841 protein-coding genes, 3 tRNA genes, 27 pseudogenes and 3 riboswitches (2 of these 874 running past the window's edge) are annotated in these 907,410 nt (G+C 70.1%); of the genes and pseudogenes, 450 read left to right on the forward strand and 421 right to left on the reverse strand.

The features are described 5' to 3' along the window. Positions 1-1,115: pseudogene (locus CK206_RS11005) on the forward strand (IS110 family transposase); its annotated part reaches 70 nt to the left of the window's first position; the annotation flags it as partial. A gap of 570 nt (positions 1,116-1,685) precedes the next feature. After that, positions 1,686-2,363 (forward strand): GGDEF domain-containing protein, encoded by a 678-nt coding sequence (locus CK206_RS20345; RefSeq protein ID WP_254050690.1) that lies wholly within the window; start codon positions 1,686-1,688, stop codon positions 2,361-2,363. A 47-nt stretch (positions 2,364-2,410) separates the two neighbouring features. Here CK206_RS20345 and CK206_RS11015 read toward each other — a convergent pair whose 3' ends face one another. Continuing rightward, positions 2,411-3,448, reverse strand: coding sequence for a glycosyltransferase (locus CK206_RS11015; RefSeq protein ID WP_159981124.1), 1,038 nt, complete (start codon positions 3,446-3,448; stop codon positions 2,411-2,413). Between the two features lie 368 nt (positions 3,449-3,816). Here CK206_RS11015 and CK206_RS11020 point away from each other — a divergent pair, with 368 nt between their 5' ends. Genes CK206_RS11020 through CK206_RS11045 form a run of 6 tightly spaced genes read left to right on the forward strand, consistent with a single transcriptional unit; the run spans position 3,817 to position 10,874 of the window. After that, entirely contained in the window at positions 3,817-5,001 is a 1,185-nt protein-coding gene (locus CK206_RS11020; protein ID WP_240341475.1) for an O-antigen ligase, read from the forward strand. Positions 5,002-5,004: 3 nt separating this feature from the next. Continuing rightward, entirely contained in the window at positions 5,005-6,075 is a 1,071-nt protein-coding gene (locus CK206_RS11025; protein ID WP_096906432.1) for a glycosyltransferase, read from the forward strand. Next, on the forward strand, positions 6,072-7,124 hold the full coding sequence (locus tag CK206_RS11030; RefSeq protein WP_143337729.1) for a hypothetical protein: 1,053 nt from the start codon (positions 6,072-6,074) through the stop codon (positions 7,122-7,124). The genes CK206_RS11025 and CK206_RS11030 overlap by 4 nt, the downstream gene beginning before the upstream one ends. 12 nt (positions 7,125-7,136) lie before the next feature. Next, complete coding sequence (locus CK206_RS11035) at positions 7,137-8,591, forward strand: oligosaccharide flippase family protein (RefSeq protein ID WP_096906434.1); 1,455 nt, start codon at positions 7,137-7,139, stop codon at positions 8,589-8,591. Positions 8,592-8,614: 23 nt separating this feature from the next. Further along, complete coding sequence (locus CK206_RS11040) at positions 8,615-9,742, forward strand: glycosyltransferase family 4 protein (RefSeq protein WP_254050556.1); 1,128 nt, start codon at positions 8,615-8,617, stop codon at positions 9,740-9,742. Positions 9,743-9,770: 28 nt separating this feature from the next. Next, positions 9,771-10,874: a glycosyltransferase family 4 protein gene (locus CK206_RS11045; protein WP_096906436.1), complete on the forward strand. Its 1,104-nt coding sequence runs from the start codon at positions 9,771-9,773 to the stop codon at positions 10,872-10,874. Here the strand turns inward: CK206_RS11045 and CK206_RS11050 are convergent. From CK206_RS11050 to CK206_RS11080, 7 genes are all read right to left on the reverse strand, one after another. Then, a complete protein-coding gene (locus tag CK206_RS11050; RefSeq protein WP_254050557.1) occupies positions 10,867-12,093 on the reverse strand; it encodes a putative glycoside hydrolase in 1,227 nt (408 codons plus the stop codon). The genes CK206_RS11045 and CK206_RS11050 overlap by 8 nt on opposite strands. A gap of 28 nt (positions 12,094-12,121) precedes the next feature. Next, positions 12,122-13,498, reverse strand: a complete 1,377-nt coding sequence (locus CK206_RS11055; protein ID WP_096906438.1) for a glutamate-1-semialdehyde 2,1-aminomutase — start codon at positions 13,496-13,498, stop codon at positions 12,122-12,124. After that, positions 13,495-14,523: an NAD(P)-dependent oxidoreductase gene (locus CK206_RS11060; RefSeq protein WP_096906439.1), complete on the reverse strand. Its 1,029-nt coding sequence runs from the start codon at positions 14,521-14,523 to the stop codon at positions 13,495-13,497. The genes CK206_RS11055 and CK206_RS11060 overlap by 4 nt, the downstream gene beginning before the upstream one ends. Beyond that, positions 14,511-15,176, reverse strand: a complete 666-nt coding sequence (locus tag CK206_RS11065) for a PIG-L deacetylase family protein (RefSeq protein WP_096906440.1) — start codon at positions 15,174-15,176, stop codon at positions 14,511-14,513. Before CK206_RS11065 ends, CK206_RS11060 begins: the two co-directional genes overlap by 13 nt. Further along, a complete protein-coding gene (locus CK206_RS11070; RefSeq protein WP_096906441.1) occupies positions 15,173-16,036 on the reverse strand; it encodes a glucose-1-phosphate cytidylyltransferase in 864 nt (287 codons plus the stop codon). Before CK206_RS11070 ends, CK206_RS11065 begins: the two co-directional genes overlap by 4 nt. Continuing rightward, complete coding sequence (locus tag CK206_RS11075; RefSeq protein WP_096906442.1) at positions 16,033-17,316, reverse strand: class I SAM-dependent methyltransferase; 1,284 nt, start codon at positions 17,314-17,316, stop codon at positions 16,033-16,035. Before CK206_RS11075 ends, CK206_RS11070 begins: the two co-directional genes overlap by 4 nt. Before the next feature lie 131 nt (positions 17,317-17,447). Continuing rightward, the gene (locus CK206_RS11080; RefSeq protein ID WP_096906443.1) at positions 17,448-18,536 is read right to left on the reverse strand and encodes a methyltransferase domain-containing protein; all 1,089 of its coding nucleotides are present in this window, start codon (positions 18,534-18,536) and stop codon (positions 17,448-17,450) included. Between the two features lie 34 nt (positions 18,537-18,570). On the opposite strand from CK206_RS11080, the gene rfbC reads away from it, so the two are divergent. Next, a complete protein-coding gene (gene rfbC, locus CK206_RS11085; RefSeq protein WP_096906444.1) occupies positions 18,571-19,161 on the forward strand; it encodes a dTDP-4-dehydrorhamnose 3,5-epimerase in 591 nt (196 codons plus the stop codon). Here rfbC and CK206_RS11090 read toward each other — a convergent pair. Together CK206_RS11090 and CK206_RS11095 are read right to left on the reverse strand one after the other, a co-directional pair. After that, positions 19,158-19,646, reverse strand: coding sequence for a hypothetical protein (locus CK206_RS11090; RefSeq protein WP_096907410.1), 489 nt, complete (start codon positions 19,644-19,646; stop codon positions 19,158-19,160). The two genes, rfbC and CK206_RS11090, sit on opposite strands and share 4 nt — an antisense overlap. 10 nt (positions 19,647-19,656) lie before the next feature. Further along, complete coding sequence (locus CK206_RS11095; RefSeq protein WP_096906445.1) at positions 19,657-20,211, reverse strand: nuclear transport factor 2 family protein; 555 nt, start codon at positions 20,209-20,211, stop codon at positions 19,657-19,659. A gap of 52 nt (positions 20,212-20,263) precedes the next feature. Here CK206_RS11095 and CK206_RS11100 point away from each other — a divergent pair, with 52 nt between their 5' ends. The 5 genes from CK206_RS11100 to CK206_RS11115 all read left to right on the forward strand — a co-directional run bounded on the left by CK206_RS11100 (position 20,264) and on the right by CK206_RS11115 (position 24,570). Further along, positions 20,264-21,754: an FAD-dependent oxidoreductase gene (locus CK206_RS11100; RefSeq protein WP_096907411.1), complete on the forward strand. Its 1,491-nt coding sequence runs from the start codon at positions 20,264-20,266 to the stop codon at positions 21,752-21,754. Continuing rightward, the gene (locus tag CK206_RS11105; protein ID WP_227022303.1) at positions 21,751-22,278 is read left to right on the forward strand and encodes a hypothetical protein; all 528 of its coding nucleotides are present in this window, start codon (positions 21,751-21,753) and stop codon (positions 22,276-22,278) included. Before CK206_RS11100 ends, CK206_RS11105 begins: the two co-directional genes overlap by 4 nt. Beyond that, positions 22,215-22,499, forward strand: a complete 285-nt coding sequence (locus tag CK206_RS20350; protein WP_363425887.1) for a hypothetical protein — start codon at positions 22,215-22,217, stop codon at positions 22,497-22,499. The genes CK206_RS11105 and CK206_RS20350 overlap by 64 nt, the downstream gene beginning before the upstream one ends. A 29-nt stretch (positions 22,500-22,528) precedes the next feature. Continuing rightward, a complete protein-coding gene (locus CK206_RS11110; RefSeq protein ID WP_067720214.1) occupies positions 22,529-23,242 on the forward strand; it encodes a PaaI family thioesterase in 714 nt (237 codons plus the stop codon). A 236-nt stretch (positions 23,243-23,478) separates the two neighbouring features. Further along, positions 23,479-24,570, forward strand: a complete 1,092-nt coding sequence (locus tag CK206_RS11115) for an IS110 family transposase (RefSeq protein ID WP_187699930.1) — start codon at positions 23,479-23,481, stop codon at positions 24,568-24,570. Positions 24,571-24,622: 52 nt separating this feature from the next. Here CK206_RS11115 and CK206_RS11120 read toward each other — a convergent pair whose 3' ends face one another. Next, complete coding sequence (locus CK206_RS11120; protein ID WP_067719997.1) at positions 24,623-25,441, reverse strand: SDR family oxidoreductase; 819 nt, start codon at positions 25,439-25,441, stop codon at positions 24,623-24,625. An 11-nt stretch (positions 25,442-25,452) separates the two neighbouring features. Between CK206_RS11120 and CK206_RS11125 the strand changes: the two genes are divergently transcribed. Further along, positions 25,453-26,208, forward strand: a complete 756-nt coding sequence (locus CK206_RS11125; RefSeq protein ID WP_067716530.1) for a PaaI family thioesterase — start codon at positions 25,453-25,455, stop codon at positions 26,206-26,208. Positions 26,209-26,236: 28 nt separating this feature from the next. On the opposite strand, the gene CK206_RS11130 is transcribed toward CK206_RS11125, so the two are convergent. Next, entirely contained in the window at positions 26,237-26,872 is a 636-nt protein-coding gene (locus tag CK206_RS11130) for a TetR/AcrR family transcriptional regulator (RefSeq protein ID WP_253702050.1), read from the reverse strand. A gap of 67 nt (positions 26,873-26,939) precedes the next feature. Beyond that, positions 26,940-28,424, reverse strand: a complete 1,485-nt coding sequence (locus CK206_RS20675) for a fatty acid desaturase (RefSeq protein ID WP_067716525.1) — start codon at positions 28,422-28,424, stop codon at positions 26,940-26,942. Between the two features lie 240 nt (positions 28,425-28,664). Here CK206_RS20675 and CK206_RS11140 point away from each other — a divergent pair, with 240 nt between their 5' ends. Further along, the gene (locus CK206_RS11140) at positions 28,665-30,530 is read left to right on the forward strand and encodes an ABC transporter ATP-binding protein (protein WP_067716547.1); all 1,866 of its coding nucleotides are present in this window, start codon (positions 28,665-28,667) and stop codon (positions 30,528-30,530) included. A 193-nt stretch (positions 30,531-30,723) separates the two neighbouring features. On the opposite strand, the gene CK206_RS11145 is transcribed toward CK206_RS11140, so the two are convergent. From CK206_RS11145 to CK206_RS11160, 4 genes are read right to left on the reverse strand one after another with little or no spacing between them, the layout of a single operon-like run. Next, positions 30,724-31,653: an SDR family oxidoreductase gene (locus CK206_RS11145; protein ID WP_067716521.1), complete on the reverse strand. Its 930-nt coding sequence runs from the start codon at positions 31,651-31,653 to the stop codon at positions 30,724-30,726. 53 nt (positions 31,654-31,706) lie between these two features. Further along, a complete protein-coding gene (locus CK206_RS11150) occupies positions 31,707-33,029 on the reverse strand; it encodes a TrpB-like pyridoxal phosphate-dependent enzyme (protein ID WP_096906446.1) in 1,323 nt (440 codons plus the stop codon). 39 nt (positions 33,030-33,068) lie between these two features. Then, positions 33,069-33,581 carry a GNAT family N-acetyltransferase gene (locus tag CK206_RS11155; protein ID WP_227022418.1) on the reverse strand — a complete coding sequence of 171 codons (513 nt, stop codon included), beginning with the start codon at positions 33,579-33,581 and terminating at the stop codon, positions 33,069-33,071. Next, complete coding sequence (locus CK206_RS11160; RefSeq protein WP_096907413.1) at positions 33,578-34,324, reverse strand: hypothetical protein; 747 nt, start codon at positions 34,322-34,324, stop codon at positions 33,578-33,580. The genes CK206_RS11155 and CK206_RS11160 overlap by 4 nt, the downstream gene beginning before the upstream one ends. Before the next feature lie 71 nt (positions 34,325-34,395). Between CK206_RS11160 and CK206_RS11165 the strand changes: the two genes are divergently transcribed. Then, positions 34,396-34,926 (forward strand): peptidylprolyl isomerase, encoded by a 531-nt coding sequence (locus tag CK206_RS11165; RefSeq protein ID WP_167457879.1) that lies wholly within the window; start codon positions 34,396-34,398, stop codon positions 34,924-34,926. Positions 34,927-35,033: 107 nt separating this feature from the next. Continuing rightward, positions 35,034-35,768, forward strand: coding sequence for a rhomboid family intramembrane serine protease (locus CK206_RS11170; protein WP_067716514.1), 735 nt, complete (start codon positions 35,034-35,036; stop codon positions 35,766-35,768). A gap of 81 nt (positions 35,769-35,849) precedes the next feature. Here the strand turns inward: CK206_RS11170 and CK206_RS11175 are convergent, their stop codons facing one another. Beyond that, positions 35,850-36,317, reverse strand: a complete 468-nt coding sequence (locus tag CK206_RS11175; RefSeq protein ID WP_067716538.1) for a PH domain-containing protein — start codon at positions 36,315-36,317, stop codon at positions 35,850-35,852. A 345-nt stretch (positions 36,318-36,662) separates the two neighbouring features. Then, entirely contained in the window at positions 36,663-36,929 is a 267-nt protein-coding gene (crgA, locus tag CK206_RS11180) for a cell division protein CrgA (protein WP_067716511.1), read from the reverse strand. Positions 36,930-37,017: 88 nt separating this feature from the next. Between crgA and CK206_RS11185 the strand changes: the two genes are divergently transcribed. Beyond that, entirely contained in the window at positions 37,018-37,698 is a 681-nt protein-coding gene (locus tag CK206_RS11185) for an aminodeoxychorismate/anthranilate synthase component II (protein ID WP_096906447.1), read from the forward strand. A 21-nt stretch (positions 37,699-37,719) separates the two neighbouring features. Here CK206_RS11185 and pknB read toward each other — a convergent pair whose 3' ends face one another. The 7 genes from pknB to CK206_RS11220 form a co-directional block, all read right to left on the reverse strand. Continuing rightward, a complete protein-coding gene (gene pknB / locus CK206_RS11190; RefSeq protein ID WP_096906448.1) occupies positions 37,720-39,789 on the reverse strand; it encodes a Stk1 family PASTA domain-containing Ser/Thr kinase in 2,070 nt (689 codons plus the stop codon). Next, complete coding sequence (locus tag CK206_RS11195; protein WP_096906449.1) at positions 39,786-41,414, reverse strand: serine/threonine-protein kinase; 1,629 nt, start codon at positions 41,412-41,414, stop codon at positions 39,786-39,788. Before CK206_RS11195 ends, pknB begins: the two co-directional genes overlap by 4 nt. Continuing rightward, positions 41,411-42,883: a penicillin-binding transpeptidase domain-containing protein gene (locus tag CK206_RS11200; RefSeq protein ID WP_096906450.1), complete on the reverse strand. Its 1,473-nt coding sequence runs from the start codon at positions 42,881-42,883 to the stop codon at positions 41,411-41,413. The genes CK206_RS11195 and CK206_RS11200 overlap by 4 nt, the downstream gene beginning before the upstream one ends. A 7-nt stretch (positions 42,884-42,890) precedes the next feature. Continuing rightward, positions 42,891-44,372 (reverse strand): FtsW/RodA/SpoVE family cell cycle protein, encoded by a 1,482-nt coding sequence (locus CK206_RS11205; protein WP_096906451.1) that lies wholly within the window; start codon positions 44,370-44,372, stop codon positions 42,891-42,893. Between the two features lie 3 nt (positions 44,373-44,375). Further along, positions 44,376-45,914 carry a PP2C family serine/threonine-protein phosphatase gene (locus CK206_RS11210; RefSeq protein ID WP_096906452.1) on the reverse strand — a complete coding sequence of 513 codons (1,539 nt, stop codon included), beginning with the start codon at positions 45,912-45,914 and terminating at the stop codon, positions 44,376-44,378. Beyond that, positions 45,911-46,369 carry an FHA domain-containing protein gene (locus tag CK206_RS11215; RefSeq protein WP_067716492.1) on the reverse strand — a complete coding sequence of 153 codons (459 nt, stop codon included), beginning with the start codon at positions 46,367-46,369 and terminating at the stop codon, positions 45,911-45,913. The genes CK206_RS11210 and CK206_RS11215 overlap by 4 nt, the downstream gene beginning before the upstream one ends. 85 nt (positions 46,370-46,454) lie before the next feature. Beyond that, a complete protein-coding gene (locus CK206_RS11220) occupies positions 46,455-47,342 on the reverse strand; it encodes a DUF3662 and FHA domain-containing protein (RefSeq protein WP_096906453.1) in 888 nt (295 codons plus the stop codon). Positions 47,343-47,532: 190 nt separating this feature from the next. Here CK206_RS11220 and CK206_RS11225 point away from each other — a divergent pair. From CK206_RS11225 to pntB, 3 genes are all read left to right on the forward strand, one after another. Beyond that, positions 47,533-47,615, forward strand: a tRNA-Leu gene (locus CK206_RS11225). Positions 47,616-48,047: 432 nt separating this feature from the next. Beyond that, positions 48,048-49,634 (forward strand): Re/Si-specific NAD(P)(+) transhydrogenase subunit alpha, encoded by a 1,587-nt coding sequence (locus CK206_RS11230; protein ID WP_096906454.1) that lies wholly within the window; start codon positions 48,048-48,050, stop codon positions 49,632-49,634. 4 nt (positions 49,635-49,638) lie between these two features. Continuing rightward, complete coding sequence (gene pntB / locus CK206_RS11235; protein WP_096906455.1) at positions 49,639-51,060, forward strand: Re/Si-specific NAD(P)(+) transhydrogenase subunit beta; 1,422 nt, start codon at positions 49,639-49,641, stop codon at positions 51,058-51,060. Between the two features lie 342 nt (positions 51,061-51,402). Here the strand turns inward: pntB and CK206_RS11240 are convergent, their stop codons facing one another. Both CK206_RS11240 and CK206_RS11245 read right to left on the reverse strand, forming a co-directional pair. Beyond that, positions 51,403-51,879: a hypothetical protein gene (locus CK206_RS11240; protein ID WP_067716482.1), complete on the reverse strand. Its 477-nt coding sequence runs from the start codon at positions 51,877-51,879 to the stop codon at positions 51,403-51,405. Between the two features lie 46 nt (positions 51,880-51,925). Continuing rightward, positions 51,926-53,287, reverse strand: a complete 1,362-nt coding sequence (locus tag CK206_RS11245; RefSeq protein ID WP_096906456.1) for an acyl-CoA dehydrogenase family protein — start codon at positions 53,285-53,287, stop codon at positions 51,926-51,928. Positions 53,288-53,433: 146 nt separating this feature from the next. Here CK206_RS11245 and CK206_RS11250 point away from each other — a divergent pair, with 146 nt between their 5' ends. Then, entirely contained in the window at positions 53,434-54,393 is a 960-nt protein-coding gene (locus CK206_RS11250) for a TIGR03620 family F420-dependent LLM class oxidoreductase (RefSeq protein ID WP_096907414.1), read from the forward strand. Between the two features lie 247 nt (positions 54,394-54,640). Here CK206_RS11250 and CK206_RS11255 read toward each other — a convergent pair whose 3' ends face one another. Continuing rightward, the gene (locus CK206_RS11255) at positions 54,641-55,453 is read right to left on the reverse strand and encodes an AAA family ATPase (RefSeq protein ID WP_007633164.1); all 813 of its coding nucleotides are present in this window, start codon (positions 55,451-55,453) and stop codon (positions 54,641-54,643) included. Further along, positions 55,453-56,562, reverse strand: a complete 1,110-nt coding sequence (locus tag CK206_RS11260) for a Mu transposase C-terminal domain-containing protein (RefSeq protein WP_007633163.1) — start codon at positions 56,560-56,562, stop codon at positions 55,453-55,455. Before CK206_RS11260 ends, CK206_RS11255 begins: the two co-directional genes overlap by 1 nt. A 185-nt stretch (positions 56,563-56,747) precedes the next feature. Here CK206_RS11260 and CK206_RS11265 point away from each other — a divergent pair, with 185 nt between their 5' ends. Continuing rightward, entirely contained in the window at positions 56,748-56,894 is a 147-nt protein-coding gene (locus CK206_RS11265; protein WP_007633162.1) for a transposase, read from the forward strand. Positions 56,895-56,912: 18 nt separating this feature from the next. On the opposite strand, the gene CK206_RS20365 is transcribed toward CK206_RS11265, so the two are convergent. Together CK206_RS20365 and CK206_RS20370 are read right to left on the reverse strand one after the other, a co-directional pair. Further along, complete coding sequence (locus CK206_RS20365; protein WP_254050558.1) at positions 56,913-57,338, reverse strand: transposase; 426 nt, start codon at positions 57,336-57,338, stop codon at positions 56,913-56,915. A 52-nt stretch (positions 57,339-57,390) separates the two neighbouring features. Continuing rightward, positions 57,391-58,173, reverse strand: a pseudogene (locus CK206_RS20370) (IS1634 family transposase); the annotation flags it as partial. On the opposite strand from CK206_RS20370, the gene CK206_RS20375 reads away from it, so the two are divergent. The 3 genes from CK206_RS20375 to CK206_RS19600 all read left to right on the forward strand — a co-directional run bounded on the left by CK206_RS20375 (position 58,108) and on the right by CK206_RS19600 (position 59,865). Continuing rightward, positions 58,108-58,920, forward strand: a complete 813-nt coding sequence (locus CK206_RS20375) for a transposase (protein ID WP_223210253.1) — start codon at positions 58,108-58,110, stop codon at positions 58,918-58,920. The pseudogene CK206_RS20370 and the gene CK206_RS20375 sit on opposite strands and share 66 nt — an antisense overlap. A gap of 121 nt (positions 58,921-59,041) precedes the next feature. Next, the gene (locus tag CK206_RS19595) at positions 59,042-59,632 is read left to right on the forward strand and encodes a hypothetical protein (RefSeq protein ID WP_143337730.1); all 591 of its coding nucleotides are present in this window, start codon (positions 59,042-59,044) and stop codon (positions 59,630-59,632) included. Continuing rightward, on the forward strand, positions 59,632-59,865 hold the full coding sequence (locus tag CK206_RS19600) for a hypothetical protein (protein ID WP_132064308.1): 234 nt from the start codon (positions 59,632-59,634) through the stop codon (positions 59,863-59,865). Before CK206_RS19595 ends, CK206_RS19600 begins: the two co-directional genes overlap by 1 nt. 214 nt (positions 59,866-60,079) lie before the next feature. Here CK206_RS19600 and CK206_RS11285 read toward each other — a convergent pair. The 4 genes and pseudogenes from CK206_RS11285 to CK206_RS20125 form a co-directional block, all read right to left on the reverse strand. After that, positions 60,080-60,292: pseudogene (locus CK206_RS11285) on the reverse strand (integrase core domain-containing protein); the annotation flags it as partial. A gap of 48 nt (positions 60,293-60,340) precedes the next feature. Continuing rightward, positions 60,341-60,622, reverse strand: a complete 282-nt coding sequence (locus CK206_RS11290; RefSeq protein ID WP_007632371.1) for a DUF6262 family protein — start codon at positions 60,620-60,622, stop codon at positions 60,341-60,343. After that, positions 60,619-61,371, reverse strand: a complete 753-nt coding sequence (locus CK206_RS20120; RefSeq protein WP_216824132.1) for a tyrosine-type recombinase/integrase — start codon at positions 61,369-61,371, stop codon at positions 60,619-60,621. The genes CK206_RS11290 and CK206_RS20120 overlap by 4 nt, the downstream gene beginning before the upstream one ends. Continuing rightward, a complete protein-coding gene (locus CK206_RS20125; protein ID WP_216824133.1) occupies positions 61,340-61,804 on the reverse strand; it encodes a hypothetical protein in 465 nt (154 codons plus the stop codon). Before CK206_RS20125 ends, CK206_RS20120 begins: the two co-directional genes overlap by 32 nt. A gap of 112 nt (positions 61,805-61,916) precedes the next feature. Between CK206_RS20125 and CK206_RS11300 the strand changes: the two genes are divergently transcribed. After that, positions 61,917-63,272 (forward strand): IS256 family transposase, encoded by a 1,356-nt coding sequence (locus CK206_RS11300; RefSeq protein WP_069388925.1) that lies wholly within the window; start codon positions 61,917-61,919, stop codon positions 63,270-63,272. Between the two features lie 20 nt (positions 63,273-63,292). On the opposite strand, the gene CK206_RS11305 is transcribed toward CK206_RS11300, so the two are convergent. From CK206_RS11305 to CK206_RS11330, 8 genes and pseudogenes are all read right to left on the reverse strand, one after another. Beyond that, positions 63,293-63,940, reverse strand: a complete 648-nt coding sequence (locus tag CK206_RS11305) for a hypothetical protein (RefSeq protein WP_254050559.1) — start codon at positions 63,938-63,940, stop codon at positions 63,293-63,295. Further along, the gene (locus tag CK206_RS11310) at positions 63,903-64,991 is read right to left on the reverse strand and encodes a tyrosine-type recombinase/integrase (RefSeq protein WP_096906459.1); all 1,089 of its coding nucleotides are present in this window, start codon (positions 64,989-64,991) and stop codon (positions 63,903-63,905) included. The genes CK206_RS11305 and CK206_RS11310 overlap by 38 nt, the downstream gene beginning before the upstream one ends. A 101-nt stretch (positions 64,992-65,092) precedes the next feature. Continuing rightward, positions 65,093-66,064, reverse strand: a pseudogene (locus tag CK206_RS11315) (IS3 family transposase); the annotation flags it as partial. Between the two features lie 54 nt (positions 66,065-66,118). Beyond that, positions 66,119-66,271: a hypothetical protein gene (locus CK206_RS19875; RefSeq protein WP_167492490.1), complete on the reverse strand. Its 153-nt coding sequence runs from the start codon at positions 66,269-66,271 to the stop codon at positions 66,119-66,121. Between the two features lie 104 nt (positions 66,272-66,375). After that, positions 66,376-66,636 (reverse strand): hypothetical protein, encoded by a 261-nt coding sequence (locus CK206_RS20380; protein ID WP_227022452.1) that lies wholly within the window; start codon positions 66,634-66,636, stop codon positions 66,376-66,378. Positions 66,637-66,655: 19 nt separating this feature from the next. Beyond that, a pseudogene (locus tag CK206_RS20755) lies at positions 66,656-67,180 on the reverse strand (IS3 family transposase); the annotation flags it as partial. A 46-nt stretch (positions 67,181-67,226) separates the two neighbouring features. Then, complete coding sequence (locus CK206_RS11325; protein ID WP_371607089.1) at positions 67,227-68,333, reverse strand: IS110 family transposase; 1,107 nt, start codon at positions 68,331-68,333, stop codon at positions 67,227-67,229. A 178-nt stretch (positions 68,334-68,511) separates the two neighbouring features. Beyond that, positions 68,512-68,817 (reverse strand): transposase, encoded by a 306-nt coding sequence (locus CK206_RS11330; protein WP_096906461.1) that lies wholly within the window; start codon positions 68,815-68,817, stop codon positions 68,512-68,514. Positions 68,818-68,978: 161 nt separating this feature from the next. Here CK206_RS11330 and istA (CK206_RS11335) point away from each other — a divergent pair, with 161 nt between their 5' ends. The 3 genes and pseudogenes from istA (CK206_RS11335) to CK206_RS11345 all read left to right on the forward strand — a co-directional run. Continuing rightward, positions 68,979-70,580 carry an IS21 family transposase gene (gene istA / locus CK206_RS11335; protein WP_096906462.1) on the forward strand — a complete coding sequence of 534 codons (1,602 nt, stop codon included), beginning with the start codon at positions 68,979-68,981 and terminating at the stop codon, positions 70,578-70,580. Next, positions 70,580-71,347 carry an ATP-binding protein gene (locus CK206_RS11340; protein ID WP_096907415.1) on the forward strand — a complete coding sequence of 256 codons (768 nt, stop codon included), beginning with the start codon at positions 70,580-70,582 and terminating at the stop codon, positions 71,345-71,347. Before istA (CK206_RS11335) ends, CK206_RS11340 begins: the two co-directional genes overlap by 1 nt. 182 nt (positions 71,348-71,529) lie before the next feature. Beyond that, positions 71,530-71,748: pseudogene (locus CK206_RS11345) on the forward strand (helix-turn-helix domain-containing protein); the annotation flags it as partial. Positions 71,749-71,811: 63 nt separating this feature from the next. Here CK206_RS11345 and CK206_RS11350 read toward each other — a convergent pair. Both CK206_RS11350 and CK206_RS11355 read right to left on the reverse strand, forming a co-directional pair. After that, positions 71,812-72,513 carry a transglutaminase family protein gene (locus CK206_RS11350; protein ID WP_007628316.1) on the reverse strand — a complete coding sequence of 234 codons (702 nt, stop codon included), beginning with the start codon at positions 72,511-72,513 and terminating at the stop codon, positions 71,812-71,814. 223 nt (positions 72,514-72,736) lie between these two features. Beyond that, positions 72,737-73,408: a TetR/AcrR family transcriptional regulator gene (locus CK206_RS11355; RefSeq protein ID WP_231888827.1), complete on the reverse strand. Its 672-nt coding sequence runs from the start codon at positions 73,406-73,408 to the stop codon at positions 72,737-72,739. 96 nt (positions 73,409-73,504) lie between these two features. On the opposite strand from CK206_RS11355, the gene CK206_RS11360 reads away from it, so the two are divergent. The 5 genes from CK206_RS11360 to CK206_RS20760 all read left to right on the forward strand — a co-directional run bounded on the left by CK206_RS11360 (position 73,505) and on the right by CK206_RS20760 (position 78,415). Further along, positions 73,505-74,671: an acyl-CoA dehydrogenase family protein gene (locus tag CK206_RS11360; protein WP_063972188.1), complete on the forward strand. Its 1,167-nt coding sequence runs from the start codon at positions 73,505-73,507 to the stop codon at positions 74,669-74,671. Positions 74,672-74,886: 215 nt separating this feature from the next. Continuing rightward, on the forward strand, positions 74,887-75,132 hold the full coding sequence (locus CK206_RS11365; protein ID WP_096906463.1) for a transposase: 246 nt from the start codon (positions 74,887-74,889) through the stop codon (positions 75,130-75,132). A 188-nt stretch (positions 75,133-75,320) separates the two neighbouring features. Beyond that, entirely contained in the window at positions 75,321-76,859 is a 1,539-nt protein-coding gene (gene istA, locus CK206_RS11370) for an IS21 family transposase (protein ID WP_096906464.1), read from the forward strand. Continuing rightward, positions 76,856-77,653 (forward strand): IS21-like element helper ATPase IstB, encoded by a 798-nt coding sequence (istB, locus tag CK206_RS11375; protein WP_096906465.1) that lies wholly within the window; start codon positions 76,856-76,858, stop codon positions 77,651-77,653. Before istA (CK206_RS11370) ends, istB (CK206_RS11375) begins: the two co-directional genes overlap by 4 nt. Before the next feature lie 432 nt (positions 77,654-78,085). After that, positions 78,086-78,415, forward strand: coding sequence for a DDE-type integrase/transposase/recombinase (locus tag CK206_RS20760; protein WP_096906467.1), 330 nt, complete (start codon positions 78,086-78,088; stop codon positions 78,413-78,415). Positions 78,416-78,968: 553 nt separating this feature from the next. On the opposite strand, the gene CK206_RS11390 is transcribed toward CK206_RS20760, so the two are convergent. Next, a complete protein-coding gene (locus tag CK206_RS11390; protein WP_227022448.1) occupies positions 78,969-79,133 on the reverse strand; it encodes a hypothetical protein in 165 nt (54 codons plus the stop codon). A 76-nt stretch (positions 79,134-79,209) separates the two neighbouring features. Here CK206_RS11390 and CK206_RS11395 point away from each other — a divergent pair, with 76 nt between their 5' ends. Then, positions 79,210-80,283, forward strand: coding sequence for an IS630 family transposase (locus CK206_RS11395; RefSeq protein ID WP_096906468.1), 1,074 nt, complete (start codon positions 79,210-79,212; stop codon positions 80,281-80,283). A gap of 251 nt (positions 80,284-80,534) precedes the next feature. After that, the gene (locus CK206_RS11400) at positions 80,535-81,059 is read left to right on the forward strand and encodes a PaaI family thioesterase (RefSeq protein WP_017836045.1); all 525 of its coding nucleotides are present in this window, start codon (positions 80,535-80,537) and stop codon (positions 81,057-81,059) included. A 149-nt stretch (positions 81,060-81,208) separates the two neighbouring features. On the opposite strand, the gene CK206_RS11405 is transcribed toward CK206_RS11400, so the two are convergent. After that, the gene (locus CK206_RS11405) at positions 81,209-82,210 is read right to left on the reverse strand and encodes an AraC family transcriptional regulator (RefSeq protein WP_063972868.1); all 1,002 of its coding nucleotides are present in this window, start codon (positions 82,208-82,210) and stop codon (positions 81,209-81,211) included. Between the two features lie 117 nt (positions 82,211-82,327). Here CK206_RS11405 and CK206_RS11410 point away from each other — a divergent pair, with 117 nt between their 5' ends. From CK206_RS11410 to CK206_RS11425, 4 genes are all read left to right on the forward strand, one after another. After that, a complete protein-coding gene (locus CK206_RS11410; RefSeq protein ID WP_063972867.1) occupies positions 82,328-82,648 on the forward strand; it encodes a 2Fe-2S iron-sulfur cluster-binding protein in 321 nt (106 codons plus the stop codon). 88 nt (positions 82,649-82,736) lie between these two features. After that, positions 82,737-84,077 (forward strand): cytochrome P450, encoded by a 1,341-nt coding sequence (locus CK206_RS11415; RefSeq protein WP_371607091.1) that lies wholly within the window; start codon positions 82,737-82,739, stop codon positions 84,075-84,077. Then, positions 84,074-85,294, forward strand: coding sequence for an NAD(P)/FAD-dependent oxidoreductase (locus CK206_RS11420; protein WP_096906469.1), 1,221 nt, complete (start codon positions 84,074-84,076; stop codon positions 85,292-85,294). Before CK206_RS11415 ends, CK206_RS11420 begins: the two co-directional genes overlap by 4 nt. Before the next feature lie 120 nt (positions 85,295-85,414). Further along, positions 85,415-86,476, forward strand: a complete 1,062-nt coding sequence (locus CK206_RS11425) for a BtrH N-terminal domain-containing protein (protein WP_007633702.1) — start codon at positions 85,415-85,417, stop codon at positions 86,474-86,476. A gap of 144 nt (positions 86,477-86,620) precedes the next feature. Here the strand turns inward: CK206_RS11425 and CK206_RS11430 are convergent. Next, positions 86,621-88,022: pseudogene (locus tag CK206_RS11430) on the reverse strand (IS1380 family transposase). A gap of 291 nt (positions 88,023-88,313) precedes the next feature. Further along, on the reverse strand, positions 88,314-89,000 hold the full coding sequence (locus tag CK206_RS11435) for a TetR/AcrR family transcriptional regulator (protein ID WP_096906470.1): 687 nt from the start codon (positions 88,998-89,000) through the stop codon (positions 88,314-88,316). 118 nt (positions 89,001-89,118) lie between these two features. Between CK206_RS11435 and CK206_RS11440 the strand changes: the two genes are divergently transcribed. Beyond that, positions 89,119-90,696, forward strand: coding sequence for an MFS transporter (locus tag CK206_RS11440; protein WP_096906471.1), 1,578 nt, complete (start codon positions 89,119-89,121; stop codon positions 90,694-90,696). Between the two features lie 144 nt (positions 90,697-90,840). On the opposite strand, the gene CK206_RS11445 is transcribed toward CK206_RS11440, so the two are convergent. From CK206_RS11445 to CK206_RS20390, 3 genes are all read right to left on the reverse strand, one after another. After that, a complete protein-coding gene (locus CK206_RS11445; RefSeq protein ID WP_096906472.1) occupies positions 90,841-91,323 on the reverse strand; it encodes a hypothetical protein in 483 nt (160 codons plus the stop codon). Positions 91,324-91,443: 120 nt separating this feature from the next. Then, positions 91,444-91,956 (reverse strand): ATP-binding protein, encoded by a 513-nt coding sequence (locus CK206_RS20385; protein WP_326493482.1) that lies wholly within the window; start codon positions 91,954-91,956, stop codon positions 91,444-91,446. Then, a complete protein-coding gene (locus tag CK206_RS20390; protein WP_254050561.1) occupies positions 91,913-92,203 on the reverse strand; it encodes an ATP-binding protein in 291 nt (96 codons plus the stop codon). Before CK206_RS20390 ends, CK206_RS20385 begins: the two co-directional genes overlap by 44 nt. 477 nt (positions 92,204-92,680) lie before the next feature. On the opposite strand from CK206_RS20390, the pseudogene CK206_RS11460 reads away from it, so the two are divergent. From CK206_RS11460 to CK206_RS11470, 3 genes and pseudogenes are all read left to right on the forward strand, one after another. Further along, a pseudogene (locus CK206_RS11460) lies at positions 92,681-93,010 on the forward strand (IS21 family transposase); the annotation flags it as partial. Between the two features lie 170 nt (positions 93,011-93,180). Beyond that, positions 93,181-93,940: pseudogene (gene istA / locus CK206_RS11465) on the forward strand (IS21 family transposase); the annotation flags it as partial. A 139-nt stretch (positions 93,941-94,079) separates the two neighbouring features. After that, positions 94,080-95,324, forward strand: coding sequence for a tyrosine-type recombinase/integrase (locus CK206_RS11470; protein WP_159981131.1), 1,245 nt, complete (start codon positions 94,080-94,082; stop codon positions 95,322-95,324). A gap of 103 nt (positions 95,325-95,427) precedes the next feature. Here CK206_RS11470 and CK206_RS11475 read toward each other — a convergent pair. The 4 genes and pseudogenes from CK206_RS11475 to CK206_RS20135 all read right to left on the reverse strand — a co-directional run. Continuing rightward, positions 95,428-95,655: pseudogene (locus tag CK206_RS11475) on the reverse strand (integrase core domain-containing protein); the annotation flags it as partial. A gap of 48 nt (positions 95,656-95,703) precedes the next feature. After that, on the reverse strand, positions 95,704-95,985 hold the full coding sequence (locus tag CK206_RS11480; protein WP_007632371.1) for a DUF6262 family protein: 282 nt from the start codon (positions 95,983-95,985) through the stop codon (positions 95,704-95,706). Beyond that, positions 95,982-96,734 (reverse strand): tyrosine-type recombinase/integrase, encoded by a 753-nt coding sequence (locus CK206_RS20130; protein WP_216824132.1) that lies wholly within the window; start codon positions 96,732-96,734, stop codon positions 95,982-95,984. Before CK206_RS20130 ends, CK206_RS11480 begins: the two co-directional genes overlap by 4 nt. Further along, a complete protein-coding gene (locus tag CK206_RS20135; RefSeq protein WP_216824134.1) occupies positions 96,703-97,689 on the reverse strand; it encodes a hypothetical protein in 987 nt (328 codons plus the stop codon). Before CK206_RS20135 ends, CK206_RS20130 begins: the two co-directional genes overlap by 32 nt. 96 nt (positions 97,690-97,785) lie before the next feature. Here CK206_RS20135 and CK206_RS11490 point away from each other — a divergent pair, with 96 nt between their 5' ends. Then, a complete protein-coding gene (locus CK206_RS11490) occupies positions 97,786-99,141 on the forward strand; it encodes an IS256 family transposase (protein ID WP_069388925.1) in 1,356 nt (451 codons plus the stop codon). A gap of 20 nt (positions 99,142-99,161) precedes the next feature. Here the strand turns inward: CK206_RS11490 and CK206_RS11495 are convergent, their stop codons facing one another. Both CK206_RS11495 and CK206_RS11500 read right to left on the reverse strand, forming a co-directional pair. Continuing rightward, positions 99,162-99,458 (reverse strand): hypothetical protein, encoded by a 297-nt coding sequence (locus CK206_RS11495; RefSeq protein WP_096906475.1) that lies wholly within the window; start codon positions 99,456-99,458, stop codon positions 99,162-99,164. 101 nt (positions 99,459-99,559) lie between these two features. Further along, entirely contained in the window at positions 99,560-100,165 is a 606-nt protein-coding gene (locus CK206_RS11500; protein ID WP_159981134.1) for an NYN domain-containing protein, read from the reverse strand. A 929-nt stretch (positions 100,166-101,094) separates the two neighbouring features. Here CK206_RS11500 and CK206_RS11505 point away from each other — a divergent pair. The 6 genes from CK206_RS11505 (at position 101,095) to CK206_RS11530 (ending at position 108,224) form a co-directional block, all read left to right on the forward strand. After that, complete coding sequence (locus tag CK206_RS11505) at positions 101,095-102,504, forward strand: IS1380 family transposase (RefSeq protein ID WP_069389547.1); 1,410 nt, start codon at positions 101,095-101,097, stop codon at positions 102,502-102,504. A 315-nt stretch (positions 102,505-102,819) separates the two neighbouring features. Then, positions 102,820-103,854: a DNA-binding protein gene (locus tag CK206_RS11510; protein WP_143337731.1), complete on the forward strand. Its 1,035-nt coding sequence runs from the start codon at positions 102,820-102,822 to the stop codon at positions 103,852-103,854. Positions 103,855-104,012: 158 nt separating this feature from the next. Continuing rightward, positions 104,013-104,300 (forward strand): hypothetical protein, encoded by a 288-nt coding sequence (locus CK206_RS11515; RefSeq protein ID WP_096906478.1) that lies wholly within the window; start codon positions 104,013-104,015, stop codon positions 104,298-104,300. Between the two features lie 84 nt (positions 104,301-104,384). Beyond that, entirely contained in the window at positions 104,385-104,900 is a 516-nt protein-coding gene (locus tag CK206_RS20140) for a hypothetical protein (RefSeq protein ID WP_216824135.1), read from the forward strand. Between the two features lie 102 nt (positions 104,901-105,002). Further along, positions 105,003-106,316, forward strand: a complete 1,314-nt coding sequence (locus tag CK206_RS11525) for an ISL3 family transposase (RefSeq protein ID WP_096906479.1) — start codon at positions 105,003-105,005, stop codon at positions 106,314-106,316. A 1,107-nt stretch (positions 106,317-107,423) separates the two neighbouring features. After that, a complete protein-coding gene (locus tag CK206_RS11530) occupies positions 107,424-108,224 on the forward strand; it encodes a metal-dependent hydrolase (RefSeq protein WP_096906480.1) in 801 nt (266 codons plus the stop codon). A 106-nt stretch (positions 108,225-108,330) separates the two neighbouring features. Here CK206_RS11530 and tal read toward each other — a convergent pair whose 3' ends face one another. Beyond that, positions 108,331-109,443: a transaldolase gene (gene tal / locus CK206_RS11535; RefSeq protein WP_096906481.1), complete on the reverse strand. Its 1,113-nt coding sequence runs from the start codon at positions 109,441-109,443 to the stop codon at positions 108,331-108,333. A 72-nt stretch (positions 109,444-109,515) separates the two neighbouring features. Next, positions 109,516-110,325 (reverse strand): SDR family NAD(P)-dependent oxidoreductase, encoded by an 810-nt coding sequence (locus tag CK206_RS11540; protein ID WP_096906482.1) that lies wholly within the window; start codon positions 110,323-110,325, stop codon positions 109,516-109,518. A 184-nt stretch (positions 110,326-110,509) separates the two neighbouring features. On the opposite strand from CK206_RS11540, the gene CK206_RS11545 reads away from it, so the two are divergent. Next, positions 110,510-111,808 carry an MFS transporter gene (locus CK206_RS11545; protein WP_096906483.1) on the forward strand — a complete coding sequence of 433 codons (1,299 nt, stop codon included), beginning with the start codon at positions 110,510-110,512 and terminating at the stop codon, positions 111,806-111,808. Here CK206_RS11545 and CK206_RS11550 read toward each other — a convergent pair. Together CK206_RS11550 and CK206_RS11555 are read right to left on the reverse strand one after the other, a co-directional pair. Next, positions 111,756-112,388, reverse strand: coding sequence for a response regulator transcription factor (locus tag CK206_RS11550; RefSeq protein ID WP_096906484.1), 633 nt, complete (start codon positions 112,386-112,388; stop codon positions 111,756-111,758). The two genes, CK206_RS11545 and CK206_RS11550, sit on opposite strands and share 53 nt — an antisense overlap. Then, positions 112,385-113,689: a sensor histidine kinase gene (locus CK206_RS11555; protein WP_254050562.1), complete on the reverse strand. Its 1,305-nt coding sequence runs from the start codon at positions 113,687-113,689 to the stop codon at positions 112,385-112,387. The genes CK206_RS11550 and CK206_RS11555 overlap by 4 nt, the downstream gene beginning before the upstream one ends. Positions 113,690-113,857: 168 nt before the next feature. Between CK206_RS11555 and CK206_RS11560 the strand changes: the two genes are divergently transcribed. The 6 genes from CK206_RS11560 (at position 113,858) to CK206_RS11585 (ending at position 119,999) form a co-directional block, all read left to right on the forward strand. Further along, on the forward strand, positions 113,858-114,910 hold the full coding sequence (locus CK206_RS11560; protein WP_096906486.1) for an FtsX-like permease family protein: 1,053 nt from the start codon (positions 113,858-113,860) through the stop codon (positions 114,908-114,910). A gap of 164 nt (positions 114,911-115,074) precedes the next feature. After that, on the forward strand, positions 115,075-115,779 hold the full coding sequence (locus CK206_RS11565; protein ID WP_254050693.1) for an ABC transporter ATP-binding protein: 705 nt from the start codon (positions 115,075-115,077) through the stop codon (positions 115,777-115,779). Positions 115,780-115,810: 31 nt separating this feature from the next. Beyond that, the gene (locus CK206_RS11570; protein ID WP_096906488.1) at positions 115,811-116,164 is read left to right on the forward strand and encodes a hypothetical protein; all 354 of its coding nucleotides are present in this window, start codon (positions 115,811-115,813) and stop codon (positions 116,162-116,164) included. A gap of 62 nt (positions 116,165-116,226) precedes the next feature. After that, the gene (locus CK206_RS11575; protein ID WP_096906489.1) at positions 116,227-117,618 is read left to right on the forward strand and encodes an NAD(P)/FAD-dependent oxidoreductase; all 1,392 of its coding nucleotides are present in this window, start codon (positions 116,227-116,229) and stop codon (positions 117,616-117,618) included. A 123-nt stretch (positions 117,619-117,741) separates the two neighbouring features. After that, positions 117,742-118,305, forward strand: coding sequence for a dihydrofolate reductase family protein (locus CK206_RS11580; RefSeq protein ID WP_067713098.1), 564 nt, complete (start codon positions 117,742-117,744; stop codon positions 118,303-118,305). Positions 118,306-118,568: 263 nt separating this feature from the next. Further along, the gene (locus CK206_RS11585; RefSeq protein ID WP_096906490.1) at positions 118,569-119,999 is read left to right on the forward strand and encodes an MFS transporter; all 1,431 of its coding nucleotides are present in this window, start codon (positions 118,569-118,571) and stop codon (positions 119,997-119,999) included. A 90-nt stretch (positions 120,000-120,089) separates the two neighbouring features. Here the strand turns inward: CK206_RS11585 and CK206_RS20025 are convergent, their stop codons facing one another. The 3 genes from CK206_RS20025 to CK206_RS11595 all read right to left on the reverse strand — a co-directional run bounded on the left by CK206_RS20025 (position 120,090) and on the right by CK206_RS11595 (position 121,595). Then, entirely contained in the window at positions 120,090-120,266 is a 177-nt protein-coding gene (locus CK206_RS20025; protein ID WP_172812101.1) for a hypothetical protein, read from the reverse strand. A 168-nt stretch (positions 120,267-120,434) separates the two neighbouring features. Continuing rightward, positions 120,435-120,992: an HdeD family acid-resistance protein gene (locus tag CK206_RS11590; RefSeq protein ID WP_067713092.1), complete on the reverse strand. Its 558-nt coding sequence runs from the start codon at positions 120,990-120,992 to the stop codon at positions 120,435-120,437. Positions 120,993-121,097: 105 nt separating this feature from the next. Continuing rightward, complete coding sequence (locus CK206_RS11595; protein WP_069388391.1) at positions 121,098-121,595, reverse strand: carbonic anhydrase; 498 nt, start codon at positions 121,593-121,595, stop codon at positions 121,098-121,100. 63 nt (positions 121,596-121,658) lie between these two features. On the opposite strand from CK206_RS11595, the gene CK206_RS11600 reads away from it, so the two are divergent. After that, the gene (locus CK206_RS11600; protein ID WP_081470573.1) at positions 121,659-122,756 is read left to right on the forward strand and encodes an IS630 family transposase; all 1,098 of its coding nucleotides are present in this window, start codon (positions 121,659-121,661) and stop codon (positions 122,754-122,756) included. Positions 122,757-122,827: 71 nt separating this feature from the next. On the opposite strand, the gene CK206_RS11605 is transcribed toward CK206_RS11600, so the two are convergent. The 6 genes from CK206_RS11605 to CK206_RS11630 all read right to left on the reverse strand — a co-directional run bounded on the left by CK206_RS11605 (position 122,828) and on the right by CK206_RS11630 (position 129,332). Continuing rightward, entirely contained in the window at positions 122,828-124,042 is a 1,215-nt protein-coding gene (locus tag CK206_RS11605) for a 12-oxophytodienoate reductase (protein WP_096906491.1), read from the reverse strand. 146 nt (positions 124,043-124,188) lie between these two features. Further along, on the reverse strand, positions 124,189-125,100 hold the full coding sequence (locus CK206_RS11610; RefSeq protein ID WP_096906492.1) for an NAD(P)H-binding protein: 912 nt from the start codon (positions 125,098-125,100) through the stop codon (positions 124,189-124,191). Continuing rightward, a complete protein-coding gene (locus CK206_RS11615; RefSeq protein ID WP_096906493.1) occupies positions 125,097-125,354 on the reverse strand; it encodes an HPr family phosphocarrier protein in 258 nt (85 codons plus the stop codon). Before CK206_RS11615 ends, CK206_RS11610 begins: the two co-directional genes overlap by 4 nt. Positions 125,355-125,415: 61 nt before the next feature. After that, a complete protein-coding gene (locus tag CK206_RS11620; protein ID WP_096906494.1) occupies positions 125,416-127,485 on the reverse strand; it encodes a fructose-specific PTS transporter subunit EIIC in 2,070 nt (689 codons plus the stop codon). Positions 127,486-127,608: 123 nt separating this feature from the next. Beyond that, positions 127,609-128,568 (reverse strand): 1-phosphofructokinase family hexose kinase, encoded by a 960-nt coding sequence (locus CK206_RS11625; protein ID WP_096906495.1) that lies wholly within the window; start codon positions 128,566-128,568, stop codon positions 127,609-127,611. Further along, positions 128,565-129,332: a DeoR/GlpR family DNA-binding transcription regulator gene (locus CK206_RS11630; protein ID WP_096906496.1), complete on the reverse strand. Its 768-nt coding sequence runs from the start codon at positions 129,330-129,332 to the stop codon at positions 128,565-128,567. Before CK206_RS11630 ends, CK206_RS11625 begins: the two co-directional genes overlap by 4 nt. 140 nt (positions 129,333-129,472) lie before the next feature. Between CK206_RS11630 and CK206_RS11635 the strand changes: the two genes are divergently transcribed. After that, positions 129,473-131,242 carry a phosphoenolpyruvate--protein phosphotransferase gene (locus CK206_RS11635; RefSeq protein ID WP_096906497.1) on the forward strand — a complete coding sequence of 590 codons (1,770 nt, stop codon included), beginning with the start codon at positions 129,473-129,475 and terminating at the stop codon, positions 131,240-131,242. Between the two features lie 95 nt (positions 131,243-131,337). Continuing rightward, on the forward strand, positions 131,338-132,093 hold the full coding sequence (locus tag CK206_RS11640; protein WP_173674789.1) for a dienelactone hydrolase family protein: 756 nt from the start codon (positions 131,338-131,340) through the stop codon (positions 132,091-132,093). A gap of 281 nt (positions 132,094-132,374) precedes the next feature. On the opposite strand, the gene CK206_RS11645 is transcribed toward CK206_RS11640, so the two are convergent. From CK206_RS11645 to CK206_RS11670, 6 genes are all read right to left on the reverse strand, one after another. Then, positions 132,375-134,546, reverse strand: coding sequence for a bifunctional lysylphosphatidylglycerol flippase/synthetase MprF (locus tag CK206_RS11645; protein WP_096906499.1), 2,172 nt, complete (start codon positions 134,544-134,546; stop codon positions 132,375-132,377). 84 nt (positions 134,547-134,630) lie between these two features. Further along, the gene (locus CK206_RS11650) at positions 134,631-135,584 is read right to left on the reverse strand and encodes a dihydrodipicolinate synthase family protein (protein WP_371606856.1); all 954 of its coding nucleotides are present in this window, start codon (positions 135,582-135,584) and stop codon (positions 134,631-134,633) included. After that, on the reverse strand, positions 135,533-136,063 hold the full coding sequence (locus CK206_RS11655) for a bifunctional adenosylcobinamide kinase/adenosylcobinamide-phosphate guanylyltransferase (RefSeq protein WP_096906500.1): 531 nt from the start codon (positions 136,061-136,063) through the stop codon (positions 135,533-135,535). Before CK206_RS11655 ends, CK206_RS11650 begins: the two co-directional genes overlap by 52 nt. Then, positions 136,060-136,356: a hypothetical protein gene (locus CK206_RS11660; RefSeq protein ID WP_096906501.1), complete on the reverse strand. Its 297-nt coding sequence runs from the start codon at positions 136,354-136,356 to the stop codon at positions 136,060-136,062. Before CK206_RS11660 ends, CK206_RS11655 begins: the two co-directional genes overlap by 4 nt. After that, positions 136,356-136,571, reverse strand: coding sequence for a hypothetical protein (locus CK206_RS11665; RefSeq protein ID WP_096906502.1), 216 nt, complete (start codon positions 136,569-136,571; stop codon positions 136,356-136,358). The genes CK206_RS11660 and CK206_RS11665 overlap by 1 nt, the downstream gene beginning before the upstream one ends. A gap of 55 nt (positions 136,572-136,626) precedes the next feature. Continuing rightward, positions 136,627-138,105, reverse strand: coding sequence for a sodium/glutamate symporter (locus tag CK206_RS11670; RefSeq protein WP_096906503.1), 1,479 nt, complete (start codon positions 138,103-138,105; stop codon positions 136,627-136,629). Between the two features lie 145 nt (positions 138,106-138,250). On the opposite strand from CK206_RS11670, the gene CK206_RS11675 reads away from it, so the two are divergent. The 4 genes from CK206_RS11675 (at position 138,251) to CK206_RS11690 (ending at position 141,859) form a co-directional block, all read left to right on the forward strand. Further along, positions 138,251-138,721 (forward strand): SDR family oxidoreductase, encoded by a 471-nt coding sequence (locus tag CK206_RS11675; RefSeq protein ID WP_173674845.1) that lies wholly within the window; start codon positions 138,251-138,253, stop codon positions 138,719-138,721. 76 nt (positions 138,722-138,797) lie between these two features. Next, positions 138,798-139,502, forward strand: a complete 705-nt coding sequence (locus CK206_RS11680; RefSeq protein WP_254050564.1) for a potassium channel family protein — start codon at positions 138,798-138,800, stop codon at positions 139,500-139,502. Continuing rightward, a complete protein-coding gene (locus CK206_RS11685) occupies positions 139,499-140,944 on the forward strand; it encodes a YdiU family protein (protein ID WP_096906505.1) in 1,446 nt (481 codons plus the stop codon). The genes CK206_RS11680 and CK206_RS11685 overlap by 4 nt, the downstream gene beginning before the upstream one ends. Before the next feature lie 138 nt (positions 140,945-141,082). Continuing rightward, positions 141,083-141,859 (forward strand): hypothetical protein, encoded by a 777-nt coding sequence (locus CK206_RS11690; protein ID WP_096906506.1) that lies wholly within the window; start codon positions 141,083-141,085, stop codon positions 141,857-141,859. A 50-nt stretch (positions 141,860-141,909) separates the two neighbouring features. Here CK206_RS11690 and CK206_RS11695 read toward each other — a convergent pair whose 3' ends face one another. The 4 genes from CK206_RS11695 to CK206_RS11710 form a co-directional block, all read right to left on the reverse strand. Further along, positions 141,910-143,469, reverse strand: coding sequence for an FAD-dependent oxidoreductase (locus CK206_RS11695; protein WP_096906507.1), 1,560 nt, complete (start codon positions 143,467-143,469; stop codon positions 141,910-141,912). Between the two features lie 9 nt (positions 143,470-143,478). Next, positions 143,479-144,468: a diiron oxygenase gene (locus CK206_RS11700; protein WP_069389843.1), complete on the reverse strand. Its 990-nt coding sequence runs from the start codon at positions 144,466-144,468 to the stop codon at positions 143,479-143,481. Between the two features lie 206 nt (positions 144,469-144,674). Then, positions 144,675-145,331: a TetR/AcrR family transcriptional regulator gene (locus tag CK206_RS11705; RefSeq protein WP_083249769.1), complete on the reverse strand. Its 657-nt coding sequence runs from the start codon at positions 145,329-145,331 to the stop codon at positions 144,675-144,677. Continuing rightward, the gene (locus CK206_RS11710; RefSeq protein WP_067713037.1) at positions 145,328-146,365 is read right to left on the reverse strand and encodes an AraC family transcriptional regulator; all 1,038 of its coding nucleotides are present in this window, start codon (positions 146,363-146,365) and stop codon (positions 145,328-145,330) included. Before CK206_RS11710 ends, CK206_RS11705 begins: the two co-directional genes overlap by 4 nt. Before the next feature lie 90 nt (positions 146,366-146,455). On the opposite strand from CK206_RS11710, the gene CK206_RS11715 reads away from it, so the two are divergent. Further along, a complete protein-coding gene (locus tag CK206_RS11715) occupies positions 146,456-148,042 on the forward strand; it encodes an NAD(P)/FAD-dependent oxidoreductase (RefSeq protein ID WP_132063868.1) in 1,587 nt (528 codons plus the stop codon). After that, positions 148,039-148,872 carry an SDR family NAD(P)-dependent oxidoreductase gene (locus tag CK206_RS11720; protein ID WP_083249768.1) on the forward strand — a complete coding sequence of 278 codons (834 nt, stop codon included), beginning with the start codon at positions 148,039-148,041 and terminating at the stop codon, positions 148,870-148,872. Before CK206_RS11715 ends, CK206_RS11720 begins: the two co-directional genes overlap by 4 nt. A 19-nt stretch (positions 148,873-148,891) precedes the next feature. On the opposite strand, the gene CK206_RS11725 is transcribed toward CK206_RS11720, so the two are convergent. The 3 genes from CK206_RS11725 to CK206_RS11735 are packed head-to-tail and all read right to left on the reverse strand — an operon-like array spanning position 148,892 to position 152,690. Next, on the reverse strand, positions 148,892-150,025 hold the full coding sequence (locus CK206_RS11725) for an ABC transporter ATP-binding protein (protein WP_096906508.1): 1,134 nt from the start codon (positions 150,023-150,025) through the stop codon (positions 148,892-148,894). Next, positions 150,018-151,598, reverse strand: a complete 1,581-nt coding sequence (locus CK206_RS11730) for an iron ABC transporter permease (protein WP_187699948.1) — start codon at positions 151,596-151,598, stop codon at positions 150,018-150,020. The genes CK206_RS11725 and CK206_RS11730 overlap by 8 nt, the downstream gene beginning before the upstream one ends. Before the next feature lie 48 nt (positions 151,599-151,646). Beyond that, the gene (locus CK206_RS11735) at positions 151,647-152,690 is read right to left on the reverse strand and encodes an ABC transporter substrate-binding protein (RefSeq protein ID WP_069389848.1); all 1,044 of its coding nucleotides are present in this window, start codon (positions 152,688-152,690) and stop codon (positions 151,647-151,649) included. A gap of 151 nt (positions 152,691-152,841) precedes the next feature. On the opposite strand from CK206_RS11735, the gene CK206_RS11740 reads away from it, so the two are divergent. Then, the gene (locus tag CK206_RS11740; protein WP_069389847.1) at positions 152,842-153,306 is read left to right on the forward strand and encodes an SRPBCC family protein; all 465 of its coding nucleotides are present in this window, start codon (positions 152,842-152,844) and stop codon (positions 153,304-153,306) included. Between the two features lie 197 nt (positions 153,307-153,503). Here the strand turns inward: CK206_RS11740 and CK206_RS11745 are convergent, their stop codons facing one another. After that, on the reverse strand, positions 153,504-153,713 hold the full coding sequence (locus CK206_RS11745) for a DUF2945 domain-containing protein (protein WP_067713023.1): 210 nt from the start codon (positions 153,711-153,713) through the stop codon (positions 153,504-153,506). A 96-nt stretch (positions 153,714-153,809) separates the two neighbouring features. Then, a complete protein-coding gene (locus tag CK206_RS11750; protein ID WP_096906510.1) occupies positions 153,810-154,688 on the reverse strand; it encodes an alpha/beta fold hydrolase in 879 nt (292 codons plus the stop codon). Positions 154,689-154,973: 285 nt separating this feature from the next. Here CK206_RS11750 and CK206_RS11755 point away from each other — a divergent pair, with 285 nt between their 5' ends. Together CK206_RS11755 and CK206_RS11760 are read left to right on the forward strand one after the other, a co-directional pair. Further along, complete coding sequence (locus tag CK206_RS11755) at positions 154,974-155,315, forward strand: transglycosylase family protein (RefSeq protein WP_096906511.1); 342 nt, start codon at positions 154,974-154,976, stop codon at positions 155,313-155,315. Between the two features lie 147 nt (positions 155,316-155,462). Next, positions 155,463-156,866 carry an MFS transporter gene (locus tag CK206_RS11760; RefSeq protein WP_254050565.1) on the forward strand — a complete coding sequence of 468 codons (1,404 nt, stop codon included), beginning with the start codon at positions 155,463-155,465 and terminating at the stop codon, positions 156,864-156,866. A gap of 3 nt (positions 156,867-156,869) precedes the next feature. Here CK206_RS11760 and CK206_RS11765 read toward each other — a convergent pair whose 3' ends face one another. After that, a complete protein-coding gene (locus CK206_RS11765) occupies positions 156,870-157,457 on the reverse strand; it encodes a dihydrofolate reductase family protein (protein WP_096906512.1) in 588 nt (195 codons plus the stop codon). A gap of 116 nt (positions 157,458-157,573) precedes the next feature. Here CK206_RS11765 and CK206_RS11770 point away from each other — a divergent pair, with 116 nt between their 5' ends. From CK206_RS11770 to CK206_RS11780, 3 genes are all read left to right on the forward strand, one after another. Beyond that, on the forward strand, positions 157,574-158,068 hold the full coding sequence (locus CK206_RS11770) for a glutathione peroxidase (protein WP_067713012.1): 495 nt from the start codon (positions 157,574-157,576) through the stop codon (positions 158,066-158,068). Between the two features lie 81 nt (positions 158,069-158,149). Next, complete coding sequence (locus CK206_RS11775) at positions 158,150-159,436, forward strand: alpha/beta hydrolase family protein (protein ID WP_096906513.1); 1,287 nt, start codon at positions 158,150-158,152, stop codon at positions 159,434-159,436. Between the two features lie 93 nt (positions 159,437-159,529). Further along, the gene (locus CK206_RS11780) at positions 159,530-160,702 is read left to right on the forward strand and encodes an alpha/beta hydrolase family protein (RefSeq protein ID WP_096906514.1); all 1,173 of its coding nucleotides are present in this window, start codon (positions 159,530-159,532) and stop codon (positions 160,700-160,702) included. Positions 160,703-160,822: 120 nt separating this feature from the next. Here CK206_RS11780 and CK206_RS11785 read toward each other — a convergent pair whose 3' ends face one another. Beyond that, positions 160,823-162,052 carry an aminotransferase class I/II-fold pyridoxal phosphate-dependent enzyme gene (locus tag CK206_RS11785; RefSeq protein ID WP_096907419.1) on the reverse strand — a complete coding sequence of 410 codons (1,230 nt, stop codon included), beginning with the start codon at positions 162,050-162,052 and terminating at the stop codon, positions 160,823-160,825. Positions 162,053-162,147: 95 nt separating this feature from the next. On the opposite strand from CK206_RS11785, the gene CK206_RS11790 reads away from it, so the two are divergent. The 3 genes from CK206_RS11790 to CK206_RS11800 all read left to right on the forward strand — a co-directional run bounded on the left by CK206_RS11790 (position 162,148) and on the right by CK206_RS11800 (position 166,161). Then, complete coding sequence (locus CK206_RS11790) at positions 162,148-163,677, forward strand: PLP-dependent aminotransferase family protein (protein ID WP_096906515.1); 1,530 nt, start codon at positions 162,148-162,150, stop codon at positions 163,675-163,677. 76 nt (positions 163,678-163,753) lie between these two features. Next, entirely contained in the window at positions 163,754-164,581 is an 828-nt protein-coding gene (locus CK206_RS11795; protein WP_096906516.1) for a mycofactocin-coupled SDR family oxidoreductase, read from the forward strand. Positions 164,582-164,697: 116 nt separating this feature from the next. Further along, positions 164,698-166,161: an FAD-dependent oxidoreductase gene (locus CK206_RS11800; RefSeq protein ID WP_096906517.1), complete on the forward strand. Its 1,464-nt coding sequence runs from the start codon at positions 164,698-164,700 to the stop codon at positions 166,159-166,161. Between the two features lie 104 nt (positions 166,162-166,265). On the opposite strand, the gene CK206_RS11805 is transcribed toward CK206_RS11800, so the two are convergent. Then, a complete protein-coding gene (locus tag CK206_RS11805; protein ID WP_096906518.1) occupies positions 166,266-166,883 on the reverse strand; it encodes a fasciclin domain-containing protein in 618 nt (205 codons plus the stop codon). Positions 166,884-167,113: 230 nt separating this feature from the next. Between CK206_RS11805 and CK206_RS11810 the strand changes: the two genes are divergently transcribed. Together CK206_RS11810 and CK206_RS11815 are read left to right on the forward strand one after the other, a co-directional pair. Further along, positions 167,114-167,521 carry a cupin domain-containing protein gene (locus CK206_RS11810; protein ID WP_096906519.1) on the forward strand — a complete coding sequence of 136 codons (408 nt, stop codon included), beginning with the start codon at positions 167,114-167,116 and terminating at the stop codon, positions 167,519-167,521. Positions 167,522-167,649: 128 nt separating this feature from the next. Beyond that, the gene (locus CK206_RS11815) at positions 167,650-168,906 is read left to right on the forward strand and encodes a glutaminase (protein WP_096906520.1); all 1,257 of its coding nucleotides are present in this window, start codon (positions 167,650-167,652) and stop codon (positions 168,904-168,906) included. A gap of 45 nt (positions 168,907-168,951) precedes the next feature. Here the strand turns inward: CK206_RS11815 and CK206_RS11820 are convergent, their stop codons facing one another. The 3 genes and pseudogenes from CK206_RS11820 to CK206_RS11830 all read right to left on the reverse strand — a co-directional run bounded on the left by CK206_RS11820 (position 168,952) and on the right by CK206_RS11830 (position 171,263). Then, on the reverse strand, positions 168,952-169,146 hold the full coding sequence (locus tag CK206_RS11820; RefSeq protein WP_096906521.1) for a hypothetical protein: 195 nt from the start codon (positions 169,144-169,146) through the stop codon (positions 168,952-168,954). A 108-nt stretch (positions 169,147-169,254) separates the two neighbouring features. Then, positions 169,255-170,352 (reverse strand): annotated as a pseudogene (locus CK206_RS11825) (ISL3-like element ISPfr2 family transposase); the annotation flags it as partial. A gap of 599 nt (positions 170,353-170,951) precedes the next feature. Further along, positions 170,952-171,263, reverse strand: a complete 312-nt coding sequence (locus CK206_RS11830; RefSeq protein ID WP_096906522.1) for a putative quinol monooxygenase — start codon at positions 171,261-171,263, stop codon at positions 170,952-170,954. Between the two features lie 107 nt (positions 171,264-171,370). Between CK206_RS11830 and CK206_RS11835 the strand changes: the two genes are divergently transcribed. Next, positions 171,371-172,312 (forward strand): GlxA family transcriptional regulator, encoded by a 942-nt coding sequence (locus tag CK206_RS11835; RefSeq protein WP_096906523.1) that lies wholly within the window; start codon positions 171,371-171,373, stop codon positions 172,310-172,312. Between the two features lie 393 nt (positions 172,313-172,705). Here the strand turns inward: CK206_RS11835 and CK206_RS11845 are convergent. From CK206_RS11845 to CK206_RS11865, 5 genes and pseudogenes are all read right to left on the reverse strand, one after another. Then, positions 172,706-173,327, reverse strand: a pseudogene (locus CK206_RS11845) (flavin-containing monooxygenase); the annotation flags it as partial. 11 nt (positions 173,328-173,338) lie between these two features. Then, complete coding sequence (locus tag CK206_RS11850) at positions 173,339-174,268, reverse strand: patatin-like phospholipase family protein (protein ID WP_069388601.1); 930 nt, start codon at positions 174,266-174,268, stop codon at positions 173,339-173,341. A 57-nt stretch (positions 174,269-174,325) separates the two neighbouring features. Continuing rightward, a complete protein-coding gene (locus tag CK206_RS11855; RefSeq protein WP_096906524.1) occupies positions 174,326-174,763 on the reverse strand; it encodes a nitroreductase family deazaflavin-dependent oxidoreductase in 438 nt (145 codons plus the stop codon). Positions 174,764-174,837: 74 nt separating this feature from the next. Next, entirely contained in the window at positions 174,838-176,094 is a 1,257-nt protein-coding gene (locus CK206_RS11860; protein WP_096906525.1) for an alpha/beta hydrolase, read from the reverse strand. A 1-nt stretch (position 176,095) separates the two neighbouring features. After that, positions 176,096-176,530, reverse strand: coding sequence for a pyrimidine dimer DNA glycosylase/endonuclease V (locus CK206_RS11865; protein ID WP_096907420.1), 435 nt, complete (start codon positions 176,528-176,530; stop codon positions 176,096-176,098). A gap of 55 nt (positions 176,531-176,585) precedes the next feature. Between CK206_RS11865 and CK206_RS11870 the strand changes: the two genes are divergently transcribed. Continuing rightward, entirely contained in the window at positions 176,586-177,263 is a 678-nt protein-coding gene (locus tag CK206_RS11870) for a DNA alkylation repair protein (RefSeq protein WP_096907421.1), read from the forward strand. A 27-nt stretch (positions 177,264-177,290) separates the two neighbouring features. On the opposite strand, the gene CK206_RS11875 is transcribed toward CK206_RS11870, so the two are convergent. Further along, positions 177,291-178,382, reverse strand: a complete 1,092-nt coding sequence (locus tag CK206_RS11875) for a glycosyltransferase (RefSeq protein WP_096907422.1) — start codon at positions 178,380-178,382, stop codon at positions 177,291-177,293. 157 nt (positions 178,383-178,539) lie between these two features. Here CK206_RS11875 and CK206_RS11880 point away from each other — a divergent pair, with 157 nt between their 5' ends. The 6 genes from CK206_RS11880 (at position 178,540) to CK206_RS11910 (ending at position 185,136) form a co-directional block, all read left to right on the forward strand. Beyond that, a complete protein-coding gene (locus CK206_RS11880; RefSeq protein WP_069389054.1) occupies positions 178,540-179,424 on the forward strand; it encodes a WcbI family polysaccharide biosynthesis putative acetyltransferase in 885 nt (294 codons plus the stop codon). Next, positions 179,421-180,443, forward strand: a complete 1,023-nt coding sequence (locus CK206_RS11885) for a hypothetical protein (RefSeq protein WP_254050566.1) — start codon at positions 179,421-179,423, stop codon at positions 180,441-180,443. Before CK206_RS11880 ends, CK206_RS11885 begins: the two co-directional genes overlap by 4 nt. Further along, entirely contained in the window at positions 180,440-181,852 is a 1,413-nt protein-coding gene (locus tag CK206_RS11890; protein ID WP_096906526.1) for a glycosyltransferase, read from the forward strand. The genes CK206_RS11885 and CK206_RS11890 overlap by 4 nt, the downstream gene beginning before the upstream one ends. Positions 181,853-181,955: 103 nt before the next feature. Continuing rightward, complete coding sequence (locus tag CK206_RS20395) at positions 181,956-183,191, forward strand: glycosyltransferase (RefSeq protein ID WP_254050567.1); 1,236 nt, start codon at positions 181,956-181,958, stop codon at positions 183,189-183,191. After that, the gene (locus CK206_RS11905; RefSeq protein ID WP_143337733.1) at positions 183,188-184,294 is read left to right on the forward strand and encodes a glycosyltransferase; all 1,107 of its coding nucleotides are present in this window, start codon (positions 183,188-183,190) and stop codon (positions 184,292-184,294) included. Before CK206_RS20395 ends, CK206_RS11905 begins: the two co-directional genes overlap by 4 nt. Then, positions 184,291-185,136 carry a glycosyltransferase family 2 protein gene (locus tag CK206_RS11910; RefSeq protein WP_096906527.1) on the forward strand — a complete coding sequence of 282 codons (846 nt, stop codon included), beginning with the start codon at positions 184,291-184,293 and terminating at the stop codon, positions 185,134-185,136. Before CK206_RS11905 ends, CK206_RS11910 begins: the two co-directional genes overlap by 4 nt. 191 nt (positions 185,137-185,327) lie before the next feature. On the opposite strand, the gene CK206_RS11915 is transcribed toward CK206_RS11910, so the two are convergent. The 4 genes from CK206_RS11915 to CK206_RS11930 form a co-directional block, all read right to left on the reverse strand. After that, on the reverse strand, positions 185,328-186,119 hold the full coding sequence (locus tag CK206_RS11915; RefSeq protein ID WP_067712961.1) for an ABC transporter ATP-binding protein: 792 nt from the start codon (positions 186,117-186,119) through the stop codon (positions 185,328-185,330). A gap of 2 nt (positions 186,120-186,121) precedes the next feature. Continuing rightward, the gene (locus tag CK206_RS11920) at positions 186,122-187,096 is read right to left on the reverse strand and encodes an ABC transporter permease (protein WP_096906528.1); all 975 of its coding nucleotides are present in this window, start codon (positions 187,094-187,096) and stop codon (positions 186,122-186,124) included. Beyond that, the gene (locus CK206_RS11925) at positions 187,093-188,076 is read right to left on the reverse strand and encodes an ABC transporter substrate-binding protein (RefSeq protein WP_096906529.1); all 984 of its coding nucleotides are present in this window, start codon (positions 188,074-188,076) and stop codon (positions 187,093-187,095) included. The genes CK206_RS11920 and CK206_RS11925 overlap by 4 nt, the downstream gene beginning before the upstream one ends. Before the next feature lie 114 nt (positions 188,077-188,190). Beyond that, on the reverse strand, positions 188,191-188,994 hold the full coding sequence (locus tag CK206_RS11930; RefSeq protein ID WP_096906530.1) for a siderophore-interacting protein: 804 nt from the start codon (positions 188,992-188,994) through the stop codon (positions 188,191-188,193). Positions 188,995-189,039: 45 nt separating this feature from the next. Between CK206_RS11930 and CK206_RS11935 the strand changes: the two genes are divergently transcribed. Further along, complete coding sequence (locus tag CK206_RS11935; RefSeq protein WP_096906531.1) at positions 189,040-189,417, forward strand: oxygenase MpaB family protein; 378 nt, start codon at positions 189,040-189,042, stop codon at positions 189,415-189,417. On the opposite strand, the gene CK206_RS11940 is transcribed toward CK206_RS11935, so the two are convergent. From CK206_RS11940 to CK206_RS11950, 3 genes are all read right to left on the reverse strand, one after another. Next, positions 189,362-190,243, reverse strand: coding sequence for a sulfite exporter TauE/SafE family protein (locus CK206_RS11940; protein WP_096906532.1), 882 nt, complete (start codon positions 190,241-190,243; stop codon positions 189,362-189,364). The two genes, CK206_RS11935 and CK206_RS11940, sit on opposite strands and share 56 nt — an antisense overlap. 42 nt (positions 190,244-190,285) lie before the next feature. Beyond that, positions 190,286-190,882: a rhodanese-like domain-containing protein gene (locus CK206_RS11945; RefSeq protein WP_096906533.1), complete on the reverse strand. Its 597-nt coding sequence runs from the start codon at positions 190,880-190,882 to the stop codon at positions 190,286-190,288. Between the two features lie 119 nt (positions 190,883-191,001). Next, positions 191,002-192,396 (reverse strand): MBL fold metallo-hydrolase, encoded by a 1,395-nt coding sequence (locus CK206_RS11950; protein WP_096907424.1) that lies wholly within the window; start codon positions 192,394-192,396, stop codon positions 191,002-191,004. A 233-nt stretch (positions 192,397-192,629) separates the two neighbouring features. On the opposite strand from CK206_RS11950, the gene CK206_RS11955 reads away from it, so the two are divergent. Both CK206_RS11955 and CK206_RS11960 read left to right on the forward strand, forming a co-directional pair. Beyond that, positions 192,630-195,008 (forward strand): MMPL family transporter, encoded by a 2,379-nt coding sequence (locus CK206_RS11955; RefSeq protein WP_069390448.1) that lies wholly within the window; start codon positions 192,630-192,632, stop codon positions 195,006-195,008. Then, entirely contained in the window at positions 195,001-195,606 is a 606-nt protein-coding gene (locus tag CK206_RS11960; protein WP_067717435.1) for a TetR/AcrR family transcriptional regulator, read from the forward strand. The genes CK206_RS11955 and CK206_RS11960 overlap by 8 nt, the downstream gene beginning before the upstream one ends. A gap of 27 nt (positions 195,607-195,633) precedes the next feature. Here CK206_RS11960 and CK206_RS11965 read toward each other — a convergent pair whose 3' ends face one another. From CK206_RS11965 to CK206_RS11980, 4 genes are read right to left on the reverse strand one after another with little or no spacing between them, the layout of a single operon-like run. After that, positions 195,634-196,455, reverse strand: a complete 822-nt coding sequence (locus CK206_RS11965; protein ID WP_067717439.1) for an MBL fold metallo-hydrolase — start codon at positions 196,453-196,455, stop codon at positions 195,634-195,636. Next, the gene (locus tag CK206_RS11970) at positions 196,455-197,330 is read right to left on the reverse strand and encodes an ABC transporter ATP-binding protein (RefSeq protein ID WP_096906534.1); all 876 of its coding nucleotides are present in this window, start codon (positions 197,328-197,330) and stop codon (positions 196,455-196,457) included. The genes CK206_RS11965 and CK206_RS11970 overlap by 1 nt, the downstream gene beginning before the upstream one ends. After that, complete coding sequence (locus CK206_RS11975) at positions 197,327-198,355, reverse strand: iron ABC transporter permease (protein WP_096906535.1); 1,029 nt, start codon at positions 198,353-198,355, stop codon at positions 197,327-197,329. The genes CK206_RS11970 and CK206_RS11975 overlap by 4 nt, the downstream gene beginning before the upstream one ends. Beyond that, the gene (locus CK206_RS11980; protein WP_096906536.1) at positions 198,352-199,290 is read right to left on the reverse strand and encodes an ABC transporter substrate-binding protein; all 939 of its coding nucleotides are present in this window, start codon (positions 199,288-199,290) and stop codon (positions 198,352-198,354) included. The genes CK206_RS11975 and CK206_RS11980 overlap by 4 nt, the downstream gene beginning before the upstream one ends. A gap of 88 nt (positions 199,291-199,378) precedes the next feature. Next, positions 199,379-199,523: riboswitch (cobalamin riboswitch) on the reverse strand. A gap of 155 nt (positions 199,524-199,678) precedes the next feature. Here CK206_RS11980 and CK206_RS11985 point away from each other — a divergent pair. Further along, a complete protein-coding gene (locus CK206_RS11985; protein ID WP_063972530.1) occupies positions 199,679-200,095 on the forward strand; it encodes a carboxymuconolactone decarboxylase family protein in 417 nt (138 codons plus the stop codon). A gap of 87 nt (positions 200,096-200,182) precedes the next feature. Continuing rightward, entirely contained in the window at positions 200,183-201,817 is a 1,635-nt protein-coding gene (locus CK206_RS11990) for a long-chain fatty acid--CoA ligase (protein ID WP_007631572.1), read from the forward strand. A gap of 313 nt (positions 201,818-202,130) precedes the next feature. Here the strand turns inward: CK206_RS11990 and CK206_RS11995 are convergent, their stop codons facing one another. The 3 genes from CK206_RS11995 to CK206_RS12005 all read right to left on the reverse strand — a co-directional run bounded on the left by CK206_RS11995 (position 202,131) and on the right by CK206_RS12005 (position 206,155). Then, positions 202,131-203,498: a cytochrome P450 gene (locus CK206_RS11995; RefSeq protein ID WP_063972481.1), complete on the reverse strand. Its 1,368-nt coding sequence runs from the start codon at positions 203,496-203,498 to the stop codon at positions 202,131-202,133. Between the two features lie 150 nt (positions 203,499-203,648). Next, the gene (locus tag CK206_RS12000) at positions 203,649-205,286 is read right to left on the reverse strand and encodes an acyl-CoA dehydrogenase family protein (protein WP_096906537.1); all 1,638 of its coding nucleotides are present in this window, start codon (positions 205,284-205,286) and stop codon (positions 203,649-203,651) included. Positions 205,287-205,330: 44 nt separating this feature from the next. After that, entirely contained in the window at positions 205,331-206,155 is an 825-nt protein-coding gene (locus CK206_RS12005) for an acyl-CoA thioesterase II (protein ID WP_096906538.1), read from the reverse strand. Positions 206,156-206,405: 250 nt separating this feature from the next. Between CK206_RS12005 and CK206_RS12010 the strand changes: the two genes are divergently transcribed. The 3 genes and pseudogenes from CK206_RS12010 to CK206_RS12020 all read left to right on the forward strand — a co-directional run. Further along, positions 206,406-207,161 carry a hypothetical protein gene (locus CK206_RS12010; protein ID WP_069390057.1) on the forward strand — a complete coding sequence of 252 codons (756 nt, stop codon included), beginning with the start codon at positions 206,406-206,408 and terminating at the stop codon, positions 207,159-207,161. Positions 207,162-207,211: 50 nt separating this feature from the next. Continuing rightward, positions 207,212-208,564, forward strand: coding sequence for an alpha/beta hydrolase domain-containing protein (locus tag CK206_RS12015; RefSeq protein ID WP_069390056.1), 1,353 nt, complete (start codon positions 207,212-207,214; stop codon positions 208,562-208,564). Between the two features lie 167 nt (positions 208,565-208,731). Then, a pseudogene (locus CK206_RS12020) lies at positions 208,732-209,208 on the forward strand (recombinase family protein); the annotation flags it as partial. A 44-nt stretch (positions 209,209-209,252) separates the two neighbouring features. On the opposite strand, the gene CK206_RS12025 reads toward CK206_RS12020, so the two are convergent. Further along, positions 209,253-210,608 (reverse strand): IS256 family transposase, encoded by a 1,356-nt coding sequence (locus CK206_RS12025; RefSeq protein WP_069388925.1) that lies wholly within the window; start codon positions 210,606-210,608, stop codon positions 209,253-209,255. Between the two features lie 403 nt (positions 210,609-211,011). On the opposite strand from CK206_RS12025, the gene CK206_RS12030 reads away from it, so the two are divergent. The 3 genes from CK206_RS12030 (at position 211,012) to CK206_RS12040 (ending at position 213,533) form a co-directional block, all read left to right on the forward strand. After that, positions 211,012-211,338, forward strand: a complete 327-nt coding sequence (locus tag CK206_RS12030; protein WP_069390049.1) for a hypothetical protein — start codon at positions 211,012-211,014, stop codon at positions 211,336-211,338. Between the two features lie 238 nt (positions 211,339-211,576). Continuing rightward, positions 211,577-212,731, forward strand: coding sequence for an ATP-binding protein (locus tag CK206_RS12035; protein ID WP_069390048.1), 1,155 nt, complete (start codon positions 211,577-211,579; stop codon positions 212,729-212,731). A 532-nt stretch (positions 212,732-213,263) separates the two neighbouring features. Then, positions 213,264-213,533 (forward strand): hypothetical protein, encoded by a 270-nt coding sequence (locus CK206_RS12040; protein WP_069390047.1) that lies wholly within the window; start codon positions 213,264-213,266, stop codon positions 213,531-213,533. Positions 213,534-213,757: 224 nt separating this feature from the next. On the opposite strand, the pseudogene CK206_RS12045 reads toward CK206_RS12040, so the two are convergent. After that, a pseudogene (locus tag CK206_RS12045) lies at positions 213,758-214,456 on the reverse strand (IS3 family transposase); the annotation flags it as partial. 49 nt (positions 214,457-214,505) lie between these two features. Between CK206_RS12045 and CK206_RS12050 the strand changes: the two are divergent. Beyond that, positions 214,506-215,861 (forward strand): IS256 family transposase, encoded by a 1,356-nt coding sequence (locus CK206_RS12050; RefSeq protein WP_216824170.1) that lies wholly within the window; start codon positions 214,506-214,508, stop codon positions 215,859-215,861. Between the two features lie 20 nt (positions 215,862-215,881). Here CK206_RS12050 and CK206_RS12055 read toward each other — a convergent pair whose 3' ends face one another. From CK206_RS12055 to CK206_RS12090, 9 genes are all read right to left on the reverse strand, one after another. After that, positions 215,882-216,187: a hypothetical protein gene (locus tag CK206_RS12055; protein ID WP_254050569.1), complete on the reverse strand. Its 306-nt coding sequence runs from the start codon at positions 216,185-216,187 to the stop codon at positions 215,882-215,884. Further along, positions 216,184-216,474 carry a transposase gene (locus tag CK206_RS12060; RefSeq protein WP_007631225.1) on the reverse strand — a complete coding sequence of 97 codons (291 nt, stop codon included), beginning with the start codon at positions 216,472-216,474 and terminating at the stop codon, positions 216,184-216,186. Before CK206_RS12060 ends, CK206_RS12055 begins: the two co-directional genes overlap by 4 nt. A gap of 406 nt (positions 216,475-216,880) precedes the next feature. After that, the gene (locus tag CK206_RS12065) at positions 216,881-217,225 is read right to left on the reverse strand and encodes a MaoC/PaaZ C-terminal domain-containing protein (protein WP_227022447.1); all 345 of its coding nucleotides are present in this window, start codon (positions 217,223-217,225) and stop codon (positions 216,881-216,883) included. Continuing rightward, positions 217,222-217,365, reverse strand: coding sequence for a hypothetical protein (locus CK206_RS20400; RefSeq protein ID WP_227022446.1), 144 nt, complete (start codon positions 217,363-217,365; stop codon positions 217,222-217,224). The genes CK206_RS12065 and CK206_RS20400 overlap by 4 nt, the downstream gene beginning before the upstream one ends. Beyond that, positions 217,362-218,525: an acyl-CoA dehydrogenase family protein gene (locus tag CK206_RS12070; protein ID WP_069388662.1), complete on the reverse strand. Its 1,164-nt coding sequence runs from the start codon at positions 218,523-218,525 to the stop codon at positions 217,362-217,364. The genes CK206_RS20400 and CK206_RS12070 overlap by 4 nt, the downstream gene beginning before the upstream one ends. Before the next feature lie 23 nt (positions 218,526-218,548). Then, a complete protein-coding gene (locus tag CK206_RS12075) occupies positions 218,549-219,346 on the reverse strand; it encodes an enoyl-CoA hydratase/isomerase family protein (RefSeq protein WP_096906540.1) in 798 nt (265 codons plus the stop codon). Continuing rightward, positions 219,343-221,016 carry a long-chain-fatty-acid--CoA ligase gene (locus tag CK206_RS12080; protein ID WP_096906541.1) on the reverse strand — a complete coding sequence of 558 codons (1,674 nt, stop codon included), beginning with the start codon at positions 221,014-221,016 and terminating at the stop codon, positions 219,343-219,345. The genes CK206_RS12075 and CK206_RS12080 overlap by 4 nt, the downstream gene beginning before the upstream one ends. 51 nt (positions 221,017-221,067) lie before the next feature. Then, complete coding sequence (locus tag CK206_RS12085; RefSeq protein ID WP_096906542.1) at positions 221,068-222,273, reverse strand: thiolase family protein; 1,206 nt, start codon at positions 222,271-222,273, stop codon at positions 221,068-221,070. Next, a complete protein-coding gene (locus CK206_RS12090; RefSeq protein ID WP_096906543.1) occupies positions 222,270-223,184 on the reverse strand; it encodes a CoA transferase in 915 nt (304 codons plus the stop codon). The genes CK206_RS12085 and CK206_RS12090 overlap by 4 nt, the downstream gene beginning before the upstream one ends. 98 nt (positions 223,185-223,282) lie before the next feature. Here CK206_RS12090 and CK206_RS12095 point away from each other — a divergent pair, with 98 nt between their 5' ends. Both CK206_RS12095 and CK206_RS12100 read left to right on the forward strand, forming a co-directional pair. Beyond that, positions 223,283-223,921, forward strand: a complete 639-nt coding sequence (locus CK206_RS12095; RefSeq protein ID WP_096906544.1) for a TetR/AcrR family transcriptional regulator — start codon at positions 223,283-223,285, stop codon at positions 223,919-223,921. A gap of 116 nt (positions 223,922-224,037) precedes the next feature. Further along, a complete protein-coding gene (locus CK206_RS12100; protein ID WP_069388656.1) occupies positions 224,038-225,573 on the forward strand; it encodes a class I adenylate-forming enzyme family protein in 1,536 nt (511 codons plus the stop codon). A gap of 287 nt (positions 225,574-225,860) precedes the next feature. On the opposite strand, the gene CK206_RS12105 is transcribed toward CK206_RS12100, so the two are convergent. Further along, positions 225,861-226,580 (reverse strand): haloacid dehalogenase type II, encoded by a 720-nt coding sequence (locus CK206_RS12105; protein WP_096906545.1) that lies wholly within the window; start codon positions 226,578-226,580, stop codon positions 225,861-225,863. 83 nt (positions 226,581-226,663) lie between these two features. Here CK206_RS12105 and CK206_RS12110 point away from each other — a divergent pair, with 83 nt between their 5' ends. After that, positions 226,664-227,401 (forward strand): hypothetical protein, encoded by a 738-nt coding sequence (locus CK206_RS12110; RefSeq protein ID WP_096906546.1) that lies wholly within the window; start codon positions 226,664-226,666, stop codon positions 227,399-227,401. A gap of 49 nt (positions 227,402-227,450) precedes the next feature. Beyond that, positions 227,451-227,816, forward strand: a complete 366-nt coding sequence (locus CK206_RS12115) for a DUF1330 domain-containing protein (protein ID WP_007633060.1) — start codon at positions 227,451-227,453, stop codon at positions 227,814-227,816. Between the two features lie 75 nt (positions 227,817-227,891). Here the strand turns inward: CK206_RS12115 and CK206_RS12120 are convergent, their stop codons facing one another. The 9 genes from CK206_RS12120 to CK206_RS12165 all read right to left on the reverse strand — a co-directional run bounded on the left by CK206_RS12120 (position 227,892) and on the right by CK206_RS12165 (position 236,476). Then, positions 227,892-229,295: an MFS transporter gene (locus CK206_RS12120; protein WP_096906547.1), complete on the reverse strand. Its 1,404-nt coding sequence runs from the start codon at positions 229,293-229,295 to the stop codon at positions 227,892-227,894. Continuing rightward, the gene (locus CK206_RS12125) at positions 229,292-229,735 is read right to left on the reverse strand and encodes a MarR family winged helix-turn-helix transcriptional regulator (protein WP_227022445.1); all 444 of its coding nucleotides are present in this window, start codon (positions 229,733-229,735) and stop codon (positions 229,292-229,294) included. Before CK206_RS12125 ends, CK206_RS12120 begins: the two co-directional genes overlap by 4 nt. A 76-nt stretch (positions 229,736-229,811) precedes the next feature. Next, complete coding sequence (locus tag CK206_RS12130; protein WP_069388651.1) at positions 229,812-231,137, reverse strand: lipase family protein; 1,326 nt, start codon at positions 231,135-231,137, stop codon at positions 229,812-229,814. Positions 231,138-231,577: 440 nt separating this feature from the next. After that, on the reverse strand, positions 231,578-232,057 hold the full coding sequence (locus CK206_RS20405) for an APC family permease (RefSeq protein WP_007633049.1): 480 nt from the start codon (positions 232,055-232,057) through the stop codon (positions 231,578-231,580). A 121-nt stretch (positions 232,058-232,178) separates the two neighbouring features. Next, positions 232,179-232,607, reverse strand: a complete 429-nt coding sequence (locus CK206_RS12145; RefSeq protein ID WP_096906548.1) for a ChaB family protein — start codon at positions 232,605-232,607, stop codon at positions 232,179-232,181. Between the two features lie 18 nt (positions 232,608-232,625). After that, complete coding sequence (locus CK206_RS12150; protein ID WP_096906549.1) at positions 232,626-233,108, reverse strand: hypothetical protein; 483 nt, start codon at positions 233,106-233,108, stop codon at positions 232,626-232,628. Beyond that, positions 233,105-235,513 carry a molybdopterin oxidoreductase family protein gene (locus tag CK206_RS12155; RefSeq protein WP_227022444.1) on the reverse strand — a complete coding sequence of 803 codons (2,409 nt, stop codon included), beginning with the start codon at positions 235,511-235,513 and terminating at the stop codon, positions 233,105-233,107. The genes CK206_RS12150 and CK206_RS12155 overlap by 4 nt, the downstream gene beginning before the upstream one ends. A gap of 146 nt (positions 235,514-235,659) precedes the next feature. Then, positions 235,660-235,977 carry a YrhK family protein gene (locus CK206_RS12160; RefSeq protein WP_043568772.1) on the reverse strand — a complete coding sequence of 106 codons (318 nt, stop codon included), beginning with the start codon at positions 235,975-235,977 and terminating at the stop codon, positions 235,660-235,662. Between the two features lie 94 nt (positions 235,978-236,071). Continuing rightward, positions 236,072-236,476 carry a four-helix bundle copper-binding protein gene (locus CK206_RS12165; RefSeq protein ID WP_096906550.1) on the reverse strand — a complete coding sequence of 135 codons (405 nt, stop codon included), beginning with the start codon at positions 236,474-236,476 and terminating at the stop codon, positions 236,072-236,074. Positions 236,477-236,877: 401 nt separating this feature from the next. Here CK206_RS12165 and CK206_RS20410 point away from each other — a divergent pair. The 3 genes and pseudogenes from CK206_RS20410 to CK206_RS20420 all read left to right on the forward strand — a co-directional run. After that, positions 236,878-237,108, forward strand: a pseudogene (locus CK206_RS20410) (tellurite resistance protein permease); the annotation flags it as partial. Between the two features lie 70 nt (positions 237,109-237,178). Next, on the forward strand, positions 237,179-237,511 hold the full coding sequence (locus CK206_RS20415) for a hypothetical protein (protein ID WP_253695454.1): 333 nt from the start codon (positions 237,179-237,181) through the stop codon (positions 237,509-237,511). A gap of 163 nt (positions 237,512-237,674) precedes the next feature. Beyond that, positions 237,675-237,863: a hypothetical protein gene (locus CK206_RS20420; protein WP_007633035.1), complete on the forward strand. Its 189-nt coding sequence runs from the start codon at positions 237,675-237,677 to the stop codon at positions 237,861-237,863. A 110-nt stretch (positions 237,864-237,973) separates the two neighbouring features. Here the strand turns inward: CK206_RS20420 and CK206_RS12175 are convergent, their stop codons facing one another. Next, positions 237,974-238,378: a DUF4383 domain-containing protein gene (locus CK206_RS12175; RefSeq protein ID WP_069388650.1), complete on the reverse strand. Its 405-nt coding sequence runs from the start codon at positions 238,376-238,378 to the stop codon at positions 237,974-237,976. Between the two features lie 235 nt (positions 238,379-238,613). Here CK206_RS12175 and CK206_RS12180 point away from each other — a divergent pair, with 235 nt between their 5' ends. The 4 genes from CK206_RS12180 to CK206_RS12195 all read left to right on the forward strand — a co-directional run bounded on the left by CK206_RS12180 (position 238,614) and on the right by CK206_RS12195 (position 242,722). Continuing rightward, positions 238,614-238,904: a metal-sensitive transcriptional regulator gene (locus CK206_RS12180; protein ID WP_007633032.1), complete on the forward strand. Its 291-nt coding sequence runs from the start codon at positions 238,614-238,616 to the stop codon at positions 238,902-238,904. A 68-nt stretch (positions 238,905-238,972) separates the two neighbouring features. Then, entirely contained in the window at positions 238,973-239,188 is a 216-nt protein-coding gene (locus CK206_RS12185) for a heavy-metal-associated domain-containing protein (protein WP_007633030.1), read from the forward strand. Between the two features lie 7 nt (positions 239,189-239,195). Further along, complete coding sequence (locus CK206_RS12190; protein ID WP_096906551.1) at positions 239,196-241,625, forward strand: cation-translocating P-type ATPase; 2,430 nt, start codon at positions 239,196-239,198, stop codon at positions 241,623-241,625. A 167-nt stretch (positions 241,626-241,792) separates the two neighbouring features. Next, positions 241,793-242,722 carry a TspO/MBR family protein gene (locus CK206_RS12195; RefSeq protein ID WP_254050570.1) on the forward strand — a complete coding sequence of 310 codons (930 nt, stop codon included), beginning with the start codon at positions 241,793-241,795 and terminating at the stop codon, positions 242,720-242,722. Here CK206_RS12195 and CK206_RS12200 read toward each other — a convergent pair. From CK206_RS12200 to CK206_RS12240, 9 genes are all read right to left on the reverse strand, one after another. After that, positions 242,686-243,339: an A24 family peptidase gene (locus tag CK206_RS12200; RefSeq protein WP_096906553.1), complete on the reverse strand. Its 654-nt coding sequence runs from the start codon at positions 243,337-243,339 to the stop codon at positions 242,686-242,688. The two genes, CK206_RS12195 and CK206_RS12200, sit on opposite strands and share 37 nt — an antisense overlap. 1 nt (position 243,340) lies before the next feature. Next, positions 243,341-244,249, reverse strand: a complete 909-nt coding sequence (locus tag CK206_RS12205; RefSeq protein WP_254050571.1) for a type II secretion system F family protein — start codon at positions 244,247-244,249, stop codon at positions 243,341-243,343. A 68-nt stretch (positions 244,250-244,317) separates the two neighbouring features. Continuing rightward, a complete protein-coding gene (locus CK206_RS12210; RefSeq protein ID WP_096906554.1) occupies positions 244,318-245,262 on the reverse strand; it encodes a type II secretion system F family protein in 945 nt (314 codons plus the stop codon). After that, on the reverse strand, positions 245,259-246,758 hold the full coding sequence (locus tag CK206_RS12215) for a CpaF family protein (RefSeq protein WP_096906555.1): 1,500 nt from the start codon (positions 246,756-246,758) through the stop codon (positions 245,259-245,261). Before CK206_RS12215 ends, CK206_RS12210 begins: the two co-directional genes overlap by 4 nt. Beyond that, positions 246,755-247,987, reverse strand: a complete 1,233-nt coding sequence (locus CK206_RS12220; protein ID WP_096906556.1) for an AAA family ATPase — start codon at positions 247,985-247,987, stop codon at positions 246,755-246,757. Before CK206_RS12220 ends, CK206_RS12215 begins: the two co-directional genes overlap by 4 nt. Further along, positions 247,987-248,706, reverse strand: a complete 720-nt coding sequence (cpaB, locus tag CK206_RS12225; protein ID WP_096906557.1) for a Flp pilus assembly protein CpaB — start codon at positions 248,704-248,706, stop codon at positions 247,987-247,989. The genes CK206_RS12220 and cpaB overlap by 1 nt, the downstream gene beginning before the upstream one ends. Positions 248,707-248,716: 10 nt before the next feature. Next, positions 248,717-249,637: a TadE/TadG family type IV pilus assembly protein gene (locus CK206_RS12230; RefSeq protein WP_254050572.1), complete on the reverse strand. Its 921-nt coding sequence runs from the start codon at positions 249,635-249,637 to the stop codon at positions 248,717-248,719. Beyond that, complete coding sequence (locus CK206_RS12235) at positions 249,634-250,167, reverse strand: pilus assembly protein (protein WP_317176497.1); 534 nt, start codon at positions 250,165-250,167, stop codon at positions 249,634-249,636. The genes CK206_RS12230 and CK206_RS12235 overlap by 4 nt, the downstream gene beginning before the upstream one ends. Next, positions 250,124-250,345, reverse strand: coding sequence for a Flp family type IVb pilin (locus CK206_RS12240; RefSeq protein WP_096906560.1), 222 nt, complete (start codon positions 250,343-250,345; stop codon positions 250,124-250,126). Before CK206_RS12240 ends, CK206_RS12235 begins: the two co-directional genes overlap by 44 nt. Before the next feature lie 445 nt (positions 250,346-250,790). Here CK206_RS12240 and CK206_RS12245 point away from each other — a divergent pair, with 445 nt between their 5' ends. Beyond that, positions 250,791-251,528, forward strand: coding sequence for a superoxide dismutase family protein (locus CK206_RS12245; RefSeq protein ID WP_096906561.1), 738 nt, complete (start codon positions 250,791-250,793; stop codon positions 251,526-251,528). A 16-nt stretch (positions 251,529-251,544) separates the two neighbouring features. On the opposite strand, the gene CK206_RS12250 is transcribed toward CK206_RS12245, so the two are convergent. Together CK206_RS12250 and CK206_RS12255 are read right to left on the reverse strand one after the other, a co-directional pair. Next, entirely contained in the window at positions 251,545-252,117 is a 573-nt protein-coding gene (locus CK206_RS12250) for a peroxidase-related enzyme (protein WP_096906562.1), read from the reverse strand. Between the two features lie 105 nt (positions 252,118-252,222). Then, positions 252,223-252,633, reverse strand: a complete 411-nt coding sequence (locus CK206_RS12255) for a PPOX class F420-dependent oxidoreductase (RefSeq protein ID WP_067718824.1) — start codon at positions 252,631-252,633, stop codon at positions 252,223-252,225. Between the two features lie 149 nt (positions 252,634-252,782). On the opposite strand from CK206_RS12255, the gene CK206_RS12260 reads away from it, so the two are divergent. Continuing rightward, complete coding sequence (locus CK206_RS12260; RefSeq protein WP_096906563.1) at positions 252,783-254,192, forward strand: rhodanese-like domain-containing protein; 1,410 nt, start codon at positions 252,783-252,785, stop codon at positions 254,190-254,192. Here the strand turns inward: CK206_RS12260 and CK206_RS12265 are convergent. Continuing rightward, positions 254,153-255,958, reverse strand: coding sequence for an amidohydrolase family protein (locus CK206_RS12265; protein WP_254050694.1), 1,806 nt, complete (start codon positions 255,956-255,958; stop codon positions 254,153-254,155). The genes CK206_RS12260 and CK206_RS12265 overlap by 40 nt on opposite strands. A gap of 215 nt (positions 255,959-256,173) precedes the next feature. On the opposite strand from CK206_RS12265, the gene CK206_RS12270 reads away from it, so the two are divergent. Together CK206_RS12270 and CK206_RS12275 are read left to right on the forward strand one after the other, a co-directional pair. Continuing rightward, on the forward strand, positions 256,174-257,547 hold the full coding sequence (locus CK206_RS12270) for an MFS transporter (protein ID WP_096906564.1): 1,374 nt from the start codon (positions 256,174-256,176) through the stop codon (positions 257,545-257,547). A gap of 70 nt (positions 257,548-257,617) precedes the next feature. After that, positions 257,618-258,085 carry a hypothetical protein gene (locus tag CK206_RS12275; RefSeq protein WP_096906565.1) on the forward strand — a complete coding sequence of 156 codons (468 nt, stop codon included), beginning with the start codon at positions 257,618-257,620 and terminating at the stop codon, positions 258,083-258,085. A 1-nt stretch (position 258,086) separates the two neighbouring features. Here CK206_RS12275 and CK206_RS12280 read toward each other — a convergent pair whose 3' ends face one another. Next, positions 258,087-258,728 carry a DUF1707 domain-containing protein gene (locus CK206_RS12280; RefSeq protein ID WP_069389580.1) on the reverse strand — a complete coding sequence of 214 codons (642 nt, stop codon included), beginning with the start codon at positions 258,726-258,728 and terminating at the stop codon, positions 258,087-258,089. Between the two features lie 149 nt (positions 258,729-258,877). On the opposite strand from CK206_RS12280, the gene CK206_RS12285 reads away from it, so the two are divergent. Together CK206_RS12285 and CK206_RS12290 are read left to right on the forward strand one after the other, a co-directional pair. Beyond that, positions 258,878-259,378, forward strand: a complete 501-nt coding sequence (locus CK206_RS12285) for a carboxymuconolactone decarboxylase family protein (RefSeq protein WP_254050573.1) — start codon at positions 258,878-258,880, stop codon at positions 259,376-259,378. Continuing rightward, positions 259,375-260,283, forward strand: a complete 909-nt coding sequence (locus tag CK206_RS12290) for a sigma-70 family RNA polymerase sigma factor (RefSeq protein WP_096906567.1) — start codon at positions 259,375-259,377, stop codon at positions 260,281-260,283. The genes CK206_RS12285 and CK206_RS12290 overlap by 4 nt, the downstream gene beginning before the upstream one ends. Here CK206_RS12290 and CK206_RS12295 read toward each other — a convergent pair. After that, positions 260,280-260,633: a VOC family protein gene (locus tag CK206_RS12295; protein WP_096906568.1), complete on the reverse strand. Its 354-nt coding sequence runs from the start codon at positions 260,631-260,633 to the stop codon at positions 260,280-260,282. The two genes, CK206_RS12290 and CK206_RS12295, sit on opposite strands and share 4 nt — an antisense overlap. An 89-nt stretch (positions 260,634-260,722) precedes the next feature. On the opposite strand from CK206_RS12295, the gene CK206_RS12300 reads away from it, so the two are divergent. Both CK206_RS12300 and CK206_RS12305 read left to right on the forward strand, forming a co-directional pair. After that, complete coding sequence (locus tag CK206_RS12300) at positions 260,723-262,099, forward strand: TrkH family potassium uptake protein (RefSeq protein WP_096906569.1); 1,377 nt, start codon at positions 260,723-260,725, stop codon at positions 262,097-262,099. Continuing rightward, positions 262,092-262,772: a TrkA family potassium uptake protein gene (locus CK206_RS12305; protein ID WP_096906570.1), complete on the forward strand. Its 681-nt coding sequence runs from the start codon at positions 262,092-262,094 to the stop codon at positions 262,770-262,772. Before CK206_RS12300 ends, CK206_RS12305 begins: the two co-directional genes overlap by 8 nt. A gap of 34 nt (positions 262,773-262,806) precedes the next feature. On the opposite strand, the gene thiE (CK206_RS12310) is transcribed toward CK206_RS12305, so the two are convergent. Both thiE (CK206_RS12310) and thiM read right to left on the reverse strand, forming a co-directional pair. After that, positions 262,807-263,502, reverse strand: a complete 696-nt coding sequence (thiE, locus tag CK206_RS12310; RefSeq protein WP_096906571.1) for a thiamine phosphate synthase — start codon at positions 263,500-263,502, stop codon at positions 262,807-262,809. Further along, entirely contained in the window at positions 263,499-264,305 is an 807-nt protein-coding gene (gene thiM / locus CK206_RS12315; RefSeq protein WP_240341407.1) for a hydroxyethylthiazole kinase, read from the reverse strand. Before thiM ends, thiE (CK206_RS12310) begins: the two co-directional genes overlap by 4 nt. A gap of 167 nt (positions 264,306-264,472) precedes the next feature. On the opposite strand from thiM, the gene CK206_RS12320 reads away from it, so the two are divergent. The 3 genes from CK206_RS12320 to CK206_RS12330 all read left to right on the forward strand — a co-directional run bounded on the left by CK206_RS12320 (position 264,473) and on the right by CK206_RS12330 (position 267,643). Then, positions 264,473-265,501: an LLM class flavin-dependent oxidoreductase gene (locus CK206_RS12320; RefSeq protein WP_096906573.1), complete on the forward strand. Its 1,029-nt coding sequence runs from the start codon at positions 264,473-264,475 to the stop codon at positions 265,499-265,501. Between the two features lie 92 nt (positions 265,502-265,593). Continuing rightward, entirely contained in the window at positions 265,594-266,796 is a 1,203-nt protein-coding gene (locus CK206_RS12325; RefSeq protein ID WP_096906574.1) for an acyl-CoA desaturase, read from the forward strand. A gap of 22 nt (positions 266,797-266,818) precedes the next feature. Next, the gene (locus tag CK206_RS12330; RefSeq protein ID WP_069389384.1) at positions 266,819-267,643 is read left to right on the forward strand and encodes a thioesterase family protein; all 825 of its coding nucleotides are present in this window, start codon (positions 266,819-266,821) and stop codon (positions 267,641-267,643) included. Positions 267,644-267,765: 122 nt separating this feature from the next. Here CK206_RS12330 and CK206_RS12335 read toward each other — a convergent pair whose 3' ends face one another. Next, the gene (locus CK206_RS12335; protein ID WP_096906575.1) at positions 267,766-269,421 is read right to left on the reverse strand and encodes a DEAD/DEAH box helicase; all 1,656 of its coding nucleotides are present in this window, start codon (positions 269,419-269,421) and stop codon (positions 267,766-267,768) included. Positions 269,422-269,668: 247 nt separating this feature from the next. Here CK206_RS12335 and CK206_RS12340 point away from each other — a divergent pair, with 247 nt between their 5' ends. Then, on the forward strand, positions 269,669-271,225 hold the full coding sequence (locus tag CK206_RS12340; RefSeq protein WP_227022203.1) for an adenylate/guanylate cyclase domain-containing protein: 1,557 nt from the start codon (positions 269,669-269,671) through the stop codon (positions 271,223-271,225). Between the two features lie 6 nt (positions 271,226-271,231). On the opposite strand, the gene CK206_RS12345 is transcribed toward CK206_RS12340, so the two are convergent. Beyond that, a complete protein-coding gene (locus tag CK206_RS12345; protein ID WP_096906576.1) occupies positions 271,232-271,966 on the reverse strand; it encodes an LmeA family phospholipid-binding protein in 735 nt (244 codons plus the stop codon). Between the two features lie 86 nt (positions 271,967-272,052). Between CK206_RS12345 and CK206_RS12350 the strand changes: the two genes are divergently transcribed. From CK206_RS12350 to CK206_RS12360, 3 genes are all read left to right on the forward strand, one after another. Then, positions 272,053-272,613 carry a type 1 glutamine amidotransferase domain-containing protein gene (locus CK206_RS12350; protein WP_067719144.1) on the forward strand — a complete coding sequence of 187 codons (561 nt, stop codon included), beginning with the start codon at positions 272,053-272,055 and terminating at the stop codon, positions 272,611-272,613. A 13-nt stretch (positions 272,614-272,626) separates the two neighbouring features. Next, positions 272,627-273,649, forward strand: a complete 1,023-nt coding sequence (locus tag CK206_RS12355; RefSeq protein WP_096906577.1) for a glycosyltransferase — start codon at positions 272,627-272,629, stop codon at positions 273,647-273,649. A 238-nt stretch (positions 273,650-273,887) separates the two neighbouring features. Beyond that, positions 273,888-274,166 (forward strand): WhiB family transcriptional regulator, encoded by a 279-nt coding sequence (locus CK206_RS12360; RefSeq protein WP_067718868.1) that lies wholly within the window; start codon positions 273,888-273,890, stop codon positions 274,164-274,166. Between the two features lie 60 nt (positions 274,167-274,226). Here CK206_RS12360 and CK206_RS12365 read toward each other — a convergent pair whose 3' ends face one another. After that, positions 274,227-274,691, reverse strand: coding sequence for a hypothetical protein (locus CK206_RS12365; protein WP_096906578.1), 465 nt, complete (start codon positions 274,689-274,691; stop codon positions 274,227-274,229). A gap of 2 nt (positions 274,692-274,693) precedes the next feature. Further along, positions 274,694-275,932, reverse strand: a complete 1,239-nt coding sequence (locus CK206_RS12370) for a fatty acid desaturase (RefSeq protein ID WP_096906579.1) — start codon at positions 275,930-275,932, stop codon at positions 274,694-274,696. Between the two features lie 114 nt (positions 275,933-276,046). Here CK206_RS12370 and CK206_RS12375 point away from each other — a divergent pair, with 114 nt between their 5' ends. From CK206_RS12375 to CK206_RS12390, 4 genes are all read left to right on the forward strand, one after another. Beyond that, positions 276,047-276,781, forward strand: coding sequence for an amino acid ABC transporter ATP-binding protein (locus CK206_RS12375; RefSeq protein ID WP_069389523.1), 735 nt, complete (start codon positions 276,047-276,049; stop codon positions 276,779-276,781). 57 nt (positions 276,782-276,838) lie between these two features. Next, positions 276,839-277,657 carry a glutamate ABC transporter substrate-binding protein gene (locus CK206_RS12380; protein WP_096906580.1) on the forward strand — a complete coding sequence of 273 codons (819 nt, stop codon included), beginning with the start codon at positions 276,839-276,841 and terminating at the stop codon, positions 277,655-277,657. A 113-nt stretch (positions 277,658-277,770) separates the two neighbouring features. Further along, on the forward strand, positions 277,771-278,433 hold the full coding sequence (locus CK206_RS12385) for an amino acid ABC transporter permease (protein WP_067718880.1): 663 nt from the start codon (positions 277,771-277,773) through the stop codon (positions 278,431-278,433). After that, positions 278,430-279,260 (forward strand): amino acid ABC transporter permease, encoded by an 831-nt coding sequence (locus CK206_RS12390; RefSeq protein WP_069389524.1) that lies wholly within the window; start codon positions 278,430-278,432, stop codon positions 279,258-279,260. The genes CK206_RS12385 and CK206_RS12390 overlap by 4 nt, the downstream gene beginning before the upstream one ends. Before the next feature lie 128 nt (positions 279,261-279,388). Here the strand turns inward: CK206_RS12390 and CK206_RS12395 are convergent, their stop codons facing one another. The 3 genes from CK206_RS12395 to CK206_RS12405 all read right to left on the reverse strand — a co-directional run bounded on the left by CK206_RS12395 (position 279,389) and on the right by CK206_RS12405 (position 281,371). Then, a complete protein-coding gene (locus CK206_RS12395) occupies positions 279,389-280,165 on the reverse strand; it encodes an SDR family NAD(P)-dependent oxidoreductase (protein WP_067718885.1) in 777 nt (258 codons plus the stop codon). 60 nt (positions 280,166-280,225) lie between these two features. Then, positions 280,226-280,654, reverse strand: a complete 429-nt coding sequence (locus tag CK206_RS12400) for a VOC family protein (RefSeq protein WP_096906581.1) — start codon at positions 280,652-280,654, stop codon at positions 280,226-280,228. Between the two features lie 84 nt (positions 280,655-280,738). Beyond that, entirely contained in the window at positions 280,739-281,371 is a 633-nt protein-coding gene (locus tag CK206_RS12405) for a maleylpyruvate isomerase N-terminal domain-containing protein (RefSeq protein ID WP_096907429.1), read from the reverse strand. A 108-nt stretch (positions 281,372-281,479) separates the two neighbouring features. Between CK206_RS12405 and htpG the strand changes: the two genes are divergently transcribed. Next, positions 281,480-283,561 carry a molecular chaperone HtpG gene (gene htpG, locus CK206_RS12410; RefSeq protein ID WP_096906582.1) on the forward strand — a complete coding sequence of 694 codons (2,082 nt, stop codon included), beginning with the start codon at positions 281,480-281,482 and terminating at the stop codon, positions 283,559-283,561. Positions 283,562-283,741: 180 nt separating this feature from the next. Here the strand turns inward: htpG and CK206_RS12415 are convergent, their stop codons facing one another. The 3 genes from CK206_RS12415 to CK206_RS12425 form a co-directional block, all read right to left on the reverse strand. After that, positions 283,742-284,299, reverse strand: coding sequence for a hypothetical protein (locus CK206_RS12415; protein WP_096907430.1), 558 nt, complete (start codon positions 284,297-284,299; stop codon positions 283,742-283,744). A gap of 275 nt (positions 284,300-284,574) precedes the next feature. Continuing rightward, a complete protein-coding gene (locus tag CK206_RS12420; RefSeq protein WP_096906583.1) occupies positions 284,575-285,147 on the reverse strand; it encodes an O-acetyl-ADP-ribose deacetylase in 573 nt (190 codons plus the stop codon). Next, positions 285,144-285,965: a phosphatase PAP2 family protein gene (locus CK206_RS12425; protein ID WP_096906584.1), complete on the reverse strand. Its 822-nt coding sequence runs from the start codon at positions 285,963-285,965 to the stop codon at positions 285,144-285,146. The genes CK206_RS12420 and CK206_RS12425 overlap by 4 nt, the downstream gene beginning before the upstream one ends. Before the next feature lie 106 nt (positions 285,966-286,071). On the opposite strand from CK206_RS12425, the gene aspA reads away from it, so the two are divergent. Beyond that, a complete protein-coding gene (aspA, locus tag CK206_RS12430) occupies positions 286,072-287,535 on the forward strand; it encodes an aspartate ammonia-lyase (RefSeq protein ID WP_096906585.1) in 1,464 nt (487 codons plus the stop codon). Between the two features lie 55 nt (positions 287,536-287,590). Here the strand turns inward: aspA and CK206_RS12435 are convergent, their stop codons facing one another. Then, the gene (locus CK206_RS12435; RefSeq protein WP_067718902.1) at positions 287,591-287,770 is read right to left on the reverse strand and encodes a hypothetical protein; all 180 of its coding nucleotides are present in this window, start codon (positions 287,768-287,770) and stop codon (positions 287,591-287,593) included. Positions 287,771-287,916: 146 nt separating this feature from the next. On the opposite strand from CK206_RS12435, the gene CK206_RS12440 reads away from it, so the two are divergent. Continuing rightward, positions 287,917-288,693: an acetoacetate decarboxylase family protein gene (locus CK206_RS12440; RefSeq protein WP_096906586.1), complete on the forward strand. Its 777-nt coding sequence runs from the start codon at positions 287,917-287,919 to the stop codon at positions 288,691-288,693. Here the strand turns inward: CK206_RS12440 and CK206_RS12445 are convergent. Together CK206_RS12445 and CK206_RS12450 are read right to left on the reverse strand one after the other, a co-directional pair. Continuing rightward, positions 288,645-289,865 (reverse strand): glycosyltransferase 87 family protein, encoded by a 1,221-nt coding sequence (locus tag CK206_RS12445; RefSeq protein ID WP_159981138.1) that lies wholly within the window; start codon positions 289,863-289,865, stop codon positions 288,645-288,647. The two genes, CK206_RS12440 and CK206_RS12445, sit on opposite strands and share 49 nt — an antisense overlap. 76 nt (positions 289,866-289,941) lie before the next feature. Further along, positions 289,942-291,507: a SulP family inorganic anion transporter gene (locus CK206_RS12450; RefSeq protein WP_096906588.1), complete on the reverse strand. Its 1,566-nt coding sequence runs from the start codon at positions 291,505-291,507 to the stop codon at positions 289,942-289,944. A gap of 132 nt (positions 291,508-291,639) precedes the next feature. Between CK206_RS12450 and CK206_RS12455 the strand changes: the two genes are divergently transcribed. Continuing rightward, positions 291,640-292,038 carry a MerR family transcriptional regulator gene (locus CK206_RS12455; RefSeq protein WP_067718910.1) on the forward strand — a complete coding sequence of 133 codons (399 nt, stop codon included), beginning with the start codon at positions 291,640-291,642 and terminating at the stop codon, positions 292,036-292,038. 181 nt (positions 292,039-292,219) lie between these two features. Here the strand turns inward: CK206_RS12455 and CK206_RS12460 are convergent, their stop codons facing one another. From CK206_RS12460 to CK206_RS12470, 3 genes are all read right to left on the reverse strand, one after another. After that, positions 292,220-293,809 carry an IS1182 family transposase gene (locus CK206_RS12460; RefSeq protein ID WP_096905213.1) on the reverse strand — a complete coding sequence of 530 codons (1,590 nt, stop codon included), beginning with the start codon at positions 293,807-293,809 and terminating at the stop codon, positions 292,220-292,222. 130 nt (positions 293,810-293,939) lie between these two features. Further along, positions 293,940-295,625 carry a glycerol-3-phosphate dehydrogenase/oxidase gene (locus CK206_RS12465; protein WP_096906589.1) on the reverse strand — a complete coding sequence of 562 codons (1,686 nt, stop codon included), beginning with the start codon at positions 295,623-295,625 and terminating at the stop codon, positions 293,940-293,942. Then, positions 295,622-296,218 (reverse strand): TetR/AcrR family transcriptional regulator, encoded by a 597-nt coding sequence (locus tag CK206_RS12470; RefSeq protein WP_096906590.1) that lies wholly within the window; start codon positions 296,216-296,218, stop codon positions 295,622-295,624. The genes CK206_RS12465 and CK206_RS12470 overlap by 4 nt, the downstream gene beginning before the upstream one ends. A 155-nt stretch (positions 296,219-296,373) precedes the next feature. On the opposite strand from CK206_RS12470, the gene CK206_RS12475 reads away from it, so the two are divergent. From CK206_RS12475 to CK206_RS12485, 3 genes are all read left to right on the forward strand, one after another. Continuing rightward, entirely contained in the window at positions 296,374-297,975 is a 1,602-nt protein-coding gene (locus tag CK206_RS12475; RefSeq protein ID WP_096907431.1) for an FAD-binding oxidoreductase, read from the forward strand. Next, the gene (locus CK206_RS12480; RefSeq protein ID WP_096906591.1) at positions 297,972-298,931 is read left to right on the forward strand and encodes a diacylglycerol kinase; all 960 of its coding nucleotides are present in this window, start codon (positions 297,972-297,974) and stop codon (positions 298,929-298,931) included. The genes CK206_RS12475 and CK206_RS12480 overlap by 4 nt, the downstream gene beginning before the upstream one ends. A gap of 88 nt (positions 298,932-299,019) precedes the next feature. Then, a complete protein-coding gene (locus CK206_RS12485) occupies positions 299,020-299,640 on the forward strand; it encodes a CAP domain-containing protein (RefSeq protein ID WP_096906592.1) in 621 nt (206 codons plus the stop codon). On the opposite strand, the gene CK206_RS12490 is transcribed toward CK206_RS12485, so the two are convergent. After that, on the reverse strand, positions 299,637-300,710 hold the full coding sequence (locus CK206_RS12490) for an IS630 family transposase (RefSeq protein WP_031264836.1): 1,074 nt from the start codon (positions 300,708-300,710) through the stop codon (positions 299,637-299,639). The genes CK206_RS12485 and CK206_RS12490 overlap by 4 nt on opposite strands. A gap of 182 nt (positions 300,711-300,892) precedes the next feature. On the opposite strand from CK206_RS12490, the gene CK206_RS12495 reads away from it, so the two are divergent. Further along, positions 300,893-302,626, forward strand: coding sequence for a BCCT family transporter (locus tag CK206_RS12495; protein WP_096906593.1), 1,734 nt, complete (start codon positions 300,893-300,895; stop codon positions 302,624-302,626). Here the strand turns inward: CK206_RS12495 and CK206_RS12500 are convergent. Further along, positions 302,623-303,405: a pirin family protein gene (locus tag CK206_RS12500; protein WP_096906594.1), complete on the reverse strand. Its 783-nt coding sequence runs from the start codon at positions 303,403-303,405 to the stop codon at positions 302,623-302,625. The genes CK206_RS12495 and CK206_RS12500 overlap by 4 nt on opposite strands. 236 nt (positions 303,406-303,641) lie before the next feature. Between CK206_RS12500 and CK206_RS20610 the strand changes: the two genes are divergently transcribed. Further along, positions 303,642-303,767: a hypothetical protein gene (locus CK206_RS20610; RefSeq protein ID WP_256385631.1), complete on the forward strand. Its 126-nt coding sequence runs from the start codon at positions 303,642-303,644 to the stop codon at positions 303,765-303,767. Positions 303,768-303,799: 32 nt separating this feature from the next. Here CK206_RS20610 and CK206_RS12505 read toward each other — a convergent pair whose 3' ends face one another. Genes CK206_RS12505 through CK206_RS19880 form a run of 3 tightly spaced genes read right to left on the reverse strand, consistent with a single transcriptional unit; the run spans position 303,800 to position 306,583 of the window. After that, on the reverse strand, positions 303,800-304,846 hold the full coding sequence (locus tag CK206_RS12505) for a hemolysin family protein (RefSeq protein WP_069388501.1): 1,047 nt from the start codon (positions 304,844-304,846) through the stop codon (positions 303,800-303,802). Next, a complete protein-coding gene (locus CK206_RS12510) occupies positions 304,839-306,212 on the reverse strand; it encodes a hemolysin family protein (RefSeq protein ID WP_069388500.1) in 1,374 nt (457 codons plus the stop codon). Before CK206_RS12510 ends, CK206_RS12505 begins: the two co-directional genes overlap by 8 nt. Positions 306,213-306,223: 11 nt before the next feature. Beyond that, positions 306,224-306,583, reverse strand: coding sequence for a hypothetical protein (locus tag CK206_RS19880; protein WP_159981141.1), 360 nt, complete (start codon positions 306,581-306,583; stop codon positions 306,224-306,226). Positions 306,584-306,709: 126 nt separating this feature from the next. On the opposite strand from CK206_RS19880, the gene dapA reads away from it, so the two are divergent. Next, complete coding sequence (dapA, locus tag CK206_RS12520; protein ID WP_096906596.1) at positions 306,710-307,597, forward strand: 4-hydroxy-tetrahydrodipicolinate synthase; 888 nt, start codon at positions 306,710-306,712, stop codon at positions 307,595-307,597. A 68-nt stretch (positions 307,598-307,665) separates the two neighbouring features. Here the strand turns inward: dapA and CK206_RS12525 are convergent, their stop codons facing one another. Then, entirely contained in the window at positions 307,666-308,580 is a 915-nt protein-coding gene (locus CK206_RS12525; RefSeq protein ID WP_096906597.1) for an SDR family NAD(P)-dependent oxidoreductase, read from the reverse strand. Positions 308,581-308,742: 162 nt separating this feature from the next. Between CK206_RS12525 and CK206_RS12530 the strand changes: the two genes are divergently transcribed. Then, positions 308,743-309,561, forward strand: coding sequence for a DUF1906 domain-containing protein (locus tag CK206_RS12530; RefSeq protein WP_096906598.1), 819 nt, complete (start codon positions 308,743-308,745; stop codon positions 309,559-309,561). A 24-nt stretch (positions 309,562-309,585) separates the two neighbouring features. Here CK206_RS12530 and CK206_RS12535 read toward each other — a convergent pair whose 3' ends face one another. After that, a complete protein-coding gene (locus tag CK206_RS12535) occupies positions 309,586-309,909 on the reverse strand; it encodes a putative quinol monooxygenase (protein ID WP_096906599.1) in 324 nt (107 codons plus the stop codon). Positions 309,910-309,993: 84 nt separating this feature from the next. Here CK206_RS12535 and CK206_RS12540 point away from each other — a divergent pair, with 84 nt between their 5' ends. Both CK206_RS12540 and CK206_RS12545 read left to right on the forward strand, forming a co-directional pair. Further along, complete coding sequence (locus tag CK206_RS12540) at positions 309,994-310,833, forward strand: serine O-acetyltransferase (RefSeq protein ID WP_082924056.1); 840 nt, start codon at positions 309,994-309,996, stop codon at positions 310,831-310,833. 12 nt (positions 310,834-310,845) lie between these two features. Then, positions 310,846-311,532, forward strand: coding sequence for a response regulator transcription factor (locus CK206_RS12545; protein ID WP_096906600.1), 687 nt, complete (start codon positions 310,846-310,848; stop codon positions 311,530-311,532). Positions 311,533-311,636: 104 nt separating this feature from the next. Here CK206_RS12545 and CK206_RS12550 read toward each other — a convergent pair whose 3' ends face one another. Then, positions 311,637-313,124, reverse strand: a complete 1,488-nt coding sequence (locus CK206_RS12550; RefSeq protein ID WP_096906601.1) for a cell wall metabolism sensor histidine kinase WalK — start codon at positions 313,122-313,124, stop codon at positions 311,637-311,639. Positions 313,125-313,198: 74 nt separating this feature from the next. Between CK206_RS12550 and CK206_RS12555 the strand changes: the two genes are divergently transcribed. Together CK206_RS12555 and CK206_RS12560 are read left to right on the forward strand one after the other, a co-directional pair. Further along, on the forward strand, positions 313,199-314,011 hold the full coding sequence (locus CK206_RS12555) for a PaaI family thioesterase (RefSeq protein WP_069388634.1): 813 nt from the start codon (positions 313,199-313,201) through the stop codon (positions 314,009-314,011). Positions 314,012-314,077: 66 nt separating this feature from the next. Further along, the gene (locus CK206_RS12560; RefSeq protein WP_069388633.1) at positions 314,078-314,641 is read left to right on the forward strand and encodes an NADPH-dependent FMN reductase; all 564 of its coding nucleotides are present in this window, start codon (positions 314,078-314,080) and stop codon (positions 314,639-314,641) included. A gap of 103 nt (positions 314,642-314,744) precedes the next feature. Here the strand turns inward: CK206_RS12560 and tpx are convergent, their stop codons facing one another. The 3 genes from tpx to CK206_RS12575 all read right to left on the reverse strand — a co-directional run bounded on the left by tpx (position 314,745) and on the right by CK206_RS12575 (position 316,826). Further along, positions 314,745-315,242: a thiol peroxidase gene (gene tpx, locus CK206_RS12565; protein ID WP_067718959.1), complete on the reverse strand. Its 498-nt coding sequence runs from the start codon at positions 315,240-315,242 to the stop codon at positions 314,745-314,747. Positions 315,243-315,342: 100 nt separating this feature from the next. Next, complete coding sequence (locus CK206_RS12570; RefSeq protein ID WP_067718962.1) at positions 315,343-316,146, reverse strand: adenylate/guanylate cyclase domain-containing protein; 804 nt, start codon at positions 316,144-316,146, stop codon at positions 315,343-315,345. Between the two features lie 11 nt (positions 316,147-316,157). Then, a complete protein-coding gene (locus CK206_RS12575) occupies positions 316,158-316,826 on the reverse strand; it encodes a DNA-3-methyladenine glycosylase (protein WP_069388632.1) in 669 nt (222 codons plus the stop codon). Between the two features lie 112 nt (positions 316,827-316,938). On the opposite strand from CK206_RS12575, the gene CK206_RS12580 reads away from it, so the two are divergent. The 3 genes from CK206_RS12580 to CK206_RS12590 all read left to right on the forward strand — a co-directional run bounded on the left by CK206_RS12580 (position 316,939) and on the right by CK206_RS12590 (position 319,314). Beyond that, on the forward strand, positions 316,939-317,571 hold the full coding sequence (locus CK206_RS12580) for a YdcF family protein (protein ID WP_096906602.1): 633 nt from the start codon (positions 316,939-316,941) through the stop codon (positions 317,569-317,571). Between the two features lie 74 nt (positions 317,572-317,645). Next, positions 317,646-318,251 carry a DedA family protein gene (locus tag CK206_RS12585; RefSeq protein ID WP_069388635.1) on the forward strand — a complete coding sequence of 202 codons (606 nt, stop codon included), beginning with the start codon at positions 317,646-317,648 and terminating at the stop codon, positions 318,249-318,251. A gap of 55 nt (positions 318,252-318,306) precedes the next feature. Continuing rightward, a complete protein-coding gene (locus CK206_RS12590; RefSeq protein ID WP_096906603.1) occupies positions 318,307-319,314 on the forward strand; it encodes a pirin family protein in 1,008 nt (335 codons plus the stop codon). A gap of 15 nt (positions 319,315-319,329) precedes the next feature. Here the strand turns inward: CK206_RS12590 and CK206_RS20765 are convergent, their stop codons facing one another. From CK206_RS20765 to CK206_RS12600, 3 genes and pseudogenes are all read right to left on the reverse strand, one after another. Beyond that, complete coding sequence (locus CK206_RS20765) at positions 319,330-319,890, reverse strand: isochorismatase family cysteine hydrolase (protein WP_256385645.1); 561 nt, start codon at positions 319,888-319,890, stop codon at positions 319,330-319,332. Between the two features lie 21 nt (positions 319,891-319,911). Then, positions 319,912-320,730, reverse strand: a pseudogene (gene nadE / locus CK206_RS20770) (ammonia-dependent NAD(+) synthetase); the annotation flags it as partial. Between the two features lie 72 nt (positions 320,731-320,802). Continuing rightward, positions 320,803-321,606, reverse strand: a complete 804-nt coding sequence (locus CK206_RS12600) for an alpha/beta fold hydrolase (protein WP_096906604.1) — start codon at positions 321,604-321,606, stop codon at positions 320,803-320,805. A 45-nt stretch (positions 321,607-321,651) separates the two neighbouring features. Here CK206_RS12600 and CK206_RS12605 point away from each other — a divergent pair, with 45 nt between their 5' ends. After that, positions 321,652-323,160 (forward strand): hypothetical protein, encoded by a 1,509-nt coding sequence (locus CK206_RS12605; RefSeq protein ID WP_143337734.1) that lies wholly within the window; start codon positions 321,652-321,654, stop codon positions 323,158-323,160. Here the strand turns inward: CK206_RS12605 and CK206_RS12610 are convergent. The 3 genes from CK206_RS12610 to CK206_RS12620 form a co-directional block, all read right to left on the reverse strand. Then, the gene (locus CK206_RS12610; protein ID WP_096906606.1) at positions 323,084-323,599 is read right to left on the reverse strand and encodes a GNAT family N-acetyltransferase; all 516 of its coding nucleotides are present in this window, start codon (positions 323,597-323,599) and stop codon (positions 323,084-323,086) included. The genes CK206_RS12605 and CK206_RS12610 overlap by 77 nt on opposite strands. Then, a complete protein-coding gene (locus CK206_RS12615; protein ID WP_173674790.1) occupies positions 323,596-324,156 on the reverse strand; it encodes a DUF2599 domain-containing protein in 561 nt (186 codons plus the stop codon). Before CK206_RS12615 ends, CK206_RS12610 begins: the two co-directional genes overlap by 4 nt. A 249-nt stretch (positions 324,157-324,405) precedes the next feature. After that, positions 324,406-324,975, reverse strand: coding sequence for a DUF1697 domain-containing protein (locus CK206_RS12620; protein WP_096906607.1), 570 nt, complete (start codon positions 324,973-324,975; stop codon positions 324,406-324,408). 48 nt (positions 324,976-325,023) lie between these two features. On the opposite strand from CK206_RS12620, the gene CK206_RS12625 reads away from it, so the two are divergent. Further along, positions 325,024-325,464, forward strand: a complete 441-nt coding sequence (locus tag CK206_RS12625) for an SRPBCC family protein (protein ID WP_096906608.1) — start codon at positions 325,024-325,026, stop codon at positions 325,462-325,464. Here the strand turns inward: CK206_RS12625 and aroD are convergent. Next, complete coding sequence (aroD, locus tag CK206_RS12630) at positions 325,461-326,240, reverse strand: type I 3-dehydroquinate dehydratase (RefSeq protein ID WP_069389922.1); 780 nt, start codon at positions 326,238-326,240, stop codon at positions 325,461-325,463. The genes CK206_RS12625 and aroD overlap by 4 nt on opposite strands. 38 nt (positions 326,241-326,278) lie before the next feature. Then, positions 326,279-326,761 (reverse strand): DUF4262 domain-containing protein, encoded by a 483-nt coding sequence (locus tag CK206_RS12635; protein WP_069389923.1) that lies wholly within the window; start codon positions 326,759-326,761, stop codon positions 326,279-326,281. A gap of 190 nt (positions 326,762-326,951) precedes the next feature. Between CK206_RS12635 and CK206_RS12640 the strand changes: the two genes are divergently transcribed. Continuing rightward, the gene (locus CK206_RS12640; protein ID WP_069389924.1) at positions 326,952-328,088 is read left to right on the forward strand and encodes a patatin-like phospholipase family protein; all 1,137 of its coding nucleotides are present in this window, start codon (positions 326,952-326,954) and stop codon (positions 328,086-328,088) included. Between the two features lie 11 nt (positions 328,089-328,099). Here CK206_RS12640 and CK206_RS12645 read toward each other — a convergent pair whose 3' ends face one another. Then, positions 328,100-328,690 carry a DUF732 domain-containing protein gene (locus tag CK206_RS12645; protein ID WP_069389925.1) on the reverse strand — a complete coding sequence of 197 codons (591 nt, stop codon included), beginning with the start codon at positions 328,688-328,690 and terminating at the stop codon, positions 328,100-328,102. A gap of 142 nt (positions 328,691-328,832) precedes the next feature. On the opposite strand from CK206_RS12645, the gene CK206_RS19885 reads away from it, so the two are divergent. The 4 genes and pseudogenes from CK206_RS19885 to CK206_RS12660 all read left to right on the forward strand — a co-directional run bounded on the left by CK206_RS19885 (position 328,833) and on the right by CK206_RS12660 (position 332,307). Beyond that, positions 328,833-328,988, forward strand: a complete 156-nt coding sequence (locus CK206_RS19885) for a hypothetical protein (protein ID WP_156523633.1) — start codon at positions 328,833-328,835, stop codon at positions 328,986-328,988. After that, positions 328,939-329,511: pseudogene (locus CK206_RS12650) on the forward strand (sterol desaturase family protein); the annotation flags it as partial. The gene CK206_RS19885 and the pseudogene CK206_RS12650, both read left to right, overlap by 50 nt. Before the next feature lie 10 nt (positions 329,512-329,521). Continuing rightward, entirely contained in the window at positions 329,522-330,994 is a 1,473-nt protein-coding gene (locus tag CK206_RS12655; RefSeq protein ID WP_069389926.1) for an FAD-binding oxidoreductase, read from the forward strand. Continuing rightward, positions 330,991-332,307, forward strand: coding sequence for a class I SAM-dependent methyltransferase (locus tag CK206_RS12660; RefSeq protein WP_172812182.1), 1,317 nt, complete (start codon positions 330,991-330,993; stop codon positions 332,305-332,307). The genes CK206_RS12655 and CK206_RS12660 overlap by 4 nt, the downstream gene beginning before the upstream one ends. A 59-nt stretch (positions 332,308-332,366) precedes the next feature. Here the strand turns inward: CK206_RS12660 and CK206_RS12665 are convergent, their stop codons facing one another. From CK206_RS12665 to CK206_RS12675, 3 genes are all read right to left on the reverse strand, one after another. Further along, the gene (locus CK206_RS12665) at positions 332,367-333,224 is read right to left on the reverse strand and encodes an anti-sigma factor (protein WP_096906609.1); all 858 of its coding nucleotides are present in this window, start codon (positions 333,222-333,224) and stop codon (positions 332,367-332,369) included. Beyond that, entirely contained in the window at positions 333,221-333,802 is a 582-nt protein-coding gene (gene sigK, locus CK206_RS12670; protein WP_069389927.1) for an ECF RNA polymerase sigma factor SigK, read from the reverse strand. The genes CK206_RS12665 and sigK overlap by 4 nt, the downstream gene beginning before the upstream one ends. 74 nt (positions 333,803-333,876) lie before the next feature. Next, positions 333,877-335,514 (reverse strand): molybdopterin-dependent oxidoreductase, encoded by a 1,638-nt coding sequence (locus tag CK206_RS12675; RefSeq protein ID WP_096906610.1) that lies wholly within the window; start codon positions 335,512-335,514, stop codon positions 333,877-333,879. A 401-nt stretch (positions 335,515-335,915) separates the two neighbouring features. On the opposite strand from CK206_RS12675, the gene CK206_RS12680 reads away from it, so the two are divergent. Further along, a complete protein-coding gene (locus tag CK206_RS12680; protein ID WP_082924057.1) occupies positions 335,916-336,593 on the forward strand; it encodes a fasciclin domain-containing protein in 678 nt (225 codons plus the stop codon). 177 nt (positions 336,594-336,770) lie between these two features. Here the strand turns inward: CK206_RS12680 and CK206_RS12685 are convergent, their stop codons facing one another. From CK206_RS12685 to CK206_RS12695, 3 genes are read right to left on the reverse strand one after another with little or no spacing between them, the layout of a single operon-like run. After that, positions 336,771-338,582, reverse strand: coding sequence for an acyl-CoA dehydrogenase (locus tag CK206_RS12685; RefSeq protein ID WP_096906611.1), 1,812 nt, complete (start codon positions 338,580-338,582; stop codon positions 336,771-336,773). Positions 338,583-338,631: 49 nt separating this feature from the next. Next, positions 338,632-339,594, reverse strand: coding sequence for an SDR family NAD(P)-dependent oxidoreductase (locus tag CK206_RS12690; RefSeq protein ID WP_069389929.1), 963 nt, complete (start codon positions 339,592-339,594; stop codon positions 338,632-338,634). Between the two features lie 9 nt (positions 339,595-339,603). Beyond that, positions 339,604-341,592: a penicillin-binding transpeptidase domain-containing protein gene (locus tag CK206_RS12695; protein WP_254050574.1), complete on the reverse strand. Its 1,989-nt coding sequence runs from the start codon at positions 341,590-341,592 to the stop codon at positions 339,604-339,606. A gap of 63 nt (positions 341,593-341,655) precedes the next feature. On the opposite strand from CK206_RS12695, the gene CK206_RS12700 reads away from it, so the two are divergent. Continuing rightward, on the forward strand, positions 341,656-342,159 hold the full coding sequence (locus CK206_RS12700; protein WP_069390357.1) for a DUF4112 domain-containing protein: 504 nt from the start codon (positions 341,656-341,658) through the stop codon (positions 342,157-342,159). Between the two features lie 40 nt (positions 342,160-342,199). Here CK206_RS12700 and CK206_RS12705 read toward each other — a convergent pair whose 3' ends face one another. Together CK206_RS12705 and CK206_RS12710 are read right to left on the reverse strand one after the other, a co-directional pair. After that, entirely contained in the window at positions 342,200-343,255 is a 1,056-nt protein-coding gene (locus CK206_RS12705) for a hemolysin family protein (protein ID WP_096907434.1), read from the reverse strand. Between the two features lie 44 nt (positions 343,256-343,299). After that, complete coding sequence (locus CK206_RS12710) at positions 343,300-344,661, reverse strand: hemolysin family protein (protein WP_069390358.1); 1,362 nt, start codon at positions 344,659-344,661, stop codon at positions 343,300-343,302. 226 nt (positions 344,662-344,887) lie between these two features. Here CK206_RS12710 and CK206_RS12715 point away from each other — a divergent pair, with 226 nt between their 5' ends. Then, positions 344,888-346,363, forward strand: a complete 1,476-nt coding sequence (locus CK206_RS12715; protein WP_069390359.1) for a peptide MFS transporter — start codon at positions 344,888-344,890, stop codon at positions 346,361-346,363. Between the two features lie 149 nt (positions 346,364-346,512). Here CK206_RS12715 and CK206_RS12720 read toward each other — a convergent pair whose 3' ends face one another. Continuing rightward, on the reverse strand, positions 346,513-347,775 hold the full coding sequence (locus CK206_RS12720; RefSeq protein WP_067719031.1) for an Ig-like domain-containing protein: 1,263 nt from the start codon (positions 347,773-347,775) through the stop codon (positions 346,513-346,515). Between the two features lie 176 nt (positions 347,776-347,951). Between CK206_RS12720 and CK206_RS12725 the strand changes: the two genes are divergently transcribed. Genes CK206_RS12725 through CK206_RS12735 form a run of 3 tightly spaced genes read left to right on the forward strand, consistent with a single transcriptional unit; the run spans position 347,952 to position 350,061 of the window. Beyond that, on the forward strand, positions 347,952-348,614 hold the full coding sequence (locus tag CK206_RS12725) for an SDR family oxidoreductase (protein WP_069390362.1): 663 nt from the start codon (positions 347,952-347,954) through the stop codon (positions 348,612-348,614). A 22-nt stretch (positions 348,615-348,636) separates the two neighbouring features. Continuing rightward, positions 348,637-349,074, forward strand: coding sequence for a hypothetical protein (locus CK206_RS12730; RefSeq protein ID WP_067719033.1), 438 nt, complete (start codon positions 348,637-348,639; stop codon positions 349,072-349,074). A gap of 21 nt (positions 349,075-349,095) precedes the next feature. Further along, complete coding sequence (locus CK206_RS12735; protein ID WP_096907435.1) at positions 349,096-350,061, forward strand: NADPH:quinone oxidoreductase family protein; 966 nt, start codon at positions 349,096-349,098, stop codon at positions 350,059-350,061. 155 nt (positions 350,062-350,216) lie between these two features. Here the strand turns inward: CK206_RS12735 and CK206_RS12740 are convergent, their stop codons facing one another. Continuing rightward, on the reverse strand, positions 350,217-352,010 hold the full coding sequence (locus tag CK206_RS12740; RefSeq protein ID WP_254050575.1) for an acyl-CoA dehydrogenase: 1,794 nt from the start codon (positions 352,008-352,010) through the stop codon (positions 350,217-350,219). Positions 352,011-352,127: 117 nt separating this feature from the next. Then, positions 352,128-353,288: a pyridoxal phosphate-dependent aminotransferase gene (locus CK206_RS12745; protein ID WP_096906612.1), complete on the reverse strand. Its 1,161-nt coding sequence runs from the start codon at positions 353,286-353,288 to the stop codon at positions 352,128-352,130. 62 nt (positions 353,289-353,350) lie between these two features. Here CK206_RS12745 and CK206_RS12750 point away from each other — a divergent pair, with 62 nt between their 5' ends. Together CK206_RS12750 and CK206_RS12760 are read left to right on the forward strand one after the other, a co-directional pair. Further along, on the forward strand, positions 353,351-353,830 hold the full coding sequence (locus tag CK206_RS12750; RefSeq protein ID WP_241727644.1) for a Rieske (2Fe-2S) protein: 480 nt from the start codon (positions 353,351-353,353) through the stop codon (positions 353,828-353,830). Between the two features lie 125 nt (positions 353,831-353,955). Further along, positions 353,956-354,150, forward strand: a riboswitch (FMN riboswitch). A 100-nt stretch (positions 354,151-354,250) separates the two neighbouring features. Then, entirely contained in the window at positions 354,251-354,973 is a 723-nt protein-coding gene (locus tag CK206_RS12760) for a nicotinamide mononucleotide transporter family protein (RefSeq protein WP_096906613.1), read from the forward strand. 43 nt (positions 354,974-355,016) lie between these two features. On the opposite strand, the gene CK206_RS12765 is transcribed toward CK206_RS12760, so the two are convergent. The 3 genes from CK206_RS12765 to CK206_RS12775 all read right to left on the reverse strand — a co-directional run bounded on the left by CK206_RS12765 (position 355,017) and on the right by CK206_RS12775 (position 357,762). Continuing rightward, positions 355,017-356,387 (reverse strand): MFS transporter, encoded by a 1,371-nt coding sequence (locus CK206_RS12765; RefSeq protein WP_096906614.1) that lies wholly within the window; start codon positions 356,385-356,387, stop codon positions 355,017-355,019. Continuing rightward, a complete protein-coding gene (locus tag CK206_RS12770; protein WP_096906615.1) occupies positions 356,384-356,995 on the reverse strand; it encodes a bifunctional 2-polyprenyl-6-hydroxyphenol methylase/3-demethylubiquinol 3-O-methyltransferase UbiG in 612 nt (203 codons plus the stop codon). The genes CK206_RS12765 and CK206_RS12770 overlap by 4 nt, the downstream gene beginning before the upstream one ends. Before the next feature lie 80 nt (positions 356,996-357,075). Further along, the gene (locus CK206_RS12775) at positions 357,076-357,762 is read right to left on the reverse strand and encodes a PIG-L family deacetylase (protein ID WP_096906616.1); all 687 of its coding nucleotides are present in this window, start codon (positions 357,760-357,762) and stop codon (positions 357,076-357,078) included. Positions 357,763-357,876: 114 nt separating this feature from the next. On the opposite strand from CK206_RS12775, the gene CK206_RS12780 reads away from it, so the two are divergent. Continuing rightward, positions 357,877-358,509 carry a class I SAM-dependent methyltransferase gene (locus CK206_RS12780; protein WP_096906617.1) on the forward strand — a complete coding sequence of 211 codons (633 nt, stop codon included), beginning with the start codon at positions 357,877-357,879 and terminating at the stop codon, positions 358,507-358,509. On the opposite strand, the gene CK206_RS20155 is transcribed toward CK206_RS12780, so the two are convergent. Beyond that, complete coding sequence (locus tag CK206_RS20155) at positions 358,484-359,122, reverse strand: hypothetical protein (protein WP_069389449.1); 639 nt, start codon at positions 359,120-359,122, stop codon at positions 358,484-358,486. The two genes, CK206_RS12780 and CK206_RS20155, sit on opposite strands and share 26 nt — an antisense overlap. Before the next feature lie 74 nt (positions 359,123-359,196). Between CK206_RS20155 and CK206_RS12790 the strand changes: the two genes are divergently transcribed. The 4 genes from CK206_RS12790 to CK206_RS12805 all read left to right on the forward strand — a co-directional run bounded on the left by CK206_RS12790 (position 359,197) and on the right by CK206_RS12805 (position 362,284). Then, complete coding sequence (locus CK206_RS12790; protein WP_096907438.1) at positions 359,197-359,598, forward strand: BlaI/MecI/CopY family transcriptional regulator; 402 nt, start codon at positions 359,197-359,199, stop codon at positions 359,596-359,598. Then, entirely contained in the window at positions 359,598-360,551 is a 954-nt protein-coding gene (locus CK206_RS12795; RefSeq protein ID WP_096906618.1) for a M48 family metalloprotease, read from the forward strand. Before CK206_RS12790 ends, CK206_RS12795 begins: the two co-directional genes overlap by 1 nt. A 97-nt stretch (positions 360,552-360,648) precedes the next feature. Next, positions 360,649-361,389 carry a thioredoxin domain-containing protein gene (locus CK206_RS12800; RefSeq protein WP_069389322.1) on the forward strand — a complete coding sequence of 247 codons (741 nt, stop codon included), beginning with the start codon at positions 360,649-360,651 and terminating at the stop codon, positions 361,387-361,389. A gap of 10 nt (positions 361,390-361,399) precedes the next feature. Continuing rightward, a complete protein-coding gene (locus tag CK206_RS12805; protein WP_096907439.1) occupies positions 361,400-362,284 on the forward strand; it encodes a cytochrome c biogenesis CcdA family protein in 885 nt (294 codons plus the stop codon). Here CK206_RS12805 and CK206_RS12810 read toward each other — a convergent pair. Continuing rightward, a complete protein-coding gene (locus tag CK206_RS12810; RefSeq protein WP_096906619.1) occupies positions 362,263-363,231 on the reverse strand; it encodes a glucosyl-3-phosphoglycerate synthase in 969 nt (322 codons plus the stop codon). The genes CK206_RS12805 and CK206_RS12810 overlap by 22 nt on opposite strands. A 179-nt stretch (positions 363,232-363,410) precedes the next feature. Here CK206_RS12810 and CK206_RS12815 point away from each other — a divergent pair, with 179 nt between their 5' ends. From CK206_RS12815 to CK206_RS12845, 7 genes are all read left to right on the forward strand, one after another. Further along, positions 363,411-364,700 (forward strand): acyl-CoA dehydrogenase family protein, encoded by a 1,290-nt coding sequence (locus tag CK206_RS12815; RefSeq protein ID WP_096906620.1) that lies wholly within the window; start codon positions 363,411-363,413, stop codon positions 364,698-364,700. Positions 364,701-364,735: 35 nt separating this feature from the next. After that, positions 364,736-366,049, forward strand: a complete 1,314-nt coding sequence (locus CK206_RS12820) for a phosphotransferase family protein (protein ID WP_096907440.1) — start codon at positions 364,736-364,738, stop codon at positions 366,047-366,049. Further along, the gene (locus tag CK206_RS12825) at positions 366,049-366,771 is read left to right on the forward strand and encodes a histidine phosphatase family protein (RefSeq protein WP_069389915.1); all 723 of its coding nucleotides are present in this window, start codon (positions 366,049-366,051) and stop codon (positions 366,769-366,771) included. Before CK206_RS12820 ends, CK206_RS12825 begins: the two co-directional genes overlap by 1 nt. 122 nt (positions 366,772-366,893) lie before the next feature. Beyond that, a complete protein-coding gene (locus tag CK206_RS12830) occupies positions 366,894-367,703 on the forward strand; it encodes an alpha/beta fold hydrolase (protein ID WP_069389914.1) in 810 nt (269 codons plus the stop codon). A gap of 119 nt (positions 367,704-367,822) precedes the next feature. Then, positions 367,823-369,973, forward strand: coding sequence for an MMPL family transporter (locus tag CK206_RS12835; protein WP_227022207.1), 2,151 nt, complete (start codon positions 367,823-367,825; stop codon positions 369,971-369,973). Between the two features lie 83 nt (positions 369,974-370,056). Then, positions 370,057-370,716 (forward strand): lipocalin family protein, encoded by a 660-nt coding sequence (locus CK206_RS12840; protein ID WP_096907441.1) that lies wholly within the window; start codon positions 370,057-370,059, stop codon positions 370,714-370,716. A gap of 10 nt (positions 370,717-370,726) precedes the next feature. Next, positions 370,727-372,100: a TIGR01777 family oxidoreductase gene (locus tag CK206_RS12845; protein WP_096906622.1), complete on the forward strand. Its 1,374-nt coding sequence runs from the start codon at positions 370,727-370,729 to the stop codon at positions 372,098-372,100. Between the two features lie 101 nt (positions 372,101-372,201). Here the strand turns inward: CK206_RS12845 and CK206_RS12850 are convergent, their stop codons facing one another. The 3 genes from CK206_RS12850 to CK206_RS12860 are packed head-to-tail and all read right to left on the reverse strand — an operon-like array spanning position 372,202 to position 374,712. After that, positions 372,202-372,846 carry a TetR/AcrR family transcriptional regulator gene (locus tag CK206_RS12850; protein ID WP_067719079.1) on the reverse strand — a complete coding sequence of 215 codons (645 nt, stop codon included), beginning with the start codon at positions 372,844-372,846 and terminating at the stop codon, positions 372,202-372,204. 57 nt (positions 372,847-372,903) lie between these two features. Beyond that, on the reverse strand, positions 372,904-374,226 hold the full coding sequence (locus CK206_RS12855) for an SPFH domain-containing protein (protein ID WP_067719082.1): 1,323 nt from the start codon (positions 374,224-374,226) through the stop codon (positions 372,904-372,906). Positions 374,227-374,277: 51 nt separating this feature from the next. After that, the gene (locus CK206_RS12860; protein ID WP_069389913.1) at positions 374,278-374,712 is read right to left on the reverse strand and encodes an NfeD family protein; all 435 of its coding nucleotides are present in this window, start codon (positions 374,710-374,712) and stop codon (positions 374,278-374,280) included. A gap of 69 nt (positions 374,713-374,781) precedes the next feature. Here CK206_RS12860 and CK206_RS12865 point away from each other — a divergent pair, with 69 nt between their 5' ends. After that, on the forward strand, positions 374,782-375,672 hold the full coding sequence (locus CK206_RS12865; RefSeq protein ID WP_069389912.1) for a cation diffusion facilitator family transporter: 891 nt from the start codon (positions 374,782-374,784) through the stop codon (positions 375,670-375,672). Here the strand turns inward: CK206_RS12865 and CK206_RS12870 are convergent. Then, positions 375,651-376,658, reverse strand: a complete 1,008-nt coding sequence (locus CK206_RS12870) for a carbon-nitrogen hydrolase family protein (RefSeq protein ID WP_194307282.1) — start codon at positions 376,656-376,658, stop codon at positions 375,651-375,653. The two genes, CK206_RS12865 and CK206_RS12870, sit on opposite strands and share 22 nt — an antisense overlap. Before the next feature lie 112 nt (positions 376,659-376,770). Between CK206_RS12870 and CK206_RS12875 the strand changes: the two genes are divergently transcribed. From CK206_RS12875 to CK206_RS12885, 3 genes are all read left to right on the forward strand, one after another. After that, positions 376,771-377,199 (forward strand): hypothetical protein, encoded by a 429-nt coding sequence (locus tag CK206_RS12875; RefSeq protein ID WP_096906623.1) that lies wholly within the window; start codon positions 376,771-376,773, stop codon positions 377,197-377,199. A gap of 70 nt (positions 377,200-377,269) precedes the next feature. Continuing rightward, positions 377,270-377,701 (forward strand): MmcQ/YjbR family DNA-binding protein, encoded by a 432-nt coding sequence (locus CK206_RS12880; RefSeq protein WP_069389910.1) that lies wholly within the window; start codon positions 377,270-377,272, stop codon positions 377,699-377,701. A gap of 9 nt (positions 377,702-377,710) precedes the next feature. Further along, complete coding sequence (locus CK206_RS12885) at positions 377,711-378,016, forward strand: hypothetical protein (RefSeq protein ID WP_067719096.1); 306 nt, start codon at positions 377,711-377,713, stop codon at positions 378,014-378,016. Here the strand turns inward: CK206_RS12885 and CK206_RS12890 are convergent. The 5 genes from CK206_RS12890 to CK206_RS20445 all read right to left on the reverse strand — a co-directional run bounded on the left by CK206_RS12890 (position 378,013) and on the right by CK206_RS20445 (position 382,632). Then, positions 378,013-378,897, reverse strand: coding sequence for an alpha/beta fold hydrolase (locus CK206_RS12890; RefSeq protein WP_227022194.1), 885 nt, complete (start codon positions 378,895-378,897; stop codon positions 378,013-378,015). The two genes, CK206_RS12885 and CK206_RS12890, sit on opposite strands and share 4 nt — an antisense overlap. Before the next feature lie 81 nt (positions 378,898-378,978). Then, positions 378,979-380,001: a glycine betaine ABC transporter substrate-binding protein gene (locus tag CK206_RS12895; RefSeq protein WP_227022193.1), complete on the reverse strand. Its 1,023-nt coding sequence runs from the start codon at positions 379,999-380,001 to the stop codon at positions 378,979-378,981. Beyond that, positions 379,998-380,708 carry an ABC transporter permease gene (locus CK206_RS20435; protein ID WP_096907445.1) on the reverse strand — a complete coding sequence of 237 codons (711 nt, stop codon included), beginning with the start codon at positions 380,706-380,708 and terminating at the stop codon, positions 379,998-380,000. The genes CK206_RS12895 and CK206_RS20435 overlap by 4 nt, the downstream gene beginning before the upstream one ends. 104 nt (positions 380,709-380,812) lie before the next feature. Beyond that, entirely contained in the window at positions 380,813-381,991 is a 1,179-nt protein-coding gene (locus CK206_RS20440) for an ABC transporter ATP-binding protein (protein ID WP_069389908.1), read from the reverse strand. Beyond that, entirely contained in the window at positions 381,988-382,632 is a 645-nt protein-coding gene (locus tag CK206_RS20445) for an ABC transporter permease (RefSeq protein WP_067719103.1), read from the reverse strand. The genes CK206_RS20440 and CK206_RS20445 overlap by 4 nt, the downstream gene beginning before the upstream one ends. A 117-nt stretch (positions 382,633-382,749) precedes the next feature. Here CK206_RS20445 and CK206_RS12915 point away from each other — a divergent pair, with 117 nt between their 5' ends. From CK206_RS12915 to CK206_RS12925, 3 genes are read left to right on the forward strand one after another with little or no spacing between them, the layout of a single operon-like run. Continuing rightward, a complete protein-coding gene (locus CK206_RS12915; RefSeq protein WP_096906624.1) occupies positions 382,750-383,634 on the forward strand; it encodes an inositol monophosphatase family protein in 885 nt (294 codons plus the stop codon). Beyond that, the gene (locus CK206_RS12920) at positions 383,631-384,335 is read left to right on the forward strand and encodes an alpha-ketoglutarate-dependent dioxygenase AlkB (RefSeq protein ID WP_096906625.1); all 705 of its coding nucleotides are present in this window, start codon (positions 383,631-383,633) and stop codon (positions 384,333-384,335) included. Before CK206_RS12915 ends, CK206_RS12920 begins: the two co-directional genes overlap by 4 nt. Next, positions 384,332-385,096: an APA family fibronectin-binding glycoprotein gene (locus CK206_RS12925; RefSeq protein WP_096906626.1), complete on the forward strand. Its 765-nt coding sequence runs from the start codon at positions 384,332-384,334 to the stop codon at positions 385,094-385,096. The genes CK206_RS12920 and CK206_RS12925 overlap by 4 nt, the downstream gene beginning before the upstream one ends. Before the next feature lie 7 nt (positions 385,097-385,103). Here the strand turns inward: CK206_RS12925 and CK206_RS12930 are convergent, their stop codons facing one another. After that, positions 385,104-385,883, reverse strand: a complete 780-nt coding sequence (locus CK206_RS12930; RefSeq protein WP_096906627.1) for a PIG-L deacetylase family protein — start codon at positions 385,881-385,883, stop codon at positions 385,104-385,106. Positions 385,884-385,994: 111 nt separating this feature from the next. Here CK206_RS12930 and CK206_RS12935 point away from each other — a divergent pair, with 111 nt between their 5' ends. The 3 genes from CK206_RS12935 to CK206_RS12945 all read left to right on the forward strand — a co-directional run bounded on the left by CK206_RS12935 (position 385,995) and on the right by CK206_RS12945 (position 390,303). Continuing rightward, positions 385,995-387,152, forward strand: a complete 1,158-nt coding sequence (locus CK206_RS12935) for an acyl-CoA dehydrogenase family protein (protein WP_096906628.1) — start codon at positions 385,995-385,997, stop codon at positions 387,150-387,152. Between the two features lie 52 nt (positions 387,153-387,204). Continuing rightward, positions 387,205-388,353: an NAD(P)-binding domain-containing protein gene (locus tag CK206_RS12940; RefSeq protein ID WP_096906629.1), complete on the forward strand. Its 1,149-nt coding sequence runs from the start codon at positions 387,205-387,207 to the stop codon at positions 388,351-388,353. A gap of 126 nt (positions 388,354-388,479) precedes the next feature. Further along, positions 388,480-390,303, forward strand: a complete 1,824-nt coding sequence (locus tag CK206_RS12945; protein WP_096906630.1) for an HNH endonuclease signature motif containing protein — start codon at positions 388,480-388,482, stop codon at positions 390,301-390,303. Between the two features lie 34 nt (positions 390,304-390,337). Here the strand turns inward: CK206_RS12945 and CK206_RS12950 are convergent, their stop codons facing one another. Continuing rightward, complete coding sequence (locus CK206_RS12950; RefSeq protein ID WP_096906631.1) at positions 390,338-390,766, reverse strand: pyridoxamine 5'-phosphate oxidase family protein; 429 nt, start codon at positions 390,764-390,766, stop codon at positions 390,338-390,340. 167 nt (positions 390,767-390,933) lie between these two features. Here CK206_RS12950 and ectA point away from each other — a divergent pair, with 167 nt between their 5' ends. The 7 genes and pseudogenes from ectA (at position 390,934) to CK206_RS12985 (ending at position 397,420) form a co-directional block, all read left to right on the forward strand. Next, on the forward strand, positions 390,934-391,446 hold the full coding sequence (gene ectA / locus CK206_RS12955; protein WP_067715900.1) for a diaminobutyrate acetyltransferase: 513 nt from the start codon (positions 390,934-390,936) through the stop codon (positions 391,444-391,446). Between the two features lie 70 nt (positions 391,447-391,516). Further along, a complete protein-coding gene (gene ectB / locus CK206_RS12960; RefSeq protein ID WP_096906632.1) occupies positions 391,517-392,812 on the forward strand; it encodes a diaminobutyrate--2-oxoglutarate transaminase in 1,296 nt (431 codons plus the stop codon). A gap of 50 nt (positions 392,813-392,862) precedes the next feature. Next, positions 392,863-393,285: an ectoine synthase gene (locus tag CK206_RS12965; RefSeq protein ID WP_067715905.1), complete on the forward strand. Its 423-nt coding sequence runs from the start codon at positions 392,863-392,865 to the stop codon at positions 393,283-393,285. A gap of 145 nt (positions 393,286-393,430) precedes the next feature. Further along, positions 393,431-394,798, forward strand: a pseudogene (locus CK206_RS12970) (flavin-containing monooxygenase); the annotation flags it as partial. Continuing rightward, entirely contained in the window at positions 394,795-395,595 is an 801-nt protein-coding gene (locus CK206_RS12975) for a bile acid:sodium symporter family protein (protein ID WP_069390135.1), read from the forward strand. The pseudogene CK206_RS12970 and the gene CK206_RS12975, both read left to right, overlap by 4 nt. Further along, positions 395,592-396,533 carry an SDR family oxidoreductase gene (locus CK206_RS12980; protein ID WP_069390136.1) on the forward strand — a complete coding sequence of 314 codons (942 nt, stop codon included), beginning with the start codon at positions 395,592-395,594 and terminating at the stop codon, positions 396,531-396,533. Before CK206_RS12975 ends, CK206_RS12980 begins: the two co-directional genes overlap by 4 nt. A gap of 38 nt (positions 396,534-396,571) precedes the next feature. Then, positions 396,572-397,420, forward strand: coding sequence for a PIG-L family deacetylase (locus CK206_RS12985; RefSeq protein WP_096906634.1), 849 nt, complete (start codon positions 396,572-396,574; stop codon positions 397,418-397,420). A 1-nt stretch (position 397,421) separates the two neighbouring features. Here CK206_RS12985 and CK206_RS12990 read toward each other — a convergent pair whose 3' ends face one another. Then, the gene (locus CK206_RS12990) at positions 397,422-398,435 is read right to left on the reverse strand and encodes a DUF2332 domain-containing protein (RefSeq protein WP_069390138.1); all 1,014 of its coding nucleotides are present in this window, start codon (positions 398,433-398,435) and stop codon (positions 397,422-397,424) included. A 109-nt stretch (positions 398,436-398,544) separates the two neighbouring features. On the opposite strand from CK206_RS12990, the gene CK206_RS12995 reads away from it, so the two are divergent. From CK206_RS12995 to CK206_RS13015, 5 genes are read left to right on the forward strand one after another with little or no spacing between them, the layout of a single operon-like run. Further along, positions 398,545-399,615 (forward strand): glutathione S-transferase family protein, encoded by a 1,071-nt coding sequence (locus CK206_RS12995; RefSeq protein ID WP_069390139.1) that lies wholly within the window; start codon positions 398,545-398,547, stop codon positions 399,613-399,615. Positions 399,616-399,645: 30 nt separating this feature from the next. Next, the gene (locus CK206_RS13000) at positions 399,646-400,230 is read left to right on the forward strand and encodes a GtrA family protein (protein ID WP_082923884.1); all 585 of its coding nucleotides are present in this window, start codon (positions 399,646-399,648) and stop codon (positions 400,228-400,230) included. A gap of 8 nt (positions 400,231-400,238) precedes the next feature. Further along, a complete protein-coding gene (locus CK206_RS13005) occupies positions 400,239-401,054 on the forward strand; it encodes a trimeric intracellular cation channel family protein (RefSeq protein ID WP_067715918.1) in 816 nt (271 codons plus the stop codon). Between the two features lie 9 nt (positions 401,055-401,063). Continuing rightward, the gene (locus CK206_RS13010) at positions 401,064-401,759 is read left to right on the forward strand and encodes a hypothetical protein (protein ID WP_067715919.1); all 696 of its coding nucleotides are present in this window, start codon (positions 401,064-401,066) and stop codon (positions 401,757-401,759) included. Between the two features lie 60 nt (positions 401,760-401,819). Beyond that, entirely contained in the window at positions 401,820-402,500 is a 681-nt protein-coding gene (locus CK206_RS13015; RefSeq protein WP_067715923.1) for a DNA-3-methyladenine glycosylase I, read from the forward strand. 4 nt (positions 402,501-402,504) lie between these two features. On the opposite strand, the gene CK206_RS13020 is transcribed toward CK206_RS13015, so the two are convergent. Next, positions 402,505-403,791, reverse strand: a complete 1,287-nt coding sequence (locus CK206_RS13020; protein ID WP_096907446.1) for a glycoside hydrolase family 3 N-terminal domain-containing protein — start codon at positions 403,789-403,791, stop codon at positions 402,505-402,507. 99 nt (positions 403,792-403,890) lie between these two features. On the opposite strand from CK206_RS13020, the gene CK206_RS13025 reads away from it, so the two are divergent. Together CK206_RS13025 and CK206_RS13030 are read left to right on the forward strand one after the other, a co-directional pair. Continuing rightward, the gene (locus tag CK206_RS13025; RefSeq protein WP_096906635.1) at positions 403,891-405,234 is read left to right on the forward strand and encodes an APC family permease; all 1,344 of its coding nucleotides are present in this window, start codon (positions 403,891-403,893) and stop codon (positions 405,232-405,234) included. After that, positions 405,231-406,337, forward strand: coding sequence for a nitronate monooxygenase family protein (locus CK206_RS13030; protein ID WP_096906636.1), 1,107 nt, complete (start codon positions 405,231-405,233; stop codon positions 406,335-406,337). The genes CK206_RS13025 and CK206_RS13030 overlap by 4 nt, the downstream gene beginning before the upstream one ends. Positions 406,338-406,359: 22 nt before the next feature. Here the strand turns inward: CK206_RS13030 and CK206_RS13035 are convergent, their stop codons facing one another. The 3 genes from CK206_RS13035 to CK206_RS19890 form a co-directional block, all read right to left on the reverse strand. Next, complete coding sequence (locus CK206_RS13035; protein WP_096906637.1) at positions 406,360-406,821, reverse strand: SRPBCC family protein; 462 nt, start codon at positions 406,819-406,821, stop codon at positions 406,360-406,362. A 139-nt stretch (positions 406,822-406,960) separates the two neighbouring features. Beyond that, on the reverse strand, positions 406,961-407,119 hold the full coding sequence (locus CK206_RS20035; protein ID WP_167457788.1) for a hypothetical protein: 159 nt from the start codon (positions 407,117-407,119) through the stop codon (positions 406,961-406,963). A 366-nt stretch (positions 407,120-407,485) separates the two neighbouring features. Continuing rightward, positions 407,486-407,653, reverse strand: a complete 168-nt coding sequence (locus CK206_RS19890; RefSeq protein ID WP_159981146.1) for a hypothetical protein — start codon at positions 407,651-407,653, stop codon at positions 407,486-407,488. Between the two features lie 316 nt (positions 407,654-407,969). Between CK206_RS19890 and argJ the strand changes: the two genes are divergently transcribed. Continuing rightward, complete coding sequence (gene argJ, locus CK206_RS13040; RefSeq protein WP_096907447.1) at positions 407,970-409,190, forward strand: bifunctional glutamate N-acetyltransferase/amino-acid acetyltransferase ArgJ; 1,221 nt, start codon at positions 407,970-407,972, stop codon at positions 409,188-409,190. Further along, complete coding sequence (locus CK206_RS13045; RefSeq protein ID WP_096906638.1) at positions 409,187-409,660, forward strand: nuclear transport factor 2 family protein; 474 nt, start codon at positions 409,187-409,189, stop codon at positions 409,658-409,660. Before argJ ends, CK206_RS13045 begins: the two co-directional genes overlap by 4 nt. Here the strand turns inward: CK206_RS13045 and CK206_RS13050 are convergent. From CK206_RS13050 to CK206_RS13060, 3 genes are all read right to left on the reverse strand, one after another. After that, positions 409,657-410,670, reverse strand: coding sequence for an alpha/beta hydrolase (locus tag CK206_RS13050; RefSeq protein ID WP_254050577.1), 1,014 nt, complete (start codon positions 410,668-410,670; stop codon positions 409,657-409,659). The genes CK206_RS13045 and CK206_RS13050 overlap by 4 nt on opposite strands. 68 nt (positions 410,671-410,738) lie before the next feature. Continuing rightward, positions 410,739-412,616, reverse strand: a complete 1,878-nt coding sequence (locus CK206_RS13055; RefSeq protein ID WP_096906640.1) for a long-chain-acyl-CoA synthetase — start codon at positions 412,614-412,616, stop codon at positions 410,739-410,741. Further along, positions 412,613-413,239: a TetR/AcrR family transcriptional regulator gene (locus tag CK206_RS13060; RefSeq protein WP_082923886.1), complete on the reverse strand. Its 627-nt coding sequence runs from the start codon at positions 413,237-413,239 to the stop codon at positions 412,613-412,615. Before CK206_RS13060 ends, CK206_RS13055 begins: the two co-directional genes overlap by 4 nt. A 219-nt stretch (positions 413,240-413,458) precedes the next feature. Between CK206_RS13060 and CK206_RS13065 the strand changes: the two genes are divergently transcribed. Together CK206_RS13065 and CK206_RS20450 are read left to right on the forward strand one after the other, a co-directional pair. Beyond that, positions 413,459-413,626 carry a DUF2613 domain-containing protein gene (locus tag CK206_RS13065; RefSeq protein ID WP_082923887.1) on the forward strand — a complete coding sequence of 56 codons (168 nt, stop codon included), beginning with the start codon at positions 413,459-413,461 and terminating at the stop codon, positions 413,624-413,626. Positions 413,627-413,661: 35 nt separating this feature from the next. Then, positions 413,662-415,935 (forward strand): annotated as a pseudogene (locus CK206_RS20450) (DUF3367 domain-containing protein); the annotation flags it as partial. Positions 415,936-418,103: 2,168 nt separating this feature from the next. Here the strand turns inward: CK206_RS20450 and CK206_RS13075 are convergent. Beyond that, positions 418,104-419,366 carry an acyltransferase gene (locus CK206_RS13075; RefSeq protein WP_096906641.1) on the reverse strand — a complete coding sequence of 421 codons (1,263 nt, stop codon included), beginning with the start codon at positions 419,364-419,366 and terminating at the stop codon, positions 418,104-418,106. 103 nt (positions 419,367-419,469) lie between these two features. Between CK206_RS13075 and CK206_RS13080 the strand changes: the two genes are divergently transcribed. After that, positions 419,470-420,801 carry a DUF3068 domain-containing protein gene (locus tag CK206_RS13080; RefSeq protein ID WP_096906642.1) on the forward strand — a complete coding sequence of 444 codons (1,332 nt, stop codon included), beginning with the start codon at positions 419,470-419,472 and terminating at the stop codon, positions 420,799-420,801. Positions 420,802-421,045: 244 nt separating this feature from the next. On the opposite strand, the gene CK206_RS13085 is transcribed toward CK206_RS13080, so the two are convergent. Next, positions 421,046-422,266: a polysaccharide biosynthesis protein gene (locus CK206_RS13085; protein WP_096906643.1), complete on the reverse strand. Its 1,221-nt coding sequence runs from the start codon at positions 422,264-422,266 to the stop codon at positions 421,046-421,048. A 105-nt stretch (positions 422,267-422,371) separates the two neighbouring features. Between CK206_RS13085 and CK206_RS13090 the strand changes: the two genes are divergently transcribed. After that, the gene (locus tag CK206_RS13090) at positions 422,372-424,357 is read left to right on the forward strand and encodes a hypothetical protein (protein ID WP_143337735.1); all 1,986 of its coding nucleotides are present in this window, start codon (positions 422,372-422,374) and stop codon (positions 424,355-424,357) included. On the opposite strand, the gene CK206_RS13095 is transcribed toward CK206_RS13090, so the two are convergent. Next, positions 424,338-425,558: a glycosyltransferase family 4 protein gene (locus CK206_RS13095; protein ID WP_096906644.1), complete on the reverse strand. Its 1,221-nt coding sequence runs from the start codon at positions 425,556-425,558 to the stop codon at positions 424,338-424,340. The two genes, CK206_RS13090 and CK206_RS13095, sit on opposite strands and share 20 nt — an antisense overlap. Positions 425,559-425,628: 70 nt before the next feature. On the opposite strand from CK206_RS13095, the gene CK206_RS13100 reads away from it, so the two are divergent. Beyond that, on the forward strand, positions 425,629-426,447 hold the full coding sequence (locus CK206_RS13100; protein ID WP_096907448.1) for a class I SAM-dependent methyltransferase: 819 nt from the start codon (positions 425,629-425,631) through the stop codon (positions 426,445-426,447). A 36-nt stretch (positions 426,448-426,483) separates the two neighbouring features. Then, entirely contained in the window at positions 426,484-427,995 is a 1,512-nt protein-coding gene (locus CK206_RS13105) for an aldehyde dehydrogenase (RefSeq protein WP_254050578.1), read from the forward strand. Between the two features lie 86 nt (positions 427,996-428,081). On the opposite strand, the gene CK206_RS13110 is transcribed toward CK206_RS13105, so the two are convergent. The 7 genes from CK206_RS13110 to CK206_RS13140 all read right to left on the reverse strand — a co-directional run bounded on the left by CK206_RS13110 (position 428,082) and on the right by CK206_RS13140 (position 435,828). Further along, complete coding sequence (locus CK206_RS13110) at positions 428,082-428,744, reverse strand: response regulator transcription factor (protein ID WP_067715955.1); 663 nt, start codon at positions 428,742-428,744, stop codon at positions 428,082-428,084. A 98-nt stretch (positions 428,745-428,842) separates the two neighbouring features. Further along, positions 428,843-430,426 (reverse strand): cell wall metabolism sensor histidine kinase WalK, encoded by a 1,584-nt coding sequence (locus tag CK206_RS13115; RefSeq protein ID WP_096906645.1) that lies wholly within the window; start codon positions 430,424-430,426, stop codon positions 428,843-428,845. After that, positions 430,423-431,280, reverse strand: coding sequence for a hypothetical protein (locus CK206_RS13120; RefSeq protein ID WP_143337736.1), 858 nt, complete (start codon positions 431,278-431,280; stop codon positions 430,423-430,425). Before CK206_RS13120 ends, CK206_RS13115 begins: the two co-directional genes overlap by 4 nt. A 161-nt stretch (positions 431,281-431,441) precedes the next feature. Next, positions 431,442-433,268: a phosphoenolpyruvate carboxykinase (GTP) gene (locus CK206_RS13125; RefSeq protein ID WP_096906647.1), complete on the reverse strand. Its 1,827-nt coding sequence runs from the start codon at positions 433,266-433,268 to the stop codon at positions 431,442-431,444. A 117-nt stretch (positions 433,269-433,385) separates the two neighbouring features. Continuing rightward, a complete protein-coding gene (locus tag CK206_RS13130) occupies positions 433,386-433,799 on the reverse strand; it encodes a DUF6802 family protein (protein ID WP_069389409.1) in 414 nt (137 codons plus the stop codon). Then, complete coding sequence (locus CK206_RS13135; RefSeq protein ID WP_254050579.1) at positions 433,796-435,109, reverse strand: hypothetical protein; 1,314 nt, start codon at positions 435,107-435,109, stop codon at positions 433,796-433,798. The genes CK206_RS13130 and CK206_RS13135 overlap by 4 nt, the downstream gene beginning before the upstream one ends. Beyond that, the gene (locus CK206_RS13140; RefSeq protein WP_096906648.1) at positions 435,106-435,828 is read right to left on the reverse strand and encodes a hypothetical protein; all 723 of its coding nucleotides are present in this window, start codon (positions 435,826-435,828) and stop codon (positions 435,106-435,108) included. The genes CK206_RS13135 and CK206_RS13140 overlap by 4 nt, the downstream gene beginning before the upstream one ends. A gap of 146 nt (positions 435,829-435,974) precedes the next feature. On the opposite strand from CK206_RS13140, the gene trmB reads away from it, so the two are divergent. From trmB to CK206_RS13165, 5 genes are all read left to right on the forward strand, one after another. Beyond that, positions 435,975-436,769 (forward strand): tRNA (guanosine(46)-N7)-methyltransferase TrmB, encoded by a 795-nt coding sequence (gene trmB / locus CK206_RS13145; protein WP_096906649.1) that lies wholly within the window; start codon positions 435,975-435,977, stop codon positions 436,767-436,769. A 46-nt stretch (positions 436,770-436,815) separates the two neighbouring features. Next, complete coding sequence (locus tag CK206_RS13150; protein WP_096906650.1) at positions 436,816-437,490, forward strand: NYN domain-containing protein; 675 nt, start codon at positions 436,816-436,818, stop codon at positions 437,488-437,490. Positions 437,491-437,500: 10 nt separating this feature from the next. Continuing rightward, positions 437,501-440,002 carry an MMPL family transporter gene (locus CK206_RS13155; protein ID WP_096906651.1) on the forward strand — a complete coding sequence of 834 codons (2,502 nt, stop codon included), beginning with the start codon at positions 437,501-437,503 and terminating at the stop codon, positions 440,000-440,002. A 64-nt stretch (positions 440,003-440,066) separates the two neighbouring features. Then, positions 440,067-441,392 (forward strand): YbhN family protein, encoded by a 1,326-nt coding sequence (locus tag CK206_RS13160; RefSeq protein ID WP_096906652.1) that lies wholly within the window; start codon positions 440,067-440,069, stop codon positions 441,390-441,392. Next, positions 441,389-441,769, forward strand: coding sequence for a DUF3054 domain-containing protein (locus tag CK206_RS13165; RefSeq protein ID WP_206473045.1), 381 nt, complete (start codon positions 441,389-441,391; stop codon positions 441,767-441,769). The genes CK206_RS13160 and CK206_RS13165 overlap by 4 nt, the downstream gene beginning before the upstream one ends. 27 nt (positions 441,770-441,796) lie before the next feature. Here CK206_RS13165 and CK206_RS13170 read toward each other — a convergent pair whose 3' ends face one another. Next, positions 441,797-442,852, reverse strand: a complete 1,056-nt coding sequence (locus tag CK206_RS13170; RefSeq protein ID WP_096906653.1) for a glycoside hydrolase family 25 protein — start codon at positions 442,850-442,852, stop codon at positions 441,797-441,799. A 244-nt stretch (positions 442,853-443,096) separates the two neighbouring features. Here CK206_RS13170 and CK206_RS13175 point away from each other — a divergent pair, with 244 nt between their 5' ends. Then, on the forward strand, positions 443,097-443,369 hold the full coding sequence (locus CK206_RS13175; protein ID WP_067715983.1) for a hypothetical protein: 273 nt from the start codon (positions 443,097-443,099) through the stop codon (positions 443,367-443,369). Positions 443,370-443,446: 77 nt separating this feature from the next. On the opposite strand, the gene CK206_RS13180 is transcribed toward CK206_RS13175, so the two are convergent. Both CK206_RS13180 and CK206_RS19630 read right to left on the reverse strand, forming a co-directional pair. After that, on the reverse strand, positions 443,447-444,136 hold the full coding sequence (locus CK206_RS13180; protein ID WP_096906654.1) for a pentapeptide repeat-containing protein: 690 nt from the start codon (positions 444,134-444,136) through the stop codon (positions 443,447-443,449). 25 nt (positions 444,137-444,161) lie between these two features. After that, positions 444,162-444,617, reverse strand: a complete 456-nt coding sequence (locus tag CK206_RS19630) for a hypothetical protein (RefSeq protein ID WP_143337737.1) — start codon at positions 444,615-444,617, stop codon at positions 444,162-444,164. Positions 444,618-444,718: 101 nt separating this feature from the next. On the opposite strand from CK206_RS19630, the gene CK206_RS13190 reads away from it, so the two are divergent. The 3 genes from CK206_RS13190 to CK206_RS13200 all read left to right on the forward strand — a co-directional run bounded on the left by CK206_RS13190 (position 444,719) and on the right by CK206_RS13200 (position 448,174). Further along, positions 444,719-445,231 carry a DUF4395 domain-containing protein gene (locus tag CK206_RS13190; RefSeq protein WP_096906655.1) on the forward strand — a complete coding sequence of 171 codons (513 nt, stop codon included), beginning with the start codon at positions 444,719-444,721 and terminating at the stop codon, positions 445,229-445,231. Positions 445,232-445,418: 187 nt separating this feature from the next. Beyond that, entirely contained in the window at positions 445,419-445,970 is a 552-nt protein-coding gene (locus tag CK206_RS13195; protein ID WP_069390026.1) for a hypothetical protein, read from the forward strand. A 155-nt stretch (positions 445,971-446,125) separates the two neighbouring features. Next, complete coding sequence (locus tag CK206_RS13200; RefSeq protein ID WP_096906656.1) at positions 446,126-448,174, forward strand: M13 family metallopeptidase; 2,049 nt, start codon at positions 446,126-446,128, stop codon at positions 448,172-448,174. A 6-nt stretch (positions 448,175-448,180) separates the two neighbouring features. On the opposite strand, the gene CK206_RS13205 is transcribed toward CK206_RS13200, so the two are convergent. Continuing rightward, the gene (locus CK206_RS13205) at positions 448,181-448,876 is read right to left on the reverse strand and encodes a Crp/Fnr family transcriptional regulator (protein ID WP_067715997.1); all 696 of its coding nucleotides are present in this window, start codon (positions 448,874-448,876) and stop codon (positions 448,181-448,183) included. Positions 448,877-448,997: 121 nt separating this feature from the next. Here CK206_RS13205 and ctaD point away from each other — a divergent pair, with 121 nt between their 5' ends. The 4 genes from ctaD to CK206_RS13225 all read left to right on the forward strand — a co-directional run bounded on the left by ctaD (position 448,998) and on the right by CK206_RS13225 (position 453,855). After that, entirely contained in the window at positions 448,998-450,767 is a 1,770-nt protein-coding gene (gene ctaD, locus CK206_RS13210) for a cytochrome c oxidase subunit I (RefSeq protein ID WP_096906657.1), read from the forward strand. Between the two features lie 66 nt (positions 450,768-450,833). Next, entirely contained in the window at positions 450,834-451,910 is a 1,077-nt protein-coding gene (locus tag CK206_RS13215; RefSeq protein ID WP_096906658.1) for a diacylglycerol kinase, read from the forward strand. Continuing rightward, complete coding sequence (locus CK206_RS13220; protein WP_096906659.1) at positions 451,907-452,878, forward strand: triacylglycerol lipase; 972 nt, start codon at positions 451,907-451,909, stop codon at positions 452,876-452,878. The genes CK206_RS13215 and CK206_RS13220 overlap by 4 nt, the downstream gene beginning before the upstream one ends. Continuing rightward, entirely contained in the window at positions 452,875-453,855 is a 981-nt protein-coding gene (locus CK206_RS13225) for a triacylglycerol lipase (RefSeq protein ID WP_254050580.1), read from the forward strand. The genes CK206_RS13220 and CK206_RS13225 overlap by 4 nt, the downstream gene beginning before the upstream one ends. Positions 453,856-453,869: 14 nt before the next feature. Here CK206_RS13225 and CK206_RS13230 read toward each other — a convergent pair whose 3' ends face one another. The 7 genes from CK206_RS13230 to CK206_RS13260 form a co-directional block, all read right to left on the reverse strand. Then, positions 453,870-454,934 (reverse strand): ABC transporter ATP-binding protein, encoded by a 1,065-nt coding sequence (locus CK206_RS13230; RefSeq protein ID WP_096906661.1) that lies wholly within the window; start codon positions 454,932-454,934, stop codon positions 453,870-453,872. A 150-nt stretch (positions 454,935-455,084) separates the two neighbouring features. Then, positions 455,085-456,410 (reverse strand): ABC transporter substrate-binding protein, encoded by a 1,326-nt coding sequence (locus CK206_RS13235; RefSeq protein ID WP_067717168.1) that lies wholly within the window; start codon positions 456,408-456,410, stop codon positions 455,085-455,087. A 73-nt stretch (positions 456,411-456,483) separates the two neighbouring features. After that, on the reverse strand, positions 456,484-457,326 hold the full coding sequence (locus CK206_RS13240; protein ID WP_096906662.1) for a carbohydrate ABC transporter permease: 843 nt from the start codon (positions 457,324-457,326) through the stop codon (positions 456,484-456,486). Further along, the gene (locus CK206_RS13245) at positions 457,323-458,288 is read right to left on the reverse strand and encodes a carbohydrate ABC transporter permease (RefSeq protein ID WP_371606897.1); all 966 of its coding nucleotides are present in this window, start codon (positions 458,286-458,288) and stop codon (positions 457,323-457,325) included. The genes CK206_RS13240 and CK206_RS13245 overlap by 4 nt, the downstream gene beginning before the upstream one ends. A 149-nt stretch (positions 458,289-458,437) precedes the next feature. Beyond that, positions 458,438-459,379: an Ig-like domain-containing protein gene (locus tag CK206_RS13250; protein ID WP_096906663.1), complete on the reverse strand. Its 942-nt coding sequence runs from the start codon at positions 459,377-459,379 to the stop codon at positions 458,438-458,440. Between the two features lie 117 nt (positions 459,380-459,496). Continuing rightward, positions 459,497-460,414 (reverse strand): Ig-like domain-containing protein, encoded by a 918-nt coding sequence (locus CK206_RS13255; protein ID WP_096906664.1) that lies wholly within the window; start codon positions 460,412-460,414, stop codon positions 459,497-459,499. Between the two features lie 552 nt (positions 460,415-460,966). Continuing rightward, positions 460,967-461,887 carry a hypothetical protein gene (locus CK206_RS13260; RefSeq protein ID WP_096906665.1) on the reverse strand — a complete coding sequence of 307 codons (921 nt, stop codon included), beginning with the start codon at positions 461,885-461,887 and terminating at the stop codon, positions 460,967-460,969. A gap of 99 nt (positions 461,888-461,986) precedes the next feature. On the opposite strand from CK206_RS13260, the gene CK206_RS13265 reads away from it, so the two are divergent. Continuing rightward, positions 461,987-462,514, forward strand: a complete 528-nt coding sequence (locus CK206_RS13265; protein ID WP_159148153.1) for a DUF1990 family protein — start codon at positions 461,987-461,989, stop codon at positions 462,512-462,514. On the opposite strand, the gene CK206_RS13270 is transcribed toward CK206_RS13265, so the two are convergent. Beyond that, entirely contained in the window at positions 462,511-463,170 is a 660-nt protein-coding gene (locus CK206_RS13270) for a TetR family transcriptional regulator (RefSeq protein ID WP_096906667.1), read from the reverse strand. The genes CK206_RS13265 and CK206_RS13270 overlap by 4 nt on opposite strands. Positions 463,171-463,260: 90 nt before the next feature. On the opposite strand from CK206_RS13270, the gene CK206_RS13275 reads away from it, so the two are divergent. Continuing rightward, positions 463,261-463,806, forward strand: coding sequence for a DUF2020 domain-containing protein (locus CK206_RS13275; RefSeq protein ID WP_096906668.1), 546 nt, complete (start codon positions 463,261-463,263; stop codon positions 463,804-463,806). Between the two features lie 34 nt (positions 463,807-463,840). Here the strand turns inward: CK206_RS13275 and CK206_RS13280 are convergent, their stop codons facing one another. The 5 genes from CK206_RS13280 to CK206_RS13300 all read right to left on the reverse strand — a co-directional run bounded on the left by CK206_RS13280 (position 463,841) and on the right by CK206_RS13300 (position 466,536). Continuing rightward, positions 463,841-464,443 (reverse strand): TetR/AcrR family transcriptional regulator, encoded by a 603-nt coding sequence (locus CK206_RS13280; protein ID WP_096907452.1) that lies wholly within the window; start codon positions 464,441-464,443, stop codon positions 463,841-463,843. A 97-nt stretch (positions 464,444-464,540) separates the two neighbouring features. Then, positions 464,541-464,813: an antitoxin gene (locus tag CK206_RS13285; RefSeq protein WP_096906669.1), complete on the reverse strand. Its 273-nt coding sequence runs from the start codon at positions 464,811-464,813 to the stop codon at positions 464,541-464,543. 101 nt (positions 464,814-464,914) lie between these two features. Further along, the gene (locus CK206_RS13290; protein ID WP_067717194.1) at positions 464,915-465,193 is read right to left on the reverse strand and encodes a GlsB/YeaQ/YmgE family stress response membrane protein; all 279 of its coding nucleotides are present in this window, start codon (positions 465,191-465,193) and stop codon (positions 464,915-464,917) included. 159 nt (positions 465,194-465,352) lie between these two features. After that, positions 465,353-465,643 (reverse strand): GNAT family N-acetyltransferase, encoded by a 291-nt coding sequence (locus tag CK206_RS13295; protein WP_096906670.1) that lies wholly within the window; start codon positions 465,641-465,643, stop codon positions 465,353-465,355. Beyond that, on the reverse strand, positions 465,640-466,536 hold the full coding sequence (locus CK206_RS13300; protein WP_096906671.1) for a universal stress protein: 897 nt from the start codon (positions 466,534-466,536) through the stop codon (positions 465,640-465,642). Before CK206_RS13300 ends, CK206_RS13295 begins: the two co-directional genes overlap by 4 nt. Before the next feature lie 256 nt (positions 466,537-466,792). Here CK206_RS13300 and CK206_RS13305 point away from each other — a divergent pair, with 256 nt between their 5' ends. Genes CK206_RS13305 through CK206_RS13315 form a run of 3 tightly spaced genes read left to right on the forward strand, consistent with a single transcriptional unit; the run spans position 466,793 to position 471,198 of the window. Next, the gene (locus tag CK206_RS13305; RefSeq protein WP_096907453.1) at positions 466,793-467,791 is read left to right on the forward strand and encodes a pseudouridine synthase; all 999 of its coding nucleotides are present in this window, start codon (positions 466,793-466,795) and stop codon (positions 467,789-467,791) included. A 27-nt stretch (positions 467,792-467,818) separates the two neighbouring features. Next, the gene (locus CK206_RS13310) at positions 467,819-468,589 is read left to right on the forward strand and encodes an ABC transporter ATP-binding protein (RefSeq protein WP_096906672.1); all 771 of its coding nucleotides are present in this window, start codon (positions 467,819-467,821) and stop codon (positions 468,587-468,589) included. After that, positions 468,589-471,198: an ABC transporter permease gene (locus CK206_RS13315; RefSeq protein WP_254050581.1), complete on the forward strand. Its 2,610-nt coding sequence runs from the start codon at positions 468,589-468,591 to the stop codon at positions 471,196-471,198. Before CK206_RS13310 ends, CK206_RS13315 begins: the two co-directional genes overlap by 1 nt. Before the next feature lie 44 nt (positions 471,199-471,242). Here CK206_RS13315 and CK206_RS13320 read toward each other — a convergent pair whose 3' ends face one another. Continuing rightward, entirely contained in the window at positions 471,243-471,842 is a 600-nt protein-coding gene (locus CK206_RS13320) for a TetR/AcrR family transcriptional regulator (RefSeq protein ID WP_096906673.1), read from the reverse strand. 185 nt (positions 471,843-472,027) lie between these two features. After that, positions 472,028-473,269, reverse strand: coding sequence for an acyl-CoA desaturase (locus CK206_RS13325; RefSeq protein ID WP_096906674.1), 1,242 nt, complete (start codon positions 473,267-473,269; stop codon positions 472,028-472,030). A 296-nt stretch (positions 473,270-473,565) separates the two neighbouring features. On the opposite strand from CK206_RS13325, the gene CK206_RS20040 reads away from it, so the two are divergent. Beyond that, positions 473,566-473,706: a hypothetical protein gene (locus CK206_RS20040; protein ID WP_173674791.1), complete on the forward strand. Its 141-nt coding sequence runs from the start codon at positions 473,566-473,568 to the stop codon at positions 473,704-473,706. A 130-nt stretch (positions 473,707-473,836) separates the two neighbouring features. Here the strand turns inward: CK206_RS20040 and CK206_RS13330 are convergent, their stop codons facing one another. Beyond that, positions 473,837-474,697 carry a mycofactocin-coupled SDR family oxidoreductase gene (locus tag CK206_RS13330; protein ID WP_096906675.1) on the reverse strand — a complete coding sequence of 287 codons (861 nt, stop codon included), beginning with the start codon at positions 474,695-474,697 and terminating at the stop codon, positions 473,837-473,839. Between the two features lie 99 nt (positions 474,698-474,796). On the opposite strand from CK206_RS13330, the gene CK206_RS13335 reads away from it, so the two are divergent. Beyond that, on the forward strand, positions 474,797-476,254 hold the full coding sequence (locus CK206_RS13335) for an NYN domain-containing protein (protein ID WP_096907455.1): 1,458 nt from the start codon (positions 474,797-474,799) through the stop codon (positions 476,252-476,254). A 19-nt stretch (positions 476,255-476,273) separates the two neighbouring features. On the opposite strand, the gene CK206_RS13340 is transcribed toward CK206_RS13335, so the two are convergent. From CK206_RS13340 to CK206_RS20780, 7 genes and pseudogenes are all read right to left on the reverse strand, one after another. Beyond that, a complete protein-coding gene (locus CK206_RS13340; protein WP_096906676.1) occupies positions 476,274-477,998 on the reverse strand; it encodes an HNH endonuclease signature motif containing protein in 1,725 nt (574 codons plus the stop codon). A gap of 153 nt (positions 477,999-478,151) precedes the next feature. Then, positions 478,152-478,646, reverse strand: a complete 495-nt coding sequence (locus CK206_RS13345) for an SRPBCC domain-containing protein (RefSeq protein WP_096906677.1) — start codon at positions 478,644-478,646, stop codon at positions 478,152-478,154. A gap of 32 nt (positions 478,647-478,678) precedes the next feature. Then, positions 478,679-479,890 (reverse strand): alpha/beta hydrolase family protein, encoded by a 1,212-nt coding sequence (locus CK206_RS13350; RefSeq protein WP_096906678.1) that lies wholly within the window; start codon positions 479,888-479,890, stop codon positions 478,679-478,681. Between the two features lie 37 nt (positions 479,891-479,927). Further along, positions 479,928-480,866, reverse strand: a complete 939-nt coding sequence (locus tag CK206_RS13355; protein WP_096906679.1) for a PspA/IM30 family protein — start codon at positions 480,864-480,866, stop codon at positions 479,928-479,930. Positions 480,867-480,937: 71 nt separating this feature from the next. Further along, entirely contained in the window at positions 480,938-482,389 is a 1,452-nt protein-coding gene (locus CK206_RS13360; protein ID WP_096906680.1) for a hypothetical protein, read from the reverse strand. Between the two features lie 214 nt (positions 482,390-482,603). Next, positions 482,604-483,299, reverse strand: coding sequence for a pentapeptide repeat-containing protein (locus CK206_RS20775; protein ID WP_371607096.1), 696 nt, complete (start codon positions 483,297-483,299; stop codon positions 482,604-482,606). Positions 483,300-483,404: 105 nt separating this feature from the next. Next, positions 483,405-484,139 (reverse strand): annotated as a pseudogene (locus CK206_RS20780) (pentapeptide repeat-containing protein); the annotation flags it as partial. Positions 484,140-484,297: 158 nt separating this feature from the next. Here CK206_RS20780 and CK206_RS13370 point away from each other — a divergent pair. The 4 genes from CK206_RS13370 (at position 484,298) to CK206_RS13385 (ending at position 487,384) form a co-directional block, all read left to right on the forward strand. Then, positions 484,298-484,795: an NUDIX domain-containing protein gene (locus CK206_RS13370; protein ID WP_096906682.1), complete on the forward strand. Its 498-nt coding sequence runs from the start codon at positions 484,298-484,300 to the stop codon at positions 484,793-484,795. 33 nt (positions 484,796-484,828) lie between these two features. After that, the gene (locus CK206_RS13375) at positions 484,829-485,464 is read left to right on the forward strand and encodes a hypothetical protein (RefSeq protein WP_173674792.1); all 636 of its coding nucleotides are present in this window, start codon (positions 484,829-484,831) and stop codon (positions 485,462-485,464) included. Between the two features lie 71 nt (positions 485,465-485,535). Further along, positions 485,536-486,108: a copper chaperone PCu(A)C gene (locus CK206_RS13380; protein ID WP_240341372.1), complete on the forward strand. Its 573-nt coding sequence runs from the start codon at positions 485,536-485,538 to the stop codon at positions 486,106-486,108. Further along, entirely contained in the window at positions 486,101-487,384 is a 1,284-nt protein-coding gene (locus CK206_RS13385) for a Dyp-type peroxidase (protein ID WP_096906684.1), read from the forward strand. The genes CK206_RS13380 and CK206_RS13385 overlap by 8 nt, the downstream gene beginning before the upstream one ends. Positions 487,385-487,495: 111 nt before the next feature. Here the strand turns inward: CK206_RS13385 and CK206_RS13390 are convergent, their stop codons facing one another. The 4 genes from CK206_RS13390 to CK206_RS13405 form a co-directional block, all read right to left on the reverse strand. Further along, positions 487,496-488,485 (reverse strand): SGNH/GDSL hydrolase family protein, encoded by a 990-nt coding sequence (locus CK206_RS13390; RefSeq protein ID WP_096906685.1) that lies wholly within the window; start codon positions 488,483-488,485, stop codon positions 487,496-487,498. An 80-nt stretch (positions 488,486-488,565) separates the two neighbouring features. Continuing rightward, the gene (locus tag CK206_RS13395; RefSeq protein ID WP_096906686.1) at positions 488,566-489,651 is read right to left on the reverse strand and encodes an SGNH/GDSL hydrolase family protein; all 1,086 of its coding nucleotides are present in this window, start codon (positions 489,649-489,651) and stop codon (positions 488,566-488,568) included. Between the two features lie 103 nt (positions 489,652-489,754). Beyond that, entirely contained in the window at positions 489,755-490,807 is a 1,053-nt protein-coding gene (locus CK206_RS13400; RefSeq protein ID WP_096906687.1) for a beta-ketoacyl-ACP synthase III, read from the reverse strand. Between the two features lie 192 nt (positions 490,808-490,999). Then, positions 491,000-491,941 carry an SRPBCC domain-containing protein gene (locus CK206_RS13405; protein WP_096906688.1) on the reverse strand — a complete coding sequence of 314 codons (942 nt, stop codon included), beginning with the start codon at positions 491,939-491,941 and terminating at the stop codon, positions 491,000-491,002. Positions 491,942-492,019: 78 nt separating this feature from the next. Here CK206_RS13405 and CK206_RS13410 point away from each other — a divergent pair, with 78 nt between their 5' ends. Continuing rightward, on the forward strand, positions 492,020-493,282 hold the full coding sequence (locus CK206_RS13410) for an MFS transporter (protein WP_254050582.1): 1,263 nt from the start codon (positions 492,020-492,022) through the stop codon (positions 493,280-493,282). Beyond that, complete coding sequence (locus tag CK206_RS13415) at positions 493,275-494,081, forward strand: fructosamine kinase family protein (RefSeq protein WP_254050583.1); 807 nt, start codon at positions 493,275-493,277, stop codon at positions 494,079-494,081. Before CK206_RS13410 ends, CK206_RS13415 begins: the two co-directional genes overlap by 8 nt. 5 nt (positions 494,082-494,086) lie before the next feature. On the opposite strand, the gene CK206_RS13420 is transcribed toward CK206_RS13415, so the two are convergent. From CK206_RS13420 to CK206_RS13435, 4 genes are all read right to left on the reverse strand, one after another. Beyond that, positions 494,087-495,343, reverse strand: coding sequence for a sorbosone dehydrogenase family protein (locus tag CK206_RS13420; RefSeq protein WP_254050584.1), 1,257 nt, complete (start codon positions 495,341-495,343; stop codon positions 494,087-494,089). A gap of 112 nt (positions 495,344-495,455) precedes the next feature. Next, entirely contained in the window at positions 495,456-496,670 is a 1,215-nt protein-coding gene (locus CK206_RS13425; protein WP_096906691.1) for a sorbosone dehydrogenase family protein, read from the reverse strand. A 211-nt stretch (positions 496,671-496,881) separates the two neighbouring features. Further along, positions 496,882-497,787, reverse strand: a complete 906-nt coding sequence (locus CK206_RS13430; RefSeq protein WP_067717235.1) for a MaoC/PaaZ C-terminal domain-containing protein — start codon at positions 497,785-497,787, stop codon at positions 496,882-496,884. 6 nt (positions 497,788-497,793) lie between these two features. Next, positions 497,794-499,143, reverse strand: coding sequence for a 3-oxoacyl-ACP reductase (locus CK206_RS13435; protein WP_067717281.1), 1,350 nt, complete (start codon positions 499,141-499,143; stop codon positions 497,794-497,796). Between the two features lie 123 nt (positions 499,144-499,266). On the opposite strand from CK206_RS13435, the gene CK206_RS13440 reads away from it, so the two are divergent. Both CK206_RS13440 and CK206_RS13445 read left to right on the forward strand, forming a co-directional pair. Next, the gene (locus tag CK206_RS13440) at positions 499,267-500,580 is read left to right on the forward strand and encodes an acetyl-CoA C-acetyltransferase (RefSeq protein WP_067717232.1); all 1,314 of its coding nucleotides are present in this window, start codon (positions 499,267-499,269) and stop codon (positions 500,578-500,580) included. Positions 500,581-500,775: 195 nt separating this feature from the next. Next, positions 500,776-502,716: a VanW family protein gene (locus CK206_RS13445; RefSeq protein ID WP_096906692.1), complete on the forward strand. Its 1,941-nt coding sequence runs from the start codon at positions 500,776-500,778 to the stop codon at positions 502,714-502,716. A 180-nt stretch (positions 502,717-502,896) separates the two neighbouring features. Here CK206_RS13445 and CK206_RS13450 read toward each other — a convergent pair whose 3' ends face one another. Next, positions 502,897-504,735, reverse strand: a complete 1,839-nt coding sequence (locus CK206_RS13450; RefSeq protein ID WP_067719508.1) for an acyl-CoA dehydrogenase — start codon at positions 504,733-504,735, stop codon at positions 502,897-502,899. A gap of 188 nt (positions 504,736-504,923) precedes the next feature. Then, a complete protein-coding gene (gene ppsA / locus CK206_RS13455; RefSeq protein ID WP_096906693.1) occupies positions 504,924-507,236 on the reverse strand; it encodes a phosphoenolpyruvate synthase in 2,313 nt (770 codons plus the stop codon). A 103-nt stretch (positions 507,237-507,339) separates the two neighbouring features. Here ppsA and CK206_RS13460 point away from each other — a divergent pair, with 103 nt between their 5' ends. Continuing rightward, complete coding sequence (locus tag CK206_RS13460) at positions 507,340-508,398, forward strand: hypothetical protein (RefSeq protein WP_096906694.1); 1,059 nt, start codon at positions 507,340-507,342, stop codon at positions 508,396-508,398. A gap of 99 nt (positions 508,399-508,497) precedes the next feature. Here CK206_RS13460 and CK206_RS13465 read toward each other — a convergent pair whose 3' ends face one another. The 6 genes from CK206_RS13465 to CK206_RS13490 form a co-directional block, all read right to left on the reverse strand. After that, the gene (locus CK206_RS13465) at positions 508,498-509,790 is read right to left on the reverse strand and encodes a CdaR family transcriptional regulator (protein WP_096906695.1); all 1,293 of its coding nucleotides are present in this window, start codon (positions 509,788-509,790) and stop codon (positions 508,498-508,500) included. Between the two features lie 61 nt (positions 509,791-509,851). After that, positions 509,852-511,270 (reverse strand): NAD(P)/FAD-dependent oxidoreductase, encoded by a 1,419-nt coding sequence (locus CK206_RS13470; protein ID WP_096906696.1) that lies wholly within the window; start codon positions 511,268-511,270, stop codon positions 509,852-509,854. Positions 511,271-511,274: 4 nt separating this feature from the next. Continuing rightward, positions 511,275-513,155, reverse strand: coding sequence for a DUF3556 domain-containing protein (locus CK206_RS13475; RefSeq protein ID WP_096906697.1), 1,881 nt, complete (start codon positions 513,153-513,155; stop codon positions 511,275-511,277). Positions 513,156-513,231: 76 nt separating this feature from the next. After that, positions 513,232-514,689 (reverse strand): class I adenylate-forming enzyme family protein, encoded by a 1,458-nt coding sequence (locus tag CK206_RS13480; RefSeq protein ID WP_067719495.1) that lies wholly within the window; start codon positions 514,687-514,689, stop codon positions 513,232-513,234. Positions 514,690-514,959: 270 nt separating this feature from the next. Continuing rightward, a tRNA-Gly gene (locus CK206_RS13485) sits at positions 514,960-515,030 on the reverse strand. Between the two features lie 61 nt (positions 515,031-515,091). Next, a complete protein-coding gene (locus CK206_RS13490; protein ID WP_067719492.1) occupies positions 515,092-515,346 on the reverse strand; it encodes a hypothetical protein in 255 nt (84 codons plus the stop codon). Positions 515,347-515,563: 217 nt separating this feature from the next. Here CK206_RS13490 and CK206_RS13495 point away from each other — a divergent pair, with 217 nt between their 5' ends. The 4 genes from CK206_RS13495 to CK206_RS13510 all read left to right on the forward strand — a co-directional run bounded on the left by CK206_RS13495 (position 515,564) and on the right by CK206_RS13510 (position 519,429). Beyond that, on the forward strand, positions 515,564-516,412 hold the full coding sequence (locus CK206_RS13495) for a DUF2470 domain-containing protein (RefSeq protein WP_253702244.1): 849 nt from the start codon (positions 515,564-515,566) through the stop codon (positions 516,410-516,412). Positions 516,413-516,693: 281 nt separating this feature from the next. Beyond that, the gene (locus CK206_RS13500; protein ID WP_254050585.1) at positions 516,694-517,371 is read left to right on the forward strand and encodes a hypothetical protein; all 678 of its coding nucleotides are present in this window, start codon (positions 516,694-516,696) and stop codon (positions 517,369-517,371) included. Beyond that, positions 517,352-517,915, forward strand: a complete 564-nt coding sequence (dcd, locus tag CK206_RS13505) for a dCTP deaminase (protein WP_067719486.1) — start codon at positions 517,352-517,354, stop codon at positions 517,913-517,915. The genes CK206_RS13500 and dcd overlap by 20 nt, the downstream gene beginning before the upstream one ends. 92 nt (positions 517,916-518,007) lie before the next feature. Beyond that, positions 518,008-519,429 carry a UDP-glucose/GDP-mannose dehydrogenase family protein gene (locus CK206_RS13510; protein WP_082924087.1) on the forward strand — a complete coding sequence of 474 codons (1,422 nt, stop codon included), beginning with the start codon at positions 518,008-518,010 and terminating at the stop codon, positions 519,427-519,429. Between the two features lie 39 nt (positions 519,430-519,468). On the opposite strand, the gene CK206_RS13515 is transcribed toward CK206_RS13510, so the two are convergent. The 3 genes from CK206_RS13515 to CK206_RS13525 form a co-directional block, all read right to left on the reverse strand. Then, positions 519,469-520,722, reverse strand: a complete 1,254-nt coding sequence (locus CK206_RS13515; RefSeq protein ID WP_096906698.1) for a pyridoxal phosphate-dependent aminotransferase — start codon at positions 520,720-520,722, stop codon at positions 519,469-519,471. Between the two features lie 410 nt (positions 520,723-521,132). Next, positions 521,133-524,369 (reverse strand): heterodisulfide reductase-related iron-sulfur binding cluster, encoded by a 3,237-nt coding sequence (locus CK206_RS13520; protein ID WP_096906699.1) that lies wholly within the window; start codon positions 524,367-524,369, stop codon positions 521,133-521,135. 174 nt (positions 524,370-524,543) lie between these two features. Next, entirely contained in the window at positions 524,544-526,172 is a 1,629-nt protein-coding gene (locus tag CK206_RS13525; protein ID WP_096906700.1) for a S1 family peptidase, read from the reverse strand. Between the two features lie 239 nt (positions 526,173-526,411). Here CK206_RS13525 and gdhA point away from each other — a divergent pair, with 239 nt between their 5' ends. The 8 genes from gdhA to CK206_RS13565 all read left to right on the forward strand — a co-directional run bounded on the left by gdhA (position 526,412) and on the right by CK206_RS13565 (position 537,123). Further along, on the forward strand, positions 526,412-527,758 hold the full coding sequence (gene gdhA, locus CK206_RS13530) for an NADP-specific glutamate dehydrogenase (protein ID WP_069388614.1): 1,347 nt from the start codon (positions 526,412-526,414) through the stop codon (positions 527,756-527,758). 345 nt (positions 527,759-528,103) lie between these two features. Then, the gene (gene dnaK / locus CK206_RS13535; protein WP_069388613.1) at positions 528,104-529,957 is read left to right on the forward strand and encodes a molecular chaperone DnaK; all 1,854 of its coding nucleotides are present in this window, start codon (positions 528,104-528,106) and stop codon (positions 529,955-529,957) included. Beyond that, complete coding sequence (gene grpE / locus CK206_RS13540; RefSeq protein WP_096906701.1) at positions 529,954-530,571, forward strand: nucleotide exchange factor GrpE; 618 nt, start codon at positions 529,954-529,956, stop codon at positions 530,569-530,571. Before dnaK ends, grpE begins: the two co-directional genes overlap by 4 nt. 160 nt (positions 530,572-530,731) lie before the next feature. Further along, positions 530,732-531,913 (forward strand): molecular chaperone DnaJ, encoded by a 1,182-nt coding sequence (dnaJ, locus tag CK206_RS13545; protein WP_096906702.1) that lies wholly within the window; start codon positions 530,732-530,734, stop codon positions 531,911-531,913. Then, positions 531,910-532,347 (forward strand): heat shock protein transcriptional repressor HspR, encoded by a 438-nt coding sequence (locus CK206_RS13550; RefSeq protein ID WP_096906703.1) that lies wholly within the window; start codon positions 531,910-531,912, stop codon positions 532,345-532,347. Before dnaJ ends, CK206_RS13550 begins: the two co-directional genes overlap by 4 nt. 54 nt (positions 532,348-532,401) lie before the next feature. Further along, positions 532,402-535,050 (forward strand): AMP-binding protein, encoded by a 2,649-nt coding sequence (locus CK206_RS13555; RefSeq protein WP_096906704.1) that lies wholly within the window; start codon positions 532,402-532,404, stop codon positions 535,048-535,050. A 61-nt stretch (positions 535,051-535,111) separates the two neighbouring features. After that, positions 535,112-535,981 carry a nitrilase-related carbon-nitrogen hydrolase gene (locus CK206_RS13560; RefSeq protein WP_096906705.1) on the forward strand — a complete coding sequence of 290 codons (870 nt, stop codon included), beginning with the start codon at positions 535,112-535,114 and terminating at the stop codon, positions 535,979-535,981. Beyond that, on the forward strand, positions 535,978-537,123 hold the full coding sequence (locus CK206_RS13565) for a hypothetical protein (protein WP_216824137.1): 1,146 nt from the start codon (positions 535,978-535,980) through the stop codon (positions 537,121-537,123). The genes CK206_RS13560 and CK206_RS13565 overlap by 4 nt, the downstream gene beginning before the upstream one ends. Before the next feature lie 186 nt (positions 537,124-537,309). Here CK206_RS13565 and CK206_RS13570 read toward each other — a convergent pair whose 3' ends face one another. Next, positions 537,310-538,614: an FAD-binding oxidoreductase gene (locus tag CK206_RS13570; protein ID WP_096906706.1), complete on the reverse strand. Its 1,305-nt coding sequence runs from the start codon at positions 538,612-538,614 to the stop codon at positions 537,310-537,312. 161 nt (positions 538,615-538,775) lie between these two features. Beyond that, on the reverse strand, positions 538,776-539,471 hold the full coding sequence (locus CK206_RS19895) for a hypothetical protein (RefSeq protein ID WP_096906707.1): 696 nt from the start codon (positions 539,469-539,471) through the stop codon (positions 538,776-538,778). A gap of 132 nt (positions 539,472-539,603) precedes the next feature. Between CK206_RS19895 and CK206_RS13580 the strand changes: the two genes are divergently transcribed. Further along, positions 539,604-540,677: a DUF368 domain-containing protein gene (locus tag CK206_RS13580; protein WP_254050586.1), complete on the forward strand. Its 1,074-nt coding sequence runs from the start codon at positions 539,604-539,606 to the stop codon at positions 540,675-540,677. A 22-nt stretch (positions 540,678-540,699) separates the two neighbouring features. Here CK206_RS13580 and CK206_RS13585 read toward each other — a convergent pair whose 3' ends face one another. Beyond that, entirely contained in the window at positions 540,700-541,563 is an 864-nt protein-coding gene (locus CK206_RS13585) for an SRPBCC family protein (RefSeq protein ID WP_096906708.1), read from the reverse strand. A 39-nt stretch (positions 541,564-541,602) separates the two neighbouring features. After that, positions 541,603-541,911: a metalloregulator ArsR/SmtB family transcription factor gene (locus CK206_RS13590; RefSeq protein ID WP_096907459.1), complete on the reverse strand. Its 309-nt coding sequence runs from the start codon at positions 541,909-541,911 to the stop codon at positions 541,603-541,605. Positions 541,912-542,005: 94 nt separating this feature from the next. On the opposite strand from CK206_RS13590, the gene CK206_RS13595 reads away from it, so the two are divergent. Further along, a complete protein-coding gene (locus CK206_RS13595; protein WP_096906709.1) occupies positions 542,006-545,437 on the forward strand; it encodes a DEAD/DEAH box helicase in 3,432 nt (1,143 codons plus the stop codon). Positions 545,438-545,479: 42 nt separating this feature from the next. Here the strand turns inward: CK206_RS13595 and CK206_RS13600 are convergent, their stop codons facing one another. From CK206_RS13600 to CK206_RS13615, 4 genes are all read right to left on the reverse strand, one after another. Then, positions 545,480-546,271, reverse strand: coding sequence for an ROK family protein (locus CK206_RS13600; protein WP_067719438.1), 792 nt, complete (start codon positions 546,269-546,271; stop codon positions 545,480-545,482). Positions 546,272-546,384: 113 nt separating this feature from the next. Beyond that, positions 546,385-546,675 (reverse strand): hypothetical protein, encoded by a 291-nt coding sequence (locus tag CK206_RS13605; protein WP_096906710.1) that lies wholly within the window; start codon positions 546,673-546,675, stop codon positions 546,385-546,387. Between the two features lie 86 nt (positions 546,676-546,761). Then, entirely contained in the window at positions 546,762-547,265 is a 504-nt protein-coding gene (locus tag CK206_RS20455; protein ID WP_254050587.1) for a hypothetical protein, read from the reverse strand. A 346-nt stretch (positions 547,266-547,611) separates the two neighbouring features. After that, entirely contained in the window at positions 547,612-548,250 is a 639-nt protein-coding gene (locus CK206_RS13615) for an Ltp family lipoprotein (RefSeq protein ID WP_227022143.1), read from the reverse strand. Between the two features lie 222 nt (positions 548,251-548,472). Between CK206_RS13615 and clpB the strand changes: the two genes are divergently transcribed. The 12 genes from clpB (at position 548,473) to CK206_RS13680 (ending at position 560,496) form a co-directional block, all read left to right on the forward strand. Next, positions 548,473-551,025 carry an ATP-dependent chaperone ClpB gene (clpB, locus tag CK206_RS13625; RefSeq protein WP_096906712.1) on the forward strand — a complete coding sequence of 851 codons (2,553 nt, stop codon included), beginning with the start codon at positions 548,473-548,475 and terminating at the stop codon, positions 551,023-551,025. 529 nt (positions 551,026-551,554) lie between these two features. Beyond that, complete coding sequence (locus tag CK206_RS13630; protein WP_096906713.1) at positions 551,555-552,238, forward strand: hypothetical protein; 684 nt, start codon at positions 551,555-551,557, stop codon at positions 552,236-552,238. A gap of 1 nt (position 552,239) precedes the next feature. Continuing rightward, on the forward strand, positions 552,240-553,214 hold the full coding sequence (locus CK206_RS13635) for a hypothetical protein (protein WP_096906714.1): 975 nt from the start codon (positions 552,240-552,242) through the stop codon (positions 553,212-553,214). Positions 553,215-553,350: 136 nt separating this feature from the next. After that, on the forward strand, positions 553,351-554,229 hold the full coding sequence (locus CK206_RS13640; RefSeq protein ID WP_096906715.1) for a sulfurtransferase: 879 nt from the start codon (positions 553,351-553,353) through the stop codon (positions 554,227-554,229). A gap of 103 nt (positions 554,230-554,332) precedes the next feature. Further along, positions 554,333-556,579 (forward strand): hypothetical protein, encoded by a 2,247-nt coding sequence (locus CK206_RS13645; protein WP_254050588.1) that lies wholly within the window; start codon positions 554,333-554,335, stop codon positions 556,577-556,579. Positions 556,580-556,713: 134 nt separating this feature from the next. Then, a complete protein-coding gene (gene pyrE, locus CK206_RS13650) occupies positions 556,714-557,271 on the forward strand; it encodes an orotate phosphoribosyltransferase (RefSeq protein ID WP_096906716.1) in 558 nt (185 codons plus the stop codon). 5 nt (positions 557,272-557,276) lie between these two features. Next, positions 557,277-558,050 (forward strand): lysoplasmalogenase family protein, encoded by a 774-nt coding sequence (locus CK206_RS13655; protein WP_240341378.1) that lies wholly within the window; start codon positions 557,277-557,279, stop codon positions 558,048-558,050. Continuing rightward, complete coding sequence (locus CK206_RS13660) at positions 558,047-558,889, forward strand: SDR family oxidoreductase (RefSeq protein ID WP_096906717.1); 843 nt, start codon at positions 558,047-558,049, stop codon at positions 558,887-558,889. Before CK206_RS13655 ends, CK206_RS13660 begins: the two co-directional genes overlap by 4 nt. Continuing rightward, complete coding sequence (locus CK206_RS13665) at positions 558,886-559,536, forward strand: RNA methyltransferase (RefSeq protein ID WP_096906718.1); 651 nt, start codon at positions 558,886-558,888, stop codon at positions 559,534-559,536. Before CK206_RS13660 ends, CK206_RS13665 begins: the two co-directional genes overlap by 4 nt. Before the next feature lie 86 nt (positions 559,537-559,622). After that, positions 559,623-560,102: a DUF2975 domain-containing protein gene (locus CK206_RS13670; RefSeq protein ID WP_096906719.1), complete on the forward strand. Its 480-nt coding sequence runs from the start codon at positions 559,623-559,625 to the stop codon at positions 560,100-560,102. After that, entirely contained in the window at positions 560,102-560,308 is a 207-nt protein-coding gene (locus CK206_RS13675) for a helix-turn-helix transcriptional regulator (protein ID WP_067719412.1), read from the forward strand. Before CK206_RS13670 ends, CK206_RS13675 begins: the two co-directional genes overlap by 1 nt. Next, a complete protein-coding gene (locus CK206_RS13680; RefSeq protein ID WP_194307473.1) occupies positions 560,305-560,496 on the forward strand; it encodes a hypothetical protein in 192 nt (63 codons plus the stop codon). The genes CK206_RS13675 and CK206_RS13680 overlap by 4 nt, the downstream gene beginning before the upstream one ends. 22 nt (positions 560,497-560,518) lie before the next feature. On the opposite strand, the gene CK206_RS13685 is transcribed toward CK206_RS13680, so the two are convergent. Beyond that, positions 560,519-561,154, reverse strand: coding sequence for a DedA family protein (locus tag CK206_RS13685; protein WP_082924096.1), 636 nt, complete (start codon positions 561,152-561,154; stop codon positions 560,519-560,521). Positions 561,155-561,291: 137 nt separating this feature from the next. Between CK206_RS13685 and CK206_RS13690 the strand changes: the two genes are divergently transcribed. The 3 genes from CK206_RS13690 (at position 561,292) to CK206_RS13700 (ending at position 565,264) form a co-directional block, all read left to right on the forward strand. Beyond that, on the forward strand, positions 561,292-562,287 hold the full coding sequence (locus CK206_RS13690) for an MsnO8 family LLM class oxidoreductase (RefSeq protein WP_096907463.1): 996 nt from the start codon (positions 561,292-561,294) through the stop codon (positions 562,285-562,287). Positions 562,288-562,417: 130 nt separating this feature from the next. Next, positions 562,418-563,461 carry a class II fructose-bisphosphate aldolase gene (gene fbaA / locus CK206_RS13695; RefSeq protein ID WP_067719407.1) on the forward strand — a complete coding sequence of 348 codons (1,044 nt, stop codon included), beginning with the start codon at positions 562,418-562,420 and terminating at the stop codon, positions 563,459-563,461. Positions 563,462-563,710: 249 nt separating this feature from the next. Continuing rightward, positions 563,711-565,264: an HNH endonuclease signature motif containing protein gene (locus CK206_RS13700; RefSeq protein WP_254050589.1), complete on the forward strand. Its 1,554-nt coding sequence runs from the start codon at positions 563,711-563,713 to the stop codon at positions 565,262-565,264. Between the two features lie 100 nt (positions 565,265-565,364). Here CK206_RS13700 and CK206_RS13705 read toward each other — a convergent pair whose 3' ends face one another. Further along, positions 565,365-565,958: a hypothetical protein gene (locus tag CK206_RS13705; protein ID WP_173674793.1), complete on the reverse strand. Its 594-nt coding sequence runs from the start codon at positions 565,956-565,958 to the stop codon at positions 565,365-565,367. A gap of 169 nt (positions 565,959-566,127) precedes the next feature. On the opposite strand from CK206_RS13705, the gene CK206_RS13710 reads away from it, so the two are divergent. Next, on the forward strand, positions 566,128-567,519 hold the full coding sequence (locus tag CK206_RS13710) for a PQQ-binding-like beta-propeller repeat protein (RefSeq protein ID WP_096906722.1): 1,392 nt from the start codon (positions 566,128-566,130) through the stop codon (positions 567,517-567,519). An 82-nt stretch (positions 567,520-567,601) separates the two neighbouring features. Here the strand turns inward: CK206_RS13710 and CK206_RS13715 are convergent, their stop codons facing one another. Continuing rightward, the gene (locus CK206_RS13715; protein WP_371607098.1) at positions 567,602-569,302 is read right to left on the reverse strand and encodes an alkaline phosphatase; all 1,701 of its coding nucleotides are present in this window, start codon (positions 569,300-569,302) and stop codon (positions 567,602-567,604) included. A 130-nt stretch (positions 569,303-569,432) separates the two neighbouring features. After that, a complete protein-coding gene (locus CK206_RS13720) occupies positions 569,433-570,854 on the reverse strand; it encodes an NAD(P)-binding domain-containing protein (protein WP_096906723.1) in 1,422 nt (473 codons plus the stop codon). 249 nt (positions 570,855-571,103) lie between these two features. On the opposite strand from CK206_RS13720, the gene CK206_RS13725 reads away from it, so the two are divergent. Both CK206_RS13725 and CK206_RS13730 read left to right on the forward strand, forming a co-directional pair. Next, entirely contained in the window at positions 571,104-571,520 is a 417-nt protein-coding gene (locus CK206_RS13725; protein WP_067719394.1) for a DUF3151 domain-containing protein, read from the forward strand. Further along, a complete protein-coding gene (locus tag CK206_RS13730) occupies positions 571,477-572,766 on the forward strand; it encodes an aromatic acid exporter family protein (RefSeq protein ID WP_096906724.1) in 1,290 nt (429 codons plus the stop codon). Before CK206_RS13725 ends, CK206_RS13730 begins: the two co-directional genes overlap by 44 nt. Here CK206_RS13730 and CK206_RS13735 read toward each other — a convergent pair. After that, positions 572,711-573,367, reverse strand: a complete 657-nt coding sequence (locus CK206_RS13735) for a hypothetical protein (RefSeq protein ID WP_096907465.1) — start codon at positions 573,365-573,367, stop codon at positions 572,711-572,713. The genes CK206_RS13730 and CK206_RS13735 overlap by 56 nt on opposite strands. Positions 573,368-573,423: 56 nt before the next feature. Here CK206_RS13735 and CK206_RS13740 point away from each other — a divergent pair, with 56 nt between their 5' ends. The 5 genes from CK206_RS13740 (at position 573,424) to CK206_RS13760 (ending at position 578,379) form a co-directional block, all read left to right on the forward strand. Beyond that, on the forward strand, positions 573,424-574,335 hold the full coding sequence (locus tag CK206_RS13740) for a LamB/YcsF family protein (protein ID WP_254050593.1): 912 nt from the start codon (positions 573,424-573,426) through the stop codon (positions 574,333-574,335). Continuing rightward, complete coding sequence (locus CK206_RS13745) at positions 574,332-575,273, forward strand: allophanate hydrolase subunit 1 (RefSeq protein WP_096906726.1); 942 nt, start codon at positions 574,332-574,334, stop codon at positions 575,271-575,273. Before CK206_RS13740 ends, CK206_RS13745 begins: the two co-directional genes overlap by 4 nt. A gap of 16 nt (positions 575,274-575,289) precedes the next feature. Then, a complete protein-coding gene (locus CK206_RS13750; RefSeq protein WP_096906727.1) occupies positions 575,290-576,204 on the forward strand; it encodes a biotin-dependent carboxyltransferase family protein in 915 nt (304 codons plus the stop codon). A 107-nt stretch (positions 576,205-576,311) separates the two neighbouring features. Further along, the gene (locus CK206_RS13755) at positions 576,312-577,598 is read left to right on the forward strand and encodes an adenylosuccinate synthase (RefSeq protein ID WP_096906728.1); all 1,287 of its coding nucleotides are present in this window, start codon (positions 576,312-576,314) and stop codon (positions 577,596-577,598) included. A 178-nt stretch (positions 577,599-577,776) separates the two neighbouring features. Beyond that, entirely contained in the window at positions 577,777-578,379 is a 603-nt protein-coding gene (locus tag CK206_RS13760) for a hypothetical protein (protein ID WP_067719380.1), read from the forward strand. A gap of 257 nt (positions 578,380-578,636) precedes the next feature. On the opposite strand, the gene CK206_RS13765 is transcribed toward CK206_RS13760, so the two are convergent. Both CK206_RS13765 and CK206_RS13770 read right to left on the reverse strand, forming a co-directional pair. Continuing rightward, positions 578,637-579,962: an ISL3-like element ISPfr2 family transposase gene (locus CK206_RS13765; RefSeq protein ID WP_096906729.1), complete on the reverse strand. Its 1,326-nt coding sequence runs from the start codon at positions 579,960-579,962 to the stop codon at positions 578,637-578,639. 631 nt (positions 579,963-580,593) lie between these two features. Then, positions 580,594-580,905: a putative quinol monooxygenase gene (locus tag CK206_RS13770; RefSeq protein ID WP_067719375.1), complete on the reverse strand. Its 312-nt coding sequence runs from the start codon at positions 580,903-580,905 to the stop codon at positions 580,594-580,596. Positions 580,906-581,013: 108 nt separating this feature from the next. On the opposite strand from CK206_RS13770, the gene CK206_RS13775 reads away from it, so the two are divergent. Together CK206_RS13775 and CK206_RS13785 are read left to right on the forward strand one after the other, a co-directional pair. Beyond that, on the forward strand, positions 581,014-581,955 hold the full coding sequence (locus CK206_RS13775; RefSeq protein WP_067719373.1) for a GlxA family transcriptional regulator: 942 nt from the start codon (positions 581,014-581,016) through the stop codon (positions 581,953-581,955). 480 nt (positions 581,956-582,435) lie between these two features. After that, the gene (locus tag CK206_RS13785; RefSeq protein ID WP_067719370.1) at positions 582,436-582,948 is read left to right on the forward strand and encodes a hypothetical protein; all 513 of its coding nucleotides are present in this window, start codon (positions 582,436-582,438) and stop codon (positions 582,946-582,948) included. Positions 582,949-583,032: 84 nt separating this feature from the next. Here the strand turns inward: CK206_RS13785 and CK206_RS13790 are convergent, their stop codons facing one another. Both CK206_RS13790 and CK206_RS13795 read right to left on the reverse strand, forming a co-directional pair. Beyond that, positions 583,033-583,464 carry a GntR family transcriptional regulator gene (locus CK206_RS13790; protein ID WP_082924080.1) on the reverse strand — a complete coding sequence of 144 codons (432 nt, stop codon included), beginning with the start codon at positions 583,462-583,464 and terminating at the stop codon, positions 583,033-583,035. Positions 583,465-583,466: 2 nt separating this feature from the next. Then, complete coding sequence (locus tag CK206_RS13795; RefSeq protein ID WP_067719367.1) at positions 583,467-584,564, reverse strand: CaiB/BaiF CoA-transferase family protein; 1,098 nt, start codon at positions 584,562-584,564, stop codon at positions 583,467-583,469. 490 nt (positions 584,565-585,054) lie between these two features. Here CK206_RS13795 and CK206_RS13800 point away from each other — a divergent pair, with 490 nt between their 5' ends. The 5 genes from CK206_RS13800 to CK206_RS13820 all read left to right on the forward strand — a co-directional run bounded on the left by CK206_RS13800 (position 585,055) and on the right by CK206_RS13820 (position 589,667). Beyond that, positions 585,055-585,675 (forward strand): hypothetical protein, encoded by a 621-nt coding sequence (locus CK206_RS13800; RefSeq protein WP_096906730.1) that lies wholly within the window; start codon positions 585,055-585,057, stop codon positions 585,673-585,675. A 117-nt stretch (positions 585,676-585,792) separates the two neighbouring features. Further along, positions 585,793-587,061, forward strand: a complete 1,269-nt coding sequence (gene purT / locus CK206_RS13805) for a formate-dependent phosphoribosylglycinamide formyltransferase (protein WP_096906731.1) — start codon at positions 585,793-585,795, stop codon at positions 587,059-587,061. Positions 587,062-587,126: 65 nt separating this feature from the next. Beyond that, positions 587,127-587,690 carry a DUF1648 domain-containing protein gene (locus CK206_RS13810; protein ID WP_067719360.1) on the forward strand — a complete coding sequence of 188 codons (564 nt, stop codon included), beginning with the start codon at positions 587,127-587,129 and terminating at the stop codon, positions 587,688-587,690. A gap of 125 nt (positions 587,691-587,815) precedes the next feature. Further along, complete coding sequence (locus CK206_RS13815; protein WP_067719357.1) at positions 587,816-588,166, forward strand: hypothetical protein; 351 nt, start codon at positions 587,816-587,818, stop codon at positions 588,164-588,166. Continuing rightward, positions 588,144-589,667: an alpha/beta hydrolase gene (locus tag CK206_RS13820; RefSeq protein WP_254050594.1), complete on the forward strand. Its 1,524-nt coding sequence runs from the start codon at positions 588,144-588,146 to the stop codon at positions 589,665-589,667. Before CK206_RS13815 ends, CK206_RS13820 begins: the two co-directional genes overlap by 23 nt. A gap of 223 nt (positions 589,668-589,890) precedes the next feature. Here CK206_RS13820 and CK206_RS13825 read toward each other — a convergent pair whose 3' ends face one another. Continuing rightward, on the reverse strand, positions 589,891-591,360 hold the full coding sequence (locus CK206_RS13825) for an FAD-dependent oxidoreductase (protein ID WP_096907466.1): 1,470 nt from the start codon (positions 591,358-591,360) through the stop codon (positions 589,891-589,893). A gap of 80 nt (positions 591,361-591,440) precedes the next feature. On the opposite strand from CK206_RS13825, the gene CK206_RS13830 reads away from it, so the two are divergent. The 3 genes from CK206_RS13830 to CK206_RS13840 are packed head-to-tail and all read left to right on the forward strand — an operon-like array spanning position 591,441 to position 594,348. Beyond that, the gene (locus CK206_RS13830; RefSeq protein ID WP_067719351.1) at positions 591,441-591,857 is read left to right on the forward strand and encodes a rhodanese-like domain-containing protein; all 417 of its coding nucleotides are present in this window, start codon (positions 591,441-591,443) and stop codon (positions 591,855-591,857) included. After that, positions 591,821-593,179 carry an O-succinylhomoserine sulfhydrylase gene (locus CK206_RS13835; RefSeq protein WP_256385632.1) on the forward strand — a complete coding sequence of 453 codons (1,359 nt, stop codon included), beginning with the start codon at positions 591,821-591,823 and terminating at the stop codon, positions 593,177-593,179. The genes CK206_RS13830 and CK206_RS13835 overlap by 37 nt, the downstream gene beginning before the upstream one ends. Before the next feature lie 17 nt (positions 593,180-593,196). Continuing rightward, positions 593,197-594,348: a hypothetical protein gene (locus CK206_RS13840; RefSeq protein WP_096906733.1), complete on the forward strand. Its 1,152-nt coding sequence runs from the start codon at positions 593,197-593,199 to the stop codon at positions 594,346-594,348. A gap of 78 nt (positions 594,349-594,426) precedes the next feature. Here the strand turns inward: CK206_RS13840 and CK206_RS13845 are convergent, their stop codons facing one another. Further along, positions 594,427-595,056: a hypothetical protein gene (locus CK206_RS13845; RefSeq protein ID WP_096906734.1), complete on the reverse strand. Its 630-nt coding sequence runs from the start codon at positions 595,054-595,056 to the stop codon at positions 594,427-594,429. A 548-nt stretch (positions 595,057-595,604) separates the two neighbouring features. Between CK206_RS13845 and fgd the strand changes: the two genes are divergently transcribed. From fgd to CK206_RS13895, 10 genes are all read left to right on the forward strand, one after another. After that, a complete protein-coding gene (gene fgd / locus CK206_RS13850) occupies positions 595,605-596,624 on the forward strand; it encodes a glucose-6-phosphate dehydrogenase (coenzyme-F420) (protein ID WP_069390156.1) in 1,020 nt (339 codons plus the stop codon). Continuing rightward, entirely contained in the window at positions 596,621-597,259 is a 639-nt protein-coding gene (locus tag CK206_RS13855; protein ID WP_067719340.1) for a suppressor of fused domain protein, read from the forward strand. The genes fgd and CK206_RS13855 overlap by 4 nt, the downstream gene beginning before the upstream one ends. Positions 597,260-597,285: 26 nt before the next feature. Next, the gene (locus CK206_RS13860) at positions 597,286-597,903 is read left to right on the forward strand and encodes a methylated-DNA--[protein]-cysteine S-methyltransferase (RefSeq protein WP_227022156.1); all 618 of its coding nucleotides are present in this window, start codon (positions 597,286-597,288) and stop codon (positions 597,901-597,903) included. 140 nt (positions 597,904-598,043) lie between these two features. Then, entirely contained in the window at positions 598,044-599,453 is a 1,410-nt protein-coding gene (locus tag CK206_RS13865) for an ergothioneine biosynthesis protein EgtB (RefSeq protein WP_096906735.1), read from the forward strand. A gap of 92 nt (positions 599,454-599,545) precedes the next feature. Then, complete coding sequence (egtD, locus tag CK206_RS13870) at positions 599,546-600,526, forward strand: L-histidine N(alpha)-methyltransferase (RefSeq protein WP_096906736.1); 981 nt, start codon at positions 599,546-599,548, stop codon at positions 600,524-600,526. Positions 600,527-600,638: 112 nt separating this feature from the next. Next, a complete protein-coding gene (locus CK206_RS13875; RefSeq protein ID WP_096906737.1) occupies positions 600,639-601,223 on the forward strand; it encodes a hypothetical protein in 585 nt (194 codons plus the stop codon). A 69-nt stretch (positions 601,224-601,292) separates the two neighbouring features. After that, positions 601,293-602,582, forward strand: a complete 1,290-nt coding sequence (locus CK206_RS13880) for an HNH endonuclease signature motif containing protein (RefSeq protein ID WP_096906738.1) — start codon at positions 601,293-601,295, stop codon at positions 602,580-602,582. Between the two features lie 85 nt (positions 602,583-602,667). Further along, a complete protein-coding gene (pta, locus tag CK206_RS13885; protein WP_173674794.1) occupies positions 602,668-604,965 on the forward strand; it encodes a phosphate acetyltransferase in 2,298 nt (765 codons plus the stop codon). After that, positions 604,962-606,173: an acetate/propionate family kinase gene (locus CK206_RS13890; protein WP_096906739.1), complete on the forward strand. Its 1,212-nt coding sequence runs from the start codon at positions 604,962-604,964 to the stop codon at positions 606,171-606,173. Before pta ends, CK206_RS13890 begins: the two co-directional genes overlap by 4 nt. A 437-nt stretch (positions 606,174-606,610) precedes the next feature. After that, positions 606,611-607,846 carry a thrombospondin type 3 repeat-containing protein gene (locus tag CK206_RS13895; protein ID WP_096906740.1) on the forward strand — a complete coding sequence of 412 codons (1,236 nt, stop codon included), beginning with the start codon at positions 606,611-606,613 and terminating at the stop codon, positions 607,844-607,846. 49 nt (positions 607,847-607,895) lie between these two features. Here CK206_RS13895 and CK206_RS13900 read toward each other — a convergent pair whose 3' ends face one another. From CK206_RS13900 to CK206_RS13910, 3 genes are all read right to left on the reverse strand, one after another. Next, a complete protein-coding gene (locus CK206_RS13900) occupies positions 607,896-610,436 on the reverse strand; it encodes a serine/threonine protein kinase (RefSeq protein ID WP_096906741.1) in 2,541 nt (846 codons plus the stop codon). After that, a complete protein-coding gene (locus tag CK206_RS13905) occupies positions 610,433-611,461 on the reverse strand; it encodes a glutamate ABC transporter substrate-binding protein (RefSeq protein ID WP_096907468.1) in 1,029 nt (342 codons plus the stop codon). The genes CK206_RS13900 and CK206_RS13905 overlap by 4 nt, the downstream gene beginning before the upstream one ends. Positions 611,462-611,538: 77 nt before the next feature. Next, on the reverse strand, positions 611,539-612,789 hold the full coding sequence (locus CK206_RS13910; protein ID WP_254050595.1) for a hypothetical protein: 1,251 nt from the start codon (positions 612,787-612,789) through the stop codon (positions 611,539-611,541). On the opposite strand from CK206_RS13910, the gene CK206_RS20785 reads away from it, so the two are divergent. Together CK206_RS20785 and CK206_RS13920 are read left to right on the forward strand one after the other, a co-directional pair. Beyond that, positions 612,749-614,455 carry an NUDIX domain-containing protein gene (locus CK206_RS20785; protein ID WP_371606916.1) on the forward strand — a complete coding sequence of 569 codons (1,707 nt, stop codon included), beginning with the start codon at positions 612,749-612,751 and terminating at the stop codon, positions 614,453-614,455. The two genes, CK206_RS13910 and CK206_RS20785, sit on opposite strands and share 41 nt — an antisense overlap. A gap of 159 nt (positions 614,456-614,614) precedes the next feature. Then, on the forward strand, positions 614,615-616,525 hold the full coding sequence (locus CK206_RS13920) for an alkaline phosphatase D family protein (RefSeq protein ID WP_096906743.1): 1,911 nt from the start codon (positions 614,615-614,617) through the stop codon (positions 616,523-616,525). A gap of 18 nt (positions 616,526-616,543) precedes the next feature. Here the strand turns inward: CK206_RS13920 and thiE (CK206_RS13925) are convergent, their stop codons facing one another. Next, positions 616,544-617,317: a thiamine phosphate synthase gene (gene thiE, locus CK206_RS13925; RefSeq protein WP_096906744.1), complete on the reverse strand. Its 774-nt coding sequence runs from the start codon at positions 617,315-617,317 to the stop codon at positions 616,544-616,546. Between the two features lie 40 nt (positions 617,318-617,357). On the opposite strand from thiE (CK206_RS13925), the gene thiO reads away from it, so the two are divergent. From thiO to CK206_RS13940, 3 genes are all read left to right on the forward strand, one after another. Then, entirely contained in the window at positions 617,358-618,638 is a 1,281-nt protein-coding gene (thiO, locus tag CK206_RS13930) for a glycine oxidase ThiO (protein WP_254050596.1), read from the forward strand. A gap of 153 nt (positions 618,639-618,791) precedes the next feature. Next, positions 618,792-618,992 carry a sulfur carrier protein ThiS gene (gene thiS, locus CK206_RS13935; protein WP_017836465.1) on the forward strand — a complete coding sequence of 67 codons (201 nt, stop codon included), beginning with the start codon at positions 618,792-618,794 and terminating at the stop codon, positions 618,990-618,992. 31 nt (positions 618,993-619,023) lie between these two features. After that, the gene (locus CK206_RS13940) at positions 619,024-619,830 is read left to right on the forward strand and encodes a thiazole synthase (protein ID WP_371607101.1); all 807 of its coding nucleotides are present in this window, start codon (positions 619,024-619,026) and stop codon (positions 619,828-619,830) included. Positions 619,831-620,003: 173 nt separating this feature from the next. On the opposite strand, the gene CK206_RS13945 is transcribed toward CK206_RS13940, so the two are convergent. Beyond that, positions 620,004-620,540 carry a DUF1707 domain-containing protein gene (locus CK206_RS13945; protein WP_254050597.1) on the reverse strand — a complete coding sequence of 179 codons (537 nt, stop codon included), beginning with the start codon at positions 620,538-620,540 and terminating at the stop codon, positions 620,004-620,006. An 87-nt stretch (positions 620,541-620,627) separates the two neighbouring features. Here CK206_RS13945 and CK206_RS13950 point away from each other — a divergent pair, with 87 nt between their 5' ends. After that, positions 620,628-621,542, forward strand: a complete 915-nt coding sequence (locus tag CK206_RS13950; RefSeq protein WP_061227928.1) for an ABC transporter ATP-binding protein — start codon at positions 620,628-620,630, stop codon at positions 621,540-621,542. Beyond that, positions 621,539-622,303, forward strand: a complete 765-nt coding sequence (locus CK206_RS13955) for an ABC transporter permease (RefSeq protein WP_069390430.1) — start codon at positions 621,539-621,541, stop codon at positions 622,301-622,303. Before CK206_RS13950 ends, CK206_RS13955 begins: the two co-directional genes overlap by 4 nt. A gap of 141 nt (positions 622,304-622,444) precedes the next feature. On the opposite strand, the gene thiC is transcribed toward CK206_RS13955, so the two are convergent. Next, the gene (gene thiC / locus CK206_RS13960; protein WP_096906745.1) at positions 622,445-624,160 is read right to left on the reverse strand and encodes a phosphomethylpyrimidine synthase ThiC; all 1,716 of its coding nucleotides are present in this window, start codon (positions 624,158-624,160) and stop codon (positions 622,445-622,447) included. Next, positions 624,158-624,272: riboswitch (TPP riboswitch) on the reverse strand. (Overlaps the previous gene by 3 nt.) A 75-nt stretch (positions 624,273-624,347) precedes the next feature. Between thiC and CK206_RS13965 the strand changes: the two genes are divergently transcribed. Together CK206_RS13965 and CK206_RS13970 are read left to right on the forward strand one after the other, a co-directional pair. Continuing rightward, positions 624,348-624,644, forward strand: a complete 297-nt coding sequence (locus CK206_RS13965; RefSeq protein ID WP_096906746.1) for a GNAT family N-acetyltransferase — start codon at positions 624,348-624,350, stop codon at positions 624,642-624,644. Between the two features lie 128 nt (positions 624,645-624,772). Further along, positions 624,773-625,288, forward strand: a complete 516-nt coding sequence (locus CK206_RS13970) for a CD225/dispanin family protein (protein WP_096906747.1) — start codon at positions 624,773-624,775, stop codon at positions 625,286-625,288. A 19-nt stretch (positions 625,289-625,307) separates the two neighbouring features. Here CK206_RS13970 and CK206_RS13975 read toward each other — a convergent pair whose 3' ends face one another. From CK206_RS13975 to CK206_RS13995, 5 genes are all read right to left on the reverse strand, one after another. Next, on the reverse strand, positions 625,308-625,724 hold the full coding sequence (locus CK206_RS13975; protein WP_096906748.1) for a CoA-binding protein: 417 nt from the start codon (positions 625,722-625,724) through the stop codon (positions 625,308-625,310). A gap of 120 nt (positions 625,725-625,844) precedes the next feature. Beyond that, on the reverse strand, positions 625,845-626,738 hold the full coding sequence (ppk2, locus tag CK206_RS13980; protein ID WP_096906749.1) for a polyphosphate kinase 2: 894 nt from the start codon (positions 626,736-626,738) through the stop codon (positions 625,845-625,847). 3 nt (positions 626,739-626,741) lie between these two features. Then, the gene (locus CK206_RS13985; RefSeq protein WP_096906750.1) at positions 626,742-627,542 is read right to left on the reverse strand and encodes an exodeoxyribonuclease III; all 801 of its coding nucleotides are present in this window, start codon (positions 627,540-627,542) and stop codon (positions 626,742-626,744) included. Between the two features lie 56 nt (positions 627,543-627,598). Next, positions 627,599-628,675 (reverse strand): GNAT family N-acetyltransferase, encoded by a 1,077-nt coding sequence (locus tag CK206_RS13990; protein WP_096906751.1) that lies wholly within the window; start codon positions 628,673-628,675, stop codon positions 627,599-627,601. Next, entirely contained in the window at positions 628,668-629,336 is a 669-nt protein-coding gene (locus CK206_RS13995; RefSeq protein WP_096906752.1) for a peptide deformylase, read from the reverse strand. The genes CK206_RS13990 and CK206_RS13995 overlap by 8 nt, the downstream gene beginning before the upstream one ends. Positions 629,337-629,519: 183 nt before the next feature. Here CK206_RS13995 and CK206_RS14000 point away from each other — a divergent pair, with 183 nt between their 5' ends. From CK206_RS14000 to CK206_RS14010, 3 genes are all read left to right on the forward strand, one after another. Further along, on the forward strand, positions 629,520-629,858 hold the full coding sequence (locus CK206_RS14000) for a DUF3263 domain-containing protein (protein WP_096906753.1): 339 nt from the start codon (positions 629,520-629,522) through the stop codon (positions 629,856-629,858). Between the two features lie 15 nt (positions 629,859-629,873). After that, the gene (locus tag CK206_RS14005; RefSeq protein WP_096906754.1) at positions 629,874-630,668 is read left to right on the forward strand and encodes a LytR C-terminal domain-containing protein; all 795 of its coding nucleotides are present in this window, start codon (positions 629,874-629,876) and stop codon (positions 630,666-630,668) included. A gap of 90 nt (positions 630,669-630,758) precedes the next feature. Next, the gene (locus CK206_RS14010; RefSeq protein WP_096906755.1) at positions 630,759-631,097 is read left to right on the forward strand and encodes a hypothetical protein; all 339 of its coding nucleotides are present in this window, start codon (positions 630,759-630,761) and stop codon (positions 631,095-631,097) included. A 136-nt stretch (positions 631,098-631,233) separates the two neighbouring features. Here the strand turns inward: CK206_RS14010 and CK206_RS14015 are convergent, their stop codons facing one another. The 10 genes from CK206_RS14015 to CK206_RS14060 form a co-directional block, all read right to left on the reverse strand. Then, the gene (locus CK206_RS14015; protein WP_067719292.1) at positions 631,234-631,602 is read right to left on the reverse strand and encodes a monovalent cation/H(+) antiporter subunit G; all 369 of its coding nucleotides are present in this window, start codon (positions 631,600-631,602) and stop codon (positions 631,234-631,236) included. Beyond that, entirely contained in the window at positions 631,599-631,826 is a 228-nt protein-coding gene (locus CK206_RS14020) for a monovalent cation/H+ antiporter complex subunit F (protein ID WP_241504579.1), read from the reverse strand. The genes CK206_RS14015 and CK206_RS14020 overlap by 4 nt, the downstream gene beginning before the upstream one ends. 65 nt (positions 631,827-631,891) lie before the next feature. After that, positions 631,892-632,668 (reverse strand): Na+/H+ antiporter subunit E, encoded by a 777-nt coding sequence (locus tag CK206_RS14025; RefSeq protein WP_096906756.1) that lies wholly within the window; start codon positions 632,666-632,668, stop codon positions 631,892-631,894. A 1-nt stretch (position 632,669) separates the two neighbouring features. Then, on the reverse strand, positions 632,670-634,295 hold the full coding sequence (locus CK206_RS14030; RefSeq protein ID WP_067719289.1) for a Na+/H+ antiporter subunit D: 1,626 nt from the start codon (positions 634,293-634,295) through the stop codon (positions 632,670-632,672). After that, on the reverse strand, positions 634,292-634,921 hold the full coding sequence (locus tag CK206_RS14035; RefSeq protein ID WP_067719286.1) for a Na(+)/H(+) antiporter subunit C: 630 nt from the start codon (positions 634,919-634,921) through the stop codon (positions 634,292-634,294). The genes CK206_RS14030 and CK206_RS14035 overlap by 4 nt, the downstream gene beginning before the upstream one ends. Further along, the gene (locus CK206_RS14040) at positions 634,918-637,962 is read right to left on the reverse strand and encodes a Na+/H+ antiporter subunit A (protein WP_096906757.1); all 3,045 of its coding nucleotides are present in this window, start codon (positions 637,960-637,962) and stop codon (positions 634,918-634,920) included. Before CK206_RS14040 ends, CK206_RS14035 begins: the two co-directional genes overlap by 4 nt. 132 nt (positions 637,963-638,094) lie before the next feature. Then, complete coding sequence (locus CK206_RS14045; protein ID WP_069388499.1) at positions 638,095-638,643, reverse strand: hypothetical protein; 549 nt, start codon at positions 638,641-638,643, stop codon at positions 638,095-638,097. Positions 638,644-638,841: 198 nt separating this feature from the next. After that, the gene (locus tag CK206_RS14050) at positions 638,842-641,118 is read right to left on the reverse strand and encodes an AAA family ATPase (protein ID WP_096906758.1); all 2,277 of its coding nucleotides are present in this window, start codon (positions 641,116-641,118) and stop codon (positions 638,842-638,844) included. Positions 641,119-641,169: 51 nt separating this feature from the next. Next, complete coding sequence (locus tag CK206_RS14055; protein ID WP_067719275.1) at positions 641,170-642,357, reverse strand: alpha/beta hydrolase family protein; 1,188 nt, start codon at positions 642,355-642,357, stop codon at positions 641,170-641,172. A 103-nt stretch (positions 642,358-642,460) separates the two neighbouring features. After that, positions 642,461-643,897, reverse strand: a complete 1,437-nt coding sequence (locus tag CK206_RS14060; protein ID WP_096906759.1) for a M20/M25/M40 family metallo-hydrolase — start codon at positions 643,895-643,897, stop codon at positions 642,461-642,463. 80 nt (positions 643,898-643,977) lie between these two features. On the opposite strand from CK206_RS14060, the gene CK206_RS14065 reads away from it, so the two are divergent. Then, positions 643,978-644,727, forward strand: a complete 750-nt coding sequence (locus CK206_RS14065; RefSeq protein ID WP_240341389.1) for a hypothetical protein — start codon at positions 643,978-643,980, stop codon at positions 644,725-644,727. 25 nt (positions 644,728-644,752) lie between these two features. On the opposite strand, the gene CK206_RS14070 is transcribed toward CK206_RS14065, so the two are convergent. Both CK206_RS14070 and CK206_RS14075 read right to left on the reverse strand, forming a co-directional pair. Beyond that, positions 644,753-645,472 carry a hypothetical protein gene (locus CK206_RS14070; protein ID WP_096906760.1) on the reverse strand — a complete coding sequence of 240 codons (720 nt, stop codon included), beginning with the start codon at positions 645,470-645,472 and terminating at the stop codon, positions 644,753-644,755. Positions 645,473-645,479: 7 nt separating this feature from the next. Then, positions 645,480-645,956, reverse strand: coding sequence for an SRPBCC family protein (locus CK206_RS14075; RefSeq protein ID WP_096906761.1), 477 nt, complete (start codon positions 645,954-645,956; stop codon positions 645,480-645,482). A 285-nt stretch (positions 645,957-646,241) separates the two neighbouring features. On the opposite strand from CK206_RS14075, the gene groL reads away from it, so the two are divergent. The 5 genes from groL to CK206_RS14090 all read left to right on the forward strand — a co-directional run bounded on the left by groL (position 646,242) and on the right by CK206_RS14090 (position 651,511). Further along, entirely contained in the window at positions 646,242-647,864 is a 1,623-nt protein-coding gene (gene groL, locus CK206_RS14080) for a chaperonin GroEL (protein WP_067719261.1), read from the forward strand. A 643-nt stretch (positions 647,865-648,507) separates the two neighbouring features. Continuing rightward, complete coding sequence (locus CK206_RS20045) at positions 648,508-648,651, forward strand: hypothetical protein (protein ID WP_173674795.1); 144 nt, start codon at positions 648,508-648,510, stop codon at positions 648,649-648,651. Positions 648,652-648,791: 140 nt separating this feature from the next. Next, a complete protein-coding gene (locus CK206_RS19900; protein ID WP_159981150.1) occupies positions 648,792-648,965 on the forward strand; it encodes a hypothetical protein in 174 nt (57 codons plus the stop codon). A 365-nt stretch (positions 648,966-649,330) separates the two neighbouring features. After that, complete coding sequence (locus CK206_RS14085) at positions 649,331-650,446, forward strand: alpha/beta hydrolase family protein (RefSeq protein WP_096906762.1); 1,116 nt, start codon at positions 649,331-649,333, stop codon at positions 650,444-650,446. Positions 650,447-650,608: 162 nt separating this feature from the next. Then, positions 650,609-651,511 (forward strand): alpha/beta fold hydrolase, encoded by a 903-nt coding sequence (locus CK206_RS14090; protein ID WP_096906763.1) that lies wholly within the window; start codon positions 650,609-650,611, stop codon positions 651,509-651,511. Here the strand turns inward: CK206_RS14090 and CK206_RS14095 are convergent. Next, entirely contained in the window at positions 651,471-653,669 is a 2,199-nt protein-coding gene (locus tag CK206_RS14095) for a prolyl oligopeptidase family protein (protein ID WP_096907472.1), read from the reverse strand. The two genes, CK206_RS14090 and CK206_RS14095, sit on opposite strands and share 41 nt — an antisense overlap. Before the next feature lie 171 nt (positions 653,670-653,840). Here CK206_RS14095 and CK206_RS20050 point away from each other — a divergent pair, with 171 nt between their 5' ends. Further along, positions 653,841-653,996, forward strand: a complete 156-nt coding sequence (locus CK206_RS20050) for a hypothetical protein (RefSeq protein ID WP_173674796.1) — start codon at positions 653,841-653,843, stop codon at positions 653,994-653,996. Positions 653,997-654,119: 123 nt separating this feature from the next. Beyond that, positions 654,120-655,511 carry a dihydrolipoyl dehydrogenase gene (gene lpdA, locus CK206_RS14100; protein ID WP_096906764.1) on the forward strand — a complete coding sequence of 464 codons (1,392 nt, stop codon included), beginning with the start codon at positions 654,120-654,122 and terminating at the stop codon, positions 655,509-655,511. Between the two features lie 80 nt (positions 655,512-655,591). Here lpdA and CK206_RS14105 read toward each other — a convergent pair whose 3' ends face one another. Then, positions 655,592-656,374, reverse strand: a complete 783-nt coding sequence (locus tag CK206_RS14105; protein WP_096906765.1) for a hypothetical protein — start codon at positions 656,372-656,374, stop codon at positions 655,592-655,594. Positions 656,375-656,631: 257 nt separating this feature from the next. Here CK206_RS14105 and CK206_RS14110 point away from each other — a divergent pair, with 257 nt between their 5' ends. After that, on the forward strand, positions 656,632-657,366 hold the full coding sequence (locus tag CK206_RS14110; protein ID WP_067719247.1) for an HAD family phosphatase: 735 nt from the start codon (positions 656,632-656,634) through the stop codon (positions 657,364-657,366). Further along, positions 657,363-659,861, forward strand: a complete 2,499-nt coding sequence (locus tag CK206_RS14115) for a glycoside hydrolase family 65 protein (protein WP_096906766.1) — start codon at positions 657,363-657,365, stop codon at positions 659,859-659,861. Before CK206_RS14110 ends, CK206_RS14115 begins: the two co-directional genes overlap by 4 nt. A 188-nt stretch (positions 659,862-660,049) precedes the next feature. Here CK206_RS14115 and CK206_RS14120 read toward each other — a convergent pair whose 3' ends face one another. The 3 genes from CK206_RS14120 to ramB all read right to left on the reverse strand — a co-directional run bounded on the left by CK206_RS14120 (position 660,050) and on the right by ramB (position 663,513). Further along, positions 660,050-660,919: a DUF559 domain-containing protein gene (locus CK206_RS14120; RefSeq protein ID WP_227022163.1), complete on the reverse strand. Its 870-nt coding sequence runs from the start codon at positions 660,917-660,919 to the stop codon at positions 660,050-660,052. Positions 660,920-661,468: 549 nt separating this feature from the next. Continuing rightward, on the reverse strand, positions 661,469-662,053 hold the full coding sequence (locus CK206_RS14125; RefSeq protein WP_096906768.1) for a carboxymuconolactone decarboxylase family protein: 585 nt from the start codon (positions 662,051-662,053) through the stop codon (positions 661,469-661,471). Positions 662,054-662,058: 5 nt separating this feature from the next. Beyond that, a complete protein-coding gene (ramB, locus tag CK206_RS14130; RefSeq protein ID WP_096906769.1) occupies positions 662,059-663,513 on the reverse strand; it encodes an acetate metabolism transcriptional regulator RamB in 1,455 nt (484 codons plus the stop codon). 194 nt (positions 663,514-663,707) lie between these two features. Between ramB and aceA the strand changes: the two genes are divergently transcribed. From aceA to CK206_RS14175, 9 genes are all read left to right on the forward strand, one after another. Further along, a complete protein-coding gene (aceA, locus tag CK206_RS14135) occupies positions 663,708-664,997 on the forward strand; it encodes an isocitrate lyase (protein ID WP_067717135.1) in 1,290 nt (429 codons plus the stop codon). A gap of 135 nt (positions 664,998-665,132) precedes the next feature. Next, positions 665,133-666,050, forward strand: coding sequence for a 3-hydroxybutyryl-CoA dehydrogenase (locus tag CK206_RS14140; protein ID WP_069389974.1), 918 nt, complete (start codon positions 665,133-665,135; stop codon positions 666,048-666,050). Positions 666,051-666,054: 4 nt separating this feature from the next. Beyond that, positions 666,055-668,466, forward strand: coding sequence for a 5-methyltetrahydropteroyltriglutamate--homocysteine S-methyltransferase (gene metE / locus CK206_RS14145; protein ID WP_096907473.1), 2,412 nt, complete (start codon positions 666,055-666,057; stop codon positions 668,464-668,466). A gap of 21 nt (positions 668,467-668,487) precedes the next feature. After that, on the forward strand, positions 668,488-668,796 hold the full coding sequence (locus CK206_RS14150; RefSeq protein ID WP_096906770.1) for a hypothetical protein: 309 nt from the start codon (positions 668,488-668,490) through the stop codon (positions 668,794-668,796). 89 nt (positions 668,797-668,885) lie between these two features. Beyond that, positions 668,886-670,094 carry a DUF445 domain-containing protein gene (locus CK206_RS14155; protein WP_096906771.1) on the forward strand — a complete coding sequence of 403 codons (1,209 nt, stop codon included), beginning with the start codon at positions 668,886-668,888 and terminating at the stop codon, positions 670,092-670,094. Between the two features lie 141 nt (positions 670,095-670,235). After that, positions 670,236-670,757 carry a helix-turn-helix domain-containing protein gene (locus tag CK206_RS14160; RefSeq protein ID WP_096906772.1) on the forward strand — a complete coding sequence of 174 codons (522 nt, stop codon included), beginning with the start codon at positions 670,236-670,238 and terminating at the stop codon, positions 670,755-670,757. Positions 670,758-670,836: 79 nt separating this feature from the next. Next, positions 670,837-672,066 (forward strand): hypothetical protein, encoded by a 1,230-nt coding sequence (locus CK206_RS14165; RefSeq protein WP_096906773.1) that lies wholly within the window; start codon positions 670,837-670,839, stop codon positions 672,064-672,066. 147 nt (positions 672,067-672,213) lie between these two features. Further along, positions 672,214-672,495, forward strand: coding sequence for a DUF2516 family protein (locus CK206_RS14170; RefSeq protein WP_067717117.1), 282 nt, complete (start codon positions 672,214-672,216; stop codon positions 672,493-672,495). Then, positions 672,492-673,202 (forward strand): MerR family transcriptional regulator, encoded by a 711-nt coding sequence (locus tag CK206_RS14175; RefSeq protein ID WP_096906774.1) that lies wholly within the window; start codon positions 672,492-672,494, stop codon positions 673,200-673,202. The genes CK206_RS14170 and CK206_RS14175 overlap by 4 nt, the downstream gene beginning before the upstream one ends. A gap of 50 nt (positions 673,203-673,252) precedes the next feature. On the opposite strand, the gene purU is transcribed toward CK206_RS14175, so the two are convergent. Continuing rightward, complete coding sequence (purU, locus tag CK206_RS14180) at positions 673,253-674,119, reverse strand: formyltetrahydrofolate deformylase (protein ID WP_067717112.1); 867 nt, start codon at positions 674,117-674,119, stop codon at positions 673,253-673,255. Positions 674,120-674,172: 53 nt separating this feature from the next. Between purU and deoC the strand changes: the two genes are divergently transcribed. Then, on the forward strand, positions 674,173-674,871 hold the full coding sequence (deoC, locus tag CK206_RS14185) for a deoxyribose-phosphate aldolase (protein WP_096906775.1): 699 nt from the start codon (positions 674,173-674,175) through the stop codon (positions 674,869-674,871). Positions 674,872-674,961: 90 nt separating this feature from the next. On the opposite strand, the gene CK206_RS14190 is transcribed toward deoC, so the two are convergent. From CK206_RS14190 to CK206_RS14205, 4 genes are all read right to left on the reverse strand, one after another. Further along, a complete protein-coding gene (locus tag CK206_RS14190) occupies positions 674,962-675,912 on the reverse strand; it encodes an NADP-dependent oxidoreductase (protein ID WP_096906776.1) in 951 nt (316 codons plus the stop codon). Positions 675,913-675,970: 58 nt separating this feature from the next. Next, positions 675,971-676,471, reverse strand: a complete 501-nt coding sequence (locus tag CK206_RS14195) for a metallophosphoesterase (protein WP_069389706.1) — start codon at positions 676,469-676,471, stop codon at positions 675,971-675,973. 101 nt (positions 676,472-676,572) lie between these two features. Beyond that, on the reverse strand, positions 676,573-677,502 hold the full coding sequence (locus CK206_RS14200) for a DUF2993 domain-containing protein (protein WP_096906777.1): 930 nt from the start codon (positions 677,500-677,502) through the stop codon (positions 676,573-676,575). A 57-nt stretch (positions 677,503-677,559) separates the two neighbouring features. Next, positions 677,560-678,060, reverse strand: coding sequence for a DUF2505 domain-containing protein (locus CK206_RS14205; RefSeq protein WP_096906778.1), 501 nt, complete (start codon positions 678,058-678,060; stop codon positions 677,560-677,562). 135 nt (positions 678,061-678,195) lie between these two features. Here CK206_RS14205 and CK206_RS14210 point away from each other — a divergent pair, with 135 nt between their 5' ends. The 5 genes from CK206_RS14210 to CK206_RS14230 all read left to right on the forward strand — a co-directional run bounded on the left by CK206_RS14210 (position 678,196) and on the right by CK206_RS14230 (position 683,615). Then, entirely contained in the window at positions 678,196-679,281 is a 1,086-nt protein-coding gene (locus tag CK206_RS14210) for a UDP-N-acetylmuramate dehydrogenase (protein WP_096907474.1), read from the forward strand. Positions 679,282-679,376: 95 nt separating this feature from the next. Next, positions 679,377-680,564, forward strand: coding sequence for a membrane protein insertase YidC (gene yidC, locus CK206_RS14215; RefSeq protein ID WP_254050598.1), 1,188 nt, complete (start codon positions 679,377-679,379; stop codon positions 680,562-680,564). 94 nt (positions 680,565-680,658) lie between these two features. After that, the gene (locus tag CK206_RS14220) at positions 680,659-681,114 is read left to right on the forward strand and encodes a GNAT family N-acetyltransferase (RefSeq protein WP_173674798.1); all 456 of its coding nucleotides are present in this window, start codon (positions 680,659-680,661) and stop codon (positions 681,112-681,114) included. 214 nt (positions 681,115-681,328) lie between these two features. Next, positions 681,329-682,951 (forward strand): ATP-binding cassette domain-containing protein, encoded by a 1,623-nt coding sequence (locus CK206_RS14225; protein WP_096906779.1) that lies wholly within the window; start codon positions 681,329-681,331, stop codon positions 682,949-682,951. 58 nt (positions 682,952-683,009) lie between these two features. Beyond that, a complete protein-coding gene (locus tag CK206_RS14230) occupies positions 683,010-683,615 on the forward strand; it encodes a dihydrofolate reductase family protein (protein ID WP_067717091.1) in 606 nt (201 codons plus the stop codon). A gap of 175 nt (positions 683,616-683,790) precedes the next feature. Here CK206_RS14230 and CK206_RS14235 read toward each other — a convergent pair whose 3' ends face one another. The 3 genes from CK206_RS14235 to CK206_RS14245 all read right to left on the reverse strand — a co-directional run bounded on the left by CK206_RS14235 (position 683,791) and on the right by CK206_RS14245 (position 685,724). Further along, positions 683,791-684,327, reverse strand: a complete 537-nt coding sequence (locus CK206_RS14235) for a ferritin (protein WP_067717088.1) — start codon at positions 684,325-684,327, stop codon at positions 683,791-683,793. Between the two features lie 107 nt (positions 684,328-684,434). After that, positions 684,435-685,214: an SDR family oxidoreductase gene (locus tag CK206_RS14240; RefSeq protein WP_067717087.1), complete on the reverse strand. Its 780-nt coding sequence runs from the start codon at positions 685,212-685,214 to the stop codon at positions 684,435-684,437. A gap of 60 nt (positions 685,215-685,274) precedes the next feature. After that, positions 685,275-685,724 carry a limonene-1,2-epoxide hydrolase family protein gene (locus tag CK206_RS14245; protein ID WP_067717084.1) on the reverse strand — a complete coding sequence of 150 codons (450 nt, stop codon included), beginning with the start codon at positions 685,722-685,724 and terminating at the stop codon, positions 685,275-685,277. 73 nt (positions 685,725-685,797) lie between these two features. Between CK206_RS14245 and CK206_RS14250 the strand changes: the two genes are divergently transcribed. The 3 genes from CK206_RS14250 (at position 685,798) to CK206_RS14260 (ending at position 688,836) form a co-directional block, all read left to right on the forward strand. Then, positions 685,798-686,709 (forward strand): alpha/beta fold hydrolase, encoded by a 912-nt coding sequence (locus CK206_RS14250; protein ID WP_082923954.1) that lies wholly within the window; start codon positions 685,798-685,800, stop codon positions 686,707-686,709. A gap of 115 nt (positions 686,710-686,824) precedes the next feature. Further along, complete coding sequence (mshA, locus tag CK206_RS14255) at positions 686,825-688,135, forward strand: D-inositol-3-phosphate glycosyltransferase (RefSeq protein ID WP_096906780.1); 1,311 nt, start codon at positions 686,825-686,827, stop codon at positions 688,133-688,135. A gap of 137 nt (positions 688,136-688,272) precedes the next feature. After that, positions 688,273-688,836, forward strand: coding sequence for a YbjN domain-containing protein (locus CK206_RS14260; RefSeq protein WP_069389592.1), 564 nt, complete (start codon positions 688,273-688,275; stop codon positions 688,834-688,836). 24 nt (positions 688,837-688,860) lie between these two features. Here the strand turns inward: CK206_RS14260 and CK206_RS14265 are convergent, their stop codons facing one another. Next, positions 688,861-690,570 carry a long-chain-fatty-acid--CoA ligase gene (locus CK206_RS14265; protein ID WP_067717079.1) on the reverse strand — a complete coding sequence of 570 codons (1,710 nt, stop codon included), beginning with the start codon at positions 690,568-690,570 and terminating at the stop codon, positions 688,861-688,863. Positions 690,571-690,611: 41 nt separating this feature from the next. On the opposite strand from CK206_RS14265, the gene CK206_RS14270 reads away from it, so the two are divergent. From CK206_RS14270 to CK206_RS14285, 4 genes are all read left to right on the forward strand, one after another. After that, positions 690,612-691,358, forward strand: a complete 747-nt coding sequence (locus CK206_RS14270; RefSeq protein WP_067717075.1) for a phosphoglyceromutase — start codon at positions 690,612-690,614, stop codon at positions 691,356-691,358. 114 nt (positions 691,359-691,472) lie between these two features. After that, complete coding sequence (locus tag CK206_RS14275; protein ID WP_067717072.1) at positions 691,473-692,669, forward strand: cell wall metabolism sensor histidine kinase WalK; 1,197 nt, start codon at positions 691,473-691,475, stop codon at positions 692,667-692,669. Beyond that, entirely contained in the window at positions 692,666-693,355 is a 690-nt protein-coding gene (locus tag CK206_RS14280; protein ID WP_067717069.1) for a response regulator transcription factor, read from the forward strand. Before CK206_RS14275 ends, CK206_RS14280 begins: the two co-directional genes overlap by 4 nt. 236 nt (positions 693,356-693,591) lie before the next feature. After that, on the forward strand, positions 693,592-694,683 hold the full coding sequence (locus CK206_RS14285) for an IS110 family transposase (protein WP_216824173.1): 1,092 nt from the start codon (positions 693,592-693,594) through the stop codon (positions 694,681-694,683). Positions 694,684-694,796: 113 nt separating this feature from the next. On the opposite strand, the gene CK206_RS14290 is transcribed toward CK206_RS14285, so the two are convergent. Next, entirely contained in the window at positions 694,797-695,657 is an 861-nt protein-coding gene (locus tag CK206_RS14290; RefSeq protein WP_067718676.1) for a hypothetical protein, read from the reverse strand. Between the two features lie 33 nt (positions 695,658-695,690). Here CK206_RS14290 and CK206_RS14295 point away from each other — a divergent pair, with 33 nt between their 5' ends. The 7 genes from CK206_RS14295 (at position 695,691) to CK206_RS14325 (ending at position 702,831) form a co-directional block, all read left to right on the forward strand. Further along, entirely contained in the window at positions 695,691-696,638 is a 948-nt protein-coding gene (locus CK206_RS14295) for a Ppx/GppA phosphatase family protein (RefSeq protein WP_173674799.1), read from the forward strand. Between the two features lie 2 nt (positions 696,639-696,640). Beyond that, positions 696,641-698,401 carry a hypothetical protein gene (locus CK206_RS14300; RefSeq protein ID WP_096906783.1) on the forward strand — a complete coding sequence of 587 codons (1,761 nt, stop codon included), beginning with the start codon at positions 696,641-696,643 and terminating at the stop codon, positions 698,399-698,401. A gap of 267 nt (positions 698,402-698,668) precedes the next feature. Next, on the forward strand, positions 698,669-699,511 hold the full coding sequence (gene proC, locus CK206_RS14305) for a pyrroline-5-carboxylate reductase (RefSeq protein WP_096906784.1): 843 nt from the start codon (positions 698,669-698,671) through the stop codon (positions 699,509-699,511). 284 nt (positions 699,512-699,795) lie between these two features. Continuing rightward, positions 699,796-700,017 (forward strand): helix-turn-helix domain-containing protein, encoded by a 222-nt coding sequence (locus tag CK206_RS14310; RefSeq protein ID WP_067718677.1) that lies wholly within the window; start codon positions 699,796-699,798, stop codon positions 700,015-700,017. Positions 700,018-700,199: 182 nt separating this feature from the next. Then, entirely contained in the window at positions 700,200-700,301 is a 102-nt protein-coding gene (locus tag CK206_RS14315) for a 30S ribosomal protein bS22 (protein WP_003855542.1), read from the forward strand. Positions 700,302-700,504: 203 nt separating this feature from the next. Beyond that, positions 700,505-701,701 carry an NAD-dependent epimerase/dehydratase family protein gene (locus CK206_RS14320; RefSeq protein WP_254050599.1) on the forward strand — a complete coding sequence of 399 codons (1,197 nt, stop codon included), beginning with the start codon at positions 700,505-700,507 and terminating at the stop codon, positions 701,699-701,701. Next, complete coding sequence (locus CK206_RS14325) at positions 701,698-702,831, forward strand: lysophospholipid acyltransferase family protein (protein ID WP_096906785.1); 1,134 nt, start codon at positions 701,698-701,700, stop codon at positions 702,829-702,831. Before CK206_RS14320 ends, CK206_RS14325 begins: the two co-directional genes overlap by 4 nt. A 36-nt stretch (positions 702,832-702,867) precedes the next feature. Here the strand turns inward: CK206_RS14325 and CK206_RS14330 are convergent, their stop codons facing one another. After that, a complete protein-coding gene (locus CK206_RS14330) occupies positions 702,868-704,118 on the reverse strand; it encodes an HAD family hydrolase (RefSeq protein ID WP_371606926.1) in 1,251 nt (416 codons plus the stop codon). 73 nt (positions 704,119-704,191) lie between these two features. Between CK206_RS14330 and CK206_RS14335 the strand changes: the two genes are divergently transcribed. Continuing rightward, complete coding sequence (locus CK206_RS14335) at positions 704,192-704,461, forward strand: glutaredoxin family protein (protein WP_082923762.1); 270 nt, start codon at positions 704,192-704,194, stop codon at positions 704,459-704,461. Positions 704,462-704,524: 63 nt separating this feature from the next. Here CK206_RS14335 and CK206_RS14340 read toward each other — a convergent pair whose 3' ends face one another. Next, positions 704,525-704,875, reverse strand: a complete 351-nt coding sequence (locus tag CK206_RS14340; protein ID WP_096906786.1) for an HNH endonuclease — start codon at positions 704,873-704,875, stop codon at positions 704,525-704,527. A 382-nt stretch (positions 704,876-705,257) separates the two neighbouring features. Here CK206_RS14340 and CK206_RS14345 point away from each other — a divergent pair, with 382 nt between their 5' ends. From CK206_RS14345 to CK206_RS14400, 12 genes are all read left to right on the forward strand, one after another. After that, positions 705,258-706,580 carry a glutamyl-tRNA reductase gene (locus tag CK206_RS14345; protein ID WP_173674800.1) on the forward strand — a complete coding sequence of 441 codons (1,323 nt, stop codon included), beginning with the start codon at positions 705,258-705,260 and terminating at the stop codon, positions 706,578-706,580. After that, positions 706,577-707,575 carry a hydroxymethylbilane synthase gene (gene hemC / locus CK206_RS14350; protein ID WP_096906788.1) on the forward strand — a complete coding sequence of 333 codons (999 nt, stop codon included), beginning with the start codon at positions 706,577-706,579 and terminating at the stop codon, positions 707,573-707,575. The genes CK206_RS14345 and hemC overlap by 4 nt, the downstream gene beginning before the upstream one ends. Before the next feature lie 62 nt (positions 707,576-707,637). Then, the gene (locus CK206_RS14355) at positions 707,638-709,281 is read left to right on the forward strand and encodes a uroporphyrinogen-III synthase (protein ID WP_096906789.1); all 1,644 of its coding nucleotides are present in this window, start codon (positions 707,638-707,640) and stop codon (positions 709,279-709,281) included. A 150-nt stretch (positions 709,282-709,431) separates the two neighbouring features. Further along, positions 709,432-710,472, forward strand: a complete 1,041-nt coding sequence (gene hemB / locus CK206_RS14360; RefSeq protein ID WP_096907479.1) for a porphobilinogen synthase — start codon at positions 709,432-709,434, stop codon at positions 710,470-710,472. Beyond that, a complete protein-coding gene (locus CK206_RS14365) occupies positions 710,469-711,143 on the forward strand; it encodes a hypothetical protein (RefSeq protein WP_096907480.1) in 675 nt (224 codons plus the stop codon). The genes hemB and CK206_RS14365 overlap by 4 nt, the downstream gene beginning before the upstream one ends. Continuing rightward, positions 711,130-711,651 (forward strand): hypothetical protein, encoded by a 522-nt coding sequence (locus CK206_RS14370; RefSeq protein ID WP_096906790.1) that lies wholly within the window; start codon positions 711,130-711,132, stop codon positions 711,649-711,651. Before CK206_RS14365 ends, CK206_RS14370 begins: the two co-directional genes overlap by 14 nt. After that, a complete protein-coding gene (locus tag CK206_RS14375) occupies positions 711,648-711,890 on the forward strand; it encodes a hypothetical protein (RefSeq protein WP_096906791.1) in 243 nt (80 codons plus the stop codon). The genes CK206_RS14370 and CK206_RS14375 overlap by 4 nt, the downstream gene beginning before the upstream one ends. A gap of 252 nt (positions 711,891-712,142) precedes the next feature. Further along, positions 712,143-714,065, forward strand: coding sequence for an alpha/beta fold hydrolase (locus CK206_RS14380; protein ID WP_254050600.1), 1,923 nt, complete (start codon positions 712,143-712,145; stop codon positions 714,063-714,065). Positions 714,066-714,149: 84 nt separating this feature from the next. Further along, positions 714,150-715,460, forward strand: coding sequence for a glutamate-1-semialdehyde 2,1-aminomutase (gene hemL / locus CK206_RS14385; protein WP_096907481.1), 1,311 nt, complete (start codon positions 714,150-714,152; stop codon positions 715,458-715,460). Positions 715,461-715,744: 284 nt separating this feature from the next. Further along, a complete protein-coding gene (locus CK206_RS14390) occupies positions 715,745-716,365 on the forward strand; it encodes a histidine phosphatase family protein (protein WP_159148825.1) in 621 nt (206 codons plus the stop codon). A 3-nt stretch (positions 716,366-716,368) separates the two neighbouring features. Then, positions 716,369-716,977 (forward strand): TlpA disulfide reductase family protein, encoded by a 609-nt coding sequence (locus CK206_RS14395; protein ID WP_096906794.1) that lies wholly within the window; start codon positions 716,369-716,371, stop codon positions 716,975-716,977. Continuing rightward, on the forward strand, positions 716,974-717,834 hold the full coding sequence (locus tag CK206_RS14400; RefSeq protein WP_096906795.1) for a cytochrome c biogenesis CcdA family protein: 861 nt from the start codon (positions 716,974-716,976) through the stop codon (positions 717,832-717,834). Before CK206_RS14395 ends, CK206_RS14400 begins: the two co-directional genes overlap by 4 nt. A 20-nt stretch (positions 717,835-717,854) precedes the next feature. Here the strand turns inward: CK206_RS14400 and CK206_RS14405 are convergent, their stop codons facing one another. Continuing rightward, positions 717,855-719,219 carry an HNH endonuclease signature motif containing protein gene (locus CK206_RS14405; protein WP_096907482.1) on the reverse strand — a complete coding sequence of 455 codons (1,365 nt, stop codon included), beginning with the start codon at positions 719,217-719,219 and terminating at the stop codon, positions 717,855-717,857. Positions 719,220-719,726: 507 nt separating this feature from the next. Between CK206_RS14405 and CK206_RS14410 the strand changes: the two genes are divergently transcribed. After that, positions 719,727-719,975, forward strand: coding sequence for a hypothetical protein (locus tag CK206_RS14410; RefSeq protein WP_143337739.1), 249 nt, complete (start codon positions 719,727-719,729; stop codon positions 719,973-719,975). Between the two features lie 92 nt (positions 719,976-720,067). Here the strand turns inward: CK206_RS14410 and CK206_RS19640 are convergent, their stop codons facing one another. Together CK206_RS19640 and CK206_RS14415 are read right to left on the reverse strand one after the other, a co-directional pair. After that, on the reverse strand, positions 720,068-720,253 hold the full coding sequence (locus CK206_RS19640) for a hypothetical protein (RefSeq protein WP_143337740.1): 186 nt from the start codon (positions 720,251-720,253) through the stop codon (positions 720,068-720,070). A gap of 14 nt (positions 720,254-720,267) precedes the next feature. Continuing rightward, entirely contained in the window at positions 720,268-721,233 is a 966-nt protein-coding gene (locus CK206_RS14415; protein ID WP_096906797.1) for a WXG100 family type VII secretion target, read from the reverse strand. Between the two features lie 285 nt (positions 721,234-721,518). Between CK206_RS14415 and CK206_RS14420 the strand changes: the two genes are divergently transcribed. The 6 genes from CK206_RS14420 (at position 721,519) to ccsB (ending at position 728,505) form a co-directional block, all read left to right on the forward strand. Then, complete coding sequence (locus CK206_RS14420) at positions 721,519-722,088, forward strand: DUF3558 family protein (protein WP_159981153.1); 570 nt, start codon at positions 721,519-721,521, stop codon at positions 722,086-722,088. Positions 722,089-722,306: 218 nt separating this feature from the next. Then, positions 722,307-723,971: a hypothetical protein gene (locus CK206_RS14425; RefSeq protein WP_096906799.1), complete on the forward strand. Its 1,665-nt coding sequence runs from the start codon at positions 722,307-722,309 to the stop codon at positions 723,969-723,971. A gap of 219 nt (positions 723,972-724,190) precedes the next feature. After that, positions 724,191-725,099 carry a formate/nitrite transporter family protein gene (locus CK206_RS14430; RefSeq protein WP_254050601.1) on the forward strand — a complete coding sequence of 303 codons (909 nt, stop codon included), beginning with the start codon at positions 724,191-724,193 and terminating at the stop codon, positions 725,097-725,099. 78 nt (positions 725,100-725,177) lie between these two features. Further along, positions 725,178-725,627 carry a cyanase gene (cynS, locus tag CK206_RS14435; RefSeq protein ID WP_096906800.1) on the forward strand — a complete coding sequence of 150 codons (450 nt, stop codon included), beginning with the start codon at positions 725,178-725,180 and terminating at the stop codon, positions 725,625-725,627. Positions 725,628-725,848: 221 nt separating this feature from the next. Further along, entirely contained in the window at positions 725,849-727,510 is a 1,662-nt protein-coding gene (locus CK206_RS14440; protein WP_254050602.1) for a cytochrome c biogenesis protein ResB, read from the forward strand. Next, on the forward strand, positions 727,507-728,505 hold the full coding sequence (gene ccsB / locus CK206_RS14445) for a c-type cytochrome biogenesis protein CcsB (RefSeq protein ID WP_096906802.1): 999 nt from the start codon (positions 727,507-727,509) through the stop codon (positions 728,503-728,505). The genes CK206_RS14440 and ccsB overlap by 4 nt, the downstream gene beginning before the upstream one ends. Here ccsB and CK206_RS14450 read toward each other — a convergent pair. Genes CK206_RS14450 through CK206_RS14465 form a run of 4 tightly spaced genes read right to left on the reverse strand, consistent with a single transcriptional unit; the run spans position 728,502 to position 733,393 of the window. Then, positions 728,502-729,173, reverse strand: coding sequence for an ABC transporter ATP-binding protein (locus tag CK206_RS14450; protein ID WP_096906803.1), 672 nt, complete (start codon positions 729,171-729,173; stop codon positions 728,502-728,504). The genes ccsB and CK206_RS14450 overlap by 4 nt on opposite strands. Then, on the reverse strand, positions 729,170-730,756 hold the full coding sequence (locus CK206_RS14455) for an ATP-binding cassette domain-containing protein (RefSeq protein WP_096906804.1): 1,587 nt from the start codon (positions 730,754-730,756) through the stop codon (positions 729,170-729,172). Before CK206_RS14455 ends, CK206_RS14450 begins: the two co-directional genes overlap by 4 nt. Beyond that, positions 730,749-731,744: an ABC transporter permease gene (locus CK206_RS14460; protein WP_254050603.1), complete on the reverse strand. Its 996-nt coding sequence runs from the start codon at positions 731,742-731,744 to the stop codon at positions 730,749-730,751. Before CK206_RS14460 ends, CK206_RS14455 begins: the two co-directional genes overlap by 8 nt. After that, positions 731,741-733,393, reverse strand: coding sequence for an ABC transporter substrate-binding protein (locus CK206_RS14465; RefSeq protein WP_254050604.1), 1,653 nt, complete (start codon positions 733,391-733,393; stop codon positions 731,741-731,743). Before CK206_RS14465 ends, CK206_RS14460 begins: the two co-directional genes overlap by 4 nt. Positions 733,394-733,502: 109 nt before the next feature. On the opposite strand from CK206_RS14465, the gene CK206_RS14470 reads away from it, so the two are divergent. The 8 genes from CK206_RS14470 (at position 733,503) to CK206_RS14505 (ending at position 742,650) form a co-directional block, all read left to right on the forward strand. Next, the gene (locus tag CK206_RS14470; RefSeq protein ID WP_096906805.1) at positions 733,503-733,790 is read left to right on the forward strand and encodes a helix-turn-helix transcriptional regulator; all 288 of its coding nucleotides are present in this window, start codon (positions 733,503-733,505) and stop codon (positions 733,788-733,790) included. 47 nt (positions 733,791-733,837) lie between these two features. Beyond that, positions 733,838-734,977, forward strand: a complete 1,140-nt coding sequence (locus CK206_RS14475) for an XdhC family protein (protein ID WP_096906806.1) — start codon at positions 733,838-733,840, stop codon at positions 734,975-734,977. 128 nt (positions 734,978-735,105) lie between these two features. Continuing rightward, on the forward strand, positions 735,106-736,479 hold the full coding sequence (locus CK206_RS14480) for an aldolase (RefSeq protein ID WP_096906807.1): 1,374 nt from the start codon (positions 735,106-735,108) through the stop codon (positions 736,477-736,479). Then, a complete protein-coding gene (gene allB, locus CK206_RS14485) occupies positions 736,476-737,861 on the forward strand; it encodes an allantoinase AllB (protein ID WP_096906808.1) in 1,386 nt (461 codons plus the stop codon). The genes CK206_RS14480 and allB overlap by 4 nt, the downstream gene beginning before the upstream one ends. Then, positions 737,858-738,913, forward strand: coding sequence for an allantoicase (gene alc / locus CK206_RS14490; protein ID WP_096906809.1), 1,056 nt, complete (start codon positions 737,858-737,860; stop codon positions 738,911-738,913). Before allB ends, alc begins: the two co-directional genes overlap by 4 nt. A 154-nt stretch (positions 738,914-739,067) precedes the next feature. After that, positions 739,068-740,132 (forward strand): isopenicillin N synthase family oxygenase, encoded by a 1,065-nt coding sequence (locus CK206_RS14495; RefSeq protein WP_096906810.1) that lies wholly within the window; start codon positions 739,068-739,070, stop codon positions 740,130-740,132. After that, on the forward strand, positions 740,132-740,926 hold the full coding sequence (locus CK206_RS14500) for an alpha/beta fold hydrolase (RefSeq protein WP_061228881.1): 795 nt from the start codon (positions 740,132-740,134) through the stop codon (positions 740,924-740,926). The genes CK206_RS14495 and CK206_RS14500 overlap by 1 nt, the downstream gene beginning before the upstream one ends. Before the next feature lie 173 nt (positions 740,927-741,099). Continuing rightward, positions 741,100-742,650, forward strand: a complete 1,551-nt coding sequence (locus tag CK206_RS14505; protein ID WP_096907485.1) for a SidA/IucD/PvdA family monooxygenase — start codon at positions 741,100-741,102, stop codon at positions 742,648-742,650. Between the two features lie 11 nt (positions 742,651-742,661). On the opposite strand, the gene CK206_RS14510 is transcribed toward CK206_RS14505, so the two are convergent. Both CK206_RS14510 and CK206_RS14515 read right to left on the reverse strand, forming a co-directional pair. Beyond that, positions 742,662-744,296, reverse strand: coding sequence for an HNH endonuclease signature motif containing protein (locus tag CK206_RS14510; RefSeq protein WP_254050605.1), 1,635 nt, complete (start codon positions 744,294-744,296; stop codon positions 742,662-742,664). A 439-nt stretch (positions 744,297-744,735) separates the two neighbouring features. After that, positions 744,736-745,350, reverse strand: a complete 615-nt coding sequence (locus tag CK206_RS14515; RefSeq protein ID WP_067713561.1) for a helix-turn-helix domain-containing protein — start codon at positions 745,348-745,350, stop codon at positions 744,736-744,738. Positions 745,351-745,701: 351 nt separating this feature from the next. Here CK206_RS14515 and CK206_RS14520 point away from each other — a divergent pair, with 351 nt between their 5' ends. The 12 genes from CK206_RS14520 to CK206_RS14575 all read left to right on the forward strand — a co-directional run bounded on the left by CK206_RS14520 (position 745,702) and on the right by CK206_RS14575 (position 760,639). Further along, complete coding sequence (locus CK206_RS14520) at positions 745,702-747,057, forward strand: amidohydrolase family protein (protein ID WP_216824138.1); 1,356 nt, start codon at positions 745,702-745,704, stop codon at positions 747,055-747,057. Beyond that, positions 747,054-747,830: an ABC transporter ATP-binding protein gene (locus tag CK206_RS14525; protein WP_096906811.1), complete on the forward strand. Its 777-nt coding sequence runs from the start codon at positions 747,054-747,056 to the stop codon at positions 747,828-747,830. The genes CK206_RS14520 and CK206_RS14525 overlap by 4 nt, the downstream gene beginning before the upstream one ends. Positions 747,831-747,844: 14 nt before the next feature. Further along, positions 747,845-748,774 carry an ABC transporter permease gene (locus CK206_RS14530; RefSeq protein ID WP_096906812.1) on the forward strand — a complete coding sequence of 310 codons (930 nt, stop codon included), beginning with the start codon at positions 747,845-747,847 and terminating at the stop codon, positions 748,772-748,774. Positions 748,775-748,923: 149 nt separating this feature from the next. Further along, on the forward strand, positions 748,924-750,099 hold the full coding sequence (locus CK206_RS14535; protein ID WP_096906813.1) for a nitrate ABC transporter substrate-binding protein: 1,176 nt from the start codon (positions 748,924-748,926) through the stop codon (positions 750,097-750,099). Between the two features lie 65 nt (positions 750,100-750,164). Then, positions 750,165-751,508 carry an FAD-binding oxidoreductase gene (locus CK206_RS14540; protein WP_096906814.1) on the forward strand — a complete coding sequence of 448 codons (1,344 nt, stop codon included), beginning with the start codon at positions 750,165-750,167 and terminating at the stop codon, positions 751,506-751,508. Then, entirely contained in the window at positions 751,496-752,326 is an 831-nt protein-coding gene (locus tag CK206_RS14545; protein WP_096906815.1) for a creatininase family protein, read from the forward strand. Before CK206_RS14540 ends, CK206_RS14545 begins: the two co-directional genes overlap by 13 nt. After that, complete coding sequence (locus tag CK206_RS14550) at positions 752,323-752,928, forward strand: pyridoxamine 5'-phosphate oxidase family protein (protein ID WP_096906816.1); 606 nt, start codon at positions 752,323-752,325, stop codon at positions 752,926-752,928. Before CK206_RS14545 ends, CK206_RS14550 begins: the two co-directional genes overlap by 4 nt. Positions 752,929-752,951: 23 nt before the next feature. After that, complete coding sequence (locus tag CK206_RS14555; RefSeq protein ID WP_096906817.1) at positions 752,952-754,349, forward strand: amidohydrolase family protein; 1,398 nt, start codon at positions 752,952-752,954, stop codon at positions 754,347-754,349. Beyond that, positions 754,346-755,752, forward strand: a complete 1,407-nt coding sequence (locus CK206_RS14560; RefSeq protein WP_096906818.1) for an 8-oxoguanine deaminase — start codon at positions 754,346-754,348, stop codon at positions 755,750-755,752. The genes CK206_RS14555 and CK206_RS14560 overlap by 4 nt, the downstream gene beginning before the upstream one ends. Before the next feature lie 5 nt (positions 755,753-755,757). Further along, the gene (locus tag CK206_RS14565; protein ID WP_159981156.1) at positions 755,758-756,627 is read left to right on the forward strand and encodes an FAD binding domain-containing protein; all 870 of its coding nucleotides are present in this window, start codon (positions 755,758-755,760) and stop codon (positions 756,625-756,627) included. Continuing rightward, positions 756,621-759,296 (forward strand): molybdopterin cofactor-binding domain-containing protein, encoded by a 2,676-nt coding sequence (locus CK206_RS14570; protein WP_254050607.1) that lies wholly within the window; start codon positions 756,621-756,623, stop codon positions 759,294-759,296. Before CK206_RS14565 ends, CK206_RS14570 begins: the two co-directional genes overlap by 7 nt. Further along, on the forward strand, positions 759,293-760,639 hold the full coding sequence (locus CK206_RS14575) for an amidohydrolase family protein (RefSeq protein ID WP_096907487.1): 1,347 nt from the start codon (positions 759,293-759,295) through the stop codon (positions 760,637-760,639). Before CK206_RS14570 ends, CK206_RS14575 begins: the two co-directional genes overlap by 4 nt. Positions 760,640-760,713: 74 nt before the next feature. Here the strand turns inward: CK206_RS14575 and uraH are convergent, their stop codons facing one another. Together uraH and CK206_RS14585 are read right to left on the reverse strand one after the other, a co-directional pair. Further along, entirely contained in the window at positions 760,714-761,037 is a 324-nt protein-coding gene (uraH, locus tag CK206_RS14580) for a hydroxyisourate hydrolase (protein ID WP_067713539.1), read from the reverse strand. Then, positions 761,037-761,564: a 2-oxo-4-hydroxy-4-carboxy-5-ureidoimidazoline decarboxylase gene (locus CK206_RS14585; protein WP_143337742.1), complete on the reverse strand. Its 528-nt coding sequence runs from the start codon at positions 761,562-761,564 to the stop codon at positions 761,037-761,039. The genes uraH and CK206_RS14585 overlap by 1 nt, the downstream gene beginning before the upstream one ends. A 339-nt stretch (positions 761,565-761,903) precedes the next feature. Between CK206_RS14585 and CK206_RS14590 the strand changes: the two genes are divergently transcribed. The 13 genes from CK206_RS14590 (at position 761,904) to CK206_RS14650 (ending at position 775,326) form a co-directional block, all read left to right on the forward strand. After that, entirely contained in the window at positions 761,904-762,224 is a 321-nt protein-coding gene (locus tag CK206_RS14590) for an urease subunit gamma (RefSeq protein ID WP_067713537.1), read from the forward strand. Then, positions 762,221-763,099 carry a cobalamin biosynthesis protein CbiX gene (locus CK206_RS14595; RefSeq protein WP_096906821.1) on the forward strand — a complete coding sequence of 293 codons (879 nt, stop codon included), beginning with the start codon at positions 762,221-762,223 and terminating at the stop codon, positions 763,097-763,099. The genes CK206_RS14590 and CK206_RS14595 overlap by 4 nt, the downstream gene beginning before the upstream one ends. A gap of 56 nt (positions 763,100-763,155) precedes the next feature. After that, entirely contained in the window at positions 763,156-765,351 is a 2,196-nt protein-coding gene (gene ureC, locus CK206_RS14600) for an urease subunit alpha (protein WP_096906822.1), read from the forward strand. Then, positions 765,351-766,202, forward strand: coding sequence for an urease accessory protein UreF (locus CK206_RS14605; RefSeq protein WP_096906823.1), 852 nt, complete (start codon positions 765,351-765,353; stop codon positions 766,200-766,202). Before ureC ends, CK206_RS14605 begins: the two co-directional genes overlap by 1 nt. Positions 766,203-766,377: 175 nt before the next feature. Then, positions 766,378-767,013, forward strand: coding sequence for an urease accessory protein UreG (ureG, locus tag CK206_RS14610; protein WP_061228858.1), 636 nt, complete (start codon positions 766,378-766,380; stop codon positions 767,011-767,013). Beyond that, entirely contained in the window at positions 767,010-767,978 is a 969-nt protein-coding gene (locus tag CK206_RS14615; protein ID WP_254050608.1) for an urease accessory protein UreD, read from the forward strand. The genes ureG and CK206_RS14615 overlap by 4 nt, the downstream gene beginning before the upstream one ends. 428 nt (positions 767,979-768,406) lie before the next feature. Continuing rightward, entirely contained in the window at positions 768,407-769,654 is a 1,248-nt protein-coding gene (gene urtA / locus CK206_RS14620) for an urea ABC transporter substrate-binding protein (protein WP_096907488.1), read from the forward strand. A 118-nt stretch (positions 769,655-769,772) separates the two neighbouring features. Next, complete coding sequence (urtB, locus tag CK206_RS14625) at positions 769,773-770,657, forward strand: urea ABC transporter permease subunit UrtB (RefSeq protein ID WP_061228856.1); 885 nt, start codon at positions 769,773-769,775, stop codon at positions 770,655-770,657. A gap of 137 nt (positions 770,658-770,794) precedes the next feature. Continuing rightward, the gene (urtC, locus tag CK206_RS14630; protein WP_096907489.1) at positions 770,795-771,952 is read left to right on the forward strand and encodes an urea ABC transporter permease subunit UrtC; all 1,158 of its coding nucleotides are present in this window, start codon (positions 770,795-770,797) and stop codon (positions 771,950-771,952) included. Further along, positions 771,949-772,851 carry an urea ABC transporter ATP-binding protein UrtD gene (gene urtD / locus CK206_RS14635; RefSeq protein WP_096906825.1) on the forward strand — a complete coding sequence of 301 codons (903 nt, stop codon included), beginning with the start codon at positions 771,949-771,951 and terminating at the stop codon, positions 772,849-772,851. The genes urtC and urtD overlap by 4 nt, the downstream gene beginning before the upstream one ends. A gap of 5 nt (positions 772,852-772,856) precedes the next feature. Next, a complete protein-coding gene (gene urtE / locus CK206_RS14640; protein ID WP_173674851.1) occupies positions 772,857-773,549 on the forward strand; it encodes an urea ABC transporter ATP-binding subunit UrtE in 693 nt (230 codons plus the stop codon). Between the two features lie 368 nt (positions 773,550-773,917). Beyond that, on the forward strand, positions 773,918-774,904 hold the full coding sequence (locus tag CK206_RS14645; protein ID WP_096906827.1) for a hypothetical protein: 987 nt from the start codon (positions 773,918-773,920) through the stop codon (positions 774,902-774,904). Continuing rightward, positions 774,901-775,326, forward strand: coding sequence for a hypothetical protein (locus CK206_RS14650; RefSeq protein ID WP_216824139.1), 426 nt, complete (start codon positions 774,901-774,903; stop codon positions 775,324-775,326). Before CK206_RS14645 ends, CK206_RS14650 begins: the two co-directional genes overlap by 4 nt. Positions 775,327-775,602: 276 nt before the next feature. Here the strand turns inward: CK206_RS14650 and CK206_RS14655 are convergent, their stop codons facing one another. Next, a complete protein-coding gene (locus tag CK206_RS14655) occupies positions 775,603-777,336 on the reverse strand; it encodes a helix-turn-helix domain-containing protein (RefSeq protein WP_096906828.1) in 1,734 nt (577 codons plus the stop codon). Between the two features lie 14 nt (positions 777,337-777,350). After that, positions 777,351-778,157: an enoyl-CoA hydratase/isomerase family protein gene (locus tag CK206_RS14660; RefSeq protein ID WP_096906829.1), complete on the reverse strand. Its 807-nt coding sequence runs from the start codon at positions 778,155-778,157 to the stop codon at positions 777,351-777,353. 139 nt (positions 778,158-778,296) lie between these two features. On the opposite strand from CK206_RS14660, the gene CK206_RS14665 reads away from it, so the two are divergent. Genes CK206_RS14665 through CK206_RS14675 form a run of 3 tightly spaced genes read left to right on the forward strand, consistent with a single transcriptional unit; the run spans position 778,297 to position 782,136 of the window. Beyond that, complete coding sequence (locus CK206_RS14665) at positions 778,297-780,129, forward strand: AMP-binding protein (protein WP_096906830.1); 1,833 nt, start codon at positions 778,297-778,299, stop codon at positions 780,127-780,129. Further along, positions 780,126-781,685, forward strand: a complete 1,560-nt coding sequence (locus tag CK206_RS14670; RefSeq protein ID WP_096906831.1) for a sodium:solute symporter — start codon at positions 780,126-780,128, stop codon at positions 781,683-781,685. Before CK206_RS14665 ends, CK206_RS14670 begins: the two co-directional genes overlap by 4 nt. After that, a complete protein-coding gene (locus CK206_RS14675; protein WP_096906832.1) occupies positions 781,678-782,136 on the forward strand; it encodes a hypothetical protein in 459 nt (152 codons plus the stop codon). The genes CK206_RS14670 and CK206_RS14675 overlap by 8 nt, the downstream gene beginning before the upstream one ends. A gap of 264 nt (positions 782,137-782,400) precedes the next feature. On the opposite strand, the gene CK206_RS14680 is transcribed toward CK206_RS14675, so the two are convergent. Next, the gene (locus CK206_RS14680) at positions 782,401-782,946 is read right to left on the reverse strand and encodes a hypothetical protein (RefSeq protein ID WP_096906833.1); all 546 of its coding nucleotides are present in this window, start codon (positions 782,944-782,946) and stop codon (positions 782,401-782,403) included. Positions 782,947-783,250: 304 nt separating this feature from the next. On the opposite strand from CK206_RS14680, the gene CK206_RS14685 reads away from it, so the two are divergent. Beyond that, positions 783,251-783,802 carry a DUF6328 family protein gene (locus CK206_RS14685; RefSeq protein WP_254050609.1) on the forward strand — a complete coding sequence of 184 codons (552 nt, stop codon included), beginning with the start codon at positions 783,251-783,253 and terminating at the stop codon, positions 783,800-783,802. 587 nt (positions 783,803-784,389) lie between these two features. Here CK206_RS14685 and CK206_RS14690 read toward each other — a convergent pair. From CK206_RS14690 to CK206_RS14700, 3 genes are all read right to left on the reverse strand, one after another. After that, entirely contained in the window at positions 784,390-786,543 is a 2,154-nt protein-coding gene (locus tag CK206_RS14690) for a hypothetical protein (RefSeq protein WP_096906834.1), read from the reverse strand. A 261-nt stretch (positions 786,544-786,804) separates the two neighbouring features. Then, positions 786,805-787,404, reverse strand: coding sequence for a hypothetical protein (locus CK206_RS14695; protein WP_096906835.1), 600 nt, complete (start codon positions 787,402-787,404; stop codon positions 786,805-786,807). A gap of 395 nt (positions 787,405-787,799) precedes the next feature. Then, positions 787,800-788,555, reverse strand: coding sequence for an RNA ligase family protein (locus CK206_RS14700; protein ID WP_254050610.1), 756 nt, complete (start codon positions 788,553-788,555; stop codon positions 787,800-787,802). A gap of 205 nt (positions 788,556-788,760) precedes the next feature. Here CK206_RS14700 and CK206_RS14705 point away from each other — a divergent pair, with 205 nt between their 5' ends. After that, positions 788,761-789,411: an NAD(P)-dependent oxidoreductase gene (locus tag CK206_RS14705; RefSeq protein ID WP_096906836.1), complete on the forward strand. Its 651-nt coding sequence runs from the start codon at positions 788,761-788,763 to the stop codon at positions 789,409-789,411. 177 nt (positions 789,412-789,588) lie between these two features. On the opposite strand, the gene CK206_RS14710 is transcribed toward CK206_RS14705, so the two are convergent. The 3 genes from CK206_RS14710 to CK206_RS14720 all read right to left on the reverse strand — a co-directional run bounded on the left by CK206_RS14710 (position 789,589) and on the right by CK206_RS14720 (position 794,574). Then, positions 789,589-792,246 (reverse strand): ATP-dependent DNA ligase, encoded by a 2,658-nt coding sequence (locus CK206_RS14710; RefSeq protein WP_096906837.1) that lies wholly within the window; start codon positions 792,244-792,246, stop codon positions 789,589-789,591. Positions 792,247-792,330: 84 nt separating this feature from the next. Continuing rightward, positions 792,331-793,323, reverse strand: a complete 993-nt coding sequence (locus CK206_RS14715; protein WP_096906838.1) for a Fic family protein — start codon at positions 793,321-793,323, stop codon at positions 792,331-792,333. A gap of 285 nt (positions 793,324-793,608) precedes the next feature. Next, positions 793,609-794,574, reverse strand: coding sequence for an NADP-dependent oxidoreductase (locus tag CK206_RS14720; protein WP_096906839.1), 966 nt, complete (start codon positions 794,572-794,574; stop codon positions 793,609-793,611). Between the two features lie 375 nt (positions 794,575-794,949). Between CK206_RS14720 and CK206_RS14725 the strand changes: the two genes are divergently transcribed. Beyond that, positions 794,950-795,327, forward strand: a complete 378-nt coding sequence (locus CK206_RS14725; protein WP_096906840.1) for a hypothetical protein — start codon at positions 794,950-794,952, stop codon at positions 795,325-795,327. Between the two features lie 78 nt (positions 795,328-795,405). Here the strand turns inward: CK206_RS14725 and CK206_RS14730 are convergent, their stop codons facing one another. Together CK206_RS14730 and CK206_RS14735 are read right to left on the reverse strand one after the other, a co-directional pair. Continuing rightward, positions 795,406-795,963: a hypothetical protein gene (locus CK206_RS14730; RefSeq protein ID WP_173674801.1), complete on the reverse strand. Its 558-nt coding sequence runs from the start codon at positions 795,961-795,963 to the stop codon at positions 795,406-795,408. 71 nt (positions 795,964-796,034) lie between these two features. Continuing rightward, the gene (locus CK206_RS14735) at positions 796,035-796,802 is read right to left on the reverse strand and encodes a sulfite exporter TauE/SafE family protein (protein WP_254050611.1); all 768 of its coding nucleotides are present in this window, start codon (positions 796,800-796,802) and stop codon (positions 796,035-796,037) included. A 72-nt stretch (positions 796,803-796,874) separates the two neighbouring features. On the opposite strand from CK206_RS14735, the gene CK206_RS14740 reads away from it, so the two are divergent. Further along, positions 796,875-797,990: a Ku protein gene (locus CK206_RS14740; RefSeq protein WP_096906842.1), complete on the forward strand. Its 1,116-nt coding sequence runs from the start codon at positions 796,875-796,877 to the stop codon at positions 797,988-797,990. Positions 797,991-798,635: 645 nt separating this feature from the next. Here CK206_RS14740 and CK206_RS14745 read toward each other — a convergent pair. The 3 genes and pseudogenes from CK206_RS14745 to CK206_RS14755 all read right to left on the reverse strand — a co-directional run bounded on the left by CK206_RS14745 (position 798,636) and on the right by CK206_RS14755 (position 799,956). Continuing rightward, complete coding sequence (locus CK206_RS14745) at positions 798,636-799,061, reverse strand: hypothetical protein (protein WP_096906843.1); 426 nt, start codon at positions 799,059-799,061, stop codon at positions 798,636-798,638. Positions 799,062-799,197: 136 nt separating this feature from the next. Further along, positions 799,198-799,533, reverse strand: a complete 336-nt coding sequence (locus CK206_RS14750; RefSeq protein ID WP_096906844.1) for a hypothetical protein — start codon at positions 799,531-799,533, stop codon at positions 799,198-799,200. Between the two features lie 74 nt (positions 799,534-799,607). Then, positions 799,608-799,956, reverse strand: a pseudogene (locus CK206_RS14755) (GNAT family N-acetyltransferase). 49 nt (positions 799,957-800,005) lie between these two features. Between CK206_RS14755 and CK206_RS14760 the strand changes: the two are divergent. Then, positions 800,006-800,275: a hypothetical protein gene (locus CK206_RS14760; protein WP_096906845.1), complete on the forward strand. Its 270-nt coding sequence runs from the start codon at positions 800,006-800,008 to the stop codon at positions 800,273-800,275. A 151-nt stretch (positions 800,276-800,426) separates the two neighbouring features. Here the strand turns inward: CK206_RS14760 and CK206_RS14765 are convergent, their stop codons facing one another. Further along, entirely contained in the window at positions 800,427-800,780 is a 354-nt protein-coding gene (locus CK206_RS14765; protein WP_096906846.1) for a hypothetical protein, read from the reverse strand. A gap of 216 nt (positions 800,781-800,996) precedes the next feature. On the opposite strand from CK206_RS14765, the gene CK206_RS14770 reads away from it, so the two are divergent. The 4 genes from CK206_RS14770 (at position 800,997) to CK206_RS14785 (ending at position 804,303) form a co-directional block, all read left to right on the forward strand. Next, positions 800,997-802,163, forward strand: coding sequence for a glutathione-independent formaldehyde dehydrogenase (locus CK206_RS14770; protein WP_096906847.1), 1,167 nt, complete (start codon positions 800,997-800,999; stop codon positions 802,161-802,163). A 1-nt stretch (position 802,164) separates the two neighbouring features. Then, a complete protein-coding gene (locus CK206_RS14775) occupies positions 802,165-802,734 on the forward strand; it encodes a type 1 glutamine amidotransferase domain-containing protein (RefSeq protein ID WP_096906848.1) in 570 nt (189 codons plus the stop codon). Next, positions 802,731-803,033 (forward strand): putative quinol monooxygenase, encoded by a 303-nt coding sequence (locus tag CK206_RS14780; RefSeq protein WP_061917455.1) that lies wholly within the window; start codon positions 802,731-802,733, stop codon positions 803,031-803,033. Before CK206_RS14775 ends, CK206_RS14780 begins: the two co-directional genes overlap by 4 nt. Positions 803,034-803,172: 139 nt before the next feature. Further along, the gene (locus CK206_RS14785) at positions 803,173-804,303 is read left to right on the forward strand and encodes an FAD-binding oxidoreductase (RefSeq protein ID WP_173674802.1); all 1,131 of its coding nucleotides are present in this window, start codon (positions 803,173-803,175) and stop codon (positions 804,301-804,303) included. Between the two features lie 160 nt (positions 804,304-804,463). Here the strand turns inward: CK206_RS14785 and CK206_RS20790 are convergent, their stop codons facing one another. Together CK206_RS20790 and CK206_RS14795 are read right to left on the reverse strand one after the other, a co-directional pair. Further along, entirely contained in the window at positions 804,464-804,922 is a 459-nt protein-coding gene (locus tag CK206_RS20790; RefSeq protein WP_096906849.1) for a molybdopterin-dependent oxidoreductase, read from the reverse strand. Continuing rightward, a complete protein-coding gene (locus CK206_RS14795) occupies positions 804,885-805,367 on the reverse strand; it encodes a MaoC/PaaZ C-terminal domain-containing protein (protein ID WP_096906850.1) in 483 nt (160 codons plus the stop codon). The genes CK206_RS20790 and CK206_RS14795 overlap by 38 nt, the downstream gene beginning before the upstream one ends. Positions 805,368-805,498: 131 nt before the next feature. Between CK206_RS14795 and CK206_RS14800 the strand changes: the two genes are divergently transcribed. Continuing rightward, positions 805,499-806,311, forward strand: a complete 813-nt coding sequence (locus tag CK206_RS14800; protein WP_096906851.1) for a helix-turn-helix domain-containing protein — start codon at positions 805,499-805,501, stop codon at positions 806,309-806,311. Between the two features lie 284 nt (positions 806,312-806,595). Then, positions 806,596-806,754 carry a hypothetical protein gene (locus CK206_RS20465; RefSeq protein ID WP_254050612.1) on the forward strand — a complete coding sequence of 53 codons (159 nt, stop codon included), beginning with the start codon at positions 806,596-806,598 and terminating at the stop codon, positions 806,752-806,754. 26 nt (positions 806,755-806,780) lie between these two features. On the opposite strand, the gene CK206_RS14810 is transcribed toward CK206_RS20465, so the two are convergent. After that, complete coding sequence (locus CK206_RS14810) at positions 806,781-807,158, reverse strand: PH domain-containing protein (protein ID WP_096906852.1); 378 nt, start codon at positions 807,156-807,158, stop codon at positions 806,781-806,783. Between the two features lie 119 nt (positions 807,159-807,277). On the opposite strand from CK206_RS14810, the gene CK206_RS14815 reads away from it, so the two are divergent. Beyond that, a complete protein-coding gene (locus tag CK206_RS14815; RefSeq protein ID WP_096906853.1) occupies positions 807,278-807,772 on the forward strand; it encodes an acyl-CoA dehydrogenase family protein in 495 nt (164 codons plus the stop codon). A 2-nt stretch (positions 807,773-807,774) separates the two neighbouring features. On the opposite strand, the gene CK206_RS14820 is transcribed toward CK206_RS14815, so the two are convergent. After that, positions 807,775-808,659 carry an alpha/beta fold hydrolase gene (locus tag CK206_RS14820; protein ID WP_096906854.1) on the reverse strand — a complete coding sequence of 295 codons (885 nt, stop codon included), beginning with the start codon at positions 808,657-808,659 and terminating at the stop codon, positions 807,775-807,777. Between the two features lie 511 nt (positions 808,660-809,170). Continuing rightward, entirely contained in the window at positions 809,171-809,755 is a 585-nt protein-coding gene (locus tag CK206_RS14825) for a YdcF family protein (protein ID WP_254050613.1), read from the reverse strand. Positions 809,756-809,816: 61 nt separating this feature from the next. On the opposite strand from CK206_RS14825, the pseudogene CK206_RS14830 reads away from it, so the two are divergent. Then, positions 809,817-810,833 (forward strand): annotated as a pseudogene (locus CK206_RS14830) (Ku protein); the annotation flags it as partial. Positions 810,834-811,018: 185 nt separating this feature from the next. Here the strand turns inward: CK206_RS14830 and CK206_RS19655 are convergent. Further along, entirely contained in the window at positions 811,019-811,756 is a 738-nt protein-coding gene (locus CK206_RS19655; RefSeq protein ID WP_143337744.1) for a hypothetical protein, read from the reverse strand. Between the two features lie 132 nt (positions 811,757-811,888). Between CK206_RS19655 and CK206_RS14840 the strand changes: the two genes are divergently transcribed. Further along, positions 811,889-813,298 carry an IS1380 family transposase gene (locus tag CK206_RS14840; protein WP_069389547.1) on the forward strand — a complete coding sequence of 470 codons (1,410 nt, stop codon included), beginning with the start codon at positions 811,889-811,891 and terminating at the stop codon, positions 813,296-813,298. Between the two features lie 119 nt (positions 813,299-813,417). On the opposite strand, the gene CK206_RS14845 is transcribed toward CK206_RS14840, so the two are convergent. Beyond that, on the reverse strand, positions 813,418-814,770 hold the full coding sequence (locus CK206_RS14845; RefSeq protein WP_096906856.1) for a P-loop NTPase fold protein: 1,353 nt from the start codon (positions 814,768-814,770) through the stop codon (positions 813,418-813,420). Between the two features lie 397 nt (positions 814,771-815,167). On the opposite strand from CK206_RS14845, the gene CK206_RS14850 reads away from it, so the two are divergent. After that, complete coding sequence (locus CK206_RS14850) at positions 815,168-816,439, forward strand: M20 family metallopeptidase (protein WP_096906857.1); 1,272 nt, start codon at positions 815,168-815,170, stop codon at positions 816,437-816,439. Positions 816,440-816,734: 295 nt separating this feature from the next. Here the strand turns inward: CK206_RS14850 and CK206_RS14855 are convergent, their stop codons facing one another. From CK206_RS14855 to CK206_RS14865, 3 genes are all read right to left on the reverse strand, one after another. Then, positions 816,735-817,292 carry a hypothetical protein gene (locus tag CK206_RS14855; RefSeq protein ID WP_096906858.1) on the reverse strand — a complete coding sequence of 186 codons (558 nt, stop codon included), beginning with the start codon at positions 817,290-817,292 and terminating at the stop codon, positions 816,735-816,737. A 46-nt stretch (positions 817,293-817,338) separates the two neighbouring features. Next, positions 817,339-817,674 (reverse strand): hypothetical protein, encoded by a 336-nt coding sequence (locus tag CK206_RS14860; RefSeq protein WP_096907494.1) that lies wholly within the window; start codon positions 817,672-817,674, stop codon positions 817,339-817,341. Positions 817,675-818,107: 433 nt separating this feature from the next. Then, positions 818,108-818,365 carry a hypothetical protein gene (locus CK206_RS14865; protein WP_216824140.1) on the reverse strand — a complete coding sequence of 86 codons (258 nt, stop codon included), beginning with the start codon at positions 818,363-818,365 and terminating at the stop codon, positions 818,108-818,110. Positions 818,366-818,757: 392 nt separating this feature from the next. Here CK206_RS14865 and wecC point away from each other — a divergent pair, with 392 nt between their 5' ends. Further along, positions 818,758-820,047 (forward strand): UDP-N-acetyl-D-mannosamine dehydrogenase, encoded by a 1,290-nt coding sequence (wecC, locus tag CK206_RS14870; protein ID WP_254050614.1) that lies wholly within the window; start codon positions 818,758-818,760, stop codon positions 820,045-820,047. A gap of 12 nt (positions 820,048-820,059) precedes the next feature. Here wecC and CK206_RS14875 read toward each other — a convergent pair whose 3' ends face one another. The 4 genes from CK206_RS14875 to wecB are packed head-to-tail and all read right to left on the reverse strand — an operon-like array spanning position 820,060 to position 826,049. After that, positions 820,060-820,914, reverse strand: a complete 855-nt coding sequence (locus tag CK206_RS14875; RefSeq protein ID WP_159981159.1) for an ABC transporter ATP-binding protein — start codon at positions 820,912-820,914, stop codon at positions 820,060-820,062. Between the two features lie 31 nt (positions 820,915-820,945). Beyond that, the gene (locus CK206_RS14880; protein WP_096906860.1) at positions 820,946-821,821 is read right to left on the reverse strand and encodes an ABC transporter permease; all 876 of its coding nucleotides are present in this window, start codon (positions 821,819-821,821) and stop codon (positions 820,946-820,948) included. Next, the gene (locus tag CK206_RS14885) at positions 821,818-824,844 is read right to left on the reverse strand and encodes a glycosyltransferase (protein WP_096906861.1); all 3,027 of its coding nucleotides are present in this window, start codon (positions 824,842-824,844) and stop codon (positions 821,818-821,820) included. The genes CK206_RS14880 and CK206_RS14885 overlap by 4 nt, the downstream gene beginning before the upstream one ends. Positions 824,845-824,852: 8 nt before the next feature. Next, a complete protein-coding gene (gene wecB, locus CK206_RS14890; protein WP_305790960.1) occupies positions 824,853-826,049 on the reverse strand; it encodes a non-hydrolyzing UDP-N-acetylglucosamine 2-epimerase in 1,197 nt (398 codons plus the stop codon). Between the two features lie 380 nt (positions 826,050-826,429). Between wecB and CK206_RS14895 the strand changes: the two genes are divergently transcribed. The 4 genes from CK206_RS14895 (at position 826,430) to CK206_RS14910 (ending at position 832,270) form a co-directional block, all read left to right on the forward strand. Then, complete coding sequence (locus tag CK206_RS14895) at positions 826,430-827,998, forward strand: heparinase II/III family protein (RefSeq protein WP_254050702.1); 1,569 nt, start codon at positions 826,430-826,432, stop codon at positions 827,996-827,998. A 236-nt stretch (positions 827,999-828,234) separates the two neighbouring features. After that, on the forward strand, positions 828,235-828,984 hold the full coding sequence (locus CK206_RS14900) for a sulfotransferase family protein (RefSeq protein ID WP_216824141.1): 750 nt from the start codon (positions 828,235-828,237) through the stop codon (positions 828,982-828,984). Positions 828,985-829,046: 62 nt separating this feature from the next. After that, positions 829,047-829,997 (forward strand): hypothetical protein, encoded by a 951-nt coding sequence (locus tag CK206_RS14905; RefSeq protein WP_143337747.1) that lies wholly within the window; start codon positions 829,047-829,049, stop codon positions 829,995-829,997. Continuing rightward, a complete protein-coding gene (locus CK206_RS14910) occupies positions 829,994-832,270 on the forward strand; it encodes a glycosyltransferase (protein WP_143337748.1) in 2,277 nt (758 codons plus the stop codon). Before CK206_RS14905 ends, CK206_RS14910 begins: the two co-directional genes overlap by 4 nt. Here CK206_RS14910 and CK206_RS14915 read toward each other — a convergent pair. Then, positions 832,242-833,315 (reverse strand): IS630 family transposase, encoded by a 1,074-nt coding sequence (locus tag CK206_RS14915; protein ID WP_031264836.1) that lies wholly within the window; start codon positions 833,313-833,315, stop codon positions 832,242-832,244. The two genes, CK206_RS14910 and CK206_RS14915, sit on opposite strands and share 29 nt — an antisense overlap. A gap of 146 nt (positions 833,316-833,461) precedes the next feature. Here CK206_RS14915 and CK206_RS14920 point away from each other — a divergent pair, with 146 nt between their 5' ends. Then, complete coding sequence (locus CK206_RS14920; protein ID WP_254050703.1) at positions 833,462-835,273, forward strand: heparinase II/III family protein; 1,812 nt, start codon at positions 833,462-833,464, stop codon at positions 835,271-835,273. Between the two features lie 354 nt (positions 835,274-835,627). On the opposite strand, the gene CK206_RS14925 is transcribed toward CK206_RS14920, so the two are convergent. The 3 genes and pseudogenes from CK206_RS14925 to CK206_RS19905 all read right to left on the reverse strand — a co-directional run bounded on the left by CK206_RS14925 (position 835,628) and on the right by CK206_RS19905 (position 837,561). After that, on the reverse strand, positions 835,628-836,365 hold the full coding sequence (locus CK206_RS14925; protein ID WP_254050615.1) for a transposase: 738 nt from the start codon (positions 836,363-836,365) through the stop codon (positions 835,628-835,630). A gap of 11 nt (positions 836,366-836,376) precedes the next feature. Next, positions 836,377-837,315, reverse strand: a pseudogene (locus CK206_RS14930) (IS5 family transposase). A gap of 99 nt (positions 837,316-837,414) precedes the next feature. Further along, positions 837,415-837,561 carry a hypothetical protein gene (locus CK206_RS19905; protein WP_159981165.1) on the reverse strand — a complete coding sequence of 49 codons (147 nt, stop codon included), beginning with the start codon at positions 837,559-837,561 and terminating at the stop codon, positions 837,415-837,417. Here CK206_RS19905 and istA (CK206_RS14935) point away from each other — a divergent pair. Together istA (CK206_RS14935) and istB (CK206_RS14940) are read left to right on the forward strand one after the other, a co-directional pair. Continuing rightward, positions 837,536-839,107 (forward strand): IS21 family transposase, encoded by a 1,572-nt coding sequence (gene istA, locus CK206_RS14935; RefSeq protein WP_173674803.1) that lies wholly within the window; start codon positions 837,536-837,538, stop codon positions 839,105-839,107. The genes CK206_RS19905 and istA (CK206_RS14935) overlap by 26 nt on opposite strands. Next, a pseudogene (istB, locus tag CK206_RS14940) lies at positions 839,104-839,874 on the forward strand (IS21-like element helper ATPase IstB); the annotation flags it as partial. The gene istA (CK206_RS14935) and the pseudogene istB (CK206_RS14940), both read left to right, overlap by 4 nt. Before the next feature lie 25 nt (positions 839,875-839,899). On the opposite strand, the pseudogene CK206_RS20795 reads toward istB (CK206_RS14940), so the two are convergent. The 4 genes and pseudogenes from CK206_RS20795 to CK206_RS14965 all read right to left on the reverse strand — a co-directional run bounded on the left by CK206_RS20795 (position 839,900) and on the right by CK206_RS14965 (position 844,371). Next, positions 839,900-841,152: pseudogene (locus tag CK206_RS20795) on the reverse strand (IS3 family transposase). Positions 841,153-841,209: 57 nt separating this feature from the next. Then, positions 841,210-841,479 (reverse strand): annotated as a pseudogene (locus tag CK206_RS14955) (transposase); the annotation flags it as partial. Positions 841,480-841,606: 127 nt separating this feature from the next. Next, entirely contained in the window at positions 841,607-842,539 is a 933-nt protein-coding gene (locus CK206_RS20800; RefSeq protein WP_096906869.1) for a glycosyl transferase, read from the reverse strand. Beyond that, entirely contained in the window at positions 842,512-844,371 is a 1,860-nt protein-coding gene (locus CK206_RS14965) for a nucleoside-diphosphate sugar epimerase/dehydratase (RefSeq protein WP_143337749.1), read from the reverse strand. Before CK206_RS14965 ends, CK206_RS20800 begins: the two co-directional genes overlap by 28 nt. Before the next feature lie 491 nt (positions 844,372-844,862). Here CK206_RS14965 and CK206_RS14970 point away from each other — a divergent pair, with 491 nt between their 5' ends. After that, positions 844,863-845,573 (forward strand): hypothetical protein, encoded by a 711-nt coding sequence (locus CK206_RS14970; RefSeq protein ID WP_143337750.1) that lies wholly within the window; start codon positions 844,863-844,865, stop codon positions 845,571-845,573. Between the two features lie 341 nt (positions 845,574-845,914). Here the strand turns inward: CK206_RS14970 and CK206_RS14975 are convergent, their stop codons facing one another. Then, on the reverse strand, positions 845,915-846,187 hold the full coding sequence (locus tag CK206_RS14975) for a helix-turn-helix transcriptional regulator (RefSeq protein WP_371607106.1): 273 nt from the start codon (positions 846,185-846,187) through the stop codon (positions 845,915-845,917). Between the two features lie 195 nt (positions 846,188-846,382). Beyond that, positions 846,383-847,003: a GMC oxidoreductase gene (locus CK206_RS14980; RefSeq protein WP_254050704.1), complete on the reverse strand. Its 621-nt coding sequence runs from the start codon at positions 847,001-847,003 to the stop codon at positions 846,383-846,385. 977 nt (positions 847,004-847,980) lie between these two features. Here CK206_RS14980 and CK206_RS14995 point away from each other — a divergent pair. The 4 genes from CK206_RS14995 to CK206_RS20805 all read left to right on the forward strand — a co-directional run bounded on the left by CK206_RS14995 (position 847,981) and on the right by CK206_RS20805 (position 851,107). Further along, positions 847,981-848,370, forward strand: a complete 390-nt coding sequence (locus CK206_RS14995; protein ID WP_096906876.1) for a VOC family protein — start codon at positions 847,981-847,983, stop codon at positions 848,368-848,370. Positions 848,371-848,469: 99 nt separating this feature from the next. Next, a complete protein-coding gene (locus CK206_RS20175) occupies positions 848,470-848,775 on the forward strand; it encodes a hypothetical protein (RefSeq protein ID WP_216824143.1) in 306 nt (101 codons plus the stop codon). A 66-nt stretch (positions 848,776-848,841) separates the two neighbouring features. Continuing rightward, positions 848,842-850,143, forward strand: a complete 1,302-nt coding sequence (locus CK206_RS19665; RefSeq protein ID WP_143337751.1) for a hypothetical protein — start codon at positions 848,842-848,844, stop codon at positions 850,141-850,143. A gap of 253 nt (positions 850,144-850,396) precedes the next feature. Then, the gene (locus CK206_RS20805; protein ID WP_371607108.1) at positions 850,397-851,107 is read left to right on the forward strand and encodes a cupin domain-containing protein; all 711 of its coding nucleotides are present in this window, start codon (positions 850,397-850,399) and stop codon (positions 851,105-851,107) included. Here CK206_RS20805 and CK206_RS15010 read toward each other — a convergent pair. From CK206_RS15010 to CK206_RS15040, 7 genes are all read right to left on the reverse strand, one after another. Then, positions 851,046-853,421, reverse strand: a complete 2,376-nt coding sequence (locus CK206_RS15010) for a glycosyltransferase (RefSeq protein ID WP_096906878.1) — start codon at positions 853,419-853,421, stop codon at positions 851,046-851,048. The genes CK206_RS20805 and CK206_RS15010 overlap by 62 nt on opposite strands. Continuing rightward, a complete protein-coding gene (locus CK206_RS15015) occupies positions 853,418-854,542 on the reverse strand; it encodes a glycosyltransferase (RefSeq protein WP_096906879.1) in 1,125 nt (374 codons plus the stop codon). Before CK206_RS15015 ends, CK206_RS15010 begins: the two co-directional genes overlap by 4 nt. Next, positions 854,539-855,516: a hypothetical protein gene (locus tag CK206_RS15020; protein ID WP_254050617.1), complete on the reverse strand. Its 978-nt coding sequence runs from the start codon at positions 855,514-855,516 to the stop codon at positions 854,539-854,541. The genes CK206_RS15015 and CK206_RS15020 overlap by 4 nt, the downstream gene beginning before the upstream one ends. After that, on the reverse strand, positions 855,513-856,760 hold the full coding sequence (locus tag CK206_RS15025; protein ID WP_096906880.1) for a glycosyltransferase family 4 protein: 1,248 nt from the start codon (positions 856,758-856,760) through the stop codon (positions 855,513-855,515). The genes CK206_RS15020 and CK206_RS15025 overlap by 4 nt, the downstream gene beginning before the upstream one ends. Continuing rightward, complete coding sequence (locus CK206_RS15030) at positions 856,757-858,766, reverse strand: O-antigen ligase (protein ID WP_143337752.1); 2,010 nt, start codon at positions 858,764-858,766, stop codon at positions 856,757-856,759. Before CK206_RS15030 ends, CK206_RS15025 begins: the two co-directional genes overlap by 4 nt. A gap of 74 nt (positions 858,767-858,840) precedes the next feature. After that, on the reverse strand, positions 858,841-859,668 hold the full coding sequence (locus CK206_RS15035) for a hypothetical protein (RefSeq protein ID WP_096906882.1): 828 nt from the start codon (positions 859,666-859,668) through the stop codon (positions 858,841-858,843). Continuing rightward, complete coding sequence (locus CK206_RS15040; RefSeq protein WP_096906883.1) at positions 859,665-861,170, reverse strand: lipopolysaccharide biosynthesis protein; 1,506 nt, start codon at positions 861,168-861,170, stop codon at positions 859,665-859,667. The genes CK206_RS15035 and CK206_RS15040 overlap by 4 nt, the downstream gene beginning before the upstream one ends. 90 nt (positions 861,171-861,260) lie before the next feature. Here CK206_RS15040 and CK206_RS15045 point away from each other — a divergent pair, with 90 nt between their 5' ends. Both CK206_RS15045 and CK206_RS15050 read left to right on the forward strand, forming a co-directional pair. After that, positions 861,261-862,403 carry a glycosyltransferase family 4 protein gene (locus tag CK206_RS15045; RefSeq protein WP_254050618.1) on the forward strand — a complete coding sequence of 381 codons (1,143 nt, stop codon included), beginning with the start codon at positions 861,261-861,263 and terminating at the stop codon, positions 862,401-862,403. Positions 862,404-862,412: 9 nt separating this feature from the next. Continuing rightward, positions 862,413-863,384: an LCP family protein gene (locus CK206_RS15050; protein ID WP_096906884.1), complete on the forward strand. Its 972-nt coding sequence runs from the start codon at positions 862,413-862,415 to the stop codon at positions 863,382-863,384. Positions 863,385-863,442: 58 nt separating this feature from the next. On the opposite strand, the gene CK206_RS15055 is transcribed toward CK206_RS15050, so the two are convergent. The 4 genes from CK206_RS15055 to CK206_RS15070 form a co-directional block, all read right to left on the reverse strand. Beyond that, positions 863,443-864,606: a diguanylate cyclase gene (locus CK206_RS15055; protein ID WP_096906885.1), complete on the reverse strand. Its 1,164-nt coding sequence runs from the start codon at positions 864,604-864,606 to the stop codon at positions 863,443-863,445. Continuing rightward, positions 864,603-865,961, reverse strand: coding sequence for an exopolysaccharide biosynthesis polyprenyl glycosylphosphotransferase (locus CK206_RS15060; protein ID WP_254050619.1), 1,359 nt, complete (start codon positions 865,959-865,961; stop codon positions 864,603-864,605). Before CK206_RS15060 ends, CK206_RS15055 begins: the two co-directional genes overlap by 4 nt. Then, positions 865,958-867,085, reverse strand: coding sequence for an NAD(P)-dependent oxidoreductase (locus CK206_RS15065; RefSeq protein ID WP_096906887.1), 1,128 nt, complete (start codon positions 867,083-867,085; stop codon positions 865,958-865,960). Before CK206_RS15065 ends, CK206_RS15060 begins: the two co-directional genes overlap by 4 nt. Before the next feature lie 159 nt (positions 867,086-867,244). After that, a complete protein-coding gene (locus CK206_RS15070; protein WP_096907500.1) occupies positions 867,245-868,558 on the reverse strand; it encodes an EAL domain-containing protein in 1,314 nt (437 codons plus the stop codon). A gap of 136 nt (positions 868,559-868,694) precedes the next feature. On the opposite strand from CK206_RS15070, the gene CK206_RS15075 reads away from it, so the two are divergent. The 3 genes from CK206_RS15075 to CK206_RS20470 all read left to right on the forward strand — a co-directional run bounded on the left by CK206_RS15075 (position 868,695) and on the right by CK206_RS20470 (position 871,340). After that, positions 868,695-869,408, forward strand: coding sequence for an alpha/beta fold hydrolase (locus CK206_RS15075; protein ID WP_096907501.1), 714 nt, complete (start codon positions 868,695-868,697; stop codon positions 869,406-869,408). Positions 869,409-869,450: 42 nt separating this feature from the next. Further along, positions 869,451-870,167, forward strand: coding sequence for a heme-binding protein (locus tag CK206_RS15080; RefSeq protein WP_254050620.1), 717 nt, complete (start codon positions 869,451-869,453; stop codon positions 870,165-870,167). A gap of 72 nt (positions 870,168-870,239) precedes the next feature. Next, entirely contained in the window at positions 870,240-871,340 is a 1,101-nt protein-coding gene (locus tag CK206_RS20470) for a type IV toxin-antitoxin system AbiEi family antitoxin (RefSeq protein ID WP_254050621.1), read from the forward strand. 493 nt (positions 871,341-871,833) lie between these two features. Here the strand turns inward: CK206_RS20470 and CK206_RS19910 are convergent, their stop codons facing one another. Beyond that, the gene (locus CK206_RS19910) at positions 871,834-872,025 is read right to left on the reverse strand and encodes a hypothetical protein (RefSeq protein WP_159981171.1); all 192 of its coding nucleotides are present in this window, start codon (positions 872,023-872,025) and stop codon (positions 871,834-871,836) included. A 177-nt stretch (positions 872,026-872,202) separates the two neighbouring features. On the opposite strand from CK206_RS19910, the pseudogene CK206_RS20615 reads away from it, so the two are divergent. Further along, a pseudogene (locus CK206_RS20615) lies at positions 872,203-872,322 on the forward strand (helix-turn-helix domain-containing protein); the annotation flags it as partial. 51 nt (positions 872,323-872,373) lie between these two features. On the opposite strand, the gene CK206_RS15100 reads toward CK206_RS20615, so the two are convergent. Then, positions 872,374-872,982, reverse strand: a complete 609-nt coding sequence (locus CK206_RS15100; protein WP_096906888.1) for a hypothetical protein — start codon at positions 872,980-872,982, stop codon at positions 872,374-872,376. 69 nt (positions 872,983-873,051) lie between these two features. Here CK206_RS15100 and CK206_RS15105 point away from each other — a divergent pair, with 69 nt between their 5' ends. The 3 genes from CK206_RS15105 (at position 873,052) to CK206_RS15115 (ending at position 877,257) form a co-directional block, all read left to right on the forward strand. Then, entirely contained in the window at positions 873,052-874,191 is a 1,140-nt protein-coding gene (locus CK206_RS15105; RefSeq protein WP_096906889.1) for a plasmid pRiA4b ORF-3 family protein, read from the forward strand. A gap of 184 nt (positions 874,192-874,375) precedes the next feature. Beyond that, positions 874,376-875,131 carry an ATP-binding cassette domain-containing protein gene (locus tag CK206_RS19680; protein WP_159981174.1) on the forward strand — a complete coding sequence of 252 codons (756 nt, stop codon included), beginning with the start codon at positions 874,376-874,378 and terminating at the stop codon, positions 875,129-875,131. Continuing rightward, complete coding sequence (locus tag CK206_RS15115; protein ID WP_143337754.1) at positions 875,128-877,257, forward strand: YhgE/Pip family protein; 2,130 nt, start codon at positions 875,128-875,130, stop codon at positions 877,255-877,257. Before CK206_RS19680 ends, CK206_RS15115 begins: the two co-directional genes overlap by 4 nt. Before the next feature lie 48 nt (positions 877,258-877,305). Here the strand turns inward: CK206_RS15115 and CK206_RS15120 are convergent, their stop codons facing one another. The 3 genes from CK206_RS15120 to CK206_RS15130 are packed head-to-tail and all read right to left on the reverse strand — an operon-like array spanning position 877,306 to position 880,332. Continuing rightward, the gene (locus CK206_RS15120; RefSeq protein WP_096906892.1) at positions 877,306-878,181 is read right to left on the reverse strand and encodes a siderophore-interacting protein; all 876 of its coding nucleotides are present in this window, start codon (positions 878,179-878,181) and stop codon (positions 877,306-877,308) included. Then, positions 878,174-879,232: an iron chelate uptake ABC transporter family permease subunit gene (locus CK206_RS15125; RefSeq protein WP_096906893.1), complete on the reverse strand. Its 1,059-nt coding sequence runs from the start codon at positions 879,230-879,232 to the stop codon at positions 878,174-878,176. The genes CK206_RS15120 and CK206_RS15125 overlap by 8 nt, the downstream gene beginning before the upstream one ends. Then, positions 879,229-880,332: an iron ABC transporter permease gene (locus CK206_RS15130; RefSeq protein WP_254050622.1), complete on the reverse strand. Its 1,104-nt coding sequence runs from the start codon at positions 880,330-880,332 to the stop codon at positions 879,229-879,231. Before CK206_RS15130 ends, CK206_RS15125 begins: the two co-directional genes overlap by 4 nt. 63 nt (positions 880,333-880,395) lie before the next feature. On the opposite strand from CK206_RS15130, the gene CK206_RS15135 reads away from it, so the two are divergent. Beyond that, a complete protein-coding gene (locus CK206_RS15135) occupies positions 880,396-881,331 on the forward strand; it encodes an ABC transporter substrate-binding protein (RefSeq protein ID WP_173674804.1) in 936 nt (311 codons plus the stop codon). Beyond that, positions 881,331-882,173, forward strand: coding sequence for an ABC transporter ATP-binding protein (locus CK206_RS15140; protein ID WP_096906895.1), 843 nt, complete (start codon positions 881,331-881,333; stop codon positions 882,171-882,173). Before CK206_RS15135 ends, CK206_RS15140 begins: the two co-directional genes overlap by 1 nt. A 134-nt stretch (positions 882,174-882,307) precedes the next feature. Here CK206_RS15140 and CK206_RS15145 read toward each other — a convergent pair whose 3' ends face one another. Further along, complete coding sequence (locus CK206_RS15145) at positions 882,308-884,665, reverse strand: choice-of-anchor L domain-containing protein (RefSeq protein ID WP_096906896.1); 2,358 nt, start codon at positions 884,663-884,665, stop codon at positions 882,308-882,310. Positions 884,666-885,014: 349 nt separating this feature from the next. Next, complete coding sequence (locus CK206_RS15150) at positions 885,015-885,632, reverse strand: response regulator transcription factor (protein ID WP_096906897.1); 618 nt, start codon at positions 885,630-885,632, stop codon at positions 885,015-885,017. 127 nt (positions 885,633-885,759) lie between these two features. Here CK206_RS15150 and CK206_RS15155 point away from each other — a divergent pair, with 127 nt between their 5' ends. From CK206_RS15155 to CK206_RS15170, 5 genes are all read left to right on the forward strand, one after another. Beyond that, positions 885,760-886,038, forward strand: a complete 279-nt coding sequence (locus CK206_RS15155; protein ID WP_096906898.1) for a WhiB family transcriptional regulator — start codon at positions 885,760-885,762, stop codon at positions 886,036-886,038. Positions 886,039-886,786: 748 nt separating this feature from the next. Beyond that, positions 886,787-887,620 carry a TIGR04255 family protein gene (locus CK206_RS15160; RefSeq protein WP_143337755.1) on the forward strand — a complete coding sequence of 278 codons (834 nt, stop codon included), beginning with the start codon at positions 886,787-886,789 and terminating at the stop codon, positions 887,618-887,620. 107 nt (positions 887,621-887,727) lie between these two features. After that, positions 887,728-888,267 (forward strand): hypothetical protein, encoded by a 540-nt coding sequence (locus tag CK206_RS19685; RefSeq protein WP_132064195.1) that lies wholly within the window; start codon positions 887,728-887,730, stop codon positions 888,265-888,267. After that, the gene (locus CK206_RS15165; protein WP_096906900.1) at positions 888,264-888,842 is read left to right on the forward strand and encodes an AAA family ATPase; all 579 of its coding nucleotides are present in this window, start codon (positions 888,264-888,266) and stop codon (positions 888,840-888,842) included. The genes CK206_RS19685 and CK206_RS15165 overlap by 4 nt, the downstream gene beginning before the upstream one ends. 463 nt (positions 888,843-889,305) lie before the next feature. Next, positions 889,306-889,686, forward strand: a complete 381-nt coding sequence (locus CK206_RS15170; RefSeq protein WP_216824144.1) for a cupin domain-containing protein — start codon at positions 889,306-889,308, stop codon at positions 889,684-889,686. 34 nt (positions 889,687-889,720) lie between these two features. Here the strand turns inward: CK206_RS15170 and CK206_RS15175 are convergent, their stop codons facing one another. After that, entirely contained in the window at positions 889,721-890,164 is a 444-nt protein-coding gene (locus CK206_RS15175; protein ID WP_096906901.1) for a hypothetical protein, read from the reverse strand. A gap of 111 nt (positions 890,165-890,275) precedes the next feature. Here CK206_RS15175 and CK206_RS15180 point away from each other — a divergent pair, with 111 nt between their 5' ends. Both CK206_RS15180 and CK206_RS15185 read left to right on the forward strand, forming a co-directional pair. Then, positions 890,276-892,786 carry a LuxR family transcriptional regulator gene (locus tag CK206_RS15180; protein ID WP_096906902.1) on the forward strand — a complete coding sequence of 837 codons (2,511 nt, stop codon included), beginning with the start codon at positions 890,276-890,278 and terminating at the stop codon, positions 892,784-892,786. Between the two features lie 37 nt (positions 892,787-892,823). Continuing rightward, a complete protein-coding gene (locus tag CK206_RS15185; protein WP_254050623.1) occupies positions 892,824-893,510 on the forward strand; it encodes a hypothetical protein in 687 nt (228 codons plus the stop codon). An 84-nt stretch (positions 893,511-893,594) separates the two neighbouring features. On the opposite strand, the gene CK206_RS19690 is transcribed toward CK206_RS15185, so the two are convergent. The 3 genes from CK206_RS19690 to CK206_RS15200 are packed head-to-tail and all read right to left on the reverse strand — an operon-like array spanning position 893,595 to position 896,337. Further along, positions 893,595-894,134, reverse strand: a complete 540-nt coding sequence (locus tag CK206_RS19690) for a hypothetical protein (RefSeq protein WP_143337756.1) — start codon at positions 894,132-894,134, stop codon at positions 893,595-893,597. 14 nt (positions 894,135-894,148) lie between these two features. Then, a complete protein-coding gene (locus CK206_RS15195; protein ID WP_096906905.1) occupies positions 894,149-894,988 on the reverse strand; it encodes an AAA family ATPase in 840 nt (279 codons plus the stop codon). Continuing rightward, on the reverse strand, positions 894,985-896,337 hold the full coding sequence (locus CK206_RS15200; protein WP_096906906.1) for a serine/threonine-protein kinase: 1,353 nt from the start codon (positions 896,335-896,337) through the stop codon (positions 894,985-894,987). The genes CK206_RS15195 and CK206_RS15200 overlap by 4 nt, the downstream gene beginning before the upstream one ends. A 646-nt stretch (positions 896,338-896,983) precedes the next feature. Here CK206_RS15200 and CK206_RS15205 point away from each other — a divergent pair. Next, positions 896,984-897,361, forward strand: coding sequence for an excalibur calcium-binding domain-containing protein (locus CK206_RS15205; RefSeq protein ID WP_069388407.1), 378 nt, complete (start codon positions 896,984-896,986; stop codon positions 897,359-897,361). Positions 897,362-897,407: 46 nt separating this feature from the next. Here CK206_RS15205 and CK206_RS15210 read toward each other — a convergent pair whose 3' ends face one another. Both CK206_RS15210 and CK206_RS15215 read right to left on the reverse strand, forming a co-directional pair. Next, positions 897,408-898,451, reverse strand: a complete 1,044-nt coding sequence (locus tag CK206_RS15210) for an alcohol dehydrogenase catalytic domain-containing protein (protein WP_096906907.1) — start codon at positions 898,449-898,451, stop codon at positions 897,408-897,410. A 156-nt stretch (positions 898,452-898,607) separates the two neighbouring features. After that, a complete protein-coding gene (locus CK206_RS15215; RefSeq protein WP_096906908.1) occupies positions 898,608-899,150 on the reverse strand; it encodes a Dps family protein in 543 nt (180 codons plus the stop codon). A gap of 266 nt (positions 899,151-899,416) precedes the next feature. Between CK206_RS15215 and CK206_RS19695 the strand changes: the two genes are divergently transcribed. After that, positions 899,417-900,187: a hypothetical protein gene (locus CK206_RS19695; RefSeq protein ID WP_143337757.1), complete on the forward strand. Its 771-nt coding sequence runs from the start codon at positions 899,417-899,419 to the stop codon at positions 900,185-900,187. A gap of 57 nt (positions 900,188-900,244) precedes the next feature. On the opposite strand, the gene CK206_RS15225 is transcribed toward CK206_RS19695, so the two are convergent. The 8 genes from CK206_RS15225 to CK206_RS15260 form a co-directional block, all read right to left on the reverse strand. After that, positions 900,245-900,490 (reverse strand): DUF6480 family protein, encoded by a 246-nt coding sequence (locus CK206_RS15225; RefSeq protein WP_096906909.1) that lies wholly within the window; start codon positions 900,488-900,490, stop codon positions 900,245-900,247. Positions 900,491-900,537: 47 nt separating this feature from the next. Then, entirely contained in the window at positions 900,538-901,656 is a 1,119-nt protein-coding gene (locus CK206_RS15230; RefSeq protein WP_096906910.1) for an FAD-dependent oxidoreductase, read from the reverse strand. A 13-nt stretch (positions 901,657-901,669) separates the two neighbouring features. Further along, positions 901,670-902,554, reverse strand: coding sequence for a DUF1295 domain-containing protein (locus tag CK206_RS15235; RefSeq protein ID WP_096906911.1), 885 nt, complete (start codon positions 902,552-902,554; stop codon positions 901,670-901,672). Positions 902,555-902,620: 66 nt separating this feature from the next. Next, a tRNA-Gly gene (locus CK206_RS15240) sits at positions 902,621-902,693 on the reverse strand. 134 nt (positions 902,694-902,827) lie between these two features. Then, positions 902,828-903,118 (reverse strand): DUF4287 domain-containing protein, encoded by a 291-nt coding sequence (locus CK206_RS15245; RefSeq protein WP_096906912.1) that lies wholly within the window; start codon positions 903,116-903,118, stop codon positions 902,828-902,830. Between the two features lie 51 nt (positions 903,119-903,169). Next, on the reverse strand, positions 903,170-903,730 hold the full coding sequence (locus CK206_RS15250) for a dihydrofolate reductase family protein (RefSeq protein ID WP_096906913.1): 561 nt from the start codon (positions 903,728-903,730) through the stop codon (positions 903,170-903,172). Positions 903,731-903,908: 178 nt separating this feature from the next. Further along, positions 903,909-904,886: an RNA polymerase subunit sigma-70 gene (locus CK206_RS15255; protein WP_216824145.1), complete on the reverse strand. Its 978-nt coding sequence runs from the start codon at positions 904,884-904,886 to the stop codon at positions 903,909-903,911. Between the two features lie 76 nt (positions 904,887-904,962). Further along, positions 904,963-905,322 carry an Rv2640c family ArsR-like transcriptional regulator gene (locus CK206_RS15260; protein ID WP_096906915.1) on the reverse strand — a complete coding sequence of 120 codons (360 nt, stop codon included), beginning with the start codon at positions 905,320-905,322 and terminating at the stop codon, positions 904,963-904,965. A 98-nt stretch (positions 905,323-905,420) separates the two neighbouring features. Between CK206_RS15260 and CK206_RS15265 the strand changes: the two genes are divergently transcribed. After that, entirely contained in the window at positions 905,421-905,876 is a 456-nt protein-coding gene (locus CK206_RS15265) for an ArsI/CadI family heavy metal resistance metalloenzyme (protein WP_096907504.1), read from the forward strand. A 19-nt stretch (positions 905,877-905,895) separates the two neighbouring features. On the opposite strand, the gene CK206_RS15270 is transcribed toward CK206_RS15265, so the two are convergent. Then, on the reverse strand, positions 905,896-906,684 hold the full coding sequence (locus CK206_RS15270) for an SDR family NAD(P)-dependent oxidoreductase (protein ID WP_096906916.1): 789 nt from the start codon (positions 906,682-906,684) through the stop codon (positions 905,896-905,898). 194 nt (positions 906,685-906,878) lie between these two features. Here CK206_RS15270 and CK206_RS15275 point away from each other — a divergent pair, with 194 nt between their 5' ends. Beyond that, on the forward strand, positions 906,879-907,289 hold the full coding sequence (locus CK206_RS15275) for a YciI family protein (protein ID WP_096906917.1): 411 nt from the start codon (positions 906,879-906,881) through the stop codon (positions 907,287-907,289). 16 nt (positions 907,290-907,305) lie between these two features. Here the strand turns inward: CK206_RS15275 and CK206_RS15280 are convergent, their stop codons facing one another. Beyond that, positions 907,306-907,410 carry the 3' portion of a hypothetical protein gene (locus CK206_RS15280; RefSeq protein WP_143337758.1) on the reverse strand. Its footprint extends 300 nt past the window's final position, so the window shows 105 of its 405 coding nt (coding positions 301-405); its start codon lies off the right edge, out of view — the gene reads right to left on this strand; the stop codon is at positions 907,306-907,308.

Below are 907,410 nucleotides of genomic sequence, written 5' to 3' on the forward strand. Positions count from 1 at the left end.
CCGAGGACGGCTCCTGCCTCTACGACAAACCCCTGGTTCAAGACGAAGCTGCTCTGAAGGATGTGTTCGTCGGCCTGCAGCAGTACGGGCCGGTCCTGATGATCGTCGACCAGCCCAACACAATCGGCGCCCTTCCCATCGCCGTCGCCCGAGACTGCGGCTGCCAGGTCGCCTACCTACCAGGGCTCGCGATGCGGAAAGCCGCAGATCTGTACCCAGGTCGAGCGAAAACAGACGCCCGGGATGCGTTCATCTTCGCCGACACAGCCCGCACGATGCCGCACACGCTGCGAGCGGTAGACCGCGACAGCGAGGTGCTCTCGGCCTTTAAGATGCTTGCCGGGTTCGACGATGACATCGCCCGCGACTGCACTCGGGCGAAGAACCGGCTGCGCAGTGTCCTGACGCAGATCCACCCGGCGCTCGAGCGGGTGTTCGTCGGTGAGATCCTGGCACGAGCCATCGTGTTGGACCTGTTCATCCACTATGGCGGGCCCACCAAGCTTGCCGCGGCCGGCCGGGCCCGAGTGCTCAAGTGGGCACGGAATCGGTCCCGGAAGGACCCGGTCGAGCTCATCGATCGGATCTTCACGGCGCTGGCCGAACAGACGGTCACTGTGCCCGGAACCGACGCCGCGGAACTGGTCATTCCGCAGCCCGCCGCAAACATCAAAGCCCTACAAGAACAACGCGAGACGATCGCTGGCCAGGTCGAGGGGATGCTCGATGAATTCCCTCTTGCCGAGGTCTTGATCTCGATGCCCGGCATCGGCATTAAGACCGCCTCCAACATCCTGCTCGCAGTAGGCGACTGCAGCGACTTCGCCTCCGCCTCACACCTGGCCGCCTACGCTGGCATCGCACCGGTCACCCGGCGCAGTGGCACCTCCATCAAGGGCGAGTTCCCCGCTCGCAGCGGCAACAAGCGCCTCAAGAACGCCATGTTCCGCAGCGCCTGGATCGCCAGCAACTGCCATGGCCCCTCTCGGGCTAACTACCAGCGCAAACGCGCCGAGGGTAAGAAGCACAACGCCGCCGTGATGTGCCTCGCGCGCCGCCGAAGCAACGTCATCTACGCCATGCTGACCAACCGCGAGTTCTACCGCGAACCCACCTCACCGCCCCAGATGTCGGCCGCCGCTTGGGCTAGCGAAACCGCGGCCAGAGCATTGACAATCCTCATAGGGACGCCTCCGGTCTACACTCGGCCCATGACCGCGGCACTAGGGAAACGATTCGATGCTCGCTCCACAGCCGTATTGGTGAGCACGAGTGGGGCGTTCGTCTTGCCTATCTTCGCATTCGGAAGCCCGGGTTTCATCCGCTCCGGTGCCACGCCGGCTCTGTTCGCGGTATGGATCTATACGACTTTCTCGTTCGCCTTCACCCTGTGCGTCGGTCGCCTGAGCGACCGGCAATTCACGGTGATCGGTTTCGGGGGAATGGTGGGGGTCGCCATCTCCGCCTTCGTGGTGACCGATCCGGCTGCGGCTCCAGCGATCGTCGCACTGTTATCCGCGATTCCGGCCATCGCCGCGATGGCGTCGACCCGCCGGGTGACGCTGCTCTTCGTGCTCGTGGCGATCGTGCTGGCGGTGTCGCACTCGCTCTACTGGTCGACCTCCACCGCCGCCCGGATGGTCGCCGCCGGAGCCTCGATCCTCACCGTATCGGTGCCGGTTTTCATGGTGGCGGTCCTGAGGAGCTCGCTGGAGTCCGCCGTGGAGAAGGTCACCTCCCTCGGCGAGACCGATCCGCTGACCGGCGTCTTGAACCGCCGGGGACTGATAAAGCGACACTCCCAGGTGTTCGATCACTGCCGTCGAAGCGGTTCGGCGATCGGTTTCCTCTTCATCGATATCGACCACTTCAAGACCGTCAACGACAATCGTGGCCACGCCGCGGGCGACAGGGTACTCGTGAAGTCCGCGGACACCATCGCGGCCTCCGCTCCGCCCTCCAGCCTGGTCGGTCGGTTCGGCGGAGAGGAGTTCGTGGTGCTGTGCGGCGTCGACAGCATCGCAGACCTGAGCGCGGCGGCTGCGCGGATCCGCGCCGCTGTCGCGGAGCAGGGACAGGTGACGGTGAGCGTGGGCGCCGTGCTCGCCCGCGTCGAGATGACGTACGAGGGGCTTCCCAACGTCTCGGAGATCATCGACGAGCTCGCCCATCACGCCGACCGCTGTGTGTACTGGGCCAAGGACCACGGTCGCGACCGAGTGGTACTGAGAACCGCCCCCGTCGTCCGGTGGTGCCCCGGCCTGCCTCGGGAATCGCTACCGGTGACGCCGGATCTCTCGGACCCCACGGGTTTCCTGGCTTTCGTGAGCCGTCGAGCGTGCCGGGCATCCACGGTTCAGTGAGGGCCGGGGGTTCCTGACGCGAGTACGGGGAACCGGTCGGGGCGGTGCTATCTTTCGAGTCGCCTGCGCAACAGCGTCGCGCCACGGTGGCGAATCGTCCGGGTGGTGACGGCGATGCGCCGGTTCCAGCGGGAATGGTCACCGCCTCGTCGTCTCATAAGTCGTTTCCAGCGTCGCTGGTTCACGATGCCCGGAAGACACTCCTTCGCGAGGGCCGCGGACTCGGCACCCACCCGTCTCTCGGCTTCCGTCCCGCGGTCGAACGCCTCGTGCGCGTTACGCATCGCGTAGCCGGCGAGAGCGCGTCGGTAGTCTGCCCGCCACCGGTCGATCTCCGGCAGGGGCGGAGCGTCGTGCTCGAGGAAGTGCTCGAACACGTGGGCACGGGATCTCAGGTCGTCGAGGAGCTGGCCCGAGCTCTCCTCGTAGTGCATGTTCGACTCGTGAATCCGGTACAGCGCCTGGTCCGGCCCGTCTATCCGCCCCACGCCGCCGAGGGCCGCGCAGCGCAGCCAGAGCAGCATGTCTGCTCCCGTCGGGAACCCGGTGTCGAACCCCCCGGCGGCCTCGAGAATCGACCGTCTCAGGAGCACCTCCGGGCTCAGGATGACATTGCGACCCATCCTCATGAAGCGACCCAGCCACTCCGTTCCGTCCCATACCGTCCAACGGGTGCGCCCGAGTCGCGGCTCCGGGGGCACGCCCTCGAACGGCCTGCAGTAACCGTAGACAAAGGCGAGGTCGCCGCAGGCCTGCAGCAGGGCCACGGATCGTGTGATGGAACCCGGTGAGAGCAGGTCATCCGCATCCAGCACGGTGACGAACTCTCCGGTGGTCGACGCCAGCGCCTCGTTGTAGTTCTGCAGGTACGGCTTGTTGTACGGCTGAGTGGTCACCCGGATGCGGTCATCGGTGGCCGCGCGCCGCCGAGCGAGGTCGACACTGCCGTCCGTCGACCAGTTGTCCGCGACGATGACCTCCAGGTCGACCCCGGGCTGGGCCAGAGCGCTGTCGATCGCGGCGCCGAGGAACCGGGCGTAGTTGAAGCACGGGATAACGATCGAGACCCGGGAACGAGACGCCACGGGGACTGGGGACGGATGGGCCACCACGGAAATGCTCCCTTCTGTACCGGGTCGCGGGGCGATGGGAGGACCCGATCCGCCGTTGCCGGCGCGGACACTGTCTCAGTCGTTCGATCTCAGACGCTCAATCAATACAACACTTGTCGAAGTTTGTGAAGAATTGTGCACTCCGCGACCTAGTCTGCAATAGTCGCCTGGTACCGCCCGACCCCCGAACGGTCGTTTCGCAGACGCGAGGAGACGATGCCGTGCCGCGTGCGCATCCGGCTCGACCAGCGCGTCCGCGCACGGATCCGGGACCGGCGGTGGTCGATGTCCTCCGGCCCTCGCCGGTAGGCGGACGTCCCGGGGTCGGCGACCCCGGCCGCGTGCGATCTAGGGCGCTCCGAGCCGTTGAGCGGCTGGTCCTCGTGGCGGCGGTGCTGACGGTCGGCACGGGTGCGGTCGAGGGGACCCTGATCGCTGTGCATCCGCAGGCCGCGAAGGTCCCGGCCATCCTGCTCCTGCTCTCCTGGCTGCTGCTCAGGGTGGGGTCGAGAACGCGGGGCAACCTCCACCCCGTCCACGTCCTGCTCGCAGCGCTCACCGCGACGGTCCTGGCCAGCACGGCTCTCAACCTCTCCGGACCGTTCACCCTGCAGTACGCCGTCCGCTGGATCCCCTTTCTCGCGATCACCGCCGTCCTCGTCGATGTTCTCGCCCGCGAGATCAGGGTGCGCACCGTCCTGGTGGCATCGGTGGTGGGAGCGGTGCTCGCCGGCAGCGGTGCGCTGGTCAGCGTCGTGGTGTCGGGCGAGAAACGGGCCACGGGTCCGCTCGAGGATCCCAACGACCTCGCCTACGTCTTGGTCGCCGCCCTGCCGCTGGTCGTCACGGTGGGCAGGAGCGGCCGGTGGTGGGGCCTGGTACGGATCGGGTGTGTCGGCATCCTCGCACTCGGGGCGGCCGCGACGTTCTCGCGCGGCGGTGCGGTCGCGGCGGCTGTGGCCGTGATCTGGCTGCTCGCTCGTGGAGCCATGTCGATGCGCACCCTGATCCTCGCGGGGTCGGCGGTCGTGATCACGGCTGCGGCGACGGCCGCCGTCGCTGCTTCCACACTCGTCGCGGCGCTCGGCGAGAAGCAGTACATCGCCGGCTCCAACGTCGATTCCAGGATGATTCGATGGCAGGCGGCGGCACGGATGCTCGCGGAGAACCCGGTGCTCGGGGTCGGGCCGGGCGGGTTCCGTGAGGAGTACGTCGCCGCGTCCGGCCTCGCCGAGATAGCAGAACAGACCCCTGTGACCCACAACATGTATCTGGAGGTCGCAGCCGAGCTCGGAGGTCTGGGCCTGTTGCTGTTCATCGCGGTGATCGTCACCGCGTTGGTCTCGACCGAGCTCGCGCTACGCGGGGGGGCGGACCGGACCACGGTGGTCGCGGTCCAGGCGAGTCTGCTGGCCGTCATCGTCGCCTCGATCTTCCTGTCCGAGCAGTACTATATCTCCCTATGGTCGGCTGTCGCGGCCGCGTGCGCTCTGCACCTGCGCTATCCGGCTGCGGGGAGGGGGTGAGCGATGCGCGTCGTGCATGTCATCAACGAGATGGGTATCGGAGGGGCCGAGTCCCTGGTGGTCGAGCTCGTGGACCGGGGTGCCCGATTCGGCTGGACCTCGGCGGTCGCCTCGTCCGGGGGGTCGCGAGCGGACGATCTCGCGTCTCGGGGGCACCCGCACTATGAGCTGCCTCTGGTCACCAGGTCGGTACCGTCGGTTCTCCGTGGCCGCCGGGCGGTCAGGGCCGCCCTCGAGGAGTTCCGGCCCGACGCGGTGATCGCCCACAACGTGCTGGCGAGCGTGGTCGTGCGGCTCGCTCGTCCAGGTGTGCCGGTCCTCGCCGTGTTCCACGGCGTCGCGGGAGACGACTACCGGCTGGCAGCGCGCGCGCTGCGGTGCAGCGCCGACCAGATAGTCGCCGTCGCCCAGGTCATCGCCGATCGTCTGAGCGCCGCCGGCGCAGGACGCCCCGTACCGCGGGTGATCCGAAACGCGGTCACCCCGGCCGGGCGAGCGGACCGTCACGCCGCCCGCCTCGGACTGGGCATTCCTCCCGACCAGGCCGTGGCCCTCTGTCTGGCTCGCCTCGAGCCGCAGAAGCGGCACGACGTGCTCATCGACGCCTGGCGGCTGCTCGACGTGGACGCCACTCTCCTCGTGGCCGGCGACGGTTCACTGCGGGCGGAACTGCAGGAGCGGGCCGCCGACCTCGGCGACCGAATACGCTTCCTCGGGCCCCGATCCGACGTCCGGGACCTCCTCGCGGCCACGGATGTCACGGTTCTGACCAGTGACTGGGAGGGCCTGCCCATCTCGGTACTCGAGTCGCTCGCCGCAGGACGTCCGGTCGTCGCGTCGGACGTCGACGGTCTCCGCGAGGTGTTGAGAGCGGGAGGGGGTCGTCTCGTCCCGCGGAACGATCCGCAGCGAACCGCCTCGGCACTGCGCGAGTTGCTTACCGACGTCGCAGCGCGCGATCGCGCAGCGGAGCACGGACTCGCTACCATCGCGAACTCCTACGATCCCGACGACATGATGCGCTCCTACGACGACCTCCTGAGGTCCCTGCTCTCCGGAAGGGATTGCCCATGAACCGACCGACGACACACTGGCTGACCAGGCGGGTGGCGGCGGCGCTCGCGACCGCGCTCATCGTCTTTCTCGCCGTGGCCGCGGCTCTGCTGGTGCGGAGCGATGCGTACGACGCCCGGATCGGCCTGCTGGCCGTGCCCGAGGCGACCCCCTCAACAGCGGAGACCGCGGACTTCGGGGTCGTGGTCGCCAACTCGCTGCCCGCAGTGATCGAGGTGGCTCACAGCGCCTCCGTGCTCACCGCCGCGGCCGAACGTGTGCCGGGCGCCCCGGGGGATCCGACCGAGATCGCCGAGGACGTCACGGTGGAGCTCGTCCCCGCCTCGGGGTTGGCGCGACTCACCGTGCGCGCGGAGAATCCGGAGGTCGCCGCCGGTCTCGCCGTCGAACTCGCGGATGAGCTCGTGCAGGCGGAGCTCCTCTCCCCGACCGCGGGCCTGCGCGTGCTCGACCCGGTGCCCACCGTGAGGCGCGCGTCACCGGACCTGCTGCTGGGGTTCGGCGTCGCCGTCGTCGCCGGGGCGATCGGAGGGGTCGCGGCGCTTGGCGCAGCGACCCTGTGGTGGCCACGACCGGCCCGTCGGCTGCGCCGGCTCCTCGAGGACGCCGGTATCGGTCATCCCGTGGTGATGGTCGCCGACGACGGCTCCGTCGACAGTCTCGAGCAACTGAGATTGTTGCGCGAGACCGTGGCCAGACCCCTGCGTCTCGTCGCGACCGAACCGCAGCTCGCCGACGCGGCGGCACGCCTGGCGGACGAACTCGCCCTGGAGCCCGCGCCGGTCACCGACAAGCGCCGGATTGCCGTGGGACTCGTTACCCGCAGCTCGGCGGACTCCGCGGCCCTCCGGGCTGCTATCGGCAGCCTGCCGGATCACCGCGAGATCGTCGCCGTCATCCTCTCGGACGAGCACGCGGACCCGGAGGAGACGCGAGACGATGGCGAGCCGGACGAGTCGGCCGCGACGGTCCCGACCGACCCGGGGGGCGACCTCTCGACGTCTGACGGGCCGGTGGCGGGGGAATCGGCCTCCGCTACCGCTCGCTGAGTCGGGGCGGCCATGTCGGAGACGACCGCGACCGACTCGCTGGCGGCCAGGGCTGCGCGGGGCTCACTCTGGCTGGGGCTGGTCAACGTCGCCAGCAAGGGCAGCCAGATGGTGGTCACAATCGTCCTCGCCCTGTTCCTCACCGAGGCCGACCTCGGCCTCGTCACGGTCGCGGTGTCCCTGGTCAACATCGGTCAGGTCATCCAGATGATGGGCGTTTACGACGTCATCGCCCGTACCAGCCGCGACGAAAATTTGATGGCGGGCACCGTCCTCGTCATGTCGGTGTCGGCCGGGCTGGCCATGGCCGTCGGCGGAGTGGCGTTGTGCGTCCCCATCGCGCATCTCGTCGGTGCCCCCGCGTCCGCCCCGCTGATTGCGATAGTGGCGGTGGGTCTGCCGTTCACCGCGGTCGGCGGTGTGCAGATGGCGCTGATGCACCGCACTCTCGACTTCCGGCGGCGGATGCTCCCGGACGCCGGCAGCGCCCTGCTCGGCGCGGCCGTCACCGTCGGACTCGCGGCGGCGGGAGCCGGGCCCTACTCGCTCGCTGTCGGGATGCTCGTCACCGCGGTCCTCCAGCCGGTGTTCGGGTACGTGGTGGGCAGCCGGTTGAGGCTCCGGTGGGACACCGCCGTGGCCCGCGAGGCGATCGGATGGATCAAGCTGGTCGGCCCGGCCGCCGTGGTCTCGTACGTGCTGGTCAGCATCGATTACCCGATCATCTCACGGATTCTCGGCCCGGACGCCGTCGGGGTCTATTCGCTGGCCTTCCGGATCGCCTGGGTGCCGTACATCATGGTGGCCGTCGTGCTCGGAGCCGTCGCGTTCCCCGTCTTCTCCACCCTGATCCGGGCTGACCGTCGCCACGAGCTCGCGGCCGCCACCGGCCGGTTCACCCACGCGAGCCTGCTGATCGTCGCGGGCCCGTACGTGCTCGCCGCCCTCCTGGCGGACAGCATCGTCCTCCTCGGCGAGCAGTGGTCGGCGTCGTCACCGGTCCTGATCGTGCTCTGCGGTTACGGCGCGATATTCAGCGTCCTGGTGATCTGGTACGAGGCGCTCCGGGCCGTCGGCTGGCTCCGCCTGTACCTGCTGTTGGAGGTGTCACACCTGATCATCGGTGCGACCCTTCTCCTCACCCTCACCGGGCGGGGCGTGACCGCAGCGGCCTGGGCGCAACTGATGGCGGCGGGCGTGCTGCTCGTTCCCGCACACCTCGTGATGCGTCGTGCCGGGGTGGCGCCGAGGATGGTCGACGTGGGCCGCGCCGTGCTCGGTGTGTCGATCCCCGTGCTCGGGTGCGTCGCGGCCGCCGCGGGACTGCGGGCCGCGGGAGTGGGTCTGACCGTCTCCTGGGCGTCGACCGCGGTCCAGACGATCGTTCTGATCGTGGTGTTCTGCACACTCGCGTGGGCGGCCAACCGCGCCGTCCTGGGGGATCTCAGACGGCTCCGCCGCGGGTAGATCGATCTTGAAAGGGGAAACAGGTGACACAAGGTACGTCGACGAGCCGCCCGGCGGTGGTGCATGTCTCGCAACCGGTGGACGGCGGGGTGGCCGCCGTCGTCGAGGCCCTCGCCACCGACCAGGCGGCCCGTGGCTGGGACGTGCACGTAGCCACCGGGTCGGCCGGCCGGCTGCCGGAGCGCCTCGTCGATCGCCCGGTGTCGGTGCACCGCTGGGAGGCCACCCGGTCGCCCGGGCGGAGCACCCCGGGCGAGATCGTCCGGCTGGCGACACTCCTGCGCACTGTCCGTCCCGATGTGGTCCACCTGCACAGCTCGAAGGCGGGATTGGCCGGGCGGCTCGCGGTCCGTGGGCGCGCGGTCCCCACCATCTTCCAGCCCCACCTGTGGTCCTTCGAGGCCGACGACGGGGCCGCCGCCCGGCCCGCGCTGCTCTGGGAGAGACTGGCCGCCCGGTGGGCTGACGCCATCGTGTGCGTGAGCTCGGATGAGTGCCTCCAGGGCGTCCGCGCCGGGATCGACGGGCGGCTCGTCGTCGTCCCCAACGGTGTCGACACCGACCGCATCCGTCCCGGCGACCGCGACCTCGCCCGCCGCGAGGTGGGGATACCGGACGGCCCGCTCGCGGTGTGCGTGGCGCGCCTGTCGCCGCTCAAGGGACACGACTACCTGCTGCGCGCCTGGCCCGCGGTGCTGCGCGACGTGCCCGGTGCGCGACTGGCGATCGTCGGCGCCGGGCCGTTGCGTGAGGAGCTGTTCGCCGAGCATCCGATCGCGTCGGACCCGTCGGTGCTCTGGATCGGTGACAGTCCGAACCCCTGCCTCTACATGTGTGCTGCAGACGTCGTCGTCGCGCCGTCCCGGGCCGAGGGCATGGCGCTGGTGCCCCTCGAGGCGATGGCCAGCGGGCGAGCGCTCGTCGCGTTCGCCGGTGGCGGCATGCGCGAGAGCATCGGCGATGCGGGCGCGGTCCTCGACGTCGGCGACCTCGCGGGACTCGCCAGGGGGATCACCGCCCGCCTCAGAGACGGGGAACTCGCGGCGCGGGAGGGTCGTCTCGGGAGAGCTCGAGCGGTGTCCCGGTTCGACACGCGCCGGGTCGCCGACGACATGGCCGCACTGGTGACCGAACTGGTCGGTCGACGGTGAGTCGGCGCGCGACGAGGAGGGGACGCTCATGGCACGTATCGCCTACCTGCTGACACAGGACCGTGGTGGACCCGTCGACGTGACCACCCGACTCGCCCTCGCGGTCGCCGACCTCGGTGGTCACACGGTCGGCGTCTTCGGTCCCCCGCCCGCCCGTGGCGGCGAGGCCGTCCGCGAGATCCACCACCCGATCGATGTGCCCCGCAAGGGAGACCTGCGCGCGCGGAGCCGGGCCAGGGCAGCCCTCCGGCGCTGGCGACCGACCATCGTGCACGCCCAGGACCGTCGCGCCGGACTGGTCGCCGCGGGTATGCACTGGATCCCCGGCGGTCCCCGGGCGGTACTGCAGACCTACCACGGCGTACCGGACGACGTGACGCAGCCGTGGTTCCGTGGTGAGCGGGGTGCGATCGGACCGTCCCGGTACACGCGCGCCGTCCTCGCCGGAGACGCCGCCACCGCCGCCGCGTCGACCCGCACGGTCGTCCCCGCCACCGCGATGGCCGACTTTCTCCATCGCCGGCTACGGATCCCTCTCGGTCAGATCGTCCATCTGGACAACGGGGTCGTTCTGCCCGAGGCCGCGCCACCGGTCGGGCCGGTCCGTCGCCTGCTCTTCGTTGGGCTGCTCGTGGAGCGCAAGGGGCTCGTCGATCTGCTCACCGCGCTGCAGCGCCCCGGTGTGCTCCGAGACGGGGTCACCCTCACCGTCGCCGGAGACGGCCCGTCCCGACCCGAGGCCGAGCGGCTCGCAGCGCACCCCGTCCTGGCCGGCCGGGTCGAGTTCCTCGGCTACCGGACCGACGTGCCCGAACTCCTCGCCGCTCACGACGCACTCGTCCTGCCCTCACGGATGGAGCAGCAGCCGCTGGTGGTGGCCGAGGCGATGGGCGCCGGCAAGCCGGTTCTCGCCACCGACACGGGGGGCGTCGCCGAGATGCTCGATGTAACCGGCTACCCCTATCTCGCGCGACCGGGCGACGTCGAGGCACTCGAGGTCGCGCTCGTGCGACTGCTCACCGATCCCGAGCCGGGGCGCCTCGGACGTTCGTTGGCCGACCGGGCGCGACGCCTGTACGCGGTCGAGCGGTCCGCGGCCGCCCACCTCGGGTTCTACGAGACGCTCATCTGATCACCACGAGGCTCTCGCCGGGTTCGAGCAGACCCTCGTCCACACGGTCACGGAACTCGTCCGGCACCACCACGGGGGCGGCCCGTCCCGTCGGGTTGAGCGCGACCCAGCCGCCAGTAAACCTCCTGGTCCACACGCCGTCCACCGACCGTCCGGCGGTCTCCACGGCCTGCCCGAGGCCGGCGTCGAGCCAGGGGTTGTCGGGCAGTGACCGATAGGACGGATCGCCCGTGGCCATCCAGCAGGTCCGCGGGCCCGCCAACAGTGCGGCGGCCGCGAACCCGGACTGCTGCTCCCGCCGACCGGCTTCGTTGGTGATGAGCAGCAGCCAACGGTCCCCGGCCGCCGCCGAGGCCATCATCTCCTCCCACTGGTGGCCGTCGAAGGTGATGAGTGACCCGTCGTCGGACTTTCGTGCGAAGAACTCGTCCAACCCGCCGCCGAAGCGACTGTTGGAAAGCCACATGCCGTCGAACATGCGCGAGTCCGCGGTGTTCGGAACGAGCAGCTTCCCGGCGTCGTTGAGCGCGGTGCCGGCCACGGGGAGCATCTCGTCGATGCCGGTGCGCACACGTTCATCGGTCTCCGCCTGTGACGACGTCCCTTCCACCACCTGGTCCGTGTAGTACGACAACGTGTTCAGCGCGTTGTCGGCGAGGACACCGTCCCAGCCCTCGGCCGTGACCTCCGCGACCACGGCGTCGGTCCAGGCGCGCTGGTACGCCTCGTCCCAGACCGTCATCTGCCAGTGACCCGGAAACGGGTCCCACTCGATCCGGCGACCCGAGGAGTCCCGGGCGAACCACTCGGGGTTCTCCGTCTCGGCGCGGCCGAAACCTATCCCCGTCGCGAGCTTCTCGGCGTCGGATCCGTCGTCGTAGGCGCCGCTGTAACTGCGGGTACTCGACAGGTCCTTGTACACCAGGACGACGACGTCGGGGTCGATCTCCTTGAGTTCACGCAGCCGATCGGTTTCCCACGCGTTGAGCACCACCACATCGTGATCCGCCCGGATCTCCGCGTCGGTGGGTGAGTCGCCGATCCCGTACCAGAATCTGCACACGGATCGCTCGGTACCGTCATCGGCCACCGCCACCGACTCCACCTCGGTGTGGCGATCGTCGGCCTGCTGTCGGCCCGCACCCTGCGGACCGCCGCCGGTCGCGCACGCGGAGGAGACGACAGCGGCGATAAGCAGCGGGGCGAGCACGGAGGCCACCCGGTTGAGCGTAGTCGACCGGCGGGGGTCAGCGGGGTCGCTGCTGTGATGAGTCATCACTGTCCTGGCGTAGTCGGCGTGGGGCGGCGTAGGGGCGGATCGCGGGGGCGACGGGCCGTCCGCGCAGGAGCCCGTCGACCGAGCCGGCTGCGAGAGCGTCGCCGTACGGCCCGAGCGCCGCGGTGGCTGCGTCCACCGTACGGTCGATGTCCTCCGCGGTGTGCGCGGCCGAGGTGACGAAGGACTGCCCGAGCACCCCCCGCGTGATGAGTTCCTGCAGGAACAGGGTCCGGAAGGCCTGCGAGGGCACGCCTTCGGCGTCGCAGGTCACGAATACCAGGCACGAGGCACGGCCGACGACCCGGAGGTGATCGCCGAGTCCGGCGGCCCGGGCAGCCGAGTTCACCCCGTCCGCGAGCGCGGTTCCGGCAGCGTCCATCGCCGCCACGGGATCGGCTCTGCGGTACTCCGCGGCGACCGCGCGGAAGGCGGCCAGACCCACGCGCTCGGGCCCCTGCGTCGTGGACAACAGGAACACCCGTTCCCGGTCGGTGTTCAGGCCGCCGAACTCCATGAACTCCCGCCGACCGGCCAGCGCGGCGATGGCGTAGCCGTTACCCATCCCCTTGCCCCACGTCGACAGGTCCGGGGTCACCCCATACACCCCTTGCGCACCGTGGGCCGACCATCGGAACCCGGTGATCATCTCGTCGAAGACGAGTAGCGCTCCGTGTCGGGTACACAGCTCGCGCACCCCCTCGAGGAACCCGGGGGCGGGCTCCGCCTGGCTGGTCGCCGCTTCCAGGATGACGCATGCCGTATCCCCGTCGACCAGTATCTCCTCCAGCGAGGGCAAGTCGTTGTACCGGAACCGACGCACCCGGCTGGTGGTCGCCGCGGGGATCCCCGCGGGCATGTCGGTGGTCCCGATGAACCAGTCGTCCACCGAGAAGAAGGGCTGCTGCGCGACGGCCACCCCGGTGCGTCCGGTGACAGCGCGGGCGAGCCGCACCGCCGCGGTGGTGGCGTCGGAGCCGTTCTTGGCGAACTTCATCATGTCGGCACCCGGCACCAGGTCGAGGAAGTCCCTGGCCGCGTGGAGCTCGAGGTCGGTCGGTCGGGAGAAGTTGACGCCATCGGAGATCGCCGCCCGGACGGCGTCGTCCACGGGCGCGAACGCGTGACCGAGTGTCACCGAACGCAACCCCATCCCGTATTCGACGTACTCGTTGCCGTCGACATCCCACACCCGCGCACCGCGTCCCCGCGACAGCACCGGGGCCATCGAGTCCGGGTACTGATCGGAGCCCCGGGCGTAGGTATGGGCGCCTCCGGGGACGAGCCGATGGAGCTCGCTCTGCAGCGCGTTGGAGCGGTCGAAGACGCTGACCCCGGGCCGGGTCACGACAGGGCCGAGTACCGACGCATCGCCTCGTCGATCACGCGGGTGTCCTGCAGGTCGCGCAGTCGGGCGAGCCGGGTGAACCGCGAGAAGAACTGCTCCTCGGTGAAGTCCGACGCGGCGTAGGCGCGGTGTAGCTCGAAGGCCCCGTCGGCGATCTGCCACCGGGCCTCGAAACCGAGGTCGCGGCGGATCGCCCCGAAGTCCACCTGGTATGACCGCGGGTCGGAACCCGTTTCACCGGTGATCGCGAGCGTGACGCCGGGCACCTCGTCGACCACGGACTGCGCGATCTGGGCGACGGTGACGTTGTTGGCCTCGCTGCCCACGTTGTACGCCGTGCCACTGACCACGTCGGCCGGGGCGTCCAGGCAGGCCAGGAAGGCGTCGGCGATGTCGCGGATGTGCACGAGCGGTCTCCACGGGGTCCCGTCGGACAGGACCTTGACCTGCCCGGTGAAGACCGCGTAGCCCACCAGGTTGTTCAGCACGATGTCGGCACGCAGGCGCGACGAGAAACCGAACGCCGTCGCGTTCCGAAGGAAGACGGGGACGAACGAGTCGTCGGCGAGGGCGGCGACGTCCTCCTCCACCCGGACCTTGCTCTCCGCGTACGGGGTCAGCGGCCGCAGGGGCGCCGACTCGGTGACGAGCTCGTCCCCGGCCGCTCCGTACACCGAACACGTCGACGCGTACAGGAATCGCCCGACGCCCGCCTCCTTGGCGGCGCGGGCCAGGGCGACCGAGGCGTGATGGTTGATGTCGTGCGTGATATCGGGGGCGACCGCGCCCAGCGGGTCGTTGGACAGTGCGGCGAGATGAACCACCGCGTCGAAGCCGGCGAGGTCGTCGACGGTGATGTCCCGCAGGTCGATGGCGATGGTGGGTGGATCCTGCGGGGGCGGGCCCATCACACACTCGGCGAAGTAGCCGATGTCCAGACCGATCACCTCGTGACCCGCAGCGGCGAAGACCTCCGTCATCACGGTTCCGATGTACCCCTGACTGCCGGTGATCAAGACACGCATGTCGACTCCTTCGTGAACGAGATGGTCGCCTTCTCTAGTACGAAAGCCTCGGCGTGAGGCGCCCGGCACTGCACTCCACGGAGCCGGGACAACGCGACAAACGACTCGCCGTCACCGAACCAGTCGTGGTGGTGCTGTGAAGGGTAGTGCGCGAGGAGGATCTGTTGTTTGCGCTGCGCCGTCTCCGGGGAGAACGGCAGGAACACGGAGGGTGACGGGGTATCGGTCTCCCACTTGAGGATCTCGTAACCGAGGATGAGGTGGTCGCGGAACTCGGTGGGCGTCACCTCGGCTAGGAGCCGATGGTCCTGGTGGGCGTCGTTCCGGTGGGGGGCGAACACCAGGTCCGGATCGCCTGCGCGGGCGAACGCCCCGACGGAGTCCTTGACCCGGTTCCAGGACGCGGGAAGCCGTCCGTCCCGGAAATCGAGGACCGTGATCTCGAGGTCCGCCCCGGGCAGGAGGGCGGCGAGCGCGGCGCGCTCCTCGTCCTCCCGCGGCGTGCCCGCTCCGGTGAGAACGAGCGCGCGGACCCGCAGTCCGGGGATGGTCGAGCACAGCTCGGACAGGGTCCCGCCCATCCCGATCGCGATGTCGTCGCAGTGGGCGCCGAGGACGGCCACCTCGCGAACGGCGGCGAACAGCGGGATCACCGGCGGATGCTCCCGGCCGAGTCCTCGGGGGTGGACGAGGGCACGGGAGCGGGGTGCGGGCGTCGCTCCTCGGCTGTCCGCTCGTGATCGGCCGCCCACACCATCCACGGATGGGTGCCCTTGGTGTAGGCCTCGTCGAGTTCCGCCCTCTCCTTGAACGTGTCGGCGGGCTTCCAGAAGCCCAGGTGCTGGTAGGCGAACAGCTCTCCGGTGCCGGCCAAGGAGCCGCAGACGTCGGCGACGAGGTCGCCGCCCGGCGGCAGGAGGTCGAAGATCGACTGGGAGAGCACGAAATAACCGGCGTTCTCCCAGATGGGGAATTCACCCACCGGGGTGATCCCCGTGACGTAGCTGTCCTGACCCAGCTGCACACAGTGGAAGGATGACTGCGGCGGCACGACCATCATCGATGCCCGGGCCCCCGAACCGTGGAACTTCTCGATGATGTCGTCCATCGGGGCGTCGGTGAGCACGTCGGCATAGTTCGCGAGGAAGTACTCGTCACCGCCCAAGTGGGGACGAACGCGGCGGAGACGTTCGCCGATCGGAGACTCCAGTCCCGTGTCGACGAACGTGATCGTCCAGTCCCCGATGTCGGAGGCGAGCAAATCGACCTGCCCTCCCGACAGGACGAAGTCGTTGGACTCCGTCTCATTGTAGTTGAGGAAGAACTCCTTGATGTACTTGGCCCCGTAGCCCAGGCACAGGATGAACTCGTTGTGTCCGTAGTGAGCGTAGTACCGCATGACGTGCCACAGCAGAGGTCGGTGGCCCACCATCTGCATCGGTTTGGGCAGACCTTCCCCGACGTCGTTGCGCATACGCATGCCGTAGCCGCCGCAGAACAGGACAACCTTCATCGCTTCGCTCCGTCCAGGAAGGGGGTGTCGTCGAGGCCTGCGACCGCGCTGCGAGCAGGTTCCACGATTTCGAGGGTGGGGAGCGGGAAGACGAGCCGTCCGCCCCAGTCGCCGACGTAGCGGAGCTGTTCGACCAGTTCAGTGCGCAGGTTCCAGGGGAGGACGACGACGATGTCGGGGCGGTCCTCGGCGATCCGTTCGGGTGGGTGGATCGGGATCCTGGTGCCGGGGGTGTATCGACCGTGCTTGTAGGGATTGCGGTCGACGGCGTACTCGATCAGGTCTGTGCGGATTCCGCTGTAATTGAGCAGGGTGTTGCCCTTGCCGGGGGCGCCGTAAGCGACGGTACGCGCTCCGGACCGTCGCTGTTCGAGCAGGAACTCCAGGAGACGGCGACGAGCCTCGTCCGCGGCGGGCTGGAGGAGGCGGTAACCCTCGGTGTGGTGGAGACCGTCATCCGCCTCGAGATCCAGGACCCGCTGCACCGACGGGCCGGGCTCGCGGCCCGCCTCGGCGGGGCTCGCCCAGAGTCGGATCGACCCGCCGTGGGTCGGCAGCATCTCGACGTCGTAGAGGTCGAGACCGGCGGTCGCGAGCGCCCGCCGGGCGGCGAGGACCGTGAAGTACTGGAAGTGTTCGTGGTAGACGGTGTCGAACTGCGCGGAGGCGACCAGGTGGAGCGCATGGTGGACCTCGATACTGAGGTGGCCGTCGTCGGCGAGCAGGATCCGTAGCCCCTCGGTGAAGCCGAGCAGATCGGGGATATGGGCGTACACGTTGTTCGCCACCACGAGGTCTGCGGGGCCGTGTTCGTCCCTGATCCGCCGCGCCGAGGACGGGTCGAGGAACTCCGTGACGGTGGGGACGCCGCGGTCGCGGGCGGCGGCGCCGACGTTCGAGGAGGGTTCGATACCGATGCAGCGGATACCGGTGGCCACGACGTGCTGCAGGAGGTAGCCGTCGTTGCTGGCCACCTCGACGACGAAGGAGTCAGGTCCCAGGTCGAGGCGACCGACCGCGTCGTCGACGAAGGTCTTGGCGTGCGCCACCCAACTGTCGGAGAACGACGAGTAGTAGGCGTAGTCGGTGAACGTGTCCTCCGGCGTGATGAGCGCGGGGATCTGGAGCAGGAGGCACTCGGGGCACAGCCGCATGTGCAGCGGATAGGTGACCTCGGGCTCGTCGAGTTGGATGGCCGTGAGGAACCTCTCGCACGGTGGGGTGGCACCGAGATCGAGAACGCTCAGAAGGGTGGAGTTCCCACAGAGCCGACACTGCACGATGTTGTCCCCCGCAAAGGTGAGAGGACATGCGAGGCGTCTCCCATGTCCGGTACGGAAGAGTTCACGATAGCTCAGCCGGCCCCTGTTCGTGAGAAAGTTCCTACTTTCCGACCCCGTCGCCCGCGGGGTCAGCCCCGGTCGACCGGGCCGTCGACGACCCACCGGCCGGAAAGTTCAGGCAGGGTGCGCTCCAGTTCGGGCAACAGATCCGGGACGGTCAGAAGAACGGTGTCGGGCGCTGAGGCGAGGAGTGTCTCCGGGCTGATGATGGGGATGTCGGTCCCGGGCATCCGGCTACCGTGCTTGGCCGACGACGCGTCCGCGACCGCGGCGAGCAGGTCCCGCGTGATCCCCGCCCGGGCGAAGAGCGCGACCGCCCGGGAGGCCGCACCGTACGCGGCGACGGTGTGTCCCTTGTCACGCTCGTGCTCCAGCCACCGCCGGAGGCGGGTGGCGTGGCTGTCCGCCGAGTGCTGGAGCGCGGTCGTGCCCTCCGCGGTGTGCAGGCCCAGACGGCGCTCCTCGGCGATGATCTGCCGCACCGGCTCCGGCTGGACGGCGTCCCGGTCCGCGGTCGCCGCGACGAGGTGGATGCCCCCGTAGAGGTCGAAGCTCCAGATCTCGTGCATCGCCAACCCGCATCCCCGCAGGAGCGCATGGAGCGACGTCGTCGAGTAGTACGCGAAGTGTCCGTGGCGCAGGGCGTTCCACTGCCCCTGTCCGACGATCGTGGCGAAGGAGTGGAACTGTAGGAGCAGGACGCCCCCCGGGGCCAGCGCACGACGACGGTCGGCGAAGGCCGCGCGTTGATCCGGGCAGTGCATGATGCCGAAGCAGTCGACCACCACGTCCGCCGGCCCCCCGTCCACGGGGTGCAGACCGCGCGACTTCAGGTGGTCCACCCAGGTGCCGCCGTGCGGGCTACCGAACTCCCGGACGGTCGATCGGCCGTCGAACCATCCTGAGGCGGCCACTCGGCCGACCGCGTCGACGGCCTGATCGATCAGCGCGCGTGGCTCCACGCCGCGGGGTTCCTGCGTGACCGTGTCGTCCTCCGCCAACTGCGCCAATGCACACGCCAGACACAGGGCCATCGCGAGCGGATGGGTCGGATCGTCGGTGGGGGACCCGACCGGGGGGAAGAAATCGGAGGCGGGCTGGTCCCCGAGGTCCAGAATCGTGATCAGCCGTTCGCTCCCGCATCCGCGGCAAGTCATGGTGGTCCTCCTCCGGGTGCGGAACGATAGGGGAGTGCGCTTCAAAAGTACCGAACTGCCCGGCGTCCTCGTCCTCGTTCCGGAACCGTTCACCGACGAGCGGGGGTTTTTCACCCGCACCTTCGACGCGGAGATCTTCGACGCGGCTGTCGGCAGGCCCGGAGCGTCCGCCGGATTCCTGCAGGACTCGCAGTCACGCTCCCGGCGGGGAACCATCCGGGGGATGCACGGTCGCCGGGGCGCGGGTGAGGCCAAACTCGTCCGGTGCGCGCGGGGCGCGGTCCTGGACGTCATCGTCGACATCCGTCTCGACTCCGATGCCTTCGGCAGATCGATCGCCGTGACGCTGGACGATGAGACCTTCCACCATCTCTACATCCCGCCGGGGTTCCTGCACGGGTTTCAGGCGCTCACCGAGTATGCGGACGTGTGTTACCGGATCGACCGGCCGCACGACTCGACCGAGGACATCTCCGTGGCCCACGATGATCCCGAGCTGGGCCTGGACTGGCCGCTGCCGGTGGGCCCGATCTCGGACCGGGACCGATCGGCGCCCTCGTTCCGGGAGGCGCTCGACCGCCTGGCGGCCGAGGGACCCGGGCGAGCCGGCGGAGTCGTCTCCTAGTCCCGACTGCTCAACGCCTGCGCGGCCGCCGCCAGCCCCAGTGCCGCCAGTCCCGTGCGCAGCCTGTCCGTGGCCATCAGCGCTCTGATGCGCGGCCCGGTGACCTGCTCCCGGGCGATCCCCATGTGCAGCGGGACCACTCCGGCGGTGATGGCCGGGACGGCGACGCCCGTGGCGCACGCGAGGAGGGTGGCGCCCAGACCGCTGCGCTCCCGCGAGCGGACCGACCCGTAGGTCGCCCAGGCGGCCGCCCCGAGGCCCGTCGCGTACAGCGTGAGGGCGACGGGGGCGATGCGGCGGGCGTGATCGGCCTGGCGCTCGGCGATGCCGTGGGTGGAACCGTTGAACAGCTGGGGGTAGACCACCGAGGTGACCATCGACTGGAATCCCAGGTGGACCGCGGACGTGGTGAGCAACGCGAGGCGGCCCGCGCGCAGGATGGGATCCGGTGTCGGGCCCGGGGCCGCGGGGCGTCGGCGGTACATGGCTGCCACGCTACCTCTCGCGGGACCGTCCCAGGAGGGCCCGACCCTCGCCGTCGTCGGTCACCGCGCGCGCGGTGCGCAGCACGACCCGCCACCCGCGGTCCGGAGCGTCCACCCGGCCGCGCCGCTCCAGCTCCCACCGACTCGCCGTCACCCGCATCACCGTGTAGCGCCCGGGACGCGACGAGCGCACCACGAGCTGCGTGTACCCGGTCGCCACCGCGCGATCCCCGTCCAGCAGCACGACCGGCAGACCGGGGACGTGCCCGCAGCCGTGCGCGACGAGTCCCTGGTGCGCGTCCCCGTGCACCATCTCCCGTAGTCCCTCGTGTCCCTCGAGCACGCCGGTGTCCACGTCGTAGACGCCGTCGTCGGTCCACAGTTCGGCCACGCCGTCGGCGTCGCCGGAGTCGACGCGGGGGGAGTAGGAGGCCAGTAGGCGCAGTACGGCCAGCTCATCGGCCGCCCGGGCCAACTCGGCCCGGGCGGTGGCGAGGCCGGTCTCGGTCGAGGTGAGCCTCGCCTCGAGCGCGTCCAGGCGGGCGGTGTCGGAACCATCAGTCATGAACCCGACATTAATGCACTAACTGAAACACGTTACAAGTAGTGTGCAGACCATGACGGACATGAGTGCAGACAACCGTCCCGCCGTGATGACGGCGGACGTCATCGTGGTGGGGATGGGAATCGCCGGCGCCTGCGCGGCGATCGAGGCCGCCGAGGCCGGGTCGACGGTCATCGCGCTGGAGGGCGCCTCCGGACCGGGCGGCTCCTCGGCGCAGTCGGGCGGCGAGGTCTACCTGGGGGGCGGCACGGCCACCCAGCAGGCCCTGGGCATCGCCGACACCGAGGAGGACATGCGCGCGTTCCTCCTGGCCGCGCTCGGGCCCAACGCCGACGAGGCGAAGATCGCCGACTACTGCGCGGGGGCCGTCGAGCACCACGACTGGCTGGTCTCGCACGGAGCGGTGTTCAACCGGAAGTTGTGGGACACCCCCACCTGGATGCCGGGCGACGACTCGGGCCTGATGTGGATGGGGGAGCGGGCGGAGCCCTATGCGTCCCTGGCCACCCCGGCAGCGCGCGGTCACCGGCCGCCCGCCCCGAACTTCGCCGGGAACGTGCTCATGGACTCCCTCGTGGCCACGGCGCAGAAGGCCGGCGTCGACCTGCAGTGCGACGTCAAGGCGCGTTCGCTCATCGTCGAGGACGGACGCGTGGTGGGCGTCCGGGCCACGCAGTTCTCCGAGGAACGCGAGTACCGCGCCACCGGCGGCGTCGTGCTGGCGACGGGCGGGTTCGTGGACAACGACCGGATGCTCGAACAGTGGGCGCCGCAGCAGCTGGGCAAGGACAAGGTCTCCGACGGCCGCGACGACGGCTCCGGCATCGAGATGGGCATCGAGGCCGGCGCGGCCGTGCGCCGCATGCACCAGACCGAGACCGCGATGCTCGTCATCCCCCGCCTGGTGGTGGGCGCGATGCTCGTCGACGGCGACGGGCAGCGCTTCATCAACGAGGAGGTCTACCCGGGCCTGTACTGCCACGCGGCCGTGTATCACCGCCGCCCGCCGGTGTGGGTGATCATCGACGAGAAGGGCATCGAGGACGTCCCGGAGTCCGAGCTGTGGGGTATGCAGCCCATGCACGCCGCCGAGATCATCGAGGAGCTCGCCGCCGACTGCGGGTTGCCCGCCGATGCGCTGGCCGACCAGTTGCGCCGCTACAACGCCGGCGCCGAGCGTGGCGAGGACCCGCAGTTCGGCAAGAACGCCCGGTGGGTGCGCCCGCTCGAGCCGCCGTTCGGTGCCTACCCGACGGGTGCCGGGGGGCCGGACACCTTCAACGGCCTGCCCCTCAAGGCGCAGGGGTTCACGCTCGGGGGACTCCACACGGACCTGCAGTCGCGCGTGCTGGACCGCGCGGGCGAGCCCATCGCGGGCCTGTTTGCGGCCGGGCGGTGCACGCACGGTCTGCACGGCGACGGCTACATCTCGGGGACCTCTCTGGGCGACGGCTCGTTCTTCGGCCGGCGCGCGGGCCGCGGTGCGGCCGGGGTCACCGACACGGTGGCGGCCGGCGATGTGACCGGGTCGGCGCCGGCATGAACGACCCGGTGACCGTCGAGCCGGGGACTGTCGAGCCGGTGACCGTCGTGCGGCGCGACCGGCCGACGGTGGATCTGGGGCCGTTGGACCCGGCGCGCGGTACTGGCCGTCCGGTCGACAGGGACGACGACGACGAGGCCGGCCTCTACGCCCTGGTGGAGCAGGTGCGCCGGATCCGCGCGCTCACCACCGGCGGCATGTTCGACACCGACCTGGGCCCGCTGACCGATCGGATCCGCAGGGTGGCCGACGAGCTGGAGGCCGCGTCGGCGAGCCCCGAGCAGCGGCAGGAGGTCAACTGGCGGGAGCGTCGGTACGCCTCCAACTGCCCGATCATCGGCCGGTCCAACGTCCTCGCCCCGCCGGCCGAGTTCGAGTTGCTGGACGACGGGACGCTCAGGGCCGAGATGACGCTCGGGCTGGAGTACCAGGGCCCCCGGGGTGTGTTCACGGCGGTGTCGTGGCCCTGCTGTTCGACGCGGCGCTGGGCCGGGTCAACCACCACGCGGGGACCACCGGGATGACGATGTACCTGGACCTGGACTACCGCAGCCCCACGCCCATCCTCGAGCCGATCGTGGTGACCGCCCGTCAGGTCCGGGTGGACGGCCGGAAGGTGTGGTCGCAGGGCGCGGTCCACGCGGGAGATCGCCTCTGCGCCACCGCCGAGGGGCTGTTCGTCATGCCCGCGGAGTGGGTGGCGGCGTACCGGCAGCACCGGGATGAGGGCGCGGGCGAGGGCTGACGCCGGGGCGCAGAGTAGATTCTGTTGCCGTGACGACCGACTCCGGCCCTTCCGACCCCACCGCCCCGGGCGACCGCCCCCTCGGCACCGCGGACCCCGCCGGTGCGAGCGATGAGGGCACTCCCTTCCTGCGCCAGGACCCCGATGCGTCCGGCGCGACCGAGCTGGCCCGCGAGCTGCGCCGACTCCGCGGCCTGGTCGCCGGGTCCGTCTACGAGGACGTCCACGACGCCGTGGCCACCGTGCGCGGGTTGGTCGAGCACCTCGAGACCGTGGGCACCGTGGTGCGGCCGTCGGAGTACGCCACCTGGGGTGTGCCGGAGCACCTGGCGGCCAACCCGGCGACCGGCAGCCGGAACCCGGTGTCCCCGCCGCTGGAGCCGGTGGTGTTCCCCGATGCGACCGTGCGGGCCGACCTCACCCTGGGTATCGAGTACCAGGGGCCTCCCGGCTGCGTCCACGGCGGGATCGTCGCGCTGATCTTCGACGAGATGCTGGGGCTGGCGAACGCCGCGTCGGAGAGTGTCGGCATGACCGCGGACCTGCGCATCTCGTATAAGTCGCCGACGCCACTGTTCGCCCCGCTGCGGTTCGAGGCGCGGCAGGAACGGGTGGAGGGCCGCAAGATCTGGGCGACCGCGACCCTCCACACCGGCGAGACCCTCTGCGCGACGGCTGAGGCGTTGTTCATCGAGCCGAGGGGTATCCGGGACGCCGACCGCGGCCGGCCCATCGAGGGCTGACAGTGATGATGTGTGTAGTGGTTCTTCGGGCGGGTCTGACTCACGGGCTGACCGTCGCGGTGGCTGACTAGAAGCGGATTTGTCGGCCCGCTCGGGGGATCGCTACGCACGCGACCGGACGGGCGTTTGTGACCTCATAGGAGCTTGGTTCAGAAGCCCCGCCACTGTCTTGTCCGCCCGCCTGGCCGGCGCGTGCTGCCCCACCGGGATCAACGAGAAAGGCAGCAGTGACCATGATGTCCGATCAGCACGTGCATGTCATCGCCGGAGTGGATACGCATGGCCAGACCCATCACGCGGCGGTGATCGACTCCCTCGGGCGGCATCTGGCCGACCGAGAGTTCCCGGCCACGGGTTCCGGGTACCGGCAGCTACTTTCATGGCTCGGCGGCCACGGCACCGTGCAGGCCGTTGGGGTCGAGGGCACCGGAGCCTACGGCGCCGAGCTGTCTCGGGTGCTGGCCCGGGCCGGACTACCGGTGGTCGAAGTCGACCGACCCGACCGCAAGACCCGGCGGATGAAGGGCAAGTCCGACCCGATAGACGCCTATGCCGCTGCTACCGCGGTCGCCTCCGGGCGTGCCACTGGCGTGCCGAAGACCCGCGACGGGATCGTGGAGGCCGTCCGGGCCTTGCGTGTGCCTCGGCGCTCCGCGGTCAAGGCCCGCACCCAAGCGATCAACCAGGCCAGGCAGCTGGTGATCACCGCTCCGGAGGAATTGCGAGCCCAGTTGCGTGGCCTGCCCGCCCGCGAGCTGGCCGCAGTCTGCGCCCGGTTCCGTCCCAGCGACCTCGCTAGTCCCCTCGGCGCGACCAAGGCGGCACTACGCATTCTGAGCCGCCGGATCCTGGCACTGAGTGAGGAGATCGCCGACCTCGACGTCGAGCTAAAAGCCCTGACCGCGCAGACGGCTCCGACCCTGATGAACCGCATGGGCGTGGGACCTGACGTCGCCGGGCAGCTTCTGGCCACCGCGGGCGACAACCCAGACAGGCTGCGCTCCGAAGCGGCGTTCGCGCACCTGTGCGGCGTGGCCCCGATCCCTGCCTCTTCAGGACGACGAGACCGACACCGACTCAACCGCGGTGGCGACCGGGCCGCGAACCACGCCCTGCATACCATCGCACTGAGCCGCATGCGATGGGACGAACGCACCCGCTCATACGTTGACCGACGAACCGCGCAAGGCCTGTCCAAGAAAGACATCATGCGCTGCCTCAAACGCCACATCGCGCGCGAGATCTACCATGCCCTGATCAACGACCTACAGGCTCGCGACCCCGCCACCAAAGCACCGACCACCGCCGACCTCGCCAAAGCCGCTTGACATCCATAGGAGCATCCGCGGCCGGGCACCGACGCGTGCGTCGCGTCGGACTTCAGTTCCCGCGCAGCGCCGTCATCCGCTTGTGGGATCCGGCCACGATCCGTCCCCGGTCGACGCCGGAGGAGAACTCGACGCCCTTGCGGTTGTTCTCGCCGCCGCAGACGTGGATCGGGCCGTTGCCGATGGACGCCAGGACCTCCTCGGCGACCTCGGTGGGCTCACTGACGGTGAAGCCGGGCAGGTCCATGTCCAGGCCGGCGCGGATCATCGCGGGGGTGCGGACGACGCCGAGGATGACCTCGACGACGTCGACGCCGTGCTCCCGCATCTCGAGCCACAGGCCCTCGACGAAGACCCGGCTGAACGCCTTGGCCGCGGAGTACACGCTCATGTCGGCGTGGCCGAGGTAGCCGGCCATCGAGCCCATCACCACGATGCCGCCGCGGCCGCGGGCCTTGAGGGCGGGGCCGAACTGCCGGATGATCTGCATCGGCGAGGTGATGTTGAGGTCGATGACCTTCTGAACCTGGGTCATGTCGGACTCGACGAACTCGGAGCCGTACGTGTTGGCGCCGGCGTTGAGGACGAGCAGCCCCAGGTCGAGGCCCTCGCAGGCCGCGGCGATGCCCTCGGTGGCGCCGGGCTCGGTGAGGTCGACGGACACGACCCGGCACTCGACGCCCTTGGCGCGGACGGCCTCGGCGGTCTCCTCGAGGGGCCCGGCCTTGCGGGCGACGAGCACGGAGGACACGCCCTGATCGGCGAGGCGGAACGCGATCTCGGCGCCCACGCCCTCACTTCCGCCCACGACGAGGGCCCACGGGCCATAGGTAACGGGATCGAACGGCTTCGGATTGACAGGTGTCGACATACTCTAAGAGTATGACCAAACAGAGCGATCGTCCCGGATTCGGTGGAGTACCCCTCCCGGGGTTGGATCCGGACCAGTTCTCCCTCGACGCCGCGCGGAGCCGGTTCGGGGACTCCTTCGACCCGATCCCCGTCCCCGAGCTGCCGCCGGCGGACCCGGAGTTGGACCGCGCGGTGGCCGAACTGCGCAGGTTGCGGGAGGCGACGGCGGCGTTGGCGCACTCCGAGGTCGAGCTCGGGGACATCGCCGACCGCCTGGCCGAAGTCGCTGATCTGCTGGAGCCGCGAGTCCCATCGCCCTCACGTCGGCTGGAGAACATGTGGACGGGTGCCGGGACCCGTCGCTCGAACCCGGTCGGCGGGCAAGAGAACCCGATCGCCCCGCCGGTGCAGTTCCACGGCTGTGACGACGGGTCGGTGATGGCGGAGGTGACCCTCGGTCCCGTCTACCAGGGCCCGCCGGCGTGTGTCCACGGGGGGATCAGCGCGCTCGTCATCGACCACATGATGGGCTTCGCCAACCACTGGGGTGGCCGCTTCGGGATGACGGCGCACTACGAGATCGACTATCGCTCGCCCACGCCGCTGCTCCAGCCGCTGACGTTCCGGGCCTGGGTGCACGAGGTCGACGGCCGCAAGACGTGGACGCACGCCACCATCCACGCCGGCGACCGGCTGTGCGTGGAGGCGCGGGGACTGTTCCTCGAGGCGAGCGTCCCGGTGCCGGGACAGCCGGGTGCGCGGTCGACCATCGCCGACGGCGCGTAGAGCGCCCCGGCCCCGCGGGGCCGGGGGCTCACCCCTGGACGTCGACCTGAATGACCTTCTGGAGGTACGGGGCGATGACCTCGGTGAGGCCCGACGCCAGCTGGTCGGGGTCGTTGGGCGGCAGTGAGATGAAGCTGATGCCGATCCGGGCGATGATCGACGCCGCGAGCCGTGCCTGGGCTTCCTCGATGCGCATCCAGCTGTCGGACAGGGCGGGGGTGAGCACCTCGGTGGCCCGTTCGATGAGCGGCCCGGCCTCGGTCGTGATGAGGCGCAGGAGGTCCGGTTTGATGTCGCCGGTGAGCAGGGCGCGGACCAGCGGGTCGTTCCGGCTCGACAGGAGGAACCCGTTGATCCCCTCGTTCAGCGCGGTGTCGATCTGCCCCGGGTGGCGGATGATCGAGTCGCGGATCTCCCCGGCGAAGGTCTCCGACAGCTGGAGTGCGTACGCCTGGGCCAGTCCCTGACGGTTGCCGAAGGTGCTGTACAGGGTCTGCCGGCTGAGACCGGCGGCCTGGGCCACGTCGGACATGGTCACCGAGGACCAGTCGTGCGAGCCCAGCAGCTCGTGCATGGCCTCGAACACGGTGGAGCGCAGTGACCGACGCTCCCCGCGGGGGTCGCCGGGGGAGCGTCGGTCACTTGTGGGGCGGTGACGGGGCATGGTGTCCATTGTTCCTGATCCCGTGGGCCGGGCGGCGGAGGGCCGATCGGAGCCCCGCACGCGGGGGTCACTTCACGGGCAGGAAGTCCACCTTGTCGCGGACGCCGCAGTCCGAGCACCGCCAGCTGTCGGGGATGGCCGACCACGGGGTCCCGGCGGGGAAACCCTCGCGCGGCAGCCCGGCGGCCTCCGAGTAGTGGTTCCCGCAGTTGGGGCACACGTACTCACCGGTCGGTGAGGTCTGATCGGTCGCGATGTCGGTGTCCGCGACGATCTGCTCGGCGACCGCCGTCGACCCGGCGCCGTGCCGGGCGAGGATCCTCTCGCGCTTGGACGGCTGGATGTTGGCGCGGGTGATGTCGCCGTCGTAGTGGGCCAGGACGCGCTTGTCCATGACCTTGCGCCACAGCGGCGGCACGTAGGCCAGGACCATCATCGTGGCGTAGCCCGAGGGCAGCTGCGGGGCCTGCTCGAAGCTGCGCAGTACCTGGTAGCGACGCATGGGGTTGGCGTGGTGGTCGGAGTGACGCTGCAGGTGGTAGAGGAAGATGTTGGTCACCAGGTGGTCGGAGTTCCACGAGTGCTCCGGGCGGCAGCGCTGATAGCGGCCGGCGGAGGTCTTCTGGCGGAGCAGGCCGTAGTGCTCGAGGTAGTTGACGACCTCCAGCAGCGAGAAGCCGAAGACGGCCTGCACGATGAGCCACGGCGCGATCTCCCAGCCGAACACGGCGATGAGTCCGCCGAAGAGCACGACCGTCATGAGCCAGGCGTTGAGGTTGTCGTTGCGCAGGGTCCACGGGCTCTTGCCCAGCCGCCGGAGCCGCTCGGACTCCAGGTGCCAGGCCGACGTCAGCGACCCGAACACGCTGCGCGGGAGGAAGGCCCAGAACGACTCACCGAAGCGCGAGCTGGCCGGATCCTCCGGAGTGGCGACACGCGCGTGGTGTCCGCGGTTGTGCTCGATGAAGAAGTGTCCGTAGCCGGTGGTGGCCAGGGCGACCTTGGACAGCCACTTCTCGCTGCCGGCGATCTTGTGCCCGAGCTCGTGGGCGGTGTTGATCCCGATCCCGCCGGTGATCGCGACGGTCCAGGCGACGCCGATCGAGGCGGCGATCCCGAGTCCCCCGTCGTAGCCCAGCCACGACAGGTCGTCGGCGGACCAGAGGTAGGCGGCCGCGATGAGGGACGCGTACTGGAAGGGGATGTACAGGTACGTGCACCACCGGTAGAACGGGTCGGCCTCGAGCTTGTCCATGACCTCGTCGGGCGGGTTCTCACCGTCGGCGCCGACGGCGAGGTCCCCGAGGGGGATCGCGACGTAGACGAGGAAGGGGAGGAGGAACCAGGCGACGGTGGCCGCCACGCCCCAGCCGAGGGCGTTGAAGCCGGCGACGATCGGCATCGACACGAACAGACCCATCGCGGGGATGAGTCCGAGCAGCCACAGGTACCGCTTGGCGTCGGTCCACGCGTAGGGCTCGACGGCGGCGTCCGCCTCGTGGTGGGTGTGCGGTGCCCCGTCGGTGGGGCTGATGTACTCGGTGCTGGACATCGCAGACGACCTCCGGGTCAACAGGGTATGGCGTATGCCACTGTGTTGCCCCTGACATTAGACAAATTCCCCCGCCGTGTCTAGACATCACCCCAGATTTTGTCCAAAGACCGGATCGGGGCGACGACGACGAGGAACGCCACCGCGGTCGCGGGCCGGAATACGTGGGCCCCGTGCCGGGTTGTACCGAACGGTCGTCGGGGCCCCTCTCCGGCGCGGGAGGAGTACCGCTACGTGACGATGCAGCAGGCCGCCATGCGCACGCTGATGCGGGCCGAGAACAACAACATCGCGCTGGACCGCAGTGTGTTCACCCGCGAGAACTTCCGCAGGATCGGACAGTTCGCCCGCCCGCACACCCGGCGCATCGTCTTCTTCCTGGTGCTCTCCGTCTTCGGGGCCACCCTCGCCGTGGCGACACCGCTGCTCGCCGGCCGCGTGGTCACCGCGATCGTCGAGGCCTCGCCGGTCCGGGTCGTGATCGGCCTCGCGCTCGCCATCGCCGCGATCGGGATCATCGAGGCGATCGTCGCCGTCGTCACCCGGTTGTGGTCCGCACGGATCGGGGAGGGGCTCATCCTCGACCTGCGCCGCGCGGTGTTCGACCACGTCCAGACGATGCCGGTCGCCTTTTTCATGCGCACCCGCACCGGCGCGCTGGTCAGTCGCCTCAACAACGACGTGATGGGTGCCCAGCGGGCGTTCTCGGACACGCTGTCCGGGGTCGTGTCGAACCTGGTGCAGCTCGTACTCACGTTGGCCGTGATGGCCGGTATCAACTGGCAGCTCACCGTCCTGTCCGTCCTGCTGCTGCCGATCTTCCTGTTCCCGGCCCGCTACGTGGGCAAGCGGCTCGCGCGGCTCCGTCGGGAGGCCTCGGATCTCAACGCGTCGATGAACGACCAGATGACCGAGCGGTTCAACGCCGGCGGCGCGACCCTGGTCAAGCTCTTCGGACGCCCCGAGACGGAGTCGGCGGAGTTCTCCGCCCGCGCGGGCCGGGTCCGCGGCATCGGCGTCCGGACCGCGCTGCTCATGAGTGTGTTCATGAACTCGCTGACTCTGGTGTCCACGCTGGCGCTGGCGCTCGTCTACGGGCTCGGCGGGTGGTTCGCACTCAACGGCGCCCTCGACGCGGGGTCCGTCGTGGCCCTCGCGCTGCTCCTCACCCGCCTGTACGGCCCGTTGACCTCCCTGGCCAACGCGCCGATGGACATCGTCACGGCCATCGTCAGCTTCGAGCGGGTCTTCGAGGTCCTCGACCTGGAACCGCTCATCTCCGACGCCCCTGACGCCGTCGCCATCCCGGAGGGCCCGGCGACCATCGAGTTCGACGACGTCACGTTCTCCTATCCCTCGGCGGACAAGGTCTCCCTCGCCTCGCTCGAGGAGGTCGCGGTCCTCGACACCCGCGGCGGCCAGGAGGTCCTGCACGGGATCTCCTTCCGCGCCGAACCGGGACAGATGATCGCCTTGGTCGGGTCGTCCGGCGCGGGCAAGTCCACGATCGCCTCCCTGCTGCCGCGGCTGTACGACGTCGACTCGGGTGCGGTGCGGGTGTCGGGACTCGACGTGCGTCGGGTCACCTCGTCGTCGCTGCGGCGCACGGTGGGTATGGTCACGCAGGACGGCCACCTCTTCCACGACACGATCCGCTCCAACCTCACCTTCGCGCGGCCGGAGGTCTCCGATGACCTCGTCTGGGACGCGCTGCGCCGGGCCCGGCTCGAGGATCTCGTGCGGTCGCTGCCGGACGGTCTCGACACCGTCATCGGTGATCGCGGCTACCGGCTGTCGGGAGGTGAGCGTCAGCGACTGACGATCGCGCGGCTGCTGATCGCCGCCCCGTCGGTGGTGGTGCTGGACGAGGCCACCAGTGCGTTGGACTCCACCAACGAGTCCGCCGTCCAGGAGGCGCTGAGCGAGGCGATGGCCGACCGCACCTCGTTGGTGATCGCCCACCGGTTGTCGACGGTGCGCGCCGCCGACACGATCCTGGTCCTCGAGGCCGGCCGGGTGGTCGAGTCGGGCACGCACGCCGAGCTCCTGGCCACCGGTGGTCGCTACGCGGAGCTCTACGAAACCCAGTTCGCCGACCAGGAGTGAGACGGCGCCGCCGCCCGCCCCAGCGCCACCAGTGCCGCCCGCTCCGGCCCCGCCCAGCGCTCAACGAGAAGGGCGTTCCGCACATCCATACTCGGCGGATGTGTGCGGAACGCCCTTCTCGACGGCGGGGCTCCGGCCGGGGCTCCGGCGGGGGCTCCGGCGGGTGCCGGGGTGGCGGGGCGGCGGCCCTTCCTCAGCTCTCCAGGTGCAGGCCCAGCTCGCGGGCGGCGAGCGCGGCGTACTTGGAGGTCTGCTCGAAAGCCGACTCCAGGGGGTTGGCGTCGGTGACGTCCGCGATCTCGTTCCAGCGCTCCGCGACGACCTCGGGGGTGCGCGCGTCGTCGGGGAGGTAGACGCCCCGCGATTCGACCATCTGGGACACGGCGAAAACGCCGGCGCCGGCACCGAGGATGGTCTTGGTGGGGGCGTCCTCGCTGACCATGAACAGGGCGCCGGGGGCGATGGTCTCCGGGCCCATGATGTCGAGCACCCGCTGCGGCAGCAGATCCTCGGTCATCCGCGTGGCCGCGGTGGGGGCGATCGCGTTGACCTTGATGTTCTTCTTGGCGCCCTCGATCGCCAGGACGTTCATCAGACCGACGAGCCCCGACTTGGCGGCCCCGTAGTTGGCCTGGCCGAAGTTGCCGTAGATCCCGGAGGTGGAGGCGGTCATGAGGATGCGCCCGTAGCCCGCCTCGGCCATGTGCGGCCACACGGCCTTGGTGCAGTTGACCGAGCCCATGAGATGCACTTCGACGACCTTGCGGAAGTCGTCCATCTCCATCTTGGCGAACGACTTGTCACGCAGGATGCCGGCGTTGTTGATGAGCACGTCGATGCGGCCCCACTTGTCGATCACCGTCGACACGAGGGACGCGACGGCGGCCTCGTCGGTGATGTCGTTGCCGTCGACGATGGCCTCGCCACCGGCGGCCGTGATCTCGTCGACGACCTGCTGCGCCAGGGAGGGGGTGCCACCTTCGCCGTGGACGTCGCCGCCCAGGTCATTGACGACGACCTTGGCGCCACGCTCGGCCAGCGCGAGCGCGTAGGCGCGGCCGAGGCCGCCGCCGGCGCCGGTGATGATCGCGACGCGGTCGGTGAAGTCGATGGTCTTGGTCATAGGGGGGCTCCTGTGATCGAGGGTGTGGAACGGTCGGGGGGTCTTCGGAGGCGTCAGCCCATCTCACCGCGGACGAAGGACTCGTACGCGGGGAGGTCGAGGAAGCCGTGACCGGAGAGGCCGATCACGATCGACGGTCCGGTGCCTGCCTCACCGGTGTGCTCGCGGGCCTTGGCCATCGCACCTGCGAGGGCGTGCGTCGACTCGGGTGCGGGGACGATGCCCTCCGCCTTGGCGAACTCCACGCCCGCGGCGAACGCGGCGTTCTGCTCCACCGCCATGGAATCGAGCAGGCCCAGGTGCTTGACGTGGCTGACCAGTGGCGCCATGCCGTGGTAGCGCAGGCCACCGGAATGGATGGGGTCCGGGACGAAGTCCTGACCGAGGGTGTACATCTTCATCAGAGGGGTCAGGCCGGCGACGTCACCGTGGTCGTACCGGAACTCGCCCTCGGTCAGCGACGGGCACGCCGTGGGCTCGACGGCGATGATCTGCGTCCGGGCACCGGCGAGGTTCTCGCGGATGAACGGGAAAGCCAACCCGGCGAGGTTGGAGCCGCCACCGGCGCAGCCGTACACGTAGTCGGGGGCGTCCTCGCCGAATATGCCCAGCTGCTTGAGGGCCTCCTCGCCGATGACGGTCTGGTGCAGACACACGTGGTTGAGCACCGACCCCAGTGAGTAGCGGGCCTCGGGTTCGCCGGCGGCCACCTCGACGGCCTCGGAGACCGCCATGCCGAGCGAACCGGGGGTGTCCGGGTCCTTGGCCAGGAACGAGCGTCCCGCCTCGGTCAGGTCTGACGGGCTCGGGTGGACCGAGGCGCCGAAGGTCTCCATGAGCATCCGGCGGTACGGCTTGGACTCGAACGAGGCCTTGACCTGCCACACCTCCACCTCGATGCCGAAGGCCTGACCGGCGAACGCCAGAGAGGCGCCCCACTGGCCGGCGCCGGTCTCGGTGGTGAGCTTGGTGATGCCCTCGGCGGCGTTGTAGTAGGCCTGTGCGACCGCGGTGTTGGGCTTGTGCGAGCCGACCGGGCTGGTGCCCTCGTACTTGTAGTAGATCCGCGCCGACGTGCCGAGCGCCTTCTCCAGGCGGCGGGCACGGATCAGGGGCGACGGCCGCCACAATCGGTAGATCTCCTGCACCGCCTCGGGGATCTCGATGTAGCGCTCCGGCGTGACCTCCTGCTCGATGAGGGACATCGGGAACAGCGGGGCGAGGTCCTCGGGACCGAGCGGCTCCCTGGTTCCCGGGTGCAGGTGCGGTGCCATGGGCTCGGGGAGATCGGCCTGGATGTTGTACCAGTGCGTCGGCATCTCGCTCTCCGGGAGGAGAGCCTTGACCAGCGAGCCGGAGGGAGCGTCAGACGTCATGTGTGTCCTCGGGAGGGATCGAAGGGGGTGAGCCGGGTCTCATCCTAGGAGGTCGCGCCGCATGGGGAGATGGGGGATCCGCCCATCGAGATAGTCCGGCCCGCACCGCGCGAATCCGAACTGCTCGTACCACCTCTCCAGGTAGGCCTGGGCCCCGATCTCCACGGGCCGGTCCCGGCACAGCACGAGCCCCCGGCGGATCAGCCGCGCCGCGATGCCCCGACCCCGCCAGGCGGGTGTCGTGCAGACACGTCCGATGTGCATGACCCCGTCGCCCGCGTCCGATCCGAACACCCGCAGTGTCGCGACGACCGCGCCGTCGGGTGCACGGGCCAGCAGGTGAATCGTGCCGGGGTCGGCGTCGACGTCGTCGATCTCGGCGTACGGGCAGTCCTGTTCCGCGACGAAGACGTCCACGCGCAGTTTGTACAGCGCGTGGACGTCCAGGGGGCCCAGTCCGGGAAGGCTCGACGCGATGACCTCGAGTCCGGTGTCGTCGAGGGCGGTGTCGTCGGCCGTGGAGCCGTCGGGGATCGGGTCCCGGTCGATCACTTCTCGGTCGCGGTCCCGTCCGTGGAGGCCTCGCCGACCGGCTGGTCGTCCGAGGGCTGCGGTGCGGACCCGGCCGCCGGGCCGGGAACCGCGCTGCCCGCGGCGGGGGAGGTGTCGGCGGGCTGGTCCGAGGGCCCCTCGGGATCGGCGGACTCGATCGTCAGGTCCTCACCGGTCTCCGAACCTGCCGGGTCACCCGTCACGCCGGGGCCGGTCGTGGCCGCGGGCGCCGAGCCGGTCTTCTGGTCGCGCCCCTCGGCGGCCGCCTCGGCCGGGGTGGGGGTCCGCGGCGGGGCGGGGGTCGGGGTGGGCGCGGACGGCGAGGTGGGCGAGCCCTGGCCGCGAAGGAAATAGGCCGTGGCGCCCGCGACGGCGGCGCCGCCGGCGAGGCCCACGATCCACAGCGGCGCGAAGCGGCGCAGCGGGTTGCGCTTCTGGGGCGGCGTGGCCAGAGCCGACGTCTGCTCGCGCAGCGCGGAGGCGTGCTGCCGCGCGTCCGCGGCGAGATCGCCCAGGAGTTCGGCCTGCTCGGCGCGACGATCCCGGATCACCTGGATGCCGCGGCTGGCACCGAAGAGGGCCAGGCCGACCGGTCCACGGGTGGCGGCGACTGCTGCCTCGCCCAGGAAGCGGGGGTCCTTGAGGTCGAACGCCTTCCGGGCGGCGGTGCCGGCCTTGTCCAGGTCCTTTTGCGCCTGCTTGACGGCCTTACGCTCGTCGGCGCGATCGCTTCGTTTGCTCATGGGTAGATGGTGGCACAGCGGCCCGACACCGACCACCACCTCGCCGACATCGGTCCCTGCGGCGTGGCAGGATGGGTGGCGTGAGCATCGCAACGCAGAAGGCAACCATCCACACCAACCGTGGTGACATCGTCATCGAGCTGTACGGCAACCACGCCCCGGAGACGGTCTCGAACTTCGTCGGTCTCGCCGACGGCTCCAAGGACTACTCCCAGGCCAACGCCAAGGGTGAGAAGAGCGGACCGTTCTACGACGGCTCGATCTTCCACCGCGTCATCTCCGGGTTCATGATCCAGGGCGGCGACCCCACCGGCACCGGCCGGGGCGGACCGGGCTACCAGTTCAAGGACGAGTTCCACCCGGAGCTGCAGTTCTCCGAGCCCTACCTGCTGGCCATGGCCAACGCCGGCCCGGGCACCAACGGTTCGCAGTTCTTCATCACCGTCGGCGCCACGCCGCACCTGAACAACCGCCACACGATCTTCGGCAAGGTCGCCGACGAGGAGTCACGCAAGGTCGTGGACGCCATCGCGACCACCAAGACCGGTGCGATGGACCGGCCGACCGACGACGTCGTCATCGAGTCGATCGAGATCTCCTGACCGAGCGGTCCCGGTCTATCCGCAGCGCGGCAGGGCCGGCACGCGGCAGGGACAGGGCGGGGACGGGACACCGCACGAACGAGACGCAGCACGGATAACCGGGAGACATGAGCACCCAGACCCGACGCGGTGGCGCGGTCGCGAGATTCTTCCGCCTCCAGCCGGTCACGGCGTGGATCATCACCGCCAACCTGGCCGTCTACGCCGCCACCGTCGTGCAGGCGCGCAGCTTCCTGACCAACAACGCGTCGCCGTTGTTCGAGGCCACGGCGCTCTTCCCGCCGCTGGTGGCGGCCCGGGACGAGTGGTGGCGTCTGCTCACCTCGGCGTTCCAGCACTTCGGCCCGATGCACCTGCTGCTCAACATGTACATGTTGTGGATCCTCGGACTGGGGATCGAGCGCAGCATCGGGCACGTCCGCTTCCTCGCCCTCTACCTGGGCTCGGCGCTGGGCGGGTCGGTGGCCGTGATGTTCTACGGCCAGGGCGCCCTCACGGCCGGCGCCTCCGGGGCGATCTTCGGCCTGATGGGCGCGTACGCGATCGTGGCGATGTCGATGCGCCTCGACGTCAGGGGGATCGGGGTGTTGCTCGTCCTCAACGTCGGCGTGAGCTTCCTCGTGCCCGGCATCTCGCTCGCGGCCCATCTGGGCGGGCTCGCGGCCGGCGCCGTCGCCGCGTTCGCCCTGGTGGTGGTGCCACGCCGGATGCCGCGGCGCGTGGGCCGCACGGGCCGCCAGGTCGTCTCGTGGGCCGGCTTCCTCGTCGTGGTCGGGTCGGTCGGCGCCGCCGGGTGGTTCGCGGCCGACACCATGACGTTCGGGTTCCTCGTCACCCGCTGATTCCCACCGGCGTCTGACCCCGCGTCGGTCGACCCCCACATCGTCCGACCCCCGCGTCGTCCGCCGGGAGCGGTCTGACCCTCACCGGCCGTCGCCGACCGCCCCGAATCCCAGACGGTGCAGCGCGTCGACCACGTCCCGTGGATCCGCCCCCAGATCGAGCCGGGTGAACACGTCCAGTCGTTCGCGACCCCGCTCGTCCGTGTACTCGAGTCGCAGCAGGTGCTGCCGCGCCCCCCATCGGGAGACCCCCAGCGGGCGGACCTCCACCACCTCGGACCGCGGGACGAAGTCCACGCGGCGGAGCCTCTTGATCGCCAACTGCCCGTCCACCACCTCGAGTCGGGGCCGCCGGACCAGGTGGGACACACCCGACAGGGTGAGGAACAGCGCCGCCGGGCCGGTGAGCAGCAGTGCGAGCGGATCCTGCCGCTGCAGGCCGATCACCACCAGGGCCACCCCGAGCAGGATCTGCACGCCCGGCCACAGGGCCCCGGGTGACCACGACGCCGCCCGCGGACCGGCTCCCGACACGGCGTCACCACTCATGCCGCACATCCTCCCCTATCCACAGGCGCTATCCACACTGTGGATGAATAACACGGGTGGAGTTCGACTGCCGTTCGAGTCGACGCGGTCCCGACCTGCGGTGTCGTCGGCATCGTCTACACACAGGCGTTATCCCCAGTGTGAAGGAAGTTCTCCACAGCGTGTGAGGGGTGTGGAAAAGGCGGGTCGAGACCCCTCTTTACCTCACCAGAGCCCCGTGACCTGCATAGATGCAGCGTTCTCAGAGAAAATGCAGGTCACCCCCCGCGTCGGGCGGGGGGTGACCTGTGGATAAACCTGTGGAACAGGCGGAACGTGCCCGGGGAGAGCGGCCGGGCGGGCCGGCTAGCGCCAGTTCATGGTCATGAGGAGTCCCACGACCGCGAGGCCGAAACCGATCGCGAAGTTCTGCCACGTCTCGAGAGAGGCCATGAACGGGATCCGCTCACCGGCGATGTAATACGTCACCAGCCAGAGCAGGCCCAGGATCATCAGCGCGAGCATGAGCACCAGGTACCACCGCGCGGTCGGGGTCCCCTTGACCTTGACGGGGGTGCGGCTGACGGCCGCGTCGGTGTACTCGGTCTTGGACCGGACCTTTGACTTGGGCATGGAGTCCTCGAACTGGTGGGGGATGTCGGGGCCACTCTACCAAGCCCGCCCCCGACGCTCACCCGTGCGACGGCAGTACGCTGCGTCTATGCGCATCCTCGTCGTCGACAACTACGACAGCTTCGTCTACAACCTCGTCCAGTACCTGGGCCAGTTGGGCGCGGAGTGCGACGTGTGGCGGAACGACGACCCCAGGCTCGCCGGCCCGGACGGCCGCTATGACGTGGCCGGGCTGGAGAGCGTGGTCAGCGGGTACGACGGAGTCCTGCTCAGCCCGGGTCCCGGAACGCCGGACAGGGCGGGGGCCACGATCCCGCTGATCGGGGTCTGTGGACACGCGGGCGTCCCGGTGCTGGGAGTGTGCCTGGGCCACCAGGCGATCGGGGAGGCCTTCGGCGCGACGGTCGACCGGGCCGCCGAGCTCATGCACGGCAAGACCAGTCAGGTCACGCACGACGACTCGGGAGTCCTCGCCGGTATCCCCAGCCCGTTCACGGCCACGCGCTACCACTCGTTGACGGTCCTGCCGGAGACGATCCCGCACGAACTGGTTCCCACCGCGTGGACCGGTTCGGGTCTGGTCATGGCGATGCGTCACCGCGAGATGCCCATCCACGGGGTGCAGTTCCACCCCGAATCGGTGATGAGCGACGGGGGGCACCGGATGCTCGCCAACTGGCTGGGCATGTGCGGCGAGCGGCCCTCGGAGACGCTGGTCGTGCGGCTGGAATCCGAGCTCGACCGGACCCGTGGCGCCGCCCTGGCCTGACCGGCTGGTCAGCTCGCCCGGTCAGCCCGGGCCGGGCACCAGCCCGAACCGGATCACCCGGACGACGACCTGGTCGTTGACGCCGGCCTCGCCCACGGGCGGCTGCTGCGACCAGATCTGGCCCACGCGGCTGAGGTCGGGGTCGTTCTGCGGGAGCTCCACCAGCTGCCCGCGGTCGCCCCGCCAGCCGGCCCGTTCGAGCTTGCCGAGGGCCTCCTCCACGGTGTCGCCGACGATGTTGGGCATGACGAACCGGTTCCCGGCGGAGACCTGGAGGGTGATGGTCGCGCCCTTGAGCTGGGTCTGACCCGCGGCCGTGGACTGGCCCACGACCTGGCCCTCGGGCGCGGTGCCGTCGACCCGCTGGGTGTCCACGCGGAAGCCGGCGGCCTCGAGGGTCGCGCGGGCCGGGTCGGCGGACTGGCCCACGACATCGGGCACCGCGAGCTGTTCGGGGCCGGAGCCCACCATCAGCCGGACCGGCCGGTCGGAGGGCACCTGTGCACCCGGTCCGGGCTCGGTGTCGACGACCTTGTCCTGGTCCTCGGGTGTCGACGGCCGGGCCTCGTTCTCCGGGACCACCTGGAACCCGGCCTCCTCGAGGGCCAGTCGGGCATCGGCGGGGGACATCCCCATCACGTTGGGCACCGAGAGGATGGGCTTGCCGGTCGAGACCACGAGGCTGATCTCGGAGCCCACCGCGAGACGCTTGCCGGCGATGGGGTCGGACGAGATGACGTGCCCCTCGGGGATCTGGGGGTGCGGCGCCGGGGTCTGCACGGGTTCGAGCCCGATCGAGGTGAGTTCCTCGACCACCTCGGCGACCGGCCGCTGGGCGACCTCGGGGACGGTGACCTCCTGCTGCTGCGCGACACCGCCGCGGTCGCCCGAGGTCGCCAGGATCGACACCGTCGCGATCCCTCCCAGCACCAGCAGGGCGGCGAGCGCGATGGCCACCCCGCGTGGCCCGCGACGAGCGTCGACGGGTCGGGCGTCGCGGCGTCGGGCGTCCCCGCGATGGGAGGCGGGACGCGCGGCACCGGCACCGGCACCGGCTGCGCCAGCAGGAGCACCCGCGCCGGCGGCACGACCGGCCAGTTCCGGCAGGGCGTGTGCCTCGGTGGGCGCATCACCGGGTGACCAGCGGGACGCGCCGGTTCCGTATCCCGCGCCGGTGAACCCGTGGGGGGCGTCGGGGCGCTGGTCGTCGTCGAGCTCGTCGTCGGTCAGCACCAGGGGCGCCGCCGGGCGGCCACCGGTGAGCACCGTGAGCAGGTCGGTGCGCATCTCCCCGGCGGAGGTGTATCTGTTCTCGGGATTCTTGGCCATCGCCTGCATGACCACCGCGTCGACGTAGCGGCTCACCTCCGGGTTGACCGCCGACGGCGGCGCGGGGGATTCGCGGACGTGCTGATAGGCCACCGCCACGGGGGACTCGCCGGTGAACGGAGGTGCACCGGTGACCATCTCGTAGAGCACGCACCCCGCGGAGTACAGATCGGAATGGGCGTCCACGGTCTCGCCGCGCGCCTGCTCGGGGCTGAGGTACTGGGCGGTGCCGAGGACCGACGAGGTGTTGGTGAGGGTCGATCCGGCGTCGCTGAGGGCGCGGGCGATGCCGAAGTCCATGACCTTGACCGCGCCGTCGCGCGAGATCATGATGTTCGCCGGCTTGACGTCCCGGTGGACGATGCCCTTCTTGTGGGAGAAGTCCAGCGCACCGCAGACATCGGCCATCACGCCGAGGGCACGCTCGACCTCCATGGGGCCGTCCATCCTGACGATGTCGCGGAGGGTGTCGCCCTCGACCACCTCCATCACGATGTAGGGCAGCGAGCCGTCGGCGGTGTGCTCCTCCCCCTGGTCGTAGATCGCCACGATCGACGGATGGTTGAGCGACGCCGAGTTCTGGGCCTCCCGACGGAAGCGCTGGTAGAAGGTCTCGTCCCGGGCCAGTTCCGGGCGCATGATCTTGACGGCCACGTCCCGGCCGAGGACCGTGTCGCGCCCGCGACGGACCTCGGACATGCCGCCGTATCCGAGGGGCTCACCGATCTCGTAGCGCCCGGCCAGGACGGATGGTGTGGTCATCCGTCGACCCCTGCCCACCGGGCGGGAACGGGCACGGCACGGTCCTCGGCCGCGCCCCGGGCCTGGCCCTGCGCTTGGTCTCGACCCTGCCCCTGCGCCTGTCCCTGGCCCTGCGCCTCGTCCTGGCCTTGCCCCTGGCCCCCACCGGGCTGCCCCTCGGGCGGAATCAGCGAACTGAACTCCGAGGTGAGGGAGTCCAGCATGTCCTGCAGGTCGGGGGCCGGGGGGACCCCGGTCGGTGACGGTGCGGGCTCGGGGGTCGGCGTCGGGGTCGGCGGCGGCTCGGGTGCCGGGGCTGGTGCCTGCGTGGTGGTGGTCGTCACCGGGGCGGTGGACGGCGGCGTCGTGGGGGTGGTCCGGCCGAAGATCCCGCCCGGGCCGAAGACCCCGACGTTGGACAGGGCGATGACGGCCGCGACCGCCAGCGCCGCCACCAGGACGAACACCACGAGGAACCAGCCCACGCAGCCGGAGCCGCCGCGGCCGCGGCGGGGGGGCCGTGAGGTGACCGGTGGGGCGGGCTGACGCCGGGTCGCGGCGGGCGCCGGCTGGGGCCGGGACGGGTGCGCCGGTCGTGCCGGCCGCGGCCTGTCGGTGCGCGGCTGTCCGGCGGTGCCCGGGTGGGTGCGGGTGTACGCGCGCGTCGGGTCGGGCGAACCCCCGGCCCGGTACACGCCGCCCGGGTCCTCATCGGGCAGGACCGTGGTCGCGGCGGTGGCGCCGGCGGCCGCTGCGGCAGCCCCCGCCGCGGCGCTGGCGGCGAGGAACGCGCCCGGGAGACGGGGATCGCGACCGGCCCGGAGGTCGGCGATCGCCTCGGCGAAGGCCTCGCCGTCCGGGTAGCGCCGGCCGGGGTCCTTGGCCATGGCCTCGGCGAGGACGCGTCGGACCGGTCCGGGCACCGAGTCCGGGAGCGGCGGCGGGGTGTCGCGGACGTGCATCATCGCCACGGAGACCGGCGAGTCGGCGACGAACGGCCGTCGACCGGCCAGGCACTCGTAACCCACCACGCCGAGCGAGTACACGTCCCCGGCCGGGGACGTGTCGTTCCCCATGGCCTGCTCGGGCGCGATGTACTGGGCGGTGCCCACGACCATCCCGGTCTGTGTGACGGCGGACGCGCCCATGGACTTGGCGATCCCGAAGTCGGTGAGCTTCACCTGCCCGGCGGGCGTGATGAGGATGTTGCCCGGCTTGACGTCGCGGTGGACCAGGCCGATGGCGTGGGCGGCGTTGAGGGCGCGGCCGGTCTGCTCGAGCATGTCGAGGGTGTGCCGCATCGGCAGCGTGCCCTCGCGGGCCAGGACGTCCGATAGCGGCTCGCCCACCACGAGTTCCATGACCAGGTAGGACAGCGGGTTCCCGGAGGCGGGGTCGTCGATCTGCCCGTAGTCGTAGACGGTGGCGATCCCGGGGTGGGAGATCCTCGCGGTGACCTTGGCCTCGGACCGGAAGCGCTCGACGAACTCGGGGTCGGAGGAGTACTCGGCTTTGAGCACCTTCACGGCGACGTGGCGGTCGAGGACGCCGTCGTCGGCCTCCCACACCTGCCCCATACCGCCGGTGGCGATGAGGCGCAGTAGGCGATAGCGGCCGGACAGGACCGCGCCGGAGTTCAGACTCACGGCGTCCCTCCCAGCAGCGCGCCCAGGACCTCGCGACCGATGGGTGCGGCGTAGGTGGACCCGACGGTGCTGCGATCGACCCCGGGCCCGGACTCGATCGCCACGGCCACCGCCACGTCACGGCCGGGGACGAACGCGATGTACCAGGTGTAGGGGATGGACTCGGAGGAGTCCACGCCGTGCTCGGCGGTGCCGGTCTTGGAGGCCACGGTGACCCCGGGCAAGCCGCCCCCGGCGCCCTGTTCGGCGGCGACCATCATCTCGGTGAGGGTGCCGGCCTGCTCGTCGGTGAGGGCGCGGGCGGCGTCGCGGGGCGTGAAGCCCTGGACGACGGAGAGATCGGGCGCCGTCAGGGTCTTGATGAGTTGCGGTTCCATGCGGACCCCGCCGTTGGAGACGGTCGCGGCCACCATGGCGTTCTGCAGGGTCGTCATCCGGACGTCGCTCTGCCCGATGGAACTCATCGCCAGCTGGGCGTCGTCCTCCATCTGCCCCAGGCCCGACGGTGCGACCGGGATGCCGAAGTCGTCCGGGGCGGTGCCGTCGACGCCGAACTTCTCCGCCATCTCGGTGAAGGCCTCCGCGCCGATCTCCTGGCTCAGCTCGACGAAGGGCACGTTGCAGGACCTCTCGAGGGCCGTGCGCAGGGTGACGGTGCTGCCGCCACAGGTCTGGCCGGCGTAGTTCTCCAGGTAGGTGGACGTCCCCGGCAGCAGGGTGCGGTCGGCGCCGGAGACGGGGGTCTCGGGCCCCATGCCCTGCTCGAGCGCGGCGGCGGTGGTGATGACCTTCATCGTGGAGCCGGGCGGGAGGGACTGCTGGGTGGCGTGGTTGAGCAGCGGCCGGTCCGGGCTCTGCTCGATGCGCGCCATCTCCTGCGCGCGGACCTCCGGGTCCAGGCTGGACAGGGCGCCCGGGTCGAAGGACGGGCTGGAGGCCAGTGCGAGCACCTCACCGGTGGAGGGGCGGACGGCGGCGACGGAGCCCACGAACGGCCCCTGGCCCGCGCCGCGCCGCAGGGCCTCGTAGGCGACCTCCTGGCCCGTGGGGTCCAGGGTGAGCTCCACCGAGCCGCCCTGCGGGGTGCGGCCCGAGATCAGACCGGTGATCCGTTGGGACAGCAGTCTCGGGTCGGAGCCGTTGAGGAAGGCGTCCTGGGTCTGCTCGACCCCGGCGGTGGCGAACTGCAGCGAGTAGTAGCCGACGGTGGGGCCGAAGACGACAGGGTCGGTGGGGTAGGTGCGCTGGAACTCGAAGCGTCCTTCCGACGGCAGGGACATGGCCAGCACCCGTCCGCCGGCGGTGATCTGGCCGCGCTGGCGGGAGTACTCGTCGAGGAGCATCCGCGTGTTGCGGGGGTCGGCACGGAGCTCGTCGGCGCGGAAGACCTGGACCCAGGTCAGTTGCAGCAGCAGCGCCACCACCATGACCATGGCGGCGATCGCGACCCGTCGGATGGCGGTGTTCACGCGGCGCTCACCCGTTCCTCCGGCCCGGCGCGCGCAGCTTGGGCGCCCGCATCATGCCGGTGGCGGCCTCTGCCAGCGCCGGTGCCTGACGTGGGGTGGGCAGCGGCCGGCGCGCGTCGTGGGACAGGCGCAGCAGGATGGCGATCAGTGCGTAGTTGGCCAACAGGCTGGAGCCCCCGTATGCCATGAACGGCAGGGTCAGGCCGGTGAGGGGGATGAGGGTGGAGACGCCGCCGACCACGACGAACATCTGGATGGCCATGGTGGACGCCAGGCCCACGGCGACGAGCTTGCCGAAGCTGTCGCGGATGGTCAGCCCCACCCGGATGCCGCGGAGGATGAGGATCGCGTAGACCATCAGCACCGCGGCGAGGCCGATCAGGCCCAGTTCCTCGCCGATGGTGGAGGTGATGAAGTCGGTGTTCGCGAACGGCACCTGGTCGGGTCGCCCGTTGCCGAGACCGGTGCCGCCCATGCCGCCGGAGGCGAGGCCGAACAGGGCCTGCGAACTCTGGTAGCCGCCGGTGTCGAAGAACGCGAAGGGGTCCTGCCAGATCTGGAACCGCACACGCACGTGCCCGAACAGGGCGTAGGCCAGCACGCCGCCCACGGCGACCAGGACCACGCCGATGAGCAGCCAGCTCACCCGCTCGGTGGCCACGTACAGCAGCGTGAGCACGGTGGCGAACAGCAGGAGCGCCATGCCGAGGTCGGTGTTGAACACCAGCACGCCCAGGGACAGGAACCAGGCCACGATGATCGGCCCGAGGTCGCGGGCGCGCGGCAGGTCCACGCCCAGCACGCGCTTGCCGGCGGTGGTGAACAGCTCGCGCTTCTCCACCAGGATCGAGGCGAAGAAGATGATGAGCAGGATCTTGGCGAACTCGCCGGGCTGGATGGTGAACCCGGGCAGGATGATCCAGTTCTTGGCGCCGTTGATCTCGGAGAACCGGGAGGGGAGCACCGCCGGGATCGCCAGCAGTGCGAGGCCGGCGAACCCCATCGTGTAGCCGTACCGGGCCAGGACGCGGTGGTCGCGCAGGAAGTACAGCACGACCGCCATCACGGCCAGGCCGAGGAACGTCCACAGCAGCTGCCGGGTGACGTCCATCCCCGGCGGGTCGTTGCCGCTCGCCGCGGCGTTGGCCGCGTACGACAGGTCGAGCCGGTAGATGAGCACCAGCCCCAGCCCGTTGAGCAGCGCGACGCCCGGTAGCAACACCGGATCGGCGTAGGGCGCGAGCCAGCGGATGAGCAGGTGGGCGCCGCCGGCGAGGCCGAGGAACGCCAGGGTGATCCACAGCAGCGCCAGGGACAGTTCCTGCTCCTGGGCGAGTTGGACCAGCAGCAGCGAGAACCCGACGATCACCGCGGCGGCGACGAGCAGGACCAGTTCCTTGCCCCGGCGCGGGCTGTCGGGCACCGCCCGGCCGCGGGGATCGGATGCGGGTGAGGCCGACGATGGTGAGGCAGATGCGGGAGAGGACATGGGTCAGCTCACCGCCCGGCAGGTCTCCCCGGGCACAGGTGCGGGGGTCGTGGGGGAGGGGGGAGTCGCCGGTTCGTCCGTGGGGGCGGGCTCGCCGGGCGACGGCGACCCGGTGGGTGCGGGGGAACCCGTGGGAGAGGGCGACTCGGTGGGAGAGGACGACGACGAGGTCTGCTCGCGCGGGCGCTCCTGCTGCTCACGGGGGTCGCACGGCGGCAGGAGGTTGTCCTCCGTGAGCCGGGAGACCTGGGCGCCCGCCTCGGCGAGGCTCCCCGACGGCAGTCCGGCGCGAACGGTCTCCCGGGCGGGTTCGCGGAGGTCCCCCAGGGTGAACACGTCGCATCCGGCGGGGATGGCATCGGGGGAGTGCATGGTCAGGTCGCCCTCGCGGGTCAGGCACCCCACCTGGATGACCGAGGCCAACGAGATGCCGAAGACCTCCCCGGAGATGCCCCTCTTCACCACGACCTGGCTGTCCGATTCGGTGACGAAGTAGTTGCTGCGGACGAGCAGCGCGGACACGCCCACGATCCCCGCCAGCAGTACGAGCACCCCGACGACGCTCAGGGCGAAACGCCATCTGCTGCCGCGCGGTGGGGCGGCGTCGACCTCGTCGTCGTCGGATCCGTTCCCACGCCCGGCACCCGACGCGCCGGCTGCCCCGGACGTGCCGGCGGCTCCCCCGCGTGAGGCGACCTGGGCGCGCGAGAACGCGGCGGCCTTACCGGCAGCGGTGTCGGAGTAGGGGTCGGCGGCGGGGTCGATCTGGCCCGGCTCGTCGCCCGACGCCGCGCCCACCACCACCGGGATGACCGGCGCGTCGCGCGGGGAGTCCAGGACGTCGGCCAGGACGACCGTGATGTTGTCCGGCCCGCCCGAGCGCAACGCCAGCTGGACCAGCCGGTCCGCGGCCTCCTCGACGGTTCCGGTGGCCAGCGTCTCGGCGATCGTCTCGGTGCTCACCGGGTCGGACAGACCGTCGGAGCAGAGCAGGTAGCGGTCGCCGACCCGTGCCTCGCGGATGACGGCGGTCGGCTCCACCGGCTCCCCGGTCAGCGCCTTGAGGATGAGCGAGCGCCGCGGATGGGTGTGGGCCTCGTCGGCGGAGAGTTCCCCGCGGTCGACGAGGGACTGGACGAAGGTGTCGTCCTTGGTGATCTGGGTCAGTGTCCCGTCACGCAGCAGGTAGGCCCGGGAATCACCCACGTGGAGCAGGCCCATGCGGCGGCCGTCGAACAGCAGCGCGGTGGCCGTGCACCCCATGCCGTCGGTCTCCGGGTACGCCTCGACGTGGGAGGCGATCGCCTCGTTGCCGACCGTCAGCGCGCGGGTCAGGGCCCCGGTGAGATCCTGCCCCGGTTCGTCCTCGTCGAGCCTCGCCAGCGCCGCCACGACGAACTGGCTGGCGATCTCACCCGCGGCGTGGCCGCCCATGCCGTCGGCGAGGGCCAACAGACGGGGTCCGGCGTAGGCCGAGTCCTCGTTGTTCTCCCGCACCATGCCCAGATGTGAGCGCGCGGTGTAGACGAGCGCCGGGGTCACGTGCGCAGCTCGATCACGGTCTTGCCGATCCGGATCGGCGTGCCGGCGTCCACCTTGACCGGGGTCGTCACCCGCGATCTGTCCAGATAGGTGCCGTTTGTCGAGCCGAGGTCCTCGAGGAACCAGTCGGGGCCGTGCGGGGACAGCCGTGCGTGCTGGTTGGAGGCGTAGTCGTCGTCGATCACGAGGGTGCACGAGTCGGCCCGGCCCACCAGGACCGGCTGCTCGGACAGGGTGATCCGGGTACCTGCGAGGGCGCCCTGGGTGACCACGAGATGCCGGATCGCCCGGGAGCCGCGGCCGAACACGCCGCCCCGGCGCTCGCCGCGGCCGGACGACCTCATCCCCACGTTGCCGAAGACGTCGGTCTTCAGCGCCCGCAGGGTGAGGTAGATGAACAGCCACAACAGCGCCAACAACAGGCCGCGCGAGAGCTGCAGAACGAGTCCCTGCACTGGTGCCGTCCTCCCCTCGCCCGCCGATTCACCTCGGACAACGTGTGGCCGCCCCCGGTGGTTCCGGGGGTCATCCGTGTCGAGGCTAGTCGAACCGGACGGTGATCTCCGAGTGTCCGACCCTGATGACGTCGCCGTCGGCGAGTTGCCAGTCCTGGATCGGCCCGTCGTTCACCGTGGTGCCGTTGGTCGAGCCGAGGTCGGTGAGAACCGCTTCCCGACCATCGAAATGGATGTCCGCGTGCTGGCGTGACACCCCGGTGTCGGGCAGGCGGAACGCGGCGTCCTGCCCGCGTCCCAGCAGGTTGGAGCCCCGCTGGAGGCGGAACGTCCGCCCCGAGCCGTCCTCGAGGTGCAGCGTGACCGTCAGCGAGGCCCGGCCCTGGGTGATCTGGGTCGGGGCGTCCGACGGGCCACCCCAGCCCGCGCTCCGGGCTCCGGGGCCGGTCGAGACCGGGTAGTTGGAAGCGGGTGCCTGCATGTCGCTGTTCTCCTTGCTCGCACTCGGCCCGTCCACGCCCCGTCGGTCCGCACCCGGCGACGACGGCGCCGGATGATCCGGCGCCGGCGCCGGTGCGGCGGCCGAGATGTGGAACGGGACGGCGTCGGGGTCCACGACCCCGTCGATACGCATCTGTCCGGTGTGGAGGTCATCGCGCTCCACGAAGGTCACGGTGACCGGGCCGTAGGTCTCCCAACCCTGCTCGGAGATGTGATCCGACAGATGGCGGGAGAAGGTCTTGACGGCCAGGGCCTCGTCCTCGGTGAAAGAGGCGTAGTCCGACCGGGCCAGGGTGATGGTGTAGCTGTTGGACACCAACAGGTGCCCGTCGACCACCTTGAGGGAGGCCTCCGCCTGCTTGCGGAGCTGTGACTCCACCTCGGCCGCCACGACTCTCCCGCCGAAGAGGCGGGCGAACGCGTCGCCGACCGCGCCCTGCAGGGTGCGCTCGAACTTCCCGACGATCCCCACGCCTCGCCTCCTCTCCTCGTGGTGGGCCCGGCCATCTGGCCGGGCCGGCTGTCCTCGCGCCGCCCGCGGCGGCATCCGGTCGATCATAGAGGCGGTGGCGGTGGGAAGCACGCTTCCAGCCGCAGGGGAGCCCTCACCAGCCGATTAGTGCGGTCGGAACGCCGCGTGTTAACGTATTCGGGCGTTACTCGGGCGAGTGGCGGAATGGCAGACGCGCTGGCTTCAGGTGCCAGTGTCCTTCGGGACGTGGGGGTTCAAGTCCCCCTTCGCCCACACATCGGGAGCACCCCGGATCGTCACTGACGATCCGGGGTGTTTCTTATTTCACGCCGCTAAGCACCAAGGCGTATGGCTTACGTCACAAGGTCCCCGAAAACGATCCCACCGGCTCGTTCGCGGTCCACAGTGTCCCGTAGGCTCTGCCGGAAGTTCTTCCGGTGGACGTGGCGCCACCCTGCCCGCGCCGGAGGACGACGCCGTAACGGTGGACGAAGCAGGGGTAACCATCCCACCCCGAGCCGCTTCGTGAGCTCTGATCTCGGATCGGTGACTGGAGCGCACCCCGGGCACACACGTGCCGGGCCTGTGGAGAATACGTAGAACACGCCAAAACTCGAGACGTCAGAGCCGGCGCACACGCGTCGGCTCGCTCACAACGCAGTAAAAGGATGCCCTATGGCTTCGAGCCTTGAAGAGATCCCTGATATGAAGCCGGACTCCGATGTCCGGGATTCCGGTGTCGCGCCGTCGGTGATCGGTGTGGTCGCCGAGTCCAACCCGGCGGAGAACCGCGTGGCGGCGACGCCCGAGACGGTGGCGAAGCTGATCGGCCTGGGATACCGGGTCGTGGTGGAGCACGGCGCCGGTACCCGCGCGGAGTTCGCGGATGCCGCATACGCCGAGGCCGGTGCCGAGCTGGCCGATGGTGACGCCGCGTGGTCGGCGGACGTGGTGATGAAGGTCGCCGTGCCCACCGAGGCAGAGGTGGCGCGGGTCCGGTCGGGCGCGACGCTGGTGGGCCTGTTGGCACCGGCGCAGAACGAGCACCTTCTCGGTGTGCTCGCCGAGCGCGGCGTGACCGCGCTGGCGATGGATGCGGTCCCGCGTATCTCGCGGGCGCAGTCGATGGACGTGCTGTCGTCGATGGCGAACATCGCCGGCTACCGCGCCGTGATCGAGGCCGCTCATCACTTCGGGCGGTTCTTCACCGGCCAGGTCACCGCGGCGGGCAAGGTCCCGCCGGCCAAGGTCCTCGTCGCGGGCGCCGGCGTGGCGGGTCTCGCCGCGATCGGGGCCGCCTCGAGCCTGGGCGCGATCGTCCGCGCGACCGATCCGCGCCCCGAGGTGGCCGACCAGGTGGGGTCCATCGGTGGCGAGTATCTGCCCGTGGAGGTGCCCGAGGAGGAGAAGGTCGTCTCCACCGACGGCTATGCCAAGGCGACCAGTGAGGCCTACGACCGGGCCGCGGCGAACCTCTACTCGGAGCAGGCAGCCGACGTGGACATCATCATCACCACCGCGCTGATCCCGGGCCGGCAGGCACCGCGCTTGATCACGGCCGCCGACATCGCGACGATGAAGCGTGGCTCGGTGATCGTGGACATGGCCGCCGCGCAGGGCGGCAACGTCGAGGGCAGCGTCCCCGACCAGGTCGTCGTCACCGAGGGCGGTGTCACGATCATCGGTTACACCGACCTGGCCGGGCGGCTACCCGCCCAGGCCTCGCAGCTGTACGGCACCAACCTGGTCAACCTGACCAAGCTGGTCACCCCGGACAAGGACGGCGCGTGGGCGCTGGACATGGACGATGTGGTCCAGCGCAGCGTGACGGTGACACGGGGCGGCGAGATCATGTGGCCGCCCCCGCCGGTGCAGGTCAGTGCCGCCCCCGCGGCGGCCGCTGCCCCTGAACCGGTCGAGCCCAAGCCTGAGAAGAAGAAGATGTCGGCCGGCGCGAAGCTCGGCCTGATCGCCGCTGGCATGGCGTTGCTGCTGCTGCTCACCGCGGTCGCGCCGGGGGACATCCCGCGCCACATCACGGTGTTCGTGCTGGCGATCGTGATCGGCTACTACGTCATCGGCAACGTGCACCACGCGCTGCACACCCCGTTGATGTCCGTGACCAACGCGATCTCCGGAGTGATCGTCGTGGGTGCGTTGCTGCAGGTCGGGATCGACAACACCCTCGGCCTGGCGCTCGCCGCCGTCGCGATCCTCGTCGCGTCCATCAACGTCTTCGGCGGTTTCGCCGTGACGCGTCGCATGCTCGGCATGTTCTCGAAGGGAGCCTGAGCAGATGTCTGTTGAGACCGCCGCCAATGCGGCCTACCTGGTCGCCGCACTGCTGTTCATCCTGTCGCTCGCCGGGCTGTCCAAGCACGAGACCGCCCGCCGGGGCCTGACCTTCGGCATCGCCGGCATGGCGCTGGCCCTGGTCGCCACCGTCGCGCTGGTCATCGACCACCAGCCCGCCACCATCGGCATCGTGTTGATGGTCGTGGCCGTCGCCATCGGCGCCGTCATCGGCCTGATGCGCGCGCGCAGCGTGCAGATGACCGAGATGCCCGAACTCATCGCCCTGCTGCACTCGTTCGTCGGCCTGGCCGCCGTGCTGGTCGGGTGGAACGGCTACCTGGAGCCCGAGCTGCACGGTGAGCTCACCGGTTCGCTGCTCGGCATCCACCACGCCGAGGTGTTCATCGGCGTGTTCATCGGCGCCGTCACCTTCACCGGTTCGATCGTCGCCTACCTCAAGCTGTCGGGGAAGATGAAGTCCGCACCGCTGGTGCTGCCGGGCAAGAACCTCATCAACCTCGGCATCCTCGTGGCGTTCGTCGCGCTGACCGTGTGGTTCGTCATCTCCCCCGCGCTGTGGATGCTCATCGTGGTCACCGCCCTGGCGCTGGCCCTGGGCTGGCACCTGGTCGCCAGCATCGGTGGCGGCGACATGCCGGTCGTGGTGTCGATGCTCAACTCGTACTCCGGCTGGGCCGCCGCGGCCACCGGCTTCCTGTTGGGCAACGATCTGCTCATCGTGACCGGCGCGCTGGTCGGCTCCTCGGGCGCGTACCTGTCCTACATCATGTGCAAGGCGATGAACCGCTCGTTCTTCTCCGTCATCATGGGCGGCTTCGGTATCGAGGCCTCATCGGGCGAGGGCAAGGACCACGGCGAGCACACCGAGATCGATGTCGCCGGTGCGGCCGAGATGCTGGCGGATGCCTCGAGTGTGATCATCGCCCCCGGTTACGGCATGGCCGTGGCGCAGGCGCAGTACCCGGTCGCCGACCTCACCCGCACCCTGCGTGAGCGTGGCGTCGACGTGCGCTTCGCCGTCCACCCGGTCGCCGGTCGCCTGCCCGGCCACATGAACGTCCTGTTGGCCGAGGCCAAGGTCCCCTACGACATCGTGCTCGAGCTCGACGAGATCAACGACGACTTCGCGGACACCGACGTGGTGCTGGTCATCGGTGCCAACGACACCGTGAACCCGGATGCCGCCGAGGACCCGGGTAGCCCGATCGCGGGTATGCCCGTGCTCCACGTCTGGGAGGCCGAGAACGTCATCGTGTTCAAGCGGTCGATGGCCGCCGGTTACGCCGGCGTCCAGAACCCGCTGTTCTTCCGCGACAACACCCAGATGCTGTTCGGCGACGCCAAGGACCGCGTCGACGACATCCTGGCCGCGGTCAAGGATCAGCAGGGCGCCAGGGCCTGACGCGCCGAACCGCCCGTTCGACCGTTCGACCGTTCGACCGTTCGACCACATCCGCTACCCGCCCTACGGATCCGCTATTCCGATTGGAGTAGCGGATCCCGAGGGGGAGTAGCGGATGTGGTCGTCTGTCGTCCGCGTGGCGGCCGTCGGGCGGCGGGGTGAAGGACTCGGGTTACGGCTCCGAGGCCGGTCCCGAGGCCGGTCCCGAGGCCATGGAGTGCTATCTCAACACCCGGTCGATCGCGATTCGGAACGTCTGACCGAGGTCGGGGACGACCAACGCCGGGGCCTGCAGCGGAGTCGGATAGAACCGGCGGCAGACCCCCGCGTCGCCCCGCCCGGTCACTGCTTCTTCAGCGCGTCCGTGCAACGCAGACGGAGCTTCTCCAGTTCGCGTCCGTGCTGCTCCGCACGCTCGACCAGCTTCTCCAGCGTGGGCCGGGGAAGCCGGGGGTCGTCGATGTCTAGCAGAGCCTTGAAGCCGAGCGTCTTGCCCGTCACGGCGAGGGTCAGCGCCTCGAGCTCGACCAGATCGCTCAGCGGGGAGCGCTCGGCGGCCCGCCGGTTGGGCTTGAGCTGGCCGAACTTCTCGGCGGCCTTGGCGGGCAGGTCCTTGAGGATCGAGGGTGACGTCCCCGCCAGCGTCATGAGCTCCTCGAGGCTCTTGAGGTCGTCCACGGTCTCGTCGCCGATGCGGGAGACGACCTTCCTGGTCTCCGGGTCGTCGTGGTCCTCGGCCACGCGGCGGAACAGGTCGATCCCGGCGGCGGCACCGGCGTGGTGGTCCTGCATGTACGTGTGCAACATCTCGGTGGCCATGTACTGACGGTACGAGAGCGGGACGCAGGAGCAACCGGACCACGGTTCACCGGGCGAGGAGCCCCTTCGCGATGTGGGTCACCTGGATCTCGTTGCTGCCCGCGTAGATCATGAGCGACTTGGCGTCGCGGGCGAGCTGTTCGACCCGGTACTCGGCCATGTACCCGTTGCCGCCGAACAACTGCACGGCCTCCAGCGCCACCTCGGTGGCCGCCTCGGACGAGTACAGCTTCATCGCCGACGCCTCCGCGAGCGAGAGCGGCTTGCCGGCACGGGCGCGCTCGATGGAGTTGAAGACCATGTTGCGCACGTTCATCCGCGCGACCTCCATCTTCGCCAGCTTGAGCTGGATCAGCTGGAAGCGCCCGATCTCCTGGCCCCACAGGGTGCGCTCGCGGGAGTAGTCGACGCACAGCCGGTGGCACTCTTCGATGATGCCCAGCGCCATGGTGGCCACCCCGATCCGCTCGGCGGTGAAGCTCGACCGCGCCGACTCGCGGCCGTCGCCCCCGCGACCGGACTCGGACTCGCCGAGCAGCCGGTCCCTGCCGAGGCGGACGTTGTCGAAGAACAGCTCCCCGGTCGGGGAACTGTGCAGGCCCATCTTCTTGAAGGGAGCACCCTGCGTGAGGCCCTCCATGCCCTTGTCCAGTACGAACGTCAGCACCTTGCGGTCGCGCTTGTCGGCGTCCGTGGCCGGACCCGTGCTGCCCGCTCCACCCGACCCCTCGTCGAGCTTGGCGTAGACGATCATCACGTCCGCGTACGGCCCGTTGGTGATGAAGGTCTTCTGGCCGTTGAGGATGTAGTCCTCGCCGTCGCGCCGCACGTAGGTGCGCATGCCGCCGAAGGCGTCGGAACCGGAGTCCGGCTCGGTGATCGCCCATGACGCGACCTTCTCCATGGTCACGATGCCGGGCAACCAGCGTTCCTTCTGCGCGAGCGTCCCGCGGGACATGATCGTGGTCGCGCCCAGCCCGAGGCTCACGCCGAGCGCGGAGACCAGCCCCATGCACGCGCCGGCCAGTTCACTGGTCACCACGGCCATCATGGAGTCCCGGTTCTCGGGGGCTCCGCCGGAATCGCCGTCCTCGTCGTCGTCCCCCCTCCCGCCGTCGCCGCGCGGCGCGTCACCGGATGCAACCCCGCCGCCCGCCGCCCCGCCCCCCGCGGTCCCGCCCCCGGCGGCCGCGCCGACGGTCTCGCGCGCACGCTCCTTCGCCAGCATCTTCTCGACCCCGTCGCGGGCCATGGCATCGATGCCGAACTCGGCGAACAGCTTCCGGATGATCGGGTAGGGCGGGATCTCACCGCTCTCCAGGGCGTCGAGCTGGGGGCGGATCTCCTTGGCGATGAAGCCGCGCACGGCGTCGCGGATCATCAGGTCGGTCTCGGACCACTCGTACATCGGCGTCTCGTCTCCTCGGTGCCCGGGGTGTGCCGCGTGTCACTGCAACGCGTGTCAGCTCAGTGTGTCGCGACCGGGTCGACGGCCGCCGCCGTTTGCGGCGAATGGCCGGCCCGGCGACGACGGGGTCGGGCACACTCGGGAACATGAGTGCCCTCCAGGACAGTGCATCCCACCGAACCCGCCACCGCCCCGCAGGTCGCGAACAGCTCGGCCGGATCGGTCTGTGGACCGGCTCGCTGGAGGGACTGACGCCGGCGGCGATCCCCGACGTCCTCGGTGAGCTCGACGACCAGGGCTGGGGCTCGCTGTGGTTCGGTGAGGCCGTCGGCCGGGAGGCGTTCACCGCCGCGCAGCTGTACCTGGGCGCCACGCGCCGGATGGCGATCGGCACCGGCATCGCCAACATCTACGGCCGCGACGCCTCCGCAGCCGGGGCGGCCGCCCGCACGATCGAGGCCATGCACCCGGGCCGGTTCGTCCTGGGCCTCGGCGTCTCGCACGCGCCGCTGGTCGAGCGCCACCGCGGCCACCACTACGGTCGGCCGCTGTCGGCGATGCGTGAGTACCTCGACGCGCTCGAACGGACTCAACCCATGGCGGCGGGCGAGGACACGATGCCGCCGGTCGTGCTCGCCGCGCTCGGCCCCAAGATGCTCGAGCTCTCGCGCGACCGCACCGCCGGCGCGCACCCGTACCTGACGCTGCCGGAGCACACCGCGCGGGCGCGGGAGATCCTCGGCGGGACCGCCGACGACGGGCCGGCCCTGGTCGTGGAGCACGCCGCGGTGGTGGCCGAGGGGGTCGACGACGACGACGAGGTGTGGCGGTCGCGGGCCCACGATCACCTCAACGTCTATACGGGCCTGCCGAACTATCGGAACTCGTGGACCCGGCAGGGGTTCGACGAGTCGGACTACGTGCGCGGGGGCAGCGATCGGCTCAAGCACGCGATGGTCACCCGCGGGGTCGAGGCGACGCGGGCGCGGGTGCAGGAGCACCTGGACGCAGGGGCTTCGACCGTGCTGGTGCAGGTGCTCGGCGAGAACGTGCTGACGCCGCCGGTCGAGGACTGGCGGATCGCGGCCGAGGGGCTGCTCGGCTGACGCCTGGTCGCCAGACTGCGCGGACCGGAGACGCGTCGGTTGCCAGAGGGGCTTGTCAGTCTCTGTTTTTTCGGAGAGCCGGTTGATCCTCGCCACTGACCGCTGGCGACGCTCGTAGATCTCCCCAGTACTCCTTAGCAGCAATGTGGTTTGTCGAGTACACCCGTGCGGGACGGAACGCCGCCAACGATCGCTGCTGTGACTCTTACCTTCGTTTGGCGGGATTTCGCAGGGTCGTTTGGCGGTGTCAGGTGATGCCGATGACGAGGGTGGATCGGGCGGCTTCGACGACGTCGTCGGTGATGGTGTTGAGCTCGTTGATCTGCATGATGCGCTCCATCTGCGTGAACAGTCTGTCGACGAGGCGGAAGTTGCCGCGGGTGATCCGTGTGATCGCGGCGAGGGCTTGAGCGTCGGTGAAGTCGTCGGGGTCGAGGGGGTGGCCGTATTTGGGCCAGCGACGTTCGAGTACGAATCGCAGTTCGTCTTTGCTCAGTGGCCGGTACTCGTGTGCGAATCCGACGCGGCTGTAAAGCTGCGGGTAGCGGCTGAATCTCTTCTCGATCCCGGGCATGCCGATGAGGATGACGGCGACGTTGTCGCGGTCGTAGTGGTCTCGCACCATTTCCAGGGCGGTGGCATTGAGTCGGTCGGACTCGTCGATGATGATCAGCTCGACGTACTTTCGCAGGTGTCTGGGTCGTGTCTGCAGTTCGCCGGTGTTGATCAGATGCTCGTCGATGCACGCAGATACCTGGACCGTCAGTCCGGTGAGATCGTCTCTGACCTGACGCGGGGTGCTCAGGACCGCGGGGGTGTAGAAGACTGTCCGTTTCCTGGCCAGTGCGGCATAGATCGGGAAATCGGAGTCATCGCGTGGTCCCCATTCTTCGAGGAGTCGCTCGGCTTTGTGCCAGTTCGCATACCGTCTGGCAGACAGTGTTTTACCGATCCCGGCTTGGCCGTAGCAGATGCCGATGGTGTGTTGCCGGCGTACGGCGTCGGCGAACTCGACGAATCTGCGGTGCTGTTTGGTGGCGATGAACCGTTGCGGAGACATCAGTCATCCTCCAGGTAGGTGCGAAGTTTCGTCTTCCTCTGGGCGGGTGGGGTCGGTGCCGCCGGGGCCGGAAATGAGGGGTCTTGGTGGCCGGTGACGACGGCAATGCGCTCGGTGATCTGGCCGCGTAGCTCGCGTCGGCGGGCTGCGCGTGCGTGTTGAATGTCTTTGAGGCTGACTGTGGTCGATGCGTGATCGGGGTCCACGGCCTTACAGATGTACTGGTTCTTGTGGAAGACGTGAATTTCGGAGATGTCGCGGGGGTCGTAACGGATCACGACCTGTTCTTTGACGTAGGCGGCCAGCAGTGGTGAGACGTACCGCAGGCCCTGGAAGCGCACTCCGTCGCGGTGGACGATGCGCGTTTTGGCCACGGTCAGCAGCAGCAGGTTGAGATCATCGACGGTCTCGGGCAGGCGGGGAAGCCACCCGTCGCCGATCCAGGTCCGGTAGGGGCTGTCGCCAGTCTCCGGATGGGTGCGGTGGTGATACTTGGCACCGATGAACTCGCCGATCGCGGTGTCGAGTTCGGGCAGCGTCAGTACCGGCTCGGGGTGCCGCTGACCGCGGGTGAGATAGCCCGGCAGCTCGGCAAGGAGTTCGGTGTTGATCGTGCCGAAGATTCGCTCGATCTTGCCGCGGCCCTGTGGCCTGGCGATGGTCGAGTAGATGATCTGAAAGTGCAGGTACTTGGCGGTCTGGGCGAGATGGTGGCTGGTGAAGTCGGTCCCGTGATCGACGTAGAGCACATCGGGCAAGCCGCACATCGGCCAGTTCGGATCGCTCTTCGGCCAGATTGCGTGCCGCAACGCCAGCGCGGTGTTCATCGCAGACGGTGCGCCGAGGAAGACCATGTAGCCGCACACCGCCCGGGAGTAGTCGTCGAGGATGACGGTCAACCAGGGCCGGGCGGGCCGCCCGTTGGCGTCGAGGATGAGGATGTCGAGTTCGGTGTGGTCGGCCTGCCAGGTGGCATTGGCCCGCTCGGCGCGGTGTCGCCACACCAGCTCGTAGGTGTCCCGGTAGGCCGCCGCGCCCTGGTGGGCCAAGGTCACCATCCCGGGATCCAGACCGGTCACGATGGCCCGCACGGTGCTCACTGAGACCATCGGCCATCCGCGGCGGGTGGCGGTCGTGGCGGCTTTGCGGGTGATTGACGCGGTGGTCGGCCGAGGCGTACTCAGCGCCAGGCCTTCGATGTAGGCCACAAGGTCTGGGTGGGTGCGCCGCCCACGCTTGGGTTGGGGTGTATCAAAGATCTTGGACAACCTCTTGAGGCGAGAGGATCGAGATCATGGCAGCGAGTTCGAGGCGGAAGTTCAGTCCGCAGTTCAAGACCGAGGCGGTGCAGCTGGTCCTGCAGAGTGACCGCTCGATTGCCGAGGTGGCCGGGGAGTTGGCGATCAACCCGGGCACCCTGGGCAACTGGGTTCAGACCTGACTTCCACAAGTTTTAGTGTCACCCTGCGTTGATCGCGTCGATGACGGCTCGCGCGGCGTCCGGGATTGTGGGCTCGACGAGCATTTCGTGGTCGCCGATGGCGACGGTGACCGTGCGCAGCGGCCGCAGGGTGGTGACGATCTTCTTGATCGACATGCCGGTGACGTCCTGCAGGTGCCGCGCCACGGCCAGGGCCGCGAACACGACGGTGAGGTGAGCTTCGATCGCATCGCGGGTGCGGTGGAAGATCGGGCGCGCCCTCAGGTCGGCCTTGGCCATGCGGAAGGACTGCTCGACCTTCCAGAGGTCGTGATAGGCCGCCACGACGGCATGGCCGTCCATCGCGGCCGGGGCGATGTTGGTGACATACCCCTTGTAACCTGCAGATTCGCGGGCCCGCTGGATCGAGGCCTCGTCCAGGATTACCTTCTGGTCGGTGACCACGGGCGAACCGCTGCTTCTTGAGTGGTTCTGCCCGGTCGGCCACGCGTTGGGCGCGGTCGATCTGCGCGTTCAGCGTCCGCCGGTCTCGCTTGGCTCGCTCCCATTTGTAGTGCCACACCACCCGCCGGTCTCGCCGGTCCCGGCCCTGTCCCATTGGGCGGATCAGCTCCACGACGCCGTCGTCGGCAATCAGGTTGCCGCGGCGACCGAAATGGTCCTCGAGCTCCTTGGGCGCCTTAGAAGTGCGGGAGCCGACGATGAACGAAAGGCCCGCATCCTCCAGCGTATTGAGGTTGGCCGCCGACAGCATGCCCGCATCGGCCACCACGACCATGTCGCTGATCTGGTGGCGCTTTTGGAAAGCCGTGATGACCGGGATTAGCGTCTTGGTCTCTGCCTTGTTGCCCTCGAAGACGTGCACGTCCAGCGGGAACCCATCCCGGGCCACCAGCAGGCCGACGGTGATCTGCGGGTCAACCTTGCGCTCTTTACTCATACCGACTTTGCGCAGGTCATCTTCTTTCTCTGCCTCGAAATACAAGGTGGTCAAGTCGTAGAGCACCAACGCCACACCGGGGCCCCCGGCGCGGTTGACGTGGGCCCAGCAGGCGGTGGCGATCAGCCCGCGGTAGTCCCGGCCGACCACTCGCCCCGGTGTTTCATGGGGATCTGCGGATCGCTGGGCGAAAATAGACCGAAGTGCTTCCTGATCAGGGGAAACTGGGACTTGTCTAAGGTTCCATGTTCTCCAGCAGAAAGCACTCGGTAGGTGAAGCGTACTTCGTGGTCGGCCGGTCTGTCCGTTACTGCTGATGGTGTCGGGGTGGTCTCGCATGCCGGGGCCATCGTGCCTCGGCTTCTGGCTGATCAGGTCGGTCTGACCGCCGAGCTGTCAGGGGCCATGGCTCGCCGCCGGTTCATCCCGATCCACGATCGCGGCCGGGTGTTGATCGACGTCGCGGTGATGCTCGCCGATGGCGGCGAGTCCATTTCCGACATCGGCGTCCTGCGCCACCAATCCGGGGCCCTGGGCCCGGTGGCGTCGGCCCCAACGGTGTGGCGCACACTCGATGAGGTCACTGCCGGCAAGCGCAAGAAGATCCAGGCGGCGCGAGCTCGCACGCGGCGGCACGTGTGGTCCCACCTGCCCGGCGGAGTACCCGCATCGGCGTGTGCGGGGCGGGATCTGGGATCGACGGTCGTGCTCGATGTGGATGCCACCATCGTGGTCACGCCCCGTGCGCTGGCAGCCCGCCACTGTCCGCAAGGTCTACGTCGGCCAGGACGCGACCGCCCTTCGCGAGACAGACCAGCGAGGAAACGCCACCCCGCAGTGACTCCTCGACGGCCCGGTTACTGCCCTGGATGGCCTCGGCAGGCAGGCCCTCTGTCGACACCCCACCCCGGCACTGGTCGGCGCACTTCGGGGCGCAGCGGACCCTGCCGAGGTATGGCAAATCGACCTGCCCCGGCGTTGGCACTGCGCCCGGTGATCGTCCCTCCATTTGCTGCAGTGACGTCATGGTTACGCGCCCAGACATCCGCAGCTGACAGTCAACAGTCCACCGATGGCGGCGAATAGGGGCCAATTAACTTTTCCGCAGCGTTATGTGAATTAAGTTAACCTAACTTTTTTCGGAACGTTATTCATGTAATCATCCCTGCTAGGCACGCATTTGCGCCGATGAGAGATTGGGAATTTCATGAGAAGCCGCATCGCTCCTTTTGTCAGTGTGGTTGCAATCGCCATGGCCATGTTCACGCCGACAGTGCACGCCCAGACCGGAAGCTTGGGTTCCACAACTGCCGCTTCCATTTCCCCTGACATTAAAGAGGTGGCCCTAGAGGCATACAAGAACCTCGACGTTGATGCTGCACGCACCGCCGACCCCTCAGGATTCGACCGTCGACTCGACAAGCTGTCGTCGAGCCCGGCAATGACCGAGTTCCTCAATCGCTACTCCATAGACCCCTCCGGTGAGCTCAAGCGCCTCGCTGCCCTGATGGACGACCGCGCGATCGACACGTTTCTCGCCAAGACTGACGGGCAGTACATCACGCCGAACACTGGGCCTGAGGGAGGCCTTCAGCTCGTCAACGAGCTTCCGGCGCCTGACACTAACCCCGGCGGCGATTTGCAACCTGCCGCCACTTGTTGGAAGTCCTACGTCGGAATCGGCGCGTTCACGTGGGTAACGGGCTTCTACTGCGCACTGACGGGCATCATGACCTTTCCGTGCTTGTGGATCGCAGCCATTGCTGGCGACAAGGTTAACTGGGATCGATACTGTTGATGCGTACCTTCGCCGCGCTCGCCATCAGCGCCGTTATCGGAGTCGTCGCCTACGCATTGATCGTCATGATTGGCCCGAACTCGGGAACGGCAACATCGCTGCGAATCGCGCTCTGCGCGGGACTAGCCATTATGGACTTCACCCTGGGCATCGGCGCACGAGTACGGGCCAACCGTCCGTTGAGATCCCTAATTCCCCCCGCCTTCGCCAACAAGGACGACAACTCTCGCTGACCGTACTTAAGTAGGCCAAGCCCCTCGCGCGTTGATCGCTGAATTTGGCGAAGGTTTACCGCGCCGCCGACAGGCCACCGCCCAATCCTTGTTAGGCCGGCACTAACGGCCGTGGCGTAGCCATCGCGGTTCTCTCGCCTGGTCATGCAGCTTCGGACTAGAGCCGAGCTCTGACCTGCCGCGTCGATTTCGGACAGCGGAGTTGATGGTTTCTCTACGCTGCCGTTGCCGGCTGGAGGTCAGCGTAGTGCACCTCGTTCGGGCGCTTGTAGCCGAGCGCTGAATGGCGCCGTCGGGTGTTGTAGAAGCCCTCGATGTAGCTGATGACGTCGCGTCTGGCTTGCCTCTTCGTGGCGTAGACGGTGCGGTGGACGCGTTCGTTCTTCAGGGCGGAGAAGAACGATTCGGCCATCGCGTTGTCCCAGCATTATCCGGCTAATCGGGGGCCTGATGGGCCGTTGGCCGGATAACGCGGTCAGCGGCGCATGCGGCGGAGTTGCTCGTCGTGGCGGCGCACTTGCTCTGCGAGGCAGTTGACCGCGGTTCGCAGGGTCGCGAGTTCATCTGTGAGCGAGGCCATCGGAGTTTCGGGGTGCTTGTGGTGCTCGACGATGGTGCGCAGTTCAGTGCTGCGATAGATCGTCGAGCGGCTCAGTCCGGTGGCGGCTGCGATGGCGACGACCGTGATCGGTTGGCCTTCGCGGGCCAGGTCTGTGCAGGCGCGTTCGACGAGGTTGATCTTGCCGCGGGCGGTCATCCTGCGGCCGCTTCCGTGTCGGCGATGAGCGCATCGAGGCGGTTCAGGAGCTTGTGGTGGCGGTCGGCTTCGTCGATCCACCCTCGGCTTTCGGCGTCGCGGGCAAGTGCTTCGGCGTCTATGCGTTGGGCCGCCAGGATCGGCAATGATGAAGGCTCTGTGCGGTAGCTGGGGCAGTGTTCGCAAATGTTGGCGTAGGTGCAGGCGCCCTGGGCTGGGGCTCGTAGACAGAATCCTCCTGCCATGCGCGATTTGAGCAGCGGCGTGTCCTGCCAGGGACGTCCGCCGGTGATGTCGGCCAGCGGAATTTGGATCCGGCCACCGGGGCTGCCCGGTGCCGGGTTCTGGGGCGGGGTGTTCTGTTTGGCCAGGTCCAGGGCTCGTTCGTATTCCTCGCGGATGGTGGTGTCGAAGAGTCGGCCGTAGCGCAAGCTCATCTCGGCGCTGACGTGACCGAGTAGGGCCATCAGTGCTTGCAGGGAGACGCCAGCGTTGACCAGTGCGGTCGCGTAGGTGTGGCGCAGCTGGTGGGAGGTGATGTGGTCGAGTCCGGCGATATCGGCGGCGTGGTTGAGTTCGGCGCGCACGCCCTGTTGGGTCAGTCGGCGTCCGAGGTAGGTGAACAGAAACTGTGCTCGGCGCCGGTACCGCGGGTGAGGCAACGGCTGGCAGTGGGAGCGAATCTGGATGACCCTGTCGATCAGTTCGAGGGTCTGATCATCGAGTGGGACCATCCGCTCGGTGGCCATCTTGCCCAGGGGAACCTTGAGCCAGGAGCGCGGGATGGGTGGTCAGTGCTTGTTGCAGGCGCCGATCAGCGTCGATCGGTAGGTACCGTGGCAGCACCTGCGGGAGTTTGGGGATGTCATCGCGGAAGAGCACTTTCCTGCCGGGGGCCGCGTCCCAGCCCCACTCGGTGATATCGGTCAGGAACGTCATCACGGCGATCACGCGTCGGTTGCGGTCGCCGTTGCTGATCGGTTTTCCGTCCTTGTCGCTGACCGAGTCGGGCAGCGAGGACAGCCAGGGCTCGATATGGTGGCGCCGATCCAGGTCGGCCACGCTGGCAAGGTCAGGATCGATGCCGGTCAAGAACACACCGAAGTGCTTGAGTCGGGTGGCCATGGTCGAGACGGTCTTGACCTGGCAGGTTGCCTTCTTTCGCTCCAGGTAGGCGACCATTTCGTCCCGGATCGATGGGGTGATCTCGGCCAGTCGCTCAGCCAGCGGGATCGGGCCCCGGGCGTGTCAGATGGTCTGTGTGAGTTGATCCGGAGGAGGAATCATGAACGCTATGGCTGTTGACGACCACGACGCTACGGATGTATCAGATGCTGCTGGGCTTCGCCGGGAGGTGTTCTCGGATGCGCTGATTGATCACGTACTCGCCGAGACCCGTTCGCGAGGGTTGGAGTTGACTGGCAAGGACGGCTTTTTGAACGAGATGCTCAAGGCCGTCCTTGAGCGGGGCATGGGCGCCGAGCTGACCGAGCATCTGGGCCGCGATGCCCACGCCCGTGGCGGGGACGGAAACCACCGCAACGGCACTTCGCGCAAGACCGTGGCCACCGAGGTCGGCCCGGTGGAACTGGATCAGCCCCGCGATCGGCAGGGCTCGTTCGCCTCCCAGCTCGTCCCGAAGGGCGCCCGCCGGCTCGGCGGGCTGGAGGACCAGATCATCTCGCTGTACGCCGGCGGAATGACCGTCCGGGAGATCGAGCACCACCTCGCGCGGACCCTGGGGGTGGAGCTGTCGCACGAGTCCATCGCCAACGTCACCGACGCGGTCCTGGACGAAGTCGCCGCCTGGCAGCACCGCCCGTTGGAGGCGTTCTACCCGGTGGTGTTCCTGGACGCGATCCACATCAAGATCCGCGATGGAGCCCACGTGAAGACCCGCGCTGCCCACATCGCGGTCGGGGTCGATCTTGAGGGCGTCAAGCACGTGCTCGGCATCTGGGTGCAGGCCAAGGAAGGCGCGGCGTTCTGGGCCAGCGTGTGCGCCGAACTGGCCAATCGCGGCGTCAAAGACGTCCTGATCGTGGCCTGCGACGGGCTGACCGGACTGTCCGAGGCGATTGCCGCGACCTGGCCTTTCGCCGAGGTGCAGACCTGCGTGGTGCACCTGATCCGGGCCTCGATGCGGTTCGTGTCCTACAGCGACCGCAAGAACGTGGCCAAGGCACTCAAGCCGATCTACACCGCCGCCAACGCCGAGGCCGCCAGAGCCGCACTGGAGGCCTTCGCCGAATCGCCGCTGGGCGCCAAGTACCCCACCGCCGTCAGGTCGTGGGAGGCCGCCTGGGAGCGGTTCATCCCGTTCCTGGCCTTCGGCCCAGCCACACGCAAGCTGATCTACACCACGAACTCGATCGAGTCGCTGAACTACCAGCTGCGCAAGATCACCAAGAACCGCGGGCACTTCCCCAGCGATGCCGCCGCGATCAAGCTGCTATGGCTAGCCATACGCAACATCGAGGACCGACGAGACCGAGAACGCGCCAAGGACGCTCAACGCCGAGCAGACGGCCACGCAGGCCCCCGGAAATCGATCCCCAGACTCGTCGAAGGCGCCACCATCCACGGTTGGCGAGCCGCACTGGCCGAACTCGCACTGGCCTACCCGGAACGCTTCGACCCCCACATGTGACAGACATCACTAACCAAAACTCACACAATTATCTTGACAAGCTCCGGGCCCCCGGCGCGGGGCAGTTGGTCGACCACGCCCAGGTGGTACAGCACCGTCTGGGTGGTGCTGATCGCCGATAGGTAGTGGCTGTGGCTGGTCCCGGTACGCCGTCCTCGTTCATGGCAGGCTGCGGCGAACGCATCGAGGTCGCTTTGGGTCAGCTCGGTGATCGGGCGGCCAGTCTGGATCAGTAGCCGCACCGGCACCTGCGACCCGGTCGCCAGCCGCACCCGCAGTGAGAACCCCAGGTCCTCGGATGCAGACAGAAATCGATCGATCTCCGGCTGCAGCCAGCTGGACTGGATTTCTCTCCAGATCGAGGACAGCTTGCGTTCGAGCAGATAGTCAAAGCCGGGACGAAGGCCCTGGTGAACCATCAGGTACGTGATCAGCGGGCGGGTCTGACTTCCCGCGGCGAGCCGGTCGGCAAGTGGCTGCTGGGCCCAGGCCTCGGGGTCGGGCCAGGTGCGCAAGAACTTCCGTGCGGCGCGCTCGTAGACCGCGTTTCCCCGGCCCGTAGCGGCGAGGCGATCGAGGTAGGCCTGCAACAGGTCCTCGGCCACCAACCCCGAACCGGTGACGGCGGCGTCACCGGGCCTGGTTGCGAAGGCGTGCACGTGCGGCATCGAACTCCCCTTTCACGTGGACCGGAGCCAGATGAACGTAGCGGGCAGTGGTATCGACGTGGGCGTGCCCGAGCAGGGCCTGCATCACCGCCAGGTCGACGCCGGCCTCGGCCAACACGGTGCCGAAGGTGTGCCGCAACGCGTGTGGATGTCCACCGGTGACTCCGGAGATCTCCCGGTGGTACCGAAAGATCGTGCGCAGGCCCGCCGGAGTCAGCCCCTGCCCGCGGGTGGCGCCCTTAGCCACCAGAAACAGCCGATCCGAATCGGATTCGGGACGTTCTGCCAGCAGATACACATCAATCACTGCCCCGACGTCGGGATCCAGGGGCACGCGACGCTGCTTGGCGCCCTTGCCGGTGACGGTGATCCACCGCCCTCCAATGTCGACGTCGGTGACGTTCAGCCCCAGCACTTCGCAAGATCGCAGGCCGCACCACAGCATCAGTCCCGCGATCGCCCGGTCTCGCCACGTCCGCAGACTCGCGACCAGGGCCGCCGCATCCGGCGCAGACAACGCCACCGGCAACGTTCTCGCCTCCCGCAGTCGCAGCGCCGAGCGGGGCTGTCGACGTCTCCTGGTGTGGGCGAGCATCCCAGACCTCTCCCCAGCGACCAGCCACCGCGCCTCGCGACCTCGCGGGACGGGATTGATGGCGTTCGGATCCCTGAGCCCAGTGAAGGAGTACAGGCCCGAGATCGCCGCCAGGCGCCGATTGATCGTCGTGGCCGCGTACCGGTCCACTCGCTCGCCAGTCATCGTCACCACGTTCGTCCCCACCCGGCCCGGGACCGTCGCCTCCCGGCAGACCCTGAGATAGTCGAGCAGGTCATTGGTTATCACCGACGCGAGGTCGAGGTCCTGATCGAGCAACCACCGGCAAAAGGCCAGCAGGTCATACCCATACGCTCGAACCGTCGCCGGCGAGTAGTTCCGATCCAGCAGATAGAGCAGATACTCATTCACGAGCTGGAACCGGGAGGCCTCCGACCCAGCCAGCACCCAACCGTGGTCATCTCGTTCAATCCGAAGGCCGAGTCTGCTGTTCATGGAAACAGGTGTAGCACTTGTGACTCACATCACAGATGATTAGCTACTTCGTGGCGTGTCGCTGACCAGCAATGATTATCGAATTAGCCGGTTAAGAGGGACACGCCCGTTCTGCCCATCGAGAACCGCATCCCCAGATCCTTGACCAACTTTCGGTAGTCGCCCGAGGTGTAGACGCTGCCGCGGTCGGAATGGAAGATCGCCCGCGGTTCGATCACCGTCGTCGCGGCGGCGTTCTTCAAAGCGGTCTCGACCAGTTCGGTGCGCATGTGGTCGGCGATCGACCAGCCCACGACTTTCTTGGAGTAGCAGTCGATCACCGTCGCCAGGTACACGAACCCCTGCCAGGTGTGGATGTAGGTGATGTCGCCGACGAACTTGACCCCAGGTCGTTCGGCGGTGAAATCGCGTTCGAGCAGGTCAGGCATGTCGGCTGCAGCAGCGTCGTCGGCTTCGGTGGTCACCCGAAATGGTCTCGGCTGGCAGGCCACCAGGCCCTCGGAGCGCATGATCTGACGCACCAACTCCTGGGAGCACTGGGTGCCCTCGTCGACCAGGTCGGCGTGAATCCGCCGATACCCGTACGTGCCGTCAGTGGCGGCGAAGAAGTGCCTCACCCTGGCCGTGAGCGCCTGTCTGCGGGCAGCTGTGGCCGAGGTCGGGCGCGAGAGCCAGTTGTAGAACCCGGAGGTCGACACGGCCAGCCAGGCGCACATCTTGTAGAGCGGGTTGGTCTCGGACGGGTCGTTCCTGCAGGAGTCGATGTACTCGTATCGGCTCACGGTCGCTGCTCCCGCGCGAAGTAAGCCGCTGCTTTTTTTTAGAAACGCCGTCTCGGCGCGGAGTTCGGAGTTCTCCCGCTCCAGCTCCTTGAGTCGTGCCCGTTCATCGAGCGTCACCTCGGTCTCGGTACCGCCGTGGGCCTGCCGGTACTTGTTCAACCAGTTCCGCAACGTCTCGGGGCCCACGCCGTAGGCCACCGCGACTTCCTTGATCGTCTTCGAGGTCGTGATGACCTCCTGGCACAGCTCATCCTTGAACTCCTGGCTGAACCGCCTGCGTGATGCACTCACTGCTGGATCTCATTTCGGTAGGCCCCTCACTTTAAGAGGGTCCACCGTCCGAGATCACCGCAGCAGGCCAGTCTTACGTGGTGGCGGCACCGCATCGGCCAGCGCCGCGCGCACCGTGCGGCGGTGCACCTTGTGCCTCTCGGCGAGCGCCCGGATGGACAGGCCTTCGTCTCGGGCGTCACGTCGGATACGTTCGAACTGCTCCACTCTCGATCTCTCCTTCAACCCCTTGCCTCTCGTGAACGTCTTTGGTCGGACGACACGAAACTTAGGGTCTGGTTGATCGAGGGTGGGGCCATTTCAGAGCAGCACTACGCCTCCAAGTGGGGCCAATTCAGACTGGCACACTCACCCTTGTGGCGGTTGCGGACAAGCTCGGCCTTGAACAGCGAATTGAACGCCTCCGCGAGGGCATTGTCATACGAGTCGCCGCGGGAACCCACCGAGGCGACGAGGTCCTGTTCGGCGAGGCGTTCGGTGTAGCGCAGCGCCCGGTATTGAACGCCGCGGTCCGAGTGATGTATCAGTCCGGTCAGGTCGTCGCCGGCATGGGTGCGCTGCCAGATCGCCATGTTCGGGCGCGTCCAAAGCCAGGTCGGTGTACAGGTTCCTGGACAGCTGCCACCCGACGACCATCCGCGAGTAGACGTCGATGATGAACGCCGCGTACACCCACCCGGCATACGTTCGGACGTACGTTATGTCGGCCACCCATAGTTGATTCGGGCGCTCGGCGACGAACTTGCGTTCAACCAGGTCAGCGGGTCGCTCGGTCTCGGCCTTCGGGCGGGTGGTGCGGGGAGACTTGGCCCGCTGGACCTCCTTGAGACCTTCGGTTCTCATGAGACGTTCGACGGTGCAGCGGGCGACCTGGTGGCCGGCGCGACCCATCTCCTTCCACATCTTTCGGGCACCGTACACGTGGTAGTTCTCCTCGTACATCGTGGTGATCGCCGCGGTCAGTTCGGCGTCGCGAACCGACCGCGATGAGGGCGGCCGGGACTTGGCGGCGTAGTAGGACGAAGGCGCGATCGCGGCGCTGGTCTCGGCCAGTGCGTCGCAGATCGGCTGGACACCGTGCTCGTCCTTGTGACGGTCGATGAACTCGACCTTCAGCGCTGTGGACGGTCCAGCTCCGCGATGCTCCTATGTCAAGCCCCGCTCACGCCGCCGCCTGAAGTGCAGGGATCGGAGTGCGTGGCACTGCAGTTGGAGGCGGCGACGTGGCCTCGGCCACGGGCCGTGCTTCGTCGGCGCGCATCGCTGCGAACACCCGGTCCGATATCCGGCGGCGGAGCAGTCGCAATGCCTCGGTTCGGGTCTTGCCGGCGGCGATGAGCTTGTCGTAGTAGTCGGTGCCTTCGCCGCCGAGCCGCAGCTGGGTCACCGCGGCCATGTGCAGCGCGGTGTTGATGCGCCTGTTACCGCCCCGGGACAGCCTGACGCGGACCTTGTTGCCAGACCACACTGGGATCGGAGCCGTGCCGTTAAAACGGGCGAAGGCGTCTTTGGACTTGAACCGCCTGACCCCGGCAGTCTCGCCGATGATCATGGCCGCTCCGAGCACCCCAAGCCCCGGGACCTCAAGCAGGTGCTGATGATTCGCGCGCACCAGCTTGCTCAGGCGGCTCTCGATCTCGTTGATCCGCCGGGTGAGCGATCGGATGTCCTCCAAGATGTCGCGGGCGATCTCCGGCACGACCCCGGTCAGGCCGTCCAGGTGGGTAATCAGCTCATCGAGAAGATGGTAACGACGCAGCGCCCGGGACGGTATCTGCAGGTCAGGGTCGATCTCGTGCAGGAACCAGCGGACCTTGGACTGCAATGCGGTACGGCGAGCGACCAGGCTGCGACGGTGGTCGGACAGTAGCTTGATCTCCCGCGCCGGCCCCGGCAACTCGGCCGTCGGTAGGTCACTTTCGCGCAGGGCAACGCGTGCCACGGCCTCTGCGTCGATCGGGTCGGACTTGCCGGGTTCGCGACCCGACCGGCGCATACCCGCCATCAGCCGGGTGTGGACTCGCACGACCTTGTGCCCGGCGTCGAGCAGGTCGGCTTCCAGGCGCCGGGTCAGGTGCCGGCAGTCCTCGATCGCAATGATCACCTCCTCGAACTGCTCGAGCCAGGTCATGATTTTCTGATGCCCGGCCGCCCGGGCCTCGACTGTGAGGACATCGATCCTCCTGCCGACCTCGTCGACAGCTACGAGCGTGTGCCAGTTCTTGTGGGCATCAATTCCGATGACAGTCACCGCGGGCCTCCTTCTGATCCGTTGCCGTACGTTCGGCACCGCCGACCGAGGTCGGGCACGCCTCAGTCGGGCAGGACGAGCGAGCAAGCTCCTATCAGGCCACGGCCTTGATCAGCGATGCACACCCGGTGGAGCGGCACATCGCGGACAAGCCACCTATGGCAGCGAAAAAACGAGCCAACCCCACCGGGCATCATCATTGTGGTACCGAAGCGAAAAAAGCCGACGCCTGCTTCAAGATCGTGTTCGCTCGCCGCAGCTCGCGGTTTTCCTTCTCCAGCTGCACCAGGCGGGCGTCGCGATCGGCGGACACTGAGGTGGCGTCCTGGCCCGCGGCCTGGGCTTTGCGGACCCAGGTCCGAAGTGCTTCGCGGTGCACGCCGAGCTGCTCAGCGACCCGCACAATCGCACCGCGCGAACGGTCCGGGTCGTCCAGCGCCTCCAACGCCATCCGCGTCGCTCGCTCACGAAGCTCATCCGGGTACTTACGAGGTGCTCCCATGATTCCAATAATCCCTTGGCAGATAGGGCCAGTGGGTACGCCTAGTCCGGCGATCCGGTACTTCGATTCCGGCGACTCGGTACTCCTCGGGGCGGCCCGAGTGGTCTGCTCGGGGTGAGGCGGCGCGACTGCGTCGCCTTTTCCTATCTGAGGAGGCTGATGTGGCCGACTACAAGGCCATCATGACGTTGGCGCTGGCCGGGCATAGCTACAGTGAGATCGTTGCTGCCGTCGGGTGCTCGCGACGGGAGATCGCGGCGGTGAAGAAGACGATCACCGCGTACGGCATCACCGCCGGCCAAGCGGCGTCGATGAACCCGGCTGAGATCGCCGGGATGTTCCCCGATGGGCGCAAGCGCGTCTCGGAGGACTACACCCAGCCGGATTTTGATCGGGTGCTGGCGTCGATGAAGTTCAACCGGCACTTCACCATCCAGCAGGCGTGGGGCAAGTACCTCGCCGACCCCGCCGGGGCCGGGAAGAAGTACGGGTACTCGCAGTACTGCGCCCTGTTTGCCGAGCACGCCCGCATCAAGGACGTCGTGGCCACGCTGCATCATGAACCCGGCAGAACGATGCTGGTCGACTGGGCCGGCGACACCCTCGAGGTCCTCGACGCCGTCACCGGGGAGGTCACCAAGCTGTGCCTGTTCGTGGGGGTGCTGCCGTACTCCGGTGCGGTGTTCTGCCGCGGCTTCACCGATATGAAGTCCCCGTCGTGGATCGATGCTCACGTTGCAGCGTTCGACTTCTTTGGCGGGACGCCGCAGATGGTGGTGCCCGACAATCCGACCACCGCCACCCATCGGCAGGCCAAGGGTGAGGCGGCCAGGGCGGTCAACGTCCGCTATCAGCAGTTGGCCGACCATTACGGCACGGCGATCGTGCCGGCGCGGGTCCGCAAACCCCGCGACAAGGCGGCCGTAGAGTCCGCGGTGGAGGTGGTCAACAAGCGCGTCATCGGCTATCTCGCCGAGGAGGTCTGGACCACCGTCGAGGCCCTGAACTCGGCGATCGCCGACCGCGTCGCGGAGATCAACACCCAGATTCGCCGGGCTGACGGGACGACCCGGTGGGAGAGGTTCGAATCCGACGAATCCCCACTGCTGGCCGCCCTGCCCGACGACGAGTTCGCAACAGTCGAGTGGAAGCAGCTCAAGGTCGGCCGGAACTATCACATCTCCTGCGACTCTCAGTACTACTCGGTGCCGTACACCTTCTCCGGTCAACTGCTGCGGGTCCGCCTGACCGCGCAGTCGGTGACGATCTTCGACGGAGACCAGGTCGTCTGCGAGCACCCACGGCGCCACGGCCGCAAAGGCCAGTACTCGACCGTGCTCGCCCACGCCCCCAAGGCGCACCAGGGCATCGACGGGCTCTGGTCGCGGCAGTGGTTCACCGACCGCGCCCGCGGATTCGGCCCCGCCACCGAGAAAGTGATCGCCCAGATCCTGGATCGTCACGTGATCGAGGCGCAGGGCTATCTGGACTGCCAGAACATCCTCGAGACCCTGGGCAAGAGAAGCCGCCAGCGGCTCGAGGCGGCCTGCCAAGTGCTGCTCAACCAGAACAGTGCCGGCAGCTACAGCGTGCTCAAACGCGTCATGGCCACCATCGACTCCGACGGCAAAGCTCCCCGGCCCGCCGTACCGGCGGCTGCCACACGAAAACCCCCACCACCGGCCGGAACCAGGGACGACGGCGCGATCCAAGTCCGCTCTGCCGATCACTATGCGCGCGGCCGCAGCGGGGAGGGCGTGTGATGTTCACCGAGATCGATCACCAGAAGTTCCGCAGCCTGCGCATCACGCACGTGGCCACCCGGTTCGAAGAGCTGATCAGCGATGAGGCCAATGACGAGCTCACCCCGGAGCAGATCTTCCTCACCGCCGTCGACGACGCCCTGGACCAGCGCCAGGCCCACCGGATCGACAAGCTCATCCGCGCCGCCAAGTTCCCGATCCCGCAGGCCTCGATCGCCGAGATCAACTACCAGGACGGACGCGGGATCACCCCGGTGCGGATGAAACGCTACGCCGGGCACCACTGGCGACAAGACCCCACCAACCTGCTGATCCTCTCACCGACCGGTGGTGGGAAAACCTACCTCGCTTGCGCGATCGGCATCGCCGCCTGCCAGAACGGGCACACCGTCACCTACGCCCGCATGGACGAACTCGCCCGGCGGCTGGTCATCGCCCGCGGCGACGGGATTCGCCACCAGAAAATGCTCAATGACCTCTCGGACGTGGAGCTGCTGATCATCGACGACTTCCTCACCGTGGGCATCGATCCCGAGGCCGCCAACGACCTGTTCGCCGTCCTGGCCAACCGGGAGCACAGGTTGCCGACGATGATCGCCTCCCAATCCCGGCCCGCCTACTGGCTCGAAGCACTACCCGACCGGGTGGCCGCCGATTCCATCGTCAACCGCTTGGCCAACAACGCCCGCGAGATCAACCTCGGCGAAGTCGACATGCGCCGCCAACGCGACGACCAAGCCCGAGCCACCACCGGCTACTGGGAGTAACCACCGACGGCGCCGGCCCGCGCTTCACACACGGGCCGGTTCCGGGTCGCCGGAACAGCGGTACCAACTCGCCGGACCCGCGGTACCGACAAGCCCTATCTGCCAATCCCTTCCCGGGTAATCGATGTCTCCATCAAACCCGGGGCGATGCAGTCTTCCCAGCACCGAAAACGATATGAGCCCTGAAACGCCGGCTCGCCGCGGAGGGAACCAGCTTCCGCGAACTCCTCCAGGAGTCACTGCTCGACCGCGCCCGGATACGGCTGCTCGACCGCTCCACGTCTGTCAGTGAGGTCGCCGCCGAACTGGGCTACAGCGACCTCACGAACTTCTCGCACGCCTTCAAAGGATGGGCCGGCAGCTCACCGAGCCACTTCCGACGTGCCCACCAGCACCCTTGAGTACCACTTCCGCAGTTCCTTAGAAGGACCGCGCCCGGTGGGAGTGGCTCATCCGGTGCTCCCTTATGAGTCCACGGATCCTTCCGGAGTGGTCTTACCGGTGGTAGCTGGAGGAGTGAAGGCAGGGTCAGGCCCCGCAGCGGCGGTGACCATAGGTCCGTAGGCCTGGTGGAGGGCAGACAGAATGCGGCCCAGGGGGAGGTCGTCGAAGTTGCCGTGGTCTCGTACGTACTCCATGTGCCGAGTCCCGTCGGAGGTGAAGGCGTGCATGAGCGCGTCGCTCTGTCCGTCGAAGTCGACCGGTGGCACGCCGAATCGTTCGCATAACTCGACGTTGAAGGCAGGTGTGGCCTTCAGCCATCGTCGGTCGATGTAGGCGCTGCAATAGCCGTGATAGACGAACAGGTCCGTTCCACCCATGACGGCTCGTAAGGTGTCGGTCTGCAGATGGTTCCGTACATCGGCGAAGCCGAGTCGGGTAGGGATGCCCGCGGCCCGCAGAACCGCGGCCAGTAGCACCGCCTTGGGCACGCAGTAGGCGCGGCCGGCCTGGAGGACGTGGCTCGCCCGGTAATGCTCAGGATCCTCGGAGACCGAGTAGGGGTCGTACCAGATTTGGTCACGCACTGCAGCAAAGAGTAGGGACGCTCTCTCTCGGGGGCTCGACGCGCCGGCGATCACGTGCTGGGTGAAGTCGCGTACCGAAGCGTGGTCGTGATCGAGGAAGAAGGTCGCCTCAAGGTGCGATCCCGGCGCCGGCGTCATCGCCGCACCGCGGTGTTGACCGGACCGTCAGTCTTGAGCGCTACGGCCGTGCGCGGCCAGCCGGCCGGCTGCTTGCCGGGCACTGCCGAGGTGCAGACGTCGGGCATCCGCCGCACTAGGTCACCGACCTCTTCCAGCCACCGGTCGCACACGGGGCGTCGCCGTTCCAACGCGGGACCGCTTCGACGGGCTCGGGGTGCGCCCATTCCGGGCGAGAGGTCCCTCATCGCGCGCTCAACAGAAGGTCGTTGTCCACAGCAACCCCTACGCTCTGGGCGAGATCACGCATGATCAGCCAAACTTGATGGGCGATCCGGGTGGTCACCTCTTCCTTCGACTCATCGTGGTGGTCCAGCCACCAGATGATCCCCGCGTCGACCATGCCCATCAACCCCGCCATCACGCCGTCCGGGGGATCGACTTGTACTTCGGATGTGCGCATGTATGCCGAGGCTGCGGCCACCACCTCGCCGAGGAACCGTGTGCGCCCCAACCTGGCCCGGTGTGTTTCCTTGTTCTGCTGGCGCGCCGCCATGAAGCGATACAGGTTGGGATGACCGGCAGCCCATCCGATGGCAGCGCCTATCACGCCTTCGATGATGGTGGGAGCTGTACCGCTCACGCGCATGGCGGGACGAACGGTGTCAATGAGCTGATCAGCCGCGAATCGGAGCACTTCTCGTTCGAGGTCTTCCTTGCTGTGGAAGTGCCGGTAGACGTGAGGCCTCGCAACCCCCGCCCGTTCCGCGATCTGGGCAGTACCGACGCCGGGACCGTACTCCTCGATCGCACGAGCCGCGGCCACCACGATCTGCTCTCGCCGTGCCGACCGGTGCGATTCGTGCGCCGTCGATCGGCGCACCACGGCCGTGTCCACCCACCTCGCAAGATCCACGACCACATTCTAACCCGAAAGGGACTGGCGCGGTACAGGGTGTACCCGTAGCCTTCGGGCACACCCTGTACCCGGCGAATACTCCCTGGAGGACCCATGCCCAGCCGCCGTTCACCCTGGATGAACCAGGACCTCGACGACTTCCGTCAACTCGCCCGGACGTTCTGCGAGAGGGAGATCAAGCCCAACATCGAGCGGTTCATCGAACAGAAGCGCGTCGACCGCGAACTCTGGACCCGCGCCGGCGAGCTCGGCCTGTTGTGCGCCTCCATTCCCGAGGAGTACGGCGGGGGCGGCGGCAACTTCTTCCACGAGGCAATCCTTATCGAGGAGCAGGCCCGCATCGGTGACAGCAGCTGGGGGGCCGCACTCCACAGCGGCATCGTGGCGCACTACCTGCTGCACTACGGCACCGAGGAGCAGAAGCGCGAGTGGCTGCCCAAAATGGCCTCCGGCGAGGTCGTGACCGCCATTGCGATGACCGAGCCGGGGACCGGTTCCGACCTCCAGGGAATCAAGACGAAGGCAGTCAGAGAAGGCGACGACTACGTCATCAACGGAGCCAAGACCTTCATCACCAACGGCTACCACGCAGACATGGTGCTCGTCGCCTGCAAGACCAGCCCCGATCAGGCTGCTGCAGGCGTCTCACTGGTCATCGTGCCGACCAGCTCCGAAGGATTTCGACGCGGCCGTCTCCTCGGCAAGATCGGCCTCAAGGGGCAAGACACCTGCGAGCTCTTCTTCGATGACGTACGTGTGCCTTCCAGCAATCTGCTCGGCACCGAGGAGGGGCAGGGCTTCGTCCAGCTCATGATGCAGCTCCCGCAGGAGCGGCTCATCGTCGCCGTCAGTTGCGCCGCGTCGATGGACTTGATGCTGGACCTGACACACGAGTACACACTCACGCGCGAGGCGTTCGGCAAACCGATCTTCGGATTCCAGAACACCAAGTTCAAGCTCGCCGAGGTCGCCACCGAAGCCCGCGTCACCCGCGCCTTCATCGACGAGTGTCTCGACCTGCATGTCAAGAGCGAACTGGACATCCCCACCGCCGCGATGGCGAAGTACTGGAGCTCCGAACGCGCTCAGCAAGTCGCCGACACCTGCCTGCAACTCCACGGCGGCTACGGCTACATGGAGGAGTATCCGATCGCGCGCGCATGGACCGACCTGCGGATCAGTCAGATCTACGCCGGCACCACCGAGATCATGAAGGAGATCATCGCCCGGTCACTCCCGGCACCTGTCATGGGACAGTAGTCCGTCCCCGACGCGTACTCGCTCGCTCGGCGAGCACTCGGTCCGCCAGAACGCCTAGCAGTTTGTCCCCGGACAACAGCGGTGGACGCCCGTCGACCCGGCCACGGGCCCGGGCGGCTTCCAAGCCGGCGTGAGTGCGTTCGGAGATGTGGTGTGTCCCGGGTTCTACGGAGTCGGAATTTTTGGATTCTGGTGGCGAACACCGGGAGGAAGAGATGGGACGACAAGGCTATTCGGCTGAGTTCAGGCGCAAGGTCCTCGACTTGCTCGCGGCGGGGCGCAGCGTAGCTGCTGTCGCGTACGACCTTGATCTCAGTGACCAGACGATCTACAACTGGCGCCGGCAGGACCGGATTGACCGGGGCGAGGCATCTGGACTGAGTAGTGCTGAGAAAGGTGAACTCGCGAAAGCGAACAAGCGGATCCGCGAGCTTGAGACAGAGCTAGCCGTCGCCCACTGACGGCGGACACGAGAGACTGCCCGTAGGCGGTCACGAAGGTGCCCGCTGGCGGACGTGAGAGTTGCCCGCTGGCGGTCGTGGGATCTGCCCGACACGACATTCTTTCCCGGCCTGCTTGGGCGGTTCGGGGCCCCTCCTCGGGTGCGATAGCGGTGCTCCAAGCGCCCATCGCCCCGAGGAGGGACAACATGAAGTCTGCCGAGGAGATCATGGAAATTCTCGAAGCGTTTGATCTGACAGAGTCCTATCGGGATGCCGGCGAGCTCGCCGGGGTCTCGCACCACACCGTCGCCCGCTATGTCACGGCTCGTGATGCGGGCCAGTTGACCGACAAGCCGGCCGCGCGGCCGCAGTTGATGGACGAGTTCATGCCGAAGGTCGAGGAGTGGGTGGAGCGCTCGGGCGGCAAGATCCGTGCGGACGTGGTCCACGAGAAGCTGCTCGCGGTGGGGTTCACCGGCTCGGAGCGCACCACGCGTCGGGCGGTGGCGGCGGTGAAGAAGTCCTACCGGCTCGGGAACGCCCGGGTGCACCGGCCATGGGTGACCGAGCCGGGCCTGTGGCTGCAGTACGACTTCGGTGACGGTCCGGTGATCGACGGGGTGAAAACCGTGCTGTTCTGCGCGTGGCTGGCGTGGTCACGGTTCCGAGTGGTCCTGCCGATCCGCGACAAGACGGCCCCGAGCGTGTTCGCTGCCCTGGATGTGACGCTGCGCCGCCTGGGTGGTGCGCCGACGTATGTGCTGACCGACAACGAGAAGACCGTCACCGTGGAGCACGTGGCGGGGATGGCGGTGCGTAACCCGCAGGTGGTGGCGTTCGCCCGCCACTATGGAGTCACGGTGCTCACCTGCGAGCCAGCCGATCTGGCCTCCAAGGGTGGCAGCGAGTCCACAGTCAAGGTCGCCAAAGCCGACCTGGTGCCCAAGGAGACGAACCTGCGCGGCGAGTACGCCTCGTTCGCCGAACTGGAGGCCGCCTGCGAACAGTGGTGCGAGCAGATCAACAACCGGGAGCACCGCGTCACCCGGCGGGCCCCGGCCGAGATGCTCGCCCAGGAACGGGCCCGCCTGCACGCCGTGCCGACCGCTGCGTACACGGTGGCACTGGGGACCACGCGGCAGGTGCCGGTGAACTCGCCGATGGTGACGTTCGAGTCCGGGCAGTACTCGGTGCCGCACGCGCTGCTCGGTGAGACGGTGTGGGTCCGCCCGTACGGCGCTGGCGCCGGCGAGCAGATCGTCGTGGTGCACATCGGAGCGGACGGGCCGGTGGAGGTGGCCCGCCACCAGCGCGCCACCCCGGGCAGCCCACGGCTTACCGAAGCCCACTTCCCGGAAGCCCCGGCCGGGGCCCTGCACCGCCAACCCCGCGCCCGCAACGCCGCGGAGGCGGCGTTCCTGGCCCTCGGTGACGGAGCCCGGCTGTGGCTGACCGAGGCCGCCGCTGCGGGCACGGCCAGGATGCGGGTGAAGATGGCCGAGGCCGTCGCCCTGGCCAAACTGTTCGACCCAGACGAGGTCGACTGGGCACTCGGGCAGGCAGCGCTGCACAGCCGATTCGCCGAGGCCGATCTGCCCTCGATCCTGAACCACCACGCCGCCTCCGGCGCTACCGGCCAGGCCCACACCGCGGGTGAGGACCGGTCGCTGACCCAGGGCACCGCCGGATGGGCAGCCCTGGGCGGGCAACCGGCTCCCACCGATTCCGAGGAGGAAGACCGATGACCACTACCGAGGTTCCGGCGCTGGGGAGGCCGGCCAGCCCGCCGCTGCCCGCCGACCTGGACGCCGTGCTGCGGCGCCTGCGACTGCCGCACATCCGCCGCCACGCGCCCGAGGTGATCGCCACCGCCAAGGCCCAACGCTGGGACCCGGCCGAGGTGCTGCGTGCTCTGCTGGCAGAGGAGGCCACTGGCCGTGACCGGGCCTCACTGGCCACGCGCCGCGCCGCCGCCGGGTTCCCCACCGGCAAAACCTTCGACGCCTGGGACGAGTCCGTCTCCTCGATCCCCGCACCGACTCAACAGGCGTTGCGGACGCTGGAATGGGTGTACCGCAAGGAGAACCTCGTCGTCTGCGGGCCCTCCGGGACCGGCAAAACGTTCCTGCTCGAGGCCCTCGGACAGCAGGCAGTCGAGCAGGGACTGAAGGTCTCCTGGTTCACCCTGGAAGACCTCGGCGTGCTGCTGCGCCGTCACCGTGCCGACGACACCGTCAGCAAGGCCATCGCCAAGATTCTGCGCGCCGATTTGATCATCGTCGACGACATTGGTCTGCTCCCGGTGGCCACCGACGCCGCCGAAGGGCTATACCGCCTGGTGGACGCCGCCTACGAGAAACGTGCCATCGCGATCAGCTCGAACCTGCACCCCGCCGGCTTCGACGAACTCATGCCCAAGACCATCGCCACCGCGACAGTGGACCGGCTCCTGCACCACGCCCACGTCTGCCAGACAAGCGGTGACTCCATCCGCCTCTCCCAAGCACTCGCCGGCCAGGGGGTGAAGCCCTTGGCCTGACAACCCGCAGACCGGAGATGGCCAGACCCCCGGGGCAGACCCATGGCCATCTCCGGGCAGATCTGGTGACCGTCACCGAGCAGGTCTCACAACCGCCCCCGGGCAGAACTCAATGGCCCTTGACACCCACCGAGCCGTCGAGTTATTGAAGGAGGAGACCGCCCCGAAAGTCGGTACGCGGCGGTCGAAGTGATCGCCGCGGAAGGGCGTCCCGTACAGGTCGCCTGCCGGGTCCTGGGTGTATCCGAGGCCGGGTTCTACGAACACCGAAAGCGGCCACCGTCCGAGCGCGGCGTTCGGCACGTGATGCTTACTAATCTCATCAGCCAGATCCACCTCGAGTCCCGCGGTACCTACGGCGATCGGCGCGTGCACGCCTAGCTGACCCTTGGCAGAGGCGTCGAGGTTGGCCACAACCAGGTCGAGCTACTGATGCGCCGAGCTGAACTAAAGGGCATCTCGGGGCGCCGCCAGTTCAAGCGCATCAGAGCGGTCGACATCTCCACCGACCTGGTCAAGCGAGACTTCGCACGCCAGGGCCCGAACCAACTATGGGTCACCGACATTACGGAGCACCCGACTCGCGAAGGCAAGGTGTACTGCTGTGTGATCCTGGACGCCTACTCCCGGCGAGTCGTCGGCCGGTCGATCGATTCCTCACCGACGGCAGCGTTGGTGACGAACGAAATCTCGCGAACTCGACCGCTCCCCGAACGGCTCGCACGTTCGTCCCGTCTCGAACAGCCGACGACCTGCGCGTGATCGACCAAAAAGTCGTCGCTTCAGCACCTTTCGGGCGTTGAGCGCGAAACGACCCAGATCGCCGAATACTGCTGTCACCTGTGATTACTCGTCGCGGTTCGCGTTCTTCGCGACACTTTCGCACATATCGCGAGTCGCTGGACGCGGGTGCGGAATGTGCAACCAGACCTTCTTATAGGGCTGGCTCGGATGAAATAGCCGCGACTGCGACCCTGAGTCCCGCTCGCACTGGCAACTCGACACCTCAGAGCCCGGCGCTTCATCAGCAGGCGCGGGGGCGCGACTGGTGGAGTTGCTCGGTCTGAGGCTGTGCGCGATTCCGTCGCCCCCTGCGTGGGCGTGGTCGGAGACATTCCGAGAGCCGACCTTCTTGCCCCACACGGGTATATCGTCGTCTGGCGGGTTCGCCTGCGACAGATAGTCAACGGCGTGCCACAGGATCTCGTTTTCTTGCCCCTAAGAGTGGAGTCCACTGTGGCCGTCACGCGGCAACGATTCTCGGCGGCTCGCGGCATCGTCCGGCCTCGAAACCAGCGACTTTCCATGACCAAGGTCATTGCGGCGTTCCTTGCAGTGCCAATGTCTCGGTGACGCGAACACTCAGTTCCGGCTTGTCGTGGCCTTCGGTGTGGGTGTATGTCCCGAGATGGGACCACATCGAGTCCACGAGCGGCTGGAGGAACAAACGGCCCAGCTGAGTGACGATGACGTCGACCACCTGAACAGCATCGGCGCGGACCCTAGTATCGCGTGTCGTTAGTTCCTAAATGCTTGGGTGTTTGGGAGAATGGGTCATGCCCAATAACCCGGCTCCGGCTTTGATTCTTCGTGATGGTGACCGCGAGGAGTTGGAGTCGTGGACGCGGTCAACGTCGATCCAATCGGGGTTGGCGATGCGGGCGCGGATTATCCTGCTCGCGGCGGAAGGTCAGGCGAACTCTCGGATCGCTGACCGGGAGCGAACGACGCCGACGACGGTGTGGAAGTGGCGAGGCAGGTATGAGGCGGATGGGATCGCGGGCCTGTTCGACGAGTCGCGCTCTGGCCGGCCGAAGCGGATAGATGACCAGAAGATCATCACCACGACGTTGACTCCTCCGCCGAAGAAGTACGGGGTGACGCACTGGTCCTCACGCCTGCTGGCGGATCATCTGAAGATCGGTAACGCCACCGTGGCCAGGGCGTGGCGCAAGTTCGGGGTGCAGCCTTGGCGGGCCGGAACGTTCAAGTTCTCCACCGATCCCGAACTGGTCGCGAAGGTCACCGACGTGGTGGGGTTGTACTTGGCGCCACCGGACAACGCGATCGTGTTGTGTGTTGACGAGAAGAGTCAGATCCAGGCGCTGGATAGGACCGCGCCGATGCTGCCGATGCGCACCGGCAGCATCGAAAGGCACACCCACGATTACAAGCGGCACGGCACCACGACTCTGTTCGCCGCGTTGGACATTGCGACCGGGCACGTCACCGGCGCGGTCAAGCCGAAGCATCGCCATCAGGAGTTCCTGGCGTTCCTGCGTCAACTCGACCGCGCCTACCCGGAGGTTGACCTGCACTTGGTGATGGACAACTACGCGACCCACAAAACCCCGGCGGTGAAGGTGTGGCTGGCACAGCATCCGCGGTTCCACGTGCACTTCACCCCGACGTCCGGATCCTGGCTCAACCTCGTGGAAGTCTGGTTCGGGATCATCGACCGGCAGGCCATCCGCCGTGGTGTCTTTACATCTGTCAAGGACCTCAATGCCAAGATTCGCCAGTTCATCACGGGCTGGAACGACCGCAAACACCCGTTCGTCTGGACTAAAACTCCCGAACAGATCCTCGTGAAAGCGAACCCTAAACCAACTTCAGAAACGCGACACTAGACTATACGTCGGTACCGCTTACTGTATGTTCGTACAATACAAGGTGTCCCGGCTCAGTCGGCCTTGTCGACCTGACTATCGTGCCGTCGACAGCCAGTTGCTCAGGCCACCCGCATCGGGCCTCAGGGCCCCTTGGACGTCCCGGTCAAAGGTTGGGTCACGGGTCGGACGTGCGGGTGTCGGCGATATCTCCGTCGCCACAAGCCGAGGTATCGCACCCAGTACAACTTCATCGACAGGAAGGTCTGGACATGGACACATTTCGCGACAAGGCCGGCGAGCCGATAGGTACCGATATCGACAACTGGGTGGCCTCGTTCACGCGCATGGAATCCGGTTCCTCCGAGCTTCCTCCCCACCACCCCAACTGCCTTGGCTGTGGACCAGAGAACCCGAATGGTCACTTCCTCTCGGTACGGCGTGACGGAGACGGCGTCGTCGCACACCACCAGTTCGACCAGCGCCACGTCGGGGCACCGGGCATTGCACACGGCGGCGCGGTAGCGACCGTGATTGACGACCTCTTCGGCTTCTTGCTGTATTCGGTCGGCGAGCTCGCCGTGACGCGCCGTCTCGAGCTCGAGTATCTTGCGCCAGCACTACTCGACACCCCGTACATCCTGCGCGCTGCAGTTCGGTCTCGCGATGGCCGGAAATTGGACCTCAAGTCCACGATGGAGGATGCAGAGGGCCGCACTGTTATTACTGCCACTGCCCTGTTCATCGTGGTCGAGGTTGAACACTTTTTGCAGTCACAGAGAAACTCGAGGGCTTAGGCCAAACTCACCGCCGCGAGCACCAGGCCCGAATACGTCGAGGGTGTCGGCGGAGCCTGAAGCTATTGAACGCCACGCCCAAAGAAAGGGCGAAGCTGAAGGCACCGTGCATTGCCAGTTGCCCTGTACGAGTCAACCAAGTGGCAGCGCTACCTACGACGGAACCCCGTCGGCGGGTGGCCGGTCCAGTGCTTGAAAGCGTGTGAAAAGCTGGCGAGGTCGCTATATCCGAGGTCCGTGGCGATCTCGCTCGCGGACACAGATCCGTCCAGTAAACGAAGAATCGCGTACTCACGAATGACCGACTGGCGCAGTCCGCGATAGGTCATCCCTTCCTCAGAGAGGCGCCGCTTAAGTGTGCTCGTAGAGATGGAGAGTTCGTCTGCAATCCACTGACTTCCACAATCTGCGGGACGCTTCTCTATCAGACGTCTCACCTTGTCCGAATACGAGGCGATTTTACTCCGCTCGTCGAGCCTTCGCTGCAAGTCACTGATAGCGAGTCGATACGCCACGGGATCAGAGAACCGGCAGACGTGATTGACCGCGTCAACGGGAAAATGCAGAATGGACAGTGAAGCGTCAAATACCAGGCGACCAGCTAACCAATCCTGATCCACGGGCAGACCTTCCGGAGCGGGCCAACCCAGTGAGAGTGTGATGTCTGGTGCATCGCCAACGAGTATATTCAGCAGCCTCAGCAGGACCGCACCACAGTAGGTGACCACTAGGGAGTCTAGGACTCGATCGCCCGTCTGCCCATTGAGCGCGACAGACACTCCGTGTCCACCTGCGTAGAACTGCGCACTCAGGGCTGGGGTTATTAGCGGCAGGTAGGCAAGCAATTCCAATATCTCGCCTGCGGAACCTGCGCTTACTAGTGGGACGCTTAATGGTCCGAAGGACGTCAGATGAGCATGCTGGGCGAACGCCAAACCGAGGGTCGTTGCTTGGTCAACGTCGAGGTCGGGCAAGGCTTCCCTGATCCACCGCAGGGGAACTTGGGCGTTGATGGCGAGAAGTGACTCGACGTCGCTTCGCTCACGATCCATGATCTCGCGAAACCGTGCAACGGCGTCTTGCTCCAGAACTGGGCTCTCAAGTAACTGCGCGAACACGAGCGGTGGCACGCCCTCGCGATCAAGATTCATCGCCCCGCCTTCTGAGCCAAATTAACAAGCTTCTGCCCTCAATTAACCTAGCCGCAGTCGTCGTTGTTAGCAATGCTGTGAGCAGCTATTACCCGAACAACCATGCAGGAGCCAGCGATGACAGTCGTAACCTTCGTCTCACATGAGGGAGAGGAGCACGTGGTGCCCTTGGAGGAGGGGCAGTCACTCATGCGGATCGCCGTCAACAACGCGGTGCCCGGAATCGACGCCGATTGCGGAGGCGAAGCCGCGTGCGGCACGTGTCATGTCATCGTTGATCCGCAATGGTCCGACGTGGTGGGCCTCTCGGGAGCAAGTGAAGAAGAGATGCTCTCAATGAACCCCGAACGGCTGCCGACCTCCCGACTGTCGTGCCAGATGACCGCGTCCGCGGATTGGGACGGCCTTACCGTCCAGGTGCCAGAGTTCCAGATGTAACGACGTTCCAGATGTAACGACGAAAGACAAGGTGAGACACGTGAAGGTTTCCGATACGATCGGCGACAAGGTTCAGTCGGCCATCCCGATGGATCTGCAGATCCGGGGCGCCCATCTGTACGACAGGACTCGGCGCTGGGTGACAAGGACGAATGGGAAGAAGCTCTTCGTAGAGAAGCCCATCCCCCCCGTCGAGGACGTCGAACTCGCCGACATCGACCTCAGTAATCCCTTTCTCTATCGGCAAGGACGCTGGCAGTCCTACTATGAGCGCCTGCGAAACGAGGCTCCGGTCCACTTTCAGCCCAACAGTGCGTTCGGGCCGTTCTGGTCAGTGACCCGACATGAAGACATCATCGCGGTCGATAAGAACCATGAGGTCTTCTCCGCCGAGCCGATGATAGTGATCGGGGCCCCGCCTCGTTTTCTCGATATCGAGATGTTCATCGCGATGGACCCACCGCGCCACGACGTGCAGCGAGCAGCTGTGCAGGGGGTGGTGGCGCCGAAGAACCTGCGCGAGATGGAGACGCTCATTCGGTCTCGGGTTCGCGAGGTACTAGACGACTTGCCGGTGAATCAGCCGTTCGATTGGGTCCAGGCTGTATCGATCGAACTGACAGCTCGCATGCTCGCGACGCTCTTGGACTTCCCCTACGAGGAACGTCGCAAACTCGTGTACTGGTCAGATATTGCAACTTCGTTCGAGGAAGCGAACGGTGGTCCTGCGGACCTCGACGAGACGTTCGACGGAATACGCGAGATGGCGAGCGGTCTGAGTTCTCTGTGGTACGACAAGAAGGCTCGGTTAGCAGAGGGGGAGGAACCCGGTTTCGACCTGGTCACCATGCTGCAGAGCAACGAGAACACCAAGGATCTGATCGACCGTCCGATGGAGTTCATGGGCAATCTCGTACTGTTGATCGTCGGAGGGAACGATACGACCCGGAACTCGATGAGTGGTGGCGTTCTGGCGCTGAACCGGTTCCCAGACCAGTTCGAAAAGCTCAAGTCCAACCCTGACCTGATCCCCAACATGGTCTCCGAGATAATCCGGTGGCAAACGCCGCTGGCCTACATGCGCCGAATCGCCAAGACTGACACTATCTTGAACGGTCAGTTCATCCGTAAGGGTGACAAGGTCGTGATGTGGTACGCCTCAGGCAACCGCGACGAGCGTGTGTTCGAGCGGCCCGATGACTTCATCATCGACCGGGCCAACGTCCGCAACCACATCTCCTTCGGGTTCGGCGTACACCGGTGCATGGGCAACCGACTGGCCGAAATGCAGCTGCGGATCCTCTGGGAAGAGCTGCTCCCCCGCTTCGAGAACATCGAGGTCGTCGGCGAACCCGAGTACGTGCAGTCCAACTTCGTGCGGGGTATCAGCAAGATGATGGTGCGCCTCACCCCGAAATCCGGCACATGACATCGCAGCGAGCCCTCATCATCGGTGCCAGCCATGCCGGAGCCCAACTCGCGGCGAGCCTACGGCAGGACGGGTGGAGCGGTGAGATCGTCCTCATCGGCGAGGAGCCCACGGTGCCCTACCAGCGCCCGCCACTGTCGAAGGCGTATCTCGCCGGGAAAACCACCCTCGACGAGATCACCATCCGCAGTTCGGACTTCTACTCCAAGCAGCGAATCCAGCTTCTCAACGCGCACGTGGAGGCGATCGACGGCTCGGCTGGGCACATCGTTATGAGCACCGGCGACACACTGACATACGACAAGCTCGCGCTGTGCACGGGAGCCCGCCCTCGTCAGCTCCGCGTTCCTGGGGCCGATCTCGCCGGGGTCCATTACCTTCGGACCGCCGCAGACGTCGAGAAGATCCGCACGTCCGCCACCCCCGGGCGGCGGGTGGTGATCGTCGGGGGCGGCTACATCGGACTTGAGACGGCCGCCTCACTACGGGCACTGGACCTGGACGTCACCGTGCTCGAGGCGACCACTCGCGTCCTCGAGCGGGTCACTGCTCCCGACGTATCAACGTTCTTCGAGCGGATCCACCGAGAGGAGGGCATCGATATCCGAACGGGCGCCAAAGTCGCAGCATTAGTCGGAGACGACTGCGTCCGGGAGGTCACACTATCTACTGGCGAGTCGATTCCGACTGATCTGGTCATCGTGGGTATCGGTGTTGAACCGAGAACAGAACTCGCCGAGGCGGCGGGCTTGACCCTGAACGATGGTGTGGTGATCGACGAGCACGCCCGAACCAGTGACCCAGCCATCGTTGCCGCCGGAGACTGTGCCAGCAAGTACATCTCTCGATACGGTCGCCGAGTCCGGCTGGAGTGCGTACCCGGAGCAACCGATCAGGCGAAACTCGCCGCGGCTACCCTTTGCGGGAAGTCCAAGAGCGCAGTGTCGCTGCCCTGGTTCTGGTCAGATCAATACGATCTCAAGCTGCAGATCGCCGGTCTCAACACCGGTTACGACGAAGTCGTCCTCAGCGGTGACCCCACCCGGGACCGCGACTTCAGCTGCTTCTACCTCCGTGATGGCGAACTCCTTGCTGCAGACTGCATCAATCGTCCCCGTGATTTCATGCTCAGCAAACAGGTCATCACACAGCAGCGTCCTTTCGTCCGGACCGATTTCGCCCATACGGGTTCTCCCGATTCCTTGCGCAATGGGTAAGCCAGTCCCGAGCGAGACTCGCACGGTCAGCGGCGGAGCCTCGACGAACGGCGCTGACATCCCACTGGCGCAGCAAGAGAGCCCGGTTCGTGCCCGCCTGCCGTTCAGAAAGGAACTCTGATGACTCGCCAGACGCTCATCGAGAACTATCCACATCGGGTCGGGGGGCACTGCGGCTCAGCCGCGATGCGAGACCTCCTGCACTGGCAAGGCCTCGGCTGGGAAGGACCGCCCGATGAAGGTCTCGTCTTCACCCTCGGGGGGTCACTTGGCCTGTCCTACTTGCGCTCGAGCGACCTCTTCCCGCCGCTTTATCTGGTAGGGAGAGACTCCGATTTCGAAGTAAATCTCCCCCATCTACTGGGCGCACAGGTCCAAGTGCTCACGACCGACGATCCCCGAGAAGGATGGTCGTGGATTAGCCAGGAGGTCGATGCCGGAAGGCCAGCCCTGATATGGGGCGACATCGCGGAGTTGCCCTACCTGCGGGTTCGGCTCCAAATGAGTCGCCACGATATCGTGGTAATTGGTTACGACGAGGCGGAGAGGATCGCCTTCGTTGTTGACAACGACCGTGCCGAGGTCCAAAAGGTTCCGTTCGACGCTCTCGCTCGAGCACGGTCGTCGATGTCATTCCCACAACCGACACGTCACACCACGTACCGCATCGCCTGGCCGCATGAGTTACCAGACCTTGCGCAGGTTGCCGCAGCGGCTTTCCGTCAATCGGCAGCGAACATGCGCCACCCAACTCCGCCAGGAGTCGTTGATCTCACGACCGCGGTGAGCGGTTCCGAAGGCTTAGCAGCGGTCGCCCAGCTCGCCGCTGATGTCCGGACTTGGTCCCATCTACCGGCTGACGAACTCGAGATCCTCTTATTCAGCTTGAGCGCTTTCATCGAGAAGGCCGGCACCGGTGGCGGCCTGTTCCGAAAGCTGCTCGCTGACGGCTGCGCGGACGTGGCACGTTTGACCGGTGACCTCGCGACCGAAGATCTCGCTGTAGCCGCCAGACACTGTGCACAGACATGGACGGAGGCCGGCCGAGCCGGGATCGAGCACGAGGTCGATGTGCGTACTCGGCTGGAACGTGTGGCTTCGGCGGTTAGCCTCCTGCCCACGCTCGAGCTTCAACTGGCTGAAGCTCTGGAGTCAGCTTCGCGATCGCTTGCAGCAGCCTGACTAACCCCGCTGATTCACGGGCCGGTGTGACTGCTGCTGTCGGGTGACGGCGGGCTTGTTTTCGCGTGTGGGCGTGCGTGTGTGCCGGCTGGCGCTGCCGGTGGGCGGGTCTCCGGTGGTGCTGTCGTGGGCGGGCAGGTGAGGTCAGGCTGGTTTGGGGATCGCGGCGATCGTGTTGAACACTGCGACGATGGCGGTGGCCCACGGCCATGTTTCGGGAATCTTCACGCGCCGCCGCCGGCCACTACGGACCAGTCGGGCTGCCACGTGAAGGAAGCGGTAGCGCAGCGCTTTGGGCTCGCACAAGGCCAGAACGGCGGCCTCGCCGATGCAGGCCAGCATCCGAGTCCAGGCCACCAGGTCAGCGGCGATCATCACCGCCACCAGCCAAGCCTGGTTGACCGCGAACTCCCGCGAGGGAAGCCTGCCCAGGCCGGTGTCTTTTGCGTGACGGATCCGGTCCTCGACCCGGGCGTGAGCCCGGTGTCGGGCCTCGAGGAACTGGAGCTGGCCGGTGGCGGTGTTGGTGACAAAAGCCTGGTAGCGCCACCCGTCGATCTCCTCGAACATCGACAACTGAGCACCCGGGTGGGGCCGTTCGCGGCGCACGATGACCCGCATCCCGTCTGGCCACTTGGCCAGCATCCCGGGAGCGAGGAACCCGGTCAGCTCCGCGATGTCGGCCCCGTCGCGAATGTCCCCGTTGGGGTTGAGCGCTGGTCCCCACGCGGCTTCGGGGCAGGTCGCGATGGCCCGGCGAATCGGGGCAGTGATAGCGAAGCCGACCGAGTACTCCACCCGTCGACCACGGACGCGGTTCTGCTCGGTGATCCACTCCAGCAAGTCGTGGGAGGCGCCGGCACCGTCGGAGCGGATCAGCAGATCACGCCGATGACTGGCGGGGATCTGCGCGATTGCCTGGCCCAGGACGTCGATGTGGTCGGCAGCGGTGTTGGACCCGGCGTTGCCCGGGCGCAGGCTCCCGGCGAGAAACTCTTCTGTGTTGTCGCACCACACCCCGATCGGGTGGTACCCGAACGTGCTCTTATATGTCGGAGCTGCATGTTCCTTCTCGCTGTGCGTGACCACGATGGTGGCATCCACATCGAGCACGACCGTCGATCCCAGATCCCGCCCCGCACACGCCGATGCGGGTACTCCGCCGGGCAGGTGGGACCACACGTGCCGCCGCGTGCGAGCTCGCGCCGCCTGGATCTTCTTGCGCTTGCCGGCGGGTGACCTCATCGAGTGTGCGCCACACCGTCGGGGCCGACGCCACCGGGCCCAGGGCCCCGGATTGGTGGCGCAGGACGCCGATGTCGGAAATGGACTCGCCGCCATCGGCGAGCATCACCGCGACGTCGATCAACACCCGGCCGCGATCGTGGATCGGGATGAACCGGCGGCGAGCCATGGCCCCTGACAGCTCGGCGGTCAGACCGACCTGATCAGCCAGAAGCCGAGGCACGATGGCCCCGGCATGCGAGACCACCCCGACACCATCAGCAGTAACGGACAGACCGGCCGACCACGAAGTACGCTTCACCTACCGAGTGCTTTCTGCTGGAGAACATGGAACCTTAGACAAGTCCCAGTTTCCCCTGATCAGGAAGCACTTCGGTCTATTTTCGCCCAGCGATCCGCAGATCCCCATGAAACACCGGGGCTAATCGGGAAGTCAAAACTGGACGGTAGAAGTTCCGGCCGCACTCAGACTGCAGCGGATGGCTCGCCGCCGCTCGCACCGAAACGACCGGGCTCAAGGGTTGCCTCGCCACCTCCCCGGCGACCTCGGCGATCGAGCGGTCACACCCATCCGACAAGAAGAAGCCCCGATTTAGCGAGATCCGCCGGCGCCAGGGCGGTTCAGGTCGTGGATGGACTCGGCCGGGATGGGTTCGCCTCCCTGCTTGCGGGCAGCAAGAAAATCATCAACGAGTTGCACGCATCCGTCGTGGTCGACGGTGCAGAGCCCAGTAAGGCGAGCGAACAGGACGGGACCCAGGAGTTGAACGATCGCGAAGGTGGCGTCGACGTTGCCGAGCTGTGCTCGAACGTCAGGATGTGTGAGGATGCGGTCAAAGGGCTGCCGGTATTCCTCGATGACTCGACTACGCAGTGAGGTGATCGCGGCCGAATCGGCAGGATCGCCGCCGACTGATCCGATTGACAGCCAAGCCAGAGTCGTAATGTTCAGCGGCGCCTGGTCAATCAGGTCGGCTTGGGCCGTGAGAAGCGCGATGAGTTGGTCGCGTACCGACCCACTGGTGGCAGAGACTTCGACGCGAGGCAACACCCGCTCGAAGGTCGCCGCAAGCAACTGGGCGGTCCCGCCGAAATGCCGATAGAGCGTGGCCCGCGCAACCTTTGACATTCGAGTGACCGCCTCGACGGTAACCGCCTCTACACCGCCAGTGCTCAGGAGATGCGTGGCAGCGTCGAGCAATCGTTTTCGTGAGCGCAGCAGTCGCGGATCGAGCTGATCGTCGTCCGTAGCGGGCCGGTCAGCACTCCAGTCGTTCACGCTCTCCCCCTTCGGCCGACGGTCACTTCTCGTCCAAGCTGACCTGTCCAGCCAGCCGGATACTGTGATACTACTTGTCTCAGACCAAGACCGACCATCTCACAGCAAGGGGCGGGCGATGCACTCACCCCAACAGGCCATCACCGAGTCATCCCGGTGGACCCGAGCCGAATGGTGGATGCTCACGGTGTCGTGCCTAGCCGTGGCGTTGGTGGTCGCGGCCATGGCCGCGCTGTATTCGGCATTACCGGAGATTGCGGTAGAGACTGGAGCGACGCAAGCCCAGCTGACCTGGATCGTCGACGGCTACACGCTGGTACTGGCGTGCCTGGTCCTGCCCGCTGGAGCGATCGGTGACCGCTATGGCAGACGCGCAGTTCTCGTAATAGGCCTGGCGATATTCACCATTGCGTCCGCACTTCCCCTGCTGCTGTCTGACCCGGCCTGGTTGATCGCTGCGCGAGCGATTGCCGGGGCGGGCGCTGCGCTGGTAATGCCCTCGACGCTCTCGATTCTGACTGCTGGTTTCGCCGCCGTTCATCGCGGCCGAGCAGTAGGTGTGTGGGCTGGAGTCGCCGGCTCCGGAGCAGTGTTAGGCATCCTCGGCGCCGGGGTGTTGCTTGAGCGCTGGTCGTGGGTGTCGGTATTTGTTGGACTGACCGCAGCGGGAGCCTTACTGGCCGCGCTGGCATGCACAATCGCTGAGTCCAGCCAGCATGATCACCCTCCCGTGGACTGGGTGGGCGCGGCGGCAGCTGCAGTCGCGGTTGCGGGAATCGTATTCGCCACGATCGAGTTTCCAGCGCGGGGTTGGGCCGACCCGATCGTTCTCGCCAGCGCCGGGGCCGGCATGTTGGCGACAGCCTTTTTTATCCTGATTGAGCTGCGATCCTCGGCCCCCTTGTTGGATGTTCGGTTGTTCGCCAAGCGCGGCTTCAGCGCCGGCTCGTTGTCGGTGGCCATCCAATTCTTGGTCACTTTCGGGGTATTCCTACTCCTGGTGCAGTACCTGCAACTGATCCTGGGATATGGACCGCTGGCCTCGGCGTTGGGGTTAGCGCCGATGACGGTCCCCCTGATCGTGATCTCGGTGATCGCCCCCCGACTGTCACAGCGATTTGGACTACGAGTGATGACCGTCGCCGGTCTGGTGACCATCGCAGTTGGCCTGATGCTGGTCAGCCGGATGACCGTCGACGCACGTTACCTCGACCTGCTGTGGCCGCTGTTGATCATGAGTGCAGGGCTCGGACTATGCACAGCCCCGGCGACCTACGCGATCGTCGCCGAAACTCCGGAGAGCAAACACGGGGTCGCCGCCGCGGTCAACGATGCGGCCCGCGAGATCGGCGCTGCGATGGGGATCGCAGTGGCCGGCAGTGTGCTGGCCGCCGGATACACCCGCCACATCCAACCCGCCCTGCCTCAGTTACCCGAACCTGCCCGCGGTCCGGTCTCCGACTCCCTGGCCGCCGCCCTAGAGGTCGCCGCACAAGCCGGACCAATGGCGCAACCATTGGTCGACTACGCCAAAGAGGCATTTGTCAACGGCAGCAGTCAGGCCACACTTACGTTGGCAATCCTCACCGCCGCCGCCGCAGTCTTGCTAGCGTTCCTTGCCCCGGGCACTGCTGCGCGTGACCACAAGACCACGGCCAGTTCCACAGCACCGGCACACCGGGACAGCGTCGGATAAGTGGCCCGTCCGGCTTCCGGCTGCACTGACCCATGCCTGGAGAAGCTGCGCAAGGTCAGCAAGAACCGCGGTCACTTCCCGAGTGCAGAATCTCGGCGGTCGCGCTGCTGTGGCTAGCGATGTCCACCATCTTCAGGGCGGGGGTCAGTGGCTGATGCGTCCACGCTGTGACTGCAGGGTGGGCGGTAGCAGCCGTTCGGCGACCGCGCCGAAGACGGCTTTGTGAAGGTTGTCCACGGCCTGCTCACTCGCGGGCCAGGTCGACGGCGGCGCTCCGACTCCGGTGGCGTTTTCCACGGTTTGGTCAAATCCCAGCCGGACGGCGGTGTGCCACACGGTCGCATGAACTCCTCGGATCCCGGTGGCCGCCCACACGCCGCGAATAGCACCCAGCGCCGCGCCGGTGCTGAAGTGCATGAGGTGGTTCCACCCGTCCGGGCGGTCGTCGTCGCCAGGCTTTTGGCCCAACAGCGTGAGCAGGGCGCGCGCCGGGACGTACGAGTTCGGCCTGCCCGTGATCGCCTGTTCGGCTTTCTCGCCGATGACCATCAATCCGGCCCCTACTAAGCCGGCCACCGCTCCGGTTCCGGCCGCTCGGGCAACATGGACTGCTCGGTTCTGGGTCATACTGCTCACTCCTTCAATGCTGTGTGTTTGGGACGCCCTTCGGAAAGCGCGGTTCTGATGATCGGGTAGCGGTCGGACGGGCATCGGATAGCGGCATCTGCCCGTCCGACCGCTGGGCCGCTATGGCGTTGCCGTGGCGAGGTGTCGTCTCATGTTCGGGCCGTCGAGGGCGATGATCTCGGCGCCGGCGACGATCCGGTTGAGGATCGATTCGGCGATGACCGCGTCTTGGAGCGACTTGTACCAATCGGGCGGATCGAACTGCGAGGTCACCAGAGTCGAGCCCCGGCCTTCCCGAGCGGCAAGGATGTTGAGCAGCTCCGCCGCTGTGTGCGGAGCCACCGGCGTGGTCAGGAAGTCATCGAGAACCAGCAGGTCACAGTTGTGCAGGTCAGTGAGGAAGTCCAGCCTGCGCTGCGAGGTCGGCTCCAGAACGGCGAGCCGGTTGGCCAGGTCGTCGAGTCGGAAGAACCTCGCGGTGTAGTACTTTCGGCACGCGGCATTGAGCAGTGCCTGGACGAGGTAGGTCTTGCCCACGCTGGACTGGCCGAGCACGACGAGATTACGAGTGGCGTCGATCCATTGACAGCTACTCAGTCGTGCGATTAGCTCGCGGATGACGCCTGAGGTCAGGCAGGTAGCGGATCTCTTCTACGCAGGCGTCAGGGTTTGGCGATCTGGAGGCCTTGAGTAGTTTCTGGGTCCGGCGTTTCTGCCTGGCCGTGATCTCTTTGTCCAGGGCGTGGAAGATCTTCTCCGAGAAGGTCCACTCGTCGCAGGCGGGATCGTTGGCCAAGTCGATGACGGTCTGGCCGAACGCGGTCATCCGCAACTGGGTGAACAGTGGCATGTCGGCGTCGGTGAGATGACGATCAGTCACTGCAGCTCCTCCCGCCCCGCGGTGCCGCTGCTCGGGCTCGGGCCTCCTGTGAGGGCGGCGAGGCTGAACTGCTCGGGCCCGGCCAGATGCGCCCCGGTGGTATCTCGCCGACCCGGCGGCGGCTCCAGCCGGTCCGTCAGCCGCCACCGCCGGCTGCGTGGTGGTGGGCCGGGCGGCGGCCTGGGTCCTCAGGGCCGCCAGCTGCTGCTTGACGGCGGTGTAGCTGATCGCCCGGCGGGAGGTCTCGGAGACGAGTTGGCCACAGGCCCGCTCGAGCAGCATCTTGTTGTCCCCGCGGGCCAGGGCGAGGATGTTCTGGCACGAGCGATAGCCCTGAGCCTCGATCCGCTGGCGATCCAGTGAATATTCGTCTCACTGGGGTCCACCGGTATTGCCTCCGGGGGCCAGTTGTCGACGGCGCGTGAATACTGACCCCCGGGTGACGGGTGAAGTTTGACCCCTCCCGACCCTGGGAGGGTGATTGCAGTGGAGCAGTGGGCCGAGATACGTCGCTTGCACAACAGCGAGGGGGTTCCGATCAAGGAGATCTCGAGGAGGTTGGGTATAGCGAGGAACACGGTGAGGTCGGCGTTGGCGTCGTCGGAGCCGCCGAAGTACCCGCGGGCTCGGAAGGGATCGCTGGTCGACGCCTTTGAGCCGGAGATCCGCAAGCTCCTGGCGGAGTACCCGACGATGCCGGCCACGGTGCTCGCCGAGCGGATCGGGTGGCCGCACTCGATGACGGTCCTGAAGGACCGTGTGCGGGCGATCCGTCCGGAGTACCGCGGGGTGGACCCGGCGGACCGGATCGAGCATGAGTATTCGCTCTTCTGAGGGCCAGTCATATCGGGCCTGAGAGCCAGCGGCGGCTTGACGCGTTGGACGCCGTCGGAGCCTCCGTTATTCGCGTTCAGAGCCACCTTCTTAGGCTCCTCCCGCTGGGTGTAACGGGCACCTGGCGGAAGGAGCAGTTCCCAATGGTAAGGAAGATCAAGGCGAAACTCGTCTTGCAGTTGCGCGCCGAGGGCCTGTCGGGGCGGGCGATCGCGGCCTCGCAGCAGATCTCACGCAACAGCGTCGCTGCGGTGCTGGAGGCCGCTGATGCCGCCAAGCTCGGCTGGGACGATGTCGCAGATCTACCGGACGGCGAGGTGTACTCGCTGTTGTTCCCGGGCCGGGGTGAGCACGCGAGCGTGTTCGCCGAGCCCGACTGGGCCGAGGTGCATCGGGAGATGGCCCGGGTCGGGGTGACGATGAAGCTCTTGCACGGCGAGTACATCGACCGGTGCACGGGCTCGGGGTCCCCGGCGATGGGGTACGACCGGTTCTGTAAGCAGTACCAACAGCATGTACTGGTCGCTGGGTTGGCCTCTCGGGTCGGGCACAAGGCCGGGCAGACCGTCGAGGTGGACTGGTCTGGCCCGACGATGCAGCTGACCGACCCCGTCACTGGCGAGGCGAGGCGGGTGTATCTGTTCGTGGCGTGCCTGCCGTTCTCCCGGTACGCCTTCGTCGAACCGACATTGGACATGAAGCAGGACACCTGGCTGCGGGCCCACGTGGCGATGTTCGAGTTCTTCGGCGGGTCAGTGCCGCGCATCGCGTGCGACAACCTCGGGGACCGGCGTGATCACCCATCCCCGCGAGGGCGAGATCGTCCTCAATGACGCCTACCGGGAGATGGCCGCCCACTATTCGGCTGCGGTGCTGCCCGGCCGGGTGCGCAAGCCCAAGGATTATCCGGTGGATTCTGTTATCCCGAGTCGTGACCCTGAGGTGCTGGTCGGCGCCGGTTTTGGTGGTAGTTCCTCGGGATAACGAGATCGTCTCTACGCTTGCTCGCCTCTTTCGGTTTCTACTTGGAGGTGAGCGGGAGATGAGTGTTCTCCTGGACGATCTGATCGTGATAGCGGATGCCGCGATCAGCGGGCAGGGCTCGGCGCCCTCGACGCTGATGCAGTATCGGTGGGCGTGGTCCCAGTTCGAGTCGTTCTGCGCCACGCGCAATGACGGTGCAGCAGTGGTGACCGAGGAATCGGTTGCCGACTTCGTGGAGTTCGTGACCTGCGAGCATCAGGCGGGACGGTACAAGCCGTGGAAGTTCAAGTTGCTGCGCAAGGCGGCGTTGGTGCTGTTGGAGGTGACCAGCACCGGCTCCTACCAGTGGCGACTTTCCCGGACAACGCATCCGAACGACACGCTGAACGAGGCTCTTCGCCCGGTTCAAGAGCAGTACGAGGCCTGGTTAAAGCATCAGGGGCTCGCAGTAACCACGCAGAATCTTTACGCCACCATCTCGCGCACGACGTGGCTGCCTGAGCACGGTGCCCCAGAGATGGGCGCGCTGACACCTGCGGGCGTGGGGGCCGCGGTGGCCTATCTTGGCCAGCGCTACCGTCCGGGGAGTATGCGGACCGTCTTGTCCGCGGTTCGTGTGCTGTGTCGTTTCCTGGAAGAAACCGAGTTGCGGCCCGGGCTATCGAGGGCGGTGCCGGGTCGCTCGGCCCGTCGCACCAGCCCGGTGGGAGTCCTGAGCCCGAGTGAGATCGACACACTGGTCAACTCGACTGATCTGGATGCGTCAGCCAGGCTCCGGGATCGGGCGATGCTGCTGCTTGCGGCCAGGACGGGACTGCGCCCCGTCGATATCGTGAACCTCCGGTTGAGCGATATCGACTGGGCCAGGGCTCAGATTACGCTGACCCAGCACAAGACGGTCCAGGTCCTGACATTGCCGTTGCTGGCCGATGTGGGGGATGCGATCGCCGACTACCTGCTGCACGAGCGACCCGCCGCCGCCACGGGTGAGCAGGTGTTTCTGCGTTCGCAGGCCCCGTTCACGGCATTGGCTCCCTCGTCGGGGCTGCACTTCGCTTCTGCTCGGGCGTTCGCTCGCACCGGAGCGAGTACTTCGGGCGGTTCCGGCCGCGGGTTCCGGGTGCTGCGGGCCTCGCTTGCGACCCGGATGCTAGAAGACGGCGCCGTGCTGCCGGTGATCTCTGGGGCGTTGGGTCATCGCTCGATCGACTCGGCCAAACACTATCTGGCCGGTGACGCCCAGCGGATGCGCCAGTGCTGCCTCGACTTTTCCGGGATCGCCCCGCGAAGGACACGGTCATGAACAACCTGTTCAGCGGCCTTGCTCCCCACATTCAGGGCCTTCTGGAGATCAAGCATGGGCTGTGTCAAGGATTGTGGACAGGTCCTCGGTGATGTCGGGTGTGTCAGGCCGCCTCGGTTAGGTCCTCGGCGGCGGGATTGTGGGCGTCGGCCCATGCCTGGGCCGGGGTGCGGTAGCCCAGGCTGGAGTGCGGTCTTTGACGGTTGTAGAACACCTCGATGTACTCGGCGACGGCGAACCGTGCTCGGGCGCGGGTATGGAACACCTGCTGGTGGTACATCTCGTTTTTCAAAGTGGCGAAGAACGTCTCCGCGGCGGCGTTGTCCCAGCATTATCCGGCTAATCGGGGGCCTGATGGGCCGTTGGCCGGATAACGCGGTCAGCGGCGCATGCGGCGGAGTTGCTCGTCGTGGCGGCGCACTTGCTCTGCGAGGCAGTTGACCGCGGTTCGCAGGGTCGCGAGTTCATCTGTGAGCGAGGCCATCGGAGTTTCGGGGTGCTTGTGGTGCTCGACGATGGTGCGCAGTTCAGTGCTGCGATAGATCGTCGAGCGGCTCAGTCCGGTGGCGGCTGCGATGGCGACGACCGTGATCGGTTGGCCTTCGCGGGCCAGGTCTGTGCAGGCGCGTTCGACGAGGTTGATCTTGCCGCGGGCGGTCATCCTGCGGCCGCTTCCGTGTCGGCGATGAGCGCATCGAGGCGGTTCAGGAGCTTGTGGTGGCGGTCGGCTTCGTCGATCCACCCTCGGCTTTCGGCGTCGCGGGCAAGTGCTTCGGCGTCTATGCGTTGGGCCGCCAGGATCGGCAATGATGAAGGCTCTGTGCGGTAGCTGGGGCAGTGTTCGCAAATGTTGGCGTAGGTGCAGGCGCCCTGGGCTGGGGCTCGTAGACAGAATCCTCCTGCCATGCGCGATTTGAGCAGCGGCGTGTCCTGCCAGGGACGTCCGCCGGTGATGTCGGCCAGCGGAATTTGGATCCGGCCACCGGGGCTGCCCGGTGCCGGGTTCTGGGGCGGGGTGTTCTGTTTGGCCAGGTCCAGGGCTCGTTCGTATTCCTCGCGGATGGTGGTGTCGAAGAGTCGGCCGTAGCGCAAGCTCATCTCGGCGCTGACGTGACCGAGTAGGGCCATCAGTGCTTGCAGGGAGACGCCAGCGTTGACCAGTGCGGTCGCGTAGGTGTGGCGCAGCTGGTGGGAGGTGATGTGGTCGAGTCCGGCGATATCGGCGGCGTGGTTGAGTTCGGCGCGCACGCCCTGTTGGGTCAGTCGGCGTCCGAGGTAGGTGAACAGAAACTGTGCTCGGCGCCGGTACCGCGGGTGAGGCAACGGCTGGCAGTGGGAGCGAATCTGGATGACCCTGTCGATCAGTTCGAGGGTCTGATCATCGAGTGGGACCATCCGCTCGGTGGCCATCTTGCCCAGGGGAACCTTGAGCCAGGAGCGCGGGATGGGTGGTCAGTGCTTGTTGCAGGCGCCGATCAGCGTCGATCGGTAGGTACCGTGGCAGCACCTGCGGGAGTTTGGGGATGTCATCGCGGAAGAGCACTTTCCTGCCGGGGGCCGCGTCCCAGCCCCACTCGGTGATATCGGTCAGGAACGTCATCACGGCGATCACGCGTCGGTTGCGGTCGCCGTTGCTGATCGGTTTTCCGTCCTTGTCGCTGACCGAGTCGGGCAGCGAGGACAGCCAGGGCTCGATATGGTGGCGCCGATCCAGGTCGGCCACGCTGGCAAGGTCAGGATCGATGCCGGTCAAGAACACACCGAAGTGCTTGAGTCGGGTGGCCATGGTCGAGACGGTCTTGACCTGGCAGGTTGCCTTCTTTCGCTCCAGGTAGGCGACCATTTCGTCCCGGATCGATGGGGTGATCTCGGCCAGTCGCTCAGCCAGCGGGATCGGGCCCCCGGCGCGGGGCAGTTGGTCGACCACGCCCAGGTGGTACAGCACCGTCTGGGTGGTGCTGATCGCCGATAGGTAGTGGCTGTGGCTGGTCCCGGTACGCCGTCCTCGTTCATGGCAGGCTGCGGCGAACGCATCGAGGTCGCTTTGGGTCAGCTCGGTGATCGGGCGGCCAGTCTGGATCAGTAGCCGCACCGGCACCTGCGACCCGGTCGCCAGCCGCACCCGCAGTGAGAACCCCAGGTCCTCGGATGCAGACAGAAATCGATCGATCTCCGGCTGCAGCCAGCTGGACTGGATTTCTCTCCAGATCGAGGACAGCTTGCGTTCGAGCAGATAGTCAAAGCCGGGACGAAGGCCCTGGTGAACCATCAGGTACGTGATCAGCGGGCGGGTCTGACTTCCCGCGGCGAGCCGGTCGGCAAGTGGCTGCTGGGCCCAGGCCTCGGGGTCGGGCCAGGTGCGCAAGAACTTCCGTGCGGCGCGCTCGTAGACCGCGTTTCCCCGGCCCGGGCGTGTCAGATGGTCTGTGTGAGTTGATCCGGAGGAGGAATCATGAACGCTATGGCTGTTGACGACCACGACGCTACGGATGTATCAGATGCTGCTGGGCTTCGCCGGGAGGTGTTCTCGGATGCGCTGATTGATCACGTACTCGCCGAGACCCGTTCGCGAGGGTTGGAGTTGACTGGCAAGGACGGCTTTTTGAACGAGATGCTCAAGGCCGTCCTTGAGCGGGGCATGGGCGCCGAGCTGACCGAGCATCTGGGCCGCGATGCCCACGCCCGTGGCGGGGACGGAAACCACCGCAACGGCACTTCGCGCAAGACCGTGGCCACCGAGGTCGGCCCGGTGGAGCTGGATCAGCCCCGCGATCGGCAGGGCTCGTTCGCCTCCCAGCTCGTCCCGAAGGGCGCCCGCCGGCTCGGCGGGCTGGAGGACCAGATCATCTCGCTGTACGCCGGCGGGATGACCGTCCGGGAGATCGAGCACCACCTCGCGCGGACCCTGGGGGTGGAGCTGTCGCACGAGTCCATCGCCAACGTCACCGACGCGGTCCTGGACGAAGTCGCCGCCTGGCAGCACCGCCCGTTGGAGGCGTTCTACCCGGTGGTGTTCCTGGACGCGATCCACATCAAGATCCGCGATGGAGCCCACGTGAAGACCCGCGCTGCCCACATCGCGGTCGGGGTCGATCTTGAGGGCGTCAAGCACGTGCTCGGCATCTGGGTGCAGGCCAAGGAAGGCGCGGCGTTCTGGGCCAGCGTGTGCGCCGAACTGGCCAATCGCGGCGTCAAAGACGTCCTGATCGTGGCCTGCGACGGGCTGACCGGACTGTCCGAGGCGATTGCCGCGACCTGGCCTTTCGCCGAGGTGCAGACCTGCGTGGTGCACCTGATCCGGGCCTCGATGCGGTTCGTGTCCTACAGCGACCGCAAGAACGTGGCCAAGGCACTCAAGCCGATCTACACCGCCGCCAACGCCGAGGCCGCCAGAGCCGCACTGGAGGCCTTCGCCGAATCGCCGCTGGGCGCCAAGTACCCCACCGCCGTCAGGTCGTGGGAGGCCGCCTGGGAGCGGTTCATCCCGTTCCTGGCCTTCGGCCCAGCCACACGCAAGCTGATCTACACCACGAACTCGATCGAGTCGCTGAACTACCAGCTGCGCAAGATCACCAAGAACCGCGGGCACTTCCCCAGCGATGCCGCCGCGATCAAGCTGCTATGGCTAGCCATACGCAACATCGAGGACCGACGAGACCGAGAACGCGCCAAGGACGCTCAACGCCGAGCAGACGGCCACGCAGGCCCCCGGAAATCGATCCCCAGACTCGTCGAAGGCGCCACCATCCATGGTTGGCGAGCCGCACTGGCCGAACTCGCACTGGCCTACCCGGAACGCTTCGACCCCCACATGTGACAGACATCACTAACCAAAACTCACACAATTATCTTGACAGGCTCTGCGGTGGCGAGCAGCGCCCACGCCTCATCTCGTCCTCCGGCGTTGAGCAGAACCGAACCGAGGTCGATGAACCGCGATGCGCGATCGAGGTATCCGGCCAGGGCGGCGAGCTGGTGCTTTTCGAGATCGGTCTCCCATGGGCCCAAGTAGCTCTCGGCCTGTACCTGGTCGAGCGCCTTGCGGATCTCCTCGGCGACGGCGTGAAGCGCCAGGGCGTCGGACTGGGCGGTGATGACTGCGATGCGGAGGGTCTTGGCGAAGTCGTTTGTCATGGTTGGTCTTCTTTCTTCGAAGGGTGTGGTTTGGAATCGGGTGGGGCAGGGCCGGCCAGCAGAGACGCTGACCGGCCCGTGGGGCGCTTGGGGTGGGGTGCCTATGCGGCGAGCTGGTGGCCCCGGGGGGTGGCGCTGCGGTGGAAGTGGTCGGCCTCGAGCCAGTGGCACCAGCCGGGCTTGCCACTGGGCAGGGTGACCTGCGGGCCTCCGCGTTGTCCCTGCCAGCGGGCCAGCTCGATGTGCGCGCTGCGCAATCGGACAGCGCGGTCGATTGCCGGCTGCAGGTCGCGGTCGGCCGAGCACAGGACCACTGCGTCAAGAGACCGGTCGCCCGACATTTCGATCAGCTGCATGCCGAGCTCCATGTCCACTCCCTTCTCCCGGCCGTCGATGCTGTTCTCCATGGCGATGACGTTGACGCGGCTGTCGCGTCGCCAGTAGCGGATGTACTGCTCGGTGATGGCGCGGGCGCGCGGGTTCTGTCGGGGATGGTGCAGGCCGATGACCACGGTGATCCGGGCGACGCGTGACGGGCGGTTCCGGTTGTCGGTGATCTGCTCGGAGATTCTTCCGAGGTGCAGGACGTAGTTGTCGACGCTGTCTCCGAAGCCAAGGATGGTGTCGGCTCCTCGGAGGAAGTTCCACCCGTCGTACAGCAGGCCGATGTTCTGGGCCAGCGGGATGATGTTGGTCTCGTTGTTCATGGTGTTTCCCTTTCGTAGTTTTTCATTGTTTCGGGCGGCAATTGCCTCCGAATTGGGGCCGTAAATGTAGGGCGAATGTTGCATTCTCTGTCGAGTCCCTTGGGGCCCCCTCGGGCGCTCTTGTGGTGCGCTTTCTGGGTTATCAACAATTAGAACTCTACCCCCGGCGCCGCCGAGCGCAAGGGCCCATAGCGGGCGTCGATCGGCGAGTCTGAGCGTCGGTTTGCATGGTCGGCGGACACTGTTGTGATACGCAGTGAACTGCGCAAACCACAACTTGATGCGAGCAGGCGAAGTTTTTTTTAGATCCGGTTTTTGTCAAGTTCTTTGTATGGACCGTACGAATTGTCCCGACACTTGTGCTTACTTCGAGACAATTGCCAAATCAATTCCGGAGTAAATGGCACTTGTAGGGGGAATGGCACGCGCCTGTTTAATCTAGACGAATTGCGCGAGGCGCCTACCTGCCCATTCTTAAGGCGGGCGCGGGGTGCCCCTGTGGTCGACGGCCAGGTGTCCGTGGGGTGGTCGATCCAGGCGCGGGCTCGGCGGGGTGGTCCTCGCGGGGCCGCGGTTGGTGTGAAGACTGACCGTGGAGCCGCCGGTGAGTGCGGGCGAGGGGGCCCAAGGGGCCGCAAAGTTCGAAGTGTGTGAGATAAATCACATCAAGGTTCTGCCCGTCGTTCTGCAAGGACAGCGCGACTGCAGTTCGGGTCCGATGCCGGAACCTTCGGCGCCGAACATGCGCGCGGCGCGTCGGTCGGCGAACGAATGCGGGCCTCCGTGGGGCTGCGTATGGCGGTTAAGCCTGGATCCACCGATGAGATGAACTTCTAGCGCGGTGTGGGAACGCGAGAATGCCCTTCTGAACTGGCAAGATACGACTTGCTTAAGGTCCGTATCGCCAATTCAAGAAGGGCATCCCGCAGATGCAACTATCTCACACTCTGCCCGTAAGCTTCGCGACGTTCGATGAGCCCAACCTCGTGTCGGGCGCCGGCCTCGTGCCGCTGATGAAACTCGCCGACCGGGCGGGCCTGCACCGGCTCGGTGACGAGCATCTGAGCGTGCCCACCGACAAGGGCTCCAACGGTGGAGTGAAACTGGCCTCGCTCGTGGCCGGGATGGCCGCAGGCGCGGATAGCATCGACGACATGGCCCTGCTGCGCCACGGGGCGATGGGCACACTCTTCGACCGCCCGTACGCCCCTTCGACGCTGGGATCGTTCCTGCGGCAGTTCACCTTCGGCCACGTCCGCCAAACCGATGCGATCGCCTCGCGGTTCGTGCGCGCACTGGCCGAACACACCGGACTGCTCGGTCATGAGTCGGACACCGGGACGGTGATGGTCGATATCGACGACACGATCGTGGAGGTCTACGGACACGCCAAGCAGGGCGCCTCGTTCGGCTACTCCGGGGTACGTGGCCTGAACGCGCTGCTGGCCACGGTCTCCACCGAGCAGGCTGCTCCGGTGATCGCCGCTCAACGGCTGCGCAAGGGCTCTGCCGGGTCCCCGCGAGGGGCTGCCCGGCTGGCCACCGACACGCTGGCACTGATCCGCCGCACCCACCTTCACGGCCGTGACGTGCTGGTCCGAGGCGATTCGGCGTTCTACTCCCACAGCATGGTCACCGCCTGCCTGGCCGCCGGAGCCGAGGTCTCGGTCACCGTACGCATGGACCCGGCGGTCAAACGTGCCATCGCCACCATCGACGACGACGCGTGGACCACGATCAACTACACCGACGCGATCTTCGACGAACACACCAACCGTTGGATCTCCCGCGCCGAAGTCGCCGAGGTCGACTTCACCGCATTCACCTCGAAGCCCAAGAACGACCAGGTGCCGGGTCGGCTCGTGGTGCGCCGTATCCCCGACCTGAATCCCAAGGCTGCAAGTGGGCAGGCGAGCCTGTTCGATACCTGGCGGTTCCATGCGTTCTTCACCACTACATCCGTAGAGCAGTACGACACAGTGGCGGCCGACAAGACCCACCGCGCACACGCGATCATCGAGAACGTCCACGCTGACCTGAAAGCCTCCGCGCTGGCGCACCTGCCCTCGGGCGTGTTCAACGCCAACGCCGCCTGGCTGACCTGCGCCGTCATGGCGTTCAACCTCACCCGCGCCGCCGCCACCCTGACCACAAGCTCGAGCCTGGCACGCGCGACGACCGCGACGATCCGCCGCAAACTCATCAACATCCCGGCCCGGATCGCCTCCTCAGCCCGGCGGCTCCGACTCCATCTACCCGAAAGCTGGCCATGGCAAACAGCCTGGCAGGCGCTCTACGACACCGTCTTCTCCCCGCGCCGGCCCAACGTGCCGATCTGACTCCCAACTCCAGCACCTACGACCAGGAACCAAAGTGGAAAGCCGGGCAGACCGGCGGACCTCACACGCCCTCCATACGGTCACGACCCACGACCATGCCAGCGACCGCCCCGGCTACTTCATCGGTGAATTGAGGTTAAGTGGGGGCGGGTGCTCTTGGTCGCCCACTGGCTGACTTAGGTCGGGGGTGGCAATAAGCGCCGGCCTGCCGCCGGCCCGGTCGAGGGGCACCGGTGTATCAGCTCGAATCCGCCCACCTGGGCAGATGGGACGGCATAGTGGGCGGCGAAACGATTCGGTGGAGGGACTTGAGTAATGGCGCATCTGCTCCGGGTTGATGGAAGTGTGGCCGATCCATGTCAGCGGGTATCGATGGCGTCTGAGAAGTTGACAGAGACTGGCCATCTCGAGTCGTGGATCAAGTCGAACCCAGAAGTCATCGACGACACGCTGATGGTGGTGACGACGCAGTTCCATTCGTGGGCTTCAGACACTGGGAAGGCGAGCGAACGACCGGACCTTCTTGCTCTGTCAGCAAGCGGAGAGCTGGTGGTCGTCGAACTTAAACGCGAGGGGGATCGACGCGTCCACTTGCAGGCCATCACGTATGGCGCGATGGCGTCCGAGTTCAGCAAGGACGACCTAGCTAGGGCGCACGCAGCGTGGGTGGCTAAGGAGCACGGCGAATCGATCAGCACCGAAGAGGCATTGTCTCGATTGATTGACCACGTTGACGGAGACCTTGACCAGTCCCTGTTCCGTCTGCCTCGACTAATTCTCGTCGCGGAGAGTTTTCCAGATCAAGTGATGAGCACGGTGCAGTGGCTCGCGGATATCGCACCTGACCTGACAGTGGAGTGCCATGAGTACCAGGTGTTCCGGAGTGGTCAGGAGCTCATGGTCAGCTTTCAGCGCCTCTTCCCGGTTGACGATCTCGCCGATCGCCGTCTGCGCCCAACGTTCCAGGAATCCTTGGCTGGACTTAGCGACCAGGTCAGGACCAAGCGTCGCAATGCGAAGTCGGTGACCATCATCGCCGAGAATAATCTCATTCCCAATGGGGCCACGGTGACCCTTGACCCGACCGGCTTCGTGAAGAAGGAGGTGCTCGATCAAGTAGTTGAGTGGCTTGGAGAGAGTCCGGATCGAGGCTCTGCGACGTGGGGGGGTGACCCAACCAGGCCTTTGACGTGGGCGCTTGAACCGACACGGACGTGGACGCCGACTGGGTTGAAGAACGAGATTTTCGTGCGGGCAGGACTCGAACCCGGAGCGTTCTCGGCAGCGGACGCCTGGCAGTACAACGGGAAAAGTCTCTACAAAATTGCAAAAGACGTAGTTGAAGATTGACGCGTATAGATCCCCCGATTACCCGCTTCACTCCGGATGGGTGGGTCCTGGTGGTCTAACGCGGCAATGGCCGCGCCGCTGACCGTCCCAGCCTGTCCACAGATTGCTGGTCGTAGCGCCTGGGGCCGGCCCGGCCCGCCGCAAAAATAGGAGTCGCCATGGGACTGTTTGATGCTTTCCGCAAGAAGACCTGGGAAGAAGCGGATGCCTACCACGGCGACACGCCACCGTGTCCGCGCTGCGGTACATCATTGACTAAGCGCTACGTGTACTCCGAGATGTACTGCGACAACTGCAAGTATGGGCTTGATGATGAGGACGACAACCAGAGTGGCGAGACTTTGAGCGTGTACGAGGCTGCGAACATCTGGGCCTCCAACGGGAAGGATGAGGACTACGCTTTTGGCTACTCCGAGGCCGAACTGGAAGAAGCACTGCGCGGCTGATCCCACACCCACGGGGTTGTCACAACGCCGCAGGTTGGGACTGGGCTGGCCCGCTGTGTCGTGGCGGGGTGGGATAGTCCGGCAATGATCACCAGCGATGGGCACGGGGGAACATTTGTCGACCGGATCCGCTCGAGCGCGTTCGTGCCGGGGCGCAACGTCGACCCAGAGGTGTTGGCCCTCAAGCACGCCCACATCCGCGACCCGCACGTCGCCCCGATTAATGCTCTGGCCGACCGGGTCGCCGACTCGGAAGGCATCGCCCGTGGCCTGGTGCCGTACGTCGACCCCCAAATGGGAGGCGTCGACGCCGAGGTACTGGCGCTGCTCGACAACCCGTCGACCAAAGCCGAGGCCGGGACCGGATCAGGACTGCTGAGCCTGGAAAACAACGACGGTTCCGCCCGTTTCTGTGCAGAGCGCTACAACGACTTCGGTCTGGCCCCCGGACGAGTCGTGCACTGGAACGTCGCCCCCGCGCCGATCGCCGGGGTCAAGAACGGCCAGTCCTCGCCCGCCGAGCGCGTCCGCGGCGCCCGCTGGCTCCATGAGTTGCTAGAACTACTGCCAAACCGGCTCTTCCGGATTCGGAGTGCGTAGCTGGGGTTCGCCGGTGATGCGGTGAGGCACAAGATGTAGGGGTCCTGGGGCGTGTGAAGATGCAGGTTCCTACGCCACGCATCGAACACCCCAGGACCCGCTTTGAACGCTACCGCCAGCCTGCTTGCCGACACCATCTGCCGCACCGTCGAGTTGGGGGTGACCATCGCCGACGCCGCCGTGGCCGACGAGCTCACGCACCTGTTCTGCGCCCCGGTCACACTGGACCCGATCTGCGCCGAGTGCGGGATGGCGGGGCGCCTGCGAGACCACGTCGAGCGGAAGGTGACCGATCTGCCGATCGTCGGGCATCCCACCAGGCTGCATGTGCGAGTACCGCGCTTCACCTGCGACAACATCGAATGCGAGACGCGCATCTTCCAGCAGCGGATGCCGGCGTTGGCTGAGCCGCGGGCCAAGACCACGCGTCGCTGCAGCCGCTGGATCCTGCAGCGTCTGGCGATCGACCGCACCAGCGTGTCCGCGGTCGCGAAGGCCCTCGGGCTGGGGTGGGATCTGGTCAACGATCTAGCACTGTCGGAGACTCGCACGATCGTCTACGACCAGCCCGGCCACTTCGACGGCGTCCGCATTCTCGGAGTCGACGAGCACAAATGGAAGCACGTGCGCGGTGACGGCAGCAGCTCATTCGTCACCGTGCTGGTGGACCTGACCCCGGTCGTGGACGGCACCGGCCCGTCTCGCCTGTTGGACATGGTCCCGGGGCGTTCGGCGAAGGTGCTCACCGAGTGGCTCGACGCCCGTGACCAGGTGTTTCGAGACCGAGTCAAGGTGGTCACGATGGACGGGTTCGCCGGCTACCACTCCGCCGCCGCCAAAGCCGTTCCCGCTGCCCGGACGGTGATGGACCCCTTCCACGTCGTGCACCTGGCCGCCGACAAGCTCACCGTGTGCCGCCAACGCATCCAGCAGGCCACCACCGGGCACCGGGGCCGCACGGGCGATCCGCTGTACGGCATCCGCCGGACCTTGAACACCCGAGCCGAGCTGCTCACCGACAAGCAGAAGGTGCGCCTGTTCAAAGCATTCACCGCCAACGATGCGCACGCGGCGGTCGAGGTCACCTACGGCGTCTACCAGCGACTCATCGCCGCCTACGACGCCGCCGGCAAGCGGGAGGGCAAGATCGCGATGTACAAGCTCCTGCGCTCGATCCGGACCGGTGTACCCGCAGAACTCCCGGAGCTCGCGCAGCTCGGCCGGTCATTGTGGAAGCGGCACCGCGAAATCCTCGCGTACTTCGACGTGGGCGCCTCCAACGGACCCGTCGAGGCCATCAACGGCCGACTGGAACACCTCCGCGGGATCGCCCTGGGCTTCCGCAACCTCAAGCACTACATCTTGCGGTCACTGATCCACTCCGGCCGGCTTCAGGATCGGATCCATGCACTCTGATTCCGGAAGAGCCGCCAAACCTGCGAGTGGTCCTGCTGATGGGCGACAATGCCCGAGACGGCTGGAAGAGGTCAGGCCTGACCCCTGGCGGGATCGTCATCCCCGTAGCAGTGCCCCACCCGTCCAAGAAGGGCATGCTGAACCGCAACGCACACCAGCGGCTGCACCGCGGATTGGTCGCCACGATGACCACCCTCGACGGGCCCGCCCTCACGTTCCCTTCCGAACCGCCGCCGAGTCCGAAGGCTCGTGCCGCCGGTAAACGCACCCGGGCAGTGGTCCCGAAAGCGCCGGCCAAAGCCCCGATGTCGCCAGCCCCGCCGGCACCTGCCGCTGCCATCGCGCCCGCCGCACCTGCGCTTTCCGACGGCGAGAAATGGGGGTGGTGGCCCACGTTCGAGCACTACTCCAGCCCCGGGTCGAACCCGTGGGGTACCTCGCGCAGCCGCAAGCGCGTGGAAGCGGCGATTGATCGTCACGGTGGGCGGGGCCGCAAGATGAGCCCGATTGCCCGCCTCACTCCGACCGGATGGGTTCTGGTGGCCAAACGCAGTAAGGGCCACACGATCCAGATGGGGCCCCGCCAGGCCGGCCTTTACGTCAAGGCTCGTTCTGGCGGTTCCTGGGGAAACCAAGGGCGGGTCCCGCCCGCCCCTGAGCTGACGCGCCCCACCGTCGACCTAGACACGTCTCAATAGGGGCAGCGTGGGGAATGGTTCGAGAGGGAGAGAGTAGTTGAAAGTAAAGAGGATAGCCTTACCTGGCAGGCCGAGTCCCAAATTCGACCACAGAATCGGTCCCAACGCGAGTGATGGCGCTGGTAATAATCCCAACTTTCGCCTTGCGCGGCAGTAGCTGCCGTCGTCGTCGGTTGTGGAAACAGGTTGTCAGCCCGACGCTACGGTGTCAGTGAATTTCCGCGGGGCGTTCAACGCTCGGTTGGCCAGGAGGACCGGTAGGTGGCGTCGTGAGATCAGTCGGTGTTCACGGGTCACTGGTTATCGGGTCGACTAAAGATCGATTCCATCGTCGGTGCGGTCGCTCTGGTCCAGGGGGCCCGGTCCGTATCCGGGGGCGAGCCTCGGTGGACAGTAAGGTGCGCTGCACATGGTGATGGGACCTACGCACGCGATGAGCGGCGCCGGCGCGGGGTTGGCTATCGGGGCCTTCCTCCCAGTCGAATGGGGTGGGGCCACCTCACCCACGGAGGTGCTCGTGTTTGCGGGCGTCACCGCCGGAGCGGCGCTTCTCCCGGACCTCGACACACCACAGAGCACCCTTGCTCGCAGCTTCGGGCTGGCCTCGAGGGCCCTCGCTCACATCACGGAGCGGGTCTCGAAGACCATCTACGACCTGACGATGACGCGCAAGGACGCCCGGATCAGCAACGGGCACCGCACCGCGACCCACACGTTGTGGTTCGCACTTCTTGCGGGCGCCGGCACGGCCGCCCTCGTCTCGGCGTTCGGTAAGAACGGCGCTATCGGGGTGCTCTTCTTCATGCTTGGCCTGGCCATACGCGGCCTGGCACCGAACTGGGCCAAGAAGCAGGATTGGATCTACGTCACCGGGCTCTCGTTGGCGCTTGCAGTAGCGGTGTGGTTTGCGCTGCCGGCTTCGGTCGGCAGCGCCGCGCTCGGCGCAGCGGTCACTGCCGGTGTCGCGATGCACCTCCTCGGCGACGTGATCACCAAGCGGGGCGTGCCTCTACTCGGCGGCGTCGTCAGTATCGGAGGCGAGCGATGGTGGAACTTCCGCCTACCGGGACCACTGCGAATCCGTGCGGGCGCCGGCATGGACAGAATGTTGGCCGCTGCCTGCACCGGCGTCACAGTTGTTTTGGCCTACTGCGTGGTGCGGGCGCCACACCTGATCGGCGCACCCTGGGTGGCCGGCACCTTCCACTGAGACGGGGTCCGGTAGCGAGCAAGCGGCGTCGTCCACGAGTTCTTCTCCTGCAAGACCCGTCGCGGCGGCGTGCCGATTTCGCAGACGGTGGAATTAAGGCGTGCGCTCACCCGGACGCTAGTTGTGCGCCCATCGCTGTGATCAGTTCGTTCCAGGCCGTGTCGAACTTGGCGACGCCCTCGCGCTCCAGTTGAAGGAAGACGTCATTCATGTCGATCCCGACCTCGCCGAGCGCCTCGAACAGCGCTGCAGGTTCGGCAAACCTCCTGGTGCCCGACCCCGAAGAAATGTCCCCGTGGTCGGCGAACGCCTCCATGGTCGCCGCCGGCATCGTGTTGACCGTCGCCGGTGCGACCAACTCACTGACATAGAGGGTGTCGCTGTACCGTGTGTCCTTCACGCCGGTGGACGCCCACAGCGGCCGCTGCGGTCGGGCGCCGCGACCGGCCAGGCTCCGGAACCGGTCGGAGCTCTCGAAGTGCTGCTGATACTCGGCGTAGGCCAGCCAGGCATTGGCCAGCGCGGCCTGGCCCTTCAGGGCCAGCGCGGCCGGTGTGCCGATGGCCTCGAGTCTGGCATCGACCTCGGTATCGACCCGCGAGACGAAGAACGACGCCACGGAGTGGATGGACGACAGGTCGTGGCCGGCCAGGGCGGCGGCGTCCAGACCGTCCAGGTAGGACTGAACGACCTGTGTGTAGCGCTCGACGGAGAAGATCAACGTGACGTTCACGCTGATGCCTTCGGCCAGCACCCGACTGATCGCCGCCAGCCCGGCCGTGGTGGCCGGAATCTTGATCAGCAGGTTGGGTCGGTCCACGATCTGCCACAGCTCCCTCGCCTGTGCCACAGTGGCCTCGGCATCGTGAGCCAGTCGCGGATCGACCTCGATCGATACTCGTCCGTCTACTGTCCCGGTTCGCTCGTGCACCGGTGCCAGGATGTCGCAGGCGGCACGGACATCGTCGGTGGTGACGGCCTGGATCACGGCGTCCACCTCATGACCTCGGCCTCGGAGGTGGCTGACCTGCTCGTCGTACGCCGTCCCGCTCGTCAGCGCCGCGTGGAAGATCGCCGGGTTCGTCGTCACCCCGACCACAGACCGGGCCTCCACAAGTTCCGCGAGGCGTCCGGAGGAGATCAGATCCCGGGACAGGTCGTCGAGCCAGACCGACACCCCGGCTCGGGACAGCTCGGCAAGTTGCGCATTCTGGGACAAGGTCTGTGCTCCTGATCAAACTGACAGTTGGTGGTTTGGTGGCCCGGTGGTGCGGCCGGGGGTGGGCAGTGGTCAGCCCCAGCGGGATTGGCCGCCGTCGAGCGGGATGGTCGCTCCGCTCAGGTACGAGGCCTCCGCCGAGCAGAGCCAGGCGACCGGGCGGCCGATGTCGGTCACCGGGTCACCCACGCGGCCGGCGGGGATGGCGGAGAGGAACTCGGCGGCCTCCTCGGGGTTGTTGTCCATCCACCAGTCCAGCCCGGGACTGTGGGCATGCGGAGCGACGTTGAGAGCGCGGATCCCGTCGTCGGCCCATTCGTACGTGGCGGCCCGTGTGAGGGCGCGCATGCTCTCCTTCACGGCTCCGTAGATGCCGTAGTTGGAGGGATCCCACCGGACGGCTGCCGAGGTCACCAGGTTGATGATCACCCCACCGCCCCTCTGCGCCATGAGTGGGCGGGTCAGCTTCATCAGCGTGAGCGACACGCGGGGGCCGGACTCGAAGGCCTTGCGAAAACCGTCGTCGGGGTAGTCGGACAGTGGCAGGGGCCGGGCCATGTTCGCGTTGTTGACGAGGATGTCGACCCCTCCGAAATGCGTGACAGCTGCGTCCACGATCGCCTCGGGTGCGCCCTCCGCGGTGATGTTGACCGGCAGGCATTCGGCCGCACCGCCGATCGCGCGAATCTCCTCGGCGACCTTCTCGAGCTTCTCCACCGTCCGCCCGACCAGCAGGACCGAGGCGCCTGACTCGGCCAAGCCGAGCGAGATCCCGCGGCCCACGCCCTGCCCGCCACCGGTGACGATCGCGGTCTTTCCGGCCAGGCGGTTCGCGCGATCCGTGCCGGGTGTGGCCGTGATCTCGGGACGGGTTCCGGTCATATGATCCTCCGATGTGGGTGCGGGGCGAGGCGGGACAAGCGCTGACCTCGCCGCTGTAGTCAAGTGTGTACAGCCTGACTGTAGTCAACTGTGTACAGTTGGCGAAACCGGCAGGATCAATACCCGCTGGGGTATAGTGCGCCGTGGGCTGACCACACAGCGGACTCAGTCATGAAAGGGGAGCATGCCCACCGAACGCGCACCCGTACTCGGTCTCAAGGCCAACGCCGCCCAGTTCACGCTGCTGGTGGCGATCAATGCGCTGGTCGGCGGCATGGTGGGACAGCAGCAGACCGTGCTGCCCCTGCTGGCGACGGACGTCTTCGGCCTGACCGGCTACACCTTCATCTTCACCTACGTCGCGGCCTTCGGTGTCACCAAGGCGATCGCGAACTACTTCGCCGGGACATTCTCGGATCGATACGGACGCAAACCCGTCCTGTTGGTCGGGTGGCTCTTCGCCATCCCGGTCCCGCTCATGCTCATCTGGGCGCCCGATTGGGGCTGGGTGGTGGCCGCGAACATCCTGCTGGGCATCAACCAGGGCCTGACCTGGTCCACGACCGTGGTCATGAAGATCGACCTCGTCGGGCCGCGACAGCGTGGTCTGGCGATGGGGCTCAACGAGGCGGCGGGATACGGCGCGGTCGCGGTGACCTCGCTGCTCGCCGGCTACCTGGCCGGGCAGTATGGTCTGCGACCGGCGCCGTTCCTGGTCGGAGTGGCCTATACGGCCCTGGCCCTGGTGCTGTCCGGGATCTTCGTCCGCGAGACGCGCGATCACGCCCTGGTGGACGCGGGGCGGCACACCGCCCGCCCCGACGGACTGCGCGACCATCTCCACGCCGACATGACGGACCGCGAGATCGCGATCCAGACCAGCTTCACAGAACCGGCCCTGTCCTCGGCCAGCCAGGCCGGGCTCGTCAACAACCTCAACTTCGGCCTGTCCTGGGGACTGTTCCCCCTGTTGTTCGCCACCGCGGGTCTGTCCGTGGGGCAGATCGGGCTCCTGTTCGCGCTCTACCCCGCGGTGTGGGGCGTGGGACAGCTGTTCACCGGCGCGCTCTCGGACCGGATCGGCCGCAAGCACCTGATCTCGGTGGGAATGGCCACCCAGGCGGCCGCCCTGGTCGTCATCGCGCTCGGCAGTGGATTCAGCACGTGGGTGGTCGGGACCGTGATCCTGGGAGCCGGGACCGCGATGGTCTATCCCACGCTGTTGGCGGCGATCGGCGACGTGTCCCACCCCGTCTGGCGGGGACGAGCCGTGGGGGTCTACCGCGTGTGGCGCGACCTGGGTTACGCGGTCGGCGCGGTGTTCGGGGGGATCGTCGCCGACGCCATGGGAATGCACGCCGCGGTGTGGGCCGCCGCCGCGGTCAGCGCGGTGTCGGCGTCCGCCGTGGCGATCCGAATGTACGAGACCCTCACACCAGGCCCAGCTCACGGGCCTGCGACACCGCCGCCGTCCGTGACGTGACGCCGAGCTTGTCGAAGACGTGGACGAGGTGCGTCTTGACCGTCGCCTCCGACACGTGGAGTGACGCGGCGGCCTGCCGATTGGTCGCCCCGGTGGCGACGGCGCGCAGGACCTCCGCCTCCCGCTCGGTCAGCACCGGCCGCGGGTCGCGCATCCGGCTGATCAGCCGCGCGGCGACAGTGGGGGACAGCGCGCTCTCGCCGGCGGCGGCAGCGCGCACCGCGCCCAACAGCTCGTCAGGGCCGGTGTCCTTGAGCAGATAACCGCAGGCCCCGGCCTCGATGGCGCCGAGAATGTCCGCGTCCGTGTCGTGGCTCGTCAGTACCAACACCTGCGGGGGGTCGGCCAGGTCGCGGATCGCGGCGGTGGCCAGCACACCGGCGGTGGCATCCCCCGCGAACCGCAGGTCCATCAACACCACGTCCACGTCCCCGATCCGGCACCGCTCCACGGCAGCGCCGGCCGCCGCCGCTTCGGCGACCACCTCGATCGCGGGATCGGCGGCGAGCAGTGCACGCAGCCCGGTTCGCACCACCGCGTGATCGTCCGCGATCAGGACACGCGTCCTCGTCGTCGTCATCTCTCGTCCCCCGACCGGGTTCCGGGCGCTATCTCCCACATCGGTAGCTCGGCACGGACCACCGTGCCCGACCCCGGCTCGGAGTCGACCTCGAACCGCCCGCCCAGGTCGCCCACCCGCCGCGCCATGCCGTCGAGCCCGAACGAGGCGGCGGTGCGCGGGGCGGCGACGTCGAAGCCGCGGCCATCGTCGGCGATCTCCAGGACCACGGCGGTGGGGGAGCCGGACAGGGTCAGTGTGATCCGCTGCGGCGCACCGTGCCGCACCGCGTTCGCCAGCGCCTCCTGCGCCACCCGGACGAGCGCCGCGGCGAGCTCCGCCGGCGGCTCGGTGGAGGACTCGGTGGAGGACTCGGTGGCGTGCTCGCCGGCGTTCTCGGTGGCCACCGACACCTCGAGCCCGGGATTCTCGGCCCGGCACCTCGCGGCCACTCGGCCCAGTGCCCCGGCCAGCGACACGCCGTCGAGCGGCGCGGGCCGCAGGGCGGCGATGAGCCTGCGCGTCTCGGTGAGGTTCTCACCCGCCACCTCGCGGGCCAGGCGGATCTGGTCGACGGCGGGGCTCGAGGGCGCGGTGCGCTCGGCCGCGTGCAGCAGCATCCCGATGCTCGCGAGCCCCTGCGCGACGGTGTCGTGGATCTCCCCGGCCAGCCGCGCGCGCTCGGCCTCCCGGCCCACCTCCCGTTCCCGCGCGGCGAGCGCCGAGCGGGTGGCCACGAGCTCGGCGATCACCTCCCGCCGGGCCTGGGACTCGCGGTGCAGTGCCCGCACACCGGCCCCCAGGCCGAGGGCCACGAGCGCTCCCACCGTCGGGCCGATGACCCCGGCGGGAGTGAACCCGTGATGCAGGCCCAGGGCGATGACCGCCACGGCGGCCAGCGCCGCCACCGCCGCGGTGCCCGCCCACACGCCGAGCAGGAACTGGACCAGGAAGAACAGAGGAAATGCCAGGTAGGCGGCCTCGGGAACCCGGACCACCAGGCACGCCCACAACGCCAGGACCGCGATCAGCCACCCGACCCGGACGGCGGCGGTCGTCGGGCGACGGCGCGCCCACACCGTCCCCGCGACGTACACAACCGTGAACCCCACGGCGGCGGCGACCGCCGGCGGATCGGGCAGGCCGGAGGTGTCCCGGTGCGCGCTGACCAACGTGAGCGCCAGCAGTGCGGCCATCAACGTGTGCAGTGCCACCTGGAGCTGCGCGAACACCGCACGCACCCCCGCCGACTCGGGCGGGAGCTCGGCGGCGGTGGTCGGCGCAGGGGCAGGCGCGGCGACGGACGCGGGCGCGGGGATCACCCGGTCGACGCTAGTCGCCGGTGGGGCACCCGGCATCCATCGAACGATGGAGGCCGGCCCCACCGTTCGTCGCCGCGGAACCACCCTCGTGGCCGATCCGGTGCGGCGTCGGCGGGACGAGCCTGGAGGCAGACCTCCACGACAGGTAGACCCCACGAAAGGGACCCCATGTTCTTCGCACTCCGCGAGCTCCGCACGGCGCGGTGGCGCTTCGCCCTCATCACGGGCGTCGTACTGATGCTGTCCGTCCTGGTGGCGGGCCTGCTCGGCCTGACCGCCGGGCTGGCGCACCAGAGCGTGTCCGCGCTCCGGGCGCTCGGCGCGGACGGCTCCGGCTTCGTCCTCCCCGCCGACGACTCCGGCGCCGTCGACCTCGACCGCGCCGCACTCACCGCCGACCAGGTGGCCGCCGTGGCCGCCGGGGACCCGTCGGCCGTCCCGGTGGGACTCGCCCGGATCACCCTGGACGACGGCACCGAAACCGGCGTCTCCGTCGTCGCCGTGGGACTGGCCGACGAGGTGGGATCGGTGGCGCCACCGGCGCCGGGGGAGGTCCTGGTCTCCGACGGTGTCGACGACGAGGTGGGCTCCGACGTCGGCGTGATCAGCCTCGGGGGCAGCGCGTTGGCGGTCGCCGGACACACCGGTGATCTCTGGCATTCGCACACCCCGGTCGTCGTCACCGACCTCGACACCTGGCACTCGCTCGCTCCGCGCGGCGGGGCGGCCACCACCGTGGCCGTGGCGGCGGGCGCCGACCCGAATGCCGTCGCCGACGAGGCCGGCCTCACGCTGGTCGACTCCGACGGACTCGTCGGAGCGCTGCCCTCGCACCGGGCCGAGAACACCTCGCTGAGCACGATGACCACCATGCTCCTCGCCGTCACCGCTCTGGTCGTGGGCGCGTTCTTCGCCGTCTGGGGGATGCAGCGCCGTCGTGACGTCGCCGTGCTCAAGGCGCTCGGGGCGTCCACCGCGGCGGTCGTCCGCGACTCGGTCGGCCAGGCCGCGGTCGTCCTGGCTGTGGGCGTCGTGGGCGGGGTCGGCATCGCCGCCCTGGTCGGCCTGGCCGTCGGCGGCACCGTGCCGTTCGTCGTCTCGGCCGCGACCACCCTCGTGCCGGCCGCGCTGCTCGCCGTGCTCGGCCTCGCGGGCGCCGCCGTCTCGCTGCGGCCCGTGCTGACCGCCGACCCCAACTCGGCACTGGGGGCGGCCCGATGAACGGCTCCGAGTCCGGCACCTGCTTCACCTCGTCGTCGTCGTCGACCCCGGCGTCCTCACCGCGACCCACCACCAGGAGAACCGCCATGCCCCGTACCGACCTGACCCGTACCGCCCTCCACGATGCCCCCGTGACCACCGCGCCCGTCCCCACCGCACTGCAGATGGAGAACGTCGTCCTGACCTTCCCCGACGGCCACGGCACGGTCACCGCCGTCGACGACGTCTCGCTCTCGATCGGGCGGGGCCGCAGCCTCGCGGTGACCGGGCCCTCGGGATCGGGGAAGTCGAGCCTGCTCGCCGTCGCGGCGACACTCGCCCGACCGGACTCCGGGCACGTGTGGCTGGAGACCGGGGACGGGGCGGTGGACCTGGCCGCGGTGGACGCGCGCCGGGGGGCCGAGCTGCGCCGACGCGAGATCGGCATCGTGTTCCAACAGGCCAACCTCATCGAGTCACTCACGGCCCGGGAACAGCTCGAGGCCATGGTGTGGCTGGGGTCGCGGCCGTCCCGCGCCCGACGGCTCCACGCCCGCGAGCGCGCCGACGAGCTGCTCGGCGTGGTGGGCCTGGGTGATGCCGCGGACCGGTCGGTCGGGGCGCTGTCCGGCGGGCAGCGGCAGCGGGTGGCCGTGGCGCGCGCCCTGATGAACGGGCCGTCGCTCCTGCTCGCCGACGAACCCACGAGTGCGCTGGACTCCGTGTCCGGTCGGGTCGTCATGGACCTCCTGCTCGATACCGCGCGTGAGCTCGACGTGGCGCTGATGCTCGTCACACACGACGCCACGATGGCGGCCCGGTGCGACGCGCAGGTCCACCTGGTCGACGGAGCGATCACCACCGCGGCGCCCGGCAGTAGTTTTTCCTGATTTTCCCGGTCCGCGTCCCTACGCTGGGGCGATGACCATCGACGACGGCGACACCCGGCCCTCCACCGGGGCGTCCCGGTGGAGGGCACCGGCGGCGGGCGCCGGGTTCCTGCTGGCCCTCCTGGCGGTCTTCGCCGGGCTGGCGTTCGCCGTCTCCGATGATGAGACCGTCTCCCTGGACCGGCCGGTGATGATGTGGGTGCACGGGGCGACGACGCCCTGGCTCACGGCCGCGGCGGAGACCGCGAGCTACCTCGGCGGCCAGTTCGTGCTCGCGGCCTCCGTCGTGATCGCGCTGCTGCTGTGCTTCCTGCGCAGGTTCGGGTCTGACTCCGGTCCGGCACGGTTCGGCTGCTCGGGACCCCGGCCCGGTCGGGCGGTCTAGGATCGGCGGGAGTGGGCCCCGCGGGGCTCGGAACCCGGACAGTAGTGGGTCGAGGAGGCGCCATGACCATGAACTCTCATCCGGTGACGGGTGCTCAGGCCCCGGCGGATCGTCGCCACCGCGTCGTCATCATCGGGTCGGGTTTCGGAGGCCTCGCCGCCGCCCGCGCCCTCGACAAGGCGGACGTGGACGTCACCCTGGTCGCCAGGACCGGCCACCATCTCTTCCAGCCCCTGCTGTACCAGGTGGCGACCGGGATCCTGTCGGTCGGGGAGATCGCACCCGCCATCCGATTGGTCCTCCGCGACCAGGAGAACGCCACCGTCGCCCTGGGTGAGGTGGACCGGATCGACGTGGCCGCGCGGACCGTCCACGCGGCCGCCGGGCACGTGGACTTCGAGCTCGAGTACGACAGCCTCATCGTCGCCGCCGGCGCGAACCAGTCCTACTTCGGGAACGACCACTTCGAGCGCTGGGCTCCCGGCATGAAGTCCATCGATGACGCCCTGGAACTGCGGAGCAGGATCATGGGCTGCTTCGAACAGGCCGAGGTGACCGAGGACGACGCGGAACGTCGTCGCCTCCTGACATTCGTGGTGGTCGGCGCCGGTCCCACGGGCGTGGAGATGGCCGGACAGATCGCGGAGCTGGCGCAGCGGACCCTGAAGAACAGCTTCCGCCGGATCGACCCGGGCCGGGCCCGCATCATCCTCATCGACGCCGCCCCCGCCGTCCTGCCGCCCTTCGGACCGAAGCTCGGCAACGCGGCCCGCAGGCGGCTGGAGGAACTGGGTGTGGAGATCCAGCTCAACGCCATGGTGACCGATGTGGACTACAGCGGAATCGAGGTCAAGGACCCCGACGGATCGCTCCGCCGGATCGACTCGACCTGCAAGATCTGGTCGGCCGGGGTCCAGGCGAGCCCACTGGGCCAGATGCTCGCCGACCAGACCAGCGCCGAGGTGGACCGGGCGGGCCGGGTCCTGGTGAACCCGGATCTCTCGTTGCCCGGGCACCCGGAGATCTTCGTGATCGGCGACATGATCAACCTCGACAACCTGCCGGGTGTCTCCCCCGTCGCCATCCAGGGCGGCAAGTACGTCGCCAAGCAGATCGTCCGCGAGGTCGAGGGGGGACGGTCCCCGTCCGAGCGCCCGCCGTTCAAGTACTTCGACAAGGGGTCGATGGCGACGGTGTCGCGCTACAGCGCGGTGGCCAAGATCGGGCCGCTCGAGCTCCACGGCTTCCTCGCCTGGGTTCTGTGGCTGGTGGTGCACCTGGCCTTCCTCATCGGCTTCCGGAACCGCGTCATCACCCTGCTGTCCTGGGGGCTGCACATCGGTGACCACCGCTCGCACCTGAACTCCACCGCCCGGTGGGTCTACGCACGTCAGGCCATCGCCGAGGCGCAGGAGCGGGAGCGTCGGGACGCCGACCGCGCGGTGTCCGACTGACCCGACGCCGCCGCGGGCGCCGGACACCGAATCGCGGGAAACGCTCAGTCTGGAACCTGCGCACGGCACTACACTGCCCTCATCACGACCGCCCACATCACGGACAAGGGCTGGAGGACGGCCATGGGCACGCTGACCTACACCGCGACCGTCTCGGTCGACGGGTACGCCGCGGATGCGAGTGGCGACTTCAACTGGTCCGCCCCGAGCGGCGAGGTGTTCCGGTTCCACGTGGAACGCCTGGGGCCCGTCGTCCACGAGGTGCTCGGCCGGCGGACGTACAAGCTGATGGAGTACTGGCTGTCCCCACCGGAGGACGACTCGTGGAGCCCCGACGAGCACGAGTTCGCGGAGCGGTGGAAGGCGATACCGCGCACCGTGGTGTCCTCGAGACTGACCGCGAACGACCTCGTGTCCGATCGTGATCGCCTCGTCCCGCGACTCGACCTGGACACTCTGCGCCGCATCGTCGATGAAGCGCCGGGCGAGGTCGAGATCTTCGGACCCACCACGGCCGGCGCAGCGATCCGTGCGGGGCTGGTCTCGGATCTCCGGCTGTTCGTCGTCCCCAGGGTCGTCGGCGGCGGCCTGCGTGCGCTGCCCCCGGACACGACGCTGGACCTGGAGCTCGCCGCCCACCGCGTCTTCGCCGGCGGGACCGCCTACTCGCACTACCGGACACGCTGACCCGGCGCACGGCATCACCAGCGCCACCCCTGCGCGCCGCCTCGCCAGCACGCCGCATCACCCGCACCACCCCCGCACGCCCCGGCGGCGGGGGAGGGATTGGACACCGTGCGCAACGATCGCGAAAATCGACGGGCTGATCTGTGCCACGTGCACAGCCACCACCGGTCAGGGTGACCCACATCACTTGGCCGCCTACGCTTGTCGCGGTCGACGGTCGGTGGTCGACAGTAGATGCGCCGTTCAGACGCCCTAGGAGGAACATGGCAACGCCGGACGGGTCCACAGGGCCCCACGGGACGGGTACCGCGGTCCCCGAGACGATCTCGGCCGAGCCGGTGCCCCGGCGCCGGATCATCCTCGCCTCGCTCATCGGGACCACGATCGAGTTCTACGACTTCTACATCTTCGCGACGGCCGCGGTGTCGGTCTTCCCGCTGCTGTTCTTCGCAGGCGGTGACTCCGGCACCGCTCTGCTGGCCTCGATGGCCACCTTCGGTACGGCGTTCATCGCGCGGCCGCTCGGGTCCATCGTCTTCGGTCACTACGGGGACCGTCTCGGCCGGAAGGTCACCCTCGTCGGCGCGCTGCTGACCATGGGTATCGCGACGTTCCTCATCGGCCTGCTGCCGACGATCCACCAGATCGGTCTCTGGGCCCCGGCGATGCTGACGATCCTGCGCTTCTTCCAGGGCATCGGCCTGGGCGGCGAGTGGTCGGGCGCGGCGCTCCTGGCCTCCGAGACGGCGCAACCGGGCAAGCGCGCGTTCGCCGCCATGTGGCCGCAGCTCGGCGCGCCGTTCGGCTTCATCCTCGCCAACGGCATCTTCCTGCTGCTCACGATCTGGTTCTCGTACGATTCCACCGCCGCGGAACTGGGCGACCCGTTCCTGGTGTGGGGCTGGCGTCTGCCCTTCCTGTTGTCGATCGTGATGGTCGCCGTCGGCCTCTACGTACGGCTCCGCATCGAGGAGACGCCGGTCTTCGCCCGGGCGATCGCCAACAACGAGCGGGTCAAGACCCCGGTCTCGGAGGTGTTCCGCAGGAACTGGTGGGAGATCATCCTCGGCACGTTCATCATGCTGGCCACGTACGGCCTGTTCTACCTGATGACCACGTGGATCCTGTCGTTCGCGATCGGCGGCGCGGACGCCGGCGGGCTCGGATACGGGTACCGGTCGTTCCTCATCATCCAGGTGATCGCGATCGTCCTGTTCGCCGCGTTCGTCCCGGTGGCCGGCCTGCTGGCCGACAGGCTGGGCCGCCGTCGGATGCTCATCGGCGTCACCGCCGCCATCATCCTGTTCGGCCTGAGCTTCGGCTGGTGGCTCGACCCGGACGCGATGGGTACGGGCGAGAACCTCGACGTGGTCCGGATGCTGCTCTTCCTGTGCGTCGGCATGACCCTCATGGGGCTGACGTTCGGGCCGATGTCCGCGGTGCTGCCCGAGTTGTTCCCCACCCACACCCGCTACACGGGCTCGGGAGTGTCGTACAACTTCTCCGCGATCCTGGGCGCGGCGCTGACCCCGTTCGTCGCGGTGTGGCTGGTGCAGAACTACTCGGTCGCCTACGTCGGCTACTACCTGGTCGGCCTGAGCGTGCTCACCATCATCTCGCTGATCCTCGCCCCCGAGACCAGCAAGACGTCCATGTACTCCGACGAGCAGCAGGCCGAGGGCGCACACACCTGACGCCGTCGTGACGCCGATCTCCGGCGCGCGCTACAGAAGACCCCGGGACGAAGAACTGCGTCCCGGGGTCTTGCGTGTATCCCGTCCGGGTCAGGAGAGGCCGCCGAGGAGGTCCGTGGGCAACAGCCCGGTCAGAGAGTCGGTCGCGCTGCCGACGTCACTGCCGGCCCCCTGGAGAAGGGAGCCGAGACCGAGCGAACCAAGGAGCGGGGCGGCGAGGGAGCCCGCCGCGAGAGAACCGAGGGAACCGAGAGCGTCTGAACCCATTGCAGGGGAGTCCTTTCGTGGGGGTGATGAGGCGATCCGGGTCACAACCGGTGCGCCGGGGCCGAGGTTAACAGCGATCCGCACTGGGCTCGACCGGTGCGCTACCGGTCTCTGGAACATCTCCCGGGGTGCCCGCGTGCGGGGAGGCGGGTTTGGGTGGTCCGGCCGTCAGCCCCTAAGCGGGAAAGCGCGGGCCACGTTGAGTACGCCGAGGACGACGAGAGAGATCGCGAAGAGCCACCAGAGGAACCCCGCGCCCCACACCGGGGTGCTGAGCAGCGCGAACCCGGCGAGGACGGAGATGATCGCGAAGATGACCGTCACCGCGCTCGACCCAGACTCGCCGAGGGTGAACAAAGCGGTGAAACCCTCGACGATCCACATCACGCCGATCATGACCGTGACGAAGAGAGCGAGGAATGCCGCCGACTCCTGGAGAGAGGCGAACGCATAGGCGCCGGCGAGGATGAACAGCACTCCGAGGAGGGCGTGGCCGATCCTGCTACCCGTGCTCTGCCACCTGGCGACGGCCGCCACGGCGATGTAGACGACGCCGGCCGCGATCGCGTAGACGGCCAGCACCCCGGTCACGGCAACTGCCGTCTTCGCGGGCCAGAAGAGGACAGCGACGCCGAAGCCCACGGCTATGAGGCCGCCGACTAGCAGGGCGACCCGAAACGGGTTGACGGAACGAGTGGTCTCGGCTGAGTGAGTGTGTGTGGACACTGCGGGGCTCCGTGCGGGATCGCCGGGACAGTTCGGCGCGGGATGAAGGAACCTCCAACTTAGCGCGATCGCCCTTCCCCGGGAAGGGGCATCAGCAGGTCCGCGTCACGCGCGGGCGACCTCGCGCAACTCCCCGGTGCCGACGTCGTAGACGAAACCGCGGACAGCGGTGCTGTGCAGCAGGAACGGATCGGACTCGACGCGGGCGATCGACTGGCGCACGTCGGCCTCCGGCTCGGGGAACGACTCCGGCGCCCAGCGGGGCCGCAGGCCGGTGTCGGACTCGATCCGGTCCTTGAGGTCGTCGTCGCGGAAGGTGAGCATCCCGCAGTCCGTGTGGTGGATCAGGACGATCTCCTCGGTACCCAGGAGACGCTGGCTGATCGTCAGCGAGCGCAGGACGTCGTCGGTGACGACCCCGCCGGCGTTGCGGATGACGTGCGCGTCGCCCTCGGTCAGGCCCAGCAGGCCGTACGGGTTGAGACGGGCGTCCATGCAGGCCACCACGGCGATCTTCCGCCCGGGCGGCATGGGCAGGTCGCCCTTGTCGAAGTCGGCCTGGTAGGCCTTGGCGGCCTCGAGCAGTTCGTCGGTGACGGTCATGGCCGAAGGCTAGTGTCGTGCGTGTGAAGTAGTTTTACAGTTGGGTTTGTGAAATCATGGGGCATGGCGAATCGACCTGCCCCGGCATTGATGTTGCGTCCCGGCGATCGCGAGAAGCTTGAGAGAATGACGCGCTCGCAGTCGATGTCGGCAGGCATGGTGCAGCGAGCTCGCATCGTGCTGCTGGCTTCGGAGGGCCGGCGTAATGCGGAGATCGCCGAGTTGGCCGGGGCGTCGCGGCCGAAGGTGAACCTCTGGCGGTCCAGGTACGAGGACAAGGGCATCGGGGGCCTGGCTGATGAGAAGCGTTCTGGTCGGCCGCGCACGATCGATCACGCGGAGATCGTGACGGCGACCTTGATGCCGCCGCCGAAGTCTCTGGGCGTGACCCACTGGTCGTCGCGGCTGCTGGCGTCCCGGTTGAAGGTCTCGGCCTCGACGGTGGTCACGGCGTGGCGTGCCTACGGGATCAAGCCGTGGCGCTCGGAGTCGTTCCGGTTCTCCACCGATCCTGAGCTGGTCGGCAAAGTCACCGACATCTGCGGCCTGTACCTGGCGCCGCCGGAGAACGCGATCGTGTTGTGCGTGGATGAGAAGTCCCAGATCCAGGCACTGGATCGTACTCAGCCGATCTTGCCGATGCAGCCCGGCCTGATCGAGCGGCGCAGCCACGACTACGTCCGGCACGGCACCAGCACCCTGTTCGCGGCGCTGGACATCGCCACCGGTCAGGTCACCGCCGCACTCAAACCGCGTCACCGGAACCAGGAGTTCCTGGCGTTTTTGAAGCAGATCGAGCGGGCGTACCGTCATGTCGTCGATGCCGACGGTCAGCCAGTTGAGCTGCACCTGGTGATGGACAACTACGCCGCCCACAAGCACGCAAACGTCAAGGCCTGGCTGGCCGAAAATCCCCGGTTCAAGGTCCACTTCACACCCACCCACGCGTCGTGGATGAACCTGGTCGAGGTGTGGTTCGGCATCGTCGAACGCCAGGCCATCCGCCGTGGGATCTTTACATCCGTCAAGGACCTCAACGCGAAGATCCGCGCCTTCATCGACGGCTGGAACCACCGATCCCACCCCTTCGTCTGGACGAAAACCGCCGACGAAGTCCTCAAGAAAGCCAACCGTAAGAAGACTTCAAATGCGGACCACTAGTCCCGTTTCGGCGGCCCGGCCAGGGTCGGTCGCGCAGCGGCAGCTCACGGACCCGGTCGGGGCGCGGCAGGTCAGGCGGGGGAGCGCAACGGCATCTCGTGGACCTCGCGCACGAACTCCGGCAGTGGCCCGGCCGTGCGCAGGACCTCGGCGATCGACGGATCCGCCAGGTGCAGTCGACCCACGGAGATGAGGTCGAACTCGCCGCGCTCCATGCACTCCACGACCGCATCGATGTTGTCCGCGGCGATGGCCGGTTTGCCCGACTTCTGCTCGCGCAGGGACGTCCCGATCCCCACCCCGCCCACGGCGCCGGACGGCAGGCCGGTGAGCCTGCGGGCCCATCCGGCCAGGGTCACCTCGCCGTCATCACCTCCCAGGTCGGGGAATGCCGCGTCGCTGAACCGCCTGGTCGAGGCGTCGAGCAGATCGACCCCGGCCTCGGCGAGTGCGCCCAGGTAGACGCCCAGTTCGTCGGGAGTGGTCGCCTTGCGGACCGTGTAGTCCTGCTGGGTGTGCTGGGAGAAGCGGTAGAACAGCGGCGCGTCGGGACCGATCGCGGCGCGGACGGCGGACACGACCGCGGCAGGGAAGCGACTGCGTGCGGCCAGGTCGCCGCCCCAGTCGTCGGTGCGGCGGTTGGTGTCGGCCCAGACGAACGCGTCGAGCAGGTACCCGTGGCCGCCGTGCAGCGTCACGCCGTCGAAACCGGCGTCCATCGCCAGGCGCGCGGAGCGGGCGAACGCGTCGACGACCTCGGAGATGTCGGTGTCGGTCATCGGCGGCACCTCGGGCGACCAGCGGGCGACGCTCCGCTCGGAGTACGTGGTGACGCCCGGCGTCCCCCAGAGCCCGGACGGGCGCATGGGGTGCATCTCCATCAGCCGGTCGCGGTGGGCCCGGTCGAAGCGGGCGTTCGCGCCCCACAGCGGTCCCACGTGCCACAACTGGGCGATGATCCGGCCGCCGGCGGCGTGGACGGCGTCGGTGACCACGCGCCAGGCGGCGACGGACGCCGGGGAGTCCAACCGGGGGATGGCGGAGTGGTCGACTGAGGTCGGGTGGTCGACGCCGATGCCCTCGGTCACCACGAGTCCCGTTCCGCCTGCGGCCCGGTCGGCGTAGTAGTTGCGGTTGACCTCGTCCGGAAGGCCGTCGGGGCAGCCCATGCGGGTCATGGGGGACATGACGAGGCGATTGGCCAGGCGCAGCGACCTGACCTCGAGGGGACGGAACAGGGCCTCACGGCCCGGGGCGACCGGCGGGGTGGCGATACGCGACGTCATGATGCGCGACCTCTTTGTTTCCTCGGGCGGTCGTCTCGGGCCTCGATCTCGAGACTTTCGCGGATTGACGAGTGTCAGTTGTGATCGAGGTTACCTAAGCGGGTCGTTGGATGTCGCATCGGCGGTGGCCGCGTTGGACATCCCTCCTAGTCGGCGGCGTCGGCGAGCGCGACCCGGATCGCCTCGTCGATCCCCGTCATCTCCCAGTCCCCGGGGAGCAGCCCCGCGGCGGGATCGCCGACCACCATGTCGTGTTGCAGGCTCTCGATCAGCGCGCTGACCGTCGCCCCGTCCTGATCGACCAGGGGTGCCAGTCCGGCGGCGACGAGGTCCCACGGCACCCCGGGCACGGGGAGGCGCACCGTCGGCAGCCCGGCGATGCGGGAGTAGCGCGCGAGCAGCGCGGGGTAGGTCAGGGCCTCCCCGCAGCCGAGGTCCGCGTGGCCGGTCCGGGGCTCACCGTCCAGGGCATGGCACAGGGCCTCCACGACGTCCCGCTCGGCGACGGGCTCGACCCTCCGGTGTCGCATCCATCGGGGCACCGGCTGGACGGGGAGCAGCTCGCAGAGCGTGCGGAGGACCTCGAAACTCGTCGAGCCCGCGCCCAGGATCACCCCGGCCCGGAGCGTGAACACGGGCGTGGACCCGGCCGAGAGCAGTGATTCCACCTCGAGCCGCGACGCCATGTGTTGCGAGAGCGGCAGCCGGTCATCCCCCGAGGGGGCCAGTCCGGAGACGTAGACACACCGCTCCGTGCCGGCGGCGGCCATCGCCCGGCGCATCGCCTCCGCGCCCTCGGCGTCCTCGCGGCGGAAGTCGGCACCGCCGCCCATCCGGTGGACCAGGTAGATCACCTCGTCGACCCCGTCGAGGGCGGCCGCGAGACTCGCCGGGTCGAGGACGTCGCACCGCACCTTCTCGACCCGATCGGACCAGGGGTGCGTCGCGGCACGACCGGGGTCCGTGACGCCGGCCCGGACGCGGTGACCGCGGTCGAGCAGGGCGGGTACCAGGCGCGAGCCGAGATACCCGCCGGATCCCACGACCAGGACGGTCATTCCGCGTCGAGATCCTGCTCGATGAGCGCGGCGATCTCGGCCACCGCGTCGGCGTCCTCTCCGCTGACGGTCACCGTGGCGCCCTTCTCGGCGCCGAGCGCCATGATGAGCATCGCGGACGCGGCGTCGGCCTCCTCGTCGTCGTAGGCGATCTCGATGTCGGTCTCGTACTTCTCGGCGGCCTCGGCGATGATCCCCGCGGGGCGGGCGTGGAGGCCCTCGGCCGATCCGACGGTGACGGTGGTGCTGGGCATGGTGTCTCCTCTGTGTATTCGGGTGGCCGGGGGTTCCCCCGTCATCGTGCAGGCTCGCGCCTCAGGCCGCGACCGGCTGTGCCGCCGCGGCCGGGGCCGGGGTGGGCTCGCGGCGGGTGGTCTTGGCGACCACCACGGCCGCGCACGCGACGAGGGTGCCGGCGAGGATCGCCAGGAGGTAGCCCCAGACCGGGTTGATGGCGAACACCACGAACAGCCCGCCGTGGGGCGCGTACGACTCGACCGAGAACGCCATGATGAGCGCACCGGTCACAGCACCACCGGCCATCATCGACGGGATGACGCGGAGCGGGTCGGCGGCGGCGAACGGGATCGCCCCCTCGGTGATGAAGCTGGCGCCCAGCAGGAACGCGGCGCGGCCGTTCTCCTGCTCCACCGGGCTGAACAGGCGCTTGCGCACGACGGTCGCCAGACCCATCGCGAGCGGCGGAACCATGCCGGCGGCCATCACCGCGGCCATGATCCGCAGCGTCGCCGGGTTGTCGGCGACCAGCCCGGCCGTGGCGAACGTGTACGCCGCCTTGTTGATCGGCCCGCCCAGGTCGAAACACATCATCAGACCCAGGATGACGCCCAGCAGGATCACCGAGGAGCCGGTCATGCCGCCCAGCCACGACTCCATGGCGGAGGTCAGCGAGGCCAGCGGACGGCCGAGCAGCAGGAACATCAGCAGGCCGATCGCCAGCGAGCCGATGAGCGGGATGAGCACCACCGGCATGAGACCGGCGAGCCAGCGCGGCGTCTTCCAGGTGGTCATCCATCGCACGAGGTAGCCGGCGAGGATGCCGGTGACGAGCGCGCCGATGAACCCGGCGCCGAGGGTCGCCGACAGGGCGCCGCCGACGAAGCCCGGGGCGATGCCGGGACGGTCGGCCAGTCCGTAGGCGATGTAGCCCGACAGTACGGCGATCATGAAGCCCATCGCGGCCTGGCCGATCGCGAACAGCACGGCTCCCATGTAGAGCCGCAGCCCGGAGTGGGTGAGGACCTCGGCCCCGGCGGTCCCGGCGGACACGATCTCGCCGTCGAGGTACCACACCTCCCCGGGCAGGTCGGTGAGTGAGAACCCGGTGGCGAGCTCTTCCCACACGAACGCGACGTCGTACCCGGCGAACAGGAATCCCAGTGCGAGCAGCAGCCCGCCGGCGGCGACGAACGGGATCATGTACGACACGCCGGTCATGACGGCGCGCTGCAGGCCGCGAGCCCAGTGCTCGTCGGAGCCGGACCCGCCCCCCGAGCCGGAGCCGCCGTCGGCGGTGCCGGAGTCCGCCGACACGCGCCGTGCCCGGGGGTCCTGGGCCGCGGCCAGCGCCTCGTCGAGGACCTGGTCGGGCGCGTCGATGGCCTTCTTGACCCCGTACTCGACGACGGGTTTGCCGGCGAACCGGCCCCGGTCGCGCACCCCGACGTCCGTGGCGAACACGACCGCGTCCGCGGCGTCGATCACCGCCGCGTCGAGGGGGGTGGCCCCCGCCGAGCCCTGGGTCTCCACGTGCAGTTCGACGCCGCGCGCCTCCGCCGCCTGGGCGAGCGAGTCGGCGGCCATGTAGGTGTGGGCGATACCGGTGGGGCAGGCGGTCACCGCGACCACCCGGGCCGGCGCCGCGCCCGCTGCCGAGCCGGGGGTCGAGGACGACGACGAGGTCTTCTCCTCCGGCCTGAGCACGCCCTCGATGACCGCGACCGCCTCGTCCGGCGTGGTGGCCGATCGGAGGGAGTCCACGAACTCGGCCCGCACGAGATTGCGGGCGAGCGTGGCCAGGATCTTCAGGTGGTCCTTGCCGCCGCCGGCGGGGGCGCCGATCATCAGCACGAGGTCGGCGGGGCCGTCCTTGGCGCCAAAGTCGACGGGCGGGTCGAGCCGCGCGAAGGCCAGGCTCGGCGCGGACACCGCTTCGGACTTGCAGTGCGGGATCGCTATCCCGCCCTTCATGCCGGTGGCCGCCTTGTCCTCGCGGGCGAACAGATCGCGTACGAGCGCGTCGTGATCGTCGGCCCGGCCGGCGTCGACGAGGGTCCGGGCCAGCGCCCGGATCACCTCCTGCTTGGTGCCGCCGAGGTCGGCGTCGAGCCGCACCGCGGCGGTCTCGATGATCGGCTGGTTCATTGCCGTGCTCCGTGTTCTTCCGAGGGTGCTGGTTTGAGAGGTGCTGGGTTGGGACGGTGCTGGGTCACGAGGGTGCTGGGTGGGAGGTCGCGGTCCGCGGGTGCGACGCGCTGGTGCGGCGGGTCAGTCGAGCCGCCGCACGGTGGCGCGGAACGTGGTCGGGTCGAGGCCCAGCGGCAGTCCGGTACCGGGCAGCGAGGCGGCGACACTGCCGTGGTTGACCGCCCAGACCAGCCGGTCCCGCGGCGGGAGTCCGCGGGACTCGGCCAGCAGGTAGCCCGCGAGCGCGGAGTCTCCGGCCCCGACCGTGGATCTGACCTGCACGGGTGGGGTGTTCGCGTACCACGCCTCGTCGTCGTCGACCAGGACGGCACCGGCACCGCCCAGGGTGACCAGGGCTGCGCCCACGCCGCGGGCGCGCAACGCCCGCGCGGCGTCCACCACGGGGGTCGTGTCACCGGCGGCGGCGCGACGCTCCAGCTCGGAGCCGTCGACGCCGGCCAGCTGCCCGAGCTCCTCGCCGTTGGGTTTGACCAGGGCGGGCGCCGCGTCGGGCAGGCGTGCCGCGAGGGCGGCCAGTGGTGCGTCGGAGGTGTCGACGGCGAGGCGGGCCCCCGCGGGGCGGAGCGCACCGACCAGGTCCGCGTAGAAGTCGTCCGGTACGCCGCGCGGCAGGGACCCGCACAGCACCACCCACGCCGCGTCACCGGCGAGGGCGGCGACCGTGGAGCGGGCCCGGTCGATCGCGGCGCTGTCGAACTCGGGGCCGGGGGCGTTGATCTTGGTGGTGGTTCCGGCGGGGTCTGCGAGGGTGAGGTTGATCCGCACCGCGCCGTGCGCGGGGACGACGGACGTCGCGACGCCTGCCCCGGCGCACATCGCCACGAACGGGTCGTCCCCCGGGGCCGGGAACACCGCCTGTGCCCGGACCCCCCCGCCGGTGAGGACGCGGGCGACGTTGACGCCCTTCCCGCCCGGGGAGTCGTCGACGGCCGCGATGCGGTTGACCCCGCCCACGGTGAGCGGCGCGGGCAGTTGCGCGGTCCGGTCCACCGACGGGTTCATGGTGAGGGTGACGATCATGGCAGCACGACCTCGATTCCGTGGGTGTCCAGCGCCGAGGCCAGCGGGCCCGGCGGGGGAGCGTCGGTGACCAGGACGTCGACCCCGTCCAGCGGGGCGAACGAGACCAGGAACTCGTGCCCGAACTTGCTCGAGTCCGCGAGTACCACCACCCGGCGGGCCGCCCGGCACATGGCGTTCTTGACCGCCGCCTCGTCCGGGTCCTGTGTGGTGAGTCCGCGCTCGGGGTGGAGCCCGTTCGTGCCCACGAAGGCGACGTCCACCCGGATCGCCTCCAGCGCCCGGAGCACCGACGGACCCACGCACGCCCCCGTGAGGCCGCGGACCGTCCCGCCGAGGACGTGCAGGTCCTCCGACGCCGCGCGGTGCAGGCCGTCGGCGATGGGGACCGAGTTCGTGATGAGGGTGAGGCCGTGGTCGGCGGGCAGCGATTCGGCCAGGCGGTCCGTGGTGGAGCCGGCATCGAGCAGGGCCGCGCCCCCCACGGCCGGGAGCAGCCGCAACGCAGCCCGGCCGATCGCGGACTTCGCGTCCACGTTCTCCGACCGCCGCGCGGCCAGGGTGCGTTCGACGCGGCCACCGGGCACCGCCGGGACCGCCCCGCCGTGGGTGCGTTCGAGGTGCCCCTCGGATTCCAGGAGCGACAGGTCTCGGCGGATCGTCTCGGCACTCACGTCGAGGTCGGCCGCGAGTTCGGCGACGGTCACCCGCCCGGAGGCGGCCAGCGCCTCCGTGATGTGTCGCCGTCGTTCGCTCCCGTACATGGGCTCCGACCTCTCCGCTGTGGTGACCGATTGTGTTGGATTCTGCCCGATACGGTTGGAAAGTCAAGCTGATTTAGTTATTCTCGTCACATAACCGATCGATGAGCCGGACGAGGGCGTCCGGTCCGCTAGGAGTTCCCATGACGCAGCAGTCGAAGTCCGGGACGGTCATCCGCGGCACCGGCGTGGTCGCCGGACTGGCCTACGGGCCCGCCCGGTGGGTCGTCAGGCAGGATGTCCTCGACCCGGGGGCCGCGGGCGCGGCGGTCGACCCGGGGGCCGCGGGCGCGGCGGGAACCGGGACGGCGACGGGAGCCGAGGCAGCGGGTGCGCCGGACGAGGCGCAGGTCGAGAAGGGCCGCGAACGCTTCGTCGCAGCGGCCCGGACCGTGGCCGACCGACTGGATCAACGGGCCGCCCTCGCCACCGGCGTCAGTGCAGAGGTCCTGTCCGCCAACGCCGTCCTCGCCCGGGACCGTGGCTGGGCCAAGGCGGTGGTCAAGGAACTGAAGAAGGGCGTGGCGGTCGAGGCCGCGGCGGTGGCGGCCACGGAGACCTTCGCCGCGATGTTCGCGCGTGTCGGCGGTCGGCAGGCCGAACGCATCACCGACCTCCGCGACATCTGTGCGCGCGTCGTGGCCGAGCTGCGCGGCCTGCCCGAACCGGGCGTCCCCGACTTCGGCGCGCCGGGCGTGCTCATGGCCGACGACCTCGCCCCGGCGGACACCGCCGGGCTCGACCCGGCCATGGTGCTGGCGATCGTCTGCGAGCACGGCGGGCCCACCTCACACACGGCGATCATCGCCCGGCAGCTCGGTATCCCGTGCATGGTCGCCGCCGGGGGACTCGCCGCGATCGCCGACGGCGCCGACGTGCTGGTGGACGCCGCCGCGGGCACGGTCACCGTCGATCCCGAGGAGGGCCCGGCCCGAGCGGCGGCCGAGGCGGACCGGCGCGCCCGGGCCGCCGCCGCAGACTGGAGCGGCCCCGCCGTCCTGGCCGACGGGCACGCCGTGCGCCTGCTGGCCAACGTCCAGGACGGTGAGGGGGCCGAGAACGCGGCGTCGGGCCCGGCCGGCGGGATCGGCCTGTTCCGCACCGAGCTGGCGTTCCTCGACCGGGCCGCCGAACCGACCCACGACGAGCAGGTCGACCTCTACGCCCGGGTCCTGGCCGCATTCCCGGACGGCCGGGTCGTCACGAGGACCCTCGATGCGGGCTCGGACAAACCGCTGGCGTTCGCGGGCATGACCGAGGAGGACAACCCCGCTCTGGGCGTCCGCGGCATCCGCGTGGACCTCATCGACCCCGGGCTGCTGGACCGGCAACTCGACGCCCTCGCCGCGGCCGGCCGCCGGGTGGGCGGGGCGCAGTCCTCACCGTGGGTCATGGCCCCCATGGTCGCCACCGTCGACGAGGCCCGCGACTTCGCCGACCGGTGCCGTCGGCGCGGCCTGACGCCCGGGATCATGGTCGAGGTGCCGTCGGTCGCGGTGGCCGTCGACAGGTTCCTCCCGCACGTGGACTTCCTGTCGATCGGCACCAACGACCTCACGCAATACGTCATGGCCGCCGACCGGATGTCGTCCGACCTGGCAGCCCTCACCGACCCCTGGCAACCCGCCGTGCTCCGGCTCATCCGGGCGGTTGCCGAGGCCGCGGGCCGATCGCCGGACGGTCGCACGATCCCGGTCGGGGTGTGCGGTGAGGCGGCGGCGGACCCCAACCTGGCGTGCGTCCTGCTGGGGCTCGGAGTCAGCTCGCTCTCCGTCGCCACCGCCGCGCTGCCGTTCGTCGGAGCCGCCCTGGCGGGGGCCACCCTCGAGCAGTGCCGGGAGCTCGCGGCCCTGGCGTTGGACAGTGACACGGCGCTCGAGGCCAGGGACGCTGTGCTGGCCGCCCGGAGCTGACCGTCCCGCTCGGTGCGACCGTCCCGCTCTGCGCGACCGGGCTGTGGTGCCCGGATCGCGGAGGTACCGTCGGTGACGACGGAAGGGATTCGACTGTGGACCTGACCATCGACACGGCGGACGGCACCGCGGAGGCGTTCGTCTCGCGGCCCGAGACCGCCGAGCACGACGTGCCGGGCGTGCTGCTGTTCCCGGACATCTTCGGTCTGAGGCCGCAGATACGCACGATGATGGATCGCATCGCGAGCTGGGGTTACGTCGTCCTCGCGCCGAACGTCTTCTACCGCTCCGGCACCGTCGACGACCTGGCCCCGACCGTCGATCTACGCGAACCGGGCGAGCGGGACGGCTACATCGCGAAGGTATTCCCTCTGAGGGGGGGACTCACCTCGGACCTGTCGCGACCCGACACCGCCGCCTACCTGGACGCGCTGCTGACGCTGCCCGGGGTCACCGGCGACGTGGGGGTCATCGGCTACTGCATGGGAGCGCGACTCGCGTTGCGCGCGGGCGGGGACCACCCGGACCGCGTCGCCACCGTCGGGGGATTCCACGGCGGCGGGCTGGCGACGGACGAGAGCGACAGCCCCCACCTGAGTCTCGCGACCACCCGGGCCGCCGTCCTCCTGCGTCACGCTGACGACGACCCGTCGATGCCGCGGGAAGGGATGGACGTCATCGCGTCCCTGGCCCGGGAATCCGGTGTGCCCCTGGACCAGGACGTTTACCCAGGTGCCCCACACGGGTACTCGATGGCGGACACGTCGATGTACGACGAGACCGCCGCGGAACGGCACCTCGAGGACCTGCGCGAGCATCTGGCACGGCGCCTCGCGCGCCACGGCGAATGAGCTGAGCCCGGACGGAGACCCCCGGCCCACCGCGGCCCTCACGGCCCCTCGGTTACTCCCGCCCGTCACGATGAACTCTCGCCTGCCCGCCGGGGCACGCGAGACGCCAGGCGCGGGAGCGGCTGCGTGGTGGGCGGTCAGGCGGGGGAGCGAGACGCCAGGCACGGGAGCGGATGCAGGGCGGGCCGGTGGGCGAGGCGCCAGGCTCGGGAGCGAGACGCCAGGCGCGGGAGCGGCTGCCGGGAGGTCCGGGGCGAAGCGGTGCGTCCCGCCCGGGGACGTCAGACGTCGACGGTCTCCGAGGGGCCCGAGCGGGCCAGGGCCGCGAGCTGGCGGGTCGTCGCTCCCGGCAGGTACGCCCGGCCGATCGCCACACCGATCCGCGGCAGGTCCGCCTCGTCGCGGAAACACAGGTAGACGGGCTCGATCCTCGGATTGAACTTCGACTTGAACTGGTGGAGCGACCGGAACCCGTAGTAGGGCTCGAGTGCCTGACCCAGCAGATCGAGTCCGCGGTCGAGGACGGCCACCTCGTCGTCGTCGCCACTTCGCGCTAACGGCGCACCGGACAACGAGACGTAGTCGGCGCCCTCGTCCTTGAATTCCAGCGCGGAGCGGGCGATGAGGAACTCGACCATGTTGTTCGCGCCGGGGCCGTTGCGCTTGCGCATGAGATCCAGGGTCCAGCCGCGTACGCCACCGTCGGGCTCGCCGCGGTAGACCGGCAGCCAGGACAGCGCCGCCTGGACCACCCCGCCGGAGTCCACGGCCAGCGCGATGCGGACGTCGTCGTCGAGCGCCTCCTCGACCGTGCCGAGCGTGAAGCCCATCTCCGGCAGTTCCTTGTCTCCGACCCACTGCTCGGAGATCTCCCGCACCTGCGCCAGCACCGCCGCGGGTTGCTCGCGCAGTAGCCCCGAGACGTAGGTGGTGCCGCTCTTGTCCGCCTTGTTCATCGCGGACCGGATCTTCTGCCACTTCTTGCCCGCGAAGGCCAGGTCGGGAAGATCCATGATGGTGTCCTCGGCGATCTGCAGCGCCCGCCACCCGTGCGCGCGCATCCGGTCGGCCGTCTCCCCGGATACCGAGAACAGGCACGGGACGGCGGCCTGCGCCTCGGCGAAGTCGACGAACGAACTAAGGAGCACGTCGCGATCGGCGGGGTCGGCGACCGGGTCGGCCAGCGCGATGATGGTGCCGACGTGCATCCGGTACCCCACGACGCCCGCCGAGTCGGGTCCCGCGGTGCTGGTGCCCGCGCCGAAGAAGTAGTTCATCGGCTGCCACGTGATCATCCACGACATCGTGCTGCCGCCGTGGCGCCGGATGAGCTCACGGACGCGCTCCACCACGTCGTCGGAGTGCACGCGCGACCCGGTCACCCGTCGCCGCACCCGCACGCCGAACGCGCCCCGGCCCACCACCAGCAACACGGCCTCGCCCGCCCAGAGCAGACCGGTACCGAGGGTGACGGCGCCGAGGGATTCGAAGTCCGCGGCGACGACCAGGACCGTGACGACGAGGGTGACCACCGCGGTGACCAGGGCATAGGCGAGGGCCACGCCCCACGCTGCCCGGTAGCCACGGCGCAGCAGCTCCGCCGTGGCCGCGGCGATGAGGACGGACAGGAGCATGCCGACCAGGTTCACGTCCTCGGCCTCGGTGGGTCCGAGGGGGCCGTCGGAGGGCAGGAAGTACACCACCACGTGGACCGCGGCGATGAACCACATGCCCGCCGACACCACGAGCCGGGTCTCCCGTCGCGTCCGCGGCCGCAGGCCGTGTTCGGTGCCGGAGAAGAACCGCTCGCCGACGGCGAGGAACACCACGAACGCGACGAGGTGGGTGAGGTCGGCCAGGCTCCCGACGAACAGGAACGACACGATCACATAGCCGTAGAGCAGCGCCCGCGCGCGCAGTCGCCAGGGCGAGACAAGGGTGGCCGTGGCGGCGGCGAGCACGGCGATCACCGCGGTCGAGCAGCCGACGTCCAGCACCACCGACAGCTCCGTGGCCCACTCCCAGCCCACCGCGTCGCCGGGGACGATCACGGCGACCGCCCCGAGCACGCCGATGAGCTGCCCGCCGGCCGCGGTCAGCGCAGTCCGCACCGGGCCCAGGCGCCACTCGCCCATCCCGATGCCCGCCGCCACCAGCACCAGCAGGGACACGTGCTGCAGCGGGGTGAGCCCGAGCCAGGGCCCGGTCACGAGTGTCCACCAGCGGCCGCCCTCCAGCGCGGGCACGCCGTAGGCGACGTCGGGGAACCAGGTGGCGTCGCGGGCGCTGCGCCACAGGGCCTCGAACACCACCCCGGTGACGAGCAGCGCGGCGACGATCACCGCCGTGACGGGGAGCCGTCGCGCCGCCGTGGCGACCGCGCGGGCGGCGACGGTCACGGGTGAGGGCGCGGCGGGCTCGTCGGACTTCTCTGTCAGCTGGTCGGTGCTCACGGGGTCCTCCGGGGGCGGCGCACGGCGAGGGGCCGGGGTGGGGGCGGATGGTCCAAGTATGGAGCCGTCGGCATGAGTGTGCGGTTATTTCCCCAGCGAAAGGGCTGTGACCACCGTCTCTACGGACGTCCGGTCGGCACCGGTGAGCCCGAGCACGGGCCGGGGCAGACAGTTCTCCGCGGCCAGCCCGAGGATCTCGGCGACGGCCGCGACCACCCGCAGGCTGCCGTGCGCGGAGAAGAGTTCCCAGAGCGGCGCCAGCCCGGCGGACTCGGCCAGCGCCTCCTCGGCCCGACCGGACAGCGCCGCCCGCGCGATCGCCAGGGCCGGGCCCGGGACGGTGCCGGCCAGCACCGAGTACCAGCTGTCGCAGCCCGCGAGCAGTGCCGCCGCGGCCGAGGGGTCGCCGGAGACCCCCAGGCCCACACGCTCGGGCACCGCGGAGCGCAGTCGGGCGAGGTGCTCACGCGCCGCTGAGGGCTCCGCCGGCGGCGGCGGGATCTTGATCGAGGCCACCTGCGGGAGTTCGACCAGTCGCAGGTAGAGCTCGGGCGTGAATCCGAAACGGGTGGTGCCGGGGTTGTCGTAGACCACCAGTGGCACGGAGAGTTCACCGGCGACGTCCGTGTACAGGCCCATCACGTCGTCGTCGGTGAGCGGCTGGTAGCTCATGGGCGCGAGCATCACCGCCGAGGCGCCGGCCGCCTGCGCGTCGTGGGCGAGGGCCTGCGCGTGGGAGGTCCGCAGGGCACTGATCCCGACGATCACCGGAACCCCCGCCGCGTGTCGGACGGTCGCCTCGGCGACCCGGCGCCGCTCCTCGCGGTCGAGGTAGGCATACGAACCGGTGGAACCGAGCGCACCGATCGAGTCGACGCCCGCGCGTACCAGTCGCTCGATGATCGCCGCATAGGCGCTCTCGTCGACCCGGTCATCGCTCATAGGTGTGAGCGGGAAGGCGCTCAGGCCGGTCGTCACGTGCCCGGTCACAGCGTGAGGACCCGCCCGCACACCACCAGGTGCACCTCGTCGCAGCACTCGGCGACGAACTGGTTGAGCGCGCCCAGCAGGTCCCGGAACACGGCGCCCGAGCGGTACGGGGGCACGACCCCGGATCCGACCTCGTTGGTCACCAGCACCACGTCGTCGCGGGCGGTGAGGGCGGCGCAGAGGGCGTCGGTGCGTTCGTCGACGGCGGCGCGCGCCTCGTCGGCGGGGGCGTCCCACAGTCCCAGGTCGTCGACGGTGGCGGTGAGCCAGGTGCCCAGGCAGTCGATGAGGACCGGGCCGGGGGCGTGACGCAGCGCGGAGGCCACGTCGGGGGATTCCAGGGTGCGCCACCCCGCGGGCCGGTGTGCCCGATGGTGGTCGACGCGTGCTGCCCAGTCGGGGTCGTCGAGCTCGTCGGCGGGGCGACCCGGCGCGACGAACGTCACCGTGTCGGTGCCGCCGAGCAGTCGCACCGCGTGCCGGGACTTGCCGGAGCGGACGCCGCCGGTCACCAGGACGCGCGTCATCCCCGCCGCCCCCGGCCGCCGGCGAGGGCCGGGCCGGAGAACAGGGCCAGTCCCACGACGAAGCCGAAGTCATACCAGTTTCCGTTGTTGTTCACCTCGTAGATCGTTACGGTGTCGGTGAACAGGGAGATGACGAAGGTGACGGGGAGGATGATCCCGTGCCACAGGCCGAGGAGGAACCCCGCGCCGGTGGGGGCGACGTCGACGTTGGGTCCGGCCGCGCACGCGCCGAGGGTGAGGACGACGACGAGGAGGACACCGGCGGCCAGCCCGGCCCGTGACCGGGTGTTCACTACCGCCGCCCGCGGGTGAAGTAGAGGAGCGGCCCGATGAAGTTGATCGCGATGATCGCGGCCCACTTGCCCTTGGAGCCCCGCACCTTCGCCGCGGGCCGGGAGGCGAGGTCCGCCCACCCGGTCGCAGCGAGTGACACCTGCACCGAGATGAGCGTGAGCAGGACCGTCTTCTGCGTGTCGGTCAGGTCGTTCCAGCGCTTCTTCGTGGCCACGGCGCACCTCCCGGATCGGATTTTTCTTATCCTAGGCGCTGCCCGGCCGCCGCGGTCAGCTCGCGGTGGCGGTGTCGGATTCGTCCTCCGGTTTCCCGGCCTTCTTCCACTCGGCCCGATCCTTCATCTCCCTGGGACGGAAGTAGAGCAGTCCGGACAGGACGGCGACGAGGAAGACGACCAGCATGGTGAGGAACAGCGGCCAGACGCCGGTGAGGAAGATGATCGGCACGGCCATCGCTGTGACGAGTCCGCCGCCGAAGAACGGTTCGAAGACGAGTTGCTTGTACCCGAACGCCTCGAACGCGGGGCTCTGGGCATCGGGGTCGACGATGCGCATGAGGATGAGGCCGGTGGCGGTGACGCCCATCGACTGGCCGAAGTCTCCGATGCCGCGCTCGAACCAGTAGCGGCCGATGATGCGCGGTGCCAGCCAGAGGAAGATCCCGACGTTGAACAGGATGCCGGCCACGGCGAGGATCGTGAAGGCGCCGATGTTCTCGCCGATCGCCTGCAGGGACAGGGTGCCGATGGCGGCGACGATGAGGAAGTCGAGCGCCCACCCCTGGATCCGCAGCATGATCTGCGGGTCGATCACGTGTGCCACGCCCAGCTTGGTGGCGATGACCTGGACGACGACGCCGCCGAGCAGGGCGATGGGGAACAGTGGCACGTAGGCGAAGATCTCCAGCGGGGTGTTCTCGTCGAGCATGACCGACGCGTAGGTGGCCTGCTCGATCCAACGCAGCCCCTCGAGGATTCCCAGACCGATGAGGATCGCCAGGGTCACCAGCGCGACGTGGAGGGACAGCGGCTCCACCGACGACGGGCGGGAGGTCATCTTGCCCGCCGAGTAGTACTCATCCTCGCGGAAGAGGCCCTTCTGCTCGCTGATGGACATCTTGGCGCTGCCGCTGATGAGTTCGGTCCTTCCGGTGCGGGCGCCCCAGTTGATCAGACCGATGCCGAGCACGATGCCACCGACGATGCCCACCGTGGCCATGCCGACGGCGAGGTCGGCCCCCACCGTGAACCCGAGTTCCTCGAACACGCCCCGCATGCCGGCCGCGGTTCCGTGCCCGCCCTCGAAGCCGATCTCGATGAGGGCGCCCGTCATGGGCGAGGCGCCGAGCAGGGGTACGAGGATCAGGGCGGCCAGCAACAGTCCGACGACGTACTGCCCGGAGCCCAGGGCCACGCCGAGGGAGAGCTGCGGACCGACGAGCTTGACGGCCCGGGAGGGGCGCGGCAGGTCCTGGCCGAGGAACATCGTGGCGAAGATGACGCTGATGAGCAGGCCCGGGAGGGAGGACCACACCTCCACCATCGGTTCGGTGAAGAGCCCGTTCTCGCCCCACGGTCCGTTGAACCTGCCCAGGACCTCCGGCCCGAGCAGGAGGAGCAGTGCACCACCGACGATGGAGCTGGGGAGGAACAGGGACTGCACGATCCCGACCTTGACGCGGATGATCTTCCCGATCAACAACGCCAGTCCGAGGATGAGAAGGGCGAATCCCACAGCATTTGCGGACATTGGGTGACCTCGGTTCCGGATGTGCGGCTTGCGGTGTCCTCCCGAACCTATCCGCCGGGCGCGCGAACAGGCCCCGATCCGCCCACTTCTCGGGACAGTCGCGCCCATCTTCAGTGGCAGACCGTGGCGAGGACTGGCGTTCGGCATCGCGGCACAACTCGACGGCGAGGTCACGTTCGTCACGGGGGTCGCCCGCGGGCAGGGCAGGACGCACGCCGTCCGCCTGGCCGCCCCGGAGGACCTGGACGAGACCCGCCGGTTGGTCGAGGCCCAGGGGCGACGCGCGCTACTGTCCGTCGGGGACGTCCGCGACCTCGAGGGCATGAGGAAGATCGTCGACGACGCAGTGGTGGAACTCGGCCCGAAGAAGGTCCGGGTCAACAGCATCCACCCCGGCGGCGTGGCCACCCCGATGGGCGGAGGAGACATGGTGAGCACGTTGGAGGCGGTCGGCGAGTCGAACCCCCCGCTCAACCTCATGGGCACGACGTTCCTCGAGCAGACGTGGGCGGAGCCGGAGGAGATCTCGAACGTCGTCGCGTTCCTGGCCTCCGACGAGTCGACGTTCATCACCGCCGAGCACATCAGCATCGAAGGCGGGTCGCAGTACTTCTGACGGCGGGTTGCAGTACTTCTGAGGCCACCATGCGTGTCCGAGGCCACCGCGCCGCGCCCGGGGGGATCATCGACGGGTGACGGAGACGCGGTGGAAGGAGCTGGCGGAGTGGCCCCTGATCGGTGCGGCTCTGGCGTTCCTGGTCGCCTACGCGGTGATGGTGGTCGGACAACCCGTGGGTCCGGTGGGAGTGGTCACCCGGATCGTGATGGCGGGGACCTGGGTTCTGTTCGCCGTGGACTTCGTGGTCAGGTTGGCGTTGGCGGAGCGGCGCGGACCGTGGTTGCTCAGGCACTGGTACGACCTCGCGGTCATCGCTCTGCCGGTCCTGCGACCGCTGCGACTGCTCCGGCTGGTGACCCTGCTCGGGGGGATGAGGCGGTCGGCGGGCACGGTGGTGCGTGGTCAGGCGATCACCTACGCCGCGGGGTGGACGGCGGTCCTGCTCGTAGTGTCCTCGCTCGCGGTGTTGAACGCGGAACGTGGGGCACCGGGGGCGTCGATCCAGACATGGGGTGAGTCCCTGTGGTGGGCGACCGTGACGGTGACGTCCGTGGGGTACGGCGACTACTCGCCGGTGACCCCGGTGGGACGCACGATCGCGGTGGGGCTCATGTTCGGCGGGATCGCCCTGCTGGGCGTGGTCACGGCGACGCTCGCCTCGTGGCTCCTGGAGAGGATCGCCGATCGCGATGGTGCGGGAGAGGACCGGGCCGGACCCGGCGAGCCCGGTCCACGCGCCGACCCGCCCGGCGGCTCGTCCGTATCGTCGGGGCCATGACCACGGACACCGCACGCCCCCTCACTCTCGGAACCCGGTACGCGAGCGAGTTCCCGGAACTGGGCGTGCCGTGGAAGGCCGCGGAGGCGTCCGGGCCGCGGCTACTCGTGCTCAACGACGCGCTGGTCGACGAGCTCGGCCTGGACGCCGACTACCTGCGTGGCGAGGAGGGCGTGCGGGTGCTGACGGGCACTCACGTGCCGGACGGGGCCACGCCGGTCGCCCAGGCCTATGCCGGCCACCAGTTCGGCGGGTACTCGCCCCGGCTCGGCGACGGGCGGGCCCTGCTGATGGGGGAGCTGCCCGATGGCCGTGACCTGCACCTCAAGGGTTCGGGGCGCACCCCGTTCGCCCGCGGTGGCGACGGTCTGGCCGCGGTCGGCCCCATGCTCCGCGAGTACGTCATCAGCGAGGCGATGCACGCGCTCGGCGTCCCCACCACCCGCTCGCTCGCCGTGGTGGCCACCGGGAACACCGTGTACCGCGAGTCGCCGCTGCCGGGCGCGGTGCTGGCCCGCGTCGCCGCGAGCCACCTGAGGGTGGGGACGTTCCAGTTCGCGCGATCGGTCGACGACGACGAGCTGCTGCGTCGGCTGGCCGACCACGCCATCGCCCGGCATCACCCGCACGCCGCCGACGCGGAGAACCCGTACCTGGAGCTGTTCGCGTCCGTGCTCCGCGGCCAGGCGGAGCTCGTGGCCCGCTGGATGCTCCTCGGGTTCATCCACGGCGTCATGAACACGGACAACACCACCATCTCGGGCGAGACCATCGACTACGGGCCGTGCGCCTTCATGGATGAGTTCGACCCGGCCACGGTCTTCAGCTCCATCGACACCGGTGGCCGCTACGCCTACGCCAACCAGCCGCCGGTTCTGCAGTGGAACCTCGCCCGGTTCGCCGAGACCCTCGTCCCGCTGGTCGACCCGGACCAGGACGAGGCGGTCCGGCTCCTCACCGAGGTGCTGGGCACGTTCCCGGAGCACTACCAGCGGGCGTGGACGGCCGGGATGCGCGCCAAGATCGGCCTGCCGGACGAGGTCGGGGACACCGAGGCGACCGACCTCATCGACGAGCTGTCCCGGCTGCTCAGCGCGACGCGGGCCGACTACACCGGCTTCTTCCGCGCGCTCGGGGCGGCCGCGGACGGGGACGACGAGCCGGTGCGCGAGCTGGTCGGGGCGCTCGCGGAGGGCTGGCTGGCGACCTGGCGGGCCCTCGGACCGGACCGGGGATCGATGGACCGGGTCAATCCGGTCTACATCCCGCGCAACCATCTCGTCGAGGACGCCCTCGACGCGGCGACGGCAGGGGACATGGGTCCGCTGTCCGAACTCCTCGTCGTCGTCACCGACCCCTACACCCGGCGCGCCGGTTACGAGCGCTACGAACGTCCCGCCCCTCCCGAGGCCGCGCCTCACGTCACCTACTGCGGTACCTGACCGACTCGCCCAGCAGTACGCGCGTATTGATACGAAACATTTATCTTCCGTGGGTGCTGTTTGTCAGCCGTTCGTATGACAATGAGGTTGTCACATCAATCTTACGGCCGGGCCGTGAGACGGGCGGGAGGCCTCCACATGCGACTACTCATCGCGGACAGCGACGGCGGGTACCGCCAGCCCTCGGCCATCCTCGGCCGGTTCGTCGACGACCTCGCCGGATGGACAGGTGCCCGGGAGGCCGTTCGGGTGCAGTGGCCGGCGCCCGGGTCGGGTCGGCTCCGGCGGTCGCACACCTGGGAATCGGCGTCCGCGGCCGGGGTGGCCGACCTCAACCGCCTCGTCCATCTCCACCCGTCCGACGACCTCGTGCTCATCGGGGCGTGCTGCGGCACCCGGGTGATCCACGACTGGATGGACGCCCGCCCGGAGGATCTCGACCGGGTCGCCGCCGTGGGGTTGGTCGCCGACCCGTTCCGGCCGCGCGACCGCTGGCTCGCCGGCACGCCCGATCCGCGCGGGCAGGGCGTGGCGGGACCGCGCCGCGGACCGATCCCCGAGCGCACCCACTGGGTGTCCGTGCCGGGCGATCCGCTGAGCGGCGTGCAACCGTCGAACCTGCTCCGCGGCGCCGTGAGGGACTCGGACCTGACGCCCGTCCAGGTCTACGACGAGCTGATCGAGAACCTCCCCGACTCCCGCACCCGGGTAGCCCTGCGTCTGCACGTCGTGGAGCATCCCGGACGGTGGTCGCCTCATCTGCTCCGTCAGCTCGACGACGTCACCGACACCCTGCTGACCTATCGCGACGCGGGGTACGCCGCTCTGTACGAAGCCGACGTCGACGGTGCCACCCCGCTGGCGCGGCTCGCGAGGGTCATCGCGGATCAGGTCGCGTCCGATCAGGCCGCCTGAGCGGGTCGGTACACCCAGACGGTTCGGTACAGCCAGACGGTTCGGTACGGCTAGACGGTCGCCGGGACCGGACGGCGGCTCCGGAGCAACTCCTCGAACCGCGCGGCCGGGCCCGGAGTGGGTAGGCGACCCTCGTTCGCGTCGGCGAGCAGAGAGTTGACCGTCTCGCGCGCACACGTCTTGTTGGAGCCGATGAACCCGCGCGGACCCCGCTTGATCCACCCGACCACGTAGAGCCCGGGCACCTCGCGGCCGTCGGCGGCGTCGAGGACGCGGCCCTCGCGGCTGGGGATGGTCGCGGACGCGGGGTCGAACGGCACCCCGGGCACCGCCACGCCGCGGTAGCCCACCGAGCCCAGGACCAGGCCCGCCGCGAGGGTCTCCTCGGAGCCCGGGCGGGGCACGGCGCGCACCCGGCCGTCGGGGTCGGTGACCGGTTCCGTGCGCACGACCCGCAGGCCCTCGGTCCGCGCGGTGCCCACGACCTCCACGGGCGCGGTCGCGAAACGCAGGATGATCCGGCGACGAGGGGTCGTCTCCGCGGTCCCGCGGCTCGGCCGGTCGGCGATCCGGGCAAGGAGTTCCAGCTTCAGGCGGCCCTGTCTGGTGGTCGCGGCGTCCGGGTCGATGCCGTCGGGGGCGTCGACGCGCAGGTCGATGTCCTCACGTGCGTCGAGTCCGACCAGCTCGGGCAGGGTGAACGCCGCGTGCTCGGGGCCGCGACGGCCGAGAACCACGACCTCGCGGACCCGGCTTCCCCGCAGCGCCTCGAGGGAATGGCGGGCGATGGAGGTGCCCGCGAGCCGCTCCGGGTCGGTGGCCAGGATCCGGGCGACGTCCAGTGCCACGTTGCCGTTGCCGACGATCACCGCCCGCTCGTGATCCAGCGGGACGTCGGCGTCGGCGTGGTCGGGATGGTCGTTGTACCACCCGACGACCCGCGTGGCCGACGTGCTCCCCGGCAGGTCGACCCCCGGGATGTCCAGGGGGCGGTCCGTGCCGGCCCCGGTCGCGTACACCACCGCATGGTGGTGGGCCGCCAACTCCTCGGCGGTGATGTCCTCGCCGACGTGCACGCCGAGCCGGTAGCCGAACCCGGGCTGCTCCTCGATCGCGGTGAACAGGTCCGCGACCGCGCGGGTGCTGGTGTGGTCGGGCGCCACCCCGTGCCGGGCGAGCCCGTGGGGGACGGGGAGCCGATCGAACACCGTCACCTCCACGCCGGGCTGGCGGAGGAGGTCGTCGGCCGCGTACAGCGCGGCGGGGCCGGCTCCCACGACCGCGACCCGCAGGGTTGTCCGGGTGGGACCGAGGCGGACGATCGTGGGGACGCGGGCCTGGGGCCTTCTCGGCCGGTCGTCCCCGGTCAGTGCCTCGTTGATCCCGAGGAAGTCCTGCTGCTCGGGGGCCAGCGCGGTGTGCGGGACGATCGCCCCGACCGGGCACGCCCCCACGCACGCCCCGCAGTCCACGCAGGACACCGGGTCGATGTAGAGCATCTCGGCGGTGGCGAAGTCCGGCTCGTCGGGGGTCGGGTGGATGCAGTTGACCGGGCAGGCGTGGACGCATGAGGCGTCCGCGCAGCAGGCCTGTGTGACGACGTGGGGCATGTCGGCGGCCTAGTCGCGGAACGCCACGGGCGGCTCGCCGCGGTACCGGGAGGGGCGCCCGTCGATCTTCAGGGCCTTCCACACCCGCCGCGCGGCCGGGTTCATCAGGCCCGAGTCCTCGGCGAGCTTGCGGACGTCGCCGAAGAGGTCCGACAGGAACCGCTGCGACTCGGGGCTGTCCCAGTACAGCTCGCGGACGACCTCGTCCGGGATGTCGAACGTCTCGCGGAACTCCTTGGTGGGCTTGAGGATCGCGTCGCACAGCACCCGCATGATCACGGGGAAGGCCAGCGACACGAGGAACGACTCGTTGCGCGACATCCGCGGGGCGTTGCGGGCCACGTAGGTGTGCGCGAACGAGATGTGCCGGGCCTCCTCGGCCACGTGGATCTCCATGATCCGGGACAGGACCGGCGGCAGGGTGTCCGAGTTGCGCAGGACCTGCTTCTGGGTGTGGTCGATGGGTTCCTCACCGGCCAGGACGCCGATGAAGAACGCCACCGGGAACGGGCCCGCGGCGAGCGGGATGATCGGGGACAGCCGCCGGATCCACCGCGCCATGCCGGGCACGTCGGCGCCGATGCGGTTCACGCCCTGCTGGAACATCTGGGTGTGGTGGCATTCCTCGGTGGCCTCGTGGGTGAGGTACCGGAACTCCGCGGCGCCGTTCTGGCTCTTGAAGACGTACTGCATGATCCCGCGGATGAGGATGTTCTCGAACTGCAGGCCGACCTTCATGATGTTGGCCTGACGCCACAGGCCGATCGCGATCTGCTTCTCCCGGGGCAGCCCCAGGTACCACGGGTGGCCGCCGAGCGGGTCGATCCCGGCGGGCAGGATCCAGCGCTCGTCGGTGGGGTCCACCGCGAAGTCCGGGTCGTCCCACGGGATGTCCTTGAAGGCGTCGAAGCTGCGGTGGACCGAGGCGTGCGACAGGCGCCGGAGCGTGTCCTCGTACTCCTCGGTGGTGGCCGACGGGGAGGGGGCGACAGCGGTCATGGCTCATCCTTCCGGTTCCCGACTCGTGGATCGGGAGCGTGGACTGCAGATCGACGGTGACAGAGTGACATCCGCGATCTATTTGTACCTGACGCTAGACACGCAGAGGCGATTCGTCAACCATTCATGAGGTTCGGTTCAGATCTGCGCGGCGGGGATCCTCGCGGCGAGACTCTGCGCGGCGGGGCTCTGCACGGCGGTGCGGGTCAGCCCTCGGCGAGTCCACCGCCGAGCAGCGGGCCCAGGTGGGTGCGTGCGAACGCCCGGGAGACCTCGGGGTCGTCCAGATCGATGGCGGTCGACGGCGTGAGGACGAACGAGATGACGAGGCGAACCGTGAGCTCGGCCCCGACGAGCAGTTCCTCGTAGGGGCGGGAGTCGGGGACGGTCCGCGAGATCTCGGCGGCCAGGAAGTGTGCGGCGGCGGTGATGAGCGGCGCCCCCTGCACCGTGAAGTGCGGGACGGTCGCCTCCGGCTCGGTCTCCAGCAGGCGGTTGAGCAGGTCGTGGTCGCGGAGCGTCTCGACGGTGAACGCGAAGCCCTCGGTGAGCTTGTCCTCCACCGTGGCGTGGGCGTCGATCTCCCGCTGCAGGTCGGCGAGGAACCAGGCGGCTTCGCGCAGCAGCGTCGCCTCGACCAGTTCCTGCTTGTTGGCGAAGCGCCGGTACAGCGTCATCCGCGCCAGCCCGGCCCGCCGGGTGATGTCGTTCATCGTGCACCGGGCGATCCCCACGCTCTCGAACTGTGCGGACGCCGCGTCGAGGATCTGCTCCCGGATGGGGTCGTCCATCGAGGTGCCGTCCGGGAGGCTTCGCCCGGAACGCAACATCGCCAACGGGTCGGACGCGGGGGTGTCGCTCATGTGCGCGATTGTCCCACTCCGGGCGGGGTCGTGTGCCCGTGCCTGAACTCGCGTGCGGTCATCCCCCACCAGCGCCTCGCGTACTGGCTGAACGTCGTGGCGTCGCCGAGGGCCAGCGCCGAGGCGATCTGGGCCAGCGGGATCTCCGTCGTGGTGAGCAGGCGCACTGCGATGTCGCGGCGGACCTCGTCCCGCAGGGTCGCGAAACTCGTGCCCTCCCCGGCCAGCCCGCGTTGCAGCGTGCGTGGGGAGACCGAGAGCAATCTTGCGACCCGGGGCAGCGACGAGGTGCCGGTGTCGAGGGACTGGTGCAGGACCGCGCGCGTCCGTTCGGTCATGCTCCGCCGGTCCTCGGGGATGTGCTGATCCAGGTACCGCAGGGCGAGCTGCTGGACCGCCTCGTCGCCGCCGGAGATGGTGCGGCCCAAGAGGGCGGACGGTACGCGCAGTACCGCGGCCGGGGAGGACGGCGTGACCGGCGCGCCGAAGAGCGATTCGTACCGCGCGGCGTCGGTGTTGAGCGGGTTGGGCAGGTCGACGGACACCAGGCCGTAGTCCCCGCCGAGCACACTGCGCATGGCGCGGTGAAGGAAGAGCAGGACGAGATCCACCGTCTGCGGCGGGATGAGCTGCCCGGGGTCCCGGTAGCCGAACCGCACCCCCAGGATGTCGGCCTCGTCGCGCGGATCGGGCACCACGGTGATCTCGATCGAGCGGGAGTGGAAGAACAGGTACTTGGAGGTCACCTCGAGCGCCTGCGTGGTGGTCCGGGCGTTCTTCACGGCCACGGCGACCGGGCCGAGCATGTCGAGATCCTGGTGCCCGGCGACGCGCAGTCCCAGGTCGGGGCACCGGAGCTCCGCGGCAGCGGTCTCCAGCAGGAGGGCGATCGACAGGTCCTCCACCAGGATCTCGTCACTGTCGAGCGCGCCGGCGGGGAGCCCGGACCGGCGGGCCAGGTCGTCGGGGTCGCCGCCGAGTTCGGTGACCACCTGCCGGACCCCGCGCAGGCCGGCCGATCGGATGAACGCCATGGGACCACCCTGCGGCACTTGGCGCGATCGAGCAACTTATTGGCGCATTCCGGCAAGCCTGCGGTGCCGTCAGCGGATACCGTACCGGTCATGATCAATTCCACCGAGCGTCCGGACGGCCCGGGCGCAGCGCCCGGAGACCCGCTGGACCTGCTGATCGTCGGGGCGGGCCTGTCCGGCATCGACCTGGCCCACCACGTGCACGAGGCGTTCCCCGACTGGCGATGGGAGATGCACGACGCCCATGACGACCTGGGGGGCACGTGGCACACGTTCCGCTACCCCGGCATCCGCTCGGACTCGGACATGGCGACCTTCGGGTTCCCGTTCCGGCCCTGGCCACACGCCTCGACCCTCGGCAGCGGCGCGGAGATCAAGGAGTACCTCCGCGACACGGCCCGCGAGGCCGGCGCGCTGGACCGCCTGCACCTGCGCTCGTGGGTCGCCGACGCGGACTGGCGCAGTGATCACCAGCTCTACCGGATCACCTGCGTCACCGATGACGGCGAACGCATCGTGTGGGCGCGGCGCGTGCACTTCGGCTCCGGCTACTACTCGCACGCCGAGGGGTTCCGCCCCGAGTTCCCCGGCGAGGCGGATTTCCGCGGCGAGATCATCCACCCCCAGCAGTGGCCCGCTGACCTCGACTACACCGGCCGGAAGTTCGTGGTGATCGGGTCGGGCGCGACGGCCGTGACGCTGGTGCCGGCGCTCGCCGAGCTGGGCGCGGACGTGACCATGCTCCAGCGCACCCCCAGCTATGTCGGCCCGCTGCCGGAGAAGGACCTCATCAGCGCGGTGTGGCGCCGACTGCTGCCCGCTCCGTGGAGCTACCGGGCGGCGCGCCTCAACCACGGTGCGCGGGACACGGCCCAGTTCGTCATCGCACAGCGGCTGCCCTGGCTGTTCAAGGCGGGGCTGCGGCTCATGCAGAGGCGCTACATCTCGACCGAGCAGATCGACGAGCACTTCACCCCGCCGTACCGGCCGTGGGACCAGCGCGTATGCAAGGCTCCCGACGGCGACATCTTCCGTGCGATCCGGCGTGGTGGCGCACGGGTGGTGACCGGGCACATCGACCGGTTCACGCCCGCCGGGATCCGCCTGCGGTCGGGCGAGGAGATCGAGGCCGACGTCATCATCTCCGCGACCGGCCTGCGGCTCGAGGCGTTCGGCGGCGGCACGCTGAGTATCGACGGCGAGGCGCTGGACGTCCCGAGGTTGGCGACCTACCGCGGCATGATGCTGGCGGGCGTGCCCAACTTCAGCTTCACGGTCGGCTACATCAACTCGTCCTGGACACTGCGCGCGGACCTGGTCTCCCGGTACATGGTCAAGCTGTGGAAGGCGGGCGAGTCGGTGTACGCGCCGCGCCTTCCTGCCGGGCCGGCCGACCAGCTCCTGCTGGACTTCGACGCCGGGTACATCCAGCGCGACGGCCACAAGTTCCCCAAGCAGGGCACGACCCGGCCGTGGCGTTACGTCCAGAACTTCCTGGTGGAGATCCCCGAGCTGGCCTTCGGCGACCAGCGCCGCGAGATGGCGTTCGGGGACCGCGTGGAGCTCACCGGCGCCCGCCGTGGACCCGGGACCGCCGGCGTCGGCCCCGACGGTGGGCAGGTCGAGGACGCACGGGATCACGAAGACGACTACGACGACGAGGTGGCCACCGCATGAGCCGATTGCTCCCACGGAAGAGTGCCGAACGGTCCGGGCGGACGGTCGCCGACGGTGGTGGCAGGCGGGTGTTCATCACCGGTGCCGCGTCGGGGTTGGGGTTGGCGCTGGCCAGGGAGTACCTGGCACTCGGGGACGAGGTGATCCTCACGGACGTCCACGCCCAGCCCCCGCCCGCCGTGCAGGAACTGGTGGGGCGGTGGACGTACCGCCGGGTCGACGTCACCTCGGATGACGACTGGCGGGCCGCCGCGGAGGAGATCGAGTCGCTGGACATCCTCGTCAACAACGCGGGGATCGCGATCGGCGGTGCGCTCGGCTCCACCTCGATGGAGGCGTGGCAGCGGATCGTGGACATCAACCTGCTCGGGGTGGTGCGCGGCTGCCGGGCGCTCGCCCCCAAGCTGGGTCGGGGTGGCCGCCTGGTCATCACCGCCTCCGCCGCCGGGCTCGTGCATGCACCCCAGATGGGCGCCTACAACGCGACCAAGGCCGCGGCGGTGGCGTTGGGGGAGACCCTGGACGCCGAGCTGCGGCCCCGCGGGGTGTCGACGTCGGTGATCTGCCCGCAGTTCTTCCGGTCCGGGTTGGCGGACTCCCTGTCCGGTGAGGACGCGCGGGCGGACGAGATGGCACGCAAGCTGCTGTCGCGGACGCGGTTGACATCGGAGATCATCGCGCGGCGATCGGTGCGTGGCATCGAGGCCCGGCGAGTGGTGATCACGCCCGACGCCCTGGCGACGTTCTTCTGGTACTCCAAGCGCTTCACCCGCGTGCCCTTCCTGGGCTCGACGCGCCTCATCGGCAGAGTCGTGGCGCGCGGCCGCTGACCTGGCCCGGGTCCGCGTGTCAGTCGCGGGGGTAGACGAACCCGCGACGTACGTCGATCCCCACGGCCTCGCCCACCCGCGTCGGCACGGCGGTGCCCGTCGGCACGAGGACCCGCAGCTCGATGTCCTCGTGCCGACAGATGACGGTCCGACCGCTACGGCCGTACAGCGAGGTGACGAACTCCGCGCCGATCCGGTCGGGCCCGGCCCCGACCCCCGGACCGGCCCCGACCCCCGGCCCGAATTCTGATCCGGCCGCGGTCTCGACCCCGGCGCCGGGAGTGCTCAGGGCGAGCCCTGCCGGCAGGAGGGCGAGCGTCGCCGGGCCCGTCACGGACCCGGCCGGGCCGGTCAGCGCCTCGGGGCGGAGGGTCATCCCGCCGGAGTCGGACCGGAACCCGTCACCGGAGACGGTCCCGTCGACGAGTGTGGCATCGTGCAGGAAGCCCGCGACGAACGCACTGTTCGGCGCGGCGTCGAGCTGGTCGGGCACGTCGCACTGCACCAGCCGGCCCCGGTGGAGAACGGCCACCTCGTCCCCGATCGCCAGTGCCTCACCGCGATCGTGGGTGACGTGGACCATCGTGAGGTCGTGCTCGGCGGCCAGCCGGCGGAGCATGAGTCGGAGGGACGCGCGGAGGGGTTCGTCGAGTGCGGACAGGGCCTCGTCGAGGAGCAGCACCCCCGGCCGCGCGACGATCGCCCGGGCGAGCGAGACCCGCTGCCGCTGGCCGCCGGACAGGGTGTCGGGGCGACGACGGGCGAAGTCGCCCAGTTCGACGGTCTCGAGTGCCTCCGCGACGAGTCGACGCCGCCGGGCGGCCGGGACCTTCGCACGCCGCAGGGGGTAGGCGACGTTGTCCTCCACGCTGAGGTGCGGCCACACGGCGTGGTGCTGGAAGACCATACCGAGACCCCGTTCCTCGGGCGGGAGGTGGATGCCGTCACCGACCAGGGTCCTGTCGCCGACCCGGATCGTTCCCGCGGAGGGGCGTTCGAATCCGGCGATGGCGCGCAGGAAGGTGGACTTGCCGGACCCGGACGGCCCCACGAGCGCGAGGATCCGGCCGGAGTCCACCCGCACGTCTAGGTTGTCGAGGGCGACGGTCTCGCCGAAGCGGACGCCGACGCCGTGGGCGACGAGTTCAGGCACGGATACTCCTGGGTGCGGATTCGGACCCGGTGGCGGGTCGGCTGTAGCGGGCGCCGAAGGCGGCCAGGACCAGCAGGCCCACCACCATGAGGACCACGGACAGGGCGGAGGAGGCGTTGTAGTCCCCCGCCCGCTGGTACTGGAAGATCACCACGCCGAGGGTCTGGGTGCCGGGCGCGACGAGCAGGACCGAGAGCGTGAGTTCGCGGACCGCCGTCACCGCGACCATGATCATGCCGATCCCGACCGACGGCAACGCCAGGCGCACGCTGGTGTCGAGGCGGGAGCGCAGCGCCTTCGCCCCGCCGATCCGCGCGGCCTCCTCCATCGACGAGTGGATCCCCGCGAGCGGTCCGCGGACGGTCTGGACGACGATCGCCGTGAACGCCGTGACGTACGCGCCGAGGATGACCCAGCGGGTGTTGAACAGCCCGGTGTAGCGGCCGAGGATGAGCCACCCGGTGGCGATCACGAGGCCCGGCACGGCCTGCGGGAGCAGCACCGACAGGAGCATCGGCTCCCGGTCACGACCGGCCAACCGCGTGGTGAACAGCGCGACGAGCAGGCCGAGGACGCCACAGACCACGGCGGCGCCGAGGGCGAGCACCACGGAGTTGGTCACGCCGTCGATGGTGGTCGAGGCGGTGAGCGCGCGGCGGAAGTTGTCCAGGGTCGCGGTCTCGAGGGTGAGCGGGACCCCCGGGGCGGGCAGGAGCGCCCGGACGGCCAGCCCGACGAGCGGGGCGAGGGTCACCACGACGCTGACGACCCACGCGATCACCCCGAGCGGGACGCGCGCACGGCCGAGGGCCTGGGGGTCGGCGGGACGTCCGGTGCCGCCGAACTCCACGGACCCCTTGGTGACCTGCCGGTCCAGCAGCGTGCCCAGGACGCCGAGCAGGAGCAGCACCACCCCGATCTGGGAGACGGTCTGCAGCGGTGAGGCCACGGAACCCGACTCGAGGAACCGGTAGACCATGGTGGAGAGCGTCTCGTACCCGGCCGGGAGGCCGACGATGACGGGGATGCCGAAGTCGCCGATCCCGCTGACGAAGGTCAGGGTGAACGCCGCTGCCATGGCCGGGCGGATCAGCGGCAGCGTGATGTCGACCTGCGTCCGCGACGGCCGGGCACCGGAGAGGCGGCTCGCCTCCTCCAGTTCGGCGGGGATCCTGCGCAGCGCCGCGGCCACCACGAAGTAGGCCATCGGGTAGGCGTGCAGGGTGAGGAGGAAGACCACCCCGGGCCCGCCGTAGAAGTTCCACGGGGAGAATCCCAGCACCCGGTCCACCAGGCCGCCGTCGGTGAGCAGGCCGCTCCACGCGATGGCGCCGATGAACGGCGGGATGAACAGCGGGGTGAGCAGCAACAGTCGGAGCGCGCCGCGACCGGGCAGGTCGGTGCGGTCGAGCAGGAACGCCATCAGCGTGCCGATGATGACCGCCCCGATCGCCGAGAGCAGTGAGCTGACGAGACTGTTGGCGGTGGCGCGGAGCAGGCCCTGGTCGATGAGTTCAGGGAGGTGGTTCGCCCCCAGCCCCAGGGAGATGACCAGGGCCAGGGGCAGCACCATGACGCCCGCGAGGGACGCCCACAGTGCCAGCCGGAGGGGGAGCGTCACCTACCGGACGGCGGCGTTGAAGGCGGCCACGGCCTCGTCCTGGGAGGCGGCGATCGCCTCGAGGTCCTGGTCGAACAGCGTGATGTCGGTGAGCGCCGGGGCGCCCTCGGGGGTTCCGGCGTCGTCGCGGACGGGCAGGTAGTTCTGCTCGACCGCGATCTGCTGGCCCTTCTGGGACACGATGAAGTCGAGGAAGAGCTTGGCGGCCTCGGGGTTCGGGGCGTCGGCGAAGACCGCGCCGGGCTGGGTGATGTAGGGGACGCCCTCGCTCGGGTAGCTCACGGCGATGGGCGAGCCCTGCGCGGCGAGATCGCGGACCAGGTAGTCCACCACGATGCCGACGGGCTTGGATCCCTCGGCGACGGCCTGGGAGACGGGGCCGTTCGACTCGGCGACCTGCGGGTTGTTGGCGCCGAGCCGGTTGATCCACTCCTCGCCGAGGTCGGGCTGCAGGCTCCACGCCGCTGCGTTGAAGGCGGCCGCACCGGAGACGTCCGGGTTGGGCAGGATGATCCGGTCGAGGTACTCCGGTTCGGCCAGCTCGGCCCAGGACGTGGGCGGGTCCGTGACGTCGCCTGTGTTGTAGGCGATCACGGTGGGGATGATGCGGGTGCCGACGTAGAACCCGTCCGGGTCGACGGCGACATCCTCGATGGCGTCGGCCTCGCTCGGCTCGAACTCCTGGAAGAGGTCCTGGTCCTTGTACTGCTCGAACGTCGGGACGTCGGCCGCGAGCAGGATGTCGGCGGCCACCGCGCCGGTGCTCCGCTCCGCCTCGATGCGGGCCTTGAGGTCGCCGGTGCCCGCACGGAAGACCTTCACCTCGATGTCCGGCTGCTCCTCGTTGAACGCGGAGATGATCTCGTCGATCTTGGCCTGGGGTTCCGAGGTGTACAGGGTGACCTCCCCGGACGCGGCCGCGGAGTCGGACGTCGCGCCGGAGCCCGTGGTGGCGGGCTCGGAACAGCCCGCCAATCCGAGGGCGCCGGCCGCGAACACCGCGACCGACGCCAGAACCGCCCGGCGACCAACAGACCTCGACACAGCGACCACTCCCAATCTAGGACCTTCGAATCGATATCCCATCCTGGCACCCGCATCGGTCGGGCTAGGGCTATCGGGGTGAATCCACGGTGAATTGGGAGCGGACGACCGACCGGATGCGTTCCGCTGCCCCGGGGTGCACGGTGGGGTCATGAGTAATTCCACTGCCATCACCGTCGAGCGCGTGATCGACCACTCGGCGGCCGAGATCTTCGAGTTCCTCTCCAACCCGGAGAACCACGCCCGTCTCGACGGGTCGGGCTTCGTCCGGGGCGACTACAAGTCCGACCGCATCCAGCAGGTCGGCGACGTCTTCTCCATGGACATGGAGGGCGAGCACATGGGCGGTGAGTACCGCATGGACAACCACGTGACCGGATTCGGCAAGGACAAGATCCTGGCGTGGCAGCCCGCGCCCGCCGGTACCGACCCCAAGGGCTGGGAGTGGGTCTGGGAGCTCGAGGCGCAGGGCCCGGACTCCACGCTGGTGCGTCACACCTACGACTGGTCCAAGGTCACGGACAAGGACGTGCTCAAGAAGGTGTCGTTCCCACTGGTGTCGGAGCAGCAGATGGAGGATTCGCTGTCCAACCTCGCCTCCGCCGTCTCCGGCTGAGCTCGGCCGTGACCGCCGGCCCGCGTCCGTAACAGCCGAAATCCACCTATCCGAGTGCGATCCACCGATGGGCCTCCGTCGGTGGATCGCACGTGGATGTGCCAATCGTGGCGGGTTGCTCCCGCCGCAGCCCCCGCCGCAGCGCGGGCTGCTCCTGCCTGTGCGCGAGGCCGGCCCCCCGCGCGCGCCGGCCCCGGCTAGTCGATCTTCCGTAGTGCAGAGCCCTTGTGCATGGCCAGGTGGCCGGTCTTGTCGCTCTCGATCTCGTACTGCGGTTCGTCCGTGCTGCAGCGCCGCATGCGCCCCTTGAACTCGACGTCCTCGGTGTGGATCTCGCGGATCACGCCGCGCACCATCCCGGCCTCGGAGTTCCACTCGACGTGGTCGCCCTTCGTGTAGTCACTCATGCGGCCAGTATGTGCGCCGGGCGGCGGGAGTGCACGGCCATCTCTCCCGCCAGCTCGAGCGGGCGAGCTCACACGGGCGAACTCACACGGGCGACCTCACGCCGGCGCGGTCAGCGCGCGCAGCATCTCGTCCCAGTGGGCCAGCGGCAGCAGGTGCCCCTGGCCCTCGTAGACCGTCAGGTGGGCCCAGTCCAGATGCGCGGCGAGCCATCGCCCGTGGTCGGGTGGGGCGATCTCGTCGTCGTCGCCGTACCAGAGCAGCACCGGCGCGGCGATGTCCTCGACCCGGAAACCCCAGGGCCCCACGAACGCCACGTTGTCCCACGCGATCGCGTCGGCGCCCCGGCGCAGCGCCTCGCGGAAGTTGACGAACAGGGCGTGTCGGGCGTCGGGGTCCGCGACCACGGCCGGGTCGCTGGCCGCGAACATCCAGTCGACCCAGGGCGCCGCCTCGTTGTCGCGCACCGAGAGCATCGCGTCGAGGAAGTCGGCGTTGCCGGTGCGGAACACCTCTGCCGCCCGGGCCGGGTCATCGGGTAGGTGGGACAGCGCGTCGAGGTCGTTCGGCGTGAGCGATTCCCGTGCGCCCGGCCTGCCCTCATACGGCGCGAGCCCACCGGAGACCCCGACCCGCAGCACCCGCCCTGGCAACGCGGCGGCGGTGGCCAGCGCGAACGCCGCGCCGCCCGACCATGCCGACACCGCGAACCGCCCGAGGCCCAGGGCATCGGCGATGGCCTCTACATCACGTGTGACGCCGGCCAGGCTGATCGGTCCCGCGTCCGACCGGCCGTACCCGGGTCGGTCGAATCCGATCACGCGGACGCCGGCCCGTTCGGCGAGCCCGGCCCCGAAGTCCGCCTCGAGCCGCGATCCCGGCGTGCCGTGGAAGTGGATCAGCGGCTCGCCGGAGGGATCACCGCACTCGTGCACGGCCACCGTGCGGCCGTCGATGTCCACCCGGTGTTCGGTCATGTCGACGAGCCTAGGGGTGCCTAAACATCCGGCGGGTCGACGACGACGAGGTGAGCCTTCTCACGCGACCGGTCCCGCCTGGCGTCGATCCCGTCGAACCGGTGCGGTGACCAGCAATGATCCGTCCCCGCCGTGCCCCCGTGTGCTGCTCGGCCCCGGCCCCGGACCCGCGGAGGGGGTTGCGGGGGCCCGCCGGTCGGTTCGTAGTGTCGGCCGCCACGACAGTAGATCGACGCACGACAAGAGATCGACTCACGATACGAGACCCACAGGAGGTCACGAGGGATGCAGAAGAAGCTCGTACGAACCCTGACCGGCGCGATCATGGCCGGCGGTATCGCCGCCGGGGGCGCGTCACTGGCCGCTCCGGCGGCGAACGCGGCCCCGCCGAGCACGTGGGACCAGGTCGCGCAGTGTGAGTCCGGTGGCGACTGGCACATCAACACCGGCAACGGCTACTACGGCGGCCTGCAGTTCGCGGCCCAGACGTGGAGCGGCTACGGCGGCGGCGAGTTCGCCGCGACGGCCGACCAGGCCACGCGCGAGCAGCAGATCCAGATCGGCGAACGCGTGCTCGCGGGCCAGGGCCCGGGCGCGTGGCCGAACTGCGGCGGCCCGCTCGCCTGATCTGCGCGCGTCCGCTTGCCTGATCCGGGCGGACACGCACAGAGAGCACGCGACCGGCGTCGGGGTGATCCCCCGGCGCCGGTCGCCATCTGTGCGAGGCCGCGAAGGGGCCCGGATGCCCCGGCGGGCGGGCCGCTATTCTCTTGAATGGTGACCACCGCCGAACGCTTCTATTCTCGCCTCGTCACCCGCGATGCCGACGCCGAGCGCGACCTCCCCGACGTCGTCCGCCGCGAGCTTCCGCGCAACGGGCTGAGGCTCGTGGCCGCCAACACGCTGCAGTCCTCGGGTGACCAGACGGTCAACGCATCGACCGTGCTGCCGTGGCTGTTCCACGTGCTCGGGGTGCCGGCGGCGCTGGTCGGTCTGCTGGTGCCGATCCGGGAGTCCGGGTCGATGCTGCCGCAGGCCTTCCTCACGCCGCTGGTGGTGCGGGTGCGCCGCCGCAAGTGGGTGTTCGTCACGGGCGCGCTGGTGCAGGCGGCATCGGTGGCGGCAATGGCCGCGATCGCCGCCCTCGGGCACGGGACGGCAGCGGGCGTCGGCATCCTGGTCGCGCTCGTGGTGTTCTCGCTGGGCCGCTGCCTGTGTTCGATCGCGTCGAAGGACGTGCAGGGCCGCACCATCCCGTCGGGGGAGCGCGGCCAGATCATCGGGTTGGCCACGTCGGCGGCGGGGTTGGTCGCGATCACGCTCGGCCTGGCCATCCGGATCCTAGGCGGCGGCGACCTCGACAGCACCGAACTGGCGTTCCTGCTGGTGGCGGGCGCGGTGCTGTGGTTGCTCTCGGCGTCGACGTACTCCCGCGTGGTCGAGCCGGCCGGCGACGGGCGCGCCCGCCGGGGAGCGAAGGACCACGGCGCGACGGAGGATCACGGCGCGACGAAGGGCCACGGCGCGGCCACTGGCGGTGCGTCGGAGGAGTCGTCGACGTGGTTCGCGGACGCGGCGCGACTGTTCCGGGACGACGCCACGTTCCGCAAGTTCGTGACCGTCCGCGGCCTGCTGCTGGTGTCCTCGCTCAGCCCGCCGTTCATCGTGTCGATGTCGGTCGCCTCGGGCACCGGGGCGCTGGCCGGGTTGGGTGGGTTCATCCTCGCCTCGGGCGTGGCGTCTCTCATCGGGGGGCGAGTCTTCGGGCGGCTGGCCGACCGATCGAGCCGACTGCTCATGGCGGGCGCAGCCACGGCCGCGTCGGCGGTGGCGGTCGCGTTGGTGCTCGCGGTCTCGATCCCGGGCTTCGACGGCGGGTCGGCACTCGGGGCCACGGTGTTCGTCGGGGCCTACTTCCTGCTCACGCTGATGCACTCCGGCGTCCGCGTCGGCCGCAAGACCTACGTGGTGGACGTGGCCGAGGGTGACCTCCGGACGACCTACGTGGCAGTGGGCAACACGGCCATGGGGATCATCCTGCTGGTGGTGGGCGGGATCAGCTCGGCGCTCGCGGTGCTGGGCGTGCAGTGGGCGCTGGTCTTCCTCGCGGTGCTCGGGGTGGTCGGCGCGGTGTCGGCGATGACGATGCCCGAGGTCTCCCGCGGTGCGGCCCGCTAGATCTCAGACGTCCGGGTCGAATCCGCCGACGTCGTAGATCAGCTTCTGCACCCCGTTGGGATACGCCTGGCTCTCGACGAGGTCCAGCTTCTGCCGGGGCTTGTCGGTGTCGCTCCACATGCGCTTGCCGGCGCCGAGGACGAACGGGAACACCAACAGGTGATAGCGGTCGATGAGCCCGGCGTCGGAGAGGTTCCGGGCCAGCGTCGCCGATCCGTGCACGAGAATCGGCGCCGGTTCGGCCTCCTTCACCGCGGCCACCTCGTCGAGCGTGCGCAGGATCGTCGTCGTCCCCCATCCCTCGACAAGGTCACTCTCGGCCAACGTCGTGGACACCACGTACTTGGGCATGGCGTTGTAGCGGGGGAACTCGTCGTCCATCTGCGGCCACACGGCGGAGAACGCCTGGTAACTGACGCGGCCGAGCATCATCGCGCCGGCCTCGTCCTGCTCGCGGGCCTTGATCGAGTAGACGTCCTCGTCGAAGTCGACGGCGAACGTCCAGCCGGTGTTGCGGTAGCCGGGCTCGCCGCCCGGGGCCTCGACGACGCCGTCGAGCGAGACGAAGGCGGTGTAGATGACGTGACTCACGGGCGGACTCCTCACGCGCGGGTCTGCCAGAGTACGCCCGCACGCGGCGCCTGAATACGGTCACAATGGCGTCGAGGGCCGGCCGACCGGGGCCGGGGCGACGACGAGGAGTGCCCATGCGCCACGACCAGACCACTCTCGCGGATTTCCGGGCGAGCCTGCTCGACGGGAGCGGGAAGGACTTGTCCGACTACGCCGGGCAGGTCGTCCTGGTGGTCAACACCGCGAGCAAGTGTGGGTTCACGCCGCAGTACAAGGGGTTGCAGAAGCTGTACGAGGAGTTCCGCGACGAGGGCTTTGTAGTGCTCGGTTTCCCGTGTGACCAGTTCGCGCACCAGGAGCCGGGCTCCGACGAGGAGATCGGCGCGTTCTGCGAGCGCAACTTCGGCGTGGAGTTCCCGCTGTTCTCCAAGGTCGAGGTCAACGGCTCGGATGCTCACCCGCTCTATGAGTGGCTCAAGTCCGAGAAGTCCGGGGTGCTCGGCGGCCGGATCAAGTGGAATTTCACCAAGTTCCTCGTGGGCCGCGACGGCCACGTGATCGACAGGTTCGGACCCAACCGGAAGCCCGAGGACCTGCGCGAGGCGGTCGAGGCGGCACTGCGGGGGTAGCGACTCGCACGGCGCGAGTAACGATTTCAGCTGAGAACGGATTAAGCTCCGTAAGTCACTACTCACAACATATGGAGCTTAATGCCCTTCGGACTCCGCCGCGCCGCGGCCGCGACCGCCGGCGCACTCGCCGTCGCCCTGACCCTCGGGTCGGCCACTCCCGCTTTCGCCCAGACCGCCAGCATCGACCCCTCGACGCTCATCGACCCGTCGGCGCTCGGCCAGGAGGACTTCGAGGCGATCATCGACGCTGTCGGCTCCGTGCCGATCGGCTCGGCCGCCGGACTCCTCGGGTCGGTCGGTTCCGCCGACGTCCCGCTCGGCGAGGCCTCCTCGGCTCCTGTCGGCAAGCCGACGCCGGTCGACACCTCGATCACCGAGACGGAGTTCCGCGGCATCGAGCGTTACCGCGCCGACGAGGCCGGAAACGATCAGGCGTACGAATACTGGACCATCGCCTCGAAGGCCATGCAGCGTGAGATCACCGTCGAGGTCGTCCCGTCACGCGGCACGGGTGACGCCCCGGTCCTGTACATGCTCGACGGAGTCGGGGCACCGATCAGCAGCACCGGCTGGGCTCATCAGGCGTACATCGCTGATCGGATGGAGGACGAGAACGTTCACGTGGTGAACCCGGCGGGTGCCTACGCCTCGTACTACACCGACTGGGAAGAGTTCGACCAGCGCCTGGGGAACAACAAGTGGGAGACCTTTCTCGCCGAGGAGCTGCCGGCGATCGTCGACGAGCGGCTCAACACGAACGGCAAGGCAGGCGTCGGCGGCATCTCCATGGGCGCTCAGGCGGCCATGCACCTGGCAGCTACACACACCGATGTCTACGACGCCGTGATGTCTTTCAGTGGCTTCTACTCGACCATGGACGCCCTGGGGTACCAGACCGTGCGGCTCTCCGTTGAGACTCGCGGTGGAGACGTCGAGAACATGTGGGGCCCGCACCGCAGCGCGCGGTGGGCGGAGAACGACACCATCTCGCACCCGGAGGGCCTGCGTGGCAAGGCTGTGTACTTCTCGGCCGGCAACGCCGAGATCGGTCCCGATGACGTCAAGCAGTACGGTGCCAACTACCAGGACCTGATAATCGGGTTGGTGCTGGAGATGGGCGTGTACGAGAACTCGAAGGCCTTCGAGAAGGCACTCGATCGTGCCGGGATCGAGCACAAGGTGGACTTCGCCGACACCGGCCTGCACAACTGGCCGAACTTCCTCAAGAACTTCGAGTCCGGATGGGACTACATCAAGCCCGCCTTGTACGGCGGAGACGTCGAGCCCGGAACGGGCACCCCGGGTGCATCCGGCTCAGCCGGTTCCTCCGGCTCGGCCGGGTCCCTGGGCTCGTCCGGATCCTGATTCATCATCTGAGAAGCGGTCCTGCGCCCTCCCTCACCGGGGCGCAGGGCCGCTTCTGCATCGTCTGATCAGCTTCGCAATGAAGGGCACCCGATGAACATCCGCCACCGCACCACCGCCACCGCTCTCGCGGCCAGCCTGTCCCTGGGATTCGCCGCGCCCGCCTCCGCCCAGATCGGCGGCGATATCGACACCTCGTCCCTGGGACTCGAGGAGGTGGAGCTGATCGGGTCTGCGGCCGGTTCCCTTCCGCTGGGCTCGACACTCGGGTCGCTCGGGTCGGCCGGTTCCACCAACATCCCGCTCGGCGGCACCGGGTCATACGTGGAGCTTCCCAACCCGCCGCGACCGCGCGACGACTCGATCGACTCGGTCGAGCTCCGCGCCATCACCCAGCACGGAGAGTACGAGCACTGGCTCGTCACCTCCGCCGCCATGCAGCGCGAGATCGTGCTCGAGGTGCTCCCGTCCCGCGTGACGGACGAGGGTCCGGCGCCCGTGTTGTATCTCCTCGACGGGGTCGACTCGGTCGAAGGTAACTCGGGCTGGAAGCGGGCCGGAAACATGCCCGCGCGCATGGCCGAGGAGAACGTCCACCTGGTGACACCCACGGGAGGCCCCTCCTCGTACTGGTCCGACTGGCAGAGCGAGGACGAGGTCTTCGGCTACAACAAGTGGGAGACGTTCCTCACCGAGGAGCTGCCCGACCTCGTCGAGGCGGAACTGGCGACCCGGGGTACGAAGCACAACGGCAAGAACGGAATCGCCGGCGCGTCGATGGGTGCGCAGGCCGCAATGCACCTGGCGGCCACCTACCCGGAGCTGTACGACGGCGTCATGGCGCTCTCCGGCTACTACTCGACCACCGACGAGCTGGGCTACCAGTCGGTCCGTGGCTCGGTGGATGGGCGCGGCGGCGATTCCGCCAACATGTGGGGCCCGCGCGGAAGCGATCTGTGGAAGTACCACGACACGATCTCCCACCCGGAGGGTCTCGAGGGCACCGCGGTGTACTTCGCGACCGGGGGCACGGCGGTGTCCGAAGGGGATCTCCGGAACTACGGCGACGACTACTTCGACATGCTGCAGGGCCTGGTGCTGGAAAAGGGGGTCATCGAGGGGGCCAGGAGCTTCTCCCGCGAACTCGACCGCCACGGCATCGCGCATCGCGTGGACTACGGCGACGAGGGCCTCCACGGGTGGCAGACGTTCGTCGACTACATCACGCCCGGTTGGAACCACATCAAGCCTGCGCTGCAGAACTGAGCGACGGCGGGAATCCCCCGCGCACGCCCGTCGAGAAGACAGTTCGGCACACCCGCCTCTCGCGCGACGTGTGCGGAACTGTCTTTTCGATGGAGTCGACGGGGTCGATGTGGCGGCTGGTCAGGCCGCGGCCAGCCGAAGGCGGTCGAGGTGCCGGGCGATCGCGTCGAGCGCGCGGTCGAGCACCGGCGCCTCCGGCAGGCACACGATGCGGAAGTGGTCGGGTTCGGGCCAGTTGAAGCCGGTGCCGTGGGTGACCAGCACGTGCTCGGAGCGAAGGAGGTCCAGGGCGAACTGCTCGTCGCTGGAGATGCCGAACATCTCGCGGTCGAGGCGCGGGAAGCAGTACAGCGCGCCCCGCGGCGCCACGCAGCTCACGCCGGGGATGGCGTTGAGGCGCTCGGCGGTCCGGGCCAGCTGCCGCTCGAGTCGGCCGTCCGGGTCCACCACGTCGTGGCCCCACGGTGAGTCCTCGGCCAGGGCGACGGGGATCGCGTGCTGCGCGGGGACGCCGGGGCAGACCCGCATGTTGGACAACAGGGTCAGTCCCTCCAGTAGGTCGGTGGCGTCGGCGATCGGGCCGGTCGCGACCACCCAGCCGGCCCGGTAGCCGCACACCCTGTACGCCTTGGACAGCCCGCCGAAGGTCAGGCACAGTACGTCGTCGCCGGCCGCCCACGCGGCGTGGTGGTGGCGGGCGTCGCCGAAGAGGACTTTCTCGTAGATCTCGTCGGACAGCAGGACGAGCCCGTGGCGGCGCGCGATGTCGGCCATCCCCCGGACGGTGTCCTCGCTGTACACCGCGCCCGTGGGGTTGTTGGGGTTGATCATCACCAGGGCGGTGGTGCGTGGGGTGACCCTGGATTCGATGTCCTCCAGCGACGGGTTCCAGCCGTCGGTCTCGTCGGCGAGGTAGTGTACGGGCACGCCTCCGGTGAGGTTCACGGCGCCCGTCCAGGTCGGGTAGTCGGGGGCGGGGACCAGGATCTCGTCGCCGGGGTCGACCATGGCCTGCAGGACCAGCGTGATGAGTTCGCTCACGCCGTTGCCGAGGAAGACGTTCTCGGTCGAGACGCCACCGATCCCGTGTCGGCGGTAGTAGTCCGCCACGGCCTCGCGGGCGGTGGGGATGCCGCGGGAGTCGGAGTAGGCCTGCCCGGCGGCGAGTCCCGCCGCCACCGCGTCGACGAGCTCCGGCCGGGCGGTGAGCCCGAAGGGGTGCATGTTGCCCAGGTTGAGCCGCAGGATGTCGTGCCCCTCGGCCTTGAGGCGCATCGCCTCGGTGAGGATCGGGCCACGCACGTCGTAGCGCACGTCGCGGAGTCGTCGGGACTGGCGGTAGGTCGTCATGGGACCCATCCCACCCCGAAAGTGGCGCCCCCGGGAGGTCCATTTTGCGCAGATGCGTGAGACCACTTTGCGGTGTCGTGGCCTACGCTCACCCCATGGCCCGTACCGCACGCCCCGGATCCCTGGTGGTGGGGCAGGTGTCGGGGGCTGCGGAGCTGGCCGACGCGATCATCGACCTGGTCGCCGGCGGATCCGTGGCCGACGGCGACCGGCTGCCCTCCACGCGCGCGCTCGCCGAGCAGACCGGACTCTCCCGCGGGACCGTGGTTCGCGCGTTCGATGAACTGTCGGCGGCCGGCTTCGTCGTCTCCACCCAGGGGTCGGGGACCCGGGTCGTCGCCGGAGCCGGTCAGGCTGCACGGGCCGGGGCGCGGACGCGCGGAGTCAGCCGAACCTCGTCGTCGTCGCCACTCATGCGGCAGGGCGCCCGCACCTCGTCACCGGAGGTTCCGGCGGCGACCACTGCGCCACCCGCGCCCGCGCCCGCGCCCCCGGCGCCGGTCCCACCCGCACCGCGCCGCGGCCGGTCGCCGCGCGATCTCCGTCCCGGGATCCCCGACGCCTCCCTCATCGACGATCGTGCCTGGCGGTCGGCGGTGCGCGCCGCCGCGGCGCAGGGTCTGGCGGGCCTGAACCCGTGGGAGGAACCGAGCCCGGCGTTGCGCGTCGCGGTGGCCGATCACCTCCGCCGGCATCGGGGGATCGCCGCGGGCGACCCCGTGCTGTTCGACAGCTCGCGGTCGGCGATCGCGGCCCTGTGCGCGGCGTTCGTCGCCGGGCAGCAGGGGCGGGCCGGGGGCGGGACCGTGCGGTTCCACACCGAGGACCCCGGGTACCGCGGTGCGGTGCTCATGGCCCGCGAGCAGGGCCTGGAGGTGCGGTTTCATCCGGCGGAGCCCGGCGGCCTCGACGCGGCGCGGCTGGGGTCGGAGCCGGCGATCGTCTTCACCACGCCCGCGCACCAGTTCCCGCTCGGCCACCGCATGAGTGTGGACCGCCGGGTCGCGCTCGTGGAGTGGGCGCGGCGGACGGGGTCGCTCGTGATCGAGGACGACTACGACGGCGAGTTCCGCTACGGCGTCGCCCCGCTGCCCGCGCTGGTCAGCCTCCCCGCGGCCACCGACCACGTCGCCTACGTGGGCACCTCCTCCAAATCCGTGGCCCCGGACCTGCGCGTGGCGTGGTGCCTGCCGCCGACGGCGATGCGCCGCGAGGTCGAGCGCTGGCTCGCGGTCCACCGCCGGGGTCCGTCCTCACTGCCGGCGGAGGCGCTGGCCGCGTTCATCACCTCGGGCGCGATGGACCGGCACCTGGCGCGGGCGGCCCGCGTGTACAGCGATCGCCGTTCGCGGCTGGTGGCGGCGCTGCGCCGGGAGCGCCCGGACCTCGAGGTCACGGGCGTGGAGGCGGGCCTGCACCTGTGCGTGGCGCTGCCCGGATATGACGACGACGAGGTGATGCGCGCGCTCGAGCGGGCCGGGTGGCGCACGCGATCGCTCGGCGGGCAGGCTGCGCAGCACTCGGTGTCCGGCCTGGTGCTGAGCTATGCGCGGCTCTCCTCGCGCGACGCGGCCGACTTCGCGGTGGAGCTCCGACGGGTACTGGAGCGGCTCGGATCCGGATGATCTCCGTCCGCGGACGCCCGGCCGGTGCTCGAATCCTGACGGTAGTCAACTCATCGCATCGGAAAGCGGTACACACATGGGTCAGGAACAGCCACTGGCGGGCAAGGTCGCCTTCATCACCGGCGCGGCGAGGGGGCAGGGGCGCAGTCACGCCGTGGAACTCGCCCGGCGGGGGGCGCGGATCCTCGCGATGGACATCTGCGAGGACATCGACAGCGTCCCCTACGGGCTGGCAACCGCCGACGACCTGCAGCAGACGGTCGCCGAGGTCGAGGCGGTCGGCGGGGAGATCGTCGCGGTGACGGGCGACGTGCGCGAGCCGGCGGACGTCGCGGCGGCGGTCGACGCCTGCCGGGAGCGGTTCGGCGTCCCGGACATCGTGGTGGCCAACGCGGGGATCAACTCCCAGCGCGGCGAGGAGCCGGATGCCCAGCAGGCGTTCGTGGACACCATCATGGTGAACCTCGTGGGGGTGTGGAACACGGTCCACGCGATCGCGCCTCTGATGATCGAGCGCGGCGAGGGCGGGTCGATCGTCCTCATCTCGTCGACCAACGGCTTGTCCGGGCGGGGAGGCGACGGGTCAGGCGCGGTCACGGGGTACACCGCCAGCAAGCACGGGGTGGTGGGGCTCATGCGCAGCTTCATGATCTGGCTCGCGCCGCACAACATCCGCATCAACACGATCCACCCGGCCGGCGTCCTGACGGCGATGGTGGCGCACGACGAGATGGCCAGGTGGTTCGCGAACAACCCCGAGGGCCACACGATGGGCAACGCCCTGCCCGTGCCGATGCTCGAGCCCATCGACATCTCGCGGGCGGTTCTCTACCTGGTGGAGGAGTCCGGCCGCCACGTCACCGGGGTGACGATGCCCGTCGACGCGGGGTTCACCGCGAAGTAGCCGGCCGGCCGCCGGTGGGGAGACCGGCGGCCGGAGGAGCGGATGCGGGGGGACGTGACCGGTCTTACAGTGAGCGCCAGCGACATCCGCGGTGAGCACCCTCCAGGAGGCGCACGATGGGCACTTCATTCTGGCGACGCACGACGATCGATTCCCCGGCGGCCGAGTTCCCGGACGGCGAGCACGTCGACCTGGTGATCGCGGGGGCCGGGTTCACCGGCCTGATCACGGCGCTGATGGCCGCCGCGCGCGGCAAGGCGGTCGTGGTCCTGGAGGCGCACACGGTGGGCGCGGGGGCCAGCGGCGCGACCACGGCCAAGGTCTCGGTCCTGCAGGGCACCCGACTGTCGAGCATCCGCTCCAAGCACGGGTTGGAAACGGCGCGCGCGTACGCCGACGCCAACCGGTACGGACTCGACTGGTGGGCCGAGTTCTGCGAGACCCACGGCGTCGACTCCCAGCGTCGGCGTGCGGTGACGTTCTCCAAGGGACGGATGGGCACGTCGACCCTGCGCAAGGAGATGAAGACCCTCGTCGACCTGGGTCTGCCCGCCCGCTGGTACGACCGGGTGGACGTGCCGTTCCCGGCCCGGTCCGCCGTGGAGCTGCCGGATCAGATGCAGATCGACCCGGTGGAGGCGCTCGCGGCGCTGGCCCGCGCGGCCACGGCCCTCGGCGTGCGGATCGTGGAGCACGCCCGTGTCACCGGACTCACAGCGCAGGGGACAGGGGAGGACGCGTTCGTCGAGGTCACCGCGCATCCGGGCACGATGACCGCCCGCGACGTCGTGCTGGCGACCGCGTCCCCGGTCCTGGACCGCGGCCCGACCGTGGCGACGATGGAACCCGAGCGGTCCTACCTCTGCGCGTTCGAGTACCCCGGTGGCCTGCCGGAGGGGATGTACGGCTCGGTCGAGAGCCCGGTCCGCTCGCTGCGGACGGTGCCCTCACCCGGCGGTGAGGTGCTGTTCGTCGGCGGCAACGGGCACCGCACCGGCACCGCCACGGGCACCGCGTCCAAAATCGACTCGCTGCGGGAGTACGCGGAGAAGTACTTCCCCGGCGCGACGATGACCCACGGCTGGTCCGCGCAGGATTTCCACCCGGTGACGATGCTGCCCAAGTCCGGGCCCCTGCCGTGGGGCAAGGGGCGCGTGCACTTCGCGGGCGGCTACAGCAAGTGGGGCCTCACGGGCGCGCCGGCGGCGGCCGGGATCATGGTGGACCGGCTCGAGGGCGTGGACCCGCGGGTGTCGTTCGGCAAGCCCAGCATCACGGGCATCGCGAAGAACGCCGTGCCCCTGTTCGCGGACGTGCCCGTCCAGCTCGCGGCCACCGCGGCGCAGGCGATGGTGCGCAAGCCACGGCCGAGTATCCGACCGATGGGGGAGGCGACGGGCGACGACGGCGAGACCTGCCGCGTCGGCCTGCTGTGCCCCCACATGGGAGCGGCGCTGACGTGGAACGACGTGGAGCGGTCGTGGGACTGCCCCTGGCACGGGTCCCGCTTCTCGGCGTGTGGCGAGCTCATCGAGGGCCCGGCCACCAGTGACCTCACGAGGTACGACACGCCCCGCTGACCCGACCGGCTGGCGCGCGCAGCTGACACGACCGGCTGACATGAGCCGCGCCCCGGCCGGTCGGGGAAGGGCCGGGTCGGGGCGCAGCGAGTGTCACCGGCGGGTCAGGCGGGCGGCATCAGGACTCCGTCGAGGACGTGGATGACGCCGTTGGTGGCGTCCACGTCGGTCTGGACGACGTTGATGCGGGTGCCGTTGCCGTCGACGAGGGCGACGTTCTCGCCGTCCACCTCGACCGTGAGCTCCCCGCCCTGGAGGGTCGCGACCGTCTGGCCGTCCATCTCGAGGACGTCGGCCGCGGGGACCTCACCCTCGATCACGTGGTACTGCAGGATCTGCGCCAGGTCGCCCGTGGGGTCGGCCAGCAGCTCGTCCAGCGTGCCCTCGGGCAGGGCGTCAAACGCCTCGTCTGTGGGGGCGAAGACCGTGAACGGACCGGGCCCCTTGAGGGTCTCCGTCAGGCCCGCGGCCTCGATGGCCTGGGTGAGGGTGGTGAAGTCGCCCGCGGCGTTCGCCGTGTCGACGATGTCGTCCTCGGCCGCAGCGCCGGTCTCCTCGGTGGTGGTCTGGTCCGTCGTGGTCTCGTCGGTGGTGGTCTCCTCCGTCATCATCTCCGTGGTGGTCTCGTCGGCCGTGGTCGTGCGACCGTCATCGTCGGTGCCGCACGCTCCCATGAACACCGCGAGACCGAGGGCTCCCGTCACTGCGATCGTCCGCTTCATCAAGCTTCCTTTCGTCGGGGTTGCTCGTCAGTGTCCGCACTGCACAGGGGGTACGTGAACCCCCGTGGCCTGATCGTTGTGGCCCCGTGACGGGATGGGGACAGGTCCCCCGGGCCGCGCCTCGGGAGGATGCCCTTGCTTGCGAGCGTCCCGGGAGTCGTCGAAACTCGAGACGGAACGCTGGCCGCCGGCCACCGCGTACACCCGTCTACGAAGAAGCAGGAGCATCGATGAGTCCCACCGATCAGGGTCCGAACCCGTTCGTCGTCGACATCGAGGACGCCACCCTCGCCAACGACAACTACCGCACCACGCTGTGGACGGGATCGCACATGCAGCTCACCGTCATGGGCATCAAGCCCGGGGACGACATCGGTCTCGAGGTCCACGACGACCACGACCAGTTCCTGCGCGTCGAGGCAGGGAAGGGCCGGGTCGAGATGGGCCCCGCGAAGGATCAGCTCGACTTCGTGCGCGAGGTCTCCGACGACTGGGTCATCCTCGTGCCCGCCGGGAGCTGGCACAACGTCACCAACACCGGCGAGGAGGACCTCAAGGTGTACTCGCTGTACGGTCCGCCGGAGCACGAGCACGGGACCGTCCACCCGACCAAGGCGGACGACCACCACGATCACTGAGCACGACCACTGACGACCACTTACCACGAGCGCTGACGACGATCATGGCCGCGACCGGTTCGCGGTGCCGGAGGGCCCGGGGCGGTGCACACGCCGCCCCGGGCCCTCCGGCATGACACGCTGGTGGCGTGAAGACGCCGGTACCTGACTATCTGCTCGAGATCCGCGACGCCTGCTCGAACGGTGACGCCGGCCGGCTCGCCGACTACATCCCCGAACTCGCGGCCGTGGACCCCGACCGGTTCGCGGTGGCCGCCTGCACGATGGACGGCATCGTCTACACCGCCGGGGACGCGGACGCCGAGTTCACCATCCAGTCGATGAGCAAGCCGTTCGTCTACGCGCTCGCGCTGCGGGACCGGGGAATCGAGGCGGTCCTGGAGAAGGTCGAGGTGGAGCCGTCCGGGGACGCGTTCAACCAGATCTCCCTGGACCGAGAGACGGGCCGGCCGCGCAATCCGATGATCAACATCGGGGCCATCACCACGCACACGCTGGTGAGCGAGCCCGACGCGACCCAGGACGACCGTGACGAGGCGGTGAGGCAGGGGTTGTCCGCCTTCGCGGGCCGCGAGCTCGGAGTGGACGACGCCGTGCTCGACTCCGAGCTGCGAACGGCGTTCCGCAACCGGGCCATGGCCAACCTTGTGCGCGCAGGCGGGATCATCGCGAACGACCCAGATGAGGTGGTGCGCGGCTACACCCGGCAGTGCGCCTATCGGGTGACTGTGCGCGACCTCGCGGTGATGGCGGTGACGCTGGCGACGGGCGGCATCAACCCGGTCACCAAGGAGCGGGTGGTCTCGGCGCCGGTCGCCCGGCAGGTGCTCGCCGTGATGGCCACCTGCGGGATGTACGACGCCGCCGGGGACTGGATGTCCACCGTGGGGATCCCCGCCAAGAGCGGGGTGTCGGGCGGGATCTTCGGTGCCCTGCCCGGGCAGGTCGGGCTCGGGGTGTTCTCCCCGCGACTCGACGAGCACGGCCACAGCGTGGAGGGTGTGCGCACCTTCGAGCGGCTGTCCCACGATCTCGAGTTGCACCTGATGAACACCACCGTCACGGACGTGGAGGCCGTCCGTTCGGTGCGGTTCGACGAGATCTCCGGGCGCCGCACCTTCCGGCTGCAGGGCCCCATGACGTTCGCCAGCGCCGAGCAGGTCCTGCGGCGTCTCGCCGAGATCCCCGAGGGGCCGAGCGAGGTGACCCTGGACCTCAGCCGCGTGTCCTCGGTCAACACGAGCGCGCGCCGGATGCTGCTCGAGGCGATGACGCGGTTGTCGGCGGACGGCCACGTCGTCGGTCTGGCCGACCCGGGCCGGCGCCTCCCCCGACCGGACCTGGGCGACGGGACCCGGCCGGTCAACCGGCGGGCGGCCCGCTAGCTAGCCCGGGCGCGCCAGCCCGGCGCACCCAGCGGCACCGGGCACTCAGCCCACCCGGAAGTGCGAGTGGTCCGGTTCCCTCATGAGCTCGGCCAGTCGAGCCCGGTCGAAGGGGAACAGGTCGATCGTGCCGCCGTCGTGGAAGTACCAGGAGTGGCAGCCGGTGTTCCAGACCGTCGGCCCCATCGCCCCGGCGACGTCGTCGTTGAACTCGGCGGTCGCCTCCTCGGTCACCTCCACCGACCGGATCGCGCCCTCGCGGAGGAGTTCGATCCAGTGGGCGATGTACCGGGCGGTGAGCTCGGCGGTGTGCTGCAGTGAGATCGAGCCGGTGGGGGAGTTGGGGGCTCATCCCAATCGGGGGTGTAGGAGTTGGGGTCTGAAGCCGCCGGTCTCGAGCAGGCTTCGGGCGATGTAGTTGGTCAGGTTGCGGAACCCGAGTGCGGAGCCGCGCAGGTGTTCGAGCCGTCCGTTGAGCGCCTCGGTCGGCCCGTTGCTGGTGCCGGGTCGTTCGAAGTAGGCGAGCACGTCAGCGGCTCGCTTCTTCAGGGTCCGGCCCAGGGTGGTGAGCTCGGTGAGCACCTTGGGGACGCCGGCGCTGAGGTCGGTGATCAGCTTCTCCATGGGCTCGCGGCCACGTTGCCGGTCCTCGTGGCGATAGGCGGCGATCATGCGCTGGTAGACACCCCAGGCCGCCTCGACCTCGACGTGAGCGTCATCAACGAACAGCGCGCGTAGCCTGTCGTTCTGCTTGTCGGTCAGCAGGTCCGCGCCGGTGTGCAGCGTGCGCCGCGACTTGTAGAGCGGGTCGTCCCTGAACCCACGGTGCCCGTGGATCGCGAGTTGGACCCGGCGCCGGCACCTGTCGAGGGCGTCACCGGCCAGGCGCACGACGTGGAAGGGATCCATCACCGTGACCGCGTCCGGGATCTCCTCTGCAGCGGCGGTCTTGAACCCGGTGAAGCCGTCCATCGCGACCACCTCGACCGCGTCACGGAAGGCGTCGTCGCGGTCGGCGAGCCAGGTCTTGAACGCCGCCTTCGACCGGCCCTCGACCATGTCCAGCAGCCTTGCTGGGCCGGCGCCATCGCGGACCGGGGTGAGGTCGATGATCACGGTGACGTACTTGTCGCCACGCCTGGTGTGGCGCCAGACGTGCTCATCGACGCCAATGACCTTCACGCCCTCAAACCGCGTGGGGTCGTTGATCAGCAGCCGCTTGCCTTCAGCCAGGACCGCGTTGTTGGCGGTGTCCCACGCGACCCCGAGTCCCTCGGCGACACGGGCGACGGTGAGGTGTGCGACCACGATCCCTTCCAGCGCCCACCGCAGCCCGGTGCACGAGAGCTTCGCGCGTGGCTCCGCCGCGGCGCTGGTGTCTTGGCGCCACACGTGTCCGCAGTCGGCACAGCGGTAGCGGCGCACTACAACTTCCAGCACGGTCGGTAGTCGTCGGGAGACCCCGACGTCTATCTGCGGACTGACGCGCCCGGCCGACCTACACCGTCATCTGAGAAGACCCCTGAAACGTCTTCGACGACGACGGGACCGGCGAGGATGAGGGCGCGGTGAGCTAAAGGAATGGAGCTTGCTCGGCTTCGACGCCGCCGCAAGCTCCGGTGAAACGGTCGGTACTGGTCGGTCGTCGTCGGTCACCACCGGATGGCGGCGTCCCCCACGCTCGGCGTTTGCGCAGGTCAGCGGCTCGTTCGCCCAGTGGGGCGCATCAAGCGATAGACGCAAAGCCGACGTGATTAGGTCGTCGGTTCGATTCCGACAGGCGGCTCCGGCGAACAGCCCCTGACCTGTGGAAACGCAGGGCAGGGGCGGTTCGGTTCTGGTGGTCGTGCGATGCGCTGGCCTCACGGCTCTGCCCGACACCGACGTCGCTCTTCTCTGCGACGGACCCCTCGCCGGCTGAGCGCTCGTGGCCTGCATCCTGTCCGTGTGCCGATAGGCCTCGCACCGCTCGGAAACGCAGCATGGCGTTGCGTCGCAACCTGGCGACGGCTCGGCGGGGCGCGATCGTCTCGTGCGTTGGCGGACTACGGGAGCTTGGACGCGAGGACGTCGGCCGCCAGGATCTCGGGTGCTGCGCCAAGGAGGTGCTGGTTGTCCGTCAGGGCTGCGACGATGGCGCCGTTGGCGTGGGCGTCGCGAGCGGACTCGTCGGGGAATGCATCGAAGATCCAGAAGGTGTCGGCGTGGGTCCTGACCGCGAACCAGACAATCGTTCCTGCTTCTTCGTTGGCGAGTGCGACAGCGCCGGCGAGCAGATCGGCGAGCGCGTCGTGCTGTCCATCGGCCGCGACGATCTTGGCGACGAAGGCATACGGAAGTGATGCGGGTGTGGACATGAGGGACTCTCCTTGAAATCGGGGTTCTTCGTGGGACGAGTTCAGCGTATGACGAGCGAGGGCCGGTGGGAAGTGGCGTATACGGCAGCATTGCTATTGTTTACGCCATGCGTATCGGACTGATCGCGATCGACGGCTGCTTCGGTTCGGCTGTCGCGTCGATCATCGACATCGTGCGGGTGGCCGACGGAGCCCGCGGCGATGTCGACCCGCGGATCGACCCGATCACACTCGCCATCCTCGGACCGAAACGGCGAGTGACCACGACGGCATCGATGACCCTGTCGGTGGACCACCCGCTGTCGGAGTCCGGAGAGTTCGACGTGGTCGTCGTCCCTGCGCTTGGAACCCTTACGGCCGCCGCTACCAACGACGCCCTCCAGAGCCGAGATGCTCGTTCGGTCATCGCCTCGCTCGGGCGCCTCGACGAGGCGACCACCCGGATCGCCGCGGCGTGCACCGGCGTGTTCGCTGTCGCCGAGACCGGACGGATGCATCATCGGCGGGCGACGACCAGCTGGTTCCTGGGGCCGGAGTTCCTGAAGCGCTATCCGACCGTCGCCCTCGATCTCGACACCATGGTCGTGGTCGACGGGAACCTCGTCACCGCCGGCGCCGCGTTCGCCCACATCGACCTCGCGCTCTCACTCGTGCGATCGATCAGCCCCGACCTGGCCCAACATGTCGCCAAGCTCCTCATCATCGACGAGCGCCCGTCGCAGGCGGCCTTCGTCGCCTACGATCATCTCCGGCACGAGGACCCGATCGTGGTCGAGTTCGAACGCTTCGTGCGCGCCCGCCTGGACGAACCGTTGAACGTCGCCTTCGTCGCGCAGTCGCTCGGCACCAGCCGGCGCACCCTCGAACGACGAGTCCGTGCGGCGCTCAACCTCACTCCGCTCGGCTTCGTCCAACGGCTTCGCATCGAACGAGCTCGGCACCTCTCCGCAACCACGGACCTCACCTCCGCCGAGATCGCGCTACGGGTCGGCTACGCGAACGCCGAGACTCTGCGCTCCCTCCTGCGTAGGGAGCGACGCCGTTCCTGACCTATCGCCATGCCTGTAGCCGGTGTGCTAGAGCTCGACTGGAACCACCTCTCAGCACGTCGCGTCGACGCTCCTGCGTCGCCCCTGGACGACCCACTCGACACGCCCGCAGCACAGGCCATGTGACGTGTCCCGGCTTCCCGGACGGTCGGGGTTGGGTGGCTGTGATGTCGCTGCGTTCTCGTCGAGAGGATCAGCAGGCCCGATCAGAGTCGATTGGGATAAGACGCGAAGGCGGTCAGGTCAGGCCGGCCGAAGCCGGCCGGCGGGGTAGCGTCGGACACGTCGAGGTCTTTCGGATGGATGGCGTAGGAACCTCCATCGTCGGGAGATCTCGACGTCTATCTGCGGACCGACGCGCCCGGCCGACCTACACCCTCATCTGGGAAGAGCCGAGTTGGGGCCCAGCACGGTGAACGCATTGGGGAAGCCCGGGACGGCGGTCATCTGATAGGCGCGCGGGCCGTCGGCCCACTCGCGCTCGAGGGTGCGGCCGTCGCGTCCGACGACCTCCATGGGACGCATGTAGTCGTGCGCGCGGAAGCCGGTCGCTAGCACGATCACGTCGGCGGGCCGCTCGGTGCCGTCGGCGGTGCGGATCCCGTCCCGGGGTGACCTGCGCGATGGCGTCGGTGACGAGCTCGGCGTCGCTGCGCTGGATGGCGCGGTAGTACGTCCCCGGACTGGCGGAGTTCCGTGGCGGGGTGTCGGTCCGGATGTGCCCGGCCAGGCCGAGGTCGTCGACGACCCGGCGGTGGTAGCGCTGGATCTCGGCGCCGTCGGCCCACACGCGCGACCAGTCGGGCTTCGGCGCGAACCGGAACTGGTAGAGCTGGGACGGCACGTCGCATGTCAGGCCCGGGTAGCGGTTCCAGTACCAGACCCCGCCGACGTCGGAGCCCTTCTCCAGCACGGTGACGTCGGCGAAGCCGCGCTCGCGGAAGACGTGCAGGGCGGTGATGCCGGCGACCCCGGCCCCGACGATCACCACGCGCGGTTCGCGCCGCTCGCGCATTCGACCCGGACTCACACGTCGACCGCGTTGTCCGCCAGCGCGTCGCGGACCGTCTCCGGCGCGGTCACCATGGACGACTCGAACGCCGCCTCCCGTCGGGAGGCACTCATGAAGTGGGCGCCCAGGCCGGCGAGGTCGACGGCGGTGGGCAGGATCGGGACGACGGTCGTACCCCGGGCGCGGACGCTCGCGACCTCGTCGTGCAGCTGGGTGGACATCGCGCGGCGGATCAGCCGGTACTCGATCCCGCCGCCCCGGCCGGGGACGCGGACGCCGGGCGCCGAGGCCATCGGGGCGAGGACGAACACGAGGTCGGCCTCCTCCGGCCCGACCAGGTCCACGGACGCGGTGGAGCCCATGCCGCCGTCGACGAAGATCCGGTCACCGACGGGCACCGGTGGCATCCACCCGGGGGTCGCCCAGGAGGCCCGCAACGCCTCGCCGACGGTGGCCATCGGCGAACCCGGGGCGCCGAACAGGACGCGCTCCCCGGCGAGGACGTCGTAGGCGACGATCCGGGCACCGGTGTGGGGGAGCCATGCGCCGACCTCGAAGCCCTCGGCCAGCCGCTGCAACCAGCCGGCGTCGCCGCGACCGGTGGGGGCGATACCGGTGAGGGCGCCCAGCCCGGACCGTGTGCGGAGCAGACCGGGGTTGAGCAGCGGGAGCCGGGGTAGCGGCGGCCGCCCGGGCGGGGTCGAGGCGATGTGTTCGCGGAGCCGCATGTCGCAGGCCTGCCCGCGCTGCATATCGACCAGTTCGTCGACCCCGATGCCGCCGGCGAGCATGGTCACCAGCTCGGCACCCGCCGAGGTCCCCAGGAGGACGTCCGCCTCCCGGGGGTCGAATCCCGTCTGCTCGGTGAGCGCGTGGAGGGCGGCGATCATCCAGGCCCCGCCGATCGTGCCCCCGCATCCGAGGACGAGAGCGATTCGGCTCATCCGGCGCCCTCCCCGTGTCCCGCGGGGGGCGCCGCCCCGGAGAGCCCCGCGCTGATCCTAATCGCGCGGCTCCAATACGAACACAGGGATGATCCGGTCGGTGTTCTGCTGGTAGTCGCGATAATCAGGGTAGACGGCGACGGACCGGTCCCACCACCGGTCTCGCTCGGGGCCGCTGAGCTCGCGGGCCGTGTAGTCGCCGACCCGGTCCCTGTCGCGGACCTCCACGTGCGGGTCGGCCTTCATGTTCCAGTACCAGACCGGGTGGGTCTGGGCGCCGCCCTGGGAGGCGACGGCCGCGTACGACCCCTCGTGCTCGACGCGCATCAGCGGGGTCTTGCGCAGCTTTCCGGACTTCCGGCCGACGGTGGTCACGATGACCACGGGGATGCCGGCGAGGTCGCCGCCCTCCGCGCCGTCGGTCTTCTCGTACGTCTCGACCTGCGTCCGGACCCACTCGCTCGGGCTGGGCTCGTACTCGCCGGACAGTGGCATCGGGGCTCCTCGGTGATGGGGTTCCGTCGGCTGAGGGCGACACTACGCCCGCCAAGGCGTGCTTGCTGCCCACATCAGGCGAGTCGGTCGGTGAATCTCGAGACCGCCTCGACGACCGCCAGGTAGCGCGGCGAGCGCACCGCGTCGAACCCGTGTTGGGCTCCGGGCAGTTCGGCGTGGACCACGGGGTTCGGCGATCCGGCGCGCAGGTGCCGTACGAGTCGGCGTGACCCCTTCACCGGCGTGTAGGTGTCGTGGGTGCCGTGGATGATCGCCACCGGCGGGGCGCCGGAGGCCGCGTGGCGCACGGGGTCGGAGACGTCCCGGGTCTCGAGGCCCAGGCGACCGTAGTAGCCGTACAACCCGATCGCGCCGGCGACCGTGGTGTCGGCGTCCTCGAATCCCGGCTGGAAGCGGGGATCTCCCCCGGTCAGGGCGGTCATCATCGCGAGGTGTGCCCCGGCCGAACTGCCCGCCACCACGATCGGCGCGTCGGCCCTGATCCCGTGCGTCGGGCCCTCGGTGCGGATCCACCGCAGGAGCCGCTTGACGTCGACCAGGTGCTGCGGGAACCCCGATTCCGGGGTCGGCGAGAGGTGGTAGGTGGTGCTGATCGCCGCCCACCCGCGCGCGGCGTGGTCGAACAGCATCGCCCGCGACTCCCGGCTCGGGCCGCCCGCCCGGAAGTGCCCACCGTGGATGTGGACGAGCACACCGCGGACGTCGCCGGCGCCACTGCCGCTGATGTCGCTGCTGCCGCCGCTGGCGTTGCCACCGCCGGCCCGCGACGAGCCGGTACGGGTGTAGAGATCGAAGCGGTTGGTCTTCGGATCCGGTCCGTAGACCATGCCCCGGCGGGCCCGCACCCCGCGCGGCCGCAGCGGCCACGGGCGGAACAGCACTCTCGGCCACGGCGTGCGGTGGAGGGCCGACGGGCTCGTCGTCGTCTCCCCCTCGCCCAGCCCCTCGCCCGGCCCGTCGCCCAGCCCGTCGCCCAGTCCCTCGGCCAGCGCGCGGTCGAGGGCGGCGGCCGCGGCGAGGTGCCGCGACAGTACGAGACCCAGACCCGCCCAGGTCAGCGTAGCGATGCCGGCCCCCACGCGATCGGAGGGACGCGCGGCCCGACCGCCCCGACCGGCCAGCGCAGACGCGGTCGCGGCCCCGACCAGCGCCCCGACGTGCAGCGGGAGTTCCTGCGCGGGCAGGCTCCACACCCAGCCGGCGGTCGCGGCGACGAACGGTCGGCGGATCGGCCACAACGCCAGCGCCGTGGAGACCGCGGCGGGGGCGACGAGCACGGGCAAGGGCACGCGGGCGGACGGTCTCGGCATGTCAGGCCTCCGGTAGGGGTGCGCGTTCCCAGGCGGCCACCGGCCCCGGGACCATGTCGAACATCGGGTGCGGGCGCGGTGCGACGAGGCGGTCCAACCACGCGGGGTCGCGCTCGGCCACCTTGGCCCGCAGGTGCGCCCACTCCAGCGCGAGCTGCCCGTCGGTGAGCGGCAGGCGCTCCGCCCCGGGCGGCAGGACGACGCGCGTGCGGTCGAAGCGGTAGCCGCGCACCTCGGCGGCGTCGGCCAGCCCGTGCAGCCAGGTGGCGACCCCCGCGACCGGGTCGGGGAGCATGCGGAAGCGTTTGAGCTGCGGATGACTGCGATAGCCCTTGGTCAGCCCGCGGAGTACCTTCTGGGCCAGGAGCCCCTCGCGCCACCCGGCGACCAGCGCGGCGCGGTCGAGCAGGACGGGATCGATGCTCCACAGGCGCACCCGGCGAGTATAGGTGCGCACGGCGCCGCCGGGAGGCGCGGACGAGGAGACGATGATGACGACGACGACAACGCCGACCCGCGACGAGGTGATGGCCGAACTCGCGGAACTCGAGGACGCACGGATCCTGGAGGTCAACGAGCGGCACGGCGACGACCACGCGGTCAACCTCACCTCGCTCCGGGCGGTCGCCAAGCGGGTGAAGAAGAACCATCCGCTGGCGCTGGAGTTGTGGGACACGGGCGACTCGGCGGCGAGGCTGCTCGCGTTGCTCGTCTGCCGGCCCAAGGAGTTCTCGGCCACCGAGCTGGACACGATGCTGCGCGAGGCCCGCACCCGGAAGGTCCACGACTGGCTGGTCGGCTACGTCGTGATGAAGGGCCCGCACGCCGAGGACCTGCGCGTGGCGTGGGTGGACGACGCCGACCCGGTGGTCGCCTCCGCCGGCTGGGCGCTCACCGCCGACCGGGTGGTCAAGAAGCCCGAGGGGCTGGACCTGCCCGCGCTGCTGGACGTGATCGAGGCCGAGATGGCCGGCGCCCACGAACGGCTGCAGTGGGAGATGAACACGTGCCTGGCCCAGATCGGGATCCAGCATCCGGATCTGCGGGCGCGCGCACTGGAGATCGGCGAGCGCCTGGGTGTGCTGCGTGACTACCCGACGCCGCCGAACTGCACCTCGCCGTACGCGCCGGAGTGGATCGGCGAGATGGTCCGTCGCCAGGAGGCCTGACGACCCGACCGGGTCCGCCCCGCTGCACTACCTCTCGGCCGCAGCGGAGAGCACGTGTCGGTAGATCCGGGCGTGGGCGGCGGCGACCGCGGCGTCCTCGGACGCGGGAGCGCGCGCCGGGACCGGCGGGCCGTCGAGGGCGGCCATCAGCGCCCGGCGCAGGTCGTCGGCGGTGGGGTGGCCCGGGCCGTAGACGGCCGTGCCCGATCCGGCCGACCCCGATCTGGTCGACCCCGATCCGAGCACGCCGGGGTCCCACTGCTCGGCCAGGTACCCGATCCGCGGGATGACCGGCGGCAGCCCCAGATCGCGGCACAGCTCCAGCCAGCCGGAATGGGTGCCGTGGCGGTGGGGCAGGACGAGCGCGTCGAATCCGGCCAGGGCCGCGCACAGTTCGTCGTCGGCCAGGTGGTCGTGGGCACGGACCTCGACGTCCGGATGGGCGTCGAGCCGGTCGAGCGCGGTCGCGGCCGCGTGGCGGGGATGCTCCGGATCGCGCGCGGCGGCCAGGGCGTCCGCGCGAACCATCACCGTCAGGTGGGCACCCTCGGACAGCGCGGTGACCAGCGGGGCCAGGAGTTCCTCGCCGGCGACTCCCGCGCGCAGCGAGCCCAGCACCACACCGACCATGCGTCTGCCTCCGGAGCGATCGAGCCGCGCGAGCCGGTACGGCTCGGTGACCTCCGCGGCCATGAGCCGGGGATGCGGGAGGACCTGCGCGCGGGCGCCCCACCGTTCGCGGATCTCCGCGGCGGCGCCGCGGGTCAGCGTGATCACCGCGGCGGCGCCCCGCACGAGGTGGCCGGTGCGCTCGAGATGGGCGGCGGGGTCGGGCTCGTGCGGGTTGGTCAGGTCATGCACGGTGACCACCAGCGGCAGGCCCCTCGACCGCAACGCCGCCACGAACTCCGCGATCTGCCCGGGGGAGCGGTGCTCGTAACCGAAGTGCACATGCACGACGTCGGCCCCGTCGAGGACCTCGGGACGGTCGGCGGCCTCGAGCGCCGGGTGCGGCCACCAGCGGGCGGGCTCGGCCGGATCCAACACGGGGTCCGCGAGCACCGAGACGTCGGCCGCGGGCGAGATGGCGTGGCGGACGTAGTCGTGCCCGGCCGGCACGGAGCGCACCCGGACCGGCGGCGTGGGCGGCGGCGTTGACGGGCGCGAAGACGCCGACGACAGCGGCGGCGGGACCGGAGAGGAGCCAGTGTTCACCCCGCCACCGTGCCACGCCCGCCGGTTGCCGCCACCTGGGCCCCTGCATACGCTCGGCCCGGTGAGCACCCCCGACCTCCCGACCGTCATGGTGATCGGCAACTGCCAGGCGGACGTCTACCGCGACCTGCTCCGGACCTCCGCGGAGGTCCGGGTGGTGGACGTGCGGCCGGTGTACGAGATGACGGCCGACGACCTGCCCGGCCTGGAGACGGACCTCGCCCGCACGGACGTGCTGATCGTCCAACCCGTTCGCGACGACTACCGCGACCTGCCGCTCGGACACCGCCAGCTCGCCGCGCGCCTGCCGGCCTCGGCCACGGTCGTGCTGACCCCCGTCCTGCGGTACGCCGGACTGCATCCGTACCAGGTGCTGGTCCGCCCACCCCATGACCGCTCCCTGGTCCCGCCGATCGCGCCGTACCACGACCTGCGGGCGATCGTCGCCGCCGCGACCGGCGACCGGAGCGTTCTCGACGCCGCTCCGACCCCCGAGCAGGCGCGGGCCTCGGCCACCGAGTCGGTGGAGGCGCTGCGCGTGCGCGAGCAGGCCCACGGGACGCTGGTCGCCTCGGACCTCCTCGAGGGTGCCCCGCGCTGGCACACCATCAACCACCCCGACCGGCACACGTTGGCCACGGTGTTCGACCGCATCATCGAGCGCCTGCCCGCAGGCCTGCTCACCGACCCGCCCCGCATCGGCGACCGCGAGCCCCTCGGCGGCACGCGCGCGCCGGTGGAGTCGACCGTCGCACGGGCGCTCGGCGTGGAGACCGGTGATGTCGCCGGGGGCGCCCGCTCGGGAGAGTGGTTGGTCGACGGCGTCCCGGTGCCCAGCCGCGAGATCGTCGACGCCCACCTCGACTGGTACGCGGCCACGCCCGGAGTGGTGGAGGAGGGCCTGCGTCGGCACGCCGCCCGCATCGAGATGCTGGGGCTGAGGTGAGCAGAGGGCATGCCGGCGAGCAGCGCGCGCCGCTGACGATCGCACCGATCACACTCGCCCTGGGGCCGCCCGAACACGGGGTGACCCGGTTCGCGGTGGAGTGCGCCCGCGCGGCCGGGACGGAGGTGCTCGAGGTCGCGGACGTCGCCGGGGTACGCGAGGTACTCGACGCCCGACCCGGCGCGCCGGTCCACCTGCACATCACCGATTCCCTCTTCGGCGCCACCGCTGACGACGCCGCGATGACCGTGGAGGATCTGGCGCGCGGCCGCCGCATCGCGGTCACCCTGCATGACGTCCCCCAGCCTGCAGAGGGCGCTGAGCGGTGTCGGCGGCGCACGCGGGCCTACCAGCGCATCGCGGCGGCGGCGGGGCTCGTCGTGGTGAGCTCCGAGCACGAGCGTCACCTCTGCGCGGTGGCCGACATCGCCGTCGACGCGGTGATCCCGCTGCCCGTCCCCGACCTGGCGCCGCCCGCCGACCTGACCCCCGACGCCCGGTCGGTGGGGGTGTTCGGATTCCTGCACCCGGGCAAGGCCGTCGACGTGGTGGCCGACGCCGTCGCCGCGCTCGCCGACGCCGGTGACGAGGCCGTGTCACTACGCCTGTTGGGGACGCCCGCCGAGGGGCACGACGACTACGTCCACGCCGCGCTGGAGACCGTCCGGGCCGCCGGTGGCGGCGTGGAGGTGACTGGACGGATCGACGACGACGACCTCGCCCGCGTCCTCGGCGAGGTCACCGTGCCCGTCGCCCTGTTCCGGAACGTGTCGGCGTCGGGGTCGCTCAACACCTGGGCCGCGGCCGGGCGACGCCCCCTGGTCTACGACTCGGACTACACCCGCGAGATGGAGCGCCGGCATCCCGGCTCCCTGCTCATCACCGACGGGGCGGATCTCGCCGGCGACCTGCGCCGACTCCTCGACGACCCGTCCCCCACCCGTCGCGAGGCGGCACCATCGGGGATGGCCGAGCTCGGCGGGGCGTACCGCCGGGCGTGGGAGGGATGGCTCGCATGACAGACTCCGCGAGCACTGACGCACCGAACAGTGACGTCCCGAGCAGTGACGTCCCGAGCAGTGACGTCCCCAAGAGTGTCGACGTGGTGATCCCGTTCTACGAGGACCAGCCGATGCTCGACCGGATCCTCACGGCGCTGCGCCACCAGAGCGACCCCCGACGGACCGTTCGCGTCATCGTCTCCGACGACGGCTCTCGCACCGCGCCGGTGGTCCCGCCCGAGGTCACCGTCGTGCGCCAGGATGATCGCGGCTTCCGCGCCTCGGCAGCGCGCCACCTCGGCGCCTGCGCGGGCGACGGCGACCTCCTGCTGTTCCTCGACGGCGACACCGTCCCGGGGCCCGACTTCGTGGCGACGATGTGCGCCGCGCTGGACGGCCACCCGGACCTGCTCGCAGTGGGCCGCCGGCGGTACGGCCGGTTTGCCGTCACCCGGACCGGGGCCGAGCCGACCGTCGAACCGGCCGAGATCCTCCCCGACCCCGCCTGGCCTGCGGCGTTCTACGCGAACACGGCGGACCTCACCCGCGGCGAGGATCTGTGGCGGGGGGTGTTGTCCGCGGCGTGCGGCCTGCACCGCCGCCTCTACGACCTCGCCGGCGGGTTCGACCCGGACATCGTCGGCTACGGCGGCGAGGACTGGGACCTGGCGTGGCGCTGTGAACAGGCCGGCGGCCGCCTGCGTTACCTCCCCGACGCGGTGGCCTGGCACGACGGCCCCGACTGGGCCGGCCGCGCCGACGCCGACCACACCGACGGCGGTCACGCGGACGATCACCGCGACGAGTCCGACCGACTCGCGCGCAAACTCGCCCAGAAGAACGCCGAGTCCGCCCTCCTGGCCGGCCTCATCGCCTCGCCGCTCACCCGGCCGGCCGCCGGGATCTTCGCCCTGCCGTCGGTCGCGGTCCACGTCCACGCCGGCAGCCCCGAGTTCGCCGGGACCGGCTCCACCGCCGCGACCTGCCTCTCCCTGCTCGCCTGGGGCGACGTGGCCGTGACCGTCGACCCCGCCACACCCGACGCCGCCGTGGTCGCCCGACTCTTCGCCGATGACCCCCGGGTGACCCTCGGGACGCGCGGTCGGTGGTGGCGGCCCGGTACGCCGGGCGCGGGCCCTCGTCGTCGTCCCCCCGTCCTCGTCGACATCCTCCGTCCCTGTGCGCCGGGGGCGCTCGACCCGCGGCGCCTGCGCGCGCTGTGCCCACCGGTGGGGAGCGTGACCCTGGACGACGACGAGGGCTACAGCCTCGCGGAGGTCCGAAGCTCGCGGGCGCTCGCACGCGAACTCCACTGGGGCGAGCAGCCACCCGAGCCGACCGCGGTCGCGGCATCGCACGCCGGGGTCCGAGGCGTCGACGACGACGGCTCAGGGGTGCGGCTCGAGAGGGTGCTCGGCGGCTGGTGAGCGCCGGGGGTGGCCAGCGGTGGCGGAGGGCCCCCCGGGGGGCCACTATCAGAGGTTCCGACATCACCCGCACCCGCCGGGGGCGACGAGACGAGAGGGGACCGTGGACGCCCGTAGCGAGGATCGACTCGACATCGCAGTGATCGGCCCGTCGCGGTTCCCCATCCGGGAGCCGTACGCCGGTGGGCTCGAGGTCGTGGTGGCCAAAGAGGTGCGGGCGCTGCGCGCACGCGGGCACCGCGTCACGCTCTACGCCGCCGCCGGCAGCGAGGGCCACGACCGTCGCTTCGAGTTCACCACCCTGGCCGCCGCCACCGGACGCGGCGACAGCTACTACCCGCCCGGCGGGTACGAGGCCGACGCCGCGGAGTTCGAGCGGCTCATGGACCACGTGGCGGTGTCCCGGTTCGACGTGGTGCTCAACCACAGCCTGTCGCACGTCCCGCTGGTCCGAGCGGCGGAGATGGACACGCCCATGATCACGACCCTGCACTGCCCGCAGTTGGCGCCCATGCAGGAGGCGTTCGACCGGCTCGGGTCGGCGACCGGCAGGGTGCTCGCGGTGAGCAACTCCGTGCTCGGGTCCTGGCGGGTGCCACACGGCGCCGAGGTGCTGCCCAATGGCGTGGACCTGCAGGTGTGGCAGCCCCGGGCCGGGGCTGCCGGGCGGACTGGGGCCCGTTCCACCTTCCGGCCCGCCGCTGCCGGTACCGCCGCTGCTGGTGCCACCGCTGCCGGTACCACCGCTGCGGCCCGACCGGTCGCCGGGCGCACCTCCCGGGTCGGCACCCGGCCCACGGACCGTCCCCGCGCCGTGTGGACCGGCCGGATCGTTCCGGAGAAGGGCCCGCACCTGGCGGTCGAGGCGGCCCGGCGCACCGGGCTCCGGCTCGACCTGGCCGGCCGGGTCGGCGACGACCGGTACATGGAGAGGATGCTCGCGCCCCGGCTGCGCGACGCCGGCGACAGCGTGCGCTACCACGGTCCGCTCGGTCGGGACGCGCTCGTCCCGCTCGTCGCCTCGGCCGCGGTCGCACTGGTGACCCCGTGCTGGGAGGAGCCGTTCGGGCTCACCGCCGTCGAGGCGCTGGCCTGCGGTACCCCGGTCGTGGCACTGGCGCGTGGAGGCATCCGAGAGATCCTCAGCGGCCAACCCGGCGTCGTGCTCGTCGAACCGGGCCGTGACCCCGCGTCCGCCCTCGCGGCCGGCATCCCCGCCGCGTTGACGCTGGACCGCGCCGCGACCGCCCGCGCGGCCGCCGCCGCGTTCTCCCACGACGCCCGCATCGACCTGCTCGAAGCCCGCCTGCGCGGGCTGCTGGTGGGCGCCGCGTCGTGATCGGGATCTACGCCCACCACCAGGGCAACGGCCACGTGCAGCGGGCGCTCTCGGTTGCCGCCGACCTGGACGACGAGGTCACCATACTCACCTCCGCCCGCATCCGCGACGACGCCAATCCCGTCCCCGGGCGGATCCGGGTCCTCCCGCTCCCACTGGACTACGACGAGGCCGGGCCGGTGGCGGACCCGACCGCCGGGGGCAGGCTGCACTGGGTGCCGCTGGGGCAGACCGGGCTCCGTCAGCGCATGGCGATGATCGCCGGGTGGATCGACCGGACCGCGCCGGACGTGTTCTGGAGCGACATCTCCGTCGAGGTGACCCTGGCCGCGCGGCTGACCGGGACGCCCGTGGTCACCACCGTGCTGCCGGGCCGCCGCGACGACGCCCCGCACGTCCTCGCGCACGGGGTGTGTTCGGCCCTGGTCGCCGGGTGGCCGCGCGCCGCCGGTGCGCCGGCCCCCGCAGGGGCGGACCGCCCGCTGGTGCCCGTCGGCGGGGTCTCGCGCTTCGCCGACCGCGCTCCCGACCCGGGCGCCCGGGGCGGTGGCCGACCGAGGATCCTGCATCTGCGGGGCTCCGGTGGCGCCGGCCACGACGCCCGCTGGGACGCCGTTCCCGGGCTACTCGGCGACGTCGAGTGGATCTCGCTCGGCGGGCCGGGCGGACGCTGGGTGGCCGACCCGTGGGAGGAGTTGTGCCGGGCCGACGTGGTGATCACCGCCGCCGGGCAGAGTTCGATCGCCGACCTCGCCGCCGCCGACGCCCACGTCGTCGTGACTCCCGAGGAGCGCCCCTTCGGCGAGCAGGACGCCACCGCCGACACCCTCCGGACGCTGGGGCTGGCGGAGGTCGTGGGCCGCGACGACCCGGTCGACCAGCTGGTCGACTCGATCCGGCGCACGCTCGGGCGCGCCCGCTCGACCCCGGGTGCCGGGTCGGGCCTGCGGGAGGCGTGGGAGGTCGACGGTGCGGCCGCACGCCTGGCCGGCGTGCTCACCGCGGTCGCCTCGGGTCACGAGCCGGAGGGCCAGGGGGCCGGTCACGGGGCCCGTCACGCGGCGGGCCAGGGGGCCCGTCACGCGGCGGAGGCCGCGCTGTGACCGCCGCCGCGTCGATCGCGGTGGTGACCGTCTGCACGCCCGGTCGCGCCGAGCACCTCCGCTCACAACGTCGGGCGATGGCCCAGAACCTGCCCGGCGCCCGGCACGTCGTGGTCCTGCCCGAGCGGCCGGGCAGTGCCGACCTCGCCGAGGAACTCGCCGCTGACGGTGTCGAGGTCGTGGAGCTGGAGGCCGGCCCCGACCTGCCCGTCGCCCGGAGCCGCAATCTCGGCGGAGACAGAGCGGCCGAGCTGGGCGCGAAGCTGATCGTCTTCCTCGATGTCGACTGCATGCCGGGCCCCGACCTGGGGTGGTACTACTCCGAACTGCCCGACGGCGCCGTGGGCCTGGGCCCGGTCACCTACCTGCCCGAGTCCGCCGGTGCCCCCGACCCCGCCGAGTTGCCGGCCTTCACCGACCCGCACCCGGCACGCCCGTTCCCGGCCCGGGGCACCCGCGCGCTGGAGCCGGACGAGTTCGGGATGTTCTGGTCCCTGTCGTTCGCTCTGCGCCCGGCGCTGTGGGCGCGCCTACGCGCGGACTTCGGCGGGTTCGACGAGGCCTTCACCGGTTACGGCGCAGAGGACACCGACTTCGGGCGCAGGCTGCTGTACCGCCGCGTGCCGGTGCTGCTCGTGGCCGGCGCCCATGCCTACCACCGGTGGCACCCGGTCGCCGATCCGCCGGTCGACCACCTTGCCGACCTGTTGCGCAACGGCGCCCACTACGCCGAGCGCTGGGGTGACTGGCCGGCCCCGGGCTGGTTCGAGGAGTTCGAGCAGATGGGGCTCGTGCGCCGCAGCGGCGACGGCTGGGAGGCCGCTGCCCCCGTCGACCGCTGAGTCGCACCCCTGCCCACAGCACCACGCGCGCCGAGAAGAGGATCTCGCGCGTATCGCCCGAGAAGCGGGTGTGCGAATTCCTCTGCTCGACGAGCGGTCGGGCGGTCGGCGGCGGGGCCCGGTCGGGGTGGCGGCCAGCGGGGCCTGGTCGGGCCGCCGCCGGCGCGGGCGCGCTCGGCGGGTGGGGCGGGTCAGCCGAGGAAGGCCTGGTCCGACAGGGTCGCGCCCTTGATGTTGGTGAACTCGCGCAGCAGGTCCTGCACGGTGAGCGCGGACTTGGTCGCGGCGTCGGCCTCGTAGACGATCCGGCCCTCGTGCATCATGATGAGCCGGTTTCCCAGGCGGATGGCCTGCTCCATGTTGTGCGTGACCATGAGGGTGGTCAGACCGCCCTCGCGGACGATGCGCTCGGTGATCGTGGTGACCAACTCCGCACGCTGCGGGTCGAGGGCCGCCGTGTGCTCGTCGAGCAGCATGATGCGCGGCTGGGTGAACCCGGCCATGAGCAGGGACAGCGCCTGCCGCTGTCCGCCCGAGAGCAGGCCGACCTTGGCGGTGAGCCGGTCCTCGAGGCCGAGCTCCAGCATGGAGAGCTGCTCGGCGAACCGGCCACGGCGCTTCTTGCTCAGACCCGGGCCGAGCCCCCGCCGGCGGCCGCGCAGCAGCGCGAGCGACAGGTTCTCCTCGATGGTGAGGTTGGGCGCGGTCCCGGCGAGCGGGTCCTGGAAGACGCGGCCGACGTACTTGGCGCGCCGGTGCTGCGGCAGGCGGTTGACGTTGGTGCCGTCGATCTCGATGTTCCCGCTGTCGGCGAGCAACCGCCCGGAGACGGCGTTGAGCAGTGTCGACTTGCCGGCGCCGTTGGAACCGATCACCGTGACGAAGTCGCCCTCGGCGAGCGTGAGACTGAGGTCGTGCAGCGCCCGGCGCTCGTTGACGGTGCCGGGGAAGAACGTCTTGGACACTCCGGTGACGGTCAGCATCGTCACGCCTCCTTGGTGCCGGTCGCGGCGGCGCCGGCGGACTCGGGTCCGGCGGCGACGGCGGTCCCGGTTCCCGCCGCCGCACGTTCGTTGGCGGCGACCGGGGCGGTGGGTTTGCGTCCGAAGCGTCCGCCCGCGCCCTTCCAGCGGGGCAGCAGCAGCGCGACCACGACGAGGATGGCCGTGACGGCCTTCATGTCGTTGGGATCCAGGCCGACGCGGAGGGCCGCGAAGATGATGAGCTGGTAGAGCAGGGCGCCCAGGATCACGGCGAGCACCGCGAGCAGAAGCTTGCGCTGGCCGAGGATGGCCTGCCCGATGATCACCGAGGCCAGGCCGACGAGGATGAGGCCGATGCCCATCGAGATGTCGGCGAAACCGCGGTACTGGGCGATGAGCGCGCCGCACATGCCCACGAACCCGTTCGACAGGGCCAACGTGAGGGTCTTGGTGAAGTCGGTCGAGACGCCGAACGAGGAGATCATGGGGCCGTTGTCACCCGTGGCACGGATGGACAGACCGAGGTCGGTGGTGAGGAACCACAGGACGACCAACCCGAGCAGCAGGACCACGACCGCGAGGATGGCCACCCCGGGCCACTCGCCCAGCAGGTCGGCGTCCTTCAGGGGCGTGAACACGGTGTCGCTGCGCAGCAGCGGGATGTTCGCGCCGTCCATGATCCGCAGGTTGACGGACCACAGCGCGATCATGGTGAGGATACCGGCGAGGAGGCCGTCGATCTTGCCCTTGGTGTGCAGCAATCCCGTGACCGTGCCGGCGAGGAACCCGGTGCCGAAACCCGCGAGGGTCGCGAGCACCGGGTTCCAGCCGGCGAGAATGCCCATGGCCGCCGTCGCGGCGCCCGTGGTGAAACTGCCGTCGACGGTGAGGTCGGGGAAGTTGAGCACGCGGAAGGTCAGGTAGACCCCCAGCGCCATGACCCCGTAGATGAGGCCTACCTCGACGGTCCCGATCACTTCTTCTCAGCCTCGGCGAGGATGTCCTCGGGGATCGTCACGCCCTGACGCTCGGCGGCGTCCTCATTGACCACGTAGGTGAACTCGGTGGCGGTCTCCACGGGCATGGTGGCCGGGTCTTCACCGTCGCGCAGGATGCGTAGTGCCATCTCGCCGGTCTGGCGGCCCAGCTCGGTGTAGTCGATGCCGAGGGTGGCGACGGCGCCGCCCTCGACGGTTCCCGACTCCGCGGCGATCACCGGGATCTGCTTGCCCTCGGCGACCTGGACCAGCGAGGCGATGCCCGAGACGACCATGTTGTCCGTGGGGACGTAGATCGCGTCGACGTCACCGAGGGCCTCGACGGCCTGCTGGATCTCGTTGACCGTGGTGACGGTCTGGGTCTCGATCTCCAGGCCCAGCGGGCCCGCGGCCTCACGGGCCTGATCCACCTGGACCTGCGAGTTGACCTCGCCGGAGGCGTAGACGATGCCGATGCGCTCGGCGTCCGGGACGATCTCCTTGAGCAGCTCGAGCTGCTTCTCGATCGGGGCGGCGTCCGAGGTGCCCGTGACGTTGGCGCCCGGCTCCTCCATCGAGTCCACCAGCTCCGCCGAAACCGGGTCGGTCACCGCGGTGAACAGCAGCGGCACGTCGGTGATGTTCTGAGCCATCGCCTGGGCGGCCGGGGTGGCCACGGCCAGGGCCAGGTCCAGGTCGTCGGAGGCGAACTGCTGGGCGATGGTCAGTGCGGTGCCCTGCTCGCCGTTGGCGTTCTGCTCGTCGAACTCGACCTCGACGCCGGCCTCGGAGAAGGCCTCCTTGAAGCCGGCCGTGGCGGAGTCGAGGGCCGGGTGCTGGACGAGCTGGTTGATGCCGATGCGGTAGGACTCGCCGCCACCACCGGCGGCGTCGTCCTCACCACCGCTCGAGCAACCTGCGAGGACGAGTGCCGAGGTGGCGACCAGTCCGGTGATGAGCTTCGCGCGTGAGAATGCCATATGCCATGCCCTTGTCTGTGCCTTCTGGGCCTCACGGTGTTCACGCGAGGGGCCGGATGCGAACGGTGCTGGCACATGAGGTTACCGGGTCGCCCGGTCATGGTGAGCCCGGACTCACCTCACGGGCTGCTGCGGCGCCTCCTCCGATTCCGCCAGTTGCCGCTTCCAGGTGCGGAAGCTCTCCTCCGAGCGCCCGCGCCGCCAGTATCCCGAGATCGACGCCCGCGCGGCGGGGATGCCGCGCTCGGTGCGCAGATAGGGGCGCAGGTGCTTCATCACCGTCTCGGCCTCGCCGTGGACGAACGCCTGCACGTCCCCGTCCGGCCACGGCATGCCCCGGACCGCGTCGATCAGCGGTGCCTCGCCGTCGATCATCCCGGGGCCGGCGTCCGCCGAGGAGGTTCCGCGGTGCACCCAGGTGATCTCCACGCCCGCCGGCGCGGTGATCGGGATCTCGTCGTCGTCGTCGGGCACCTCGAGGAACACGGCACCCGTAGCGTTCTCCGGCAGCGACTCCAACGCTGCCGCAATCGCCGGCACAGCGGTCTCGTCACCTGCCAACAGGTGGAAATCCGCCTCAGGGTCCGGCCGGTACCCGCCGCCGGGGCCGCGCACCGCGACCCGGGCGCCGGGTGCGACGGACCGGGCCCACGGACCGGCGACACCCTCGTCACCGTGGACGACGAAGTCGATCCAGATCTCGCGCGCGTCCGCGTCGACCCGCCGGACGGTGTACGTGCGCACGACCGTCTCCCCGGCGTGGGGCAGTTCGAGCTTGACGTAGCTGTCCGTCTCCGCGCGGGCGGCGAACGAGTCGAAGCCGTCCCCGCCGAGGACGACCCGCACGAGGTGCGCGGTAACCGGCTCCGTACGCAGCACCGTGAGGGTGAGCGGAGGGCGGGCCTGGGGGCGAGTCACGGCGTTCTCCTTCGACCTGGGTTGGTTAGGTGACCCTATCCTTGCATGCTTCCGGGCGCTGCGAGGGGGGCCCCGCTCACCGAGGCCGAGCTGGACCGCATCATCGAGATGGCGCGACCCCCGGGGACGACGCTCAACGTCCCCGGGGCGCGATGGCCGGCCACCTGGGCCGAGTACGAGAAGCGCTTCGCCGACGGGCTCGTCGGTGGGAGGGCAACCGGCGCCTCGGCCGACCGCCGCGCCGGCACGGCCAACAGCTGCGACCGCAGGGCCTACCGCCGCGGCGCCTCGGCCAACGACCCCGACCGCACGGCCGGGGGCCGTGCGGTCGGGGTGGATCGTCTTCCGGCGTCGGGCCGGGCCGGTGTCAGGCCACGCTGGCGGCGGCCGGTTGCGGGGTCCGGAGAGGGCAGCGTTCCCTGAACCCGAATGCGCAGATCGCGGCGGCGGCTGCCAGGACCACGACGATGCCACCGATGATCGGCGCGGCGGGGAAGGGTAGCTCCTGGGACAGGACGAAGGCGCCCATGATCAGGACGAAGAACCCGAAGCCCTTGCGCAGCGCCTTCTCGGGGACCACGGAGGTGAGGCGGATACCGACGAAGGAGCCGGCGATGGCGGCGGCGGTGACCGCGGCGACGAGCGGCCAGTCCAGGGACACCGAGGTGAGGTAGCCACCGAGCCCGGCGAAGGACTTCATGGCGATCACCAGCAGCGAGGTGCCCACGGCTGCGGTCATCGGCAGGCCCGCCAGGAGGACGAGGGCCGGGACGACGAGGAAGCCGCCGCCCGCGCCGACCAGACCGGTCGCGGCGCCCACGACGAGGCCGTCGAGCAGGATCCGCCACAGCGGGTGGTGGTGATCGTTGCTCTGCCCGTCGCGGTCCTTGCGTCCCTTGATCATGGCGCCGGCGGTGGCGATCATCATGATCGCGAAGGCGACCATGAGGACGGTGCCGGGGATGTAGCCGCCGGCCAGTCCGCCGAGGAACGCGCCCACCATGCCGGCGGCGCCGAAGATCAGTCCCGTACGCCACTGGACGTTGCCCTTGCGGGCGTGGCCGACGAGGCTGACCAGTGAGGTGGCGCCCACGACGAACAGGGAGGTCGCGATCGCCCCCTTGGGGTCGAGCCCACCGATGTAGGTGAGCAGGGGGACGACCAGGATGGATCCGCCCCCGCCGAGCAGGCCCAGGGACAGTCCGACCAGGACGGCCAGGGCCACGACGATGATCGTGGTGATCTCCATGTCAGGTGCCTTTCTCCGGCGGGGGCGCCGGGGTGGGATCGGTCAGGAGCGGGCGGGCAGCGAGTCCAGGACGGCGCCGAGGCCCGGCTCGTCGGCCGAACGGTTCCACGGCATCGTCGACAGGCCCGCGGCCATGGCGCAGGAGTTGCTCGCCGCGGAGTAGGTCAGCCCGGCTCCGATGGCGCCGGCGAGGTAGGCGAACTTGGGAGAGACGACCTTGGAGGCGGTGACGCCGGCCAGGACGAGCGAGCCGGCGACCATGCGGACCTGCCGGTCCATCGCCCAGGCGCCCTTGCCGCGGATGACCTCGCCGCCGGCGGCCTCATAGCCGGCGATGCCGCCGTCGAGCACGGTCACCGAGTCGGGGTCGACGCCCACGGACTCGAGCCGCTCGTTCGCCTGGCGGGCTCGGTTTCCGGACTGGCAGATGAGGACGACCTGGCCGGGCAGGCGGGTGGCGAACTCCTCACCGTGCTCGGCGAGCAGGGGCAGCGGCACGTTGTAGGAGCCGCGGATGTGCACCGAGGAGAACTCGGCCCCGGAGCGCACGTCGATGACGGTGGGCGGGGTGTCCGATTCCATCGCCTCTCGCAGATCGGCGGGAGCGATGGTCGGGGCGTGCGTGAGCGTGGAGAGCATGGGTGGAGCGATGTCCTTTGACTGTTCGGGGTGTGTGGGGGTGTCGGGGTGGTGGCGCCGGGCGCCACCGGACCCGGGGGCCGGGCGGGTGTCCGGCCCCCGGGTGTGGGCGCGACCGGTCAGACGGTCGCGAGGTTGCGCTCGGACCAGGCGGCGTAGCTGCCCTCGAGCTCGACCACGCGGTAACCGGCGCGACGCAGGGCGCTGGCCGCGACCGAGTTGCGGACGCCGCTCTGGCAGTAGGTCACGATCGGTCCGTCGGTCGGGAGCCGGTCGAGGTTCCACAGCGCCCGGCCGCCGCTGAGCTGCTCGGAGCCCGGGATGTGGCCGTCGGAGTGCTCGGTCTTGTTGCGCACGTCCAGCACCATCGCGGCGTCGAACGAGGCGAGCTCGTCCGGCCCGATCATCTCGGGGGTCGTCATCGGCAGACCCTCGAAGGTGGTCGTGTACCCGGTGACCGTGTCGATGCCGACCCGCAGTAGGTGATCGCGCAGCGCCTCGGCAATCTCGACGTCCTCGGCCAGGACCACCAGGGGCGTGTTCTCGCGCTCGGGGTCGTAGACCCAGGCGCCGAAGGACGCGGCCTTGTCGACGCCGGGGATGTTGAGCGCCCCGGGGACGGTGCCGGCGTGGACCTCGTCCTGGCCACGGGTGTCGACGACGACGACCTCGTTCGCTTCGAGGGCGTCGGCCAGCTCGAGGGTGCCGAACTCGCGGAGCGGGGCCAGTGCGCCCAGCACCGCGGGGCCCTCCTTGTTCTGCCGCTTCATGCGGCCGAAGTAGGCGTGCGCGTCCGGCTGTCCGTCGAGCATCTCGTCGATGAAGCCCTGCTCGTCGTCACGCTCGACGTACCCGGCCCACCATGCGAAGCGGCGCTCGTAGCCGACGCTGGTCGACGGCAGCGCGCCGAGGGCCTTGCCACAGGCGCTGCCCGAACCGTGGCCGGGGAAGACCTGGACGTGGTCCGGCAGGGTGACGAAGGAGTCCTTCAGGCTGCGGAAGATCTGCTTGGCGCCCTCGAAGCGGGTGTCGACCCCACCCGCGGCCTCGTCGAGCAGATCCGGTCGGCCGAGGTCTCCGGAGAAGACGAAGTCGCCGGTCAGCATGTATCCGGGGCTGTCCGCGAAGGCGCCGTCGGTGATGAGGAACGACAGGTGCTCCGGGGTGTGGCCCGGGGTGTGCACGACCTCGACGGTGATGTTGCCCAGCTTGAGCTGGTCACCGTGGTGCAGGCGCTCCGCTTCGAACCCGTACTGCCAGTCGTCGCCGCCCTCGCCGGAGACGTAGGCGGTCGCGCCGGTGGCCTGCGCGAGCTCACGGGTGCCGGACAGGTAGTCGGCGTGGATGTGGGTCTCGGTGACGGCGGTGATCGTCATGCCGTGCCGGGCCGCGAGGTCCAGGTACTGGCGGATGTCGCGGCGGGCGTCCACCACCATCGCCTCGTTCTTGGCCTGGCAGCCGATGAAGTAACCGGCCTGGGCGAGGTCTTCGTCGTAGATGCGCTCGAGAAGCATGCTGCTCTCCTTGTCGATCGGGTTCCCGGTGTCGGGGTGTTCCACGACGATACATACCCCATGGGGTATACGCAAGACACCCTGGGGGTATGTCCTTGCGGCTGTTCTGCCGCCGCGCGTGGCGTCCGAGGGTGGCCTGCGCCACAAAAGATTGCACGGGCTGTGGAATCGTGCAGATGCCGTGCAAAACTGTGAGGGTTCGCGAAATGCACCTACGCACCAGGAGCCAGCGCATGGCGTCATTCCTCTACCGCATCGGGCGGTCCGCCTACCTGTTCAGATGGCGGTTCATCGCAGCCTGGATGCTGTTGATCGTCGGTGTCGGCACGGCCGCCGCCACGCTGACGCAGCAGACCAGCACCACCTTCTCGATCCCGGGACTGGAGTCCATCGAGACCCAGGAAGAGATGCAGGAGAGGTTCGCCGGCGCGGGCAGCCAGCTCGACGCCCCGACGGGGACCGTCGTCATCGGGGCGCCCGAGGGCAGCACCCTCACCGACCCGGCGGTGTCCGAGGACGTCGATGCCTTCCTCGCCGATCTGCAGGGCCTGGACTTTCTCGCCGGGACCGACGCGCTGGTCAGCCCGGTGATCGCGGCCGAGGGGCTGTCGGAGCAGTTGACCGCGGCCAAGGCCGAGCAGGGCATCGCCGAGGAGCAGATCGCGGCCGATATCGCCGCGTTGAGCCCGCTCAGCCCGGACGAGAGCACCGGCACGGTCGAGGTGCGGTTCGACGCCGAGAGCACGATGGACGTGCAGGCCGAGGACCGCGAGGCCTTCGCCGAGGTCGTCGCCGAGCACGAGGGCGACCTGACGATCGCGTACTCCGGCAACGCCTTCCAGATGTCCGAGATCAGCGCCGTCGGCGAGATCATCGGCATCGCGGTCGCCGCCGTGATCCTCCTGGTCACCTTCGGTTCGCTCATCGCCGCCGGCATGCCGCTGCTCACGGGCGTCATCGGCGTCGGGATCGGCATCGGCGGCATCTTCGCCGCCACCGCCTTCACCGACACGATCAACACCATGACGCCGACCCTGGCGTCCATGATCGGCCTGGCCGTGGGTATCGACTACGCGCTGTTCATCGTGTCGCGCTTCCGCACCGAGCTGGTCAAACACATCGGCGGCAACGATCTCGAGCCCGCCGAACTCGCGGAGAAACTCAAGGCGATCGACGCCCACAAGCGTGCACACCTCGCCGGGCTCGCGGTCGGCAAGGCCGGATCCGCGGTCGTCTTCGCAGGACTGACCGTGCTCATCGCCCTCGCGGCGCTGTCGATCATCAACATCCCGTTCCTCACCGCGATGGCGATGTCCGCCGCCGCGACGGTGGCGATCGCCGTGCTGGTCGCGATCACGCTGCTGCCGGCCATCCTCGGCGCGGTCGGCACCAAGCTCTTCGCCGCCCGCATCAAGGGCGTCAAGGCGCCCGACCCGGAGGACGAGAAGCCGACGATGGGCCTGGCGTGGGTCCGCCGGATCCGTGCCCGTCCCGTGCTCTTCGCGGGCGCCGGTGTCCTGCTGCTCCTCCTGCTGGCCATCCCGGCCGCGCAGCTGCGGCTGGCCATGCCGTCCGGCGGCACGATGGCCCCGGACACCCCGAACCGTATGGCGTACGACATGACGGAGGAAGCGTTCGGCCCGGGCCGCAACGCCCCGATGATCGCGCTCGTCGACACCCTGCAGGTGCCGGAGGAGGAGCGTCCGGCGGCGTGGGCCGCCGCGGTGGATCAGATCCAGGCGTTCGACGGGGTGGAGAACGCGCAGATCATCGAAACCAACGAGGCCGGTGACGCCGCCCAGGTGCTCATCACCCCCGAGTACGGTGCCACCGACGAGCGCGCCGCGAGCGTCCTCGAGGAGATCCGGTCCGGAGCCGAGGGCTTCGAGCAGGAGACCGGGGGGACCTACTCCGTCACCGGCGTCACCCCGATCTACGAGGACATCTCCGAGCGTCTGACCGAGGTGCTGCTGCCGTATGTCGGCATCGTCCTCGCGCTCGCGTTCGTCCTGCTCATGCTGGTGTTCCGGTCGATCTGGGTGCCGCTGATCGCCGCCCTGGGCTTCGGCCTGTCGGTGGCGGCGACCTTCGGCATCACGGTCGCGATCTGGCAGGAGGGCTGGCTGGGCATCATCTCCGATCCGCAGCCGGTCATCAGCTTCCTGCCCATCATGCTCATCGGCATCGTGTTCGGCCTCGCCATGGACTACCAGGTATTCCTGGTCTCGCGCATGCGTGAGGGTTGGGTCCACGGCAAGACCGCCCACAACGCGGTGGCCAACGGCTTCAAGCACGGCGCCCGCGTGGTCACCGCGGCGGCCCTGATCATGATCAGCGTCTTCGCCGCGTTCATGCTGATCGACGAGCAGTTCATCAAGGTGATGGGCTTCGCCCTGGCGGTCGCCGTGCTGTTCGACGCCTTCGTCGTCCGCATGACGATCATCCCCGCGGTGATGTTCCTCCTCGGCGAGCGCGCCTGGGGCCTGCCGCGGTGGTTGGACAAGATCCTCCCCACCGTCGACGTGGAGGGCTCCGCCCTGGAGACCGGGCAGCAGGAGAGCTCCGCTGTGGCATCCGCCGACGGTGGTGAGAAGGCCCGCGTCGATGCCTAGCCTGCGTGAGCGCAAGAAGGCCGACACCCGCACCCGCCTCTCGGCGGCCGCAGTGGAACTGCTGGTCGCCGAGGGGGCGGAGCGGGCGACGGTCTCGGCCATCGCCGGGAGGGCGGGTGTCTCGACCCGGACGTTCCACAACTACTTCGCCCACCGCGAGGACGCGTTCGTGCACTTCCTGCGCGAACAGATCGCCGAATGGGTGCGGCAGGTGGAGCAGGCGCCGGCAGACCTGTCGCCACTGGATGTCCTGCGCTCGACCTTCCACGAGCTCTACGGGCGCTCGGCGGACGATATCGACGCCGCCGAGAACCTGCTGGTGGCCGGGGAGCAGATCGGCCTCATGCTGGGCCCGGACGCCTGGACCAGCATCGCCGAGAACATCCTGGATCCGCTCTACGAGGCGGTCGGCCGCCGCGCACCGCAGCTCAACTGGTTCCGGGTCCGCGTCATGGTCGACCTGAGCCTCGCCGCCGGGGCGTCGGTGCTCAGGCACCGACCGGGTGGGGCCGGGCCCGCCGACTCCGCCGAGTCCTACCTGGACGACGCGTTCGATCTCCTCCAACACGGCGCCGCGAGGTTCCTCGAGCGCGACTGAGCAGCACGACCGAACAGCGCGACTGGGTCAGTACAGCCGGGGAGCCTCCCCGCAGCGGACGAGTTCGCCGTCGACACCGGCCCGCGCGCCGTGCTCCCGCAGGCGCGCGGCCAGCTCGTCGGGCGGCGGGTTGTGGTGGCCCAGGTGCACGGCCACCACGTCGGTCCGCTCGTCGACCGCCCCGATGTCCCGGAGTCTCCGGAGCATCGCCCCGAACCGGTCCAGGCCCAGGTGGGCGGGGGAGATCTCCTCGCGGTCGCCCAGCGTCTCCTCGAGGAAGACCGCGTCGTAGCGGGCGCCGCGCACCGCGGTGAACCACTCGTCGTCCCACGGCCCGGTGTCGCTCGCCCACAGCAGGCGGGCGCCGCCGGGCCCGGTCACGTCGTAGAGCACCGCGTCGCCGTCGCGGAACACGCGGTGCCGGGCGGGCAACACGCGTACGTCGTAGGCGCCCACCCTGAGCCGGTCGCCGGCGGTGACGGGGACGAAGCGCACCGGGTCGTCGGGGCCCACCCAGGGCCGACACGCATCGAGCGCGTCCGGGGGGCCGACCACCTCCAGCTCGCCGGCGTCGGGGACCCACGAGCGGAAGAGCAGGACCTGGGGTCCGAGATGGTCGGCGTGGGCATGCGTGACGAGCAGATGTCCCACCGCCGCCAGAGACCGTCCGAGCCGCACGGCCGAGCCGGGCGCCTCCGGTCCGCAGTCGATCAGCAGCTCGTCGTCGACAAGCGCGGAGGTCTGGCCGCGCACCACGCCGAGCCGGCGTGCCTCGTCGCATGACGGGCACCGACAGAACGGGTTGGGCCAGCCGTCCGCGGCGCCGGTCCCCAGCAGGACGACCTCCATCAGACGCCCGCCCCCGGCGCCGCGCCGGGCGCCGACCCGGGCGCGGGATCCGGGCCCGCCTCGCGCAGCGGCAACACGGCGCGGCCGTCGCGGCGGTCGAGGACCTCCACGCGCGCGTCGTAGACCTGCGCCACCCGCTCGACGGTGAGGACCTCCTCGGGCCGGCCGTCGGCCACCACACGGCCCCGGTCGAGCAACACCAGCCGCTGCCCGTAGTGGGCGGCGGAGGTGAGGTCGTGCATCGCCGCCACGACGGTCAGGCCGGTCTCGCGGCGCATGGAGTCCACCAGGTCGAGCACCTGCTGCTGGTGGCCGATGTCCAGCGCGCTGGTGGGCTCGTCGAGCAGCAGGACCCGCGGTTCCTGGGCCAGCGAGCGGCCCAACACCACCCGCTGCAGCTCACCGCCGGACAGCGTCGTGGCGGTGCGCGAGGCCAGGTCGTGCAGGTCCAGGCGATTGATGACGCGGTCGACGACCTCGTGGTCGTCGGCGCTCTCGGTGCCGAACCGGCCGATGTGCGGGGTGCGGCCGAGCCCGATGAGTTCGCGCGCCGTGACCCCCTCGGGGACGACCGGGCGCTGCGGCATCATCGCCACGGTCCGTGCCACCCTGCGGCGACCCGCGCGGCGCGGGGTCAGCCCATCGACCTCGATGTGACCGGCGGCGGGGATGAGCCCGGCGAGCGCGAACAGCAGGGTCGTCTTGCCGGAGCCGTTGGGGCCCACCAGGGACACCCACGAGCCGGCGTCCACGGCGAGGTCGACGCCGTGGAGGATGGCCGTGCGGTCCCGGGTGACGCGCAGGTCGCGGCAGGCCAGGGCGACCGGCGCGGGTGACGCGGCCGCCGCGGGTGACGCCGGTGGTGTGGCGGTCATATGTGCCCCCGGCTGCGGCGCAGGACGATGAGGAAGAACGGGGCGCCGATCGCGGTGGTGACCACTCCGATGGGCAGCTCGGCCGGGCTCATCGCGGTGCGGGCGACGACGTCGGCCAGGATGAGGAACGCCGCGCCTACCAGCAGCGACACCGGCAGCAGCAGGCGGTGCCCCGGCCCGATGAGCATCCGCACGGCGTGCGGGATGACGATGCCCACGAACCCGATCAGGCCCGACACGGACACCACCGCCGCCGTGCCGAGGGTGGCCACGCTGATGAGGACCAGGCGCACCCGCGCCGGGGCGATCCCCAGCGTCGCGGCCTCGGCGTCCCCGACCGCCATCACGTCGAGGGTGCGGCGGAACAGGGCGATCACGGCCACCGCCACGAGCACGTACGGCAGCACCGTCCGCACGTCGGTCCAGCCGCTGGTCGTGAGGCGGCCGAGCGTCCACGAGTACACCTGCCGCAGGGTCTCGTCGTGGCGCTGCATGAAGAACGTCTGGATGGCGCTGGCGAACGCCGCCACGGCGACGCCGGCGAGGATGATGACCACCTCGCTGCGTCCACCGCCGACACTGCGGCCCAGCGTGTAGGTGGCCAGCACCGCGATCATGCCGCCGGCGAACGCGGCGGGCGGCACCATCGCCGAGCCCATCGCGCCGCCCACGACGATCGCCAGGGTGGCGCCCAGCCCCGCCCCGCTGGACACCCCGAGCAGGTACGGGTCGGCGAGCGGGTTGCGGAACACGCCCTGGTAGGTGGCCCCGGCGATCGCGAGCATCGCGCCGACGATCGCGCCCAGCACCACGCGTGGGATGCGGATCTCCCAGAGGATGACCTGCTGACGTTCGGTGAACCCCGAGTTGATGTCGACGAGCGGCAGCCGGCCCACCAGTTCGAGCACCACGCCGCCCGGGGTGAGGCCGGCCGGGCCGATGAGGGTGCCGAGCAGGACCGCCGCGGCCAGCAACAGCGTCGCCCCGCCCAGCACGAGGGCGCGGCGGGGCGACGGGCGGGTCACGAGGCGGGCTGGTTCGCGGGGCTCTCCGCGGTCTCCGGCGCGGCGTCGGGCACCGCGGTGACGATCGCGGCGACCTCGCGCATGAAGTCGACCACGCGCGGGCCCCACCGGCTGGACAGGTCCTCGTCGACCACGTGGACGCGCCCGTCGCGCACGGCGGTGAGTCCGTCCCAACCCGGCCGCTCGGCCACGACCTCCGGGGTGATGCCGCAGCACTGGCCGTCGGCGAGGAACACGAGGTCCGGGTCGGCCTCGAGGATGAGTTCCTCGGACAGCTGCGGGTAGGGGTCGTCGCCGGTGGCGATCGAGGTTAGGCCGAACAGGGAGTAGATCTCCCCGACGTAGGTGTCGTCGGTGACGGTGTAGTAGGTGTCGTCGAGCTCGTGGAAGTACGTCAGCGGGGTCTCGCGCTCCGGCACCGAGGCGACGATCTCGTCGATCTCGCTCTGCATCCGCGACACGAGTTCGGCGGCCTCGCCGATGTGCCCGGTGGCCGCCCCGACCTGCTCGAGCTGGGTGTAGGTGTCGTCGAGGGTCTGCGCGGCGGGCAGCTGCAGCACCTCGACGCCGGAGCGTTCGAGGCCGGCCACGATGTCCCCGGTGTCGTCGGTGAGCACGACGAGGTCCGGCGCGTATCCCAGGATCGCCTCGAGGTTGGGCGTGTAGCCGGACAGGTCGGTGACCGGGGCGTCGGAGGGGAAGTCGGACCGCTCGTCGACCGCCACGACGCTGTCCCCGGCGCCGACGGCGTAGAGCATCTCGGTGGTGGTGGGGGCCAGCGACACGATCGCCTGCGGTTCCTCCGCCGCGGCGGAGGTCTGGTCGGCCGGGGCCGGCTCGTCGCCGCCGGTGCCGCTGCCGCTGCACGCGGAGGCGACCAGCGCCAGGGCGGCCAGGGGGGCGAGCAGCAGCGAGCGGGCTCGTGGATGGTGCATGGCATCCTCCGTGATTCGGAGGAAGAAAACAGCTCGGGCCGCGGCCTGGGCCGCTGCACGCGACCGTCCTTCGTCCGAGGTCAGTACGTACGGCTGCCGCGGAACCGGCCGACCTGGCTCGCCCGTCCTGAGACGGGATCACAGTTGCGGGACAGCGTCGGATTCGCACCGACTTCCGCCGAGTTGCCGCGGGGTCCGACGCTGGTGGCCGGACCCGTCGAGGGTATCCCACCCGTCGTCGCGTCCGCCCATCCCATACATCCGCTGTCGCCCCTGTCCGAGCCGTCCCCGCGCCTGGCCGGGGCGGGGCGAGGTCACGCGGAGCTGGTGACGACGGTCGGGGAGGATGGATCGCGATACCTGTCGGCAGTGGGAGAGGACCGTGGAGATGACGACGACGACGAGTTCTGCAGGCGAGGGGCCTTCGGCCGCGGATCTGCGCGAGCAGGGTTTCGCGACCAGGCGCGAGGTGATGAGCGACGACTTCGTCGACCGGGCCATGGACCGGGCTGTCGGGACGGAGTCGGAGGCGATCCAGCACGTGGTCGCAGAGAACGTGTGGGGCAACATCTGGAACCGGCCCGGGTTGGACCGACGGGATCGCAGCCTGCTTAATATCGGGATGCTCGTGGCACTGCGCGCGGACGCCGAGCCGGCGGGGCATGTACGCGGCGGGTTGACCAACGGGTTGACCCGCGAGGAGATCACCGAGGCGGTCATCCACGCCTCGGAGTACTGCGGCGCGCCGGCGGCCCTCGCGGCGACGAGGACCGTCCAGACCGTCTTCGACGACCTCGACGGGTGATCGCCCACACGGCCCAAGGACGTCATGGACGTCAGGTAGTCTCGACACGAGAGTGACAGACGCCACCCCTCGATCAAGGAGCCCCTCATGAAGAGCACGATGATGCCGGAGCAGTTGAACATCAGCACGATCCTGCAGTTCGGTGCGACCGTCCACTCCGATGCGGTCGTCACCACCTGGACCGATCAGGGACCACGGAAGATCACCTACGGCGATCTGGGCAAGCACGCCGCGCAGCTGGCCAACGCGCTGCGTTCCCTGGGGGTCGACGGTGACCAGCGGGTCGCCACATTCCAGTGGAACAACTCCGAGCACTTGGAGGCCTACCTCGCGATCCCGTCCATGGGCGCCGTGCTGCATCCGCTGAACATCCGGCTGTTCCCGGACCAGCTCGAGTTCGTGGCCAACCACGCAGAGGACAAGGTCGTGATCGTCGACCCGAGCCTCGTCCCGCTCCTGCAGCCGCTCCTGCCCCGGTTCTCGACGGTCGAGCACGTCATCGTCACCGGTGGGGGCGCCGCGAACCTCGAGGCTCCCGAGGGCATCCAGGTGCACGACTACGACGCGCTCCTCGCCGCCCAGCCCACCGAGTTCGATTGGCCGGAGGTCGACGAGAACTCCGGCGCCGCGATGGCCTACACCTCGGGCACCACCGGCGACCCGAAGGGCGTCGTCTACTCGCACCGGTCGATCTACCTCCACTCGATGCAGGTGTGCATGTCCGACGGCATGGACATCTCGCTCGACGACAACGTGCTGGCGATCGTGCCGATGTTCCACGCCATGTCGTGGGGCCTGCCGTACGCCGCGTTCATGGTGGGCGCCTCGCTGCTCATGCCGGAGCGTTTCCTACAGCCCGAGCCGCTGGCCGCGATGATCGCCTCCGAGCGTCCGACGCTGGCCGCCGCCGTCCCCACGATCTGGCAGGCAGTGGACGCGTACAGCGTGGACCACCCCATCGACATGTCGAGCTTCCGTGCGGTCGTCGTGGGCGGCAGCTCGTGCCCGCCGGAGCTGATCCGCAAGTTCCGGGACAAATACGGGATCAACATCGTCCACGCGTGGGGCATGACCGAGACCTCGCCCATCGGCACCCTGTCCCGCCCGAAGGCCTCCCTGCCGGAGGAGAAGCAGTTCGAGCTCCGCATGACGCAGGGCCGACTCATCGCCGGCGTGAAGGCCCGTATCGTCGACGATTCCGGCCAGGCCCTGCCATGGGACGGCGAGTCCGTCGGCGAGCTGGAGGTCCGCGGCCCGTGGATCACCGGCAGTTACTACAAGGTGGACGCCTCGGACTCCTTCGACGACGGCTGGCTGCGCACCGGCGACGTGGGGTATATCAAGCCCGAGGCGTTCCTGCAGCTCACCGACCGCGCGAAGGACATCATCAAGTCCGGTGGCGAGTGGATCTCGTCCGTCGAGGTGGAGAACTACCTCCTCGAGCACCCGTCCGTGGCGGAGGCCGCCGTGATCGGTGTCCCCGACCCCAAGTGGGACGAGCGGCCGCTGGCCACCATCGTCGTCAAGGACGGTGTGCCCGACCCGAGCGTCGAGGAGCTGCGCGATCACCTGGCCGAACGGATGGCCAAGTGGCAGGTGCCCGAGAAGTTCGCGTTCGTCCACGAGATCCCCAAGACCTCCGTCGGCAAGCTCGACAAGAAGCGCATCCGCGTCTCGCATTCCGACGGCGAACTCACCGTGGTGAACGCCCTGGAGAACTAGGCAGGCGGAAGGTCGAACGCGGGAACGCGTCGTCGGCCAGCGGAGGGCCCGGGATTGCGGTATGACCGCCCCCGGGCCCTGCTTCTGCGCTACTGGCTGCTCGGTGCCAACCGTCCCGCCGGCCGCCACGCCGGCCGCCACGCTGGCCGCCGCCACGCTGGCCGCCGCCACGCTGGCCGTCCCGCCGGCCGACACGCTGGCCGTCCCGCCCCCCGCCGTCGCGGCATCATCGCCGAGCAGAGGATTTCGCTCAGACCCACTCGGGCGATACAGGCGAAATCCTCTGGACGGCGGAGGCGGGGCGGGCGGCGGGTCAGTTCGCGGCGACGCGTGCCAGCGGCCGGAGCGAGACGGGCAGTCCGTCCGCGGGGTAGGGCAGCGAGTCGTTCTTCATGGGCGGCACGTAGGCCAGCGGGACCGACCACTCGAAGTGGCGTAGCAGCGCGCTGAGCACCAGCTTGGACTCGAGGTTGGCGAAGATTATGCCGAGGCACTTGTGCACCCCGCCGCCGAACGGCTCCCACGCGAAGCGGTGCGACTTGTCCTCCCGCCGCTCGTCGGAGAAGCGTTCGGGGTCGAAGATCTCCGGGTCCGTCCAGTACTCGGGCATGTGGTGCGAGTACAGCGGCATGATCGAGGTGAGTCGTCCGACCGGGATCTCCACGCCCAGGATCTCGGTGTCCTTGACCGCCTTGCGCGCCATCACCGGCACCGGCGGGTGCAGGCGTAGCGACTCCTTCATCACCAACGCCAGATCGGGCAGCTCCTCCAGCTCGGCCATGGTGGGGTTCGGACCCAGGTCCTGGCACTGGCGGCGGAGCCGCTCCTGCCACTGGACGTCGCGGCCGAGCTCGTAGACCATCGACGTCACCGTGCTCGTGGTGGTGTCGTGCGCGGCCATGAGCAGGAAGATCATCTGGTTGATGATGTCGTCGTCGTCGATCCCGCCGGAGGCGTCCGCCACCTGGCACAGGGCGGAGAACAGGTCCTCTCCCGGGTTGGCGCGCCGGGCCGGCAGGTGGCGGCGCAGGAACTCCTCGAGCAGCCGGCGCCCCCGCGCCGCTCGGCCCCACTTGGTGAACGGCACCGCGGTGGAACGGACATAGCCGTTCGCGGCCTGGACGCAGTCGACGAACGCTGTGTTGACCTTGTCGAGCTCCCCGGGCGCGGCGTATTCGGCGCCACCCATGAACACCTCGGTCGCCAGGTCGAGGGTGTGCGTCTTGAGCGCGGGATAGATCTGGAACGCCCGGTCCGGGCCCCAGGCGCCGATGCCCTCGTCGACCAGCGGGGCGAGCCCGCGGGTGTAGCCCTCGAGCCGGGGACGGGTGAACGCCTCCTGCATGATGTGCCGGTAGTGGTGGTGCTCCTCGAAGTCGAGCAGCATCAGCCCGCGGTTGAAGAACGGCCCCACCAGGTATCCCCAACCGGGGCCGCTGGCGAACGCCTTGTCCGCGTTCTGCAGGGCGGCCTGGCAGGCGTCGGGGCCGATCAGGGCGGTCCACGTGGCGCCGAGGAAGTTCAGGTCGGAGACGGGGCCGTGATCGCGATAGCGGCGGGCCATGGTCGCCAGCGGGCTGTGGACGTATTCGAGCGTGCCGCCGAGGATCGGCAGCTTGGAGCGCAGTGGGGCCGGGCCGGGTCGGTAGACCCTCTCCCGCGGATCACCAGGGATGGACATCAGGCACCTCGTTGTCGGGTGACCCCAGTGTGTGACAGCCGTCACTAGTTGTCACTCGATTACCGAAACCGGCGGTGTCGTTTCTTTCACCCGGCCCGGCCAGCCGGCAGTCCCGCCGGCCGTGACACCGCCGGCCGGCCGCCCCCCGACTCAGGCTCGGGCGACCAGCGCGTCGATGTCCACGCCGTCGGGCAGAGCGCCGTACTCGGCCGAGCGGTCGTCGCCGAGCCGGGCCAGGCAGAACGCCTCCGCGACCGGGGCCGGTGCGTGGGCCAGCAGGACCGCGCCCTGCTGGGCCAGCGCCATCGCCTCCACCAGGCGGCGGGCGATCCCGGGGGCGGCGCCCGGGTCGGCGGCCGCGCGGCCGATCAGCGCGCGCACCCGCTCGACGTGCCGGTCGTACAGCTCGTGACCGCCCAGCTGCGCGGCCAGTTCGGCGTCGAACGCGGCCACGGACTCCGGTTCGCGGGCCATCGCGCGCAGCACGTCGAGCGCGATGACGTTGCCCGAGCCCTCCCACACCGCGAGGACCGGCTGCTCCCGGTAGCGGCGGGCGAGCGGGAACGACTCGGTGTACCCGTTGCCGCCGAGGCACTCCAGCGATTCGTAGGCGTGGTTCGGCCCGCGCTTGCAGATCCAGTACTTGGCGACCGCGGTGGCGAGCCGGCGGTAAGGGGCGAACTCCTCGTCGTCGTAGGCCGAGGCCAGACGCAGCGCGGTCCACGTCGCGGCCTCCGCCTCGAGCTGCAGGTCCGCCAGGACCGCGGCCATCGCGGGCTGGTCCACCAGCGTCGCGCCGAACGCGGCCCGGTGCCGGGCGTGCCACGCCGCCTCGGCCACGCCCTGGCGCATGCCCGCCGCCGCGCCGAGCACGCAGTCCAGGCGGGTCCGGCCGACCATCTCGATGATCGTGCGCACCCCGCGGCCGGGTTCGCCGACCATCCAGCCGAGCGTGCCGTCGAACTCCACCTCCGAGGACGCGTTGGACTTGTTGCCCAGCTTGTCCTTGAGACGCTGCACGAGGAACGGGTTCTGCTCGCCGCCGGGCAGGACCCGCGGGACGAGGAAGCAGCTCAGGCCGGCCGGCGCCTGCGCCAGGACGAGGAACGCGTCCGACTGCGGGGCCGAGCAGAACCACTTGTGCCCGCGCAGGACGTGGCAGTCACCGTCACCGACGGGCTCGGCGGTGGTGGTGTTGGCGCGGACGTCCGAGCCGCCTTGCTTCTCGGTCATGGCCATCCCGAACAGCACGCCCGACTTGGTGGCGGGGTCGCGCAGCTCAGGGTCGTACACCGTCGACAGCAGCGCCGGCTCCCACTCGGCGGCCAGCTCGGGGCTCAACCGCAGCGACGGGACCACCGCGTGCGTCATCGACAGCGGGCACCCGTGGCCGGCCTCGATCTGCGACACCAGCATGAACCCCACGGCCCGCTCGACGTTCGCCCCCGGCCCCGGGTCGGCCCACGCCGAGGTGTGCAGCCCGCGGGACACCGAGTACTCCATGATCCGGTGGTAGGCGGGGTGGAACTCGATCTCGTCGACCCGGTTGCCCCACCGGTCGTGCGCGCGGTGCACCGGCGTGAGGGTGTTGGCCAGCTCCGCGTCGTGTTGGTACTGCTCGGTGCCCACGTGGCGGCCGATCTCGTGGAACCTCTCGACGCGGGCGTGCGGCGAGAACACCGCGACGGCCTCCTGCAGTGCCGGGTTGAGGGCGTACTCGTCCACGTCCACGCGGGGCGGCGCCTGGTTGAGGACCACGTGGGTACTGCGGTGTCGGGTCGAGGACATGGGTGCTCCCCTCTAGTTCTTGAGATGCTCAGTTCTTGAAATACTCAGTTCTTGAAATACATAAGCTGCGTGCCCGTGGCGAGCAGCGTGCCGTCGCGGCTCCACAGGCGCGCGGCTTCGTCGTGGTAGTTGCCGTGGAACCGGTGCGAGTGCACGCTGCCGAGCAGGAAGTCCGTGCCCTGGGCGGCGATCTCGTCGGCGGTGGCCAGGAAGTGGATCGTCAACGTCACCGTGCCCGCCGGGACCGGCCGACCGAGCCGGAGGAACGACCTCGGGAAGAACGAATCACACAGGGACGCCAGTGCGAGATGGTCGAGTCCGCGGGGCTGGGCGTCGCGGATCCACATCGTCGTCGTCGACTCCGGTTGCTCCTCACCGGAGGCCACGTCGTCCCACCCGCCGGTGACGAACCGCATGTCGTAGTTGTCGACCCACCGCACGCCGCGGTCCGACGCCGCGGCGGTGAGCTCCTCCGGCGCGGGGACGGCCGGCGGGGCGGTCTCGGTCTCCGACCACGTCTCGCGGCGCAGGCCGGTGATCGCGGTGGCGGTGGTGACGACCTCGTCGCCCTGGCGCATCTCCACCCACCAGTGCTGGTTGGAGCGGTTGGTGCGGGCGGGGCGGGCCTCGATCTGGAACTCGCCCTCGGCGACGGGCCCGGCGTAGTTGAGGGTCAGCGCGAGCGGGTCGCCGTGCTTGTCGGGGTGCTGCAGGATCGCGCCCAGCATGGTGGCCGCGGTGATGCCGCCGAACGGCCCCACCATGTTGGCCCACGCGGCGTGGGTGCGGCCGCGGAAGCGGTTCTCGCCGATCGGTTCCAGCGCGACGGCCTCGTCGAACACGTGGGTGGGGGCGTCCTGACCGGTCACGGGACCTCCTGTGGGGCGAGGGGATGGGCGCGGGGGTGGGCGCGAGGATGGGCGCGGGCTCACCGTACCGAGGAGAGGGGCGACGACGACGAGGAACGCCCGCCACCGGGGATCGTCCGGCTTTTCTCGGGGTTACGAGGCAGCGGCCGCGCAGGTGGGGCGGGTGAAACCCGTTGACGCCCTTGACGACGTTTATATAGTAAAGATGACCTCACAATGGGTGTGGCTCCGAGCGTGCAGGAGACGCGCGATGACCGGACTGCCCAAGTTCGCCGCCTCGAGAACGCTGATCGCTGCCGTGGCGGCGCTCGCCGCCGTGCTCGTGGTGGCGTTCGGCGTGGTGGCGCTGGTCCGTCCCGGAGGCGACCGCTCGGAACCGGTGGCCACCGACGCCACGACGTCCTCCCCCGAGACCTCTCCCTCGTCGCCCCGCATGTCGCGGCTGGCACCGCGCTCGTCGGCGCCCGAGGTCACCGGAATGCTCGAGGTGTCGGGCCCCGCGTGCGACGCCCCGGTGATCAACTCCGACCTGTTGTACCCGAACAGTGCCGCGCGGATCATCGACTGCGAGTCCGGGTGGGCGGTCATGGCCAGCGCGGTGTCGGGCGACCCCTACTGGGTCGCGTACTCGGACGGCAGGTGGCGCAGGGTCGGGAGGATATCGATCTACGCGGGAACCTGCTCGGACGAGGCGATCGCCCGGGGCGCCCCGGCGTGGATGGCGAGCAAGCACCTGGGGGACTGCTCGTCACGGGGCCGGAGCGCCCCGCCGGCGCTGGGGGCGGCGACGGTCGCGTCCACGCCCACGCCTCGCGCGACGACCGTGTCCCCGGCCGCGACCTCCCCGACTCGCACGAGTACGCGGACCGCGTCGCCGTCGGAAGAGTCCACATCATCGCCGGCCAGCACCACGCGGACCACTGCCACCACGCCGGCGTCCTCCACGCCCACCCAGGTGCCGACATCCACCTCGCCGGGCAATGACGCGGCCGCGGACGGCGGGTAGCGACGCGAAAGGGATCCGGATCGGGCGTCGGTCGGGAGAGAATCTGGATCATGCAGCCAGTCCAGACGCCGACGTTCGCCGAACTCACCGAGGGGCGGATCGCCCCGCCCATGGCCGCCCGCCCGGGCCCGGACCTCGCGGCGGCGGGGTTCACGGAGTCGGAGTGGGCGGCGGCCGGTGAGGCGGTGTCCTACTCGGTCGGCGAACTGCCCACCGACGGGCGCATCCAGCTGGCTCAGGCCGATTCGGAGCCGTTCGCCACCCGGGTGCTGGTCCGCCGCCCCGACGCCGCCCGGTTCAGCGGCGTGGTGCTGGTGGAGTGGCTCAATGTCAGCGGCGGCCAGGACGCCGCGCCGGAGTACACCTACCTCGCCGACGAGATCGTCCGCGCCGGCCACGCGTGGGTCGGGGTGTCGGCGCAGTTCATCGGCGTGGAGGGTGGCGACGCCGCCGTAGGGATGGGCGGGCAGACCGTCGGCCTGCGGGCGCAGCGGGCCGAGCGCTACGGCGAGCTCCGCCACCCGGGGGACGCGTACTCGTACGACATCGTGACCCAGGTGGGCCGGTTCTGCCGCGAGGCGCGCGACGACGGCCCGCTGGCCGGGCTGGTGCCGGATACGGTGCTCGCGATCGGGGAGTCGCAGTCGGCGATCGCCCTGACCTCCTACATCGACGGTGTGCACCCGCTGGTCGGCGTGTTCGACGGGTTCCTGCTGCACAGCCGTGGTGGGGGCGCGCTGCCGTTCGACGACCGGGGCTGCGCGGCCGGCATCGCCACCGCCGTCCGCTCGTCCACCATGCTCCTGCGCGACGATCTCGACACCCCCGTGCTGGTCGTCCAGGCCGAAGGTGACCTGGGCGGGTTGCTCGACTCGGCCCGCTCGCGCCAGCCCGATTCGGAGAACGTGGTGACCTGGGAGATCGCAGGCCAGGCGCACGCGGACGCCTACCAGTTGGGCGAGCTGGCGGGCCTGGTCGACTGCGGGGGCGCCATCAACAGTGGCCAGCAGGTGTTCGTGGTGCGGGCCGCGTTGCGTCACCTGGTGTCGTGGGTGGCTGGCGGGGCGCGCCCGCCTGCCGCGCCGCCGGTCGAGCTCGACGACGAGGAGGTGGTCCCCGGCGATCTGGGCATCGGCCGGGGTGGCGTGCGGACCCCGGCCGTGGAGGCGCCGGTCGAGAGATTGGTCGGTGCGCCGTACCCGCAGTCCGCGCCGTTCTGCATGCTCCTCGGTCGCACGGAGGAGGTGGCCGAGGAGCAGTTGCGTCAGCGGTGGTCGGGCCGCGAGGAGTACCTGCGCGCCTATGAGGAGGCCACGGACCGGCTCATCGCGGAGGGCTTCCTGCTGGCCGACGACCGCGCGGAGATTCTCGCCGACGCCCGCCCGGAGCGCATCAGCTGGTGAGCGCGGGCTGGCTGGGGGCGCATCTGTTCCGATGAAGTACACCCGTGCGGGACGACGGGCGATCCGACATCGCCGCTGTGTCGCAGGGTCGGATTTGTCAGTTATGAATCGTCGTCCCGTGGGGTCTGGTATCTATTGATACAGATTCCGGGCGAAAGGGTCTTCCGATGGCTGAACGGATCGGGACGTTGCTCAACCGTTCTGGTGACGGTGGCCAGGAGGTGCTCATCGTCAGCCGCGGGAGCGTGCGGACTCGGTTCCGTCGCCGGGACGAGTTGGGTTGGAACTTTCGGGTGGAGTCGACGGACTCGGAGAACGTCATCGAGCGGAACCCGAAGCGAAAGCCAAGGACGGACCCGAAGTCGGATCCGGTTCGCCGGGTGTCGCGTCCGCGTGGGCAGCGGGTGGCGTATGTGCGGGTGTCGGCCGCTGATCAGAATGAGGCGCGTCAGCTCGAGTCGGTGGGGGAGTGCGACCGGGTTTACGTCGAGAAACAGTCGGCTCGATCGCGAGCGGATCGCGTGAAGCTCGAAGAGTGCATCAGGTACCTACGAGATGGTGACGAGCTGGTTGTCGCGTCGATGGACAGGCTTGCCCGTTCCCTGGTGGATCTCAAGCAGATCGTTGGTGAAATCACCGCGAAGGAGCTTGTCAAGATAATTGTGTGAGTTTTGGTTAGTGATGTCTGTCACATGTGGGGGTCGAAGCGTTCCGGGTAGGCCAGTGCGAGTTCGGCCAGTGCGGCTCGCCAACCGTGGATGGTGGCGCCTTCGACGAGTCTGGGGATCGATTTCCGGGGGCCTGCGTGGCCGTCTGCTCGGCGTTGAGCGTCCTTGGCGCGTTCTCGGTCTCGTCGGTCCTCGATGTTGCGTATGGCTAGCCATAGCAGCTTGATCGCGGCGGCATCGCTGGGGAAGTGCCCGCGGTTCTTGGTGATCTTGCGCAGCTGGTAGTTCAGCGACTCGATCGAGTTCGTGGTGTAGATCAGCTTGCGTGTGGCTGGGCCGAAGGCCAGGAACGGGATGAACCGCTCCCAGGCGGCCTCCCACGACCTGACGGCGGTGGGGTACTTGGCGCCCAGCGGCGATTCGGCGAAGGCCTCCAGTGCGGCTCTGGCGGCCTCGGCGTTGGCGGCGGTGTAGATCGGCTTGAGTGCCTTGGCCACGTTCTTGCGGTCGCTGTAGGACACGAACCGCATCGAGGCCCGGATCAGGTGCACCACGCAGGTCTGCACCTCGGCGAAAGGCCAGGTCGCGGCAATCGCCTCGGACAGTCCGGTCAGCCCGTCGCAGGCCACGATCAGGACGTCTTTGACGCCGCGATTGGCCAGTTCGGCGCACACGCTGGCCCAGAACGCCGCGCCTTCCTTGGCCTGCACCCAGATGCCGAGCACGTGCTTGACGCCCTCAAGATCGACCCCGACCGCGATGTGGGCAGCGCGGGTCTTCACGTGGGCTCCATCGCGGATCTTGATGTGGATCGCGTCCAGGAACACCACCGGGTAGAACGCCTCCAACGGGCGGTGCTGCCAGGCGGCGACTTCGTCCAGGACCGCGTCGGTGACGTTGGCGATGGACTCGTGCGACAGCTCCACCCCCAGCGTCCGCGCGAGGTGGTGCTCGATCTCCCGGACGGTCATCCCGCCGGCGTACAGCGAGATGATCTGGTCCTCCAGCCCGCCGAGCCGGCGGGCGCCCTTCGGGACGAGCTGGGAGGCGAACGAGCCCTGCCGATCGCGGGGCTGATCCAGCTCCACCGGGCCGACCTCGGTGGCCACGGTCTTGCGCGAAGTGCCGTTGCGGTGGTTTCCGTCCCCGCCACGGGCGTGGGCATCGCGGCCCAGATGCTCGGTCAGCTCGGCGCCCATGCCCCGCTCAAGGACGGCCTTGAGCATCTCGTTCAAAAAGCCGTCCTTGCCAGTCAACTCCAACCCTCGCGAACGGGTCTCGGCGAGTACGTGATCAATCAGCGCATCCGAGAACACCTCCCGGCGAAGCCCAGCAGCATCTGATACATCCGTAGCGTCGTGGTCGTCAACAGCCATAGCGTTCATGATTCCTCCTCCGGATCAACTCACACAGACCATCTGACACGCCCGCCGACCCTTATCAAGGCCTGGCGCCAGCCAGACTCGGAGAACATCCTCTTCTACGTCCTCGTCGCTGTCGGAGCAACAATCACGCTCCTGACCATCTCGGTATGGACTCTCCAAGCGTGGGCATTCGCTGTCTATCAACTCAGCATCTGTGTGGTAATCGTTGCCGTCATCGCAGCAAAACGAACCACATGGCGATCTCCTCCGCTTGGCACGAAATGATGTAGGCCTCCGGAGTCCCGCTATCGCCGCGTGGTGAGGGGAAGCACTACTTGCCATAAGGTCCGGACGTCGGCGGGCGGAGGGGCCGCAAGGGTCCTGCACCAATAGCGGTGCGCTTGGATGAGGTGGCATGGAAGAGGAACTGGAATCGATATACGGATCGGGTGACTACAGGCGGGTGATCCGGTTTTTCCCTGACTATGGTCGCGACCACCCGTTGTGGGAGAGCGGAACCGACAAGTACGGAATGGACCCGGAGGATTACGGCCTGTCGAAGTCGCTGGGTCAGCGCTTGGCGCTGTGGATGGCGCACTGGGAGGCCAACTTCGTTCCCGAAACGGGGTGGAAGTCGGAGCAGGCAGCCGAGGACTCGAGACGTGTGGGCGACTCGCTGTTGGCAGAGCTGCGTGTGGAAGTCTCCGACTTCGCCGACGTGCGTGACGAACGGTGGTGTTGACGGCTCCGGTAGTGACAGGTGCGGGGGAGTTGCCTCGGTGAACGAGACTGCCTCGTCCAAGTGCGCTCAGAGTCGCTACCTGTCATGGTCAGCAGTGCTCGGCGCTCGAGACATGCTGGTGTGGGTTCTGGCGCGGCTGAGTGCTGGGTCCGGGGTTCTGCGGGTCGGACTTCAATCGAAACCTAGGTGGTTATAGCGATTTCTGTATATGTAGCTAGATTTCGGTATAGTTCGTCTCATGGATCCTGCTCGTAACCCGTATACGCCTGGTTCCGGTCGTCGGCCTCACTCGTTGCAGGGCCGGGACCGGGAGGTTGAGGCGTTCGACTTGTTGGTGGCGCGGGCGAAGGCGCGGCGTTACGACCGCGGCATGATTCTCAGCGGGCTCCGGGGCGTAGGTAAGACGGCGCTGCTGAACCATCTGCGGGCGCATGCTGAGCACCATGGTTGGTTCACCGTCCGGTTGGAGGCGCAGAACTCAGAATCGGGTGCACGAGTCAATCACAAGCAGTTGGCGACGGGGCTGCGTCACGGACTGCGCAAGTTCAGCACCAAGCACGCACTGAAGCAGGCGGCTGAAGGCGTGATGGGCCTGATCGAGGGCTCGTCACTGTCGGTGGGCGGTGTCTCGGTCGGGGCACCGACGCCGCGATCGGCCGAGGACACGCTGTTCGACGTCGAGGAAATCGTCGAGGCCGCCAGCGAGATGGTCCGGTCCAAGGGTGTGGCATTGGCGGTGTTCGTCGACGAGATGCAAGACCTCGAGGCAGACCTGACCGCGGCGTTGATCGTGACGCAACATCGGGCAAGCCAGGAAGGGTGGCCGTTCTATGTTATCGGCGCGGGGCTGCCCAACCTGCCGGCGTTCCTGGCGGACTCACGCTCGTATGCAGAGCGCTTGTTCCTCTACTGCAAGATCGGCCCCCTCGATGATGCCGCGGCGCGGCAGGCTTTGGTCGATCCAGCGGAGTCAGTCGGGGGCCGGTACAGCCCCGAGGCTCTGGATGAGCTCGCTGCCGCCGCTGAGGGCTATCCGTACTTTCTTCAAGAGTTCGGGTCGGCGATGTGGGAGGTGGCCGCCGGAACGCCGTTCCAGCTCGAAGACGCCGAGCTGGCCATCGAGGCTGGGACCGCACTGTTGGACCGGGGGTTCTTTCCCTCCCGCTGGGATCGGGCGACGCCGGCGGAACGAAAGTATCTGCGGGCTATCGCCGCCACGGGTGAGACCGCGCCCAAGACGTCGTCGTTGTCGATCGCCCAGACCACAGCCGGACCGTTGCGCGCCGCGGCGATCCGCAAGGGCATCGTCTACTCGCCTGAGCATGGGCGGATCAGCTTCACGGTGCCGGGCATGGCGGCGTTCATCGCCAGGCAGATCGACACCGACGAGTAAGCCGGCCCGGCGAAGCTGGTTCCAGTGCAGAGTGTCGGGCCCGCCGGCGACACCAAGGTCGTAAAGACATGGAACAGTTCATCGACGCGCTTGTTGGGGGCGAGATCAAGCTTCCGCCACACTTCGATCGCAGAAGACCTCCACATCTCGATGCGAGCACCTCTTAGACCATCCAGTTCCGAGGTCGCATCAGACCGTCCCACAACCAAGGAACTGGGACGGTCGGTTGTGTGCGGAAAGTGTTCTGTCGATCAGCGGGGCAGGCGGTGACCTAAGCCGACATGCTGAGACTGCAACGTGAGGTATGACAACATCGGCTCGTAGCCCATGATTAGGGGATGGGATAGCGATGTTCACGCGGTATGGCGTAGGCGTTTGCGCTTGCTTTGCAGGAGTTGCACTCCTGGCAGGGTGTGGCCGCGACGGTTCGTCCGGCCCGTCGTCGACAGAGGCGACGCCGGTCGAGAGCGCGCCCTTTTCAACGGCCCGGGAACTCGCGATCCCTGAGGCGGTGATCGTTTGTCAGCCGGGGATGGTTGACACCACCGCGACTGTCGCCGATGTTCCCGAATGGCCGGGGCCATTGCCGTCGGAGTTTATGGAGCCGAGCTTTCCGTCGGGGTCGTGCGGAACGCTGACCGGACAGGAGGCGAGGTTCGCCTACGAGGCGGCCGTCGAGCATCCGGCCGCTCTTTTGGAGGAAGGGCGACTGGATGAGGGCGGGGATCTGGTCGACACCGCGGATGCGTTATGGGCGCTCGAGGGTGTTGTCGCCTGGCTTGCTGTCGAACCCCAATGGTGAGACTTGACTCCGCCGCTTGCTGCTCGCTTGCAGAATCTCCCCGGCGGTCTGGCGCCGATTCCCGTCGCTGATTGCCATATGCCTTGGCGGGATACTCTCGACTGATGCGTGTCTCGCCGGATGGAACCTTCCATGGCCTGTGTGCGTCGCACCTGTGCCGTGCGGCGTGCCGGGTTCCGGCGGACCCGGGCCTGTGTGGTTCCCCCCGAATCGTGGAGGGTTTCCTAGGCGGCTTCCGGTTCGGTCGCCGCGGCGGTCTCGTAGCTGATCGGGCTCACCATTCCGATCGTGCTGTGTCGTCGGTCGTGGTTGTAGAACCCGTAGCACCAGTCCAACACAGCGGCCCGGGCGGCGCGGGTGTTTTCGAAGGTGTGTTGCGACAAAACTTCCCATTCCAGCGAGCTGAAAAATGCTTCGGCGGCAGCATTGTCGAAGCACGATCCGACCCGCCCCATCGATTGGCGAATACCGAGGTCTTGGCATAGTTTCGTGAACGCGTGAGCGGTATAGGTGCTGCCCCGATCGGTGTGAAATATGGCTCGTTTCGACGGGTCCTCACGCCACCCAGACTGGTGGACCTCCTCGATACCGCCGCGGGTCGCCACGGCCATGTTGATCGCCGCGCAGGCGAGTTCGGCGTCCGGGTGCAGACCGGTGGCAGCACCAAGCAATCTACGACTGTAGAGGTCGATCACAGTGGCCAGATATAGCTTCTCACCGGGCCGACCGTTGGCGTCAACGGTGGGGATCTCGGTCATGTCGCCGACCCACCGGGCGTTCGGCCTGTCGGCGGTGAAGTCCCGCTTGAGCAGGTCGGGGAACTTCGGGGCCGTCTTGTCCTGCCTGGTCAGACCGTTGCGGCGTCTGATGCGGCGTGCGACGAGGCCCTGGCGGCGCATCGAGTCGGCCACGGTCTTCTGGGCGTGTCAGATGGTCTGTGTGAGTTGAGCCGGAGGAGGAATCATGAACGCTATGGCTGTTGACGACCACGACGCTACGGATGTATCAGATGCTGCTGGGCTTCGCCGGGAGGTGTTCTCGGATGCGCTGATTGATCACGTACTCGCCGAGACCCGTTCGCGAGGGTTGGAGTTGACTGGCAAGGACGGCTTTTTGAACGAGATGCTCAAGGCCGTCCTTGAGCGGGGCATGGGCGCCGAGCTGACCGAGCATCTGGGCCGCGATGCCCACGCCCGTGGCGGGGACGGAAACCACCGCAACGGCACTTCGCGCAAGACCGTGGCCACCGAGGTCGGCCCGGTGGAGCTGGATCAGCCCCGCGATCGGCAGGGCTCGTTCGCCTCCCAGCTCGTCCCGAAGGGCGCCCGCCGGCTCGGCGGGCTGGAGGACCAGATCATCTCGCTGTACGCCGGCGGAATGACCGTCCGGGAGATCGAGCACCACCTCGCGCGGACCCTGGGGGTGGAGCTGTCGCACGAGTCCATCGCCAACGTCACCGACGCGGTCCTGGACGAAGTCGCCGCCTGGCAGCACCGCCCGTTGGAGGCGTTCTACCCGGTGGTGTTCCTGGACGCGATCCACATCAAGATCCGCGATGGAGCCCACGTGAAGACCCGCGCTGCCCACATCGCGGTCGGGGTCGATCTTGAGGGCGTCAAGCACGTGCTCGGCATCTGGGTGCAGGCCAAGGAAGGCGCGGCGTTCTGGGCCAGCGTGTGCGCCGAACTGGCCAATCGCGGCGTCAAAGACGTCCTGATCGTGGCCTGCGACGGGTTGACCGGACTGTCCGAGGCGATTGCCGCGACCTGGCCTTTCGCCGAGGTGCAGACCTGCGTGGTGCACCTGATCCGGGCCTCGATGCGGTTCGTGTCCTACAGCGACCGCAAGAACGTGGCCAAGGCACTCAAGCCGATCTACACCGCCGCCAACGCCGAGGCCGCCAGAGCCGCACTGGAGGCCTTCGCCGAATCGCCGCTGGGCGCCAAGTACCCCACCGCCGTCAGGTCGTGGGAGGCCGCCTGGGAGCGGTTCATCCCGTTCCTGGCCTTCGGCCCAGCCACACGCAAGCTGATCTACACCACGAACTCGATCGAGTCGCTGAACTACCAGCTGCGCAAGATCACCAAGAACCGCGGGCACTTCCCCAGCGATGCCGCCGCGATCAAGCTGCTATGGCTAGCCATACGCAACATCGAGGACCGACGAGACCGAGAACGCGCCAAGGACGCTCAACGCCGAGCAGACGGCCACGCAGGCCCCCGGAAATCGATCCCCAGACTCGTCGAAGGCGCCACCATCCACGGTTGGCGAGCCGCACTGGCCGAACTCGCACTGGCCTACCCGGAACGCTTCGACCCCCACATATGACAGACATCACTAACCAAAACTCACACAATTATCTTGACAGGCTCGGTCTTCTCGCTGACCTGCCAGCCCTCGTCACGAAGGTCGAAGTACAGGCGAGGGGATCCATGCCGGCCCTTTGCGGCGGTGAACGCCTTCGCGACCGCCTGGTCGACGACCTCGCGGCGGCGGTCACGCTCGGTGTGCAGACCGCTGGCCGCCTCCGGCCCGGTGGCCCGCTTGAGCCACTTGTAGAACCACGCCAGCGACACGCCCAGCAGGGCGCACACCAGAGTGTGTGGCACTCGGTAGTTGGTCCTCTGGTCGGCGATGAAACGTGCCACGCTCACTTCGTCGCCTCCTTGACCCACAGGACCACGGATCGCTTGAGGACATCACGCTCCATCTTCAGCTCCGCGTTCTCTGCTCGCAGCCGCTTGAGCTCCTCGATGTCGCCCCTGGACAGGCCTTCTGTGCCCTCCCGAGCTTCCTTAGCCTGATTGACCCAATTGCCCAGGGTGCCCGCGTTGACCCCAAGGTCTCGGGCGATCTGGGCGATCGGCTTCCCGGTCTCATCGACGATCCGGACCGCTCCCTCACGGAACTCCCGGTCGTACTTCTGGCGCTTCTCTGGCATCGCTTCCCCTTATAGCTGATCCCTCTACGGATCCGGGGGAACCTCACCCGTCGAGGACCCTTCGATAGTCTGACCCGCCACCCTGTCCGAAAGGAACGCCGGCAACCCTCGCCACAGGCACCGCCGCAAAGCGCCCGAAGATCCCCGCCAGTTACCGGTGGAAGTCACAGACAATTCGCGAATGCAACAACTGTCCCAAAATTGATCGTTAGCGGACGCGCCCGATCCGTCGAATAGGGGATGCCGCGCCGAAGGACGAGGTTTTAGGACGGGGGCCTGACTACTCTGCAGCCGCCGTCGTGAGGTGGGGTCGCCGCGTCCCAAACTGACTTGCGGATCCGAGATGAAGGTCGCTTCGTCGATGTAGGTGCGGGACCGTTCTTTTGGATGACGTCCTGGCCGTGTGTCAGTTGAAGCCTCCGGACGGTGTCGCGACCTGTTCTCTCCGCCAAATGACGATGGTCAGTTCGGCGTAGAGGACGGTGTGGTCGTCCTGATCGGTCAGCCGCATCTCCATCTTCACTCGTCCGCGTGTTCCGTCGAGAGTGATCTCGGCAATCCGGACGGTTCCAGTGAGAACGTTCCCGGGTCGGACGGGCGCCGGGAACCGGACCCGGTCGAATCCGAGCCCGGCGATCACTGCCCATTGGTTGAGCACTGTTTGTGTGAGCAGCCGTTGAGCGATGGCGATGGTGTGTACCCCGCTGGCGATGAGTCCGCGGAAGTGTCCCTTGGTTGGCGGCTTCCTCATCGATGAAACGATTGTGCGTCCCAGTGGGTGGCGAAATCGACCAGTTCGGCCTTGGAGACGGTGTGATCTCCCAGTTTGTGGATCTGGCCCGGGGTGAAGTCTTCGGCGTAGACGGACGGGCTCGGGGGCGTGGCGTTCACAGCGACCTGGCTACGAGCAGCTTCATGATCTCGTTGGTGCCGCCGTAGATCCGCTGCACGCGGGAGGCGGTGTACATCTGGGCGATGGGGTATTCCATCATGTAGCCGTAGCCACCGAACAGCTGTAGGCACTTGTCCACCACGCGGCACTGCATGTCGGTGGCCCACATCTTGATCATCGAGGCGCCGGCGGCGTCGAGGGTGCCGTCGATCTGGCGGCGGATGCCGTCGTCGATCATCGCCTTGCCGGCGTAGACGTCGGCCTTGCACTCGGCTAGTACGAACTGGGTGTTCTGGAAGTCCAGGAGTTTCTTGCCGAACGCATCGCGCTCTTTGACGTACCGGATGGTCTCGATCACTGCGGCCTCCGCCACTGCTACGCCGGCGACTCCGATGATGAGTCGCTCCCGCGGTAGCTGGGTCATGAGTTCGGCGAAGCCGGAGCCCTCCTCGCCGAGGATGTTCTCCACCGGTACCCGCATGTCGTCAAAGAAGAGTTCGCGGGTGTCCCATCCGTGCATGCCGATCTTCTCGAGGACGGCGCCGCGGGAGAAGCCCGCGACGTTATTGTCGACCTCGGCGACTAGTAGGGAGATGCCCTTGCCGCCGGCCGCTGGATCGGTCTTGGCCACGATGACAACCAAGTCGCAGTGGGTGCCGTTGGAGATGAAGGTCTTGGCGCCGTTGACCAGGTAGTGGTCGCCGTCGCGGATCGCTGTGGTCTTGACGTTCTGCAGGTCTGAGCCGGTACCGGGTTCGGTCATGGCGACGGCCACCACTTTCTCGCCGGAGGCGAGCCCGGGTAGCCAGCGGCGCTTTTGCTCCTCGGTCCCGTAGGCGTTGATGTAGTGGCTGACGATCGTGGAGTGCACGGTGAAGCCGAACGCGCTGTCGTGCGCGTACGCCAGTTCTTGGGCCACTACAGCCTCGTGGCCGAAGTCGCCTCCCCCGCCGCCGTCCTCGTCGGCGATGTCGGTGAGCAGTAGGCCTGCCGCCCCGGCTCTGTTCCAGAGTTCGCGGTCGACGTGGCCCTGCCGGGCCCAGTCCGCCTGGCGGGGGGTGACTTCTTGGGCGAAGAACGCGCGGGCGTGGTCCCGTAGCAACTCGTGGGACTCGGTTTGCCAGGTGGGGCGGTGGTCGGGGAACAGGGTGGTGGTCATGATCTTGTCCTTGTCGGGCCAGGTTAGCGGCCGGTGAAGTTCGGTGAACGCTTGGCCAGGAAGGCGGCCTGGCCCTCGTGGCTGTCGTCTGAGGCGAGCGCGTAGACGAAGTTGCGCTTTTCGTGCTCAAGCCCTGCGGTTATCGACCCGGTCTGCGCGGCCAGGGCGGCGTCTTTGGCCAGGGCCACGGCCAGCGGTGAGTTGGCCGAGATCCGCTGCGCCAGGGCGATCGCCTGTTCGACGACCTCGTCGTCGTCGACCACCTTTCCCACCAGGCCGAGGTTGGCGGCTTCGGTCCCGGTGGCAAGGTCACCGCTGAGTAGCAGTGCCATGGAGCGAGGTTTGCCTAGCGCCCGGATGAGTCGTTGGGTGCCGCCGCCGCCGGGGATGACGCCGAGCTTGACCTCGGGCAATCCCAGGCGGGCACCCTGGCCGGCGATGCTGGTGTCGCAGGCCAGGACGAGTTCGAGCCCGCCCCCCAGGGCCAGGCCCTCGACGGCTGCGATCACCGGTTTGGGGAAGTTTTCCAGGTCGGCCCATAGGGTCCCCCCGGAGGCCCGCCGGTGCCCGATCAACGGATCGGCGCGCAGGGCGTCGAACGCGGTGATGTCTGCTCCGGCGCAGAACACGCCGCCCGCGCCGGCCAGGACTATGGCGCGCACGGAGTCATCGGTCCGCAGCTCGGCGAGGTGCTTGTTCAAGGCGTCGAACACCGCGGCGTTCAGTGCATTCCGGGCCTCGGGTCGGTTGATGCGCAGGATCGCGACGGCGCCGCGTCGTTCGCTGAGGACCACGTCATCGTGTCCGTTCTGGCCGCTCATTCCTCGGCTCCCCGGTAGAGATCGGCGTGGTCGGTGCGCAGCGTCTTCTTGTCCAGCTTGCCGACGCTGGTGCGCGGCAGCGCGTCGGCGAAGATGACGATGTCGGGCAGTTGCCACTTGGCGAACTTGTCTTCCAACACGGCGTGGATGTCGTCGACGCCGAGATCGGCGCCGTCTTCCTGGACGACGATCGCAACCGGGCGCTCTTGCCACTTGGGGTGCTCGATCCCCACCACTGCGGCTTCGCGGACCTGTGGGTGGGCGACGATCGCATTTTCCATGTCGATCGAGGAGATCCATTCGCCGCCGCTCTTGACCACGTCCTTGATGCGGTCGGTCAGCTTGAGGTAACCGTCGGAGCGGATCGTGCCGGCATCGCCGCTGCGCCACCAACCGTCGGCGAACGCGTCGCCCTTGTCCTCCATCTTGTGGTACCGCTCGATGATCCACGGGCCACGCATGAGCACCTCGCCCTGGGAGACACCGTCGTGGGGTAGTTCGGTTCCGTCCGGTCCGACGACCTTAATGTCGATCCCGTTGACCAGCAGACCCTGGGCCCGCTTGAGATCCCACTTCTCGTCCTCGCTGAGCACGTCCCGCAGCGTGTGCTTCAGGCCTGCGTTGACGGTGACCAGCGGAGTGGTCTCCGTGGCGCCGTAGGCGTGGATGATGTCAGCACCGGTGAGGTCATGGAAGCCGCGCATGAGCGTCAGCGACGGTTCGGTCGCCCCGGACAGCAGACGGGCGCGGCTGAAGTCCGGGCGTGTCTTGAGTGTCCGGATGTAGTCGAGCATCGGCTCGAAGATGGCGGGGGCACCGTTGGCCACGGTGACGGACTCGGAGATCATCGCGTCAACCAGCGCAGAGGTGTCCTCGGCCGTATACCGCCCGGGCAGCACCACCTTCGCGGCCGAGTAGATGGCCGACTGCGGCAGTCCCCAGCCCTGGCCGTGGAACATCGGGGTGATGATCATGACGGTGTCGTCGTCACCCATCTTCAACTGCGCTGCCTCGGAGAGGGTGTGGAGGTAGATCCCGCGATGGGAGTAGTACACGCCCTTGGGGCGGCCGGTGGTGCCGGTGGTGTAGCACGCGCTGTACGCCGAGGTCTCGTCGATCATTGGCCAGTCGAAGCCCGGTTCCGCGGCCGTCAGCGCGTCTTCCCAGTGGACGACCCCGGGCAGGGTGGTGGAGATCTCCGAGAGTGGTTTGTCCGTCATGACCACCCACGTCTTCACCCCGACACCCTGCTCGACCAGCGCCTCAGCCACGGGCAGTAGGGACTCGTCGACCAGCACGATCGAGGCTTCGGCGTGGTCGGTGACATATGCCAGGTCCACCGGGGCGAGGCGCAGGTTCATCTGCAGCATCACCGATGCGATACCGGGAATCGCCCAGTACAGCTCCATATGGCGTTTAGAGTTCCAATCCAGGATTCCCACCACCGTTCCGGGCCCGGCACCCAGCCCGGTCAGCGCGTGGGCTGACTTCCCGACCCGCTCGAACATGTCGGCGTAGGTGTAGCGGTCCCAGCCCCCGTCGACGGTGCGAAATACGATCTCCTGCTCGGGGTAGGTCCGGGTGGAGTGCCGCAGCAGGGTCGTGGTGTTGAGCTGATAACTGTCACCGTGTGTCGACGGCAGACCGGTGACGATGGGGTGGGACGTCATGGTGGTGCTCCTCAGTGGGGCTGGGACGGTGGCTGGGACGGACGGGACTCGTCAGAGGCGTTCGATGATGGTGGTGTTAGCGGTGCCGTGGGCTTCGCAGATGGTCTGTAGTCCGTATCGGCTGCCGGTGCGTTCGAGCTCGGTCAGCAGGTCGGTCATCATGCGGGCGCCGGTGGATCCGAGGGGGTGGCCCACGGCCACCGAGCCGCCGTTGACGTTGAGTTTGTCGTCGGGGACGCCGAACTCTCTTTGGAACATCAGCGGCACGCCGGCGAACGCTTCGTTGACCTCGAACAGGTCGATGTCGTCCACCGTGAGCCCCGACCGGTGAAGGGCCTTGCGGGTGGACTCGAGGATTGCGGTGAACTGGATGATCGGATCGGCCGCCGCGACCGCGTGGACCACGAAGCGGGCGCGGGGGGTGAGCCCGTTGGCCTCGGCGAACTCGCGGTCGGCGATGAGCAGTGCGGCGGCGCCGTCGCTGAGCTGGGAGGAGTTGGCTGCGGTGGTCTTGCCGTCCTCGGCGAACACTGTCCGCAGGGACGCCATCTTCTCCGGGTCGAGCTCGGCCCGGATCCCCTCATCCGCGGTAACGGGCTCGCTGGAGTCATCGAGCGGGTCGCGGCGCAGCGGAACCAGCTGGGTCTCGAAGCGGCCGTCGCGGGTGGCGGCCAGCGCCCGCTCGTGGCTCCGGCGGCTGAACGCGTCGAGTTCCTCTCGGCTGAGGTCGAAGCGGGTGTTCATCAGCTCACTGGACGGGCCTTGCACCAGCAGTCCGCCGTCGTAGCGGGCCAGTTCCCGGGGGGAGTACTGCGTGCCGAGCGGGGCTCCGGGCTGTAGGGACGACGGCAGTGCCACCTGCGACATCGACTCCACGCCGCATGCGATGGCGAGGTCGTAGGACCCCGCCTCCACACCGTGGGCGGCAAATGCCACAGCTTGTTGCCCCGAGCCGCACTGTCGGTCCACGGTCACTGCCGGCACCGAATCGGGCAGGCCGGAGGAGAGCACTGCATGGCGGGCGATGTTGGAGCTCTGCTGGTCGTGCGTCATCACACATCCGGCGATCACGTCGTCGATCTTCTCCGGCGCCACATCACTGCGGCGAACCAGTTCCTTGAGGGTGGCCCCCAGCAGATCGGCGGGATGCCAGGCGGCCAGCGCCCCGCCGCGCTTGCCGACCGGTGTCCGGACGGCATCGATGATCACGGCCTCGCGGGTGGCGCGGAAGCTACGGGGCTGGGGGGAGTCGGTCATGACTGGGTCCTTCCTCGGGGTGGTCGGGTGGTGGTCGCCGTGAGCGCGTGGGTGGTCTGCGCTGTGGCCGGCCGGGCATGGCGAACGGCGCTGAGCGGGATGTCGTGGCGCGCGGCCAGATCCTCCCAGTGGGCCGTGGGGTGCGCGCTGAAGGCGCGGGCGTAGGCGGCGTATGTGCCGTCACAATCGAGTACCTCTCTGATGTGGACCTCGAAGTGCGGCTCGAGTGCCCCCAGAGCGATATGGCCGTCGACGGTGGCATAGATGTTGTAGGAGGGCAGAGCCCCGCCCAGTGGTGCTCCATCGCCGAACAGTCCGTGTCGGAGGGCGGCCGCGGAGTCGTACGCGGCCGCGTCGAGAGTGATGCGTTGATGTCCACCGGAGTCGTGCTGTCCCCGCGCCAGCAGCAGGGCCAGGGCGGCCGAGATGGCCCGCTCCCCACCGATGGTGTCGGCGACCGGGACCAGCGGCAGGTGTGGCGGTCGGATGGTGCCGTATCTTGCCTGATATGTCAGGTCGTGGCCCGCGACTTCCTCGTCGGCGCCGTCGTAGCCCACGATCTCCACATGACACAACCGCGGGAAGCGGTCGCCGAGGTTGCCGAGGCCGAGACGGCGAAGCGCTGACGGGCGCATGGCGGTCACCAACACGTCCGCCGTATCGAGCAGCCTGGTCAGCTCCTCCGGGCCGCTACCACTCTTGAGGTCGACCCGACGGACCTCCACCCCCTGTGTCAGTTCTGCGTACCAGGAGGGCGCGGCCACGGCCAAGGCGTCACCCGCCGGCGGCTCCACTTTGATCACCGCGGCGCCGAGGTCACTAAGGCCTGCTACGGCTAGCGGACCGGGCAGGTTGGTAGCCAATGAGACGACCTGTATGCCGGCTAGGGGTCGGAGCGATCGAAGACTCATTTCGGTGACTATACAAGCGGTCAGTAAACTTAGTCATCGTATAGCGCTAACGGTTGGCGCGTCCCCGTAGACTCGTTTATCAACGGAAGGGAGGCCGCGTGGACCGCCCCGCCCAGCATTTCGACGACCAAGACCTCACCGCCAAAGCGCGAATCCGCAACGCCGCTCTCGAGCTTTACGCGGCCAACGGCGAGGACCGCACACCGATGCGGGCAGTCGCGGCCGCCGCCGGGGTGACCGTCGGGCTGGTGGTTCATCACTACGGGTCCAAAGACGGCCTCCGCGAGGCTGTGGAGCAGATCGTCGTGGAACGTTTCGCGTCGGCCCTTGCTTCTGCCGCGACCGATGGGGCCGGCGAACAAATCGCTCGCGTCCGGAACGAGTCCGTCGCGGAAATGCTGGTCAGAAACCCAGAGGTGGTCAACTACCTCCGACAGGCGCTACTTGAACCCGGTGGCCGGCGGGGGCAACTGCTGGAGCGACTTACCGAACTCACCCACCGGGAGGTCGTTGCGATGCGCGAGACTGGCGCGGCCTCGCGAGGTCGCGCCGATTCCGTCCAGGTGGTCGACGTGATGATCAACCAGATGGGCCGGCTGTTCCTGCAGCCGCTGGTCGATGCCGTCTGGACTCACCTCGGGACCTTCACTCACACCGAGGGGCACAGCAAGCCCGAACTCGGCGTGAGCGTGTCCGAGGGTGGAGCTGTCGATCGTTTCCCCGGGCCCGCCACCTGAGCCGCGTTTCCGGCTTCACTGAACATTTGTACAAGCACCGCGCTGGCGGTTACAGTTTCGGCTGTGTCCGGGGTCACATGTCCGATCCCGGAGTCTTCAACACCTCAGGAGTCACCATGGCCACTCTCGGAGGCGCCCTCGCGCTCAATGCCCGTCGGCACCCGGACAAAACTGCACTGATCTTCGGCGAGAGCATCTACTCGTATGAGCAGCTTGCGGCCCGGACCGATCAGTACGCGCATGCGTTGGCGTCGCTCGGAGTCGGTAAGGGCGACAGGGTGGCGCTGCTGAGCCCGAACTCCGATGCGTACGTCCTGGGCTTGTACGGAGCGTTCCGACTGGGGGCCATCGCTGTGCCTCTCAACCCTCGCGTGCCGGCCCGCGAACTTCGCTACCTGCTCGAGGACTCCGGTGCGACGGTGCTGCTGTATTCCGAGGAGCTCGCGGTGGTGGTGGCCGGTCTCGACGAGCTCGATCCGCTGCCGTCCGCGCCGCAAAGCCTGGTGCTGGACGAGGCCGCAGCGCAGGGCATCGCGCGGCTCGCAGACACCATGCCGACCACCGCGCCGGAGGCGGAGGTCATCGAGGACGACGACTGCATCATCCTCTACACCTCAGGCACGACCGGGCGCCCCAAGGGAGCGTTGTTCGACCACCACCGCATGCTGTGGGTGGGGAACTCGGTTTCCGCACTCGGCATGAATAGCTTCGACCGGAATCTGCACGTCGCGCCGATGTACCACTGCGCGGAGTTGGTCCTGTTCGTGATGTCAGGGTTCAGCCTGGGCACCACTCACGTGGTGCTGCCAGCGTTCGAGCCCAAGGCGGTCCTGGATGCGCTGGAGAAGCACCGCATCACCGTGTTCCTGGGCGTGCCCACCATGTACCAGATGCTGCTGCAGTACCCCGAACTCGGCACGCGCGATCTGTCCGCATGGCGGCTGGGCTTCTTTGGCGCCGCACCAATGCCGCCGAACGCGGCGACCAGCTTGCTCGCCACCTTGCCGCACGTGCAGTTCTTCCAGCTGTGCGGCCAGACCGAGGGCGGCCCGACCGGAATCTTCCTCACCCCGGACGAAGTACGCGCCCGCCCGGATGCCACCGGACGGATGTCCATCACCAATGCCGAGACGCGGATCGTCGATGACGAGGGCAACGACACCGCGGTCGGCGAGCCCGGGGAGATCATTTACCGAGGCGAGACCATCATGAAGGGCTACTGGAACAAACCCGAGGCCACCATGGATGCGCTCCGCAACGGCTGGCTGCACAGCGGCGACGTGGCGGTCCGGGACGCTGACGGGTTTATCACAATCGTTGATCGGATGAAAGACATGATCATCACGGGCGGGCGCAACGTCTACTCGGTGGAGGTCGAACAGGCCCTCGCCAGCCACCCGGACGTGGCCGATGTGGCGGTCGTCGGGCGGCCGGACGAGATGTTCGGGGAGAGCATCATCGCCGTCGTCACCCCGGTTGAGGGCCGCGACGTCGCCTTGGAGTCACTCCGCGAGTACGGATCCCAGTACATTGCGGGTTATAAGCTTCCGCGCGAGCTCATCACCCGGCCCATTCCGCGTAACCCCTCGGGGAAGATTCTCAAGCACGTGCTGCGCGATGCAATCACGGAAGGCGCAGTCGCCACCAACTAGCAATCGGATAGCTCGTTAGGTTCCTCTGCTGATCCACCTGCCATTTGGCCCGCTCGGGGAGGGGTCGAGTTCGCGGGATACTCGGCATCGTCTACTTGTCATAACGTCTGGTTATCGGTGCCGGCACGAGTGGCGCTTCGGCTTCGGCTTTCAGCAGGTGCGCGGGAACTGTTGGACCCCTCTATGGCATTGCATGGCGATAGGAACTCTCGCCCGCAGTGTGTTCTGAAGCCTCGCGCCGAGGGTTGCCCGAGACCCGCAGCCCAAGGGAATGGTCAACCGCTTTCTCAACTGAGGCGGCGGGCCAACTGCGTGATGTCCGTGACCTCGAGGTCCGGGTTGCTGAAGTGCTTCGGGTACACACCGTTGGTGCGGTTGATCCACGCCGTTGTCATGCCGAACCGGTGGGCGCCGTCGATGTCCCAGGGATGGACGGCCACGAGCATGGCGTCCGAGGGGGCAACAGCACACTGTTCGAGTGCGAACTCGTAGGCAGGGGCGGCTGGTTTCCACGCGCCGGCGGAGTCGACCGACAGCAGCAAGTCGAAGTCGCGTCGTACACCGGCTGACGTGAGGAGCTTCTCGGCGACGTGTGTCGAACCGTTGCTGAGGGTGACCAACCGGATCCCCAGCTCCGTCAACGCCGTGACGCCGTCGGCGACATCGGGATGGGGGTCGAGTCCGACGAACCCGCTCATAATGTGCTCGATCGCCTCGTCGAGAGGTCGGTTGAGCTCCACCTCCGACAGCATGACCTGCAGGAGCCCGGTACCGATGTCAGCGAACGGGCGAGCGGCGCCTGCGGCGGTGAGGGCGAAGCCGTCGCGCAGGAGGTCGGCGAACCACAGGGGATACATCGAGCCGGGTGCCCCGACGTCGGAGAACCGGGCCGCCATCGCCGTGGTGTCGGACAGGGTTTCGTTGACGTCGAACACGATCACCCGCGGGCGGCGAAGCCCAAGCCCGTCGCCCCGGTTCTGTTCGCGATCGGCTGGTGTGTCGGTCACGCGGAGTCCTCCTGGCCACCGGTTGTGCACCATGCTATTCGCCAGCGGGCTGCGCGGCCGGAACACCTGGCTAGGGTGGGCGCATGGACGCCGACATCAACTTCTACTTCGACCCGGTCTGCCCCTTCGCCTGGATGACCAGCAAATGGGTGCGCCAAGTACAAGCGCAGCGCGACTACACCGTCGACTGGCGGTTCATCTCGTTGCGCCTGGTCAACGCCGAGGTCGACTACGACGCGCACTTCCCCCCTGAGTACGAAGCCGGCCACACCGCCGGGCTGCGGCTCCTGAGAGTGGCGGCTCGGGCGCGAGCCGAGCACGGCCGGGAGGCGATGGCGCCGCTGTACGCCGCCTTCGGGGCGCGCATCTTCGACACCGCTCCGGACGCCGGCGACGACCGCAGCGAAGGCGACGAGCGTGAGCGGCGCGGCACGAGCGAGTTCGCCAGGCTGGTCCTCGCCGACGCTGGCCTGCCGCTCGAACTGGCGGACGCCGTCGACGACGAGTCGTGGGACGCCGAGATCCGCCGGGAGACCGACGAGGCGCTCTCGCTGACGGGCAAGGATGTGGGCACGCCCATCATCCACTTCGAACCACCGACCGGTGTCGCCTTCTTCGGACCCGTGATCAGCCGGCTGCCACACGAGGACTCGGCGGCCGAGCTCTGGGACCACGTGGTGGGGCTCGCCCGCTTCCCGGGTTTCGCCGAGCTCAAGCGCAGCCTGCGCGAGAAGCCGCAGCTCGCCGCGTTCGGAGTCGACGCGGACACGGTCGGCACGCAGGAGGACTGGCACGGCGGAAGCCGTCGGCAGAAGAAGTGAGGATGGCCGTTCGCGCCACAGCGGCGGAACTGGCGGAGATACTCGCCTGATGGCTATCGATCCCCGCGGAAGAGACCTCAAGCGCTACCTCGCCGACGACCCCGGCGGCCCGGTGGTGATGCTGAACCTGCTCCGGTTCGCCGATGGCGGGCGTGAGGACTACGCGAAGTACGCCGCGGCGCTGAACGAGACCTTCCTTCCCCGCTATGGCGCCGAGGTGCTCTACGCCGGTGACGGTTCCACAGCCCTGGTCGCCGAGACCGGCCAGGACTGGGATGCCGTTCTGCTGGTCCGGTACCCCAGCCGCGCCGCGTTCAGCGAGATGGTCGCCGACCCCGAATATCAGACCGTCACGGCACTGCGTACCAGCGCGTTGCAGGAAGCGGTGCTTCAGGCCACGACCCCCTGGGCCTGACTCCGACCCCGTAGGCACGTCGAATCCGACGCGCATGCCCGAGTGCGATCGCGCGCAGAATGCGGGACGCCGGGGCTACTGCTGGGCTCGTCGTCGTCGACCTGCGATGGCGTGAAGCACCAACGCGAGCATCACCGTCGCGCAGCAGATCACACCCACGCCGAACGCCATGGTGATGCCCTCGTCGGTCGAGTACGCGGAGTCGGAGGGGTGCGCGGCGAGGACGGCGGCCGACAGGGCCGCGCCGACCGCGCCGCCGACCGTGCGCAGCACCTGGTTGAAGCTCACCGCGCTGCCGAGCTGGTCCACCGCCACGCTGCGGGCGATGAGCGCGGGCATCGCGGCGTAACCCGAGCCGATCCCGGCGCCGAAGAGGAACATGCCGATCGCCAGCGTCCAGAAGTCGCCGTGCCGCAACCACAACAGCACCGACGCCACCGTCATCACGGCCGCGCCGACGGGGAGGAACACCGCCATGTCGTAGCGGCGGGACAGGGCACGGACCGTGCGGTTGGCCACGAGACTGCCCGCCGACAGCGGCGCCATCATGAAGCCCGCCCACATCAGCGGCACCGCCAGGCCGAAGCCGGTGTCGGCGGGTGCCTGCGCCACGAGGCTCGCGATGGACAACCCGATGTACATCGCGGTGCCCAGGCCGATCGCGGTGGCGTTGGCCAGCAGGACTTCCGGCCGGCGGACCGCGCGGAGGTTGACCAGGGGATGCAGGGTGCGGATGCTGTGCACGATCCAGAAGAGCAGCGTGTTCAGCGCGACCACGAGGACGACGAGCGCCGTCGCGGACCCCCAGCCCCAGATCTGCCCCTCGGAGATCCACAGCAGCAGCGCGGCCAGACCGCCGCCCAACAGCAGGGCCCCGCCGATGTCGAACGGCGTGCGGGGCGCGAGCGGATCGGGGCCCGCGGGGATGAATCGCCACACGCCGAACGCCGCGGTGGCCACGAACAGCGCCGCGAAGGCGAACGCGGCCCGCAGGTCGAACGTCGCCGCGAGGATGCCGGTGAGCGGGTAACCCAGCCCCATCCCCACCGACACCGTGACCGAGAGGGTCGAGATGGTGGGCTGCGATTCGGTGAAGGTGAGGTGCCGGCGGGCCAGGGCGATGGTGATGGGCACCGTGCCGTAGAGGAGCCCCTGCATCGCGCGGCCGATGAGGAAGACGGTGAAGTTCGGCGCGACGGTGGCGATGATGGACCCGAGGAAGATCACGCCGAGGCTGGTCAGGAGCAGCCTCCGGGTATGGGGACCATCGGCGAGGCGGCCCATGATCGGGGTCGCGACCGCGCCGACGAGCAGGTTGGCCGTGAGCATCCACTGCGCCGTGCTCACCGGGATGCCGAACTCCGCCGAGACCGACGGCACCAGCAGCATGCCGAGGGAACTGACGATCGAGCTGGTCAGGGCGGCGTAGACGAGGGCCTGGACGAACCAGCGGGGCGCCGGGCGCCGGTGAGGGGTCATCGGGCGTCCTCGGAGTCGAGGCGGCGGAGCAGGGGGACCGCGGCCGCGAGACGGTCGCGCTCGGCGTCATCGAGGTGGTCGGCGATCGCGTGAGCCAGCCAGTCCTGGCCCGCGGCGCGCTCGGTGCGGAGCTTCTCGCGCCCGCCTGTAGTGATGGTGACGAGGGTGCGTCGGCCGTCGGCGGGGTCCGGGCTGCGGGAGACCAGGCCCAGGTCGCGGAGTTCGCGGACGGCGTTGGCGACGGCCTGATGGCTGATCCGCTCAAGGCCTGCCAGGTCGGTCGCAGTCAGGGACCCGCGCTGCTCCAGGTGGGACAGGATCCCGACCTTGCCCATCGACAACGTCCGGTGGGAGTTGAACCGTCGCCACAGGGGGCGCAGCGCGTGGCGGAGATCGTCCGCCAGGGCGGCGATGTCGGGCGGCGGGTCGGTGGGCGTCACTCCGGCGAGTCTACAACCGAGTTGCGCAACCTGCTTGCATAAGGGCGGCGGGTCCGGCGCCGGGGCCCGCCCGGCCTCAGTAGGTTCCGCAGTTGCTCGACGCCGGGACTCCGTTGACGCGGTCGTCGAGGTACCGGAGGTTGCCCTCCAGACCGGTGAGCATGGGCACGGCGTGGCCGATCGCCAGACCGGGTGCGACGGGAGGCATCGGGTCGATGACCATGTCGACGGCGGCGCCCTGCGCGCACCAGTCTCGGCCGAGCTGCTGCGACTGGTGGCCGGGGACGACGTCGTCGTTGACGGGCGAGAGCACACGCACGGGCGTGGTCGGGGCAAGGCGGCCGATGCGCTGACGCTCGAGGAACGCCAGGATCTCGGGCTCGCTGCGCACGATGTCGCCGGCCGACAGGCCCGAGATCGTGAAGTCAGTGGTGCGCTGCTGGAAGAATTGGACCGCGGTCTCGCCGATGCACTGGTCAGAGGTGACGGCGAGCATGGCCCGGCCCCGGTCGTTGAAGTACGGGTTGATCAGGGGGCCCATCTCCGGGTAGGCGTCGATCAGGCTGTTGATCGCGTAGCCGATCGCCCCGGCGATGGCGGTGCCGTCGATCTGCTCGAGCGTGGCGAGCAGGTCGGCCGGCGGGGAGCCCGCGGCGGTACCCACCAAGTTGATCTCGGGCGCGTACTGCGGGTGGAGTTCGGCGGCCGCGGCCACCGCCCCGCCGCCCTGGGAGTAGCCGACGAACACGGTGCGGGCGTCCGGCTCGACGTCGGCGCCCGGTACCGACGACGCGGCGCGCGCGAGGTCGAGCACTGCGCGGGCCTGCGACTCGCGGTTGACGTACGAGTGCAGCCCAGGGGTGCCGAGCCCCTCGTAGTCGGTCATCGCGACGGCGTACCCGCGGGCGAGCAGCGCGTAGGTCTGGAACAGCTCGTAACCGAACCCGACTCCCGGCGGGTCGGTGCGGACGGTGGCCAGGTTCTGGAACGTCTTGGACGGCGCGCAGTGGTCGCCTTGCCCCTGGGTTCCGGGCGCCATCACGGCCAGGGGGCGGGTGCCCGGGCCGGTCCACGGTGCGCGCGGCTGCAGATAGGCGCCGGTCACGGCGATCGCCTGGTCGCGCGATCCGACGGAGGTGTACATGATGCGCTGCGCGTCGGTGGACAGCGGTCCGGCTGCATCGGAGATCGAGTCGGCGCCGGGGATCGGCGGGATCGCGGCGGCGAGGGGGAACGGCTCGGTCTTGATGAGCTCGCCGGAGGCTGCGGGCAGGTCCGCGGGCGGCTGGTAGAAGGCGGGCGCCGGGTCGTTGGACGATCCCTGCGCGCCGGCGGCGGGGGCGACCACGGCCCCTCCGGCGAATGCGGTGGCGATGGCGGTGGCGAATGCGGCTGCGCGCATTCCGGTTCGGCGAAGTTGCACGGTCCCCCCTGGGGCTGGTTGTGTTCTGTCTCACAAAATTGAGCTGAGTCTAACCTGAGTTCCGCAAGTTGACGTCGTTCCCGGCTGATTCGCTAGGTTTGCTGCAATTCATGAGGCTGAGCGTGTGGCGCGGGGGTCACCAATTGAGCGGGACCCGGGTTGGTGGGTCTGACAAGGCAGAGACCAAGACGTTGATCCCGGTCATCACCGCCTTCCGGGGGGGCGGCACACGATCGCTGACATGGTAGTCGTGGCCGATGTGGGGATGCTCTCGGCGGCTAACTTGAATGCCCTCGAGGAGGCCGACCGGGCCGAACCACTGAAGAAGCAACGGTTCGTCGAGGTCATCGGACAGAACGTCACCTCGGACGAGGCACCGAGCGAGCGGTCGCGCCAGGCGGCCGGCCACAAGGGGTACGTCAGCAATATCTACCCGGCCGTGATGGACGGTCCACGACCTGTGGAAGGTCGATCAGTCCGTCCGGACGGCCAAGTCCGATCTTGAGGCCAGGCCGGAATCCATCGAGGCGCACCCCCTGACGCAGCGATCGGACGGGAACGAGCGGCGTCAGCACCAGTGGCGCCACGAGCGTGGTCACGACCGTCTCCGGATCCAGGTCGGGGTCGAGGTCGCCGCGGTTCCTCCCGAGGAGGGACTCGGCGAGGATCATCGACACGTACATGAGAAGGGAGAACGAGCCGGCGATCACTGCGAGGCCGTACGCGGCCTCGAGCAGCATCGCGATACCACCGGACGACGGGGTGCTCGCCGAATTCCGGATGTACGAGTAGGCGCTGAAGTCCGCGACCACGGCCCCGGCGAACAACGCCCGTGGCATCAACCCGCCTGCCAGCTCGCCGACCTGGCCGCCCAGCGCGAGGATGCCGGCTCCGATCATGGCCCCCCGTGCCCGGCGCGACCGAGCCGGTGAGTGAGAGTGATTCCCGGGCACGGGCGTGGTCCATCTGTGGTCTCATCCTCGGTGCGAAGGGGCCGGGGCGGGACCCGTCCTGCCGGGCTCACGAGTCGTCTCGGCTCTCCCTCGTCTTCCGGTCGTTGGCCTTGCGCAGCGCCTCCACGAGCTCGTCCTTCGTCATGTCGGAGCGGCCCTCGATGTCGAGCCGCTGCGCCTGCTCGTAGAGGTGGTCCTTGCTGGCGTTGGCGTCCACCCCGCCCTTCGACTCTCCGGAGGGGTTCGGGCCGCCGCTCTCCGAGCGTGAATCCGAGGGTCCCTTGCCGTCCTTGGGCTCCCAGTGGTCGCCCACCTTCTCGTGCGTGTGCTTGACGGCGCTCCAGGCGGTCCGCGCGACACGGGACTCGTCGCTGTACTCCTCCTCCGCCGAGTCATAGGCCTTGGCGAAGGTGTCCTTGGCCTTCTGGTCGCTTCGCTGCAGCGTCGAGGGCAGCTCGCTGTCCTTCGCGTTCCCGTCGCTGTCTGTCTTCGGCATGGCGATTCCTCTCGTTTGTCAGCTCACCAGGATCTGGGTGGCGGTCTCTTTGAGCTTGGCCTGGGCCCATGTGGCCTGGCGCGTGGTCTGGGGTTGGCATTTCTCCGCGACTTCGAGAAGGTCGCGGTGCCGTAGGCCCTGCGCGGCCTGGGCGATGAGGAGCCAGTCCATGGCGACCCCGGAGGCCTCCATGTAGACGGTCCGTAGGTCCTCGAGCAGGAGCAGCTCCGGGGTGTGGTGTCTGCCGAGCAGTTCGCTGCCCTTCTCCCGCGCCCGTTCGGCCAGTCCGAGTTCGAGTCGGGGGGCGGGGTCGAGGTCCTGGCCGTAGTCGCCACCGATCCGGGCGATCCCGGCGATGTGGCTGCGGGACCAGCCCACCAGGTCCCGTGCGACGTGGTAGATCTCATGATCGACCTTGTGGCGCTCGGAAACCTGCAGAAGTTTGTGCGCGAGCCCGACCTCGGAGCGGTGTAGTTCGCGGAGAACGGGTCCGAGCCTCATGTCGGGCCTCCTGTCGATACGCGTGTCGGGCGGCCACGGGAGGTGGTGTCGCGGTCGGCGACCCGGGCGATGCGTGCGGCGGCGGTCTTGAAGATCGGCTGTTTGGAGGCGGGGTCCCAGTCCGTGGGGGTCAGCTCGTTGGCCGCCGTCCCCACGGCGTCGCCCTCCGGTCCGGCGCTGTCGCCGGTGTCCCAGTAGCCGTAATGGAACGGCAGGAAGATCACTCCCGGTCGGATCCCGGTGATCCGGGCGGCCGCCCGCACCCGTCCGCGGGGGGTGGCGATCTCCGTGAGGTCTCCCTCGGTGATGCCGGCGGCCGCGGCGTCGGCGGCGCAGATCTCCACCCACACCTGCGGAGCGGCTGCCTGCAACTCGGGGGCTCTGCCGGTCTTGGTGCGGGTGTGGAAGTGGTAGATGGTCCGGCCCGTGATCAGCTGCAGGGGGAAGTGCTCGTCGGGCGGTTCGTGCGCGGGGAGGTATTCCGCGCCCTTGAGCATCGCCTTGCCCTCCGGATTCATCGCCGTGTACTCGGTGGCGTCCTTGGGGGCGCCGGTGACCAGGTCGCGACCGTAGTTCTCGCAGTAATCCGGGTCCGCCCAGAACTTCCCGTCCGAATAGAGCCGCTCGGTGCCGTCGGGGTTGTCGTCGTTGCACGGCCACTGGATACCGGAGCCGCCGCGCAGTCTGTCGTAGGTCAGCCCGGTGTAGTCGCACGGCCGGCCGGCGGTGCAGTCCTTCCACGCCTCGAACGCCGATTCGGGGTCGTGCCACTTGACCAGCGGCCCGCCGTCCTTGTCCTTGAGCCCCAGGCGGTGGGCGAAGTCGATGAAGATGTCCAGGTCGGCCCTGGCCTGGCCGGGCGGATCGACGGCCTTCTCCGACAGGTGCACCGTCCGGTCGGTGTTGGTGAACGTGCCGGTCTTCTCGCCCCATGTGGCGGCCGGCAGGACGACATCGGCGAGCCTGGCGGTCTCGGTGAGGAAGATGTCCTGCACCACCAGTGTCAGTCGCTCCTGGGACAGGATCGAGCGGATGCGTGTGAGTTCCGGCAGGGAGACGGCCGGGTTGGTGCCGCTGACCCACAACAGCCGGATCGAACCGTCCTCCACATACCGCATAATCTGCATGGCGTGGGTGGGTGCCGAGTAATGCGGGATGTCCATCGGGTCGACGTTCCACACCCGGGCCAGGTGCTGCACGTGCGAGGTGTTGGACCAGTTCCGGAAGGCCGCCAGGTCGCCGTCGGCGCCACACTCACGGGTGTTCTGGGCGGTGGGCTGGCCGTTCATCTGCAGCACGCCGCACCCGGGCCGGCCGAGCATCCCGCGCAGCAGGTGGATGTTGTTGACCTGCACAGCGGCCGCGGTGGCCTGGTTGGACTGGTAGAAACCCTGCAGCACCGTGGACATCAGCCGCTCGGCGCCCCCGATGAGCCGGGCGGCCCGGCGGATCTGCTCGGCCGGCACGTCACAGATCTCGGCCACCCGCTCCGGCGGGTAGTCGGCGACCTGCTCGGCCAGTGACGAGTATCCGACCGTGTGCTGGTCGATGTAGTCGCGGTCGATGTGGCCGGCCTCGAGCAGTTCGTGGATCAGACCATTCATCAGCGCCAGGTTGGTGCCCGGCCTCGGGGTCAGATGGAGGGTGGCGTGCTCGGCGACCGGGGTGGGGCGTGGGTCCACGCACAGGATCGCGGGCGGGTCGTCCCCGGCCAGACGATCCAGGATCCGCATCCAGGTCACGCTCTGCGTCTCGGCCATGTTGTGTCCGTAGAGGCAGACGACGTCGGCGTGGTCGATGTCGGCGTACGAGCCGGGCTGACCGTCACATCCGAAGGACGCCTTGAGCGCCGCGGCGGCCGTCGCGGTGCACAGCCGGGTGTTGCCGTCGACGTGGTTGGTGCCGATGCCACCGTGGGCGATCACACCGAGGGTGTAGTACTCCTCGGCGAAGAGTTGCCCGGTGGTGTAGAAACCGATCGCGCTGGGGCCCTGCTCGTCCAGCAACTCGGTGGTCCGGCCGACGACCCGGTCCATCGCCGTGTCCCAGTCGGTCTCCACCAATACGCCGTTCTCGCGTACCAGCGGGCGGGTCAGCCGGTCCGGTGAGGAGTTCGCCTGCCAGCCGTAGAGGTCCTTGACCCCCAGTCGTCCGCGATTGACCCGGTCGTCGGCACGTCCACGCACCCCGCAGATTCGGTCGTCCTTCACGGCGATGTCCAGTCCGTCGCCGTTGGAGTGCAGGATCGACGCCGTCTGTACCCAGCGGTCGACATCCGCCTCGGCCATTCCGTCGGCCAGGTAGGTGTCCACTCGGACCGGCCACTGCTCGCCGGGGCCGTAGGGGGTGCGTTCGCCCCAGGGGCGTTCCACTCGATCGGGGGCTGACTGATTCCCGTGTGACATTGACATTCCTCGCGACGAGGTCTGTGGGCTGCTTGCCGACCGTACGCGCGGCCCGGCGAACGGACCACCGGAACGGCGTGAAGAGCCCGGACCGGAGACGCCATGGAGTGTCTCTCGGAGCGGTTCGCGGGCGGTGGCGTTTCGGCTCAGTAGTCGTAGTCGCTGCCGTGGTTCCCCGAGTTCGTGCCGATCCGCTTCAGGTGGACCCGACGGGCGAGACGGATGGCCGGTCGTGCGAGGAACTCCAGAGAGCCGAGCAGGAACAACCAGGTGCCGATGGTCTGTGTGGAGTCGAAGAAGAACAGGACGCTGCCCACGAGGAAGAACAGGGCTATCAGAACGTCATTGGCGATCGACAGCGTCTCGTAGCGGTCGTTGATGACCACTTCCTCGCGCCCGACGAGAAGCCGGAGCGATGAGGAACCGGGGGACGGTCCGCTGCTGGTGTGAGTGTTGGTGCTCATGAAAACGCAACCTCTTAAGAGAGTCGGCGCGTCCGGCGGCCGCGTGACCACCGGGGACGGAGTGCGACGTGGACCTCCGGGGGAGGTGGAGAGATCAGCCGATGGCTCCGAGTAGGTCGGTGCAGGCCTTCTCGCAGCGTCGGCACGCTTCGGCGCAGATCCTGCAGTGCTCGTGCATGCTCGCGTGGCTCTCACACTCGTCTGCGCAGCTCGCGCACGCGGCGCGGCACGCGGTGAGCAGTTCCTTGGCGGTGCCCAAGTCGCTGCCGGTCCGGCGGCTCAGCACCGAGGCGGTGGTCGCGCACACGGCAGCGCAGTCGTGATCGGTGCGGATGCAGTCACGCAGGTCGGCGACCGAGTCCTCGGCGAGACACGCATCCGCGCACGCGGCGCACGTGACCGCGCACGCGGCGGCGGCGTCGATTGCCTCGGCGAGGTGGTCCACCTGCAGATCCGCAGTCGGATTGGGGTGGGTGGTGATGATCGAGCTGATGCTCATGGGTTCCTCCGCTTCGTCGTCTCACTGCCGAGTAGCAGGAGCATGGCTTGTCGAATCGGACGGCCGGGATGGTGATCGGCGGTAGCACGGCGCTACAGCCTCGCTCCCCGGCTCGTAGGCGTCCACGACGCTACGCCGACCGCGAGGACGTCACCACCGAGAGAATCACTCGCCGCTGATGGAGCGGTTAGCCCCGAGTGGACGGGCTCGTAGGGTGCGGGGATAAAGATCCCGCCGTTGTTGTGGAATACCGCTCCGCCGTGGGTGACGCTCGCTTTCTTCGCCTGGCAGTAGCGGGGACCGCCCCGGCGCCCACGGCGATGATCTTCAGGAGGTCGATGGTGACGAGCCGCATACGGGAGGCCGTCATGGGGCTGCCGCCGGGAGCTTTCGCCTTCGTGATGGCGACGGGGATCCTCTCGGTCGGACTGTCCCGGCAGGAACTGGCGGGGGCGTCGCGCATCGGCCTCGTCCTGGCCGGCACCGCCTGGGTGGCTCTTCTCATGCTCACGGCAGGCCGACTTCTCTGGTATCGCGACCGGGTCGTGGCCGATATCCATGACCCCGGCCGCGCCTTCGGGTTCTTCACGCTCGCGGCGGGGACGAATGTGCTCGCCGTCCGACTGGCCGACGATTACCGCCTTCTCGCGGTGGGGCTGCTCGCTCTCGGCTTCGTCACCGGGCTGCTGCTCGCCCTATGCGGTGCCCTGGACCGCAGTCCTGTCCCGGACCGAGCGACCGGTGCTGTCCGAGGCCGATGGGACCTGGTTCATCTGGGTGGTCGCCGTCCAGTCCATCGCCACCGCGTCGGCCAGTCTCGAACCTCTGGTGCCCACCGGGAGAGGCGAACTCGCCGTCGTAGCGGTGGTGGCATGGTCGGTGGGGATCGTTCTCTACGCCGCCTGTGCGGTGTTCGTGGCCCTGCGTCTCATGCTCTATCCGCTGCGGCCACGGGATCTTGACCCGCCGTACTGGGTGGCGATGGGCGCCGCGGCGATCACGGTGGTCGCCGCGGCGCCAAAATCGTCGAGCTGACGTCCGCCCCGATGGTGGACGCGACGGCCGGACTCATTTCTGGACTTACCGTGCTGTGGTGGGCCTGGGCGACTTGGCTGATCCCGCTTCTCATCTCGGCCGGGGTGTGGAGACACGTGGTGCACCACATTCCGCTGCGTACGAGTCGTCCTGGTGGAGCGTCGTGTTCCCGCTCGGCATGTACGCCGTCGCCGGGATGTATGTGGGGCGGGCCGATTCACTGCCGATCGTGGAGCAGATCGGTGCGGCGTGGATGTGGGTCGCCCTCCTCGCGTGGCTCGTCGCCACCGCGATGATGGTGTGGTCCTGGTTCAGACCCCGTCACGGTGAGCGCGCCGACGACACAGGGTAGGCGAGGTGGGCACCCACCGCGGCCAACCGTCCGCGCTGCGGCCCTGCTGTGCCAGACGACCCCTGGCGACGACCGAGATCGTCGACAGGGGTCGAATGGAGCGTGTCGCCTCAGGGCTGCCGCGGCTCAGCCTGATGACGCTGTTCGCGCAAGCGGTCGCGGTGGAGGAAGGACAGGGCGACCATGGCGAGGCCCAGGATCAGGTGCAGCCAGTTGTCGGCCGTGTTGAGCGGCACGAAGTTGGCCGCCGAATCGTGGCCGATCACCAGGCCATAGACCCACAGGGCCAGGTAGACGATGCCGCCGGCCAGTAGGTAGATACGAGCCTGTGGGGCGGTCCGGGACATCAGGATCCCGACGACGCCGTAGAGCAGGTGGACGATGTTGTGGAGGATCGACACCTGGAACAGGCCCAGCAGCATGGCCTCGGATTCGTGGCCGGCGAACTGCATGGTGTCGTACGCGGCGGTAATCCCGGGGATGAAGCCGGCGATCCCCACGAGCAGGAACACCACGCCGAAGGCGAGGGCTACGTACTGGACGGGGGAGCGGTGCCGGGCCGGGCGAGCGGGTCTGGGTCGTGTCCGTCATGAGTCCATTCCTTTCTCGACTGATCGACATCGGAAGTGACGCTGTCCCGACCTTAAACAGCAGGGGCCGGATTGAAAACCGGTGCCGGGGGTCGGAGCGCTCGTCGGAGAACGCGATCCACCGTTGCGGCACTTACCCTAGGGGGGTACCGTATGTGCCATGGCCGAGCATGGATACACCCCGCACAAGGAGGACCACCTCAAGCGGCTGCGCCGCATCGAGGGTCAGGCCCGCGGGCTGCAACGGATGGTCGAGGAGGACAAGTACTGCATTGACATCCTCACGCAGGTCTCCGCCATGACCCGGGCCCTGCAGTCCGTCTCGCTGAGCCTGCTCTCCGAGCACCTCGGGCACTGCGTCGCCGGCTCCATCGCCAGCGGCAGCCCGGAGGAAGCCGAGGCCAAGCTCGCCGAGGCCAACGCCGCCATCGCCCGCCTGGTCAGGTCCTGATCACCGCGCCGTCCGATCGCGGGCCCCGACAGTCACCGCACACCCACCACCCGAACGAGGAGAACACCATGTCCGCCACTGCCACCTACACCGTCTCCGGCATGACCTGCGGCCACTGCGTCGCCTCCGTGACGGAGGAGGTCTCGGAAATCTCGGGAGTCACCGAGGTCGAAGTCGATCTGGAGTCGGGTCGCCTCGTCGTCGTCTCCTCCGACCCGGTCGATCCCGCGGCGGTCCGCGCCGCCGTGGACGAGGCCGGGTACACAGTCACAGCGCAGGAGTGAGCACACCATGACCACCACCGACAGCCGGGACACGGCGCTCTCCGCCGGGACCACCTTGGTCGAGCTGCAGATCGAGGGAATGACCTGCGCCTCGTGCGCCAACCGGATCGAGCGCAAACTCAACAAACTCGACGACGTCACCGCCGAGGTCAACTACGCCACAGAGAAGGCCCGCGTCCGGATCCCCGAGGGCCTGCAGCCGCAGCTGCTGCTCGATACCGTCGAGCAGGCCGGGTACCACGCGCAGCTGCCGCGTCCCCGGAGCACTCAGCCACGCACGTCCGCGCCCGGCGGGGGCGACGCGTCCGGTGCCGCGGCCGACGCCGGGCAGTCGACCGGCCACGCAGGCAACGCCACCGACGACACCGCCGCGCCCGACCGGGTCGACGAGCTGCGCCAACGCGTGATCATCTCCGCCGTCCTGTCGATCCCCGTGATCGCGATGGCCATGGTCCCGGCGCTGCAGTTCACCAACTGGCAGTGGCTGTCGCTGACGCTGGCCGCCCCGGTCATCGTGTGGGGCGCGTGGCCGTTCCACCGCGCCGCCGCGATCAACCTGCGCCACGGTGCGTTCACCATGGACACGCTCGTGTCCCTGGGCACGTCCGCGGCGTTCCTCTGGTCGCTGTACGCCCTGTTCTTCGGCCACGCGGGCATGCCCGGGATGACCCACGGGTTCGAGTTCAGCCTCTCGCCCAGTGACGGCGCCGGCGACATCTACCTCGAGGCCGCGGCCGGGGTGACCACGTTCATCCTGCTGGGCCGCTACTTCGAGGCGCGGTCCAAGCGCACGGCAGGCGCCGCATTGCGGTCGCTGCTCGAGCTGGGCGCCAAGGACGTCGCCGTGCTTCGCGGGGGTGTTGATGGCGGGCGTGTGGAGACCCGCATCCCGGTGGAGGATCTGCAGGTCGACGACGAGTTCGTCGTCCGCCCCGGCGAGAAGATCGCCACCGATGGCGAGATCGTCGACGGCGCCTCCGCGGTCGACACCTCGATGGTCACCGGCGAGTCCGTGCCCGCCGAGGTCGGTCCCGGCGACGCCGTGGTGGGCGGCACCGTCAATGCCAGCGGCCGCCTGACCGTGCGCGCCACCCGCGTCGGTTCCGACACCCAGCTCGCCCAGATGGCGCAGATGGTGGAGGACGCCCAGTCCGGCAAGGCCGCCGCGCAGCGCCTCGCCGACCGCATCTCCGGGATCTTCGTCCCCGTCGTGCTGGTGCTGGCCGTGGCGACGTTCGCCTTCTGGATGCTCACCGGAGGCGGCGCCGCCCTGGCGTTCACCGCGGCCGTGGCGGTGCTCATCATCGCCTGCCCGTGTGCGCTCGGCCTGGCCACGCCGATGGCCCTGATGGTGGGCACCGGCCGCGGCGCGCAGTTGGGCATCCTCATCAAGGGCCCCGAGGTCCTGGAGTCCACCCGCAAGGTCGACACGATCGTCCTGGACAAGACCGGCACCGTCACCACCGGTCAGCACGCATTGGTCTCTACGACTGTCGCGACCGGTGAGGATCGAGCCGAGGTGCTGCGCCGCGCCGGGGCCGTGGAGGACGCCTCCGAGCACCCCATCGCCCGTGCGATCGCCGCCGGCGCGCGCGAGGCGGTCGGCGCGCTTCCGGCGGTCGAGGGCTTCCGGAACCACGAGGGCCTGGGCGTATCGGGCCGGGTAGGTGGCGGCGCCGGTGCCCGCGGTGCGGTCGGCGCGGACGCCGTGGAGGGTGTCGACGACGATGAGGTGGTCGTCGTGGGCCGGCCCGCGCTACTGGCAGAGCGGGGCATGCCGCTGCCGCAGGAGCTGGAGGTGGCCCTCGGCGAGGCCGCGCAGGCCGGCCGCACGGCGGTCGCAGTGGGCTGGGGCGGGAAGGCCCGCGGGGTTCTCGTGGTGGCCGATCAGATCAAGGACACCTCGGCTGAGGCCATTCGTCGCTTCCGCGAGCTCGGGCTCACGCCCGTCCTGCTCACGGGCGACAACGCCGCCGTGGCCGCCTCGGTGGCCGCCGAGGTCGGGATCGATCCCGGCCCGGAGACCGTCATCGCCGAGGTCATGCCCGCGGAGAAGGTCGAGGTGGTCCGCCGCCTGCAGTCCGAGGGCCGGGTCGTCGCGATGGTGGGCGACGGCGTCAACGACGCGGCCGCCCTCGCCACCGCCGACCTGGGTCTGGCGATCGGCACCGGCACGGACGCGGCGATCGAGGCCTCCGACCTCACGCTGGTCCGCGGCGATCTACGCTCGGCGGCCGACGCGATCCGGCTCTCGCGGAGCACGCTCGGCACCATCCGGGGCAACCTGTTCTGGGCGTTCGCCTACAACGTCGCGGCGCTCCCGCTGGCCGCGGCGGGGCTGCTCAACCCGATGATCGCGGGCGCCGCGATGGCGTTCTCTTCGGTGTTCGTGGTGGCCAACAGCCTGCGGCTGCGGAGGTTCCGCGCGACCATCTGACCACCCCCTCGCAGATCCGCTACTCCGAATCGGCATCCGCTAGTCCAATTGGGCTCGCCGATCCCGATTCGGAGTAGCCGATTTCGCGGCTGGGGGCGGCCGGGGTGCGTCGGCGACCGGCTGCACCGTCGGGTGTCGCGTGGTTCGGTGGAGTTATGAGCTCTCACATGACTCCCGCGAGCGGTAACCCCGCTAGCCGTGACCGAGCGACAGGCCCGGGGCCCGCCGGACTGCCGGGAGGGCCCGCCGACGCCGGCGGATCCGGTGAGCTGGGCGCCCCCACCGGCTGGGCGCTGCCCATCATCACCCTGCTGGGGACCGCCGCCGCGATCGTGGCCGCGTTCATCGGCAGTGGAGCGCTCGGCGGCACCCCGATCGCCGAGGCTGCCGGCGGGGTGCTGTCCGCCGACGCGACCCCGGTGGCTCCCGCCGGGTCGGCGTTCAGCATCTGGAGCGTGATCTACCTCGGGCTCGCCGCGTACGCGATCTGGCAGCTGACCCCGATGGCCCGGCGCTCCGCCCGACAGGCGGCGCTGCGGCCGTGGGCGCTGGCCTCGGTGCTGCTCAACGCCGCGTGGATCTGGTCAGTGCAACTGGGGTTGATCCTCGGCTCGGTCATCGTGATCGTGCTGCTGCTGGCGGTGCTGATCCGCATCATGTTCATTCTCGGCGCGCCGCGCATCGGCGGGGTGGTCGAGACCGTGGTCACCGACGGCACGTTCGGCCTGTACCTGGGCTGGGTGTCGGTGGCGTTCTTCGCCAACACCTACGCGTGGCTCGCGAGCGCCGGCGTCGAGGTGGTGACCGAGGTGCCTTTCGGGATCGTCGGCATCGTCGTGGCCGCGGCTGTCGGCGTGGCGACCGCGCTCATCAGTGGCGGGCGCATCCCACCGGCGCTGGCGACGGCCTGGGGGCTGGCGTGGGTCGCCTACGGTCGCACCTCGGGCGCCCACGAATCGGCGGCCCTGGTGTGGACGGCGGCGATCGCGTCGGTCGTGGTGGTCGTCGTTGCCCTCGTCCGGCGACTCACGGTCGGCAAGAGGCAGCGGCGCCGAGCGGCTCAGCCAGCCAACGCCGTGGAGCGCACGGCCCAGTAGGCGGCGCCCGCGACTGCGCCGATCACCATGGCCGGGCCGAACGCGATGCCGCTCTTGGCCCCCACCCGACCCGCAGCTAGCAGCACGAGTGCGACGACGGCGTTGATGACGAACGCGGCCAACGTCCCGGCGAGCACGGCGGGCCAGCCCAGCCAGCCGAGGAACGCGCCGAGCGCGCCGGAGAGTTTGACGTCGCCCAGGCCGAGACCGGACGGATTGATGAGCGCCAGCACGAAGTAGAACGCGAGCAGCGCGGCCGCGGCGGCGGCGGCCCGACCGAGCGAACCCCAGACATCGAACATCGCGGCCGTCACGGCCAGTCCGCCGAACACCACGGGGTACAGCGGCAGGACGATCTTGTCGGGCAGTCGGAAGACCGCGAGGTCGACCGCGATCAGTAGCGCGCACCCCACAGCCAGTGCAGCGAACGTCACCAGATCGGCCCAGCCCAGAGCCAAGTACGCGGCACCGAAGCCTCCGGCCGCAGCCAGCACCACGTGCAGGCCACTGCGCAACCACCGGGAATCGGACTCGGCGAGGGAGCGCATCCACCGCCCGAGCGCCGCCGCGGCCAGCCCGGATACGACGGCCGAGGCCACGGCGATCACGACGAGCATGTCAGGAGAACGCCTCCATCATGTTGATCACGGTGGGACCGAGCAGCACGATAAACAGTACGGGCAGGATGCACGTCAGGAGCGGGAAGATCACCTTGACGGGCACCTGCTGAGCCTTTTCCTCTGCGCGCTGGCGACGCTTGACTCGCATTTCGCTCGCCTGGGTGCGCAGGACGTCGGCAACGGAGATGCCGTAGGCGTCGGCCTGGATGATCGCCCGGACGAAGCGCCGCAGGTCGGGGACGTCGGTCCGCAGGGCAAGCGACTCGTAGGCGGTACGGCGAAGCTGGCCCACCTGGATCTCCTGCAGGGTGCGGATGAGCTCCTGGGCGAGCGGGCCGGTGCCGTTGCGACCGGCTCGGGCCATGGCGGCGTCGAAGCCGAGGCCGGCCTCGACCGCGATAGTCATCTGGTCGAGGGTGTCGGCAAGCTCGAGCTGGATCTCGTCATTGCGCTCCTGGCTGCGGCTGCTCAGGAGCAGCTCGGGCAGGAAGTAGCAGACCGCCGCCGTGCCCAGAACAAGGAGCAGCAGGAGCGGCTCCGGCTTGGCCCGCAGCAGCAGCAGGCCCAGCAGGATCACGACGAGTGGCAGGACGATCTTGGCCACCACCAGCCGCGGGAGTGACCAGCCCGTGGGTCGGCCGGCGCGGATGGTCAGCCTCTCGAGCCTGCGGATGGTGCCCGTCGGCGTGAGTCGGCGGGCGACCTCGTACAGGCGACTGCGGGAGTCGTCGTCGTCGACCCCGGTGAGGTCAACGGGCGCGGCGGCGTACCCCTCGTCGATCCCCCGGCGGAGGTTGGCGACGGTGCGCGCGCGGACGGTGTCGCGGCCGGCGAATACCGCGAAGGCCAGCATGAAGACCGAAGCGGTCAGAACGAACACGGCCACCGCGGCAGGCAGTGAACTCACGCGGGGCTCCTTTCGAGGGGCGAGAGGGTAGGGGAGGAAGGGTGACCCTGAGGGAGGGGCCGACCCTGTCAGAACTTGATGCGGACGACCTTGCTCAACCAGATGCCGCCGATTGTCAGCATCACGACGCCGGCCGCGATCATCCCCCAGCCGAGCGGGCTCTGGGTGAGCACGCCGATGTAGGACGGGTTGGAGATAAACAGGAACCCGCCGATGCCGAACGGCAGCGCCATGAGGACGTACGCCGACAGCTTCCCTTCGGCGGCGAGCGCTGCCACCTGCCGGCGGATCTGGTTGCGTTCGCGGATGGTGTGGCCCACGGCGTCGAGAACCTCGGCGAGGTTGCCGCCGACCTCGCGGTTGATCGCGATGGCCTGGGTGACCCACACGAAGTCCTGGCTGCCCATCCGGTTGGCGGTCTCCTCGAGGGCGGGGCCGAGGTCGCGGCCGACGCGGGTCTCGTTGATGATCCGCGCGAACTCCTCGGACGTAGGTTGTTCGGCTTCGCGTGCGACGGAGGCCAGCGCCTGCAGCATGGAGTGTCCGGCGCGCAGGCTGCTGGACATGAGCTGCAGGGAATCGTCGAGTTGGTCGGCGAACTTGGCGCGACGGCGAGAAGCGAGAATCTGTAGAAGGGCGTAGCCACCTGCGGGCGCGAGAAGGGCCAGGAACGTGCCCATCAGCGGACCGACGAGGATGAGGCCGAGGGCGAACGCGACGATCGAGGCGACGACGACGAGGAAGACGTAGTCCTGGAGCCCCATGCGGACTCCGGCGCGTTCGAGCTGGCCGGCTCCGGTGGTCCCGCGGCGGCGCAGGAGGGAATCGATTGCCTCGGTGGCGGCGGTGGCCGCGCGGCTGATCGGTCCGGGTCCTTCGGCCATGCCGGGCCGTCGGCGTTCCCGGGGAATCCGCCCCGGCGCGGGAGAGAGGATGAGGTAGCCGCCCGTGAGCAGCGCGAGCGTGAGGGCGGCGATCGCGAACCCCGCGGGGGACAGCAGCGTCTGACTCATCGGATGGATCCGGGGTTCTCGGTGGTCGCGCCGAACACGCGTGGGGACAGGGTGATGCCGAGTTCGTTGAACCGGTCGGTGAAGCGGGGCCGGACGCCGGTGGCCTGCGGCTTGCCGAGGAACTTGCCGTCCGGGCCGAGACCGGCGGAGTAGTCGAAGAGAAAGGCATCCTGCAGGGTGACGGTCTGGCCCTCCATGCCCTGGACCTCGGTGACGGCGGTGACGCGACGGGTGCCGTCGCGGAGCCGGGTGAGCTGGATGATCACGTCGACCGCGGAGGCGATCTGCTCGCGGATGGCCCGCAGGGGCAGGTCCATGCCGGCCATGAGGACGAGGGTCTCCAGTCGGGCGATGGCGTCACGTGGCGAATTGGAGTGGACGGTGGAAAGTGACCCGTCGTGGCCGGTGTTCATGGCCTGGAGCATGTCGAGGGTCTCTCCGCCGCGGACCTCGCCGACGACGATGCGGTCGGGCCGCATACGCAGGGAGTTGCGCACCAACTCGCGGATCGTGATCTCGCCGCGGCCTTCGATGTTGGCCGGGCGCGACTCGAGACGGACCACGTGGTCCTGCTGGAGCTGCAGCTCAACGGCGTCTTCGATGGTGACGATCCGCTCGCCCTCCGGGATGTACGAGGACAGCACGTTGAGCAGGGTGGTCTTGCCGGAGCCGGTGCCTCCGGAGACGATGATGTTGAGCCGTGCCTCCACGCACGCCTGGAGCAGTTCGGACATCTCCGGGGTGAGAGTGCCGAACCGGATGAGGTCGTGCACCTTGAACGGGTCCTTGGAGAACTTCCGGATGGTCAGCGAGGAGCCGTTGACAGCGAGCGGCGGGATGACGGCGTTGACTCGCGAACCGTCGGCGAGTCGGGCGTCGACCAGCGGGGAGGATTCGTCGACGCGGCGGCCGATGCGGGAGACGATCCGCTCGATGACCTGACGGAGGTGTTCCTCCGAGGCGAACCTGGAGGGATGTCGAGTGAGCTGGCCTGCGCGTTCGACGAAGATCATGTCGGGTCCGTTGACCATGATTTCGGTGATCTCCGGGTCGTCGAGCATCTTCTCGAGCGGGCCGTGACCCAGCACGTCGGCCTGCACGTCGGTGATAAGTCGCACCCGCTGGTCGCTGGTGAGGGGGACGGTCTCGTCCTCGACAACCTTATTGAGCTCGCTCCGCACCATGGCGTGGAGTTGTTCCTCGGTGAGCGAGGGGTTGTTCAGGCGAGCACCGATGCGCTCGAATAGCGCGCTGGCCGCGCGCTCCTTGAGGGCGACCAGCGGATCGACAGTGGGATCGTCGGCGGGTGCGTTCCCGGAGGTCTTCGTGGACGGGATGCTGGTGGCCGTGGCCGGCTTCGTCGTCGTCCCCGTCGGGGCGACCACGGTCGGCGTCGAGGGCGGCGCGGCGGGGGCAGACGATGCGGCGTCGGACGCGGGCGTGTCAGTTCCGCTCGGAGCGACGCGGGCCGCGCGGAGACGTTCGGACAGGCTCACGCCTTCACCCGCTTCCGGCGGAGTCGATGCCGGCCACCTTCGGCGGTCAGTACGGCCGTCGCGGTGGGGCGCATGGGGGCCGGGGTGAACCGGTCGACCAGCTTGCGCAATTGCTTGGCCATCGCATCGCGGCCGTCGCTCTGCAGGAGGGGCACTCCCTGGTTGACCGACACGGGGACCGCCTTGCTGCGGGGGAGGACCAGGTCGACGCCGGTGCCGATGGTGGCCTCGACGTCGGCCTTGGTCAGCCCGCTGCGGGGGTCGGCGAAGTTCACCACGACGTGCCGCTTCTCGAGATTCAGTCCCAGGTCGCGAAGGATGTTCAGTTCCTTGCGCAAACCGCGGACCCCGGGCACGTCAAGGCTGGTCAGCGTGACCAGTTCGTCGGCCTGGTCGATTGCGGCGAGGGCGTGGTCGTCGAGTCCGGGAGCGGTGTCCACCACGACGTAACGAAATTCCGAGGCGAGGGTCTGCAGGAGCTGGGCCACGTCGGCGGCGGTGATGTCGTCGGCGTCGGCGGGTGAGGTCGGTCCGCACACGGCGTAGAGGCCCGTCTGGTGCTGGGTGAGGAACGTCTTGAGCACCATGGAGTCCTGGACGGCCGGGCCGCGGACCACGTCGAGGAGGGTGTGCTCGGGGTCCAAGTTGAGGGCGCTGGCCACGTCGCCGAACTGCACGTCGAGGTCGACGATCACGGTCGAGAGCGGGGCCGTCCGGGCCAGGCCGACCGCGAGATTGGTGGCGACGGTCGTCTTGCCGACTCCACCCTTGGGCGAGACGACGCTGATGACGCGGCCACGCGTGCTTGCGCTGCCGTTCATTGCGGGGTCGCCCGGACCCTGAGGTGCGGTCGAGGCGGCGACCTGAGCGGCCCGGCCGAGTACCGCGGCCAGCTCGCCGACCTCGGCTTCGGGGTGCACCACGTCGCACGCGCCGGCACGGAGGGCGGCGAGGGCGAAAGCGTCGGGATGTTCGCTCGCCAGCACCACGGCCATGCCGGGGCACTCGGCGGCGAGCCGCGACGAGAGCTGCAGAGCCTCGTTGCGGCCGGCGGCGACGTCGATCACCACGACCTGGGGGATGGCGACGCCCGGTCCGAGTTCCTGGAACAACTGCGACGGCCCGCCGGGGAGCGGGCGCCCCGCGATCATCGAGATCGGCTCGCCGGCCGCGGTGGCGACCCTCCCGCGGAGGTCGGCGGAATCGGTGGCGATCAGTATGCGGCTCATCAGTAGAAATCCCTTGCATCGACCCGGCCGGTGCCGTCCTGCGGAACGGTGGAATCCTCGAGTGACAGCCAGATGCTCCCGTGCTCGACTGAGAACGCGACCGTTTGGGCCTGGTCAGTTGTGAGCGCCATCGTGATCATGGCGCCACCCTCTGGGACGGGTGCCGCGTCGGGGTTCTCGATCCCCTCGTTCGGCTGGGTCGCACCGAGCCCGCCCTGGACGCGGGTCACGAGGATCTTCCGCAGGACCAGGTGGGTGGATCCGTCGCCGAGGGTGACGAACACGCCGACCGTGTCCCCGGGAGTGACGGTACCGCCGACGACTCGCGGTGCCTCGAGGGGGATGGTCACCTGGTGGTAGCCCTCCGGAACCGGAATGCCTCCGAACCGCTCCAATGACTGGCGGGTCACGAATCGGGCGCCAAGGACCTGCTCGCCGGCCTGGAGGTCGGTCGCGGCAACGCGGCCGGCCACCTCTGCGAGTGAGCGGACGGCATCGGGTCCGACCGCAGCCTTGGGCAGGCGCTGGATCGTCACTGACGCGGCGACTTCTTCAGCAGGTGTCCCCTGGGCTATGGGTGCGGACACGACCAGCACCTCGATCGGGTCCATGTTCGCCATCGCGCGACTGTCCGCGTTGTTGACGTAGCTGACGAGCAGGACTGCGCCGAGGACGGCGAGCGCACCGGCTGCAATAGCCGAGACGAGACGTCTGTTCATGGGTCTCTCACTAGTCAGGTAGTAGGTGGACGGCGGAAGCGCCGAGGTTCGGTGCGCCCGGGCCGTAGTCGAAGTCGGGGTCTGTGGTGTGCATCTCGGTGAAGTACCCGCCGATACAGCGGTCGTTCCCGCGGCAGGGCGGGTTCCAACTCTGTCCGGAGAAGTTGTATCCGGTCACGGTGAAGGCGGCGTAGCCGTAGACCCGGTACCAGGCGCCTCGGCCGTTCCCGCCGAACTCGCCGTCGAACACGGGTAGGAGGACGGTCTTTCCTCGGATCGTGGAAAGGTCGCACCGCTTCGGGGTGTTGCCTGGTTCGCTGTACGCGTTCGTACCGATTCGGGTGGTTGCGTGACAACTATTGCCAGTGTCTGTTTCCAGCCAGCCGAATCCGCCGGGCACGTAGTTCCCGTTCTCAGTGCACCCGGTGTTCGCGGTCTTGGTGGACAAGATGATGCGCTCGAGGGTGCCCGATGGGAGACCGCCGCCGGTCTGGGCCTTGAAGTCGCATAGGGAGAAGATCAGTGGAAGGACGGCTGTTCCACCGATGGGAGAGCCCCAGGCTGCGCTCGCGGAGGCTGCAACCTCGGTCGAGTCCACTCCGAGGACGGGTGCAAACCAGTGGGAGCGGACTGCATAGCTGGCCACGGTAACTCGGCCTGTAGCCGCGGTCGGAACGGACGGGAGGCTAGCCACCACCTCGCCCGAGTTGCTGTTGAGTTCTGCGAAGCTTTGCGCGGTCGCACGCGGCGACCCGCAGGCGTCGCGAGCACAGTCCTGGGCGATCGCCAGGGCTGCGGCGTCGGCGCCTGCCTGGATTTGCTGCTTCTCAGCATGGACAGCGGCAATGTCGATCGAGATCGCTGCGAACCCGATGAGCGGCACCATGAGTACGGCGACTATGACGGCGACAGCGCCACGATCATCTCTCATCCGAAACATCGCATGGTCCCCCTGCCAGTGAGGGTGAGGTCATCTATAGGGAGGAACCCTGAAACCAGCGCGAACGGGTACGAGATGGTGACCGATACCTGTCCAGGGGTGGTGGTAGCGGAAGAGCAGCTAGAGGGTGTGACGTCGATCATCGCGTCGGTGAGGGTGAGGGAGGGGGCGGAATCCGCAACCGTCGCACGTGCAGCCGTGGCGCTATCTTGCAGCGCCATCACCCGAACGCCATCGCGGGCAGCGTTGGAGAGTGTCGTTTGCACGTGGTAGGCGCGCCCGAACTCCAGAATTCCGATAACCAAGAGCAGAAGTATGGGCAGTACAAGCGCGAATTCGACAGCGGCTGATCCGCGGTCACGTGAGGGCGTGAGCATTGCGGCGCCTGAGGGAGAGGGTGGGAGGGACGTGGGGGAGGAGATTCGGGGCCAGCGCAGCGAAAGGTGTGACGCTGCGCTGGCCCCGGTTTGATTAGCCCTAGGCGCCAGCGGCGGGAACCTCGGGAATGGTGGTCGAAACATCGGTGAAGAGATCCGTGAGGCTGTCGCCCAAGAGGATGACCGCGGCGATAATTGCGACCGCAATCAGCCCGACCATCAGGCCGTACTCCACGGCGGTCGCGCCGCGGTCCTTGCGGTTCTCGAAGCGATCGTCGAGGAACGCCTGGAAGGTGGCCATGAGGGCATAGACCTGGTTCATGATGAACCCTTTCTTGCGAGGGATTGAGCCGGTGGCTCGAGGGGGAGGGACGCCCCCTCGGCTGTCGGAACAGTCTGTGATGGGGCTGAGAAGAGTATGCACCCGCTTCTCAGGTTGTGCAAGCGTTCAGATATGTTTGCGTGATGAACTTCATAGGAGGCGCGCATTTGCCATGCTCGCGGTCCCTGCTCCCCCGAGATAGTGACCAGCGCAACGAGTCTCGGAGGCGCTGGCCGGTCCGCTCGTGCACGACATCAGGACGCCGGTCCGTTAGCTCGGCTGCGAGGTGAACGGCACCTGAGTAAGGAGTGAAAGTGACTTCTTACTTTGTGGTAGTGGTCGCCGGTGTGTGATCTGCCAGCGAAAATGCCTGTCACATGCGCGGTTGCGTGTCGGGTCCGCCTCGGTACCGTCACTTACACGACGCCGTCCGAGGAGGTTTGTGATGACCGCACGCACCGTGTCCACCGCCCGCCGCGCCCGGAGGAGTTCGACCTTCGTGGCCCTGTCTGCAGCCGCGCTTCTGCTGGCCTCATGCGGCACCGGAGAGGACTCTCCGGCCGCAGGGGGTGACGTCACGCCCCAGGACGGTGCGGCCGACACGTCAGAGACCGCAGCGTCCGAGACCAGCACCTCCGAGACCACCACAAAGACGTCCGGCCAGAACGCCGGCGGCCAGGCGTTCGCGACCGCCGAACTGGTGAACCCCGAGGGTGAACCGCGGGGTACCGCCGAGTTCGTAGAGTCCGATGGCGGCACTCTCGTCACCGTCAACGCGACCGACCTGGAGCCCGGATTCCACGGCCTGCACATCCACGGCGCGGGCCTGTGCGAGCCCGACAGTGAGAACCCCACCCAGCCGGGCGAGCGGGGCGCGTTCCTCTCCGCCGGCGGGCACCTGGCCGGTCCCGGCGGCGAAGCGAGCCACCCCGAGCACGCCGGGGACCTGCCGACCCTCTACGTGACCGAGGACGGCACGGCCCGGATCGTCACGCTCACCGACCGCCTGGACCGCGACCTTCTCCTGGACGAGGACGGCTCGGCCGTGATGGTCCACGAGAACTCGGACAACCTCGCCAACATCCCCGAGCGCTACGCGCCCGAGGGGGCCGACGAGGAGACGCGCAACGCCGGCGACGGCGGTAGCCGCGCGGCCTGCGGGGTCGTCACCGAGCAGAACTGACACCGAGCAGAACTGACTACTTCTGCCGCGGCACCCGGCCCATGAGGTAGAACTCCGGGTTCGGGCGCATGTCGGTGGCGTTGGCCAGCCGGTTGCTCAGCCCGAACAGCCCGGTGATCGCGGCGATGTCCCACGCGTCCTCGTCGTCCAGGCCGTGCTCGTGCAGGGCGGCGAAGTCGGCGTCGCCCAGTTCGTCGGAGTGCAGGTTGACCTTGGTCGCAAAATCGCAGATCGCCCGCTCGCGCGGCGTGAGGTCGGCCTTGCGGTAGTTCACCGCCAGCTGGTCGGCGAGCATCGGCGCCTTCTTGACGATCCGCAGGATCGCCCCGTGCGCCACCACGCAGAACAGGCAGCTGTTCTGCCCGGAGATGGTCACCACGATCATCTCCTTGTCCGCCTTGGACAGGTTGCCCTCGCGCTCCATCAACGCGTCGTGATAGGCGAAGAACGCCCGCGACTCGGCGGGGCGGCGCCCGAACATCAGGAACACCTCGGGCACGAACCCGGCCTTCTCCTGCTCGGCGAGGATCCGCTCGCGCAGGTCATCGGGCAGGTCGTTGAGCTCGGCGAGGGGATAGCGGTCCGACATGGAGGTCTCCGGGGCGTAGACGGGCGAGGGGTCGCCTCAGCGTAGGACGCACGCGGGATCGCCGGACGCGTTCAGCGGGCCCTCCCCCGCGCTCCCCACCTGCGCTCAGGACTCGCGGAGCTGACCCCACACGTGGACGTGGTCGATCTCCACCCACGCGTCCACGCGGGCGCGGTCGCGCACCGGGTACGGCTCGCCGGTGTAGTGCGTGCTCAGGGCGTCGATGCCGGACAGGTCCGGGTCGTCGGCGATCTCCACGACCCGCCCCTGGATGCTCGCGTGGGTGTACCAGTCCTCGGACGCGATGACGGACAGTGCCACCCGCGGGTCGCGCCGGAGGTGCTGCAGTCGCACGCGGCCGGCGTCGAGGTTGAGGTGGATCCGGTCGCCCTCGACCAGCCGGTACCAGGTCGGCACGGTGACCGGGGAGCCGTCCTTGCGCAGCGTCGCCATGACGGCCGGGTTGGGTGCGAGCAGGACGGCGCGGGTGTCGTCGTCCAGGTGGGAATCGGTCACGGCGGGGATCCTTCCATCGGCGTTGCGGTTCGCCCCCAGTGTGCGCTGCCCGACCGCGACGGCGCACGAACCGGTCGGTAGCCAGATACCCCGCAGGGTTTTACGGTGGCTGATGTACCTGTTCCCCCAAGGAAAAAGGACACAGCACGATGCTTTTCGAACGCATCTATGACTACGACCTGGCCCACGCCAGCTACTTCATCGGCTGCCAGAGCAGCAGCGAGGCGATCGTCGTGGACCCCAGCCGCGACCTGCGGGCCTATTTCGACATGGCCGACCAGCACGGCATGGGCATCGTCAAGGTCACCGAGACCCACATCCACGCCGACTACCTGTCCGGCACCCGCGAGCTGGCCGCCGCGACCGGCGCCACCGTCTACCTCTCCGACGAGGGCGGTGACGACTGGCGCTACGGCTTCGAGGGAGAGCGGCTCCGCGACGGCGACACCATCGAGCTCGGCAACGTCCAGCTCAAGGCCGTGCACACCCCCGGCCACACGCCCGAGCACCTCATGTTCCTCGTCACCGACGGCGCGTTCGCCGACGAGCCCGGCTACGCGCTCACCGGCGACTTCGTGTTCTGTGGTGACCTCGGCCGACCGGACCTGCTCGACGAGACCACCGGCGGCAACGCGTCGAACGACGAGGACACCCGCGTCGACAGCGCCAAGCAGCTGTTCGCCAGCCTGCGCGAGCGCTTCCTCACCCTGCCCGACCACGTCCAGGTGTTCCCGGCCCACGGCGCGGGCTCGGCCTGCGGCAAGTCCCTGGGGGCCTTGCCGTCCAGCTCGGTGGGTTACGAGCGGAAGTTCGCGTGGTGGCCCAAGTACGTGGAGAACGACGACGAGGAGGGCTTTATCTCCGAACTCCTCGACGGCCAGCCCGACGCGCCGGCGTACTTCGGGCGGATGAAGCGCGAGAACCGGGACGGCCCCTCTGTGCTCGGCAATCCCCTACCAGAGCTGCGGGAGCTGCCCGCCGAGGAGGTGGCCTCCGGCATCGAATCCGGTGACCTCGTCGTCGTCGACCCCCGCCCCGCCGACGACGTCCACGACGGCACCGTCGACCGCGCCATCAACCTCCCCGCCGGCCAGGCGGGCACCTACGCCGGTTGGGCGATCGACCCTGAGAAGGACACCCGCGGCCTGGTCTTCCTCGCCGAGGACGCCGAGGAGGCTGACGAACTGCGGCGCCACGTCATCCGCGTGGGCGTCGACACCACGCGCGGGTACGTCACCTCCACCGACGGGCTGCCCACGTTCCGCCCGGAGACCGTGGACCCGAAGGACCTGGAGTCCCACCAGCACGCCATGGTGCTCGACGTCCGCGCCACCTCCGAGTACTCCGGCGGCCACGTTCCCGACGCCACCCAGCTGCACGGTGGCCAGGTGATGTGGGAGCGCGACGAACTGCCCGACTCGGGAAAGATCGTCACCTACTGCCAGTCCGGCACCCGCAGCTCGGTGGTCGCCAGCTCACTGCGCAGCGTCGGTTACGACGTCACCGAGCTCGGGGGCAGCTACTCCGCCTGGGAGGACGCCGGGATGCCCACCGAGTGACCGGCCGGCCGTTGCGCCGCCACCGGCCGGGGCCCCACGGCCTCGCCCGCGGGCAGGAACCGGCCCGCCGCGAACCCCCGGCCGTAGCCCTCGGCGAACTGACCGTCGGACCACACCACGTGGCCGCCGATGATGGTCGCCGCGACCGCCCGGTCGTTGCGGTTGACCATCCGGCGGATCCCGCCGAACTCGTCCATGGCCTCCTCGTGGTACCCGAGGGACTCGCCGTCGAGCCCGGACGGGTCCACCACCACCACGTCCGCGCGCGCGCCCACCTGCAGGCGCCCGGCGTCGAGGCGGTAGAAGTCCGCCAGCTCGCCGGTGAGCTTGTACACGGCCTCCTCGGTGGTGAGGAACGGCGTGCCCTTGAGTTGCGCCTGGTGCACGCGCTCGAGCAGACGGATCCCGAAGTTGTAGAACGCCATGTTCCGCAGGTGCGCGCCGGCATCGGAGAAACCGATCGTCACGCCCGGGGTCCGCGCCAGCCGGTTGGCGACCTTCTCCCGCGCGTTGGCGATGGTGGTGGTCCACCGGAAGTCGGTGCCGTACTCCACCACCAGGTCGAGGTAGGCGTCCGCCGGGTGGAGCTTCCGGGCGCGCGCGACGTCGCCGACGGTCTGGCCGACCAGTGACTCGTCGGGGCAGGCCACGATGAGCGCGTCGTCGAAGTCCCGGTGCCACACGCGTGGGCTGAAGCGCTTCTCGAAGTCGCGGCGGAACCAGCGCCGGTAGCTCTCCTGCTTGAGTAGGTCGTTGCGTGCCACCTCGTCGGCCAGGTGGAGGGCCTCGCGGCCGGAGCCGAACTCCTCGAACACCACCAGGTCGATCCCGTCGGCCCACACCTTGAACGTGGTGGGCAGATGCTGCCACACGAACATGCCCTTACCCAGCGTGTTGGCGGCCCAGGCGATGGGCCGGAAGATGCGGTTGACCCAGGGCTCGGCCAGCGTGTCGGCGGCGGAGAGCAGCGAGACGCGCAGGGGCTTGCGGAAGAGCCCGGTGCTGGTGGCGGCGTAGAAGGCCACGTCGACCTTGGTGTTGAGGTTGGGCACGCCCTGCAGGACCCGGTCACGACGACGAAGAAGGCGGCTGATCCGGCGGAATTCACCCCACGAGGCGTGCGTCGAGGGCAGCGTGCGGGAGCGGTAGCGGTCGCCGTCCATCTTGTCCCAGGGATTGGTCATGGTGGACACGCCGAGGAAGCCCTCGTCGAGAGCGGCGTTGATGCGGCGGTCGATCTTCCGCAACTCGTCGCGGCTGGGGGACTGCTCGGGGTCGGTCGCCCGGCCCAACCCCATCACCGAAGCGCGGACGTCGGAGTGACCGAGGAACGACGCGACGTTGGGCCCCAGCGGCAGGTTCTCGACCGTGCGCCGCCAGTCCGCCGGTCCCGACCAGGTCTTCTTCTGCTCGAGCGCCTCGAGCACCGAGTCGCGGGGCAGGGCCTCGACGCGGCTGAACAGGTCGGCGACGTCGACGGCGCCCGAGTACACGCCCGAGATGGAGCAGTTGCCCACCAGGACCGTGGTCACCCCGTGCCGAACGGATTCGCCAAGGCCCGGGGAGACGAGCAGCTCGACGTCGTAGTGGGTGTGGGTGTCCACGAACCCGGGCGTCACCCACCGCCCCTCGGCGTCCACGACCTGCGTGCCCGGCGAGACGGGCAGCGGCGCCGGGCTGATCGCCGCCACGACACCGGCCCTGATCCCGACGTCCGCGCGGACGCCCGGGGCGCCGGTGCCGTCGAAGACCGTGCCCCCGCGGATGACGACGTCGAAGTCCGCCCCGCCCGGGCTGGCGTTCTCGGCGTTCTCAGCGTTCTCAGCGCGATCGGCGCGATCGGCGTTCTCGGTGATGCTCACGAGGAACTCCTCTTGATGTGATGTGGAACACAGCTGCTCCCAGGCTACTCGGACATTCGTCCATGTCCAGCCCGGGTTGGCGCCGGGCTGTGTCGGGGTCGCCGAGTAGCGTGGCCGCCATGACGACCCGCACGGAGCGCCTGGACGGCCTGCCGTTCACCCGCAAGCACCGCAAGCTGCTGCTCGGCTCGGGCGTGGGCTGGGCACTCGATGCCATGGACGTCGGCCTCATCTCGTTCGTCATGGCGGCATTGGCGGTCCACTGGTCGCTCTCGCCCACCGAGCTGTCCTGGGTCGGGTCGATCGGGTTCGTGGGGATGGCGATCGGCGCCGCCCTCGGCGGACTGCTCGCCGACAAGATCGGTCGACGCCAGGTCTTCGCCGTCACCCTGCTGGTCTACGGCCTCGCCACCGGCGCGGCGGCCCTGTCGACCGGCATCGCCATGCTCATCGTGCTGCGGTTCATCGTCGGCCTGGGCCTGGGCGCCGAGCTGCCGGTGGCGTCCACGCTGGTCAGCGAGTTCGCGCCGCGGCGGATCCGTGGCCGGGTGGTGGTGATCCTCGAGGGGTTCTGGGCCGTCGGCTGGATCATGGCCGCCCTCATCGGCTACTTCGTGGTGCCGGTCGGCGACGACGGGTGGCGGTGGGCCCTGGCCATCGGGATCATCCCGGCCGCGTACGCGCTGGTCGTGCGATTCGGACTGCCCGAATCGGTGCGCTACCTGGAATCGACGGGCCGCGTCGACGAGGCCGAGCGGATCGTCCGCGACTATGAGGCGTCCGCGGGGGTCGAGCCGCCGGCCGCGCCGTCCACGGCCGCGCCCGCTCATGCCGGCGCCGACGGGGCCGCGCCCGTCGCCGGCGGCGCCGCGCTCGCATCGCCCGCCGAGCCCGCCGAGCCCGCCGAGTCCATCTGGTCCGCGCGCCTGCGGAAGCGCACCGCCGCCCTGTGGATCGTGTGGTTCGGGATCAACTTCTCCTACTACGGCGCCTTCATCTGGCTGCCCAGCCTGCTCGTCGCGCAGGGCTTCGATCTGGTGAAGTCGTTCGGCTACACGCTCATCATCACCCTCGCCCAGCTGCCGGGGTACGCGGTGGCGGCGTGGCTCATCGAGATCTGGGGTCGGCGGGTCACGCTCGCGGTGTTCCTCACCGGTTCGGCGGTGGCGGCCGGACTGTTCGGCCTGGCGGACTCCCCGGCCACGATCATCGCCGCGGGCATGGCGCTGTCGTTCTTCAATCTCGGCGCGTGGGGAGCCCTGTACGCGATCGGCCCGGAGCTCTACCCCACCTCGACCCGCGGGTCCGGCACCGGCGCCGCGGCGGCGTTCGGGCGGATCGCCTCCATCATTGCGCCACTGCTCGTGCCGCTCCTGCTCGATCTGGGCGACACGGTGATGGTCTTCGGGGTCTTCGCGGCGGCCTTCGTCGTCGCCGCCCTCGCCGCCTTCACCCTTCCCGAGCGCAAGGGCTTTGCACTGGAAGACACCTGAGCTCGAGGACACCTGACCGCGGCCGTCCGGCCCGGATGCGGTGCGGCCCCGCGGATGTGACGATGGCGCGGTGACCACTCGCGTGATCGGCGCACTCGTCGCCGTCCTCGGCCTGCTCGTGGTGCTCGGCGGGATCCTGCTGGGCAGCATCGGCGTGTCCACGGGGGGCTTCGTGCAGCGGGTGGACTGCGGGACCTACTTCAGCCCCGACTACACCGAGGCCCGCGACAAGGACAACGCCCTCACCTCGCTGAGCTGGAAGGACCTCCTCCGGGGAGAGCGCCCCCAGCCGAGCACGGAGGCGCAGGAGGCGTGTGATGTCGCGCTTGCCCAGCGCCGGGTCCCCGTGCTTGCCTCCCTGGGGATCGGAGCGACGATCGTGGCCGTCGGCCTGGGGATGGGGCTGTTCCCCGTGGTGGCCACTGCCCTGGCCAGGCGTGATGAGGCCGACCGCATCGGCGGGCGGAACAGCGGCACCAGCGGTGGGGGCAGTGGCACCCGCGCGGGGAGCGGTGGCCCACCGAACGCGACCGGGTAGGTCAGTCGCGGTTCTCCCGCCCGTCACCCAGCTCACGGATCCGCTCGGTCGCCGCCCGCAGCCGCTCCTCGCGCGCTTTCTCGTCGGCCTTCTTGAGCTTCTCGTACGTCTTCTCGTCGGAATCCGTGTAGCGCAGCACGAGCCGGGGGAGGCCCAGCGTGAGAACCAGCGAAGGCCACACCATCCACGCGTACTGCCAGTCCACGATGATCTGCAGGACGAGGAACGTGATGAGCGTCAGTCCGATCACCACGCCGTCGAGCGACTCGACCAGCTTCCCGCGCCTGCGCAGGTCCTCCAGGTCGGCGTCGGTGCCGCGGGTCGCGGGCGCCCCGGCGCCTGTGGGGGACCCCGGCGACAGGGCGGACGAAGTCGACGAGGACGACGACGAGACCTCCAGCTCGCCACCGGTGGCAGTGGCCGACTGCACGATCATGCCGTCGACCGAGGTCAGCGGCGTCCCGCCGGGCAGGTCGACGAACGAGCCGCGGAGCTGGCCGAGGGTGCGGGACGCGGCCACGTCGCCGGACCGGGCGTGGAACTCGGCGTCGTCGAGCCGGCCGGACGCGTAGTGGTCGCCGAGCGCCATGAGGGCGTGCAGCCGCTCGGAGTCGGAGAGCAGCAGGTCGTCCGGGTCGGTCATGGGCTCAATGCTAGAACCGCTAGGCCCTCGATGACATAGGGGAACGCCCCGATGCGCCCGGCGGGGTGCCGGTGGCTTTCCGGGCTGGGGCGCGGGTCCGGCGTGGCGACTCGGTGTCACACTTCGCGGTGCTCGTGCGTCGAAGAGGCATGAGCACACCACGACGCAGCACCGAACAGCGCAAACAGGTCAGCGCGGGCGCGATGGCACCCATGTTGGCACTCGAGGCCTACTCGCGGGCGCGGGTCTCCCGGGAGGACAGCCACCTCATCCGGCTCCGCGTCTCCGCGGTGAACGGCTGCCGCTATTGCCTGGCCATGCACCGACGCGATGCCCGCAGGGACGGCTGGAGCGGCACCCGGATCGCGGTCTCCGAAAACTGGCACGCCCACGCCGACGAGCTGTCCCCGGCCGAGCGGGCGGTCCTGGCGTTCGCGGACGCCGTCACCCGCATCGACGGTGAGGACTCCGTGCCCGACGAGCTGTGGGACGAGGTGGTCCACCACCGGGGCGAAGGTGGGGCTGGACAGCTGGTCATGGAGATCGTCACGATCAACGCATGGAACCGGATAGCGATCGCCACCCGCAAGGACCTGGCGACGCTGCGCGGTCTCGTCCCGAGCGACCTGGAACCGGCGACCCGGCAATGACCGTGGCCCCGCCCGCGACCCCCGCGGCCGGCCCCGCGCTACCGGACCGTGCCGCGCTGGAGCGGGTGCGGGGCCGACTGCTCGGGGTGGGCTACCGCATCACCGGGACCTGGGCCGACGCCGAGGACGCCGCCGACGAGGCGCTGGCGCGGTGGGTGGCGCTCGATCCGTCGTCCGCGCCCAGGAACGTCGACGCGTGGCTGACCACCGTGGCGACGCGGCTGTGTCTGGACCGGCTGCGCAGGCGCAAGCGGGAGGACTACGTGGGCGAGTGGCTGCCCGAGCCCGTCGACACCGCCCTGCTGCCGGCAGACCGGGCCGAGCGTCGCGACGATCTGCGGATCGCCGTGCTGCTGGCCTACGAACAGCTGGGCCCGGATGAGCGCGCGGCGTTCGTCCTTCGTGAGGCGTACGACCTGCCCTACGCCAAGATCGCCGACACCCTGGGCGTGGCCGTGGCCACCGTCCGCCAGTGGGTGAGCCGGGCCCGGCACCGCCTGGCGTCCGACCTCCGTCCACCCGAACCCGCCTCGGACGCGGTGATCTCGACCCTGGTCGAGGCCGTCCTGGCCGGCGATCTCCCGCAGACGATCGCCGCCCTCACCACGGACGCCCGCGTGATCTCGGACGGCGGAGGCAAGGTCAACGCCGCCCGCCGGGACATCGTGGGGGCCCGCAAGTGCGCCTACTTCCTCATCAAGGCGACGGAACTCTCGGGCGGGATGATCGCGCCCGTCGAGGTCAACGGCGAGGTCGCGCTGGCGGTCCTCGCCCGCGGGGTCCTGCGGGCGGCGCAGGTCGGTGTGGTCGACGGCCAGATCTCACGCCTCTACTTCCACAGCAACCCGGACAAGCTCACCCGGCTCGCACTGCCCGAGGGGTTCGCGCCGGCCGGACGGTCCTAGACCGGCGCCGGCACCCACATCGCCATCTCGTTCCCGCCGGGCTCGCGGAAATGGAAGCGCCGCCCGCCGGGGAAGTCGAACGGCTCGAACGTCACCACGCCGCTAGCGGCCTCGACCTGGGCGCGGGCCTCGTCGAGGTCGGGGACGCGGATCACCATGAGCGGTGCGGGGGACTGCTCGTCGGCGTCCCCCTGCACGCCCACGTCGATGCCCCCACCGGTCAAGCAGGCGTACGACCCCCCGTACACGGTGGGTTCCCAGCCGCAGACCGTCGCGAGGAACTCACTCGTGGCGGACATCGAGGTGCTGGGGAACTCGACCAGCGTGATTTCGAGAGGGATCCGTGGCATACCGCAGACGTTACGAGTGTTGACGCCGTTCAGTAAGGAGTTCCCGCACCAACTGTGGCCGACGTGGCGGCCGGGATTACCCTCGCGGCATGGTCTCGACGATTCCGGGGGTCCTGTCCTCGGGCGCGCAGGCAGCCCGGGCGTTCACCTACAGTTCCCCGGCCCGGTCGGCGCTCCTGGCGTTCGCGGCGGCGATCGTCGTCTTCACGGTACTGCTGATGATGCCCTGGGCCACCTCCTCGGGGCAGCACGCACACCTGCACGACGCGGTGTTCACCGCCACCTCCGCCGTGTCGGTGACCGGCCTGACCACAGTCGACACCGCGACCCACTGGTCCACGGCCGGGCAGGTGGTGATCCTGGCGGGCATCCAGGTCGGTGGCCTGGGGATCGTCACGATCTCCTCGCTGTTGGCACTCTCGGTGACCCGGCAGTTCGGGGTGCGTACCCGGCTGCTCGCCCAGACGGGCGTGTCGGCGGGCGGATTGGGCGAGGTCCGATCGCTGATCAAGACCATCATCGTCTCGTCCGCCCTGGTGGAACTCGTGATCGCGCTCATCCTCACGCCCCGGTTCATCGCCCACCAGGGCACGTTCGGGGACGGGCTGTGGCGAGCCGTGTTCTACGCGGTGTCGGCGTTCAACAACGCCGGGTTCGTCCTCCACCCCGACGGCCTGGCCTCGGTGGCCGACGACCCGGTCGTGTTCTGGGCACTGATCTGCGCCGTGTTCCTGGGCAGTCTGGGCTTCCCCGTCCTGTTGGTGCTGTGGAAGCACCAGTGGCACCTGGGACGCTGGAACCTCCACACCCGCCTCACGGTCGAGGTCAGCGTGCTGCTCATGCTCGTCGGGGCCCTCGGGTTCGCCGCGCTCGAGTGGGGCAACGGGGCCACCCTCGGTGGCGAGGGCGTGGTCGACAAACTGCAGCACTCGGTGTTCGCCTCGGTGATGATGCGCTCCGGGGGTTTCGCCATCATCGACCCCGTCGACACGACGGCGTCGACCATGCTCATCACCGACGCCCTGATGTTCGTGGGGGGCGGTTCGGTCTCGACCGCCGGCGGCGTCAAGGTCACCACCCTGGCCGTCATCTTCCTGGCCTTCCTCGCCGAGGCCCGGGGCCGGGAGGACGCCACGGCACACGGGCGCGCGCTGCCCACCTCGTCGATCCGGGTCGCGGTGTCCGTGGCCGGGATGGGGCTCACGCTGGTCGCCGGATCCGCCCTGGCCCTGATGATCCTCACCGGTGAGGATCTCGGACGCCCCCTGTTCGAGTCCATCTCCGCCTTCGCCACCTGCGGGTTGAGTTCAGGTCTCAGCGCTGAACTCGAGCCGGCGGGGGTGTACCTTCTGTCCGGGCTGATGTTCGCCGGACGAGTCGGCATCATCACCTTCGCCACCGCGCTGACCATGCGAGCAAAGCGGACCAGGTATCGCCTACCCACAGAGAGGCCGATCATTGGCTGATCGCACCCGTCGCCAGTCCCCAGTCCTCATCATCGGCCTGGGCCGGTTCGGCGTCTCCCTCGCCACCCAACTCGTCGGCCAGGGCCGGGAGGTCCTCGCGGTCGAACGCGACCACGGACTCGTCCAGAGGTACGCCGACTCCCTGACCCACGTGGTGGAAGCCGACGCCACCGACCTCGAGGCGCTCCAACAGCTCGGGGCCCAGGACTTCTCCACCGCCGTCGTCGGCGTGGGCACCTCGATCGAGTCGTCCGTGCTGGTCGCGGTGAACCTCGTCGACCTGGGGATCGACCAGGTCTGGGCCAAGGCGATCAACCAGGCCCACGGCAAGATCCTCACCCGCATCGGATGCGACCACGTGGTGTTCCCCGAGCACGACGCCGGCGTCCGCGTGGCCCACCTGGTGGCCAACCAGATGATGGACTTCATCGAATTCGACGAGGACTTCGCCATCGTCAAGATGCGGCCACCGCGGGACGTCATCGGCAAGTCGATCGACTACTGCCACCCGCGCAAGCGTCACAAGGTCAACATCGTCGGCATCAAGGCCCCGGGCAGCCCGTTCCAGTACGCCCAGCCGGAGACCATCATCGGCCCGGACGACGTCATCATCGTGTCCGGCCACGTCCGCGACCTGGAGCGGTTCGCGGACTTCTCCGAGCGCAAGAGGTAACGCGCGACACGCAACCTGACCCCGGTTCCCCGGATCAGCGGCGGGCGGCGTCCCAGCGGGCGAGCAGGTCGGCGGCCGCGGCCCGCGGGTCCGGGGCGGCCATGATCGACGACACCACGCAGACCCCGTCCAGCTCGGTGGCGGCCAACAGTGCGACGGTCTCGGGCGTCACCCCGCCGATGCCCACCGCACGAATGCCCGGGCCCCCGGGTCGGCGGTACGAGTGCGCGGCCCGGGCCAGCCGGTCCGCACCCTCGGGACCGAGCGCGTCAGCGGTGTCGGTCTTGGTGGCCGTCGACCACACCGGGCTCACCCCGATCACGTCCGGTGCCGGTCCCGGCCCCGTCATCGCCGCGGCCAACTGCGCGTCCGACTCGATCGACAACCCCAGCATCAGCCCGTCCGGCAGCACCGCGCGGGCCGCAGCGAACGGCACGTCCCGCTGCCCGATGTGCAGGTGCAGTCCCAGCTCCCGCGCGACGTCGAGACGATCGTTGACGAACACCGGCACGTCACGGCCCGTCTCGGTGCACGCCCTCGCGACGGACTCGGCGACGGCGGCGGCGTGCGTGGCGAACTCGTCGTCGTCGCACTCCTTGTCCCGCACCTGGACCACACCCACCCCGCCCAGCACCGCCTCGCGGACGATCCCCGGCACCGCGTCGCGCCCGCCGCCCAGGTGGGGGTCGGTCACCAGGTAGAGCCGCCAGTCGACACCGGCGCCGCTCACGCCTCCGACACCGTGACCAGGCCCGCGATCTCCTCCGGGGTCAGCGTGTACAGGGCGTCGAGCCACGCCACGGCGAAGCTGCCCGGGCCCGCCGCGGTGCGCGCGGCGACCGTCCCCGCCGCGCCGGCGTGGGCGTGCGCGGCGACCACCGCGTCGTGGTCCGCGATCCCGGCCGACCGCGCCGCCCCGAGATAGGCCGCCGTGAGCGCCCCGAGGGCGCAGCCGGTGCCGATGACCTTCTGCAGCAGCGGGTGACCCGACTCGACCCACGTGGTGCGGGTGGGAGGCGCGGCCTCGCCGAGATGCGGGGGGCGCTGGGTGACGACGAGGTCCCGCGGCCCCGTCACGGCGACCACGGCCCCCGACCGGGCCGAGAGGTCCCGGGCAGCGGACTCGGCGGCGAGGACGTCCTCCGTGGAATCCACGCCCCGGCCGCCCGCTCCCGTGCCGGCGAGCGCGATGGTCTCCGACGCGTTCGCCCGGATCGCGGCGGGCCCGGCCTCGAGCCAGTCGGTGGCCAGCCCCGTCCGCAGGACCAGGCCGCCGACCGCCACCGGGTCCAGCACCCACGGGGTGCCGGCGGCGCGGGCGGAGGCGATCGCGGCGTGCATGCCCTCGACCTGCTCGGCCGTCGGGTTGCCCACGTTGATGAGCACGCCGGAGGCGATGGCGGCGAAGTCGGAGGCCTCGTCGGGGTGGTCGACCATCGCGGGCGCCGCCCCGGCGGCGAGCAGCACGTCCGCGGTGATCTGCCGGACCACCGAGTTGGTCAGGCAGTGCACGAGCGGGCCGGTCTCGCGCATCACGGACACGAGGCGGGCGAGGTCGACGGGACGGCCGGCGGGGCTGTCGGGGCTGTCGGTGGGGCGGTCAGCGGGGCGGTCAGCAGCGGGGGACATGCCCCCCAGTCTGCCGCCCCCGCCCGGGCGCCAACAGGAATAGCCTGCCGGGGGCCCGGGTTGCACGGGGCATGACCTCCCCCGAGACCAGCTCCCCCCAGTCCAGTGCCGCCCTGCCTCTGTCCGTCATCGACTTCGCGACCGTCCGCCCCGGCCGGAGCATCGGGGAGGGACTGCAGGATTCGGTGGCGCTGGCGCAGAAGGCGGAGGAACTGGGCTACGAGCGGGTCTGGTACTCCGAGCACCACAACATGCCGTCCATCGCCTCCTCGGCGCCGGCGGTACTCATGGCGCACATCGCCTCGCAAACGGAGCGGATCCGGCTCGGCTCCGGCGGCGTGATGCTGCCCAACCACTCGCCGATCGTGATCGCCGAGCAGTTCGGCACCCTCGCCGAGCTACACCCCGGACGCATCGACCTCGGCCTGGGGCGCGCCCCCGGCACCGACCCGCAGACCCTGCGTGCGCTGCGCCGCGAACCGTCGGCGGCGGAGAACTTCCCCGACGACGTCCGCGAACTGCAGGCGTTCCTCGGCGACTCGCCCTCCGACTTCGCCCGCACGCGCGGGATCGCGGCCATCCCCGGGCGGGGCACCAAGGTGCCGCTGTACATCCTCGGTTCGTCCCTGTTCGGCGCGCAGCTCGCCGCCGCCTACGGGCTGCCGTACGCGTTCGCCTCGCACTTCGCGCCCGACGCCCTCGAACAGGCCTCGCAGGTCTACCGCGAGCGCTTCCAGCCCAGCGAGCAGCTGGCTGAGCCGTACATGATCGCCGCCGTCAACGTGGTGGCCGACGACGACACCGAGCGCGCCGAACGCGAACTGCACTGGTACCGCCGCCAGCGGGTCAAGCTCATGGCCGGCCGCGGACGCGAGTTCTCCGACGAGGAACTCGACATGATCATGGAGTCCGCCGGCGGTCGCCAGATCCTGCACATGATCCAGTACACGGCGGTCGGCGACGGACCGGCGGTCCGCGAATACCTCACCGACTTCGCGCGCATCGCGGGGGCCGACGAACTCATGATCGCGCCGGTGGGATCGACGGTCGAGCGGGTCCACGGCTCCCTGGAAGTGTTGCGGCGCGCCTGGAGTGACTGACGTGGTCGGATCGGGTGCCCTTGATCACGAAAGCAGGGCTGCCGGACCCGCAGCCGTAGCCGCGGGCACCCGAACCGGCCTATCCTGGATGTATGGCGATCTCCGATGTCGGCGAATACGCCCACCTCAGCTCCGACCAGATAGAGGAGCTCGGGCGGGAGCTCGACGCTGTCCGCGCCGAGGTCATCGCCTCCCGCGGTGAGCGCGACTACCGCTACATCCACAGCATCATCAAACTCCAGCGAGGCCTGGAGTTCGGTGCCCGCGCGCTGCTGTACCTCGGCGCCCGCAACCGCACCGTGTGGGCCCTCGGGACCGGCACACTCGCCGTGGCCAAGATCCTCGAGAACATGGAACTCGGCCACAACATCATGCACGGCCAGTGGGACTGGATGAACGATCCGGAGATCCACTCGACCAACTGGGAGTGGGACCTCGTCGGCAGCTCCGCCGACTGGAAGCACACCCACAACTACCTGCATCACAAGTACACCAACATCGTCGGCATCGATGACGACGTCGGGTTCGGTGTCCTGCGCGTGACCCGGGACATCCCCTGGGAGCCCCGGTTCGCCGGGAACATCCTCGTCAACGCCGTCCTCATGCTCGGCTTCGAGTGGGGCATCGGCCTGCAGGCGGTCGACACGGCCGGCGCATTCGACCGCGACGCGTCCCCGGCCGACCGCCGCCGGGCCCGCGCGTTCCTGCGCAAGGCCGGCCAGCAGATCCTCAAGGACTACATCCTGTTCCCGGTGCTCGCCGGACCGAGCGGCCGCCAGGCCCTCACCGCCACGATCACGGCCAACATCATCCGCAACATCTGGACCAACGCCGTGATCTTCTGCGGGCACTTCCCCGACGGCGCCGAGAAGTTCACCCTGTCCGACATCGAGACCGAGACGCAGGCGGAGTGGTACCTGCGGCAGATGCTCGGCAGCGCCAACCTCGACGGCGGCCCGGCGATGAACCTCATGTCCGGCAACCTGTCGTTCCAGATCGAGCACCACATGTTCCCGGACCTGCCGTCCAACCGGTACTCGGAGATCTCGCTCAAGGTCCGCGAACTGTGCGAGCGATACGACCTGCCGTACGTCAGCGGGCCGCTGTGGAAGCAGTACCTGCAGTCGTGGCGCACCATCGCGCGGCTGTCCCTGCCGGACCGCTACCTGCGCCGCACCGCCGACAACGCCCCGGAGACCCGCAGCGAGAAAATGTTCGCCCTCGGGCCGCGCATGCCCGGCCTGGCCACTGCGCTGGCCGGGGTCCGGAAGGGACGCGCCCACCAGAGCCGCTGACCCCCGGTGACAGAATGACCGCATGTCGCTGACGAACATGTTGGAGGCCGCTGCGCGCGGCGGGACCGTCGAGGTCGAGCAGGGTTGGACGCAGGGCAGGGCGATCTTCGGGGGCCTGACCGGCGCCCTGCTGCTCGCCGCGATGAAGGGGTGCCTGCGCAGCCGGGACACCGGAGACGGCTCGGCCCCCGTCGTCCACCCACTGAGGTCAATCACCGTGTCGTTCATCGGCCCCGCGACGACCGGCCCCGTCGAGGTCGACGCCGAGATCCTGCGCGTGGGCTCCAACGTCGTCCAGTGCCAGGCGACCGTTCGGCAGGAGGGCGCGATCGTCGCGACCGCGCTGGCCGCGTTCGGCAAGCACCGGCAGTCGTCGATCTCGGTCGCGCCCGCCCATCCGATGCCGGCGCTGGGCGATCCGACGGCGATCGAGGCGTTCCCCTACATCGAGAAGCTGACGCCGGAGTTCTACCAGTTTGTCGAGCTGCGGCAGGTCGGCGGCCAGTTGCCGTTCTCCGGTTCCGAGACGGCCGACCTGTCCGGGTGGGCGTCGCTGCGCGAGACTCCGGAGCGGTTCGAGGAGGAGCACCTGGTGGTGTTGGCCGACGCGTGGCCGCCGGCTCCCATCCAGATGCTCGACGGGTTCGCGCCCGGCAGCAGCCTGACGTGGACGCTGGAGCTGATCGCCGAGGTGGGCCCGGAGGCGTTCCCGGCCGACTCTATGCTCGGATACGCCGCCGCCACCGATACCGCCCGTGACGGCTACGCGCACACCCACGCGATGCTGTGGCGGCCGGACGGCGAGCTGGTGGCGATCAGCCGGCAGACCATCACAGTCTTCGGCTGACCGGCGCCCCAACGCAAAAATCCGCTATTCGAAATCCGGATCGGCTAGTCCGATTGGAGTAGCCGATCCGGATTCCGAGTAGCGGATTTCCGGGAGGGGAGGGGAGGGCGGCTCCCCTCAGGTCAGCCGGCGGTGCGGGTGGAGCGGCGACGCTGGTCGCTGCGGGGCCGCCCGGCCGCCTGGCCCACCGACTGGCGGGCGCCGGAGCCCTGGGTCGCGGAACCCTGGCCGGCCGAGCGCTGCCCGCCCGAGCCCCGTGCGCCCGAGCCCCGTGCGCCGGAGCCCTGACGGGGCGCACCGTGGGCGTCGGCGGTCTGGGGACGACGACGAGCGCCGCCGGTGCCGGAGCCCTGCTGATCGCGGCCACCGCGCTCCGAACCACCGCGCTCCGAACCACCACGGCCGGCGCCGTCACGGCTCTGACCGCCGTGGCGGCTCTGACCGCCGTCACGACCCTGCCCGCCACCGCGGCTCTGCTCACCGTCACGGCCCTGACCGCCACCGCGGCCCTGACGCTGCTGGTTCTGGTTCTGACGGCCCTGGCCGCGGCTGCGACGGGCCTGCCCGCGAACGGACTGGCCCTCGGCGCCGTCGTCGGACGGCACGTGCGCGGGCGGCTCCGGGGCGTCGGCCAACGCGACGGCGGCATCGGCGCCGATGGGCAGCTCGATCTCGCCGGCGGTGACCCCGGCCGCGCGCAGCAGCGACCGCACCTCGCGCACCTGGTCGGAGGTGGCGACGGTCACGACGGTGCCGATGGCGCCCGCGCGGGCGGTGCGGCCCGAACGGTGGACGTAGGCCTTGTGCTCGGCCGGCGGATCGGCGTGGACGACCAGCCCGACGTCGTCGACGTGGATGCCGCGGGCGGCGATGTCGGTGGCCACGAGCACGGTCGCCTGCCCGGAGGAGAACGCGTCGAGGTTACGCACGCGGGCGTTCTGCGACAGGTTGCCGTGCAGGTCCACGCTCACGACGCCGCGGCCGGTGAGCTGCTTGGCGAGACGCTTGGCACCGTGCTTGGTGCGGGTGAACATCACAGTCCGCGGGTGCGCCACGGCCAGGTCGGCCAGCGCGCGGACGCGGTCGTCGGCGTCGACGCGCACCACGTGGTGGGCGGTCGGGCCGGAGGTGGCGGTGCCGTCGTCGACCGAGTGGTCCACGGGATCGGTGAGGAACTTGGTGACCAGCTTCTGGACGCCGGAGTCCAGGGTCGCGGAGAACAGCAGTCGCTGCGCACCGGACGGGGTCGCCGCGAGGATGCGGGTGACGCCGGGCAGGAAGCCCAGGTCGGCCATGTGGTCGGCCTCGTCCAGCACGCTGATCTCGATCGAGTCCATGCGGCAGTGCTTCTGCCCCATGAGATCCTCGAGTCGACCCGGGCAGGCCACGACGATGTCGACGCCACGATTGAGCGCATCGACCTGACGGCCCTGGGAGACGCCGCCGAAGATGACGGTGGTCTTCAGGCCCATGGAGGTCGCCAGCGGCTCGAGGGTCTCGTTGATCTGCCGGGCGAGCTCACGGGTCGGCGCCAGGATCAGCCCACGCGGGGAGTTGCGGGCGCGGCGGCCGCCGGACGCGGCGAGGCGGGCGACCAGCGGGATGCAGAACGCGTAGGTCTTGCCGGAGCCGGTGCGGCCCCGGCCCAGCACGTCACGGCCGGTCAGTGCGTCCGGCAGCGTGGCCGACTGGATGGGGGTGGGGGTGGTGATCCCCGCGCTGCCGAGAACGTCGAGCAGGGGGGAAGGAACGCCGAGATCGGCGAAAGAACGTGACAAGGGAGAAGGCTCCGTACATAGAGAATGGCGTCTTGCCCGGCGCGCTCGCGGGGAGTCGCATCCACTTCGATGAGCGATGCGCCCGGTGCGCGACCACGGGGAGGTCGACAACCGCACGGCCCGAGGCAAGAGTGGTGCGGGCCGTCCGAGGACCACCCTACGCGTAGCGGGCCCCACACCCCAGCCCCGCGGCCCGGGTGTGACGAGGGCATCACGATCGCCTCCCCGTGGTGGCACGATACGAGGCGTGCGAATAGACCTGTCCCTGCTGCGTCGACCGGAACTGGGGTCTGTGCTTCTCGGCCGGGAGGAGGAGTCCGCCCGCCTGCGCGCGTGGCGCGTCCGGATCCTGCTGCTCCTGACCCTGCTCGCCTCCAACCTGGTGGGCGTCGCGGTGGCCGTGGTGCTGGTCTTCTTCGTGCTGCCGGGCCCGGCGGTGCTGTCGCGGGAGTTCCTCGTCCCCTCGGTGATCGTGGTGCCCGTCTACGTGACGATGGCGGTCATCGTGGGCACGATCTGGGTCACCGGTGCGGTCTACCGCCGCGTCCGGTGGTTCCTCGACGGCCGCGAGCCCACCGACCGTGACCGCGCCCGGACCCTGCGCCTGCCCGCCCGCATCACCCTCATCCAGGCCTTCCTGTGGCTGCTCGGCGTCGCGGTCGTCACCCCCGCGTACGGCCTGGTCGACCCCACGTCGATCCCGGTGGTCGGGTTCACCATCTCCTTCGCCGGCATGGTCGTGTGCGGCGCCGCGTTCCTGCTCGCCGACTTCGGCCTGCGGCCCGTGGCGGCGGTCGCACTGTCCACGGGCCGCGCCCCGCGGGCTCGGTTCCTCGGCGCCATGACGCGGCTCCGGGTGGCGTGGGCCCTGGGTAGCGGGGTGCCCGTCACGGGCCTGATCATCGTCGCGATCTACACACTCGCGGGCCGTGCCCTGTCGCTGGAACGCCTCGCCGTCGTCGTCATCGTCCTGGGTGCCACGTCCCTCCTGGCCGGGTTCCTCCTCATCTCCCTCGCGACGGGGTCGATGATCGCCCCGCTGCGCAGCGTCCGGTGGGCGATGCAGGACATCAGCGACGGCACGCTCTCTCGGCGCGTGGTGGTCTATGACGCCACGGAGCTCGGTGAGCTGCAGCGCGGGTTCAACGAGATGGCCTCGGGGCTGCAGGAGCGCGAACGGCTGCGCGACCTGTTCGGTCGACACGTCGGGCGCGAGGTTGCCGAGGCCGCGGAGCTCGACGATCCCGAGCTGGGCGGGCGCGACTCGCGCGTGGGCGTGGTGTTCGTCGACCTCATCGGCTCGACCGAGATGGCCGTGCGGTCCGAGGCCGGCGAGGTGGTGGACGTGCTCAACCGGTTCTTCTCCGTGGTCGTGGAGACCGTGGAGGAGTACGACGGCATCGTCGACAGTTTCCTCGGCGATGCCGCGCTCGTCGTGTTCGGCGCGCCCCGGTCGATGGCGGACCCGGCGACCGCGACCCTGGCCTGCGCGCGGGTGCTGGCCGAGCGCCTGCCCGCGCGGGTGCCGGACTGCCGCGCCGGCATCGGGGCGTCCTACGGGGACGTCGTGGCCGGGTACGTGGGCTCGGACGACCGCTTCGAGTACACCGTCATCGGCGACGCCGTGAACGAGGCCTCGCGGCTATGCGAGCTGGCCAAGGAGCAGCCCGGCCTGGTGCTGGCCTCCGGCGTGGCGGCCGACGCCGCCGCGGAGTCCGAGCGTGGCCGCTGGCAGGAGGTCGGGTCCGAGGTCGTGCGCGGCCGCACCGAGCCCACGAGACTGTGCGCGCCGGCGCCCGACTGACCACCCCTAGCGCAGCACCACGTCACGCCCGCCGAGCATCACCTCGAGGCCGTCGTCGACCACGCGCGCGTCCTCGATCACCACTCCCTCGGGCAGTGAGGCCATGGTCGTGTCGACGGTGCCGGTGATGCCGGAGAACAGCCCGTCCGGCAGCGGGAACCCCAGCAGCGAGGTCTGCTGCGGCGTGAGCGTGAGCTGCCCGCCGTTCACCCCGGGCTGCACCCCGATCTCCGCGATGCCGCCGATGTCGGCGCGCAGCAGGCCGGCCGGTGCGTCGGGGCGCACCGAGCGCACCTCCGTCATGCCCGCGATCGGCGAGCCCTCCGCCGGGTTGCCCTCCGCGGCGGCCGCCGCGAGCTGGTCGGCGCTGAGTGTGGCGGTGCCGTCCGCGGACTCGGCGCGGATACCGCCGTCGACCTGCGAGACCGAGTAGCCGGTCACGTCGATCCGCGGCACGGTGGCGTCACCGGGGGAGGTCAGGCGGACCGTGCCCACGGCCTGCTGCGTGGCCAGGTCCCACAACACGGGGCTGGTCCCGAACTCCACGGACACCGGCGCCCCGAGCTCCGCCGACGCCTCGCGCTCGGCCCGGTCCGACAGGTACCAGCGCGCGCCGAACTCCGCGGCCACCACCAGACCCGCCAGAAGCAGGAGCAGCAGGACCAGCGAGCACCCGCACCCGCACCCACCGCGCCTATTGTCGCGACGCCCTCTGCGGTCCATCCGATCTCGTCTGCCCATGGGGGTATCGTGCCGGACCGGAGCACCCGGGTCTACCGTCGCCGGACCGGTTGCGGCGCGGCGGGCAGGACCTCACGATCGGGATCATGACCGAGACACAGGATGCACTCACTGACACCCGTACCGTCGCCTTCCTCGTGGCCTCCGAGGGGATCGAGCGCGTCGAGCTCACCGAACCGTGGGACGCCGTCTCCGACGCCGGCTTCCGGCCGGTCCTCGTCAGCACGGAGGACGGCGAGGTCGGGCTGGTCGATCACCTCAGCCCGGCCGGCACCCGGCCCGTGGACCGCACGAGTGCGGACATCTCCGCGGCCGACGTGGACGTGCTCGTCCTGCCCGGCGGCGTCGCGAACCCGGACGCCCTGCGCGGGGACCAGCACGCGGTGACCCTCGTGCGCGAGATGGTCGAGGCTGGCAAGCCGGTGTTCGCGATCTGCCACGCGCCGTGGGTCCTCATCGAGGCGGACGTGGTGCGCGGCCGGAAGGTCACCTCCTTCCCGAGCCTGCGGACCGACCTGGTCAACGCTGGCGCGGAGTGGGTCGACTCCGAGCTCGTCAGCGACGACGGGGTCTTCACGAGCCGCCGGCCCGACGATCTCCCGGCCTTCTGCGAGGCGCTCGTCGGCGCCGCCCGGGGGTCGGCCTAGGGGCGACCGGGCGATGATCGGCGTGTACGTCCACAACCGTGGACGGGGGCACCTGCACCGGGTGCTGCCGGTCGTCGCCGCGCTCCGCGACCGGGGCGACGAGGTCACGATGCTCGTCACCGGCCCCTTCGACGACACCCAGCGTCCCCCCGGGACCCGCGTGGTCCACCTGCCGACAGAGCCGGACGCACGGACCGGGCCCGCCGCCGCGCACGCGGCCGGACCGCCGGCGCGGGACGAGATCACCCTCGCCGCCCGTCGTGCCGCCGTGGCGTGGATGGACCGTGAACGCCCCCGCGCGCTGTGGGTCGACGGCTCCCCGGCGATGTCGCTGGCCGCCCGCATGACCGGTACACCCATGGTGAGCACCCTTCCCCCGGGCGTGCGCGACGACGAACCGCATCTGCTGCGGTGCCGGGCGGCCGAGAGGCTCATCGCCGCCTGGCCGCCGGGCGTGCACCGCGAGACCGTGGCGCGGGCGGAGAAGCGGGTGAGCGAGATCGGGGGCGTCTCCCGGTTCGAGCGACGCGGACGCGAGGAGCGGGCTCGTCGTCGCCCCCGTGTCGTCCACCTCAACGCCTCCGGCACCGGCGGTGATCACCGCTTCTGGCGCGCCGTGCGGACCACCGCGGCGGAGCTGGGCGTGACGGACTGGGTGGAACTGGGCGGGCCCGACGGCGAGTGGCACTCCGACCCCTGGCCCGTGCTGAGCTCTGCGGACGTCGTGGTGACCGGCGCGGGTCAGGCGTCCGTCGCCGACGCGGCCTGCGCCGATGTGCCGCTGGTCGTCGTCCCCGGGAAGCACGAGTACGGCGAACACGACGCCACCGCCGAGGCGCTCGGCTCCATCCCCGGCGCGTCGGTCCTGCGCTACGGCGACGGCCCGACGGCGGTCGCGCGCGAGGTGCGCGCACAGGTGGACCGCGCCCTCGACGGCGAGGCCGCCGGGATCCGGTCGTGGTGGGGGGTGGACGGGGCGGCACACCGCGCCGCGGAGGTCATCCGGGCGACGGCGACGACGACGACGACGAGGTAGGCCCGATTCGGGTGATGTGCGCCTCCCGATCCGCGGATAGGCATTTTCTCACGAGGTCGTCAGGAAGGCTGATAACTGCTGCACACATGCCGTCCCCGGGGGAGATACTCGATCTCACGACCCCCGAAGTGCGGCGCGACGTGCTCGGAACCCTGACAGTATTGCGGGACTCACTGCGAACGACGAACTTTCAGGGCTCGAGGTAGGGCACTTCGCGAGGCGCAGGGACGGAGGATGAATGCCGAGATACAGGAACCTCGAACCCACCTCGGACTTCTGGTCCTGGCGTGACAACGCCGCGTGCATCGGGCACGAAGACCTGTTCTACAGCCTGGAGGAGGAGTCGAAGGGGGAGCGGCGCAAGAAGGAGGAGCAGGCCAAGTCGGTTTGCGCCACGTGCCCGGTCTTCGATACCTGTCGGCAGTTCGCCCTCAATTCCGGTGAACTCTACGGAGTGTGGGGCGGACTCACCGAGGCCGAGAGGCACAGGATCTCCGGCCGCCACCGCACCGGCTGACGACCCGGGCGGCGAGTCGGCGGCCGTGTACCCGGGTGGCAGGCTGGCGGTCCGCGGGACCTAGTTGCGATCCTGCGGGGTGGCCTCGTGCCCCGGGCGGCCGCCAGTCCGGTTGGCCTCCTTCATCTCCGCCTCGTGGACATGCCGTCGTCCTCCGGTGAGCTCGTCGCGCACCGCACTGTCCAGGGCGCGGGCCGTGCTCCAGAACCCGTCGTCGAACTCCTCGACGATCTGGAACGTCCAGCGTCCGTACAGGACGTTGACCCCCACCATCTCGTCGCGGATGCGCGCGGCGAGCTCGGACCGGCCGGCATCGTCCAGCTGGTCGGCGGCTTCTTGGAAGAGGATGTCCGCCCGGCCGATCAGCTGGTGCAGGTCGTACAGGTGCCCGCGGGCGCGCTCGATGTACTCCATCGCCTCGCCGACGGTGCCGGCCGCCTCGACCTCGGCGTCGGTCGCCCCCTCTGGCCGCCGATGCGCCTCGTCGACGCTCGGGGTCCGGTCTCCCTCTCCCGGGCCCGCCACGCTCAGACCGTCCGGGTCAGACGACGCAGCTGGTCGGGGCCTGTGTGGTGCTTGAGCGCGGTGACCAGGCCCGACCGCGGACCCACCGCGTCGTCGTAGGTCTTCGGCTCACCGGCGAACATCTTCTCCGAGCGGGTCTCCGGCGCGTCGTCCGTCGTGGCCTTGAGGAACCGGTTCGGCAGCGAGAGCTTGGCGATCGTGCGCCAGGACTGCCAGTACTGCTTGTACAGCGGTCCGGTGGTGTACGGCAGGTCCCACCGCCGGCAGACGTCCTGGACCTTCTCCGAAAGCTCCGCGTACCGGTTCGACGGGAGCGTCGGGAAGAGGTGGTGCTCGATCTGGAACGACAGGTTGCCGGACATGAAGTGCGTGAGCTTGCTGCCGGTGAAGTTCGCGGAGCCGAGCATCTGGCGCAGGTACCACTGCGCCTGCGTCTCGTTCTCCAGGTCCTCGAGCGTGAACTTGTCGGCGCCGTCCGGGAAGTGGCCACAGAAGATCACGGCGTTGGACCACAGGTTGCGGATGACGTTGGCGGTCATGTTGGCGCTCATGGTGGACTTCCAGTTGGGCCCCGACAGCAGCGGGAACCACACGTAGTCCTTGCCCACCTGGCGCCGGGCCTTGCGCAGGAACTGTCCGATCCGCTTCTTCTGCTCGTCCCACCCCGAGGAGTTGATCGTCCCCGGCGCGATCTCCAGGTGCTGGACGCCGACGCCCCACTGGAACGCGAACGCGAGCATCGTGTTCCACACCAGGTTGAGCGAGTTCGCCGGGTGCCACGGCTGGTCGCGCGTCACCCGCACCACGCCGTACCCGACATCGTCGTCCATGCCGACGATGTTGGTGTACTTGTGGTGGTGGTAGTTGTGGGTGGCCTTCCAGTGCTCGGACGTGCCCACGATGTCCCACTCCCAGGAACTGGAGTGGATCACCGGGTCGTTCATCCAGTCCCACTGCCCGTGCATCACGTTGTGCCCGAGCTCCATGTTCTCGATGATCTTCCCGGCCGCCAGTAGTCCGGTGCCCACCAGCCACGCGGGTCGGTACCCGGAGAAGAGGAGGACGACCCGGCCGCCGGTCACCAGTCCGCGCTGCAGGCGGATGGTGTTCTGCACGTAGCGGCGGTCGTCGTCCCCGAGGGAGTCGACGACCTCCTGGCGGAGCGCGTCCAGTTCCTCACCGATGGCATCGACGTCCTCGGCGGAGAGATGGGCGTATTCCCTTACATCAGATATCGCCATGTAAGAACGGTACGTAGCGGTCAGCGTCATGTCGACCGTTCCGGGAAACCCGAACTGCGGACAACTACTGCCGAGTTGACCGGCAAGCGTTCATCGGACGCTTATGATCCCACCATGGCTCTCGTCGAGATCTCAGGCGTCAATAAGCACTTCGGTGACTTCCACGCGCTCAAGGACATCAACCTGTCCATCGAGCAGGGGGAGGTCGTCGTGGTGATCGGCCCGTCGGGGTCCGGGAAGTCGACGTTGTGCCGCACGATCAACCGGCTCGAGACCTTCGAGAGCGGCTCCATCACCATCGACGGCAAGCCGCTGCCCGAGGAGGGCAAGGCGCTGGCGAGACTGCGGGCCGACGTCGGGATGGTGTTCCAGTCGTTCAACCTGTTCGCGCACAAGACGATCCTCGAGAACGTGACGCTGGGTCCCATCAAGGTCCGCAAACAGTCCAAGTCGGAGGCCGAGAAGCGCGCGATGGAACTGCTCGAGCGGGTCGGTGTCCACGAGCAGTCGTCCAAGTACCCGGCGCAGCTGTCCGGCGGTCAGCAGCAGCGGGTGGCGATCGCCCGGTCGCTGGCGATGGACCCCAAGGTCATGCTCTTCGACGAGCCGACGTCCGCCCTGGACCCGGAGATGATCAACGAGGTCCTCGACGTGATGACGGGGCTGGCCAAGACCGGTATGACCATGGTCGTGGTGACCCACGAGATGGGGTTCGCCCGCAAGGCGGCCGACCGCGTGATCTTCATGGCGGACGGGGAGCTGGTCGAACAGGCCACCCCGGAGGAGTTCTTCACCAATCCGCAGAGCTCCCGGGCCAAGGACTTCCTGTCCAAGATCCTCACCAACTAGTCGGGCCCGTCCGCGGACCCGAACGAGACCCATCCACCCATCCCACGAGGAGAACCCATGAACATCCGACGGATCGGAGCGGCCACGGCGGCCGTCGCCCTGGCACTCGGCGTGAGCGCGTGCGGTAGCGACGACGGTGGTGGCGAGAACCAGCTCAAGGTCGGCATCAAGTTCGACCAGCCGGGACTCGGGCTGAAGGAGGGCAACGACTACACCGGGCTCGACGTCGACGTGGCGCGCTACATCGCCGACAAGCTCGGGACCCCGGAGGACGAGATCGAGTGGGTGCAGGCACCCAGCGCCCAGCGCGAGACGCTGCTGGAGACCGGTCAGGTCGACATGATCGTCGCCACCTACTCCATCACCGACTCCCGCAAGGAGAAGGTCGGCTTCGCCGGCCCGTACTTCATCGCCGGGCAGGACCTCCTGGTCCGCTCCGACGACGACTCGATCACCGGTCCCGACTCCCTCGACGGCAAGCGCCTGTGCTCCGTCACCGGGTCGACCTCGGCCCAGACGGTCAAGGAGCAGGTGCCGGGTGTGAACCTGCAGGAGTTCGGCACGTACTCGGAGTGTGTCTCGGCGCTGGTGTCCAACGCCGTCGACGCGCTGACCACCGATGACACGATCCTCGCGGGGTACGCCTCCCAGGACCAGTACCAGGGCCAGCTCAAGGTGGTCGGCGCGCCGTTCACCGAGGAGCGGTACGGCGTCGGGATCCAGAAGGGCGATACGGAGAAGTGTGAGCAGATCAACGAGGCCATCCGCGAGATGATCTCCGACGGCAGCTGGGACACCGCCGTCGAGGAGAACCTCGGCGCCGCCGGCTTCACCCCGGGCGAGGGCAACCCGCCCGAGCCGGAGGCCTGCTCCTGATCTGATCCGACCCGGCCGGTGCGACACCCGCTCCGGCCGACCACCGCCTCCCTCCCCGCGCCGACCCGCTGGCGCGGGGAGGAGGGCGGGCACCTCACCACGGAAGGTGGACCATGGGCGACATCTTCGCCGACTACGACGTCCTCGGGGCGGTCTGGGTGACGATCCAGCTCTCGGTCCTGGGCACCATCGGGGCCATGGTCCTGGGGACGATCATCGCCGTCCTGCGCGTGTCCCCGGTGGCTGTCCTGCGCGGCCTGGGCACCTCGTACGTCAACACGTTCCGGAACCTCCCGCTGACGTTGCTGATGGTCTTCAGCATCCTGGGGCTGTCCTTCATCCTCCAGCTGTCGGTCTCGGACGACTTCGCCCGCAACGCCTTCTGGTGGGCCGCGATCATGTTGGCCGTCTACCACGCGGCCTATGTCTGCGAGGCCCTGCGCTCCGGCGTGAACACCGTCCCGGTGGGGCAGGCGGAGGCCGCCCGCTCGATCGGTCTGGCCTTCGGCCAGTCCATGCGAGAGGTCATACTCCCGCAGGCGTTCCGCGGGTCCATCGCCCCGCTGGGGTCGGTGGTCATCGCGCTGATCAAGAACTCCACCGTCGCGGCGGTCATCGGTGTCGGGGACTCCGCCGGCCTGCTCCAGGTCATCACGGAGAACGAGGGCGCGAGCCTGCTGACGTTCTTCTTCTTCGCCATGGTCTTCGTGGTCCTCACCCTCCCGATCGGACTGTGGACCACCTCCCTCTCCCGGAAGCTGTCGGTGAAGCGATGAGCACACAGGCGGTACTTTTCGACGTCCCCGGCCCCAAGGCCCGGCTGCGGCACAGGATCCTCACCGCTGTCGGCGTGGTCCTCGTGGTCGCCATCGCCTACGTCATCTATCTCCAGTTCGAGAAGGCCGGCCAGCTCAAGGCCTTCATGTGGGAGCCGTTCGTCACCGACCCCGAGGTGTGGACGTCCTACCTCATCCCGGGCCTCAAGGGGACGTTCACGGCGGCGGCGATCTCCATCGTGCTCGCCGTGGTCTTCGGGCTGCTCTTCGGCATGGGGCGGCTCTCGCCGTTCGCACCGTTGCGCTGGTTCTGCAGCGTGATCGTGGAGTTCTTCCGCTCCGTGCCCGTGCTGCTGATGATGGTCTTCGCCTACTTCGGCTACTTCGCCACCTCCAACATCGTGCCCAACCAGCACGCGCCGCTCGCCGCCGTCGTCACCGCGCTCACCCTCTACAACGGCGCGGTCATCGCCGAGCTCGTCCGCTCGGGTGTCCACGGGCTGCCCGCGGGGCAGTCCGAGGCGGGACTGGCCGTGGGCCTCACCCCGGGGCAGGTGCTGCGCTCGATCCAGCTCCCCCAGGCACTCACGGCGATGCTCCCGGCCCTCGTCGGCCAACTCGTCGTCGTCCTCAAGGACTCCGCACTGGGCTACGGCATCACCTACCTGGAGCTGCTCAACTGGTCCAAGACCCTGGGCTCGGCGTACGCGAACACCGTCCCCGCGTACATCGTGGCGGGCATCCTGTTCATCCTCGTCAACTACACGCTCACCAAGTTCGCCGTGTACCTCGAGGGCCGGATGAAGAAGCGCCGCGCGAAGGTCTGACCCGCACCCGCACCGACGGAGACCCGCACCCATACCGACGAAAAGGACGTTCCGCGCACATCGCCCGAGAGGGAGTGCGCGGAACGTCCTTTTCGATGCCCGGGGGCGTGGTCGATTCCGGGGGCGTGCTACTTCGGTGGCATCCGGATGCCACCGTCGACGCGGATGGTCTCCGCGTTCATGTACGGGTTGGTGAGCAGCTCCATGACCATGGACGCCAGTTCGTCGCCCGAGCCGAGACGCTTCGGGAACAGGACATTCGAGCCGAGGTTGGCCTTGAACGCCTCCGAGTCCGGGCCCTCGCCGTAGATCGGGGTGTCGATGAGGCCGGGCGCCACGGTGTTGAGGCGGATGCCGGCGGCGGACAGGTCACGCGCGACGGGCAGGGTCAGGCCGACGATGCCGCCCTTCGAGGCGGAGTAGGCGGCCTGGCCGATCTGGCCGTCGAACGCGGCGACGGAGGCCATGTTGACGATGGCGCCCTTCTGACCGTCCTCGTCGGCCTCCTGCGTGCTCATCTTGGTGGCGGCGAGCCGCAGCATGTCGAACGAGCCGATGAGGTTGATGTCGATGACCTTGCGGAACGAGTCGATGTCGAAGGCCGACGAGTACTCACCGTCGCGGCCGATGGTGCGCTGCGCCCAGCCGATGCCGGCCGAGTTGACGAGGTAGCGCAGCGGGCCGAGCTCGAGAGCGGCGGCGACGGCCTTCTCGTTCTGGTCGGTCTTGGTGACGTCGACGGAGACGAACACGCCTCCGACCTCGTTCGCCAGGGCCTCACCCTTCTCGGCATTGAGGTCGGCGACGACCACCTTGGCACCCTTGGCGGCGAGCTGACGGACGACGGCGGCGCCGATTCCCGACGCACCGCCCGTGACGATGGCACTTGCTCCAGAAATTTCCATGCCAGAACGGTAACAAGCACGGGCGCCGGATAAGGGTGGCTTGGCCGGGTCAGTGCGTATTCAGTCTCCGGTGCCCGGCACGACGACGTCCCAGCGGATGCCGAACCGATCGTGGACCTGCCCGTACCGGTCACCCCACGGGGCGACCCCGAACGGCATCGCCATCTCGCCACCGCTCAAGGTGACCTTGTCCAGGAACGCACGGGCCTCGTCCTCGGTGTCGAATCCCAGCAGGAACGAGTAGACGTCGCTGCGCGGCTGCGGGAGGCTCTCGCCCATGGCGTCACCGCCGGTCAGGCTGATCCCGGGGGCCTCGAGGGTCGCGTGGGCGACCGAACCGTGCGGTGGGTCGAACGGGAAGTCCTCGGTGGAGGGGAACTGGTCGTAGGTCATCACCTCGAGCTTTCCGCCGAAGAGTTCCTGGTAGTAGGGGAACGCCTCCGCCGCGTTGGCGGGGAAGGAGATGTAGGGGACGCAGGTCATGGCCATTGTCGGAGTCTCTCGTCGTGGGCGACCGCGTGCCGGTGCTACCCGGTATACGCAACGCTAGACCCGTCTGCGCCGCCGGACACGTTAAATCTGGTCGCTGTCGCTGTCGCTGTCGCTGTCGCCGTTGCCGCCCGGCCCGGCCGGGGAGGGGCGCCGTCCGGACAGCGCGAGCAGTCGGGCCCGAGAGTCCGCCCCGAGCGTCACGGGGCTCGCCTCGGCGAGCACGTCGAATGACCGCATCAACTCCACCACGCTCCTGGCGTGGTCGAGCGTCCAGGCGGCGAGGTCCTCCGCCTCCGTCGACTCCCAGGTCCGGGGATCGAGGTCGTGGGCGTGGACCAGCAGTTCGAAGACCCGTAGCGCGAGCAGGTCGCGGACCGGGATGTCGGCCAGGCGGTGCGGGACGGTCGCGTCCGCGTCCCGGGCCCGCGCGAGTTCCCTTCGCAGACCGGCGGACGTGCGGTGCAGGGCGGGGACCGGTTTCTCGCCGGCGTGGTCGGCGGTGCGGGTCCACCCGATCTCCGACTCCGGCAGCCGTGAGGAGTAGGCGGCGTATCGCAGCCCACCGCCCAGGACGTGGTTGGCGCAGTCGCGGCGGGTCCATCCCGGGCAGGCGTCGCAGTCTCCGTCGAGACCGCCGGCGAGCGCGCGGCCGAACAGGGTGGTGGCCCGGTCGAGAACCGCGAGGTCCTCCGGGCTCAACGGGGTCGGGGTCACGGGCACCTCACCTCCAGGAATGTCTGTGCTTCACACTAGGTTGACTGGGACGGTGTGAACAGATCACGCCAACCCTTCAGCCGTGACGAGAAAGGACCGATACCCGCCATGAGCCCGCAGACCTCCGGTGCAGCAGAGACCCGGGAGTTCCAGGCCGAGACCCGGCAGCTGTTGGATCTGATGATCCACTCGATCTATTCGAATCCGGACACCTTCCTGCGCGAGGTCATCTCCAACTCCTCGGACGCGCTGGACAAGCTCCGGTTGGCCGCGCTGCAGGATTCCTCGCTCGGCGCGGACACCTCGGATCTGCACATCGAGCTGATCCCGGATGCCGGCGCCCGGACGCTGACGATCCGCGACAACGGCATCGGCATGTCCCGCGACGAGGTGGTGGACCTCATCGGCACGCTCGCCAGGTCGGGCACCGGGCAGATGCGGGAGGCACTCTCCGCGGCCCGGGCGGCGCAGGAGTCCGGTGAGGTCTCGGAGCAGGCCACCGCGGACCTCATCGGTCAGTTCGGCATCGGCTTCTATTCGACGTTCATGGTCGCGGACACGGTCACGCTGGTCACCCGCAAGGCAGGCGAGAGTGCGGGGACGCGCTGGACGTCGAGCGGCGAGGACACGTACACGATCGAGGACGCCCCGGACGCTCCCCAGGGCACCTCGGTGATCCTGCAGCTCAAGCCGGCCGGTGGGGACGCGGCGCTCCCGGACTACGCCGAGGAGCACACGCTGCGCCGGGTGGTGCGAACCTACTCGGACTTCATCGCCTGGCCGATCCGCATGGACGTCGAGCGCCCGGCGCCGGAGCCGGAGTCGACGGATGGGGCCGGCGCGGACGGGGCCGGCGCAGACGATGCCGCCGCCGAGGACGCCGCGCCCGAGGCTCCCGGCACGGTCACCGAGACGGAGACGCTCAACTCCCAGAAGGCGCTGTGGACGCGGCCCCGCTCGGAGGTCACCGACGAGGAGTACGCCGAGTTCTACCGTCACGTCTCGCACGCGTGGGACGAGCCGCTGGAGACGATCACCCTCAAGGCGGAGGGCACGTTCGAGTACCAGGCGCTGCTGTTCCTTCCCACGCAGGTGCCGTTCGACCTGTTCTCCCCGGACACCAAGCGCGGGGTGCAGCTCTACGTCCGTCGTGTCTTCATCATGGACGACTGCGAGGAGCTGGTCCCGCCGTTCCTCCGCTTCGTCAAGGGCATCGTCGACGCCCAGGACCTGTCGCTCAACGTTTCCCGCGAGATCCTCCAGCAGGACCGCCAGATCCGGGCGATCCGCAAGCGCCTGGTCAAGCGGGTGCTGCAGACGATCGAACAGATCAGGACCGACCGGCCGGAGGAGTTCCGCAGCTTCTGGGCAAACTTCGGTGCCGTCCTCAAGGAGGGCCTGATCGCGGACGTCGACGCCCGGGAGCAGTTGCTGGCCGTGAGCACGTTCGCCTCCACGCGTCCCGCCCAGGCGGGCGCCGGGAACGCCGGGTCCGGATCGGACGAGACCCCGCGCGACGACGAGCGTGACGACGACGAGGTGGGCACCACCATCGCCGAGTACGTCTCCCGGATGGCCGACGGGCAGGAGGAGATCTACTACCTCACCGGGACGTCCCGCGCGGCGGTGGAGAACTCCCCGCACCTGGAGGCGTTCCGTGCCCGCGGCGTCGAGGTCCTCATCCTCACCGACCCGGTCGACGAGGTGTGGGTGGACGCGGTCGGCGAGGTCGACGGCAAGCGCCTGCGGTCGGTGGCCAAGGGCGACGTGGACCTGTCCGGCATCGGCTCGGAGGGCGAGGAGAACAAGGACGAGCCCGACGCGGCCGAGTTCGCCGACCTGCTCACCTGGCTGGGCGAGGAGCTGTCGGACGAGGTCAAGCAGGTGCGCCTGTCGCACCGGCTCACCGAATCGGCCGCGTGCATGGTGGGCGACGAGTTCGACATGACTCCGCAGCTCGAGGCCATGTACCGCGCTTCGGGCATGGAGTTGCCCACGAGCAAGCGGATCCTCGAGCTCAACCCCACGCACCCGCTGGTCGAGCGGCTGCGCGAGCAGTACGCATCGGATCCGTCGGCGCCGGGCCTGGCCGATACCGCCCGGCTGCTGTCGGGTGCGGCCGTCCTCGCGGAGGGCGGCACGTTGTCCGATCCGGCCGCGTTCGCCAAGTTGCTGGTCGACCGCATCTGACGTCGCCCCAGCGGCCCATCGCGCCGCTGGCCCGGCGGCCTCGTCGGCTCGAGCAGCCTCGCCGGTTTCCCGGCTCGCACGCCCGCTGCTCCGCAGGATCCCGTCAGGGCTCCCGCGGCGCGGCGGGCGTTGTTGCCGACCTCCCCGCCCACAGCGACGGCCGGGGCGACGACTACCCGATCACCGGTGTCCGGCCCCGGCCAGGGAGCCGCAGGCCACGCCGATCACCGCCCCGAGCGCGGTCTCGGCCGGGGTGTGGTGGCTGATCCGCACCCGCGCCCAGGCCACCGTCGGTACGAGGGCCAGCAGTCGCCAGTAGCGGGGTGAGAGTTCGCGGGCGAGCACCGCGACGGCCCCGGAGAGCACGGCGGTGTGGAACGACACCTTGATCCGGAGCGTCGCGGCCCCGGCCACGCCCAGCGCCACCAGTGCGGCCCGCGTCATCCGCTGCAACTCGTCCGGGGCGTCGCCCCACCGTTGGGCCGCGAGCAGGGTCGCCACCGACCCGGCGATGCCGACGATCACCAGGGGGCGGTCCTCCCGCCGGGTGACGTGGTGGTCGGACAGCGCCTTGCGTCGGACCCGCCAGGTGATCGCGGCCTGCGGAACGATGCCCAGGCCGGCGGCGGTCGCGAGCCCCCACCCGGTCGACCCCACCGCCCGGCCGAGGTGCACCGACCCGACGGTGAGCACCACCCACGGGGCGCAGACCTCCGTCAGAACCGTCGCCGGGAGCACGCCACGCGTCCGCCCATCCGGCGCGACCGAACCCCGGGCCGACGCACCGCTCTCGACCACCACGCTCTCCGCCACCCCCCGAAAATCCGCTATCCCGAATACGGATCCGCTGGTTTGATTGGACTAGCGGATCCGGAGGGAGAGTAGCGGATCTGGCCGGGGCGGATCGGAGTGCGGTGCGGGGTGGGGTGGTGCGTGCGGTGCGGTGCGGTGCGGTGCGGGGTGGCGCGGGGCGGGGCGGACCGGAGTGCGAGGCGGGCCGGGCGCGGGGCGGGTCAGCGGGGCCGGATCTCGGCGAGGCACTGCTCGGCCAAGCTCAGGGTGGCTGCGTCGAACAGCAGCAGCGTGGCGGACTCCACCTCGGTGTCGATGCCGGCGAGAGTCCCGAGCGCGGTGCGGATCGCGTCCTCGCGCGGCCAGCCGTAGGCCCCGGCGGAGATGAGCGGGAAGGCCACCGTGCGGGCGCCGAGCTCGTCGGCCACGGCGAGGGAATTGCGATAGCAGCCGGCCAGCAGCGCTCCGCCGCCGGTGCCGCCCGTGCCGCCCGTTGCTTCCGCGCCGCCGGTGCGTTCGTAGACCGGGCCCACGGTGTGGATGACCCAGCGGGCGGGGAGATCTCCGGCGCCGGTCGCGACGGCCTGTCCGGTCGGCAGCCCGTCGCGCAGGCGGCCCGCCCTCAGCTCCCGGCACTCGGCCAGGATCGTCGGCCCGCCCGCGCGGTGGATCGCCCCGTCCACACCGCCGCCCCCGAGCAGGGAACTGTTGGCCGCGTTGACCACCGCGTCGACGGCCATCCGGGTGATGTCGCCATGGCCCAGCTCGATCCGGGCGCGCCTCGTCGTCGTCATCCCGACACCCCGGGCGTCACGGCCTCGCGGGGTGACCTCCGGTGGGTGATCATCGGCGTCGGTGAGTCGTCGAGGCGGTCCATCAACCACATGATGGTCGCCACCTCGCCCACCCACGCCAGGCTCACGCACCAGCCGGCCAGGATGTCGCTCGGGAAGTGCACACCCAGGTACATGCGGGTGACGCCGATGGCCGGGACATACCCGGCGGACCCGACGATCACCGGGTAACGCCACGCCGTTGGCCAGGCCAGGACGCAGGCGCACCCGGCCAACGCCGCGCTCGCCATGGCGTGACCGCTGGGGAACGAGTAGCTCTTCTCCTCCACGATGTGGGTGAAGAACGTGGGCCGACCCCGCCGGTACAGGGCCTTGAGCACCGAATTGATGACCGTCGACCCCACCAGGGACACCGTCAACAGTGCGGCGGGCCGGCGACTGCCCCGGACGGAGACCAGATACGCCGAGGTGGCCAGGGCGAACAACGGCACCGCAGTGACTCCGCCGAGTTCGGTGACGGCCCGGACGATGCGCGTGTTGCGCGGCGAATGGCGACTCTGCAGCCACAGCATGACGGGGCGGTCGAAGGGCAGGCCCGCATCGCCGCGGATGCGCTCGGCCAGCTCGACGAATCCGATCACCGGGGTCGCGAACCCCACGAACGCCACCCCGAAGATCGTCCACGTCCCGCGCGGCAGGGGCATCTCCCGCCGGTCGACGATGCTGCCCAGCACCCCGTCCGACGGGTACAGCTGCCGCAGGATGTCCCGAGCGGAGGTGAACGCTCGGGAGCGACGGGAGGTCGTCGTGCGCGACATGCCCCCACACTAGGCAGAGCGGCGGCCTTCCCGCCGGTGGATCGCCGCGAGGTCGGGTGCGGCGCGGTTAGGGTGGGCCGCAGGCGACCCGAGAGGCGGACGACGAATGAGCCAGACCCGTGTGGAACATGACCTGCTCGGTACCAAGGAGGTCCCGGCGGAGGCGTATTACGGCATCCACACGGTCCGGGCCGTCGAGAACTTCCCGATCACCGCCACCACCATCAGCGACATCCCCGACTTCGTCCGCGGCATGGTCATGGTCAAGAAGGCCGCCGCGCTCGCGAATCTCGAGATGGGTGTCCTCGACGAGACGGTGGCGAAGGCGATCGTCGGGGCCTGCGACGAGATCCTGGTCGACGGGCGCTGCATGGACCAGTTCCCCTCCTGCCAGTTCCAGGGCGGCGCCGGCACCTCGGTGAACATGAACACCAACGAGGTCGTGGCCAACCTCGCCCTCGAGCGCCTCGGCCACCCCAGGGGCTCCTACGACATCGTCAGCCCCAACGACGACGTCAACCGTTCACAGTCCACCAACGACGCCTACCCGACCGGATTCCGCATCGCCCTGTGGCACGCGCTGGAACGGCTCGAACCGGCGATCGTCGCCCTGCGGGAGGCCTGCTACGACAAGTCCGAGGAATTCCGCGAGGTCCTCAAGATGGGGCGCACGCAGCTGCAGGACGCGGTCCCCATGTCGATGGGCCAAGAGTTCGGCGGCTTCGCCGTGACGCTCGACGAGGAACTCCACGTCCTCGGCGCCGCGGCCCGGATGCTGCTCGACGTCAACCTCGGTGCGACCGCGATCGGCACCGGAGTCAACACCCCGCCCGACTATCGTCGCGCCGTCATCAGACATCTGCGGGCCGTCACCGGACTGCCGGTCACCGGCGCGATGAACCTCATCGAGGCCACCAGCGACACCGGCGACTACGTCAACGTCCACGCCGCCCTCAAGCGGACCGCGGTGAAGGTCTCCAAGATCTGCAACGACCTGCGGCTGCTGTCCTCGGGGCCGCGCGCCGGCTTCAACGAGATCAACCTGCCGGAGCTGCAGGCCGGGTCGTCGATCATGCCAGCCAAGGTCAACCCGGTGATCCCCGAGGTCGTCAACCAGGTGTGCTTCAAGGTGATCGGCAACGACGTCACCGTGACCATGGCCGCCGAGGCAGGTCAGCTCCAGCTCAACGTCATGGAGCCGGTGATCGCCCAGGCGATGTTCGAGTCGATCTCGCTGCTGACCAACGCCATCGAGACGCTGACCGAGAAGTGCGTGGAGGGGATCACCGCCAACGTCGAAGTGGCCCGCCAGAACGTGATGAACTCGATCGGGATCGTCACCTACCTCAACCCGATCATCGGCCACCACAACGGTGACCGGGTCGGCCGTGAGTGCGCCCGGTCGGGCCGCGGGGTCCGGGAGGTGGTGCTGGAGATGGGGCTGCTGTCGGCGGAGGAGCTCGATGACATCTTGTCGCCGTCCAACCTCCTGCGGCCGAAGTACAAGGGAAAAGGTGGTACACGGGACGTGGCACAACCCGGGCAGGATATGACCGGCCCCACGGCCTGAGCCGCCGGGTCGGAGTCGGACCAGGGCGGTCCGACTCCGACCCGGGTGAGCCGTGTCAGGCGGGGGGCTCGCCGACGCGGCCGATGCTGCTTACGGCGAGGTTCCCCAGCGAACTGTCGAAACCGAACTGCTGGTCGATGAATGCGGACGAGCCCGAGATCGCGGCGTTGATGGCGGCGGACGAGCCGACGGTGTAGTCGAACTGGGCGAAGAAGTCGGCGATGGCCTTGAGCATGAGTGCCTCCAGATGGATCGGTGGTCGCGCCGCGAACCGGGCGGCGGGACGTGAGCTGGCCTACACAGGTGATATCGGACCCGCCGCCCCGATCGTTAGCCGCGCAAACTGATGATTCCGGCCCGCGCGCCCGCTACCGTCGCACCATGAGCTTTCCCGCCTCCCGCGTCGTCGCCGGGCGCGAGATCACCTTCCCGGTCCCCGTCGTGTCCGCCTCGGTCTCCGGCGCGGCGTTCCTCACCCGGGCAGCCGTCGTCCGCCGGCTCATCGCCGCCGGCCGCCAGTCCGCCGTCCTCGACGCTGCGGGCGCCGAGCCGGTGGCACTGCCCGGCGGCCGGACCCCCGCGATCATGATCCACGTGCGGTACCACGACGTGCCCGGCAACGTCCTGGGTGCGTACCACGAGATGGGAGTGGCTTTCCAGCTCAAGGTGCCGGGCCACGGGACGCTGGTGCACATCCACGAACTGCCGGTGGACCAGGACTTCACCCTCGCGGCGGGCAACGAGCTGTGGGGCTTTCCCAAGTGGAAGGGCGACATGGTCGGCACCGCCGGCGGGGCGCTCGACGATGCCCGTCTCGGGGCGGTCGGGTCGGCGGGCGCGGGCGGGGTCGATCTCAGGCTGGATACCCGCGTCGGTGTCCCGATCCCCGGCAGCCAATCACTCGCCATGAACTGCGTGCAGGTCCTCGACGGTCAGCCGGTGCGGGTCACGGCCGAGGCCACCGCCCGAGGTGGGCGGATGCGTCCGCTGAGCGGCGCTCGCGTGACGATCGCGACGGGCGCGGATGACAGCGACGCCGATGTCGCGCGGTTCGCCGAGGCGGTACGCGAACTCGGGCTGGACCGCGCCCGCGCCCTCGCCACCTTCTCCTACGACAGGTTCGAGGCCGAGTTCCAGGCGCCCGAACGGATCGGCTGACGCCGCCCGGGGGCGCCGCCCAAAGCGGCGTCGCCCAGAGCGGCGTCGCCGAGCAGCATCGCGAACGCGGCGATTCCGCTCACACCCTGCGCGTTGCCGATGAGCCACTGCAGCACGTGGGCGGCTGGGTCGACCGTGGTGAGCGCGTAGGCGTAGTGCGTGCCGATCAGGTGGGTGAGGACCAGGACCGCCACCGCGATCCGGACCGGTCTGCGCCGGGCGGTCAGTAGTAGCGGGATGGCGATGACCACGCCGGACCAGTGGTGGGTCACCGCCACCGGAGAGGCGATGAAGACCCCGAGGGCGACCAGGAGCAGGGCGTCGACGGGCCGGTTGTCCCGGGTCAGTCGCCAGGCTCCCCAGGTGGCTGCCGCGGCGACGAGCAGGAAGAAGCCGTAGACGGGCGGGTCGAGGTGCTCGGCGGGGATCCGGGCCCGGGCCAGCAGGCCGCTCAGGGCCTGGTTGGGGACGAAGTGCCGTGTGCCGCCCCGTTCGGTGAGGAAGAACTCGGCGGTCCAGAAATGCCAGGACTCGGCCGGGCGGATGAGGTGCCCGAGGCCGATCGTGGCCGCGACTGTCCCAACCGCCCGTGCCAGGGACGCCCAGTCTCTACGGACGAGGAACAGAACGCCGAACGCGGCCGGGGTGATCTTGATGCCGGCGGCCAGGCCGAGCAAGACGCCGCGGGCGCGGCGGGGAGTGAAGCCCAGGACGTCGGCGGTGACCATGAGGAACAGGAAGATGTTGATCTGGCCGAAGCCGATGTTCGCGCGGATCGGCTCGAACAGCAGCGCCACGCCGGTCAGTGCCAGGGCCAGGGTTCGTGCGCCCTGAAGCTGGAGCCGGGACGCGGCCATGGCCAGGATCGCCCAGACCGCGACCACCGTGGCGGCGGTCCAGGCGAGTTGGGCGACAGTGGCTCCGAGTGGCGCCAGCGGCAGGAAGACGACGGCGCCGAACGGCGGGTAGATGAACCTGAAGCCCGAGCGGGTGGGAAAGCCCTCGGAGTACAGGTCCGCCCCGGCCAGCAGGGCCCGTCCGGCGTCCTGGAACACCTGGAGGTCCAGCATGAACTCGGTCGCGGCTCGCACCATGACCGCGGTGATCACGGCCGCGGTCAGGATCAGACCTGCCAGGCGCAGCGCGCTCCCCGGCTTCGGGAGGGTGTGCATCGGGTAGCGCTCCTTTCGGTCCGGAACGGGGTGCGGTCGACCAGGATGCGGTCTGGTCAGGCCGGGTCGGGCCAGGTCAGTGCCCCTCACCGAGGTTGCCGGAGAGCTTCTCCAGTCGCTCCTGGCTGGCCCCGTCGAGGCCGATGATCTCGACCGTCTTGCCCTTGGCCGCGTACTTGTGGCTGATCGCATCCAGGGTGGCCACGGTGGAGGCGTCCCAGATGTCGGCCTCGGTCAGGTCGATGACAACGTGCTGGGGATCGCCCGAGTAGTCGAACTGGTAGACCAGATCATTGCTGGAGGCCCAGAACAGTTCCCCGCGGACCCGGTAGGTACGGATGTCGATGGTGCCGTCGTGATTCACGTCGAGCTCCGAGACCTTCTCCAGGCTCGTCATGTGCGCGACCCGGCGGGCGAACATGACCATCGCGGTGAGGACGCCGAGGACGACGCCGATGGCCAGGTTGTGGGTGATCACGGTGGCGGCCACGGTGACGATCATGACGACCGTCTCGCTGAGCGGCATCAGACGCAGGGTGCGGGGATGGATGGAGTGCCAGTCCAGGGTGGCCACGGAGACCATGATCATCACCGCGACGAGAGCGGCCATGGGGATCAGGCCGACGATGTCGCCCAGTGCGACGACGAGGATGAGCAGGAAGACGCCCGCCAGGAGGGTCGACAGGCGGGTGCGGGCGCCCGACTGCTTGACGTTGATCATGGTCTGGCCGATCATCGCGCAACCGCCCATGCCGCCGAAGAAGCTGGTGACGATGTTGGCCACACCCTGGCCCCAGCCCTCGCGGGTCTTGTCGGTGCGCACCTCGGTGAGGTCGTCGACGAGTTTGGCGGTCATCAGGGACTCCATGAGCCCGACCAGGGCCATCGCCAGGGCGTAGGGGGCGATGATCTGGAGCGTCTCCATGGTCCACGGCACGTCGGGGATGAACAGCGACGGCAGCGAGTCGGGCAGTTCACCCTGGTCGCGCACGTTGGGCATGGTCCAGCCGAACAGCACCACGACGGCGGTGATCGCCACGATCGCGATCAGCGGTGCGGGAACCGCGGCCGAGAGCCGGGGGAAGAACACCATGATGCCGATGCCGGCCGCGACCATCGGGTAGACCAGCCAGGGCACCCCGAGCAGGTGCGGGATCTGCGCGGTGAAGATGAGGATCGCCAGGGCGTTGACGAACCCGACCATCACGCTGCGGGGGATGAAGCGCATGAGCCGGCCCACGCCGATCAGGCTGAGGACCACCTGGAAGATGCCGGCCAGCAGCACTGTGGCGACGAGGTAGTCCATTCCGTAGTCACGCGCCACGGGGGCGATGACCAGAGCGATCGCGCCCGTGGCGGCGGAGATCATCGCCGGCCGCCCGCCGGTGAAGGCGATCGTCACGGCCATCGTGAACGAGGCGAACAGCCCCACCCGCGGGTCGACTCCGGCGAGGATCGAGAACGAGATGGCCTCGGGGATCAGCGCGAGGGCGACGACCAGTCCTGCCAGCACCTCGGTGCGCAGCCGCCGGGCCGAGGAAAGGGCGTACCTGAATGACGCGAGGACACCGACGGGCGCCAGACCGTCATCGTCGACGCCGGGAGCGGGAGCGGCCCCGGGCGTGGTCGCGGGAGCTGTCACGGAGAATTTTCCTCACCACGTAGGGGCATGACACACTCTCCCGTAGCGGGAGATTCTGAATGTACCGTAACGGTAGAGTTGGCCGAGCGCGAACCCGAGCCCATGAGTGTGAACAAGCCCACAAGGAGAACGATGTCGGACGACGCGGTGCGCAAGATCGGCGAGGTCGCCGAGATCACCGGATTGTCGATCCGCACCCTCCGCCACTACGACGAGCTCGGCCTGGTGGTGCCCTCCGGTCACACCGCCGGTGGGTTCCGGCTCTACACCGATGCGGATGTCCAGCGACTGCTCCTGGTGCGGCGGATGAAGCCCCTGGGGTTCTCGTTGGAACGCATGAGGCAGTTCCTCCGGGCGACGGACGTCCTCTCGGCGGGCCGCGGCTCGGGTTCGGTGGAGCTCGACGACTGGCACGCGGCCCGGACGACGGTCGAGGAGATCCGCTCGGAGGCGGAGGCCCGCTATCGCGACCTGCAGACCCAGCTCGACTACGGCACGGAGTTCCTGCAGCTGGTCCGGAGATTCGACTAGGAGACTGCTGAACAAGCTGCGATCCTGGCACGGCCGGTGTGCGTGAGGGCCGGTTGGCCGTCGCGCGAGGTGCGGTGTTGGAGATTTCTGGGTTCGGCGAGAAGGGCGAGAGGTTCGCGGCGCCCACCGCGGGTTGTTCGAGCCTGTGCTGGGGCGGGAATGCCTGGCCCCGGCCCGCTGATCAGGCCAGGGCCCAGGTTCCGTTCTGGCTCGTTAGTCCCATCGCGACTAGCCGGCGCAGGTTCAGGGCGGCAACGCGGTGGTGGAGCCAGTCGTTGTTCTTCTCGACCCCGCGGTACGGCACGCGGCGGGCACCTCGGGTCAGCCAGGCGATCGAGCGTTCCACCATCGGTCGGTTCTGGCGGTAGACGGTCTTGAAGTCCTCATCGCCGGCCCGCTGGCGGTGCTGGCGTTGCAGCAGGTGATGCTCGCCGAGCACGACTTTGCGCCCCGTGGCTGAGGTGGTGCACCGCTGACGCAGCGGGCAGCCACGACACGCCGCCCCGAAGGTGGCATTGCCCTTGGCAGACAGGCCACGGGTGATGTTGGCGGGGCAGGTCAGGGTGCCCGCCACGGCGTCGAAGGTGAAGTCATCCAGGGTGAACCCGCCCTCGACTGCGGGCCGTAGCGGCCACGGCTTGACCAGGGGCAGCCACTGCTTGCCGGCCAGGGTGTGCAGCATGTCGCCGCTGGCATAGGCGGAATCGCCGAGCACTTCGACCGGCTCGCCGGCGTCGATGGTGGGATCGGCGGTGACCAGCTGCGCGCCGACCGCGGCATCGGAGTTGGTCGGCCCGTTGGGCTTGGTCAGGGAGCACATGGTGGTCAGGCCGGTGTCGGGCTCGACCACGATGTGGGCCTTGAACCCGTCTTGGCGGCGCTGGCGGGTCTTGTGGGCGTGGCGGGCATCGGGGTCCACGGTGGAGATCACCCGATCCGGGGCGGTGCGGCGGGCGATGCGCCACCGCCCGTCGGTACCGTCTGAATCCTCGGCCGGTTCGACATCCTGCCCTGCTACCAGCGCCAACAGGGCGACCGCTTCGGCCGGCTTGCCGCCGGCGGCGGTGATCGCCTGAACATCGAGTGCCGCCAACAGCGCCAGAGCATCGGCCACCAGGGCGGAGACCAACTCATCACGGGCGGCCTGGTCATCCCAGGCGATGCGCGGCTTACCGGCCTCGGTGTAGTCCTGCCCGCACACCGCCGCCAGCCGGGTGCACTCGGTGGCGATCAGCTCCTTCGCCCCGGGCACCTCGCGGCCGACCCGGCGGATCTGGGCGATGAGCTGGGTGATCGTGTCTTGACGGGCCACTGCGTCGTCCAAGACCGTTGAATCCAGCGCCCGGCGGGTCTTGGCCTTGACCGCACCGGTCTCGGCGATGACCTGGCGCACCACCTCGAAGATCCGCTGCGGTCGGTCACTGGCCGCCAGGCGGCGTCGCCAATAGGTCAACGTCGACGAGTTGAAACCCTTCGCATCGACCGGATACCCGCAGGCGGCCTTCCACCGCAGGTCGAACGTCAGCGCGTCGACCGCTTCCCGGTCTGAGTGACCGAACAGTGCCTGGAGCACGATGACCGAGGCGATCACCTCACCGGGAATCGACGGCCGGCCCCGGCCCGAGGGAAACAGGTCGGCGAACAACTCGTCCGGGAACAGCCGGTCCCGGTGCTCGGCGAGCAACGCGAACACGCTGCCCTCCTCGAGCAGATGCCCCGCCACCGACTCCACATCCAGCAACTCGCGCTGCCGATCCGACTCACCCTGCATGACCCACATCATTTCAGGGCCACCCCAACCCCGCAGGCCGGACACGCACTTTGTTCAGCAGTCTCCTAGGGCCTCCCGGCGCCGGTCGGCTCCAGTCGGGTCGCGGCAGGCGCGGAAGGCGTACCGGCAGTCAGTCCGCGGCGGCCCGTCCCGCGGCGAGGGCCTGACGGGCGACCGGCTCGGCGGCGGCCCGATCGGTGGCCACCAGCCCGATGCGGCTGCGACGGTCGAGGACGTCGTCGACGGTCAGCGCCCCCTCGTGGGTGACCGCGTAGGAGAACTCGGCGCGGGTGACGTCGAGGCCCTCGGCCACCGCCTCCAGCGGCCGGTCCAGCAGGCTGGCCGCCACCACGGTGCCGGCCTCCTGGCCGTAGCGCGCGACCAGGGAGGCGGGGAGGAGTCCGGCGGAGGTGGCCGCCACCGCGGCCACGGGATGCCCCGGCGCCCCGACGAGCGGGAGGTCGGCGGTCCGGCACGGACCGGCGGGGAGTCCTGCACGCCCCGCGACGAGGTCGACCACCTGCTCGGCCATGAGCCGGTACTCCGTGAGCTTGCCGCCGGTGATCGTGACGAGGCCGTTGTCCGAGGTGCGCAGGGCGTGATCGCGGGAGAGGTCGGCCGTGTCGCCGTCGCCGGAATCGACCAGGGGGCGCAGGCCCGCGAAGGTGCCCAGCACGTCGTCGCGGGTCAGCCGCACCTCGAGCGCCCGGTTGACGACATCCAGCAGGAAGTCGATCTCCGCCTCGGTTGACTCCGGCACGTCCGGCACCGGGCCGGGGGCGTCGACGTCGGTCAAGCCCACGTGCAGTCGCCCGAACTCGGCCGGGATGGCAAAGCAGAAGCGGTTGGTCTCACCCGGCACCGGCACGGTGAGGGCGCCGACGGGATGGCCCAACGCGGCCGCGTCGAGGACCAGGTGGGTGCCACGCGAGGGACGCACGCGCACGCCGGGAGTGGTCTGGCCGGCCCACACGCCGGTCGCCGACACGACGGCCCGCGCGGAGAGGGTGAACTCGTCGTCGTCATCGCTCCGCGCCGCGCCGCCGGCCCCCGGGCCGCCCCCCGCGCCGCCCCCCGCGCCGCCCGCGCCGAGCTCGTCGCGGACGGTGACCCGCGTGCCGCTCGACTCCAACACCCGCGCCCGCGTGATCACCCGGGCCCCGTGCCCGGCCGCCGTGCGCGCGACGGCGGTGACCAGGCGGGCGTCGTCGACGAGCTGACAGTCCCAGTTGAGGTGGCCGAACCGCAGTCCGTCGCGGCGCACGCCCGGCACGTACTCGGCGACCCGGCGCGGGCCCAGCACCCGCGCGCCCGGCAGGCGGTCGGCATGGGTCCCGGCGAGGCGCGAGAGCACGGTGCCGGCGACGAACCCGAGGCCCGGCAGCACTGCCCCCACCGGCGGGGTGTCGCGGTAGACGGGCACCACCTGCGCGAGCGGACGCACGAGGTGGGGGGCGGTGCGCTCGAGCATGATGCCGCGCTCGACGGCCGAGCGGCGTGCGATCGCGACGTTGCCGGTCGCCAGATAGCGCAGCCCGCCGTGGGCGAGCTTGGAGGACCATCGGCTGGTACCGAACGCCAGGTCGTGGGCCTCCAGCAACACGGTCTCGAGTCCGCGGGAGGCGGCGTCGAGCGCGATCCCCGCGCCCGTGATGCCGCCGCCGATCACGATGAGGTCCACGGGAGTGGAGCGGCCGCGCAGGTCGGCGAGCTCGCGCGCGCGTCGACCGGCGGACAGCGCGGTGGACGGGGCCGTCGCATCGGTGGGCCCGGGGCGCGCGGTGGGCCCGTGGTCCGCTTTCGCGTGCCCGGTCACAGGCCCAGGTACCCGGTCACGAGCAGGTGGAGCTCGGCGCGCCACGAGTCCGCGTCGAGCGGCGGGTCGGCCAGTGGAGCGGACAGCACGGCGGCCTGGACCGCGAGGTAGAGCATGGTGGCCATGCGGTCGGGGTCGCGGCCGGCGAGGCGGGCGTCGGCCGCGATGGCGCGGGCGAGGACGTCGCGGAGGAAATCGATGAGTCGGTGCTGGGACGTGCCGAGCCGGCGGAACACGTACTCGGCGAGCATGCCGCTCTCGTGTCGGCGCAGCGCGTCGAGCAGGGGGTCGGTGCGCACCTCGTCGGCCATCGCACACAGCAGGCGGGCCAACTCGTCGGCATCGTGGACCGCGCCTTCCAGCAGGTCCGGGCCGACGCGCTCGACCACGCCGGTGAGTTCGCGGGTGAGGAGATCGGCGACCAGTGCGCTGATGTCCGGCCAGTGCCGGTAGAGGGTGGTGCGTCCGACGCCGGATCGGCGCGAGACCTCGACCATCGTGGTGCGACTGGGGCCGATCTCGAGGATCGCGGCGCGGGCGGCGGTGAGTGCGCGGTCCCGGGTGGTGTGGCGCGAGGGGGCGGAGATGGTCACCGGGCCTCCTTCGCGGCGGGTCCCGCGGGGCGCGGGTCGGTGCCGGGACACCGGACGAAAACCCGTGAGCGGAACAGATCGTGCTCTAGTGTCCCAGTATGAGCGACGTGAACCCCGCTGACAAGCACCGATCCGGCCGCCTGCCGCTACCGCCGATGGACCTGTCCAGGTGGGGGACGGCCGCCGAGGCCACGGAGCTGAGCGAGAGCATCCGCGCCCTGCTGCGCGACGTGCTCGGCGTGACCGCGGAGACCGGGCGGACGTTCGACCCGTCCGCGGTGACCGCCTCGCCGTCGCGACTGACCGATGCCGATCTCGCCGCACTGGCCGACATCGTGGGCCCCGGCGACGTCTCGGCCGACGACGCGCAGCGCCTTCCGCGCGCCCGCGGCAAGTCGACGCCCGACCTGTTGGCGTGGCGGACGAGGCCGGCCGTGGACTGCCCCGATGCGGTGGTGGCCCCGGGGGACGACGACGAGGTGGCCGCCCTCCTGGACTGGTGCACCTCCGAGAAGGTCGCGGTCGTCCCCTTCGGCGGCGGCACTTCCGTCGTCGGCGGCCTGGACCCGGACTCCGGGACGAACAGGGCCGTGCTGAGCGTCGACCTGGCCCATTTCGACGGTCTCGAGTCCATCGACCCCGAGTCGGGGGAGGCGGTCCTCGGGGCGGGCGTCACGGGTCCGCGGGCCGAGGAACTGCTGGCTGAGCACGGTTTCTCGCTCGGGCACTTCCCGCAGTCCTTCCCCTACGCCACGCTGGGCGGTTACGCCATGACCCGGTCCTCGGGACAGAGCTCCGCCGGGTACGGGCGCTTCGACGAGATGGTCAGCGGGCTGACGGTGGTCACCCCGGTCGGCGTGATCGAGGCGGGCCGGGCCCCGGCGTCGGCCGCCGGACCGGACCTGCGGCAGTGGCTCCTGGGATCGGAGGGTGCGTTTGGCGTGTGCACCCGGGTGCGCGTGCGGATCCATCCGGTGCCGGAGGTGGTGCGGCACGAGGCGTTCCGCTTCCCCGACTTCGCCACCGGCGCCGCGGCGCTGCGCGCGGTCGAGCAGCAGGGGACGGGCCCGACGGTCATCCGCCTGTCCGACGAGACGGAGACGATGGTGAACCTCGCCACCGCGACCGAGTCGATCGGCGAGCAGACCGGGGACGACGAGGACCGCTCCGGGGGGTGTCTGTGTCTCTGCCTGTTCGAGGGCACGGCTGCCCACGCCGGGTCCCGGCACACGGAGACGCGGGAGGTCCTGATCGCCCACGGCGGCACCTCGCTGGGCCCGGGGCCCGCGCAGTCGTGGGAGCACGGCCGCTTCGGGGCCCCGGTCCTGCGCGATGCGCTGCTGGACAACGGCGCGCTGGTGGAGACCCTGGAGACCGCCACCGACTGGTCCCGACTGCCAGCACTGCGGGCCGCGGTCACGGAGGCGTTGACCACCTCGCTCGAGGCCTCCGGAACGCCGGCGCTGGTCATGTGCCACATCAGCCACGTCTACCCGACGGGTGCGTCCCTCTACTTCACCGTGGTCGCCGGTCAGCGTGGGCAGGACCCCGTCGCCCAGTGGCTCGAGGCGAAGCGGGCGGCCTCCGAGGCGATCGTGGCGGCCGGCGGCACGATCACCCACCACCACGCGGTCGGGGTGGACCACCGCCCGTATCTGGAGTCGGAGATCGGCGAGGTCGGCCTGCGGATGCTGCGCGCGGTGAAGAACGCCGTCGACCCCCACGGCGTGTGCAACCCGGGCACACTCATCCCATGAGCGCGCAGCTGTCCGACCGCCGGATCGGCGCGGTCACGCTACTGGTCAACCCCGCCGCGGGCGGTGGGCGCGGGGAGAAGGTGGCGGACCGGGCCGCCGGCCGGCTGCGTGCGCACGGACTCGAGGTCACGCGACTGGCTGGCGGCGGGGCGACCGAGTCCCTCGCGTTGGCGCGGCGGGCGGTCGCCGACGGGACCGACGCTCTGGTGGTGTGCGGCGGAGACGGGATGGTCTCGATCGCCGTGCAGGCGCAGGCCTTCACCGATGTGCCCGTGGGCATCATCCCGGCGGGCACCGGCAACGACCTGGCCCGCGAGTACGGCATCCCCCTGGGCGATCCCGAGGCCGCCGCGGACGTCATCGCAGACGGCCGGGTCGAGACCGTCGACCTCGGCCGGGCCACCCCGGACGGCGGGGAACCGACGGTGTTCGCCTCGGTGCTGTGCGCGGGGTTGGACTCCAGGGTCAACCGGCGGGTCAACGAGATGGGACTCCTCCGCGGGCCCCTGCGCTACGTCCTCGCCTCGATCATCGAGTTCCCGACCTACCGTCCCCGGCGCTTCCGGATGGTCTTCGACGCCGGACTGCCGAGCGAGGAGACCGTCGAGACCGAGGTCCTGCTCGGCGCGTTCGCGATCACCCGCAGCTACGGCGGGGACATGAAGATCGCGCCCGACGCGGATCGCGGCGACGGACTGTTCGACGTCTGCTATGTCGGGAAGATCTCCAAACTGCGCTTCATGCGCCACTTCCCCTCGATCTACTCCGGTGCCCACGTGGGCCTGCGCGGCGTGTCGACGAGGCGGTGCCGGACGGTCCGACTCGAGGCCCCGGACGTGGAGGCCTTCGCCGACGGGGACGCCATCGCGCCCCTTCCTGTGACCGTCGAGGTACTCCCCGGGGCGGGCCGGTTCCTCGTCCCCAGAAAGCCACTCCAGTCACATCAGCCTCATTGATATCTGCTGGTCACAGCATTGACGCCGTCCCGCGCCCGTCCTGTTACCTCATCGGCCAATTGGTTCGCTTCAGGCGCACCGAGGCGGCATGATCATCACCATGCGCACCAGTCTCATCGCGTCACTCGCGACGATCGCCGTCACCGCCGCCACCCTTGTGGGTGGGGCCGCGACCGCCTCTGCCCAGACGGCTGACCGGACACTGCCGTCCTTCATCCCGCAGCACCTGATCCCCGCCCATCTGGTGCCCCGGGTGGACGGGCTCGTCTCCCAGGTGCGCGCCGCGTTGCCCCCCGAGGTGTGGGCGGCGGTCGGCTCCAGCGAGATGGCCTACCAGGACATCACCGCCCTGGCCGTCGGCGGCGGGTTGCGCGAGGGCATCGTCCGCGAGATCGACTCGTACCGCGTCGGCCGCGCGCTCGGGACGCTGGCACCGAATCCGGAGCTCGACCGTGAGGCCCAGGCCTGGGCCGACCGACTCGCCGCCCGCGACGAGGTGGTCCACAACACCGCACTGATCGGCCGCGGCTACGGGGAGAACATCGTCGCCGCCGGGACCCACTGCGGCGCGACCTGCCTCGTCGACCTGTGGAAGAACTCGCCCGGCCACAACGAGAACCTCCTCGATCCCGGTTACCGGTCCGCCGGGATGGGAATCGCCTATTCGAGCGGCGGGAAGGTATTCGTGGTACACAACTTCGCGTACTAGTGTCGCGTTTCTGAAGTTGGTTTAGGGTTCGCTTTCGCGAGGATCTGTTCGGGGGTTTTAGTCCAGACGAACGGGTGTTTGCGGTCGTTCCAGCCCGTGATGAACTGGCGAATCTTGGCATTGAGGTCCTTGACGGATGTAAAGACACCACGGCGGATGGCCTGCCGGTCGATGATCCCGAACCAGACTTCCACGAGGTTGAGCCAGGATCCGGACGTCGGGGTGAAGTGCACGTGGAACCGCGGATGCTGTGCCAGCCACACCTTCACTGCCGGGGTTTTGTGGGTGGCGTAGTTGTCCATCACCAAGTGCAGGTCAACCTCCGGGTAGGCGCGGTCGAGTTGACGCAGGAACGCCAGGAACTCCTGATGGCGATGCTTCGGCTTGACCGCGCCGGTGACGTGCCCGGTCGCAATGTCCAACGCGGCGAACAGAGTCGTGGTGCCGTGCCGCTTGTAATCGTGGGTGTGCCTTTCGATGCTGCCGGTGCGCATCGGCAGCATCGGCGCGGTCCTATCCAGCGCCTGGATCTGACTCTTCTCGTCAACACACAACACGATCGCGTTGTCCGGTGGCGCCAAGTACAACCCCACCACGTCGGTGACCTTCGCGACCAGTTCGGGATCGGTGGAGAACTTGAACGTTCCGGCCCGCCAAGGCTGCACGCCGAACTTGCGCCACGCCCTGGCCACGGTGGCGTTACCGATCTTCAGATGATCCGCCAGCAGGCGTGAGGACCAGTGCGTCACCCCGTACTTCTTCGGCGGAGGAGTCAACGTCGTGGTGATGATCTTCTGGTCATCTATCCGCTTCGGCCGGCCAGAGCGCGGTTCGTCGAACAGGCCCGCGATCCCATCCGCCTCATACCTGCCTCGCCACTTCCACACCGTCGTCGGCGTCGTTCGCTCCCGGTCAGCGATCCGAGAGTTCGCCTGACCTTCCGCCGCGAGCAGGATGATCCGCGCCCGCATCGCCAACCCCGATTGGATCGACGTTGACCGCGTCCACGACTCCAACTCCTCGCGGTCACCATCACGAAGAATCAAAGCCGGAGCTGGGTTATTGGGCATAACCCATTCTCCCAAACGCCCAAGCATTTAGGAACTAACGACACGCGACACTAGAAGCAGGACCACAAGTAGAAGCCCGACCACTAGTAGAAGCCCGACCACTAATAGAAGCAGCACTCTGACTGAACCACTCGATCCGGCGGCACCGGCGCCCGGGTAGAGCCGAGACGACGGGGGAGACCATGTCCGAACGGATACTGAGAGCACTGAGGCTCAAGACCGATCCGGGGGTGTTCTTCACGACTGTCGGGGTCATCCTGCTCTTCGTCCTGGTGACGTTCTTCGCCGGCGAATGGGTGGGCAGCGTATTCGGCACCGCGTCCGGCTGGATCATGACCAACCTCGGTTGGTTCTACATCTTCGGTGTCACCGCGTTCCTCGGCTTCCTCATCTGGATCGCGCTCAGCCGGTTCGGTCACGTCCGCCTGGGCGGGGACGACGAGCTGCCCGAGCACTCCACACTCACCTGGTTCGGCATGCTGTTCGCGGCCGGGATCGGCACCATCCTCATGTTCTGGGGCGTGGCGGAGCCCATCTCGCACTTCGCGACCCCGCCGCGCGGGGGTGTCGAACCCGGCAGCCGGGAGGCCGCCACCGAGGCGATGGCGTTCACGCTGTACCACTTCGGCCTGCACACCTGGACGATCTTCGCGCTGCCCGCCCTGGCGTTCGCCTACTTCATCTACAAGCGCAAGATGCCGCCGCGGGTGAGCTCGATCTTCGCGCCGCTGCTGGGCGACAAGATCTTCGGCCCGCTCGGCAAGACGATCGACATCGTGGCGCTCGTCGGCACCGTGTTCGGTGTGGCGACGTCGGTCGGCCTGGGCACGCTGCAGATCAACGCCGGCCTGGACGAGCTGTTCGGCATCGCCATGTCCCCGGTCGTCCAGGTCCTCGTCATCGTCGTGGTCACCACCATCGCGTGCATCTCCGTGGCCCTGGGCCTGGAGAAGGGCATCAAGCGGCTGTCCAACCTCAACATCGCGGTCGCGGTCGCGCTGCTGATCTTCGTCGTGGCGACCGGGCCCACCCTCTTCCTGCTCAAGGGCACCGTCGAGTCGCTGGGGATCTACCTGTCGACCCTGCCGGAGCTGGCGCTGTGGAACAACGTCTTTCCTGCCAACGACGACCTGGCCTCGTGGCAGAACACGTGGACCGTCTTCTACTGGGCGTGGACCATCACGTGGTCGCCGTTCGTGGGCATCTTCATCGCCCGGATCAGCCGCGGCCGCACGATCCGCCAGTTCGTCTTCGGCGTCCTCGCCCTGCCGGTGGGCTTCTCGGTGTTGTGGTTCGGCATCTTCGGCATGGCCTCGTTCCACATCGAACTCTTCGGTTCCGGCGGCCTCACCGAGGCGGTGGTCGACGACGGCGACATCCCGGGCGCGCTGTTCGCGTTCCTGTCGAACTACCCGCTGGCCACGCTGCTCTCCGGTATCGCGGTGCTGCTCGTCGTCGTCTTCTTCACCACGTCCGTCGACTCGGCGTCGATGGTCGTCGACATGATGGCCTCCGGCAAGGACGACGACTTCGAGCCCTCGCCGACCCATCAGCGCGTCATCTGGGGCGTGCTCATGGGCGCGGTCGCGGCGACCCTGCTGGCCGGCACGGGCGAGGGCGGACTGACCGCGCTTCAGGAGGTCATCACCGTCATCGGCCTGCCGTTCTTCATCATGGGTTTCGTCATGATGTACAGCCTGGTGCGCGGGATCAGCAATGACATGGGGGAGAGGCCGCCCACGATCACCCGCCAGTGGCGCCGTGCCTACTCGGCCGAGGAGCTCGAGAAGCACGAGGAGGCGCCCTCGCCCGAGCCGGTGCACCCGCTGTACCACATCCCGGGGGACGGGGAGCAGGACGACGGTGCCCCCCTGTCGGCCGGCGACGACAAGGGGACGGCAACCGAGAAGGACTAGTGGCCGCGGACGTCGAGCATCGTCATGCCCGCGTGCATCTCCCACGCGAGGATCTCGGCGCCGTGGTCGCCGGCGGTGACACGCCGCCCCCCGGCGGCGGTCATCCGCGCGGCGTCGCCGGTGTCCATCGGGCCTTCGCCCTCCAGCGTCACCGAGCCCAGGGGCACGTAGAGGTGGACGTAGGGCGCGTCGGGGAGCTGGACGGACCGGCCCGGTGCCAGCCGCGCGGCGTGCAGCGCGGACGAGCGGTCGCGGATCCGGATGGCGGCGCGGTCGGCGTGGGTGGGTAGCCCTCCGGCGACGACGACGAGCTGGTTCTCCAGCTCCGCCGGTTCGATCTCCAGCTGTTCGTAGCCGGGATCCCCACCGGAGGAGTCCGGGACGACCCACATCTGGACGAGGTGGACCGGGTCGGCGGGGGCGGCCTCGGGGCGGACCGGGCCGTCGCGCCAGCCGTCGTTGCGTTCGGAGTGCAGGATCCCCGAGCCGGCGCTCATCCGCTGCGCGAGTCCGGGGTAGATGATCCCGCTGTGTCCCTCGGAGTCCTGGTGCACGAGCGAGCCGGACAGGACCCACGTGACGATCTCCATGTCCCGGTGGCCGTGCGTGTCGAAGCCGGAGCCGGCGGCGATGCGGTCGTCGTTGTTCACCAGCAGGCGGCCGAAGTGCGTGTTCATCGGGTCCTGGTAGTTGCCGAACGAGAACGAGTGGCGGGAGTCCAACCACCCGCCGGCGTCGTGTGAGCGCGACCGGGACCGGTGGATACGGATATCGGACATGGGCTCTGCACCCCCTCTCCAGCGGTGGATGACGCATCAACTATAGCACCGGCCGGTGGCGGGATGGCGCTCTCGCGCGTTCGGTGGCGGCGATGGAGGGGGCACTTTAGGGTTCGAAACGACTGTTCGGGCGATCGTTCAGAACGCCCGTCCAGAAAGATTGTTTATCTGTCAGCGGCCCGTCGCCGACGAGCGTAGAGTGACGAGTGTCACACCGACTAGCAGGAGGTTCCACGATGTTGCAGAACGCGCTGGCCGCCACGGTGCGAGTAGGCGTGGCCACGTACAGCGGGGTGGCGCAGATCGTCGTGGACAACACTCTCGGGCGGGTGCTCGACACCAACCCCGACAAGGTCCGGTAGGTCGTCGGGGCCCTTTCTGCTCCTCGGGCGCCCTACTGATCGGCTCCGGGCGTCGCATCCCTGACCTCGCCGACGAGTTCTGCCAGGACGTCCTCCAGGACCAGCAGCCCACGCGGGTCGGGTTCGCCGGGTTCGCGATCGTCGACGACCGCGAGGTGGGCCCGCGCCCGCTGCATCGCCTCCAGGACGTCGTCGAGGGGGGTCTCCGCGGGCACGATCCCCAGTTCGCGGATCCGATCCCGGCGCAGAGGCTGGGACAGGTCGTCGCCGAGGGTGTCCTTGACGTGGACGTAGCCGACGTACGCGCCGCCGCGGCGCACGGGGAACCTCGAGTGCCCCGTCCGCACGCACAGTTGCTGCACGTCTCCGGTGGACCAGTCCTCCTCGATCGAGTCCACCTCCGCGATCGGCCGGAGGACGTCGGCGGCGGTGATGTGATCGAACTCGAGCGCGCCCTCGAGCAGCAGCGTCTCGTCCTCGTCGAGGAGGCCGGAGTCCTCGGCCGCAGCGACCATCCCGTGCATCTGGTCCACCGTGAAAGTGGTCTCCACCTCGGAACGCGGTTCCACCCGCAGTACGTACCTCACCACCGCGTCCGCGGACTTGTTCATCAGCCAGATCGCGGGCAGGAACACCAGCACGAAGACCCGCAGGACCGGGCCGAGCAGGAGGGCCGCGGCCGCGGGCCGGGCGATCGCCATGTTCTTGGGCACCATCTCGCCGAGCACCATGTGCAGGAATGTGACGATGAGCAGGGAGATCACCAGAGCGATCGGGTGGGCGAACCCGGTGGACACGCCCAACCAGCCCAGCGGCTGCTCGATGAGATGGGCGATGGCGGGTTCGCCGACCGCGCCGATGAGCAGCGAGCAGGCCGTGATGCCGAGCTGCGTGGCCGCCAGCGAGAGCGACACGTTCTCCATGCCGCGCAGCGACCACAGTGCGCGCGTGCTGCCCTCGGCCGCGTGCGGCTCCAGGTTGTCGCGCCGCGCGGAGACCATCGCGAACTCCGCGGCGACGAAGAACCCGTTGCCCAGCAGGAGGGCCACCAGGACCAGCAATGCCACGCCGTCACTCATCCGGGTCCACCGCCTCGGGCTCGTCCCGCAGGACGGTGGCGCGCACCTGCTCGGCCCGGTGCGCGCGCAGTGATGCCACCCGCAGGCGCACACGCGCCCGCGTCGGCAGGTCGTCGTCGTCGCGGTTCTCGTGGTCGTGCGCGTCCAACTCGGTCTCGTCGCCGACCCGGGGGAGTCGGTCCACCGCCTCGGACAGGAGCCCGGACAGGGTGGACACCGTCTCCACCGGCGGGATCTCCAGTCGCAGGATGGCGCCCAGTTCGTCGGGCCGCATCATCCCGCCCACGAGCACGGTGTCGTCGTCGACCCACTCGTGGGTGCGCGACGCACGGTCCTGCTCGTCATCGATCTCGCCGACGATCTCCTCCACCAGGTCCTCCAGGGTGACGATCCCCGCGGTCCCGCCGAACTCGTCCACCACCACGGCCATCTGCAGATCGGTCTGACGGAGCAGCCGCATGAGCGGGTCGAGCGTCATCACCTCCGACACCACGGTCGCCTCGGTGGCGATCTCCCGCACCGGCGTCCGGGCGCGCTCGTCGACAGGCACGGCCAACGCCTGCCGGTAGTGGACGACGCCCACCACCTCGTCGACGGTCGCGCCGAGGACGGGGAACCGCGACCGGCCCGTCGCGGCCACCGTGTCGAGCAGGTCCTGCGCGGTGTGGTCACGCAGGAACGTCACCAGCGGACGGGGCACCATCACGTCCGCCGCGCGGTGTTCCCCGAACGAGATCGAGCGGGTCACCAGCTCGGCCGTGTGCGGGTCCATCGCGCCCTGACGGCCCGACCGCGCGGCCGACGCCCGCAGCTCCTCGGGTGACCGTGCCTCGCCGGGTTCCTCCTGCGGGGTGAACCCGAGCAGCCGCAGGACGACGTTGGCGGTGGTGTTGAGGCCCGTGACCAGCCAGCCGAACACCGCCATGAAGATCCGCTGGGGGATCACGACCAGCCGCGCGACCCGCATCGGAGCGGCGATGGCCCAGTTCTTGGGGACCAGTTCGCCGAAGACCATCTGGAGGAAGGTGACGACGACGAAGGCCACCGTCATCGCGATGCCGCGGGCCGCCGGCTCGGACATCCCCGACACGCCGAGGGCGCCGGTGATCAGCTCCCCCACGGAGGGGCCGGTGAGGTATCCCGCCAGGAGGCTGCTGACCGTGATGCCCAGCTGGGCCCCCGACAGGTTCGTCGAGGTCCTGGCCAGGGACCCGTCGAGGGTCGTGGCGATGCGATCGCCCTCCGAGCCGGCCGCACGCACGTCGTCCCGGTTGACGGTGAGGAACCCGAACTCGACGGCCACGAACAAGGCGTTGGCACTGATGAGCAGTATCAACGCCAGCGTGAGCGTCAGGGCGATGGCCACGTCAGGCCCGGCTACTGGCCGTCTGCCGTACCGTCCGAGCCGCCCACGGCCTGATCCGGCTGCTCAGGGGTCTGGTACACCTTCTTCTGCTCGGCGCGCTCGGCAGCGCCGTCCCCGCCCGCGCCGGACGTCGCAGCGGAGCTCGCCGCTCCCGCGGAGTCGTGCGGTGTCGCGCCCCCGGCGGCCCGGTCGGCGGCGGGCTCGGTGGCGGCGGACCCGGTGGCGGCGGACCCGGTGGCGGTGTCCGCCTCGTCCCCGCCCCGGGAGGTGCTGCCGTCGCCGGCCCCCGATCCGTCGATGGTGTTGCCGAACGACTCCGGGGGCTCCTCCGGGATGCGCGCGGGGTCGTCGGGTCGGGTCTGGTCGGTCACAATCGCCTCCGCGGTCTCGGTGGTGGGCGCCGGTCCCCGGCGCCGGGGTGCTGACGACCCTAGTCCCGTCGGGACCCCTTACGTCGGAATCTCCCGACCGCGTCACCGTGGCTTAGTCTGGTGCGCATGTCGGACAATCCCTTCGGTCGGGTCATCACCGCGATGGTGACCCCCATGCATGACGACGGCTCGATCGATTTCGACGGCCTGCAGCGGCTCGCGGTCCATCTCGCCGATCACGGCCACGACGGACTGCTGGTCAACGGCACGACCGGCGAGTCCGCGACGACCACCGACGACGAGGACTACGACAGCGTGGCCGCCGTCGTCGAGGCCGTCGGCGACCGGGTGAAGGTCATGGCCGGTTGCGGCACCAACGACACCGAGCACTCGATGCGTGCGGCGCGCGAGATGATCGCCCGCGGCGCCGACTCCCTGCTCGTGGTGACGCCGTACTACAACAAGCCCACCCAGCACGGGATCGTCGAGCACTTCCGGATGATCGCCGAGGCGGCCGACCGCCCGATCATGGCCTACGACATCCCCGGCCGCACCGGCACCGCCCTGGCCACGGACACCATCCGGCGGATGGCGGAGATCCCCCGGGTGCGGGCGGTCAAGGACGCCAAGGGCGACCTGTTCGAGGCCAGCCGACTCATGGCGGAGACGGACCTGCTCTGGTTCTCCGGCGACGACGTGCTCAACCTGGCCTACCTGGCCCTCGGTGCCACCGGCATCGTCTCGGTCGTCGGCCACGTCGCCGGCGACGACTACCGGGCGATGATCGACGCCGTCGACGCCGGTGACCTGCCGCGGGCCCGCGAGATCCACACCCGCCTCATCCCGGCCGTGGACGCGATCATGCACACCTCGCAGGGCGCCATCCAGGTCAAGGCGGCCCTGAAGGAGGCCGGCCTCATCGGCTCGGACCGCCTGCGCATGCCCCTCCTCCAGGGGCCGCCCGAGCACCGGGCCAAGTTGCGCGACGGGCTGGCCGCGGCCGGGCTCGGCTGACCCATCCCGGCCACCGGCCGACCACGGTCACCACTCTGCGGGGGATGACCTCGTCGTCGTGACCCTCGTCATGCCCGCTGGAACGCGGCCATCTCCGTGCACCGCCGCCACAGGGCGGCGGCCGTGGTCCGGTCGTGCGAACGGCGACCCGACCGGGCGGGCTTCGGATGCCCGCGCAGGCCCCCGAGGCGATCGGGGCCGACGAACTCGCCGCCGGTGAGGCCGGGCACCGTCGCCGCGTACAGCACGGACAGTGCGCCCATCTCCGGTGTCAGGCCCGCCCACGTGATGGAGTTGCCCAACTCGAAAAAGCGGTCCGCCAGTGGGTTGCCGCTCTGGCGGGTGAGGTCGGTCGCCGTGTAACCGGGATGGGCGGCGACCGACCGCAGCCCGCTGCCGGACCGCTCGAAGTGGCGCTGCCACTCGTAGCCCAGCATGATGCACGCCAATTTGGAGTCCGCGTACGCCGCCATGGGTCGGTAGCCGCGCACGTCCATGTCGAGATCGTCGGTGTCGAGTCGTCCGCGCAGGTGGGCGAGCGAGCCCAGCCACACGACCCGGTCCGTCAGCATCTGCTCCAGCCCCAGGGTGAGCGCGTGATGCGCCAGCACGTTGACCCCGAACTGCATCTCGTGTCCCTGCGCGGTGCGGGCGTGGGGGATGTTCATCACACCGGCGTTGTTGATCAGCACGTCGACCGGCGCACCCTCCGCCGCCGTGGCCGCCACGAACGCGTCGACGGAGTCCAGGTCCGCCATGTCGAGCAGGCGCACCTGCGCGCGCTCCCGGTCACCGGCGGGGAGCGTCGCGCGCGCCTGCTGCGCCTTCTCCTCGTTCCTGCAGGCCATGACGACCCGGGCGCCCCGGGCCGTGAGTGCGGCGGTGGTCGCCAGCCCGATCCCGCCGTTGGCGCCCGTGACCACGAAGGTCCGGCCCGACTGGTCGGGGATGTCGGTGGCGGACCATCTGTGCGCGCGAGTCATGAACGTCAGTCAACCAGCCGTGCCTGCGCTGTGGTGGTCCGTCCGTGTGGTAACGCCGGGATATCCTTCGCGATGTCCTTATGACACACTCGTCGGGTGTGCGGGTCCCACGTGTCACACGTGCCCCCGCGTGCCCCTTCCTCGAGATCCCGGAGTAGCCCCATGACGTTCGACCGCCGAACCTTCCTGCGCCGCGCCGGCATCGGCGCCGCCGGGGCGGGCGCCCTCGCCGCGGGCATCACCCCCGCGGTGGGTGCCCAGTCCTCGATCCCCGCCGGGCTCGGTGCGCTGCCGGGGGCGGGTGTCGGCGTCCCGATCGGCACACTGCTCGACTACGCCTCCGGCCCGCCGGCGGCCGCGTCGATCCGCGCGGCCGGCCACATGGGCGCCGTGCGGTACTGCTCCAACCGCCGCCCCGGCGCCGAGTGGATGACCGGCAAGCCGCTGCTGCGCCGCGAGGTCGACGACTTCCGCCGCAGTGGCCTCAACATGGTCTCCTGCTACCAGTACGGGCGGGCGGAGACCGCCGACTGGAAGGAAGGCGCCGCGGGCGGCGACCGCCACGCCCCGATCGGGATCCGGATCCACCGCGAGGCCGGCGGGCCGTCCGGTGTGCCGATGTACGTGGCGATCGACGACAACCCCACCCGGTGGCAGTTCGACCACCAGATCCGCCCGTACCTCGAGCGCTGGCGCGCCCATCTCCACGGCGCGGGGATGGAGCTCGGCGTGTACGCCAACGCCCCCACCATCGACTGGTGCCGTCAGACCGGCCTGGGGCGGTACTTCTGGCAGCACGACTGGGGCTCCGGTGGGCGCCTCAACCCGAGCGCGACGATCCACCAGCTGCCGGTCCGGCAGCAGGTCACCGTCGGCGGGGTCGTGTCCGACCTCAACCGTGTCTACGCACTCGACTACGGCCAGTGGTGGCGGGTCGACCCGATCGCGCTCGCGCAGTCGGCGCTCGGCAGCTCGATCTGACGCGACGTCTGGCGGGGCCTGCGCCTACTCGACGGTGATCTCGCCCATCGCCCCCCACTCCTCGCCCTCGGCGGTGGTGTTGATGATCCGCGGGGTCCGCTCGAGGTAGCGGGCGGCCGAGCCGGTGAACTCGGCGAAGTGGTCGGAGTTCACGTGCTGGGCGGGGGCGTCGCCCTCCCGGAAGGCCTCGCACAGCAGGAAGGTGTTCGGAGACTCCGGCGACCGGTACCAGTCGAAGAAGAGATTGCCAGGCTCGGCGCGGGTGGCCTCGGTGAACTCGCGGGTGAACTCGAGCCAGGACTCGGCGAACTCGGGCTTGACGTCGAAACGCACGTTGATGAGGATCATGGCCCCATCCTGCCGCGTGGGGAGCGGGCCGTCGAGGGAGGTGCGACTCGCCCCGATCGCCGGGGCAGGCATACGCTGTATCAGGTGACCATCGAGATGAGCACCGAGAACCCGTGCGTCCCGCGGGCAGAGGCCGACTCCTCCGTCCGCGCCGTCTGGAACCGCCTGTCGCTGGACGCGACCTCGAGCAGGAACGAACCGCTGATCGCGGGACTGGTCCTGGACCTCATCGACGGCTGTGATGACCTCGGCGAATCCCTCGCGCGCCTCGCCGCCTCCCGGGTCGCGACCCCCGAGATCGGTCGGCACGTGCTGGAGAAGGAGATCCGGGCGGTGCTGGTGGAGCATCCCCACGTTCTGGAGGCCGTCGCGGCCGACCTCGTAGTGAGCTTCGAGCGCAACCCCGCTTACCCCAACTACCTGGTGCCCTACCTCTTCGCCAAGGGCTTCCTCGGCCTGCAGGTGCACCGCGTGGCCCACGAGATGTGGAACTCCGGGCGCGTCATGGCGGCGTCGTTCCTGCAGAGCCGGATCTCCGAGGTGTTCGCGATGGACATCCATCCCGCGGCCCGTGTCGGCTCGGGCATCCTCGTCGACCACGCCACCGGGATCGTCGTGGGCGAGACCTGCGTGATCGGCGACGGCGTGTCCATCCTGCAGGGCGTCACCCTCGGCGGCACCGGCAACGAGGACGGCGACCGTCATCCCAAGATCGGCTCCGGCGTGCTGCTGTCCGCCGGATCGATCGTGTTGGGCAACGTCCGGGTGGGCGCCTGCTCCAGGGTGGCCGCGGGATCGGTGGTCCTGCACGAGGTCCCGCCCCACACCACCGTGGCCGGGGTCCCCGCGAAGGTGGTCCGGCGGCACGCCGACTCGCTGGTCCCCGCAGAGCGGATGGACCAGGAGATCGACCCCGAGGGGTAGGACGACACGCCGATGCGGGTCCTGGTGGTCGACGATGAGCCGGCGCTGCGCGAGAGCGTGCGCCGGGGACTCGTCACGGGCGGCTGGGCCGTGGAGACCGCCGCCGACGGTGAGGAGGGCCTCGAGATGGCCTGCGCCGACGACTTCGACGTGGTCGTGCTGGACATCATGATGCCGCGGCGCAGCGGGTACGAGGTCGTCCGCGAGATGAGACGCCGCGAGGTCTGGACCCCGGTGCTCATGCTCACCGCCAAGGACGGCGAATACGACGAGGCCGACGCCTTCGACCTCGGCGCCGACGACTACCTGGTCAAGCCGTTCTCGTTCGTCGTCCTCGAGGCGCGGCTCCGGGCCCTGGTGAGGCGGGGGGCACCGGAGCGCCCGGCGACGTTCGAGGCCGGCGACCTCGTGGTGGACCCGGCCGCGCGGGAGGTCCGCCGCGGGGATACGCGGATCACCGTGACCGCGCGCGAGTACGCGGTGCTCGAGTACCTCATCCGCCACCGCAACCAGGTGGTGTCCAAGGTCCAGATCATGCGGGCCGTGTGGGACGCCGCCTACGACGGTGACGACAACATCGTCGAGGTGTACGTCGGCTACCTCCGACGCAAGATCGACGCCCCGTTCGGGGCCCGCGCCATCGAGACCGTTCGCGGGCAGGGCTACCGACTCGTCGACAGCGTCGCGGCGCGCCCCTGAGCCGGGCCACTTCGCCCACTCCTCGCCGGCGTCTGCGCGTGGCCATCCGTCCTGCCACAGCCGCCCGCCGGCGCAGGAGGCGGGACCCTGTGCGGGATGACCGCTCAGGCGGGCCGGGCGGGGCCGGTGGGGATGTCGTCGACGTCGTCGTCCAGTGACTCGACCGGCAGCTCGACCACGAACCTCGCGCCGCCGCCAGGGGCGTCCTCCGCCCGGACCGAGCCGCCGTGGGAGCGGGTGATCTCGGCGACGATCGCCAGACCCAGGCCCGATCCGCCCTTGCCCCGCGCGCGGTCCGCGTCCAGGCGGGCGAAGCGATCGAACACCGAATCCCGTTGATCAGGGGGAACGCCCTCGCCGTCGTCGTCGACACAGACTACCGCGCGCGGCGCCCCGGGGGTCGTGCGGTCGACGGTGAGCCGCAGCGCGATCCGGTCGCGCGCGTGGCGGCGGGCGTTGTCGACGAGATTGCGCACCACGCGCTGCAGGGCATCGGCGTCGCCCACGAGGCGCGCGGGCTCCACCGAGGCCGCGACCTCGAGCCCGCCGCCGATGCTGTCGCCGCTGCCGCCGCCTCCGTCGCCTCCGCCGACGAGGCCCCTCAGCCGGGCCGCCTCGGAGAGCACGATGTCGTCGAGGTCCACGTCGTCGCGCCGCAGTGGCCGGCCGCGCTCGTCGTTCTTGGCCAGCAGGAGCAGGTCCTCGACCATCGTGCGCATCCGCTGCACCTCCGGCAGGAGCAGTTCGTCGACGGTCTCCACGTCCACCGGGGTGCCGGAGGTGGAGGACAGTTCGAGCATCGTCGACAGCGTGGATAGCGGGCTGCGCAGCTCGTGCGAGGCGTCACCGACGAACGCGACCTGTGCGGTGCGGGCGGCGTCGAGGCGCGCGAGCATGGCGTTCATCGTCCGGGCCAGGCGGGAGATCTCGTCCTCGGCCTCGGGGACCGGGACCCGCTCGCCACGGCCGGAGGCGGAGATCTCGGCGACGCGGGAGCGGATCGACTCGACCGGCCGCAGCACCCGCCCCATGGCGTAGTGGACGAACACGGCTGTGGCCAGGCCGGCCACGGGGACGAACGCCAGGAACAGCACCGCGCCGGTGGCCAGGAGGGAGTCGTAGCGGTCGGTGTCGGTGGCCACGTCCACGGCGAACGTTCCCCCGCGGACCTTCACGCCGACGGAGGTGAGGCGGAGGTCGGCGCCGTTCGGGGCGTCGAGGTCGCGCTGGATGACCTGACCGGGGGCGGGAGAGGGGAGCGCGGGGACGTTCTCGAGGCCGCGGGTGACCTGACCGGCCAGGACGCGGCCGTCGGGCGCCACGACCCGCACTAGGTCCACCCCGGACAGCGGCTCCGAGACCAGCTCGAGGGACGCCTGCGGACCCCGGGCCGCCAGCCCACCCGCCACTTCGACCGCCCGGGCGCGGTCGGCGGAGTCGATCGCGCCGTGCACGGCCGACCGCAGGAGCAGCCACGCACCGCCGGCCGCTGCCGCCAGCACGAGGATGACGATGCCGGTGGCGATCACGGTCGTGGCGACGCGGATGGGCCAGCGACGGGGGGTCGTGAGGGCCTCGCGGTTCAGTGGCACGTCTCCATTGTGCGGACGCGATGCGGCGCGCGCGGCCGCGGGGAGTGAACGAGAACACGTGTTAGCGTCGGCGGGTGAGAGAATCGCAGCACGACGGCCCGGAGCCCCGCCTGGGGTTGACGTTCAGCCCGAACCCGGACGGGTCGGTGAGCTGGCACCAGCCGGTCGGCGACCAGTTCATCGACCCGTCGGGGCGTTTCGCCACCGGCGGTCTGGCGGTCCTGGTGGATTCGGGCCTGGGGTCGGAGAACCACCGCCGCCGCCCCGAGGGGATGTGGACGGTCACCACCGAGCTGCGGATGGACCTGCTGGCGCGCCCGCGCGCGGGATCGGCGGGACTGGGCATCCGCACGGACCACCTGGGCGACGACGGTCACTGCCTCACGACGCGCGGCGAGGTCGTCGACGACGACGGCGAGGTGATCGCCTCGGGACTGGTCAAATCCATGGAGATCGCGGGAGCCGTGGACCCGGACGGGTACGACGACGAGCCGCCGTGGCCGTCCAGGCTCGCGCCGGGAACGCTGGCCGAGGTCCTGTGCCTGACGCTGGACGAGCGGGACGACGGCCCGGGCGGAACCCGCGTCGTGGAGGGCGTGATCGCGCCGGAGCCGACGTTGGCCAACCCGCTGGGCAATCTGCACGGCGGCGTGTTCGCGGCGGCCGCGGAGGTCGCCGGGGCCGCGGTGTTCCCGCACGAACGCGAGGTCAGCTCGTCCTCACTCGACGTGCGGTACGTGCGTCAGATCCCGCTGGTGCAGCCGGTGACGGTCCGGGCCGAGGTCCTGCACGACGGGCGGAGCTGGGGCATCGCCCAGGTGACGACGAGGGACGAGCGGGGGCGTGTCTGTGCCGTGGCGACGGTCACGGTATACGGCCACCGGTAGTAGGTGTCACGTCAATCAAGTAGTGTTCTCGTCGTCAGCAACCCGCACGACGAGAGGGGACCGTACGTGAAGATCGGCATCATTCTGGGCAGCATCCGCGAGGAGCGTTCCGGGCAGACCGTGGCCGAGTGGGTCACGCAGGAATCGCAGGCGCGGCAGGACGCCACCTATGAGCTGGTCGACCTCAAGTCGTTCGACGTCCCGCTGCTCACCTCGGCCACGGTGCCGGGCGCGGCGAACAGGCAATACTCCGACGAGCGGGTGCAGCGCTGGAGTTCGACCATCGACTCGTACGACGCCTTCGTCTTTGTCACCCCCGAGTACAACCACAGCGTCCCGGGCGGCCTGAAGAACGCCTTCGACTCGCTCGGTAGCGAGTGGGCGAACAAGCCCGTCGCCTTTGTCTCCTACGGAGCCGAGGGTGGTGTGCGCGCCGTGGAGCACTGGCGTCAGATAGTGGCCAACTTCCACATGTACGGCGTGCGTCAGCAGATCTCCCTGAGCCTGTTCACCGAGTTCGGCCCCGAGGGAGTGCAGCCCGCGGAGCGCCGCTCCGAGGAGCTGGCGACGCTGTTCGATCAGCTCGAGCAGGCCACCCGCCGCTTCCGCCTGGTGGACGCGAGCGCCTGAGTCGCGGCGCGCTACACAGGCGCAGTAGCCGGACGCAGTAGTTGAGCAAGGAGGCCCGCCCCCGTTTCTTCGGGGGTGGGCCTCGTCGTTCGCTGCGGTGCGCTCAGTTCACGGCGGCGAGCGCGGCGTCGTAGTCCGGCTCAGTGGTGATCTCGTCGACGAGCTGCGTGTAGACGACCTTGCCCTCGGCGTCGACCACGACGACCGAGCGGGCCAGCAGGCCCTCCATGGGGCCGTCGGTCATCTTGACTCCGTAGTCCGCGGCGAAGTCGCTGCGGAAGGTCGAGCCGGCGGTGGCGTTCTCGATGTCCTCGGCGGCGCAGAAGCGCTTGTGCGCGAACGGCAGGTCGGCCGAGATGTTGACGACCTCGGTGTTCTCCAGGCCGGAGGCCTTCTCGTGGAAGGTGCGCACCGACTGGGCGCACACGCCCGTGTCGACGCTGGGGAAGATGTTGAGGATGAGCTTCTTGCCGGCCAGCGACCCGGAGGTCACGGGAGCGAGGTCGGTGCCGACGAGTTCGAAATCCGGGGCCTTGGAGCCGACGGCGGGGAGCTCGCCGGACGTGCTGACGGGGTTGCCCTTGAAATTGGTGGTTGCCATGCGTCCGTTCTACCGGATGCCGGTGGTCGGCGGTGGTCCGGCCGGTTCCGGGGTGGGGCGGCGGATGGCGGGTTCCCCGCTCCCGGTCCCGCCGAACTCCTCAGCGCGGGGTCGCCACGTAGACGGCGATCCCGTCGGGCACACCCTTGACCCCGCCCCACCGGAAGGTCCGCTTGGGGCGGGTCGCCACGCTGTCGGGGTCCAGTCCGGCGCGCGTGGACTCGCTGATGAGGATCTCGCCCGCGCCGGCCTTCTCCGCGAGCCGCGCTGCGACGTTGACGTCCATGCCGAGATAGTCGTCCCCGATCCGGCGCGGGCGCCCGGTGTGGACGCCGACCCGCAACCGCGGACGCCAGCCCGCCACCTCCACGCCGGCGACCCCGTCCAGGCAGGCGGCCACCGCGTCCAGCGCCAGCTGGGGAGACGGGAACGTGGCCATCAGTCCGTCGCCCAGACGTTTGACGACGGCGCCACGGTGGGCGAGCACCTCGGGTTCGGTGGCCGCGGCGACCCGTCGGAGGAGCTGCAGCGACTCCTCGTCGCCGGCGCGCATCGCCCAGTCGGAGAACCCGACGATGTCGGTGAACACGATGGTCACCTCGCTCCCGCCGCCGGCCCGCCCCGTGCGCTCGAGCACGGCGTGCCACACCTGGAGCCCGCCGAGCGTCACCTCCCGGGACGCGGTGGGCTGCTCGTCGAACAGTCGGCCGGCCACCCGGGCGATCGTCCCCGCGCTGTCGCGGCCGGCGGCCGAGAGCGGGTCGCCGAAACCGGCGTCCCCGGGCAGGGCCCGCCGGGCCCGCCGCAGCAGTTCGACCGACGTGGGATGACGGTTGACGTCTCGTGCGCCCGCCGCGGCGCGGGCCGTCGCCGTCCGCACCCGCTCCCAGTAGAGGTTCGCCATGGTCGTGAAGCCTAGGACGAGGAGGTGGGCGCCGGGGCCGCCTCGCCCGTCTGGTCCACCGCCCGCCACAGGTACCAGGACGCCACCGACCGGTACGGTGCCCAGCCGGCCGAGTGGTCCAGCATCATCGCGGGGGAGGCCTTGTCGTCCAGACCCAGCACCCGTTCGAATCCCCGCTGCACCCCGACATCGGCCACGGGGAACACGTCGGGTCTGTCCAACAGGAAGATCAGCAGCATCTCCACGGTCCATCGGCCGATCCCGCGGACCGTCGTCAGGGAGCTGATGACCTCGTCGTCGTCGTAGTCCCTCAGTTCCCCCAGGGTCGGGATCCGGCCCCCACGCACCGCGTCGGCGAGGTCCCGCAGGGCGGCCACCTTCGGCCGCGAGATCCCGCACGCCCGCAGTTCCTCGTCGGACAGTGCGGCCACGAGCGCGGGGTCGAGCTGGGCGTCGCTCGTCGCCCGCCCGCGCAGCCGGCCCGCGATCGTCGCCGCGGCCTTCACCGAGAGCTGCTGGGACAGGATCGACGAGGCCAACCGGTCGAAGAGGGTGTGCGGCCCCGTGTTCGGCGTCGGGGTGAGGGTGCACGGACCGACGGCGTCGATGTGCGCGCGCAGGTGTGGGTCGGCATCGTGGAGGTACCGCACGGCCGTGACCCTGTCGTATCCTTCCGGCATGCCGTGAAGGGTACGCGGGTCGCGCGTGACCGCTCCGTGCCTCGGGTAACGACCTTCACGCACAATGCGATAACCAACGGGTCACGACACTGCTCGGGAGAGGACCGTTATCGTGCGTAGAACTCAGAGGCGTCTCGCCGCCGTCGCGGCCGCCGCCGCTCTCGCGCTGGGCGTCGGAGCGGGCACCGCCTCCGCTGGTTCGGCCGAGGTGCCGTCGGGCGTCGCGCTGTACAGCGGCCTGACGATGCTCGGCTGCCAGAACGTCGGCCAGGAGCTGCTGGCGGTGTGTCGGGACTTCGAGGTCCCCACCGTGGACGATCCCGCGGTGCTCACCGTCAACCCGTTCACCACCGACATCGTCATCCTCGGCGCCGGGTTGTTCCCCGACGGCGGCATCCGCCCCGTGCTCGAGGAGCGACTGCGGACCGGATACCGGTTGGCGCAGGCGTACCCGACCGCCCGCATCATCGTCACCGGCGGCCTGCCGCAGAACGGGCGCACCGAGGCGCGCGCGATGGGTGACTGGCTGCGTGGCGCCGGGATCGCGCCGTTCCGGATCACCGAGGAGGGGAACTCCGCCTCCACGGTGCAGAACGCGCAGTTCACCGACCGGATCTTCCGGGAGCGCGGCACCACCGGCGCCGTCGTCGTGACCACCGGTGACCACGTCAAGCGCGCGGTGCTCAACTTCCGCCAGGCCGTGGACGGCCGGATCCCGGTCACCGGCGTGGTCGCGCGGGGCTGATCGAGGTCGCCGCTCCTGTGGTCCTTTCGGCCGAGGGTGATCTCGGCGGGATCGCCGGCTGGGCCGTGGGCGTCATGGAGGCGCTCGGCGGGCCCGGCGCGGCCCTCGTCGTGGGTCTGGAGAACGTCTTCCCGCCCATTCCCAGCGAGGTCATCCTGCCGCTGGCGGGGTTCAGCGCGGCGCAGGGCACGTTCACCCTCGCCGGTGCGATCTTCTGGACCACCCTCGGGTCCGTGCTGGGGGCGATCCTCGCCTACGGTCTGGGTTTCTGGCTCGGTGCCGAGCGGGTCAGCGCGCTGTTCGACCGGGTCCCGCTGATCCAGGTCGCAGACTTCGACAAGGCCGAGGGCTGGTTCACCCGCCACGGGCGGGGCGCGGTCTTCTTCGGTCGGATGGTGCCCGTCGTGCGCAGCCTCATCTCCATCCCGGCGGGTGTGGAGCGGATGAGCCTCCTGCTGTTCGTGCTGCTCACCACGGCCGGCAGTCTGATCTGGAACTCGTTGTTCGTCGTGGCCGGGTATCTCCTGGGTGAGCAGTGGCACCGGATCGAGTCGGTGGCGGGATGGGCGTCCAACGCCGTCGTCGCGGCGATCGTGGTGCTGCTGGCGGTGTTCCTGGGGCGGCGTGCCTACCTGGAGTTCAGGGAGCAGCGGGAACACCGCGACGCCCCACGCGGTTAACTGATGTGACAGCAAAAAGTCGTGTCAGCTCACCCGTGCACCCCAGGAGGAAACCATGTCCGCCATCCGCCAGGTCGTCCCGCTCGGAGGCCAGTGGCCGGGTCTCGACCCGTTCCTGTTCGCCGTCCACCACCGTGACGAGTTCCCTCCGGCCGAGGGCGAGACCATGCGTCCCGCCGCCTCCCTCGCAGGCCGGTCCCTGGGGCAGGACTTCTCGGGCAAGGACGGATGGTCGATGTACCACGGCCAGACCGTCCCCGGCTTCCCCCAGCACCCGCACCGCGGGTTCGAGACCGTGACCGTGGTGCTCGACGGCGTGGTCGACCACGCCGACTCCCTCGGTGCGGCGGCCCGTTTCGGCCACGGTGACACCCAGTGGCTCACCGCCGGCTCCGGGATCTCGCACTCGGAGATGTTCCCGCTCCTGGACACCGAGCGGCCCAACACCATGGAGCTGTTCCAGATCTGGCTCAACCTCGCACCCGAGGACAAGTCCGCCGAGCCGCACTTCGACATGTTCTGGTCCGAGAAGACCCCGGTCGTCGTCCGCGGAGCCGATGGCGCCGCCGCGAGGTTCCGCCTGATCGCCGGGGAGATCGACGGCGTGCGGGCGCTCGACCCGCCGCCACACTCCTGGGCGGCGCGACCCGAGAACCACCTGGCCATCTGGATCGTCACGCTCGACCCCGGCGTGAGCACGGAGCTACCCGGTGCCGACCCCTCCGCGAACCGGGTGCTCTACAACTACGGCGGGCCGCTGACGGTCGACGACAGGCAGTTGGGGTACGACGCCGCCGTCCTCGCCCCGGAGACGGTCACCGTGACCGCCGGTGACGAGGGCGCGTCGTTCCTCGTTCTGCAGGCCCGGCCGATCGGCGCCCCGGTCGTACAGCAGGGTCCGTTCGTCGGCAACACCCGCGAGGACATCGTCACCGCCATGCAGGAGTACCGCGCCGGCGTGTTCGGCACCTGGGACCTGCCGCAGAACGACCCCGTCCACCCGCGCGGCGAGACCCGTTTCGCCCGCTACCCGGACGGCCGCGTCACGCGGCCGGTGGGTTAGACCGCGGCCGACGGGTCAGCCCCCGTCGGGCCAGGCTCCGGTTCGCAGGAGCTCGAGGCTGGCCTCCTGGTCGATGATCGGCTGGCGCATCTGGTCGGCGCAGAAGTCCAGCAGCGCCTCCGAGAGGGCGGAGTTATCCGACGAGATGGCACCGCGGGCGACCGCGACGTGGAGGTTCTCGGCGAACCCGTCGATCGCCGTCTGCGACACGCAGCTGTGCGTCGACACCCCGCACAGCAGCAGGTGGTCCACGCCGAGTTGCTCGAGCCGGGCCTTGAGCTCGGTGTCGAAGAAGGCGCTGTCGCGGGTCTTGACCACCTCCACGTGATCGCCCGTGGCCAACTCGTCGAGGAACTGCGCCTGCTCGGTGCCGGGGAACGCGAAGCCCTGGTCGTCCTCGCACATGTTGAGCGTCCACGTGGACTTGTCGCGGGAGTGCTCGGTGCGCACCAGCACGACGGGTCGTCCGGCGTCGTGGGCGGTGCGGATGAGCTCGTTGACCCGCGGCACCAGCTCGTCGCGCACCTTCGCCAGTTCGGGGAACTCGAAGTACGAGTTCTGCATGTCGATCACCACGAGGGCGGTCTGCTCGCCCGGACGCCACCACGTGTCCGAGACCTCGACCGGCGTGGTGCGCTTGTGCCGGTTGCGGTGCCACACCGTCTCGATCGTCCGCGCCACGTGCTCGGGGACGTCGCGGCCCTCGAGGTAGTCATCGATGTCGTCGTAGCGCAGGCCGAGTTCGTCCTCGTCGGTCTGGCCCTCGTTCTCGTCCAGCAGGTCGGCGGTGGGCACCTTGTCCCACAGTCGCTTTGGGGCGCCCAGTTGGCGGAGCAGGGCGCGACCCTGCCGCTTGTTCAGCCCCGACAGCGGCAACACGTCCGCGGCGCCGTCGCCGAACTTCGTGAAGAACCCGGTGACGTTCTCGGCGGCGTGGTCGGCGCCGATCACCAGTAGACCGCGGTCCCCGGCCAGCGCGTACTGGGCGACCATGCGGTGACGCGCCTTGGCGTTGCCCTTCGTGAAGTCGGTGAGCTCGGCCCCCGTGCCCTCCCGGATCGCCCCGTTGAGGGCGTCGACCCCCGGTGCGACGTTCACGGTCACGGTCTCGTCGGCGTCGACGAACTCCACCGCGGCGACGGCGTCGGCCTCGTCGTGCTGCACCCGGTAGGGCAGGCGCATCCCCACGAACACCGCGTCGCCGCCGTCCGCGCGCACCCGCTCCACCGCGATCTGGGCCAGGCGCCCGGCCAGGGTGGAGTCGACCCCGCCGGAGATGCCCAGCACGAAGCCCTTGGCGCCGCTGGTGGTGAGATAGTCCACGAGGAACCGCACCCGTCGCTCCACCTCGGTGGCGGGGTCGATGTCGGGCCGGACCCCGAGGCTGTCGATGATCGTCCTCTGAAGTTCACGCATGGCCCCATTGTGCGAGGCCGGCGCCGCGGTGCCACCGCTCGGGCGCCGCCGGGTCGCCGGGCGCTGCCCCGCTCAGCCGCCGCCAGCACGCATGAAGTCACCCACCACCCGCGGCCACGAGGCCACCTCGGCCGGGGTGTGAGCCACCTCCAGCCGGGCGTCGGGCAGCAACTCCAAAAGCTCCTCGGCCACCTCCAGCGGATGCGAGGCATCCAGGGGCCACGCGAGCAACAGCACCGGCATCCCGAGCCGGGCCACCTCCTCCCGTGGCGGCAGATCGGTCGCGGCCGCGCCCCGGAACGCCGCGGGCAGCCACTCGTCCGCCACGTCGGGCGCGGTGACCGGCCGGGCCGGGTCGATGGCCGGCGAGGTGGGCGGCTGCCGCGTCACCTCGGACCACCGGGCCCCGCCCCAGCGTTCCACCTGCCGCGCGGCCAACTCGTACAGCCGCGACTGTTCCCGCCGCCACTGCCACACCGTCGGCGGGATGCCCAGGGTGAGCGATGCGAACCGCTCCGGCTCGGCCACCGCCGCGGTCAGCAGCGTCGCTGACCCCATCGACTGACCCACACCGTGGACTCGCTGGCCGGGGAACTCCTCGTCGAGCAGGGCGAGCAGATCGCGGGCCAGCGCCGGCCACGTGTAGTCGTCCGGGTCCGCGGTGCCCGGGGACTCACCGTGACCGCGGGCGTCGTAGCGCACGACCCGCAGGCCGTCGCGGCCCGCCGTGAGGTCGAGGCCGAACACCTCGTCGCGGCGCCGGCTCGAGCTGAGCCCGTGCAACTGCACCACCGGCAGCCCGTCCCCGCGTACGTCGCGGGCGAGCGCGGGCCCGTCCCCGCCGGGCCGGGCGTCGAGCCGTCTCGTCGTCGTCACACTTCGCGCCTTTCCCCGTAACACGCCGCCCCTACCGTCCGGGCCATGAGGCTCACCACCGTAACGCGGATGTCGCTCCCCGACGGCGTCGTGCACCGGTTTGCGACCGATGTCACCCCAGCTCACGGCGAGGATCGATCTCCCTCGTTCGACCAGGCGCGCCACGCCTTGCTCGGCCCCCGCCCGGGCTCGTGGATGGCCGTGGCGTTCACGCTGCCGTTCCCGGCCGACCGGGACGAGGTCGCGCGGGCGTGGCTCGCGGTGGTCGCGCGCCACGAGACGCTGCGCACGGTGCTCACCGGAGGCGGGCACGACCGCGACGAGCACGAGGGGAGGACCGACCGCGACGGCCGCGACGACCGTGACGACGACAACGACGACGAGCTGCGCCTTCGGCCCGTGACCGTGCGGCCACTCGGGTGGCGGACCCCGCCCGCGGAGCCGGGGGAGGACCCGAGGGCCGTCCTGCGCCGGGTGTTCGACGAGGCGTGCTGCCCGTTCTCCCGGCCGGCGCACGCGCTGTGCCTGGTGGAGCCGCGGGACGAGCGAGAGCGGCCGGTCGTGGTGATCGGGCTCGACCACTGCCACGTCGACGCCTGGTCGCTGCTGGTGCTGATGCGCGACTTCTGCTCGTGCCTCGACGACCTGGCCTGCGGCCTCGAACCGGGCACCTGCCTGCCGCCGGCGACGGCGTTCGCCGCCCACACCGCCGAGCTCGCCGCCCGCCCGCCCGCGCCGGACGAGGTGCACCGACGCTGGGCCGCGATCCTGGCCCGCGGCGGCGGTGAGATGCCGGTATTCCCGCTCGACCTGGGCGACATCTCCACCCCGCGCGAGGAGGTGGTCGAGGTGCGCGACGTGCTCGACCCGGCCGGGGTCGCCGCCCTGGATGAGGCGGCCACCGCCGGCGGAGTACGCATGATCTCGCTGGCGATCTCCGAGATGACGGCCGTACTCCACCGCCGCGCCGGGGTGGGCCTGCGCGCGGTCCTGCCGGTGCACTCCCGCCACGATGTGCGCTCCGCCCGCTGGAACGACTCGGTGGGGTGGTTCATCACCAACTCCGTGATCGAGTGCGACGACCCCGACCCGGCCGCGTGCGCGGTGGCCGTGCGCGAGGCCGTCGACCTCGGTTCGCACGCACTGGGGCCGATACTCGCCCCGTACGGCGGGATGCCGCACACCCCGGGGATGTTCGCGGTCTCGTGGCTCGACCACCGCCGCCTGCCGGTTGACGTGGACCTGAGCCTCAGCCCGCAGCACGTGTCGGCCGCGATCCGGACCGACGGGGTGATGGTGTGGTTCGTGGTCAACGGCTCGGGACTGCACGTGCGCTGCCGCTACCCGGACACGCCCGCCGCGCGGGCCTCGGTGGGCGGGTGGCTCGACGAGCTGTGCGCCGGGTTGGTGCGCCGCGCCACCCCGGCCGCCGGTCGCACCGGGCCGGGCGGGCAGGTCGAGGCAGACCTCGGGCAGGTCAGTGGGGCGGCGCGCCGGACTCCGGTCCCAGGTCGGCCTGCAGCCACCCCACGTCGAGCCACCGCCCGTGCTTGAACCCGATCCGTTCCAGCCGGCCCGCCTCGCGGAACCCCATGGCCAGGTGTAGGGCCACAGTCGGCTCGTTGGGAAGGGTCACGATCGCCAGCAGTCGGCGGAACCCGGCCGCCTCGAGCCGGGCGAACAGCTCCCGGTACAGCGACCGCCCCAACCCGAGGCCGTGCGCGCCCGGATCGACGTAGACGCTCACCTCGCATGACCAGCGGTACGCCGCGCGGTCCTTGACCGGCCCGGCGTAGGCGTACCCGACGATCCGGCCGTCGAGCTCGGCCACCAGCCAGTCGTACCCCGCCAGTGCCCGGTCGATCCGCGCCGCGAACTCGTCGACCGGCGGCACCTCGGTCTCGAACGTCGCCGTGGTCTCGCGGACGTACGGCGCGTACACGTCCAGACAACCGGCGGCGTCGGCCACGGTGGCGCGGCGGATCGCCCTCACACCTCCGGCCCTCCCGGGTTGCAGCCCTCGGCCAGCATGCGCTCGGGCGAGACCACCGGCCGCCACGGCTCGAGATTCCAGGTGGGCTTGTCCGGCTCGAGCAGTCGCGCCCAGGTCCAGTGGCAGTCGAACTGCTCCCACATCCCCGGGCTGTCGGCCTCGGGGACGAGCCGGACGACCTCCCGCCAGGCCGTTCGCGAGTCGCCCTCCCCCCACGCCTGGCGGCCGGCGGTGGACGGGGCGACCTCGAGCGTCACCCCGTAGTCGGAGTCGCCCCAGGTCGCGGCCTCGATGAACGGCGGGACGGGCGAGGGCGAGCCCCACTCCGAGGGGACGGGACTGTCGGTGGCGGGGGACGACGACCGCGCCGGGGGCGGGGACTCCCGCGGCGCGGCTGTCGGCACCCGCGCCGCGGAGGTGGACACGGACGTCGTCGCGCCCGCGTCACCGGGCGCGGGTTCCTGCGGGTCCGACGAGCACCCACCCAGCGCGAGGGCCGCCAACAGCACGGCGCCGAGTGCGGCGGCAGTGGATCCGGTGGGCGGGCGGTGGGACATCGCTCGCAGTCTGCCACGGGCAAAGGGTTGCGTCCGAGCCCGTGTGCAGAGGATCCTGTCTGCGGAAGGGAACCGGCGCAGGCGGAGAGCCCGCACGCCACCCCTCCCACAGAAGGAGCGTGACCGATGCCCCCGTTCGACCTCTCCCAGCTGCAGGCCATGTGGGACGGGATCTTCCCCGCGATCTTCGGGCCCCTCGCTGCCTTCGTCGACACGATCGGCGCGTCCGTCCAGGGGCCCTGACGCGTCTCAGCCCACCGCGAGGATCTTGTGTAGCGTCCGGAGGTTCCTGCTCGTCAGGTGACGGTCATGCGCTCGGTTGCCGGAGGCCTTGCCGGCGGCCGAGCTCAGCGTCGCCCCCTTGGGAACCCGCCAGTACACGCACCCTGATCCCGCTGTCACGACCTCGGTGCCGCCGGGCTCGATCGCCGCGCCCATCGCCTCGGCGACCGCCCGGGTGACCGCCGGGTCATCGGAGAACACGACGTAGTCGTGGTGCTCGTCGAGCGACTCGAACGGGTACGCCGCCACCGCCTCCTCGACCGCATCGCGGGTGAGGACCTGCACCACCGCGTCGTAGCCGAACCTGTCGGCGTAGGCGGCTTCGAGCACCGCCCGGAGTTCGTCCTCGGTGCGTGGGTCGGTGAGCACGACGTTCCCGGTGGCGAGGACGGTTCTCACCTCCGTGCAGCCCGACTCCTCGGTGCAGGCCCGCAGGTCCGCCATCGCGATCCTGGCCGACCTGCCCACGTTGATCCCCCGCAGCAACGCGACCTTGCGGTCTGAGCTCGACCCGCCGGGACCGGCTGTGGCGTTCATGGACCGATCCTCGCACCACGGGCGGGCCGCGAGGGTAACTTTGGCGACATGGCAGTGTCAGTGCAGTCAGTGACCACGATCGAGGCCGGCATCCCGGAGATCATGGAGGTCCTCGCCGACGTCGAATCCCTCGTCGACTGGTCGGAGGCCCACCGCGAGGTCGAGATCCGCGAGGCCGACGACGACGGGTGGCCGATCGTGGTGTGGGAGAAGATCGCGCAGTACGGCGTGACCGACGAGATGGTCGTGCGGTATGAGTGGTACGACGGCGAGGTGAGCTGGTCGCTCGTCGAGAGCAGCACCCAGAATGTGCAGAACGCGCGTTATGTGCTGACGGACAAGGGCGACGGCACCACCGAGGTGGTCTTCGACCTCGAGGTGGACCTCAAGATCAAATTTCCCGGAGTGATGCTCAAGAAGGCCCAGAAGCACATCGCGGACGTGGCCACCTCCGGCCTCCGCAAGGAGGTCCTGCGGCGCTACGGCTAACCCAGCAGATCGAGCGCGGCCCGCACCCCGACCGCCGGCAACTGCCCCGGCGCCGAAGCCGCGCCCACGGTGGCGAAGGTGGCCGCCGATCCGAACGTGCCGCCGCCGATACGCGTCACCGCCCCGAGCGCGCCCATAGACATGGTGATCAGCGGGATACCGGCGACGCGGTGGCGACTCTCGGTGGCCGCGATCAGCGTCACCACGTCGGCCGCCGAGCGGGGCATCACGGCGATCTTGGCCACGTCCGCCCCGGCGGCTTCCATGGCCTCCAGTCGAGCGACGATCTCCGCGGCCGGCGGGGTGGCATCGAAGTCGTGGTTCGACGCCACCACCGAGGTGCCGTGCGCGTGGGCCGCCTCGATCGCCCGTGCCGCCCGCGGGTGCCTGTGCTCGACGTCCACCGCCGCCACCAGGCCGGTCGCCGCGAGAGATGCGACCAGCGCGATGTAGGCGTCGTCGGTGATCCCGGCACTACCGCCCTCGGCCGTGGTGCGGAACGTGGCCAGGATCGGGGTGTCCGGAAGCAGCCCGGCCAGGGCCTCGAGCGCTGCCACCGCCGGGCCGGGATCGGTCGACGTCCCGGCCTCGGCGGCGGCCGCCCCGGACCGGGCGGGGGCGGGCTCGTAGAGGTCGACCCGCCACTCGACGAGATCGACCACGGGATCGTCGGCCAACGCCGCGGCCTGCTGCTCCAGTTGCGTGAGGTCGCCGGCGGTGATCGGGACGATGATCGACGGCGAACGCGCATCCAGGTGCAGCTGGTGACGGGGCATGGTTAGACCCTACGACGACCCTCGCCGGGCCCGGACCGTCAGCTACACCCCTCGCAGGGGCACGGCCGGCGGGCCGGGATCAACTCCAGCGCGGCCAGGCCCCCGGTTCCGGAGGTGCGGTAGTACCTGCCCGCCCAGCGCAGGGTGCGGGACGGCCGGCGTACGGGGACCAGTTCCCAGGTCGGGCCGCCGGAGCCCTCGCACAGCAGGTGCCCGGCATCGAAGACCTGGCCGGCCAGGACGGTCTCGCCCCACCGGCCCAGCAGATCGGCGGTCTCCCGCGCCGCCAGGCCCCGCACGAGCAACTCGGGGTGCCCCAGATCCGTCAGTCCGATGGTGTAGCCGAACCTGTCGTCCGGAGGAAGTGGTGTGGCGGCGCAGTCGCCGCAGTCGCAGCCCTCGCCGACGTGGACGACGTGCATCCCGGAGCGCTCGACGTTAGCGGCGACCCGCAGCATGTCGCGGTCGATGGTGGGGGCGTAGGCGGAGCCGGTACGGGGCGGGATGGCGGTGTGGGACATGGGATCTCCTCTGTGCGGGTGTATCGGGCCCGGTGCCCGGCGTCGAACAGGTGCTCGATGCGATGCTGACGGTAGATCCCACCTACGACACGGACCGTGGAGTTGACGTCCTGTACCCGGACGGGACGGGTGCACACTGGGGGCGGACACGCGGGGGACGCGTGGTCGGACTCGACCGAAAGGGGCGCCTGTGAGGGTCGCGTTGGCACTGGGCTCGGGCGGGGCGCGTGGATACACACACATCGGCGTGATCCGTGAGCTGCAGGCACGTGGACACGAGGTGGTCGGTGTCTCCGGGGCGTCGATGGGTGCCGTCGTGGGTGCCCTCTACGCGGCCGGCAAGCTCGACGACTTCGAGAAGTGGGTGCGGGGCCTGACCCAGCCCGCCGTCCTGCGGCTCCTCGACGTCTCCTTCGCGGGCGGCGGCGCCATCCGGGCGAACAGGATCATGGCGGTGATCGGGGCGATGTTGGACGACGTCCGCATCGAGGATCTCGAGATCCCGTTCACCGCCGTCGCCACCGATCTGCGGGCCCGCCGGGAGGTCTGGTTCACCCGCGGCCCCGCGGACGTGGCGGTGCGGGCGTCGTTCGCCATCCCCAGCGTCATCACCCCGGCGTTGGTCGGAGGGCGGTTGATCGTCGACGGTGGCGTGACCAACCCCGTCCCGCTGGAACCGTTGGCGCCCGTGAACAGCGACCTGCTGCTGGCGGTCTCGCTGACGGGGCGTCGGTCCGGGATCCGAGGGTCGACGTTCCAGGAGAGTTCGGATCCGGACGAGGTGTCCCCCGAGGCCGAGCCGAAGATCTCCCGGAGGGGTGCCGCGGCCGGGGCGAGGCCGGCGGGCACGCTGACAGGCCGGATCCGGACCGCCGCAGCGGATGTCCGCGACGGCGACCTGGTGCGACTGATCGCCGCGCGACTCGGTCAGGATCCGGCTGTCCCGGAGGACGAGGACTCATCGGATGCCGGCGGTGACGTGGCCGACGACGCGGTCGACGGCGTCTACGACGGGACGGCCGGAGTCCGGGCGCCCGGTCAGCCGTCTGACGTGGTGGAAGAGGTGGTCGACGAGGGCGAGCAGGAGGTCGCCGCCGATGCCGAGGAATCCCTTCCCGGGTCCCTACGGATCTTCGACGTGGTCACCCACACCATCGAGGCGATGGAGAGCATCGTGACGGCTTACCGCATGGCCGGCAACCGCCCCGATGTGCTGGTGGAGGTCCCCTCGGACGCGTGTTCGACGTTCGACTTCCACCGGGCGGACGAGCTGATCGCGCTGGGCCGCCGCCTCACCGCCGAGGCGCTCGACCGCGCCGGGATCTGACGGGGTCGGTCCTAGGCGCCTTCGCTGTTTTCGCTTCCGCTGTTTTCGCTTCCGCCGTTCTCGCCACCGCCGTTCTCGCCTCCGTCGCCGACGAGCGGCAGGTGCTGCGAGCAGTACGCCTTGACCGCGGCCGTCACCACTGCCGGTGCCTCGATCACGGGAGCATCGGGATGGGCGTCGTTGTACATCTGGAGCACGTCGATGTAGCCGGTGCCCTCGTCGAACGACGCGCAGGCGTCACGGCCGCGGGTGATGTAGTCCTGCTCGTCCGGCGTGTCCACGCCGACGCGTTGGATGTCGTTCAGGAACTCCTCGTCCGGGTTCGGGCTCTCGCCCCCACCTTCCTCGGAGCCTTCGGGCTGCGGGCCGTTGCCGGTCGTGGCGCCGCCCTCGCCGCCCTCGCCGCCGTCGTTCATCGCGTCACCCACCGCCGACGTGGCCTCGGCGGCGACGGACCCCACCGCGCTGGTGGCCTCGCCGACGGCCTGCTCGGCCTCGCCCTCCTCGCCGCAGGCCCCCAGCACGAGGGCCAGAGCTGCGAGGCCGGATGCGGCCGCGAGGGTGCGGGAACGGGTGCGTACGGACCGGGGTGTGACGGCCACGGTGGGTCCTCCTCTTCGAGTCGGTTGCGCGACACAGGCACTCGGGGCCGGTGCTGTCGCGAGGGTATTGCACCTGCGCGGCCCGACCGGGCCTGATGCCCCGATTGTCTGTGAGTGGTGTCACAATCGAGATCTGAACGAGATGGGGTACTCCGAGTCGCTGGGGGCCCTCGCGGATCCGTTGCACGAGCCGGTTCTGCTGGCACTTCCGGTGTTCATCGCGCTCGTCGCCATCGAGTGGATCTCGGCACCGGATCCGGCTCGTCTGGGCCACCCACCAGGCCCACCATTCGAGTGAGTACTACAACTTCGCGACCGTCTTGCGCCAGAAGTGGAACAACTCCGGGGAGATCGTCGCCTGGCTGCCTCTACCGCTGTTGGGGGTGCCGCCGTGGATGGTCTTCACCGGGTTCTCGATCTCGCTCGTCTACCAGTTCTTCGTGCACACCGAGCGCATCGGTCGGCTGCCCGGACCGGTCGAGTTCGTGTTCAACACCCCCTCTCACCACCGCGTGCACCACGGCAGCGACGCCGAATACCTGGACCGCAACTACGGCGGGATCCTCATCATCTGGGACCGCCTGTTCGGCACCTTCCGCCCCGAGACCCACCGGCCCACCTACGGGCTCACGACGCCGGTGACCTCGCACAACCCGTTCTGGCTCCAGACGCACGAGTACGTCGCCATCTGGCGGGACCTCCGCGGTGCCGCGAGCTGGCGCGAGCGGCTCGGCTACGCGTTCGGCCCACCGGGGTGGAGGCCCGCCCCGGTGCCGGCACCCATCCCCCGATCATGCGCCGGGGTCCCCGAGCCGCACTAGGGTGGGGCGCATGGGAACTGCCACCAGCCTCGCCGACCCACTCGTCGTGGGTACCGCCCGACATGACGAAGGCGTGCGGCGACTGGTCGAGAGCTTCCGGGCCGTGCCCGCAGGTGAACCGGTTCGGCTGGCCAAGCGGACGTCCAACCTGTTCCGGCCGCGCGCCTCGTCGTCGTCGCCCGGTCTCGACACCTCCGGTCTCACGCGCGTCATCTCCGTCGACCCCGGGGCGCGCACCGCCGACGTCCAGGGCATGTGCACCTACGAGGACCTGGTCGACGCGACGCTGCCGCACGGGCTGATGCCGTACGTGGTGCCGCAGCTCAAGACCATCACCCTCGGTGGCGCGGTCACCGGGCTGGGCATCGAGTCCTCCTCGTTCCGCCTGGGCCTACCGCACGAGTCCGTGCTCGAGATGGACGTGCTCACCGGCACCGGCGAGATCGTCACCGCCCGCCCCGACGGCACCGAGCGCGAACGCGCGCTCTTCCGTGGCTTCCCCAACTCCTACGGCTCGCTCGGGTACGCGGTGCGGCTGCGGATCGCACTCGAGCCGGTGGGACGCTTCGTGGAACTGCGACACGTACGGTTCGACTCCCTCACCGCGCTCGAGGCGGCGTTGGCGCGGATCAGCGAGGACGAGCGATACGACGACGAGGAGGTCGACTTCCTCGACGGGGTCGTGTTCTCGGCCGACGAGTCGTACCTGTGCCTGGGTCGGCGGACCGACGAGCCGGGGCCCGTCTCGGACTACACCGGGGTGGCCGACAAGCAGGCGATCTTCTACCGCTCGATCCAGCACGGCGGTCCCGCCGGCTCGGTGGAGCGCGACCGCCTGACGATCCGCGACTACCTCTGGCGCTGGGACACGGACTGGTTCTGGTGCTCGCGGGCGTTCGGCGTGCAGAACCCGCGCATCCGCAGGTTCTGGCCGCAACAGCTGCTGAGGAGCGCGGCGTACTGGAAGATCATCGGGTTGGACCACAAATACGACCTGGGCAACAGGATCGGCGCGCTCAAGGGCGAGGGCCCGCGCGAGCGGGTGGTGCAGGACGTGGAGGTCACCATCGACCACACCGCCGACTTCCTCGGGTGGTTCCTGCGCGAGGTGCCCATCGAGCCGCTGTGGATCTGCCCGCTGCGCCTGCGCGAGTCCAGCCCCTCGCCCGGCGTGGGCGGCGGCCCCGGTTCCGACCGGCCCTGGCCGCTGTACCCGCTGGCCCCGGAGACGACCTACGTCAACATCGGCTTCTGGTCGTCCGCGCCGATCGGACCCGGCACGGCCGAGGGGGCGTGGAACCGGCGCATCGAGGAGGAGGTCTCCGCACTCGGCGGTCACAAGTCGCTGTACTCGGAGGTCTTCTACTCCCGCGAGGAGTTCGCCCAGCTCTACGGCGGTGACCACGCGGGCAGGCTCAAGACGGAATTCGATCCCGAGGGCCGGTTCGCGACCCTCTACGACAAGGCGGTGGGTGCACGGTGACCACGACGAGTGCGGGGACCGCTGGTGCCCCGGGGAAGATGACGATCGGCGAGATCATCGGCGCCTTCGCCGCCGGTGAACCGCCCCTGCGGATCGAGGCCTACGACGGGTCCTCGATCGGACCGGAGAACAGTGACCTGGTGCTGCGGCTGAAGAGCGAGAAGGCGCTGCAGTACTTCGTCACCGCCCCCGGTGACCTCGGGCTCGCGCGGGCCTACCTCATGGGTGAACTCGAGATGGACGGTGTCCACCCCGGGGCGCCCCACGACGTGTTCGGGGCGCTCGAGGTCTTCCGCAAACACATGACCCGCACCCCCGATGCCCGGACCCTCGCCCGGATCGCCCGGGCGGTGGGCACGGAGAACATCAGATTCCTCCCCACGCCGCCCATGGAGGTCAAGCCCGCGTGGAAGCGGGTGGTGTCGGGGATGCGCCGACACTCCAAGGAGCGGGACTCCGAGGTCGTCAGCTACCACTACGACGTGTCGAACCGCTTCTACGAGTGGATCCTCGGGGAATCCATGACGTACACGTGCGCCTGCTACACCGCCCCCGACACCTCCCTCGAGGAGGCGCAGGAGAACAAGTACCGGCTGGTGTTCGACAAGCTGGGTCTCCAGGCCGGCGACCGGCTGCTCGACGTGGGGTGCGGTTGGGGCGGCATGGTCCGCTACGCCGCCGCGCGGGGCGTGCGGGTGATCGGCGTGACCCTGGCCAAGGAGCAGGCCGAGTGGGGACAGGCCGCGATCGCGCGCGACGGACTGGGTGACCTCGCGGAGGTCCGGTTGCAGGACTATCGGGACGTACCCGAACGCGACTTCGACGCCGTCAGCTCGATCGGCATCACCGAGCACATCGGCCGCAAGAACTACCACGACTACTTCACCCGGCTGCACAATTATCTGCGGCCCGGCGGGCGCCTGCTCAATCACTGCATCACCCGGCCGGACAACTCGCGCACGGTCAAGGCGGGCCAGTTCATCGACCGGTACATCTTCCCCGACGGCGAGCTCGCGGGCGCCGGGACCGTGCACCTGGAGGCCGAGAACGCGGGCTTCGAGGTGGTGCACGAGGAGAACCTGCGCCAGCACTACGCGTTCACCCTGCGGGACTGGTGCGCCAACCTGGTCGAGCACTGGGACGACGCCGTGGAGGAGGTCGACGAGCCCATGGCCAAACTGTGGGGCCTTTACATGGGCGCGTGCCAGTACGGGTTCGAACACAACAAGATCCAGCTGCACCAGATCCTCGCGGTCCGGCTGGGCGACACCATGACCTGGGATGTGCCGCTGCGGCCGTGGTGGCAGGCCTGACGAAGGCCTCCGAGGGGCAGCCGCCCGCGCGGGCATCGCCTGCGAGCCGGAACGCCGGGTCAGTCGATGTCGACGGCCAGGAGGACCTGACCGGTCGGCGCCGGCGATCCCCCCGCGGGCTCCTCGGTGATGCCGATCTGCTCGGAGTTGCGGATGCCGTCGATCTGCGCCGAGGGCGACGGTCCGACCTGGCCGGACTCCATCGTCCCCGCCGAGATGGGCTCGTGGTCACCCATCAACCACAGCTGGTAGGCGCGGCCGGTGGCCGGCTCGGGGAGGTCGGTCATCGAGATGACCGCCATGTCCTCCGTCTTGGACGCCAGGACGGTGGCGGTACCGGTCGCGCCGACCTGGCCGCGGACCACCGCGAGGTCCTCCGCCGCCAGCAGCGAGGAGACCTTGCCGGGTATCGACGGCGGGGCCGCGACGGGCACCGAGCTGTCGCCCCCTGCGTTGTCGGTGATGCGACCGATGGTCACGCCACCGGCGACCAGCACCACGGCGGCCGCCGCGGCGGCGAGGAACGACAGCGGACCGGGCCGCCGGCGCTCGCGCTCCCGGCTCAGGTCGACCACGTCGGTGCCTCCGCCGGGCTGATCCCGGTCGGTGTCCCCGGCGTCGGCCGGCCGGGCCGGCCCGCGGGGGGTACCGGCAGCGGCCAACTCCAGGACGCGGTCCCGCAACTGCGGCGGGGGCGCGGTGTCGAGCCCGGCGTCGGCGACGATGCCGGCGACGACCTCACGCGTCGAGGCGATGTGCGCCAGCATGGACGACTTTTCCTCGGCCGATGCGCTGACCAGCGCCATCTCGACGGCTGCGGCCTCGTCATCGTCCAGGGCGTCCAGGGCGTAGAGGTCGAGGTCCTCGGGACGGACGCTGCCCAGGTCCGACGGATGATCGTGGTGTCGAATGCTCATGACAGCTCACCTCCCAGGCAGTTCTTCAGGCGACGGAGACCGTCGCGGATTCTCGATTTGATCGTGGGTAGCGCGGTGCCGAGATGGTCGGCGACCTCGCGGTAGGTCTGTCCGGAGAAGTAGGCCATCTCGATGGACTCGCGCTGGTTCTCCGTGAGGGTCCCCAGACATCTGCGGACCTCCGCGGCGTCCTCGTCACGGGAGAGCTGCTCGGTGACCTGCTCCGCGATGTCGCCGGACCGGGTGAAGTCCGCCGCCGCGTCCATCTCGTCGCGCCGCGCGGCGGACGTCTCCGATCGGACCCGGTCCACCGCCCGACGGTGCGTGATGGTCAGCACCCAGGACTGCACCGATCCCAGACTCGGCCGGTAGTCGGCAGCCTGCTTCCAGACCTGGAGGAAGACCTCCTGCACGGTCTCCTCGGCGTACCCCGGGTCCCGCAGGACCCTCAGGGCCAGGCCGTAGACGCGCGGGGACATGAGGTCGTAGAAGCGACCGAAGGCCTGGAGGTCACCGGAGGCGGCGAGCTCGAGCAGGCGCCCCGGGTCGGTCAGTGGCGGGGCGACTGGCTCGGACACGATCCCCAGTCTAGGGCCAATCGGGTCCGGGTCGCGGGGCGGCCGTGTTCCCGGTGCGCGGATGTCCATGAGGGTCATGCCGTCGCCACCCGGAACGTCCGGTTGTGCCAACCCGTGGCGCCGCTCGGGACGGGCTCCCGCCGCTCCTCGGGCTGTACCCGACCGGTCCCGTCCGTCGCGCGGACGTGCAGGGTGTGCAGACCGGGCTCGGCGTCCCAGGTCCACGACCACATCCGCCAGGTGTCGACCGAGTACTCCTCGGACAGTTGCGCCTCGCGCCACGGGCCGTCGTCGACCCGGACCTCGACCCGCTCGATACCGCGACGCTGGGCCCAGGCGGTGCCCGCCACCACGACCGGTCCGGGCGGCAACTCGGCGAGCGGCGCGGGCCGGTCGATGCGGCTGGCCGTCCGGATCGGACCCCGCTCCGCCCACCCGCGATCCGTCCAGTACGCACTGGCCCGGTCGAAGCGGGTGACCTCCCAGTCCACGACCCACTTGGTCGCCGAGACGTACCCGTAGAGCCCCGGCACCACCTGACGGACCGGGTAGCCGTGCTCGAACGGCAGCGGTTCGCCGTTCATCCCCACGGCCAGCAGGGCGTCGCGCCCGTCGGTCAGGGCCTCGAGTGGGGTACCGGCCGTCCAGCCGTCGACCGACGTCGACAGCAGCATGTCGGCGTCCGGCAGGGGCCCGGCCTCGGCGAGCAGGTCGGCGATGGAGAAGCCGGTCCAGCTCGCGGTGCCGACCAGGTCGCCACCGACCTCGTTGGACACGCAGGTCATGGTGATGATGCGCTCGCGGGTCTCCCTGTCGATCAGCGACTGCCAGTCGAGCTCGATCTCGCGCTCCACCATCCCGTGGATGCGCAGTCGCCAGTCGGCGGCCCTCAGCGAAGGGACCCGCAGAGCGGTGTCGATCCGATAGAACTCGTCGTTGTCGGTGAGGAACGGGGTCACGCCGGGCGCGTCCGGAACCACACCTGCCGGCACGGCAGGCGCCGCGTTCCGCGCGAGGACCCGGGGCAACCGCAATCCGGTGCGTTCGGCCACCGCCTCGGCGGCACGGCGGGTCAGTGCCATTCCCGTGGCACCGGCCGCGGCGATGACGGCCGCGGCCGACCCGGCCAGGATCAGGAAGCGTCGACGGTCGGGATCTCGTCGCGTCGCGGTCCCCGCCGCGGCGGTGCCGGGCGAGGAGGCACTTTCCCCGGTGCCGGCGGAGGCGGCCCCCTCCGGGCGTCCGGCATCCGAGGCGACGGAAGAGGCGGGGAACAGGGCGCCGATCATCGCCCGCAGGGCCACGATCGAGACGATCGCGCCGAGCACCGTCGGCAGTGCCCACAGCGGCCCCGCTGTCGGCCGGGTCACCGCCGCTGCGGTGCCGATGAGGCCGAAGAGGGCGAGCACGATCGTGCCGGCGGGACGTCCCCGGCGCTCGATGAGGCCCACCACCACGCCCGTCACGATGAGGATGACCGCCAGCCCTGCCATCAGTGCCGGCTTGTCGGCGGTGCCGAGTGCGTCGATCGTCACCTCGCGCACCGCGGAGGGGGCCCGGTCGACCACCGAGTCGGCCACGGCGAGGAACGGCGACGACCCGGGGGCCACGACTCCGGCGACGGCATGACCCACCGCGACGGCGAGGCCGGTGGCGAGGAGGCCCGCGCAGGCTCTGGCCGCGACGAGGGATCGGGTCTGTGGAGTGTTCACGTCCTTGATTCGGAGCCGCAGCCCGGTCGGACGGCCCGGTCGGCCTGCACGGCCGGGCGCGCTCAGGTCAACCCCCGGGAGTCAGCGTGGCCTCACCCCGGCTGGCGCCCCGGCGTCACCGGGACACCTCACCGACGCCCCGCGATCGGCATCCGCTCCCGCGCATGGCGCATTGCTCGCGCGGATGGACGCGCCGGCGACCGCCGCCCCCGGGGAGGGCGTCTGGCCTGCGCATCTGTTCACGCGAGACGCCATCGTGACGGGCGGCGGCAGGCGGCTGCGGCCGGCGGCTCGAAAAAAATTCCGGGCCGGACCCATCCGGATCACGGGGGGCGGCGAAGCACTGGTGACCCACCGCACAGAGCCCCACACCACAGGGGCTCCACCGAAAGGACAGCACAATGGGCATCACGATCTCCCGCCGAGTCGCCTCGATCGCCGCAGCCGCCGCGGTCTCCGGACTCGTCCTCGCCGGCTGCTCGACCGACGACGGAAGCGACACCGAGACCACCGCCGAGGGCACCGCCAGCTCCATGATGAGCACCACCGCCTCCTCCGAGACCTCGTCCATGGAGGCCGAGCCGGCCGGCATGCTCGTCGGCCCCGGGTGCGCGGACTACGCCGAGGCCAACCCGGAGGGACCGGGCTCGGTCGACGGCATGGCGATGGAGCCGGTCGCCACGGCCGCCTCCAACAACCCGCTGCTGACGACCCTCACCGCCGCCCTGTCCGGCGGCGTCAACCCGGACGTCAACCTCGTCGACACCCTCAACAACGGCGAGTACACAGTCTTCGCCCCCGTCGATGACGCGTTCGCGCAGATCGATGACGCGACGATGGAGGCGCTCCAGACCGACGCCGACCTGCTCACCGGCATCCTCACCTACCACGTCGTGGAGGGCCAGATCACGCCCGACGAGATCTCCGGGATGCAGACCACGCTCAACGGCGCTGACGTCGATGTGACCGGTTCCGACGACGAGCTCATGGTCAACGGTGCCAACGTGGTCTGCGGCGGCGTCGAGACCGCCAACGCCACCGTCTACCTCATCGACCAGGTCCTCATCCCCGAGGAGTGATCTGACCGAACACCGCGGACGGGTGCCCTGAACTCCCGCCCATCCGGTGAGGTCGACCAGACGAGACGAGGCCCGGGCCGACGCGAGAGCGCCGGCCCGGGCCTCGTCGTGTGCCGCCGCCGAGCGGTCGGCCGAACCGGGCGCGGTCCAGCACCGGACCCGGGTCAGAACCAGAGGTCAGAACCAGTCGTCGCGCATGTCCAGCGTCGTGCGGTCGCCCGCGGCGAGCAGGTCGAACTTGGCGTCGACGATCGGGAGCTCGCGGCGCAGGAAGTACTCCGCGGCCCTGAGCTTGCCCGCGGCGAAGGCGTCGTCCTCGTCGCCGGTGCGCGCGCCCAGTGCCATCACCTGTTCGACCCAGATCCAGGCGATCACCACATGCCCGGCGGCCTCGAGGTACTCGGTGGCGTCGGCCAGGAAGGCCTCCGGATCCGTGGCCCCCACCTCCGCCAGCGCGGTGGTGACCTCGATGAGGCGGGTGACGCGCGGGCGCAGCAGCGCGGCCATCTCGGCCGCGGACCCGCCCGCCTCGGCAGCCCGGTCACACGCCTGGGTGATCCGCCCGGTCAGCGCGGCCAACCCGGCCCCGCCACCGGCCATTACCTTGCGTCCCAGCAGGTCCTGGCCCTGGATACCGTGCGTGCCCTCGTGGATCGGGTTGAGACGGTTGTCGCGGTAGTGCTGCTCCACGTCGTAGTCGATGGTGTAGCCGGCCCCGCCCAGCACCTGCACCGCGAGCTCGTTGGCCTTGAGACACCACTGCGAGGGCCACGATTTGGCGATCGGGGTGAGGACGTCGAGCAGCATCTTCGCCACCGCCGACTCCTCCGGGGATCCGGTCTTCTCGTCGTCGATCAGTCGCGCGCAGTACAGCCCCAGGGCGAGGGCGCCCTCCACGTACGATTTCTGGGCCAGCAGCATGCGGCGCACGTCCGCGTGGCCGGTGAGCATGACCTGCGGCGATGACGGGTCCGCCCCGACCTGCCGGCCCTGGGGACGGTTCCGGGCGTAGTCCAGCGACTTGAGGTACCCGGTGTAGCCGATGGCGGTCGCGCCGAGGCCCACGCCGAGGCGGGCCTCGTTCATCATGGTGAACATCTTCTTGAGGCCGGTGTTCTCCTCTCCGACGAGGTACCCGATCGCGCCCGCCCGACCGCCGGGGGTGTGCATGCCCTGGCCCAGCGTGGGCATGGTGTTGACCGTGCCGCGGAAGCCCATCTTGTGGTTGAGGCCGGTGATGACGATGTCGTTGCGCTCGCCGATCGTGCCGTCGTCGGTGACCAGGAACTTCGGCACGACGAACAGGCTGATGCCGCGGGTGCCCGCCGGCGACCCGGGAACCTTCGCCAGCACCAGGTGCACGATGTTCTCGGCCATCTGGTGCTCGCCGCCGGAGATCCACATCTTCTGCCCGAACAGCCGGTAGGTGCCGTCGGGCTGCGGCTCGGCGCGGGTGGTGATGTCGGCGAGGTTGGACCCGGCCTGCGGCTCGGACAGGCACATCGTCCCCGTGAAGCGGCCCTCGATCATCGGCTTGACGTACCGCTCGATCTGCTCGTCGGAGCCGTGCTCGATGAGCAGGTTGGCGTTGCCGGTGGTGAGCAACGGGTAGGCCGCGGTGGAGATGTTCGCGGCGTAGAACCAGGCCATGCACGCCAGGTAGGCGGTGTAGGGCAGCTGCATGCCGCCGACCCGCTCGTCCATCGCCGCACCCACGAGGTCGGCCTCGGCGAACTTCGCGAGTGCCTCGCCGATCTCGGGGATGAGCTCCACGTCCTCGCCGACCAACCGGGGCTCGGTGAGGTCGGCTTTGCGGAAGTGGGGCGCGAAGTGCTTCTCGGCGAGTTCGGCCGACAGGTCCACCACGGAGTCGATCGTCTCGCGCGAGTGCTCCGCGTACCGTTCCCGCTCGCACAGCTCGGAGACACGGAGCCAGTCGTGCAGGAGGAAGTCGAGGTCGGCGCGGGAGAGCAGGTGCGAGGGGGTCATGCCCCGCAGGGTACTAGCGCGCGGTACCAGCGCGCGCCGCCCCCGGTGCTCACGTGCCCGTCGCGCCCGTTCCCCCGGCCTCGGCGCCCGACCCGCCCGTGGCCCGTGTCGCCGCCGCGAACTTCTGGCCCATGCCGAGCATGGTCCTGGCGTACGCGGCGGGGAGGAACCGCTTGGCACGGTAGGACTTGCGGGCGTCGGGGTCGGGGAGGATGAGGAACTGCTTGGCGTCCAGGCCCGTCATCACCTCCGCGGCGATCTCGTCGGCGCCCCGCTCGGAGCGGTCGATGAGCTTGCTCGCGAACCCGCTGGCGGCGGGGTCGGAGGCGTTGAGACTGGAGGCGAGGTTGGTGCGGAAGAAGGACGGGCACAGCACCGACACGTCCACGCCGAACGGCTCGAGCTCCCACCGCAGGCTCTCGGAGATCGCCACGACCGCCGCCTTGACCGCCGTGTAGGAGGACATGGTGGGCGGGTGGACGAGGCCGGCGAGAGAAGCGGTGTTGACGAGGTGACCGCTGCCCTGCGCCTTGAGCATCGGGACGAAGGTGCGGCATCCGCGCGCGACGCCGAGCAGGTTGATGTCGACGATCTGCCGCCAGTCGTCCTCGGTGAGCATCTCGATGCGGCCGCCCTGGGCGATGCCGGCGTTGTTGACGAGCACGTCCAGGCCGCCCCAGATCTGCTCGACCTCGACGCGTGCGGCCTGCCACTCGTCCTCCGAGCGCACGTCGAGCCGGAGGTAGTGGGCGTCGGCGGGCACGGAGTCGGGGCGGTCGTCGGTGGGGGCGAGGTCGGCGATGATCACCCGGTCGCCGCGCTCGAGGAACGCCGTCGCCAGGGCCAGACCGAGGCCGGAGGCGCCGCCGGTCACCAGGACGCGGCGGTGGGTGTCGGTGGGGGAGGGGGACGACGACGAGAACGGCAGCCGGTCGAGGCCGGGCAGCGGCAGATTCTGCAGGGACAGATCGGGCAGGGACAATTCGGGGAGCGAGACCTTGGGCAGGCGCATGTGCCGAAACTACCGAGCCGCCAGGGGAGCCGGTTGGCCGACACCCCCGAGGAAGTCGGCGGCCAGCTCCACCGCCGGGCCCGAAGAGTCCGCGCCCTCGAGGAGAACGGCCACCGCGATGTCCCCGGTGAAGCCCACGAACCAACCGTGCGCCGGCCCGCTGCCCACCTCGGCGGTGCCGGTCTTGCCGCCCAGGCCGGGCACGGACCTCGCGGCCGTCGCGGTGCCCGACTGCACGGTCTGCACCATGTAGCGGCGCAGGGTGTCGACCACGGCCGGGTCGAGCGGCTCCGGGGAGTCGTTGGCGACCGCGGGCATCCCGTCGATGAGCTGTGGCAGGATCATCCGGCCACCGTTCGCGAGCGACGCCGTCATCACGGCCATGCCGAACGGGCTGGCCAGCACCTCGCCCTGCCCGATCGCCGCCTCGACCCGGGCCGGGCCCTGCTCGGTGACGGGCACCTCCCCGGTGTAGGTGTTCAGCCCCGGGGTGAAGAACCCGACGCCGAGGCCCAGTGTCGCGGCGGTGTCCTTCATCGCCGCGGGTTCCAGGCGGTCGCTGATGACGGCCTGAGTGGTGTTGCACGACCGGGCGAACGCCGTCTCCAGGGGGACGGGGCCCAGCTCGAAGTCGTCGTCGTTGGGGATCGTCCGGCCCGAGACGGTGACCGACGCCGGGCACGGCACGATCTCGTCCGGGCCCACGACGCCGGCGGAGAGCGCGGCGGCGGTGGTGACCACCTTGAACGTCGACCCCGGCGGGAAGCGCCCCTGCAGGGAGACGGGCCCCTGTCGGTCTGCGGCGGAGTTCTGGGCCACGGCCAGCACCCCGCCGGTGGAGGGCTGGATCGCCACGATCGACGCGGCCAACCCGCTTCCGTCCACGGCCCGCTGGGCCTCACGCTGCATCGAGATCTGGACCATCGAGACCAGGTCGTCGACCTCTCCGGCCGGTGCGCCCCCGATCTCGATCGGTTCGGCGCCGGGGTTGACGATCTGCGCCGACCACCCGGCCTCGGACTGCAGCGCCTCCGTCCAGGCGTTCGGCAGGCCGTCGAGGGCGGGGGAATCCAGGTCGCGGTCGGTGCGGATGAGCTGGCCCTGCTCCGGCAGGCTCACGCCCGGGACCGCGGCGAGCTGATCGCGGATCGGTTGGATGTCCGCCGGGCGCAACGCCACGACCTGGTACGGCTGGTCGCCGGCCTCGGCCATCCCGTCGCGGATCGTCTGACCGGTGATCGACGGTGCGGCCCCGCTGACCAGCGACGCGACCGCGTCCGCGGAGCCGGCGGCGTCGGGTGCGAGCGTCACCGCGGTGACCGGCGTCCACTGCATGAGCGGCTCGCCGGTCCGGTCGAGGATATCGGTGTCCCAGTCGAGTTCCTCGGCGAACGTCAGCCGACCCCCCTCGGCCAGCCGGGTGTCGAGCACCGTCGGCGCCCACTGCACCTTCCACTGGTCGCCCACCTCGGTCGTCCGCACCTCGCCGCGGGTGGTCACGCTGCGCGTCCCGGCGCCGGCAGCCTCGTCCCCGCCGGCCGGGCCGGAGCCCGCCTCGTCGTCGTCACCAGAACCGTCGGCGCCGCCCTCGTTCTCGCCGCCTTCATCGTCGGCTCCGGCGGCGCCCATGTCCCACGTGATCTCCACCGTCACCGGGTCGCGGTCGGGGCGCCCGTCGTCGCCGGTGGTGGTCGCGGAGATCGCGGGCAACCCCATCCCCTCGACGCTCGCGATGATGGTCTCCTCCGCGGCGGCCGGGTCGGTGGTCAGCGCGGCCGCGCCCGTCACGTCGCCCCGATTGAGGGCGGCCAGGAACTGGTCCACCTCGTCGGCGCCCGTGTCGCCGGTCAGCGCGGCGCACCCCGACCCCACGAGCACGACGGCGAGGGCCGCCGCCACGAGGCCTCCGGCGCGACGATGCGGGTGCCGGGTCGCGCCGGGATCGCGGTGGGGCCGCAGCGGGCGGAGACTCGGCTGAGAGGCGGGCGTGGGCATCATCTCTCCACGAAACCAGATCCCGGGCCCGGGCGCACCGGGAGCGCGGACCGTAGGCTCGGGCCCGTGAACCCCGACCGTCCCGACCCCGCCCCGGCACCCGTCGACCGCACCGGTGTCTCCCCGGTCACCACCGGTCTCGCGCGCGTGCTCGACGACCTCGTCCGCATCCCCGGCACCCGCTATCGCGTCGGTCTGGATCCGGTGATCGGGCTGGTCCCGGTGGTCGGCGACGCGGTCGGCACCGTGTTCGCGGCCGCCGTGTTCGCCGAGGCGGTGCGCAACCGGGTGCCCGTGCGGATCCTGTTCCGGATGGGCTGGAACTACCTGGTGGACGCCGTGCTCGGGCTGATCCCGTTCGTCGGTGACGTCGCCGATGCCGCCCACAAGGCCACGTCCAAGAACCTGCGGCTGGTCGACCGCACCATCGCCGACGGCAGACGCGTCGACACCGACGCGCGCGGCTACCTGCTGAGGGCGATCGGCGCGGTCGGGCTCATGCTGCTGGTCCTGCTCGGGATCGCCGGGCTGGCGCTGTTCGGCGTGGTCTGGCTCATCAGCCGGATCTGACCCGCGCCGGTCCACCTGCGCCGATCTACCCCCCGCCTATCTACCCCGAGGTGACGGGCAGGAGGCGACGGACCACGTCGTCGAGGGTGAGGACGCCGCGGACCTCGGAGACGTGGGTGCCCGGGTGCCCGCCGGATTGTTCGACGACGACGAGGTGCGCCCGTGCGTCGCGCATCCGGCGGAACGCCTCGGCGACGGTCAGGTCGTGCTCGAGGGACAGGCTCGACCGCATGAGTTCGCGGGCGGTGGCCGGCCCCTCGACGTCGATGGCGTCCCGCGCGTGCACCACGCCGACGGCGGTGTCGTCCTCGAGGACCAGTAGCCGCAGGTGGCCGGTGCGGCGGGCGGTGTCGCGGATCTCGCCCGGGGTGGCGTCCGCGCCGACGGAGGACATCTCCTCCGGCGAGGCGGGCGTGTCGACCCCGCGCTCCCCGAGCAGGTCGCCCACGGTGAGCTCCTGCAGCTCGAGGGCGCTGAGCAGCTGGCGCTGATGGGTGTCGTCCAGGGTCCCCGCCTCACCGGAGTGCCGCACGAGCTCGCGCAGTGAATCGGCGTCCTGACCGGCGGACACCTCGTCCCTCGACTCGACACCCAGCCGGTGCAGGATGTTGTTCGCTATGGCGTTGAGGGCGACCAGGAGCGGACGGGTGAGCCAGAGGAACGCCCGCATCGGGATCGCCAGCAGGGTGGCCGAGTACTCGGGATGCGTGATCGACCACGACTTGGGGGCCATCTCGCCCACCACGAGGTGCAGGAACGTCACGATGATCAGCGCGAGGATGAACGCGATGACGTCGGCGGTCCACAACGGCAGGCCCCAGCCGGAGAAGACCGGGGTGAGCCAGTGGTGCACGGCGGGCTTGGTGATCGACCCCAGCGCCAGTGCACACAGCGTGATCCCCAGCTGCGCTCCCGCCAGCAGGAGGGTGAGTTCGGAGGCGTTGCGCAGGGCCGCCCGGGCGGCCCTGCTGGTGGCGGCGGCGTCCTCGAGGCGGTGGCGCCGCGCGGAGATGAGGGAGAACTCGACGGCCACGAAGAACGCGGACGCCGCGATGAGCAGGACGGTCGCGGCCAGGACCACCCAGGGATTGCTCATGAGTCCGGACTGGGCCTCGGCGGCCATGAGGGTCGTGGTGGGGGTCATCGTGTGGCCTCCTCGACCACGATATGCAGCTCGGCGGGGACGCGACGCTCGAGACGACGGACCTCGGCCCGCAGGACGCGATCGGCGGAGACCTCCTCGAGGATGTCGGTGTCGGGCAGCGGGATGTCCACCCTGTCGCCGACGTCCGGCAGGTCGCCGATCGTCTCGACGACGAGGCCGCCCAGCGTCTCGGCGTCGACCTCCGGCAGGGTGATGTCGAGCAGGCGCTCGACCTCGTCCAGGTGGGTGTCGCCCCCCAGGACCCAGCCCAACCCCTCACTGACCGGGGCGTCCCCGGCGGCCTGAGGGTCGTGCTCGTCGGCGATCTCCCCGACGATCTCCTCCGCCATGTCCTCCATCGTCACGACTCCGGCGAACCCGCCGTACTCGTCGACGACCACGGCCATCTCGGCCTTCTGTTCGCTCAGGCGCGCCGCCACCTCGGGCAACGGCAGGGAGGTGGGCACGACGATCGGGGCCCGCATGACCTCCGACACCAGGGTCAGGGAGGTGTCCCGCTCGTCGTCGCAGATCACCAGCAGGTCGTGCAGGTCGACGATGCCGATGACGTCGTCGGAGTCCTCACCGACCACGGGGTAGCGGGTGTGGCCGGTGGCCATCTTCGACAGCACGTCCGGGACCGCGTCCTCCCCGCGGACCACGTCGGTACGGGAGCGCGGGATCATCGCGTGCTCCGCCGGCTGTCCGGGGAAGTCGAGCATCCGGTCCAACAGGCGGCTGAGCTCGGGGGAGAGTTCGCCGGTCTCGCTGGACTCGTGGACGATGTGCTCGAGGTCGCGGGCGGTGGCGGAGTGCTCCTTGTCGTGCACCGGCTCGATGCCGACGGCCTTGAGCAGGGCCTCGGACGCCTTGTCGAACAGCCCGATGAGCCAGCCGAACAGCGCCAGGTAGATGGTGGTCGACCGCGCCAACCAGCGGGCGACGGGTTCGGGTTTGGCGATCGCCAGGTTCTTGGGCACGAGCTCGCCGAAGAGCATCTGCACGACGGTCGAGAACAGCAGGGCCAGGACCGTGCCCACACCGACGCCGATGGCCTGTGGAACGGAGGCCAGACCGAGTAGTTCGCCCAGGGCCCGCCCGATGAGTGGCTCGGCCACGTAGCCGACGACGAGGGTCGTGACGGTGATGCCCAGCTGCGCACCCGACAGCATGAACGAGGTCCGCCTGGTGACCCCGAGTACGCGGTCGGCGACGGGGTCGCCCTTTTCGGCGGCAGCCCCCATCCGCGAGCGATCAACGGCCATGAAGGCGAATTCCTGCGCCACGAAGTAGCCCGTGAGCGCGGTGATGGCCAGGACGACGACGACGCCGACCAGGAGTGAGAGCGCGATGCTCATCCGGTGTCCCCCCTTCGGTGAAGGGGGCTGATAGATCGGGCCGGGGTGTCGGCTCGGCTCACTGGAGGTGCTCCTGCGCTTCTCGATTACGCCCGGGGCAGATCGCCCGGGCTGATCGGTCCGATTCTCCCGTCTGGGGCACCGATTGTCGACTCCCACCCCTACGGGGCAGCTCGCGCGGCACCGGTTTTGTCCGGCTCGGGGAGCAGGAGTATCACTGACGTACATGACAACTCGGAACGCCGAGGTGGCTCTCGCCGATTCGGACCGCAGGTTCTTCGGCCACCCACTCGGATTGGCGAACCTGTCGGGGATCGAACTGTGGGAGCGGTTCAGTTTCTACGGCATGCAGGGTCTGCTGGCGTACTACATCTACTACGCGGTCGGCGACGGCGGACTCGGCTACTCCCAGGAGATCGCCGCCTCGATCGTCGGCGCGTACGGCGGTCTGGTGTACGCCTCCGCGATCCTGGGCGGCTGGGTCTCGGACCGCCTCCTCGGCGCCGAGAGGACGCTGTTCGGCGCAGCCGTGATGATCATGCTCGGCCACCTGTCCCTGGCGCTCGTACCCGGGGCGATCGGCCTGGGCATCGGCCTCGTGCTGGTCGGTGTCGGTGCGGGAACCCTCAAGGCCACCACCTCCACGGTGGTCGGCGACATGTACCGCCGGACCGACGACCGGCGGGACGCCGCGTTCTCAATCTACTACATGGCGGTCAACATCGGCGGTCTGACGGGCCCGCTGCTCACCGGGGTGCTGTGGGACAACTTCGGCTTCCACTGGGGCTTCGGGGCGGCGGCCGCGGGTATGGCAATCGGGCTCATCCAGTACGTCGCGATGCGCGGCGCCACCCTCAAGGGCGTCGGCGCTGTCGTCCCCGACCCGCTCCCGCGGCCGCAGCGGGTCCGCTACCTGGGGATCGGCGCGGTCGTGGCGGCGCTCGTCGTCGCAGCCATCGCCACCGGCCTCGTGCCGCTGGAGTCACTGGCGGACATCGTCACCGCGATCGCCGTGGTCGGCGCGATCGCGCTGTTCGCCCTCCTCATCACCAGTGCGAAGACGGAGCCGATCGAGCGCAGCCGGGTGGTCTCGTTCATCCCGATGTTCGTGGCCTCGGTGGCGTTCTGGGCCCTGTTCCAGCAGCAGTTCACGGTGATCGCGATCTATTCCGACCAGCGACTGGACCGCAACCTGGGCGGCTGGGAGATGCCGGCGAGCTGGGTGCAGTCCATCAACCCGCTGTTCATCATCATCTTCGCCGCCGTGTTCGCGACGCTCTGGGTCAAGCTCGGGAACCGTCAGCCCTCGAGCCCGATGAAGTTCGCCCTGGCGAACCTCATCATGGGCATCGCCTACCTGGTGTTCCTGTTCTTCGTGGGCAGTGTGGCGACGCCGCTACTGGGCATCGTCGGGATCCTGTTCCTGTTCACGATGGCCGAGCTGCTGCTCTCGCCGGTTGGCCAGTCCCTGTCCACCAAGCTCGCCCCGGAGGCGTTCAAGACGCAGATGGTCGCGCTGTTCTTCCTCAGCGTCTCGATCGGCAGCGCGTTGTCCGGTGTGCTCGCGGGGTACTACGACCCGACGGACGCCGGCGCCGAGCGCAACTACTTCCTCGTGCTGGGCGTCGCCTCGATCGTCCTGGCCGGGATCATGGCCGCGTTGTCGCCGTGGATCAGGAAGAACATGATGGGCGTGCGCTGACTCCGCCCCCAGACAACACGAGATAAGAAGATCCGCTATCCGGATTCCGGATCGGCTACTCCATTCGGGAGCGCAGATCAGGAATCCGGATAGCGGATTTCGTAGGTCGCGTGGGCTACGTGGGCCGCGTGCGGGGACGTGGGGGGACGTCAGTCGGCGGAGCCGGACTGCCAGACCTCCCACGGCACCGACCAGTCACCGTTCTGCCAGACCCCGAGTTCGGGTCCGCCCGTGCCTTTGACCTCCACGACATCGCCCGTCACGGCCTGGTCGAAGTACCACTTCGCGTCGGTGGGCGACAGGTTGAGGCAGCCGTGCGAGGTGTTGGTGTTCCCCTGTGCCCACATCGACGACTCGAGCGCGTGGAGGTAGATCCCGTCGTTCGTGAGGCGCACACCGTGGTCGACGGTCACCTTGTACCCGGCGGACAACGGCAGGCCGTAGGTCGAGGAGTCCATCACCACGGAACTGGCCTTGTCGAGCACCGTGTAGTTGCCCGGCTGGGTCCAGAAGTGCATCGTCACGTCGCCGTAGGTGGCCCATCCGCCCTTGCCCATGGAGGTCGGCATGACCCTCACGGGTTTCTGGTCGTGGTAGACGGTGACGGTCTTGGTCGCGTCGTCGGCGATCGCCACGCGACGCTCGCCGATGGTGAAGTCGGCTTCCGCGCTCGCCCCGCCCCACTGCCCGCCGCCGAGGCTGCGTCCCTCGACGTCCAGCGCGACCTGCACGCGCGTGCCGGGCTCGTAATAGTCGCGGGGCCGCCAGTGCGCGGTCGAGTCGTTGAGCCAGAACCAGTTGCCCTCGACCTCGGGGGTCGTCGTGACCGTCATGTGCTTCTCGGCCTCGTCGCGATCGGCGATCGGCTGGTCGAACCTGGCCGCGACGATGATCCCGACGCCGTACTCACGGTCGGACTCGAGGGCGGCCCCGCCCGTGGTGACGAGGCTGGGCGTGACGACGGCCAGCGGATCGGCCATGGTGAACGTGCGGGTGTCGCTCCGGCTCCCGCCGGCCGCGCCCTCGTACGTGATCTCAAGGGTGTAGGTGCGCCCGTATCCGAGGGTGACGGCCGGCTTCCACTGGGAACCGTCGCGTGAGAGTTCGCCCTCGATCTCCTTGCCGGCATCGTTGGTGAGCACGGCGTCCGTGATGGTCCCGTTCTCCACGGTGGCCCGGACACCGTCCACCACGGCGACCTCCGTGGCACCGTCGGCCGGGGTCACCTCCAGCGTCGCCGGGGCGGGCGCCTCGGAGGTCGGAGTCGTGGGCGTCGTCTCCCCGGCGGAACCGACGGGCATCGGGATCGTGCACCCGGCGGTGACCAGGAGCAGGGCGAGGAGAGCGGCGAGCAGGCCGAGGGGACCCGGCACCGCCCGAGCAGAGTGGGTTCGAGACCTGGACAGGGACATGCGGTACTCCGAAAGAACGAACGCGGGGCCGCCGGTGAGTCCCGGCTTATGTCCACATGATGCACTCCGGGTCCGACACCGGGCCAATCGCCGGACCGACGGACGCCCGGTCGTTGTGGATTCGTGATCGAACCGGGGAGTCCCCGCTGGCGAACGCGGAGGCGTACAACGGAAGGATGAGCATCGACAAACCAGTGACCATCATCGGCGGCCACGGCAAGGTCGGCCTCCGCGCCGCCAGGATCCTGTCCGAGGCGGGTGCCGAGGTGTATTCGGTGATCCGCAATCCCGATCACGCCGACGACGTCCGCGCCGCGGGTGCGAACCCTGTCGTCGCGGACGTGGAGACGCTCGACGTCGATGGGCTCCGCGAGATCGTGCGCGGCAGCGGGGCGGTCGTCTGGACCGCCGGCGCCGGCGGCGGGAACCCCGACCGCACCTTCGCGGTGGACCGTGACGCCGCCATCCGCTCGATGGACGCGAGCGCCGCCGAGGAGGTGGGACGCTACGTCATGGTCTCCTACGACGGCGCGGGCCCCGACCACGGCGTCCCGGAGGACGACTCGTTCTTCCCGTACGCGGAGGCCAAGGGTGCCGCGGACGCGCACCTGCGCGATTCGGACCTGGGGTGGACGATCCTCGGGCCGGGGGCACTGACCGACGATCCCGGCGGCGAGACCATCGGGGTGGGCGACGACAAGCGTGAGGACCGGTCGACCAGCAGGGACGCGGTGGCCGCTGTCATCGCCGCCGTCCTGCGCCGCCCGGACACCGCCGGTCGCACCATCGAATTCTCGGACGGCGACATCCCGATCGGTGAGGCGCTGACGAGGGAGTGACCCGCGGCGTTATCCTCTCCGCGTGAGGATCCTCGTGGGCGGTTCGTGGATCTCGGTGATCTGCGCGCTGCTCACGGCCCTGTGGAGTGTACCGCAGTTCCTGTTCGAGGGCACGGTCACCCTCAGTTCCCACCCGCTGTTCGTGGTGCTGTTCCTCTTCCCGGCCCAGATCGGTGTCCCGGTGTGCCTGCTGGTGGCGCTCAACTCGCTGTTGATGGCGTTCCGTCGTCAGCTCACCACGAACCCGCGGAGGTTCCTGGCGGGCGGGCAGCTCATCACGGTCGTCCTGCTGGGCATCTGCGCAGCACTCCTCATCTCGCCGACGACGTTCGGCCGCGAGTTCATCGTCATGGCACTGGCCTTCCAGATCGGTCAGGTGTTCGTGGCGGTGGGGCTGGCCCTGCACCTGCTCCGCCGTCGGCGGCACCAGCGTGAGGCGGAGGGCGCACGCGTTCGGTGACGGGCTGACACTATGGACCGCATGCGTGCCATCCACATCTCCAGCCATGACGGACCCGCCGCTCTCGAGGTGGTGGACGTCCCCGAGCCCGACGCGGGTGCGGTGCTGATCGACGTCCACGCCGCCGGGGTGACCTTCCCCGAGGTGCTGCAGACGCGCGGCAAGTACCAGATCTCGCCGCCGCTGCCGTTCGTCCCCGGCTCGGAGGTGGCGGGCGTGGTGCGGTCCGCCCCCGACGGCTCGGGCTTCGCCGCCGGGGACCGCGTGTGCGCGTTCCCGGGTCTGGGCGGGTTCGCCGAGGTGGTCTCGGCCGATCCCGGTCAGGTGTTCCGTCTCCCGGACAGCCTGTCGTTCACGCAGGGCGCCTCGATCCCGATGAACGTGCTCACCGTCCACTTCGCGTTGGCCCACCGCGGCCGGCTGCAGGCGGGGGAGACGGTGCTGGTCCACGGCGCGGGCGGCGGGATCGGCATCGCGGCCACCCAGTTCGCGACCGCGATGGGTGCCCACGTCATCGCCGTGGCCTCCACGAAGGAGAAGCGGGACCTGGCGCTGAAGGCCGGGGCGAGCGACGCCATCGCGCCCAAGGGCTTCAAGGACGCCGTAAAGGAGCTCACCGGTGGGAAGGGTGTCGACATCGTCGTCGACCCCGTGGGCGGGGACCGGTTCACCGACTCCATCCGATCCCTCGGCCAGGAGGGGCGGATCCTCGTCATCGGGTTCACCGGCGGCGAGATCCCCACGGTCAAGGTCAACCGGCTGCTGCTGGGCAACAAGAGCGCCGTGGGCGTGGGCTGGGGCGAGTACTGGATGTCCAATCCCGGTTACCTGCAGAAGCAGTGGGCCGAGGTCGAGCCGCTGCTGGCCGCCGGCAAGCTCGACCCGCTGGTGGGCGCCGAGTTCCCCCTGGATCAGGCCACGGAGGCCCTGGAGCTCATGGACGGCCGCGGCGCGGTGGGCAAGATCGTCCTCACCACCGGCCGCTGAGTTCCCTCCCGTCCCAGATCCCCGTCGAGAAGAGCGTTTCGCCCACTTCTACTCGGCAGACGCGGGCGAAACGCTCTTCTCGACGAGAGGGGCGGGTCCGGGAACGACGACGAGGTGCGCTCCCGGCCCGGCGGGCCGAACCGGAAGGCCCCGACCTAGAACGCGCCCTCGGGCATGTGCATGACGTCCACGTCGAGCGCCTCGATGGTGGCCCGCGCGGCGCCGACCTGCGGCAGGTGGGCGCGGGCGAAGAAGTTCGCCACCGTCGCCTTGCCGGTGTAGAAGTCGTGGTCGTCGCCGGTCGCCTCCGGCAGCCGGTCCAGCGCCACGCCCGCCTCGCGCAGGAGCATCCAGCCCACCATGAGGTCGCCGACGGCCATGAGCAGCGGGACCGCTCCGAGCCCGATGAGGTAGAGTTTCTCGGGATCCTCCTGGGCGCCCATGAGGTGCTCGGTGAGGGAGCCGACCATCGACTCGACGTCGGCCAGGGCACCGGCCACTCCGGCGCGCGCGGTCTCGAGCTCGGCCGGGCCGGTCTCGGCGGGACCGGCCTCGTCCACGGTGCGGTGGATCTGCGCGGCGACGTGGCCCAGTGCGGTACCGCCGTCGCGGATGATCTTGCGGAAGAAGAAGTCCTGCGCCTGAATCGCGGTGGCGCCCTCGTAGAGGGAGTCGATCTTGGCGTCGCGGATGTACTGCTCGACGGGGTAGTCCTTGAGGTACCCGGAGCCGCCGAAGCACTGGAGCGACTCGGCGAGGCACTGGTAGGACCGCTCGGAGCCCACGCCCTTGACGATCGGCAGGAGCAGGTCGTTGACCGTGTGCGCGAGCTCGGGCCCGGCGCCGGAGACGACCTCCGCGGACACGATGTCCTGGTGGGCGGCGGCGTAGAGGTACACCGCGCGCAACCCCTCGGCGTACGCCTTCTGCGTGAGCAGCGACCGCCGCACGTCGGGGTGGTGGATGACGGTGACCTTCTTGGCGTCCGGGTTTCCGGCGTCGGCCATGTCGTTGCCCTGGACCCGCTCGCGCGCGAACTCGAGAGCGTTCAGATAGCCCGTGGAGAGGGTCGAGATGGCCTTGGTGCCGACCATCATCCGGGCGGCCTCGATGGTCTTGAACATCTGCTTGATGCCCAGGTGGTCGTCACCGGCGAGGAACCCCACCGCGGGTCGGCCGTGCGCGCCGAACGCCACCTCACAGGTCGCGAAGGCGGCCAGGCGCGTCTTCTTCTCGATGCCGGTGGCGTAGACGCCGTTGCGCTCGCCCGGCGCGGCGGTCTCCGGGTCCGGCATGTACTTGGGGACGAGGAAGTAGCTCAGGCCCTTGGTGCCGGGGCCGGCGCCCTCGGGCCGGGCGAGCACCTGGTGCCAGATGTTCTCGAACAGGTCGCCCGTGTCGGCGCCGGTGATGAACCGTTTGGTGCCCTCGATGTGCCAGGTGCCGTCGGGCTGCTGGATCGCCTTGGTGCGCACGGCGCCCACGTCGGAGCCGACCTCGGCTTCGGTGAGCATAATGGACGAGCCGTGGTTGCGCTCGATGATCTTGGTGGCCCACTTCTTCTGCTGTTCGTTGCCGATCGAGTGCATGATGCCGGCGAACAGCGGCCCGGACAGGTACATGAAGATCGACGGGTTGGCGCCCACGAGATACTCGGTGATCGCCCAGGTCACCAGGCGCGGTGCGGCCACGCCGCCGACGGCCGGGTCCACGCCGACGAGGCCCCAGCCGGCGTCCTGCCAGGGGCGGACGGAGGCCACGTAGTCGGGGTGGAGAGTGACCTCGTGGGTCTCGGGGTCGACGGTGGGCGGGTTGCGGTCGGCGGTGGTGAACGACGCGGCGACCGGTCCCTCGGCGAGCGCGGCGGCCTCCCGCAGCATGGTGCGGACCGTGTCGCCGTCGAGTTCGGTGGCGTCGTCGCGCTCGAGGATCTCGTCGAGTCCGAACACGTCGAACAGGTGGTTCGCACAGGGGGGCGCGTCACGTGCCCACCGTAGAGCACGGCGCCCCGCGGTCGGCGCGATTACGGACTGTAGTCCGGAATGTGGGTGGCGGTGCCGGACCGACTACCCCTGCAGGGCTCGCAACCGTCGCCCCGCCTCGTCGAGCACCTCGGGCCGTTTGCAGAACGCGAACCGCACCAGGTGGGACCACTCCGCCGAGAAGGCGTCGGTGAACGGGGCGAACGGCACCGCCGCCACGCCGATCCGCTCCGGCAACTCCAGGCACCAGGCCGCCGCGTCGGTCACCCCGAGTGGGCGCGGGTCCGCGGTGAGGAAGTACGTGCCCTGTGCGACGACGAGGTGGAACCCGGCACCCGAGAGCGTGTCCACCAACTGGTCCCGCCGAGCCTGCATGTCCTGCCGCAGCGTCGCGATCCATCTCTGCTCGTGACGCAGGGCGTGCGCGACGCCCAGTTGCAGGGGCGAGGCGACGGTGAAGCTCATGTACTGCCGCGCGGTGCGTGCCCCCGCGACCAGGTCCGCGGGGCCGGTGAGCCATCCGATCTTCCACCCGGTGCAGTTGAGCAGCTTGCCGGCGCTCGAGATGCGCAGGGTCCGTTCGGCCATCCCGGGCAGCGTCGCGATCGACACGTGCTCCACCCCGTCGTAGGTGAGGTGGGCGTACACCTCGTCGGAGATGGCGATCGCGTCGAACTCGTGGCACAGCGCGGCGATCTGTTCGAGGTCCTCGCGCGGCAGGACGGCCCCGGTGGGATTGTGAGGCGAGTTCACCAGCACGGCCCGCGTCCGCGGGGAGAACGCGTCCCGCAACGAGTCCACGTCGAGTCGGAGTTCGCCGCCCGAGCGGACCATCCTCGCGGCGCGACGGGTGGCGCCGGCCATCGCCACCGTGGCCGCGTAGGAGTCGTAATACGGTTCGATCACGACCACCTCGTCGTCGTACTCCACCAGGCCCACCATCGCGGCGGCGATCGCCTCGGTCGCGCCGACCGTCACCAGCACCTCGGTGTCCGGGTCGTGCACCAGTCCGGTGTGGGCGGTCTCGTGGTCGGCGGCGGCCCGGCGCAGTTCCGGGGCGCCGATGCCCGGCGGGTACTGGTTGTGGCCCTCCCGCATGGCGCGTGCGGCCGCCTCGATCATCGACTCCGGTCCGTCCGTGTCGGGGAAGCCCTGGCCCAGGTTGATGGCGTCGAACCGCGTGGCCAGCTGCGAGACCTCGGAGAAGATCGTCGTGGCGTGGGGTCGGAGTCTGCGGACCGTCATACGGGCAGCCTAGGTGTTCGGCACACACAGGACGGGTGGCGCCGACCGATACCATGGGCGTCATGACCGAGCCCCTCGCCGCCACGTCCGCCTCGACCGGTGGAGCCGCCGCCGTCGGGCCGTGCACCCAGCGCCGCGCGGTGCTGGCCGCCCTGCCCGGGATCATCCTGCTGCCGGGCATCGCCTCGGCCTGTGGCATGACCGAGCCCGCGCAGCCCCCGTCGACGGTGCAGCAGACCACCACGGTCCCCGCGACCACCATCGCCGCCGCCGAGATCCCGCCGGGCACGGCCAAGCAGTTCAGGGCCGGCGAGGCCACGGTGATCGTCGCGCAGCCCGTCGAGGGCGAGTTCGTCGCCTACTCGGCGCGCTGCACCCACCAGGGCGGGGTGGTCCAGGTGATCGAGGGCATGACCCTGCGCTGCCCGCTCCACGGCGCCGAATACGACGCCACCGACGGCCGCAATACCCTCGCCCCGGCCCCGCGCCCGCTCGACGCGATCCCGGTGACGGAGTCCGGCGGGCAGCTCACCCTCGGCTGACGCCCGCTGCCGCCCGCGCCCGCCGACCCGCCGCCGCCCGCGCCCGCCGACCCGCCGCCGCCCGCGCCCGCCGACCCGCCGCCGCCTCGGCTTGCGGCGCGGCCACGGTCAGGGGTAGAACGGGAACACGTTCTCAGGGCGGGGTGAAACTCCCCACCGGCGGTGATGTCACCGGCCCCATGGCCGGCGGCGAGCCCGCGAGCGCCCCGCACACGCGGTGCGGTTGGACTCCCGGTCCGGCCACGCCACGCACGCGGGGGTCAGCAGACCCGGTGTGATCCCGGGGCCGACGGTCATAGTCCGGATGGAAGAGAACCGCGCGTCACCCGACGCGGTCCCGGTCGACGACGACCGTGGCCGGGCGGGCGTCGTGTCACAAGCCCTGGGCCGTCTGTGTAGAGCCCGTGAAAGGGGCACACGATGAGCCTTCTCGTGGAATTCCTCGACGCGCAGTTGATGATCGGTGGCGTTCCGATCCTGTGGCGCGAGATCGTCGGCAACGTCTTCGGCCTGGCCGCCGCCATCGGCGGTATGCGCCGGGTGGTGTGGGCGTGGCCGGTGGGGATCGTCGGCAACCTCACCCTTCTGACAGTCTTCCTCGGCGGCGTCTTCCACACCCCACAGGACGTGGACCTCTACGGTCAGGCCGGCCGCCAGGTCATGTTCCTGGCCGTGGGTGTCTACGGCTGGTGGCGGTGGTCGCAGTCCAGGCGTGCGAGCGCCGCCCTGCCCGGCGGCTCGGTCGCCGACGCGGTGGCCGTCCATCCGCACTGGGCGACCGGCCGGCAGCGGGCCGGTCTCGTCATCGGGATGGTGACCGGCACCCTGGTGTTCGGCTGGATCTTCGCCCAGCTCGGCTCGTGGGGGCCGTGGGCCGACGCGTGGATCTTCACCGGGTCGATCCTCGCGACCTACGGCATGGCCCGCGGGTGGACCGAGTTCTGGCTGCTGTGGATCGGCGTCGACATCGTGGGGGTGCCGCTGCTGCTCAAGGCCGGCTACTACCCGTCGGCGGCGCTGTACCTGGTGTACGGCGCGTTCGTGATCTGGGGTTTCCTGGTGTGGTGGCGCGTGGATCTGGCCGAACGCGCGGACGCCGCCGGTGCCGCCGGGCAGCGGCGGGAGCAGCTGCCGGTCGGCTGACCACGGCCTGTCCGACGCCAGCCGCCCGCCGGGCCCCGGGTCGTCAAACCGTCGACGCCGGGGCGACCGTCCGGCGCGCGGTCCGCGGCCGCACAGCCGCCACCACGACGAGCGACAGGGCGGCGAGCGTGAAGCCCAGCCCGCGGAAGTCGATCCACGCGAACACCAGGCCGGACAGCAGACCGCCGGCCGCGCCGGACAGCGCCACTGCCACGTCGGCCTGCCCTTGGACGCTGGCACGCACGGTGGTCGGGACGGACGTCGTGAGGACGGTCGTGCCGGCGACCAGTCCCAGGCTCCAGCCCAGCCCCAGCAGGATCAGTGCCAGCGCGACGAGCGCCGTGGACTGCGGCGGGGCCAGGGCGGCGAGCCCTCCGGCGGCCAACAGCACCAGGCCCGCGGACACCGCCACTGCGCGGGTGCCGAACTTGTCCACGAGCAGTCCGGACAGGGGCGCGGGCAGGAACATCGCGGCGACGTGCAGCGAGATCACGACGCCCACCACGGTCACGGTGTGGTCGTGGGCGCGCATGTGCACGGGGGTCATGGTCATGAGCCCGACCATGACGAACTGGGTCAGCGCCATCACCACGACACCGGTGATGACGTCGGCCGTCCAGATGCGGGTCGGTACGGGCGCCACGGCGTGCCGTTCGGAGTCGGCGGCGGTGGCCGCGGCCTCCGCGGCGGGGGAGGGGGACGGCGACGGTGACGGTGTCGATGACGACGACGACGAGGTGAGCGCCGCCTCCGCTGCCGCGATCTCCATCCTGCGCGCCTCGAGCAGGGGGTCGGGCCGCAGCAGCAGGGAGATGACCAGCGCGGCACCGCCGTACGCCGCGGCGGCGAGGAGGAACGGTCCCGCGAGCGGGGCCAGGCCCAGCGCCTCCGCGACGACGCCGGTGGGCCCCACGAGGTTGGGCCCGGCGACGGCACCGGCGGTGGTTCCGAGCAGGACGTAGGACAGCGAGCGGGCGCGGGTGGCGTCGGTGGCGAGGTCGGCCCCGGCGTAGCGGGCCTGCAGGTTGGTGGCCGTGCCGGAGCCGTAGATGACGAACGAGGCGAACAGCAGCGGCAGCGATTCGAGGGCGGTGGCCGCGACGATGCCGAGTGCGCCGAGTGCGCCGACAACGAATCCGGCGGCCAGGCCCGGGCGGCGGCCGCGGGCCTGGGAGAGCTTGCCGACCGCGATCGCGGCGAGGGCCGAGCCACCGGTGAACAGTGCCGACGGCAGCCCGGACAGGCCGGGGCCACCGAGCAGGTCCTCGGCGAGCAGCGCACCCACGGTGATGCCCGCGGCGAGTCCGGCCCCGGCGAGCAACTGGGCCAGGACGAGGACGGTGAGGATCCGCCGCTGCGCCGTTGCCCGGCCCGTCTCCGGTGCGGTGTGCGTGGCGTCGCCGGCGCGGGTCACGCCCCGCCCCAGGTCCGGGCGTGCAGGAGCACGTCGACGGCGGTGGCCTTGCCGGCAGGCCGCAGGTCGTGCCGCAGCGAGACCACCTCGAGTCCCTCGGCGCCGCGGGCGAGGTCGGCGATGTCGGGGAGCACGGTGGGATCCTGCGGGCCGCCGACGCCGCGGCGGAGGTTCTCGGCGGCGTGGCCGAGGTAGACCAGGTGGCCGCCGGGGCGCAGCCAGGTGCCGGCGCTGCGCAGCACGGCGGTCAGTGCGGGGAGGTCGAGGTGGAGGAATCCGACGACGACGAGGTCGACGGCCTCGGACGGGGCCCAGGTGGTGGCGTCGCCGACGACCCAGTCGACGCTGCCGCTGCGTCCGTCGTCGGAGTCCTTGGCGCGGGCCTGCTCGATGGCGACCTCGGAGAAGTCGACCGCCTGCACCTGCCAGCCGTGCGCGGCGAGCCACCGCGCGTGCCGGCCGTCACCGCAGGCCAGGTCGACGGCGGTGCCCACGTCCAGCCCGGTGTCCTCGGCGGCCGTCACCTCGGCGACGATCCGGGCGGCGGGGGTCGTGCCCCAGACGTCGGGCTGCGCGAGGTAACGGGCGTTCCATTCGGAGGCGTCCACGGGCGGTGGTCCTTTCGGTGCGGAGGGCCGGTTCGCCGGCGACTGGTTCGGTGGTTCGGTGGTTCGGTCAGACAGGGCGGTCAGGGGTGGCGGAGCCACCGGAGGTGTTCGGTGTCTCCCTGCAGTTCCAGTCTCCTCCACAGCACGCTGCCCGGGACGGCCTGGCTGGGGTGACATTCCACCGCGGCCAGCTGCGCGGCACGGTCGACGGTCAGGGCCAGGTCGATCTCGTCGGCCGGGCGCCCGAGGAACCCGGCGTACCCCTCGCCCGCCAGTGTGGCGCAGAGGTCGTCGGGGAGGACCCACGCCAGCACCCCCAGGTCGTGGCGCTCGCCCGCGCGGACGGCCGCCGCGGTGGCGGCCACGTGGTCGGGGTGGCCGCTGATGCCGGTGGAGTCGAAGGCGACCAGCCCGTCAGGCCTCACCGCCTCGATCTCCTGCTCGACCGCGTCGTCGAGCCCGGCCGCACCGAGCGCCGTCAGTCCACCGTCGGGGAGGTCCAGGAGGGTGACCCCCTGCGCGCCGAGCGCGTCGGCGGCGGCGCGTAGTTCGCGCTCGCGGATCACGGACAGCTCGCCCTCGATCTCCTCTCCACGGGCGCCGTGGAGGGTCGAGGCCTCGCCCCGGGTCAGGCAGAGGACGTGGACACGCGCGCCTGCGACCGCGAGGGTCGAGAGGATCGCGCCGAGGCCGAAGGACTCGTCGTCAGGGTGGGCGACCACGGCCAGAACCGTGTCCCAGTCCGGTAACCCGGTCGTCGTGCGCATCGCGGCGGACCTCCCTGTGTCGGCGAGAATAGCTGTGTCGGTGGCAATCGCTGTGTCGGTGGGAATCGTTGGACCGGCCCCGGGACCGGCGGATACCCGGTACCGTATCTTCGCATGAATAGGTCTCGCGAACGGCAGGATGCGTCACTCTTCGCCCGCGCGTGGGTGGTGGCCAGCCCGGTGCTGGAGTGGATCGGCCTGTCCGAGTCGCGACGGCGTCTGGTCGACGGCCTGTCGGGCACGGTGGTGGAGGTCGGCGCCGGCAGCGGGGTGACTTTCGAGCACTACCCGCCGGAGGTCACCCGGGTGGTGGCGGTCGAACCGGACCCGCACCTGCGCGCGTACGCCCGCCGGCACGCACAGCGGGCGGCGGTGGACGTCGAGGTGGTGGACACGGTGGCGGAGGCGCTCCCGCTCGCCGACGGTGAGGCCGACGCCGTGGTGTTCGGGCTCGTCCTGTGCACCGTCCCCGACGTCCCGGCCGCCCTGGCCGAGGCCCGGCGGGTGCTCGCCCCGCACGGCGAGCTGCGTCTGCTCGAACACGTCCGGGCCGACGGTCGGCTGGGTCGCGTCGCCGACCGGATCGAGCCCGTGTGGAGCCGACTCGGAGGCGGGTGTCACCCGAACCGCGACACCGCCCGGCACGTCGCGGAGGCGGGCTTCGACGTCTCCGGCCTGCAGGCCCGTCCGTTCCCGCCGGTGGTGCCGTTGACGCCGATGCTCAGCGGGTCCGCGCGGCGTCGGTAGCGCGGTCCCCGCTCCCGGTGGGCGGCACCGCGCAGGCGTCGGACGCGCAGGCGCCATCGGCGCAGGGGCGGGCCCGCCACCGGTAGATCACGGCGCCGGCCAGGAGGGCCAGCGACAGGGCCGCGAGCCACGGCTGCAGCGGGGCCCACACCCCGAGCGCGCCGGTGGTGCCGAGCAGGATCAGCACGATCTTGTTGCAGACGGGGCACGCCACCGCGAACCAGGCGGTCGCCACGCCCACGGTGACCAGCGCAGGGCGTTCGGACGGCTCGGCTCCGGCGGGATGCCTGGCGGCGCTGCCGACGCCGGCCTCCCGCGCGGACCTGATGCCGAACCAGGCGGCGGTGAGCAGTACGGTGGCGGCGAGCACCGGGTACTCCCACCAGCGGACGGGGATCTCGCGGCCGAACACCGGGTTGGGCAGGATGTCGGTGGGGATGCCGATCAGCAGGAAGGTCCCGAGCGCCGCCAGGGCGGCGCGGGCGGGGGCGAACACCGCCGGCGTCGACGTGGTCTCGGAAGGCACGGTCTGGGCTGACGCGGCCTCGGAAGAGGCGGTCTCGGGAGCGGGCGCGTTCCGGGGGGCGGCCGACGCGCCGGACGAGTGGTTCATGCCACCATGGTCAGCATACGGGCGGGGTATCCGCCACCGGCCCTGGTAGATCGATCGGGAGGAGCGCTGTCGTGGTGCATTCGCTGCCCGGTCTCGGTGAGCTCGAGACCGCCGTCCTCGAATTGCTGTGGGACGAGTGCGCGGGTGACGGCGACGACCTGTCCGTCCGCGAGGTCTCGGATCGGCTCGCGGACCGGCGGCCCCTGGCCTACACGACCGTGATGACCGTGCTGGCGCACCTGTACGACAAAGGGGCGGTGACGCGCGAGAAGGTCGGACGCGGGTACCGGTACCGGCCCGCGCGCAGCCGCGAGGACTTCGGCGCCGACGCCCTGGGTGAACTGCTCCTGTCGAGTGGCGACGCGGAGAAGCTCCTCCTGCACTTCGTCTCGAGGGAGGGTGGAGACCTGGCCCCGGAGGAGGCGGGAGTGCTCCGCAGGATCACCGCGCGCCTCCGCGGAGGCGGGGACACCTGATGGGCATCGGGATGCTGCTCGCGGCGCTGGTCGTCGGCGCCGCCGGCCCTGCCTACCTGCGTCGCGCCGTGGACGCGGCGGCGCGGCCGGGCGTCGCGCTGGGCGCCTGGATCGGCACCGGCGTCGTCTTCGTGACCCTGCTCGTCGCCGCCCCGGTGGTGATGCACGTGCAGCCGCTGAGGGGGTTCGCGCCCGCCGCCACCGCCGTCACGGCCTGCGCGACGATGTTCGATCCGGCGGCGAGCGGTGTGTGGCCGGCCGCCGTCCGTGGCGTGGTCGTCGCGGTGGCCGTGGTGGCGGCGGTGTCCGCGGTCACGGTGGTCGTGGCGGCGATGTCCCGGGCCCGGCGCTCGGCGCGGGCGCACGCCCGGTCCCTGCGGTCACTGGTCGAGGCCACCGACCACGTCGACGGGGTACGGGTGTGGTGGATCGCCGACGACGAACCCGTCGCCTACGCGTTGCCGGGGGCGTCGGCGCGCGGGCTCCCGGGCGTGGGGCGACGCGGGTCGGCCTCGCCCGGCGGGACGGTGGTGGCCTCCACCGCCCTGTGGGATCTCGGCGAGGAGCGCCGACGGGCCGTGCTCGACCACGAGATCGCGCATCTGCGGGGACGTCACCACGTCGCGGTGACGTCGGCGGCGGCACTGCGCACGGTGTTCTCTCCGGTGCCCCTGCTGCGGCGAGCGGCAGCGGAGGTGTCCGTCCTCGCCGAGCTGGCCGCGGACCGGCGGGCCGCGCTCGGTGCCGGTGGAGCGGCGGCCGTGCGCGGTGCCCTCGGCGAGCTCGGCGCCCCGGCCGGCCGGGTGGCCGTCCTGTCCTCGGTGCCGGCCGGGCCCCGGGGGACGGGGCCCGGCCTCGCGCTGGCGCTCGTGCACGCGGTCTCGCCGGCGGCGGTCTCCGCGGCCGCGGCGACGACACTCGTGCTGGGGATGTGCTCCGCGCTGGCGGGTTGACATCGCGCCACCGACGCGAACTACTATGCAACGTAGTAGTAACTGGCCCGCTCGCGGGTCGGTCCCCGTTCTCGATAGCACCCGCAGGAGACCTGAAGTGTCCCGTCGTCCGAGCGTCCCGGTCATCGCGTTGTCCCTCGTGGTGGCCGTACTCCTCGCCCTCGTGGCGATCCTCCTCGCCCGCGAGGTGGGCGGGGGCGAACCGTCGGCCGACGGGTCCGCCGCGGGGACGTCGGAGGTGTCCGACGACCGCCAGACCAGCCCGGAACAGGCCCCCGGCCCGGAGTCCATGGAGGGCATCGCGCGCTTCGAGGAGGGCGACCCGATGGCCATGGGGCCCGTCGACGCACCGGTCGTGATGACCATGTACACCGACTTCCGCTGCCCGTTCTGCGCCAAGTTCTCCCGCGAGGTGGAGCCCGCCCTGGTCGAGGAGTACGTCGAGAAGGGCGACCTGCGGATCGAATGGCGGGACCTGCCGATCTTCGGTGAGCAGTCGATGGCCGCCGCGCGAGCCGGCCGCGCCGCCGCCGACCAGGGGCGGTTCTGGGAGTTCACCGAGGTGGTCTTCGCCGACTCCCCCGACCGCGGTCATCCGGACCTCGGCGAGGAGAAGTTGGTCGGGTACGCCCGCGAGGCCGGCGTCGCCGACATCGAGCGCTTCCGCGAGGACATGACCAGCGACCGGTACGACGAGGCGATCCGGGCCGACTACGAGGCGGCCACCGCACTCGGTGCCACCTCGACCCCGACGTTCCTCATCAACGGCACGGGCATCATCGGCGCCCGCTCCACGGAGACGTTCCGCAACGTCATCGACAGCTCACTCGACGGGTGACGTGGGCCCGATGACCGAACAGATCGGACTGATCGGCGGATTCCTCGGCGGCGTCCTGAGCATCCTCAGCCCGTGCTCGGCCCTGCTGCTGCCCGCCTTCTTCGCCTACGCCTTCGGAACCCGCCGGGTGCTCCTCGCCCGGACCGGGCTGTTCCTGCTCGGCCTCGCCATCGTCCTGGTCCCGCTCGGCGCGGGGGTCGGGGCCATCGGTTCGCTGTTCACCGTCCACCGCGGGACCGTGACGTTGATCGGTGGCCTCGTCGTCGTCGCCCTGGGTGTCTACACCGCGCTCGGGGGCGGCTTCCGGCTCCCCGGACTCTCGGACGCCTCGTCCCGCGTCACGGGCAGCGGCCCCGTGGCCGTCCTCGCGCTGGGCGCCCTCTACGGGTTCGCCGGATTCTGCTCGGGCCCGCTGCTCGGCGGTGTCCTCACCCTGGCGATGGCCGGGGGTTCGCCCGCCTACGGTGCGGCCGTCATGGGCGCCTACGCGGTCGGCATGGTCGTCCCGCTCGCGGTGCTCGCCCTGGCGTGGGACCGGCTGGGCGTGTCGCGTCGGCGATGGATCCGCGGTCGCGACGTCACCCTGGGACCCATCCGCACGCACACCACCTCACTCATCGCCGGGGTGCTGTTCATCGTGGTGGGACTGCTGTTCGTCCTCACCGACGGCACCGCGGCCCTCGGCTCGGTGATGGGAGTGGACGCCCAGTTCGACCTGCAGCTCGCCATCGAGCGCCGGGTCGCGGGGATCGACGACCTGTGGTTCGCCGTCGCCGCGCTGGCCGTGGCCGCCGTCGGCCTCGCGGTGTGGGCGCTACGCGACCGCCGCCGCGCGCGGGCGCGGCAGGAGCCGGACGCCCGCAGCCCCGAGGATCAGGAGCCCGCCCGCGGCTGAACCCTCACCTCGCACATCGGAGGCCTGTCGCCGGTCTCGATGCGCGTGGTGGTGGGCGAGTAGGCCCCCGCCAGCGACCGGGTGAACGTGGTGAGCCGCTGATGCGGCTCGGCCGTCGTGGTGACGCGGCCTGCGCGGATGAGACGGTCGAGTGCGGTGAGCTGGATCTGCGCGGCCATCCGGGCCAGCGAGTCGTCGGGGGAGTTGCGGTGACGCCGGGTGCCCAGGTCCACCTGCGCCATCGCGTCGAGTCCCACCAGTTCCCACACGTCCACCAGGAGCGCGAGTTCCACGCCGTAGCCCCGGGCGAACGGTATCTGCTCGAGGACCTCCCGGGTGGCCGCGTACTCCCCGGCGAGTGGCTGGACGAACCCCGCCAGCTCCGGCCACCAGGCGTCGATGAGCGGTCGGGCCACGAGTTCGGTCACCCGCCCGCCCCCCGAGGGCAGCACCGTGGCGCCGTCCGCGAGCGGCCGGTCGTAGCACCCCTTGACGAAGCCCAGCGACGGATCCAGGACCAGCGGGGCCAGCAACCCCACGGCGAAGGTCGGGTCGAAGTCGCGCAGGTCGGCGTCGATGAACGCCACCACGTCCCCGGTCGTCACCGCGAGGGACTTCCACAGCGCCTCGCCCTTGCCCGGGACCGACCCCCACTCCGGCAGGATCTCGGACTGCGCGTGGACCACGGCGCCGGCCGCGCGGGCGACCCGCGCGGTGTCGTCGGTGGAGTCGGAGTCGATCACGACGATCTCGTCGAGCAGCGGCACCGCCTCCACCAGGTGCTCGCGCAGCGCGGTGACGATGGCGCCGACCGTGGCCTCCTCGTCGCGGGCGGGCAGCACCACCGACAGGCGTCGGCCGGCCTTCGCCGCGGCCACCCCGGCGGCGTCGAAGTCCCGGGCGGTCAGGCTCCGGCGTCGGAACCAACCCTCGGTGTCCGGCAGCATCGTCGGGCGTCTCGCTCTCGCTGTGACGACCCACCGGTCGGGCGGGTCGCGGAGGGGGTCTCCGTCTCGCCATTGTGGGTCACCCGTCGGCGGGCCCGCGCGCGACCCCCGGCCCCGGCCCGCGCGTGGAGACGCCGCGGAGCCGGGACCCGTTCGTCGGGCTGTGCCACGATGAACCCATGGACTTCTCCTCCTCGCCCCGCGCCGCTGAGCTCACCGCAGCCGTCCGCGAGTTCATCGACACCCACATCGCCCCGGTGGAGCCGGAGATCCACGCCGATATCGCCCGGCGTCGGCTCGCCGGCCAGGACCCGTGGGCGGTCGATCCGCGGGTCACGGAGCTCCAGGCCCGCGCCCGCGAGCAGGGACTGTGGAACCTCTTCCTCCCGGCCGGACACGAGGGGCCCTATGCCGAGCGCTACGGCACCCACGGCGGCACCGGCCTGAGCAACACCGACTATGCGCCGGTCGCCGAGGAGATGGGCCGCTCGTTCCTCGCCCCGCTGGTGTTCAACTGCAACGCCCCGGACACCGGGAACATGGAGGTCCTGCTCAAGTACGGCTCACAGGAGCAGAAGGACCGGTGGCTGGACCCGCTGCTCGACGGGAGGATCCGCAGCGCCTTCCTCATGACCGAGCCGGACGTGGCCTCCTCGGACGCCTCGAACATGGCCGCCACCGCCCGCATCGACGGTGACGAGGTCGTCCTCGACGGCCGGAAGTGGTGGTCCACGGGCGTCGGTCACCCGGACTGCAAGGTGGGCATCTTCATGGGCGTGTCCGATCCGGACGCGCACCGCTACCTGCGCCACTCGATGGTCCTGGTGCCGATGGACGCCCCCGGGGTCCGCGTCGAGCGCATGCTCACCGCCCAGGGGGTCTACGACGAACCGCTCGGCCACGGCGAGGTGACGCTGGAGGGCGTGCGGCTCCCGGTGTCCAGCATCATCGCCGGACCGGGCAGGGCCGCGGAGATCGCGCAGGGCCGACTGGGCCCGGGGCGCGTCCACCACTGCATGCGGTTGATCGGCCTGTCGGAGATGGCGCTGGACCTGGCCTGCCGCCGTGCCTCGGGTCGCGTCGCCTTCGGCAAGCCCATCGTCAACCTCGGCGGCAACCGTGAGCGTCTCGCCGAGGCGCGCATCGCGATCGACCAGGCGCGCCTGCTGGTCCAGCACGCAGCCTGGAAGCTCGACACAGAGGGACAGGCCGCAGTGGAGGTCAGTGCCATCAAGGCCGCCGTCCCGAAGATGGCGCAGCAGGTCATCGACATGGCCCTGCAGCTCCACGGTGGCGGCGGCATGAGCGACGACTTCCCCCTGGCCGGGGCGTACGCCACCGCGCGGTCGCTGCGACTGGCCGACGGCCCCGACGAGGTCCACCTCGGCGTCGTCGCCCGGGCCCTGCTCGCGCCCTACCGCGACGCCGCCACCACCGGTGGCACCGAGAAGACCGGGACGAACCGGTGACCGCCCGAGACGGCGCGCCCGACCGCGACGCCGCCCTGCGCCGCCGCGTCCCCGGCACCGACGCGGTGCGCGGTGAGGACGCGTTCGACGTCGAGGCCGTGGCCGCGTGGCTGCGGTCGATCACGCCCGACGACCCGACCGTGCTGGCGGGGGTGGATCTGGGCGACGACGACGAGCCGGTCATCCCCGAGGTCCGGCAGTACACCGGTGGCGCGTCCAACCTCACCTACCTGCTGCGCTACCCGGGCGCGGACCTGGTCCTCCGCCGCCCGCCGGCCGGGACGAAGGCCCGCGGTGCCCACGACATGAAGCGCGAACACCGCGTCCAGTCGGCGCTGCGACCGGTGTACCCGCTGGTGCCGCGCATGGTGGGGTTCTGCGGCGACCACTCGGTGATCGGCTCGGACTTCTACGTGATGGAGCGGATGGAGGGCACCATCCTGCGCAAGGAGCTGCCCCGCGAACTGCTCATGGACCGGGTCACCACCCGCCGCCTCGCCGAGGCGGCCGTCGACGCGCTCGCCGACCTCCACTCGGTGGACGTCGGGGCCGCGGGCCTGGGCGACCTCGACCGCGGCGAGGGGTACGTGCGCCGCCAGGTCGAGGGCTGGTCCGCCCGCTACCGTCGCGCCCGCACCCCCGACGTGCCCGACTTCGCCCCGGTGATGAAGTGGCTGCACGCCAACCAGCCCGACGACGTGGGCCACTGCCTGGTGCACAACGACTTCCGCTTCGACAACCTCGTGCTGGATCCCCGGGACGTCACCCACGTCATCGGCGTCCTGGACTGGGAGATGGCCACCGTCGGCGACCCGCTCATGGACCTCGGCGGGGCACTCGCCTACTGGGTGCAGGACGACGACGGCCCGCTGTTCAAGGCGTTCCGCCGCCAGCCCACCCACGCGCCCGGGATGCTCACCCGCAAGCAGGTCGTCGAGCGGTACGCCCGCCGGGCCGGACTGGACATCACCGCGGAGCAGTGGCGCTTCTACGAGGTGTTCGGTCTGTTCCGCCTGGCCGTGATCGCGCAGCAGATCAACCACCGCTACTTCCACGGGCAGACCACCAACCCGGCGTTCCGCGCCTTCCGCCCCGGAGTGGCGTTCCTCGAGCAGCGGTGCCTGCGCATCATCCGCACGGGCGACGGTCGTCTCACTCCGACCCGGGTCTCCCCGCGTGACGTGGTCCCGGAACTGCTCGGCGTCCCCCGGGTCGTGCTCCCGTTGCTCGCCGGGGGCGTCCACGACGTCCGGGGCAAGGTGACGGGTCTGCTCGGAGGCCTGCCGGTGATCGGCGATCTCCCCGTGATCGGCGGGCGACCCACCGGCACGTCGGGCGGTGGGCGCTGATGGGGTCCATCCACCTCGTCCGCCACGGGCAGGCCTCGTTCGGCAGCGGCGACTACGACCGGTTGTCGGAGACCGGCCACCTGCAGGCGCGTCTGGCCGGCGAGGACATGGCCGGCCGCGGGCTGCGGCCCGACGTGATCATCCACGGCGGCCTGCGCCGGCAGCGCGAGACGGCGGAGGGCCTGCTCGCCGGGCTACGCGCCCACGACGACCGGGACGCCGCCGAGGACGTCGCGGTGGAGGTCGACGAGCGCTGGGCCGAGTACGACGCCGACGCGGTGCTGGAGGCCGCCCGCGTGGCCGGCCTGACCACGGAGCACGGGACCCTCGACTCCGCCGGTGCCTCCGACGAGGCCAAACAGGCGTTCCAGCGTCAACTCGACGCCGCCCTCGGACACTGGGCGGGACTCGAGGCGTTCGCCGAGTACCGACGCGACGCCGACGACGCCCTGGCGGACGCCGCCGCGAGGTCCGGGACCGGCCGGACGACCGTCGTCGTCTCCTCCGCCGGCACGATCTCCCTGGCGGTCGCCGGCCTCCTCGCCGACCCCGAGGGCGTCGTGGGGCTGTGGACCCGGTTGCAGCGCGTGACGGTGAACACCGGGACCGCCCGGGTCGTGGTGGGTCGCGGTGGGATGACGTGTATCGCGGTCAACGAACACCAGCACCTCGAGCGGGCGGCCGGGCCCGACGACCCGCGCCGACTGGTCACCCTGAGGTGACGATGTCGGCCGACCGCACGTCGGATCGGCTCGAGGCCGCCTCGCGCCCGGGCGGGCGTCGTATCGTACGACCGTAGAGGCCGTTCCAGGCGGCCACGAGAGCACGTCAGGAGAACGCCACGATGCCCACCTTCCAGCGCGGTCACACGACGATCGCCTACACGGACACCGGCGCCCCCGCGGGACGCCAGGACGCCCCGGTGGTGTTCTTCGCCCACGGCTTGCTGTTCTCGGGCTGGATGTTCCAGCACCAGATCGCCCGTCTGCGCGACAAGTACCGGTGCGTGACGATCGACTTCCGCGGGCAGGGCAACTCCCCGCGGGCCATGGGTGGCTACGACATGGACACCCTGACGGTGGACGTGTCCGAACTCCTGCGGCACCTGCAGATCCCGGTGGTGAACTTCGTGGGCCTGTCCATGGGCGGGTTCGTGGGGATGCGCCTGGCCGCCCGCAACCCGGAGATCGTGCACACCCTGACGCTCATGGACACCGCCGCCACCGCGGAGGAGCCGGCCAACCGCAGCAAGTACAAGACGCTGTCCAAGGTGTACCGCGTGGCCGGCATGAAGCCCCTGCGTGCGCGGGTGGCGCCGATCATGCTGGCCGAGGGCAACCTCGACGCCCCCTGGGTGCAGGAGTGGATGACCCAGCTCGAGCGCACCGATCGCGTGGGGCTGGTCAAGGCCATCGACTCCGTCGCCGACCGTGACCCGTGCGAGGACGAGGCCATCCGCATCATCGCCCCGACCCTGGTCGTGGTGGGGTCCGAGGACGCGGCCACGCCCCCCGACAAATCCCGACGCATCACCGAGCTGATCGCGGGCTCGCGCTATCGCGAGATCCCCGGCGCGGGGCACTCACCCAGCATGGAACGCCCGGACGAGGTCACCACCATCCTCGAGGCGTTCCTCTCCGAATACGACGTGTGAAGCCAAGGGAGCCGATGAGAGCTGAGCGCTCGGCTAGAGACGAGTCAGGGTCGACGGGGCGGCCGGGGGCGGCCGACGGGTGGGTGGGCGTCGTCACGGGCAAGCTCTCCGCGTGGTTGATGCTCGTGGTCGTGCTCCTCGTGAGCGGCGCGGTGTTCGCCTTCGCCTCATCGGAGGGCTCGTCGCAGGGGCCACAGACGCTCCCGGACGACTCCGAGGCCGCACTCGTCTCCGAGATCCAGCGCGAGTTCCCGGGGTCCGAGTCCGTTCCGGCGGTCCTCGTCGTGACCCGCGAGGACGGCGGCGAGCTGGGGCCCGAGGGCATCGCCGCGGCCGTCGGTGCCGGCGAGCGCATGGCCGAGGTCGTCGGTGCTCCCGCAGAGGGCCCCATCCCGTCCGAGGACGGCGCCGCCGCCCTCATGCTGGTGCCGGTCGACGCCCAGTTCCTCTCCGGGGGCGCGGCCAGCGACCTGGTGTCGGAGATGAGGGACGCCGTCGCCGACGGTCTCGACGAGGGCATCAGCGCCCAGCTCACCGGCGGCCCGGGGTTCGCCGCTGACACCGCTGCCGCGTTCGAGGGCGCCGACTTCCGACTCCTGGCGGCCACGGCCCTGGTCGTCGCGGTACTGCTCATCGTCACCTACCGCTCTCCGGTGCTCTGGCTCGTCCCGCTGATCATCATCGGTGTCGCTGACCGCGTCGCAGCGTTGCTGGTCGCCGAGGTCGGCGAGGCACTCGACATCACCGTCGACGGGTCCACCTCCGGCATCGTCTCCGTCCTCGTCTTCGGTGCCGGAACCAACTACGCTCTGCTCTTGGTGTCCCGCTACCGCGAGGAACTCCGCAAGACCTCGGATCGTCGAACCGCCCTCCGCGACGCGTACCGGGGCGCGGTCCCGGCCATCGTCGCCAGCAACGTCACGGTCGTGCTCGCCCTGCTCACCCTGCTCCTGGCGGCCCTTCCCAACTACCGATCGCTCGGCGCCTCCGCGGCCGTGGGCCTGCTGGTCGCCCTGGTCTACGCGCTCGTCGCGCTGCCCGCCGCGCTGGCCGTGTGCGGCCGCGGCCTGTTCTGGCCGTTCATCCCGCGCCCGGTCGAGGGGCCCGCCGGCACGCACGCCGACGACGGTGCCCCCGAGACCCCGCGGGAATTCGACGAGGACGTCCCCCCGGGCGTCTGGGGCCGCGTCGCCGCGCGCGTGGTCAATCGCCCCGTGACGGTCCTCGTCTCCTGTGTCCTGCTCCTCGCCGTGCTGTCGCTCGGCCTGCTCGGCACCCGTATCGGCCTGAGCCAGACCGAGCAGTTCCGCACCCCCTCCGAGGCGGCCGCCGGGCTGGAGACCGCCGCCGAGCACTTCCCGGCCGGCGTCACCGACCCGGTCACCGTGCTCACCCGCACCGGCACCGAGGGAAAGATCACCGAGGCGGTCCGGGATGTGGAGGGTGTCGTGTCCGCCCGCCCGGCCGGCGAGTCCGGAACGGGATGGAGCCGCGTCACCGTGGTCCTCGACGCCGCGCCCGCGACCGACCGGTCGGAGGACAGCGTGATCGCGCTCCGCGAGGCCGTCGACACGGTCCCCGGTGCCGAGGCGCTGGTGGGCGGGTCGGTGGCCGAGGCCGTCGACACGTCCCAGGGCAACCTGCGTGACCTCACCCTGATCGCGCCGCTCATCCTGCTCGTGGTGTTCGTCGTCCTGGTTCTGGTCCTGCGGTCGGTCGTCGCGCCCCTGCTGGTCATGGCGGCGACCGTGCTCTCGTCGCTCGCCGCTCTCGGGCTCGGCACGTTCGTCACCACCCAGATCCTGGGCTTCCCCGGCCTGGACGTGTCGGTGCCGCTGTACAGCTTCCTGTTCCTGGTGGCCCTCGGCGTGGACTACTCGATCTTCCTCACCATCCGGGCCCGCCAGGAGGCCTCCACCCACGCCACCAGGGAGGCGATGGTCCGCGCCGTCGCGTTGACGGGCGGCGTCATCACCTCCGCCGGCATCGTGCTCGCCTCGGTGTTCGTGGTCCTCGGCGTCCTTCCGCTGATCGTGCTCACCCAGGTCGGCGTGATCGTCGCCCTCGGTGTCCTGCTCGACACCTTCGTCGTGCGCACCCTGGTCGTGCCCGCCCTGTTCACCCTCGTGGGGGACAAGGTGTGGTGGCCGGGTGACCCGCGAGGACAGACCCGCCGCGGCGCCACCGCAGGCTCGGCGTCCGACGACCCCGACCGCCGCACCGGCGACCACGGCGCCGGCCCCACCACGACCGAGGAGATCCACGCATGAGCACCACCGCCCGCACCAGCACCGCCGCCCGCACCAGCACCAGCTCCCGCCCCGGCCCGTCCCGGTCCCGCCTGCGAGGCCTGATGACGCACCTGGCCGTCGCGCCGCTCCTCGCGGCGGGCCTGGGCACCGCCCCCGTGGCCAGCGCCCAGGACGTCACCGACGGCGGACGCCTCGGCGGCGGCTCCTCGCAGCTCCTGCCCGACGGTGTCGCCGTGGGCTCCCTCGGTGGACCCGAGCTCACCCAGGTCGACTCCGCCGACCTCGAGCGGTATCAGGGAGAGTGGTTCCAGGTCGCCGCCATCCCGCAGCCGTACACGCTGCAGTGCACCAACGACACCAGGGCCGAGTACGCGGTGACCGCGCCCGGCACGGTCTCCGTGCGCAACTCGTGCGGCTCGGCCATCAGCTCGGACTCGGTGATCGAGGGCGAGGCGAAGGTCCGCGACACCGACACCAACGCCTCGCTCCGGGTCAACTTCCCGATGGTCCCGTTCCAGGACGAGGGCGGACCCGTCAACTACCGGATCACCTACCTGGCCGACGATTACTCGCTGGCCATCGTGGGCGACCCCACGCGGTCCTCCGGGTTCGTGCTCAGTCGCGAGCCGGTCCTCGACGCCGAGCAGTGGTCCACCGTCCGCGATGTGATCGAGGACCGCGGTTGGTGGTCATGCGCCTTCCTCACCGTTCCTATGGCGGGCGGCCGCGGCGACGTGACCCCACTGTGCCTACTGCCGTGATGAGCACCCGATGAGCATCGATCTCACCTGCACGGTTCCGGCCACCCCCGACGAGGCGTGGCGTTACTTCGCCTCGCCCGGCGCCTTCCGCCGGCTCTCGCCCCCGTTCATGCCGCTGCGACCGGTGAGCGAGGCCGATTCACTGCGGGACGGCGTGGCGGTCCTCGTACCGCGTACGGCGCTGCCGGGACCTCTCGGAGTCCGCTTCGGACCCCGCTGGCTCGCGCAGCACGATCCCGCCGGGTTCATCGAGGGTGAGCGGTTCGTCGACCGCTGCGTGTCCCAGCCGTACGCCGCGACGACCGGATGGGTCCACACGCATACGCTGACGGCCGGTCCGGACGGCACCGCCCTGCTCGGCGACAGGGTCGACGCCCGGGTGCCCGGCCGGATGCTCTCGCCGGTGTTCGCCTACCGGTACCGCCAGATGGCCGCCGACCTCGACAGCCTCGCCCGGTACGACAACCGCGCTCTGACCGTCGCCGTCACCGGCGCGTCGGGCCTCGTGGGCACCGCCCTCACCGCGCTGCTCGGGATCGCCGGACACCGGGTCATCCGCCTCGTCCGCGGCGACGCCCGTGGCCCGGGGGAGCGCCACTGGGACACCGGCGATCCCGCCGCTGACCTCCTCGAGGGCGTCGACGTCCTGGTCCATCTCGCCGGTGCCCCCATCGCTGGGCGCTTCACGGACCGGCATCTCGAACTCGTCCGCGACAGTCGCGTGGGCCCCACCCGTCGTCTCGCCGAACTCGTCGCCGCCCGCGGCGGGTCCACCACCCTCGTGTCCGCGTCGGCGATCGGCTACTACGGCGCCGACCGCGGCGACGAGCGGCTCGTCGAGGACTCCGCTCCCGGCTCCGGTCCGGTCGCCGACATCGTCGTCGACTGGGAGCGCGACTGCGAGCCCGCACGTCTCGCCGGGGCCCGGGTGGTGAACGTGCGCACGGGCATCGTGCTGTCCGGTTCCGGGGGGATGCTCCCGCCGCTGGCCGCCATCACGCGCTCCGGGCTCGGCGGCCGCCTCGGCTCGGGACGGCAGTGGATGTCGTGGATCTCGCTGGACGACCTCACCGACATCTACCTGCGGGCGATCGTCGACCCTGCGGTGACGGGCCCGGTCAACGCCATAGCCCCCGAACCGGTCACCAATTCCGAGTTCACCCGGGTTCTCGGTTCGGTCCTGCGGCGCCCGACGGTCGTCCCGGTGCCCGGATGGGCCCCGGCGCTCGTCCTGGGCGGGCGGGGTTCGGACGAGCTCGCCCTGGCGAGTCAGCGGATCCTGCCGACAGCGCTGACCGGCGTGGACCACCGTTTTCGTCATCCGTGGCTGGAGAGCGCGCTGGCCCACGAACTCGGTGCCGAGGAGCTCCCCGGGGGGCTGTAGGGGGACAGCGCGTTCAGCGCAGGAGGGTGCAGCGTTCAGCGCAGGAGGGTGCAGCGTTCAGCGCAGGAGGGTGCAGCGTTCAGCGCAGGAGGATGCAGCGTTCAGCGCTGCAGGATCATCGGCACGAGCACGCGACGGGCCAGTGCCCGGATCTGCTCCTCCGTGTCGACCGCGGGCGGGCCGTCCGTCATCACGACCAGTGAATGGAGGAACCGGCCGACCACGCTGGCGACCTCGCGGGAGAGCTGCTCGCACTCCTCGTCGTCCATCTGGCGGGTGTGGACGTCCGCGTTCCACGTGCTTCGGACGAACTGGGCGAGGATCTCGGTGATCGCGTCCAGGACCGTGTCGGACTGGCCCGCGAGCAACGCCATGGCCTCGACCTTGTCGACCTCGACGAGCCGACGTAGCAGTTCGTTCTGCCGGATGTCGAAGACGGTCCCGACCAGCAGGTCCTCGATGTGCCTCACCGGGTCCCACTGCAGGGACTCGAAGGGCGTGTAGCGCGCGTTGACGGTCATCATCAGGCGCTGCGCCTCGTGGGCGTAGATGGCGCGGAGGATGTCGTCCCGCGGCCCCAGACGCCGGTACAGGGTCACGCGGGTGACACCGGCCGCCCGCGCGATGTCGTCGGTGCTCGTGCCCTTGATGCCACGCTCGGCGAACACCGCGGACGCCGTCTCGATCAACCGGACATCCTCGGCGTCAGGCGCGCGGCCACCACCCAGGCCAGTGTTACGAGTCACGCCCCCATGTTACGACGCCCGGCCGAGGTGGCTGCGCGGAATGCCACCCGTCGGGGGTCACCGCCGGGGCTGGTCGCCACCATCGACGGGGTAGGCACCCTCGCCCGACCGCTGGTCAGCGGCCTGGTCGAACCCGGACGGCTGCCCCGGCCCGGGAGCCTGAGGCCCGCCGATCGCGGGGGTGTCCTGGCCTGCCGACTGCGAGGGGCTGTCGGGCGCCACGCCACCCTCCGACTCCGGGACCATGTCGAACACGCCGGGCTTGGGCTTGGGCCGGCTCGGCTGCTCGTCCATCACCGAGGTCGTACTCTTGGCCGCCGCCTCCGCGGCGGCCACGGACCGGGCGATCTCCGGGTCGGTGGAGGTGTCGAACCACTCGTCGGGCGCCGACGGCAGATCGGCATCGGAGTCGACGTCGGCCGGCTCGTAGCGGAACACCCCGTCGTCGTCCTTCTTGGCGACGGACTTGACGAAGTTCTCCAGCGAATCGCCGAACTGCGAGGGGATCATCCACATCGTGGCGGCCTCGCCCTTGGCCATCTCCGGAAGGTTCTGCACGTACTGGTAGGCCAGCATCTCCGGCGTGGGCTTGGAGGACTTGACCGCGGCGTTGACCCGGGCGATCGCGGCGGCCTGGCCCTCGGCCACGAGGTAGCGGGCTGCGCGCTCACCCTGGGCGCGCAGCATGCGGGACTGCCGGTCGGCCTCGGCGTTGAGGATCGAGGCCTGCTTGTTGCCCTCGGCGTCGAGGATGGCTGCCTGCTTGGCACCCTGCGCCGTGGTGATCGCGGCCTCGCGCTGTCCCTCGGCGGTGAGGATGGTGGCGCGCTTCTCGCGGTCGGCCTTCATCTGCTTCTCCATCGACTCCTGGATGGACATCGGCGGATCGATGGACCGCAGCTCGACCCGGGCCACGCGCAGGCCCCAGCGTCCGGTCTCGGAGTCGAGCACCCCGCGCAGCTGCTTGTTGATCATGTCGCGGCTGGTGAGCGTCTGCTCGAGGGTGAGCCCACCGACGACGTTGCGCAGGGTGGTGGTGGCCAGCTGTTCGACGGCCACGATGTAGTTGTTGATCTCGTAGACCGCAGCCTTGGGGTCGGTGACCTGGAAGAAGACCACCGTGTCGATGCTCAGTGTGAGGTTGTCCTCCGTGATCATCGACTGCGGCGGGAAGGTCACGACCCGCTCGCGCAGATCGACCTTGGCGCGCACCCGGTCGATGAAGGGGATGATGAGCGTGAGCTGGCCGCTCACGGTGCGTTGGTAACGGCCGAGCCGTTCGATGACCGCGGCCTCCGCCTGGGGGATGAGCTTGACCGAGCTCACCACCACCGAGGCGATGAGGATGACGATGACGGCGAGGAAGATCAAGCCTTCCATGGTTCCTCCGATGCTTCTCGTGCGTGTCCGCTGGCCGGAGACCAGCGCCTTCTAGATGCCACGCACGACGATCGCCGTGGCGCCCTCGATCTGGTGCACGAGGACCTTGTCCCCGGCCTCGAACGTCTCGCCCTCGAGGAGCGGACGCGCGGTCCAGGTGTCGCCCGCGATCTCGACCAGTCCGCCGCCCGCACCGATCGCCTCGACGACGGTGCCGTCCCGGCCGGTGAGCGCGGCGGTGTTGGTGTCGTGCTCGGGGAGTGCGGCGAGCAGGCGCCGCCGGACGAGGGGGCGGACCCCCAGGACGAGGACGAGGGAGACGAGGGCGAACGCCAGGGCCTGCCCCCAGACCGGCGCGCCCAGGAACGCCGCGGCCGAACCGCCGAGGGCGCCGCCGGCGAGCATGAGCATGAACAGCTCGCCCCCGGCCGCCTCTCCGGCGGCGAGCAACACCGCTGCTCCGAGCCAGGCCAGTCCCACATGCATGACACCGAGCCTACCGACAACGGGCGACGGGCAGGAGGTCTCCTGCGTGCGGGACTAGGCTGCTGGGACGTGTCGACTCTGAAGAAGTTCGCGTGGCTGTCCGTGGCCACGGCGATCGTGACCATCGTGCTCAAGATCGCGGCCTGGTGGGTCACCGGTTCGGTCGGCCTGCTTTCCGACGCCGCGGAGTCCGTGGTCAACCTCGTGGCCGCGGTGATCGCGCTCGGCGCCATCACGGTCGCCGAGCGCCCGGCCGACGACGACCACCAGTACGGCCACTCCAAGGCCGAGTACTTCTCCGCGGGTGTCGAGGGCGCGATGATCTTCGTCGCCGCCGCGTTCATCCTGGTCGTCAGCGTCGAGCGGCTGATCAATCCGGAACCGCTGGAGGCACTCGGCATCGGTCTGGCGATCTCGGTGGGCGCCGCCGTGATCAACGGCGTGGTGGGTGTGGCGCTCGTGCGAGCGGGGACCCGTCACCGGTCACCCACCCTGAAGGCCGACGGCAAGCACCTCGTCACCGACGTCATCACGTCGGTCGGCGTCGTCGCCGGGCTGGCACTGGCCTGGGCCACCGGCTGGGAGGTGCTCGACCCGATCGTCGCGATCGGCGTGGGACTGAACATCCTGTTCATCGGCTATCGACTGGTACACGAATCGGGGATGGGATTGATGGACGCCACGCTCCCCGACGAGGACAACCGGGCGATCGAGGAGGTCCTCGAACGCCATCGCGAACCCGGCCGCGTCGACTTCCACGAACTGCGGACGAGGGAGTCGGGCAGGTGGCGCTTCGTCGAGTTCCACGCGTTGGTGCCCGGTCAGTGGAGCGTCGAACGCGGGCACGACCTCGTGGAGACCGTGGAGCAGGAGATCCACGCGGTCCTGCCGAGCTCGCACATCACCACACACCTCGAGCCGATCGAGGACGAGCGGGCCTACAACGACGTGCACCTGTGATGCGCCGCGCGCAGCCCGGCTACGCGACCTCGGCGGCGGTAGTAGCTCCTGCCCGCGACGTTCTGCTGGTGCCAGTACCCGCGTAGCAGCGGAGGCAGGTCGGGGATCCAGAACCGGTCCTCCAGCGGCGTGACGGGGTCCGTGGCTCCGAGGGGCACGTCCGCGTAGACGATCCCGGGCCCCTCGTCCGTGCGTCTGGTGGCCAGGACGGTGCCCGAGGCGTCCACGATCTGGGTGGCGCCGACGAACTCCGTGGCGTACGGCACCGATGCGTCGGAACCGGGCAGCAACAGGAAGTCCGTCCGCAGCGCCCCGCAGTGGGAGGCCTGCAGCACGGGCGCGCCCAGCCGCCGGGCGAACTCCGCCGGCGCGTTCTCCGACAGGTCCCTGTTGTACCGCGCGAGCGAACCGAGCGCTCGCCGGGTCAGCCCGCCCCAGTTGTCCGGGACCGTCCACCAGTGGGTCCCGGTCACCGCCACCGCGACGCGCCCCCGGAGCCTGCGCACGGTCCCGGTGCGGATCAGCTCCCAGCAGCTCGCCACCCCCACCCCGCCGAGCCCGGTGACGAACGCCCCGTCGTCGCTGCCGTCCGCGTAGAAGCCGCCGCCGGTGTAGAAGCAGTTCTCCCACATCGTCGGCAGGTCCTTGTCATGGATGTGCACGCGTCCGTCGGGTTCGACCAGGTGATAGCGGTTGAACACCTCGTCGTCGTCGGCCACGAGCATCGACCCACCGACGGTGACGGAGTGGCGTGCGGCGAGGCGTCGGAACATCTCGACGGCCACGTTCTCGCGCGGCAGGACCGCGTCGTGGACCTGCCCGCGCATCGGCACCGGCGACGTGCAGAACTCCGGCACCGCGATCAGGCGCGCGCCCCGCCCGGCGGCCTCCACGATCATCTTTTCCAGTCGACCCAGTGTGAGGTCCACGTGCCCCGGCACGCCTTCCAGTTGCACTGCCGCGGCGTGCACCACCTGCGCGTCCATGAGGCCTCCCGTGTGCGATCGCGCGCGAACGAGCGCGCAGGTCAGCGCGCTGTCCTATGGTCGTGAAGCATACAAATCACGCACTGCTGTCAAGTTCACTTCGGAAGGATCCATGGAACTCGGCCTCGACACGCGCCTCACCCTGCTCGCCGCGGGTCTCCTCTTCCTGCTGGCGCTCGGCCTGGGGGTGTGGAAGTACCGGCAGATGGCCACCACCGCCGATCACCTCGCCCACCCGTACGTCGACATCGCGCACCGGGCTTCGCTGCTGTACTCGTTCGCGACGCTGCTCATCGCCGCGTTCGTCGAGCTGAGCAGCTGGCCGACCTGGGTGAACCTGACAGCGGCAGCAGTGGTGGTCTTCTTCTTCCTGGTGGCGATCGGCAGCTACATCCTCCACGGCGCGCGGAGGGACACGACCAACCAGTTCGAGCACCCCACGGCGACGCTGCACATCGGCATGGTGGCGCTCATCGTCGGCGAGATGGGCGGGTTCGCGGTGCTGCTGGCGGGGTTCGTCGTGGGGCAGTTCGGGGGCTGAGCCGGCCCCGGGCGGGTTTCGGCGGCCGTTCGCCCGGGATGACGCGGTCGGGGGTCGTAGTCTCGGCCGTGTGGGTCATCCGATCATGTTCGACGCCGCGGATCCGCTGCTGACGCGTCTGCGGGAGGTGTGCCTCGCGCTGCCGGACGTCGGCGAGAAGATCTCGCACGGCCGGCCCACCTGGTACACGACCAAGGTGTTCGCGGTGTACGGCGGCTCGGTCAAGGGGGATCACTCGGACCCCCTCCTGGCCCGGGCACTCCTGTTCCTGCCGGATCCGGGGGAGCGCGCGGCGCTGGCGCAGGACGAGCGATTCCACGTCCCGGCGTACTACGGGCCGGCCGGCTGGCTGGCATTGCCGCTGGACGGTGGAGTGGACGGTGGCGGCCGTGGACCGGACTGGGATGAGGTGGCTGAGCTCGTCGAATCCTCGTACCGGCAGACCGCCGGGGGCCGGCGGGTCGCTCGTCTGGACGACCAGCGGGGACGCCCCGGCGACTAGGCTGCACTCATGCCGCTCCGCCCCCGCTCCGAGGCCGCCTCGCCACGCAGGCGCTCGTCCGACGGCATGGACCTGGGGACCCGGGCGCTGGTGCTGGGTGTCGGGGCCCTGGTGATCTCGTGGGTGCCGGTGCTCAACATCATCGCGTTCCTCGCGGGCCTGATGGCCGTCGCGTTCGGCCTGCTCGCCCGCTGGCCCACCGGCTGGCTCACCAACGACGATGCGAACCCACGTCGCGCACTGGCGGGCGTGGTCCTGGGCGTGATCGCCCTGGTGGTGTTCGTGGTGACCGCGGTGCGGTACTCGGCGCTCTAGCGCGCGTTCGACACGACCCAGCCGATCGCGGTGCGCATCCGGCGGGCGAACGTGCCGGGGTGGGTGGCACAGACTGCGTGGCCGGCGTGGATCGGGAACACGGCGCTGTGCGGCAGCAGATCGGCCATCTCGTCCTGGATCCACTGCGGGAACGCGAGGTCACGGGTGGTCTTGACCACCGCGACGGGCAGGGTGAGTTCGTGGAGCCAGGGTGTCGAGTTGAACCCGGCCACCTGGGCGATCACGGTGCGGTGCGTGGCGAGCGAGACCGACGACAACTCGCGCAGCGCCCACGCGTGCGGCCTGAGCGCCTCGTCGTCGACCTGTTCCTCCACCACCTCGCCGACCTCCTCCGGAACGGTGTTGAGCAGCGGCTGGGAGCGGGTGAACCCGCTGAGTGCGACCTTCTCGAGGGCATTGCGCTGTGCGCCCGTCCCGGTGGCGGCCAGCACGAGGCCGCCGAGCCGGGAGGGGTCGCGGCGGGCCGCCAGCTGGGCGACGATCCCGCCCATCGAGTAGCCGCCCACCACCGGTGCCGCCAGGTCGAGGTGGTCGGCGACCCGCAGCACGTCCTCAGCGAGGGTCTCGAACCGGAAATCCCCGTGGAAGCCCTTGCCGTGCCAGCGTTGGTCGAACGCGATGAGCCGGTACTCGCCCCGCAGCCGTTCGAACGTCTGGTACCAGTTCAGCATCCCGGTGGCCGCCATCCCGTGCAGCAGGATCGCCGGTGCGAGGTGCTCCTCGCCGGTGTCGTGGACCTTCGTGGTGACACCGTCCGCGAGCGTGACGATCCGCCCGGGTGGCAGATGCGCCAGGTCGGGGATCATCCGCGGTAGTCGCGCGGCCGTCCGCGGCAGCGAGACGATCGACCTCCTGGACACAGGGCACCTCCTGGTAGTGGTATCCGATTGTGTGTCACCGGGCGGGCGGGCGCATCCGGCCGCGCGGGGGCGCACCTGCGGTCAGTCCACCGAGACCAACCCCCGGTCCTCGAGGAAATCGCGTGCGACCAGCGCGGGATCCTCGCCGTCGACGTCGACACGCATGTTCATCTCCACCATCACCTCGTTGGTGAGGATGTCCACCAGCGGTGCGAGGACGTCCTCGATCTCCGGGTGCGTGTCGAGCATCTCACCGCGGACCACCGTCGCGAGGTTGTAGACGGGGAAGAAGCGCTGGTCGTCCTCCAACACCAGCAGGTCCAGGCCCTTGATCCGGCCGTCGGTGGTGTAGACCTCGCCGAACCGGCACTCCCGGCCGACCGAGGTCGCCTGGTAGATGATCCCCGGCTGCATGATCGGCGTGGGCACGGCGTCCGCGTCGAACCCGTAGGCCTCCGCCAGCCCGGGCCAGCCGTCGCGACGCACGGAGAACTCAGTCTCCATGCAGGTCAGAGCCGCCTGTGGATCGGTCCGGGCCAACTCGGCGTACTCGGAGAACGTGCGCACCCCGGTCTCCTCGGCGGTGGCCCGGTTCATCGCGAACGAGTAGGTGTTGTCCACGGTGGTGGGGGCCAGCCACCTCAGGTCGTGCTCGGCCAGGTCGGCGTCACGCACCGCCTCCCACTGCCCCTGCGGATCGCGGATGGGGTCGGAGTTGCCCAGGTAACTCATCCACGCGGTGCCGGTGTACTCCATGCCGATGTCGACCTGCCCGGTCACCAACGCCTGGCGGAAACTGTTCGACCCGGCCAGTGACGACATGTCGGACACCTCCATCCCCGCGGCCGCCAGCAGGAACTCCACCAGGTAGCTGGCGATCACGCCCTCGGTGAAGTCCTTGCCGCCGACCGTGATGCGCACTCCCTCCAGCGCGGGGACGGTGCCCTCGGGGCCGGGGCCCACGGGCAGCGGGACGGAACCGCCGTTGTTGAGCCCACATCCCGTCGCCAGCATCACGGTGGCCAGGAGCGCGGCGACCAGGCGCCTTGTTCGTGTCAACGCTGTTCGCGTCAGCCCGGCGCGCGCGGGGATCGTGCCGGTCATCGCAGCCCCTTCGGATTGAACAGGATCTCGCCGACCCCGCCGAGCCAGTCGACGAACAGCGCCAGGCACACCGCCAGTACCGAGCCGACCACGAGGGTGGTGTAGTCCTGCAGCCGGTATCCGGTGTCGATGAAGATCCCCAGGCCGCCGGCGTCGACGAGGAAGCTCAGCGTCGCCGTGCCGACCGCCAGCACGAGGGTGGTGCGCAGGCCGGCGAGGATGAACGGCACCGCGAGGGGCAACTCGACCGTGCGCAGGACCCGTCCGCTCGACATCCCCTGTCCGCGCGCCGCGTCGATGAGTGCGGGGTCGACGTTGCGGATCCCCACGATGGTGTTCCGCAGTACCGGCAACAGGGAGTAGAACGCGACCGGCAGCACACCGATCCAGAACCCGGTCCGGTTGGTGGCCAGGAACAGGAGCACGATCAGGCCGATCGCGGGCGCCGCCTGGCCGATGTTGGCGAACCCCACTGCCACCGGTGCGAGGAACCGTGTCCGTCGGCGGGTGAGCAGGATCCCCAGCGGAACGCCGACCGCCACGACGATCGCCACGACCGTCACCGTGATCTGCACGTGCTCGAGCGTGCGCTGGGTGATGGAGGCGGCGTTGAGCGAGGCCTTCTGCGTCTCTTCCAGTTCGCCGGCCAGCGCCCACCACAGCACGCCGACGGCCGCGGCCACGATGAGAAGCGGCTGCACGATCAGCCGCGCGGAGTCCTGGAGGGCGGCGACCCGACTGGCAGAACCTCCGCGACCAGCGGCGCCCCCACGACCGGCGGAGCCCCCACGCGTCGCCGTGGCGGGGGCGCTCACGGCGCCACGTCCTGTTCGGCGAGGCCCTCGTCGTTGTGCCGGTGGTGGATACGCCGCAACTCGGCGACCAGGTCGTCGATCCCGATCGTGCCGCGGTAGGCCCCGTCGCGGTCCACGACCACCGTGGTGGCGCTCGCCGTCGACAGCAGCCCGTCCAGTGCCTCCTGCAGCGAGGAGTCGACCGTCACGGTGCCGGTGATCGGCAACCCGCCCGAGCCCAGGTCCGACATCCGCGACACCCGGTCCCCGCGCACCCAGCGCAGGGGGCGGCCGGCGTCGTCGAGCACCACGGCCCACTCGTCGCTGGTTCCGCGCAACCGGGCCGCGAAGTCGGTCGGGCTCTCGGAGGCCCTCGCCGTCGTCGCCCCTTGCAGTTCCACGTCCCCCACGCGCCGGAGGGTCAGGGTCTTCAGCGCGGCGTCGTCGCCGATGAACCCGCTCACCGTCTCGTCGGCGGGGTTGGTGAGGATCGCCTCCGGGGTGTCGAACTGCAGCACCGACGAGCCGGGACCGAGCACCGCGATCCGGTCCCCGAGCTTGACCGCCTCCGAGAAGTCGTGGGTGACGAAGACGATGGTCTTGCGCAGCTCGTCCTGCAGCCGCACGAGCTCGTCCTGCAGCGACGCGCGCGTGATGGGGTCGACCGCGCCGAACGGCTCGTCCATGAGCAGCACCGGCGGGTCCGCGGCCAGCGCCCGGGCCACGCCGACGCGCTGCTGCTGACCGCCGGAGAGCTGCGCGGGGTAGCGGTCGCGGTAGTCCGACGGGTCCAGTCCGACCAGCTCCAGCATCTGGTCCACCCGCTCACGGATGCGCGACTTCTTCCACTTGAGCAGCCGCGGGACGGTGCCGACGTTCTGCGCGACCGTCATGTGCGGGAACAGCCCGGAGGCCTGGATGGCGTAGCCGATGCTGCGGCGAAGGGTGTCGGCGTCGAGGGTCCGGTTGTCCTCGCCGTCGATGGTGATCGTGCCGGAGGTGGGCTCGATGAGGCGGTTGATCATCCGCATGGTGGTGGTCTTGCCGCAGCCGGACGGGCCCACGAAGACGGTGGTCCGCCCGGCCGGCAGTTCGAGCGAGACGTGGTCCACCGCCGGGCGCTCCTGCCCGGGGTAGACCTTGGTGACGTCGTCCAGCACGATCGGCACGCCGGATACGGGTTCTGAGGTGCTCACTGGTTCCCCCTGATGGTGAGACGTCCGAGCAGGACGAGGAGCGCGTCGAGGACGAGCGCGAGGACAACGATGAGCACGGTCGCGGTGAGCGCCATCGGCAGCGCGGTGGGCGTGCCGACCCGGGACAGGGCCGCGAAGATGAGGTTCCCCAGCCCCGGGCCCTTGGCGTACGCGGCGATGGCGAGGATGCCCATCGACATCTGGGTGGAGATGCGGATCCCGGCGAGGATGGACGGCCACGCCAGCGGGATCTCGACCCGGCCCAGCACCCCGATCCGGCTCATCCCCACCCCGCGGGCGGCGTCGACGGTCGCCGCGGGCACGGCGTCCAGGCCGACGATGGTGTTGCGCAGGATCGGGAGCACCGCGTAGATCACCAGTGCGGTCATGGTGGGCAGCACGCCCAGGCCGAGGACCGGGATGAGCAGTCCGAGCAGCGCGAACGACGGGACGGTCAGGGCGGTGGCGGCCAGGCCGGTCGCGATCGCGGACCCCGACCGACTGCGGTACACGGCCACCCCGAGCGCGACCGAGAGCAGTGTCGCGATGAGCACGGCCTGCACGGTGGCGCTGATGTGCTGCCACGAGTCCGTCGCGAGCTGGAAGCGGCGGGTGGAGATGAAGTCCATCAGGGCGGTCATCGCATCTCGGCTCCATGAGGTGTCGGGTGCGCCCACGGTAGCCGGATCGGCGGGCGTAGAGGGCGCACATGCGCCGATCCGTCGGGACGGTGGCGGGGCGTGGTGCACCATGGGGGCATGACGTCACGGCCCGCACGCCCCCTGGATCACGACCTGACCGAGCGCCTCGACGAGCTCCTCGCCGCCACTGGCCGCATCGCCCGTCGGCACTTCCACGGTGACCTCGAGTCGTTGGCCGCCGCGGACAAGAACGGCGTGGCCGGGCGCGGTGAGTCAGGGCACGCCGGGAACGGCGCGACGGACGGGCGCTACGACCCGGTGACCGAGGCCGACCGCGCGATCGAGGCGCTGCTGCGGGCGGGGATCTCGAACGTCTACCCGGGCGACCGGATCGTGGGGGAGGAGAACGGCGAGACCGGGCCGGCCGGCGCCGCCCGGACCTGGTACCTGGACCCGATCGACGGCACCAAGGCGTTCATGACGGGGATGGCCGGGTGGGGAACGCTCGTCGGCGTGGTGGAGGACGGCCGCGCCGTGGCCGGGTGGATGGACCAGCCGATCCTGGGCGAGACCTTCGCGGCCGTGCACGGCCGCGCCACCGTGCGGCGCCGCTCCGACGGCCCGGGCGCGATCGACCTGCGCGCGTCGGGGTGCACGGAGCTGTCCGAGGCGATCATGTACACCACCCACCCGTCGATGTTCGGTGACGACGGCGAGGTGCGCAGCCGCTACGACGAGCTCGGCCGCCGGGTCCGCCTGCAGCGCTTCGGCGGGGACTGCTACGCCTACTGCATGCTCGCCGCGGGGCGCGTCGATCTGGTCGTGGAGGCCGACCTGAACTCGTACGACATCGTGGCGCTGATCCCGATCATCGAGGCCGCGGGCGGCGTGATCACCGGCCCGGACGGCCGCCAGCCGCTCGAGGGCGGCACGGTCGTGGCGGCCGCGACCCCGGAGCTGGCGGAGCAGGCGTGGGCGGTGCTGGGCACGGACCTGGGGTGACCGATCCCCTGTTCGGCGTCGACCGCGCGCCCACCATCCTGGGCCCCGGCGCCGTGCACGTACCCGACTGGCTGAGTCGGGAGCAGCAGGAGTTCCTCCTCCGGGCGTGCGTGGACTGGGCCGCCGTGCGCGTGCCTCGCTCGATAGTGCTGCCGGGCGGGGGCCGGATGTCGGTGCGCACGTTCAGCCTGGGGCGCCACTGGGTGCCGTACCGGTACGACGACGACGAGGTGGTACCGCCGGTCCCGGACTGGCTGGTGCGGGCGGCGCGGAACGGGCTCGCGGCGGCAGCGGCGGTGGAGCCGGCGGTCACGGGGTCGGCACACACGCCCGGGGCCGACCGTACTGCTGACTACACCCCGGATACCGCCCTGGTGAACCTCTACGGCCGTGGATCCACGATGGGCCTGCACCAGGACCGCGACGAGGCGTGCATGGCACCGGTCGTCTCGCTGAGCCTGGGTGATGCGTGCACGTTCCGCTTCGGGACCCCGGAGCACCGCGGGCGCCCGTACACCGACGTGCGCCTGGAGTCGGGCGACCTCGTGGTGTTCGGCGGGCCGTCGCGGATGGCCTTCCACGGCGTCCCGAAGGTCTTCGACGGCAGCGCCCCCGCGTGGTGCCGCGAGGTGCTGGGCGCGGAGCCGGGGAGGGTCAACATCACGCTGCGGGAAACCCGGCCGCCTACGCTGGGCGAATGACGTCTGGGCAGAACCCGTCCGCCGGCCGGAGCCGGACCATCCTCGTGGTGGCGCTCGTCGCCGTCCTGGCGGTGGTCGCCGCGGTCGTGACGGTGGTCGTCTCGTCGGCGACGTACGCCCCGGGGGTGCGCACCCTGTCCCCGAAGATCCAGGTGGCGGCCGGTTCCGACCATGTCGATCCCGAGACCGGCCTGGTCATCCGGGTCCCCGAGGGGTGGCGCGCGGAGTCGGGCGAGCTGGTCTTCGGCAGTACCGTCATGAGTCCGGTCGTGGACGAGGAGGCGGGGTCGGGGGCGCAGCCTCCGGCGGCGGAGCCTCCGGCGGACGGGCGATCGGACGGGGTCGTGCTGGCGGGCCGCCTCACCGAGGACCTGTTCGACCCGGAGAACCCGGACAACCAGCTCGCGGCGCTCGCACTGGCCAACGGGATGGGTCAGTTCCTGCTCCCCGTCCCGGGGCGGCCGGTCGAGGAGCGGATCGAACCGCTCTCCACGCGCGTCGGCGACGGCTGGTCGGTGTCGTTCCGGGTGCTCCCCGCGGTCCAGCAGGACATCATCGGCCCGGAGGGCGCACTGGTGTACTCGGCGGTCGTCGGCGAGGGCGCGCAGCGCTTCTGGCTGACCTACGTCAGTCGTCCGGGCGACGGCACCATGTCGTCACCCCACGCCGAGTGGGCCGACGAGATCGTCGAGCGCCTGCGGCCCTCCGAGGCGTACTACGCGCCACTGGGCCCGGGGGAATCGACCGCCGAACCGGCCTGAGGCCGGCTCAGGGCCGCATGCGCCGGAAGCCCACCACCGGGTTGCCGCCGGCGAGTCCCTCACGCGACGCGCACACGGCCTCGACCTGCGCGCGCGCCTGGTCCCGCACCGGCGTCTCCGGGTCGAGCACCGACAGGTACTCGGAGTGCTCGGCCAGCGCGTCGACGGCCGGCTCGACGAAGCCCTTCACGTCGACGTAGTGCGTCACCTCGGGCGAGGACTCGAACCACATCTGCGGACGCCCCTCCGCGGCGTCCACCCCGACCGCGGCGACCAGGTCGTCGTACGCGGCCCCCACGGCCGCTCCGAACTCCATGTGATCGCTCTGGTTGGGCATCCCCGGCCCGAACTCCTCACCGGAGTACAGGGAGATGACCACGTCCGGGCGATGGCGGCGGATCGCGTCGGCCACCGCGTCGCGCAGTTCGGCGTTGTTGACGATCCGGCTGTCCGGGAAACCGAGGAACTCCACCTCGTCCACCCCGACGATCGCCGAGGACCGCCGCTGCTCCTCCTCGCGGATCGGTCCCGCGATCGCCGGTGCCATCCCCTCGATGCCGGCCTCGCCGCTGGAGGCCAGGACGTAGACGATGCTGCGGCCCTCGGCCGTCCACCGCGCCACCGCGGCGGACATCCCGTACTCGGGGTCGTCGGGGTGTGCTACCAGGACCAGCCCCCGGGTCCAGTCGGTGGGGAACGCCTCGGGCACGGAATGGTCCGAGGATGCCGGGGAGGTGGCCTTCTCGGGCTGGGCTGCGTTCTCTGGCCGGTCCGGGGAATCGTTCATGACCCGAGTATGGCCCTCCTCGGTGCTCGCGTGCCCGCCGTCGCCGGAACGGGCACACGTAAACTTGCCGCGAACCTCATCGTCGTCGTCGTCCCCTCATGGAGGCCCCCAGTGTCCGCACTCTTCCCCGACTACCGCCCCACCTGGGAGACCGACGACCACCGGCTGCTCCGAGAGCACGCCCGCGCGTTCTTCGCCAAGGAGATGACGCCCAACCAGGAGAAGTGGTCCACACAGAAGCACGTGGACCGCGAGACCTGGCTGCGCACCGGCGAGGCCGGCCTCATCTGCCTCGACGTGCCCGAGGAGTTCGGCGGCCAGGGCGGCGACCCGGGCATGGAGTACCTCGTCACCGAGGAGCTCGTCTACTCCGGCGACACCGCGTTCGGCATGGGCGTCGGCTCCACCATCACCCCCCACTACGTGGCGAACTACGCCACGGAGGAGCAGAAGCGCGAGTGGCTGCCGAAGATCTGCTCGGGTGAGTGGATCTCCGCCATCGCCATGACCGAGCCCGGCGCCGGCTCGGACCTGCAGGGCGTGCGCACCACCGCCAAGCGGGACGGCGACCACTACGTCATCAACGGCTCCAAGACGTTCATCTCCAACGGTGGCTCCGCCGACTTCGTGGTGGTGGTGGCCAAGACCGACCTCGACGCCGGCCACAAGGGCATGGCCCTGTTCGCCGTGGAGGCCTCGACGCCGGGCTTCGAGCGAGGCCGCGTGCTGGAGAAGATGGGCCGCCACGGCGCCGACACCGCCGAGCTGTTCTTCAACGACATGCGCGTGCCCGCCGCCAACCTCCTCGGCGGCGAGGAGGGGCAGGGCTTCTACCAGCTCATGAACCAGCTGCCGCGTGAGCGTCTGGCGATCGCCGTGGACGCGCTGGCCATGGCCGAGGCCGCCGTCGTGGAGACGCTCGAGTACGTCCGCGAGCGGCAGGCGTTCGGCAAGCCGATCCTGGACTTCCAGAACACCCGCTTCGAGCTGGCGCACTGCAAGACGCAGGTCATGGCCACCCGCACGTTCGTCGACCACTGCATCTCCCGGGAGATCGACGTCGAGCTCGACGCCGTCACCGCCTCCATGGCCAAGCTGCAGGCCACCGACATGCTCGACGACGTGGTGGACCGCTGCCTCCAGCTGTTCGGCGGCTACGGCTACATGATGGAGTACCCCATCGCGCAGAAATTCGCCGGCGCCCGCGTCATGCGGATCTACGGTGGCACGAACGAGATCATGAAGGAGGTCATCGGTCGGGCGCTGTGACCGATAACCGTCGATAGGAACAGTTCAGGACCGTTCCGAAGGGGGTGGCGGGGTGTCGGACGCGGTCGTGCGCGATGTTGTGGTGATCGGCGGGGGCCAGGCGGGCCTCGCGGCCGGTTTCTACCTTCGCCGCGCCGGCGCGGACTTCGAGATCCTCGACGCCTCGGACGAGCCCGGCGGCGCGTGGCCGCACACCTGGCCGTCCCTGCGGTTGTTCTCGCCCGCCGACTTCTCGTCCCTGCCGGGCCGCCGCATGCCCCGCACCGACGACGGCGCCAATCCCGGCGCGGCCCACGTCGTGGACTACCTGCGCGGGTACGAGGAGTACTACGACCTCCCCGTGCGGCGCGGGGTGACGGTGGTCGCCGTGGAGCGGCCGGGGGCAGGGCGAGAGGGCGGCTACGTCACCAACGCCACCAACGGCGACGACGGCCACGACGACAACCACGACGACGACCAGGACCACGACGACGAGGTGTTCCTCATCCGCGCCACTGACGGTCGCTCGTGGCGCGCACGGGCGGTCATCAGTGCGACCGGTACCTATCGACGCCCCTTCGTCCCCACCTATCCGGGAGCCGCCGACTTCCGTGGCCGGCAGCTGCACAGCGCCGCCTACCGGGGCCCGTCGGACTTCGAGGGCAGGCGCGTCGTTGTGGTCGGTGGCGCGAACTCGGGCGCCCAGATCGCCGCGGACCTCGCGCGACCACTCGCCGACTCCGGCGGGTCGCTGACCTGGTGTACAACCGGCCCGCCCCGCTACCTGCCCGACGATGTCGACGGCCGCGAACTCTTCCGCGTCGCCAACGCGGCCATCCGGGGCGTGGGGGAGTCCGGCGGCGGCATCGCCGAGCTGGGCGACATCGTCGTGGTGCCACCGGTCCGCGCGGCCCGTGACGCCGGCCTCCTGCAGGCGACGCCGATGTTCGAGCGGTTCACCGCGGCCGGCGTGGAGTGGTCGGACGGTCGACGCGAGCCGGTCGACGCGGTGATCTGGTGTACCGGCTTCCGGCCGGCGTTGGGTCACTTGCGGGGGTTGCTGCCGCGTCGCGACGGACGGGTCGTCACGAGTGGCGTCGAGGTGCAGGGCGTCCCGGGACTGTTTTTGCTCGGCTACGGCGACTGGTGCGGCGCGGCGTCGGCGACCCTCATCGGGGTGGGGCAGTGGGCGAAGGCGGCGGTGGCCGCGTCGCTGGGGTGAGCACGACGGTCCCGCGTGTTCTCGGCTGGGGCTATTTGATGATGTGTGACCCTTGCCTGTTCGAATGTGCGTGCGTATCATAGAACACAGATTCGAGACCGTACGCACGGGCAGGGGGTGGGGCACATGGGCGGGAACGAAGACGCCGCGGCCGGTGGCCCGTCCCCGTCCGGTGGCGGCTCCGGTTCCGCGGCGCCCGTGTCGCTGTCGGGGTTGCGGGCGGCGGCGCGGGAGGGGTGGATGGGCGAGAATCGTGCGGCGGCGCGCCGGTTCGTGGCCTGTTACGAGTTGTTTGTCGAATGCCAGCGCCGGGAGGAGTCCGGTGCGGGCGGCGGTGAGTGTCGGCCCGGTCATGCGGTGCTCGATCCGATCGATGTCGCGGCGGGGTACGTGGTGTCGGCGATGGCGATCTCGACGGGCCGGGCCGAACGGATGATCACCTTCGCGCTCGATCTGCACCTGCGGTATCCGGCGATCCTGTCCGCGATGGCGCAGGGGCGGCTGGATCTGCAGGCTGCGAATATCCTGGCCTCGCAGATGGCCACCGTCCACGTCGATGTGCTCGAGGCGGTGCAGCGGCAGGTCGTCGAGGAGTACCTCGCCGCGATCGAGGGCGGGGTGCGCCTTGGTGAGAAAGCCATCCGCGGCAACGTCGATGCGATCATCGCCCGCTACGACGCGAACGGCATCCGCCTGCGCCGTCAGGAAGCGGCCCGCACCCGCGGGGTGCGGTTCCACAAGGGCGTCGACGGCATGTCGAGTGTGTCGGCGATCCTGGCCACCGAGGAAGCAGCCGTCCTGGCCGAGGCCCTCGACCAACGGGTGAAAGACCACAAGTACGCCGACGCCCAAGCCGCCGCCAACGCCCAAGCCGACACCGCCAACCCCGACACCAACACCGGCACCGGCGGCTCTGGCGAGGTCGAGGATTACTCGATCGCCGAGCGGCGCGCCGACGCCCTGATGTCCCTGGTGTGCGGCGATCCCGGCCTAGCCGGCACCCCCACCCGCCCCGGCCGGCCCGGCGCGCCTGGTGCCGGGGTGGCGTTGCGGCCGAAGGTCACCGTCATCGCCACCGGCAACACCGCCCGCGACGCTGGCGGTGCCCGAGTGGAGTTCACCCGCACCGGCCAGGCCGCCCTGCAGGCCCTGCTGGACATGCTCGCCACCAGCGACGGAGCCACCTTCGAACCCATCGACCCGCGGATCGGGGCCGCCGATGACGCCCGCACCGCCCTGAAATACCGGCCCGGTGCCCAGTTGGCCCGCCGGATCCGGCTGCGGGACGGCACCTGTCGCCACCCCGGCTGCGCGATCCCGGCCGAGGCCTGCGATCTGGACCATGTGGTGCCGTTCGATCACGCCAACCCCCAGCGGGGCGGACACACCGTCGAGGGCAACCTCGCGGCGATGTGCCGGCGGCATCACCGGTTCAAGACCTTCTCGGACTGGATCTACGAACTGCAGCCCGACGGCACCCTGACCGTGCGCACCCCGGACGGTTCGACCATGCTCACCCGGCCCTCCGGCCCACTGGCCGAGTACCGGCGTGAACAGGCGCGCGCCGAGACCGAGGCGTGGACCCGGCAGCAACGCCGCAGCCCCGGGCCCACCGGTGACGAGCAGGCCAACGCGGAGCCGACGTTCTGGTCGCGCCGCGCCTCCCGCCACCGCACCGAACGCCGCAACACCGAACGCCGCAAGGCCGAACGCGCCCGCACCTTTGACCCCGCCCCACCCGCGCCCGGCACGGGCACGGACGCCGCCGGCTCCACCACCGGCGCGGCCACCGACACCACGCCCGAGAAAGCCACCCCCGCCAGCGCCACCCCCGAGAGCGCCAGCCGCTGGTGGGCCCGCAACAAACCCCACCACAGCGACATCGAAAAAGGCATCCGCGCCCTACTCCACGAACGCCTCGACGAACTCATCGACCCACCACCGTTCTAGGCGGCTGGGTGGGCGCAGACCAGTGGGGCGTGGGTCAGTAACCGGTGTAGCGCTCCGGCTCCTCGCCGAAGGTGAATCCGCGGCCGGAGATCTTCTCGGGCGTGATCTCGACGAAGTTGTACTTCAGGGTCGGGATCCAGGGCTTGAGCCCGAGATCCTCCGCGCGGTTGATCTCCGCGAAGCTGTCGAGCCGTCGCGCCGTCCCACGCACGACGATCGACCAGGCATCGTCGCCCTCGATGTGATCGACCTGGAACACGACATCCGGATGGACCGTGATTCCGGCGAGCTTGGAGCCCTCCGCGGTGCGGAAGAACAGCTTGCCCTCCGGGGAGAGCGCGTAGTTGACGGGGAAAATGTCGGCACGGCCCTCGGAGACGGTGACCAGGCGTCCCAGGGAGACGGTGCCCAGAAGCTGCAGACTTCGCGCCTCGTCGAATTCGGTGATCGGGTTGGCGTCCATGCCCTGATTCTGTCACCGCAGAGCCTTCGCCGGAACCGTTGTCGGAGACTGCGCCGTGACCGACCTCACTCCCCGGCGGCCACCTGCACACTCATCGTGTTTTCAGGTAACGAATTGGGGAAGGGTGATGCAACAACGTGGGGACGTCACTACGGTGGACACCGACTATGAACCCAGGAGAACGAGTAGTACCCCGTAACCCTGATTCGTCCGACGCGCTGTTCCGTGTGCCCACCGCGGCCGACGGAACCCGCATGTGGGAGATCGCCCGAGACAGCGGCGTTCTCGACCTCAACTCCTCCTATGCCTACGTGCTGTGGGGGGCGGAGTTCTCGGAGAGCTCCGTGGTGGTGGAGGTCGAGGGCCGGGTCGTCGGATTCGTCACCGGATTCATCCGCCCCTCGGAGCCGGACACGATCTTCGTGTGGCAGGTCGGCGTCGACGCCGACCAGCGCGGCAAGGGACTGGCGGCGCGACTGCTGCACAGCCTCATGGACCGGCTGGCCGAGCGCGGCGTGGTGCGCCTGCGCACCACCATCAGCCCGGACAACGAGGCGTCCCAGCGCACCTTCGGTGCCGTCGCGCGAGACCGCGGGATGACGCTGTCCGACGAGGACTACCTGAGCTCCGAACTCCTCGGCGAAGGTCACGAGCAAGAAGACCTGTACACGATTTCCTAGACGAGGGCGCGCGGGCCGCCCGGCCCGCCACCGTCGCCCGCCTCTTCACAAATGGAGTGATCTGAAGACCATGACCGAGTCCACGCACGACACCAGCACCAATACGGACATCTTCTCCGACCGCGAGTCGGAGGTCCGTAGCTACTCGCGCAACTGGCCGGTGGTATTCGACACCGCCAAGGGCACCGCGCTCACGACCGTCGACGGAGACGAGTACCTCGACTTCTTCGGCGGTGCCGGCGCACTGAACTACGGCCACAACGACGACGACATGAAGAGCGCGCTGTTGGAGTACATCCAGCGCGACGGCGTCACCCACTCGCTCGACAAGTACACCGTCGCCAAGCGCGCGTTCCTGGAGACCTTCTCCTCGAAGATCCTCGAGCCGCGCGGGCTGGACTACAAGGTGATGTTCCCCGGGCCGACCGGCACCAACGCCGTGGAGTCGGCACTCAAGCTGGCCCGTAAGGTCACCGGCCGCGAGGCCATCATCAACTTCACGAACTCTTTCCACGGCATGACCCTCGGATCGCTGTCGGTGACCGGCAACTCGATGAAGCGCGCCGGTGCCGGCATCCCGCTGGTCCACGCCACGCCGATGCCGTACGACAACTACTTCGGTGGCGTCACCGAGGACTTCCAGTGGATGGAGCGCGTCCTCGTCGACTCCGGCTCGGGCATGAACCGCCCGGCGGCCGTGATCGTCGAGTGCGTCCAGGGCGAGGGAGGCATCAACGCTGCGCGCGCCGAGTGGCTGAAGGCCCTCGACGAGCTGTGCAAGCGCCACGACATCCTGCTGATCGTCGACGACGTCCAGATGGGCTGCGGTCGCACCGGCGAGTTCTTCTCGTTCGAGTTCGCGGGCATCAAGCCGGACATCGTCTGCCTGTCCAAGTCGATCGGTGGCTACGGCCTGCCACTAGCGGTCACCCTGTTCAACCGCGAGCTCGACGAGTGGACCCCGGGCGAGCACAACGGCACCTTCCGCGGCAACAACATGGCATTCATCACCGCCGACGTGGCGCTGCACAAGTACTGGTCCGACGACACCCTCCAGAACCGCACCCTCGAGAACGGTCGCATCCTGCGCGAGCGCTTCTCCCCGCTGGTCTACAAGTACGAGGGAAAGCTCGAACTCCGCGGCCGCGGCATGGCGTTCGGTATCGCCTTCCTCGAGAAGCCGGAGCTGGCCGGAGAGGTCATGGCCCGGTGCTTCGACAAGAAGATGCTGGTCGAGACCGCCGGCCCGAGCGACGAGGTCGTCAAGTTCCTCGCTCCGCTCACCCTGACCGACGACGAGCGTGATCGCGGCATCGAGATCTGCTACGAGGCCGTCGACCACGTCCTCGCCCAGCAGTACCTCTGAGCGCCCAGACCACACACCCTCGACCCACGACCTCGCCGAGGAGGCCCCGCATGATCGTTCGTACCACCGCAGAGATCACCGACACCGACCGCCACATCAAGGGTAACAACGGCAACTGGGAGTCCAAGCGCATCGTCCTGGCCGACGACCGTGTCGGGTTCTCGTTCCACGAGACCACCATCGCGGCCGGCACGACCAACGACTTCCACTACGCCAACCACATCGAGGCCGTGTGGCTGACCCGTGGCAAGGGCACCCTGCGTGACCTGACCAACGACAAGGAGTACCCGCTCGAGGCGGGTTCCATGTACCTGCTCGACGGCAACGAGAAGCACCAGGTCATCGTGGAGGAGGAGATGCAGATGCTCTGCGTCTTCAACCCCCCGGTCGTCGGCGACGAAAACCACGACGAGAACGGCATCTACCCGCTCCTGCGTCTGCAGGACGACGGCTCGGTCGTTCGCGAGAAGTAGACTCCGGGTCGCTTCCGGGCCCTCCCCGGTCGATTTCGTCCAGTGCGGACGAAACCGGCCGGGGATTCTCGCGTTCTGGGGCAGTATCTGTACCCGTTCCCATCTTTGACACCCGTCCAGTCGCCATCATCGGGCCGGGCCCTCCGGCCTGGCCGCAGCCCGCAACCTCGACCGTCAGGGCGTCGCCTGGGTGGGCTTCGACCTCGCCGGAGACGTCGGCGGGCTGTGGAACATCGACTCCCCGCGCAGCACGGTCTACGCGTCGGCCCACCTCATCTCCTCCGCCCGCACCACGGAGTTCGCCGAGTTCCCCATGCCGGCCGACACCCCCGACTACCCGGACCACCGCCGGTTGCTGGCCTACTTCCGCGACTTCGCCGACCACTTCGGCCTACGCGAACGGTTCCGCTTCGGCACCGAGGTGGTCCGCGCGGAACCGGTGAGTGACGCGCGCGACTCCAGGTGGCGACTCCACGTGCGCGCCGCCGGCGCGGCCAGGGGAGGGGGCAGCGACGACGACGAGGTGGGCGGCGGGCCGGTGGCTGACGCCGGGGAGTTCTCGGCCGTGGTGATCGCGAACGGCACCCTCTCCGAACCCACCATCCCGGAGTTCGCCGGGGAATTCAGCGGCGAGGTCCGCCACACCAGCCGGTACAAGTACCCGCAGGAGCTGGCCGGAGAGCGGGTCCTCGTGGTGGGCGGTGGCAACAGCGGGTGCGACATCGCCGTCGACGCCGTCCACCACGCCGCCTCGGTCGACATCAGCGTGCGGCGCGGTTACCACTTCGTCCCCAAGTACATCCTCGGCCGGCCGGCGGACACGCTGAACTCGGGCCGCCCGCTGCCGGCGCGGATCAAGCAGTTCGTCGATTCGCGGATGCTCAGGCTGTTCACCGGCGACCCCACGCGGTTCGGGTTCCCGAAGCCCGACCACAAGATCTACGAGTCGCACCCCGTGGTCAACTCGCTCGTCCTGCACCACGTCGGCCACGGCGACATCGGTGTGCGCCCGGACATCGAGCGGTTCGACGGGCGAACCGTGCACTTCGTCGACGGGACCTCCGGCGAGTACGACCTGGTCATGCTCGCCACCGGCTACGTGCTGGACTACCCGTTCATCGACCGCCGCCACCTCGACTGGGCCGAGAGCGCCGCCGCGCCGGACCTGCACCTCAACATCTTCCCGTCGGCCCGCGACGACCTCGCCGTACTCGGCATGCTCGAGGCCTCCGGCATCGGCTGGCAGGGCCGCTACGAACAGGCCGACCTCGTCGCCCGCTATCTCGCGGCACACCGTGACGACTCACCGGCCGGGCGTGCGGCCCTCGCCGTCGTCGACTCCTCCCGGCGCGGCCCCCGCCCGGACCTCACGGGCGGCTACCACTACCTCGGGCTGGACCGGATGGCCTACTACGTCAACAAGAGCGCCTACCGCGGCGCCGTGACCGGGCTGGTCGCGCGCATGGAGGCGGCGGGTTCGGACTCCGCGCAGACACCGGGGGCCGGCTCGTGAACGTCGACGACATCCGGATCGCGTTCGACTCCGGGTCCCTCACCACGCTGAAGATCGTCCTGGGACTGATCCTGTTCGGCATCGCCATGGACACGCGGCTCTCCGACTTCCGGCTGGCGCTGCGCAAGCCAAGGGCGTTCGCGGTGGCCGTGGCAGCACAGTTCGCGCTGCTGCCCGCGCTGACGTTCCTGCTGACGCTGCTGCTCGGCGTGCAGGGGTCGGTCGCGCTCGGCATGATCCTCGTGGCGTGCTGCCCGCCCGGCAACGTCTCCAACATCCTCACCCACCGGGCGCGTGGCGACGTGGCCCCGTGGGACATGCTCAGCGAGGTGCTGCTGGTCATCGCGCTGCCGTTCGCGCTCGGGCTGACCGTGTCGCACCTGCTGCCGCAGGTCGCCGCGCGCACCCACCGCGTGGTGGGGGTTCTGTCGTTCGTGGCGCTGGGCGGGATCATCGTGATCGCGGTCGCCAACAACTGGTCGCTGTTCGTGGCCTACATCGGGGTGGTGGCGGTGGCGGTGTTCCTCCACGACGCGCTCGCCCTGGGCCTCGGGTACGGCATCGCGCGTGGGTTCCGGCTCGACGTCCCCGCCCGCAAGGCCATGACGTTCGAGGTGGGCATCCGCAACGCCGGGCTGGGACTGCTGTTCGTGTTCAGCTTCTTCGACGGACTCGGTGGGATGGCCCTGGTCGCCGCGTGGTGGGGTGTGTGGGACATCATCGCCGGGTTGGTCGTCGCCGTGGTGTGGGCGCGGCACAGCACGGCGAACGCCGAGAACAGGGAGGTCACGGCATGAAGGTTCTGGTCACCGGCGGCAGCGGGTTCCTCGGCAGAGGGGTGGTGGCCGGACTCGCGGCTGCCGGGCACGAGGTGACGAGCGGCGACCTGCTGGTGCCGGACGACCCGGGCGCCCCCGGGGTGCGGCACGTGCGCCTCGACGTGACCGACGCCGCCGCCGTCTCCACCGCCGTTGCGGGGCACGACGCGGTGGTGCACCTGGCCTCGATCGTCGACCCCGACGGGATGGGGCGCCACGCCGCTTACCGGGTGGATGTCGACGGCTCCCGTCACGTCCTCGACGCCTGTGTAGAACACGGGGTCGGGCGGCTCGTCGTGTCCTCGTCGGGCGCGGCCTACGGCTACCACGCGGACAATCCGGTGCCCATCACCGAGGATCACCCGGTCCGCGGCACCAGCGCCTTCGCGTACAGCCACCACAAGGCGCTCGTCGAACACCTGCTCGCCGACGCCCGCCGGGAGCACCCGGAGCTGGAGCAGGTCGTGTTGCGCGTCGGCACGATCCTGGGCGACGCCGTGGACAACCAGATCACCGCCCTGTTCCACCGGCGGCGGCTGCTGGCCGTGCGGGGGTCGGACTCGCCGTTCGTGTTCATCTGGGACACCGATCTGGTGGCGATCGTCGTGCGCGCGGTGGGTGACGGGCCGCCCGGCACGTTCAACGTGGCCGGCACCGGCACGCTGACCATCCACCAGATCGCGGCGCGGCTCGGCAAGCGCACCCTCGCGATCCCCGAGCCGGTGCTCAAGGCGGTCCTCGCCGTGGGAAGCGCACTGCGGGTCAGCCGCTACGGGCCCGAGCAGACCGGCTTCCTGCGTTACCGCCCGGTGCTGGACAACACGCGTCTACGGACGGTCTTCGGCTACACGCCTGAGCTGACCAGCGCCGAGGCGTTCGACCGCTGGCTCGCGGGCCATCCCGACGCACGGGCGTGACGCCCCGCGCGGGGCGGCCGGCAGGGCAGAATGTCCGGGTGTCGACCATCGTGTTCCTCCACGCCCATCCCGACGACGAGACGTCCCAGACCGCGGGGATGATGGCGCTCGCCTCCCGCGCCGGGCACCGGGTGGTGACGGTGTTCGCCACCGACGGCGATCACGGTGAGCGCCCCGAGCACCTCGGACCCGACGGCGACCTGGTGGAGCACCGGCGAGGGGAGGCCCGTGCGGCGGCGGCGGTGCTGGGCGTGGCCCGGATCGACTGGCTGGGGTACCGGGATTCGGGGATGACCGGGTGGGAGCAGAACGATCACCCGCTGAGCCTCCACAGCGCCGACGTCGACGAGGCCGCCGCGCGGGTGGCGCGGATCTGCGACCGCGAGGACGCCGACGTCCTGGTGGGCTATGACCACCACGGGAACTACGGGCACCCCGACCACATCGCGGTCCACCGGATCGCCCGGCGCGCGGCGGAGGTGGCCGCGCGACGTCCCCGCCTGATGGAGGCCACGACCAATCGGGACACCCAGGTGGAGATGCTCGACAGCCCCGCCGCGGCCGAGTTCATGCAGGCTCTCGCGGCCGGCGGGATGGACCTCGACGCGGATCGGATCCGGCAGGCGATCCTCATCGGCGACGACGGACAACCGATCGGGGTCGCGGAGTCGGAGATCGCGTGGGCGATCGACCTGCCGTCGGACGTGATCGACCTCAAGCGCCGCGCGATGCAGTGCCACGCCAGTCAGACCAGCGACATCGGCATGATGCTGGCGTTCCCGCCGGACATCTACGCCGCGGCCTTCGGCACGGAGTACCTCATCGAGCCCGACGCGAGTGGGTCCGGAACGGACGTGCCGATGCGGCGCGGGTGGCCGTTCGGCTAGCTCAGGGCAGGTCGAGCGCGCGGACCCAGTCGCCGTGGCCGTGCGCCGTGGCCAGGGGGCGACCGTTGACGGCGACGACGAAGATGCCCTTGTGTCGACGGAGCGACTCCGGGACCTGCTCGGCGACGTCGGGCAGGAGGGTCACACCCTCGACCGAGATCCACACACAGTCCAGCTCGGTGACCCGGCGGACGAACTCGGCGCGGGCCGGCGGCTCGAGGTAGCCGAGCACCGCGGTGTGGAACACCACCGGTGTCGATCCCGCGGGACACGCGGCGACGGAGGCCTCCAGCTCCTCGACCAGGTCGCCGGCGATGATCTGCGGCGGGTCGGCGGCCGCGATGTCGAGCGCGGCGTCCAGGCGGGGCACGCGCTCGGCCTGCTGTCCGGGCCAGACCAGGCTGCGTAGCCAGTCGCGGGAATCCGGGTCGGCTGGATCGATGGGGGAGAGGTCGACGCCGCCCCGGTGGACGACCTCCGGCAACGCGCGGGGCAGCGGGACGCCGTCGCGCAGGTCGCAGTCCAGGACCGGGGGCGCCGCGGGAGAGTCGACGATTGCGGGCGTCAGCTCGCGGGTGACGCCGCCGTCGAGCGTGTACCGGTAGGCGTAGCGGTCCGGGTAGAGGCACAGGCCGGCGGAGGCGCCCATCTCCACCAGCGAGAGCGGTCCGGGCAGCAGGGACAGGAACGGCAGGAGCACCGCGCAGCGCTTGGCCTCGTTGGTCTGCGTGGAGTGCGTGAGCGCGATCTGTTCGATCCCCGGCCAGTGTTCGTGGACGAAGTCGCGGAAGGCCGGGTAGTCCTCGGTCTCGGGCGCACCGGCGTGACGGGCGGCGGCGAAGAACAGTGCCGGCTGACGCTTGATCCGGGGCAGCGAGGCGATGAGGTCGCTGGTGTCGGGGTCGTCCGCGATGCCCCGGGCCCAGGAGAGGTACACCGGGGTGCGTCCGCGGACCTCGAACTCGGCGAAGTCGGAGTAGCGGGCGGGGACGTCGTCGACGTGCGCGGAGTCCATGGTGCCCAGCGTCGCACACCCGTTGTCGGGAGGAGGGCTGGCCTGGCCACATCCCACCCGGTATGTTGGTGATGCATCAATAACCTCACGCCGATCTCTGGAGGCCCTCATGGCTGCCGACACCGACTTCACGCCCGCCAGGAACGCCTCGACCGACGGTGAGTTCGTCCGCGACGCCACCTACATCAACGATCGCGTGGTGGCGGACGTACCGGCCGGGTCGGAACCGGTGGGGGACAGGGTGGGCGAGATGCGGTGGCCGGTGGAGCCCGGCCGCTATCGACTCATGGCCGCCCGCGCCTGCCCGTGGGCCAGTCGCACCATCATCGTGCGCCGTCTCATGGGACTCGAGGGCGCCATCTCGATGGGCCTCGCGGGCCCCACGCACGACGTCAACTCCTGGGTCTTCGACCTCGACCCGGACGAGCGCGACCCGGAGACCGGTCTGCACCGTCTGCAGGAGGCCTACTTCAACCGGATCCCCGACTACCCGCGCGGCATCACGGTCCCCGCGCTGGTCGATCTGCCCACCAAGTCGGTGGTGACCAACGCCTATCAGAAGCTCAACTTCGATCTCCTCTCCGAGTGGACGGCCTTCCACCGCGAGGGCGCCCCGGACCTGTACCCGGCCGAGCACCGGGACGAGATCGACGAGCTGGACTCGTGGATCTACCCCACCGTGAACAACGGCGTGTACCGCTGCGGATTCGCGGCGGACCAGGACGCCTACGAGCAGGCGTACGACGAGCTGTGGGAATCGCTGGACCGGCTCGAGGAGCGGCTGTCCACGCGCCGCTACCTCGTCGGCGACACGATCACCGTCGCGGACATCCGGTTGTTCACCACACTGGTCCGCTTCGACGCGGTCTACCACGGCCATTTCAAGGCCAACCGCAACAAGATCTCCGAGATGCCCGCGCTGTGGGGCTACCTGCGGGACCTGTTCCAGACCCCCGGTTTCGGTGACACCTGCGACTTCCCGCAGATCAAGGAGCACTACTACGACGTCCACCGGGACGTGAACCCCACCGGTGTGGTCCCCAAGGGGCCGGACCTGTCCGGTCTGCTCACCCCGCACCACCGCGAGGAACTGGGCGGTCGACCGTTCGGCGACGGCACCGCACCCGGGCCCATCGAGGACCCGGCGGAACGCATCGCGGAAGGCCACGGCGCGGCCTGAGAGGGCGGTGAACGCCTAGACTCATCGCCTGTGACCCCAGCCCTCCCCGAACCCGGCCGCTACCGTCGTGGCGCCCGACAGTTCCTCATGTTCGGGATCGTGGGTGGCTCCGGCATGGTCGTGAACATGATCGTCACGGTCCTGATGAACAAGGCCAACGGCGGGACACAGAACGCCCAGGACATCCTCTTCCCGCTCGGGGGGACGGAGTTCAACTTCCGGTTCACCACGCTGGTGTGGATCGTGGCCTTCCTCGTGGCGAACGTCTACAACTTCCTGCTCAACCGGCACTGGACGTTCGGCAAGGGGCACAAGGCGCCGCCCTGGCAGGAGTTCTGGCCGTTCCTCGTGGTGGGGTCGGTGGCGGCGGCCGCGGGTATCTTCATCAAGCTCGCGTTCACCAACCCCACCAGCCCGTTCTACCTACCGGAGCCGCTGTTCCACGAGGACGCCGGGATCAACTCCCGTGAGTACTGGAGTCAGCTGCTGACGATCCTCATCACGATGCCGATCAACTTCATCGTCAACAAGCTCTGGACGTTCCGGGCGGTGCGCAACCGTCATCACGCGCGTTCCACCACGGATGCGTCGGACGCGGCCGACGCGGTGGTCTAGGCCCCGCCGTGGAGTCCTCGCCGCTGGTCCTGTGGTTCGACCTGATGGGTGTGTTCTTCTTCGCCCTGTCCGGGAACCTGCTGGCGGCGCGGAAGGACATCGACATCACCGGTGGCCTCGTGCTGGGGCTTCTCGCCGGTCTCGGTGGCGGCATCATCCGTGACGTCCTGCTGGGGGTCACCCCGCTCGCGCTGTCGGAGCCGATCTACCTGGTCGCGCCCGTGGTCGCGGCGGCGGTCGTGTACCTGCTCGGTTCGCTCATCCACCGCGTGCAGACCCTGATCGTCGCGTTCGACGCCGCGGGCCTAGGGCTGTTCTGCACCTTCGGCACCGCGCGGGCGCTGGATCACGGGATGCCGGTCGCGTCGGCGCTGCTGCTCGGGGTGGTCACGGCGGTGGGCGGCGGGTTGCTGCGGGACGTGGTCGCCAACGAGATCCCCGCGGTGTTCAGCGGCTCCAACCTGTATGTCATCCCGGCGGCGACCGGTGCCGCCCTGACGGCCCTCGCCGTGGCCACCGACACCTGGGGGCCGATCGCCGCGACCGTGTTGTCCTTCCTCGTGTTCGCGTTCCGCATGGTCGCGTGGTGGCGACAGTGGCGTGTCCCGGCACCGGTGCGGAGCTGGACCGTGCGGGACCTCGACGTGCTGCGGCGCCGCGAGCGGTCGGTGTTCGGCCGCCCGCGCCGGGAGGGGAGCTCTGCCGGCGAGCGGGACGACGGCGAGCGGGACGACGGCGAACGGGACGACAACGAGGGCCGCGACCGCGACGACGACGCTGATCCCGACGGCCTCCGAGACTTCCGGCCGGGCCGACGTCGGTAGGGTTGTCCGGTGCAGTACTACCTCAGCCTGCTGGGTTTCGCGGCGATCGATTCGCTCAACCTCCTGGCCTTCGCCGTCATCGCGGGCCTGTGGCTGACCTCTGCCGGACGCGGGGTCGCGTTCGCGCCGCGGGCCGCACGGTTCACCGGCGGCGCGTTCTGCGGCATCGTGTTGCTCTCGCTGATCTCGGTGTGGGTGATCGGCAACAACCAGGAGTTCGTCCGCAGCCTGTTCTACAACCTGTGGGCGATGGTCGCGCTCGGCGTGGTCGGCCTCGTCATCACGGTCATGGGGTTGCGGCAGCCCGCCGAGGCCAAGGAGGAGAGCGTCGAGGCGCCGCTGACGCAGAACATCCTGCAGAAGTTCGGGATCATGGCCACGGGTGTCGCCCTGGGCGTCATCCAGTCCGGGACGTCGGCGCCGTTCGCCGCGGGGATGGTGCTCATCTCCTTCGCCGAGACCCCGTGGTGGTCCAAGCTGCTGCAGATCCTGTACTTCGCGATCATCGCGATCCTGCCCAGTGCCGGGTTGATCGTCGCCCTGGCGCGGGTCCGGTCGGGCGGGATCACCGCGGCCACCCGCCGGATCGACCGGTTCCTGTCGTACGGCCGCGTGGCCGGGCGCGTGCTCACCCTCGTGGTGGGTGTGGCGCTGCTGGTCCTGGCTCTGGTGCGGATCGTCCAGCTCACGGGCGTGCTGTCGTAGCGCGGTCCTAGGGTGGCGGGCGACCGCCACACGGGTGGTCCGATGAACCCGGGAGACCCCATGCAGACCCAGCCCCAGACACAGATCCAGACCCAGAACCAGACCCAGAACCACGCCTCCGCCGCCGGCACGGTGCTCTGCGAGGACGGACTGAGGCGACCTCCCTGGGCGGCGCGGGACCCCCTGCTGCGGGAGTACTACGACACCGAGTGGGGCGTGCCCGTCCGCGACGAGGCCGGCCTGTTCGAGCGGCTGGTCCTCGAGGGATTCCAGTCCGGGCTCAGCTGGGTGACGATCCTGCGCAAGCGCCCGGCCTTCCGGGAGGCGTTCGCGGGGTTCTCCCCGGACGCTGTCGCCGCCTTCACCGAGGACGACGTGGCCCGGCTCATGTCCGACGAGCGGATCGTGCGCAACCGCCGGAAGATCGACGCCGCCATCGCCAACGCGCGTGCAGTGGTAGCCCTGCGGTCCGAGGGCGGGCTCGGGGAGCTGATCTGGTCGTACCGGCCGGAGACCACCCCGCAGCCGCGGACCGCGGACGAGGTACCCAGCCGCTCGCCGGAGTCGGAGGCGCTCGCGAAGGAGCTCAAACGACGGGGTTTCAGCTTCGTGGGACCGGTGACCGTCTTCGCGCTGATGGAGGCGATCGGGGTGGTCGACACCCACCTGGTGGATTCGCACCGTCGCGGATCCTCGGGCGTGTGGACCGGGGGCGCGGCGACTCCGGAGGGCGCGGGCTGACCGGTCAGCCGGGTGGCCCCGGCAGTGCGGGCAGTCCGGCGCGGGGGGCGAGGTCGGGGATCGGTGCGGACAGTGCGGCGGCGCCCTCGACCTGCCCGGTGGCGGGGCCGCCCACACAGCCGGGGATCCCGCGCAGTGCCGCCATGCGCATCAGGGAGCGGTCGAGGGCCTGTCTGCTCAGGGCGCCATTGGCCAGGGCCTGTTCGACGGCGTCCAAGGCCTCGCCGATCCCGGCCGTGGTGATCCACAGCGGGGAGTCCGCGCCGGCGATGAGCGACTCGGCGACCGCCCGGGGCAGCGGGAAGGCGTCGGTGACCGCGCGCATGCCGGACAGGTCGTCGGTGAAGATCGGTCCGTCGAACTGTTGCGCCCCGTAACCTTGGCCCTCCCGCAGGAGTCGGTACGCCGCCGGTGAGAGCGAGGCCGGACGGTCCACCCCGGTCAGTCCGGGCACCTGCTGGTGGCCCAGCATGATGCCGGCGCCGGGGGTCCCGGCGAGTTCGGCGAACGGGTGCAGGTCGTGGGGCACGAGCTGGTCCAGGGGTGGCACGGTCACCGACTGGTTGTGGCTGTCGCCGGAGGAGCGGCCGTGGCCGGGGAAGTGCTTGAAGACCGGGGCCACACCGGCGTCCTGCAGTCCGGTCGCGAACGCGCGGGCATAGCGCACCACGCGGGCCGGATCGGGGGAGAAGGAGCGGTCCCCGATCACGGCACCGTCCGGCTGCGCGGACACGTCGACCGAGGGGGCGAAGTCGACGGTCACGCCCATCCCGCGCAGGAACTCGCCGCGCGCGCGGGCCGCCGACCGGACCTGCTCCGGACTCATGGTGGCCGCCATGACCCGGGCGGACGGCAGCGGGCCGGCGTAGGGGGCGATGCGGGACACGCGGCCGCCCTCTTCGTCGATCGCGACCAGCAGCGGGAGGGGACTGTCCTGCTGGAGACGGGCGAGCGCGTCGCCCGAGACCACCTCGCCGACGACGCCGCCACCGAGGAAGATCCCTCCGATCTTGTGTTGCTCGACCGCCTGCCGGGCGTCTGCCATCGAACTCACGCCGACGGTGAACAGTTGCGCGATCCGCTCCCGCTGGGTCAGCGAATCGAGCGGCGACTCGCACGGCGGTGCCGGTGCCGGTGGTGCGGGCGGCGCAGCGCCAGCCGCTGTCGCTGCCGGGGTGGCCGCAGCGCTGACGGGGGCCGGGTCCGCGGGTTCGTCGTCCGCGCACCCGCTCATCGCCAGTCCGGTGATGAGGACGGCGGCCGTCACGCGGAGCCGGCGGGTGAGGGACACGACCCCCAATGTATCCGGACCGGCGGGTGAGCCGAATTCGAGCGGGGGGCCGGGTGCCACGTTCATCTGCCGTCCACCCGGGTTTGTCATGGTGACACGGTGACGTCGACTCTGGAGCGCAGACTGGGCCTGTCCGATGCCTTCGTCCTGGGGCTCGGCGCGATGGTGGGGGCCGGGGTGTTCGTGGCGTTCGCGCCCGCCGCGGCCCGCGCCGGCTCGCTGGTGTGGGTCTCGCTCGCGGTGGCCGCGGTGGTGGCCGTGTGCAACGCGTTGTCGTCGGCCCGGCTGGCGGCGCACTTCCCCTCGGCGGGAGGGACGTACGTCTACGGGCGCGAACTCCTCGGGCCGCTGCCGGGGTTCCTCGCCGGCTGGGGTTTCGTGGTGGGCAAGACCGCGTCCTGCGCGGCGATGGCCCTCACGGCGGGCCTGTACCTGTGGCCCGGGCACGCCGGCCTCGTCGCGGCCGCGGCGGTGCTCGCGCTGACGATCCTGTCGGTGCTCGGCGTGCAGCGCACGGCCGCCGCGTCGAAGGCGCTGGTCGGAATCGTGCTGGCGGTTCTGGCGGTGTTCGTCGCGATGGCGTGGGTGACGGGACCCGCGAGTGCCGGACCGGTGGCGTCACCGCCCGCCGTCGACGGTGAGGCGTGGCCCGCCCGGGTTCTCGGGGTCCTCGGGGGCGCGGGGTTCTGCTTCTTCGCCTTCGCCGGGTACGCCCGCATCGCGACCCTCGGGGAGGAGGTGCGTGAGCCCGCCCGCACGATCCCCCGCGCGGTCGTCGTGGCGATCATCGTGGTGATCGGGGTCTACGCGGCGGTGTTGGCCGCCACGGTGCACGTGCTCGGGGTGGGGGGAGTGGCCGCGAGCGCGGCGCCGGTGCTCGACGCGGCCGCGCAGATCGGCGGTGCGGGAGGCGGTGGCGCAGGAGACGGTGGCGCAGGAGACGGTCGCGAGTCAGGCGGTGGCGGGGTGCTCCCGTCGGTGGTCCGGGTCGCCGCCGGGATCGCGGCCCTCGGGGCGCTGCTCGGCGGGGTGCTCGGCGTATCCCGAACGGCGCTGGCGATGGCGCGCGACCGGCACCTGCCCGCGCCGCTCGCGGCCGTGCACCCCACCACGCGGACGCCGTACGTCGCCGAGCTCTGCGTGGGCGTGCTGGTGGCCGCGATCGTGCTGGTCGCGGACGTCCGTCAGGCGATCGGGTTCTCTTCCTTCGCGGTGCTGATCTACTACCTCGTGGCGAACACCGCCGCACTGCGCCTCGATCGGCGGCGCCGGGGACTGCCGGCCTGGGTGCCGGTGCTGGGTGCGATCGGGTGCGTGGTGGTGGCCGGGAGTCTGCCCTGGCAGTCGGTGATCGGGGGCGTCGTCGTCTTCGTCGTCGGCGGCGCGGTCTATGCGGTGACCCGACGCCGGGCTGTACCGCCCGGCGTAGCGTCAGGGGCATGACCCACGACGACACCCGCCACGTCCAGCCCCGCCTTCTGCCGTCCCACCTGCGGCGTCCCGTGATCGGCGCGCCGATGGCGGGCGGGCCCACGACACCGGAACTCATCGCCGCGGTCGGCGAGGCGGGCGGGCTCGCGATGATCGGTTCGGGGTACCTCGACGCCGCCGGCCTCCGCGCGGAGATCGCGCGTGTGCGTGAACTGACGGACGCGCCGTTCGGGGTGAACGTCTTCCTCGTGGACCGGGACGACTCCGCCGCCGCCCTGTCGCCGGCGGGTGGACCGGACGCCGTGGCGGAGTATGCGGCGGCGATCGGGCCGGTCGCGCAGCGGCTGGGGGTCACGCTCCCGGAGGAGCCGGAGTTCACCGACTTCGACCAGGACGCCAGCCTCGCGGCGCTGGTGGCAGACCCGGTCCCGGTGGTCTCCTTCACCTTCGGGATCCCGGATCCCGGCATGGTCCGGGCTCTGCAGGAGGCGGGGTCGGCCGTGGTCGTCACGGTGGCCGGGGTCGCCGACGCACGCCGGGCGGTCGAGGCGGGGGCGGACTGGCTGTCGGTGCAGAGTGCCGAGGCCGGAGGCCACCGTTCCACCACGACGGTGGGGGAGGAGCCCGACGGCATCACCACAGTGGCGCTGGTGCGGGCGGTGCGTGAGGCGCTGCCGGAGACGCAGTTCGTCGCCGCCGGCGGGATCAGCACGCCGGAGGACGTGGTCGCCGTGCTCGACGCCGGGGCGGACGGTGTGCAGCTGGGCACCGTCCTGCTGCGCACCCCGGAGGCCGGTACGAGCGACCTGCACAGGAGCGCGCTGGCCGACCCCGGGTTCACAGAGTCCCGGCCGACCCGCTGCTACACCGGCCGCTACGCCCGGGCGCTCGTTAACGGTTTCGTGGAAGAGTTCGATGCGGCCGCGCCCCCGGCGTACCCGCATCTGCACCTGCTCACCGGGCCCATGCGCAAGGCCGCCGCGCAGGCCGGGGACTCCGAGGTGCCGCCGCTGTGGGCGGGGTCGCGCTGGCGGGCGGCCGACGCCTACGCCGATCGGCCGGCGGCGGAGGTCGTCGCGGACCTGTGGGACCGAGCGGTGGCGCTACGGGGCTGATCGGCGCCCGGCCGGGTGCGGGTCACCCGGCCCGCCGCTCGGCCTCGGCGGCGATGTCCGCCAGGTCCTGCTCCATCGTCCTGCGGGTCGACTTCTCGGCGAACCGGCCCATCACGGACATCACGACCCGGGAGACCGCGGGGGCGTGCGCGGTGTGTGCACCGAACCGCATCCGAAGGGTCGAACCGCCGTCGGCGTCCGGGGTGATCGTGAAGACGGTCTTGTACTCGGTGCCGCCGCTCTCGGCGACGATGGTGGTGGAGTGTGGCGGCTCGACGGCCAGCACCATCATCTCCTCGGTCGCCTTCATGCCGAACATCTTGCGCGTCTCACGCCAGCGCAGACCGGGCTGGTACGGGCCGGAGGTGAGGATCTCGACCGCCAGCACGCCACTGAGCGTGCGGTGCGCCTCGGGGATGTCGGTGAGCACGGCCCACACGGTGTCGGGGTCGGCGGCGACGTGGCGGGTCAGGTCGAGTTCCATGGCTCCACGGTACCGGCGTGTCCGGGCGAGGAGAACGGGCGGAAATGCCGGAACCGGCCCCCGCCGGAGCGGGGACCGGTCACGGTGCGCTCGGGCCGACCGTAGCCGAACCCGGGTGGGCGCCGTCAGGCGCGTCGGCTCAGGAACCGAGCGCGTCGGTGACGGTCTCGACGATGCCGTCGAAGAAGCCGAGGACGCTGGCGGCGAGGTCGCCCGCACCGTCAACGACCTGCGAGCCGGTGCTGACGTTGGAGGAGCCGCTGGCCAGGCCGGAGAAGAAGGTGTCGATGGAACCCATGGGATGGTCCTTTCGTCGAGGATGCGACGCCTGGTGCGTCGATCGGTGTGCGGAGTCCTCGATGAGCACGAGGCCTGTCGGGAACTCGCCTCCGGACGCTACGTACGGCTGCATCAGGAGTCACTCGGTTCAGTGTCGCGCGCGGGCGATTCACGGGGAATGCTCTTTACTTTCGCTGGTTGGCAGGCGCTCGCGGTTTAATGTGATCTGCGCCACATTCATTGTCGAAAGGCGTGCCGGGCTTTCCCGGAAAAGTCCGGAAGGCGGGAGAAGAATGGGCTGATAAATGCACAACGCCGGCATCCTCGAAAGAGAATGCCGGCGTTGAAAGCTACATGGACCTCGCGGGTCCAGCGTCACTCAGTCTCAGAGGTCGCCGACAACGTCGCCGAGCGAGCCGGTGATGGTGCCGTAGAGGCCCTCGGCAGCGGTGGAGCCGGCGCCGACGAAGCCCTCGGCAGCGGTGGAGCCGGTCTCGATGAAGGCGTTGAACGTGCCGATGAACAGGTTGAAGATGCTCTCGATGGAACCCATTTGGGAACCCCTTTCGTTTGTGGGCGGCGCGAGGGTGCGCCGCTCTCGTGGTGCAGTCCTGCTTTCGGACTCGCGATGTACATCCCGAATCCGCTGGAGGACGTTACGCAGCGATCGCGGAATTACTAATTGAGAGGTGGTTTTCGCCCGGTGTTCCGGCTGCACACTTTCTTATCTATGCAGAGCACGGGACCGCACATCTTTCTCTTGTTAGAGGTGTCACATTCTTGAAATGCTTCGGGGTGGAACCGGCGTCCCGGACCGACCCGGACGGTCACATACCGCGGGCAGACCCCGGCGGGGGAGAATGGTCGGCATGACTCCGCCGAACGCCACCGTCGCCGCCCAGACGATCCCGCTCCCGCCGGGCTTCCGCGCCCACGCGGGTGCCGCGGGTCTGCGTGAGCGCGGGGATGACATCTTCGTCGTCGTCAACGACGGTCCCTCCCCGGCGTCGTCGGCAGTGTTCACCCGGTCCCTCTTCGCCGGACCGTCGGTCGTGCTCAGCCGCGCCAATGCTGCGAGCGGTCGGGCGCGCGGTGTGGTGGTCGTGGCCAAGAACGCCAATGTCGCCACCGGCGAACAGGGCATGGCCGACGCGCGCGAGGTGCTCGCGCACGCGGCCGCCGCCGTGGGGGCGGCTCCGGAGGAGATGCTCATCGCCTCCACCGGCGTCATCGGCCGGCGGTACCCGATGGACCTCCTGCGCACGCACCTCGACGGCCTGGCCGGTGCCGGGTTCGATGCCGACGCGGTCGCGCTGGCCACCGCGATGATGACCACGGACACCCATCCCAAGACGGCGCGGGTGGAGGTGACGACGACGACGGGCGGCACCGCCGAGATCGTGGGCATCGCCAAGGGCGTCGGAATGGTCGAGCCGGACATGGCCACGATGATCGCGGTGCTGTTCACCGATGCCGCGGTGGAGCCGGGGGTGCTGGACTCGGCGTTCAGGGCCGCGGTGGACGAGACCTTCAACTGCCTGTCCGTCGACACGGATACCTCGACCTCGGACACTGCGATCGCGCTGGCCAGCGGCGCGGGCGACCCTGTCGGCGAGGTCGAACTGCGTGAGGCGTTCGAGGCGATCTGCCTCGACCTGACCCGCCAGCTCGCGCGCGACGGGGAGGGCGCCACCAAACTCCTCACGGTCGAGGTCACGGGCGCGCGGGACCGGGCCCAGGCCAAGCGGGTGGCCAAGGCGATCCTCAATTCCCCGCTGGTCAAGACCGCCGTCCACGGCGCCGACCCCAACTGGGGACGGGTCGCCATGGCGATCGGCAAGTGCCACGACGACACGGACATCGACCCCGAGCGGGTACGCATCGTGTTCGGCGACCTCGAGACCTACCCGGCGTTCCCGGGCGAGGCCGAACTCCAGCGGCTCACGGAGATCATGCGGGCCGAGGAGGTCACCATCGCCGTCGACCTGGGTGTGGAGAGCGGCGCCGGCGTGGCCGACGGGGCCTGCACCGTCTACGGCTGCGATCTGAGCCGCGAGTACATCTCGATCAACGCTGATTACACGACATGAGCCGGCTGCACGACGGGAGCGCGGTGGAGGACCTCGAGGCGATCCGGGCGGTCTTCGCCCGGCGCCTGTACGTCATGGACACCAAACAGTGGGACGCCTACGGACCGTGCCACACCGAGGATGTGGTCAGCGAGTCGTGGGCGGCGAGCGGCGGCGCGGCCGAGGTGCGCGGGCGCGAGGCGCTCACCGCCGCGATCCGCGACACCCTCGACGGTCCGAACCCGGTGACGAGCGTCCATCACGGGCACACGCCGCTGCTGGAGCTGACGGGCCCGGACCCGACCACCGGTGAGCCCACGGCCACCGGCATCTGGGCGATGGAGGATCGGTTGTGGTGGTCGGTCGACGGCCGTGAACGGCGGCTCCACGGCTGGGGGCACTACCACGAGCGGTACCGCAGGGTGGACGGGCAGTGGCTGATCGCCTACCGGCGGCTCGAACGGATCCGCGTGGACACCGGCTGGAGCTAGCCCGCCGGGTTGGGGCTGCGGCGGGCCATGGCCAGCAGCGTGTCGCGGGTGTCGTGCCACACGGTGCCGCTGATGTCGCCCCACGGGTCGTGCCCGCCGGGGACCAGCGAGACCCGGGCCGGGTCGCCGGCGCGGCGGGCCGCCCGGACATACGACTCGGACTGCTCGGGCAGGACCACCTTGTCGTCGCGGCCGTGGACGCACACCACCGGCACGCCGGCGGGAAGATGGGTGGTCGGTGAGGCGTCGACGTAGCGCTGGCGGCGATCGTCCGGGCGGCCACCGAGGAGCCTGTGGACGTACCGGTCGCCGGTGCGCTCGGCCATGAGCAGGTCCGACACCCCGGCCAGGGAGAGGCAGCCGGTGACCGGCACGACCGGCCGGGACCCGGGCAGCGAGGACGGTAGCCGCGCCCGCCCCGCGACCCACAGCGCGAGATGACCGCCGGAGGAGTGCCCGGCCACCACCACCCGGCGTAGATCCAACCGGCCGTCGAGCTGCGCGGAGACCTCGGCGAGGTGGTCGACGGCATCGCAGACGTCCGCCACGGTGGTGGGCCAGCCGCCGCCGGAGTCCACCCGCCGGTACTCGACGTTCCACACCGCCACGTCGAAGGACGCCAGGTCGCGTGCATGGTTCTCCATGTACGCCAGGCCGAGCGAGTCCTTCCACCCCCCGCCGTGGACCAGCACCACCACCGGCAACGCCGGGTTCGCGGAGTCGGGTAGGTAAAGGTCGCCGAATGTCTGGCCGTCGGTGTCGCCCGGATCGGCGTAGTAGTGGCGGCGGGGCTCGGTCACCGGGACGGCTCCCTCGGGCGGCACGTACGGGCGCGGCCCCACCGAGTCCGCATTCTGGCCGGAACCGGACCCCTCGTCGTCGTCACCCGCTCCGATCATCGACGTCAGGGCCCACCCCGCCGCCCCGCCCAGGCCGGCCGAGAGGCCGATCAACAGCGAGCGGCGGGACGGGTCGGGCCGGGCGCGGCGCGACGTTCGGCGGCTGGGCATGCGACTACTGGGCATGCGGCGGCTGGACCTCCTGGTAGGGGGGCGCCGGCCGGGTCGGGCGGGGGGACTCAGACGGTGCCGGCGACGACGTCGTTCTCCGCGCCATCGTAGAACGGGACGTACCCCTTCTCCTTGCTCAGCACGTAGAGGGGGTCGTCGAACCGCGAGGTGTCGAAGGCCTGCTCCCGCAACTCGGTCTTGCGGCTCTTGTAGGTGGAGGTGTGCTCGAGTTCCTTCGACAACCGGATGAACAGCGGCACCGCGTACGAGGGCAGCGAGTCCCGCAGGTGCTGCGCCAGGGCGGCACCGTCGAAGTCGGACCTGTCGTGGAGACGGATCGCCGCCATGCCGGCCTTGCCGTCCGCGCCCGGCACCGCGACGCCGTAGACCACGGCCTGGTCCACCTCGGGCCGGGCGCTGATCGCCGCCTCGACCTCGGTGGTCGCCACGTTCTCGCCCTTCCAGCGGAAGGTGTCGCCCAGGCGGTCGACGAACGACGCGTGCTTGAACCCCTGGTCGAGCATGAGGTCACCGGAGACGAACCAGGCGTCACCGTCGGAGAAGGCGTCGCGGACGATCTTCTTCTCCGTCGCCTCCTTGTCGGTGTACCCGTCGAAGGGTTGCGTGTCCGAGATGCCGCTGATGAGCAGGCCGGTCTCGCCCGTACCCACCCTGGTCAGTCGGCCGTCGTCGCCGCGGCGCGGTTCGCCCGTCTCGGGGTCGTAGTCCACGATCGCGAAGTCCATCGGGCAGTACCCGGTGGTGCGGGGAACGTTGAAGGCGTTGACGAACGCGATGTTGCACTCGCTGGCCGCGTAGAACTCGCAGATCCGACCGATCCCGAACCGCTCCTGGAACTCGTGCCAGATCTCGGGGCGCAGGCCGTTGCCGGTCATGACGCGGATGGAGTGGTCGCGGTCGCCCGGGCCGGGATCCTGGTTGAGCAGGTACCGGCAGATCTCGCCGATGTAGATGGCCGCGGTCGCGCCGGCCGCGCGGGCCTGGTCCCAGAACTTCGACGCCGAGAAGTGCTCCTCGATCGCCATGCAGGCACCCGCGGCGAGCACGCAGCCGAGGCCCACCGTGAGGGCGTTGTTGTGGTACATCGGCAGCGGACAGAGCAGGACATCGTCCTTGCGCAGGCGCACGCCCGACAGGCCGAACCCGGCCATCGCCTTGTTCCAGCGGTAATGGGACATCGTCGAGGCCTTGGGCAGGCCCGTCGTGCCCGAGGTGAAGACGTAGTAGGCGGTCTCGTCCCCCACGGTGTCGTCGGCTTCCGGCGGGTTGGTGTCACCCCCGTCGTCGCCCAGTGCGTCGAGCTCGTCCTCCAGCCAGGTCAGGTCGGACAGCTCCTCCGGGCGGTGGTTCGCGCGGAACTCGCGGAAGGGCAGGTCGATCGGGGAGCTGACGGCGACGAGTTCGCCGACCCAGTTCTCCCGGGGGACGGACTGGACGGCCTCGGCGCACTCGGCGCCGACGAGCACGACCTTGGACTCGATGATCTTCTGCGAATGGTCGAGGACGTCGCCGCGCTGGTGGTGGTTGAGCAGGCCCACCGACGCGCCGACCTTGACCGCACCCAGGATCGCGAGCATGACCTCGGTGCGGTTGACCATGCAGATGCCGACGGTGTCGCCCCGCTGGACCCCGCGCGCCCTGAGCACCTCGGCGAAGCGGTTGGCCCGCCGGTTGGCCTCCCCGTAGGTGATCTCGGTGCCGAGGAACTTCAGGAAGGGGGCGTCGGGCCGGTCGGCCGCGAGCTTCTGGAAGCGGCGGCCGATGGACACCTTGTGGCTGCTGCGCGAGGTGCGGACGATGCGGAGACCGTTGAGGACGGACGGCAGGTCGGCGACCAGGGAGGGCAGGCCCTTGGCGAGGTCGGCCGGGCTGAGGGTCCGGGCGGCCTCGGACCGGCGGGCGGTGGCGGTGGACGTGTCGGTCACGGCTTCTCCTCTGTGGCGGTGGTGAGTGACTTCGCTGGGTCGCCCGCGAGGCCACGCCAGGCGAGCTCGACGACGACCCCGGCGGCCACCGACGTGGGGATCGAGCGGTGCGCAACGCGGTCGGCGACCGCCTCGCCCGCCCCGACGAGGGCGGTCGCGACGACCTCGAGCACCTCGCGGCTGCGCTCGTCGACGGAGTTCTGCGCGAGGAGGTCGGTGGTCAGATCCACCAGGACCGACCGGGTCTTCTCGACCTCCTCACGGAATTGGGGTTCGGCGAATGCCTGACGGTAGACGACGTTCCACGAGTCCGTGTGCTGGTCGACGAACTCCAGGAACGCCTGGACGACGCCCTCGAGTCTCCGCCGTGGCCCGGCGCTGCCGGTCGCGGCGTCGGTGAGGTGGTCGATGAGCCGCCCGGACTCCCGGACCACGCACGCGGCGAACAGTTCCTCCTTGGAGCCGTAGTACAGGTACAGCATCGGCTTGGAGATGCTGGCGTGGCGGGCGATGGTGTCCATCGAGGCCGAGCGGTAGCCGAGATCGGAGAACACGCTGATCGCGGAATCGAGCATCTGTTGCTCGCGGATCGCGCGTGGGATGCGTTTGGTCCCCGTCGTCACAGGTCTCCTCCCGGCGGGCGCTCTGCGGTGCGGTGTGGTGCGGTCTGGTGTGGCGCGGTGTCATGTGCCACACCCAACTTACCCGCCGGTAAGGACTTATGGGAGCCGCTCCGCCGATCCGGCGGGCCGCGGGTGCTACTCTTCCGGCGTCGGTGTGCTCCACAGCACCCGCCGTGAGACATCGTCAGACATTGTCACGTGAACCGCAGGGAGAACCCGATGAGCTTCGGTACCGGAGCGCTCGCCAGCGCAGTCGGCGGAATCGTCCTCGGCGGCATCGTCGCCTTCGGGGTCAACACCGCCATGGCCGAGAACTCCATCCCCGAGGTCGCGCAGCCGCCGGCCGACCAGGCCCTGCTCGGCCAGGTCGAGTACGGCGCGCGCTGATCCCGCGCAGCCGTCAATCCCTCACGCCGGCGTAGGTGATCCGCGGGGCCCGATTCGGCGCCGGCGCGCGTGACGCGGTCGTCGCGTTCCTCGCTTTTCTCCTGCTGGCGTGCCTGCAGTCCCCGGGTCTGGTCGTCCCGGACACCAAGTACGACCTCGTCGTGGACCCCGGGCGCTTCCTCGCCCAGGCCACCCACCTGTGGACCGGGCTGTCCTTCTCCGGCCAGGTGCAGAACCAGGCGTACGGATACCTGTTCCCGCAGGGCCCGTTCTTCGCGGTCTTCGACCTGGTCGGGATGCCGGCCTGGCTGACCCAACGCCTGTGGTGGGCCGTCGTGCTGACCGTCGCCTTCGTCGGCGTGGTCCGCGTCGCCGCCGCGCTGCGCATCGGCACCCGCGTCACGCGCCCGGTCGCGGGCGTCCTCTACGCGCTCGCGCCGCGCATGCTCGGCGACCTGGGCTCGATCTCGTCGGAGATCTGGCCGGTCGCCCTCGCGCCCTGGGTGCTGCTGCCGGTCATCCGGGTACTGCAGGGGCGGATGTCGCCGCGCCGGGGCGGGGCAGGTGCCGCGCTGGCGTTGGCACTGATGGGGGCGGTCAACGCGGTCGCCACGGCGGCCGCCTGCCTGCCCGCGGTGCTGTGGTGGGCCCTGCATCGTCCGGACCGCACCTGGGCGCGGCTCGCCGCGTGGTGGCTGCCGCTGTCCGCGGCGGTGTGCGTGTGGTGGGCGGTGCCGTTGGTGCTGCTCGGCCGGGTCTCGCCCCCGTTCCTCGACTACATCGAGTCGGCTCAGGTCACCACCCGGTGGTCCTCGGTGACCGAGGTGCTGCGTGGCGCCTCGACGTGGGTCCCGTTCGTGTCGACCGACCGGACCGCCGGCGCGGACCTCACGAGCGAACCGGTGTTCGTCCTGGCCACCGGGGTGCTCGCCGCGGCCGGCGTCGTGGGGTTGCTGTGGCGCGGGATGCCCGCACGGGGCCGGCTGCTGGTGATCGGCGCCGCCGGCCTGGTGGCGATGGCGGCGCCGTGGGTCGGGCCCGCCGGTGGCGGCGTCGCCGAGACCCTGCGCGCCGTCCTCGACGGCCCGGGCGCCGCGCTGCGCAACGTCCACAAGTTCGAGCCGCTACTGCGGTTGCCGCTGGTACTGGGCGTCGCCCACCTGGTGTCCTGTCTGCTCGCGGGACTCGCGCGGGGCGGCGACGGGGCCGCCCCGGGCGAGACCCCCCGCGTCCGCGTCATGGACGCGCTGGCGCACCCGGAGCGCCACCGGTCGGTGGCCGTGGCGATGGTGATCGTGCTGGCCGCGGGTGTGTCGGTGGCCCCGGCGTGGCTGGGCAGGCTCGCGCCGGTCGGCGCGCATGAGTCGCTGCCCGACCACTGGCCGGAGGCGGCGCGGTGGCTGTCGGAGAACGCGCCGGTGGACCGGCCGGGTGCGGACGGCGAGGACGGGGAGGACGGGGAGGACGGGGAGTCCGACCCGGCCGGCACCACGCGTGCGCTCGTGGTCCCCGGCGCGTCGTTCGCCCGCCAGGTGTGGGGGGTCACCCGGGACGAACCCCTGCAGCCGCTGGCCCGGACGCCGTGGGCGGTCCGCGACTCCGTGCCGCTGCAGCCGGCCCCCGCGATCCGCGCCCTCGACGCCGTGCAGCAACGACTGGCCGACGGCCGCGCCGCGCCCGGGATGGCCGCCACACTGGCGTCGCTGGGCGTCGGGTTCCTCGTGGTGCGCAACGACCTGTCCGAGGACGCCGCCGCGCCGCGCCCGGCGCTGGTGCACCAGGCGATCGACGGCTCGCCCGGGTTGGTAAAGGTCGCCGAGTTCGGCGACCCCGTCGGGGGATCCCGGGTCGGTGACGACGGGGTTGGTGACGACGGGGCCAGGAACGACGACGAGGTGGTCGTGGTGCCCGATTCCGGGCTGCGGCCGGCCTATCCGGCGATCGAGATCTACCGGGTCGACTCACGACTGGGATCGGATGCGGCGCCGCCCGGACCGCCCCGCTCGGCGACCGCGCCGTACACGGTGGAACTCCGCGACCTCCAGGTCGTCGCCGGAGGGCCCGAATCACTGTCCCGGTTGGACGACCTGCTGGCGTCTCAGGACACCGTCGGCTCGCCGTCCCGGGTCACGCGCCTGCTCGAGGCCGACGCGCTCGCCGCCGGCGTCGACCCGGCGTCCGATCCGTTCCCGCGGCCGCGGCCGCTGAACTCCACCGGCCCGGTTTTGACGGACTCCCCGGCGGATCGCGAGACCGACTTCGGCCGGGTCGACCACAACTCCTCGGCCGTCCGGGCCGAGGGCGACCCCCGCCGCAGCCGCGGCACGGTCCCCGACTACCCGGCGACCGTCGCCGAGGACGACCCGGCTCTCACGCGGGCCCGATGGTGGGACGCCCGGGTCACGGTGTCGTCCTCGGCGGCCGACTCGGCCCAGACCGGACCGGTGCGGCCGGCGCACTCCGTCGCCGCCGCCGTCGACGGTGATCCCGACACCGCCTGGCGATCCGGCGGGTACGGGTCCGCGTTCGGTGAATGGATCGAGATCGACCTGCCCGAGCCCCTCGACCGCGGCGTCCTGACGCTGACCGTCCCGGACCCCGCCGCCGGACCGCCCGTCAGCAGACTGGAGGTGCGCACCGACACCGGAACCACGACGGTGTTCCCCGCGGTGGGCGAACAGACCTCCGTGCCACTGCCGCCCGGCCCCACCGGGCGGGTCAGGGTGACGGCCACGGGCTTCGCCGACGGCGGCCGCGGCACCTACCTCGAGGTCTCCGAGATCGGACTGACCGCCGGTGGCCAGGACATCCCACTGCTACGGACCATCGCCCTGCCCGGCCGGCCCGAGGACTCCCGCGCGCCGTCCGGCTGGCTGCTGCGCCAGGAACTGTCCGGCCGCTCGGACTGCGTCCACGCCGGCAGCCCGGTCGAGGGACTCGCCGGGGCCGAGGAGTCCACCGGCGCCGCCAGGTGCGCCCCCGGCCTGGCGATCGACCCCGAGGAACCGGGCCGCTTCGCCCGCCTGCTCGACGTCCCCGCCGCCACGACAGTGATCCCGCGACTGCTCGTGCGCCCACGTCCCGGCCCCGCCCTCGACGACGTCCTGCGCGGGGACCCGGCCCCCCGCGCACAGCAGGTCCGCGCGACGGGCGAGTCGCTCGTGGACGACCCCGCGGGCAGGCCGTCGGCGGCCGTCGACGGCGACCGTTCCACCAGCTGGCACGCGCCGGACGTTCCCGCGCCGTCGCTCGCCCTGAGCCTGCCCGGTCGCCAGCTCGTCGGCTCGCTCCGCCTCTGGGCACCCCGCTCCGCGGCCCCCGCCGCGCCCGAGGTCATCACCGTCGACACCGGGGTCCAACGCACCCGCGTCGACCTGGCCACGCTCACCCCGGAGGAGGACGGCTCCGTCGTCGTCGACGTCCCCGCCGACCACACCGATCGGATCACCGTCCGCGTCGACGACACCCGGGACGTGCGCGGTCCCACCGGCGCGCGGCTGCCCACCGGCATCGCCGAGGTGTGGGTACAGGACCCCACCGGCGCCCGCATCGGCGCGCTGCCCGCCGCCGACGACGAGCCCGTCACCCTGACCTGCCGGGACGGGCCGAAGCTGCACCTCGGCGACCGGGTCGTCGGCACGCGGATCACCGCCAGCCGACGGGCGCTGCTCGAGGGCCGCGCGGTCACGGCCGAGCTCTGCGACGACTCCGCCGTCCGGCTGGACGCGGGACCGCAGGAGGTCTCGGTGGACCCGGGTCAGGCGTTCTCCGTCGACACGGTGGGCCTCGTCGTCGTCGACCCGGGAACCGGGAGCCGCACGGGAGGCACCGGGGGCGACCCCGCGCCGATCCTCGGCGGTGCCCCGCACCCCGCCCGGGCCGTCGCCACCGCGCTGTGGGACGACTCGCGGCGCGAACTGCGCGTGCCGTCCGCGCCGCGCGAACGCGTCCTGGTGATCCCCGAATCTGTCACGCCCGCGTGGCAGGCCCGGCTCGTCGCCGACGACGGCACCGACCTGGCCGACCCGCGTCCGGTCACCGTCGACGGGTGGAAGCAGGGCTGGGTGCTGCCCGCCACCACCACCGGCGCCACCCTCGTGCTCACCGTGCCGCTCGACGCGCCGTACCGCGCGGCGCTGCTCACCGGGCCGCTCGCGCTGCTGCTGGTCCTGCTGCTGTTCCTCGTCCGCGGCAGCCGTGACCGGGCGGGCGCCCGCGCCACGCCGTGGCGCGGGCGCGGACCGTTGACGGTCGCCGCGACCGCCGCGCTCGGGTTCGCGGTGGCCGGGCCGGTCGGGCTGGGGGTGACCGCCGGGCTGACCGTGGGTGCGCTGGTGGCGAGTCGGTACCTCGGAGCCGGGCGGGCCCGGCACCTGCTCGTCGTGGGGGCCGGGGCGGGGATCGTCGCCGGCGCCGCGGTGCTGTCCCGCGCCCCGTGGCCGGACCCGCTGGGCTACGCCGGTGACGGCTGGGGGCCTCAGGTCGCGACGGTGGCGGGGCTCGTCTGCGCCGGGCTCGCCGCGAGCTGGCCGTCCGCGGGCCGTCCGCGCGGCGCGCGCCGGGGTGCCAGCCAGCGTCCGGCCGGCACCTCGACCAGCGCGTAGCTGGCCGCCGCGACCACCGTCGAGACCACCGCGGTCACCAGCCAGATCCGCAGCATCTGTCCGGAGAACATGGGCACCGCCGCGATCTGGAACGCGAAGTGCAGGACCAGGACGTGCCACAGGAACACGCCGTACGACCACCGGCCCAGGGTGGTGAGGACGGTCGAGCCGAGAACGGCGAAGCGCAGCCCGCCGCCGTCCGCGGTGCCCGGGCCGGCCGGGGCGAGCGCGGCCGGGGCCAGGAGGCAGAACGCCACCACGGCGCCGAGCGCCGTGCGGAGCGCGAACTCGGGGCCCGACGGATGCACGAAGCCCTCGGTGAACCACTGCGGCACCGTGCTCACCAGGAACGCCGCGGCCGCGACCGCCCACCACCCCCACCGTGCGTGGCGGTGGCGGGCCAGCGCCGCCGCCCGTCCGGGCGGGGCGCAGGCGAGTTCGGCCAGGATCATCCCCGCCGCGAACCACGACGCGAACGCCGGCGGCAGGATCTGGTCGTTGAGCCGGTCGTGCAGACCCAGCTCGTACCACGGCAGGAGCGCCCACCCCAGGCTCGCCACCCCCACGACCGCGATCGCCGGAATGCGCCACCGCGCCGCCCGCCCGCGCAGGCCCGCGAGCGCCCACCACAGCAACGGCAGCACCAGATAGAAGCTCATCTCCACGGACAGCGACCACGCGTGCGTGAGCCCCTCGACGAGGGAGTCCGGGACGTACACCTGGGTGAGCGTCAGGTTGGACGTCCATGTGCTGGCGGAGCTCCCTGCGTTCCGGGGGATCAGCAGGAACACCGCGGACACCAGGACGAGATACGCGGGCATAATCCGGACGAGTCGGGAGCGCAGATAGTCGCGGGCGGACCGGGCGGTCCCCGTGCCTCCCCGGCGTGCGTGCAGGGCGTGCGCGCGCCACAGCAGGAAGCCCGAGAGCGCGAAGAACACGGCCACGGACAGGTCGAAGCGGCCCCAGACGCGGTTGAGGAACGACCCCGTCGAGGCCCCGGTCTGGAACGCGACATGGGTGGTGAGTACAGCGAACGCGGCGACCGCCCGGAGCCCCTCGAGCGCCGGCACGAAGCCCGTCGCGGAGGGCAGTGTCCCGACTCGGTGGTCGGGGGTGCCAAATGCGTTCTTCATCACTGTTAATCTTCTCCTGATGATGGTCCGGTCTGGCAGCCGGCCCGGGGACGTTACCCGGGCGTGACCACGGACCGAGGGCGCGACTCCAGGAGGACAACCGATGGCACGACAGAGCAGTTCCGCGGGACGGAGGTCGTCGGTGCCCGCGCTGGTCCTCGTCGGGCTCGGCGCATTTTTGATCACTATCGCACTGGCGCTCGTGTTCTTCGTGGTGCCGGCGCAGAAGAAGACCCCGCTGGACATCAATTCGACGACCGTCACCGAGGTCGCGCCGGGGGCGGTCCTCGTGGGCAGGGCACTGGCGGGCAACGCACCCACCGAGCTCAACGCGGACCGGCCCGAGTGCCGTCCCGAGGACGGGGCCGAGGCCGCGGCCGGGGACGAGGGAGAGGGCGACGCGCCCGAGGGTGAGGCGGTCGAGACCCAGGACGGCGCCGAGGCCGACGACTCCGAGGTGCAGTTCCCCGTCTCGTGCTTCATCGACAGCGACATCCCCCTGTACTCGCAGCGTCGGGTGATGGCCGTCGAGCCGTCGGACGCCGACGTCATCACCCTGCAGGCCGCCCAGTCGTTGCTGCGCGAGGACATCGCGGGCGGCGACGAGGTCGAGTCCCTGATCAACGCCACCGTCGACCGCATCACGCTGGACCGCGTCACGGCGCAGCCGGTCGACGAGGCCACCAGCACCCTGCAGGTCGTCGCCGGCGGCGCCGACGACACCGCCCCCACGGGCTTCGTCCGCGAGGGTCTGCAGTACAAGTTCCCGTTCGACACCGAGCAGCGGGCCTACGACTACTTCGACGCCAGCACGTTCACCACCAACCCGATCGAGTTCGTCGGCGAGACGTCCGTCGGTGGGATCGAGGCCTACGAGTTCACCCAGGACCTCGGCCCGATCGACATGTGGTCCTCGATCCGCGACCACTTCGCCTCGATCTCCGACGGCTACGACCCCGCCGTGGAGTCGGTCCTGGCCAGCTACCGCCGCGAGGGCATGACCGCCGGCCAGTGGGGCCTCGAGGGCGACCCCGACCGCCCGGTCGACATGCGACGCTTCTACACCAACACCCGCACGGTGTACGTGAACCCGGCGACCGGCCAGATCATCAACGGCAAGGAGGACATCTTCCAGTTCTTCGCCGAGGACCAGGCCGAGGCCGACGCCTTCTTCTCCGACAAGGCCCGCCTGGAGGAGGAGAAAGCCGAGCCGACCCGCACGGCCGTCCGCTTCCAGTCCGGATGGAACGACGAGACCCAGGAGAGCACTCTGGCCGCGGCGCAGGACAGCGCGGACACGCTCAACACGTTCGGTCGTATCGTCCCGGCGGTGCTGGGCATCCTCGGCCTGCTCTCGCTGATCGGTGGCATAGTGCTGGGCCTGCGCGGGAGCCGCGGCGGCACCGGCGGACGGACCACCCGGAACCGCGCCTGATCTGTCAGACCCCGCGACCGCCGCGCGACCGTCGGGGACACCAAGCCGCCCCGCTCCCGCGATCTGTCCCTCGGATCGGGCGCTGCGAACCCGAGGCCGGCCTCGACGATCCCGCTCCGCCGGCCGCTCCGCCGGCCGCTTCGCCCATCGGATCACGCGCCACCTAGCGGATCCCGTAGGTGAGTCGCCAACGGATAGGCGACGTGGCTCGGCTCGAGGGCGCGGCCCGCTCGGCGCCCTCGCCTCAGGCGGGGCGCACGCGCAGCGCCCGCCAGCCTGCGGCGACCGTGGTGAGGGCGACCGCGACGAGTGTCGCGCCCAGGACGCTCTCGACGCCGCGGGGCGCGAGCCACACCGCGACGGCGGTGAGCACCAGCCCGCACCAGGCGATCGCGGCCTCCACCGTCCGGTCGGAGGCGATGCTCGCCAGCAGGAACGCCTGCAGCACGCTCAGTGTCACGCCCAGGGCGGCGAACGCCCACAGCAGTCCGGCCACGGGCCGGTAGTCCTCGCCGACCACCACCGGCACGAGCGGGGCGGCCGCGGCGGCACCGATCACCACGACGGCACCGATGCCCAGCAGGACGCCCACCGCGGAACGGACCGCGCCCCGGTGCCCGGCCGGATCGGCCATCCGCGGGTAGAGGACGGTGCCCACGGCCTGGGGCAGCCAGAACGCGGCCTTGGCGGCGACCGCCCCGAGCGCGTAGCGGCCGGCGTCCCCCGGGGACAGCAGGGCACGTGCGAGGAGCAGGTCGACGGAGGTCAGGGCCATCATCACGAGCTGCACCTGACCGGCCGCGAGCACCGCCGCGACGCCGGGTGAGGTCGAGGAGGTCGCGGTCGGCGGTCGCCACGCCCCGGGCCCGAGTGTCGAGATCCACCCCGCCGCCAGCCAGGCCACCGTCACGCCGACGGCCCCGGCCGCGAGCGCGAGCCCCACGCCCCCGCCCGCGGCGAGGACCGCGACGGCCGGCACCACCTTGCCGGCGCCGGCCAGGGCGAGCACTCCTCCGAGGGCGCGGAACCGTTCGGCGCCCTGCAGTACGCCCTGCTCGGTGGTGAGCAGACAGAGCACCGGGCCGGGGGCCAGCGCGGCGGCGGTGGCCAGGACGGGGGTGTCCAGCAGCAGCGACACCGGGACGACCGCCGGTGCGGCGACCCCCGCGACCAGGAGCGCGACCCGTCTGCCGAGCGAGCGCAGGACCCCGTCCGGTACTCCGCGCACGTGGTCGCGGGCGACGACCGCTTGCAGCGCCAGCGACGGAACGGCGACCAGCAGCTGCGCGGAGAGCAGGGCGGCGAAGGCGCCGTAGCCCTCGGGCCCCAACCACCGGGAGGCCGGTAGGTGCAGCAGGTAGGCGGCGATGTTGGCCAGCATCGACCCGGCCGTCACCGCCCCCGCGCCGGTCAGGAAGCGCCTGGTGGCGGTGCCGGGTGCCGCCTCGCGCGCCTGATGGTCCACACCGGGAATCGTAGGGGGCAGCCGCGGTGGCCCGGTGGCTGGCCGCCGGCGGCGCGGCCGCGCGGTGGCGGCCGGCCCCGCGCGCGGGCGTGGTGGAATGAGCGCATGTCGTCCGCTGTCGGTTCCCGTCGCGTGACCTCGCGATCCACCGGGAGGGACGCTGCGGTGGACGCGGCCGTGGGGGCGGTGGTGACCGCCCTGCTGCTGGCGGGGGTGGCGCGGCCCGGGTTCCCCCTGCTCAGGGACTGGGTGGCCACGCCGACACCGCCCCTGTCGGACGCCGCGCTCGGGCTGGGGGAGTCGGCGGCGCGGGCGGTGCCCCAGGACGTGGCGGTGGTGTGGGCGACCCGCGCGCTGCAGGCGGTGGGGTTGCCGGTGTGGCTGCTGACCGGCGTTCTCACCGCCGTGTTCTGCATCTGGTTGGCGGTGGCGGCGGGGGCGCTGGTGCGCCGGGTCCTGCCCGGCGACGCGGCCGCGGGGCTGTCCGGGCTCTGGCTGCGCCTGCCCGCCGTGGTGGGGGCGGTGTGGAACCCGTTCGTGGTGGAGCGGCTGCTGCAGGGGCACTGGTCCGTGCTGGCCGGGACGGCGGCGGTGATGTCGATGCCGGTGTTGTTGGCCTCCTCCGGCGCCCTCGGTGGCGCCCTCGGTGGCGCCCTCGGTGGCGCGCCCGGTCGGCGCCGGGTGGCGGCGGCGTGCGCGGCGCTGGCCGCGGCGGGGCTCACGCCGACGGGCTGGGTCCTCGCGGTTGTCGCCGCGGCGGTGTCCCTGTTCAGCGGCGGTGCGGGTGGCGGTGACAGTGCCGGTGATAGTGCGGGTCCCGCCGCGCGGCCGGGCCGGCGCGTCTGTGCAGCGCTGGCGTTGGTCGCCACGGCCGTGGTCACCGCGCTGCCGTGGCTGCTCGCGACCGCACTCGCCCCGGCCGGGACCGGCACCGCGCCGACCGCCGGCACGGGCGTGAGCGCGTTCGCCGCCCGCGCCGAGCCCGGCATCGGCACCTTCGGGTCCGTGGTCGCCCTGGGCGGAATCTGGAACTCGGAGGCGGTGCCGCCGTCGCGGTCAACGTGGTGGGCGGCCGTGGCGCTCGTGCTGCTGCTCGTCGTGTGGGCGGTGGCGGCGCGCGGGGTGTGGCGGGCGCGCCGCGATCCGGTGGTGCGGGCGACGGTACCGCTGGCGGTCGGGACGTGGCTGCTGGTGGCGGCCGCCGCGACGGGGCCGGGCCTGGCCGCGCTGGAGACCGTCGTCGCCGCGGTCCCCGGCGCGGGTCTGCTGCGCGACACCCAGAAGTTCGTCGCACTGGCGCTCCCGGCGACCGTGCTGGCGCTCGCCTTCGCCGCCCGCGAGCTGGCCGGGCGACTCCGACCGGCCGGGGCGGGCCTGCTGCTCACGGCGGTGGCCGTCGCCGCCGTCCCCGACGCCCCGCGCGCCCTGTGGGACCAGCTGCGGCCGGTCACCTACGGCCAGGACTGGGAGCAGGTGGCGCGGATCGTCGACGGGAGGCCCGGTGACCTGCTGGTCCTGCCGGCGGGGTCCTTCCGCTCGACGCCGTTGTGGGCGGGCGGCGCGGCGGTGCTCGATCCGGCGCCCCGACTGCTCGACACCCGCGTGCTGGTGCCCGGAGACCTGGTTGTCGGCGGGGCGGCCGGCGACGACGCGGCCGCGGTGCCGGGCGAGGGTGATCGCGCGAGGCGGGCCACCGAGGCGCTGCTGCGGGGGGACGACCCGAGCGTCCTGGCCGGACTGGGGGTGCGGTGGGTGCTCGACGAGCGCACGTCCGCCGGCCCGCGCGGGCGGGCGGCGCGGACGCTGGCCGGGACACCGCCGGAGTCGACGACGACGAGGTTCACCGGCTCCGAACTCGTCCTGCACGAGCTGGCCGCGCCGAACGGGCCGGGTGGGGCGGATGCCCGATGGGAGGCCACCGTCGAGCCCGCCGCTCCGGCGTCGGCCCGCAGGTGGGTGCTGGCGGCGCACGCGCTGTGGCTGCTCACGCTGGTCCTCACCCTGGCCGTCGCCGGGGTCTCTGCCTCGACCACCACGGCGCGCCGGGACGCGTACGCCGCGGGAGGTCCGGTCAGCCGGCCCGGCCGCTGATCACACCGCTCACGCGCCGGCCCTCGGTGACCGCCCGGAGGACCTGCGCCATCGCCGCTCCGGTGGCGGGCCAGGACAGTCCCGCGGCCTTGCGGCGGGCGGCCTCACCCATGCGCGCTCGCAAGTCGCGGTCCGCCAGGAGGCGATCGGTGGCCAGGGTCATGGCCGCGACATCGTCCACGAGGAGGCCCGTCTCGCCGTCGTCGATCGAGTCCCGTAGTCCCGCGGCGTGGTGGTAGCCGACGGTGGGCACCCCGTGCTGCGCGGCCTCGGACACCGCCAGGCCCCAGCCCTCCTTGCGGGAGGGCATGAGGTGCAGTGTGGCCCCGGCGAGGATGCGGTGCTTGGTGGACTCGTCGACGTGCCCGTGGAACCGGACCGCGCCGGTGTCCGGGCCGTCCGGGTCGAGGAGCCCGCGCTCGGCGGCGTACTCACGCAGTCGGTCGGACCACCAGCCGCTGCCGATGACGTCCAGCACCAGGCCGGGCCTGCTCGCGCGCAGGGTGGCGACCACGTCGAGGGCGTCCTCGACGTGCTTGTGCGGCACCAGCCGGGACAACACGACCAGCCGCGGGGCGGCGGTGTCGGTGTCAGGGCCGGGGCCCTCGTGCGCGGCCGGCCCGCCCGGCTCGACGTCCGCCGGGAGCGGGTCGAGTCCGTTGCGCACCACGGCGATGCGCGCGGGGTCCACGCCGAGCCCGGCGAGTTCGTCGGCCGAGGGGAGCGACACGGTCACGTACTGACTGCGCGAATGCACGCGCGGGGACAGCCACGACTCGATCCACCAGCCGATCCGCGCGACCAGCCACCCGGCCACCGGCCACTGCTCACGGTGGATGTGGTGGACGAGCACCACGACGGGCGCGGTGGTGGCGAGGCGGGAGAAGAAGGGGACACCGTTCTGGGTGTCGACGACGACGTCGGGCCGCCGCAGGACACCGAGGGGCCCGAGCCCGATCCTGCCGAACAGGATCGCCAGCAGCGCGCGCGGATAGACGGTGAACCGCCCACCGGCCCGGCTGAACCGCACCCCGGCCCCGGTGGTGGCGGAGCGGGCCGCGCCCGGCGAGCGCGAGGTCCGGTAGACGACGGTGTGCCCGGCGCCGGCGAGGCCCTCGGCGACGTGCTCGAGGTAGCGTTCGCAGCCACCGCCCTGGGGATGGGTGCTGTCACGCCAGCACAGCAGCAGGATACGAGCCACGCGGACACTGTACGCGGGCGTCGGGACCGCCGACGGGGTGGTCAACGCTGCCGCCGGTATCGTCACCGCCGTGATCACCGATCCCGTCCACCGCTCGCCCGCCCTGCGCTCGGTGGCCCGCCGCGCCACCCTCGGTCGGTCGCTCGGATTGCTGCGTTCGTTCCCGCTCGAGCAGTCCGACCCGGACGTCTTCTACTCCGGTCTGGCCCGCGACACCGTCGAACTGGTGGCGGACCTGTGGGAGCGCGCCGGTGACCGGCCGGCCGGGCGGGGCCCCGGGTCCGACACCGGCCGCCTCCCGGGGCTGACGGTGCTGGACGTCGGCGGCGGGCCGGGTTACTTCTCCGACGCCTACGCCGCCGAGGGGGCGCGGTACGTGTCCGTCGAACCGGACGTGGGGGAGATGTCGGCGGCGGGCCTGGACCAGGCGGGCTCGATCCGCGGCAGCGGGATGTCGCTGCCGATCCGATCGGACTGCGTCGACGTGTGCATCTCCTCCAATGTGGCCGAACACGTCCCCGAGCCCTGGACGATGGCCGAGGAGATGTGCCGGGTCACGCGACCGGGCGGCCTCGTCGTCGTCTCCTACACGCTCTGGTACGGACCCTTCGGCGGCCACGAGATGGGGCTGACCCACTACCTCGGTGGCGAGCGGGCGCGGCGGATGTACGAGCGTCGCCACGGCCGGCCGCCCAAGAACGTCTACGGCGAGTCCCTGTTCGAGGTGGGCTGCGCCGAGGGGCTCGACTGGGCACGCCAGACCGGATCGGCCGAACTGGTCGCGGCGTTCCCGCGCTACCACCCACGGTGGGCGTGGTGGCTGGTGCGGGTGCCGCTGGTCAGGGAGGTCCTGGTGTCCAACCTCGTGCTGGTGATGCGGGCCGGGTAGCTGCCCCACGGGGCGCCGTGGACTCGCTACAGTGAGGTGGAACACGTTCTTGTTTTCTACCTCTCGGAGGTCCCCGTGGTCGTCGTCCATGACAAGCTCTTCTCCGGCACCCGCTGGACCGATCCCATCACCACCGGCGTCCTCGAGGTGACCTCGCCCGCCACCAATGCGGTCGTGGGTCGGGTCGCCGAGACCACCACCGAGGACCTGGACGAGATGATCAGCCAGGCGCGCGACTCGTTCGAGTCCGGCGTGTGGCGCTCCACCCCGCCCGCCGAGCGCGGCGCCCTGCTGGCCCGCGTGGCCGACATGCTCGAGGAGCGCCAGGCCGAGGTGTGCCAGATCCTCTCCGACGAGATGGGCACCCCGCCCGGCACCGCCGCCATGATCCAGGTGACGCCGACCCTCGGCGTGCTGCGCTACTACGCGCGCCTGGCCGAGACCTTCTCGTGGTCCGAGGTGCGCCACGGGGACTTCGGCGCGTCGGTCATCACCCGCCACCCCGTCGGCGTCGTCGCCGCCATCACCGCCTGGAATGTCCCGCTCTACCTCAACACCGCCAAGCTGGCGCCCGCGTTGCTGTCCGGCAGCTCGGTGATCCTCAAGCCGTCGTCGGCCACACCGCTGTCCGCGCTGTGGCTGGCCGACCTGTTCCGTGAGGCCGGGCTGCCCGAGGGCGTGCTGTCCGTGGTGACCGGCCCCAGCTCCGTGGGCGACCACCTGGTCTCGCACGCGGACGTCGACAAGATCTCGTTCACCGGCTCCACCGGGGTCGGCAAGCACATCGCCGGGATCGCCGCCCAGAGCCTCACGCGCTGTTCGCTGGAGCTGGGGGGCAAGAGCGCCGCCATCGTGCTCGAGGACGCCGACATCGCCGCCCACGCCGGCACCATGGTCTTCTCCGCCCTGATGAACTCCGGGCAGGCGTGCGTGTCCCAGAACCGCATCCTCGCGCCGCGGTCGAGGTACGACGAGGTCGTCGAGGCGCTGGTGGAGAACGTCAAGGCCATGCCCGTGGGCGACCCGGCCGACGACGGCACCGCATTCGGCCCGCTGGCCAACCACAAGCAGAAGGCGTCCGTCGAGGGCTACATCCGCAAGGGCGTCGAGGAGGGCGCGACCATCGCCTACGGGGGCGGCACGGTCGAGGGACTGCCCGAGGGTGTCGCCGAGGGCGCCTACGTGCAGCCGACCGTCTTCCGGGACGTCGACAACTCCATGACCATCGCCCAGGAGGAGATCTTCGGGCCGGTCCTGGAGGTCATCGCCTACGACACGGTCGACGAGGCCGTGCAGATCGCCAACGACTCCGAGTACGGCCTGGCCGGGGCCGTGTACTCCGCCGACCCGGACGCCGCGCTCGCCGTGGCCCGGCGGGTGCGCACCGGCACGATGGGCATCAACTGGTACGCCTTCGACCCGAGCGCGCCCTTCGGCGGGTTCAAGAACTCGGGCCTGGGTCGCGAGAACGGCCCCGAGGGGCTCGAGGCCTTCTGCGAGCTGCAGAGTGTGCTCATGCCGTTCGGTTGGGAGCCCGGCGAGGGCTGAGACCTCGACAGATGTGAAGACCCCCGGCCTCGGCCGGGGGGTCTTCACACATCGGACGCGTCGGCGCGGCGCCGACCGGCCGGGTGTCACTCCACGCGGTAACCGACGCCGCGGACGGTCTGCACCTTGTTCTCGCCGATCTTGCGACGCAGGGAACGGATGTAGACGTTGACGATGTTGGAGCCCGGGTCGAAGTCCATGCCCCACACGCTCTCGAGCAGCTGCTCGCGACTGATGGTCTCGCCCTTGTTGCGCAGCAGCATCTCGAGCAGCGAGTACTCGCGGTTGGTCAGCTCCTGGATCCGGCCGTCCACCTCGACCCGGCGGGTGCGGATGTCCAGGCGCATGCCCGCGTGCTCGAGGATGCCCGGGTCCTCGGTGGCCTCGTGCTCGCGCAGCCGCAGACGGATGCGGGCGAGCAACTCGGGCACGCGGAAGGGCTTGACCATGTAGTCGTTCGCGCCGGACTCCAGCCCCTCGACGGTGTTCGCCACACTGTCGCGGGCCGTGAGGATGATGACGGGTGCGGCGAACCCGCGGTCGCGGGCCTCGCGGAGGAGGGTCAGCCCGTCGGTGTCCGGCAGGCCGATATCGAGCAACATCAGGTCGATGTCGGAGATCGTCGACAGGATCGCCTGGGCGCTCTCCCCGTCCACGGCCTCGAGTGCGGTGTACTCCGCGCCGCCGAGTGCCTTCACCAACACCGATCGGATGAGATCGTCATCCTCCACGACGAGAACGTTCGTCATGCAACCCTCCTTCTCGAACCCGGAGTATCCCACGGGAAGACATCAGTTGGACGCTGCCCGGTCCCGTGTCCGCGGGTTCGTCCGGTACGTGGGCGGGATCAGCGCGTACCGCTGTCCCCCGACACGACCGGGCCGGCGCCGGCGTCCTCGTCGTCGCGGGGGCGCTTCTCCGGTGGCGGCGCGATGAGGGGGACGACGATGCAGAACACCGCGCCCCCGCCCATGGCGTTGAACGCGAACGCACGTCCCCCGTGTGCCTTGGCGATGGTGGAGACGATGGCCAGGCCGAGTCCGGTGCCGCCCCGGCCGTCGCGCAGTTGGCCGCGAGCGGTGTGGAAACGCTGGAAGATGCTCTCTTCTTCCCCGGGCGGGATCCCCGGTCCGCTGTCGCGGACCCACCACAGGAGCCGGCGGCGGTAGTCCTCCCGCTTGGGCGACGGGGTGACGGGCCCCGCCGCGAACCCGTCGGGCACGGTGGGATCCCCCGGCTCGATGATGCGGCACCCGATCTCGATGGTGTCGCCGGGTCCGGTGAAGCGGACGGCATTGGAGCAGAACTGCATGAGGGCCTGCGTGATGCGGTGCTGGTCGAGTCGGGCCACGCCCTCGGCGTAGGGGAGCACCCGCCAGTCGCGGTCGGCGATCACGTCGATCTTCGCCTCGACGTCCAGCACGAGTTCGGCGACGTCGGTCGGGACGGTCCGGAGGAAGTCGGGACGGTCGGCCCTGGCGAGGGTGAGCAGGTCCTCCACGATGCGGGTCATCCGCGACAGCTCGTCCTGCATGAGGCGGGTGGCCTCGGCGCGCCCGTCGGGGTCGTCGGGCATGAGGTCGAGGTTGCCCTGCACGACGGTCAGGGGCGTTCGCAACTCGTGCCCGGCATCGTCGAGGAACTCCCGCTGGGTCCGGTAGGCCTCCTCGACTCGTTCGAGCATGGCGTTGACCGTGTCGGCGAGTGAGACGATCTCGTCGGGCCCGTCGGAGGGGACCCGCCTCGACAGGTCGGCGGCGGAGATGGTCTCGGCGGCCTCGCGGATACGGCGCACCGGCACGAGCATCCGCCCGGCGATCCACCACGCGAGCACCGCGCTGACGACCATGCCTCCGGCGCTGGCCCAGCGCATGTAGAAGACGACGCGCTGTGTCTCCTGGTGAGTGCCCCGGTCGTTGACGGCGACGACGATGTTGGCCGGCCCGGCGGGGCTCTCGACCGTGGTCTTGCGCCACCGCACCGAGCCGTCGAGGATCCCCGAACTCTCGGTGGAGACCAGGCCGATCCGTTGGATCTGTGACCGCATCGCCGGCGGGAAGAGCTGGTCCTCGTCGGGCCCGTATCGGGAGAGCGTGAACTGGGTGCCCGACTCGGTGGCCGTCCCGACCAGGAGCAGCTCCGAGGACGGGTACTGCTGGGCGAGGTACGCCCGGATCAACTGCTCGACGGTGGGGTTCTCCGACTCGAACGACGGCAGGATCCCCGCCGTCATGAAGGTCGTGAAGTCCGCGGCCTCCCGGTTGAGCCGCGAGTCCATCACCCGTTCGGTGCTGAGGTTCAGGAGCTGGAACGTGAACACCATCATCGCCGCGAACACGGCGGCGGTGATCAGCGTGATGCCGAGGGTGATGCGGAGCCGGGCGGAGTGCCACCAACGGATCGGGGCTGCCGGCCGTATCGAGGCGTTCACCTCGGCATCGGGTGGTCGTCGCCGGACGCTCTCGGGCTGGACACTGTCGGGCTCGCCTCTGTCGGCCTGTCCACTGTCGCGCCCGCCCCCGGCGAGGTCGTCACCGGCCCGCTCGCGGCACGGTCCCCCACGGGAGGTCGGCCGAGCACCGGAGCGCCGCCGGCGGGCGACCGACCCGCGTGTGGGGGAGGCCCGGTCTCGTCGGCATGGGCCGGTCGGCCGGTCTCTCCGGCATGGGGCGGGGGCCCGGGCAGCGGGCCACCTGCTGCGGGCGGTCCGGGAACGGACACGGGAGGCCGACCGGCATCGGGCGCCGGTACGGCGGGACGGCCGCCCGGTCCGCGGTCGTCAGGCGTGTCGCCTCGATCGGCCCCGCCCTCGGAGTGGGGTTCGAAGGTCACCGGCTGGTCGTCCGTCCCGGAGCCGGTACCGGGGCGCGTCGTGGGGTCGCGGGGCACGAGGTCGTCCCGGACCCGGTCCGGGCCCTGCCCGGCGCGCGGACCGATGGTTTCCGCGGGAGCAACCCGGCCGTCGACCTGCGGGGGAAGCGGTGCCAGCGGCACGGAGGGCACCGTCAACAGCGAGAGGAACGACGGGATCGGCTCCGGTACGGGCAGGGCCGACCTGCCGTCGATCACCGTGAGGAACGGCTTGATCCCCTCGATGGCGGTGCCCGCGTACTCCTCGTCGACGGCCGGGGACGCGTCCGTCGACTCGCCGGTGATCCCGGCGGTGGCGGTCGGCCCGGCAGGAACGGACGTCGGGGCGGGGAGCCCGAAACCGGCCACGGCGGCTGCTGCGACGCCGCTCGCCACGATGGGAAGCGCGATGAGGCCGATCACGCTGGCTCTCATGCCCCTCCTTCCGGGCGGGAACGCTGTTGCCCGCGCAGCCAGTAACTGTGACATCAACAAGGGCAGTAGTACAGGGCTTCGCCCAGATTGTAGAGGCGGACGGGCCACACCGGGGAATGGTGTGGCCCGTCCGCGTGGGTCTTTCCGTGCAGGTGCCGGTGTCAGCCGAGCCGCTCCTTGAGGGCGGCGAACTGCTCGTGGACCTCGGCCGGGACCTTGGGTCCGCAGAACTCGAGCCACTCGGTGATGAGCGGCAGCTCGCGGCGCCACTCCTCGGGGTCGACGGCCAGGGCGGCCTCGACGTCCTCGATCGGGGTGTCCAGGCCGGTCATGTCGATGTCCGCGGCGCGGGCGGTGATGCCGGCGGCGGTCTCGTCACCCTCCACGCGACCCTCGATGCGGTCCACGACCCACTTGAGCACGCGGCTGTTCTCGCCGAAGCCGGGCCACACGAAGCGGCCGTCGGCGCCCTTGCGGAACCAGTTGACGAGGAAGATCTTGGGCATCTTGTCGCCGCCCCGGGCGCCCATGTCGACCCAGTGCTGGAAGTACTCGCCGACGTTGTAGCCCATGAACGGCAGCATGGCCATGGGGTCGCGACGCACCGCGCCGACCTGCCCCTCCGCGGCAGCGGTCTGCCCGGAGGACAGGGTCGCGCCGATGTACACGCCGTGGTTCCACGAGTAGGCCTCGCTGACCAGCGGGACCGTGTCGGCGCGGCGACCGCCGAAGAGGATGGCCGAGATCGGCACGCCCTCGGGCGAGTTGAACTCCGGCGCGGTGACCGGGCACTGGTTGATCGGGACGCAGTAGCGCGAGTTGGGGTGCGCGGCGTTGCCGGCCTTGCCGTCGCCCTCCGGGGTCCAGTCGTTGCCCAGCCAGTCGATGAGGTGGTCCGGGGTGCCCTCGAGGTCCTCCCACCACACGTCACCGTCGTCGGTCAGCGCCACGTTGGTGTAGATGGCGTTGCCCGGCTCCAGCGTCTTCATGGCGTTGGGGTTGGACGAGTAGTTGGTGCCCGGGGCGACGCCGAAGAAGCCGTACTCCGGGTTGACGGCGTAGAGCCGGCCGTCGGCGCCGAAGCGCATCCACGCGATGTCGTCACCCACGACCTCCGCGCGCCAGCCCTCGATGGTGGGCTGCAGCATCGCGAGGTTGGTCTTGCCGCAGGCGGACGGGAAGGCCGCGGCGATGAAGTGGACCTCGTCGGCGGGGGAGATGAGCTTGAGGATGAGCATGTGCTCGGCCATCCAGCCCTCGTCGCGGGCCATGGCGGAGGCGATGCGCAGCGCGAAGCACTTCTTGCCCAGCAGGGCGTTTCCGCCGTAGCCGGACCCGAACGACCAGATCTCGCGGGTCTCGGGGAAGTGGGTGATGTACTTCTCCTCGTTGCACGGCCAGGGCACGTCCTGCTCGCCCTCGGCGAGCGGGGCACCCACGGAGTGCAGGCCCTTGACGTACTCGCCGTCCGTGCCGATCTTCGCCAGGGCCGCCGAGCCCATGCGGGTCATGATCTTCATCGAGACCACCACGTACGCCGAGTCGGTCAGCTCGATGCCGAGCTTGGGGTCCTCCGCCTCCAGCGGGCCCATGCAGTACGGCACGACGTACATCGTGCGGCCCCGCATGCTGCCGCGGAACAGTCCGGTCATGTGCTCGCGCATCTCGGCCGGGTCGCGCCAGTTGTTGGTGGGGCCGGCGCCCTCCTCGGTCTCCGAGCAGATGAAGGTCCGCGACTCGACGCGGGCGACGTCCTTCGGGTCCGACTGGGCCAGGAAGGAGTTCGGCTTCTTCTCCTCGTTGAGCTTGACGAAGGTCCCGGCCTCCACCATCTCGGTCGTGAGGCGATCCCACTCAGCGTCGGAGCCGTCGGCGAAGACGACCCGGTCCGGCTGGGTGAGCTCGGCGACCTCGGCGATCCACGCGAGCAACTCCGCGTGATCGGTTGGTGCCTGACCCTCGAGGCCGGGAATGGTGGTGGTGGTCATCACAGCTCCTCGCGCGTGGTGCATGGTGTTAGTCACAGAGTATCGTCAAGCGTTGTCGACTGCTCAGTCGCAGCCCCCTTTGCACACCCGGACATGAGGGATTCCTCAGGTCGCCGGTCAGATGTGGCCGTGGTCGATGCGTTCCCACCGGGCGGGCGACGGGAAGTCGCCGGTCGTGTCCCCGCGAGCCTCGTTCGTGAATCCCCCGAAGGGCACGCCCTCCGCGGGGTTCGCCAGCCGCCATGAGTCGTAGCTGCCGTCGAACCGCACGGTCGAGACGTGGTCGACGGTCCCGTCACCGTCGGCGTCGGTGTACACGGTCAGCCCCCGATCGTCGCCGAGGGTGACCGCCTCCATGAAGCCGTCCCCGTCGAGGTCCGCCTCGGGGGAGCCGAGGTCGAGGACGTCCTCGCCCACGGGCACGTGCAGTCCCAGCGACGAGGGTTCGGCCAGCGGGGCGTCCTGGAGGCCGCACACGTCGGGCGCCGGGTGGTGATCGAAGGAGTCCGCACCGAACAGCGGATCGGTCATGAGGGACTCCCTGTCGTGGGGGCCGGCGGGGCGGTCTGTCCCGCGCGGGTGGCTCGGATGCGGCGTTCGAGGTCGGCGACCCGGGGGCCGGGATCGTGGGCGAAGCCGTCGGTGATGGTGGCCTCCGCGGCGAGGATCCTCGAGCCGAGTGACTGCTCGGCATCGGCCCGCAGCGCCGCGAGCCTGTCGGCCACGGCCGCGACGGTGTGGGTGCGCAGCGCCTGCGTGCGGCGGACGGTGACGGTGATCCACCCCAGCACCAGCCCGCACAGGAGGGCGAGCGGGATGACCACCGCCGCGACGCCGGGGATCTCGGCGAGCGGGGACAGCAGCATGCGTCCCACCCCGGTCCCGCCGGCGGCGCCCATGATCATGACGAGCAGTTCCTCGCCCGTGTTGCGCGGCGGTCGACCCGGGGCGATGCCGCTGGTGGGCGGGGGGATGCGGGGACCCGCCGGCGCGGCGGCGCCGAGATGCCGGGCCACGAGGGCGTCGGCGCGGAGGTCTGCGCGGGCGATGGTGCCCGCCACCGCGGAGTCGGCATCGGCGGCGAGCTGGTGGACCAGCGCGTCGACTCGGGAGCGGGGGGCCGCGGCGAGCTCCTCGCGCGCCCGCCCACCGAGGTCGCGCACCGATCGGTGGAGATCCTGGATGACCTGCATGCGCAGCGCCTGGACGTCCTGCCGCAGCGCCTGAGAACGGGTGGTGATGGCCTCGGTGCGACGGGCGAGGAGCCAGTCGACGGTCGGGACGGCCGGATCCGGTGGCGGCGCTCCGCCGGGGCCGGGGCGCGCGGTGGGCGGACGGCGGCCGCTGGAGACGAGGGCGGCGACGGCGGCGAGCAGGGCGGCCGGGGCCCCGGGGCGACTGGCGTCGACCACGTGGACCGGCGCCGTCACGCCCACCTCGGCCAGTCGCCGGGTGGTGACGTCGACCGTCTCCGACAAGCCCTCGGCCGTGCACTGGCCGGCGCGCCCGGCCAGGGCGACCGCCATCGGCAGTCGGGAGGCGACGCCGCGCGCGACCTCGACGTCGTCGGGGCGCACCGGACAGACGGCGTCGACGACGAGGACAGCGGCGTCCGGCCGGTCCTCGGGTGCCGCGTCGACGAGCACACGGATCCGGGCCCCGCCATCGACGGCCGGGCCCGCGGCCGAGGTCAGCGCCTCGGCGACGGCGGGCGCGGCGGAGTCCCGTGCGCCCAGGACCGCGATCGTCAGGTCACGGGGTGGGGAGTCGCGGGGCGGAGAGTCACGGGGCGGAGAGTCACGGGGCGGAGAGTCACGGAGCGGTGCGGGTGCGGCGGTCACGACGGGCCCGATCCGGCGAGGACGCAGAGGGCGGCCTCCGCGAGGTCGCCCACCTCGTCGTGGACCGCGAGGCGTTCCAGTTCCACCTCGAGACGGGCCACCCGGACCGTCGCCAGGGCGTCCAGGGCGCGCTCGAGGAAGGACACGACGCCGTCAACTGACCGGTGCCCCGGCTCGCGCGCATCCACGGCGGGCAGCCCACGGGCCCACCGCGGCAGGACCTCGTCGTCGTCGGATTCGCCGCCGTCGGTGCCACCGTCGGCGCCCCCGCCACCGACACCCGTGGCCACCACCAACAGGGCGTGCCGGCGCGGGCGCCGCACCCACGCCTCCTCGTGGCGGCAGGGGGCGGTGCGCAGGCACACGATCTCCACATCGGGCGTCGTCGTGGCCGGCGCGCCGGGAGCGGCGAGCACGTCGAGGTCGTCGACCTGCGCCCGCCACCCGCGCCGCGCCCGCAGCGCCGCGGCCAGTGTGCGGCGCCCCGACCCCAGGCCGCCGCGGATCCGGATGTCGACGGGCGCGTCGAAACGCGCGAGGGCCTCCTCCACCGGGCCGTACGCACCAGGGTCGTACACGACAGGGCCGACGGCGGGGTCGACCGACCGTCCGGAGCGTTCCCGGGCGGAGGAGAGCAGGCGTCGGACGCGCGCGGCGGGATCCGGGCTCTCGGGTCGCACCGGGGCCTGGGGCTCGGTGTCGTGGGTCACGGTCGGCACGCGATAATCGTGACGTGGGGACCTGCCCGCGGCAAGACCTTCCCCCAGGCAGGGTCACCCGCGCGGCGCGGCGAGCGGCCCCGCGGCACGGGCGGGGACGTCGGTCGGATTCGTAACCCGACCACGGATTACGGGATGATGGCCGGGTGAACCAGAGCGAGAACCCCGCCCCGGCGGCTGACGGGACCCCGAACGACGGTGCCACTCCGGACGACGGTGCCACTCCGGACGACGGTGCCACTCCCGACGACAGCGCCCGCCTGTTCCCCCGGGTGACGGCCTACCGGTTCCGGCGCGGAACCCTGCGGCCGGGCCAGCAGCGCAACTGGGAGGAACACTGGCCCACCTACGGGCGCAACGTCTCCGACGAGATCGTGGACCCGGAGCAGATGTTCGGGCGCCGCGCACCGTTGATCGTGGAGATCGGGTCCGGGACCGGGACCTCGACCGCCGCGATGGCCGCCGCCGAGCCGGACGTCGACGTGATCGCCGTGGAGGTCTACCAGCCCGGACTGGCCCAGCTGCTGGGCATGGTCCTGCGCGAGGGGCTCGAGAACGTGCGCATGATCCGCGGCGACGGCGTGGACGTGCTCACCAACATGATCGCGCCGGCGAGCCTGACCGGGGTCCGCGTGTTCTTCCCCGACCCCTGGCCCAAGGCCCGCCACCACAAGCGGCGGCTGCTGCAGTCCGGCACCTTCGAGCTCATCGCCTCACGCCTGGCGCCCGGCGGCGTGTTGCACGTGGCCACGGACCACGCCGACTACGCCGAGTGGATCGGCGAGACCGGCGACGCCGAGCCCGCGCTGAGACGGCTGGACCCCGCGACCGACCTCGGGCACGTACCGTTCAGTCTTGACAGACCCGTGACGAAGTTCGAGGGCAAGGGGCTGCAGGAGGAGCGAGTGATCAACGAATTCCTCTGGCGTCGTACGAACTGACGCCCTTCTCCACAGCCCCCGAACGACGACGACCGAGGCGGACGCGATGACCCCACCTGACGAGATGCGCAACCACGACACGACGGACGTGGTCACGCCCGACGCCCCGGGAGTGGTGCTCCTGGTGTGGGACGCGCCCAACGTCGACATGGGGCTGGGGTCCATCCTGGGTGGCCGCCCCACCGCGATCTACCGGCCGCGCTTCGACGCGCTCGGCCGGTGGCTGCTCGGGTACACCGCCGACCTGTCCCTGCAGACCGAGGACACCCTCGAGGCCGAGGCGACGGTCTTCACCAACATCGTCCAGGGCACCTCGGACAACGTCCGGCCGTGGGTCGAGGCGCTGCGCAACGTCGGCTTCGCCGTGTTCGCCAAGCCCAAGACCAGCGACGACTCCGACGTCGACGAGGACATGCTCCAGCACATCGACCTGCGGGCCGGCTCCGGCCGCCTCGCGGGCGTGGTGGTGGCGTCGGCCGACGGTCAGGCGTTCCGCGAACCGCTGGAGGACCTCGCCCACGACATCCCGGTCACGGTGATCGGGTTCCGCGAGCACGCCACCTGGGCCGTCCAGCACGACACCATCACGTTCCTCGACCTCGAGGACATCCCCGGTGTGTTCCGCGAGCCGCTGCCCCGGGTCAGCCTCGAGAACCTGCCCGACGAGGGTGCCTGGCTGCAGCCGCTGCGGCCGCTCACGGCCCTGCTCACCTCGCGCTAGGAGTTCCCCGGTGTTCAACTCACTCGGGCGGTTCGTCGCCCACCGCCGCGTGCTGGTCCTGGTGTGCTCGGTTCTCGTCATGGCGTTCATCAGCCTCGCCGGAACCGCGTTCGGCAACCCGTTCGGTCAGGGCGGGTTCGAGGACCCCGACAGCGGGTGGGCGACCGCCGAACGGCTCGAGCAGGAGGCGTACGGACGCGACGCGCTCGGCGACGTCGTGGTGTCGTACCACGCACCCGAGGGCACCTCGGTCGACGATCCCGCCTTCCAGGACCCGATCCGCGCCTCGCTCGAGTCGATCCGCACCGAGCACCCGGACGAGGTCACCGGCGTCACCAGCTTCGTGTTCAACCAGTCCCCGGCCCTGGTCAACAGGGACGAGGGCATCGTCGTGGCCTCCATCCAGATCGCCGGCGAGGACGAGGAGATCCTCGAGAACTTCCGGGTGATCGAGGACGGGATCGCCATCGACGGCATCCAGACCGACGTCGCGGGTGTGCAGGCGGTCGCCGGTGCGCTGCAGGACGGGATGGACGCCGACCTGGTCCGCGCCGAAATCATCGCGCTGCCGCTGGTGTTCCTGCTGCTGATCGTGGTGTTCGGCGGTGTCGTGGCCGCGTTCATGCCGGTCGCGGTGGGCGTGCTCACGATCCTCGGTTCGCTCGGGGCGTTGCACCTGCTGTCGCTGGTCACCCCGGTGAACTCCTTCGCCCAGAACGTGGTGACTCTGATCGGCCTCGGCCTGGCGATCGACTACGGCCTGTTCGTCGTGAGCCGGTTCCGGGAGGAGATGGCCGAGGGCTACCCACCGGACGCGGCGGTGCGCCGGGCGGTGGCCACCGCCGGACGGACCGTGGTGTTCTCCGCGGTCATGGTGGGCGTGACCCTGTCCGGGCTGCTCATCTTCCCGCAGGCGTTCCTCAAGTCCGTCGCCTACGGCGCGATCGCCGCCGTCATCCTCGCCGCCGCACTGTCGGTGACGCTCCTGCCGGCCGTGCTGATGCTGCTCGGCCACCGCATCGACATGCTCGGCATCAAGCGACTGCAGCGTCACCGCTCGCGCGAGCAGGTGGAGAACGGCCTGTTCGGTCGCGTCGCCGACTTCTCCATGAAGCGCCCGGTGGCTGTGGCCATCCCCGTCGTCGTGGTGCTGGTCGCGCTCATTATCCCGTTCTCCGGCGTGAAGTTCGGCGGCATCAACGAGACCTACCTCCCGCCGGACAACACCACCCGCGTCGCGCAGGAGCAGTACGACGAGAACTTCCCCGGCACCCGCACCGACCCGGTCAAGCTCGTGGTGATCGGCTCCGACGGGGCGACCCTGTCGCAGATCCGCTCGGCGGCCAACGAGGCGCCGGGTCTGACCGGTCCGTTCCAGTTCGCCCGCTCGGGCGAGCAGGACGCGCAGGGGCGCGACGTGGTGGTGTTGCAGACCGGCGTGATCGACCGGAACGACGCCGCCGAGACCGTCGAGTACCTGCAGTCCTTCCCGATCCCCGCGGACACCGAGGTGTACGTCGGCGGCAACCCGGCCATGGAGCGCGATTCGGTCGAGGCCCTGGTCGACGGTCTGCCGTGGTTCGTGCTGTACGTCCTACTGGCGACCACGCTCCTCATGTTCCTCGCGTTCGGGTCGCTGGTGCTGCCGATCAAGGCCGCGATCATGAACCTGCTCGGCCTCGGTGCCACCCTCGGCATCCTCACCTGGATCTTCGTCGACGGGCACCTGTCCGGGTTGCTCGGGTTCACGGCCGGCCCGCTCACCTCGCCGGTCGTGGTGCTGCTCATGGCGATCATCTACGGGCTGTCCACGGACTACGAGGTGTTCCTGGTCTCGCGGATGGTCGAAGCACGCTCGCGGGGCGCTCGGACGACGGAGGCCATCCGCAGCGGAGTGGCCAACACCGGCCGGATCATCACCTCGGCCGCGCTCATCCTCATCGTGGTGACCGGCGCGTTCGCGTTCTCCGAGATCGTGATGATGAAGTACATCGCGTTCGGCATGATCGCCGCGCTCATCATCGACGCCACCGTGATCCGCATGCTGCTCGTGCCGGCGGTCATGCAGATGCTCGGCACCGACAACTGGTGGGCGCCCGGGTGGATGAAGCGCGTCCAGGAACGGATCGGCCTCGGCGAGGCGGAGATCGACGACGAGCCCGAGCTGCTCACCGGCCGACCCGCCACCACCGGCGCGGCCGAGCCGGTCCCCGCCGCGGACTCCGGGGTCTCCGCGGATTCCGCGGGCGCCGGACGGACAGAGGTCGCCGGACCCGCCACCGCCGTGGCCGTGCTCGACCGCGAGCCCGGGGCCGAGGCGGAGTTCGAGCCGGAGGCGGAGCTCGAGCCGGAGTGGCAGTCCGAGTCAGAGCTCGAGCCGGAGGCGGAGCTCGAGCCGGTCCGTGACCCCGAGTACGACGAGGAACCCGACATCACCGAGGACGGGAAGATCCCCGCCTCCGACCTGATCGCCCGTCTGATGCGGGAACGTCAGCAGGGGCGCGACGCGTGACGCTCGCCAGGGCCCTGCGGTGTGGGTCCTGGGCCGGGTCGGATCCTTTGGATATGGTGGATCGATGATGGGCACGCGGGGCGCCGAGGCGCGGCGTCGCATCCGGGTGGTCCTGGGCAATCCGTGGTTCAAGGCCATCGCGACCCTGACTGTCCTGGCCTTCATCCTCTACTGGCTCCGTGGCCAGATGCCGTTCTTCGCCGAGGGATTCGAGGCCGTCACCCGCCCGCACTGGGGTTGGGTCGCGGCCGCGCTGGTGTTCTCCTACCTGTCGATGTCGAGCTACGGCTCGGTGCAGAAACTGCTCCTGCAGTCCGCCGGTGTCAGGGTGGGCTACTGGGGCAGCGTCGGCCTGGTGTTCTCCGCCAACGCGTTCTCCACGAGCATCCCCGGCGGGCAGGTCTTCGGCACCACCCTGACCTACCGCAAGACCCGGCAGTGGGGAGCCACCCGCGTCGTCGCCTCGTGGCAGCTCGTCATCTCCGGCGTGCTGTCGACCGTCGGCATCGTCCTGCTGGCGCTGCTCGGCTTCTTCCTGGTGGGGACGGTGTCCAACCCGTTCCTGCTGGCGCTTTCTGCCATGGGCCTGGTGGGGATCGTGGTGGTGGTCCAGTGGGCCGCCCGGAACCCCGACAGGATCGAGGGGGCGCTCCTGGCCCTCCTCGAGTGGATCAACGCGCGGCGTCGCAAACCCGCCGACCACGGTGCCGCCGCGGTGCGCAAGGTCGTCGAGCAGGCCGAGGCCGTCGAACTGACCAAGACGCAGTTGTCCAAGGCCTTCGCGTTCTCCCTCCTCAACTGGGTCGCCGACATCGGCTGCCTGTGGGCGGCGGCCAACGCGGTCGGTGCCCAGCACAGCATCGGCGGCCTGTGCATCGCTTACGTGACCGGCAAGATCGTGGCCAGCGCGCCCATCACGCCCGGCGGGCTGGGGACCGTGGAGTTCGCGCTCATCACGACCCTGACCGCGGGCGGGCTCGGTGCGCATCAGGCGTTCGCGACGGTGTTCGTCTACCGCATCGTCAGCTTCGTGCTGGTCGCCCTGGCCGGATGGGTGGTCTTCTTCCTCTTCTACCGGGGTGCCGTGGACCTCGACCCCGACGCCGACCCGGACGACGCCGACGACCCGGGGGAGAACACCTCGTCGTCCCCCTCTCGGTCCCCCGCGTCGGCGTATCCCGCCGCGTCGAAGCAGACCGTCGCGGCGGCCCCGCCGGCCGGGCTCTCGGCGATGTGGCCGCTCAAGGGCACACCGTGGCGCCCCCATGTGCATCACGACTCGGGTCCCATCCCGCTGCTGCGCGTCCGTGAGGACGGGGTCGTGGACGAGGCCGGCGACGCGTCCTGCTCGGTCAGCGCGAGCGAGCGGCGGGAGGGGAAGAGACGGTGAGTCGAGTGGCGGTGCCGGTGATGATCGCGCTCGACGCGGCGCTGGTGGTGGTGTTCTCCACCTTCGGCCGGGGCGCGCACTCCGAGGGGCTCGGCGTGACGCAGGTCTGGGGCACGGCGTGGCCGTTCCTCATCGGGCTGGCAGTGGGGTGGCTGATCCTGCTGGCGACCCGCCGCGCGCCCGCCGCCGTCGGGTCGGGCGTACTGCTGTGGCTGGCCACGCTGGTGGTGGGCATGGTGATCCGCGGTCTCGGCGACGGGCGTGTGCCGCACTGGAGCTTCATGGTGGTGGCGGGCGTCGTCACCGCCGTCCTCCTCATCGGATGGCGTGCGATCCGCGCCGCCGTGGTGCGGCGCCGCGAACCCGCACCGCGCTGACATCGCCGGAGGCCGGCGCGTTCCGGGTCAGCGCATTCCGGGCGGCAGCTGGGCCACGACCTCGCGGGGGATCTCGATGGTCTCCGGCAGGCGCACCCCGTCCGGGGCCGGCAGGTCGCGCGGTACGGGGATCGTGAACGGCTCGACCGGGACGGGTGCCTCCGGCGGGATCCCGGCGGGCGCCTCGACGATCTCGCGGTCCGACACGAGCTCTGGGGCGGGCGGGGGAGGCGGCGCCGGTGCGGGCTCCGGTGTGGATTCGGGTGCGGGGGCTGGCGCGGGTGCGGGTGCGGGTGCGGGCTCGACGTGGCCGAGCCAGGCGTGGAGGTCGTCGCGGGTTCCGGCGAAGACGTTGAGATCCACGCCGTCGGTGAAGCCGGGCACCTCACCGGTCTCGGAGCGCTGCCAGAACAGCCACTCGTTCCAGCCGCCGATCACGGGCAGGGTGGGCTCGGAGACCCCGTACTCGGCGAGCCACAGCGGGAACTCGGCGAAGCGGTGGGTGTTGGCCATCCGATCGATCCAGAAGTAGCGGTAGGTGTAGAGGATCGGCGCGCGGCCGGTCCGGTGGGCGAGAGTGTCGAGGAAGACCTGCGTCCAGTCGGCCAGCTCGGCGGGGTCGAGGCCCTCGTCCTTCTCCAGATCGAGCACCGGCGGGAGCTGCGGGCCGCCGACGGACTGCAGTCGGTCGGCGAACGCGTGGGCCTGCTGCGCGGGGTCCATGGCGGGGCGCGCCATGTGGTAGCTGCCGACGAGCATGCCGGCGGCGCGGGCGTCGGCCACGTCGGCCTCGTAGTAGCGGTTGGCGGGTCCGGTGCCCTCGGTGGCCTTGATGAACGCGAAGGACTGCCCGGACGCGGCGGCCGCGTGCCAGTCGACGCCGGCACCGTGCGGATGCTGCCAGCTCGCGGCGTCGACCCCCTGCGCGAGGCCGTGGTAGGCGGGCGCCAGGGGGACGCCGGCGTCGGCGCGCGGGGAGATGACGACGACGAGGAGGCCGAGAGAAAGGGCTGCTGCAGAGGCCACGGCGACGAGAAGGCGGGGAAGGGGGGCGCGTCGGGCCGACGGTCCGGCAGATGTCATGGGCTGAGTATGTTGCAACCCCTTCAGTCACACAAGCAACTCACGCAACATTTCTCACATCTGTCCAGTTCCGGCCCGGGCAGCGGACGCGGTGAGGCGCCGGAGGGTGGCCGGAGAGCGACCGGAGAGTGGCCAAGATCACGGGTTGATCACAACCTGTAACACGCTGCCCCACGCGTTCGATGACCTGGTTTCCTCACCTACGATTAAGGCAATCCCACCGACCAGTCGGGAGTGCCCCTCAATGAACAATGCGATCGACCTGACCACCCCGCGTTACCGCCAAGACCTCGTGACCGAGGTCGATGGCCCGGGCGACGACCCCTTTCTGGAGGTGTCGGTCGCCGAGACCGTGATGCTGGACGAGCACGGGGCGGGGCGGGGGGTTCCGGAGTTGCGGCTGCAGACCGGGGCGGAGGGCATCACGCTCACCGATCGTGACCAGATCCTGCAGCTCCAGGCGATCATCAACCGCGCGGTGAACCAGTGGCGCGAGTCCGCCTCGCACCTGATTTGAGCTCTCCTCGAGCGACTCGACGCGCTGCGCCCTGACGTCGGGCGGTCGGATGCGGGCGGCCGGATGTGGGTGACCGGTCAGTCGACCCGGATCCCCGCCTCGCCGATCAGCGCCAGGCCCACGCCCAGCACCTGGTCGGGCGAGATGAGGGCGCCCCGCAATGCCGACGCCCCGCGTAGGTCCTCCAGGTCGGCGCCGCGCAGGTCCACGGCCGAGAGGGTGGCCCGGTCGAACGCGGCACCACGCAGGTCGGAGCCCTCGGTGGTCAGATCGGCGATGCGCGCCTCGAGCAGGTCGGCCTGCCGGCACCGTGTCGAGGCGAGGCGGACCCGCTGCAGTCGGGCCATCCGTAGGTTGATCATGTCCGCGTGGCAGTCCTCGAATGTCACGTCGGTCAGTCGTGCGTCGGACAGCACGATCCCGGTCAGTCGGCAGCCCGCGAACCTCACGCGGGTGAGCGAGGCGCCGTCGGCCACCAGTCCCGACAGGTCGCAGCCGCTGATCACGACATCGGTCAGCCTCAGGCCGTCCGCGCGGGCGCCGCTCAACCGGAGGTTCTCGAGTGCGGATTCCCGGATCTCCATCCCGCCGATCTGCGCCGCGCCCTCCTCCGGGTCGGGCGCGTGTTCGGCGGCGGCCAGGACCCCGTCCCACAGGCCGTCCGTCTCGAGTTCGGTGCGCGGCGGCTCGAGCTGCTCCCGTCTCGGGATGACGGGGGCGGCGGGTGGACGGGGTGAGTTCGAGCGGCGACGCAGCGGTGGGGGCACGGCCGTCAGCGTAGAGGGGGCGCGATCAGGGGAGGTCGCAGAGTTGCCGGAACTGGTCCCACTCGGCCTCGAGTGCAGCCGGGGAGACGGTCGGCTGCACTGCGATGCCCGACAGACGACTCGCCACCGCGGACAGGGCGTTGTCGGTAACCCCGTCGGAAAGGCGGCGGACCTCGGCGGAGACGGCCTCGCGGTCGGTGTCGGCGCCGTGGACGAGTCGGTGGACGGGTTCGGTCAGCGTCCCGCAGCCCGGGGTGGCCTCCGGCCCGGGCGTCGGGGGCGGCGACGTCGCGGTGGGGGCCGCCGCCCCCGGGGATGAGGTGGCCGTCGCGATGGTCGAGGTGGCCGTGGCCTGGACGGCGGGGTCCGCGGTCCCGGGGGTCTGGTCTCCGACGCTGACCTGGCCGCACCCGGACACCGCCAGCGCGAGGGACGCGGCCGCCGCGGCGACGGTGCCTGCCGCTGCTCTACCGGGGATCATGGGCCGACACTAGCGGCATCTGGGATTCCGCGGGGCGCGGGCGTACTCTGGTCCGCGAGGTAGACCGATCGGTCTATCGAAGTGTGTGAGGAGCGAGAACTGTGAGTCTGCGAGAAGCGTTCGCCTTCCCCGAGATCGTCAACGACTACGCCGCGCGGTGCACCGCCGCCCTCGTGGTGACGCTCGCGGTGATCACCCTCCTCGCTCCCGAGCCCGCCCGGACATGGCTGGCGGGAGCGCTGGTGGTGGGTTTCGTGCTCCGGGTTGCCGGCGGCCCGCGGTACTCGCCGTTCGGTCGCCTGTCGGTTCACGTGCTCGCGCCGCGGGTCAGCGACGAGCCCAAGATGGTCGCCGGCGCGCCCAAGCGATTCGCCCAGACGATCGGCCTGGTGATGTCCTCGATCGCGTTCGGACTGTTCCTCGCCGGGTTCGCGGTGGCGGGCAGCGTCGTGCTCGGTGTGCTGGTCGCCGCCGCGCTCGCCGAGGCCGCGCTCGGCTTCTGCCTGGGCTGCTGGATGTACGGGCAACTCCAGCGGGTCGGCATCGTCTCGGAGGACGCGTGCGTGGACTGCGCGGACATCTGGGCGCGGCCCGGGATGACGGCCCGCAATTAAGGGGCGGCCCGGGAGGACCTCCCGGCTACGCGCCCGCGATGGTCCATTCACGCAGCCCAACCCCTCGATGAGTGTGCAATCGGGCAGCGTAGGCCAGCGAGGACGTGGAGCCGGGGCCGCTTGTGGTGGCGGTGTGAGCGGTCTTGATCGCGGACGACCTGTCGTGGTGCCGCGATACTGTGGACCCATGAGTACTCCCGCTGACGGCAACGCCTCCGACCGGCCCGACGACCCGTTCGGCGGTCGGGCGAACGAGCAGTGGCCCGGTCACGACGGTGGTCAGCAGTACGGGGCCGGCGGCTACGGCGGTCAGCAGTACGGGAGCCCGCAGTACGGAACCCCGCCGTACGGGAGCCCGCAGGGCGGCGGTCAGTTCGACCCGGGTCAGTACGGCGCGCAGCCCTTCTACGGCGCCGAGTACGCCTACGGGGCGCAGCAGCCGTACGGGATGCAGTCCTATGGTCAGCGGTACGGGATGCAGTCCTACGGTCAGTTCCCGCCGGCGGCCCGCAAGGACCCGGCGCTGATGCTGGTGGCGTCCCTCCTCGTGCCCGGCCTGGGGACGATGCTGGTCGGCCGGGCCGGTAGGGGTGTGGGCATCCTCGCCGGCTACCTCGTGGGTGCTCTGCTCTCGGTCATCCTCATCGGACTGCCCATCATGTTCGGGTTCTGGATCTGGGGGATGGTCGACGCCTACCAGGGCGCCAAGGATCACAACGCCCGCCACGGCCTGCCCTGACCCGCGTCCGGCAGCCGCGCGCGGCATCCACGACCACCGGCCCGCCTCACCGGTTCGGCGCATCCCGTCGGCCCGCCTCGTCGTCGTCACGGAGGTGGCGACCTCCGACGTCGTGCCGACCGCCCACCCCGCGACCACTTACGTAACCTGTCTACATGACCGCGACCGAGATCCCCACCACCGACGCGCCCCGTCCCTCGGGCCTCGACCTGCAGTACGTCGATCCGGACGTCCGGCCCCAGGACGACCTCTACCAGCACGTCAACGGCACCTGGATCCGTGAGCACGTGATCCCCGCCGACCGGCCGATCGACGGGGCGTTCCTCGCCCTGCGCGACCTGTCCGAGGAGCGGGTGCGCGACATCATCACCGACGCCCCGGTCGACTCGCAGATCGGCGCCTTCTACGCCTCCTTCATGGACACCGGCGCCGTCGAGGCCGCCGGCGTGGCCGCGCTCGCGCCCGATCTGGCCGAGATCGACGGTGCGACCGACGCCGACTCGCTCGCGCTGGCCATGGCGCGCCTGGAGAAGGTGGGCGTCGGCGGCCTGATCGGCGCCTACGTCAACAACGACGCCAAGAACTCGAGCGAGTACATCCTCTACCTGGTGCAGTACGGCATCGGGCTGCCGGACGAGTCCTTCTATCGTGAGGACCAGTACGCCGAGATGCGCGAGCAGTACACCGACCACATCGCCCGGATGCTCGACCTCGCCGGGCTGGTCGACGACGTGGACGGGGAGACCGGGGCCCGCCGGACCGCCGAGCGGATCGTCGCGCTGGAGACCCGCATCGCCGCCGCCCACTGGGACGTGGTGGCCCGTCGCGACGCGGACAAGACCTACAACCCCGTCACCTGGGACGAGTTGCCGCAGCAGGCCCCCGGCTTCCCCTGGCATGAGTGGGCCCGCGAGCTCGGCGGCACCGAGGAGACGTTCGGCCGGCTCGTCGCGATGCAGCCCGACTTCCTCACCGCCGTGGCCGACCTGTGGGCCTCCGAGCCGCTGGAGACCTGGAAGCAGTGGCTGCGCTGGCGGACGGTCTCCGCGCGCGCGCCGTTCCTGACCTCGGACCTGGTGGACGAGAACTTCCGCTTCTACGGCACCGTCATGTCCGGCACCGAGGAGAACAAGGCCCGCTGGAAGCGTGGTGTCGGTGCGGTCGAGGCCGCCCTCGGCGAGGAGGTCGGCAAGGAGTACGTGGCCCGGCACTTCCCGCCCGGCCACAAGGCGCGCATGGTCGAGCTGGTGGAGAACCTCACCGAGGCCTACCGCTACTCCATCAGCCGTCTGCCGTGGATGACCCCGGCCACCCGCGAGCGGGCGCTGGCCAAGCTCGAGGCGTTCGTGCCCAAGATCGGCTACCCCGACAAGTGGCGCGACTACTCGGCGCTCGAGGTCCGCGCCGACGACCTGCTCGGCAACGTGCGCCGCTCCGCCGAGTTCGAGCACCACTACGAGCTGGGCAAGCTCGGCGGCCCGGTCGACCGCGGTGAGTGGCACATGACGCCGCAGACGGTCAACGCCTACTACAACCCGGTGATGAACGAGATCGTCTTCCCGGCCGCCATCCTGCAGCCGCCGTTCTTCGACGCCGACGCCGACGACGCCGCCAACTACGGGGCGATCGGTGCCGTGATCGGGCACGAGATCGGTCACGGGTTCGACGACCAGGGAGCGAAGTACGACGGCGACGGCAACCTGGTCGACTGGTGGACCGACGACGATCGCGAGGCGTTCGGAACCCGCGTGGAGGCGCTGATCGCCCAGTACGAAGGCCTCACCCCCGACGGCCTGGACGCCACGAAGGACCACGTCAACGGGGCCTTCACGGTGGGGGAGAACATCGGCGACCTGGGCGGTCTCACCATCGCGCTGCTGGCCTACCGGCTGGCACAGGGTTCGAACGAGCAGGGTTCGAACGAGCAGAGCACCGACGGCGAACCCGCCGAGGGCACCGAGGTGGGCCCGGAGATCGACGGGATGACCGGCATCCAGCGGCTCATCACCTCGTGGGCGATCGTGTGGCGGACCAAGACCCGCGCCGAGGAGGCCGGCCGCCGGCTCGCCGTGGACCCGCACTCCCCGCCGGAGTTCCGCTGCAACCAGGTGGTCCGCAACCTCGACGATTTCCACGCCGCCTTCGACGTGACCGAGGACGACGGCCTGTGGCTCGCCCCCGAGGAGCGCGTCAGCATCTGGTGAGGGTGCTCAGGCGCCGGTGAGTCGGCGGTGGTCGAGGTCGAACTCCCGCCGCGCGACCCTCTCGACGGCCCCCGAGGCGATGAGGTCGTGTAGTCGACGGCTCAGCGTCTCCGGGGTCGTTCCCAGGTGCGTGGCGAGGTCGGACTGGGACAGTGGCAGTCGCACCCGGATCCGCCCGTCCTGGCGGGGCGACCCGGGTAACGACACGAGGTAGGCGGACAGTCGCGTGAGCACGTCCTCCGAGGTGATCGACGCCAGGTGCTGTTCGCTCTCGACCACCTTCCACGCCAGTTCGCGGGTGATCGAGTCGTTGAGCACCGGGCACGCGGCGGCCGCTGACCGGAGCGCGCCGTGCGAGACGCTGGTCAGCGTGGTGGCCTCCGCGGCGACGACGGTGTGACGGGCAGGGCAGCCCAGTGCGAACTCCACCAGGCCGAGATGGCTCCCGGGGCCGAGGACCCGGACGTGACGCTGGTGCCCGGACCGGTCCTCCCTGACGACATGGAGGGCCCCGGCCGTGATCACCACCAGGCGGCCCACCGGTTCCCCGGTCACCTGCACCACCGCGCCTGGCCTCGCCGTACTCGTCCGCGACGAGGCGGCCAGGGCGGCCCCGCACCGGGGTGGCAGCGAGGCGAACAGGACCGAGCCCGCGAACAGCGCGGACCCGGTGACTCCGGAATCGTCCCCGTGCGCGGTCATGTCACCAGTGTGGCCCTGTGGGGCGCCCACGTGTGCATTTCCTCACACCGAGTTGACCTAGATCAATGCGGTTCCGAGGCTCCCGGCCTAGTTTCGGATGAACGAACGACAGGGGAGCGATATGTCGGAGACTCTTGTACCGCCCACGCGCCCGACGCGTGAGCTCGACCACCCGCCGGGTGAACCCACGGGTGATGCCCGGCCGGGCTCGTTCGTGTGGAAGATGCTGACGACGACCGACCACAAGTTGCTCGGCATCATGTACATCGTCACCTGCTTTATCTTCTTCTTCGCCGGCGGCCTCATGGCGCTGCTCATCCGGGCGGAGCTCTTCCTCCCGGGTATGCAGTTCCTGTCGAATGAGCAGTTCAACCAGCTGTTCACCATGCACGGCACGGTGATGCTGCTGCTCTACGGAACCCCGATCGTCGTCGGGTTCGCGAACTACATCATTCCGCTGCAGATCGGCGCCCCCGACGTGGCGTTCCCGCGCCTCAACGCGTTCGGCTTCTGGCTGTTCGCCGCGGGCGGCACGATCATGCTCTCCGGCTTCCTGACCCCCGGTGGCGCGGCGTCCTTCGGCTGGACCATGTACATGCCGCTGGCGGACAAGATCCACTCGCCGAACGTCGGCGCGGACCTCTGGATCCTCGGCGTCGGCATCGGCGGCATCGGCACGATCCTCGGTGCCGTCAACTTCGTCACCACCATCATCTGCCTGCGCGCACCGGGTATGACCATGTTCCGGATGCCGATCTTCACGTGGAACATCCTCGTGGCGTCGGTCCTCATCCTCCTGATCTTCCCGCTGCTCACCGCGGCCGCACTCGGCGTCTTCTACGACCGGCAGTTCGGCGGGCGCATCTACGATCCGGGCAACGGTGGCGCCATCCTGTGGCAGCACCTGTTCTGGTTCTTCGGTCACCCCGAGGTGTACGTCCTCGCGCTGCCGTTCTTCGGCATCGTCTCCGAGGTCTTCCCGGTCTTCTCTCGCAAGCCGCTGTTCGGCTACGCCGGCCTGGTCTTCGCGACCCTCGCGATCGCCGCACTGTCGACGGCCGTGTGGGCGCACCACATGTACGTCACCGGCGCGGTGCTGCTGCCGTTCTTCTCCTTCATGACGTTCCTCATCGCGGTCCCGACCGGCGTGAAGTTCTTCAACTGGATCGGCACGATGTGGCGCGGCAAGATGACCTTCGAGACGCCGATGCTGTTCGCCCTCGGCTTCATCATCACCTTCCTCTTCGGCGGTCTGACCGGCGTGATGATGGCCTCGGCGCCGATCGACTTCCACATCTCGGACACGTACTTCATCGTGGCGCACTTCCACTACACGCTCTTCGGCACCATCGTGTTCGCCACGTTCGCCGGCGTGTACTTCTGGTTCCCCAAGATGACGGGCCGGATGTACGACGAGCGGCTCGGCAAGATCCACTTCTGGTTGATCTTCATCGGTTTCCACACGACGTTCCTGGTGCAGCACTGGCTGGGCAACCAGGGCATGCCGCGCCGGTACGCCGACTACCTGGATTCGGACAACTTCACGGTCCTCAACCAGATCTCCACGGTCGGTTCGTTCATCCTCGGCATCGCGATGCTGCCGTTCATCTGGAACATCATCAAGAGCTGGCGCTACGGGGAGATCGTCACGGTCGACGACCCGTGGGGCGCGGGCAACTCCCTCGAGTGGGCGACCTCGTGCCCGCCGCCGCGCCACAACTTCGTGACGCTGCCCCGGATCCGCTCCGAGCGCCCCGCGTTCGAGCTGCACTACCCGCACATGAGCGAGCGGATGCGGGCGGAGGCCCACGTCGGGGGCCGTCGCAAGGCCCGGGACCCGGACACCGCGAAGGACGTCGGGGAGCGCGGGACCTCGCCCTACAGGAGCTGAACACCGAGGGCCGGATGCGTGGAAGCGGCAACCCCCGGGTCGGGGCGACGGATAGTGTCGGTGCCCATGACGATCCGGGTAGTGGAATGGTCGACGGGGTATCTGGGCCGGATGGCAGTCGAGGCGATCGCCGCCCGGCCCGAGCTGGAACTGGTGGGCCTGTACGTCTCCGACCCGGCCAAGGTCGGCGTGGACGCCGGGCGACTCGCCGGGGTGGACCGCGACCTGGGTATCGCGTCCACCGATGACACTGACGCGCTGCTCGCGCTGGACCCGGACGCGGTGGTCTACACCGCCGAGACCGAGACGCGGTTCGTGGACGCGATCTCCGACTTCTGCCGCTTCCTGCGCGCCGGTATCGACGTGGTGGCCTCCGGTCCGGTGCTGCTGCAGTACCCGCACGGCACCCTGCCCGAGGAGATGATCTCCGAGCTCGCCGCCGCCGGACGTGAAGGCGGCGCCACACTGCACGTCAACGGCATCGACCCCGGCTTCGCCAACGACGTCCTGCCGCTGGCCATGACGAGCCTGTCCCGGCGGATCGACCACATCCGCATGGGCGAGATCGCCGACTACTCCGTGTACCACCAGGGCGAGACCATGCGGCGACTGTTCGGCTTCGGCGGATCCATGGACACGCTGCCGCCACTGCTGCGTCCGGGGATGCTGGCGGCGGGCTGGGGATCGGTGGTCCGCCAGCTCGCGGCCGCCCTCGACGTCACCCTGGACGAACCGCTGGTGGAGCGCCATGAGCGACTGCCCGCGGACCGCGACCTGACCCTGCTGGCGTGCGAGGTCCCGGCGGGGACGCAGGCGGCGCTGCGGTTCGAGGTGGTGGGGCAGGTCGACGGCGAGGACCGCATCGTCCTCGAGCACGTCACCCGCACCGCCCACGACCAGGCCCCCGACTGGCCGCGACCCGACCACGGCGACGGCTGCTACCGCATCGAGATCGCCGGCGAGCCCGCGATGCGGGTGGAGTTCGGCCACCACGCCGAGCGCGGCGACCACAACGTCTCCGGCATGCTCGTCACCGCGATGCGACTGGTCAACTCGGTGGAGGCGGTCGTGGCGGCGGCGCCGGGACTCGTGTACGCGAAGGACCTCCCGCTGATCACCGGGCGTGGCTTAATGAGCACATGAGAACCCTGCGGGCCGCCCTGGCCGTCACCGCCGCCGCCCTCCTCGCGGTGACGGGCGCGGGCGCCGCGAACGCCACCGACCCGTCGACGCGGGCACCGCTGCCGGTGCCGTACTCGTTCTTCACCGGGGCCGCCCAGGCACTCACCGCCCCGGGGGCGGAGCTGCCCGGGGCCAACGACTGGTCCTGCCGCCCCACCGCCGACAAGCCGCGCCCGGTCGTGTTGGTCCACGGCACCTCGGGCGGCGCGGTCACCAACTGGGCCACCTACGGGCCACTCCTGCACAACGAGGGCTACTGCGTCTACACGCTCACCTACGGGGCGTTGCCCGGCCAGCCGTGGCCGGTCAGTCTCCTGGGCGGCCTGTCGGACATCACGGAGGTCTCGGTGCCGCAGGTCGGCGAGTTCGTCGACCGCGTCCTCGCCTCGACCGGTGCCGAGCAGGTCGACCTCGTCGGGCACTCGCAGGGGACGCTCGTCTCCGGCCTGGTCGCCAAGGTCGGCCGGCCCGGCAAGGTGAACACCGTCGCCTCGATAGCCCCGCTGTGGCACGGCTCCCGCGGGACCGGGTCCGGGGCGATCGGGACCGCCCTGGCCAGCGGGGACCGCGGACGTGCGGTCGAGATCGCTCCGTCCCTCGGCCAGATGGCCGCCGGGTCGGAGACGCTCGAACTCCTGTGGTCGGGTGGCACCCCCTATGCGCCGGGCGTGACCTACCTCAACCTCGTGACCCGGTACGACCAGCTGGTCCGGCCGTACACCTCCGGTGTGGTCGAGGGCCCGCGGGCCACCAACATCACCATCCAGGACGGGTGTGAGCAGAACCGGGCCGAGCACCTGGCCATCGCCTCGGATCCCCGGACCGCGGACTTCGTGCTCAACGCCCTCGACCCCGCCGACCCGCGTGAACCGCGGTGTGAGGCGGTCGCCCCCTACCTGGGACCGATTCCCACGCCGCCGGGATCGTGAACCGGACCGGGATCGCGGGACTGCTCGCGGCGGCAGCCCTCGTCGTCGTCGCCCCCGGCCCCGCGGCTCCCGCGCCCACGGCGGCGGCCGCTCCCACCCCCACCACGGACCAGGTCCCGTGGCGCTGGTGGGACGGCGCGGCGTATCAACTCACCCACGGCCTGGCCGATCCGCCCGGCATCAACCGGGACGACTGCCGGCCGACCGCGCAGCGCCCCGCGCCGGTGATCCTCGTGCACGGCACCGGGCTCAACGGCGGGAACTCGTGGGCCACCCTCGGTGCCGCACTGGCCGCCGAGGGCTACTGCGTGTGGGCCCCCACCGTGGGCGCGCCACCCGGACCCGGCGGCGCCCCGGGGTCTGTGGGCGGCGTCGACTCGCTCACCGGCGCCTCGGCGCCTCAGCTCGCCGCCGAGATCGACCGGGTGCGTGCGCTCACCGGGGCCGCCGAGGTGGACCTGGTGGGGCACTCGCAGGGCGCGATCATCGCCTCCTACGTCACCGCGACCGCCCGGGCCGACGCCGTGCGCACCGTCGTCACGCTGGGCGCCGATCCCGCCCGGTCCGGCGACGGGCCACCCGAGTTCGTCACCGATCTGCTCGGCGTGCTGTCGCCCGACACCGCGCGGCAGGACGCCGAGGCGACGCTCGCGTGGCTGGGCGAGGAGGGCGTCCCGTTCGCGCGCGGGGTGCGGTACGTGGCGGTGTCCTCGGACTACGACGAACTCACCGGGCCGGTGGTGGCGCCGGAGGTGCCGGACTTCGTGGACCTGGACGTGGTGCGGCTGCAGGACGGCTGCGAGGTCGACCGCTCGGGGCACCTGACCGTGCTGGCGTCGCCTCGAGCGGTGGACCTGGTGATCGACGCCCTCGGCGGGCCGCGGGGCCCGGGTGGTGTCGAGCCGGCCGGCCCGCCGCCGCGCTGCGTTCCCGCGGATCAGCTGCTGGGCGTGCTCGCGCCCGTTCCGCCCCGGTGACCAGGCGCGCCGGATCAGTTCAAGCGGAGGCCGGTCTCGGGGTCGAACGCGTGGACCTCGGAGTCGACGTGCCGGACGCGGAGGCGCTCGCCGACCGCGGTCCCGTGTGCCCGGTCCAGGCGCACGGCGATCCGGTCGCCGGCGTCGGTGTGGCCGTACGCGAAGGACTCCGCGCCCAGCTCCTCGACCAGGTCCACCACCAGATCCAGGCCGGGTTCGTCCTCGCCCACAACCCGCAGTGACTCCGGTCGGGCACCGAGGGTGACGCGGTCGCGGCCCTCGAGTGAGGCGGGGATGGCCACCTCGGCGTCACCGACGTGGGCCCGGGAGCCCTCGACCGCCACCTCGAGGAGGTTCATGGCCGGCGTGCCGATGAAGCCGGCGACGAACGCGTTGACCGGCCGGTCATACAGCTCGCGGGGGGCCGCGACCTGTTGGAGGACGCCGTCTCTGAGCACCGCGACGCGCGTACCCATCGTCATGGCCTCGACCTGGTCGTGGGTGACGTACACCGTGGTCACGCCCAGCCGTCGTTGCAGCCCGGCGATCTCCCCGCGGGTGGAGACCCGCAGCTTGGCGTCGAGGTTCGACAGTGGCTCGTCCATACAGAACACCTTGGGCCGACGCACGATCGCCCGACCCATGGCGACCCGCTGGCGCTGGCCGCCGGACAGTTGGGAGGGTTTGCGGTGGAGGAGGGGATCCAGCTGCAGGATCCGCGCGGCCTCCTCGACCTGCTTGCGGGTGTCGGACTTGTTGACGCCGGCGTTGCGCAGTGCGAACCCCATGTTCTGGGCGACCGTCATGTTGGGATACAGCGCGTAGTTCTGGAACACCATGGCCACGTCGCGGTCGCGGGGAGCGACGCCGGACACGTCGAGCTCGTCGACGAACACGCGGCCGGCGTCGACGGGTTCCAGACCTGCGAGCATCCTCAGGCTGGTGGACTTGCCGCAGCCGGAGGGGCCGACCAGGACGAGGAACTCGCCGTCGGTGATGTCGATGTCGAGGGCGTCGACGGCGGGCGCCGATCCCTTGTCGAACCGGCGGGTCGCGTGGTCGAAGCGGACGGTGGCCATCGGGTGGGGTGCTCCTCGTGCGTGAATGTTCGGGGGAGGTGACGCGGCTGTGGGGTCAGGGGTGGGGCCGGGGCCGCCGAACGACGCCGACGCCGGGGCCGGATACGAGGTGCCCGGCCCCGGGCGTAGGCGATCGCCGGCGGTGACCGGTCAGCCGTTGAGCTTCGGCTGGATCTGGGTCTCGATGATCTGCGCGGTCTCGTCCTGCACCTGCTGCATGGTCTCGCGGATGTCGGCGCCACCGAGGACACGGTCGAACGCGCCACCGATGCGCCTACCACCGTTGGGTACCAGGACACGGGCGTTGTCCTGAGGCCGGGTGTGCGCGAGCTGGTCGATCGCGGTGACCGCCTGCGGGGTCTCGGACAGGTAGGCCTTGATCTCCTGCGCCTCGCGGGCGGACTTACGGACCGGCATGTACCCGGTTCCCTGCGCGAAGGTCGCCGTCGACTGCGTGTTGGTGAGGAAGTCGATGAACTTCATGGCGTTGAGCTTGCGCTCGTCGGAGATACCGGCCGGGATCGCGACGCCCGCGCCGCCGGTCGGGCAGGAGTTCTTCTCGGCCGCCCCGGGCAGGAAGGCCGTGCCGAACTCGAAACCGGCGTTGGTCTTGGCGGTGGCGAGCGAGCCGGTGGAGGCCAGTGCACACGCGGCGAGACCGGAACCGAACTCGACGATCGAGTCGGCGGAGACCACCAGGAAACCGACGTCGTCGAGCTTCTTGATGTACTCCATGCCGCGAATGGTGCCGTCGTCGGTGAAGGTCGGGGTCCAGTCGCGGGAGAAGGCGCCGTCGAAGTCCCAGATGATGTTCTGCCCGGTCCAGTCCATGTAGTTGGAGCCGTCGTACATCGCGATGGCGTGCTTGCCGTCCCCGATGGCGTCCTGTAGGCGGGGTGCCCACTCCGCGAACTCGGTCCAGTTCTCCGGGCCGCGGTCGGGCAGCCCGGCGGCCCGCCACACCTCCTTGTTGTAGTAGAACAGCGGCGTCGACCGCGCGAAGGGCACGCCGAAGTTGTCGCCCTCGAGGACGTAGTCGCCCAGCAGGGCGTCGACGTAGTCAGCGGTATCGACGCCGGCCTCGGTGAACAGGTCGTTCAGCGGGGTGATCTGCCGGTTGAGCGCGAAGTTGAACCAGGTGACGTCGGAGACCACGACGACGTCGGGCAGCTCGCCGCCGGTGAGTGCCGCGTTGAACTTCTGGGCGACCTCCTCGTAGTTCTTCCCGCCGTCGACGAGGTTGACCTTGAGGCCCGGATTCTCCGACTCGAACGCCGCGATGATGTCGGTCTCGAGTGACTTGGAGTCACCGGGGTGGTTGGACCAGAACGTGATGGTGCCGGTGTCGCCGCCGGAGGCGGTTCCGCCCGACTCACCGGATGTGTCGCCGCCCGCGCCCGCGCAGGCGGTGAGGGTGGTGGCGGCCGCGGTGGCGCCGAGGACGCCGAGGAATCCGCGACGGTTCATGGGGTTCATTCGTGTCGGACCTTTCGTTGCTGCCGGACCGGTTCGGCCCGACGGGATTGGAGGTGGGATCGCGCGGAGTGGGTCATCCCTTCACCGCGCCGGAGGTCAGGCCCTTGATCATGTGGCGCTGGAGGATGAGGAACACGACGAGGATCGGGGTGATGGTGAGCACCGTGGCGGCCATGACCATCGGCCAGTCGGTGTAACCGCCGTCGGTGTTGACGAGGCGGGCCAGCCCGACCTGGAGCGGGGCGACGCGGTCGTCGGAGGCGATGAGGAATGGCCAGAGGTACTCGTTCCACTCGTTGACCACGGTGATGAGCGCGAAGGCGACCAGGGTGGGCCAACTCATCGGCAGTACGACCCGGAACAGCAGCTTGAGGTGCCCGCACCCGTCCATGCGCGCGGCCTCGATGATCTCGTACGGCAGGGTCAGGAAGTGGTTGCGCATGAGGAAGGTGCCGAACGCGACCCCCGCCAGCGGGATGATGATGCCCTGGAAGGTGTTGATCCACCCGAGCTGCGCCACCAGTGCGTAGTTGGAGATCACCGTGATCTGGTTGGGCACCATCAGGGCCGCGAGCACGACCATGAACAGGACGGACCGGCCTGGGAAGCGAAGGAAGACGAACGCGTAGGCGCTGAGGACCCCCAACGTGATCTTCACGATGCTGAGCAGGCCGGTGATGACCACCGAGTTGGTGAAGTACCGGAGAAACGGGACCTCGGAGAGCACCTGCGGGTACGCGTCACCGGTCAGCGGGGAAGGCCACCACACCGGCGGCTGGACGTAGACCTGGTTGTCCGGTTTGAGGGAGGTGACGACCACCCAGAACAGCGGGAGGCCGATGACCAGCAGGACGAGGATCATCACCGCGTACCCGATGATCATGGTCGGCGTGGAGCCTGCGCGGATAGTGCTCATCGGGCGTTCCTGTCCATGACGCGGACCTGTAGGTAGGTGATGACCAGCAGGATGAGGAACATGATCGTCGCGACCGTGGCTCCGTAGCCGGCCCGGAAGTTCTGGAAGGTCTCCTGATAGACCTGGAAGACCATGGTCGTGGTGGCGTTGCCCTGGGGCCCACCGCGGGTCATCACGTAGATGATGTCGAAGACCTGGAGCGAGTTGAGCATCACGGTGATCGACAAGAAGAACGTCGTGGGGCGCAGCATGGGCAGTGTCACCGAGCGGAAGGTGGTCCACCGGCCGGCGCCGTCGATCTCGGCGGCCTCGTAGAGCTCTGCGGGTTTGGCTTGGAGCGCCGCCAGATAGATGACGAACGAGTAGCCCAGGTTCTTCCAGATGTAGGTGATGGTGATCATCGCCAGCGCCCAGTCGGGGTCCTGGTAGAAGTCCGGCACCGGGAGTCCGACCATTGTGAGCAGTGCCGAGACCATGCCGAACCGGGGATCGAAGATGAACTGGAACGCCACGCCGATGGCAGCCCCGGCGATGACGAACGGCGCGAACACCGCCGAGCGCACGATGCCGCGACCGATGAGCTGCTGGTCGAGCAGCAGGGCCAGGGCCAGCCCGAGCACCATGGACCCCACGACGGCCGAGACGGTGAACACGCCGGTGTTTCGCAGGATCAGCCAGCTGTCGTCCCGCCCGAACCACTCGACATAGTTGGCGGCTCCCACGAACGTCGAGGTGGGGGAGGAGATGTTCCAGTCGAAGAAGCTCAGCCGGAAGTTGTCCAGCAACGGCCGGTAGGTGAACACGCCGAGCAGTGCCAGGTTGGGCAACACCAGAGCGACGAAGAGCGCCTTCTCGCGGAACAGTCCGCCCGCCCGGGCCCGGCGCCGGGCCGGGCCGCGCTCGGCGAGGTCAGGGGGAGCGGTCGCCGGGTGCCCGTCGACCGGGGAGGACAGAGTCTGCACGCTGTGCAGCCTGGCCGGGAGAGGTGAACGGGTCCTTTCCGGACGATTGACCGCCGGTGGCCCGGCGAGGTCTAACCGGTACAGGTGTTGAAAAGCATGATGTCCCCACGCTTCTCATTCCGGACGGCCGGGCCGCCGGCGAGCGGGCGTCAGTAGTTCCAGTCGCCCTGGCCGTCGAACGCGCCGAACGGGCGGCCGGGCCCGTTCTTGACGATGAACGGGTCGCCGTTGCGGCTGGTGTCGTAGTACCAGCGGGCGTCGGCGGGGCTGACGTTGATGCAGCCGTGGGAGACGTTGCGGACACCCTGGTCGGCGACCGACCACGGTGCGGAGTGGATGTAGATGCCGTCGTAGGAGAGCCGGACGGCGTCGTTGATGATCGAGTTGTACCCGCCGTCCTCGATGCGCAGACCGAACGTCTCCGAGTTCATGCGGACCTCACGGCCGCGCTGGCCGGTGTAGTAGGTGCCGTTGTAGGTCTCCCAGCCGGGCCGTCCGGCGGAGGCTCGCATGGTGCGGATGTGCTGGCCGTTGCGGGTGACGGTGACGAGCTTGGTGCGGTCGTCGAACACGGCGATCACGGCGTCGCCGGTCCGGAACGACTGCTGACGCTTGCCACCGGCCCACACGGTCACGGAGGTGTTGACCGGCCAGAACTCGTGGGGCCGCCAGCGCACCTCGCGGTCGTTCACCCAGTAGAACTTGCCCGGGACCGCCGGCTCGGTGCGGATGCCGATCGTGGCCTCGGCCCGCGCCCGGTCGCGGATGGGGCGGTCGAAGAAGAACATGACCGGCTGTGCCACGCCCACGATCTCGTTCGGGGTGGGGAAGATGTCGACGTTGCCGTACTCGGGTGTCGGCCGCGCGGGCCCGATGACCGGGTAGGTCAGTACGGGCATCGCGGCGACGCCCGGGATGGCCGGCGTGTACAGGGGCGCGTTCTCGAGCTGCGGCACCCCGGGAGGGCTCAGCGGCATGACGGACTGGGCCTCGGCGGTCGGGGCGGTGCCCGCGCCGACCGACACCCCCATGAGGAGCGCGATCGCGGCGAGGACCGCGGCGGCCACCGAGGGGCGGGAGGAACGGGTCATGTGAGGGGCTCCTGAGGACGGCGAGGGATTCTCTAAGCGTTACGACAGACTTCTACCCGGATATATCGTGCGTCACAACCGAAGTGTTTCGGAGCGGCGGCCCGCGGCCGCCCGCGGTCAGTAGTTCCAGTCGCCCTGACCGTCGAACGCGCCGAACGGTCGGCCGGGGCCGCCGGTGACGATGAACGGGTCGCCATTGCGGGTGTTGTCGAAGTACCAGGCCGCGTCCTCGGGGCTGACGTTGATGCAGCCGTGCGAGACATTCCGGACACCCTGGTCGGCGACCGACCACGGCGCCGAGTGGATGAAGATGCCGTCGTAGCTCAGCCGCACGCCGTTCTCCACGATCGTGTCGTACCCGCCGGCGGTCCGGGACAGTCCCCAGGTCTCCGAGTCCATGCGCACCTCGCGGGCCCGCCAGCCGTTGTAGTAGACGCCGTTGTGGGTGGCGTAGGCGTCGCGGCCGGCGGAAGCCTTCATGGTGCGCACCACCTGGCCGTTGCGGGTGACGGTGACGGTGTGGGTGGCGTCGTCATAGGTCGAGATCACCGCGTCGCCGGTGCGGAAGACGGTCTCACGCCCTCCGGCCCACACGGTGACGGAGGTGCCCGCGGGCCAGAACTCGTGTGGTCGCCAGCGCAGTTCCGAGTCGCCGACCCAGTAGAACTTGCCGTCCACGGCGGGCGCCGTGCGGATTCCCACCGACGCCTCGGCGCGGGCACGGTCGGCGACGGGCTGGTCGAACCGGATCATCACCGGTTGCGCGACGCCCACCGTCTCGCCCGAGGTGGGATAGACGGAGGCCACCCCGGTTTCCGCCGTGGTCCGTCCCACGGCGGGGACGGGCATGGTGAGCACGCCGGTCGATCCGCCGACCGCGGGCAGTGGTGCGGACTCGAGTCCGAGCGCGCCGACCGAGCCGGTGGATCCGGTGGGACCGAGGAGTGACTGCGCGGAGGCGGCGGGGGAGAGGCCGACGACGACGAGGCAGGCCGTGGCCAGAAGCGTTGCGAAGGACCGGGTGCGGCGAGACATCGTTCTCCTCGGAAGCGGGCACCGCGGCGGGCGGCGACAGCGGGGGTCGCGTGAGGGCGGACAGCCAACCCCACGCGTCACATAAGTAACATCAGTAACAGTACATATCAGGTGCCCGGCCTGTACATCTCCGAGGTCGGGCGGGGATCACGGTGGGTGCCCGCTCCGCGGGGGACGCGCACCGACCCGGCCGGGCACCTTTCCACCGTTCGTTGGTATCGCCGCGGGGAGAACTGCTGGTAGATCCATGCGGGGGCCGTAGTTGAGCGGAAGTCAACGGAGAATCGCCTGATCATGGGCTTGACCGAACAGCAGGTGCAACATAGGGTCATCTCAGTCACCGCCGAGGGGTGGGTGGCGAAGTGAAGTGGTTGCTGAGGGGCTGCGACTTCACGTAACGAGGGGCCGGTCTTCCCGACCGGGGCACCTGGGGGGTGCCGACCCGCAGCCGAGAGGCAGCGTGGAGGCCGGATCGTACGCGATCTGCCAGATGGAGGGACGGCGTCGGATGCTGAGGGGCTCCGGCGCCGTTCCCGTCATTTCAGCCCACTTCTAGCCGACGATCTCCCGTGCCACGCGGTGCAGCCCGGCCAGCGCGACCGCCTCGGTCTGCGGTGATCTGGGCGTCTCGGGCCTGAGCATGGTGATGTGCCACAGTTCGTCGCCGGAGACCAGGATCGTGTGCACCTCGACGCCGCCGCCGGTGGGCGCCGCCACGCAGTCGATGTACAACGTGGCGGGCCGTGGGCCGACCGCGGCGGGTGCCCCGGGCTCGCCCGGGGCCGTCAGGCCGGCCTCCGCGGCACCCGGTCCGCGGATCTCCGAGCAGGCGTACCTGGCGCCCAGCAGTGTGGCCTGACCCGCGAGCGCGGCCTGGGCATCGTCGCGGGGCGTGACGACCCCGGCGGCAACGGTGTCGGGGACGACGTCCGGATCGAAGGCCGGCGGGGTGGTCGTCGCCGTGGTCGCCGAGGTCGTCATCGACGCGTCGGTCGTGGCCCCCGCAGCCGTGGTCTCCGCACCTTCCGTGTCCGCCGATCCCGTATCCGGGACCTCGGCGGCGTCGGTAGCGGCGTCGGTGCCCGTCGCGTCGGCGTCGGTCGTGCTGGTGCCCGCCAGTCCGGCTTCGTACCTCTCGGGTGACCCCGGGCCGCCGTAGGTGCACAGCAGCCCCAGGTCGCCGGAACCGGTCGGGGCGACCTCCGGCATGTCGGCACCGGTGAGGTCGATGATCTCCTCGGTGGTCAGGTCGAGGAGCTCGCAGGCGTTGAGTCGTTCCTCGGGCGCGGGCCGACCCTCGACCATCTCGGCGGCGACGTCGTGCCGGGGATTCGGGGTGAGTCTCGGCGGGCCCGCGTCACCCGAACCGGGGCCGGTGGCAGTGCATCCGGCGACAGTCACCGTGGCCGCCAGGGCGACGAACCCTCCGGCGAGACGGCGTCCGCGCGCCGGACGGGGTCGCTGCGATCGCATGGCCCGATCCTACGGGTCGGCCCCACGGCCATGGCCCCGACGTCCGGCGTTCACCGCGCGTGCGCGGCCCGCTCATCTCGCTCGGCGACACTGCCGGGTGTGGAAGCGAGACGCGGGCGGGACGCGCAGCCGCTGCCGGGGCCCGCACTCGGCTACCGGCGTTCGGACCTGCACGAACACGGGAGACCTCCCGGGGGGTGGAGGGAGGTCATCGCCCACGCCGTGCTCGGCGAGGGCGTCGCCCTGTTCGACGGGGCCGCGGACGATCTGCTGAGTCTGGCCGCCCACGCCCGTGCGGGGATCAGGACGGCCCCGGCGGATCCGCCCCTGGCATCGGACCTCGTCGTGCTCGACGGGCCGATGCGTGGCCCCTGCCGACTTGTCGACCTGATCGACGAGTCGCTCCGGCAGGGCGTCGTCGTCGGCACCCTCGAGGGCAACACCGCGGTGGCCGAGCACCGCTGCCACATCGACCTGCACCCCGGGACGGACGAGGTCACCGTCACCGTCCGGACGGTGTGGCGGCCGCGCACCTTCTCGGTGCTGCCCGGTGCCGCGGGCCGCGAGGCGCGCGCCTACCAACGCATGGGCGACCGCCTGGTCCGGACGCTCGGCGGCGCTTTCTAACCAGGCACGGCGCCGTCGGGGGCAGCCGGGCCTCTGGCGACGTCGGTCGGCTCGGTCACCGAGCCTCGGATCGCATCGAACGATTCCCGGATGCGGTACTCGAGCAGGGAACCCGGCTCGTCGGTGCGCCACCGTTCTACGGCGATGCGGAGGATCGCGATCGACGCGGCCGCCACCGTCGCGGCCTCCACCGAGTCCGGTTCCCGCCCCTCCCGGCGCGCCACCAGGGCCGCCAGCTCCTTCTCGTTGCACGCCAGGATCTCGTAGACCTGGGTCCGGACGCTCGCCTCCCTGCGCCACATGTCGTGGAATCGGTCGAAGGCCCGGCTCTGTCGCCGTGCGTTGGACACCTGGTGCCACATGAGCCGTGAAAGGGCGGTCATGGTGGACACGCTGCGGTCGGTGAGGAACTCCCTCACCGCGTCACGACCGGCGGGGGGCGTGTCGGGGATGCACGCGGCGGCCTTGGACGGGAAGTAGTTGAAGAACGTCCGCCGCGACACGTTGGCGGCTCGGGCGATCTCGTCGACCGTCACCGCGTCGAGTCCCCGCTCGATCACCAGATCGACCGCGGCGGCGGAGATCGCACCGCGCAGGTCGCGGCGGCGGTCCTCCGCGCGGTCGGCGCCCGCAGCGATGCTCGTGGAGTCGCCCATCTGCCACCTCCCGGTGCCGTCGCCGTGTCGGCGGTCAGCCGCACCGCCACGGTCAACAGTACTGACCGACCCGGCATCTATCCTGGCGGTATGCGCAAACCCGCCTCCCCAGCCCTCGTCGCGGTGTCCGCGGTCCTGCTCGGTGCCCTCGCCGGGTGCGGCGGCTCCGAGCCGGCCCCGGAGATGGGCACCATCCGGACCGCCCCTCCCGAGACGACCGAGCCGGAACTGCCGCCGGTCGAACCGGTCGCGGATGCCGAGTGCCCGTACCTGTCCGCCGACGAGGTCACACGACTCAGCGGCCAGCCGGTCACCGACGTGCGGATCGACGACGGCGTGGAGCCCGCGGCCTGCTTCTTCTACGACTCAGACGGCGAGGTGCAGCTCACGACCACCGTGTATTCGGTCGCGTCCCCGGAGCGGGCGGCGGAGCTGGTGGAGGAGTCGGCGCCCTCCGACGAGGCCGAACCCTCACAGGCGGAGGGAGGCTGGAGCGGTGGCCGTACGGTGGGCCTGGGCGGTGCGCTGGTGGTCCTGTCCCGCGACGCCCGGGTGCTGGCCGTGCAGTCCACGCAGGACGACCCGACGACGGCCCAGCGGATTGCCGAGCTCACCGCACCGCGGGTGGCCGGCTGACCCATCGCTCAGTGGGGATCAAGTGCAGTGGGGATCACGTCGGGTCGGTGACCATCCCCAGGATGAGCTCGGCCATGCTGCGGGCGGTCATCGCGGTGGTCCGGACCTCACCGAGCATCGCGGCGGTCACCGAGCCGTCGTGGAGGAGCGCCAACCGGTCGGCCAGGTCGGTGATGTTGTCCGGGTCCTCGAGGCCCATGCCGGCGAGCTCGGAGCGCAGGGTCTCGGCGACCCACTGCCGCTGATCGGCCACGGCGGCGCGGATCGCGCGCTCGCCGTCCGTCGCCGGGCTGGGGAACTCGATCGCCGCCGCGAGGTGGCAGGACCCGGGCATGGCGGGCTCGACCTGTTCGCGGACGATGTCGAACAGCGCCAGGATGCGGCCCCGGGCATCCGGGGCGACGTCGGCGCGGCGCCGCCACAGGTCACGGTCCCGTTCGGCGACCGACCGCAGGTAGGCCACGACGAGCTCGTCCTTGGACCCGTAGGTGTTGTACAGGCTGGCCTTGGCCACCCCGGCCTCCCGCAGGATCCGGTCGATCCCGACCGCACGGATCCCGTCGGTGGAGAACAGACGGGTCGCCGTCGCCAGGAGCCGCTCCCGCGGCCCGGGCTTGGTCGACCGTGTGCTCGTCACGGGGTACACACTATCGGCAGTGACCGCCGACACCACGGGGCCGGTGCCGCGCGCGGCGGACACCGGCCCCATCGCCTGACGGTGCGGTCGATGACGGTCAGGCCGGGGGTCGGCCGTCGGCCGGCGGGCGGCTGTGCTGCGACGGATCCGGGTCCGGGGTCGGCGTGCCGTCCGGGGCGTCCGGGACCTCGGGCGCGTCCGCGGTGCGTCCGGTGAGGAACTCGCCGGCCTTCTGCTGGGCGGTGTCGACGTGCTGGGCGTGCTTGCCGCCGGTGCGCTTGTCGAACGCGTCGCCCGCCTTCTCAAGCGCCGACTCCACCTTGCCCGGGTTCTTGCGGGCGAGGTCCTTGGCCTTGTCGAACAGTCCCATGACGGGCTCCTTCTACTCGGGATGGTGTACACGAACGGCCCGGCCCTCGTCGGGGCCGGGCCGTCTGGTTGCTGCGGTGTCTCTGGCGTCTCGCGCCCGGGTCAGACCCTGGTGCGTCCGCGCCCCTTGACGGCGGAGACGATGAAGATGACGAGGATCGCGCCGATGATCGCCGCGACGAAGCCCCAGATGGAGAATGCCTCCGGCATGCCACCGCCACCGGTGACGAGCGAGACGAGGAGGCCGACGATGAAGGCGCCGATCACGCCGGCGAGAACGTTGGCGACGAGGCCCATCTGTGCGTTCTTGCCCATGATCATGGAGGCGATCCAGCCAGCGAGGCCACCGACGATGATCCAGGAGATGATGCTCCACAACATTGTGGTTGTCCTTTCCCGAGAGTCGTACTCGGCCCGGAACGGGCCGCTCTCTCAGGAGAACACGACACCGACACGAAAGCTTCCGGTAGGGCGCACGGTGGCGTTAAACGTCGCTCACTCGTTACCGGTCCGTGTCCGCCGGGCCACCCGCCCGCGGCCTCAGGCGATCTCCGCGGACTCCGGGTGCTTCTGGATGTATCCCGCGACGAACGAACACGACGGACGCACCCGCAGTCCCTCCTCCCGGGTCACCTGCAGCGCCTCACCGACCAGCGTCCCGGCGAGACCGCGCCCACCGAATTCGGACGCGACCACCGTGTGGGGGAACTCCCGGACGCCGTCCGTGCCGTCGGAATAGTCGGCGAAACCCGCCACCACGTCGTCCACGAGGATCTCGAATCGCCCGGCGGCGGTGTCACGCCGAACCTGAACGTTGTCCTCGCTGCTCATGAGTGCGATTCCGGGCGGACGACCATCACCGGGCACGGGGCCGCCTGCAGGAGCGCCCGGGAGGTGGAGCCGAGGACCATGCCCGTGAACCCGCCCCGCCCGTGGGAGCCGACGACGACGAGCTGGGCGTTCTCGGCCTGCTCGACGAGTGCCCGGACCGCGCGATCGCGCGTGACGAACCGCTGCACCTCGACGTCGGGGTACCGGTCCGAGAATCCCGCCAGCCGCTCCGACAGCGTCTGGAGCTGCTGCTCTTCGAGTTCCTTCCAGTCATCCTCTGTGAGGGAGATGCCGGCCGCCGCGGCCTGCACCTGCGGATCCATCCAGGTGTGCACGGCGACGAGGGGGGCGGACCGCGCGGAGGCCTCGGCGAACGCCCACTCGGTGGCCTTGGCGCTGACCTCGGAGCCGTCGATCCCCACGACGACCGGGCCGCTGCGGTTCAGGTCGTCCGTGTCCTCCCGGGTCACCACGACCGGGCAGAACGCGTGGCTGGCCACCGCCGCCGACACCGAGCCGAGCACCATGCCCTTGATCCCGCCCAGGCCGCGGGAACCCAGGACGATGAGCTTGGCCTTGCGCGAGTAGTCGATGAGCACCTGCGCGGGGTTGCCCTCGACGATCGCGTGCGACACCTCGATGCCGGGCGCCACCTTGGCCGCGGTCTCACGGGCCTTCTCGATGATGGGCGTGCACTCCCGCTCCAGCTCGTCGTAGACGGGCTGCGGAGGGATCATCCCCTCGGCGAACATCGCGGCCGGCATCGTGTAGCTGGTCACGAGGAGCAGCGGGACGCGGCGGGTGGCGGCGGTGTTGGCGGCGTACGCGACCGCACCGGTGGAGGCGGCGGAGCCGTCGACGCCGACGACAACGGTGTTCTCGAGGGAAGCCATGACCCCGACCCTACCGCCGGGATACGACACCGGATCGCGGTTTGGGAGTGGGCCGTCTAGAGCTGGTCCGGAAACGGGGCGTTGGCCGGGTAGGCCATGTTGAAACTCCCCTGGAACGCCGGGAGGACGACGCGGCCCGGGCCGAAGAGGAAGAAGTCGACGACGACGTCGATCATGGGCGCTCCCGAGTGTTCAGAGTGGTGCGAGGGACAGATGGTGCTCGAGTGAGTGTAGCCCACCGACTAGGCTCGTGGACGTGTCCAGTTCGAGACGCCGTGGGCGGCCCCTCCCGCTGCGGAACGGTGTCGACCCGGTCCGGATCCGGCTGGCCGACCCCGGACAGGGGCCCCGCAGCATCCCCGAGGAGCTGCGCCGACGCTTCCCCGACCGGCTCGCCGAGCTCACCGTGGCCCTCGAGGCGGGGCAGGTCGTCACCGCCGACGGGGCACCGGTCACCGCCGCCACCCGGCGGCACCGGGGGATGGATGTGTGGATGTACCGGACGCCGGAGCCGGAGATCCCGGTCCCGTTTGAGGTCGAGGTCCTGCACGCGGACGACCGCCTCGTCGTCGTCGACAAACCCCACTACCTCGCCACGACCCCCCGCGCGGGGCACGTCACCGAGACCGCACTCGTCCGGCTCCGGCGCGATCTCGCGCTGGACGACCTCGCGCCCGCCCACCGCCTCGACCGGCTCACCGCCGGCGTCCTGGTCTTCACCGTCGATCCCGTGCACCGCGGCGCCTACCAGGAACTCTTCGCCGCCCGCCGGGTCACCAAGACCTACCTGGCGGTCGCGACCGCCCCCGACGGGGTTCCCGCCGAACGGCAGCGGTCCAGCCGGATCGTCAAGACCCGCGGCGTCCTGCAGGCGGCCGAGGTCGACGGCGAGCCCGACGCCCACACCCGCATCACCCTCCTGGGCACCCGGGGGGACGGGGCCGGGCGGATCGGGCTCTACCGGCTGGAACCCACCACCGGCCGCACCCACCAGCTGCGCGTGCACATGAACGCCCTCGGGACCCCGATACTCGGCGACGACCTCTACCCCCGTGTGCTCGACGTTGCCCCCGGCGACTTCTCGACACCACTGCAGTTGCTGGCCGAGTCGATCGCCTTCACCGACCCCGTCTCCGGTGAGAATCGCGAGTTCGCCACCCGGCGGACCCTCGACGCCTGGACCCGTGAGCAGGATCAGGGTGGACACCCGGGCAATCCCCCATCGGCTTCCGCTCCGAATTCCTGCAAGCTTTAGATCGACCACCATGATCCGAGGGAGCACATGACCACCCAGGCCGAGACCCACCAGTACGACGGCGAGCCGCACTCCGCGGCCGCCGTCGCCACCGACCTCGTCATGACCTACGGGGAGGGCGAGACCGAGGTCCGTGCACTCGACCACGTCAGCGCGACCTTCGAACGGGGGCGGTTCACGGCGATCATGGGCCCCTCCGGCTCGGGCAAGTCGACCCTCATGCACTGCATGGCGGGACTGGACCGGCCGACCTCCGGGTCGGTGCGGATCGGCGATACCGAGATCGTGGGGCTGGCGGACAAGGAACTGACGGCGCTGCGACGCGACCGCATCGGATTCGTGTTCCAGTCCTTCAACCTCGTCCCGACCCTGACGGCCGAGGAGAACATCACCCTGCCCCAGGACATCGCCGGCCACGGCATCGACCGGGCCTGGTTCGACGAGGTGATCGGCCGTCTGGGGATCGCCGACCGGCTCTCGCACCGGCCGTCCGAGCTGTCCGGCGGCCAGCAGCAGCGCGTGGCGTGCGCCCGCGCCCTGGTCGGCCGCCCGGACATCCTGTTCGGTGACGAGCCCACCGGCAACCTCGACTCCACCTCCTCGGCCGAGGTGCTGGCCATCCTGCGCAGCGCCGCAGACGATTTCGGTCAGACCGTCGTGATCGTCACCCACGACCCCCGCGCCGCCACCTACGCCGACCGCGTCCTGCTGCTCGCCGACGGCCGTGTCGTCCGCGAGCTCACCCACCCCACCGCCGACGAGATCCTGGCGGCCATGGGCGCCCTCGAGGAGCGGTGATGGCGGCCAGGCACGCCTCCGGGCACGCCGGACCCGCCGGCGGGGGGCGACACGAGTCCGCCCACGCCCCGCGCCACACGCGCCCGATGCTGCGCGTGTCGCTGCGCAACATCGCCGCCCACAAACTCCGCCTGGTGCTGTCCGTGCTGGCGGTGGTCCTGGGCACCGCGTTCGTCACCGGTTCGCTGGTCTTCACCTCCACCCTCAAGAGCACCTTCGACGGGCTGCTCGACCAGGGCACCGCGGACCTCGCCGCGATGATCGAACCCGAGGACCCCCGCGGGGCCGGTGTGCCGTTCGAGGTGGCCGAGCAGGTGCTCGAGCTGCCGGGCGTCCAGGCGGCCATGCCCGGCGTGTCCGGCACCGTGGTGCTGTTCAACGCCGACGGCACCCCGTACCAGTCCGGCGGCGCGCCGTCCGAGGGCCTGGCCTGGATCGATCCCGACGACGCGGTCGGCGAGAGCAGCCGGATCACGGACGGCCGCGCCCCCGCCGCCGACGACGAGGTCGTCCTCCCCGAGACCGTGCTCACCGCCGCCGGCCTGGCCGTCGGCGACACAGCCGAGGTCTACACCACCGGGCAGGGCGTCCTCGACGTGACCGTCGTGGGTGCCTACGCCAACGAGACCGACATCGGCGGGTACGTGGGCGTCGGGTTCTCCGAGGAACGCGCCCGCGCCCTGTTCACCGACGGCGAGAACGCCTCCAACGTCTCCGTCCGCGCGGAACCGGGCGTGAGTCAGGAGGAGGTCCGCGACACCATCGCGGCCGAGTTCCCCGACTACGAGGTCCGGACCGGCGAGGAGATCAAGGAGCGATTGTCCGAGCAGCTGTCGACCGTCCTCGACTTCATCAACTACTTCTTCGTCGCGTTCGGGCTGATCGCGCTGCTGGTCGGCACGTTCATCATCTACAACACCTTCTCCATGCTCGTCGCCCAGCGGCTGCGGGAGCTCGCCCTGCTGCGCGCGATCGGCGCCTCCCGCGGGCAGCTCACCCGGTCGGTGATGGCGGAGGCCGCCGTCACCGGGCTCGTCGGCTCCGGGATCGGCGTGGTGGTGGGCTTCGGCCTGGCCCAGCTGATCTTCGTGGCGCTCGAGGCCTTCGACCTGGGCATCCCGTCCGGAGCGCTCTCGCTCACCCCGATGTCGGTCATCACGCCGCTCGTGCTGGGCTTCGTCGTCACCGTCTTCTCCGCCTGGGCGCCCGCCCGACGCGCCGGACGAGTGGCCCCCGTACAGGGCATGCGTGTCGGCGCGGCCTCCACCGAGGCCGGCGGCGGATGGCGCACCTCCGTCGGACTGTTCGCCGTGGTGAGCGGCCTCATGCTCGCGGTGATAGGCACCTGGCAGGACACGACCCGGGACGGTGCGATCACGGTCGGCGTCGGCGCGGCCGCGCTGATCATCGGCAGCTTCCTGGTGATGCCCGCGCTCGCCAAGCCGATCGCCGGTGGCATCGGCAGGGTGATCGGCGCACCGTTCGGCGCGGTCGGCAAGCTCGCCGCCACCAACGCCGGACGCAACACCCGCCGGACCGCCGCGACCGCGTTCGCGCTCACGCTGGGACTGACCCTGGTGGCGGCGTTCGGAACCCTCGGCGCCACCACGAAGGAGAGCGTCAGCGGCGTCATCGACCAGGACATCAACGCCGACGTCGTGGTCCAGGGCGTGGCGTCCCAGGGCCCGCCGACCCCGCTGCCCGGCGGCATCGAGCAGCAGATCGCCGACGTCGACGAGGTCGGTGACGTGGCCTGGCTGGCGTTCGCGTTCGCCCAGCTCGCCGGGGAACCGCAGGCGCTGTCCGCCGCCGGCGGGCCCGTCGGCGAGATGATCGACGCCACCGTGGTCGACGGTTCGCTCGACCCCGGCCCCGACTCGCTCGTCGTATCCCGCACCGTCGCCAGGGACAAGGGGTGGACGATGGGCGCCTCCGTGCCGCTCGTCGCGCCCGACGGCAGTGAGAGCACCCTCCGGGTCACGGGGATCTACGAGGACTCCCAGATCCTCGGGCAGTTCTACACCGGGATGGACGTCTACGAACGCCTGGTGCCGGAGAACCTGCGGTCGACCTTCAACGTGCTCGTCGCGGCGGACGACGGGGTGAGCGGGGACGAGGTCCTCGCGGCGGTGACCGACGAGCTCACCGACATCCCGATCGCGATGGTCCAGAGCAAGCAGCAGTACATCGACACCCAGACCGGCGGGATCGACCAGCTGTTGACGATCATTTACGCGCTGCTGGGGCTGGCCCTGGTCATCGCGGTCCTGGGCATCGTCAACACCCTCGCCCTGTCGGTGATCGAGCGTCGCACCGAGATCGGGATGCTCCGCGCGGTGGGCATGCAGCGCTCGCAGGTCCGCCGCACGATCAACCTCGAATCCACGCAGATCGCGGTGTTCGGCGCGTTGATCGGCGCGGCGGTGGGCGTCTACCTCGGCTGGGCGTTCGTCACCGTGCTCGCGGACAGCGGACTGACGGAGACGACGATCCCGTGGGGCAGCATCGGCGTCGTGCTGGCGGCCTCGGCGGTCGTCGGGGTCCTGGCGTCGCTGTGGCCCGCGCACCGGGCGGCCAAGACCGACCCGCTCGAGGCGATCTCGGACTAGGTGCGGGGGTCGCCCGCGGGCGTCGCCCGCAGGCGACGTCCACGCTAGCGGCGCAGGCCGAAGAGGTTGCGGGGACCGCGGTGCTCGTGGCGGGCGAGCACCGCGCCCAGCACCTCGGCGTCGTGTTTCTGGTCGACCTCGACGCCGGCCAGCCTGCCGACCGTGCGCTCCCACAGCAGGCCCTCGTACACGGTCAACAGGTCCAGTGCGGCTGTGGCCGGGTCGCGCAGCCCGGCGGCGTCGAGTGCGCCGACGAGGTCGCTCGGATCGAGCAGGGCGGCCACGAGGTCCGTGGTGTCCTCCTTGCCGGCGAGTTCGACTATCAACGCCGACCTGGCCGCCAGCTCACCGCGGTAGTCGGCCAACAGTCCGTCGACCATGCGCGTGAGCATCCCCAGCACGTCGTCGGCGTCGGAGGACGCCAGTTCCTGGATCCCCGAGACCTCGACGAATCCCCGCAGCAGCGAGGTGAGCCGGTCGACGGTGAGGGTGAGCAGCTGCGCGCGGGTGCGGCAGTAGTAGGAGGTGGAGCCCGAGGGCAATCCCGCCTCCGAGTCCACGGCGCGATGGGTGAGGGCACGGACCCCGTCCCTCGCCACGACCTCGATCGCGGAATCGGCGATGAGCATGCGCCGGTCCTCCATGGGGGCTCCCGTCGTCGTGTTCCACGGACATTCAGCTCGACCGGTGTAGTGCCGGACGTCGACGGGTCCCGCCGACTCGAGCGACAGCCTATCGCCGTACGGGGCCGTCGGCGTCGGAATCACGGACGCCCCGGCACCGGTATCCGGTGCCGGGGCGTCCCTGGCGTCGATTCTGCGGCCGCTGGTCAGGCCACGGCGGCGACCTTGCGGGCCCGCCGCGTGGCACGGTGGTGCTGCAGCGCGGTCTTCAGGCCCGCCCGCTGACCCTCCACGGCCGGCAGCGGCTTGGGCTGGTCGGCGAACATCCGCTCGGAGTGGGTCTCCGGCGCGTCATCGGTCGTGTCGCGCAGCATGTGGTTGGGCAGCGACAGCTTGGCGATGGTGCGCCAGGTCTTGAAGTACTGCACCGGCAGCGGACCGGCCACGTAGGGCAGGTCGTACTTGCGGCACACCTCACGCACCCGGATGGACGCCTCCGCGAGCCGGTTGGACGACATGTCCGGGTAGATGTGGTGCTCGATCTGGTACGACAGGTTGCCGGACATGAAGTCGACGACCGGACCGCCGGTGATGTTGGCGGAGCCGAGCATCTGCCGCAGGTACCACTCCGCCTGCGTCTCGTTCTCCACGTCCTTCTTGGTGAACTTCTCGGCACCGTCGGGGAAGTGGCCACAGAAGATCACCGCGTTGGTCCAGACGTTGCGGATCCCGTTGGCGACCAGGTTGGCGGTGGCGGTGGACTTCCACCCCTTGCCGGACAGCAGCGGGTAGAAGACGTAGTCCTTGGCGAGCTGACGGCCGGCCTTCTTGGCGAAGAGCGAGAGCTTGTTCATGGTCTCGCGACGGTCGTCACGACCCTTGGCGACCTTGCCCAGCTCGAGGTGCTGGATCCCCACGCCCCATTGGAACAGCAGCGCGAGGGCCGCGTTGTAGGCGATGTTCCCGTAGTAGAAGGGGTGCCAACGCTGGTCGCGGGTCACCCGGAGAACGCCGTACCCCACGTCGTCGTCCAGGCCGACGATGTTGGTGTACTTGTGGTGGATGTAGTTGTGGGTCTGCTTCCAGTGCTCGGCGGTGCCCACGATGTCCCACTCCCAGGTGGTGGAGTGGATCTCGGGGTCGTTCATCCAGTCCCACTGCCCGTGCATGATGTTGTGGCCGAGTTCCATGTTCTCGACGATCTTGGCGACCCCGAGGGTGCCTGCGCCGATCGCCCAGGCCGTGCGGTTACGCGAGCCCACGAGGAGCAGTGCACGGGCCGCGATCTCGAGTCCCCGCTGGAATCGGATCGTGTTGTGGATGTACGCGGCATCTCGCTCGCTGAGGGAGCCGATGATGTCCTGACGGATCTGCTCGAGCTCCGCGCCGAGGGCTTCGATGTCGGATTCGGAGAGGTGCGCGAATTCCGGGATGTCGGTGATGGCCATGAAGCTACGGTACCGTAACTTACGGTCGCGTAGGTACGTTCGGTTGCGTGGGTCACAATTTCGGTGTGTGGTGAGTTGATCGATCGCCGCCCAGTTGTGGTGTGGCCGAGAAGTCTTTTCCGGCGCCGTAGCGCGCGTGGCCTGCGCGGGAGTTCGACGATGTCACGCCGGACATCACGGTTGTGTAACGTCGAGCGGGTTCGTGACGACATAGATGGCGTTACGTGGGGTGCAGACACAACGCCCGATACCGCAGTACGACTCAGTACGCAGCAGTAAATACGAGGGGACACATCATGAGCAACGCCAACGACATCTTCCTGCAGGCCATCCAGCCGGTCATCGACATCTTCTGGTCGCTCGTGTGGACCGCCACCGGTTCGACCATCAGCGTTCCCCGTCCGGCCCCGCCCGCGGGCACTCCCGAGTCGGTCTGATCCTTTCGAGCGCCGGGTTCATCGCCCGGTGATCTCCGCGGCAGCCCGCCCCTCGCTCGAGGGGCGGGCTGCCGCGTTTCATCCGGTCGGCCGGGTGGGTGGCGGTGGTGGCAGCGGCCGTGCCGCCGGCTCAGAGGCCGAACTTCTCGCTGCCACCCAGGTCGATCGGAATGGAGGCGCCGGTGATGCCCGCGCCCGCGTCGCTGCACAGGTAGACGGCCATGGACGCGATCGCCGACGGCTCGACCCACGGTTGGGGCAGCTCGTTCATGCCGGCGAACGTCCCTGCGGTGTCCTCGAGCGTCGTCCCCTTGCCGCCTGACATCATCTCGATCATCGACGGGTTGTCGATCATCGGCGTACGCACGTTGCCGGGGTGGATCGAATTGCACCGGACGTTGGAGAACCCGAGTTCGCCGGCCAGCGCCTTGGCGAGCCCCCGCACCGCCCACTTGGACGTTCCGTAGCTGGCGGAGAATGAACCGCCCCTCAGGCCCACCATGGAGCTGATCAGCACGACCGAACCGCCGCGCCCGGTAGCGAGGATGTGGGGGATCGCCACGGTCGTGGTCACCCAGGTTCCCTTGAGGTTGATGTCGAGCGTGGTGTCCCATTCCTCCTCGGTGCGCTCCCACGAAGTCCCGACCTGCGGGGAGACTCCCGCGTTCGCGACGACGAAGTCGAGGCCGCCCAACTCGGCGACCGCGGCGTCGACGGCTGCCCGCATGCCGGGGAGGTCCCGAACGTCCACTTCCCCGGTGATGCAGCGCCGGCCGAGCGCGCGAACGGCCTCGGCGGTGGCCTCGAGGTCCTCCGGATCTGCCATCGGGTAGGGGACCGTGTCGATGTCCCGGCACAGGTCGAGGGCGATCACGTCACATCCGGCGGCGGCGAACGCCTCACAGTGTGCGCGCCCCTGGCCGCGTGCGGCGCCGGTGACCAGCACGACCCTTCCGCTCAGATCGGCCTGGGTGGGGACGGCTTGCGACATCGGGGCTCCTGACGTGGTTCGGCGGCGGACCCTGCGGGGTCGCCCGCCCTGCGGCATGCTGGAAGTCAACGTAGACAATCAGAACAGGTAGTGATCATCATGCTTGAACGGACTCTGGTCCTCGTGGATACCTCGTATCTACTGGCTAGTTTTTACAACTCGTGGGAGGAGGGTGCGCGCGGCCAGCTGGAGATATCCCTGGCCACGGTCGTGCACCGTTTAGACCACGTAGCCCACGGTCTGGTGGACCAGCCGGTCCAGCGCCAGAACTGGTATGACGGCATCCCGGACTCCGGTCCGCACCGGTATCAGCGCACTCTTCGCGTGATCGAGGGCGTGCAGCTGCGCGCCGGCCAGTTGATCGAGTGGGGTGAGAGACGAACCCAGAAGGCGGTCGACACCCTCCTCGTCGCCGACATGATCCAAGCCGCCTACAAGGGCCAGTGTTCGGACATGGTCCTGGTCACCGGGGACGCCGACATGATCCCCGGCGTGCGGGTGGCGGTCGACGCCGGTGTCCGGATGCACCTCGTGGGTTTCGGCTGGGATTCGATTTCCTCGGCGCTGCGACACGCCTGCGACACCACGACCGTGCTCGATCCCCGCACCGACTTTCACGACGCCATGCAGATCAGGGTCCTCGAGGGCCCCATCCCCCCGAAGGTCAGGACCCCGACGGCGCCTCCGGTGCATCCGGGGGAGGATGGCCACGAGACCGAGGAGTCGGTGGGGATGGCCGACGTCGTCCTGCGCTCGGATCGCGCCTCGGCCACCTCGGTGGCCGACGAGACCCGCCTGACGGCCGCCGAGGAGGAGCGTGCGGCCGATGCGGAGGAGTTGGCGGCGGACGAGCAGGAATGCGCGGCGAGAGCCGAGTCCGAGCCGCCCGCGCCGGAGGCCGGGGATTCCGCGCAGAAACCAGCCGAATCGCCGACGGCCGGTAAGGTCCCCACGCCTGGCGCGCCGTCGAAGCCCGAGAGTGCACAGGGCCCGGGGCCGTCGCCCGCGCAGCTGGCCAAGCAGAGCGGCAAGCCCGAGAAGGCAGAGAAGCGTGACAAGGTGGGCGAGCCCGAGCGGCCCGGCCCGGCCGAGGCGTCCCCCGAGGCCGCCGAGGCGCACCCGGGCCCCCAGCCGCCGGCGCAGTCCTCCCGGGTCGCTCCCCAGTTCGCGGGCTCGGTCCAGAAGCCCTCGGACCTCGGTGCGGATTCCAACGGGTCGTCCCGGCCGAACCCCTCGATGATGGCTCCCCATCGTCGGCCATTGCGGTCGAAGTTCGTTCCGCTCCCGGACGAGGTCTGGACCTCGTCCGGTGAGCAGACCCCCTTCGACGTGGGTCAGCAGTACGCAACGTGGTGGTACGAGCGGGCCGCCACGGAGAGTCAGCGGGACCAGGCGCATCTCCTCTCGGGCGGCGTGCTTCCCCCGGGGATCGACCGCCCGTTGCTGCAGTTCGCCTGCCAGATGCTCAACGAGTTCACTCTGACGGAAGCCCAGCGGGTTCGTCTGCGAGACGGCTTCCACGAGGGGATCCGAGCAGTCCTGCTCAAGCACCGCTGACTCCTTCCCACCCGGCCGGTCAGAAGGGCGGGGGGTCGGGGTCGTGGTGGTGGTCGTGTGGGGTGTCTGGTGGTGGGGCCATGGCGTTGGCTTTGCGTTCGGCGGCCAGGCGTAGGGCGCGTCGGTACCAGTGGGTGCTCTGGGGTCGGGGGTCGAGCCAGGGTCGGCGTGGGGGCGGGATGTCGCTGCCGGCCCCGGCCCCGGCCCCGGCGCCGGCCGCGGTGTCGCTCTCGGTGGTGTGGTGGCGCCAGCGTGCGAGGGGCCCGTCGGGGTGGGTGGTGAGGGTGTGCCCGGTGTCGGTGGTGACGGTCAGGGTGCCGTCGGGGGCGAGTTTGTAGTGCCAGCCGTGGAAGGTTTTGAAGCGGTGGTGGTTGCGGCACATGGCGGCGAGGTTGTTCTCGATGGTCAGTCCGCCACGGGTGGGATCTGTGTGGTTGAAGGGGCGGACGTGGTCGATGTCGCAGGCGTCGGCGGGGACGGAGCAGCCGGGGTGGCGGCAGGTGCCGTCGCGTAGGCGGATGCGGTGGGCCAGTCGGTCGCTGATGCGATAGCGGTGGGCGTGGTGGGGGTTGTCTGCGGCCCCGGGTGCGGTGTCGGGCACGGTGATGGTGGCGCCGGTGCTGCGGGTGAGTAGTTCGATGAGGGCGTCGATGGTGGCCGGGCCGCCTCGGGGGAGGTAGACCTCGGGTTCGCCGTCGGGGCCGGGGGGTGCGAGCACGGTGATGGTGGGGCGGATCTGGGTGGCCGGCGGGCGGTGACCCGCACCCGCACCCGCACCCGCGCTCGTACCCGTGCCTTCGCCTGTGCTGCTGTCGGGGCCGGTGCCGGGGTGGCCGAGGATGGCGGTGACGAGGGCGTCGGCGCGCAGTTCGTCCATGCTGCGGATGTTGTCGGTGTCGAGGGTGTCGGCGCCGTGGCGGCGGGTGTTCTCGACGCGGGTGCGGGTGTCGCGGTGGCGTTGTTCGGTGGCCCTGGTCTGCAGCAGGGTGTGGATGGCGAAGGCTTCGGTGGCGGTGAGGTGGGCGGTGAGGTCGGCCATGCCGTCCGGGCCGCGGCGCAGGGTGATGCGGCGTTCGCGGACCGCGGTGGTGCGGCGCTGGCGTACGCCGTCGGGGTCGTGGGCGGCGATGATGCGGTCGGTGTGGGCCAGGATCGCGTCGCGTCCGGGGCGTCTGCCGGCGGCGAGGGCGGCCAGGAGCCAGTCGATGACTTCGCGGTGGACGGCGTCGCGGTGCAGGGAGTCCACGGTGCGCATGTGGCGTGCGAGCAGGGTGGCGGTGGCTTCGTCGAGGCGGCCGGTGTCCATGGCCTCGACGAGGGAGGGGAACTTGGTGACCAGGGTGATGGCCAGGGTGAGCAGGCTGCGGGCGCGGTTGTGGTGGACGCCGTAGGTGGCGACGATCTCACTTGTGGCGATGGTCAGTGGGTCGATGACGGCGTGTTCGGGGCGTTGGTCCAGGCCGGGGCCGTAGCCGGCGGCGATGTCGCGCAGTTCCTGTTCCTCGCGGCAGGTGGCCCACAGGTCGTGGCAGGCGCGCAGTCGGGCGGCGGCCGCGCGGTTCTCGGCGTGCAACGCGGCCAGGGCCGCGGAGCTGGCGGCGGTGACGGCGGGACTGCCGGCCACCGCGCCGGGGTCGTCGCCGCCGGGACCGCTGGTGCCGGGATCGTCGGTGCTGGGATCGTCGGTGGTGCGCCCGGCCGCGTCATGGTCGTCGTGGTGGCCGCCGGTAGTCGTCTCCCGCATGTGCACCCCCTTGCTGGCGGTTGCCCGCCACGACCCTGCTTCGCCTGTGTGTTCGATTGGGGAAACACTAGCAAGGGGGTCCGACATGAGTCTCTCACCTGCGAAAACAGGTGGAGGGCGCGCAGTCGACGACCGCAGCGGCAGCCAACCGCCTCAGCCGCCCAGCAACGCCCGGTAGTGGTCGGCCAGCGCGGGGTGGTAGTCGGGGGAGAAGCGCAGGGCCTCCGGATCGCGGCCCGCCTCGGCCTCGACCAACCGGTCCAGATAAAAGTCCCACCCGGGACCGATGTCGGACGCGGACTCGGCGTCCGCGATGTCCTGTTCCAGGGAGATGGTGACCTCGTCGTCGTCACCCTCGATCCGCACGGTGACCACCCAGCCGTCGGGACCGATCCTGACGACGACGAGGTTCGGCGCCTCACACCGCAGTACTCCGACGGTCTCGGCGGGCGAGCCCTCCTCGGCGGACATCGTCATCTCGACGGTGCCCGACGCCGGGTCGCCCGACCACGACCCGATCCAGCGCGCGGTGCGGGCCGGATCGGTGACGGCCGCCCACGCCTCCTCCCGGGACAGTGGCAGTCGGCGGGGGAAGACAACGGCACCCGAGGGGGCGAGATATCCGGAGGCCCGGGGTGTGGTGGCCATGGCGACTCCTCACGTGAGGGACGCCGCGGTGGTCAGCGCAGCGCTGGCATCAGCGTATCGCGCATCGGGGCGACGAAACGCCCGAAATTGTCCCAGTTGTGCAGGCCGGTGGGCAGGTAGTCGACGCGGGCGTCGATGCCCAGGTCGTCGAGCCGCCGGTCCATCTCCACGGTGCAGGCGTGTGTGGCGACCTCGAGCCCCGCACCCTGGGTGAACCGCAGCAGGTCGCGGCCATTGCGGTCCCATTCGCCGGCATCGGGTCGGCCAGTGGCGGTGGCGAAGTAGAGGGCCTTGCCCCTGAGCTTCTCCGCGTGGAGGAGCCCGTCGTTGTCCCGGTAGGCGGGGTCGGTGCGCGGGCCCCACATGTTGGCGATGTTGCCGCCGCGGGTCTCGGTGACGATCTTGGCGAGGATGAACCCGAGATCGTCGCGCGCCGTGTAGCACCCGGCGATCGCGCCCACTGCGTCGTACAGGTCGGGGCGCAGCTCGGCGACGGTGACGGCGCTCGCCGCGCCCATCGACAGGCCCGCCATACCGCGCTTGCCGTTGAAGGGGATGTCGCCGGCCTCGAGGAGCGGTCGGAGCTCGTCGGTGAGGAAGGTCTGCCACTTGTTGCGGCTCAGGACCGGGTCATCGCGCTGCCAGTCGGCGTGCAGGGAACCGTCCGCGCGGGCGGGCATGACGAGCGTGACGTGCTCACCGGCGAAGGTGCGCTCGACCCCGCCGGGCAGGAGCCACCCGCTCGGCGAGGGGGAGTCCACGCCGTCGAGGAGGTACAGCATCGGTGCCGGGGCGTCGGTGGCCGGGCGCCAGATCTCCACCGGCAGGACGCGGTTCATCGACTTCGACGCCACCCACCAGCGTTCGAAGCGGGGATCGCCGCCGGCCACCAGGGGGTCGCCGATCTCCACGCGCCGCACTTCGCTGACGGCGACGGGCTCGGACTCCATGCCGATCGGCGGGGTGGCGGCGGTGTTCTGCGAGCCGGTGCCCAGTGGCGGGAGGGTGCCCGAGCCGGTCAGCGAGTCCGTACCGGTGGATCCGGTGGAACCGATCGTCGCCGCGCCCGCGGCCGCGCTCGAGGGGTCGACGCTCCCTCCGGCCGCCGTCAGTGATCCGATACCCGGCGAGGAACCGCCGGGCAGGGACTGCGCGAGGGCCGGGGCCGCCGTCCCGCCGACCAGCGCCGCGGCCAACGCGGAAGCGAGCAGCGGCAGGACACGGGGCGTGCGGTGAGTGGTCACCGTGACACGATATGTCGCCCGCGTTGCGAGCAGGAATCTACTCCCTGGTGTCCCGGGGGAGCGTGGGGCCGGAGAGGTCCTCGGGGCTCGGCTGGTCGGTCGCCTCGTCGGGGTCCCTCGGTGCCTCCGGGTCCGCCTGGCCGGGCGCCCCGGCCTGGCCGGTGGACGACGCCGCCGGCGACCCCGCCGACGACCCGGACTGCCCCTCGCCTCCGGTGAGCTGGCGGTCGGCACCGGAGTCGGAACCCGAGTCGAGCCCCATCGAGGCGCGGATCTGCTCGAGCTTGCTCTTGCCCTCGGATTCGCGCGTGAACGCGGCGGCGTCGAGCTGTGCGGTCGATGTTGCGCCGGTCGCCTCGGCGAGCTCCTGCTTGCCCAGTGCGGTGGTGTAGCGGCCCTCGATCTTGGCGCGGATCTCGTCGAAGGTCGGGGAGTTGCCGCCGCCGGCGCCCTGCAGGGAGGTCATGGACTCGGTGGTCCGGTGCTGCATCTCGGCCTGGGTGGCCTGCAGGAGCAGCTGATCCTCCTGCGCCAGCGTCTCGCGCAGCCGGTGCTCGGACTCCTTCACCGCCTGCTTGGCCTGCTCTGCGGCCTGCACCGCCTGGCCGTGCAGCTGCTTGGTGTGGTCCAGGTCCTGCTCCAGCGCCACCAGCCGCCCGGCGAGCTGCTCGGCCTGGGTGTCGAACTGCTGGGCGCGGGCGGTGTCGCCCTCGGCGCGCGCCTGCTCGGCCACCTGCAGCGTCTGACGGATCTGTCCCTGCACCTCCTCGAGCTGCCGCGACTTGGTGCCCATGGCGATCTCGAGCTGCTTGGCGTTGCCGATCACCGCGGCCGCCTGGTCGGACACCGACTTGTGCTGGTCGCGCGCGTGGTTCATCGCCTGGCGCACGAGGATCTTGGGGTCCGCGTTGTCGTCGACCGACTTGTCCAGCGAGGCCTTGAGGTAGTTCCAGCCTTTGGCGAAGGGGTTCGGCATGGCGGCGTCCTTAGATGTCTCGGTGTCAGGGGTCGGTGTCAGGTGTCCCGGCGACGGTGCGGTGCGTGTTCCTACCTCTTGACGGTACCGATCAGCGCGGCCACCGGCAGGGCGGTCCGCGGCAGGTACGGCTGACGCCACAATCCGCCGGATGCCGCTCCCGACGACTCGTGCTGCCACTGGACGTCCACCTGCGGCCGGCCCACGTTGAGGTCGTGGACCATCAGCGCGGCGAGCAGGGCGGCGGAGGTGTCGGGCGCGAAGATCTCGATGCCGAAGGCGTAGGCGCCCTTGTAGGTGGCGGCGAGGATCTTGTTCTTGGTCACCGAGTGGGTGTCGGTGGCGGGGGCGACGTTGACCGAGACGGTGTGTCCGTCGGCGAACGCGGTGGTGGCGCGCCAACGCTGCACGCGCTTGGCGAGTGTGTAGTTGGGGCCCTGCTGGGGGACGAGGGCGTCGTGCACCGCCGGGCCGTGGCCGGCGGGGTAGTTGCGGGCGAAGACCTTGCCGCGGGCGACGGAACCGACGAGTCGCTTGACGTCGGTGATCCTGCGCGACGCGAGCGCCGCGTTGGCGGCCTCCCGCACGTCCGCGGGGACGACGAAGGTGTCCATCGGGGTGGCGAGGTAGGCGAGCGCGGTGGCGGTGTTGTCGCGGAGGAGGTCGACGACGAGGGCGTCCGCGGCAGAGGAGAGCTGGACGTGGGTTCCGCCGTCCGCATAGAAGTAGCTGCCGACGGTGAGCGGTGCGGGGGCCGCGGCCCTGGCCCATGCCGCGAGTTCGGGGAGCTGGGTGAGCAGGTCGATGCCGGGGCGGCCGTCCGGCCCGGTGGGGACGTGCAGGCGCCCGGCGAACGTCGGGGCCTCTCCGCGGAAGCGATCCCACGCGGGGCTCGACGGCAGGTCGACGCCCATCACGTCGGCACCCCACTGCAGGAGGCGGCGAGCAGGTCCCATCTCCGAGCCGAGGCCCAGGACGAGCATGGCGCGGCCGGGCAGGGAGAGCCACTCCGGGTTGTCCTGCACGAGCTTCAGGGCGTCGGCGCAGCTGGGTTCGATCACACCGGCCGCCACCCACTTGTCGAGCCGGGCGCGCAGGAGGTCGCCGGTCAGCTCCTCGCCGCGGAAGGGGATGGACAGCTCGCGGACCGGGGTCGCCGTGCCCTGGATCGTGTCGGTGGTCGGGGTGGTGGTGGGGGCGACGACGGCGAGGTAGTCCGACATCGGGGTCTCCACGGTCTCCCCGTTCGCGTCGTGCACCCCGACCATGCGGGACTGCAGCGACTCGAGGGCGGCACGCGCGACGCCGTCCCAGGCCGCCGGGTCGGACACCCCGGCGCTGACGAGTTCGGTGAAGGGCTCGATGTAGCCCTTACGCCAGTCCTTGATCCGGTGGACGCGCTCGGAGGCCGCCGGGTCCACGGTGGCGAGTGCGTCGGCGACGACGTCCTTGGCCAGCCGTCCTGTCGAGCGGTTCCCGGAGGAATCGGTGGGGAAGAGGACTCCGGTGGTGCTCGATGCCATGACGCTCCTGAAGGTTGGGGATAATGCGAGGTTAACCTCAGATTCGAATGGATCGTGCTCGGCTCGCCCACTCTCCGACGTCGTCACCCGAATGTGTGATTAAACTCACCGATCGACGTTCCGCAGTAATCTGGTTAGCGCCCGCTTATTTCTTAACTTTCGCATATGCCGAGGTCGATGCGGGAGAACGCCTGGGGGACGTCCGCTATCGCGTCTAGCTGCGCGGTTGGCCGACTGCCCATCGTCGGTGTGTTGCTGTGTCATGTACGAACGTGGTGTAACAGCCCTGAGTATTACCTCGATAAGGTGATGACACGATCGAACGGCGGGTGGTCAAGGCCACGTGCCGGGCCGGCGAGCAGGGGGAGATTCCGAATCGCCGCGTCGTCAACGACAACAGGAAGGCATTTCCTATGAAGAACTCGAAGCGGATGCTCGCGGTCATCGCGGCCTCCGGACTAGCGCTCGGGTCCATGCCGGGCGTCGCCAACGCGCAGAGCGTTGAGCTCGGTCTCGGCGTTGGTGCAGTGGTTGGCTCGGCCGCCCTCGGCCTCGCCATCAATGCTGGAGCCGATTCGTCCGGTGGGGAATCTTCCAAGCTGCCCACGCTGTCCTCCGATTCGCTGGGGACCGCTCCGGATACGGATTCGCTGAAGTCGGATTCGCTGAAGAGTGACTCGCTGAAGACGGATTCCCTCAAGTCGGATTCGCTGAAGTCGGATTCCGTCAAGTCGGATTCGCTGAAGTCGGATTCCGTCAAGTCGGATTCGCTGAAGTCGGATTCCGTCAAGTCGGATTCCGTCAAGTCGGATTCGCTGAAGTCGGATTCGCTGAAGTCGGATTCGCTCAAGACGGGCTCTATCGGCGAGGACGGCAACCCGACGGGATCTCTCGCCGCGATCGCCCTCACCCTGGGATCGTTGGACCAAGATGGAAAGCTCGTCGGCTCGTTGGAGTCTGACTCCCTCAAGTCGGATTCGCTGAAGAGTGACTCGCTGAAGTCGGACTCTCTCAAGAGTGACTCGCTGAAGTCGGACTCCCTCAAGAGTGACTCGCTGAAGAGTGACTCGCTGAAGAGTGACTCGCTGAAGAGTGACTCGCTGAAGTCGGATTCCCTCAAGTCGGATTCGCTGAAGAGTGACTCGCTGAAGTCGGACTCTCTCAAGAGTGACTCGCTGAAGTCGGACTCTCTCAAGAGTGACTCGCTGAAGTCGGATTCCGTCAAGTCGGATTCGCTGAAGTCGGATTCCGTCAAGTCGGATTCCGTCAAGTCGGATTCCGTCAAGTCGGATTCGCTGAAGTCGGATTCGCTGAAGTCGGATTCGCTCAAGACGGGCTCTATCGGCGAGGACGGCAACCCGACGGGATCTCTCGCCGCGATCGCCCTCACCCTGGGATCGTTGGACCAAGATGGAAAGCTCGTCGGCTCGTTGGAGTCTGACTCCCTCAAGTCGGATTCGCTGAAGAGTGACTCGCTGAAGTCGGACTCTCTCAAGAGTGACTCGCTGAAGTCGGATTCCCTCAAGTCGGATTCGCTGAGCGGATCCAAGACCGGTGACTCGGTCACGAACATCAACGGCTCCGACGCCGGCACCGTCCTGGCTGTCGGCTCGCTCGCTGCTGCCGGCATTGGCATCGGCCTCGCCGTCTCCGGTGGCGTCAACCTCCCGCCGCTGCCCGAGATCAACGTGGGCCTCGTCTGCAACCTCCCCCCGGAGGCCATCGACTTCCTCAAGAGCAACGGCTCCATGGAGCAGGATGAGTGCGAGCCCGAGGAGGAGCAGAACTGAGGTTCTGCCCCATCCACGCTGACTGAGTCAGCAACCGGATAGCACTCCGGCGATCCCCCGTCGACCACACGGTCGGCGGGGGATCCGCCATTTCGGCCCCGCGGATACGCTCTCGGACATGGCCACCCCCGACTTCGTCCTCGAACTCCGCAAGCACGTGGGCACCGCCCCGCTGTGGCTGGCCGGAGCGACCGCCGTCATCCGGGACCCCGACGCAGCCCGCGTGCTCCTGGTCCGGCGCAGCGACAACGGCTGGTGGACCCCCGTCACCGGCATCGTCGACCCCGGCGAACACCCCGCCGACGCCGCCGTCCGCGAGGCCCACGAAGAAGCCGCCGTGAGCATCCGCGTCGACCGCGTCGCCTCCATCGGCGTCTCCCGCATGGTCACCTACGACAACGGCGACCAAGCCCAGTACATCGACCACACCTTCGCCTGCACCTACCTCGGCGGCGACCCCCACCCGGCCGACGGCGAGAACGCCGACGTCCGTTGGTTTGCCGTCGACGACCTGCCAGAGATGCGACCCCACATGCTCGCCCGGATCGACGCCGGGCTCGCCGACGAGGAACGCGCCCGCATCGTCACCACCACCGAGGGCGCCACCTCCGGATAGCCCGCCACACCCCCCGGGGCATAGAATCGGGGCATGTCCGCCGACCGCCTCCGCGCCGAGGTCCCGCCCGCGGTGACCGCGGTCGTCGGCATCGTGGTGGCGCTGGTCAGCGGTGTGTTCGGCATCAGCGCCCACGGACTCGCCGCCGGCGCGCTCGCGGGTCCGCCCACGGTTGGCCAGATTCTCTCCGTCGCGTCCGCGAGCGCCGGGGTCGGAGTGGTGACCGCCGCCGTCGCCCGCCGCCGGGCCCCCGTCCTCACCGCCGCGGCCGGCCTAATCGCGGGACAGGGGCTCGTCCACCTCGTGCTGGCCAGCGGGCACACGCACGGCACAGCCGGCACGACCGGGGCACTCGGCCACCACACCACCGACCCCGTAGCGCTCCGGGCCGCGATGGACGGAGTCGGCCCCGCCCCGGCATCCTCCGCGGCAGCACTACTCACCCCGGGAATGCTGGGCGCCCACCTGGCAGCGATCGCCGTCACGCTCGCGCTCGTCGCGATCCTCTCCGGGACCCTGTCCTGGCTGGCGGCTCGGATACCGCCCATGGTGGAGACGGCCCACCTCGTCGTCGTCGCCCGACTCCTGGCGTCCTACGACGCCGACACCCCCCGCGGACGGTTCCTCCTGGCCCGCGGGGGAACCCGCGCGCCGCCCGTGGCCGTGTGACGACCACCCGCACCGGTACGCGCCCCGCGCTGCCGGGCGATCACACACACCACACCGAGGACTCCCACACCATGCGTACCCACACCCGTGCCGCCTTCGTCGCGGCCTCCGCACTCGCGCTCGCCCTCACCACCACCGCCTGCGCGACCAACGACACCGACACCACGACCGCCGCCACTCCCGCCGCCGCGGCCGACACCGCCGACTCCGCAGCCTCCACGACCGTCACCTTCGACGACGGATGGGCCAAGGCCACCGGCACGGAGATGACCGGCGTCTTCGGCACCATCACCAACCCCGGCGACACCGACCTGCACCTGATCGGTGTCGAGAGCGATCTCGGCGGCAGCGCCGGACTGCACGAGACCGTCCCCGGTGGCAGCGGGATGATGATGCAGGAACGCGAGGACGGCTTCGTGATCCCCGCCGGCGGTGAGCTCGTCCTGGAGCCCGGCGGCAACCACATCATGCTCATGGAGCTGGGGCGCCCCATCACCACCGGCCAGCAGATCACCCTCACCCTCGAGTTCGACGGCGCCGAGCAGGACGTCACCGTCTCCGCCCGCGACTTCCAGGGCGGGGAAGAGGAGTACGTCGGCGGCGGTCACGGCGAGATGAGCGGGGGCACGAGCCACGATGGCTGAGCAGGCCCGTCGCGGTCTGTCCCGGCGGTCGGTGCTCGGCGGCGGCGTCGCGGCGGTGGGTGCCGGCGTCGTCGGTGGGGCTGCCATGGGCGGTGCCGCCGGGTACGTGGGTCGAGGTGTCGTCGACGACGACGAGGTGATCCGAGACTGGGCGGCGGTCGCCGACTCACGGGTCGTTGGGGCCGCCACCGAACCGTTCCACGGCCCGCACCAGGCCGGCATCACCACGCGACCGCAATCGCATGCCGCGTTCGTGGCGTTCGACATCGTCCCGGGGGCGACCCGCACGGAGATCCAGGGAGTCCTGCGAGCGTGGTCCCAGGACGCCGCCCGGCTCACCCGGGGGCGAGGCGGACTCGCGGACCTCGAACCCGAACTCGCCGAGGATCCGGCGCGGCTCACGGTGACCATCGGGTTCGGGCCCGGGCTGTTCGACGCGATCGGGATGCCGGACAAGCGTCCCGCGTGGCTCGCTCAGTTGCCGGCGTTCCCGCAGATCGACCGACTCGAGGACCGGTGGTCCGGCGGGGACCTGCTGCTGCAGATCTGCGCCGACGATCCGCTGATCGTGTCCCACGCCGCGCGGGTGTTGGCCTCCGGCGTGCGGGGGGTCGCGCGACAGAAGTGGGTGCAGCGGGGCTTCCGCAAAGCCGTCGGCACCGACCCGACCGGGCGGACCCAGCGCAATCTGTTCGGGCAGGTCGACGGCACCGTCAACCCCACCGAGCAGGACGTGGACTTCGATCAGGTCCTGTTCACCGATGGCACCTCGTCTGACGGGCAGGTCCAGCGGTGGATGCGGGGTGGGTCCTCGCTCGTGCTGCGTCGGATCCGCATGACGATGGACACGTGGGAGGAGATCGATCGCACCTCACGCGAGCTGAGCGTCGGCCGGCGGCTCGACACCGGCGCCCCGCTGACCGGGGTGCACGAGCACGACCCGGCCGACTTCGACGCGGTCGACGAGGTGGGCCTTCCGGTGATCCCGCCGGAGTCCCACATCGCCCGGGCGCGGCAGCTCGACCGGAGCGAGGCCATGCTGCGGCGGCCGTACAACTACGACGACCCGCCGGAAGGCGGCGAGATCAGCAACTCCGGTCTGCTGTTCACCGCGTACCAGGCCGATCCGGTGCGGACGTACATCCCCATCCAGCGGCGGCTCGCCGAGCAGGACGCGCTCAACACGTGGACCATCCCCATCGGGTCGGCGGTGTTCGCGCTCCCGCCCGGTGCACCGGAGGGCGGGTACGTGGGGCAGGGGCTGTTCGAGGGGTGACGGGCGCCCCCAACGCCGCAGCCGCCCCCGGGCGTGGCGTCCGGCGCGCGCTTCGGTGCGCGCGAGACGCCATGCCGGCGGGCGGCTGTGGCCGTATCGGGGTGGCGGCGGTCAGATGGCGGCAGCGATCGCCTGCGCCATGGCCTGCTGGCCGAGTTTCGTGGGGTGGAACGGGGCCGCCATGGTCGGGAGCCCGCCCCGGAAGTCGGTCCAGCGAACCTCAGGAGCTGCGCAGGCGCTGCGGTCGACGCTGTCAGTGGGCAGGACCGAGATGTGCCCATTGCGGTCGGCGGCGACGTCGACGGCGTCGTTGATGGCCTCGGCGACCCCGCGAGCCCACGCCACATCTGCCGGATTGAGCCCATCGGTGAATTCGCAGCTCGTCCCCTCCGCTGGCATGAGGGGCAGGTACTGGGTGGCGATGACGGTCGCGTCCGGGGCAGCCCCGGCGATCGTGTCGTAGACATCATCGACCGGGCCGTCGACCCCGAAGACCTCGGCGATGTCGGCGTCGACCATGTCGCCGATCTGGGACTCGCATGTGGACGTCCCCGGCAGGTCGGAGAACGGACCCTGGCGCGTGATGCAGCCGACGATCGTGCCGAAGCCCACGTCATTTCCGCCGATCGACAGAGTGATCAGGTCCGTGTCCGAGCTCAGCGCGTCGACCTGCGGGGGAACGTTCTGCGCCTGCGCGCTGGAGATGTCCTCAGTGACGGCGCCACCGCAGGAGACGTCCGTGACGGCGCCGATTGACGGATTGGTCGCGAGCCAGGTCGGGTAGTTCGTCATGCTCCGCATGCACGTCGCCGCAGCCGCTCCGGTCTGGATGATGCTCTGATCGCCGAACGCGGCATAGGAATCGCCGAGCGCCACGTACTCGGCGTAGGCCGGGGTGGCGAGCGATCCAAGGGAGCCGGTCATGCTGCCGGGGGCGTCGGTTGTCGACCCGAGCGAACTGACGGCGATCGCTCCGTCGGCTTGAGTGGTGGACTGGGCGTTGGCCAGGGGAGAGCCCCCGAGCGCGACAGTGGCGGCCAGGGCGAGGGATGCGGTGAGGGTGCGGGAACCGGCGAAGCGACGCCGAGGAGTGGTGAGCATGGGATCAATGTTCTCTCATCGACGCCGCTTCGTTACCGAATCGGCCCCAATTGGACAGACGTCAGGTGACGTGACCGGCCTCAGGCATCGCCCAGCGCGGCGAGCACCCGATCCGCGACGTGCGCATGGCCGGCGGTGGTCGGATGGACCGGCACCGCGCCGGTCTCGAGGCCCGTGAAGTCGACCCAGCGGTTCTCGGGCGGGGTGCACATCGAGTGCCCCGGCTCGTCCGGGATGACGACAGTAGCGCCGTTGCGCTCGGCGGCGTCGCGGACGACGCGGTTGATGCTGTCCTGGAAGCCGCGGACCTTGGCCCGCTCCTCCGGGCTGATCGCCATGAACGGCGCGCAGGCGGGGGACTGCTCGATGATCCGGTCATCCTCGGGCACCGCGGCCAGGTAACCGACGGTCACTACGCGGGCCTGCGGAGCGCGCTCGGCGATCCCGGCGTACACCGCGTCCATCCGCTGGTCGAGGTCCTGGAGCGCCTGGGCCGCCTGCCGGTCGATGACGTCCGCGCAGCCCGCGGTGGGGTCGAAGCCCTTCGAGAGGCTCGCGGTGGCGCCGTCGACGAGCGGAAGCAGTTCGGGCGCGGTGTTGGGCCGCAGCGCACACGCCACGATCACGGCGGCGAAGCCCACGTCGTTGCCGCCGATGGTCATGGACACCAGGTCGGTGTCGGCGTCGAGGGCGTCGAACTGCGGCGGGGCGCCCGTGCGGCCGACGGCAGTGAAGTCGTCGGCCACAGCGCCGCCGCAGCTGGCGTTGACGAAGGTGCCCACCCCCAGCTCGCGGGCGACCACGGTGGGATAGGCGTCGTCCGTGCGGACGCAGGCGACGGGGCCGGCCCCCCACGCGCCGGGTGCGATCTTCCCGACGGCCGCGTAGGAGTCGCCGAGAGCCACATACTTGGACGGGCCGGTGCCCGCACCCGACAGGACGGTCGGGCCCATCCCGGTACCGGTCACCTGACCGGCGATGGTGCCGCCCAGGGTCTGCGCCGACCCGGCGGCGAGCTCGAGCGGGGAGGCCTGCGGGGCGATGGGGCCTGGGATGGCGGGCGCGGCCGAGACCGGGGCGACCAGCAGCGGGGTGAGCAGAACGGCGGTGGCAGCGGCGGCGCCGGCGACCAGGCGGCGCATGGCGCGGGAAGGAGACGTGTGCATGGGATCACTGTCCCATGAACACCTGTCTAGTTGGGCGTCTCTCCCCGAGCCTCCCGAGCCCTCCCGGACGCGACGGGAGGGCTCGGAAGGGGCGTCGGGGCCGTCAGTCGGCGGGCGGGGCCGCCGGGAGTCGGACGACCTGGCCGGCGTAGGAGAGGCCGGCACCGAACCCGATGCACAGTGCGACGTCGCCCTGCTTGGACTGGCCCTCGCGCAGCATGGTCTCCATGGCCAGCGGGATCGAGGCCGCCGAGGTGTTGCCGGTCTGCTCGATGTCGTTGGCGATCGCCACGGTGTCGGGCAGGCCCAGGTGCTTGGCCATGGCCGAGTTGATGCGGCCGTTGGCCTGGTGCGGGACGAACGCCTGGATCTGCTCCGCGGTCACCCCGGCCGTCTCCAGCGTCTCGGCGCAGACCTTCGACACCTGCACGGCGGCCCAACGGAACACCTTGGACCCGTTCATGGTGAGGAAGGGCTGACGGACGTCCTCGGCGCCGGAGTCGACCTCGTCGACGTACGCCTTGAAGTCCTTGGTCTGGCTGATGGCGCTGCCCTGCTCGCCGTCGGAGCCCCAGACCACCGGGCTGATGTCGTTGGTCTCCGCCGGGCCCACCACGACCGCGCCGGCGCCGTCGCCGAAGATGAACGAGGTGTTCCGGTCGGTGAAGTCGATGCCGTCGCTCATCTTCTCCACACCGATCACCACGACGTACCGGGAAGCACCGCCACGGATCATGTTCGTCGCGACCGCGAGGCCGTACCCGAACCCGGCACAGCCGGCGGTGAGGTCGAACGCGGCGATGCCGTTGCGTCCGAGGTTCGTGGCCACCTGGGGCGCGGCGTGGGGCACCTGCGTCCAGTTGGTCGACGTGCACAGGATGACCGCGTCGACGAGCTCGGGTTCGATCCCCGCGGAGGCCACGGCCTTCCGGGCCGCCTCGGTCGACATCATGACGATCGACTCGTCTGCGCTCGCGAAACGACGGTTGAGAATCCCGGACCGCTCGTAGATCCACTCGCTGGTCGAGTCGATCGTCTCGCAGATCTCCTCGTTGCTGACGACGCGCTCCGGGCGGTACGCGCCGATACCCAGCAGGGTGGAGCCGGGCGCGCCCTCGCCGGTCGCGATGGTCACGGTCTCGTTGGAATCCGCCATACGGATGTAGCTCCTCGTCGGTGTGCGGTTCGCGATCGGGTCACGCTGGCGCGGACCGTCACGATACGTCCCCGCAACAGTACTGCGGTCGGTGAGAACATCGGCGCATACGACCGCGACGTTTCGCCCCCGGCAGCGATCACCCCCGACGATGCCCACCGCCGACAGCGTCCAGGCGCGTGGGCACCCGCCTCACCCGCGGGCGAGCCCCTTGAGCCACTCCCGCCAGCGCGGCGCGTCCCAGGTAGGCGGGACGTCCACCGCGGCGGCCCCGAGCGGTCGGCCGTCGCCACCGGGGGCGTCGACGTACTCGAACACCCGCACCGCCAGCGCGGCCCGGCCGACGGCGTCCTCGTGGGTCTCGCCGGCGGGGAAGGCGAACAGCTCGAGCATGCCGTCAGCCGGCGCCGAGAGGATGAGCGTCCGCGAGGCCTCGGACCCGGTCGCCACGATGCCGCCCACCTCACCGGACCTGGCGACCACGCCGCCGTCACCCGGGTTCCCGCCCACACCGGACGCCGGGGCGATGAGCGCCGCCGTGACCCGGGCCCACAGCTCCGGCACCGTGGCCTCGACCGGATCGGTGGCCGCGTCCACGGTCACCACCCCGTCGGCCGGGCGATGGGTCAGCCGGTGGGCCAGCACCGTCAGCGCCTGCACCCACCCGTCGAGACTGCCATCCACAGACTCCTCCGCCAGTTGCCCGCCGGAGCCGAACCCCGACCGCAGGGTGAGCACGCTGCCGCCCTCGCCGTCGTCGACCACCTCACACGACGTCTCCCACGGCGGAACCGGGACGCCCTCGCCCATCCAGTCCCGCTCGGCGTAGGAGAACAGTCCGGGCACACTCCCGGCGGGCGGCGTGTAGACGGTGATCTCGCCGACCGTCGCGGTGAGCATCGCCTCGGCCGCGGCCTCCGGGCCGGTCGTGGGATCGGGGGCGCCGGGGTCGGCGAACTGCACGATCCGGCCCCCGACCTGCGGTTCCATCGCGCACGGCACGAACCAGGAGGAGATCCCCTCGCCGGTGGCGACCGCGTCCCACACCACCGCGGGCGCCACGGGCAGCGGCACCCGGCACGCCACGCGCCGACCGCCGTCCTCGGTCTCGATCCCCGCCGTCACGTCGTACACGGGCGTACTCCCCTCACCGGTCCGCTGCTCTTGCTGCGTAACGCTACCGGCGCGCCGGCCGGACGTAGTGTGGCGGTCGTGAGTGCGACGACCGGGACCGGTACCACCCGCGGACCGATCGCAGCGACCGCCCTGCTCTTCGCCGCCAACGGTGCGATCTTCGGCGCCATCGTGCCCCGCCTGCCCGACCTGAAGAACGCCCTCGACTTGGGCGCGGCCGGATTCGGCCTGGCCATGGCCTGTTATCCGGCCGGCGCGCTGGTCGGTGGCCTGCTCACTCCCGCGTTGATCCGGCGGCGTTCGGACGGGGCGGTCGCGGTCGCGGCGATGGTCGTGGCGTCGGGTATCGCGGCACTCGTCGGCTTCTCGCCCGTCGTGGCGGTGTTCGCGGGATTGCTGCTGCTGTTCGGGCTGACCGACGCGATCACCGACGTGGCGATGAACGCCCACGGGATCCGCGTGCAGTCGCGTCACGGCAGGTCGCTGATCAACCGGTTCCACGCGGTGTGGTCGCTCGGTGCGGCGCTCGGCGCGGTCGGGGGATCGGTGGCCGCGGGCGTCGGCACGCCGGTGGTGGGGCAGATGATCGTGGCGGGAGTCGTCTGTGCGCTCGCCGCGCTGGCCGCACTTCCCCTCCGGCTGGGTCCGCCGGTCGCCGAGGACGACTCCGGGCGCGACCTCGACACCACGCCCCCGTCCGCGGCGCCCCCTCCCGCCGACCGGGACGTCTCCCGCCGCGTTCCGGTCGGTCGCGCGCTGCTGCTCCTGCTCGCGCTGGGGGTGCTCGCCGGATGCGCCACCCTCGTCGAGGACTTCGCCCAGACCTGGTCCGCGCTCTACCTGCGCGAGGTCGCGGCAGCGGGCGCCGGCCTGGCGGGTCTCGGGTTCGTCGCGGTGCAGGGCACGCAGCTCGTCGGTCGCGTCACCGGTGACCGCCTGGTCGAGGGGTTCGGCGCGGCGCACGTCGGCCGGATGGGCGGAGCGTGCGTGGTGCTGGGCTCGGGTGCTGCGCTGGTCGCGTCGTCGCTGCTCGACGGCCCCGCCCTGCTGATGGTCCTGCTCGCGGGATTCGCGCTGGCCGGGTGGGGCATCGCCACCGTGATCCCGGGTGCGATGGTCGCCGCCGACTCCGTGCCCGGCCTGGCTCCCGGCGCGGGCCTGGCGGTGCTCAACTGGGTCCTGCGACTGGGCTTCCTGGCCTCCCCGCCGCTCGTCGGTCTCATCGCGGAGCATGTCGGGATGCGCTGGACGGTCGTGCCGATGCTGGTGGGCGGCGTGCTCATCGCCGCGCTCGCGGGGCCGCTGCTCGGCCGCCACACGAGGGGAGATCGACGTGGATGACCGGGTGTTCGTCAAGAGGGGCTCCCGCCACGGCCCCGACTTCTTCCGCCACGAGGCCGCGGGTCTGGCCTGGCTCGCCGCGGCCCCCGGCGGGCCGAGGGTGGTCCGGGTGGAGGAGGTCGACGACGACGAGATCACCCTCGAGAGAATTCCCGCGGGTCGCGCGACGACGCGGGCGGCTCTGCGGTTCGGTCGGTCGCTGGCGGCGATGCACGATGCGGGCGCGGCCGCCTGGGGCGCACCCGCGGACGGCTGGGCGGGCCGGTGCTTCATCGGCAACCGGCCCCAGGAGTGTGCGCCCACCGCGTCGTGGGGCGAGTTCTACGCCGAGCAGCGGGTCCGCCCGTTCGTCCGGATAGCGGTGGACCTCGGTGTCCTCGGCGGCGCCGACCTCGCCGTGGTCGAGCGGGCCTGCGACCGCGTCGCGTCCGGCGAACTCGACGACCCCGGCGACGTCCCCGCGCGCCTCCACGGCGACCTGTGGACCGGCAACGTGCTGTGGACCCCGGCGCGGGCCGGAGGGGAGGGCGGCGGAGAGAACGACGTCGGGGCCGTGCTCATCGACCCCGCCGCGCACGGCGGCCACCGCGAGACCGACCTCGCGATGCTCGCGCTGTTCGGCTCGCCGCACCCGGACGAGATCCTCCGCGGGTACGACGAGGCGCACCCGCTTCGGGAGGGATGGCGCGACAGGGTCCCGCTGCATCAGCTGCACCCGCTGGCCACCCACTCCGCCGGGCACGGCGCCGGCTACGCGATCGCACTGGCCGACGCCGCCCGGCAGGTCCTACGGCTCTAGGCCGGTCAGCCCGCCGCCGGGCTGATGCTGAACACGGAGTCGCGATTGTCGGCGTCGGAGGTCGTCACCAGCAGCGAGCCGTCGGGCTCGGGCGCCAGGGACCGCAGGCGACCGAACTCGCCCTCGAGGAGCACCGCGGAGTCGACGACGGACCGCCCGTCCTCGCTGAGTCGGAGGAGGACGAGCTTCTGGCTCCTGAGGTTGGCCATCGCGAGCGCCCCCTCCCACTCGCCCCACTCGGATCCCCGCAGGAACTCGATGTCCGACGGGGCCAGGGTCTGCTCCCCGGACGACCAGACGGCCTCGACCGCGTCCGGGAACTCCTCGGTGTCGGTCATGGGGACGTTCTGGTTGTAGCGTCCGTCGACGTTCGGGTTCCAGCCGTAGTTCGCGCCCGGCTGGAGGAGGTTGACCTCGTCGTGGGCGTCCGGCCCGTGCTCCGCGGAGTAGAGACGGTCGCTGTCGAGGTCGATGGCCAGCCCCTGGACATTGCGGTGACCGATCGTGTGGACCACCGAGTCGCCCGACGCGGGTGAACCGTCCGGGTTGATATGCAGTGTCTTGCCGGCCAGCGAGTCGGGCGACTGCGGGGCTGTGGCCGTGTACGTGTCGCCGGTGCCGACGTAGATCGTGCCGTCCGGGGCGGTGAGCAGCCGGCACCCGCTGTGGATGCCCTCCTCGCCCAGCGGGATCCCTGTGAGGGTGTCGCGGACCTTGGTCAGCGCGGACCAGTCCCCGGCGGCCTCGAAGGTGGTGATCCGGTTGTCGCTCTCACCGTCGGCCGATCGCGACCAGCACACGTGGATCTGACGGTTCTGCTCGAAACCGGCATCCACGGCCATGCCCATGAGGCCGCTCTCGGACTGGCGGACGAGGCCGGGCAGGTCGATCTGCACCGTGCGCTGCTCCGCGCCGGGCTCCTGCACGACCATCCGGCCGCCGCGCTCGCCGGTGAGGAGGGTGCCGTCCGGCGTGCGGACCACGTCCCAGGGGATGTTGAGCCCCTCCATGACGGTGGTGGCGCGGACCGCCGGACCCTCCACCACCTCGACGCCGTCCCCCGCACCGTTGCCCACCTCGGGCGGGAACAGGACGCCCGGCGGGATCAGACTGGTGTCGAGCGACCCGGAGGAGCCACCGGGCAGGCTGCTCTGAGCGAACGCCACGGCGGGCATGACGACGACGACGGCGGCAGCGGCGGCGGCCCCTGCGAGGGAGCGGGTGCGGGTGCGGGACGAACGGGATATAGCGCGGTCGTGCACGGAGAGCTCCCAAGAGCTCCCTGCTGTGGTGTGAGAAGTGATGCGAGCCACAGGCTAGGGGTCACGAGCGGGCAGCGGTACCGGTCCGGGGCCGCGGCCGGGGCCGGGTGACTCAGCCCGCTGCGGGCCGGACGCGCAGGACCTTGTCCGTGCCGCCACCGTTGGAGGTGGTGACGAGCAGCGACCCGCCGGGCTCCGGGGTGATCGATCGCAGGCGGCCGTGTTCTCCTCGCAGGATCGCTGCGGTCGTGGTGACGGAGGTGCCGTCCTCGGACAGCGTCATGAGGACGATCTGGCTGGTCTTGAGCATCGCCACCGCCAGGGCTCCGTCCCACTCGCCCCACGCGGGGTCGTCGAGGAACGCGATCCCGCCCGGAGCGAGGGTCGGGTCCCCGGAACGCCACGCCGCCTCCACCGCATCGGGGAAGTCGCCGGTGTCGGTCATCGGTACGTTCTGGTCGTACCGGCCGCCGGAGTTCGGGTCCCATCCGTAGTTGGACCCGGCGAGCACGAGATTCACCTCGTCGTCGACGTCCGGCCCGTGCTCCGCGGCGACGATCTGGTCGGAGTCCGGCCGCAGGGCCAGCCCCTGCACGTTGCGGTGGCCGTACGTCAGGACGGGGGAGTCGCCGATGGTGTCGTCGGCCGGCTCGCCGTCGCGGGTGATGTGCAGGATCTTGCCCGAGAGCGACTCGGGGTTCTGGGGCGCCGGGCCGGTGAACGCATCGCCCGTGCCGATGTACAGAGTGCCGTCCGGATGGACCAGGATGCGGCAGCCCGAGTGCAGGCCCCGGTCGGCCAGCAGGATGCCGTCCACGAGAACCCGGGGCGACTCGAGGGCGGACCAGTCCTCGGTGGCGGTCCAGGAAGTGACGCGGTTGTCGTCCGCCTCGGCCGAGGAATGGCAGGTGTACACCTCGCGGCTGGTGGCGAAGTCCCCGGACAGTGCCATCCCCATCAGGCCGCTCTCGCCCCGGTCGTACAGCTCGCCGAGGTCCGCGTCGACAACGGTCCGCTCCCCGCTCCCGCGGATCGCGTACAGGGTGCCCGAACCCCGCTCGCCGGTGACGATGACGCCCTCGGGGTCGCGGACGACGTCCCAGGGGATCGTCAGCCCGTCGGCGACCGTCTCCACCTCGACGACGGGGCCCTGTGTGGCAGGTTGCCCGGGGGGCTGCGACCCGACTGGGCCGGCGCCCGGGGCGCCACCGGAGTCGGTGCCATCCGGGTCGCCCGTCGTCGAGCAGGCGGTGAGCGTGACGACCACGGCCACCGCCACGAGGGCGGCCGGCCGGGCGAGGAGGCGGGGGAACTCGGTGCGGTGCACAGCTACTCCTGGGCCGGGGTGAGGGGATCCGGAAGGGCTCCCTCCCTGCGGCCGAACCTATTCGACGCGCGGGCCGCGCGACACCGGATCTCGGCCCGGCGGGTCCGGCCCGGCGACGAGAAGAGCGTCCCGCACACGTCGCCCGAGAGGCAGGTGTGCGGGACGCTCTTCTCGACGACGGAGCCCGGTCGGGCCGCGTGCCGGGTGGGGCCTAGAGCTCCTCGATGCTCGCGGTCGCGTGCACGGTGCCCAGCTTCTTGGGATTGCGCACGGTCAGCGACCAGGCGGGATCCCCGGCGCCGCCGCGACGGGCGTAGATGCCCAGCCTGGCCGGCAGGATCACGGGCTTGCCGAACTCGACCGAGTAGCGGGCCCGCTCGGGGATCCCGCCCTCGACCGTGCCGAGCAGCGTGGCGGCCGTCCACATGCCGTGGGCGATGACGTTCGGGAAGCCGAACGCCTTCGCGCCCACCTTGGACACGTGGATGGGATTGCGGTCCCCGGACACGGCCGCGTACTCCGCGATCTGCGCCTCGGACACCGACTTCACCACGGTGGGGTCGCCGATCTCGGCCGCGGTCGGCGGCTCGGGCCTCGGCGGGCGCGGGGCGTCCTTGGCCGGGGTCAGCGAGGTCCGCCGCTTCGAGAGCAGGCCCGACCGTTGCACCCAGGCGGGCTCGTCGTCGTCACCGGTACGGATCTCGGTGACCACGTCCAGCAGCAACCCGGCGGGGTGCTCACGCAGGTTCTCGGCGTGCGCCCGGATGTTGAGCTCGTCGCCGACCCGCAGCGGGCGGCGCGATTCGATCTCGTTGGTCAGGTGCACCGACCCCATCGCCGGCACCGGGTAGTCCGGATCCAGCATGAGCTGCATGCTCAGCGGGAACGCCAGGGTGAACGGGTAGGTCAGCGGCAGCTCGTCGGTCAGCCGCAGGCCACAGACGCGGGCGTAGGCGGCCAAGTTGGCCACGTCCACGCGCACGCCGGCGACCTCGACGCCCTTCGACGGCATGGCCTTGCCGTCGCGGGAGCCGCCCACGACGGGCAGGGCTCCCACCGCGGCCTTGCCGTACTGGGCGAGCAGGTTGGGGATGGCGGGAAGGCGGGTGTACTCCACGTCAGATCACGCACCCAGCAGGGACTGGCCGCACACGCGGATCACGTTGTTGGTGACCGTGGACGAGGCGGGGTTGGCGAAGTAGGCGATCGTCTCGGCCACGTCGACCGGCAGACCGCCCTGCTGCATGGAGTTCATGCGACGGCCGGCCTCGCGGGTGGCGAACGGGATGGCGGCCGTCATCTGCGTCTCGATGAAGCCCGGCGCCACGGCGTTGACGGTGACGTTCTTCGAGGCCAGCTCGGCCGAGGCGCCGTTGACGAACCCGATGACACCGGCCTTCGAAGCCGCGTAGTTGGTCTGGCCGCGGTTACCGGCGATGCCGGCCATCGAGGACACACCCACGACGCGCGAGCCCTCGCCCAGCACGCCCTTCTCGGCGAGCTCGGCGGTGATGCGCTCGGGGGCGATGAGGTTGACGGCCATGACGGAGTCCCAGCGGGCGCTGTCCATGCCGGCCAGCGTCTTGTCACGGGTGATGCCGGCGTTGTGGACGAGCACGTCGACGCGGCCGTCGTGACGCTCTGTCACGTGCTTGGCCAGGACCTCGGCGGCGTCGGCGGCGGTGACGTCCAGCGGCAGCGAGGTGCCGCCGACCTTGTTGGCGGTGGCGGACAGCGACTCTCCGGCGGCCGGGATGTCGCAGCAGATCACGTGCGCGCCGTCGCGGGAGAGCACGGCCGCGATCTCGGCGCCGATACCGCGGGCGGCGCCGGTGACGACGGCGAGCTTGCCCTCGAGCGGGCGGTCCCACGATGCCGGGGCGGTGGCCGAGCCGGCCCCCACGCGGAACACCTGCGCGTCGACGTACGCCGACTTGCCGGACAGGATGAACCGCAGGGTGGACTCGAGCCCGGAGGCTCCCGCGTCGGCGTCGGGGGAGACGTACACGAGCTGGACGGTGGAGCCGCGCTTCATCTCCTTGCCGAGCGAGCGGGTGAAGCCCTCGAGCGCGCGCTGGGCGATGCGCTCCTCGACCGAGCCCGTCTCCTCCGGGGTGGTGCCCAGCACGACGATGCGGCCGCTGGCGGCGACGTTGCGGACGACCGGGTTGAAGAACTCGAACAGGGCCTTGAGGTCCTCCGGGCGACGCAGCGAGGTGGCGTCGAAGACGAGGCCGGCGAACTTGCCCTCGGCGCCCGCGGCGGCCAGCTCGTAGTCGCCGACCAGCATCTCCCGGACGGGCTCGGCCAGGCGGCCCTCGCCGCCGATGAGGACGGGACCGTGCAGGGCGGGCTGTCCGGCCTCGTACCGACGCAGCTGCTCCGGCTGCGGGAGGCCGACCTTGCCGGCGATGAACGACCCCGGGGCCGAGGTCACGAACTGCGAGTAGAGGTCGAGGTTGCCCTGTGCCATGGCGATCATCTCCTGGAGAGGTGCGGTACTACGGGTCGACAAGTAACTTACTGCTGAGTAACAATACGTGCAGGGCCGCGTTTCGGGCCACCGGACACCGAGAACACAACGGGAGTGACACACGTGACCACCAGCCCCCGCAAGGTCGCCATCGTCGGCGGCAACCGAATCCCCTTCGCCCGCTCGAACGGCAAGTACGCGGACGCCTCCAACCAGGACATGCTCACCGCCGCGATCGACGGACTGGCCAGCCGCTACAACCTCCAGGGCAAGCGCGTCGGGTCGGTCGTCGCCGGCGCCGTGCTCAAGCACTCCCGCGACTTCAACCTCACCCGCGAGTCGGTGATCGGCTCGGTGCTCGACTCGGCCAGCCCGGCCTACGACGTCCAGCAGGCCTGCGGCACCGGCCTGGCCGCCGCGATCCAGGTGGCCGACGCGATCGCCCTCGGGCGTATCGAGTCCGGCATCGCCGGAGGCACCGACACCACCTCGGATGCGCCGCTCTCGGTGAACGACGACCTGCGCAAGACCCTCATCAAGGTCAGCTCCGCCAAGTCCACCGTCGACCGCCTGAAGCTCCTCGGCGAGATCCGCCCGCAGGGCCTCGTGCCCGAGCAGCCGCAGAACGCCGAGCCGCGTACCGGGCTGTCGATGGGTGAGCACGCCGCCATCACCGCCCGCGAGATGGGGGTGACGCGCGCCGACCAGGACGCGCTGGCCGTCGCCAGCCACCACAACCTCGCCGCCTCCTACGAGTCCGGTTTCCAGGACGACCTCGTGACGCCCTACCTCGGCGTGGCCCGCGACGACAACATGCGGCCCGACTCCTCCGAAGAGAAGCTGGGCAAGCTCAAGCCGGTCTTCGGCAAGCGCGACGCCGAGGCCCACGGCACCGAGGCCACCATGACGGCCGGCAACTCCACCCCGCTGACCGACGGCGCCTCCACCGTGCTGCTGGCCAGCGAGGAGTGGGCGAAGGAGAACAAACTGCCGGTCCGCGCCTACCTGGTGGACTCGGAGACCGCCTCGGTGGACTTCGTCCACGGCCACGACGGTCGCACGCCCGACGGGCTGCTCATGGCCCCCACCTACGCGGTGCCGCGGCTGCTGGCCCGCAACGGCCTGACCCTGCAGGACTTCGACTACTACGAGATCCACGAGGCGTTCGCCTCGCAGGTGCTGGCCACCCTGGCCGCGTGGGAGTCCGAGGAGTACTGCACCGAGCGCCTGGGCCTGGACAAGGCCCTGGGGTCGATCGACCGCTCCAAGCTCAACGTCAACGGCTCGTCGCTGGCGGCTGGTCACCCGTTCGCCGCCACCGGCGGCCGCATCCTGGCCGCCGCGGCCAAGCTGCTCGAGCAGAAGGGCTCCGGCCGGGCGCTCATCTCCGTCTGCGCCGCGGGCGGCCAGGGCGTCACCGCGATCGTGGAGCGCTGACCCCCGCACCTCGTCCATCTCGCCGCGGGCTCGTCCCGTGAGTCCGATGAGCGCAGCCCCCGCGTCCGGCGCGGGGGCTGCACTCATCGGTATCGGTCCGTCATAGTGGTGTTCACAGTGGTTCGGGCGGGGACGTCCCCGGCCGGCGGCCCGCGGGGTTCCGCCGTCCCCCGCTCGGGAGGAGGTGGATGACGCGTGGTCGAGTCCCACGATGACGACACCCCGGCACGCCCCGTCGCGATCGAGGGCGCGGGCCCGCTCCCGGCTGCGTCCGACCGACATCGGTACCGGGTGCGGTCGCGGTGGATCTACACCGGTGTGGGCCTGTTCATGGCACTCGCGGTCCTGTACGGCTTCGATCTTGTGCACAGCATCGGCCGGGTCCCGCGCGGGACGGAGGTCGCCGGCATCCAGGTGGGCGGGATGCGGACCGCCGACGCCGAACAGCGACTGATCGCCGAGCTCGGACCGCGGGTCGACGACGAGGTGGATCTGCGCGCCGGGGCCGTGTCGACCACGCTGGACCCCGACTCGGTCGGCCTGTCGGTGGACTGGCAGGGCACGCTCGACCGGGGCGGTGAACAGCCCCTCAACCCGCTGAAGCGGCTGATCAGCGTGGTGTGGTCGACCGAGGTCGGGATCGCCAGCGTCATCCCGGACGCCCGGCTGACCGATTTCCTCGAGCGCCTCGCCCTCCAGGCGGACTTCGAACCCCGCGAGGGCGCCATCTGGTTCGACCGGGATCAGGTCCGCTCGGCCATCCCGCTCGACGGGCAGCGCCTACAGATCGAGAACTCCCGCGACGCGGTGCTCGAGCACTGGCTCGACGACGACGGAGTGGACCTGCCCGTCGACTACACGCCCACCGAGACCGACGCCGAGCAGGTGCGGGCGCTGATCCGGGACGTGGCCGAGCCCGCCGCCTCCCGGGACCTGACGCTGCTGGCCTCGCGGATGCGCGACGACGGCACCGAGCCGGCGACCATCACCGTCACCACCAGGCTCCCCGCCCCGCCATCGGCCCCCGGGCGCGAGCGGCCCGAGCCCGCCGAGCGGGAGATCGAGATGGTCGACCCGGACGACCCGGGCGCGGTGCCGGTGCTTTTCCCCCGCGACCGGATCGGGGAGTACCTCAGCTTCGTCCGCGAGGGCGGCGTGCTCGAGCCCCGCTTCGACGCCGACGCCGCCAAGGGGATCCTGGACCCGCTCCTGGAGGAGACCGAGCAGGTGGGCAGGGACGCGAGTTTCGAGTTCAGCGGGTCGAGCGCCACCATCGTGCCCGCGGTCCAGGGACGCACCGTCGAATGGGGCCCGCTGCTCGGTCGGCTGCCCGGGCAACTCACCGACGTCGACGGCCCGCGCGTGCTCCCCGTCGGCTACGTGGGCCGCGACCCCGAGCTGACCACCGCGGAGGCCGAGCGGGCCGGCATCCGCGAGCCCGTCGGCCAGTTCACGGTGGCCGTCAGCGCGAGCGGACAGGCCCAGTCGATGATCGCCTCGCTGGCCGGGCACTTCATCCCGGCGGGCGGGAGTTTCTCCATGGCGGAGGTCGCCGGCACCGTCTCCGGAGACGTGTCCGCCGACGCCGTCGCCACCGCCCTGTTCAACGCTGCGTTTGACTCCGGCGCACAGGACCTCGTCCGCAGCTCCCGCGGTGTCGACGGCGACGCGTTCCCGGCGGGCCGCGATGCCACCGCCTCGGCCGACGTCGGATTCCGAAACGCCCAGGACACCGGCCTGGTGATCGATGCATCGGGTAGCGGCAACTCGGTGACGGTCCGGCTGTGGGGGACGCCCGAGTACACGGTGAGGGTCTCGACGGCCCCCCGGACCGACATCCGGCGGGCCCAGACCCGGGTCGTCGGCACGGCCGGGTGTACCCCGAGTCCGGGCGCAGACGGGTACACCGCCCGCGTGACCCGGGTCGTCCTGCGCGGCGGCGACACCGTGAGCACCGACACCGTCTCGTCGAGCTACGCGCCGCGAGACCGGATCGTGTGCCGGGCCGAGACTCCCGAGGACGACGATCCCACCTCGTCACCGCCACCACCGCCGCCCGCGCTCCCCGGACCCGGTGACCCGATCCGGATCCCGGGCCTACCGGAGTTCCGCATTCCCGGCGTGCCCGGCAACTAGAGCGCCGAATCCGCTACCCGGATTCCGGATCCGCTACTCCCATAGGCATAGCGGATCCGGAATCCGGGTAGCCGATTCGTGGGGGTGGGCTGCCCGCATCCGGCGAAACGAGTCGATCCGCCGCCCGGGCAGGGGCGGCGGATCGACGGTGGGGACCCGGAAGGGCCCGTCAGATGGGGATCAGAACGCGGACTCGTCCAGCTCCATCAGCTCGTTGTCGAGGTCTGCGACGATCGCGCGGGTGGCGCTGATCAGCGGCAGCTCGTTCTTGGCGAACCACCGGGCGGCGGCGATCTTGCCGTTGTAGAAGTCCTTGTCGTCGTCGGACGCCCCGTCCAGCGCGCCGAGGGCGACCTCTGCGCCGACCAGGAGACGCCAGCCCATCATGAGGTCACCGAACGCCATGAGGACGCGCACCGAGGCGAACCCGACCGTGTACAGGCGCTTGGGGTCGTCCTGCGAACCCATGAGGTGATCGAAGCACGTGCCGATCATGGCCTCGACGTCCGCGAGAGCGGTCGCGAGCAGCTCCCGCTCGGCCGCCAGTCGGCCGCCGCACGCGTCGCTGTCCAGGAACTGCTTGATCTGCGCCGACACGTGGCCCACGGCGGTGCCGCGGTCACGGGCGATCTTGCGGAAGAAGAAGTCCTGTGCCTGGATCGCGGTGGTGCCCTCGTAGAGGGAGTCGATCTTGGCGTCGCGGATGTACTGCTCGATCGGGTAGTCCTGCAGGAAGCCCGACCCGCCGAACGTCTGAAGCGACTCGGTGAGCAGCTCGTAGGCGCGCTCGGAACCGACGCCCTTGACGATCGGCAGCAGCAGATCGTTGACCCGATGGGCCAGCTCGCCGTCGGCGCCGGAGACGCGCGCGGCGGTCTCGACGTCCTGGTGGGCCGCCGTGTACATGTACACCGCGCGCAGACCCTCGGCGAACGCCTTCTGGCGGATCAGCGCACGCCGCACGTCCGGGTGGTGGGTGATGGTGACGCGCGGGGCGGTCTTGTCGGCCATCTCGGTCATGTCGCCGCCCTGGACACGCTCCTTGGCGAATTCGAGCGCGTTGAGGTAGCCGGTCGACAGGGTGGAGATGGCCTTGGTGCCGACCATCATGCGCGCGTGCTCGATGACATCGAACATCTGACGGATGCCCTGGTTGAGCTCGTCGCCGCCGACCATCCAGCCCTTGGCGGGCACGCCGTGACCGCCGAAGGTCAGTTCGCAGGTCGTGGAGACCTTGAGGCCCATCTTGTGCTCGACGCCGGTGACGAACACCCCGTTGCGCTCGCCCATCTCGTTCTTCTCGAAGTCGAAGTGGAACTTCGGCACGAAGAACAGCGACAGGCCCTTGGTGCCGGGGCCGGCGCCCTCGGGGCGCGCCAGGACCAGGTGGAAGATGTTCTCGAACATGTCGTCGGAGTCGGCCGAGGTGATGAAGCGCTTGACGCCCTCGATGTGCCAGGAGCCGTCGTCCTGCTTGACCGCCTTCGTGCGGCCGGAACCGACATCGGAGCCGGCGTCGGGCTCGGTGAGGACCATGGTCGCTCCCCAGCCGCGCTCGACGCAGGTGGCGGCCCACTGCTTCTGCTCCTCGGTGCCGTTCTCGTAGAGGACGGCGGCGAAGGCGGGGCCGGCGCCGTACATGAACGCCGCCGGGTTGGCCCCGAGCATCATCTCGCCGGTGGCCCACACCATCGCGCGGGGGGCCGGCATCCCGCCGAGCTCCTCCGGCAGTCCCATCGACCAGTAGCCGGCGTCGTACCAGGCCTTGAAGGACTTCTTGAAGTCCTCCGGGATGGAGACCGAGTGGGTCTCGGGGTCGAACACCGGCGGGTTGCGGTCGGCGGAGGCGAAGGACTCCGCGACAGGGCCCTCGGTCAGGGTCGCGACCTCGGAGAGGATGCCCTTGGCGGTCTCGGTGTCCATGTCGCCGAACTCGCCGGCGTCGAGTGCCTCGTTCATACGCAGGACCTCGAACATGTTGAACTCGAGGTCGCGGACGTTGCTCTTGTAGTGACCCATTACGGTCTTCTCCGTTCGGAGTGCGGTGTCATGACTGTGTCGCGCCCGAGGAGTCGGTGCACGTAACCACTGGTACGCCGGAACCTACTCGCCGGTAACAAAACTGATGCTAGTGCGTTGTCAGCAAACAGTCCAAGGTGAGGGAAGGCTCTGATTTCGGCGCGGACCTGCGAGGGCGCGCCGCGCGGTCAGTCACGCCCGGGACGGGCGGCGGCCCGGGCGGCGTCGAGCAGGATCGTCCGCTCGGCCCGGGCGACGGTCCGCCGGGTCACCTCTGCGTAGTCCGGCGTGACGGAGACCGACGTGACCCCCTTCCGGACGAGGTGCTCGGCCATACGGGGATCGGTCGACGCCGCCTGTCCGCACAGGGACACGGTGAGGCCGGACTCGTGGCAGCGGTCGATGATCTGGTCGATGAACGCGAGCACCGCCGGGTCCATCGAGTCGAACAGGTCCGCACACACCTCCGAGTCGCGGTCGACCCCCAACGTCAACTGGGTGAGATCGTTGGAACCGATCGATACGCCGTCTATTCCCATGGCGGCGTACTCGGGGATCCAGTGCACCACCGAGGGCACCTCGGCCATTATCCAGCGCTTGAGCCCCGTGTCCCGACCGATCGGATGGGCGTCGATGATGTCCAGACAGGCCCGCAGTTCCCACCCGGTCCGGACGAACGGGATCATCAGGTGCAGGTTCCGGTGCCGCCGCCGCACTCGCTCGAGCGCGTCCAGTTCCAACCGGAACAGGTCAGGCTCCCGGGTGTAGCGGAAGCAGCCCCGGTAGCCGATCATCGGATTGCGCTCCTCGGCCTCCACCTCCCCTCCGAGCAGCCCCCGGAACTCGTTGGACCGCAGGTCGGTGGCGCGGTACACCACGGGCCTCGGATCGAAGGCGGCGGCGATGGTGCTGATCCCCGAGGCCATCCGCTCCACGTACTCTTCCGTCCTGCCCTCCGCGATGAGCCGGCGCGGGTGCAACCCCTGCAGAGCGCTGGTGATGAGGAACTCCGCCCGCAGCAGGCCGACGCCGTCGACGTCCATCGCCGCGACCCGCGCCGCTGCGTCGGGCGTCGCGAGGTTGACGCAGACGGCTGTGGCGGTGACCTCGCGTGTGCGCACCTCGGGAGCCGCACCGGCATCGGCGGGAGCCTGCGGTGCCGTGGCCGCGCGGACCTCTCCCGGGTAGACGACGCCGGCGGTGCCGTCGACGGTGATGGTCTGCCCGTCGGCGATGTCGGCGGTCGCCGACCGCGTGCCCACGATCACGGGACGCCCCAGTTCGCGCCCCACGATGGCGGCGTGACAGGTCACGCCCCCCTCGTCGGTGACGATCGCGGCGGCGCGCTGGAGGATCGGCAGCCAGTCGGGGTCGGTCATCGTGGCCACCAGGATCTCGCCGGCGGCCAGGTTCACCCCGTCCGCCAGTTCGGTGAGGACGCGCGCGGTCCCGATCGCGGTGCCGGGCCCGGCGCCGAGGCCGGAGACGATCGGATCCACCTCATCGCCCGTGGTCCCGGCGGTCCCGGGATAGCCCGCACGCCCCGCCTCGGCGTCCAGAGTGGTGATCGGGCGGGTCTGCACGATGTACAGCTCACCGTCCTCGAAGGCGAACTCGGTGTCCTGTGGCACGCCGTAGTGCTGCTCGGACATCACGGCCAGGCGGGCGACCCGGCGCACCTGGTCGTCGTCGAGCACCCGGTCCAACTGCTCGGCCTCCGGGACGGGGACGAGCCCGTCGACCGTGCGGCCCGCGACGATCCGGGCGACCTTCCGGCCCACGTGCACGGTGAGGAGGTTCAGGTCTGCCTTGGACACGACGTACGTGTCGGGCTCGACCTTGCCGCCCACCACCACCTCGCCGAGTCCGAACGCCGCCTCGATCACCACGCGGTCGACCTGGGAGGTGCGGGGGTCGGCGGTGAAGGCCACGCCCGACGTGTCGGAACGGACCATCTTCTGCACCACCACCGCGATCGACGGTTCGTCGTCGTACCCCGACACCGCCCGGTAGGTCATGGCGCGCGGCGTCCACAACGAGCACCAGCAGTCCCGCACGGCCTCGAGCACGGCCTCCTCGCCGACGACGTCCGTGTACGACTCGTGGATCCCCGCGAAGGAGGTGTCACCGGCGTCCTCCGCGGGCGCGGAACTACGCACCGCCACGGGGACGTCCGACCCCAGCGACCGGTAGTGCGCCACGATGTCCTCGCGCAGTCGCGCCGGCATCTCCACCCCGGCGACGGTGCCACCGAACTCCGCCGCGAGGGACATCAGCTCCGCCTCGCTCGTCCCGTCGGCAGGGACCCGGCCGTCGTAGAGGCGCGACCGGACACCGGCCGTCTCCATCGCGGCGAGGTAGGCCGACTGTCCGACCGAGAATCCCGGCGGCACGGGGAACCCCGCGCCCGTCATCTCCCCGAGATTGGCGGATTTCCCGCCGTACTCGGGTGCGTCCGCCAGCCTCAGCTCGGAGAAATCGGCGACCCATCGTGCGTCCATCGCTCGCTCCTTCGAGATCGCGGCCCGACCGGTCGGAACCGTCGCTGTCTCCATGGTGGGCGGACCGGCTGCCCGGTGTGGGTGGTTCAGGCACAATCAGCGCATGGCAGACATCCAGCTCCGCGTTCCCTCCGCCTCCTCCGTGGTGGGAACGGCGTTCCGTGTCGTGGAGTGGGAGCTGAGAATGGCCAGGGAGTTGCTCATGCTGCCCGCCCGCGTCCTCGTGCTACTCGCGGACGTGGAGGACGTGGTCGTGCGGATCCAGGACCTGCTCGACGAGGTCAGCCGCACCGTGCGGCAGATCGACGGGATCGTGGCCACCGCCGTCGACACGGTCGACGGTGTCCGCACCACGGTGGCCAGGGCCAACAGGGTCGTCGACGAGGTCGCCGACACGGTCTCTGCCGCCGAGGGGATCGTGGGCCGGGTGGGCTCGACCGTCGACTCCGCCGAAGGCGTGGTGCGGCGCGTGGACGCCACGATCGACTCCGCCGAGGGCGTGGTGCGGCGCGTGGACGCCACGATCGACTCCGCCGAGGGCGTGGTGCGGCGCGTGGACGGCACGATCGACTCCGCGGAGGGGGTGGTGCGGCGCGTGGACGGCACGATCGACTCCGCCGAGGGCGTGGTCGTGCGGGTGGGGAGCACCGTCGAGTCCGCCGAGGGCGTGGTGGCTCGCGTCCGGACGACGGTGGACACCGCGGACGATCTGGTCCTCGACGCCGGCGGGCTCATCGAACGGGTCGTCCCCCTCGTCGACTTCGCGGACTCCACCTTCGCTCAGGTCAAGCCGGTCGTCGAGGCACTGCTCGTGGACGCCGACCTGGACGTGGAGGCCGCCCGGGTCGTGGCGACCCGGATGACCGAGGTCCTGGCGTGGGCGGACAAGACGATCCGGTTGCTCGAACCGATCGCCGACGACGTCCTCGAGTCGGTCGACCCCGACGAGGTCAAGGCGGTCATCCAGTTCATCGACCACCTGCCGGCGCTGGGCGACACCCTCGAGAACGACGTCATGCCGGTCCTGGCCTCACTGGACACCGTTGCCCCCGAGGTCCACCAGATCCTCGAGGTGGCGCAACAGTGCCTCGAGGCGGTCGCCGGCATCCCCGGATTCCAGCTCCTGCGCCGCCGCGGTGGGGACAACGGTAAGGCCGACTGAGCGCCCGAGTCCCGGAGCCGCGACTCCGGACCGCATCTGATTCCGGACGGCGCCCGACTTCCCAGCGGCGCCCGACCGGTCCGGCACGGGTGAGTGTGCTCAGCCCGCCGGCGTGCCGTCGTCAGCGATCAGGACCACGCTGCCCAGCACGTGGCAGAGGGTGAGAGCCAGGTGGGTGTCCAGGCGCCTGGCCCCCGGTTCCCGGCCCAGTTCGTGCTCGGCCTTGGTCAGTCGGTACCTCACGGTGTTGCGGTGCAGGAGCAGCCGGGACGCCGTCTCCGAGTAGTTCTCCGCCGAGTCCAGGAACACCCGGACGGTCTCCCGCTGTCTCGCCGCGTCGTCCGTGTCCCTCGCCAGGCCGCCGAGGACTTCGCGGATCCATCGCCGGGTGGACGCGAGGTCCTCGGCCAGTCGGGCGATGACGGGGATCCCGTCGTCCGCGTACGAGACCACACGCGCCTCGTCGCCGGTGCACACCTGCGCGATCGTGCCGACGAGCGCTGCCTGTGTGCGGGTGGTGCGGAACCCCTCGACCCCGGCACCGGGCGCGCCGAAGGATATCCGGGCCGCGGGGGTCGCCGCGGCGATCGGCGCGAGGACTCCCGTGTCGACGGCGAGGCGACGGCCCTCCATGCCGAACCAGGCCTCGGCCGTGGCGCGGCCGGTGGCGATCATCAGCGGCGGGCGGTGGTCGCCGAGTTGCCCGGCCAGACTGTCCACGACGCTCTCGAGCAATCGGGACTGATCGGTGAACGCGCCGAAGTCGTCGATCCACACCCGGCACCCGACGTGCACCTGGTTCAGTCGGTATCCCGTCACCCGCTCGAACTCGGCGGGGTCGATGCCCTCGCCGTCGAGGACCCGGTTGACGATCGAGTTGATCGACCGCGCCGCCCGGTCGTGGGAGGAGCGCACCTCCTCCTCGTGTGCGGCGATGACGGTCCGGGTGATCTCGTCGACGTACTGGTACAGCCATCCGGCGAGGTGGTGGTAGAGCGGCAGCTTCTCGTGGTCCTCGCACTCGACCTCCTGCACCTGGTCGAACACATGGGCCAGGAGACAGTCGGAACCGACGTGATAGGCCCGCCGCAGTGCGGCGCTCGAGACGTCCCTGCGGGCGAGCGCGACGGCGTAGTGCACCGCGTCGGGCAGGGGAGGGAGGTCGTGTGCGTCCTTGGTGTGCGACAGCATGTCGATGATGACCTCGACGTTGTTCGTCACGCTGGCGTGCAGAGCCGAGTGTGTGTCCTCATCGGTGAGTTCGCCGATGGCGTCCTCGATGGCCGCGGTCATGCTGTCGGAGATGGCCGCGGTCCGCGAACTGAGCCTCAGACCTATGCGGCGGGTCAGTTCGCGGAGGCGCTCGGGATCCTGCGGTGTTGTGCTGAGCATGTGTGCGGGCGGGGTCGGGTCCGTCTGGTGGCTCAGGTCCCGCCGTGTCCTTCCTGCGTGATCACCGTCCGGACAGGTACGACAGGGCGGAACGCGCGGCGTTCCACCCAGCCATTCCGTGGGCGCCCGCCCCGGGCGGGGCGGCCGCCGAGCAGATGTAGACGCCGGGCACGCCGGTCGAATAGGGGTCGAGGGCGACCCGCGGCCGGAAGACCAACTGGCGGGGGTCGTTGGCACCCGTCACGATATCCCCGCCGACGTAGTTGGCGTTGTGATCCTCGAGTTCACGGGTCGAGCGCGTGTGGATCTCGTGGACGCGATCGCGGAACCCGGGGGCGAATCGCTCGATCTGGTCGATGATCGTCTGGGTGGCATCGCCCGTCCACCCCGCGGGTACGTGGGCGTAGGCGTCGACGGGATGGAGCCCGTTCCTCGCGCGGGCGGGGTCGGCGACGGACTGCTGGCCGACCAGGACGAAGGGCCGCTGCGGCATCTCCCCTCGGACGACCTGCCGCTCGGCTGCGGCGATCTCCGCGAAGGTGCCCCCCACGTGGACCGTGCCGGCCGACCGGGACGGCTCGTGGGACCACGGGATGCCGCCCTCGACCGCGAAGGCGACCTGGAACGCCGCGGGCCCGTGTCGGAAGCGGCGGAAGGCGCGGTCGACCCTGCGGGGTATGACGCCGGCGAGGATCCCGGCAGCGGCGGCAGGAGAGGTGTCGAGCATGACGATGTCCGGGTTCCCCAGCTCGCGGTGGTCGCGGACGGTGACCCCGGTGTCGATCCGGCCGCCGTACGAGGTCAACATCGACGCCATCGTGGTGGCGATCGTCGCCGAACCCCCCACGGCCACCGGCCAGCCGAACCGGTGTGCGGCCGTACCCAGGGCGACGCCGATCGCCGAGGACATTACCGAGCCGAGCGGGCGGAAGGCGTGTGCGGCGACGCCTCCGAACAGGGCCCGCGCCTCGTCGGTGTGCCACCGGCGGGCCAACACGCTGGCAGGCATGGCGGCGTAGGCCCCGAAGCGGGCGAGGACGAGGGGATGGTCCGGGACGTGCAGGAGGGGCTGGAGGAACTCCTCGGCGATCTGTGGGAAGCGTGCGGTGAGGGCTCCGAACATCCGTCGGTAGGACTCCCCGTCGTCGCCGAGTCGGGAGGCCGTGTGGTCCACCGACTTCCAGACCGCCGCACCCCTGCCACCGTCCAGCGGGTGCGAGTACTGGACCTCGGGGAGCGCCCACCGTAGGCCGTGGGCCTCGAGGTCGAACCGGCGGCTGAAGGCGGTGTCGACGGCGAGGGGGTGGAATCCCGAACACTGGTCGTGCAGCAGGCCCGGCGAGGTCATCTCGCCGGACCTGGTGCCGCCGCCGATGGAGTCGGATGCCTCCAGAACGGTGACATCGACTCCATCGGCGGCCAGTGTCAACGCGGCTGCCAGGCCGTTGGGCCCGCTACCGACGATGATCGCTGTGGGCATGAACTCAGCTCATCCCGACCGTGGACTCGTCGCGACCGCCCGCGGGGGACGTGTCCGTGAGCGGGCCCTCGGCGCCGGGGGAGGCGGGAACGCTCGCGGACGCCCGCTGATCGGCCGGCAGGTACTCCGGGTGGCGCCAGGTCACGGTGAACGGGATGGGCCCGTTCGGAAGCCATGGCTGCTCCGTGACCACGTCACGGACGTCGTAGTGGCCACGCTCGACGACCCCGAGGGCCGCGTCGATCACGCGGTACTCGATGGTCTTCTTGTGCAGTGGCTGGGACTCGGTCCAGACGCTGATGAACTCACCCGGCTCGAAGTTGCACCGCTTCTGCACCGCCGAGATCGTCCGCTCGTCGAACAGGTGCCCGTCTCCGAACTGCCACCCGGAGAAGAAGGTGCACAGCACCTCGCCCTCGCGGAACCGGTAGTTCTCCATGCTGTCCAGGACCGACGGCATGATCGACATGTGGCCGCGTCCCTGGGTGTTCATCATCCGGAACGCGGTGGTCTTCTGGAGGAAGATCTCGGCGCCCTCGGGGCCGAACAGTGCCGACAGCTGGTTGTGCGGGGACGTCATGGACGTCGCGAAGGCCGGGTTGTCCAGCTTGGCCTCGCACCCGTTGTTGCGGAACGCCATCGTGGAGGAGGCCCAGTTGCCGGCGTACTGACGCATTCCGATGAGGAACGAGATCTTGTCGGGTCGGAAGTTGCCGACTATCGGGCCGGTCAGGGTGAGCACCGCGGCGATCACCACGACCCACACGCTGCTGGCGTCCCACAGGGCGTACCCGTCGCCGGCGAAGAAGCCGAGGAAGACCACCGGCGTCGCGAACACGTAGAAGAGGTTCCATTCCTGCGGCATGGCCAGCGCGAACATCGAGTAGATGAACACGTGGAAGCACATCATGAACGCGGCGGCCAGGACCGCGACCGTCCAGTTGGTGGTGAAGAGCAGGACGAGCGGGACGACGAACTCGACGATCGTGCCCATGACGTGCGCGGCGAAGAACGCCACCTTGGTGGGCATGAGGTCCTCGGGCGCGTTGCGGTAGAGCGACCGGCGCAGCGCCTTGGACTTGATCAGCGGGCCGTTGGTGAGCATCGTCTGCACGGTGGGCGTGAAGTGGACGCCGAGCTTGGAGATGAACGCGCCCCACCAGACCGCGAACATCGCGATCTTGGCGACGATGATCATGTCCACGTGGCCGGCGCCGAAGGTGGTGAGAACACCGAAACCGAGCATGATGACGGAGTACTGCTCGGGACGCGACGCCAGGAACGTGACCCTGTCCCGCAGACCCATCACCAGCTGGATCGCGACGAACGTGACGAACGGCCACAGCGGCACGAGTCCGGCCTCGCTGTAGGCGGCGGCGGTCTGCTGACCGGGCAGGACCAGGCCCAGCGCGAGGGTGGCGAGCATCGCGAAGTACAGCGCGACGTCGATGGCCTTACGCTCGTCTCCCTTGGTGAAGGGGATCTTGTCCGGCCAGGGCGGGAGCCGCAGCGTCCCGGTGCGCATCCAGTAGCGGTACCCTGCTGTGTTGGGCTTGAACTTGAACGCCAACGGGCCCCACGATTCGTTGAACCCGGTGGCGGACCAGAGGATCACCCAGATCATCGCCTTCTGGTAGACGATCACCTCGCCCCACCACGCGCCGAGGTCGGTCAGCGGGAGGCCGGGCGTGGAGAGCCCGATGATGAGCCAGCCGCCGAGGAAGAAGACCAGGCCCTTGACGAGGTACAGGGAGTGCATGATCTTCGGCGCACCGAATCCGAACTCCACCCAGTGGTGAGCAAGCAGTTTCATCCGTTCCATCGTGGGGATGGACTCGAACTTGGCCGGATCGACGGCCGGGACATCGGCTTGTAGAAACCCCATGGGGGACTCCTTCTCGGGTCGGGTTGAGGGAACGAGGGTTGAGGGAACGAGGGTTGAGGGAACGAGGGTTGAGGGGTCAGGCGACGAGCGAGGTGCGCAGGCGCGGTTTGTCGATCTTGCCGACCGGGTTCTTGGGCAGTGCCGCGGTGATCGTCACCTCGACCGGCACCTTCACCCGGGTGAGGCGGTCACGGCAGTGCGCGATCACGGCGTCGGGTGTCAGCTCCACGTCCGGGTACGGGACGACGAAGGCCACGGGGACCTCACCGAGCACGTCATCCCGGCGGCCGACCACGGCGACCTCGAGTGCACCCGGCAGGCTGCCGATGGCGTTCTCGATCTCCTTGGGGTACAGGTTCTCCCCGCCGCGGATGATCATGTCCTTGAGCCGGTCGACGATGCTGAGGTAGCCGTCCTCGTCGAGCCGGCCCACGTCACCGGTGCGCACCCACCCGTCGACGATCGTCTGAGCGGTGGCCTCCGGCATGTTGAGGTAGCCCGCCATCACGACGGCCCCGGTGATCAGTACCTCCCCGGTCTGTCCGGTGGGTACGTCGCGGAGGAGGTCGTCGACGATCCGGATACGTTGGCCGGGCAGTGCCGGCCCCACGGTCCCGGGCTTGCGCGGGCCGTCGATCGGATTGACCGCCGAGGCACAGGTGGCCTCGGTCAGGCCGTAGCCCTCCAGGATGGGCACGTCGAAGAACTCCTCGGCCGCCGCGAGGAGTTCCCGCGTGGCCGGAGCAGCGCCGCAGACGGCGAACCGGAGCGAGGACATGTCCGGTTGCCGGCCCTCCGCCCTGGTGAGCAGCAGTGCGTAGATGGTGGGTACGGCGGAGAAGTAGGTGGGCCGGAGGTTCTCGACGGTGTCGTAGAACTTCTGGGCGTCGAAGCCGCCCATGATCGTCAGTTGCGCGCCGACCTGGAGGGGAGCCAGGAGGCTGACCATCAACGCGTTCACGTGGAACAGCGGCAGGACCAGCAGGCAGTGGTCCTCGGCGGTCATCCGCATGGTGTCGGCCATGGTCCGGGACATCGCCGTGGCGTTGGCGTGGGTGAGCATGACGCCCTTGGGACGCCCGGTGGATCCGCTGGTGTAGATCACCAGGGCGAGGTCGTCGTCCGCCAGGTCGACGGGGTCGAGCTGCGCACCGTTCCCCGACGTCCTTAGGTCATCGACGCTAATCGCCGGTCGCCCGCCGGAGGGGGAGTCGGCGGTGGAGTTCACGACGAGCACGGCGTCGGCGTCGTTGATCTGGTGATCGGCCTCGTCGTGCGTGAAGTTCGGGTTGATCGGGGTGGCCGCTGCGCCGAGGTACCACGCCGCGAAGATGGAGATCACCAGCTCGCTCCGGTTGGGGAGCATCACCGCGATCACGTCCCCGCTGGTGACGCCGTGTTCGCTGAACTGCGCGGCCACCGAGGTCACCGCCCGGTCGAGTTCGCGGAAGGACATCCGGGTCGCGTCGTCACGGATGCTGGGGGCGTCGCCGAAGCGTTCCGCGAGTGTTCTGGGGAGGTATCCGGGCTGCACATCTACTTCTCGTCGGCGACCTGTGTGATCTCGGACACTACGGAGATCGGGCGGGCCGCACATCGGTAGATGTGACGAACTTCACGTTTGCGTTAGTGCACGATGTACAAGCGGGGGAGGTGGCGCCGGGGGCGTCGGGTGCTCATCCGGGCGGGATGGCAGGAGCGGGCGGCCGGTGCGGACGGCCGGTGCGGACGGGGCCGGAACAACGAACTGCGGGGCACCTCGCTGGTGGAGGTGCCCCGCAGAATGGCCCGGTTCGGGCGAGGGAGCCGATGACGGGAATCGAACCCGCGCTGTCTGCTTGGGAAGCAGAAGTTCTACCATTGAACTACATCGGCAGTGCCTGCTGGAGGCGGCTTCAGATTAGCACGAGCCCCGGTGGCCGCAGGCGCGGTGGGGTCACTTCCGGGCGGACTTGCGCTTCGCGCCCGTGGTCATCGGCCGCTTGGGCTGGTTGAGCGACGCGCGGGGGACGAATCCGAACGCCACGCCCCCGATCACCGCCACCGCGATCGCGCCGATGATCCACGGCGTGACCGATCCGCCGCCGGTGATCCCCATCAGCACGATGAGTACGGCGACGCCGACACACACCCACGACCACTGGGTCCAGCGCCAGAAGTACCTCGAGGGCTCGTCCCTGATCTCGTCCATGCGCCTATTTCACCACGGCAGCGGGGGTCGGTGCATATCCGCCAGGCGCTCCCGGGGGGTCGCCGGGCCGGGAGGGCGCCGGGATGTGGCAGGTCTCACGTGGTTTCGAGGGTCGGTTCGGGAACGAAACGGGCGTGCCATGCGCTGAACTGGAGGACAGTCCGATTTGTGCGACCGGATGGCCGGTCCGCGGGCTCAGCCCTGCAGGAGGTGCGTGGTGGACGTGCGCGAGGCCATGGAGCGGCCGATCGCCGAGCGGGTACGGACGGTGCTCGCCCGCGGTGCGGCCGGGGCCATCGAGGCCGGCATGCTCAGGCGGCCGCTGCGCTCGGCGCGCGTCCGGGACGACGGGGTGATCGTCCTGGTGGTCGACGTGGGGGGCATGTCGCGTGAGGCCGGTGACGTCGACCGGGTCGCGGCCGCCGGGGCCACCGCCACCGTCGAGATCGTCGACACGGTGTGTACCGGTCGGTGCCGGGGTTGCGCGCCGCGCCCGTCGTTCGCTCTCGACGGCCGACCCGCGTCGTGTGGTGCGGGACGCGGAGGGGCCGGTGGTGGGGGGCGGGCTGCCGGGGGCGACGACGACGACTGCGCTGTCGCCCGGGGAGTTGTCACCCTCTCCGGGATCGTGACGGCCTCGTCCCCGGCGCGTCGGCGCAGGTTGGTCACCGCCGACGGGGGCGGGACGGGCCCGAACTCGGAGGGCGGGTCGCTCCGCCTGAGCGAGTTGCAGCCACTGGAGATCACCTACCTCACCGCGGACGGCGTCCACGTGGTTCCCCGGGCGTCCCTTGCCGCCGCGGCGGTCGACCCGATCGGCGTCGACGAGCAGGTCTGGCTGCACCGCCTCGCCGCCGACACCGGGCTCGCCTCCCGTCTCGCGTTGCGTGCCGGGCGGCAGATCGCGGGCACGGATCCGCGGATCGTCGCGATCGACCGGTACGGGGTCGACCTACGCATCGGATCGACCGGTGGCGGGTTCCGCGACCTCGTCAGACTCCCGTTCGCGCAGGTCTGCGCCGATTCCGACGACGTTCTCGCCCAACTCTCCGCGCTGACGCGGTGAATCACTTCACAAGAATTCGCTGAAAGCCCTTGTCTTTACAGGTAAGCCTTACCTAAGTTATTCGCTGCGGGTAGTCACGTCCCCGCTCCGGTGTTTTCCGTTCCGGCGCCACTACCCCTGAGGCGCCGGAACGGAAAAGGCTGGGACCGCGATGACGAGAGGGCGAAGGCATGCGATCACTGGTGGGACCCGTTCCCGAGCCGGCCGAACGGGCGAGCTCGGCACTGCGGCGCTGCGCGAGGGCCACGCTGAGTCTCCCCGCTCCCACCGCCGGCTCCCGCGTGAACGCCACTCCCGCGGTCGCGCTCGCGCACCGGACTTCCGGAACGGCCGACCTCAGCCTCGTCATCCCGACGGCCGACGCCGCGGCGATCCCGTCCGGGGGAGTGCACGCCCGTCTCGAGGTGCTCGACGAGATCCTCGGCGGGGCAGCCCGGGGCCGGTGTCGCCGCCTCGTCGTCGTCGACGGACTGGTCGAACAGATCGACGCGCGCGCCCAACGCCACGCCGCCACCCGCATCGCGCGAGACCTGCCCGACTCGGCCCTGCTCGGGGTCGGATCCGAGTCGGCGCTCGTCCGGCTCCGGACGGAGCGGATCCTGCTCACCGATGACTCCGGCGTCACCGACATCGCCCTCGACGACCTCGCCACCTCCGGGCCCGACCCCTTCACCGACCTCGAGGGGCACTGGCTCGACCACCTCAACGATCCGCGCTGCCAGGTGGTGCCGCGGCTGGCCTTGCGCGTCTGCCGGTGCCTGCCCGCCGAGCGACCCCTCCTGATCGGCATCGACCGCGCCGGCGTCGACATCGAGCTGACGGACCGCGAGGGCCGCGCCCGGCGCGAACGGCTGCCGTTCGCCGAGGCGTGCACGGACGTCACCGAGCTGGGGACCCAGCTCCGGTTGCTCGCGGGAGGCGCGCGGTACCCTCAGGACCGTGCTGCTCTCCGACCGTGACCTCCGTACCGAGCTCGCCGACGGGCGGCTGGGCATCGACCCCCTCGACCCCGCGCTGATCCAGCCGTCGAGCATCGACGTCCGCCTCGACCGGATGTTCCGCGTCTTCAACAACTCGCGCTACACCCACATCGACCCCGCGCAGCAGCAGGACGAGCTCACCGAACTGGTCGAGCCCGCCGAGGGGGACCCGTTCGTCCTGCACCCCGGCGAGTTCGTCCTGGGGGCCACCCTCGAGCGACTCCGCCTGCCCGACGACCTGGCCGGCCGGCTCGAGGGCAAGTCGTCGCTCGGTCGACTCGGGCTGCTCACGCACTCCACCGCCGGCTTCATCGACCCCGGGTTCGACGGCCACATCACCCTCGAGCTGTCGAACGTGGCGAACCTGCCCATCACGCTGTGGCCCGGGATGAAGATCGGCCAGCTGTGCCTGTTCCGGCTCTCCAGTCCCGCCGAGACCCCGTACGGCAGTGCCTCCGTGGGCTCGAAGTACCAGGGCCAGCGCGGCCCCACCGCCTCCAAGGCGTACCTGAACTTCCGGTGACCCGGCGGACGACGGCAGCCCGGCGACTGTTACTCGCCCCTCGTTCACCAGTCCGTTCCCGCCGCGCCGCGTCGACGGGGTAGAACAGCGCCATGCGTATGACCGTGTTCGGGACCGGGTACCTCGGCGCCACCCACGCCGCCTGCATGGCCGAGCTGGGCCACGAGGTGCTGGGGGTGGACGTCGACGAGGCCAAGATCGAACGCTTGCGTCGGGGCGAGGTGCCGTTCTACGAGCCGGGTCTGCCGGAGATCCTGCTGCGGCACGTGGAGTCGGGGCGGCTGCGGTTCACCACCGACTACGCCGAGGCCGCGGCGTTCGCCGACCTGCACTTCATCGGGGTCGGGACCCCGCAGCGCAAGGGCGAGTTCGCCGCCGACACCTCGTACGTGGAGGACGTGGTGGCGCGGCTGACGCCGCTGCTGTCCGCGGACGCGGCGGTGGTGGGCAAGTCGACGGTGCCGGTGGGAACGGCCGCGCGATTGCAGGGGATCGCCGACTGGCACGCCCCGGACGGGGTGCGGGTCGAGGTGGTGTGGAACCCGGAGTTCCTGCGCGAGGGCTTCGCCGTGGCCGACACGTTGACACCGGATCGGATCGTGATCGGCCTGGCCGGCGGTGAGTCGGCACTGGGGCTCGCGCGGGAGCTGGTGTCCGAGGCGTACGCGCCGATCCTCAAGGCGGATCCGTGCCCGGTGATCGTGACGGATCTGGCCACGGCCGAGCTGGTCAAGGTCAGCGCGAACGCGTTCCTCGCGACCAAGATCAGCTTCATCAACGCCGTGTCGGAGGTGTGTGAGGCCGCCGGCGCCGATGTGACCGTCTTGGCCGATGCGATCGGCATGGACAAGCGGATCGGTCGACGCTTCCTCAACGCCGGCCTGGGGTTCGGGGGTGGCTGTCTGCCCAAGGACATCCGGGCCTTCATGTCCCGCGCCGGCGAGTTGGGTGCGGACGAGGCGATGACGTTCCTGCGGGAGGTCGACTCGATCAACATGCGCCGACGCGAGCGGATGGTGGGCCTGACCGTCGAGGCGTGCGGCGGGACGGTCATCGGCAAGACCGTCGCGGTGCTGGGGGCGGCGTTCAAGCCGAACTCCGACGACGTGCGGGACTCGCCGGCGCTGAACGTGGCGGGGATGCTCTCGCTCAAGGGCGCGAGCACCGTGGTGTACGACCCGCAGGCCCTGGACAACGCCCGGGCGTTGTTCCCCACGCTGACGTACGCCGAGTCGGCGCTGGCCGCCTGTGAGGGCGCCGACGTGGTGCTGGTGGCCACCGAGTGGCCCGAGTTCGTCGAGCTGGACCCGGCCGCGGTCACCGGGGTGGCGCGCGGCCGGGTCCTGCTGGACGGTCGCAACTGCATGCCCGCCGACCGCTGGCGCGCCGCCGGCTGGACCTACCGCGCACTCGGACGCGGGGTGCCGGTGGAGGGCGCCACCCGCCGCACGGGGACGGCCCCCGCCGGGCCGGGGGTCGTCCCGTCGATGCGCTCCGGACACCCGTCGACCTGACCCCCGGCCGACCTGACACCGGCCGACGCGGCCCCCGGGCTACTGCCGGTACGAGGCCAGGAAGTTGCCGATCCGCTCGATCGCCACGCCCAGATCGCGGGAGGCGGGCAGGGTGACCACCCGGAAGTGATCGGGGTCCGGCCAGTTGAAGCCCGTGCCCTGGGTGACGAGGATCCGCTCCTGCTCGAGCAGGTCGAGGGCGAACAGCCGGTCGTCGTGGATCTCGTGGACGTTCGGGTCCAGCTTGGGGAAGGCGTACAGCGCGCCCATGGGCTTGACGCAGCTCACGCCCGGGATCGTGTTGAGCTTCTCCCACGCGATGCCCCGCTGCTCGTGCAGCCGGCCGCCGGGCTCGATGAGCTCGTTGATCGACTGATAGCCACCGAGCGCCACCTGGATGGCGTGCTGCGCGGGCACGTTGGGGCACAGGCGGGTGGACGCGAGGAGCTCCAACCCCTCGAGGAAGCCGGCCGCGTGCGCCTTGGGGCCCGTGATCGCCAGCCAGCCCGCCCGGTAGCCCGCCACACGGTAGGTCTTGGACAGTCCGTTGAAGGTCAGCACGAGCAGGTCGTGGGCGAGGGTGGCGATGGAGGTATGCTCGGCCTCGTCGTAGACGATCCGGTCGTATATCTCGTCCGCCAGGATGAGCAGACTGTGCTCGCGGGCGAGATCGACGATCCCCTGCAGGACCTCACGCGAGTAGACCGCGCCGGTCGGGTTGTTGGGGTTGATCACCACGATGGCCTTGGTTCGCGGGGTGATCTTGGAGGCGATGTCCTCAAGCGACGGGTTCCAGTCGTCCTGTTCGTCGGCGAGGTAGTGGACGGGCCTGCCCCCGGCGAGTGAGGTCATGGCGGTCCACAGCGGGTAGTCCGGTGCGGGGATGAGGACTTCGTCGCCGTCGTCCAGCAGCGCCTGCATCGACATGGTGATGAGCTCGGACACGCCGTTGCCGAGGTAGATGTCGTCCACGCTGAGACGGGGGAAGTCCGGGACCAGCTCGTAGCGCGTGAAAATCGCCCGGCGGGCCGACAGGATGCCCTTGGACTCCGAGTAGCCCTGCGCGTGGGGGAGCGCGGCGATCATGTCGCGCATGATCACGTCCGGCGCCTCGAACCCGAACGGCGCGGGGTTGCCGATGTTCAGCTTGAGGATGCGGTGACCTTCGGCCTCGAGCTGGTTGGCCCTGGCCAGTACCGGCCCGCGGATCTCGTAGAGGACGTCCTTGAGCTTGGAGGACTGGTCGAGAGTGCGCAGCTGGTGGAGCGTTCGTCCCGTGGTCTCAGGCGTCATACCTTGCGATTGTGCCACTCGGGTCGCTGTGGCCCGCGTCGCGGAGGGCGTATGTCCGGTGGGGCATGGCGGCACCATGCCCGGGGCCGAAGGAGAGCACCGTGGCCCCACAGGGATGTCGTGAACGCCGCGCGGCGGTGGCACCTTTCTACGCGGTCGCCGGCTGGAGCTCCAGCCGCCCGCGGGCATGGCGTCTCGCACCCGCCGAAGGGCAGGCCAGACGCCATGTTCAGGAGCGGCGACCTTCGTGCAGTACATCTGCGGGAGCGCCCTGGGCGCCAGGCGCGGGAGCGGTTGAGGGCGGCGTCGCGAGCGGACGCGCGTACGCCCTCCCCCCGGGGAACGTCCACATGCGCCGCGGCCCGTGATCAGGAGATCTGATCACGGGCCGCGGTGGCGTCCGGTGGGCGTCAGCCCAGAGAGAGGCCGTAACCTCCGGACTTCTTCGAGCGGGGGATCGCCCCACCCGACGCGGGCTTCGCCGGGGCATCGGTCGGCGTCGACTCAGCCTGGGTGGACTCGGTCGACGTCGACTCAGCCTGGTCGGCGGAACCGGTCGCGGACTCGGCGGTGTCGGCAGTGTCGGCGGGCTCGGCTTTCGCCGGGGCCTCGGTCGCCGGGGCGGCGGGCTCGGCCTTCGGAGCGCCGGGTGCCTTCGGAGCACCGGGTGCCTTGGGCGCGCCGGGCGCCTTCGCTCCACCCTTGAGGCCCAGGCCGACGGCCGGCTTCGCGGGCGCGGCCGGTGCGGTGTCCGTGGCGGACCCGGCATCGGCGGTCTCGGTCTGCGCGGCGGCGGACTCGCCCGCGGACGGCTCGGACGCCGCTGCCTTGGCCGTGCCCGGGGCCTTCGTGCCGCCCGGAGCCTTGGCCCCGCCGGGAGCCTTGGCCCCGCCACCCAGGGTGAGCCCGCCGGACTTCGGCGCACCGGCGCTCGGCTTGGGAGCGCCGGTGGTGGCCGGAGCGGAACCCTGCGCGGCCTCGCGGGTCTCCTCCGTGCGCTCGGCGTCCTTCACCGCGGACTGGGCCTCGGTGGCGGACTCGCCGCTCCCGGCGGCGCCGGGGGCCTTCGGAGCGCCGGGGGCCTTGGGGCCGCCGGGGGCCTTGCCGCCGCCACCGAGCTTGAGGCCACCCGACTTGGGTGCGCCCGTCGAATCGGCGGCCGACGGGCCGGCCTCGGCCGCGCTGGCCGCGCCACCGGTGCCGGCGGCGGCGACCTCCGCGCCCTCGCCCTCGTCGACGACGGCGTTGTCCGGCGCGGCCTCGGCCGGGGCAGCGGGGGCGGCGGCCGTGGCGGACTCCGCCTCGGCGGCGTCGCGCTCGGCCTGCTCGGCCTCCTTCTCCGCCTTCGTCTTCTCACGCGTGGGCTGCTCCAGCCACGCGGCCTCGCGAGGCTCGGGCAGGCCGCCGTCACGGGAGACGGACTCCAGGAGCAGCTGGGCGACGTCCACGACCTCGACCTGGCCCTCCTGCTCGGTGCCGTCGGTCTGGGCGGTGGCCCCGTCCGAGAGCATCACGCGACAGAACGGGCAGCCCGTGGCGATCTTCGTGGCCTTGGTCGACAGGGCCTCGTCGACACGGTCGATGTTGATCCGCTTGCCGACCGTCTCCTCCATCCACATGCGCGCGCCACCGGCGCCACAGCACATGGACCGCTGGCCGTGACGGGGCATCTCCGTGAGGGTCACGCCCGAGCCGTCCATGAGCTCACGCGGGGCCTCGTAGACCTGGTTGTGGCGGCCGAGGTAACACGGGTCGTGGTAGGTGACGCCACCGTCGATCGGGGCCACCGGCACGAGGCGCTTCTCGCGCACCAGACGGTTGAGCAGCTGCGTGTGGTGGACCACCTGGTAGTCGCCGCCGAAGTCGCCGTACTCGTTCTTCAGCGCGTTGAGGCAGTGGGCACACGTCACGACGACCTTGCGCTGCGCGGCGGGCACGCCGTCGAACGCGTCGTTCATGACCTCGATGTTCTGCTGGGCGAGCATCTGGAACAGAAACTCGTTGCCCGCGCGGCGGGCCGAGTCGCCGGTACAGGTCTCGCCCTGGCCCAGCACCGCGAACTTCACACCGGCGGTGTGCAGCAGCGAGGCCACGGCCTGGGTGGTCTTCTTGGCGCGGTCCTCGAAGGCGCCGGCACAGCCCACCCAGAACAGGTACTCGGTGTCGGCGAAGTCCTCGATGTCCTTGCCGATCACGGGGATCTCGAAGTCGAGGGAGTTCATCCACTCGTCGCGACCGGAGTTGTTCTGGCCCCAGGGGTTGCCCTTGTTCTCGAGGTTCTTGAACAGGCCCGCGAGCTCGGTCGGGAACTCGGACTCGATGAGGACCTGGTAGCGGCGCATATCGATGAAGTGGTCGACGTGCTCGATGTCCACCGGGCACTGCTCGACGCAGGCGCCACACGTGGTGCAGGACCACAGGGCCTCGGGGTCGATGATGCCGGCGGCCATCGGGTCGTCGGAGAGGTCCGCTGTGGTGTGACCGACGAGGGGGCGCTGGGCCTCGAGGCGGGCCGCCTCCGGGATCTTGGCGAGCTTGGCCTCGTCGGGGTTGCCCTCGGCGTCGACCAGTCCGGTCTCCTCGCCCATCGTGGTCTGCCCACCGGCGAGCAGGTACGGCGCCTTCGCGGCACCGTGGTCGCGCAGGGACATGATCATGAGCTTGGGGCTCAGCGGCTTGCCGGTGTTCCAGGCGGGGCACTGCTCCTGGCAGCGGCCACACTCGGTGCAGGTCGAGAAGTCGAGCCAGCCCTTCCAGGAGAAGTCCTCGATGGCGCCGGCGCCGAGCTTCGGCTCGAAGTCCTCGTCCTCCTCGGTGAGCTCCTCGATCTTCTCCATGGTCAGCGGGACGCCGTCCATGGTCATCGGCTTGAGCGGGCCGAGCGCGGTGCGGCCGTCGGCCTCACGCTTGAAGTAGATGTTGAAGAACGCCGCGAAGCGGTGCCAGGCGACGCCCCAGGTGATGTTGCGGCCCACCACGTACAGCCAGACCATGCCCGAGAGCAGCTTGATCAGCGCGAAGATCGAGACCATGAGCTCGTTGGCGGGCAGGAGGGTCGAGAGCGGACCGGAGACCCAGTCGGTGGCCCAGTGGAAGTGGTGGCCCTCCTCGGCCTGCAGGGCGAGCTTGCCGGCCTTGACGAAGACCATGCCGAGGCCCTCGAGGAGCACGACGATCTCGACGAAGTACGCGGCCTTACGGTCGGAGCCCTCGAAGCGGTTGAGGCCCTTCCGCTGGTTGACCTGGCGGATGATGATCAGGACAGTGATGCCGATGACGGTGCCCAGGCCCAGGAACTCGTCAATCGCGTGCCACCAGACCTGGTCGGACAGCCAGGGCCAGCCGCCGCGGGGGTTGAACGTCTGGATGTAGGCCTCGAACCAGACGATCGAGCCGAGCAGGAAGCCCACCATGACGAACCAGTGGAAGAAGCCCACCGAACGTTTGCGGGCCATCCGGGTGTGGGCGCCCACCTCGACGATGACGTTCTTCAATCGGGGCAGGATCGGCCGCAGCCGGTCGAATCCGTCCTTCTGTCCCAGGAACAGGCTGCGCACCATGCGGGTGACGCCGCCTATGAAGGATGCCCAGCAGAACAGACTGAGCAGGACGCCGATCGTCCCGAGTGTGATGGTCACGCCTGACATGGTTCGCGGCCTTTCGTCGCACTTCTCGACGCACGAGCACTCATAGGACCCTGTGGGCGCCCGTCGACTGTGTCGAGGTCAAAGGTAAGCCACGCGGGCCCCGTCTGCCGAGTTGAGGCTGCCCTTACCGGAGCAGACTCCACTCGCAGGCGGGGCCCGCGTGGAAGGGGAGGATCAGTTGGTCCGGAGCGTCAGCCCGGGGTGTGCGGCGAGGACGTCGGCGATCGGGACGGCCGACAGGCGCGGGGTGAACCCGGCCGTCCGGGCCACGGCATCGGCGTCGGCGCAGGTGACGGAGTCCGCGACGTTGGACGCGCTCGAGATACCCAGGGCCCGGTCGCCGGAGAAGACGACGCCGCCGCTGTCGCCGGGCAGGGCGCACAGGTCCACGGTGAAGGCGTTCGAGATGGTGCGCGTGCCCGCCACGTCGATTGTCGTGCCGACCTGCGAGATCGTGCCGCAGGAGAAGCCGGTCCGGAACCCCGTCTTGCAGGCCTTCTGGCCGACGACCGGGTCCGCGGTGCCGATGATCCCCTGGGTGCTGTCCGGCCCGTCTCCCACCAGGTTGGTGCGGAACCGGTCCGCCACGTCGTCGTCGACCGCGATGAGGGCGGTGTCGATGCCCTCCCGCTCGCTGCGGGTCATGGTGCCGAACTCCTCGCCGTCGGCGAGGGCCGCGCGGGTGCCGTCGGCGCCGGCACAGTGCGCGGCGGTGATGACGACGGGCTTGCCGTCCAGTTCACCGTTGAACCCGGTCGAGCACTCGAGGATTCCTCCCGGGACGCCCACCTGGTACCCGGTACCGCCCGTGACGGGCCCCGCCGGAGCGGGGACCGATTCGATGGCCCGCGGCTGGTCCTCGGGCACGGGGGTGCCGGGGTCGACCATGGTCTGGGCCATCATCCCGTCGATGATCGACCCGGTGCCGGGGGTCAGGCCGGCGAGGAGGTCGATGACCGTGCGCATGGGGCCCTCGGGGACGAGGCCGGCGTCATTGAGCAGGGCCAGGCTGCCGAGCGAGCCGGAGTCGCCGCCGCTACCGGGCGCCGCGCCGGTCCCGTCCGGGTCGTCCGCGCGGGTGGTGGCCGGCACGATGCCGTCGACGGTCGGCTCGCCGTCGGACCCGGTGCCCCCCTCGCTGCCGAACGGGGCCGTGTCGAACGCCGGGTCAGGGGCCTCAATCATGTCGATCTCGGCGAGGTCCCGCAGTCGGGCGTCGAGGTTGCCGAGCTGCGCGGCCTCGCCGCCGCGGGTCGTGACGACGACCGCGTTGCGGGTGGGATCGACGCGGACGTCGGTGACGAGGTCCTGCATGTCCTCGGGGGTGCCCTCGATGATCTTGATGACCTGACGCTCGCGCGCCTCGAGTTCAATCGTGGTCAGCGCCACATCCTTGACCGTGAACCCGGACCGGGTGGCCTCGTCGCGCAGCTCGTCTCCGGCGGCGCCGGCCACCACGCCGACCAGGCCGGTGCCCTCCTCGTCCAGCCAGACGCCGCCGAACGACTGACGGAACTGCTGCTCCCACCGGGGACGGGCCTCGGCCAGACGTTCCCCGATGCCGGCCTGGGCGAGGAACTGCTCGGGAGTGAGTCCGAGATCACGTCGCAGTGCCTCGACGAGTGAGGTCAGCTCCGGACCGAGGGCATCGGCCAACGCCGGCAGGGGCTGGGCGACGGCGGGTCGGGAGGCGGACGGAGCCGGGTTACCGGGTGTGGGGGAGGGGGCCGCGCCGGCAGGGGTCGCGGTGACCACCAGTGCCGCGGCAGCGGCGACGGCGGCGAACTTCGAGGTGATACGCATGATGGCCTTCCGGAATGCACGGCTGGGCGACGGCGCGTCGACCGGCAGTGGATCGGGTTGTCGCGGCTCAGATTACGGAGATGTGATTAGTGAGTCCAGTGTGACACGTGTGATTAGTGGGATTCGATTGTCGATTGATGTGACGACGCTGAGTCGGAGAATCGCGGGCCCTGCCGCTAGGCTGCCTCTTCGGCAACGACGTACGCGTCATCACCGAAGACTTATTACCCGGAGGTCCCATGTCCGACGCTGACGCCGCACTTCACGACGCCCTTGACACCGTGGTGCGACGCAATCCCGGACAGCACCTCTTCCGGCAGGCTGTGCACGAGGTGCTGGAGTCGCTCGCACCCGTGGTCAAGCAGCACCCGGAATATGTCGAGGGCGGGATCCTCAAGCGGATCATCGAGCCCGAGCGCGTGGTGTCCTTCCGGGTGCCGTGGGTCGACGACGCCGGCGCGGTCCAGGTCAACCGGGGCTTCCGTGTGCAGTTCAGCTCCGATCTCGGCCCGTATAAGGGCGGATTGCGCTTCCACAAGTCCGTGGACGAGGACACGTTGAAGTTCCTCGGGTTCGAGCAGGTCTTCAAGAACGCCCTCACCGGTCTCGGCCTGGGCGGCGGCAAGGGCGGTTCGGACTTCGACCCGCACGGCCGCAGCGACGCGGAAGTGATGCGCTTCTGCCAGTCCTTCATGTCCGAGCTCGCGCACCACATCGGTGCCGACCTCGACGTCCCGGCCGGTGACATCGGCGTGGGCGGGCGCGAGATCGGGTACCTGTACGGCCAGTACCGGAAGGTGACCGGCCGCAACGAGGCGGGCGTCATCACGGGCAAAGGCGTCGGCTACGGCGGCTCGTGGGCGCGCACCGAGGCGACCGGCTACGGGCTCGTCTACTTCGTCCGCGAGATGCTCCGCGACACCGAGTACAGCCTCGAGGGCTCCCGGGTGGTCGTCTCCGGCTCCGGCAACGTCGCGATCTACGCGGCCAAGAAGGCGGCCCAGCTCGGCGCGACCGTCGTGGCCTGCTCGGACAGTCAGGGCTACGTCCACGACGAGGACGGTCTCGACCTGGACCTGCTCCTGGACGTCAAGGAGGTCCGCCGCGAACGGCTGTCGGCCTACGCCCGGGAGCGGGGCAACTGCACCTACCTGGAGACCGGTTCCGTGTGGGACGTGGAGTGCGACATCGCGCTGCCCTGTGCCACCCAGAACGAGCTCGACGCCGAGGAGGCGCGCACGCTCGCCAAGAACGGGTGCCGCGTGATCGCCGAGGGCGCCAACATGCCGTGCACGGAGCAGGCGGTGGAGGTCATCCACCGGGCCGGCATCCTCTTCGGGCCCGCCAAGGCCGCCAACGCCGGCGGCGTGGCCACCAGCGGTCTCGAGATGCGGCAGAACGCCGGTCGGCTGCTGTGGGACTTCGAGCGGGTGGACTCCGAGCTCGACCGCATCATGACCTCCATCCACGCCACCGCGGCGGCGACCGCCGAGGAGTACGGCGCCCCGGGTGACCTGGTGGCCGGGGCGAACATCGCCGCGTTCCGCAAGGTCGCCGACGCCATGCTCGCGCAGGGTGTCATCTGATCTGATCCGGGTGACGGCGGACCTCGTCGTCGTCGTACCTCCTTCTCCTTCCCGCACCTTCCCCTTCCCATACGAAGAGCGCTCCGAGCCGCACCGCCGAGAGTCGGCGGCCGGGGCGCTCTTCCCGTTGTTGAGCCCGGCGGGCTCAATCAATGGTGTGAGCTGCGCCACCGCCGGAATGGATTCGACAGAGTGGGGGTTATACGGGGCGACAAACCTCAGCGGGCCAGGCTCAACTCGGGTTGACGCGGCAGGCCATTGGCAGGCAGGGTGGAGCCATCGATCCGAGCCTTGAGCCGGGTCCGCTTAGAGAGAACCCGTACACGTCAGTAGAAGGAGAACATCATGGGACGTGCAGTAGGCATCGACCTCGGCACCACCAACTCGGCCGTCGCGGTCCTCGAGGGCGGCGACGCCACGGTCATCGCCAACGCCGAGGGCGCGCGCACGACCCCGTCGGTCGTCGCGTTCGCCAAGAACGGCGAGGTCCTCGTCGGTCAGCCGGCGAAGAACCAGGCGGTCACCAACGTCGACCGCACCATCCGCTCGGTCAAGCGCCACATCGGCACGGACTGGAAGTCGGACTCGATCGACGGCAAGACCTACACCCCGCAGGAGATCAGCGCCCGCACGCTGCAGAAGCTCAAGCGCGACGCCGAGTCCTACCTCGGTGAGGACGTCACCGACGCCGTCATCACCGTTCCGGCCTACTTCAATGACGCCCAGCGTCAGGCCACCAAGGACGCCGGCCAGATCGCGGGACTCAACGTCCTGCGCATCGTCAACGAGCCCACCGCGGCAGCCCTGGCCTACGGCCTCGACAAGGGCGACAAGGAGCAGACCATCCTGGTCTTCGACCTCGGTGGCGGCACCTTCGACGTCTCCCTGCTCGACATCGGCGACGGCGTCGTGGAGGTCCGTGCGACCTCGGGCGACAACCACCTCGGTGGCGACGACTGGGACCAGCGGATCGTCAACTGGCTCGTCGACAAGTTCAAGGCGCAGAACGGCATCGACCTGACCAAGGACAAGATGGCCCTGCAGCGCCTGCGCGAGGCGGCCGAGAAGGCCAAGATCGAGCTGTCCAGCGGGCAGTCCACCTCGATCAACCTCCCGTACATCACCGTCGACGCGGACAAGAACCCGCTCTTCCTGGACGAGACGCTCTCGCGCGCCGAGTTCCAGAAGATCACGCAGGACCTGCTCGATCGCTGCCGCAACCCGTTCCAGGCCGTGATCAAGGACGCCGGCATCTCGGTCGGCTCCATCGACCACGTCGTGCTGGTCGGCGGTTCGACCCGTATGCCCGCCGTGACCGACCTGGTCAAGGAGCTCACCGGCGGCAAGGAGCCCAACAAGGGCGTCAACCCGGACGAGGTCGTGGCCGTGGGTGCCGCGCTGCAGGCCGGCGTGCTCCGCGGTGAGGTCAAGGACGTCCTGCTGCTCGACGTGACCCCGCTGTCGCTGGGCATCGAGACCAAGGGTGGCGTGATGACCAAGCTCATCGAGCGCAACACCACGATCCCGACCAAGCGTTCGGAGACCTTCACGACCGCCGACGACAACCAGCCGTCCGTGCAGATCCAGGTCTTCCAGGGCGAGCGCGAGATGGCGGCGCAAAACAAGCTGCTCGGTTCGTTCGAGCTCGCCGGTATCGCCCCCGCGCCGCGTGGCGTGCCGCAGATCGAGGTCACCTTTGACATCGACGCCAACGGCATCGTCCACGTGACCGCCAAGGACAAGGGCACCGGCAAGGAGAACACGATCATCATCCAGGACGGCTCCGGCCTGTCCAAGGAGGAGATCGACCAGATGATCAAGGACGCCGAGGAGCACGCCGCCGAGGACCACAAGCGTCGCGAGGAGGCGGACGCCCGCAACCAGGCCGAGTCCACGATCTACCAGACGGAGAAGTTCGTCTCGGAGAACGAGGACAAGATCCCGGCCGACAAGAAGGAGTCGCTCCAGGCCGCGATCGCCGACGCCAAGACCGCCCTCGAGGGCTCGGACGTCGACGCCATCAAGTCCGCGGTCGAGAAGGTCAACACCGAGGCGCAGGCCGTCGGCCAGGCCATCTACGAGGCCTCCGCGGCCGAGGGTGCCGAGGCCGGCGACGCGTCGGGTGCGGGCTCGGCCGACGACGACGTGGTCGATGCCGAGGTGGTCGACGAGGACGAGTCGAAGGGTGAGTCCAAGTGACCCGCCCCGAGCAGACCGACGCCTCCGAGAAGGCGGCGTGGGCCGGCGCTGACGACGAGGCCGAGCAGGCCGCCGAGGCGGTCGAGGCCGAGATCGTCGACGACGCCCCGCCGTTGACCGACAGCGATGCCGACGGCACCGCAGCCGATGCCGCTGACGCGGGGGGCGCCCCGACCGGGGACGTTCCCGCGGACGATCCGGCCGCCGCGCTGCAGGCGCAGCTCGACGAGCGGACCGCGGACCTGCAGCGGGTGTCGGCGGAGTTCGCCAACTACCGGCGCCGCGTCGAACGTGACCGCCAATCGATCATCGACACCGCCAAGGGCTCGGTCCTCACCGAGCTGCTGGGTATCGTCGACGACCTCGACCGGGCCGAGGCGCACGGCGACCTCGCCGAGGGGCCGCTCAAGGTCTTCGCCGACAAGGTCCGCGCGCTACTGGCATCCCAGGGTGTCGAGTCCTTCGGCAACGAGGGCGATCCGTTCGACCCGGCCCTCCACGAGGCCGTGCAGGACGAATCCGAGGGATCCGAGCCCGTGCTGGGGACGGTCCTGCGCAAGGGCTACCGCCACGGTGAGCGGACCCTGCGGACGGCGATGGTCAGCGTCCGCTGAGCCCACCGGCTCATCACCCCGGCGTGCGGGTGCGTCCCGATGATCTCGGGACGCACCCGCACGCCGACCCACCCCGGATGTGCCGGGGAACTGAGAGAATTCGTAGACCCGAACACTGCAATAAGAAGAAGAACTGCAACAAGAAGAAGGGAGGCGTCTGGTGAGTCAGCGCGAATGGGTCGAGAAGGACTACTACGCCGAACTGGGCGTCTCCAAGTCCGCCACCCAGGACGAGATCCGCAAGGCCTACCGCAAGCTCGCGCGGGAGAACCACCCGGACTCCAACCCGGGCAACGCGGCCGCGGAGGACAAGTTCAAGCGGATCAGCGAGGCCAACGACGTCATCGGCGATCCCGCCCGGCGCAAGGAGTACGACGCCTTCCGCGACCAGGTCACCTCCGGCGGGTTCAGCGGCTTCGCCCCGGGCGGCGGGGGCCGGTACACCGCCTCCGGCGGTGACTTCGACATCAACGACCTCTTCGGTGGCGGCGGGCCCGCCGGCGGCACCGGGGGATTCTCGGACCTCTTCGGCGGCCTGTTCAACCAGGCCCGCCCGGGTGGCGGCGGGGCCGGCCGCGGCCGGGCACAGCGCCCGCGGGGCGGCCAGGACGTCGAGACCGCCCTGACCCTGTCCTTCCGTGAGGCCGCCCTCGGCGAGACGGTCCAGATCAAACTCTCCTCCGCCTCGCCGTGTCTGATCTGCCACGGCAGTGGCGCGAAGCCGGGGACCAGCCCCAAGGTGTGCGGCACCTGCCACGGTGCGGGCGTCACCCAGCGCACCCAGGGGGCCTTCGGCTTCGCCGAGCCCTGCACCGACTGCGGCGGCACCGGGTCCAAGATCGACGACCCGTGCACCGAGTGCGCGGGCAGCGGCGTCACGGACCGCACCCGCACCATCAACGTCAAGGTCCCGGCCGGCGTCTCCGACGGCCAGCGCATCCGGCTCTCGGGGCAGGGTGAGGCGGGCTTCCGCGGGGCACCGTCGGGCGACCTGTACGTGACGGTCACCGTCCAGAAGGACCAGGTGTTCGACCGCGACGGGGCCGACCTGCTCGTCGACCTGCCGGTGTCCTACCCGGAGTTGGTCCGCGGCGCCCAGGTGTCGGTACCCACGCTCACCGGGCGGGTGACCGTCAAGATCCCCGCCGGCTCCCGCGACGGACAGATCCTGCGGGTGCGCGGCCGGGGTATCGCACGCAAGTCCGGAACCGGTGACCTCAAGGTCACCCTCCGGGTGGCCACGCCCCCCGCCGGGATGGCCGAAGCCGAGCTCGCCGCCTATGACGACGCGTTGCGCGCCGCCGGCTTCGATCCGCGGTCGGGCTGGGCCGGGTCGGCATGAGCCCCCGGCGGGACGTCGGGGAGCTGGGGCCCGACGACAGCGTCCTGGTGATCTCAGTGGCCGCCGAATTGTCCGGGCTGCACGCCCAGACCCTGCGAACCTACGACCGCCTCGGGATCGTCACCCCCGAGCGCACCAGCGGCGGTGGGCGACGCTACTCGCTGCGGGACGTGGCACTGCTCCGCGAGGTCCAGCGCCTCAGCCAGGAGGAGGGCGTCAACCTCGCCGGCATCAAGCGGATCATCGAGCTGACCAATCAGGTCGACGCCTTGCGCAGCCGCGTGTCAGAACTGATCGAGGAGGTCGCCGAACTCCGTCGCCGTTCCGGGTCCTCCGCCCGGGCGGGCGGTGAACTCGTCCACGTGCCCCGCTCGACGTCGGTGGTCGTGTGGCGGCCCCGTCACCACCGGGAGACGGGCCGCCGCGACGGCTGATGACCGGATCCGCCCGACTTTCATAGCGAAGCCTCACCTAATATAGTTCGGCGCGTGACCGTCGCACGTACGCATCAGGGGCAGGCTCCGCCCGGCCTGTTCGACGAGTCCGCCGGGCGCGGCACCGCGGTCGCCGTGGTGACCGACGAGGCGGAGTACACCTACTCCGCGCTCTCCCGGATGAGCGCCGAGCGCGCCGCCGAGTACCCGCCCGTGACGACCGGTCGTCGCCTGATCGGCCTGGTGGCGACGAACACCATCGAGTTCCTCGTGGACTATCTCGCCGCCCACTCCGCCGGCCACGTCGTGGTCCTCCTGCCGCCGGACGGCGCGGCCACCGACAACCTCCTCGCGGCATGGCACCCCGACGTTGTCGCGGGGGACGGCCGACCCCTCCCGGCCGGGGTGCTCACGGCGCCGCCGCGGCACGACCTGCATCCCGACCTCGCACTGCTCCTGAGCACCTCCGGGTCCACGGGCGCACCCAAGCTCGTCCGGCAGTCCCGGCGGGCGGTGCTGGCCAACGCGCGGTCGATCGTGGACTACCTGGGCATCGTGCCGGGGGACCGGGCGATCACCACCCTGCCGCCGCACTACTGCTACGGCCTGTCCGTCCTGCACAGTCACCTGCTGGCCGGCGCGTCCGTGGTGCTCAACTCCGACTCCGTCTCCGCACCGGCGTTCTGGGACCGGGCGGAGGCCGGGCAGGTGACGACGTTCGCCGCCGTCCCGCACACGGTCGAACTCCTCGAGCGCGTCGGTCTCGACCGGCTGGACCGCCTCACCCGCCTGCGCTACCTCACCCAGGCGGGCGGGCGCCTCGCGCCGGAGGCGGTGCGTCGCCTGGCCGCGCACCTGGAAGCACGCGGGGCAGAACTGGTCGTGATGTACGGCCAGACCGAGGCGACCGCGCGTATGGCGTACCTCCCCCCTCGCCTCGCGCGGACCCGTGCGGGGGCCATCGGGATCGCGATCCCCGGCGGCTCCTTCCGCGTCGACCGTCCGCGGGGAACCGATCCGCACGCCCCCGGTGAGCTGGTGTACCGCGGCCCCAACGTGATGATGGGGTACGCCCGCACCTCGGCCGACCTCGCCCGCGGGTCCGAGCTCGACGAGCTGCGGACCGGGGACCTCGCCCGCATCGCCGACGACGGCCTCGTGGAGATCGTCGGGCGGATGGGGCGCGAGACCAAGATCTTCGGGCACCGGATCGACCTGGGTCGGGTGGAATCGACCCTGGCGGACGGCGGGTTCGACGCCTGGTGCGTCGGGGAGCCCGACCGGTTGGTCGTGGTCACCCGCGAGCGCTCGCAGGCCCTCGCCACCGCCGCCGCGACGGCCTCGGGACTGCCCACCTCGGCGGTCGAGCAGGTCGTCGTCGTCGACCCTCCACGCACTCCCGCCGGCAAGGTCGACCAGGCCGCACTCCGTGCACTCGTCGCCGACCGCGCGCGGACGGGCGCCGGGGCGGACGCCGACGCGCCCAGTACGCTCGTGGCCCATGCGCTCGGCCTGGACTCCTGCCCGCCGGACGCCACGTTCGTCGACCTCGGCGGGGACTCCCTGACCTACGTGGTGCTCTCGACCCGGCTCGAGGAGCGGGTGCCCGGCCTACCCCGCGACTGGCACCTGCGCCCACTGGGGGAGCTCGACACCCGCGCTGCCGGACCGCGTCCCCCGGCGGCCTCCCGCTGGACCCCCTGGCGGGCGTGGGCCCGCGTCGACACCTCGGTGGTGCTGCGCGCCCTGTTCATCCTCACGATCGTGGGCGGGCACACCCGGGCGTTCGCGGTCTACGGCGGCGCCCACGTCCTGGTGGCTCTGACCGGCTACTCCCTGGCCCGCTTCCGGCTGCACTCCGCCAGCGCCCGCGAGCGGGCCCGGGGCGTGCTCACGACGGTCGGGAGGATCGCGGTCCCCGCCGTGGTGTGGCTGCTGCTCGTTACCCCCCTGACCAGTCGCTACCACTGGTACTCGCCGCTGCTGGCCACCCACTTCCTGGGTCCCCGCTCCTGGTCCGACGACCGCTGGTGGAATCCGTGGCAGATGTGGTTCGTCGAGGCGACGGTCTACCTGTTGCTCGGCGTGGCCGCGCTCATGGCCGTCCCCGCGGTCAGCAGGCTCGACCGGCGGTGGCCGTACGCGCTGCCGGCCACGCTGGTCGGGCTCGGATTGCTCGTGCGCTACGCCGTCATCGACCTCGGCGGCGGGCCCCTCGTGTGGTACTCGGCGCCGGCGGTGCTGTGGCTGTTCGCGCTCGGCTGGGCCGTGGCGCGGGCCGAACCCGGGGGGGCCGGACCGGGCGGGCCGGGCGGACCGGGAGGGCACCGGGCAGCGCTCACCGCGATGTGGGCGCGGCTCGCCTGCTCCGCGGTCGCGCTCGTGTGCGTGCCGGGCTGGTTCGGCGATCCCGGGCGGGAGGTGGTGATCGTGGGAGGGATCCTCGCCCTGATCTGGATCCCCGCCGTCCGGCTGCCCCGCCCGGTGGTCCGGGTGGTGACCCCCCTAGCAGCGGCCTCGCTGTTCATCTATCTCACCCACTTCCTCGTGTACCCGCCGATCCGGGACGCGGGCCACCCGTGGCTCTCGTGGGGCGCCTCGCTCGCGGTGGGGGTGTGCGTGTGGTGGCTGTGGGAGCGCGGTGTCGGGATCGCGCGGCGGGTCGCCGCCCGGGGCGGGGACGCCGACCTCGCACGCGGGTAGCGTCGGGGAGACGCCCCAGCCGGCTGAGACGACAGCCCGCCGCCGACGAGGAGGACCACCCGTGCGTATCGCCGCCGCCCAGATCCTGACCGGACGCGACCCGCAGGACAACCTTCGGCTGGTCCGCGAGTCGGTCGCCGAGGCCGCAGCGCAGGGGGCCCGGGTCGTGGTGTTCCCCGAGGCCACCATGCGGGCGTTCGGTGCGGGCCGGCTGGACGAGATCGCCGAACCTCTCGACGGCCCGTGGGCGACCGCGGTGGCCGAATCGGCTCGGGAGCACGGTGTCCTCGTCGTCGTAGGCATGTTCACGCCCGGGCAGGGCGGCCGCGTCCGCAACACCCTCCTGGTCACCGGCCCGGCCGGCGACGCCGACGGCGGCTCCGCCGGGGCAGGTCAGGGCGGGGACCTCCACCTGGGGTACGACAAGATCCACCTGTTCGACGCGTTCGGGTTCGCCGAGTCCGACACCGTCGAGCCGGGCGACGCCACGCACGTGGTGACGGTCGACGGCGTGGGCGTGGGTCTGAGCGTCTGCTACGACATCCGCTTCCCGGGCCAGTACACGGCGCTCGCCACCGCCGGCGCCCGGATCACCCTGTGCAGCGCCTCGTGGGGTGCGGGCGAGGGGAAGGTCGACCAGTGGCGACTGCTCGCCCGCGCCCGCGCGCTCGACTCGACCGCGTTCCTGTTCGCCGTCGGGCAGGCCGATCCCGAGGTGGAGGGCGTGGAGGTCAAGCCCGGCGCCCCCACCGGCGTCGGTCACTCGCTGCTCGTCGGCCCGGACGGGACCGTGCGCGCCGAGGCCGGCGCCGGATCGGAGCTACTGGTGGTGGATGTCGACGACGACGAGGTCACCGGTATCCGGAAGGTGATCCCGGTGCTCGCCAACGGACGGGTCACGGAGCCCTCGGGCGGGGAGGTCCCGCGGTGACCGGACCGGGCGGCCCGAACCGGGACGAGGGCCCCGCTGATTCCGAGCGCCCGGGCGACGACGCCGTCACCGAGCCGAATCCGGCCGTCGAGCCGGGTGCCGACCCGCCGACGCAGCGACTCCCGCCCACCGACCCGCCGACCGAGCACCTCCCGCCGGTCGGCGCGGGGGAGGGCAGCACGGCGTGGTCGCAGTACCCGGCGGACGGTGGAGCCGCGGCCGCGGGTGGGGCTGCCGGGGCGGCCGGTGGTGCGGGGGCGTTCGGCGCGGCCGCCGGGGCCGGGGCGCCCGGGGTTGGTCCCGGCGCGTCCGGTTATCCGACCGCCGCGGGCGTCCCCGCCTCCGGCCACCCCGCCGGGGACGTGCCGCCGCCGGGGGACGTCCCGCCGCCGGGGGACGGCGACGCCTGGGACGACGGTGGCGGTGACGGCGGGTCCACGCCGTGGATGATCGCCGCCATCCTGCTCGCGGTCGCATTGGTGGCTGCGCTGGTGGTGTGGCTGGTCTCCGCGACCGGCGACGACGAGGACCCGGTCGCCACCCCCACCACGACGACGCAGACCACCACCTCGCAGAGCACGCGGACCACGCCGCCGACGACGCAGCCCACGACGACCGGCCCGCCGAGTCCGGCCGAACGCTGTAGCCCGGGTTTCGTGGCCGATGAGCTGGGCAGCGGCACGACCGTGCGGGAATGCGACGAGCGGTTCCTGCTGGTCACCCGCGACGACGGGGAGATCGAGCTGCTCTCGTGGCGCGACGACGACTGGGAGTTCCTGGCCGAGCCCACCTCGGACGTGTGCCGCGAGCAACTCGAGCAGCTGGGCGTCCCCGACCGGTTCCGCCGCGTGTTCCAGTCCTGCGAGACGACCAGCACCCGCACCAGCACCAGCAGCAACACCTCGCAGACCAGCCCGACGAGTCCCACCACCACGACGGGCACCTCCACCACTCCGCAGACCAGCGTCGCGACCCCGACCCCGCCGGCGGGCGACCCCCAGGCGGCCGGCGACGGCGAGGGAGAGGGCGAGGGCGCCGCCGCCGGCGTCGGCGGGGACGGCGCTACCGCTGATGGCGGCACGGCGGCAGACGACACGGAGACGGACGATACAGAGACCGAGGCGGACGAGACCGAGGCCTGAACCGTCGTCATCGTGGAGTCGCTGACTTACGCGTCGTCTTTGGTCCACAGAGGCAGCACAGCCTCGGGAAAAGCGTGCATTCCGCGTGCGCAATTCGATGAGGCCGTGTCGGCGGCGGCGGTGTGCTGCCTCTCTGCGCGCGGGGACTCGTCTCGACGTGGGTGGCCGCGCCGCGCGGCGGGATTGTCAGGGGCGGTCGAAGCTGATGTTCTCCCGCGGGGTGCCCGCCGCGACGAGACCGCGGACCGTCGCGCGAAGCATCTCGGGTGAGCCCGAGACGATGACCTGCCGGTCGGCCCACGACCCCCACTGCGTGACCGCCCGGACCAGGGTCCCGGTCTGCCGACGGTGCAGGGTGCGGGGCAGGTCCTGCCGGGGGCCGGCCCACCAGGGGTCCTCGTCCTCCTCGGCGACGGGCTGGATCGTCAACCACGGGGCGGTGGCGGCGAGGTCGACCAACGTCGGCAGGTCGTAGAGGTCGCCGGGGAAGCGGGCCCCGTAGAACAGGTGGACGCGCGGGTTGTCGGCGTGGCGCATCATGTCCAGCAGCAGGCACCGCAGGGGCGCGATCCCGGTGCCGCCGGCGATCATGAGCACGTCCCGGGTCGGCTCGGACCGGTCGACCTCGAGCATCCCCAGGGGACGGGCGAGCACCCAACGGTCACCGACGCCGACGCTGCGGACCAGTGAGCCGCTGAGCGCGCCGCCGGGCACGTCGCGGACGTGGAACTCGATCTGCCCGGCCGGGTTCGACGGGATCGACGGGCTGAGCCGCCGCCACACGCCGGGCGCGTAGGGCGTGAGCACGCTGAGGTACTGCCCCGGGTGGTAGTCGACCATCACGTCGCTGATGAGCCGCACCACCACCACGTCCCGGGTGGGTCGCAGGATCTCCACCACGGTCGCGCCGACGCGCGCGGGGCCCTCGTCGGCGGCGGCGCCCTGTTGCAGGGCGGTCGAGAGCACCCGGTAGGCGGTGCCCAGGGTGGTCTCCAGCCGGTCGTCCCAGGCGCGTCCGGCGAGGTGGCGCAGGGTGTGGGCCAGCGCCTCCCCGAAGCGCCGGTGGTGCCCGGGCGTCAGTTCGAGTTTGCGGTGGTCGGCGCCCAGGTGGCGGGCGAACTCGACGACCTCCTCGACCTTGGCCCGGTCGCCGCGCGCGTGCTCGGTGGTCTCGAACGCCCACCTCATCGCCCGCGCGAAGTCCCGGAGTACCGGCGTGGCGTCGCGGGGGAACAGTTCACGGAAGTCGGGGTCGGCCGCGCGCAGCGCCCGGGCGAACAGCTCCGGGAACCGCTCGTCGACCAGGAGGTCCCTCAGGACCAGCAGCGGCGGGGTCTGCGCCTCGACGGGCACAGGCTGCTCGAGCGGCTCAGCCAACGGGTCGACGGGCGTACCGAGGAACGGGCCGAGGTCGATGTCCCCCACGAGGCGCTCCACCTCGGAGGCACGGAACGCCTCGTCACCGTGGTCCGGTCCGGGGCCGTTGCTCACCGTTGCACGCCTCCCCGTCTCGTCGTCGTCGCTGTCCCCACCCTATCCGCGCGCCCGGCACCCCCGCCGGGAGTGCGCGCGACCCCGGCCCGCCTTCGACCCCGGCCCGCCTTCGCGCTTGGCGCCCTCCCCGCCCGACGCTGCTCACCGACCGGGGCTGCTCACCGACCGAGGGTGATGTCGACGCCCGCGCGCAGTTCGCCCTCGGTGTAGGTCAGCTGGCCGCGGCCGGGCAGCTCGACCATGTAGAACGAGCCGCCGGCGGGGACGTCGGGGAACTCGAAGGTGAAGGTGCACGAGGACAGGTCGCCGCCGGAGTAGACGAGCATGGCGGTGCCGATCTGCGCGGCGCCGCTGTCGATGAGCGTGATGGTGGTGCCCTCGCCGATGTCGGACAGGGTGATGGGCAGGTCGCAGCCGGTGCGGTCGCCGGAGACCGGTTCCGCGGGGGTCGAGACGACGGTGAACGTGCCGTCGACCGTGAACGATCCGGACCCCGGTGCCCGCTCGGCCGGGGGGAGGACCTGCGGGAAGGGGCCGCGCGACGGGTCGGTACCGCGGCCGGGGTCGGATCCGGGGCCGAGGAAGACCACGCCCAGGACCACGACGACGACGAGGGCCGCCACCCCGATGATCGCCGCGGCCGCCGCGGTGCCGGGAGGGCGGCCCTCCGCGGGGGCCCAGGCGGGCGGTGGGCCGTCGCCGGGGCGGCCATCGGGGGCCGGGGGCGGGTACGCGGAGCCCGGATCAGGGGCAGGAGAGCTCGGATCCGGCCCGGGGACGGGGGAGGGCAACGGCTGCGGCGGGTCGCCGTACCGGTAGGTGCCGTCGGGCAGCGGGGGGTAGTGCATCGGCATGTCCCGACCTCCCACGCCGGCCCGGGGGCACGTCGCCGGATGACGTGCCGCTGGACTGTCGAGCCTAGTCATCCCCCCGCGCCCCGGGTGCGTCGCTTGGATCGAGGGGCGTGGTTCGGGGAAGCTGTAACGATGACTGCCGATTCGTCGAGGCCCTCCCGCGACCCCCACGGCCCGGCCGGGTCCGTCCACGATCCGGTCCGGTCCGTCCACGACCCGGTCGACGACGCCGATCTCGACGCCGGCACGCCGGTGCCGGTCCGGCCCGGACCGCTGGGGATGGCCGGCAACGTCGTCCGCGGCGCGCTCATCGGGATGGCCGAGCTCGTGCCCGGCGTCTCCGGCGGAACGGTGGCGCTGGTGACCGGCGTCTATCCGCGCCTGTTGGACTCCGGGGCGCACGTCGTGGACGGCCTGCGCTCGGCCGCCCTCGGGCCGGAGCGTCGGGCCCGCACCCGCGCGGCGTTCCGGCACGTCGACTGGTGGCTGCTGTTGCCGCTGGCGCTGGGCATGCTCGTCATGGTCTTCACCATGGCCGGTGTGCTCAAGGGCTTCGTCGAGGGCAGCCCCGAGATCGCCCGCGGGCTGTTCCTCGGCATGGTCGCCGCCAGCATCGCCGTGCCGCTGGGGATGGCGCGGTCCACCCCGGGTGGGCGCAACTGGGTGCTGGGCCTGATCTTCGTCCTCGGTGCCGCGTTCGCGTTCGTCCTGTCCGGCCTGCCGAGCGGCTCGATCAGTGACCCCTCCTACCTGTTGGTGTTCGTCGCGGCGGCGGTGGCGATCTGTGCCCTGGTCCTGCCCGGCGTCTCGGGGTCCTACCTGTTGCTGGCGATGGGGCTCTACGCCCCGACCCTCGGCGCCGTCGACGACCGGGACTTCGCCTACCTCGGCGTGTTCGCCCTCGGCGCGCTCGTCGGGATCTCCCTGTTCGTCAAGGTCCTCGACCGCCTGCTCGAGGACTTCCGCAAGCCCACCCTGGTGGCCATGGCCGGACTCATGCTGGGGTCGCTGCGCGCGTTGTGGCCGTGGCAGACCGAGGAGGCCGAGGTCCTGGCTCCCGGCGCCGACTGGCCGACGGTCCTGGCCGCCGTGGCCGCCGGCATCGTCGTGGTGCTGATCGTGCTGGCCGTCGAGCGGGTGTTCGCGGACAAGACGGCCACCACCGACCCCGACCCGCGGACCTCCGCACTCGAGGACCGCGGGTAGGCCGTAGCCGGTCGGGCGGCGGTCAGGGGCTGGTCAGCACCTCCGCCTCCAGCCTCCGGTAGCCGGCCTCCATCCCGTCGACCATGCCGGTGCCGAGGATCGTCTCGCGCAATTCGGCGCTGTCGTAGGTGATGACGAGCGTCATGAGGGTCCCGTCCTCGACGGCCGTGAGGGTCTGCTCGTTGCGCGTCGGCGGTGCGTCGACGCCCTCCATCGTCTCGGTGAAGACCTCCCGGTGGGGTGGGTCGGTCTCCAAGAGCTGCCCGGTGAGGGCGAACGCCTCGCCCTCGACCCCGGCGTCGGGGGCCCACTCGAAGCGGGTGGTCTCGCCGGGCGCCGGGGCGACCCGGCAGCCGACCAGCGCCCAGCCGTCGGGTCCGTGGAACCACCTGTTCAGCAGCTCCGGCTCGTGGTGGGCGTCCCAGACCTGCCGGGGCGTGCCGTGCAGGATCCGGGTGACGCGCACGGTCCGCTCGTCGAGGAGCTGCGACTGCGTGCCGGTGTCGGCGGCGAAGGTGGCGTCGTCGGTGACCACGGCCTCGATCTGGCCCATCGCCTCGCGGGTGGGCAGGTCGGTGTTGGGCCGGCCGTCGTCGTGGCTGAAGCCGTCGAGCACCTCGAACGACCGGCACTCGTCCACCGACAGGTACTCCCAGTACCCGCAAGCGCGGCTGGCGTCCGGCCCGGTCATGTAGTAGTCCGAGCGGCCGCCGGGGAACACGTCGTGCCGGGTGAAGGTGGCCGGCCACGTGGGCGGTCCCCAGAACTTCTCGAGCTGGCGCGGGTCGACGTACGCGTCCCACAGTCGACGGACCGTTACCGGGAACTCCGCGGTGATGGTCAGGGTCAGCCGGTCGAGGTCTCTGTCCACTGATGTCACAGGCATGGCCTGCCTCTTTCCTCGTGTGTGTCCTGCGGTGACGGGTCAGTCCTCGGCGAGGAGGGCGTCGAGTCTGCCGACGCGTGCCTGCCAGATGTCCTCGACGGCGTCGAGGAGGCGCTGGGCTCCCCGGATCGCCCGGAGGTCTCCCCGGATCCTGCGCTCGCGGCCGATCCGGTGGTCGGTGATCAGTCCTGCCTCCTCCAGTACGTTGACGTGCTTGCGGACGGCCGCGAACGACATGTCGTAGCGGTCCGCGAGTTCGGAGACGGTGGATTCCCCGGCCAGGGTGCGCCGGAGGATGTCCCGCCTGGTCGCGTCGGCCAGGGCCCGGAAGATCCGGTCCACCGGCATCCGGTTCTCCACAGCCCGGTCCGACTCCACAGCGGTGGGCTCACCGACTCCGGTGTCCGGGCACCTCGTCGTCGTCGTCCTCTAGCCTGGCGGCGTGCTGACATCGACCGTCCGCGTCCCCGAGTCCGACGTCGAGTCCTTCGTGGGCTCGGCGGCGCTGGGGCGCGCCCGCGGCTACGCCAACGCGACGCGGATCCGCGACGTGGCGTACGACGCCGCCACCCACCGACTCACCGCGAACGTCAAGGGCAGCGGCGCCGCGGGGAGCGGGCGCTGGTACTCCACCGCCGTCCACCTCACGGCGCCGGCCGCGGACGGGTCGACCCGCCCGCTGCGCAGCATGTGCTCGTGCCCCGTCGGGCTGAACTGCAAGCACGCCGCCGCCCTCATGCTGTTCGTCAGCGCGCAGGCGAGCCAGGACGAGTCGATCCCCGCCTGGCGGCGGCAGGCCGAGGACTCCCTGCGCGCGCTCGACACCCCGCGGTGGCAACCCGAGGCCCCGGTGGTGGGACTGCAGCTCTCGGTGGTCCCGGACGAACTGGCGGCGGACGACGGCTCGGGCGGCCTGCGTCCCGGATTGGGCAACCGCCTCAAGGCCCGGATCGTCGTCCCCGGCAGCGGCGGACGGTGGAAGTCGGCCGGGGTGGAATGGGACCGCCTCCGCTACGGCTGGGACGGCGCGCTGTCGATGGCCCAGGCCGGGTGGTTCCGCGCCGTGGACGCCCTCGCCCGCAGCCACCGGCAGGCACGCGTGTGGCTGGACCTGTGCGACGCCGAGGTCCCCGCGCTGTGGCCGCTCATCGCGACCGCGGCCGAGGCGGAGATCGAGATCGTCCCCGGCGACGGCCTGCGCGAGGTCGTGCCCGGGCCACCCCGCCGTGTGGGATTGACCGCGTGGAGCCCCGACGGTTCGGAGCTGGTGCTGGTCGCCGCGGCCGAGGTGGAACCGGGACCGGACGGTACCCGGCCTCTATCCGACGACGACGAGGAGGTCGACCGCCCCCTGCCCGGCGCCCTCGTGGGGGAGCACGGGGACATGGTCGCGCTGGTCCGGGGCCGGGTGCTGGAGCTCTCCCCGGTCGGGCGGCTCGACCCCGGAGTGGCCCGGCGGCTGCGCGACTGGCGGGCGCTCAGCGTCCCGGACGAGGCCGTCGCGGAGTTCTGCGCCGACTTCCTGCCCGACCTCGCCGACCGGTTCCCGGTGGTCGACCGCGTCGGGCGGCTCGAACTGCCCGAGTGGGACCGCGTCGAGCTCGAACTGACGATCCGCCCCCTCGCGGGGATGGGGGCGGGAACCGGCGCACGCGGCGGCTCGGGTGCCGGGTCTGCTGTGGGGCCCGCTGCCGGGTCTGCTGCCGGGCAGGGCCTGGAGTTGGTCCTGCAGTGGCGGCGCGTCGACGTGATGCGCATGTCCGACGGCACCGAGGCCGAGCGCCGCCGCCCGCTGACGGCGGATGTGGTCGCCTCACGCGGCGGTGACCCGTCGGACCTCGATGCGGTTGTGCTGGCGGCGGCCGTCGCGGAAGCGGGCTGGGCCTGGACGATCGCGGACGGCCCGGTCCGGATCTCCGGCCGTGACGCCGGCCTGGTGCTCACCGACGGGATCGAGCAACTCGGCGCCCTCGACGGCATCCGCGTGACGGTCCTCGACGGCGTGCCGCAGATCCGCCGTGCGAGCGAGGGGCCGCGGATCCACGTCGCCACCGAGGACGACAGGTCCGGCATCGACTGGCTGGGCCTGACGGTCTCGGTGACCGTGGAGGGCCGCCCCGTCCCGTTCGCGGAGGTGTTCCGGGCGGTGGTCACCGGCCAGGAGGAGTTCATCACCGCCGACGGCCTGTTGGTCCCGGTGGACCTCGAGCGATTCGGGGAGCTGCGCGTACTGCTCGACGAGGCGATGGCGGCCTCCGCCGACCGCGTGGGCAGGGAACCGGACTCCACGGGCGTGCGGATCGGCCTCGGGCAGGCGGGTCTCCTCGCCGACCTCGCCGAGTTGGCCGACGACCTGGCCCCGCCCTCCGGCCGCGCCAGAGCGCTGCTCGAGCTGGCCTCCGACACGCCCGCACCCGTGCCCGTCCCCGCCATGCTCGACGCCGACCTGCGGCCCTATCAGCAGCACGGGTTGGACTGGCTCGCCATGCTCTGGCGCCACCGGATCGGCGGCATCCTCGCCGACGACATGGGCCTCGGCAAGACCGTGCAGGCGCTCGCCCTGATCGCCCACGCCCACGAGACGGCCGACACCGGGGAGGTCGGGCCGGGGGGCGACGCGGCGGGCCCCGGAGCGCCCGGCCCGTTCCTGGTGGTGGCACCGTCGTCGGTCGTCCCCAACTGGGAGGCCGAGGCCCGCCGGTTCGTGCCCTCGCTGCGCGTGGCGCGGCGGTCGGCGACCGAGGCCAAGTCCGGCACCACGGTCGCCGAGGACGCCGGTGCGCACGACATCGTGGTGACCTCGGCGACGGTCCTGCGGCTGGACGCCGAGTCCTACGCCGGCATCGAGTGGGCCGGCGTGATCCTCGACGAGGCCCAGCAGGCCAAGAACCCCACCTCCAAGCTCTTCGCCGCGCTGGCCGGGCTGCGGGCCGACTTCCTACTGGCGGTCACCGGCACACCGATGGAGAACAACCTCACCGAGCTGTGGGCGGTCGCGGCGCTGTCGTGCCGCGGTGTCCTGCCCGACGCCAAGGACTTCCGTGCCCAGTACCGCACGCCCATCGAGAAGAACGGTGACACGGCCGCGCTGGAACGGCTGCGGCGGCGTCTGCGGCCCTTCCTGCTCCGGCGGCGCAAGGAGCTCGTGGCCGGCGAGCTGCCCCCGCGCACGGACGCGGTGATGGAGATCGAACTCTCGGCCACGCACCGCCGGCTCTATGAGCGGGAACTGGCGCGGCAACGCGCGTCCCTGCTGGCGCTGCTCGACGACTTCGAGGCCAACCGCATCAGCATCCTCGCCGGGCTGACCGTGCTCAGGCGTCTCTGCCTGGACGCCTCGCTGATCGACCCGGCCCACGCCGGGGTCGCCTCGGCCAAGACCGACGAGCTCATCGCCGCGCTGCGGGAGGTGGTGGCCGAGGGGCACCGCGCGCTGGTGTTCAGCCAGTTCACCACCTACCTCGACACGGTCGTGGACCGCCTGCGCGCAGAGGGGATCACGGTGGCGCACCTCGACGGCCGGACCACCGACCGGGCGGGGGCCGTGGGTGAGTTCACCGAGGGCGGCGCGCAGGTGTTCTGCCTCAGCCTCAAGGCCGGCGGCGTCGGGCTGAACCTCGTGGGCGCCGACTACGTCTTCCTGCTGGACCCGTGGTGGAACCCGGCGACCGAGGCCCAGGCCGTCGACCGCGCGCACCGCATCGGCCAGACCCGACCGGTGCTGGTGTACCGGATGGTCGCCCGGGACACGATCGAGGAACGGGTGGTCGAGCTGCAGCGGCGCAAGGCCGAGCTGTTCGCGTCCGTCCTGGACAGCGGTGAGCACTTCTCGGCCGCGCTCACCGCCGACGACCTGCGGGGGCTGCTCGACTAGAACGTGCGGGCCGGGTGTCGGGGCCAGGCCCCGAGCGTCGCCTCAGCGTCGCTCGGGGAAGGCCAGCCCCGCGGCGACGGCCGCCCCGAACAGCGCGGTGTCCCGCGACGGCGAGAAGACCACCCGAGGGGTGGACACCGAGATCGGCAGGGACTGGAGCTGTTCGGCGACCGGGCCGTGCAGGGCCTTGCCCAGACCGACCACGATGCCCCCCGTGAGCAGGACGGTCTGAGGGCGGAAGAGCTGGACGGCGTCCACGAGGAACGAGCCGAGCCGGTAGGCGTAGATCTCGGCGGCGCCGTCGCCGTGCTCGCGCTCGAGGTCGTACAGCCCGTGACCGCCGAGCCCCCACCAGGCCTCGGTGTTGGTGCCGTCGCCGACGATGCGCCAGTGCCCGAGGTCCCATCCGGTGTGGCCGCACGGGTGGATGAGCGCGCCGTGGTGATTGAGCGCACCGAACGCCAGGGAGGAGCCGAGCGAGATGGCGATCCCGCCGAACTCCACGTCGGGCAGTCGCGTCAGTGCGAGGGCGTGGGCGTCACCGTCGCCGATGACGGAGACGGGCGCGTCGATCAGCGACACGAGTTCGGTACGCAGGTCGCCCTCCGCCCAGGCGGCGGCCCGCGAGGACACCACTCGTCCCCGGTCCGCGTCGACGTGGCCGTGGAGGGACACGCCCACACCGGCGGGGGAGTCGTCGACGGCGAGGACCGCTGCGGCGAGGTCCTCGGCCGTGGCGACCTCGGCCCCGTGGACGCCCACCACGTGGCCGTCGACCACGGCGCCGATCCGCGTACCACTGCCGCCGATGTCGACGACGACGCCGTTCCTCATCGCTGCACCTCCGGTTCGCCCGCCTCTATTCTCACCACTCATTCGTAGCGGTCGAGCAGCGGGCTGGGTGTCGACTCCGGTCGGGTGGGGGTACGGGGTCTGATGCTCAGGGGTCACCCGGTCTCGGCGTTGCGGATCGGATCGCTGGTCTGACCCACGGTGCTGCAGTACAGCTTGGCCGCCTCCTGGTTGAGCGTGACCTCCATGCCGGCGGGATCGGACTGCCCCTTCTCGTCGAGGAAGGTGGTGATCACCTCGCGCTGGTCCTCGGGCGCCATCTCCATGTAGTCGCCACAGGTGGTGTCTCCTCCCTTGTTCGGGTCCATCGCACCGCAGCCGGTCAGCGCGGCGAGGGCGAAAGCAGTGGCGGCGGCCAGTGCCGCGGGGCGGGTACGAGTGGACATGGGAACCTCCGGGGATGGTGTCGTCAGATGAGGCGAGCGTAGGCCCGCCGGGTCGGCGGCATTCCTCATTCGGGCGATGCCCGGGCTCAATGGCACCCGACCATGTGCAGCGCGAACCGGTCGCCGTAGCCGAGGATCGTCTGCGGTATAGGGGCAGTCTGCGGGGCCATTACCTCAGCGCGGTGATCGGCAGCGTGGTTCACCCCGACCGCATGCATCAGTTCGTGAAGGATTACCGTGCGAGTTCCGGGATCGCCGCCATAGGGGTTCATCTTCTCGGGCCGCAGCGTCACCGCGCCCCGTGAGATTCGGCCATCCGCCCACAGTGCGGTCGGCCCACCGACGCCCGCGATGGTCGGGTCGAGATCGAAATCCGGATGATGACCGAAGGTGACGGAGATCGTGCCTTCCGCCTCGCGAGCGTGTTCGGCACCAGGGCCCGCGTACCGAAGTGGCAGTCCGCTCGTCCAGGCGAGAGTGTCGACGGCCCAGACCACGTCCCCGACGTTCCCCGACGGCGCTCCGAAAGTCGACACCTGTATCTCGTGACCGCACGGCCAATGGGTGATGTGTCCGCCGTCGGTGGTCATCACCGAGTAGTCAAGACCGGTCCGGAGTCCGGCCGGCGCGCTGAAGTCCTGGGCACGTCGCGGTGACCATTCGCCCTTATATGGCATTGTCCCGGCCGGTAGCGGGTACTGGGCTGCGGTGGCTGGGGTGCGTGGTGACCCGAAGATTCCCCCGTTGCCTCCGGAGAGCCGGACCGCGCCCTCGCCGATCGCCGCGACCGTGCTGCGGTGCTGTTCCGGGACCTTGGCCAACAGGTACGGGGTCGTGCCGACCACTGCCAAGGCGATCGCCACCGGAATGACGACCGCCAGGATGTAGATGACGATCCTGGTCGCGCGAGCCAAGGGACTGTAGTAGTCCACCGTTCTACAATCCGGCCGCGGTCGCCCCGTGGGCGGCCTGGTCCGCCGAGTAGCCGTCGTACTGGAGTTGTTCGATGAGTCCGGAACGGGAGAACCCGGAGATGTCCAGATACTGGCGGGCCGATCGCGAGGCCTGCTCGTTCCAGTTCACGGTCAGGGAGTCCACGGCGCCTGTCGCGTCGGCGGCGGAGTAGCCCTCGTACTGGAGTTGTTCGATGAGCCCGGAGCGCGAGAATCCAGAGATGGCGAGGTACTGCTCGGCCGATTTGGCCGCGTTGCGCTGGCCGGCGCTGACGTCTGTTGCGACTCGGGGCGCTGACGCCACGGCATCCGGGATCGTCCGGCCTGCTGGAGCTGTCGGTCCGGCCGCCGGCTCGCGGGAGCCGTCAGGTGCGGCGGCGATGGTCGTCTCCCGCGTCACGGTCGTCGTCGCAGTCGTGGTTGTGGTCGAGGGGCCGGTGATGGTGACCGTGACCGTGCCGGGCGCTTCGGTGGCGATCGCCTGGTCGTCCGCGGGCGTGCACGCGGCTGTGACGACGACGAGGGTCGCTAGCGCGGCCGCGGCCCGCGACCCCCTCGGAGGGCGGAATAGGCCGGTCTCACTGGTCGTCGGGGCAGGGGAGGGGGAGGATGTGTCGGTCACGGGATCTGCCTGAGGAGGAGGGAGGGCGGCCGAGGGGGAGGGGCCGCGGAGGACTCTCAGAGTGTACTCAGGACGGGACGGTGTTCACATTCGTATGTGACTTAACTCTTAACTTGAGCGGAATAGACTCAAGGAGGCGGAGGTTGTACTAGGCGTCCGGCCGGAACGGAACCGGCATTGATTCCAGTACGCTCAACAATACGTCGAAGAAAGGACCGGTCGATGAGCCAGTTCAACCCCACGACCAAGACCCAGGCGGCTCTGTCGGCCGCAGTCCAAGCCGCCTCCGCGGCGGGCAACCCGGATGTGCGTCCGGGCCACCTGCTCGTGGCCCTGCTCGAACAACAGGACGGGATCGCGGGTCCCCTCCTCCAGGCCTGCGGGGTGGACCCGCAGCTCGCCCTGACCCAGGCGAAGGGCCTCGTCGGCGGCTACCCCAAGGCGTCCGGCTCGGGGCTCGCCGCCCCCAACTTCAACCGGGACGCCCTCGCCGTCATCAACTACTCCCAGACCCTCGCGGCGGAGATGGGCGACGACTACGTCTCCACCGAACACGTCCTCGTCGGGATCGCGGCCGGTCACACCGGTGGCGATGCGGCCAAGCTCCTCACCGAGCTCGGTGCCACCGAGGACGCCCTGAAGGCGGCGTTCACGGCGGTCCGCGGGAACACGCGCGTGACCACGGAGAACCCCGAGGACCAGTACCAGGCTCTCGAGAAGTACGCCACGGACCTCACCGCCCGTGCCCGCGAGGGCAAGATCGACCCGGTGATCGGGCGCGACTCCGAGATCCGGCGCGTCGTCCAGGTCCTCTCCCGCCGCACGAAGAACAACCCGGTGCTCATCGGCGAGCCCGGGGTCGGCAAGACCGCCATCGTCGAGGGGCTGGCCCGTCGCATCATCGCGGGCGACGTCCCCGAGTCCCTCAAGGGCAAGACCCTGCTCTCGCTCGACTTGGGGTCGATGGTCGCCGGCGCGAAGTACCGCGGCGAGTTCGAGGAGCGCCTCAAGGCGGTGCTCGACGAGATCACGGCGGCCGAGGGGCAGATCATCACGTTCATCGACGAGATCCACACGATCGTCGGCGCGGGAGCGACCGGCGAGGGCTCGATGGACGCCGGCAACATGATCAAGCCGATGCTCGCCCGCGGTGAGCTGCGGCTGGTCGGCGCCACGACCCTCGACGAGTACCGCAAGTACATCGAGAAGGACGCGGCCCTGGAGCGCCGCTTCCAGCAGGTGTACGTGGGCGAGCCGAGCGTCGAGGACACCGTGGGGATCCTCCGCGGCCTCAAGGAGCGGTACGAGGTGCACCACGGTGTGCGCATCACCGACTCCGCCCTGGTCTCCGCCGCCGCGCTCTCGGATCGCTACATCACGCAGCGGTTCCTGCCGGACAAGGCGATCGACCTCGTCGACGAGGCCGCCAGCCGCCTCAAGATGGAGATCGACTCGCGGCCCGAGGAGATCGACGCCGCCGAGCGGATCGTCCGCCGACTCGAGATCGAGGAGGTGGCGCTGCAGAAGGAGACCGACGCGGCGTCCAAGGATCGACTGGTGGCCCTGCAGGCCGAGCTGGCCGACGCCAAGGAGAAGCTCGCCGAGCTCACCGCCCGCTGGCAGAACGAGAAGACCGCCATCCAGGGTGTGCAGCTCATCAAGGAGGAGCTCGACGCTCTGCGCACCGAGTCCGAGAAGGCCGAGCGTGACGGCGACTACGCCCGGGTGGCCGAGATCCGCTACGGCCGGCTGCCGGAGTTGGAGAAGCAACTCGCCGACGCAGAGGAGAGCGAGGCTGCGGCCGGCGCGATGCTCAAGGAGGAGGTCGGTCCGGAGGACGTCGCCGAGGTCGTCTCCGCCTGGACCGGTATCCCCGTGGGCAAGATGCTCGAGGGCGAGACCGAGAAGCTGCTGCGCATGGAGGACGAGATCGGCCGCCGGGTCGTCGGCCAGGACGAGGCCGTCCGGGCCGTGTCCGACGCGGTCCGCCGGGCGCGCGCCGGGGTCGCCGATCCCGACCGGCCGACCGGGTCGTTCCTGTTCCTCGGCCCGACGGGCGTGGGCAAGACCGAGCTGGCCAAGGCGCTCGCGGAGTTCCTGTTCGACGACGAGCGGGCCATGGTCCGCATCGACATGAGCGAGTACTCCGAGAAGCACAGCGTCTCGCGGCTCGTCGGTGCCCCTCCGGGCTACGTCGGCTACGAGTCCGGCGGGCAGCTCACCGAGGCGGTGCGGCGCAGGCCGTACACGATCGTCCTGCTCGACGAGGTCGAGAAGGCGCACCCGGATGTCTTCGACATCCTCCTGCAGGTGCTCGACGACGGTCGCCTCACCGACGGGCAGGGGCGCACGGTCGACTTCCGCAACACGATCCTCGTACTCACCTCCAACCTGGGCGCGGGCGGATCGCGGGAGCAGATGATGGACGCGGTCAAGCGCGCGTTCAAGCCGGAGTTCATCAACCGACTCGACGATGTGGTGATGTTCGACGCGCTCAGTGAGGAGCAGCTCGAGTCGATCGTCGACATCCAGATCGACGAGCTCGCGCGTCGCCTCAAGGGTCGGCGACTGGTTCTGGAGGTCGACGACGCCGCCAAGGGCTGGCTCGCCCGCCGGGGCTACGACCCGGCCTACGGCGCCCGCCCGCTGCGCAGGCTGGTGCAGCAGGCGATCGGCGACAAGCTCGCCCGGGCGCTACTCGGGGGCGACATCCGCGACGGCGACACCGTCACGGTCTCGCTGGCGGAGGACGGCGAGTCGCTCAGCCTCAGCTGACGCGGCTGACGCGCTCGGCTCGGACGGGCCCGACCACCGGGGATGGTGGTCGGGCCCGTCTCTCGTCGTGTCAGGGCGTCCGCACGGTGTTGCCGCGCCGGTGTGATGCATATCACATCCTCGTTTCGAGGGGTGGGCGGGCGGCGGCCGGGGTGCTCCGGGGGCGGCGCTCAGGCTCGGTCGAGGACGGTGATCGTGGCCTGGGGACGGGCTTCCGGGGCGGGTGGCCGAGGTCTGAGTATCTGCCGCGGGCCGTGGTGGCGGAGGCGGGCAGGCACATCGCCGCTGGTAGAAAATCTGCCGATTTATCGATTCGTCCGGACTTTTGCCCCGCACCACTTATTCGAACATTCCAGGGCCTTTCCGGTCCGGGAAAGAGAAGGGATCCCTGGGAAACAGACTCTGTTCGAATCCGGGATTTTTTTGGGACTTTACCGGCGAAAATGCTGCTTGACCTGCGTTGAAAGGTGTGTTCCTCTTGTGGTCGGCGGGCGCCCGTCCCGCCCATCCGGAGACCACAGGAGCCCTCGTGAACAACTACCATCATTCGAACATCGTGCCCTTCCCTCATTCCCGCACCGAATCCGTCTCGGTGATCGTGGACGGATGGAACGTCCTACTCGGAGCCGCAGACGGATTCGGCTACTCGCGACGCCCACTCTCGACTTTCACGCTCGACATGCCCCGCCTCGCAGATGGCGTCGTCGCCCGTCGCCGACGGGCGGGCAGGGCGGTGCGGATCGGGATCATCCTGGGGAGGCATGAGGGGGCCGCCAACCCGGCGGCCCGTGCCGCCCAGGACGCCGCCACGCGACAGTGGGCCCGTGACTCCCGGGTCACCCTGATCGACCCGGGGATGGTCCCGGTCGGCAGGGCAACGGCCGAAGTTGCCACCGCGGGAGACCGGACGACCCACACCACCGTGGTCCCGATCCGCCGATATCGCGAGGAGTACGGGGACGCGGCGGTCCAACAGTTGCTGACGCAGTGGACGGATGACGGTCTCACCGACGCCGCGATCCTCCTCAGTGCCGACGCGGACCACGCCGGGTACGTAGCCGATATCCGCAGCAGACGCCGGACACACGTGGAGGTCGCACACTGGGAGTGGCAAGCCTCCACGCTGTGTCAACCCGGCCTCTGGGTGCACCACCTGGCTCCCGACCTCCTCGACTCCGTCACCACTTACCGCGACCCCCGAAAGGCGGCCTGAGATGACCGACCCCCGCGACCCCATCCCGTCCGACCCCGACCCCGAGGGCCTCCCGCCCACTCCGCCGAGCCCCGCGCCTCCCAACCTGGGGGGACCGACGGACGGTGACCTGACGGGAGGCACCCCGGTCCTGGTCACGGTGTCCCATCTGTGCGAGGAGCAGGATCGGGGCATGGACTACGCCCTCGAAGTGGTGGAGTACCTCACCGTGGACCTGGCCACCTGGCTCTCGGACATCGCCCCGGACGGTTCCGGCCGCGGTCAGGAGGCCTCTGAGCGGGCCCGCCACCTGGGTAGGATGGTGGACCAGCTCTGCACCATGAGCACCCTGGTCGAGCTGTCCCTGCGCCAGCGCCGCGAGCTGGGTGACCCCACCACCGCCTGGGTCCTGCTCGAGCAGGCCCGCCAGCAGCTCGGCTGGGCGGCCCGCACCGCCGGTGCTCTCGCCCGGTCGATCGCCGGGGCGGAGGGGGACATCGCCGCCGGCCCGGCCGATGCCGCCGCCGGCCCGACGGACAACGCCCTCTCCGACCAATCGCTGCGCGGCGACGAGACGACGGTGGTCGGCGACGCCGTGGAGTTCCTTCTCGAGCGGGATCTAGACCCCCATCCGGACCACGCGACGGAGTTCCTGGACATGGGCGACGGCGTCGGAGTGATCCCCGACCCGCGGCCCCTGACCCCGCTCGAGATGGTCCCGCTGCAGCTGCTGTCCGCGAGCGCCATGCAGTGCGGATCGGTGATCGACGATCCGGCCCCCCGGGCACTCGTGGACCGGATGGCGTACGGGACCTACGTGGCCAGGGTGCTCGACGAGGCCTCGGGGCTCCTCCGCGAGCGAGGTCGCGCGGCCGGCCAGCGCGAGCTGGAGCGTCTCGCCGACACAGGTCAGGAGGCCGCAGACATGATGTGGCAGCTGTCGCCGGGGCCGTTGGAGGTGTTCGCCCCGCGCAGCGACGGGCCTGCGGCAGCCTGAACCGCGGTCCCAGGTGGCGGCGGGTCCGCCTCCGGGCCCGTCTCGCTCTGTCGGCACCCCCACGGTCGCGTGAAGCTCGTCACGGCGGCGCGGTAGGTGGGGGTCACCTCGTCGGCGGAAGGACTACTCTTAACACGTGACCCCAGACCCCGCCACCGATACCCAGGTCAGCCCCCTCCTCGTCACGGCGCGTGAGCTGATCGAGGACGTCGTCACGCTGCCTCCCCCGGTGATCCTCGATGTGCGCTGGCAGCTCGGGGACGCGAACGGCCGGGAGCACTACTGGTCGGGCCACATCCCCGGCGCGCAGTACCTGGACCTGCCCGGCGACCTCGCGGGGCAGCGCAACGTCCGCGAGGGGCGTCATCCGCTCCCGTCGCCCGAGGACTTCGAGGACGCGATGCGCCGGGTCGGGATCGACGACGACAGTCGCGTGGTGATCTACGACGACTGCGGCAACACGTCGGCCGCCCGCGCCTGGTGGCTCATGCGCTGGGCCGGCAAGAAGGACGTCTACCTGCTCGACGGTGGGCTCAAGGCGTGGATCGCGGAGGGCGAGGACCTCGCCGTGGGGCCCGGGAACCCGGTCTCGCGCGGCGACTTCACCTTCGATCTGGACCACATGCTCACCGTCGGCATCGAGGACACCGCGACGTGGCCCGAGCGGGGCGTGCTCATCGACGCCCGCACCCCGGAGCGCTACGAGGGCCGCACCGAGCCGATGGACTCGCGCGCCGGACACATCCCGGGCGCGGTGAACATGCCCACCGGGGACTTCCTCGACGAGCGCGGCCGCTTCCTGCCGGCCGACCAGATCCGCGGCATGTTCGCCGAGGTGGGCGTGACCAGTGGGTCCGACGCGGTCGTGTACTGCGGTTCGGGCATCCACGCCTGCCACGCCTTGGCGGCGATGGAGGTCGCCGGTATTGAGGCGGGCCGCTTGTTCCCTGGCTCGTGGTCCGCGTGGTCGGCGGACCGCAAGCGGCCGGTCTCGATCGGCGAGCAACCCCGCTGATCGCCCTCGGCACCGCGACCACGCCCGTCTCTCACCCGGTCGCGCCCCCACGCGCCGCTGCGCCTGGCCGGACACACCGCCGCCCCTGACTACCCTTGGGGGCATGGTCTGGATCTGGTTCCTCGTAGCCCTCGTGCTGCTCGCCGCGGCGCTCGTCCTGCTGCGCCTGGACGCCAAGCAGCGGGGAGGCGGCGCGGGTGGCGGCGCCCGTCGCGAGAGGCGGACGGCTGTCGACTCGCCGCCGGAGGGGGAGTCCCCGGACGACGAGGACGACGACGAGGTCCCGCTCCACGACTCGCCTGCGGATGAGGTGGGACAGGATCCCGGTTCGGCCGAGCGTGCGGGCGAGCCCCGTCTCGCGCCGTTCCAGCGGTCCGAGGCGTCCGACATCGAGCGCGAGGTGGCCGAGGGCGGCCCGGAGTCGGAGGTGGGCGCGCAGCCGGCGACGGGGGACGCGCCGCGCGATGTCGTGGAGACAACCGCGGCGGCGTATGGCGCCGACGGTTCGGACGCCGACGCCGAGGCAGGGCCGGACGCGGTGGCCGATTTCGGTGACCGCTCCGACGCGGACACGGACGCGAGCGCGGACGCCGTCGCCACGACGGGCCCCGTCGCCGACGATGGCCCCGCCGAGCCAGCCCCGCTCGATCCGGCCGAGCCCACGGCGGAGTCGTCGCCGCGGCTGCTGGACCGGGTCCGGGCACTGCTGCCGGCGCGTCGGCAGCCTACGTCCGCGCTCGAGCCGGTCGAGGAGTCGCCCGCCGATCCGCTGGCGGATTCGCCGGTCGTGCGCTGGCTGGAGGACCGGGAGTTCGCCCCGACCCCCACTCCGGCGCCGGAGTTCATGCACGGGGACTTCTCTGGTGGACTCAGCGCACTGGGCACCGTGTCCCACGGGATCTTCCGTGGTCGCCGGGCGATCATGGGCGTCACCGGCGGACGCACCGTCCTCGCGCTGCGCCGCGACACCGCCTCCGATGTGGTCCTCGACCTGAGCCGCCCGGACGTCGAGGCCGAGCCCGGCTTCCACGACGCCGGCGAGGTCGGCGTCCTGGAGGCCCGGACCTCGGACTACGGCCGTCTCGATCTCATCGACCGCGATCGGCTGGTCGACGCCGTTCGGGAGGTGCCCGCCGGGGTGCGTCGCATCTGGGCCGAGGGCGAGTGGGTGGCGGCGACGGTCGACGGCGTCGACGACCCCTCCACCTGGGATGACGTGGTGATGGCACTGCACGGGGCTGCCGATGTGCTGGCTCCGTTCCCGCCGATCGGGGGGCGGGCCCGCGCGTTGCCCTCCGAGATCGATCCCGGAGCGCCCGGCGCGGCGGCGGGCCCCGAGGCCGACCCCACCGTCGGGATGGACGGCGAGGTCGGCACCGGCACGAACGGCGCCCCGGCGACGGCGGCGCTGCCCGACCCGGAGGACTTCGCCGTTGTCGACGACGAGGACACCGACACGGACACCGACACGGACACCGGCCGGGTCGCCGGCGTGGCCACCGCCGTCGCCACTGAGGAGGGCACGTCGCCTCCGGCGCCCGAGCCCCGGCGGGCCGGTCACCTCCGCCTGGTCCCCGACCGCCGGGGGGCGCGCGACCTGACCGACGTGCCCGTCGTGGCCGACCGGGGGGACCCCGCCGACGACACCGCGGACGACACCGAGCACGGCGCTGCGGGCGACCAGGCCGCAGATGAACCCGTCACCGCTGTCGCCGCCGGGCCAGCACAGACCGCGGAGCCCGCCGCCGAAGAACCCGACCCGTTCGCCGAGATCATGGAGCCGTCGGGGCCGATTCCGGCCCGCGGCGACGTGGCGGCCGACCACCTGGCGCCGAGGCCCCCGCTGTCGCGTCCGACTCGCGGTGTCGGGCAGGCCTACCCCGAGGACGCGTCGGTCCCTCCGCTCGCCGCGGGCGCGGCGACCGGCGCCGCCGGCATCAAGCCGCTCGGCTCGGAGGACGACGAGGACGAGATCCGCGACGAGGTCGAGCGGTTCGACGCCGCCCGCATCGACGGTGGCTCCGACCTCGACCGCACGTCGGGTGGCCGGCACGGGGCCGAGACCACCGAGGAGGATCCGGAGGGAGAGTCGGGCCGGCTGACGGTCGCGGACCTCGCGGCCAAGGTGGGGGCGACGCCGTCGAGCGGGCGACGTCATCATCGGCGCGCGGAGCCGGACGCGGAGCCGGACGCGGAGCCGAACGCGGAGTCCGATGAGCAGGCCGACGGGCGACCCAGCCACGAGGCCGGCGAGCAGGCGGACGATGCCTCCGGCCGCGAGCGTCCCGGCATCGACCCGGACGTGGAGCAGACCGCGAAGCTGCGGCTCCCGCCCGACATCAGGGACTGACCCGACGCCGCAGCGGGTCGGGGCGTTCCGGGGGCGGACTAGAGTCGGGGGCAGCCGTTCCGCCCACCGTGTCACCACAAACCGTGTCACCACACAACCGTGTCAATGAACACCGTGTCCCCGCGAGGAGTCCCATGACCGATCCCGTCACCGTCGACGCCCAGGCCCGCACGCGACTGTCAGAGCTGGTCGCCGAGCTGGCCGTCGTCCACGGTCGCGTCACCCTCTCCTCGGGGCGCGAGGCCGACTACTACGTCGACCTGCGCCGCGCCACGCTGCACCACGAGGCCTCGCCCTTGATCGGACGGCTGCTGCGCGAGCTCACCGCGGACTGGGATTTCGATGCCGTCGGCGGGTTGACGCTGGGCGCCGATCCGGTGGCCACGGCGATCATGCACGCGCCGGGCCGGCCGATCGACGCGTTCGTGGTGCGCAAGGAGGCCAAGAAGCACGGGATGCAGCGCCGCATCGAGGGCCCCGACATCGTCGGTCGCCGTGTCCTGGTCGTCGAGGACACCACCACCACCGGGAACTCGCCGCTCACGGCCGTGGCCGCCCTGCGCGAGGCGGGCGCCGAGGTCGTGGGCGTGGCCACCGTGGTGGACCGCGCGACCGGTGCCGACGACGTGATCCGGGCGGAGGACGTGGAGTACCGCGCGTTGCTGGGCCTGACCGACCTGGGGCTGGAGTGACGAGGATGGGGACCACGACGACAACGACGACGACGAGGGCATTCCGCGATCGCCTGGTGCAGGCGCTGACGGAGCGGGTGGGCGCACTCGGCGACACGTCCCGCCCGGAGGGGCCCGCGTTCCTCGCGGCCGCGGTGGGGACGGAGATCGCCAAGGCCACCGGGGTCGGCGCGCTGGAGAAGCTGTGCAAGCCGGTGATCGTGCCGGCGGCGCTGGCGATCGCGCTGCGCGACGGTCGGCTCTCCGCGGTCGACACCGCGCTGCTGTCGGCCACCGGAGCGGCGTACACCGCCGGCGACGTGATCCTCATGCTCGGTGGCGGCCACGCGAGCCGGTCCAAGTCGAGGCTCGTCGCGGGTGCGGCGGCGTTCGGGGCGGGGCACCTGGCCCTGGGCGGACTCATGCTCCGGTCGGGGCTGCGGTTCAAGCCGGTGCAGTCCGCTGTGCACGGTGTCGTCGCCGGCGTCGCGGGCGCCGTGCTGCTCACGGAAGATCGCGCCAACGCCCCGCTCGCCGCGTACGGCGGGCTGCTCGCCACGCTGTCCGCGTTGGCCACCTCCGTCGACCGGTCGCACGGACCGGCGGCCTCGGTCCTGGCGGTCGCCGGGCCGGTCTTCCTGCTCAGCGACGCGTTGATCCTGGCCCGGCGCAAGACCGAGGGCGGGACCGCACTCGCCCGGGCGCTGGACGTCGGAGTGATCGACACCTACGCCACCGCGGCGCTCCTGCTGCTCACCGGTACCGCCGCCGCGGCGCGTACCGCCGGGAGCGCGTCGTGACCGCCGCGGGCGCACCGGGCTCCGGCACGCCGTCCTCCGGCACCGTCCGGACGGTCCTGGTCACCGGCGCCGGCCGCGGGATCGGCGAGGCCACCGCGCGCCGGTTCGCCGACGCCGGCTACCTCGTGGGCGCGTACGACCTCCAGCCCTGTGCGTGGGCCGAGGGAGACGAGCGGATCGTCACCGGTTCGCTCGACGTCACTGATCCCGCCGCGTGGGAGGCCGCTCTCACCGAGCTCGCCGCCCGTAGCGGTGGCGCGCTGGACGTGCTGGTCAACAACGCCGGCCTGCTCTACGGCACTCCGTTCATGGACGCGAGTTTCGAGCAGGACGCCGCGCTGGTGGACGTCAACGTCAAGGGGGTGCTCTACGGCTGTCGCGCCGCGTTCCCGTTCCTGGAGAAGTCCGCCACCCCGACCGTGGTGAACCTCTGCTCGGCGTCGGCGATCTACGGCCAGGCCGAGATGGCGACGTACTCGGCGACCAAGTTCGCGGTCCGCGGGATCACCGAGGCACTGGACCTGGAGTGGGCCCGCCACGGCATCCAGGTGTGCTCGGTGTGGCCGCTGTACGTGGGCACCGGAATGCTCGAGGGCGTGAACACCACCGGGATGCGGACGATGGGCGTGCGCCTCACGGAGGGCGACGTCGCCGGCGAGATCCTCGACCTGGCCGAGCAGACGGCGCGTGAGTCCTCCGGGGTGTTCGGCAGGATCCGCCGGGCGCTGGGCCGCGAGGTCCACCGGCCGGTCGGGAAGCAGGCCACCGCCATGTACCTGGCCTCGCAGGTCGCCCCCAGTCGACTCGTCAAGCTGTCCAATCAGCGCCTGACCTCGTGACGGCGGCGGGTCCGACCGAGTGGGGCGAGGGCGCGGTCGGCGTCGGCCCGTGGGAGCTCGAGCATCCCGGAGAACCGCGCCCGGCCGGCGACCGGTGGGATCCCGACCTCCTGGACGCAGGCGACCGTCGCAACGTTGTCGACCGCTACCGCTACTGGCGCCGCGAGGCGATCGTCGCCGACCTCGACACCCGTCGGCACCCCTTCCACGTGGCCATCGAGAACTTCGGCCACGACGCCAACATCGGCACCGTCGTGCGCACCGCCAACGCCTTCCTGGCCGCCGAGGTGCACATCGTGGGCCGCCGCCGCTGGAACAGGCGCGGGGCCATGGTCACCGACCGCTACCAGCACCTGCGCCACCACGCCGACGTCGGCGCCCTCATGGAGTGGGCCCGCTCCGAGGGGCTGCCGGTCGTCGCCGTCGACAACCTCCCCGGTGCCGAGCCCCTCGAAACCGCGAGCCTGCCGCGCGACTGCGTCCTGCTCTTCGGACAGGAGGGGCCCGGGGTGAGCGAGGACGCGCGCCTGCGGGCCGCGAAGACCGTCTCGATCGCACAGTTCGGCTCGACCCGCTCGATCAACGCCGGCGTGGCCGCCGGGATCGCCATGCACGCCTGGATCCGCGAACACGCCGCCCCGGCCTGATCGCCATCTCGCCCGCCCACCGCGACGCCCGCCCGCCGTTTCCCGCGCCTATTGTTTTTCGATAGGTATAGGTCCATAGTCGGTGTATGAATATCGAGAAACGAGCGGTCCTGCCGTTGCGGGTGTGCCTGGTGGTGCTGTTCGCGATACTGGTCCTGCTGCAGACCATGTCCCTGCCCGGGCAGTTCGCGCACATGGCCGAGACGTCACCGGGCGACGCGCACCTGCGGTGGCCGCTGACGGCCGTATCGATCTACTGGGTGGTGTGCATCCAGGTCGTGGTGGTGGCCACCTGGAAGCTGCTCTCGATGGTCAGGGCCGACCGCATCTTCACGGACGGGTCCCTGGTCTGGGTCGATGTGATCCTGGGGGCGATCGTCGCTGCCTGGGCGATGCTCGTGGTGGTGCTCGTGCTGGTCGGCATCAACGCGACTGATCCCGGCCTGCCGCTACTGCTCTTCCTCGTCGTCGTCATCATCACGGTCGCCGCGCTGCTCATGGTCGTCATGCGCGCGCTCCTCCGGCAGGCGACCTCCCTGCGCTCCGAGATGGACATGGTGGTCTGATGCCGATCATCGTGCGGATCGACGTCGAACTCGCCAAGCGCAAGATGAGCGTCGGAGAGTTCGCGGAGCGGGTGGGATTGACGCCCGCCAATGTCTCGGTGCTGAAGAACGGTCGGGCCAAGGCCGTGCGGTTCAGCACGCTCGAGGCGATGTGCCGGGTGCTCGAATGCCAGCCCGGCGACCTGCTCGAATGGGTCGAGGAATGAAGCGCCGGGTGCACTTCCTGCTGGTCCTGGCCGCAGTGCTGGCCATAATCGCGCTGGGGGCGACGGCGGTCGTCCTCGGTGAGGCCGACGACTCCCCGGGTCTGCAGGGGATCGGGGTGCTCGTGGTGATCGGTGCCGCGGTCGTCGCGCTGCGCTGGCGCGGGCCGGGGGAGCGCGGACCGGACTAGGCGTCGGCGGCAGGAGGGCGCGCTACATGGCCGGTGCCGCGGGCCCGTTGCGGATCCGGTCGACGACCTTGGGGCCCGCGGTGATCGCCATCGGCAGCACCGAGACCAGCACGATGCCGATGAGGATCAGGTCGATGTGCTCCTTGATGAAGGTGAACTGGCCGAGCCACGCGCCCAGCGCGGTCACGCCCGCAGCCCACAGCAGGGCCCCGATCACGTTGAACGAGACGAAGACCCGGTAGCGCATCCCCGCCATGCCGGCGACCAGCGGCGCGTACGTCCGGACGATCGGGACGAAGCGGCAGAGGATGATCGTCGCCGGGCCCCACTTGTCGAAGAACTCGTGGGCCTCGTGGATGTAGGCCTGCTTGAAGAACCGCCCGTCCGGCCGCTCCCGCAGGTGATGTCCCCAGCGGTTGCCGATGAAGTACCCCACCTGGTCCCCGAGGAACGCCGCGATCGGCGCGGTCACCAGCACCACCCACAGTGGCGCGAACGGGCTGTCCTGCTGCGTGAGCAGGCCGGCCGTGAACAACAGTGAGTCGCCGGGGAGGAACGGGAACAACAGTCCGGACTCGATGAAGACCACGGCGAGCAGCGCGGGGAGGATGGCGTTGCCGAACGGTCCGTCGCCGGACAGCCAGAATTCGGGATCCATGAAGCCCGGGCCCAGGGCGAGGACCTGCTGTGCCTGTTCGGCCACGAGGTGCGTGTTCACCGGAGGATCATACTCCCGCGGACCCCGGGCCCGGCCGTGTCCGCGATCGACGTCACTCCGGGCGCTACGGTGTGGTCGTGGCCCCCACCGACCTGCCGGACACCCTCCGCCTCAGTCTCCTGGACAGGTCCCGGACCCGCGTCGGCGAGTCTCACGCCGCCGCGATCGAGGGCACCCTGGCCCGCGCGGAGCGGGCCGACGCCCTGGGCTTCCACCGCTACTGGACGGCCGAGCACCACGCGGTGCCCGGGATCGCGAGCGGGAGCCCGCCGCTGTTGATCGCGGCCACCGCCGCGCGCACCGACCGTATCCGCCTCGGATCCGGGGGCGTGATGCTGCCCAACCATCGACCGCTGATCGTCGCCGAGCAGTTCGCCATGCTCGAGGCGATGCACCCGGGCCGTATCGACCTCGGGGTGGGACGTTCGCTCGGGTTCACCGCACCGGTCCGTGCGGCGCTCGGCGTCGCCGAGTACGACACCGACGCGTTCGCCCGCGATATCACCGCGGTGCAGGACTTCCTCCACGGTCGGGGGCCCGTCACCGCGCTGCCGGTCGTCGAGGCCCCGCCCCCGTTGTTCGTGCTCGCGACCGGTCGGGGCCTGGAGGTCGCTGCACGGGCCGGACTGCCCGTCGTGGTCGGGGGACCGAGGCTGCTCGCCGACCCGTCGCCCCTGGATCGCTACCGCGAGATGTTCCGGCCGAGCGAGGCCACGCCGGAGCCCTATGTGGTGGTGAGCCTGGAGGTGATGGTCGCCGACTCGGTCGGGACCGCGCGACAGCTACTCCTCCCGGAGGCGTGGGCGATGGCGGAATCCCGGGAGACCGGGGTGTTCGGCCCGCTGCGGTCGCCGACGGAGATCCTGGACCGCAGGTTCCGTCCGCAGCAGCTGCGACGGGTCGAGGACTGGATGGCGGGGGCCGTCCAGGGGGACGCGGAGAAGGTCGCACGCGAACTCGCCGTGCTCGTCGAGCGGACCGGGGCCGACGAGATCATGGCGTCCACCTCCATTTTTGACCGCGACGACCTCGCCCGGGCCGACGCTGCGCTCGCCGAACTGCTCCCCGGCTGACCGGTACCGCACGGCTCGCGGGTGCGCGTCGTCACGCTCGCCTAGGCTGGAGGGTGTGCGCCCACCTCCACAGGGGTGCGGCGCCCCGAGATGCGCGCGTCGCACAGCCGAGAACCCTGGAGGAGACCACATGCCCATCGCAACTCCCGAACAGTACAAGGACATGCTCGACCGGGCCCGTAACGAGGGCTTCGCCTACCCGGCGATCAACTGCACGTCCTCGGAGACCATCAACGCGGCCATCAAGGGCTTCGCCGATGCCGGGTCCGATGGCATCATCCAGTTCTCCACCGGCGGTTCCGAGTTCGGCTCCGGCCTTAACGTCAAGGACATGGTCACCGGCGCGGTCGCGCTCGCCGAGTTCGCGCACGTGGTGGCGGCGAAGTACGACGTCCTCGTCGCGCTGCACACCGACCACTGCCCCGAGGACAAGCTCGACGGCTTCGTGCGGCCGCTCATCGAGATCTCGCAGGAGCGCGTCGACCGCGGCGAGAACCCGCTCTTCCAGTCCCACATGTGGGACGGTTCGGCCACCCCGCTCGACCGTAACCTGGAGATCGCCAAGGAGCTGCTCGAGAAGACGGCAAACGCCAAGCAGATCCTCGAGATCGAGATCGGCGTCGTCGGCGGCGAGGAGGACGGCGTCGAGAACGAGATCAACGAGAAGCTCTACACCTCCCGTGAGGACTTCGAGGCCACCATCGACGCCCTCGGCGCCGGCAACACCGGGCAGCGCTACCTGCTGGCCGCGACCTTCGGCAACGTCCACGGCGTGTACAAGCCGGGCAACGTCAAGCTCAAGCCCGAGGTGCTGAAGATGGGCCAGGACGTCGCGGTCGAGAAGCTGGGCCTCAACGCCGGTGACCTGCCGTTCGACTTCGTCTTCCACGGCGGCTCGGGCTCGGCCAAGAGCGAGATCGAGGAGGCGCTGTCCTACGGCGTCATCAAGATGAACGTCGACACCGACACCCAGTACGCGTTCACCCGGCCGATCGCCGCGCACATGTTCGGCAACTACGACGGCGTCCTCAAGGTCGACGGCGAGGTCGGCAACAAGAAGGTCTACGACCCGCGTTCCTACCTGAAGAAGGCCGAGCAGGCCATGTCCGAGCGCGTCGTCGAGGCGTGCAACGACCTGAAGTCGGCCGGCAAGTCCAAGGGTGCCGCTGCGTGATCGAACGCTGCTTGAGTGAACGCTGCTTGATCGATCACGGCCTGATCGGCCTGCCTGATCGGCCTGCCTGATCGGTCGTATCTCATCGCGGCCTGACACCGCCCCATCAGCGGCGCTCCTCCACCCGGAGGGGCGCCGCTGTCATGTGTGGACCTCTCGCCGCCGAATCGAACCCTTGTGCTACGCGGAGGGTGCCGGTAAGATCGCTTGTATGTTCGAGTCGGGTGCGATGCTGAAGGGGGTGCGGTGGTGAGCGAGGAAACGGGGACGACGACGAGGTCGGCTTTCGCCGGGGCGCTCCGCGCGGTGCCGGAGCCCCTCGACACCCTGGGCGCCGAGGCCCTGAGCGAGGTGGCGCGCTCGGCGACGCTGGCGCAGAACCTGGCGGCGGCGACCCGGCTGCAGGCGGCCCACCTGTTGGTCCAGGCGATGGGGAGTGTCGACAGGGGCTCCCCGGGGCGAGCCGATACGCCGCCGTTCGGGGACTCCCGTCCCGCCTACTCCCGGCTCGAACCCACTGAGCGTGCGCGCAACCACCTGGCCGCGGCCATGTCGCTGACCGGGTGGCACGCTGCCCGCCTGGTCACTGCCGGTGTGCAGATCCACACTCGCCTGCCGCGTCTGCGCAAGGCTGTAGAACGCGGACTGTTCCCCGAGCAGCTGGCCATCGACGCCGCCTGCCGTCTGGCAGAGGTGCCCGACACGATCATCGGTGCGGTGGAATCGGACGTCGTCGGCGCCCTGAGCCGAGACCTCGACGGGGGCCACCGGCCCAGTCGCTCGGCCCTGGACACGGCGGTCGACGCGTCCCGGGAGCGTCATGACCCACAGGCCGCCGGCGACGCCGTGGACGCCGCCGTCGACCAGCGGACGGTTCGGTTCCGCCCGGCCCGCGACGGCATGACCAGCATGTGGGCCTCGCTGCCCAGTGGGGATGCAGAGAAGCTCCGCCGCCGGATCGACTCCGCCGCCCGCGCTGCCTCGGAGTCGGGCCACCCCCGCACGCGCGACCAACTGCGCGCCGACGCCCTGTGCGCACTCGGGGACCCCACGACCAACGACATCGGCACGAGCCTGTACGACGCGGAAGAGTCGGCGGGCGCGTGCAATGCCACCACCGGCACCTGCGCCGACGCCGCCGACAGGCCCCCGCTGGGAGCGTCGTGGGGCACCGAGCAGCCCATCCGGATCTCGATCATCGACAGCGTCGCCCAGGGGCTGCCCAACCGCGTGCAGTTCGTGAACGGCGCCTATTCGAGCTTCGACTGGCTGTGTGAGGAGCTCCTGTCCGGCGGCGACTCCAGGGTCAGGTTCGAGATGCTCGACCCGCAGCCGGGTGTCCAGGACACACCGGACGCGGTGCTCAAGTACTTCATCACCCCGGCGCTGGCCGAGCGAATCCGGCTCCGCGACGGCACGTGCCGCCACCCGGGGTGTACGGTCGACGCCCACGACTGTGAGATCGACCATGTCATCGCCTTCGATCATCAGCGACCTGAACTGGGCGGACCCACCGCCGAGTGGAACCTCGTGTGCCTGTGTCGCAAGCACCATCGGGAGAAGACCTTCGGGCACTGTGCCTACCGGCCCGGACCGCTCGGCGAGCTGACCATCATCACCGAGACCGGTCACGAACACCGCACCACACCACACGGGCCGCTGGCCCAGGCGCGCGACCGGATTCTCGACCACCGATGGCGACAACACGTCGACCGTCTCATCGCCGACGACGGCCACCTCACCAATCCGCCCGGCATCGAGCGGGACTACCGCACCGGCCGAGACGGTTCCCGGCCAGCCTGACTGCCAGGGGCAGACCCGGCCCGCCAGTTTTCCCACGGCTGGCCCGTCCCACCTGGCTGCCAGCGGCACACCCGGCCCGCCTGACCCTCGACGGGTCGGGTCAGCCCGGCTGCTGGTCCTGCGGGACCACGCCCATCCCGACACCGGGCTGGCACATCTTCCAGGCACCGTCCTCGTCGCGCATATGAATCTGCTCCGGGCCCGTCCCGTCGGACGCCGACTCCACGGTCGCGGTCGCCTCGGCGCCGTTGTCACTGATCTCCACCCCGAGCACCTCGAGATCCTGGGGGAACGAACCCGCGATCGATTCGCGGAACATCGAGTCGAGGTCCGAGCCCGTCGCCTCGCTCGACGCGGTGATGGTGTCGACGAGCTCCTGCGGGACGCGGTTCTCCGCGCACATGTGCCCGTTGAACTCGGCGAACGACTCCGCCGAACTCATGCTCTCCAGCGTCTGCTCGACGTCCCGCTCGGCCCGCGCGGACGACGACAGCGGGCCCGCGAGGAAAAGCCACGCGAGCGCGGCGATCACGAGGAGCGCCACGACGACGGCCGCCGTGACGGCCACGCCGCCCCGCCCGCCGCGACCGCCTTGCCGGCCGCTGCCCGGACGTGCCCCACCCTCCGGGCCCCCGCCCGGCTGTCCCGCGGGGTTCGGCTCCCCGGCGGCCGGCTGCTGGCTCGTCGTCGTCATCTACTACTCCCGGTGCGCGTCGCCGGCCCCGGACGGGCCGCGTCGACCCGCCACCGTAGCGGACCGACCTGTGATTCCGGGGGTGCAGGGGCGCCGACCGCACCGGCGCGGACACCGCTCCCGCCAGGCCACGGGCGCTACACATGAGATGGCCAGTTAGCCTTCAGGTATGCCCAGGCTCCGTCTCAGCTCTGTTCGTGTTCTCACCGGCGGCCTGACCGTCTCGGCGCTCCTGTTGTCCGGCATCGGCCCCGCCCACGCTGACGCCGGCGACTGGAGCCAGTACCGCGCGACCCCCACCAACAACACCCACGTCGTCACCGGTGGAGCCCAGATCTTCTCCGGCACCATCCCCACCGCGAACGAGGTGCGGGCGACCCCGGTGGTGGCCGACGGCAAGGTGTTCGTGGGCAGTCACGGCTCCGGGGAGCTGCAGGCGTTCGACCTGGCGACGGGCGAATTGTTGTGGCAGGCGCAGGCGCCGAACTGGGTGCATTCGGAGATGATCCATTCCGACGGGCGGCTGTTCGTGGGATTCGGCAACCGCTTCTTCCAGGACGGGCCGGGTGGCTACCGCGGCACCGGGGAGTCCGGCGTCCTGGGTCTGGACCCGGACACCGGTGAGATCCTGTGGCGCCACGACACCGCCGGCGAGGTCATGCCGACACCCGCCGTGACGGGCGGAGCGGTCTGGGCGGTCACCGGGGACCGTCGCCTGTACAAACTCGACCCGGCGACCGGTGAGGCGCTCGAGGTGGTGGAGACCGGCCACGTGGTGAGCATGTCCTCGCCGTCGGAACAGGGCGGAGTGCTGTACTTCGGCGGCGGCGCGCCCCGGCCGTACACGTTCTTCGCCTACGGCACCGCGGCCGGCGAGTTCGCCTGGCAGCGGGAGTTCCCCGAGTTCACCCACGGCCTCGACGACGTCCCGCCGGCCGTCGACGAGGGGATCGTCGTCACCACGGCCAACCGCGCCCTGTTGCCCGGGATCGCCGGCGCGCGCGAGGAGCACACGATCATCGCGATGGACCAGCAGTCCGGCGAGGTGGTGTGGCGGGACGTGATCGGCGACGGGCCCGCCCCGACCAACAACCGGTCCGGTGCGCCGACCATCCACGACGGCACCGTCTTCGTGGGCAGTCCCACCACGGGCGCCGCCTACGCGTATGACCTGCACTCCGGCGAGCGACTGTGGCGTAACCCTGTCGGCGCGATCAAGGGTGCCCCGGTGATCCACGCGGGTGGTGCCTACTTCTCGACCACCGCCGGGAACGTGTACCGCCTCGACGTCCGCACCGGCGCGATCACCGGCGTCCTCGAGCTGGAGGGGCCGTTGGCCCCGGCCGGGCCGATCCTCGTCGACGACACCCTGGTGGTCCCCAGCCAGAGCCGGAACGTCTACTTCGTCCCGCTCGAGGAGTTCCCCGACTCCCGCGCCACGGGCGGCGCGACCGCGAGCCTCGGCGACCCGGCGTCACCGTGGGGGAGCGCCGCGGGGTCCGCGGCGTCCGCGGCGGGATCGCTCGGCACGGACGCGGGATCGCTCGACCCCGCGTACTGACGGGCGCCGGCGCCGGCCCCTGTCTCGCCCCACCGGCCCCCGGCTCGCCCCACTGGCCCCCGGGCCCACCCGACCTGCCGGGTCAGGGGAGCGGGCCCGCGGGCTCCAGGCGGTCGGTGCCGTGCCGGGTCCGCCAGCTCGCCATCGGGTAGGCGCCACTGTTCGGGTCCTCGCGGGCCACGAGCGCCCAGTAGTCGGCGTGGGCGTAGTCGCTGGTGAACTCGACCACCGTGAAGCCGTGGCGGTCGAGATCGGCCCAGCGGACGTGCCGGTTCGCGGCGGTCAGCGCGCCCTGGGCGGCCTGCGAGAGCGGGTTGCCCTCGGGTAGTCCGCCCACCATGTCGTTGATGTTGTTGCTCGTGATGGACGGGGTGACGAACTCGACCGCCCCGGTGCCGGCCCCGGGGTAGTCGGCCGGGTCGAACGGCACCTCGTTGGCCCAGGACGTGTGGATGTCGCCGGTGAGGAAGACGTGGTTGCGGTTGCCGGTGGCGCGGATGACCTCGAACAGGCGGCGGCGCTCACCGGCGTACCCGTCCCACTGGTCCGAGTTGTAGGTGATGCCCTCCCGCGGGACCCCCAGGAGCTCTGTCAGCGCGCCGGTCGTGCGCGCATCCAACGGCGGGATGAGCACGGGCGAGACCATGACCGAATTGCCGATGACGTTCCAGCGGGCGGTCGACGACTGCAGCCCGCGGGCCAGCCAGTCGAACTGCTCGGCGCCGGTCATCGTGTTGGTCTGGTCGATCGCCAGGCCGTTGAACCGATCGGGACTCTCGGAGCGGTACGAGCGCAGATCCAACATGCTGATCTCGGCCAACGACCCCCAACGCAGGCGCCGGTACAGGTGCCCGCCGTCGCGCAGGGACTCCGGCCGGACCGGCATCCACTCGAAGTACGCCTGCGAGGACGCGGCCTTGCGGTCGGAGAACGGGCCCTCGTGCGGCTGGTGGTTCTCGGCACCGTGCTCCCACGAGTCGTTGGCCAGCTCGTGGTCGTCCCACGTACAGATCCAGGGGACGTGCGCGTGCAGGGACTGCAGGTCGGGATCGGTGTGGTACTGCGCCAGCCGGATCCGGTAGTCGGCCAGGGTGACGATCTCGTGCGGTGGTTCGTGCGGGCGGATCGCCCCGATGGCGGCGGTGTACTCGCCGCGGCCGTACTCGTAGATGTAGTCACCGAGTTCGATGATCGCGTCCAGGTCGCCGCGCGCCTCGAGGTGCCGGTAGCCGGAGAAGTAGCCGGCCTCCCAGTTGGAACACGACACCACGCCGATACGCCAGCGGCCGGTGGCGGGCATGGCGCCGTCGGCGGGCGCGGTGCGGGTGCGCCCGGTCCGTGAGACCTGACCGAGCGCGCGGAAGCGGTAGTGGTACCAGCGGTCCGGCGCCAGTCCGGTGCAATCGAGCTTGACCGTGTGGTCGCGGCCGGCGTCGGTGACGACGGACCCCGTGCGGACGAGGGAGGTGAACCCCGGGTCGGTGGCGACCTCCCAGGCGACGACGACGGGGTCACCGATCCCGGAACCGGGGCTCGCCTGCGGGGTGGGCGTCACGCGCGTCCACAGGATGACGCGGTCCGCCATGGGGTCGCCCGAGGCGACGCCGTGCCGGAAGACGGCTCCGGCCGGGGCCCCGCCACCTCCCGTGCCTCCGGCAGCCGCGGCCCCGGCGGCCGCGGTGCGTCCGGCCAGGGCACCGGTCCCGACGGCGGCACCGGCCAGCGCTCCGGCCCGGAGGAGGGAGCGCCTGCCGATGCCACCGGTGGGGTGGGAATCGGCGATGCGGGCGGTTCCGGCGATGCGGGCTGACCCGGGAGCTTCGGGCGAGGGGGCGGGAGACGCGGTCACGCGTTCAAGTCTGTCCCCTCGGGTGACGTCCGGGAGCGGATTCGCCCCAGACGTCACCGACGGTTCACTCGCCGGCGACCTGCGCGTCCTGTCCCGGGGTGGTGTCGGCGCCCACCACGAGCTCCTCGATCTCGGTCTTCTCCGGCGTCGAGAGGTACCGCTCGCGCGAATCGTCCAGCTCCTGGAGCCACGGGGTGTGGTGGACGGTCGCCATGGTGCCGGTGAGGACGGAGCGGTACGGCTTGTCCCGGTAGGTCAGGATGTTCTTCTTCTTGTCCTTCTTCCAGGCGAGGAAGATCTCGACCACCTCGTCGAGGTCGAACATCGGGTAGTCCGTGGCCTCGATGAGGTCGCGGACGTAGTCGGCCTGGAAGCGCACGTCGTCGGCGTCGCCCTCCAGCTCCTGGAACCGCTTCCGCCAGGCCCGCATGTGGGCGACCCGCTCCTCGGCGGACGGCAGCTTGGCCCGGCCCAGGATGAGGTCGCGGACATACCAGGCCTGGGCGTCGAACATGTTGAAGGTGAACCACTGGTCCTGGGCGCCGAGGTAGTAGACCTTGGGGTTCTTCTGCCACACCACGCCGCGGTAGAGGCCGGCGGGGTAGATGTTGTTGGGCGACTGCAGCGACAGGTCCGCCGGTAGGAACGGGTACTTGTGGAGGTAGCCGGTGCACAGGATCACGGCGTCGAACTCGCGGGTCTCGCCGCCGGTGAAGTGGACCGTCTCGCCGTCGAACCGCTGGACGAGCGGTAGTTCCTCCATCCCGTCCGGCCAGTCGTAGCCCATGGGGGCGGTGCGGTAGGAGATCGTCACCGACCGGGCGCCCATCTTGAAGGCCTGCACGCCGATGTCCTCGGCGGAGTAGGAGGCGCCGATCAGCAGGACGCGCTTGTCCGCCAGCTTCTCGGCCCCGCGGAAGTCGTGGGCGTGGCGGACAGACCCGGGGAACGTCTCGATGCCCTTGAAGTCCGGGAGGTTGGGGTAGGAGAAGTGGCCGGTGGCGACGATGATCCGGTCGAACTCCGACGAGGTGGTCTTGCCGGACCTGAGGTTCTCCACGGTGACGGTGAAGGTGTCCAGATCGCGGTCGTAGTCCACCCAACGGACGGCCGTGGAGAACTGGACCTTGTTCTTGACGTCGGACCCCTGGACCCGGCCGTCGATGTAGTCCCACAGGACCTCACGCGGCGGATACGACGAGATGGGCCTGCCGAAGTGCTCGTCGAACGTGTACTCGGCGAACTCGAGCGCCTCCTTGGGGCCGTTCGACCAGAGGTTGCGGTACATGGAGGAGTGGACCGGCTCGCCGTACTTGTCGGTGCCCGACCGCCAGTTGTAGTTCCACTGGCCGCCCCAGTCGTCCTGCTTCTCGTAGGCCACGATCTCGGGGATCTTGGCCCCGGACCGCTGGGCCGATTCGAATGCCCTGAGGGCGGCCATTCCGCTCGGTCCGGCTCCGATGATCGCAATGCGCTGTCTAGACACAGTCTTCCTTCCGGCCCACGTTCGACCTGTTCGTTCACTCCGACTGGTGCCGGTGGAAGCTCGTCCGACGCGGGGACCGGATGAGTCCGCGTAACGGGGCCTCGACACCGGGACCACTATCACTCCGAAGGGGCGTGAAACCACTGCCCGCGACGAGCGCACGGCGCCCCGTCCGGGGCGCCGCATGCCCTCGACCTTAGCAAATGGGGGCAGGGGAGGCGATGCGGCGGATTAGTGGACAATGGGGGCATGACCCAGTTCGGAGATCTCCTCGGCCCCCCGCCCACCCGTCTCACCGGTGACCCGGAGGCGGAGGCCGCCGTCGCCGCGGGGGAGGATCCCCGCACCGTGGCGGCCTCCCACCCCACCGCCTCGATCGCGTGGGCCGAGCTCGCGGAGCGCGCACTCGACTCCGGCGAGGTGATCAGCGCCTACGCGTTCGCCCGCACCGGGTATCACCGCGGGCTGGACCAGCTGCGGCGCCACGGCTGGAAGGGCTTCGGGCCGGTGCCGTACGACCACGAACCCAACCGCGGCTTCCTCCGTTGCGTCGCCGCGCTGGCCCGCGCCGCGCAGTCGATCGGTGAGGAGGACGAGTACATCCGTTGTCTGGACCTGGTCAATGAGTCAGACCCGCACGCCGCCGCGTCTCTCGGCCTGGCGTGACCGACTGGACGCCCGCGCGCTGGGCGTCTACGCCGCGCTGCCGGGCCCGCTGAGGGCGCGCGCCCGGCGACTCGGTTACGCGTTCCTGCCGATCCTGCAGTGCGGTCTCGCCGCGGGACTGGCCTGGTTCCTCGCGCACGACGTGCTGCACCACTCGGCGCCCTTCTTCGCGCCCATCGCGGCCGCCATCGCCCTGGGCACCGGTATGGGGCGTCGCGTCCGGAGGGGTGTCGAGTTGGTGCTCGGCGTCATCGTCGGCGTCGGGTTCGGTGACCTGCTGATCCGGGAGATCGGCTCCGGGGCGTGGCAGATCGCGCTGGTGGTGATCCTGGCGATGTCTGCGGCGGTGTTCGTCGACCGCGGGGCGATCACAGGCACCCAGGCGGCCTCGTCGGCGATCCTCGTGGCGACGATCCTGCCGCCGGGCAGCGCGGGCGGCTACGAGCGGATGCTCGATGCTGCCGTGGGCGGGGTGGTCGCGCTGGCCGCGATGGCACTCATGCCCGTCCATCCCCTGCGCCGCGCCCGCCGGGAGGCGGCGTCGCTGCTGGGCGTGGCGTCGTCGGTGCTCGCCGAGGTCGCGGACGGGTTGGAGCGGCGCGACTCGGAGCTCATCCGCTCCGCCCTGCAGGAGGCCCGTGACACGCAGCCGGCCGTCGATGCGATCTCCGAGCAGCTCGCTGGGGCGCGGGAACTGGTGCGGATCTCCCCGTTCTACCGGCGTCGGCGTCCGGAGGAGATCGTCCTCACGGCGATGCTCAACCCGTTGGACAACGGCATCCGCAACATCCGTGTCCTCGCGCGTCGGGCGATCGTGGCGGCGGACGATCAGGTGGACGTCCCGCCCGCGTTGAGTTCGTTGATCGCGGCGCTGGCCGGCGCTCTGGAGGTGCTCACACGGCGTGTGGCCGCGGACTCCGATGCACCCACGGACGCCGAGGTCCACCGCGAGTTGCGGGCGGTCGCGTCGCGCGCCAAGCGGGAGCTGATCACGGGGTCGGGCCTGACCGAGACCGTCATGCTGGCCCAGCTGCGCTCGATCCTGGTGGACATGATGCAGGTCGCGGGGCTGAGCAAGATCTCGGCCCTCGCCACGCTGCCGCCGACCGTCCGCAATCCCGCCGTCGAGCCGGAGCTGACGGAGGAGTGGCCGGACGCGCCGGACCGACCGGCGCCGGTGATGCCGCCGCTCAGGGCGACACGAGCCTCCATGGCTCGGTATGACGATAGAAAGTCGTCCTCTTGATGGCCCGCCGTCCGGTGAGTCCGTCCCGGGTGAGCAGGCCGGCCTCGGTGCCCAGTTGCACCGCCCGGGCCGCCACCCACTGACGGCGACGCAGCCTGCGGGGCCGGGCGGCGGTGGCCCGGACGCCGGGCAGCTCGGGTGTGGGCCGGACGGTGAGGGTGTGCGTCTCGCCGGAGAAGACCACGGTGTCGTCGGCGTAGGCCTCGCCCACGAGTCGGTCGCCCTCGGCGCCGCGTACGAGGGCCTCGCCGACGAGGGCGGTCCCGGTCTCGTCGCGGACTAGCGGCACCTCACGCGACGTGCCGCGGATGCCGAGCTTGGCCGCCTCCGACCCTGTCGGCAGCCCGTAGGCGCGGGTGGCGGGGGTGGGCTCGTCGGCGACGTAGGCGATCTCCGCGTCGAGGTTCTCGGTCCGCAGCAGGCGGGTGAGCACCGCGGCCAACGCGGCGTCGGTGCCGCAGAGGACCAGTCGACGCCCCGGGCCCACCTCGGCCAATGCACGGTTGACCTCGTCCTTGGTCGGCACCTCGCTGACCTGGATGCGGGGGCGCTCACCGAGAACCGTCGGGACCGGGGCCGAGCCGCAGCGGATGACGATCATGACCTCCATCATGACCGCAGCTGATGGCGGGGGCGAACCTGGGGCAGGATGGAAGCGTGGTTGGACAGGCGCGCAGGATCGATCTGAACTGCGACCTCGGCGAGGCCCGTCGGGGGACGCCGCGGTGGCCCGCGTCGCTCGCACCCGGCGCCGGGCCGGATCCCGACGACGCCGCACTGTTGGACGTGGTGACGTCCGCCAACGTCGCGTGTGGTTTCCACGCAGGCAACCGGCCCACCATGATCGCCACGGCCGTCGCCGCCGCCGAGCGCGGGGTCGCCCTGGGGGCTCACCCCTCGTACCGGGACGGCGCCAACTTCGGGCGCGTCGAGCACGACCTCGACCGCGAGGAGGTCGCCCGTCTCGTGGAGTTCCAGCTCGTCGAGCTCGACATGGCCGCGCGACGGCACGGGACGCGGGTGCGGTACCTCAAGCCACACGGCGCGCTCTACAACCGTATCGTCCGCGACCCGGAGCAGGCCGCGGGTGTCGTGGACGCCGTGATGCGGTTCGCCGAACTCGCCTCGGAGGAGCCGTTGCCGATCCTCGGCCTGCCGGGTGCTGTGGTGCTGTCCCACGCCGCGGCCGTCGGCGTTCCCACGGTGACGGAGGCGTTCGCCGACCGCGGGTACCGGCCCGACGGCACACTCGTGCCCCGCGGCGAGCCGGGCGCGGTGATCACCGATGTCGACGAGGTCGCCGAGCGCGTCGTGGCCATGGCGACCGGGCGGTCGATCACCACCGCCGAGGGATCGCGGGTCGTGGTGGCCGCCGCCTCGGTGTGTGTGCACGGGGACACCCCCGGCGCCGTCGACCTGGCGCGCCGCGTGCGCGCGTCGCTCGAGGAGGCCGGCGTGGAGGTGGCGCCGTTCGCCGCGCCTCACGTCCCGCCGCGCGGCCCGGTGGGGGACGGGTCCGGGCGTGATGCGGTGGGGGACGGGCCGGTGGGGGAGGCCGGCCCGGGATGACGACGACGAGGATCCGCCGCTGCGGGGAGGCCGCGCTGTTGCTCGACTGTGCCGATCTGGCCGAGGCGGTTCGGCTGGCCGGGAGGATCGGGCAGGTGCGGCCGGAGCCGCTCGACGTGGTGGCGGCGGCCCGCACGGTGCTGGTGACCGTGCGCGACTCCTCTGCGTTACCCCGACTGCGGCGGCGACTGGAGGCCCTGCTCGCGGACCCCGCTGATCACCCCGTCGCTCCGCCATCCTCCGGCAATCTGCCCTCCCGAAATCGGCCCGCCTCAAATCTGCCCTCCCGAGATCGGCTATCCGGATTCCGGATCGGCGCTTCTGATCCGGATAGCGGATCCGTAGGGGGAGTAGCGGATGTCGGGGATGCGGGATCGAATGCGGGCGGGGATGCGGGCTCGGGAGCAGGTGCGGAACGCGGGGTGGCAGGGGTGACGATCGACGTCCGCTACGACGGGCCCGACCTGGCCGCGGTCGCCGACCTCGCCGGGATGTCCACCGAAGCGCTGGTCCGCACGCACTCCTCGATCACGTGGCGGGCCGCGTTCAGCGGGTTCGCGCCGGGCTTCTTCTACCTCGTCGACGCGCGGGAGCTGGACGCGGGCGGGGCGGATGCGGGCGGGGCCGATGCGGGCGGGGCGGGTGCGAGCGAGGCGGCCCCAGGGCCGTCGGCGAAACCCGCTTTGCCTGCGGTGCCGCGGCTGGACTCGCCGCGCGCGCGGGTCCCGGCCGGAGCGGTCGGCCTGGCGGACCGTTTCTGCGCCGTCTACCCCGGGGCCTCGCCCGGCGGGTGGCAGCTGCTCGGCACCACCGACGCCCGGCTGTGGGACCTCGACCGGCCCGACCCCGCCCTGCTCGCCCCCGGGATGACCGTCCGGTTCCGCGAGGTGGGCGGGCGATCCGGGGACGACCGCGGGCGCTCGGACCAGCGCCGATGAGCCCGGACGCGCCCCGATGAGCCTGCTCGTACTGCGGGCCGGACCGTCCGCGCTCGTGCAGGACCTCGGCCGCCCCGGTCACGCCTCGCTCGGGGTGACCGCGTCCGGGGCCGCCGATCGCGCCGCCGCGGCCACCGCCCTGCGGGCCGTCGGCACCGACCCGGCGGCCGCCGTGCTCGAGGTGCTGCTCGGCGGGCTGACGGTCAGGACGGATGAGCCCGCGATCGTGGCGATCACGGGAGCGGAGGCCCTCGTCGTCGTCGTCACCCCCGACGGTTCCCGACGGACCGTCGCCACCGGCGAGGTCCTCCGACTGGACGCCGGGTCGACGCTGGAGATCGGCCGCCCCGTCGCCGGGGTGCGCAGCTACGTGGGCGTGCGCGGGGGGATCGACGTGCCGGCGGTGCTGGGCAGTCGATCGCGCGACACCCTGGCAGGGCTGGGTCCACCGCCCGTCGTGGCCGGCGACGTGCTGGACGTCGGCGACGCCGTGGTGGGGCCGTGGGCAGACGGCTGGCAGGTCTCCGCCGGCCGGGGTGTGGTCGGCGGGGGCGCGGTCACCGGCGCCAGGGAATCCGTGGAGCTGGACGTCATCCCCGGGCCGCGCGACGACCTGTTCCCGCCCGCCGCGTGGGACGTGCTCGCCGCGACCGGGCACGTCAGCGGGCACGCCGACAGGGTGGGCGTCCGCATCGACCCCGCCCGGCCCGTCCCGCGCCTCGACACGCGCGAGATCCCCAGCGAGGGCATGGTGCGCGGCGCGGTGCAGATCCCCGCCGACGGCTCACCCGTCGTGTTCGGGCCCGACCACCCCGTCACCGGCGGCTACCCGGTGATCGGGGTGCTCACCGCCCGCTCGGCGGACAGGATCTCGCAGCTCCTGCCCGGAACGCCCGTGCGACTGCGCAGGCTGCGGGGGGTCGGCGAATAGGGTGAGAGCGCGGATGCGACTACTCTGGATCGCTGGTGTGCGCGGAATCATGAGAATGTGGCCGTCCCTCACCGTGTAGACGACTCATTTCGAGGTGAAAGCGAACCATGCCAGCGATCGTTCTGATCGGCGCCCAGTGGGGCGACGAGGGCAAGGGTAAGGCCACCGACATCCTGGGCGGCCGCGTCGAGTACGTGGTCAAGCCCAACGGCGGGAACAACGCGGGCCACACCGTGGTGGTGGGAGGCGAGAAGTACGAGCTCAAGCTCCTCCCCGCCGGCATCCTGTCGCCCACGGCCACTCCGGTGATCGGCAACGGCGTGGTGGTCAACCTCGAGGCGCTGTTCGAGGAGATCGACGGCCTCGAGGCCCGCGGCGCCGACACCTCCCGGCTGCGCATCTCGGCCGACGCCCACCTCGTCGCGCCGTATCACCAGGCGCTGGACAAGGTGACCGAGCGGTTCCTGGGCAAGAAGGCCATCGGCACCACCGGCCGCGGCATCGGGCCCACCTACGCCGACAAGGTCTCCCGCGTGGGCATCCGCGTGCAGGACATCTTCGACGAGTCGATCCTGCGCCAGAAGATCGAGGGCTCGCTGCACCTCAAGAACCAGATCCTGGTGAAGATCTACAACCGTCGAGCGGTCGAGGTCGAGGAGATGGTCGAGTACTTCCTCGGCTACGCCGACCGACTGCGGCCCATGGTCTGCGACGCCACCCTGATGCTCAACCAGGCGCTGGACCGCGGCGAGTCCGTCCTCATGGAGGGCGGGCAGGCCACCATGCTCGATGTGGACCACGGCACCTACCCGTTCGTCACCTCGTCCAACCCCACCGCCGGCGGGGCCTGCGTGGGCGCGGGCGTCGGCCCCACCCGGATCACGCACTCGCTGGGCATCGTCAAGGCGTACACCACCCGCGTGGGCGCCGGGCCGTTCCCCACGGAACTGTTCGACAAGTGGGGCGAGTACCTGCAGGTCACCGGCGGTGAGGTGGGCGTCAACACCGGCCGCACCCGCCGCTGCGGCTGGTACGACGCCGTGATCGCCCGCTACGCCGCGCGCGTCAACGGGTTCACCGACTACTTCCTCACCAAGCTCGACGTCCTCACCGGCATCGGCGAGATCCCCATCTGCGTGGCCTACGACGTGGACGGCGTGCGGCACGACGAGATGCCCATGACGCAGACCGACTTCCACCACGCCACGCCGATCTACGAGACCATGCCCGGCTGGGACGAGGACATCACCGGGGCGCGCGAGTTCAGCGACCTGCCGCCCGCCGCCCGCGACTACGTGCTGCGGCTCGAGGAGCTCGCCGGCTGCCACATGTCGTACATCGGCGTGGGCCCGGGCCGGGACCAGAACGTGGTGCGGCGCGACATCCTGGGGTGATCTGGGGGCCGCTCGTGTGACGAGTGAGGCCGATGGTGCGTGCGGGTCAGGTGGGGCCGAATCGGGTGTGAACGTACGGCACATGTCGTATGAACGGCCGATAGTGCGGTGACGGCGCATCGGGTGGACTCCATGGAAGCGGCCGACCGGTCGCGTCCCCTTCCGATCGGAGCACCACATGCGTTCCCTCACCCGCCTCGGCGTCGCCACCGCAGCCACCGCCATCGCCTCAGTCACCGCCCTCGCCGGCGCCGGGGTGGCCGGCGCCCAGGACGTCGATCCCGTGTTCAACAGCCCCAGCAGTGTGAGCGTGAGCGGCAAGGGTGAGGCCACGGAGGTGACCTACACCAACAAGTCGGGTCAGGACTTGATGTGCTACTCGTTCGTGGGTACGGGGCGTCTGGTCTCCGACCTCTACGGCTATGTGAAGACGGTGGACATCAACAGCACTCTCCCGGAGAGCTGGACGGCACGTTTCGTGGAGGCTGCGGGCAAGGGGCAGATCGGATTCTTCGGCGGAATGGTCGAGAACGGTGAGACCGCTGAGCTGATGGAAGGAGCAATCGGCGGGGTTGTCGAGGGCACACTCACCGATGATTCATTCTCCCCGGCTGCTCTCACGGTGTGTAACTCCCAGGGGCTGGATGACGACCCGTACGTCGAGGTCGAGATCTCCGCAGGTGCCGGTGTTCCGGCCGGCCTCGGGTCGCTGGATTCCGCTCTTGCCGGCATCGGCAGCTCGGGCTCGGTGGCGGAGACCACGGGTTCGCTCGGCAGCTGAGTCGACCGAATAGTCCTCACCCCCGGCAGCTGAGCGGTGTCGGGGGTGAGGTCTGTTCTCCGAATCTGCTTATGGAGCAGATCGGCGGGCGCCGTGGATCTGGGGCAATTCAAGGGCGCCCAGCCTGACCCGGGGCGGCCATGGTTTGGGTGGTGTTAACAGGGCCGTTGTGGCGGCAGCGCTTTCTTGGCGCAGAGGGTCAGGTCCATGGTCGTGACCGTCTCGATCGAGAATCAGATAGTGAGCTGGTTCGCGGCTCATCCCAATCGGGGGTGTAGGAGTTGGGGTCTGAAGCCGCCGGTCTCGAGCAGGCTTCGGGCGATGTAGTTGGTCAGGTTGGGGAACCCGAGTGCGGAGCCGCGCAGGTGTTCGAGCCGTCCGTTGAGCGCCTCGGTCGGCCCGTTGCTGGTGCCGGGTCGTTCGAAGTAGGCGAGCACGTCAGCGGCTCGCTTCTTCAGGGTCCGGCTCAGGGTGGTGAGCTCGGTGAGCACCTTGGGGACGCCGGCGCTGAGGTCGGTGATCAGCTTCTCCATGAGCTCGCGGCCACGTTGCCGGTCCTCGTGGCGATAGGCGGCGATCATGCGCTGGTAGACACCCCAGGTCGCCTCGACCTCGACGTGAGCGTCATCAACGAACAGCGCGCGTAGCCTGTCGCTCTGCTTGTCGGTGAGCAGGTCCGCGCCGGTGTGCAGCGTGCGCCGCGACTTGTAGAGCGGGTCGTCCCTGAACCCACGGTGCCCGTGGATCGCGAGTTGGACCCGGCGCCGGCTCCTATCGAGGGCGTCACCGGCCAGGCGCACGACGTGGAAGGGATCCATCACCGTGACCGCGTCCGGAATCTCCTCCGCAGCGGCGGTCTTGAACCCGGTGAAACCGTCCATCGCGACCACCTCGACCGCGTCACGGAAGGCGTCGTCGCGGTCGGCGAGCCAGGTCTTGAACGCCGCCTTCGACCGGCCCTCGACCATGTCCAGCAGCCTTGCTGGGCCGGCGCCATCGCGGACCGGGGTGAGGTCGATGATCACGGTGACGTACTTGTCGCCACGCCTGGTGTGGCGCCAGACGTGCTCATCGACGCCAATGACCTTCACGCCCTCGAACCGCGTGGGGTCGTTGATCAGCAGCCGCTTGCCTTCGGCCAGGACCGCGTTGTTGGCGGTGTCCCACGCGACCCCGAGTCCCTCGGCGACACGGGCGACGGTGAGGTGTGCGACCACGATCCCTTCCAGCGCCCACCGCAGCCCGGTGCGCGAGAGCTTCGCGCGTGGCTCCGCCGCGGCGCTGGTGTCTTGGCGCCACACGTGTCCGCAGTCGGCACAGCGGTAGCGGCGCACTACAACTTCCAGCACGGTCGGTCGCCAGCCCAGCGGCTCGTGGGCCAACCGCCGGATCACGGTGTCACGAGCAGCGCCTTCGCTGCCGCATCGTCGGCACCACTGATCTGGTTCCACCACGCGGCACGCGAGGACCGCACGATCCGGTTCAAGTCGTTGTCCGGTCACGCTCAGACCGAGGCCGTCGAGTCGAGCGAAGGCGGTGAGGTCAGGGCGGCCGAAGCCGGCCGGCGGGGTAGCGTCGGACACGTCGAGGTCTTTCGGATGGATGGCGTAGGAACCTCCATCGTCGGGAGACCTCGACGTCTATCTGCGGACCGACGCGCCCGGCCGACCTACACCGTCATCTGAGAAGACCCCTGAAACGTCTTCGACGACGACGGGACCGGCGAGGAAGAGGGCGCGGTGAGCTAAAGGAATGGAGCTTGCTCGGCTTGGACGCCGCCGCAAGCTCCGGTGAAACGGTCGGTACTGGTCGGTCGTCGTCGGTCACCACCGGATGGCGGCGCCCCCCACGCTCAGCGTTTGCGCAGGTCAGCGGCTCGTTCGCCAGTGGGCGCATCAAGCGATAGACGCAAAGCCGACGTGATTAGGTCGTCGGTTCGATTCCGACAGGCGGCTCCGGCGAACAGCCCCTGACCTGCGGAAACGCAGGGCAGGGGCGGTTCGGTTCTGGTGGTCGCGCGATGCGCTGGCCTCACGGCTCTGCCCGACACCGACGTCGCTCTCCTCTGCGACGGACCCCTCGCCGGCTGAGCGCTCGCGGCCGGCATCCTGTCCGTGTGCCGATAGGCCTCGCACCGCTCGGCAACGCAGCGTGGCGTTGCGTCGCGACCTGGCGACGGCTCAGCGGGGCGCGATCGTCTCGTGCGTTGGCGGACTACGGAAGCTTGGACGCGAGGACGTCGGCCGCCAGGATCTCGGGTGCTGCGCCGAGGAGGTGCTGGTTGTCCATCAGGGCTGCGACGATGGCGCCGTTGGCGTGGGCGTCGCGAGCGGCCTCGTCGGGGAATGCATCGAAGATCCAGAAGGTGTCGGCGTGGGTCCTGACCGCGAACCAGACAATCGTTCCTACTTCATCGTTGGCGAGCGCGACAGCGCCGGCGAGCAGATCGGCGAGCGCGTCGTGCTGTCCATCGGCCGCGACGATCTTGGCGACGAAGGCATACGGAAGTGATGCGGGTGTGGACATGAGGGGTTCTCCTAGGTGTCGAGGTTTCTTGGTGAAGCGAGTTCAGCGTATGACGAGCGAGGGCCGGTGGGAAGTGGCGTATACGGCAGTATTGCTATTGTTTGCGCCATGCGTATCGGACTGATCGCGATCGACGGCTGCTTCGGTTCGGCTGTCGCGTCGATCATCGACATCGTGCGGGTGGCCGACGGAGCCCGCGCCGATGTCGACCCGCGGATCGACCCGATCGAACTCGCCATCCTCGGACCGAAACGGCGAGTGACCACGACGGCATCGATGACCCTGTCGGTGGACCACCCGCTGTCGGAGTCCGGAGAGTTCGACGTGGTCGTCGTCCCTGCGCTTGGAACCCTTACGGCCGCCGCTACCAACGACGCCCTCCAGAGCCGAGATGCTCGTTCGGTCATCGCCTCGCTCGGGCGCCTCGACGACGCGACCACCCGGATCGCCGCGGCGTGCACCGGCGTGTTCGCTGTCGCCGAGACCGGACGGATGCATCATCGGCGGGCGACGACCAGCTGGTTCCTGGGGCCGGAGTTCCTGAAGCGCTATCCGACCGTCGCCCTCGATCTCGACACCATGGTCGTCGTGGACGGGAACCTCGTCACCGCCGGCGCCGCGTTCGCCCACATCGACCTCGCGCTCTCACTCGTGCGATCGATCAGCCCCGACCTGGCCCAACATGTCGCCAAGCTCCTCATCATCGACGAGCGTCCGTCGCAGGCGGCCTTCGTCGCCTACGATCATCTCCGGCACGAGGACCCGATCGTCGTCGAGTTCGAACGCTTCGTGCGCGCCCGCCTGGACGAACCGTTCAACGTCGCCTTCGTCGCGCAGTCGCTCTGCACCAGCCGGCGCACCCTCGAACGACGAGTCCGTGCGGCGCTCAACCTCACTCCGCTCGGCTTCGTCCAACGGCTTCGCATCGAACGAGCTCGGCACCTCTCAGCAACCACGGACCTCACCTCCGCCGAGATCGCGCTACGGGTCGGCTACGCGAACGCCGAGACTCTGCGCTCCCTCCTGCGCAGGGAGCGACGCCGTTCCTGACCTATCGCCATGCCTGTAGCCGGTGTCCTAGCGCTCGGTTGGAACCACCTCTCAGCACGTCGCGTCGACGCTCCTGCGTCGCCCCTGGACGACCCACTCGACACGCCCGCAGTACAGGCCGTGTGACGTGCCCCAGCTTCCCGGACGGTCGGGGTTGGGTGGCTGTGATGTCGCTGCGTTCTCGTCGAGGGGGTCAGCAGACCCGATCAGGGTCGATTGGGATGAGCCGCGAAGGCGGTGAGGTCAGGGCGGCCGAAGCCGGCCGGCGGGGTTGTGTCGGTCACGTCGAGGTCTTTCGGATGGATGGCGTAGGAACCTCCATCGTCGGGAGACCTCGACGTCTATCTGCGGACCGACGCGCCCGACCGGCCTACACCCTCATCTGGGAAGAGCCTGGTTCGCATCGAGTGTTTACTTGGTTAGCATCGTAAACTGTTGCTGAAATACGGTCGCAGTTTCGAGCGCAAGGGGGACTGATCCATGCGTCTTTCCACCAAGCTTGGTACTTCCATCTCCACCGCGGCTCTCGGTGCCGCTGCAGTTCTGGGCGGTGCCGGGGTCGCCCAGGCCCAGTCGCTCGGTTCGCTGGGGTCGTCGGCGCCCGACGCTGTCACGCTGACAGTCGCGGGCGACACCGAGGCCGTCGGCGGTGAGATCACTAACAACACGGACGGTGCGCTGACCTGCACCATCGGTGTTTCGAATGCCGAGGTGATCTCCGCCATCGAGAACGGGATCGATGATGAGACCTCCTTCGACGAAGCGAACGCTGCAGTCGCGACAGAGCGGGAGGCCGCTAACGTGTTGGGACAGAACGCCTTGGCTTTCGCTACTGTGCCCGCTGGTGAAACCGTGACGTGGTCCGGTATCGGCAGCTACGGCCCCGCAGAGGACTTCCGCGCGGGCGCCGCAGACTGTGGTGACGAGGTCGCCTTCGCCTACGAGCCCGGCGGTCTCTTCGGCTCGCTCGACATGGGCTCGCTCGGTAGCTGATCACCGGAGCACCTGAGCGCAACGCCCCGCCACCTAACGGTGGCGGGGCGTTCTGCATGTGTTCGTTGCGGGGCCGAACGACCCTCAACCCAGGTTCTTAAACGCGTTTCGTAGTGCGTCCACGGCGTCGTCGACCCCGAAGCCCGCGCCTGCGGCTGACGAGGCGAACTCTTCCGCAGCTCGGGTCAACGCCGCGCCGGCCACGTCGCCGGCCGCCACGAACGTGCCCGAGCGGCCGCGGCCCTCGAGTACGCCGGACTCCTCGAGTTCGCGGTAGACCTTGGCGGCGGTCGCGGTCGAGATGCCAGCCTCGGCGGCGAGCGTCCGAACCGCGGGCAGGCGGGTTCCCGCAGTGAGTTTCCCGCGTGAGACCGCCTCGACGATCTGGCCCTTGAGTTGACGGAACGGCGGGTTGGGCGACGCGGGATCGACGATCAGGACGACCCCGGCCACGCGAGAGCCGCCGGTCGGGAGGGCGGAGTCCGCCGAGCCGGATTCGGCCCGCGGGTCGTTCATGCTCAGGCCCACACCTGGTCGATCGCGGTTGGCCCGGTCGGCGGGGCGGTCGGGACCGCGGGGGCCGGGGTGCGCGAGAACCGAGGCGCGGGCGCGGGCCCGGCATCGCCGGCGACCTCGACGAAGGTCTCCCTCGCGACGTTGTGCGGGTGGTCGAGCGCCTCGGTGTAGGTCAGCACCGGCGTGGTGCAGGCGTCGGTGCCGTAGAACAGCTCGGCCCACTCGTCACGGGTCTTCTCGGCGAACTTCGCGGCGATGATCTCGCGCAGTTCGTCCCAGCGGTCCATGTCGAACTGCCCGGGCATCCCCTCGCCGTCGATGCCCAGCAATCGGGCGAACTCGGAGTAGAACTGCGGCTCGAGGCATCCGACGGCCATGTACTTGCCGTCCGAGCAGGTGTAGACGTCGTAGAACGGGTATCCGGTGTCGAGCATGTTGGTCCCGGCGACGTCGGACCACTGGCCGCGGGCGCGCATCGCCCACTGGAACTGGCCCAACACCGAGGCGCCGTCGGTCATGGCGGCGTCGATGACCTGGCCCCTGCCGGACGTGGCGCGCTCGATGATCGCGGCGAGGATGCCCTGGATGAGGAACATCGAACCGCCGCCGAAGTCACCGACGAGGTTAAGCGGCGGCACCGGGCGCTCGTCCTTCCGGGCGGTGGCGTTGAGGTGGCCGGTCAGGGAAATGTAGTTGAGGTCGTGCCCGGCGGTGTGGGCGAGCGGGCCGTGCTGGCCCCAGCCGGTCATGCGGGCGTAGACCAGGCGCGGGTTGAGCTCCAAGCACTCCTCCGGTCCCAGGCCCATGCGCTCGGTGACCCCGGGGCGGTAGCCCTCGACCAGCACGTCCGCCTTGGCGATGAGTCCGCGCACCTGCGACAAGCCCTCGTCGCTCTTGAGGTTGGCCTCCACCACGGTGCGGCCGCGGCGGGTGATGTGCGCCCAGCCGCCGACCTGGGTGTCGAGCTCCCCGGGACGCATGACGGTCACGACTTCGGCGCCGAGATCGGCGAGCATCATGCAGGCGTGGGGGCCGGGGCCGATGCCATTGAGTTCGACGACGCGGAGGCCGGCCAGGGGGCCGGAAGAGGAACTGCTCACAGGTGTGCCCTTTCATGTGGCTTTGAACACACATTATCGCCTACAGCCGAATGGATTTGACTCAGGTGACCGGTACTGCCGTTGCGCCTGTGGCCAGTGGTAATAAGAAAGTTAAAATCTAGTTGTGGAACCTTAAAGTTTGCGCCGCTTACGACCGTTGTTGGTGTGATCTATGACACTCCCTGCGAAGGCGTTCACCGGAGCGTCCGCAAGTGTCACCGTGGTCCTCGATGTGGTGGCTTTCACTCACTACAAGGAGCATTCATGTTCGCTCGTAGCCGATTCTTGGCCGGCGCCTCGGCCATCGCCCTCGCAGCCGGAGCCACTCTCGCCGGAGCTCAGGGTTCGTCCGAAATCGCCGCCGTGTCCTCGAACTGGCCGCGACCGCTCTAAACGGCCCCGTGTCGGTGACCCCGAATGAGGAGGGTGGCCCGACGGTTGTTTACGTGAACGAGTCCGGGGAAGACGAAACCTGCGCGTCGGTTTCACCATGCCGTACGCCTCGGTTGATGAGGTCGGACTCGATCCAACTGGCGACGGCCCGGTCATAGATCTGCTGCCTCAGATCCTCGAGATCCAGGCAATGGGCGGTGTTTCGATGCTCAACGCAGTCGAAGGCGAACCGACCTCATACGACGCCACCGCCACCGATGGCGTCGCGCAGGCAGCGCTCTTCCTGATCGCAGCGGGGGCCGGACTGCCGGTCGCCGAGGGGGCTACCGCGACCTGGGTGGCGACAGCACCGGAAGAGCCTGCTGCTGCTGCAATACTCTGTATCCCCGACTCTGTCGAGGGTAACGACGCACGTATCGCAGCCCTCAGCACCAATTTCGGCATCGACCCGCAGGTCGTCGCGGACCAGATCAACGGCCGGATCCCCGGGGGCTCCGTGGAGCCCGTCTCCGCCGGCAGCATCAGCGGTGGCAGCGTCGCGACGGGAGCGAGCCTTCTTGGGTCGCTCGGCGGCGGTGACGCTACCGACACCGATGGCGAAGAGGAGGCCGAAGGTGGCAGCTCGTTCACCGGTATCAGCGAGGGCGGCAGCGCCGGTTCCGCCGCCGAGGCCGACGGCGAGGGTGAGGTCGAACTGGAGGCCCTGAACGCCGGCTGACCCAGTCATAACCCGTCAGAACCGGACCGGGCACGGCACGGCACCACATGGTGCCGGGCCCGGGCGTCTGTTCGGTCGCGTTCGGCCCGTCGTCGCAGGTCTACTAGCGTGGACGATATGACCGCCGCTCACGATCCCCTCGCCCCGCCCGTCGTGGACCGCTTCGGCACGCCGGGTGCGCCGACCGCGACCCGCGTGATGTTGCTCGGCTCGGGCGAGCTGGGCAAGGAGGTGACGATCGCGCTGCAGCGTCTGGGCGTCGAGGTCATCGCGGTGGACCGGTACGCTGGCGCTCCCGCCCACCAGGTCGCGCACCGCAGTCACACCATCGACATGACCGACGCCGACGAGGTGTGCCGGGTCGTCGAGCTGGAGAGGCCCGAGGTGATCCTGCCGGAGATCGAGGCCATCGCCACCGCCGCGCTCGCGCAGATCGAACAGGACGGCCTCGCCCGCGTCGCGCCCACCGCCCGCGCCGTGCAGCTGACGATGGACCGCGAGGGCATCCGCCGCCTCGCCGCCGAGGAGCTGGGCCTGCCCACGAGCCGCTTCGCGTTCGCCTCCTCGCTGGAGGAGCTGCGGGAGGCGTGCTCCCGGATCGGGTTCCCGTGCCTGGTCAAGCCCACCATGTCGTCGTCGGGCAAGGGACAGTCGTCCCTCCACGGTCCCGAGGACGTGGAAACGGCGTGGGACTACGCGCAGTCCGGTGCCCGCGTCGCTGGGGCGCGCGTGATCGTGGAGTCGTTCGTCGACTTCGAGTACGAGATCACCCTGCTCACCGTCCGCAGCGTCGACCCGGAGACGGGGCAGATCCGCACCGACTTCTGCGAGCCGATCGGCCACCGCCAGGAGCGCGGCGACTACGTCGAGTCGTGGCAGCCGCAGGCCATGACCCGCGACGCCTACGACTCGGCGCGGTCGGTGGCGGCGCGGGTGACGGGCGCGCTCGGCGGGGTCGGAGTGTTCGGCGTGGAGCTGTTCGTCAAGGGCGTCGACGTGTACTTCTCCGAGGTCAGCCCCCGTCCCCACGACACCGGCCTCGTGACGTTGCGCAGCCAGGTGCTCAGTGAGTTCGAGATGCACGCGCGCGCCGTCCTCGGTCTGCCGGTGGTCACCACCATGGCCAGTCCGGGCGCGTCCGCGGTGATCTACGGCGGCACGGGGATCGCGGCGGACGGCACCGAGGGCGACGGGACCGTCGAGGGCGTCGGCTTCGCCGGTGTCGCCCGCGCGCTCGCCGTGCCGGAGGCCGATGTCCGCCTGTTCGGCAAGCCGTCCGCCAGCGAGTTCCGCCGGATGGGCGTGGCCGTCGCGACCGGCGAGGACGTCGAGATCGCGCGTGAGCGCGCCCGTGAGGCCGCGTCGCGTGTGACGGTGGTGAGGTAGGTGCGGAAGGTCGTCATGGCCGAGAGTATGGCGCGGGGGTCCGACAGATCGCGGGGGTCCGACAGATGACGACGACGAGGTCCCCGGCGGACGACGCGCGCGAACTGCCCCGCGAGCCCACCGCGCGGTGGATCACGGTGCTGATCACCGGACTGGTGGCCGTCTGGCTGGGCGTGCTGGCCTGGCAGGCGACAGTCCTGCCGGAGCGGGTGCCCACGCACTTCGGCTCGGGCGGTGAACCGGACGGCTGGTCGAGCAAGAGCGGCGCGCTCGCGTTCTCTGTGCTCGGGCCGCTGCTGTTCGCGCTGCCACTCCCGCTGATGTCGTTGATGGTCCTGCGGTGGCCGTCGTCGATCAACGTCCCCAACAAGCAGTGGTGGACCGCGACGGGCCCACGGCTGCGCCGGTTCGAGCGGCTCATGCGTGAGGACCTGTGGCTGATCACGGCCGTGATGCTGGTGACCCTCATCGGCGTCCAGGCGGGGATCACCGGGGCCGCGCAGACCGACGACGGCCGGTTGCCGGGTCTGTGGCTGGCCGGCCCGCTGATCGTGGCGTTCGTCGGCACCGGAGTCGTCCTCGCGAGGATGTACGGCAGTCGCTACGAGGAACAGTCCGACCTCGACTGACCTTCCTGTGAATGGTCGTCGACCCCATCCACAGGCCCTCGTCGTGAACTCCGTCCCGACGCGTGCCGCCCCTAGCGTGATTCCCGAGCGGCCCGCCACATCCGGGCCGGAGGGGAGCGTGGGTCATGGCGGGGCAGGGGGCTTTCGGTGAGATGCTGCTTGCATTCGAACAGGTGGCGGTGACTGCCGAAGCGGCCCGTGTCCGCGAGGCGGGCGCGGTCACGGTCGACAGTGCTGCGGGCCTGGTCTCGGCGCTGGCGGAGGCCTCGGCGGCGGCTGCCGGCATGGCGGCGGGAGGCGCGGGGGCGCTGCTCACCGGTCCCGCGCTGGCCGAGTGCGCGGCCCTGCTCGCCCGGCGCTCCCGAGACCACGAGGCGGACAGCCAGCGGATCGCGCAGGCGATGGCACGGGCGGCCGGACTCCTCGTGGAGGCGGATGAGGAGGTGGCCCGCGGTGTCGCCGGGGCAGCGGGCTGAGGCGCTGGTGGTGGCGATCGACCACGCCGAATCGCGGGCGGCGGCGGTGGGCCGGCGGATCGCCGAGTCGGCCGAGGACCTCGAAACGGTCGCCCGCCGGCTGGGCGGCGCGGTGGTCGGAGGTGTGGCGGACGGCGGCGCGGTGGTCGGTGCTGGCGTCGACGAGGGTGGCTGGTCCGGTCAGGCGGGGGCCCGGGCGCGCAGCCGCGCTGCGGATGCGGCCGCCGAGGCCAGGATGCTCTCCGGCAACTGCCTCTACGTGGCCGACGTCCTGCGGGCCGAGGGGGCACGGCTGGCGCGGGCGGTGATCAACTGGAGCGACGACGAACTCACCGCGCCCGGCACCGGGGACGCTGTGGCTGTGGAGGAGGCGGATCGCGGTCTGGCGATGCGCCTGTGGGAAGCCGCCGACCATCTCGCCGGGTACACGGACCCGGCGACGCGGCCATGCATCGACCTGTCAGGATCGACCGACGACGATCCCCGCGCTGTCGCCGAACTGTGGCACGGGCTGGGACCCGCCGATCGGGCCAGGCTGGCTCGTGACCACCCTGAGCTGGGCTCGGTGGACGGCTTGTCGTCGGCCACGCGGGATGCGATCAACCGGACCCGGTTGCGCCGACTGCTCGACGCGGCCGACACCGGCGCCGGCGGCGACGGGCTCGCCGGTGCCGCTCGGGGCCTGTCCGCGTTGGCCGCGCATCTCGAGGCCGACCCGCGACGGCATCTCCTCGACCTGCACCCGGACGGTCGCGCGGTGGTCGCGAGCGCCGATCCCGACACCGCCGACCGGGTGGTCACGCTCATCCCGGGAACGGGGTCGTCGCTGGAGACGCTCGCTCGTACCGCCGGCCGGGCGGAGGCGGTGTGCGAGGCGGCCGCCTCGGGCCTCGACGGGGCCGGCTCGAATCCCGGTGCAGCCGACTCCGCACCCGGTGCGGCTGTCGAGTCCTGCGTTGCGGTGTCGTGGCAGGGCTACGACGCGCCCGCCGACGTCACGGCCGCCGGCTCCTCGACTGCACCCGCGCGAGCGCATGTCGCGGACCTGCGGACGTTCGCGGCGGGCCTGGACGCGGTGGAGCGCGTGGACGGCGACGATGCCCCCCACGCCGCGGTGGGGTACAGCTACGGGTCCGTGGTCCTGGGGGTGGCCGCCGCGGACCCGCTGGGGCTGGCAGCCGACCGGATGATCCACGTCGGCAGTCCCGGCGCGGGTGTCGACTCGATCGCCGTGCAACGGGTCGACGAAGCCGGCGTCGCGCGTGGGGCGGGACAGGACGAGGTGGTGGGAGTCGCCTCGCGCTGGGATCCGGTGCCGTGGTGGTCGGTCACCGGCGTGCTCGGCGGACGGCCGGGCACCGGGGAGTTCGGCGGGCTCGCGGTGGACGTCACCGAGCCTGGCTCGGGCGCCGACTCTGTGCGCAGCGCGCACTCCCGCTACTTCGACCCGGGCACGGTGTCACTGGACGAGATCGGCCGGCTCGTCGCGGAGACGGACTGACCCCGATAGCGATAGCGCCCCACATTCAGGACACCGGCAGCGCCCCGCATCCCCGACACCGACAGCGCCCCGCATCGACCGCCCCGGCCGGAAAAACCACCCCGGCACAATCCGCTACCCCGTCTCCGGATCCGCTACCCGGATTCGGGTAGCGGATCGGGAATCCGAGTAGCGGATTTCTCAGAGGCTCGCGGTGGAGCGGATCCGACAGGGGAGGGAAGGGTCAGCGGCTGGTGGAACGGGAGGCGCGAGCGACCTCCAGCATCTCCGCGCGGCCCGGCAGCTTGGTGCGTTCGCGGCCCGCCGCCTCGCCGAGCCCACGCTCGTGGGCGTCGATCTCCAGCCAGGCGTCGCCGTCGACGAGGTCCACGCCGCGGTCGGTGAGCAGGTCGCGCACGGCCTGAGGGTCCGGCTCGGCGGGCTCGGGCAGGGCGCCGGACTCGAGCTCGGTGGCCAGCTGCCCCACGGTCTCCACCGCGCAGGAACGGTTGGTGCCGATCACCCCGGACGGCCCGCGCTTGACCCAGCCCGCGGTGAACAGCCCCGGCAGGTGCTGACCGCCCGGCGAGTCGAGGATCCGGCCGGAGTCGTTGGGGATGGTCGCCGAGTCGTGGTCGAAGGGCACCCCCTCCAGGGCGGCCGAGCGGTAGCCGACCGCGCGATAGACCGCCTCGACCTGCAGGTCTTCCGTCCGGCCGCTGCTGCGCACCCGCCCGCCGACGCCCTCGGGTCCGGGGACGGGCTCGGTCACCGCCAGGCGCAGCCCGGACACCCGGCCGTCGGACCCCAGGATCTCGACCGGGGACCGGTGAAAGCGGAACCGCACCACCCGTTCGCCGGCCGCGAGGGCGGCGGCCTCGGCCTCATCCGCCGTCCCCAGACCGGCCTCACGCTGCGCCCCGGCCCATTTCTCGAGTTGCGTGCACACCTGCCCGACCCGGCGATCGCTGTCGCGGAGGGCGCGCGCCTCGTCGTCGTCGTACTCCAGGTCGGCCGGGTCCACCACGATCGTGACGCCCTCCACCTTGGCCATCTCCCGCAGCTCCAGGGGAGTGAACTTGGCGTGCACGGGGCCGCGGCGGCCGATCACCGACACCACCCGGGTCGTGTTGGTGCCGAACCCGGTGCGGACGTGCTCGGGGATGTCGGTGGGCTCGAGCTGCTCGGGGCTGCGCACCAACATGCGCGCCACGTCCAGGGCGACGTTGCCCACGCCCACCACGGCCGCGCGCTCCGCGGTCAGCGCCCACTCGGGGTGCGCATCCGGGTGGCCGTCGTACCAGGTCACGAACTCGGCGGCCCCGTACGAGCCCTCGAGGTCCTCGCCCGGGATGCCGAGCCGACGGTCCGCGAGCGCGCCGGTGGAGAAGACGACCGCGTGGTAGAAGCGGTGCACGTCGTCTGCGGTGAGGTCGTTGCCGAACTCGACGTTTCCGAGGAACCGGATGCGCGGATCGGCGGCGATCCCCTCCAGCGTGCGGGCGATGCCCTTGATCCGGGGGTGATCGGGGGCCACGCCGTGCCGCAGCAGACCGTAGGGGACCGGGAGCCGGTCGATGAGGTCCACCACGATCCCGCGTCCGGAGGGATCCCGGTTGTCACTCCAGTCCAGCAGGGCCTCGCTGGCGTACACCCCCGCCGGGCCGGACCCCACTACGGCCACCCGGAACGGGGAATCTGTGACAGGCGTCATGTCCGCGATCGTCGCACAGAAAGGCGAGCGGGGTACCTCGACCCAGTCGATCTGCCGTCGGGGGAGCATAATCGACACCCATGAGCGACTACGCCGGGGACCTATCGCCCCGCCAGGCCTGGGATCTGCTCGCCTCCGATCCCGACGCCGTGTTGGTGGACGTCCGTACCAGCGCCGAGTGGCAGTGGGTCGGCGGCGCCGATCTGTCCGAGCTGGGCAAGCGCACGCTGGGCATCGAGTGGATGACCTCGGCGGGCCAGCCCAACGAGCGGTTCGTCGAGCACCTCGGCGAGGCCGGTGTCGCCGCGGAGACACCGGTGTTGTTCCTGTGCCGCAGTGGTGGCCGGTCCGCCGCCGCCGCGAGCCTGGCCACCGCCGCCGGATACCGCACCGCCTACAACGTGGCCGAGGGGTTCGAGGGCGACCCGGACGCCGCCGGACACCGCGGCACCGTCAACGGGTGGAAGGTCGCGGGCCTGGCCTGGCGCCAGTCCTGACCGGGCCACCACGGCCAGCCCGCCACGCCCGTACGCCCCTCGCCCCGCCGCATCACCCACGCACCACACACAAGAAAGCAGCGATGAGAAACAACGAGCTCCCCGACGGTCTCCACCCCGACACCCTGGGCGTGCGGGCCGGGCAGATGCGCACCGGCTTCGAGGAGACCACAGAGCCGATGTTCCTCAACTCCGGCTACGTCTACGAGTCCGCGGAGGCGGCCGAGGCGTCGTTCAACGGCGAGAAGCAGCGGTTCGTCTACTCCCGCTACGGCAACCCGACGGTCGCGATGTTCCAGGAGCGGCTGCGGCAGATCGAGGGCGCCGAGGCGTGCTTTGCCACCTCCTCCGGCATGTCCGCGGTATTCGTGGCCCTGGCCGCGCTGTGCGGGAACGGGTCGCGCCTGGTGGCCTCGCGCGCGCTGTTCGGCTCCTGTTACGTGATCTGTGCCGAAATCCTGCCGCGGTGGGGTGTGGAGACGGTGTTCGTCGACGGCGCCGACCTCGACCAGTGGCGCGAGGCGCTCAGCGAGCCCACCGACGCAGTCTTCTTTGAGACCCCCTCCAACCCCATGCAGGAGCTGGTCGACGTTCGCGCGGTGTGCGATCTCGCCCACGCCGCCGGCGCGCAGGTCGTGGTGGACAACGTCTTCGCCACCGTCCTGCACCAGAAGCCGCTCGAGCTGGGCGCGGACATCGTCGTGTACTCCACCACCAAGCACATCGACGGCCAGGGCCGCGTGCTCGGCGGCGCCGTGCTGGGCACCGAGGAGTACATCTCCGGCCCTGTGCAGAACCTCATGCGCCACGCCGGGTTCGGGATGAGCGCGTTCAACGCGTGGGTCCTGCTCAAGGGCCTGGAGACCATGAGCCTGCGCGTCGAGCGGATGAGTGCCAACGCGCTGGAGGTGGCGCGGTTCCTGGAGTCGCACCCGGCCGTGGAGCGGGTGACATACCCGATGCTCGAGTCGCACCCCCAGTACGAGTTGGCGCGGGCGCAGATGTCGGGCGGCGGGTCGGTGGTGACGTTCGGGTTGAAGTACGACGACGACGGTGGTGACGGTGGCCGCGACGACGACGACAACGGCGGCCGCGGCAAGAAGGAGTGCTTCTCCCTGCTCAACTCGTTGGAGGTCATCGACATCTCCAACAACCTGGGCGACGCCAAGACGCTGGTGACCCATCCCGCGACCACTACCCACGCGTCCATGGAGCCGGAGGCCCGCGCCGCGGTGGGCATCGGCGACAACGTGGTCCGACTGTCGGTGGGGCTCGAGTTCGCCGGAGACCTCATCGAGGACCTGCGTCGCGGTCTGGGGTGACGGTCTAGATTGATCGTATGTCTGATCGGGGTGAACATTCCCGGGTCCGGGTAGCGGTCCTGCCCGCCGCCCATCCCGCGGTTCGCCGGATCACCGGCCTGGACGGGCTGGGCCACGTGGAGCTGGTGCCCGTCCGGCCCGGGGTGGTGAACGGGCAGACCCCGCCCGATGCGGTGACTCCCGCGGAGTTCGATCCCGGACATGAGGCGTCGGGCGAGATTCAGCGCGACGGGGACCCGCTGGGCGGCGTCGACCTGGCGCACGTGCACTTCGGTTACGACTACCTCGAGCCGGAGAGCGTGGACGGGGTGGTGGAGCACCTGTCGCGGGCCGAGGTGCCGATGGTGCTCACCGTCCACGACATCGTCTACCCGTCCCACGAGGACGAGCTGCCGCACCGCGATCACACCGGCACGTTGGTCGAGGCCGCCGCCGCGGTGATCACGCTGACCGAGGTGGCGGCGCACGAACTGTGGGTGCGGTGGGGCGTCGAACCGGTGGTCGTGCCGCACCCGCGGCTGCTGGACGAGGACGAGATCTCCTCCGCCATCCGCGCCGGGAAGCACCTGCGCGGCTCCGGCGACCCGCTGGTGGTGGGGGTGTTGCTCGAGCGGATGGGCGAGAACATCGACGGCCCGGAGCTATTGGACCAGCTCGCGCCCGTCGCGCAGGGGCGGCGGGGCTCACACCTGCGGATCGTCGTGGAGGCGCAGGCGTGGCGGGACGCGTGCGGCGAGGACCGCGAGGCCGGCGGGCACCACCTGGTTGCGGAGCTGGCGGCCGAGGGTGGTTGGGAGTCGGTGCGGTTGGTGAGGTACGAGTCGCTGGACCTGGCGCCGGTGCTGCCCGAGTTCGCCGCTCTCGACGTGTGCGTGTTGCCGTACCGGTTCGCCACCCATTCCACCTGGTTGGAGTTGTGCCGCGACCTGGGCGTCTCGCCGGTGTTCCCCGCGGTGGGATTCCTGCGGGAGCAGTGGTTCGACCGTTGTGATCCGGGCGATCATTCCGGGGAGATCTACGATCCCGGCGACCCGTCCGCCGTGGCGGTGGCGGTCCGGGCGGCGTTGGAGAATCCGCGGGCCGTCCCGCCGCGGGTCGAGGGAGCTGATCCGACGAGCGTCATCGCGGCCTATGCGCGGATCTACGACGAGGCCGCCGGGCGCCGCTGAGCGTCCGGGGTCGGGCCGGCGCGCGGTGGGGTGGTGGCTGCGCTCGGCCGGGCCGGGCTGGGGGCTGCGCCGGGCAGGCTAGGAGTCGGCGTCGCCGCGGGCGATGTCGACCGGCCAGGCCAGCGTGAGCATCGAGTCGGTGGCCGGGGCGGCCGCGTCCATGCTCAGCTCGAGACACACGGTGACCGGGGATCCGGGCGTGGTGCGGGTGGCGCCGGGCAGGACCAGCGGTTCGTCGACCGTCGGCGCGTCGAGTGGCACCGGGCGGTCACTGTCGCCGGCGAGGATGCTGGGCGAGTCGAGATCGAACGCCGGCGCGGCGCATGCTCCGCCGCGGGCCGAGACGGCCCGGACCCGCACGTGGGACGCGGTCTCGGGGTCGCCTTCGACGAGGGCGCCCTCGCCGATGTCGACGTGGGCGTCGGACCGGGAGTCGACGGTGGTGCGTAGTGTCAGGGGCTGGTAGGCGGAGCGATTGCGCAGGCCGGCTGTGTCCACGCGGACGGGGAAGTGGCCGCCGTAGGAGGAGATGGGCGCGGTCCAGGTCGTACCGAAGTCGGTGGACGCCTGGACGGACCACGCCGAGCTGCGCAGTTCGGACTCGCGGGTCTGCGCTTCGCGGTCCTGGACGATCACCGTCGCGCCGAGTGCGCAGACGGAGGCGGCACCGAGTGCGACCAGGGTGGTCGCCGCGTGCCGGATGCGCATGACTCCTCCGAGGGGCCGTCTGGTGGAGATCGGTCCAGAGGAGGGGGCTCCGGTGCGGGCGGGGCCGCAGTGATCGCCGTTTCAACTAGTTTATGGCTCGCGGCCGAAGCATCGTTACAGCGCCCTTGGGTGTGTCCGATATCACTCTCGCTGCGGCGTGTCGACCGGTCGTCAGCGGCCGTAGACCACGGTTCCGGTCTCCTGGTTGATGGCGGCCCAGCGCCAGCCGTGCGCGGCGGGGTCGTCCGAGGTGAAGGTGGCCCACGCTGCGCCGGGGTCGCTGCCGCCCAGCCAGATCGCGAGCGCCGCAAGCCCCTGCTGGGCGTCGGTGGGGATGGTGTTCCTGACTATCGGGGAACGCGGATGACACTGGCCGTGGCTGTGAGTCTGAATCGGAATGCGGCGTCCTGCTTATCGAGCTCAACGAGTCGCAGGGGTGGCGCTTGTCAACACGTGCACCCCTGCCCGGCCCTGTTGGCATACTCGGCCCCGTGCCCCGCGCGCGCCAGAGGTGAATCTGGTCACATGCCTACCTGCAGGAGAAGCCGATGCCCGACACCCCGTCCCTGAAGCTCGGTTACAAGGCGTCGGCCGAGCAGTTCGGTCCGCGTGATCTGGTGGAGTTCGCCGTGATGGCGGAGCAGGCGGGGATGGATTCGGCGACGGTGTCGGATCATTTCCAGCCCTGGCGCCACGACGGGGGTCATGCGCCGTTCTCGCTGGCGTGGATGACGGCGGTGGGGGAGCGCACCGAGCGGCTGCAGTTGGGCACCTCCGTGCTGACGCCGACGTTCCGCTACAACCCGGCGGTGTTGGCGCAGGCGTTCGCGACGATGGCGTGCCTGTACCCGGGCCGCATCTTCCTCGGTGTGGGTACGGGTGAGGCGCTCAACGAGATCGCCACCGGGCATCAGGGCCAGTGGCCGGAGTTCAAGGAGCGGTTCGCGCGCCTGCGTGAGTCGGTCCGGCTCATGCGCGAACTGTGGACCGGTGAGACGACGAATTTCGACGGTGACTATTACTCGACCAAGGATGCGTTCCTCTACGACGTGCCCGAGGGCGGTGTGCCGGTGTACGTGGCGGCGGGTGGTCCGGTGGTGGCCAAGTACGCGGGCCGGGTGGGCGACGGGTTCATCTGCACCTCCGGCAAGGGGATGGAGCTGTACACCGACAAGCTGCTCCCGGCCGTCGAGGAGGGCGCCGGGATCAACGAGCGGGACTCGGCGCAGATCGATCGGATGATCGAGATCAAAATCTCCTACGACCCCGACCCGGCCGCCGCGCTGCAGAACTGCCGCTTCTGGGCGCCGCTCAGTCTGACCCCGGAGCAGAAGCACTCGGTGGATTCACCGCGGGAGATGGAGCGCCTGGCTGACGAGTTGCCGATCGAGCAGGTCGCCAAGCGGTGGATCGTCGCCTCGGACCCCGACGACGCGGTCGAGCAGGTCCGCCAGTACGTCGACGCGGGCCTGAACCATCTGGTTTTCCACGCCCCGGGCCACGACCAGAAACGCTTCCTCGACCTCTTCAATTCCGACCTCGAACCGCGACTGCGAGCCCTTGCATGAGTAACGAGAACAACCTCCCCGGCCCGGACACGGCCGATCTCTCCGGCCTCGAGGGCATCCTCGGCCACAAGGAATCGGTCCGCGTCCTGCGCTATCCGCACGAGACCGAGCCGGATGAGGAGGGTCAGACAACGGAGTGGCATTGCGACATCGTCGTCGTTGACGACGTTCCCGCGCCCGGCTTCTCCACCTACGCCACCGTGGGCGCCCGCGAGCTCCCCACCAACGTCACCACGCCCGAGGGGCGCCAGATCCGCTCCGAGTTCGTCACCGTCGGCCGCACCGGCCACCGCGCCATGGCCGACGTCCTGGACGCGTGCGCGCTCGCGGTGGCCACCGGTTCCATCCACGTGGCGCCCGGTGCGGTGATCCCCAACGCGGTCGGCCTGGTCGATCCCGGCCGTACGTGCGAGCACCTGGTCCTCACGCCGCCGTTCCTGTGGCCGGACCTGCAGGTGGTCGACGAGACCGGCGGCCCCGACGGCACCGGCCCCCTGCTCACGCGCCTGCAGGCCGTGCCGATCACCACCGCGGAGATGTCCGCCATCGGACGTGACGGCGCCGACGCCCTGTTCGAGCGGCTCGACACCGCCGACGCCGACGTCACCAACCCGGACCGCCCGAGCGTGGTGTGAGTGAGGCTGGTGTGAGTGGGGCCCGTGTGAGCGCGCCTGCGCCCCGGACGTCCCGCGGTGTCACGCACGTACTCACCACCGCGGCCGGGCTGATGCTCGTCGAGGCCACCCCCGACGGCATCGCGCGCCTCGTCCAGGTGGACGCGGACCAGCTCGACGCAGACCAGCTCGACCACAGGGATGCCGCCGCGACCTGGTTCAACGTGAAACATCACGACGACGACGAGGGCCGCGATCCCGAGCCCGGCGCCGCGGCGGAGCACCTCGCCCGCCTGGCGGAACAGGTGGAGGACTACCTGGCCGGGAGGCTCCGCGGGTTCGACGTCCCGCTGGACTGGGCGGCGGCCGGGGTCCACGATGAATTCTCACGTGAGGTCTACCGCGAGATCCAGCACATCCCCTACGGCGAGACCTCCAGCTACGGCCAGGTCAGTATCGACGCCGGCCGGCCACGCAACGCCCGTCGCGTCGGCCGGCTGTGCACGCTGGTGCCGGTGCCGTTCGTCATCCCCGTCCACCGGGTGATCCGCGCCGACGGCGGTATGGGCAACTGCCCCGAGTACCGGCTGCGGCTGCTCGAGCACGAGCGACGCAACATCGCCGCCGAGCGTGCCGGGAAGCCGGGCCCGCTCCCGTTCCGGTAGGCATCGCCGCCGTTCGTCCGGGCATGGCCGGATCGGTGGGACGGCGGCCACACCGTGGTTAGGGTGGCGGTCAGCGTCGGGGGCCGAGGGGTCCGCCGGTGCGGACCGCCTGCCGTCGACCACAACCCACGGGGGAAGCCATGACAGCCGGAACCGTCGCCACCACTGCCCGCGCCGAGAGCGTGGTCGAGAAGTTCCAGCGGGTCCGGGGGCTCACCGACCTGCTCGCGTCCCGGCTCAGCCCGGAGGACCAGATCCCCCAGTCGATGACCGCGGCCAGCCCCGCAGCGTGGCACCGGGCGCACACCACGTGGTTCTTCGAGGAGTTCGTGCTGGGTCGGCTGCCGGGCTACACCTCGCCGGAGCCGGTGTTCCGCTTCCTGTTCAACTCGTACTACGAGGCGGTCGGCCCACGGCAGCCGCGGCCGCAGCGCGGGCTCATCACCCGCCCGTCGGTGGCGGAGATCGGGGACTTCCGCGCCCGCATCGACGAGGCCGTCGTCGACGCCCTCGAGGCGGGCCGGGTCGACGAGCGTGGCCTCGAACTGCTGGAGCTGGGCTGCCATCACGAGCAGCAGCACCAGGAGTTGCTGCTCATGGACATCAAGCACCTCTTCTCGCACAACCCGACCGACCCGGTCTACGTCCACAGGGCGGCGGACCCGGCAGGAGCGGCGCCGGGGGAGACCGAGTGGCTCGCCGTCGCCGAGGGGGTCGCGCAGGTCGGCGCCCCGGCTCCCGGCGACTCCGACGTCGGGGACGGCTCGGGCGCCACCGCCGCAAGCCCCGCCACCGCCGCAGGCCCCGCGTTCTCCTATGACAACGAGCGTCCCCGCCACCGGGTGTGGATCCCCGGCGGTGAGGTCGCCACCCGCCAGGTCACCGTCGGCGAGTGGAAGCAGTTCATGGCCGACGGCGGTTACTCCCGGCCCGAACTGTGGTTGTCCGACGGCTGGGCCACGGTCCAGGCCGAGGGCTGGGATGCGCCCGGGTACTGGCGACGTGAGGACGACAGCCCGGTCGGCCGCGCCGCCGACACCGCGACCGCCGCCGACACCGCGACCGCCGCCGGCCCCGCGACCGCCGCTGGCCCCGCGACCGCCGCCGACGGTGAGTGGACCACCTTCACCCTGAGCGGCCGGCGGCCGGTCGTCGACGCCGAGCCCGTCATCCACGTGTCCTTCTACGAGGCCGACGCCTACGCCCGCTGGGCCGGCGCACGGCTGCCCACCGAGTTCGAGTGGGAGGTCGCCACCACCGGCTGGGAGATCCGCGACGAGCTCGACCCCGACCGCTGCCACCCGCGGCCCGCCGCGGAGCGGACGATCGGCGGCGTGTGGGAATGGACTGCCAGCGCCTACCTGCCGTATCCGGGGTTCGTCACCGAGGAGGGCGCGGCCGGCGAGTACAACGGCAAGTTCATGTCCGACCAGCATGTCCTCCGCGGTGGCAGCGCGTTCACGCCCGTCGGCCACACGCGGCACACCTACCGGAACTTCTATCCCGCCGCCTCGAGGTGGGCGGCCGCCGGACTGAGGCTCGCCCGGTGACCGGCGCGCGCGAGGTGGCCGCCCAGTGCGGTGCCGCCGGGCCCGACGGCCCCGGTGCAACAACAGCAAAGACAACGACGACGACAACAACGATGACAACGACGACGACGAGCACCGCCGATCCCGACACCGCCGCGCTCGAATCGGATCTGCGCGCCGGGTTCTTCGACGACCCGCCGACCGTGCCGCCCCGCTGGTTCTACGACGAGAAGGGCAGCCTGCTCTTCGACCGGATCACCCGGCTCGCGGAGTACTACCCCACCCGCGCGGAGGCGGAGATCCTGCGGTCGCGGGCCGTCGACATCGTCGGCGATGCCGACACACTCGTCGAGCTCGGGGCCGGGACCTGCGAGAAGACGCGGGTCCTGCTCGACGTCCTCGCCTCCCGCCCCACCGGCGCCACTGATCCAGCCGGCCCACTGTTCGTTCCGGTCGACATCAGTACCGAGATGCTCTTCGGTTCCGCCCGGGCGCTCACGGCCGAGTACCCCGGACTGCGTGTCGTCCCGGTCGTCGGTGACCTCACCGCCCTCGACGGCCCCCTACCGGGCGAGCCGGGCGGGCGGTTGGTGCTCTTCCTCGGCGGCACGATCGGCAATTTCAGCGAGGCCCAGCGAGCAGAGTTCCTCGCGATGCTGCGCGGCGTCATGGACCCGGGCGACCGGCTGGCGCTCGGCTTCGACCTCGTCAAGAGCCCCGAGCGGCTGGTCGCGGCCTACGACGACGCCGACGGCGTCACCGCCGAATTCAACCTCAACATGCTCGACGTGATCGCCCGGACCGTCGAGTGCACCGGGCTGGACAGGCGCGATTTCCGCCACGAGGCCGTGTGGAACGCCGCCGAGAGCAGGATCGAGATGTGGTTGCGGGCGGTCCGCGACGTGCACGTCGACTTCCCGACGCTGGGGCGCTCGCGAACCCTCGCCGCGGAGGAGGGCATCCGCACCGAGATCGCTCGGAAGTTCGAGCCGGACGCACTCGCCGACGACCTCGCCGGCCACGGGTTCGTCGGCCCGACCGTGTGGACCGACGACGCCGGGGACTTCGGGCTGGTCCTCGTCGTCGTCGACTAGGGGCGGTCCCCATCGAGCCGGCCGAGATCCCGCACCGCGACGTCGCACCGCGACGGGCGCGCGTTCGGCGGCACCGTTCGCGGCTCCCCGACGTCGACGACAGGGGCGTCCCGTGACCAGCCCGGACGATCCGGATCTCGCCGATCGGGCCCGCGGCCTCCTCGGGGAGGCCCGCGCGGCCGGGGCCGCCGTCGACTCGGCGGCGGCTGAACTGTTCCGGCTGGGCGGGGAGGTCGCGCGCGCCGGCACCCGGGCCGAGGCCGCCCGGAGCGGGGCGCACGTCGCGGCCGAGTGGGACCTGGTGAGCGGATTGCTCGACGAGCTGGACGTGATCGCCCGGGTAGCGGATCGGCTCGTCGCCGAGCTCGACCGGGCCGACGGCGGCGGGCGAGGCGCCGCCGACGGCGGGGCCGGGCCGCGGGCGACCCTCGTCTCCGTTCGGCGGGTCATCGAGGCGGCGGACAGTCGGGGTCGCGAAGGTATGTGGTTGGGAGAGCTGGCGACGGACCGCGTTCGGGATTTCGCCGAGTTCGAACTGCTGTACTCGCGCGCGTCGCAGCACCTCGACCGCCGCCGGTGGGACGCCGCCGACGCCGTCCTGCCCCGGCTCGTCGCACTGGATCGCGCGCTGGTGAGCACGGAGATCGGCGCGATGCTCGACGAGCTCAAGTTCCGCCTCATGACTTCGCGGGGATGACGCGGGCCGACCTACGACGATGCGCTTCCGGACCGGTTCGTGTCGTACCTGTGTTCTATGCTTCGGCGTATGGAACAGGGAGTATGGGATGCGGAGGGGCGGGGCGGTGAGCGGGACGAGCCGGCCCCGCTGACCGACGTTCTCGCGTTCCTGGAGGCGTCGGTGGAGACGCTGTGCGCGGTCGACTGGGCCGAGCACGACGCGGACGCGCTCGCCCACGCGGTGGGTCGGGTGGAGATCGTGGCCCGGCGGCTGGACGCCAGTGGCTCCCGTGCCACTGCCGAGTTGGCGGCGCTGCACCGTCAGAAGGGACGCACCGCCGGTGGCGTCGCCGCGCTCCTCGCCGAGAAGCTGGGACTGGCGAAGGGCACGGTGCACGGTCGGATCGACGCCGGAGGACGTCAGGCCACCCCGGCCGGGCGGGCGGCCGCGAACGGGGAGATCACCGGCGAGCACGAGCGGATCATCGCCCGAGCCGTCTCCGGTCTGCCCGGAACGATGGGCGGCGACGCAAAGGTGTGTTTCGCCGAGGAGCTCACGGAGTTCGCCCGCACGGCGGCGCCCGCCGACCTGCGGGCCGAGGCCGCCCGCCGGGTCGCCGCCCTGTGCCCGGACCGCGGACGGGACCGCGAAGAGCACCAGGAACGTCAGCGCTCGGCGCGGCTCGGCGCGGTCCGGTCCGACGGCACCAGCGCCCTGACGATGACCCTGACGCCCCGCGGCCGCGCCCTGGTCGAGAGGGCACTGTGCGACTTCGGCGGGCCCGGCGGCGCCGTGGAGTGTGAACCCGGGTCCGACGAGCGCACCCCCGAGCAGCGCGCCCACGACGCCCTGGTGCACCAGTGGGCCCTCGGTTCGACCGTCGACCCCGCCCGCCCCAAGGGCATCGCGACCATCGTCGTGCGGGTGACACCGGAGCAGCTCGAGGACCCCACGACGCTCGTGCAGACCGACGCCGGCACCCAGCTCAGCGTGCGGCAGGCGGTCTCCATGGCCGGAACGATGCCGTGGTTCGTCTCCCTGCTGCGCGACGGCCGGGAGGAGCTGCACCGGATCGACGTGGACGCCCACCCCGATCGGCGCCTGGCGTCGTCGATCCAGCGGTTGGTCCTCTACGCCTCCCACGGAGGGTGCACCTTCCCCGGGTGCACCGCCCCGGCCAGGCGAAGTCAGTTCCACCACGTGAGGGAATGGTCCAGGGGCGGGCCGACGACGGTCGCCAACGGGGCACTCGGCTGTCCCGTCCACCACGGGTTCGTCGGCGACGGCCCCGGAGGGTGGACAACCGTGGTGAACGCCGCCTCGCCCGGCCTGTGCACGTGGCTGCCTCCCGGCGTCGACAGGCTCACCGATGTGTGACGACCCGCCCCGGACCGGGGTGGGGGATCGGGCCGTCGGGTGTGTACAAGGTGTGCTGCGCCGCCGGCGCTGTCACAATGCCCCCGTGCCCGAATCCCTTCCTCCCGAGTCCGTAGCGTCCGACACCCTCGCGTCCGAACCCCGCGCCTCGGGGTCAGGCGATCCCACCGGGGCCGAGTTGTCCGACTCCGACGTCGCCGCACTCTCGATCCCGTCCCAGTCGGACGGTGCGCCGCTCTCCTCGTCCGCGGTCTACGTCGTGGCCCCCGAGGGCGACACGGGCAAGTCGACCGTCGCGTTGGGACTGCTGCGCATCCTGGCCGGGACCGTCCAGCGGGTCGGGGTGTTCCGCCCCGTCACGGTCGCGCCCCGCCCCGCCGGTCCCGGCGTCGAGGACGAGGAACCGGTACGCGACCCCATCGTGGAGATGCTGCTGCAGCACACCACCGTGGACCTCGACTACGAGGACTGCATCGGCGTGACCAACATGCGCGTGCACTCCGACCGCGACGCCGCCCTGAGCGAGATCGTGCACCGATATGAGGCGGTGGCCCGGCAGTGCGATGTCGTGGTGATCGTCGGCACCGACTACACCGGGGTGCCCAGCCCCACCGAGTTCGACTTCAACGCCACGATCGCCGTGAACCTCGGCGCCCCCGTCCTGCTGGTGCTCCGCGGATCCGACCGCACCCCGGCCGAGATTGCCACCAACGCCCGGCTCACCCTCGAGGAGCTGCGTGTCGAGCACGCCCACCCCGTGGGAGTCGTCGTGAACCGGTGCGATCCCGGCGCGCTGGAGGAGATCCGGGCCGAGCTCGGTTCGCTGGACGTACCGGCCTGGACGCTGCCCTCCCAGTCGCTGCTCACCGCGCCCACGATGGGCGAGCTCATGGAGGCGGTCGACGGCGAGCTCTACTCCGGCGACCCGGCCCTGCTCGACCGCGAGGCGATGGCCGTGATGGTCGGCGGCATGACCGGCGACCGGATCCTGGAGCGACTGGTCGACGGGATGGTCGTCATCGTCCCCGCCGACCGCACCGACGCGGTCCTGGCGATCCTCGCCGCACACGCCGCCGAGGGCTTCCCCTCGCTGGCCGGGATGATCTGGAACGGTGGGGTCAGGCCGAACGCGGCGTTGGACAAGCTCGTCCGCGGGATGCGCTCCACCCTCCCCATCATCTGCACGGGTCACGGCACCTACGACACCGCCCGTCTGGCCGCCGAGACCCGCGGGCGCGTCTTCTCGGGCTCGGGGCGCAAGGTGGAGACCGCGCTCAGCCTGATGGAGAAGCACGTCGACACCGAGGAACTGCTCGCGCCGCTGCGGGTCGACGCGCCCGACGTGATGACGCCGCAGATGTTCGAGCACCAGCTCCTCGAGCGTGCCCGCGCCGACAAGCGCCACATCGTGCTCCCCGAGGGCGACGACGACCGCATCCTGCACGCCGCCGGCCGACTCCTGCGGCGCGACGTGGCCGACCTGACGATCCTCGGTGACCCCGAGGCGATCCGTCGGCGTGCCGACGAGCTGGGCATCGACCTGAGCGGCGCGACACTGCTGGACCCGCGGACCAGCGAGCACGCCGATCGGTTCGCCGATGAGTATGTCGAGCTGCGCAAGCACAAGGGCATGACCCCGGACGTGGCCCGTGACCGCATCCTCGACATCTCCTACTTCGCCACGATGATGGTGCACACCGGGCTCGCCGACGGCATGGTCTCCGGCGCAGCCCACACCACCGCGCACACCATCCGCCCCGCCCTGGAGATCATCCGGACCCGCCCCGGCGTGAAGACGGTCTCGAGCGTGTTCCTCATGTGCCTGGCCGACCACGTACTGGCGTTCGGGGACTGCGCGGTGGTGCCCGACCCCACCGCCCAGCAGCTCGCCGACATCGCGGTGTCGTCCGCCGAGACCGCCTCGCGGTTCGGGATCGACCCGCGTGTGGCACTGCTCTCCTACTCCACCGGGGACTCCGGCAGTGGGGCCGACGTCGACAAGGTGCGCGAGGCGACCGCACTCGTGCGGTCGCGGATCGCCGAGGCGACCGAGGGTGATCCGGCTGCCGGCCTCGTCGTGGACGGGCCCCTGCAGTTCGACGCCGCCGTCGACCCCACCGTCGCGACCAAGAAGATGCCCGACTCCCCGGTCGCCGGCCGGGCCACCGTCCTGGTGTTCCCCGACCTCAACACGGGCAACAACACCTACAAGGCCGTACAGCGGACCGCGGGCGCGGTCGCGATCGGCCCGGTCCTCCAGGGGCTGCGCAAGCCGATCAACGACCTGTCCCGCGGTGCGCTCGTGGAGGACATCGTCAACACGGTCGCCATCACCGCAGTCCAGGCGCAGGGCGTCGGAGACCTCCAGGGAAGCGGCTCATGACCCGCGTGCTCGTCATCAACTCCGGCTCCTCCTCCCTGAAGCTGCAGATCCTCGACACCGCCGTCGAGGGTGAGTTGACCTGGGCGCTGGTCGAGCGGATCGGTGAGCCCGTGGGCACGCTGACCGTTCGCCGCAGCGACCTGGCCGGTGCCGGTGCGGAAGAACGCACCGCGGAGGCGGAGTTCCCGGACCACACCGCCGCGCTCGGACACGTACTGGAGTTGGCGAAGGAGCTGCACGTCCATCCCACCGACCTGGGGGTCGAGGCGATCGGCCACCGTGTGGTCCACGGCGGGCCGGCCTTCCACGAGCCGGTCGAGGTGACGCCGGAGGTGGAGGCCGACATCGAGAAGCTCGAGGTGCTCGCCCCTCTGCACAACCCGGCCAACCTGCGTGGCATCCGGGTGGCCCGCGACCTGCTGCCGGGGCTGCCGCACGTGGCCGTGTTCGACACCGGGTTCTTCCACACCCTGCCCGCCGCCGCCCACTCCTACGCCATCGATCGCGAGACGGCACGCGAGTGGGACCTGCGCAGGTACGGCTTCCACGGCACGAGCCACGAGTTCGTCTCCCGCCGCACCGCCGACGTCCTGGGCCGCCCGTACGGCGAGCTCAACCAGATCGTCCTGCACCTGGGCAACGGGGCGTCGGCGTCCGCTATCGAAGGTGGCCGCGCCATGGATACGTCCATGGGTCTGACGCCCCTCGAGGGACTGGTCATGGGTACACGACCCGGAGACCTCGACCCCGGCCTGATCATCCACCTCATCCGTGACCGGGGCATGTCGCCCGAAGATGTCTCCACTCTGCTCAACCGCCGGTCGGGGCTGGAGGGGCTGTCGGGGGCGCGCGACTTCCGCGAACTCCTGACGCGGGTCGACGATGGCGACGAGGACGCCACGCTGGCCTACGACGTGGTGATCCATCGCCTGCGTCGCTACATCGGCGGCTACTGGGCGGTCCTCGGCGACGTGGACGCGATCACGTTCACGGCAGGGGTGGGAGAGAACGTCGCGCGCCTGCGGGCCGACGCGCTGGCCACCATGCGCGGCTGGGGTGTGGAGATCGACACCGAGGCCAACGAGAACGGCGCCGGCGAGCGGGTCATCTCCACCCCCGACAGTCGCGTGACGGTGCTTGTGGTGCCCACCGACGAGGAACTGGCGATCGCGCGGGCGTGCGACGAGGTGCTGGGCCTGGGAGGATAACCCCGTCCACATTTGCTAAGAACAACTTTAGTTATAGAGTGCGGGGTGATCCCCGGCATCCGAGCCCGGGCTGGACGAAGTCGGACGATGCCCCACGCCTCACCCTCCTCTCCGGACGACCGGCCCGAGCACGGGCCGCCTCCCGGCCCGACGCAGGGTTGGCCCAGGAGTCGCGGGATCGTGCCGCTCATCCTGGCGGCGGTCGCCACCCTGGTCCTGGGCGGGGCGTCCGTGGCTCAGGAGGTGACGGTGCCGGCCCTCGATGCCCGCGCCGATCTGGAGTTCTCGCTGGACGGTTCCATCTGGACGGACGCCCCGGATCTCGCTCTCGGTTCGTGGGGTTGCGACCCGGCCGGTGGGCCCGGGGTTCCGCTCCGCCCACAAGCCCCGCTCCGCCCGGGGCGAGCGCCAGCATCCCCGACGTGGACCCGTGCGCGATGCTCCCCGGCGAATCCGTCGACCGCACCTATCACGTCCGCAATGCGGCCGACTCCGGCCGCACCGGCCGGTATGCGGTCGGAGTCGGTGACTTCGTGGTGTCGGAGGGCGCCGAGTTCGAGGTGCGCTCGAGCATCACCGGCGCGACGGCCGCCGACTCGGGGACCGTGATGCTGCACGGCGCGGAAACCGGGCAGGCCGGGGGCTCTCCGGCCCGCGGCGCCACGGTGGCCGCCCTCGAACTGGGGCCGGGGGAGTCGGCGCGAGTGGTGGACGAGGTCTCCGTTCCGCTCGACGTCCCCAACAGCGCGCAGCGGCAGAGTGTCAGCCCGAGGATGTGGGTGTCGTTTTCCGACGTCGACGGCCTCGACCGCGACGGCGACGGCTTGCCCGACACCACCGAGGACCTGCTCGGAACCGATCCGTCCGATCCGCTCAACCGACTGCCCGATGTGACCGCGGGGCACGAGTACGGGCCCGAGCGGTTTCTCCCGACCCCGCCCGAGGGCACCGTGCCCGACGTGGTCACCGACACGCTGCCGCCCGGCATGCGACTCGAGGACGGCGCCCTGAACGGTACTCCCACCCGCGCCGGCACCTACGACGTCTCGTTCTCGGTCACCATGCCCGGAGGGGCCACCTACACCTCTGTCCGGCGCGTGGTGGTCCACCCCGCCCCCACCGGCGGTTCGACGGACCTGCCGGACGTCGTCTGGCCGGTCATCGTAGGGGGCGTCATCGGTGTGGTGATCGGTGTCGTCGGCCCCGCCCTGGGCTCCCTGGCCGGTTCGCTCGGTGGGTCGTCCGACTCGTCCGGTTCATCCGGTTCAGGTGGCCCCGGTGGTCCCGGTGGCCCCGGTAGCTCCGCCGGTTCGGACTCGCTGGCGGGCACCACCGCCCCCACCGCCTCTGCCCCCACCGCCCCCGCGACCGCGGCCACCACGCCTGACGCGGACCCCGCCACCGACGAGGGTGGCGCCACCGGCCGGGTCGCCGAGAGTGCGGTGACACCGCGCGAAGGGGCGCCGTCGGACGCGTGGATCCGCGCCAACTCCGAGGTCCGCGGGTCGTTGGCCACCACCGGCGTCAGCGGGGCCGAGCTCGTGCTGTGGGCGCTCACCGCGGCGGCGGCCGGCGCGACGCTCATCCTGTTCGCCCGGCGACGCCGCCGCCACGATGACCCGGCCCTCGCCACCGACCCCGCTCTCGACCCCGCTCTCAACCGTGAGGGCTGAGCCGCCCGGCCCGGTGGGAGCGCCCGAGGCCGGTGGAACCCCCGCGGACTCAGAACAGGGTGCGTGGACGGATGCTGTTGGCCTGGTCGACGAGCCTGAACCGCTGCTGACGGGTCTCCGTGGACCGCGCGAGGGTCCGCAGGACGGTCTCCGCGCCGGAGCGCAGCCCGAACTCGGTGAACGGCACGCCGCGCATGAGGGGGGACGGGGACGGCTCGTTGCCCGGCAGCTGCACCCAGGCGAGTGCGGTGGTGAGCACGGTGAGCCGGATCTGGAACGCGCGGTGTTCACCGGCGGACAGATTGGTCACACGGCGGGCGGCCTCGCGGAGGTGGGACTCGTCGGTCTCGTCGAGCGGGCGGCCCTGGCACAGCAGGAGGATCGCGGTGAGGTTGGCCAGCGCCGAGTACCGGGAGTTGGGCGGGACGCGGTCGAGCTCCTCGATGGCGGACTTGACCTCGCCACGACGCTGCAGTTGGCGCGCCAGCCCGAACGCGGAACTGATCACCGACCGGTCGACCGACCACACCGTGCGGTAGAAGTGTTCGCTCGAGCGTGCCCAGCGGGCCCGGTCGCTCTCGGGGCACACGTCGAGGATCAGTTCCGCCGTCGCGGCCAGGGCCAGCTTGGGGCCGTTCTCGCCGGGCATGGCCGAGAGCACCCTCTGGAACTTGGGATACGCCCCGACGGGGTCGCCCTTGAGCAGGTCGGTCACGCCGTCGTACCAGACCAGCCGCCATTCGGCGGGCATCCGGTACGCGTTCTCCTCCAGCAGCGCCTCGGCCGCGGCGAGATCGTCGCTCTCGAGGTAGGCGCGGGTGAGTGACATGATCACGCCGACGCTCTCGTGGGCCTCGGACTCGGTGTCGGAATACAATTCGAGGAGGGTGTCGATCCGCTGCTCGACCGAGGTGTACGAGGTCGCGGCGAGAATGCGGCCGGCGGGGTCGGAGGCCTCCATGAGCGGCACCGGCAGGGCGTCGACCAGTTCGGACCCGGTGAGCGTCGTGTCGCGGGCGCGGCCGTCGACGAGGAAGTCGGTCGGCTCAACGGTGAACAGCGTGCCGAAGGTCGATCGCTGGGGTGAGAACACCGAGGAGAACGCCGGGTGCGGGACCCCGGTGCGCAGCGCGAGTACCTCCCGCAGGACGCCCATGAGCTGGTTGGCCATCCCGTTGGCACTGCGGAACCGCGAGTCGGGTTCCTCGTGCGTCGAGCGCAGGAGGAACCGGTACAGCGAGTCGTACCGGCTGAACACCGGCTCCTCCATCGGGGAGGGGATGCCGTCGGCGTAGCGGCCGTCGACCACGGGGAGCCGCACGATGAGCGAGGCGAGGGTGCGGCCGACGGTGTACAGGTCGGAGGCGATGGTGGGCCCGGTCCGGGGGATCTCCGGGGCCTGGAAACCGGGGGTGCCGTAGATGTGCCCGTAGTCCCCGACGCCGGACACCGCGCCCATGTCGATCAGTTTGACGTGGTCCTCGGTGAGCATGATGTTCTCGGGTTTGAGGTCGTTGTAGACCAGTCCCACCGAGTGCAGGTAGGAGAGCGCCTGCAGGACCTCGAGCACGTAGGCGATGGCCTTCTCCACCGGCAGCACCCGCCCGGGTGCCGCTCGTCGGACGTCGCGCAGGCTGGGGCCGCCGACGTACTCCATGACGATGTACCCGCCATGGGTGGGCGACGTGGCCCAGTCGTCGTGGATGAAGTTGTAGATTCGCACGATCGACGGGTGGGACAGTTCGGCCAGGATCTCCCGCTCGGCGACGGCGACCTCCTGGGCCTCGGCCTGGTCGGCGTGGAGCAGGCCTTTGAGGACGACCCAGCGGTCGGACACGTTGTGGTCGACCGCCAGGTAGATCCAGCCCATCCCGCCGTGGGCGAGCGCACCGCGGACCTCGTACTGGTCGGCGACGATGTCTCCGGGCCACAGTTCGGGCCGCGGCAGCCTGCCGTCGGAGGCCGCGCACTCGGCCTCGATGTCCTCCGGCTCCAACATTGCCGAGGTGGGGTCGACGGGGATGATGTACGGCAGGTCGACCAGACCCTCGGCGGCCTGGCTCGGGCGGTCCTCCGGCTTGTCGGGGTGCCGCATGCGGAACGGTGCCGAGGTCGACCGGTCGCCGGTAATCACCTCGCCGGTCCGGGCGGAGGACCGCGCGCCGGGGACGGACTCGGTGCGGGACTCGGGATCATGACTCCGCCCCGCGCCCGCCGCGCGCGCCGGGCCCGCCCGGCCCGGGCTGCTGCCGCCACCAGGGTCGGTGTCGGCGAGGAACCCGGTCATCGACGCCGCGCCGGTGGCCTCGACCGCCCCGGTCTCCGCCATGCTTCCCGAATGGACGTGCGGGCCCGTGGCCTCGAGCTGCCCGGTCGCCCCCATGGCCCCGGTGGCTTCCATGGCGCCCGTGGCCTCCATCGCGCCCGTCGCTTCCATGGCGCCCGTGGCCTCCAACGCGCCCGTCGCCTCGGTCAGTCCGGTCGCCGTGGCGGCCTCCGTCACCGCCACCGCCTCGGTCCGCATCGTGGCCTGCGTACCGACGCTGGGTTCGCCCTCCTCGAGCGGGTCGTCCCACTTCCGGTAACTCATCGCTGCTCCTCCGGCACGTACCTGGGCACCGGCATCCCGGGGTTGGGCCCCAGCCCGGACAACCACGTCGAATACATGCGGTTCCACGTGCCGTCCGCCCTGATCCGTTCGAGCGTGGAGTTGACCTGACGGACCAGCCCGTCGGTGTTGTCGCCCGGCGTGGACTTGGCGATGCCCACCCCGTACGGTTCCGCGTCGAGCTGCGGCCCCACAATCTCCAGGTACGGGTCCTGCGCGGTGATGCCCACGAGGATCGCGTCGTCGGTGGTGATCGCGTCCACCTGGTTCTGCTGGATGGCGACCAGGCAGTCCGCCCACGTGTTCACCGACAGCACCGTGATCCGATCCAACTCCTCCCACAACCGCGACGCCGACGTCGTCCCGGCGGCCACGCACACGCGCTTGCCCTCGAGGTGTTCGATCTCCGTGATCCCCGACCCGCGCACCGCCAGCACCCGCTGGTAGGCCTGGTAGTACGGCACCGAGAACGTCACCCGCTCGCGCCGTGCGCACGTGATGGACATCGACCGGATCACCACGTCCACCTGGTCGTTCTCCAGCGCCTCGAGCCGGTTCGACGACGTCAGCGACCGGAACTCCACCTGCCGCGGATCGCCGAAGATGTCCGCGGCGATCTCGCGCGCCAGGTCCACGTCGAAGCCGGTGAGTTGGCCGCTGGCCGGGTCGCGGAAGGAGAACAGGTTGGAGCCCTGGTCCAGTCCCACGATCAGTCGACCCCGCTCGAGGATCCGCGGCACCCGCTCCGCGGGGGTGGCGTCGTTCGGCCGCAGACTGGGCAGAGGATCGCAGCTCTCGTCGTTCTCGTCGGGCAGGCTGGCGGGGACGTCCGTGCTGATCACCGCGCCGGCGGGAAGCGGCATCACCGCGTCGATCTCCGGGATCCCCGCCCCGGCGATCCCGGCCGACTCCGCGGTCGCGTCCCGTTCCGGCCCGCCGGCGCCGGGGCCGCCCTCGTCGTCGTCGACCCCACACGCCGCCCCGAACGCCAGGGCCGCCACCAACATGCCCCCGAGCGCGACCCGCCTCGCCCGGCGCCGCGCGCCGTGTCCCCGCGCGCCCGACCCGGTCCGCACCCCCGCCGTCACAGGTACTCCCTGATCCTCGGCGCGATCCCCACGACCACCGCGAACGCGGCCAGGGTGGACAGCGCGATGATGAGGTCCGGCCCGTTGGAGGAGGTGCGGCGGGCGTTGTCGATGCGCGTGCGCAGGGTGTCGCGGGCCTCCTCGATGGCGTCCTGCATGGACTCGTCGAACTCCTCGAACGCGGCCCCCGAGTCGCCCTCGCTCTGGCCGGAGGAGATGGTGATCGCGCCCTGGTAGTCGCCCTGTTGGTATAGGGAGTCGGCGCGGTTCTGGGCGGCCATCCAGGCGTCGAGCGCCTCGATCGCGTCCGTCACCGCACCCTGCGAGTCGAGGTTGATGCGGCCGGAGGAGTCCGCGTCGTCCTCGTCGTCGAGGTAGACGGTCAGGGTGTCACGCACGTTGCCCAGGGTGGTCGCCCGCTCGGCCGCCGACCCTTCCGGATCGGTGCGCCGCACCAGGTTGAGCGTCTCCTGCGCGCGCACCTTCTGGGCGTTGATGCGCTGGCGGGTGAGCTCATTCATCGGTGCCGCGCCCTCGGACAGGCCCTTGGCGTTGTCATTGGCCGCGAGGAACCCGGCGATCATCGTGAGCAGGAACGTCGCCACCATGAGCAGCGAGCCCAGGGCGAGCGCCGGGTTGAACCGCCGCCCGGTGAGCCGCCACAGCCACTGTTGCAACAGCAACAGCACCGCGATCGCCAGCCCCAGCAGGAAGAACGACCCCCATGGCGGCGACGACCACTCCCTGTCCGACTGTCCCACCGACGTGGACTGCCGGTCGTACAGGTCCGCGGCGGCGGGCAGGATCGTGTCCTGCATCAGCGTCGACGCCGACGCCAGATACGCCGAGCCGACCGGATTGGCCACGCGGTTGTTGGTGCGCGCCGTCTCCACCAGGCCGGTGTAGGTGGCCAGCTGGGCGTTGATGAGGGCGAGCTGTTCGATGGACTCGGTGTCGGTGCGGTCTAGGCCCTGGGAGGCGGCGATGATCGACGACGACGAGGTCGCGATCGCCTGGAGGTAGCGTTCGCGCAGTTCCGCAGGCTCGATACCGCCGGTGATGAACGCGGTGTTCGCCGCGGAGTCCGCGATCGTCAGGGAGCTGTACAACGTCTGCGACGCGTTGGCGACGGGCTCGACCTCGGCCAGCAGCGTCTCGTGATAACTCTGCCGCTGGGTGATCGTCGAGGACGCCACGATCCCGCCCGTGAGCACCGTGATGATCGCGAGCAACGCGAAGACCGACATGCGGCCCGGCGTGGTGAGCACGTCGTTCCAGAAGCGGGCGGCGCGGCGACGGACCGGCCTGCGGGGTTGGAGGGTGGATGACGACTCGCCACCCGAGCCGGGCGTTGGTGTGAGCGTGGAGGCGGAGCCGGGCCGGGAGCCGGAGGCCGACGTGGAGGCGGAGCCGGACCGGGAGCCGGAGGCGGCACCTGATGCGGGTGCGGCGCCGGCCCGGGGAGCGGCGTCGGCCGAGGATGCCGGGGTGGACTGTGCGGAGCCTGACTGGGACGCGGAGCCTGACTGGGACGCGGAGCCTGACTGGGACGCGGAGCCTGACTGGGACGCGGAGCCTGACTGGGACGCGGACGCAGGCGTGGCCCCGGCGGCGGACGCCGCGGGCGTGGATGCCGACGTCGACCCGGCCGGGGCGCCGCCCACCGGTGCGTCGCCGGGTGCGGGCGTGTCGGCGGCCGCACCGCGGGCGCGGCGCAGCGAGAAGGTTCGGGCGCGCATCTGCTCGCTCACCTCCCCGGTCTCCGCCCGCCGAGCCGACGATCCGACGGGAGTGTCTCCCAGGTTAGTGAAGTGGCGGCGCGGAGTCGGGCAGACTGGTCGACGAGGACTCAAGGTTCCGCCCGATCCGGGGGTGGACGGGTCCAGGGGAGGTGGACGACCGGTGGCGGCGAGCGAAGGTGACGGCAACGGCTGGGTGGTGTCCGACGAGGGCGATCGCCGGTGGGGTCGGTTCGGTGCCGCCGGGCTGCTCCTGCGGGCCGCCGACCCGTCCGATCCCGACACCCCGCTCGTGTTGCTGCAGCACCGCGCCGTGTGGACGGCCTCGGGCGACACGTGGGCGCTGCCGGGCGGAGCGCGGGACTCGTACGAGGACGCGCCCGTGGCGGCGCTGCGCGAGACGGAGGAGGAGGCCGAGATCCGGCCCGCCGACGTGGTGGTCCGCGCGCAGGTCGTGACCTCCCGCATGCCCGGGACCGTGTGGCACCGGCCCGGACTCGAGCTGCGGCACGCGGCCGAGCTGCTGAGCCGGCTGCGGCCCGACCAGCGCCACGACGAGCTGCCCGAGAACCCGTCGGGCTCCGCCCGCCCCCGCACCGTCCCGCCGCTGGTCCAGGAGTCGCCCGACGCGGTGGAGTGGACGTACACCACCGTCATCGCGGACGCCCCGCGCGCGCTGGAGACCGTGCCCAACAACGAGAGTCTCGAACTCCGCTGGGTGCCCGAGACGCTGGTGGCCGAGCTGCCGCTCATGCCCGCGTTCGCCCACGCCTGGGCGAACGGGCTGCGCACCGACCCCGTCGAGCTGGTCGTGGACGTGGCCAACGTGCTCGGCTCCCGCCCCGACGGCTGGTGGAAGGACCGGGCCGGCTCCACCTCGCGACTGCTCGACGACCTGGGTGCCGGGATGCCCCGCACCCTCGAACTGCCGGGGGGGTTCGGCTGGGTCGCCCGCGCGCACGCCGTCATCGAGGGCGTCGCCAAGGCCGCCGAGCACGAGGGCCCGCTCGTCGTCCACCGCGCGTCCGGGTCCGGCGACGACGCGATCGTCGATCTGGCCACCGAGCTGGATGGCGGGCCCCGCCGGGTGGTGGTGGTGACGGCCGACCGGGGACTGCGGGACAGGCTGCCGGGCGACGTCGTCGTCGTCGGACCCCGCGCCCTCCTCGGGTAGCACGCGCGCACGCCGGCCCGGTCCCACCCCGGTCCCGCCCCGGCCCCGCCCCGGTCCGACCCCGGCCCCGCCCCGGTCCCGGCCCGGTTCACCGGGTCCACCCGACCTGACGGGTTGGATCTGCGCGCCGCACCGCCCCGCGGGTGCACACTGGAACGCATGACCCTGCCCCCGGAGATCCTCGTCGGCCCGATGCTGCGCTACGTCGACAGCACCGACGCCACGGTGTGGGTGGAGGTGTCGGCGCCGTGCGAGGTGACCATCCGTGCCGGCGACGAGGTGGTCACCGAGCGCTCCTGGGGCGTGCACGGCCACCACTTCGCGGTACTGCACCTGTGCCGGCTGCCCGAGGGCGAGATGACGCCGTACGAGGTGTCGCTCGATGACCGGCTCGCCTGGCCCGTCGACCCGGGTCGGCCCAGCGTGATCCGCACGCCTCGCGCCGACGACACGGTGCGGCTGGCGTTCGGGTCGTGCCGGCGTGGGGAGAGCCAGACCCCGGTGGCGCTGCGCAGGATCGGTGCCGACGCACTGGTCGCCCTGGCGCACCGCATGGCGCACACCCCGCAGGAGGAGTGGCCGGACGCGATGCTCCTGCTCGGCGACCAGGTGTACGCCGACATCCCCAGCCGGGAGATCGCCGAGCGGCTGGCCGAGCGTCGGCGCGCGGGCGGTGGCCCGCAGTCGGTGCGGGACTCTGCCGGCGCCGGGGGAGACCGCGACGTCTCCGACGAGATCTGCGATTTCGAGGAGTACTCCTGGCTGTACCACGAGTCGTGGCGTGACGCGGATGTGCGCTGGTTGCTGTCGACGGTGCCGAGCTGCATGATCCTCGACGACCACGACCTGCGCGACGACTGGAACTCCTCCCACGCGTGGCGTCGCGAGATGACCGCCCAGCCGTGGTGGAGCGACCGGGTGATCGGCGCGTTCGGCAGCTACTTCGTCTACCAGCACCTGGGCAATCTCGCCCCCGACGAGCTGGAGCGAAACGAGATGTACCGGGCGTTGCGGTCCGCCGGTTCGGACGCGGAGAGGGAGTCGCTGCTGGACGACTTCGCGCTGTCCACCGATTCCGAGCGCCGCACCGAGCAGTGGAGCTTCAAGCGTGACTTCGGTCGGGTGCGGGTGGTGATGCTCGACGTGCGGGCGTCGCGGCATCTGGACCCGCAGGACCGGCGGGTCATGGACGCCAACGAATGGCAGTGGACGCGCGAGTCCTGCCTGGACGCGGACGTGGACCACCTGGTGATCGGCTCGTCCCTCCCGGCGTTCATGCTGCCGGCCCTGCACAACCTCGAGGGCTGGAACGAGGCGGTGTCCCGGGACCGGCCCGGCAAGCCGGCCACCGCGCGGGTCGGCGAGTGGATCCGCCTGGCCGTGGACCTCGAGCACTGGGCGGCGTTCCGGAACAGCTTCGACGATCTGGTGGGTCTGCTCACCGAGGTGGCCGCGGGCGATCACGGGCCCGCGCCCGCGTCGATCCTCCTGCTGGGCGGCGACGTGCACTGCTCCTACCTGGAGGAAATCGACCTCACCGCGGAGCGGGTGGCGGACTCAACCACCCGCGTCCATCAGCTGGTGATGTCGCCGTTCCGCAATCCTCTACAGAAGTCGATCCGGGCGGTGAACCGTCTGTCGGTCCGCGAGCCCGTGCCCGCCCTGACGCGCCGCCTGGCCCGGGCGGTGGGGGTGCGGGAGCCCGAGGCGCGGTGGCGGGTCACCGACGGACTCTGGTTCGACAACGGGGTGATGACCCTCGTACTGCGCGGCCGCCGCGCCACGGTGCAGGTCGATCACGCCACCGTCGAGTGGCCCGCGCGCGGACTGGGCAAGGCCCTCACCCTGGTGCCGGGGCTGGCGCCGGAGTCATGGGGACGACGACGACGAGAGGGCGATTCGCTGGGCCGCAAGCCCCGGCAGGTGTTGCGCAGGACGCTGAGCAAGGAGTTGACGGGGGAGGGCCTGTCTCCGCGGGGATCGGCTGACCGGACGGACGCGGACCGGGACGGGGCTCTCCGGGGCGGGGCTGGTCAGAGTACGGCTGTCCGGACCGAGGCCGCGCGCTAGACCGACACCGCCGACCGGCTAGGCCAGGGCCGCGCGGAGTTCGCGGGCGGCGGCGGTGGGGTCGGCGGCGCCGGTGATCGCTCGGACCACCACCACCCGGGTCGCACCCGCTGCCAGCACCTCCGGCAGGTTCGTCGCGTCGATCCCGCCGATGGCGAACCACGGCGTCCCGGCCGACCCCGCAGCCGACCCTGACCCGGCAGCCGACCCCGCAGCCGACCCCGACCCCGCGGTGGTCCCTGCCGCGTGGCGCACGAGGTCCGGGCCCGGCGCGACGCGGCCCGGCTTGGTCGGGGTGGGCCACACGGGGCCCGTGCAGAAGTAGTCGACCAGCGGGTTCGCCGCGGCCCTGTCGACCTCGTCCACCGCGTGGCAGGACAGGCCGAGCACCACGTCGTCTCCGACGATCCGGCGCGCCCACTCCACCGGCAGGTCGTCCTGCCCGACGTGCAGCACGTCCGCCCCGGACGCCACGGCGACGTCGGCGCGGTCGTTCACCGACAGCAGCGCCCCGTGGGAATCGCACACCTCGCGCATCACCGCCAGGGCCCGCAATTCGTGCCCGGCCTCGAGCGGCCCGAGGTCGCGTTCGCCGGCCGAGTTCTTGTCCCGCAGCTGCACGATGTCGACGCCGCCCGCCAGAGCCGCGGTGACGTCCCTGCGCAGCGCCGGGAAGTCGCCCGACCACCCCTGCTCGCGCGCCTGCTCGTCGAGGTGTCGACGCGCGTCGATGCAGAGGTAGAGACGGGCGTCGGCGAGGCGGGCACGGAGGCGGTCGGCGCGGGAGGTCATGGTCACAACCGTAGGCCAGGGCACCACTAGGCTGGCCGTCATGACCTCCCGTGCCGCCGCCGACGACGACGGCCACCGTCCCGCCGCCGACGACGACGGCCACCGTCCCGCCGCCGACGACGGCTTCCGCCCCGGTGCCGGTGCCGGTGCCGGTGCCGGTGCCGCCGCCGTGGCCCGGGAGGCCGCGGATAACGGTATCGCGCGTATCGGGGCCCGGCGGCTGGCCGTGATCGGCGGCTCGGTGATCGGCCTGGCCTGCGCGTGGTCGGCCGCCAGGACCAAGCTGGCCACGGAAGTGGTGATCTACGAGCCCGACGAGTCCGGCCCCGACGGTGTGCCCGCCGCGGCCGCGGCGTGGGTGGCCGGTGGCATGCTCGCCCCGTTCAGCGAGGCCTGGCCGGGAGAGGAGGCAGTGTTCGCGCTCGGAGTGGACTCCCTGCGGCGGTGGCCGGACATGCTGGACGCCCTCGAGCCGTACGTCCCTCCCGGCCCGCCGGTCCGCACCGCCACCCACACGCACATGCTGGCCGTGGACGAGGCCGACGCCCGTGACCTCGACATGGCCATGGAGTGGGCCGCCCGCCAGCCGGACTCCACCGACGCCGACCTGCGCCGAATCACCCGGCGTGAGCTGCGCGAGGCCGAGCCGTCCCTGGCCCGCGTCGCCCGCGCCGCCTATCGCATGGACTCCGAGGGGGCCGTCGACAACCGCGTCCTGCTGGCCGCCCTGACCCGAGCCTGCCGCGCCGAGGGTGTGAGGTGGGTGCGCAGCGCGGTGACCTCGCTCGACGACGTCGACGCGGACCGCATCGTCCTGGCCGCAGGTTCCGGGTCCGCCGAACTGGCGGGGCTGCCGGTGCGCCCGGTCAAGGGCGAGGTGCTCCGGCTACGCGCCCGGCCCGGCTGCGAGGACCCGCCCCGGGGAGTGGTGCGGGCGTTCGTCCGCGGGCGACCGCTGTACCTGGTCCCGCGCGACGGTGGTCTGGTCGTGGGCGCCACGCAGTACGAACACGGCGACGACCGGCAGGTCACCGTCGCCGGGGTGCGCGACCTGCTCGCCGACGCCGAGACGATCTTCCCCGGGATCGGGGAGTACGAGTTGGCCGAGGCGATCGCCGGGCTCCGGCCGATGTCACCGGACAACCTGCCGTTCCTCGGCGCCGACCCGACGGACCCGCGCGTGATCCACGCCACCGGGCACGGCCGCAACGGCATCGCGCTCACCCCGGTGACCGTCGCGGCGGTCTGGGCGGCACTGCACGCGGTGCGCGGTCCGGCGGCGGCGCGTGCGGCCGCTCCCGACCGCTTCGCCCGCGGGTGAGCCCCGGGTGCCGGACGCCGTGGGGCCCGGGTGCCGGTCGCTGTGGGCCCACCGCATCGACGTCGCCGGGGACCCCGCGCCGGCGACTACGGGCACCCCGCGCAGGCGACTACGGTGGAGACGTACAGCCGCGACCCGGAACTAGGAGGGCCCATGATCGTCACGGTGAACGGGGAGGACCGCACCCTGGCCGACGGCGCGACCGTCCGCGCACTCGTCACCGAGCTGGACCTGCCCGACGAGGGCGTCGCCATCGCCGTCGACGGCGTGGTGGTGCCCAGCTCGGGCTGGGACGACGCCCCGCTCGGTGCGGGCGCGGAGATCGACGTCCTCACGGCGGTCCAGGGTGGCTGACCCGACCTCGGCCGCGACCCCGGTTCGCGGCGTGGAGACGTCGGCGTACTCGTCCGACGTCGCGTCGGTGCTGGACTCGCCACTGGTGATCGCGGGCGAGGAGATCTCGTCGCGGCTCATCACGGGCACCGGCGGCGCCGGTAACCAGGAGGTCCTGCGCGAGGCGCTGATCGCCTCGGGGACCGCGTTGACCACCGTGTCGATCCGCAAGGTCGACCTGCGGCTGGGCTCAGACGGACTCGGGCTGCTCGGGATGCTGAAAGAGCTCGACATCCGCCCGCTGCCCAACACCGCCGGCTGCAGGTCCGCCACCGAGGCCGTCAGGACCGCCCGGCTCGCCCGTGAGGCGCTCGGCACCGACTGGGTGAAGCTCGAGGTGATCGCCGACGAGCGCACGCTCCTGCCCGACGGGGTGGAACTGGTAGAGGCCGCAGAAGACCTCGTCGACGACGGTTTCGTCGTCCTTCCCTACACCACCGACGACCCCGTCCTGGCCCGCCGCCTGGAGGACGTGGGCTGCGCCGCGGTCATGCCCCTGGGCGCACCGATCGGCACCGGGCTCGGGATCTGCAACCCGCACAACCTGGAGATGATCGTCGAGCGCGCCGGAGTTCCGGTGATCTGCGACGCGGGGATCGGCACCGCCTCCGACGCCGCACTTGCCATGGAACTCGGCTGCGACGGCGTCCTACTCGCCACCGCCGTCACCCGGGCGGAGAACCCGCCGCTCATGGCCGCCGCGATGCGCGAGGCCGTCCGGGCCGGGCACGCCGCCCGCCTCGCCGGCCGCATCCCGAAACGCTTCTGGGCGCAGGCGTCCAGCCCTCCGGTCGACTGAGGCCCTACCGGCCGCCCGACGGCATGCGCGCGACCTGTCCGCCAGCCCGCCGACGGTCAGTCCTCGGTGCGCGGCACCCGCCGCACGCCGATCCCGCCCATGAGCGCCAGTCCCGTGACCCTGATGACCGGGGCTCCGGGCGGGGCCTGGCGGACCGGTCGCGGATCGGGCTTTCAGTTCCCGGACTCCTCGCCGAAGCCCCCCATCAGCCCCAGGCCCTCGATCTCCACATGGATGTCGTCGGGGACGTAGATGTCGATGCCGCCCATGATCGCGAACGCCCGGATCGTCGTCTCGTGGGACTGCAGGGAGGCGCCGCGCAGGTCGATCTCGATGCCGCCCATCAGCGCGAACGCGGTGTGCACGGAGGGAAGGGTCCACGTCCCCTTGCGTTCGACTCCGCCCATGATCGCCAGCGACGAGGCGGGCCCGCTGGCCCCGGTGACGCGACGCGCCGGGGCCCCATGTGGCCGGGCCGCGGGCGTCGAGTCGTGCTCGTGGTGGACGACGGGCAGGTCGTGTGTTAGCTCGATCAGTTCGGACCGGAAGCGTGCGGCGTACGCCCGCGACGTCCGGTCGTCGAATTCCGCGAGCGTGAGCCTCCCCTCCGAGAAGGATTCCTGGAGGAGCCTGGCGGTGGCGTCGCGCTCGGCGTCGGAGGCGCGGACCGACGGCAGATGGCGATCCGGCTCGGGCGTGGCGTCATCCATGGTCACGAGCCTAGTACTGCACTACCTGTACGCGGGCTGAGTAGGTGGACGCACGCTGCCCGCGCCCCGGCAGGCAGACTGGGGACCATGATCGAGGTACGGAATCTCACCAAGCGCTTCGGCGCCTCCACCGCCGTGGACGACCTCAGCTTCGAGGTCCGTCCCGGCGTCGTCACCGGATTCCTCGGCCCGAACGGCGCCGGGAAGTCCACGACGATGCGGATGATGGTCGGTCTCGACACCCCCACGTCCGGGCAGGCACTGATCAACGGCACCCCGTACCGCGAGTTGGATCGCCCCGCCCACAAGGTGGGCTGTCTGCTCGACGCGTCCTGGACCCACGCCAACCGTTCCGCTGGCGCGCACCTGAGGATGGTCGCCGCGGCGGGCGGGGTGGCCCCGGGCCGCGTCGACGAGGTGCTCGGCCTGGTCGGCCTCACCGACGTCGCCGGCCGCAAGGTCGGGGGCTACTCGCTCGGCATGCGCCAGCGACTCGGTCTGGCCACCGCCATGCTCGGCGACCCCGAGGTCCTGCTGTTCGACGAGCCCGTCAACGGTCTCGACCCCGAGGGCATCCTGTGGATCCGCCGTTTCATGCACGCACGCGCCGCCGAGGGCCGCACCGTGCTCGTCTCCTCGCACCTGCTGTCGGAGATGGCGCAGACCGCCCAGGACCTCGTCGTGATCGGCCGCGGCAAGCTGCGCGCGCAGACCTCCGTCGAGGAGTTCCTGGACGCCGCCACGTCCTCGGTGGTGTTGCGCACCCCGCACGTCGACGAGTTCACCGCCGCCGCGCGCGATGAGGGCATCGAGGCCACGTTCGACGCGGAACAGGGTGTCTTCCTTATTCAGAATCTCCGCGCGCCGCAGGTCGGCGATGTCGCCGCCAGCCTGGGGATCACCGTCCACGAACTGCACGAGAAGCGGGCGTCGCTGGAGGAGGCCTTCATGGCCCTCACCGACCAGGACGTCGAGTACCACGGTCAGGAGTCCACCCGATGAATCAGCTGAAGTCCGAGTGGATCAAGGTCACCACCACCAAGAGCGCCTACTGGCTGTACGCGATCGGCATCGGCCTGGCGGTGGTACTCGCAGTGGTCATCGGCCAGTTCGAGCAGCCCGCCACAGGGGACCCGATGGCCGGTGCGCCCGGCGGCGGCAGCGACCCGCTGTTCGCGATCCTCGGCGTCAGTGCGTTCACCGTCCTGCTGGCGTGGATCGCCGCGATCGTCGGCGTGACCGGCGAGTACCGGTATCACACCATCAAGGCCACGTTCCTGACGACGCCGTCGCGCTGGCCTGCCATCGTGGCCAAGACCGCCCTGTTCACGGTGCTCTCGATGGTGGTCACGGCCGTCGCGGTGGTCCTGGCGCTCCTCGTGGCCGGGGCGCTCTCCGGCAACGAGGGCTGGACCCCGTTCTCCGGAGACGGGCTGACCTACCTGTGGCGCTTCCCCGTCTACGCCGCACTGGGGACGATCGCGGTCACGGGCCTGGCGTACATCATGCGCAACGCCGCCGGCACGATCTCCCTGTTCCTCGTGTGGATACTGGCCCTCGAGGGCATGGTCTCGTTGATCCCGCGGGTCGGCGAGGACATCGCCGCCTGGATGCCGTTCGCCAACGGTGACTTCTGGACCCAGGGAGAGAGCGTCCGCGGGTACATCACGTGGGGCGAGTGGCCGGCGTTCGCCTGGTTCGCGGCCGTGTGCGTGGCCCTGTGGGTCGTCGGGGTGCTGATGACGCTGCGCCGGGACGCCTGAGTCCGGGCTCCCGATCCGACGTCGCACCGGGGCTCGCCCCGTCGAGGGACTGGTGGGTGGCGGCGCTGTCGGTGACGACGACGAGGTCGACCCGTCGCTCCACCGGTGCGACCTGCCGGTCGACTCGCCTGGCCGGAGCGGTTATCGACCGGTGATCGGCAGGTAGACGCGGCCACCGAGTTCGGAGAATTCGGCCGACTTCTCCGCCATCCCCGCCTCGATCGCCTCCACCGTCTCCATCCCGTGCTCCGCGGCGTAGTCGCGGATGTCCTGGGAGATGCGCATCGAGCAGAACTTCGGACCGCACATCGAGCAGAAGTGCGCGGTCTTCGCCGGCTCCGCGGGCAGCGTCGCGTCGTGGTACGCCAGCGCGGTGTCCGGGTCGAGGGCCAGGGCGAACTGGTCCCGCCAGCGGAACTCGAACCGGGCGGTACTCAGCGCGTCATCGCGGGCCTGCGCGCCCGGGTGACCCTTCGCCAGATCGGCCGAGTGCGCGGCGATCTTGTAGGTGATCACTCCGGTCTTGACGTCGTCCCGGTCGGGCAGGCCCAGGTGCTCCTTGGGGGTGACGTAGCACAGCATCGCCGTGCCGGCCTCGGCGATGCGGGCTGCACCGATCGCGGACGTGATGTGGTCGTAGCCCGGCGCGATGTCCGTCGCGAGGGGGCCCAGCGTGTAGAAGGGGGCCTCCTCGCACCACTCCTCCTCGAGGCGCACGTTCTCCACGATCTTGTCCATCGGCACGTGACCGGGTCCCTCGATCATCACCTGCACGCCGTGGCTCTTGGCGATCCCGGTGAGCTCCCCGAGCGTGCGCAGTTCGGCGAACTGAGCCTCGTCGTTGGCGTCGGCGATCGACCCCGGGCGCAGGCCGTCGCCGAGGGAGAACGTCACGTCGTGGCGGGCGAGGATCTCGCAGAGTTCCTCGAAGTGGGTGTAGAGGAACGACTCGCGGTGGTGCGCCAGGCACCACGCCGCCATGATCGAACCGCCACGCGACACGATGCCGGTGACCCGCTTGGCCGCCAGCGGGACGTAGCGCAGCAGCACGCCGGCATGGACGGTCATGTAGTCCACGCCCTGTTCGCACTGTTCGATGACGGTGTCGCGGTACAACTCCCAGGTCAGACGGGTCGGGTCGCCGCCCACCTTCTCCAGTGCCTGGTAGATGGGCACGGTGCCCACGGGGACGGGGGAGTTGCGCAGGATCCACTCGCGCGTCTCGTGGATGTCCCGGCCGGTAGACAGGTCCATGATGGTGTCCGCGCCCCAGCGGGCAGCCCACACCATCTTCTCGACCTCCTCGGCGATCGAACTGGTGACCGCCGAATTGCCGATGTTGGCGTTGATCTTCGTGAGGAAGCGCTTGCCGATGATCATCGGTTCGCTCTCCGGATGGAGGTGGTTGGCCGGGATGACCGCCCGCCCGGCGGCGACCTCCGAACGCACCACCTCGACGTCGATCCCCTCCCGCACGGCGATGAACCGCATCTCGGGGGTCGTCAGCCCCGCCCGCGCCCAGGCCAACTGCGTCCGGACGAGGGTGGGGTTGTTCGGCGAGGCGGGGACGGCCCCGGGGTGGGACCACTCACGGCGGGTGGGCGGCAGGCCTGGGGCGAGGTCATGGCAGTCGGCCGCACTCGCGTAGGCGGTATACGGGCCGGAGGTGTCGTAGACGTCGAACGTCGTGCCGTCGGTGAGCGCGATCCGGCGCACGGGCACGCGCTGGCCGTCACCGGACTCACCGGGCACCTCGAGATGAGCCTTACTGCTGGAATGGATGGGGCCGCACGTCACGGCGTCGATCGGGGTGCCGTCGGTGCCGTCGGTGCCGTCGGTGAATAGAGCTGTGCCCATGGTGTTTCCTGATCTCCCTACGCCGGCATGATCCGGACAGGTTCTACGGTCGACGACCCGGCTGGTCGTCCTCTCAGCCCGCGCATCGAAGCGGACTCCCGTGTGGATGAGTATGTGATTGTGCAGGGGCGAGCGTAACCCGACGAGTAGCATCGCGGGTGGAACACGCCCTGCAGAAGGAGTTCTGATGTCCGCTGTAACGTCGCTCAAGCTGGTCCACAACACCGATAGAGACCGCTTCGAACTGTGGGACAGCGAGACCTTCATGGGTCTCGTTGGTTACGAGAAGGACGGCGACGTCTACATCCTGCTCCACACCGTGATCGAGGAGCGGTACGGCCAGCAGGGGATCGCCCGCCTGCTGGTCAGCCTGGTCCTCACCCGCATGCGGCTCGATGAGCTCAAGATCCGGCCGGTGTGCAGCTATGTGCGGCGGTTCCTCGTTCGCTTCCCGGAGTATCAGCTCCTGGTCGCCCAGCCGTGACCGACGCCGGGCGGTGACCGTCGACCGCCTGCGGTGACCGGTGTCAGTCGCCCCGCGAGCGGCTGAGGAGCGGCCGGAGGAGCGGGACGTAATCTGACCCCAGACGACCAGCTACCCGGAGGACTCCCATGACCTACCCGCCCCAGGGGAATACTGCCGACGGCGACTCGACCGGTGGCGACGATGCGAGTCGGGGCTCCTACGGCCAGAACCCGTACGGCCAGGGCACATACGGACAGAGCCCGTACGGACAGGGCACATACGGACAGAGCCCGTACGGCCAGGGCTCGTACGAGCAGACCGACTACAGCGCGCAGACCCCGACCGGTTACGGCGCGCAGACCCCGTCCTTCGGCGGGGCGGGCGGATACGGGACCACCTCGGCAATTCGCCCCGGCCCGCCGTCGAACGTCGGCTGGGCGGTCGCGTCGATTCTCTTCTTCTGGCCGCTGTCGTTCGTCGCGATGACCCGCGCGCTGGACGTCTACCCGCTGTGGGCCGCCGGTCGCCACGCCGAAGCCGAGGCCGCCAGTGCGACCGCCAAGAAGCTCGGCATGATCTCGCTGGCGATCGTGGCAGTCCTCATCGTGCTGTACTTCATCTTCATCTTCGCGATGGTGGGACTGGCCTCGAGCGGCTTCTAGACCGGGCCGGGTCCGCGGTTCAGGCCAGGCCCAGACGAGGGGCTTCGATCGCAGGGCAGGCGTCCATCACCACGTCCAGCCCGGCATCCTTCGCCCGCTGCGCCGCGGCCTCGTCGACCACGCCCAGCTGCAACCAGACCGCCTTGGCTCCCTTGGCGATCGCATCGTCCACCACGCCGCCCGCGAGCTGCGAGTTGACGAACACGTCGACCACATCGACCTCGCCGGGAACGGACGCGAGATCCGGGTAGCCCTGCTGACCGTGCACGGTCTCGGCCTTGGGATGGACCGGTACGATCTCATGTCCCAGGTCGCGGACGTAGGCGGCGATCCCGTACGCGGTGCGCGCGGAGTTGGTGGACAGGCCGGCGACGGCCCAGCGGCCCTTCTCGGTGAGCAGGCGCTTGATGACGGCGGGGTCGTTGGTATGGCTCATACCCAGTGCAAGGCCCGCCGCCGCCGAGACATTCCCGGGGCCTCCCATCAGGCCCGGTCAGTCAGTCCCCGACGGGTTCTGTGCGCGGGGACATCGCTCCGCTCGCTGGCGCTCCCTCCGCTAGTCTCCGACGGCGTCCTTGCCGCGGCGGACGATCTTCGGGTCCGGGTCGAACACCACCTGGGGGTCCTTGTCCGGGTAGTCGAACTGGTTCAGGAAGTAGCGCATCGCGTTGATGCGGGCCCGCTTCTTGTCGTTGGACTTGATGGTGATCCACGGCGCGTGGTCGGTGTCCGTGCGCCGGAACATCTCCACCTTGGCGTCCGTGTACTTGTCCCACTTGTCGAGCGACTCCAGGTCCATGGGCGAGAGTTTCCAGCGCCGCACCGGGTCGAGTTGCCGGATCGCGAACCGGGTCTTCTGCTCCTCGCGGGTGACCGAGAACCAGAACTTGGTCAGACCGACCCCGGACTCGACCAGCATCTTCTCGAACATGGGCGCCTGCTCCATGAACGTCTCGTACTGGGAATCGGTGCAGAAGCCCATCACCCGCTCCACGCCGGCGCGGTTGTACCAGGAGCGGTCGAACAGCACGAGCTCGCCGCGGCTGGGCAGATGGGCCACGTACCGCTGGAAGTACCACTGGTACATCTCGGTCTCGGTCGGCTTGACCAGCGCGACGACCCGGGCCTGCCGGACGTTGATGTACTCGGTGAACCGCTTGATGGTCCCGCCCTTGCCGGCGGCGTCGCGGCCCTCGAACACGATCACCTGCCGGTGCCCTGATTCGGCCTGCCAGTTCTGGAACTTCAGCAGTTCGATCTGCAGCAGGTACTTCTCGACCTCGTACTGGTTGCGGTCCATCCGCTCGTCGTACGGGTAGTTCTCCCGCCAGGTGTCGACGGCCCGGCCGTTGATGTCGATGAGGTCCGGGTCCTCACCGTGGTCGTCGCGGACCGTGAAACCCTCGGCGCGGAGCCGGTCGATGTAATGGCGTAGCTGGAACGTGGACATGGCTCAGTCGAGCTCCACGACGACGGGCGCGTGGTCCGAGGCGCCCTTTCCCTTGCGTTCCTCGCGGTCGATGAACGCCCCGCTCACCCGCGCGGCCAGCGCGGGGGAGTGCAGTTGGAAGTCGATGCGCATGCCCTTGCGCTTGGGAAAGCTGAGCCCGGTGTAGTCCCAGTAGGTGTAGACGCCGGGTCCGGGCGTGTGCTCGCGGGTGACCTCGCGGAACCCGGCGCCGTCGAACGCCGCAAACGCCAACCGTTCGGGGCCGGAGACGTGGGTCTTGCCGTCGAAGACCTCCATGTCCCACACGTCCTCGTCGAGCGGCGCGACGTTCCAGTCACCCACCAGGGCGATCTGGGCGTCGGAGTCGGCGGCCAGTTCGGCGGACGCGTGGTCGCGCAGGCGGGCCAACCACTCCAGCTTGTAGGTGTAGTGCGGATCGCCCAGCTCACGGCCGTTGGGGACGTAGAGGCTGTACACGCGGACGCCGTCGCAGACCGCCGAGATGGCGCGGGCCTCGGGGTCCTGCGAGACCTCGGGGTCCTTGTGGAAGCCCGGCATCCCGTCGAAGCCCAGGCGCACGTCCTCGAGCCCCACCCGGGAGGCCACGGCGACGCCGTTCCACTGGCTCAGCCCGTGATGGGCGATCTCGTAACCGGCCTCCCGGAAGGCCTCGGTGGGGAACTGCTCGTCCTTGCACTTGGTCTCCTGCATCGCCAGGACGTCGACGTCGGACCGTTCGAGCCACGCGAGCACGCGGTCTCTCCGGGCGCGGATCGAGTTCACATTCCAGGTGGCCAGACGCATGCGCCCGAGTGTATTGCCCTCGGCGCGGCGGTGTCACCGTGGGAGCGGAGCCGGTGTCAGTCGACGACGACGAGGTGGCGCAGCGAATGGTGCGGCTGCAGTCCGAGCTTGGCCCACAGGCCGCGCCCGGCGGAGTTGTCCGCGAACACGTGCAGGTGACATTCCTGCGCGCCGAGGCCCAGTCCCCACTCCACGAGCGAGCCGGTGACCACCTCGGCCAGGCCGCGGCGGCGGTGGGCGTCCGCGGTCTCCACGCACGAGACCGCGATCCGCGCTTCGCCGTCGGGACCGGTCGTGACGGCGCCCCGGGCGATCGCGGCCAGCTCCCCGTCCTCCTCGAGTCGGGCGAACACCGCGTGGCCGCCGGGGCCGGGGGAACCGGCGTCGGGCCCGGAGGCGACGAGCCCCGCGGTGGCGAGCATCGCGGGCCGGACTCGCTCGGGGTCGAGGTCGGCGGTGGCGTGGTAGAGCGCCAGCCAGTCGTCGTCGGGGCGCTCGGCCAGGGTGACCGCCGGCCGGGTGGGGGCGGGGAACGCCTCGTCGACCACCGCGAGCAGGTCGCGGCTGTCGGCGGTGCACAGCAGGAGGTCGCGGTCGGCATGGATCCGCGAGGCGTCCACCGGGGCGCCGTCGAGTTTCATTCGCTCGGATTTCACCAGCCGGTCCACGTCCACCAGGCGCAGCGGCAGGCCGCGGGCGGCGTACCAGTCGCGCACCCCGTCGAGGTCCTCACAGTTGGCCCACGGCAGGACGGGCACCGCGGAGTTCCCGCGGTAGGACCAGTCGTCGCCGGCGCGGCAGAACCAGCCGTCGACGATCTCGTACTCCCGGCCGGGCCACGCCAGGGCGCCGGCGTACTCGCGCGCCCGGATGGCGCGGGCCCGCACCGGCCGCGGCGGAACCACCTTGAGTACGGCGATGTCGGCGTCGGGGATCCGCACCTGCTCACCGGACTCCCGGGCCACGACCAGTTCCGGCTCGAGTTCGACCACGCGACCGATGACGTCGGTGTACAGGTGCGAGGTCTGGCCCGCCTCCAGATGACGACGCACCACCACGCGATCGCCCACCGCCACCCGGCGGCCGGCGTTCCACCGGGACCGTTCCGACAGGTCCCGGTCCCGCTCAGTCATGGTCGGGGACGACCTCGTCGTCGTCGTAGTCGTCCTCCTCGTCGGCGAACGGGTCCGGATCCGTGGCCGGGTCCCAGCTCAGGCCGGGCACTCCCCAGCCGGCGTCGCGGATGTGGCGCTTGGCGGCCTTGCGGTTCCGGCCGATGAGACCGTCGGTGTAGAGGAAACCGTCGAGGTGACCCACCTCGTGCTGCAGGCAGCGGGCGAACAGTCCGTACCCCTCCACCGACACGGGTTCGCCGTTCTCGTCGGTGCCCGTCACACGCGCCCACCAGGCCCGTCCGCGCGGGAAGTTCACCGCGGGGACGGACAGGCAGCCCTCGAGGTCGTCCTCCGGATCCGGCATCGTCTCGGGGATCTCGGAGGTCTCGAGCACCGGGTTGACGATGCACCCGCGGCGGTTGAGCCAGCCCCCGCGCGCCTCGACCTCCTCGCGGGTCACGCCCTCGCCGTCCTCGGTGTCCAGGTCCGGGCAGTCGTAGACGAACAGGCGCTTGCGCACGCCGATCTGGTTGGCGGCCAGGCCCACCCCGTTCGCGGCGTCCATCGTGTCGTAGAGATCCTGCACCAGCCCGGCGAGTTCCTCGGGGGACTCGGTGACGGGCTCGGTGGGGGCGTGGAGCGCGGGATCGCCGAGGATGACGATGGGACGGACGGCCATGGTGGTCGATTCTAGAGCGCCGGACATGGCGATGTGTCGGAGGCGTGTGGTTCACTACGGTGGAATCACAAGGGTGTATTTCACCCGCACAGCGTTCCACTCGCACGGTATTCCATCCGCACGGTGATCCGGGTAGTGGTCATCAGTGGTCAACAGAGGTCATCACGGTCAGGAGGCAGGCACATGGGTCGCTCAGCCACCGCGGCACGCGAGGTGCAGCGCGAGAAGGACCGCGAGCAGGGGACGGCCGAGCTCCACGCCGCCGATCCCGTCCTGTCCGACCGAGACCGGGCCATGCTCGAGTTCGAGCGGCAGTGGTGGAAGTTCGCCGGCTCCAAGGAGGAGGCGATCCGGCAGCAGTTCGACATGTCGGGCACGCGCTACTTCCAGATCCTCAACGACCTCATCGACCGCCCCGAGGCCCTGGCCGCGGACCCGCTCCTCGTCAAGCGGCTGCGCCGGATGCGTTCCAGCCGACAGAAGGCACGCGCGGCGCGCAACCTGGGAATGCGGCTCGACTGACCTAGACTCGGCGGCGTGAGCTCCCAGTCCGGAAACCCGCAGTACGACAGCCCGCAGCCCGGCGATGCCGAGTACGGCGATCCCGAATACGGCGGCCCGCACGGCGCCGACGACCCCTACACGCCGGGCGACGGCCCGGCCATGGACGAGCCGACCGGCCCGCCGTACCGCGCCATCGCGATGGTGCTGCTGGCCGCGGTCGTGCTGGCGGTCGGCGTCGGACTGGTCCAGCTGTTCGGCGGTGACGAGGACGAGGCGACGCCCACCGCCGACGACACCACCTCCCAGGTCGAGCAGGACGCCTCGGCCGGACAGGGTGCCGATGGTCAGACCGGAACCGACGGCGCCGGCGCTGCCACTGCCCCGGGCGACGCCGGGGCCGGTCAGGACGGTGCCGGCGGCGCGGACGGTGCGCCCGGCGGAGGAGCCGACGGGCAGGACCCGCAGTCGGGCGACCCCGCGGCGCCCGCCCCGGGCCAGCCCGCCGGGCAGGTCCCCGGCGGAGCGGTGCCGGACGTGACGTCCGTGCCCGTGCAGATCTTCAACAACAGCACCGTGACCGGGCTGGCCGGCCGCACCGGTGAGACGCTGCGCGAGAACGGGTACGCCGTGGGTGAGGTGGCCAACATGCCGTCCAACCGCGGCGTCGTGGCGGAGTCGACCGCCTTCTACGGCTCCGGCCCCGGCGAACAGCAGGCTGCACAGGCGATCGCCTCCCAGTTGGGCATCACCGCCAAGCCGCGGCCGGCGGATCTCGCGGACGAGGCGCCAGGGGTGATCGTGATCGTCACCCAGGATCTCGACCGCTGACCCCTGAGGATATGATGAGCCCACGCATTCCGTTCCGCGGGTTGCGTGCTCACTAGCGACTTGCAGCTTCCCGAGATCGAAGGAGCCCCCATGGCCCCGCGTCAGACCGCCCGCCGCCTCCTGGTCGCGGCTCCCGCACTCGCCCTCGCGTTCGCCGTGGCCGCGTGCAGCCCGCCCAACGAGCAGCCGGCCGAGGCCGACGCGCCGTACACGCTGCCCAGCTACACCGAGGACGCCGCGCCGACGAGCTCGATCCCGGAGACGCAGGAGACCGACGTGCCCGAGGGTGCCGGCGACTTCGAGCCCGGCGTGACGGAGACGGGCACTCCCGGTGGCGAGGGCGGCGGCCAGGCCACCACCGACGACGGCGTGGTCGTCCCGGGAGCCGGGCAGCAGGCCGGCAACGCCCCGGCGCAGCCCGCCCCCTGAGCAGCCCGCCCCTGACTTGACGGGTCGGCACCACCCCCGGACGACGAGAAGAGCGTCCCGTACACGTTCCCCGAGAGGGACAGGTGCGGGACGCTCTTCTCGTTGAGCCGGCGGCCGGCCCCGGCCGCGCGACGGGTCAGTTGGCGGCGCTGCCGTCGAGGCCCGACCCGGTGAACTTCTCCAGCACGGGGGCCTCGTGGGTGATGGTGCCGTCCTCGACGCTCTCCCGGTAGGCGAGGTTGCCCACGCGGTTCGCGATCACCGGCGCCGTGCACACGGCGACGATGGCGGCCAGCACGAGCATGCCCAGGTCGATGTCCGGGAAGATCCGGATCCCGGCGCCGAGCAGGATCAGCACGAGGCCGAGGACCTGCGGCTTGGCGGCCGGGTGCATGCGGCTGAGGGTGTCGCGGAAGCGGACGAGGCCGATCGCGCTGGCTAGTGTCAGCAGCGCCCCGGCGAGGACGAACAGTGCGGAGATGATCTCCACCAGGTCGTTGGTCATGGGAGGGCCTCCTCGGGCGTTCCGACGGTGTCGTTCACGCGGAAACGGGCCACGGACACCGAGCCGAGGAACGCCACGAGGGCGAGCGCGACGAGCGCGGCGGCGGGGGTGGTGTCCTTGGACCAGGCGATGTAGACGCCGATGCCACCCTGGGCGACCGCGACGAGCGCATCCAGGGAGATCAGGCGGTCGAGGGTGTTGGGGCCGCCGACGAGCCGGATCATCGTGGCGAACAGCGCGGCCGTCAGCGCGATGATGGCCAGACTCCACAGGATGAGCGAGATGATGTTCACCGGGGGGCCTCCTGTTCCGGGGTGGGGCCGTCGGCGTCGTCCGCGTGGTGTGCCGCGTGCTCGGCTGCGGCCTGCTCTGCTTCGGCTCGTGCAGCTTCGGGCTTTTCTGCGTCGGTGTGGTCTGCGGCGGCGTGAGCTGGCGCGGCTTGGTTAGCGGCGTGGGGTGCGGATTCCGCGGAGTCCGCGGTGCCCACGGTCGTCGGGGCGCTGTCGGCGGGTGCGGAGTAGTGCTCCGGGCTCGGCTTCCAGTCCTCGTCGCGCTCGAAGGCGCGCTGGTAGAGCGTCTCGATGTGCGCGGTCTGGGATCTGAAATGCTCCACGGCGTCGTCGGTTCCGGTGTTCAGCACGTGGATGTAGACGTACCGGGCCGCGGGATCCACGCGGACGACGATGCCGCCCGGCATGAGGTTGAGGGTGTTGACGGCCAGCGCCAGTGTGAAGTCGGATTTCAGCCGCATCGGGGCGCGCAGCACGGCGGAGCGCGGGGGAGCCTGGGGCCGGACCGACAGCCAGGCGACGGCGATCGACGACCGGACGAGGTAGTAGGCCACCACGATCACCAGCCACACCATCGACACCGGCCGCAGCAGACCCTCGACGGGGACGCGGGGGAGCGGGAGGACGGCCATCACCACGGTCGCGACGATGAGTCCGGCGGCGATGGTGCCGATGTCGATGCTGCCCCACAGCAGGACCCAGGCGAATGCCAGCCACAGGGTCATGAACAGGCGGGCGCCGAGCACCCGCGGCTCCAACGTCATCTTCCGGGCCATGTCAGCGCACCCCCGTCACGGAGTCGACGAAGCGTTCGGGTGTGGCGTCGGTGGGGACGGTCACGAGGTACTCGACACGCTCCCGCAGACTCTCGGCGGCGCCGTCGGTGACCGCGAGCAGCGGGCCGGCGAAGACGGTCATGAGAAGCGAGACGACGATGAGCGCCCACGTCGGGGCCAGCATGCTCCACGGCATCCGCCCGACCTCGTCGCGCTCGTCGAACTCGACGTACTCGTCGGACGGCAGCAGTGCGAGCGGCTTGGCCAGCGCGATCGCGCCCTCGGGGGCGTCCGCCCGGGGCCGCCAGAACGCCTTGGACCACACGCGCACGACCACGTACAGCGTCAGCAGGCTGGTGACCATGGCGCCGGCGACGAGCACCCACATGAGGACCCCGCCGACCTCTGCGCCGGCCTGGACCACGGCGAGCTTGCCGACGAAGCCGGAGAACGGCGGGATCCCGCCCAGGTTGAGCGCCGGGATGAGGAACGTGACGGCGAGGACCGGGCTGACGACGCCGAGGGACCCCAACCGGCGGAGGGAGGACGACCCCGCCTGCCGTTCGATGAGGCCCACGACCAGGAACAGTGTGGTCTGCACGACGATGTGGTGGCCGACGTAGTAGATCGCGGCGCTCAGCCCGGACTCGGTGGACAGGGCGACCCCGAAGATCATGTAGCCGATGTGGCTGACCAGGGTGAACGACAATATCCGCTTGATGTCCGACTGGGCGATCGCACCGAGGATCCCCACGACCATCGTCAACAGGCCGGCCACCAGGAGGACGCCGTCCATGCTGCCCCCGGGGAACACCAGGGTGTGGAAGCGGATGATCGCGTAGACGCCGACCTTGGTGAGCAGACCGGCGAACACGGCGGTGACCGGGGCGGGCGCGGTCGGGTACGAGTCGGGCAGCCACGTGGACAGCGGGAACACGGCGGCCTTGATGCCGAACGCCACGAGGAACACGGCGAAGATGGTGTGCCGCAGGCCGTCCGGGACCTCGGCCATCCGGGTGGCGACCTGCGCCAGGTTGAGCGTTCCGACGGCGGAATAGGTCAGCGCGATGCCCAGCAGGAAGACCATCGAGGACACCATCGACACAACGGTGTACGACACGCCCGCGCGCACACGTTCCTGACTGGCACCCAGCGTGAGCAGCACGTACGACGCGGCCAGCAGCATCTCGAACCCGACGAACAGGTTGAACAGGTCGCCGGCGATGAACGCCGCGTTCAGGCCGGCGGCCAGCGCGAGGTAGGTGGGCAGGAAGACCGAGGTCGGCTGGTCGCCGTCACCGTCGCGGACACCCTGGCCGACGGCGTAGATGATGACCGTCAGCAGGATCACGGCGGATACGCACAGCATCAGCGCGCTGAGCCGGTCCGCGACCAGGGTGATGCCGACCGGGGCGTCCCAGCCTCCCACCTGGACGGTGTGCATCCCGTGTTGTTCGGTCAGCACCAGCAGGATGCCGGAGATGACCAACACCCCGGTCAGGGTGGCGATCGTGATGACGTTCTGCACCCGCGGTCGGCGGGAGACCACCAGACAGAGGGCGGCCGCCAGCATCGGGGCGAGGACGACCGACGGGATGAGGTAGCCGAAGAGTTCGGGGGAGATCACAGGTCCTCCTCCTTTCCGGCGTCCTTGTTGCGCTTCACGCGTCGATCGATACGTCGGGCCTCCGCCTCGGCGCGGGCCCGTGCCTCCGCGCGAGCGTCGGCCTCGGCTCTGGCCCGGGCCTCCGCTCGGGCTTCGGCGGCGGCCTCGGCTTCGGCCTCCTCGAGGTCCTCGTCGTCGTAGTCGACGTGGTCACCGAGTTCGGTGGGCTGACCGGTGGCGTGGTCGTCGGAGGCGTCACGGTCGGGAGCGGACCAGGCGTCGGTGGGGGAGCGTCGGGCGATCTTCGTGTCCTCGACGTCGTCCGCGACCTCGTCCACGGTGGTGAACTGGTACGAGCGGTAGGCCAGCGCCAGGATGAACGCCCCGACACCGGCGGTGATGACGATGGCGGTGAGGATCATGGCCTGGGCCAGCGGATCGGAGTCGGTGGCGTTGCCGCCCCAGGTCCGGTCGCGGATGGGCGGGTTCCCGGGGGCGCCGCCGGCCGCCAGCAGCAGCAGGTTGACGCCGTTGGACAGGATCATGATCCCCAGCAGGATCTTGATGATGGCGCGCTCGAGCAGTAGGTAGACGCCGGCGGCGCTGAGGATGCCCGCCAGGAGCAGCAGTGCGAAGTCGGCGGTCATGGCATCCCCCGGGAGGTCGTGCCCTGGTTCTCGGCGGCTCTCAGGCGGTCGGCGCGGCGGGCGGCCAGGTCGGACCGCGGTGCGGCGCCGTCGACGCCGGGGACGCGGCGCAGGGAGGCGGTGGACGGCGAGTCGGTGGCGTCGACGTAGACGGCGCGGAGTTCCTCGAGGTCCTCGGCGTCCAGGTCGAGTCGGGCGCCGAGGCTGCGGAGGATGTCGAGGACGAGACCGACGACGATGAGGTAGACCCCCGCGTCGAAGAACAGCGCCGTGACGAACTTGACGTCCCCGAAGACGGGAAGCGTTCCCTCGAAGGTGGCGCTGGACAGGGGAGGTGCCCCGAAGAACATCGAGGCGGTGGCCGTGCCGGCGGCCAGCAGGAGCCCGAATCCGAGGATCCGGCCGGCGTCGATGGGGATGGCCTCCCCGAGTTCGTAGCGGCCACCGGCGACGTACCGCAGCACCAGGGCCAGACCGGCCACCAGACCGCCGGCGAAGCCACCGCCGGGGTTGTTGTGCCCGGCGAAGAAGAAGAACAGGCTCAGGATCATCATGGTGGGGAAGATGAGCCTGGTGGTGACCTCGAGGACGAGGGAACGCGCGCGCGGATCGCGGACGGTCGCCCCGACCAGCCAGCGGCCGGGGGAGGCGCCGGGAGCCTCGACGACGATCCGGGCGGCCTCGATGCCGCGCCGGCCGGAACGCGTCTTGCCGGCGTCGGCGAGGCGCGGGCCCGAGCCGTAGCGGCGGTTGCGGAAGACCAGGCTGGCCACACCGGTGGCGGCGACGAGCAGCACCGTGATCTCGCCGAGGGTGTCCCAGGCGCGGATGTCGACCAGGGTGACGTTGACCGCGTTGGCGCCGTTGCCGATGTCGTAGGCGAGGTCCGGGAAGACCGTGGACACGGCGGGTCGCTGGCGGGCGTTGATGGCGTAGGCGCCCACGATCACCACGAGCAGGCCCACCCCGATGCCGAGCCAGGCGCGGGTCCGGCGGAAGCCGTCCGACAACGGGACCTCGGCGGGCATCGTGCGCAGCACCAGGACGAACGCGACCATCAGCAGCGTCTCCACCAACACCTGGGTGAGGGCCAGGTCCGGGGCGCCGTGGAAGGCGAAGATGATGGCGACGCCGTAGCCGGTGACGGACATGCTGATCACCGCGGCGAGGCGGTTGCGCAGGACGGTGGCGGCGATCGCGGCGACGGTCATGGGGATCATGACGAACAGCACGACCGGGTTGCCCGCCAGCTCCATCCGCAGGCCCTCGCGGGTGCCGACCATAAGGGACGCGAACGGGAACAGCACGAGGGTGAACAGGATGATGCCGAGCGTCAGCGGGAGGGAGCCGCGCTGGATGCTCGCGGTCAGGCGCAGTGACAAGAGGTCGAAGAAGCGCAGGACGGCGTCGTAGATGCGGTCGGCGTTACCCAGCGCGGGCGACTCGAACTGCATCCGCTCGACGGTCCGCTGGGCGACATAGAGCATGGCTCCGAGCACGTACACGACCGCCGTGAGCGCCAACGGGATGCCGACGCCGTGCCACAGTCCCAGGTGGTAGGCCTCGTCTCCGCGCCACGGGCTGCCGGGCGGGAACGCGACATCGACGAACCGGACGAGGAGGTTCTCGACGGGCGCCGACCACAGGCCGAGCACCAGGCCGGCGACGGCGAGGACCGCGGGCACCGAGAGGAACATCGGGTTGACGGGCTTCGAGTCGGCGACCGCGGGGCTGATCCCGTCGGGGAAGGTCGGCTTGTCCCGGAATGCGCCCATGACCAGGCGGGCGGTGTACGAGAAGGTGAGCACCGAGCCCAGTACGAGGCCCGCGGTGACAACAATCGCGGGCATCCCGTGTAGTCGGCCCTCGGTCAGCACGGTGGCGAACGCGGACTCCTTGCCGATGAACCCGAGGAAGGGCGGGAGCCCGGCCATCGAGGCGGCGGCGAGGGTGAAGAACACCGCCAGTGCGGGCCGCGAGCGGCCGAGGCCCGACAGCTCGCGGATCTCGCGGGTGCCGGTCGTCTTGTCGATCACGCCGACCGCCATGAACAGGGACGACTTGAACAGCGAGTGTGCGAGCAGCATGGTGAGCCCGGCGAGCATGGTGTCCCGGGAGCCGATGCCCACCAGCACGAGCAGGAAACCCAGCTGGGACACCGTGCCGAAGGCCAGCACCAGCTTGAGGTCCGTCTCGCGTAGCGCCCGCCACCCGGCCATGAGCAGGGAGACCAGGCCCAGGGCGATGAGTGGCAGCTGCCAGGTGGACGAGCCGGACAACCCGGGACTGAACGCCGCGACGAGGAAGACGCCGGCCTTGACCATGGCCGCGGAGTGCAGGTACGCGCTCACCGGGGTGGGGGCGGTCATCGCCCCCGGTAGCCAGAAGTGCAGGGGAGCGATGGCGGACTTGCTCGCCGCGCCGATGATGACCAGGGCGAGAGCCCAGTGGACGAGGGGCCCCGACGGTGGGGCCGCGATGATCTCGCTGAGCAGGTACGACCCGGCTTCCTGCGCCAGGATGATCATGCCGACGAGCATCGCCAGGCCGCCGAGGGTGGTCACCAGCAGTGCCTGGGTGGCGGCACGCCGGGACGAGGCCCGCTCGGCGTAGTGGCCGACCAGCAGGAAGCTCAGAACGGAGGTGATCTCCCAGAAGATGTACAGCAGGATCATGTTGTCGGCCACGACCAGGCCGAACATGACGCCCGCGAAGGCGACGAGCTCCGCGGCGAACAGGTGGAGTCGCGGTTCGGAGTCGTCGAAGTACCAGGTGCAGTAGAACAGCACCAACGCACCGACGCCCAGTGCGATGAGGGACATCAGCGCGGACAGGGCGTCCATCCGCAGGTCGAGCGCCAGGTGGATGCCGGGAGCCCACTGGATGGACTCCGTGGGTACCCGGTCGAGGTTCGCGGCCACCCAGACCGCGCCGGCGGCGGGGACCAACGCCAGGAGCGGGAAGGCGCGGCGTCCGAACCTGGACACCAACGGGATCGCGATCAGGGCGGCCACGGCATGGGCCGCGAGGATCACGATCACCGGCGGCTCCTTTCCTTGCGTCGAACGGACGACGACATGCGGACGTATCCGCCGCGAGGCGGCGGGGAGTCGGTGGTCGACCGGGGCGTGGTTCCTGTGATCACTTTACAGAACGGTGTTTCCGAGCCGACTTCACCGCAGGTGGAGACGGGTCGCGGCGCTGAGCAGCGCCGCGATCGAGGCCTCGGTGGAGGTCTGCCCGAACCCGAGCGCCCACGTCTCGCGGCGACCACAGCTGGCGCGCAGGATCGTGCACCACGATCCGGCCTCGCCGAAGGCGTGGCCGCCGTGCCGGTGGCCCTCGTACTGGTGGAACTGCTCGATCTCCGCACGCGCGCCGACCTGGCCCAGCATGTCGGACATCGCGGTGACGTCACCGCAGGACTCGGTGGTCAGGCGGCGGGCGGTGAACTCGCCGGGCGCGTCCCCTGCGGCACGGGTGGCCAGGATCGCCTCGTAGGCGATGATGCCCCGACCCAGCGGGCGGCGGGAGAAATCGGCCAGATGAAAGCGGTCGGAGGACGGGGCGTAGGTGTCGAGCAGCGTGCGCCAGTCCAGGCCCGCGGCCTCGGAGGCGAACCCTCGTGGCAGCCGGCGGCCGAATCGATCCGCGAAGGGGCAGATGGGAGAGCCGGTGGTCGCGTGGGGTCCGCCGAACGTGGGATTCGCCGTGGGGGTCATGGAGTTCTCGCTTCTGGTGCGTCGGTGAGATGACCGACGTCAGAAGGAGCAACCACGCAACGGGGGTGCCGGTCTGTCAGGCCCCGTTACGTCCGGTTACTACGAGAATCTTCCGCATGGTCAGACACTCTAGGCCGCCGGCGTAAATCCCGGCAAGCCCGTGGCGCCCCGCCCCCGCGCGCGGCACCCTCGCGCTGCTCAGCTCTCGCGACGCTCGGCGTACTGCCGGAGGTCCTCCACCTGCACGGGGTCGAGAGTGGGTCTGACCGCGCGGCGGGCGCGATCCACGTCGTCGGCGGTGACCTCGGCCGCGTCGATGTCGCGACGCATCGCGGTCAGCGCCGACTCCCGCAGCAGTGCGGCGCAGTCCGCGGCCGAGTACCCGTCCAGGTCGGTCGCGAGCTCGGTCAGGTCCACGTCGTCGGCCAGCGGGACGTCCCGGCCGGCCGCCCGGAGGATGTCCGCCCGGGCCTCGGCGTCCGGCGGGGGGACGAACACCAGGCGTTCGAGCCGCCCCGGACGCAGCAGGGCGGGGTCGATGAGTTCGGGCCGGTTGGTGGCGCCGAGGATGACCACATCACCCAGTGGCTCCGCACCGTCGAGTTCGGTGAGCAGGGCCGCGACCACCCGGTCGCCGACGCCCGAATCGCCGGACTGGCCCCGCCGCGGGGCGAGCGCGTCGATCTCGTCGAGGAACACCAGCGACGGCGCGGAGTCCCGGGCCTTGCGGAACAGGTCGCGGACGGCCTTCTCCGAGGACCCGACCCACTTGTCCATGAGCTCGGCGCCCTTGACCATGTGCACCGTCAGCCGGCCGCTCGCGGCGAGGGCCCGCACGACGAAGGTCTTGCCACACCCCGGGGGGCCGTACAGCAGCACGCCCCGCGGCGGCTGCACCCCCAGCCGTTCGAAGGAGTCGCGGTGCTGCAGCGGCCAGAGCACCGTCTCGGTGAGCGCCTGACGTACCTCCTCCATGTCCCCGACGTCGTCGAGGGTGATCGATCCGAGGCTCAGCTCCTCGGTGCCGGACCGGGACAGCGGCCGGATCACGCTGATCGCGCCCAGGAGGTCGTCCTGCTCCAGACGGGCGGCGGGGTGGTCTGGCGCGGGACGGTCGGGTGCAGCGTGGTCGGCGGCGCTGTCGCCCGCGGCCCGCCCGGCCGCCCGCAGGGCCGCCTCCCGGGTCAGTGCCCTCATGTCGCCGGCGACGTACCCGGGGGTGCGCTCGGCGATGGCGGGCAGGTCCAGCGTCCCGGTGGGCACGTTTCTGAGCATGACCTCCAGCAGCGCGGCGCGGTCGGCCGCGTTGGGCAGGGGCAGGTCGAGCACGCGGTCGCAGAGGTCGGGTTCCCGGAGCCGGGCGTCGGCGTCCTCTGGGCGCACGCAGGTCGCCACCAGCACCGATCCTGGGGACGCCACCACCGACCGCAGTCGGTCGAGGACCAGCGTGGACACCGGCTCGGGCTGGGCGGGGAGCAGTGCGTCGACGTCGGTGACCAGCAGGATCCCGCCATTCTCGCGGGCCCGCTCGGCGGCGGCACGGACCGCCTCGAGTCGTGAGGCGGGGTCGAGCGCTCCGACCGAGGGCCCGTCGACCACCTCGAGCCGCCGGTGGCCGGCGACCGAGCGGACCAGCGTCGTCTTGCCGACGCCCGGAGGTCCCGCCACCAGCACCCCGAGGTGCGGCGACGCGCCCAGCGTCCGCAACAACTCCGAGCGGTCCAGCGCGAGGGAGAGCCACTGCTCCAGCACCTCGGCCCGGTCGGCGACGCCGACGAGGTCTTCCCTCGCGACGGCAGTGATGGCCGAGCCGCCGGCCGTCTCCGGGCCCGCGCTGCCCCCGGCGGCGGCAGGAGCCGCCGCGGTGGGGGAGCTCGCCGTCGGACCGGTGCCCCCGGCCCCCGCGCCCCCGGTGCCCACGCCGGTCACGATCGCCGTGGTGGGCTGCACGGAGACGGTCCCGCCGGGCACGGTCGCGGTGACGGTGAGCAGCTCGGTGCCCCATGCCGCGCCCATGGTGTTGCGCAGGGTGCGGGTCGTGTCGGAGGTGGGGAAGTCGGGGCCGAGGTCGCGCGGCATCAGCGTGACCGAGTCCCCGACCCGCACCACCTTGCCCAGCAGCGCCGACCGCAGCACACGCTCGGCGACTCCGCGACCCGCCGGCGGGAGGCCCTGGACCTCGACGGACTGCGCGCCCGTCACCTCCGCGGCCCGCACGGTCACCCGCGCGTCTTCACCGAGGCCACAGTTGGCGGCCACCACCTCGTCGACGACCAGCACGCCGCTCGGCGCGCCCGTGGCCGCGGCGGCGACCACGGCGCCCGTCGTGCGGGCACCGATGATCTCGATGGCATCCCACTCGCGCATCCCCAGCGCGAGGATCACTTCCGGGTGTGCGCGGACGATTCCCCGTCGGGAGTCGGCCGCGGACGCCGACAGGCGCAGGGTCAGGTCAAGATCCGGGCGGGGGTTCACGGAGGTGAGCGTATCGCGGCGAGCGCCGGCTCCTCTGGGTCCCCGGTGGGGTTACAGCGCGCCGCGGATGGCGTTCCAGGCGACGGGGATCTGACGCGAGTAGTAGGACCAGTTGTGCAGCCCGGTGGGCAGGTGGTCGATCGTCGCCGGGATGCCCAGGTCCCGCAGGCGACGGTCCGCCGCGCGCGTGCACTGCCCGGTGGCCTGTTCGAGCGCCATGCCGGCGATGAAGTTGGCGGCGTCGTTGTTGTAGTCCTCCCAGTCGCCCGGGTTGGCCACGCCCGTGCCGGACGAGAGGTAGATCGCCTTTCCGCGCAGCTCCTCCGCGTTGATCAGCGCGTCGTGGGCCGCCCACTGCGCGGTGCCCGGCTCGCCCCACATGTTGGTCAGGGTCGCGCCGCGGCTCTCCACGGTGTAGCGGGTGAGGATCTGACCGAGCGTGCCGGTGGAGTAGCAGCCCGAGACGCCGAAGACGGCCCGGTAGAGATCGGGGTGGCGGGTGGCGATGGTCACGGCCGCGCCGGCGCCCATCGAGATGCCGCCGATCGCGCGGCTGCGGCTGGTGCTGACCTCGGGCTCGACCAGGGCGGGCAGGTCGCGGGTGATGAACGCCTCCCACTTGCTGATGCCCAGCACCGGGTCGGGCTCGTTCCAGTCCGCCCACATCGAACCCTGGCCACCGGTCGGGATGACGAGGTTGACGTTCTCGTCCGCGAACTGCTCTGCCGCGCCCCACTGCATGAAGCCGCTGGGGAGTTCGGAACCGACGCCGTCGAGGAGGTACAGGAACGGCGCGTTCTGATTACCGTCGGGCGCGCGGTAGACCTCGACGGTGATCCCGCGCTTCATGTCGGCCGAGTCGATGAGCCACCGCTCGTAGCGGCCGTCGACGTCCTTGCGCACGACACGGGTCTCGGTGATGTTCGGGTTGGGTTGGGGCGCCGGCGGCGGGGGTCCGGCGAACATGTTGGGGGAGAATCCGAGTCGGTTGGCGATGCCCATCATCGATGACCCGGACGAGCCTGGCAGGTTGCCGAAGTAGAGGAGCTGGCTGAGGCTCTCCGGCGAGATGGTGCCGAGAGCACCGTTGGCGATCTGCTCCGGGCTGATCGACCCCGGTAGCCCCTGCGCCTGCGCGGGGGCGGGGAGCAGCCCCACCGTCAGCGCGGCGGCGACAGCGGTCGCGAGGAGGGCGCGGCCTGCGCGGGTGACGCGGTGGGCGAGTGCGGGCACGGGCATGGCGGCTCCTTCTTCCGGGCAGCCGAGACCTGGTCGCGCCGCCTCTGGTGACAGTATCGGCCCACGGGCATCACACCGTTACCGGTTCTCCGGGCCGGGGGGCTCAGCGGTAGCGCTGCAGGAACGCCGCCTCCGCCAGTGCGATGCGCTCGATCTCCCGCGGGTCGACGCTCTCGTCGGGGGAGTGGATAGCGGCCGCGGGATCCTCGACGCCGAACAGTGCGATGCTCGCGTCGGGATGCGCCCGCTGCAGCGCGGTGCACAGCGGGATCGATCCGCCGGAGCCGACCACGGCGACCTCCTCCGCACCGTAGGCCTGCACCAGGCACTGCGAGAGCAGGTCGTGGACCGGGTCCGAGCCGCCCGCCGGCACCGAGCGGAACGGGTGGCCGACGGCCTCGGGTTCCACCGTCACCCGGGCGTTCCACGGCCTGCGCCGCTCGATGTGCGCGGTGAGTAGCCGCTGCGCCTCGACCGGGTCGATCCCGGGTGGAACGCGCAGGTTGATCAGGGCGCGGGCTCGGGGTTGGACGGCGGCGATCGCCCCCTCGACCGGCGGGCAGTCGATCCCCAGCACGGTCACCGCGGGCCGTGACCACACCAGGTCCGCGAGCGGGGCCGCCGTGGAGACCTCCACCCCGTCGAGGATCCCGGCGTCGGCGCGGAACGCCTCTTCGGGGTAGGCCTGCCCGTCCCACTCGCCGGTGAAGTCCAGGCCGTCGACGGTCGTGGCGCCGGTGGCGGGGTCGCGCAGCGAGGCGAGGATGGAGATGAGGGCGGCGAGCGCGTCGGGCGCCGCGCCCCCGAACTGTCCGGAGTGGACCCCGGCCTCCAGGGTGTCGACGACGACGACGAGGTTGGCGATCCCCCGGAGGCTGGTCGTGAGCGTGGGGGTGCCGACCGAGACGTTCCCGGAATCGGCGATGAGGATCGCCTCCGCCGCCACCAAGTCTGGCCGCGACGCCACGAGATCGTCCAGGCCCCCTCCGCCGGTCTCCTCGGAGCCCTCCACGACGAGTCGGATCCCCAGGCCGTCCAGCGGGTCCGCCCCGGGGTCGCCGACCTCGTCGTCGTCACCCAGGGCGGCGAGGGCGCGCAGGGCGGCGAGGTGCACGACGAGGTTTCCCTTGCAGTCCGCGGCACCGCGGCCGTACCACCGGCCGTCGCGCTCGGTCAGTTCCCACGGCGAGGACGTCCACTCGCCCGGGTCCCCGGAGGGCTGGACGTCGTAGTGGCTGTAGAGCAGCACGGTGGGGCGGCCGGGTGCGGCCGGGCGGTGGGCGAACACCGCGCGCGACCCGTCGGACGTCTCGATCACCTCGACCGAGTCCGGGCCCAGGCCCGGGATCGGCAGGTCCGTGAGCAGGCCGCGGACGAGGTCGCTGGCCTGTGCGCCGGCCTCCGGCTCGGCATCGTGCACCGACGGTAGGGCGACGAGATCGGCGAGATCGGAGCGGGCCCGGTCGAGTTGGGCGGCGACCGCGGCCGCGAGCGGGGCGAGATCGGCGTGGGGGTCAGCGAACGCGGGGGAGTCGGCCATGCGCACAGAGTAGTTGCCCGCTCCGACACGACTCGGCGACATGAACGGAAAGTGAACGCAGCATGAAGTATGGTGTGCACATGAGTAGCTTTGTGATCGTCGTCACCCCTGCTGAGAAGGAGCTCCGCGAGCTCACCTCCGTCGACGAGTTGCCCGCACGCGTGCGGGCGGACCTCGAGGCGCTGTGCGACGAGCTGTCGGAGCGGTTCCCGGAGGCCGAGGCGATCGGCGAGACCGGCGCTCTGTGCTCGCGCCCGGAGATCGACGGCGTGGGCGTGGTCATCCGGCCCGAGGTGATCACCCGCCCACTCGTGGTCAACGCCGTCATGCGGTACGCCGCCCCGCGCCAGCTCCGCGTGACCTCGCCCGAGCTGGGACTGGTGGCCGACCCGCGCGAGCGCATTGATGTCGACGTCCACCGTCGGCCCACCATGGTGGGCGCGGGGATCGCCGACCACGCGGTGCGCGGTCGACCCCGCGGCACGCTGCCGTGGGTCACCCGTGAACTCCTGGGCCAGCTGATCGGCAAGCTCCTGATCGACGGCGACCGGTTGGAGCTGGAGGTCGACGGCGAACGCTGCTTCCGCTTCGAGCGGTCTGGCGACTGCCTGCTCATCCAGGCGAAGGACGGGCCGGACGTCCCCGTGTGCCGACGGACCGTCCCGGTCGACGCGGCCGACGCCGCGGCGGACGCCGGCTGGGCGTGGGCCCGCTGCGACCAGGGGTGGGCGGAGTTTTTGCCGCGTGACGCGCGGACGGACGAGGTGATCGCACCGTCCGCCGGGGGCGATCCCGCGACGGGCGGACGAGACTCCGCCACCGCGGCCTGAACCGGGTGGCCGCGCCCGGGTGGCGTCACACCGAGATGTCGTAGCGCAGGGACGCCACCACGGCGTCGATCGTCTCCGTGGGCTGCACGCCGGCCTCGCCCTCATCGGACATGAGCACGAACACCAGTGAGGCCGGCGCGCCGTCCGGGCCCCGCGTGGACACCGCGATGGTGTCGAAGCGGATGGTCGGCGGGGTGCAGTCGTTGCGCGGGGGACGCACCTCGCCGCGCAGCGAGACGTACCAGGCGGGCACCCCCGAGACCCCGATCCTGCGGGCATCGGGGACGGGGACGTCGGCACCGGCCTGGGTGAACCGTCGGTCGATCGAGTCCGCCATGGCCCGGGACGCCGATTCGGCTTGTTCACGCGCCTCGCCCGGCAGTGCCGTCGCGCTGATGCCGACCAGGGTCCGGAAGCTCAGGCCCCCGAGCCGGCAGTAGCCACGGTCGGCGATGGCGTTGGCGGTGGTGACGTAGCCCGATCCCCAGTCCGATCCGGGGTCGCCGGCGTCGTCGTCGACCCCGGACGGGTCCCCGACCTCCCACCCCGGCGGAACCGAGTACACGAGCCCGGTGGGGCTGCGGACGTCCTGCCAGTCCGCCGGCGGGGGGCCGGCGGCCAGGGTGGGCCCGGGCTGCTCGCGGGCAGGGGCGTCGACGTCGTCGCCGTCGCCCGACCACAGGGCGCAGCCGGAGAGCGACGCGACGAGCGAGCCCGCGATGAGGGCCGCGGCGGCCCGGGCCATCCCGGCCTCAGCTCCGCTCGGCGAGCGCCTTGATCCGCTGCAGGGAGGTGGACACGCCCCGGTCCAGCTCGCTGGTGAACGACTTCTGTCCTCCGAACACCTTGTCGGTGAGGAATCGGGAGATGAAGGTCAGCCCGTCCGGGACCTCCCTGCGCTCGGTGAGGAGGGTGCCGCCGGCGGGGGTCGGCTCGAGGTCGAAGACCCAGATGGTGGTGTTCTCGGTGATGCGGTTGGCGAACCGGCGGCCGGGCTCGAACTCCACCACACGGCTGGTCGTGGGCCACAGGAGCGGCCCGCGCTTGTTGAGGTTCAGTGCCCACGTGCCCTTGGCGGTGCGGCCGCCGAGGGGGAAGATCTTCCAGGCCTGGCTGCTCCACTGGGTGGCGTTGCGGACCTCGGAGATGACCTCCCAGACCCGGGCCGGCGGGGCGTCGATCTCGATGGAGCTCTCGATGGCGCCTGCTGCGGCGGGTTCGGTGGGCATTGACGAGCCTTTCGGGCGAACGGGTGGGACGGCGTCTCGATGGTAGGGCAGGGCCGGGCGACATGAGGGTCGTTCGCCGAGCGCGAATCAGCCGTCCGGGTCTTTGCACTCGTCGGGGGCGAGTGCTAGAAAAGCGATTGGCACTCGGCTACCCTGAGTGCCAGCAAGATCTGAGAACCGAGGTCGCAAGGTGAGGCGCGGATCCGACACGGTCCGCACCGTCCGTCGCGGGCACCGACGCTGACCACACGCGTGTCACCCCATACCCGGAGGATGATTCACCCCATGGCAAAGATGATCGCGTTCGACGAAGAGGCCCGGCGCGGCCTGGAGAGCGGTCTCAACCAGCTCGCCGACGCCGTCAAGGTCACGCTCGGCCCCAAGGGCCGCAACGTCGTGCTGGAGAAGAAGTGGGGCGCCCCCACGATCACCAACGACGGCGTCTCCATCGCCAAGGAGATCGAGCTCGAGGAGCCGTACGAGAAGATCGGCGCCGAGCTGGTCAAGGAGGTCGCCAAGAAGACCGACGACGTCGCCGGCGACGGAACCACCACCGCCACCGTTCTCGCCCAGGCGCTCGTGCGCGAGGGCCTGCGCAACGTCGCCGCCGGTGCCAACCCCATGGGCATCAAGCGCGGCATCGAGAAGGCCGTCGAGGCCGTCACCAAGCACCTGATCGACTCCGCCACGGAGATCGAGACCAAGGAGCAGATCGCCGCCACCGCGGGGATCTCCGCCGGCGACCCGGCCATCGGCGAGCTCATCGCCCAGGCCATGGACAAGGTCGGCAAGGAGGGCGTGATCACGGTCGAGGAGTCCCAGACCTTCGGTCTGGACCTCGAGCTCACCGAGGGCATGCGCTTCGACAAGGGCTACATCTCGCAGTACTTCCAGACGGATCCGGAGCGCCAGGAGGCGGTCATGGAGGATCCGTACGTCCTGCTGGTCTCCGGCAAGGTCTCCACCGTCAAGGACCTGCTCCCGCTGCTGGAGAAGGTCATCGGAGAGAACAAGTCGCTGCTCATCATCGCCGAGGACGTCGAGGGCGAGGCCCTGTCGACCCTGGTCGTGAACAAGATCCGCGGCACCTTCAAGTCCGTCGCCGTCAAGGCCCCGGGCTTCGGTGACCGCCGCAAGGCCATGCTGCAGGACATCGCCATCCTCACCGGTGGCCAGGTCATCTCCGAGGAGGTCGGCCTCTCGCTCGAGACCGCCGACATCTCCATGCTCGGTAAGGCCCGCAAGGTCGTCGTGACCAAGGACGAGACCACCATCGTCGAGGGTGCCGGGGACCAGGGTCAGATCGAGGGTCGGGTCAACCAGATCCGCGCCGAGATCGAGAACTCGGACTCCGACTACGACCGCGAGAAGCTCCAGGAGCGCCTCGCCAAGCTCGCCGGCGGCGTCGCCGTCATCAAGGCGGGCGCGGCCACCGAGGTCGAGCTGAAGGAGCGCAAGCACCGCATCGAGGACGCCGTGCGCAACGCCAAGGCGGCCGTCGAGGAGGGCATCGTCGCCGGCGGCGGCGTCGCCCTGGTCAAGTCCGAGGTCGCCATCGATGGTCTGTCGCTCGAGGGCGAGGAGGCCACCGGCGCGAACATCGTCAAGTTCGCGCTCAGCGCCCCGCTCAAGCAGATCGCCCACAACGCCGGCCTCGAGCCGGGCGTCGTGGCCGAGAAGGTCCGCAACCTGCCGGGCGCCGAGGGCCTGAACGCCGCCACCGGCGAATACCAGGATCTCCTCGAGGCCGGCATCAACGACCCGGTCAAGGTGACCCGCTCGGCGCTGCAGAACGCCGCGTCGATCGCCGCGTTGTTCCTCACCACCGAGGCCGTCGTGGCCGACAAGCCCGAGCCCGCCGCGCCCGCCATGCCGGGTGGCGACGAGATGGGCGGCATGGGTTTCTGATCTGAGCCCTGCCTCCCCGGAGACGGTTGCAGCCGGGGTACCGCTGAGCGCGGTACCCCGGCTGCAACGCGTTTCGCCGGAGCACGGCGACAGAGGCGCACTCCTCCCTCTTCTTCGCCTCTTCTTCGTCAGACTGGCTGCGAGTCATCCGACCGCGACCAGACGGGAGTTCGGGGACGGGGATTGCGCCCCGCCGTAATCGGTCACGGCACTGCGGATGCGCTCGGACGGCTACACCGATGAGGAAGTTCGTGCCGTTGTGTACCAACAGTGCCTTTGTGTGCCAGCGGGAGCGTGAGGCATCTCTCTTTCGCCGCAACCTGGGATGACGAGGAGATGAACAGTTCGCGTCGCAGCTGGTGGGCGATGACCCGGATGGACCCCGAGGTCAACGCCGCGGTCACCGGCATCGAAGTTGGCCTGGAGGTTGATCGCCTACCCCGACGCCGTCTACGACCAGGCCGAGCAGCCCACGATGTTGTGGCGAACCGTCGAGATCGACGACTCGCCCCCGACCGGGTCCTCAGGACGCGCACAGTCGTCTTGTGGCCAGCGTCACTGTGGACAATCACGTGCCCTTGACTAGTCTGAGTGCAGCCTCGGAATCTGGGGCGGGACCGCTTATCCAAGGAGATTCATTCACATGCCTGACTTCAACGCGATCGCCGATGCCATCGGCGGCGTCTCGGACATTCTCAGCGGCATCATGGGCTTCGTCGGCTCGATCGGTGGCACCGGCTTTGAGGACGCTCTCGGTAGCCTCGAGGTTCTCAACGGCGCAGAGTAAGAGCTGTCCTGACACGGAGTCGGGCTCCCACGGAGTCGGGCTCCGGCGCTGGCCGCGAAACGAGCGGGCGGCCGGCCACGGCTACACCACCCCGAGCGCCGGAACCAACCGGGCTCACCCCAACTTCTAGGAGAAACATCATGGGCAGCGAAGCGTTTGAACCCACTGGCAGCATCGGCATGGTCCTCGGCGAGGGCGGACCCCTGGGTATCCTCAACGAGGCCCTCGGCTGGATGGGAGATCTCGCCAGCGGCTTGGGCTACTTCCTCGGTGGCGACTTCCAGGAGGCCTTCGACGCCGGCTTCATGGCCTGAGTCGAACCACGTTCCGACAGGGGGTCCGGGCTGTGTCCGGACCCCCTTCGTCGTGCCCGTCCCCGGGCGTTCACCGTTCCCGGGGTGGCGCTTGTATAGGAATTTCCTCATATCCGTAACGACCAGCCGGGTGGCGTCGATAATAGTGACGTGAGCCGCAAGGGCGGTCCCGCGGTTTCCGGCGGGCCACCCGGGTACGGGATCCCAGGATCATGCCCGGCGGCGCAAGGCTCGGCCCTGCTGGCACTCTCGCGAAGTGCGAGTGGGTCAGTGGGGCTTGTGTGACTCCTGGGAATTGAGTTAGCTTTCCTGCACGGGTCTGCCCGAGTCCGTCTGTGAACAACGAGAATGTAAGGCGTCGAGATATGCGTTCAGTGAAGCGGTTCGGCACGAAGGTCGCGACAGTGGCCCTCGCTGCGGCCATGGTCCCCGTCGCAGCCACGGGCACGGCCCAGGCCCAGGGCGGAAACATCCAGTACTCCAAGGCCACGGCCGCGAACAAGGTCGTCGAGACCAAGCTCTCCGACGGCCGCATGATCGTCTCGGTGTGGTCGGACAAGATGGCGATCGAGGTGCCCAACATCGTCCAGCCGCCGCGTGACGGCAACCCCGGGGCCCCAGTGCTGTACCTGATCAACGGCGCCGGCGGTGGCGAGGACTCGGCCACCTGGCAGGCGCAGTCCGACGTCAAGAAGTTCATGTCCGACAAGGACGCGTGGACCGTCACCCCGATCGGCGGCGCCTTCTCGTACTACACGGACTGGCAGCGGCACGATCCCAACGTCCAGACCCGCTTCGCCCGCGAGACCGACCGTCCGATGGCGTTCGAGACCTACCTCGCCGAGGAGCTCCCGAATCTCTTCGAGGGCAAGTACGGCGGTAACTACCAGGGCCGTAAGCGTGGCATCGCCGCGATCTCCATGACCGCCACCTCGGTCCTGACGATCGCGCAGAAGCACCCGGGCAGGTTCCAGGCCATCGGCTCGTACTCGGGCTGTGCCGAGACGTCCACCCCGATCGGCTACCAGTTCATCAACATCGTCACCGGCATGCGCGGCGGCGCGAACCTCGACAACATGTGGGGCCCCTTCCCGGGCGAGCCCCGCACGGGGACCAACAACTGGTTCGACAACGACCCGGTCTGGGGTGCCTTCCGCTTCCAGGAGCAGATGAAGAACAACCAGCTCCCCGCCATGTTCATCTCCACCGGCAACGGCCTGCCCGGGCCGCACGAGTCGCTCGAGAACTGGCGTCTGCGCAACAGCATCCCGGCGCTGGCCAACCAGGCGATCGTCGGCGGCGTCATCGAGGCGGCCACCCAGTACTGCACCGCCAACCTCGCCCGCCGCTTCGGCGAGCTCGGCATCCCGGCCCACTTCGACTTCGCGCCCAACGGCACGCACTCGTGGGGTTACTGGGAGGACGACCTCAAGCAGTCCTGGCCGATGATGGGCCGCGCCATGGGCGCCAGCTGGGGGTGAGTCCGCTCCCCCGGGGCAGGGGTCGTACGCGCCGCCCCGGATCTCCACGAACCCCGCCCCGCCCGCAACGGGTGGCGCGGGGTTCGTCGTGTTCAGGGATGACCGCGCAGGCCGGAGCGTACTCCGGCATTCTCTACTCATGACCAAGATCGAGCTCTACTCATGACCAAGATCGAGGACCCCCAGCGGGTGGACATGCAGCACCCGGACGGCAGCACCAGTCCGCTGCTGATCGTGGCGGCCGATCGGCGGGACGAGGGCCGGCCCGCGATCCTGGTGCTGCCGGGCATCGCCGTCGGCGCTCGGTACTACCTCCCCTTCGCGCGCGCACTGGCGGCCGAGGGCGTCGACGTCGCGATCACCGAGCTCCGCGGTCAGGGTGAGAGCACCTACCGCATCGGGCGTCGCAGCGGCCCGGCCGGCTACCACGAGAGCGCCGCCGAGGACGTCCCGCTCGCGTTGGACGCGATGGAGCAGCGTCTCGGCGCGCGGTCCGTCGTGCTGCTGGGCCACAGCATGGGCGCGCAGATCGGCGTCTACCACCTCGCCCGCCACGACCCGCGGGTCGTGGGCCTGATCGCCGTGGCCGCCCAGTCACCGTTCCACCGGGGGTTCCCGGGCTCCTTCGGGCACAAGCTGCGCGCCGCGTCGGTCATCCTCCCGACGCTGGCCTGGCTGTCCGGGCACGTGCCGGGCCAGTTCTTCGGCGCACAGGGGAGGATCCCGGCCGACCGCGTCCGCGACTGGTCCAGGCTCGCCGGACGCGGCGTCATGCAGCCGGCACGGGCGGACCTCGACTACCCGGCGGGCCTCGCGCGCGTCACCGTGCCGGCGCTGGCGGTGGCGATCGCCGGCGACCCTCTGGCCCCGGCCGGCGCGGCGCGGAACCTCTTGGCCATGCTTCCCTCGGCGCGGACGACGCTGGAGCTGGAGCCGGAGGCGCTGGGCCACAACGCGTGGGCCCGCCGCCCCGCCGAGGTGGTCGCCCGGGTGCTGTCGTGGATCGACCGCGAGCTGGGTGCCGTCACCCCTGGTGGGGACGACGACGAGGTAGTCGGCGCCTGAAGAACTCGTACGTGAGGACCGCCTTCCGGGCCTCCTGGGAGTTGTCGGCAGCGCCGGCGTGCCCGCCCTCGATGTTCTCGTAGTACTGGACCTCGTGTCCCGCGTCCTCCAGGGCGGCGGTCATCTTGCGGGCGTGGCCCGGATGGACGCGATCGTCCCGGGTCGAGGTGGTCATGAGGACCGGCGGGTAGCGGACCTCCGAGGCGGGCCGGATGTGCTGGTAGGGGGAGTAGGCACCCAGGAAGTCGTCCCAGTCGGCGGAGTCCGGGTCCCCGTACTCGGCCATCCACGACGCTCCGGCCAGGAGCAGGTGGTAGCGCTTCATGTCCAGCAGGGGCACGGCGATCGCGAGGGCACCGAATAGCTCCGGATAGCGGGTGAGCATGACGCCCATGAGCAGGCCGCCGTTGGACCCGCCGGTCGCCCCGAGCTGATCGCGGGTCGTCACGCCCTCCTCGACGAGGGCGCGGGCCACGGACGCGAAGTCCTCGAACGCCCGGGGACGCTTCTCCCGTACGGCGGCGCGGTGCCACGACGGCCCGTACTCACCGCCGCCGCGGATCCCCGCCACGACGTACACCCCGCCCTCCTCGAGCCAGAGCGCGCCGCGGAGGGCGGCGTAGGCGGGGCGCATGGACACCTCGAACCCGCCGTAGCCGTAGAGGATGGTCGGACGTGGTCCGGCGGGGCCGGGCCCGCGCATGACCGTGTAGGGCACCTCGGTGCCGTCGTCACTCACGGCGGTGTGGCGGGTGACCTCGATCCCGGAGGAGTCGAACCGGTGCGGCGTCGAGCCGAGGCTGGTGGTGCTGCCGTCCGCCCGGAGCAGGACCAGCGACGGCGGGACGACCGGCCCGGAGACCGCGAGCACCGCGTCGTCGGGGTGTGGCCGCTCGCCCGCGTGGGTGGGTACGGCTGAGCTGGGTGCGGCTGAGCCGGGTGCGGCTCCTGATACCGGGTCGTCGTCCATCCCGGAGAGCCGGTCGCAGGACAGCACGTCGACCGAGACGTGCTCCGGCAGGCCCTCGACGGGCAGCGGGGACCACTCGCCGTCGGCGGTGTCGGGGAGGGAGAACGCGTCGATCCGCGACTCGGTGTCGTCGAGGACGGTGAGCAGGATCCGGCCGCGGCCCCAGGTGACGTCCTCGACGGTCGTGGACGGGGTGGGGGAGAACAGCACGACGGGCTCCGGCAGCCGACCCGGCTCGGCGTCGACGGCGGCCCACGGCACCACGAGCACCGACCCGCCGGGGTGGGAGCGGCCGGCGATCTCCAGATCGGTGCGGGGGCGCAGCATGAGCCAGTCGCCGCACGAGGTGACGTCACAGTCCTCGGGCACGGGCACCGCGAGTGGGGTGGTGGAGGCGGGGTCGGTGCCCGGGGTCCAGAACACCTCCTGCGAGGTGTGGAAGTCGGGCGCCCGGCTGGCCAGGAACCGCCCGGTGACGGGGTCGTGCGAGGCGCCCACCGCGACGTCGTCGGTGCGGCCCTCGAAGATCACCGGGGCCTGGGCGGGATCGGTCCCGCGACGCCAGAGCCGCACCACACGCGCGTACCCCGAGTCGGTGGCGTCGGAGCCGTCCGGGTCCAGCGGCGCGGTGAGGAGCACGGTGTCGCGGTCCACCCAGGACACCGAGCATTTGGCCTCGGGCAGGTGGAACGCCCCCTCCCCGGCGGTGACGAAGCGGCGCTCGGTCAGATCGAACTCCCGGACCTCCACGGCGTCCGCGCCCCCGCGGGACAACCGCAGGAGCGCCCGGTCGTCGACGGGACGACGCACGACCGTGCCGGAGTACACCCAGTTGACGCCCTCCTCGTCGGCGAGGGCCCCGACGTCCACGAGCGTCTCCCAGGCCGGGTGGTCGACCCCCGGCGCCCCGTCGGCCAGCACGGTCCACGGCACCCGGCGCCACAGCCCGCGGGGGTGGTCACCGTCCTTCCACAGCGTGTAGGCGTACCGGCCGCGCAGGACCGGCCACGCGATCCGGTCGGTGGCGTCGAGGATCTCCAGGGCGCGGGAATGCGCGGCTTCGGCATGATCGCCGGTGGCGAGATCTGCGACCGTCCGGTCGCTGCGCTCACGCACCCATCCGAGCGCCTCGGGGGAGTCGACGGCCTCGAGGTGGAGGAACGGGTCGGAGATCGTGGTGTCGGTCATGCCCTCGATGATGCACGTGATCAAGCGAACAGATCGAAACCCACCTCGGATGTTCACAAGCTCTTGTCACGCGTTCGTGAGGTCAGTAGCATCTTCCGTAGCCGCGGGTCGACTGACCCGGCCATTCCCGATCAACGCGGGAGTGCATTTCAATAAACGGAGATACACACAATGGGTTCCATCACCGACCTCCTCAGCGCCGGTTCCGGCGAGTCCGGCTCCCTCAGCGGCGGCAGCGCCACCGGCAACATCACCGACACGATCGCCGAGACCATCGGCGAGCTGGTCGCCACCGCCCTCAAGTCGGTCCTGGGCAACCTGTCCTGATCCTCGCTCACGCGAGCGGTCGCGCCGCCTTCTCCACACGGAGGGGGCGGCGTCGGTCATTTCGGGTGCAGTTCCGGCCCGCTCCGCCGTTCCGGTGCCGCCGGGAGCGCTACCCTGAGTGTCGTGGCTGACACTCATTACGATCTCATCGTCCTCGGCGCGGGCCCCGGTGGCTACGTCGCCGCCATCCGCGCCTCGCAGCTCGGCCTCAAGGTGGCCGTCGTCGAGGAGAAGTACTGGGGCGGCGTATGCCTCAACGTCGGATGTATCCCCTCCAAGGCCCTCCTGCGCAACGCGGAGCTGGCCAACACCGTCCAGCGCGACGGCAAGCTCTTCGGTATCTCCGGGGACGTGAGCTTCGACTTCGGCGCCGCGTTCGACCGCAGCCGTAAGGTCTCGGACAGCATCGTCAAGGGCGTCCACTTCCTCATGAAGAAGAACAAGATCACGGAGATCGACGGCTTCGGGAAGTTCACCGACGCCAAGACGATCGAGGTCGACGGCACGGAGTACACCTTCGACAACTGCATCATCGCGACCGGTTCCGTGGTCAAGACGCTTCCCGGGATCGAGTTCAGCGAGAACGTGGTGGGCTACGAGGAACAGATCCTCACGCGCGACCTGCCCGACTCGATCGTCGTCGTCGGCGCGGGGGCGATCGGCATGGAGTTCGCGTACGTGATGAACGCCTACGGCGTCGACGTCACGATCGTCGAGTTCATGGATCGGCTGCTGCCGAACGAGGATGAGGAGGTCTCCAAGGAGATCGCCAAGCACTACAAGAAGCTCGGCATCACGCTCCTCACCGGCCACAAGACCACCTCGATCAGCGACAACGGCGATTCGGTCGAGGTGGAGATCGAGTCCAAGGACGGTGAGGACACCCGGATCGTCACCGTCGACAAGGTGCTCATGGCCGTCGGGTTCGCCCCGCGGGTCGAGGGCTACGGGCTGGAGAACACCGGCGTCGAGCTGACCGACCGCGGCGCGATCGACATCGACGACAACATGCGGACCAACGTCGACGGCATCTACGCGCTCGGCGACGTCACCGCCAAGCTGCAGCTGGCGCACGTCGCCGAGGCCCAGGGCGTGGTGGCGGCCGAGACCATGGCCGGCGCCGAGACCCAGACGCTGGGCGACTACCGCATGATGCCGCGCGCCACCTTCTGCCAGCCGCAGGTCGCCTCGTTCGGGCTGACCGAGGCCCAGGCGAAGGACGAGGGCTACGACGTCAAGGTCGGCAAGTTCCCGTTCTCGGCCAACGGCAAGGCCCACGGGCTCGGTCACGCGACCGGGTTCGTCAAGGTCGTCGCCGATGGCACGCACGGCGAGCTGCTGGGCGCCCACCTCATCGGCCCCGACGTCTCCGAACTGCTGCCCGAGCTGACCCTGGCGCAGATGTGGGACCTCACCGCCGAGGACATCGCCCGCAACGTGCACACGCACCCGACCCTGTCCGAGGCCATGAAGGAGGCCGTCGAGGGCGTCGGCGGCCACATGATCAACCTCTGACAGCCTGCGGCGGGCCCGGCACCGGGTCCGCCGGCGTCGGGGGGCCACCCGACGGGGGCCCGTCGCGGTGTGCCCGGCGACTACTCGGCGTTGAGGATCTTCTCCATCTGCGCGACGTAGATCGCGTCCAGGGCGCCGGCCGCGGTCGGCAGGACCGGGTCCGCCGCCGGGTCGTCACCGCGGGCCGCGTACTCGACACTCACGGTGGTGTCGCGAGCGAAGCCGTGGATGGCGATGGCCCGGCTCAGTGTGCGCGTGCCGTCCGGCTGGGTCGTGATGAAATCGCTGGTGACCCGGAAGCCCTCGGTGCCGTCGATGGCCGGGGCGTCGGCGACCGTCATCTTCAGCTCGACGTTGGGGTTGGCGGCACTGCGCGAGGTGGTGCACGCCTCGTAGAGGGAGCGGTCCATGAACTCGTCGAGCCGCTCGCCCACCATGCCGATGCCGAAGCGGTGCTCGGTCTCGTCCTCCTCCGACTGCTTGTAGCGGACGGCGGCGGTCACCCCATCGGTGGTGGCGTGGTTGGAGACGGTCTCCAGGCGCGAGACCTTGTCGCACGCCGGGTCCTCCATGAGCTGGCGGCCCTGGTCGGCGACGAGCTTGTCCACCGCCTCCTGTAGCAGCTGACGGTCGACGACCTGGACGACGCCACCACCGGGCGCCTCACCCTCCGACAGGACGAGTTCCTCTACGGGCGCCTGCGGCGCGGACTGCGCCACGGTCTCCGAGGTCTGGGTCTCGCTCGCGGGCTCGCCGCCCTGGGCGTTCTCCTCGTCCGACGAACAGGCCGTGAGTGCGGCCGCGGTGGCCAGCGCGAGACCGGCGATCGCGACGCGGCGGGGGGTGCGGGTGCGCAGGCGCATCTCTCTCCTTTGTCTTTCGGTTACCCCTCATAGTGCCACCGGGTCGGTCGGTTCTGTGCATCAAGTCCGCGCGCGCCGCCGCCCGGTAGTCGACGCCGACCGCCCCGGGGGGCCCGAAGTCGGGGGCGGCGCCCGGGCGGGGGGAAGCAGTGGAAATCGCCGGGTGGGACTAGCCTTGGTCCGTCACCGGACGAGCCCGATCGGCACCCGGACGAACACCCCGACCCGTCAAACCGACCCGGAACTAGGACAACGCTATGGACCATGACGGTGTGGACGCCGTGCTCTTCGACCTCGACGGGGTCATCACCCCGACGGCCGAGAAGCACATGCAGGCGTGGAATCGGATGTTCACCACCTACTTCGACGCCCGGGGGATCGACCCGTACTCGGATGAGGACTACTTCCGCTACATAGACGGCAAGCCGCGGGTCGAGGGCATCGCGTCGATGCTCGCCGCGCGGGGCCTCACCCTGCCCGAGGGCGACGACGACGACGAGGCCGGTCCCGACGCGGACACGATCCACGGGCTCGGTCTGCGCAAGAACGTGATCTTCCGTGAGCTGCTCGACGAGGGCATCGAGGCCTACCCCGGGTCGGTGGCCTACCTCGACGCCCTCGACGCCGCCGGCATCGCCTCCTGCGTGGTCTCCAGTTCCAAGAACGCCGAGGCCGTGCTCACCGCGGCCGGACTGCGGGACCGGTTCGAGGTGATCGTCGACGGGCTGGTCGCCGCCGCCGAGGGGATCCCCGGCAAGCCCCGCCCCGACACGTACCTGCGGGGCGCCGAGCTGCTCGGTGTACCCGCGGACCGCTGCGTGGTGATCGAGGACGCCGTCTCCGGCGTGCAGGCCGGCGCCGCCGGCGGGTTCGCGCGCGTGGTCGGTGTGGACCGCGGAGCCGGGCGTGAGACCCTGCTCGCGGAGGGCGCCGACCTCGTCGTCGTCGACCTGGCCGAGCTCATCCCCGGACTGACGGAGGCGAACCGGTGACCCGTATCCCCTTCTCCCGAGGACCGGTCCACGACACCGTCGGCGAGTCCGTGCCCGGCAACATCCGCACCACCTACGGCGTGAACCTCCGGAGCCACCTCGAGGTCCCCGAGATCAACCGCTCCACCCACCCCGCCGACCCGTGGCGTTGGGTCGAGACCCGTCCGAACGCGTCGCCGCTCGGGGTGTCCGAGACGCAGTTCGCGGTGGCGAACGGCTACCTGGGCATGCGTGGCAACCCGGAGGAGGGGCGCGACTCCGCCCAGCACGGCACCTTCGTCAACGGCTTCCACGAGACGTGGCACATCCAGCACGCCGAGGACGCCTACGGGCTCGCCCGCGAGGGCCAGACGATGATCCAGGCCCCCGACACCAAGACCATCCGCATCTACGTCGACGACGAACCGCTCCGGCTATCCGTGGCCGACCTCGAACACTACGAGCGCAGCATCGACTTCCGGGACGGGGTGCTGCTTCGGGAGATCGTGTGGCGCACCCCCGCCGGGAAGAAGGTCGTCATCCGCACCAGCCGGATGGTGTCGATGGTGGAGAAGCACCTCGCGGTGATGACGTACGAGATCGAGCTCCCGGACGAGCCCGCCCCCGTGGTGATCTCCTCGCAGGTCCTCAATCGGCAGGACGGCGAGGACGAATACAGCTCCGCCGCGGACGACGGCGCCCCGGCAGAGGGCTTCGACCCCCGCCGCGCCGAGGGACTCGAGCACCGGGTGCTCGAGCCCCAGGTCACCGAGGACCAGGGCGGGTACCACGTGCACGGGTACCGGTGCACCAACTCGGGCATGACGATCGCCGTCGCCGTGGACCACCTGCTCGAGACCGAGGACGACGTGGCCATGAGCCACGAGATCGACGACGACTCCTCGAAGATCGTCTACCACGCCCACGTCACGCCGGGACGGGTACTCAAGCTGACCAAACTGGCCGCGTACCACACCTCCGAGGTGGTTCCCGCGAGCGAGCTGGCGGACCGGTGCTCGCGCACCCTGGGACGGGCCCGCGTGCGCGGGGTCGAGGACCTGCACCGCACCCAGCGGGACTGGTACGACCACTTCTGGGATCGCGCCGACGTCGAGGTGGAGGGCCCCGCGGAGACGCAGCAGGCCATCCGGTTCAACCTCTTCCAGCTGGCCCAGGCCTCGGCACGGGCCGAGTACAACGGCATCGCCGCCAAGGGCGTCACCGGTAGTGGCTACTCCGGCCACTACTTCTGGGACACCGAGACGTACGTCCTGCCGTTCCTGACGTACACCATGCCGCGGTTCGCGCGTAACGCCCTGCGCTTCCGTTACAACATGCTCGACAAGGCGCGGAACCGGGCCAAATACCTCTCCGTGAACGGCGCCCTCTACCCGTGGCGGACCATCAACGGTGAGGAGGCGTCGGCGTACTACGAGGCCGGCACCGCCCAGTACCACATCAACGCGGACATCGCGCACGCCATGGTCAAATACATGTGGGCCACCGAGGACCAGGACTTCATGATCCACGAGGGCGTGGACGTGCTGGTCGAGACCGCGCGGATGTGGGTCTCGCTCGGCTTCTTCGACGGCGACGGCATGTTCCACATCCACGGCGTGACCGGGCCGGACGAGTACACGACCGTCGTGGACAACAACCTGTTCACCAACGCCATGGCCCGGTTCAACCTCGTGGCCGCCGCGATCGCCTGCAAGCGGATCGCGGCGTTGGGTGACGGCCAGTGGGAGGCCGTCTGCCGGCGGCTCAAGCTGCGCGACGACGAGACCAGCGAATGGCGGCGTGCCGCCGAGAACATGGTGATCGCGTTCGACGAGGATCTGAAGGTCCATCCTCAGGACCAGGACTTCCTCGCGAAGGAGGTCTGGGACCAGGACCTCGAGGATCCCCGCCGGCCACTGCTCCTGCACTTCCACCCGCTGGTGATCTACCGGCACCAGGTCCTCAAGCAGGCGGACGTGGTGCTGGCGATGTTCCTGCGCGGCGACGAGTTCACCGAGGAGGAGAAGCGGGCGAACTTCGAGTACTACGACCCGTTGACCACCGGCGACTCGACACTGTCCGCCGTGGTCCAGTCGATCATCGCCGCCGAGATCGGCTACTGCGACGAGGCCTTCGAGCACTTCTCCAAGGCGCTCGTGGTGGATCTGGCCGACGTGCACGGCAACGCCGCCGACGGCATCCACGTGGCCTCCACCGGCGGGGTGTGGTCGGCCCTCGTCAGCGGGTTCGGCGGGATGCGCGACTACCGGGGTGAGATCTCGTTCGACCCGCGGGTGCCCGCGGAGTGGACGGGACTGACCTTCCGGTTGACGGTGCGGGGTACGCACGTGCGGGTGCGGTGCACGCACACGGAGATCACCATCGAGAACCTCAACGGCGCCGATTTCGCGTGCTCGGTCCAGGGCCAGCCGGTGACCGTGCCGGCGGGGCGGACGATGTCGATGGAGCTCGATGCCCGGGCTCGCGTCTGCCTGCCCTGCGTCGACGCGGGCTGAGCCGCCCCGCCGATGCCCACCTACGCGCCCCCTTCGGCTTGCGCGTTCGGAATGCCCGACCTGAGGCCGGGTGCGCGCCTGGAAGGGTCCATTGGGGACGCGTAAGTCGGGGCGCGGGGCCTGCCCGGGACTGTCGGGGCCGCGGGGCATGTCCGGCCGGGACTGTCGGGGCCGCGGGGCGCGGGGCCTCATGCCGCCGAACCGGCGGCCCGCCGCGCATAGGCTTCCCGCACCTGGTCGAGGATCTCCTCGCGCCGGTGTCGGAACAGTCTCCGGTCGAGCACTATGACGATCCAGCCGGCTGCCTGCAGGCGATTGCGTCGGTAACGGTCCTTGGACTGTTGGACGGGATCGTCGTGGTGGGCCCCGTCGTACTCGACGGCGATCCGCGCCACCGGGTCGGCCAGGTCGAGCCGGCTCCCGAGCCCCGGCACCTCCACCTGGGGCTCGAAAGACGTGAATCCGGCGGCACGCAGGAACAGGCGGGTCTCCGTTTCCCTGGGAGACTCGCTGCGGGGATGCGCGTCGGCGAGCACACGCCTGGCCCGAGCGACCCCCCACGCGCCGGCGCCCGCAGCGACGTCTTCCTCCAGTTCGCGCTGTGCGTATCCCCGTCGATAGAACGCTTCGACTGCGAGCACACCGCTCAGGTGGTCGCTGAATCTCGCCAGGTCGAAAGCGGTCCTGCGACGGGACGTGACGCGGACTCCCCGCCGGACCTCGATCGCCGACGGCGGAATGGTGTAGCGACGGATCCGGAGGCCACTGCGGGTCCGGCCGACGGGGCCGACGCAGAGCTCCGGTACGGCGTCGTCTGGCGGGGCGATGCCGTGCATGACCGCGGCAGACCAGCCGGTGAGCACGGCATCCGGGTACAGCCGGGAGTAGGCGACCGATAGGGTCTCGAAGTTGGTCGGGTGGCTGGTCGGCAGCCAGAGTTCGTCCGCGATCTTGACGAAGTCGCGTTCGCGGCGCCGCCGGGGGAGGTCGGACAGTTCGCTGCTGAGGCGCGCCCGGGTGAGTACGGGGTGCACCGGGCCTCGGCGGTGTGGAGTCATGGACCGCAGCATGCCAAGCGAGCAGGTGCGCGGTGGCCGTCGACGGGTGCCGAGGCGCTGGCCTGTGGAGAGGGCTGCGGGTGTGGAATCCGGGCTCAGGGCGGGAGAGCTTCTCGGGAGTGGCCGCACGCCAGGGCCGGTTGATCGGGCGGCCTCCGGCGGGTGCGCGTGGGGAATGGACCGATCCGGGCGCGCACCGGGGCCGATTGCGGGCAGAGAGGGCGCGTAAGCCGAAGGGGGCGCGCAAGCGCAGGGCGGGTGAGCGGCAGGAATCGCCGAGGTCGCGGGCTTCCGGGGACGCGTTGGGCGGGTGCGCGTGGGGAATGGACCGATCCGGGCGCGCACCGGGGCCGATTGCGGGCAGAGAGGGCGCGTAAGCCGGAGGGGACGCGTAAGTCGGCCGAGCCGAAGGGGACGCGTGAGTCGGCCGAGCCGAAGGGGACGCGTAAGTCGGCCGAGCCGAAGGGGGCGCGTGAGTCGGCCGAGCCGACGGGGGCGCGTGAGTCGGCCGAGCCGAAGGCGCGGACCGGCGGGGTCAGGCGCGGCGGGTCAGCGGGGGCGGTCCGGCTGGACCCGGAGGGCGTGCAGCGACGTGGCCAACCCGTCGTACTGCGCCACCAACTGCACCAGCCCCACCAGTTCGGACGAGCCGAGGTGCGACGAGAGCCCGGCCCACGTGTCGGCGGAGATGTCCTTGGTCAGCACCAGCTCGTCGACTGCGGTCAACAGCACACGCAGCCGGTTCGGCCACCCGGCGGTGGCGGGGTCGGCTGTCGTGCGGGTGATCTCGTCGTCGTCGAGATCCACGCCCGCGCCGATCCGCTCGTGGTGGGCCCGCTCGTACGCGCTGCCCCGCAGGTGCGCGACGCGCAGGATGACCAGCTCGGTGGTGCGGCGGTCCAGCACGCCGAACGGCATCATCATCCCGGAGTAGGCGAGCCACGCGGGGAAGAGCCGGCGGGCGTGGCCGAGGGTGGCGAAGAGGTTCACGTCGCGCGAGCCGGTGACGCGTGCACCGAGCCGGTTGACGACCCAGCCGAACGGGCCGAGCTCCCGGAAGCCGCCGGGCCGGATGCGGGGGACCTGCGCGGCGGTGCCGTCGTGGCTGTCGCTGCTCTCGTGGGGCTGGCTCATGGCCGTCAGGGTAGGCCAGCGGTCCCGCCGGGGGCGGACGGTTGGTCGAGGAGATACGGCGAGAGCGAGGACCGGTGGGCGTCCACCCGCAGCGCGTGGTTGAGCGGCGGGAAGGCCCGCTGCGGGCACGCGGGGCGGTCGCACATGCGGCAGCCGGAGCCGATCTTGGTGGCGGCGTCGACGTCGTCGAGGTCGAGGCCCTGCGCGTACACGGTCCGGTGGGCGTGGCGGGCCTCGCAGCCCAGGCCGATGGCGAACGTCTTGCGCGGCTGGCCGAAACGCATCGGACGGGTGGTGACGGTGCGCGAGACCCACAGGTGGAGGCGGCCGTCGGGCATCTGCGCGACCTGCCGCATGATCTTGCCGGGGAACGAGAACGACTCGTAGATGTTCCACAGCGGGCACGTGCCACCGGAGGTCGTGAAGTGGAACCCGGTCGCGGACTGCCGCTTGGACATGTTGCCGGCGCGGTCGACGCGCACGAAGCTGAACGGCACCCCGGCCGCGCCCGGTCGCTGCAGGGTCGACAGGCGGTGACACACCGTCTCGTAGCCGGTGGCGTGGAAGGCCATGAGCCGCTCCACGTCGTAGCGGAAGTCCTCGGCGGTGTCGAGGAAGCGCTGGTAGGGCATGAGCACGGCGGCGGCGAAGTAGCTGGCCAGGCCGCGCAGCGCGAGCGCGACGGCGGCGGGGGAGCTGAACGAACCCTCCTCGACGAGGCTGTCGAGCAGGTCGCGGTGCTCGAGGAAGGCCAGCTCGGAGGCCACGCGGAACGCCTGCTGACCGGGCGTGAGGTGGGCGGACAGGTCGAGACGACGGTCCTCGGTGGAGTAGCGGTGCCACAGCCCGTCGGGCAGGTCGACGCGGCGGGCGATGCGGACCCCGTGGGCCTCGGCCAGGCGGTGTTCGAGCTCGGCGCGGACGTCGCCACGGTTGAGCCGGATGCGGGTGGTGAGATCCTCGGCGGCGGTGTCGAGGGAGTCGATGTAGTTCTGCCGTTGGTAGAAGTAGTCCCGCACCTCCTCGTGCGGCATGGACAGCACCGAGCGGTCGACCGAGCTGTCCGGGACGTTGCGGGTCTCGGTCAGCGCCGCGAGCAAATCCGAGGAGTTGCGGTAGCGCTGGTGCAGGAGCATGAAGGCACGGGCGAGTGCCGGGTGCGCGCGGACGAGGTCGACCACCTCGGCGGCCGGGACCTCGGCGGAGAGCTGCGTGTCGGTGAGCGCCTCGGTGACCGCCGCGATGAGCCGGGTGTCCGAGTCCGAGGCGAAGAACGCGGAGTCCACGCCGTAGACCTCGGAGATCTTCACCAGGACCCGGGAGGTGACGGGGCGGGCGTCCTTCTCGAGTTGGTTGAGGTACGACGACGACAAGCCGAGCGACTGCGCGAAGGCGGCCTGGGTCAGGCCGTTCTCCTCGCGCAGTCGGCGGAGTCGCGATCCCATATGTGAGGCCGTCATCGGCTTTCCCTCCGAGGTCCGTGGCGAGCCCCACAATCTTCGCAAACTTTGCAAAGAAGGCAAAGAAACTCGCCACATTCGCACTTGTCGCAGGTAGACGCGCTGCCTGCCATGTGGCATTGTGTCTCCCGTAAGGGGCCGTAACTCGCAAGAGTGCGAATCCGGACCCGCCCCCGAGACAGAAAAGAGTCGCGATGTCGAACATCGGCAAGGCACGTACCGCTGAAGAGATCCAGCAGGACTGGGACACCAACCCCCGCTGGAAGGGCATCACCCGCAACTACACGGCCGAGCAGGTCGCGGAGCTGCAGGGCACCGTCGTCGAGGAGCACACCCTCGCCCGTCGTGGCGCGGAGATCCTCTGGGACAAGGTCAACAACAAGGACTTCGTCAACTCCCTCGGCGCCCTGACGGGTAACCAGGCCGTCCAGCAGATCCGTGCCGGCCTCGAGGCCGTGTACCTCTCCGGCTGGCAGGTCGCCGGCGACGCCAACCTCTCGGGCCACACGTACCCGGACCAGTCGCTGTACCCGGCCAACTCGGTCCCCACCGTCGTCCGTCGCATCAACAACGCCCTGCTGCGTGCCGACGAGATCGCCCGCATCGAGGGTGACACCTCGGTCGAGAACTGGCTCGCCCCGATCGTGGCCGACGCCGAGGCCGGCTTCGGTGGCGCCCTGAACGCCTACGAGCTGCAGAAGGCCATGATCAACGCCGGTGCGGCCGGTGTGCACTGGGAGGACCAGCTCGCGTCGGAGAAGAAGTGCGGCCACCTCGGTGGCAAGGTGCTGATCCCGACCAACCAGCACATCCGCACCCTGACCTCGGCCCGCCTCGCCTCGGATGTGGCCAACGTGCCGTCCGTGATCATCGCGCGCACCGACGCCGAGGCCGCGACCCTCATCACCTCCGACGTGGACGAGCGTGACCGCCCGTTCATCACCGGTGAGCGCACCGCCGAGGGCTTCTACCACGTCAAGAACGGCATCGAGCCGTGCATCGAGCGTGCGAAGGCCTACGCCCCGTTCGCCGACATGATCTGGATGGAGACCGGCACCCCGGATCTCGAGTACGCCAAGAAGTTCGCCGAGGGCGTCAAGGCCGAGTTCCCGGACCAGCTGCTGGCCTACAACTGCTCGCCCTCCTTCAACTGGAAGGCGAACCTGGACGACGAGACCATCGCCAAGTTCCAGAAGGAGCTCGGCGCGATGGGCTTCAAGTTCCAGTTCATCACCCTGGCCGGTTTCCACTCGCTCAACTACGGCATGTTCGACCTGGCCCACGGCTACGCCCGCAACCAGATGACCGCGTTCGTCGAGCTGCAGCAGCGCGAGTTCAAGGCCGCCGAGGAGCGTGGCTTCACCGCCGTCAAGCACCAGCGCGAGGTCGGCGCCGGTTACTTCGACCGCATCGCCACCACGGTCGACCCCAACACGTCCACCGCGGCGCTGAAGGGCTCCACCGAGGAGGGTCAGTTCCACTGACCACCGGTCGACCCCACACGGTCGACGCGGTAACAGCGTGAACACACCGGGGGCCGCGGCCGTCTCGACGAGGCGGCCCGGCCCCCGGTGGTGTCTCCACCCTCAAGTTCCCTCCTCCCGAAGGACCCTGGACAGATGAACAGCTCCCGCGACGGCGCCGACCCGGGGCGGATCACCCGCGTCGGCGTGGTGGGCGCCGGACAGATGGGCGCCGGCATCGCCGAGGTGTGCGCCCGCGCGCATCTCGACGTCCTCGTCTGGGAGTCCACCCGGGAGCTGACCACCAGCGGCCGCGCCCGCGTCCTCGACTCTCTGGACAAGGGAGTGTCCTCCGGCAAGATCACCGCCCGCGAGCGTGAGCAGGCCGCCCTGCGGTTGCGTTTCACCACCGACCTCGGCGACTTCGTCGATCGGCAGCTGGTCATCGAGGCGATCGTCGAGGACACCGACGCCAAGACCGCCGTGTTCCGCGAACTCGACGCGGTCGTCACCGACCCCGACGCCGTCCTGGCCTCCAACACCTCGTCGATCCCCATCATGAAGCTCGGCACGTGTACCGCCCGGCCCGAGCGCGTGATCGGTATGCACTTCTTCAACCCGGTTCCCGTGCTCCCGCTCGTCGAGCTGGTGAGCACCCTCGAGACCGGGGCCGCGGCCCGGGACAGGGCACAGGCGTTCGCCGAGCAGGTCCTGGGCAAACAGGTCGTCCACTCCGCCGACCGCGCCGGGGCCGTGGTCAACGCCCTGCTCGTGCCATACCTGCTCTCCGCCATCCGGATGGCCGAGTCCGGGTTCGCCACCCCGGAGGACATCGACAAGGCCATGGTCCTGGGCTGCGCCCACCCCATGGGGCCGCTCACCCTGGCAGACCTCGTCGGCCTGGACACCATCAAGGCGATCGCCGACTCGATGTACACCGAGTTCGCCGAGCCGCTGTACTCGCCGCCGCCGCTGTTGTTGCGGATGGTCGAGGCGGGCAGGCTCGGCAAGAAGAGCGGCCACGGTTTCTACCGCTATGACGCGCCGCGGGCGATGGCACGCGCCGCGCGCTGAGATCATGTCGTCGTCGTCGTCGTCGTCGTCACAGTCACCGCCGCCGCCGTCGTCACAGCCACCGTCGTCGCCCACGCCGCCGCACCTCGAAACCACCCGCGCCTCGTCCGTCCTCGGGTACCCACGCATCGGCCCGCGCCGCGAGCTCAAACGCGCCCTCGAACGGTACTGGCACGGTGACGGGACCCGGGCCGAGCTGCTCGCCACCGGCCGCAGACTCCGCGACGCCACGTGGCACGACCTGCGCGCCACGGGCATCACGCAGATCCCCGGCAACACCTTCTCCTTTTACGACCACATCCTCGACGACGCCCTGCTCATGGGCGCGGTCCCCGCGCGGTTCCGCGAGCTCGTCCGCGACCTCGGCCCCGTCGACACCGTCTTCGCGCTCGCCCGCGGCCGCGCCGACGTGCCGCCGCTCGAACTCGTCCCGCTGCAGGGCACCTCCTACCTCTACCGTCAGCCCGAGTTCGACGAGGCCTCCGAGCTGGGGCTGCGGCCGGACGAACTGCTCGCGGAGGTGGCGCGGGCGCGGAAACAGGGGTTGGAGATAAGGCCCGTCGTCACCGGCCCGGTCTCGCTGCTGCTGCTGAGCAAGGCGGCGCCCGACGCCGCGCCGGAATTCGCGCCGATCGACCTGCTCGACCGCCTGCTCACGGAGTACGAGGCGCTGCTGGGGGTCCTGGCCGGAGCCGGCGTGACGTGCGTGCAGTTCGACGAGCCGTGCATGACGATGGAACGCACCGCCGACGAGATCGCGGCGTTGCGCCGTGCCTACGACCGGCTGGCGGCCGTGACGACGCGACCGCGCATCCTGGTGACGGGGCAGTACGGCGACCTGGGGGAGGCGCTGTCGGCGCTGGCCGCGACCGGCATCGAGGCGATCGGCCTGGACCTCGTGTACGGGCGGCGGTCGGCCGCGGACCTCGCGGACGTGCCGGGGCTGCGCGGCAAGCGTCTCTACGCCGGTGTCGTGGACGGCCAGAACGTGTGGCGCACCGACAAGTTCGCCACCCTGGACTACCTGCGTGACCTGCGGGCCGTCTTCCCGGACGTGGTGGTGTCGACCTCGTGCACGCTGCTGCACGTGCCGTACGACGTGAACGCCGAGCCCGACCTGCCCGCCGAGCTCGCGGACTCGCTGGCGTTCGCCGAGCAGAAGGTCGCCGAGGTGGTCTCGCTCGCGCACGCCCTGGTCGACGGCCCCACACCGCGCTGGCGCCGGTTGCCGGTACTGCCCAGCGCGCGCCGCGACGACGTGCGGGCGAGGACCGCCCGGGTCGACGACGACGACAAGGTCCGCGTCCCCTACGCCGAGCGGGCTGCCCGGCAGGCCGACCGGCTCGGACTGCCCACGCTGCCGACGGCGACGCTGGGCTCGTTCCCGCAGACGCGGGAGATCCGGCGTGCCCGCAGGGACCTGGCGGACGGGCGGATCGACTACGACAGGTACTGCGACTACCTGCGCGCCGAGATCGCCTCGGTGATCCGGCTGCAGGAGGACATCGGGCTGGACGTGCTGGTGCATGGCGAGGTCGAGCGCAACGACATGGTGCAGTACTTCGCCGAACTGCTCGACGGGTTCGCCGCCACCCGCAGCGGCTGGGTGCAGTCCTACGGCTCGCGCTGTGTGCGGCCGCCGATCCTGTACGGCGACGTGGCCCGACCCGCGCCGATGACCGTGGAGTGGACCGGGTACGCGCAGTCGCTGACCGACCGGCCGGTGAAGGGGATGGTCACCGGCCCGGTGACGATGCTCGCGCGGTCCTTCTGCCGCACGGACCTGGCACTGCCCGAGGTCGCCACGCAGCTCGCGCTGGTGGTGCGCGACGAGGTGGCGGACCTGGAGGCGGCGGGGACGGCGATCATCCAGATCGACGAACCCGCCATCCGGGAACTCCTGCCGCGCCGCGGCGCGGACCGACGCGCGTACCTCGACTGGGCGGTGGGCACCTTCCGCCTGGCCTCGGCCGGGACGCGACCGGACACCCAGATCCACACGCACCTCACCTACTCGTCTTTGCGGGAGATGAGGGCGGCGATCGAGGGACTCGACGCCGACGTCACCGCGATCGTCGCGACGCGGTCGATCGAGTGGGTACTGGAGGCCCTGGAGGATCACACCCTGACCCGTCAGGTCGCGCCCGGGGTGTACGAGTCACGGTCGGGGTTCGTCCCGGACATCGACCTGCTGCACTCGAGGCTGCTCCGGGCGGTGGACGCGGTGGGGGTGGACCGCGTGTGGGCGGTGCCGGACGGGGGGCTCAAGAGCCGTTACACCTGGCAGTTGGAGCCGAGCCTGCGCAATCTGGTCGCCGCCGCGCGGCGGATCCGACGGGCGGTTGCCCCGGATCCCCGGGGTTCCAATAAGATGGGACATAGAACGAGTCTCGGGTCACGGGCCCGGGATCGGTAGTGGAGAGAAGAGGACGACATCATGGCCGGTCAGACGCTCGAGCACACTGGTGCCGCCATCGTCGAGGAGTACTACCCGTCGTACGCGACGGAGGTCGCCCCCACGTACCCGCTGTACTCGACTACGATCTACCTGGGTTCGGTGATCATCCTGCTGAGCATGAGCATGCTGGGCCTGCCCATCACCGCCATCGGGTACTACACGGAGAACGCCGGGGTCTCCCTGGGGCTGGTCATCGCGGCGGTCGTGGCGACCACCGCCGTCTTCCTCCTCGGGCTGTTCATCTGTATGTACGGCTTCCGTAAGCACGGCCGCGAGGACGCACACTGACGGTCGACCCGGTCGTGGGTGCCGGCGCGCCCGCTCTCAGGGCGGGCGACCCGGCGACCGACGCCGAGCGGAGGTCAGCCCTCCGTCGTATGAAGATGGTCGCGACGGGGTTCCTCGTCGTGGCCGGACTGGTCTATCTGGTCGCGGAGTACGCGCTACACAACGGCGCCGACCCCTGGGTGGGTTACGTCCGCGCCGCCGCCGAGGCGGGGATGGTCGGCGGGCTGGCCGACTGGTTCGCCGTCACCGCCCTGTTCAAGCACCCGCTGGGGATCCCCATCCCGCACACCGCGCTCATCCGCAAGAAGAAGGACCAGCTGGGCACCTCCCTCGGCGGGTTCGTGGGGGAGAACTTCCTCGACCCCGAGATGGTGAGCGAGAAGGTCCGCGGCGCCCGCATCCCCGAACGCGCCGGTGAGTGGCTGGCCGAGGACGACCACCGCGCGATGGCCTCGGACCAGGCCGCCAAGGCCATCCGTGCCGTTCTGGCCGTGCTCCGCGACGACGACGCCGTCGCGATCATCGAACGCACCATCGTCTCCCGCATCGCCGAGCCGGAATGGGGGCCGCCGGCCGGTCGGATCCTCGCCGAGCTCCTCGACGAGGGACGCCACCTGCCCCTGATGGACCTCATGGCCGACCGCGCCCACGGCTGGGTGGAGGCCAACCCCGAGACCATCGACCGCTGGGTCCGCGAGAAGGCCCCCACGTGGGCGCCCCAGTTCGTCAACGAACTGCTCTCCGAGCGTGCCTACCGCGAGCTGCGCGAGTGGACCTGGCAGATCAAGGTCGACAAGCAGCATCCCGTTCGGGTGGCGCTGATCGGGTTCGTCGAGGACTTCGCCCGCGACCTCCAGCACGACCCGTCCACCATGGCCAAGCTCGAGACGTTCAAGCACGAGGTCATGGGCCGCGACGAGGTGCGCCGCGCCGCCGGATCGGCGTGGGCGGCCGCCAAGCACATGATCGTCGAGGCCACCGAGGACTCCTCGTCCACGCTGCGGGTGAAGATCGACGATCTCCTGGGCCGCCTGGCCGACATGCTCGTCGGGGACGAGAAGATGCGGGCGCGCCTCGACGACTACATGACCCGCACCGCCCGCTACGTCGCGGAGAACTACGCCGGCGAGGTCACCTCGATCATCTCCGAGACCGTCGAACGGTGGGACGCCGACGAGGCCTCCGAGAAGATCGAGTTGCTCGCGGGCAAGGACCTGCAGTTCATCCGCATCAACGGCACGGTCGTGGGGGCCCTGGCGGGACTCGTCATCCACACCACCACCGAGCTCATCTTCTGATCCCGGCCCGAGTCTGATCCCGACCGGCCTGTGTGACCCATCGCACCGCATCGCCGTACACATAGCGCTTGCTGTAGCAAGCACTCGTTGCTAGCGTTGGGGTCAGGCGATGAGAGACGGACGCTGGAGGGAGGTGACTCCATGGCCGCACAGAGTGGACACACACACGACGAGGCTGCGGAGAGCACCGGAGCACAGGTCGATGAACCGACCGCCGCAACCCTCGCGCGTCGCAACAAGCCGACGGGTGAGGTGCCGCGTCACAGCGATCTCACCTCGCACGGTGAGGACGACAAGCGTTCGTCCGAGTCGCAGGACATCGGGTCGTTCATCCGCGCCCAGCGGGAGGCCGCCGAGGTGTCCATCCGGCAGCTCGCGGAGCGTGCCGGCGTCTCCAACCCGTATCTGAGCCAGATCGAACGCGGGCTGCGCAAGCCGTCCGCCGAGGTCCTGGGTCAGATCGCCCGAGGTCTGAGGTTGTCCGCCGAGGTGCTCTACGCCCGCGCGGGGATCCTCGAACTCAAGCAGGGGAGTCCGGTGAGGGATGCGATCCTCACCGCCCCGGACCTCACAGAGCGACAGAGGGAGGTGCTCGTGGAGATCTACGAGTCGTTCCGAGCGAACAACGCAACGGCAGCCGCCCAGGTCGTCAACGTTCCCTGAGGGAACTCCGGACGACGGCCCGCAGGGCCACGTGACACCGCACAAGAGAACACCCGCACGACACCACCGAGGAGTCAAAATGGCCGATAAGAAGCCCACTTCCAAGAAGACCGCCGCCGAGGCCGCCGAGCAGAAGGCCAAGGGCGAGGCCGTCAAGGAGCAGGCCCTGGAGGGTCCGCTCGGTCAGGCCATCGCCGCCGTGCGCACGCCGGTCTACGCCTACGTCGGGGTCAACGACCTCGCCATCCAGGCCGTCTCCGGCATGGTCGCGGACCTGCGCCGTCGCGCCGAGGAGGCCGTCACCGAAGCGCAGTCCAAGGTCACCGAGCGCGTGGCCGAGGCGCAGAACCGCATCAACGAGCGCGTGGCCGGGGCGCAGACGCGCGTCACCGAGGTCCAGAACCGCGTGAGCGAGGTCCCCGAGCGCGTCCAGGCCCTGCCGGCCGAGGTCGAGGAGCTCGTCACCCGGTTCCGCCCGGAGGAGCTGCGCAAGGTCGCCGACGCGTACGTCCAGGTCGCGGCCGGGATCTACGGTGGCCTCGCCGCCCGCGGTGAAGACGTCGTGAGCCGGCTACGCGAGGAGAACCCGCAGCTCGAGGCCGGCCTGGCCCGCGTCAACGAGCAGGTGGCCCGCGCCGCCGGCGCCGTCGAGGAGCAGGTCGAACTGGGCGAGGACGCCCTCGGCACCGTCGCCCGCCAGACCCGCACGATCGGTGTGAAGGCGGCTGGCCGCGTCTCCAAGAGCGCCCGCCAGGCGGCCGAGACCGCCGGCGACGCCGCCGACTCGGCGGCCGAGCGGGTCGACGAGGTGGCCGAGCGCGTCGACAAGACGGCGGGCAAGGCCGCCGACAACGTCGACAAGGTCGCTGGCAAGGCCGCCGACCGCGTCGACGAGGCCGCCTCCAAGGCGTCCGCCGAGGTCGCTCGCGGCACCGCCGAGGTCGAGGCCCGCACGGCCAAGAAGGCACCGGCGAAGAAGGCTGCCGCCAAGAAGGCCCCGGCCAAGAAGGCGCCCGCCAAGAAGGCCGCCGCGAAGTCGACGACCACCAAGGCCACGGCCACCCCGTCGTCGTCGGGTGCGGCAACCGCCGACAAGCCGGCCGCGACCAAGCCGGCCGCCGGTAAGCCCGTGGCGTCCAAGCCCGCCGCCACCAAGCCGGCTGCCACCAAGTCGACTGCTGCCAAGCCGGCCGCCGCATCGGCCGGGGGCGATTCGGACGCCCCCACGCCGATGGAGCTCGCGGACAACGATCCCGCGCTGACCACCGCGGACACCCCGTTGCCCCCCGCCGGCACCGACCGCGTCTGATACAGCGGCACCTGACGCCCCGGCCCTCCTTCTCCGGAGGGGCCGGGGCGTCGTGCGTTGAGGTCCGCCGCAGGGGCCGGGCCGGGATCTGGACGCCGTGAACATGGTCACACCGCGGTGACATGAGTGCCGACTACACTGGGCCGCGTGATTGACACTCTTCCCGGGACGTGGGGCATGGTCCAGCTGGCTATCCAGGGCGCGCTCGTCGTGTGGGCCCTGGCGGGACTGGTGCTGGCAGTCCTCCCGCCCGCGTCGGCGTACTCGATCGAGGGCAAGTGGCCCAAGCCCGCCTGGATCGGCATCTGCGCCGTGGCCGCCCTCATGTTCGCGATCCGGCCGTTCGGCTTCCTCAGCATCATCGCGATGGTGGCAGTGGGTGTGTTCTTCGCCGACGTCCGGCCCGCTGTCGGGGGACGGCGCAGGTGACACCACCGGAGGCCGACGGGTTCCAGCGGATCGAGGAGCTGGCCGAGGACTCCGGCACCACGGTGCGTAACATCCGCGTCTACCAGGAGCGGGGACTTCTCCCGGCCCCCGTCCGCAGGGGTCGCACCGCGTTCTACGGGCCCGACCACAAGAACCGACTGAACCAGATCCTCCGGCTGCTCGACCGCGGCTACACGTTCGCCACCATCGAGGAGCTGTTCATCGCGGAGCGCCACGGCTTCACGCTCTCCGAGCTGCTGAACTCGGACGCCGTCCTACCGGAGCGACGCTCGAGCGGCACCCGCCGCCGCCTCCCTCGTGGCGGCGTGGAGGCCGTCGCGGGTTTCGAGTTCGCCGAGGAACTCCTCGACCAGGGATCGGCCATCGGCCTGGTCAGTGAGCCGAGTGCGGCCGACCATTTCTTCGCGGACCGCTACATGTACGAGCTGTTCCGCGAACTCATCGTCCTCGGGGTCGGTGAGGAGGGGATCGACAAGATCGGTCGCCTGTTCCTCAAGGGGCAGAGTACGTCGGCCGAGGCGCTCGACATCCTGGTGGAGACGATGCGCGACGCCGGGATGGACCAGTCCGTCATCATCAAGAGGGTCACGGGGATCATGCCCCGGGCCGGCGCCGCCGCCCGCCTGATCTTCCTCTCGGCGGCCGAGACCCTGCTCAGCGAGCGGCACGGCTTCCCCAAGGGCTGACCTCCCCGGGAGCGGACCTCCCAGGGGAGCTGACTTTCCCGGGAGCGGACCTAGGTGAACACGACGGTGCGTCCGCCGTGGACCAGCACCCGGTCCTCGAGGTGCCAGCGCAGCCCCTTGGCCAGGACCAGCTTCTCGGCGTCGCGCCCCTGCCGGACCATGTCCTTCACCGTCGCTGTGTGGTCCACGCGGATGACGTCCTGCTCGATGATCGGCCCCTCGTCGAGGTCGGCGGTCACGTAGTGGCAGGTCGCCCCGATCAGTTTCACGCCGCGGACATGCGCCTGGTGGTAGGGGCGGGCGCCCACGAAGCTGGGCAGGAAGCTGTGGTGGATGTTGAGGGCACGCCCGGCCCACTTCGTGCAGAGCTCGTCCGGCAGGACCTGCATGAAGCGGGCCAGCACGATCGCGTGCGGGTCGATCTCGTCGACGATCGCGGCGACCTCCGCGAATGCCGGGCCTCGCTCGGCGGGGTCGGCCGGGAACGGCACGTGGTGGAAGGGCGCACCGTGCGACTCGGCCATGCCGCGCAGGTTCTCGTGGTTGCCGATCACGGCCCGGACCCGCGCAGGGTAGTCACCGCTCTCCACCCGACCCAGCAGGTCGTGGAGGCAGTGCCCCTCCTTCGAGACCAGGATGACGACGTCCTTGGGCTCGGAGGAGTCCGAGATGTGCCAGTCGGTCTCCGGGCCCAGTTCGGCTGCAACCCGCTCGAAGCGGCGCCGCAGTTCGTCGATCTCCATGCCGATCGACTCGGCGCTCACGGACTGGCGGGTGAAGAACCAGTTCGAGTCCTCGTCCGCGTGGTAGGCCGCCTCCGTGATCGTCCCGCCCAGCTCGGCGAGGAAGGTGGCGATCCGGGCGACGATACCGATGCGGTCCGGGCAACCCAGGGTGAGGACGAAGCGACGTGACATGAGTGCCCATTGTGCCAGCAGGGAAGACGGGCGCCCCCGCTAGGCTGGCCGGCATGGACGCCACTGCGACGAACGAGCTGACCCGCGCCCGGGTCGCCGCCATGATCGACCACACCCTGCTCTCCCCCGACGCCTCCCGCGACGACGTCCGGGCCTGCGTCGACGAGGCCCGCGAGTTGGGAGTCAAGGCCGTGTGCGTGAGCCCGGCCATGCTCCCGGTGCGGGGTGAGGAGCTCGTCGTCGCCACGGTGGCCGGTTTCCCCTCCGGCAAGCACCACTCGCTGGTCAAGGCGATGGAGGGCAGGCTCGCGGTGGACCAGGGGGCCCGTGAGGTGGACATGGTGATCGATGTGGGCGCCGCCATCGCCGGACTGGTCGACGAGGTCATGGCCGATGTGCTGGCCATGCGGGATGCCGTGCCGCCGCCCGTGGTCATCAAGGTGATCCTCGAGACCGCGGCCATCCACAAGGCGCTGGGCGAGGAGGCGGGCGACGAACGAATCGAGGCCCTCTGCCATGCCGTCGCCCGGGCGGGGGCCGATTTCGTCAAGACCTCCACCGGTTTCCACCCCGCCGGCGGCGCCAGCGTGCGCGCGGTCGAGGCCATGGACCGGGCGGTGGGCGGCCGGCTGGGCATCAAGGCCTCGGGCGGGATCCGTGACGCGGATGCCGCCCGCGCGATGATCGCCGCCGGTGCGACCCGCCTCGGGCTGTCGGGCTCCCGCGCGGTGCTGGAGGGCTTCCCCGAATAGCCGCGTCGCCCGACTGCCGACCGTCCGACTGCCGACCGTCCGACTGCCGACCGTCCGACTGCCGACCGCCCGACTGCCGACCGCCCGGGATCAGCCCGTGGTCAGCACCATCTTGCCGGCGGTCCGACCGGTCTGGCCGCGACGATGCGCCTCGGCGGCCTGCTCCAACGGGAAGACCTCGGCGATCGTCGCCCGGAGCGCACCCTGTTCGACGAGCTCGGTGATCGAGACCAGGTCGTGGCGCGAGGAATCCACGAGCATCCGGACCGCACGCACCCCCAGCTCCTCGGCCTCCCGGAAGAAGTCGCCGGACCCCACGGGCAGGATCGACACCACGATCCCGCCGGGGCGCAGCGTCCGCAGGGAGTCGAGGGACGTCTGACCGCCGATCGTGTCGAGCACGGCGTCCACGTCGCTGACCGCCTCGGCGATGTCGACGTCGTGGTAGTCGATCGCCTCGTCGACGCCGAGCTCGCGCAGGAAGTCGTGCTTGCCGGCGCTGGCGGTGCCGATCACGTATGCGCCGCGGGCCTTGGCGATCTGGACGGCCACGTGCCCGACCCCGCCGGCGGCGGCGTGGATGAGCACCCGCTGACCCGGCTGGATGTCGGCGTACTCGACGAGCGCCTGCCATGCGGTCAGCGACACGAGCGGCAGGGCGGCGGCCTGCACGTGGTCGAGGGAGGCGGGCTTGGGGGCGAACCAGGCCGCGGGGGCGGCGACGTACTCGGCGTGGGCTCCGTGCCCGAACGGGTACGAGAGCATCCCGAACACCTCGTCGCCGGGGGAGAAGCGGGCGACGCCGATGCCCACCTCCTCGACCACACCGGACAGGTCCCAGCCGAGCACGAAGGGGGGCTTGCCGAGGAAGCCGCCGTTCTCACGGTGCTTCCAGTCGGTGGGGTTGACGCTGGCGGCCTCGACGCGGACGAGGACCTCGTTGGTGCGCGGGGTGGGGCGGGGGAGGTCGACGACGGCGAGGACGTCCGGCTCCCCGAGGGTGTCCTGGTGCACGGCGCGCATGGTGGTGTCATTGCTCATGGACCCAGGGTAGGCAGATTCCGCGGTCGCCGGTCGGGCGCAAAGCGGCGGGGCGACGTCAGAGCCGGTGCAGCTCGACGTCACCCAGCGCGCCGCCGTCGATGGTCGCGGTCATGTAGGTGCAGTGCGGTTGGCGACGCCGGTCGGTCGGGGAGCCCGGGTTGAGCAGTCGCAGGCCGCCCTGGCCGGACGCCCTCGGCGCGGTGGTGTCCCACGGGATGTGCGAGTGCCCGAACACCAGGACGTCGGTGTCCGGGTAGGCCTTGGCCATGCGTGTGTCGCGGCCCGCGGACGCGCCGGCCTCGTGCGTCACCACCAGACGCACGCCGTCGATCGTCTCGCGTGCCACCTCGGGCAGGCGCTCGCGCAGGTCCGGGCCGTCGTTGTTGCCCCAGCAGGCGATGAGTCGAGCCGAGCGTTCCTCCAACGAGTCGAGAAGCCCCACGTCCATCCAGTCGCCCGCGTGGATCACGATGTCCGCGGCGTCGACCTCATCCCACACCCGCTCGGGCAGGTCGCGGGCCCGCGTGGGGACGTGGGTGTCGGCGATGAGCAGCAGGCGGGTGCCGGCGTCACTGCCGCCGGTGCCCCTGCCGCCCGTGACCCTGCCGCCTGAGACCCTGCCGCCCAAGACCCTGCCGTCCGCATGAGGCGCAGGGGTCACTCGGTCGCCTCGAGCACGACATCCTGACCGGCGATGTCGACGGTCATGCCGCCCGGCACCACCCGGACGCCGGTCAACTGGACCCCCTCGGGCAGTTCGGCCAGCGCCGAGTCCATCATCGAGACGGTCCCGCCGAGGAACTCGGAGGGCAGCGGGAAGCCGAGGATCGACGCCTGCTCCGGCTGCATCTCGAGGACGCCACCGATGAGCCTCGGCGTCACGACCGCCTCGGCCAGGCCGCTGATCGAGACCCGCAGGGTGCCGGCGGCGGGGTCGGCGATGATCTCCTGGACCTGGATCAGCCCGCCGAGCAGGGTGTCGCCGGCCGCGCCCTCGGACTGGGCGGCGGCGGACATGGTCTGCTCGGAGACGAACGCGGTCCCGGTCAGCGAGTCCACGTAGGTCAGGTCGCCTTCGGTGCGCACGCCGTCGGCCCGGATGTCGATCTGCGGTGCCGGTCCGGTCGCGCCGTCGGCGGCCGAGCCGTCGGTGGTGATGCGCACGGAGCCGAGGTTGCCGTCGATGTAGGACAGGATCACCGGGCGCGCGCCGAGTTCGACCTGGGCGGGCGACCCCAGGCTGGCGGTCACCTCGTCACTCATGCGGTTCTTGATGGCGTTGCGCATGCCGAACTCGAGACCGACCAAGGCCGCGACGAGACCGACGGCGAGAAGCGCCGCGATGAGCGCGATCAGCGGCCCGCGTCCCCGCCGGCTCCCGCCCTCAGCGCCGGATCCGCCCGAACCGGGCCCGCCCGAGCGGGATCCGCCCGGGCTGCGCCCGGCCGTCCAGGGTCCACCCGTGTCGGAGGCGCCGGGGCCCTGCGAGCCGGTTCCAGGCGCTGCGGCGAACTGCGCGGTCTCGGCGTGCTGGACGCCGGGTCGGTCGTAGGCGGGGAGGCGTTGGGTGTCGTGCGGCTGCTGCATTCGTCCGATTGTCACCGATCCGGGCCGGGAGTGCAGTGCCCACGTCCCCGCCGCAGGTCAGCGGGCGGCGGTCCAGCGGCGCAGGTGCTGGTACTCGGCCTCGAACAGTCGGTCCAGGTGCCCCACGACGAGCTTCTCGAGCTTGCCGCCGAGCAGCGGCACCGACACCTTGACCTGACCGGAGACGGATTCGTGGGCCGCCCCGTCCCGGTGGACGGTCTCGGCGCCGCCGTCGATCATCCCGAGCCCACCGGCGGCCTCGGCGCGGGCCGATCCGGTGAACCGCTCGCCGTCGAAGTCGCCGAAGGTGCTGGTCCGGACGATCACCAGCTGCCCGGGCAGGACCTTGCGCGCCAGGTCGGGGATGTCGGAGTCGGGGATGTGCTGGGTGACGGCCACGGTGATCGTGTCGCCGGTGGTGGAGAAGTCGTCGAGGGTGTCCTCGGGGCTACCGACGGCGGCGATGCGGTCGCGCCAGAAGGCCTCGTCGCCGTAGGAGGTGAACACGTTCTCGACGTGCGTGTCGATACGTGCCGTGTGGGAGAAGCGGGTCGCCATGGGGTCAGACCCTACAAGCCGCCGGTTACCCTCGGTCGTGTGAACCCGTCGTCGCCCGACCCCGCCGGCACCGCGCCGACCCCCGCGGGCACCCATCCGCACCCCGCCGACCCGGTCGTCGCCGAGCTGTCCCACATCAGCGGCATCGACGTGGCGCCCGGTGCCCGCCTCGCGGACCTGACCACCCTGCGCATCGGCGGCCGCCCCCGCGCGCTGCTGGAGTGTGCGACCCCGGACGCGGTCTTCGCGGCGGTCCGCGCCCTGGACGCCGCGGACGTGCCGGTGCTCGTGTTGGGGGGCGGTTCGAACCTGGTGGTGGCCGGCGGCGACCTCGACCTGGTGGCGGTGGCGGTGCGCAACCGGGAGATCGACTACCTCGCCGGCCCGACCGAGGACCAGCTCGTCGTCCGCGCGGGCGCGGGCCTGACCTGGGACGATCTGGTCGCCGACACGGTCGCGCGCGGGTACGGCGGCCTCGAGTGCCTGTCCGGCATCCCCGGATCCGTGGGCGCGACGCCCGTGCAGAACGTCGGCGCCTACGGGGTGGAGGTCGCCCAGATCCTGCACCGCGTGCGCTGGTTCGACCGCGCCACCGGCGTCGACGAATGGGTCACCCCCGACGCCCTCGGCCTCGAGTACCGCACGTCCATCCTGAAGAACACCGACCGCGCCGTGGTCCTCGAGGTGGAGTTCCGCCTCGATCCCGCCGGACGCAGCGAACCGATCCGCTACGCCGAACTCGCCGGCCGCCTCGGTGTCGCCCCTGGTGACCGGACCGACCCGGCCGTGGTGCGGCGCACGGTGCTCGACCTGCGCCGCGGCAAGGGGATGGTGCTCGACGACGACGACTCCGACACCTGGTCCGCGGGATCGTTCTTCACCAACCCGGTGATACCCCAGGACGAACTCCCCACGGTGCGATCCCGGGTGGCCGCCAGGCTCGGCACCGCGCAGTCCGAGCAGATGCCCGCCTTCTCCGCACCCGGGGGCGTCAAACTCTCGGCGGGATGGCTCATCGAGCGGGCCGGTTTCTCCAAGGGGCATCCCTCGTCGTCGTCACCCGCTCGTCTCTCCACCAAACACACGCTGGCGCTGACCAACAGGGGTCAGGCCACCGCGGACGACGTGATCGCGTTGGCGCGCGAGGTACGTGACGGGGTGCGGGAGGCGTTCGGCGTGGAGCTGCACCCCGAGCCGGTGTGGGTGGGCTGCCACATCTGACCCGGGCCGCCCGGCGCAGCCGCGCGACCCTGATTCCCCCCTGCGCCGCCCACCCTGGCACGCTGGAGCCCGACCTTCGTGGTCTGTCCCGCCCCGTGCGCCCGATCCGGCGCCGCTCGTCGTTGGAGAAGCCCGTGGACCTGTTCGCGTATCCGGTGTCACTCGTCATGAAGTTCTGGCACTGGGCGTTGAGCTTCGTCGTGGACCCCGACTCCGGCATCGCATGGGTCGGCTCGGTGTTGCTGCTGGTGGTGACCGTGCGGCTGCTGCTCATGCGGTCCATGTGGCGGCAGCAGTACTCGATGCGCAAGATGGCGCAGCTCGCTCCCAAGATGAAGGAGCTGCAGCTCAAGTACAAGGATCGCAAGTCCCCCGAGGACCGCCAGGCGCAGGCCAAGGAGATGCAGGAGCTGTACTCCGGCGCCGGCGTCAACCCCGCGGCCGGGTGCCTGCCGCTGCTGGTGCAGATCCCGGTGTTCCTCGGCCTGTACTACGTGCTGCTCAACTTCTCGCCTCCCGGCAAGTCCATCGAGGAGGCCTCGACCATGACCAACGGGGCGTTCCAGCCCGAGCAGGTCGCCTCCTTCCTCAACGCCGAGATCTTCGGGGTGCCCCTGGCGTCCTACATCCGGATGCCGCAGGAGGTCATGGACTCGCTGCACCCGGGGCTGCAGCAGAGCGACATCCTCATGCTGGCCGTGCCGCTGTTCGTCCTGGCCGGCATCGCCACGTTCATCAACATGTGGAACTCCTTCCGCCGCCAGAAGGCGGCCAAGGCGGCCGAGCAGGCGGCGATCGCGCAGGTCGAGGCCGAGGACCGCGCCGGCGGGCCGTTCGTCGACGGCGAAGTGGTGGAGATCGACGGTGAGAAGCCCGCCACCGCGGCCGACGCCGACGTCGGGTCGGAGGGCGGCTCCACTGCCGCCGACCGCCGCGATGGTACGGCCGGCACCCCGGGCACTCCCGCCACCGCGGGCGCTGCCGGCGCGGCCGGTCCGGGCGCTGGAGCAGGCGCTGATGCGGCGGCCAAGCCGCAGGACTTCCAGTCGATGGCCGAGTCCATGACCGAGTCGATGAACCAGTCGATGAAGATCATGATGTACCTGTTCCCGTTCTTCCCGATCGTGGGCGCGTACTTCTTCAACTTCCCCATCGCGATCGGCCTGTACTGGCTCACCAACAACATCTGGACCGCGGTGCAGTCGCACTTCTTCATGGAGCGGCTCGAGAAGGAACTGCCCATGAGCAGCCGCGAGGGCCTGCCGCCCAGCGCGTTCATGTAGCCCTCGCCGTCCCCCCTTCGCCGGCACACCCGCGCCGTCACACCCGCGCCGTCACACCCTCGGCAGGAGTCCCGGCCGGGTCTACGCTGGAGCCGTGGAGACCGCCGCTCCAGAGGTGAGGTTCCGTCCGCTGACCCGCGACGACCTGCCGACGCTCGCGCGTTGGCTGGCCGAGCCGCTCGTCGCACGATGGTGGTCGGAGAACTCGCCGGACCGGGTCGAACAGGACTTCGGCCCCTACCTCGATGACGCACAGACGGAATGCATCGCCGAACCGGCGGCACGCGGCAGGGGCGCCGGTGCGGCGATGGCGGCCCGGGCGGTCTCCGAGATCTGGGCTCACCACCCCGGCGCGAGCTGCGTGATCGTTCCCGTGAACATCGAGAACCCGCGATCCTGGGGTGCCCTGCTCCGGGCCGGGTTCCGGCGGTTGCCGGACGCGGAGCTCACGCCCGACAACCCCGGTGACACGCCCCTCCACGCGATCTGCCGCATCGACCGACCCGCCCGCCGAGGCACCGGAACTCCGTGGACGGGCGCGGGGTCGTGATGAACGGACGCGGGTTCGTGCAGAATCCGGCTCTTGCCGCCGCCGGGACCGCGGTGTAGCTTCAGCGTGAACGTCGGTCGGGCGCACGGCGCGACTCCGGGGAGACCCGGGGCCGCGAGGGGCGCGGAGCCGAGGGGAATGAGACGAGGAGATCGAAGGACAGTGCTGAACCGCAGGTGAGTCCCGGCCACACGCCACCTCTCCTGGAGCACGCATGTCTTTCCTCGTCCTGTCGGACGTCGCGTACGCGTTTCCCGACGACACCCCACTCTTCGACGGGCTCGACCTCGCCGTCGGTCCCGGCCTGACCTCCCTCGTCGGTCGCAACGGCGCCGGCAAGAGCACCCTGCTCCGCCTCATCGCGGGCGAACGTCGGCCGACGCGCGGGTCGATCACCGTCGACGGCGATCCGGCGGGCCCGCCCACCGTGGGATACCTGCCGCAACTGCTCGCCGACGCCCCGGCGGAGCGCACCCTCGCCGATGAGCTCGGCGTGGGCGGGCGACTGGAGGCGCTGGCGCGGATCGAGGCGGGGGAGGGCGACGACGACGACTTCGAGCTCGTCGGCGATGACTGGGCCGTGGCCGAGCGCACGGTCGCGCTGCTCGACGACCTGGGCCTGCCGACCGAGTTGGGCCGACCCGTGGTGGCGCTGTCCGGCGGGGAGCGCACTCTGGCCGCGGTGGCGGGTCGACTGCTCGGGCGGCCCCGGGTCCTCCTGCTGGACGAACCCACCAACAATCTCGACGGGCGGGCGCGGGAGCGGCTGTTCGCGGCGATCGGCGGGTTCGTGGGCGGCGGCGATCGCGTGGTCCTGGTGGTGAGCCACGATCTCGAATTGTTGGACCGTGCCGGCAGGACGGTCGAGCTGCGGGCCGGCCGGTGCCGAGTGTTCGGCGGGCCGTACTCGCACTATCGCGAGGTGATCGAGACCGAGCAGGCGGCCGCGGTGCAGTCGCTGGCCGGGGCGCGGAACGATCTGCGCGCCGAGAGGCGGGACAGGGTCGAGGGGGTCGAGAAGGCGAGCCGGCGGGTCGCGCAGGGGCGGCGGGTGCAGGCGGCGGGCGGAATGCCCAAGATCCTCATGAACGCCCGTCGCGCGTCGGCGCAGGAATCGGCCGGCAGGTTGCGCGCGGTCCACGACCAGGGCGTCGAGCAGGCGCGGGAGCGGATGCGCTCGGCCAATGCCGCGGTCCGGCGCGAGGAGCGGCTGCGGGTCGAGCTGCCCGACCCAGGGTTGCCGGCCGGCCGGGTGGTGCTGGACGTCGATGACCCCGTCGCGGGCCGGGTCCATCTCGCGGGGCCCGCGCGCGTGCGCCTGGCCGGGCCGAACGGCAGCGGCAAGACGACGCTGCTGCGACGCCTCCTCGGCGCTCGCGGTCCGGACCGCGCCGGCGGCGTCGACGAGGGGTTCGACGATGAGGGGTTCGTCGACGAGGTGGTCCACGTCCCGTTTGCCCTGCTGCCGCAGGATCTGCGCGTCGAGCATCCGGAGTGGTCGGTCATCGACGCGATCCGAGCCGTCCGCCCCGCCGCGTCGGCGGAGGAGGCCCATGCCCACGCGGCGCGGCTGCTGTTCACCGGCCGGGCCGGGTTCCGCCGACTCGGCGACCTGTCGGGTGGCGAGCGACTCCGTGCGGCGCTGGCGGCGCGGCTGTTCGCCCGCCCGGTCCCGCAGTTGCTGGTCCTGGACGAGCCGACCAACAACCTCGACCTCGACGGTGTAGAGGTGCTCGCCGACGCGCTCTCGCAGTGGCGCGGTGCGCTGCTGTTGATCAGTCACGACGACGGATTCTGCGATCGAGTGGGGGTGGACGACGTGATCACCCTCGGCTGACCCCGCTCCGGCGGGGTGGACGCACGCGAACACACCTATCCCCGAGAGAGGGCCCACCATGCGCAAGCTCATCTACTACGTGGCCGTGAGCGTCGACGGTGTCATCGCCGACCCCGACGGCGGCGTCGACGCCTTCCCCGTCGAGGGCGACCACATGCCCTGGATCATCGAGCACTATCCGGAGACGATCCCCGGCCACCTGCGCGAGCCGCTCGGGCTGGCGCGGACCCCGCACCGGGCATTCGACACCGTGATCATGGGCCGCACCACCCATCAGGTGGCCGTGGACGAGGGACTGGCCAGCGGGTACCCGCACCTGCGCCAGTACGTGGTGACCCACCGGCCGGACGAGCTGCCGGCCGAGGAGGGGCTGACGGCGTCCGACGAGGACCCGGTGACGCTGGTCCGCCGGCTCAAGGCCGAGGGCTCGCCGCTGGCCATCTGGCTGTGCGGGGGCGGGATGCTGGCCGGGCAGGTGGTCGACGAGATCGACGAGTTCCGCCTCAAGGTCAATCCCGTCGTCCTCGGCGCGGGCATCCCGCTGGTGGCGCGGGCGACGGGCGGGCCGGGCGCGGCTGGCGGGGCGCTCCCGCTGGCGCTGACCCGTCGGACGCGTCGAGACTTCGAGAGCGGGGTGAGCTACGTGGAGTTCTCCCGCGGCTGATCGCAACGCCCGCCGCGCCGCTGCCTCCCCGCCACCGCGCCTGCCACCGCGCCGCCGTCGAGAAGAGTGTTTCGCGCGTATCTGTCGAGTAGAGGCGCGCGAAACACTCTTCTCGACGGCGAGGTGGCCAGGTGGCGCGGTGGCCCGGCGGCGTGGCGGCGCAGCCGGCGCAGGGTCAGACGGCGCCGCCGGCCACGGAGGGCGGGGTGCCGGTGTTGGTGGAGGAGTCGGTCTCGCGGGCCAGGTACTCCTCGATGCGGAACCAGTCGTCGGCGGCGCGCTCGGCGATGGTCACCAGGGTGTTCATGTTGGCGACCTCCTCGACCTGCTCGCGGAGGAACCACAGCATGAACTGCTCGCCGAGCGGGTCGGATTCGGCGCGGGCGGCCTGGAACATCGCCTCGATCTGCCGGGTGACCTGCTTCTCCTGCTCCAGTGCGGCGCGCAGCGCATCGGCGGGACCGCGGAACTGGGCCTCCGGCGCGGGCACGGCCGGGATCGTCACGGCGATCTCCCGGTCGAGCATGTACTGGACCATCATCATCGCGTGGTTCCGCTCACCCAGGCTGTGCGAGTAGAAGCGCGACGCCAACTGCGGTAGGTCCTGCGCGTCCGCCCACACGGCGATCGCGATGTACTGCTGACTGGCGGCGAACTCGTGACCGACCTGAGCGGAGAGGAGTTCGACGAATGAGTTCTTGTTCCTGGCCATGGAGGAGGCCCCTTTCGGTAGGGGGCCAGCCTATGTTCGCCGGCGACGTTTCACCAGGTCAGTAAGCCTAACCTGGGTACACCATGGCCAGCCTCACCTACCGCACATCAGCCCCGGTGGGCGCGCATCGCGGAGTGCTGGTCCCGCGGCTTCACCACGATCTGGTCCAGGTTGACGTGCGAGGGCCGGCTCGCCACGAACCCGACGATCTCCGCCACGTCCTCGGCCACCATCGGGGTGAGCCCACGGTAGACGGCGGCCGCCTTGTCGTCGTCGCCGTCGAACCTCACGCGGGAGAACTCGGTATCGACCATGCCGGGCGCGATCTCGGTGAACCGCACCGGCTGGCCCAGGTGCTCCCCGCGCAACGTCCGGTGCAGGACCGCTTGAGCGTGCTTGGCCGAGGTGTAACCGGAGCCGTTGTCGTACGACTCGAGGGCCGCGATCGAGGTGATGGTGATGACCAGCCCGTCGCCCGTATCTACCAGCACCGGCATGAGACCGCGGACCATGCGCAGCGTGCCGATGACGTTGGTCTCCCACATCCAGCGCCACTGGTCCTCGTCGGCGTCCATCACACTGGTCGTGCCCTTGGCGCCGCCCGCATTGTTGACCAGCACGTTCAGCCGGGGGATGGCCGCGCAGAACGCCTCGCACGAGTCGGCGTCGGTGACGTCGAGGGGCAGGGCGGTGCCGCCGATGTCCGCCGCGAGCGCCTCCAGCCGGTCGACCCGCCGCGCCCCGACGACCACGTGGAACCCGAGGCCGGCCAGCTCGCGCGCGGACGCCTCACCGATCCCCGACGACGCCCCCGTCACCACCGCGATGCGGGTCTCGGCGGGCAGGGCGGCGAGCCGCTCACGGGCGGCGGAGTGGTCGATGCTCATGGCCTAGAGACTAGGCGGCGGGTCCGACACGGTCGATGGGGGAGGACGACGACGACGAGGTCAGCGACCCCGACCAGTGACCATTTCGACGAGTCCGCGCACCGCGCCCTTGGCCATGTCGGCCTTGGAGAAGTAGTCCTGCCAACCGCACACCCGGCCATCGCGGACCTCGAGGCGGCCGCACACCCAGAAGCCGACGCGGAACCGCCCCACCCCCAGGTAATCGGTGCGCTCGGTGAGCACCACGACGGGGGCCGCCGGGTCGGTCGGGTCCGCGGGCGCCGACACCGCGAGGTGGTGGATCTCCACGCCGAAGCGGATGCTGCGGTTCATCGAGGAGATCGCGCCGACGACCGCGCGCTTGCCCCGGATGGTCGGCAGGCCGATGTTGGCCCACCAGACGTCCTCGCTGAGCAGGTCCGCGGCGGAGGCGGTGGAGCCGGTCATCAGGGCGTCGAAGAACGTGCGGACCACGACATCGGGGTCGGTCCGGGTGCTGGTGGCTGCCATTGCGCAACGGTAACCGCCGCGGGCGGGGTCTGGGGGCCGGATCGCGGCGATCGGCTCTGGCACCATGAGGTTCATGACCTCAGCCTCCCCCTCCGCCTCGCCAACCGACGCCCGTACCGACGCCCCCGCCGCCTCGACGCCCGCGCCCACCCTCCCTGCGCCCGCCCTCGCCTCGGCCGTTTCGTCCGACGGCACCGCGATCGCCTACCGCGTGCTCGGTGACCCCGCCGCCCGGCCGCTCGTGCTCATCCACGGGTGGGCGCAGTCGAGCGCGAGCTGGGGGCAGGACGTGCTGAACGACCTGGCCCGGCGTTTCCGCGTGGTGGCGATCGACCTGCGCGGCCACGGGCACTCCGACGTCCCGGCCGGCGGCTACGACTCGGCACCGCAGTGGGCCGACGACGTCGAGGCCGTCCTCGACTCCGCCGGGATCACCGAGGGCTCGGGCGCGATCCTCCTGGGTTGGTCCTACGGCGGGGTCGTGGTCGCGGACTACCTGGCCGCCCGCGGTGAGGGCCGGGTCGGCGGGATCGTGCTGTGCGGTGCGGTCACCTCCCTCTCCCGCTCGGCGGGCGGCGCGATCGGCCCGGCCATGAAGGAGGTCACCTCGGGCGGGGCGTTCGACGAGAAGCCGTCGGTCGCGCTGGCGGCGTTCACCAGCTTCGGAGCAGCCATGATGCGCTCGGGATCGGGCTCGGACGGGCAGCGGATCCTGGGCCTGTCGCTGGCCACGCCGCCGACGGTCCGGCAGGCGCTGCTCACCCGCAAGGTGGACAACGACGACACCCTGCGCGGCCTGTCGATCCCCGCGCTGGTCATCCACGGCGCCCACGACGGGGTGGTGCTGCCGTCGGCCGGGCAGGCGAACGCCGAGATGATCCCCGGCGGCCGCTACGTCGAGTTCGCCGAGTCCGCGCACGCGCCGTTCCTCGAGGAGACGCCGCGCTTCCTCGCCGAGCTCGACGAGTTCGCCGCCTCCCTGTAGCCGTTCGTGGCGGGCGGGCCCGGCGCGCTGGAGCCCACCTCGTCGTCGTCACCTCAGGGCGGGCGGGGGCACGGGCGACGTGCACCCCGGCGCGGGCGGGGGCACAATCGGACGGGTGACCGTAACCGACCTCGACCCCGGCGCCGCGCACCCCCTGCCCCGGCGCATCGCGGTCCTGTCCTTCCACACCTCGCCGCTCGCCCAGCCGGGCACGGGCGACGCGGGTGGGCTCAACGTCTACGTCCTGCAGACCGCGCGCCGCCTGGCCCGCCGCGGGGTGGAGGTCGAGATCTTCACCCGCGCCACCCACTCGTCGCAACCGCCGGTCGAGCAGGCGGGCGACGGCGTGCTGGTCCGCAACATCGTGGCCGGACCGTTCGAGGGCCTGCGCAAGGAGGACCTGCCCACGCAGCTGTGCCCGTTCGTCGCCGGCGTGATGCGGGCGGAGGCCGGGCAGGCGCCGGGCCACTACGACCTCATCCACTCCCACTACTGGCTCTCGGGCCAGGCCGGGCTCGTCGCGTCCGAGCACTGGGGGGTGCCACTGGTGCACACCGCGCACACCCTGGCGGCGGTGAAGAACGCGGTCCTCGCCGAGGGAGACACCCCCGAGCCCGAGTCCCGGCGGATCGGTGAACAGCAGATCGTGGACGCCGCCGACCGGCTCGTCGCCAATACCACCGGCGAACTGCGCGAACTCGTCGACTACTACGACGCCGACCCCGCGCATGCCGACGTCGTCCCGCCCGGCGCCGACCTCGAGCAATACACCCCCGGCACCCAACGCGGGACCGAGCGGGCCCGCCGCGCACTCGGGCTGGGGCAGCACTCCGAGGTGATCGCCTTCGTCGGCCGGATCCAACCGCTCAAGGCGCCCGACGTGATCGTGCGGGCGCTGGCCGAGATGGTGCGCGCCCAGCCCCGCCGCGATGTGCGTCTGATGGTCGTCGGTGGGCCCAGCGGGTCGGGGCTCGAAAGGCCGCGCTCGCTGATGGAGCTGGCCGAGGAGCTGGGCGTGGCCGACCGCGTGTGCTTCCTGGCGCCGCGCCCGCCGTCGGAGCTGGTGGACGTCTACCGCGCCGCCGACATCGTGGCGGTGCCGTCGTACTCGGAGTCGTTCGGGCTGGTGGCGCTCGAGGCGCAGGCGTGCGGCACCCCCGTCGTCGCGGCCGCGGTGGGCGGGTTGCCGACGGCCGTCGGCGACGGCCGGACCGGGATCACCGTCGACGGGCACGATCCGCGGGAGTGGGCGCGCGTGTTGTCGGGATTGTTGGACGACGACGAGCTGCGCCTGTCGATGTCGCGGGCCGCCCCGGTACACGCCTCCGGGTTTTCCTGGGACTCCACCGCCGACGGGCTGCTGTCCTCGTATGCGGGCACGATGGCCGCATACCGGGCCCGACGTGCGGAGGCAACCGCGTCCTGATCTCCCGTCCGCAGGAGCCGCCGCGTCGAATCGCCTACGAGGCCCGGCCGACGCCTGGCCCGGCCGACGACAAGTCTTTGCCGACGACAGGCCCCAGCCGACGAGAAGTCCCAGCCGACCACCCCGAAGGAGTCACGATGATCGACCCCACCGAGAGCAAGCGCATGGACGACGACGGGCCGGCCCCGCACCGGGACGATGTCGACGCCCCCACCGTCGAGCGGATCCGCAACTTCCTCGTGGAGCGGGAGATCGAGTCGACGCTGGCCGACGGACGGACCTTCGTCGTGATCCTGCCGGGGGAGAAGCGCCTCAAGACCGCGTGCCACCTGACGGTGAACCGGGAGAGCGTGCGCATCGAGGCGTTCGTGTGCCGCCGACCCGACGAGGACTTCGAGAAGGTCTACAACTACCTGCTGCGGCGCAACCGGCGGCTCTACCAGGTGGCCTACACGCTGGACAACAACAGCGACATCTACCTCGTCGGCCGGATGCCGCTGGTCGCGGTGACCGAGGAGGAGCTCGACCGCGTGCTGGGTCAGGTGCTCGAGGCCGCCGACCACGACTTCAACGTCCTCATCGAGCTGGGCTTCCACACCTCGATCCGCCGCGAGTGGGAGTGGCGGGTGTCCCGGGGCGAGCCGCTGCGCAACCTCGACGCGTTCCGCCACCTCACCGAGGACCTGCCCCAGCCCGAGTAGCCCGGGGCCGGGACAACCCGCCGGTCAGGGGTTGATCTGCTGCGCGACCCTCTTGCGCAGGACCTTGCCCATCGGGTTGGTGGGCAGTTCGTCCAGTTCGACGAACTCGCGCGGGACCTTGTACCCGGCCAGCGAGCCCTTGCAGTGCGCGCGCAGGGCGTCGGGGTCGAGTGTGGCGCCGGGCTCCGGCACGACCGCGGCGATGACCTTCTCGCCGCCGTCGGAGCTCGGGCGGCCCACCACGGCGCAGTCCGCGACGCCCGGGGCCGTGCGCAGCACCGCCTCGACCTCCGACGGGTAGACGTTGAACCCGCCGGTGACGATCATCTCCTTGATCCGGTCCACCACGTGGAGGAAGCCGTCGGAGTCCTGCACCACGACGTCGCCGGTGCGGATCCAACCGTCGTGGAAGGTCTCGGCGGTCGCCTTCTCGTTGCGCCAGTAGCCCGGGAACACCTGCGGTCCTTTAACCAACAGTTCACCGGGCTCGCCGGCCGGTGCGTCGACCGAGGGGTCGTCCTTGTCCGCGACACGGATATCGGTGTCCGGGAACGGGACGCCGATGGAGCCGGCCCGCCTCGCCGTCGACATGGGGTTGCCGACGGTGATGGGGGAGGTCTCGGTCATCCCGTATCCCTCGACCAGGAGGCCGCCGGTGGCGGACTCCCACCTCTCGATGAGCTCGGCGGGCAGGCTCATGGCGCCGGACAGCGAGTGCCGGATGCCGTGCAGCGGGATCTTCCGCTTTTCGGCCTCCTCCAGGATCTTGGTGTAGATCGGCGGGACGGCCGGGATGAAGGTCGGCAGCTCCTTCTTCAGGATCGGCATGATGAGGTCCATGTCGGGGGTCGGGACCAGTTGGAGCCGCGCGCCCTCGGCGATCCCGAACACCACGCACAGCGTGACGCCGTAGGCGTGGAACATCGGCAGGGAGGCGAGGAACTTCTCCTCGCCCGGCGTGAGTTCGGGAACCCAGGCGCGACCCATCTTCGCGTTGGCCACCAGGTTGGCGTGGGTGAGCACGGCGCCCTTCGGGGTGCCGGTGGTGCCGGAGGTGTAGAGGATCAACGCGGGATCCTCGGCCGCCGGCCGCGGGTACGAGAAATCCAGCTCGGCGCCCGTCTCGAGGTCCGCCCAGTCCAGCGTGCCGGGTGCCGGCCGGGAGAGCTTGTCCCGGGAGGCGCGCAGTGACGGCACCGGCAGGTGCTTGAGCGCCAGCCTCTTGGCGGCGGGGAGCTCGTCGAGCAGGTCGACCGAGATGATGTGCTCGATCGCGGTGCCGGGCCGGTCGGCGAGGTCCCGCACCACGGGCGCGACGACGTTCCAGGTCACGACCACCTTCGCCCCGTGGTCGGCGAAGGGGCCCTCGAGCTCGTCGGCGGTGTACAGGGGGTTGTGCTCCACGACGATCGCACCGATGCGCAGGGCCGCATAGAAGACCGCGACGCCCTGGGGACAGTTGGGCAGCAGCACGGCGACGCGGTCGCCGCGGTCGACGCCCAGGCGCCGCAGGCCCTCGGCGGCGCGGCGCACCCGCCTGCCCAGGTCGGCGTAGGTGGTCAGGCGGCCGAAGAACTCGGTGGCGGGCCGGGACGAGTAGGAGCTCACGGCGTCGTCGAACTGGTCGATCAGCGTGGTGGTGCCGTAGTCGAGATCCTGCGTGGTCCCCGGCGTGTAGTGGACGGTCCACGGCCGCCCGGTCGATTCGGGGGTGTCTCCGGCGTGTGCGGTCATGTCTGCACCGTAGTCCTCGGAGCGCGGGTCATAATGGCCGTATGGCTTACGGAACACTCGTCCTCCTGCGTCACGGGCAGTCCACGTGGAACGCATCCAACCAGTTCACGGGCTGGGTCGATGTCGACCTCACCGATCTCGGTCGGGAGGAGGCGGTCCGCGGCGGAAAGCTCCTCGCCGAGGCCGGGATCCTGCCGGACATCCTGTACACCTCGCTGCTGCGTCGCGCGATCACCACCGCGAACATCGCGCTGGACGCCTGTGACCGCCACTGGGTCCCGGTGATCCGGCACTGGAAGCTCAACGAGCGTCACTACGGCAAGCTCCAGGGCCTGAACAAGGCGGAGATCAAGGACCAGTTCGGCGACGAGCAGTTCATGTTGTGGCGCCGCAGCTACGACACCCCGCCGCCGCCGATCGACCCGGCGGGCGAGTATTCGCAGACCTCCGACGTGCGCTACGCGGACCTGCCGGAGGTGCCGTTGACCGAGTGCCTCAAGGACGTCGTGGACCGGTTCATCCCGTACTACGTCGCCGAGATCGCCCCCAAGCTCGCGGAGGGCAAGACCGTGATGGTGGCCGCGCACGGCAACTCGCTGCGCGCCCTGGTCAAGCACCTCGACGGCATCTCCGACGAGGATATTGCCGGCCTGAACATCCCCACCGGGATCCCGCTGGTCTACCACTTCGACGAGACCGGGCTGGTCGCCAACCCGGGCGGCACCTACCTCGATCCGGAGGCCGCCGCCGCGGGTGCGGCCGCCGTGGCCAACCAGGGCGGCAAGTAGTAGGTGAAGGCCCGGTGAACGGGTCGCGAACCCCCGGCAGCCTGCGAACTTCGCGCAGGTGGCCGGGGGTTTGGCGATTCGGGCGCCGGAACGCCACACCGTAGGATCGGGGTCGTGCAGGTCAGTCTGGGGATCTTCCTCGCGATCGTCGCCGGGATCATCGGCTTCATCGTGGGCGGCTTCGTCGTCCCACTGATCCACCGACGCGGTGAGCGTCGGCGCGCGGAGCAGGCCGGGCCCAGCCGGCTGGATGTCCTGCGGGGCGTCTATCAGCAGGCGCCGTACGCACTGGCGGTCGTGGATCGCCACCAGGACGTGGTCCTCTACAACCGTCGTGCAGCGGAGTTGGGGATCGTCGATGACCGCCTGCTGGTGGAGCCGGTCTGGCGCGCGGCCCGGTCGACGTTCACGGACGGCCACCCCGCCCGGTTCGACCTGCCCGCCAAGATGGCCCCCGGCCGCCGCCGCATACCGTCGGTGAGCGGGCGCGGGGAGATCCTCGAGGGCAACGGCGAGCAGTTCGTCGTGGTCTTCGCCGACGACGACTCCGAGCACCGTCGTATGGAGGCGGCCCGCCGCGACTTCGTCGCCAACGTGTCGCACGAGCTCAAAACCCCGGTCGGGGCGATGGCGGTGCTCGCCGAGGCGCTGCTGGAGTCCAAGGACGACCCGGACTCGGTCGAGTACTTCGGCGGACGCGTGGTGAGCGAGGCCCAGCGGCTCGGCAAGATGGTCTCCGAGCTCATCGAACTCTCTCGACTGCAGGGCGCCGAACGGATCCGCGACCCGGAACCGGTGGACGTGGACGACGTGGTGGCCGAGGCCCTGCGCCGGTCCGCGTCGGCGGCGGAGGCGGCCGGGATCGAGCTCATCACCGATGCGCCGTCCGGGCTGGAGGTCAAGGGGGACTGGACCCTCTTGGTCACGGCGGTGGCCAACCTCATCTCGAACGCCATCAACTACTCGCCCGACCACACCCCGGTGTCGATCACCCGGTCCGCGACCGGGGACACCGTGACGCTGCGGGTCACCGACCGCGGGATCGGCATCGCCCCGGAGCACCAGGCCCGCGTCTTCGAGCGGTTCTTCCGCGTCGACAAGGCCCGTTCCCGCGCCACCGGCGGGACCGGGCTGGGTCTGGCGATCGTCAAGCACGTCGCCCAGAACCACAACGGCGCCGTCAGCCTGTGGAGCCGCCCCGGTACGGGGTCGACCTTCACACTCGAACTTCCGGCTCATGTGGAGCCGGGTGGCGCCGGGGGGACCCCCGGCGCCGAGCACGCCGACCAAGGAGAGGACCAGGTGCCGTGACCAGGGTGCTGATCGTGGAGGACGAGGACTCGCTGGCGGATCCGCTGGCGTTCCTGCTCCGCAAGGAAGGCTTCGAGGTCACCGTCGCGGGGGACGGCCCGACCGCGCTGGAGAACTTCGAGTCCGAGGGCGCGGACATCGTGCTGCTGGACCTCATGCTCCCCGGGATGTCCGGCACCGATGTGTGCAAGCGACTGCGGACGACGTCGACCGTCCCGGTGATCATGGTGACCGCCCGCGACAGTGAGATCGACAAGGTCGTCGGTTTGGAGCTGGGCGCCGACGACTACGTGACCAAGCCCTATTCGGCCCGCGAACTCATCGCCCGCATCCGGGCGGTGCTGCGCCGCGGCGCCGAGGCCGAGGCGGAGCCGGTCAGCGACATCGGCGTCCTGGAGTCGGGGCCGGTGCGGATGGACATCGAGCGGCACACGGTGCTGGTCCGCGGCACGGCCGTCACGCTGCCGCTCAAGGAGTTCGACCTGCTGGAGTACCTGCTGCGCAACTCGGGCCGGGTCCTCACGCGCGGACAGCTCATCGACCGGGTGTGGGGGTCGGACTACGTCGGCGACACCAAGACCCTCGACGTCCACGTCAAGCGTCTGCGCTCGAAGATCGAGTCCGATCCCGGCAAGCCGGTGCACCTGGTGACCGTCCGCGGGCTGGGCTACAAGTTCGAGGGCTGACAGTGATGATGTGTGTAGTGGTTCTTCGGGCGGGTCTGACTCACGGGCTGACCGTCGCGGTGGCTGACTAGAAGCGGATTTGTCGGCCCGCTCGGGGGATCGCTACGCACGCGACCGGACGGGCGTTTGTGACCTCATAGGAGCTTGGTTCAGAAGCCCCGCCACTGTCTTGTCCGCCCGCCTGGCCGGCGCGTGCTGCCCCACCGGGATCAACGAGAAAGGCAGCAGTGACCATGATGTCCGATCAGCACGTGCATGTCATCGCCGGAGTGGATACGCATGGCCAGACCCATCACGCGGCGGTGATCGACTCCCTCGGGCGGCATCTGGCCGACCGAGAGTTCCCGGCCACGGGTTCCGGGTACCGGCAGCTACTTTCATGGCTCGGCGGCCACGGCACCGTGCAGGCCGTTGGGGTCGAGGGCACCGGAGCCTACGGCGCCGAGCTGTCTCGGGTGCTGGCCCGGGCCGGACTACCGGTGGTCGAAGTCGACCGACCCGACCGCAAGACCCGGCGGATGAAGGGCAAGTCCGACCCGATAGACGCCTATGCCGCTGCTACCGCGGTCGCCTCCGGGCGTGCCACTGGCGTGCCGAAGACCCGCGACGGGATCGTGGAGGCCGTCCGGGCCTTGCGTGTGCCTCGGCGCTCCGCGGTCAAGGCCCGCACCCAAGCGATCAACCAGGCCAGGCAGCTGGTGATCACCGCTCCGGAGGAATTGCGAGCCCAGTTGCGTGGCCTGCCCGCCCGCGAGCTGGCCGCAGTCTGCGCCCGGTTCCGTCCCAGCGACCTCGCTAGTCCCCTCGGCGCGACCAAGGCGGCACTACGCATTCTGAGCCGCCGGATCCTGGCACTGAGTGAGGAGATCGCCGACCTCGACGTCGAGCTAAAAGCCCTGACCGCGCAGACGGCTCCGACCCTGATGAACCGCACGGGCGTGGGACCTGACGTCGCCGGGCAGCTTCTGGCCACCGCGGGCGACAACCCAGACAGGCTGCGCTCCGAAGCGGCGTTCGCGCACCTGTGCGGCGTGGCCCCGATCCCTGCCTCTTCAGGACGACGAGACCGACACCGACTCAACCGCGGTGGCGACCGGGTCGCGAACCACGCCCTGCATACCATCGCACTGAGCCGCATGCGATGGGACGAACGCACCCGCTCATACGTTGACCGACGAACCGCGCAAGGCCTGTCCAAGAAAGACATCATGCGCTGCCTCAAACGCCACATCGCGCGCGAGATCTACCATGCCCTGATCAACGACCTGCAGGCTCGCGACCCCGCCACCAAAGCACCGACCACCGCCGACCTCGCCAAAGCCGCTTGACATCCATAGGAGCATCCGCCCCCGCTGGAAATCCGCTACCCTCCGTCCGGATCCGCTACCCCTACACGGGTAGCGGATCCGGACGGAGGGTAGCGGATTCCGGACTTTCCCGGTCAGGTCTCGCTGGCTCGTTCGGTCTGCGCCCGCTCGGTCGCCGGGTGCACGGCCACGATCCCGAGCTGCCGCCGACGCCGGCACGCCGCGGCGAGCACCTCGTAGCACTCGGCGCCCAGCAGTTCGACCAGCTCGTCACGTAGGGAGATGTAGACGGGGTCGACGCCGACGTGCGCCTCGGGCGAGCCTGTGCAATACCAGTCGAGGTCCAGCCCGCCCGGGCCCCAGCCGCGGCGGTCGTACTCTCCGACGCGGGTGTGGAGGATCTCCACCTCGTCGGGGCGGGTCTCCCACTCGTGTGACATGTGGATCGGCAGCTGCCAACAGACGTCCGGCTTGGACTCGGGCAGGCTCCGCCCCGTCCGCCCGGCCAGGTGGTGCAGGGCGCAGCCCGACCCGGTCGGCCATCCGACGTCGTTGAAGAATACGCACCTCCCGCCCAGGCGGCGCGTCCTGAGAGCGGGCTCCATCTCGCCGTCGTCGCCGGTCAGTTCGTCCTCCTCCAGCCACGCCTCCTGCGCGGCCCCTTCCGCCGTCGCGGCGGCGTGGGCGGCCTCGCGGTGCTGCCATTCCTCCGGACGCAGCAGGGCGACGTTGGCCTCGAGCCGCTGCCGGTCGGAGTCGTCGGAGAGGAAGGCGCCGTGCGTGCAGCAGCCGGAGTCGGGCTGGTCGCGGTCGATGCCGTGGCAGGCGGGCGTGCCGAAGACGCACGTCCACGACGACAGCAGCCAGGTCATGTCGGCGGAGATCAGATGTTCGTCATTCGCGGGGTCGGGGAACGTGTACCACTCCCGCGGGAAGTCGAGGGGGACCTCGGGCTGAGGGGCGCCCGGGGTCGGGGGGCGTTCGGTGGCGGTCACAACCTGCGACCGTAGACCGTTTAGGGTGGTCGTGTGAGATTAGGTGTCCTGGACGTGGGAAGTAACACGGTCCACTTCCTGGTGGTCGATGCCCACCGGGGTGGTCATCCCACGCCCATGAACGATTCCAAGACCCGGCTACGCCTGATCGAGTACCTGGACGACGACAACAACATCTCCAAGACCGGCATCGCCCGGCTCATCGACGCGGTCAACGAGGCCGCCGAGCTCGCCGAGGCCACCAAGTGCCGCGAGGTCATGGCGCTGGCCACCTCCGCCGTGCGCGACGCGGCCAACTCGGACGACGTGTTGGCCAAGGTGGAGAAGGAGACCGGCATCGAGCTGCGGGTGCTCTCCGGTGAGGACGAGGCGCGCATGACGTTCCTCGCCGCGCGTCGATGGTACGGCTGGAGCGCGGGGCGGATCATTAACCTCGACATCGGTGGTGGGTCGTTGGAAATGACCCACGGGGAGGACGAGCTGCCCGAGCAGGCGTTCAGTCTGCAGCTGGGCGCCGGCCGGCTCACCCACGACTGGTTCAAGACCGACCCGCCGGAGCGCAAGCGCATCAACCAGCTGCGTGACTACATCGACGCCGAGCTCGACGGGCCGGCCCGGGAACTCCGGGCGGCCGGTGAGCCCGACCTCGCGTGCGCCACCTCCAAGACGTTCCGTATGTTGGCCCGGCTCACGGGTGCGGCGCCGTCGTCGGAGGGCCCACGGGTGGACCGGGTGCTCACAGCCGCCGGTCTGCGGCAGGTGATCGCGTTTATCTCCCGCATGACGGCCGCCGACAGGGCAGAGTTGGAGGGCATCAGCTCCGACCGCTCGCATCAGGTGGTGGCGGGAGCGCTGGTGGCGGAGGCGTCCATGCGTGCGTTGGGTCTGGAAAGTGTGAAAATCTGTCCGTGGGCTCTGCGAGAGGGGCTCATCCTGCAGCGTCTCGACCGGGACGTGGGCGGCGACGGGAAGGGGAGCTGACGATGGCCGAGGATTCAGACGGTCAGCAGATCACCGTGGCGGAGCTGCTCAAGCGCATGGGCGCGGAGCAGCAGGACGCCCCGGCCGGGCGTCGGCGTCGCCGGGCCGACGAGGGCGGCGGACTCAGCGTCTCCGAGCTCACCGGTGAGATCCCCAAGATCACCGACGACACCGTGCTCAGTGGTCGCGCGGCGCGGCGTCGGGCGCGGGAGGCCGAAGAGGCCGCGGCCGCCGGTGGCGACGCCGAGCGGGACGCGGAGTCGGGTGCCGACGGTGGTGCCCCGACGGGCGCCGGGGAGACCCCGGGGACGACGACGACGAGGTCGTCCACCTCTGAGGCCCCGCAGACCCCGCGGCCCTCGGGACGGCGGCGGGCCCCGGAGGCAGGGGCGCCCGCGTCCACGCCGGCCGGGTCGGCCGAGAAGTCGTCCGTCGCACCGACGCCCACCACCTCGCCGGCCCCGCAGCAGGCCCCGACGTCGGCGACTCCGTCCGCGCCCGCCCCGTCGCGCTCCGCCTCCGATGACGCCGGCCAGCAGGGAAAGAAGGGCGGTCTGCGCGGGCTGTTCGGCCGCAAGCGCAAGGATGCGGAGCAGTCGGGGTCCGACGCTCCCGCCACCCGCCCGACGCCCGCTGATCGTGGGGGCGTGGGGCCCGCCGGCGCCGCGGCCGCAGGTGTTGCGGGCGCTGCTGCTGCCGGTGTCGCCGGCACCGCAGCCCCGGGCTCGGGCGACAAGTCAGCTCCGTCCGCAGCGGCCGGAACGGCAGACAAGGCCGCGCCGGCCTCGTCCACCGCCCCGGCGGTCAAGCCCGGCACCGACAAGCCCGCCACCGGCAAGCCCGCCACCGGCAAGTCCGGTACCGACAAGTCTGCCGCGACCTCCGGTTCTGCCGAGGTCGGCAAGGCTTCCGGGGCCACCGACACGGCCGTCACAGCAGACAAGCGCGTCACCGAGAAGTCCGCCGGGACCCCCGCCGCTCCGGCGGCCGACAAGCCCGCCGCCGCAGACAAGCCCGCCGCAGGGGCCGATGCCTCCGCATGGGGTGTGCCGTCGGGCAGTGGCTCGACCGCCCGCCGCGCCCCCGAGGCGACCGCCGAGCAGTCCGACGATTCCGACTCCGCCACGCGCGGGGGTGCCCTGGGTGCGGCGACCGCTGCCGCCGCCGGAGGTGCGGGAGTCGCGGGAATGGCCGCGGCAGTGGCCGGCGCGGGCACCGGAACCGAGCGGCCGAAGCTCGACGAGACGAAGTCCGACGCGGCGCAGACCGACGCGACGAAGACCGAGGCGACGAAGGCCGGCGCAACGACAGCGGACCAGCAGCCGGTCGCCCGGCCCGGGGCCGACGCCCCCGTCGCCGACCGGACGAGCACAGACCAGCCCGGCGCCGACCGGGCCGACGCTCCGACCCCCGCACCCGCGTCGCAGCAGACCCCGGCGGAGCCGGACAGCTCGCAGTACCGTGACATCGACGACGCCCCCGGCGGAGCCGAGCCCGAGCGGTCGCCGGCGTCGCAGTGGCTGATCCTCGTCGCGCAGGTGCTCGCCTCCGCGGTCGCGGGCGCGGCACTGTTCATCGGCTTCCAATTGCTCTGGCGCGACCTGCCGTGGGTGGCCTTTGCGCTGGCGATCGTCGTGATCGTCGGACTGGTGGCCATGGTCCGCGTCCTGCGCAGGAGCAACGACTCCGTCAGCATCGCCCTCGCGGTGATCGTCGGCCTGGGCGTGACGTGCGGGCCACTCCTGCTCAGACTCGTCTCCTAGCCGCATCCCGGCCACGACCCGCACCCCGCCCGCGCCTGCTCCAGGTGCGGGCGGGGCCGTTTCAGCCGCGGTGCGCGAGCGGGAACCGGCGACGGGCAACCGAATCCCTCCCGCCGCCCATCCGATGTCGCTCCACCCACCGGATGCGATAGGTGGAGCGACATCGAATAGGCGGCGGTGGCGGCGGGCGCGATTCGATGGGTGGCGCGAGCGGGCGGCCCCGTTCGACCGCGGCCGGCCGCGCACGCGTGTGGCACTGTAAAGGGCATGACGAGAATCGCAGTGGTCGGTGGCGGACGCATCGGCGAGGCCCTCATCGCGGGACTCCGTGAGGCCGGGACCGAGCCGTCGGACATCGTGGTGATCGAGGCCGTGGAGGCCCGCGCCGAGCAGTTGGCCAAGAAATACAACATCCTGTCCACCAGCCTCGACATCGGCTGCGAGGGCGCCGACGTGATCGTGGTTGCCGTCAAGCCCCAGGACGTGCCGGCGGTGGTCGGCCGCATCGGCGACGCCATCTCCGACAGCGTCCACGAGTCGATCGTGGTCTCGCTCGCGGCCGGCGTGCCGACGACCGTGCTGGAGAACAAGCTCAGCGCCGGCTCGCCGGTCGTGCGGGTCATGCCCAACACGGCGATGCTCGTCGGGCACGGCGTCTCCGCGCTCTGCAAGGGCCGCTATGCGCGCGATGAGCATCTCGAGCAGGTGTCCACGATCATGGAGAGCGTGGGCCTCGTCGTCGTCGTCACCGAGGCCCAGATGGACGCGGTGACCGCGGTGTCCGGGTCCGGCCCCGCCTACTTCTTCCTCATGGCGGAGGCGATGGTCGACGCCGGCGTGGAGCGCGGGCTGCCGCGCGACGTGGCGCTGAAGCTGGCGGCCGGCACGGCGCTCGGCGCGGGCGCGATGCTCACCGGCGGCGGCGAGGGACCCGCCGAACTGCGCTACAACGTCAGCTCCCCGGGCGGAACCACCGCCGCGGCGATCCGCAGGCTGGAGGCCGGGGGACTGCGCTCGGCGGTGGCGGACGCGGTCGAGGCGGCGGCGTCGCGGTCGCGGGCGTTGGCACTGGCCTCCACCGATGGCGACGACGACGACGAGATCGACTGACCCCGCCACCCGGGCCCGTCGCCGAGGCGACCGAACGGGCCGGGTGTGCGCGTACCGAACCGGCCCGCCGGGTGAGATGTGACCCACCCGGCGGGTCGCTTATGTAGCACAAGCCCAGTTCAGGGCGGGTGAGGCGCGGATCGGGCGGCGTGTCGTCGATGTAATTCGCCCACTCCCGTCGCATTGATCACACCATTCACGCTAGGCTCATACCCAGCACGTGCGTGTCCGTACCGCAGGAGGGGAAGCCTGCGGCACGACGCGTGCCACGAAGGGTTGTGACAATGGCGACTACCGACAAGACCGATAGCGGCGCACAGGCGGCGGGGGGCTCGCAGTTCCTCACCGTGGCCGAGGTCGCCGCGCTGATGCGCGTGTCCAAGATGACGGTCTACAGGCTCGTCCACTCGGGCGAACTGCCCGCCGTGCGGGTGGGGCGGTCGTTCCGGGTCCACTCCAAGGCCGTGCACGAGTACCTCGACACGTCGTACTTCTCCGCGGGCTGACGCACTGAACCGCCCCGGCGGGGCGGTGTCCGGCCCGTTTTCGTGGCCGCGGGGAGCGAGAGGTAGTCTGGATGGGTTCCGTCCCGGCTTTCGAGCTCGCTCTCAGGCGCCGGAGCGCAAGTCAAGGCCCTTCGCGGGCTGTAAGGCCCCAGACCAGTAGTCGACAGGTAGGTGACCCCGATATGGGTTCTGTGATCAAGAAGCGCCGCAAGCGTATGTCCAAGAAGAAGCACCGCAAGATGCTCCGCCGTACCCGCGTGCAGCGTCGCAAACTCGGTAAGTGAGTCCGGCGGCGCCTCGGTAGCGCCCGGACTCACGCCTGTAGCAGATGCCCGTCACCGACAGTGGTGGCGGGCATCGGTGTATTTCGGGGCGGGGTGTCGACTCGGGGCAGGGCAGGGCGGGGCAGGGCGGGGCGCCGCTCGGCCCGCGTCGGCGGCGAGGTCCGCGCACATGGGCAGGGGGGTCCGCAGTTAGACTCGGCCGGGTGGACACCGAACTGCCCGACCGTAGCCCGGCTCGTGCCGTCGCGGTCGTGGGCGGTAGCCGGTATCTCGGCGCCCACCTGGTCGGCATGCTGCTGCGCAACGACTCCGTCGAGCGCGTCCTGGCGATCGACTCGGTCAAGCCGTCGCCGCAGCACCGCCGACGGATGCGCGACGCCGAATTCGTCCGCCTCGACCCGCAGTCCCCGCGCCTGCAGGGGATCCTGCGCGAGGCCGGCATCGACACGGTCGTGCACGCCGGGCTGCACCACACCGACTTCGCCCCCGGCGGCCGCGCGGCCGTCAAGGAGGCCAACATCATGGGCTCCATGCACGTGATCGCCGCGTGCGGGCGGGCCGCGACGGTCAAGCGATTCGTGCTCATCTCCTCGACCTCGGTGTACGGCTCCTCGGGCGTCGACCCGGCGATGTTCACCGAGGACATGGCCGCCCGGCGCCTGCCCAGCGGCGGCATCCCGCTCGACCACTCGTCGGTGGAGGGCTACGTGCGGGGGATGTCGCGCAAACGCCCGGACATCGACGTGACGATCCTGCGCATCCCCGCCATCCTCGGGCTGCCCGAGCCCACGGTGGTCGGCGAGCTGCTGCTGCCGTCCGTCGCACCGGTCCTGGCCGGGTACGACCCGCGCATCCAGCTGCTGCACCCGCAGGACGCCCTGGACGCGCTGCTGCACGCCGCGACGGGCGCGCCCCCCGGGACGTACAACATCGCCGGTGACGGCATCCTCACCCTGACGCAGGCCATCCGCCGGGCCGGGCACATCCCGCTGCCGGTGATGCCGCAGACGTTCAAGCTGGCGGCCCGGTTGCTCTCCAGCCAGGGACTGCGCGACATCGGGCCCTCGCAGCTGCGCTACCTGCGGTACGGCCGCACCATGGACACCACCCGGATGCGCACCAGGTTCGGGTTCACGCCCCGGTACACCACCGAGGAGGCGCTGCACGCCTACCTCGTCGACTCGGGGGCCGAGCCCCTCGTCACGCGCGCCGCACTCGAGCGCAAGACCGCCAAGATCGCCAGCAGACTGCCCGGCCCGGTGGCCAGCCGACTGCGCGCGGGCGTGAACTCGACCATCGGCGAGCTCGAGTCGATAGGGGCCCTGCCGGAGCCGATCGAGCCCGACCCGAACCGGCCGGAGACGAACGAGCCCGACCCGATCGAGGAGGGGGCGCCGTGAAGGGCCCGGAATTCGACCTGTCCCAACCACTCGGCGGCCCCCGCTGGGGAGAGGGCCGACGCGACGCCCGCGGCGACCGCGCGGTCGGCGAGGGCTTCGTCGGGGAGACCACCAGCAGCGACGCCGCGGCCACCGAGCTCGGCAGGATCGTCGACCGGTTCCTCACCTCCCTGCGCAGCTCGATCGGGCAGGTCGTCGACGCACTGCCCCTCGACGCCGAGGTCCTGGCGCCCGTCCGCGAACTGACCCGCGGTGTCGACACGATGCTCGCGACCGGCGACATCAGTGCCCTGTCCACCCTCGCCGACGCCGTCAACGCCGCCGGCGAGCTCCTGGCCTCCCGTGTCACCGGCGGGTACGAGGTCGACGAGTTCGGGTTCGACGAGCACTTCCACACCAACGTGTGGTTGCCCCTGTGGCGGCCGCTGTTCGAGCACTGGTTCCGGGTCGAGGTGATCGGTGCCGAGAACATCCCCGCCGACGGCGCCGGGCTGATCGTCTCCAACCATGCCGGCGTCCTGCCTCTCGACGGGATGATGACCACCGTCGCCGTCCACGACCACGCCGGACGCGCCCTGCGTCTGCTCGCCGCCGACCTGGCCATGTCGCTGCCGGTGTCCGCGCCGCTGGCCCGCCGGGCGGGGGCGACCCTGGCCTGTGCCGCCGACGCCGAGCGCCTGCTGGAGAGCGGTCACGTGGTGGCCGTGTGGCCCGAGGGCTTCAAGGGGCTCGGCAAGCCGTTCGCCGACCGCTACCGTCTGCAGCGCTTCGGCCGCGGCGGGTTCGTGGCGACCGCCCTGGCCGCGGGTGCGCCGATCATCCCGTGCTCGGTGGTCGGCTCCGAGGAGATCTACCCCAAGATCGGTGAGGTCCCGGCGCTCGCGCGGCTGCTCGGCCTGCCGTACATGCCCGTCACGCCCGCGTTCCCGCTCCTCGGCGCGCTCGGCGGCATCCCGCTGCCCACCAAGTGGACGATCGAGTTCGGCGAGCCGATCGAGACCTCGCACCTGGGGCCCGACGCCGCCGAGGACCCGATGGTGGTCTTCGAGATCACCGACCAGGTCCGCGAGACCATCCAGAACACGCTGTTCCGCAACCTCGCGCGTCGCGGCAGCGTCTTCTTCGGCTGACCCGGCGGCGGGGGAGCGCCCCGGCGCGGACCCGCGTCAGAAGATGCGGCGCGCCCGGTCCATCGCGCGGCTGGCGTAGTCCGAGCGCGCGGCCGCCCGGGCGCCCGCGAGCCCGCCGACGGCGAGAACACCCGGCATCGCCTTCTTCGCGGCCTTGCGGACGGTGCGGAAGTCCTTGATGTTCCAGCCGTTCTCCGAGGCGTACTTGCGCAGCTTCGAATCCGGGTTGATGGCGACCGGGTTGCCCACCATCGTGAGCATCGGCATGTCGTTGAAGCTGTCCGAGTACGCGTAGCACTTGGCCAGGTCGAAGCCCTCGGCCTCGGCGAGCTTGGCGATCGCGTGCGCCTTGCCGGGACCGTGCAGGATGTCGCCCACGAGCCGGCCGGTGTAGACGCCGTACTCCTCCTCCGCGACCGTGCCCAGCGCCCCCGTCAGGCCCAACCGGGCGGCGATCACCCGCGCCAGCATCACCGGCGTCGCGGTGACCAGCCAGACCTGCTGCCCGGCGTCCAGGTGCATCTGCACCAGCGAGCGGGTGCCCGGCCAGACGCGGTCGAGCATCGAGGTGTCCACGACCTCCTCGCTCAGTTCGGTCAGTTCGGCGACGGTGCGACCCTTGACGAAGCTCAGGGCCTTGTCGCGTCCGGTGGCGACGTCCTCGGCGTTCTCCTCCCCGGAGATCCGGAACTTGGCCTGCGACCACGCCAGTCCGGCGACGTCGCGCGCGGTGAAGAAGCGGTGCTTGGCCAGCCCGCGGGCCAGCAGGATGATCGACGCGCCCTGGATGAGGGTGTTGTCCACGTCGAAGAACGCCGCGACCCGCGGGTCCGGCACAAACGGCTCGAGCGACTCGTCGGTCTCGGCGGCGGCACGGTCGGCGGCGGCACGGTCGGTTGCCGCACGCTCCGCGACGGCGTCCGCGGGGCGGTCGGCGACGGCGGTCCCGGCGCCCGCGCCCGCGCCCGCGCCGGACCCCTCGCCCTCGCCCTCGGCGGGGTCGTAGTCGGCCAGCGGCGGGCCGGGCTCGGCACCGGGTTCGAGTTTGACGGCGTGCTGGGCAGAGGCCTCACCGGCGCGCCGCTGGATCCGCGCGTCGCGGCGCCGCCACAGCAGCCGACCCAGAGCCGAGCCGAGATCGGCACGACCGGGAAGCCGCGGGCCGGACCGGGAGCGGTGGGACTCCACCGGTTCGGCGGCGTCCTCGGAGGCCTCGCCGCCGGGGGTGGGCGCGTTGTCGTCGTCGTTGTCGTCGGCGTCGTCGTTCACCGGGCGGGAGTCGTTCACCGGGCGGGACCTCCTGAAGGGCGCGGGGACCCCATCCTAGAGCAGCCCCGAGGGGGTGGTGCACTATCGAGCCATGGTGCACACGGTGACCCTGTTGACCCGCGAGGGCTGCGGCAGCTGCGTCCGCGTCCACGGCCAGTTGATCCCACTGTGCGAGGGTGCGGGCGCCCGGCTCGAGGTGACCGACGTCGACCACGCCGCGGACCGCGAACTCGCCGCCGAATACGGCGACCGCCTGCCGGTGGTGTTGGTCGACGGCGCGGAGCACTCGTGTTGGGAGGTCGACGACGACGAGCTGCTGGCCACCCTCGCCGGGGCCGGCCCGTTCCCGGGATGGGACTGAACCGGCCGACGGGCGCGGGCGGTGCCGGGGGGTGCGCGCGGCGGTGGCCGCGACGGTGGGCGGTCACCCCTCCTGCGGCGCGTCGCGCAGGTCTCGCAGGATGGTCGCGTGCCGGAGCAGGAACGCGCCCTCGTCGAGCTTCTTGCGCCGCAGCCACCCGGTGACCTCGCTGTTGTGCTTGCTCGCGTTGCACGACGCGCAGGCCGGGACCACGTTCTCCAGGGTGTAGCGCCCGCCGCGTGAGATGGGCTGAACGCAGTCCTTCTGCAGCGCGGGTCCGGTCGCGGAGCAGTAGGCGCAGGCTTTCCACGCGTCGAGGATCCGGGCCCACTGCGGGTAGGTGAGGTCGTTGTCGACGCGGGACAGACGCCGCTGACGACGCTTCGCGTATCGGGCGCGGGTCGCGGCGGACATGGTCGACGAGGACCTGCGGCGAGGGGGCACGGATGCCACCGTACTGCGGTCCGTGCTGTTCACGGTGCCCGCGGGAGGGCGGCCGGATATAGCATCCGCCCCTGTCACGGTTTTGTCCCGGGGTGTCAGGCGGGTTACGGTGGAGCCCGTTACGGGTCGTACGCAGGCTTGAGGCCACGGCCGTCCCGGCAGGGTGTTTCCGCCATGGGAGCGCCTTGTACGCAGCCGTGCACACCGACGGGAGACGACCGACTGTGGACCAGCGTTCCGCGAGTTCGTCCTGCGGGGCCCCGTCTGTTCTCCGGCCGTCTCCTCGCCGAGTTGACGAGTTGGCATCCATTCTGGCATCGGCCCCCGAGGCCCTGGCGTCCGGGGGTCGGTTGTGAGCATTCTCCTGGTGGGGCTGTCCCATCACAGTGCGCCGGTGTCACTGCTCGAGGCGGTCGCCGTCTCCGAGTCCGAGCGCGACGGGCTCACCGAGGAACTCATCGCCGGCGAGAACGTCGACGAGGCGATGATCGTCACCACCTGCAACCGCGTCGAGGTCTACTCCGCCGTGGACGCGTTCCACCCGGCGCTCGACGACGTCGTGACCCTGCTCTCGCGCCACTCCGGCCTGGGCGCCGACGAACTGAGCCGCCACCTGTACGTGCGCTACTCGGAGTCCGCCGCCGAGCACCTGTTCTCCGTGGCCTCGGGACTGGACTCGATGGTCGTGGGCGAGCAGCAGATCATCGGCCAGATCCGCACCGCCTACCAGTCGGCGTCCGAGATCGGCGCGGCCGGCACCACCCTGCACCGGCTCGCCCAGCAGGCGCTGCACGTGGGCAAGCGCGTGCACACCGAGACCGGCATCGACTCGGCCGGCGCGTCGGTCGTGTCCGTCGCGCTGGACCGCGCGGCCGAGATCCTCTCGGACGGCGCCAGCCGCAGTCTCGACGGACGCCGGGCGGTCGTGCTCGGGGCCGGCGCGATGGGCGGCCTGGCCGTCGCCCACCTCGGCCGCGGCGGGATCTCCCACATCGAGATCACCAACCGCACCCCGGAGCGCGCCGACCGGTTGGCCGAGATCGCCGGCGACTCCGGCACCCCGGCCACGGCGTTCCCCCTCGCGGGGCTCGCCGAGGCCGTCGCCCGCGCCGACATCCTCTTCACCTGCACCGGGGCCGTCGGCACCGTCGTCACCCTGGGCGACGTACACACCGCGCTCGCGGGCCGCGGCGACCGCGGCCCGCTCGTCATCTGCGACCTCGGCATGCCGCGCGACGTCGACCCCGCCGTCGCCGGCCTGCCCGGCGTGACCGTCCTGGGAATCGAGGCGCTCAAGGCCGACCCCGCCACCTCCGCCGCCGCCGCGGACGCCGACGCCGCCCGCACGATCGTCGACGCCGAGCTCACCGCGTACACGCAGGCCGAGCGCATGGCCGGCGTCGGACCGCTCATCGGGCAGCTGCGTGGGCGCGGCGGGCAGGTCGTCGCGGCCGAGATGCGCCGGCTCGAGTCCCGACTGCCCGACATGGACGAGAAGGTCCGCGACGAGGTCGCCAACACCGTCCGCCGGGTCGTCGACAAGCTCCTGCACCCGCCCACGGTGCGGTTCCGGGAACTCGCCGCCCAACCGGACGGCGAGAACTACGCGGCGGTCGTACGCACACTGTTCGACCTGGACAACACCGTGGACGGTAGAAGCGAGGAGGCGTCATGAGCAGGACCCTGAAGGTGGGCACGCGGGGCAGCACCCTGGCCACCACCCAGGCCGGGCACGTCCGCGACGCCCTCATCGCCGCCGGGTACCCGGCCGAACTGGTGATCGTGCGGACCCGCGGCGACGTGGTGATGGCCCCCGTCGAGCGCATCGGCGTGGGCGTGTTCACCCTCGAACTGCGCGCCGCCCTCGAGCGCGGGGACTGCGACATCGCCGTCCACTCGTACAAGGACCTGCCGACCGCGCCCGACGACCGGTTCGCCCCCATCGCCGTGCCGCCGCGCGTCGACCCGTCCGACGTGCTCATCGCCCGCGACGGGCTCACCATGGACACGCTGCCCGAGGGTGCCCGGGTCGGGACCTCCGCCCCGCGCCGGCGCTCCCAGCTCGCGGCCCTGCGCCCCGACCTCGACCTGCACCCCCTGCGCGGGAACATCGACACGCGGATGGGATACGTCACCAGTGGCGACCTCGACGCGGTCGTCCTGGCGGCGGCCGGCCTCGACCGCACCGGTGCGGGAGAGCGTGCCACCCACCGGTTCGGCATCGACGAGATGCTCCCCGCCCCCGCGCAGGGCGCCCTCGCCGTCGAATGTCGCGCCGACGACACCGAGGCCGCCGAGGCCCTCACCGTCGTCGACCACCTGCCCTCCCGGGTCCGGATCACCGCCGAGCGCAGGCTCCTGCGCGACCTCGAGGCCGGCTGCACCGCCCCCGTCGGCGCGCGCGCCGAACTCGACGAGGGCGAACTGACGCTGCACGCCGTGGCCGCTTCCCACGACGGCTCCACCGTCCTGCGCACCCACGGCACCACCGCCACCGCAGACCACCCGGACGGACCGATCGCCGCCGCCGACGAGCTGGGCCGCCGACTCGCGGCCGAACTGCTCGACCGCGGCGCCCGTGACCTCATGGCCGGGGAATCGCCCGAGCAACGCGCCCCACTCGTACCGAGGGAATCCACGACGGCACCACCGACCGTCACCGATCCCTGATCCCCGAACTCCCATCTCGCGCGCAGCCAGCGCGCGGCACCCACCCCACGGAGAGACGAACAATGACTCGAGCACGCACCACCCGCCCCGGAACCGTCCGCTTCGTCGGCGGCGGTCCAGGCAACGCGGGGATGCTCACCTGCCGGGCCCAAGAGGTCCTCACCGGCAACCCGCTGGTGTTCGCCGACGCCGACGTCTCGTCCGACGTGCTGGCGCTGGTCGCTACCGAGGTCCCGGTGCCGCAGGAACTGCTCGACGCGCGCCGGGCCGAGATGGACGCCGCCGTGGCCGCCGAGGACAAGGCCGAGATCAAGCGTCTCAAGGCCCTGCCCGCGCCCACCGCCGCCGACGTCCGCCCCGTGCTCGGTGAGCCCGCCGCCGTGGCCAAGCAGCTCGTCGCCGAGGCCAAGAAGGGCCGCGACGTGGTCCGTCTCGTCACCGGCGACCCCATGACCACCGACGCCACCGTCACCGAGATCGCCGCCGTCGGCCGCACCGTCGTGCCGTTCGAGGTCGTCCCCGGCGTCGCCGAGGCCACCGCCGTGCCCGCCTTCGCCGGCATCGCGCTCGGCTCCGGCTACGTGTTCGCCGACGGCCGCGGCAAGGTCGACTGGGCCGCCCTCGTCGGCTCGCCCGGCCCGATCGTCCTGCGCACCACCGGCCGGCACCTCGCCGAGGCCGCCTCCAGCCTCGCCGAGCAGGGCCTCGCCGCCGGCACCCCGGTGACCGTCACCTGCTCCGGTTCGCTCTGTGCCCAGAAGTCCGCCGACGGTACCCTGGCCACCATGGCCGAGGTCGGTCGCGACATGGACGGGGACCTGGTGGTCACCATCGGCAAGTCCGCCGGTGAGCGTCACCGCCACCAGTGGTGGGAGTCGCGCGCCATGTTCGGCTGGAACGTGCTCGTGCCCCGCACCAAGGCGCAGTCCGCCGAGATGAGCGACCGCATCGCCGAGCACGGCGCCGTGCCCGTCGAGGTGCCCACCATCGCCGTCGAGCCGCCCCGCAGCCCCGCCCAGATGGAGCGCGCCGTCAAGGGCCTCGTCGACGGCCGCTACCAGTGGGTCGTGTTCACCTCCTCCAACGCCGTGCGCGCCGTGTGGGAGAAGTTCGTCGAGTTCGGCCTCGACGCCCGCGCCTTCTCCGGCGTGAAGATCGCCTGCGTCGGCGAGGGCACCGCCGCCCGCGTCCGCGAACTGGGCATCCAGCCCGAGCTGCTGCCCAGTGGCGAGCAGTCCAGCCTCGGCCTGCTCGAGGTGTTCCCGCCGTACGACGACGTGCTCGACCCCGTCAACCGGGTCCTGCTGCCGCGCGCCGACATCGCCACCGAGACCCTCGCCGAGGGTCTCACGGGCCGCGGCTGGGAGATCGAGGACGTCACCGCGTACCGCACCGTCCGCGCCGCCCCGCCGGCCGCCGAGATCCGCGAGATGATCAAGACCGGCGGGTTCGACGCCGTGTGCTTCACCAGCTCGTCCACCGTCCGCAACCTGGTCGGCATCGCCGGTAAGCCGCACGCACGCACGCTCATCGCCTGCATCGGGCCGCGCACCGCGGAGACCGCCGCCGAGTTCGGCCTGCGCGTGGACGTCCAGCCCGAGAACGCGTCCGTGCTCGACCTGGTCGATGCCCTCGCCGCGCACGCCGACCACCTGCGCGCGGCCGGCGAACTGCCGCCCCCGCGCCGCCGCGCCCGGCGCCGCTGAGCCGCAGCCCCGCCGCCCGCACCGCCTGCCCCGCCCGGCCGACCAGCCGCGCGGGGCAGGCGCGTGTTCAGGGGTCGACGAGCCCGCGTCCCGGCGCAGCGCGGGTGAGCGCCGCGCCCGACCACCGGCGACTTTCGTACAGTGGGGGTCGTGACGACACCGCCAGACGAGACCACGTCCGTTCCCGCGCCGCTGGTGCGCCCGCGTCGACTCCGCTCGACGCCGGCCATGCGCAGGCTCGTCGCCGAGACCACGCTCGCCCCGCGACAGCTGGTGCTCCCCGCGTTCGTGGCCGACGGGATCGACGCCCCGCGCGACATCTCGTCGCTGCCCGGGGTCGTCCAGCACACCGTCGACTCGCTGAGGCGCGAGGCCGTCGCCGCCGCCGAGGCGGGACTGGGCGGCATCATGCTGTTCGGCGTGCCCCTCGACGCGGACAAGGACGCCACGGGCAGCTGCGGCGCCGACCCCGACGGCATCCTGAACCGCGCGCTGTCCGCCGTCCGCGCCGAGGTCGGCGACGACCTCGTGATCATGGCCGACACCTGCCTCGACGAGTTCACCGACCACGGCCACTGCGGTGTGCTCGGCATCGACCCGCGCGGCGAGCAGATCGTCGACAACGACGCCACGCTCGCCGCCTACAACGACCTCGCCGTCGCCCAGGCCGCCGCCGGAGCCCACGTCGTGGGGCCCAGCGGGATGATGGACGGCCAGATCGCCGCCATCCGCGAAGCCCTGGACCGCGAGGGCTATCAGGACGTCGCGGTGTTGGCCTACAGCGCCAAGTACGCCAGCGCCTTCTACGGCCCGTTCCGCGAGGCCGTCGGCTCGTCCCTGCGCGGCGACCGGCGCACCTACCAGCAGGACCCGGCCAACCTGCGCGAGTCGCTGCGCGAGGTGCAGCTCGACCTCGAGGAGGGCGCCGACATGGTGATGGTCAAGCCCGCCATGTCCTACCTCGACGTCCTGCGCCAGACCGCCGAGATCTCTGACGTGCCGGTGGCCGCCTACCAGGTCTCCGGCGAGTACGCGATGATCTCCGCCGCCGCCGAGCGAGGCTGGATCGACCACGACCCGGCCGTCATGGAATCGCTGACCTCCATCCGCCGCGCGGGCGCGGACATCGTCCTGACCTACTGGGCCCTGCACGCCGCGCGCCTCCTCGCCGACGGGTGGGGGTCCCGGTGACCCGCGGCAGCGGGCCGTGGCGCCCACCCGCGCGGACCGGACCGGGCCCCGAGGGGTCGGGTGACACCACGAGCGGGAACCGCCCCGGCGACAGCCCTGCGCCCGGCGACCCGCACGTCGACGCACCCGCCGAGCCACCCGCCGAGCCGGCCGGTCCGCCGCCGGAGGAGATCCACACCGCGTGGGTGCTGTGGCTGGCCGCCGCCGCGTTCGGACTGCTCGGGATGCTGATCAACTCCGCGACCGCCAGCTTCGGGGACCTGCCCACCGCCACCCGGGACGCCTTCCGCGACGCGGTCGCCAACACCGGGTCCACTGACGTCTCCGTCGAGAGCATGTTCTCCATCGCTCTGGCGGCCGGGGCGGTGCTGGCGCTCATCGTCGCCGCCGTCACCGTGTGGCTGGCCTTCCGGTTGCGAGCGGGCAAGGGGTGGGCCCGCACGATGCTCGACATCGTCGCCATCTTCCTCGTCGTCGACGCCGTGTCCGTGGTGATCGGTGTGTTCGGCGGAGTCGCGACCGCGGGGGAGCGGGGAGACGTCATCAGCTTCGTCGTCATCGCCCTCCAGATCCTCGCGGGACTGTGCGCCGCAGCCGCCGTGTGGCGCCAGCACAAGGCCGAGGCCATCCAGTACACGACCCCGGGAGGCGGCGCGCGTGCCGGCAAGTGAACCCATCGCCGCCCGGCCGGGAATCGAACCCGAGGGGCCGATCCTGTACGCCGAGGACGGCTGGAGCTGGGCCTGGATCCTCGCGGCGCCCGCGTTCTGCGCCGCTGCCGGAGGGTTCGAGCTCGCCACCGGCGCCCCGGTGCACTGGCTGATGCTCACCGTCTGCGCGATCGCGACCGCCCTCTGCCACGGCGTGATGATCGCCGCCACCCGCGTCCACGGTCGCGTCCGCCTGACCCCCGACGTGTACCTCCAGGGCACCGAGGAGCTCGAACTGCGCCGGATCGAGGAGGTGCTGCCCCTCACCGCCGCCGACGATTCCGAGGCCTCGTGGGAGACGGCCCGACTGCTCGGCGAGCTGCGGGAGATGCCCCGCCGCCGGGCGGCCGTGGGTCTGCGACTCGACACCGGGGGCGAGGTCCGCGCCTGGTCCCGTAACCCCGCGGCCCTGCACGGCGCCCTGGCCGGCGCTGTCGCCGGTCTCCCGCGCGAGCCGGGACCCGAGTGAACTCGCGTCGCCTCGGCGTGGCCGCGGTCGCCTGCGCTGTACTCGCCGTGGTGCTGTGGTGGTTCGCCAGGGACATCGTGACGGGCGCGCCGCCGGTCATCGACCCGCCCGTCGAGGGCAGCATCGAACGCATCCACACCGATCCCCGGCTGCTCCTGGCCGCGACCGTCCTGGCGGGGTTGACGATGGTCCTGACCACCCTCGCAGTCCTCCGGCGCGCCCCCCGGGTCGGATCCTGACAGATCTACTTCTGCCAGGGCTTTTCCGGGCGACGCGGACGTCGCGGTAACGATCGGATGACGGTTTTCTGAGTGTGCCCGGTCGGGTGTGTCGTGGCGTCGGCCACAGGCTACATTTGGGGCGGTTCGGACGCATGTGACGCTCGTAAAAATGAGTGGTCGGTGCGTCCGATTCGCCGGAGTAACGCCTACAGCACAGGGAAACGGGGATCGGTGCAGCCTTCCAGCACTTTCGTTGGCACCACCGCGGTCGTGGGAGCGATCGCACTTCTGGGATCGGGAGTGGCCTCGGCCGCCCAGGTCGAATGGCAGGACTGTACCGAGATGCTCGGCATCGAGGCCGAGTACGTCCCCGCCGGTCTCGAGTGCGGAACCGTCGAGGTCCCCGTGGACTACACCGCGCCCGACGCCGCCAAGACCCAGATCGCGCTCACCCGCATCAAGGCCTCGTCCGGCCAGGCGCGCTCCACCGTGTTCGGCAACCCCGGCGGGCCCGGCAACTACGCCCTGAACTTCTGGAGCCCGGCCCTCGACGGCGCCAACCCGGCCGGCCTGTACGAGAACCACGACCTCGTGGCCGTCCAGCCCCGCGGGCTGTACGGCTCCAATCCCATGGTCTGCAACGTGGACTACGTGGGCCCGAACACGGTCAACCCGCTCCACGACGCGTGCTACGGGACCGACCCCGAGTACATGAAGTCCATGACCACCGAGAACGCCGCCCGCGACATGAACGCGGTCCGTGAGGCGCTCGAGCTCGCAGAGGTCGACTACGTGGGCGTGTCCTACGGCACCGCGATCGGCACCGACTTCGCCACGCTGTTCCCCGAGGCCACCGGCCGCATGGTGCTGGACTCCAACACCCACCCCGACTGGCGCTGGAACACGCAGGCGGAGCAGGGTGCGCTCGCCCAGGAGCAGCGGGTCAACGACATCTTCGCCTGGATCGCCGAGCGCGACGACTACTACGGCCTCGGGGACACCCCGCTGAAGGTCTTCCACTCCTGGAAGTGGGTCACCGACCAGGAGGTGGGCGGTCCCGCCAACCTCACCCCGCCGCCGGCACAGACCGGCGACCTGCCCGTCGAGCTCCGCGGCAGCGCCGTCGAGAAGCCCGCGCTCGACGTGATCAACGGGACCGCCCCCGCCCGCGCCCGCGTCGAGGGTTTCGCCCGCGCCGCCGCGCTGCAGGGGCTGACGAACAACGCCACCACCGGGCTCTACGACGCCACGGTCGGCGCCACCTACTCCGAGCAGGCCTGGCCGATGCTCGCCCACATCCTCAAGTACTACAACGACGGCGGCACCATCGCGCGCGCCGACTACGAGACCGTGGGCCTGATCCTGGCCGCGCAGGAGAACCGCTCGCCGGTGTACCGCACCGACATCGAGATGAACTCGATCATCACCTGCAACGAGACCGCTGCCCCGGCCGACCAGCTGGGTGTCATCGCGGCCAAGGCCGACAAGTACACCGGCGGCAACCGCCTCACCGCCCGCGCCGCCGTCGAGGCAGCCGGCGACGACTGCGTGGGCTGGCAGCCGGTCGCCAAGACCATCAGCCCCAACGGTGACGCCCTCGACGAGAAGCCGCTGGTGCTGCACTCCGAGGACGACGCCATCACCCCCATCGCCGGCGCGCACCGCGTGGCCGAGGCCATGGGTGGCGCACTGGTCACCGTCGGTGGCGGCGACCACGGCACCTTCCGCATGGGCAACGAGGCCGTCGACAAGCTCGTGATGGAGTTCCTGGAGACCGGGATCGCCGAGCCGGGCCACGTCGCGGGCAAGCCGTCGCCGGAGCCCCTGCCGAAGTGGGGCCAGGCCGAGCGCACTGCCGCCGCCCAGCAGGGCATGTCCGCTCCCGTCGACGGTGCTGACGACTGGTACGGCACCCACCGCGACGCCGGCACCGGCGACGTGAACGCCGCCGGCACCGGTTCCGTCGGGGCCCCGGCGGTCGGCTCCGTCGCCGCGCCGACGCCCGCCTCGGGGTCCGTCGCCGCACCGACGCCCGCACCCGTACCGCTGCCCACGCCGCAGGAGCTGCAGCAGCAGGCCGAGACGGCCGTCGCCGACGCGGAGAAGGCCGTGCACGACTTCGCCGGACAGGTCGACGCCGCCGCGAAGTCGCTGTTCGCCCCCCTCGCCCCGCCGGCCTCGCCGCAGGGCTGAGACCGCGAGGGGGTGCTCGCGGCCGGACTTTGAGACACTGGTCCGGTGACCTCTTCGAGTGATGCCTTCAAGACCCCGTCCGGCATGTCCGGCACCACCCGATCGGCCGAGCTCTTCGCCGAGGCCTGCGAGCTGATCCCCGGCGGAGTCAACTCCCCGGTCCGCGCCTTCAACTCCGTCGGCGGAACCCCGCGTTTCATGCGTGAAGCGCGGGGTTCCCGCATGACGGACGTCGACGGCAACACCTACATCGACCTCGTCTGCTCGTGGGGCCCCATGATCCACGGGCACGCCCACCCCGGGATCGTCGACGCCGTCCGCGACGCCGCCACCCGCGGACTGAGCTTCGGCACCCCGACCGAGGGGGAGGTCGACCTCGCCCGCGAGATCGTCGCCCGCACCTCCGTCGACGAGGTGCGCCTGGTCAACTCCGGCACCGAGGCCACCATGAGCGCCGTGCGCCTGGCCCGCGGATTCACCGGCCGCTCCAAGATCGTCAAGTTCTCCGGGTGCTACCACGGACACGTCGACGCACTGCTCGCCGACGCCGGGTCGGGCCTGGCCACGTTCGCGCTGCCGGACTCGCCCGGCGTCACCGGCGCGACCGCCCACGACACGATCGTGCTGCCGTACAACGACATCGACGCCGTCAGGGTGGCCTTCGCCAACCACGGCGACGAGATCGCCTGCGTGATCACTGAGGCCGCCGCCGGCAACATGGGCACCGTCCCGCCGCTGCCCGGCTTCAACGAAGAACTGCGCACCCTGTGCTCCGACAACGGGGCACTGCTCGTGATGGACGAGGTCATGACCGGATTCCGTGCCGGGGACCGCGGCTGGTGGGGGATCGACGGTGTCGCCGGCGACCTGACCACATTCGGCAAGGTCATGTCCGGAGGGCTGCCCGCCGCCGCGTTCGGTGGCCGCGCCGACGTCATGGCCGCCCTCGCCCCCGCCGGCCCCGTCTACCAGGCCGGCACCCTGTCCGGGAACCCCGTCGCCGTGGCGGCGGGCCTGACGTCCCTGCGACTGGCCGACCACGCCTGCTACTACACGCTGCAGACCAACGCGGACCGGCTCGAGGCGCTGATCAGCAACGCTCTGCAGGCCGCGGGTGTCGCGCACACCATCCAGCGGGCGGGCACCATGCTCAGCGTGTTCTTCTCCGAGGACCAGGTCACCGACTACGCCGGGGCCAAAGCCGCCGAGACCTTCCGCTACGCGCCGTTCTTCAACACGCTGCTCGACCGCGGCATCTACGCTCCGCCCAGCGCGTTCGAGACCTGGTTCGTCTCCACCGCGCTCACCGACGACGACTTCCAGCACATCTCCGACGCGCTGCCGGTGGCCGCGGAAGCTGCCGCCGCGGCGTCCGCCCCGGAGACGGGCCGATGAGCAGCAGCGGACGAGGACTGCGCGGGCGGCTCGCCGTCCCGTCGACGGGACCCACCTCACTGCCGATCCCCCTCCGGGGAGATCATCCCTCCCCCGCCGTGGCGCCGCCGTCGCTGGGCGGGTCCGGGGCCACCGCGACCCCGGCTGAGCCTCCCCTCGAGTCGCAGCCGGAGGGGTCCGCGGCCTACGGGGCCGAGCCGGGGACGATCGCCGCTCCGGGACAGCCGGTCTCGTCGTCGTCGACCCCTCGTGACACCTCGGCTCGCGCCGGCGAGACGCAGACGATCGTGCACCTGGTGCGTCACGGTGAGGTCCACAATCCCGAGGGCATCCTCTACGGGCGACTGCCCGAGTTCCGACTGTCCGAGCTGGGACGGAGCCAGGCCGAGACCGTCGGCCGAGTGCTGGGGCAGGGGCACGACATCGTGTCGATCGTCGCCTCGCCGCTGCAGCGTGCACAGGAGACCGCGGCCCCCCTCGCCGAGGCCCTGGGACTCCCGGTGGGGATCGACGCCGACATCATCGAAGCCGACAACCGCTTCGAGGGGCGCAAGGTGGGCGGCCCCGGCGGCGCCCTGCGCGACCCGCAGTACTGGCCGATCCTGCTCAACCCGATGCGGCCGTCGTGGGGTGAGCCCTACCTGCAGATCGCGCACCGCATGATCGGCGCCGTGTACTCCACCCTCGACACCGCCCGCGGGCACGAAGCCGTGCTGGTGAGCCACCAGCTGCCGGTCTACACCACACGCCGCTTCCTCGAGGGGCGGCGCCTGTGGCACGACCCGCGCAAGCGGCAGTGCTCGCTGGCCTCGATCACCTCGCTGGTGTTCGAGGGCACGACACTGCGCGACATCGTCTATTCGGAACCGGCGGGGGCGTCCGACCCGTCGCAGACTGGAGCCTGAATCATGCGCAAGCCCAAGGCCGCCCTCGGCGCGTTGCTGTTGACCGGCGCCCTCGTCGGCGGCTGTGCGACCGGCGACGACGCCGTGGTGGTGGGCCCGGAGACGTTCGAGTTCGTCAGCCCCGACGGGCAAATCGAGATCCACTACGACCCCCCGGCCGAGCGCAAGCCCGTCGCGACGCTCACCGGTCCCGACCTGCTCGACCCGGACCGCACACTCACCGTGCAGGAGGACTTCGCCGGCGAGGTGGTGATCCTCAACCTGTGGGGCCAGTGGTGTGGACCGTGCCGGGCCGAGTCCGACGACCTGCAGCGCCTACAGGAGGAATTCGAGCCCCAGGGTGCCACCGTGTTCGGCATCAACCTGCGCGACCCCAACCGGCAGAAGCCGGTGGACTTCGTCAAGGACAACGGCATCACGTTCCCCTCGATCTGGGATCCCAGTAACGCCGCGGTCGCCGCGCTGCGGGGCTTCCCAACGTCCGTGGTGCCGGCGACGATCATCCTCGACAAGCAGCACCGGGTGGCCGCCGTGTACCTGGCCGAGATCACCGACGACGAGCTGCGCGAGACCGTGAGCGAGATCCTCGCCGAGGAGGTCGACCAGACGTGAATCCGGAGACGATCCTGCTCGCCCAGAGTGTGGGGGAGACGTTTCAGCAGACCGTCGCCAGTGGCCCGATCCTGCTGGCTTTGGGCGCGTGCATCCTGGCAGGACTCGTGTCGTTCGCCTCGCCGTGCGTCATCCCGCTGGTGCCCGGTTATCTGGCGTACCTCGCCAGCGTCGTGGGCGCCGAACGTCCGCCGGCTACCGCTGCCGCCGCCGAACGCCAGCGGGCCGCCACCGCCACGTTGACGATGGAGGAGCGCCGCACCCGACGGTCCTCGCGCGCCCGTGTGGTGGGCGCGTCGCTGCTGTTCGTTGGCGGATTCACCGTGGTCTTCGTGATGCTCAGCGCCATGGTGCTGGGCACCGTGCAGTACCTGGCACCCCAGCAAGAGCTGCTGCAGCGTCTCGGGGGCGTGGTGACGATCCTCATGGGGCTCGTCTTCATCGGCCTCGTCCCCACCCTGCAGCGGGACACCCGCATGCAACCCAAGTCGCTGTCCACATGGATCGGCGCCCCGATGCTCGGCGCCGTGTTCGCCCTGGGCTGGACCCCGTGTCTGGGGCCGACCCTGGCTGCCGCGCTCTCGGTCGCCGCGGCCACCGGGGTCGACGCGGCGCGCGGAGTGCTGCTGATCGTGGCTTACTGCCTCGGTCTGGGTCTGCCTTTCGTCGTCGTGGCGTTCGGTTCCACCTGGGCGATGCGGACCGTCGGCTGGCTGCAGAAGCACACCCGGACCATCCAGGTGTTCGGCGGAGTCATGCTCATCATCGTGGGTCTGCTGCTGCTGTCCGGCGGGTGGGCGCTGTTCATCGACTGGCTGCGCGACTTCGCCATCTCGGACACCACGCTGCCCATCTGACCCACCCACGCCGGGCGTCATCACGCCGCCTCCCGGACTGCGTCGTGGCGTCGAGTGATCGCGGCGTCGAGGTCGTGGAGGAGCGCGAACGGAAGTATCGGCGCTTCGAGTGGTGACGGTGGTGGTGGTCCGGGTTTGGGCCGTGGCGGGTCGGCCGCGCGGGGGGTTCCAGCGGGTGGGATCCACCTGACGCCCTGGGGCGCGCGCGGGTCGGGGATGGTGGACCAGCCGGTGTCGTGGATCATCGCGTGGCAGTCGCCGCTGGCCAGGGCGAGTTCGTCGATATTGGTGAGGCCTCCGGCGGCCCAGGGTCTGCCCGCGTGGTGGGCTTCGCAGTGTCGGGCGTCCTGGTCGCAGTCGGGGTGTGTGCAGCCTCCGTACGCGGCGAACAGGGCCAGGCGTTGGTAGCGAGAGGCGGTGCGGCGACTGCGGAACAGTCGCAGGTCGATCTCCTTGTCGCACAGGGCCAGGAACCAGTGGTTGCCGCGGGCCATGGCCAGCGCCTGGGGCACGGGAACGCGGATCCCGCCGTCGGTCTCGCCGCAGCCGGCGAGCGTGGCCAGCTGGTCGAGGTCCACGCGGACCACGATCGCCGCCGGTGCCCCGGTCTTGGCGGCATCTGCGGACAGGGCCAGTTGAAGGGCGTGGACCATCGCGTCGTGCATGCGTTGACCGTCGGTGCGGGTGTCCTTCTCCTCGGGGTCGGGCCACAGGCGGCCGGGCTGGCCCCAGCGGGCGTGGACTTCGCGCATCAGCGCGGCCAGTTGCGGGTCCATGGTCATGGCCGCGCGGGCCATCAGGTCCAGTCCCTGGCCGCCGCACGTGACTGAGCGGCGGCGGGCTCGCTCTGCTGCGCCGCGCTCGGTGCGTCCCGGATCCACCGCATCCAGGAGCCGCTGCGCGTGTTCCTGGAGGCGGCGGGTCGTGCACTGGTCGGCGGCCAGGGCGATCAGCTGCGCTTCCAGGTGTGCGCGTACCTCGTCGTCGTAGTCGTCGGGCAGGGCTGCCAGGGCGGTGTTAATGATCTTGAGGTGTCCGGCGGACAGGGTGCCCTCGGCAGTGGCGCGCATGCGGGCGGAGTCGGCGATGGCGGAGTCGTCGAGTCGGCCGCGCGCTTCCCCGGGGGCCAGGCCCAGGCCGCCGGTGAGCATCTGTCGCTCGTTGACGAATCCCATCTGCCGCGCGGTACGCGAGGTGCGGGCGGTGGCCATGACGCGGGCCTGGGACGCGCGGATGCGGCGTTGGGCCTGTTCGAGGGCGACCAGTTCGGCGTGCAGTTCGGCCGGTGACACCTCCGCCCAGTCGCGCTCGAGGTGGGCATCGAGCGCGGACAGCACGGCGGTCAGCTCACTGCTGGCCGTGGCTCGCATCCCGGTGTCGCTCATGTGTTCGATTAGATCACCTGGGTACGACACGAACGCGTCGTCCCAGTTCACGTCGGCGAAAGGAGAACGCCGGCGCCGCCATCGCCGAGTGCTCGCGGACTACTCGCCCGATTGCGCCTGGGCTCAGCTGGCCTTGCGGGGGACTGCGCGAACTGGTTTCTGCAAGAGGCCTCCGACCATGATGACGGTGTCAATACTGATCACATCAACGTAGCCGCGGAGCGAGTGAGAGTGATCGGTGTGCTGGCGACAGTGCTCGTCGTTGTGTCCGGGTGCGGCGAGCCCGGAGGAGACGCTGACCGGGCGCCGGGGCCGGCTCCCACATCCGCCACTTCGTCGTCGCCGGTTGCGACCACGGCCGAATTGACCGTTTCGGAGGAGATCGCAACACCGACCTCCACACCGCTCTACGAGACACCCCACAGTCCTGCTGCGCCGACCCCGGCGATCGTGGCCGAGGGTGCTGAGTGCGGGCCCCGCGGTGCGTTGGCCGTCTTCGCTGACGGCGTGACCGCCTACTGCGCCCGTTTGCAGTACACCGACGGTGCCGCGTGGTCGCGTGACCCGCAGTTGGCGCCGAATCCGGCAGTCGAGGAGGCGATGCGGCAGGCGGGGCCACGCCTCGGTGCGCAGTGCATGGGAGCGGATATCGGCCGCAGGGCGGTCGACGCCAGTGGCGTTGCGATCCTGTGCGACAACTACGTGTGGCGTCAGGATGTCGGACAGGAACCGCGGCATCCCTGGGTTGACGACTAGGTTCGGTGGATGGAGTGCCTCGAGCAATCGACCGAAGAGGAATGCAGAGATCTTCTCGACGAGTGATCCGAGCCTGCGCCGCTGACCTCCAATCAGGCAAAGAACTCGCCCCAGATGATCACTCCGCCGATAACCGCCAGACTTCCGAAAATTCGAACGAGGACCGAGGGGTCGTTATCTACTATTAGGCGGATGTTGTGTGTGAATGCAGCCCAGGTTGGCGGTCTTAGCCAGATCCAGCGAATTTTGTGGTCATCGGCAGGTTTGTCGTCGTCCATTCGGTTCCTCCTAGTTACGGGGTGAAGTAACGGTCGAACACCGCACTTCCCCCCTTCTTTCCCAAGTAGCTGCCGACAGCTGCGCCGACGCCAGCGCCGAGGATCGCGCCAAGTGGGCCGACAGCACCGCCCGTCATGGCCCCGAGCGCCGCACCGCTTGTGGCGCCACCGGCGAGAGCGCTTACTGTCTCCAGTGACGCTTCAGTAGCCGAGGTTTCGCCCCTTGCGTATCCCTCGACGCCGTCGTAGATGGTGACGGCTGCGCCGGCAGGGCCGGCCGCTCTGCCGAGGCCGCGTAGGACGCCAGCCCACGCCTTTCCGGGGGCGTCCGCAACAGGGTTGAGCTTGTGTTTTCCACGAGTTTCGGGGTCCAGCTCGTCGGCCGCTATGGGGAACCCGTAGCCGGCCGCGCCGGTCACGGCGTCGACTGCGCCAAACCAACCGTTTCGTGACCCTCCCGGTATCGGTCGCCGGTCGACTTCTGGCGGGATCGCATCGTGGATCCGGGTGGCCACGAGGTCGATTTCGCGACCGTAGTGCTCGTCGAGCGACTGCACGGTGTCCAGGGCCATGCGGATCGTTTCGGCACGGGCGTTGACGGTGTCCTGGGTGATGTCGTCGCGGCCTGGTGCGGGGCCGACGGAGTCTTGGCCGACGACCAGTCCGGCACTGACGGCGTCCCGGACTCGGTCGCGTACCGATTGGACTGCGGGTTGCAGGGCTGCTTCGGCTCGGGACAGGGCGTCGGTGAGGTCTTCGAGTCCGTCTACGAGCTTGGTGACGTGCGACTTCTCGGTGTCGGCGGCGTCGATGACCGCGTCTGCGGCGACGCCGGACCAGCCCTCGGAAAGCGTGTCCCGCCCGTCGGCCAAGGATGTCCGTAACCCTTCTGCAGTGGCACGACGGGTGGCAATGGCGTCCCCGGCGGCGGTCAGCGCGGTGGTGTCCCAACGACTGATCAGCCCGATCGTGTAACTCACGCCTCGCCCTTTCTGCAGCTTGTCCGTCACCAGATACGACGTCGCGAGCCCACCGTCCGGTTCCGCACCCGGCACAGAAATCTCTGGGCCCGGCACTGTGATGACCCACCCGTCGGCTGGCGACGACTGCGATGATCTCTGATCGTGAGCGCCTACCGACCTGACGACGCCCCTTCCGACCTGCGGCGACGCGATTTGGCGCCGCGAACCTCAGGTCGGGGGAACCGTTCGGCGGCTCGGCCCGTCGTACAGGTTGTGGGGAAAAGTAGAGCTTTCGTAGCCGCGGTGGTGGCCGCCGGTGTGGTGGTGTCCGGGTGCGCGTCGGCTGACCGGGGAGAAGAGACGTCGACGACGACGAGCCCAGCCGCTGCCGGGGAGCCGGGCAATCCCTGGGATCTGCCGATCGAGCAGAGGCCTGCCCTGTTCGATCCCTGTGCCGAGATCCCGATCGAAGCTATCGAAGAGGGGGTTGGCTCGCCTGTGCGGCAGGACGAGCAGTTGCGAATTAATCAGCCCGGAGACTTGCTTGCCTGCGGTTGGAAGAACGACGAAGTCATTTTCGGAGTGCTTTCGACGTGGAAGTCGCGAAGCGATTATCTGCGAGACCAATCATTTGTTTCAAGTGAGTCCGAAATTCGAGGTCGCCCGAGTTTAAGACTGGTTAGCAAATCAGACATGGGCGAAAACGGCTGCCAGCGGACTCTATTTACGCACAAGGGCACACTCTTTGTGAGCGTAGACCTTATACATGGTCTATCCGCGTACAAGGGAAACAACTTCGCGGACCCATGCGCCGCCCTGGATGAATCGATCCTCGCGGTAATGCCGTACCTGCCACAAGGAGACTTCAAATGATGGTTCACCTTGACCCGGGCGTCGCTGAAGCTTGCTTCGGTGCGTGTGAACGGTTCGTCGATGAAATTTCGTCGGCATCTAGGCTTCGCTTGTGGCAATTGCAGTCCGTCGGTGCCGGTTCTTTCGATACAGTTCGGCAATTGGGGGCGGTGTACTCGCTCTTCGCTGCGGAAGACCTACGGACACTGCTTGACGGTTTCGTCTCTCAAGCTCGGGCGATGTCGATGCTGTTCGCCGCCGCCGGAGGTTTGATCGAGGCGCAGGATGAGGCGTTGGCGGGGGCGTTGTCGAAGGCGGCTGACGAGCCGGCAGGGTTGCAGAGCCTCGGCTTGATACATGCAAGCGAATCGGACGTCTTCGCACTCCAGGACATGTGCGTCATGGGCGCCTACGGGCGAGTGGGGCCGGAGGATGTGTCGGATTCGCCGCTGGAGCGCATCGCGCAGTGTGCTGAAGGACTGCAACCGAGCCAGTTCAGTGACATCGACGAGCGAGCCACCAGAGTCTCGCAGGCACTGAACACCGCGGCGGAGCAGCTCAATAACGACCTCAACAACATCCTGGGCAGTGCGTGGCAGGGGGAGTTCGCGTCGAGTGCGCAGGAATCGGTGACGGGCCTGGTGAACTCGGCGTTCGCCCTGTCGGGGGAGTTGGAGCAGGTCGCAGCCAAGGCCAGGCGCGCGCACGACGGGTTCGTCACCACCCGCACCAACGTCGCCGAGCAGGCGGCGCAGGCGAAGATCGCGCAGCTCTCCGGCCGGGAACACGGCCCTGCGGGGCTGACTGCCGCTGCGGAGTCGCGAGCGCGATTGGCGGCGGCGGAGGAGCAGGCCAGGGCGATCGTCAACACCGAGTACAGCCCCGCAGTCATGGACGCCAATCTCGATGACCTCGACTTCACCGCCGCCTACCGGGTGGTGTCGACGTCGGCGCTGGGCGGACCGAACGGCATCGACATGGCGCGCGTCTGGAACACCGAGGGCATCCCGCGGCCCGCCCAGCCGACGGCGCCGAATGCTGCCGCGATCGCCGCCATCACGGGTGGCGCGAGCGGCGCGGGTGACGAGGCGCCGGTGTCCGCCGCGACCGCGGGCGGCGCAGTGCCGGGGATGACGACGACGAGCACGCCCACCGCAGCCACGGATGCCGCCACTGAACAGGCTCTCCTGGCTGCGCGGGCAGGCGCGGGTGACGGGGGAGCAGCGGCAGCGCCGTCAGCGGGACAGGCAGGGGCGGGTGGTGGGGTCAACGCCACGACGACCGCAGCGGGGGCGCCGTTCGCGCCGATACCGGGCGCACACGGTCAGCAGACCAGCGCTGGCGCCGGAGCCGGCGGCGCCGCCGGAATCCGCGGGATCCGCGGCGGAACCGTCGGCGACAGCAATCGCAACCGGGATCGCGGGTTCGGCTCGACCGCCGGGCTGGTCGGAGGTGGCGGGGCTGCGGCCGCAGGTGCAGGAGCCTCACGCATGGGCGGCGCCGGCACTCTGGCCGGATTCGGTGCCGGCGGCCCGGCCGTAGGAGCTCCCGGGGCCGGTTCGGCAGGCGCGGGTGCCGCGGGACCGGGTGCCGGGGCGTTCTCGTCGTCGTCACCAAGTGCGGCACACGCCGGGCGAGCGGGGGCGATGCCGATGGGGGGAGTGATGGGCGCGGCAGGGGCCGGGCAGAACAACGACCGCCGCGGCCACACCCCCGCGAGCTACCTGACCAACGCCACCAACACCACGGCGATCATCGGCGACCCCGTCAAGGTCGCGCCCGCTGTGCTCGGCCGCCGACCCGTGGAAGACCCCACCGCTGCCGGTCAGTCCGACCAGCCCGAGCCGTTCCGAGGCCGCGTGATCGGCCGCGACTACACCGGCGGGGGTGCGGACCGGCACTAAGCGACGCGAGCGGCAGTCGAGTATGCGACCAGAGCGCTGACCTGGGAACGCCGGTGCTGCCCGCCCGCGTGTCCGGCCGGGCGGCGCCGGCCTCACGGGAGATCCCCCGCGCGGTGAGCAAAGGGTAACCAGCCCGCACAGTGGGGTCACCAACCAGACACACAGACCTCCCAGACTTGGCGCGGTACGACCACCACCGCCGCACAGCTGGAGGAACCCGTGTCCTACGTTCAACCCCAGGACTTCACCCGCGCGATGATCGACGCCGGGGCGAAGAAGGTCCACATGTCCACCCGCGACACACTCATCCGCGGATTCATGGCCGGCGCGATCCTCGCGCTCGCGGCGGCCTTCGCCGTCACCGTCACCGTCCAGACCGGCAGTGCACTCCTCGGAGCAGTGCTGTTCCCGGTCGGCTTCATCCTCCTGTACCTGCTGGGCTTCGACCTGCTCACAGGCGTGTTCACCCTTGTGCCACTGGCCCTGCTCGACAAGCGCCGCGGCGTCACGGTCGGGGGCATGCTGCGCAACTGGGGTCTGGTCTTCGTCGGCAACTTCGCCGGCGCGCTGACCGTGGCGTTCCTCATCGCGTTCATCACCACCTACGGATTCAACGTCGCCCCGGACGAGGTGGGCCAGCGGCTCGGTGAGATCGGTGAATCCCGAACGCTGGGCTACGCCGAGCACGGTGCAGCCGGGATGCTGACACTGTTTTTCCGCGGCGTGCTGTGCAACTGGATGGTCTCCACCGGCGTGGTCGCCGCCATGATGTCCACCAGCGTCAGCGGCAAGGCACTGACCATGTGGATGCCCGTGATGCTGTTCTTCTACATGGGCTTCGAGCACTCCGTGGTCAACATGTTCCTGTTCCCGACCGGCCTGATGCTGGGCGGCGACTTCTCCCTCGGCGACTACCTCGTGTGGAACGAGATCCCGACCGTCGCCGGCAACCTCGTTGGCGGGCTGCTGTTCGTGGGACTGACCCTCTACGTCACCCACGCGCGCACCAAGGCCCGGCGATCGTCGTCCCCTGACACGGACACGGACACGGCAACGGTCGGCGCGCCGTCCGCCACCACCGAGCGCGCCACAACCGAGCGCGCGACCACCGAGCCCGCCGCGGTCTGACCCCGAGGGCACGCCAGCCCGCCAGCCCGCCCGCGAGCCCACCCGCCAGCCCACCCGCCCACCGAGAGGATCCGTTTGATGACCCCCATCATGTCCAGGCACGAGGCCGCGGCGCACGTGGACTCCGCCCGCATCCGCCAGGGCCGCACCTGGGCCGACCTGGCCGAGCATCTGGGAACCCCGCTGGTGTGGACCACCGCGGCGCTACTCGGCCAGCACCCGCTGTCGACCGAGCAGGCACGGTCGGTGTGCGACCTCCTCGGCCTCGACGACGCCGTGGCGGAGAGCCTCGCCCTGCAGCCGAGCCGCGGCACACCGGCGGAGGTGATGGCCGATCCGACGATCTATCGGTTGACCGAGGCGGTGTCGGTGTACGGGCCGGCGCTCAAGGCGCTGATCCACGAGGAGTTCGGAGACGGGATCATGAGCGCGATCAACTTCACGGTCGACATCAACCGTCGCCCTGACCCCGACGGCGACCGCGTCGTGATCACGCTGGACGGGAAGTTCCTCGGCTATCGGTGGTGACGGCCCCGAACGACCAGGAACCCCCCGACCGACCAGGAACCCCCGCGGCGGGGGAGGCTCCGGCAGCCGGCCGGAGACCCCCGCCACACCCGGCGCGACCTCCCCGCAGTTGGCCATACCCTGCCAGGATCCGCTCAGGTTCGCCCCACTAGCCTGGGTGCGACCGGCGCCGAGTCAGGCCCCGAGCCGCCTCGGCGCGCCGCGACCCGCAGATGGACCCCATGCCCAGAACCGCTGCCGTCACCGCGTTCCTCCGCAACGCGTGGCGCACCCTCACCGCCATGCGCACGGCGCTGATCCTGCTGTTCCTGTTGGCCGTCGCCGCCATCCCGGGCGCGCTCCTGCCACAGCGCAGCCTCAACGAGGGCAACGTCAACGAGTACATCGCCGAGAACGGGTGGCTGGGCGAGACCTACGACAAGCTCCAACTGTTCGACGTTTTCAGCAGCTGGTGGTTCACCGCCATCTACGTCCTGCTGTTCGTCTCGCTGGTCGGCTGCCTCACCCCGCGCTGCTTCGAGCTGGTCCGCCAGCTGCGCACGCCCCCGCCGCTGACCCCGCGCAACCTGTCCCGCCTGCCGCACCACGCCGCATACCGGACCACGGCCACGCCGGAGCAGGCCGCGGACCAGATCCGCCGCGAGCTCAAGGGCCGGGTCCGCCGCAACGACGGCGACGGCCGCGTCCCCGGCACCATCGAGCTGTCCACCGAGCGCGGTTACTCGCGCGAGGTCGGCAACATCGTCTTCCACTTCGGCCTGCTCGCGCTGCTCGTCATGTTCGCGGCCGGCAAGTTCGTCTACGCCGAGGGCATGCGCGTCATCGTCGCCAATGAGGAGTCGCCGGCGTTCTGCAACACCACGCCCAGCGCGTACGACTCGTTCCGCGCCGGCCTGCTGGTGGACGGCACGGACCTCGAGCAGTTCTGCATCAAGGTCGAGGACTTCCGCGCCGACTACCTGCCCAACGGCCAGGCCGAGATGTTCACCTCCAACGTGCGGTACACGGAGGAGGTCACCACGACCGACCCCGACACGTGGGAGCCGTTCGAGATGCGGGTCAACCACCCGCTGCGCATCGGTTCCACCCGCGTCTACCTGCAGGGTCACGGTTTCGCGCCGACGTTCACGGTGACGTTCCCGAACGGCGAGACCCGCACGGACACCCAGCACTGGTCGCCGACCGAGCTGCAGACGTTCCTGTCCTCGGGCATCATGCGCTTCGACCCGCCAGCCGGCATGTACCCCGACCTGGTCGAGCGGCGCACGCAGCAGATCGCCATCCAGGGCCTGTTCGCGCCGACCGCCCAGTTCGACGGCACCCTGCTGAGCTCGCGTTTCCCGCGCATGGACGACCCGGCGGTGGCGATCGACGTCTACCGCGGCGACGCCGGCCTGGACACGGGCCGCCCGCAGTCGATCTTCTCGCTCGAGCCGGACCTCATCGAGACCGGCGCCCTCAACCGTGAGGCGCGCGTCAACCTCAGGCCCGGCGAATCCACGACCCTCCCCGACGGCACCGAGGTCCGCTTCGACGGCGCCGAGGAGTTCGTCAACATCCAGGTCTCCTCCGACCCCACGCAGATCTGGGTGGGGGTGTCGGCCGCCGTGATGATGGCGGGGTTGGTGCTCAGCCTGATGGTGCGGCGCCGGAGGATCTGGGCGCGGGTGAGTGTCGACGACGACGAGGTCACCCGTGTCGATCTGGGTGGCCTGGCCAAGACGGACCGATCGGGCTGGGGAAGCGAGTTCGACGAGCTCCGGGACCGGCTGGTCTCGGCGGCGGCTGTCACACCCGTGTTGCCGGGTGAGGCCGACACGGGCCACACTTCAACTAGTCGCGGTACCGCCGCCGACGCTGCGCGGAAGGACGACACCCGGTGATCACTTCGACCCTCGCACAGGGCCTGCCCATCGACGAGACGCTGGCCACCTACTCGGACCTGGCGTTCCGGACGGCCTTCGGGATCTATGCACTGGCGCTGATCGCGTCGCTGATCTACTACGCGGGTTTCCGCGTGGCCAAGGTCTCGGAGAAGGAGCTGGTCACGGCCGGTGGGACCGGGCTGACCGAGTCGCGGTCCCTCACCGACACCGGCGACGAGGAGCGGGCCTCGGCCGGCAACGTGCGCTGGGCGCGGATCGCGCAGCTGTTCGTGGTGCTCGGGTTCGTGTTCCACGCCGCGTCCCTCGTCCTGCGGGGGCTGTCCACGGAGCGCTTCCCGTGGGGCAACATGTACGAGTTCATCCTGGGCTCAACTCTGTTGGCGGTAGCGGCGGGGCTGATCTGGCTGCGCAAGCCCGCACTGCAGGTGGTGTGGCCGTATCTGCTGGTGCCGATCCTGGTGCTGCTGTTCTTCGGCGGGACCCACCTGTACTCGGATGCCGCCCCGGTGGTGCCGGCGCTGCGCTCGTACTGGCTGCCGATCCACGTGTCGATCATCGCGCTGGGCTCGGGCATCCTGCTCATCCCCGGTGTCGTGTCGATCATGTACCTCATCCGCGTGTGGCAGCCGCAGGGGCAGGAGGCTGGCTGGGGCGCCCGCCTGGCCCGTCCACTGCCGGCCGCCGAGACCCTCGACCGCCTCGCGTACCGCACCACGGTCATCGGCTTTCCGGTGTTCGGCGTGGGCATCCTGCTCGGCGCCGTGTGGGCGGAGAGCGCGTGGGGCCGCTTCTGGGGCTGGGACCCCAAGGAGACGGTGTCGTTCATCTCGTGGGTGCTCTACGCGGGCTACCTGCACGCCCGTGCGACCAGCGGCTGGGGCCCCAAGAAGGCGGCGTGGATCAACATCGCCGGCTTCGCTGTGCTGGTGTTCAACCTGTTCTTCATCAACATCGTGGTCTCGGGCCTGCACTCCTACGCCGGGCTGAATTAGCTCCCGGCGGCGTCGCCCATCGTGTGGACGACGTCGGCCCAGTCGGCTGCGAGCCGCTGATCATGGGTGATCGCGAGAACCCCGAGCCCCCCGTCTGCGCGAGCCCGCAGGACGCCCGCGATCGCGTTCGCGCTCTCGGGGTCCAGATGCGCGGTGGGCTCGTCGGTGAGCAGGTAGCGCGGCCGCTGGGCCAGCGCCCGGGCGAGGCAGGAGCGCTGGAGCTGTCCGCCGGAGACCTGTCCGGGCCGACGGTCGAGTAGGCCGGGATCCACACCGACCTCGAGGGCGAGCGCGCCCACGTCCACCGGTATCCCGCGCAGCCGTCCGGGAAGCGCGATGATCTGCCGGAGCGTCATCCGGGGGTCCGCCGACGCCATCGGGTCCTGATTCAGCAGCGCCGTGTGCCCGGGCAGTCGGCCGCGCCGGCGCCGCACCGCCCGCACACCCGGGCCGTTGGTCGGCGTCCCGGGCTCGTCGGTCACCGTCACCGCCCCGGCTGTGGGCGTCAGCAACCCGGCGAGCAGATGCGCGAGGGTGGTCTTTCCACTTCCGGAGGGACCCACGAGCGCGGTGATCCGGCCCCCGCGCACGGTCAGATCGGTCGGGGGCAACGTGAATCCGTCGGCCCCGGCGTGCCGGAAGGCGACCCCGCGTGCCGACAGCGTCATGGCGACACCAGCTCCGCGATCGGCCGCAGCCTACCGCCACGCATCTCGAGGACCTCGTCGGCGACGCCACTCTCCGCGAGCGCGGCGTGGTCGTGGGTCACGAGCAGCACTGCGAGCCCGGTGTCGTCGGCCAGTCGGCGGAGCGTCGTCAGGACGGCCCGGGCCAGGTCGGCATCCAGGCCGGTGGTGGGTTCGTCGGCGAGCAGGACGGTGGGGTTCGTGCTCAGCGCGGCCGCGATCGCCATCCGGCGCAGCTGCCCGCCCGAGAGCTGGTGCGGGTACCGGTCAGCCAGGGCGGGGTCGACCCTCGCGAGCCGGCAGAGGACGTCGACGTCACGGGTGCAGTGGTCACCGCGGTCACCGCGGCCACGGCGCCCGACGGCGAGTCCCTCCTCGAGCTGCCCTCGCAGGTGCCGGGTCGGGGTGAACGCGGCCGCGGCGGACTGGGGGACGTGTCCGGTCGACCCGCCGGGGCCCACGTCCACGCGGCCTGCGGTGATCGCGCCCGCCGGGGTCAGCCCGGCGCAGGCGTCGAGCAGACTGGACTTGCCGGCGCCCGACGGCCCGATGATCGCCACGACCCGGCCCGTCTCGATCCGCAGGGATGCCCCGTCGACCGCCCGCACCGAGCCCGGATCCCGGTGCGCCACCACGAGATCGTCCACCGTCAGGCTCGCCCGGCTGGCGCCCACCTCGTCGTCGTCGCGGTGGTGGTCGCCGGGGTTGTGGTCACCTACGGGGACCCCGCGTCGCACCGCCCCGCGTCGTGCCGCCCTGCGCCCCGGCGTCCCGGGCCCCAGCAGCGCCACCGCCACGGTCACCGCGATGAGCGCGGCGGTGGGGAAGGCCAGCGGCCACCACCGGCCGAGCAGGAGGCCGGGCTGGGACAGCGCGACGAGTGTGCCGAGGCTCGGCCGTTCGGGCGGCATGCCGATGCCGAGGAACGACAGGGTCGACTCGTGCCACACGGCGTGCGGGACCATGAGCACCGTCGCGAGGCCGGCCTGCCCGACCACGGCCGGCAGGACGTGCCACCGCGCGAGCTGCAGCGGGGACGCCCCGGCGACGCGGGACGCGGCGACGTACCGCGACGCCATGATCGTCTGCGCCTCGGCCCGCACCACCCGCGCGACCGCAGGCCAGTGGGTCAGCGCCAGGGCCACCACGATGGCGGCGAGCGACCCCCGGAACAGGGCCACCACCACCACCGTGGCGAGCAGGTGCGGCACGGCGGCGACGGCGTCGGTGCACCGCATGAGTGCCGCGTCGACCCGGCCACCGCACGCCGCCGCTCCGGCGCCCACCGCCACGCCGAGCACCCCGGCGAGCACCGCAGCGCCCGCGGCGACCGCCAGGGACACCCGCAGCGCCTGCGCCACCCGCACGGACAGGTCGTGCCCGAGCCCGTCGGTGCCCATCGGGTGCGCCCACGTCGGCGGCAGGTCGGCCGACAGGTACCCCGACGACACCATGCCCGCGGGCGCGATCACGGGCCACACCAGGGCGAACGCCACCACGGCCACGAGCATCACCCCGCCCGCCGCCCGCAGGCCAGCCACCCGCCCCACCGCCCGATCACGCATCGATCCGCACCCTCGGGTCGGCGACGAGCAGCAGGCAGTCGGCGAGCCACGTGCCGACCAGGACGGTGAGCGACGCGGCGACCGTCACCGCGGCGAGCAGCGCGAAGTCGGCCCCGAGCGCGGCGTCGACGGTTGCGGCCGCCACCCCGGGCCACGCGAAGACGGTCTCCACGACCAGCGATCCGACCATTACCTCGGGCACCCGCGAGCCGAGCAGCGCGACGAGCGGAGCCCACGCGACGGGCGCGACGTGCCTGGTCAGAACGGTCCATTCGCCCAGTCCGCGGGCCCGCGCCTCGGCGACGGCCGGCGAGGCCCCGGCGTCGAGCACCGCCCGCCGGAACGCGAGCAACATCCACGGCACCTGCCCGGCGGCCAGCACGAGCGCGGGCAGCATGCCGTACCGCACCACGCCGCCCACCGTGGCCGCCTGCCCGGGCGGGGCCGCGCCGGAGACGGGCAGCCACCCCAACGCCACCGAGAACACCGCCACCGAGCCCAGGGCCAGCGCGAACGTCGGGATCGAACTCAGCGTGACCGCCGCCCCGGCGAGCGCCCGGTCGACCGCGCCGTGGGGGCGCGCCGCCGCGATGAGGCCGGAGAGGACGACGACGACGAGGGCGATCCCCAGCCCCACCGCCGACAGTCCCACGGTCCACGGAAGCCGCTCGGTGAGCACGTCGAGCACCGGTTGGCGGAAGGTGGGGGAGTAGCCGATATCGCCGGTCGCCAGTCCCGCGATCCACTGTGTCCAGGCCTGCCACCAGGGCCGATCGGTGCCGAGGGCGGTGGCGGAGGCCGAGCGTTCGGCGGCGGTCAGGCGTTCGTAGCCGTCGCCGAGGTGGGCGGCCAGCGGGTCGAGCGGTGAGGCGTCGGCCATGATGAACGCCGCCAGCGTCACGGCGAGCACGACGATCGGCGCGGCGAGCGCCCGGCGGACCGTGACGCGTGCGAGTTCGGCTCGTCGTTCACGCAGTCGCCGGATCACGGGCGGGCCGTCCAGTGCGCGACCGCCCACCACGGTCCCCAGGTCGCGCCGTGGGAGTGCGGTTCGAGGATCGGGGCGGGCCCGGTGTGGCCGGTGTCGCGGACGAGATAGGTGTGGTCGAGAGTCACGAGGAACAGGTGCCCGGGGTTCTGGAGGTACGCCCGCTGGGCCCGCCGGTAGAGGCGGGTCCGTTCGGCCGGGTCGGCGGCGCGGCGGGCGGCGTCGAGGGCGCGGTCGACGTCCGCGTTGCCGTAGCCACCGGGGTTGTCCAGCGGCCCGGACAGCGGGGTCCGCGAATGCAGGGTGCGGTAGGCCTGGGTGTCGACGGTGTACGGGTTGTCGCCGCCGCCGAGCAGGACCGCCACCTCGCCGGCGCGGGCCTCGATCTCGTCCCACGTCCCGCCCCACAGTTCCACGGCCACGCCCACCTCGCGCAGTTGGTCGGCCACCGCCGAGGCGAGTTCGCGGCGCAGCGAGTCGGCGACGGGATAGGCCAGCACGAACTCTGCCCTGTCGGCGGAGCCTCCGCGGACCAGCACCCCGTCAGGCCCCGGCCGCCACCCGGCCTCGGCGAGCCGGCCCCGCGCGACGGCCCGGCGCGCGGCCGGGTCCGCGTCGGGCTGCACGCCGGCTACGCCCACCGGTTCGAACTCCGGGTAGGCGTCGGTGATCGGGGAGGTGGCGGGCCGGCCGTGCCCGGCGAGGACGTGCTCGACCAGCGACTCGCGGTCCACGGCCAGCGTCAGCGCGCGCCGGACCGCGGGGTCGCCGGTGAAGGGGTGCGCGGTGGGCAGGGCCACGGCCCGCCAGTCCGCGGTGTTGACCGACACCAGCTCCAGCCCGTCGCGGTCGGCCAGCCCGGCAGCCAGGGCGGGCGGCAGGACGGTGCCGTCGACCTCGCCGGTGACGATCATCTGGGCGCGGGCGTTCTCATCGGGCACCGACCGCAGGACAAGGGTGTCGACATCGGGGGCGCCGTCGCGGTGGTCGGGATCGCCCACCAGCACGGCCTCGCCGGGGGAGAGGCGCTCCAGCCGGTAGGGGCCGGTGCCGACGGGTGCGGTGTTGAGCGTCGATTCCGCGGCCGGCCCCGGCGCGAGCAGCTCGGACGGGGCGATGCCCAGCAGAAGTCGCGCGGGCATCCCCGGGTCCGCCGCGTCGAGCCCGAACTCCACGGTGAGCGGGTCCGGCGTCCCGATCCGGGCGATCGACGTGTAGTCCGACGCGATCGGCGAGCCCGACACCGGATCGGCCACCGCCCGGTAGGTGGCCGCGACGTCCCCCGAATCCAGCGCGGTGCCGTCGTGGAACCGCACGCCCTCGCGCAGCCGAACGGTCCACGTGAGCCCGTCGTCGCTGACCACCGGGTCGGCCGCGGCGAGCGCGGGCACGAGGTCGGGTAGCGACTCGTCGTCCGTGGCCGACGGGCGCAGCAGCCCCTCGTACAGCGGCGAGACTCCGGTGGAGCCGTAGCCGGAGACCGGGTTGAACTCGTCCAACGGTGTGGAGTCGGCCAGCACGACTCGGCTGCCGGTCCCGCCGCTGTGACCACCCTCCCCGCCGTCACCAGCGGCGGACGGCATCGCGCATCCCGACGCTGCCAGGGCCACTGCGAGGCCCACACCGGTGACGGCGTAGAACGGTCTCAAGGCGTCTCCTACCCACGGGAGATACGTGTCCGGTCGGACACCTAGTGCGCTCGAGCGTAGAGGCGGAATGTGTCGCGGCTGTTACGGAGGAACCGATGGACGTGAACCGATGGACGTGAACGACTGGGCCGCGCGCTTCGACCTGCTCGCCGACCCCACCCGCCTCGGTCTCTTGGCGCACATGCACCACGCCGGGCCGGGTGTCGCGACGGTCTCCGACCTGGCGGAATCCGTGGGCATCACCCGCAACGCGGCGTCCCAGGCGCTGCGGATCCTGCGCGACGAGGGCTGGGTCAGCGCGACCCGCGACGACGCCGACGGCCGCATCGTGCGCTACACGCTCGTCGACGACACCGTGCACCGGATCCTGCACCTCATGGGCGCGCGCCACGACTGAAGCCCGGCGGTAACACCTCGGCAATGTGACCTCGCCATCCTGAGCGCATGGACATCCCCGTCGCCGAGACCCTGGCCCGCTGGCGCGCTGCCGGCGTCGCGTCTGCGCTGGCCCGGGTCGTCGCGACGGGCGGGTCGGCGCCGCTGGCCCCGGGCACCGCGATGGCGGTCTCCGCGACCGGCGAGGTGGTCGGTGGCGTCTCCGGCGGCTGCGTGGACGCGGCGGTGTACACGCTGTGCGAGCAGGTCATCGTCGACGGCGGCCCCGCCCTCGCGCGCTTCGGCCCCGACGGCGACGAACTCCCCGACCGACTCCTCGACGTGGGCCCGACCTGCGGCGGATCGCTCGAGGTGTTCGTCGAACCCCTCGCCCCCGCGCCACCGCCGGGCCTCGCGCACCCCGTTGACCGACTGCTCGCCGCCGCGCGCGAGGGCCACGCCGTGGTCGCGGCCACCGTCCTTGACGGCCCGTGCGCCGGGCAGTGGATGGTGGCGGGGGGAGACGGCGGCACAGGGGTCGACGACGACGAGGCCCCGCCCTGGGCCGGCGGGCCGGTGGCCGCGGCGATCGCCGAGGGGCGCGGAACCGGCGTCGTCTTCGCCGCCCCTGCCGCCGACCCTGCCGCCGACAGCGCTGCAGACGGCGCCGCCCTGCCGGCCCGCGTCTTCCTGCACCGGCTCGACCCGCCGCGGTTGCTGGTGTTCGGCGCGACCGCGTTCGCCGAGGCCCTCGTACCGATGGGTGCGCAGCTCGGGTACCGGGTGACGGTGTGCGATGCCCGACCGGTGTTCGCGGCCGCCGAGCGCTTCCCGGCGGCCGCCGAGGTGGTGCGGCGGTGGCCGCACCAGTACCTCGCCGGGACCCGCGTCGACGCCTCCACCGCGATCTGCGTCCTCACCCACGATCCCAGGTTCGACATCCCGCTGCTGGTCGAGGCGCTGCGGACCCGCGCCGGGTACATCGGCGCGATGGGCAGCCGACGCACCCACACCCAGCGGATGACGGATCTGCGCGCGGAGGGGGTCCCCGAGGCGGGGCTGCAGCGCGTGCACTCGCCGATCGGGCTGGACCTGGGCGCGCGAACTGCCGCGGAGACCGCGCTGTCGATCGCGGCCGAGCTCGTCGCCCATCGCCGGGGCGGGACCGGGGCACCGCTGGTGGGGATGGATGCCGCGATCCACCGGTGAGCGCCGTCGGGCGCATCCATTCGCGGCGTAACACGGGGGACACGCGTGGGTGACCATGGCGGAACCGTGCGTCGATAGACAGGTGTAGCGGGCGGGTCGCGCCCACCCCCTCGTTCCCAGGAGTACGCGTGAACCCACTCCCCACACCGGACCCGGTCGTCGGCCCGGACACGGACGTCGTCCTCGCCGGCGTCGACGCCCGCCTCGCGGCCCACGACGCCGAGCAAGCCGAGCTGTTCCCCGGGCCGCCCACCGGTCGCCAACCCGTCCACACCCTGTACCTGCCCGCGGATCGCGTGCACGCCGGGATTGTCAGCGAAGTGGGCGCGGTCGCTCTCGCCGCGTTCGACGAACACCTGCCGGACCCCGCTGCCCTGCAGAGGGTGTTCAGGGCAGCCCAGGTCAGCGGTGATTCCGGCGGCGGCGATCTGGTGGCCCCGGCGGACGCCCCCGCGATTCACGCGTTGGTCCGGGCAAAGCTCGAGGTCGAGCCGGTCGAGGACCTGCGCATCGACTTCGAGGACGGCTTCACCCAGCGGGATGTGCCCCCCGGGAGGCGGGACCGCGACGAGGACGGGCACGTGGACCGGGTGCTGGCCGAGGTGATCACCCGCTGGTCAGGGCGGTCGTCGTCGCCGCCGTTCTGGGGCGTGCGGTTCGGGTCCCTCGACCCGGCCACCCGCCGCCGGGGTGTCCTCACGTTCACCCGCGTGGTCGCCGGGCTGGCCGCCGCACCGGATCGCGACGCGCTGTTGGCGGGGTTCCGGCCCACCCTGCCCAAGGTGACGTCCGTCGACCAGGTGCGCGCGATGGTCGGGATCTGCCGCGACCTCGAAGCGGCGTGCAGCCTGCCGGAGCGCGCCTTGCGGTTCGAGATCCAGATCGAGACCCCGCAGTCGATCTGCGCCCCCGACGGTTCGGCACTGGTCGCCCGGCTGATCCACGCCGCCGACGGGCGCTGCATCGGTGTGCACTACGGCACCTACGACTACTCGGCCGCCTGCGGGATCGCCGCCGAGTACCAGGCCATGGACCACCCGGCCGCCGACCACGCCAAAGCCGTCATGCAGGTCGCGGCCGCCGGCACCGGGGTGGCGCTGTCCGACGGCTCCACCAACCGGCTGCCCGTCGGCGACGCGGAGGCGGTGCGCGCGGGGTGGCGTCTGCACGCGCGGCTGATCGACCGGTCACTGCGCCGCGGCTTCTATCAGGGCTGGGACCTGCATCCCGCGCAGCTGGTGTCCCGGTACGTGGCCACCTACGCCTTCTACCGGCGTTCGGTGCCGGCCGCGTGCGCGAGGATCGCCGCCTACCTCGGCACGGGCCCGGACGCCGGATACCTCGACGAACCCGCCACCGCCCGCGCCCTGGCCGACTTCTGCGTCCGCGCACTGGACTGCGGGGCCGTCACCGCGGACGAGATCACCACCCGCGCCGGCGTCGATCGCGCCGACCTGGCCGCGCTGACACGCCCGGGAACCGACCATGAGGAGAGCAGATGACCCACCCCGACCTGGTGATCCGGGCCCACCGGGCGATCGTCGAAGGTGCCGAGCGGGAGGCCCTCGTCGTCGTCGCCGACGGCACCATCACCACCGTCGACGTGGCCCCGGGCGCACTCGACCGGGCACCCACCGGCGCCCACACGGTGACCCTGGCCCGCGACGTGGTCCTGCTGCCCGGCCTGGTCGACACCCACGTGCACGTCAACGAACCCGGACGCACCGACTGGGAGGGCTTCGCCAGCGCCACCCGCGCCGCGGCCCGCGGCGGCGTGACGACCCTGATCGACATGCCCCTCAACTCCAGCCCCGTCACCACCGGCCCCGCCGCGCTCGACGCCAAACTCGGCAGCACGGTGGGCAAACTGCACGTCGACACCGGCTTCTGGGGCGGCGCGGTGCCGGAGAACCTCGGCCGGCTGCGTGAACTGTGGGACCGCGGCGTGTTCGGGTTCAAGTGCTTCCTGCTGCACTCCGGGATCGACGAGTTCCCGCCGCTGGACCCGGCGCAGATGCTCGCGGCCATGGCGGAGATCGCGTCGTTCGACGGCCTGTTGATCGTCCACGCCGAGGACGCCGGGACCATCGACGCGCAGCCCGCGCCGTCCGGGCCGGCATACGCCGGGTTCCTCGACTCGCGGCCCGTGACGGCGGAGGTCCGCGCGGTGGCGCAGGTGATCGACGGCGTCCGGCGCACCGGGTGCCGCGCGCACATCCTGCACCTGTCCGCCGCCGACGCACTGCCGCTGATCCGCGCCGCCAAGGCCGAGGGGTTGCCGATCACCGTGGAGACGTGCCCGCACTACCTGTCGCTCTTCGCCGAGGAGATCCAACCCGGTGCCACCCACTACAAGTGTTGCCCGCCGATCCGGGAGGCCGGCAACCGCGAGGGACTGTGGGAGGGGCTGCGCGACGGGACCATCGATCTGGTGGTCTCCGACCACTCCCCGTGCGTGCCCGAGCTCAAGCGGTTCGACACCGGCGACTTCGGTGAGGCGTGGGGCGGGATCGCCTCCGTCCAACTGGGCCTGCCGATAATGTGGTCCGAGGCCCGGCGCCGGGGGATGGGGCTGCCCGACGTGGTGCGGTGGATGGCCTCCGGGCCCGCCGCGTTCGTCGGCCTTCCCGACCGGGGGGCTATCCGTCCCGGCGCCCGCGCGGACCTGGTGGTCCTGGCCCCCGACGACGCCTTCGTGGTCCTGCCCGAGCGGCTGGAGCACAAGAACCCCGTGACCGCCTACGCCGAACGGGCCCTGGCCGGCGTCGTGCGCGAGGTCTACCTCGCCGGCCACCGCGTGGACCTGGACCGCCCGGCTGCGGGCCACCCGGTGCTCCGCCCCATCCCTTCCCTGGCCTCGTCCAGAATGGAGACCCCCGCATGACCGCGACCCCGTCCACCACGCCTGACTTCCTCACACTGCCGGATCTGGCCTCCCGCACCCTCGCGGGCGCGGTCGTCCACGCCGACGACGAGTTCTTCGCCGAGAAGGAGAATCTGCTCCTGCCCGGCGAGCCGGTCTTCGACCCGACCCTGTTCGGGCACAAGGGCAAGGTCTACGACGGTTGGGAGAGCCGCCGCCGTCGAACGCCGGGCGAGGACGCGGCGATCATCCGGCTCGGGGTGCCGGGCGTGGTCCGCGGCGTCGTGGTGGACACCGCCTTCTTCCGCGGCAACTACCCGCCGCAGGTCGCCCTCGACGGTGCGTGGGTCGAGGGCTACCCGGACGCCGAGCAGCTCGCCGCGGCATCGTGGCGGCCGCTGGTCCCGCCGTCCCCCGCGCAGGGCGACACCCGCAACGCCTACGCGGTGGCCGACGAGACGCCCGTGACCCACGTGCGGCTGCGGATGATCCCCGACGGGGGCATCGCCAGGCTGCGGGTGCACGGCGAACCCGCGCCGGACCCCCGGTTCCTGGCGGGCACAGTCGACCTGGCGGCGGCGGAGAACGGCGGGCGGATCGTCGACTGCTCCGACCTGTTCTACTCGTCACCGGCCAACATCATCGCCCCCGGCCGCTCCCGCCACATGGGCGAGGGTTGGGAGAACGCCCGCCGCCGCGACGACGGCAACGACCACGTCACCATCGCCCTGGCCGGCCCGGGCACGGTCGATCACGTGGAGATCGACACCTCCTATTACGTCGGCAACGCCCCCGGATCGGCGTCCCTGCACGGCATCCGCAGGGCCGAGGACCTCGACCGCCCCGAGACCTGGGTCGAGTTGGTGCCCCGCACCCCGCTGCAGCCCGATTGCCGCCACCGGTTCCTCGTCGGGGCCCCCGCCGGCCCCGGCACTCCCGGCACAGACCCCGACCCCGTCCGGTTCGTCCGCATCGACGTCTTCCCCGACGGCGGCATCGCGCGACTCCGGGTGCACGGGCGGCTCACGGCGGACGCGCTCGAGGCGATGGCCGCCCGGCTCCCGCGGAGCTGACCGTTAATGCGGTGGTCACACGCGGGTGACGGCGACGGAACCCGCCCTCGGTAGACATGGTCGTGCACCGGCCCCCACCCCGCGTGGTGGGCGCCGTGGCCCGGCACTCCGGCCCCCGTCACCTCGGCCGGCCACTCCGCCACAGGAGAAGCTCATGACCACTGATCACCCCGGTTTCCACGTCCCCACGGTGGACCTGTCTCCCTACGTCGTCGGCGGGTCCTCCGACGACCGCGCGCGGGTCGCCCGCGAGATCGACGAGGCCTGCTCGACCGTCGGGTTCATGCAGATCGTCGGCCACGGTGTGGCCCCCGCGGTGATCGACGGTCTGGCGGGCGCGATCGATGACTTCTTCGCCCTGCCCCTCGAGGCCAAGAAGGCCTACCGCGTGGACGGTGCGAACCGCGGGTACAGCCCGCCCAGGAGCGAGTCGCTCAGTCTGAGCCTCGGGGTGGAGTCCGCCGGACGGATGAACGACTTCTTCGAGGCGTTCAACGTCGGGGTCGAGGCACGCTCGTTCGTCGGCCTGGACCTGTCGGAGGACGACTACGGGATCAACGTGTGGCCCGATCTCCCCGGTGGCCGGCGGCCCGGTTTCCGCGAGCGGGTCGATGCCTACTTCGCCGAGGCCTCCCGTGTCGCGCGCACGCTCACCCGCGTCTTCGCCGACGCCCTCGGCCAGCCCGCGGGGTATTTCGAGCAGCTCACCGACCACTCGATCGACGTTCTCCGCATGGTCAACTACGCCCTCGACGAGGGGCCCGTCTCGCTCGACGGCGAACTCAAGGGAATGGGCGAGCACACCGACTTCGGTCTGGTCACGGTCCTGTGGGCCGACCGGGTTGCCGGTCTCCAGGTCCTCGGCACCGACGGAGGCTGGCACGACGTCCAGCCCGTGGAGGACGGCCTGCTGGTCAACCTCGGCGACCTCACCGCGCGGCTGACCAACGACCGGTGGATGTCGACCCTGCACCGCGTGGCGCCACCGATCGTCGACGGCCGCATCGTCCGCCGCCGCTCTGCCGCGTTCTTTCACGACGGCAACGTCGACGCCGTGGTGGCCACCCTGCCCGAGTTCGTGGGCACCGACGGCGACGCCTACGAGCCCGTCACCGTCCGCGAACACATCGCAGCCAAGCTCGCCGGGTCCCGGCACGGCAAGGCCAATACCGCGGCGGTTCGCGAGGCGGCCCGGGTCCTGGCGGCGTCGGCCCGGTAATGGAGGTCGACACCGTGACGGACGTGGTGTTGGTCCACGGCGCGTGGGCCGGCGGCTGGGTGTGGGACACCGTCACCGGTCCGCTCCGTGCGGCCGGCCTCCGCCCCCATGTGGTCGACCTACCGGGCGTTGGCGGCGACGACGACGAGGTGGTCGACCTCGACACCCTGGCCGACCATGTCTCGGCACTCGTGCGGCTTCTCGAACGACCCGCCGTTCTCGTGGGGCACTCCGGCGGCGGGGTCGTGGTGACCCGGGTCGCCGAACTGATTCCGGACCGGGTCGCCGGGGTCGCCTTCGTCGCCGGGATGATGCTGCCTTCGGGGGTGGACTTCGCGCAGCTCTGCGCCGGGATCGGCCTGCCCACGGATGTGGGGATCTCCCGGTGGCTCGAGTCGAGCGCCGATGGTCGCGAGACCTCGGTCCCGCCCGAGGCCGCGGCGGCGGTGTTCTTCCACGATGCCCTGGAGGGGGAGGCGATCGCTGCCGCGCGACGGTTGCGTCCGCAGCGGGAGAGCGCCCGGCTGATCTCCGCCGCCTGGACCCCTGCGCGCTTCGGCGCCCTGCCGCGGTTGTACGTCGAAGCCACCGGGGATCGCACCGTGCCGATCATCGCGCAGCGACGCATGCAGCAGCTCACCCCTGGTGCCCGGGTGGTCACGCTCCACACGGGCCACGTCCCGCAGCTGTCCGCACCAGGCCCACTGTGCGCGGCGCTGGCGAGCTTCACGCGGGACGTCGCCGCCGGCGACGCGGATCGGCCGGCGCGCCACATCGCCCTCACGTCGGCGTAACACGGCGGAAAAGCGCTGATGTCAGACTCGGAGGCGACACCGCGGCGGTGCGGTCGGCCCAGCCGACCCGGCCGCCGGGCGACCGACGCCCCGGCGGCCGAGTCATCAGTCAGGCAGCGGCGCGGTGTCCGCCCGGGCACAGGACCCGGGTCCCGATGCCGCAGGAGACGTCCATGACCTCCGTGATGCCCGACGCGCCCACGCTGCCCACTCCGGGCGACACCAGCCCGGCCACCGCGGGCCGCAGCCCCCGTCGTCTCGCAGACGCCGACGCCAGGCTGGCCGCGCTGACCGCGCGCGTCCGCGAGGACATCGCCACCACGAGCCATGCTCGCGACTGGATCCCGCGCGAACCCGGATGCGCGCAACTCGATGTGCTCGTCATCGGAGGCGGTCAGGCCGGACTCGGCGCCGCCTTCGCCCTCGGACGTCAACGGATCGACCGGGTCCTGGTGGTGGATGACGGGCCCGCCGACCGGGTGGGTTGCTGGGACCGCTACGCACGCATGCACACCCTGCGCAGCCCCAAACACATGCGCGGCATCGAGTTCGACGTCCCGTCGCTGCACGTGCGCCGCTGGTTCGAGGCGGTCTACGGCGAGCAGGCGTGGCAGGAGATCGACCTCGTTCCGCGCCTGGACTGGAACGACTACCTGCGCTGGTATCGCGAGGCAGCGGGGATCGAGGTCCGCCACGAGACGCAGGTGACCGCCGTGCACCGCCCCGCCACGGCGGATGGCCCGTTCGTCGTGGAGGTGGCCGCCGCCGGCGGTGCCACCCAGACCGTGACCGCCCGGCGGATCGTGTTCGCCCTCGGCCTCAGCGGCGGCGGCGGACAGCGGGTGCCGGAGATGGTCCGTGCGCTGCCGCGCGAGCGCTGGTTCCACACCGAGGACCCGATCGACTTCGAGGCCCTGCGCGGCCGGCGGGTCGCCGTCCTGGGCGGCGGAGCCTCCGGGTTCGACAACGCCGCCACCGCGCTCGACCACGGCGCCGCGCGAGCGGAGGTGTTCATGCGGCGGGACACCGTCCCGGACTCCAACCCGCTGCGGTGGATGGAGTTCCCCGGCATGCAGGAACGCTTCTACGACCTCGACGATCGCGCGAAGTGGGACTTCACCCTGTTCAGCGGGGGCTTGCCGCAGCCGCCGACCCAGCACACGGTGTGGCGGTGCTTCGCCCATCCCGACTTCGCACTGCGCACAGGCTGTGCCTGGGACTCGGTCGCGGTGGTCGACGACGGCGCGGGCGGGACCGAGCTCGCCATCGTCACCCCCGCCGGCCGGTTCCACGCCGATGTGGTGATCGCCGCGACCGGGTACGAGGTCGACCTGCGACTGCGCCCGGAGCTCGCGGAGTTCGTCGACGACATCGCCCTGTGGGCCGACGTGCACGACTTCGCCGCCGGCCACCCGGCAGGACGCAACCCCTACCTCGGACCGGGTTTCGAGTTCACCGAACGCCGACCGGGCTCCGCGCCCTGGGTGACCAGGCTGCACCACTTCTCGACCGGCGCGCGCACGTCCATGGGCGTCACCGGAAACCAGCTGTCCGGCATCTACGGAGGTGTTGGTCGCATCGCGGGGGCGGTCACCACCGCGATCACTCGCGAGAACTGGGACCGCCTCGCGGACGACTTCGCGGGCTTCGAGTTTCGCGAGGTCCGGTCGATCGGCCCGCACCGCCCCGACGACGGCTGGTACCCGACGAGACCCCGCTACTGACGGCCCCGCCATCAGAACGGCGGCTCATCATCGAACGCCGAGGACCGCGGCTGGTCCTGCTGGGGCCGGTCATCCTGCGGGGGAGCCGAGCGCGGCGGGCGCCCTGACCGGGGTTCCTGTTGACGATGGTGCGCCTGGGCCCGCAGTCTGCTGCGCTCCGCCGCGCGGCGGTGACGCAGGTGGGGGCGCCTCCTCGACGCCGGTGAGCCGCTGCCGGTCCTGCCGGCTTCGGCCGCGTCCTGCTGCCGTCGGCTGGACTCCGGATGCCGCGGCGGGGCGAGCGCGGCCAGCGGTCCACCGGGGGCCGTCGTGATGCGCGTTCCCGGATCCGCCTCCGGGTGATTGGGGCCGTGGAGCCAGACGTAGGTTCCGTCGATGTCCCGGTAGTAAGCCCAGATTCCCTCGGTCTTGAGTCGGTGGTGGAAGCGGCAGAGGGAGCCGAGATCATCGGACGTGGTGTGCCCGCCGCACTCCGGGTTGTCATGGTCGAACGGGATGATGTGGTCGAGGTCGGTCTTCTCGGCCGGCGTCTGGCACCCGGGGAAGACACAGGTGCCGTCGCGGCCCTTGCAGAAGCGTGCCAACGCCTCGGAGGGCGTGTACCGCCGGGCCGCGTAGCAGTCGGGGTCCGCGAGATCTGCCAGTGAGTCGATCCGGCGACGAGCGCTGCGCTCCAGCTGGTCGGCGGTGTGACCGGTGATCGGCCCGTAGCCGGCCAGCGTGAGGCCACGGTTGTCCGGACTGCCGTCGTCGTAGGCGTAGATGGTCACCCGCCGAGCGGCCGCCTGTCCGTCCGGGTCACCGGGGTGTTCGCCGTCGACGTCGGGCAGGCAGGCCCACCCGCGACTCAGCGCCAGTAGGCCCGCGGCACGCAACTCACCGAGAGAACGCGGGTCGTCCTCGGAGGCGGTGCGCGCGAGGGCCTCGATACGGTCGGCGATCTCCACGGCGGTCTCCGCGGTGAGGTGCGCTGTGATGAGGGCCCTGTCGTCGGCCAGCGGCACCATCTCGACGTCCTGGTCCCGCCGCGCCTCCCTCGCCCTGGCGTCGGCCCCGACCGGGTCGCACGCCGAGACGGTCTTGGTGAGCATCTTTCGTAGCGGGCCGAGTCTCGGCGGGTGTGTGCGGCGCCTGGTGGGAGCCAGTGCCTCACTGATCCGCCTGTCGAGTTCGGGCATGAGCTCATCGGAGACCATCGCGGTCTCCTCGGCGATCGTGTGGGCGGCGAGGATGCCGATCCATCCGGTCGCGAGCAGGGCCGCGGTACGGGGGAGCCGCTCGGTCAACTCGACCGCGGTGGTGACCAGACGCGAGGCGCCGTGCCGGGACAACGCCATCGAGGCGCTGACGATCGAGGCGGCGGTCTCCCACGGGTCCCGGTGGCGGTCGCGCTGCCCCGCGACCCGGACGCAATCGTAGGCGAAGGCGACGGTGCGTCCCTCGGCCGCGTTGATCAGGCGTTGGGCGAGATATCCGCGCTGTTGATGTGGATCCCACCGGGCGTAGGCCTCCGGGACGATCACGTCGACGGCGGGACCGGTCGCTGTGGTGAACCCCTTAGGCGGCACGAACGGGTCGGGGGCATCGGGGACGATCGCCGCATGGGAGGCGGAATCATGGGCGTCGGACTTGGAGGTGCTCGTCATGGTTCGACCGTATGTTCTAGGTCTGACATCGTGGGCAGGGAGACTGGATCGAACACGCGAGCGAGTGTCATCTCATTACGGGGAGATGCCCGGCCTCGTCGTCGTCGCTGATCACCGCGGCGCCCGCTGACCTGGGGTGCCCTGCGCACCCTCCGCAGGGCACCGCAGGTAGAGGGCATGCGTGGTGCGGGCGGTCTCGGGGGGGTCCGGGTCCGGGTCCGGCTTCTGGTTCGGTGAAGGGTGTGGCGCCGTGGGCGGTGCACGGTCTTGGGTGCTCTGACCTGGGGTGCCCTGCTCGGCCCCCGCAGGGCGCCCCAGGTCGGCGCGCGAGGGAGGGCGCCGGGGCGGGGATGTCCCAGGGCAGTGAGGTGGGTGGTCGTGGTGGTCGTACTGGTCAGGCGCAGGTCGGGCGGCCCGGTCGCGGTCAACCCGGTCGCGGTCAACCCGGTCGGGCGACGATGAGGCACGCCTCGCCGCCGTCGGGGACGTACCACCGGTGGGGGAGGGTGCCGTTGTACCTCGCGACGTCGCCCGCCTCGAGTCGGGTGAGCGAATCGCCGACCTCGAGCAGGACGGTGCCCCGGGTGATGTAGAGCCATTCCTGGCCGGGGTGTTCGAAGAACCGGCCCGGGACGTGGTTGGTCTCCACGAACTCGAGGAACTGCGTGCCCCCCGGGCCTCCGGGCAGGAGTCGGGTGTGACCGCCGACCGTGCCCTCCGCACGGGTCAGGGTGGCGCCCTCGGTGGAGCGCTGGACGTCGACCCGGTCGGAATGGGCCGGGTCCCGGCCGGAGTCTCCGGGTCCGCCGGTGTCGGAGGCCCCGCCGGCGGTGACCGCGTCGAGGAGGTGGGCCTGGGTGGTGCCGAGGGCGTGGGCGAGACCCTCGAGCGTGGACATGCTGGGCGCCGCCTTACCGCGCTCGATCTGACTGAGGAAGGGCTGCGAGATCCCGGCCTGGTCGGCCACCTCGACGAGCGTCAGTCCGAGTTGGCGGCGGTGGTGCCGGATGCGCGCGCCGAGACGGTCCAGCGAGTCGCCTCGTGCGGTGGTCATGGGGCCTCCCTTGCGGTCGGGTCGGGGCGGGTCGGGGCGGGTTGGGGCGGGTCGGGGTCTGGCGGGGCGGGATCTGGTGGGACGCGGTCTGCCGGGGTCGGTAGTTCGTGCAGGTAGTCGCGTTGGCGCGGAATCGGCGGACACCGGAACCGCGCCGGAACAGCGGGGTAATGCCGCCGAAACACGGGGCCACCACACTCATCATTATTGATCCGATCAATACCCGGGGTCACTATCCCGCTCCGGGGTCGGATGCACAAGTGCCGCACCCGATCAGAAAGCCCGGGCTGCCGAGAGGGGCCGAGTCGGAGGGTCGGCGGGGAACGCACAAGTCGGCAGAGGAGGGGAACGATGGAACCACGACGAGCGGCACAGCGCGATGCACAGCGCGGAGCCGGGGCCGAGCGAGTCGCGCCGCGGCACGTGGACCGGATCGCGGGGGCCCGGCTGCAGGGCGGCCGGGTGGTCGACGTGGACATCGTCGACGGGGTGGTCGTGGCCGTGACGGATGCGGGGACCACCCCGACGCGCGGTGGTCCTACCGGGGGCGAATCGGTGATCGACGCCCGCGGCTACATGGTGCTCACCGCGCCCGCGGAGCCGCACGCCCACCTCGACAAGGCCCTGAGCTGGGGCGCCACGCGGCCGCCGGGCTGCGACCTGGGGGCGGCGATCGACGCGTGGCGGGCCTACGCCGCGACGGTCGACGAGGACGAGATCCACGCCCGCGCCCTCGCTGCAGCGCGCAAGCTCGTGGCCAACGGGACGACCGCGGTGCGCAGCCACGTGGACCTGCACGACGACCACGACCCGCTGCGCGGCGTCCGCGCTCTCGTCCGCGTCCGCGACGAGCTCGCCGGCGTGATGGACCTGCAGATCTCGGTGATGGTCAACGAGGTCGACCCGTCGGACCGGGCCCGCGCCGCGATCGCGGCCGGTGCCGACCTCATCGGCGGGGCCCCACACATCTCGACCGACCCGGTCGCCGAGACAAACCGACTGGTGGACCTCGCCGAAGAGCTGGGCACCGGCATAGACCTGCACGTGGACGAGTTCCTCGACGGCGACCACGCCATGCTCGAGGTGTTCACCGACCGCGTCGCGACCTGGCCGGCGGGGCAGATCCGCACTGCCGGGCACTGCTGCCGCATCGGCTCGCTCGACGGGGCGGGCCAATCCCGCGCCGCCGGCGCGCTGAGCAGGGCGGACGTCGGGGTGGTGACCCTGCCGATCACCAACCTGTACCTGCAGGGCCGAGCCGGCTGCACCTCGGTCCCGCGCGGCCTGCCCCCGGTGCGGGCCCTGCTCGAGACCGACGTGACCGTCGCCGCCGGCGCCGACAACGTGCGCGACCCGTTCAACCCGGTCGGCCGCTCCGACGCCACCGAGACGGCGATGTTGCTGATCGTGGCCGCCCACCTCGACATGGACACCGCCTGGCAGCTCGTCACGGGCGGCGCCCGCGAAGTCATGGGTCTGCCGCCCGCCGGCCCCTCGCCCGGCCTCCGGGCCGACCTGCTGCTGGTCCGGGCGGGCGGGCTCGACGACGTGATCGCCGACGCGCCACCCGACCGGATCGTGCTGCGGGCGGGCTGCGTGGTGGCGGAGAGGGAGGTCCTCGTCGTCGTCGACCCCGGTGTCGCGCTGCTCGACGACCAAGCCCCCACCACCCACCCACAGACACCCACCTACGAGGAGACCCGATGACCACACCCACCGACATGCGGGCGGCGCAGGCCGCCCGGCCCGGCAGCGAGATCCTCGGATTCGACGGCGTCGGAGTGACCTACCCCAACGGCACCCGCGCGCTCGACGGCGTGGACCTGCGGATCCGCGCCGGAGAGTTCGTCAGCGTCGTGGGCCCGTCCGGCTGCGGCAAGTCCACGCTGCTCAGCCTCGCGTCCGGGCTCGCCACCCACACCGACGGCTACATGCAGACCGGCACCGACCGCATCGGCTACGTCTTCCAGGACGCGACGCTGCTGCCGTGGCGGACGGTCGAGCAGAACGTGGAGATGCTCGCCGAGCTCGACGGCATCGGCCGCACCGAACGCCGTGACCGCGCGGCGGCGGCGATCGAACTGGTGGGCCTGGCCGGGTTCGAGAAGTCGCTGCCGCGGGAGCTGTCGGGCGGCATGAAGATGCGTGTCTCGCTGGCCCGCTCGCTGACCCTCGACCCGGAGTTGTTCCTGTTCGACGAGCCGTTCGGCGCGCTGGACGAGATCACCCGGCAGCGCCTCGGCGACGAGCTGCTGGGGCTGTTCGCGGCCAAGCGGTTCGCCGGGCTGTTCATCACGCACTCGGTCGCGGAGGCGGTGTACCTGTCCACGCGCGTGGTGGTGATGTCCGGTCGGCCGGGGCGGATCACCCATTCGGTGGACGTGCCGTTCGGGCCGGAGCGCGACCCCGAGATCCGCTACACGGCGGACTACATGAACCTCGTCGGCGAGGTATCCCAGGCACTCGAGGAGGCGCACTGATGAGAGGCACACTGATGAACGGAATCACCGCCCGCGCGACCGTGAAAAACGACGACGACGACGAGGTCACCGCCGCCGACGTGGGCCCCGGCCCCGTGGCCGAACCGGCCGGGGGAGCCCCCGCCGCCGGACCCGCCCGCCCCCGGTTCCGCCTCTCGGCCGACGGGCCCGTGGTCCGCTACGGCGGCCCGTTGGCGGTCCTGGCCGCGGTGCTGGGCCTGTGGTACTTCGTGAGTTACGGGGTGCTCGAGCCGTCGCGGCGGTTCCTGCTGCCGGCGCCGCACGTGGTGGTCACCGACGGGCTGTTCGGGCCCAGCATCTCGGGCATGCTCGAGGCGCTCGGCCGCACCGCGACCGTCGCGCTGACGGGGTTGGCGATCGCGTTCGTGATCGGTGTCGTGTGGGCGATCGTCATGAGCCAGGAGAAGTGGGCCGAGCGCTCGCTGTTCCCCTACGCGGTGGTGCTGCAGTGCATCCCGATCCTCGCGCTGGTGCCGCTGATCGGCTTCTGGTTCGGCTTCGGGTTCACCGCCCGGGTGTTCGTGTGCGTGCTGATCGCCCTGTTCCCGATCGTGTCCAACACGCTGTTCGGTCTCAAATCCGTTGACCCGGGCCTGCGCCGGCTGTTCACGCTCCATCACGCCGGGCGCCTGACGGTGCTGCGCAAACTCGAGGCCCCGGCGGCACTGCCCGCCCTGTTCGAGGGCCTGCGCGTGGCCGCCGGACTGTCGGTGGTCGGTGCGATCGTCGGCGACTTCTTCTTCAAGCAGGGCGACCCGGGCATCGGCATCCTCATCGACACCTTCCGCGCCCGCCTGCAGTCGCCGGAACTGTTCGCCTCGATCATCCTGGCCTCGCTGCTCGGTGTGGCCGTGTTCCTGTTCTTCGGTCTGTTGTCCCGGAAGGTCGTGGGGCGCTGGTACAACCCGGACGCCGACCGCTAGTCGTAACCCCCGGCGACCAGCCGTAACGACTCCCGACCGAACCCGCAACACCACTGAAACACGGCAGCGGTTCACTCTTCTGTATTGATCACATCAATACAGCACTCGCTCCCATCTCGTCGTTCCGTCACCCACACCCAGGAGTTCCCATGCGACGCACCACCGCCCCCCGTACCGCCGTCTCCGTGGCCGCGCTCTGCGCCCTCGGCGCCGTCACGCTCACCGCCTGCGGCGGCTCCGAGTCCGCGGAGGCCTCCTCCGGGTACACCGGCGAGATCGGCGCGGTCGACCTCAGCGAGGTCTGCCCCGAGAAGGTCGTGGTCCAGACGGACTGGAACCCCGAGGCCGAGCACGGCCACCTCTACGAACTTCTCGGACCGGAGCCGACCATCGACGCCGGCGCCAAGTCGGTCTCCGGGCCGCTGTTCGCCTCCGGTGAGTACACCGGTGTGGACGTGGAGGTCCGGGCCGGCGGCCCCGCGATCGGCTTTCAGCAGGTCACCGCGCAGATGTACCAGGACACCGACATCATGCTCGGCTACGTGGACGCCGACCAGGCGGTCCAGAACTCGCTGAACAACCCCACCATCGGCGTCTTCGCACCGCTGGACATCAATCCGCAGATGATCATGTGGGACCCCGAGACCTACCCCGACGTCGAGACCGTCAGCGACCTCAAGGACGAGAACACGCGGGTCCTGTACTTCGAGGGCAACGCCTACATGGACTATCTCCTCGGCGAGGGCATCCTCGACCCCGCCCAGGTCGACGGAAGCTACGACGGTTCGCCCTCGAACTTCGTCGCCTCCGGCGGTGCGGTCGCCCAGCAGGGCTTCGCCAGCGCCGAGCCGTTCATCTACGAGAACGAGGTCGCCGAATGGGGCAAGCCGGTGAAGTACCAGCTGCTCCACGACCTGGGCTACCCGATCTACAAGTCGATGATGGCCGTGCGCAGCGCCGAGCTCGAGGACAGTGCGGCGTGCCTGGAGAAGCTGGTGCCCGTACTGCAGCAGGCCGAGGTCGAGTACTTCGAGGACCCGGCCCGCACCAACGCCGTGATCGTGGACGCCGTCGAGCAGTTCAACACCGGCTGGGTCTACAGCGCTGAGCTGGCCGACTTCGCCGTCGAGGCCATGCTCGAGCGCGAACTGGTGGGCAACGGACCCAACGCCACGATCGGTGACTTCGACGACGAGCGCCTCGCCGACATGGTGGCCAAGGTCAAGGGCGTCTACGTGGCCGCCGACGTCGCGATCGCCGAGGACGTCTCGCCCGGGACCGTCGCCACCAACCAGTTCATCGACCCGGCCATCGGGATGAACTGATCCGGCTCCGCTGCCCGGTTCACCCCTTCAGTTCCCGCCGCCCCCGCACCCGATCGGAGCCCCTCGTGACCGCGACCTCCACCGCACCCGCCACTCCCACCGGATCGCCCGGATCAACCGCAGACGTCGCCGGCCTGGTCGACGACCTGCTCGACCTGCTCGGTCCCGATGCCGTGCACACCGACGACCGCTCCCTGGACAAGGCATCGGTGGACGGGTCCTACCTCAGCCCGATCCTGCGGGCGCAGTGGCCGATCGGCCGGCCCGAGGTGGTGTGCCGGCCGACGGACGTGGAGCAGGTGCCCGCCGTGGTCCGCGCGGCCGTCCGCCGACGGGTGCCCATCACCTCCCGGGGCAAGGGCACCGGCAACTACGGCCAGGTGGTCCCGCTGCACGGCGGGCTGGTCCTGGACCTGACCGCGCTGCGAGGCGTCGACCACGTGGACACGGGGGCGGGCGTGGTCACCGCCGAGGCCGGGGTCCGCATGCTGACCCTCGAGAAGCGTCTGGCCTCCCACCACGGCAGTCAGCTGTGGATGTACCCGTCCACCGTGCAGTCGACCCTCGGCGGGTTCCTCGCCGGCGGGTCGGCGGGCACCGGCACGATCGTGCACGGCCGCAACCACCAGGGGTTCGTCGAGGCGCTCGACGTGGTCTTCGCCCACGAGGACGCCGAGATCGTGCACCTGGAGGGTGCCGACGCCCAGCCGTTCGTCCACACCTACGGGGTCGCCGGGATCATCGTGCGCGCCACGGTGCGGATCGAACCGCTGCAGGACTGGCGGTGCGTGTACGCCAGTTTCGACGACCACCACGACGCGTTCGCCGCGGTACGGCGGGTCCACCTCGTCGAGCCCGCGCCGCGCCTGTGCTCGGCGGACGGCGCCCACGTCTCCTCGTGCCTGCCCGCCGACGCGGCCATCCCCGCCGGCCGGGCGAGCCTGCGGGCGATCGTCGACGCCGCCGCGGTGGACGAGGTCCGGGCGATCATCGACGCCGCAGGGGGAGTGGTCGAGGCGGTCCGCACGGGCGTCAACGAGACGATCAAGGTCTCGACCCTGTCCTACAACCACCCCACCCACTGGCTGCAGAAGGCCGAGCCGGACACCTGGTTCCACATGGAGTGCCAGGGTGACGCCCTGGTGGAACGCCTCGACGAGGTCGAGGCCGTCTACCCGGGCGGGACCCTGCACCTGGAGGCGGGACACGGGCGCATGTTCGGGATGCTCAACGGTCATTACATCTCGCCGGAGGCCGCGTACGCGGGTGTGCCTGAGCTGGAGGAGCTGGGGGTGCGCGTGCACTCGCCGCACCAGTACCGCGTGGACCACGGCACCGAGGCCGTCCGCGCGCTGGCGGCCCGCACCGACCCGTTCGGCCTGCTCAACCCCGGGCGGTGGGAGGCGTGATCGGGCCGCAGCGGCGCTACGCCGAACTCACGACCGTCGAGGCGGGCCGGGTCGGATGCGGTGACCCCGTCGCCGTCATCCCGGCCGGGGCGATCGAACCCCACGGTCCGCACCTGCCGCTGGCGACCGACCTCCTCGTGGCCGAGCACGTGGCCGCCCACGCGGTGGCCGCCGCGGCGGAAGCGGGCGTCGACGCCTGGCTCATGCCGGCGCTGGGATATACGAAGAGCGACGAACACGCCAACCTCACCGGGGCGCTGTGGATCTCCGGGGAGACGCTGATGCGCGAGGTCGTCGAGCTCGGCTCGGCACTGCGGGCCAGCGGGTTCACCCGGGTGCTGTTCGTCAACTGCCACGGCGGCAACTCGGCGCTGCTCGAGGTGGCGCTGCGCGAACTGCGCCGCCGCTTCGGGCTGCGCACTTTCCTCTACGCCGGGCGTGCGGTCCCGGGTCCCACCGAGCTGGGCATGGGAATCCACGCCGGGTGGGCGGAGACGTCAATGATGCTGCACCTGCACCCCGAGCTCGTCGACATGTCGGCGGCCGAGGCGAGGGTCCCCGCGGGGATCGCCGAGTGCCAGCACATCGGGTTCACCGGCCCCGTGCGGTTCGGCTGGTTGGCCGACGACCTGTCCGACACCGGGGTGATCGGCGACCCCACCGGGGCCGACGCCGAGACCGGCCGGCGGTTGGTGGCCGATCACGTGGAGACCGTGGCCGCCGCGCTCGCGGAGATCGAGGAGTTCGACCCGGCGCGCGGGGTGTCCGCCGCGGCCACCGTCACCGCCGCGGCCACCGTGACGGGAGGTGCACGGTGACCGCCGTCGAGATGCCCGTGGTCACCATGCCCGGCTCCACCGACGATCCACTGGAGGCGATGGTCGCGTGGTTGGCGATCGACCCGGCGGATCCGCCGCTGGGGGTCCTGGCCACGGTCGGCCCGGACGGGACCCCGCACTGTCGGCACCTGCTGGTCTCCGGGGCCACCACCGACGGGCCCACGTTCCACACCGATTCGCGGTCCCAGAAGGCCCTGGACCTGGCCACCGACCCGCGCGCGACGCTGGTCGTGGTGTCCGCCGACCGGACGCGGCAACTCACGGTCACCGGCGTGGCCGAGCCGACCGATCGGGACGAGCACCTGGCGAGCTATCACTCCCGCAGCGAGTACCTCAAGCTCCTGGCCTGGACCAACGACCAAGCGACGGCGGAACTCGCCCCGCCGGGCAGACGCCGGGTGTGGGCCGCCGCGGTGGAGCGGTTCGGCCCGTCGCCGGCGCAGCCGCCCGAGACGTGGCTGGGCATGCGACTGCGGCCCGGGTCCGTGACCTTCTGGGCCGCCGGACGCGACGAGCCCTCCCATCGGCGCCGCTTCGTGACGGACGGGCAGCGGTGGCGGGCCGAGGAACTTCCGGGCTGACACACGAGAGAACGAGAGAACCCATGATCACCTTCACCGACGCGCTGGTCCTGCCCGTGTCCGCGGACCCGGCCGCGCCCGCCTGGTTCCACGGCTGGGTCCACGTGGACGAGGCCGGCCTCATCGCCGGACTCGGGCCCGGCGACCCGCCGCCCGGCCTGCCGGGCGAAGTCCACGACCTCGGCGGCGCCATCCTCGCCCCCGGGTTCGTCTCCGCGCACAGCCACCTGTTCACCGCCGGGATGCGCGGCACCGCCCCCGACGACACGCTCTACGGCTGGGTGTCGACGCTGGGCGAGATGATGGTCGGGGCGGAGGCCGAGGACCTGTACTGGTTCACCCTCGCCGGCTGCCTGGACTTCCTGCGCAACGGTGTGACCAGCGCCTACAACTTCACCCAGAGCCGGGTGGTGGCGGTGTTCGACCATTTCACCTCGACCCTGGTCGCCGAGCGGGTCCACGACATCGACTTCCTCACCCGGCAAGTCGACGCCCAGGCCGACTCCGGTCTCCGGTGCCTCACCTCCACCCGCCTCGACGACGAGCAGCTGCCCGAGGCCGAGTGCTTCGACGCGTTCGCCCACGTCACCGAGCACCGGCTGCGCACCGTCCCCCGGGAGCTGGACCTGGGCGGGTCGGTGTTCGGGTCGGTGCAGTGGTCGTCGTCGCCCGTCACCGCCGAGCGCGAGCGTCACGCCATGGCCACCCACGGCGTGGGCAACCAGGCGCACTTCGTCGAGACCGCCGAACACCTCGAGGTACAGCGGGCCAAGTTCGACTGGTACGACCGCGCCGGGGTCCTGGGCCCCGACTTCGCGTTCGGCCACTTCGTCCACCCCACCGACCACATGGTCCGCCGGGTCGCGGAGACCGACTCCGCCGTGATCTGGCAGGCCACCTCCAACGGCCGGCTGGGCTCCGGCATCGCCGACATCACCCGGTACCGGGACGCGGGCATCCGCGTGGGGATGGGCCTGGACGACCAGTCCTGCACCGACGTGTCCGACCCGTTCCAGAACATGCGGATCGGCCTGTACACCCAGCGCGCCGTCCACTCCGACGCCGCGGTGCTGGCCGCCCGCGACGTCCTGCGGATGCACACCCTCGGGGCCGCGGACGCCCTCGGCCTGTCCGACCGGGTGGGCAGCGTGGAGGTGGGAAAGCACGCGGACCTCGTCGTCGTCGACCCCACGTCCCCGGCCACCGGACCGATCTGGGACCCCGTCGCCACGTACGTCCTGGCGTGCTCGCTGCGCAATCTCACCCACGTCTACGTGGGCGGACGACTGGTGGCGGAGGGCGCGCGCAGCCTGCACCCGCTCGCCGACGAGGCCGACGCCCAGCTCACCGAGCGCATGATCCGCTCGGCCCGGGCGCGGGGGTTCACCCCGGCGTTCACGCCGGGCCTGGTGCGGGCATGACCTCCGGAGCCGCGGCGGTGCTCATCGAGAACTGCGCGGTCGCGACCATGGCCGGGGCTGGGGCCGGGGCTGGGGACGGGGACTGCGTCGGCGCCGAGTACACCGCCGGCCACGTGCTGCTCGAAGGCGGCCGGATCACCGCGGTGGGGGAGGGGCCGTGCGATCCGGCGCTCGTTCCGGACGGCGCGGAACGTGTCGACGGCACGGGTTGTCTGGCCACCCCGGGCCTGATCAACACCCATCACCACCTGTACCAGTGGCTCACCCGGGGGCTCGCGGCCGACGCGACGCTCTTCGAGTGGCTCACCGCCTCGTACCCGGTGTGGGCGGGCATCGACGCCGACGACGTCCGCACCGCCGCCCTCGGTGGGCTCGCGCACCTGGCCCTCGGCGGCTGCACCACCACCACGGACCACCACTACGTGGTGCCCGCCGACGCCGGGGACGTGTTCGCCGCCGAGATCGACGCGGCCGCGACGGTGGGGCTGCGCTTCCACCCCAGCCGCGGGTCGATGGATCTGGGCCGCAGCTCGGGCGGGCTGCCGCCGGACTCCGTGGTCGAGGGCATCGACGCGATCCTCGCCGGCACCGCCGACGTGATCGACCGCTTCCACGACGCGGGCCCCGACTCGATGTGCCGCATCGCCGTGGCGCCGTGCTCACCGTTCTCCGTGACCGGCGACCTGCTGCGCACCAGCGCCGAGCTCGCCCGCGAGCGGGGCGTGCGCCTGCACACCCATCTGGCCGAGACCGACGACGAAGAGGAATTCTGCCGCGAACGCTTCGGCAGCACGCCGATGGAGTACATGGAGTCGGTGGGCTGGGTGGGCCCGGACGTATGGTTCGCCCACACCGTGCACCTCGACGACCCGGCGATCGCCGCGATGGCCGCCGGCGGGATGGCGGCCGCGCACTGCCCCGTCTCCAACGGCCGCCTGGGCGCCGGCATCGCCCGCGTCCCGGACATGCTCGCCGCGGGGATCCCGGTGGGGCTGGGCGTGGACGGCTCGGCGAGCAACGAGTCGGGCGTGCTGTGGGAAGAGATGCACACCGCGCTCCTGCTCGCCCGCGCCACCCGCGGGCCCCGGGCGATGGACGTGCGGACGGCGCTGCGGATGGCCACCGTGGACGGTGCCCGCGCGCTCGGGCGGGAGGGTGAGATCGGGCGGCTGGCCGTCGGATACCAGGCCGATGTCGCACTGTGGCGCCTGGACACCCCGGCCCACGCGGGGATCGACGACCCGGTGGCCGCGCTCGTCCTGGGGTCCCGCCCGCCGATGGCCGGGGTGTGGGTGCAGGGGCTCCGGGTGGTGGCCGACGGGCGCGTGCTCACCGTCGACACCGACGCCGTGGCCCGCGACGTGGTGGCCGCTCGCGGGCGGCTGCTGGCCCGGGCGGGGTGAGGGCGGTGGACCTGGTCAGCGTCACCGCACTCCACCGACCGCGCAGCCGGGACGAGGCGCACGCGGCCCTGCTCGCCGGCGCCACGGCCCTGGCCGGCGGGACCGCCCTGCACGGGGAGGCGCACCTGCACCCGGCCGGCGCCGCGGCCCCGCCGGGGGAGACCACACCGGTCACCGCGCTCGTGGACCTGCTCGACCTGCGCTGGCCCGACGTCGAACCGCTGCCCGACGGCGGCCTGCGGGTCGCCGCTACCGCCACGCTGCGGACCGTGCTCGACCACCCGCTCACCGCGCCCCTGCGCCCGTTCCTCCACGACGCGTTCTCCTGCCTGCTCGCCTCGTGGAAGATCTGGGGCCGCGGCACCTGGGGAGGCAACCTCTGCGCGGCCCTGCCCGCCGGCGCCGGGACCGCCGCCGCCTGCACGCTCGGCGCGATCGCCGAGATCTGGACCCCCGACGGCGGCACCCGCACCGTCCCCGCCGCCGAGGTGGTGGTGGGCCAGGGCCGCACCTGCCTGGCCCCGGGCGAGATCCTGCGCGCGCTCGTCATCCCCGCGTCGGCGAGCCGGGCGCGCTACGCGGTCCGGCGGCACTCGCTGGTGCCCAGCGGCCGCTCCGGCTCCCTGGTCACCGGGCGACTGGACCCCGGCGGCCGCTGCACGCTCGTCGTGACCGCCGCAGTGCCCGCCCCGGAGGTGCTCACCTGGGACCGGCCCCCCACGGCCGGCGAGGCCGAGGCCGCCGTGCGCGACCTGCCCCGCTGGCACGACGACCCCCAGGGCGATCCGAGCTGGCGGCGTCACGTGGCGGGGATCGCGGCCCTCGCCGTCGTCGCCGAACTCACCCACCCCATCTACCGGGAGGCACCATGCTGATCACCGTCGACGGACGCGCCCACGACCTGGACCCGCGCCCCGGGCAGTGCCTGCGGACGCTGCTGCGCGAGTCGGGGGTGCACGCGGTGAAGAAGGGCTGCGACACCGGCGACTGCGGTGCGTGTTCCGTGCTGGTCGACGGCGTGCCCACCCATTCCTGTGTGCTGCCCGCGCACCGCGCCGAGGGCGCCGACGTCCGCACCGCCGCCGGGGTGCCCGACGAGGTGCCGGCCGCGTTCGCCCGCGCCGCCGGGTTCCAGTGCGGGTTCTGCACGGCGGGGATGGTCACCACGGTCACCGGGCTGGGGCACGCGCCGTGCGCCCGGGACGGCGGGCCGGCGCCGAGGATCGCCGCCATGAAGGGCAACCTGTGCCGTTGCACGGGCTACCGGGCGGTCGAGGACGCCCTCGACGGCGCCCGGAATGCGTGCGCCGCCGGGGGGATCGGGAGCCCGGTCGCCGCCCCGGCCACCGAGCGCGTGGTGCGCGGCGCCGAACCCTTCACCCTGGACACCGACCTGACGGGCTGCGCGCATCTCGCGGTGCTCCGCTCCCCGCACGCGCACGCCCGCATCGTGTCGATCGACGCCTCCCGCGCCCTCGCGATGGACGGCGTGGTCGCCGTGCTCACCCACCACGACGACCCCGACGTCCTGTTCTCCACCGCCCGCCACCAGCGGCGTACCGACGATCCCGACGACACCCGCGTGCTCGACCCGGTCGTGCGCTACCACGGTCAGCGCGTGGCGGCGGTGGTGGCCGAGTCGGAGGCACTCGCCCGGCGGGCCTGCCAGCTGATCGAGGTGCGCTACGAGGTGTTGCCGTCGGTCCTCGATCCCGAGGCCGCGCGTGCCCCCGGAGCGCCGGCGATCCACGGCGACAAGGGTCCGGAGTCCCGGATCGCCGACCCCGCGCGCAACGTGGTGGCCGACTGGTTCGGCGAGGTGGGCGACGTCGACGCCGGGATCGCCCGCGCGGCGCACACGGTGACCGGCACGTGGAGCACCTCGCGGGTCCAGCACACGCACCTGGAGACCCACGCGGTGATCGTGCGGCACGTCGACGGCGGGCCCCGGGGCGGTGGGTCGCTCGACATCCGCTCCTCTACCCAGGTGCCGTTCCTCGTGCGCGACGAGTTGGCGTGGATCTTCGGCCTCGACCGCGATGAGCTGCGCGTCCACGCCGCGCGGGTGGGCGGCGGGTTCGGGGCCAAGCAGGAGATGATCGTCGAGGACCTGGCCCTGCTCGCGGCCCTGCGCACCGGCCGCGACGTGGTGTGGGAGTACTCGCGCGCGGAGCAGTTCACCTCCGCCACCGTGCGCCACCCGTACCGCACCACCGTCACCGTGGCCTGCGACGACGACGGCCGGCTCACCGCTCTCGAGCTGGACGTGCTGTCCGACGCCGGCGCCTACGGGGGCCACTCCGCGGGCGTGATGTTCCACTCCATCACCGAGTCCGTGGAGCTGTACCGCTGCCCGGCCAAGCGGGTGACCGCCGAGGCCGTCTACACGACCACCGTGCCGTCGGGGGCCTTCCGCGGGTACGGGCTGGGGGAGGTGGGGTTCGCCCTGGAGAGCGCGCTGGACGAACTCGCCGACGCCGCCGGGCTGGACCCCGTGGAGCTGCGGCGGCGCAACGTGGTGCGCCCGGGTGACGCGTTGGTGAGCTCCGCGGGCGACGACGACGAGCTGGCCCTGTCCTCCTACGGACTCGACCACTGCCTGGACCTGGTGGCAGGGGCCCTGGCCTCCGGTCGCGGGGAGACCGCGCCGCCCGGGTGGGCGGAGGGGACCGGGATCGCGCTGTGCATGATCGCCACCAATCCGCCCGGGGGCCACCACGGTTCGGCCCGCGTCGAGATCACCGCCGACGGCACCGTGCACGCCTACGTGGGCACGGCCGAATTCGGCAACGGCACAGCGACCGTGCACACCCAGATCGTCGCCGAGGCGCTGGGCGTGCCGTCCGACTCGGTGGTCCTGCACGCGTCCGACACCGCCCTGCTCACCCACGACACGGGTGCGTTCGGCTCCGCCGGCACCGTGGTCGGTGGGCGCGCCCTGTACCGCGCGGCAACCCGGGTCGCCGAGCTGCTCCGCGCCGGAGCCCACCTGCCGGTGTCCGCCGAGGGGTGCGCCGACGGGCTGGGTCGGCAGGCCGCGTTCACCGTGCAGGGCGTGCGGGTGGCCGTGTGCCCCGACACCGGGACGGTGAAGGTCCTGCACAGCGTCCACGCCGTCGACGCCGGGCGGGTCCTCAACCCGCAGCAGCTGAGGGGGCAGGTGGAGGGCGGCGTCGCCCAGGCCCTCGGGGCGGCGCTGTACGAGCAGGTGATGCTCGACGAGACCGGCGCGGTCACCAACGCGACCCTGCGGCACTACCACCCACCCCGCATGGGCGACGTCCCGCGCACCGAGGTGTTCTTCGCCGACACCGTCGAGCCCGAGGGCGTCCTGGGCGCCAAGTCCATGTCCGAGGCCCCGTACTGCCCGGTCGCCGCGGCCGTGGGGATCGCGGTCCGGCGGGCCACCGGAGTCCGGCAGGACCTCATCCCCCTGACCCCGGACCTGGTGTGGATGAGGTCGTTCGCGCCGCGCGACGGCGGGTCTCCCGCGGCGACGGGCCGGACCCCGTCCGCCGCCGTGTCGACCGGCGGCCGCGCGTGAGCGCGCGGGTGCTGCGGGTGACCGGTGCCTCGGCGGTCTGGTCGCCGGGGCTCGAGTCCGGCGTCGCCGCCACGGTGGAGTGCGTGGACGGGCGGATCGCCGCCGCGCCGGACGATGCTGCCGCCGCGCCCGACGGCGCTGCCGTGGTCGAGACCCTCGACGCCGACGGCGGCGTCGTCACCCCGGGCCTGGTCAACGCCCACCATCACCTGCTGCAGAGCGCGTTCCGCACCCTGCCCGGTACCCGCGGCGTGGAGATGGCCGTGTGGCTGGCCCGGATGCGCGAGGCCTACGTCGCCGCGCGGGTCGACGATGAGCTGGTCGAACTGTCCGCCCGCGTGGCGCTGGCCGAGTCACTGCTGTGCGGCGTCACCACCGTGGCCGACCACCACCTCACCTGGCCGGCGGGCGCGGACCCCATGCAGATCGCCGGTGCTGCGTACGCCGGCGCGCAGGCGCTGGGATCGCGACTGGCCTTCGTCCGCGGCAACGCCGGAGACGACCCGGATGCCGCAGCGGCGTCGGTCGAGGCGATCCACGCTGCGCACCTGCCCGGCGCGTCCGGCGGGACCACCGCCGACGGGATGCGCCAGCTGGCCGTGGGGCCGTCGGGTGTGCACGCAGACGGGCCCGCGACCTTCGCCGCCATGGGGGAGGTCGCGCGCCGGCTCGGTCTGCGGCGGCGCACCCAGGCCAACGAGCAGGTCGACGTGGCCCGGGCCGCCGAACTGTACGGCCGTCGCCCCCTGGACCTGCTGGAGGAGTGGGGCTGGCTCGCCCCCGACGTCACCCTCGCCCACCTCTGCGACATCACCGACCCCGAGATCGCGTCGATCGCCGGGAGCGGGGTCACCGCGACCCATGCCCCGGCCTGCGATCTTCCGATGGGGTGGGGCGTGGCGCCGGTGGCCCGACTGCGCGACGCCGGGGTGACCGTGGGACTCGGGACCTCGGGCGGTGGCAGCAACGACGCCGGACACCTCCTGGCCGACGCGCGCCTGGCGATACAGGTCGCCCCGCTCGCCGGTAGGCCTCTGGACGCGCTCGAGGTGCTGGAGATGATCACCGCCGGCGGCGCCGACGGCCTGGGGCGCCCCGAACTGGGCCGGCTCACCCCGGGGTCGGCGGCGGATCTGGTGGTGTGGGACGTCAGCGGGGTCGCGGACGCCGGCGTCGCGGATCCGATCCGAGGACTGTTGTGGGCCGCACCCGGGCGCCGGCCCCGCCACGTGGTGGTGGGCGGCCAGGTGGTGGTGCGGGACTTCGAGCTCGTCACCGCCGACGAGCGGGCCCTGGCCGCGGATCTGCGCGAGCAGTGCGCCCGGCGGGGCATCGGACGCTGACCGGCGCTGACCTGGGGTGCCCTGCAGGCCCGGTGCAGGGCGCCGCAGGTCAGAGCGTCGGAGAGCCCCGCGCCTCAGGATCCGCGGTAGGTGCTGTACCCGAACGGCGACAGGATCAGCGGCACGTGGTGGTGCGCGGCCGGGTCCGTCACCTCGAAGCACACCACCGCCTCCGGGTAGAAGCCGCTCACTCCGGCGGCCCGGTGATAGCCGCCCGTGTCGAAGGCCAGTCGGTACACCCCGGCCCCGACCTCGACCTGCGCCAGATCGGGGCCCCGGCCGTCGACGTCGGTGACCCCGGAGGCGAGGTCAGTGCCAGCGGAGTCGGTGAGCCGGTAGCCCAGGCCGACCGCCGGGGTGCCGGTGGCGGTGTCCAGGGCGTGGGTGCTCAGCGACATCAGAGGGCTCCGGTCTCGAGCAGTCGGTCCAGCCGCAGGGCGTTGATGGCGGCCAGGTGGTCACGGGTGGTCGCGAGCTCCTCTGCCGGGGTGAGGTCGATCCGCCGGTCGAGTTCGGCCACGATGTCCCGGGCCGACAGCCCGGTCGCGCACACGAGGAACGCGTGGCCGAAGTGCTCGGCGTGCCGACGTTGCCCCTCGGCGAGCCGGCGCGCGAGCTCGGCGTCCGCGGTGGCGGCTGCGCTCTGCTCCCGCGCCGAGGCCTGACCGACCTCCCGGGGCGCGCCCGTGTCTGCGCCGCCGCCCGCGCCGCCCGAGCCCGCGCCGATCGGCGGATGCGCGTCGACCGCGGCCAGCACCTCGGCGTCTTTCTGCTCGTCGAGCACCCGCCGGGCCGCCGCATGTAGCGCGTCGCGGGAGCCGTACGGCCGCCCCTCCAACACCGCGCGCGCCCAGGTTTTCGACCCGGAGAGTTCGGTCAGGACCGGCATCAGTTCCTCTGCGCGCGCGGCATCGAATCCGCTCACGGCGGGATCGACGGTCTCGGCAGAATCAGAGGAAACGGGGGGTGTGGTGGTCTCGGGCACGGGCTCATCATCGCAGCGGCAGGGGCCCGGAACACCGCCGACGCGGCAGTCGTAACACGGCGTAACAATCGGCCCCGGCGCCCTGACCTGCGGTGCCCTGCACGCCGCCCCCAGGGCACCGCAGGTCAGGCGCTCGAGCGGTGAGGGTGCAGCGAGGGCGCAGCGAGGGCGCGGCGGGAGGAAGGCCCGGGTCGGAACCAAGTAACACTGCCGACACACAACGTCGCTAGCGTTCAGAAGCGTCGACGCGCCGCCGCCCGAGCACGAGAGGACCCCAGGATGAAGCTCACCCCCCGCGAGTTGGACAAGCTCACCCTGTTCACCGCGGCCGAGGTCGCGCGCCGCAGGCTCGAGCGCGGGGTGCTGCTCAACGTCCCCGAGGCCACCGCGCTCATCTCGTGGGAGATCGTCGAGCACGCCCGCGACGGCCGCACCGTCGCCGAGTGCATGGACCTCGGTCGGCAGGTGCTCGACGCCGGCCGGGTGATGGACGGCGTGGTCGAGCGGCTGGCGATGATCCAGGTCGAGGCCACGTTCCCCGACGGGACCAAACTCGTCACCGTGCACGACCCCATCGGGCCGGTGGAGCAGAGCGCGTGAGCGGCCACGGGCACGGCGACGCCCACGGGCACGGCGACGCCCACGAACACAGCCACGGGCACACCGACCCGGCGACCGCCCGGATCGTCCTCGCGTTGGGCCCGGAGTCCGAGCAGATGCCGGACCTGGGCATCCCCGCCGCACGGCCGGGCCGCGCCCTGGCCGACCTGGTGGAGGAGCAGGCGCGAAGGCCCGGGGGACCGGATGCGGCGGGAGAGGGTGCCGGTGTCGTCGTCGTCGTCCCCATGACGTTCGGCCGCGCGCCCGCGATGGTCGCCGACTGCTCCCGGACGTTGCGCGACGTCCGGGGCAGCACCGACCGCGCACGGCTCGCCCCGGGCTCCGCTGGTTCCATGGGCCCGGTGGCATTGGCGGCGCCGCTCGGCGACGCGACCATGCTCGTCACCCGCCTGCGCGCGGTGATCCGGCGGCACGGCGCGGTGTGCTCGGCGCTTCTGGTGAGCCGCGCGATCGACCCGTTCGCCGACGCCGAGCTGTACCGCCTCGCCCGGCTCGCGCGGCAGTACGGGCAGCCCGGCCTGGTCGAGGTGGCGTTCCACGGCGGCGACGAACCCGATCCCGACCTCGCCGAGGGGCTCGAGCGCGTCCGCGCCCTCGGCGGCCGACGGCCGGTGCTGGTCTCGGCGACCCTCGCCCCCGCGCCGGTCACCGGACTCGAGCTGCCCGGCGAGGGCGAGCACCTGTTCGGCCCGGCCGTGCTGCGCAGCGTGATCGACACCCGCGTCCGCGAGGCCGTGCACCGGCTCGACCACGGCGACGACGGCATCGACGCCGCCCTCGACGCCGAGGACGGCCACGGGTACGCCCACTCGCACGTCGCCGCCGACGGCTCCGTCTACACCCACTCCCACTAGCCACCCCAGCCACTCCACCCCGACTCACCCCACCCCGACGACCCCAGGAGCCACACATGTCCGGTTCGGTGCACTACCTCTACGGCGACGGGGACATCGAGCTGGGCGCCGGCCGCGCGACCCTCGAGGTGCGCGTGACCAACACCGGCGACCGCGCCGTCCAGGTGGGTTCGCACTATCACTTCTTCGAGGCCAACCGGGAGCTGCGCTTCGACCGGATCGCGGCGTACGGGCGGCACCTGGCGATTGGCGCGGGCCTGGCGGTGCGCTTCGAACCGGGCCAGACGCGGACGGTGCGACTGGTCGACTTCGCGGGCGAGCGCGTGTGCCACGGGTTCTCCGGGTTGGTCGACGGCCCGCTCGACGACCCGGCCGTGCGCGAGCGCGCGCTGGAGCGGATGGCCGAGCGTGGGTTCCTGTGTGACCGCCCCGACAGGTCCGACGACGACAACAACGACGACGACGAGGTCGCGCCCGCCCCGGACGCTGTGCCCGCAGCCGAGGGCCCGCCGACCGTGCTCCCGCGCGCCACCTATACCGATATCTACGGACCCACGGTCGGCGACCGACTTCAGTTGGCCGACACCGACCTGGTGATCGAGATCGCCACCGACCACAACGCGGTGACCACCGACGGCAGCAGCGGCTACGGCGACGAGGCCGTCTACGGCGGCGGCAAGGCGATCCGCGACGGGATGGCGCAGGACCCGGCGGGCACGCGGGCGTCGGGCGCGTTGGACCTGGTGATCACGGGCGCGATCATCGTCGACGCGGTGCTCGGTGTGGTCAAGGGCGACATCGGTGTGCGCGACGGGCGGATCGTGGCCGTGGGCAAGGCAGGCAACCCGCACCTGCAGGACGGGGTGCATCCGGAGCTGGTGATCGGGCCCGGCACCGAGGTGGTGGCGGGTGAGCACAAGATCGTCACCGCCGGCGGCGTGGACACCCACATCCACTACATCGCGCCACAGCAGGTCGAGGAAGCCTTGAGCAACGGCGTGACCACCCTGTTCGGCGGCGGCACCGGCCCCGCCGAGGGCACCAAGGGCACCACCTGCACGCCGGGCGCGTGGAACATCGGGCGGATGCTGCAGGCCGCCGACGGGCTGCCGGTGAACATCGGGGTGCTGGGCAAGGGCAACACGTCGCAGCCCGAGTCGGCGGTCGAGCAGATCGTGGCCGGCGCGGCGGGGCTGAAGATCCACGAGGACTGGGGCACCACGCCTGCGGCGATCCGCTGCGTGCAGGAGGTCGCGGACGAGTACGACGTGCAGGTCGCGATCCACACCGACACCCTCAACGAGTCGGGCTTCTACGAGGACACGCGTGCCGCGTTCGGCGATTCCACCATCCACACGTTCCACTCCGAGGGCGCAGGCGGCGGCCACGCCCCCGACATCCTGCGGGTGTGCGGCGAGCCCAACGTCCTGCCCGCCTCGACCAACCCGACGCTGCCGTACACCGTGAACTCGGTGGACGAACTGCTGGACATGGTCATGGTGTGCCACCACCTGTCGCACGACATCCCGGAGGACGTGAGCTTCGCCGACTCCCGCGTGCGCGCCGAGACGATCGCCGCCGAGACCGTCCTGCACGACGAGGGGATCATCTCGATCTTCTCGTCGGACTCGCAGGCCATGGGCCGGATCGGGGAGTCGTGGCAGCGCGCGTTCCAGACCGCCCACCACTGCCGCGTCGAGCGGGGCCCGCTGCCGGAGGACAGCGACCGCAACGACAACGAGCGCGTCCTGCGCTACGTCGCCAAGATGACCATCAACCCCGCCATCGCCGCGGGCATCGCCGACCACCTCGGCTCGATCGAACCCGGCAAGCTCGCCGATCTCGTGTTGTGGCCGGTCGACTCGTTTGCCGCCAAGCCGTCGTTGATCATCAAGGGCGGGATGATCGTGTGGGCGCCGATGGGCGATCCCAACGCGTCGCTGCCCACGCCGCAGCCGGTGATCTACCGCCCGATGTTCGGCGCGTACGGCGGGGCGCTGCAGTCCACGCGGGTGACGTTCCTGTCCGCCGCCGCGATCGAGGCCGGCGTGCCCGAGGAGCTGGGCCTGACCTCGCCGTGCCTGCCCGTGCGTGGCTGCCGGGGGATCGGCAAGAAGGACATGGTCCGCAACGACCGCTGCCCGACGATCGAGGTGGATCCCGAGACCTACGTGGTGACCGTCGACGGCGAGCCCGCCACCATCGCCCCCGCCACCACGTTGCCGCTGGCCCAGCTGCACTACCTCGCGTGATGTCCGACCACGACGACCACCACGACCACGACGACGACGACGACGAGGGCCGCCGCGTCCCGGATGGTGTGCCGGATGCGGGTCGTGCCGAACTGGCGACTCTGCTGTTAGCGCTGCAGTTCACCGACTCCTCGTTCCCCTCGGGCATGTACACGCTCTCGCACGGGCTCGAGGGGCTCCGGCAGTTGGGCGCTGTGGAGGGCGGCGCTGTCAAGGGCGGCGCCGGGGCCGGGGCGCGGTCCGTGGCCGAGGCCGTGCACGGGATCCTGCGGTATTCCGCTGGCCCGGCCGAGGCGACCGCGCTGGCCCTCGCCTGGGCGGCGACCCACGAGCTCGCCCCGCCGCCGGCCGCCAATCCTGCTTGCACTGACACTGCTGCTCTGCTCGCCGCGCTCACCCGCATCGACCGGCGGCTGCACGCCACCCGGTTGACCCGCGAGTTCCGCGACGGCGCCACCCGCACCGGCAAGCAGGTGCTCGACCTGGCCGCCGAGCTACTCGACGACCCGGTGGTGTCCGCGTGGAACGACCACGTCCGGGCCCGCCGCTCGCCGGGATCGCAGTCGGTGGTCATGGGCGTGGTCTACGCCCGCGGCGGGCTGAGCCAGCGGGAGGCCGTGGCCGCCGACCTCACCGCGCTGGTCATCAGCCTGTCGGGGGCCGCGCTGCGGCTGCGACTGGCCGATCACCGCACCGCGCAGGCGCTGGTGCGCGGGGCGGCCCCGGTGATCGCCGAGGTCGCCGACGCCGCGGTGGGCCGGTCGCTGGAGGAACTCGGCGGGTTCGCGCCAGTGCTGGACCTGGCGTCCTGCCACCACGAACGCGCCGACGCCCGGCTGTTCGCCTCGTGACCCGGCCTCCACCCTCCTGACCGGAGTACCTGCGTACCCGGTAGCGCTCTGACCTGGAGTGCCCTGAACGTGCGCTGCAGGGCACCCCAGGTCAGGGCGGATCCCGCCGAGGGCAGGGCCGCGCTGCGTACGCCGCGCAACACTGCCGAAACACGGCTGCACTAGCGTTCGTTGCATGGCAGAGGCACAGCAGGTGTTGCGGATCGGGATCGGTGGGCCGGTGGGCTCGGGCAAGACCGCTCTCATCGAGGCGCTGGTCCCGGAGTTGATCGCCCGGGGACGCACCCCGGCCGTCATCACCAACGACATCTACACGCAGGAGGACGCCGAGCACGTCCGCCGCACCCTGGCCGGAGTCCTCGATCCCGCCCGGGTGGTGGGCGTGGAGACAGGCTCGTGCCCGCACACCGCCGTGCGCGACGACCCCACCATGAACCTCGCGGTGGGGGCGGAGATGCTCGAGGACCACCCGGACGTCGACACCCTCATCTACGAGTCCGGCGGCGACAATCTCACCCTGACGTTCTCGCCGGCGCTGGTCGACCTGTTTGTCTTCGTCCTGGACACCGCCGAAGGCGAGAAGATGCCCCGCAAGCGCGGGCCCGGCATCACCGAGTGCGACCTGCTGGTGATCAACAAGATCGACATCGCCCAGTACGTGCGCTGCGATCTGGGAATCATGTCCTCGGACGCTGACCGCGTCCGCTCGGGCAAGCCCGTCGCGCTCACCGACTGCCTCTCCGGGACCGGCATCGCCGAGGTGCTCGACTACTTCGAGTCCCGCCGGGTGGAACTGCTGCCCGCACGGTGAGCGACCGGCTGACCCGGGCCGCCGACCCGGGGTTCGTGTGGCCCGCCGTCGCCGCCGGACCGCAGTCCGGGCCCGGCGCGCTGCCCGTCGGCTCGCCCGGCAAGGTCGGCGTGCTGGACCTGGCCTTCCGCCGGGACGGCCGCGGCCGCACGGTACTGGCCGAACGGTTCCAGAAGTCGCCGCTGCAGGTGATGCGGTCGCTGTACATCGACCCGGTCCTCCGCGAGATGCCGACGGTGTACGTGATGTCGACCGGCGGCGGGATCGTCGGCGGCGACCGGCTGGACATGGAGGTCCGTCTGGCCGAGGGCGCGCAGGCGCTGGTCACCACGCAGGCCGCGAACCGGGTGCACCGGATGGACGTCGGTTACGCCACGCAGACCGTCTCCCTGACGCTGGGCGAGGGCGCGGTGTGCGAGTGGCTGCCGGACCCGCTCATTCCGTACGGCGGCAGCAGGTTCCAGCAGCGGCTGCGGGCCGAGGTGCCCGAGGACGCCGTGCTCATCGCCGGCGACGTCCTCACCGCCGGACGCGTGGCCCGCGGGGAGAGCTGGGACGTGGCCGCCTACGTCTCGGCCGTGGAGATCTCCCGCCCCGACGGCACCCTGCTCGCCGTGGACACCACCCACATCACCCGCGACGAGGCCGGCCACCCGCTGGTCACAGGAGACGCCGACGCGATCGGGACCCTGTTCGTCGTGGCGCCCGGCCCGGCGGAGGAGCTCGCGGCGGTCATGCGCGACGCGGCCGACGCGGCCGCCGGCGTCGTAGCGACACAGGCGGGCCGGCTCGATCCCGAGGGGTCTGTGCGCTGCGGGGTGAGCACCTTGCCGGATGGCTGCGGCGCCTGGCTGCGGGTGCTCGGCCGCGGGCAGGAGAACGTGGAGGCAGCGGTGCACGCCGTCTGGTCCGCCGCGCGAGTCCATCTCCTCGGTGCGCCGGCGCCGGACCTGCGCAAGAGCTGAGAGCCGGGCCGGCCCCGAGAGACGTCGGCCGCCGCCCAGCCCGCCGACGCCCAGGTATGCGCCCTCTCTGGACCGTTCCGCCAGCACATCCCGCCCGTACGCGTACATAGAGGCATCACAAGCCGAAGGGGACGCGTAACCCCAGGCGCAGGAGCGGCGTGCGGGCTCAGCCGGCCGCGCCCGCGCACTTGTATCGCGGGGTGGACGAGAAACACAGCGTTCACACAACGCCGGTAGAGGCAACGGTGGCGAAACGCCGGCGACTCAGCTGACTCACATCATGTCCTTACCTTTATCCACATCGCGCTTCGAGCCCCGCAGCCCGCGGGAGCACTCGACAGCCGGTCAGTGAAGGTCAGGTCAACCACGTGAACTCCACCTCCATCTCCTCTGGGAAGACAGCTCGCGCGAGCCAGACGCCGCGCTCGATCCGCACCCGGCGTGCACTGGCCACCGCCGGCCTCGTGATCCTGGGTGCGGGTGCGCTCACCGCCTGCGGAAGCCGGACCGGCGACACCGCCGCGGCCGCCGCCGAATCCTGCGTGGACACCTCCGGCGACACGATCAAGGTGGGCTCGTTGCATTCGCTGTCGGGCACCATGGCCATCTCCGAGAAGACCGTGCGTGACTCGGTGGCGCTGGCGATCGAGCAGATCAACGCCGAGGGCGGGGTGCTGGGCAAGCAGATCGAACCCGTGGTGGAGGACGGCGCCTCCGACCCGGCCGTGTTCGCGGAGAAGGCGCAGAAGCTCATCACCAGTGACTGCGTGGCCGCGATCTTCGGCGGCTGGACCTCGTCCTCCCGCAAGGCGATGCTGCCCGTGGTCGAGGACGCCAACGCGTTGCTCTACTACCCGGTGCAGTACGAGGGCCTCGAGGCGTCGGAGAACATCTTCTACACCGGCGCCACCACCAACCAGCAGATCGTCCCCGCCCTGGAGTACCTCAAGGAGCAGGGCGTGGAGTCCATGTACCTCGTGGGCTCGGACTACGTCTTCCCGCAGACCGCCAATCGCGTCATCAAGGCGTGGGCCGAGGCCAACGAGGTCGAGATCCTCGGCGAGGACTACACCCCGCTCGGCTCGACCGACTTCTCGACCATCGTCAACAAGGTGCGCACCGCCAACCCGGACGCCGTGTTCAACACGCTCAACGGCGACTCCAACGTGGCGTTCTTCCGCGAGTACTCCAACGCCGGCCTGTCCGCCGAGGACACCCCGGTGGTGAGCGTGTCGATCGCCGAGGAGGAGGTTCAGGGCATCGGCGCCGCGAATATTGACGGCCAGCTGACCTCGTGGAACTACTACCAGACGATCGACTCGCCGGAGAACACCGCGTTCGTCGACGCGTTCAAGGCGAAGTACGGCGCGAACCGCGTCACCTCCGATCCGATGGAAGCCGCGTACACGTCGGTCTACCTGTGGAAGAACACGGTCGAGAAGGCGGACTCCTTCGCCGTCGACGCCATCCAGGACGCCGCCGACGGCGTCAGCTTCGACGCCCCCGAGGGCACCGTCACCATCAACGGCGAGAACAACCACATCTCCAAGACCGCGATCGTCGGCGAGATCCGCCCCGACGGCCTGATCTACGAGGTGTGGAGCTCCGGCGAGGCGATCGAGCCCGACCCGTTCCTCGAGTCCTACGACTGGGCCGGCGACCTGTCCGGGAACTGACGCCCGACCGTCAGCCCGGATCACCCAGCCCCGCCCACCCCGCCCGACCCACCCCGCTCCCGGCCCGTCAGTCGGGAGCGGGGGAGGGGGAGGGCGGGACCCGGAGAAAGGAGCCGATGTGGACATCCTCATCGGACAACTCGCGACCGGATTGAGCATCGGCTCCATCCTCCTGCTCGCCGCCCTCGGCCTGAGCCTGACGTTCGGCCAGATGGGCGTCATCAACATGGCCCACGGCGAGTTCATCATGGCCGGCTGCTACACCGCCTACGTCGTCCAGCAGATCACCGCCGCCTCTGGGATGAGCCTGCTGTTGTCCCTGGCCCTGGGTTTCGTCGTCGGCGGCCTGCTCGGCGTGCTGCTCGAGGTGACGCTCATCCGGCGCCTCTACGCCCGTCCACTGGACACCCTGCTCGTCACGTTCGGTGTGGGCCTGGTCCTGCAGCAGATCGCCCGAGACATCTGGGGCGCGCCGGCCGTCAACGTGGCGGTGCCGGAGTTCCTGCGCGGCAGCGTCGAACTGCTGGGCGCTTCGGTGCCCCTGACTCGCGTGTTCATCTTCGTCCTGGCGATCACCTGCGTCGCCGCGGTCATGGCCGCGATGAAGTTCACGCCCATGGGTCGGCGCATCCGGGCGGTCACGCTCAACCGTGACCTCGCCGAGTCGTCGGGCATCAGCTCCCGCCGCACCGACATCACCACGTTCTTCATCGGCTCCGGCCTGGCCGGCGTCGCCGGGGTGGCGCTCACGCTCATAGGCTCAACGAGCCCGACGATCGGCCAGTCGTATCTCATCGACGCGTTCCTCGTGGTGGTCGTGGGTGGTCTCGGCCAGCTGCGGGGCGCCGTGATCGCGGCGTTCGCGCTCGGGGTCCTGCACTCGTTCTTCGAGTACTCCACCACCGCGTCGGTGGCCAAGGTGCTCGTGTTTGTCGCCATCATCATCTTCCTGCAGGTGCGCCCGCAGGGCCTGTTCGCCGTCAAGACCAGGAGCCTGGCATGACCAAGACCATCTCCGTCACCCGAGCGGCTGGCGGCGCCGACTCCGCTGCCACCACCGCACCCGATCCCGCCGCCGCGCCGCCCCGGCGCACCCGCGCCCGGCGCCTGCTCACCGGAGACGCCGAGCGGCCCCGGTGGATGTTCTGGGCCGGGCTCGCGGTGGCCGCGCTGATCATCTTCGGGCTCGCGCCGGCGCTGCTGTCCGACTTCCGGCTGAGCCTGCTGGCCAAGTTCTTCTGCTACGCGATCGTCGCCAGCGGCATCGGTCTGGCGTGGGGGCGCGGCGGCATGCTGACCCTCGGCCAGGGTGTGTACTTCGGCGTGGGCGCGTACGCGATGGCGATGTTCCTCAAGATCTCCGACGCCCGCGACCGGGGTGGCGCCGACGCCCTGCCCGACTTCATGCAGATCGCCGGGATGCGCGAGATGCCCGGGTACTGGGTGCCGTTCGCCTCGCCCGGGTTCACGCTGGCCGTGATCCTGCTGGTGCCGCCGCTGCTGGCGTTCGGGTTCGGCTACCTGGTGTTCAACCGCAAGGTCAAGGGCGCCTACTTCGCGATCCTCTCGCAGGCCCTGGCCGCCGCCGCCGCGATCTTCCTCGTGAGCCGGCCGGAGCTGGGCGGGTCCAACGGGCTTAACCGCTTCACCGGGTTCTTCGGGTTCGCGCTGTCCGACCCGGCCAACCGGCGGATGCTGTACTTCCTCGCCGGCGGCGCTCTGCTTGTCGTGGTGCTGCTGGTGCGCCAGCTCATGAACTCCCGGTTCGGCGAGCTGCTCGTGGCCGTCCGTGACCAGGAGGAGCGCGTGCGGTTCCTCGGCTACGACCCGGCGATGGTCAAGTCGTTCGCCTACGCCGTGGCCGCGTTCGCCGCGGGGCTCGCCGGGGCGCTGTTCGTGCCGATCGTGGGGATCATCTCGCCGTCGGCGATCGGTATCGCGCCCTCGATCGCGTTCCTCATCGGCGTCGCGATCGGCGGCCGCGCCACCCTGCTCGGCCCGGTGCTCGGCGCGATCGGGGTGGCGTGGGCGCAGACCGCGTTCTCCGAGGCCTACCCGTCGCAGTGGACCTACCTGCAGGGCATCTTGTTCATCGTGGTGGTGGGGTTCCTGCCCGGCGGCCTGGCGTCGCTGTTCGTGATGCGACGTCGGCGCGCGAAGGGCACCCCCGCAATGACAACGACGACGACAACGACGACGAGCGCCGCCACCTCTGACCGGCCCGCCACCACCGGCACCGCCGAACCTGAACCCGATTCGACGGCGTCAGGCGCCGCTTCCCCCGAGGAGTCCCGATGACCCCGTCCACCGCCTTCGGCATCGGTGCCGCGCTGTCGGCCGGCACCCTGACCGGCGCCGAGATCGGCCTGCCCGGCTCCGGCGCCCGCAAGAACGCCCGGACTCGCTCCGGGGAAGGAGGCGCCGGCACCTACCTCGAGGTCCGCGACCTGACGGTGACGTTCGACGGCTTCAAGGCCGTGGACGGCGTCGACCTCACCCTGATCCAGGGCGACCTGCGGTTCCTCATCGGCCCCAACGGCGCCGGCAAGACGACCGTGGTCGACGCGATCACCGGGCTCGTGCCCGCGACCGGCACCGTCGACAAGTCCGGCCAGCCGGTGCTCGGGCTCAAGACGCACAAGATCGCCAAGATGGGTATCGGGCGCACGTTCCAGACGGCGTCGGTGTTCGAGGACCTCACCGTGGAGCAGAACCTCGACATCGCCGCCGGCGCCCAACGCGGCCCGCTCACCCTGCTGCGGCGCCGCCACGGCCGGGAGGACAAGGTGACCGAGGCGCTGGAGACCATTGGGCTCGAGCACCTGGCCGGCACCAAGGCCGGGGTGCTGGCGCACGGGCAGAAGCAGTGGCTGGAGATCGGCATGCTGCTGGTGCAGGACTCCGACGTCATGCTGCTCGACGAGCCCGTCGCCGGCATGGGCGCCGAGGAGCGTCAGGCCACCGGCGAGCTGCTGCAGCGGATCGCCGCCGACCGCACCGTCGTGGTGGTGGAGCACGACATGGATTTCATGCGGGCCTTCGCCACCACCGTCACCGTCCTGGCCGCGGGCAAGGTGCTCGCCGAGGGCACCGTCGCCGAGATCCAGGCCGACCCCAAGGTGCAGCAGGTCTACCTGGGCACCGCCGCCGCGACCGGCACCGAGCTGGCAGACGAGACCGAGGAGAGCCCACGATGACCGCACTGCTCAAGATGACCGGCGTCCGCGCGGGCTACGGCGGCTCGGAGGTCGTCCACGGTGTCGACCTCGAGGTTCCGGCCGGCGGAGTGGCCGCGATCCTCGGTCACAACGGCGCCGGCAAGACGACGCTGCTGCGGACCGCGGTGGGGCTGTTGCCCTGCAAGGGCGGCACGATCGAGTTCGACGGCGAGGACATCACCTCCCTTCGTCCACACGCGCGGGTGGCCCGCGGGATCGGCTACGTCCCGCAGGGACAGCAGTCGTTCACCCAGCTCACCACGGCCGAGAACCTGCAGCTCGTCGCCGATGGGCGCAAGCGCGGCAAGGCGCTGATCGACGAGTCGCTGGACCTCTTCCCGGCGCTGAAGGAGCTGCTCGACCGCAAAGCCGGACTGCTCTCCGGCGGCCAGCGGCAGCAGTTGGCGATCGCCCGGACGCTCATCACCGAACCGCGGATGCTGGTGCTGGACGAGCCCACCGAGGGCATCCAGCCGAACGTCGTGGCCGAGATCGAGCGCATCATTGTGGACCTGGCCTCCCGCGGCGACCTGTCGGTCCTGCTCGTCGAACAGCACGTGGGTTTCTCGCTGCGCGCCTCGGACGTCTACTACGTGGTGGAGTCCGGGCGGGTCTCGCACTCAGGTGCCTCTGACGCGACCGCCGCCCACGAGGTCTCGGCGGCACTGGCGATCTGAGGCGGCGCCCGCGTGCCCGCTCGCCCGCGCGCCGGTCGGCGCTCGCCGGAACCGCCCTGACCTGGGGTGCCCTGCACGGCCCGTTCAGGGCGCCCAGGTCAGAGGGCTCATGGGTGCAGGTGGACGATCGGCTCGGCGACGGAGGCAAAGGCCTCTCATCAAGTGACTAGCTGCGGTGCCCTGCAACATCGCTGCAGGGCACCGCAGGGCAGCTGCCTCCGAGACTTGAGGAGCCGTTGCTTTTGGCCGAATGGTGCGCTCTCGCTAGCGAATGCTTAGAATTCTGATCGTCGCTCCGTATGTGAACGGGGCTCCCCTCAGGCCGCGCGAGATGCGTGCGGCCGATCCATTGGCCCGAGAGGAACGCCATGGTTCTACCCCTCATCCCCCTTGCACTGATGGGCGCCGGCGCTGTCAGTGGCATGGGGGGCGCCGCCCTCGGTCTCAAGGGCGGGCTCGGAATCAAGAACGCCAAGGAATCGATTCGAGCGGCGATCGAACAGTACGAGGCGGAGCGCGCCGAACTGGAGGCGTTAGGGGATCGGACCAACACCGCGTTGGTGGCGCTTGGTTCGCATCAGCAGCGCGCTCTGCTGCTGGTAGTTGAGCGATTCGCGGAATTCATGCGCCGAAACCAGAAGCAGATCAAGGAGAGCGAAAAGCTGCTCCTGGATGGTCTCGACTTGACTACCGGCCAGGTGGCGATCGGTACTGGTCTCGATCAGAAGTCGATGGCCTGGGTCAGAGGACTGGCCGGGTCGGCGGTTGCGGGCATGGCCGCCAGCGGCGGGGTCACATCGGCTGTCACGGCGTTTGCCAGTGCGAGCACTGGGACCGCTATATCGTCGCTGTCCGGCGTCGCAGCCACCAACGCGACGATGGCGGCCCTTGGTGGCGGAAGCCTCGCTGCCGGGGGCGGGGGTATGGCGGCAGGTGCGCTCGCACTTAACTTCGTCACGATCGGGCCGGCGCTCTTGGTGAGCGGTTTTGTTGTTAACGGGCAGGGCGAGAAGGCAAAGACCAGGGCTCGAGCCAGCGAAGCGCAGGTGGCTGAGGCTATTGCGGAGATGAACGTGGCCAGGGCCGAGTTCGAGGCGATCACGTTAAGGGCTACCGAGCTGGGGGATGTTCTGAATGCCCTGGTAGAGCGCGCCGTGGCAGCCCTCGATGTACTTGAGGCGGAAGACTTCGATCCGCAGAAGCATGCCGCTCCTTTCCAGGAAGCGCTGCACCTGACTTTGGGCGTGCGCGACGTAGCGTCCGCTGCCCTGGTCACGGAAGACGGTCACCTGGACGAAGAGTCGGCTGGGTTTGTCGTGAAGTACAAGACGTGGGTGAAGGAGCCGAGTGCGTGAGTACGAAACCAATACCCGGTGAGGTTGTCGGCAAGTTCACCGGCTCGATCGATGTCTTGGACGCGTTCAGAGCTCTGAATACGGTCGTTGCGGCGGCGCGCGAGTACGGCGAGATCAGCCAAGTAGAGCAGTCGCGCCGAGCAGCGATAGCTGCTGCAGAGTCGGTGCAGGTGGCGAGGTTGGAGGCCGCCGAGAAAACCCTCCATATGTACTTCGACCGGGTCTTCGAAGAGCGTCGCGAGACCAATCAAGCGATGTTCGAGCGTCTGGACCAGGCTATGGAGACGGGCGACCCGCAACTGGTTCACGCAGTCGTCCGTGGAATCGTTGATCTCGCTCAGTCATCCCCCCTCTCTGGTCTCGAAGATTTCGGGAAGTTCTGGGCGGACTTCGGCACGGAGGAAAACCCGCTCGAGCTCTGACTGCCTTTGGCCCGGCGTGCCCTGCTCGGCCCGTTTAGGGCACCCCAGGTCAGCGGCACCAATCCGGGATAGCGCGGCGGCGGTGGGTACGCGGCCGCGGATACGCGTCCTGAATGGACCAAACCCAGCGCGCGGCCCAGCCGAATTCGAGCGAAGAGGACGCGCAACTGTCGAGGGGCGTGCGAGTTGGGCATCGGCCGCGGCTGCGCGACGCGCACCCGCACCCGCAGTTGGACGCGTGCCGCTCACGCCCCGCGCGAGTCGTACTCCCGCACCTCACGCCCCCCGCAACTCCGCCAACCGCAGCGCCAGCCGCAGCTCCAGCGCGCGGTCGCCGCGTCGCCAGCCGGTGCCCAGCACCTGGTCCAGCCGGTCGAGCCGCTGGTACACGGTGTTGACGTGCACGAACAGTCGCTCGGCGGTGGCGGAGGGACTGCCGTCGGCGGCGAACCACGCCTCGAGCGTGTCGAGTAGCGCGGTGCCGCGGGTGCGGTCGAAGTCGCGCACCGGGCCGAGGTTGCGCTCGATGAACTGCGTGACGAACTCGCGATCGACCTCACTGAGCAGCAGCCCGTACAGCCCGAGTTCCTCGGTGGCGGCACCGTCGCCGGCCCGGTCGAGCGCGATGAGCAGACGCGCGGCCCGCCCGGCCCGTTCGACGTGGTCGCCCACCTCCGCGAGCCCGGCGATGCCGGCAATCGATCCGGCGGCGCCGACGGTCGCCCGGTGCGCGGCCAGCCGGGCGGCGACGTCGCGGGCGGTGGCGCCGGCATCGGTCCCCGGCAGGAGCATCACGCCGCGGTCGCCGTAGGTGGTGACCAGCCCGTCGTCGGCGCGGGCGAGGGAGCGGCACTCGGTTTCCAGCGCGCGCGTCATCCGGGCCTCGGCGGGCGTGATCACCAGCGCCACGAGGTCGGCGTCCACGTCCACCCCGAGCAGGGCGGCCCGCCGGGCGATGGCGTCGAGGTCGTGCTCGCCGGGCGCCAGGACCTCGGCGAGCAGCTCGCCGCGGACGCGGTTGTCGGCCTCGTCGCGCGCGCGGTGCCCCAGCAGGATCAGCGCGATCACCGAGCTCACGCGCGCCAGCACGGGCCGGATCGCGGGCACGGAGCCGCGGCTGGCGAACGTGACGTACCCGAGGTGGTCGGGTCCGGTGACGACAGGGGTGACGACGACGAGGTGGCCGTCCACCGACCGGGTGACGGCGCTGGTCGATCCCTCGGATTCCGCGCCGACCTCGGCCAACACCTGCCGCAGCAGGTCGACGGGCGGTCCCTCGGGGGAGCGGGCCGAGCCGATCTCCCGGTGGGCGAGGTCGAACACGGCGGCGGTGCCGCCCTCGAGGTCCACCACGAGGTCGACGATCTCGGGGACGGTCGTGCCGGCGATGACCAGCCGGGTGAGCCGTTCGTGCAAGTCGACGGTGGCGGACAGGCGGGCGGTCTCGGCGTGGGCGATGTCGAGGGCGTCGCGGGTGGAGTCGAGATCGCGTTGGCGGCGGGAGGCGCGTTCGGCGGCGGTGAGGGCGGCGGAGACCTGGTCGGCCAGCAGAGCGACGAGGGTGATCTCGTCCTGGGAGAAGGCACGTTCGCGCCGGTCGGAGGTGAACAGTGTCCCGGTGAGTCGGCCGTGGGTGCGCACGGGGACGCCGAGGATCGCCTTGACGCCCTCGTCGCGGATGATCGGGTCGATGACGTGCGTGTACTGCTCGTCGGCCAGGTAGTTGCGGGTCCAGCGGGGTGCCATGGCCTCGGCGACCTGCCCGCCCAGCCCGAGGCCCATGCCCAGGCGGATGGTGTCGAACCGGGGGCTGGTGGCGCCCTCGGCCATCCGCATGTAGGTGTCGCCTCGTTCGGGGTCGAGCAGCATGACGTACGCCAGGTCGGTGCCCACGAGTTGGCGGGCCCGGCGGATGGCGATGTGCAGCACGGCGTCCTCGTCCTCCGCCGAGGCGAGCTCGGCGGAGGCGTCGAGGACGTCGCGCAGCCCGAGGGCGAGGTCGACAGCCATGGGTCGAGCGGGGTTCAGCGGCCGGTGAACTGCGCCTTGCCGGGGCCGGAGTCCATGAACGACTGCATGCCGATCTCGCGGTCCTCGGTGGCGAAGAGCCCGGCGAACAGGGCGCGCTCGATGGCCAGGCCGGTGTCGAGGTCCACCTCGATGCCGCGGTCGACGGCCTCCTTGACGGCCCGCAGGGCGATGCGGGGTCCGCCGACGAACTGCCGGGCCCACTCGAGGGCGCGGGTGGTGGCCTGCCCGTCCGGGACGACCTCCTCGACCGCGCGCAGCTCGAGGGCCTCGGCGGCGGTGAGGGTGCGGCCGGTCAGGCACAGGTCCTTGGCCACGGCCGGGCCGACGAGTCGGGTGAGTCGCTGGGTTCCGCCGGCGCCGGGGATGATGCCGAGCAGGATCTCGGGCTGGCCGAGCTTGGCCTTGTCCTCGGCGATGCGCCGGTCGCAGCACAGGGCCAGTTCCATGCCGCCGCCCAGGGCCGCGCCGGTGATGGCGGCGACGGTGGGCTGGGGGATCGCGGCGACGGCCGTGAACGCGGACTGCAGCTCGCGGGCCTCGGCGACCATCCGGGCATACGGCATGTTCCGCATCTCCTTGATGTCGGCACCGGCGGCGAAGACGCGCTCGCTGCCGGTGAACACCACGGCGTCGACGTCGTCGCGGCCGGAGACCTCGCCGGCCACCGCGCGGAGTTCCTCCTGCATCGCGCGGGACAGGGCGTTGACCGGCGGCCGGCCCAGGGTGACCAGCGCGATGCCGTCGGTGACGTCGAGGGCGAGGAACTCGTAGGTGGACGGGGTGGATGGAGATTCAGACATGGGCACACTCCGAAGCTAGGGGGGATCTCCATTGTATGTGGTCCACACCACTTCTACGGTCATGGGGTGCCTGTGACGTGAGCATGCTCACAATCTCGAGACGAGGGCGGCAGCCATCACGAACGAAGGAGCGAGACCCATGCCATCCCACGCCGAGGCGACTCCCTGGAGTCCGCCACTGCGGCCCGAGGGCTTTCACTGGGAGATCCCGGATCGATTCAACATCGGCGCCGCGTGCATGGACGCACATCCCCAGGACGCACCCGCGATCGTGGTGGACCGCGGGGACGACCCACCGGAGATCACCACGTTCGGTGAACTCGGTGAGCGTGCCCGTCGGCTCATCACGTTCTTGCGGGAGCGTGGGGTCGGCGAGGGTGACCGCGTCGCCGTGATGTGCGCGCAGTCCGCCGAGACCGCCGTCGGGCACATGGCCGCCTATCTGATGGGCGCCATCGCGGTGCCGCTGTCTGTGAAGTTCGGTCCCGAGGCGGCGCTGTTCCGCATGGGCGACTCCGGAGCGGTCGCGGCCGTGTTCGACGCCGACTGCTACGCCCGCCTGGCCGACGAACTCGCCGAGCTCCCCGAGCTGCGGACCGTGCTCGTCACCGGCGATGCGGTGCCGGACGCCACCTCGCCGGTGGCCGGGGCGATGCACGCGGCGGGCACGGCCCCGGCGGTCGACGAGTCCGCTGCGGCGGCCGCCGATGGAGCCGGCGTTGCTGCCGGCGCTGCAGGGGCCGGCGCGCTGACCGTGCTGCCGCTCGCGGTGGCTGAGGAGGCCGACGTTGCCGTCGTCGTCGCGGACACCGGACCCGACGACCCCGCGCTCCTCATCTACACCTCCGGAACCACCGGCCAGCCCAAGGGCGCGCTGCACGGGCACCGGGTCGTACTGGGCCACATGCCCGGCGTGGTCCGCGCGCTCGACGGGTTCCCGCGCGGCGCCGCGGACGCCGAGCCCGCCGAGCCAGGCGAGTTCGACGACGTGTTCTGGACGCCCGCGGACTGGGCGTGGGCCGGCGGGCTGCTCGACGTGTTGCTGCCCAGCCTCTACAGCGGGGTGCCCGTGGTCGCGTCGACCCGGCGGCCCAGCCCCGAGGCCGTCGAGCACATCCTGCGGAGGCACGGTGTGACCTGCTCGTTCCTGCCGCCGACCATCCTCAAGATGATGCGTGCGTCCGATGTGGACTACTCGCGCACCGGACTGCGGGCCGCGTTCTCCGGCGGTGAGGCGCTCGGCGAGGCCGTCGCAGAGTGGGCGCGCGAGGCACTGGGCGTGCGGGTCAACGAGATCTACGGCCAGACCGAATGCAATCTCATCGTGGGCACGTGCCAGGCCGAGTTCTCGACTCCGCCCGGCTCGATGGGCCGCCCGACCCCCGGGTTCGACCTCGTGCTGCTCGACAGCCTCGGCGAGCACCTCGGCGAGCCGGTCGCGGCGGGGGAGGTCGGCGAGATCTGCGTGAAACTACCCAGCCCGAACGCCTTCCTGCGTTACTGGAACGCGCCCGAGAAGACCGCGGAGAAGACCGCCGACGGCGTCCTGCACACCGGGGACCTCGCCAGGGTCGACGACGAGGGGAACTTCTGGTTCTCCGGCCGCAACGACGACCTCATCTCGTCGGCCGGCTACCGCGTGGGCCCCGGCGAGATCGAGGACCAGATCCTGCGCCACCCGTCCGTCGAGATGGTGGCCGTGATCGGCGTGCCGGACGAGCTGCGCGGAGAGGCGATCGTCGCGTACGTCGTCCCCGCGGAGGGAGTCGACCGCACGGGCGAGCACGCCGCCGACCTCGCCGCCGAGATCCAGGCCTTCGTCAAACAGCGCCTGGCCTTCTACCAGTACCCGCGGGAGGTCGTCTTCCTCGACGAACTCCCCACCACCAACACCGGCAAGATCCGCCGCGCGCACCTGCGCGCTAATCATCCAGCGCACTCCGTGACACCCACTGAAGAGGACACGAAATGAACAGTCCCGTAGTGATAGGCGTGGTCATCGTCTATTTCGTGCTCATGTTCGCCATCGGCGCCTGGGCCAACACCAAGATGAAGTCGGCCAAGGAATTCCTCGTGGCGGGCCAGTCGCTGGGCTTCTTCGTGATGGCCATCGCCAGCTTCTCGTCCATCCAGTCCGGCTGGGGCATGGTCGGCGGCACCGGGCAGACGTACGCGTGGGGCTTCCAGGCACTCATCGCCGTCGGGCTGTTCGCACCGTTCGGCTTCGCCGTCGCCTGGTTCCTCCTCGGTAGCCGTCTGAACTGGATCGGCAAGAAGCACAGCGTCTACTCGGTGCCCGACCTCATCCGCATCCGCTTCCAGGACCGCACCTCCCACGCCACCATGTCGGTCGCGGTGTTCATCGCCTCGGTCGCCTACATGACGGCGCAGGTCACCGCGATCGGCGTGATCATCTCCCTGCTGCTGGGCACCTCCGTCTCCACCAGTGCGTGGATCGGCTCGCTCGTCGTGGCCGCGTACACGATGGCCGGCGGCATGCTCGCGGCCGTGTGGACCGACCTCATCCAGGGCGTGCTCATGGTGGTCATGTCCGTCGGACTGTTCTTCTTCGCTGTCCAGATGGCCGGTGGCTGGGTGCCCATGCTCGACACCATCTCCACGACCAGCGCGGAGATGCTCGCGATCGAGGGCGTGAAGTCGCCCACCTACATCTTCGCCTTTGGCCTGCTGATCTTCGTCGGCGCCGTGGGTCAGCCGCAGCTGCTCACCAAGTTCCTCATGCTCCGTGACATGACGCAGCTCAAGTGGGGCGCCGCGGTCGCCGGCATCGCCTACGCGGTGACCACCCTGTTCTCGGTCGGCATCGGCCTGGCCACCCGCTCGATGACCATCACCGGCGACGCCCCCGAGCTGGAGAACATCGACGACACCGCCATCTGGTTCCTCGACTCGGTCACGCACCCGATCGTCGGCGGCATCGCGCTGACCGGCCTGCTCGCCGCGATCATGTCCTCGGCCTCCAGCTTCATCACCATCGGCGCCTCGTCGATGATGCGCGACCTGCCCGCCGCGTTCGGCGTCCGCGTGGTCCGTGAACTGCTGTGGAGCCGGATCGCCACGCTGACGCTGGTCGTGCTCTCGGTACTGCTCACCCTGTTCCTGTCGCAGGTGGTGTTCCTGCTCGGCGCGCTGGGCTGGGCCGCGTTCGCCGCGGCGATCGTCGGCCCGGTGGTCATGTCGATCTACTGGGAGCGCGCCACCGCGACGGCCGCCACCGTGACCGTCGTCTTCGCGATCCTCGGCAACCTCATCATCAGCTCCCTGGCCGCCCGCGACATCATCTCGCTGCCGGAGTACATGCAGGTCGGCGGCATCTCGCTGCTCGTGTCGATCCTGCTGTTCTACGTGGTCTCGCTGGTCACCTCCAACCGCCACCCCGACGCGACCCTGGCGTTCCTCTACGGCGGCCCGGGCACCGGCACCGACCGTCCGCTCGCCGGCGCGACCGCCACGGCACCCTCCTCCAGCTCGGCTCCCGCGACCACCGAAAGGCCCGACCATGTCTGATCTCGCCGCACTCGACCGCGCCGGCGTCCCCATGCCCGAGCACAAGCGGGCCGGCACCCTGATCCACGTGTTCGTCGGCGTAGCCGCCTTCGCACTGCTCGGCATGATCTTCGACGTGTGGCAGATGGTGTTCCTCGCCGTCCCGCTGTTCGCCGTGACCACCATGCTGCTGGGCTCACTGCGCTCCAACGGCACCTGGGACAAGGCCTCCTCGATGGCGATCGTGGCCTACTGCGCGGGACTGGCCGTGCTGGTCCTGTGGTCGGTGCTCTCCGAGGCCGGCGATTCCACCCTCTGGGGCCTGTCGATGGCGATGGGCGTGATCGTCTACTTCGTCTGGCCCTACACGGCCGTCGGCGCGGGGCTGCTGTACGCGTTCGTCTTCGACCGCACCATCGACGAGAAGCGGCTCACCGGCGTGGGAGTTCCGGCCGCCCGACCCGCTGCCTGACCTGACACCCTCGGCAGACCCTCCTGGAGTCCCGCCTCCCGAGAGCCCACCACTGGCCCCTCTGCCGCTGTACACCCTCTGGAGCCGCGCGCCCCGGTCTCACCCCGACGGATCCCTTTCCCGTCGCTCGGGACCGGGGCCCGCGGTCGTGTGTTGCCCGGGGATCGCTCGCCCGCAACGACGCCCATCCGAATCCGCGCCACCCATGGGGCCCGCACGGCGGCGAGCAGATCCGATAGGCGGCGTTGCTCGTCCCCCTCGGGCTCACAGCCGCCCGAGCAGCTCCTTCCACACCGGCCGCCAGTAGTCGATCGCCTCGGCCGAGTCGAGCTTGGTGTGCGCCAGCCCCACGCTGGCCTTGCCGCCGGCCTTGTCGCTGAAGTTGATCGCCACGCGTGTGCCGTCGGCCAGCGGGACCCGCCAGTAGCGCCACTTCTCCGACCGCGTCACCGACGGCTCGCCCTCCACCGGGATCCCGCCGAACTCCTCGCGCCCGGCGACGAGCTCGGTCCACGCCTTCAGCGCAGAGTCCTTGTCGCCGGCCACGGTCCGCGAGGTGGACAGTTGGAAGTCGCCGTCGCAGGACTGGCCCGGAACCCGCAGGCCGGCGTGCTGCTCGTAGGCGATGGCCGTGCCCTGCGCCCACCATTCGGCCCGCTCCACCGACCCGGGCATGTGCTCGAGCGTCAGCTGGGCGATCGCGGTGTGGTTCTTCTCCCGCGCCCCGGCCTGCTCGAGGAGTTCGACCCACTCGTCCCACGGGCGGCCGGTGGCGGAGGCGATGGCGGAGGTGTTGGACGGCTTGACCATGACCCCATGCTGCCGCAGAAGCGGGCCCGCGGTCGCCGATCCACGCCGCCGAGGTGGCGTCCGGCAACTGGCGCTGAGCCGCGCTGACCTGCGGTGCCCTGCAGACCCCGTTCAGGGCGCCGCAGGTCAGGGGACTGTGGGGGTGACGACGACGAGGACCGCCTCCGCCACGCTGAGCCGATGGGTTGGGCCGATGCGGGCTGCACCGAACCGGCCGGGTGCACCGCGGATGCACGGGAAGCCCCGCGCTGCCGCGCCGACCGGACGATCATCGAGAGCACGCGTAGGAGGGAGGAGGAGCGGCATGGACATCGAGGGAGCCGACGAGCCCCGACGGGCCACCGAACAGCACGAGACCTCTGAACGCAACGAGACCTCTGAGCGCAACGAAACCGAGGCGCAGCGCATCGACCGCAACTGGATCGAGCTGCTCCAGGAGCTGCGCATCGTGCAGACCGGTGGCCAGGTGCTCACCGGCTTCCTGCTCGTGCTGCCGTTCCAGGATCGTTTCGCGGAGATCGGCGGCGGCGCTCGCGCCCTCTATCTGGCGGTGTTGTCTCTCGCGCTGGTGTCGACGGTGCTCCTACTGGCGCCGGTGATGATCCACCGCGCGGTGTTCCGCTCTCACCGCAAGGACCGGGTGCTCCGGCTGTCGGCGACGCTCGCTCGTATCGGGTTGGCGATCCTGTCGATCGCGCTCGTGGGTCTGGTCGCGTTGGTGTTCCCGCTGGTGCTGGGGACCGCGTGGGGCCTTGCTGCGGCGGCGGTGATGGCGGCCTTCGTGGCGGTCATGCTGTTCGTGGTCCCCGCCCGCGTCCGCCGTCATGCCGCGACCAATCCATACGCCGCGGAGTGATCGCCACGCAACTCCATTCCGCGCCGCGCCGCGCAACGCCATTCCGCGCCGAGAGGCTGCTCGCCCACTCGGACGGATGGGTGATTGTTTCGTTGTAAGTCAGCGGGTGAAGTAGGAGACCCTCGGACTCTCCTCCCTGACTCTCAGTCCACTGCAGGGTTGATTCCCAGGGTGTCGGTCCACACTTGACCCAGCGGGCCGGAGGCCGTCTGGCTCACCGAGCAGGAGGTAGGACTATGTCCGAGATGGTGTTCTGGTGGCGGGATCGGGTGCTCTGGGAAATCAGTAGGTTTGCGAGCGGTTCGCTCGGGTTCCCCGGTTCGGGTTCGGTGGCGCCCCGCCTCATTCCGCTCTAACGAAGCGCGCCGGTTCCGTACGCGGGTGAGACTGATCGGCCCTTCGACGACGACGACGACGAGGTGCGCCCTTCTCCTCAAGCGCGCGCCGACCCGCCATGCCGAACCGGCCGACGTAGCCGGCTCGGGTCGTCGACAGTCCCCGAGCCGGCCCGAGTCCGGGCGACTGAGACGCAGCGACCCCGACCAGGAGTTCTCCTGGCCGGGGCCGTGTGTGTCACGCTCAGCGCATCAACTGGTCGGCACGCTCGTCGGTAGGTTCTGCACCCCCTCGGTGGGCTGGTCGCGCTTGACGTCGGGGCCGGCGCCGAGCGGGGCGATTCGGGCGGCGGCACGGCCGTTGGCCGGGTTGACGGGCTCGTCCAGTTGGAAGCGGGACCTGAGGATTGCGGACCCTCCGACCGGGATCGTCCGGTTCCAGTTGATGCCCATCCCGTTGTCGTGCTCGGTGGACAGGGAGGTATCGCTGTAATCGGCACCGGTCCGGGCGACGTCCCAGATCTGGCCGTAGCTCGATTCCTGCCGTAGTGCGCCTCCGGTGAGGTCGGTGAAGGCGATGCGTCGACCGCTGTTGTCGTTGCAGGAGACCGACCGGCTGTACACCGACCCGGTGCCGTAGTCGCTGCGGCTGAGGTAGCAGTCCACGGCCCGGTAGATCGTGACGTCCTTCGCCACTCCGCTGGAGTTCCGGACCGTGATGTCGGTCTGGTAGCCGGGGCTGCCGTCGACGAAGTAGTCCACTTGGGTGAGCTCGATCCCGGTGTCGCCGGCGCGGACGGTGGTCCGGATGACCAGAGGGTCGGCTGCGGTCACGCTGCCCGTGGTGGACTGGGCCACCGGGGTCCAGCCGGTGTTGAATCCACCGCTCGCGGGGACGGCGGTGCCGTAGGACTGGCCGTCGACGAACGCGATCGTCGCGCAGGCGCCGGGCCCGTAGTAGACGCTTCTGCCGTCGGTGGGGGACTGGACGTCGCAGTTCAGGCCCTGGCCCACAACGAGGTTGGTGATCGCGCCGTCCTGGAATCCGGGCGGGGGCGCGCTCGTGGTGGTCGTCGGGGTGGTGGTCGTCGTTCCGGTCGGACGGGTCGTCGTGGTGCCGGTGGATCCGCACTCGATGATGAGCGAGAGAAATCCGATGCGGGCAAGCACGATGTTGACGGTCCACCGGAACGTCCAGAAAGCTGATGCAGATACCGTCGCGGCGAGCCGGATCGACGCGGTGAGCTCGGCGCAGTCCCGTGAGTTCAGGCTCCCGGTGAATTCGGGCCCGGCCGAAACTCCGGCGGCGGCTCTCACGGCTGCGATATCGGCCGCGATTTCGGCCTTGATGCCGAGGAACACCGTGGCCTCGGCGCCGGCATCGAGACTGATTTCATTGAGTGAGTAATCGGCATCGGAGATGGCACGCGATCTTTCGTCGGAGATCTCGATGCCGTCCGAGCGCGTTGACCTGCTCGTGGCGCTCAGTGTGATCGCTGAGCCTCCCTCGATTTCGAGGGCGGGGCCCGTTTGGAGTCCGAGGGGTCCGGCTAGCGGCAGGAGGGCGCGTGGCATGCGCTCCGGAGGAACGTGACATTCGAACCCGTCGTTGTACGAGAGGGAGAACTCGACCGACTGCTCGTAGGTCATGACTATCTTGAGGTACTTGTCGAGGGGATTGAATACCACCTGCGCGGACATGTCTGCAATGTTGAGGTCCACGTCGAAGTCGACCGGAACGGAGTCCTCGCACACGAGGTGGGAACCCAGCCCCCTGAATGGCATGGACGCCCCGGACCTCGCCTGCATCCGTCCCATCGGCCCTGTCCCGGACCCGCCATCGGTGGACACCGCATCTTCGAGCCGGACCGTTGTGTTGATGGAGAACTCGTCGTATACCTCGTCGATGTCGGCCGGTTCAGTTGTTACTTGGACGAGTCCGCTGGGCAGGGTCGTGAGCCCGGTGACTCTGCCGAGGACGCCGACCGGCGAACCCGGAGCCACGTCGACGACAAATGGATCTCCGACTGTCGGGAGATCGTCTTGGTCAGGGGTGATCACGGTCGACTGATTGTCGCCGGTCCCACCGGTCACGCTCATGACGGTGCCGGGGTCTGCGGTTGTCGTTTCGGCCTTGGGGACGATGCTGTGCTCGACCGGGCGTCCGTTGGGCCACAAGGGAGCAGCATCTGGCCCGACGAGTTCGATCTCGTCTCCGCCCGAGCTGCCTGCCGATCCGAGCGAGCCGCTCGAGCCGGTGCCCGGGCTGAGGGAGTCGGTGTCGAGTGACCCCGAGTTCTGGCCTCCGGCGAGGGGTGTGCCGGCGGTGGTCACCAGGAGGGCGGCGGTCAGGGCGACTGCCGACGCCTTGAACGTGGCCCGGAGTGGTCGTCTGGAGGGTGGCATAACGTGCTCCCGTCGATCGGGCGGCGGACGCCTGAGTGGATCTGACGATGTTCACGTTAAGGCTCTACTTATCCGATGTGGTCGTCTCGCCGGTCGCCCTCACCTCACGGTGTGGTGCCGGATGGGCCAGCGTGATGGGTGGGGCCGCCGGGACGGCCTCCGGTCGTATCTGGCCAGGTCAGCCGAGTGCGTCGTACGTTCGGACGATTTTGACGACGACGAGGGCCCGCAGCGCCTCGGACCATGCCTACCGAGGTGTGCTCACGCCTCAGCAGTGGGCACGGAGCCCTCGACGGCGGGCGCGCTCGCGTCGGGGGTCCGGCTCTCGGCGGTCGCCGGGGCCGACGGGCTGGTCGTCACCGTCACCAGGGGGAGCGGCGGCAGGTCGAAGATCCACCCGGCGGTGCCGTCGGGGCGGAGCATGGTCTGCTGTGCGGAGTCGGCGAGGTGGAACGCGATGACGATCTCGTAGTCGCGCCCCGGTGACAGGTCGGTGGTCCTCGAGTTGGCTGACTGCTCGCAGTCCGAGCTGAGGCGTGTGGCCCCCCGGGTGAACGGGCCGTTGCGAACCTCGGCGAAGTCGTCCGGACCGACGGACGACCACCGTTCCGGACCCGCCTCGGCGGAGGTGGTGATGCTCAGCGTGAGCTCGACTCCGCAGCCGGGGGTCCGCTCGATGTCCTCGACCTTCGCGGTGCCCAACTCGATGCCGTCGCGGTTCACGATTGCGAACTCTCGCCCGACGCGCACCGACTCGGGATGCTGCGGCCCCTCGGCCACGGCGGTCTGCTCGGTGGTCTCGGGCGCCGATTCCTCGGCCGGGACGGAAGACTCACTGGCCGGCTCGGTCGTCCCGGGCACGGTCGTGCTCGACTTGGACGACTCCTGCTCCGAGGCGGCTGTACCAGCACATATGAGGTCTACTTCAGGTTTGAAGTGGACACAGTATTGAACAGACTCGTCTGGACGCGCGTCCTGGACGCTGTGCTCAGAAGGGAAACCTACGACGATGACGCGCTCCTCCGCTGCGCTACAGCGAGCCCGTCACGGGGTGTTCTCATCAACCGGCCAGCTCCCGAGGGCCGGGGTCAGAGGGCGTGGGCGCGCGTGCTGCCGGCCCCGCCGGGAGGGACACGACGACGAGGGCTGGCAGCCTTCGCCAACTCATTCACTCGCTCGGTGCGCCGAACCGGCTGGCGCTGCCGTGGCGGGAGCGGACCCGCGGCCTCAGACGCGGACTGCTCGGCGACTCTGCCTCAGCTCTCCGACAGATCCCCCGGCAGCGTGTCGCGCCGGATGTCGCGCCAGGACGGTTGGCGCATGTTGCCGTCGTCGGCGAATCCCTGGTGGCGAACCTCCACGACGAGCTTGGGCAGGACCCAGATCGCACCGGGGCGGGCGTAGGCGGGCAGTTGCTCGATGAACGGGTAGGTCTTGCGTTTCAGCGGCTCGAGTTCATCGAGCAGCGCACGCGCCTGTTTGTCGGAGAAGCCGGTGCCCACGCGGCCGATGTAGGTCAGCCCCGTCTCGGCGGGCAGGCCCAGCAGCAGCGAGCCCAGTGATCCGGAGCGCCCGCCCTTGTCCGGCCGCCAGCCGCCCACCACGGCCTCGGTGGTGGTGAGCAGCTTCTGCTTGAGCCACGCCTTTGATCGCCGCCCCGACTCGTAGCGGGAGTCCCGGCGTTTGGCGACGATGCCCTCCCGGCAGAACTCCTCTGCCTCGGCCAGCGCGCGGTCGCCGGGGCCGTCGAGCACAGCCGGCACGTGCACTCGATCCACGCTGGTCAGTGCCGGGGTGAGCAGGTCCAGCACTTCGCGGCGCCGCTCCCACGCCTGGGTCCGCAGGTCCACGCCGTCGACCTCCAGCACATCAAAGACGAACTGCTCGACCGCCGGCAGCGACGAGTCCTGCCCCTCGGCCGACGATGGGCAGTCATGGCGTCGTCGATCGGATAACCGCGTGGTGAGACCGGTCTTGTTACTGGTAGTGGGTTTGACGCTGCTGGCGGTCATCGCGGGGTGGCTCAGCTGCACGAGGTGGCTGGTCAGCTCTGGGATCGACGAACTCGCACGCGCGCAGAATCATCGCCGAGGTCGATCCGTTGCCTATCACTGCGCACCGCACCTGCGTGCATTGGAAGAGGGAAGGGCCGGGGAATGTCCTGACAGGCCTGGCGGTTAGTTGACGTGAACGCTAAATCCAATCTGAGGAGCTCACATGAGGATCGGCATCATCGGCGCCACGGGCATGGCCGGGCGAGAGATCTATCGGGAGGCAGCACGCCGGGGCGAGGACGTGGTGGCGTTCGTACGCGACGGGGCCAGGGCGCGCGACCTGCTGGGTGCTGACGTGCAGGTAGTGGAGAAGGACGCCTTCGATCTCACCGCTGAGGACCTGTCGGGTTTTGACGCCGTGGTCAACGCCTTTGCTGCGGCCCCGAGTGAGGCGTCCCGGCATATCGATCTGTCGCGCCGACTCGTGGAGGCTGCTCCGTCGACGGCGGAGGGCTCCCCGCGGTTGGTGTTCATTCTCGGCGCGGGCTCGCTGACCAATACCGCGACCGGCGAGCTGGGCATCGACCTCATCCGGCAGATCCCGGATTCCGAGGCGTGGATCGAGATCCCGGCTCAGCAGCTCAAGCAACTCGAGTACCTCCGCACGGTGGACACCGCTGAGTGGGTGGGTGTCTCCCCGCAGATGATGTTCGTGCCGGGCGAGGCCACCACGCCGAAGCTGGGCCGCGACGAGATTCTGACCGCTGCGGACGGTGAGTCCCACACCTCAGCCGGCTCAATGGCAGTGGCAGTGCTGGATGAGCTGCAGTCTCCCAAGCATCGCAACACGCGGTTCACCGTCTCGGACGCCTGAGCGGACCCGGTCCCACCATGGCCGCGCGCTCCACTGTCCGGAGCGCGCGGCCGTGTAGGTAGCGGCCGTGTATGTAGAGGAAAGAGGGACGACGACGAGGTCAGCCGTGTTACGCGAGACGGCGATGCCCAGGGTTTCGGACCGGCGGTTGGAGCGGGTGCTGGCACCTCGGCCCTCTCACAGATCCCCCGGCAGCTTGTCGCGTCGGACGTCGCGCCAGGAGGGTTGGCGCATGTGGCCGTCGTCAGTGAAGCCTTGGTGGCGGACCTCCACGACGAGTTTGGGCAGCACCCAGTTGGCGTCGCGGCGGGCGTCGGCGGGCAGTTGCTCGATGAACGGGCTGGTCTTGCGTTTCAGCGGCTCGAGCTCGTCCAGCAGCGCACGCGCCTGTTTGTCGGAGTAGCCGGTGCCCACGCGGCCGATGTAGGTCAGCCCCGTCTCGGCGGGCAGGCCCAGCAGCAGCGAGCCCAGTGACCCGGAGCGCCCGCCCTTGCCTGGCCGCCAGCCGCCCACCACGGCCTCGGTGGTAGTGAGCAGCTTCTCCTTGAGCCACGCCTTGGACCGCCGCCCCGACTCGTACCGCGAGTCCCGACGTTTGGCGACGATGCCCTCCCAGCCGAACTCCTCCGCCTCGGCCAGGGCGCGGTCGCCGGGGCCGTCGAGCACAGCCGGCACGTGCACTCGATCCACGCCGGTCAGCGCCGGGGTCAGGAGGTCCAGCACTTCGCGGCGCCGCTCCCACGTCTGGGTCCGCAGGTCCACGCCGTCGACCTCCAGGACGTCAAAGACGAACAGCTCGACCGCCGGGAGCGACGAATCCTGCCCCTCGGCCGCGGCCTGCTTGGCCAGAGACGCGAAGTCCGGGACGCCGTCGGGGCCCGGGATCACCAGTTCGGCGTCGATCACGGCGGGCCGCTCGAGCGCGTCGGCCAGCCCGGGGAAGCCGTCGGTCAGCCAGTCCATCGGGTTGCCGTTGCGGCTGACCAGGCGCGCCTGTCCGCCGGCGCCGCTCGTCGCGATGGTTACCCGGTAGCCGTCCCACTTGCCTTCGAACGCCCACTTGTCGTCTGGCAGCTCGGTCACCGTGGCGGCGGTGGGGATCATCGGCAGCGGGGGAGCGTCGGGGCGGTTGGCGCTGTCCGAGTTGCGAGACGATCTGCCGCCCGAGCCGCCGGACGAGCCGCCGGATCCACTGCCTGACCGCGCGCGCTTGTCGCCCTCGGGATACGACGACTTGGGGTTGTCGCGCCCGCCGTAGAAGGAGTCCGGCGACTGGTCCTTCATGTACTGCACGATCCACTGGTTCTTCTCCGCGCTGGTGCGCACGAGCACGTACCGGCCGGAGACCTTGTCGCCGTGGAGCCACACGATGATCTCGTCTTCGCGCCATTTCTCGCACTCGTACCAGCCGCGGTCCCAGATGGTCATGTGGCCGGCGCCGTATTCGCCCTTGGGGATGGTGCCCTCGAACGTCTCGTAGCCGAGCGGGTGGTCCTCGGTGTTGACGGCCAGCCGCCGGTCCTTGGGCTCGGTCGGCAGGTTCTTGGGCACGGCCCACGACGCCAGCACCCCGTGGTGCTCGAGCCGCAGGTCGAAGTGCAGGCGGCGGGCGTGGTGCTCCTGGATCACGAAGATCGGCCCGTCGACGTCGTCGCGATCGGTCTCGACCTCACCCTCGAACGGCTCCGGCGTACTCCGACGATCCCGCTTGCGCCGGTATTCGGCCAGGCTGGTGACCACCGCGTCCTCACCGGCGGGTTCGGCGTCGCAGCCCTCGGCCTCCGCCGCGCGGGTGGCGGCGTCGGAGTCCTCGCCGTCGGTGGAGTCGGAGTCGGCGGGCTCGGGGTCCTCGTCATCTGACGACGACGACGAGCTCTTCTTGCTTCCCCCCGATTTCTTGGCCCGCGATGCCGAACTGGCGGAGGAGGTCGACTTCTTCTCGGTGGGCTTCTTTGTGGCCGGCCCCTCGAGCCCGTCGAGGAGGTCGCCGGCGGAGTCCAGGCGCTTGAGGACCTCATCCCAGTGCAGGTGCGCGAGTCCGCCGTCGCCGAGTTCCTCCCACGAGCGGGGAGCGGCGACCCACGGTTCGGCCCGCCCGCGCAAGGAGTAGGGGGCGACGGTGGTCTTGGCGCCGCTGTTCTGGCTCCAGTCGACGAACACCTTGCCTTCGCGGATGGAGCGCTTCATGGTGGCAGTGACCAGGTCGGGGGTCTGCTTGGCGAGCGACTGCGCGATCTGCTTGGCGACCTTGGAGGCGCTGGCGGCGGTGACGGCCTTGTCCAGGCGGGCGTAGAGGTGGATGCCCTTGGACCCGCTGGTGACAGGGAAGGAGTCGAGCCCAGCCGCAGAGAGCAGGTCGCGGACGCGGAGGGCCACCTTCGCCGTCGTATCCAGATCCACGTCCTCGCCCGGATCGAGGTCGATCACGATCCGGCGCGTCCGGCCCGGTTCGTCGTTCTCCAGGGTCCACTGCGGCACGTGCAGCTCGAGCGCGGCCTGCTGCGCGAACCACGCGAGCGTGGCGGGGGAGTCGAGCACCGGGTAGCGGACGGTGCGCGAGGAGTGCTCGATCGCCACGCGCGGCACCCAGTCGGGCGCGTGGGAGGGGAGGTTCTTCTCGAAGAACGAGTCGGCGTTGGTGCCGTCGGGCCACCGCTTGCGCGTCACCGGCCGCCGCCCCGCGTACGTCATGAGCAGCGGGGCGACGGCCAGGTAGTACTCCAGCACGTCGGCCTTGGTGGTGCCGGTGGCCTCGTAGAGCACCTTGTCGGGGTGGGTGAACCGGATGGTGCGCCCGTCGACCTCGACCGACTCCTTGGTCCCCTTGCTCGCCATGGGTCCACTCTGGCACTCGGGTCGGACATCAGCGACCGGCCCGCCCGCTGCTAGAGGCTCAGTTCACATTGTCGGGGCTCGGTGTCATTGCCGCTTGTAGCGACTCGTCAGGTAGTCCTCGACCCACTTGGCACTGGAACGCCATTGTCCGTCGGCCCCTCTGGTCGCCTGCAAAGTTCCTCGGTTGGCGGCGGTTCGTAGGGCGCTGGCCGACACCTCGGGTGTCGCGAGTGCAGCGAGCGGGACGATCCGCGCGGGCCCGGCGATTGCTGGAACGATGAATTTGTAGAGGTTGTCCAGGATTGCTCTGGCAATGAATTCCCCCAGAGCCCCACAATCGCCGCCGTCGGCCCGTTGCAACGCCCGCAGGTAACGCGACCTGTCGTTCTTGTAGATGATCGCGGGCGGGTAGCCCAGCCGAACAAGCATCAGGTTGAGGACCAGGCGGCCCGTCCGCCCGTTTCCGTCCAGGAAGGGGTGGATGTATTCGAAATCGCGATGGAGTGAGGCGATATCCTCAGCGAACGTGGGGGTGCGGGGTTCGAGTGCGCTTACCCGCTCGAGCCAGCTGTCGATCTCGGCGGGCACCATAGGCCAGCTCGGTGGCTTCATCCCGCCCGGAAAAGTGGCGATTTCGTGCTGCCGGAACGAGCCGGGCCCCTCTGCCGGGGTCGCCTCGGGGTGCGGCTCGACATCCCGCACTGGCTGCATGACCCGGTGGTGGATGTTGCGGATTTCCGTCAGTGTTATGGCCCGCTCGGGGTCGAAGCTCTCTGGTTGAATTCCCTGCTTGTACACCCATTCCGAGGCATCGGCGTACCCGCGGACCTCCATGTACTCCCGCAATTGCTTCCCTCCGACGGCTCGTCCCTCTTTCAGCAGTTGCTCGACCTCGCGGCCAATGAGCGTGTTGCCTTCGATCGCCGTCGAATGATGGGCCTCCTCTGTCCAGATGTCGGTCCAGATGTCCGCTGCCTCGGCGGGACTCGGTAGACCCCCAAGACGCTGCCAGAGTTCGGCGATCTGGGTGTCGAGGCGGGTGTAGATGTCTGAACGCGATGGTCGGCCTCGTGCCATGTCGCTCCAATGTGTACGCGTGGGAAGAAGTAATCGAACCGTTCGACTTGGTGGTGAAATTGCTGGTGGGCGTTCGCAAAGTGTACGGTACGAATTTTTTCCGGGGAGCGTACAGCTATGGTGAGGCAAGCAGGCTTCGCACTCCGCTGAGGGGCTCGGCGGTGTTGCTGACCGATCGGAGCTGTTGGCGCTGCCGGTGAGAGGTCGGCGGGAGAACGGTACGACTGACGACGCCGGCCCGCGACCGAAACCGGCTCGCGACGGGCCCACGCTGCGCCCCCACCATCACCGCGTGAAGTCGATAACCAACCGCCCCCGCGTCCCGCCGGCCTCGAGTCGCTCGTGCGCCCGCCACGCGTCCTCGGGCGCGTAGCTGTCCGCGACACGGAGGGTGACGACGCCGTCTTCCGCCAACTGCCGCAGCTCGGCGAGCTTGTCCTGCTCCTCGGCCATATCGGCCACGCTCACGGCGCGGACCTTGAGGTCGCGGCTGCCGTCGCCCTGGTACCACCGCACCGTCGCGACCCCGCCACCGGTCTTGACCGCGGGGAGTACGGCGGCGTCCTGCACGGCTCCGTCGAAGAGGCCGTCGACGCCGTCGGGGTAGAGCTCGAGGATGCGGTCGGCGACGCCGTCGCCGCGCCGCACGATTTGGTCGGCGCCGAGGGACCGGACCAGCTTCTCGTCCGCCTCAGATGCGTCGGCAACAACGACGAGGCCGGCATGCTTGGCCAGCTGCACTACGTATCCACCGGTCGATCCAGCCGCTCCGGTGACCGCGAGCACCTCACCGGGCTTCAACCCCAGCAGGTCGAGAGCGCGCCGGGCGGTGAGCCCGTTCATCGGGAGGGTCGACGCGGCGACGTCGTCGGCATCGCGGGGCGCGGCGGCGACCGACTGCGCGGGCAGGACGATGTCCTCGCGGTACGCACCGTGCTCGTCGCGGGGGACCACGATCCCCATGACCCGGTCGCCGACCGAGAGGGAGGTCTGCGCGTTCTCGCCGATCTCAACGAGAGTTCCCGCGATGTCCATGCCCGGGACGTCTGCAGCTCCGCGTGGGGTTCCGGTCTTCGAGCGAGAACCGTTGCGCGTGTAGGTGTCGGTGGGGTTGACGGTGGCGGCCGTGACGCGGACGCGAACCTCGGTCGGCCCGAGTTCCTGGGCGGGGACGTCGACGACCTGCAGGGCGTCTGGGCCCCCGTAGGTCGTCACTCCGACGGCGCGGACGGTGCTGGTTGAGACGGTCATTGTTCCTCTTTCCCGCGGGACCCGTGAGTCTGGACGGCTCCGCTGGATTGGTGGTACGAGCGACTGTTTCCCCGCCGAGTAACCACGTGCCCATCTAGAACATTCCGGCCAACCCCCGAGGTCTCAGCAGTAGCGCCAACTGATCGGGGCGGTAGCGCCGCCTGGCACGTCGGCGTGGGGTGGTGTGGCTATGTGACGACGACGACGAGCCGCGCCCTCTGCAGGCTGACTTCTCGGGGCAGGTGTGGCGCAAGGACCGCGAACGACTCTTGGCCGAGTGTCAGCGAGCGCTCTCGGCGCCCTGACGCAGGGCGGGCATTTATGGGACATTGGTGGGACAAGAGAAGCGCGTCATCTTAGTGGGGAGCTACGGAAATGGCCACGGACACCAATGCAGGCGCTCGGTCGAGCGCGGCGCACCGCAGCGCTGTGACTGGGTCGACTCAGGACATCGCCCGCTTCCTGATCGATCACCTCGGCTCTGCGCTGACAGCGCACATCGCCGGGGTCGACCGGCGCACCGTCAACCGCTGGGCCGAGGGGGCTGCAGCTCGCGCATCAGGAGAGGCGAATCTGCGAGTCGCGTTCCAGGTTTTCCAGCTGATTCAAACTGTCGATGCACCGCAAACGGTGCGCGCGTGGTTCATGGGTATGAACCCGCAGCTCGACGACGTCTCACCGGCGGAGGCGCTCGCAGAAGGTCAGCACCGCGAGGTCATGGCCGCGGCCCGAGCGTTCGTGGCCGGTGGTTGAGAGTGAGAGCCCCGAGGGTGACGACGACGGCAACCGGTCGCCCCACCGTCGCTGACACCCGCGTGGCCGTCCCGCCGCTCAGGCGTGGCTACTGATGAGGTCGTCCATCGACCGCCCCGATTGCTTCGACCACAGGCTGAACACCGCGCTGGTCATGGCGGCGGCCGCGTAGAGGGCGGAGGCCAGCCCGTGCTCGCCGATCGCGGTGCGCATGCCGGAGGTTGCGTCGCAGTCGAGCAGGACCGCGTCGCACAGGCCGGCCATGCCGTCCGGGGCGTCAGGAAGCCGTGCGCTGTCGCGGACTGTGGCGATCACGGCGGCGGGCAGATCCGGTGCCACCGACTGGGCGAGCTGGCCGAAGCGGGAGGCCACGGTCAGGGCGTCGGGGATCGGCGGGGGAGAGGTATCGGCGGTCAGCTCCAGGGCCTCGAGGAGCTCGCCGGCGGCCGAGGTGTCGCCCCGTTCGTGGGCGTAGAGAACGGCCCGGACCTGCGCGACGGCGGCTTTGTGGCGCTGCTGCGCGCGTTCCATGCCGGCCTGGAGGTCGGCGACGGTCGCGGTCTGTAGGTCGACGCCTTCTCGGACCAGGAGCGGGGCGAATCGTTCATACTGTGCGCGCTGTTCCGGGGATGCCATGGCCCCATTGTGTCTCCTCGGCGCGAACAGGCCCGCGGCGCGTCGGCCGTCACGGCGAGGTCCGCCCCCGTTCAGAGGACCCCGGCCAACCCCCCGATCCCTCGCCCGAGGAGGGTGAGAGCCCCGAGGGTGACGACGACGACGGCGACCCGTCGCCCCACCGTCGCGGACACCCGCGTGGCCACCATGCCGCCCAGGAGAATGCCGATCGGAACCATCGCCACGACGAGCCCGATCACGCCGATCGGCGGCAATCCGGAGATCGGCGCGGCGCCGAGGCCGACCTTGGTGATGACGGAGGTCGCGCCCATGGTGAAGAAGATCGGCTGCAGGGTGGCGGCGAAGGACCGCTGGTTCCAGCCTGTCGCCTGCGCGTAGACGAGCATCGCGGGCGCGGCCACGCCCACCGCGGTGTTGAGGAATCCTCCGGCCGTCCCAGCGACTGCAGCCGGCCACCGGCCGCCCACCGGCGGGATGCGCACGAGTGCTGTGAAGACGAGGGTGCCCAGCAGAACCGCGCCGATCACCACCTCGAGCCAGCTGCGGTCGGCAGCGCCCACGAGGAGGGCGCCGGGCACGGACCCCACGACGATCAGCGGCGCGAGGCTCACGTACCGCCGCCAGTCGATGTCGCGCCACAGCGTGATCGCGATGAGGGCCGCGGAGACGGTGGTCGTGATGTTGGTCAGCAGCACTCCGGCGACGGGCCCCAGCAGCAGCGCCAACGTCGGAGAGACCACGAGCCCGACCCCCATCCCGCTGACCCGCTGCAGGACCGTCCCAAGGATGACGGACGCCGCCGCTACCAGCAGGAGGAGGGGACCGACGTCGGCGGGCATGGACCACAGCATTCCAGGTGCGCCTGCCTGCGACCGGCGGCGCCACACGTCCCGATATCGCATACTCATCCCATGCGATCCATCTGGAAGGGCGAGGTCTCCTTTGGTCTGGTGAACGTGCCGGTCAAGGTGTATTCGGCGACGGAGGACCATGATCTGCACGCGCGGCAGGTCGATAAGAAGGACGGCGTCCGCATCCGCTACAAGAAGGTCCGCGACGACAACGGCGAGGAGGTCGAGTTCTCCGACATCGCCAAGGCGTACGAGTCCGAAGAGGGCGAGATGGTCATCCTCACCAAGGACGACCTGGCCAGCCTGCCGGTGGAGCAGAACCACGAGATCGAGGTGACGGAGTTCGTCCCGGCGGATCAGGTGGATCCGGTGGCGTTCGACAACGCGTACTTCCTCGAGCCGGCGTCGCGCTCCAACCGGGCGTACGTGCTGATGCGCGAGGCGCTGGAGTCGACGGACCGGCTGGCGATCTGCACGTTCACGCTGCGTAACCGGACCCGTCTGTGCGCGCTGCGGGTGTACAAAGACATCCTCATGCTGCAGACGTTGCTGTGGCCGGATGAGATCCGCCCGGCGATTCTGGAGGGCCTGGACAAGGAGGCGAAGGTCCGACCGCAGGAGGTCAAGATGGCGGCGTCGCTGATCGAGACGATGGCGGCGGATTTCGAGCCGGAGAAGTACGAGGACGACTACCAGCTGCAGCTCAAGGAGCTCATCGAGGCCAAGGCCGCCGGGGGAGAGGCGTTCACGGTCGAGGAGCGCGAGGAGGCCTCGGATGACGATGGCGACGACGAGGTCGCCGACCTCCTGGCCGCCCTGCGCGCGAGTGTGAAGGACCGCGGCGGCAAGGCCGACGCGGAATCGGACGACGACGGCGACGACAAGAACAGCGACGACGACGAGGACTCCGGCTCCGCCAAGAAGACCGCCAGCAAGAAGAGCGGAAGCGGCTCGGCGAAGAAGACCCCGGCCAAGAAGACGGCGGCGAAGAAGACTCCCGCAAAGAAGGCCGCGGCGAGGAAGTCGACTGCCAAGAAGTCGACGTCCTCCAAGTCGGACTCCGGCAGCTCCGGCTCGGGCACGGCGAAGAAGTCGACAGCCTCAAAGTCCACCGCGAAAAAGGCCCCGGCTAAGAAGTCGACGGCCCGCAAGACGCCGGCCAAGAAGTCGGCCTGACCGCGCCCACCGTGTAGCAGTCCCATCGCGCGGTCACACCTGCCCACGTTTTCCCAGGACGCATCGCCGGAACTGCTGCGTTTGCGCCCACTCGGTGAGCTTCGGACCGGTGCACCTCGCTGCTCGTGAGGAGCAAGCTGGTCGCCATGGCCACCCCCTCCAACCCCGCCGACCGTCGGCTCGGTCGATCCCGCCCGCTATCGAGACGCGGTCGCCCGCGGGGCGGTGAGTCAGGAGATCCCGGCCAACCACTCGCCGCACTTCGCCGGAGGAGGAGCCGACGCTACTCACGGCCACGCGCCCAGGTGGTGGCGGTGCTGGCCTACCTGGGCGCGGAGCGCCGGGGCGTATAGAGAACGACGACAACGACGACGAGCGCACCGGCTCCGCCAGTGAGGCCGCCAGCACGGTGAGCGCGAGCAGCTCGGCCGGAAGAACATCGGCCGGAAGTGCCGCAGCGACGAAGGCGCCCGCCAAAATGGCCGTGGCAAAGCAGGGCGAAGAAGTTGCACTTGCGGGGACCGCCGAGTGGTCACACCCGCTCAAGTTCTCGCAGGTAGAAAGGTTTGAAGAGCTGCCTTTGTGACCACTCGGTGAGCTGCGCGGGTCATGCGGTACCGGGAACGGGCCGCTCGCGCCCGCCCCTCAGGCGTGCGCGGCGATGACCTCAGCCATCGAGTCCCCGGTGTGTGCGGCCCACCGGCTGAAGACCGCCGCTGTCATGGCCGCGGCGGCGTAGAGCGCGGACGCCGGCCCGTGCTTGCGGACCACGGTGCGGATGCCGGTGGCGGCGTCGCAGTCGAGCAGCACCGCCTCGCACAGCTCGGCCATGCCCTCCGGAGCGTCAGCCACACGTGCCCGGTCCCGGACCGCGCCGGCGGCCGAGATGTCGGCGCGGGCGTGGGCGTCCAGGACAGCGCGGACCCGGGCGACCGCGGCGGCGTGGCGCTGCTTGGCGCGCTCCATCCCGGCGTCGAGGTCAGCGACGGACGCGGTCCACACATCGACGCCCTCGCGGGCGAGGAGAGGGGCGAGGAGCTCGAACTGTGCGCGCTGTTCCGGGGATGCCATGCACCCATTGTCTCCGGTCGCGCTGCCGGGGCGTGCCCGGCCGCCCCCGCCTGCCCGATCGGCCGCCGCTGCGCGCGGTGGCCCCGGCTGGCCGGCCCCGGCCGCCCGGCGAAACCCGCCGGCGCCGACCACCCGGCTAACCCGCCTCGCGCCGCCTCACGTTGGCGAGGACCCGGGCCACGCCGGCCAGGAAGTCCCGGCTGCGCCGCGCGGCCTGCTGCTCGAGGAGCAGCAGATCCAGTGCCCGGATCACCGCGGCCAGATCGGCGCCGGCGGCCAACCGATCCAGAGCCACCGCCGCCGCGACCGCCTGCCCCTCATGGAATGCCAGGTCCGGCAGCACCGCCTCGACGGCCCGGGACAGCTCGCCTGCGGGCCGATCGTCGAACGCCGTGCTCACGAAGACGCGGTACTGCTCGAATCGGTCCCGGGCGGCGTCGAGCTCCTGGCGTAGGTTCGCGGTCGGAGACATGGTCGCCAAGCCTACGACGACGACGAGGTCACCCCGCCTTCACGGTCCCGCGGTCGCCGCGACTGCGCGCGCGGTTACACCCCGAACGCCGCGGGATAGCGGATGACGCCGCCCGGGACAGCAGGGGAGTCGTCGAGGGGCAGGGCCATCAACGCCTCGTCGGGGACGTCGAACGACGCGCGGATGCCGAAGCCGGAGGGCGGGCTCGTCCCCGACGTGGCAGCGGGTGAGCAGCGCGTGGCCCACCGGACGTCCGTCGGTGGTTGCGGCGATCATCGACAGCCCGTCGATCCACGCGGCAGGGTCAGCGCGGAGGGCGTCGACGATGTCGGCCTCGGCGGCGGTGGGAAAGGCGCGCAGAATGATGTCGCGGATCGCGGGGATGTCCGCGTCGGTCTCTGCGCGGGTGGTCCAGGTGGTCATGCGCTCTTTCGATCCGGGGTCAGCCCGAGTCGACAGACACGAGCTCGGTGTGACCGTGGGTCTCCAGGCGGAGGAGGCCCTCGTCGTCGTCGACTGGTACGGCTATTCCTACCTTGTCGGTGGCGGTGCCTCCGGGGTACAGCTCGCCGTTCAGGGCGTGGGGGACGACGGCGAGGTGGTCGTATCACTGGATGACCGTGCCGTCCTCGGTCACGTACGAGACGCCGATGAGGGTAGTGGTGCCCAGCTCGTCGCCGACGTAGGTGGCGGTGAGGTCGACCAGGTCCCACCGGCCGCCGGCGGGCTAGCCCGGGGCTAACCACCCCGGATAGGCCCAGCGTGCGCATCGCACGGTCCACCGCGCCCGGACTCGCTGTGGCCAGCCCGGCCCGGCGTACCTCGGCGAGCATCTTGCGATGCCCGTACAGCCCGGCTGGCTGCATCCTCCGGCGTCCCTGCGCATCAGGCTTTTACACCAGCTGCCGGACGACGTCCTCCACTTCGGCGTCGCTGACGACCCGGGCCGCTACCGCCCGCCGGGGGAGGTCCACATCCGATGGGTGCGAGCGGCGATCTGCAGACCTGCTTTGCGCAGACCACGGCAAATCGACTCGGGCCCCGTGCCCCTCGGCTCTCATCTGCTCGATGAACTCGCAGATCACCGGTTGCGGGGGGTCGAGCTCCCCCGCAAAGAAGATCGAGGCCCGGCGCATGATCTCCAGGTCCTCGGTCAGTCGCCGGTTCTCGGCCTTGAGTCGCTTAATCTCGGCGGCCTCGTCGGTGCTGACGCCGGGGCGTGCGCCGGCGTCGATGTCGGCCTGCACCGCCCACCTCCGCACGGTCTCTTTGCCCAATCCCAGACGGCGGCCCACTTCACACTGTGAGTCTTGGGGTAGCTGGTCGGGGGCGGCCGCGGTGGTGGCGTCTGTTGGGCGGCGTGAGGCATAGCCTGTTGGCCTCCATTCGGTTGACGCGGCATCGTCCCCGTGTGAGTGTGAGGAAGTCAGAGGTTTGCCAAGCACAACCATTGGAGACTCGCCATGAAGGCTGTCGTCTATCAGGGGCCCAGAGATGTCGCGGTCACGGATGTTCCGGACGCGAAGATCGAACGTCCCACCGATGTGCTGGTCAAGGTGACATCGACCAATATTTGCGGCTCGGACCTGCACATGTATGAGGGCCGGACCTCCTTCGAGCAGGGCCGCACGTTCGGCCACGAGAACATGGGGGAGGTGGTGGAAGTCGGTAAGGGCGTGGAGAAGGTCAAGGTGGGCGACCGGGTCGTGCTGCCTTTCAACATTTCGTGCGGGTTCTGCAAGAACTGCGAGCGCGGTCTCACGAATTACTGCCTGACCACGCAGCCTGACCCGTCGGCCGCCGGTGCGGCATACGGATTTGCGGACATGGGCTCGTACGGCGGAGGCCAAGCGGAGCTGCTCCGGGTCCCCTTCGGCGACCACAACGCGCTGCGCCTGGGTGAGGATGCGCAGGAGAAGGAGAACGACTACGTCATGCTCTCCGACATCTTCCCCACCGGTTACCACGCCACCGAGATGGCCGGCGTGATCCCGGGCGACAGCGTCGTGATCGCCGGGGCCGGACCGGTGGGGCTGATGGCTGCCCTGTCCGCGACGATCAAGGGGGCTGCGAAGGTCATGGTGGTCGATCGCCACCCCGACCGGCTCGCGCTGGCCGAGCAGATCGGAGCAATCGCCATCGACGACTCCAAGACCGACCCGGTGCAGGCGGTGCTGGACGAGACGATGGGGCTCGGAGCCGACCGTGGCTGCGAGTGCGTGGGCTATCAGGCCCATGATCCTCAGGGCAACGAAGACACGGCTGCCACCTTGAACATGCTCATCAACGCGGTGCGCTTCACCGGCGGGATCGGCACCGTCGGCGTGTTCGTCCCCCAGGATCCAGGCGCCAAGGACGACTTGGCCAAGCAGGGCAAGGCGGCCATCGACTTCGGCACCCACTGGTTCAAGGGGCAGACCATGGGCAACGGTCAAGCCCCGGTCAAGAAGTACAACCGTCGGCTCCGCGACCTCATCGCGGCTGACAAGGCGAAGCCGTCCTGGATCGTCTCCCACGAGATCTCGCTGGAAGAGGCCGCCGACGCCTACAGGAACTTCGACGCCAGGTCCGAGGGCTGGACCAAGGTCGTCATCAAGCCAGGTATGTCCAGCGGAAAGAAGGCGAACTGACGTGGCAGCAGATCTGCAGGGCAGGCGAGTCGCGATCCTCGCCGCGGACGGGGTCGAACGCGTCGAGCTCGAGCAACCCCGCGAGGCACTGGACCGGGCCGGCGCGCAGACAGAGATCCTCTCGGTCGGCGAGGGCGAGATCCAGGCCCGCGATAACGATCTGGATCCGGCGGGGACGTTCAGCGTCGACGGGCTGGTGGCCGAGGCCTCGGTGGCCGACTACGACACCTTGGTGCTTCCGGGCGGGACGGTGAACCCCGACAAGCTCCGGGTCGAACAAGACGCTGTCGCCTTCGTCCGCGACTTCGTCGAGAGCGGTAAGCCAGTGGCGGCGATCTGTCACGGGCCTTGGACGTTGATCGAGGCCGGTGTGGTCACTGGTCGCACCCTGACGTCCTTCCCGAGCATCCGCACGGACCTGCGCAACGCCGGCGCGAACGTCGTCGACCAGGGGGTCGTGGTCGACAAGAATCTCATCACCAGCCGCTCGCCCGACGATCTGTCGGCGTTCTGCGACGCGCTCGTGTCCCAACTCGCGGGCACCACGACAAAGGAAGAGGAGACATCATGAGTGTGACCAAGGGATTGCTGGTCAGGTTCGACGCGTTGCCCGGCAAGGAGGACGAGGTGAAGGACTTCCTCGACAGCGGCCGTGCGCTTGTCGAGGGAGAGCAGGCCACCACCGCGTGGTTCGCGATCCGCCTCGGGCCGACCTCGTTCGGAATCTTCGACGTCTTTCCGGACGACGCCGGACGTGACGCCCACCTGTCCGGACCCGTGGCGGAAGCGCTCGGCGAAAACACCGGCACGTTGTTCTCCGAACCCACGATCGAGAAGCTCGACGTCCTGGCTTCCAAGCTCCCCGCCTGACACCACGGATTCGGAGCACGAGACCCGAGCGGAGGGGTCGCTGCGCGGCGTCAGCGAGCTGACACAGCCCGCCCATGACGCGGCAGCGGCCCCTTCTCTTGCGGCCTATCGCCCATCCCCAACAGATCGAGGAACCGCGATGACAGGAACTGACGACGACGTTGCCCCGACGCGTTCACCCGAGGTAGCAGTGATCGGGGGCGGAATCGTCGGTCTGTCAACGGCGTACGCGCTGCGGGAGCAGGGCGTGCCGGTGCGCTTGTACGAGGCCGGTCTGCCCGGAACGGGTCAGTCCGCGGGCGAGTCGCGGATCTTCCGGCATGCCCACGACGACCCGCGGCTCGTCGCTTTCGCGCGCGAAAGCCGCGGCGTATGGGATGAGTGGGCCGAACACTTCGACGTCGAGCTGGTCTCATCAGACGGTGTCGTAGCGATCGGCGAGAGCGCCCTGGCGCGGCTGCGGGTGCTCGACCAGGTCGGCGGCGTGGAAGCGCACGAGATCGATGCAGCCGAGCTCGCCCAGCGAATGCCGCTGCTCGCTGGGTACTCGGGGCCAGCGGTGCTCGACGAGTCGGGCGGCGCGATCCGCACCCGCACCGCGATCACGGCACTCGCGGGTGCCCTCGCAGATGCCGTCACCACCGCAGAGGTCATCTCCATCGATCCCCGCGCCGATGGGACGGTCGAGGTGCGCAGCGTCACCGACCGGGCTGTCTACTCCAAGGTGGTCGTGTGCGCCGGCCGCGAAACCGCCCGCCTGGCCCGCAGCGTCGGCCTGTCGCTGCCGGTTCGCCTTGCCGCACACGTCCGGCTGACCTTCGACGTGAAAGCCGCCGCCCCGGCACGAGTCGCGTGCCTGCAGGACAGCAGCGGCGTCTTCGGCGAAGTCGGCGTGTACGCGACGCCGCTACCGGGCAACAGCAGTTATTCGGTCGGACTCAGCGAAACCGTCGGCGTCCGCGACGACGGAACGTTCATCGACCCTGCGGCGATTCGATCGCTGGACGAACGCGCGCGCGAATACGTGACACGGGCGCTGCCCGGTCTCCACCCAGAGCCGCGCGACTTTCTTCACTGCTGGGTGACCGACCTCCCATGGAGCGAGGACGGCGTGGCCGTGTGGGAGGCAGGCTCTGTCATTTTTGTGGCCGGTCACAATCTGTTCAAGCAGGCACCTGCGCTGGGTCGCGCTCTTGCCCGGGCTGCGACCGGCGGCGGTCTCGCCGCCGACCTCACGCCCGCCGCTCGCCTCGGCGAAGCCCTGCGATAGTTCGCCTGACTCCAGAACGGACGCATGGGGTGTCTTCATCGTGAGGATCGGTGCGCGGAGGTGCCGCAGCGGGATCCGTTCGCGGTGCGACCCGGCGCGGGATGCTGAAACCGCGTCGCAGTGCGGGGTGCGGACCTAGCCGTCAGGTTGCCTGTTGCGCTCATCGGGCGACACCGCGTGCACGGTGATGCGGGGGCGGGCGTTGTTGACGGACCCCTTGGGGTTCCCCAGCGCGGCTTCGTCCTCTGGCTGTGTGGCGGCCGAGGTGTCCCATGCGCGAAAAATGGTCGTTCAACAACTCGGCCGGCTCCCAGGTCACTCCACGGTCCAGCGAGACGTCGACGCGAGAGACCGACCGCTCGCCGCCGGAGAAGGCGTAACCGCGGATCTCCAACGGCCCCGGGGCGACCCTGGCACCGTCGGCCGGGGACACCACGTCGGAATTCAGGGCCACCAGGCCCAGGGGCATCCCGATCCCGGGCGCAGGTGACTGGTCTTCGCGCAGCAGCCGATAAACCACGTCTTGGAAGTAGCCGGCCCAGGGAGTGCTGCGGACCGCGATCCCCTCGAGCCACTTGACGCTACGTGCGCCAATGTAGCCCGGGACGACCACGCGCACCGGCGCTGCGGAGCGGGAGTACGGAATGGTTGGTCAGCTCGAGAACGGTCTCGCCGCTGGTGTCGGCGAGTTCTGCGGTTATGGTGACTTTTGCATCGCCGCGTTCGGGTCGTGGAGTCATCTCTTGCACTGTCAGGTGTCCGATCAACGTGGTGTCCGGCCGCACCGGCCGACGGAACTGAATCTCGAAACCGCGTCCCACCCCTCCCGTGAAACGGGACCAGAAGGCGGGCACGGCCAAGCGCTGGTAGATCGCCAAGGTGTGTAGCCCACTGGCGATGACGCCACCGAGCGGGGTTGTCGCGGCCGCGGTCGGGTCGGTGTGGATGAACACCGGATCCCACTGGCGCGCGTAGGTGACGATCTCCTCCTCAGTGATGGTGTAGCTCCCGAGTGGGATCAGTTGGCCGGGTTCGAGATCGTCCGCGTAGTAGATGTCGGTCATGTCGCCCTCCCACGAAGTCGGACTATCGGCGGTTCCGATCGTCCGGACTCCACTTTGAACTCAGCCGAGTCGTGGCGTCGATTACCTGGGAGGTCATGGAACCGGGTCGTTCACTGGGACAGACTTGTCCCATGACGACGAACACCGGCACCGCTGCCTCCGTTTCTGTCGGCGCACTGCTCCGGCAATGGCGCATGCATCGGCGAGTGAGCCAGCTCGAGTTGTCCAACGAGGCCGCCATCTCCACTCGTCACCTCAGTTTTGTGGAGACCGGGCGGTCCCAACCCAGCCGGGACATGGTGCTTCGGATAGCGGAGCACCTCGAAGTCCCCTTGCGGGACCGCAATCAACTGTTGATGGCCGCCGGCTTCGCGCCGCGCTACTCCGAGAATGACCTGGATTCTCCCGGAATGGCATCGGCTCGGACTGCGGTGCGCGAGATTCTCGCAGCCCACGAGCCGTACCCGGCCCTGGCGGTGGACCGGATGTGGAATGTGATCGAGACCAACGCTGCGGTCGGTGTCCTCACCCAGGTCGTCTCCCCGGATCTACTCGCTGAGCGACCACTGAACGCTCTGCGCATGACGCTGCATCCGGAGGGTATGGCACCTCACATCGCCAACCTCTCTCAGTGGCGCGCATTCGTGCTCGGCGGACTTCGTCGGAGTGCGCTGGCGTTCGCTGACACCGAGATGCTCTCGCTACACGATGAGCTGGCCGCCTACCCCCACCACGGTTCCGACGACCGACAGCCGACCGACACCGATGCGAATCCCGTGTATGTTCCGCTGCTCGTACAGGTCGGCGATGCGCGTCTGTCGTTCCTGGCGATGATGGCAACGTTCGGAACCGCTCTGGATGTCACCTTGTCCGAACTGGTCATTGAAACGTTCCTTCCCGCTGACGCCGCCACCGCCGCTTACCTGGCGCGTCACGGGGTATGAGCTAGAGCTCCCACTTCACGGGCTGGGAGATGACGTCGGCCAGGTAGCGGCGGTAGTGCCGGGCGGAGCGCTCGCGAACACCTCCATCGCGGCCTCGGCCGCGTCCGGATCACGGGGATTTCGAGGCGGAGAAGTACGAGGAGGACTACCAGCTCCAGCTCAAGGAGCTCATCGAGGCCAAGGCGGCCGGGGGAGAGGCGTTCACGGTCGAGGAGCGCGAGGAGGCGAGCGACGACGACGGTGACGACGAGGTCGCCGACCTGCTTGCCGCCCTGCGGGCGGGTGTGAAGCACCGCGGCGGCAACGCAGACGACAACGACGACGACGACGACGAGGGCTCCGGCTCCGGGAAGAAGTCGTCGGCCAAGAAGAGCAGCTCGAGCTCGGCGATGAAGACCCCGGTCAAGAAGACGGCGTCGAAGAAGGCTCCGACCAAGAAGTAGGCCTAGCTACAACGTCTAGCGACGGGCTACCCGTTCAGGACGACATGCGCGATGAGGTGGTCTAGCTTTCGGATGTCGACTCCCCGGTTCAGGTTGATCTTGATGTGGCCGGCCCGTGTCCACAGTTCGAGCTCGGAGTTGAAGTCGAGCATCCTCCCCGCGTTCTCGGACGACCACATGTTGATCGCGTTGTACGGCAGGGAGTAGATCTCGACCTTCTTGCCTGTCAGTCCCTGTGCGTCCCGCACGATGAGGCGCTTGGTGGTGAAGATCGCCGAGTCGCGGAATGTCTTGTACGCGGCGATCGGCTGCTCACCCTGAACGAGCAGAGGCCCGATATCTTCTGGAATCGGGCACTCTGCGACGAAGGTCCAGGCGGCGATATTGGCGACAGCAGAGGTCACGGTAGGTCCGTTCTGTTCTAGGTGGGATCGTGTGCAAGAGATCAACCTTCTCGCGATAGTAGGCACGGAACCGGGTTATCCGAGAGGCTATTCGCGGGACTCGACCGGGATAAGCCGCGGTGCGCCGCATCTCGGGGACGGATGTCGCGTCGCGTCTCGAGGGGGTGCGCTCGCGCATCCTCATCGCGCTGGCCGCGGAGCAGGTGGGCCTCGCGCGGAGGTGCCTGGAGATGGCGGTGGAGTATGCCGGGACGCGTCAGCAGTTCGGGCGGACGATCGGCTCCTTCCAGGGCATCAAGCACAAGCTCGTGGACCTGCTCGTCGCGATCGAGCTGGCCGAGGCCACCGTGCTGGACGCCTCGGGCGGCGCCGAGCAGGGTTCTGACGGGCCGAGCGCGGCGGAGGTGGCCGACCTCGCCGCGTCGTCCCGGGTGCTGGCCTCGCGGGCGGCGATGACGGCGGCGGAGGAGGCGATCCAGGTGCACGGGGGGATCGGGTTCACCTGGGAGCATCCGCTGCATCACTACTTCCGGCGGGCGAAGGCCGATCAGCTGCTGTTCGGCGACGAGTACCCGTATGTCCAGGCGGTCGGGGAGTCGCTCACTGCGCGGTGACGTCAGCTCCACTTCTCCACGAATGCCAGGGTGGCGGTATTGGCGGTGTCGGGATCGGAGGCCGTGAGGAAGTGCTGTCCGCCGTCGACGATCTGGAGTTCGGCGGAGGGGGAGGTGGTGCACCGCGTGATGCCGTCCTCGGCGTTGGCCACTGAGTACACCTGGTCGGCCGTGCCCTGGAGCCACAGGACCGGGCAGGTGACGCCGTCGAGCCGGGCTTCGAGGCCGTCTCGGTCGCGGAGGTTGATGCTGGCGGTGCGCAGGCGGTGCCGGCCGTCGTCGCCGCGATAGTTGGTGCGGTAGGTCTCCAGCCAGAATTGCTTCTCCGCGTCGGAGACGTTCTCGCCGAGGCCGGCGGCGAGGACGCCCAGGACGAAGTCGTCGTCGACCACCCAGTCGTCGCCGACGGGGGCCGCGAGTGCGTCGATCGCGGGGCTGCAGAAGTCGGAGCCGTCCCAGCAGCCGCGGTCCATGCTGGCCTGGCTCTCGTAGTCCATCGAGGTCCCGACCACGACGATGCCGCGGATTGCGTCGGGGTCGAGCAGCGCCATCCGGGTGACGATCCAGCCGCCCTGCGAGGTGCCCAGGGCGAATGTGGTGTCGATGCCCAGTGCGTCGAGGACCTGGAGGTTGGCGATCGCGCTGTCCCAGTAGGTGAAGTGCCGGTATCGCGAACGGGTGGCGCCGTGCCCGTACGGCTCGATCGCCAGCAGGTTCATCCGCGAACCGAGCGTGTCGTCGGCGAACTGCGGTCGGTACAGCTCGACGGAGGTGGTGAACGAATTGGACATCACCAGGGTGGGCAGGGAGGGGTCGTAGTCGCGGCCGAACCGGTAGCCGATGGTCGAGCCGCCCAGGTGCGGGATGTCGATGGTCTGCGTGGTCATGGTGGTCCTTCGTGAGGGGATACGGAGGTGTTGGTTGACCATAGGACGCGATCGACTCGCGCTGCCGATGAATCAACAGGTTGGCCGGGCCCGTCTGTGCGCGCTGCGGGAGGCGGAGGCCCGCCCTGACGGGCCTTGAGTCGTTAGGCGTGCATACAAACTTGACAGTTGTGTAGTAGCCACTCTGCGGATATTGTCGCTGGCAGTCGGTGGCGTAGCCTTATCCCCCCTCGAGGTGTCGCCGGCTCCGCAACGGTGCGGACTACGCTGACCTCGTTTGGTCGCGATCCTTCATCGTGCGCGACAGAGTCGCCGGCGGCTGCGGGCTCCCCCTCCGCGGCCCCGGCGACTCAATCGTCTTGAGCTCGTTAGGCACTCGGTGCCTACCCGGTGGCGTTTGATAATCGGCTGGGAAACCAGCGCCCACGGAGGCATGCCACCTTTCAGCTTTCTGCCGCGCGCGCCGTCGGTCCACCACTCCCGGCGGCGTCGTACCGCGACGCACGCACTCTCAACAGGCCGGCGTGATGAACGCCTTGAGGTAGCCACCCGTCTCGTGCAGCAGGGCGTCCTTTCTCGATTTGGATAACGGCCGGGGCGTGTCGGTTACGTAGACGGGTCCGTCGAAGCACTGCTCGAAGTACATTCGCACCCGCGACACGTGGCCCCAATAGGTGACCACCAGCAGCGAGCTGTACTCGCGCTCGCGGGCGATGCGGATGGCGGCGGTGGTCTCACCCTCGGTGGTGTCCACGTCGGGGGCAAAGCACTCAACATTGATCCGACGACCGTCGCGGGCGGTCACCGGGGTGGAGGCGCAGTAGGACTCGATTGCGGCGGCGTAGCGTCCGGTGCCGCTCGGCGGCTGGGAGACGAGGATGTGGTCGGCCACGCCCCCTTCGGCGAGGCTGCGGGCGTAGACGTAGCGGTCGTCACTTGCGCCAGCGACCACCACGATCGCGTCGACGCGTTCTGGCGAGTCGACCTGGGGAAAGAGCACGGCTCGCGTGGCGGTCAGTCCCGTGACCAGCAGCCCCGCCACCAGGACAAGGGCGAGCACCACGATGCTGCGGCGGCGTCGGGAGCGTGGTCTCACGGATACAGGCTACGGAGGCCTTCTTAACCGGGGGCACCGGCGCCCGGCTGCCCCGAGCCCCCGTCTGTCGCATACTCCCGACGGCGTGCGCATCCGCTACAAGAAGGTGCGGGACGACAACGGCGAGGAGGTCGAGTTCTCGGACATCGCCAAGGCGTATGAGTCCGAGGACGGCGAGATGGTCATCCTCACCAAGGAGGACCTGGCGAGCCTGCCGGTGGAGCAGTCCCACGAGATCGAGGTGACGGAGTTCGTCCCGGCGGATCAGGTGGATCCGGTGGCCTTTGACAGCGCCTATTTCCTGGAGCCGGCATCGCGGTCCAACCGGGCGTACGTGCTGATGCGGGAGGCCCTGCAGCAGACGGACCGGCTGGCGATCTGCACGTTCACGCTGCGTAACCGCACGCGCCTCTGCGCCCTGCGGGTGTACAAGGACGTGCTCATGCTGCAGACGCTGCTGTGGCCCGATGAGATCCGCCCGGCGATCCTGGAGGGGTTGGACAAGGAAGCGAAGGTCCGGCCGCAGGAGGTCAAGATGGCGGCGTCGCTCATCGAGACCATGGCGGCGGACTTCGAGCCGGAGAAGTACGAGGACGACTACCAGAATCAGCTCAAGGAGCTCATCGAGGCCAAGGCGGCCGGCGGTGAGGCGTTCACGGTGGAGGAGAAGGGCACCTCAGGCGACGATGACGGTGACGACGAGGTGGCCGATCTCCTCGCGGCCCTGCGGGCGAGCGTGAAGGACCGGGGCGGTAAGGCCGACGACGCCGACGACCAGGACGACGACGAGGACGACGACGACGAGGACTCCGGCTCCGCCAAGAAGACCGCCAGTAAGAAGAGCGGAAGTGGCTCGGCAAAGAAGGCACCGGCCAAGAAGACTGCGGCGAAGAAGGCGCCCGCCAAAAAGGCCGCGGCCAAGAAGTCGACTGCCAAGAAGTCGACGTCCTCCAAGTCGGACTCCGGCAGCTCCAGCTCGGGCACGGCGAAGAAGTCGACAGCCTCAAAATCCACGGCCAAGAAGGCGCCCGCGAAAAAGTCGACGGCCCGCAAGACACCCGCCAAGAAGTCGGCCTAAGCTGGCCATGCTCGACGAATCTATTCGATGGCAATGCCAGCGCTGTACAAGCGCTCTTGCGCACGCTGCGGTGTCGATTCTACTGGGCCTTGATGCAGTGAAACGGATAGTTAGTCAACGACAGTTGCCCCTAAGGAGCTAGGCTGAATCATCAGCCATATTGCGCACTATGTAATGGACCGCGACTAGTCGTTGCCCTGACCAAAGGTCGGGGGCCGCCAGCCGGAAAGGTACTTTTCGACAAGCTCGATCGTCGCGTCCGAACCATCAGTATCCGCGTCGCGAGCGGTATCGATAACCTTCTGAATGGTCTCTTCGTCCCCGTATATATCCATGAGAATGTCCCAGGATAGTGTCGGTACGCGACGCACGGCCCTGTCGCCGAATCCTTGTTTGCGAATCTCCGAGGTGAAGGCGCGAAACACTGCTAGATGGAGCTCCGGTGCAGCGCCTACGGGAACCCTGAAGACAGGGTCGTTAGCGTAGTGCTTCGGTGCCAGCAATACACTTGCCAGGTCGTATTCTCTCTCTAGATGCTCCAACGAGGCCCCTCGAAGTTTTGCGAGGAACTGCATCTGCAATTTCTGTGCGACCTCTTCCGGAACTAGTTTGTGGCCCGCTCCTTCTAGGTGGCCAATGAGGTCGATTAGTTCCCGCTCCGCGCTAAGAGATTCTAGATCAGGGAGAATATTCTCGACGGCTCGCTGAGTTCGTTCGGGCCCGTCGTATTGGCGAAGCATGCGTAGGGCGACCCGGGACACCAGGAAGCTTGACCCGATAGAGAGCAATCCCTGTTCGGGCTCGGGGAGCCTCGGGATAAAATTCAATAATGTCGCTATAGCGTCATCGAGGCCGTCTATGGGGAATTCACCTTCGAAGTCCTCTAGGGCGGAAATTAGATCGCGTAGACGCGTCGGTTCCAAGGCGCCTAAACCTGGATCCACCGATGAGATGAACTTCTAGCGCGGTGTGGGAACGCGAGAATGCCCTTCTGAACTGGCAAGATACGACTTGCTTAAGGTCCGTATCGCCAATTCAAGAAGGGCATCCCGCAGATGCAACTATCTCACACTCTGCCCGTAAGCTTCGCGACGTTCGATGAGCCCAACCTCGTGTCGGGCGCCGGCCTCGTGCCGCTGATGAAACTCGCCGACCGGGCGGGCCTGCACCGGCTCGGTGACGAGCATCTGAGCGTGCCCACCGACAAGGGCTCCAACGGTGGAGTGAAACTGGCCTCGCTCGTGGCCGGGATGGCCGCAGGCGCGGATAGCATCGACGACATGGCCCTGCTGCGCCACGGGGCGATGGGCACACTCTTCGACCGCCCGTACGCCCCTTCGACGCTGGGATCGTTCCTGCGGCAGTTCACCTTCGGCCACGTCCGCCAAACCGATGCGATCGCCTCGCGGTTCGTGCGCGCACTGGCCGAACACACCGGACTGCTCGGTCATGAGTCGGACACCGGGACGGTGATGGTCGATATCGACGACACGATCGTGGAGGTCTACGGACACGCCAAGCAGGGCGCCTCGTTCGGCTACTCCGGGGTACGTGGCCTGAACGCGCTGCTGGCCACGGTCTCCACCGAGCAGGCTGCTCCGGTGATCGCCGCTCAACGGCTGCGCAAGGGCTCTGCCGGGTCCCCGCGAGGGGCTGCCCGGCTGGCCACCGACACGCTGGCACTGATCCGCCGCACCCACCTTCACGGCCGTGACGTGCTGGTCCGAGGCGATTCGGCGTTCTACTCCCACAGCATGGTCACCGCCTGCCTGGCCGCCGGAGCCGAGGTCTCGGTCACCGTACGCATGGACCCGGCGGTCAAACGTGCCATCGCCACCATCGACGACGACGCGTGGACCACGATCAACTACACCGACGCGATCTTCGACGAACACACCAACCGTTGGATCTCCCGCGCCGAAGTCGCCGAGGTCGACTTCACCGCATTCACCTCGAAGCCCAAGAACGACCAGGTGCCGGGTCGGCTCGTGGTGCGCCGTATCCCCGACCTGAATCCCAAGGCTGCAAGTGGGCAGGCGAGCCTGTTCGATACCTGGCGGTTCCATGCGTTCTTCACCACTACATCCGTAGAGCAGTACGACACAGTGGCGGCCGACAAGACCCACCGCGCACACGCGATCATCGAGAACGTCCACGCTGACCTGAAAGCCTCCGCGCTGGCGCACCTGCCCTCGGGCGTGTTCAACGCCAACGCCGCCTGGCTGACCTGCGCCGTCATGGCGTTCAACCTCACCCGCGCCGCCGCCACCCTGACCACAAGCTCGAGCCTGGCACGCGCGACGACCGCGACGATCCGCCGCAAACTCATCAACATCCCGGCCCGGATCGCCTCCTCAGCCCGGCGGCTCCGACTCCATCTACCCGAAAGCTGGCCATGGCAAACAGCCTGGCAGGCGCTCTACGACACCGTCTTCTCCCCGCGCCGGCCCAACGTGCCGATCTGACTCCCAACTCCAGCACCTACGACCAGGAACCAAAGTGGAAAGCCGGGCAGACCGGCGGACCTCACACGCCCTCCATACGGTCACGACCCACGACCATGCCAGCGACCGCCCCGGCTACTTCATCGGTGAATTGAGGCTAAAACCTCGCGTAAGGAGGCTGGGTCCCTCACGAGGTCAACTGCACGCTCTGCGTCGTTAAAGGCGCTGAGGCCGGCGGGCATAATTCGAGCGAGGTAGTGTGCCAGTATGTCCGCGTTAGCTACCCTCCGTTCTTTAAGCCAGACCCTCCGCCACTCGGGTCCGTAGCTGCTATTTTCGAAGTGACGGACAGAGGCAGGGAAGAGTCGGCGCAGGGCGGCTCGAACGACGTCTCGCTTGTCCTCGTTCAAGCTTAGTAGCTCATTTATTTGCGCCTTGAAAGCAGGATTCTCCTGGTTTGCACCGAAGTGGGGAGCGGGCGAGGTGAGTGCCATCTGAGCTCGAGCCATGGCAGCGAACGTGTCGGGCAAGAATATGCGCAACGCCTCAAGTGCTAATATATCGCCCAGGTCGACCTGATGCTGGAGGGCGCTTACCGCGGCAGGGATTGATGCGGCGTAGCGCTTGGCGTCCCGCATATTCCTGATGAGCGGGGATATTATCTCAGCAAGAGTGTCGGGCCACCGAGTCTCGTCGAAGTGCTCGAAATTTGCGACATCTTTTAAGCTCTGATTTAGCGCGTCGACTAGCTGCTCGAGTAGGATATGGTGCGGGACGACAGGTACGTCCCAAACGGTCTGGATAATTTTCTCCAGGTAGCTTCGGCCGGGCATGCCCTCCTCGCAAAGTGCGGCTTCGACTCTGTCGCGATCAAACGCGAGCAGGTAAATAATGTTGGGAAAACTTGCGGTTAGTCGAACTAGGCGGAAAATGTCTTGGACTTCGCGACGGCTAAGTCGGTCGATGTCATCAATTAGAACCAGTATGGGCGAGGCGTTTCCGTCTAGCGCATTGGAGAGCTTCGTCCTCTGCTCATGAACGCTGTCCTTGCGATTGCTCTGTAGCGATTTGGCCACGCCGGCTAGTGTCTTGATTCGGCCAGCCCACGGCCCGATAACTGGTATCCAAGTGAGCGGTGTCAGTAACTGGCTGTACCTGTCAATTTGATCTGCCAGGTTGCTGTACCTCGCGGGATTTTTTAGGCGAAGCTGGGCGGAGAGCTCTTTGAAGAAAGAATCGATCAGGCTCTCGGTGCCGGCAAACAGCCATGGATTGAATTCCACGACTGGGATAGCGGGCTCTTGCTGCAGCTTTTCGACGATTAGATTGCCGAGCGAGGTCTTTCCTGACCCCCAAGGGCCAAGTAAGCCAAAGACGTAGCCTTGCGAGCTGTCAATGCTGCGGATGCTCTGCGCCACGTCTGCTGCGAATTGCTCGCGATCGAGCCGATCGTCCGCGGCAGTCTTGATCGCCTGATCTCCGATCGAGGGCATATGTGCAGGATACGCATAGCCACGATTCGGCAGGCGCTAAGTGGGTCGGAAAAGTCTGGATAGTTGACGACTTGGTCGGCCCCTCCGTACTTGGTTCCGCCGAACGTGCTACCAGCTGGCGGCCAGGCCCAACATGTAGCTCCGTGATCGGATCGGCGAGGACGCCAACGTAATTCGCACGTGTGCCAAATCGGGCCACCGCTATTAGTAGCTTATGGCAGATGCGGTCGGCGGCTAGCACCTTGGAACTAAGTAGTCTCGTGCCGAGTTGTTGTTCACCTGCCTGACGTCGAGTTGACGTACGGTCTGAGGGTAGGGCGAAGGGGTTGGTTACGATCACACTCGACTCGACCGCGATGGCGTGGGCAGTAGGAAATCGCACGCGAAGGCTCGCCTGATGGTGGGCTCCTCGTTCGCGACGGAAGCCACTGTGTCGGACGCCCTCCCGTGGCTCCGCGACCTCTACCGCCACTTCCACCGTCACCCGGAGCTCAGCATGGCCGAACACGCGACGGCGGACCGGATCGAGCAGGAGCTCACCGCGCTGGGCCTGGCGCCCCACCGCATCGGCGGGACGGGCGTCGTGGCGGTCCTCAGCAACCCGGCCCCCGCTGGGGCCGGGGCCAGCAGCGACGGCCCCACCGTCCTCGCCCGCGCCGACATTGACGCGCTGCCCCTCCAGGAGGACACCGGCCTGGAGTACTCCTCCCAGGCGCCGGGCGTCATGCACGCGTGCGGGCACGATGCGCACGCGACCGCGCTGCTGGGCGCCGCCCGCGTCCTGGCCGAGAACCGCCAAGCCTGGTCCGGCACCTACATCGCGGTGTTCCAGCCGGGGGAGGAGACGGCCGCAGGCGCACGCGCGATGGTCGACGACGGCCTGCTTGAGCGGGTCCCGCGGCCGGATGTCGCGCTGAGCCAGCACGTAATGCCCACGGCGGCGGGCACGATCGGCACGGTGGCGGGCCCGGTCCTCTCGGCCGGCGACTCGCTGAAAATCACGATCCACGGCCGGGGCGCGCACGGGTCGATGCCGCACACGGCGGTGGACCCGGTGGTGTTGGCGTCGTCGATCGCCCTGCGCCTGCAGACCGTCGTCTCGCGCGAGGTGGAGCCGGGGGAGTTCGCGGTGCTGACGGTCGGCTCGCTCACGGCGGGCGCTAAGGCCAACATCATCCCGGACTCGGCGGAGCTGCGGCTCAACATCCGCACCTACGATCCGGCGGTGCGCGAGCAGGTGATCTCCGCGATCGAGCGCATCGTCCGCGGAGAGTGCGCTGCTGCCGGCGCACCGGCCGACCCGGAGTTCCACTACTACGACCAGTACCCGCTCACCCGCAACGACCCCGAGGTCACGGACACGGTCACCGCGGCCTTCGTCGAGCACTTCGGCCCGCGCGCGGTGTACGAGGCGAGCCGGGTCACGGCGTCGGAGGACTTCTCGCTCATCCCGGACGCGTTCGGGGTGCCGTACACGTACTGGACCGTCGGTTCGGTGGATCCCGCCCGCTACCGGGACGCGGTCGCTCGCGGTGCGGTGAGCCAGGAAATCCCGGCCAACCACTCGCCGCACTTCGCCCCCGAGGAGGCGCCGACGCTGCTCACCGCGACGCGCGCCCAGGTGGTGGCGGCGCTGGCCTACCTGGGCGCCGAGCGCGGGTCCGTGTAGGAAACGACGACAACGACGACGACGAGAACTCCGGCTCCGCCAGTTAGGCCGCCAGCACGATGAGCGCGAGCAGCTAGGCAGGGAAGACACCGGCCGGAAGTGCCGCAGCGACGAAGGCGCCCGCCAAAATGGCCGTGGCAAGGGAGGGCGAAGAAGTTGGACTTGTGGGGACCACCGAGTGGTCACACCCGCTCAAGTTCTCGCAGGACGAGCGGTCCGAAAAGCTGCCTTCGCGACCACTCGGTGAACTGCGCGGGTCATGCGGCACCGGGGACGGGCCGCTCGCGTCCGCGGCTCAGGCGTGCGCGCTGATGAGCTCGTCCATGGAGTCGCCGGTGTGCGCGGCCCACAGGCTGAAGACCGCGGCGGTCATCGCCGCGGCGGCATAGAGGGCGGACGCCGGCCCGTGCTCGCGGAGCACGGTGCGGATGCCGGTGGCGGCGTCGCAGTCGAGCAGCACCGCCTCGCACAGCTCGGCCATGCCCTCCGGAGCGTCATCCAGCCGGGCCCGGTCCCGGACCGCGCCGATGACGTCCGCCGGTAGCTGCGGCGCCAGTGTCTGGGCGAGCTGGGCGAAGCGCGTCGCCACGGTCAACGCGTCGGGGATCGGCGGGGGAGTGGTCTCGGCGGTCAGCTCCAGCTCCTCGAGGAGCGCGCCGGCGGCGGAGACGTCGTCGCGGGCGTGGGCGTCCAGGACAGCGCGGACCCGGGCGACCGCAGCAGCGTGGCGCTGCTTGGCGCGCTCCATCCCGGCGTCGAGGTCAGCGACGGACGCGGTCCACACATCGACGCCCTCGCGGGCCAGGAGAGGGGCGAGGAGCTCGAACTGGGCGCGCTGATCCGGGGATGCCATGCACCCATTGTCTCCGGCGCCCTCGCCGGTGCGCGCGCGGCCGCGGTTAACCCGCCTCGCGCCGCCTCACGTTGGCGAGAACCCGGGCCACGCCGGCCAGGAAGTCCCGGCTGCGCCGCGCGGCCTGCTGCTCGAGGAGCAACAAGTCCAGCGCCCGGATCACCGCGGCCAGATCGGCGCCGGCGCCCAACCGATCCAGAGCCACCGCCGCCGCGACCGCCTGCCCCTCATGGAACGCCAGATCCGGCAGCACCGCCTCGACGGCCCGGGACAGCTCGCCCGCGGGCCGATCGTCGAACGCCGCGCTCACGGAGACGCGGTACTGCTCGAACCGGTCCCGGGCGGCGTCGAGCTCCTGGCGTAGGTTCGCGGTCGCAGACATGGTCGACAAGCCTACGAGGACGAGGTCAAGCCTCCCTCCCGGTCCCGCGGTCGCCGCGATTGCGCGCGCGGTCACGTCCGAATGCCGCGGGGTAGCGGATGACACCGTCCGGGACGGCGGAGGCGCCGCCGAGCGACACCGCTGGTCGCTGTCCGTGTCTCGGATCGTCCTACGATTGGACGATGACACACTTAGCCTTCCTCCGTATAACTGACGCTTGTGAACCGGCGCGGCCGTTCCTATAGTGGGCCTCGTTGGCGAAACATGATCCCCCCCTCATGTCGCCGACCCCGCCGCGTCGCGCGGAACACGCGGACCATTCCCGGTCGCGACCCGCGCGTCGTGCGATGGAATCGCCGGCGGTCGCTGACCCCCCTTCCGCGGCCGCTGGCGGTTCACTCCGCTGGAGCGCCGAGCGCCGGGCCGCAGAAGGTCAGCGATTGACGAGCTTGAAGAAGGTGCTGCCCTCTCCGCTGGCCTTCTTCTCCTGGTACAGCAGGGCGAGCCCCTGCGAGTCGAACTTCTCGAACCACTCGTCCCAGCTGATCTGCTCGAGGGACTCGTCGCCGGCGCCGCCGGGGAAGTCGAAGCGCAGGACGCCGGGGTCGTCGCCCTTGCGCGACCGTGGCGGAGTACGACGGCTGTCGCGGTCCCGCTGGTCGGGCGCGAGACGATCACGGAGTCGGCCCACGCCCACTCGGCGAGCTGGCGGGCGTAAACGGAGCAGTGGTCGTTCACCCCGGCCACCCTAATCTCTCGACACGCGCGGAGGCGTCGGCGTCGGGGGAAGGACGGCCTGTACCGCACGGGCGCTGACCAGGACAGCGGGGACCCGGCTGGTCGCTACGAGGACTTCGCCAGCAACCCACGGTGGCGGACCGTGCCCAAACAAACTGTGTTGGGCATGTCTTCTGAGGGCAGGTGAACTCCGAAGACGCGCCGAGACGGCGATTTGGTGTGAACCAGCGCACTTCCGGCGGAGGCCCGGGAGAACAAGTAAACAGCTCGTCGGCTGGTTGTTATCGTGAACGGTCGGCGGCTTCGCACGAGTCGCGATCTCTCTCAGATAAAGGTGGTTCTCGAGTGTTCAAGTCGGCCGTAGCTACGAATCCGGACAGTGCTCTCTCCAACGGGCGGCTGGCCGTGATCGGGCTCGGGTACATTGGTCTACCCACCGCCGTGGTATTCGCGCTCCGCGGATGGGAGGTCATCGGCGTCGACGTGTCCGACCGGACCATCGCCATGGTCTCCCGCGGTGAGTTGCCGTTCGTCGAAGAGGGGCTGGACGTGGCGCTCAAGACGGCGGTCGAGTCCGGTAGCTTGACCGCCTCTAAGGAGACGCCCGAGGCCGACGTGTATGTGGTGGCCGTGCCCACTCCCTTCGCCGAGGACTACTCGATGGACGCGAAGTTTATCGATGCCGCCACGGACGCCATCATCCCGCAACTTAAGGACGGGAACCTGGTGATTCTCGAGTCGACTTCGCCCCCAGGAACCACCGAGTACATGGCCCAGAGGATTCTCGCCGCACGCCATGATCTCGCGATCGAGCCAGGCGAAGGGCAAGGCCGGCTGGACATGGCGCACGCCCCCGAGCGTGTGCTCCCAGGGCGGATCATCGCCGAACTCGCATCGAACGACCGGATCGTGGGCGGCCTTACCGAAGCGTCGACGATACGTACGCGTGACGTGTACGCGACGTTCTGCACGGGCACCATTCACATGACCGATTCGCGTACAGCCGAGATGGCCAAGCTCACGGAGAATAGCTTCCGTGACGTGAACATCGCCTTTGCCAACGAGCTCTCCGTAATCTGCGACCGGCAGGGCATTGACGTCTGGGAGCTGATAAGTCTCGCGAACCGGCACCCGCGGGTGAACATCCTTAAGCCCGGCCCGGGAGTGGGCGGCCATTGCATCGCCGTGGACCCATGGTTCATCGTCTCTGCCGATCGTGAAAACTCGCAACTCATAAGGCTGGCTCGTGAGATCAACGACGACAAGCCGAATTGGGTGATGGAAAAAGTGTCGGAAAAGCTCGCTGACGTGGCGCCGGACGCGCCCATCGCGAGCCTGGGACTAGCGTTCAAGCCGGACATTGACGACTTGCGGGAGTCGCCGGCGGCGCAGATCACCGCGCGCCTCGCGGAGCAGAACCCAGGTCGGCGCATCCTAGCGGTGGAGCCCAATATCACCGAACTACCAGCCTCTCTGGCGAACTTCCGCAATGTCGAGTTGGTCGACCTCCGTGAGGCGATCCAGGAGGCTGGAATCGTGGTGATAATGGTGGCGCACAGCCAATTCCGCGACATCGCGGTGAGCTTGGTCGCCGACGAGCGCGTGGTGGACACCTGCGGCATCCACACCGGATAGGCCGAGCAAAGTTTACGGAAGATCGATCCTCGGGGGTTCATAGGCTTCCCGGACCTCATCGACGAGTCTCTGGGCAGCCTCGTACTCCCTTGCCACGGTGAGCCTGGACCACCTCTGGTAAGTGCGGGCCACTCGCTTGGATGATCCGTCCATAATCGGGGTGCCCTCGAACATCCAGATCGCCCTTCGGCACATTTTGACGACTGCGGAAGGCACATGGGAAACGAAGAAGATGGTTCCCGCGTTGGAGACAATCCTTTCGATTGCCGCTTCGGACCGGTCCTGGAAGGCCGCATCACCGGTGCCCAGTGCCTCGTCGATCAACAGAATGTCCGTATTGGGGTTCACTGCTGCGATCGCGAAACGGAGACGTGATCCCATGCCCGATGAATAGGTGTTGATCGGATCGTTCAATTCGCGCCCGAGATCGGCAAGCTCGGCGATCTCAGGCAAGAGCGTCTCGACCTGGTCTGGAGTGAGCCCCATGGCGAGGCAGCCCAGTTCGATATTCTCGTAGCCGGTTCGTTCGGGGATGAGGGCCGGACTTACCCCGAGGAGGACTGGCTGGGAGCGAGCGAACACGCTTCCAGCAGTTATGGGTTCTAGTCCTGCAAGAGCGCGGAGAATTGTGGATTTCCCTGAGCCGTTCCGGCCTACAAGACCGATACGTTCGCCGGCCCGGGCGACTATCGTCGCGTCGTGCACGGCTCGTTTGATCGAACGAGAAGGCACCAGGCCCACCCGCTTGAGTGGGTTCTTGCTCGACCGGTTGGCGTGAACTGTGAATGAGTCGTAAGTGACCTCGAGATCAGTTGCGATGATAGTGATCTCAGCTTCTGGCGAAGCGTGCGGCGCCGACTCAAACATGGGAGCGCGGTGTTTCCCGTCAGTTGGTCTATCAACGTTCACGGCTGTACTTTTCCTCCCGAGACCAGAACAGAAGAAGCCCGAAAGATAAGAAGGCCAAACCCCAGCCAAAAAGCTGACTCCACATCCCTGCATGGGGAACGGTGCCCTCCATGAGGATCTCGCGCGCCATCTCCAAGACGACGTACGCCGGGTTCGCCTGAACTACAATCATCACGGCGGGGTCGTTGATGAATCGGTCGAGGGGGAAAACAACTCCGGACCCGTAAAACCAGAATCTACTAATGATAGCCCACAAATGCTTGACATCCGGCAGTAGTGAGGAGAGCCAGGCCGTGCAGAAGAGGAGGCCGGTCACGAGCATGCGTGCGCAGATTAGGAGCGGGACGAGGAGTACCCAAGTCCATGTGGGTTGGACGTGCGGTGGGATGACCATGATGAAAACCAACATTGCCAGGACATCCGGGATGGAATCGTATAGGCCTCGGAGCGAGTCGGACAGGATCAGCGAACCGCGGGGGAACGCGAAGGACTTGACAATCGCTCGGTTCTTTTGTAACACTGCCGATCCTCCTGAAAGGGAGGAGGCTAGTGGTTCGAACATGATGATCCCGATCGCAAGGAAAGCGACGAAGTTATCCATGCCCCTGCTGATCTTGAGGATCAGTCCGAAGACGATGAAGTACATTAGCACCCGAAGGAACGGTTCAAGTAAGAGCCAGATCCTGCCGAGATAGGTGCCACGCCCCGTGGACATCGAACGGTAACGAGCCTGGGCGACGAGGAAGTGGCGGAGGTCATGGATCCGTCGGAGGTATACACCGAGTGGTGGGCGCCGGCCGATTGCCTTGAGATGGCGGTTGTGGACACCCTGTTTCGAGCCGTCGGAAGCGCCAGTCGTGCTCATCGTCCTCCGCCCGTTACGCGCATGTACATGGCGAGATACGTCGATGCGGCGATATCCCACCGAGTACCCTCTGCGGCTCTCCTCGCCTCGGACGCGCAAGTTTCGTACATTGCCCGGTCGGTTGCCAGTAACCGGACCGCTTCGGCGAGGGCGCCCGGGTCCTCTGGCCTAACCGCGAGTCCAGCGCCGAGGTCAGAAGTGATTTCGGTAAGCGCATCGAGGTCGGAAACGATCACTGGGCGTTGACGCGCCATCGCCTGGAGTGGCTTGAGAGGTGTCACGGAGCGGGTGACGTCTACATCTCGGCGGGGAACACAGAAGATATCGATTGCGTCGTACCAGTCGCACACGCCGTCGATGGCCACTCGGCCAGGGAAATCCACCGCATCCTGCACACCGAGCACGTTCGCTAGGGACATGAGGCCGGGCCGGGCCGCACCGTCCCCCACGATCACGGCTCTGATGTAGTGGCCTTCGGCGCGGAGAAGCGCCACCGCCTGCAGCATCGTGTCGAGTCCCTCGTATTCGACTAGGGAAGAGACGGTTCCGATGGTGAACGCCTCCTCGAGTCCGCATCTGCGCCGAGCATCGGCGGCATCGACGAGCGGAAGGCTTAGATAGGCCGGGTCTACGGCGTTGGGGACGACCCGAATCGATGCCTCATCTGCCCCTCGGCGGATGTGTGACAGCTTCTGCACCCTGGAAAGGGTGATAACGGCGTCTGCGTCCCGAATTAGCCTCGTTTCGGCCTCACGGACCATGCGGTAGTACTCCGACTTTCGGGCTAAGGCGTAGTTCTTGCCAGTGTGCCTGGCTAACCAAGTCTTCTCCATTTCGCCCCTAGTCTCGTAGACCCAGGGGATCCCCGTGATGCGGGAGACGGCTCGTACGACCAGGCCGTTCTCGTAATTCGTGGTGGTGTGCAGGATGTCGGGCCGGAATACGTCAACGAGGGCGAGCAGATGCGATGTGGCCGCCTCGAGCCGGGCGTCCGGGAGGGAGGGCAGAGCCCCGTCGGGCATCCGGACGTAGGTGACTCCGTCAAGCTCATAGACCGGACCAGCAGGGCTCACCCCGATGGACTCGGGATAGCCGAGTCGGGTTGCCGCAACCGCCACGATCCCTGCCCGGTTCTGCGCTTTGAGGATGGCGTGCGAACGCACCGTGTACCCGGATTGCGTGTGCGGAAGGGAATTCGTAAGCACGTGCAGCACTCGCATCGAGCCGCCTCGCCCCGATTCACGTACGAGGGCGGTGTGCACTGCGAGCGACAGTCGCGTACCCCTGGTGCGCGTTGCTCGGCCGGGGTCATACCCGGCATCGAGTGTTCGAACGATCGCGCACCATCTTTTTGCGCTCAGCGAAGTAGGCCGGATGAGCTCGAGCGCACGGCTGATATCCCCGATTTCCCAGGCCTGGCGCGCCCTGATCGTGCGGTTCGAGGTGTTCGCATCGACGACCTGGAGTTGGAGCCCGAGTACGTCGCGGAGGGGGCCGGGCCTTGCCTTGTCGAATTGTTCTTGTGCATGTTGCCGCTGATCGCCTAACAGGAGCGCGAGACCTCGGATGGCCCCGGGGGGCGAGGCGAGAACCATGAGACGTGTTACGCGATCCCTGACCGTTGGGGGAAGCCGGCGGGAGATGAGTCGGGCAAGATGCACCGGATCGTCACGGCCCGCGTCGAGGGCGTGAATGGCGAGCCTGGCGAAGGAGCGAAAGCGCGCGGATTGCGAGGTCCTGCTCGCGCGCGCTGACTCGGTCGCCTTCTCAAGCGCGCGGACGAAGTCGGCGTTTGTTCGCTCGGGGTTCGCGTTCCGGTGGAGCCATCGTCGGGTAGACGTTGTGTCCGGGGCCGGAATCCCGTCTTGGTACAGCCGCGTGAATGCTGCGGCGAGAGCGTCGGTGTCCAGCGCGGGTACGACTATGCCGGCTCGGGTCTCCTCCACGATCTTCGCGGATTCCCCGTTGACGGCCGCGACAACCGGAATACCGCGGGCCATCGCCTCAGTGAGTTTCGACGGGATCGTCCTGCTCAGCGGTCTCCAGTCGCGCAGGTGGATTAATACCGCGTCGCACCACTCGTAGTGCTCTCCCGTCTTGGCATGGGGAACCGCATCGACGAATTCCACAGGAGCGGCCATGCTCTCCGCCAAGCGCCTCACGGAGTGGAGTTCCGCGCCTTGACCCACGACTCGCAGTTCCAGGCGCGCGCCGGCAGCGGCGGCCGCAGAAGCGGCACGGACCGCACTTCCCAACCCCTGCGCGCGGCCGATCGTGCCCGCGTACAGGATTCGAAGCTCCCTGGCAGGTGGACCCGATCGAGCCGCAGCGCGTGGAGTTACCTCTGGCATGGTGACGACCGGTGTGTTTCGAATCGTGATACAGGGGGAGATCGCACGACTTGAGAGAGAAATACGCAGCCAGTCGGACGTCGTGATGACCAGGTCGGATCGTCGGAGGACGGAGTCGAGCAACCTGCGGGTTAGGCGAATGATCCCTCCGGTCGCGATGGAGAAATTTACGCCGAGCGCGGGCCTGGTGGCCGCGGGTTCACCGTTGTCACCACCGACGAACTCCAGGAGGTCGGGCCAGGAGTCTCGGAGATCGATCACCAATGGTGCGCCGGACAGGGCGGCGATCGCCCGGGCCCCGAACGCGCTGGGAAGAGTGGGCACGGAGGCGAGTACCACGTCGGGTCGTCGGCCACTTCCTACCGCCACGATTCCCAGCTGGAGGGTAGAAGCCATCACGACCAATTGGTCGGCGACGCGAGACCTAAGGGACACTGAGTGCTCACGGAAACGGGTTCTGAGGACGGTAATGCCGCGCTCCCGCTCGTCGATTGCACCAGTTTGGTGGAGAGCCAGATCTGAGGACAGGCTACCGCTTGGATAGTGAGGGGGAGGGGTCACCACGGTCACCTCGTGTCCAGCTTCCACCAAGGCGCCGGCGAAGCGCCGAAGGCGCCAATGAGGTGGACCTTCGTCGGGTTCCCACCACTGGGTGATGAAGAGGACTCGCAATTGCAGGCCTACGAACCTGGGCTGCCGGGCACGAAATCCGGCATCTGGGGGCCGAGACCGAACATGTGCGCGATAGCGGCGACGCTGCGCTCGGCGGCCCGACCGTCACCGTACGGATTCGCGGCTCGCGCCATGGCGAAGTACGCGTCTTCTTCTTCCTTCAGGACGCTGACCTCGGACACGATGCGGTCCTCGTCGGTTCCGATGAGCTTTACTGTTCCGGCCACGACTCCCTCGGGGCGTTCGGTGTTCTCGCGCATGACGAGCACGGGCTTGCCCAGAGACGGCGCTTCTTCCTGAACCCCGCCGGAATCGGTGAGAACTATGTGCGCAGCCTCGAGGAGCTTGGTGAACTCCGGGTACGCGAGCGGCTCTAGCGTGATCACGTTCTCGAGACCGGATAGTGCCGGCAGGATGGCCTGCCTTACGATGGGGTTACGGTGCGCGGGCAGGACGATGACATCGTTCGGATAGCGTTGCGCCAGTGTTCTCAGTGCTCGCCCCACACCCTCCATCGCGCCCCCCCAGTTCTCGCGGCGGTGGGTGGTCACCACAAGGATGCGGCGTCCTTCGGCGATAGCATCGGCTAGCGCTGAGTCCGTCCACTCAACGTCTTGGCGGACGGTGTGAAAGAGTGCGTCGATCACCGTGTTGCCGGTGACTACTACTTTTTCGGGATCGACACCCTCGTTCAACAGGTTGTCCTTAGACGTCATTGTAGGCGCGAGGTGAAGGGACGTCACCTGGCTAACCAGCTTCCTGTTCGCCTCCTCAGGGAAGGGCGACATGAGGTTGTGGGAGCGGAGGCCAGCTTCGATGTGGACGACAGGGATTCGCTCGTAGAACGCCGCGAGGGCCGCCGCCAACACTGTGGTCGTGTCGCCTTGGACCACCACGGCGTCGGGGGTGAGATCTCGGTAGACGGGTTCGAGTTCCGCAAACAGGCGAGCGGCGAGGCCGTTAAGTGTCTGCTCTTGCTTGAGAACGTCCAGGTCGGAAACGGGAGAAATGCCGAAAACCGTATTGACCTGGTCCAGCATTTCGCGGTGTTGCCCAGTGACAACGGGGAGTGGATCGAGAGCCGGGTGGTTCTCGAGCGTGGCGATCACAGGTGCGACCTTAATTGCCTCGGGGCGGGTCCCGTATACAATCATGATCCGTTTTTTAGACATTGCGAACTCGGCCTCTCCGCCGGTGGGCTCCATTCTGTGTGGTCCTTTCGTCGACCTCGTTCGCGGAAGCTCGTTCGAGGGGCTAGTCTATCGTTGTTGTGAATCCGTGGTCCAAGTGGTGGGGTGATGGGTGTCTTGGTGGGGTATTCGAGAAGTTGACCGTCGCGAAGCCGGCGTTGGGCCGGCGAGCCCTTGGGCAGCCCGCGGTCTTTCGGCCGCCGACAGGCGCGGTCGGACGATGGAGCGCCAGGTTGACCTATGGTTCTCCGTTCCTGCTGCGCGTGCGCAACTCGCTCCTTGCAAACCGTGCTCCCGACGTTGGTGTCTGCCGTCGGCAAGCCCTCGGCGGGGGATTTGCTTCCACGTCGACGGACGTGGAGGTCGCGCGCGAACTACTCGATGGTCGGCTCCGGATGACGCCGCACCCTGTTTGGGCATTACCTGAGCGTTTGAAATGGACCGAGGATCCGTTTTCTCAGTCGAATTGGAGCTTTCAACTTCATACGTTGCGATGGATCGACCCACTGCGGAGGGTCGCATTGGCTGATGTGGCCGAGAGCGCTGAGGCGAAGGCTCGCTGGCTGGCGGTAACGACCTCGTGGATCGATGGCTGCTTGCTGTCGGAGAACGCGGTCGCCTGGAAAGACATGGCGGTCGGTGTGCGGACGATCGAGCTGGTGCTCGGTTTTCCTCTCGTGCCACCGGAGGAGCGCGCGAAGTTTCTTTTTTGCATTCGAATACACGCGAAACACCTGGCGAATTGGCGGAACCATGCGCGAGGCAACCACCTACTTCATCAACTCCAGGGGCTCTACGTAGCGGCGCGTTTCCTACGGGATGCCCGGCTCGAGGCAGCTGCACTTCGCCACGCTGCGAAACTCTTGACGGAGTCCTTCGACGAGGAAGGGGTCAACGCGGAAGGGGCTCTTGGCTACCACGACATGAACATCCATTGGTGGGGCCAGCTTTCCGAGAGGTTGAGCGGCGAGGATAACTCCCTTCCCGGGTTGAACGACACCTTGAGGACGGCGCGGGGGGCGATTATCCACGCGGTCCGTCCTGACGGGAAGCTAGAAACGATAGGAGATACCGCGTCCTCCAAGCGCCCGCTCGTCTCGGTCGGCCCGAGAGTGAGATATGTCCGGAGTCGGGGGCGCGAAGGGCGAAAGCCATCGGAGCTTGCCAGGTGCTTCAGGGACGGCTACGCCTTCGGTCGTAGCGGGTGGGGGCGCGGGCGTCGACGATTCGAGGACGAGACGTTCTACTCGTTGAGGTTCGGCCCTGATAAGTCGATGCACGGTCACCGAGATTCAACCTCTTTCACGATTCACGCGCGGCGGATCTCATGGGTGGTCGATCCGGGAATGTACGCGTACGGGAACAGCGAGATGCGCGCGTACATGTGCTCACGAGCAGCCCATAACGTTGTGCTGGACACTCGCCGGCCCAATTATCCGAACAATGAGGCGAGGCTGGTGACTCACCGGCTTGGCAAGTCGCTCGACGCCTATCGGATGGAGACCGTGCCTTCGCCTCAGCTGCGGGTTAGGCGTGACTTCGTGTACCACCGCGAGGGTGAGTTTTTTGTTGTGGTCGACCGAATCGAGGAGGTAGGCGGAGGGGTGCCGGAGCATGCGCGACAGTTGTGGCACCTTGGCCACGGAGTCGAGGTCGAGGCGACGTCTGCGGGGTACAAGCTCTCCGCCTCGTCTCGCACGGCGTATGTGGAGTGGGCGAACCCGGGGAGCCGCGAGTTGATCGTCGGCGAGACGGCGCCACTTCAAGGATGGGTCAGCGGGCGGTACGGCGAGGCGGTCGAAGCTCCTGTATTGTCAGTTGGGCCGTCGGCGGGCGGGGGACCACTAGCTGCGGTGTTGTCGATCGGTAGGCCCTGTACCTCTTTTCGTCTGTGTTACGAGACCGGCGTTGAGGTCATCGAGGTGGAGTTAGGCGGCGTGGCGTACGTGGTGACTTTACCGTGATCAGTAGCGCTAGCTTCTTCGGAGGGCATGCCAGTTTAGAATGGGAGAAGGCAAGGCAGTGTGGATAAAGTCCACCACTTGAAACCAGGTTCTTGCTGCCCGCGTAGGCTGTTTCGTGCACTACACGGCGCTTGATGATCCGAGGAGGACCTGTAGGGTGCCAGGCGTATCGGTGCGAGCGAGGCCGTATTCCTTTCGGCGCACGCGATGTGCGCAGCACATACAGAAAGGCTGAAATGCATCCTGACCCGATTGCGCACCTCCGCGGAATTATTCCCGATATCGAGTTGAGCCTTCATCCTTTGATCTCGATGAGACACAAGTACGTGTTCTTTCCGATATCGAAGAACGCGAACTGGACCCTTAAAACGATCTTTCGCTCGGTCGAGATGGAGGCGATCGGCCCCGGGTATAAGGTGGAGAGCGCCCACCAACTCTTCAACCCACCACTGATCAGTCCCTATCAGGTTGGCGAGGAGTTCTATGCGAACGAGGTTCTTCAGAGCTATTACAAGTTCACCTTCGTGAGGAATCCGTACACGCGACTGCTGTCTTGTTATCTCGATCGCATTCACGGCAACCCTCGATCGGTGCCGCGCAGACGGTTCAATACGGTATCCGGTTTTAGTTCCAACGACGAAGTCACTTTTTCCGACTTCGTGCAGATTATCAGTTCGCAAAAATCCATCGACATGAACGACCATTGGCGCGACCAATACTCGAATTTGCTGGCAGGGAACGTCAGTTTCGATTTCATCGGCCGGTTCGAGAACATGCGTGAGGACTTGGAGCACGTGTTCAAAGCCCGGATCCCCGATTCGGATCTGTACCGGAGGCTCGAACGTCAGAACAACTCACCTCAGGTCACCTCGGCAGGCTCTTTGCTGAGCAAGTACTACAGCGACGAGCTGGTGGAGATCGTTTCGGAGCGGTATCGCATGGACTTCGAGACCTTCGGTTACAGCACGGATCTCGAGAGCGCGTAGGGCTGGTGGGGCCGATCCGAACCGGACTGCGTGACGTTTTCCAACCTGGTCTAGGGGTGCTGATGGGAAGTCTTGTGCGCATCGCAAGAGCGGTAGTGGCGAGAGTTGGGTCGATGAAGTCCGTTATGGCGCCTTTCGTCGTTTGGGGCGCTGGAGCCCTCGCGCTGGTACTTGCCGCGGTGATCGGTGGTGGTCTCCTCCCGGCAATCGCCGCCGTCGGAATCGGGCTGGCCTCGCTGGCGATCCTGCTACTCGTGGAGTTCCGGATAGCCACGCTTGTTGATCGAAGTCGCAAGACGCTCATGTCGACACTGCGGCAGTCCTCCAATGGGCCGTCGGCCCCTGCGAGGAGCTCATCCACCACGCCTGCCGTAGAGGTGCCGGACGCGCTCTTAGAGGTCCTGTTGTCGAAATCAGTGGATCAAACACCGAGGGCGAACGTGTCACCTTTCACGCCGGGCGCGATCAGGGAGACCGTCGGAGACCGCAACAAGTCGAAGCAGATTGGCAGATTTGCGGCGGCCATGGACGAGGACGAATACACGGACTCGTACCTTGCGCACCTCCTCTCGCCCGCATTTCGAGAGGAGGCACCCACGGTCGATCTCGTTGGTACTCCCGAAGACCGCGACTTGCTTGCCGATTACGCAGACGTCGAGATGCTGCTCCCGGGAATGCGTGAAGTTCATGCGCGGGAAGGCGTCAGTTACTTGATTGTCACCACGGGCGGTCTTAATCGCGGAGCCTGGCGGGGAGCGTTAAACGCTGCGAACTTCGTGCTTTATAGGCAGTTGTTCGATTGCATAAAGGAGGTCCGCATGGCAGGCGGTGTCACAATGTTTGTTGAATCCGCTGGCTCGAGTGCCTCCCACTACAGCCAGTCGCTGCGCGGTGCAGTGGACGTCCGCATTGGTGCTAGAGAGTTGTCCGAGCCGCTGGACACGGCGCTACATTCACGAATCGGCGAAGCGCTCAAACGCATCGCTCGAACTTCTTGCGAGGTGCGGAGTTGAGGGCCCTTGTCTACGGGGATGTTTCTCCAAACGTCATTGATGGATCGTCGATCTGGCTCGGTTCCATTGTGCAGGTGCTCTCTCGAGTGTTTGACGAGGTCGATGTCCTCTTGAAATACGAACCTTCGAACTCGCTGGTCACCTCCGCTTTCGAGGGCTTGAGTAATGTCACTATTCACCTGCCGGGGGAGGATAGGGAAGGTCTGGCGTCAGACGGAGGCCACACGCCGACGAGCGCGGCCGCGCAGTTTGTGGAGATTTCGGGCTCGCGACCGTTCAACATGGTGCTCGTACGCGGCCTAGAGGCCTGTCTAGGTTTCGCTGCCGTACGCGGAGCCGGCGGCTTCCTATGGGCGTACGTGACTGATTTGCCTTTCCCTCCGGAGAGGCTCTCAAGCGTGGGTCAAGCTCGGCTCAACAGGCTTGCGCAGCGGTCTTTCAGGATGCTATCGCAGACCGAATCGTCGCGCTCGTACCTAGAGGCGATTGCGCCACTGGCGGCGGGAAAGACGCTGCTCCTACCACCGATGATTCCTGAGGTCGCTTTCGGCACGAGTGTCAACTGGAGCGAAAACGACGGAAAGCTCCGCCTAGTTTACTCGGGCAAGTTTGCCCGGGACTGGCGAACACTAGAGATGCTCGGTTTGCCTCGCGCGCTGGCAGACCGCGGGGTCGACGCTGAGCTCCACGTAATCGGAAACAAGTTCCAGTCCTCGAGGGTGGAGCCAACCTGGCCCAAGGACATGCGTGGGCAGCTTGAGGCAGTCTCCGCCGATCCCGAGTCGCGTGTGATCTGGCACGGTGGGATGAGTCGACTTGACGCCATAAAAATTATCGGACGCTGCGACTTTGGCGTCGGATGGCGGAGCGAGGAACTCGACTCTAGTCTTGAGGTCTCCACCAAGGCGCTGGAGTACGGCGCTCTCGGTACTATCCCGGTGATCAACAGGACGACAGATGCGATCGAGCAGTATGGGTCTGACTACCCCATGTACTCCTCGGCATACATGACGTGTGGCGAACTAGCGGACTTGATCGTCGGCTGCCCAGACCGTCAAGGAGCGGTTGATCGCGCACGAGCGGTGTCCGAGCAATACTCAATGGCGGTGGCGACAGCGCGATGGGAGAAGTACGCGGCGCTCATCTCGGAGCCCGCGGCCGATCGTAACGCGACTGAGACGGATAGGTTGTCCGTTGTCATCGCGTCCCACGACTTCAAATTCGTTGGTGAACTAGCCGACTATTTGGCTCGGGATCCGCGGTTCGACCTGCACATAGACACTTGGTTGACTCTCCACAAAAACGACGAGGAGAAAAGCCAGGCGCTGCTCGAGGAGGCTGATGTCGTCTTGTGCGAGTGGGCGGGTCCGAACTTAGTGTGGTATTCGAATCGGGTCGGCGACAACACAGCGCTGATCAGTCGGCTCCACGGCTTCGAACTCAGGGGGGGTAAATGGTTCGATCAGGTTGATTTCGACGATGTCGACGCATTGGTCTGCGTGTCGGATTACTACCGTGACTGGGCCGCGAGGGAATTGGAAATCGACAACGAGAAAGCGATTACCATACCTAACATGGTAGATTCGCTCGATCTCGACCGGCCAAAATCCGCCGCTTCGCAGTTCACACTGGGCCTTGCAGGTTACGTGCCGTTCCTCAAGCGGCCAGACAGAGCGCTCGACCTACTCGATCGGCTTCTGGATGAGGACGAGAGGTATGTGCTCGACATCAAGGGCAGAGCACCGTGGGAGTATCCGCACCATTGGAAGGCGCCGGTTCAACAGGCGAATTACTTGGACTTCTATGCTCGAATTCGCGAGAACGAGCGACTGCGAGCTTCGGTGCGGTTCAGCCCGTTCAGCCCGGACATCGGCTCCTGGTTGCGGGGAATCGGCTTCATTCTATCCCCGAGCGATCACGAGTCCTTCCATCTCGCTCCAGCGGAGGGGATGGCGTCGGGTGCGATTCCGATCGTCTGGGCGAGGCCCGGCGCTGTTCCGGTGTTTACGGGCGCGCACGTGTACTCGGACCTAGACTCCGCCGCGCGTCGAATCCTCGCGCTACGTGATCCGGCCGCGTACCGGGAGGCTTCTGATTCAGCCCGGGTCGAGGCGCGAGCTAAGTGGGACGCGGAGTCGCTCTGTGAGCAGTGGGCGAAGTTGTTGATCGAAGCGGTAAGGAGACGACGCGAGGGCGGATTCGTCAGGTCGGAAACCGATGGTCGCGAAAAGCGGCGCTTGGGCTCTAGTGTCGCGTTTCTGAAGTTGGTTTAGGGTTCGCTTTCGCGAGGATCTGTTCGGGGGTTTTAGTCCAGACGAACGGGTGTTTGCGGTCGTTCCAGCCCGTGATGAACTGGCGAATCTTGGCATTGAGGTCCTTGACGGATGTAAAGACACCACGGCGGATGGCCTGCCGGTCGATGATCCCGAACCAGACTTCCACGAGGTTGAGCCAGGATCCGGACGTCGGGGTGAAGTGCACGTGGAACCGCGGATGCTGTGCCAGCCACACCTTCACTGCCGGGGTTTTGTGGGTGGCGTAGTTGTCCATCACCAAGTGCAGGTCAACCTCCGGGTAGGCGCGGTCGAGTTGACGCAGGAACGCCAGGAACTCCTGATGGCGATGCTTCGGCTTGACCGCGCCGGTGACGTGCCCGGTCGCAATGTCCAACGCGGCGAACAGAGTCGTGGTGCCGTGCCGCTTGTAATCGTGGGTGTGCCTTTCGATGCTGCCGGTGCGCATCGGCAGCATCGGCGCGGTCCTATCCAGCGCCTGGATCTGACTCTTCTCGTCAACACACAACACGATCGCGTTGTCCGGTGGCGCCAAGTACAACCCCACCACGTCGGTGACCTTCGCGACCAGTTCGGGATCGGTGGAGAACTTGAACGTTCCGGCCCGCCAAGGCTGCACGCCGAACTTGCGCCACGCCCTGGCCACGGTGGCGTTACCGATCTTCAGATGATCCGCCAGCAGGCGTGAGGACCAGTGCGTCACCCCGTACTTCTTCGGCGGAGGAGTCAACGTCGTGGTGATGATCTTCTGGTCATCTATCCGCTTCGGCCGGCCAGAGCGCGGTTCGTCGAACAGGCCCGCGATCCCATCCGCCTCATACCTGCCTCGCCACTTCCACACCGTCGTCGGCGTCGTTCGCTCCCGGTCAGCGATCCGAGAGTTCGCCTGACCTTCCGCCGCGAGCAGGATGATCCGCGCCCGCATCGCCAACCCCGATTGGATCGACGTTGACCGCGTCCACGACTCCAACTCCTCGCGGTCACCATCACGAAGAATCAAAGCCGGAGCTGGGTTATTGGGCATAACCCATTCTCCCAAACGCCCAAGCATTTAGGAACTAACGACACGCGACACTAGCAGATAGCGGGTAGAATCGGCCGAGTCTGGAGGGCGACGCTCGGATCTCGAACCGACTGAGAGAACGGACAACATCACTGAAGGGCGTGAAGATGGGTACGGAGCAGCGCATCGAGCGGTTCGATGGACCGGTGCAGAAGTGGACTGTCAACTTCAGCAATGGACTTGAGTACTGCAACAAACTCTCTGACCTCCTAGGGGGATCGGTTCGGATATTCGGCGCAACTCCGATTACCTTTGACGCAGAGAGCTTCTCCTGGTCGAGTGTCGACATGGAAGACGCCGCTGAATCCACTGTCTTCTATCTTCACTCGCTGAAGTGGATTGATCAGCTCATCGCCGAAGCTCTTTCCGCAGGTGAGTTCGCGGAACAGGCCGCGAATCTGGCGATTAGCGTCGCCAGGGAATGGTGGACGACTTACCAGGCCAACAAAGAATCATGGGAGAATAACGAGTATATCTGGGGCGGCCATGGTGTCGCCTTGAGGTCAACGACCTTGACCGGGCTCAGTTGCTTGGTCGGCGATGCCGAATGGCTTGAGTCGGCGATGCGCTACCACTTGGGGAAACTAGTTGATCATTTCGACGGGCTCTGGAATCACGGCCTGGCTCAGGCGATAAGCATGATGGGCGTCGCGGGGCGACTAAACGATCGTGAGGCCTTGTTGCTGGGTCATTCCCGGACCATGGACTGCCTCGATGCGATGGTTGACGCTGAAGGCTGCATAAACGAGCAGGCGCCCGAGTACTCGAGGTACATCGAGAGGTTGATCCGGGTTGCGATCCGCGTATTCAAGCTCAATAACCTCTCCGGTATCGAGGCGCTTGAGGCGAAGAAAACGTTGGTGCGGTCCTTCATCGCGCACTCACTGGCCCCCGACGGGACCTTCGTGGAGCTCGGGGACTCCTCCCCGAGACGGCCGTCGTACATGCGGGATAGCGCCGTAGAGTACGCACTCTCCGGCGGGCAGCGGGGAACGGTGATTCCCCGTTTCAAGGTTTATAAGCAGGGATACGTCTTCGGGAGGTCGGGTTTCGGCAGGGATCGTCATGCTGACGAAGAGACGTTTTACTCAATAAGGTTCGGTCCGGGACGGATTATCCACGGGCACAATGACCATCTGAGCGTCACCCACTGGGCTGCTGGGCGTAGGATTATCGTGGACCCTGGGCATGTCGGATACTCGCCTGGGCCCGCCCGAAACTACGTGCGCAGCCATGACGCGCACAACGTGCCGGTCGTGAGAGGACGAAAACACGACTGGTCCGCGTATACAGACATGGTGGGCTTTCGGACCGGTGAGAACTGGCAATCTGTGACCTTGAGGGACCGCGGCTATCCGGAGGTGGAGCGGCAGCGTTCCGCCTGCTTCACAGACTGCGGCCCCTTTGTCGTGTGCGATCGGGTGATCTCGGACTCGACCCCGGTACTGGTTTCACAGCGCTGGAACGTCGCGAGGGAATTCGACCTAGCCGGGACGACTGTCGATTCTGCGCGGTTCCGGTCGCGTCGAGATGGTCTAGTCCTTTATCTGGTGAGGTTCAGGATTGTCGATGCCGCGATCGAAGTTCAATGCTCGCAGGAACTAGCTTGTGGCGACGAGACCGATATGCGCGGATGGGTAGCGGAAGGCGACCGGCTCGCAGAGGCTTGGAACGTCGGGTTCGTGTCGCAGGGGGTCGAGAATCGGATAGTCACTGCTGGCATTGTTGCCTCGCCGAGCGAGGACGTCGGCTGGTCATATCGAAAGGCAGGTGATGACCTAATCGTGCTGAGGGTTCATATCGCCTCTCGCTCATGGGCGTTCAACTGCCACATCGAGTCGGGGATGGTGAATGTGCGGGTGGCGGCTCCGCTAGTGAGCCGCATCGGGGGGCTGAAAGAGGTTCAGCCCGATTGGTGAGCGCGACATGGCGGAGACTTGCGGTTAAACCGAGTGACCGGTCGCGTGGCGTTGGGCGTTGGAATCTGGGGCCGACGTTGCTAGGTGGAGTGTGGCGCCGGGGTGATCTTCGGGTCGTCGCCGGCGTCGACACGGGGAGTAAATTCTCATTGCAGATCGACTTAAGCCCCAAGTGGCGTCTGAACAGCGTTGGACGCCAGTCGCGCGGGTCACTAATTGAGCGGCAGTAGGAAGTCGCCCGAACATATTCACGGCCCATAGAGAGGATCTACCGGGCCAGCACTCGTCGAATCATCCTGGCCAGGTGCAGCTTTCAGGCGTTTCGAGTAGCCCCAGTCCTGAGTTCCACAACTTTTAGTGACCCGCGTTGATGGCGTCGATGAGGTTTCGGCCGTCTTCGTTGACGGTCGGTTCGACGACCATCTCGTGTTCGCCGATGGCGACGACAATGGTGCGCAGGGGTTCGAGGGTTCCGACGAGCTTCTTGATCGATGTGCCGGTGATGTTCTGCAGGTAGCGGGCGACCGCAAGGGCGGCGAACACGACGGTCAGGTGCGCTTCGATTGAGTCCCGGGTCCGGTGGAAGATCGGCCGCGCTTTCAGATCGGATTTGGCCATGCGGAAGGACTGCTCGACCTTCCACAGGGCGTGGTACGCCGCGACGATCGCCTGCCCGTCCATGATCACCGGGTCGATATTGGTGACATAGCCTTTGTAGCCGGCCGCCTGACGAGCTCGTTCGATCGAAGCCTCGTCCAAAGTGACGTTCTGGCCGGTGAGCTTGACGAACCGTTGCTTCTTCAACGGTTCGGCGCGGTCGGCCACTCGCTGGGCGCGGTCAATCTGCGCATTGAGCGTGCGACGGTCTCGCTGGGCACGCTCCCATTTGTAGTGCCACACCACTCTGCGGTCTCGGCGGTCGCGGCCTTGCCCCATGGGTCGGGTCAGCTCCACGGTCTCGCCGTCGGCGATCGCGTTGCCGCGGTGCCCGAAGTGGTCTTCGAGCTCCTTCGGCGCTTTGGAGGTGCGGGAGCCGACGATGAACGAGAGGCCGGCGTCCTCGAGGGCGTTGAGGTTGGCCGCCGAGAGCATCCCCGCGTCTGCTAGGGCGTGTCTCCCAATCGGCGTAGCCAGGTGAGAATTGCGCAGAGGGTGACGGCAGCGCGGTAGGTGATCGCGAGTTTGTCGTAGCGGGTGGCCAGCGCTCGCCATTGCTTGGCCAGAGCGAAGGAACGTTCAACGACGTTTCGGTCTTTGTAGAGGCCAGTGTCGAGTTTCGGGGGTCGGCCACCGCGGCTGCCGCGGCGTTCGCGAGCGGCGATGGTGTCGCTTTTCTCCGGGATGACAGCGGCGATACCGCGACTGCGGAGCTGGCGTCGGATCGTGCCGGACGAGTAGGCCTTGTCTGCGATTACCGCGTCGGGGCGGGTGCGGGGTCGGCCCTTGCCGTGGCGTGGGACGTGGATGTTGTTTGGCCAGGACTTCGGCCAGCATCGCGCCGTCGTTTCGTTGCCCACCGGTGATCACGTTCGCCAGCGGTCGGCCGCGGCCATCGACAGCACTGTGAATCTTGGTGGTCAGCCCTCCTCGCGAGCGACCGATGCCGTGACCTGCGGGTTCATTCACAGTCCCGGAAGGGCCGGTTCTTGTGATTCGACCCTGCCCCCTGTGTCCTGCTCAGGGCGCGTTGTATTTGTGCAGTGCTGATGAGCGCGGCAGATGGTGGCGTCGACCGAGACGTTCCAGTCGATCTTTCCGGCTGCGTCGGCATCGGCCAGGATCACGTGCAGGATGCGATCCCAGGTCCCGTCCCGGGCGTAGCGGGCGTGACGCTTCCACACGGTCTGCCACGCACCGAACTCCTCGCGGGGTAGGTCCCGCCAGGGAATACCTGCTCGGTAGCGGTAGATGATCCCCTCGACGACTTTGCGATTGTCGCGAAACGGATGCCCCTGCCGCCCTTCATTGGAGGGCAGCAGGGGCTCTATCCGCTCCCACTGCTCGTCGGTGAACTGGCGAAATCGTGACTTCGTCTGTCCCATACGGCCACGGTCTCGCGGGTCACCGCTCAGCTATGGGAGACACGCCCTAGCGGCCATGCCAATCTCCCTGTAGACGGACACGTACTTCCCTGCTGACGGTCAGTTGATCTCCCTGTCCGTGGCCAAGGGATCGGGCCGTGTCGGTCCCGCGAAGAGCGCCCCTCCGGGGATGTGCTCGAGGTCTTCGACCACCACGAGCACTGTTCCACCGGAGGGACGCATGAAGAAGTCTGACAGGGAGATCATGGAAATTCTGGAGGCGTACGACGCCACTGAAAGTGCGCACTCCGCCGCACAGTTGGCGGGTGTGGATCCCAAGACCGTGCGGCGGTACGTCGCCGCTCGTGACCAGGGGCGTCCGGTGACCGGCGCGGGCCGCCGTCCGCGGATGCTCGATGAGTACATGCCCAAGATCGAGGAGTGGGTCGAGTGCGGCAACGGCAAGGTCCGCGCCGATATTGTCCACGAACGGCTGGTGGCGATGGGGTTCACCGGGACTGAGCGCACGACCAGGCGGGCGGTGGCGCAGGTCAAGGCCGCGTGGCGGGCCGGGCATCAGCGCACCTACCGGCCGTGGATCACCGAGCCGGGCCTGTGGCTGCAGTTCGACTGGGGCGAAGGGCCGAAGGTCCCCGGCCCGGACGGGGTCCTGCGCTCGACGTTGCTGTTCTGCGCCTGGTTGGCGTGGTCCCGCTTCCGGGTGGTCATCCCGGTGTGGGACCAGAAACTGCCCACGCTGATCGCTTGCCTGGATGCGACCCTGCGCCGCGTGGGCGGGGTACCGACCTACGTGCTGACCGACAACGCCAAGACGGTCAGCGTGGATCACGTCGCCGGTGTGCCGGTGCGTCATCCGCAGATCGTCCAGGCCGCACGTCACTACGGCACCCAGGTGCACACCTGTGTGCCGTTCGATCCGGAGTCCAAGGGCGGCACCGAGTCCACCGTCCGGTTGGCTAAGGCCGATGTGGTGCCCACCGAGGCGAACCTGCGGGAGCAGTACGGCTCGTTCGCCGAGCTCGAGGCAGCATGCGAGCAGTTCTGCGCCAAGGTCAACTCCCGTAAGCATCGGGAGTCGGCAAGGGTCCCGAATGAGGCGCTGATCGACGAACGCCGGCGTCTGCACGTGTTGCCGGCGGCGCCCCACACCATGGCGCTGGGCCAGACCCGCACCGTGGGCACCGATCAGACCATCCGGTTCGGGTCGGTGCGTTACTCCACCCCGCCGGGACTGGTCGGCGCTGAGGTGTGGGTCCGCGCCGACGGCATGGACCTGGTCATCGTCGCCGACCTCGACCGGCTGCCCGTGGCCCCGGACTGGGTCGCCGATCGGCGCGGACTCTGCGAGGTGGCGCGGCACCAGTTGTCCACCCCGGGCACGCCGCGCATCGATCTGGGCCACTACCCCGATCACCCGCAGGAGCCCGACGGGGCACCGCGCCCACCCCGGCCCAAGGCTCGATCCCAGGCCGAGAAGGAGTTCCTGGCCTTGGGCGATGGAGCCCAGTCCTGGTTGATCGAGGCCTCCGCCGCCGGGACCTCGCGGATCCGGGCCAAGATGGTCGACGCCGTCGAGCTGGCCGCCCTGGTCGGCGCCGACGAGGTGGACGAAGCACTGGGGATTGCTGCCGCGGCCGGACGGTTCGCCGACGGCGACGTCGCAGCGATCTGCCGGCACCTGGCCACCGGCGCGACCGGTGCGGACCTGGTCATCGCCGACGAAGCCCACTCCGCTCAGCCTGGGACAGGAGCCTGGGCCGGCTTCGGCACCCGAAAGGACACCGCCCGATGAGCACACCGACCACCACGCCGGCGGTGCCACTGCCCGAGGACCTGACCGCGGTACTCAAACGAATGCGCATGCCCTACCTGCGGGCCGCCGCCCCCGAGGTCCTGGCCACCGCCCGGGCCCAACGCTGGGACCCCACCGAACTGCTGCGGGTCCTGCTCGCCGAGGAGATCCGCGGGCGAGACGAGGCCACCAAAGCCGCCCGCCGCAAGGCCGCCGGACTCCCAGCCGGCAAGACGTTCGACTCCTGGCGCGAAGCCGACTCCTCCATCCCCGCGCCGACCCAGTCAGCGCTCGCCGGACTGGAATGGGTCCACCGAGCCGAGAACCTCGCCATCAGTGGCCCCTCAGGCACCGGAAAGACGCACTTCGTCGAGGCCCTGGCCCACAACGTCATCGACGCCGGCATGCGGGTCTCCTGGTTCACCCTCGAATCGCTGACCGAAGCCCTGGCACGCGCCAACGTCGACGGCTCCGCCGGCAAAGTCATCGCCCGCATCACCCGCGCCGAGCTCATCGTCGTCGACGACATTGGGATGCTGCCCGCAGGTCAAGCCGCCGCGGAGGCGTTCTACCGCCTGGTCGATGCCACCTACGAGCGCCGCAGCCTGGCGGTCACCAGCAACCTGCACCCCGCGGGATTCGACACCTTCATGCCCAAAACCCTGGCCACCGCCGCCGTGGACCGACTACTGCACCACGCCCACGTCATCATCACCGAGGGCACCTCCCTGCGGCTCGCCGACGCCACCGCCGGCAAGGGGGTTGTCAAGCCCCGGGTTTTGCAGAGGGTGGTTATCTGGCGTCGACGAGGTGGTCGACGGGTTCAGGTGACGGTTCGACCGCCGCGTGCTGTGCTTCGTATTCGGCGGGTGGGACGTAGCCGATCTCGCCGTGAATCCGTCGATGGTTGAACCAGTCGATGTACTCGGCGACGGCGATCTCGAGGTCGTCGATGTCTCGCCATGGCCCCTTGTGGCGGTTGCGGATCAGCTCGGCTTTGAATAGCGAGTTGAACGCCTCCGCGAGGGCGTTGTCGTAGGAGTCGCCCCGTGAACCCACCGAGGCCACCAGGTCCTGTTCGTCGAGCCGCTCGGTGTAACGCAGCGCCCGGTACTGCACGCCGCGGTCACTGTGGTGGATCAACCCGACCAGGTCGTCGCCGGCGTGGGTGCGATGCCAAATCGCCATGTTCAACGCATCCAGAGCCAGGTCGGTGTACAGATTCTTGGACAGCTGCCACCCCACGACCATTCGCGAATAGACGTCGATGATGAACGCCGCGTACACCCACCCGGCGTACGTGCGGACGTAGGTGATGTCGGCGACCCACAGCTGGTTGGGCCGCTCGGCAACGAACTTGCGTTCCACCAGGTCAGCCGGACGCTCGGTCTCGGCCTTCGGGCGGGTGGTACGCGGCGACTTGGCCCGCTGGACCCCCTTGAGACCTTCGGCGCGCATGAGGCGTTCGACGGTGCAGCGGGCGACCTGGTGGCCGGCGCGTCCCATCTCCTTTCACATCTTCCGGGCGCCGTACACGTGGTAGTTCTCCTCGTACATCGTGGTGATCGCCGCCGTGAGCTGCGCATCGCGGAGCGACCGCGCCGACGGTGGACGGGACTTGGCGGCCTAGTAGGACGAAGGCGCGATCGCGGCGCTGGTCTCGGACAGTGCGTCGCAGATCGGCTGGACACCGTGTTCGTCCTTGTGGCGGTCGATGAACTCGACCTTCATCGCTGTGGACGGTCCAGCTCCGCTGCGAAGAAAGCCGACGCCTGCTTCAAGATCGTGTTCGCCCGCCGTAGCTCGCGGTTCTCCTTCTCCAACTGCGCCAGGCGGGCGTCGCGATCGGCGGACACCGACGAAGCGTCCTGGCCGTCAGCCTGGGCTTTGCGCACCCAGGTGCGAAGTGCTTCGCGGTGCACGCCGAGCTGTTCGGCGACACGCACGATCGCACCATGCGAGCGATCGGGATCGGCCAATGCTTCCAGCGCCATCCGCGTCGCTCGTTCACGAAGCTCATCCGGGTACTTGCGAGGTGCTCCCATGGTTCTGATAATCCCTTCCCGGGTAATCGATGTCTCCATCAAACCCGGGGCGATTCACTCGGGAAAGTAGCTGCCCGAGCGCAGCTTCGGTACGGCGACGTCGACGGTGCCGACGCGGGTATCCTGGGGCCGGTGCCGGTAACCGTTGCGCCGGATGGTGCGTTCGGCGGACCGGGCGTTCCACTCGGCACCGCACACGGCGTCGGCGTCCGCCGAAAGCAGGGCGTTGATCATGGTCTGCAGCAGCTCACGCATCAGATCCGGCAACGCGTCGGAGAGGGCATGGCTAAGCAGGCCTGCAGGGTCGACAATATGGGGAGCGGTCATCGTGATAACTTCTCGAGGATTCTTTAGACGGTTGACTCGAAGTGTCACACGGTGGCCGCTCTACATTCGTGCACAACACGGATTCGTAGACGGGCTCGGCCACCGAGTTACACCACTCTAAGGGGCACTACTGAGGTTCACCGTCACTCCGCAGGTAACTACTGCGACTGAACGCGTGCATTAGGCCGGCCAACACCGCGTTCAGTCCAGCGATGAATGCGCTGACAACCCAGTGCGGATACGGTCCTGACGCCTGTAACCTTTGGTAAATATGCTCGCGGTGTGCCTCGGTAAGTGACGCGCCCCGCATGGCGCGCCAGACGATCGTGAACCCAGTATCAGCAAAGTAGACAAGCAAGGGAGCATGGGCGGCTGCGACGCGTGCGGCGCCGGGGGAGTCAGGTTCGGTGAGGTCTGCGATCAGTGTCGCGCCCATGGCGGCGCCGAAGAGGTAGCTGCCCGAATCTCCAAGGAACAGCCGCGCGGAGGGCGCGTTGAATGGCAGGAAGCCGAGAGCTGCGCCAGCAATGGGGGCTGGAGAGGCGCCGCCCGCTCGGCGGACTGGGGAACTGGGGAGTTGAAATCCATGGTTCAGTGCCCAGGTTACGACGGTGGAGGCGGTAATCCCGTTAATGCCGTCCATGAAGTTGGTCGCGTTGACTGTCGCCGGCAGCACTGACCCGCCCACGAGAGCGCCACGGAGGCCGGCGGTGACGGCACCATAGGCGACGCCCACCGCGATTTGCGCGACCAGTCTCGGAAGGGGGCGGAGCCCCACCTTGTCGTCGGCGAGTCCGAGCCCGGCCAGTGCGAACGTCGCCGCTCGAGCCGCGCGACCTCCGCGGGACCACCCGCGCGTTGAAGCGTCCGCGGCGAGGATTCCCACTGCGCAGGCAATACCTCCGGTTCGCGGAGTGACGACCGTGTGCGACGAGCGCTCGTTAGGGACGTCCATAACCCCATATCGGCGCGACAGTTGTTCGAGCGGCGGACACACGAGTGCGGTCGTCACACTCGCGATGCCGAAAGGGATTACTCGTAAGCGTGCCGGGTGATCCATTGCTTCGCCGTCTCGGGTTCGGAAATGCTCAGAACTTCCTCGGTGTCGGTGTCGAGAGGTGGCACGGTAACGATGGAAATCGCGTCGTGGCGCTCACCACTGACAGGCGATTCGGTGTGATCAAGGAGCTCTTCTACCAACTTCTCGCCCTCTCTGAGTCCGGTGTACACGACCTCGATGTCGGTGCGTCCGGATTGCGCGATTAGGGAGTCGGCCACGTCGGCGATCTTGATGGGATCACCCATGTCCAGCACCAGCGTCTCGCCGTTGCGGCCGATCGCAGCAGCTTGGAGGACGAGCTTGCACGCCTCCTGGATCGTCATAAAGTAGCGCGCTACGTCGGGGTCAGTGACCGTGATCGGCCCCCCGGCGAGGATCTGGTGTTCGAACGTGGTCAGGACAGAGCCCCGGGACCCCAGGACGTTGCCGAACCGGACGGACACCATGCAGCGGTCAGGGTGGTCCCGTGCCACCGCCGCAGTGATCCGCTCCGCGACGCGCTTGGAAGCCCCCAGGACTGATGAGGGGTTGGCGGCCTTGTCGGTGGAGATGTTCACGACGGTGGTGACTCCCGCGATCGCTGCGGCTCGGAGGACGTTGTGCGTGCCGAGGACGTTGGTCTTGAGGGCCTCCAGTGGATAGCGCTCGAGCAACGGCAGGTGTTTTAGCGCCGCTGCGTGGAAGACGATGTCGGGCGCGTGTGCGGTCATAGCACCGAGTAGGGCCGTGAAATCCCGAATCGAAAGCAGCAGCGTGTCTTCGCCGTCGAGCATGGCCTGCCTGTCCAGGGTCAGCTTCACGCTATGCAACCCCGATTCGTCCCGGTCAAGAAGAATTAGGTTGGAAGGCCGGAACCGGTAAATCTGACGGGCGAGTTCGGAACCGATTGACCCACCGGCCCCGGTGATGAGTACCTTCTTTCCGCGGATCGAATCGGCGATCTGCGTGGAATTGAGGTGGGCAGGGGTCCGGCCGAGGAGATCGTCGACATCGATTCGTGTGAGTTCCCCAGAATCTGATCGATTCCGCATGATCGATCCGATCGTCGGCATCACCACCACTTCCAGCCCCAGTGCCGCTGCCTCATCCTGGATTTCCGCGAGGTCATCGGCGGGGATGCTCGGTGCAGCGATGAGCAGAGAAGTGGCCGAGAACTTCTCCGCGACGGCACGCAACTGGAGGCGGCCTCCCACGACTTTGACGCCATCGACCAACATGCCGAATTTGGACCTGTCGTCGTCGAGAATCGCCACGGGGACATACGGGGAGGCGGAACCCCTGCGGAGAAGACTGACCAGCCAGGATCCCCCGGAACCAGCGCCGAACACTATTGCCGGGATCCCCGTGCGCTTAGCCCCAGCACCGAAGAGCTCGTTACGACGGACAACGAATCGCGCAATTAGCGCAGCTGTTGCAGTGAACGCCCCGGTAATCAGAGGAAGCGACTCGGGGACACCGGGCGTTGCGCCCACAAGAACCAGGACGATGAAGCCCGCGAGCGACGAGCCCACGAAAACGGCGAGGAGGGCGGTGATTTCATGGGCGCTCCCCGGGGCGAATCGACCCCGGTACAACCCTGACGCTAGGCCCAGAGCCCACACCAGCAGAATCATCCCAGCGGCGGTGACACTGAACGGGATGCCTGGAACGTGGCCGATCGCCGTGGCGATCTCGAAGTCAAAGAGCAGGAGAAGCGCCACGATTGCCAGGACAGCCAACATCGCTGCATCGACCAGCAACCACGGTGAGATTCGGTAATGGGAATGCCCACGGACCCGACGACCTGGTTCGACGTTGCCGCCGCTCCTCGGCGGCCACTTTATGGCGGGCATCCTCACAACTATATGGTCACCGCGTCAGCGGCATGCGAGAGGGCAGCCGGAGCCGTCGGCAGGATGAGTGGATACCGCGTCCGCGCGCAGCGGGGATTCATCTGGTCTGGGCCAACAGGAGATCCATGTAGGAGCAACTGGAATCAGTGGGCGGCGACGCGAGGCCGGTCCTGGAAGCAGCGAATCGCGACATGCCCGAAGCCCTCATCCCCCGGCGGAAGGTTGTCTCGCAGACACCACTGGCTCTTACCCGCTTACTTTTGGGGGTGGCCTCTGATCAGCGGCATATTGTCTTTCGTGTCTGAGGCTACGATTAGTTCGGAATGCGAAGGTGGGCCTAGTCTGACAGTTACCTTAGCGGCGTGTTAACGTTCAACGCTGGGGCCGTGGGGCCGCGTCTTAGGGGCGGCCCCTCGCGTCCGCCGACCCGACCCCGGTGACTACTGCGGGGCGTCCCGCCAGATCATAACGCTAAACGAGGAGACCGACTCATGTCGTCCACATTTTCCCGAGTTGCCGCCATTGCGGCTGCCTCCGCTCTTGCGCTTTCCGGCGGCACGGCTGTTGCCGGTGCCCAGTCCGCGGAGGATGAGGGCGGTACGCTCTCCTCAAGCATCCTCGGAAGCACGGGCAGTGCCGAGTCTACTCCGGGAAGCCTGGGTTCCTTGGGCGAGGACGGTTCTGTTCGTCCGCCGGCTAACGCTACCGGGCTCGGCTCGCTTGACACCGAGGGGTCATTGATCGGAGAGCCGACTACCGGTTCGCTCGCCTCGGTGGCCGATGCGTCCTCGGGCTCAGCTGACTTCTCCAATCCCGCACCGGGCACCGGTTCGGTCGACACAACCGGCTCTCTGATCGGTGAGCCGACCACGGGGTCACTCGCCTCTACATATGCCCCGGTCGCGGGTTCACTCGGCATCGACGATGGTCTGACCACTATCCTTGGTTCGGCGGGCTCGTCACCCTCCGCGTCCGTCGGCGCGCTCCTGCCGGTTGTCGCCATTAGTGGCTCGGTCGCCGCGGCCGTCATCGGCGCCCCGATGATCTCCGACGCCCTCGCAAACATGGGCGTCGTTCTCCCGCCCCTGCCCGAACTTCCGCCCCTTCCCGAGCTCCCGGCCGGTTCGTCGATCCCGGGGATGCCCGCCGTCAATCAGGCAGCAGCCGCGCCCGGCCCCGACGCCAACAACGGCAGGGGCTGAGCGGAAGGCCCCACGACATACTCGAGGCCCGTCCCTGCTCGCAGGGGCGGGCCTCCGTCGTGCCCGCTTATCACTGTTCTGCCGCGTCGGCGAGCCATCGCGTAGCGCCATATCTCGCGGACGCCCGAAGCCGAGACCGTAGGCGGACGGCGTGATCTACGTCGAGATCTCGGAGACCGGACACAAACTGCCGGTGGAGGCACCGGACGAGTTGGCCGACGAGCTCGGCGCGGCGCCTGGCTCCGCGGCCTATCGGGCTGACCCGGCTGGTTCCGCGCAGCCCGGTGGGTGCGCGTCGATCCGGGCGTCGGCGGGCTTTGTCGTCGTCCTCGTTCCCAGCGCTACCGGTCCAGTTTGATGCCGTTCCCGATGCCCCACGACACAGCCTGCGCGCGGGTGGACACGTCCATCTCCTGGCAGGCCGAGCTCACGTAGGTCTTGACGCTGTTGGGCGAGAAGTAACACCTTTCGGCGACCTCCTCGTTGGACAGACCCTGCTCGATCAGACCGCTCATCTCGCCTTCCCGGGGTGATAGGCCAGCCTCCTTGGCGGGCCACGTCCACCGCGACCGAACGATTGGAGCCCTTTCCCTTCTCCGACGCTCCGCCTCCAGGGGGTTCCGGCTGAATAGCCCTCTTGCCCCGGTTCCGCGCCACCCGGGGGCAGCGGGCCGGCCGGAAGGGAGTCAGGCTTCGTCGTCGTGCCGTTCCACACCTGCACCACCACGCGCGGGCGGGCCTGACCCCGGTGGGGAGCCCGGCCCATCGGCGTCGCCCATGCCAAACGGAACCGCTCGAAAGCAGCTCGCCTACCGCAGATCGCTTGCGACGATGGCGTCCATATTCCGCTCGGCGAGTGCGGTGATGGTGACGAAGGGGTTGACGCCCACGTTGCCCGGGACGAGGGAGCCGTCCACCACGTAGAGGCCGGGGTATTCGTGGAGGCGTCCGTGGTTGTCGGTGGCTTTGCCGAGCAGGCAGCCGCCCAGGGGGTGGTAGGTGAAGTCGTCGCCCCAGGTCTTGTACACGCCGAACAGGTCGGTGCGGTAGATGGTGCCTTCTTTCTTGTTGATCTTGTCGAAGACCCTCTTGGCCATGGCGATGCCCGGCTGGTTCTGGGACACGCTCCAGGTCAGGTCGACCTTGCCGGTGGCGGCGTTGAACTGGAAGCGGGCCCGCTCGGGGTTGTTGGCGATCGCCAGGTACAGGCTCACGTAGGTCTCGAGTCCGGCCGGCAGGGGAGCGATCTCGGCGAAGATCGACGCGGTGGGGTCGGCCCAGTTGTCGATCCCGAGGGTGGGGATGGTCGACTGCGTGGAGCCGGTGGCGTCCCACATGTGGTTTGCGCGCCCGACCATGATGTTGCCGTTGTTGCCCCAGCCCTCGCCGACCTGGTTGGACAGGTTGGGCAGGAGGCCCTGCGCCTTCATCGACACGAGCAGCTTGCTGGTCCCGATGCTGCCGGGGGGCGAAGAAAACCCGGTCAGCCGTGACGTTCTTGGTGGCGATCACCGTGCCCTGCTCGTCGATCTGCTCGATCGTCACCCGGTACCCGCCCCCGGTGGCCGGGGTGACTGCCGTGACCCGGTGCAGCGGCGAGATGGTGAGCCGGCCGGTGGCGGCGGCCTGGGCGAGATACGTCTTGTCCAGCGACTTCTTGCCGGCGTTGTTGCCGTAGATCACCTCGCCGCCGAGTGCGGAGGCCTGCGCGGTACCCGCCGCCTCGCGCTTCATGTAGTCGAAGTCGTAGACGTTGGGCACGAAGGTCGTGGCGAACCCGGAGCGGTGCGCGGTCTTCCGGCCCACGCGGGCGAACTGGTACCAGGGGCTCGACTCGAACCACGCCTGGTCGACGTGGTTGACGCCGAGGGCGGCGTTCGCGCGCGGGAAGTAGGTGCCGTACATCTGGGCCGAGTCGACGTTCGGGAGGATGTGCTCGAAGTGGCTGCGCTTGGGCGTGACCGCCATGCCGCCGTTGACCAGCGAGCCGCCGCCCACACCGCGGCCCTGGCACACCTTGACCCCTGAGAACTTCTCGGCGTCGAGGACCCCGACGTAGCGCTCCACCTTCTTGTCGATCCCGAAGCCCATGAAGTTGCTGACCGGCTGGCTGGTGGTGTCCGAGAGCCACGTGGAGCGCTTGTCCGGATTGAGCATCCCCGAGAAGATCTTGCCGTCCGGCCCCGGCGTGTCCCAGCTGCGGCCCATCTCCACGATGTGGGTCGCGATCCCCGCCTGCGTCAGGCGCAGCGCCGCCAGGTGCGGGTCGCTTCGGGCGGCGGCGGGCCCTCGTCGTCGTCGCCGATTCCCAGAGCGCACCGGGGGAGCGCCCCAGCTCGGGCCGCCGGGAGGAGCCTCGGTCCGTGAGTGCTTGAGGCGCCTGGAGTGCAGGTCGTAGCGCGGTGCCATGGCTGGGATCACCGCGCGGCGTGTGGTCGTCGCACTCGACTGCCCCGACGCTCGAGAGCTCGCCGAGTTCTACGCAGCGATGCTCGGCTGGCGGATTCGCGACGACGCCGAGTACTCGGACTGGGTCGACGTCGTGCCGCCGGAGGGCGAGCCGGGCGCGGTCGCGCTCGCGTGCCAGACCGTCCCCGACTTCCGCGCCCCGACCTGGCCCGATGGCCCGGTCCCCACGCAGGTGCACCTCGACTTCTACGTGGACTCGATCGCCGACTCAGAGCCGGCCGTCCTCGCCGCGGGCGCCCGCCGACACGAGCACCAGCCCAGCCCCGACGGGCGGTTCGTGGTGTACCTCGACCCGGTGGGGCATCCGTTCTGCCTCTGTGAGGAGTGAGGCTGGGCGGGGCGCGGACCGCGTTCCGGGTGGATACCCTCGAGGCCATTGCCGACCTCGTACCAATTCTCGGCCTCCACGGTGGCGGAGGAATGACCGGTGATGCGCGCGCTGCCGGACGGCGACCACGCCACGCCGCTGGACCTTCCCGCCGTGGCCGACCTCGATTCACTCGTCTACAAGGTGGCGGGCCGGGTCGCGCCCGGCAGCGTCATCGTGGGGCATTCCCTTGGCGGCGTGGTGGCCGCCAACTCGCCGGGGCGCGCGGCCGGTCATTCATTCGTCAGACCGCGTTCCCTCCTCTCCCTCCGGTTGGTCGGGGACGGGCACCCGGTTCAACATTCTTCGGTCAGATTGGGTGTCCCGATCGAAATACGGAGATATGCTCATATTTCTGGGCGCTGATCGTTTCTAGAATTGTGCAGTAGTGTCGACTCGAATAGGTATTACTAAGCTCATTTCGGAGGATTTATGGGCAACTATTTCCGCTCGCTGTTTCGGTTGGTATGGCCATTCGTGTTGCTCCTACTGGTGGCCGCCCTGCTCCATATTTACGATCCCTGGTCGATCAGGGATGCTATAGCTACAGTTTATTTCGGTGTTTCTGTTGCAATCGCTACGGCGATGCTAGGACTTCGGCAGCAAGCGCTGCAGCAGGCGTTGGCTGACGCTACGCTGGTGGCTACGATTTCCTCAATACGGGGTTCACTGGAAGCTGTGAAAAAGAGTTTCGACTCGGCTGCAGTGATGGCCGTTATAACTAAGTCGAGATCGGGCTTGCCGCTCTTGAAATATTCTGAACCATGGGCGAGGGAAGAGTTTCTAGAGGCAGCCTGCGAAGCCTCTCGGTGCATTGATAAAGATTTGAGTGAGAGACTGCGGGCACGGTCTACTTGGGCGGAGGACGACTGGAGTCAGATCTACAAATGTGTCAAGTCCTTCAGAAGTGACCTGTCCGAGATCGACCAATCCGCACGGCGAAGTGTGGAGGGCGCCCATTCTTGTTTGGGAAGTCTGCTTGAAAATATAGAAAAAAGTCTGGCGGTCCGCGAGTCTATCCCATTCAAAACTTTTAAATCCGCCTATTACAGAGGGGACGTGCACGAGAAAATTCGCGCAATGCTCGATTGGGACACCCTAAGGGATGGAATCGAAAAAGGCGACACGGCGCTGAAGGTTCATCGTCAATGGTCGGTGGATTGGCTCGGGGAAAATGATGCGTTAACTGTTTGGCACGCTACGCCGAAGGGGGATTTCTGCGACTTTTATGAAAAATCCGCAAGGCCAATAGCGCTGCGCGAGGTGGGCCGAAAGTTTAATATACTTCCGGACGATACGCGCGCTACCATAAACAACATTGCCCAGACCTTCAACTTCAGGACGAATAGCAGTGGTCTGCATATTGCAGAAGTCGTCACCCTGAAACTGGAGGATCGACTATTCATACTAGATGGAAATCACAGAATGGCAGCCATGGTTCGAGGTCCTCAAGGTCACCTCGGTCCACTAGGTGTCCAAGTAGTTGAATACAGGATAGTCCACAACTCAGATGATGTGCTTGTTCCGGAGCAACTCAGCAAGAAGGAACAGGCCCGTTTTCACGAGGTGCTCCAAGAGGTGTTGGATCGCTCGCCTAGTGCAACCCCAAGTGATGTCTGGTCGACGTGGCGGTTGAGAAATTTGAACAGTAGCGACGGCAAGCATGGAATTCGCAAGAGACTGACCTTGCTGTCGAGAGCTAAATTGAATCAATTGCGCTGGGGCGGTTCTTAGTCCGAATCCGACCCAAGCCTGCGGGTCGAGATTGTCTGAACGGACGCGGGGGGTGGCAATGAAGGGCCCATCGACCGGAGGCGGCGTCGCACTCGCCGTCGCGGTCCGGTGCTGGCGATGGCCGCCTGCAGCCCGCAATCGACCGTGCCTCCTGTAGCGGAGCGGGATACCATCCGCGCTCTGGACATCGTCGAAGGTCAACAGGAGAAACCCGTCGAGCTGGCCGTGGACGGCGGCGCCGACGGGGTGCCGGATCCCCCTTGAGCCCGGGGCTAGAACTGGCCGACATTGCCATCATGGGCAGCTGCTCGTGGTGGTGGAGCAGGGCGAGCTCACCCGCTACGCCGACGCCTACCACGGCGGAGTCCACGTCTACCGCGCTGGCGACTCGGTGGTCAAAGGTTCTCGGTACATCCATGAGACCGGCAATGAAAGGTCGGAGGACCTGGTGGTGATGATCACCCACTTCACTCCGGAGGGAAGGTCGACGGAGGAAAACGGACCGTGCGCAGTGTGGGCAATAGGGAGCCGCTGGGCCAGCGGCCCTCGTCGTCGCCCATTCCCATCCCAGCCCCCGGCCGCGGCATACCTGCCGACCGCGCTGACCTTCCCACTCAGCCGCACCACGTGCGCTGGAGACACCGGCAGCCGCACCCGCACCCCCGCCCCCCGCGTCGACCGCCAACGTTTGCCCCGTCGACACCAACAACGCCCGCATGTCGGACCCCGCGGCCAAGCCGGGCATTGCCAGCTCACGCACGGCGCCCTCGACGTAGCACACCCTGGCCGGGCTTTATACAGCGATGCTCGGCTGGCGAATCCGTGCCGACGCGGGGTACCCGACGTGGGTCGACGTCCTGCCGCCGGCGTCTACCGGCACGGCGGGCACCGTCGCCCACCTGTCACCGACCGTCCCCGCCACCTCTCGACCGCAGCCACCACACCAGCCCGCTCGTGGAACTGAAGAACAGCGACCGCGACTGCAGGCCCGTGGGGGCGCGGAAGCGGTCCTCGTGCACGTTGACCCGCAACAACCGGAACCGGTCGGTGTCCGGGCGATTGATCCCCTCGATGGTGGTCACAGCACTGGCAAAGCCGGCGGCGGCGACCGTCGCGACGTCGCGGTCGCCGAAGTCGGCCAGTCCGCCGTTGGGATAGGCGAAGTGCCGGGGGCGGCCCCCCAGTTCGGCGGCGATCCGGTCCCGGGAGCCGACGATCTCCGCCTCGGCCGTGGCGTCATTGGCGTTGGCCAGGATCGGATGGTGCACCGTGTGGGCCCCGATCTCCACCCCCCAACGGTGCAGGCGCCGCACATCATCCCAACTCAGCATGTCGCCGACCCGCGCCGGCACGTCGGCGTCCAGGGCGACCAGAACCTCGGCGAGGGCGGAGTCGAACCGGGCGGAGGGCACCGACTTGAGTGCTGCCACCAGGCGCTCCAGCGCCTGCTGGCGGGCGGTGGGGGAGTCCAGCAGCACCGCGTCCGGCCCGAGGAGCTCCACCACCACCGAGTCGTGGGGGCTCTGTGCGATCGCATCGGACAGGGCATACGGCCACAGGGTCGCGCCCCCGATGTGGCCGGTGGTCACGTACAGGGTGGCGGGCACCGGCGCCCCCAGGGCCGCGAGTGCCTGGAGGTTGTCGTGGTAGCCGTCGTCCACCGTGATCGCGTACCGGGTCCCGGCGCGACCCTCGTCCAGCGCGCGCAGGCCCGAGTCCAGATCCACCAGCAGCTCGCGGTCCCGGCACCACGCCGCCATCCGCCGGAACGTCCGCGGCGTGACGGTGATCGGGTGCGGGTCCGGCACCTCGCTGAACCGGTGGAACATGAGCACCACCAGACCCGGGCCCTGCCGCCGACGCACCAGCTCGTCCACGCCCAGGTAGTGGCCGACCAGCGCGAGGAGATACACCGCCCAGGCGCGCGGCCGCCACCACTGCGCCTCCCGCGGGGGAAAGGCACCGGCTGCAGGGCCGGGCTCCGCAGGCCCGGGCCACGCAGGGGCGGCACCCGGCGGGTCGACCCGGTCGAGGAGCCCGAGGAGCGCCGCCGCGCTGCGTCGGAGCTCGAACTGCTCCTCGACGAGCTCCCGGCCGGCGCGGCTCATCCGCAGGGTCGCCTCCGGATCGGCCGCGAGCTGCTCCACAGCCCGGGCCAGGTCCGCCGCATCGCCCGGCACGCACAGCAGCCCGGTGTGGCCGTCCACCACGATCTCGCCGATGCCGGACAGGCGGGTGGAGACGGTGGGCACCCCGCTCGCCAGCGATTCCATCAGGGCCACGGGTAATCCCTCCATCTGGCCGTCGGCGGCCACCACGCTGGGCAGGACGAACAGGTCCGCCGCGGCGAGCGCCGCGGCGACCTCCGACTCCGGGCACGAGCCCCGGAACCGGACCCGGTCGGCGATGCCCAGCTCGCCGGCCAGGGCGCTCAATTCGCCGCGCAGGGGACCGTCCCCGATGAGGTCCAGCTCCAGGCGTGCCGTCGCCGGGCCCGCCACGGCCATCGCCTCGAGCAGGTGCCGGTGCCCCTTGTACTCCTGCAGGGACGCTACGCACAGGGCGCGGATCGGGCCGGTCTCGGGCAGCCGACGCGGGCGGAACTCGTAGCCGGCGGTGTCGATGCCGCAGTGCACCAACTCGATCGGTGCGGCGGGACCGAGTAGTCCGCGCAGCAAATCCAGATTGTGCCGGGAGATGGCCACCACGAACTGCGCCTCGGCGCAGCGCCGGGCGAGCCCGGAGGTGTCCACGTAGATGTCGTGCGCGTGGGTGGTGACGCTGTACGTGACCCCGGTCAGCCGGTGGCAGGCCCACGCGGCGAGCAGCGGGAAGGTCGCGTAGTGCGCGTGCACATGGACGCCGCTCGTGCCCGAAAGATCCCGGGCGTGCGCGGCGGCGACCAGCAGGGTCGCGAGCGCGCGCAGCAGCATGGCGGGGGAGCGGCGGAAGTCCACCGCGACCGCGCCCAGCAGCCGGGCCAAGGGCCCGGGCCGGTGGCGCAGCGCCCACCTCAGGCCGGCGGCAACGTCGCGGGCGCCCGGCCGCCACGCGCGTCCCGACCAGCGGGCCGCCACCGGGTGCACGGTGGTGTCGGGGGAGGCGAACAGGGACCGGATGGTGCCGATCGGGGCCCCGGCACTGACACTGGCACCGTCACCGTCACCGTCACCGTCACCGTCACCGGCACTGGCGAGCGCGTCGATCTCCCGGACGATGAACGTCTCCGAGGTGCGCGGGAAGCGCGAGACCAGGTAGTCGATGCGGGTCGGGGTCATCGCGCGGCCTCGCGGTAGATCTCCATCAGCTGCTCGACCCACACGCGGGCGGAGAAACACGACCGGATCCGCTCCGTGGCCGCCGCGCCCATCGCCTCCCGCAGCCGCAGGTCGCGGGCCAGGCGCAGGATCTGCTCGGCCATCGCCTCCGCGTCGGCGGGCGGGCACAGCAGGCCGGTGACGCCGTCATCGACGATCTCGCCGATGCCGCCCACCGTCGTGGCCACCACCGGCCGGCACGTCGCGCCGGCCTCGATGAGCACCGTCGGCAGGTTCTCCACCAGCGAGGGCAGCAGCACCACGTCCGCGGCGCGGTACACCGCCGCCATGTCCGTGCGGACGCCGGCGAACACCACCGAGTCGTCCAGACCGTGCTCGCGCACCGCGGCCCGCAGCACGGGCTCCTCGTCGCCGCCGCCCACCAGCGCGAGCACCGCGCCCGGCTGCTCCGCGACCACGCGCGACCACGCCGCGATCGCGTGCGGGATGCCCTTCTGCTCCCGGAACGCCGCGGGCAGCACGGCCAGGAACCCGTCGCGGCCGCCGCTCAGCTCCGCCCGCACGGCCGGGTCCGCCGGCCCGGGCTCGTAGCCGGAGACGTCGATGCCGTTGTGCACCACCCGCCAGTTCCCCGGCGGGCGGCCCGCGTAGTGCAGGTCGGCGTAGGTGTCCAGGGAGGCGCGGGAGGCAAAGAGCGCGGCGTCCGACCGGGTGGCGGTGAGGACCGCCAGCCGTTCCTTCAGCCGGGCGCGCCCCTCGAACACCGGGGCCAGGGTGTGGAAGGTGGTCACCACAGGCCGGCGGGCCAGGCGGGCGGCGGGCACACCGAGGGTGATCGCCGTCGCCAGATGGGCGTGGACCACGTCGTACCCCCCGGCGCGGATGAACCGGACCAGGCGCGGCACCGCGTCCGGGCGCAGCAGGCGACGCATCCCCACCGCGCGCGGCGTCAGGCCCGCGGCCCGGTACTGCTCCAGCAACCCGGGCGCGGCGTCCTCCATCGGGACGAGGCTCACCAGGTCCACCTCCACGCCGGCCTCGCGAGCGGCGGCGGCAAAGGGGATGAGCAGGGTCTCCGCGCCGCCGAGCCGGAACCCGTCTATCAGTACGAGCACCTTCATCGGGTCTCCCCCTCCAGCAGCTGCAGTCGGTCCCACGGGATCTGCTCGAGCCCGTCGTAGTCCCAGTCCAGGCCGGCCTGCCGGTACACGGCGCCCGGGTAGATACCGTCGGCGTCCGGCGCGAGCTCGAAGCTGATGCTCAGCGGCGACCCGCCCCGGTCCACCACGTACCCGCCGTACCGCTGCATCGCCCGCGCCACCGCGAGGTGCGCGGCGGGCAGGCCGAGGGCGTCCAGGTCGAGGGCGGGGTCCAGCCGGAGCCGCGAGCCCTGGGGTACGCAGTCCGGGCGGTCCGAGCGGCCGTCGGTCTTGATCGCCGGCGCCCGGTACATGCGGGCGCAGGTGTTGTCCGACTGCAGGACCAGGGCGTGCTCGATCTCCCCGTGCTCGATCTCGGCCACCCGCACCACGCCTGCCAACCGGGAGGCGCCCGCACCGGTGGCCGCGCCACCCCACCCGCTGCCCGCCAGGGGGTTGATCGCGCCGAACGAGGTCACCCACCCCGGCACGGTCCGCGCGGCCTGCCAGAACTCGTACGACAGTTGCGCGTCCTCGTCCACCACGACCATCGCGCCGTCGGAGCCGGTGTGCGGCCGGGCCCCGTCCGGGATCGGCGTGTCCACCCCGTCGAAGGGACAGGGCCCCCACTGCGTCCGCAGGCACTGCACCCGGTACCGCGGGGTGTCGGCGATCGCGGTGTAGACGGGGATGCCGAACTCCACCAGCCCGGCGTAGACCCGCCCCTCGCCGGTGAGGTGGGCGGTCACCAGGTCGCTGGCGGGGTCGACGCGGGCATCGGCGGGGACCGGGGTGCGGAACGGGCTGTCCGCGGCGAACGGCTCCGCCGCCGTCGCCCGGTGGGCAGGCTCGGAACCCGCCCACATCGCCGCAACCACCGCGAGCACCGCCACCAGCCCGAGTGCGACACCGGCCACCGCCACCCTGACCGGCCACCGGGGCCTCGTCGTCGTCACCGGTCGCTCCCGACGGTGACGCAGCGGTCCAGCGCCTCGGACACCAACCGCGCCGCGTCCTCACCGGTCCCGGCCAGCTCCTCGTGGCCCCGCGCGCCCAGGCGGGCGGCGAGGGCCGGGTCCAGCAGCAGGCGCTCCAGCGCCCCCGCCAGCGCCAGCACCGCGCCCGGGGGCACGAGCAGCCCGGTCTCGCCGTCACGGACCGCCTCGGCGAGGTCCCCGACGTCGGTGCTCACCACGGGGCGGGCGTGCGTGTACGCCAGGTGGATCACCCCGCTCTGGCTGGCGCGCAGGTACGGGGTCACCACCACCCGCGCCGAGCGGATCATCCCCGGCACGTCGGCGGCGTCCACATACCCGGGGCGTAGGTCCACCCCGCCCACCCGGTGGGCGAGCGAGGTAACGGCGGCGAGATCCAGGTCGGCGCTCACCGCCCCCGCCACGACCAGCCGGGCGTCGGGGACGGTCCGGCGCACCTCGGCGAACGCCTCGAGCAGCTGCTCGAGGCCCTTGTAGCGGGTCCAGGTGCCGAAGAACAGGATCTCCGGGCCAGTGGCGGCGGCGGAGGCGCCGGGGTCGTGGTCGCCGAACGCCTCGACGGGCCCGTGCGGGATCACCACCACCTCGCCGCGGGGTCGCCAGTTCTCCAGCACCTCCCGGCGGGCGGAGGTGCCCAGGACGTACACGATGTCCATGCGTCGCCACGCGGCGGCGAACGCCGCGCGCAGGGCCCGGCCCTCGCGCGGGGTGCTGGTGTCGCGGGCGTCGGAGCGGGGGAGCGGCTCGTGGGCGACGATCCCGTAGGTCGACCGCGGCAGCAGGCGGGTGATGGCGACGACGAACAGGGGCTCGAACGCAAAGCGCCAGTTGGACCACAGCACCACGTCGGGCCGCAGGCGGGCCAGGGTGGCGGCCAGCACGACCCACGCGGCGACCAGCCGGGCCGCGCGGGTGCCGCGGCGCACGAGCGTCGCCGCCCTCGTGACAGCGGCGCGCGCCGACCCGGCCGACCCAGACGACCCGGGCGGCCCGGCCGTGCCGGGCGACCCCTCGGCCGGATGCCAGGTGGGCAGCACCGAGCGGATCTCCAGGCCGGGGACGCCGGTGCGGATCTCGGGGTCGGGGCCGGTCAGCAGGATCACGTGCTCGCCGCGTTCGGCCAGCGACGTGCCCAGGCGCACGGCGAACTGGAAGAGGCCCCCGGACGGTGAGAACTCCACCAGGACGATCGTTCGTGACGTCATGTAGTGCTCCTCGGCTGTGGGGGTAGTGGCGCTGCGGGTGTGGGGGTGCGGCGCCGCACGACGATCCAGCCCAGCGCGGCCACGCCCGCGCCGACCGCGGCGCAGGCGGCCAGCGCCGCGGGGGTGAGGTGACGCTCCGGGGTGACGGCCGGGTCACCCAGGGCCACGACCCGGAACGTGGAGGTGAGGCCGAACTCCTCCAGCCGGGCGCGGGCGGAGCCCTCGGCGGCGACGAGCAGCGCGCGGGCGGCGTCGGGGTCGGCGGCGGTGGCGTCCACGGTCACCAGGCCGCGCACGGGGTCGCCGCGGTACCGGGTGTCGGGCGTGCCCGGGTCGACCAGGGCGGCGAGCGTGGGCATGACGATCTCGCGCGAGCGCACGTCCATCGGCCAGGCGGACAGCGTGCCGGGCGTGGTGCGCGGAATCACCACCAGCTGCGCGGTCGCCCGCGCGCGGTCCGTGGCGAGCGCCGAGGCGGTCCCGGCGGCGGCGAGGACCGCCAGTGCCACCACGGCCCCGGCGCCTGCGAGCCGGCGCAGCGTGCGGGGTCCGTCGATCCGCTTCGGGTGGGGTTCGGGGCGGCAGCACAGGGCGGCCGCGAGGACCGCGAGCAGCCCGAACGTGCGGAAGTAGGCCAGGTGGAGGAACACGCTGGCGATCGACCAGGCCACGAGCCCGGCCAGCACGGCGGCGGCGAGGCGGCGCTGGTCGAGGTCGCGGGTGGTGAGCAGCCGGTGCAGGACGAGCCCGCCGATGCCGGTGACGAGCACCGCCCAGCCGAGCAGGCCGAGCACGCCGGTCTCGGCGGCGAGCTCGGCGTAGAGGTTGTGGGTCGCGTCGGTGGGGTCGGCCACGGGCGTGGGCACGCGGTCGGCGTACTCGGTGACGAGCCCGGCGTAGCTGCCCGCGCCGTAGCCGGTGAGGGGGCGTTCGGTGAACATCTGCCACGCGATCTCCAGCGCGGCCGACCGGCCGAGGACCGAGGGGTCCACCCCGGTGGTGGCGTCCGAGCCCAGATCCTCCACCAGCGACAGGAAGCGTTCCCCGATCCCCGGCAGCAGGGCCAGGCCGACCCCCACCGGCACGAGCCACAGTCCCCGCAGGCGCACGGCCCGGTCGGCCAGCACGAGGAACACCGCGATCCCCACCGCTGCCGCGAGGTACGTGCCGCGGGACTGGGTGAGGTACATCCCTGCCAGCAGGACGATCACCGCCGCGACCCAGCCGGCGGTGGCCGCCCGGTGCCGGTGCCGGTGGGCGCGCAGGGCCAGGGCGACCGCCAGCGGCAGCCCGATCACGAGGTGCCGGCCCCAGAAGTTGGAGTCGGGGAGGGGCCCGCCGAACCGCACCGTGGTGGTGAGCTCGCCGGAGGCCTGGGTGACCACCGAGAACCCGAGCATGTCCCACGTGCCGCCGGTCAGGGCGAGGTTGATCACCGTCAGCGCGGCGAGGACCGCCAGGGGCGCCGCGACGGCCGCCGCGACCCGCCACACGCTGTCGGTGGCGACGGTGAGGAGCAGGACGACGACGACGACGAGGGCATCCACCGCCCGCCGGTCGACCGTCGTCACGGTGGCCGCGAGGTCTGTGGTGGTCAGGAAGCTGAGCGCCTGGGAGGCGAGGTACACCAGCAGCAGGGCGGCGAACCACCAGGCGGGCCTGCTGATCCGCGCCCTGGCCTCCTCGCTGCGCAGGCCCGAGAGCAGCGCCACGGTCACCAGCAGGAGCAGGGCCTGGAACACGCCGGGCACGCCGAGCCCGGCCGCGACGCCGGGCAGGTTGACGACCTCGGCCACCACCGCCAGCACGAGCATCGCCACCGGCCGGGCGACCGCGCACCACACGGCCACCGCCGCAACGGCTCCCACCGCCCCGGCGAGTGCCGGCGACAGGCCCAGCACGGCGAGCGCCGCGAATCCCGCCGCCCCGCCGCCCGCCAGCGCGGCACCGGTCGCCACGCCCGTGGGCGTCGGCCCGGAGCCGGTGGGCTCTGAGCGGGTGGGCACTGAGCGGGTGGGCACTGAGCGGGTGGGCACTGAGGGCGTCTGGCCCGTGTGCGTCGGGCGCGCGCCGGCGGCGGTCACGGCGGGCCCATCCCGGCGGCGGGGCCCTGCCCCGCGGCATGTCGTCCCGCAGCGGACTCCCGGGTCGAGGCGTGGGCGAGATCGTCGGCGTGCCGCCACTGGTCGGGGCCGCGGCCGACCTCGTCGTCGTCGCCCCCGGGGCCGGGCGTCCCACGGTCTGCTCCCGGGGTCCCGACACCCTCGTCCGCGGCACCATCGCCACCGGCTGCACCGCCACCGGCTGCACCATCGCCGCCCGCGGCGGGCCCGTCGCCGCGCCCGCGTCGCCCGATCGCGCTGATCACCAGCCCGATCCCGGCCCCCACCAGGGCGCCGGCGATGGCCGCCACCCCGACCAGTTGCGCCGGCGAGGCCCCGCCCGCGGTCTCCGCCGGACGGACGGCGGCCTCGCTGATGACGAAGGGCGCCAGGATCGTCGACGCCGACGTGCTCGCCGACCCCAGCACCGTCGCCAGCGCGGCGTCGGAGGACGCCGCCGAACCGGTCTCCACGGTGACCTCGACGAGCGTGGTGTCCACGAGGGCGCTCGCCGAGAGCACGACCTCCGTGGTCGGCACGTCCAGCGCCCGGGCGGCCTCGACCGCCCACTGCTCGCTGCCGTAGATGGTCGCCGCGGTCCGGACCACCTGCTCCTCGCTGAGGACCTGCCAGAAGTCGGCCGCGAGGTCGTCGGGAAGGCCCGCCGCGGGCACGACCGCGACGGTGGCGGTCGATGCGTACCGTGCGGGGGCGTCCGCCAACGCGGTCCCCGCCCCGGCGCCGGTGAGCGCATTCAGCACCGTGGTGGCGGCGACGATCCAGGCGCGGCGTGTCCGTGACGTCATTTCGGGCTCCCTGTGGGTACGGCGCGCGTGCGGCCGGTCGTGGTGGTGCGGGCCCGCGACAGCAGCGCGGCCCCGGAGGAGAACAGGTCGGGGGCGGTCAGGCGCACGAGCAGCGGGTAGACCACGGCTCCGGTGCCGACGAGGACGGCCAGCTCGGCCGCGGGGTGCAGGGTGCCGGTGACGAGTGACAGCGCCCAGACGACGCCCGCCATGACCCCGGCCGCGGCCAGCGGACGCAGGATCGACGCCAGCAGCGGGCCCGCCGCCGTGCCGGTGACCCGGGTGACCACCCACAGTCGCACGGCCGAACTCACCAGCTCGATCGCGACCAGCACGCCCGCCACCGCGACCGCGCCGTGGCCCGCCGCCCACCACACGGGGACGGCCATCACCGCGAGCTTGCCGGCGTTGAGCGCGGTGAGGATCCCCGGCCGCCCGAGGGCCTTGAAGACGTCGCCGGAGTGGAACGAGGTGGCGTAGACGAGCGCGAACAGGCTGATCAGGGCCAGCATCGGCGCCGCGTCGGCATATCGCTCGCCGTACAGCGTCTGGATGAGCGGGTCGGCCACCACCGCCAGCCCCAGGGCCACCGGCGCGGTCAGGCCCACCACCCAGGCGACCACGACGCGGTAGTGCCGGGTCAGCTCCTCGGGATCGTCCTGCAGCCGGGACAGGGCGCTGAAGAGCACGTCGCTGACCACGATGCACAGGTTGAGCACGATGAGCTCCGGCACGCGGTAGGCCAGGGTGTACATCCCCAGCGCCTCGTCCCCGGCGCGCGCGCCGATCGCGAGGTAGTCGACGTTGTAGATCCCGTACGCGAGGAGCGTCACCGCCGACACCGGCAGCCCGAACCGCAGGAGTTCAGCGAAGACGCCGCGGTCGAAGCCGAACCGCAACCCGGCGCCACCGGCCCGCCAGTACAGGGCCGTGGTCACCGCGACCCCCAGGATCTGGGCGTAGACCAGGCTCCAGACGCCCTGACCGGCGACCGCCAGGGAGATCGCGGTGACGGTCTTGACCGCGGCCCCGGCCGCCTCGGGGACGAGCCGCGCCCGGAAGTCCAGGCGGCGCCGCAGCGCCGACTGGGGGACCACCCCGAGCGCCGAGATGACCAGGGCGACCGCGAGAGCCCGGACCGGCGACGCGAGATCCGGCCTGTCGGCCACCTCGGCGAGGACGGGCGCGGCCACCACCAGCACGGCGGCGGCCAGGACCCCGGTCACGGTGGTGACGAGCAGACCGGTGGGGGCGATGACGGACCAGGGGCGGCGGGACTGCACCACCGAGGCGCCGAAGCCGAGGTCCTTGACGTAGTCGAAGAGGTTGACCACCAGCAGGGCGAAGGCGAACAGGCCGAACTCGGCGGGCTCGAGCAGCCGGGCCAGGACGACCATCATGATGAGGGTCGAGGACTTGCTCAGGGAGAACACGGCGTAGTTCCACGCGGACTGCCGCCCGGTGTCCGGGGTGGCGGTGGCGGCGGTGGACGGCTGATCCATGGGGCCTCCGGGGGGAAGAAAGTCGTCCTCGCCGGGCTCCTCTCGTACTTCGCGGAGCGATACGGCCCGGAGGCGGTCCACTACGTCCACGTGGGCGCCGACGACGGCTCGTTTCCCCCGCCCGACTGGCACACGGCCGCGAGCGCGGTCCCCGCCCCGCGGACGCACGAGGCCGTGCGGCAGGTCCTCACCCGCACGACCACCGGTCGCTCCAGCCTCCAGGAGTCGCTCCTGCGTTCACCGCGGACCGGGGAGGGGATCCGCCGGGCGCTGGACCGGGTGCGTCCCGACACGGTGGTCTACGACACCGTCCGGATGGCGCAGTACGCCGGGCAGAGCGGCGCGGCCCTGCAGATCTGCTACCTCGACGACCTGTTCTCGGAGCGGTATGCCACCATGCTGCGGACCGCACGGCTGCACCCCGACATCGACATCGCGCCGCTGGGCAACTTCGCCGGGTTCGTCCCGGCCCCCCTGCGACCGATCGCCGCACACCGGCGCGGATGGCAGTCCCTGTTGACCGTGGAACGGCATCTGATCCGGCGCGGCGAGGACCGCGTCGCCCACGACGTCGACCGGGCACTGCTCATCAGCGAGCCCGAGGCGGAGGTCCTGCGTGCCCGGACCGGGCTGGGGGAGGACCGGATCATGTCGGTCCCGCCCCTGCTGGCCGAGCCCACCCGGCGGACCCGCCGGCCGTCGGGGCGCCCCGAGTACGTCTTCCTCGGTCAGCTGTCCCTCCCGCACAACGACGACGGTTTACGCTCCTTCCTCGCCACCGTGTGGCCCCTGGTGCTCGCAGCCGAACCGAGGGCGCGACTGCGGATCATCGGACGATCACCGCGCCCGGGGCTGACGGAGGCGGTGGCGGCCCACGCCGACTCGGTCGTCCTCGAGGGCTACGTCCCCGACCTCGCCGAGGCGCTGGCCACGGCCACCGCCATGGTCAACCACCTCCGCTTCGGCTCCGGCATCAAACTCAAGGTGATCGAGGCCCTCGGCCACGACCTCCCCGTGGTGTCCACCGGGATCGGGGCGCACGGGATAGACCTCTCCGGGACCTCCGGGGTGCTGGTGGCCGACTCACCGGAGGAGTTCGCCACCCACCTGCTGGACCTGGCGGACCCCGCCGCAAACGCCGCCCACTCGCAGGCCGCCGCCGGCCACTTCGCCCGCGCGTACTCCCGCGACGCGGCGCTGGGACGCTACGACCGCGCATTCGCGGGAAAGTAGGGCCGCAGTATGTCCCGCCACGTAGTCGTCGTCGTCATCCGGTTCGTCGCAACCGCCGCCGTGCTGGCCGTCGCGGCCGTCGGGGGGTTCCTCCTGCTGCACGACGGGGTGGGCAGGGACGTCGCCCGCGTCTCCGCCTTCCCCGCCGAGGACACGCGCCCGCCGGCCACGCCCTCGGAGGACCTGACACTCCTCCTGCTCGGCCAGGACTGGTCGCCCGAGGCTGAGCAGCACGGCCGCAGCGACGCCATCCTGCTCGTCCGGATCCCCTGGCACCGATCCACCGTGACCATCGTCTCGATCCCGCGGGACTCCTGGGTGACCCTGCCCGGATATGGCGAGGCCAAGATCAACTCGGCGCTTCCCCTGGGAGGACCCCCGTTGGCGGTGGCCACCGTGGAAGACCTCACCGGGATCCGCGTCGACCACGTCGCGATGATCGACGGCGACGGATTCCGTGCGCTCACCGACGCGCTCGGCGGGGTGACGGTCGAGATCCCGGAGACCGTCCACGACAGCGCACGCGGGGTCACGTGGACCGCCGGCACCCACCGGCTCGACGGCGCCGCGGCACTCGACTACGTCGGCCAGCGGTACGGACTCGACGGCGGTGACCTGGACCGGGTGCGTCGCCACCAGAACGTGCTGCGGGCGATGGCCACCGAGCTGCTCGGCCTCGACGCGCTCGCAGATCCGCGGACCGTCCACCGGCTGGTCGGCGCGGCCACCGACTCGATCGTCGTGGACGAGGAGTGGAGTGCCGACGAGATGAGGGAACTCGCACGGTCCCTGCAGTACCTGGGACAGTCGGGCCTGACGTTCACCACGGTCCCGGTCGCCGGCCTCGACCAGGTGGGCGGGCAGAGCGTGGTCCGGCTGGACCGGGCGCGCGCCGCCGAACTGTGGACGGCGATCCGGGAGGACTGGGGCCCGGAATGGGTGGAGCAGTCCGGTGTCGCCCTCGCCCCGAGCGTGCCCTGACCGGTGCCACGCGGCTCCGCGAGCAGCCGCACCTACGCGGCTCCGCGAGCAGCCGCACCTACGCGGCCGTGCCGCGCCGGTGGCGCACGATCTCGCGACCCACGATGGTCGCCAGGCCGAAACCGTTCGGCGGATCCTGAGGAAACTCCGCGCTCTCGTCGGCGACACCGGGTCGCCACCGGATGAGCGTGGAGGTCTGCATCACCACGCGGTCGCGGCCCAGGGACTTGGCCCGGTACACGCAGCGGTCGGCGGTCCGGGTGAGCTGGTCCATGATCTCCGAGGCGTTCGGGGGGCCCGAGTCGCTCGTCTCGATCGGGCCGAGGACCGCGCCCACGCTCACCGTCACCTCGCCCTCGGCGGCGACGGCTCCCCGGATGCGTGAGGCCGCCGCACTGATCTCCGCGACGCTGTCGACCGGGAACATCACCACGAACTCCTCGCCCCCGATCCTGCTCACCAGGCTGCCGGCCGGGGCGGCGGTGGTGATGACGCGCACCGCGTTGACGAGCACGATGTCCCCGGCGGTATGCCCGAACGTGTCGTTGACTTCCTTGAAGTGGTCGATGTCGATCAGCAGGAAACCGACCGGCCGGCGGTGATCGGCGCAGTGACCGAACACGCGGGCGTGGCGTCGGATCAGTCCCCGCCGGTTCAGCGCTCTGGTCAGCGGGTCGATCTCGCCGACGAGCGCGACCCTCTCCATCGCGAACTCGAGGGAACTCCGCAGCACCACCACCATGAAGACCGGGATGCAGACGGTGAGGATCGATGCGCCCGCCGCGACGAGCCCGCCGATGACCGAGGTGGACGACACGGCGGAGAAGGCCGAGGCGAGCAGGATGGCCGTCAGGCTGAACCCGATGGTCGCCCGGATCGTCGAGGCCATCGCGGCGATGGCGGGGGCCGTGGCCAGCAGGGCGACGATCGCCCGTGAGGCCGCCGGATCCGTCACGATGGTCGCCGAGAACGCGATGCAGACCATCGCGCCCACCCCCACGACCGCGAACTGGCGATCCGTGAGGCGACCGACGCGGGCGGTGAACAGCAGCAGCGCGACCCCGATCACCCAGATGGCGATGAACGCCGGCATCATTCCCGGGCGGACGAACGTGGGACTGCCGAGGGCGAGCACCGGGAGGACCGCCCCGCACCCGCTGCTGACGAGGATCGCGGCCGACCTGGCGTCGAATCTCTCCCAGAAGCGGGCGGGCACGCTCATGAACCCGTGCCGGCAACTACCGCCCTGACGGTGAGCAGGAGGATCTTGATGTCGAGCCACACCGACCAGTTCTGGATGTAGAAGTTGTCGTACAGTGCCCGGTCGTCGATGCTCGTGTCGCCGCGCAGGCCGTGGACCGCGGACCACCCCGTCAGTCCCACCGTGGCCCGGTGTCGGTCCACGTAGGACGGGACACTGCGGGCGAACTGCTCGACGAAGTGCGGCCGTTCGGGTCTCGGGCCGACGAGCGACATGTCCCCGCGCACGACGTTCCACAGCTGGGGCAACTCGTCGATCGAGGAAGCCCGCAGGATCCGCCCCAGCGGACCGATCCGGTCCTCCGGATGCCAGTCGGTGTCCGACGCCCCGGGATCCACGGGCCGCATGGAGCGGAACTTGTAGAGCACGAACTCGCGTCCGCCGCGACCGACGCGCACCTGGCGGAACAGGATCGGCGCACCCCGGTCGGACAGCGCCACCGCCGCGGCGGTGAGGGCCAGCAGCGGCGACAACAGGACCAGCGCGCTCCCGGCGACCACCACGTCGAACACCCGCTTGGCCTGCCAGTACCACGTGCGATGGATGTGGCGCCGGACCCTGATCAGCGGAATGGTGTGGATCCGGTCCATGTCCGCGTTGAGGTGCACGAACTCGAACAACCGGGGCACCAGGAAGATCTCACAGTCCAGGGTGTCGCACTGCCGCAGTGGAGAGATGAGGGAGGAGTCCGGGCGGTGCTGGAACGCCACGATCACGGTCTCGACGTCCAGCTCCACCACCGCCTCGTGCAACGGGCGATCGAGGACGGGGACCGGGAGCCGGCCCGCGCCCAGCAGCGGGTCGCAGTCGATCACCGCCACGGGTTTCAGGCCCAACTCGGGGAACTCGTCCATGCTGTCGAGAAGCTCACCGGCGACCACACCGCCCCCGACGATGATCGTGCGTCGACGGGCGGCGGGATTGCGGCGCCGCCGGCGGCGCACGATCGCGTAATAGATCACGCGTGTGAGGACGAGGGCGCCGAAGATTGCCGCGATCATCACGAGCAGATCCCGGATGGAGTCGTGCCCGCCCCGGGCGAACTCCACGACCAGGGCTGCGACGATGGAAGCCGCGGCCAGACGTGGGGCGTCGTTGAGCGCCGACAGCGTGAGGAGGGAGCGATAGTTCCCGGAGAACTCCACCGCCAGCACCACGAGAATCGCGGCCACCACGGCACCTGCCGGGGAGTCGACGAGCGCGGAGATCACCGCGGTCTGGACGACCGCGTCGAGCCCGGCCAGGAAATGGTCGGACCGGTGCCGCGGCATCCGACGTCGGGTCTTCTGGCCTACAGCGACTTCCCGAACTGTCACGACGCGATGCTCTCGATGTGGTGTGCAGTGCCGAAGCCGAACAAGGCTGGTGGGGTGCCCTGCTGATGCGTCCTGGAGAAGGTGGCGAGGAACTCGTCCGTGGTCACACCCGCGGCCGCCTGCGCGTGCACGCCCGCGTCCATGCCGGCGGCGGTGTAGGCGCGCAGGAGCTCGGCGATTCCCTCGGCGAGCCCGCGACGGGCCTCGAAGCCGACAGCCCGCAGGATCTCCCCGGAGTCCACTCGGCGCGGCTCGCGCGCACTCCCGGAGTGGTGGGCGACTCCGATGGATGTTCCCGGCACGGCCTCGGCCACCATGCGGGCGAGTTCGGTCTTCGTCACCGAGTCCGGATGGCCGCCGACATTGAACGACGCTGCGCGCACGGTCTCCGCCGGCGCCTCCAGGCACCGCACGAAGGCGTCCGCGACGTCCCTCACGTGGATCGATGGCCCCAGGGTGGCGGTGGCTCCCGTCGGCACGACCCGGCCGTCGAAGGCCGCGGTGGCCACCATGCGGTTGACCGGCAGATCCGAGCGCAGCCGCGGGGAGACCCCGAACGCCGTAGCCAATCGGAGGGATGCCGGGCTGAAACCGCTGTCGGCTAGCGCCGCGATGTCCTCCTCGACCCGCAGCTTGGACGCCGCCCACGGGGTGGTCGGATGCAGGGGGCTGGACTCGGTCGCCGGGTCCCCGTCCCCGGGCGCGTACACCGCGCATGTCGAGGCGAAGAGGAATCGACTCACCCCCGCAGCCCTGGCCTCCCGCGCCAGGCGAACCGAGACGAGGTGGTCGGACTCGCCGACGGATCGTTGGAGGGTTCCGAGGCCACCCCCGTCCGGCGCGGCGGCGAGATGGACCACGGCGTCGAATCCCACGAGATCCTTTGCCGAGACCTCACGCAGATCCGCGCAGAGGGTGGGCGGATCGTGTGGGATCGGCCCCAGGACACGGGCGGCGTACACCCCTGTATCGAGCCCGGTGACCTCATGGCCGGCGGCCGAGATCTCGTCTGCCACCACGGTCCCCAGGTACCCCTGATTACCCGTGACCAGGACCCTCAAAGATCCCGTCCCCCTGGCGAACGTCGACTCGGTGCCGGGCCTGCTGATGACTGTCCTGTCCATAAGAGTGCTCCGCTACCTCAGTCGCCGGAGCGGGTCCCCTAGTGCCCGCCTCGACGCGTTCATGATAAGCGTAGCTTGATTAACGAGATGTGCAAGTTTTTAACTTCCCTAGAGCGTCCGGACCTCGGCGCTTCGCCGAAGGAATCCTCTTAGCTTTTATTAAGGAATACGGATCTGGGATGCGGGCGCCGGACGGCCGTAGAAGTATCCCTGCGCATGCGTGAAGCCCAGGTCTCGTAGGACGGGAATCTGGCCCTCGTCCTCCACGCCCTCGGCGACGGACGCTATCCCGAGCGTCTGGGAGATGTCGCAGACGGCGCCGATGATCTTGCGGATGGAGGGGTCCGAGACCGAGCGCACCAGGGAGCGGTCCACCTTGACCACGCTCACCGGGAGGTCGGCGAGGTAGCGCAGTGCCGCGAACCCCGTCCCCAGGTCATCGACGCAGATGACGCAGCCCATCTCCGCCAACCCCTCGATAGTCCGCATCGCCGGGGAGGCGACATCGATGAGGGCCTGCTCCGTGATCTCGATCCAGACGTCGGACGCGCTCAGCGACCACTCGTCCAGGGTTCGTCGTACGTACGGCAGGAGCCGCGAATCCGCGAGCTGTCGTGCGGAGTAGTTGACGGACATGAACAGCGGCGTGGTCACACTATGGGGACTCCACCGGGCGAGCTGCTCCAGCGCGGAACGCGTCCCTGCTCTACCGATCGGCAGGATGAGCGAGGTCTCCTCGGCGGCGGGGAGGAACGCCGGCGGGGTGAGTAGGTCATCGCCTCTCCGCCACCGGATCAAGGACTCGTAGCCGAGCACGCGGGCGTCGGCCAGGTCGACGATGGGCTGGTAGTGCATCTCGAAATCCGAGGAGGCAGCGCGCGCCATCGCAGTCCTCAGCTCTGAGGCGTTGGCGAGTTCCTCGAGCATGGACTGCGTGGCCGCGTGCAGATGCGACCCGGTCTCCATGGCGAGATGCGCGGCCGCGAACGCCGCCCGCATCAGGAGGTCCGGGTCGTCTGTACCCACCGACGCCGCAGTGGCGGAACCGACCTGTGACTGCACGAAGTGCTCCCGGTCGGCGAGGAGGAGCGGGTGGGAGAGGTGTTCCTTCAGCTCGGCGGTGAGGTCGTCCACGGAGTGGGTGCCCGCGTCGAACCGGATCACCACGGTGCGGTCGACGGGTCCGGGCTCGACGATGGCATGGCCCCCCAGGGCGGCGCGAATAGATGACTGTGCAGCGGTCGTGATCAGGGCCGAGGTGGCGAAACCGTGTGCTGCCAGGAAGCCGCCGGAGAGATCCAGTCCCACGACGATGACGCCTGCAGAACTCGGTCCCTGCGCCCGACCCGGAGCGCCTGCCTCGATCCTCTCCTCGGGGTCTGCGTCCGAGAGTCCGTTCGCCGGGCAGACATCATCGGCACGGGAGCCGGGCGCCCCGGCCTCCTGCGGCAGTCTCGACAGACGTAACACCATCGGAATGACCATACAGCCGAAACTGGCCGTTCGATCAGCTATTTTCCGTCCGACACGCAGCGCTGCCGGGCGTGGCGTACCCCGGGGTGAGGTCGATCGACTCGGTGCCGAGTGCCGGATGGGTAGCCTCGCGGCCATGACCGACTTCGTCCTCCTCCCCGGCCTCCACGGTGACGCACAGACGTGGGCGCCGGTCATGCGCGCGCTGCCGGACGGCGTCCACGCCACGCCGCTGGATCTTCCGGCCGTGGCCGACCTCGATGCACTCGTCGACGAGGTGGCGGGCCGGGTTGCGCCCGGCAGCGTCGTTGTGGGGCATTCGCTCGGCGGCGTGGTGGCGATGCATCTGGCCGAGCGGCACCCGTCGCTGCTGGCCGGGCTCGTCCTGGTCACCGCCCCGGTGGGTGCCGAAAATCCGGAGTCGGCGAAGGCGCGGGCGGACCGCGCCGCGGGACTGAGCCCGGAGGCGTACGAGGAGATTGCGCTCGACGGTATGGAGGCGGTGTACTACGGCGACCGCGGCCACGATCCGCAGGTCCGGGCCGAGCGGCTGCGCGCGGCGCGGGTGTACGGGCCGGAGCGGTTCGCTGCCCATTCGGTGGCGATCGGCGGCCGGCCGGATCGCGGCGAGTTTCCCGCGCAGGCTGGTGTCCCGGTGCTGATCGTGGGGGCGTCGGACGACCAGGTGGTGCCTACCGAGGAGCAGCGGCGGTGGGCTGAGGTGAATGGTGCCGGGGATGGTCGCGTCACCTACGTCGAGATCCCGGAGACCGGACACATGCTGCCGGTGGAGGCCCCGGACGAGCTGGCCGGCGCGATCGTCGACTGGCTCCGCGGACTCTCGGGCTGACCCGGCCGGTTCCGCGCCACCCGGCAGCCGCGGGCCCGGCGGGTGGAGGTGGGCCTCGTCGTCGTCATCGTCGTCGTCGCGATCTTCCACCCGCACCACGTCGCCCAGTGGCATGCCCGCCTGGCGGTCTCCGGTGACTGGACGCGCGGCGCCGCCACTGACCGCTCGCGCGCGTACCGTCGATTCATGACCGAGCAGCAGCCCTACGAGGTGCTCGAGCATCACCCGGAGTTCGAGCTGCGGCGGTACCCCTCCCACGCCGCGGCGGAGGTGTCCGTTCGCGGGTCCTTCAGCAGTGCCGGCAACCAGGCGTTCAGGGCTCTCTTCAGGTACATCACCGGTCACAATAAGTCCGCCGGGTCCATCGCCATGACGGCACCGGTCGTCCAGGAGGCCTCCGGCTCCGAGAAGGTCGCCATGACCGCGCCCGTGGTCCAGACCGAGGCCGACGGCGGCGAGCACGTGGTCGCCTTTGTCCTGCCCGCCTCGCTCACCGCCGCGACCGCGCCGGTGCCCGCCGATCCTCGGGTGCGGGTCAGGCAGGTGCCCGGCCGTGTTGCGGCAGCGGTGCGCTACTCCGGACGGTGGAGCGAGTTGGCCTATCGACGTCACCTGGCCGACCTCGAGGCCGCGATCGCCCGGGCCGGGCTGGTCGCCACCGGGCCGCCCAGGTACGCCAGATTCGACCCGCCCTTCACGCCGTGGTTTCTACGGCGCAACGAGGTGGTGCAGGACGTGGTGTGGCCCGAAGGCGGCTGACTCGCGTCGCGCTGGCGGTGTTCGGCAAATTGTCCGCTTCCGTTGGCTGCGGAACGGCGCTATTATCCGAACATGATGAACGGCAAGACGATAGATTCGAGACCCCCTTCGGAGGCGGAACTCGTCGATGCCGCGTCCCAGGCACTTCGCGAGAGACTCCCGCCGGAGTGGAAGATCGATACCAGGCAGGGCGCTACATCGTCGACATCTGGCGGCGCCGATTCTCTGATGATCGCCGAGGCTCCCGATGGGAGTGCCGCAACATTCTGTGTCACCGTCAAGAGCGCCGTCGTAGCTCGCGACATACCTGCGCTTCGGAAGAGGTGCGGCGACACTATGGCCCAGGTGCCGGACAGTGGGTGCCTGGTCTTGACTCGCTATCTCGCGCCCGCCGACCGTGCGCGGCTCGACGCGGCTGGCATTTCATATATCGATGCGACCGGCAATATGAGGGTTTCATCCCCCGTTCCCGCACTCTTCGTCTCGGATCGTGGTGCCGAAAGAGATCCCTGGCGGGGGCCAGGGCGCCCGAGGGGCACCCTCAAGGGAGAACCCGCAGCGAAGGTAGTCAGAGCGCTACTCGATCTTCCCGGGCCATGGCGTGTGCGGGAACTCGCCGACGTCGCCAATGCCTCGGTGGGGTCGGTATACCGTGTGATGCAGTTTCTCGAAGATCAGGAACTTGCGCAGCGGCTGCCTGACCGGCGATTCCTGGTGTCCGATTGGGCAGCTCTTCTGCGCAGATGGAGCGACGACTATCAGTTGCTCCGGTCCAATGCCGTGTCCCATTGGATCGCTCCCCGGGGCCTGTCGGACCTTCTCGATACGGTGCGCGAGGAAGAGGACGTCGACTACGCGCTGACCGGGTCCGTCGCAGCAGCAGCGTGGGCTGCCTACGCGCCAGCCAGGTCGGCGATGGTGTACGTCCGAAACGTCGAACGTGCAGCGGCGAACTGGGGCTTGCGCGCGACCGAAGCGGGAGCGAACGTGCTGCTGATCGAACCCACTTACCCCGTCGTCATGGAACGCGCCATGACCGCGTTGGAAGGGCTCACGGTCGCCCGCCCGGCCCAGGTGGCTGTGGACCTCATGACCGGGCCGGGCCGGGCACCCGCAGAGGCGAACGAGTTGATCGAATGGATGAGGGCACATGAACAGTCCTGGAGGGGGTAGTGGCGATCTGCTCGTCAGTGCCCGGTCTGCGCTTCTGGACGCGGCCGAGGCGTTGTCCGAGCACCGGGAGTCTCTCGTCCTGATCGGGGCGCAAGCGGTCTACCTTCGAACCGGCGGTCTCCGGGTGGCACTCGCGGAGGCAACGAAAGACAGTGACGTCGCGCTCGACCCTCGCACGGTCGCAGACGAGCCGCTCATCGACGACGCCATGACGCGAGCGGGCTTCTACCGCTCCGATCAACCGGGATCCTGGCTCAATCGAGAAGGGATACCGGTTGACCTCATGGTCCCAGAAGAGCTTGCCGGTGGAGGCGGTCGCGGTGCGCGAGGTGCTCGGATACCGCCGCATTCGAAGCACGCAGCCCGCCGGGCACGAGGACTGGAGGCATGCTTAGTCGACAACGAACAAATGGATGTACCTGCGCTCGATCCGCGAGACAAGCGTCGGGCCCGCCTCCGGGTAGCTGGACCTGCAGCATTGCTGGTTGCCAAACTACATTAGATCGCCGAGCGTGCTGATGCCCCGCACCGACTGAACGACAAAGACGCGCACGACGCCTACCGGCTCCTCCAGGCGTTCGGTACACATGAGTTGGCCACAGTGTTCTCGCAGCTCCGAACCCATGAACTCAGCGCGGCCGCAACAGAAGACGCCCTCGGGTTCCTCGATGAATTGTTCGCTCATAGCCCGGAGGCTCTCGGATCGGCAATGGCGGGGCGCGCCGAGGAGGGGATTGGGGAACCTGAACAAGTCGCAGTTGCTGCATACTTCCTCGCTCGGGACCTGCTACTCGAATTGGGTGAGCGACCGACATCCGACCCCTAACTTTCGATAGCGGGTGGACCGGCAATTTCGCGACGCCTGCGCTGGGCACGTGAGCTCACGCAAGAAGACGTCGCGCACAAGCTGCACGTTGGGCAGAACCGGGTATCGGATATCGAACGTGGAGAACGTGATCGGGTGAAGCTCGATACGCTCCGGAGGCTCTCCGAGACGGGCCGACCGTGGCGTTGGTTGACCTCCTCGTCGTCGTCATCGCTTTCGCGCCGGCACGTGAGCGATGTCGACGGACACCGGCCGCCACGAGATCCCGGGGATCGAACGCAAGGGAGCGAACGAGTCGGCAGCGCGCTGCCACGCGACCGCCAGACTGCTCGCGATAAGGACGGCGTCGGCGGGCTGGGCTTGCGTGGCGAGGCGACGAAGGAGCTGGACGTCGGTGAGCTTGACCGTGACCGTCCACGTGATCGTGCCCCGGTCGTAGGTCTCGGTGGTCACAGTGCTCTCGACATCGAGAACCCGGAACGCGCCCTCTTCGAGGAGTTCCTCCACACCGCCTGTAGGCCAGATCAGCCAGGCCAGTTGAGGCAGTGGAGGAAGGTCGGGATCGGGTCCCGCATCCTCACTCGCAGGATCCTCGATCACCTCACCGGAGAACGCGTCGACCACCACGGTGTCCTTGAGGTACCGCGTGAGGGCCGCCGTTACCGTCGCCGCATCGACGATGGTCACCTCCGCGGTGACAGTGCAGGCCCACGTCTCGCGGTTCCTCCCGGGACGGGGCTGCGCAGGCGAGGGTTGCGGGGTGGGCTCAGGCGCGGACTCGGGTAGGTCGAACAGCCCGGGCTCGTCGGTGTCCATGGCAGGTGAGACTACTTCTCCGAACGGGGGCGTCCCAGCACGCCACTCGCATCTCGTATCGTCGGTGAGGTGACGCCTTCGATAGATCGCCCCTACGGACCAGGCGACCTCACCGCAGACGAGTTGAAGCACGCGGTTCTCGACGCATTGGCGAGCGCGGGAGTCCCTCAGACCGAGTTGATGGCCTCGCTGGCGGCCGGGGCTGACTACCAGTCCCCGTGGGAGCGCCCGGCCGTCAACCGGCGGCACCCGAGGCGCGAGGCGCCGGTGACGTACCGCGTCAAGGTCGAGCTGCTGGACTCGTCCCCGCCCATCTGGCGGCGCCTGGACCTGCGCAGCGACCTGGAGTTGCCGCGCCTGCACCTGATCCTGCAGGAAGCCATGGGCTGGACGAACAGCCACTTGCACGAGTTCGTCCACGCATCCTCGCGCCGAGACCGCGACGCCGAGCGCTTCGCCTCGATGGACTATCCCGACGCCGGGGAGATGGGCGAGCTCGACGAGGCTGACGTACGGCTCGACGAGCTGGCGCACAGTGCGGGCGACAGATTTCTCTACCTGTACGACTTCGGTGACAGTTGGTGGCATCGCGTCACCGTGGAGAAGGTCCTGGAGCCCGACGACGACGACGGCGAGTCCCCGGATGCAACCGTGGTGGCCGGCCGCCGGGCATGCCCACCGGAGGACTGCGGAGGGATCTGGTCATACAACGAGTGGATAGCCGGGGACGCCGACCCGGACGGCTGGGACCCGCACACCCTCGAGTTCTGGGCGGGGTTGGACGCGGAAGCGTTCGACCTCGACGATGCGCAACAGCGCGTGGTAGAGATCGCTGACATGCCCGCCACCCTCCGGGAAGTCCAGCGGGACGAGGCCGCGAAGCTGCAGATCCTGCTCGAGCGGGTCGGTGACGGGGTCAAGCTCACCGCGGCCGGGTACCTGCCGCCGACGATGGTCGAGCAACTGATGATCGACACCGGCTGGCACCGCCAGTGGATCGGGAAGAACAACCGCGAGGACCTCACGTTCCCGATCTGGCAGCTGCGGGACTGGGCCCGGGCGCTGGGGCTGGTGCGCAAGTACAAGGGAGAGCTACGGCCCACCCGCCGGGGTGCGGCGCTGAAGAACGACCGCGAGGCTCTCGCCGACCTCATCGCCCGCAGCATCCCGCACGACCGGCTCTACGGCACGCCGCTCGACTGGTTCTGATGTGCCGGGACGCGACCCGCCCGTATGGGGGGCGTGGCCGGCTGCCATGCGGTGGGATCGGCAGCGGTGTATAAAGTGGAGTCTAGTCCGCTTTGGAGATCGCCGCGTACGCAACGAAGCGCGCGGCCGCGGCCACCGGTCGCTCCCGCCAACAATGAAGACCTCACCCACCCGGGACGTCACCATGACCACTGCACGCGAGAACCCCGACAACGCTGAGCCCCCCGACAACGCTGAGCCCGCCGAAAGCGCTGAGCCACCTGAAGTCCCGGAACCAGCGGTGCACGCTCGCGGCCTCGGGCTGGTGGGCGACCACGGCCGGGTCTTCGGCCCCCTGGATCTGGATATCGACCGCGGTGGAATCACCGTCCTGCGCGGCCACCCCGGCAACGGCCGCACATGCCTCCTGCTCACCCTGGCCGGTCGAATGGCGCCCACCGAGGGACGGCTCGAGGTACTCGGTCACACCGGCAGTCGCGAGATCTTCACCCGGTCGGCGATCGCCGGATTCTCGGGCATCGACGAGCTGGACCCGGCGGTCACGGTCCGCACGGTCGTGGCGGAGCAGCGCGCGTGGATGAGCCCGTGGTGGCGCCCGCGTGGCCGCACCGGCCCAGCCCAACTCGAGGAGCTCCTCGGCCCGGTGTACGGGGACCTCCGCCTGCCCGGGCTGCGCACCTACGTCGGCGACCTCACCGAACTGGATCGCCTGCTGCTGCGCATAGCGCTGGCCCGCTACGAGGGCACGCCGATACTGGTGGTGGACGACATCGAACAGGTCCGCGTCCCCGCGGAACGCGCACGAGCGCTGCAACGCCTGGCCGAGATCGCCGACGCCGACCAGAGCACCGTCATCCTGTCCTCCGTGGACTCCCTGCCCGCGGGGTCGCCCGAGCACCACATGGTCACCGTCCCCGCCACCAAGGAAGGCCTCGCATGATCTCCGGACTGTCCATCGGCAGTGAGCTCAAGCGCTTCGGCCGCGGACGGCTACCGCGCGTGGCGATAGTCGTGCTGGTGCTCATGCCCCTGCTCTACAGCGCCCTGTACCTCGCCGCCTTCTGGGACCCGTTCGGCCGGACCTCCCAGTTGCCGGTCGCGTTGGTCAATGACGACACCGGGACGCAGGTCGACGGCGAACCACTACGCGCCGGCGACCAGGTGGTGGACGAACTCCTGCAGAACGACCAGCTCGACTGGCGGCTGGTCGACGCCGCCGAGGCCGAAGCCGGACTGTCCGATCACCACTACAACTTCGTGGTTCGGCTGACCCCGGAGTTCAGCGAATCCGTCGCCTCACCCACCGGGGACGACCCGCGCCAGGCCGCGATCACCGTCACCTACGACCAATCCGGCAACTACCTGTCCAGCCTCATCGGACGCAGCGCCACAGCCGAACTGCACAACGCGGTGGGCTCGGCCATCTCAGCGCAGGCCGTCGACAAAGTCCTCGTGGGTGTGCAGGATGCCGGCGCCGGGCTGCGCGAGGCCGCCGACGGTGCCGCGCAGCTCGACGACGGCGCGGGCACACTCGACGACGGCATCACCGAGCTGAGCGAGAAGTCCGCTGAACTCGACGCCGGCGCCCGCACCCTCGACCAGGGCGCCGCCAGGCTCGCGGACGGCAACCACCAGCTGGCCACCAAGATCCACGAGGCCCGCTCCGGGGTCGACCAATTGGCCGGCGGGATCGGCACTGCCGCCGAAGGCGCGACGCAGCTCAACGAGGGCGTCCAGCGCCTCGACGGCGGAGTGCAGCGGCTCGGGAACGGGGCCGCGCAGGTCAGCGGCGGAGTCGACCAGCTCGCCGGTGTCCTGGATCAGCTCTCGCAGGCACAGAATGCCGCGATCGCCCCGCTGCGGCAGGCCGCCGCGCAGATGAGGCAGGTCGAGGCCACCACCGGATCGGGTAGCTCCGCCGGATCGGCCGGGGTACCGGTCTCCGTGCAGTTGGAGACGCTGGCCGACCAACTCGAATCGCAGGGCCTCGGCGCCGGCTCGTCGCAGCTGTCGGACCTGCACCGGCTGCGCGACGGCGCCCGCGAGTTGTCGTCGGCACTCAACGACCCCTCCGGCGAGTTCCTCACCGGGATCAACGCCCTGGGCGACGGCGCGACGCAGCTCGACAACGGGCTGCAGCGGCTCGGCACGGGCGCCACCACACTGGTCGACGGCGTGCGCCAGCTCGACGAGGGCGCCGCGCGCTTGGACGAGGGCGCGGCCACCCTGGCCGAGGGCACCGGCGACCTCACAGACGGCACCGGCCGCCTGGTGGAGGGCACGAACCGGCTCGCCGACGGCTCGCACACCCTCAAAGACGGCACCGGCCGGTTGTCGAGCGAACTGGCCGCCGGCGCCGACCGGGTGCCGGAGTGGAGTGACCAGCACCGCGAGGACATGTCGCGCACGATCGGCGACCCGATCACGCTCACGTCGATGTACGACAACCCGGCGGAGACGTTCGGCTACGGGTTCGCCCCGTTCTTCGTCCCGCTGGCACTGTTCGTGGGCGGCATCATGATCTGGCTGCTGCTCACGCCACTCCAGCCGCGCGCCGTGGCCACCCGGCTGCACCCGCTGCGGGTCGTGATGGCCTCGCTGCAGCCGGCGCTGCTGTTGGCGCTCGGGCAGGCGGTGGTGATCCTGCTGGTGCTGCGCTTCGGCCTGGGCATGACGCCGGTTCACCCGATGGGCGCACTGGCCATCATGGCGCTGTCGGCGGTGGCGTTCATCTCACTCATCCAGATGCTCAACGTGGTGTTCGGCCCGTCGGTCGGCAGAGTGCTGTCCATGGCACTGCTGATGCTGCAGCTGACCTCCGCGGACGGCATCTATCCGACCGCGGTCGAGCCCTCGTTCTTCCGCTGGATCCACCCGTTCAACCCCATGACCTACACCGTGCAGGGGCTACGGCAGACCATCATGGGTGGGAGCCCCTCGCAGATGTGGATTCCGGTGTTGGTGCTGACGTTGGTGACGGTGGGCGCGATCGGCATCAGTACGTGGGCGGCGCACCGCAATCGAGTGTGGACCCTGGAGCGGTTGCACCCGCCGGTGGCTATGTAGCGCGGAGTTACTCCTCCGTCGTGATGAACTGGGCGAGCGACTCGGGGCCTATAGCGGCCCGCCGAGGCGCCAATAGCCGGTGAACTGGACGCGGTCGGGCTCCTGGCCGCGGGCGAGGAGATGCCGGCGGACGGCCGTGACCATCCCGGACTCGCCGGCCACCCACGCGAACCCGGCGGGGAGCTCGACCGCGGCCATCGCGTTGATGAGCTCATCCGCCGAGCCGGGCGCCGCCGCCACCACCCGAACCCGGACGCGGTCGGCGTCGGCGGGGGAGACCGCGGGCAGAACCGTGCGGGGGAGGGCGGACGGGTCGGGCACCGCGGCCAGCACGTCGAGCGCCAACGTCGGCGGTCGCTCCTCGATCAGCCGGGCCAGCGCGGGCAGGGCGGTGGCGTCCCCCACGGCCAGCATCCGGTCCACCGCGGGAAGGGCCCGGCTCACCCGCGGGCCGACGATCGTCAGCGCGTCACCCGGCCGGACCGACTCGAGCCAGCGCACGCCCGCGCCCGAGGCGTGGCGGACCAGGTCCACGGCGAGGGCGCCGTCTCGCAAGGACCGCACGGTGTACTCCCGCACCAGCGCGGCGCTGCCCGGTGGGTGGCCCAGCCCGCCACCCGGCGCGGGAACGGGGAGGGTGACCTCGCCCGTCACGGGATCGGGCAGGCAGAAGACCACGACGTCGTCGAAGGACGGGCTGCGCACGGCGGGCACGAGGCCGGTGTCGCCGGCCGCGGCGGAGGCGGTGGCGCATGCGGAGCTGGCGGCGGCGAACTCCCCGAGCTCGTCGCCCTCGAGCGTCACGCGCACCAGCTCGGGCGAGAGGGGTTCGACGGCGCGCACCCGGACCCGGCGCAGTGCAGTCGGCTGCCGGCTCTCCGCCCGGTGGGGGTTGCGCGGGCGCCGGACCGCCTGCTCAGGCACGACGCCCCTCCTGCCACAGCAGGCCCAGGAAGAACAGCCCGCCGAGCACCACCGTCACCACACCCACCGGGAGCGGCAGGGCGAATGCGTGCTGGGCCACCAGGTCCGAGGCCAGGAGCAGCACCCCGCCCAGCAGCGCCGCCGGCAGGACGCGATCACTGCTGGTGAGCAGCCGCGACAGGTGCGGAGCCACCAGCGCCACGAACGAGATCGGCCCGGCCGTCGCCACCGCCGCCCCGGCCAGGACGGTGGCCGCCGCCAACAGGACCAACCGCGTGCTCCGCAGTCGCACGCCCAGGGCCACCGCGACGTCGTCGCCCAGCGCGAGCGCGCGCATGGCCCGGGACCGACTCGCGATGACCACCGACGCCACAAGCAGCACCCACGCCAGCGGCCAGAGCTCGGACCAGCCGCGACCCTGCAGCGAGCCGGTGAGCCAGATCTGGGCGGTGACCGCGCTCGCCACGAAGCCGCGGGAGAGCAGGTGCGCCACGTACGCCATCGCCAGGGCGCCCAGGGCCACGCCGAGCAGGACCAGGCGGGCGCCGCTGAGCCCGCGCCACCACGTCAGGGCCAGGATGAACCCGGTGGTGAGCGCCGCGCCCGCGAGTGCGCCCGTGGCGACCTGCGCGATCCCGCCGCCCAGCACGAGGATCACCGTCGCCCCGCCCGCCGACGCGCCCTGGGTGATGCCGATGATGTCCGGGCTGGCCAGCGGATTGCGGGTGAGCGCGCAGAACAGCGCGCCCGACGTCGCCAGAGCCGCGCCCACCGCCAGCGCGACCAGCGCCCGGGGCAGGCGGCGTTCGTGGATGAAGAAGTTGGTGGTGCGGTCGGGTGCGTCGCCGAGCAGGGTCGCCACCGCGTCGGGGACCGAGATGATGAACTCGCCGATCACCAGCGAGGCGGCCACGAGTATGACGACGACGACGGCGAGGATCGCAGTGACCCACGCAGTGCGCAGGTGCAGCCGCACCGAGAATCGGCCGGCGGCGAGGAGGCGTTCGTCGCTGGGCAGGGCTGTTGCGGGGCGCGGTGCGGTTATCGTCATGCGACACCCACTCGTCGGCCGGCGGCCAGGTACGCCACCAGCAGCGGCGCGCCGATGAACGCCATCACCACGCCCGCCGGGGTCTCGGACCCGCCCGCGATCACCCGGCCGATCACGTCGGCCGCCAACAACAGCGCGGGCGCCACCACCATGGACAGCGGGACCACCCGGATCAGGCTCGGGCCGACGAGACCGCGGACGAGGTGGGGCACGACCAGTCCCACGAAGCTGATGGGGCCGGCCAGCGCCGTGGCGGTCCCGGCGAGCAGTGCGACGGCGACGAGCGACCACACCCGCACCCACCCGGGGCGCACGCCCAGCGCCACCGCCGAGTCGTCGCCCAGGGCGAGCGCGTCCAGGCCGCGCAGGAGCAGCAGGGCGATCACCGCGCCCGCGACGACGAGCGGGATCACGCCGGTGACCTCGTCGATCGACCGCGCAGTGAGCGAGCCGACCTGCCAGAAGCTGTACGCCTGCAGGACGGTCTCGTCCAGCACGACGAACGTTTGGCTGAGACCGGACAGCACCGCCGCCAGCGCCACCCCGGCCAGGGTGAGCCGAACGGGTGAGGACGCCGCGAGCGCTGAGGTGCTGAGCAGGAGGATGATCGCGGACGCCACACCGGCGCCGGCCAGTGCGAACCACACCGTGGAGGCCAGGCCGAGGCCGCCGGTGAGCGTCGCTCCGGCGACCACCCCGAGCGCGGCGCCGGCATTGACGCCGAGGATTCCCGGGTCGGCGATCGGATTGCGGGTCACGGCCTGCATGAGCGCTCCGGACGCGCCGAGCGCCGCACCGCACACCAGCCCGAGCACGGTCCGGTTGGCCCGCAGTTCGCCGACGATCCCCACCACGCTCTGCGTGCCCTGGCCGAGCAGTGCGCCCACCACCTCGGCCGGCGGGATCGGGCGGGCACCGATAGCGAGGCTGGCCACCACGGCGGCCGCCAGGGCCAGGACGGCCACGATCAGTCCGGGGAACAACCCGGCTCCGCGGCGGGGCTGCTGGCCAGCGCTTGCTGCCGGGGCGGCTGCCCGGTCGGCGGCCGGCACCGCGGGCCGTGCGTCGGCGTCGGAGTCGGGGAGAGGTCGTGGGGCCACGGTGGAACCCTAGACCAGACTGATTGTTAGGTGAGCCTTGCCTGTGTGGTTTGATCTGTAGTCATGACCAGAATCTCACGCCGGCGCCGCTCGGTGCCCGCCCTGATCGCCATGGCCCTCGCCTCTGCGGTGGCTCTGTCCGCGTGCTCCGGCAGCAGCGACACCGCCGAGGCATCTTCGGACGAGGCCTATACCGTCACCCACGCGATGGGCGAGACCGTGATCGACGGGACGCCCGAGAGGGTCGTCGTCCTCGACTCTCCGCACCTCGACGCGCTCGTCGCGCTCGGCCACACCCCCGTCGGGATCACCGAGTCCGGCGCCAGCACCGGCGCCCCGCCGTACCTCGGGGACCTAGACGCCGAGATCGTGGGCCTGACCTCCGAGCCCGACATCGACGCGATCGCCGCCCTTGCCCCTGACCTCATCATCGGCGCCAAGGTCCGCCACGAGGCCATCTACGACGAGCTCTCCGGCATCGCCCCCACCGTGTACTCCGAGAACTCCGGCACCGACTGGCAGGAGCAGGCGCGGATCACCGCCGCCGCCGTCGGTGAGGACGAGGAGATGGAGCAGCTCATCGACGACCTCGACACCCACATCGCCGAGGTCGGCGAGCAGGTGGGCGCCGAGGGCACCACGCTGTCGATCGTCCGGTTCCGCCCGGACAACTTCCGCCTCTACGGACCCGAGACGTTCTCCGGCTCGATCCTGTCGCAGATGGGCTTCGACCTGGGTGAGCGCGAGTGGAACGAGTACTCCATGGCAGAGCTCTCCCCGGAGCTGTACGAACAGATCACCGGCGAGGTCGTGTTCTTCACCAACCCCGGCGGCGACCCGTCGGCGACGACCATGGCGACCGTGACCGGACTGTGGGGCGACCTGCCCGCTGTGAAGTCCGGCCAGGCCTACGAGGTCGAGGACGAGACCTGGATGGTCGGCATCGGTGTCCTGGGTGCCGGCGAGATCCTCGACGACGTCCAGGAGATCCTGGGCTGATGCGCCCCACCTCCCTCGACCGTGATGCCCGCGCCGGCGCCCAGCTCGAGCGCGGGCGCGGGCTCACGGTGGAGGGGGCGCGGCTCGCGTACGAACGCCGGGTCGTGGCCACCGACCTCGACCTGGAACTGCCCGAGGATGCGTTCACGGTGATCGTCGGCCCCAACGCCTGCGGCAAGTCCACGCTGCTCAAGGCGCTGGCGCGCGTGATCGCCCCCGGCGAGGGACGGATTCTGCTGGACGGCCACGACCTGCACAAGCTGCGGACCAAGGCGGTCACCCGCCGGATCGGGCTCCTGCCGCAGGGCGCCGTCACTCCGGAGGGGATCCGGGTCGACGACCTGGTGGCGCGTGGCCGGCACCCGCACCACAGCCCACTACGCCAGTGGAGCCGCGCCGACGACACCGCCGTGACCGCCGCGATGGCCTCCACCGGGGTGTCCGATCTGGCGACCCGGTTCGTCGACGAACTCTCCGGCGGCCAGCGCCAACGCGTGTGGGTCGCCATGCTGCTGGCCCAGGAGACGCCCATCCTCCTGCTGGATGAGCCCACCACCTACCTCGACATCGCGCACCAGTACGACGTGCTGGACCTGCTCCGAGACCAGCACGAGAGCGGTCGCGCGGTGATCGCCGTGCTCCACGATCTCAACCAGGCCGCCCGCTACGCGACGCACCTGGTCGTGATGAAGGACGGCCGCGTGGTGGCCACCGGCGCCCCGGCCGAGGTCCTCACCGCCGAGCTGGTGGAGCAGGTTTTCGGGCTCCCGTGCCTGATCGCCGCCGACCCGGTGACGGGAACGCCCACCGTGGTGCCGCTCGATCGGCGTGGCCGGAGCTGATCCCCGGTGCGGGTTTGCGGCATCTGATTCCGGTGAGCAGCAGGTGAGACGCTGATACTCGTGATCGAAAGACCGATGTCGTTCGACGGCCCGGCGAGCTGGGAGCTCGCCGGGCCGCCCCTACTTCGATTGGATCAGGAGTCGAACATGTCGGTCAGACTTCCGAGGCTCCCGAAGGACGGGGTGACTGGATCAACTGGGTCAACCGGAACGTCATCACTGAGGGCGTCGATAATGGAGGCGCGTACCTGCGGGTCGAGTTCCGGTCCGTTTCCAGCTTCGAGGTAGTTGCGAAGTTCCGCCTGTTGCTCCTCGGTGAGTTCGAAGTACTCGACCTCGAACTCGGTGACAACACCGAGTTCACCCGGGGTGCTGACGAAGCCAGTCTCCAGTCCTGGTGTGGTGCTTGCCGGCGCGTCTATCACGATGCGGGTGCGGCCTGGCTGCCCATCAACCATGGCTGGAACGGTCACAGGCAGGGTGTGGGTGAAGTCCAGTCCGGGCATCGCAAGGGAAACCTCCGTGGTGACCTCCTCGGAACTCGGGTTGAGGACGTCAACGTGCAGCTCCTGTCCGGCGACACCCGTCAGGAGCGTTCCCGGGCCGACCAGTGACACCGAGGTCGAACCGGGTGCAGCCAGGATGTCGAGGTCGGCAGCAGTGTCGAAGTCGAGTTCCTCGGTGGGCGCTGCGGCCTCGAACGGCTCGTCGGCACCCTGACCACCGATACCGTAGCCATCCCAACGGATGTTCGCCCAGTCGTCCCACCCGTGCAGCTGCGTCAGCTCGACATCCGCCCCGACGTCCTTGCGGTTGATGTCTGCCTCGACTCGGCCCCCATCGATGAAAAGATTGCAGTTCCAGTCAATCTCGCCTATATCTACCCAACGCATGAGCGGATTTAGGCAGTACCGGAAGGTTTGGGTCATCTGGGTGGTTCCGGTGACCCCATCCTGCTCGGAGAGAGATGTCTCGTCCAGGGTCGTCGCGACTTCCCGCGAGAAATCCAACTTCTGCGGTCCCCGAATGCCGCCGAGTTGGAAGGCGTAATTCATTGCGCTCGCGTAGTTGGGCTTGTAATTGGTGTGATCTCCTCCGCCATGACCGAGACCCAGGATGTGGCCGAGTTCGTGCATGAAGGTGCCGGCTTCGGACTGCCGATTGGTGATGGCATCCGAGCCTTTGGCGACGATGAACTTCGTTCCGGTATACGACGAGGATGCGAAGCTCTCGAAAGCGATGCCGCTCGAGTTCTTACCGCCGTCGTAGAGGTACCTGTCCGCGAACAACGCGTGCCTGAAGACTTTGGAGCGGGCGTCATCCAACTGCGCGCGGTTGTTGAAGTCATCGATCAATGACGTCGGTGCAGCCTCGGAACCAAGGAGCTCCGTGTGCTCAACCTTTCTGGCGCGCGATAGGCCGCCCCACTTCGTCTCGGTAGCACCGTCGAGGTATGAATCAGGTCCCGAATCGATGTGGAGAGAGATCCCGGGCTTGATCGCGGGGGCCCCAACTGGCTGGGGGACCGCGGGGGTGGGCGCCTGATCGAAGGCCCTCATGACCCTGCGCATCGCGTCCGTGTCCGGCTTGAAAGAGACCGCCGGTTTCGCCCCGAAGCCAAACCACCCACCGGGCACGGCGGGTCGGACCATCCAGTCCGCCTGAACGAAGAGGTCCTTCCGATACGGATCCGCGCCCATGGCGGGCAGGTCCAGGCCATCGATTCCGTTGATCTCCCATTCATCCGGCAGACCGTCGCCGTCGGAGTCCTTGACCGGAGTCGCACCGGAGCTGCACGAATCGTTGAAGAGGAATCGGAAGTTGTCCACCAGGGCTACCGAGTCGTACACGTTGTCGCCGATATCCTGCACGCTGACGATCAGGCGCATTGCGCCCGCGCCGTCGACTTCCACGGGAGCGGTCGCCGTGAGCTGTTCGGTGAGACCGTCCATCGTGGTGCTCCCGAAATCCACGACGGAGGCGGGAGCGATTCCGTAGACCGTATTGATCGAGAGGAGACGCCCCTCTGAATCAAAGGCCTGGTTATTGGGCGCGGTGATAGAGAAGTCAGATTGGTTGTATCGAACGTCGCTCTCCACAGTCTCGACGGTGAACACGTCGTTGAACTGCGACCCCACGTACTCCGGGTACTCCTCACTAGCGAAAATCGCGTCGAGGGCCACGCACTTCGCACCGCTGGGAGGCGTGAAGTCGAGAGTGACCTGGGTGAGGTCGTTGCCCGAGGCGCCCCGAGGTCCGTCGACCAGCTCCGTGCTGGAGAACTCGTCCGGAATAGCGCCGGGCCGAAACGCGTCTGCGGCGCGGCCAGTAGACAACACCAGCGCCGATCCATCCTTCGTGGGCATCGGGCCATAACCGGTACCGGTGACCGCGATTCCGTTCGGGTCGGCGTTGATGGAGACATCCACCCCGTCAGGCGCATCGATCGCCGAACGGACATCCACTTCGTCCGGGGCAGCGAGCATCGACATCTTCTGAGAATTGCCACTGGGTGCCGACGCCCTCCTCTCTGGCAGATCGTCAGCGACTTGAGCGTGCGCGATCGGCGCAAGTCCGGATGTCGCGAGTGCCGTAGACATCGCCACGGCGATCAAAGGTCTTCTGAGCTTCACCGGCAGTTCCTCTCTAAGAGTTGTCCGGCAAGCCTAGGAACCGGCGGAGTCGCGTCGCGTCCCCCGAACGCATGAAGTCTGAGCGCCTGAACAGCGGATACGTCCGTGTTCACGGGCTGGCTCGGTCACAACGCAAGTGGCGGATGGATGGTGGGTCTTGCTGCTGCCCTGGGCGGACGGCGACGTGGTGGCCTTGCCCGCGCCCGGCCTACCGGTCGGGCTTGAGGCCGTTCTCAATGCCCCACGCGACAGCCTGCGCCCGGGTGGTCACGTCCATCTTGCGGTAGGCCGAACGCACGTAGGTCTTGACCGTGTTGAGCGAGAGGTAGCACTGCTCGGCGATCTGATCATTGGACAGCCCCTGCACGATCAGGCTGACCACCTCGGCCTCACGGTGCGAGAGGCCGGCCTCCTTGGCGGGCCACTTGTCGGGACCCATGATCGGCAGGCCCGTTCCCGTCAGGGTGACGCGGTTCCCGGCGGCGATCTGCTCGATGCCGCTCACCAGCTCGGGAGCGGTCAGGGACTTGGACAGGAACCCGTGGGCGCCCGCGTCGAGGCTGTCTCGGACCGCGGCCGGGTCCGAGGTGAACGAGTAGACGGCGACCGTCGCGATGGTCGGATCCTGCAGGAGGTTCTCGAGGCGGTCGTCCTTGCCCAGGGATGAGGCGAAGGAGTCGTACAGGGCCACGTCCACCGTGGCCGAGCCGCTGGTGACCATCTCCGTCTCCACCATCTCGATCCGGTCGGAGTAGGGGGCCAGGAAGGCGTTCACCCCGGCGACGACGACGAGGTAGTCATTGACCACTGTGACCCTGATCGGCATGTGCAGAGCCTAGCAACGGACGACAACCGGCCGCGCCAGCGATTACACCCCTAAGGGTGAGGCGCGCCCGGGTGGTCCCGGGAGACACTTCGTCGTTGATCTTCCGCCTTCCGCGACAGGAGTACGAGTGCCACGGTTCAGGAATCTGAAACCCACATCGGAGTACTGGGCTTGGAGGGACGACGGAGCGTGCGTCGGGGACCCCGACCTCTTCTACAGCGCCGAAGACGAGCCCAAGGGTGTGCGTCGTCGCAAGGAGGACGCAGCCAAGGCGATCTGCGCCGGTTGCGCCGTGCTCGAGACCTGCCGGAAGTTCGCGATCGAGGCCGGCGAGCTCTACGGCGTCTGGGGCGGGATGACTGAACTCGACCGGCACAAGCTCGCCGGGCGGCAGCGGACGGGGTGAGATGAGGGGTTCCAAGCTCACGCGAGCTACCCGGGCTGGGGTGGAGCTGCAGTCCTCGTACCGACCCGCCCCAGGTGAGGATGTAGGAACGTACCACGCACTCGCGTGGGAGTCTCGACATGGCCCACGACGCCTGCCCCACCCATAAACCACCCTCGGAACTGACACTGAAAGCTCGGAACGCTCTGGTTGGCGGCCTCGTCGAGTGCTCATAATTGAGCGATCGGTGCTGGTCTCGCCTGAGCAAACGCGATCAAAATCGACCTCGCTATGAGATCGGGGTGCGCGAGGCGGCGGTCGCGACGCGGCGGAGGACGGCCGGTTCCGTGCCACCCGGTGACTGCGGGCCGGTACCAGCCGGCCCGCCACTTCCGCTGCCCGTTGTCTGAGACGTCGACGTCATGGGCATTGCTTGCCGTTGGCCCCGGCGCGCCAGCCTTGCGGCAGCGCTGCCGAGCTCCCGATCACGCGAGGGCTCAACGATGAGGTCGTCCAGTCACAGTTTGGCGGTATCAGGCCAGCGCGCAGCCGCGCGACCGGTGGCGATGACAACGACGTTGCGGCGGTGATCCAGAGTAGGGGTGCGCGCCGACTCATGTGTACTGCATGAGTGCGGGATGGATCGGCACTACTGCTAGAGGGCAGGGCCCTGGGGGGAAGGCATGCAGGAGCCGTCAGGACCTAGAAACGCCGGATCGCCGATGTCGGTCCGCCAAGCGGCGGTAACCGCTCGGCTAGTGTGGGATCTGTGAGTACCCATGAGCTCCGAGACGACGATGTCAACGTTTTGACGTCTTCGCCGCAAATCGAGTTGCCGGTGGAGAGTTATGCTGCCGCGCCGATCGTGGAAGCAATAATGTCCATCGAGGTTGAACCAAGACTGGGGCTTGAACTCGACTCTTTGGAACACGTATACGGCGATCAAGATACCTTCTCAGGCCCTACGGTGACCGCTGAAGCTGTCGGCGAAGTCCGTTACACACTTAGCGACCCCCCCACCGCCACCAGAGACGCGCATATTAAGGGGTACACGTTTGAATCAAGCGCCACGCCTTATTCGGAGGAAGGTGAGCACGTAGCGTTCTGTGGGGCGACTGAGTTCGTGTACTCCACCACTGAGAAATATTTGACCTGGGAGAGATTCCTCGCGCACGCCACGAATGCCCTTTCTAGCTATGTTGCGGCCGTCGCCCCACGCCGGATAGTAGCTATAGGAATTAGGTACATTAATAAGATCGAACTCCCCGACAGAGTAACAGATATTCGCGACTACGTAAGAACCACTGTCGAGATCCCTTCCTTCCTGACGCAATCCGCGGTAGGATTTTTCGGCAAAATAGTCCTACCCATAGCGGAAGAGGGCACGGTCGCTATCACGACAGCCAGCCTGCCGCCGGATGGCGACGAGCCTGGCGGCGTTCAGGTTGTTTTGGATATCGACGCGCGGCGGCCCGTTGTGATTGATGTTTCGGCGGAGAGGATGGGGGATCAATTGGTGGACGAGTTGGCCTCGCTAAGGGCGGTAAAGAACTATGCTTTTGAAGCCTCTATTACGGACGCTACAAGGAGTTTGATCCGATAATGACACTAACTGATAGGGCTGCGGGGATTTCGCACCTACCGTCTTCGGAAGATAAATTCAACTCCGCGTATAAGGCGATCTTGTCAGGCTCAGGAAGTCCCGGATACATGGCAATTCGATCGGCGCTAAGTGGTAGCGAAGCGCGCGCGGATGAATTCGCTAAGTCGGTAAGGCTTGTAGTCGCCAGCGAAAACGTCTTAGATTCCGAACTCAAAACGTTTGTTTCGCGAGTGCTCATTGAAAACTATGTGAACACTCTAGGCTCGGCGGGGTCCGATGAGCGGCTTACAGATGCTTCACTGGGTCCAGAGGTGCACGAGGGGGATAGAAAAGCTTCTGCGGTGGTGGCCGGGCGAGGCATGGAAGTCGATGACTGGAAAAAGATCGCCGGCAACTTAATTGCTCGGTTGTCCGTATATCGACGTTTGGTTGAAGAAAAAACGGGATCAATACCGAGCGAGCTACTTCCCGAGGAGGACGCGGTGGTTCACGACGCCGGTTTCGATGCCCGGCTGGAGGAAAGGCTAAGTAGCGACGATCATGTAGAGCGTCGCGCGTCGGAAGGATTTGCCTCGGTCGCGTTGGATGACGCTGGACGTATGGTCGAATACCGGCCAGACGGATCTACGGTCGTACTTGACTGGTGAATCCGCGCCTAGACTTGGTCGTGGGTTGCAACGGCGCGGGTAAGTCGACACTAGTCGATCGACAATTGCAGCCGCTACTGGGTGTGCCGTTTGTAAATGCGGACGAGATCGCTAAACGCAAATGGCCGACAGACCCAGAGTCGCACTCCTACGAAGCAGCAAAGGTCGCGGAGTTAACTCGGAACCAGCTTATTGTGCGCCGCAGGTCATTCATTGCAGAAACGGTCTTTTCGCACCCGTCGAAGCTCGAACTAATTGATCGTGCCCGCGACGCGGGTTTCCGAGTGGTCCTCCATGTATTGATGGTGCCCGAACAGTTTGCAGTCGAAAGGGTCCGTCTGCGCGTGAATAGTGGCGGCCATTCTGTTCCCGAAAGCAAGATCCGTGAGCGTTACCACCGTGTGTGGCCTCTTGTTCAAGCTGCCATCCCACGCTGTGGGCAGGCAACGATATACAGCAACGAGCGCTCAAGAACGCGCGTGGTTGCGCAATATATCAATGGCATACTTGTAGACGAGCCTGATTGGCCAGATTGGACTCCGGCAACGCTCTTGCGTGGTTCGCGAGAGCTGTAAATCGCCAAATGGTCGGCGCAGGCTGGCTGGTTGACCTTGTATTCGCCGCAGTCGTGATTGCTCCCTCGAGCGGCCTGGTTGTAGCCCGAAAACCGCCGCTTCCTTTCTCTGCTCGTTGGTGGACGCGCATTGACGAAAAAAGTTCCCTGCCGCGGCCGGAGTGCCAACCGGCCGTGCAGTGACCGCCCACCCCGTCAGTTCCGCCTTCCCAATGCTTGGGGGCGGACGCGGGAGAGCCGTCGTCGTCGGTGCAGCTCCCTTATCAACCTTCCGTAATCGATCCTTCACCCGCGTCCCGGTGTGCGTTAGCGTGGTGCCGAGCCTGTGGAGTCGAGACCGTCCGAGCGGACGCGGGGGAGTGACCATGACGCGCCCATCGATCCGAGGCGGCGTCGCACTCGCCGTCGCAGTACCCGTGCTGGCGACGGTCGCGTGCAGCCCGCAATCGACCGAGCCTCCTGTGGTGAAGCGGGATACCATCCGCGCCCTGGACATCGTCGAAGGCCGGCAGGACGAACCCATCGAACTGGCCGTGGACGGCGGCGCCGACGGGGTGAAGGTGACGCATCGCAGGATCACCCTCGCGCCCGGGGTCGGCACCGGCCGACACTGCCATCATGGGCAACTGCTCGCGGTGGTGGAGCAGGGCGAGCTCACCCACTACGCCGACGTCTACCACGGCGGCGTCCACGTCTACCGCGCGGGCGATTCGGTGGTCGAAGACCCTCGGTACGTGCACGAGACGGTCAATGAGGGGTCGGAGGACCTGGTGGTGATGGTCACCCACTTCACTCCGGAGGGGATGCCGACGGAGGAGACGGATCTCGCGAAGTGTGAGCAGTAGGCAGCCGGTGTGACCAGCGACCCTCCTGCCCGGGTTACGCGTAGACCGGCGCCCACGCCGGGTCGGGGGACCGGACCTCGAGGTACGCGGTGGCGGAGTCGGTGTACGCCAGGACGAACGCCACCAGGTGGGCCCCGAGCAGCACCCACGCCGACCACAGGGTGATGTCCCACAGTGCGGTGACCAGCGTGAGGCCTGCCGCGATCGTCAGCAGCGCCCGCGCCCACCGCTCGCCGTCGCGCAGTTTCACCGCGGCCACCACCTGCAGGACTATCGCCGACACCACGCCCATCGCGATGATCGCGCCGATCCATGCGACCCCCGGGGCGGCGGTCGACGCGTCCTCGGTGCCGCCGAGCGGCACGACGAACCCGAGCAGGTCGGTCGCCGCCAGCACGCCGGTGATGGTGAGCGTGCTGAACAAGCCGCAGAACAGCCAGATCCACGACGCGGCGGTGACGGTCGACGGACGGGTCATGCGGTTACCTCTCCACGAGAACGGAACAGATTGCCTATAGCGTGTACCGCCGCAGACAGGTGTCGATAGAGTGCGTCACACCTGATTTTTTGGCGCAGCGAGGAGGGTCCCGTGCCCGCGTGGAACACGACCCGTGCGGCGGTGCGGTCCGACACCGTGGCACGCGCGACCGCGCGATGCGTCGACACGCGGCGAGGCGTGCTCGTGGTGGGGCCTCCGGGCGCAGGCGCCAGCCGGTGCGCGGCCGACATCGCCGCAGGTCTCCGCGCCGCCGGGGTCCCGGTGGTGGTGTGGGACGACCTGGATCGCCTGAGTGCGCCGCCCCGCAAGGTCCCCGATGGTGCGGTCCTGGTGGCTTCGGCCAGGGTGGGTGCGGCACTGCCTCCCGGATACGACGACGAGGTGAGCACCCGCACCACCCGGCTTCCACTACGCCTGCTGACACGCGGCGAATCGGAGATGGTGGTCTCCAAGGCCGTCGGTATGCCCGTGTCGGCGCGGCTGGTCGAGGCACTGTGGGCGTCCTCGCACGGCAACCTCACGGCGCTGCGCGCCACCTACGACGACCTGGCCGCCCGCCGGCTGACCCGCCGCACCCGCGACCGGCTGGAGTTGGTCGAGGATCCCGCCACCGCGATCGCCGGCGTCGCCGTCGACCCGCACCTGTGGATCGACCCCCGCACCGCCGCCGCGGACCTCGGCCCCCTCACCACCGCGGCCCTCGCCCGACGTATCCCGCTCGACGACCTGGCTCGGCTGCACGATGACGACGTGGTGAGCGATCTCCTCGCCCGTGGGCTGCTGTTCGAGCGGCACGAGGGCGGCGTCGAGGTGCTGTCGGTGCAGCCGCCCGTTCTGGCCAGGGCGTTGCGGGCCGGGGCCGACCACCGTCGGCGACGCGAGGTCTACGCGGCCGTGCTCGATCGCGCCGCATGCCGTGACGCAGGCCGGGCCGACGACCGGGCCGGCGGGCGGGCTGCAGGCGAGATCACCGGCATGGCAGCTCCCTTCCAACCGGACCCGCGGATCGTCCTGTGGGCGCTGGTCAACGCCCGCCCCGTCGACGCGGGGTGTGTGGTGGCCGCCGCCCGCGCCGCCCTCGACGGCCACGACTACCGCACCGGGGTGGAGCTTCACGACGCGGCCCAGCGCTCCGCGCTCACCACCGCGTCGCTGCAGCAGGCCGAGCTGTCGCTGATCGCGGGCTCGTGCCTTCGCCTGCTCGACCGGCTGCCCGACGCCGCCGCGATGTTCGACCGCTCATTGGCCTGCCTGCGGGACGATCCCGGCGGGGCCGACCACACCCGGGTGCTGATCGAGAACGTCACGGCCCGGGCGGACCTCGCGCACTACCGGGACCGGGGTCCCGAGCAGTCGCTGCCACTGATCGAGTCAGCGCACCAGTGGCTTCCCGACGGGCACCCCGGGCGCGCGGTGTTGGAGGCGCTGACCGTGGTGCACCTGAGTTACTCGGGCCGCTACCGCGAGGCGGACCGGGCCTACACCGAGCTCACCGCTGAGCTGCCGCCCGAGTGGGAGCGGCGCCTGGAGCCGATCCACGCCCTCGCGCTCGATTCCATGGGGCAGTCCGAGGCCGCACTGGCCGTGATTCGGCGCGAGGCCCGCCGGTCCCGCTCGATGGGCAACCAGACGTGGGCGTCGGAGGAGTTCCTGGCGGCGCTGGTGTCGGTGATGCTGCACGGCTTCGGAATCAACGCGCTGCTCGCCGAGCTCGCGCCCGTCATCGCGGTCGAGCAGGATGATCACGTGCGCGTCGATCACGGCGTGCGGCGGCTGGTCGACGCCGAGATCGCCCTGGCCGCCGGGGACCTCCCGGCCGCGGTGGGGGCGGCATCCGACGCGGTCGCGATCATCGAGGTGGACGGTCCCGAGGATTTCCTGTCCCGTTCGCTGTCCCTGTACGCCCTGGCCGCCGCGATGTCCGGGCAGGCCGCCACCGCGGAGGAGTACCTGCAGCGGATGCGCGCCATCCCGGGGTACACCAACTCGCCGGTGGGTCCGGAGATCCGCGGCGTGGAGGCGGGCGTCCTGATCTGCCTGGGTCGCCCCGGCGAGGCGGGCGAGGTCGTCCGGTCGCTGATCGACGAGGGGCTGAACGGCGCCGCCACCCGCGCCGCCATGGCCGGGGTCCTCACCGCGGACCCGGAGATCTGTCGGGCGCTGGCCGAGGTGGACGTCACCGGCGACGTGCCGGTGCTGGTCCGCGACCTGGCGGTGGCGATGTCTGCCCGCAACCCCCGGCTGTTGCTGGACGCGGCCCGCCGGGCCCGGACGTACGGGCTGCACATGGTGGCGGCGGTCGCCGCGGACCGTGCCCGCGACGCGGCGTCGCCGGGATCGAAGTTCCACTCCCAGGCCGAGCGGATGCTCGCGACCACAGAGCTGGGCGGGCCACTGGCTGGCCTCACCCGCGTCGGTGCCCCGACCGTCTCGGTCCCGGCCGGGGTCTCGCTGACCCGCCGCGAATCCCAGATCGCCGACCTGGTCGGCCAGGGGCTGACCAACGCCGAGATCGCCGCCGAGCTGCACCTGTCCAAGCGGACGGTCGAGGGGCACCTCAACCGGATCTACACCAAGACGGGCACCCGACTGCGAGGCTGAGACCACGGCGGGGCCGAGTCGGATTCGAGGTGTGCGCGTGCAGCAGTCAGAGAGTGGTCGGCAGGCCCCGGGTGATCGGGCGACCTTCTGCGAGGCCCCGGCGGCCTACATCGTGGAGACGTACTTCGTGCTCCGGATGGTGATCGCCGGCCCCGCCATCGGCCTGCCCGTGGCTCTTCTGGTGTGGGTGACCCTCGACCCTGATTTTCCGATGATGGACTCGCTGAGCTCCTTCTACTACACGCCGGCCCGCGGGCTGTTCGTCGGAACCCTGGTGGCGATCGGGGTCGCTCTGGTGGCGTACCGCGGCTATACGCGCGGTGAGAACTGGCTGCTCAACGCCGCCGGCACCCTCGCGATCGTCGTCGCACTCTTCCCGACCGAGGACCCGGTGATGCCCGGGCTGAACGCGGTGAGCATCACCCACGCGGTGGCCGCCACGTCCTTCTTCGTCCTGGCGGCACGGTCGATCTTCTTCTACGGACAGGAGACGATCGCCTCGATCCCGAACGCAGAGCTGCAGCGCAGCTATCGACTGGGCTATCGGATCCTCGTGGTGCTGGTCCTGCTCTTCCCGGCCCTCGCACTACTCATCGCCTGGCTGATGGACTCCACCCTGTGGCTGTTCCTGGTCGAGACCGCCGCGCTCTACGCCTTCGCGACGTTCTGGATCGTCAAGACCTACGAACTCTCTCAATCACATGAAAACAGGCGGCTTGTATAAAACCGAGCGGCAGTCTTCCCAAGTACACAAAGAGCGTGCTCCGAAAATTAGACTAGGCGTCTGGCCCAAACTAAATTGGATTGGCTATTCCGAAGACTCGAGACGGATGCCCAACTCGCTTAGCCCCGCGATCTGCGATGAGTCTTGTAAGTGAATCTGCCCCGCCGGCTGGATTGGCTCCGAAGGCGAGGTTCCGAGTGCTCGCCTGACTCTTAGTAGCGTCCGCTGGTCACCGAGTACGGCATCTGTGTATACCACGGATGTATGGATACTAAGCGATTCCTCCACCATTATTGTCCGAATATCCGCGCACATTTCGGTCAAGCCGATGCTTTTTCCGGATTTGTCGAACCTGTTATCGATGGTTATGAGATTGCTGTTGGCGTTTAGCCGGTCGTGCTCGTCCCAATCCACCGAGATGACGACCCGAATACGCCACTTCCCGTCCTTGACGCCATGCGTCCAGAATTCAGATATCCACTTGTTTTCCTTCGTGCAACCAACGCCGACAAAGGACTTTATCTGGGCGTCGGACCAGCCCAAGTTCCGGAGCGCCTCTTTGAGCGAGATATTGAGCGCGCCGATACGGGATACCGTCGACGAGAAGGTGCGAATCGAAGCCATCGTTTAAGCCTCCGCTAGTTGGGTAATTGCGAAAAGTCGGCTACGTTGCGCCGTTCGGCCTTCCAGTCATCAATGCACCGTATCAATTCGCGCACTTCGTAGCGCACCCCGAATGCAGCCTTGCCGGCGACAAGTTTGTCAAAATCCGCCCGTGATGACTTCTGCTTCGCCATCTCCATAACTTGGGAATGGACGTAGAAATTCAGTAGGTCGGAATAGTCAGAAATTCGTGATGAACCCAGGTGGTCAACGATCTTCTCGGTTGCACTGACATCCAAAGCGTCGGCGTAGATCCCACTGACGATTCTTATTAATTCGCCTCTGTCTGGCTCCCAGTAGAAAAGCCGCGCTCGACCGCTTCTCATTAATGGTTGATAAAGTTTTGTTAGGTCGTTGGCGGTGATGAAAATCGGGGTCCGGAGGACCGGGTCGTCGGTATCGCCGGATGGGCGGTCGCAAATGTCTAGTAGCTCACCCAGAACGTGCTGTCTGTTTGAAGTTGTCTGGACGAGATCGCCCCATTTTCCCACCGCGGCATCGAAGTCGTTTATGACTAAAGCTCTGGCGCCGCCCTGGGACACTGCGCCGCACTCCTCGTAGGCGCGCCGGATCTTTCTTGCGGGCTCTCCGGCATATTGATCCTCGAAGTCGGAGCTCACAAGCGTGCGTGCCTCAACTCCTAGTTCTTCCAGAACTTCGCCTAGTTGGAAACTCTTTCCAGTCCCTGGCTGGCCGTGAATGGCGAGTACTAGAGGAGTTCCTGGAATCACCTGGGAGTGTAGGTTCATTGTCAGATGGGCGTATACCATTCCTCGGAACCGGTCGCTGACCACGACGGTGCTTCTCTTGCTCATTCCAGATACCCCTCTTCCCGGTACTTGGCGGCCAAGCGTCGTAGGCGCCGGCTTAGCGATGGAACCTGTCTTGGGGCCTCTGGATCTGCGTCGACTAGGTACACGCCGTTCCGATCATTCGCGCTGTCCTCGCCGCCAAGCTCTCCTGCTGTGCCGGAAGACGCAGTACCTCGAGCTCTGTCGCGTCCCTCACGGGAGTCGCGCTGATGCGCTGGAGCTTCCTTGTCAACGCCCCGCGGATGATGGGCTCTCGGGCGGCGCCGTTCGATCTGATTGTCTGCGGAAGTTTCAGAGTTGCCTGGTTCGACCGGACTTCTCTGATTGATCATTTCCGTCTGCAGGTAGACGGGCCGAAAGGGACTGCCATCTGGACCGACAATCTCCGTCAGGACGCGCGTGCCGTCGAAATCATGCTCGCCTGGTGTGGGGCTGTCGTCGTCCTCGCCGGGGTCGATCAGGCTGGTCTCTTTTCCAAACAGCGCTCGGTCTAGGTCACGTACAAAACCGATACAGGACTCATGCCTCGCCTGGGGGTTCAAGGCGAGCCCTCTTTCGAGCACGGTTAGAGCCTCTACCGGGATTTTGCTCTTCGATCTTTGTGCTAGGCGAGCTAGCTCCTGGCTGGTTCTTCCGGCCAGGCCCATCGGAAATTGTAGAACTGATTTCGAACCCGGGTTGATCCCCGTCAGGCTTTCCCATGCCACTGCGGCTAGCGACCATCGGTCGGATTCAACGCCCCGCTCGTCTCGTCCGCGCTGATAAGCTTCAGGGGCGAAGTAGCCCCCTGTGCCCACAACAAAACCGTGTTCTGTAATTTGGGAGTCGGATATGGCTTTAGATATGCCGAAATCCACCAACACTGCGCTAGTGTACGGGTAGTTCACCGGACATATTATGTTCCCAGGCTTTACGTCACGATGGACTATCGGATCGCGTTGTGATTTCACCGACTCGTTATTGTTGTGAAGGAAGTCCAATGCCTCGGCGACGCTCCCGAGGATACGAATTGTGGAGGCCCAATCTAGCGTTCCCAGTCTGATCTTCGACCTAAAGCTTTCGCCGGTTATCAATTCCATCGCCAGCCACGGCAGCCCATCGAACTCTCCAACGTCTAAGTAGATTGGCAGAAACGGTGCACGCATGCGTCCCATCACCCGAAACTCTCGGCGAAGGCGAGCGGCTCCGCAGTTTTCGGCTACGTAGCTCGACTTGAATATCTTAATGGCGACCTGCCGATCAAAGCGTGCATCATACGCTTCGTAGACTGAACTACTACCGCCTTTGGCGATGTGGCGTCCTAACGTATAGTGTTCGCCTATTGCCTGGCCGGATTGTAATTCTCGCATCATCTCTCCGCTCGAGCTGGAACATGAGCCGCCCACGATTGGTGGCCGTGTGAACGTCTTCGGATTAGGAAGCCTGCGTGGAGATGGGCGTCCGATCAATTTCCTGCTTCCGCGAATGTGGAAAGTGGATGAATGGTTCTAAGCGTCGTTCTCTTCTGGGGTTGACGTTGCCTGCCGCGATTAGCGGCGGGTTGTGGTCAGAGGCGGTTGATTGCGTATTAGTAAACATTAGTTGGAACGTACACGTAGTAGCAGGCGACTTCCGTCGTACGTTCGTGCCTACTTTGATCGCCGTGTCCCCGAATTCGGCGGGCTCGCTTCGCAATAGGGCCGTTCGCGACTGAGGGGAGGTTTAGTGGGATGCGGGTTGGCTGGGATTCTCGTGGATCTCGGCGGGGTTCTTAGCCAGCAGCCGGTACTAGCCGCGCGAAGCACTCAACTGGGCGGCCGCGGTGGTGATCCGCAGGCGGGTCGTCGTCGTCGTCGTCGTACTCTCCTCCGCCACCCCAGCGGCGACCCGATTCGCGCCCCACACCGCGGCGCGGCGCAGATCCGCGCGAAACGGTCAGCGACGTGAACATGACTCGGTTAATCTGAGCTCACTATTCAACGCCACTCTCATGGCCTTCCCCCCCTCGAGGTTCTCACCATGATCCGTCGTTCCCTCACCGCTCTCGGCCTGGCGACTCTCGTCGCTCTCGGCGCCGCTCCCTCCGCCGTCGCCGCCGAGATCCCCGTCGGTTCGGGGGTCATCGCCGTGCCGGACATCGCGCCGATCGTCGTACCGGTCCCGATGGGATTCGACCCCGCCACCCTGCCGCTCCTGCCGTTCCCGCTGGTCTGGGCCCCGCAGTTCATGCCCGCGCCGGTCGAGAGTGCGCCCGCGACCACGCCGGCCCGTCGGCTCTCGGGCTGTCGCGAGGCGTGGGACCTCGGAGTGGCCCCTATCCACCGCGGCAGCGAGTACTACGACCCGTCGATGGACGGCGACAACGACGGCATCGCCTGCGAGCGGGACAACCGCTAGGGCCGGCTGGCTCCTTCGGCGGGGTGGGCGTGGTCGCCTCGCGGGGCTACGTGTCGTGCGGCGCGATCACCGCCCGCCCGCTGATCTGGCCGTCGACGAGCTGCTGGTAGGCCTCCAGGGCCCGGTCGAGCGGGTACACGTGGACCTCCGGTGAGATCCTGCCCGCCCGGTACAACTCCACCACCTCGTGGAGGTCCTCGAGCGTGCCCCAGTAGGTGGAGGAGAAGTCGACCTCGTAGGGCAGCTTGAAGACGTTCCAAGCGAAGTCGTCGCCGGCCAGGCCCACCACCGTCAGCGAGCCCTGCTGGGCCACGCAGGCCGCGGCGAGTTCGAGGGTCGGGGCGGCGCCGACGAAGTCGAACACCGCGTTGACGCCGAGCCCGCCGGTGAGCTCCCGGATCTTCTCGGCGGCGCCGTCGGTCGGGACACCGATCGCGCCATCGGCTTCCGCGGCGGCGACCGCGTCGGGCTTGGTGTCGGTGGCGTAGACGGTGGCCCCGGTGAGCGCCTTGATGATCTGCACCCCGACCAGGCCCAGACCACCCAGGCCGATGCACAGCGCGCTCGCTCCGGGCGTGGTCAGGTGGGGCAGCGCGCGTTTGATGGCGTGGTACGGGGTCAGGCCGGCGTCGGCGAGCGGGGCCGCGGCCACGGGGTCGGCGTCGCCGAGGGGGACGAGGTTGCGGGCGTAGGTGGTCATATACTCGGCCATGCCGCCGTCGCGACCCAACCCGGTGGCGAGGTAGCCCACCGACGGCACGTCCTGGCAGTACGTGTCCTGCCCGCGCGAACACGGCTTACACCGGCCGCAGCCGATCGGGCCGTAGACCAGGTAGGCATCGCCCTTCGTGAGCCCGGTGACGCCCGGGCCCAGCTCCTCCACCCAGCCCGAGACCTCGTGGCCCAGGGTGAACGGCGGGGTGAGAAAGCCCGTGGGGTCGCCGGGATAGTCGTGGAACAGCCCCACGTCGGAATGGCACGCACCGGAACCGGCCACCTTGAGCAGAACCTCACCGGGGCCCGGGGAGGGCCGATCGACGTCCTTGAGTACGGGAAAGGTCTTGAAACCCTCGAATACGATTGCCTTCATGGCTGCGCACCTCGCTGAATCGCCGGAGGACGCACCGTACGAGTGACGCCCATCACAAGTATCCCCCGGCTGTCCAGAGGCGCCGGCTGTCCAGAGACGCCAGCGGGCCGGACCCCGGGGAGGGGTCCGGCCCGTCGGTTCGGTGCGCGTCGCGCGTCAGGCGGAGGCGTCCCTGGCGGCGGCCCTCTCCGAGGCGTCGTCAGCGGTGGGCAGGCTGCCGGCGGCGTTCTCGAGGTGCGCGCGCACGAACCACTGGAACTTCTCCAGCTCCGCGGTCTGGCCGATGAGGATGTCCTCGGTGACCGGGTCCACGTCGCCGGCCACCGAGATGGCCTTGCGGTGATCGGAGATCATGCCGTCATAGACCTTGTCGAGCGCACCGAGGTGGGCCTGCGCGGTGTCCCGGCCGAGGGAGTAGTCGTCCCACGAGCGGTGATCGGCGTTCGCGCCCATCGTGCCCACCGGCGAACCGCCCAGCGTGGCGATGCGCTCGGCCAGCACGTCCGCGAAGCCGCGCACCAGCTCGACCTGCGGGTCCAGCATCTCGTGCACCGAGATGAAGTTGGGACCCACGACGTTCCAGTGCACATGCTTGAGCGTGAGGTGCAGGTCGTTGCACGCCGTCAGGCGCTTCTGCAGCGTCTCGGCGAGCGTGGCGGAGTCGGCGCTGGACAGTCCGGGAACAGTGAATTGAGGCATGGCTCGACCGTAGCGGCGGGCTCGGCCGGTCGCGACCGATCGGCGCTACGGTGCGAACCGCCGACCGGCGCGGCCCGGCGATCGGCCCGGTGATCGGCCGGGGATCGGCCGTGAGGTTGACACCGTCAAGACCAGGACAACCGTCCAAAACGGCGGGTTTCGACCTAGCATCAGGAGCGCCGACCCGTGGCGAGCACCAGCTCACCTGCCGGCCACCACGCCCGCATCGAGCGGCCCCGCGGCCGTCGCCTGAAGACAGGAATCACATGACATCACGGACCCTCCGATCCCTCGCCACCGGCGCGGCCGCGCTGATCGTCGCCTCCGGGCTCGCCGCGGGAACCGGGGTCGGCGTCGCCGGTGCCGAGCCCGTCACCGCAGAGCCCACCGCCACAGAGTGCGCGACCTCGCAGACCGTGACGTTCAACGACGCCTCCACCCTGTGGACCGACTACCACCTCACCAAGGAGGTCGTGGGCGACGGCACCGCCGCCCCCGGCGGGACCGTGACGTTCCGGACCACCGTCAGCGGCGCGGGGGCCCTGGTCGGCCGGATCGACGACTTCCACCCGGCCGGGTTCGAGCTGGTCCGGGCGCGGGAGAGCGTCTGGTACCTGGTCGGCGGCCAGACGTGGTCGACGGTCACCGACGACGTGATCCGCGATTCCGCCACCAACTCCGTCCGCCACTCCGGGGCCGGATGGACTACCGCCGGCAACGCCAAGGCCACCCTCGAGACCACCTACCGCGTGCCCGACGACGCCACCCCCGGCGACGTGCTCAACACCGGCGCCGCCACCACCCTCGTCCTGGCCAGCGGCCGCAAGGTGGCCAACCCCATCAACACCTGCGTCACCATCCGCGAGCCCAACCCCGCCGAAGCCGTCACCGGCAGCCTCGAGGGACTGGGTCTGGGGTCGCTGACCTCCGGCTCGAGCGCGCTGGGCGACATCGGCGCCGACCCCGCCGTGGTCTCCGCCGACCTCATCAACAACATCGACGTCGGGCAGCTGATCGGCGCCGTCGCCGGGAGCTGAGCCCTGGAGCACCGAGGGCCGCGGCAGGATCGGACTCTGCCGCGGCCCTCGTCGTCGTCACCCCAGTCCGAACATCCTCCCGACGAGCCCGAAGACCAGCACCAGCACCACCAGGACGACGATCGCCAGCAGCACCACGATGCCGACCCGCGAGTTCGACTTGGTCGGGCTCTGGCCCGTGCGAGCGCTGTCCGAGGCCAGGGAGGTGGAATCCGAGTCCGGCGTCATGGGACCCACGGGGGAGCCGCCCGCGTCGAGGTCGGGGGAGTCGCTGGGATCCGGATCCGGGGGCGTAGTCGTCATAGCCCGTGTGTACACGATTCGCCGCGGGCGCGATCGCCGCGAGCGGGTCACCGCGGTCGGCGCCGCACCCCGCCGTAGATCCCCTGGCGGGTGATGAGGCGCTGGAGCACGACGTCGTTGACCCGCGCCGGCACGCGCACGCCTTGGCCGGTGGGCGCGAACACGATCAGGCCGTCGCGGAGCGGACCGAGCACCGAGCCCCATCGGCGCGGCGGCCGGCGGTAGGCGCGTAGCGGTCGGCCGGCGAGATGCGCCCGGATGTTGCGCGCGAGCAGGACGTGCCCGCGGTTGCGGGCGGAGGTGCGCAGCGGGTCGGTGGCCGCGACATCCCCGACCGCGAACACGCCCGGATGCCCGTTGACCTGCAGTGACGGCTCCACCGCGACGAAGCCGCGGTCGTCGAGCACCCCGTCGGGCAACCACGCGGTGTTGGGGGTGACGCGGCCGATCGCCCAGATCACCACGTCGGCGTCGGCCAGCGGCTGCCCCGTGGTCCAGGTGACGGGCCCGCCGGTGAGGTGGCGGGTGTCGTGGTCGGGCGGCAGGTCCGCGCGGTGCCCGGGGTGCATGCCCACGCCGAGGCGCTCGAGGCGGGACCGCACGCGCAGCCAGACGCGGTGGTGGTGATGGGGCAGCGCGCGCTCGCCGGGGAAGTAGAGGTCCACGGCCGTGGCCGGCCACCGCTCGGCCACCTGCGCGGCCGCGCTCACCGCCGCCGCGCCGCCGCCGATCACCGCCACCGACCCGGCCGCCGCGAGGCGCTGGTGCGGCGAGGCGAGGTCGGCGTCGACGTCCGCCGCGTCCCGGATGGTGGGGTGGCGCCAGAAGCCGTTGGTCACCCCGGTGGAGACGACGACGACGTCGTACGGTTCCTCGGCCACTGTGCCGTCCGCACGGGTCACGCGCACGAGCCGCTGCTCGGGGTCCAGGCCGGTCGCGGTGCCGTGCACGATGCGCGTGCGGTCGAGCCCGCGGAACCGGCGGTAGGCGATGCGGTAGTCCCGCTCCCACGCCTCCGGCCGGGCCAGGCGCAGGCCGAGCTCTTGGCCGCTGACGAACTCCGGCGTGGCGGTGATGCCCACGACGTCGGCGTACCGGCGCAGCGCGATGGCGGTGAGGACGCCCGTGTCGCCGAGTCCGACGATCACGACGCGGGGTCGGGTCATACGCGGTGCCGCGTCACACGCGGGCGGTGGCCTTCCTGGGCGGTCGCGGGAGGAACCGGGACACGCGCTGCACGACGTCGTCGTACTCGGGGCGGCGTTCGAGGCTGCGGCGCTCCATCATCGGGATGCTCACGCCGAGGAACATGGCGAGCATCGCGGCGGCGCCGACGAACACCCACCACGCGCCGGGCCAGGCGGCCAGGCCGAACAGGGCCATCGACAGCCAGATGCCGCACTCGCCGACGTAGTTCGGGTGCCGCGACCACGACCACACCCCGGTCTGCATGACCTGGCCCGGCGTACGGGTGGCGAGGAAGCGGTGCATCTGCAGGTCGGCGACCGTCTCCAGGGCCAGTGCGGCGATGCCGACGGCGAACGCGACGATGTCCAACCAGCCGAGTGGCTGCCCGGCGCGCGTGGCCACCACGTAGACGGGGACGAGGCCGGCGAACACCACCAGGGTCGGGAAGACGTGGATGCCCATGAGGTCGGCGACGAGGCCGAACTTCCCGGCCCGCTCGCGGACCAGCGGGTAGCGCCAGTCCTCGTGGTGCATCCCGGGGAAGGTGCGGACCCAGTTGGCGGTGAGGCGGATCGCCCACGCCACCAGCACGGCCATCATGAGCCACCAGCGGACGTCGTTCACGCCGGCATCGGCGGCGACCCACCAGTAGAACGCCAGCAGCGGCGGGATGACCGACCAGTAGGCGTCGTACGTGCTGGAGTTCCGGAAGATGCGGCTGGCCACAAAGATCACGAGTGTCGCCACGAGGTCGGCGATGAGCCCGTCCAGCCACAACTGCCCGGTGCCCGGACCCCACACCAGCCACGCCAATCCGGCGGCGATGGCGATGACGTACGCGAGGGTGATTCGCAGGAGGGACGCGCCTCTACTCATGTCAGGAGGGTAGAGCGGCGTCCGGCTGTTGGTTGAGGAAACAGCGAATGCCATGTGGTTCACGAGAGCGGATGACGAGATTCGAACTCGCGACCCTCACCTTGGCAAGGTGATGCGCTACCAGCTGCGCCACATCCGCATCGCTCCGCAGGCTCGCGCTCGCTCACCGCGTTGCGAGAAAGAACTCTAGACCATGCCTCCGGGCTGCCGTCGGGGAGGTACCCCTCGGGCGCCCGCGTCGGCCGCCGGCCCTGTCACGGGCCGGCCGTCCTGTCACCTGTCGGGGTTGGTGGCCGCCCCGTCCAGCCACAGCGGGTCGGAGGCGTCGGAGTGGGAGCCCCCCGACCCCACGTGCTTCGGGTCGATCGTCGGACCCGTGGTGATGACGTGGCCCAGCGCCATCCCGTGTCCACGGCCCAGGTCGTAGTCCTCCTTGAGCCACGCGAGGATCGGGCCCGCCTTGGTTCCGGGGCCGAAGCCCTTCTCGGTGGCGGCGTCGACCAGTTGCCGGGGAGTGAGTCCGGTCTTGGTCTCGATCGTGTCGAGGTAGGCCTGGAATGACATGGGGTTCTCCTTGCTGGTGGGTGATGTGCGTGTGGGTGCTGGGCGGGCCGGTCAGGCGGCCGGGGTGTCCGGGCGGACGGAGTAGGTGGCGACGATGTTTCCCGCCGGGGTCTGGGTGGAGCTCCGCAGTTGCAGCCGGATGGTGGGGACGGAGTCGTCGAAGAGCCTGCGACCGTCGCCGGTGATCACCGGGTGGATGGTCAGGGTGAGTTCGTCGACCAAGCCGGCCAGCACCAGTCGTCGGGTCGTCTCGATCCCGCCGCCCACGGCGATGTCGCCGCCGGGCCGCGTGCGCAGCTCCTCGAGGTACTCCGCCGGGTCGCCGGAGACGATCGTGCTGTTCCACGGCAGGTCGCCGGTCAGCGTCGAGGTGAGCACGTGCTTGCGGACCGGGTTGACCCACTGGGCGAACGGGTCGTCGGCGTAGGTGGGCCAGAACCCGGACCATTCCTGCCAGAGCGTGCGGCCCAGCACCAGGTCCGTGGTGGTGGTGGTCATCTGCTGCATGGACTGCATCTCGTCGGGGCCGAACGCGTCGAACTGCCAGCGCTCCGCGTGCTCGGACACGCCGTTGAGCGTGGAGAACATGTGCGCGGTGATCCTGCGGCTCATGATGATCCCTCCTGCGGGGGTTTCGGGGGCCGGTCGAGCGGGTGCTCGTGGCCCGGGGGAGTTGCCTTCACAGGGGTAGACGGAACGGGGCGGCGGAAATGGTCGGCGCCGCGAATAATTCTTCGGTGCGCGGGTCGGCCAGCAGGCCGGTGGGGTCGGGGGCACAGGGGCTCCGCGCCTACGGCAGCTGTGCGGGGAGGCCGAAATCGGCGAAGTGGTGTGCGCCGATGAAGTGGGTGATGGCCGAGATGCGTCCGGCGTCGGAGTCGAGGACGTGGATCGCGAACGGCTCCCAGCGCTGGTCGCCGGCCTGGTGGTAGACCGCGACGGCTGGCCGGTCGTTGGCGGAGGTGACGATCGTGCGCGCGTTCCGGCAGACCTCGCCCGGACCACGCCACCACCGTTCGATCTCCTCCGCTCCGCGCAGCCAGAGTTCGAACGGCGGCATGGTGAACTCGGCGTCGTCGGTGAGCAGGGCGACCAGGCGGTCGACGTCGTAGGCCTCGAACGCCGCGACGTACTGCTCGAGGAGGCGCGCGTCCACGTGGGGGTCGGGGCGGGGCGACGACGACGACGAGGTGTTCTCCGTCGGCCCGGGGAGCGCGGTCTCGTGCTGGGACAGGGTCTTCCGGGCCCGGGCGAGCGCGGAATTGACGGAGGGGAGCGTCATCCCCAGGAGTTCGGCGCACTCCGCGGCCGAGTGGTCGAGGACGTCGCGGAGGAGCAGGACGACCCGCTGCCGGGGCGGCAGGTACTGGAGGGCGGCGACAAAGGCGAGCCGGACGGACTCACGCTCGATCGCGGTCGCAGAGGGGTCGATCCCCAGGTGCGCGTCGCTCGCCGGGCCGATCCAGGTGGTCTCGGGCAGGGTGGTCAGCGTCGTGGGGTCGTCGGGTACGCGGCCGGGTCCGGTGAGGTCCGCGGGCAGGGCCCTGCGCTGCGGAGCCCGGGTCATGTCCAGGCAGACGTGGGTGGCGATCGAGTACAGCCACGTGCGCAGGGACGACCGGCCCTGGAACCCGGCGGCGTCCCGGGCCTTCCACGCGCGGAGCATGGTCTCCTGCGTCGCGTCCTCGGCCTCGGCGAAGCAGCCGAAGTAGCGGTAGCAGTAGCCGAGGATCTCGCGCCGGTAGTCCTCTGCCTCGATCGTGTGCACGCAAGACAGTGTCCGCCGAGGCGCGACGACCGTGGGGTGGTTTGCGCGTCGACTGAGTGGTCAGCCTGCCGGGCGGTCAGCGGCAGCAGTTCGGGTCGAGCACCCCGCGCAGGGCGTCGAGCGACTCTGCGCGGGCCCGGTGGTAGACGTTCATGCCGCGGCGCTGCGAGTCGACCATGCCGGCCTTGCGCAACTGCCCGAGGTGGTAGCTGACGGTGGATTCGGCCAGGTCGACACCCATGGCGAGGTCGCAGGTGCACACGCCGTCGCCGCTGTCGGTGAGCAGGATCGACACGAGCTTGAGGCGGACCGGGTCGGCGAGGGCCTTGAGGCGCAGCGCCAGTTCGAGGGCGGCGGCATCGCTCATGGGGGCGGCCGACACGGGCTCGCAACAGATGGGTCCGCTGACGTCGATCACCGGGAGCGCTCTGGGCATGAGCCGATCCTAGCGACCCTCTTGACATATATCGAAGAGCGGGAGCATTCTGGCGGGGTCGAACTAATTCGATATACGTCGCACAGGTGGAGGTCACCATGTCCCGCGCTCAACTCGCCCTCAACGTCGACGACCTCGACGAGGCGGTGACGTTCTACTCCAAGCTCTTCGGCGTCCAGCCCGCCAAGCTCAAGCCGGGTTACGCGAACTTCGCGATCGCCGAGCCCCCGCTCAAGCTCGTCCTGCTCGAGAACCCCGGCAAGGGCGGTTCCATCAACCACCTCGGGGTGGAGGTCGAGTCGTCGGAGAAGGTGCACGCCGAGATCGCCCGTCTGACCGACGAGGGGCTGTTCACCGACGAGGAGATCGGCACCACCTGCTGCTTCGCCACCCAGGACAAGGTGTGGGTCACCGGGCCGGCGGGGGAGAAGTGGGAGGTCTACACCGTCCTCGCCGACTCCGAGACCTTCGGCACGAGCCCACAGCACCTCGACGACCCGGCCGACTCGACCCGTTCCGAGGGGGCCGCGACCGCGGGCTCGTCCTGCTGCTGAAGGCCCTCGTCGTCGTTCCTCAGTCCACCGACGGCGCCCACTGCACACCGTTGATGTGCGCCCCACCGTCGACGAACAGGGTGTTGCCGGTGAGGTAGCGGCTGGCGTCGCCCGCGAGGAACGCCGCCACCGGGCCGATGTCGGCGAGCGGGTCGCCGACGCGGCCCATCGGATTGGCCGCCGCCATGCCCGCCGCCATCTCCGGATCGGCCTCCGCCACCCGCCGATAGGCCTCGCTCTGCGCGCCGGGGCAGATGACGTTGCAGCACACCTGACGCGGCGCCCACTCCCGGGCGGCCGTGCGGGTGAGGGTCCACAGCGCTTCCTTGGCCGCGTTGTACTGCACCGAGTACATGTGCGCGTTGACGCCGTTGAGCGAGCACAGGTTGATGACCCGGCCGGTCCCGCGCTTCTCCAGCTCCGGCAGGGCCGCCTGCATCGCCCAGAACGCGGCCATCACGGCCATGTCGAAGCCGGCGCGCAGCTTGTCGTCGGTCATGTTCTCCAGGCGGGCGAACCCCGATCCCCGCCAGGCGTTGTTGACCAGGATGTCCAGGCGGCCGAAGCGGTCGGTGGCGGCGTCCACCATGGCCAGGACCTGCTCCTTGTCGGTGACATCGGTGCGCACGAACTCGGCCTGCGCACCCCACTCGTCCCGCAGCCACTGCGCGGTGTCCGTGCCGGCGGCCTCGTTGATCTCGGCCACCACCACCGACGCGCCCTCGCGGGCCAGCGCCCCGGCGATCCCCCGGCCGATGCCCATCCCGGCACCGGTCACCACGGCCACCCGTCCGTCCAGAGTTCCCATGCCCATCCTTAAGTCGGTTTCTTAAATTGATTACCGGAACAAGTTCTACTAGAAACTATGCGCCCGGCGCGGCGGATCGGCGACGGCTCGGGCCATGGCGGTGGGCGGCGGCCCCGACGTCGAGAACCCGCGACCTGTTCCGTCTCCCCGATGAAGCGACCACACTGGGTCGCACAGCACGAGGAGGTTCTGTCATGGCCAAGTACCTGATGCTCAAGCACTATCGCGGCTCCGCACCCGAGGAGCCCACCTATCCGCCGCTGGGCGAATGGGACCCCGACGACGTCGCCGCCCACTTCCAGTACATGGAGGACTTCGCGGACCGGTTGCGGGACTCCGGGGAGTACGTGGACTCCCACGCACTGTCGGAGTCGGGGACGTGGGTGCGGTACGACGGCGAGGGCCGCCCGCCGCTGACCGACGGCCCCTTCGCCGAGACCAAGGACCTGATCGCCGGCTGGATGATCATCGATGTGGCCGACTACGACCGGGCCCTGGCGCTCGCGTCCGAGCTGTCCGCGGCCCCGGGCCCGGGGGGCGAACCGATCCGCGAATGGCTCGAACTGCGGCCGCTGCTCAGCGCTCCGACCGAGATCGAGGATTGACCGCGGCCGGTCCGCCTCAGTCGGCCCAGCGCAGGCCGAGCAATTCCATCGCGCGGTTAAGGTCTGCGTCACCCGTTCCGAGACCCGCGTTGTCGAAGCGCGGCGCCAGGATGGCTGACAC

The sequence above is a fragment of the Dietzia sp. WMMA184 genome (genome assembly GCF_002441635.1).
Classification (GTDB): Bacteria; Actinomycetota; Actinomycetes; order Mycobacteriales; family Mycobacteriaceae; genus Dietzia; species Dietzia kunjamensis.

What these genes read in the sequence shown, in the direction of transcription:
- CK206_RS20345 (WP_254050690.1), top strand. Translation starts at nt 1,686, where the DNA reads ATGGTGGCGGTCCTGAGGAGCTCGCTGGAGTCCGCCGTGGAGAAGGTC.
- CK206_RS11025 (WP_096906432.1), top strand. Translation starts at nt 5,005, where the DNA reads ATGCGCGTCGTGCATGTCATCAACGAGATGGGTATCGGAGGGGCCGAG.
- CK206_RS11030 (WP_143337729.1), top strand. Translation starts at nt 6,072, where the DNA reads ATGAACCGACCGACGACACACTGGCTGACCAGGCGGGTGGCGGCGGCG.
- CK206_RS11035 (WP_096906434.1), top strand. Translation starts at nt 7,137, where the DNA reads ATGTCGGAGACGACCGCGACCGACTCGCTGGCGGCCAGGGCTGCGCGG.
- CK206_RS11045 (WP_096906436.1), top strand. Translation starts at nt 9,771, where the DNA reads ATGGCACGTATCGCCTACCTGCTGACACAGGACCGTGGTGGACCCGTC.
- CK206_RS11060 (WP_096906439.1), bottom strand. Translation starts at nt 14,523, where the DNA reads ATGCGTGTCTTGATCACCGGCAGTCAGGGGTACATCGGAACCGTGATG.
- CK206_RS11070 (WP_096906441.1), bottom strand. Translation starts at nt 16,036, where the DNA reads ATGAAGGTTGTCCTGTTCTGCGGCGGCTACGGCATGCGTATGCGCAAC.
- CK206_RS11080 (WP_096906443.1), bottom strand. Translation starts at nt 18,536, where the DNA reads ATGACTTGCCGCGGATGCGGGAGCGAACGGCTGATCACGATTCTGGAC.
- CK206_RS11090 (WP_096907410.1), bottom strand. Translation starts at nt 19,646, where the DNA reads ATGTACCGCCGACGCCCCGCGGCCCCGGGCCCGACACCGGATCCCATC.
- CK206_RS11095 (WP_096906445.1), bottom strand. Translation starts at nt 20,211, where the DNA reads ATGACTGATGGTTCCGACACCGCCCGCCTGGACGCGCTCGAGGCGAGG.
- CK206_RS11100 (WP_096907411.1), top strand. Translation starts at nt 20,264, where the DNA reads ATGACGGACATGAGTGCAGACAACCGTCCCGCCGTGATGACGGCGGAC.
- CK206_RS11105 (WP_227022303.1), top strand. Translation starts at nt 21,751, where the DNA reads ATGAACGACCCGGTGACCGTCGAGCCGGGGACTGTCGAGCCGGTGACC.
- CK206_RS11115 (WP_187699930.1), top strand. Translation starts at nt 23,479, where the DNA reads ATGTCCGATCAGCACGTGCATGTCATCGCCGGAGTGGATACGCATGGC.
- CK206_RS11120 (WP_067719997.1), bottom strand. Translation starts at nt 25,441, where the DNA reads ATGTCGACACCTGTCAATCCGAAGCCGTTCGATCCCGTTACCTATGGC.
- CK206_RS11125 (WP_067716530.1), top strand. Translation starts at nt 25,453, where the DNA reads ATGACCAAACAGAGCGATCGTCCCGGATTCGGTGGAGTACCCCTCCCG.
- CK206_RS11130 (WP_253702050.1), bottom strand. Translation starts at nt 26,872, where the DNA reads ATGCCCCGTCACCGCCCCACAAGTGACCGACGCTCCCCCGGCGACCCC.
- CK206_RS20675 (WP_067716525.1), bottom strand. Translation starts at nt 28,424, where the DNA reads ATGTCCAGCACCGAGTACATCAGCCCCACCGACGGGGCACCGCACACC.
- CK206_RS11140 (WP_067716547.1), top strand. Translation starts at nt 28,665, where the DNA reads ATGCAGCAGGCCGCCATGCGCACGCTGATGCGGGCCGAGAACAACAAC.
- CK206_RS11145 (WP_067716521.1), bottom strand. Translation starts at nt 31,653, where the DNA reads ATGACCAAGACCATCGACTTCACCGACCGCGTCGCGATCATCACCGGC.
- CK206_RS11150 (WP_096906446.1), bottom strand. Translation starts at nt 33,029, where the DNA reads ATGACGTCTGACGCTCCCTCCGGCTCGCTGGTCAAGGCTCTCCTCCCG.
- CK206_RS11160 (WP_096907413.1), bottom strand. Translation starts at nt 34,324, where the DNA reads ATGAGCAAACGAAGCGATCGCGCCGACGAGCGTAAGGCCGTCAAGCAG.
- CK206_RS11165 (WP_167457879.1), top strand. Translation starts at nt 34,396, where the DNA reads ATGGGTGGCGTGAGCATCGCAACGCAGAAGGCAACCATCCACACCAAC.
- CK206_RS11170 (WP_067716514.1), top strand. Translation starts at nt 35,034, where the DNA reads ATGAGCACCCAGACCCGACGCGGTGGCGCGGTCGCGAGATTCTTCCGC.
- CK206_RS11175 (WP_067716538.1), bottom strand. Translation starts at nt 36,317, where the DNA reads ATGAGTGGTGACGCCGTGTCGGGAGCCGGTCCGCGGGCGGCGTCGTGG.
- crgA (WP_067716511.1), bottom strand. Translation starts at nt 36,929, where the DNA reads ATGCCCAAGTCAAAGGTCCGGTCCAAGACCGAGTACACCGACGCGGCC.
- CK206_RS11185 (WP_096906447.1), top strand. Translation starts at nt 37,018, where the DNA reads ATGCGCATCCTCGTCGTCGACAACTACGACAGCTTCGTCTACAACCTC.
- pknB (WP_096906448.1), bottom strand. Translation starts at nt 39,789, where the DNA reads ATGACCACACCATCCGTCCTGGCCGGGCGCTACGAGATCGGTGAGCCC.
- CK206_RS11205 (WP_096906451.1), bottom strand. Translation starts at nt 44,372, where the DNA reads ATGTCCTCTCCCGCATCTGCCTCACCATCGTCGGCCTCACCCGCATCC.
- CK206_RS11230 (WP_096906454.1), top strand. Translation starts at nt 48,048, where the DNA reads ATGAAGCCGGACTCCGATGTCCGGGATTCCGGTGTCGCGCCGTCGGTG.
- pntB (WP_096906455.1), top strand. Translation starts at nt 49,639, where the DNA reads ATGTCTGTTGAGACCGCCGCCAATGCGGCCTACCTGGTCGCCGCACTG.
- CK206_RS11240 (WP_067716482.1), bottom strand. Translation starts at nt 51,879, where the DNA reads ATGGCCACCGAGATGTTGCACACGTACATGCAGGACCACCACGCCGGT.
- CK206_RS11245 (WP_096906456.1), bottom strand. Translation starts at nt 53,287, where the DNA reads ATGTACGAGTGGTCCGAGACCGACCTGATGATCCGCGACGCCGTGCGC.
- CK206_RS11250 (WP_096907414.1), top strand. Translation starts at nt 53,434, where the DNA reads ATGAGTGCCCTCCAGGACAGTGCATCCCACCGAACCCGCCACCGCCCC.
- CK206_RS11255 (WP_007633164.1), bottom strand. Translation starts at nt 55,453, where the DNA reads ATGTCTCCGCAACGGTTCATCGCCACCAAACAGCACCGCAGATTCGTC.
- CK206_RS11260 (WP_007633163.1), bottom strand. Translation starts at nt 56,562, where the DNA reads ATGGTCTCAGTGAGCACCGTGCGGGCCATCGTGACCGGTCTGGATCCC.
- CK206_RS11265 (WP_007633162.1), top strand. Translation starts at nt 56,748, where the DNA reads ATGGCAGCGAGTTCGAGGCGGAAGTTCAGTCCGCAGTTCAAGACCGAG.
- CK206_RS19595 (WP_143337730.1), top strand. Translation starts at nt 59,042, where the DNA reads ATGAGAAGCCGCATCGCTCCTTTTGTCAGTGTGGTTGCAATCGCCATG.
- CK206_RS19600 (WP_132064308.1), top strand. Translation starts at nt 59,632, where the DNA reads ATGCGTACCTTCGCCGCGCTCGCCATCAGCGCCGTTATCGGAGTCGTC.
- CK206_RS11290 (WP_007632371.1), bottom strand. Translation starts at nt 60,622, where the DNA reads ATGACCGCCCGCGGCAAGATCAACCTCGTCGAACGCGCCTGCACAGAC.
- CK206_RS20120 (WP_216824132.1), bottom strand. Translation starts at nt 61,371, where the DNA reads ATGGCCACCGAGCGGATGGTCCCACTCGATGATCAGACCCTCGAACTG.
- CK206_RS20125 (WP_216824133.1), bottom strand. Translation starts at nt 61,804, where the DNA reads ATGGTCGCCTACCTGGAGCGAAAGAAGGCAACCTGCCAGGTCAAGACC.
- CK206_RS11300 (WP_069388925.1), top strand. Translation starts at nt 61,917, where the DNA reads ATGGCTGTTGACGACCACGACGCTACGGATGTATCAGATGCTGCTGGG.
- CK206_RS11305 (WP_254050559.1), bottom strand. Translation starts at nt 63,940, where the DNA reads ATGCCGCACGTGCACGCCTTCGCAACCAGGCCCGGTGACGCCGCCGTC.
- CK206_RS11310 (WP_096906459.1), bottom strand. Translation starts at nt 64,991, where the DNA reads ATGAACAGCAGACTCGGCCTTCGGATTGAACGAGATGACCACGGTTGG.
- CK206_RS20380 (WP_227022452.1), bottom strand. Translation starts at nt 66,636, where the DNA reads ATGGCGATCTGGCAGCGCACCCATGCCGGCGACGACCTGACCGGACTG.
- CK206_RS11330 (WP_096906461.1), bottom strand. Translation starts at nt 68,817, where the DNA reads ATGGGAGCACCTCGTAAGTACCCGGATGAGCTTCGTGAGCGAGCGACG.
- CK206_RS11340 (WP_096907415.1), top strand. Translation starts at nt 70,580, where the DNA reads ATGTTCACCGAGATCGATCACCAGAAGTTCCGCAGCCTGCGCATCACG.
- CK206_RS11350 (WP_007628316.1), bottom strand. Translation starts at nt 72,513, where the DNA reads ATGACGCCGGCGCCGGGATCGCACCTTGAGGCGACCTTCTTCCTCGAT.
- CK206_RS11360 (WP_063972188.1), top strand. Translation starts at nt 73,505, where the DNA reads ATGCCCAGCCGCCGTTCACCCTGGATGAACCAGGACCTCGACGACTTC.
- CK206_RS11365 (WP_096906463.1), top strand. Translation starts at nt 74,887, where the DNA reads ATGGGACGACAAGGCTATTCGGCTGAGTTCAGGCGCAAGGTCCTCGAC.
- istA (WP_096906464.1), top strand. Translation starts at nt 75,321, where the DNA reads ATGAAGTCTGCCGAGGAGATCATGGAAATTCTCGAAGCGTTTGATCTG.
- istB (WP_096906465.1), top strand. Translation starts at nt 76,856, where the DNA reads ATGACCACTACCGAGGTTCCGGCGCTGGGGAGGCCGGCCAGCCCGCCG.
- CK206_RS20760 (WP_096906467.1), top strand. Translation starts at nt 78,086, where the DNA reads ATGCGCCGAGCTGAACTAAAGGGCATCTCGGGGCGCCGCCAGTTCAAG.
- CK206_RS11395 (WP_096906468.1), top strand. Translation starts at nt 79,210, where the DNA reads ATGCCCAATAACCCGGCTCCGGCTTTGATTCTTCGTGATGGTGACCGC.
- CK206_RS11400 (WP_017836045.1), top strand. Translation starts at nt 80,535, where the DNA reads ATGGACACATTTCGCGACAAGGCCGGCGAGCCGATAGGTACCGATATC.
- CK206_RS11405 (WP_063972868.1), bottom strand. Translation starts at nt 82,210, where the DNA reads ATGAATCTTGATCGCGAGGGCGTGCCACCGCTCGTGTTCGCGCAGTTA.
- CK206_RS11410 (WP_063972867.1), top strand. Translation starts at nt 82,328, where the DNA reads ATGACAGTCGTAACCTTCGTCTCACATGAGGGAGAGGAGCACGTGGTG.
- CK206_RS11415 (WP_371607091.1), top strand. Translation starts at nt 82,737, where the DNA reads ATGGATCTGCAGATCCGGGGCGCCCATCTGTACGACAGGACTCGGCGC.
- CK206_RS11420 (WP_096906469.1), top strand. Translation starts at nt 84,074, where the DNA reads ATGACATCGCAGCGAGCCCTCATCATCGGTGCCAGCCATGCCGGAGCC.
- CK206_RS11425 (WP_007633702.1), top strand. Translation starts at nt 85,415, where the DNA reads ATGACTCGCCAGACGCTCATCGAGAACTATCCACATCGGGTCGGGGGG.
- CK206_RS11440 (WP_096906471.1), top strand. Translation starts at nt 89,119, where the DNA reads ATGCACTCACCCCAACAGGCCATCACCGAGTCATCCCGGTGGACCCGA.
- CK206_RS11445 (WP_096906472.1), bottom strand. Translation starts at nt 91,323, where the DNA reads ATGACCCAGAACCGAGCAGTCCATGTTGCCCGAGCGGCCGGAACCGGA.
- CK206_RS11470 (WP_159981131.1), top strand. Translation starts at nt 94,080, where the DNA reads ATGAGTGTTCTCCTGGACGATCTGATCGTGATAGCGGATGCCGCGATC.
- CK206_RS11480 (WP_007632371.1), bottom strand. Translation starts at nt 95,985, where the DNA reads ATGACCGCCCGCGGCAAGATCAACCTCGTCGAACGCGCCTGCACAGAC.
- CK206_RS20130 (WP_216824132.1), bottom strand. Translation starts at nt 96,734, where the DNA reads ATGGCCACCGAGCGGATGGTCCCACTCGATGATCAGACCCTCGAACTG.
- CK206_RS11490 (WP_069388925.1), top strand. Translation starts at nt 97,786, where the DNA reads ATGGCTGTTGACGACCACGACGCTACGGATGTATCAGATGCTGCTGGG.
- CK206_RS11495 (WP_096906475.1), bottom strand. Translation starts at nt 99,458, where the DNA reads ATGACAAACGACTTCGCCAAGACCCTCCGCATCGCAGTCATCACCGCC.
- CK206_RS11500 (WP_159981134.1), bottom strand. Translation starts at nt 100,165, where the DNA reads ATGAACAACGAGACCAACATCATCCCGCTGGCCCAGAACATCGGCCTG.
- CK206_RS11505 (WP_069389547.1), top strand. Translation starts at nt 101,095, where the DNA reads ATGCAACTATCTCACACTCTGCCCGTAAGCTTCGCGACGTTCGATGAG.
- CK206_RS11510 (WP_143337731.1), top strand. Translation starts at nt 102,820, where the DNA reads ATGGCGCATCTGCTCCGGGTTGATGGAAGTGTGGCCGATCCATGTCAG.
- CK206_RS11515 (WP_096906478.1), top strand. Translation starts at nt 104,013, where the DNA reads ATGGGACTGTTTGATGCTTTCCGCAAGAAGACCTGGGAAGAAGCGGAT.
- CK206_RS20140 (WP_216824135.1), top strand. Translation starts at nt 104,385, where the DNA reads ATGATCACCAGCGATGGGCACGGGGGAACATTTGTCGACCGGATCCGC.
- CK206_RS11530 (WP_096906480.1), top strand. Translation starts at nt 107,424, where the DNA reads ATGGTGATGGGACCTACGCACGCGATGAGCGGCGCCGGCGCGGGGTTG.
- CK206_RS11540 (WP_096906482.1), bottom strand. Translation starts at nt 110,325, where the DNA reads ATGACCGGAACCCGTCCCGAGATCACGGCCACACCCGGCACGGATCGC.
- CK206_RS11545 (WP_096906483.1), top strand. Translation starts at nt 110,510, where the DNA reads ATGCCCACCGAACGCGCACCCGTACTCGGTCTCAAGGCCAACGCCGCC.
- CK206_RS11550 (WP_096906484.1), bottom strand. Translation starts at nt 112,388, where the DNA reads ATGACGACGACGAGGACGCGTGTCCTGATCGCGGACGATCACGCGGTG.
- CK206_RS11560 (WP_096906486.1), top strand. Translation starts at nt 113,858, where the DNA reads ATGTTCTTCGCACTCCGCGAGCTCCGCACGGCGCGGTGGCGCTTCGCC.
- CK206_RS11565 (WP_254050693.1), top strand. Translation starts at nt 115,075, where the DNA reads ATGGAGAACGTCGTCCTGACCTTCCCCGACGGCCACGGCACGGTCACC.
- CK206_RS11570 (WP_096906488.1), top strand. Translation starts at nt 115,811, where the DNA reads ATGACCATCGACGACGGCGACACCCGGCCCTCCACCGGGGCGTCCCGG.
- CK206_RS11575 (WP_096906489.1), top strand. Translation starts at nt 116,227, where the DNA reads ATGACCATGAACTCTCATCCGGTGACGGGTGCTCAGGCCCCGGCGGAT.
- CK206_RS11580 (WP_067713098.1), top strand. Translation starts at nt 117,742, where the DNA reads ATGGGCACGCTGACCTACACCGCGACCGTCTCGGTCGACGGGTACGCC.
- CK206_RS11585 (WP_096906490.1), top strand. Translation starts at nt 118,569, where the DNA reads ATGGCAACGCCGGACGGGTCCACAGGGCCCCACGGGACGGGTACCGCG.
- CK206_RS20025 (WP_172812101.1), bottom strand. Translation starts at nt 120,266, where the DNA reads ATGGGTTCAGACGCTCTCGGTTCCCTCGGTTCTCTCGCGGCGGGCTCC.
- CK206_RS11595 (WP_069388391.1), bottom strand. Translation starts at nt 121,595, where the DNA reads ATGACCGTCACCGACGAACTGCTCGAGGCCGCCAAGGCCTACCAGGCC.
- CK206_RS11600 (WP_081470573.1), top strand. Translation starts at nt 121,659, where the DNA reads ATGGCGAATCGACCTGCCCCGGCATTGATGTTGCGTCCCGGCGATCGC.
- CK206_RS11605 (WP_096906491.1), bottom strand. Translation starts at nt 124,042, where the DNA reads ATGACGTCGCGTATCGCCACCCCGCCGGTCGCCCCGGGCCGTGAGGCC.
- CK206_RS11610 (WP_096906492.1), bottom strand. Translation starts at nt 125,100, where the DNA reads ATGACCGTCCTGGTCGTGGGATCCGGCGGGTATCTCGGCTCGCGCCTG.
- CK206_RS11615 (WP_096906493.1), bottom strand. Translation starts at nt 125,354, where the DNA reads ATGCCCAGCACCACCGTCACCGTCGGATCGGCCGAGGGCCTCCACGCC.
- CK206_RS11620 (WP_096906494.1), bottom strand. Translation starts at nt 127,485, where the DNA reads ATGAACCAGCCGATCATCGAGACCGCCGCGGTGCGGCTCGACGCCGAC.
- CK206_RS11625 (WP_096906495.1), bottom strand. Translation starts at nt 128,568, where the DNA reads ATGATCGTCACCCTCACCATGAACCCGTCGGTGGACCGGACCGCGCAA.
- CK206_RS11630 (WP_096906496.1), bottom strand. Translation starts at nt 129,332, where the DNA reads ATGTACGGGAGCGAACGACGGCGACACATCACGGAGGCGCTGGCCGCC.
- CK206_RS11635 (WP_096906497.1), top strand. Translation starts at nt 129,473, where the DNA reads ATGACGCAGCAGTCGAAGTCCGGGACGGTCATCCGCGGCACCGGCGTG.
- CK206_RS11655 (WP_096906500.1), bottom strand. Translation starts at nt 136,063, where the DNA reads ATGACGCGCGTCCTGGTGACCGGCGGCGTCCGCTCCGGCAAGTCCCGG.
- CK206_RS11670 (WP_096906503.1), bottom strand. Translation starts at nt 138,105, where the DNA reads ATGTCCGCAAATGCTGTGGGATTCGCCCTTCTCATCCTCGGACTGGCG.
- CK206_RS11685 (WP_096906505.1), top strand. Translation starts at nt 139,499, where the DNA reads ATGACCACGGACACCGCACGCCCCCTCACTCTCGGAACCCGGTACGCG.
- CK206_RS11690 (WP_096906506.1), top strand. Translation starts at nt 141,083, where the DNA reads ATGCGACTACTCATCGCGGACAGCGACGGCGGGTACCGCCAGCCCTCG.
- CK206_RS11695 (WP_096906507.1), bottom strand. Translation starts at nt 143,469, where the DNA reads ATGCCCCACGTCGTCACACAGGCCTGCTGCGCGGACGCCTCATGCGTC.
- CK206_RS11700 (WP_069389843.1), bottom strand. Translation starts at nt 144,468, where the DNA reads ATGACCGCTGTCGCCCCCTCCCCGTCGGCCACCACCGAGGAGTACGAG.
- CK206_RS11705 (WP_083249769.1), bottom strand. Translation starts at nt 145,331, where the DNA reads ATGAGCGACACCCCCGCGTCCGACCCGTTGGCGATGTTGCGTTCCGGG.
- CK206_RS11710 (WP_067713037.1), bottom strand. Translation starts at nt 146,365, where the DNA reads ATGGCGTTCATCCGATCGGCCGGCCTGCGCGGGGTCCGGCAGGTGGTC.
- CK206_RS11715 (WP_132063868.1), top strand. Translation starts at nt 146,456, where the DNA reads ATGATCAATTCCACCGAGCGTCCGGACGGCCCGGGCGCAGCGCCCGGA.
- CK206_RS11720 (WP_083249768.1), top strand. Translation starts at nt 148,039, where the DNA reads ATGAGCCGATTGCTCCCACGGAAGAGTGCCGAACGGTCCGGGCGGACG.
- CK206_RS11730 (WP_187699948.1), bottom strand. Translation starts at nt 151,598, where the DNA reads ATGGTGCTGCCCCTGGCCCTGGTCATCTCCCTGGGGCTGGGGGCGAAC.
- CK206_RS11740 (WP_069389847.1), top strand. Translation starts at nt 152,842, where the DNA reads ATGAGTAATTCCACTGCCATCACCGTCGAGCGCGTGATCGACCACTCG.
- CK206_RS11745 (WP_067713023.1), bottom strand. Translation starts at nt 153,713, where the DNA reads ATGAGTGACTACACGAAGGGCGACCACGTCGAGTGGAACTCCGAGGCC.
- CK206_RS11750 (WP_096906510.1), bottom strand. Translation starts at nt 154,688, where the DNA reads ATGACCGAACACCGGGTGGACATCGACGGCCGCACGGTGGCCGTGCAC.
- CK206_RS11755 (WP_096906511.1), top strand. Translation starts at nt 154,974, where the DNA reads ATGCAGAAGAAGCTCGTACGAACCCTGACCGGCGCGATCATGGCCGGC.
- CK206_RS11760 (WP_254050565.1), top strand. Translation starts at nt 155,463, where the DNA reads ATGGTGACCACCGCCGAACGCTTCTATTCTCGCCTCGTCACCCGCGAT.
- CK206_RS11770 (WP_067713012.1), top strand. Translation starts at nt 157,574, where the DNA reads ATGCGCCACGACCAGACCACTCTCGCGGATTTCCGGGCGAGCCTGCTC.
- CK206_RS11775 (WP_096906513.1), top strand. Translation starts at nt 158,150, where the DNA reads ATGCCCTTCGGACTCCGCCGCGCCGCGGCCGCGACCGCCGGCGCACTC.
- CK206_RS11780 (WP_096906514.1), top strand. Translation starts at nt 159,530, where the DNA reads ATGAACATCCGCCACCGCACCACCGCCACCGCTCTCGCGGCCAGCCTG.
- CK206_RS11785 (WP_096907419.1), bottom strand. Translation starts at nt 162,052, where the DNA reads ATGACGACCTACCGCCAGTCCCGACGACTCCGCGACGTGCGCTACGAC.
- CK206_RS11790 (WP_096906515.1), top strand. Translation starts at nt 162,148, where the DNA reads ATGGCCCGTACCGCACGCCCCGGATCCCTGGTGGTGGGGCAGGTGTCG.
- CK206_RS11795 (WP_096906516.1), top strand. Translation starts at nt 163,754, where the DNA reads ATGGGTCAGGAACAGCCACTGGCGGGCAAGGTCGCCTTCATCACCGGC.
- CK206_RS11800 (WP_096906517.1), top strand. Translation starts at nt 164,698, where the DNA reads ATGGGCACTTCATTCTGGCGACGCACGACGATCGATTCCCCGGCGGCC.
- CK206_RS11805 (WP_096906518.1), bottom strand. Translation starts at nt 166,883, where the DNA reads ATGAAGCGGACGATCGCAGTGACGGGAGCCCTCGGTCTCGCGGTGTTC.
- CK206_RS11810 (WP_096906519.1), top strand. Translation starts at nt 167,114, where the DNA reads ATGAGTCCCACCGATCAGGGTCCGAACCCGTTCGTCGTCGACATCGAG.
- CK206_RS11830 (WP_096906522.1), bottom strand. Translation starts at nt 171,263, where the DNA reads ATGTCCACACCCGCATCACTTCCGTATGCCTTCGTCGCCAAGATCGTC.
- CK206_RS11835 (WP_096906523.1), top strand. Translation starts at nt 171,371, where the DNA reads ATGCGTATCGGACTGATCGCGATCGACGGCTGCTTCGGTTCGGCTGTC.
- CK206_RS11850 (WP_069388601.1), bottom strand. Translation starts at nt 174,268, where the DNA reads ATGAGCCGAATCGCTCTCGTCCTCGGATGCGGGGGCACGATCGGCGGG.
- CK206_RS11855 (WP_096906524.1), bottom strand. Translation starts at nt 174,763, where the DNA reads ATGCCACTGTCCGGCGAGTACGAGCCCAGCCCGAGCGAGTGGGTCCGG.
- CK206_RS11860 (WP_096906525.1), bottom strand. Translation starts at nt 176,094, where the DNA reads ATGCCGAGACCGTCCGCCCGCGTGCCCTTGCCCGTGCTCGTCGCCCCC.
- CK206_RS11870 (WP_096907421.1), top strand. Translation starts at nt 176,586, where the DNA reads ATGACGACGACGACAACGCCGACCCGCGACGAGGTGATGGCCGAACTC.
- CK206_RS11890 (WP_096906526.1), top strand. Translation starts at nt 180,440, where the DNA reads ATGACAGACTCCGCGAGCACTGACGCACCGAACAGTGACGTCCCGAGC.
- CK206_RS11915 (WP_067712961.1), bottom strand. Translation starts at nt 186,119, where the DNA reads ATGCTGACCGTCACCGGAGTGTCCAAGACGTTCTTCCCCGGCACCGTC.
- CK206_RS11925 (WP_096906529.1), bottom strand. Translation starts at nt 188,076, where the DNA reads ATGGCATTCTCACGCGCGAAGCTCATCACCGGACTGGTCGCCACCTCG.
- CK206_RS11935 (WP_096906531.1), top strand. Translation starts at nt 189,040, where the DNA reads ATGCTTCCGGGCGCTGCGAGGGGGGCCCCGCTCACCGAGGCCGAGCTG.
- CK206_RS11940 (WP_096906532.1), bottom strand. Translation starts at nt 190,243, where the DNA reads ATGGAGATCACCACGATCATCGTCGTGGCCCTGGCCGTCCTGGTCGGA.
- CK206_RS11945 (WP_096906533.1), bottom strand. Translation starts at nt 190,882, where the DNA reads ATGCTCTCCACGCTCACGCACGCCCCGACCATCGCTCCCGCCGATCTG.
- CK206_RS11950 (WP_096907424.1), bottom strand. Translation starts at nt 192,396, where the DNA reads ATGCTTCTCGAGCGCATCTACGACGAAGACCTCGCCCAGGCCGGTTAC.
- CK206_RS11955 (WP_069390448.1), top strand. Translation starts at nt 192,630, where the DNA reads ATGGCGTCATTCCTCTACCGCATCGGGCGGTCCGCCTACCTGTTCAGA.
- CK206_RS11960 (WP_067717435.1), top strand. Translation starts at nt 195,001, where the DNA reads ATGCCTAGCCTGCGTGAGCGCAAGAAGGCCGACACCCGCACCCGCCTC.
- CK206_RS11965 (WP_067717439.1), bottom strand. Translation starts at nt 196,455, where the DNA reads ATGGAGGTCGTCCTGCTGGGGACCGGCGCCGCGGACGGCTGGCCCAAC.
- CK206_RS11970 (WP_096906534.1), bottom strand. Translation starts at nt 197,330, where the DNA reads ATGACCGCCACACCACCGGCGTCACCCGCGGCGGCCGCGTCACCCGCG.
- CK206_RS11980 (WP_096906536.1), bottom strand. Translation starts at nt 199,290, where the DNA reads ATGCACCATCCACGAGCCCGCTCGCTGCTGCTCGCCCCCCTGGCCGCC.
- CK206_RS11985 (WP_063972530.1), top strand. Translation starts at nt 199,679, where the DNA reads ATGACGACGACGACGAGTTCTGCAGGCGAGGGGCCTTCGGCCGCGGAT.
- CK206_RS11990 (WP_007631572.1), top strand. Translation starts at nt 200,183, where the DNA reads ATGAAGAGCACGATGATGCCGGAGCAGTTGAACATCAGCACGATCCTG.
- CK206_RS11995 (WP_063972481.1), bottom strand. Translation starts at nt 203,498, where the DNA reads ATGTCCATCCCTGGTGATCCGCGGGAGAGGGTCTACCGACCCGGCCCG.
- CK206_RS12000 (WP_096906537.1), bottom strand. Translation starts at nt 205,286, where the DNA reads ATGTCCTCGACCCGACACCGCAGTACCCACGTGGTCCTCAACCAGGCG.
- CK206_RS12010 (WP_069390057.1), top strand. Translation starts at nt 206,406, where the DNA reads ATGACCGGACTGCCCAAGTTCGCCGCCTCGAGAACGCTGATCGCTGCC.
- CK206_RS12015 (WP_069390056.1), top strand. Translation starts at nt 207,212, where the DNA reads ATGCAGCCAGTCCAGACGCCGACGTTCGCCGAACTCACCGAGGGGCGG.
- CK206_RS12025 (WP_069388925.1), bottom strand. Translation starts at nt 210,608, where the DNA reads ATGGCTGTTGACGACCACGACGCTACGGATGTATCAGATGCTGCTGGG.
- CK206_RS12030 (WP_069390049.1), top strand. Translation starts at nt 211,012, where the DNA reads ATGGAAGAGGAACTGGAATCGATATACGGATCGGGTGACTACAGGCGG.
- CK206_RS12035 (WP_069390048.1), top strand. Translation starts at nt 211,577, where the DNA reads ATGGATCCTGCTCGTAACCCGTATACGCCTGGTTCCGGTCGTCGGCCT.
- CK206_RS12040 (WP_069390047.1), top strand. Translation starts at nt 213,264, where the DNA reads ATGGTTGACACCACCGCGACTGTCGCCGATGTTCCCGAATGGCCGGGG.
- CK206_RS12050 (WP_216824170.1), top strand. Translation starts at nt 214,506, where the DNA reads ATGGCTGTTGACGACCACGACGCTACGGATGTATCAGATGCTGCTGGG.
- CK206_RS12060 (WP_007631225.1), bottom strand. Translation starts at nt 216,474, where the DNA reads ATGCCAGAGAAGCGCCAGAAGTACGACCGGGAGTTCCGTGAGGGAGCG.
- CK206_RS12065 (WP_227022447.1), bottom strand. Translation starts at nt 217,225, where the DNA reads ATGAGGAAGCCGCCAACCAAGGGACACTTCCGCGGACTCATCGCCAGC.
- CK206_RS12070 (WP_069388662.1), bottom strand. Translation starts at nt 218,525, where the DNA reads ATGACCACCACCCTGTTCCCCGACCACCGCCCCACCTGGCAAACCGAG.
- CK206_RS12075 (WP_096906540.1), bottom strand. Translation starts at nt 219,346, where the DNA reads ATGAGCGGCCAGAACGGACACGATGACGTGGTCCTCAGCGAACGACGC.
- CK206_RS12080 (WP_096906541.1), bottom strand. Translation starts at nt 221,016, where the DNA reads ATGACGTCCCACCCCATCGTCACCGGTCTGCCGTCGACACACGGTGAC.
- CK206_RS12085 (WP_096906542.1), bottom strand. Translation starts at nt 222,273, where the DNA reads ATGACCGACTCCCCCCAGCCCCGTAGCTTCCGCGCCACCCGCGAGGCC.
- CK206_RS12090 (WP_096906543.1), bottom strand. Translation starts at nt 223,184, where the DNA reads ATGAGTCTTCGATCGCTCCGACCCCTAGCCGGCATACAGGTCGTCTCA.
- CK206_RS12100 (WP_069388656.1), top strand. Translation starts at nt 224,038, where the DNA reads ATGGCCACTCTCGGAGGCGCCCTCGCGCTCAATGCCCGTCGGCACCCG.
- CK206_RS12110 (WP_096906546.1), top strand. Translation starts at nt 226,664, where the DNA reads ATGGACGCCGACATCAACTTCTACTTCGACCCGGTCTGCCCCTTCGCC.
- CK206_RS12115 (WP_007633060.1), top strand. Translation starts at nt 227,451, where the DNA reads ATGGCTATCGATCCCCGCGGAAGAGACCTCAAGCGCTACCTCGCCGAC.
- CK206_RS12120 (WP_096906547.1), bottom strand. Translation starts at nt 229,295, where the DNA reads ATGACCCCTCACCGGCGCCCGGCGCCCCGCTGGTTCGTCCAGGCCCTC.
- CK206_RS12130 (WP_069388651.1), bottom strand. Translation starts at nt 231,137, where the DNA reads ATGCGCGCAGCCGCATTCGCCACCGCCATCGCCACCGCATTCGCCGGA.
- CK206_RS20405 (WP_007633049.1), bottom strand. Translation starts at nt 232,057, where the DNA reads ATGATCGGAGCCGGCATCCTCGCGCTGGGCGGCCAGGTCGGCGAGCTG.
- CK206_RS12145 (WP_096906548.1), bottom strand. Translation starts at nt 232,607, where the DNA reads ATGCCGAAGACAGACAGCGACGGGAACGCGAAGGACAGCGAGCTGCCC.
- CK206_RS12150 (WP_096906549.1), bottom strand. Translation starts at nt 233,108, where the DNA reads ATGAGGCTCGGACCCGTTCTCCGCGAACTACACCGCTCCGAGGTCGGG.
- CK206_RS12155 (WP_227022444.1), bottom strand. Translation starts at nt 235,513, where the DNA reads ATGTCACACGGGAATCAGTCAGCCCCCGATCGAGTGGAACGCCCCTGG.
- CK206_RS12160 (WP_043568772.1), bottom strand. Translation starts at nt 235,977, where the DNA reads ATGAGCACCAACACTCACACCAGCAGCGGACCGTCCCCCGGTTCCTCA.
- CK206_RS12165 (WP_096906550.1), bottom strand. Translation starts at nt 236,476, where the DNA reads ATGAGCATCAGCTCGATCATCACCACCCACCCCAATCCGACTGCGGAT.
- CK206_RS12180 (WP_007633032.1), top strand. Translation starts at nt 238,614, where the DNA reads ATGGCCGAGCATGGATACACCCCGCACAAGGAGGACCACCTCAAGCGG.
- CK206_RS12185 (WP_007633030.1), top strand. Translation starts at nt 238,973, where the DNA reads ATGTCCGCCACTGCCACCTACACCGTCTCCGGCATGACCTGCGGCCAC.
- CK206_RS12190 (WP_096906551.1), top strand. Translation starts at nt 239,196, where the DNA reads ATGACCACCACCGACAGCCGGGACACGGCGCTCTCCGCCGGGACCACC.
- CK206_RS12195 (WP_254050570.1), top strand. Translation starts at nt 241,793, where the DNA reads ATGACTCCCGCGAGCGGTAACCCCGCTAGCCGTGACCGAGCGACAGGC.
- CK206_RS12200 (WP_096906553.1), bottom strand. Translation starts at nt 243,339, where the DNA reads ATGCTCGTCGTGATCGCCGTGGCCTCGGCCGTCGTATCCGGGCTGGCC.
- CK206_RS12210 (WP_096906554.1), bottom strand. Translation starts at nt 245,262, where the DNA reads ATGAGTCAGACGCTGCTGTCCCCCGCGGGGTTCGCGATCGCCGCCCTC.
- CK206_RS12220 (WP_096906556.1), bottom strand. Translation starts at nt 247,987, where the DNA reads ATGAGCCGCATACTGATCGCCACCGATTCCGCCGACCTCCGCGGGAGG.
- cpaB (WP_096906557.1), bottom strand. Translation starts at nt 248,706, where the DNA reads ATGAACAGACGTCTCGTCTCGGCTATTGCAGCCGGTGCGCTCGCCGTC.
- CK206_RS12230 (WP_254050572.1), bottom strand. Translation starts at nt 249,637, where the DNA reads ATGAGAGATGATCGTGGCGCTGTCGCCGTCATAGTCGCCGTACTCATG.
- CK206_RS12235 (WP_317176497.1), bottom strand. Translation starts at nt 250,167, where the DNA reads ATGTTTCGACCACCATTCCCGAGGTTCCCGCCGCTGGCGCCTAGGGCT.
- CK206_RS12240 (WP_096906560.1), bottom strand. Translation starts at nt 250,345, where the DNA reads ATGAACCAGGTCTATGCCCTCATGGCCACCTTCCAGGCGTTCCTCGAC.
- CK206_RS12245 (WP_096906561.1), top strand. Translation starts at nt 250,791, where the DNA reads ATGACCGCACGCACCGTGTCCACCGCCCGCCGCGCCCGGAGGAGTTCG.
- CK206_RS12250 (WP_096906562.1), bottom strand. Translation starts at nt 252,117, where the DNA reads ATGTCGGACCGCTATCCCCTCGCCGAGCTCAACGACCTGCCCGATGAC.
- CK206_RS12260 (WP_096906563.1), top strand. Translation starts at nt 252,783, where the DNA reads ATGCTTTTCGAACGCATCTATGACTACGACCTGGCCCACGCCAGCTAC.
- CK206_RS12270 (WP_096906564.1), top strand. Translation starts at nt 256,174, where the DNA reads ATGACGACCCGCACGGAGCGCCTGGACGGCCTGCCGTTCACCCGCAAG.
- CK206_RS12280 (WP_069389580.1), bottom strand. Translation starts at nt 258,728, where the DNA reads ATGACCGACCCGGACGACCTGCTGCTCTCCGACTCCGAGCGGCTGCAC.
- CK206_RS12285 (WP_254050573.1), top strand. Translation starts at nt 258,878, where the DNA reads ATGAGCACACCACGACGCAGCACCGAACAGCGCAAACAGGTCAGCGCG.
- CK206_RS12290 (WP_096906567.1), top strand. Translation starts at nt 259,375, where the DNA reads ATGACCGTGGCCCCGCCCGCGACCCCCGCGGCCGGCCCCGCGCTACCG.
- CK206_RS12295 (WP_096906568.1), bottom strand. Translation starts at nt 260,633, where the DNA reads ATGCCACGGATCCCTCTCGAAATCACGCTGGTCGAGTTCCCCAGCACC.
- CK206_RS12300 (WP_096906569.1), top strand. Translation starts at nt 260,723, where the DNA reads ATGGTCTCGACGATTCCGGGGGTCCTGTCCTCGGGCGCGCAGGCAGCC.
- thiM (WP_240341407.1), bottom strand. Translation starts at nt 264,305, where the DNA reads ATGCGCGAGACCGGCCCGCTCGTGCACTGCCTGACCAACTCGGTGGTC.
- CK206_RS12320 (WP_096906573.1), top strand. Translation starts at nt 264,473, where the DNA reads ATGACCTCCCCCGAGACCAGCTCCCCCCAGTCCAGTGCCGCCCTGCCT.
- CK206_RS12325 (WP_096906574.1), top strand. Translation starts at nt 265,594, where the DNA reads ATGGCGATCTCCGATGTCGGCGAATACGCCCACCTCAGCTCCGACCAG.
- CK206_RS12330 (WP_069389384.1), top strand. Translation starts at nt 266,819, where the DNA reads ATGTCGCTGACGAACATGTTGGAGGCCGCTGCGCGCGGCGGGACCGTC.
- CK206_RS12345 (WP_096906576.1), bottom strand. Translation starts at nt 271,966, where the DNA reads ATGGGCAGACGAGATCGGATGGACCGCAGAGGGCGTCGCGACAATAGG.
- CK206_RS12350 (WP_067719144.1), top strand. Translation starts at nt 272,053, where the DNA reads ATGACCGAGACACAGGATGCACTCACTGACACCCGTACCGTCGCCTTC.
- CK206_RS12355 (WP_096906577.1), top strand. Translation starts at nt 272,627, where the DNA reads ATGATCGGCGTGTACGTCCACAACCGTGGACGGGGGCACCTGCACCGG.
- CK206_RS12360 (WP_067718868.1), top strand. Translation starts at nt 273,888, where the DNA reads ATGCCGAGATACAGGAACCTCGAACCCACCTCGGACTTCTGGTCCTGG.
- CK206_RS12370 (WP_096906579.1), bottom strand. Translation starts at nt 275,932, where the DNA reads ATGGCGATATCTGATGTAAGGGAATACGCCCATCTCTCCGCCGAGGAC.
- CK206_RS12375 (WP_069389523.1), top strand. Translation starts at nt 276,047, where the DNA reads ATGGCTCTCGTCGAGATCTCAGGCGTCAATAAGCACTTCGGTGACTTC.
- CK206_RS12380 (WP_096906580.1), top strand. Translation starts at nt 276,839, where the DNA reads ATGAACATCCGACGGATCGGAGCGGCCACGGCGGCCGTCGCCCTGGCA.
- CK206_RS12385 (WP_067718880.1), top strand. Translation starts at nt 277,771, where the DNA reads ATGGGCGACATCTTCGCCGACTACGACGTCCTCGGGGCGGTCTGGGTG.
- CK206_RS12390 (WP_069389524.1), top strand. Translation starts at nt 278,430, where the DNA reads ATGAGCACACAGGCGGTACTTTTCGACGTCCCCGGCCCCAAGGCCCGG.
- CK206_RS12395 (WP_067718885.1), bottom strand. Translation starts at nt 280,165, where the DNA reads ATGGAAATTTCTGGAGCAAGTGCCATCGTCACGGGCGGTGCGTCGGGA.
- CK206_RS12400 (WP_096906581.1), bottom strand. Translation starts at nt 280,654, where the DNA reads ATGGCCATGACCTGCGTCCCCTACATCTCCTTCCCCGCCAACGCGGCG.
- htpG (WP_096906582.1), top strand. Translation starts at nt 281,480, where the DNA reads ATGAGCCCGCAGACCTCCGGTGCAGCAGAGACCCGGGAGTTCCAGGCC.
- CK206_RS12420 (WP_096906583.1), bottom strand. Translation starts at nt 285,147, where the DNA reads ATGACGACGACGAGGCGCGCCCGGATCGAGCTGGGCCATGGCGACATC.
- CK206_RS12425 (WP_096906584.1), bottom strand. Translation starts at nt 285,965, where the DNA reads ATGTCGCGCACGACGACCTCCCGTCGCTCCCGAGCGTTCACCTCCGCT.
- aspA (WP_096906585.1), top strand. Translation starts at nt 286,072, where the DNA reads ATGAGCCAGACCCGTGTGGAACATGACCTGCTCGGTACCAAGGAGGTC.
- CK206_RS12435 (WP_067718902.1), bottom strand. Translation starts at nt 287,770, where the DNA reads ATGCTCAAGGCCATCGCCGACTTCTTCGCCCAGTTCGACTACACCGTC.
- CK206_RS12440 (WP_096906586.1), top strand. Translation starts at nt 287,917, where the DNA reads ATGAGCTTTCCCGCCTCCCGCGTCGTCGCCGGGCGCGAGATCACCTTC.
- CK206_RS12445 (WP_159981138.1), bottom strand. Translation starts at nt 289,865, where the DNA reads ATGCACACCCTCCCGAAGCCGGGGAGCGCGCTGCGCCTGGCAGGTCTG.
- CK206_RS12455 (WP_067718910.1), top strand. Translation starts at nt 291,640, where the DNA reads ATGTCGGACGACGCGGTGCGCAAGATCGGCGAGGTCGCCGAGATCACC.
- CK206_RS12460 (WP_096905213.1), bottom strand. Translation starts at nt 293,809, where the DNA reads ATGCAGGGTGAGTCGGATCGGCAGCGCGAGTTGCTGGATGTGGAGTCG.
- CK206_RS12475 (WP_096907431.1), top strand. Translation starts at nt 296,374, where the DNA reads ATGGACCTGTCCAGGTGGGGGACGGCCGCCGAGGCCACGGAGCTGAGC.
- CK206_RS12480 (WP_096906591.1), top strand. Translation starts at nt 297,972, where the DNA reads ATGAGCGCGCAGCTGTCCGACCGCCGGATCGGCGCGGTCACGCTACTG.
- CK206_RS12485 (WP_096906592.1), top strand. Translation starts at nt 299,020, where the DNA reads ATGATCATCACCATGCGCACCAGTCTCATCGCGTCACTCGCGACGATC.
- CK206_RS12490 (WP_031264836.1), bottom strand. Translation starts at nt 300,710, where the DNA reads ATGCCCAATAACCCAGCTCCGGCTTTGATTCTTCGTGATGGTGACCGC.
- CK206_RS12495 (WP_096906593.1), top strand. Translation starts at nt 300,893, where the DNA reads ATGTCCGAACGGATACTGAGAGCACTGAGGCTCAAGACCGATCCGGGG.
- CK206_RS12500 (WP_096906594.1), bottom strand. Translation starts at nt 303,405, where the DNA reads ATGTCCGATATCCGTATCCACCGGTCCCGGTCGCGCTCACACGACGCC.
- CK206_RS20610 (WP_256385631.1), top strand. Translation starts at nt 303,642, where the DNA reads ATGTTGCAGAACGCGCTGGCCGCCACGGTGCGAGTAGGCGTGGCCACG.
- CK206_RS12505 (WP_069388501.1), bottom strand. Translation starts at nt 304,846, where the DNA reads ATGAGTGACGGCGTGGCATTGCTGGTCCTGGTGGCCCTCCTGCTGGGC.
- dapA (WP_096906596.1), top strand. Translation starts at nt 306,710, where the DNA reads ATGTCGGACAATCCCTTCGGTCGGGTCATCACCGCGATGGTGACCCCC.
- CK206_RS12525 (WP_096906597.1), bottom strand. Translation starts at nt 308,580, where the DNA reads ATGACTCGCGCGCACAGATGGTCCGCCACCGACATCCCCGACCAGTCG.
- CK206_RS12530 (WP_096906598.1), top strand. Translation starts at nt 308,743, where the DNA reads ATGACGTTCGACCGCCGAACCTTCCTGCGCCGCGCCGGCATCGGCGCC.
- CK206_RS12535 (WP_096906599.1), bottom strand. Translation starts at nt 309,909, where the DNA reads ATGATCCTCATCAACGTGCGTTTCGACGTCAAGCCCGAGTTCGCCGAG.
- CK206_RS12545 (WP_096906600.1), top strand. Translation starts at nt 310,846, where the DNA reads ATGCGGGTCCTGGTGGTCGACGATGAGCCGGCGCTGCGCGAGAGCGTG.
- tpx (WP_067718959.1), bottom strand. Translation starts at nt 315,242, where the DNA reads ATGGCAACCACCAATTTCAAGGGCAACCCCGTCAGCACGTCCGGCGAG.
- CK206_RS12570 (WP_067718962.1), bottom strand. Translation starts at nt 316,146, where the DNA reads ATGGCGAACCTCTACTGGGAGCGGGTGCGGACGGCGACGGCCCGCGCC.
- CK206_RS12575 (WP_069388632.1), bottom strand. Translation starts at nt 316,826, where the DNA reads ATGCCGGAAGGATACGACAGGGTCACGGCCGTGCGGTACCTCCACGAT.
- CK206_RS12585 (WP_069388635.1), top strand. Translation starts at nt 317,646, where the DNA reads ATGGAGGCGCTCGGCGGGCCCGGCGCGGCCCTCGTCGTGGGTCTGGAG.
- CK206_RS12590 (WP_096906603.1), top strand. Translation starts at nt 318,307, where the DNA reads ATGTCCGCCATCCGCCAGGTCGTCCCGCTCGGAGGCCAGTGGCCGGGT.
- CK206_RS12605 (WP_143337734.1), top strand. Translation starts at nt 321,652, where the DNA reads ATGAGGCTCACCACCGTAACGCGGATGTCGCTCCCCGACGGCGTCGTG.
- CK206_RS12615 (WP_173674790.1), bottom strand. Translation starts at nt 324,156, where the DNA reads ATGTCCCACCGCCCGCCCACCGGATCCACTGCCGCCGCACTCGGCGCC.
- CK206_RS12620 (WP_096906607.1), bottom strand. Translation starts at nt 324,975, where the DNA reads ATGAACGCCACAGCCGGTCCCGGCGGGTCGAGCTCAGACCGCAAGGTC.
- CK206_RS12625 (WP_096906608.1), top strand. Translation starts at nt 325,024, where the DNA reads ATGGCAGTGTCAGTGCAGTCAGTGACCACGATCGAGGCCGGCATCCCG.
- aroD (WP_069389922.1), bottom strand. Translation starts at nt 326,240, where the DNA reads ATGCCCCGTCACCAGCTGCACCTGGATGCGCGTTCGCCGTCGATCATC.
- CK206_RS12635 (WP_069389923.1), bottom strand. Translation starts at nt 326,761, where the DNA reads ATGTCCCACACCGCCATCCCGCCCCGTACCGGCTCCGCCTACGCCCCC.
- CK206_RS19885 (WP_156523633.1), top strand. Translation starts at nt 328,833, where the DNA reads ATGGGGTACTCCGAGTCGCTGGGGGCCCTCGCGGATCCGTTGCACGAG.
- CK206_RS12655 (WP_069389926.1), top strand. Translation starts at nt 329,522, where the DNA reads ATGGGAACTGCCACCAGCCTCGCCGACCCACTCGTCGTGGGTACCGCC.
- CK206_RS12665 (WP_096906609.1), bottom strand. Translation starts at nt 333,224, where the DNA reads ATGAGCATTCGACACCACGATCATCCGTCGGACCTGGGCAGCGTCCGT.
- CK206_RS12680 (WP_082924057.1), top strand. Translation starts at nt 335,916, where the DNA reads ATGGGCATCACGATCTCCCGCCGAGTCGCCTCGATCGCCGCAGCCGCC.
- CK206_RS12685 (WP_096906611.1), bottom strand. Translation starts at nt 338,582, where the DNA reads ATGACCCCCTCGCACCTGCTCTCCCGCGCCGACCTCGACTTCCTCCTG.
- CK206_RS12690 (WP_069389929.1), bottom strand. Translation starts at nt 339,594, where the DNA reads ATGCGCCTGCCCAAGGTCTCGCTCCCCGAATTGTCCCTGCCCGATCTG.
- CK206_RS12695 (WP_254050574.1), bottom strand. Translation starts at nt 341,592, where the DNA reads ATGATGCCCACGCCCGCCTCTCAGCCGAGTCTCCGCCCGCTGCGGCCC.
- CK206_RS12705 (WP_096907434.1), bottom strand. Translation starts at nt 343,255, where the DNA reads ATGAGCAATCCCTGGGTGGTCCTGGCCGCGACCGTCCTGCTCATCGCG.
- CK206_RS12710 (WP_069390358.1), bottom strand. Translation starts at nt 344,661, where the DNA reads ATGAGCATCGCGCTCTCACTCCTGGTCGGCGTCGTCGTCGTCCTGGCC.
- CK206_RS12715 (WP_069390359.1), top strand. Translation starts at nt 344,888, where the DNA reads ATGACAACTCGGAACGCCGAGGTGGCTCTCGCCGATTCGGACCGCAGG.
- CK206_RS12720 (WP_067719031.1), bottom strand. Translation starts at nt 347,775, where the DNA reads ATGTCCCTGTCCAGGTCTCGAACCCACTCTGCTCGGGCGGTGCCGGGT.
- CK206_RS12725 (WP_069390362.1), top strand. Translation starts at nt 347,952, where the DNA reads ATGAGCATCGACAAACCAGTGACCATCATCGGCGGCCACGGCAAGGTC.
- CK206_RS12735 (WP_096907435.1), top strand. Translation starts at nt 349,096, where the DNA reads ATGCGTGCCATCCACATCTCCAGCCATGACGGACCCGCCGCTCTCGAG.
- CK206_RS12745 (WP_096906612.1), bottom strand. Translation starts at nt 353,288, where the DNA reads ATGACGGTCCGCAGACTCCGACCCCACGCCACGACGATCTTCTCCGAG.
- CK206_RS12750 (WP_241727644.1), top strand. Translation starts at nt 353,351, where the DNA reads ATGACCGAGCCCCTCGCCGCCACGTCCGCCTCGACCGGTGGAGCCGCC.
- CK206_RS12760 (WP_096906613.1), top strand. Translation starts at nt 354,251, where the DNA reads ATGAGCCTTCTCGTGGAATTCCTCGACGCGCAGTTGATGATCGGTGGC.
- CK206_RS12775 (WP_096906616.1), bottom strand. Translation starts at nt 357,762, where the DNA reads ATGCGCACGACGACCGGGTTACCGGACTGGGACACGGTTCTGGCCGTG.
- CK206_RS12780 (WP_096906617.1), top strand. Translation starts at nt 357,877, where the DNA reads ATGAATAGGTCTCGCGAACGGCAGGATGCGTCACTCTTCGCCCGCGCG.
- CK206_RS20155 (WP_069389449.1), bottom strand. Translation starts at nt 359,122, where the DNA reads ATGAACCACTCGTCCGGCGCGTCGGCCGCCCCCCGGAACGCGCCCGCT.
- CK206_RS12795 (WP_096906618.1), top strand. Translation starts at nt 359,598, where the DNA reads ATGGGCATCGGGATGCTGCTCGCGGCGCTGGTCGTCGGCGCCGCCGGC.
- CK206_RS12805 (WP_096907439.1), top strand. Translation starts at nt 361,400, where the DNA reads ATGACCGAACAGATCGGACTGATCGGCGGATTCCTCGGCGGCGTCCTG.
- CK206_RS12810 (WP_096906619.1), bottom strand. Translation starts at nt 363,231, where the DNA reads ATGCTGCCGGACACCGAGGGTTGGTTCCGACGCCGGAGCCTGACCGCC.
- CK206_RS12815 (WP_096906620.1), top strand. Translation starts at nt 363,411, where the DNA reads ATGGACTTCTCCTCCTCGCCCCGCGCCGCTGAGCTCACCGCAGCCGTC.
- CK206_RS12825 (WP_069389915.1), top strand. Translation starts at nt 366,049, where the DNA reads ATGGGGTCCATCCACCTCGTCCGCCACGGGCAGGCCTCGTTCGGCAGC.
- CK206_RS12830 (WP_069389914.1), top strand. Translation starts at nt 366,894, where the DNA reads ATGCCCACCTTCCAGCGCGGTCACACGACGATCGCCTACACGGACACC.
- CK206_RS12835 (WP_227022207.1), top strand. Translation starts at nt 367,823, where the DNA reads ATGCTCGTGGTCGTGCTCCTCGTGAGCGGCGCGGTGTTCGCCTTCGCC.
- CK206_RS12840 (WP_096907441.1), top strand. Translation starts at nt 370,057, where the DNA reads ATGACGCACCTGGCCGTCGCGCCGCTCCTCGCGGCGGGCCTGGGCACC.
- CK206_RS12845 (WP_096906622.1), top strand. Translation starts at nt 370,727, where the DNA reads ATGAGCATCGATCTCACCTGCACGGTTCCGGCCACCCCCGACGAGGCG.
- CK206_RS12855 (WP_067719082.1), bottom strand. Translation starts at nt 374,226, where the DNA reads ATGGAAGGCTTGATCTTCCTCGCCGTCATCGTCATCCTCATCGCCTCG.
- CK206_RS12860 (WP_069389913.1), bottom strand. Translation starts at nt 374,712, where the DNA reads ATGCATGTGGGACTGGCCTGGCTCGGAGCAGCGGTGTTGCTCGCCGCC.
- CK206_RS12870 (WP_194307282.1), bottom strand. Translation starts at nt 376,658, where the DNA reads ATGGACGCGCAGGTGGTGCACGCCGCGGCAGTGCAACTGGAAGGCGTG.
- CK206_RS12875 (WP_096906623.1), top strand. Translation starts at nt 376,771, where the DNA reads ATGGAACTCGGCCTCGACACGCGCCTCACCCTGCTCGCCGCGGGTCTC.
- CK206_RS12885 (WP_067719096.1), top strand. Translation starts at nt 377,711, where the DNA reads ATGCCGCTCCGCCCCCGCTCCGAGGCCGCCTCGCCACGCAGGCGCTCG.
- CK206_RS12895 (WP_227022193.1), bottom strand. Translation starts at nt 380,001, where the DNA reads ATGACCGGCACGATCCCCGCGCGCGCCGGGCTGACGCGAACAGCGTTG.
- CK206_RS20445 (WP_067719103.1), bottom strand. Translation starts at nt 382,632, where the DNA reads ATGACCGCCCTGATGGACTTCATCTCCACCCGCCGCTTCCAGCTCGCG.
- CK206_RS12915 (WP_096906624.1), top strand. Translation starts at nt 382,750, where the DNA reads ATGACGTCACGGCCCGCACGCCCCCTGGATCACGACCTGACCGAGCGC.
- CK206_RS12925 (WP_096906626.1), top strand. Translation starts at nt 384,332, where the DNA reads ATGACGTCTGGGCAGAACCCGTCCGCCGGCCGGAGCCGGACCATCCTC.
- CK206_RS12930 (WP_096906627.1), bottom strand. Translation starts at nt 385,883, where the DNA reads ATGAACGATTCCCCGGACCGGCCAGAGAACGCAGCCCAGCCCGAGAAG.
- CK206_RS12945 (WP_096906630.1), top strand. Translation starts at nt 388,480, where the DNA reads ATGGGCGGGAACGAAGACGCCGCGGCCGGTGGCCCGTCCCCGTCCGGT.
- CK206_RS12950 (WP_096906631.1), bottom strand. Translation starts at nt 390,766, where the DNA reads ATGGACGCCAACCCGATCACCGAATTCGACGAGGCGCGAAGTCTGCAG.
- ectA (WP_067715900.1), top strand. Translation starts at nt 390,934, where the DNA reads ATGAACCCAGGAGAACGAGTAGTACCCCGTAACCCTGATTCGTCCGAC.
- ectB (WP_096906632.1), top strand. Translation starts at nt 391,517, where the DNA reads ATGACCGAGTCCACGCACGACACCAGCACCAATACGGACATCTTCTCC.
- CK206_RS12965 (WP_067715905.1), top strand. Translation starts at nt 392,863, where the DNA reads ATGATCGTTCGTACCACCGCAGAGATCACCGACACCGACCGCCACATC.
- CK206_RS12980 (WP_069390136.1), top strand. Translation starts at nt 395,592, where the DNA reads ATGAAGGTTCTGGTCACCGGCGGCAGCGGGTTCCTCGGCAGAGGGGTG.
- CK206_RS12990 (WP_069390138.1), bottom strand. Translation starts at nt 398,435, where the DNA reads ATGGACTCCGCGCACGTCGACGACGTCCCCGCCCGCTACTCCGACTTC.
- CK206_RS12995 (WP_069390139.1), top strand. Translation starts at nt 398,545, where the DNA reads ATGGCTGCCGACACCGACTTCACGCCCGCCAGGAACGCCTCGACCGAC.
- CK206_RS13015 (WP_067715923.1), top strand. Translation starts at nt 401,820, where the DNA reads ATGCAGACCCAGCCCCAGACACAGATCCAGACCCAGAACCAGACCCAG.
- CK206_RS13030 (WP_096906636.1), top strand. Translation starts at nt 405,231, where the DNA reads ATGACCCACGACGACACCCGCCACGTCCAGCCCCGCCTTCTGCCGTCC.
- CK206_RS13035 (WP_096906637.1), bottom strand. Translation starts at nt 406,821, where the DNA reads ATGGAACTCGACCTGACCCGCCACGTCGCCGCCGACCCCGACACCGTG.
- CK206_RS20035 (WP_167457788.1), bottom strand. Translation starts at nt 407,119, where the DNA reads ATGGGTTCCATCGACACCTTCTTCTCCGGCCTGGCCAGCGGCTCCTCC.
- CK206_RS19890 (WP_159981146.1), bottom strand. Translation starts at nt 407,653, where the DNA reads ATGGGTTCCATCGAGAGCATCTTCAACCTGTTCATCGGCACGTTCAAC.
- argJ (WP_096907447.1), top strand. Translation starts at nt 407,970, where the DNA reads ATGACTCCGCCGAACGCCACCGTCGCCGCCCAGACGATCCCGCTCCCG.
- CK206_RS13045 (WP_096906638.1), top strand. Translation starts at nt 409,187, where the DNA reads ATGAGCCGGCTGCACGACGGGAGCGCGGTGGAGGACCTCGAGGCGATC.
- CK206_RS13050 (WP_254050577.1), bottom strand. Translation starts at nt 410,670, where the DNA reads ATGCCCAGCCGCCGAACGTCGCGCCGCGCCCGGCCCGACCCGTCCCGC.
- CK206_RS13065 (WP_082923887.1), top strand. Translation starts at nt 413,459, where the DNA reads ATGAGCTTCGGTACCGGAGCGCTCGCCAGCGCAGTCGGCGGAATCGTC.
- CK206_RS13075 (WP_096906641.1), bottom strand. Translation starts at nt 419,366, where the DNA reads ATGAAGAACGCATTTGGCACCCCCGACCACCGAGTCGGGACACTGCCC.
- CK206_RS13080 (WP_096906642.1), top strand. Translation starts at nt 419,470, where the DNA reads ATGGCACGACAGAGCAGTTCCGCGGGACGGAGGTCGTCGGTGCCCGCG.
- CK206_RS13090 (WP_143337735.1), top strand. Translation starts at nt 422,372, where the DNA reads ATGTCGTCCGCTGTCGGTTCCCGTCGCGTGACCTCGCGATCCACCGGG.
- CK206_RS13110 (WP_067715955.1), bottom strand. Translation starts at nt 428,744, where the DNA reads ATGACGAACGTTCTCGTCGTGGAGGATGACGATCTCATCCGATCGGTG.
- CK206_RS13120 (WP_143337736.1), bottom strand. Translation starts at nt 431,280, where the DNA reads ATGAGAGCCAGCGTGATCGGCCTCATCGCGCTTCCCATCGTGGCGAGC.
- CK206_RS13125 (WP_096906647.1), bottom strand. Translation starts at nt 433,268, where the DNA reads ATGACCACCACCACCATTCCCGGCCTCGAGGGTCAGGCACCAACCGAT.
- CK206_RS13130 (WP_069389409.1), bottom strand. Translation starts at nt 433,799, where the DNA reads ATGACCGATCCGCTGTTCGGTGCGGACTCCTTCGATCACCACCCGGCG.
- CK206_RS13150 (WP_096906650.1), top strand. Translation starts at nt 436,816, where the DNA reads ATGACCCCACCTGACGAGATGCGCAACCACGACACGACGGACGTGGTC.
- CK206_RS13160 (WP_096906652.1), top strand. Translation starts at nt 440,067, where the DNA reads ATGATGGGCACGCGGGGCGCCGAGGCGCGGCGTCGCATCCGGGTGGTC.
- CK206_RS13170 (WP_096906653.1), bottom strand. Translation starts at nt 442,852, where the DNA reads ATGACATCTGCCGGACCGTCGGCCCGACGCGCCCCCCTTCCCCGCCTT.
- CK206_RS13175 (WP_067715983.1), top strand. Translation starts at nt 443,097, where the DNA reads ATGAACAATGCGATCGACCTGACCACCCCGCGTTACCGCCAAGACCTC.
- CK206_RS19630 (WP_143337737.1), bottom strand. Translation starts at nt 444,617, where the DNA reads ATGATCCCCGGTAGAGCAGCGGCAGGCACCGTCGCCGCGGCGGCCGCG.
- CK206_RS13195 (WP_069390026.1), top strand. Translation starts at nt 445,419, where the DNA reads ATGAGTACTCCCGCTGACGGCAACGCCTCCGACCGGCCCGACGACCCG.
- CK206_RS13200 (WP_096906656.1), top strand. Translation starts at nt 446,126, where the DNA reads ATGACCGCGACCGAGATCCCCACCACCGACGCGCCCCGTCCCTCGGGC.
- CK206_RS13205 (WP_067715997.1), bottom strand. Translation starts at nt 448,876, where the DNA reads ATGACCGCGCACGGGGACGATTCCGGAGTCACCGGGTCCGCGCTGTTC.
- ctaD (WP_096906657.1), top strand. Translation starts at nt 448,998, where the DNA reads ATGTCGGAGACTCTTGTACCGCCCACGCGCCCGACGCGTGAGCTCGAC.
- CK206_RS13215 (WP_096906658.1), top strand. Translation starts at nt 450,834, where the DNA reads ATGACGATCCGGGTAGTGGAATGGTCGACGGGGTATCTGGGCCGGATG.
- CK206_RS13220 (WP_096906659.1), top strand. Translation starts at nt 451,907, where the DNA reads ATGAGAACCCTGCGGGCCGCCCTGGCCGTCACCGCCGCCGCCCTCCTC.
- CK206_RS13230 (WP_096906661.1), bottom strand. Translation starts at nt 454,934, where the DNA reads ATGGCCACCGTCCGCTTCGACCACGCGACCCGCCGGTTCGACAAGGGA.
- CK206_RS13235 (WP_067717168.1), bottom strand. Translation starts at nt 456,410, where the DNA reads ATGAACCCCATGAACCGTCGCGGATTCCTCGGCGTCCTCGGCGCCACC.
- CK206_RS13240 (WP_096906662.1), bottom strand. Translation starts at nt 457,326, where the DNA reads ATGAGCACTATCCGCGCAGGCTCCACGCCGACCATGATCATCGGGTAC.
- CK206_RS13250 (WP_096906663.1), bottom strand. Translation starts at nt 459,379, where the DNA reads ATGACCCGTTCCTCCCGCCCCTCGGTGGCCGCCGCGGTCCTCGCCGCG.
- CK206_RS13255 (WP_096906664.1), bottom strand. Translation starts at nt 460,414, where the DNA reads ATGTCTCGCCGCACCCGGTCCTTCGCAACGCTTCTGGCCACGGCCTGC.
- CK206_RS13260 (WP_096906665.1), bottom strand. Translation starts at nt 461,887, where the DNA reads ATGCGATCGCAGCGACCCCGTCCGGCGCGCGGACGCCGTCTCGCCGGA.
- CK206_RS13270 (WP_096906667.1), bottom strand. Translation starts at nt 463,170, where the DNA reads ATGGGCGACTCCACGAGCATCGCTGCGGGCGCCGACCGCGCGGAGGAC.
- CK206_RS13275 (WP_096906668.1), top strand. Translation starts at nt 463,261, where the DNA reads ATGCGCAAACCCGCCTCCCCAGCCCTCGTCGCGGTGTCCGCGGTCCTG.
- CK206_RS13285 (WP_096906669.1), bottom strand. Translation starts at nt 464,813, where the DNA reads ATGGGACTGTTCGACAAGGCCAAGGACCTCGCCCGCAAGAACCCGGGC.
- CK206_RS13290 (WP_067717194.1), bottom strand. Translation starts at nt 465,193, where the DNA reads ATGTTGTGGAGCATCATCTCCTGGATCATCGTCGGTGGCCTCGCTGGC.
- CK206_RS13295 (WP_096906670.1), bottom strand. Translation starts at nt 465,643, where the DNA reads ATGAGCAGCGAGGACAACGTTCAGGTTCGGCGTGACACCGCCGCCGGG.
- CK206_RS13300 (WP_096906671.1), bottom strand. Translation starts at nt 466,536, where the DNA reads ATGGCTTCCCTCGAGAACACCGTTGTCGTCGGCGTCGACGGCTCCGCC.
- CK206_RS13310 (WP_096906672.1), top strand. Translation starts at nt 467,819, where the DNA reads ATGACCACCCAGGCCGAGACCCACCAGTACGACGGCGAGCCGCACTCC.
- CK206_RS13315 (WP_254050581.1), top strand. Translation starts at nt 468,589, where the DNA reads ATGGCGGCCAGGCACGCCTCCGGGCACGCCGGACCCGCCGGCGGGGGG.
- CK206_RS13320 (WP_096906673.1), bottom strand. Translation starts at nt 471,842, where the DNA reads ATGGAGGACCGGCGCATGCTCATCGCCGATTCCGCGATCGAGGTCGTG.
- CK206_RS13325 (WP_096906674.1), bottom strand. Translation starts at nt 473,269, where the DNA reads ATGGCCATCACCGACATCCCGGAATTCGCGCACCTCTCCGAATCCGAC.
- CK206_RS20040 (WP_173674791.1), top strand. Translation starts at nt 473,566, where the DNA reads ATGAGCAACGCCAACGACATCTTCCTGCAGGCCATCCAGCCGGTCATC.
- CK206_RS13330 (WP_096906675.1), bottom strand. Translation starts at nt 474,697, where the DNA reads ATGTCGCAAGCCGTCCCCACCCAGGCCGATCTGAGCGGAAGGGTCGTG.
- CK206_RS13335 (WP_096907455.1), top strand. Translation starts at nt 474,797, where the DNA reads ATGCTTGAACGGACTCTGGTCCTCGTGGATACCTCGTATCTACTGGCT.
- CK206_RS13340 (WP_096906676.1), bottom strand. Translation starts at nt 477,998, where the DNA reads ATGCGGGAGACGACTACCGGCGGCCACCACGACGACCATGACGCGGCC.
- CK206_RS13345 (WP_096906677.1), bottom strand. Translation starts at nt 478,646, where the DNA reads ATGGCCACCACACCCCGGGCCTCCGGATATCTCGCCCCCTCGGGTGCC.
- CK206_RS13355 (WP_096906679.1), bottom strand. Translation starts at nt 480,866, where the DNA reads ATGCCGAACCCCTTCGCCAAAGGCTGGAACTACCTCAAGGCCTCGCTG.
- CK206_RS13360 (WP_096906680.1), bottom strand. Translation starts at nt 482,389, where the DNA reads ATGGCATCGAGCACCACCGGAGTCCTCTTCCCCACCGATTCCTCCGGG.
- CK206_RS13370 (WP_096906682.1), top strand. Translation starts at nt 484,298, where the DNA reads ATGGCCACCCCCGACTTCGTCCTCGAACTCCGCAAGCACGTGGGCACC.
- CK206_RS13375 (WP_173674792.1), top strand. Translation starts at nt 484,829, where the DNA reads ATGTCCGCCGACCGCCTCCGCGCCGAGGTCCCGCCCGCGGTGACCGCG.
- CK206_RS13380 (WP_240341372.1), top strand. Translation starts at nt 485,536, where the DNA reads ATGCGTACCCACACCCGTGCCGCCTTCGTCGCGGCCTCCGCACTCGCG.
- CK206_RS13385 (WP_096906684.1), top strand. Translation starts at nt 486,101, where the DNA reads ATGGCTGAGCAGGCCCGTCGCGGTCTGTCCCGGCGGTCGGTGCTCGGC.
- CK206_RS13390 (WP_096906685.1), bottom strand. Translation starts at nt 488,485, where the DNA reads ATGCTCACCACTCCTCGGCGTCGCTTCGCCGGTTCCCGCACCCTCACC.
- CK206_RS13395 (WP_096906686.1), bottom strand. Translation starts at nt 489,651, where the DNA reads ATGCACACGTCTCCTTCCCGCGCCATGCGCCGCCTGGTCGCCGGCGCC.
- CK206_RS13400 (WP_096906687.1), bottom strand. Translation starts at nt 490,807, where the DNA reads ATGGCGGATTCCAACGAGACCGTGACCATCGCGACCGGCGAGGGCGCG.
- CK206_RS13435 (WP_067717281.1), bottom strand. Translation starts at nt 499,143, where the DNA reads ATGGCACAGGGCAACCTCGACCTCTACTCGCAGTTCGTGACCTCGGCC.
- CK206_RS13450 (WP_067719508.1), bottom strand. Translation starts at nt 504,735, where the DNA reads ATGGGTCACTACAAGAGCAACGTCCGCGACCTCGAGTTCAACATGTTC.
- ppsA (WP_096906693.1), bottom strand. Translation starts at nt 507,236, where the DNA reads ATGGACGCACGATGGGTCGCCGATTTCTCCGAGCTGAGGCTGGCGGAC.
- CK206_RS13460 (WP_096906694.1), top strand. Translation starts at nt 507,340, where the DNA reads ATGGCAGACATCCAGCTCCGCGTTCCCTCCGCCTCCTCCGTGGTGGGA.
- CK206_RS13465 (WP_096906695.1), bottom strand. Translation starts at nt 509,790, where the DNA reads ATGCTCAGCACAACACCGCAGGATCCCGAGCGCCTCCGCGAACTGACC.
- CK206_RS13470 (WP_096906696.1), bottom strand. Translation starts at nt 511,270, where the DNA reads ATGCCCACAGCGATCATCGTCGGTAGCGGGCCCAACGGCCTGGCAGCC.
- CK206_RS13475 (WP_096906697.1), bottom strand. Translation starts at nt 513,155, where the DNA reads ATGGGGTTTCTACAAGCCGATGTCCCGGCCGTCGATCCGGCCAAGTTC.
- CK206_RS13490 (WP_067719492.1), bottom strand. Translation starts at nt 515,346, where the DNA reads ATGGACGAGATCAGGGACGAGCCCTCGAGGTACTTCTGGCGCTGGACC.
- CK206_RS13510 (WP_082924087.1), top strand. Translation starts at nt 518,008, where the DNA reads ATGCGTATGACCGTGTTCGGGACCGGGTACCTCGGCGCCACCCACGCC.
- CK206_RS13515 (WP_096906698.1), bottom strand. Translation starts at nt 520,722, where the DNA reads ATGACGCCTGAGACCACGGGACGAACGCTCCACCAGCTGCGCACTCTC.
- CK206_RS13520 (WP_096906699.1), bottom strand. Translation starts at nt 524,369, where the DNA reads ATGTCAGGCGTGACCATCACACTCGGGACGATCGGCGTCCTGCTCAGT.
- CK206_RS13525 (WP_096906700.1), bottom strand. Translation starts at nt 526,172, where the DNA reads ATGCGTATCACCTCGAAGTTCGCCGCCGTCGCCGCTGCCGCGGCACTG.
- gdhA (WP_069388614.1), top strand. Translation starts at nt 526,412, where the DNA reads ATGTCCGACGCTGACGCCGCACTTCACGACGCCCTTGACACCGTGGTG.
- dnaK (WP_069388613.1), top strand. Translation starts at nt 528,104, where the DNA reads ATGGGACGTGCAGTAGGCATCGACCTCGGCACCACCAACTCGGCCGTC.
- CK206_RS13550 (WP_096906703.1), top strand. Translation starts at nt 531,910, where the DNA reads ATGAGCCCCCGGCGGGACGTCGGGGAGCTGGGGCCCGACGACAGCGTC.
- CK206_RS19895 (WP_096906707.1), bottom strand. Translation starts at nt 539,471, where the DNA reads ATGCCGATGCACTACCCCCCGCTGCCCGACGGCACCTACCGGTACGGC.
- CK206_RS13580 (WP_254050586.1), top strand. Translation starts at nt 539,604, where the DNA reads ATGACTGCCGATTCGTCGAGGCCCTCCCGCGACCCCCACGGCCCGGCC.
- CK206_RS13585 (WP_096906708.1), bottom strand. Translation starts at nt 541,563, where the DNA reads ATGCCTGTGACATCAGTGGACAGAGACCTCGACCGGCTGACCCTGACC.
- CK206_RS13590 (WP_096907459.1), bottom strand. Translation starts at nt 541,911, where the DNA reads ATGCCGGTGGACCGGATCTTCCGGGCCCTGGCCGACGCGACCAGGCGG.
- CK206_RS13600 (WP_067719438.1), bottom strand. Translation starts at nt 546,271, where the DNA reads ATGAGGAACGGCGTCGTCGTCGACATCGGCGGCAGTGGTACGCGGATC.
- CK206_RS13605 (WP_096906710.1), bottom strand. Translation starts at nt 546,675, where the DNA reads ATGTCCACTCGTACCCGCCCCGCGGCACTGGCCGCCGCCACTGCTTTC.
- CK206_RS20455 (WP_254050587.1), bottom strand. Translation starts at nt 547,265, where the DNA reads ATGACCACCGACGGCGGACACATCACCCATTGGCCGTGCGGTCACGAG.
- clpB (WP_096906712.1), top strand. Translation starts at nt 548,473, where the DNA reads ATGAGCCAGTTCAACCCCACGACCAAGACCCAGGCGGCTCTGTCGGCC.
- CK206_RS13635 (WP_096906714.1), top strand. Translation starts at nt 552,240, where the DNA reads ATGACCGACCCCCGCGACCCCATCCCGTCCGACCCCGACCCCGAGGGC.
- CK206_RS13645 (WP_254050588.1), top strand. Translation starts at nt 554,333, where the DNA reads ATGGTCTGGATCTGGTTCCTCGTAGCCCTCGTGCTGCTCGCCGCGGCG.
- pyrE (WP_096906716.1), top strand. Translation starts at nt 556,714, where the DNA reads ATGACCGATCCCGTCACCGTCGACGCCCAGGCCCGCACGCGACTGTCA.
- CK206_RS13655 (WP_240341378.1), top strand. Translation starts at nt 557,277, where the DNA reads ATGGGGACCACGACGACAACGACGACGACGAGGGCATTCCGCGATCGC.
- CK206_RS13670 (WP_096906719.1), top strand. Translation starts at nt 559,623, where the DNA reads ATGAATATCGAGAAACGAGCGGTCCTGCCGTTGCGGGTGTGCCTGGTG.
- CK206_RS13675 (WP_067719412.1), top strand. Translation starts at nt 560,102, where the DNA reads ATGCCGATCATCGTGCGGATCGACGTCGAACTCGCCAAGCGCAAGATG.
- CK206_RS13680 (WP_194307473.1), top strand. Translation starts at nt 560,305, where the DNA reads ATGAAGCGCCGGGTGCACTTCCTGCTGGTCCTGGCCGCAGTGCTGGCC.
- CK206_RS13685 (WP_082924096.1), bottom strand. Translation starts at nt 561,154, where the DNA reads ATGGATCCCGAATTCTGGCTGTCCGGCGACGGACCGTTCGGCAACGCC.
- fbaA (WP_067719407.1), top strand. Translation starts at nt 562,418, where the DNA reads ATGCCCATCGCAACTCCCGAACAGTACAAGGACATGCTCGACCGGGCC.
- CK206_RS13705 (WP_173674793.1), bottom strand. Translation starts at nt 565,958, where the DNA reads ATGACGACGACGAGCCAGCAGCCGGCCGCCGGGGAGCCGAACCCCGCG.
- CK206_RS13710 (WP_096906722.1), top strand. Translation starts at nt 566,128, where the DNA reads ATGCCCAGGCTCCGTCTCAGCTCTGTTCGTGTTCTCACCGGCGGCCTG.
- CK206_RS13725 (WP_067719394.1), top strand. Translation starts at nt 571,104, where the DNA reads ATGACCCAGTTCGGAGATCTCCTCGGCCCCCCGCCCACCCGTCTCACC.
- CK206_RS13730 (WP_096906724.1), top strand. Translation starts at nt 571,477, where the DNA reads ATGAGTCAGACCCGCACGCCGCCGCGTCTCTCGGCCTGGCGTGACCGA.
- CK206_RS13735 (WP_096907465.1), bottom strand. Translation starts at nt 573,367, where the DNA reads ATGATCGTCATCCGCTGCGGCTCGGCCCCGGTCCCGACGGTTCTCGGT.
- CK206_RS13745 (WP_096906726.1), top strand. Translation starts at nt 574,332, where the DNA reads ATGACGACGACGAGGATCCGCCGCTGCGGGGAGGCCGCGCTGTTGCTC.
- CK206_RS13750 (WP_096906727.1), top strand. Translation starts at nt 575,290, where the DNA reads ATGAGCCTGCTCGTACTGCGGGCCGGACCGTCCGCGCTCGTGCAGGAC.
- CK206_RS13755 (WP_096906728.1), top strand. Translation starts at nt 576,312, where the DNA reads ATGCCAGCGATCGTTCTGATCGGCGCCCAGTGGGGCGACGAGGGCAAG.
- CK206_RS13760 (WP_067719380.1), top strand. Translation starts at nt 577,777, where the DNA reads ATGCGTTCCCTCACCCGCCTCGGCGTCGCCACCGCAGCCACCGCCATC.
- CK206_RS13770 (WP_067719375.1), bottom strand. Translation starts at nt 580,905, where the DNA reads ATGTCCACACCCGCATCACTTCCGTATGCCTTCGTCGCCAAGATCGTC.
- CK206_RS13775 (WP_067719373.1), top strand. Translation starts at nt 581,014, where the DNA reads ATGCGTATCGGACTGATCGCGATCGACGGCTGCTTCGGTTCGGCTGTC.
- CK206_RS13785 (WP_067719370.1), top strand. Translation starts at nt 582,436, where the DNA reads ATGCGTCTTTCCACCAAGCTTGGTACTTCCATCTCCACCGCGGCTCTC.
- CK206_RS13790 (WP_082924080.1), bottom strand. Translation starts at nt 583,464, where the DNA reads ATGAACGACCCGCGGGCCGAATCCGGCTCGGCGGACTCCGCCCTCCCG.
- CK206_RS13800 (WP_096906730.1), top strand. Translation starts at nt 585,055, where the DNA reads ATGCCGTACGCCTCGGTTGATGAGGTCGGACTCGATCCAACTGGCGAC.
- purT (WP_096906731.1), top strand. Translation starts at nt 585,793, where the DNA reads ATGACCGCCGCTCACGATCCCCTCGCCCCGCCCGTCGTGGACCGCTTC.
- CK206_RS13810 (WP_067719360.1), top strand. Translation starts at nt 587,127, where the DNA reads ATGACGACGACGAGGTCCCCGGCGGACGACGCGCGCGAACTGCCCCGC.
- CK206_RS13815 (WP_067719357.1), top strand. Translation starts at nt 587,816, where the DNA reads ATGGCGGGGCAGGGGGCTTTCGGTGAGATGCTGCTTGCATTCGAACAG.
- CK206_RS13825 (WP_096907466.1), bottom strand. Translation starts at nt 591,360, where the DNA reads ATGACGCCTGTCACAGATTCCCCGTTCCGGGTGGCCGTAGTGGGGTCC.
- CK206_RS13830 (WP_067719351.1), top strand. Translation starts at nt 591,441, where the DNA reads ATGAGCGACTACGCCGGGGACCTATCGCCCCGCCAGGCCTGGGATCTG.
- CK206_RS13840 (WP_096906733.1), top strand. Translation starts at nt 593,197, where the DNA reads ATGTCTGATCGGGGTGAACATTCCCGGGTCCGGGTAGCGGTCCTGCCC.
- CK206_RS13845 (WP_096906734.1), bottom strand. Translation starts at nt 595,056, where the DNA reads ATGCGCATCCGGCACGCGGCGACCACCCTGGTCGCACTCGGTGCCGCC.
- fgd (WP_069390156.1), top strand. Translation starts at nt 595,605, where the DNA reads ATGCCCGACACCCCGTCCCTGAAGCTCGGTTACAAGGCGTCGGCCGAG.
- CK206_RS13855 (WP_067719340.1), top strand. Translation starts at nt 596,621, where the DNA reads ATGAGTAACGAGAACAACCTCCCCGGCCCGGACACGGCCGATCTCTCC.
- CK206_RS13865 (WP_096906735.1), top strand. Translation starts at nt 598,044, where the DNA reads ATGACAGCCGGAACCGTCGCCACCACTGCCCGCGCCGAGAGCGTGGTC.
- egtD (WP_096906736.1), top strand. Translation starts at nt 599,546, where the DNA reads ATGACAACGACGACGACGAGCACCGCCGATCCCGACACCGCCGCGCTC.
- CK206_RS13880 (WP_096906738.1), top strand. Translation starts at nt 601,293, where the DNA reads ATGGAACAGGGAGTATGGGATGCGGAGGGGCGGGGCGGTGAGCGGGAC.
- CK206_RS13890 (WP_096906739.1), top strand. Translation starts at nt 604,962, where the DNA reads ATGACCCGCGTGCTCGTCATCAACTCCGGCTCCTCCTCCCTGAAGCTG.
- CK206_RS13895 (WP_096906740.1), top strand. Translation starts at nt 606,611, where the DNA reads ATGCTCCCCGGCGAATCCGTCGACCGCACCTATCACGTCCGCAATGCG.
- CK206_RS13900 (WP_096906741.1), bottom strand. Translation starts at nt 610,436, where the DNA reads ATGAGTTACCGGAAGTGGGACGACCCGCTCGAGGAGGGCGAACCCAGC.
- CK206_RS13905 (WP_096907468.1), bottom strand. Translation starts at nt 611,461, where the DNA reads ATGTTGGTGGCGGCCCTGGCGTTCGGGGCGGCGTGTGGGGTCGACGAC.
- CK206_RS13910 (WP_254050595.1), bottom strand. Translation starts at nt 612,789, where the DNA reads ATGTCGGTCTTCGCGTTGCTCGCGATCATCACGGTGCTCACGGGCGGG.
- CK206_RS13920 (WP_096906743.1), top strand. Translation starts at nt 614,615, where the DNA reads ATGACCCTGCCCCCGGAGATCCTCGTCGGCCCGATGCTGCGCTACGTC.
- thiE (WP_096906744.1), bottom strand. Translation starts at nt 617,317, where the DNA reads ATGACCTCCCGCGCCGACCGCCTCCGTGCCCGCCTCGCCGACGCCCGT.
- thiO (WP_254050596.1), top strand. Translation starts at nt 617,358, where the DNA reads ATGACCTCCCGTGCCGCCGCCGACGACGACGGCCACCGTCCCGCCGCC.
- thiS (WP_017836465.1), top strand. Translation starts at nt 618,792, where the DNA reads ATGATCGTCACGGTGAACGGGGAGGACCGCACCCTGGCCGACGGCGCG.
- CK206_RS13945 (WP_254050597.1), bottom strand. Translation starts at nt 620,540, where the DNA reads ATGGATGACGCCACGCCCGAGCCGGATCGCCATCTGCCGTCGGTCCGC.
- CK206_RS13950 (WP_061227928.1), top strand. Translation starts at nt 620,628, where the DNA reads ATGATCGAGGTACGGAATCTCACCAAGCGCTTCGGCGCCTCCACCGCC.
- CK206_RS13955 (WP_069390430.1), top strand. Translation starts at nt 621,539, where the DNA reads ATGAATCAGCTGAAGTCCGAGTGGATCAAGGTCACCACCACCAAGAGC.
- thiC (WP_096906745.1), bottom strand. Translation starts at nt 624,160, where the DNA reads ATGGGCACAGCTCTATTCACCGACGGCACCGACGGCACCGACGGCACC.
- CK206_RS13965 (WP_096906746.1), top strand. Translation starts at nt 624,348, where the DNA reads ATGTCCGCTGTAACGTCGCTCAAGCTGGTCCACAACACCGATAGAGAC.
- CK206_RS13970 (WP_096906747.1), top strand. Translation starts at nt 624,773, where the DNA reads ATGACCTACCCGCCCCAGGGGAATACTGCCGACGGCGACTCGACCGGT.
- CK206_RS13975 (WP_096906748.1), bottom strand. Translation starts at nt 625,724, where the DNA reads ATGAGCCATACCAACGACCCCGCCGTCATCAAGCGCCTGCTCACCGAG.
- ppk2 (WP_096906749.1), bottom strand. Translation starts at nt 626,738, where the DNA reads ATGTCCACGTTCCAGCTACGCCATTACATCGACCGGCTCCGCGCCGAG.
- CK206_RS13985 (WP_096906750.1), bottom strand. Translation starts at nt 627,542, where the DNA reads ATGCGTCTGGCCACCTGGAATGTGAACTCGATCCGCGCCCGGAGAGAC.
- CK206_RS13990 (WP_096906751.1), bottom strand. Translation starts at nt 628,675, where the DNA reads ATGACTGAGCGGGACCGGGACCTGTCGGAACGGTCCCGGTGGAACGCC.
- CK206_RS13995 (WP_096906752.1), bottom strand. Translation starts at nt 629,336, where the DNA reads ATGGCCGTCCGTCCCATCGTCATCCTCGGCGATCCCGCGCTCCACGCC.
- CK206_RS14000 (WP_096906753.1), top strand. Translation starts at nt 629,520, where the DNA reads ATGGGTCGCTCAGCCACCGCGGCACGCGAGGTGCAGCGCGAGAAGGAC.
- CK206_RS14010 (WP_096906755.1), top strand. Translation starts at nt 630,759, where the DNA reads ATGGCCCCGCGTCAGACCGCCCGCCGCCTCCTGGTCGCGGCTCCCGCA.
- CK206_RS14015 (WP_067719292.1), bottom strand. Translation starts at nt 631,602, where the DNA reads ATGACCAACGACCTGGTGGAGATCATCTCCGCACTGTTCGTCCTCGCC.
- CK206_RS14020 (WP_241504579.1), bottom strand. Translation starts at nt 631,826, where the DNA reads ATGATCCGGCTCGTCGGCGGCCCCAACACCCTCGACCGCCTGATCTCC.
- CK206_RS14025 (WP_096906756.1), bottom strand. Translation starts at nt 632,668, where the DNA reads ATGGCCCGGAAGATGACGTTGGAGCCGCGGGTGCTCGGCGCCCGCCTG.
- CK206_RS14035 (WP_067719286.1), bottom strand. Translation starts at nt 634,921, where the DNA reads ATGACCGCCGACTTCGCACTGCTGCTCCTGGCGGGCATCCTCAGCGCC.
- CK206_RS14045 (WP_069388499.1), bottom strand. Translation starts at nt 638,643, where the DNA reads ATGACCCCCACGGCGAATCCCACGTTCGGCGGACCCCACGCGACCACC.
- CK206_RS14055 (WP_067719275.1), bottom strand. Translation starts at nt 642,357, where the DNA reads ATGCCCGTGCCCGCACTCGCCCACCGCGTCACCCGCGCAGGCCGCGCC.
- CK206_RS14060 (WP_096906759.1), bottom strand. Translation starts at nt 643,897, where the DNA reads ATGGCCGACTCCCCCGCGTTCGCTGACCCCCACGCCGATCTCGCCCCG.
- CK206_RS14065 (WP_240341389.1), top strand. Translation starts at nt 643,978, where the DNA reads ATGAGTAGCTTTGTGATCGTCGTCACCCCTGCTGAGAAGGAGCTCCGC.
- CK206_RS14070 (WP_096906760.1), bottom strand. Translation starts at nt 645,472, where the DNA reads ATGGCCCGGGCCGCCGCGGCCCTCATCGCGGGCTCGCTCGTCGCGTCG.
- CK206_RS14075 (WP_096906761.1), bottom strand. Translation starts at nt 645,956, where the DNA reads ATGCCCACCGAACCCGCCGCAGCAGGCGCCATCGAGAGCTCCATCGAG.
- groL (WP_067719261.1), top strand. Translation starts at nt 646,242, where the DNA reads ATGGCAAAGATGATCGCGTTCGACGAAGAGGCCCGGCGCGGCCTGGAG.
- CK206_RS20045 (WP_173674795.1), top strand. Translation starts at nt 648,508, where the DNA reads ATGCCTGACTTCAACGCGATCGCCGATGCCATCGGCGGCGTCTCGGAC.
- CK206_RS19900 (WP_159981150.1), top strand. Translation starts at nt 648,792, where the DNA reads ATGGGCAGCGAAGCGTTTGAACCCACTGGCAGCATCGGCATGGTCCTC.
- CK206_RS14085 (WP_096906762.1), top strand. Translation starts at nt 649,331, where the DNA reads ATGCGTTCAGTGAAGCGGTTCGGCACGAAGGTCGCGACAGTGGCCCTC.
- CK206_RS14090 (WP_096906763.1), top strand. Translation starts at nt 650,609, where the DNA reads ATGACCAAGATCGAGGACCCCCAGCGGGTGGACATGCAGCACCCGGAC.
- CK206_RS14095 (WP_096907472.1), bottom strand. Translation starts at nt 653,669, where the DNA reads ATGACCGACACCACGATCTCCGACCCGTTCCTCCACCTCGAGGCCGTC.
- CK206_RS20050 (WP_173674796.1), top strand. Translation starts at nt 653,841, where the DNA reads ATGGGTTCCATCACCGACCTCCTCAGCGCCGGTTCCGGCGAGTCCGGC.
- CK206_RS14105 (WP_096906765.1), bottom strand. Translation starts at nt 656,374, where the DNA reads ATGCGCCTGCGCACCCGCACCCCCCGCCGCGTCGCGATCGCCGGTCTC.
- CK206_RS14110 (WP_067719247.1), top strand. Translation starts at nt 656,632, where the DNA reads ATGGACCATGACGGTGTGGACGCCGTGCTCTTCGACCTCGACGGGGTC.
- CK206_RS14120 (WP_227022163.1), bottom strand. Translation starts at nt 660,919, where the DNA reads ATGACTCCACACCGCCGAGGCCCGGTGCACCCCGTACTCACCCGGGCG.
- CK206_RS14125 (WP_096906768.1), bottom strand. Translation starts at nt 662,053, where the DNA reads ATGAGCCAGCCCCACGAGAGCAGCGACAGCCACGACGGCACCGCCGCG.
- ramB (WP_096906769.1), bottom strand. Translation starts at nt 663,513, where the DNA reads ATGACGGCCTCACATATGGGATCGCGACTCCGCCGACTGCGCGAGGAG.
- aceA (WP_067717135.1), top strand. Translation starts at nt 663,708, where the DNA reads ATGTCGAACATCGGCAAGGCACGTACCGCTGAAGAGATCCAGCAGGAC.
- CK206_RS14140 (WP_069389974.1), top strand. Translation starts at nt 665,133, where the DNA reads ATGAACAGCTCCCGCGACGGCGCCGACCCGGGGCGGATCACCCGCGTC.
- metE (WP_096907473.1), top strand. Translation starts at nt 666,055, where the DNA reads ATGTCGTCGTCGTCGTCGTCGTCGTCACAGTCACCGCCGCCGCCGTCG.
- CK206_RS14150 (WP_096906770.1), top strand. Translation starts at nt 668,488, where the DNA reads ATGGCCGGTCAGACGCTCGAGCACACTGGTGCCGCCATCGTCGAGGAG.
- CK206_RS14155 (WP_096906771.1), top strand. Translation starts at nt 668,886, where the DNA reads ATGAAGATGGTCGCGACGGGGTTCCTCGTCGTGGCCGGACTGGTCTAT.
- CK206_RS14160 (WP_096906772.1), top strand. Translation starts at nt 670,236, where the DNA reads ATGGCCGCACAGAGTGGACACACACACGACGAGGCTGCGGAGAGCACC.
- CK206_RS14165 (WP_096906773.1), top strand. Translation starts at nt 670,837, where the DNA reads ATGGCCGATAAGAAGCCCACTTCCAAGAAGACCGCCGCCGAGGCCGCC.
- purU (WP_067717112.1), bottom strand. Translation starts at nt 674,119, where the DNA reads ATGTCACGTCGCTTCGTCCTCACCCTGGGTTGCCCGGACCGCATCGGT.
- deoC (WP_096906775.1), top strand. Translation starts at nt 674,173, where the DNA reads ATGGACGCCACTGCGACGAACGAGCTGACCCGCGCCCGGGTCGCCGCC.
- CK206_RS14190 (WP_096906776.1), bottom strand. Translation starts at nt 675,912, where the DNA reads ATGAGCAATGACACCACCATGCGCGCCGTGCACCAGGACACCCTCGGG.
- CK206_RS14200 (WP_096906777.1), bottom strand. Translation starts at nt 677,502, where the DNA reads ATGCAGCAGCCGCACGACACCCAACGCCTCCCCGCCTACGACCGACCC.
- CK206_RS14205 (WP_096906778.1), bottom strand. Translation starts at nt 678,060, where the DNA reads ATGGCGACCCGCTTCTCCCACACGGCACGTATCGACACGCACGTCGAG.
- CK206_RS14225 (WP_096906779.1), top strand. Translation starts at nt 681,329, where the DNA reads ATGTCTTTCCTCGTCCTGTCGGACGTCGCGTACGCGTTTCCCGACGAC.
- CK206_RS14230 (WP_067717091.1), top strand. Translation starts at nt 683,010, where the DNA reads ATGCGCAAGCTCATCTACTACGTGGCCGTGAGCGTCGACGGTGTCATC.
- CK206_RS14235 (WP_067717088.1), bottom strand. Translation starts at nt 684,327, where the DNA reads ATGGCCAGGAACAAGAACTCATTCGTCGAACTCCTCTCCGCTCAGGTC.
- CK206_RS14240 (WP_067717087.1), bottom strand. Translation starts at nt 685,214, where the DNA reads ATGAGCATCGACCACTCCGCCGCCCGTGAGCGGCTCGCCGCCCTGCCC.
- CK206_RS14245 (WP_067717084.1), bottom strand. Translation starts at nt 685,724, where the DNA reads ATGGCAGCCACCAGCACCCGGACCGACCCCGATGTCGTGGTCCGCACG.
- CK206_RS14250 (WP_082923954.1), top strand. Translation starts at nt 685,798, where the DNA reads ATGACCTCAGCCTCCCCCTCCGCCTCGCCAACCGACGCCCGTACCGAC.
- CK206_RS14260 (WP_069389592.1), top strand. Translation starts at nt 688,273, where the DNA reads ATGATCGACCCCACCGAGAGCAAGCGCATGGACGACGACGGGCCGGCC.
- CK206_RS14265 (WP_067717079.1), bottom strand. Translation starts at nt 690,570, where the DNA reads ATGACCGCACACGCCGGAGACACCCCCGAATCGACCGGGCGGCCGTGG.
- CK206_RS14270 (WP_067717075.1), top strand. Translation starts at nt 690,612, where the DNA reads ATGGCTTACGGAACACTCGTCCTCCTGCGTCACGGGCAGTCCACGTGG.
- CK206_RS14285 (WP_216824173.1), top strand. Translation starts at nt 693,592, where the DNA reads ATGTCCGATCAGCACGTGCATGTCATCGCCGGAGTGGATACGCATGGC.
- CK206_RS14300 (WP_096906783.1), top strand. Translation starts at nt 696,641, where the DNA reads ATGGCCGAGGATTCAGACGGTCAGCAGATCACCGTGGCGGAGCTGCTC.
- proC (WP_096906784.1), top strand. Translation starts at nt 698,669, where the DNA reads ATGACGAGAATCGCAGTGGTCGGTGGCGGACGCATCGGCGAGGCCCTC.
- CK206_RS14310 (WP_067718677.1), top strand. Translation starts at nt 699,796, where the DNA reads ATGGCGACTACCGACAAGACCGATAGCGGCGCACAGGCGGCGGGGGGC.
- CK206_RS14315 (WP_003855542.1), top strand. Translation starts at nt 700,200, where the DNA reads ATGGGTTCTGTGATCAAGAAGCGCCGCAAGCGTATGTCCAAGAAGAAG.
- CK206_RS14335 (WP_082923762.1), top strand. Translation starts at nt 704,192, where the DNA reads ATGGTGCACACGGTGACCCTGTTGACCCGCGAGGGCTGCGGCAGCTGC.
- CK206_RS14340 (WP_096906786.1), bottom strand. Translation starts at nt 704,875, where the DNA reads ATGTCCGCCGCGACCCGCGCCCGATACGCGAAGCGTCGTCAGCGGCGT.
- hemC (WP_096906788.1), top strand. Translation starts at nt 706,577, where the DNA reads ATGAGCAGGACCCTGAAGGTGGGCACGCGGGGCAGCACCCTGGCCACC.
- CK206_RS14355 (WP_096906789.1), top strand. Translation starts at nt 707,638, where the DNA reads ATGACTCGAGCACGCACCACCCGCCCCGGAACCGTCCGCTTCGTCGGC.
- hemL (WP_096907481.1), top strand. Translation starts at nt 714,150, where the DNA reads ATGTCCGGCACCACCCGATCGGCCGAGCTCTTCGCCGAGGCCTGCGAG.
- CK206_RS14395 (WP_096906794.1), top strand. Translation starts at nt 716,369, where the DNA reads ATGCGCAAGCCCAAGGCCGCCCTCGGCGCGTTGCTGTTGACCGGCGCC.
- CK206_RS14405 (WP_096907482.1), bottom strand. Translation starts at nt 719,219, where the DNA reads ATGAGCGACACCGGGATGCGAGCCACGGCCAGCAGTGAGCTGACCGCC.
- CK206_RS19640 (WP_143337740.1), bottom strand. Translation starts at nt 720,253, where the DNA reads ATGGACGACGACAAACCTGCCGATGACCACAAAATTCGCTGGATCTGG.
- CK206_RS14425 (WP_096906799.1), top strand. Translation starts at nt 722,307, where the DNA reads ATGTCGATGCTGTTCGCCGCCGCCGGAGGTTTGATCGAGGCGCAGGAT.
- cynS (WP_096906800.1), top strand. Translation starts at nt 725,178, where the DNA reads ATGACCCCCATCATGTCCAGGCACGAGGCCGCGGCGCACGTGGACTCC.
- CK206_RS14440 (WP_254050602.1), top strand. Translation starts at nt 725,849, where the DNA reads ATGCCCAGAACCGCTGCCGTCACCGCGTTCCTCCGCAACGCGTGGCGC.
- CK206_RS14450 (WP_096906803.1), bottom strand. Translation starts at nt 729,173, where the DNA reads ATGACGCTGTCGGCACGCGGGGTCGCCTTCCGGCACGCCGGGGCCGAC.
- CK206_RS14455 (WP_096906804.1), bottom strand. Translation starts at nt 730,756, where the DNA reads ATGCGTGATCGGGCGGTGGGGCGGGTGGCTGGCCTGCGGGCGGCGGGC.
- CK206_RS14470 (WP_096906805.1), top strand. Translation starts at nt 733,503, where the DNA reads ATGGACGTGAACGACTGGGCCGCGCGCTTCGACCTGCTCGCCGACCCC.
- CK206_RS14475 (WP_096906806.1), top strand. Translation starts at nt 733,838, where the DNA reads ATGGACATCCCCGTCGCCGAGACCCTGGCCCGCTGGCGCGCTGCCGGC.
- allB (WP_096906808.1), top strand. Translation starts at nt 736,476, where the DNA reads ATGACCCACCCCGACCTGGTGATCCGGGCCCACCGGGCGATCGTCGAA.
- alc (WP_096906809.1), top strand. Translation starts at nt 737,858, where the DNA reads ATGACCGCGACCCCGTCCACCACGCCTGACTTCCTCACACTGCCGGAT.
- CK206_RS14495 (WP_096906810.1), top strand. Translation starts at nt 739,068, where the DNA reads ATGACCACTGATCACCCCGGTTTCCACGTCCCCACGGTGGACCTGTCT.
- CK206_RS14500 (WP_061228881.1), top strand. Translation starts at nt 740,132, where the DNA reads ATGGAGGTCGACACCGTGACGGACGTGGTGTTGGTCCACGGCGCGTGG.
- CK206_RS14505 (WP_096907485.1), top strand. Translation starts at nt 741,100, where the DNA reads ATGACCTCCGTGATGCCCGACGCGCCCACGCTGCCCACTCCGGGCGAC.
- CK206_RS14510 (WP_254050605.1), bottom strand. Translation starts at nt 744,296, where the DNA reads ATGACGAGCACCTCCAAGTCCGACGCCCATGATTCCGCCTCCCATGCG.
- CK206_RS14515 (WP_067713561.1), bottom strand. Translation starts at nt 745,350, where the DNA reads ATGACCACCGCACGAGGCGACTCGCTGGACCGTCTCGGCGCGCGCATC.
- CK206_RS14520 (WP_216824138.1), top strand. Translation starts at nt 745,702, where the DNA reads ATGGAACCACGACGAGCGGCACAGCGCGATGCACAGCGCGGAGCCGGG.
- CK206_RS14525 (WP_096906811.1), top strand. Translation starts at nt 747,054, where the DNA reads ATGACCACACCCACCGACATGCGGGCGGCGCAGGCCGCCCGGCCCGGC.
- CK206_RS14530 (WP_096906812.1), top strand. Translation starts at nt 747,845, where the DNA reads ATGAACGGAATCACCGCCCGCGCGACCGTGAAAAACGACGACGACGAC.
- CK206_RS14535 (WP_096906813.1), top strand. Translation starts at nt 748,924, where the DNA reads ATGCGACGCACCACCGCCCCCCGTACCGCCGTCTCCGTGGCCGCGCTC.
- CK206_RS14555 (WP_096906817.1), top strand. Translation starts at nt 752,952, where the DNA reads ATGATCACCTTCACCGACGCGCTGGTCCTGCCCGTGTCCGCGGACCCG.
- CK206_RS14560 (WP_096906818.1), top strand. Translation starts at nt 754,346, where the DNA reads ATGACCTCCGGAGCCGCGGCGGTGCTCATCGAGAACTGCGCGGTCGCG.
- CK206_RS14570 (WP_254050607.1), top strand. Translation starts at nt 756,621, where the DNA reads ATGCTGATCACCGTCGACGGACGCGCCCACGACCTGGACCCGCGCCCC.
- uraH (WP_067713539.1), bottom strand. Translation starts at nt 761,037, where the DNA reads ATGTCGCTGAGCACCCACGCCCTGGACACCGCCACCGGCACCCCGGCG.
- CK206_RS14590 (WP_067713537.1), top strand. Translation starts at nt 761,904, where the DNA reads ATGAAGCTCACCCCCCGCGAGTTGGACAAGCTCACCCTGTTCACCGCG.
- ureC (WP_096906822.1), top strand. Translation starts at nt 763,156, where the DNA reads ATGTCCGGTTCGGTGCACTACCTCTACGGCGACGGGGACATCGAGCTG.
- CK206_RS14605 (WP_096906823.1), top strand. Translation starts at nt 765,351, where the DNA reads ATGTCCGACCACGACGACCACCACGACCACGACGACGACGACGACGAG.
- ureG (WP_061228858.1), top strand. Translation starts at nt 766,378, where the DNA reads ATGGCAGAGGCACAGCAGGTGTTGCGGATCGGGATCGGTGGGCCGGTG.
- urtC (WP_096907489.1), top strand. Translation starts at nt 770,795, where the DNA reads ATGTTCTGGGCCGGGCTCGCGGTGGCCGCGCTGATCATCTTCGGGCTC.
- urtD (WP_096906825.1), top strand. Translation starts at nt 771,949, where the DNA reads ATGACCCCGTCCACCGCCTTCGGCATCGGTGCCGCGCTGTCGGCCGGC.
- CK206_RS14645 (WP_096906827.1), top strand. Translation starts at nt 773,918, where the DNA reads ATGGTTCTACCCCTCATCCCCCTTGCACTGATGGGCGCCGGCGCTGTC.
- CK206_RS14655 (WP_096906828.1), bottom strand. Translation starts at nt 777,336, where the DNA reads ATGGCTGTCGACCTCGCCCTCGGGCTGCGCGACGTCCTCGACGCCTCC.
- CK206_RS14660 (WP_096906829.1), bottom strand. Translation starts at nt 778,157, where the DNA reads ATGTCTGAATCTCCATCCACCCCGTCCACCTACGAGTTCCTCGCCCTC.
- CK206_RS14665 (WP_096906830.1), top strand. Translation starts at nt 778,297, where the DNA reads ATGCCATCCCACGCCGAGGCGACTCCCTGGAGTCCGCCACTGCGGCCC.
- CK206_RS14670 (WP_096906831.1), top strand. Translation starts at nt 780,126, where the DNA reads ATGAACAGTCCCGTAGTGATAGGCGTGGTCATCGTCTATTTCGTGCTC.
- CK206_RS14675 (WP_096906832.1), top strand. Translation starts at nt 781,678, where the DNA reads ATGTCTGATCTCGCCGCACTCGACCGCGCCGGCGTCCCCATGCCCGAG.
- CK206_RS14680 (WP_096906833.1), bottom strand. Translation starts at nt 782,946, where the DNA reads ATGGTCAAGCCGTCCAACACCTCCGCCATCGCCTCCGCCACCGGCCGC.
- CK206_RS14685 (WP_254050609.1), top strand. Translation starts at nt 783,251, where the DNA reads ATGGACATCGAGGGAGCCGACGAGCCCCGACGGGCCACCGAACAGCAC.
- CK206_RS14690 (WP_096906834.1), bottom strand. Translation starts at nt 786,543, where the DNA reads ATGCCACCCTCCAGACGACCACTCCGGGCCACGTTCAAGGCGTCGGCA.
- CK206_RS14700 (WP_254050610.1), bottom strand. Translation starts at nt 788,555, where the DNA reads ATGACCGCCAGCAGCGTCAAACCCACTACCAGTAACAAGACCGGTCTC.
- CK206_RS14705 (WP_096906836.1), top strand. Translation starts at nt 788,761, where the DNA reads ATGAGGATCGGCATCATCGGCGCCACGGGCATGGCCGGGCGAGAGATC.
- CK206_RS14710 (WP_096906837.1), bottom strand. Translation starts at nt 792,246, where the DNA reads ATGGCGAGCAAGGGGACCAAGGAGTCGGTCGAGGTCGACGGGCGCACC.
- CK206_RS14715 (WP_096906838.1), bottom strand. Translation starts at nt 793,323, where the DNA reads ATGGCACGAGGCCGACCATCGCGTTCAGACATCTACACCCGCCTCGAC.
- CK206_RS14720 (WP_096906839.1), bottom strand. Translation starts at nt 794,574, where the DNA reads ATGACCGTCTCAACCAGCACCGTCCGCGCCGTCGGAGTGACGACCTAC.
- CK206_RS14725 (WP_096906840.1), top strand. Translation starts at nt 794,950, where the DNA reads ATGGCCACGGACACCAATGCAGGCGCTCGGTCGAGCGCGGCGCACCGC.
- CK206_RS14730 (WP_173674801.1), bottom strand. Translation starts at nt 795,963, where the DNA reads ATGGCATCCCCGGAACAGCGCGCACAGTATGAACGATTCGCCCCGCTC.
- CK206_RS14735 (WP_254050611.1), bottom strand. Translation starts at nt 796,802, where the DNA reads ATGCCCGCCGACGTCGGTCCCCTCCTCCTGCTGGTAGCGGCGGCGTCC.
- CK206_RS14740 (WP_096906842.1), top strand. Translation starts at nt 796,875, where the DNA reads ATGCGATCCATCTGGAAGGGCGAGGTCTCCTTTGGTCTGGTGAACGTG.
- CK206_RS14745 (WP_096906843.1), bottom strand. Translation starts at nt 799,061, where the DNA reads ATGGCATCCCCGGAACAGCGCGCACAGTTCGAGCTCCTCGCCCCTCTC.
- CK206_RS14750 (WP_096906844.1), bottom strand. Translation starts at nt 799,533, where the DNA reads ATGTCTCCGACCGCGAACCTACGCCAGGAGCTCGACGCCGCCCGGGAC.
- CK206_RS14770 (WP_096906847.1), top strand. Translation starts at nt 800,997, where the DNA reads ATGAAGGCTGTCGTCTATCAGGGGCCCAGAGATGTCGCGGTCACGGAT.
- CK206_RS14780 (WP_061917455.1), top strand. Translation starts at nt 802,731, where the DNA reads ATGAGTGTGACCAAGGGATTGCTGGTCAGGTTCGACGCGTTGCCCGGC.
- CK206_RS14785 (WP_173674802.1), top strand. Translation starts at nt 803,173, where the DNA reads ATGACAGGAACTGACGACGACGTTGCCCCGACGCGTTCACCCGAGGTA.
- CK206_RS14795 (WP_096906850.1), bottom strand. Translation starts at nt 805,367, where the DNA reads ATGACCGACATCTACTACGCGGACGATCTCGAACCCGGCCAACTGATC.
- CK206_RS14800 (WP_096906851.1), top strand. Translation starts at nt 805,499, where the DNA reads ATGACGACGAACACCGGCACCGCTGCCTCCGTTTCTGTCGGCGCACTG.
- CK206_RS14820 (WP_096906854.1), bottom strand. Translation starts at nt 808,659, where the DNA reads ATGACCACGCAGACCATCGACATCCCGCACCTGGGCGGCTCGACCATC.
- CK206_RS14840 (WP_069389547.1), top strand. Translation starts at nt 811,889, where the DNA reads ATGCAACTATCTCACACTCTGCCCGTAAGCTTCGCGACGTTCGATGAG.
- CK206_RS14845 (WP_096906856.1), bottom strand. Translation starts at nt 814,770, where the DNA reads ATGCCCTCGATCGGAGATCAGGCGATCAAGACTGCCGCGGACGATCGG.
- CK206_RS14850 (WP_096906857.1), top strand. Translation starts at nt 815,168, where the DNA reads ATGGTGGGCTCCTCGTTCGCGACGGAAGCCACTGTGTCGGACGCCCTC.
- CK206_RS14855 (WP_096906858.1), bottom strand. Translation starts at nt 817,292, where the DNA reads ATGGCATCCCCGGATCAGCGCGCCCAGTTCGAGCTCCTCGCCCCTCTC.
- CK206_RS14860 (WP_096907494.1), bottom strand. Translation starts at nt 817,674, where the DNA reads ATGTCTGCGACCGCGAACCTACGCCAGGAGCTCGACGCCGCCCGGGAC.
- CK206_RS14875 (WP_159981159.1), bottom strand. Translation starts at nt 820,914, where the DNA reads ATGTTTGAGTCGGCGCCGCACGCTTCGCCAGAAGCTGAGATCACTATC.
- CK206_RS14880 (WP_096906860.1), bottom strand. Translation starts at nt 821,821, where the DNA reads ATGAGCACGACTGGCGCTTCCGACGGCTCGAAACAGGGTGTCCACAAC.
- wecB (WP_305790960.1), bottom strand. Translation starts at nt 826,049, where the DNA reads ATGGAGCCCACCGGCGGAGAGGCCGAGTTCGCAATGTCTAAAAAACGG.
- CK206_RS14895 (WP_254050702.1), top strand. Translation starts at nt 826,430, where the DNA reads ATGACGCCGCACCCTGTTTGGGCATTACCTGAGCGTTTGAAATGGACC.
- CK206_RS14900 (WP_216824141.1), top strand. Translation starts at nt 828,235, where the DNA reads ATGCATCCTGACCCGATTGCGCACCTCCGCGGAATTATTCCCGATATC.
- CK206_RS14905 (WP_143337747.1), top strand. Translation starts at nt 829,047, where the DNA reads ATGGGAAGTCTTGTGCGCATCGCAAGAGCGGTAGTGGCGAGAGTTGGG.
- CK206_RS14915 (WP_031264836.1), bottom strand. Translation starts at nt 833,315, where the DNA reads ATGCCCAATAACCCAGCTCCGGCTTTGATTCTTCGTGATGGTGACCGC.
- CK206_RS14920 (WP_254050703.1), top strand. Translation starts at nt 833,462, where the DNA reads ATGGGTACGGAGCAGCGCATCGAGCGGTTCGATGGACCGGTGCAGAAG.
- CK206_RS14925 (WP_254050615.1), bottom strand. Translation starts at nt 836,365, where the DNA reads ATGCTCTCGGCGGCCAACCTCAACGCCCTCGAGGACGCCGGCCTCTCG.
- istA (WP_173674803.1), top strand. Translation starts at nt 837,536, where the DNA reads ATGAAGAAGTCTGACAGGGAGATCATGGAAATTCTGGAGGCGTACGAC.
- CK206_RS19905 (WP_159981165.1), bottom strand. Translation starts at nt 837,561, where the DNA reads ATGATCTCCCTGTCAGACTTCTTCATGCGTCCCTCCGGTGGAACAGTG.
- CK206_RS20800 (WP_096906869.1), bottom strand. Translation starts at nt 842,539, where the DNA reads ATGGATCACCCGGCACGCTTACGAGTAATCCCTTTCGGCATCGCGAGT.
- CK206_RS14965 (WP_143337749.1), bottom strand. Translation starts at nt 844,371, where the DNA reads ATGCCCGCCATAAAGTGGCCGCCGAGGAGCGGCGGCAACGTCGAACCA.
- CK206_RS14970 (WP_143337750.1), top strand. Translation starts at nt 844,863, where the DNA reads ATGTCGTCCACATTTTCCCGAGTTGCCGCCATTGCGGCTGCCTCCGCT.
- CK206_RS14980 (WP_254050704.1), bottom strand. Translation starts at nt 847,003, where the DNA reads ATGAAGGCGCAGGGCCTCCTGCCCAACCTGTCCAACCAGGTCGGCGAG.
- CK206_RS14995 (WP_096906876.1), top strand. Translation starts at nt 847,981, where the DNA reads ATGGCTGGGATCACCGCGCGGCGTGTGGTCGTCGCACTCGACTGCCCC.
- CK206_RS19665 (WP_143337751.1), top strand. Translation starts at nt 848,842, where the DNA reads ATGGGCAACTATTTCCGCTCGCTGTTTCGGTTGGTATGGCCATTCGTG.
- CK206_RS15010 (WP_096906878.1), bottom strand. Translation starts at nt 853,421, where the DNA reads ATGACCCCGACCCGCATCGACTACCTGGTCTCGCGCTTCCCGCGCACC.
- CK206_RS15015 (WP_096906879.1), bottom strand. Translation starts at nt 854,542, where the DNA reads ATGAAGGTGCTCGTACTGATAGACGGGTTCCGGCTCGGCGGCGCGGAG.
- CK206_RS15025 (WP_096906880.1), bottom strand. Translation starts at nt 856,760, where the DNA reads ATGACGTCACGAACGATCGTCCTGGTGGAGTTCTCACCGTCCGGGGGC.
- CK206_RS15035 (WP_096906882.1), bottom strand. Translation starts at nt 859,668, where the DNA reads ATGACGTCACGGACACGCCGCGCCTGGATCGTCGCCGCCACCACGGTG.
- CK206_RS15040 (WP_096906883.1), bottom strand. Translation starts at nt 861,170, where the DNA reads ATGGATCAGCCGTCCACCGCCGCCACCGCCACCCCGGACACCGGGCGG.
- CK206_RS15050 (WP_096906884.1), top strand. Translation starts at nt 862,413, where the DNA reads ATGTCCCGCCACGTAGTCGTCGTCGTCATCCGGTTCGTCGCAACCGCC.
- CK206_RS15055 (WP_096906885.1), bottom strand. Translation starts at nt 864,606, where the DNA reads ATGAGCGTGCCCGCCCGCTTCTGGGAGAGATTCGACGCCAGGTCGGCC.
- CK206_RS15065 (WP_096906887.1), bottom strand. Translation starts at nt 867,085, where the DNA reads ATGGACAGGACAGTCATCAGCAGGCCCGGCACCGAGTCGACGTTCGCC.
- CK206_RS15070 (WP_096907500.1), bottom strand. Translation starts at nt 868,558, where the DNA reads ATGGTGTTACGTCTGTCGAGACTGCCGCAGGAGGCCGGGGCGCCCGGC.
- CK206_RS15075 (WP_096907501.1), top strand. Translation starts at nt 868,695, where the DNA reads ATGACCGACTTCGTCCTCCTCCCCGGCCTCCACGGTGACGCACAGACG.
- CK206_RS20470 (WP_254050621.1), top strand. Translation starts at nt 870,240, where the DNA reads ATGATGAACGGCAAGACGATAGATTCGAGACCCCCTTCGGAGGCGGAA.
- CK206_RS19910 (WP_159981171.1), bottom strand. Translation starts at nt 872,025, where the DNA reads ATGAGCGAACAATTCATCGAGGAACCCGAGGGCGTCTTCTGTTGCGGC.
- CK206_RS15100 (WP_096906888.1), bottom strand. Translation starts at nt 872,982, where the DNA reads ATGGACACCGACGAGCCCGGGCTGTTCGACCTACCCGAGTCCGCGCCT.
- CK206_RS19680 (WP_159981174.1), top strand. Translation starts at nt 874,376, where the DNA reads ATGACCACTGCACGCGAGAACCCCGACAACGCTGAGCCCCCCGACAAC.
- CK206_RS15115 (WP_143337754.1), top strand. Translation starts at nt 875,128, where the DNA reads ATGATCTCCGGACTGTCCATCGGCAGTGAGCTCAAGCGCTTCGGCCGC.
- CK206_RS15125 (WP_096906893.1), bottom strand. Translation starts at nt 879,232, where the DNA reads ATGACGATAACCGCACCGCGCCCCGCAACAGCCCTGCCCAGCGACGAA.
- CK206_RS15135 (WP_173674804.1), top strand. Translation starts at nt 880,396, where the DNA reads ATGACCAGAATCTCACGCCGGCGCCGCTCGGTGCCCGCCCTGATCGCC.
- CK206_RS15140 (WP_096906895.1), top strand. Translation starts at nt 881,331, where the DNA reads ATGCGCCCCACCTCCCTCGACCGTGATGCCCGCGCCGGCGCCCAGCTC.
- CK206_RS15145 (WP_096906896.1), bottom strand. Translation starts at nt 884,665, where the DNA reads ATGTCGATGCTCGCTGCCCCGGACGAAGTGGATGTCCGTTCGGCGATC.
- CK206_RS15150 (WP_096906897.1), bottom strand. Translation starts at nt 885,632, where the DNA reads ATGCCGATCAGGGTCACAGTGGTCAATGACTACCTCGTCGTCGTCGCC.
- CK206_RS19685 (WP_132064195.1), top strand. Translation starts at nt 887,728, where the DNA reads ATGGCAATTCGATCGGCGCTAAGTGGTAGCGAAGCGCGCGCGGATGAA.
- CK206_RS15175 (WP_096906901.1), bottom strand. Translation starts at nt 890,164, where the DNA reads ATGACCCGTCCGTCGACCGTCACCGCCGCGTCGTGGATCTGGCTGTTC.
- CK206_RS19690 (WP_143337756.1), bottom strand. Translation starts at nt 894,134, where the DNA reads ATGGCTTCGATTCGCACCTTCTCGTCGACGGTATCCCGTATCGGCGCG.
- CK206_RS15195 (WP_096906905.1), bottom strand. Translation starts at nt 894,988, where the DNA reads ATGAGCAAGAGAAGCACCGTCGTGGTCAGCGACCGGTTCCGAGGAATG.
- CK206_RS15200 (WP_096906906.1), bottom strand. Translation starts at nt 896,337, where the DNA reads ATGATGCGAGAATTACAATCCGGCCAGGCAATAGGCGAACACTATACG.
- CK206_RS15205 (WP_069388407.1), top strand. Translation starts at nt 896,984, where the DNA reads ATGATCCGTCGTTCCCTCACCGCTCTCGGCCTGGCGACTCTCGTCGCT.
- CK206_RS15210 (WP_096906907.1), bottom strand. Translation starts at nt 898,451, where the DNA reads ATGAAGGCAATCGTATTCGAGGGTTTCAAGACCTTTCCCGTACTCAAG.
- CK206_RS15215 (WP_096906908.1), bottom strand. Translation starts at nt 899,150, where the DNA reads ATGCCTCAATTCACTGTTCCCGGACTGTCCAGCGCCGACTCCGCCACG.
- CK206_RS19695 (WP_143337757.1), top strand. Translation starts at nt 899,417, where the DNA reads ATGACATCACGGACCCTCCGATCCCTCGCCACCGGCGCGGCCGCGCTG.
- CK206_RS15225 (WP_096906909.1), bottom strand. Translation starts at nt 900,490, where the DNA reads ATGACGACTACGCCCCCGGATCCGGATCCCAGCGACTCCCCCGACCTC.
- CK206_RS15230 (WP_096906910.1), bottom strand. Translation starts at nt 901,656, where the DNA reads ATGACCCGACCCCGCGTCGTGATCGTCGGACTCGGCGACACGGGCGTC.
- CK206_RS15235 (WP_096906911.1), bottom strand. Translation starts at nt 902,554, where the DNA reads ATGAGTAGAGGCGCGTCCCTCCTGCGAATCACCCTCGCGTACGTCATC.
- CK206_RS15245 (WP_096906912.1), bottom strand. Translation starts at nt 903,118, where the DNA reads ATGTCATTCCAGGCCTACCTCGACACGATCGAGACCAAGACCGGACTC.
- CK206_RS15250 (WP_096906913.1), bottom strand. Translation starts at nt 903,730, where the DNA reads ATGAGCCGCAGGATCACCGCGCACATGTTCTCCACGCTCAACGGCGTG.
- CK206_RS15260 (WP_096906915.1), bottom strand. Translation starts at nt 905,322, where the DNA reads ATGCCCAGAGCGCTCCCGGTGATCGACGTCAGCGGACCCATCTGTTGC.
- CK206_RS15265 (WP_096907504.1), top strand. Translation starts at nt 905,421, where the DNA reads ATGTCCCGCGCTCAACTCGCCCTCAACGTCGACGACCTCGACGAGGCG.
- CK206_RS15270 (WP_096906916.1), bottom strand. Translation starts at nt 906,684, where the DNA reads ATGGGAACTCTGGACGGACGGGTGGCCGTGGTGACCGGTGCCGGGATG.
- CK206_RS15275 (WP_096906917.1), top strand. Translation starts at nt 906,879, where the DNA reads ATGGCCAAGTACCTGATGCTCAAGCACTATCGCGGCTCCGCACCCGAG.